General features: G+C 65.4%; 616 protein-coding genes, 3 tRNA genes and 5 pseudogenes. 388 read left to right on the top strand and 236 right to left on the bottom strand.

Annotated features, from left to right (window positions below; translation table 11 throughout):
- Positions 1–216: 216 nt before the first annotated feature.
- The 7 genes from SR870_RS14790 (at position 217) to SR870_RS14760 (ending at position 9075) form a co-directional block, all read left to right on the top strand.
- On the top strand, positions 217–1212 hold the full coding sequence (locus SR870_RS14790) for a PstS family phosphate ABC transporter substrate-binding protein (protein ID WP_322514304.1): 996 nt from the start codon (positions 217–219) through the stop codon (positions 1210–1212).
- A gap of 60 nt (positions 1213–1272) precedes the next feature.
- Positions 1273–1509 (top strand): hypothetical protein, encoded by a 237-nt coding sequence (locus SR870_RS14785; RefSeq protein ID WP_416221085.1) that lies wholly within the window; start codon positions 1273–1275, stop codon positions 1507–1509.
- 296 nt (positions 1510–1805) lie between these two features.
- Entirely contained in the window at positions 1806–2423 is a 618-nt protein-coding gene (locus SR870_RS14780; protein WP_322514303.1) for a hypothetical protein, read from the top strand.
- Between the two features lie 746 nt (positions 2424–3169).
- The gene (locus SR870_RS14775) at positions 3170–5512 is read left to right on the top strand and encodes a TonB-dependent siderophore receptor (RefSeq protein ID WP_322514302.1); all 2343 of its coding nucleotides are present in this window, start codon (positions 3170–3172) and stop codon (positions 5510–5512) included.
- A 270-nt stretch (positions 5513–5782) separates the two neighbouring features.
- Complete coding sequence (locus SR870_RS14770) at positions 5783–6940, top strand: PepSY-associated TM helix domain-containing protein (RefSeq protein WP_322518276.1); 1158 nt, start codon at positions 5783–5785, stop codon at positions 6938–6940.
- 442 nt (positions 6941–7382) lie between these two features.
- A complete protein-coding gene (locus SR870_RS14765; RefSeq protein ID WP_322514301.1) occupies positions 7383–8468 on the top strand; it encodes a glycosyltransferase family 4 protein in 1086 nt (361 codons plus the stop codon).
- 64 nt (positions 8469–8532) lie between these two features.
- Complete coding sequence (locus tag SR870_RS14760; protein WP_322514300.1) at positions 8533–9075, top strand: methylated-DNA--[protein]-cysteine S-methyltransferase; 543 nt, start codon at positions 8533–8535, stop codon at positions 9073–9075.
- Positions 9076–9162: 87 nt separating this feature from the next.
- On the opposite strand, the gene SR870_RS14755 is transcribed toward SR870_RS14760, so the two are convergent.
- The 3 genes from SR870_RS14755 to SR870_RS14745 form a co-directional block, all read right to left on the bottom strand.
- Entirely contained in the window at positions 9163–9780 is a 618-nt protein-coding gene (locus SR870_RS14755) for a glutathione S-transferase (protein WP_322514299.1), read from the bottom strand.
- A 196-nt stretch (positions 9781–9976) separates the two neighbouring features.
- Positions 9977–10819, bottom strand: a complete 843-nt coding sequence (locus tag SR870_RS14750) for a fumarylacetoacetate hydrolase family protein (protein ID WP_322514298.1) — start codon at positions 10817–10819, stop codon at positions 9977–9979.
- 107 nt (positions 10820–10926) lie between these two features.
- A complete protein-coding gene (locus SR870_RS14745) occupies positions 10927–11775 on the bottom strand; it encodes an MBL fold metallo-hydrolase (protein WP_322514297.1) in 849 nt (282 codons plus the stop codon).
- 120 nt (positions 11776–11895) lie between these two features.
- Here SR870_RS14745 and SR870_RS14740 point away from each other — a divergent pair, with 120 nt between their 5' ends.
- The 4 genes from SR870_RS14740 (at position 11896) to SR870_RS14725 (ending at position 15716) form a co-directional block, all read left to right on the top strand.
- Positions 11896–12309 (top strand): DUF3775 domain-containing protein, encoded by a 414-nt coding sequence (locus tag SR870_RS14740; protein ID WP_322514296.1) that lies wholly within the window; start codon positions 11896–11898, stop codon positions 12307–12309.
- 309 nt (positions 12310–12618) lie between these two features.
- Positions 12619–13281, top strand: coding sequence for a Crp/Fnr family transcriptional regulator (locus SR870_RS14735; protein WP_322514295.1), 663 nt, complete (start codon positions 12619–12621; stop codon positions 13279–13281).
- A 140-nt stretch (positions 13282–13421) separates the two neighbouring features.
- Positions 13422–14027, top strand: a complete 606-nt coding sequence (locus tag SR870_RS14730; protein WP_322514294.1) for a nuclear transport factor 2 family protein — start codon at positions 13422–13424, stop codon at positions 14025–14027.
- A 153-nt stretch (positions 14028–14180) separates the two neighbouring features.
- Positions 14181–15716: a class I adenylate-forming enzyme family protein gene (locus SR870_RS14725; RefSeq protein ID WP_322514293.1), complete on the top strand. Its 1536-nt coding sequence runs from the start codon at positions 14181–14183 to the stop codon at positions 15714–15716.
- Between the two features lie 214 nt (positions 15717–15930).
- Here SR870_RS14725 and SR870_RS14720 read toward each other — a convergent pair whose 3' ends face one another.
- Positions 15931–16146 (bottom strand): SlyX family protein, encoded by a 216-nt coding sequence (locus tag SR870_RS14720; protein ID WP_322514292.1) that lies wholly within the window; start codon positions 16144–16146, stop codon positions 15931–15933.
- 177 nt (positions 16147–16323) lie between these two features.
- Between SR870_RS14720 and ggt the strand changes: the two genes are divergently transcribed.
- A complete protein-coding gene (gene ggt / locus SR870_RS14715) occupies positions 16324–17910 on the top strand; it encodes a gamma-glutamyltransferase (protein ID WP_322514291.1) in 1587 nt (528 codons plus the stop codon).
- An 84-nt stretch (positions 17911–17994) separates the two neighbouring features.
- Positions 17995–18976: pseudogene (locus SR870_RS14710) on the top strand (D-2-hydroxyacid dehydrogenase family protein).
- Positions 18977–19081: 105 nt separating this feature from the next.
- Here the strand turns inward: SR870_RS14710 and SR870_RS14705 are convergent.
- Complete coding sequence (locus SR870_RS14705; RefSeq protein WP_322514290.1) at positions 19082–19297, bottom strand: CsbD family protein; 216 nt, start codon at positions 19295–19297, stop codon at positions 19082–19084.
- A 452-nt stretch (positions 19298–19749) separates the two neighbouring features.
- Between SR870_RS14705 and SR870_RS14700 the strand changes: the two genes are divergently transcribed.
- The 13 genes from SR870_RS14700 to SR870_RS14640 all read left to right on the top strand — a co-directional run bounded on the left by SR870_RS14700 (position 19750) and on the right by SR870_RS14640 (position 36803).
- On the top strand, positions 19750–22383 hold the full coding sequence (locus SR870_RS14700) for an ATP-binding protein (protein ID WP_322514289.1): 2634 nt from the start codon (positions 19750–19752) through the stop codon (positions 22381–22383).
- Between the two features lie 176 nt (positions 22384–22559).
- Positions 22560–23666, top strand: coding sequence for an efflux RND transporter periplasmic adaptor subunit (locus SR870_RS14695; protein WP_322514288.1), 1107 nt, complete (start codon positions 22560–22562; stop codon positions 23664–23666).
- 16 nt (positions 23667–23682) lie between these two features.
- On the top strand, positions 23683–26823 hold the full coding sequence (locus SR870_RS14690; RefSeq protein ID WP_322514287.1) for an efflux RND transporter permease subunit: 3141 nt from the start codon (positions 23683–23685) through the stop codon (positions 26821–26823).
- 18 nt (positions 26824–26841) lie between these two features.
- Positions 26842–27459 carry a TetR/AcrR family transcriptional regulator gene (locus SR870_RS14685; RefSeq protein ID WP_322514286.1) on the top strand — a complete coding sequence of 206 codons (618 nt, stop codon included), beginning with the start codon at positions 26842–26844 and terminating at the stop codon, positions 27457–27459.
- 15 nt (positions 27460–27474) lie between these two features.
- Positions 27475–28092, top strand: coding sequence for a flavin reductase family protein (locus tag SR870_RS14680; protein WP_322514285.1), 618 nt, complete (start codon positions 27475–27477; stop codon positions 28090–28092).
- A gap of 91 nt (positions 28093–28183) precedes the next feature.
- Complete coding sequence (locus SR870_RS14675; RefSeq protein WP_322514284.1) at positions 28184–28984, top strand: DeoR/GlpR family DNA-binding transcription regulator; 801 nt, start codon at positions 28184–28186, stop codon at positions 28982–28984.
- Positions 28985–29156: 172 nt separating this feature from the next.
- The gene (gene glpD / locus SR870_RS14670) at positions 29157–30698 is read left to right on the top strand and encodes a glycerol-3-phosphate dehydrogenase (protein ID WP_322514283.1); all 1542 of its coding nucleotides are present in this window, start codon (positions 29157–29159) and stop codon (positions 30696–30698) included.
- Positions 30695–31774, top strand: a complete 1080-nt coding sequence (locus SR870_RS14665; protein WP_322514282.1) for an ABC transporter ATP-binding protein — start codon at positions 30695–30697, stop codon at positions 31772–31774. Before glpD ends, SR870_RS14665 begins: the two co-directional genes overlap by 4 nt.
- Before the next feature lie 12 nt (positions 31775–31786).
- Positions 31787–32890, top strand: a complete 1104-nt coding sequence (locus SR870_RS14660) for an ABC transporter ATP-binding protein (protein WP_322514281.1) — start codon at positions 31787–31789, stop codon at positions 32888–32890.
- Positions 32890–33792: a sugar ABC transporter permease gene (locus tag SR870_RS14655; RefSeq protein WP_322514280.1), complete on the top strand. Its 903-nt coding sequence runs from the start codon at positions 32890–32892 to the stop codon at positions 33790–33792. Before SR870_RS14660 ends, SR870_RS14655 begins: the two co-directional genes overlap by 1 nt.
- Complete coding sequence (locus tag SR870_RS14650; RefSeq protein WP_322514279.1) at positions 33792–34598, top strand: carbohydrate ABC transporter permease; 807 nt, start codon at positions 33792–33794, stop codon at positions 34596–34598. Before SR870_RS14655 ends, SR870_RS14650 begins: the two co-directional genes overlap by 1 nt.
- Positions 34599–34608: 10 nt before the next feature.
- Positions 34609–34935 (top strand): DUF2160 domain-containing protein, encoded by a 327-nt coding sequence (locus tag SR870_RS14645; RefSeq protein ID WP_322514278.1) that lies wholly within the window; start codon positions 34609–34611, stop codon positions 34933–34935.
- 71 nt (positions 34936–35006) lie between these two features.
- Positions 35007–36803: an ABC transporter substrate-binding protein gene (locus SR870_RS14640; RefSeq protein WP_322514277.1), complete on the top strand. Its 1797-nt coding sequence runs from the start codon at positions 35007–35009 to the stop codon at positions 36801–36803.
- 310 nt (positions 36804–37113) lie between these two features.
- On the opposite strand, the gene SR870_RS14635 is transcribed toward SR870_RS14640, so the two are convergent.
- From SR870_RS14635 to SR870_RS14585, 11 genes are all read right to left on the bottom strand, one after another.
- Positions 37114–38214 carry an alkene reductase gene (locus SR870_RS14635; protein WP_322514276.1) on the bottom strand — a complete coding sequence of 367 codons (1101 nt, stop codon included), beginning with the start codon at positions 38212–38214 and terminating at the stop codon, positions 37114–37116.
- 191 nt (positions 38215–38405) lie between these two features.
- On the bottom strand, positions 38406–38747 hold the full coding sequence (locus tag SR870_RS14630) for a sodium:proton exchanger (protein WP_322514275.1): 342 nt from the start codon (positions 38745–38747) through the stop codon (positions 38406–38408).
- Between the two features lie 331 nt (positions 38748–39078).
- Entirely contained in the window at positions 39079–40146 is a 1068-nt protein-coding gene (locus SR870_RS14625) for a branched-chain amino acid ABC transporter permease (protein WP_322514274.1), read from the bottom strand.
- On the bottom strand, positions 40143–41162 hold the full coding sequence (locus tag SR870_RS14620; protein WP_322514273.1) for a branched-chain amino acid ABC transporter permease: 1020 nt from the start codon (positions 41160–41162) through the stop codon (positions 40143–40145). Before SR870_RS14620 ends, SR870_RS14625 begins: the two co-directional genes overlap by 4 nt.
- Positions 41163–41315: 153 nt before the next feature.
- Complete coding sequence (locus SR870_RS14615) at positions 41316–42038, bottom strand: ABC transporter ATP-binding protein (RefSeq protein WP_322514272.1); 723 nt, start codon at positions 42036–42038, stop codon at positions 41316–41318.
- Between the two features lie 166 nt (positions 42039–42204).
- Positions 42205–42969, bottom strand: coding sequence for an ABC transporter ATP-binding protein (locus SR870_RS14610; protein ID WP_322514271.1), 765 nt, complete (start codon positions 42967–42969; stop codon positions 42205–42207).
- 138 nt (positions 42970–43107) lie between these two features.
- The gene (locus SR870_RS14605; protein WP_322514270.1) at positions 43108–44292 is read right to left on the bottom strand and encodes a substrate-binding domain-containing protein; all 1185 of its coding nucleotides are present in this window, start codon (positions 44290–44292) and stop codon (positions 43108–43110) included.
- 79 nt (positions 44293–44371) lie between these two features.
- Positions 44372–45709 carry a lytic murein transglycosylase gene (locus SR870_RS14600; protein WP_322514269.1) on the bottom strand — a complete coding sequence of 446 codons (1338 nt, stop codon included), beginning with the start codon at positions 45707–45709 and terminating at the stop codon, positions 44372–44374.
- A gap of 138 nt (positions 45710–45847) precedes the next feature.
- Positions 45848–46120 carry a type II toxin-antitoxin system YafQ family toxin gene (locus SR870_RS14595; RefSeq protein WP_322514268.1) on the bottom strand — a complete coding sequence of 91 codons (273 nt, stop codon included), beginning with the start codon at positions 46118–46120 and terminating at the stop codon, positions 45848–45850.
- Positions 46121–46129: 9 nt separating this feature from the next.
- Positions 46130–46405, bottom strand: a complete 276-nt coding sequence (locus SR870_RS14590; RefSeq protein ID WP_322514267.1) for a type II toxin-antitoxin system RelB/DinJ family antitoxin — start codon at positions 46403–46405, stop codon at positions 46130–46132.
- A 127-nt stretch (positions 46406–46532) separates the two neighbouring features.
- On the bottom strand, positions 46533–47978 hold the full coding sequence (locus SR870_RS14585) for a helix-turn-helix domain-containing protein (protein WP_322514266.1): 1446 nt from the start codon (positions 47976–47978) through the stop codon (positions 46533–46535).
- A 204-nt stretch (positions 47979–48182) separates the two neighbouring features.
- On the opposite strand from SR870_RS14585, the gene SR870_RS14580 reads away from it, so the two are divergent.
- The 3 genes from SR870_RS14580 (at position 48183) to SR870_RS14570 (ending at position 50846) form a co-directional block, all read left to right on the top strand.
- A complete protein-coding gene (locus SR870_RS14580; protein WP_322514265.1) occupies positions 48183–49820 on the top strand; it encodes an isocitrate lyase in 1638 nt (545 codons plus the stop codon).
- Positions 49821–49843: 23 nt separating this feature from the next.
- Positions 49844–50053 carry a hypothetical protein gene (locus SR870_RS14575; RefSeq protein WP_011443074.1) on the top strand — a complete coding sequence of 70 codons (210 nt, stop codon included), beginning with the start codon at positions 49844–49846 and terminating at the stop codon, positions 50051–50053.
- 226 nt (positions 50054–50279) lie between these two features.
- Entirely contained in the window at positions 50280–50846 is a 567-nt protein-coding gene (locus SR870_RS14570; protein ID WP_322514264.1) for a hypothetical protein, read from the top strand.
- A 72-nt stretch (positions 50847–50918) separates the two neighbouring features.
- On the opposite strand, the gene SR870_RS14565 is transcribed toward SR870_RS14570, so the two are convergent.
- Positions 50919–51797, bottom strand: coding sequence for a metallophosphoesterase (locus SR870_RS14565; RefSeq protein ID WP_322514263.1), 879 nt, complete (start codon positions 51795–51797; stop codon positions 50919–50921).
- 130 nt (positions 51798–51927) lie between these two features.
- Between SR870_RS14565 and SR870_RS14560 the strand changes: the two genes are divergently transcribed.
- The 3 genes from SR870_RS14560 (at position 51928) to SR870_RS14550 (ending at position 54798) form a co-directional block, all read left to right on the top strand.
- Positions 51928–52416, top strand: coding sequence for an NUDIX domain-containing protein (locus tag SR870_RS14560; RefSeq protein WP_322518275.1), 489 nt, complete (start codon positions 51928–51930; stop codon positions 52414–52416).
- Positions 52417–52504: 88 nt separating this feature from the next.
- Complete coding sequence (locus tag SR870_RS14555; protein ID WP_322514262.1) at positions 52505–54214, top strand: mechanosensitive ion channel family protein; 1710 nt, start codon at positions 52505–52507, stop codon at positions 54212–54214.
- 65 nt (positions 54215–54279) lie between these two features.
- Positions 54280–54798, top strand: coding sequence for an N-acetyltransferase (locus SR870_RS14550; RefSeq protein WP_322514261.1), 519 nt, complete (start codon positions 54280–54282; stop codon positions 54796–54798).
- 139 nt (positions 54799–54937) lie between these two features.
- Here SR870_RS14550 and SR870_RS14545 read toward each other — a convergent pair whose 3' ends face one another.
- The 4 genes from SR870_RS14545 to SR870_RS14530 form a co-directional block, all read right to left on the bottom strand.
- Complete coding sequence (locus SR870_RS14545; protein ID WP_322514260.1) at positions 54938–57298, bottom strand: TonB-dependent receptor; 2361 nt, start codon at positions 57296–57298, stop codon at positions 54938–54940.
- 128 nt (positions 57299–57426) lie between these two features.
- The gene (locus SR870_RS14540) at positions 57427–57867 is read right to left on the bottom strand and encodes a DUF2946 family protein (RefSeq protein ID WP_322514259.1); all 441 of its coding nucleotides are present in this window, start codon (positions 57865–57867) and stop codon (positions 57427–57429) included.
- Positions 57868–57967: 100 nt separating this feature from the next.
- Positions 57968–58504, bottom strand: a complete 537-nt coding sequence (locus SR870_RS14535; RefSeq protein ID WP_322514258.1) for a DUF3617 domain-containing protein — start codon at positions 58502–58504, stop codon at positions 57968–57970.
- A gap of 13 nt (positions 58505–58517) precedes the next feature.
- On the bottom strand, positions 58518–58808 hold the full coding sequence (locus SR870_RS14530) for a hypothetical protein (protein WP_322514257.1): 291 nt from the start codon (positions 58806–58808) through the stop codon (positions 58518–58520).
- Positions 58809–58972: 164 nt separating this feature from the next.
- Here SR870_RS14530 and SR870_RS14525 point away from each other — a divergent pair, with 164 nt between their 5' ends.
- The 11 genes from SR870_RS14525 (at position 58973) to mutL (ending at position 72152) form a co-directional block, all read left to right on the top strand.
- Positions 58973–59434, top strand: coding sequence for a hypothetical protein (locus tag SR870_RS14525; protein ID WP_322514256.1), 462 nt, complete (start codon positions 58973–58975; stop codon positions 59432–59434).
- Positions 59435–59553: 119 nt separating this feature from the next.
- Positions 59554–60249 carry a ribonuclease T2 gene (locus SR870_RS14520; RefSeq protein ID WP_322514255.1) on the top strand — a complete coding sequence of 232 codons (696 nt, stop codon included), beginning with the start codon at positions 59554–59556 and terminating at the stop codon, positions 60247–60249.
- A 149-nt stretch (positions 60250–60398) separates the two neighbouring features.
- Positions 60399–61367 (top strand): bifunctional riboflavin kinase/FAD synthetase, encoded by a 969-nt coding sequence (locus SR870_RS14515; RefSeq protein ID WP_322514254.1) that lies wholly within the window; start codon positions 60399–60401, stop codon positions 61365–61367.
- Positions 61364–61936, top strand: coding sequence for a sugar O-acetyltransferase (locus SR870_RS14510; protein ID WP_322514253.1), 573 nt, complete (start codon positions 61364–61366; stop codon positions 61934–61936). Before SR870_RS14515 ends, SR870_RS14510 begins: the two co-directional genes overlap by 4 nt.
- 179 nt (positions 61937–62115) lie before the next feature.
- Positions 62116–65133, top strand: a complete 3018-nt coding sequence (ileS, locus tag SR870_RS14505) for an isoleucine--tRNA ligase (protein WP_322514251.1) — start codon at positions 62116–62118, stop codon at positions 65131–65133.
- 158 nt (positions 65134–65291) lie between these two features.
- Positions 65292–65789, top strand: a complete 498-nt coding sequence (gene lspA, locus SR870_RS14500; protein WP_322514250.1) for a signal peptidase II — start codon at positions 65292–65294, stop codon at positions 65787–65789.
- A gap of 90 nt (positions 65790–65879) precedes the next feature.
- The gene (locus SR870_RS14495) at positions 65880–66605 is read left to right on the top strand and encodes a hypothetical protein (protein WP_322514249.1); all 726 of its coding nucleotides are present in this window, start codon (positions 65880–65882) and stop codon (positions 66603–66605) included.
- Positions 66606–66755: 150 nt separating this feature from the next.
- Positions 66756–68141 (top strand): pitrilysin family protein, encoded by a 1386-nt coding sequence (locus tag SR870_RS14490; protein ID WP_322514248.1) that lies wholly within the window; start codon positions 66756–66758, stop codon positions 68139–68141.
- A gap of 2 nt (positions 68142–68143) precedes the next feature.
- Positions 68144–69529 (top strand): pitrilysin family protein, encoded by a 1386-nt coding sequence (locus SR870_RS14485; RefSeq protein ID WP_322518274.1) that lies wholly within the window; start codon positions 68144–68146, stop codon positions 69527–69529.
- A gap of 133 nt (positions 69530–69662) precedes the next feature.
- A complete protein-coding gene (gene arfB / locus SR870_RS14480; protein ID WP_322514247.1) occupies positions 69663–70079 on the top strand; it encodes an alternative ribosome rescue aminoacyl-tRNA hydrolase ArfB in 417 nt (138 codons plus the stop codon).
- Positions 70080–70355: 276 nt separating this feature from the next.
- Positions 70356–72152 carry a DNA mismatch repair endonuclease MutL gene (gene mutL, locus SR870_RS14475; RefSeq protein ID WP_322514246.1) on the top strand — a complete coding sequence of 599 codons (1797 nt, stop codon included), beginning with the start codon at positions 70356–70358 and terminating at the stop codon, positions 72150–72152.
- Between the two features lie 274 nt (positions 72153–72426).
- Here mutL and SR870_RS14470 read toward each other — a convergent pair whose 3' ends face one another.
- Positions 72427–73542 carry a branched-chain amino acid aminotransferase gene (locus tag SR870_RS14470; RefSeq protein WP_322514245.1) on the bottom strand — a complete coding sequence of 372 codons (1116 nt, stop codon included), beginning with the start codon at positions 73540–73542 and terminating at the stop codon, positions 72427–72429.
- Between the two features lie 279 nt (positions 73543–73821).
- Here SR870_RS14470 and SR870_RS14465 point away from each other — a divergent pair, with 279 nt between their 5' ends.
- The 3 genes from SR870_RS14465 to SR870_RS14455 all read left to right on the top strand — a co-directional run bounded on the left by SR870_RS14465 (position 73822) and on the right by SR870_RS14455 (position 76809).
- The gene (locus tag SR870_RS14465) at positions 73822–74385 is read left to right on the top strand and encodes a MarR family winged helix-turn-helix transcriptional regulator (RefSeq protein ID WP_322514244.1); all 564 of its coding nucleotides are present in this window, start codon (positions 73822–73824) and stop codon (positions 74383–74385) included.
- Positions 74382–75107: a response regulator transcription factor gene (locus tag SR870_RS14460; protein ID WP_322514243.1), complete on the top strand. Its 726-nt coding sequence runs from the start codon at positions 74382–74384 to the stop codon at positions 75105–75107. The genes SR870_RS14465 and SR870_RS14460 overlap by 4 nt, the downstream gene beginning before the upstream one ends.
- 313 nt (positions 75108–75420) lie before the next feature.
- Positions 75421–76809: an ATP-binding protein gene (locus SR870_RS14455; RefSeq protein ID WP_322514242.1), complete on the top strand. Its 1389-nt coding sequence runs from the start codon at positions 75421–75423 to the stop codon at positions 76807–76809.
- Positions 76810–77118: 309 nt separating this feature from the next.
- Here SR870_RS14455 and proC read toward each other — a convergent pair whose 3' ends face one another.
- The gene (gene proC, locus SR870_RS14450; protein WP_322514241.1) at positions 77119–77955 is read right to left on the bottom strand and encodes a pyrroline-5-carboxylate reductase; all 837 of its coding nucleotides are present in this window, start codon (positions 77953–77955) and stop codon (positions 77119–77121) included.
- Between the two features lie 26 nt (positions 77956–77981).
- The gene (locus tag SR870_RS14445; RefSeq protein ID WP_322514240.1) at positions 77982–78482 is read right to left on the bottom strand and encodes a YbjN domain-containing protein; all 501 of its coding nucleotides are present in this window, start codon (positions 78480–78482) and stop codon (positions 77982–77984) included.
- A 355-nt stretch (positions 78483–78837) separates the two neighbouring features.
- On the opposite strand from SR870_RS14445, the gene SR870_RS14440 reads away from it, so the two are divergent.
- Positions 78838–79371 carry a 6,7-dimethyl-8-ribityllumazine synthase gene (locus tag SR870_RS14440; RefSeq protein WP_322514239.1) on the top strand — a complete coding sequence of 178 codons (534 nt, stop codon included), beginning with the start codon at positions 78838–78840 and terminating at the stop codon, positions 79369–79371.
- Between the two features lie 376 nt (positions 79372–79747).
- Here the strand turns inward: SR870_RS14440 and SR870_RS14435 are convergent, their stop codons facing one another.
- The 6 genes from SR870_RS14435 to SR870_RS14410 all read right to left on the bottom strand — a co-directional run bounded on the left by SR870_RS14435 (position 79748) and on the right by SR870_RS14410 (position 85325).
- Complete coding sequence (locus SR870_RS14435) at positions 79748–80701, bottom strand: ribose-phosphate pyrophosphokinase (RefSeq protein ID WP_322514238.1); 954 nt, start codon at positions 80699–80701, stop codon at positions 79748–79750.
- A 156-nt stretch (positions 80702–80857) separates the two neighbouring features.
- The gene (locus SR870_RS14430; protein WP_322514237.1) at positions 80858–81481 is read right to left on the bottom strand and encodes a hypothetical protein; all 624 of its coding nucleotides are present in this window, start codon (positions 81479–81481) and stop codon (positions 80858–80860) included.
- 337 nt (positions 81482–81818) lie between these two features.
- A complete protein-coding gene (pgeF, locus tag SR870_RS14425) occupies positions 81819–82586 on the bottom strand; it encodes a peptidoglycan editing factor PgeF (protein ID WP_322514236.1) in 768 nt (255 codons plus the stop codon).
- Positions 82583–83653 carry a class I SAM-dependent methyltransferase gene (locus tag SR870_RS14420; protein WP_322518273.1) on the bottom strand — a complete coding sequence of 357 codons (1071 nt, stop codon included), beginning with the start codon at positions 83651–83653 and terminating at the stop codon, positions 82583–82585. The genes pgeF and SR870_RS14420 overlap by 4 nt, the downstream gene beginning before the upstream one ends.
- A 56-nt stretch (positions 83654–83709) precedes the next feature.
- Positions 83710–84573 carry a prolipoprotein diacylglyceryl transferase gene (gene lgt, locus SR870_RS14415; RefSeq protein WP_322514235.1) on the bottom strand — a complete coding sequence of 288 codons (864 nt, stop codon included), beginning with the start codon at positions 84571–84573 and terminating at the stop codon, positions 83710–83712.
- Between the two features lie 11 nt (positions 84574–84584).
- Positions 84585–85325 carry a dienelactone hydrolase family protein gene (locus SR870_RS14410; RefSeq protein ID WP_322514234.1) on the bottom strand — a complete coding sequence of 247 codons (741 nt, stop codon included), beginning with the start codon at positions 85323–85325 and terminating at the stop codon, positions 84585–84587.
- Between the two features lie 201 nt (positions 85326–85526).
- Here SR870_RS14410 and SR870_RS14405 point away from each other — a divergent pair, with 201 nt between their 5' ends.
- From SR870_RS14405 to ychF, 4 genes are all read left to right on the top strand, one after another.
- Positions 85527–85805, top strand: coding sequence for an accessory factor UbiK family protein (locus SR870_RS14405; protein ID WP_322514233.1), 279 nt, complete (start codon positions 85527–85529; stop codon positions 85803–85805).
- Between the two features lie 288 nt (positions 85806–86093).
- Positions 86094–86813: a 50S ribosomal protein L25/general stress protein Ctc gene (locus SR870_RS14400; protein ID WP_322514232.1), complete on the top strand. Its 720-nt coding sequence runs from the start codon at positions 86094–86096 to the stop codon at positions 86811–86813.
- A gap of 18 nt (positions 86814–86831) precedes the next feature.
- Positions 86832–87446: an aminoacyl-tRNA hydrolase gene (pth, locus tag SR870_RS14395; protein ID WP_322514231.1), complete on the top strand. Its 615-nt coding sequence runs from the start codon at positions 86832–86834 to the stop codon at positions 87444–87446.
- Between the two features lie 126 nt (positions 87447–87572).
- The gene (gene ychF, locus SR870_RS14390; RefSeq protein WP_322514230.1) at positions 87573–88670 is read left to right on the top strand and encodes a redox-regulated ATPase YchF; all 1098 of its coding nucleotides are present in this window, start codon (positions 87573–87575) and stop codon (positions 88668–88670) included.
- A gap of 129 nt (positions 88671–88799) precedes the next feature.
- Here ychF and SR870_RS14385 read toward each other — a convergent pair whose 3' ends face one another.
- A complete protein-coding gene (locus SR870_RS14385) occupies positions 88800–89093 on the bottom strand; it encodes a DUF4282 domain-containing protein (protein ID WP_322514229.1) in 294 nt (97 codons plus the stop codon).
- A gap of 85 nt (positions 89094–89178) precedes the next feature.
- Between SR870_RS14385 and SR870_RS14380 the strand changes: the two genes are divergently transcribed.
- The 3 genes from SR870_RS14380 to SR870_RS14370 all read left to right on the top strand — a co-directional run bounded on the left by SR870_RS14380 (position 89179) and on the right by SR870_RS14370 (position 90449).
- A complete protein-coding gene (locus SR870_RS14380) occupies positions 89179–89649 on the top strand; it encodes a MaoC family dehydratase (RefSeq protein WP_322514228.1) in 471 nt (156 codons plus the stop codon).
- Positions 89650–89671: 22 nt separating this feature from the next.
- A complete protein-coding gene (locus SR870_RS14375) occupies positions 89672–90154 on the top strand; it encodes a MaoC family dehydratase (RefSeq protein ID WP_322514227.1) in 483 nt (160 codons plus the stop codon).
- Between the two features lie 145 nt (positions 90155–90299).
- Positions 90300–90449, top strand: coding sequence for a hypothetical protein (locus SR870_RS14370; RefSeq protein ID WP_322514226.1), 150 nt, complete (start codon positions 90300–90302; stop codon positions 90447–90449).
- A gap of 140 nt (positions 90450–90589) precedes the next feature.
- On the opposite strand, the gene SR870_RS14365 is transcribed toward SR870_RS14370, so the two are convergent.
- The 3 genes from SR870_RS14365 to SR870_RS14355 all read right to left on the bottom strand — a co-directional run bounded on the left by SR870_RS14365 (position 90590) and on the right by SR870_RS14355 (position 92490).
- On the bottom strand, positions 90590–91042 hold the full coding sequence (locus tag SR870_RS14365; protein WP_322514225.1) for a hypothetical protein: 453 nt from the start codon (positions 91040–91042) through the stop codon (positions 90590–90592).
- Positions 91043–91211: 169 nt separating this feature from the next.
- The gene (locus tag SR870_RS14360; RefSeq protein WP_322514224.1) at positions 91212–91643 is read right to left on the bottom strand and encodes a nuclear transport factor 2 family protein; all 432 of its coding nucleotides are present in this window, start codon (positions 91641–91643) and stop codon (positions 91212–91214) included.
- 454 nt (positions 91644–92097) lie between these two features.
- Positions 92098–92490, bottom strand: coding sequence for a hypothetical protein (locus tag SR870_RS14355; protein ID WP_322514223.1), 393 nt, complete (start codon positions 92488–92490; stop codon positions 92098–92100).
- A 171-nt stretch (positions 92491–92661) separates the two neighbouring features.
- Between SR870_RS14355 and SR870_RS14350 the strand changes: the two genes are divergently transcribed.
- On the top strand, positions 92662–93915 hold the full coding sequence (locus tag SR870_RS14350; RefSeq protein ID WP_322514222.1) for an acetyl-CoA C-acetyltransferase: 1254 nt from the start codon (positions 92662–92664) through the stop codon (positions 93913–93915).
- Positions 93916–94059: 144 nt separating this feature from the next.
- The gene (locus tag SR870_RS14345) at positions 94060–94539 is read left to right on the top strand and encodes a (2Fe-2S) ferredoxin domain-containing protein (RefSeq protein WP_322514221.1); all 480 of its coding nucleotides are present in this window, start codon (positions 94060–94062) and stop codon (positions 94537–94539) included.
- Between the two features lie 11 nt (positions 94540–94550).
- Here the strand turns inward: SR870_RS14345 and SR870_RS14340 are convergent, their stop codons facing one another.
- The 3 genes from SR870_RS14340 to uvrB all read right to left on the bottom strand — a co-directional run bounded on the left by SR870_RS14340 (position 94551) and on the right by uvrB (position 100132).
- A complete protein-coding gene (locus SR870_RS14340; protein WP_322514220.1) occupies positions 94551–95744 on the bottom strand; it encodes an IS481 family transposase in 1194 nt (397 codons plus the stop codon).
- 172 nt (positions 95745–95916) lie between these two features.
- On the bottom strand, positions 95917–96981 hold the full coding sequence (locus SR870_RS14335) for a hypothetical protein (RefSeq protein ID WP_322514219.1): 1065 nt from the start codon (positions 96979–96981) through the stop codon (positions 95917–95919).
- A 79-nt stretch (positions 96982–97060) separates the two neighbouring features.
- Positions 97061–100132: an excinuclease ABC subunit UvrB gene (gene uvrB, locus SR870_RS14330; RefSeq protein WP_322514218.1), complete on the bottom strand. Its 3072-nt coding sequence runs from the start codon at positions 100130–100132 to the stop codon at positions 97061–97063.
- A 196-nt stretch (positions 100133–100328) separates the two neighbouring features.
- On the opposite strand from uvrB, the gene SR870_RS14325 reads away from it, so the two are divergent.
- Together SR870_RS14325 and SR870_RS14320 are read left to right on the top strand one after the other, a co-directional pair.
- Positions 100329–101036 (top strand): glutathione binding-like protein, encoded by a 708-nt coding sequence (locus tag SR870_RS14325; RefSeq protein WP_322514217.1) that lies wholly within the window; start codon positions 100329–100331, stop codon positions 101034–101036.
- A 251-nt stretch (positions 101037–101287) separates the two neighbouring features.
- Positions 101288–101983: a glutathione S-transferase family protein gene (locus SR870_RS14320; protein ID WP_322514216.1), complete on the top strand. Its 696-nt coding sequence runs from the start codon at positions 101288–101290 to the stop codon at positions 101981–101983.
- Positions 101984–102023: 40 nt separating this feature from the next.
- On the opposite strand, the gene carA is transcribed toward SR870_RS14320, so the two are convergent.
- Positions 102024–103217, bottom strand: a complete 1194-nt coding sequence (carA, locus tag SR870_RS14315; protein WP_322514215.1) for a glutamine-hydrolyzing carbamoyl-phosphate synthase small subunit — start codon at positions 103215–103217, stop codon at positions 102024–102026.
- A gap of 149 nt (positions 103218–103366) precedes the next feature.
- Here carA and SR870_RS14310 point away from each other — a divergent pair, with 149 nt between their 5' ends.
- The 4 genes from SR870_RS14310 to SR870_RS14295 all read left to right on the top strand — a co-directional run bounded on the left by SR870_RS14310 (position 103367) and on the right by SR870_RS14295 (position 106707).
- Entirely contained in the window at positions 103367–104068 is a 702-nt protein-coding gene (locus SR870_RS14310; RefSeq protein ID WP_322514214.1) for an alpha/beta fold hydrolase, read from the top strand.
- Positions 104069–104238: 170 nt separating this feature from the next.
- A complete protein-coding gene (locus tag SR870_RS14305) occupies positions 104239–104694 on the top strand; it encodes a GatB/YqeY domain-containing protein (protein ID WP_322514213.1) in 456 nt (151 codons plus the stop codon).
- A 424-nt stretch (positions 104695–105118) separates the two neighbouring features.
- A complete protein-coding gene (locus SR870_RS14300) occupies positions 105119–105967 on the top strand; it encodes a DUF2189 domain-containing protein (protein WP_322514212.1) in 849 nt (282 codons plus the stop codon).
- A gap of 122 nt (positions 105968–106089) precedes the next feature.
- Complete coding sequence (locus tag SR870_RS14295; RefSeq protein ID WP_322514211.1) at positions 106090–106707, top strand: LysE family translocator; 618 nt, start codon at positions 106090–106092, stop codon at positions 106705–106707.
- A 242-nt stretch (positions 106708–106949) separates the two neighbouring features.
- On the opposite strand, the gene SR870_RS14290 is transcribed toward SR870_RS14295, so the two are convergent.
- Complete coding sequence (locus SR870_RS14290; protein ID WP_322514210.1) at positions 106950–107744, bottom strand: N-formylglutamate amidohydrolase; 795 nt, start codon at positions 107742–107744, stop codon at positions 106950–106952.
- An 88-nt stretch (positions 107745–107832) separates the two neighbouring features.
- Here SR870_RS14290 and SR870_RS14285 point away from each other — a divergent pair, with 88 nt between their 5' ends.
- Both SR870_RS14285 and SR870_RS14280 read left to right on the top strand, forming a co-directional pair.
- The gene (locus tag SR870_RS14285) at positions 107833–108744 is read left to right on the top strand and encodes a transglutaminase family protein (protein WP_322514209.1); all 912 of its coding nucleotides are present in this window, start codon (positions 107833–107835) and stop codon (positions 108742–108744) included.
- 255 nt (positions 108745–108999) lie between these two features.
- Entirely contained in the window at positions 109000–109404 is a 405-nt protein-coding gene (locus tag SR870_RS14280; protein ID WP_322514208.1) for a gamma-glutamylcyclotransferase family protein, read from the top strand.
- A gap of 234 nt (positions 109405–109638) precedes the next feature.
- Here SR870_RS14280 and SR870_RS14275 read toward each other — a convergent pair whose 3' ends face one another.
- Positions 109639–109881 (bottom strand): hypothetical protein, encoded by a 243-nt coding sequence (locus SR870_RS14275; RefSeq protein ID WP_322514207.1) that lies wholly within the window; start codon positions 109879–109881, stop codon positions 109639–109641.
- Positions 109882–110187: 306 nt separating this feature from the next.
- Here SR870_RS14275 and SR870_RS14270 point away from each other — a divergent pair, with 306 nt between their 5' ends.
- The 5 genes and pseudogenes from SR870_RS14270 to SR870_RS24170 all read left to right on the top strand — a co-directional run.
- On the top strand, positions 110188–110406 hold the full coding sequence (locus SR870_RS14270; protein ID WP_322514206.1) for a hypothetical protein: 219 nt from the start codon (positions 110188–110190) through the stop codon (positions 110404–110406).
- Positions 110407–110772: 366 nt separating this feature from the next.
- Entirely contained in the window at positions 110773–112824 is a 2052-nt protein-coding gene (gene dnaG / locus SR870_RS14265) for a DNA primase (RefSeq protein WP_322514205.1), read from the top strand.
- 266 nt (positions 112825–113090) lie between these two features.
- On the top strand, positions 113091–115241 hold the full coding sequence (rpoD, locus tag SR870_RS14260) for an RNA polymerase sigma factor RpoD (RefSeq protein WP_322514204.1): 2151 nt from the start codon (positions 113091–113093) through the stop codon (positions 115239–115241).
- 73 nt (positions 115242–115314) lie between these two features.
- Complete coding sequence (locus SR870_RS14255; RefSeq protein ID WP_322514203.1) at positions 115315–115596, top strand: hypothetical protein; 282 nt, start codon at positions 115315–115317, stop codon at positions 115594–115596.
- A 27-nt stretch (positions 115597–115623) separates the two neighbouring features.
- Positions 115624–115887 (top strand): annotated as a pseudogene (locus SR870_RS24170) (type II toxin-antitoxin system RelE/ParE family toxin); the annotation flags it as partial.
- 722 nt (positions 115888–116609) lie between these two features.
- Here SR870_RS24170 and SR870_RS14250 read toward each other — a convergent pair.
- Positions 116610–116792 (bottom strand): DUF3606 domain-containing protein, encoded by a 183-nt coding sequence (locus SR870_RS14250; RefSeq protein ID WP_322514202.1) that lies wholly within the window; start codon positions 116790–116792, stop codon positions 116610–116612.
- A gap of 147 nt (positions 116793–116939) precedes the next feature.
- Here SR870_RS14250 and SR870_RS14245 point away from each other — a divergent pair, with 147 nt between their 5' ends.
- From SR870_RS14245 to SR870_RS14235, 3 genes are all read left to right on the top strand, one after another.
- The gene (locus tag SR870_RS14245; RefSeq protein ID WP_322514201.1) at positions 116940–118016 is read left to right on the top strand and encodes an AAA family ATPase; all 1077 of its coding nucleotides are present in this window, start codon (positions 116940–116942) and stop codon (positions 118014–118016) included.
- Positions 118013–118396, top strand: coding sequence for a hypothetical protein (locus tag SR870_RS14240; RefSeq protein WP_322514200.1), 384 nt, complete (start codon positions 118013–118015; stop codon positions 118394–118396). The genes SR870_RS14245 and SR870_RS14240 overlap by 4 nt, the downstream gene beginning before the upstream one ends.
- Positions 118397–119424: 1028 nt before the next feature.
- Positions 119425–121188, top strand: coding sequence for a diguanylate cyclase domain-containing protein (locus tag SR870_RS14235; protein ID WP_322514199.1), 1764 nt, complete (start codon positions 119425–119427; stop codon positions 121186–121188).
- Positions 121189–121202: 14 nt separating this feature from the next.
- Here the strand turns inward: SR870_RS14235 and SR870_RS14230 are convergent, their stop codons facing one another.
- A complete protein-coding gene (locus SR870_RS14230) occupies positions 121203–122318 on the bottom strand; it encodes a beta-ketoacyl-ACP synthase III (protein WP_322514198.1) in 1116 nt (371 codons plus the stop codon).
- Positions 122319–122647: 329 nt separating this feature from the next.
- Between SR870_RS14230 and SR870_RS14225 the strand changes: the two genes are divergently transcribed.
- Together SR870_RS14225 and SR870_RS14220 are read left to right on the top strand one after the other, a co-directional pair.
- On the top strand, positions 122648–123013 hold the full coding sequence (locus tag SR870_RS14225; protein WP_322514197.1) for a cupin domain-containing protein: 366 nt from the start codon (positions 122648–122650) through the stop codon (positions 123011–123013).
- Positions 123014–123793: 780 nt separating this feature from the next.
- A complete protein-coding gene (locus SR870_RS14220; protein WP_322514196.1) occupies positions 123794–124357 on the top strand; it encodes a type 1 glutamine amidotransferase domain-containing protein in 564 nt (187 codons plus the stop codon).
- 163 nt (positions 124358–124520) lie between these two features.
- On the opposite strand, the gene SR870_RS14215 is transcribed toward SR870_RS14220, so the two are convergent.
- Entirely contained in the window at positions 124521–124883 is a 363-nt protein-coding gene (locus SR870_RS14215; RefSeq protein ID WP_322514195.1) for a hypothetical protein, read from the bottom strand.
- A gap of 246 nt (positions 124884–125129) precedes the next feature.
- On the opposite strand from SR870_RS14215, the gene SR870_RS14210 reads away from it, so the two are divergent.
- Positions 125130–125948 carry a lytic murein transglycosylase gene (locus SR870_RS14210; protein ID WP_322514194.1) on the top strand — a complete coding sequence of 273 codons (819 nt, stop codon included), beginning with the start codon at positions 125130–125132 and terminating at the stop codon, positions 125946–125948.
- 48 nt (positions 125949–125996) lie between these two features.
- Here SR870_RS14210 and SR870_RS14205 read toward each other — a convergent pair whose 3' ends face one another.
- Together SR870_RS14205 and SR870_RS14200 are read right to left on the bottom strand one after the other, a co-directional pair.
- Entirely contained in the window at positions 125997–126698 is a 702-nt protein-coding gene (locus tag SR870_RS14205; protein ID WP_322514193.1) for a flagellar hook assembly protein FlgD, read from the bottom strand.
- A gap of 12 nt (positions 126699–126710) precedes the next feature.
- Positions 126711–128267: a flagellar hook-length control protein FliK gene (locus SR870_RS14200; protein ID WP_322514192.1), complete on the bottom strand. Its 1557-nt coding sequence runs from the start codon at positions 128265–128267 to the stop codon at positions 126711–126713.
- Between the two features lie 327 nt (positions 128268–128594).
- Between SR870_RS14200 and mnmA the strand changes: the two genes are divergently transcribed.
- The 22 genes from mnmA to SR870_RS14090 all read left to right on the top strand — a co-directional run bounded on the left by mnmA (position 128595) and on the right by SR870_RS14090 (position 148940).
- A complete protein-coding gene (gene mnmA / locus SR870_RS14195; protein WP_322518272.1) occupies positions 128595–129791 on the top strand; it encodes a tRNA 2-thiouridine(34) synthase MnmA in 1197 nt (398 codons plus the stop codon).
- 17 nt (positions 129792–129808) lie between these two features.
- Positions 129809–130447, top strand: a complete 639-nt coding sequence (locus tag SR870_RS14190) for a class I SAM-dependent methyltransferase (RefSeq protein WP_322514191.1) — start codon at positions 129809–129811, stop codon at positions 130445–130447.
- Between the two features lie 41 nt (positions 130448–130488).
- Positions 130489–130833 (top strand): hypothetical protein, encoded by a 345-nt coding sequence (locus tag SR870_RS14185; RefSeq protein ID WP_322514190.1) that lies wholly within the window; start codon positions 130489–130491, stop codon positions 130831–130833.
- Between the two features lie 119 nt (positions 130834–130952).
- A tRNA-Met gene (locus tag SR870_RS14180) sits at positions 130953–131029 on the top strand.
- A 1542-nt stretch (positions 131030–132571) separates the two neighbouring features.
- A complete protein-coding gene (locus tag SR870_RS14175) occupies positions 132572–133294 on the top strand; it encodes an aspartate aminotransferase family protein (RefSeq protein WP_322514189.1) in 723 nt (240 codons plus the stop codon).
- 357 nt (positions 133295–133651) lie between these two features.
- Positions 133652–134581: a LysR family transcriptional regulator gene (locus SR870_RS14170; RefSeq protein ID WP_322514188.1), complete on the top strand. Its 930-nt coding sequence runs from the start codon at positions 133652–133654 to the stop codon at positions 134579–134581.
- Positions 134582–134676: 95 nt separating this feature from the next.
- The gene (gene pxpA / locus SR870_RS14165) at positions 134677–135468 is read left to right on the top strand and encodes a 5-oxoprolinase subunit PxpA (protein ID WP_322514187.1); all 792 of its coding nucleotides are present in this window, start codon (positions 134677–134679) and stop codon (positions 135466–135468) included.
- 238 nt (positions 135469–135706) lie between these two features.
- Positions 135707–136549 (top strand): hypothetical protein, encoded by an 843-nt coding sequence (locus SR870_RS14160; RefSeq protein ID WP_322514186.1) that lies wholly within the window; start codon positions 135707–135709, stop codon positions 136547–136549.
- A gap of 27 nt (positions 136550–136576) precedes the next feature.
- The gene (locus SR870_RS14155; RefSeq protein WP_307421551.1) at positions 136577–138067 is read left to right on the top strand and encodes a YHS domain-containing protein; all 1491 of its coding nucleotides are present in this window, start codon (positions 136577–136579) and stop codon (positions 138065–138067) included.
- A 28-nt stretch (positions 138068–138095) separates the two neighbouring features.
- Positions 138096–138350 carry a toluene-4-monooxygenase system B family protein gene (locus tag SR870_RS14150; RefSeq protein WP_322514185.1) on the top strand — a complete coding sequence of 85 codons (255 nt, stop codon included), beginning with the start codon at positions 138096–138098 and terminating at the stop codon, positions 138348–138350.
- Between the two features lie 17 nt (positions 138351–138367).
- Positions 138368–138667, top strand: a complete 300-nt coding sequence (locus SR870_RS14145) for an MmoB/DmpM family protein (protein ID WP_322514184.1) — start codon at positions 138368–138370, stop codon at positions 138665–138667.
- A 40-nt stretch (positions 138668–138707) separates the two neighbouring features.
- A complete protein-coding gene (locus SR870_RS14140; protein ID WP_322514183.1) occupies positions 138708–139694 on the top strand; it encodes a toluene monooxygenase in 987 nt (328 codons plus the stop codon).
- Between the two features lie 19 nt (positions 139695–139713).
- Positions 139714–140721, top strand: coding sequence for an FAD-binding oxidoreductase (locus SR870_RS14135; protein ID WP_322514182.1), 1008 nt, complete (start codon positions 139714–139716; stop codon positions 140719–140721).
- A gap of 11 nt (positions 140722–140732) precedes the next feature.
- Positions 140733–141068: a Rieske 2Fe-2S domain-containing protein gene (locus SR870_RS14130; RefSeq protein WP_322514181.1), complete on the top strand. Its 336-nt coding sequence runs from the start codon at positions 140733–140735 to the stop codon at positions 141066–141068.
- A 370-nt stretch (positions 141069–141438) separates the two neighbouring features.
- A complete protein-coding gene (locus SR870_RS14125) occupies positions 141439–141681 on the top strand; it encodes an acetyl-CoA carboxylase (protein WP_307421563.1) in 243 nt (80 codons plus the stop codon).
- The gene (locus SR870_RS14120; RefSeq protein ID WP_322514180.1) at positions 141678–143063 is read left to right on the top strand and encodes an acetyl-CoA carboxylase biotin carboxylase subunit; all 1386 of its coding nucleotides are present in this window, start codon (positions 141678–141680) and stop codon (positions 143061–143063) included. The genes SR870_RS14125 and SR870_RS14120 overlap by 4 nt, the downstream gene beginning before the upstream one ends.
- A complete protein-coding gene (locus SR870_RS14115) occupies positions 143063–143938 on the top strand; it encodes a 5-oxoprolinase subunit B family protein (RefSeq protein ID WP_307421567.1) in 876 nt (291 codons plus the stop codon). The genes SR870_RS14120 and SR870_RS14115 overlap by 1 nt, the downstream gene beginning before the upstream one ends.
- Complete coding sequence (locus SR870_RS14110; protein ID WP_322514179.1) at positions 143928–144902, top strand: biotin-dependent carboxyltransferase family protein; 975 nt, start codon at positions 143928–143930, stop codon at positions 144900–144902. The genes SR870_RS14115 and SR870_RS14110 overlap by 11 nt, the downstream gene beginning before the upstream one ends.
- Before the next feature lie 14 nt (positions 144903–144916).
- Entirely contained in the window at positions 144917–145984 is a 1068-nt protein-coding gene (torT, locus tag SR870_RS14105; protein ID WP_322514178.1) for a TMAO reductase system periplasmic protein TorT, read from the top strand.
- A gap of 44 nt (positions 145985–146028) precedes the next feature.
- Positions 146029–147567, top strand: a complete 1539-nt coding sequence (locus SR870_RS14100; RefSeq protein WP_322514177.1) for a sugar ABC transporter ATP-binding protein — start codon at positions 146029–146031, stop codon at positions 147565–147567.
- Entirely contained in the window at positions 147554–148591 is a 1038-nt protein-coding gene (locus tag SR870_RS14095) for an ABC transporter permease (protein ID WP_416221084.1), read from the top strand. The genes SR870_RS14100 and SR870_RS14095 overlap by 14 nt, the downstream gene beginning before the upstream one ends.
- Before the next feature lie 136 nt (positions 148592–148727).
- Positions 148728–148940: a tautomerase family protein gene (locus SR870_RS14090; protein WP_307421576.1), complete on the top strand. Its 213-nt coding sequence runs from the start codon at positions 148728–148730 to the stop codon at positions 148938–148940.
- Positions 148941–150021: 1081 nt separating this feature from the next.
- Here the strand turns inward: SR870_RS14090 and SR870_RS14085 are convergent.
- Together SR870_RS14085 and SR870_RS14080 are read right to left on the bottom strand one after the other, a co-directional pair.
- The gene (locus SR870_RS14085) at positions 150022–150339 is read right to left on the bottom strand and encodes a hypothetical protein (RefSeq protein WP_322514176.1); all 318 of its coding nucleotides are present in this window, start codon (positions 150337–150339) and stop codon (positions 150022–150024) included.
- A 156-nt stretch (positions 150340–150495) separates the two neighbouring features.
- On the bottom strand, positions 150496–150963 hold the full coding sequence (locus SR870_RS14080; protein ID WP_322514175.1) for an Lrp/AsnC family transcriptional regulator: 468 nt from the start codon (positions 150961–150963) through the stop codon (positions 150496–150498).
- Positions 150964–151179: 216 nt separating this feature from the next.
- On the opposite strand from SR870_RS14080, the gene SR870_RS14075 reads away from it, so the two are divergent.
- The 13 genes and pseudogenes from SR870_RS14075 to SR870_RS14015 all read left to right on the top strand — a co-directional run.
- Positions 151180–152397 (top strand): PLP-dependent cysteine synthase family protein, encoded by a 1218-nt coding sequence (locus SR870_RS14075; protein ID WP_322514174.1) that lies wholly within the window; start codon positions 151180–151182, stop codon positions 152395–152397.
- A 40-nt stretch (positions 152398–152437) separates the two neighbouring features.
- Entirely contained in the window at positions 152438–153607 is a 1170-nt protein-coding gene (locus SR870_RS14070) for a M20 aminoacylase family protein (protein WP_322514173.1), read from the top strand.
- A 202-nt stretch (positions 153608–153809) separates the two neighbouring features.
- Positions 153810–154673 (top strand): VOC family protein, encoded by an 864-nt coding sequence (locus SR870_RS14065; protein ID WP_322514172.1) that lies wholly within the window; start codon positions 153810–153812, stop codon positions 154671–154673.
- A 63-nt stretch (positions 154674–154736) separates the two neighbouring features.
- Positions 154737–155750 carry a quinone oxidoreductase family protein gene (locus SR870_RS14060; protein ID WP_322514171.1) on the top strand — a complete coding sequence of 338 codons (1014 nt, stop codon included), beginning with the start codon at positions 154737–154739 and terminating at the stop codon, positions 155748–155750.
- Positions 155747–156184 (top strand): PaaI family thioesterase, encoded by a 438-nt coding sequence (locus SR870_RS14055; protein ID WP_322514170.1) that lies wholly within the window; start codon positions 155747–155749, stop codon positions 156182–156184. The genes SR870_RS14060 and SR870_RS14055 overlap by 4 nt, the downstream gene beginning before the upstream one ends.
- A gap of 76 nt (positions 156185–156260) precedes the next feature.
- Complete coding sequence (locus SR870_RS14050) at positions 156261–157865, top strand: ABC transporter substrate-binding protein (protein WP_322514169.1); 1605 nt, start codon at positions 156261–156263, stop codon at positions 157863–157865.
- A 19-nt stretch (positions 157866–157884) separates the two neighbouring features.
- On the top strand, positions 157885–158853 hold the full coding sequence (locus SR870_RS14045; protein WP_322514168.1) for an ABC transporter permease: 969 nt from the start codon (positions 157885–157887) through the stop codon (positions 158851–158853).
- Between the two features lie 2 nt (positions 158854–158855).
- Complete coding sequence (locus tag SR870_RS14040) at positions 158856–159707, top strand: ABC transporter permease (protein ID WP_322514167.1); 852 nt, start codon at positions 158856–158858, stop codon at positions 159705–159707.
- Position 159708: 1 nt separating this feature from the next.
- Positions 159709–160713 (top strand): ABC transporter ATP-binding protein, encoded by a 1005-nt coding sequence (locus tag SR870_RS14035; protein WP_322514166.1) that lies wholly within the window; start codon positions 159709–159711, stop codon positions 160711–160713.
- Positions 160691–161722: an oligopeptide/dipeptide ABC transporter ATP-binding protein gene (locus tag SR870_RS14030; RefSeq protein ID WP_322514165.1), complete on the top strand. Its 1032-nt coding sequence runs from the start codon at positions 160691–160693 to the stop codon at positions 161720–161722. The genes SR870_RS14035 and SR870_RS14030 overlap by 23 nt, the downstream gene beginning before the upstream one ends.
- A complete protein-coding gene (locus SR870_RS14025) occupies positions 161719–163257 on the top strand; it encodes a class I adenylate-forming enzyme family protein (protein WP_322514164.1) in 1539 nt (512 codons plus the stop codon). The genes SR870_RS14030 and SR870_RS14025 overlap by 4 nt, the downstream gene beginning before the upstream one ends.
- The gene (locus tag SR870_RS14020) at positions 163254–164018 is read left to right on the top strand and encodes an SDR family oxidoreductase (protein WP_322514163.1); all 765 of its coding nucleotides are present in this window, start codon (positions 163254–163256) and stop codon (positions 164016–164018) included. Before SR870_RS14025 ends, SR870_RS14020 begins: the two co-directional genes overlap by 4 nt.
- A gap of 328 nt (positions 164019–164346) precedes the next feature.
- A pseudogene (locus tag SR870_RS14015) lies at positions 164347–164538 on the top strand (transposase); the annotation flags it as partial.
- Positions 164539–164637: 99 nt separating this feature from the next.
- On the opposite strand, the pseudogene SR870_RS14010 reads toward SR870_RS14015, so the two are convergent.
- Positions 164638–165047 (bottom strand): annotated as a pseudogene (locus SR870_RS14010) (transposase); the annotation flags it as partial.
- 552 nt (positions 165048–165599) lie between these two features.
- Here SR870_RS14010 and SR870_RS14005 point away from each other — a divergent pair.
- The 7 genes and pseudogenes from SR870_RS14005 to SR870_RS13975 all read left to right on the top strand — a co-directional run.
- The gene (locus tag SR870_RS14005) at positions 165600–166103 is read left to right on the top strand and encodes a hypothetical protein (protein WP_322514162.1); all 504 of its coding nucleotides are present in this window, start codon (positions 165600–165602) and stop codon (positions 166101–166103) included.
- 72 nt (positions 166104–166175) lie between these two features.
- Positions 166176–166949 carry a hypothetical protein gene (locus SR870_RS14000; RefSeq protein ID WP_322514161.1) on the top strand — a complete coding sequence of 258 codons (774 nt, stop codon included), beginning with the start codon at positions 166176–166178 and terminating at the stop codon, positions 166947–166949.
- A 26-nt stretch (positions 166950–166975) separates the two neighbouring features.
- Positions 166976–167428 (top strand): STY0301 family protein, encoded by a 453-nt coding sequence (locus SR870_RS13995; RefSeq protein WP_011441956.1) that lies wholly within the window; start codon positions 166976–166978, stop codon positions 167426–167428.
- Between the two features lie 8 nt (positions 167429–167436).
- A complete protein-coding gene (locus SR870_RS13990; RefSeq protein WP_322514160.1) occupies positions 167437–167613 on the top strand; it encodes a hypothetical protein in 177 nt (58 codons plus the stop codon).
- Positions 167614–167719: 106 nt separating this feature from the next.
- Positions 167720–168232: a hypothetical protein gene (locus SR870_RS13985; RefSeq protein ID WP_322514159.1), complete on the top strand. Its 513-nt coding sequence runs from the start codon at positions 167720–167722 to the stop codon at positions 168230–168232.
- A 51-nt stretch (positions 168233–168283) separates the two neighbouring features.
- Positions 168284–169087 (top strand): hypothetical protein, encoded by an 804-nt coding sequence (locus SR870_RS13980; RefSeq protein WP_322514158.1) that lies wholly within the window; start codon positions 168284–168286, stop codon positions 169085–169087.
- Between the two features lie 36 nt (positions 169088–169123).
- Positions 169124–169261 (top strand): annotated as a pseudogene (locus SR870_RS13975) (IS5/IS1182 family transposase); the annotation flags it as partial.
- A 296-nt stretch (positions 169262–169557) separates the two neighbouring features.
- On the opposite strand, the gene SR870_RS13970 reads toward SR870_RS13975, so the two are convergent.
- The 6 genes from SR870_RS13970 to SR870_RS13945 form a co-directional block, all read right to left on the bottom strand.
- Positions 169558–169848, bottom strand: coding sequence for a hypothetical protein (locus SR870_RS13970; protein WP_011441953.1), 291 nt, complete (start codon positions 169846–169848; stop codon positions 169558–169560).
- Between the two features lie 106 nt (positions 169849–169954).
- The gene (locus SR870_RS13965; RefSeq protein ID WP_322514157.1) at positions 169955–170425 is read right to left on the bottom strand and encodes a hypothetical protein; all 471 of its coding nucleotides are present in this window, start codon (positions 170423–170425) and stop codon (positions 169955–169957) included.
- A gap of 79 nt (positions 170426–170504) precedes the next feature.
- A complete protein-coding gene (locus SR870_RS13960) occupies positions 170505–170636 on the bottom strand; it encodes a hypothetical protein (protein ID WP_322514156.1) in 132 nt (43 codons plus the stop codon).
- Between the two features lie 223 nt (positions 170637–170859).
- Positions 170860–171177 carry a hypothetical protein gene (locus SR870_RS13955; protein WP_011441951.1) on the bottom strand — a complete coding sequence of 106 codons (318 nt, stop codon included), beginning with the start codon at positions 171175–171177 and terminating at the stop codon, positions 170860–170862.
- A gap of 296 nt (positions 171178–171473) precedes the next feature.
- Complete coding sequence (locus SR870_RS13950; RefSeq protein ID WP_322514155.1) at positions 171474–172127, bottom strand: response regulator transcription factor; 654 nt, start codon at positions 172125–172127, stop codon at positions 171474–171476.
- Entirely contained in the window at positions 172120–174525 is a 2406-nt protein-coding gene (locus tag SR870_RS13945) for a sensor histidine kinase (RefSeq protein ID WP_322514154.1), read from the bottom strand. Before SR870_RS13945 ends, SR870_RS13950 begins: the two co-directional genes overlap by 8 nt.
- Before the next feature lie 443 nt (positions 174526–174968).
- On the opposite strand from SR870_RS13945, the gene SR870_RS13940 reads away from it, so the two are divergent.
- Positions 174969–175328 carry a hypothetical protein gene (locus SR870_RS13940; RefSeq protein WP_322514153.1) on the top strand — a complete coding sequence of 120 codons (360 nt, stop codon included), beginning with the start codon at positions 174969–174971 and terminating at the stop codon, positions 175326–175328.
- A gap of 174 nt (positions 175329–175502) precedes the next feature.
- Here SR870_RS13940 and SR870_RS13935 read toward each other — a convergent pair whose 3' ends face one another.
- The gene (locus SR870_RS13935) at positions 175503–175718 is read right to left on the bottom strand and encodes an AlpA family transcriptional regulator (RefSeq protein WP_322514152.1); all 216 of its coding nucleotides are present in this window, start codon (positions 175716–175718) and stop codon (positions 175503–175505) included.
- Between the two features lie 141 nt (positions 175719–175859).
- On the opposite strand from SR870_RS13935, the gene SR870_RS13930 reads away from it, so the two are divergent.
- Positions 175860–176018, top strand: coding sequence for a hypothetical protein (locus tag SR870_RS13930; RefSeq protein ID WP_322514151.1), 159 nt, complete (start codon positions 175860–175862; stop codon positions 176016–176018).
- A 342-nt stretch (positions 176019–176360) separates the two neighbouring features.
- On the opposite strand, the gene SR870_RS13925 is transcribed toward SR870_RS13930, so the two are convergent.
- On the bottom strand, positions 176361–177491 hold the full coding sequence (locus tag SR870_RS13925; RefSeq protein WP_322514150.1) for an ABC transporter substrate-binding protein: 1131 nt from the start codon (positions 177489–177491) through the stop codon (positions 176361–176363).
- 71 nt (positions 177492–177562) lie between these two features.
- Complete coding sequence (locus tag SR870_RS13920) at positions 177563–178624, bottom strand: low specificity L-threonine aldolase (RefSeq protein ID WP_322514149.1); 1062 nt, start codon at positions 178622–178624, stop codon at positions 177563–177565.
- A gap of 229 nt (positions 178625–178853) precedes the next feature.
- Here SR870_RS13920 and SR870_RS13915 point away from each other — a divergent pair, with 229 nt between their 5' ends.
- A complete protein-coding gene (locus tag SR870_RS13915) occupies positions 178854–179636 on the top strand; it encodes an IclR family transcriptional regulator (RefSeq protein ID WP_322514148.1) in 783 nt (260 codons plus the stop codon).
- 5 nt (positions 179637–179641) lie between these two features.
- On the opposite strand, the gene SR870_RS13910 is transcribed toward SR870_RS13915, so the two are convergent.
- Genes SR870_RS13910 through SR870_RS13875 form a run of 8 tightly spaced genes read right to left on the bottom strand, consistent with a single transcriptional unit; the run spans position 179642 to position 188879 of the window.
- The gene (locus SR870_RS13910) at positions 179642–180607 is read right to left on the bottom strand and encodes an LLM class flavin-dependent oxidoreductase (RefSeq protein ID WP_322514147.1); all 966 of its coding nucleotides are present in this window, start codon (positions 180605–180607) and stop codon (positions 179642–179644) included.
- 34 nt (positions 180608–180641) lie between these two features.
- Complete coding sequence (locus SR870_RS13905) at positions 180642–181655, bottom strand: TIGR03619 family F420-dependent LLM class oxidoreductase (protein ID WP_322514146.1); 1014 nt, start codon at positions 181653–181655, stop codon at positions 180642–180644.
- A 41-nt stretch (positions 181656–181696) separates the two neighbouring features.
- Positions 181697–183442, bottom strand: a complete 1746-nt coding sequence (locus tag SR870_RS13900; RefSeq protein ID WP_322514145.1) for a hydantoinase B/oxoprolinase family protein — start codon at positions 183440–183442, stop codon at positions 181697–181699.
- A 2-nt stretch (positions 183443–183444) separates the two neighbouring features.
- Positions 183445–185517 (bottom strand): hydantoinase/oxoprolinase family protein, encoded by a 2073-nt coding sequence (locus tag SR870_RS13895; RefSeq protein ID WP_322514144.1) that lies wholly within the window; start codon positions 185515–185517, stop codon positions 183445–183447.
- A complete protein-coding gene (locus tag SR870_RS13890; protein WP_322514143.1) occupies positions 185514–186254 on the bottom strand; it encodes an ABC transporter ATP-binding protein in 741 nt (246 codons plus the stop codon). Before SR870_RS13890 ends, SR870_RS13895 begins: the two co-directional genes overlap by 4 nt.
- Positions 186251–187042, bottom strand: a complete 792-nt coding sequence (locus SR870_RS13885) for an ABC transporter ATP-binding protein (RefSeq protein ID WP_322514142.1) — start codon at positions 187040–187042, stop codon at positions 186251–186253. The genes SR870_RS13890 and SR870_RS13885 overlap by 4 nt, the downstream gene beginning before the upstream one ends.
- Positions 187039–187995 (bottom strand): branched-chain amino acid ABC transporter permease, encoded by a 957-nt coding sequence (locus SR870_RS13880; protein WP_322514141.1) that lies wholly within the window; start codon positions 187993–187995, stop codon positions 187039–187041. The genes SR870_RS13885 and SR870_RS13880 overlap by 4 nt, the downstream gene beginning before the upstream one ends.
- A complete protein-coding gene (locus SR870_RS13875) occupies positions 187992–188879 on the bottom strand; it encodes a branched-chain amino acid ABC transporter permease (protein WP_322514140.1) in 888 nt (295 codons plus the stop codon). The genes SR870_RS13880 and SR870_RS13875 overlap by 4 nt, the downstream gene beginning before the upstream one ends.
- Positions 188880–189355: 476 nt before the next feature.
- On the opposite strand from SR870_RS13875, the gene cofH reads away from it, so the two are divergent.
- The 18 genes from cofH to SR870_RS13785 all read left to right on the top strand — a co-directional run bounded on the left by cofH (position 189356) and on the right by SR870_RS13785 (position 207970).
- Positions 189356–191749, top strand: a complete 2394-nt coding sequence (gene cofH / locus SR870_RS13870) for a 5-amino-6-(D-ribitylamino)uracil--L-tyrosine 4-hydroxyphenyl transferase CofH (RefSeq protein WP_416221083.1) — start codon at positions 189356–189358, stop codon at positions 191747–191749.
- A complete protein-coding gene (gene cofC / locus SR870_RS13865; RefSeq protein ID WP_322514138.1) occupies positions 191746–192345 on the top strand; it encodes a 2-phospho-L-lactate guanylyltransferase in 600 nt (199 codons plus the stop codon). The genes cofH and cofC overlap by 4 nt, the downstream gene beginning before the upstream one ends.
- A gap of 240 nt (positions 192346–192585) precedes the next feature.
- Positions 192586–193785: a Xaa-Pro peptidase family protein gene (locus SR870_RS13860; RefSeq protein WP_322514137.1), complete on the top strand. Its 1200-nt coding sequence runs from the start codon at positions 192586–192588 to the stop codon at positions 193783–193785.
- On the top strand, positions 193785–195047 hold the full coding sequence (locus SR870_RS13855; protein ID WP_322514136.1) for a pyridoxal-phosphate dependent enzyme: 1263 nt from the start codon (positions 193785–193787) through the stop codon (positions 195045–195047). The genes SR870_RS13860 and SR870_RS13855 overlap by 1 nt, the downstream gene beginning before the upstream one ends.
- Positions 195048–195065: 18 nt before the next feature.
- Positions 195066–196019, top strand: a complete 954-nt coding sequence (locus SR870_RS13850; RefSeq protein ID WP_198135137.1) for a tripartite tricarboxylate transporter substrate binding protein — start codon at positions 195066–195068, stop codon at positions 196017–196019.
- Entirely contained in the window at positions 196016–196468 is a 453-nt protein-coding gene (locus tag SR870_RS13845; RefSeq protein WP_322514135.1) for a tripartite tricarboxylate transporter TctB family protein, read from the top strand. Before SR870_RS13850 ends, SR870_RS13845 begins: the two co-directional genes overlap by 4 nt.
- Positions 196468–197979 (top strand): tripartite tricarboxylate transporter permease, encoded by a 1512-nt coding sequence (locus tag SR870_RS13840; protein ID WP_322518270.1) that lies wholly within the window; start codon positions 196468–196470, stop codon positions 197977–197979. Before SR870_RS13845 ends, SR870_RS13840 begins: the two co-directional genes overlap by 1 nt.
- A gap of 1 nt (position 197980) precedes the next feature.
- The gene (locus tag SR870_RS13835; RefSeq protein ID WP_322514134.1) at positions 197981–200248 is read left to right on the top strand and encodes a xanthine dehydrogenase family protein molybdopterin-binding subunit; all 2268 of its coding nucleotides are present in this window, start codon (positions 197981–197983) and stop codon (positions 200246–200248) included.
- Between the two features lies 1 nt (position 200249).
- Complete coding sequence (locus SR870_RS13830; RefSeq protein ID WP_322514133.1) at positions 200250–200702, top strand: SRPBCC family protein; 453 nt, start codon at positions 200250–200252, stop codon at positions 200700–200702.
- A 2-nt stretch (positions 200703–200704) separates the two neighbouring features.
- Positions 200705–201571 (top strand): FAD binding domain-containing protein, encoded by an 867-nt coding sequence (locus SR870_RS13825; RefSeq protein ID WP_322514132.1) that lies wholly within the window; start codon positions 200705–200707, stop codon positions 201569–201571.
- Between the two features lies 1 nt (position 201572).
- The gene (locus SR870_RS13820; RefSeq protein WP_322514131.1) at positions 201573–202040 is read left to right on the top strand and encodes a (2Fe-2S)-binding protein; all 468 of its coding nucleotides are present in this window, start codon (positions 201573–201575) and stop codon (positions 202038–202040) included.
- Positions 202033–202986, top strand: coding sequence for an LLM class flavin-dependent oxidoreductase (locus SR870_RS13815; RefSeq protein ID WP_322514130.1), 954 nt, complete (start codon positions 202033–202035; stop codon positions 202984–202986). Before SR870_RS13820 ends, SR870_RS13815 begins: the two co-directional genes overlap by 8 nt.
- A gap of 8 nt (positions 202987–202994) precedes the next feature.
- Entirely contained in the window at positions 202995–204002 is a 1008-nt protein-coding gene (locus SR870_RS13810) for an LLM class flavin-dependent oxidoreductase (RefSeq protein WP_322514129.1), read from the top strand.
- Positions 203999–204628, top strand: coding sequence for a flavin reductase family protein (locus tag SR870_RS13805; RefSeq protein WP_322514128.1), 630 nt, complete (start codon positions 203999–204001; stop codon positions 204626–204628). Before SR870_RS13810 ends, SR870_RS13805 begins: the two co-directional genes overlap by 4 nt.
- A 45-nt stretch (positions 204629–204673) precedes the next feature.
- Positions 204674–205339, top strand: a complete 666-nt coding sequence (npdG, locus tag SR870_RS13800; RefSeq protein WP_322514127.1) for an NADPH-dependent F420 reductase — start codon at positions 204674–204676, stop codon at positions 205337–205339.
- 10 nt (positions 205340–205349) lie between these two features.
- Positions 205350–206108 (top strand): coenzyme F420-0:L-glutamate ligase, encoded by a 759-nt coding sequence (cofE, locus tag SR870_RS13795; protein ID WP_322514126.1) that lies wholly within the window; start codon positions 205350–205352, stop codon positions 206106–206108.
- Positions 206105–207094 (top strand): 2-phospho-L-lactate transferase, encoded by a 990-nt coding sequence (gene cofD, locus SR870_RS13790; RefSeq protein ID WP_322514125.1) that lies wholly within the window; start codon positions 206105–206107, stop codon positions 207092–207094. Before cofE ends, cofD begins: the two co-directional genes overlap by 4 nt.
- Before the next feature lie 87 nt (positions 207095–207181).
- Entirely contained in the window at positions 207182–207970 is a 789-nt protein-coding gene (locus SR870_RS13785) for an IclR family transcriptional regulator (protein WP_322514124.1), read from the top strand.
- A 118-nt stretch (positions 207971–208088) separates the two neighbouring features.
- Here SR870_RS13785 and arsJ read toward each other — a convergent pair whose 3' ends face one another.
- From arsJ to phnG, 13 genes are all read right to left on the bottom strand, one after another.
- Complete coding sequence (gene arsJ, locus SR870_RS13780; protein WP_322514123.1) at positions 208089–209315, bottom strand: organoarsenical effux MFS transporter ArsJ; 1227 nt, start codon at positions 209313–209315, stop codon at positions 208089–208091.
- Positions 209316–209319: 4 nt separating this feature from the next.
- Positions 209320–210363: an ArsJ-associated glyceraldehyde-3-phosphate dehydrogenase gene (locus tag SR870_RS13775; protein ID WP_322514122.1), complete on the bottom strand. Its 1044-nt coding sequence runs from the start codon at positions 210361–210363 to the stop codon at positions 209320–209322.
- A gap of 11 nt (positions 210364–210374) precedes the next feature.
- Positions 210375–211256 carry a helix-turn-helix domain-containing protein gene (locus SR870_RS13770; RefSeq protein ID WP_322514121.1) on the bottom strand — a complete coding sequence of 294 codons (882 nt, stop codon included), beginning with the start codon at positions 211254–211256 and terminating at the stop codon, positions 210375–210377.
- 102 nt (positions 211257–211358) lie between these two features.
- Positions 211359–211490 (bottom strand): hypothetical protein, encoded by a 132-nt coding sequence (locus SR870_RS13765; protein ID WP_322514120.1) that lies wholly within the window; start codon positions 211488–211490, stop codon positions 211359–211361.
- Between the two features lie 113 nt (positions 211491–211603).
- The gene (locus SR870_RS13760; RefSeq protein ID WP_322518269.1) at positions 211604–212215 is read right to left on the bottom strand and encodes a pyridoxamine 5'-phosphate oxidase family protein; all 612 of its coding nucleotides are present in this window, start codon (positions 212213–212215) and stop codon (positions 211604–211606) included.
- A gap of 2 nt (positions 212216–212217) precedes the next feature.
- Complete coding sequence (phnN, locus tag SR870_RS13755; protein ID WP_322514119.1) at positions 212218–212823, bottom strand: phosphonate metabolism protein/1,5-bisphosphokinase (PRPP-forming) PhnN; 606 nt, start codon at positions 212821–212823, stop codon at positions 212218–212220.
- Positions 212820–213974, bottom strand: a complete 1155-nt coding sequence (locus SR870_RS13750) for an alpha-D-ribose 1-methylphosphonate 5-triphosphate diphosphatase (RefSeq protein WP_322514118.1) — start codon at positions 213972–213974, stop codon at positions 212820–212822. The genes phnN and SR870_RS13750 overlap by 4 nt, the downstream gene beginning before the upstream one ends.
- Positions 213975–213991: 17 nt before the next feature.
- Positions 213992–214690 carry a phosphonate C-P lyase system protein PhnL gene (gene phnL, locus SR870_RS13745; protein WP_322514117.1) on the bottom strand — a complete coding sequence of 233 codons (699 nt, stop codon included), beginning with the start codon at positions 214688–214690 and terminating at the stop codon, positions 213992–213994.
- An 8-nt stretch (positions 214691–214698) separates the two neighbouring features.
- Positions 214699–215499 carry a phosphonate C-P lyase system protein PhnK gene (gene phnK, locus SR870_RS13740; RefSeq protein WP_322514116.1) on the bottom strand — a complete coding sequence of 267 codons (801 nt, stop codon included), beginning with the start codon at positions 215497–215499 and terminating at the stop codon, positions 214699–214701.
- Positions 215492–216373: an alpha-D-ribose 1-methylphosphonate 5-phosphate C-P-lyase PhnJ gene (locus tag SR870_RS13735; RefSeq protein ID WP_322514115.1), complete on the bottom strand. Its 882-nt coding sequence runs from the start codon at positions 216371–216373 to the stop codon at positions 215492–215494. The genes phnK and SR870_RS13735 overlap by 8 nt, the downstream gene beginning before the upstream one ends.
- On the bottom strand, positions 216370–217476 hold the full coding sequence (locus tag SR870_RS13730; protein WP_322514114.1) for a carbon-phosphorus lyase complex subunit PhnI: 1107 nt from the start codon (positions 217474–217476) through the stop codon (positions 216370–216372). The genes SR870_RS13735 and SR870_RS13730 overlap by 4 nt, the downstream gene beginning before the upstream one ends.
- The gene (gene phnH / locus SR870_RS13725; RefSeq protein ID WP_322514113.1) at positions 217476–218084 is read right to left on the bottom strand and encodes a phosphonate C-P lyase system protein PhnH; all 609 of its coding nucleotides are present in this window, start codon (positions 218082–218084) and stop codon (positions 217476–217478) included. Before phnH ends, SR870_RS13730 begins: the two co-directional genes overlap by 1 nt.
- Before the next feature lies 1 nt (position 218085).
- Positions 218086–218544, bottom strand: a complete 459-nt coding sequence (gene phnG / locus SR870_RS13720) for a phosphonate C-P lyase system protein PhnG (protein ID WP_322514112.1) — start codon at positions 218542–218544, stop codon at positions 218086–218088.
- A 125-nt stretch (positions 218545–218669) separates the two neighbouring features.
- Here phnG and phnF point away from each other — a divergent pair, with 125 nt between their 5' ends.
- On the top strand, positions 218670–219398 hold the full coding sequence (gene phnF / locus SR870_RS13715) for a phosphonate metabolism transcriptional regulator PhnF (protein WP_322514111.1): 729 nt from the start codon (positions 218670–218672) through the stop codon (positions 219396–219398).
- Between the two features lie 145 nt (positions 219399–219543).
- Here phnF and phnE (SR870_RS13710) read toward each other — a convergent pair whose 3' ends face one another.
- The 4 genes from phnE (SR870_RS13710) to phnC form a co-directional block, all read right to left on the bottom strand.
- A complete protein-coding gene (phnE, locus tag SR870_RS13710; RefSeq protein ID WP_322514110.1) occupies positions 219544–220410 on the bottom strand; it encodes a phosphonate ABC transporter, permease protein PhnE in 867 nt (288 codons plus the stop codon).
- Positions 220407–221288 (bottom strand): phosphonate ABC transporter, permease protein PhnE, encoded by an 882-nt coding sequence (gene phnE, locus SR870_RS13705; protein ID WP_322514109.1) that lies wholly within the window; start codon positions 221286–221288, stop codon positions 220407–220409. Before phnE (SR870_RS13705) ends, phnE (SR870_RS13710) begins: the two co-directional genes overlap by 4 nt.
- Before the next feature lie 62 nt (positions 221289–221350).
- Complete coding sequence (gene phnD / locus SR870_RS13700; RefSeq protein WP_322514108.1) at positions 221351–222259, bottom strand: phosphonate ABC transporter substrate-binding protein; 909 nt, start codon at positions 222257–222259, stop codon at positions 221351–221353.
- Between the two features lie 103 nt (positions 222260–222362).
- On the bottom strand, positions 222363–223184 hold the full coding sequence (gene phnC / locus SR870_RS13695) for a phosphonate ABC transporter ATP-binding protein (RefSeq protein WP_322514107.1): 822 nt from the start codon (positions 223182–223184) through the stop codon (positions 222363–222365).
- A 173-nt stretch (positions 223185–223357) separates the two neighbouring features.
- Between phnC and SR870_RS13690 the strand changes: the two genes are divergently transcribed.
- Genes SR870_RS13690 through SR870_RS13680 form a run of 3 tightly spaced genes read left to right on the top strand, consistent with a single transcriptional unit; the run spans position 223358 to position 225939 of the window.
- Complete coding sequence (locus tag SR870_RS13690) at positions 223358–224023, top strand: chloramphenicol acetyltransferase (RefSeq protein WP_322514106.1); 666 nt, start codon at positions 223358–223360, stop codon at positions 224021–224023.
- A complete protein-coding gene (locus SR870_RS13685) occupies positions 224020–225213 on the top strand; it encodes an alpha-D-ribose 1-methylphosphonate 5-triphosphate diphosphatase (protein ID WP_322514105.1) in 1194 nt (397 codons plus the stop codon). The genes SR870_RS13690 and SR870_RS13685 overlap by 4 nt, the downstream gene beginning before the upstream one ends.
- Positions 225214–225234: 21 nt before the next feature.
- The gene (locus SR870_RS13680; RefSeq protein WP_322514104.1) at positions 225235–225939 is read left to right on the top strand and encodes a DUF1045 domain-containing protein; all 705 of its coding nucleotides are present in this window, start codon (positions 225235–225237) and stop codon (positions 225937–225939) included.
- Positions 225940–225958: 19 nt separating this feature from the next.
- Here the strand turns inward: SR870_RS13680 and SR870_RS13675 are convergent, their stop codons facing one another.
- Together SR870_RS13675 and SR870_RS13670 are read right to left on the bottom strand one after the other, a co-directional pair.
- The gene (locus SR870_RS13675) at positions 225959–227515 is read right to left on the bottom strand and encodes a long-chain fatty acid--CoA ligase (protein WP_322514103.1); all 1557 of its coding nucleotides are present in this window, start codon (positions 227513–227515) and stop codon (positions 225959–225961) included.
- 16 nt (positions 227516–227531) lie between these two features.
- Positions 227532–228245, bottom strand: a complete 714-nt coding sequence (locus SR870_RS13670) for a TetR/AcrR family transcriptional regulator (protein WP_322514102.1) — start codon at positions 228243–228245, stop codon at positions 227532–227534.
- 97 nt (positions 228246–228342) lie between these two features.
- Between SR870_RS13670 and SR870_RS13665 the strand changes: the two genes are divergently transcribed.
- The 6 genes from SR870_RS13665 (at position 228343) to SR870_RS13640 (ending at position 233349) form a co-directional block, all read left to right on the top strand.
- Entirely contained in the window at positions 228343–229527 is a 1185-nt protein-coding gene (locus SR870_RS13665; protein ID WP_322514101.1) for a lipid-transfer protein, read from the top strand.
- A 10-nt stretch (positions 229528–229537) separates the two neighbouring features.
- Entirely contained in the window at positions 229538–229993 is a 456-nt protein-coding gene (locus SR870_RS13660) for a MaoC family dehydratase N-terminal domain-containing protein (protein WP_322514100.1), read from the top strand.
- A complete protein-coding gene (locus SR870_RS13655) occupies positions 229990–230403 on the top strand; it encodes a MaoC family dehydratase (protein ID WP_322514099.1) in 414 nt (137 codons plus the stop codon). The genes SR870_RS13660 and SR870_RS13655 overlap by 4 nt, the downstream gene beginning before the upstream one ends.
- A gap of 141 nt (positions 230404–230544) precedes the next feature.
- The gene (locus tag SR870_RS13650) at positions 230545–231372 is read left to right on the top strand and encodes an SDR family NAD(P)-dependent oxidoreductase (protein WP_322514098.1); all 828 of its coding nucleotides are present in this window, start codon (positions 230545–230547) and stop codon (positions 231370–231372) included.
- A gap of 9 nt (positions 231373–231381) precedes the next feature.
- A complete protein-coding gene (locus SR870_RS13645; protein WP_322514097.1) occupies positions 231382–232527 on the top strand; it encodes an acyl-CoA dehydrogenase family protein in 1146 nt (381 codons plus the stop codon).
- 45 nt (positions 232528–232572) lie between these two features.
- A complete protein-coding gene (locus SR870_RS13640) occupies positions 232573–233349 on the top strand; it encodes an enoyl-CoA hydratase-related protein (protein ID WP_322514096.1) in 777 nt (258 codons plus the stop codon).
- A 6-nt stretch (positions 233350–233355) separates the two neighbouring features.
- On the opposite strand, the gene SR870_RS13635 is transcribed toward SR870_RS13640, so the two are convergent.
- A complete protein-coding gene (locus tag SR870_RS13635) occupies positions 233356–234882 on the bottom strand; it encodes a long-chain fatty acid--CoA ligase (protein ID WP_322514095.1) in 1527 nt (508 codons plus the stop codon).
- A gap of 392 nt (positions 234883–235274) precedes the next feature.
- Between SR870_RS13635 and SR870_RS13630 the strand changes: the two genes are divergently transcribed.
- Positions 235275–235691, top strand: a complete 417-nt coding sequence (locus SR870_RS13630; RefSeq protein ID WP_322514094.1) for a hypothetical protein — start codon at positions 235275–235277, stop codon at positions 235689–235691.
- A 462-nt stretch (positions 235692–236153) separates the two neighbouring features.
- Positions 236154–236897 carry a Crp/Fnr family transcriptional regulator gene (locus tag SR870_RS13625; protein WP_322514093.1) on the top strand — a complete coding sequence of 248 codons (744 nt, stop codon included), beginning with the start codon at positions 236154–236156 and terminating at the stop codon, positions 236895–236897.
- 28 nt (positions 236898–236925) lie between these two features.
- On the opposite strand, the gene SR870_RS13620 is transcribed toward SR870_RS13625, so the two are convergent.
- A complete protein-coding gene (locus SR870_RS13620) occupies positions 236926–238137 on the bottom strand; it encodes a GTP-binding protein (protein WP_322514092.1) in 1212 nt (403 codons plus the stop codon).
- 319 nt (positions 238138–238456) lie between these two features.
- On the opposite strand from SR870_RS13620, the gene ilvD reads away from it, so the two are divergent.
- Complete coding sequence (gene ilvD / locus SR870_RS13615; protein ID WP_322514091.1) at positions 238457–240316, top strand: dihydroxy-acid dehydratase; 1860 nt, start codon at positions 238457–238459, stop codon at positions 240314–240316.
- Between the two features lie 133 nt (positions 240317–240449).
- On the opposite strand, the gene SR870_RS13610 is transcribed toward ilvD, so the two are convergent.
- Positions 240450–241253, bottom strand: a complete 804-nt coding sequence (locus tag SR870_RS13610; protein ID WP_322514090.1) for a gamma-glutamyl-gamma-aminobutyrate hydrolase family protein — start codon at positions 241251–241253, stop codon at positions 240450–240452.
- Positions 241254–241506: 253 nt separating this feature from the next.
- On the opposite strand from SR870_RS13610, the gene SR870_RS13605 reads away from it, so the two are divergent.
- Positions 241507–243315 (top strand): chloride channel protein, encoded by a 1809-nt coding sequence (locus SR870_RS13605; RefSeq protein WP_322514089.1) that lies wholly within the window; start codon positions 241507–241509, stop codon positions 243313–243315.
- A gap of 10 nt (positions 243316–243325) precedes the next feature.
- Here SR870_RS13605 and SR870_RS13600 read toward each other — a convergent pair whose 3' ends face one another.
- From SR870_RS13600 to SR870_RS13590, 3 genes are read right to left on the bottom strand one after another with little or no spacing between them, the layout of a single operon-like run.
- The gene (locus SR870_RS13600; RefSeq protein WP_322514088.1) at positions 243326–244048 is read right to left on the bottom strand and encodes a GntR family transcriptional regulator; all 723 of its coding nucleotides are present in this window, start codon (positions 244046–244048) and stop codon (positions 243326–243328) included.
- Between the two features lie 44 nt (positions 244049–244092).
- A complete protein-coding gene (locus SR870_RS13595; protein WP_322514087.1) occupies positions 244093–245688 on the bottom strand; it encodes a GMC family oxidoreductase in 1596 nt (531 codons plus the stop codon).
- Positions 245689–245699: 11 nt separating this feature from the next.
- Positions 245700–246827 carry a mandelate racemase/muconate lactonizing enzyme family protein gene (locus tag SR870_RS13590; RefSeq protein WP_322514086.1) on the bottom strand — a complete coding sequence of 376 codons (1128 nt, stop codon included), beginning with the start codon at positions 246825–246827 and terminating at the stop codon, positions 245700–245702.
- 120 nt (positions 246828–246947) lie between these two features.
- On the opposite strand from SR870_RS13590, the gene SR870_RS13585 reads away from it, so the two are divergent.
- Genes SR870_RS13585 through SR870_RS13575 form a run of 3 tightly spaced genes read left to right on the top strand, consistent with a single transcriptional unit; the run spans position 246948 to position 249566 of the window.
- The gene (locus tag SR870_RS13585) at positions 246948–247718 is read left to right on the top strand and encodes an ABC transporter permease (protein WP_322514085.1); all 771 of its coding nucleotides are present in this window, start codon (positions 246948–246950) and stop codon (positions 247716–247718) included.
- On the top strand, positions 247715–248545 hold the full coding sequence (locus tag SR870_RS13580; protein ID WP_322514084.1) for an ABC transporter ATP-binding protein: 831 nt from the start codon (positions 247715–247717) through the stop codon (positions 248543–248545). Before SR870_RS13585 ends, SR870_RS13580 begins: the two co-directional genes overlap by 4 nt.
- 31 nt (positions 248546–248576) lie before the next feature.
- On the top strand, positions 248577–249566 hold the full coding sequence (locus SR870_RS13575) for an ABC transporter substrate-binding protein (RefSeq protein ID WP_322514083.1): 990 nt from the start codon (positions 248577–248579) through the stop codon (positions 249564–249566).
- Between the two features lie 126 nt (positions 249567–249692).
- On the opposite strand, the gene atzF is transcribed toward SR870_RS13575, so the two are convergent.
- From atzF to SR870_RS13520, 11 genes are all read right to left on the bottom strand, one after another.
- Positions 249693–251492: an allophanate hydrolase gene (atzF, locus tag SR870_RS13570; protein WP_322514082.1), complete on the bottom strand. Its 1800-nt coding sequence runs from the start codon at positions 251490–251492 to the stop codon at positions 249693–249695.
- 12 nt (positions 251493–251504) lie between these two features.
- A complete protein-coding gene (locus SR870_RS13565; RefSeq protein WP_322514081.1) occupies positions 251505–252239 on the bottom strand; it encodes a GntR family transcriptional regulator in 735 nt (244 codons plus the stop codon).
- Positions 252236–252631, bottom strand: a complete 396-nt coding sequence (hpxZ, locus tag SR870_RS13560) for an oxalurate catabolism protein HpxZ (RefSeq protein ID WP_322514080.1) — start codon at positions 252629–252631, stop codon at positions 252236–252238. The genes SR870_RS13565 and hpxZ overlap by 4 nt, the downstream gene beginning before the upstream one ends.
- Positions 252632–252645: 14 nt before the next feature.
- Positions 252646–254037, bottom strand: a complete 1392-nt coding sequence (locus tag SR870_RS13555; RefSeq protein ID WP_322514079.1) for an AtzE family amidohydrolase — start codon at positions 254035–254037, stop codon at positions 252646–252648.
- A 13-nt stretch (positions 254038–254050) separates the two neighbouring features.
- Positions 254051–254230, bottom strand: a complete 180-nt coding sequence (locus SR870_RS13550) for a DUF4089 domain-containing protein (protein ID WP_322514078.1) — start codon at positions 254228–254230, stop codon at positions 254051–254053.
- A 153-nt stretch (positions 254231–254383) separates the two neighbouring features.
- Complete coding sequence (locus SR870_RS13545) at positions 254384–256225, bottom strand: ABC transporter ATP-binding protein (RefSeq protein ID WP_322514077.1); 1842 nt, start codon at positions 256223–256225, stop codon at positions 254384–254386.
- Positions 256226–256386: 161 nt separating this feature from the next.
- A complete protein-coding gene (locus tag SR870_RS13540; RefSeq protein ID WP_322514076.1) occupies positions 256387–257316 on the bottom strand; it encodes an ABC transporter permease in 930 nt (309 codons plus the stop codon).
- A 5-nt stretch (positions 257317–257321) separates the two neighbouring features.
- Positions 257322–258335: an ABC transporter permease gene (locus SR870_RS13535; protein WP_322514075.1), complete on the bottom strand. Its 1014-nt coding sequence runs from the start codon at positions 258333–258335 to the stop codon at positions 257322–257324.
- A 187-nt stretch (positions 258336–258522) separates the two neighbouring features.
- Positions 258523–260142 carry an ABC transporter substrate-binding protein gene (locus SR870_RS13530; protein ID WP_322514074.1) on the bottom strand — a complete coding sequence of 540 codons (1620 nt, stop codon included), beginning with the start codon at positions 260140–260142 and terminating at the stop codon, positions 258523–258525.
- A 370-nt stretch (positions 260143–260512) separates the two neighbouring features.
- A complete protein-coding gene (locus SR870_RS13525) occupies positions 260513–260980 on the bottom strand; it encodes a hypothetical protein (RefSeq protein ID WP_322514073.1) in 468 nt (155 codons plus the stop codon).
- A 233-nt stretch (positions 260981–261213) separates the two neighbouring features.
- Positions 261214–261498 (bottom strand): hypothetical protein, encoded by a 285-nt coding sequence (locus SR870_RS13520; RefSeq protein WP_322514072.1) that lies wholly within the window; start codon positions 261496–261498, stop codon positions 261214–261216.
- A 406-nt stretch (positions 261499–261904) separates the two neighbouring features.
- Here SR870_RS13520 and SR870_RS13515 point away from each other — a divergent pair, with 406 nt between their 5' ends.
- The 11 genes from SR870_RS13515 to SR870_RS13465 all read left to right on the top strand — a co-directional run bounded on the left by SR870_RS13515 (position 261905) and on the right by SR870_RS13465 (position 272508).
- Positions 261905–262912, top strand: a complete 1008-nt coding sequence (locus SR870_RS13515; protein WP_322514071.1) for an ABC transporter substrate-binding protein — start codon at positions 261905–261907, stop codon at positions 262910–262912.
- Between the two features lie 156 nt (positions 262913–263068).
- Complete coding sequence (locus tag SR870_RS13510) at positions 263069–263884, top strand: ABC transporter permease (RefSeq protein WP_322514070.1); 816 nt, start codon at positions 263069–263071, stop codon at positions 263882–263884.
- A 4-nt stretch (positions 263885–263888) separates the two neighbouring features.
- Complete coding sequence (locus SR870_RS13505) at positions 263889–264674, top strand: ABC transporter permease (protein WP_322514069.1); 786 nt, start codon at positions 263889–263891, stop codon at positions 264672–264674.
- Positions 264671–265732, top strand: coding sequence for an ABC transporter ATP-binding protein (locus SR870_RS13500; RefSeq protein ID WP_322514068.1), 1062 nt, complete (start codon positions 264671–264673; stop codon positions 265730–265732). Before SR870_RS13505 ends, SR870_RS13500 begins: the two co-directional genes overlap by 4 nt.
- A gap of 24 nt (positions 265733–265756) precedes the next feature.
- Positions 265757–266593, top strand: a complete 837-nt coding sequence (locus tag SR870_RS13495; RefSeq protein WP_322514067.1) for a phosphodiesterase — start codon at positions 265757–265759, stop codon at positions 266591–266593.
- Positions 266594–266721: 128 nt separating this feature from the next.
- Positions 266722–267096: a response regulator gene (locus SR870_RS13490; RefSeq protein WP_322514066.1), complete on the top strand. Its 375-nt coding sequence runs from the start codon at positions 266722–266724 to the stop codon at positions 267094–267096.
- Between the two features lie 187 nt (positions 267097–267283).
- On the top strand, positions 267284–268117 hold the full coding sequence (locus SR870_RS13485; protein ID WP_322514065.1) for an alpha/beta fold hydrolase: 834 nt from the start codon (positions 267284–267286) through the stop codon (positions 268115–268117).
- A 129-nt stretch (positions 268118–268246) separates the two neighbouring features.
- Positions 268247–269899, top strand: a complete 1653-nt coding sequence (gene pgm / locus SR870_RS13480; RefSeq protein ID WP_322514064.1) for a phosphoglucomutase (alpha-D-glucose-1,6-bisphosphate-dependent) — start codon at positions 268247–268249, stop codon at positions 269897–269899.
- Between the two features lie 270 nt (positions 269900–270169).
- Positions 270170–270862 carry an NnrU family protein gene (locus SR870_RS13475; protein WP_322514063.1) on the top strand — a complete coding sequence of 231 codons (693 nt, stop codon included), beginning with the start codon at positions 270170–270172 and terminating at the stop codon, positions 270860–270862.
- 126 nt (positions 270863–270988) lie between these two features.
- The gene (locus SR870_RS13470; RefSeq protein WP_322514062.1) at positions 270989–272215 is read left to right on the top strand and encodes an NnrS family protein; all 1227 of its coding nucleotides are present in this window, start codon (positions 270989–270991) and stop codon (positions 272213–272215) included.
- 44 nt (positions 272216–272259) lie between these two features.
- A complete protein-coding gene (locus SR870_RS13465) occupies positions 272260–272508 on the top strand; it encodes a DUF2249 domain-containing protein (protein ID WP_322514061.1) in 249 nt (82 codons plus the stop codon).
- 142 nt (positions 272509–272650) lie between these two features.
- Here SR870_RS13465 and SR870_RS13460 read toward each other — a convergent pair whose 3' ends face one another.
- Together SR870_RS13460 and SR870_RS13455 are read right to left on the bottom strand one after the other, a co-directional pair.
- Positions 272651–273322, bottom strand: coding sequence for a response regulator transcription factor (locus SR870_RS13460; protein WP_322514060.1), 672 nt, complete (start codon positions 273320–273322; stop codon positions 272651–272653).
- Between the two features lie 18 nt (positions 273323–273340).
- Positions 273341–275668: a GAF domain-containing protein gene (locus SR870_RS13455; RefSeq protein WP_322514059.1), complete on the bottom strand. Its 2328-nt coding sequence runs from the start codon at positions 275666–275668 to the stop codon at positions 273341–273343.
- Between the two features lie 349 nt (positions 275669–276017).
- Here SR870_RS13455 and pufB (SR870_RS13450) point away from each other — a divergent pair, with 349 nt between their 5' ends.
- The 9 genes from pufB (SR870_RS13450) to SR870_RS13410 all read left to right on the top strand — a co-directional run bounded on the left by pufB (SR870_RS13450) (position 276018) and on the right by SR870_RS13410 (position 286041).
- Positions 276018–276173 (top strand): light-harvesting antenna LH1, beta subunit, encoded by a 156-nt coding sequence (gene pufB, locus SR870_RS13450; RefSeq protein ID WP_011157052.1) that lies wholly within the window; start codon positions 276018–276020, stop codon positions 276171–276173.
- A gap of 12 nt (positions 276174–276185) precedes the next feature.
- Positions 276186–276365 (top strand): light-harvesting protein, encoded by a 180-nt coding sequence (locus SR870_RS13445; protein ID WP_011442909.1) that lies wholly within the window; start codon positions 276186–276188, stop codon positions 276363–276365.
- Positions 276366–276571: 206 nt separating this feature from the next.
- Positions 276572–277999, top strand: coding sequence for a PucC family protein (locus SR870_RS13440; RefSeq protein WP_322514058.1), 1428 nt, complete (start codon positions 276572–276574; stop codon positions 277997–277999).
- An 18-nt stretch (positions 278000–278017) separates the two neighbouring features.
- On the top strand, positions 278018–278680 hold the full coding sequence (locus SR870_RS13435; protein ID WP_322514057.1) for a hypothetical protein: 663 nt from the start codon (positions 278018–278020) through the stop codon (positions 278678–278680).
- 12 nt (positions 278681–278692) lie between these two features.
- Positions 278693–278986 carry a hypothetical protein gene (locus SR870_RS13430; protein ID WP_322514056.1) on the top strand — a complete coding sequence of 98 codons (294 nt, stop codon included), beginning with the start codon at positions 278693–278695 and terminating at the stop codon, positions 278984–278986.
- Positions 278987–279236: 250 nt separating this feature from the next.
- On the top strand, positions 279237–280763 hold the full coding sequence (locus SR870_RS13425) for an NAD(P)/FAD-dependent oxidoreductase (protein ID WP_322514055.1): 1527 nt from the start codon (positions 279237–279239) through the stop codon (positions 280761–280763).
- Positions 280764–281082: 319 nt separating this feature from the next.
- Positions 281083–282282 carry an efflux RND transporter periplasmic adaptor subunit gene (locus SR870_RS13420; protein WP_322514054.1) on the top strand — a complete coding sequence of 400 codons (1200 nt, stop codon included), beginning with the start codon at positions 281083–281085 and terminating at the stop codon, positions 282280–282282.
- A gap of 6 nt (positions 282283–282288) precedes the next feature.
- Complete coding sequence (locus SR870_RS13415) at positions 282289–285450, top strand: multidrug efflux RND transporter permease subunit (RefSeq protein WP_322514053.1); 3162 nt, start codon at positions 282289–282291, stop codon at positions 285448–285450.
- Between the two features lie 111 nt (positions 285451–285561).
- Positions 285562–286041, top strand: coding sequence for a hypothetical protein (locus tag SR870_RS13410; protein WP_322514052.1), 480 nt, complete (start codon positions 285562–285564; stop codon positions 286039–286041).
- A gap of 212 nt (positions 286042–286253) precedes the next feature.
- Here the strand turns inward: SR870_RS13410 and SR870_RS13405 are convergent, their stop codons facing one another.
- The 6 genes from SR870_RS13405 to SR870_RS13380 form a co-directional block, all read right to left on the bottom strand.
- A complete protein-coding gene (locus tag SR870_RS13405; protein WP_322514051.1) occupies positions 286254–286706 on the bottom strand; it encodes a PA2169 family four-helix-bundle protein in 453 nt (150 codons plus the stop codon).
- Between the two features lie 217 nt (positions 286707–286923).
- A complete protein-coding gene (locus SR870_RS13400) occupies positions 286924–288156 on the bottom strand; it encodes a Coenzyme F420 hydrogenase/dehydrogenase, beta subunit C-terminal domain (RefSeq protein ID WP_322514050.1) in 1233 nt (410 codons plus the stop codon).
- On the bottom strand, positions 288150–288647 hold the full coding sequence (locus SR870_RS13395) for a DUF427 domain-containing protein (RefSeq protein ID WP_322514049.1): 498 nt from the start codon (positions 288645–288647) through the stop codon (positions 288150–288152). The genes SR870_RS13400 and SR870_RS13395 overlap by 7 nt, the downstream gene beginning before the upstream one ends.
- A gap of 63 nt (positions 288648–288710) precedes the next feature.
- Positions 288711–289199, bottom strand: coding sequence for a CIA30 family protein (locus tag SR870_RS13390; RefSeq protein WP_322514048.1), 489 nt, complete (start codon positions 289197–289199; stop codon positions 288711–288713).
- Positions 289199–290809 (bottom strand): alpha/beta hydrolase, encoded by a 1611-nt coding sequence (locus tag SR870_RS13385; protein ID WP_322514047.1) that lies wholly within the window; start codon positions 290807–290809, stop codon positions 289199–289201. Before SR870_RS13385 ends, SR870_RS13390 begins: the two co-directional genes overlap by 1 nt.
- Positions 290806–292122: a DUF3422 domain-containing protein gene (locus SR870_RS13380; RefSeq protein WP_322514046.1), complete on the bottom strand. Its 1317-nt coding sequence runs from the start codon at positions 292120–292122 to the stop codon at positions 290806–290808. Before SR870_RS13380 ends, SR870_RS13385 begins: the two co-directional genes overlap by 4 nt.
- 260 nt (positions 292123–292382) lie before the next feature.
- On the opposite strand from SR870_RS13380, the gene hemC reads away from it, so the two are divergent.
- Genes hemC through SR870_RS13365 form a run of 3 tightly spaced genes read left to right on the top strand, consistent with a single transcriptional unit; the run spans position 292383 to position 296151 of the window.
- Complete coding sequence (gene hemC, locus SR870_RS13375; protein WP_322514045.1) at positions 292383–293363, top strand: hydroxymethylbilane synthase; 981 nt, start codon at positions 292383–292385, stop codon at positions 293361–293363.
- A gap of 8 nt (positions 293364–293371) precedes the next feature.
- On the top strand, positions 293372–294394 hold the full coding sequence (gene bchI / locus SR870_RS13370) for a magnesium chelatase ATPase subunit I (RefSeq protein ID WP_322514044.1): 1023 nt from the start codon (positions 293372–293374) through the stop codon (positions 294392–294394).
- On the top strand, positions 294391–296151 hold the full coding sequence (locus SR870_RS13365) for a magnesium chelatase subunit D (protein ID WP_322514043.1): 1761 nt from the start codon (positions 294391–294393) through the stop codon (positions 296149–296151). Before bchI ends, SR870_RS13365 begins: the two co-directional genes overlap by 4 nt.
- A gap of 247 nt (positions 296152–296398) precedes the next feature.
- On the opposite strand, the gene SR870_RS13360 is transcribed toward SR870_RS13365, so the two are convergent.
- Both SR870_RS13360 and hemE read right to left on the bottom strand, forming a co-directional pair.
- Positions 296399–297130 carry a PilZ domain-containing protein gene (locus tag SR870_RS13360; protein ID WP_322514042.1) on the bottom strand — a complete coding sequence of 244 codons (732 nt, stop codon included), beginning with the start codon at positions 297128–297130 and terminating at the stop codon, positions 296399–296401.
- Positions 297131–297459: 329 nt separating this feature from the next.
- A complete protein-coding gene (hemE, locus tag SR870_RS13355) occupies positions 297460–298506 on the bottom strand; it encodes a uroporphyrinogen decarboxylase (RefSeq protein ID WP_322514041.1) in 1047 nt (348 codons plus the stop codon).
- A gap of 111 nt (positions 298507–298617) precedes the next feature.
- On the opposite strand from hemE, the gene SR870_RS13350 reads away from it, so the two are divergent.
- The 7 genes from SR870_RS13350 to SR870_RS13320 all read left to right on the top strand — a co-directional run bounded on the left by SR870_RS13350 (position 298618) and on the right by SR870_RS13320 (position 304742).
- Positions 298618–299571 (top strand): alpha/beta hydrolase, encoded by a 954-nt coding sequence (locus tag SR870_RS13350; protein ID WP_322514040.1) that lies wholly within the window; start codon positions 298618–298620, stop codon positions 299569–299571.
- Between the two features lie 160 nt (positions 299572–299731).
- Entirely contained in the window at positions 299732–300622 is an 891-nt protein-coding gene (bchO, locus tag SR870_RS13345; RefSeq protein ID WP_322514039.1) for an alpha/beta fold hydrolase BchO, read from the top strand.
- Positions 300623–300699: 77 nt separating this feature from the next.
- Positions 300700–302235 carry a phytoene desaturase gene (locus tag SR870_RS13340; RefSeq protein WP_322514038.1) on the top strand — a complete coding sequence of 512 codons (1536 nt, stop codon included), beginning with the start codon at positions 300700–300702 and terminating at the stop codon, positions 302233–302235.
- A complete protein-coding gene (locus SR870_RS13335) occupies positions 302232–303281 on the top strand; it encodes a phytoene/squalene synthase family protein (RefSeq protein ID WP_322514037.1) in 1050 nt (349 codons plus the stop codon). Before SR870_RS13340 ends, SR870_RS13335 begins: the two co-directional genes overlap by 4 nt.
- A gap of 238 nt (positions 303282–303519) precedes the next feature.
- A complete protein-coding gene (hemF, locus tag SR870_RS13330; protein WP_322514036.1) occupies positions 303520–304422 on the top strand; it encodes an oxygen-dependent coproporphyrinogen oxidase in 903 nt (300 codons plus the stop codon).
- Positions 304423–304455: 33 nt separating this feature from the next.
- Positions 304456–304593 carry a hypothetical protein gene (locus SR870_RS13325; protein ID WP_322518394.1) on the top strand — a complete coding sequence of 46 codons (138 nt, stop codon included), beginning with the start codon at positions 304456–304458 and terminating at the stop codon, positions 304591–304593.
- The gene (locus SR870_RS13320) at positions 304590–304742 is read left to right on the top strand and encodes a hypothetical protein (protein WP_322514035.1); all 153 of its coding nucleotides are present in this window, start codon (positions 304590–304592) and stop codon (positions 304740–304742) included. The genes SR870_RS13325 and SR870_RS13320 overlap by 4 nt, the downstream gene beginning before the upstream one ends.
- Before the next feature lie 253 nt (positions 304743–304995).
- Here SR870_RS13320 and SR870_RS13315 read toward each other — a convergent pair whose 3' ends face one another.
- From SR870_RS13315 to crtD, 3 genes are all read right to left on the bottom strand, one after another.
- A complete protein-coding gene (locus SR870_RS13315; protein ID WP_322514034.1) occupies positions 304996–305325 on the bottom strand; it encodes a GIY-YIG nuclease family protein in 330 nt (109 codons plus the stop codon).
- An 80-nt stretch (positions 305326–305405) separates the two neighbouring features.
- A complete protein-coding gene (locus SR870_RS13310; RefSeq protein ID WP_322514033.1) occupies positions 305406–306359 on the bottom strand; it encodes a carotenoid 1,2-hydratase in 954 nt (317 codons plus the stop codon).
- 45 nt (positions 306360–306404) lie between these two features.
- Entirely contained in the window at positions 306405–307955 is a 1551-nt protein-coding gene (gene crtD, locus SR870_RS13305) for a 1-hydroxycarotenoid 3,4-desaturase CrtD (protein ID WP_322514032.1), read from the bottom strand.
- Between the two features lie 122 nt (positions 307956–308077).
- Between crtD and SR870_RS13300 the strand changes: the two genes are divergently transcribed.
- From SR870_RS13300 to SR870_RS13220, 17 genes are all read left to right on the top strand, one after another.
- Positions 308078–308941, top strand: a complete 864-nt coding sequence (locus SR870_RS13300; protein ID WP_322514031.1) for a polyprenyl synthetase family protein — start codon at positions 308078–308080, stop codon at positions 308939–308941.
- A gap of 52 nt (positions 308942–308993) precedes the next feature.
- Positions 308994–310136, top strand: coding sequence for a methyltransferase (locus tag SR870_RS13295; RefSeq protein ID WP_322514030.1), 1143 nt, complete (start codon positions 308994–308996; stop codon positions 310134–310136).
- Positions 310137–310204: 68 nt separating this feature from the next.
- Positions 310205–311143 (top strand): chlorophyll synthesis pathway protein BchC, encoded by a 939-nt coding sequence (bchC, locus tag SR870_RS13290; protein WP_322514029.1) that lies wholly within the window; start codon positions 310205–310207, stop codon positions 311141–311143.
- Positions 311143–312141: a chlorophyllide a reductase iron protein subunit X gene (locus SR870_RS13285; RefSeq protein ID WP_322514028.1), complete on the top strand. Its 999-nt coding sequence runs from the start codon at positions 311143–311145 to the stop codon at positions 312139–312141. The genes bchC and SR870_RS13285 overlap by 1 nt, the downstream gene beginning before the upstream one ends.
- Before the next feature lie 25 nt (positions 312142–312166).
- Positions 312167–313810, top strand: coding sequence for a chlorophyllide a reductase subunit Y (gene bchY / locus SR870_RS13280; protein WP_322514027.1), 1644 nt, complete (start codon positions 312167–312169; stop codon positions 313808–313810).
- On the top strand, positions 313810–315261 hold the full coding sequence (gene bchZ, locus SR870_RS13275) for a chlorophyllide a reductase subunit Z (protein ID WP_322514026.1): 1452 nt from the start codon (positions 313810–313812) through the stop codon (positions 315259–315261). Before bchY ends, bchZ begins: the two co-directional genes overlap by 1 nt.
- A gap of 77 nt (positions 315262–315338) precedes the next feature.
- The gene (locus SR870_RS13270; protein WP_322514025.1) at positions 315339–315563 is read left to right on the top strand and encodes a hypothetical protein; all 225 of its coding nucleotides are present in this window, start codon (positions 315339–315341) and stop codon (positions 315561–315563) included.
- A 153-nt stretch (positions 315564–315716) separates the two neighbouring features.
- Positions 315717–315914, top strand: a complete 198-nt coding sequence (gene pufB, locus SR870_RS13265) for a light-harvesting antenna LH1, beta subunit (RefSeq protein ID WP_322514024.1) — start codon at positions 315717–315719, stop codon at positions 315912–315914.
- Positions 315915–315926: 12 nt separating this feature from the next.
- On the top strand, positions 315927–316106 hold the full coding sequence (pufA, locus tag SR870_RS13260) for a light-harvesting antenna LH1, alpha subunit (protein ID WP_011442873.1): 180 nt from the start codon (positions 315927–315929) through the stop codon (positions 316104–316106).
- 131 nt (positions 316107–316237) lie between these two features.
- Positions 316238–317071 carry a photosynthetic reaction center subunit L gene (gene pufL / locus SR870_RS13255; protein WP_322514023.1) on the top strand — a complete coding sequence of 278 codons (834 nt, stop codon included), beginning with the start codon at positions 316238–316240 and terminating at the stop codon, positions 317069–317071.
- 27 nt (positions 317072–317098) lie between these two features.
- A complete protein-coding gene (gene pufM, locus SR870_RS13250; protein ID WP_322514022.1) occupies positions 317099–318022 on the top strand; it encodes a photosynthetic reaction center subunit M in 924 nt (307 codons plus the stop codon).
- Positions 318023–318328: 306 nt separating this feature from the next.
- Positions 318329–319762 (top strand): transcriptional regulator PpsR, encoded by a 1434-nt coding sequence (gene ppsR, locus SR870_RS13245; RefSeq protein WP_322518268.1) that lies wholly within the window; start codon positions 318329–318331, stop codon positions 319760–319762.
- A gap of 30 nt (positions 319763–319792) precedes the next feature.
- On the top strand, positions 319793–320686 hold the full coding sequence (chlG, locus tag SR870_RS13240) for a chlorophyll synthase ChlG (RefSeq protein ID WP_322514021.1): 894 nt from the start codon (positions 319793–319795) through the stop codon (positions 320684–320686).
- Between the two features lie 2 nt (positions 320687–320688).
- Positions 320689–322032 carry a BCD family MFS transporter gene (locus tag SR870_RS13235; RefSeq protein WP_322514020.1) on the top strand — a complete coding sequence of 448 codons (1344 nt, stop codon included), beginning with the start codon at positions 320689–320691 and terminating at the stop codon, positions 322030–322032.
- 1 nt (position 322033) lies between these two features.
- Complete coding sequence (locus tag SR870_RS13230) at positions 322034–323236, top strand: geranylgeranyl diphosphate reductase (RefSeq protein WP_322514019.1); 1203 nt, start codon at positions 322034–322036, stop codon at positions 323234–323236.
- Positions 323237–323252: 16 nt separating this feature from the next.
- Positions 323253–323720, top strand: a complete 468-nt coding sequence (locus SR870_RS13225) for a TspO/MBR family protein (RefSeq protein ID WP_322514018.1) — start codon at positions 323253–323255, stop codon at positions 323718–323720.
- A gap of 42 nt (positions 323721–323762) precedes the next feature.
- Entirely contained in the window at positions 323763–324038 is a 276-nt protein-coding gene (locus tag SR870_RS13220; protein WP_322514017.1) for a hypothetical protein, read from the top strand.
- A 129-nt stretch (positions 324039–324167) separates the two neighbouring features.
- On the opposite strand, the gene SR870_RS13215 is transcribed toward SR870_RS13220, so the two are convergent.
- Positions 324168–324587, bottom strand: coding sequence for a c-type cytochrome (locus SR870_RS13215; protein WP_322514016.1), 420 nt, complete (start codon positions 324585–324587; stop codon positions 324168–324170).
- Between the two features lie 316 nt (positions 324588–324903).
- Here SR870_RS13215 and ppsR (SR870_RS13210) point away from each other — a divergent pair, with 316 nt between their 5' ends.
- Together ppsR (SR870_RS13210) and SR870_RS13205 are read left to right on the top strand one after the other, a co-directional pair.
- Complete coding sequence (gene ppsR, locus SR870_RS13210) at positions 324904–326265, top strand: transcriptional regulator PpsR (protein WP_322514015.1); 1362 nt, start codon at positions 324904–324906, stop codon at positions 326263–326265.
- Positions 326266–328464, top strand: a complete 2199-nt coding sequence (locus SR870_RS13205; RefSeq protein ID WP_322514014.1) for a GAF domain-containing protein — start codon at positions 326266–326268, stop codon at positions 328462–328464.
- A 117-nt stretch (positions 328465–328581) separates the two neighbouring features.
- Here SR870_RS13205 and SR870_RS13200 read toward each other — a convergent pair whose 3' ends face one another.
- Both SR870_RS13200 and SR870_RS13195 read right to left on the bottom strand, forming a co-directional pair.
- Positions 328582–329262, bottom strand: a complete 681-nt coding sequence (locus SR870_RS13200; RefSeq protein WP_322514013.1) for a biliverdin-producing heme oxygenase — start codon at positions 329260–329262, stop codon at positions 328582–328584.
- A gap of 66 nt (positions 329263–329328) precedes the next feature.
- Positions 329329–330213: a cobalamin B12-binding domain-containing protein gene (locus SR870_RS13195; protein WP_322514012.1), complete on the bottom strand. Its 885-nt coding sequence runs from the start codon at positions 330211–330213 to the stop codon at positions 329329–329331.
- A gap of 279 nt (positions 330214–330492) precedes the next feature.
- Between SR870_RS13195 and bchF the strand changes: the two genes are divergently transcribed.
- From bchF to hemA, 14 genes are read left to right on the top strand one after another with little or no spacing between them, the layout of a single operon-like run.
- Positions 330493–331038, top strand: a complete 546-nt coding sequence (gene bchF / locus SR870_RS13190) for a 2-vinyl bacteriochlorophyllide hydratase (RefSeq protein WP_416221166.1) — start codon at positions 330493–330495, stop codon at positions 331036–331038.
- Positions 331035–332321, top strand: coding sequence for a ferredoxin:protochlorophyllide reductase (ATP-dependent) subunit N (locus SR870_RS13185; protein ID WP_322514011.1), 1287 nt, complete (start codon positions 331035–331037; stop codon positions 332319–332321). The genes bchF and SR870_RS13185 overlap by 4 nt, the downstream gene beginning before the upstream one ends.
- Positions 332322–332323: 2 nt before the next feature.
- Entirely contained in the window at positions 332324–333940 is a 1617-nt protein-coding gene (bchB, locus tag SR870_RS13180; protein ID WP_322514010.1) for a ferredoxin:protochlorophyllide reductase (ATP-dependent) subunit B, read from the top strand.
- The gene (locus SR870_RS13175; protein ID WP_322514009.1) at positions 333915–337661 is read left to right on the top strand and encodes a magnesium chelatase subunit H; all 3747 of its coding nucleotides are present in this window, start codon (positions 333915–333917) and stop codon (positions 337659–337661) included. Before bchB ends, SR870_RS13175 begins: the two co-directional genes overlap by 26 nt.
- Complete coding sequence (gene bchL, locus SR870_RS13170; protein WP_322514008.1) at positions 337658–338596, top strand: ferredoxin:protochlorophyllide reductase (ATP-dependent) iron-sulfur ATP-binding protein; 939 nt, start codon at positions 337658–337660, stop codon at positions 338594–338596. Before SR870_RS13175 ends, bchL begins: the two co-directional genes overlap by 4 nt.
- The gene (gene bchM / locus SR870_RS13165) at positions 338596–339297 is read left to right on the top strand and encodes a magnesium protoporphyrin IX methyltransferase (protein ID WP_322514007.1); all 702 of its coding nucleotides are present in this window, start codon (positions 338596–338598) and stop codon (positions 339295–339297) included. Before bchL ends, bchM begins: the two co-directional genes overlap by 1 nt.
- On the top strand, positions 339294–340727 hold the full coding sequence (locus SR870_RS13160; RefSeq protein WP_322514006.1) for a BCD family MFS transporter: 1434 nt from the start codon (positions 339294–339296) through the stop codon (positions 340725–340727). The genes bchM and SR870_RS13160 overlap by 4 nt, the downstream gene beginning before the upstream one ends.
- Positions 340728–340749: 22 nt before the next feature.
- Positions 340750–341514, top strand: coding sequence for a photosynthetic reaction center subunit H (gene puhA, locus SR870_RS13155; protein ID WP_322514005.1), 765 nt, complete (start codon positions 340750–340752; stop codon positions 341512–341514).
- Positions 341511–342167, top strand: a complete 657-nt coding sequence (gene puhB / locus SR870_RS13150) for a photosynthetic complex putative assembly protein PuhB (RefSeq protein ID WP_322514004.1) — start codon at positions 341511–341513, stop codon at positions 342165–342167. The genes puhA and puhB overlap by 4 nt, the downstream gene beginning before the upstream one ends.
- 13 nt (positions 342168–342180) lie before the next feature.
- The gene (gene puhC / locus SR870_RS13145; RefSeq protein ID WP_322514003.1) at positions 342181–342672 is read left to right on the top strand and encodes a photosynthetic complex assembly protein PuhC; all 492 of its coding nucleotides are present in this window, start codon (positions 342181–342183) and stop codon (positions 342670–342672) included.
- A complete protein-coding gene (locus tag SR870_RS13140; RefSeq protein WP_011442849.1) occupies positions 342669–342974 on the top strand; it encodes a hypothetical protein in 306 nt (101 codons plus the stop codon). The genes puhC and SR870_RS13140 overlap by 4 nt, the downstream gene beginning before the upstream one ends.
- Positions 342971–344068 (top strand): magnesium-protoporphyrin IX monomethyl ester (oxidative) cyclase, encoded by a 1098-nt coding sequence (gene acsF / locus SR870_RS13135; protein ID WP_322514002.1) that lies wholly within the window; start codon positions 342971–342973, stop codon positions 344066–344068. The genes SR870_RS13140 and acsF overlap by 4 nt, the downstream gene beginning before the upstream one ends.
- Positions 344069–344081: 13 nt before the next feature.
- Positions 344082–345152 (top strand): putative photosynthetic complex assembly protein PuhE, encoded by a 1071-nt coding sequence (gene puhE / locus SR870_RS13130; protein WP_322514001.1) that lies wholly within the window; start codon positions 344082–344084, stop codon positions 345150–345152.
- Positions 345149–346360 carry a 5-aminolevulinate synthase gene (gene hemA / locus SR870_RS13125; protein WP_322514000.1) on the top strand — a complete coding sequence of 404 codons (1212 nt, stop codon included), beginning with the start codon at positions 345149–345151 and terminating at the stop codon, positions 346358–346360. The genes puhE and hemA overlap by 4 nt, the downstream gene beginning before the upstream one ends.
- 132 nt (positions 346361–346492) lie before the next feature.
- Here the strand turns inward: hemA and SR870_RS13120 are convergent, their stop codons facing one another.
- On the bottom strand, positions 346493–347461 hold the full coding sequence (locus SR870_RS13120) for a LysR family transcriptional regulator (protein ID WP_322513999.1): 969 nt from the start codon (positions 347459–347461) through the stop codon (positions 346493–346495).
- Positions 347462–347968: 507 nt separating this feature from the next.
- Here SR870_RS13120 and SR870_RS13115 point away from each other — a divergent pair.
- The 6 genes from SR870_RS13115 (at position 347969) to cbbX (ending at position 355435) form a co-directional block, all read left to right on the top strand.
- Positions 347969–348682, top strand: a complete 714-nt coding sequence (locus tag SR870_RS13115) for a response regulator (protein ID WP_322513998.1) — start codon at positions 347969–347971, stop codon at positions 348680–348682.
- Between the two features lies 1 nt (position 348683).
- Complete coding sequence (locus tag SR870_RS13110; protein ID WP_322513997.1) at positions 348684–349547, top strand: response regulator; 864 nt, start codon at positions 348684–348686, stop codon at positions 349545–349547.
- Between the two features lie 178 nt (positions 349548–349725).
- Complete coding sequence (locus tag SR870_RS13105; protein ID WP_322513996.1) at positions 349726–352374, top strand: PAS domain S-box protein; 2649 nt, start codon at positions 349726–349728, stop codon at positions 352372–352374.
- 251 nt (positions 352375–352625) lie between these two features.
- A complete protein-coding gene (locus tag SR870_RS13100) occupies positions 352626–354083 on the top strand; it encodes a form I ribulose bisphosphate carboxylase large subunit (RefSeq protein WP_322513995.1) in 1458 nt (485 codons plus the stop codon).
- Positions 354084–354095: 12 nt separating this feature from the next.
- The gene (locus SR870_RS13095; protein ID WP_322513994.1) at positions 354096–354518 is read left to right on the top strand and encodes a ribulose bisphosphate carboxylase small subunit; all 423 of its coding nucleotides are present in this window, start codon (positions 354096–354098) and stop codon (positions 354516–354518) included.
- A gap of 2 nt (positions 354519–354520) precedes the next feature.
- On the top strand, positions 354521–355435 hold the full coding sequence (cbbX, locus tag SR870_RS13090; protein WP_322513993.1) for a CbbX protein: 915 nt from the start codon (positions 354521–354523) through the stop codon (positions 355433–355435).
- Between the two features lie 236 nt (positions 355436–355671).
- On the opposite strand, the gene SR870_RS13085 is transcribed toward cbbX, so the two are convergent.
- Positions 355672–356643: a LysR family transcriptional regulator gene (locus SR870_RS13085; protein ID WP_322518266.1), complete on the bottom strand. Its 972-nt coding sequence runs from the start codon at positions 356641–356643 to the stop codon at positions 355672–355674.
- Positions 356644–356779: 136 nt separating this feature from the next.
- Here SR870_RS13085 and SR870_RS13080 point away from each other — a divergent pair, with 136 nt between their 5' ends.
- The 5 genes from SR870_RS13080 (at position 356780) to SR870_RS13060 (ending at position 362660) form a co-directional block, all read left to right on the top strand.
- Positions 356780–357829: a carbon-nitrogen hydrolase family protein gene (locus tag SR870_RS13080; protein ID WP_322513992.1), complete on the top strand. Its 1050-nt coding sequence runs from the start codon at positions 356780–356782 to the stop codon at positions 357827–357829.
- 74 nt (positions 357830–357903) lie between these two features.
- Positions 357904–359220: an ABC transporter substrate-binding protein gene (locus tag SR870_RS13075; RefSeq protein WP_322513991.1), complete on the top strand. Its 1317-nt coding sequence runs from the start codon at positions 357904–357906 to the stop codon at positions 359218–359220.
- 11 nt (positions 359221–359231) lie between these two features.
- Positions 359232–360107 (top strand): branched-chain amino acid ABC transporter permease, encoded by an 876-nt coding sequence (locus SR870_RS13070; protein ID WP_322513990.1) that lies wholly within the window; start codon positions 359232–359234, stop codon positions 360105–360107.
- Positions 360104–361969, top strand: coding sequence for a branched-chain amino acid ABC transporter ATP-binding protein/permease (locus SR870_RS13065; RefSeq protein WP_322513989.1), 1866 nt, complete (start codon positions 360104–360106; stop codon positions 361967–361969). The genes SR870_RS13070 and SR870_RS13065 overlap by 4 nt, the downstream gene beginning before the upstream one ends.
- Complete coding sequence (locus tag SR870_RS13060) at positions 361956–362660, top strand: ABC transporter ATP-binding protein (RefSeq protein WP_322513988.1); 705 nt, start codon at positions 361956–361958, stop codon at positions 362658–362660. The genes SR870_RS13065 and SR870_RS13060 overlap by 14 nt, the downstream gene beginning before the upstream one ends.
- Positions 362661–362693: 33 nt before the next feature.
- On the opposite strand, the gene SR870_RS13055 is transcribed toward SR870_RS13060, so the two are convergent.
- The 3 genes from SR870_RS13055 to SR870_RS13045 are packed head-to-tail and all read right to left on the bottom strand — an operon-like array spanning position 362694 to position 366933.
- Positions 362694–363476 carry an alpha/beta hydrolase gene (locus SR870_RS13055; RefSeq protein ID WP_322513987.1) on the bottom strand — a complete coding sequence of 261 codons (783 nt, stop codon included), beginning with the start codon at positions 363474–363476 and terminating at the stop codon, positions 362694–362696.
- 3 nt (positions 363477–363479) lie between these two features.
- Complete coding sequence (locus tag SR870_RS13050; RefSeq protein WP_322513986.1) at positions 363480–364775, bottom strand: O-acetylhomoserine aminocarboxypropyltransferase; 1296 nt, start codon at positions 364773–364775, stop codon at positions 363480–363482.
- 49 nt (positions 364776–364824) lie between these two features.
- Complete coding sequence (locus SR870_RS13045) at positions 364825–366933, bottom strand: S9 family peptidase (RefSeq protein ID WP_322513985.1); 2109 nt, start codon at positions 366931–366933, stop codon at positions 364825–364827.
- A 128-nt stretch (positions 366934–367061) separates the two neighbouring features.
- On the opposite strand from SR870_RS13045, the gene SR870_RS13040 reads away from it, so the two are divergent.
- From SR870_RS13040 to SR870_RS13020, 5 genes are all read left to right on the top strand, one after another.
- Positions 367062–367937, top strand: coding sequence for a dihydrodipicolinate synthase family protein (locus tag SR870_RS13040; RefSeq protein ID WP_322513984.1), 876 nt, complete (start codon positions 367062–367064; stop codon positions 367935–367937).
- Between the two features lie 1153 nt (positions 367938–369090).
- Positions 369091–371421 (top strand): xanthine dehydrogenase family protein molybdopterin-binding subunit, encoded by a 2331-nt coding sequence (locus SR870_RS13035; RefSeq protein ID WP_322513983.1) that lies wholly within the window; start codon positions 369091–369093, stop codon positions 371419–371421.
- A gap of 219 nt (positions 371422–371640) precedes the next feature.
- Positions 371641–372249 (top strand): LemA family protein, encoded by a 609-nt coding sequence (locus tag SR870_RS13030; protein ID WP_322513982.1) that lies wholly within the window; start codon positions 371641–371643, stop codon positions 372247–372249.
- 30 nt (positions 372250–372279) lie between these two features.
- Positions 372280–373176, top strand: a complete 897-nt coding sequence (locus SR870_RS13025; protein ID WP_322513981.1) for a YgcG family protein — start codon at positions 372280–372282, stop codon at positions 373174–373176.
- A 14-nt stretch (positions 373177–373190) separates the two neighbouring features.
- Complete coding sequence (locus SR870_RS13020) at positions 373191–373688, top strand: TPM domain-containing protein (RefSeq protein ID WP_322518265.1); 498 nt, start codon at positions 373191–373193, stop codon at positions 373686–373688.
- An 11-nt stretch (positions 373689–373699) separates the two neighbouring features.
- Here SR870_RS13020 and SR870_RS13015 read toward each other — a convergent pair whose 3' ends face one another.
- Positions 373700–373936 carry a DUF2798 domain-containing protein gene (locus SR870_RS13015; protein ID WP_322513980.1) on the bottom strand — a complete coding sequence of 79 codons (237 nt, stop codon included), beginning with the start codon at positions 373934–373936 and terminating at the stop codon, positions 373700–373702.
- A 118-nt stretch (positions 373937–374054) separates the two neighbouring features.
- Here SR870_RS13015 and SR870_RS13010 point away from each other — a divergent pair, with 118 nt between their 5' ends.
- Both SR870_RS13010 and SR870_RS13005 read left to right on the top strand, forming a co-directional pair.
- Entirely contained in the window at positions 374055–374495 is a 441-nt protein-coding gene (locus SR870_RS13010) for an Rrf2 family transcriptional regulator (RefSeq protein ID WP_322513979.1), read from the top strand.
- 13 nt (positions 374496–374508) lie between these two features.
- Positions 374509–375399 (top strand): NAD(P)/FAD-dependent oxidoreductase, encoded by an 891-nt coding sequence (locus SR870_RS13005; RefSeq protein WP_322513978.1) that lies wholly within the window; start codon positions 374509–374511, stop codon positions 375397–375399.
- 23 nt (positions 375400–375422) lie between these two features.
- Here the strand turns inward: SR870_RS13005 and SR870_RS13000 are convergent, their stop codons facing one another.
- Complete coding sequence (locus SR870_RS13000) at positions 375423–376034, bottom strand: glutathione S-transferase (RefSeq protein WP_322513977.1); 612 nt, start codon at positions 376032–376034, stop codon at positions 375423–375425.
- A 189-nt stretch (positions 376035–376223) separates the two neighbouring features.
- Here SR870_RS13000 and SR870_RS12995 point away from each other — a divergent pair, with 189 nt between their 5' ends.
- From SR870_RS12995 to SR870_RS12985, 3 genes are all read left to right on the top strand, one after another.
- Positions 376224–377186 (top strand): hypothetical protein, encoded by a 963-nt coding sequence (locus SR870_RS12995; protein WP_322513976.1) that lies wholly within the window; start codon positions 376224–376226, stop codon positions 377184–377186.
- Between the two features lie 549 nt (positions 377187–377735).
- Positions 377736–379235: a hypothetical protein gene (locus SR870_RS12990; RefSeq protein ID WP_322513975.1), complete on the top strand. Its 1500-nt coding sequence runs from the start codon at positions 377736–377738 to the stop codon at positions 379233–379235.
- Positions 379236–379267: 32 nt separating this feature from the next.
- Positions 379268–379429: a hypothetical protein gene (locus tag SR870_RS12985; RefSeq protein WP_322513974.1), complete on the top strand. Its 162-nt coding sequence runs from the start codon at positions 379268–379270 to the stop codon at positions 379427–379429.
- A gap of 251 nt (positions 379430–379680) precedes the next feature.
- Here SR870_RS12985 and SR870_RS12980 read toward each other — a convergent pair whose 3' ends face one another.
- Positions 379681–380886 carry a CoA transferase gene (locus tag SR870_RS12980; RefSeq protein ID WP_322513973.1) on the bottom strand — a complete coding sequence of 402 codons (1206 nt, stop codon included), beginning with the start codon at positions 380884–380886 and terminating at the stop codon, positions 379681–379683.
- Positions 380887–381116: 230 nt separating this feature from the next.
- Complete coding sequence (gene putA, locus SR870_RS12975) at positions 381117–384125, bottom strand: bifunctional proline dehydrogenase/L-glutamate gamma-semialdehyde dehydrogenase PutA (RefSeq protein WP_322513972.1); 3009 nt, start codon at positions 384123–384125, stop codon at positions 381117–381119.
- Between the two features lie 147 nt (positions 384126–384272).
- Between putA and SR870_RS12970 the strand changes: the two genes are divergently transcribed.
- The gene (locus tag SR870_RS12970) at positions 384273–384926 is read left to right on the top strand and encodes a hypothetical protein (RefSeq protein ID WP_322513971.1); all 654 of its coding nucleotides are present in this window, start codon (positions 384273–384275) and stop codon (positions 384924–384926) included.
- A 76-nt stretch (positions 384927–385002) separates the two neighbouring features.
- Here the strand turns inward: SR870_RS12970 and SR870_RS12965 are convergent, their stop codons facing one another.
- Both SR870_RS12965 and SR870_RS12960 read right to left on the bottom strand, forming a co-directional pair.
- Positions 385003–385260, bottom strand: a complete 258-nt coding sequence (locus SR870_RS12965; RefSeq protein ID WP_322513970.1) for a hypothetical protein — start codon at positions 385258–385260, stop codon at positions 385003–385005.
- Positions 385261–385801: 541 nt separating this feature from the next.
- Positions 385802–387478, bottom strand: coding sequence for an adenylate/guanylate cyclase domain-containing protein (locus tag SR870_RS12960; RefSeq protein WP_416221165.1), 1677 nt, complete (start codon positions 387476–387478; stop codon positions 385802–385804).
- 436 nt (positions 387479–387914) lie between these two features.
- Here SR870_RS12960 and SR870_RS12955 point away from each other — a divergent pair, with 436 nt between their 5' ends.
- The 3 genes from SR870_RS12955 (at position 387915) to SR870_RS12945 (ending at position 390484) form a co-directional block, all read left to right on the top strand.
- Entirely contained in the window at positions 387915–388427 is a 513-nt protein-coding gene (locus SR870_RS12955) for a CAP domain-containing protein (protein ID WP_322513968.1), read from the top strand.
- Positions 388428–388514: 87 nt separating this feature from the next.
- The gene (locus tag SR870_RS12950; RefSeq protein ID WP_322513967.1) at positions 388515–389651 is read left to right on the top strand and encodes a patatin-like phospholipase family protein; all 1137 of its coding nucleotides are present in this window, start codon (positions 388515–388517) and stop codon (positions 389649–389651) included.
- A gap of 44 nt (positions 389652–389695) precedes the next feature.
- On the top strand, positions 389696–390484 hold the full coding sequence (locus SR870_RS12945) for a 3-hydroxybutyrate dehydrogenase (protein WP_322513966.1): 789 nt from the start codon (positions 389696–389698) through the stop codon (positions 390482–390484).
- A 172-nt stretch (positions 390485–390656) separates the two neighbouring features.
- Here the strand turns inward: SR870_RS12945 and SR870_RS12940 are convergent, their stop codons facing one another.
- From SR870_RS12940 to SR870_RS12930, 3 genes are read right to left on the bottom strand one after another with little or no spacing between them, the layout of a single operon-like run.
- A complete protein-coding gene (locus SR870_RS12940; protein WP_322513965.1) occupies positions 390657–390950 on the bottom strand; it encodes a type II toxin-antitoxin system RelE/ParE family toxin in 294 nt (97 codons plus the stop codon).
- Positions 390947–391177 carry a hypothetical protein gene (locus SR870_RS12935; protein WP_322513964.1) on the bottom strand — a complete coding sequence of 77 codons (231 nt, stop codon included), beginning with the start codon at positions 391175–391177 and terminating at the stop codon, positions 390947–390949. The genes SR870_RS12940 and SR870_RS12935 overlap by 4 nt, the downstream gene beginning before the upstream one ends.
- A 51-nt stretch (positions 391178–391228) precedes the next feature.
- Entirely contained in the window at positions 391229–392590 is a 1362-nt protein-coding gene (locus tag SR870_RS12930; protein WP_322513963.1) for a lipopolysaccharide biosynthesis protein, read from the bottom strand.
- A 262-nt stretch (positions 392591–392852) separates the two neighbouring features.
- Here SR870_RS12930 and SR870_RS12925 point away from each other — a divergent pair, with 262 nt between their 5' ends.
- The 4 genes from SR870_RS12925 to SR870_RS12910 all read left to right on the top strand — a co-directional run bounded on the left by SR870_RS12925 (position 392853) and on the right by SR870_RS12910 (position 395567).
- The gene (locus SR870_RS12925; protein WP_322513962.1) at positions 392853–393062 is read left to right on the top strand and encodes a hypothetical protein; all 210 of its coding nucleotides are present in this window, start codon (positions 392853–392855) and stop codon (positions 393060–393062) included.
- 188 nt (positions 393063–393250) lie between these two features.
- Positions 393251–393808, top strand: coding sequence for a PAS domain-containing protein (locus tag SR870_RS12920; RefSeq protein WP_322513961.1), 558 nt, complete (start codon positions 393251–393253; stop codon positions 393806–393808).
- Entirely contained in the window at positions 393783–395105 is a 1323-nt protein-coding gene (locus SR870_RS12915; protein WP_322513960.1) for a HAMP domain-containing methyl-accepting chemotaxis protein, read from the top strand. Before SR870_RS12920 ends, SR870_RS12915 begins: the two co-directional genes overlap by 26 nt.
- Before the next feature lie 159 nt (positions 395106–395264).
- The gene (locus SR870_RS12910) at positions 395265–395567 is read left to right on the top strand and encodes a hypothetical protein (RefSeq protein ID WP_322513959.1); all 303 of its coding nucleotides are present in this window, start codon (positions 395265–395267) and stop codon (positions 395565–395567) included.
- A gap of 61 nt (positions 395568–395628) precedes the next feature.
- Here SR870_RS12910 and SR870_RS12905 read toward each other — a convergent pair whose 3' ends face one another.
- The 3 genes from SR870_RS12905 to SR870_RS12895 form a co-directional block, all read right to left on the bottom strand.
- Complete coding sequence (locus SR870_RS12905) at positions 395629–396117, bottom strand: YbaK/EbsC family protein (RefSeq protein WP_322513958.1); 489 nt, start codon at positions 396115–396117, stop codon at positions 395629–395631.
- Positions 396114–396851, bottom strand: coding sequence for a haloacid dehalogenase type II (locus SR870_RS12900; protein ID WP_322513957.1), 738 nt, complete (start codon positions 396849–396851; stop codon positions 396114–396116). Before SR870_RS12900 ends, SR870_RS12905 begins: the two co-directional genes overlap by 4 nt.
- Before the next feature lie 263 nt (positions 396852–397114).
- Entirely contained in the window at positions 397115–397984 is an 870-nt protein-coding gene (locus SR870_RS12895; protein WP_322513956.1) for an amidohydrolase family protein, read from the bottom strand.
- A 314-nt stretch (positions 397985–398298) separates the two neighbouring features.
- On the opposite strand from SR870_RS12895, the gene ykgO reads away from it, so the two are divergent.
- The 6 genes from ykgO to SR870_RS12865 all read left to right on the top strand — a co-directional run bounded on the left by ykgO (position 398299) and on the right by SR870_RS12865 (position 401501).
- A complete protein-coding gene (ykgO, locus tag SR870_RS12890; RefSeq protein WP_054164123.1) occupies positions 398299–398424 on the top strand; it encodes a type B 50S ribosomal protein L36 in 126 nt (41 codons plus the stop codon).
- 116 nt (positions 398425–398540) lie between these two features.
- Entirely contained in the window at positions 398541–399209 is a 669-nt protein-coding gene (locus SR870_RS12885) for a tetratricopeptide repeat protein (RefSeq protein WP_322513955.1), read from the top strand.
- Between the two features lie 70 nt (positions 399210–399279).
- Positions 399280–400242 (top strand): alpha/beta hydrolase, encoded by a 963-nt coding sequence (locus SR870_RS12880; protein WP_322513954.1) that lies wholly within the window; start codon positions 399280–399282, stop codon positions 400240–400242.
- A gap of 40 nt (positions 400243–400282) precedes the next feature.
- Positions 400283–400711, top strand: coding sequence for an OsmC family protein (locus SR870_RS12875; protein ID WP_322513953.1), 429 nt, complete (start codon positions 400283–400285; stop codon positions 400709–400711).
- 129 nt (positions 400712–400840) lie between these two features.
- Positions 400841–401041: a type II toxin-antitoxin system HicA family toxin gene (locus tag SR870_RS12870; protein ID WP_041798051.1), complete on the top strand. Its 201-nt coding sequence runs from the start codon at positions 400841–400843 to the stop codon at positions 401039–401041.
- Between the two features lie 22 nt (positions 401042–401063).
- Positions 401064–401501, top strand: a complete 438-nt coding sequence (locus SR870_RS12865; RefSeq protein WP_322518264.1) for a type II toxin-antitoxin system HicB family antitoxin — start codon at positions 401064–401066, stop codon at positions 401499–401501.
- A gap of 15 nt (positions 401502–401516) precedes the next feature.
- On the opposite strand, the gene pyk is transcribed toward SR870_RS12865, so the two are convergent.
- Entirely contained in the window at positions 401517–402950 is a 1434-nt protein-coding gene (gene pyk, locus SR870_RS12860; protein WP_322513952.1) for a pyruvate kinase, read from the bottom strand.
- Positions 402947–403537, bottom strand: coding sequence for a DUF1036 domain-containing protein (locus SR870_RS12855; RefSeq protein WP_322513951.1), 591 nt, complete (start codon positions 403535–403537; stop codon positions 402947–402949). Before SR870_RS12855 ends, pyk begins: the two co-directional genes overlap by 4 nt.
- A 205-nt stretch (positions 403538–403742) precedes the next feature.
- On the opposite strand from SR870_RS12855, the gene SR870_RS12850 reads away from it, so the two are divergent.
- Together SR870_RS12850 and SR870_RS12845 are read left to right on the top strand one after the other, a co-directional pair.
- Positions 403743–404036 (top strand): DUF1244 domain-containing protein, encoded by a 294-nt coding sequence (locus SR870_RS12850; RefSeq protein WP_322513950.1) that lies wholly within the window; start codon positions 403743–403745, stop codon positions 404034–404036.
- 175 nt (positions 404037–404211) lie between these two features.
- On the top strand, positions 404212–404484 hold the full coding sequence (locus tag SR870_RS12845; protein ID WP_011440324.1) for a DUF2312 domain-containing protein: 273 nt from the start codon (positions 404212–404214) through the stop codon (positions 404482–404484).
- Positions 404485–404721: 237 nt separating this feature from the next.
- Here SR870_RS12845 and SR870_RS12840 read toward each other — a convergent pair whose 3' ends face one another.
- The 4 genes from SR870_RS12840 to SR870_RS12825 form a co-directional block, all read right to left on the bottom strand.
- A complete protein-coding gene (locus SR870_RS12840; protein ID WP_322513949.1) occupies positions 404722–406335 on the bottom strand; it encodes a DUF882 domain-containing protein in 1614 nt (537 codons plus the stop codon).
- A gap of 265 nt (positions 406336–406600) precedes the next feature.
- The gene (locus tag SR870_RS12835) at positions 406601–408778 is read right to left on the bottom strand and encodes a L,D-transpeptidase family protein (RefSeq protein WP_322513948.1); all 2178 of its coding nucleotides are present in this window, start codon (positions 408776–408778) and stop codon (positions 406601–406603) included.
- Between the two features lie 325 nt (positions 408779–409103).
- Positions 409104–410606 (bottom strand): sigma-54 dependent transcriptional regulator, encoded by a 1503-nt coding sequence (locus SR870_RS12830; protein WP_322513947.1) that lies wholly within the window; start codon positions 410604–410606, stop codon positions 409104–409106.
- A gap of 72 nt (positions 410607–410678) precedes the next feature.
- Positions 410679–411329: a TerC family protein gene (locus tag SR870_RS12825; protein WP_322518263.1), complete on the bottom strand. Its 651-nt coding sequence runs from the start codon at positions 411327–411329 to the stop codon at positions 410679–410681.
- 423 nt (positions 411330–411752) lie between these two features.
- On the opposite strand from SR870_RS12825, the gene SR870_RS12820 reads away from it, so the two are divergent.
- The 7 genes from SR870_RS12820 to SR870_RS12790 all read left to right on the top strand — a co-directional run bounded on the left by SR870_RS12820 (position 411753) and on the right by SR870_RS12790 (position 418026).
- Positions 411753–413711, top strand: coding sequence for a M3 family oligoendopeptidase (locus SR870_RS12820; RefSeq protein WP_322513946.1), 1959 nt, complete (start codon positions 411753–411755; stop codon positions 413709–413711).
- A gap of 81 nt (positions 413712–413792) precedes the next feature.
- Positions 413793–414062: an AbrB/MazE/SpoVT family DNA-binding domain-containing protein gene (locus tag SR870_RS12815; protein WP_322513945.1), complete on the top strand. Its 270-nt coding sequence runs from the start codon at positions 413793–413795 to the stop codon at positions 414060–414062.
- Positions 414059–414442, top strand: coding sequence for a type II toxin-antitoxin system death-on-curing family toxin (locus tag SR870_RS12810; RefSeq protein WP_322513944.1), 384 nt, complete (start codon positions 414059–414061; stop codon positions 414440–414442). The genes SR870_RS12815 and SR870_RS12810 overlap by 4 nt, the downstream gene beginning before the upstream one ends.
- A gap of 346 nt (positions 414443–414788) precedes the next feature.
- Positions 414789–414941 (top strand): aa3-type cytochrome c oxidase subunit IV, encoded by a 153-nt coding sequence (locus tag SR870_RS12805; protein WP_041798604.1) that lies wholly within the window; start codon positions 414789–414791, stop codon positions 414939–414941.
- A gap of 78 nt (positions 414942–415019) precedes the next feature.
- Entirely contained in the window at positions 415020–416150 is a 1131-nt protein-coding gene (locus SR870_RS12800) for a Re/Si-specific NAD(P)(+) transhydrogenase subunit alpha (protein ID WP_322513943.1), read from the top strand.
- 135 nt (positions 416151–416285) lie between these two features.
- On the top strand, positions 416286–416609 hold the full coding sequence (locus tag SR870_RS12795; RefSeq protein WP_011440334.1) for a proton-translocating transhydrogenase family protein: 324 nt from the start codon (positions 416286–416288) through the stop codon (positions 416607–416609).
- 13 nt (positions 416610–416622) lie between these two features.
- A complete protein-coding gene (locus SR870_RS12790; RefSeq protein ID WP_322513942.1) occupies positions 416623–418026 on the top strand; it encodes an NAD(P)(+) transhydrogenase (Re/Si-specific) subunit beta in 1404 nt (467 codons plus the stop codon).
- A 199-nt stretch (positions 418027–418225) separates the two neighbouring features.
- On the opposite strand, the gene SR870_RS12785 is transcribed toward SR870_RS12790, so the two are convergent.
- Positions 418226–418603, bottom strand: a complete 378-nt coding sequence (locus tag SR870_RS12785; RefSeq protein WP_322513941.1) for a VOC family protein — start codon at positions 418601–418603, stop codon at positions 418226–418228.
- Positions 418604–418824: 221 nt separating this feature from the next.
- Between SR870_RS12785 and SR870_RS12780 the strand changes: the two genes are divergently transcribed.
- Positions 418825–419112: a cupin domain-containing protein gene (locus SR870_RS12780; protein WP_322513940.1), complete on the top strand. Its 288-nt coding sequence runs from the start codon at positions 418825–418827 to the stop codon at positions 419110–419112.
- Positions 419113–419258: 146 nt separating this feature from the next.
- Positions 419259–420158 (top strand): hypothetical protein, encoded by a 900-nt coding sequence (locus SR870_RS12775; protein WP_322513939.1) that lies wholly within the window; start codon positions 419259–419261, stop codon positions 420156–420158.
- Positions 420159–420163: 5 nt separating this feature from the next.
- On the opposite strand, the gene SR870_RS12770 is transcribed toward SR870_RS12775, so the two are convergent.
- Complete coding sequence (locus SR870_RS12770) at positions 420164–421198, bottom strand: ABC transporter ATP-binding protein (protein WP_322513938.1); 1035 nt, start codon at positions 421196–421198, stop codon at positions 420164–420166.
- A gap of 15 nt (positions 421199–421213) precedes the next feature.
- Here SR870_RS12770 and modA point away from each other — a divergent pair, with 15 nt between their 5' ends.
- Entirely contained in the window at positions 421214–421963 is a 750-nt protein-coding gene (gene modA, locus SR870_RS12765; RefSeq protein ID WP_322513937.1) for a molybdate ABC transporter substrate-binding protein, read from the top strand.
- Between the two features lie 6 nt (positions 421964–421969).
- Complete coding sequence (gene modB / locus SR870_RS12760; protein ID WP_322513936.1) at positions 421970–422662, top strand: molybdate ABC transporter permease subunit; 693 nt, start codon at positions 421970–421972, stop codon at positions 422660–422662.
- Between the two features lie 99 nt (positions 422663–422761).
- On the opposite strand, the gene rpsU is transcribed toward modB, so the two are convergent.
- The 3 genes from rpsU to purE form a co-directional block, all read right to left on the bottom strand.
- Positions 422762–423067, bottom strand: coding sequence for a 30S ribosomal protein S21 (gene rpsU / locus SR870_RS12755; protein ID WP_322513935.1), 306 nt, complete (start codon positions 423065–423067; stop codon positions 422762–422764).
- Between the two features lie 194 nt (positions 423068–423261).
- Entirely contained in the window at positions 423262–424356 is a 1095-nt protein-coding gene (locus tag SR870_RS12750) for a 5-(carboxyamino)imidazole ribonucleotide synthase (RefSeq protein ID WP_322513934.1), read from the bottom strand.
- Positions 424353–424841, bottom strand: coding sequence for a 5-(carboxyamino)imidazole ribonucleotide mutase (purE, locus tag SR870_RS12745; RefSeq protein WP_322513933.1), 489 nt, complete (start codon positions 424839–424841; stop codon positions 424353–424355). The genes SR870_RS12750 and purE overlap by 4 nt, the downstream gene beginning before the upstream one ends.
- Positions 424842–424993: 152 nt before the next feature.
- On the opposite strand from purE, the gene SR870_RS12740 reads away from it, so the two are divergent.
- Complete coding sequence (locus SR870_RS12740; RefSeq protein ID WP_322513932.1) at positions 424994–425767, top strand: GGDEF domain-containing protein; 774 nt, start codon at positions 424994–424996, stop codon at positions 425765–425767.
- Here the strand turns inward: SR870_RS12740 and SR870_RS12735 are convergent.
- A complete protein-coding gene (locus SR870_RS12735; RefSeq protein ID WP_011440347.1) occupies positions 425757–425963 on the bottom strand; it encodes a YdcH family protein in 207 nt (68 codons plus the stop codon). The genes SR870_RS12740 and SR870_RS12735 overlap by 11 nt on opposite strands.
- Before the next feature lie 365 nt (positions 425964–426328).
- Here SR870_RS12735 and SR870_RS12730 point away from each other — a divergent pair, with 365 nt between their 5' ends.
- A complete protein-coding gene (locus SR870_RS12730) occupies positions 426329–426511 on the top strand; it encodes a YdcH family protein (protein WP_322513931.1) in 183 nt (60 codons plus the stop codon).
- 198 nt (positions 426512–426709) lie between these two features.
- Here SR870_RS12730 and SR870_RS12725 read toward each other — a convergent pair whose 3' ends face one another.
- Positions 426710–427816, bottom strand: a complete 1107-nt coding sequence (locus tag SR870_RS12725) for an NAD(P)/FAD-dependent oxidoreductase (RefSeq protein ID WP_322513930.1) — start codon at positions 427814–427816, stop codon at positions 426710–426712.
- Positions 427817–427988: 172 nt separating this feature from the next.
- Between SR870_RS12725 and SR870_RS12720 the strand changes: the two genes are divergently transcribed.
- On the top strand, positions 427989–430673 hold the full coding sequence (locus SR870_RS12720) for an EAL and GGDEF domain-containing protein (RefSeq protein WP_322518262.1): 2685 nt from the start codon (positions 427989–427991) through the stop codon (positions 430671–430673).
- A 27-nt stretch (positions 430674–430700) separates the two neighbouring features.
- Here the strand turns inward: SR870_RS12720 and SR870_RS12715 are convergent, their stop codons facing one another.
- The 5 genes from SR870_RS12715 to SR870_RS12695 all read right to left on the bottom strand — a co-directional run bounded on the left by SR870_RS12715 (position 430701) and on the right by SR870_RS12695 (position 435245).
- Entirely contained in the window at positions 430701–431648 is a 948-nt protein-coding gene (locus SR870_RS12715; protein WP_322513929.1) for a carbon-nitrogen hydrolase family protein, read from the bottom strand.
- 4 nt (positions 431649–431652) lie between these two features.
- Positions 431653–432282 (bottom strand): flavin reductase family protein, encoded by a 630-nt coding sequence (locus SR870_RS12710; RefSeq protein ID WP_322513928.1) that lies wholly within the window; start codon positions 432280–432282, stop codon positions 431653–431655.
- A 205-nt stretch (positions 432283–432487) separates the two neighbouring features.
- The gene (locus tag SR870_RS12705; RefSeq protein WP_322513927.1) at positions 432488–433543 is read right to left on the bottom strand and encodes an ABC transporter substrate-binding protein; all 1056 of its coding nucleotides are present in this window, start codon (positions 433541–433543) and stop codon (positions 432488–432490) included.
- 3 nt (positions 433544–433546) lie between these two features.
- Positions 433547–434401, bottom strand: coding sequence for an ABC transporter ATP-binding protein (locus SR870_RS12700; protein WP_322513926.1), 855 nt, complete (start codon positions 434399–434401; stop codon positions 433547–433549).
- 10 nt (positions 434402–434411) lie between these two features.
- Entirely contained in the window at positions 434412–435245 is an 834-nt protein-coding gene (locus SR870_RS12695; RefSeq protein ID WP_322513925.1) for an ABC transporter permease, read from the bottom strand.
- 257 nt (positions 435246–435502) lie between these two features.
- Between SR870_RS12695 and SR870_RS12690 the strand changes: the two genes are divergently transcribed.
- From SR870_RS12690 to SR870_RS12670, 5 genes are all read left to right on the top strand, one after another.
- Positions 435503–436279 (top strand): TrmB family transcriptional regulator, encoded by a 777-nt coding sequence (locus SR870_RS12690; protein ID WP_322513924.1) that lies wholly within the window; start codon positions 435503–435505, stop codon positions 436277–436279.
- A gap of 173 nt (positions 436280–436452) precedes the next feature.
- A complete protein-coding gene (locus SR870_RS12685) occupies positions 436453–437592 on the top strand; it encodes an ABC transporter ATP-binding protein (RefSeq protein WP_322513923.1) in 1140 nt (379 codons plus the stop codon).
- A gap of 24 nt (positions 437593–437616) precedes the next feature.
- Positions 437617–438534, top strand: coding sequence for an ABC transporter permease (locus tag SR870_RS12680; RefSeq protein ID WP_322513922.1), 918 nt, complete (start codon positions 437617–437619; stop codon positions 438532–438534).
- 145 nt (positions 438535–438679) lie between these two features.
- The gene (locus SR870_RS12675; RefSeq protein WP_322513921.1) at positions 438680–439480 is read left to right on the top strand and encodes an ABC transporter permease; all 801 of its coding nucleotides are present in this window, start codon (positions 438680–438682) and stop codon (positions 439478–439480) included.
- A 293-nt stretch (positions 439481–439773) separates the two neighbouring features.
- On the top strand, positions 439774–441465 hold the full coding sequence (locus tag SR870_RS12670) for an alpha/beta hydrolase (RefSeq protein ID WP_322513920.1): 1692 nt from the start codon (positions 439774–439776) through the stop codon (positions 441463–441465).
- Between the two features lie 56 nt (positions 441466–441521).
- Here SR870_RS12670 and SR870_RS12665 read toward each other — a convergent pair whose 3' ends face one another.
- A complete protein-coding gene (locus tag SR870_RS12665; RefSeq protein WP_322513919.1) occupies positions 441522–443501 on the bottom strand; it encodes an AsmA family protein in 1980 nt (659 codons plus the stop codon).
- Positions 443502–443699: 198 nt separating this feature from the next.
- On the opposite strand from SR870_RS12665, the gene SR870_RS12660 reads away from it, so the two are divergent.
- The 3 genes from SR870_RS12660 to SR870_RS12650 all read left to right on the top strand — a co-directional run bounded on the left by SR870_RS12660 (position 443700) and on the right by SR870_RS12650 (position 448189).
- A complete protein-coding gene (locus SR870_RS12660) occupies positions 443700–444416 on the top strand; it encodes a CoA transferase subunit A (protein WP_322513918.1) in 717 nt (238 codons plus the stop codon).
- Between the two features lie 11 nt (positions 444417–444427).
- A complete protein-coding gene (locus SR870_RS12655; RefSeq protein WP_322513917.1) occupies positions 444428–445078 on the top strand; it encodes a 3-oxoacid CoA-transferase subunit B in 651 nt (216 codons plus the stop codon).
- Between the two features lie 381 nt (positions 445079–445459).
- A complete protein-coding gene (locus tag SR870_RS12650) occupies positions 445460–448189 on the top strand; it encodes an HAD-IC family P-type ATPase (protein WP_322513916.1) in 2730 nt (909 codons plus the stop codon).
- Positions 448190–448222: 33 nt separating this feature from the next.
- Here the strand turns inward: SR870_RS12650 and SR870_RS12645 are convergent, their stop codons facing one another.
- Entirely contained in the window at positions 448223–448891 is a 669-nt protein-coding gene (locus tag SR870_RS12645) for a hypothetical protein (protein ID WP_322513915.1), read from the bottom strand.
- A 152-nt stretch (positions 448892–449043) separates the two neighbouring features.
- On the opposite strand from SR870_RS12645, the gene SR870_RS12640 reads away from it, so the two are divergent.
- Positions 449044–449220, top strand: coding sequence for a PLDc N-terminal domain-containing protein (locus tag SR870_RS12640; protein ID WP_011440359.1), 177 nt, complete (start codon positions 449044–449046; stop codon positions 449218–449220).
- 25 nt (positions 449221–449245) lie between these two features.
- On the opposite strand, the gene SR870_RS12635 is transcribed toward SR870_RS12640, so the two are convergent.
- From SR870_RS12635 to SR870_RS12610, 6 genes are all read right to left on the bottom strand, one after another.
- Complete coding sequence (locus tag SR870_RS12635) at positions 449246–450904, bottom strand: iron ABC transporter permease (RefSeq protein WP_322518261.1); 1659 nt, start codon at positions 450902–450904, stop codon at positions 449246–449248.
- Between the two features lie 181 nt (positions 450905–451085).
- Positions 451086–452096, bottom strand: coding sequence for a Fe(3+) ABC transporter substrate-binding protein (locus SR870_RS12630; RefSeq protein ID WP_322513914.1), 1011 nt, complete (start codon positions 452094–452096; stop codon positions 451086–451088).
- Between the two features lie 149 nt (positions 452097–452245).
- Complete coding sequence (locus SR870_RS12625; RefSeq protein WP_322513913.1) at positions 452246–452449, bottom strand: hypothetical protein; 204 nt, start codon at positions 452447–452449, stop codon at positions 452246–452248.
- 126 nt (positions 452450–452575) lie between these two features.
- Positions 452576–453286 carry a Crp/Fnr family transcriptional regulator gene (locus SR870_RS12620; RefSeq protein WP_322513912.1) on the bottom strand — a complete coding sequence of 237 codons (711 nt, stop codon included), beginning with the start codon at positions 453284–453286 and terminating at the stop codon, positions 452576–452578.
- 142 nt (positions 453287–453428) lie between these two features.
- Entirely contained in the window at positions 453429–453965 is a 537-nt protein-coding gene (locus tag SR870_RS12615) for an REP-associated tyrosine transposase (protein WP_322513911.1), read from the bottom strand.
- 782 nt (positions 453966–454747) lie between these two features.
- Complete coding sequence (locus SR870_RS12610) at positions 454748–458200, bottom strand: sensor histidine kinase (protein ID WP_322513910.1); 3453 nt, start codon at positions 458198–458200, stop codon at positions 454748–454750.
- Positions 458201–458549: 349 nt separating this feature from the next.
- Between SR870_RS12610 and SR870_RS12605 the strand changes: the two genes are divergently transcribed.
- The 4 genes from SR870_RS12605 to SR870_RS12590 all read left to right on the top strand — a co-directional run bounded on the left by SR870_RS12605 (position 458550) and on the right by SR870_RS12590 (position 461318).
- On the top strand, positions 458550–458933 hold the full coding sequence (locus SR870_RS12605; protein WP_322513909.1) for a phasin: 384 nt from the start codon (positions 458550–458552) through the stop codon (positions 458931–458933).
- A gap of 243 nt (positions 458934–459176) precedes the next feature.
- Complete coding sequence (locus tag SR870_RS12600) at positions 459177–459608, top strand: phasin (RefSeq protein ID WP_322513908.1); 432 nt, start codon at positions 459177–459179, stop codon at positions 459606–459608.
- 157 nt (positions 459609–459765) lie between these two features.
- Positions 459766–459842 (top strand) — tRNA-His (locus SR870_RS12595).
- Between the two features lie 777 nt (positions 459843–460619).
- Positions 460620–461318 (top strand): class I SAM-dependent methyltransferase, encoded by a 699-nt coding sequence (locus SR870_RS12590; RefSeq protein ID WP_322513907.1) that lies wholly within the window; start codon positions 460620–460622, stop codon positions 461316–461318.
- A gap of 1168 nt (positions 461319–462486) precedes the next feature.
- Here the strand turns inward: SR870_RS12590 and SR870_RS12585 are convergent.
- Together SR870_RS12585 and SR870_RS12580 are read right to left on the bottom strand one after the other, a co-directional pair.
- Positions 462487–463557, bottom strand: coding sequence for a nucleotidyltransferase family protein (locus SR870_RS12585; RefSeq protein ID WP_322513906.1), 1071 nt, complete (start codon positions 463555–463557; stop codon positions 462487–462489).
- Positions 463544–464680 carry a PqqD family peptide modification chaperone gene (locus SR870_RS12580; protein ID WP_322513905.1) on the bottom strand — a complete coding sequence of 379 codons (1137 nt, stop codon included), beginning with the start codon at positions 464678–464680 and terminating at the stop codon, positions 463544–463546. Before SR870_RS12580 ends, SR870_RS12585 begins: the two co-directional genes overlap by 14 nt.
- Positions 464681–464811: 131 nt before the next feature.
- Between SR870_RS12580 and SR870_RS12575 the strand changes: the two genes are divergently transcribed.
- Positions 464812–465072, top strand: coding sequence for a hypothetical protein (locus tag SR870_RS12575; RefSeq protein WP_322513904.1), 261 nt, complete (start codon positions 464812–464814; stop codon positions 465070–465072).
- A gap of 740 nt (positions 465073–465812) precedes the next feature.
- Complete coding sequence (locus SR870_RS12570; RefSeq protein WP_322513903.1) at positions 465813–466031, top strand: hypothetical protein; 219 nt, start codon at positions 465813–465815, stop codon at positions 466029–466031.
- Between the two features lie 36 nt (positions 466032–466067).
- Here SR870_RS12570 and SR870_RS12565 read toward each other — a convergent pair whose 3' ends face one another.
- Positions 466068–466460, bottom strand: coding sequence for an H-NS histone family protein (locus SR870_RS12565; protein WP_322513902.1), 393 nt, complete (start codon positions 466458–466460; stop codon positions 466068–466070).
- Between the two features lie 468 nt (positions 466461–466928).
- Here SR870_RS12565 and SR870_RS12560 point away from each other — a divergent pair, with 468 nt between their 5' ends.
- The gene (locus SR870_RS12560) at positions 466929–467309 is read left to right on the top strand and encodes an H-NS histone family protein (RefSeq protein ID WP_322513901.1); all 381 of its coding nucleotides are present in this window, start codon (positions 466929–466931) and stop codon (positions 467307–467309) included.
- Between the two features lie 156 nt (positions 467310–467465).
- Positions 467466–467651 (top strand): hypothetical protein, encoded by a 186-nt coding sequence (locus SR870_RS12555; RefSeq protein ID WP_322513900.1) that lies wholly within the window; start codon positions 467466–467468, stop codon positions 467649–467651.
- 20 nt (positions 467652–467671) lie between these two features.
- Here the strand turns inward: SR870_RS12555 and SR870_RS12550 are convergent, their stop codons facing one another.
- From SR870_RS12550 to SR870_RS12535, 4 genes are all read right to left on the bottom strand, one after another.
- On the bottom strand, positions 467672–469129 hold the full coding sequence (locus SR870_RS12550) for an undecaprenyl-phosphate glucose phosphotransferase (protein WP_322513899.1): 1458 nt from the start codon (positions 469127–469129) through the stop codon (positions 467672–467674).
- A 203-nt stretch (positions 469130–469332) separates the two neighbouring features.
- Positions 469333–471327, bottom strand: coding sequence for a hypothetical protein (locus SR870_RS12545; protein WP_322513898.1), 1995 nt, complete (start codon positions 471325–471327; stop codon positions 469333–469335).
- Positions 471328–471800: 473 nt separating this feature from the next.
- Positions 471801–472940, bottom strand: a complete 1140-nt coding sequence (locus SR870_RS12540) for a polysaccharide biosynthesis/export family protein (RefSeq protein ID WP_322513897.1) — start codon at positions 472938–472940, stop codon at positions 471801–471803.
- 248 nt (positions 472941–473188) lie between these two features.
- Positions 473189–475480: a polysaccharide biosynthesis tyrosine autokinase gene (locus SR870_RS12535; RefSeq protein ID WP_322513896.1), complete on the bottom strand. Its 2292-nt coding sequence runs from the start codon at positions 475478–475480 to the stop codon at positions 473189–473191.
- A 338-nt stretch (positions 475481–475818) separates the two neighbouring features.
- On the opposite strand from SR870_RS12535, the gene SR870_RS12530 reads away from it, so the two are divergent.
- From SR870_RS12530 to SR870_RS12465, 14 genes are all read left to right on the top strand, one after another.
- Complete coding sequence (locus SR870_RS12530) at positions 475819–476073, top strand: GDP-mannose 4,6-dehydratase (RefSeq protein WP_322513895.1); 255 nt, start codon at positions 475819–475821, stop codon at positions 476071–476073.
- A gap of 104 nt (positions 476074–476177) precedes the next feature.
- Positions 476178–477050, top strand: a complete 873-nt coding sequence (gene rfbA / locus SR870_RS12525) for a glucose-1-phosphate thymidylyltransferase RfbA (RefSeq protein ID WP_322518260.1) — start codon at positions 476178–476180, stop codon at positions 477048–477050.
- 589 nt (positions 477051–477639) lie between these two features.
- Positions 477640–477969, top strand: coding sequence for a hypothetical protein (locus SR870_RS12520; protein WP_322518259.1), 330 nt, complete (start codon positions 477640–477642; stop codon positions 477967–477969).
- Positions 477947–480172 (top strand): peptidase domain-containing ABC transporter, encoded by a 2226-nt coding sequence (locus SR870_RS12515; RefSeq protein ID WP_322513894.1) that lies wholly within the window; start codon positions 477947–477949, stop codon positions 480170–480172. Before SR870_RS12520 ends, SR870_RS12515 begins: the two co-directional genes overlap by 23 nt.
- Position 480173: 1 nt before the next feature.
- Positions 480174–481601, top strand: a complete 1428-nt coding sequence (locus tag SR870_RS12510) for an HlyD family type I secretion periplasmic adaptor subunit (RefSeq protein ID WP_322513893.1) — start codon at positions 480174–480176, stop codon at positions 481599–481601.
- Positions 481602–481787: 186 nt separating this feature from the next.
- Entirely contained in the window at positions 481788–482846 is a 1059-nt protein-coding gene (locus tag SR870_RS12505) for a Gfo/Idh/MocA family oxidoreductase (RefSeq protein WP_322513892.1), read from the top strand.
- A gap of 80 nt (positions 482847–482926) precedes the next feature.
- Positions 482927–484405, top strand: a complete 1479-nt coding sequence (locus SR870_RS12500) for an oligosaccharide flippase family protein (RefSeq protein ID WP_322513891.1) — start codon at positions 482927–482929, stop codon at positions 484403–484405.
- Between the two features lie 31 nt (positions 484406–484436).
- On the top strand, positions 484437–484943 hold the full coding sequence (locus tag SR870_RS12495) for an acyltransferase (RefSeq protein ID WP_322513890.1): 507 nt from the start codon (positions 484437–484439) through the stop codon (positions 484941–484943).
- A gap of 150 nt (positions 484944–485093) precedes the next feature.
- The gene (locus tag SR870_RS12490) at positions 485094–486203 is read left to right on the top strand and encodes a DegT/DnrJ/EryC1/StrS family aminotransferase (protein WP_322513889.1); all 1110 of its coding nucleotides are present in this window, start codon (positions 485094–485096) and stop codon (positions 486201–486203) included.
- A gap of 73 nt (positions 486204–486276) precedes the next feature.
- On the top strand, positions 486277–487272 hold the full coding sequence (locus SR870_RS12485) for an NAD-dependent epimerase/dehydratase family protein (RefSeq protein ID WP_322518258.1): 996 nt from the start codon (positions 486277–486279) through the stop codon (positions 487270–487272).
- Positions 487273–487479: 207 nt separating this feature from the next.
- Positions 487480–488340: a glycosyltransferase family 2 protein gene (locus SR870_RS12480; RefSeq protein ID WP_322513888.1), complete on the top strand. Its 861-nt coding sequence runs from the start codon at positions 487480–487482 to the stop codon at positions 488338–488340.
- Between the two features lie 207 nt (positions 488341–488547).
- Positions 488548–489063 carry a UDP-N-acetylglucosamine--LPS N-acetylglucosamine transferase gene (locus tag SR870_RS12475; RefSeq protein ID WP_322513887.1) on the top strand — a complete coding sequence of 172 codons (516 nt, stop codon included), beginning with the start codon at positions 488548–488550 and terminating at the stop codon, positions 489061–489063.
- On the top strand, positions 489060–489569 hold the full coding sequence (locus SR870_RS12470) for a glycosyltransferase (protein ID WP_322513886.1): 510 nt from the start codon (positions 489060–489062) through the stop codon (positions 489567–489569). The genes SR870_RS12475 and SR870_RS12470 overlap by 4 nt, the downstream gene beginning before the upstream one ends.
- A 119-nt stretch (positions 489570–489688) precedes the next feature.
- Positions 489689–490957: a DegT/DnrJ/EryC1/StrS family aminotransferase gene (locus tag SR870_RS12465; protein ID WP_322513885.1), complete on the top strand. Its 1269-nt coding sequence runs from the start codon at positions 489689–489691 to the stop codon at positions 490955–490957.
- A 95-nt stretch (positions 490958–491052) separates the two neighbouring features.
- Here the strand turns inward: SR870_RS12465 and SR870_RS12460 are convergent, their stop codons facing one another.
- Positions 491053–492348, bottom strand: a complete 1296-nt coding sequence (locus SR870_RS12460) for a glycosyltransferase family 4 protein (RefSeq protein ID WP_322513884.1) — start codon at positions 492346–492348, stop codon at positions 491053–491055.
- 208 nt (positions 492349–492556) lie between these two features.
- On the opposite strand from SR870_RS12460, the gene SR870_RS12455 reads away from it, so the two are divergent.
- The 4 genes from SR870_RS12455 (at position 492557) to SR870_RS12440 (ending at position 497455) form a co-directional block, all read left to right on the top strand.
- Positions 492557–494047: a class I SAM-dependent methyltransferase gene (locus tag SR870_RS12455; RefSeq protein ID WP_322513883.1), complete on the top strand. Its 1491-nt coding sequence runs from the start codon at positions 492557–492559 to the stop codon at positions 494045–494047.
- 110 nt (positions 494048–494157) lie between these two features.
- Entirely contained in the window at positions 494158–495219 is a 1062-nt protein-coding gene (locus SR870_RS12450; protein ID WP_322513882.1) for a glycosyltransferase family 4 protein, read from the top strand.
- The gene (locus SR870_RS12445) at positions 495216–495941 is read left to right on the top strand and encodes a polysaccharide deacetylase family protein (protein WP_322513881.1); all 726 of its coding nucleotides are present in this window, start codon (positions 495216–495218) and stop codon (positions 495939–495941) included. Before SR870_RS12450 ends, SR870_RS12445 begins: the two co-directional genes overlap by 4 nt.
- Before the next feature lie 107 nt (positions 495942–496048).
- A complete protein-coding gene (locus SR870_RS12440) occupies positions 496049–497455 on the top strand; it encodes an O-antigen ligase family protein (protein WP_322513880.1) in 1407 nt (468 codons plus the stop codon).
- Here the strand turns inward: SR870_RS12440 and SR870_RS12435 are convergent.
- A complete protein-coding gene (locus tag SR870_RS12435) occupies positions 497419–498129 on the bottom strand; it encodes a hypothetical protein (RefSeq protein ID WP_322513879.1) in 711 nt (236 codons plus the stop codon). The two genes, SR870_RS12440 and SR870_RS12435, sit on opposite strands and share 37 nt — an antisense overlap.
- Before the next feature lie 177 nt (positions 498130–498306).
- Here SR870_RS12435 and SR870_RS12430 point away from each other — a divergent pair, with 177 nt between their 5' ends.
- The 4 genes from SR870_RS12430 to SR870_RS12415 all read left to right on the top strand — a co-directional run bounded on the left by SR870_RS12430 (position 498307) and on the right by SR870_RS12415 (position 506363).
- Positions 498307–499335, top strand: a complete 1029-nt coding sequence (locus SR870_RS12430; protein ID WP_322513878.1) for a glycosyltransferase family 2 protein — start codon at positions 498307–498309, stop codon at positions 499333–499335.
- A 675-nt stretch (positions 499336–500010) separates the two neighbouring features.
- Entirely contained in the window at positions 500011–503010 is a 3000-nt protein-coding gene (locus SR870_RS12425; protein ID WP_322513877.1) for an Ig-like domain-containing protein, read from the top strand.
- Positions 503011–503310: 300 nt separating this feature from the next.
- Positions 503311–505053: a type I secretion system permease/ATPase gene (locus SR870_RS12420; protein ID WP_416221164.1), complete on the top strand. Its 1743-nt coding sequence runs from the start codon at positions 503311–503313 to the stop codon at positions 505051–505053.
- Positions 505050–506363 (top strand): HlyD family type I secretion periplasmic adaptor subunit, encoded by a 1314-nt coding sequence (locus tag SR870_RS12415; protein ID WP_322513875.1) that lies wholly within the window; start codon positions 505050–505052, stop codon positions 506361–506363. The genes SR870_RS12420 and SR870_RS12415 overlap by 4 nt, the downstream gene beginning before the upstream one ends.
- Positions 506364–506423: 60 nt before the next feature.
- Here SR870_RS12415 and SR870_RS12410 read toward each other — a convergent pair whose 3' ends face one another.
- Positions 506424–507233, bottom strand: a complete 810-nt coding sequence (locus SR870_RS12410) for a metallophosphoesterase family protein (RefSeq protein WP_322513874.1) — start codon at positions 507231–507233, stop codon at positions 506424–506426.
- A gap of 195 nt (positions 507234–507428) precedes the next feature.
- Between SR870_RS12410 and SR870_RS12405 the strand changes: the two genes are divergently transcribed.
- Positions 507429–508049 carry a hypothetical protein gene (locus SR870_RS12405; RefSeq protein WP_322513873.1) on the top strand — a complete coding sequence of 207 codons (621 nt, stop codon included), beginning with the start codon at positions 507429–507431 and terminating at the stop codon, positions 508047–508049.
- A 50-nt stretch (positions 508050–508099) separates the two neighbouring features.
- Here SR870_RS12405 and SR870_RS12400 read toward each other — a convergent pair whose 3' ends face one another.
- Positions 508100–513631 carry a DUF4082 domain-containing protein gene (locus SR870_RS12400; protein ID WP_322513872.1) on the bottom strand — a complete coding sequence of 1844 codons (5532 nt, stop codon included), beginning with the start codon at positions 513629–513631 and terminating at the stop codon, positions 508100–508102.
- Positions 513632–514154: 523 nt separating this feature from the next.
- Here SR870_RS12400 and SR870_RS12395 point away from each other — a divergent pair.
- The 3 genes from SR870_RS12395 to SR870_RS12385 all read left to right on the top strand — a co-directional run bounded on the left by SR870_RS12395 (position 514155) and on the right by SR870_RS12385 (position 516054).
- Positions 514155–514586: a hypothetical protein gene (locus SR870_RS12395; RefSeq protein WP_322513871.1), complete on the top strand. Its 432-nt coding sequence runs from the start codon at positions 514155–514157 to the stop codon at positions 514584–514586.
- A 167-nt stretch (positions 514587–514753) separates the two neighbouring features.
- Positions 514754–515326: an acyltransferase gene (locus tag SR870_RS12390; protein WP_322513870.1), complete on the top strand. Its 573-nt coding sequence runs from the start codon at positions 514754–514756 to the stop codon at positions 515324–515326.
- 56 nt (positions 515327–515382) lie between these two features.
- Positions 515383–516054, top strand: coding sequence for a hypothetical protein (locus SR870_RS12385; RefSeq protein WP_322513869.1), 672 nt, complete (start codon positions 515383–515385; stop codon positions 516052–516054).
- Positions 516055–516175: 121 nt separating this feature from the next.
- On the opposite strand, the gene SR870_RS12380 is transcribed toward SR870_RS12385, so the two are convergent.
- Positions 516176–517567, bottom strand: a complete 1392-nt coding sequence (locus SR870_RS12380; RefSeq protein ID WP_322513868.1) for an aspartate aminotransferase family protein — start codon at positions 517565–517567, stop codon at positions 516176–516178.
- A gap of 50 nt (positions 517568–517617) precedes the next feature.
- Positions 517618–517920 (bottom strand): hypothetical protein, encoded by a 303-nt coding sequence (locus tag SR870_RS12375; RefSeq protein WP_322513867.1) that lies wholly within the window; start codon positions 517918–517920, stop codon positions 517618–517620.
- A gap of 101 nt (positions 517921–518021) precedes the next feature.
- Here SR870_RS12375 and SR870_RS12370 point away from each other — a divergent pair, with 101 nt between their 5' ends.
- Positions 518022–519515 (top strand): PLP-dependent aminotransferase family protein, encoded by a 1494-nt coding sequence (locus SR870_RS12370; protein WP_322513866.1) that lies wholly within the window; start codon positions 518022–518024, stop codon positions 519513–519515.
- Between the two features lie 279 nt (positions 519516–519794).
- On the opposite strand, the gene SR870_RS12365 is transcribed toward SR870_RS12370, so the two are convergent.
- The 3 genes from SR870_RS12365 to SR870_RS12355 all read right to left on the bottom strand — a co-directional run bounded on the left by SR870_RS12365 (position 519795) and on the right by SR870_RS12355 (position 523259).
- Positions 519795–521312, bottom strand: a complete 1518-nt coding sequence (locus SR870_RS12365) for a serine hydrolase (protein ID WP_322513865.1) — start codon at positions 521310–521312, stop codon at positions 519795–519797.
- Positions 521313–522677, bottom strand: a complete 1365-nt coding sequence (locus SR870_RS12360) for an acyclic terpene utilization AtuA family protein (RefSeq protein ID WP_322513864.1) — start codon at positions 522675–522677, stop codon at positions 521313–521315.
- 105 nt (positions 522678–522782) lie between these two features.
- A complete protein-coding gene (locus SR870_RS12355) occupies positions 522783–523259 on the bottom strand; it encodes an Lrp/AsnC family transcriptional regulator (RefSeq protein WP_322513863.1) in 477 nt (158 codons plus the stop codon).
- 157 nt (positions 523260–523416) lie between these two features.
- On the opposite strand from SR870_RS12355, the gene alr reads away from it, so the two are divergent.
- Complete coding sequence (gene alr, locus SR870_RS12350) at positions 523417–524577, top strand: alanine racemase (protein ID WP_322513862.1); 1161 nt, start codon at positions 523417–523419, stop codon at positions 524575–524577.
- The gene (locus tag SR870_RS12345; protein ID WP_322513861.1) at positions 524574–525884 is read left to right on the top strand and encodes a D-amino acid dehydrogenase; all 1311 of its coding nucleotides are present in this window, start codon (positions 524574–524576) and stop codon (positions 525882–525884) included. The genes alr and SR870_RS12345 overlap by 4 nt, the downstream gene beginning before the upstream one ends.
- A gap of 110 nt (positions 525885–525994) precedes the next feature.
- Here the strand turns inward: SR870_RS12345 and SR870_RS12340 are convergent, their stop codons facing one another.
- Positions 525995–526576: a DUF4142 domain-containing protein gene (locus SR870_RS12340; RefSeq protein ID WP_322513860.1), complete on the bottom strand. Its 582-nt coding sequence runs from the start codon at positions 526574–526576 to the stop codon at positions 525995–525997.
- A gap of 289 nt (positions 526577–526865) precedes the next feature.
- Here SR870_RS12340 and SR870_RS12335 point away from each other — a divergent pair, with 289 nt between their 5' ends.
- Both SR870_RS12335 and SR870_RS12330 read left to right on the top strand, forming a co-directional pair.
- The gene (locus SR870_RS12335; protein WP_322513859.1) at positions 526866–527726 is read left to right on the top strand and encodes an SDR family oxidoreductase; all 861 of its coding nucleotides are present in this window, start codon (positions 526866–526868) and stop codon (positions 527724–527726) included.
- A 46-nt stretch (positions 527727–527772) separates the two neighbouring features.
- Positions 527773–528078, top strand: a complete 306-nt coding sequence (locus SR870_RS12330) for a hypothetical protein (protein WP_322513858.1) — start codon at positions 527773–527775, stop codon at positions 528076–528078.
- Between the two features lie 86 nt (positions 528079–528164).
- On the opposite strand, the gene SR870_RS12325 is transcribed toward SR870_RS12330, so the two are convergent.
- On the bottom strand, positions 528165–528575 hold the full coding sequence (locus tag SR870_RS12325) for a hypothetical protein (RefSeq protein WP_322513857.1): 411 nt from the start codon (positions 528573–528575) through the stop codon (positions 528165–528167).
- A gap of 278 nt (positions 528576–528853) precedes the next feature.
- Here SR870_RS12325 and SR870_RS12320 point away from each other — a divergent pair, with 278 nt between their 5' ends.
- The 4 genes from SR870_RS12320 (at position 528854) to SR870_RS12305 (ending at position 530860) form a co-directional block, all read left to right on the top strand.
- Positions 528854–529078, top strand: a complete 225-nt coding sequence (locus SR870_RS12320; RefSeq protein ID WP_322513856.1) for a hypothetical protein — start codon at positions 528854–528856, stop codon at positions 529076–529078.
- 152 nt (positions 529079–529230) lie between these two features.
- Positions 529231–529533 (top strand): hypothetical protein, encoded by a 303-nt coding sequence (locus SR870_RS12315; protein WP_322513855.1) that lies wholly within the window; start codon positions 529231–529233, stop codon positions 529531–529533.
- Between the two features lie 100 nt (positions 529534–529633).
- The gene (locus tag SR870_RS12310) at positions 529634–530029 is read left to right on the top strand and encodes a hypothetical protein (RefSeq protein WP_322513854.1); all 396 of its coding nucleotides are present in this window, start codon (positions 529634–529636) and stop codon (positions 530027–530029) included.
- A 150-nt stretch (positions 530030–530179) separates the two neighbouring features.
- Positions 530180–530860 (top strand): ParA family protein, encoded by a 681-nt coding sequence (locus SR870_RS12305; RefSeq protein WP_322513853.1) that lies wholly within the window; start codon positions 530180–530182, stop codon positions 530858–530860.
- A 297-nt stretch (positions 530861–531157) separates the two neighbouring features.
- Here SR870_RS12305 and SR870_RS12300 read toward each other — a convergent pair whose 3' ends face one another.
- Both SR870_RS12300 and trxB read right to left on the bottom strand, forming a co-directional pair.
- Complete coding sequence (locus SR870_RS12300) at positions 531158–532081, bottom strand: LysR family transcriptional regulator (protein ID WP_011440409.1); 924 nt, start codon at positions 532079–532081, stop codon at positions 531158–531160.
- A gap of 2 nt (positions 532082–532083) precedes the next feature.
- A complete protein-coding gene (gene trxB, locus SR870_RS12295) occupies positions 532084–533049 on the bottom strand; it encodes a thioredoxin-disulfide reductase (RefSeq protein ID WP_322513852.1) in 966 nt (321 codons plus the stop codon).
- 257 nt (positions 533050–533306) lie between these two features.
- Here trxB and SR870_RS12290 point away from each other — a divergent pair, with 257 nt between their 5' ends.
- Positions 533307–533789: an Lrp/AsnC family transcriptional regulator gene (locus SR870_RS12290; protein WP_322513851.1), complete on the top strand. Its 483-nt coding sequence runs from the start codon at positions 533307–533309 to the stop codon at positions 533787–533789.
- A gap of 21 nt (positions 533790–533810) precedes the next feature.
- Here the strand turns inward: SR870_RS12290 and SR870_RS12285 are convergent, their stop codons facing one another.
- The 4 genes from SR870_RS12285 to SR870_RS12270 all read right to left on the bottom strand — a co-directional run bounded on the left by SR870_RS12285 (position 533811) and on the right by SR870_RS12270 (position 538712).
- Complete coding sequence (locus tag SR870_RS12285; protein ID WP_322513850.1) at positions 533811–534218, bottom strand: DoxX family protein; 408 nt, start codon at positions 534216–534218, stop codon at positions 533811–533813.
- A gap of 210 nt (positions 534219–534428) precedes the next feature.
- Entirely contained in the window at positions 534429–534905 is a 477-nt protein-coding gene (greA, locus tag SR870_RS12280) for a transcription elongation factor GreA (RefSeq protein ID WP_322513849.1), read from the bottom strand.
- Positions 534906–535137: 232 nt separating this feature from the next.
- Positions 535138–538467: a carbamoyl-phosphate synthase large subunit gene (gene carB, locus SR870_RS12275; RefSeq protein WP_322513848.1), complete on the bottom strand. Its 3330-nt coding sequence runs from the start codon at positions 538465–538467 to the stop codon at positions 535138–535140.
- A gap of 169 nt (positions 538468–538636) precedes the next feature.
- Positions 538637–538712, bottom strand: a tRNA-OTHER gene (locus SR870_RS12270).
- A 242-nt stretch (positions 538713–538954) separates the two neighbouring features.
- On the opposite strand from SR870_RS12270, the gene msrA reads away from it, so the two are divergent.
- The 4 genes from msrA to SR870_RS12250 all read left to right on the top strand — a co-directional run bounded on the left by msrA (position 538955) and on the right by SR870_RS12250 (position 540860).
- The gene (msrA, locus tag SR870_RS12265) at positions 538955–539665 is read left to right on the top strand and encodes a peptide-methionine (S)-S-oxide reductase MsrA (protein WP_322513847.1); all 711 of its coding nucleotides are present in this window, start codon (positions 538955–538957) and stop codon (positions 539663–539665) included.
- A 31-nt stretch (positions 539666–539696) separates the two neighbouring features.
- Positions 539697–540110 carry a peptide-methionine (R)-S-oxide reductase MsrB gene (msrB, locus tag SR870_RS12260; RefSeq protein WP_322513846.1) on the top strand — a complete coding sequence of 138 codons (414 nt, stop codon included), beginning with the start codon at positions 539697–539699 and terminating at the stop codon, positions 540108–540110.
- Positions 540111–540228: 118 nt separating this feature from the next.
- Complete coding sequence (locus SR870_RS12255; protein WP_322513845.1) at positions 540229–540387, top strand: DUF3309 family protein; 159 nt, start codon at positions 540229–540231, stop codon at positions 540385–540387.
- 182 nt (positions 540388–540569) lie between these two features.
- Positions 540570–540860 carry a hypothetical protein gene (locus SR870_RS12250; RefSeq protein ID WP_322513844.1) on the top strand — a complete coding sequence of 97 codons (291 nt, stop codon included), beginning with the start codon at positions 540570–540572 and terminating at the stop codon, positions 540858–540860.
- A gap of 25 nt (positions 540861–540885) precedes the next feature.
- On the opposite strand, the gene SR870_RS12245 is transcribed toward SR870_RS12250, so the two are convergent.
- The gene (locus SR870_RS12245) at positions 540886–543537 is read right to left on the bottom strand and encodes a glycosyltransferase (RefSeq protein ID WP_322513843.1); all 2652 of its coding nucleotides are present in this window, start codon (positions 543535–543537) and stop codon (positions 540886–540888) included.
- A 305-nt stretch (positions 543538–543842) separates the two neighbouring features.
- Here SR870_RS12245 and SR870_RS12240 point away from each other — a divergent pair, with 305 nt between their 5' ends.
- The 6 genes from SR870_RS12240 (at position 543843) to SR870_RS12215 (ending at position 551250) form a co-directional block, all read left to right on the top strand.
- Positions 543843–544826: a glycosyltransferase family 4 protein gene (locus SR870_RS12240; protein ID WP_322513842.1), complete on the top strand. Its 984-nt coding sequence runs from the start codon at positions 543843–543845 to the stop codon at positions 544824–544826.
- A gap of 115 nt (positions 544827–544941) precedes the next feature.
- Positions 544942–546039, top strand: coding sequence for a 2-deoxy-scyllo-inosose synthase (locus SR870_RS12235; protein ID WP_322513841.1), 1098 nt, complete (start codon positions 544942–544944; stop codon positions 546037–546039).
- Between the two features lie 184 nt (positions 546040–546223).
- A complete protein-coding gene (locus SR870_RS12230) occupies positions 546224–547882 on the top strand; it encodes a glycosyltransferase family 2 protein (protein WP_322513840.1) in 1659 nt (552 codons plus the stop codon).
- Positions 547883–548199: 317 nt separating this feature from the next.
- Positions 548200–549552, top strand: a complete 1353-nt coding sequence (locus tag SR870_RS12225) for a glycosyltransferase family 4 protein (RefSeq protein ID WP_322513839.1) — start codon at positions 548200–548202, stop codon at positions 549550–549552.
- A 133-nt stretch (positions 549553–549685) separates the two neighbouring features.
- Positions 549686–550438, top strand: a complete 753-nt coding sequence (locus SR870_RS12220) for an SDR family NAD(P)-dependent oxidoreductase (RefSeq protein WP_322513838.1) — start codon at positions 549686–549688, stop codon at positions 550436–550438.
- Positions 550438–551250: a DUF5672 family protein gene (locus SR870_RS12215; RefSeq protein WP_322513837.1), complete on the top strand. Its 813-nt coding sequence runs from the start codon at positions 550438–550440 to the stop codon at positions 551248–551250. The genes SR870_RS12220 and SR870_RS12215 overlap by 1 nt, the downstream gene beginning before the upstream one ends.
- Here the strand turns inward: SR870_RS12215 and SR870_RS12210 are convergent.
- The 4 genes from SR870_RS12210 to rfbF all read right to left on the bottom strand — a co-directional run bounded on the left by SR870_RS12210 (position 551247) and on the right by rfbF (position 554838).
- Positions 551247–552170 carry an NAD(P)-dependent oxidoreductase gene (locus tag SR870_RS12210; RefSeq protein ID WP_322513836.1) on the bottom strand — a complete coding sequence of 308 codons (924 nt, stop codon included), beginning with the start codon at positions 552168–552170 and terminating at the stop codon, positions 551247–551249. The genes SR870_RS12215 and SR870_RS12210 overlap by 4 nt on opposite strands.
- 16 nt (positions 552171–552186) lie before the next feature.
- Positions 552187–552732 (bottom strand): dTDP-4-dehydrorhamnose 3,5-epimerase, encoded by a 546-nt coding sequence (gene rfbC, locus SR870_RS12205; protein WP_322513835.1) that lies wholly within the window; start codon positions 552730–552732, stop codon positions 552187–552189.
- On the bottom strand, positions 552729–553988 hold the full coding sequence (locus SR870_RS12200; RefSeq protein WP_322513834.1) for a class I SAM-dependent methyltransferase: 1260 nt from the start codon (positions 553986–553988) through the stop codon (positions 552729–552731). Before SR870_RS12200 ends, rfbC (SR870_RS12205) begins: the two co-directional genes overlap by 4 nt.
- 67 nt (positions 553989–554055) lie before the next feature.
- Positions 554056–554838, bottom strand: coding sequence for a glucose-1-phosphate cytidylyltransferase (rfbF, locus tag SR870_RS12195; RefSeq protein WP_322513833.1), 783 nt, complete (start codon positions 554836–554838; stop codon positions 554056–554058).
- Between the two features lie 190 nt (positions 554839–555028).
- Here rfbF and SR870_RS12190 point away from each other — a divergent pair, with 190 nt between their 5' ends.
- From SR870_RS12190 to SR870_RS12175, 4 genes are all read left to right on the top strand, one after another.
- A complete protein-coding gene (locus tag SR870_RS12190) occupies positions 555029–556072 on the top strand; it encodes an SDR family oxidoreductase (RefSeq protein ID WP_322513832.1) in 1044 nt (347 codons plus the stop codon).
- Between the two features lie 55 nt (positions 556073–556127).
- Positions 556128–556682, top strand: a complete 555-nt coding sequence (gene rfbC / locus SR870_RS12185) for a dTDP-4-dehydrorhamnose 3,5-epimerase (protein WP_322513831.1) — start codon at positions 556128–556130, stop codon at positions 556680–556682.
- Positions 556683–556842: 160 nt separating this feature from the next.
- Entirely contained in the window at positions 556843–557823 is a 981-nt protein-coding gene (gmd, locus tag SR870_RS12180) for a GDP-mannose 4,6-dehydratase (protein WP_322513830.1), read from the top strand.
- 5 nt (positions 557824–557828) lie between these two features.
- Positions 557829–558800 (top strand): NAD-dependent epimerase/dehydratase family protein, encoded by a 972-nt coding sequence (locus SR870_RS12175; RefSeq protein WP_322513829.1) that lies wholly within the window; start codon positions 557829–557831, stop codon positions 558798–558800.
- A 13-nt stretch (positions 558801–558813) separates the two neighbouring features.
- Here SR870_RS12175 and SR870_RS12170 read toward each other — a convergent pair whose 3' ends face one another.
- Positions 558814–560775: a glycoside hydrolase family 99-like domain-containing protein gene (locus SR870_RS12170; protein ID WP_322513828.1), complete on the bottom strand. Its 1962-nt coding sequence runs from the start codon at positions 560773–560775 to the stop codon at positions 558814–558816.
- 521 nt (positions 560776–561296) lie between these two features.
- Between SR870_RS12170 and SR870_RS12165 the strand changes: the two genes are divergently transcribed.
- From SR870_RS12165 to SR870_RS12150, 4 genes are all read left to right on the top strand, one after another.
- Complete coding sequence (locus tag SR870_RS12165; RefSeq protein ID WP_322518257.1) at positions 561297–562709, top strand: mannose-1-phosphate guanylyltransferase/mannose-6-phosphate isomerase; 1413 nt, start codon at positions 561297–561299, stop codon at positions 562707–562709.
- Between the two features lie 66 nt (positions 562710–562775).
- Complete coding sequence (locus SR870_RS12160) at positions 562776–564272, top strand: phosphomannomutase/phosphoglucomutase (protein ID WP_322513827.1); 1497 nt, start codon at positions 562776–562778, stop codon at positions 564270–564272.
- Positions 564273–564383: 111 nt separating this feature from the next.
- Positions 564384–565577: a CoA transferase gene (locus tag SR870_RS12155; RefSeq protein WP_322513826.1), complete on the top strand. Its 1194-nt coding sequence runs from the start codon at positions 564384–564386 to the stop codon at positions 565575–565577.
- Between the two features lie 135 nt (positions 565578–565712).
- Complete coding sequence (locus SR870_RS12150; RefSeq protein WP_322513825.1) at positions 565713–566075, top strand: hypothetical protein; 363 nt, start codon at positions 565713–565715, stop codon at positions 566073–566075.
- 2 nt (positions 566076–566077) lie between these two features.
- Here SR870_RS12150 and SR870_RS12145 read toward each other — a convergent pair whose 3' ends face one another.
- On the bottom strand, positions 566078–567490 hold the full coding sequence (locus tag SR870_RS12145; RefSeq protein WP_322513824.1) for a glycosyltransferase family 4 protein: 1413 nt from the start codon (positions 567488–567490) through the stop codon (positions 566078–566080).
- Between SR870_RS12145 and rfbB the strand changes: the two genes are divergently transcribed.
- The 7 genes from rfbB (at position 567453) to SR870_RS12110 (ending at position 575850) form a co-directional block, all read left to right on the top strand.
- On the top strand, positions 567453–568484 hold the full coding sequence (gene rfbB / locus SR870_RS12140) for a dTDP-glucose 4,6-dehydratase (RefSeq protein ID WP_322513823.1): 1032 nt from the start codon (positions 567453–567455) through the stop codon (positions 568482–568484). The genes SR870_RS12145 and rfbB overlap by 38 nt on opposite strands.
- A 42-nt stretch (positions 568485–568526) precedes the next feature.
- Complete coding sequence (gene rfbD, locus SR870_RS12135; protein ID WP_322513822.1) at positions 568527–569402, top strand: dTDP-4-dehydrorhamnose reductase; 876 nt, start codon at positions 568527–568529, stop codon at positions 569400–569402.
- Between the two features lie 48 nt (positions 569403–569450).
- Entirely contained in the window at positions 569451–570425 is a 975-nt protein-coding gene (locus SR870_RS12130; protein ID WP_322513821.1) for a glycosyltransferase, read from the top strand.
- Between the two features lie 165 nt (positions 570426–570590).
- Positions 570591–571958: a phenylacetate--CoA ligase family protein gene (locus tag SR870_RS12125; protein ID WP_322513820.1), complete on the top strand. Its 1368-nt coding sequence runs from the start codon at positions 570591–570593 to the stop codon at positions 571956–571958.
- Positions 571959–571971: 13 nt separating this feature from the next.
- Positions 571972–573543, top strand: coding sequence for a hypothetical protein (locus SR870_RS12120; RefSeq protein WP_322513819.1), 1572 nt, complete (start codon positions 571972–571974; stop codon positions 573541–573543).
- Positions 573536–574660, top strand: a complete 1125-nt coding sequence (gene wecB / locus SR870_RS12115) for a non-hydrolyzing UDP-N-acetylglucosamine 2-epimerase (protein ID WP_322513818.1) — start codon at positions 573536–573538, stop codon at positions 574658–574660. Before SR870_RS12120 ends, wecB begins: the two co-directional genes overlap by 8 nt.
- On the top strand, positions 574657–575850 hold the full coding sequence (locus SR870_RS12110; protein WP_322513817.1) for a glycosyltransferase: 1194 nt from the start codon (positions 574657–574659) through the stop codon (positions 575848–575850). The genes wecB and SR870_RS12110 overlap by 4 nt, the downstream gene beginning before the upstream one ends.
- Here SR870_RS12110 and SR870_RS12105 read toward each other — a convergent pair.
- The 4 genes from SR870_RS12105 to rfbA (SR870_RS12090) form a co-directional block, all read right to left on the bottom strand.
- Positions 575817–576566 carry an ABC transporter ATP-binding protein gene (locus SR870_RS12105; RefSeq protein ID WP_322513816.1) on the bottom strand — a complete coding sequence of 250 codons (750 nt, stop codon included), beginning with the start codon at positions 576564–576566 and terminating at the stop codon, positions 575817–575819. The genes SR870_RS12110 and SR870_RS12105 overlap by 34 nt on opposite strands.
- Before the next feature lie 9 nt (positions 576567–576575).
- Positions 576576–577412 (bottom strand): ABC transporter permease, encoded by an 837-nt coding sequence (locus SR870_RS12100; protein WP_322513815.1) that lies wholly within the window; start codon positions 577410–577412, stop codon positions 576576–576578.
- A 114-nt stretch (positions 577413–577526) separates the two neighbouring features.
- Complete coding sequence (locus tag SR870_RS12095; protein WP_322513814.1) at positions 577527–578684, bottom strand: glycosyltransferase; 1158 nt, start codon at positions 578682–578684, stop codon at positions 577527–577529.
- An 87-nt stretch (positions 578685–578771) separates the two neighbouring features.
- On the bottom strand, positions 578772–579653 hold the full coding sequence (rfbA, locus tag SR870_RS12090) for a glucose-1-phosphate thymidylyltransferase RfbA (protein WP_322513813.1): 882 nt from the start codon (positions 579651–579653) through the stop codon (positions 578772–578774).
- 257 nt (positions 579654–579910) lie between these two features.
- On the opposite strand from rfbA (SR870_RS12090), the gene SR870_RS12085 reads away from it, so the two are divergent.
- Positions 579911–580888, top strand: coding sequence for a glycosyltransferase family 4 protein (locus tag SR870_RS12085; RefSeq protein ID WP_322513812.1), 978 nt, complete (start codon positions 579911–579913; stop codon positions 580886–580888).
- Positions 580889–580927: 39 nt separating this feature from the next.
- On the opposite strand, the gene SR870_RS12080 is transcribed toward SR870_RS12085, so the two are convergent.
- From SR870_RS12080 to SR870_RS12000, 17 genes are all read right to left on the bottom strand, one after another.
- Positions 580928–581776: an ABC transporter ATP-binding protein gene (locus tag SR870_RS12080; protein WP_322513811.1), complete on the bottom strand. Its 849-nt coding sequence runs from the start codon at positions 581774–581776 to the stop codon at positions 580928–580930.
- A gap of 248 nt (positions 581777–582024) precedes the next feature.
- The gene (locus SR870_RS12075; RefSeq protein WP_322513810.1) at positions 582025–583305 is read right to left on the bottom strand and encodes an ABC transporter substrate-binding protein; all 1281 of its coding nucleotides are present in this window, start codon (positions 583303–583305) and stop codon (positions 582025–582027) included.
- 56 nt (positions 583306–583361) lie between these two features.
- Positions 583362–584435, bottom strand: coding sequence for a branched-chain amino acid ABC transporter permease (locus SR870_RS12070; RefSeq protein WP_322513809.1), 1074 nt, complete (start codon positions 584433–584435; stop codon positions 583362–583364).
- A gap of 1 nt (position 584436) precedes the next feature.
- Positions 584437–585330: a branched-chain amino acid ABC transporter permease gene (locus SR870_RS12065; protein ID WP_322513808.1), complete on the bottom strand. Its 894-nt coding sequence runs from the start codon at positions 585328–585330 to the stop codon at positions 584437–584439.
- A 199-nt stretch (positions 585331–585529) separates the two neighbouring features.
- The gene (locus tag SR870_RS12060) at positions 585530–587461 is read right to left on the bottom strand and encodes a long-chain fatty acid--CoA ligase (protein WP_322513807.1); all 1932 of its coding nucleotides are present in this window, start codon (positions 587459–587461) and stop codon (positions 585530–585532) included.
- On the bottom strand, positions 587458–588285 hold the full coding sequence (locus SR870_RS12055; protein WP_322513806.1) for an ABC transporter ATP-binding protein: 828 nt from the start codon (positions 588283–588285) through the stop codon (positions 587458–587460). The genes SR870_RS12060 and SR870_RS12055 overlap by 4 nt, the downstream gene beginning before the upstream one ends.
- Before the next feature lie 297 nt (positions 588286–588582).
- Positions 588583–590439, bottom strand: coding sequence for a glycosyltransferase family 39 protein (locus tag SR870_RS12050; RefSeq protein ID WP_322513805.1), 1857 nt, complete (start codon positions 590437–590439; stop codon positions 588583–588585).
- Positions 590436–591017 carry a hypothetical protein gene (locus tag SR870_RS12045; protein WP_322513804.1) on the bottom strand — a complete coding sequence of 194 codons (582 nt, stop codon included), beginning with the start codon at positions 591015–591017 and terminating at the stop codon, positions 590436–590438. Before SR870_RS12045 ends, SR870_RS12050 begins: the two co-directional genes overlap by 4 nt.
- A 120-nt stretch (positions 591018–591137) precedes the next feature.
- Positions 591138–591554, bottom strand: a complete 417-nt coding sequence (locus SR870_RS12040; RefSeq protein ID WP_322513803.1) for a carboxymuconolactone decarboxylase family protein — start codon at positions 591552–591554, stop codon at positions 591138–591140.
- Entirely contained in the window at positions 591487–591921 is a 435-nt protein-coding gene (locus tag SR870_RS12035; protein ID WP_322513802.1) for a MerR family transcriptional regulator, read from the bottom strand. The genes SR870_RS12040 and SR870_RS12035 overlap by 68 nt, the downstream gene beginning before the upstream one ends.
- A gap of 222 nt (positions 591922–592143) precedes the next feature.
- Positions 592144–592839 (bottom strand): ABC transporter ATP-binding protein, encoded by a 696-nt coding sequence (locus tag SR870_RS12030; protein WP_322518256.1) that lies wholly within the window; start codon positions 592837–592839, stop codon positions 592144–592146.
- Positions 592840–592841: 2 nt separating this feature from the next.
- A complete protein-coding gene (locus SR870_RS12025) occupies positions 592842–593591 on the bottom strand; it encodes an ABC transporter ATP-binding protein (RefSeq protein ID WP_322513801.1) in 750 nt (249 codons plus the stop codon).
- Entirely contained in the window at positions 593588–594889 is a 1302-nt protein-coding gene (locus SR870_RS12020) for a branched-chain amino acid ABC transporter permease (RefSeq protein WP_322513800.1), read from the bottom strand. The genes SR870_RS12025 and SR870_RS12020 overlap by 4 nt, the downstream gene beginning before the upstream one ends.
- On the bottom strand, positions 594886–595833 hold the full coding sequence (locus SR870_RS12015; RefSeq protein ID WP_322513799.1) for a branched-chain amino acid ABC transporter permease: 948 nt from the start codon (positions 595831–595833) through the stop codon (positions 594886–594888). Before SR870_RS12015 ends, SR870_RS12020 begins: the two co-directional genes overlap by 4 nt.
- Positions 595834–595966: 133 nt before the next feature.
- Complete coding sequence (locus tag SR870_RS12010) at positions 595967–597196, bottom strand: branched-chain amino acid ABC transporter substrate-binding protein (RefSeq protein WP_322513798.1); 1230 nt, start codon at positions 597194–597196, stop codon at positions 595967–595969.
- 255 nt (positions 597197–597451) lie between these two features.
- On the bottom strand, positions 597452–599896 hold the full coding sequence (locus SR870_RS12005; protein WP_322513797.1) for a CoA transferase: 2445 nt from the start codon (positions 599894–599896) through the stop codon (positions 597452–597454).
- 59 nt (positions 599897–599955) lie between these two features.
- Entirely contained in the window at positions 599956–600801 is an 846-nt protein-coding gene (locus tag SR870_RS12000) for a uroporphyrinogen-III synthase (protein ID WP_322513796.1), read from the bottom strand.
- 130 nt (positions 600802–600931) lie between these two features.
- Between SR870_RS12000 and purU the strand changes: the two genes are divergently transcribed.
- Positions 600932–601795, top strand: coding sequence for a formyltetrahydrofolate deformylase (gene purU / locus SR870_RS11995; RefSeq protein ID WP_322513795.1), 864 nt, complete (start codon positions 600932–600934; stop codon positions 601793–601795).
- Positions 601796–601819: 24 nt separating this feature from the next.
- Here purU and SR870_RS11990 read toward each other — a convergent pair whose 3' ends face one another.
- On the bottom strand, positions 601820–602407 hold the full coding sequence (locus tag SR870_RS11990) for a DUF2939 domain-containing protein (RefSeq protein WP_322513794.1): 588 nt from the start codon (positions 602405–602407) through the stop codon (positions 601820–601822).
- A gap of 56 nt (positions 602408–602463) precedes the next feature.
- Entirely contained in the window at positions 602464–602772 is a 309-nt protein-coding gene (locus SR870_RS11985) for a hypothetical protein (protein ID WP_322513793.1), read from the bottom strand.
- 403 nt (positions 602773–603175) lie between these two features.
- Here SR870_RS11985 and SR870_RS11980 point away from each other — a divergent pair, with 403 nt between their 5' ends.
- From SR870_RS11980 to SR870_RS11955, 6 genes are all read left to right on the top strand, one after another.
- Positions 603176–604354, top strand: coding sequence for an ABC transporter substrate-binding protein (locus tag SR870_RS11980; RefSeq protein WP_322513792.1), 1179 nt, complete (start codon positions 603176–603178; stop codon positions 604352–604354).
- A gap of 288 nt (positions 604355–604642) precedes the next feature.
- Positions 604643–605509, top strand: a complete 867-nt coding sequence (locus SR870_RS11975; RefSeq protein WP_322513791.1) for a branched-chain amino acid ABC transporter permease — start codon at positions 604643–604645, stop codon at positions 605507–605509.
- A 4-nt stretch (positions 605510–605513) separates the two neighbouring features.
- Entirely contained in the window at positions 605514–606533 is a 1020-nt protein-coding gene (locus tag SR870_RS11970; RefSeq protein WP_322513790.1) for a branched-chain amino acid ABC transporter permease, read from the top strand.
- Entirely contained in the window at positions 606530–607282 is a 753-nt protein-coding gene (locus SR870_RS11965; protein WP_322518178.1) for an ABC transporter ATP-binding protein, read from the top strand. The genes SR870_RS11970 and SR870_RS11965 overlap by 4 nt, the downstream gene beginning before the upstream one ends.
- Positions 607283–607290: 8 nt before the next feature.
- The gene (locus tag SR870_RS11960; protein ID WP_322518177.1) at positions 607291–608013 is read left to right on the top strand and encodes an ABC transporter ATP-binding protein; all 723 of its coding nucleotides are present in this window, start codon (positions 607291–607293) and stop codon (positions 608011–608013) included.
- Positions 608014–608033: 20 nt separating this feature from the next.
- Positions 608034–609152 (top strand): cobalamin-independent methionine synthase II family protein, encoded by a 1119-nt coding sequence (locus SR870_RS11955; RefSeq protein WP_322518176.1) that lies wholly within the window; start codon positions 608034–608036, stop codon positions 609150–609152.
- A 10-nt stretch (positions 609153–609162) separates the two neighbouring features.
- Here SR870_RS11955 and SR870_RS11950 read toward each other — a convergent pair whose 3' ends face one another.
- Positions 609163–610866 carry a hypothetical protein gene (locus SR870_RS11950; protein ID WP_322518175.1) on the bottom strand — a complete coding sequence of 568 codons (1704 nt, stop codon included), beginning with the start codon at positions 610864–610866 and terminating at the stop codon, positions 609163–609165.
- A 12-nt stretch (positions 610867–610878) separates the two neighbouring features.
- Complete coding sequence (locus SR870_RS11945) at positions 610879–612189, bottom strand: UDP-glucose/GDP-mannose dehydrogenase family protein (protein WP_322518174.1); 1311 nt, start codon at positions 612187–612189, stop codon at positions 610879–610881.
- 192 nt (positions 612190–612381) lie between these two features.
- Here SR870_RS11945 and SR870_RS11940 point away from each other — a divergent pair, with 192 nt between their 5' ends.
- From SR870_RS11940 to SR870_RS11920, 5 genes are all read left to right on the top strand, one after another.
- Positions 612382–613524: a GSU2403 family nucleotidyltransferase fold protein gene (locus SR870_RS11940; RefSeq protein ID WP_322518173.1), complete on the top strand. Its 1143-nt coding sequence runs from the start codon at positions 612382–612384 to the stop codon at positions 613522–613524.
- A gap of 174 nt (positions 613525–613698) precedes the next feature.
- Positions 613699–615051, top strand: coding sequence for a hypothetical protein (locus SR870_RS11935; RefSeq protein WP_322518172.1), 1353 nt, complete (start codon positions 613699–613701; stop codon positions 615049–615051).
- 59 nt (positions 615052–615110) lie between these two features.
- The gene (gene metK, locus SR870_RS11930; protein WP_322518171.1) at positions 615111–616307 is read left to right on the top strand and encodes a methionine adenosyltransferase; all 1197 of its coding nucleotides are present in this window, start codon (positions 615111–615113) and stop codon (positions 616305–616307) included.
- A 242-nt stretch (positions 616308–616549) separates the two neighbouring features.
- The gene (gene ahcY / locus SR870_RS11925) at positions 616550–617965 is read left to right on the top strand and encodes an adenosylhomocysteinase (protein ID WP_322518170.1); all 1416 of its coding nucleotides are present in this window, start codon (positions 616550–616552) and stop codon (positions 617963–617965) included.
- Positions 617966–618257: 292 nt separating this feature from the next.
- Positions 618258–620051 (top strand): ATP-binding protein, encoded by a 1794-nt coding sequence (locus SR870_RS11920; RefSeq protein ID WP_322518169.1) that lies wholly within the window; start codon positions 618258–618260, stop codon positions 620049–620051.
- A 172-nt stretch (positions 620052–620223) separates the two neighbouring features.
- Here the strand turns inward: SR870_RS11920 and SR870_RS11915 are convergent, their stop codons facing one another.
- Both SR870_RS11915 and SR870_RS11910 read right to left on the bottom strand, forming a co-directional pair.
- The gene (locus tag SR870_RS11915; RefSeq protein WP_322518168.1) at positions 620224–620469 is read right to left on the bottom strand and encodes a FitA-like ribbon-helix-helix domain-containing protein; all 246 of its coding nucleotides are present in this window, start codon (positions 620467–620469) and stop codon (positions 620224–620226) included.
- Between the two features lie 151 nt (positions 620470–620620).
- Positions 620621–620761 (bottom strand): hypothetical protein, encoded by a 141-nt coding sequence (locus tag SR870_RS11910; RefSeq protein WP_322518167.1) that lies wholly within the window; start codon positions 620759–620761, stop codon positions 620621–620623.
- An 832-nt stretch (positions 620762–621593) separates the two neighbouring features.
- On the opposite strand from SR870_RS11910, the gene SR870_RS11905 reads away from it, so the two are divergent.
- A complete protein-coding gene (locus tag SR870_RS11905) occupies positions 621594–622472 on the top strand; it encodes an SDR family oxidoreductase (protein WP_322518166.1) in 879 nt (292 codons plus the stop codon).
- 65 nt (positions 622473–622537) lie between these two features.
- Here the strand turns inward: SR870_RS11905 and SR870_RS11900 are convergent, their stop codons facing one another.
- From SR870_RS11900 to galE, 4 genes are all read right to left on the bottom strand, one after another.
- Entirely contained in the window at positions 622538–622675 is a 138-nt protein-coding gene (locus SR870_RS11900; protein WP_322518165.1) for a hypothetical protein, read from the bottom strand.
- 130 nt (positions 622676–622805) lie between these two features.
- Positions 622806–623507 carry a fumarylacetoacetate hydrolase family protein gene (locus SR870_RS11895; protein WP_322518164.1) on the bottom strand — a complete coding sequence of 234 codons (702 nt, stop codon included), beginning with the start codon at positions 623505–623507 and terminating at the stop codon, positions 622806–622808.
- A 72-nt stretch (positions 623508–623579) separates the two neighbouring features.
- Positions 623580–625382, bottom strand: coding sequence for an ABC transporter ATP-binding protein (locus SR870_RS11890; protein WP_322518163.1), 1803 nt, complete (start codon positions 625380–625382; stop codon positions 623580–623582).
- A gap of 118 nt (positions 625383–625500) precedes the next feature.
- Positions 625501–626514: a UDP-glucose 4-epimerase GalE gene (gene galE / locus SR870_RS11885; RefSeq protein ID WP_322518162.1), complete on the bottom strand. Its 1014-nt coding sequence runs from the start codon at positions 626512–626514 to the stop codon at positions 625501–625503.
- Positions 626515–626702: 188 nt separating this feature from the next.
- On the opposite strand from galE, the gene waaC reads away from it, so the two are divergent.
- The gene (waaC, locus tag SR870_RS11880; RefSeq protein ID WP_322518161.1) at positions 626703–627647 is read left to right on the top strand and encodes a lipopolysaccharide heptosyltransferase I; all 945 of its coding nucleotides are present in this window, start codon (positions 626703–626705) and stop codon (positions 627645–627647) included.
- Here waaC and SR870_RS11875 read toward each other — a convergent pair.
- From SR870_RS11875 to waaF, 3 genes are all read right to left on the bottom strand, one after another.
- Positions 627644–628195, bottom strand: coding sequence for an HAD family hydrolase (locus tag SR870_RS11875; RefSeq protein ID WP_322518160.1), 552 nt, complete (start codon positions 628193–628195; stop codon positions 627644–627646). The two genes, waaC and SR870_RS11875, sit on opposite strands and share 4 nt — an antisense overlap.
- Positions 628192–628779, bottom strand: a complete 588-nt coding sequence (locus SR870_RS11870) for a D-sedoheptulose 7-phosphate isomerase (RefSeq protein WP_322518159.1) — start codon at positions 628777–628779, stop codon at positions 628192–628194. The genes SR870_RS11875 and SR870_RS11870 overlap by 4 nt, the downstream gene beginning before the upstream one ends.
- Positions 628780–628846: 67 nt before the next feature.
- Positions 628847–629923, bottom strand: coding sequence for a lipopolysaccharide heptosyltransferase II (gene waaF / locus SR870_RS11865; protein ID WP_322518158.1), 1077 nt, complete (start codon positions 629921–629923; stop codon positions 628847–628849).
- A gap of 187 nt (positions 629924–630110) precedes the next feature.
- Here waaF and rfaD point away from each other — a divergent pair, with 187 nt between their 5' ends.
- Genes rfaD through SR870_RS11850 form a run of 3 tightly spaced genes read left to right on the top strand, consistent with a single transcriptional unit; the run spans position 630111 to position 634564 of the window.
- Positions 630111–631091: an ADP-glyceromanno-heptose 6-epimerase gene (gene rfaD, locus SR870_RS11860; protein ID WP_322518157.1), complete on the top strand. Its 981-nt coding sequence runs from the start codon at positions 630111–630113 to the stop codon at positions 631089–631091.
- 25 nt (positions 631092–631116) lie between these two features.
- Complete coding sequence (gene rfaE1, locus SR870_RS11855; protein WP_322518156.1) at positions 631117–632589, top strand: D-glycero-beta-D-manno-heptose-7-phosphate kinase; 1473 nt, start codon at positions 631117–631119, stop codon at positions 632587–632589.
- A gap of 31 nt (positions 632590–632620) precedes the next feature.
- Positions 632621–634564: a nucleoside-diphosphate sugar epimerase/dehydratase gene (locus SR870_RS11850; protein ID WP_322518155.1), complete on the top strand. Its 1944-nt coding sequence runs from the start codon at positions 632621–632623 to the stop codon at positions 634562–634564.
- On the opposite strand, the gene SR870_RS11845 is transcribed toward SR870_RS11850, so the two are convergent.
- On the bottom strand, positions 634565–635587 hold the full coding sequence (locus tag SR870_RS11845; RefSeq protein ID WP_322518154.1) for a glycosyltransferase family 4 protein: 1023 nt from the start codon (positions 635585–635587) through the stop codon (positions 634565–634567).
- A gap of 57 nt (positions 635588–635644) precedes the next feature.
- Positions 635645–636604 carry a lysylphosphatidylglycerol synthase transmembrane domain-containing protein gene (locus SR870_RS11840; protein ID WP_322518153.1) on the bottom strand — a complete coding sequence of 320 codons (960 nt, stop codon included), beginning with the start codon at positions 636602–636604 and terminating at the stop codon, positions 635645–635647.
- Positions 636605–636807: 203 nt separating this feature from the next.
- Between SR870_RS11840 and SR870_RS11835 the strand changes: the two genes are divergently transcribed.
- The 4 genes from SR870_RS11835 (at position 636808) to murJ (ending at position 641861) form a co-directional block, all read left to right on the top strand.
- Entirely contained in the window at positions 636808–637800 is a 993-nt protein-coding gene (locus tag SR870_RS11835; protein ID WP_322518152.1) for an NAD-dependent epimerase, read from the top strand.
- Positions 637801–637934: 134 nt separating this feature from the next.
- Positions 637935–638933 carry a Gfo/Idh/MocA family oxidoreductase gene (locus tag SR870_RS11830; RefSeq protein ID WP_322518151.1) on the top strand — a complete coding sequence of 333 codons (999 nt, stop codon included), beginning with the start codon at positions 637935–637937 and terminating at the stop codon, positions 638931–638933.
- Positions 638934–639003: 70 nt separating this feature from the next.
- On the top strand, positions 639004–640155 hold the full coding sequence (locus SR870_RS11825; protein ID WP_322518150.1) for a DegT/DnrJ/EryC1/StrS family aminotransferase: 1152 nt from the start codon (positions 639004–639006) through the stop codon (positions 640153–640155).
- Between the two features lie 176 nt (positions 640156–640331).
- Positions 640332–641861 (top strand): murein biosynthesis integral membrane protein MurJ, encoded by a 1530-nt coding sequence (murJ, locus tag SR870_RS11820; protein WP_322518149.1) that lies wholly within the window; start codon positions 640332–640334, stop codon positions 641859–641861.
- A 4-nt stretch (positions 641862–641865) separates the two neighbouring features.
- Here murJ and SR870_RS11815 read toward each other — a convergent pair whose 3' ends face one another.
- A complete protein-coding gene (locus SR870_RS11815; RefSeq protein WP_322518148.1) occupies positions 641866–643674 on the bottom strand; it encodes a carbamoyltransferase in 1809 nt (602 codons plus the stop codon).
- A gap of 961 nt (positions 643675–644635) precedes the next feature.
- Between SR870_RS11815 and SR870_RS11810 the strand changes: the two genes are divergently transcribed.
- The 3 genes from SR870_RS11810 to SR870_RS11800 all read left to right on the top strand — a co-directional run bounded on the left by SR870_RS11810 (position 644636) and on the right by SR870_RS11800 (position 648701).
- Positions 644636–646942 carry a xanthine dehydrogenase family protein molybdopterin-binding subunit gene (locus SR870_RS11810; protein ID WP_322518147.1) on the top strand — a complete coding sequence of 769 codons (2307 nt, stop codon included), beginning with the start codon at positions 644636–644638 and terminating at the stop codon, positions 646940–646942.
- A gap of 204 nt (positions 646943–647146) precedes the next feature.
- Entirely contained in the window at positions 647147–647596 is a 450-nt protein-coding gene (locus SR870_RS11805) for a cytochrome c (RefSeq protein WP_322518146.1), read from the top strand.
- Between the two features lie 187 nt (positions 647597–647783).
- A complete protein-coding gene (locus SR870_RS11800; protein ID WP_322518145.1) occupies positions 647784–648701 on the top strand; it encodes a c-type cytochrome in 918 nt (305 codons plus the stop codon).
- 10 nt (positions 648702–648711) lie between these two features.
- Here SR870_RS11800 and SR870_RS11795 read toward each other — a convergent pair whose 3' ends face one another.
- Positions 648712–648957 carry an Lrp/AsnC family transcriptional regulator gene (locus tag SR870_RS11795; RefSeq protein ID WP_322518144.1) on the bottom strand — a complete coding sequence of 82 codons (246 nt, stop codon included), beginning with the start codon at positions 648955–648957 and terminating at the stop codon, positions 648712–648714.
- A gap of 155 nt (positions 648958–649112) precedes the next feature.
- Here SR870_RS11795 and thiD point away from each other — a divergent pair, with 155 nt between their 5' ends.
- The 7 genes from thiD (at position 649113) to SR870_RS11760 (ending at position 655142) form a co-directional block, all read left to right on the top strand.
- Complete coding sequence (thiD, locus tag SR870_RS11790) at positions 649113–649913, top strand: bifunctional hydroxymethylpyrimidine kinase/phosphomethylpyrimidine kinase (protein WP_322518255.1); 801 nt, start codon at positions 649113–649115, stop codon at positions 649911–649913.
- A 114-nt stretch (positions 649914–650027) separates the two neighbouring features.
- Positions 650028–650696, top strand: coding sequence for a guanitoxin biosynthesis heme-dependent pre-guanitoxin N-hydroxylase GntA (gntA, locus tag SR870_RS11785; RefSeq protein ID WP_322518143.1), 669 nt, complete (start codon positions 650028–650030; stop codon positions 650694–650696).
- The gene (locus SR870_RS11780; protein ID WP_322518142.1) at positions 650693–651292 is read left to right on the top strand and encodes an urea carboxylase-associated family protein; all 600 of its coding nucleotides are present in this window, start codon (positions 650693–650695) and stop codon (positions 651290–651292) included. Before gntA ends, SR870_RS11780 begins: the two co-directional genes overlap by 4 nt.
- 226 nt (positions 651293–651518) lie before the next feature.
- Positions 651519–652175 (top strand): class I SAM-dependent methyltransferase, encoded by a 657-nt coding sequence (locus tag SR870_RS11775; protein ID WP_322518141.1) that lies wholly within the window; start codon positions 651519–651521, stop codon positions 652173–652175.
- 54 nt (positions 652176–652229) lie between these two features.
- On the top strand, positions 652230–653027 hold the full coding sequence (locus SR870_RS11770) for a UDP-2,3-diacylglucosamine diphosphatase (protein ID WP_416221151.1): 798 nt from the start codon (positions 652230–652232) through the stop codon (positions 653025–653027).
- Positions 653027–654085, top strand: a complete 1059-nt coding sequence (locus tag SR870_RS11765) for a glycosyltransferase family 1 protein (protein ID WP_322518139.1) — start codon at positions 653027–653029, stop codon at positions 654083–654085. Before SR870_RS11770 ends, SR870_RS11765 begins: the two co-directional genes overlap by 1 nt.
- Positions 654086–654155: 70 nt before the next feature.
- A complete protein-coding gene (locus SR870_RS11760) occupies positions 654156–655142 on the top strand; it encodes a threonine/serine dehydratase (protein WP_322518138.1) in 987 nt (328 codons plus the stop codon).
- A 353-nt stretch (positions 655143–655495) separates the two neighbouring features.
- Here SR870_RS11760 and SR870_RS11755 read toward each other — a convergent pair whose 3' ends face one another.
- The gene (locus SR870_RS11755; protein WP_322518137.1) at positions 655496–656974 is read right to left on the bottom strand and encodes a hypothetical protein; all 1479 of its coding nucleotides are present in this window, start codon (positions 656972–656974) and stop codon (positions 655496–655498) included.
- Between the two features lie 27 nt (positions 656975–657001).
- Between SR870_RS11755 and SR870_RS11750 the strand changes: the two genes are divergently transcribed.
- Positions 657002–658213 (top strand): MFS transporter, encoded by a 1212-nt coding sequence (locus tag SR870_RS11750; RefSeq protein ID WP_322518136.1) that lies wholly within the window; start codon positions 657002–657004, stop codon positions 658211–658213.
- Here the strand turns inward: SR870_RS11750 and dgcA are convergent.
- Positions 658183–659178: an N-acetyl-D-Glu racemase DgcA gene (gene dgcA / locus SR870_RS11745; protein WP_322518135.1), complete on the bottom strand. Its 996-nt coding sequence runs from the start codon at positions 659176–659178 to the stop codon at positions 658183–658185. The two genes, SR870_RS11750 and dgcA, sit on opposite strands and share 31 nt — an antisense overlap.
- Before the next feature lie 103 nt (positions 659179–659281).
- On the opposite strand from dgcA, the gene SR870_RS11740 reads away from it, so the two are divergent.
- From SR870_RS11740 to SR870_RS11730, 3 genes are all read left to right on the top strand, one after another.
- The gene (locus SR870_RS11740) at positions 659282–660433 is read left to right on the top strand and encodes an ABC transporter permease (RefSeq protein WP_322518134.1); all 1152 of its coding nucleotides are present in this window, start codon (positions 659282–659284) and stop codon (positions 660431–660433) included.
- A 1-nt stretch (position 660434) separates the two neighbouring features.
- Complete coding sequence (locus SR870_RS11735) at positions 660435–661226, top strand: ABC transporter ATP-binding protein (RefSeq protein ID WP_322518133.1); 792 nt, start codon at positions 660435–660437, stop codon at positions 661224–661226.
- Between the two features lie 117 nt (positions 661227–661343).
- On the top strand, positions 661344–662216 hold the full coding sequence (locus SR870_RS11730; protein WP_322518132.1) for an MlaD family protein: 873 nt from the start codon (positions 661344–661346) through the stop codon (positions 662214–662216).
- Positions 662217–662344: 128 nt separating this feature from the next.
- On the opposite strand, the gene SR870_RS11725 is transcribed toward SR870_RS11730, so the two are convergent.
- Both SR870_RS11725 and SR870_RS11720 read right to left on the bottom strand, forming a co-directional pair.
- The gene (locus SR870_RS11725; protein ID WP_322518131.1) at positions 662345–663667 is read right to left on the bottom strand and encodes an HlyD family type I secretion periplasmic adaptor subunit; all 1323 of its coding nucleotides are present in this window, start codon (positions 663665–663667) and stop codon (positions 662345–662347) included.
- A gap of 10 nt (positions 663668–663677) precedes the next feature.
- Positions 663678–665456: a type I secretion system permease/ATPase gene (locus SR870_RS11720; RefSeq protein ID WP_322518130.1), complete on the bottom strand. Its 1779-nt coding sequence runs from the start codon at positions 665454–665456 to the stop codon at positions 663678–663680.
- A 500-nt stretch (positions 665457–665956) separates the two neighbouring features.
- Between SR870_RS11720 and SR870_RS11715 the strand changes: the two genes are divergently transcribed.
- A complete protein-coding gene (locus SR870_RS11715) occupies positions 665957–673936 on the top strand; it encodes an ExeM/NucH family extracellular endonuclease (RefSeq protein WP_322518129.1) in 7980 nt (2659 codons plus the stop codon).
- 520 nt (positions 673937–674456) lie between these two features.
- On the opposite strand, the gene SR870_RS11710 is transcribed toward SR870_RS11715, so the two are convergent.
- On the bottom strand, positions 674457–680468 hold the full coding sequence (locus SR870_RS11710) for a negative regulator of septation ring formation (RefSeq protein WP_322518128.1): 6012 nt from the start codon (positions 680466–680468) through the stop codon (positions 674457–674459).
- Positions 680469–680892: 424 nt separating this feature from the next.
- Between SR870_RS11710 and SR870_RS11705 the strand changes: the two genes are divergently transcribed.
- Together SR870_RS11705 and SR870_RS11700 are read left to right on the top strand one after the other, a co-directional pair.
- Positions 680893–681237: an Hpt domain-containing protein gene (locus tag SR870_RS11705; protein ID WP_322518254.1), complete on the top strand. Its 345-nt coding sequence runs from the start codon at positions 680893–680895 to the stop codon at positions 681235–681237.
- 157 nt (positions 681238–681394) lie between these two features.
- Positions 681395–681715, top strand: coding sequence for a 2Fe-2S iron-sulfur cluster-binding protein (locus tag SR870_RS11700; protein ID WP_322518127.1), 321 nt, complete (start codon positions 681395–681397; stop codon positions 681713–681715).
- Positions 681716–681773: 58 nt separating this feature from the next.
- Here the strand turns inward: SR870_RS11700 and SR870_RS11695 are convergent, their stop codons facing one another.
- Positions 681774–682229: a thioesterase family protein gene (locus SR870_RS11695; RefSeq protein ID WP_322518126.1), complete on the bottom strand. Its 456-nt coding sequence runs from the start codon at positions 682227–682229 to the stop codon at positions 681774–681776.
- 161 nt (positions 682230–682390) lie between these two features.
- Between SR870_RS11695 and SR870_RS11690 the strand changes: the two genes are divergently transcribed.
- Positions 682391–683419 (top strand): NAD(P)/FAD-dependent oxidoreductase, encoded by a 1029-nt coding sequence (locus SR870_RS11690; protein WP_322518125.1) that lies wholly within the window; start codon positions 682391–682393, stop codon positions 683417–683419.
- Between the two features lie 438 nt (positions 683420–683857).
- Entirely contained in the window at positions 683858–685132 is a 1275-nt protein-coding gene (locus SR870_RS11685; protein ID WP_322518124.1) for a chloride channel protein, read from the top strand.
- Positions 685133–685175: 43 nt separating this feature from the next.
- Here SR870_RS11685 and SR870_RS11680 read toward each other — a convergent pair whose 3' ends face one another.
- Complete coding sequence (locus SR870_RS11680) at positions 685176–686219, bottom strand: glycosyltransferase (protein ID WP_322518123.1); 1044 nt, start codon at positions 686217–686219, stop codon at positions 685176–685178.
- Positions 686220–686245 lie beyond the last annotated feature (26 nt).

Here is a 686245-nt window from a genome sequence, read left to right as displayed (position 1 = left end):
CGAGCACGGTCGCTTGCACTGCTGCAGAACAGGGGGCGATGAGCCGTGTTGACGTTTTGTCGGGGCCGGAGCGGCGGCGGTGGAGCTTGGAGCGGAAAAACGCCCCCCAAACGCGGTAAATTTATGCCATATTTACAGATGTCGCTGAGGTCGATCGACGGATCAGCGTGACATGGCAGTGACATCAATAAAATGGGGACTCTCTTGAGAATCGACATGATCTCGGTCGCGGTGGCCTGCGTCGCGTTCGCCGCCGCATCAGTCGGTCCGGCCGAGGCCCGCGATCAGCTATGGATCGCCGCTTCACCCTCCGACCAGAGCTTCGCCAAGGCTGTGTCCGAGCAATTCGGCAAAGCCGGCAGGTTCAAGACGCCAATCGTAAAAGACGGAGGCCCGCCAGCCGGGTTAATGTCGTTCTGCCGCGGCGTCGGCCCCGACAATTTCGATATCGCTTTCTCCTCGCGCCGGATCGCTTCTTCCGAAGTCGAGCTCTGCAATAAGAACGGCGTCAAAGACATTACTCAAGTGCAGTTTGGCTATGACGCCCTTGTGTTTGTCACCAATAAGGCGAGCCAGACCCCGGCCCTCTCGCGCACGGCTGTCTACCTTGCGATCGCGCGGGACGTTCCGGTCAAAGGCACGTTGGCGTCAAATACGAGCAAGCCGGCCAATACTTTCTACATTCCGAGCGCTAACCACGGTGCGCGCGACAAGTTCGACGAACTGGTGATGGTTTCGTCGTGCGCGTCCACCGGGGCCTATGCGATTATCCAGAAAACCAATCCAGACAAATCCAAAGTAGCGGCGCAATGTCGGGCAACGCGGCAAGCCGCGAATGTGGTCGATATGGACAGCGACAGCGACACACTCGCTCGTCTTCAATCCGATCCCAAAGGCGTCGGCGTGGTCACCTGGTCTTTCTACACGAACAACGAAGACAAGTTGAAAGTTGTCGCTTTGGATGGCGTCGTCCCGTCGAAAGCGACGGTGGCTTCAGCCGCATTCCCGATAGCGTATCCTCTCTATTTGTATGTGAAAAAGGCTCATATCGGCCAGATCCCGGGGATTAAGGAGTGGATCGCCGAACTCACAAGTGAAAAAGCGTTCGGCCCTTCCGGCTATCTTGAGGATAGCGGCCTCGTCTCAATGCCGGATGCACAAAGGCGACAGTCGCGTGCTGATGCCCAGGCCCTCGTATCATATAAACCTTGAGCGGGTGCCGCACGCGCAACCATTGCTGGTTGACTGGTTCGCCGATCGGTTGACAAACCGATGTGCGCGACAAGATGGCGGAGCGACGGCGCGGTGGCGGCGCGGAACGGCCTGCACGAGGCGACGCCGCTGTGGTACTACATCCTCAAGGAAGCCCAACAGCGCGGCCAGGGCGAGCGTCTCGGGCCGGTCGGCGCGACGCTGCTCGCGTCCGAGGTCCCTGGCACCTTCACCATGGCGGATCTGCTGCGCTTCGTCGGCGACATCAGTCCGATCGACGGCGTCGCTACGGTCTGATCGCGCGCGCCGCCGCCCGCCGGCGCATGATCGTCTCCGACGACCGGCCTCCGGTCGTCGGAACCGTGCCGCGGCGGGCGGCCTCGCTGCCGCATCGCTGCTGCTTCGGCCGCCGTCGCCGAACTGATCACCTGCAACTGCGCGTCATCCGGAACCGCGCCTCGTCCGTCGCCGCTGCGTCCGTTCAAGCCCGCTTCATCTTCGTTCGGCCCTAATCGACATCAAGATCAAGCCTGCCTTGAACCGGGAGATTCGCCGGTTCTGGCCAACAGGGCGGACCCACCGAGGAGAATTTCATGCACCAGAGTCTTCGTCCCGTCGCCGCCTGGTTCGGCGCCGGCTGTGTTGCCGTCGCGTTGGCGTCGGCGTCCGGATCCGCCGCATTCGCCCAGGCCAAATCCGCGCAGGACGCCAAGCCGCCGGCCGCGACCCAGCCCTCGCCCGAAGCCGCGGCGCCGTCGCAGCCGGCGTTCAAGGAAATCACGCTGACCGAGAAGCAGGTCCAGGGCGTGCTCGCCGCCCACAAGGACATCGACGCGGTCGCCGCCAAGCTTCCCGACGATCCGCAGGCCAAGCCGGACCCGAAGATCGTCCAGCAACTCGACGCCGCCGCCAAGAAGCACGGCTTCGCCGATTACGGCGACTACAGCGAAGTGGTCGAGACCATCAGCATGGTGATGGCCGGCGTCGACGCCAAGACCAAGACCTATGTCGGCCCCGAGGCCGAGCTGAAGGCGCAGATCGCGCTGGTCGAAGCCGACACCAAGATGTCGGCGGACGACAAGAAGCTGGCGCTGGCCGATCTCAACGAGGCGCTGAAATCCCCGGGCCCCACGGTGCAGAACAAGGCCAATATCGAGCTCGTCCTGAAGAACTACGACAAGCTCACCGAAGCGCTCGAGGAAGACGAATAGCCGCGCGACCGCGCACGTCACAGTAATCTCCGTCCGAAACACCAACGCCGCCTCATCCCCGAGGCGGCGTTTTTGTTTGTCGCAGCCGTCCCAGCCACGCATCCAGCTATACCTCCCGCCACCCCCACACCCCTCATCCTGAGGAGCCCGCCTCGCCCGTAAGGGCGAAGCGGGCGTCTCGAAGGATGGCAACGGGGATGCCGCTCGCGGCCATCCTTCGAGACGCGCGATATCACCCTGCGGGCGACCTCGCGCTCCTCAGGATGAGGTTGTGCGTGTGCGGCGCGGTCTTCTCGAACGAACGTGCGCGGACTCTCGCGAGAGAATCGAGGTGCGTGTTGTCAGGTGTTGGCGGCAAAACCAGTCGCTTGTCGATCGATACGCGATTCACTCCGTCATGGCCGGGCTTGTCCCGGCCATCCACGCCTTTCTCGCGGCTCCCGCTGCAAGAACGTGGATGCCCGGCACAAGGCGGGGAATGACGAGTTGGCGCCACTTCTGAAGAGTCCGGCGTCGCCCACAGCGAAGCTGCGGCGTCTTGAAGGATGGCTGCGGGCAGGCGGCGCCCGGGAGGGGGCCCGCTTGCGATCGTCCCGCTGCGATGCACGCTGACGTTGCCCCGACCGCCAGCCCACGCCAGATGCGATTGCGCATTAGAGCGATTCAACGCCGCCCGTTGCCCCTTCACCGTGCTGCGTCTGCTAAGTGCGACCAAACGTCCCGTTTGCACTGGAAGTCGTACCCGCATGTCGAACCCGCCCCATCGCCTGATCGGAAGCAACCCGCGAACGTCGAACGGCCGCGCGATCGCGCGCCTGCTGCTCGGCGCCGCGATCTGCGCGATCAGTCTGTCGCTGTCGCGGCCCGCCGTTGCCCAGTCCGCTGCGGGCCAGGCCGGCGCCCAGCTTCCGTCGGTCACCGTCGATGCGCCGAAGCCGCGGCCGCAGCGATCAGCGGCCGCCCCGAGGCGAAACTCACAGGCCACCGCACGCCGGGCGTCGCGTCGCCAGCGCAATCCCGCGCCGGCCCAGCCGACGCATTCCGAACGCGCCGCCGCGGCCGCCGCCATCCTCAACGAGCAGAAGCTCGGCTATCGCGCGATGCCGAGCCCGACGACGCTGCGCTCCGGCGCCTCGCCGCTGGATACGTCGCAATCCGTCAACGTCGTGCCCGAGCAGGTGCTGAAGGATCAGCTCCCGCGCAATCTCGACGACGCGCTCGCCAACGTCTCCGGCGTCACCCAGACCAACACGCTCGCCGGCACCTTCGACGCGGTGATCCGGCGCGGCTTCGGCGAGAACCGCGACGGCTCGATCATGCGCAACGGCATGCCAATCGTGCAGGGCCGCGCGCTCGACGCCACGGTCGAGAGCGTCGAGGTGCTGAAAGGCCCGGCCTCGCTGCTGTATGGCATCCAGTCCCCCGGCGGCGTGATCAACACCATCAGCAAGCGCCCGGATCTGTATCAGCACGGCTCGGTCACGCTGCTGGGCTCGACCTTCGGCGGCGGCAAGGACGGCATCAACGGCATCTTCGACATCACCGGCCCGGTCGGCGACAACGGTGTCGCCTATCGGTTGATCGCCTCCGGCCTCGATGAGGACTATTGGCGCAATTTCGGCCAGAGCCGCGAGACGCTGATTTCGCCGTCGCTGGCCTGGTACGGCGAGGCCACCACGGTCCATTTCAACTACACCCACCGCGAATTCAGCTACCCGTTCGACCGCGGCACCGCCTTCGTGGGCGGTTCTCCGCTGGCGATCCCGGCGACGCGGCGGCTCGACGAGCCGTTCAACAAGCATTGGGGCCATTCGGATCTGGTGCAGGGTTCGGTCGAGCAGAAGCTCAACGACGACTGGAAGCTCACCGCCGCCTACAGCTTCAACACCGAGAGCTACGACGCCAATCAGCTCCGCATCACCGCGGTCAATGCCGCCACCGGCGTCGAACGCCGCAGCAATGACGGCACCCACGGCGCGCTGGCCTATGCCAGCTACGGCACCTCCTATCTGCAGGGCAATGTCTGGATCGGTGACCTCCGCAACGAGGTGCTGATCGGCGGCGACGCCCAGCGCCGCGTGATCTATCGCCAGGACCTGATCCGGCAGAGCACCGCGAACTTCAACTTCTACAACCCGAATTACGGGCTGATTCAGCCCGGCACCAATGTCTCGGCCTCCGACAGCGACCAGACCGACAAGCTCGAGACCCGCTCGCTGTTCGTTCAGGACACGCTGCATCTCACCGACCGGTTCTCGCTGGTCGGCGGCCTGCGCTGGATGGAGTACGAGCAGCTCGCCGGCCGCGGCCGGCCGTTCACGGCGAACACCGATCTCGAAGGCAGCAAGCTGCTGCCGCTCGGCGGCGCGATCTTCAAGCTCACCCGGCAGGTCTCGCTCTACGCCAGCTACACCCAGTCGCTGCAGCCGACCTCGACGATCGCGCCATTGACCGGCGGCGTCGTCATCGGCTCCAACATCGCGCCGGAAGAAGGCACGCAGTATGAGGCCGGCCTGAAATTCGACCTGAACAAGCGGCTGTCCGGCACGCTGGCGGTCTACGACATCGACAAGAAGAACGTGCTGGTGTCGCAGTTCAATTCGACCACCGGCCTCAACGAATATCGCGCCGCCGGCAAGGTGCGCTCGCGCGGCGTCGAGCTCGACGTCACCGGCCGGCTCAGCGACCAGTGGAGCATGATCGGCAGCTACGGCTACACCGACGCCTATGTGACCGAAGATCCGACGCTGGTCGGCAAGCGCCTGCAGAACGTCGCGATGAACACCGCCTCGCTGTATCTGGTGTATGATTTCGGCACCGCGCTGCCCGGCCGTCTGCGGCTCGGCGGCGGCGCCCGCTATGCCGGCGACCGGCCCGGCGACAGCACCAATTCCTTCGTGCTGCCGGCCTATACGGTGGCCGATGTCTTCGCCACCTACGAGACGAAGGTGGCCGGCACGCCGGTGATCTATCAGCTCAACGTCAAGAACCTGTTCGACACCGTGTACTATCCCTCGGCGGTCAACACCCTGAACGTCGCGATCGGCGACGCCCGCCGCTTCTCGCTGTCGGCCACGGCGAAGTTCTGAGCATGATCCCGAAAAGTGGGTACCGGTTTTCGGATCAGATCATGCTTGGAGCTTGGCCGGAACTGCAATCAGTGAAGTCGCGCATTTTCGTTTCAACTCGTCATGCCCGGCCTTGTGCCGGGCATCCACGTCTTGCAGCGGAAGCCGCAAGCAGGACGTGGATGGCCGGGACGAGCCCGGCCATGACGCAACAGCTCGTGAAGTAGGCCGCGTATCAAACGCCTGACACGCTGTCCGAGTTTCCCGCCGGACTCTCAGGAAGAGAGCATGATGCGACCGCCTTCGATCAAGTCGATCCTGCTGCAACTGCATTCGATCGCCGGCCTGACGCTGTCGCTGTTCCTCGCAATGATCGCGCTGAGCGGCGCGATGCTGAGTTTCGAGGACGAGATCCTGGCCGCGCTGAATGCCGACCGCACCAGGGTCGAGGTCCGCGCGACGCCGCGGCTGCAACCAGACGAATTGATCGCCCGGCTGCAGGCCGCCACCGGCGCCGGCAAGATCGCGTCGATCACGCTGGCGCGCGATACGGCGTCGGCGGTTCACATCCGCTTCGTGCGCAACGATGACACTTCCCGGCCGTCGTCGGTCTATGTCGATCCCCATGACGCCCGCGTGCTCGGCCATCCGGTCGGCGAGGGCTTCTTCGCCACGGTGCGCAAGCTGCATCGCTGGCTGCTGCTGCCGGGCGACGCCAAAGGCTGGGGCCGGCCGATCGGCGGCATCGTCGCGCTCGGCCTGATTGCGATGCTGATCACCGGCCTGGTGCTCCGCTGGCCGCATCGCGCCGGCAGCGCGAAAGTCTGGCTGAAGCCGAACCTGCGGCTGCGCGGTCGCGGCCTGCACCGCTCGTTGCACGCGGTGATCGGCACCTGGGCGATGCTGATCTATCTGGTGATGGTGCTGACCGGGCTATGGTGGTCGTTCGACTGGTACAGAGACGGCGCCATGTGGCTGTTGTCCAGCGCGCCGGCGCGCGCCGAACCGATGCGGCCGTCGCCGAAGCGCATGGCCCAGTCCGGAGAGCTGCCGCTCGACCGGGTCTGGTCCGCCTTCCTGCAACAGCAAGGCGACCGCTTCGTCACCGCGCGCCTGACGCTGCCGGCCGGCGGCACGCTGGTGCGCGTCCGATCCTGGACGAACCCCGACGCCGATGGCGTCCGCGACGAACTCCGTATCGATGCGCTGAGCGGCCGGATCGTCTCCGCCGACCTCTACGCCGCCAAGCCGCTCGGCGACCGCATCCTCGCCCGCGTGCTCGACATCCACCGCGGCAACATCCTCGGTTTGCCGGGCAAACTCCTGTTCATGCTCGCAGCACTGGCAATGCCGCTGTTCGTCGTCACCGGGTTGTTGCTGTATCTGTCACGCCGACGTCACAAGCGCCTGTCGCAACGCCCGCTCGGAGAATTGGTGGCGGGAAAATAGCGCGGATGGTCGGCGAATTGTCGGCCGTCTCACAAGCAAGACCTCATCCTGAGAGCCTGACCGAAATGCGGGCAGCAAAATCAGGCGCTTTTGTAAGGGGGCATTGGGCGATTAGTTTCGTCATGGCCGGGCTTGTCCCGGCCATCCACGCCTTTCTTGCGCCTCGCGCTGCAAGACGTGGATGCCCGGCACAAGGCCGGGCATGACGGGTTGAAAGGAAAGTGCCCGTTTTCATTGACCTCATGTCCGGCCAGGCTCTCCGGATGACGGTCGCACGCGTGGCGGCGAGGCGCAGCGCCGCCCGGCTGCACCAATCGATTGCCGCACGGCAGCAATGCACGGCTTCGACGGCGCACCGCCGCGTTGCACCATCGCCCGCCGCCGCGCTATAACGGCGCCGATGTGATGATCCGGATGCACCTTCGATGAGCCGGCGTTTCCCATGAAGGTCATGCTGGCGATCTTCAAACTCGACAGACTGGGCGGCAAGGAACGCGATTGCATGGCGATCGCGCGGCATCTTGCGGCGCGCGGTCACGACGTCACCGTGCTGACGAATTCGGCCGATGTCGCCGGCATCGAGGATCTGCGGATTACCAAGCTGCGCGCCCGCGGCCTCGCCAATCACGTGCTGCTGCGCGACTTTGCACGCGCGGTGATCGCCCACAGGCTGCGCGAGAAGCCCGACGCGATGCTGTCGTTCGAACGAATCCCCGACGTCGACTATCACTACGTCGCCGACGGCGCCGCGATCCTGCACGCGTGGCGGCTGCTGGTGTGGCCGCCGCGCCGCCGCACCCGGCTGGCGCTGGAGCGCGCGGTGTTCGCCGCGCCGTCCGCGACCCGGTTGTTCTTCCTCACCGAGCGGCAGCGCGACGAATATTTCATCGCCTATGATTTCGATCCGGCCCGCGCCGCCGTGCTGCCGATGGTGCTGCACGACGATCGCTACGCCGCCGCGCGCAAGCTCGGCTCCGCCCCGTGGCGGAAAAATCTCGGCATTCCCGACGATGCGCTGATGGCGGTGTCGGTCGCGGTCGATCCGAAGCTCAAGGGCGTCGATCGCAGTCTCGCGGCGCTGGCGCTGTATCCGAAGCTGCATCTGGTCGTCGCCGGTTCGGATTCGCCGTGGCTGCATCGCCGCGTGGTGCGGCGCGACCTCGAGCGGCGGGTGCATATCGTGCCTTACGTCGCCGAGGTGATGGATCTGATCGCGGCGGCCGATTTCATGCTGCACCCCGCGCGCTCCGAAGCCGCCGGCCAGGTGATCGGCGAGGCGCTGCTCGCCGGCGTGCCGGTGCTCGCCTCGGCGGCCTGCGGCTATGCCGGCGAGATCGAGCGCAGCGGCGCCGGGCTGGTCTTGCCCGAGCCGTTCGAGCAGGCGGCGCTGGTCGCCGGCATCGCCGCGATGATCGATGCGCTGCCGGCGATGCGCGCGGCCGCGGCGGCTCGGGCGAAGAGCCTGCAGCAGCAGCGCGGCGCCTGGCTCACGGCGATCGCCGAGCGGATCGAGCAGGGCGGTTGCTGAAACCGGGTGGATCGCCGCACCCGCCGCGGCTAAGCTCGTGCGCGCATCAGCAACGGGAAGTCCGATGACGGCGCAGAACTACGCGATGTTCGACACCGCGCTCGGCCGCTGCGGCATCGCCTGGGGCGATCGCGGCGTGGTCGCCGTGCAACTGCCGCAGCCGAGCGAGGCGCAGACCCGCGCGCGGATTGTTCAGCGTTATGGCGAGATCGACGAAGCCGCGCCGCCGCCGCCGGTGCAGCAAGCGATCGACGGCATCGTCGCGCTACTCGCCGGCCAGCCGATCGACCTCACAAACATCCCGCTCGACCTCGACGGCGTCTCCGAATTCCAGCGCGGCGTCTACGAAATCGCCCGCACCATCCCGCCCGGGCAGACGCTTAGTTACGGCGACATCGCCAAGAAGCTCGGCGGAGTCGAACTCGCGCGCGAAGTCGGGCAGGCGCTCGGCCGCAATCCGGTGCCGGTGATTGTGCCGTGCCACCGCGTGCTCGCCGCCGGCGGCAAGCCCGGCGGATTTTCCGCCAATGGCGGCGTCGCCACCAAGCTCAAACTGCTGTCGATCGAGGGCGCGGCGGTCAACTACACGCCGAGCCTGTTCGATTGAGCGGCGCAATTCTTGCGGCGCGACCTGCCTGAAGTTTGTCACGGGTTTGCCGCAAGCCGCAAAGACTCACGCCGGCGGCGCAAAGGCTCACGCCGGCGGCGGCACCGAGACCTTAACCGATTGACGCTCCAGCATTTTCTCGTTGAACGCGGCGAGTTTGGGGTAGGCCTCGCGCCAGCCGCAATCCGGAAACCGGAAATCCGCATAACCGAGCACGCAAACCAGCCCGATCTGCGCCAAATCAAGCTGTCCGTTCAAGACCTTATCGGCCTTCTCGAAACGCGCCAGGCCGGTCCAGGCGCGATTCCAGTGGTCGTCGTACCAGCCCTGCCAGAACAGCTCCTTCGGCCGCACCAGCTTCTCGTAGCGGCACAGCAGCATCGAATCCAGCATGCCCTGCAGCAGCGAGTGATCACTCTTCACGCGCCACTTCTCCGGCCCCGAAGCCGGCATCAGTTTGCCGCCGCCGGCGAGGTCGTCGAGATACTCGGCGATCACGAAGGAATCGACGATCACCTCGCCGTTGTCGAGGATCAGCGCCGGCAGCTTCTTCAGCGGATTGACGTCGCGCATGTAGTCGTCATTGGCCTGCCCGGGGATCACCGTCGCCGAAACGAATTCGATCCGGTCGATCAGTCCGAGCTCGATCGCCGCGATCCGCAGCTTGCGCGCGAACGGCGAGGCGGGGGAGAACGAGAGTTTCATCGGAAGTCCCTTCCAATTGGGCTTATCAATACGGCGTTTCACCAACTACGACCTCATCCTGAGGAGCCCGGCAACGCGCGTCGCGCGTCGTCGGGCGTCTCGAAGGATGGGCCGCAGGCACCACTCACTTCGCCATCCTTCGAGACGCGCTCCTTGCGGAGCGCTCCTCAGGATGAGGCTTTGCTCGTCGCAGCGCTCACGCCGCCACGATGGTCTGCTTCTGCTCGCCGAGACCGTCGATGCCGAGCGTGACGACGTCGCCGACATCGAGGAATTGCGGGGGTTTCATGCCCATGCCGACGCCGGGCGGGGTGCCGGTGGTGATGATGTCGCCGGGCAGCAGCGTCATCAGTTCGGACAAATAGGACACGATCTTCGGCACGTTGAAGATCATCGTCGCGGTCGAGCCGGTCTGGCAGCGCTTGCCGTTGACGTCGAGCCACATCCCGAGCTTGTGCACGTCGGCGATCTCGTCCCTGGTGACGAGCCACGGGCCCAGCGGCCCGAAGGTGTCGTGCGACTTGCCCTTGGTCCATTGCCCCATGCGCTCGATCTGGAAGGCGCGTTCGGAGACGTCGTTGCAGACCGCGTAGCCGGCGACGTAGTCGAGCGCATCGGCCTCGGAGACGTATTTGGCGCGGGTGCCGATCACGATCGCGAGTTCGACTTCCCAGTCGAGTTTGGTCGAGCCGCGCGGCTTTTCGACGTCGTCGTTCGGCCCGCACAGCGAGCTCGACGCCTTCATGAAGACGATCGGCTCGGACGGAATCGGCATGTTGGCTTCGGCGGCGTGATCCGCGTAGTTCAGCCCGATCGCGATGAATTTCGGCGCGCCGCCGACCGGCGATCCGATCCGCGGCTGGCCTGCCACGGCCGGCAGGCTCGCGGGATCGAGCGCGGCGAGCTTGGCGAGGCCGGCCGGCGCAAACGCTTCGCCGGCGAGGTCCGGCAGTTGCGCCGACAGATCGCGCAACTGGCCTGATTTATCGATCAGGCCGGGCTTCTCCTGGCCAATCTCACCATATCGAACGAGCTTCATGTAGCGCTTCCTCCTGAATTTTGCTGCTCACCTCATGGAGCAGCGCCGCGCGGAATTCAACCGGCGTAGTCGCGGGCGGCCCATGCGGCGTTGCTGCGCGGGCGCTGTTATTGCGCTGCCACCAGCCGGAAGGCGTCGCCGTCGCGCGTGATGTGGCCGGGTCCGAAATGGCCGCCGATCACCAGCGTCGGCGTATCGGCGAAGCGCGAGAACAGCGCGCGCCGGGATTCGGTCGATTGCTTCGGATCGAAATCGACCGTCGAGGCCCAGTCCAGATGCGCCATCTGGCAGGGATGGTGCGCGACGTCGCCGCTCAGCAGCGCCTCTTTGCCATCGGACCGGACGTGCAGGCTGACATGGCCGGGGCTGTGGCCGGGCGTCGGGATCAGCGTGATCTCGTCCGCCACCGCAGCGTCGCTCGCCACCAGGTCGACCAGACCGGCATCGACCACCGGCTTGATCGAATCCGCGAACACCGCCGCGTGCTCGCCCTCGGTGCTGTGCTGTTTCCAGTAGTCGTATTCGTCGCGCGCGAACACATAGCGTGCGTTGCCGAAGGTCGGCACCCAGCGCCCATCGACGAGCCTTGTATTCCAGCCGACGTGATCGACGTGCAGATGCGTGCAGATCACGGTGTCGATGCTGTCCGCGGGATAGCCCGCCGCGGCCATGTCGGCGAGAAAAGGCCTGTCCAGCCCGTTCCAGGTCGGCACGCTGCGGCCCTGCTTGTCGTTGCCGATGCAGGTATCGACCACGATGCGGCGCGTCGGCGTCTCGACCACCAGCGCGTGCACCGTCATTCGCAGCCGGCCCTCCGCATTGGCGAAGTCCGGCGCGAGCCAGGCCAGCTTCTGGATTTCCTCGTTGGTCGCCTGCGGCAGGATGAACCGGGTGCCCCCGGTGGATTCGATTTCGACGATTTTTGTGATCTTGACCTTGCCGATCGTCCAGCCCATCCCACGTCTCTCCCGACTGTTGTTTTGCCCGACCATGCTGGTTTTGCCGGTGCGGTGCAATGGATCATCCGCCGCTGCGACGCGTTGGTCGTATGGCGCCAAACGATGGGAGATCATTCGATGCCTGAACTCGCAATTTCCACCGACAAGGTCGGCTTCCTGATCGAGAAGGCACGGGAATACGACGTCAAGGAAGGCGCCACGGACGTCGATTCCGGGTCGAACGGCGCCGACGACAACATGATCGACGTGCTGGAAGACAACGGCAACGATCCGGTGGCGCAGGAGATCGCCGGCTTCATCGCCGCGATGACCGAGGAAGAACAGATCGATCTCGTCGCGCTGATGCGGCTCGGCCGCGGCGACGGCAGCATCGAGGAATGGGAGGATCTCCGCCGCGAGGCCGCCGACGGCCGCAACGGCCGCACCGCGCGCTACCTGCTCGGCGAGCCGCTGCTCAGCGACTATCTCGCCGCCGGCCTCGACGAATTCGGCCTGTCGTGGAGCGACGAGCGGATCACGCCGGTGGCGTGATGCTTGATCGGCGACGATCAGTGGATCGCCCCGATCGTATTCTGCCCGGTCTCCATCTGCGGAGCGTGACCGCTGAGGCGACGCGGCTCCAACCTGGTCTCGTCCGTTGAAGGATCAAGGGGGAGCTCAACGCGCGCGCGTACCGGTCTGCATGTTCTCGCCGAAGGCTCTCTTTCGTCGACTACCCGTTTGAAACTGTTGCGGCGAGACCTCGTACCTTCACTAGGTTCGGAGTTTTTACCAGCGATTTCAGGCGGCGGCGGTCTATCATTTCAGCCGTATCAGCTTCCCATGGAGTTGGAGACGGTTATGAGGTTGGAAGCCGATTTCGACTACCGGGAGTTTTTCGCCAGGCCCGGCGCTGGAAAGTCGATCCTGCGGTTCACGCGGGACCAGGAGATCTTCTCCCAGGGCGACGCCGCCGACAGCGTGTTCTTTCTGCTCGATGGCCGGATCAAGGTCGTGGTGCTGTCCGCGCAGGGCAAGGAGGCGGCGATCCGTCTGGTGGAATCCGGGCAGTTTTTCGGGGATGACTGCCTCATCGGCGATGAGACGCGTTGCGCGACCACGATCGCGATGCGCGATTGCGTCGTCGCCTCGATCAACAAATGCCTGATGATCGAGGCGCTACGCACCGAAGCCGATTTCGCCGAACTGTTCACCCGCCATCTGCTGCTGCGCAACCGCGGGATGGAAGAGGATCTGATCGACCAGCTGTTCAACTCCAGCGAGAAGCGGCTGGCGCGGTTGCTGCTGCGCCTCTCGAAGCTCGACAATGACGGCAGCGCGCAGCCGATCGCACCGCACATCAGCCAGGAGACGCTGGCGGAGATGATCGGCACTACGCGTTCGCGCGTGAGCTTCTTCATGAACAAGTTCCGCAAGCTCGGCCTGATCAGCTACGACCGCAACATCGAGGTGCACCCGCGGTTGAGCGCGATGCTGCAGGACCGCTCCGAAGCCCGCAACTGAGCCGCGCGGCCCCGCCCGATCGCGGCCTTGCCTCCTCCGACCCGACGCCGAAGCAGGGCGCCGCTGCATCCGGCCCCCTCGCACTTTGTGCTGCCGTTCTTATAGTGGCACCGCGCAAGACGCTGGGGCGGAAACGGCAGATGGATCCGGAGTTGCAGGACAGGCTCGCGATTCGCGACCTGATCGAGAATTGGGTGGTGTGGCGGGACGCCGGCGACTGGGACCGGTTTCGCACCGTCTGGTTCGACGACGGCCGGATGATGGCGACCTGGACCCAAGGCACCGCCGACGAATTCATCGCCATGAGCAAGGCCGGCTGGGCCAAGGGCGTCTCGATCCTGCATTTCCTCGGTGGGCAGGCGATCGACCTCGCGGGGCCCCGCGCGATCTCGCAGACCAAGATGACGATCGCGCAGCGCGCCCGCGTGCACGACGTCGTGGTCGACGTCGTCTGCACCGGGCGGTTCTACGATTTTCTCGAAAAGCGCGACGGCCGCTGGGGCTTCGTGCTGCGTCAGCCGATCTATGAAAAGGACCGGATGGATCCGGTCGATCCCTCGGCGAAGCTCGAACTCGATGCCGCGCTGCTCGCGCAATTCCCCGAAGGCTATCGGCATCTGGCGTATCTGCAGAGCCGGATCGGCTACCAGATCAAGCGCGACATGCCGGGCCTTCAAGGCGAGGCGGTGGAGCGGCTTTACGCCAGCGGCGCGGCGTGGTTGAGGGGAGAGAAGCTGGATCGGTAGGCTTTCGACGCCGTCGGCGTCATCCTGAGGGGCGCGCCTCGAAGGATGGGCCACACGTGCCGCTGTCATCCTTCGAGGCTCGCTTCGCTCGCGCCTCAGGATGACGAGTCTTGCTGCTATACAGAGCCAACAAGAAACCAACCGGAGACCGAAATGCCCGACTTCATCACCCTCGACGAACTGGTGCGCCGCACGGCGCAGGCGCATCCGGACCGGATCGCGGTGATCGACGGTGAGCGTCAATTGCGTTACGCGGAATTCGACGCGCTGATCGACCGTGTCGCGGCCGCCTTGCAGCGCGACGGTATCGAGCCGACCGATGCGATCTCGATCTGCGCGCTGTCCTCGATCGAATACGTCGCGACCTTTCTCGGCGCGCTCCGCGCCGGCGTCGCGGTGGCGCCGCTGGCGCCGTCCTCGACCGCGCAGGATCTCGCCGCGATGGTCAAGGACTCCGCCGCCAGGATCCTGTTCACCGACGACTTCGCCGCCGATGCGATGAAGGGCGCAGCGATCGACCCCGCCATCCGCCGCGTCGCGCTCGACGGCCGCGCCAGCGGGGCCGCCTTCGCCGGCTGGATCGCGCCGGAAGGCGCGAAGCCCGCGCCGGTGACGGTCGATCCGGAATGGGTGTTCAACATCATCTATTCGTCGGGCACCACCGGCACGCCGAAGGGCATCGTCCACACCCACTATCTACGCTGGCGGCAATACGGCCAGCTCGATCCGCTCGGCTACGGGCCCGACGCCGTGACGCTGCTGTCGACGCCGCTTTATTCCAACACCACGCTGGTGTGCTTCAACCCGACGCTGGCCGGCGGCGGCACGCTGGTGCTGATGAAGAAGTTCGACGCCAAGGGCTTCCTCGACCTGGCGCAGAAGCACCGCGTCACCCACGCGATGCTGGTGCCGGTGCAATATCGCCGGATCATGGCGATGCCCGAATTCGCCGACTACGATTTGTCGTCCTTCGTGATGAAGTTCTGCACCTCGGCGCCGTTCGCGGCCGAGCTGAAGCGCGATATCCTGGCGCGCTGGCCCGGCGGCCTCACCGAGTACTATGGCATGACCGAGGGCGGCGGCTCCTGCGCGCTGCTGGCGCACGAGCATCCCGACAAGCTCGCAACCGTCGGCCAGCCGATGCCGGAGCACGAGATCCGGCTGATCGACGAGGACGGCGATTTCGTCGCCCAGGGCGAGATTGGCGAAATCGTCGGCCGCTCGGCGGTGATGATGAAGGGCTATCTCAATCAGCCGCAGAAGACGGCCGAGACGTTGTGGACCGACAAGGAAGGCAACCGCTGGGTGCGCACCGGCGACGTCGGCCGGTTCGATGCCGAGGGCTTCCTGACGCTGATGGACCGCAAGAAGGACATGATCATCTCCGGCGGCTTCAACATCTGTCCGAGCGACATCGAGGCGATCGCGAGCCAGCATCCTGCGGTGCTCGAGGTTGCGGTGGTGGGCATGCCGTCGGAAGACTGGGGCGAGACGCCGGTGGCCTTCGCGGTGCCGCGTCCGGGCGCAGCGCTCGACCCCGCGGAGCTGAAAGCGTGGACCAACGCCCAGGTCGGCAAGACCCAGCGGCTGTCCGATGTCGTCCTCTCCGAAGCCTTGCCGCGCAGCGCGATCGGCAAGGTGCTGAAACGCGAGCTGCGCGATCAGCGATTGGCGGCGGGGCGGGACTAAACACCCTCCCCTGGAGGGGGAGGGTCGCTCGCGTAGCGAGCGGGGTGGGGTGGCGAAGAGTTCATCCGCCGTGCCCGCGGCTCACCCCACCCCGTCGTGCACCGCGCTTCGCGCGCTGCCCGCCGACCCTCCCCCTCCAGGGGAGGGTGAAGAGAGCCCCGCCACAGATCAGATTGCGGACTGGCGCAAGACCGCGCGCGACTACAGCCCCGCCTCAATAATGCGGCGGGCGCTCGTTGGCGGGGGCGGCGACGCTGGTTTCGGCCTGGGCGAGGCGCTCGGAGAGGGCCGCGATCTGTCGCGTCAGGGCGTCGATCTGCTTCCACTGCGCGGTGACGGTCTGGTTCAGCGTGTCGATGGTCTCGTCCTGATAGGTCAGGCGCATCTCCAGCGCCTCGATGCGGTCGCTGGGGGTTTGATCGTCGGCCATCGGACGCTCCACTGCTGTGCGGGCTCGCCGCGCGAGCGCGATGATCTATCAGCCGCGCCCGCCGCGCGAAACCCCGCAGCTCGAGGCATGCGTCGGCGAGGATTGCCCAGGCCCGCCGGAATATGCCAATTAGGCCGGCGCCGAAGCGCGGCGCGGTGAACCAATGAGCTTGTTCCCATGAGGAATTTTCACTTCGCCGGCCGGTCCACGGTCCATGCCCGAAACGCCATGGTGGCGACCTCGCATCCGCAGGCGGCGCTCGCCGCGATCGAGATTCTGCAGGCCGGCGGCACCGCGGCCGACGCCGCGATCGCGGCCTCCGCGCTGCTGGCGGTGATCGAACCGCAATCGACCGGCATCGGCGGCGATTGCTTCGCGCTGTATCAGCCCAAGGGGACCGGCAAGGTCGTCGCCTATAACGGCTCCGGCCGCGCGCCGGCGGCCGCCAAGGCGGAGTGGTTCCTGGAGCGCGGCATCGACGCCATCCCGCTGACCAGCCCGCATTCGGTGACGATCCCCGGCGCCATCGACGCCTGGGCGACGATCCTGCGCGACCACGGCCGGTTCGGCTTCGACAGGCTGCTGCAACCGGCGATCAAGGCGGCGGCCGAAGGCTATGTCGTCGCGCCGCGCGTCGCGTTCGACTGGAAGAACGGTTTTGCGAAGCTGAAGAAGGGCCACAACACCGAGCGCTATCTGCTGCCGAACGGCGAGGCCGCCGTGACCGGCGACGTCATCAAGCAGCCCGAGTTGGCGCAGACGCTGAAGCTGATCGCCGACAATGGTCCCGACGCGTTCTACAAGGGCGCGGTCGCGCAGGACATGGTCGAGACGCTGCGCGGGCTCGGCGGCCTGCACACGCTGGAGGATTTCGCCGGCCACTCCACCGAGACGACCTCGCCGATCGGCACCATCTACAAGGGCTTCGACGTCTGGCAGTGCCCGCCGAACGGTCCGGGGATCACCATGCTGGTGATGCTGAACATCCTCAGCCGGTTCGATCTGACGAAGTTCGGCCCGCTCAGCGTCGAGCGCTTCCATCTCGAGGCGGAAGCGGCGCGGATCGCCTACATGATGCGCGAGCTTCACATCGGCGACCCCGGCCATGTCGAGGTCGACGTGATCCGCATTCTGGCGCGCGAATTCGCCGAGGAGCATTTCAGCAAGATCGCGCTCGACAAGATCCTGGATCTGCCGAAGGTGTCGCCGCCGATGAACCCGTCGACGGTGTACATCACCGTGGTCGACGAGGACCGCAACGTCTGCTCGTTCATCAACTCGATCGCGCATTCGTTCGGCTCGGCGATCGTCTCGAACAACACCGGCATCCTGCTGCAGAATCGCGGCGCCGGCTTCCGCATTCAGCCCGGCCATCCGAACTGCATCGCGCCGAACAAGCGGCCGCTGCACACCATCATCCCGGCGCTCGCCACCGAGAACGGCCGGGCGCGGATGTCGTTCGGCGTGATGGGCGGCCAGTACCAGCCGGTCGGCCAGGTCCATGTCCTGACCAACATCCTGGACTACGGCCTCGACGTGCAGGAGGCGATCGATCTGCCGCGTGGGCTGCACTACGAGAACGTGTATCAGCTCGAGGAGGGCGTGCCCGCCGCGACGGTGGAGGGCCTGAAGGCGCTCGGCCACCAGGTCACTTCGGTCGGTACGCCGCACGGCGGCGGCCAGGCGATCTGGATCGACTGGGACAAGGGCACGCTCACCGGCGGCTCCGATCCGCGCAAGGATGGCTGCGCGCTGGGCTACTGAGAAAGCAATAGTTGCTCGGATCGAAGCGGCGATGGCTCCCCTCCCCGCAAGGGGGAGGGGAGAAGAAGAGAAGGGACACGCCGCGTGAAAGTCGCCATCCTCGACGATTACTTCGACACGCTGCGGACGCTGGAGTGCTTCGCCAAGCTCGACGGCCACGACGTCACGGTGTTCAACGATCACGTCCAGGACACCGACGCACTGGCGGAGCGGCTGCGTGATGCCGAGGCGCTGGTGCTGATCCGCGAGCGCACGCAGATCCGTGCCGCCTTGCTGGAGAAGCTGCCGAAGCTGAAGCTGATCAGCCAGCGCGGCGTCTATCCGCACATCGATATCGACGCCTGCACGCGGCTCGGCATCGTGGTGTCGTCGAACATGAGCGCCGGCGCGCCGTCCTATGCGGCGGCCGAATTGACCTGGGGTCTGGTGCTGGCGGCGATGCGACAGATTCCGCAGCAGATGGCGGCGCTCAAGGCCGGCACATGGCAGATCGGCGTCGGCCACACGCTGCGCGACAAGACTCTGGGAATTTACGGCTACGGCCGGATCGGCCGGGTGGTCGCGGGCTATGGCCGTGCTTTCGGCATGACGGTGCAGGTCTGGGCGCGCGAGCCCAATCTGGCGGAGGCGCGCGCCGACGGATATCTGATCGCGGGAAGCAGAGAGGAATTCTTCGCCGACAGCGACGTGCTGTCGCTGCACATGCGGCTGGTCGACGCCACCCGCGGCATCGTCACGCGTGCGGATCTGGCGCGGATGAAGCCGACGGCGCTGTTGGTCAACACCAGCAGGGCGGGGTTGATCGAGGTCGGAGCGCTGGTCGACGCGCTGCGTGCCGGCCGTCCCGGCATGGCGGCGGTCGACGTGTTCGGCCGAGCCGCTGCGTGATCCGCAGGATCCGCTGCTGACGATGGACAACGTCGTCGCCACGCCGCATATCGGCTACGTGTCGCACGACGAATACGAACTGCAGTTCGGCGATGTGTTCGACCAGATCGTGTCCTATGCGGCCGGCGAGCCGGTCGACATCGTCAACCCCGCGGTGATGGTTCGGGCGCGGCGTTGATCGGCTCCCAAACGCAGAAAGACCGGCCCAAGGCCGGTCTTTCGTGGTGATCTCTTTCGCAGTGATCGCAGCTTGGTAAACTAACCGCGATCGATCATGCCGCGCTCAGAGATTGCGGTGGGCGGCATCGGACACCTTGTCGGTGGTGTCCTTCACGGCTTCCTTGGCCTCGCCCATCGTCTTCTGGCCCTTGCCCTTGACTTCCTGCACCGCGCCTTCGCCCTGCAACTTCTCGGAGCCGGTGGCCTCGCCGATTCCCTGCTTGGCCTTGCCGGTCATCTCGTTGGCGGTGCCCTTGATCTTGTCCATCGTGCTACCCATCGAAACTCTCCTTGATCTCTCGAGCTTCACCTCACTGGTGTGCTTCGAAGAGACAACGGTGGGATCGGTCGGCAGTTCCGGAATTTATCGTTTCCGATCGGGTTAGAACGACGGAACGAACAGCCATCCGGCGAATCGAGGAGCGACGATGCGGAAGTCGATCCATCATCCGTCCCGGATGAGCAGTATTGCTCAGTCGATTTCTCCTGTAACTTTCGGCAATTGTTAACTGCCGTGGCTATCCTTGCAGCGGTCGCGTCCAAATTAACGCCTCGGAAGCAACGGGGTCCCATGGTCGCTACGCCATCGGCCGGGGTCGCCAGACGCCTGGGCGATAGCTGATACGCGGCGCCGGAAGACAGTAGTCGGTGGCGCGGGTATAATCACCTTGCCAGGCCCGGGTCCGGTGATTGAATGCAGAACCTGACGAGCGGCCGAGAGAGCGTTGCGAGATGTCCGGCCTACGGCAGACCATCATGACGGCACAGCGGATTCGGGGGGACTGGCCTTCGCGGTTGGCCTTCTGGTTCGGCGGCCGTGGCGCCGGCACCCTGACACCCGCCAATGTCGACGAACGCGAGATGCGGCTGATCCGCGCCGCGCAGATCCACAGCGTCAGCCGGCTGGTGCCGGTCACGATGTCGATCAATATGTTCAACGCGGCACTGGTCCTGGTGACGTTCTGGGACAGAAACTCCCACCTGTTCCTGCTGACGTGGTTCGGCTCGATCGGCATCGCTGCGGCGCTGGCTATGCGGTCCTGGCTCAAGACGCGGCACAATCCGCCGCGCGAGGCCTCCGCGAACGCGATCAGGCGGATGAGCGTGCAGGCCCTGATCCTCGGCATGATCTGGGGCGCAATGCCGATTGCACTGTTTCCCGATGCCGAGCCGACCGATCAGTTGATCATCGGCTGCCTTGTCACAGGTATGATGTCGGGCGGCGCGTTTGCGCTGTCCACGGTGCCGCGCGCAGGCCTTGCCTATACCTGGGCGATGGTGCTCGGCTCTGCGATCGCGCTGATGCTGTGCACCGGCACCGGCTATCAGATCACCATGATTTTTCTGATGCTCTACGCCGTGTTCATGTCGCGGAATCTGGTCTCGCACGGCGAGATGTTCTTCGACAATCTCCGCGCCCAGTTCGAACTCGAGCGCAACACCGAGATCATCTCTCTGCTGCTCAAGGATTTCCAGGCGAACGCCAGCGACTGGCTGTGGCAGACCGACAGCGAGGGGCGGCTGGTGCATGTGCCCGACCGCTTCGTCGAAGTCGCGCATCTGCCGGTCAGTATCCTGCAGGGCGCACAGCTCTCGGACGTGCTCGGCATGCTGTGCCCGGAAGACGGCCGCTGCGCGGCCGCGGTCGCCGCCAAGATGGCGGCGCGCGAACCGATGCACGAACTCGTCGTGCATGTGATGATCGGCGGCACCCAGCGGCTTTGGTCGCTGACGGCGCGGCCGATGCTCGATCACAACGGCGAGTTCACCGGCTATCGCGGCGTCGGCCGCGACGTCACCGAGCGCTGGCGGGCCGAGCAGGCCGAGGCCGAGAACCGCGCGAAATCCGGCTTCCTGGCGATGATGAGCCACGAAATCCGCACGCCGATGAACGGCGTGCTCGGACTCGCCAACTCGCTGCTCGAGACCAAGCTCGATCCGGAGCAGCATCACGCGGTCACGACGATCCGCGACTCCGGCGACAATCTGCTGCGGATCCTCAATGACATCCTCGACCTGTCCAAACTCGAGGCCGGTCGCATCGAATTCGAACAGGTCAACTTCTCGCCGTCGGTGCTGGTCGATGCGGTGCGGTCGATCGTCGAGCCGAACGCGCGGGCGAAGGGGCTGGCGCTGAAGGTCGACGTCGATCCGCGGCTGCCGCCGGCCCTGACCGGGGACGCCCAGCGAATTCGACAGGTGCTGCTCAACCTCGCCTTCAACGCGGTGAAGTTCACCGATCGGGGCGGCGTCACCATCGTGCTCACCTGCGTGAAGCGCGACGACAGCTACGCCACGATCGAGTGGCAGGTCACCGACACCGGCATCGGCATTCCGCCCGATCGGGTCGGCTCGCTGTTCACCGATTTCGCGCAAGGCGACGTTTCGATCAATCGCCGCTTCGGGGGCACGGGCCTGGGGCTGGCGATCAGCCGGCGCATCGTCGAGCAGATGGGCGGCACCATCGACGTGACCTCGAAGCTGGGCGAAGGATCGACCTTCCGCTTCAGTCTGGACTTGCCTTGGACCAACGCGCTGATCGCCGACTATCGGCTCGACCGGGTCGGCAATGACGATCTGCGAACCCGGATCGCGTTGCTCGGCCATTCGCTGCGGATGCTGATCGCCGAAGACGATGCCACCAATCAGATGGTGGTGCTGAAAATGCTGCAGGAATTCGCCGCCGAGACCCGCATCGTGTCCGACGGCGCCGAAGCGCTGCGCGCGGTGGCCGAGGAAGAGTTCGACGTCGTGCTGATGGATGTGCGGATGCCGACGATGGACGGGCTGGCCGCCACCCGCGCGATCCGCGCCCAGGGTGGCGCATTCGCCAAGCTGCCGATCATCGCCCTGACGGCGAATGCGTTCCCCGACGACATCAGGACCTGTCGCGAGGCCGGCATGACCGACTTCCTCGCCAAGCCGCTGCGCAAGCCCGCGCTGGTCGCAGCGGTGCTGCGCGCGCTGCGCGGCGGCGGCAGCCCGGCGGTGCTCGACCCGCCGGCCCCTCTGGCGCCGCCTCCGCCGCTCGATCTGAATATCCTGACCGAACTGACCGAGGAGATCGGCCGCGACCAGGTCAACGACATGGTGGCCCTGTTCTTCAGCGAAACCGAACGCCGGATCGCTTTGTTTCGCGGCTTCGGCGACGCCATTGATCGCGACATGCTGGCGATCGAAGCGCATGCGATGAAGGGTGGCGCTGCAACGTTGGGATTTGCGACAGTCGTCGATATCGCGCGCGCCATCGAACTGGGGGCATCGATCGCGTCGGCGGAAGCCCTCGAAGCGCAGGCCGATCAGCTCGCCAAGGCGCTGTCCGAATTGCGCCGGCACTGCGAGGGCAGTTTCAGGCTGGCGAGCTGACGGGCCCCGGCGGGCGATGCTGGCAATGATGATGGTGAAGCTCGATGGCGAGGCTCTGCAGCGCGCCTATGGCAGTGCGGCAGAATAGCGCAGCTCCTCGAAAATGACCACTGACGATTATTGACAATCGTCAGTGGTCATTCGACAGTGCCGCGTGGCTATTCGAGGACCTGTCGATGATTGCGCACCCGATGTTCGATGGACTTTTCCGGCTGCTGGCCGGCATTCTGGTTGCCCTCGCGGCGCTCGCTCTGGCGGGGTGCAATGACAAGCAGTCCAACAACGACCGTCCGGCGCGGCCCGTGTTGGTCGAGACGGTCTATTTCACGACGGCGTCCCCGGAGCGCAGCTTCGTCGGCACGGTCCGGCCGCGGATCGAGACCGATATCGGCTTCCGGGTCGCCGGCAAGGTGGCGCAGCGCCTGGTCGAGGTCGGTCAGACGGTCGAAATCGGCCAGCCGCTGGCGCTACTCGACCAGACCGATCTGAAGCTGCAGGCCGAGCAGGCCGACGCCGAGCACGGCGCCGCAAAGGGCGTGCTGGCGCAGGCGATCGCGTCCGAGAACCGGGCCAGAGAGCTTCGCACCAAGGGCTGGGCGACCGAAGCGCAGATGGACCAGGCGCGTGCTGCGGCGGACGAGGCCCGCGCCCGCTTTGCCCGCGCCGAGCGCTCGGTGGACCTCACTCGCAACGCACTGTCCTACGCCAGTCTGGTGGCCGACACCCGGGGCGTCGTCACCGCGACTCTGATCGACGCCGGCCAGGTCGTCTCGGCAGGACAGCCGGCATTCCGCATCGCGCGGTTCGGCGAGAAGGAGGCGGTGGTCGCAATCCCGGAGACGCTGATCACGCGGGCGACCCAGGGTGTCGCCAGTGTTTCGCTGTGGTCGGAGCCGCGCCGCAGCTACACGGCGAAGCTGCGGGAGGTTGCGCCGATGGCCGATCCCGCGACCCGCACTTTCCTCGCCAAGTTTTCGCTGCCCGACGCCGACGACCGTGTCGTGTTCGGGATGACGGCGACGCTGACGCTCGCCGATCCGGACACGCTCCGGGTCGCACGGGTGCCGCTGTCGGCGCTGTTCAATCAGGGTGGTACGTCGTCGGTCTATGTCGTCGACGCCGTCGGACAGGTGACGCTGAAGCCGGTGACGGTAAAGGCCTACGAGACCGAGAAGGTGGTGATCGGCGGTGGTGTCGAGGACGGCGCCAAGGTGGTCGTGCTCGGGGTGCAGAAGCTCGATCCGGCCGAAACGGTCCGGGTCGTCTCGTCGCTGTCGTTCTAGATCGCGCGGGGATCCGATGCGCTGGTTCAATCTGTCGGCATGGGCTGTCGCGCATCCGGCGCTGATCCTGTTCCTCATCGTGGCGTTGGGCGTCTCCGGGATCTACTCGTATCAGCGGCTCGGCCGCGCCGAGGATCCGTCGTTCACCGTGAAGGTCGCGGTGATCTCGGTGATCTGGCCGGGCGCCACCGCCAGAGAGATGCAGGAACAGGTCGCCGACCCGATCGAGAAGAAGCTGCAGGAGCTGCCGTATTTCGAGAAGGTGCAGACCTATTCGAAGGCGTCGTTCGCGGCGATGCAGGTGACCTTCCGCGACTCGACGCCGCCGGCCGAAGTGCCGCATCTCCTCTATCTGCTGCGCAAGAAGTTGTGGGACGTCGCGCCTCAGCTCCCGAGCGATCTGATCGGTCCGAACATCAACGACGAATACAGCGACGTCGATTCCATCCTCTATATGATGACCGGCGACGGCGCGACCTACGCGCAGCTCAAGAAGGCCGCCGAAGGCCTGCGCCAGCGGCTGCTGAAAGTCGCCAATGTCACCAAGGTCAATATCTACGGCACCCAGGACGAGCGGATCTACGTCGAGTTCTCGCACGCGAAACTCGCCACCCTCGGCCTGACGCCGCAGGCGCTGTTCGACTCGCTCGCCAAGCAGAACGCGGTGACGCCGGCGGGCACGGTCGAAACCTCCGCGCAGCGCGTGCCGCTGCGCGTCACCGGAGCGCTCGACGGCGCCAAGGCGGTGGCCGAAACGCCGGTCGAGAGCAATGGCCGGGTGTTCCGGCTCGGCGACATCGCGACGGTCTCGCACGGCTATGTCGATCCGACCGACTACATGGTGCGGCAGAAGGGCAAGCCGGCGATCGGAATTGGCGTCGTCACCGCCAATGGCGCCAATATTCTCGAACTCGGCGAGCAGGTGAAAGCCGCGACCGCGGAGTTCATGGGCGAGGTTCCGCAGGGCATCGAGATCGAACAGATCGCCGATCAGCCGCAGGTGGTGAAACACGCCGTCGGCGAGTTCATGATGTCGTTCGTCGAGGCGCTGGTGATCGTGCTGTTCGTGTCGTTCCTGGCGCTCGGCTGGCGCACCGGCATCGTGGTGGCGCTGTCGGTGCCGCTGGTGCTGGCGATCGTCTTCATCGTGATGAATGTGATGTCGATCGACCTTCACCGTATCACGCTCGGCGCGCTGATCATCGCGCTCGGGCTGCTGGTCGACGACGCCATCATCGCGGTGGAGATGATGGTGGTGAAGATGGAGCAGGGCTGGGATCGCGCCCGCGCCGCATCCTTCGCCTGGGAGTCGACCGCGTTTCCGATGCTGACCGGCACGCTGGTCACCGCCGTGGGGTTTCTGCCGATCGGCTTCGCCAATTCCTCGGTCGGCGAATATGCCGGCGGCATTTTCTGGATCGTGGCGATCGCGCTGGTCGCGTCGTGGTTCGTCGCGGTGATCTTCACGCCCTATATCGGCGTCAAGCTGCTGCCGGACTTCGCCGGCAAGAAGGGCCACAACCCCGACGAAGTGTATCACACCAGGATCTATCGCGCGCTGCGCGCCGGCGTCGCCTGGTGCGTGCGCTGGCGCGGCACGGTGGTGCTCGCCACCGTCGGCATCTTCGTCGCGTCGGTGGTCGGCTTCGGCCACGTCCAGCAGCAATTCTTCCCGTTGTCCGAGCGGCCCGAACTGTTCCTGCAGCTCCGCCTGCCGGAAGGCACGGCGTTCAACGTTACGATGAACACCGTCAAGCAGGCCGAGACGCTGCTGAAGGACGACGGCGACATCTCGACCTACACGGCCTATGTCGGCAAGGGCTCGCCGCGATTCTGGATGGGGCTCAATCCGCAGCTCCCGACCGAATCCTTCGCCGAGATCGTGATCGTCGCCAAGGACGTCGCCGCACGCGAGCGGATCAAGGCGCAACTCGAACAGGCGGCGCATGACGGCCGGCTCGCCGAAGCGCGGGTCCGCGTCGACCGCTTCAACTTCGGCCCGCCGGTCGGCTTCCCGGTGCAGTTCCGGGTGATCGGCTCGGACACCGCCAAGGTGCGCGAGATCGCCTATCAGGTGCGTGACGTGGTGAAGGCCAATCCCAATGTGATCGATCCGCATCTCGACTGGAACGAGCAGTCGCCCTATCTCAAGCTGGTCGTCGATCAGGACCGCGCCCGTTCGCTCGGGCTGACGCCGCAGGACATCTCGCAAGCGCTGGCGATGCTGATCTCGGGCGCGCAGGTGACGACGGTGCGCGATGGCGTCGAGAAGATCGGTGTCGTCGCGCGCGCCGTGCCGTCGGAGCGGCTCGATCTCGGCCGGATCGGCGAACTGACGATCACCGCGCGCAACGGCGTCGCGGTGCCGCTGTCGCAGGTGGCCAAGGTCGACTACGCGCACGAAGAACCGATCCTGTGGCGGCGCAACCGCGACATGGCGATCACGGTGCGCGCCGATGTCGTCGACGGCGTGCAGGCGCCCGACGTCACCAACGCGATCTGGCCGCAGCTCGAGACGATCCGCGCAGGTCTGCCGTCCGCCTACCGAATCGAGCTGGGTGGCGCGATCGAGGAATCCGCCAAGGGCAATGCGTCGATCTTCATCCTGTTTCCGGTGATGGTGATCGTGATGCTGACGCTGCTGATGATCCAGTTGCAGAGCTTCCCGCGGCTGCTGCTGGTGTTCCTCACCGCGCCGCTCGGTGTCATCGGCGCCTCGCTCGGCCTCAACGTCGCCAATGCGCCGTTCGGTTTCGTGGCGCTGCTGGGGCTGATCGCGCTGGCCGGCATGATCATGCGCAACACCGTCATTCTGGTGGACCAGATCGAGACCGACGTCGCGCAGGGCTCGACCCGGCGCGTGGCGATCGTCGAGGCCACGGTGCGCCGGGCCCGGCCGGTGGTGCTGACGGCGCTGGCCGCGATCCTGGCGATGATTCCGCTGTCGCGTTCCGCCTTCTGGGGGCCGATGGCGATCACCATCATGGGCGGCCTGTTTGTCGCCACTTTCCTGACGCTGTTCTATCTGCCGGGGCTGTACGCGTTGTGGTTCCGCAATAGCCTCGACGAGCGCGGTGGTGACAGCGGCGCCGCTCTCGCGCCGCAGCAAGGCGACCCGGCGCAACCCGCGTTTCCACTTGCCGCCGCCGCGGAATAATTCAACATTGGCTCCCTGATGACGATGACGTCCGACAACACCGAAGCCGACATGCGGCACCGCATCCTCGTGGTCGCGGAGCGGCTGTTCCGCCAGATCGGCTATCAGAAGACCACCGTGGCCGATATCGCCAAGGTGCTGCAGATGAGCCCGGCGAATGTGTATCGCTTCTTCGATTCGAAGAAGGCGATCCACAAGGGCGTGGCGCGGCACCTGATGGGCGAGGTCGAGCAGGCCGCGGACAGCATTGCGGCGGGGCACGGCCCGGCGGCCGAGCGGCTGCGCGATCTGCTCACCACCGTGCACCGCATGAACACCGAGCGCTATGTCGGGGACGAAAAGCTCCACGAGATGGTCGCCATCGCGATGCAGGAGAACTGGGACGTCTGCGTCAACCACATGGAGTGCATCACCGCCGCGATCGGCGAGGTGGTTGCGCAGGGCGTGGCGAGCGGCGAATTCGACGCGCCGGATGTGCCGCTGGCGGCGGGATGCGTCTGCACCACGATGTTGCGGTTCTTCCATCCGCAGATGATCGCGCAGGCGTTCGAGAAGGAAGAGCCGTCGCTCGACCAGTTGATCGATTTTGTGCTCGCCGGACTCGGTGCTAGGAAGCGTGTCGCTGCGATCGAATAATTGCGAGGATCATCGGTGACCGAACTGCACTTCTATGAACCCTCCAACGGCCACGGCCTCAAGCACGATCCGTTCAACGCCATCATCGCGCCGCGCCCGATCGGCTGGATTTCGTCCTGCGACGCCGAGGGCCACGTCAACCTCGCGCCCTACAGTTTCTTCAACGCCTTGAACTACACGCCGCCGCTGATCGGCTTCTCCTCGACGGAGTGGAAGGACACCGTCGCCAACATCAAGGAGACCGGCGAGTTCGTCTGGAACCTGGTGACGATGGATCTGGCGCATGCGATGAATGCGACGGCCGCCACGGTGCCTCACGAGGTCGACGAATTCGACCTGGGCAAGCTCACCAAGCTGCCGAGCCGCCTGGTGAAGCCGCCGCGCGTCGCCGAGAGCCCGGTGTCGTTCGAATGCCGGCTGTCGGACGTCATCCAGCTCAAAGCCGCCGACGGCACCAGGACCGACGCCTGGCTGACGATCGGCGAGGTCGTCGCGGTGCATATCGACAAGCGGCTGATCAAGGACGGAATCTATCAGACCGCAATGGCGCGCCCGATCGTTCGCGCCGGCCGCCGCGGCGACTATTTCGAGATCCGGCCCGACGCGATGTTCGAGATGCCGCGCCCTGCCTGACGTTCTGCCGGGAAGGTCCGTCGCCCGCGTCTCCGCGTTGACCCTCGGCGCGAACAGCCGCACGATGGACGAAACCGTTTCGGGTGTTCGCGTGACTGCTCTGAGCCATCGCCAATCGGAAATTCTCAATCTCGCCCGCGCCTCGGGGCGGGTGATGGTGGACGATCTCGCCCGCCGCTTCGAAGTCTCCGCGCAGACCATCCGCAAGGATCTCAACGATCTGTGCGACCAGCGCTCGCTGACGCGGATTCACGGCGGCGCCATCATCGCTTCCGGCGTCGAGAATCTGGCCTACGAGGCGCGCCGCTTCGTCGCCGCCGAGGAAAAGCGGGCGATCGGGGCCGCGGCGGCGGCGCAGATCCCGAACGGCTGCTCGCTGTTCATCAATATCGGAACCACGACCGAGGAGGTCGCGAGCGCGCTGACCTCGCACCAGGACCTTCTGGTCATCACCAACAACCTCAACGTCGCGATGCTGCTGTACAAATATCCGCGGATCGAGGTCATCGTCGCCGGTGGCACGGTTCGCCGGGCCGACGGCGCGGTGATCGGCTCGGCGGCGATCAGCCTGATCGGCCAGTTCAAGGTCGACTACGCAATCATCGGCGCCTCGGCGATCGACGAGGAGGGTGCGCTGCTCGACTTCGACTACCGGGAGGTGCAGGCCTCGCAGGCGATCATCGCCAATGCCCGCAGCGTGATGCTGGTCGCCGATTCGACCAAGCTGCGGCGCAGCGCGCCGGTCCGGATCGCGCATTTGAGCCAGATCCAGACCTTCATCACCGACGAGGCGTTGCCGCCGGGGCTGCAGACTATCTGCGATGCGCACGGTATCCAGGTGATCGGGGCGTCGCCCAAGCGCGCCGACGATCTCGACGAGAGCGCAGCCTAGAAGCCCCTGCGATCAGCAATCACAGATTGTTCAGACCGCCTTCCAAGCGTGACAGGCGGTCCACATCGGGCTTGCTTTCGTTTTTGATTGTGTTTTATTTCCCTACGAAAGAAATTCGACAGAAGCGAAAGCTGCACTGCAGCAATTTCGCAAGAGTCTTCAGGGAGCGTCTGTGGAGAAGGTTTTCGATCTCGCGATCATCGGCGGCGGGATCAACGGCTGCGGCATCGCGCGCGACGCGGCCGGCCGTGGCAATTCCGTGTTCCTGTGCGAGATGAACGATCTGGCCAGCGGCACCTCGTCGTGGTCGACCAAGCTGATCCATGGAGGGCTGCGCTACCTCGAATATTTCGAGTTTCGGCTGGTGCGCGAGGCGCTGATCGAGCGCGAGCGGCTGTGGCAGATCGCGCCGCACATCATCGGCCCGCTGCGCTTCGTGCTCCCGCATCATTCCGGTCTGCGCCCGGCCTGGCGTCTGCGGCTCGGCCTCTTCCTCTATGACTACATCGGCGGCCGGAAGCTGCTGCCGCCGACGCGTTCGGTCGATCTCGCCCATGACGAGGTCGGCAAGCCGCTGATCCCCGGGCGCTTCACCCGTGGTTTCGAATACTCCGATTGCTTCGTCGACGATGCGCGCCTCGTGGTGCTCACCGCGCGCGACGCCGCCGACCGCGGCGCCGAGATCCGCACCCGCACCCGCGCGGCGCAGGTCCGGCACAATGACGGCATCTGGGAGGTGACGCTCGAAGACACGCAGAGCGGCGTGCGCAACACGATCCGGGCGCGCGCGCTGGTCAATGCCGCCGGCCCATGGGTCGAGGCGGTGCTGGCCTCCGGCGCCGGCGTCAACGCCGCCTCCAAGGTGCGGCTGGTGCAGGGGTCGCACATCGTGGTGCCGAAGCTGTACGATCACGATCGCGCCTACATCTTCCAGAACGCCGACGGCCGCATCGTGTTCGCGATCCCCTATCAGGGCGACTTCACCCTGATCGGCACCACCGATCGCGACTATGATGGCGACCCGTCGCAGGTGAAGGCGACGCCGGACGAGATCAGCTATCTGTGCGACGCCGTCAGCGCGTATTTCGCCAGGCCGGTGAAGCCGGCGGACGTCGTCTGGACGTTTTCGGGCGTGCGCCCGCTGTACGACGACGGCGCCAGCGAGGCCAAGGCCGCCACGCGCGACTACGTGTTCGAGCTGGATACGCCCGGTGGCGCGCCATTGCTGTCGATCTATGGCGGCAAGATCACCACCTATCGCCGGCTGTCGGAAGAGGCGCTGGAGAAACTGGCGCCTTATCTGAAAGGCAAGACGGCGGAAGAGGGCTGGACCGCGCATCAGCCACTGCCGGGCGGCGACTTCGCGATCGATGGTGCGCCCGCGCTGATCGCCGGGCTCACGCGCGACTATCCGTTCCTTTCCGCAGCGCACGCGCACCGCCTCGTGCACGCCTACGGGACCCGCGCCCGCGATCTGCTCGGCGCGGCGCAGTCGATGGCCGACCTCGGCTGCGACTTCGGCGCCACATTGACGGAGGCGGAGGTCCGCTATCTGATGCAGCGCGAATGGGCTTGCAGCGCGGACGACATCGTCTGGCGGCGATCCAAGCTCGGTCTGCGATTGCCGCCGTCCGCGCTCGCCGCCCTCGATCAGTGGATCGCCGCACACCGCGCTTCCGACAAGCCCCAGCAGCACGCGGGAGGCCGGGCATGAGCGTCAGCCTGGAGAACGTCACCCGGACGATCGACGGCCTGCCGGCGATCTGTGACGTGTCGCTGACGCTGGAGCGCGGCACGCTGAGCGTGCTGCTCGGGCCGACGCTGTCGGGCAAGACCTCGATCATGCGGCTGCTCGCCGGGCTCGACAAGCCGAATTCGGGTCGGGTGCTGGTCGATGGCCGTGACGTCACCGGGATCGACGTGCGCAAGCGTTCGGTGGCGATGGTCTACCAGCAGTTCATCAACTACCCATCGTTGACGGTGTACGAGAACATCGCCTCGCCGCTGCGGGTGCAGGGCAAGCCGCGCGCCGAGATCGAACGGCGGGTGCAGGAGGCGGCGCAGCTTCTCAAGCTAGAGCCGTATCTGAAGCGCACGCCGCTGCAACTCTCCGGCGGCCAGCAGCAGCGCACCGCGATCGCGCGCGCGCTGGTCAAGGGCGCCGATCTGGTGCTGCTCGACGAGCCGCTGGCCAATCTCGACTACAAGCTGCGCGAGGAGCTGCGCACCGAGCTGCCGCGGATCTTCGAGGCGTCGGGCGCGATCTTCGTCTACGCCACCACCGAGCCCTCCGAGGCGTTGCTGCTCGGCGGCCGCACCATCTGCATGTGGGAGGGGCGGGTGCTGCAGACCGGCCCGACGCCGCTGGTCTATCGCCAGCCCGACACCATGCGGGTCGCGCAGGTGTTCTCGGATCCGCCGCTCAACATCGTCGGCGCCGAGAAGAGGGCCGGGACGGTGCACTATTCGGGCGGCGTCGAAGCGCCCGCCATCGGCGTGTTCGCGGGCCTCGGCGACGGCGCCTATCGGGTCGGTTTCCGCGCTCATCAGATCGAGGTCGCGCGCGGCCATGCCGATCGCCATGGGTTTCAGACCACGGTCGCGGTGACCGAAATCACCGGTTCTGAGAGCTTCGTGCATCTGCGGCGCGGCGACGACAATTGGGTCGCGGTGCTGCATGGCGTCCACGAATTCGAGCCCGGCCAGACGTTGGACGCCGTCCTCGATCCCGCCAATCTGTTCGTGTTCGATGCGGCCGACCGCCTCGTCGCCGCGCCGAAGCCGATGTGACGGAGAGGGCCGATGGCGCGCATCGATCTCGTCGACCTCGCTCATTCCTATCTCGTCGGTGACAACCTGCCGCCGGCCGCCTATGCGCTGAAGCCGGTGTCGATGACCTGGCGCCAGGGCGGCGCCTATGCGCTGCTCGGCCCCTCCGGCTGCGGCAAGACCACGCTGCTCAACCTGATCTCCGGCATCGTCACGCCGTCGCGCGGCAAGATCCTGTTCGACGGCAACGACGTCACGCAGCTGGCGACCCGCGAGCGCAACATCGCGCAGGTGTTCCAGTTTCCGGTGATCTACGACACCATGACGGTGCGCGAAAATCTCGAATTCCCGCTGAAGAACCGCGGCGTGCCGAAGCCCGAGATCGACAGGCGCGTCGCCGAGATCGCCGACCTGCTCGACCTCACGCCGCATCTGAACCGCAAGGCGACGCGGCTCACCGCCGACGCCAAGCAGAAGATCTCGCTCGGCCGCGGGCTGGTGCGCTCCGATGTCGCCGCGATCCTGTTCGACGAACCCCTGACGGTGATCGATCCGCATCTGAAGTGGGAGCTGCGCAGCAAGCTCAAGGCGCTGCACCGCGCGCTGGATCTGACGATGATCTACGTCACCCACGACCAGACCGAGGCGCTGACCTTCGCCGACACCGTCGTCGTCATGCACGACGGTCGCGTGGTGCAGAGCGGCACGCCGGAGGAACTGTTCGAGAAGCCGGCGCACACCTTCGTTGGCTATTTCATCGGCTCGCCGGGCATGAACATCGTGCCGGCACAGATTCGCGGCCGCGAGGCGCTGATCGACGGCCATGCGGTCGCGCTGGCGCGCGGCTACGGCGATCTTCCGGCCAGCGCCAAGATCGAGATCGGCGTGCGACCGGAATTCGTGCACCTCACCGCGAAGGCGCCGGGCCTGCCGTCCGGCCGCATCGAGCGGATCGACGACCTCGGCCGGATTCGTTTCGCCTGGGTGCGGGTCGGCGGCGTGCGCTTCGCCGCGCGGGTGCCGGACGGATTCTCCGCCGACGGCGACGAGGCCGGCCTGATGATCGAGCCGTCGCGCATCCACGTCTATGCCGACAGCGTGATCGTCGAAGGCAGCGCATTGGAGCAGGTCGCCTGATGGAGAAGATCGTCAACCAGAGAGCCTGGCTGCTGGTTCTGCCGGTGTTCGCCATCGTGGCGTTCTCGGCCATCCTGCCGTTGATGACGGTGGTGAACTATTCGGTGCAGGACACCTTCGGCAACAACCAGTTCTTCTGGAACGGCGTCGGCTGGTTCAAGGAACTGCTCGATCCGTCGACCGATCTCGGCGGCCGCTTCTTCGCCTCGCTGTGGCGCAATCTGGCGTTCTCGGCGATCATCCTCGCCATCGAGGTGCCGCTAGGAATCGTGGTCGCGCTGTCGATGCCGCGCCATGGCTGGTCGGTCGCAGCCTGCCTCGTCATCATGGCGCTTCCGCTGCTGATCCCGTGGAACGTGGTCGGCACCATCTGGCAGATCTTCGGCCGGCCCGACATCGGCCTGCTCGGCTACACGCTGAACAGCCTCGGCATCAATTACAACTACGTCTCCAACGAATTCGACGCCTGGGCCACGGTGGTGGTGATGGACGTCTGGCACTGGACCAGCCTGGTGGCGCTGCTGTGCTACGCCGGCCTCAAATCGATCCCGGACGCCTATTATCAGGCCGCCCAGATCGACGGCGCGTCGCGCTGGGCGGTGTTCAAGGCGATCCAACTGCCGAAGATGCACCGGGTATTGCTGATCGCCGTGCTGCTGCGGTTCATGGACAGCTTCATGATCTACACCGAGCCGTTCGTCGTCACCGGCGGCGGGCCGGGCAACTCCACCACCTTCATTTCGATCGAGCTCGTCAAGATCGCGCTCGGTCAGTTCGACCTCGGCAAGGCCGCGGCGCTGTCGATCGTCTACAACCTGATCATCATCATCGTCTGCTGGGTGTTCTACACGGTGATGACCAATGCCGGTGCCGAACGCCGCCCGGCCGAAGGGAGCGTGTGATGCATTCGATCCCCGGTCGCCGCATCATCCTTGCGCTGTATCTGCTGTTTCTGATGCTGCCGATCTACTGGCTCGTCAACATGAGCTTCAAGACCAATGGCGAGATCGTCTCGACCATGACGCTGTGGCCGCATCAACCGACGCTGGAGAACTACCGGACGATCTTCACCGATCCGAGCTGGTATTCGGGCTACATCAATTCGCTGCAATACGTCGTCATCAACACCGTGCTGTCGATCTCGTTCGCGCTGCCGGCGGCCTACGCGTTCTCGCGCTACCGCTTTCTCGGCGACAAGCACCTGTTCTTCTGGCTGCTGTCGAACCGGATGGCGCCGGCCGCGGTCTACGCGCTGCCGTTCTTCAACCTATATTCGGCGATCAATCTGTTCGACACGCCGTGGGCGGTGGCGCTGGCGCACTGCCTGTTCAACGTGCCGCTGGCGGTGTGGATTCTCGAGGGCTTCGTCTCCGGCGTGCCGCGCGAGATCGACGAGACCGCATTCCTCGACGGCTATTCGTTCCCGCGCTTCTTCGTCAAGATTCTGATGCCGCTGATCGCCAGCGGCATCGGCGTCGCGGCGTTCTTCTGCTTCATGTTTTCCTGGGTCGAATTGCTGCTGGCGCGGACGCTGACGTCGGTCAACGCCAAGCCGATCTCGGCGGTGATGACCCGCACGGTGTCGGCGGCCGGCATGGATTGGGGGCTGCTCGCCGCCGCCGGCGTGCTCACCATCATTCCGGGCGCGCTGGTGATCTGGTTCGTCCGCAACTACATCGCGCGCGGCTTCGCGCTCGGTCGGGTGTAGGGAGATCATGATGGATCACTTCGCATGGATGGCGTGGACCTGGCCGACCGCGATCTTCTTCGTGGCGCTCGCCGGCACGCTCGGAACCATGACCTGGCTCGCGGTGGCCTATCCCGAGGTCGAGCGCGTCGGTGTGCTGCGGATCCCGACTACGCGCGGTGACCGGCTGTTCGTTTCGCTGATCCTCGCCGCGGTGATCCATCTGGTGTGGATCGCGGTGGTCGGGACCGATCCGCTGGTCATGCTGCCGATCGGAGAAGGAGTCGAAGTGTCGAGCCTGTGGCTCGGCACGTTGTTGTCGTTGCTCGTCGCCGTTGCGGTTTTCCGAACGGTGTGAACGGCGATGAGAAGCAGATCCGGGATCAACCCGGAGCTCGGGAAGAACGTCGTTCAACGGAGGAACCAAGGATGCGTAGTTTCGGAAGTCGGAATCTCTCCAGCCGCCTGCGGCTGATGACGATGGCGAGCGCCGCCGCATTGGTCGCGGCGTCGATGACGCTGGCGGCGCCGGCATGGGCCGCCGACGATGCGGTGCTGAAGAAGTGGATCGACGAGGAATTCCAGCCATCGACGCTGTCGAAGGACGATCAGCTCAAGGAACTGCAGTGGTTCGCCAAGGCGGCCGAGCCGTTCAAGGGGATGGACATCAACGTCGTCTCCGAGACCATTACCACCCACGAATACGAGGCGAAGACGCTCGCGAAGGCGTTCTCCGAGATCACCGGCATCAAGCTCAAGCACGATCTGATCCAGGAAGGCGACGTCGTCGAGAAGCTGCAGACCCAGATGCAGTCCGGCAAGAACGTCTATGACGGCTGGATCAACGACTCGGATCTGATCGGCACGCATTTCCGCTACGGCCAGACCATCGCGCTGTCGGACTACATGACCGGCGAGGGCAAGGACGTCACCAATCCGGGGCTCGATATCGACGACTTCATCGGCCGCTCGTTCACCACCGGCCCCGACAAGAAGATGTATCAGCTGCCGGACCAGCAGTTCGCGAACCTGTACTGGTTCCGCTACGACTGGTTCACCAATCCCGACTACAAGGCGAAGTTCAAGGCGAAATACGGCTACGACCTCGGCGTCCCGGTCAACTGGTCGGCCTACGAGGACATCGCCGAGTTCTTCACCAACGACATCAAGGAGATCAACGGCGTCAAGGTCTATGGCCACATGGACTACGGCAAGAAGGATCCCTCGCTCGGCTGGCGCTTCACCGATGCCTGGCTGTCGATGGCCGGCAACGGCGACAAGGGCCTGCCGAACGGCCTGCCGGTCGATGAATGGGGCATCCGCATGGAAGGCTGTCGTCCGGTCGGCTCCTCGATCGAGCGCGGCGGCGACACCAACGGCCCCGCCGCCGTGTATTCGATCGTGAAGTATCTCGACTGGATGAAGAAGTACGCACCGCCGCAGGCCCAGGGCATGACGTTCTCGGAGTCGGGTCCGGTGCCGGCGCAGGGCAACGTCGCCCAGCAGATCTTCTGGTACACCGCCTTCACCGCCGACATGGTGAAGCCCGGCCTGCCGGTGGTGAATGCCGACGGCACGCCGAAATGGCGGATGGCGCCGTCTCCCAAGGGTGCGTACTGGAAGGAAGGCATGAAGCTCGGCTATCAGGACGTCGGCTCCGGCACGCTGCTGAAGTCGACGCCGCCGGATCGCCGCAAGGCCGCCTGGCTGTATCTGCAGTTCATCACCTCGAAGACGGTGAGCCTGAAGAAGAGCCATGTCGGTCTCACCTTGATCCGCGAGAGCGACATCTGGGACAAGTCGTTCACCGAGCGGGCGCCCAAGCTCGGCGGTCTGATCGAGTTCTATCGCTCGCCGGCCCGCGTGCAATGGTCGCCGACCGGCAACAACATCCCGGACTATCCGAAGCTGGCGCAATTGTGGTGGCAGAACATCGGCGATGCTTCGTCCGGTGCGAAGACGCCGCAGGCCGCGATGGATTCGCTGGCGGCCGCTCAGGACTCGGTGCTGGAACGTCTCGAGCGCTCGAAGGTGCAGGGCGACTGCGGTCCGAAGCTGAACAAGAAGGAGACCGCCGAGTACTGGTACGAGAAATCCGCCAAGGACGGAAATATCGCCCCGCAGCGCAAGCTGGCGAACGAGAAGCCGAAGGGTGAAACCGTCGATTACGATACCCTGATCAAGTCCTGGCCGGCGTCGCCGCCGAAGCGTGCCGAAGCGAAGTAAGCGTTCGCTTCAGTCTGGCGTTCGCTCTCCCCAACGTCATGCCCGGCCTTGTGCCGGGCATGAGCTGCAGAGCTCGGCGCACCAAGAACGTGGATGGCCGGGACGAGCCCGGCCATGACGGGGAAATGAGCGAGAACAAAAGGCCGGGAGCGATCCCGGCCTTTCTTTTCGAGAGCCTCCACCAGTCATTCCGGGGCGCGAGCGCAGCTCGCGAACCCGGAATCTCGAGGAGTTCATCACAAGGGCGCAACAACCTCTGGATTCCGGGTTCGCGCTACGCGCGCCCCGGAATGACGGGGTGTGTGGCGCTTTACTGCGCGGCTTGCGCCGATTCCAGCGTGGGGTAGTCGATATAGCCTTTGGCGCCGCCGCCGTAGAAGGTCGACTTGTCCGGCTCGTTGAGCGGCGCGCCGGTCTTCAGCCGCTCGACCAGGTCGGGGTTGGAGATGAACGGCTTGCCGAACGCGATCAGGTCGGCCTCGCCGGCGTCGAGCTGCGCGTTCGCGAGCGCGAGATCATAGGCATTGTTGCCGATATAGGCGCCGCTGAAGCGCTTGCGCAGGCTCGCATAGTCGAACGGCGCGATGTCGCGCGGGCCGCCGGTGGCGCCCTCGATGACGTGGATATAGACCAGCTTCAGCTTGTTCAGTTCGTCGACGATGTGCTCGAACAGCGGCTGCGGCGCCGAGTCCGAGACGTCGTTCGCGGGCGTCACTGGCGAGATCCGGATGCCGGTGCGCTCCGGCCCGATTTCCTTCGCCACCGCCGCGGCGACTTCGAGCATAAGCTTGGCGCGGTTTTCGATCGAGCCGCCATAGGCGTCGGTGCGCTTGTTGCTGCTGTCGCGGGCGAACTGGTCGAGCAGATAGCCGTTGGCGGCGTGAATCTCGACGCCGTCGAAGCCGGCCTTGATCGCATTGGCCGCGCCCTGGCGGAACGCGTCGATGATGCCGGGAAGCTCGTTCAGCTCGAGCGCGCGCGGCTCGGAGACGTCGGCGAATTTGCCGCCGACGAAGGTCTTGGTATTCGCCTTGATCGCCGAGGGTGCCACCGGGGCGCCGTGGTTCGGCTGCAGGTCGACATGGGAGATCCGGCCGACGTGCCAGAGCTGGATGAAGATCTTGCCGCCGCGCTTGTGCACCTCGTCGGTGACCTTGCGCCAGCCTTCGACCTGGGCTGCGGAGTAGATGCCGGGCGTGTCCTGATAGCCCTGGCCTTGCTGCGAGACCTGGCTCGCTTCGGTGATCAGCAGCCCGGCGCTGGCGCGCTGGCCGTAATACTCCGCCGCCAGCGGACTGGGGACGAGCCCATCGGGAACTGCGCGATTGCGGGTGAGCGGCGCCATCGCGATGCGGTTGGACAGCGTGATCGGGCCGAGCTGATAGGGTTCGAACAGTTTGGAATTTGTCATCTTGCCGTTCCGGAACATTGCGGATGGAAGGAACTTGGGGCGTTCCGAGGCAAACACAATGGCGCCGCACAAAATAGATGCGGCTGCATGAAGTCTGGACGGCAATTCCGAAACAGGGCGCCTGAAGCAGAAGAAAACTGCTTAAAATTGCCCGGCGGGCGGCGGTTTCCCCCCCCCCGCCGGGCGTCAGTTCAATGAGCGGAAGCGGTCGCCGCGCGAGCGCGGTCCTGAGCGGTCAGCGCCCGGCGCTGGCGGCGGAAGAACCAGAATGCCAGCGGCGCCACGAACAGCGTGCAGAACGCGGGCAGGGCGGCGGCGCGCAGGATCTCGCTCGCCCCGAGGGCTTCGCCGCCGACACCGAACTTGCCGAGCACGATGGCGATCACCAGCGTGACGATCGGCGCGACCACCATGGTGGCGGCGCCGGCGGCCTGCGACACCAATTTACCGGCCGGAGCGGCGGTTGCGAGCACGCGCGCCACCACAATGGCGGCGGCGAAAGCCAGTGCTGTGAGCACGATGAGCAGTGTCATTTCCAACTTCCTGTTTGGTCGGGCGCGCTCCCCAAGCGGGGAGAGAGGCCCAGAGGTCGATTGAAGGGAGGCCCTTCGAACGGCAGCAGGATACTTTTTTGCACTGCACAGACGTTGATCTAGCGCATATCGAAATGGGTCAGTTCGCCGCGGCGGGCGTCTATTTAGAGGTATCAAGGGGCGAAATAGGCATTTTGACACCGGGTGGTGGTGTCAGGTGCTGGGCGCGGGTGTGATCTACCCCCTGCGCAGGCGCATAGCGCTGGACGGCGCGGGACGAGAACAATTCAAACCATCCACCAGGCGCGGCGGCCTGCAACTTTCGTTGAATTCACTCGGCCGGCTTCGGCGCGCCACGCAACCGGCCGACCACACCGGTCGGGAAGAAATACACGCTGGCGACGAATAATAGCCCCAGCCACAGCAGCCAGCGGTCCGGGTGCAGCAGTCCCGGCAGCAGCGGCAGACCGGCGTCGGCGGCGGCATTGGAGGCCGCGCCCATCAACGCCTGCAGGTAATTCTGCGCCAGGATGAAGATTGTGGCGCCGATGATCGCACCGTAGATCGTGCCCATGCCGCCGATCACCACCATCAGCAGAATGTCGAGCATGATCGAGAAGCTGAGCGAGGTGTCGGGCCCCGCATAGCGCAGCCACATCGCGTTGAGGACGCCGGCGCAGGCGGCGACGAGTGCGGCGATCACGTTGGCGTAAGTCAGGTGGAAGACGGTGCGATAGCCCAGCGCCTCGGCGCGGAAGCGGTTCTCGCGGACCGCCTGCAGCACCCGGCCGAACGGCGAGTTCACCACCCGCAGCAGCCCCAGGATCATCGCCGCGCAGCCGACGAGAATGATGTAGTAGGTCAGGGTGCGGCCGGTGACCCGGACGCCGAACAGGTCCTTGATGAACACCGTGCCGGGCTGCAGCAACTCCGGCAGGGTGAAGCTGCGGCCGTCCTCGCCGCCGGTCAGCCACGACAATTGCGACGCCAGCACCAGGAAGGCGGATGCGACCGCCAGCGTGATCATGGCGAAGAAGATCGCCTCGACCCGCAGCGAGAACAGCCCGATGCCGAGCGCCAGCAGCGCCGCCAGCGGCAGGCCGATGACGATCCCGGTCACGACGGCGGTCCAGTCCGGGCCCATCGTGTACAGCGCGATCGCCATCGCGTAGCTGCCGATGCCGTAGAACATCGTGTGCGCGAACGACACCGTGCCGGTGTAGCCGAGCAAGAGATCGTAGGACGCCACCAGCGCCGCGAAGATGCAGATCTTGGCGGCGACGTTGAGCGGCTTGGCGCCGGGAAACACGAACGGCGTGATCGCCAGCACAGCGATGATCGCGATCAGGATCAGCGCCAGCACCCGGCTGCGCGGCGGATCGCCGGAGAGGATCATCATCGTGACGTCACCGCATACAGGCCGCGCGGCCGCCACATCAGGATCGCGACCATCAGCAGGATATTGGACACCAGCGCCAGCTTCGGCACCAGGAAGCCGCCATAATTGGCGACCATCGCCACCAGCAGCGCGCCGATGAAGCAGCCGCCGACCGAGCCGAGCCCGCCGATGATCACCACGATGAAGATCAGAACGGTGAGCTCGTTGCCCATCGAGGCGTGGACCTGCTCGCGATATAGCGCCCACATGATGCCGCCGAATCCGGCCAGCGCCGAGCCGACCATGAACACGCCGAGGAACAGCCGCTTGATGTGATAGCCGAGCGCCTCGACCATCTCGCGGTTTTCGACGCCGGCGCGGATCAGGAGCCCAATTTTCGTGCGGTTCAGCGTGAGCTGGATCGCCACGAACACCACGATTCCGACCAGCAGCACCAGCAGGCGATATTTCGCGATCGCGATGTCGCCGATGATGAAGGAGCCGCGCAGCGCCGTCGGCAACGGCAGCGGGATGATCTGCGGCCCCCACAGCGCGTACAGCGCCTGTTCCGCAACGATCAGCCCGCCTGTAGTCATCAGGATCTGCTTCAGGTGCTGGCCATAGACCGGCAGGATCAGCACCCGCTCGACGACGAGGCCGAGCGCGCCCGACACCGCCATCGCGGCCAGCGCCGCCGGCACCAGCACCGCCAGATTGGTCAGCAGCGAATCCGCGCTCGACATCCCGGCGAGCGGCAGCAGCACCAGCGTCGCCACATAGGCGCCGACCGAGATGAAGGCGCCATGGCCGAAATTCAGCACGTCCATCAGCCCGAATACCAGCGTCAGGCCGGACGCCATGATGAAGATCATCATCCCCATCGCGAGGCTGGCGACCGTCAGCGTCACCCAGGAGCTGAACGAACCGACCAGCGGCAGCATCAGCAGCGCCAGGATCAGCGGCAGCAGCACCGGCACGAGGTCGCGCTTGGCCTGCGGCAACGGATCGGATGCGGAGGGGGCAGGGATGTCGGTCATGAGTTCAAGCCACCCTCACTGTAGTCGTTCTCGCGGCCAGCCTTCCCGTCATTGCGAGGAGGCGAAGCCGACGAAGCAATCCAGCTCCGAGCACGGCGCTCTGGATTGCTTCGCCTTCGGCTCGCAATGACGGGGAGAGCGCGGAGTTCAAAGTCACTGATGCGCCTCCAGGCTGAGGCCGAGCAGCCGCTCCTGCAGCGGGATGTCGGCCGCTAGGTCGGCCATCTCGCCGCGGTGCACGATTCCGCCGTTGTCCATCACCAGCACCGCGTCGCCGATCTGCTGCGCGACATGGAAATTCTGTTCCACCAAAAGGACCGTGACGCCGCTGCGCTTGATCTCGGCGAAGCACTCGATCAGCGATCCGATGATCGCCGGCGCCAGCCCCTTGGTCGGCTCGTCGATCAGCAGCAGCTTGCGCGGCTCGACGATCGCGCGGGCGATAGACAGCATCTGCTTCTGCCCGCCGGACAGGGAGCCCGCGCGAGACAGCCAGAATTTCCGCAGCGCCGGGAAGAAACCGAAGACCCAGCCGAGCCGCTTGTCGTCGAGCTCGCCGTCGCGCGCCGCGAGGATCAGGTTTTCCTTCACGGTGAGATCAGAGAACACCGCCATCGATTCGGGCACGTAGCCGATGCCGAGCCGGGCGATATCCGGCGTCGCCATCGCCTCGATCCGGCGGCCGGCGAAGGTGATCTCGCCACGCGACGCCGGCCACAGCGCCATGATGGTGCGCAGCGTCGTGGTCTTGCCGGCGCCGTTGCGCCCGAGCAGCATCGTGGTCCTGCCCTCAGGGACTGCGAAATCGACGCCCTGCAGGATGTGATAGCGCCCGATATTGGTGTGCACGCCGGAGAGAGTGAGCAGATCGGTCATTCTCCCCTCCCCCTTGCGGGGAGGGGTCGGGGGTGGGGGTGCCCCAGGCACTGTGCCAGCGTCGCCCTCACCCCAACCCTCTCCCGCAAGCGGGAGAGGGAGCGCGTTTGCGTGCGGGGAGAGGTCGTGACCAACACTGCAACCATCGACGTATTCATGACTTCTCTCATGCCGCGCTCTTTCCCGGGGCGATGCCGAGATAGGCCTCCTGCACGATCGGCGAGGCGATCACCTCGGCGGGCTTGCCGTCGGCGACGAGCTTGCCGTGATGCAGCACGATGATGCGATCGGCGAGCGAGCGCACCACGTCCATCTTGTGTTCGACCAAGAGGATGATCTTGCTCGCATCGGTCTTCAGCCGCGCGATCAGATCGAGCACCACCGGCACCTCGTCGACGCTCATGCCGGCGGTCGGCTCGTCGAACATGTAGACCTTGGGCTCCAGCGCCATCATCAGCGCGACTTCGAGCTTGCGCTGGTCGCCATGCGACAGCGCGGTGGCGGCGACGTTGCGGCGGCTGCCGAGCGCGACGCTGTCGAGGATGGCGTCGGCGCGGTCGATCAGATCGCGCCGCGTCCGCCACGGCCGCAGCATGTCGTAATGCGTGCCGCTGCGCGCCTGCACCGCGAGGCGCACGTTCTCCTCGACGCTGAGATTGGGGAACAGGTTGGTGAGCTGGAACGCGCGGCCGAGCCCGGCGCGTGTCCTCAGCGGCGCGGTCATTCGCGTGATGTCCGCACCCTCGAACAGGATGCGGCCCTCGCTCGGCCGCAACTGACCGGAGATCAGGTTGAAATAGGTGGTCTTGCCGGCGCCGTTCGGCCCGACGATCGCGGTCAGCTCCCCCGGCCGAAACGCGCAACTCACAGCATCGACGGCGACATGGCCGCCGAAGCGAATGGTGAGAGCTTGGGTTTCGAGGGTGGTCATCGGGGAGCGAGCCAGCACGACGTTAGAGTTCGTCATTCCGGGGCGCGAGCGCAGCTCGCGAACCCGGAATCTCGATGTGACAATCTCGGGATTCCGGGTTCGCGCTTCGCGCGCCCCGGAATGACTCCCGTGTGGCTATCACCGCTTGTTCTTGATCGGGATATTCATGTCCTCGATCTTCAGTTCGCGCACCGGCTCGAGCACGGCCCAGGCGAGGTCCGGATCGACCTTGACCTTGAAGTGATACATGCTCTGCAGCGCCTGATGGTCTTCCTTGCGGAACACCATCTTGCCCTTCGGCGTGTCGAACTCCATGCCCTCCATCGCGGCGATCAGCTTCTCGGTGTCGGTCGACTTCGCCTTCCGCACCGCGGTGACGACCGCCATCGCCGCGGAGAAGCCGCCGGCGGTGAAGAAGTCCGGCGGCGCGTTGAAGCGCTTCTGATGCTCGGTCACCAGCCAGTCGTTGATCGGGTTCTTGGGGATGTCGTAGTAGTAATAGGTCGCGCCTTCCATGCCGGGCAGGCGCTTGTAGGCGGCGAGCGCGGGCAGGATGTTGCCGCCGGTGGACAGCTCGATGCCGTAGCGCTTCGGGTCCATGTCCTGCAGCTTGGTCAAGGGATCGCCGCCGCCGGCCCACACCACCCAGATGATCTTCCGGCCGGGCTTGTCCTTCAGCGTGTCGAACAGCCGCTGGCCGACCGCGGTGAAGTCGGTGGTCGTGGTCGGGACGTATTCCTCGGCCGCGAGCGTCGCGCCGGTCTTGGCCAGCGCTTCCTTGAAGGCGGCGACGCCGTCGCGGCCGAACGCGTAGTCCTGCGCCAGCGTGGCGATGGTGACGCCCGGTTTGCCGATCGCCACCGCGTTGGAGATCGCGTCCTGCGACGAGTTGCGGCCGGTACGGAAGATGTAGCGATTCCACTTCTCGCCGGTGATCTGGTCGGCGACCGCGGGCTCGACGATCAGGATCTTCTTGTTTTCTTCTGCGACCGGCAGGTCGGCGAGTGCGGCGGCCGACGACGAGGTGCCGATCGCGATATCGGCGCCGTCATCCTGGTACGCTTCCGCGAGTGCCGCCTTGGAGAGGTCGGGCTTGCTCTGGTCGTCCTTGGTGATCACCACGATCTTGCGGCCGTCGAGCGTCATCGTGCCCTTGGTCGCGTATTCCAGCCCCATCCGCAGGCCGGTCTCGGTCTGCTTGGCGTAGGCTTCGAGCGGGCCGGTCTTGCCGTAGATCAGCGCAATCTTGAGATCGTCGGCGTGGGCGGCGACCGTCGCGGTCAATGCGAAGGCTGCGGCTGCAACAATGGAAAGATGACGCACGTTCTTCCTCCGGGTTTTGTTGCGCCGGACCCTAGAGCAAGTCGGGGAAAGTTGGAACGTCGCCGCGGATGAAATTTCGCTATGGCTGGCGCGCCGGTGGATTGCGGGGGCGCCGTTCGGCCGGCGCGATGCCGGGTCTCGCGGCCGGACGGAACGGCGGCTCGGTCGAGGCCGACGGTGCGGGCGCAACCATGCCGCCCATCTTCGTGAGCAGTTCGGCAGTGGGCCATGAATCCGCCGGCAGGCCGTACTTGATCTGCATCGCCTTCACGGCGCTGCGGGTCTGCTGGCCGAGTATGCCGTCGATCTTGCCGACGTCGAAGCCGGCGCGCACCAGCAATTGCTGCAATTGCTTCATCTCGTTGAGCTGCAGTTGCGCGACCTGCGCGGTCGGCTTGCGCATCGGAGGCGCGCCGGCGATCCTTGTGGCGAGATAGCCGGCGGTGGTGGAATAGATCAGCGAATTATTCCACTCGGTATAGGCGGCGAAATTCGCATAAGCGAGAAACGCCGGGCCGTGGCGGCCCATCGGCAGCAGCAGCGAGGCTGGCATGTTGTCATTCTGCAGCGGTCTTCCGTCGGCTGCGGTCACGCCCCATTGCGCCCATTGCGAGCGCGGGTGCTTGACCAGCAGGTCGGCCTGCTCCCACGGCAGATTGGCCGGCACCGCCACTTCCTGCAGCCAAGGCTCGCCGCGCCGCCATTTCAAGCCGGCGGCGATGTAGTGCGCGGTCGAGCCGATCACGTCGGCGGGGCTGTGCAGCATGTCGCGGTGGCCGTCGCCGTCATAGTCGACCGCGTAGTCGTAATAATGCCGCGGCAGAAACTGCGTCTGGCCGAGTTCGCCGGCCCAGGAGCCGATCATCTCGGCCGGCGCGAGATCGCCGCGATCGACGATCTTCAGCGCCGCGATGGTCTCCTGCTGAAACATTTCGGAGCGGCGGCAGTCATAGGCCAGCGATACCAGCGAGCGCAGCGTCGAGAGGTTTCCCTGCACCGCGCCGAAATCGCTTTCCAGCGCCCAGAATGCGGCGATCACCGCCGGCGGCACGCCGTATTCCTTCTCGGCGCGCGCGAACGCCTGGGCGTGCTGCTTGATCATCTGTTGGCCCTTGACGCGCCGGCCTTCCGACGCCATCCGCCCGGCGAATACCGTGAAGATCTGCCCGAACACCCGCTGCCCGCGGTCGCGATTGACGATGCCCTGGTCGTAGACCAGATAAGGCGACGCCTGCGCGATCGCCCGCTGCGACACCCCGGCGGCGACCGCCTTCTGCTTCAGTCCGGCGAGGAACTGATCGAAGCTCTGCCCGCCATGGCACGTGGCGCCGCGCTGGGCGAAAGCGGGGGAGGCGGAGAAGGCAATCGCTGCTGATACTGCCAGTGCGGCGACAAAGCCGCACGATCGTTCAATCATCGAATGGATCCGCAACATTGCCACCTCATCAAACGTCATCGCCGGGCTTGACCCGGCGATCCATCAAATCAAACAAAGAGTCTTGTTGGGATCGATTGCCGGGTCAAGCCCGGCAACGGCGATAGGGGAGCGCCGCGATCATTCGTCGAACAGATCGGAGTGGGTGCCGGTCCTCGCGAGCAGCACTTCTTCCGGTGTCAGTCGATAGATCAAAAGCCAATCCGGGCCGATGTGGCATTCAAGGTAGCCCGTCCACGTGCCTTTCAGAGCGTGTGGACGGCAGGCTGGCGGAAGCGGCACTCCCGACAGCAGGGCATCGACAACTCTATCGAGCCTTGCGGTGACGTAGCCTCGGCGATTGATCCGTTTCAGGTCCCGCTTGAACGCTGTGGAGAGCCGAAGGGATCGCACGGTGATGGCTCATGATTTCCGAGGCTTGGGCCCGAGAATTTCGGCGAACATCGAGGCGGCATCGCCATAGTGCCGTGTCCCGCCACCACGGTCCAGCTCGCGCATCGCACGGATGGTTTCCTTGTTCGGCACCTTCACCGGAAACGGCATACCCTTATGAGCAACGACTTGCTTCAGAAAGATCGTCACCGCATCGGTGGTCGAGAGTCCGATCTTATCGAGGACCGCCTCAGCGCTCTTCTTGAGCTTCGGCTCGACGCGGGCGTTGATGAAGCCACTCTTCACCGCCTTGCGCGCAGTCGTTTTCGCAGGCCGTCGGGGCGTACGCTTGGCAGCCGACCGAGTTGGAGATTTGGCAGGGGATTTCATAGGCATCAGGCACTGTAACACAATCGCGTTACACGCGCCAGCCTCACAGTTCCCTCGCATTGCTGAACGCGAAGCTCGACGCCCGCCGCGTGTTCTCGTCCAGGATCAGCGTCCGTGTGATCGGCGGCTCGGCGCGCTGGCTGCAGTTTTCGCGTTCGCAGAGGCGGCAGTTGACGCCGATCGGGGTGCCTTCGGCCTTCTCCAGATCCATCCCGGCGGCGTAGGTCAGTTTCGACGCGTGGCGGATTTCGCAGCCGAGCCCGATGGCGAAGCGCGGCTGCGGCTGCGGGTGCGGCGCCACCGGCCGGCGCACCATCTGGGCGATCGAGAAGTAGCGGCTGCCGTCGGGCAGTTCGATCACCTGCTTCAGCAAGCGATCCGGCGTGTCGAAGGTCGAGTGCACATTCCACAGCGGGCAGGTGCCGCCGAATTTCGAGAACGGGAAGGTGCCGGACGAGAATCGCTTGGAGACGTTGCCGGCATTGTCGACCCGCAGCAGGAAGAACGGCACGCCGCGCGCATTCGGCCGCTGCAGCGTCGTGAGGCGGTGGCAGACCTGTTCGAAGCCGGCGTTGAAGCGCTGCGCCAGCACGTTGACGTCGTAGTTGAGCTGTTCGGCGGCGGCATGGAAAGCGGCGTAGGGCATCATCAGCGCGGCGGCGAAGTAGTTGCCGAGCGTGATCCTGTAGAGCCGTCGCGCGGTCTCGTCGAGCGCGCCGGCGCGATTGACGATGCCGTCGAACGCGCTGCCGTATTCGGTGAGGCCGGTCTGGAACGCGGCCTGAAACGCCCGGCCCTGCGAGTCGACCAGCTCGGAGATCAGCAATTGCCGGCGGTGGCGATCGAACCGGCGCAACGTCTCGCGCATCACGTCGACCGGCATGATCCGGGTGGTGATCGAATGCCGCTCGCGCAGCCGGTCGGCGAGGGCGCCGTAGACCTCCTGCGAGCCGACATTGAGTTCGTCGCGGACCGCCTCGGCGGCCTGCTCGAGCTCCGGGAAATAGTTGCGGTTGGCCTCGATCAGGTCGCGGACGCGCTCGATCGGGTTGGCCTCGAACCTCGTGCCCTCGTCGCGATCGGCCATCTGCGCCGCGACCAGCGTCTCGCCGCGCCGCGCTTCGGTGTAGGCGGCGTACAATCGCTGCAGGGAATGAGTGACGCCCGGGCACAGTTCGGCGAGGTCGCGCAGTTCCTGCTTCGGCAGGTCGATCTGGCGGAACAGCGGGTCGGAGAAGATCTCGTTGAGTTCGGCGAAGAATCGGTCCTCGTCGGCGGTGGCGAGGTCGCGCAGATCGAGATCATAGGTTTCCGCCAGCCTGAGCAGGATCTGGGCGGTCACGGGACGCTGGTTCCGTTCAATCAGATTGATATAGCTCGGCGAGATTCCGAGCCCTTCGGCAATCTGGGTCTGCGAAAGGCCGAGTTGCTGCCGGATTCGCCGGAACCGGGGCCCGACGAACAGCTTTTTCCCGGTTTCACCCGCCATGTCGGCTCCCTGTGATTTGTGACAAAATTTACAAAATGACAGTTATGACATGTACAGAAGTTACATGACATCACCATTCGCTCGCAAGAGGGCTAGCCGATTTTCCTGGAGTAGCGTTTAGGTCTCGGCACGTTTCGCAACGCACCTGTCACGAATGTCGACATTTGCGTTGTGTCAACCGTCGTACCGAAGGGATCAAGAACCATGAATTTCCAGCCACGTGGCATCAGCGATCTGGCCATCCAGAAGCCGGCTTCCTATCAGAGCGAAATCGAGGCGGCCGAAGCCCTCCTCAAGGACAAGGGCACCTGGAATGGCGTCAAGGCCGAAGCCGTGGCCCGGATGCGCTTGCAGAACCGCTTCAAGACCGGCCTCGACGTCGCGCGCTACACCGCCGCGCTGATGCGTGCCGACATGGCGGCCTATGACGCCGACAGCACCAAATACACCCAGTCGCTCGGCTGCTGGCATGGCTTCATCGCGCAGCAGAAGCTGATCTCGGTGAAGAAGCATTTCGGTACCACCGATCGCACCTACCTGTATCTGTCGGGCTGGATGATCGCGGCGCTGCGCTCCGAATTCGGCCCGCTGCCCGACCAGTCGATGCACGAGAAGACCTCGGTGCCGGCGCTGATCGAAGAGCTCTACACCTTCCTGCGTCAGGCCGACGCCCGTGAGCTCAACACGATCTTCCGCGACCTCGACGCTGCCCGCAAGGCCGGCGACAAGGCCAAGGAAACCGCGCTGATCGAAAAGATCGACAATTTCCAGACCCACGTCGTGCCGGTGATTGCCGACATCGACGCCGGCTTCGGCAATGCCGAGGCGACCTATCTCTTGGCCAAGAAGATGATCGAAGCCGGCGCCTGCGCGCTGCAGATCGAGAACCAGGTGTCCGACGAAAAGCAGTGCGGCCATCAGGACGGCAAGGTCACGGTGCCGCACGAGGTCTTCCTGGCGAAGATCCGCGCCTGCCGCCACGCCTTCCTCGAACTCGGCGTCGAAGACGGCATCATCGTCACCCGCACCGACTCGCTCGGCGCAGGCCTGACCCAGCAGATCGCCGTTAGCCACGCCCCCGGCGACATCGGCGACCAGTACAACAGCTTCCTGGATTGCGAAGAGGTCGACGCGACCAAGGTCGGCAATGGCGACGTCATCATCAGCCGCGAAGGCAAGCTGCTGCGTCCGAAGCGCCTGCCCAGCAACCTGTACCAGTTCCGCGAAGGCACCGGTGCGGATCGCTGCGTGCTCGACTGCATCACCTCGCTGCAGAACGGCGCCGACCTGCTGTGGATCGAGACCGAGAAGCCGAATATCGAGCAGATCGCCTCGATGGTCGACCGCATCCGCGAAGTCATCCCGAACGCCAAGCTGGCCTACAACAACTCGCCCTCGTTCAACTGGACGCTCAACTTCCGTTGGCAGGTCTATGACGAGATGAAAGCGGCCGGCAAGGACGTCAGCCAGTACAACCGTGCCGAGCTGATGAAAGCGGAGTACGACAATACCCCGCTGGCGCTCGAAGCCGACGAGAAGATCCGGACCTTCCAGGCCGATTCGGCCAAGCGCGCCGGCATCTTCCATCATCTGATCACATTGCCGACCTATCATACGGCAGCGTTGTCGACCGACAATCTCGCCAAGGAATATTTTGGCGAGCAGGGCATGCTGGGCTATGTGAAGAACGTGCAGCGCCAGGAAATCCGTCAGGGCATCGCCTGCGTGAAGCATCAGGACATGGCCGGCTCGAACATCGGCGACGATCACAAGGAATACTTCGCCGGCGAGGCCGCTTTGAAGGCCGGCGGCGCCCACAACACGATGAACCAGTTCGGCTAACAACAACAACAGGAGCGACGACGATGTCGAACGGCAGCAATTTCTGGGTGATTGGCGGCGAGTTCGGTTCGATGAACTTCCACAAGCTCGTTGAAGGTTCGGCCCAGGTTCAGGGTCCGTTCAAGACGCGCAAGGAGGCCGAAGAGGCCTGGAAGGTCGTCTCCGAGGAGAACCGGCATCGCGCAGGCGTGCGGTTCTCCATCGTCGAAGAGCCGAACCGCGCGACGGCCTGATCACAATCAGAGCCTGATCACAATCAGAAGACGTCCAAGGACTTTGGCGGTCTCATCGGGGCAACCCGGCGGGGCCGCCATCGTCGTTTTGGGCGGCTGCGGAGCGGTCGTCTGTGCTGCACGCGCGCCACGCTTCCCCCGGCACGGCAAATCCTTGAGAGATCAGGCCCTTTCCGCCGTCGAGGGTTACTGATAGGTTAATTTTGAACAGCCGAGCCGGGTGCAGATGGCGGACGCGCAGAACAAGACCTCCGGGAAGGGACAGGCGCGGCCGATGCGGCTGCGCGATGCGTTGCGTCAGGCGCGGATCGAGGCCGCCGATCGCACCGGCGTAGTGGTCGACCTGCGCGATGCCGAAATCGCCCGGCTGGAGATCCTCAACGAGGCGCTCGACCCGCTGTTCGCGGAAATTCCCGACGGCGTCGATCTGTTCGACCGCGGCCTCAGCCAGGGCGACACGCCGCGGCTGTGGATCGACGTGGTCGCTCATGTGATGATGGGCCGCGACAAGCGGGTCTACCGCTTCGTCCAGGACACCCGCTTCGGCCGCATCGTGCTGGCCGAGTCGCACGAGGCCGCGGCCATCGTCGACGCCATCACCGACTATGTCGCCCGCCGGCTGATCGAGCGTGAACACGCGCTGACGGCCGCGCCGCCGTTGCCCGCGCCCCCGGCGCCGGTCTCTGTCGACAAGCCGCGCCGCAGCGGCTTCGGGGTCTTCGTACTCGGCTTCATCGCCGGCGCGCTGGCGCTGTTCGCGCTCGCTCTGTTCGCGGCGCTGCGGAATGTGTGACCGCCTGTTTCCGTCATTGCGCTTCTGAATTGCTTCGGCTTCGGCTCGCCATGACGGGACGGGCGTCGACTTCTACAACATCACCGGGTCTCGCAGCTCCTGCACCGTTTCGGTGCCGGCAAAGCCGCGGCTGCGGTGTTCGCAGCGCCAGCCGTCATTGGCTTCGCTGATCGCGAACAGATTGTAGGCGGCCGACGGGCGGTGGTGATCGTTGAACGCCGACGCCGACGGCACCCCGATCACCGGGATCGTGCCCGTCGGCGTATCGATCCGGATCGTGGCGTGGACGTGGTCGTGGCCATGCAGCACCAGATCGACCGGATGGCGCTGCAGCAGGGCGATCAGCGCGCTGGCGTCGGTCAACCGTTTGAACCGTGAGCGCGAGCGCAGCGGGTGGTGAATCAGCAGCACCCGAAACACGCGCTCGGAGGCCAGCCCTTGCAGCAACGTCTCCAGCCTCGCACGCTGCGCTTCGCCGAGCCGTCCGGTCGCCATGAACGGCGCGGACGGCACCGCGCTCGATACGCCGATCAGCGCGACATGGTCGCGGCGGCGCAGATAGGGATAGCCGGGCGCCCCGTCGTCGCCGCTGATGTAGTCCGCGAAGCTCTCGCCGAACTGGGCCGCGGTGGCGGTGATATAGGTGTCGTGATTGCCGGGCACGAGGCTGACGCGATCCGGCGGCCCGACGCTTTCGAGCCAGCTTCGTGCCGGGGCGAATTCGTCGGGGAGCGCGATGTTGACCAGATCGCCGGTGACGGCGATGTGGTCGGGCTGCTGCGCCTGCAGGTCGCCGACCAGCGCGTCGAGTATCTCGCGGCGATGGATGCTGTGCCGGTTGCGGGTCCAGTTCAGATAGCCGAGCATGCGCTTGCTTGCGAGATCGGCGAACCGCGGCTTCGGTGGCAGCGGCAGATGCGGGTCGGACAAATGCGCCAGCGTGAAAATCATCGGCTTTTCCCGGTCCGGACGGCTGCGAGCGCGTCGCGAATTCCCGCCTGTCAAAATCAGCACGGTTTTGGCAAGCTCGCCGGATCGGCGCAAGTCTCCGCTGCGCCGCGCATGCGAGGATGATCCGCCTTTGCCGGCCTTTCAGAGTCTGAGACTGAAGCTCGAGCCGGCGCTGCGGCGGGTGTTTCATCTGTATTGGCGGTTCGCCCGCGGTATGACGCTCGGGGCGCGCGGCGTGGTGCTGGACGAACAGGATCGCGTCTTCCTGATTCAGCACAGCTATGTCGCCGGCTGGCATCTGCCGGGCGGTGGCGTCGAGGTCGGAGAGACGTTCCTCGATGCGCTCCGCCGTGAACTGATGGAAGAAGGCCGGATCGAGCTGACGGGCGAGCCCGAACTGCATGGTATTTTCTTCAACGGCCACGTTTCGCCGCGTGATCACGTCGCCGTCTATGTGGTGCGGCGGTTCCGCCAGGATCGCGCGCCCGAGCCCAATCGTGAAATCGTCGCCTCCGGTTTCTTCGATGTCGCCGACCTCCCCGGGGAGACGACATTCGGGACTCGATTGCGAATCGCCGAAGTGCTCGGGCGCGAGCCGCGGCGCACGACATGGCGCTGATGTGCCGAACGCCCGCCAAATCGGCTCGCGATCACATCAATGGCTCATTTCTCTGGTAAAAACCCGCGAAATCTCGAAAGGACCTGTCTTGACGGCATTTGCGAAGGCGATCGTCAGATCGCTGCTGATTGTATGGGCACTCCTGGCGGTAAATGCCGCCTTCGCTCAGATTCCGGCGCCGAACGGCAATGGGAACGGCACTCCGCCGGCGAAAGTGGAGGAAAAGCCCGCCGACCCGCTCGGCCGCGACACGCCGGCCGGAATGGTCTCCGGGTTCATCAATGCCGCCGCCGAGCAGAATTACGACAAGGCTGCGCAATATCTCGATCTCAGCCAGGAGAAGGGCGCCTGGGGGCCGAGCGTCGCGCAGCAACTCCAGCGCATCCTCGACCAGGGCGGCTACGTCTTCTCGCGGTTGAGGTTGAGCGCGGATGCCGCCGGCGACCAGGACGACGGGCTGGCGCCGGACCAGGACAGGTTCGGGGCCGTGCGCACCGAAAACGGCAGCGTCGATCTGATTGCGCAGCGGGTCGATGGCAAGGACGGCGTCAAGATCTGGCTGGTGTCGGCGAAGACGGTCGGCGACCTGCCAGCGCTGTCGCGCACGGTGACGTCGAGTCTGGTCGACAAGATCCTGCCCTATGCGCTCCGCGACGAGTACCGCCTCGCCGGCGTTCCGGCCGGCCATTGGCTCGCCGTCATCGTGCTCGCGGTGCTGACGTTTTCCATCGTGTGGGCGATCACCGCCGCGATCCTCTGGGTGGTTTTCCGCTTTCGCGGCCCGGAGTCCCGCGTCAGTCGTGTGCTGAGCGCCTCGGCTCTGCCGATCCGGCTGTTCCTCACGGCGATGTTGCTGCGGATCGCGCTGGTGATGACCGGCGTCGCGATCGTCGCGCGTCAGCACATGTCCGGCGCCACCGAACTGCTCGGCTGGATCGCGCTGTCCTGGATCGTCTGGCGCGTGGTCGATGCGCTGGCCGAATTCGCGATCGCCCGGATGACGCTGCGCGGGCGGCTGTCGATGCTGTCGGCGGTGACGTTCATTCGGCGCAGCGTCAAATTCGCGCTGGTCGCCTTTGCGGCGATCGCGGGGCTCAACGCGCTGGGCTACAACGTCACGGCGGGCCTCGCCGCTCTGGGCATCGGCGGTATCGCCATCGCTCTCGGTGCGCAGAAGACCATCGAACATCTGGTCGGCAGCCTGACGCTGGTGACCGATCAGCCGATGCGGGTGGGCGACTTCTGCAAGTTCGGCGAGACGATGGGCACGATCGAAGACATCGGGATGCGCTCGACCCGGATCCGGACGCTCGACCGCACGCTCGTCACCGTGCCGAACGGCGCGCTGGCCGCGGTGCAGATCGAGAATTTCAGCCGCCGCGACAAGTTCTGGTATCACCCGATCCTCGACCTTCGCTACGAGACCACGCCTGACCAGATGCGGAGTCTGATCGCCACGATGCGAGAGATGCTGCTGGAGCATCCCAAAGTGGACAACGATCCGGCGCGGGTCCGGCTGCTCGGGTTCGGACCGAGTTCGCTGCGGGTCGAGATCTTCGCCTATATTCACGCCGTGAGCATGGATGAATTCCTGGAAGTCCAGGAAGAGCTGACGCTGGGGCTGATGGAGATCGTCGAGGCCGCCGGAACCGGCTTCGCCTTTCCGTCGCAAACGGTCTACGTCGCACGCGACAAGACGCCGTCGGCCGGCCGCTCGCCGCAGCTTGCCCCTGGGGAGCAACCGGAGAGCGAAAGCGGTGGCCCGCAGCGGCCGACTGGCGCAGCGGCCCGCGCCTGAGGTGATCGTCGGCCACAGCCGGGCGGTGGACCGCGCCCGGCTGTGGTGCTATTGCGGCGTCCGCCATGACCGATCTGTCCCTCACCATCCTGCCCGAGACCCCGAACGACGCCCAGCCGATCGAGCGGCTGCACGAGCGGACCTTCGGTCCCGGCCGTTTCGTGCTCAGCGCCTATCGGCTCCGCGAGCACGTCGACCACATCAACGCGCTGTCGTTCACGGCGCGGATCGGCACGCTGCTGGTCGGCTCGGTGCGGCAATTGCCGATCTTGATCGGCGACACGCCCGCGCTGCTGCTCGGCCCGCTGACGGTGGAGCCGCCGTTCCGCGCGCGCGGCGTCGGCCGTGCGCTGCTCGACCGCGCGCTGGCGGACGCCAAAGCGCAAGGGCACAAGCTGATTCTGCTGGTCGGTGACGAGCCGTATTACAGCCGCGTCGGCTTCAAGAAGATTCCGAAAGGCCGGGTGACGATGCCCGGCCCGGTCGATGCCAACCGGCTGCTGGTGATCGAACTGGCCGATGGCGCGTTCGAAGACGTCGGCGGCCCGATCCGTCCGGACTGGAGCCGGGCGCGGACGGCCTAAGACGACTCGCGCCGGCAATTCTCTCGTTCGTCATTCCGGGGCGCGAACGAAGTTCGCGAACCCGGAATCTCTCTCACGGCAACCTCTGGATTCCGGGTTCGCGAGCTGTCGCTCGCGCCCCCGGAATGACGTCCCTGGCTCAGAACTTCAAATTCGCGAATGCCCGCACGCCGATGCCGGGCATCAGCACGTTGTCCTTGCTGTAGGACACCGAGTTGCGGATGTTCTCGTTGAGCAAGTTGTTGCCGACCAGGCCGACCAGCATCTCCTGCGCGCCCCAGACATTGGGATTGAGCTTGGTCCGGTAGCTGACCTCGGCCTTCAGCAGATTGTAGCCGGGCGTCGTCGTCTCGGCGATCTCCGCGACGTCGTTCTGGGCGAAGGCGTGCAGCAGGTTGATGCGGGCCAGCCAGTTGGCGTCGCGCCAGAACAATCCGCCGCCGAGGCGCACCGGCGGGATCCGCGGCACGTTGGTGCCGTCGGCGAAGGTGGCGCGCACCACGTCGAACTGGTTCTCGATGCCCCAGGTGCCGCCATAGAACTGCGCGACGTCGAGCTGGCTCTGGAATTCGCCGCCCTTGAAGGTGGCATCGCGCTGCGAATAGACCGCCTGGTTCAGTTCGAGGCCGCCGCCGGCAATGCACTCGACTTCCTCACAGGTGTTGCCGGTCAGCCGCCGGTAGATGAAGCCGCTGAACTGCGTGTAGTAGCCGGTGATCTCGAACCGGAACGGTCCGTCTGCGCGGCGCAGGCCGACTTCCACCGACTTTGCCGTCTCCATTTTCAGATTGGGATTACCGATGTCGAAGGTCGCGGTGGCGTCGTGGCCGCCGCGCGAGAACAATTCGGCGGGCTTCGGTGCGCGCTCGACATATTGCCCGGTGATGCTGGCCGACAGGCCCCACGGCAGCGCCTGGATCAGGCCGAGGCTGAAGCTCTTCGGCGTGAACGACAGGTTGCGCGAGGTGGCCGCGCCGATCGCGCTGGGATCGGTGTTGAGGTCGAAGATTTCCGGCACCGAGGAGGGCGTCGTTCCCGACAGCTCGACGTGTTCGATGCGACCTGCCACCTGCGCCTTGGTGGTGTTGGTGAACTGCAGTTCGTTGAAGATGTAGCCGGCAACTCGGGTATTCTTGTTGGGATCGAACAGGCCGTTCAACGGGCTGGTCGGGTCGTCGGGGCTGGGGGCGGTCAATTCCTGATGGCCGGCCTGCACGCCGACCGCCGTCGTCACCGCGGCGAAGCCGGCGTTGAACGGCGTCAACTGCACCTCGAGTCGGCCTTCCTGTTCGCGGTTGGTGAAGGTCTGCCGCGTTCCGTCGGTGGTCGGATCGTCCTCGACAGTGCGGCCGATCTCGTTGTGCTTGTAGTCGGTGGCGCCGACCCAGAACCGGATCGCCTCGATCGCGGCCGCGTCGGGCCGATACTCGCCCTTGGCGTTGAATTTGGTCTGCTTGGCATCGATCCGTGTGCCGAACTCCACCCCCTCGGGGCCGGGGATCCGGTAGATCGAATTGGTCTGCGTGATCGACGCGCCGATGAAGCCGCCATCGAACAGGTACGAGCCGCCGATCGAGGCCCCGGCCGCCTGTGTGGCCGAGTTCGTCTGCCGTCCGTTGAACGGCAGGCCAGGCGCCGCATAGGGATAGCTCGGAACATTGTAGTCGCTGGTGTTGCGGCCGTAGACGTCGGCATGGACGGCGACGTTGTTGCCGGCCGCATCCAGCAGCACCGCGCCTTCGACGCCGCGATCGACCGAACTGACGGCGCTGCGAACTTCCGCATTCATGCAGCCCGGCGAGCCGCCGATCGCCGCCGGCGCCTTCACCGGCAGGCCATAGCTCTGGAACGGTGCGGCGCAGGGCGGCAGCGCGTCGGGGATGCGGTTGTTGGTAGCGCTGACCACGCCGCCGATCGCGGTCGAGCCGTAGCGCAGCGTCGCCGGGCCGCGGATCACTTCGACCTGGTTGGTCGAGAGCGGATCAATCGGCACGAAATGATCTTCGCCGAGATCGGAGGCGCCGTTGCTGCCGATGCCGTTCTCGATGATGTTGACGCGATTGACGTCGAGGCCGCGAATGATCGGCCGGCTGGCGCCGCCCGGCGCGTAGCTCGAGCCGGTGATGCCCGGCTTGTTGTTCAGCAGGTCGCCGAGCGTGCCGCCGCCATTGCGCCGGATTTCTTCGTTCGGAACGACCGTGACGGTGGCGAACTGGTCGGTGACGATCGGCAGCGTGCCGGGCAGCGCTGCCGCCGGCTGGGCGACGACGGGCGGCGTTTCGGCCGGAGCAGTTCCGCGCTGTCGTGCGGGAGCGGCCACGCGGGTTGCGGGCCGGGTCGGCGGCGCGCTGTGGCGGCGCACGATCGGGCTAGGCGCGGTGACGACGACTTCCGGCAGCGCGGTGGCGGTCTGCGCGAAGGCCTGCGATGCCGGCAGGCCGTCGAAGGCGACGAAGGCTGCGCTGCCGAGCAGGAGCGCGCGTTTGAAGGCGAATGACATGGTCTGAGTCCTGACTGACCGGGTCGGCGCTTCAGCGCCGGATTCCGGACTCCGCGCGAGGCAGATCGAATACGAATGGGCTCCGCGTACTGCCGGGGCAGTGCCGCGCGTGGCTCGATCGGATGCAGTCAGGAAGCGGGAGGCGCGCGCGGCTGGAAACCACCGGGCTGCGGGCTCGGATCGGCGGCAGCCACCGCGGCGATGCGATAGTGCAGTGGGTCCGCACGCCGGAGCGGCAAGGCCGGCGGCGCGGCGTCGAGCATCGTGCCCGCCATCGAGACGACGGCGCAGATCGCGCACAGATCGGCCGCGGCGTTGTGATGGTGATCGGTATCGGGTGCGTCCGGGCCAATGGCCGAGGCCGCTTGTGCGAGTGCTTGCGCGGGACCGTCAATGCCGTGGAAGTGTCCGAACGACAGGGCGAACTGGAGCGCGAGCGCGATCAGCGCCAGCCGCTCTCCCGATCGGATATTTGCCCGCACCCAGCCCATGCCCACCCAAGCCTCGAACGGCATGCCCTGCCAACCGACGTTACAATATAACATCGCGGCAAGAACGATGGCTGTCAACGGAGGCTGCGACGATGGTCGCCGGGTGTTGTATTTGCGCCAGCGTTGCTCGGTCCGATCAGCCAGCCGGCACTCCCTCGGCCAATGGCCGAGCCGGCCGCTACTTCGGCTTCGGCATCAGCGCCTTGAGTTTTTCGATGTCGGCGATGTTCATCTTGATGCCGCCGGGCATCACGATGTCGCCGGGCCTTTGGCCGCTCTTGCAGGGACCGAGCCATTTCGCATCGAGCGTCATGGTCGCGTCCTTGGGTACGCCCGGCAGCGGCTTCTCGTGATGCGAGGTCACCTTGACCGAATAGGCGGAGTTGAAATCGCCGGTGATCTCGGACCGCGACGTCGCCGTCATGCCGGCGGTGCTGCACACGGCGTCGATGACGTAGCCGGTGGCGGTCTTCTGCGTGTCCTGTTTGGAGCAGACTTCGTCGGACATCGGCTGGAACGACGAGGTCATCTTTTTGTCGGTGGCCTCGTCGGTGCAGTGCTGCATGGCGATCTCCTCGCCCGCAGCGCCGGCCCGCGCCATCTTCAGCTCCCACAGCCCCGCTTTGCGGGTCGGCAGGTCGATCGCCAGCGCAGCCGTCGTCGAAGCGATCAGCAGCGGCAGCGCGCAGAGCCCGAATGTACCCGCTCGATTCATGGAGTCTGTCCGCTCAGTAGGCGACGCGCAGCGGTCGCTCGTCCGCGCCATACGGCACCCAGCGGCAGGAGAACGAGATGTAGCCGCCGTAATTCGCCTGCACGCCGAGCAGCTTCACGACCTTGCCGTAGCGCGCGCAATGGTCGATCGCGATCGCGCGCACGTCGGCGTGACCGACCAGATTGTAGGAGATGATCCCGCCGGTATCATTGCCCTTGACGATCGGCACGGTGTCGGCGCGGGAGGCGGTGCCGGACAGCATCGCACAGAGAACGGCGAGGCCCGCGGCCTTCAGCATGCGCATTGGAATCTCCTTCATGGCTGTCGTGATTCTAGAGCGTTGCGAGGGCGATGGAAAGAACACACGGACGTCCGCGCGCCCGGATGTCCGCAGGTGTGGCTGCGCTGCACTTGACCTCGGCATGGCTTCGCGGCACCGTCCGCCGCAGAAAATCCGGTGAATCGTCCATGCGCCTTGTTTCGACCTTGAAATTTCAGATGGCCGCTCTCGCGGCGCTGCTTGGACTGTTCGCGCTCGCGCCGGCGGCGCAGGCGGCCAATCCGCTGGAGATGAATTTCTGGCTGTCCGGTCCTCGATACGACGGCAATCTGCCGGCCTGCGAGGCGGGGCTGCCCTCGGTGACCTATCAGTTCGCCGAGAAGGAGGGTAACTTCTGGAATTCGGCGCTGCGGATCACCGGCTATTCGAAGCTTCGCGAGGTCGCGTTTCGCCCCTGGCAGAGCGACAACATTCCGCGTCGCTATTGTGCGGCGGAGGCCTATCTGAACGACGGCCTCGTCCGCCCGGTGTATTTCTCGATCATCGAGGACGGCGGTCTCGCCGGCTTCGGCCACGGCGTCGAGTTCTGCGTCGTCGGCGTCGATCGCAACTGGGCGTTCAATCCTGCCTGCAAGGCCGCCAAGCCCTGAGCCGGCGGGGCGGCACCATGTGCCGCCGCTCTGTATCCGTCTTCCATCTTTTTGCGTTCTTGAAACGTTCCTGATCGCTCGCTAGGCTTTGCCGGTTCGTGGCAGCGGGGGCCTTCATCATGCGTCATTTCACCGTTCGCCGGCGGTCGTTGCTCGCCGCCTTGGCCGTCTGTATCGCCGCATTCGCGGTCACCGCCGCTCGCGCCCAGGACCGGCGCCAGAACGCGCCCGGCGAGTTCGATTTCTACGTGCTGGCGCTGTCGTGGTCGCCGTCCTATTGCGAGCAGGCCTCCGAGCGCGGCAATACCGGGCGCTCGCAGCAGATCCAGTGCGGGGGGCGCCCGTTCTCCTTCGTGGTGCACGGGCTGTGGCCGCAGTACGAGCGCGGCTTTCCGGAATATTGCCAGCGGCCGTCGCCGCGGCTCGATCGCCGCATCATGAATGCGATGCTCGACCTGATGCCGGCGCCGGGGCTGATCTACAACGAGTGGGACAAGCACGGCACCTGTACTGGCGGCTCGGCGCGTGACTACTTCGAGAACATTCGCAAGGCGCGCGCCGCGGTGCGCGTCCCGCCGGACTTCATCGACGCCAAGGAGGCCCGGACGGTCACGCCGGCCGAGGTCGAGGAAGCCTTCATCAAGGTCAATCCCGGCCTCAGCAGTTCGGCGATCGCCGTGATCTGCGACCGCACCCGGTTGACCGAGGTCCGGATCTGCATGAGTAAGGATCTGCAGTTCCGCGCCTGCGAGGAGATCGACCGCCGCGCCTGCCGTCGCGACCGGCTGGCAGTGCCTCCGGTCCGTGGCGGCTGACGAGCGCGCTTGCGGCAAACCCAAGGCAGGGCCAGATTCCAGCAGCGTCGCGGCCGGCGTCACCCCAGACCCGCCGCCGGCTTGACTTCGCGTGGCGCTCCGCGTCACCGTCGTGCTCCCACCTTCGAAGCGATGAATTGAAATCCGACATGACTGGCTTTGCCGTGATCCGCGACGACACCCCCGCGTCCGCCATCCCCAGGGGGGCGGTGGTGGCGATGGGCAATTTCGACGGCGTGCATCTGGGTCATCGCGCCGTGATCGGCGCCTGCCTCGAAATGGCGCGGGTCCGCCGCGCCCCGGCGCTGGCGGTGACGTTCGAACCGCATCCGCGCAAATTCTTCAGCCCCGACACCCCGCAATTCCGGCTCACCGAGGAACCCGCCAAGCTCCGGCTGCTGGCCGGCACCGGCCTCGACGGCGCGGTGGTGCTGCGCTTCGACGCCGTCCGCGCGGCGACGACGGCGCATGATTTCATCCACCACGAGCTGATCGGCCGGCTCGGCGTGCAGGGCATTGCGGTCGGCTACGACTTCCATTTCGGCAAGGGCCGCGGCGGCTCGCCGTCGATGCTGGTCGGCGAGGCACCGGCGCTCGGCATCGAGGTCGACGTGCAGCCGCATGTCGATTTCGGCGATCATCCGGTGTCGTCGAGCGCGATCCGCAAGGCACTGGAGGAAGGCCACATCGCCGCCGCCACGCAGATGCTGGGCGCGCCCTGGTTCGTCACCGGCGAGGTGATCCATGGCGAGAAGCGTGGCCGCGAGCTCGGCTATCCCACCGCCAACATCCGGCTCGATCCGCAATGCGGGCTGAAACACGGCATCTATGCGGTGCGGGTCGGCCGCGGGGCTAAGCACTACGACGCGGTGGCGAATTTCGGCCGTCGGCCGACCTTCGACAACGGCGCGCCGCTGCTGGAGATCTTTCTGTTCGACTTCAACGAACAGCTCTACGGCGAGACGCTCGATATCGCCTTCATCGCCTTCATCCGCGACGAGGAGAAGTTCGAGAGCATCGAGGCGCTGATCCGCCAAATGGACGACGACTCGGCCCGCGCCCGCGCCGCGCTCGCCGCCGACCACGGCGCGTTCCCGAAACTCGGCGACATCGCGTGACGAAAACCGAGAAAGAGAAGATGCTGGCGGGCGAGCTGTACCGCCCCGGCAGCCCCGAGCTCGCCGCCGACGAGGCCGCCAACAAAGCCTGGATCGTGCGCTACAACGCCACCGGCGCGCTGCCGGCCGCCGAGCGGCATACGTTGCTGTCGGAGCATTTCGGCCACGTCGGCAAGGGAGCCGTCGTCCGCCCGCCGTTCTTCTGCGACTGCGGCTACAACATCCGGCTCGGCGACGGCGTGTTTCTGAATTTCAACTGCGTCATCCTCGACATCATGCCGGTGTCGATCGGCGACCGCACCCAGATCGGCCCGGCGGTGCAGATCTACGCCGCCGACCACCCCCGCGACGCCGCCACTCGCCGCGATGGCCTCGAATTCGGCCGCCCGGTGACGATCGGCGCCGACGTCTGGATCGGCGGCGGCTCGATCATCCTGCCCGGCATCAGCATCGGCGACGGCGCCGTGATCGGCGCCGGCAGCGTCGTGACCCGCGACGTCGCCGCAGGCGCCACGGTCGGCGGCAATCCGGCCCGGCCGCTCGGGAAGGGCGGCCAGACGCAAGGATGACCGCCGCGGGGCTTTGCGATCCTGCGACCGCCTGCTAATGAATGCCGCATGTCTGCACGGCGCCTCATCATCAGCATTAGCGGCCCGGCTTCCGCCTGAGCTTCGAGTTCGGCGCAAGACCGGGACCCGCCTATTTCATCGCGATCGATCGCGTCAGCGCCTCTTGACCCAGAGCTTCCATGTCCGACAAGCCCGAAAAATCCGACGCCAACGACTATTCCAAGACCCTCTTCCTGCCGCAGACGGAGTTTCCGATGCGCGCCGGGCTGCCGGCCCGAGAGCCGGAACTGCTGAAGCGCTGGGAGGAGATCGACCTCTACGGCAAGCTGCGCGAGAGCGCCCGGGGCCGCGCCAAATTCGTGCTGCACGACGGCCCGCCTTACGCCAATGGCCACATCCATATCGGCCATGCGCTGAACAAGATCCTCAAGGACGTCGTCACCAAGAGCCAGCAGATGCTCGGGTTCGACAGCAACTACGTGCCGGGCTGGGACTGCCACGGCCTGCCGATCGAATGGAAGATCGAGGAGGAGAACTACCGCTCCAAGGGCAAGCCGAAGCCGAACTTCAAGGATTCGACCGCGATGGTGGCGTTCCGCAAGGAATGCCGCGCCTACGCCCAGAAGTGGCTGAACGTCCAGCGCGACGAGTTCAAGCGGCTCGGCATCGTCGGCGACTGGGATCATCCCTACGCCACGATGGACTACTTCGCCGAAGCCCAGATCGCCCGCGAACTGATGAAATTCGCCGCCAACGGCACGCTGTATCGCGGCTCCAAGCCGGTGATGTGGAGCGTGGTCGAAAAGACCGCGCTGGCCGAGGCCGAGGTCGAGTACGAGGACTACACCAGCGATACGGTGTGGGTGAAGTTTCCGGTCTCCAACAGCGTCGGCGCGCGCGAGCTCGACCAAGCCTCTGTGGTAATCTGGACAACGACGCCTTGGACGCTGCCGGGCAACCGTGCAATCAGCTTCTCATCAAAGATCTCCTACGGACTTTTCCGTGTTTCGGATGCGCCGGCCGACAATTGGGCGAAAGCTGGAGATCTCCTCATCCTGGCCGACAAACTTGCGGCAGACGTATTCAAACAGGCCAAGGTGATCGGATTTGAACGCGTTTCTGATGTCGCTGAGGCCGTATTAGACGGGCTGACGTGTGCGCATCCACTTCGCGGACAGGGATATGATTTCATAGTCCCACTGCTCGAAGGAGATCACGTTACTGACGACACCGGTACTGGCTTTGTCCACACAGCGCCAGGCCACGGTCGTGAAGACTTCGACATTTGGATGGAGAACAAATCGCAACTCGATGCAGCAGGCATCGTCACCACGATCCCCTACACCGTCGACGAGAACGGCGCGCTGACCGATCACGCGCCGGGCTTTGTCGGCAAGCGGGTGATCAACGACAAGGGCGAGAAGGGCGACGCCAACGAGGCGGTGATCCAGGCGTTGATCGCGCGCGGCGCGCTGCTGGCGCGCGGCAAGCTCAAGCACCAGTATCCGCATTCGTGGCGTTCGAAGAAGCCGGTGATCTTCCGCAACACGCCGCAATGGTTCATCGCGATGGACAAGGCGATTACTAGCGAGCACATTCGCTGGTCGCCGGAGTCCGGAATTGCTTCGTCAGACACGCTTCGCAATAGGGCGCTGCAGGCGATCTCCGTCACCCAATGGGTGCCGCCGGCGGGACAGAACCGCATCAACGGCATGATTTCCGGCCGCCCGGATTGGGTGATCTCGCGGCAGCGCGCCTGGGGCGTGCCGATCGCGGTGTTCGTGCGCGAGACCGGCGACGGCTCCGCCGAGATCCTGGTCGACGACGCCGTCAATGCCCGCATCGCGGAGGCCTTCGAAGGCGAAGGCGCCGACGCCTGGTACGAGGAGGGCGCGCGCGAGCGCTTTCTGGGCTCCCGCGCCAACGAGGCGTGGAACAAGGTCGACGACATCTGCGACGTCTGGTTCGATTCCGGCTCGACCCACGCCTTCGTGTTGGAAGATCCGGTTCACTTCCCCGGCCTCGCCGGCATCCGACGCAAGGTCGACGGCGGCGCCGACACCGTGATGTATCTCGAAGGCTCGGATCAGCATCGCGGCTGGTTCCATTCGTCGCTGCTGGAGAGCTGCGGCACCCGCGGTCGCGCGCCCTATGACGTCGTGCTGACCCACGGCTTCACGCTCGACGAGCAGGGCCGCAAGATGTCGAAGTCGCTCGGCAACACCACCGATCCGGCCAAGGTGATCGCGTCGTCCGGGGCCGACATCCTGCGGCTGTGGGTGTGCGCCACCGACTACGCCGACGATCAGCGCATCGGTCCCGAGATCCTCAAGAACGTGGTCGAGACCTATCGCAAGCTGCGCAACTCGATCCGCTGGATGCTCGGCACGCTGCATCACTTCAAGCGCGAGGACGCGGTGGCGTTCGCCGACATGCCGGAGCTTGAGCGGCTGATGCTGCATCAGCTCGCCGAGCAGAGCGCCATCGTGCGCGCGGCCTATGCGGAGTTCGACTACAAGACGGTGGTCGCCTCGCTTGCGGCGTTCATGAACACCGAGCTGTCGGCGTTCTATTTCGATATCCGCAAGGACACGCTGTATTGCGACCCGCCGTCGTCGCTGGCGCGCAAGGCGGCGCTGACCACGATCGACATCATCTGCGACGCGATCCTGAAATGGCTGGCGCCGGTGCTGTCCTTCACCACCGACGAAGCCTGGGGCCTGTATCGGCCGGGCGCGGAGCCCAGCGTGCATCTGACGCTGTTCCCGCTCGACCTCGGCGCCTATCGCGACGACGAACTGGCGAAGAAGTGGGAGACGATCCGCAGCGTCCGCCGCGTCGTCACCGGCGCGCTGGAACTGGAACGCGCCGCCAAGCGGATCGGCTCGTCGCTGGAAGCCTCGCCGGTGATCTATCTCGCCGACCGGCCGCTGCTGGCGACGGTGTTCGACGCCGACCTCGCCGAGATCTGCATCACCTCGAACTACGAGATCCGCGAAGGCGACGCCCCGGAGGGCGCGTTCCGGCTCGACAACGTCACCGGCGTCGCGGTGGTGGTCGAGCGGGCGCAGGGCATCAAATGCGCACGATCGTGGAAGATCCTGTCCTCCGTCGGCAGCGATCCCGACTATCCCGACGTCTCCCCGCGCGACGCCAAGGCGCTGCGCGAGTGGAAGGCGCTGGGCGCTCCGGTCTAAAGCTCTCGTCGTCCCCGCGCAGGCGGGGACCCATAACCCCTGACGCCTGCCTTCGAGCCCAAGCCGATGACCGACGCCTCGTCTGAACTGGACCGACACGGCGTAGGGGTCCCCGCCTGCGCGGGGACGACGCCACGTCACGGGGCGGGCGCCGCATCATGACCTCGCCCGTCCGCCTCGGCATCCTCGCCGCCGTGGTCGCGCTGGTGCTCGACCAGGCGACCAAGCTGTGGCTGCTCTACGGCTTCGATCTCGGCCGCAAGGGCCTGGTCAGCGTCACGCCGTTCTTCGATCTGGTGCTCGCCTGGAACACCGGCATCTCCTATGGGTGGTTTTCGGGCCAGGGGCCGACCGGGCAGGCGATCATGCTGGCCTTCAAGGCGGTGGCGATCGTGGCGCTGGCGATCTGGATGGCGAAATCGACCACCCGGCTTGCGACCATCGGTCTCGGCCTGATCATCGGCGGCGCGATCGGCAATGCGATCGATCGCCTGGCCTACGGCGCGGTGGTCGATTTCGCCCTGTTTCACGCCGAGATCGCCGGAAAAACCTATAGCTGGTACGTGTTTAACCTTGCCGATACGGCGATCGTTGTCGGCGTGGCGGCGCTGCTGTATGACTCCTTCTTCGGGGCAACCGCCGCAAAAGCGCCCTGATCCCGGCCGATACGGGCAGCGCGGCGAAGGCCGGCCGGCGTTCGTTCTGCAGCCGGCGGCCAATCCACAGATGTGAACAGGATCAACGCCATGCGCCAGATCGCAACCACCTTCTGGATGCTGCAGAAGTCGCCCGCTGCGATGCTGCGTGTCACCCGACTGACGGCCGTCGCGCTCGGCATCGGCCTGGTGATGGCCGGCGGCATGGCGCGCGCCCAGGACGGCGACAACGACGACCTGACCTTCGAAGAGAAGATCATCAAGGGGCTGATGGGCGGTATCGGCGCCACCAATATGGAAAATTCCGGCATCAACTATCGCGAGCGCTCGCCGCTGGTGGTGCCGCGCCAGCTCGATCTGCCGCCGCCGGAAGTCGTCGCCAAGGACGTCAACGCGCCGCCGAACTGGCCGAAGGATCCGGACGTGCAGGCCCGCAAGGAGGCCCGTTCCGCCGCCCGCCAGAGCAAGCCGACGCCGGTCGAATCGTCCCGCCCGCTGATGCCGTCGGAGCTGAATTCGGTTCGCACCGCCGCCAGCAAGGGCACCAACAACGATCCGGTGACGCCCGGCACCCAGCAGAACAATCCGATCCTGAGCCCGTCCCAGCTCGGCTTCACCGGCAGCTTCAGCAGCCTGTTCGGCGGCAACAAGATGGAAACCGCGCCGTTCACCGGCGAGCCTACCCGCGAGACGCTGACGCAGCCGCCGGTCGGCTATCAGACCCCGTCGCCGAATTTCGCCTATGGCACCGGCCCGAAGGAAGCGCTCGGCAACAAGCGCATCGACGTGATGTCGGGCAAAGAAGTCAGCAATTGAGCCGGGGCCGTCTGGCTCCCTTTCTCCTTCCGGCTGCCGTGCCGGGTTGCTTCGATCTTCCGCCGCGCCGCGCCGCGCCCTCGAACGGCGGGCGGCTGCGGCTTGCCGCCGGCCCGATCCGATCTCTCCTACCGGGATGATTGCTTCGACATGAATATATCCGTTTTCCGCCCGCGCGCCGCGTTCGCCGTTCTCGCGACGGCGCTGCTGTTCGCAGCCCCGGCCGCCGCTGAGACCGCCCCCGCCAATCCGCCCGCCACCTTCACGCTTCCCAACGGCCTGAACGTCGTGGTGATCCCGGATCACCGCACCCCGGTGGTGACGCAGATGATCTGGTACAAGGTCGGCTCCGCCGACGAGACGCCGGGCAAATCCGGGCTGGCGCATTTTCTCGAACATCTGATGTTCAAGGGCACCGCCAAGCACCCGGTCGGCGAATTTTCGCAGACGGTGCTGAAAGTCGGCGGCAACGAGAACGCCTTCACCTCGTTCGACTACACCGGCTACTATCAGCGCGTGCCGCGCGATCAGCTCGAGCGGATGATGGCGTTCGAAGCCGACCGCATGACCGGCCTGGTGCTGAAGGACGAGAACGTGCTGCCCGAGCGCGACGTCGTGCTCGAGGAATACAACATGCGGGTCGCCAACAACCCCGATGCGCGGCTCACCGAGCAGATCATGGCGGCGCTGTATCTCAATCATCCCTATGGCCGCCCGGTGATCGGCTGGCTGCAGGAGATCCAGAAGCTCGACCGCGAGGACGCGCTGGCGTTCTATCGCCGCTTCTACGCGCCCAACAACGCCACGCTGGTGATCGCCGGCGACGTCGATGCCGCAGCCATCCGGCCGGCGATCGAGCGGATCTACGGCGCGGTGCCGGCGCAGCCGGCGATTCCGGCGCAGCGGGTGCGGCCGCAGGAGCCGGCGCCCGCCGGCCCGCGCACCGTGACGCTGGCCGATCCGCGGGTCGAGCAGCCGAGCGTGCGGCGCTATTATCTGGTGCCCTCGGCCAAAACCGCCGCCCAGGGCGAAAGTCCGGCGCTCGAAGTGCTGGCGCAACTGATCGGCGGCGGCAGCAACTCCTATCTGTACCGAGCGCTGGTGATCGACCGCCAGCTCGCGATCAATGTCGGCGCCAACTATCAAGGCACCGCGCTCGACGACACCCACTTCATCGTCGCGGCGACGCCGAAGCCGGGCGTCGAATTCTCCGAGATCGAGAAGGCGATCGACAATGTGATCGCCGAGATCGTGCGCCATCCGGTTCGGTCCGAAGACCTCGAACGGGTCAAGACCCAACTGATCGCGCAGTCGATCTACGCGCAGGACAATCAGACGACGCTGGCGCGCTGGTACGGCACCGCGGTGACCTCCGGCCTCACCGTTCAGGACATCCAGACCTGGCCGCAGCGCATCCGCGCCGTCACCTCGGATCAGGTCCGCGCCGTCGCGCAGCAATTCCTCGACAGGAACCGATCCGTCACCGGCTATCTGGTCAAGGGCACGCTGCCGAAGCCCGAGGAGAAGCGCTCGTGATCATGGCCTTCCGCTCGATCAAACGTCTGGCGCTCGCGGGCGCCGTCACCGTCGCCGCTGCACTGCTGCCGGCGGCGCCGGGCTTCGCCGCGGCGAAGATCCAGAACCTGGTCACGCCCGGCGGCATCCATGCCTGGTTCGTGCAGGACGCCACCGTGCCGCTGATCTCGATGGAGTATTCCTTCGGCGGCGGCGCCAGCCAGGATCCGGCCGACAAGCCCGGCGTCGGCCACATGGTGGCGAATCTGCTCGACGAAGGTTCGGGCGACATGGACTCGGCGACGTTCCACGAGCGGCTCGACCGCCGCGCCATCGAGCTGTCCTACGCCGTCACCCGCGACACTTTCCGCGGCTCGTTGCGGATGCTCACGGAAAACCGCGACGAGGCGTTCGGTCTGCTGCACACCTCGCTGACCGCGCCGCGGTTCGAGGCCAAGGACGTCGAGCGCATCCGCGCGCAACTGATCTCGACGCTGCGCCGCCAATCGCTCGACCCGAACACCATGGCGACCCGCAAGTTTCTCGAAGTCGCGTTCGGCAATCATCCCTATGGCCGGCCTTCGACCGGCACGCTGGAGAGCCTGCCGAAGGTCACCATCGACGACATGAAGGCCTATACCGGCCGCGTGCTGGCGAAGGACACGCTGAAGATCGCCGTGGTCGGCGACGTCGATGCCGCGACGCTGGCGAAGCTGCTCGACGACACCTTCGGCAGCCTGCCGGCCAAGGCGCAGCTCACACCGGTGGCCGACATCGTCGCCTCCAAGCCGCCGCAGCGCAGCTTCGTGCCGCTCGACGTGCCGCAGACCGTGGTGATGTTCGGCGGCCCCGGCCTCAAGCGTCACGATCCGGATTTCATGGCCGGCTATGTGGTCAACCACATCCTCGGCGGCGGCTCGCTGTCGTCGCGGCTGTATCGCGAGGTTCGCGAGAAGCGCGGTCTGGCTTATTCGATCTACGTCTCGATGCTGTGGATGCAGCACTCGGCGCTGTTCACCGGCGCCACCGGCACCCGCGCCGACCGTGCGACGCAGTCGATCGAGGCGATCGACGCCGAGATCAAGCGGATCGCCGACGAAGGCCCGACCCAGCAGGAACTCGACGAGGCGAAGTCGTATCTCAAGGGCTCGCAGATGCTGTCGCTCGACACCTCGGCGAAGCTCGCCCAGGCGCTGCTGCAATATCAGAACGACGGCCTGCCGATCGACTACATCGCCAAGCGCAACGCCATCGTCGACGCGGTGACGCTCGACGACGCCAAACGCGCCGCCAAGCGGCTGTGGTCCGACGGCCTGCTGACCGTGGTCGTCGGCCGCACCCCGCAGGCGGCCGCCGATCCGAACGCCGTCAAACCCGCCGGCACCCCGCCGCCGCCGCGCGCGAATTAGGCACAGCGTCATCCTGAGGAGCGCGCCGATTGGCGCGCGTCTCGAAGGATGTGCTACAGAGCCGGTCATCCTTCGAGGCTCGCTGCGCTCGCACCTCAGGATGACGGTTTCCCCTGTGGCAGAGCGGTGCCCCATGCTGCGGATCAGCCGCAATCTTGCGATCGACGACGACGACATCGAGATCAGCTTCGTGCGCGCCTCGGGGCCGGGCGGTCAGAACGTCAACAAGCTGTCGACCGCAGCCCAGCTCCGCTTCGATACCTCGAAGATCGCGCTGCCGGAAGACGCCGCGCTGCGGCTGATCGGGCTCGCCGGCCAGCGCATGACCAAGGAGGGCGTGATCGTCATCCACGCCCAGCGCTTCCGCACCCAGGAGCGCAACAAGGCGGATGCGATCGACCGCCTGCTCGACCTGCTGCGCGAAGCCATGGTGCGCCCGGTCCCGCGCCGCGCGACGCGCCCGACGCTCGGCTCCAAGAAGCGCCGCCTCGAAGGCAAGAAGCGACGTGGCGACGTCAAAGCCGGCCGCAGCGGTCGGTTTGATGATTGAGCCCCACGGACAAGGCAATCGCATTTGGACGATTGGGGTGCCGCAGGGATCACCCTCCCCTGGAGGGGGAGGGTCGCTCGCGCAGCGAGCGGGGCGGGGTGGCGAAGAGTTCATCCGCCGTGCTCGCGGCTCACCCCACCCCGGCGTGTAGCGCGCTTCGCGCGCCACACGCCGACCCTCCCCCTCGAGGGGAGGGTGAAGAGAGCTCTGAATCGCGGCCGCATCGCCATCACCATCAAGGTCGCTTAAACTTCTCGTCCAACTCAGAGTCGCCCCATGCCCGTTCGCCAGCTCCCCGAAACCATCGTCAACCGCATCGCCGCCGGCGAGGTGGTGGAGCGGCCGGCGAGTGTGGTGAAGGAGCTGGTCGAGAACGCGATCGACGCCGGCGCGAGCCGCATCGACATCTTCTCGGACGGCGGCGGCCGGCGGAAGATCGTGATCGCCGACGACGGCGCCGGCATGACGCAGGCCGATCTCGCGCTCGCGGTCGATCGCCACGCCACCTCCAAGCTCGACGACGAGGACCTGTTGCAGATCCGCACGCTCGGCTTTCGCGGCGAGGCGCTGCCGTCGATCGGCGCGGTGGCGCGGCTGTCGATCACCACGCGGCATGCGCGGGAGCCGCACGCCTGGGCGCTCAGCGTCGAGGGCGGCGACAAGTCAGACGTCGCGCCGGCGGCGCTGTCGCACGGCACCCGCGTCGAGGTCGCCGATCTGTTCTTCGCCACGCCGGCGCGGCTGAAGTTTCTCAAGACCGACCGCACCGAGGCCGAAGCGATCCGCGAAGTCGTGCGGCGGCTCGCAATGGCGCGGCCGGACATCGCCTTCACGCTGGCCGGTGAGGAGCGCGCGCCCGTCACCTGGGCGGCGGCGCTGCCAGGCGCGCCCGGGCGGCTGACGCGACTCGGCGATATTCTTGGCGCGGATTTCCGCGCCAACGCCATCGAGGTCCGCTCGGAGCGCGAGGGCGTCGCGGTCGAGGGCTTCGCGGCGTCGCCGGCGCTGACGCGTGCCAACGCGCTCGGGCAATATCTGTTCGTCAACGGCCGCCCGGTACGAGACAAGCTGATCCTCGGCGCGGTGCGGGCGGCGTATTCCGACTATCTGCCGCGCGACCGCCATCCGGTGGTGGCGCTGTTCGTCACGCTGGATTCGCGCGAGGTCGACGCCAATGTGCATCCGGCGAAAACCGAAGTGCGCTTCCGCAACGCCGGCCTGGTTCGCGCGCTGATCGTCCACGCGCTGAAAGACGGGCTCGCGCGCGAGGGCCGCCGCACCGCCGCCAACAGCGCCAGCAGCGTGATCTCGACGTTCCGGCCGGGGGCGGCGCCGCCGGCGAACTGGGACTGGCGTAGTTCGCCGTCCTATCCGGTCGGCGGCGGCGCTGGCTTCGCAGCGCCGTCCTTCGCCGAGCGCACGCAGGCGACGTTCGATGTCGGCGCGCCGAGCGCCGACATTCGTCCGCACGAGATCGCGCCCGATCTGCTCGATCGGCCGCTCGGCGCGGCGCGGACGCAGATCCACGAGACCTATATCGTGTCGCAGACCCGCGACGGCTTGATCGTGGTGGATCAGCACGCCGCGCATGAACGCATCGTCTACGAGCGGCTGAAGGCGTCGCTCGATGCCAACGGCGTGCAGCGCCAGATCCTGCTGATCCCCGACATCGTCGAGATGGACGAGGCGACGGTCGAGCGATTAGTTGGGCGCGCCGACGAACTGGCGCAATTCGGCCTCGTGGTCGAGAGTTTCGGCCCCGGCGCGGTGGCGGTGCGCGAGACGCCGTCGCTGCTCGGCAAGACCGACGCGGCGTCGCTGCTGCGCGATCTCGCCGAGCACATGGCCGAGTGGGACGAAGCGCTGCCGCTGGAGCGCCGCCTGATGCACGTCGCCGCCACCATGGCCTGCCACGGCTCGGTGCGGGCCGGGCGCGTGCTCAAACCCGAAGAGATGAACGCGCTGCTGCGCGAGATGGAATCGACGCCGAATTCCGGCCAATGCAACCACGGCCGCCCGACCTATGTCGAGCTGACGCTGACCGACATCGAGAAGCTGTTCGGGCGGAGGTAGTTCGCGGCTACGTGTAGCGTATTGCCTGCGCCCCAAGCACAGCACGCCCCCTCTCCCGCTTGCGGGAGAGGGTTGGGGTGAGGGCGCCCCGGGCAGTGAGTCCGCGCTTCGCGGAGAGGAGTGCCCTCACCCGGATCGCTGCGCGATCCGACCTCTCCCGCAAGCGGGAGAGGTTACGCCGCGGCCAGATCCCGAGGTTGTTACCAAAGAGATTCCGGGTTCGCACGCAGCTTCGCTGCGCGCGCCCCGGAATGAATCGTCGTTAGTAAGCGGCTTACGCCACGTCCCGGATCCAGCCATGCGTATCGGCGGCACGGCCGTACTGGATGTCGACGAGCTGCTTGCGCAGGCCCATTGCGACTTCGCCGGCGGCGCCGCCGCTGATGGTGAAGTCGCCGCTGGCCGAGCGCACAGTGCCGATCGGCGAGATCACCGCCGCGGTGCCGCAGGCGAACGCCTCTTTCAGCCTGCCGCTGGCCGCATCGGCGCGCCACTGCTCGATCGTGTAGGCTTCCTCGCGCACGGTCCGGCCGGCCTGCCGCGCCAGCGCGATGATCGAATCGCGGGTGATGCCGGGCAGGATGGTGCCGAGCGGCGGCGTCGACAGCGAGCCGTCGTCGAACACGAAGAACACGTTCATGCCGCCGAGCTCCTCGATATAGCGACGCTCGATCGCGTCGAGGAACACCACCTGATCGCAGCCGTGCTCGATCGCCTCGGCCTGGGCGCGCAGCGAGGCCGCGTAGTTGCCGCCGCATTTGACGCCGCCGGTGCCACCGATCGCGGCGCGCGTGTAGTTCTCCGACACCCAGATCGACACCGGCGCAGGCCCGCCCTTGAAGTACGAGCCGACCGGCGAGGCGATCACCGCGAAGATGTATTCCGCCGACGGCTTGACGCCGAGGAAGACTTCGCTCGCGATCATGAACGGGCGCAGATACAGGCTGCCGTCGCCGCCCGGGATCCAGGCGCGGTCGATCCGGACCAGTTGCTCGATCGCCTCGATGAACACCGGCTCGGGCAGCTTCGCCATCGCCATGCGGTCGGCGGAATCGCGGAAGCGCCGCGCATTGGCGTCGGGGCGGAACAGGTTCACGCCGCCGTCGGCGCGCTTGTAGGCTTTCAGCCCCTCGAAGATCTCCTGCGCGTAGTGCAGCACGGCGGTCGCCGGATCGAGCGGGAAGTTGGCGCGGGATTCGACGCGCGCACCATGCCAGCCCTTGGCCTGATCGTAGCGGACGATCGCCATGTGATCGGTGAAGACCCGGCCGAAGCCCGGGTCGGCGAGCTTCGCGGTCCGGTCCGTCTCCGACACCGGATGCGCCGACGGCTGGATGTCGAAATTCAGCCAGACCGAGCCGTCGACCTTGTTGTCGAACGAGAGTCCCATGGACGTGATCTCCTGGATCGGCGCGCCTGCCGGTGGCCGTGGTTGCGCGAGCCCGGCTGATGCCGGCCGCTGGGTGGTTCGGTCCCGGCCCAGGCCGGGAGACATGTTTTGGCGGATCCTGCGAACTCCGCTATGTTTCGGCCAAGCCGTCCGACATTCGCATGCATGCCGTTTCGCCGCATCCGGTTATCGGACCACGCGGGGAAGGGTCGCAAGCGGAATAGTCGAATATTTCGTCTTGGTCGGCCGTTTTGTAACATAAGACCCAGATATGTCAACATGGCTGACATAAATTTCAACGACGACCTGCACGGCGACAGCGCGGCGATCGCGATGCCGAGCCGGCCAGCGGAGGCGTCCGTCGCGGCGCCGCGCTGGGACATCATCGAGCTGCTGTTCTTCGCCTATCGCGACTTCGTCGGCGATGCCGACCACGCGCTGGAGGCGTTCGGGTTCGGCCGCGCGCATCACCGGGTGGTGCATTTCGTCTGCCGCTATCCGGGGCTGACGGTCGCCGATCTGCTCGACGTGCTGCGCATCACCAAGCAGTCGCTCGGGCGGGTGCTGAAGCAACTGCTCGACGAGGGCTACATCGTGCAGAAGGCCGGCGACAGCGACCGCCGCCAGCGCCTTCTTTTCGCCACCGCAAAGGGCGAGGCGCTGGTGGTGAAACTCGCCGGCCTGCAGACCGACCGCATCGATCGCGCGCTGCGCGGTCTCGGCCCGGGCGAAGCGGAGGCCGTGCGCAAATTCCTGCGCGCCATGATCGATTGCGATGATCCGGACAAGGTGCTCCAGACCATTCTGCAGTCCGACGGCGCCATCGCGAAGGATGTCACGTGATTCAGCTCGCAACCCTGGCGAAGAAGCCGGTCCGCCCCGCCGACGATGCGCCGCATCTTCTGCTGGTCGACGACGACCGCCGCATCCGCGATCTGTTGTCGCGCTTCCTCGCCAGCGAAGGCTATCGCGTCACCACCGCCTCGAGCGTGCGCGACGCGCGCGCCAAGCTCGCCGGGCTGAATTTCGATCTGTTGATCCTCGACGTGATGATGCCGGGCGAGACCGGCTTCGATCTGGCGCGCTCGATCCGCGTCGATTCCGACGTGCCGATCGTGATGCTGACGGCGCGCCACGAGGCCGAAGCGCGGATCGAGGGACTGCAGCTCGGCGCCGACGACTACGTCGCCAAGCCGTTCGAGCCGCGCGAATTGCTGCTGCGGATCTGCAATATCCTCAAGCGCACCTCGCCGGCGCCGGCGAGCAAGGCGGAGACCATCGCGTTCGGACCCTATGTGTTCCACATCGAGCGCGGCGAATTGCGCCAGGGCGACGAGATCGTGCATCTCACCGACCGCGAGCGCGACATGCTGCGCGTGCTGGCCGCGGCGCCGGGCGAGACCGTGCCGCGCGGCGAACTGACCGGCGGCGGCGGCAACGCCAACGAGCGCGCCGTCGACGTGCAGATCAACCGCCTGCGCCGCAAGATCGAGCGCGACCCGGCCAACCCGCTGTTCCTGCAAGCCGTCCGCGGCATCGGCTATCGGCTGGTCGCAGCGCCGTAGTGTTGACCGGCTGATAATTTGATCGGCGATATATGAGCAAAGCCTCTCCCCACGCACGACGCAACCTCTCCCCGCCATGCGCGGGGAGAGGTCGACCGGCGAAGCGTAGCGTAGCCGGTCGGGTGAGGGGCGGGGCACGGCCTATGTCAGCAGCGTCGGCATCCGCGGGTCGGCCGCAGCCCCTCACCCCGACCCTCTCCCCGCAAGAGCGGGGCGAGGGAGCGCGCTGTGCCTGGGGCGAGGTCATCGTTCTTGCAAACAGCCTTTCCGGCAAACCCGACAGGCTTGCTACCAAATCGAAGCGGGCCGTCTCATGAGCACGCTCGATACCGGCCTCACGCTGATCCGCTCCGCCTCGCGGCGGGTGTCGGCGGCCAATGGCTGGATGGGGCAGCGCTTCAACGACTTCATGCCGAAGGGGCTGTATGCCCGCGCGCTGCTGATCATGATCGTACCGATGGTGCTGCTGCAATCGGTGATCGCCTTCGTGTTCATGGAGCGGCACTGGAACACGGTGACGCAGCGGCTGTCGGCGGCGGTGGTGCAGGACATCGCGGCGCTGATCGACGTCTACAAGAGCTTCCCGCAGGACAAGGACAACGCCGCGCTGCGCCGGATCGCGCAGAACCGGCTCGGACTGGTGGTCGACTTCCTCGGCCCCGGCGAGATGCCGCCGCCGGGCAACAAGCCGTTCTTCTCGCTGCTGGATCAGTCGATCAGCAAGCAGATCAGCAAGCAGATCGCGCGGCCGTTCTGGATCGACACCGTCGGCCGCTCCAATCTGGTCGAAATCCGCATCCAGCTCGACGACGCGGTGATGCGGGTCTTCGCGCTGCGCAGCGCCGCCTATGCGTCGAATTCGGAGATCTTCCTGCTGTGGATGGTCGGCACCTCGACGGTGCTGCTGGTCGTCGCGGTGCTGTTCCTGCGCAACCAGATCCGGCCGATCCTGCGGCTGGCCGACGCCGCGGAGAGCTTCGGCAAGGGCCGCGACGCGCCGAACTTCAAGCCGCGCGGCGCCCGCGAGGTGCGGCGCGCAGCCCACGCCTTCATCGAAATGAAGAGCCGCGTCGAGCGCTCGATCGAGCAGCGCACCGCGATGCTGGCGGGTGTGTCTCACGATCTGCGCACCATCCTGACCCGGTTCAAGCTCGAGCTCGAACTGATCGGCGACGCGCCGGAAACCGAGGGGATGCGCAAGGACGTCGACGAGATGGCGGCGATGCTGGAAGCGTATCTGGCGTTTGCGCGCGGCGACAGCGGCGAGCGGGCGCAGCCGACCGACATGGCGGCAGCGCTGGAGGAACTGCGCAGCGACGCCGAGCGCCACGGCCACATCGCCACCGTGTCGTTTTCCGGCCAACCGGTGGTGACGGTGAAGCCGGCGGCGTTCAAGCGCTGCCTCGCCAATCTGGTGTCGAATGCGGCGCGTCACGCCGACGCCATCGCCATCGCCGGCCAGCGCGATCATCGCTATCTGACGGTGACGATCGACGACGACGGCCCCGGCATTCCGATGGCGATGCGCGAGGAAGTGTTCAAGCCGTTCCTGCGCCTCGACGACGCCCGCAATCAGGACGAAGGCGGCACCGGCCTCGGCCTCGCCATCGCCCGCGACATCGCCCGCTCGCACGGCGGCGACATCACGCTCGGCGACAGCCCGATGGGCGGATTGCGCGCGACGGTGCGGGTGCCGGTGTAGCTGTCGATTTGTGTCCCGGACGCGGTGCAGCGCGGAGCGTTGCCACACGTACCAACGTCACCACCCGCGAAAGCGGCTGGCCCAGTATTCCAGAGCGCCGATTACTTGAACTGAGCGCTCTGGAATACGGGGTCGCCCGGTCGAGCCGGGCGATGACGGTGGTTGGGACACTGATACCAACACTTGTCATTGCCGGGCTTGACCCGGCAATCCATCCTCTTCGCGAAATGCCACTGCATCGAGGAACGCGCGCTTGCGCGCGCGACGGATGCGCGGGTCAAGCCCGCGCATGACGCCTGTACGCGTCGCTTACTTCGCCAGTTCCTGTGACCGCTTCGCCGCCGCGGCGACGGCGCGGGTCAGCAGCGGGCGGAAGCCGTCGTCGGCCATCAGCACGTCGAGTGCCGCAGCCGTGGTGCCGTTGGGGGAGGTGACGTTCTTGCGCAGCGTCGCGGCGTCGAGCTCCGAGCGATGCAGCAATTCGCCGGAGCCGGCGACAGTGGCGCGGGCGAGGGTCGTTGCGAGCGCCTCAGGAAGACCCGCCGCAACGCCGGCGCGGGCCAGTTCTTCGGCGAGCAGAAACACATAGGCCGGGCCGGAGCCCGAGACGGCGGTGACGGCGTCGATCAGGCTCTCGTCGTCGACCCATTCGACCGCGCCGGTGGCGCGCAGCAGCGCATCCGCGGTGGCGCGCTGGACGTCGGTGACGTCGCTGGCCGCGACCGCCACGGTGATGCCGCGGCCGATCGCCGCCGGCGTGTTCGGCATCGCGCGGACGACGTGGCCACCGATCTGCGCGGCGAGCGCGGCGATCGGGATGCCGGCCATCACCGACACCACCAGCGTCGACGGACCGGCGTAGCTGCGCAGTGCGGAGGCAGCGGCCGCAAAAGTCTGCGGTTTGACCGCCACCACCATCGTCGACACCGCGCCGACGTCGGAGGCCGAGGCATTGATGCGGACGCCGCGGCCGGTCAGCGCGCGGATCTCGTCGGAAGGCTGCGGGTCGATCACCACCACCTCGCCGCCGTCGAGTCCCTGCGCCAGCCAGCCGGTGAGCAGCGCGCCGCCCATCTTGCCGGCGCCGGCGAGCACGAGATTGCCGCCGAGCTGAGCGAGCGGCCGCGGGGCTGGTTTGGTCGTCATTGATCTCTCCAACGAAGCCTGGTCGGTTACGCTTCGCCTTCGGTGTCGAACATCGCGGCCGACATCGCTTCGGACGCGGTCTTACCGGCCCATACCGTGAACTGGATGGCCGGATAGTAGCGCTCGCAGGCGCTGATCGAACTGATCAGCATGGTCTCGCACTGCGCGCTGGTCGCCGACAGCCCGCCCGGCAGCACCAGCGCCTGGCGGAACATGATCGTGCCGGTATGCGTCCACAGATCGAAGTGACCGACCCAGAGCTGCTCGTTGATCGCCGCGATCAGCCGCTGGGTCTCGTTGCGGCGTGCGGACGGCACCTTCATGTCGAAGGCGCAGGCCAGATGCAGCGCCTCGATCTCGCTCATCCAGGTGAAGGACAGCGTGTAGTCGGTCCACTGCCCCTTCGCCGCGATGGTGATTTCGTCTTCGCCGGATCGTTCGAACACCAGATCGTTCGACGCGGCGATGTCTTCGACCGCCTCGAGCGGGTTGTTTCTGGAATCGAAGACGCCTTCGAGGATGGCCATGCCGTCTCGACCTTCACTTTGGATGTGCCTGATACGCATGTGGCAGGCCGATACGCGCCTGTGCCCGGTGGATCGCTGCAAACGCGTGATCCGGACGAACCGAGGTTGCAGAAATGAAATGATGTGATTTGCCGAATCCGTGCAATCCCGAGGCTGGCCCATCCACAGCCAAACCGCGGCCCGTCCACAGTTCGATCGTCGGTGTGAAGAACAAAACGGAATCGGATTCGCGTCGTCCGAGTCCGGCGGTTGGATTTCACCTGTCGCGAGTCCGGCGGCGCGCCGCCGACCTTTGATTCGGTGCCGCGCGCTGGTAGCCTGAGGCTCGTTCCAGAGCAGCAGGCGAGTGACCCCGATGACCGACACCGTGACCGATCCCACCGACGCGCCGCCGTCTGCGCCCGCGGCAGCGTATCCGCGGTTCGCGCGGCCGCAGCGCGTCGCCTTCGTGCAGTCGTCCTGGCATCACGACGTCGTGGCGGAATGCTGGGAGGCGTTCGCGCGCGAGATCGTCGAGCGTGGCGTCGACGCGTCGCAGGTCGATCTGTTCGAGGTGCCGGGCTCGTTCGAAATTCCGCTGCACGTGCAGACGCTGGCCAAGACGCGGCGCTACACCGCGATCGTCGCGGCCGGTCTCGTCGTCGACGGCGGCCTCACCGGCTTCGTCGCCGAAACGGTGATCAAGGCGCTGATGGATGTCCAGCTCCGCACCGAGGTGCCGGTGTTCTCGGCGGTGGCGACGCCGCAAGCGTTCGAGAGCGGCGACGCGCAGGTCGCCTTCTTCAAGCAGCACTTCGCCGCCAAGGGCGCCGAAGTCGCCCACGCCTGCGCCGACACGCTGCTCAGCCTCGAACGTCTGCGCGGGCAGGTGGCGGCGGGGATCGTGTGAGGAATTGTGCCGGTGCCGTTGGGCAGCGCGCATGAGTATTAGAGCCGTTCTGCTTCCGATGGAATCAGCACTGGCCTTCAGGGATACTCGCCGCAGGCACAACCTCATGGTGAGGAGGCGCGCAGCGCCGTCTCGAACCATGGCCGCCGGCCATCATGCGTCGCCCCATCCTTCGAGACGCCCGGCTTCGCCGGTCTCCTCAGGATGAGGAGTCAGTGCATCTGGCAAGGGTCATATCGCTTCAATCCCTCTCCACCGTCATTCCGGGGCGCGAGCGCAGCTCGCGAACCCGGAATCCCGAGGGTGCCCTGAACGTCTGGATTCCGGGTTCACGCGCTGCGCGCGTGCCCCGGAATGACGGCGTGGGGGTGAGTTATCAGTCGAACAGGCTCGACACCGACTCTTCGGAGGCGGTGCGGCCGATCGCTTCGGCGATCAGCGAGGCGATCGACAGGGTGCGGATGTTGGCGCTGTTGCAGACCGCTTCGGTCGGCTGGATCGAGTCGGTGATCACCAGCTCTTTCAGCTTCGAGGAATTGATGCGGGCGCAGGCGCCGCCGGACAGCACGCCGTGGGTGATGTAGGCGTAGACCTCCTTGGCGCCGTTGGCGAGCAGCGCGTCGGCGGCGTTCACCAGCGTGCCGCCGGAATCGACGATGTCGTCGATCAGGACGCAGGTATAGCCCTCGACCTCGCCGATCACGTTCATCACTTCGGATTCGCCGGCGCGTTCGCGGCGCTTGTCGATGATCGCCAGCGGCGCATTGATGCGCTTGGCGAGGCCGCGGGCGCGCACCACGCCGCCGACGTCGGGCGACACCACCGCGACTTTCGACAGGTCGAAGCGCTCCTTGATGTCGCGCACCATCACCGGCGAAGCGAACAGGTTGTCGGTGGGGATGTCGAAGAAGCCCTGGATCTGGCCGGCATGCAGATCGAGCGTCATCACCCGATCCGTCCCCGCATGGGTGATCAGATTGGCGACCAGCTTGGCCGAGATCGGCGTGCGTCCCCCGGCCTTGCGGTCCTGGCGGGCGTAGCCGAAATACGGGATCACCGCGGTGATGCGGCGCGCCGAGGCACGGCGCAGCGCGTCGGTGATGATCAGCAGTTCCATCAGGTGGTCGTTGGTCGGGAACGACGTCGACTGGATGATGTAGACATCCGAGCCGCGGACGTTCTCCTGGATCTCGACGAACACCTCGTTGTCGGCGAAGCGGCGAACGCTGGCCTTCGTCAGCGACATGTTCAGCCACGAGGCGATGTCGCGCGCCAGCGCCGGATTGGAATTGCCGGCGACCAGCTTGACGGAGCCGTTTTTCCACGACATCGACGCGTTTCCCCTCGCCGCGGTGGATACAACGTTCAGCATATCGGTTGACTCATCAAAACGGACGCTTTTGCGAGCGAGGTGATATCAGCCGGTGACGTGCGATGGCAACCCGTCGCAGGCGGTTTTCCGATGCGGATTCGACATAGGTAGCGGTCAGCGGGCGGCGAAACTCAGGGAGCTCGCCGGCGGCGCGTCGCTCGCCGGGCCGCCGGTGTCGGCGCTGGCGATCGCCGGGCCGCGCGAGGCCGGTGCGCTCGGCGCCGGTCCGGGCGTCGCGGGTTCGGCCGGTAAGGTCCCGTTCACCAAACCGCTCAGCCCGGTGAAGCCGGCCTGGGCGATCCGGCGCAGCACAGTGTCGTCGGCCTGGCCCCAGGCGTCGCGCCCGGAGCGGCCGGTCGCTTCCTCGCCGGACAGCCGCAGCGTGCGCTGCTGGTTGCGGTCGTAGACGTCCCAGACCCAGGCGATGTTGGTGCGGTTGCCACGCACCTGCGCGGAGAGATAGCTGCGCACGCGGTAGGCGGCGGAGCCTTCGCGCGACACGATCGGGATGTTGCGCAGCTTGGATTCGCTGTCGAGCACCGACACCATGCGGTCGAACACCGGCGGCGGCGGGCCGTCGATCGATTCGAACGCCACGGTGGATCCGCCGCCGGCCGAAGCCATCGGGCCGGAGCCGCCGCCTTCGGTGACGCAGCCGCTCAATCCAGCCATCAGCCCCAGCAGCAGGACGGCGCGCGCGGGGCGCGTAGCGGGCTGGCGGAGCGGGCGAACGATCATTGCGGGTTCCGTCGAAAGGCGCGGCGCTACGGCCGCCGGACGGAGGAAGCGATATCGTTAAAATCCGTTAAGGTCTAGGGCAGCGCGGTCGCGGGTGTTGCCGAGGTGAGCAGCGCGTCACCGGCGTCCGTCGGAATTGATGAAAGATTTCAGTGAATTGGCACCGTCGCCAATTACCCCGCAGCGGTCATTCCGGGGCGCGCGCAGCGCGAACCCGGAATCTGACGCTAGCGATGACGGATGCCACGCGCTTGCACGGCGAGATTCCGGGTTCGCTCGCAAGAGCGAGCGCCCCGGAATGACGGACAGGGAGTGTGTGCCGCGCGAGGCGCAAGCCTCAGCCTTCCAGCACGATGGCGTGGATCTGGCGGCCATAGTCCGGCTCGGCGCGGTGCACCGAGCGGCGGTAGCTGAAGAAGTTCTCGTCCGGATAGGTGTCGATGCCGGTGTCGTCGACCGCCGCCACGCCGGCATTCTCCAGCCGCATCCGGATGAAGCCGCCGAGGTCGAACATCGCATGGCCCGGCCGCGCCGCCGGGATGAAGAACCGGGCGTAATCGGCGTCGGCTTCGGCGAAGCGCGCGACGAATTCGGCGCCGACTTCATAGCTCGGCTGCCGGATCAAGGGGCCGATCGCCGCGATGATCCGGCCGCGCGCGGCGCCGAGGCCTTCCATCGCGTCGAGGGTTGCTTCCAGCACGCCGGTCAGCGCGCCCTTCCATCCGGCATGAGCGGCGCCGATCACCCGCGCGGTCGGGTCGGCGAACAGCACCGGTCCGCAATCCGCGGCGGTGACGCCGAGCGCCAGGCCCGGCACGGCGGTGACCATCGCATCTGCCTTCGGGCGCGCGGCACTGTCCCACGGCGTCTGCGCCACCGCGACGTCGGGCGAATGCACCTGATGGACGGTGAGGAACCGCTCCGGCGGCACCCCCATCGTCTGCGCCATCCGCCGCCGGTTCTCGGCGACATGCGCCGGATCGTCGTTCGAGCCGATGCCGCCATTGAGGCCGGCATAGATGCCCTGCGACACGCCGCCGGCGCGGCTGAAGAAGGCGTGGCGCAGGCCGGGCACGGCGGCGAGCCGCTGCGAGGCGATCGTCATGCCTTCTGTCCCTCGGCGGCGCGTTCGAGGTCGTCGCTCAGCGCCACCAGCGAGCTGATGGCCGGGTCGGACACGCCGATCACCTTGAACATCGAGCCCATCCCGCCGCGGCCTTCGCCGGTCAGCCGCTTCAGCGCGCCGGCGATGTCCTCGGACACCTGCGCGCTCGCCTTGGCCATCAGCGACAGCGCCCGGGTCTCGATCCCCAGCCGCTTGAGGAATTCGCCCTGCGTCACCGGGCCGTGCACGCGCGCGCCGATGTCCTCGGCGGCGCGGCCCAGCGCCTGGAAATCGACATGGGCGGTGAGGTCGGCGCGTCCGGGATTCTGCAGCGGATCGGCGAAGGAGTGGCGGGCGATCGCCTGGAAGGTGTCGCCGACGTCGCTGCGGACATGGCCGTAATCGATGATCAGCGCCGCACCGCTTTGGTCGCGCAGCCGCGCGGCGATCGCCATGATCTCGCTGTCCGGCCGCCATTCGAACACCGCGCCGGCCGGCGCCATCCGCACCAGCGGCGGCAGCAGCACGTCGAAGCGCGGGATCGGATCCTCGGCGATGCCGAACACCAGCTCGCCGCTGGCGCTGATCTCGACCACGCGCTCGTGCCAGCCGCCGTCGCGCTTCACCGCCTGATGGATCGGCAGCACGTCGAAATATTCGTTGGCGAGCACCACCGCGGGGCCTTCCGGCACCTCGTCGAAACGCTCGTGCCAGTGCACGTTGCGGATCCCGGCCAGCGTCGCCTGCTGCTTTTCGCGCAGCACCGGGTTGATCTCGACCAGGTGCACGCTGAGCGACTGATACAGCGGCGGCAGCACGCGCAGCGCCCGCAGCGCATCGGCGATCATCGTGCCGCGGCCGGGGCCGATCTCGACCAGCCGCAGCACGCCCGGCTCACCCACCGCCTTCCACACCGAAGCGGTCCACAGTCCGATCAGTTCGCCGAACATCTGGCTGATCTCGGGCGAGGTGGTGAAATCGCCCTCGCGGCCGAGCGGATCGCGCGACACGTAGTAGCCGTAGTCGGGATGGGCGAGGCAGATCTCCATGTAGCGCCACACCGGCATCGGGCCGGTCGACCTGATCAGCCGCTTGATCTCGGCAAGCAGCGGCGAGTCGTCGCTCACTTGGTCGCCTCGCCGGGTTTTGCGCCGGCGGGCTGCGGCGGCGCGCCGGCGCGGCGGCGCGCCGCCAGCATCACGACGATTCCGGCGATCACCATCGGCACCGACAGCAGCATGCCCATGGTCGTGCCGCCCCACAGGAAGCCGAGCTGCGGATCGGGCTCGCGGAAGAACTCGCCGATGATGCGGCCGAGCCCGTAGAAGGTGAGGAATGCGCCGATGATCAGGCCCGGCCGCTTCAATGCGCCGGCGCGGATCATCAGCGCCAGGATCAGGAACAGCGCCAGCCCCTCGAGACCGGCCTCATAGAGCTGGCTCGGATGGCGCGGCAGCGGCCCGGCATTCGGGAACACCATCGCCCACGGCACGGTGGAATCCGCCGGCCGGCCCCACAATTCGCCGTTGATGAAATTGGCGATGCGGCCGAGGAACAGCCCGATCGGCCCGACCGCGCAGGTGATGTCGCCGAGCGAGGCAATCGACACGTTGCGCTTCCAGCCGAACAGCATCACCGCGACCACGCAGCCCATGAAGCCGCCGTGGAACGACATTCCGCCCTTCCACAGCACGAAGATTTCGGCCGGGTTCGCGATGAAGAAGTCGAGATTGTAGAACAGCACGTAGCCGGTGCGGCCGCCCAGAATGATGCCGATCGTCACCCACAGGATGAAATCGTCGAACTGAACGGGCGTGATCGGCGCCGGCCCGCCCCACAGCCGCTCCCGCTGCAGCAGCATCCGGGCATACAGCCAGCCGAGCAGGATGCCGGCGATATAGGCCAGCGCATACCAGCGGATCTCGAACGGGCCGACGGCGAGCGCCACCGGATCGAACACGGGGAAGGCGATGGCGAAAAATGGCATTGTCGGTTCGCTTAACCCTGAAGCCTGCGCCGATACAACGCCAAAAGTCGTTCCCAATGCCGTTCGGCCGCGTCGCGATTGTAGACCGGCCGCTGCGGAAAGGCGAAGGCGTGCTGCGTGCCGGGATAGATTTCGACCTCGGCGTCGATGCCGTCGGCGGCGAGCGAGTCGCGCAGCGCGGCGACCATCTCCGGCGGCGCCCAGCGGTCGGTCTCGGCGCAGGCGAAATACAGTTCGCCGTCGGCCTTGCGCGCGGTGCGGTGCGGGCTGTCCGGCGCGTCGGTCATCAGATGGGTGCCGTAGATCGACGCCGCGGCCTTGACCCGGTCGGGGAAATGCGTGGCGGCGCTGATGGCGTAACGCCCGCTCATGCAATAGCCGACCGCGCCGGCCGGGCCCTTGCTGGCGGCGGGCTGCATCGCCGCGAAGTCGAGCAGCGCCTTGGCGTCCTGCATCACCATCGCGATGGTCAGCGAGCCCATCAATTCGTACATCCGCTTGCGTTCGGGCGCCTCGTCGTCGGCGGGGATCGGGCCGAGCTCGAATACGCCGGAGCGGTAATACAGGCTCGGCAGCATCACATAATAGCCGCAGGTCCCGAGCCGCCGCGCCATTTCGCGCAGTTCCTCGCGGATGCCCGGCGCATCCATGAAGAACATCACCACGGGATGCGGACCGTTGCGTTCGGGATGGGTGATGAAGGTGCTGACGCGGCCGTCGAGGGTCGGGATGTCGATCTGATGCTCGATCATGCGGACGATCGGTCCTCTCGAATGGGGCCTTGCGATGCCGCCGGGAACATCGCAAGGAATGCCGACGCTGACAAGGCGGCGGAGACGCCGCGCAGGCGCCTTGAAGTGCGCCGCCGCCATCGCCATTGTTTCGTCCAGGCTGGTTTCGACCGGCACGCGTTTCGACTGCAACCTCGCGCCAAGCGACCCGGAGTTCTCGACATGACCCAGACCAACAACCGGATTTTCGACGAGATCGGTCGTCTGATGAACGACGCCGCCGGCGCGGCGCAGGGCGTCAAGCGCGAGGTCGATTCGGTGGTGCGCAGCCAGGCCGAAAAGATCCTGCGCGACCTCGACATCGTCAAGCGCGAGGAATTCGAGGCGGTCAAGGACATGGCCCGGCTCGCCCGCGAGGAGAACGAAGCCCTCAAGGCGCGGATCGCGGCGCTCGAAGCCAAACTCGGCGGCGGCTCCGAGCCCCCGACCGCGATGGCGTGAGCATCAGCCCCTCATGGTGAGGAGGCCGCGAAGCGGCCGTCTCGAACCATGAGGCGGCACGGACTGTCCTCGCAGCCATCCTTCGAGACGCCCGGCTGCGCCGGGCTCCTCAGGATGAGGCAGTGCAGGGGAATCGCGAGGGTATGGCCCCCGATTTCCTTGTCATTTGCGCCCTTTGCGGCTAGAAACCCGGCACGACCGCGGCCCCCGCACCCCTGGAGGCTTGCCGCGGCGTTCGCATGGGCCGCGTTGCGGCCTTTAACTTTTTACAGATCAAGGACTTAAACGATGGCGACCGTCATGGAATTCAAGGCGACCGCACGTCCGAAGAGCGGCAAGGGGGCCGCCCGGGCAGAGCGTCGCGCCGGCCGAGTGCCCGGAGTGATCTACGGAGACAACAAGCCCCCGCTGCCGATCTCGGTCGAGGACAAGGACCTGCGCCTGCGGATTCAGGCCGGCCGCTTCCTCACCACGATCTTCGACGTCGTTCTCGACGGCCAGAAGCACCGTGTGATCCCGCGCGACTATCACCTCGACCCGGTCAAGGATTTCCCGGTCCATGTCGACTTCCTGCGGCTCGGCGAAGGCGCGACCATCCGCATCAGCGTGCCGCTGCATCTGAAGGGCCTCGAAACCGCGCCCGGCGTGAAGCGCGGCGGCACCTTCAACATCGTCACCCACACCGTGGACCTCGAGGCTCCGGCCGACGCGATCCCGCAGTTCATCGAGGCCGACGTCTCGACGCTCGACATCGGCGTGTCGCTGCATCTGTCGGACATCGCGCTGCCCAAGGGCGTCAAGTCGGTGTCGCGCGAAGACGTCACGCTGGTCACCATCGTGCCGCCGTCGGGCTTCAACGAAGAAGCGGCGGCGCCCGGTGCTGCGCCTGCGGCTGCTGCCGCGGCTCCTGCCGCCAAGGCTGGCGCGGCCAAGGCTCCGGCGGCTGCGGCTCCCGCCGCCAAGGCCGGCGCGGCCAAGGCTCCGGCGGCTCCGGCCAAGAAGAAGTAATCCGCGGGACGCCGCGGCATGCGCTTGTTTGTCGGGCTGGGCAATCCCGGGACGAAGTACCGGGACAACCGGCACAACATCGGGTTCATGGTCATCGACGAGATCGCACGGCGTCATGGCTTCTCGCCATGGCGCCGTCGCTTTCAGGGCGAGACCGCCGACGGCACGCTGGACGGCGAGCGGATCACGCTGTTGAAGCCGCTCACCTACATGAACGAGTCCGGCCGCGCCGTGCAGGAAGCGACGAGCTTCTACAAGATCGGGCACGGCGAGGTCGCGGTGTTCCACGACGAGATCGAACTGCCGCCGGCGAAAGTGCGGGTCAAGGTCGGCGGCGGCATCGCCGGGCACAACGGCCTGCGCTCGATCTCGGCGCATATCGGCAACGATTATCTGCGGGTGCGGCTGGGCGTCGGCCATCCCGGGGTGAAGGACATGGTCCACGGCCACGTGCTCGGCGATTTCGCCAAGAGCGAGCGGCCCTGGGTCGAGGCGCTGTGCGAGATCGCCGCCGACAATGCCGGCCTGATCGCCAAGGGCAAAGACGCCACCTTCGCCAACAAGGTGCATCTGGCGATGCAGGCCAGGGGATTTTTGGATAACGAGAAGGGCGCGGTCGGCAACAAACAGTAATGCCGTCATCGCCGGGCTCGACCCGGCGATCCATCTTCTTCGCAAGGAGATGGATACGCGGGTCAAGCCCGCGTATGACGTCACGTTTCGATGCCGCGCTGTGCGCTTCAATAGTCAGGGCTGATCATGGGCTTCAAATGCGGGATCGTCGGACTGCCGAATGTCGGCAAGTCGACGCTGTTCAATGCGCTGACCGAGACCGCGGCGGCGCAGGCGGCCAACTATCCGTTCTGCACCATCGAGCCGAATGTCGGCGAGGTGGCGGTGCCGGATCCGCGGCTCGACAAGCTCGCCGAAGTCGGCAAGTCGCAGCAGATCATTCCGACGCGGCTGACCTTCGTCGACATCGCCGGTCTCGTGAAGGGCGCCTCCAAGGGTGAGGGCCTCGGCAACCAGTTCCTCGCCACCATCCGCGAGGTCGACGCCATCGCCCATGTGGTGCGCTGCTTCGAGGACGGTGACATCACCCATGTCGAGGGTCGGGTCGCGCCGATCGCCGACATCGACACCATCGAGACCGAGCTGATGCTCGCCGATCTCGACAGCCTCGAGAAGCGCGTCGACAACCTCACCAAGAAGGCCAAAGGCGGCGACAAGGATTCCAAGGAACAGCTCGAACTGGTCCAGCGTGCACTGCTGCTACTGCGCGAGGGCAGGCCGGCGCGCTTCCTCGAGCGCAAGCCGGAGGAAGAGCGCGCGTTCCGCATGCTCGGGCTGCTGACCTCGAAGCCGGTGCTGTACGTCTGCAACGTCGAGGAGGGCTCCGCCGCCGAGGGCAACGCGTTCTCGCAAGCCGTGATGGCGCGCGCCAAGGAAGAAGGCGCGGTCGCGGTGGTGATCTCCGCCAAGATCGAATCCGAGATCGCGACGCTGTCGCGCGTCGAGCGCGTCGATTTCCTCGATACGCTCGGGCTGCACGAGGCCGGGCTCGACCGGCTGATCCGCGCCGGCTACGAGCTGCTGCACCTGATCACCTATTTCACCGTCGGCCCGAAGGAAGCCCGCGCCTGGACCATCACCAAGGGCACCAAGGCGCCGCAGGCCGCCGCCGTGATCCACACCGATTTCGAGAAGGGCTTCATCCGCGCCGAAACCATCGCCTATGACGACTATGTCGGGCTCGGCGGCGAAGCCGGCGCCCGCGACGGCGGCAAGCTGCGGCTCGAAGGCAAGGAATACGTCGTCGCCGATGGCGACGTGATGCATTTCCGATTCAATACGTGAGGTCGGCACGCGCTTCTGAGTTCGTCATTCCGGGGGTGCTCACGAAGTGAGCGAACCCGGAATCTCTCTCAGATCATCTCGGGATTCCGGGTTCGCGCTACGCGCGCCCCGGAATGACCCCGAGAGGGCTCACCTGAATCCCTGCTGATCGCGGATCGCGCCGAGATGTTCGTTGATGCGGAACACGATCAGGATGAACTCGGCGACGATGCGGGTGAAGACGATGCCGACCAGGATCGAGGCGAGGCTCGCCAGCACCAGGATGAAACCGCCGAACGGCGACACCGCCATCGCCGCGAGACCGGAGAACACGCCCGAAATTCCGAACAGCACCGTCAGCGCGATCACCAGCCAATAGAACGGCTTGATGATGGTCGGCGTGATGAAACGGTCCCATTGGAACAGGTCGCGAAAATTGAACATCTATGATCTCCCCAGCAGCCCCCGGATCGTGGCTTGTGATTGCCGCCAATAACGGCCACAATCGGGCCTCCCGCCAGCAAATGCCATGACCCTCCTCAGCTTCGAAGATTTCCCCCCCGGCCATTTCGGCCGCTTCGGTCCTCGCCGCGTCACGCGCGAGGAGATCGTCGCGTTCGCCGCCGAATTCGATCCGCAGCCGATGCATCTCGACGAGCGCGCTGCCTCAGCGTCGATGCTGAAGGGGCTGTCCGCCTCCGGCTGGCATCTGTGCTCGATCATGATGCGGATGATGTTCGACGGCTACATTAAGAACACCGCCTCGCTCGGCTCGCCCGGCGTCAACGAGATGCGCTGGATGGCGCCGCTGCGTCCCGGCGATGATCTCACCGTCGAGGTCGATGTGGTCGCGGCGCGGGTGTCGAACAGCCGGCCGGATACGGGCATCGTCACCTTCAAGTGCCACGTCCGCAACGGCAAGGGCCAGATGCTGTGCGAGATGGTGTCGCCGATCATGATCCGGCGCCGCGAAGCGGCCGCCGCGACCGAAGCCAACTAGCGAGAAAAGCCGAGACCAGCCGATGCGTTTTCTCGAAGACATGCGGGTCGGCCAGCGCCGCGAAATCGGCGCTTACACTTTCACGGCCGAAAACATCGTCGCTTTCGCCGAGCAATTCGATCCGCAGCCGTTTCATCTCGACGAGGAGGCCGGCCGCAATTCGCTGTTCGGCGGCCTCGCCGCGTCCGGCTGGCACATCGCCTCGGCCTGCATGCGGCTGCTGGTGCTGGAGCGCCAGCAGGAGGCGGCCGCGGAGGCCGCGCGCGGCGAGCCGGTCGCGGTGTGGGGCCCGTCGCCGGGCTTTCGCGATCTGCGCTGGATCAAGCCGGTGCTCGCCGGCGACACCATCACCTACGCGAATGTGGTCGAATCGGTGCGGCCGTCTGATTCGCGCCCGGAGTGGGGAATCATCCAGGCCCGCAACACCGGCACCAATCAGCGCGGCGAACTGGTGTTCTCGTTTCTCGCGACGGCCTTCGTGCCGCGGCGTGCGGCGGCCGAGTGAGGCGCGCGCGCAACAGCCGTCGGCATTTTAACCTAATGCGAGGTTTTTCGGGGAGACGGGCCCGGAACGGCCACGTTATTAAGACGTTGTGAACCCTGCAGGGGCATTGCTCGACACACCGGCAGGGCAAGGGGACGAGAATACGATGGCGGACCAGGTAGGACTCAAGTGGGTGGGCTTCATCTTCGCCACCATCACTCTGGCGGTGATCGTCACCACCGGCATGGTAGTGAAGGGCTATGCGGACGGCGCCTATTCGTTCGACGCGCCGACCGTCACGACCTCGAGCCGCTGAGCCGGCAGGTCGCCTGAGCGCGCTCCGCGCCGCTCGTTAACACCTCCTTAACCAGCTCCTATCCCAAACGAAAAATGCAGCCACCTCGCGATGGCTGCATTCGATTCGGCGTGTCGTGTTTCAGCGCTGGCGCAGCAGGCTCAGCCGTTGCGCAGGTTCTCGGCCGAGCGCTTCCACTGCGAAACGTTGTCGGCGATCATACGGGTCGACTTCATCGCCTGCTGGCTGAGCTGGGCGTAGCCCGAGATCTCGCGCTGGACGCGCTGGCCTTCGGCATGCAGCAGGTCGCGCAGCGCTTCCAGTTCGCCGATCAGGTTCTCGATCTCGGCGAGCGAGGTGCCGGCGACGCGCTGGATCAGCGAATTGACGTTGGAGACGGTGGCCTCCGCGCTGGCGTCGAGCGACGGCGTGGGCGACGACGCGGTCGTGGACGCCGGCGTCTCGGTGCCGCTCAGCGTGCCCGGCGACGGCCGGCGCAGATAGGCGATGTCGTTGCGGACGAAGTCGCGGATACCGGCTTCGACTTCGGAGACCGCAGCGAGATTCTCGTCGGTCTCGGGCGTGTCGAGTTTCTCGGATGGAATGGCATTCATCGGCTGTTCCCTTGGTGAGCGTCGAGCAGCGCGGTGTGTCCCCCGCACGCCATTTGCGCAGCTATCAGTGCAGCGCATTTTGACCGCATCGCGGCCAATCTGCGGCGGCCACCCGGTGTTTCCACGAATTCGCTAACCAAGTCCTAACAGCCGCCGCCGGAGCGTGCGCTCAGGCGATCCGCGGCAGGTCGATCGGATGGCCGATCGCCTGTTCGACCAGGTCGAACGTGTCGATCAGGATCCGCATGCTGACCAGCTTGCCGCCCCTGAACTGCGCGAATTGCGCCATCCGCAGGCTGATCGGCTTGTTGGTATCGAGCGCGGTCAGCGAGTAGCGGACCATCGACGCCGAGGTGTCGACGCCGAGCATGATCGCCTCGCGATCGTAGCGATGGATGCGGATGTTGTCGGCGATCTGCCGGCAGACCTCGATCACCGCGGCCTTGCCGTGGCGCGCGCCGAAGAACGGAAACATGTCGATCGGGCCATAGATCGCCCAATCGACGTCCTCGTCGATGATATTCGCCAGGTCATCAAGACGGCGTTCGTTGAGCGCGCGATGCAAAGCGCGCGAGAAACGCCAGAGGCTGTGCTCTGTCATGAAGCTGTCCGGGTCATGAAAACTGGAGTTACGCTGAGCCAGCGGCGCCAAGGCGACATCGATGTCGCCACGCCCTTTGCTGTGCCAATACGAACGAATTAGAACCATTTGATGAAAATTGCAACTACTTTTTGTGCGGTGCACAAAAAGTAGCAGGATGATATTTCAGCCCGAAACATCGGCAGAAACAGGCGCTGTGGGCTCGCGGCCATCTTGTTTGTGTACAAATGACTCGGGTTCTGCTCCGGGGCGCGGTTCCGTCGCCTCGTCGCAACCCCGACCCGCGGAAACCGGCCCGGTGGGCGGGGTCCGCTCACCAAGAGTTGACTGCCGGTCGCCGTCCGGGCTCGCGCAGAGGCGCTGGGCGCGCTGGCGTCGCGGCCGACCGAATCCGCGCGCGCCGGCACAGCAGGCGGGTCGCCGCAGGCCGTGCGCGCTGGTCGTGTCGAACTACTCAGGCCTTCGCTTTGCCCGCCTTGCGCTTCGCCGGCGTCTTGCCGGGCTTCGGCCTGGCGGCCTTCGCGGCGCCGGCCGCGGCCGCGGCCTTCTTCGCCGCCGCCTTGCTATCCGCTGCCGCCGCCGCCGCGGTCTCGGCCGCCTTGCGCATCGCGCGCGCGTAGGAGTCCGCTGCATTATCGGCCGCGACCTGCAGCCGCTTCGCCGCGGCGAGGCCTTGCTCCATCGCCGCCTTGGCGAGCTCCTTGGCGCGCGCCTTGCCGGCGGCGTCCTTGGCCCTGGCGGCGAGGCCGAGATAGTGATCGCGCCGCGCCTTCACCGCGCCGGTGAGCGTCTTGTTCTGCTGCTTCGCAAGCTGCCGGATGATGCCATCCAGATCGGCGTCGGCCATTCCTGTAGTCCCCCAGATCAACGAACATTCGTTGCGGCGGAATATGCGGGGCCGCGCGGCGAATGGCAATTCGCCGCGCAGGGCGCATCGGCGCGCGGCGGGCTTGACTTCGTGATCCGCTCGGACAATCTCGCCGCCAATAAATCTCAAGAACCCTGGGAGAACAAGAAAATGGCCGACGCCTACATCATCGACGCAGTCCGCACCCCCCGCGGGATCGGCAAGGTCGGCAAGGGCAAACTCGCGGAGATGCATCCGCAACATCTCGCCGCCGCCGTGCTGAAGGCGATCGCCGAACGCAACAAGCTCGACACCGCCGAAGTCGACGACATCATCTGGTCGACCTCGACCCAGCGCGGCAAGCAGGGCGGCGACCTCGGCCGCATGGCGGCGCTCGACGCCGGCTACGACATCAAGGCCTCCGGCACCACGCTCGACCGCTTCTGCGGCGGCGGCATCACCGCGGTGAACTTCGCAGCGGCGCAGATCATGAGCGGCATGGAAGACGTGGTGATCGCCGGCGGCACCGAAATGATGTCGCTGACCGCCTCGATGGCCGCCGAGGACATGGCGGCCGGCAAGCCGCCGCTCGGCATGGGCTCGGGCAATGTCCGCCTCGCCAAGCTGCATCCGCAGTCGCATCAGGGCATCTGCGGCGACGCCATCGCCAGCATGGAAGGCATCAGCCGCGAGGCGCTCGACGCGCTGGGGCTGGAAAGCCAGCGCCGCGCCGCGATCGCCATCAAGGAAGGCCGCTTCGACAAGAGCATCATCCCGGTCAAGGACGACGACGGCAACGTCGTGCTGGCCAAGGACGAATATCCGCGCCCGGAGACGACCGCCGAAGGCCTCGCCGCGCTGAAGCCGGCCTTCACCGCGATCGCCGACTATCCGCTCGACGACAAGGGCACGACCTATCGCAAGCTGATCAACCAGAAGTACCCGGACGTCGAGATCAAGCACGTCCACCACGCCGGCAATTCCTCGGGCGTGGTCGACGGCGCCGCCGCGGTGCTGCTGACCTCGAAGGCCTATGCCGACAAGCACGGGCTGAAGCCGCGTGCGAAGATCGTGGCGATGGCCAATATCGGCGACGACCCGACGCTGATGCTGAACGCCCCGGTGCCGGCGGCGAAGAAGGTGCTGGCGAAGGCCGGGCTCACCAAGGACGACATCGATCTGTGGGAGATCAACGAAGCCTTCGCCGTGGTCACCGAGAAGTTCATCCGCGACCTCGATCTCGATCGTGACAAGGTCAACGTCAACGGCGGCGCGATCGCGCTCGGCCACCCGATCGGCGCCACCGGCGCGATCCTGATCGGCACCGTGCTCGACGAACTCGAACGCCGCGGCCTGAAGCGCGGCCTGGTCACGATGTGCGCGGCGGGCGGCATGGCCCCCGCGATCATCATCGAGCGGGTGTGAGCTGAGGGGACGACGTCGCACGGCGCGGCGGCATTGCGTGGTCCGCGCGGCGTTGACGAACTGAACTGACTGAAAAGGGCGGCGCCGCACGCGCCGCCCTTTTGTTTGCCCCGAATTGTTTGCTCCGAACTTCGCCACGTCGTCATGGCCGGGCTCGACCCGGCCATCCACGTCCTTCTTGCCATCCACGTCTTTCTCGCGTCCTCGTGGATGCCCGGCACAAGGCCGGGCATGACGGGGAGACGCAAGGAAAACTCGCGGGTTTCACTGCGTTCGACCCATCCCACAACTCGCGATCGTCCCTATATGGCGATCATGCCCCCGAAATCCGCTCCCACCATCCTCCGCCCCAAACGCCCGCCGCCGGTGCTGATCTGCGGCAAGTGCCTGTCCCGCATCAAGGACGGCAAGAAGCTCAAGCAGGCGCTGAAGGCCGAGCTGAAGAGCCACGCCGCCGCGCGCGGCGGCAAGCGCGCCAGGCTGGTCACCACCGGCTGCCTCGGCATCTGCCCCAAACGCGCCGTGGTCACCGCCAGCGCGGCGACGCTGGCGCGAGGGGAGTATGTGCTGGTGGAGGACGCAGAGGGGGCAGGGGAGGCGGTGGGCATTGTTCAACCGGCATGATTCCCGACACTTTAGACCGGGATGATTGTCGACAGGTCTTTGTCCGCGTGTTGCGGCGCGTAGCGCAGCCCCTCTCGGGGCGGAGCGAAGCGACGGAACACGCGGAGGCGATCGATCAGGCCGATGTCGTAATGGCAGAACCGCACGATCTGGTCGCCGTTGTCGAGTTCGGCGATGCCGATCGGTTCTCCGATCAGCGCCTCGCTGATGAAGATGCGCTCGCCGTGCCACATGATCTCGCCGGAGCTGCGGACCCGCCGCACCTCGTGGTCGGCGTCGTACCAGGGGTCCGCGATCCGGTCCGGCATCTGCCGCGTCGAGACGGTGTAGAGTTCGGCCGGCGGTCGCTGGCCGAGCGCCTCGTGCGGGCGCTCCCGATTGTAGTGATCGCGGAAGGCATCGAAGCGGGACTGCTGCTGGGTCGCCGTGGCCGCCGGCGGGCGCGAGGTCTGTGCCTTCAGGGTCCGATGCATCCGCTCGTGACGGCCGTTCTCCTGCGGCGAGGCTGGATGCACGAAATGCGGCTCGATCCCGAGCTTGAGCCACCAGGCCGACAGCCGGGTCAGCCCGCAGGCGCCGGTCGAACCGAACGGCGAGCCGTTGTCGCAGCGGATCGCCCGCGGCAGGCCATGGCGGCGGAAGGCATCGAGAAACAACGGCATCGTGGCGTCGATGGTTTGCGGCGTGATGGCGATGTCGAACAGATAGCGGCTGAAACCGTCGGTCAGCGTCAAGGGATCGATCCGGGTGCCGTCGCGGGTCCGAAACCAGCCCTTGAAGTCGGCCGCCCATTCGTCGTTCGGCGCGCTCACCGCTGCAAACGGTCGTTGCTGAGCCAGCGCCGGCCGCCGCCGCCTGACCGGCGCGATCAGCCCGGCCTGCTTCAACAATCCGCCGATCGTCGAGGCCGAAGGCCACGCGTTCTCCGGATGCTTGCGCCGCAGGATCGCCAGAAGCTTGCGCGGACCCATGTGCGGAAACCGGCGCCGCAGATCGACGATCGTCGCAACCAGTGCGGCATCGGTCCGCTGCGGGCAATGATGCGGAGCATGCGAGCGGTCCACGAACCAGTCCTCGGCCCCGCTGTCCCGACGCCGCCGCCACTCGTAGAACGTGTCTCGACTGACCCCGTAGCGCCGGCACAGATCCGACACGCTCCAATGGCCGCTCGCATGCTCCGACAGCATCCGCACCCGCTGTTCCATCCGACAGGTCTCCACAAAAGGCATCGGCGGTCCTCCCTCCGATGCAGTGTGAACTGTCGACAATCACCCCGGTCTGAACTGTCAGGAATCTATCCGGTCCGTACCCATATTGCTCACCGCCGATTGATCCTGTCTGCCTCCGCTTGGACGGACATCCAGCCCTCTATTCGATCTACAACTTCACCAACACGGTGAACGATTTCAGTACCTCAGTCGAAAGCTGGAGCGCTCCGAGCGCTGCGCTCGGGTCCTTGGCGACCAACTTCGTGAGCATGCCGTTGGTGAAACTTGCCGTCGTCGAATTGCTGACGAACGCTCGCCTGTTGAAGTAAAGCACCCCTTGATGCGGCCCTGGAGCCACGACAGTCTCCACAGTCTCAGCCGGCAGGGTCTTTGCGCGTGGACGCGTGAGGCTCGCGGAGATCTTCAGTTCACGGCCTGTCGCTGTCCGGAAGCACACCGCGTTGGTCGGACAAATGCGCGGTTGATCTTGGTAATAGAGGGCTGTCGCGGGGTAAGCTGCCGCCGGCAGGGACACTTGGGTCGGGATGGCACCCTTCTTGCCGATATTCACATCGGTGATCGAGATGCTCAGTTCGCAAGTTTCGCTCGACTTTTCCTTTTCCGGTCTGCTGTCGCCCACTGCCGGGGTCGCCTTCAGTGTGAGTGGTTTAGTGGGTTTGTGATGGTCCCCGGCGCTCCCATACGTCAGATCGAACGTTGCCTGAACGGCAGCTTTGGGGCAGTTCGGTGGTGGTGGAAGCGGCGGAGTCTCCTTCGACCCAAGGGGGGCCTCGAGGAACGTACTGAACTGGCCCTTCTGAACTTCTCTTTGCAAAGTGCTGAACTGTTGTGCGACTTCAGCCACAGCCTTGACGATCTCTTTTGTTTGGTCGGTCGTCGTAGTGGATACCGATTTGAGTAGTCCGTTCGGATCGATTTCGATTGTGACTTCGTCGTTGGACATATCGCTGTGCCGGTACAGCACGCTTTCCCGATGTTTAAGGTCAGGAAGGATTTTAGGGGTCGAGGATAGGGTTATCGTTTCCGACTGAGGATCGTAGCTGGCCGTTGCCGTCAACTCGCCCCTAGGCAGGAAATAGGCCATGTAGGCGCCGTCGAACGCCTCATCCAGCGGCGCGGAGTTCGATCCCTCAACGACTTGACCGCCGACACAGCCAGCGCAAGCGCCCGAAAAAACAGCCGTAAAGGCAAATGATTTCAAGTTGATACTCATCTATGCCCCACTAATTGATTGTTAAAATACAATTAGTGAAGCATAGAGTCAGACGGGTGCATAGTCCTCGCTTGACAAGCTACCTCTTCTTCCACCCGCCCCGATGCCCCGGCGCCCCGCCGCTCGAGCGCGGGGCGGGGCCGAATTCCGGCCCCGACTCGCGGCTGTTGGTCGGCTGGAAGATCCTGCTCTCGGTGCCCGGGCCCATCTCGTCGAGCGTCGGTTTGCGCGGCTTGCTCCGCTGCACTTTCTTGACTTCGTGCCAGCCGGCGATGCCCATTTCGTCGAGGTCGGGTTTGTGCACCTTGCTGCGCGGGGTGTTGTTGCCGCCGCGTTCGGTCGAGAGTTTCGGCAGGTTGGCGGAGGCGCCGAACTGTTTGTCGCCCTTGTAGCTCCCCGCCTTGGCGGCGACGCCGCGCTGCTTCACCGTCGGGTCGTCGCTCACCGCCAGTTCGGTCGCGCGCAGGCGTTTGACTTCGTCGCGCAGTCGCGCGGCTTCCTCGAAGTTGAGGTCGGCGGCGGCCTCGCGCATCCTGGTTTCGAGGTCGGCCAGCACCGCCCCGAAATTGTGCCCGATCACCGCGGCGTCGTCGGTGAAGCCCGAGCCCTTGCCGTCGCCGATCTCGACCAGCACGTGGTCGCGCTCGTACACCGAGCCGAGAATATCTCCGATCGACTTCTTGATGCTCTCCGGGGTGATGCCGTGCGCGGTGTTGTATTCGATCTGCTTCTCGCGGCGGCGACCGGTCTCGTCCATCGCGCGCTGCATCGAGCCGGTGACGTGGTCGGCATAGAGGATCACCTTGCCGTCGACGTTGCGCGCGGCGCGGCCGATGGTCTGGATCAGCGAGGTCTCGCTGCGCAGGAAGCCCTCCTTGTCGGCGTCGAGGATCGCCACCAGCGCGCATTCCGGAATGTCGAGGCCTTCGCGCAGCAGATTGATGCCGACCAGCGCGTCGAACGCGCCGAGCCGCAGGTCGCGGATGATCTCGATCCGCTCGATGGTGTCGATGTCCGAATGCATGTAGCGCACGCGGATTCCCTGCTCGTGCAGGAACTCGGTGAGGTCTTCGGCCATCCGCTTGGTCAGCACGGTGATCAGGCTGCGATAGCCGGCATTGGCGGTGGCGCGGACTTCGCCGACGAGGTCGTCGACCTGGGTGCGCGCCGGGCGGATGTCCACCGGCGGATCGATCAGCCCGGTCGGGCGGATGACTTGTTCGACGAACACGCCGCCCGATTCGTTCAGCTCCCACGCCGCCGGCGTCGCCGACACGGCCACGCTCTGCGGCCGCATCATGTCCCATTCCTCGAACCGCAGCGGCCGGTTGTCCATGCAGGACGGCAAGCGGAAGCCGTATTCGGCCAGCGTCGCCTTGCGCCGGAAGTCGCCTTTGAACATGCCGCCGATCTGCGGCACGGTGACGTGGCTCTCGTCGGCGAACACCAGCGCGTTGTCGGGCACGTATTCGAACAGCGTCGGCGGCGGCTCGCCGGGGCGGCGGCCGGTGAGATAGCGCGAGTAGTTCTCGATGCCGGCGCAGCTTCCGGTCGCTTCCATCATCTCGATGTCGAACGAGGTGCGCTGCTCCAGCCGCTGCGCTTCCAAGAGGCGGCCCTGCGCGTGCAACTGGTCGAGCCGCCATTTCAACTCGCTCTTGATCGACTTGATCGCCTGGATCAGCGTCGGCCGCGGCGTCACATAGTGCGAATTGGCGTAGATCTTGACGAATTCCAGCTCGTCCTGCTTGTGGCCGGTGAGCGGGTCGAATTCCTCGATAGCTTCGACCTCGTCGCCGAACATCTTCACCCGCCAGGCGCGATCCTCGTAGTGCGCCGGGAAGATGTCGATGACGTCGCCGCGCACGCGAAACGTGCCGCGGGTGAAGTCGGCTTGCGTGCGCTTGTATTGCAGCGCCACCAGATCGGCGATCAGCGCGCGCTGGTCGATCCGCTCGCCCTTCTTCAGCGCGAAGGTCATCGCCGTGTAGGTCTCGACCGAGCCGATACCGTAGATGCACGACACCGAGGCGACGATGATGACGTCGTCGCGCTCCAGCAGCGCGCGCGTCGCCGAATGCCGCATCCGGTCGATCTGCTCGTTGATCGAGGAGTCCTTCTCGATATAGGTGTCGGTGCGCGGGACGTAGGCTTCCGGCTGGTAGTAGTCGTAATACGAGACGAAATACTCGACGGCGTTGTCGGGGAAGAAGCTCTTGAACTCGCCGTAGAGCTGCGCCGCCAGCGTCTTGTTCGGCGCCAGGATGATCGCGGGGCGCTGCGTCGCCTCGATCACCTTGGCCATGGTGTAGGTCTTGCCCGAGCCGGTGACGCCGAGCAGCACCTGGGTGCGATCGTTGCGGGCGATGCCTTCGACCAGTTCCTTGATGGCGGTCGGCTGGTCGCCCTTCGGCTCGTAGTCCGACTTGATGACGAAGCGCACGCCGCCTTCGGATTTCTCCGGCCGCGGCGGCCGGTGCGGCACCCACAGCTTGACGTTGCCGTCGTCGCCCTTGAATTCCGGACGCCCCTCGCGGATCAGCGCCTCCAGCGCCTCGGCGGTGGCCTGCACCCCGAGCGCCTCCATCTTGTTGCGCGGCGGCCGCGCCATCGCGGCCGCGTCGTCCTCCTCGGTCGGCAGCCCGAGCTGCCGCGCCAGTTCCGGATCCAGCGTCGGGATGGTGGCGGCGGTGCCGTAGGTCGCTTGCGGGGCTTCAGCGAAGCCTTGACCAAACCCTTGCCCGTTGCCCCCCACTCCTGACCCCTCCTCGCGAGGGGGAGGGGAGGATTGCGGCGAGGCCGTGCTCTCTTCTCCCTCCCCCCTTGCGGGGGAGGGGCGGGGTGGGGGGGAAGCCGCGGGTGCGGCGCTGTTGATCTGCGATGCGCTCCCCTTCGCCGTCGACGCCCGGCCGCGATGCACCGCGGCTTCGCCGCCGGTGCGGCGGTCGCGTGAATTGTCCGGCGGCTGCTGCAGCCCGGTGCCCGAGCCCATCCCGGCGTCGCCGCGATTGATCGCCGGGTTGAGCAGCTCCGCCAACGCCGGCCCGATCGGCTTGACGTCGGGGCGATGCGCCTTGGATTTCGGGGCTTTGGACGACGATCTGGCTTTCGCCGCGCCAGGCTTGTTCGGGGAATCGGGGGATTTGGCCATGGGCCGAATATGGGACCGACGGCGGCGGGTGAAAAGGGCGGGAGGTGACGCGCAGCCGTGTATTCGCGGGACGCAATGCAAGGCTGCAGCCTCTCATGCGGCGCCGATGGTTCCCGCCCATTGACATCACGCGGCGTTCCGTCAAAGTCCATGCAACCGCATCAACTTTGCCAGCGTCAGCCACAGGAAACGCCCGATGATCGACCTGTACTACTGGACCACGCCGAACGGCCACAAGATCACGATGTTCCTGGAGGAGGCGGGGCTCGATTACAAGATCGTGCCGGTGAACATCGGCAAGGGCGATCAGTTCCAGCCGGACTTCCTGGCGATCGCGCCGAACAACCGGATGCCGGCGATCGTCGATCATGCGCCTGCCGGCGGCGGCAAGCCGCTGTCGGTGTTCGAATCCGGCGCGATCCTGCTGTATCTCGCCGACAAGACCGGGCGCTTCCTGCCGAAGGACCTGTACGCGCGCAACGACGCGCTGCAATGGCTGTTCTGGCAGATGGGCGGGCTCGGCCCGATGGCCGGGCAGAACCATCATTTCAACGTCTACGCGCCCGAGAAAATCCCCTACGCCATCAATCGCTACGTCAACGAGACCAACCGGCTCTACGGTGTGCTCAACAAGCGCCTCGCCGACCGCGACTTTCTCGCCGGGGAGTATTCGATCGCCGATATGGCGAGCTATCCGTGGATCGTGCCGTACAAGAACCAGAGCCAGAACATCGACGATTTCCCGCATCTGAAACGCTGGCTCGAGGCGATCGCCGCGCGCCCGGCGACCGTGCGTGCCTACGCCAAGGCCAAGGAGGTCAACCCCGATTTCGGCCAGCCGACGATCCGCACCGAGGAAGAAAAGAAGCTGCTGTTCGGCCAGACCGCGGCGGTGGTGAAGTAATTGGTGTCGTCATTCCGGGGCGCGCGCAGCGCGAACCCGGAATCCCGAAGTTCAGATCACCGCGAGATTCCGGGTTCGCCGCTGCGCGGCGCCCCGGAATGACGGCCGTCGTATCACCAATCCCGTCATGCGCGGGCTTGACCCGCGCATCCATCCTCTTGAAGAGATGGATCGCCGGATCAGGTCCGGCGATGACGACGCGAAGTGGGGCGAGCGCCCACGACCATCAGCGAGACCCGAGGACACGCATCATGACCCTCAAACTCTTCGAACTGGTCGGCGCCGATGCGACGCGGCCGTTCTCGCCGTATTGCTGGCGGATCCGGATGGCGCTGGCGCACAAGGGGCTCGCCGCCGAGACCATCCCGTGGCGCTTCACCGAGACATCGGCGATCGCGCCGTACAGTTCCGAGAAGGTGCCGGTGCTGCTCGACGGCGACAAATCCGTCTGCGACTCCTGGGCGATCGCGAATTATCTCGAAGATACCTACCCCGACCGGCCATCGCTGTTCGGTGGCGACGGCGGCCGCGCGATGGCGCGGATGCTGAACGCCTGGGGCGATCCGGCGATCGTCGGCGGCATCTTTCCGCTGATCATCGCCGACATCGTCCAGCGGCTCGGTCCGGACGACGCCGCGTATTTCCGCAAGAGCCGCGAGGCGCGCTTCGGCAAGACGCTGGAGGAGATCGCGAGCACGCGCGACAGCGCGGTCGAAGGCTTCCGCAAGTCGCTCGACCCGCTGCGGCTGACGCTGAAGACGCAGCCCTTCATCGGCGGCGCTGCGCCCAACTACGCGGATTACATCGTGTTCGGTGGCTTCCAGTGGGCCCGCGCCGTCAGCGATTTCGCGCTGCTGAAGCCCGACGACCCGGTCCACGCCTGGCGCGACAGATTGCTCGACGCGTTCGGCGGCCTGGCGCGAAACTCGGGCGGCTATCCGGTGTGAGCGCCGCCGTCGTCGTCAGAGACGGCGGCGAGTTCCCGCCCTACGCCGCGCTCTTCTTCGCCCGCATCAGGTCCGAGAACCGGCGGAACAGATAGTGCGAGTCGCGCGGGCCGGGTGAGGCTTCGGGGTGGTACTGCACCGAGAACACCGGCCGGTCGGCCAGCGCGATGCCGCAGTTCGAATCGTCGAACAGCGACACATGCGTCTGCTGGACGTTGGCCGGCAGCGTCGTCTTGTCGACCGCGAAGCCGTGGTTCATCGAGGTGATCTCGACCTTGCCGGTGGTGAGATCCTTGACCGGATGATTGGCGCCGTGGTGGCCCTGATGCATCTTCACGGTCTTGCCGCCGAGCGCGAGGCCGAGCATCTGGTGCCCGAGACAAATGCCGAAGGTCGGCACGCCGGAATTGATCACCTGCTGGATCACCGGCACCGCATATTTGCCGGTCGCCGCCGGATCGCCCGGGCCGTTCGACAGGAACACGCCGTCCGGCTTCAGCGCCAGGATGTCGTCGGCCGACGTGGTCGCCGGCACCACCGTGACCTTGCAGCCTTCGCCGGCGAGCAGCCGCAGGATGTTGCGCTTGACGCCGTAGTCGATCGCGACGACGTGGAACTCCGGCTTGTCCTGCCGGCCGAAGCCCTCGCCCCAGGCCCACGGCGTCTCGTCCCAGTCGAAGCGCTGGCCGGAGGTCACCATCGGCACCAGGTCCATGCCCTCGAGGCCGGGCCATTCGCGGGATTCTTCCTTCAGCGCATGCAGGTCGAATTTGCCGTCCGGCGCATGGGCGATCACCGCGTTCGGCATGCCCTTGTCGCGGATCAGCGCGGTCAGCGCGCGGGTGTCGATGCCCGACAGGCCGATGATGCCGCGCGCCTTCAGCCAGGCGTCGAGATGCCGCGACGAGCGATAGTTCGACGGGTCGGTGATGGCGTCGCGCAGGATCACGCCGCGCGCACCCGGCGTCGCCGCCATGTTCACCGTCTCGATATCCTCGTCGTTGGTGCCGACATTGCCGATATGCGGGAAGGTGAAGGTGATGAGCTGCCCGGCATAGGACGGATCGGTGAGGATCTCCTCATAGCCGGTCATCGCGGTGTTGAAGCAGACCTCGCCGACGGCGTGGCCCTCCGCGCCGAGGCCGAAGCCTTCGAACACGGTGCCATCGGCGAGCACGAGCAGCGCGGTCGGTTTATGGTCCGGCCAGGCGGGATTGGATGCTGAATTGGTCATGAGCGCATTACATAGTCTCGACGGTTGCGTCCGTCAAAGCGCCGAACCGGGCAATTCGTTCGGTTTTCGACGATATTTGACAGGGGATTTTCGCTGTCTAGTTTCGTGACGGGCCGCGCGGGACGGATTCGTGCGCCGGGGGAGGTTTCATGGACACTTCGTTGCCGATCGTGCTGATTCCGGGGCTGGGCGGCTCGCCGCGGATCTACGCCCCGGTGCTGCCGGCGTTGTGGGCGTTCGGCCCGGTGACGGTCGCCAACCATATCCGCGACGACAATATGCCGGCGATCGCCCGCCGGATCCTGGCCGAGGCGCCGCCGCGCTTCGCGCTGGCCGGGCATTCGATGGGCGGCTACATCGCCTTCGAGATCATGCGGCAGGCGCCGGAGCGGGTGGCGCGGCTCGCCTTGATTAACACCCAGGCGCGGCCGGACAGCGACGAGGCCAAAGAGCGCCGCACCCGGCAGATCGCGCAGGCCGAATCCGGCCAGCTTCATGCGGTGCTCGACGTGCTGTATCCGGGCTTCGTGCATCCGGCGCGCCGCGAGGATCACGCCTTGCAGCGCATCGTCCACGAGATGGGCGACGATGTCGGCGCCGCCGGCTTCGTCCGCCAGCAGCGGGCGATCATCGCCCGCGCCGATTCGCGCCCCACCCTGGGGACGATCCGCTGCCCGACTCTGGTGATCTCCGGCGACTCCGACGCCACCATTCCCAACAGCCTGTCGCAGGAGATGGCGGACGGCATTGAAGGCGCCCGACTTGTGATCATCCCGGATTGCGGTCACCTGCCGCAGATCGAGCAGCCGGCCGACACGGCCGCCGCGCTGGTGGACTGGCTGAGGAACTAGTGTTGTTTCAGGGCCGGAGACGGCCTACATCAGGCGCGACCGACCGTCCCCTCGTCATTGCGAGGAGCGCAGCGACGAAGCAATCCAGAGCCCCGGATGCGGAGCCCTGGATTGCTTCGCTTCGCTCGCAATGACGGTGAAGTCGAGGACGACATCTCAAGGAGCCCGACATGCTGCGCGACGATATCAACAACGCCGTCAAGGACGCGATGCGCGCCAAGGACGAGCGCAAGCTCTCGACGCTGCGGATGATGAATTCGACCATCAAGAACGCCGACATCGAGGCGCGCGGGCAGGGCAAGCCGCCGCTGTCCGACGGCGATCTGCTCGGCGTGTTCCAGAAGATGATCAAGCAGCGCCAGGAATCGGTCGAGCTCTACGACAAGGGCGGCCGCGCCGAGCTGGCCGATCAGGAGCGCGCCGAGATCGCGGTGATCCAGGCCTATCTGCCGCAGCAGATGTCCGAGGACGACGTCAAGGCCGCGATCGCCGCAACCATCACCGAAACCGGCGCCGCCGGCATCAAGGACATGGGCAAGGTGATCGCCGCCCTGAAGGCGAAATACGCCGGCCAGATGGATTTCGGCAAGGCCGGCGGTTTGGTCAAGGCGGCGCTGACGGGTTAGCGCACGCGATCAAGCCCGCGCGGTTGCGCCTGCCCCAACCGCCGTCATTCCGGGGCGCGGGCGCCAGCTCGCGAACCCGGAATCCAGAAGTTGCTTGACGAGGCGGCCCCGACAAACAGCTCGAGAGTCCGGGTTCGCCGCTCCGCGGCGCCCCGGCATGACGACGAGCGCGGGTGAAGGTGAACTCGTCGCGGTGACGTGAGGCGCGACCGCCGCACCGCAATTGCGAACCGCCGCCGCCGAAGTAATCGCTGCATCGCACCTCGATCATGCTGCGATGCGACGAAGACGCCACGCGGATGCGTGCGCGCAGGCGTGATCAGTTCCATGTACGATCGTGATTGACGGCGAACGCGACTGCGCGCCTAATCGACGCAACTAACAACAAGCGAACATCGCAACAATTGACCAGGGAGGAGCGACCATGTCGATCTCCGGTAAGGTTGATCCCGTCGTGCGGAGCGTCAGCTTCGCCGACATCGCGGATGCGTTCGGCCAGGGCCTGCGCGATTTCCAGGCCGCGCCGTTGTACGGCCTCGCCTTCGGCGCGTTCTACGCCGCCGGCGGCGTGCTGATCCTGCTGTGTCTCACCGCGCTGCACATGGTGTATCTGGCCTATCCGCTCGCCGCCGGCTTCGCGCTGATCGGGCCGTTCGTGGCGCTCGGCCTGTACGAAGTCAGTCGCCAGCGCGAGGCCGGCAAGCGGCCGTCGCCGATGCAGATCGTCGGGCTGATCCGCAGCCGCGGCGAGCTCGGCTGGATGGCGTTCGTCACGCTGTTCCTGTTCGTGATCTGGATGTACCAGGTCCGCCTGCTGATCGCGCTGTTCCTCGGCGTCAGCGCCTCGTTCGGCAGCCTGCAGGAATTCATCTCGGTGGTGCTGACGACCAATGAAGGGCTGGTGTTCCTCGCCGTCGGCAATTGCGTCGGCGCGGCGCTGGCGCTGGTGCTGTTCTCGCTGACCGTGGTGTCGTTTCCGCTGCTGCTCGACCGCGACGTCGATTTCGTCACCGCGATGCTGACCAGCGTCCGCGCTGTGGTGACGAGCCCGGGGCCGATGATCGCCTGGGCCGCGGCGATCGTGCTGCTGCTGGCGGTCTCGGCGCTGCCGTATTTCCTCGGCCTCGTCGTGACGCTGCCGATCCTCGGCCACACCACTTGGCATCTGTATCGCAAGATCGTCGCCCCGGTCGCCGCCGAGATGCCGGAGACGATGCCCGAGAGGGCAGCGGACAACGTGCTGACGTTGCCGCAGGCCGCGACGCGCAACTGACGCGGCGCGCAGCCTGTCTGCGCCGCGGCGCGCTCCGGGCGTGACGATCTCGGGTCGGCTCGCCTTGCGGCCGCGTCGCTGCTATCCTTCGCGCCGAAATCCGGTCGCGAATGGGAATGCCGATGTCGCTCGAACTGTATCTCACCTATGTCGGCGCCTGCATCGTGCTGGCGCTGCTGCCGGGGCCGGTGGTGACGCTGGTGATCGCCAACGGCCTGCGCCACGGCACCCGCGCCGCGTTGGCCAACATCGCCGGCGCGCAGCTCGGCCTCGGCCTCGTCATCGCCCTGGTGGCGGCCGGCCTCACCACGCTGATGGCGACGATGGGCTATTGGTTCGACTGGCTGCGCCTGCTCGGCGCCGCCTATCTGGTGTGGCTCGGCATCGGCCTGATCCGCAATCCGGTGCAGGGCGTGGCGACCGACGCGCCGCCCCCGCCGCCGCGCGGCGGTTTCTTCCTGCAGGGGCTGGTGGTGCTGCTGGCCAATCCGAAGGTGCTGGTGTTCTTCGGCGCGTTCATTCCGCAATTCGTCGATCTGCAGCGCGATCACGTCCCGCAGGTGGCGCTGCTCGGCGCGACCTTCATGGCGATCGTCGCGGTCACCGACGCGGTCTACGCGCTGCTGGCGGGGCGCGCGCGGACGATGTTCTCGGCGCGCCGCACCCGGCTGCTGTCGCGGATCTCGGGCGGCTTCATGATCGGCGGCGGCGTCTGGCTCGCGCTCAGCCGGGCGAAATAGGGCGACGTCATTCCGGGGCGCTCGCGACAGCGAGCGAACCCGGAATCTCGAGGTTGCCCGGGGATCGGATTCCGGGTTCGCCGCTGCGCGGCGCCCTGGAATGACGGGGAGAGCGGTAGTAGAACCGTAGGGTGGGTTAGCGCGCAGCGCGTAACCCACCGATCGCGCGTGCCGACAGAGAGACGATGGGTTACGGCGCAAGAGCGCCTAACCCATCCTACGGTCTCGGATGCGCGATTTGATTACTTGATCGCCTGCCGCGCCCGCAGCACCCCTTCGATCGCGGTGAGCACCCGCGCCAGCCGCTCGGCCCATTCGGCCTGGCCGGTCTCGTCGATGATCTGGTCCTGGCGGATTTCGATGCCGGAATTGATCAGGCCGCGCGCCTCGCCGTGCACCGGGATCGCGTAGTCGGTGCCGTCGCTGACCGCATAGGGCTGGTTGTCGCCGACCACGAGGCCGTCCTCGCGGCGCAGTTCGGCGAGCAGCAGCGGCGGCAGAACCTCGTCGTGCTGATACAGCGTGCCGATGTGCCAGGGCCGCGCCATGCCGTGATACACCGGCGTGAACGAATGCAGCGCCAGCAGGATGGTCGGCCGTCCGGCGGCGAGGCGTGCGTCGATCGTGGCCTCGATCCGCGCATGATACGGATCGAAGATCAGCCGCCGGCGCTCCTCGGCCTGCTCGCGCGTCAGCCCGTCATTGCCGGGAATCGTGGTGGTCTCGCTGACCAGCGGGATCGAGCTCTCGGCGCTCGGCGGGCGGTTGCAGTCGATCACCAGCCGCGAATAACGCTGCGCGATCAGATGCGCGCCGAGCGCATCGGACAACCGCTCGGCGACGCCGGCGATGCCGACGTCCCAGGCGATGTGGCGGGTGAGTTCGGCTTCGGGCAGGCCGAGATCGCCGAGCTGCGGCGGGATCTTGCGGCCGTAATGGTCGCAAACCAGCAGAAACGGCGACGCTCCCGCCGGATTTCGCTCGATGACCGGAACCTGTCCGTCCTCGAGGCGTAGGGAATCATTCGCGCCGCTCATGTCTGCAATGCCCATCAAATCAGCAGTTCGCCCCCAACAACGCTGGTATCGTTCCGGCACCGCAAAGTCGAGATCCAGATCATTGTCCATGCCGCTGCTGACCATCACTCACCGCACCGAATATCACTACGCCCATCCGGTCGCCTTCGGCGAACACCGGGTGATGCTGCGGCCGCGAGACAGCCATGACCTGCGGATGCTGCAGGGCGCGCTGGTGATCACGCCGCAGCCGGCGTCGCTGCGCTGGATTCACGACGTGTTCGGCAACAGCGTCGCAATCGCGACCTTCGACCGGCGCGCGACCACGCTGACCTTCGATTCCACCGCCACCGTCGAGCATCATCCCAGCGAGGAGTTCGCGCTGACGCCGGACGATCGCGCGTTCTTCTATCCGTTCCTGTACGAGGAGGAGGAGTTTCCCGACCTCGAGCCGTTCATCCGCCCGCAATACGGCGATCCGGATGGCGAATTGTCGGCCTGGGCACTCAGCTTTCTCGATGCCCAGGGCTCGACGCCGACCTTCAAGATTCTCAGCGGTCTCACCCACGGCATCCGCGGCGCGTTCAGCTATCGCAAGCGCCATGCCCACGGCACCCAGCATCCGCTCGACACGCTGCAGACCGGCTCCGGCACCTGTCGCGATTTCGCGCTCTTGATGATCGAGGCGCTGCGCCGGCTCGGCATCGCGGCGCGGTTCGTCTCCGGCTATCTGTTCGTGCATGGCGACCGCGCGCACGGCTATGTCGGCGGCGGCTCGACCCACGCCTGGGTGCAGGTGTATCTGCCCAGCGCCGGCTGGATCGAGTTCGATCCGACCAACGGCATCATCGGCAGTCGCGATCTGGTGCGGGTGGCGGTGGCGCGCGATCCGATTCAGGCGGTGCCGCTGCACGGCAGCTATTTCGGCGGCGCCGATGAGTTTCTGCGGATGGACGTCAGCATCAACGTCGTCTCGGCCGGCGAGGATACGGCCGCGCCGGTCAGCGCGGTGCCGGCTTAGAGCCGTTCTGCTCGAGGTGAAATCAGGCTTGATGATGCGCAGCTCGTGCCGCAAGTACATCCTCATGGTGAGAGGCGCGCAGCGCCGTCTCGAACCATGCGCCACCGGCACTGCGTTGCCCCATCCTTCGAGACGCCCGGCCTCGCCGGGCTCCTCAGGATGAGGACTCAGTGCCTCTGGAAAGGCCGGATTGCTTCGATCAATCGATGAGGCGCTCAGGCCGCGCGGACGTGTAGATCTTCATTCGGAGGCACGATGCTCGATCGGCTGTTCGTCTACGGCACGCTGATGCGCGGCTTCGACAATCCGATGGCGCGGTTGTTGTCCGCCGGCGCCGAATGTCTCGGCGCGGCGACGATGCCGGGCCGGCTGTACCGGATCCGGCACTATCCGGGCCTGGTCGCGGCCGCGGGTCCCGCCGACATCGTGGTCGGCGAAGTCTTCCGGATGCGACAGCCGCGCGAGCTGCTGGCGCGGCTCGACGACTACGAGAGTTGCACCGAGGACTATCCCGAACCGAGGGAGTACCGGCGCGAGATCGCACACGTCACCCTCCGGAGCGGCGCGGTGATCACGGCCTACGTCTACATCTACAATTGGGATGTCGCGGGACAGCCGCACATCGTCTCGGGACGCTTTCAGCCGGACAGTGCCGGCTGAAGCTGCGTCGGGCGAGTTAGCGGTTCATTGTTTGATTGAAGCGACACAGCCTTTCGAGATGCACTGAATCCTCATCCTGAGGAGCCCGGCAAAGCCGGGCGTCTCGAAGGATGGGGCGACGCATCGCTGGCGGTCATGGTTCGAGACGGCGCTACGCGCCTCCTCACCATGAGGTTTCGCCTGGGGTCAGCGTCCCAGCGCGCCAATTCTGATTCCAACAGAAACGGAACTGCTCTAGCGGTTCAGATGAAGTTCGATATGGGCGTTGCCGGCGAGCGGCAGCAGCGTCAGCCATTCCGGATTGCCGGGCTCGGTCAGGCAGAAGCTCGGGAAGTCGTAGGCGTCGACCGCCGCGGTCGCGATGTCGAGCGCGTGACCGCATTCGTCGCATTTCCAGGAGTGGATCGCATAGACGCCGTCGACGGTCTCCACGCCGAGCGACGTCATTTCCACATTGCAACAGTTACAATTCGCCATGGTTCTGGCTCCTTATTGGTCGACTGCGCCCGGTTCCGTTGCCGGAAACGGCGCAAGTGAGCCCTGGACCTTGGTGAATCGCTCTCCCCCGACTCCCCCGCGCATCGCGCGTGGGTGCGGCACTTCAATCCCGCTTATGCGGTGCAGCAATGAGGCAGATCAAACCTGCCGCAGTTGCGAATTGACCCTGATATAGCGACGAATTCTTATGCTGCAATGCGGAATATTGCGAGAATTTGACAACGTGTTAAGATCGCTCGTCTCCCGCATTGGTAGCATCGTCGCGAAGATTGAGCCTGAGGCCGGATGATGATTCACGCGGACTTTCAGATCGGCACTGAATTCCTCACTGAAGCCGGACGCTGGCGCTGCACCGACGTCGGCACGCGCACCATTGCCGCCATTCGCCTCGATCGCGATCACGATCCAAGTTGGTATGCCGGCCCCCCTTACGCGATCGCCGAGCACGTTTTCGACGAAGACGACATCTTGGCGTGCGCGTTGGCTTCGTCCGAGGGGCGCTGACCCAGGCAAGCGCGTGTGTCCCCCCGGCACCCTCTTCACCCTCCCCTGGAGGGGGAGGGTCGCTCGCGCCAGCGAGCGGGGTGGGGTGGCGAAGAGTTCGTCCGCCGTGCCCGCTTCTCACCCCACCCCGTCCCGCATCCCGCTCTGCGGGCTGCGTGCCGACCCTCCCCCTCCAGGGGAGGGTGATGTTCGCGGCGAGCGCGAATCGTCATGTGCGACCGCTCGGGTCGCTGACGGACAGGCGCGAGACCGGTCTGCGCCTGTGGAAAGCCGGTATAAGCCAATCGAACTTCGGCATTGCCGGCGCGAGCCCTATATCCCTAATCGGTTGGCGCCCCCGCGCCCGACCCAGAGCCTCCGTACCCCATGCGCTTTTCGCCGCAATTTCTCGACGAGTTGAAAGCCCGGCTGCTGGTGTCGGAGGTGGTCGGCCGTCGGGTCAAGCTGAAGAAGGCCGGGCGGGAGTGGAAGGGGCTGTCGCCCTTTCAACAAGAGAAGACGCCGTCGTTTTTCGTCAATGACGAGAAGCAGGCGTGGTTCGATTTCTCGTCCGGCAAGAACGGCTCGATCTTCGATTTCATCATGCAGACCGACGGGGTGGATTTCCCCGAAGCGGTCGAGCGGCTGGCCGCGATGGCGGGCCTCGCCTTGCCGGCCGCGACGCCCGACGCCGCGCGGCAGGAGCAGCGCCGCCGCTCGCTCTACGACGTCATGGAAATGGCGGCGGTGTACTTCTCCGAGAATCTCGCCTCGCGCGCCGGCGCTCGCGCCCGCGGCTATCTCGCCGATCGCGGCATCCTGCCCTCGACCCAGGTCAAATTCCGCATCGGCTACGCCTCGCCGGATCGCTTCGCGCTGAAGGAGCATCTCGGCGGTCACGGCGTTTCGGTCGAGAGCATGATCGAGGCCGGGCTGCTGTCGGCCGGCGACGACATCCCGGTGCCGTTCGACAAGTTTCGCGACCGGGTGATGTTTCCGATCACCGACATCCGCGGCCGGGTGATCGCCTTCGGCGGCCGTGCGCTGGAGAAGGACGTCGCGGCGAAGTACCTGAACTCGCCCGAAACCCCGCTGTTTCACAAGGGCGACAACCTCTACAACCTCGCCACCGCCCGCAAGGCGGCGCACGACGCGGCCGGCAAGGCGACGCCGACCGGCGCCGCGTCGGTGATCGTGGTCGAGGGCTATATCGACGTCATCGCCATGGTCACGGCGGGCTTCGCCGCCACCGTCGCGCCGCTCGGCACCGCGCTGACCGAGAACCAGCTTCAACTGCTGTGGAAGATGGCCGACGAGCCGATCCTGTGTTTCGACGGCGACCGCGCCGGCCAGAAGGCCGCCTATCGCGCCGCCGATCTGGCGCTACCGCATCTGAAGCCCGGCAAGAGCCTGCGCTTCGCGCTGCTGCCCGAGGGCCAGGACCCCGACGATCTCGCCCGCGCCGGCGGCAGGCTGGCGATCGAGGAGGTGATCGGCGTGGCCCGGCCGCTCGCCGATCTGTTGTGGTCGCGCGAATCCGAGGGCGGCAGCTTCGCCACGCCGGAGCGCCGCGCGGCGCTGGAGGCGCGGATCAACGAACTCGCCAACGGCATCCGCGACGAGGTGGTGCGGCGCTATTATCGGCAGGATTGGGCCGAGCGGCTGCGCGCCGCCTTCGCACCGCAGGGTGGCTTTGGCGGCGGCTTCGGGAGCGGCTTCCGGGCCGGCGGCGGCGCGCGCGGCGGCGCTGATTCGGGCCGCCGGTTTGCGCCGCGCGGGAGTTTTCCACAGGGCGGCGGCCGTTATGCGCCGTTCGGCCGGCAGACCGGGCTCAGCTCGCCGCCGCAGGGGCGCGGGCCGTATCAGGTCTCCAGCCCCGATCTGGCGTCGAGCCCGATCATGCGCGGCCAGCGCAGCGCGCTGTCCCGCCGCGAGGCGCTGATCCTGCAATCGCTGCTCAACCACCCCTGGCTGCTGCACGACCACCTCGAAGAGGTCGCGGCGCTGGAATTCGCCCATCCGGAGGCGCACCGGCTGCGGGCGGCGATCATCGCCGCCTTCGCGGCCGACCACCATCAGGGCGACGATCCGGCGGGACAATCCGAAAAACTTCGCGCCGATCTCGCCAAGGCGGGTTTATCCGAGCAATTGCAACGCCTTGAACGCGCGATCACGACCCATGCGGTGTGGGGCGCGGGGCCTGATGCTGCGCCCGAGGACGTTCTTTCGACGTGGCAGCAACTCGTTGCCTTGCATCGACAATCGCACTCCTTACTTAGGGAATTGAAGGATGCCGAGCTGGCTTTGGGTGAAGACGGCAGCGAGGCCAACGTCGCCTGGTTGAGGGACGTCAAGGCGCGGCTCTCGGAAGTGGAAGGGACTGAGGCGCTGATCGAGGGATTCGGCCAGTCATCGGGCCGGTTTCATCGGAGCGTGTGACCGGGTTCGCGGCGGTTGGTACGGCGGGTGCCGTGAAAAGACTCGCCAAACCCGCGCCTAGGCTGCAAAAACAGGGTTAGTAAGGGCTTAACGGCATTCCGGTAGAACGCCTTCGGGCACCATTTTTGGGAAACCACCAAGCGGGATCGTGTCGGGTGGCGCAGGCGAGCGCCGCCCTTTGCGCGTCTCACCCGGCAAGGCAAGTTTAAGGCGAGTTTTTGGCGGCGCGGCGACGCGACCATCATGCGCGCGTTCAGGAGCAGTGAATGGCCAGCAAGGCGAAGACGGTTCAGTTGAAAGACAAGGAAAAGGACGACAAGGCCGACGCGCCGGAGAAGGACTCCGCCGACGCTCCCTCGCCGTTGCTCGACCTGTCGGACGCGGCCGTCAAGAAGATGATCAAGCAGGCCAAGAAGCGCGGCTTCGTGACCTTCGACCAGCTCAACGAAGTGCTGCCGTCCGACACCACCTCGCCGGAGCAGATCGAGGACATCATGTCGATGCTGTCCGATATGGGCATCAACGTGTCCGAGGCCGAGGAAAGCGACAGCGACGACGAGGACGCCAAGGACGAGGCCGAGGAAGAGCCCGATAACGACCTCGTCGAAGTCACCGCCAAGGCGGTCACCGAGACCAAGAAGTCCGAGCCCGGCGAGCGCACCGACGATCCGGTGCGCATGTATCTGCGCGAAATGGGCACCGTCGAGCTGTTGTCGCGCGAGGGCGAAATCGCCATCGCCAAGCGCATCGAGGCCGGCCGCGAGGCGATGATCGCCGGACTCTGCGAAAGCCCGCTGACCTTCCAGGCGATCATCATCTGGCGCGACGAGCTCAACGAAGGAAAGATCTTCCTCCGCGACATCATCGATCTGGAGGCGACCTACGCCGGCCCCGACGCCAAGGCCAATATGAACCCGGCGATGGCCGGCGAGGGCGGCGAGGAAACCACCGCCGAGGCCGAGGGCGAAGGCGATGCCGGAGCGCCCGCGCATGTCGCGCCGCCCGCCGCGCCGCCGTCGGCGACGCCGTTCCGTCCCGCGCAGCAGCGCGCCGCGCCCGCCGCGGCCCCGGCCGCCGGCGAGGGTGGTGGCGAAGGCGCCGCCGATGGCGACATGGACGACGACGAGTTCGAGAACCAGATGTCGCTCGCCGCCATCGAGGCCGAACTCAAGCCGAAGGTGGTCGAGACCTTCGACAAGATCGCCGACAACTACAAGAAGCTGCGCAAGCTGCAAGAGCAGGACATCGCCAACCAGCTCGAGAGCGCGTCCCAGGGGCCGTCGCTGTCGCCCTCGCAGGAGCGCAAATACAAGAAGCTCAAGGACGAAATCATCGTCGAGGTGAAGTCGCTGCGGCTCAATCAGGCGCGTATCGACTCACTCGTCGAGCAGCTCTACGACATCAACAAGAAGCTGGTGTCGTTCGAAGGCCGGCTGCTGCGCCTCGGCGACAGCCACGGCGTCGCGCGCGAGGACTTCCTGCGCAATTATCAGGGCTCCGAGCTCGATCCGCGCTGGCTCAACCGCGTCTCGAAACTCTCCGCCAAGGGCTGGAAGAACTTCGTCCATCACGAGAAGGACCGGATCCGCGAGCTGCGCCAGGAGATCCAGTCGATGGCGGCATTGACCGGGCTCGAGATCGGCGAATTCCGCAAGATCGTGCACAGCGTGCAGAAGGGCGAGCGCGAGGCGCGCCAGGCCAAGAAGGAAATGGTCGAGGCCAATCTGCGTCTCGTGATCTCGATCGCCAAGAAATACACCAATCGCGGCCTGCAGTTCCTCGATCTCATTCAGGAAGGCAATATCGGCCTGATGAAGGCGGTCGATAAATTCGAGTATCGCCGCGGCTACAAATTCTCCACCTATGCGACGTGGTGGATCCGGCAGGCGATCACCCGCTCGATCGCCGACCAGGCCCGCACCATTCGTATTCCGGTGCACATGATCGAGACGATCAACAAGATCGTGCGCACGAGCCGGCAGATGCTCAACGAGATCGGCCGCGAGCCGACCCCGGAAGAACTCGCCGAAAAGCTCGGCATGCCGCTGGAGAAGGTCCGCAAGGTCCTGAAGATTGCGAAAGAGCCGCTGTCGCTCGAAACCCCGGTGGGTGACGAAGAGGACAGCCATCTCGGCGACTTCATCGAGGACAAGAACGCGGTGCTGCCGATCGACGCCGCGATCCAGTCGAACCTGCGCGAGACCACCACGCGCGTGCTCGCCTCGCTGACCCCGCGCGAAGAACGCGTGCTGCGCATGCGCTTCGGCATCGGCATGAACACCGACCACACGCTGGAAGAAGTCGGCCAGCAGTTCTCGGTGACCCGCGAGCGCATCCGCCAGATCGAAGCCAAGGCGCTGCGCAAGCTGAAGCACCCGAGCCGCTCGCGGAAGCTGCGGAGCTTCCTGGACAACTGACGACAGTAGGGTGGGCAAAGGCGCGCTTGCGCCGTGCCCACCTTCCACCTGTGATGAAGCCGAGGCAGAGCCGATGGCATCAAAGCGGCACCTGATCGAGGTCGACGAGACCACCGCAACCCGTCTTCGCGAACGCGCCGACGCGCAGGGCGTCTCGGTCGCCGAATTGGTCGCGGGCCTGACGGCGCTGGCCGAGACCCCGGTCGAGATTTCTCCCGAAGACCTCGCCGAACTCGATCGGCAGGTGGCCGCCATCAAATCCGGCGAGGAAGCGACCTACCCGCAGGACGAGGTCGAACGCTGGCTCGCCACATGGGGCACGCCCGACTACAAGCCGTTTCCCAGAAGCCGATAGAAGTCCACCGTAAAGCTCGTCTGGTCGGACACTGCCGTCGCCGATCTCGAACGCTTCGCCGAATTTCTCCGCGACAACCATCCCGCCATCGCAAATCGCATCGCGGCCGAAATCGTCAAGCAGGCGCGGCTGATTGCCGACTATCCGCGGATCGGGCGTCCCGGCCCCGGCGGCTATCGCCAGCTCAATCTGCCGGTGCTCAACGCGGTCTATGTGCTCCGCTACACGTTCGATGCCGAAGCGGTCCTGATGTTGCGCGTCTTCCACAGCCGCGAGCAGCGCGACACGTAGGCCGTCCAAATACGAGGAGCCGTAGGGTGGGTTAGGCGAAGCCGTAACCCACCGTCACCAATCGCGGCGGATGACGCCTTCGGCTCATCCGCCTGACGGCCGCGCAACCCGTCGTCCCCGCGCAGGCGGGAACCCATAACCCTTGACCCGGCAGTCGAACGAACGGCGTCGACCTCATCGCCCCTGGCGAGCCGCTGCGGCGTATCGATCCCCGCCTGCGCGGGGATGACGAGTCGAGAGGCACCGGAAAGCCGCGGTCCCGTAGCCCGGATGAGCGAAGCGACATCCGGGACCACGCTTGCTGATGCAATCAGCCTTGGTGATTCGCAGATCTCACGACCCGTACCGCCTCATGGTGAGGAGGCGCGCAGCGCCGTCTCGAACCATGCGCCGCAGGCCCCCGTGGCCCCATCCTTCGAGACGCCCCGGCTCCGCCCTGCGGGCTTCGCCGGGCTCCTCAGGATGAGGAGGCCGTGCCAAATCCAGGGCCGTTGCTATCAGGCGGAGATCCGTAGGGTGGGTTAGGCGCAGCCGTAACCCACCACTCCGATCGCGGCGGATGACGCCTTCGGCTCATCCGCCCTACGCGCCAAAACCGAATCGACCCAATAGTACGAACAGGCGTCCGACAGTAGGCAGTTTGTAGCCCGGATGAAGCGGAGCGCAATCCGGGGCAAAGCGCAGACCCCGGATCTCGCTTCGCTCCATCCGGGCTGCGCTTGCTAGAGAGGTTTTCCAAGATAACGGGCCACGTCGCGAGCCATGGGGCCAACAGCCTTTACCGCGCGACGCAACTGGTCGGCCGAGACCCCAAACTTTTGCGTCCAGTATTTTACCTCGTAGTCTTCATGAACATTCACTCGTGCACGATCTGCGGGACCGCGAATTGTCTTATCGTCTCCCATTTCGATTCTCCTGATGTTGCTATTGCATTCGCCACTGACATAACCGCCAGGTTCGTATATGTTGACGGCCAGGCAAGAATAGCAATTTTGTGTAATATGTACACATAATTCTATTTCGTGTGTAATTAACGCAAGCGCAGGGTTGTGATGGCAGCGAGATCAGAACTGGTGGGAATCGCGGAAGTTGCTGAAATGGCTAAGGTTTCAAAGCAGGCGGTCTCCAATTGGCGGCTTCGGTACGACGATTTTCCAAAGCCACTGCAACAATTGCAAAGCGGACCAGTCTGGAATCGTGAGGCAGTTGAGGCTTGGGTGAAGGTTTTCAAGGGTGAAGAGACTCACATCCTGAGCTTCATCAACCTAAAAGGGGGCGTCGGAAAAACAACGACGGCCGTCGCGGTAGCTGAGATGCTTGCACAGGAAGAACGCAAGCATGTTTTGCTGATCGATCTTGATCCGCAAACCAATGCGACCGTCACGCTAATCTCGGAAGAGCAATGGGCTGAGATGGATAAAGATGGACGAACGGTAGCTCAGCTTTTTGAAGATCGGCTCAATCCGCATACCGCGTCAAAGTTTGATATTGAGAAGGCAATCGCTCATCGGGTGTCGCGAATAAATGACGGAATCGCACGGCTTGATCTTTTGCCATCGAGCATTCGATTGATTGAGATGCAGGATCGCATCCCAATGATCGCGATGGCTGGCAATTTTACCGCAAGCCCGCTGGATATCTTGCGAAACGCCCTTTTACCGATAATGGATCGATACGATTACATTATCATCGATTGTCCTCCTAGCCTTGGAACTGTTACCAAAAATGGCTTACGCATCTCAACCGGGTACATAATTCCGACTATTCCGGACATTGTTTCCACTTGGGGAATTTATCAGATCGTCGACAATGTGGCCCGCTTCGCGCGCGATATTGGTCGGCCCATACCCTCTCTTGGTATTGTTGCGACGAAGGTACAAAGCAACAATCTGCACCGCCGCGTGATTGCTGATCTGCAAGACGGCCGGTTAGGTCGATTCAGCGAAGGCAATGATGTGACCCAGCCAGCACTTTTTGCTAACACGATACCGCAAGCCGTAGATGTCGCCCGCGGTGCCGATGTTGATGCTGACATCCGAACTTTCAAAGGGAAGTATGGCGCAGCATATTCCGCACTTCATGGCCTTACACGAGAAATCAGACAGCTATGCGAAAAGAAAAAGAGTTGATGGTCTTGCTGCGAGGTCTCGTTGATCTGATTGCAGAGGAGGCCGAAAAAAATGCGGCTTTCTCGGACAGGCTAAACGGCCTTTTAGAAACCATCCCGGTCCGCGAAGAAGCAATCAAACCGAAGAAGGCTCGCGACAATTCGGCGAAGATTCCAGACATATATGCTGAGAATGCAGTTCGTAGCGCCGACGATTTTCTGCTTTGGCTACGTGAACTCCCTTTAGATACGCTTAGATCAGTCATCCGTTTAAATGATTTTGATCCGACTCGAAGAACAACCAAGTGGAAGGATCCTGAAAAGTTAGCTACGTTTATAGCAGACAATCTACGAGCTCGTAGCGCACGAGGTTCGGCCTTTATGACAAGAACCAATGGCTGAGCATTCTGTCGAGATCATTCATACAGTCTTGTTTCCCAGCGCAAAAGGCCATCTTCGTATCACAAGTGTTTATCAATCCTATCCCAGGTCGAGACATCCATCACAATTTTCGTTTGAAGAGAGGTCTGTTTGTGATCGCCGATGTTCTCGCGGGGGGGGCGTCCATCGCGGTCGCTTGCTGCTCTTGACAAAATTCCCACACCAGTATATATTCCTATCCATCCCGCTCCAATACCGAGGGGCGGCTCGCGATCGTCACTAGTCGCGGGGCGGGGTGCGGTGGACGCGGCAGCGTCGGGCGCGGAGGGAAGGCGGCAGGGGGCTTTGAGGCAGGAGGTCCGCAGGGCCTGGCCTCGGGGTCTATGGAGCCGCCGGACTTCAGGCGCATGACGACGACGCTGTGCGATGCGGGCCGGGGCGGAGATGCGCCCCATCTGCATCGCCTTTGCGCGCCGGCCCAAATCGTGTGGTCCCGACGCCCGTCGCTGGCGTCAAGGGATGGAGCGCCTGCACGCCGACCGGCCGCAGGAAACCAAGGTGAGGACGCTCGCGTCCGCGCCGCTCAGTCCCGACGGTGACGAACCCAAGCGTATTAAACGCCACCGGGGAGAGCACGAAGCAAGCCGGAAGCCTCACCGCGTGCGGAACGCCGGACGTGTCGGTGCTTTCGTGGTTTCTAACTCATGCGCTTTTTTGCTTTGCGCATGAGGCTGCGGACGCATCGCGCGTCCGGCGTTCCGCGCGCCCTCGTTTGTGGCGCGGCGAAGGGGCTGGCGGCCCATTCGCGCTAGAACCACCGGCGTCCCCGCGCCGTCCAAACAACAGGGGCGATGACGCATGTCTGATGATCCGCGCGGCGATCGATGAGCGAGCCGGTCGACACGATCATGCGCGGCTCGCGGCAGATGGCAGCTCTGCGCGCGCGCCGGTAAGCCATTAGAGAAGCCTTCAGATCTTGATTGTATGCCGGGTTCTTCGGCGGTCGCTCGGAACGACGGCCTGTTTCGGCGGAGATGACACCAAGCACGATGGGCGCCCTCTGGAATCAGATTGCCACCAGCCTCAAGACGCGGTTCCTGGTCGTGACCGTCTGCGTGTTCGGTCTGGTCGCCCTGCCGGCCTATGTCGCCTTCGAATTCCTCACCCGCAAGACCGTGGTCGCGCTCGGCACGCTGTTCGCCGAAAAGCAGGTGCTGTTCGATCGCTATCGCGGCCTCGAGGCGCTGATCCGCGAGGTCTCGCTGGCCGAGACGGTGGCGCGCTCGCCGGCGGTGCGCGCCTGGGCCCGCGACGAGGCCGATCCGGACAAGACCGCGCGCGGGCTGGCCGAGCTCGAGCACTACCGGCTGTCGTTCCACGACAAGAGCTATTTCTTCGTCGTCCACCAGTCCGGCAACTACTACTTCAACGACGCCGCCGGCAGCTATGACGGCAAGCAGCTCCGCTATCAGGTCAAGCGCGACAATTCGCGCGACGGCTGGTACTTCAAGACGATCGCGGCCGGCCAGGCCTGCCAGCTCAACGTCGACCGCGACGACAATCTCGCCGTCACCAAGGTCTGGATCAACTGCGTCATCGCCGACCAGGGCCGGATTCTCGGCGTGATCGGCACCGGCGTCGACCTCAGCGAATTCATCCGCGAGGTGGTGGCGCTGCCGCAGACCGGCATCACCAGCATGTTCGTCGATCGCGCCGGCGCCATCCAGGCGCATCGCGATCCGGGGATGGTCGATTTCCACAGCCTCACCAAGGACACCAAGACCAAGAAGACGATCTTCCAGCAGGTCGACAAGCCGGCCGACGCCGCCGAACTCGCCGCCATGATGCAGCGCGTCTCCGCCGGCCCCGCGGCGGTCGAATCGCGCTTCATGAACATCGGCGGGCGCGAGTTCCTGGTCGGGGTCGGCTATCTCGATCGGCTCGGCTGGTTCAACGTGACGCTGATGGACATCGACGCCATCATCGATCGCCGCCTGTTCACCCCGATCGCGCTGTTGCTGGTGTTCATGATGACCGCGGCGGTCGCGCTCGTCACCATCCTGTTCCGGCGCGTCGTGCTCGACCGGCTGGCGATCGTCGAGGCGGCGGCGCGACGGGTCGAAGACGGCAACTTCGACCATATCGTCGTCGATCGCGGCAGCGACGAGATCGGCCGGCTGTCGCGCACCCTGTCCGGTATGGCGCACGCGGTGCGCGACCACACCCGCATTCTCGAGGATCTGGTCGACGAGCGGACCGAGAAGCTGCGACGTCTCGCCAATATCGATCTCTTGACCGAGATCCCCAACCGGCGCGGCTTCACCCAGGTGTTCGAGCAGTGGCTGGCGAGGTCGCCTCTGGTGCCGCGGTCGGCCGGGCTGGTGCTGATCGATCTGGACGACTTCAAGGACGTCAACGACGCGTTCGGCCATCTGGCCGGCGATCGGCTGCTGTGCGAGACCGCGCGGCGATTGGCGCCGCTGCTGACCGAGAGAGATACTTGCGCCCGCTGGGGCGGCGACGAGTTCGTCGTGCTGGTCGAGGATTGCGACCAGGACGGCCTGCGGGCGCTGTGCGCGCGCATGGTCGCCGCGATGAACGCCACGCCGATCCGCTCCGACGATGGTCAGGACATCGCGCTGACGGTCAGCATCGGCGGCTGCCGGGTGGTTTCGGGCAGTTCGATCGACGCCGCTTTTGCGGAGGCCGATGCGGCGCTCTACGCCGCCAAGCGCGCCGGCCGCAACCGCTTCGTGCTGTTCGACACCGGTGCCGGGTCGGCGCTCGACGCGGTGGTGAAGGCGCGGGCCTGAGCGGCGGTCGCGCCTCAGCGCTTCTGCACGAACACCGTGCCGGCCGAGTAGCCGGCGCCGAACGAGCAGATCAGGCCGAGGTCGCCCTGGGCCATGTCGTCCTGGTGCTTGTGGAAGGCGATGATCGAGCCTGCCGACGAGGTGTTGGCGTAGTCGTCGAGGATGATGACGTTCTCCTCGCGGGTCGGATCGCGGCCCAGCACCTTGCGGCCGATGATCTCGTTCATGTTGATGTTGGCCTGGTGCAGCCACATCCGTTTCAGCGCGTGCGGGTCGATGCCGATCTCGGCGGCGTGGTCGATGATCATGTCGGAGACCATCGGCACCACTTCCTTGAACACCTTGCGGCCCTGCTGCACGAACAGCTTGTCGGCGAGGTCGCGGCCTTCCGGACAGGCGCGGTTGAGGAAGCCGGAATTGTTGCGGATGTTGTTGGAGAACTGCGTCTTCAGCCGGGTGCCGAGAATGGCCCAGCCGTCCTCCGCCTCGTCGGCGCGCTCGACGATCACCGCGGTGGCGACGTCGCCGAAGATGAAATGGCTGTCGCGGTCGCGGAAGTTGAGATGCCCCGAGCAGATCTCGGGATTGACCATCAGCACCGCGTCGGCCGACCCGGTGGCGATGAAATCCGCCGCGGTCTTGATGCCGAAGGTCGCCGACGAGCAGGCGACGTTGATGTCGAAGCCGAAGCCGCCGATGCCGAGTGCGTCCTGCACCTCGACGGCCATTGCCGGATACGCGCGCTGCATGTTGGAGCAGGCGCACAGCACCGCGCCGATCCGCGCGCGGGGCTTGCCCCAGCGTTCCAGCGCTTCGTCGGCCGCCTTCACGGCGATCTCGGCGAGCAGCGAGATCTGTTCGTTCGGCCGCTCCGGGATCACCGGGCGCATCAGCTCGGGATCGAGGATGCCGGCTTTCGCCACCACGTAGCGCGACTTGATGCCGGACGCTTTCTCGATGAATTCCGGCGACGACGGCAGCAGCGGCCCGATCTGCCCGGCGGCGATCGCGGCTGCGTTTGCTGCGTTGAAGTTCGCCACATAGGTGTTGAACGCCTCCACCAGTTCGGCATTCGAAATGCTCTCGGGCGGGGTGTAGAGGCCGGTCGCGGCAATGACGGCAGGGCGCACGGAAGGCTCCGGTCGGATTGGCTGAGTGAGGACCGCCGGCCGTTGGCGATCCGCCGCGCCCCGCTTCATCCGACGCCGATCGGCCGGCGTCTTCCTTGACGTCGGACAAACAGCGCGAGGCGGTCGCATCGTCCCTTGGTCGGGAGCGGGGCCGCCGCTGCGAGGCGCGTCGGCAGGCGGCCGGCGCGGGCGGATGGGGTATGAAACGACCGGCCGCGAAACACAAGCAGATTGCCCGCCAAACAGGCGCTAAAATGCGCTGCACTGCAGGGTGGGGCGCCGGCCACCGGTCACCCGCCGCCGAAGACTCGAGCTTCAGGATTTTGCCCATGCAAACCGGACATCTGCTCGCACCGCTGCCGCCCGCCGGTCCGGACGAAACGCTCGACACGCTCCTGGCGCGCGGCGGCGTCCGCATCGAGCGCATCGTCTCGTTCGGCCAGGCGAGTCCCGAGGGGTTTTGGTACGACCAGGCCGAAGACGAATTCGTCGTGCTGCTGGCGGGCTCGGCGACGCTGCGCTTCGGCGACGGACGCGAATTGCCGCTGACGCCCGGCGCCTGGGTCGACATCCCGGCGCATTGCCGCCACCGCGTCGACGCGACCGCGCAAGGCGAGGCGACGGTGTGGCTGACCGTGTTCTGGCCGCCGGCAGCGGTCGAGGCGGAAGCGGATCAAGCCGACGCGGCGACATGAGAGCTCTCGCGTTCGGGTCACGCCGCGCCTCTTGACAATAATCCTATTATGATTATAGTCCGCGTCGTCCTGTCCGTGAGGGGCGCTTCGCGAGGCGTCGTACAAGCGGGACAGATCGGCGGGCCGGGCAACCGGTCCGGAACGATGGTTCGGCGGAGCTGACGCTGGTCGGCAAAGCCGGATGGACGCGGCGTCCTGCGCGTCGTGCCTCGCAAGCACGCGTCCGGGAGGCAGAGGTCACCGTCCGCCGCTACTACGAGCGGCTGCCGCTTTCGTGGCTGGACGGGCGCAGCAAGGCCGGGGAGATCCCGCACCGCTGTGTTCCCGGAAGAACGGTCCCGACGCCCAAAATCGCCGCGGTGGGCGCGCCGACGAGGCGTTGCGCGAGGGATCGCAAGCCCTCGCGAACCTCACCACCTTCGCGCCACGCGGCGCGCCCCCACCCCTCGCTGTGAAGCGACGGGTGCAAACCTCGGACGCTTCGGCGCCGCGAGAACGAATGACCGTGGCTGTTTGATATCTGAACCTGTCGGCGCGTGCGGGTTCTCAACTTGCACTCCGTCATCCTGAGGCGCGAGCGCAGCGAGCCTCGAAGGATGAGCCGCAAGCTCGGCCCTCGTGTCCGCATCCTTCGAGGCTCGCCCTATCGGGCGAGCACCCGGGATCAAGTCCGGGGCAGGCTCTCAGGACGACGGCGCTGATGCGCCCGGAACGATCACACGCGCTGTCGATTAGCGGAGCAGGGCGGGGCGCAAGCAAAATCGGATACGGAGATTCCTCATGGCAGGCCAACTCGACGGCAAGCGCGTGCTCATTCTCGCCACCCACGGCTTCGAACAGTCGGAACTCGAAACCCCGCGCGATCGCCTCAAGGCGGCCGGCGCGCAGGTCGATATCGTGTCGCCGGAACAGGGCGAGATCAAGGGCTGGGACGGCAAGGATTGGGGCCGGCCGGTCAAGGTCGACAAGGCGCTCGGCTCCACGAAGGCCGACGATTACGACGCGATCGTGCTGCCCGGCGGCCAGATCAATCCGGATCTGCTGCGCGTCGAGGCCGATGCGCTGAAGCTGATCAAATCGTTCTTCGACGCCGGCAAGACGGTAGCGGCGATCTGCCACGCGCCGTGGCTGCTGATCGAAACCGGCATCGCCAAGGGCCGCAAGATGACGTCCTATCACTCGATCAAGCAGGACGTGATCAACGCCGGCGCCAAGTGGGAAGACTCCGCCGTCGTCACCGACAACGGCGTGATCACCTCGCGCAATCCCGGCGACCTCGAAGCGTTCTCGAGCAAGATCATCGAAGAAATCCGCGAAGGCCGGCATCAGCGCCGCGCGGCCTGATCGGTCCGCGATTTCATCCCTACGTCATGGCCGGGCTCGTCCCGGCCATCCACGTTTTGGTGGCGCCCGAAACCAAAATGCCCGCGACAGGCGCGGGCCTGACACTGTTGAGTTGCGACGAACTGCCGACGTGCGGGGCGTGGTTTGGGCCCGCGCATCGCCCTCAAAACCGCGGTTCGCTCCGCCGCCGCGCCGGCCGTATCGCGCGTTCGGCGCGCACCGGGATCGGCTGGGCGCCCGGGATCAGGTCGAACGGCCGGCGCTTGCCGCGATCGCCGCCGCGCAGGTCGGTTCCCATCGCCATGATCGCCGAGCCCATCGCGGCGCTGCCGAAAGTGATCACGAAGCCGAACATCAGCAGGCCGAGCGCGGTGCCGGGCGAACTGTCTGCGAAGATCAGTTCGCGCAGATGGCCCGGATTGACCCACAGCAAGCCGCCGAGCAGCAGCGCCGCGAGGCAGACGCCACCCGCCAGATTGATCGCCAGCAATCGGAACAGCGGTTGCCGCAGAAGCGTGCGGGGCATGTTGCGGTCCTCTCCTGACAGGCTGTCGGTTCGTCGTCGGCGGGCCCGTCGTTCATCCGCCGATCATCGACTCTCGATCAAGATGCTGCCGTCAATATGGCGCGCCGGAGTGCGCCTCGCAACCGCAGGCCAGAAATGCTAGATTCGCCGCATTGTCCTCGCAATACGCATCAATACGCATCGATCTCGGCGGCATCCTCGATCCGCCGCTCGCCTCAGCCCCTGCCGATTTGGAGAATGGTTTAAATGGCCCATTTGCGTCTTGCCCTTCTGATCTGCGCCACGGGTTGCGCGCTCCTCGCCGCTGCGCCCGCCCAGGCCGCGCGCTGTGGCGGCGATTTCGACACCTTCATCGCCAGCATCTCGGCCGAGGCGGCGCAGGCGGGGGTTTCACGCGAGGTGATTTCCCAGGCGCTCGGCGGCGTCACCCCGGACCCCGCGGTGCTGGCGTTCGATCGTCGCCAGCGCGGCACCTTCAACAAGACCTTCGAGCAGTACGTCGCGACCCGCGTCGGCGCCGGCCGGATCAAATCCGGGCGCGCCATGCTGCAGCGTCATGCGTCGCTGCTGTCGCGGATCGAGCGCCAGTTCGGCGTGCCGCCGCAGATCCTGGTGGCGATCTGGGGGCTCGAGAGCGACTTCGGCAAGGGCGACATCGGCAAGCTGCCGGTGTTCCGCGTGCTGGCGACGATGGCGCATGACTGCCGCCGCACCGAGCTGTTTCAGGGTGAATTGCTGGCGGCGCTGAAGATCGTGCAGCGCGGCGATCTCACGATGCGCGACATGGTCGGCGCCTATGCGGGCGAACTCGGCCAGACTCAGTTTCTGCCGTCGTCCTATATCAAATACGGCGTCGATTTCGACGGCAACGGCCACGTCGATCTGCGCCACAGCGTGCCGGACGTGCTGGCCTCGACCGCCAATCTGCTGAAGACCGCGGGCTGGCGCGCCGGCGGCTCCTACGAAGAAGGCACGCCGAATTTCGAGGCAATGCGCGAATGGAATCGCGCTCTGGTGTATCGCAAGACGATCGCGTATTTCGCCGATCAGTTGGTCGGGCAGTAACGCGGTTTCGCCCGCAGAAACGGCGTCAGATCGAGCCGCGCGACGGCGTCACGTCGTCGTGCCGGTGCCTGGTTTCACCACTCTCTTGATCTGGTCGAGCGAGAAGGTCTGGCCGCCGATCGACAGCATCGGCGGCGACTGGGTGAGGTCGACCGAGTCGATGGTGCCCTGGATCTGGGTCGAGACGGTGGCCTGCTGGCCGGCGGCGTCGGTCGCGACCACCGACAGCGTGTAGTCGCCCTCCGGCCATTGTGCGCCGTCATTGCCGCGGCCGTCCCAGGTGAAGCCCTGGTTCTTGCCGGCGTTGAGCGTGAATTTTCCGGAATACACCGTCTGCCCGGTCGAACTCTGGATCGACACCTGCGCGGTTACCGGCTTCTCGGTCGACAGCGACCAGCCGGCGGTCTTGCCGTCGTAGTGCGATTTGCTGCCGTCGACCACGGCGTTGGCGCCGATGAAGTTCATCGCCTGCGTGGTCTGCGCGGTGGACTGCAGCTTCAAGAGCGACGACAGCGATTCGTTGGTCTTGAGCTGCTGCTCGACGCCGGCGAACTGCACCAGCTGCTGGGTGAACTGGTTGGTGTCCAGCGGCTCCAGCGGGTTCTGGTTCTGCAACTGCGTCGTCAGCAGCGTCAGGAAGGTCTGGAAATTGTCGGCGATGCCGGTGGTCGAGCTCGACGTCGAGGTCGCGGTGTAGTTCGGGTTGGGGGCCGAATACGGCGTCGTCGCGGTGGTGGCTGCGGCTGACATGGTGATGACTCCTCAGATCCGGATATCGACGCCGCTGCTGGCGCCCAGCATGCGGCCGTAGCTGCGTCCGGCGGCGACCGCGGGCGGCAGCTCTTCCTCGCTGATCACCAGCCGTTGCGCGTGGCGACCGCCGTCCTGCTGTTGGCCCTGCTGCTGACCCGACGACGACGACGACTGGTCGCGCAGGCTGAACTGCAAGCCGCTGTCGCCGGTCTTCAGCCCGGCATTGTCGAGCGCGCGCTGCAACTGGTTCTGATCCTGCCGCAGCATCGCCAGCGTCTCGGGCTTCTCGACGGTGAGATGCGAGGTCACGTTGCCGCTGCGGTCGACCTCGATGCGGACGTCGATGCGGCCGAGTTCGGCGGGATCGAGCCGGATATCGAACCGGCTGGCGCCGCCGTTCGCCCTCGCCGCGATGGTGACCGCGAGATCCTGCATCGCCACCGGCGCGTTGGTCGCGAGCGCCGCGGTGAGCTGCGGCGACGCAGCGGTCTGCTGGGTCGCGGTCGAGGCCTGCAGCGGCTGCGTCGCCGGCACCTGGATTTGCGGCAGCGAACTGGAGTCGGTCAGCGACTGCGCCGACGCGTCGGCGGCGTGATGACGGGCCGCGGCCTTGGGTTGCGCATTCGCCTGCTCGACGGCGGCGGCAGTCGCCTCGGTGGTTTTCGCCTGCTCCCCCGGAGCCGTCTGCGGCTGCGCCGCGCCGGTCTGCTGCAGGCCCTGAACCGACGCGTCGACGGTCGCCGGCGTCGCCGCGGTCGTGGTGGTGGCGGCAGGATCGGATTGCGCCGTCGCTTTGGCGCCGGCCTTGCCGGCATTGGGCTGCGTCGCCAGCGCCGCGAGCTTGGGATCGAGCGCGACGACGCCGGTGGCGGTCGCCGTCTCGGTTGCGGTGGTCTCGGCCTGCTGGCCGGTCGCAGCGAGGTCGACGACTGCGGTCTTGGCCTTCAGCGCCGCGGCGGCTGCGAGGGCGAGCGGCCCGGCGGCCGTGGCCGTCGCGGCATCGCCGATCGCCTCCGCTGACGTTCCGGCCGCGTCGGTCGCCGGGGCGTCGACTGTGACTGCTGCGACGGCGACCGGTGCAACCACGGGCGCGGTAGTCGGCACGGCCTCGGCAGCGGTCTGGCTCTGGTCCGTGGCCGCGGTGTCGGTGCCGTCTTTGCTGTCGCCGGACTTGCTGTCATCGGCCGATTTGGCGTCTTTGCCCTTGCCGCTGTCTCCGGCCTTCGAGGTCCCGGCCGCGTCCGACCGCGTCGCGCCGTCGCGCGCCGGGGCCTCTTTGCTGCTGTCGGCATTCGACGTCCGCCGGCTGTCGTCGCTACGATCGCCGGCGCGGTTCTGGTCCGCCGCATCGTTGCGGCGATTGCTGGCCATGCGGTCGTCGGCCGCGCTCGAGGACGGGCGCGGGTCGAGCGCAGTCGCGGGCTGGCTGCTGGCAGTCTCCAGCGCAATGTTGCTGTCGACCAGCGACGAGAAACTGTCGGTCGGAGACGACCGGTCCTGGCGTGCGGTCGATCGCTGCGCGGGCGCCTGCGCGGTCGAGACGATATCCGAAGGGGCATTCAACACGGGGCGAGCTCTCACACTGATCTACGCCCATCTCAGCAAGGACCGGGCCAGCCGGGCCGGGGTGAAATTGTTTAGCCTATTCAGTAACCTAGCTTTCGCATTCGGGCAACGGGCGGGGCTCCTGCCGCGCCGTTTCTGCCCGTCTCGGCAAGAATTGCCCTAGCCTGTCCGCAAAACCGGGGCCGCCGCATTGCGCCTCCGAAAGTCGGCCTATATTAAAGACCGGCATTCACGACGGTTTGCGGAATCTGGCTTCACCGCTTCCCGGACAGGCGGAAGGAATGGTCGCGACGGCTCGCCCCGCGATCGCAGCGTATGACTGACACCATGCTCAACAGCCTGGATCTGGAAGGACGCCCGCAGGACACCCGCGTCGTGGTGGCGATGTCGGGCGGCGTCGATTCGTCGGCGACCGCCGCGCTGCTGAAGTCGCAGGGTTACGATGTCGTCGGCATCACGCTGCAGCTCTACGACCACGGCGCCGCCACCCATCGCAAGGGCGCCTGCTGCGCCGGCCAGGACATCCACGACGCCCGCGACGTCGCCGCGCGCATCGGCATTCCGCATTACGTGCTCGACTACGAGAGCCGCTTCCGCGAATCCGTGATCGACAGCTTCGCCGACAGCTACGCGCTCGGCGAAACCCCGGTGCCGTGCATCGAGTGCAACCGTTCGGTCAAGTTTCGCGACCTGCTGGCGACCGCGCGTGAACTCGGCGCCTCGGCGCTCGCCACCGGTCACTACGTCTCGTCGCGCCGTCTCGCCGACGGCTCGCGCGCGCTCGTCTGCGCCGCCGATCGCGATCGCGACCAGAGCTATTTCCTGTTCGCGACGACGCGCGACCAGCTCGACTTCCTGCGCTTCCCGCTCGGCGACATGACCAAGCCGCAGACCCGCGATCTCGCGCGCCAGTTCGGCCTGTCGGTCGCCGACAAGCACGACAGCCAGGACATCTGCTTCGTGCCGACCGGCCGCTACACCGATGTGGTCGAACGATTGAAGCCGAATGCGATGGAGCCCGGCGAGATCGTCGATCTCAACGGCCGCGTGCTCGGCAGCCACCCGGGCATCGTGCATTTCACCGTCGGTCAGCGCCGCGGTCTCGGCATCGCCTCGCGGGCGCCGCTGTATGTGTTGCGGCTCGACGCGGCGCGGCGGCGCGTGGTTGTGGGTCCGCGCGAGGCGCTGCGGATGGAGCGGATCGTGCTGCGCGACGTCAACTGGATCGGCGACGGCGCGCTCGATCAGGCGGTCGGCGACGGGCTGGAATTGTTCGTGCGGGTGCGCTCCACCCGCGCGCCGCAGCCGGCCTGGCTGCGCGCCGTCAATGGCGGCTACGAGGTCGAGCTGGTGGCAGGCGAGGAGGGCGTCTCGCCCGGCCAGGCCTGCGTGTTCTACGACGCGGCGGAAGGCCAGGCCCGCGTGCTCGGCGGCGGCTTCATCAAGAGCGCCGCGCCGCGATCGATCGCGGATCCGGCGCACGACGACGCGGCGTCGCCGGCGCTGGCTGCGATGCGCGGATAAGGATTTCGGGGCGGGGCATGGCAAACGATATCGACCGCGCAGGCGTCGCCAAGGCGTATGCGCGCTGGGCGCCGATTTACGACATGGTGTTCGGCAAAGTCTTCGACAGCGGCCGGCAATCGACCATCGCGGTGGCCGATGCGATCGGCGGGCGGGTGCTCGACGTCGGCGTCGGCACCGGGCTGTCGCTGTCGGACTACTCAAAAACGACGCGGCTGTGCGGCGTCGACATCTCCGAGCCGATGCTGCGCCGGGCGCACGAGCGCGTCCGCACCCTCAATCTCACCAATGTCGAGACGCTGGCGGTGATGGACGCCAAAAATCTGGCGTTCCCGGAGAACTTCTTCGACGCGGTCGTGGCGCAATACGTCATCACCGCGGTGCCGGACCCGGAAGCGACGCTCGACGATTTCATCCGCGTGCTGAAGCCCGGCGGCGAACTGATCCTGGTCAACCACATCGGCGCTGAAAGCGGCCCGCGCAAGCTTTTCGAACTGGCGTTCGCACCGCTCGCGCGCCGGCTAGGCTGGCGCCCGGAGTTTCCGTGGGCCCGGCTGGTGAACTGGGCGGCGCGGCATGGCGGCGTGGAACTCGCCGAACGCCGGCCGATGCCGCCGATGGGGCATTTCTCGCTGATCCGCTATCGCAAGCTCTAAACGCGGGCCGGAACTGCACGACGCCATGCACGTTGACGTGCATGATCAGGAAACTCGCGCTCGCATTCGGTTGTTTGTCGATGGTTGCGGCTCCTGCGCTGGCGCAGGCGCCGCCGAAATCGCCGCCGACCGCCGCCACTCCCTCTTCGAATGGATGCCCGCCCGGCGCGGCGAGGGTTCATCCGCCCGGCACCGCACCACCCGGCGCGACCACCGGTCAGACGCAGGAGCCGCTCGGCGACAAGCTCGCCCGCTCCGATGGCGTGCTCTGCCCACCCGCCGGTGTCGATCCGGAGATTCGTGCGCCCACGCCCGACACCGGCACGATGCGGGTGATCCCGCCCCCGGGCTCGCCCGGCGGCGACCAGAGCGTGCAGCCGAAATAGCGGATTTTCCGCCGACTTCAGCCATTGCCCTGCGATTGCTTGACAGGGCGGCGCACGACTTCTTATATGCCGCGCGTTCCCACGGCCGCGGTTTTCCGCAGGCCGATGCCGGACGCAGTGGCGGGGTAGCTCAGCTGGTTAGAGCACGGGAATCATAATCCTGGGGTCGGGGGTTCGAGTCCCTCTCCCGCTACCAAAACATTATCAATCACTTAGCATCATTTGCGCCGATCTCGCGGAACCCGCTCAGCGGCCCGTACAACACTTCGCACAACATTTTCGGTCTGGTCATGACTCGTCGCGCTTCAGCGGGCGACGGCCTCATGGGCGGTCTTTGCGCAGCGGCACCGGTGGATCAGGGTGGTGCCGGCGGACCATTCTGCTCTCGCCGATCCGCGCGAACATCAACGGCCCGTTGTGGTCGGCCGCCTGTGCTCATAACGCACCCTCTCTCCATATAGGATCTCCAAGTGTTCGGAGACCCAGAAGCGCGACCAGCATTCCAGAGTACCTGATGAAGAAGGTCAGGGATGGAGCGCTCTCTGCGGCCCGTGCCACCGTCGCCGTCGAGGCGTTCAAGCCGAAATCGATCGGACCTGCTCCGACGCGGCCCTGATCAACGTAGCTGATAGAAACGAAAGCCCGGCAGCCATGCCGGGCTTTTTCATGAAGGCCTTGCGTCGCCGACTCTATGTGCCGATCAGACGAGACCGCGCAGCGGGTTCTTCATCTGCTCGACCTGGTCTTCGACCAGCTTCATGCGCGATAGCGAACGACCCTGAACACGAAGAAGATCGTCCCGCCTTAGATTGCGGCCCAGATCGACCGGAGCTCTCAGCTTCCCTAGTCTACCCTCCTGCTACCGGTCTGATAAGGGATGTGGTGCTGCGGCAGCATCGCCGATGTCTGTTTTGGGCCATAAGCAGACGTCCTGCAATCATTTCGGGGGCTTATTAGCATCCCGGATGCGGTCGTGGGAAATCTATCAAAGCGTTTAAGTCCATTTTCTCGATCCACTGATACGCACTGCGATAGAGAATCGCACGGCATCGTCGACGATATGTCGAATTTTCGAACTTGTTGACTGGGCAAAGCCCTCAGTGCGATAGCGAAGGTCTCATGGGTGGATGATAGGGCTTCGAGGGGGGAAAAGCATAAGATCTAAAAGCTCCTCCGCCTGGGTAAGGTATCAGAAGCGCTTCTCCAGAATCGCCCAGTTCGAGCTCTCCGGCCAGCCGCACCAGAGAATGTCCAAGATCGATGATCTGCTCCAGCGCCGGCCGAAACAACTCCACCTGACGATCGTCGCGCGGCTTGCTCATCGCCCCTCCCGGAAGACGAACATGCCACCAAAGGAATCACAAACCGCCGAAAGGAGAAACCCAAAACGCGAGAAAATCGAGGTCAACCCGCTGCTTTCCTACAAAATCAAATACTTATCCCAATCGATCAGCCAGCAAAATCAAGGGCTTTCGAATTGTTCACGGGCGACTCCAGAATTGCACGTCGTAGACCCGTTGATAGGTAGGAAAGGTGCATGGTTGGAGAGGAGCTGCCAACGATGTCCTCGCCCTGGATGTCCCAACTGTCGGTGGGCTATTGACAGAAGACACTTTGGAAAACACCAACATCTTGGTTCGCGGGTCAACTCCCCGCATCGGCTTGGCGGGCCGATGGATAGAGAATCGAGCAACCTTCGCATACCGATTCTGCGGACTGGCGAGTATTCGTCGGGGCGATGCTGCGGGGGCTGCTGCGAAGTCAGTCGGTTGCGCCCGACGAGATCGCGGTCCTGGACACGATCTTCTCCAGCGATGGCGTGGTGGCCGGTCCGAAGGGATTTCTGAAGCAGGCCGTCGATGCCATTCATCGGGCGGGAGGTCTCTTCGTCGCCGACGAAGTGCAGCCTGGCTTCGGCCGAACAGGCGACTCGATGTGGGGCTTCGAGCGACATGGCGTGTCTCCGGACCTGGTCACGGTCGGCAAGCCGATGGGAAACGGCTATCCCATGGCGGGTGTCATCGTTCGTCCCGAACTGGTCGCCGACTTTGGAGAGAAGGCGCGCTACTTCAATACGTTTGGTGGCAACCCGATCGCCGCTGCGGCCGGCATGGCGGTCCTGAAAGTCATCGAGGAGGAGGGCCTCGTCGCACGAGCGCGCGACGTCGGCGCCTACATCCAGGATGGCATGCGTCAATTGGCGGAGAAGTATCCGGCTATCGGCGATGTCCGCGGTGCCGGCCTCTTCATCGGGGTGGAACTCGTTTCCGACATGGCAACGAAATCGCCCGACGCGGCCACGACGACGAAACTCGTCAATGGGCTTCGTGAGCGTCGTATTCTGATCAGCGCATCTCGGCCCGGCGCAAACGTGCTGAAGATCCGGCCTCCGCTCGTCTTCTCCCCCGAGAATGCCGATACTCTGTTCGAAGGCATGGAGGATGTCTTCAAGTCACTTTGAGCTATCGTGAAGCGCGAATAGCCATTGGCCAGGTTCAGGTAACCAGGGGAGCGTGTGACAGGCTGTGGCACGTCACCGGAGTTGGGTTGGTAGCTCCCGGTGGTGGTCCCGCAGTGGCTTGCGGGTCGAATTCTCACGGGTAGCTGTCGGCAGTCGCATCATTGCTGATACTTTGCAGCCTTGCTCGCGAAGAGACAGAAAGTTGCGGTGAGAAGCGACGGGTCCTCAAAGAACGTGTCGAATACTGAGCACCGGCGTGGCACCCTTTGTGCTTGTGCAGTCTGCATGAGCTTGCTTTTCTATCGGGCCAGATAGCGTCTCTCTACGTCGCAGGACGAGCATATAGCGGGAGTTGCAATGAGGGTATCTCTACGTCACTTTCGTGTCTTTATCGCAGTTGCGGAAAGTGGCCAGATCTCAAAGGCGGCGGCGGCCTTGTTCACGTCGCAACCCGCTGTCAGCGAGGCAATCAAGACGCTGGAGACGGATGTCGGCGTCAAGTTGTTCAATCGGACTCCGCGAGGTGTGTCGCTGACCTACGAGGGAGCGATCTTTCTCGAACACGCTCAAAACGTGTTGGCGACCGCAGTCGATGCGATGCTCGCACCGCAAAAGGTGCGGCGCGACCTGGACGGTGAACTGACGTTGGCCTGCACGCACACGGTGGCGGGCTATTTCATCACGCCCCTGCTGTCGCGCTTTGCCAGAATCTTCCCGGGAATCAAGGTGAAACTGGTCGAACTGGAGCGGCCCTGTATCGAGGATCGGTTGATGTCGGGCGAGCTTGAGGTCGCCGTCTGCCTGCTGTCTCCGCTTGAACATATCAGCGAAATCGAAACCGAGTTACTCGTGCGATCGAAGCGGCGGCTCTGGCTGCCGGCCAATCACGCGCTTCTAGACCGAAAGAACGTTGCGCTGCGGGATATCGAGCACGAATCTTATATCATGCTGACGATCGACGATGCCGACCGCACCACTCTCGGCTACTTCGAGAGGGCCGGCTTCGAGCCAAACGTGGTGTTCCGGACCTCGTCGATGGAGGCCATCCGTAACGTGGTCTCCGAGGGGCATGGCGTGACCGTTCTCTCCGACATGGTCTATCGCCCTTGGTCACTCGACGGCGTGCGGCTGGTCGCGGTCGATCTGATCGATCAAATTCCCAGCATGGACATCGGGTTGGCCTGGAACAGAGCCACAGGACTCGGGCGCGATGCGCAATTGTTCTGCGATGTCTGCCGATATGGGGCTGGGATCGTCGGGTCGGGGATGTTCGCCGAGTCACAATAGCCGCCGTATCGGTTTTCCCGAATTTCAGGATCGCACCTTCTGATTATTCATCCGGGTGGGGCTCCTGTACTTCTGTCTCATCAGGAGGACCGACGATGGGCCGGAAAACGACGATCGACCTGGGCTGCGACATGGGAGAAGCCTACGGCAACTGGCAGTTGGGTAGCACCGACGACGCCAAGCTGATGACCATGATCAGCTCGGCCCATATCGCGGCGGGGTTTCATGCCGGTGATCCCAACCTGATGGACCGATCCGTCGCCCTGGCGCTGTCGAACAAAGTCGCGATCGGTGTGCATCCCGGATTTCGGGATCTTCAAGGGTTCGGCCGTCGCCGCATCGTTCAAAGCACCGAAGAGATGGTGAACGACATCGTCTACCAGGTCGGCGCCCTGCGAGAGTTCGTGCATTTGCACGCCGGCACGGTGCAGCACGTCAAGCCGCACGGCGCGCTGTATATGGAGTTGGCGGCCAACGAGGTCGCCTCGAGGGCCTTCGTCAAGATGATGAGGCGTGTCGCACCGGACGCCTTCATCTACTGCATGGGCGCGTCCGAAACCTACAGAATCGCAAAGGAACTCGGACAGCCCGTCGTCCGCGAATTCTACGCGGACCGCGAGTACGATTCGACGGGCAAGATCGTCTTTACGCGCAAGCCGGACAACTACAATCCGAAGTCGGCGGCTGACCGGGTGGTGCGGGCGTGCGTCGAAGGCAAGGTCAAGCCTGTCGACGGTCCCGAAATCGAGGTCGGCTTCGAGTCGATCTGCGTTCATTCCGATACGCCGGGATCCGTCGATCTGCTCGTTGCGATTCGCGAGGCTCTCGGCGCCAATGGCGTTGAAATCCTGGCGCCCGGAGCGGCGAGAGCGCGCAACGCCGCGTAGTCGCATTATGCGAATGCCGGCTCCGCAACTACAAGGTCCTCGGTGGGGCGCCGCCCGAAGGCGCAGGTGACGTCAGACTCGGCTTACAGAAGCTTGTACCGAGCCAACACGTCGATACGCAGAATGATGATGTCGCCCAGCCGGCCGCACCGGCTCGGGCGACATTTCTGTTTGAATGCAATCTCGACCAAGCCGTCGATGCACTATCTTTTTGCTTTGTGCGTACAAAAATGCGGCAATGCACTCAATTATTCATCGTGGCTTCATAGCGACTATCACCGAAATGGTATTTGAAAATACGATTAGACCCGTGCCGCGATCCTCTCGTTTACTTGGCGTGCAAGATAACAGGGCGCTGAGAGGATCGAAGATGCCAGGCAATCCGTTGGTTGCACCGCAGCTTATTGCAAATGCGCGGATGCTCTATCTTGATTGGGTCCCCGAAGATCCGGCGGCCGCCAGAGCTCTCGTTCCGCAAGAGCTGACACCCGAGGGCCGCGGCTGCGTCTATATCAACCAGTACATCGTCGACGATCCCGCGCAGACATCCAACGGCGGATTGCCGGGAAGTTTCGGGGCTTACTCGCTGACTTATCTTGGCGTCGATCTCGACGGGCTCGATGCCCAGCCCGGAACGCCAGGGCGTTGGTGGACGCACTACTTCAACAGCTCGCCGAACATGATCGATTACGCGTTGCAGCGCGGCGTTCCTGCAACCTCCGGCGAGACCGTGTTCGAATGGAAGGGCGACGAACTGATCGCGACCACTCTGGTCGGCGGCAAGCCGCTGATCCGAACCAGCAGCACGGCACGGATCGGCGCCGGCGCGCCCGCCAACGGCCAGCTTCGCTACGTCACCCGCGTCGACGGTGTCCTGACCAGCGGTCGCTATCCTTTCGTGATGAAGGCCGCCGCCGAGTTCAAGTGCAACGCGATCGAATTTCTCGACACATCGCATCCGGTCTATGCGCTGCGTCCCAAGCAGCCTCTCGACGTGACGTTCGGCTTCTATTCGCCGGACATCACCTTCTGCTATCCGGGCGGCGAAGGCCCGATCGACGTCAAACCGCACGGCGTGTGAACAGACCCAATTCACGGAGGAGCGACCATGCTCGAACGTTCAGACTGGTATGACCTGGCCCGCGACACGAACTGGACCCCGAAATACGTCCCGGAGGAAGAGCTGTTTCCGGAAGACTATGCCGGCTCCAGGGGCATCCCGGAACACATCTGGGCGACCTATGACGAGCCCTACAAGGTCACCTATCGCGAATATGTCGGCATGCAGCGTGAGAAGGATTCGGGCGCCTACTCGGTGAAGGCCGCGCTGGAGCGCATGGATATGTACACCTCGGCGGATCCGGGCTGGATCGCCACGCTGAAGGAGCATTACGGCGCGGTGTCCGTGGTCGAATACAACGCCGCGCTTCAGAACGCTCGGCTGCTGCGCTTCGGCCGCGCCGGCGGCATGCGCAACATGGCGACCTTCGGCATGTTGGACGAAGTCCGTCACGGCCAGATCCAGCTGTACTTCGCCCATGAATATGTGGCGAAGGACCGGCAGTTCGACTGGGCGCATCGCTCGATGAACACCAACAATTGGGTCACGCTCGCGGCCCGGCGGTTCTTCGACGATCTGATGATGACGCGCAACGTCATAGATACCTCGCTGGCGATGAATTTCTCGTTCGAGACCGGTTTCACCAATCTGCAGTTCATCGGTCTTGCGTCGGACGCGACTCACGCGGGCGATTTCAAATTCGCCAAACTGATTCAGAGCATCCAGTCCGACGAAGCGCGTCACGCGCAGATCGGCACGCCGACGCTCAAGATCCTGATCGAGCAGGGCAAGAAGGCCGATGCTCAGCGCATGGTCGACATCTCGTTCTGGCGCTCGTCGCGCCTGTTCGCGATCCTGACCGGCATTCCGATGGACTATTACCTGCCGCTCGACAAGCGCGAGGGCTCGTTCAAGGAGTTCATGCAGGAATGGATCGTCACCCAGTTCACGCGGTCGCTCGAGGACCTCGGCCTGGAGAAGCCTTGGTACTGGGACATCTTCATGCGGGATCTCGACGAGCATCATCACGGCCAGCAGCTCGGCACCTGGTCGTGGCGGCCGACGCTGTGGTGGTCGCCGGCCGCCGGCGTCAGTCCGGACGAGCGCGACTGGCTCGAGGAGAAGTACCCCGGCTGGAACGACACCTTCGGCAAATGCTGGGACGTCATCACCGAGAATGCCAGGACCGGCCGTTTTGAGAAGACCGTGCCCGGCACGTTGCCGGTGATCTGCAACGTCTCGCAGAATCCGATCGTCGGCACGCCCGGCAAGACGCTCCAGGACCGTCAGCTCACCTATAATGGCCGCAAGTATCACTTCGGCTCGGAAGTCGATCAGTGGATCTTCGAGCAGGATCCGCAGCGCTACGCTCGCCACCAGTCGCTGGTCGACCGGTTCCTGTCGGGCAGCATCGAGCCCGCCAACCTCGAAGGCGTGCTCGCCTATATGGGCCTCGGCGTCATCAGCGACGGCGGCCAGGACGCGCACGACTTCAGCTGGGCCACGGCCAAGACGACCAAGACGGTCAAGGCTGCTTGAGCCAACACGTGTACACAGGAGGCCGATCGTGGCGTTGTTTCCTTTAGTCTGCAATTTCGAGGGTGATTTCGTGCTGAAATTGCTCCCCGTCGACACCGAACAAACCATGGCTGAGGTCGGCCAGGCGGCTGCGGTCAATGCGGTCGGTATTCACGTTGCCGACCAGCCGGGCAAGACGATCTACGCCCGCAAGGAAGGCGCCGACTCGCCGTTCCCGTTGGACATGAAACTGTCCGACAGCGGGCTCGAGCCGATGGACTGCGTGAAGTTCTATTTCGTTTGAGGGCGGGAGTAACCACAATGGCGACTGTGAAATCACGCAATCTGGTCGGTCCGGTCATTCAGGCCGGTGAGATGGCCGAGGCGATCGTCGAGGCCGCGCAGGACGACAATCCGGGCAAGGAAGTCCTGGTGAGTTCGCGTGCGTCCTACATTCGCATCGAACTCGAAGGAGAGTGCATTCTGCGGCGCGAGACGATCCAGTCCAAGCTGGGTCGCCCGTTCCAGATGAACGAGATTGAACTGAACATGCCGTCGTTCGCGGGGCAGGTCGAGACCAGCGACGATTCGATCCGCTTCTACTACGAGCACGCGCTCTAGCGTCCGACATCGACACCCGAACAGATCGAGAGGGATCACCATGCCCGAAGTAGCACAACTGCGCCCGCTCAAGACCTGGAGCCACCTCGCGGCCCAGCGCCGGCGGCCCAGCGAATACGAAATCGTCTCGACCAATCTGCTGTGGCACACCCGTGACGCCGATCATCCATGGGACGTCGACGGCTTCATGGGCGACTGGTACACCAAGAACCTGTTCGGCTCGCCCCTGAAGCACAAGGACTGGAACGCCTTCCGCGATCCGGACGAGACGGTATACCGCACCTACAACATCCAGCAGGACGGGCAGGAGTCTTACGTCGACGGCCTGCTCGAGCAATTCGCCCGCGACGAGCACGACGCTGCATTGCCGGCGGCCTGGGTGCCGGTGCTGGCGAAACTCTACACGCCGCTGCGCTACCCGCTGCACGCCATCCAGATGAACTGCGGCTACCTCGCCAGCATCTCCCCGGCCAGCACGATTTCGGGTGCAGCGATGTTCCAGGGCGGCGATGCGTTGCGCTGGCTGTCGCGCATCGCCTATCGGACGCGCGAACTCGCCAATGCTCATCCGGATGCCGGCTTCGCCCGCGACGAACGCAAGAACTGGGAAATCGCGCCGGAATGGCAGGGCTTCCGCGAACTCGCCGAGAAGATGCTGGCGACCTACGACTGGGGCCAGAACTTCTTCGTGATGAACACGATCTTCAAGCCGGCGCTCGAGGAAGCCGCCCTGAAGCAGCTAGCACTCGGCGCCCGGCGCAATCAGGACGCGCTGCTGCCGCTGCTGACGGAAGCGCAGCTCCGCGACAGCGCGCGCTCGCAGCGTTGGACCTCGGCGCTGATCGAAATGGCGATGCAGGAGCCGTCGAACAGCACCGTGCTGAACGACTGGGAGAAGCAGTGGGTGCCGCTCGCCGACAAGGCGATCAGCACCTATTGCGACGCCATCCCGGACAATCCGACCGCGAAGAAGACCGCGCTGGCCAATATGCGGCAGTATTGGGCAAGCGTCGGGCTGGCCGCCTAGTAGCGCAGAGGGAGCGGCCGTGTTTCCGATCGAGATCGCAGACGGCAGGGGCAGGTTCGACGTCGGGTCCGACGACGTACTGCTCCGCGCCGCTCTGCGGGCCGGGCTGGGCTTTCCCTACGAATGCAACGCCGGCGCCTGCGGCAGCTGCAAATTTCAGCTGATCTCGGGCGATCTCGTCGTGCCGACGGATCTCGCGCCGGCCGAAACGGAGCGGGATCGTGCCCGCGGGCGCTATCTCGCCTGCCGCGTCTCGGCGCGTAGCGCCTGCACCATCAAGATCCGCACCGACGCCACCTATGTGCCGTGCCACGCGCCGCGGCGCTTCGAGGCGCAGCTCGCCGAGAAGACCACGCTGACGTCCGACATGAGCGAGTTCGTTCTCGTGTCGGAGACGCCGGCCGCCTTTCTGGCCGGGCAATACGCGCTGCTTTCGCTCGCAGCCGATGGCCCGAAGCGCGTGTACTCGATGGCGAACGTGCCGAACGACCGCGGCGAATGGCGATTCATCGTCAAGCGCGTGCCGGGCGGCGCGTTCTCCGATCCGCTGTTTCGGCTGCCGATCGGAACGAACATCCACATCGACGGACCTTATGGCACCGCCTTCGCACGGCCGGAGATCGACCGCGACGTCGTGTGCATCGCGGGCGGGGCCGGATTTTCGCAGATGCTGTCGGTGGCGCGCGGTCTTGCCGGGTCCGGCCGGATGCAATCGCGAACCCTGCGGTTCTACTACGGCGGTCGCAGATCGATCGATGTGCCGAGCCTGCAGCAGATTTCGGATCTCGCGTCGCAGGTCGGCGACCTTCGCCAGACCGTCGTCGTGTCCGATCCGGACGATGAGCCCCGATGGAATGGCCCGAGCGGCTTCGTCCACGACGTCCTCGGTCGCGACTTCACGGATGGCTGGGCCGACCATGAGTACTATCTGTCCGGCCCGCCGCCGATGGTCGACGCCACGTTGCGCATGCTGGTGATGGAAAAGCAGATTCCGCACGAGCGCATCCACTTCGATCGTTTCTTCTGAACGGAACCAGAATGGCATTCGAACGCGTCTGTACCCTCGACGACCTCTGGCAAGGCGAAATGGCGAACTACACGGTGGGTGGGACCGAGATCCTTTTGGTGCACACCGACAAGGGGCAACTGGTCGCGACGCAAGCGATGTGTCCGCATCAGGAGGTGGAGCTGGTTGAAGGTGAGCTGAGCGGATGTCTTCTCACCTGCCGGGCGCATCTGTGGCGGTTCAACGTGGTGGAGGGAAAGGGTGTCAATCCGACTCACCCAGAACTCGCACTCTACCCAATCAAGGTCGAGAACGACGTCGTGTACGTCGATGTCGAAGGAGTCGAACCGAAATACGCACATTCCTGAGATCGACGGAACGCGCATCGAGGTGGCCGATCTCGTGCGCAGCATCGCGCGAGGCGGCCGGCGAGGGACGAGGCGGAGCATGGGAGATCGTGATGACAAGTCCGAGTGACGGCCGGTCGGCCATGAAAGCGTACCCGTCGGGTTTCCGGGCCGCGTCGCCGCCTGACGCATCGAAATTGCGTGAGCTGCTGGTTCGCGCGCCGGGCAAATCGCCCAAGGCCTCCCGATCCGCCTGTCAATGCCAGCTCGCGTCCGATCAAGGCGTGGCCGGCGGGGAAACGTGCGCGTTGCGAGCCGCGTGGATGTCGCGGTCAGCGAAGTACTCCGGGTAGTCGTGCCGTCATTTATTGTGTGAGCTGAGGATCTTCTGATGAGCATCAAGCAAGTACGAGCCCCGATGCCTGGAACTTTCTATCGGTCCTCGGGGCCCGATCAGCCCCCGTTCAAGGCGGATGGCGACACGGTGACGAGCGCCGACACGATCGGCCTGATCGAAGTAATGAAGACCTTTCACACGGTCGCAGCCGGCGTCGACGGCAAGGCGCTCCGTTTTCTCGTCGACAACGAAGATCCGGTGATGGCCGGTCAGGTGATCGCCGAGGTGGACGAATGACCATTCGTTCGCTGCTCATCGCCAATCGGGGTGAGATCGCGGTCCGCATCATCAAGGCCGCGAAGGCGCTCGGCATCCGCACCGTCCAGGTGCACAGCGCCGCCGATGCTGACATGCTCGCCGTAAAGCTGGCGGATGAGGCGATCGACATCGGCCCGCCGGCGGCCAAGAAGTCTTATCTCAGCATTCCGACGGTCATCAACGCGGCCAAGCGCGCCGGCGTCGATGCGATTCATCCGGGCTACGGCTTCCTCTCCGAGAACGGCGATTTTGCCGATGCGGTCGAAGCCGCGGGGATGATTTTCATCGGCCCGAAAGGCGACGCGATCCGGCTGCTCGGAGATAAAGTTGCGGCGCGCGAAGTCGCCAAGAAAGCCGGCGTGCCGACGGTGCCGGGCAGTGACGGCCGTGTAGACGGCATTGTAGCTGCGCGGAAGGTCGCCGAGACGACGGGCTTTCCGATCATGATCAAGGCGGCGGCCGGCGGCGGCGGTCGCGGCATCCGCATCGCCAACAATATGGCCGAGTTGGAGAGCCAATTTCCGATGGCGTCGGCCGAGGCGCTTGCCGCGTTCGGTGACGGCGGCTTGTATCTGGAGAAAGTCATTTCCCGCGCCCGCCATGTCGAGGTGCAGATCCTCGGCGATGGCGAGAACGTCGTGCATTGCTACGAGCGCGAATGCTCGCTGCAGCGTCGCCGCCAGAAAGTGTGGGAGGAAGCCCAGGCGTTCCTGCTGCCAGCCCGCGTGCGCGAGAAGCTCTGCGCCAGCGCCGTCGCGCTCGCGCGTGAAGTGAAATATCGCGGCGCCGGCACCGTCGAATATCTCTACGACGACGAGACGCAGGACTTCTACTTCATCGAGGTGAATACCCGTATCCAGGTCGAACACCCGGTCACCGAGATGATCACCGGCATCGATCTCGTGCAGGAAATGATCCGCGTCGCTGGCGGCGCCAGACTGTCGGTCACGCAGAACGATATCGTGCCGCGCGGCCATGCCATCGAGTGCCGCATCAATGCCGAGGACGCGACTCGCGACTTCATGCCCGCGCCGGGCCAGATCGGCCGGCTCAGCATCCCCGAAGGCGAAGGCATCCGTTTCGATACGATGCTGTACGCCGGCTATTCGATCCCGCCGTTCTACGACTCGCTGCTCGGCAAGCTGATCGTCTGGGCCGAAACCCGCGATGCATGTCTCGACCGATTAAAGGGGGCGCTGCAGCAGCTCGAGATCGGCGGCGTGCCGACGACGGTGCCGCTGCATCTGGCGCTCGCCGGCGACGACAGCGTACGCCGCGGCGCGTTTCATACGCGCTTTCTCGAAGCCTGGCTCGAGGCCGAATTCAGCCGACAACTCCAATCCAAGTCCGAGGTGGCGTGATGGGCATTCGCTATTCGTTCGGAGGCGACGAACATCTGTTCGTCGAGTGCAGCGAGGAGATGTCGCTCGACGCGTTTTTCAAGAGCCTGTCGATGACCAACGGCATCCGCGACAGCGAGATCAAGGGCATCACGGAAATCTGTCCGGCCAACGCCTCGTTTCAGGTCAAGTTCGATCCAGACATCATCAAGCCCGACGATCTGCTGCGCGAGGTGAAGTCGATCGAGGGCGCCGCCGCCAAATCCGAACCGGTGATCCGGACCCGCATCATCGAAATTCCGGTGCTCTACAACGATCCGTGGACGCACGAGACGCTCATGCGGTTCCGCGAGCGCCATCAGGATCCGACGAGTACCGATCTCGAATACGCCGCGCGGATCAATCACCACGCCACGGTCGACGATTTCATCGCAGCCCATGCGGGTTCGCCGTGGTTCGTCTCAATGGTCGGCTTCGTCGCCGGTCTGCCGTTCATGTATCAGATGGTCGACCGGCAGCGGCAGATCGAGGTGCCGAAATATCTGCGCCCGCGCACCGACACGCCGAAGCTCACCATCGGCCACGGCGGCTGCTTCGGCTGCATCTATTCGGTGCGCGGCGCCGGCGGCTATCAGATGTTCGGCGTCACGCCGATGCCGATCTTCGATCCGACCCAGACGACGAGCTATCTACGGGACTTCATGGTGTTCTTCCGGCCAGGAGACATCGTGAAGTTCAAACCGATCGACCGCCCGGCCTATGACCAGGCGGTCGAGGAGGTCGATAACGGCCAGTTCGCGCCGCCGATTCGCGACGTCAGCTTCGACCTGCGCGAATTCTCCAAGGACATTGACGGCTACAACGCCAAGCTGGAGGGCGTTCTCAATGGCCATTAAGGTCGTGCATCACGGACTCGCCACCACCGTTCAGGATCTCGGACGTCCCGGTTACTTTCATCTCGGCATTCCGGTCGGCGGCGCGATGGATCGCTACGCGATGCGCGCCGCCAATCTCCTGGTCGGCAACGACGAGGGCGCGGCTGGTCTTGAAGCCGTGTTCATGGGCCCGCAGCTCGAGTTCACGGCCGACGCATTGGTGGCCGTCACCGGGGCCGATATGCCGGTCAAGATCGACGGCGTCGACCAGCCCGGCTGGACGGCGCTCAAGGTCAAGGCCGGCCAGAAACTGTCGTTCGACTTCCTCAACTCCGGCGCGCGCATTTGCATCGCCGTCAGCGGCGGCATCGACGTTCCGGTGGCGCTCGGAAGCCGCTCGACCTATCCGATCGGCGCGCTCGGAGGCGACAAAGGCCGGCCGATCCAGGCGGGCGACGAACTGCCGGTCGGCGAGGGCAGCCTAGCGAGCGAGGGCCGCGGCGTCGATCCAGGCCTGCGGCGCGTACCCGGCAAACTCGCCGAACTCCGCGTCCTGCCGGGCCTGTATTGGCATCGACTGACGGAGGCCGCGAAGGAGACCTTCTTCGCCGACGAATGGAAGGTCGCCAACGAGGCGGACCGGATGGGCTATCGCTTCAAGGGCGGCCGCAAGCTCGACCTCGTCGAGCGCGAGCAGCCGTTCGGCGCGGGCTCCGATCCCTCGAACATCGTCGATAGCTGCTACCCGTACGGATCGATCCAGGTGCCCGGCGGAACGGAGCCGATCATCCTTCATCGCGACGCGGTGTCCGGTGGTGGTTACTTCATGGTCGGCACGGTGATCGCCGCCGACATGGACCTGATCGGCCAACTGCAGCCGCACACGCCCACCCGCTTCGTCAAAGTCGACATGGATCAGGCGCTCGCCGCCCGGGCCGACGAGGCCGTCCGCCTTGAACGCCTTCGTGCAACCTTGAAGTCATAACTGGGGGACGGAACATGACACTTCGCTCAACTCTACTGACCGCTTCGATCGTCGCGTTTATCGCTGGTGCGGCTCATGCTGAAGATTGGTTCCCCTACAAGGCGATGAAGACCGAGCCGCCGTTTGCCACAGACGGCAAACAGGAAGAGGTTTCGTACATGCCGCTGGCGAAGGCCAGCCAGCCTTGGAAGATCTGCGTGTCGTTTCCGCACATGAAGGACGCCTACTGGCTCGGCGTCGATTACGGCGTTGTCGACGAGGCCAAGCGGCTCGGCGTGTCGATGAATCTGCTCAACGCCGGCGGCTACACCGAGCTCAACACCCAGATTTCCCAGATCGAGGACTGCGTCGCCAACGGAGCCCAGGCCGTGGTGATCGGCGCGATCTCGTTCGATGGCCTGAACAATCTGGTGACCGAGATCAACAAGAAGGGCATCCCAGTCATCGACGTCGTCAACGGCATTTCGTCGCCGAACGTCACCGCCAAGTCGCTGGTGTCGTTCTACACGATGGGGCAATCGGCCGGCGAGTACCTGGCCAAGAAACACCCGGCCGGCAGTAAGGAAGTAAAGGTCGGCTGGTTCCCGGGCCCGGCGGGCGCCGGTTGGGTCGAAGCCGCCAACAGGGGCTTCCTCGACGCGGTCAAAGGCTCCGCGCTGAAAGTCCTCGACGCCAAATATGGTGACACCGGCAAGGAGGTGCAGCAGAAGCTGGTCGAGGACGTGCTGCAGGCTAATCCCGACATCGGCTATGTCGCGGGCACCGCTGTTACTGCAGAAGCTGCGCAGGGCGTCATTCGCGAGCGCGGCCTGCAGGGCAAGGTCGATCTGATGGCGTTCTATATGACGCCCGGCGTCTATGAAGGCATTAAGCGCGGCTTCATCGTCGCGGCGCCTGCGGACTCGATGGTTATTCAGGGGCGTATCGCGATCGATCAGGCCGTGCGTATCCTGGAGAAGAAAGACTACATCAAGCATGTCGGTCCGAAGATCTTCGTCGTGGACCAGCAGAACGTGAACAGCGTCCCCCGCACCAGCATCCTTCCGCCGGACGACTTCAAGCCGGTCTTCAAGGTGAACTAACTGGCCAGCCGGCTCGGCTTCGGTTGAACCGGCACCGATTGGTGATGATCGTGAGTGTCTCGGGCGAATCGCTTCTGGTCGAGATGTCGGGAATCTCCAAGGAGTTTCCCGGCGTCAAAGCCCTGTCCGCCGTCGATTTCCAGCTCAAACGTGGCGAAGTCCATGTGCTGTTCGGCGAAAACGGCGCAGGCAAATCGACGCTCATATCCATCCTGTCCGGTGTGTATCGCCCGACATCCGGCACCTTGCGCGTGGCCGGCGAGGCGGTGCACTTCCGATCGGTGCAGGACGCGCGCAAGGCCGGCATCGGCACCGTGTTTCAGGAGCTTTCGCTGGTGCCGACGCTCACCGTGTTCGAGAACGTGCACCTCGGAGAGGAACTGATGCGCGGGCCGCTGGTCGACCGCAAGGCGATGGAGCGCACCACACGCGAGCTGATCGACACGCTCGGCTTCGATATCGACGTCCGCCAGCCGGTGTCGCGGTTGTCACGCGCGCAGCAGCAGATGGTCGAGATCGCCAAGGCGCTCCACGCCAAGGCGCGCGTGCTGATCCTGGACGAGCCGACCGCCTCGCTGACGGAGCGCGAGACCGAGCGGCTTTTCGAATTCATCCGGCAAGCGCGGCAGCGCGGCGTCGGCATCATCTATATCTCGCACCGCATCCAGGAATTCGCCAAGATCGCAGATCGCATCACCGTGCTGCGCGACGGCAAGCTGATCGCCACCGTCGATCAGCCGTTCACGTCGGAAGACGCGCTCGTTACCCTGATGATGGGCCGCGCGATCGACAAGGTCTATCCGCATATTGGCCGCCAGCCGGATGGCGAGACCGTGCTGTCGCTCCGCGGCATTCGCGCCGTCGGCGTCAACGGGGTCGATATCGATGTGCGGGCCGGCGAAGTGCTCGGCGTCGCCGGCTTGGTCGGCTCGGGCAAATCGCGGGTGTGGCGGAGTATCCTCGGCCTGCAGCCGCTGGAGCGCGGAACCGTCGCCTTGTTCGGCGATGACGTCAGCGGCCTGCCGACGCGGGAACTGCTGCGCCGCGGCGTGTTTTATCTGTCGCCGGATCGCAAGTCCGAAGGCCTCGTGCTGTCGGCGTCGTCGCGCGACAATCTCCGCCTCGATCTGCTCGATCGCAGCGACCTTTCCGGGCCGCTTGGTCTGCGATCGCCGCGCCGCATGCGTGCTGCCGCGGATGCGATCGGCGCGCGCGTCGATCTCGCGCCGCGTTCGCTGCCGAAGATGGTGGCGGCGCTGTCCGGCGGCAATCAGCAGAAGGTGCTGTTCGGCAAGGGGCTCGCCCGGGACCGTCGCCTCTACATCTTCGACGAGCCGACCATCGGCGTCGACATGGGCACGCGCAGCCAGCTCTATCTGCTGATCCGCGATCTCGCCGAGGCCGGCAAAGCCGTGGTGATCATCTCGTCCGATCTGCCGGAGGTGATGCATCTGGCTCATCGGCTGCTGGTCTTTTCCAACGGCAGGATTTCGGCCGAACTCGAGGGAGACGACCTCGTCGAGGACGTCGTGCTTCGGCATTTCTTCACGGATTCGAGGGAGCCCATCGATGAGTGCGCCTGACGCAGTGGATAGCGCCTCCGCTGCGACGCCCGGCCTATCCGCGATCAACGCCGTGAAGACTCTGTTTCTCAAGGTCGGCGTGCTGCCGTTTTTCCTGGCTGCCGCGCTGATCGTGTTCTCGCTAGTCTCAGGCAATTTCCTGACCGTCAGTAATCTGACGAATGTGGCACGGCAGTCGGTCTATCTGATCCTGGTGTCGCTCGGGCAGATGGTGGTGCTGATCACCGGCGGCTTCGATCTTGCGGTCGGCACCACCATCGCGCTCACCTCGGTGGTCAGCGCCCTCGCCATGGTTGCGTTGGCGGCGATGATGCCCGGCCACGAGTGGGCTGTGATCATGCTCGGCAGCCTCGCCGGCATCGGTGCCGCGCTGGTGATCGGCTGCGTCAACGGCGTCGGCATAGCGCAGTTCAGCGTGTCTCCATTCATCATGACGCTCGGCGTGCAATCGGTCGGCGCCGGGCTGGCGCTGTATCTGACCGGAGGCGTGCCGGTGTCGCGCCTACCGCTCGACTTCGGTAACATTTTCGGCTTCGGGCGTATCGTCGGCGTGCCGGTCCCGGTCGTCGTCGCGCTGACAGCCATTGCGGCGACCTGGGTGATGATGAATCGGACCCGGCTCGGCACGCAGATCTGCGCGGTGGGCGGCAACATCAAAGCCGCGCATCTATCGGCGATCAACACCAAGAAGGTGTTGTTCCTGGCCTATGTGTTCAGTGCGGTGCTCGCCTCGCTCGCGGGTTTGTTGCTCACGGCGCGCGTTGAGTCTGGAGAAACCAATCTCGGCGGCTCGATGGCGCTGGAATCGATTGCAGCCTGTGTCATCGCCGGCGTGTCGCTGCGTGGCGGAATCGGTCGCGTCGAGAATGTCGTGCTCGGTGCGTTCTTCATCGCGCTCGTTCAGAACGGGATGAACATTGCCCAGATCGGCTCCTACCTGCAAATGGTTCTACTCGGTGGGCTGCTGATCCTAGCCGTGGTCATCGATCAATTGCGCTATCGCATGCTGATCGGCTCGACATGAGCGGGGCTCGCTTTAGCATTTGTGGTGACCGCAACCTCCGCCTTCGGGCCGGCCTGATCGAGCTCGCTATCCTATTTTGTGCGATCCTGTCGACTAACGCTCGTTAACAGAAATCCATGAACCTCTTGGAGCAGACATGCCTTTCATTCGTGTAGACTGGTTTCCCGGCCGGACCCTCGAACAGAAGCGCGAGCTTGCGGAGGTTCTGACCCGCGAATTCGCGCGGATCGCAAAATGCAAGCCGGAAACGATCAATTTCATCTTCACGGAAGTTTCGCGGGAGGATTGGGGCCGCAACGGCAAGCTGTTCTGCGACGCCTACGAATATGAGAATGATCAAAAGGCATGACGTGCGGTCACAGCTAAAGGCGTGTAACGCATCTCGTCGTATACTACACGGCCAGATACCCTGCGCTACCTGAGATCAGTCGTAGCGGCTGCTTGAGCGACCATACAGATAGAGTGCTCCAACTCGAAGGGACCATCTGTCCTTGCGACCAATGTTTAGCGCGGGGTAGTTTTGCTCTGGTGCCTTGCTGTGGAAAAGTTCTCATCCAACGCTTGCACTAGTCGGGTGCTCGGCTGTCGATGCGTTGTCCGGTGAACTGTTGCAAATTCATCATCGAGAGTTTTGAGATCACGATCAAGCACCCCAAGTTCCACCCGGGCCAGGGCGACCCGGGGTGGGGCTCCGCGGCTCAAGGAGGACAAGTATGAGCCGCATGGATTAGAGGCGGACTAGAACCGTGCAAAGTTCGAGTCTTTACTGCCGCAGATCTATTGCTGCAGGATGTCTGCTATGGGCCATCAGCGGTCATCACCACCAACGTAAGCCTCATCCGCGAAGGGCTATAAGTGACGCCCACCTTCCCTGGGCACTTGTGGGTCGAAGCCGCCAACGCAGCGTTGACAAGGAAACAAGCTCAGGTAGTTCGTCAGCGCGGCTTCTGCCCCAAAAACGGCAGCCTTGTCGATCCGCCTGATATGCAGTAAGTGCTTGTATCCGCGGCGTCCTTGGGGCCTAATCTGGCCCCCAGGATCAGGGGAATGGCGACGCTTGACACGGCAATCGCCGAGGGCGGGACTAAGGATGCGCATTTCTGGTCTGTGGTGGGCGAATTGCCGACATAGGCATCATAATCCTGGGGTCGGGGGTTCGAGTCCCTCTCCCGCTACCATCTTTCCCCACACTCCCCGGACCTTGTTCGGAAATGCTTGTTCCCCGAGCAACGTGTTCAACCGCCCGGCAATTTCGACCATCACCCCGCCTAGTCGTGTCGGGTCCCGGAAAACCGTAACTGTCTCCACAAGTTCTCTGATCGCTTCAGAAGCCTCAGAATCTCCCGAATTGACTCCTTGGGACAAGGCATCCCGCAGGGTGGCGAGCTGCCGTTCATAGCGCCAACACAGCCGGGTGCAGTGCCACCGGTTCACTCGTCGCCGCCTCGCCCCTTGGCTATCGCATCGACCAGCCGATCGATCTCGCGATTGAGTTCGCCAAGCCGTGTTTCGAGATGCGCCCGTTTGGCGTTCGCTTTGGCTGAAAGACGCTTCCGCTCTTCGTGATAGGTCCGCACGTATTCTGCGATCACATTTGGATGCCGCATCTCAGCTTCCAATCCGGCAAGCACGGCGCTTTCCACGGTTTTGAGATAGAACGTCTTTGCGTCCTGGCAGGTGCCACTCTCCGTGGCCGCGGAACAGCGAATTCGAACGCGCTGCGACTTATCCTTGCCGTTGGTGGACATTCCTGCGCCGCACGCGCCACAGCGGAGCAGACCCGACAGCATGTGACGAGGTCGCCGCTGCTGGTTGGGGTGCGTATGGCCACGCGCCTGTCGCGAGTTACTGCATCGTCGTTAAGCTCTGCCGTGCACGGCAGAGCCGATCACAACGCGTTTGCCTCAGCGTCCGATCGGAAGTGGCCGGCCGTCGATGATGGCTTCCATCGAAAAGTACGACGTGACGGTTTCCAACTCGGTCTTGTTGATGATGGTTTGATACACCTTGTCGTAATTGCTCATGTCGCGGGCGGCGATCTTCAGCATGTAATCGAAATCGCCGCTGATCCGATAGAACGCGACGATTTCGGAGATCGATTCGATCTGCGCGCGGAAACGCTTGAGCCATTCGGCGGAATGCCGCCGGGTTCGAACCATCACGAAGACAGTCATCGGCACACCGACGGCTTCCTGTGAGACGCGTGCGCCGTAACCGGTGATCGCGCCGCTCGCCTCGAGCGCCTTCAGGCGCCGCCAGAATGCATTCTGCGACAGACCGACTTCCTCCGCGAGCTCGCGTTGCGAACGCGAAGAGTCAGCTTGCATGGCGGCGAGAATACGAAGATCGATTTGATCGATTTTGTGGGTCATTATTGGGTCAAATACACCAGATTGAGTCTGCTAGATGGTAAAATAAGTGAACATTCTTGCCATTTCAATCACTAATCTCACCCCCATGATGGCCGCCGCAGCAAGCGACGCAGCGACCTCAGGGCGATGATCGAGGCGTACCTCGTCTCGCCGATGCAGACGTCAGGCGTTCGCGCCTGTCTCGCTGTTCCGAAGGCGCTTGGGGTGCGTGGACTGATGACGATTGTTCAAGTTGCGACGGCGCGAAATCTTCCCGCGGAGCCCAAGCGGGTCTTGGGTCTGTTCGGCGGTGAGATCGCCGAGCAGGAGTGGGTGAGAAACGCTGTCGACATTCTCGAAGCGGATGCCAGGCGCTCGGCCGACACGCATCTCTTCAAGCTGCGCTTTCCCGGCCTCGACGGCATCGACGTCTATTTCAAGGACGAGAGCACGCATCCGACCGGCAGCCTGAAGCATCGCATGGCGCGGTCGCTGATCATGTTCGGACTGTGCAATGGTTTGATCGGACCGGGGACCGCTCTGGTGGAGGCGTCATCGGGGTCGACGGCCGTATCGGAAGCATACTTCGCCGAACTGCTCGGCTTGCCTTTTATCGCCGTGGTGCCGCGTTCAACGTCGCGCCAGAAGGTCACGGCGATCGAACGGTTCGGCGGCCGATGCCACTTTGTCGACAGGTCGTCGGAGGTTTACGGCGCGGCCCAGATGATCGCCGCCGATCTCGGTGGTCTGTATCTCGACCAGTTCACCTATGCCGAGCGCGCGATCGACTGGCGCACTGGAAATATCGCCGAGAGCATCTTCAAGCAGATGGCCGGCGAGCGTCACCCGGTGCCCGAATGGATCGTGATGAGCACCGGCACGGGCGGCACTTCTGCGACGATCGGCCGCTACATTCGATTCAGCAGACATAAGACGCGGCTCTGCGGAGTCGACGTCGAGAACTCCTGCTTCTTCGAAGCCTATAAGGCGCGCAGCCGCACCGCCAATTGCGTCCGTGGCTCGCGCATCGAGGGCGTCGGACGTCCGCGCGTCGAGCCGTCCTTCGTGCCGTCCGTGATCGATCAGATGATGCGAGTCCCCGATGCCGCATCGATCGCTGCGACGCGGGTGCTGACGTCTCGACTGTCGCATCGGGTCGGCGGATCGACCGGCGCCAACTTCATCGGATTGTGCTGGTGCGCGGCCGCGATGTTGCGTGAGGGGCTTTCTGGATCGCTGGTGACTGTTCTCTGCGACGACGGCGAACGCTATTCGGACACGTACTACAACGACGACTGGTTGAAAGAGCAGGACATCGTCATTGCGCCCTATGTCGCGGCGATCGAGCGGTTTCTCGACTCCGGCGTGTTCGAGATGCCGGCTGATGGCGCGGGATTTGAATGTGCAAGCCGGCCGACCCCACGCGCGCGCGATGCGAGTAAAGACGGCGTGTGAATTTGACCTTGCTGTAATTGGCGAACCTCAGGAACCTCGAATGCCGATTGAGAACTGGACCGCGCGCTACCTGGACGAACTCAAGGAGTTTCGTCACGATCTGCATCGCAACCCCGAGCTGCTGTACGACGTGCATCGCACCGCCCAGCGGGTCGCAGCGCGGTTGCGCGAAGCCGGCGTCGACGAGGTGCACGAAGGCATCGGCGGAACGGGCGTCGTCGGAATCATTTACGGCCAATCGCGTAGTTCCGGCCGGATGATCGGGCTGCGCGCCGATATGGATGCTTTACCCATTCTCGAGGCAACTGGCGCGGAATGGGCCTCGCAAGTCCCCGGCAAGATGCACGCATGCGGCCACGACGGCCACACCACCATGCTGTTGGGTGCGGCGCTTGGCCTCGTCGAGAGCCGGGCCTTCGACGGCGGCGTCGCGCTGATCTTCCAGCCCGCCGAAGAAGGCGGTGCGGGCGCCAAGGCCATGCTCGATGACGGCCTGCTGCAGCGCTTTCCGATCCAGGAATTCTACGGGATGCACAACCGCCCGGGACTTCCCTTGGGGTCGTTTGCGACGGGCCCTGGGCCGCAAATGGGTTCGGTCGACGAAATCATCATCTCGATCGAAGGTCGCGGCGGCCACGCCGCTCAGCCGCATGCCACGGTCGATCCGGTGGTCGTTGCCGCGGCGTTGATTCAGGCGACTCAGGCGATCGTCGCGCGCAATCTCGATCCACTGCAATCCGCGGTTATTTCGATCACACAGATGACCGCCGGTGACGCGTTCAACGTCATTCCTCAAACGGTGACATTGCGCGGCACGGTTCGCACGCTGGACGAGCCGACCCGCGACATGGTCGAGAAGCGGCTGCGCGAACTCACCGAGAGTATTTCGACAGGATTCGGCGCTGTCGGTACGCTGTCTTATCTGCGGCACTACCCGGTGATGAGAAATTCCGAAGTCGGCGTCGACCGCGCGGTCGCGGCGGCCGGAGAAGTGGCCGGCGCCGCGCACGTCGACGCCGCAATGGCTCCGACGCTGGGCGGCGAGGACTTCGCGTTCATGCTGAACGAGCGGCCTGGCGCGATGATCATGATCGGTAACGGCGATAGCGCCCCGCTGCATCATCCGCGCTTCGATTTCAACGACGACGTCATCCCGTGGGGCTGTTCGTATTGGACCGCCTTGGTCCGCCAGCGCATGCCGTTGGTCTGAACGCGGTGCATCGAAGAACGGACATTCTGAAAAATGCAGCGCGCAGAGATCGTCCACCTCGGAACGCCGACAAATTTGGAGAACAGCTTCCGCGGATTTTTGCGATACCTCGGCGGCCTCCGTTCCTTGGGTAGGAACGAGTCGATGACAACCGAACAAGAATGACTGCCGCATCACCCAGCCAACAAAAAAAGGAAGTCGAATGACTGACGTAGAGGATGGTCATCCGCGCAGACTGCCCGCCGAGCTCGATCATGTCATCGTGCTCGTTCACGGTGAGCTCGATCAAGCAGCTGCGGCCTACCAGGCACTCGGCTTCTATCTGACACCGCGTGGTCACCATTCGCTGGGGTCGTCCAACAATCTCGCGATCTTCAACAATAACTATCTCGAGCTGCTTGGCTACGAGCCCGGAAAGAAACAGCAGCGCCCCGAACAGTGGCACGATCCAAAAGGACTGTCCGGCATCGTCTGGCGCTGCCCCGATCCGGCCCGCGCGCAACTCAATGCGTCGCACGCCGGCGTGACCGCCGAAACGCCGCTCGATTTCGTCAGGCCGGTCGAGACCGGTGCGGGAACGTTCGACGCAGCATTCACGGTGCTGCATTTGCCGAAGCTCGGTTTCGACTACGGGCGGACCTTCTTCTGTCACCATAAAACGCCCGAGCTGGTGTGGCGTCCGGAATGGCAGACGCATCCGAACGGCGTGCAGAACATCTCCGAGTTCGTTCTCTGCGGCGACGATCCGCGTTCTGCGCTCGGTCTGTTCGAGCGGATGTTCGGCCCGGGGCTGCTGAAGGAGATTCCTGGCGGTTACGGCTTCGACGCCGCCGAAGCGCGCGTAGTCGCACTGACGCGCGAGGCTGCAGCGCAGCGCTACGGAGCCGATGCGCCGCTTCCCGAACCGGGCAAGACGCAGATGATCGGGCTCGGCTTCAAGACCGCGTCGATCGCGCAAGCACAGGCGGCATTGCAGGCGGGCGGCGTGCCGTTCACCGCAACTGATGGCCGCTTGCGCGTCGGGCCGTCGTCCAGCTTCGGCGTGGTCATCGAGTTCTCTGAATAATCCAAGCCACCGCCTCCGGCGCGCTAGAGCGCCGCAACAGACAAAACCAAAAAGGAGAAATGAATGCGTGCAGTGCTGCTTCGTGACCACGGCGGTCTCGACCAGATGGCTCATGTCGAGGATTACGCCACTCCGGAGCCCGGCGAAGGCGACGTGCTGATCAAGGTCAAGGCGACGTCCTACAATTATCACGACATCTTCACGCGCCGCGGGATGCCCGGCATCCGCATTCCAATGCCTATCATCATGGGAATCGACATCGCCGGCGAAGTCGCTGCGCTCGGCGCGGGTGTCGAAGGCTGGAAGGTCGGCGACCGCGTGTTGATCGATCCGATCAACCGGGTCGAAGGCGGTTTGATGGGCGAAACGCGCAATGGCGGCCTTGCCGAATACTGCGTCACGCGTGCGCACCAGCTGATCGCGCTGCCCGACGATATCTCGTTCGAGCAGGCGTCGTGCCTGCCGGTGGCGTACGGCACCGCGCTGCGGATGATGACCACCATCGGCCATGTCTCGGCGGGCGAGAAGGTTCTGATCCTCGGCGCGTCCGGCGGCGTCGGCATCTGCTGCGTGCAACTCGCCAAGGCGGCGGGCGCCTATGTGATCGCCTGTGCTGGATCGGCGGAGAAGGGCGAGCGCCTTATGGAGATCGGCGCCGACGAGGTCATTCTCTACAACGAAGTCGACTTCATGCAGGAGTGCCGCGCCCGCCACGGCAAGCCGCGAGCCGGCAAGGCCTCGAAAGGGTCGGGGGTCGACATGGTTGTCAACTTCACAGGCGGCGACAGCTGGGTGCCTTCGCTGAAGTGCCTTCGGAAAGGTGGCCGGCTGGTGACTTGCGGCGCTACCGCGGGGTTCGATCCGACCGAGGACATCCGCTTCATCTGGACCTTCGAACTGCAGATTCTCGGTTCGAACGGCTGGGAGCGCGAGGACATTCTCAAGCTGTTCGAGCTCATCCGCGCCGGCAAGATGAAGGCCGTCATCGATCGCACGTTTCCGCTCGAGGGCGCGATCGAGGCGATGGGCATTCTCGAAGACCGCAAGGTGCTCGGCAAGCTCGTGGTGACCCCATGAGCACCGCCGCGGCGAAGACGCTCGGCGTTGCCGAGCTGCAGGTGATGGCCGACCGCGCGCCTTTCATTGCGTTCTGCCAGTTGAAGGTGACGGAGGCCGATATCGAGCAGCAGGTGCTGACGATGGAGGCGCCGTTCCGGCCCGAATTCGAGCGTGGGCCGGGCACCAAGCAATGGCATGGCGGACCGCTGGCCTCGATCATCGACACCGTCGGCGATTTTGCGATCGCGATGCTGGTCGGCGGAGGCATCCCGACGATCAATTTTCGGGTCGATTATCTGCGCCCCGCCGTCGACACCAAGCTCGTCGCCAAAGCGACGGTGCGCCGCGTCGGCCGCACGGTGGGCGTCGCCGACATCGATCTGTTCAACGACAAGGGTGTCCTGGTCGCGATCGGCCGCGGATCCTACGCGATCCCCGCGTCGGCCAGCTGATCTTCACACCATCCCCGCCGAGCGCTGATCGGCGGCCAACTGACAACGTCCAACAGTTCGGGATCGGAGATTCGAGATGACTAGCCACATCAACAGACGAGTGTTTCTGGGCACGTCCGCCCTTGCGGCGATCGCCGCCGGAACGTCGCTTGGGTTTCCATCTGCACTCGCGCAGGGGACGCCGAAGAAGGGCGGCGTGCTGATAGCGACCTGGGGTGGCTTCGAGCCGCAGGCCGTGTTCGTTCCCGGCGGCGGCGGCTCCAGCCCGCTGATCAGCTCGACCAAGATCCTGGAGCCGCTGCTGCGCCAGGACAGCCAGGCCGGCTTCCTTCCCGTGCTGGCCACCGAGGTCAAGCCTTCGGCCGATTTCAAGTCGTACGACATCGTCCTCCGCAAAGGCGTGACGTGGCACGACGGCAAGCCGTTCACCGCAGACGACGTGGTCTTCAGCATCGAAAAATACTGGCTGCAGACGATCGCCAAGGCGGCGCTGAAGAATTTATCCGGGGCCGAGGTGACCGAAGGCGGGGTGCGCGTGAGCTTCAAAGAGCCGACGCCGGAGTTCTTCTTCAAGTCGGTGCTGGCGACCTCGCTGGTCATTCCGAAGCACGTCTACGACGGCTCGGAGATCGTTACCAACCCGGCCAATAACGCGCCGATCGGAACCGGTCCGTTCAAGTTCAAGCAGTGGGTGCGCGGCAGCCATATCGAATATGCCGCCAACCACAAATATTGGGATGCGGGAAAGCCCTATCTCAACGGGCTGGTGATGCGCTACTGGCGCGACGCCGCATCGCGCACCGCGGCCTTGGAAGCCGACGAACTGCAGCTCGGCATCTTCAACCCGATCCCGACCCCGGACATCGACCGGCTGTCCAAGTCCGGTAAGTTCGTCGCATCGACCGACGGCTATCTCGGCGCCGCCTGGGCTTCGACCATCGAATTCAACAGCCGCCGCGATGTCGTCAAGGACCCGGCCGTGCGGCGCGCACTACTCACCGCCATCGACCGGGCGACCATCTCGGACGTTGTGTATTTCGGCCGCGCCAAGCCCGGCACGTCCTTCGTCAGCTCGACAAACCCGAAATTCTACAATCCGAACCTGCCGCGATACGAGTTCGACGCGAAGAAAGCCGCCAAGATGCTCGACGATGCCGGCTACCCGAAGAAGGGCAAGTCGCGCTTCAAGGTTCACTTGCTTGCGGCCGGCTGGTTCGAGGAGAACGGCAAGGTCGGCCAGTTCGTGAAGCAGAATCTGGAAGACATCGGCGTCGAAGTGACGCTCACCGTGCCCGACCGCGCGACTTCGCTGAAGCAGATCTACGGCGATTACGATTACGACATCGCGCTGTCGAACTACGCGGCGCGGGTCGAGCTGGTTCCCCAGCAGACCGACTACCTCAGCACGAGCGGGATTGTGAAGGGCGCGGCTTTCCGCAACGCCACCGGCTATTCCAATCCCGAAGTCGACGACATCGTCGCCAAGATGTCGGTGGAGTCCGACGAAGCCAAGCGGAAGGACTTGGCCTTCAAATTGCAAGAGATTGCAGCGCGAGATCTGCCGATCACCGTTCTGGTCGAACTGATCCCGACGACGATGATGTCGAAGAAGGTCAAGGGCGTCGGCAATCGCGCCGATATTTCGGCGGACAGCCTGTCGGACGCTTGGCTCGACGTCTAATCCCAGAGGAGATGAAGTGATGAAACGCTCGATCGTGCGACGACTGTTTCAGATCATCTCGCTGATCATCGGCGTCATCGTGATGAACTTTACGCTCATCCAGATGGCGCCGGGATCGCTGCTCGATATCATGACGTCCGAGCAGCAGGTCACCGACCCGGCGACGTTGCAGCATCTCAAGCAGCTGTACGGCCTCGATCAACCGGCGATCGTGCAGCTGCTGCGCTACACCTGGTCGGTGTTCAGCTTCGACCTCGGCTATTCGTATCGCCAGAACGCGCCGGTGTTCGACATCATCATTGCGCAGCTGCCCTCGACGCTACTGCTGATGCTGACGTCGCTCGGGGTGGCGGTGACACTCGGAATGATCGCCGGCGTCATCGCGTCGGTGAAGGTCAACACGGCCTGGGACGTGGTGATCTCGCTGGCCGCGGTGTTTTTCTTCGCCGCGCCGACGTTCTGGCTCGGGATCATGCTGATCATCTTCTTCGCCGTGCATCTCGATTGGCTGCCGGTCGGCGGCATGACGACAATCGGTGGGCAGTTCGGGCCGGCCGGCCATGTGCTCGACGTGATCCGCCACCTCATCCTGCCAGCGCTGTCGCTCGGCCTGTTCTACGCCGCGATCTACACCCGGGTGATGCGGGCCTCGATGCTCGAGGTGTTCTCGCTCGACTTCGTTCGAACCGCGCGCGCCAAGGGCCTCAGCAAGACCCGCGTGATCCTGGCCCACGTCTTCCGCAACGCGCTGCTGCCGGTCGTCACGCTGTTCGGCCTGCAGCTCGGGACCGTGCTCGGCGGCTCGGTGGTGATCGAGGCGGTGTTCTCCTGGCCGGGCATCGGCAGCCTGATGCTCGACAGCGTGATGAGCCGCAATTACCCAGTCGTGCTGGGCGTCTTCGTTCTGTCGGCGGTCGTCGTCGCCGTCGCCAATCTGCTGGTCGATCTTGCCTACTACCGGCTTGATCCGCGAATCCGGAGCCGATGAACATGAAAGATCGATCCGCTTTTGCCGAGTTCGCCGTGCGTTTCGCCCGCAACCGCGGCGCGCTGCTCGGAATCATCATCCTCGTCGTGGTGTTGGCGCTCGCTCTCGCCGCGCCCTGGCTGATCGAACAGAGTCCGCTGCGCATCGTTTCGCGGCCGGAGGTATGGCCGTTCACCAATCCGCGCTTCCCGCTCGGAACCGACTCGATTGGCCGCAACATTCTCGCGATGGTGGCCTACGGTGCTCGCACGACGCTGATGATCGGCATCGTCGCGGCCCTGACCGCGACCGTCATCGGCGTCGTCATCGGAGCCGCCGCGGCATGGTTCGGCGGCTGGATCGACGAGATCCTGACCCGGATCACCGAACTGTTTCAAACGGTCCCGAACATCCTGCTGATCATGACCGTCGTCGCGATCCTGGGACAGACCATCGACAACATCACGATGGCGATCGGCGTCACGATGTGGCCCGGCATCGCCCGGCTGACGCGGGCCGAATTCCTGACGCTGAAGAACCGCGAATTCGTGTTGGCGTGCCGTTCGATGGGCATGAGCAACATCAGGATCATGGCGGGCGAAATCCTGCCCAATGCGATCCCGCCGGTTATCGTGCTCGCCTCGGTGATCATCGGCAGCTCGATCCTGTTCGAGAGCGCGATCTCGTTTCTCGGTCTCGGCGATCCCAACGTCGCGAGCTGGGGCGCGCTGATCGGCGATGGCCGCACGCTGATCCGCCGCTCCTGGTACATCTGCGCGATCCCCGGCGTTGCGATCATGCTCACGGTGCTGGCGATGAACCTGATCGGCGATGGTCTGAACGACGCGCTCAATCCCAAGCTGAGGGACCGCTGAGATGGCGGCGCTGCTGGAAATTCGCGATCTCGAAGTCGATCTGTTCACGCGGCGCGGCGTGCTGCGTGCGATCGACCGCTTTTCCCTCACCGTCGAACACGGCGAGACGCTCGGTCTGGTCGGCGAGTCCGGCTGCGGCAAATCGATGACGTCGCTGGCGATCATGGGGCTGCTGCCGATGCCGCCCGCAAAAGTCACCGGCGGCGCCATCCTGCTGGAAGGCCGCGATCTCACCAGGTTGAGCGACACCAGGATGCAGGCGGTGCGGGGACGTGAGATCGGGATCATCTTCCAGGACCCGATGAGCTCGCTGAACCCGGTCTACACCGTCGGCTATCAGCTCGCCGAGGTGCTTCGCCGCCACTTCAAGCTGGATCGACGCGCCGCGGAAAAGCGGTCGCTGGAGCTGTTGGACCGGGTGCACATTCCGGACGCGAGGCGTCGCCTCGACGCCTATCCGCACGAATTGTCCGGCGGCATGAACCAGCGCGTCGTCATCGCCATGGCGATCGCGTGCGAGCCGAAGCTGCTGATCGCCGATGAACCGACCACGGCGCTCGACGTCACCATCCAGGCCCAGATCATCGAACTGCTCAAGGACATCCAGCGCGAATCCCGGATGGGGATGATCTTCATCACTCACGATCTCGGGGTGATCGCCGATGTCGCCGACCGCGTCACCGTGATGTATTCGGGCAAGAAGGCCGAGGAGGCGCCGGTCGACGCGCTGTTCGACGATCCGCGCCATCCCTACACGCGAGGTCTGATCGGCGCGACGCCGAAGCCGGGCGACGAACGTCGTCGCCGGCTCGTCGAGATTCCCGGAACCGTGCCGGGATTGTCCGATCGTCCGAAAGGCTGCGCCTTCGCCAACCGCTGTCCGCTGGTTTTCGAGCGTTGCCACGTCGAGCATCCGGCTTTGATCCATCAGGGGGCCGGCCACGAGGCCGCCTGTTTCCTGGCTACCGGAATGGAGGACTACCATGTCGCTTCTGTCGGTGCGTAGCCTCGTCGTCGACTATAAGACGTCGTCCGGCGTCGTCCACGCGGTGAACGACGTCAGCCTGGACATCGAGCCTGGAGAGACGGTGGGGCTCGTCGGCGAATCCGGCTGTGGCAAATCCACGCTCGGGAAGGCCATCATGCATCTGATCCCGTCCACCGACGGGCAGATCGTGCTGGATGGTCAGAACATAACCAGCCTGTCGCCGGCGGCGATGCGTCCGATCCGCGCGAAGATGCAGATGATCTTCCAGGATCCGCACAATTCGCTCAATCCGCGGCGCACGGTCGGCAATCTGATCGCGCAGCCGTTGCAGGTGGCGGGCTACGACAAGGCCGCGATCGCGGCGCGGGTCGCCGAACTGATGGGCCAGGTCGGTCTGCCGCCGGATGCGGCGTCGCGCTATCCGCACGAATTTTCCGGCGGCCAGCGGCAGCGCATCGGCATCGCCCGGGCGCTCGCGCTGAAGCCCAAGCTGGTGATCTGCGACGAGCCGGTGTCGGCGCTCGACGTTTCGATCCGGGCGCAGGTGATCAACCTGCTGCAGGATCTGTCGGACAAGCTCGGCGTGTCCTATTTGTTCATCTCGCACGACCTGACGATGGTGCAGCACATCGCCAATAAGCTGATCGTGATGTACCTCGGCCGGATCGTCGAGACGGGCTCCGCCGAGACGATCTGGAAGCACCCCGCGCATCCATACACCCAGGCGCTGCTCGCCGCGGCGCCGGTGGCCGACCCGCACGTCATGCGTAGCCGCAAGCGTTTCGTGCTGCAGGGCGATCTGCCCAGCCCGACCGATCTTCCGGAAGGTTGCGCGTTTTCGACGCGTTGTCCGTTCGCGACGGATCGCTGCCGGCAGGAGAGGCCGATCCTCCGGCCGCTCGGCGAAAATCGCAGGACGGCCTGTCACTACGATCTCGTCGATCAGATCGAGAGCGCGGCGAGCGCGTCTGTTTCATCGTTCAGTCGGAAAGCCGAAGAGAAGTACAAGGTAGGAGCACGAGCATGAGCTTCCGATGGAAGAACCTCGGAGATTTGGTGGATCGCTCCCGCGATCTCGATCGTCCCGCGATCATCGATTTGCGGTCCCCGGAGCCGATGGTCTGGACCCATAGCGAGGTCGATCGGCTCGCAAATGGCGTGGCGTCCTATTTGACCGGGCTTGGCTTGGCGCGTGGAACGACGGTCGCCATCCTCTCGCTCAACCGTGCGGAGTACATTGCGGCGTATTTCGGCATCATGCGCGCCGGCTTCGTCGCGCTGCCGGTCAACACCAAGCAGCCGGCCGAAACGATCGATTTCGTGCTGCGCGACTCCGACACCAGGTTTGCCTTCGTCGATACAGCCTCGCGTCAGCTTCTGCCGGCGGGCTTCGCGTTCCTCGACTTCGACGATGCGGGACCCGAAGGTTATGCCGCGCGCATCGTGCCCGGCGAATTCGAAACGGTGGAGGCGCAGCCGGGCGAACTCGGACAGATCCTGTACACCTCCGGCTCCACCGGACGGCCGAAGGGCGTCGAGCTCAGCCACGACAGCCAACTCTGGGCGCTTGCCGCCAAGGGCGTCAGCGCCGACACCTGCGACGAGGTCTACATCATCGCCCAGCCGCTGTTCCACATGAACGGTCTGTTCGGCGCCAAGAGCATCTTCGCCAGCAATGCGAGCATGGTTCTGATGCCGGGCTTCGACAGCCGACGCTATCTGCAGGCCATGGCGGATCATGGCGTCACCGCGGTTACTGCGGTGCCGACAATGTTCGCGCGGCTGCTGCGCGAGCCCGACCTCTTGGCCGCCAACGATTATAGCCGGCTGAAGCGGCTGGCGCTGGCCTCTGCGCCGATCACCAGGGCCATGGCCGACAAGATTCAGGCGGCGTTTCCGCATGCCATGCTGACTCACGGCTACGGCACCACGGAGGCCGGCCCGTCCGTGTTCGGCCCTCATCCGGAGGGCAAGCCGCTGCCGCCGCTCACAATCGGCTATCCGATCGACCCGTCGATGGTGAAGCTGGTCGACGGCCCGAACGACAACGAGGGCGTGCTGCTGATGCGCAATCCGGCGCTGATGACGCGCTATCGCGGCATGCCGGACAAGACCGCCTCGGTGATGCGTGACGGCTGGTACTACAGCGGCGATGTCATGCGTCGCGACGAGGACGGCTTCTATTATTTCATCGGCCGGGCCGACGATATGTTCGTCTGCGGCGGCGAGAACATCTATCCCGGCGACGTCGAGAAGATGCTGGAGACGCATCCGGCAGTGCGCCAGGCCGCGGTCGTTCCTCTCGCCGACGAGGAGCGCGGACAGATGCCGGTGGCTTTCCTCGTGTTGGCCGACGGCCAAAGTGCCACGACCGAAGACATCAAGGCCTACGCGCTGCGCAACGGGCCGACCTATCAGCATCCGCGCCGCGTCAGCTTCGTGGCCGATCTGCCGTGGGCCGGCACCAACAAGATCGATCGCGCGGCGCTGATCCGCGAGGCCAAGGAACTGGAAGCCACCAATGGCTGGTCGGTTTCCTCCCACGCCGAAGCCGCCGCATGAGCGGGGCATTGGTTGGTAAGACGGCGCTGGTCACCGGCTCGAGCCGCGGCATCGGACGGGCGATCGCGATCGCTGCTGCGCGCGAAGGCGCGGTTGTCGGCGTGCACTATGCCGGCGGCGCCGATGCGGCCGGGGAGACTCTCGATGCGATCCGGGCCGGGGGCGGCGACGGCTTTCTGCTTCAGGCCGATCTGTCCGAGCGGGGCGGCCCCGACGCGCTGGCGGCGAAATTTCTCGACGAAGTCGAACAGCGCACCGGACAGCGCAGCTTCGACCTATTGGTCAACAATGCCGGTTATGGCGGGCGCTACCGGATCGACCAGGTCGACGACGAGATCTTTGATCGCATGATCGCAGTCAATTTCCGGGCGCCGTTCTTTCTGACCCGCGCGCTTCATCCAGCGATCAGAGACGGCGGTCGCATCGTCAACGTCTCGTCAATGGGAACCCGGGTGGCGTTTCCCGATATGAGCATTTACGCGCCGTCGAAGGCGGCATTGGAGACTCTAAGCGTGGTCCTGGCCAAGCAGCTGGGTCGCCGCGGCATCACCGTCAATGCTGTCTTGCCCGGCGCGACGGTGACGGACATGAACCCGCTCGACAAGGATCAGGCGCGTGCTGCCGCTGCTACCGAGACAATTACACTCCAGCGCCTCGGTCGACCGAACGACATTGCGGGAGTGGTGCTGATGCTGCTGTCGGATGCTGGTGGATGGATCACTGGCCAGCGAATCGACGCCTCGGGCGGGCAAAGGCTCTGATCTAGTATGGGGTAATCGCGGATTGGAGAAACTGCCGTACCGGCTTGTACCCATGTGCGACTGAGACTGCCCGTTGGATATTTGGGTGGCATTAGAAACATCGTAGTCACGGCCCTTGATCGTGAAAGTCATGACTACGTCGCTGCTCAAAAGACTTCGCGACAACGCTCCAATCGAGCATCACAGCATTGATCAATGCGTCAGTGGGGAGGACTGCGGCCATTCGTGAATCACTCATGCTCGTCGTTGGTGTCGTTCTCTCTACTGTTGGACAGTAGTGAACCGCCCCGGGTTTGCCGGAGGCTCCAACTCCTGAGAGGATGGAGCCATGACGAGCAAAACGACGAACAAGTTTTCACCCGAAGTTCGGGCCCGTGCGGTTCGGATGGTGCTGGACCATGCGAGCGAGCATCCGTCGCGCTGGGCGGCGGTGACGTCGATCGCGGCCAAGATCGGCTGCACGCCGCAGACGCTGCATGACTGGGTCAAGAAGGCGGAAGTCGACAGCGGGAAGCGGGCCTGTTTGAATCTCTTCGGGCGCCATTTACGGACAAAACTGCAAGCCTCCCGCCTGGCCTGTCCGCTGGCGATAGCGGTCTGCTCCAGGGGCGATTACGAGCCGTATCGCGCCGGTCTTGGTGGTGACCGCCAAGCTCTCCTGCAACAGCGCCTGCAGCAGCTCCTCGCCCATCCGATTGCGCCAGTGGGTCATCGAGGAACGGTACAGCGGCAGCCGGTGCGGAAGAAATCCTCGCCGCAATAATATTGGTAGTAAGGGTCTCCAGCCACGATTCGCACAACACCTCGTCGCTGACATTGTAGGAGTGCTTGAGGATCGCGAGTCCCGCCACTAGTCGCGTCGGCATCGGCGCGCCGCCCGGGATCGTCGTCGTAGACCGCGCCACATTAGTCTTCCAGAAATCGCCAGTCGATCGTCCGCGCGAGTTTCACCAGCGCGTGCTCCATGTCGATCGCCTGATCGAGCCGCGACCGAAACAGATCCTGCTCGCCGCTCTCCCGCCGCTGCATCGAAATCCTTCCGCCAGATCCCTTTAGCGAAGTAAATCACAACTTCAGATTCGAGGGAATCGCCAACCTGAAGTTGCAAGAAAATCGCTATTCAGACTGCGATTTCCCGGAAATAGAGCGGTTCATCTTACATGTTAGGCGCTTGGGAGTAATTCACGGCCGACCAGCTACCCATCATTTTTTCTCCCGATGATTGATTACGTTTTGGAACCCTCATAAGATTGGAACTCAGGAGCGCTAGCCGAGCGAAGGTGCCATGCGGCAGGCGAGGGGGACGTGGAATGATGCCTTTTGGTTAGGCTGGTCAACTTGACCGCCGTAAGCGGGCCTTTGCCCGCCTTATCTAAGCTGGCCGGTCTGCACCATCGACTGCGTGTATCGGCATCTCACCACGAGCTGCAATCTGCATAGGAACAGGCGCAAGCTGGTCCGCGGCTCAACTCCCGCCTTCCGATTTCGAAGCGGTGCTTTGGCATACGCCAAAGCAAATGCCTGATTGTTCACGACCCGCCCTTCGGCGGACGATCGTCCGCATGCACCAGGAGAACTGAAGTGAAAACCGCAGCCGCCGTGCTTGGAAGTCTGATTGCCGCCGTCATGATGTTGTCGTTCGCAGCGGTGCCGGCGTGGTCGCAATACGCGGAAAAAACCGTGCAGAAGATCGGTCCATTTACGATCGACAGTATCAACGAGAACGGCCGCTTCGATCGCTGCGCGGCAACTCTCAAGGGCAAGGTCGGCATGTTGCGGATCGCCCAGAATCTCGCCCAGAAATACAGCGTCAGCGTGCCGCCGACGCCGGGACTCAAAGGGCCGATCGCGATGACCATCAGTTTCGATTTCACGCGCAAGAAGAGCTATCCCGGCACTACCAACGGCATTCGCTCCTGGGCCGTGATCGACATGGCCGGATTTCAGTCGGTTCTGAAGATCAAGAACAACATCCTGATCTCCACCGGCCTGAAGAGCTTTGCATGGCCGATCGGAAACACCTCGATGGAGAGCGTGATGAACGGTCTCGACAGTTGCGTCGCTCGGGCTTCCGGTAATACCTGATCGTTTCGGCCGATCGCGCAATTCCATCAAAGCCCTGCTCGCCGCGGCGCACGCCACACCATCAGTGAAGCTATGAAAATCATGCTGTTTCGCAATCTCGTTGGGGTCGCCTTCGCTGCGGCGCTGCCGTTCGTTGCCGCGTCGGTGCCGGCGCAGGCCCAACAATACACGCTGGGATGGATCGAGGTCGGCGGTTCATACGCCAGCAAGCCGTATAAGAGCGATCAGCCGTTCTGCGTGCTCAGCAATCCCAAGACCTGCGCCTGCAACAACAGTTGTGGCAAGAAAGTGCCGCTCAACAACGAGGTGGCCTGGTTCAGGGACGGCTGTCAAAAGCCGCCGACAACGATTCGCTGCGTCGCAGTCGGCGACAATACCCAGAACCGAAAATTGATCAGCGGTCAGCAAGTCACCTGGTCGAGCGTGGGCGCATGGAAGGTTCAGATCCAGACCGACAAGACCGGCCAATTCAATTCCTGTTTTGCCGATCTGACCGCGGCGCCGAGTTGGAAATTACGGATTTCACAGAGCTACAAGGCCGGTCCGAACTACACCAAGGTGCTGACCGGCAAAGAAACCTACGTGTTCGACAAGAGCGGCGCGGCGCGCGCTGGCGGTGGCCAGCAGCCGGCCAGCTTCAGCATCGGCAATGGTCCGGTGCGCCAGGTGATGGCAACGATCGAACACGCCGGCGGCTCGCTGCGAACGCCATGGTCCGATGAATTTCTGAACGGCCCAGTCCTGCACTGGCAGGAGCGCGGCAAGAAGGTTGATTTCCAACTCGGAAACGTCCGCCGCGTGGTGCAAGATCTGGGAGCCTGCACGATGCAGAGCGGTGAGCACTGAGCCTGTCGGTCAGAGTTGGAGGAGCGATGCCGTCGTTGCGGCGAAGCACGCGCATCATAGCGCTCGTAGCGGCGTTGATCGGAGCGGCGCCGGGGGCGTTGCATGCCCAGAGCGCAATCGCGTGCCCGGAGCGGTTGCAGACACTTTCGGTGACGCTCGCGAAGCCTGAGCAGATCGCCGGCTTCACGCCGGTGATCGGCGGCGACACCTCGTCGCAAACCTGGCTGCAGGACGTCGCGGTGTTCGGCCGGACCGCCGGTCAGACCGTGCTCGTGCCGGGGACCCCCAAAGGAAAGAAACGTCTCGACTGGCGGTTCGACGGGCAGATCGAGGTCTGGATCGGTTGCGTGTACGAGGCCGGCGTCACGCTGCACCGGTCCGTCGGACGGCCGAAGAGCTGCACCGCGGCGATCCTGCGCAGCAAGGATCCGGGCGGCGGCAGTTGGGGCATGGATCTGGCGTCTTTCAAATGCAACTGACAGCATCGATGAAATGCACAAACGGTTTCGCGGCCACCTGCGGCAAGGCCGGCTACGCGCCGATCTCGTCCGGTCGTTACCAGCCGAAGGGAAGCGGGCCGGGCGAGGCTTACTTCATCTGCGCGGCCGACATCGAAGGCAAGCGCCCCGGCTACAATCTCGCGCCGAACTGGAATAACGCCTGAATGGTACCTTGGGGCGGCAAGGAAATCCGCGTTACCACCTACATGTGCGACTGCAAGTATTCACCGGCGGTCGCGGCCGCCAGACCTGACCAGCCAGGAGCCGACCATGGCCCGCATGATCATCTGTTGCACCTCAGTGCTTGCAATCGGCATCCTCGGCGGCGCTGTGCCCGCGCAAGCGCAGGACGGCGGCGCGACGATCGCCTGTCCGCCGACGATCGAGCTGACATATACCGCGATCAAACGGCTGCCGTTCGAGGGCAAGGAATACGATCTGAACGGTATGCAGCCGAGCTTCGGGCCCACTATCGTCCGGCTGATCGATCCAGATGTCACACCGCTGGCGGACAACAAGAACGAGATGATGAGCGGCATGGCCGACAACGGCGAAGAGGCGAAGGCCGGCGAACCGTTGGTTTACACATTGTGGGGCGAGGGCCAGCCGGCCCCGGAGTCGCCGTCGGCGATCACCTGCCGCTACGAAGGCGGCTATGCGCTGCAGAAAGCACTGCCGGCCACCACCCGCGCCTGCACGCTGCGCTATCAGAGGGGCAAGTCGCCGGTGACCGAACACACCACGCGCGAGCTCTACACCAGCGCGGTGTTTTCGTGCCGATGAAGCGCGTGTTACAGGCGTAGAGCTGCCAAGGAGGGCACCGAAATGAGAGCTATGACCGCAACGACGACGCTCGCGGCGTGCGCGGGCCTGTTCGCCCTTTCGGTGGCCGGTCCCGCCGTCGCGGCGCCACGTCCAGCCGATTGCACGCTGGTGGTGAACGGCAAGACCTATATCAGGGGGGGCTGCGACTTCGACGCCGACAAGGACGGCTCGTTCCGGATCAGCGGTGGCGATTACTTCGCCTATGTCAACGTCACCGGGAATAACCGGGCGGAAGCGAGCTGGAATGCGGATCCGGCATCGACCCACGCGCAAGCGCCGCTCGGCGAACTGACGCGCAAGGGCGCCTGCTGGGTCGGTCGCGGCGTCGAGATCTGTGCCCGCAATCTGTCGCCGGAGAAACTTGCCGCGGCGCAGGCTAGCCGTCCAGGCGGTGAGATGATCACTCCGGATCTGCCCGGCGCATCGTCGAGCTGTGTCGGCGCGCGCGACCAGCGCTGGGAGGCCGGCGTCGACCTGGTGCTGCGCAATTGCAAGCTGCCCGCCGACAAGGTTTTCATTCGCGCCGACGGCGCCTTGACGCTCGACCAGCATCCCGGCCTCTGCATCGACGCGCAGTCGGCGCCAAACGGAGGCGCCGCGAAACTGGTGCTCGAAGCTTGCGACCGCACGGCGGCGCGGTGGCAGTCGAAAGCCGCCTCCACCGATTCCGCGGCCATCCGCTCGGCCGAGGGGCTGTGCTGGAAGGTCGATGCGCCGAAGGACGAAAACGCGCCGTTTCCATTCGCGATGCTCGCTGCACCTTGCGACGCCGACCCGGCGCAAGACGCGAAGTTTATCTTCGCGAAGGAATGACACTGAAAGAAGGATGGCGGCAAACTCTCGGTCGATCCGTGTCTCTATCGCCAGCGCAACCTGATCGAACGCTTGTTCTGCGAGCTCGAATACTTCCGGCGAATTGCCACGTACTTCTACAAGCTCGCGAGAAACTTCCTCGCTGATGTCCTGATGGTCTCTACGAGACTTTGACACAGAGCTTATAAGTCCACGACTAGAGCATGATGACGTATCGACGAATCGTCATCATGCTCAAACTACTTGTTTGAGTATGATCGTTTCCGAAAGCCGGAATTCACTTTGCGTGATCATGTTCTAAAATTCAATCGACCCAAGGGGCTTGCCACGCCGATCGGCGCCGGGACCCCGCGCCGATCCACACCGTGTATGCCAATCACGGTGACGGTGGATTAGTTTCGACCGTGCCGTGTCATCTCGGATGGCGCGTCGCATCCGGGCTGCATACCATCGATGGCTTGGAGCGCTTGCTACTTGATGCCGAAATTCTGCATAGGCTGCGACGTCGTCTGTTGGAGGTCCAGCTGAAGTTGTTGCTGGTTGTTGGGCGACGGATGAGCGCCGATAGAATTGGAATTTTGCGACGGCGCCGAGAATTTAGTGCCCATGTGGATGATCGGCGGTTCTGGGACGACATTGCTCTGGGGCGTCCCGACGCCGCCCTGTTGTGGCGTGGATTTGAGTCCGGCGGCGATGCCGGAGACCGCCGGCACAAGGGAGAGCAGGGCAACGAAAGCGAGCAGGATGAGCTTGGCGGGCATCTGTTGGTCTTTCAATTGGAGACGGTCAGGAGTCCGGGTATGCGCCGAAACAAGCGATCGGGCGGTATCCGCCCGTCGTGTAGGTGATTATTCCGGCTCGACGAAGTTATCCGAGAAGATTCCAGTAATAGGCGTCCTCGCGGGGATCCGGCTTGTCTGGTGAGCAGTCCAAACCGTCGGGATTGATGTGCAGCCAGCAGTTCGCGCCTACATTCTGGATCTGATAGCCCTTGCCGTCTCGATTGAAGGTCTTCCAGATCATGGTCTTGTCCGATGGATCGTTGGGCTGCGCGTAGCAGCCCATCTTGCCGTCGAACCAGCTGAGCATGCACATCGCCGTGGGATTGCGGAATTTGACCGGTTTACCGTCCTCAAATGTGCCGACGATTGTGAAGTCTATTTTCTTGTTGGGGAATTTCTTGTTTGGCTGGCAATCGACTCCCGATCCACCTTTGGCCGTGACGTAGCACTGCGCATTGGCGTGCATTATCTGGGTGGTTGCATCGGCGAAAGCCAGCGGCGCGACGGTTGTAAGGCCCGCGAAGGCGCCGACGGCGAGAGCAATGCGAAGTTTCATCTGGTGGGTCCTCGTTTCGACGACAGTTTTCAGCGACTCCGAGCCTTCACGCAATCTTCTATCTTGACGAATATCTCGATCATGTCGGTTCGACTGATCGACCAAGCATAATGATGGCGACCAGCTCGACCACGATCGAACCTTTGGCGTTCATCAGGGCTTCGACGGCGCGGTTGTCGAGCACCGACTGGGCGCGCCGGCCGTTGGTCACCGCATTAAGTCCCTTGTTTTAGTCCCTGACGTACGCACCTTACGCAATTTTGTCGAGTCTCAGGTCGAGTCTCAGCAAGGCGTCCCGCGTGATACGAAAGTGAGATCGGCTCTGCAATCTCCCTTGCGGGCAAGCGTCGACGGCGTCGAATTTCGGGGCAGGCTCGAGTCGCGCGGCGCACTTGCCGGGCACGTCCCGGCAAGTGCGTTCAATACATATCGGCTTACTTGGCCTTGGTCCAGGTCGTGTTGTTGTCCCACTTGATGACCTTGCCGTCGAAGGTGGCCTTGATCGTATGGTCATCCGGGAAATTGACGGCCAGTTGGTTGCCGTCGCAGGTGCCGTAGGCGTTCGGGCGGGTGCCGTTGGCGACAACGACATTCACGGTCTTTCCGTCAGCGCCGACGACGATTGCGGTGTTGGTGCCGTAATATCCGCTCACGCCATTACAGCTTCCGGCCTTTGCGAGAGCCACGCCAGACGACAGGACGACGCCGAGTACGGTGCCGGCGACGATCGCAGCATTCCAAGAGAGCTTCATCGAGATTTCCTTTCGAGTTGTTGTGATGTTGTGTGCGGATATACGACGAACCCTTTCGACCAGCGGGGCCGAAAGAGAGTTGTCCGACGTCGATCCGACCGGGCAATCAGCAAGGGTGAACCGCGCCGCCCGATCAACCTAATTCGGGGGCGGGGGGACGGGAATGAGACGGTCGGCCAGTTTGGACTGTACGAAGATAGAGGGCCTCATCGGCGAGGCTGGCGACGGCTTCGCGGTAAGCGTCGGGAGCAGGCGACGGGCGTCGAGCGGCCCTCATCCCCCAGCCCCCAAGCGGGTCAATAATCGTCGGCCCCAACGATGTTCAGGCGGACCGCCAATCCCGCTGCTTCGGCTCGGTTCGAGGCTCCAAGCTTCACCAGAATTGCGCTGACGTGATAGCGCGCGGTCGGCAGCGAGATGCCGAGCCGCTCGGCGATCTCGGAATTGGTGAAGCCCTTGACGAGTAGCGCCAGCACCTTCTTCTGCTGGCTGCCGAGGGTGATCTCGCTTTCCGCTGCCGCCGTTCGCGCCCGGGGTGCGCCCTTCTGCAGCAGGGGGTCGAGGACGATGCGGCCCGCCAAGACGTCGCGGATCGCGGTCTCGAGTTCGTTCACGGTGCAGGTCTTGAGCAGCAGCCCGCTCGCCCCCGCGTCGATCATCTGGGACACCGTGGTCATATCCGCCTCGGTCGTGAGGCCGAGAACCCGGGTGCCGGGGTGATAGGTCTGGCAGATCGCGCGGGTGGCCGAAGTGCCTCCGATGCCCGCCATCTTCACGTCCATGATGACGATGTCTGGACGGTGCTTTGCGCACAAATAGAGGGCTTCCTCTCCGGATTCCGCCTCCGCGACGACGGACAATCCGGAAATGGTGCCGAGCACGTGGCGCAGGCCGGCCCTTACGACCGGATGATCGTCGGCGAGCAGCAGGCGGATCGAGGTCTCAGGCATCGTTTTGATTCCAGATGAGCGTAATCTGCGTCCCGTGGCCCGGCCTCGACGTCGTCTCGAGAACGGCGCCGATCTTTCTTGCCCGCTCCGCCATGATCTGCAGGCCCATGCTGCCTTCGCGAAGGTGAGCGGTGTCGAATCCGTTGCCGTCGTCCTCGATCGTCAGGATTGCCTGACCTTCGAGCGCCTCGTAGAACAGCCGCACGGTCGCGGAGGAGGCGTGTTTCATGACGTTGTTCAGTCCTTCCTGTGCGATCCGAAAGAAGGCGATCTGAACGTCTTCGTCCAGGCGAGCGTCGCTGCCTACCGTCAAGCTGATTCCGAGGGCGTGGCGTTCCTCGAACCGCGCGACGAGGCCGCGAAGGAGCGTCCCGAGGACAGGCTCGACGAGATCCGGCGACCGGACGCGGCTCAGGAGGTCGCGCATCTCATCGAGTGCCGACCGGTTCAACCGGGCGATGTCGGTCAGCAGGGCCTCGGCTTTAGTCCTGTCGCGCTTCCACTGCTCGGGCAGGGTTTCGGCGATCAGCACTGCAGAAAACAGGGTCTGGCTGACGGCGTCATGGAGGTCGCTCGAAATCCGGCTGCGCTCCTCGAGCCGGGCATTGCGGTCGGCCAGGATCGTGACCTCCGCGGTGCGTTCCGTGACACGGTCTTCCAGACCGTTCAGCAGGTCGTTCTGCTTCTCGGCCATCTCGTTGAAAGATCGGGTCAGATAGCCGATCTCGTCGGGGAAGTGGACCGGCAGGCGCTGGGAGAGCGTCCCCTCGCGAAACCGTCCGACGCCGGCGAGCAGCGTGTCGAGCGGACGCACGAGGTTGGTCCGGAACAAAGCTTGAAACACCAGCAACGTTGCCGGCGAGGTCACCAGGATCAGCCAGGCGAGAGGGGTGTAGATCCCGTTCAGATAGGCGAGGTAGTCCAACCTGAAGTTCTCGATCAGGCCAGTCCCTGGCGGTCCGTTCAAGGTTTGTCCCCGCTGGAAGTGTACGAGCCGCGTCTCGCCATTGGAGAATCCAGGGGTCACTCCCATGAGCATCGGCACCCGGTTGGGCACGAACAGATCGTTGAGCAGAATCCGCGGTAGCTCCTGATAGGAGAATTGGATCTCGCCCGATGGCCGCAAGATCATCTGGAAAGCATAGTGATCGCCCTTCTCCCCGGCGCGGGGCAAGCCGGACCACGTGACGACCACCTCCTCCGGCGAGGTGGACAGGTGAATTCCCTCCTCCGCGGACACGTTCGTCGCCGGCTCGGCGAGATCGACCGCTAGGGGAAAGATCGCCGGTTGCGCGCCGTTCCGGAACACCGTGTCGGGCCAGGTTGGGACGGATTCGAATCCCACCATGCCGTCCTCGCGGATGAAGGCCTGGCGGTGGACTTTCGAAAAGAACGGAAAGTCGAACGGCAACTCGATTCGGAAGGCTCCGGGCTGGCGGACCTGTGCCTCGACCGGGACGAACGCATAGTCGACGCGAGAAACGTTGTAGCCGCCCTCGGCCGTGGGGCGGAAGACGTGGGTCTGATATCTGAGGCTGGAAGTGTCGCCCTTGTAGGCGCCGGAAAAGTCGAAGCCGATGATCCAGGCGACGCTGGTGAAGCCTCCCAGAACGAGAGCGAGCGCGGTGCTGCTCAGTTTGATCGAGAACGACCCTTCGGTCACGAAGTAGTTCAAGTAGAGAAGGAGAAAACCGAGAAGCCCCGCGAGGTTCAGCAAGGCGGCGGCGATTTCCCGCGTCTCGACGCCGATCAGGTGATAGGCCTGCAACAGGGTGACGATCACCAGCAGCAAAGGCACGATGGCGAACAGCAGCACCGCGCGGGCGGCAGCGGCGGGATTGTTCGACCATTCGCGCTTCGGCGCGTCCGGCGGACGGCCCCGATCGCGATCCGTCGCGGCGCGAAGAGCCCGACGAAAAGCCAGTACGAACAGCCAACCCATCGCCGCGATGGCGGGCAGATCCATGAACGCCGGCCGGTACTCGACATGCCCGAGGCCGAGTTCTTGGTAGCGATAGATCGCGAAGCCGACCTCGACGGCGACGAAGACAATGGACAGAGCCGTCACGACGCGGCGCTCGACCCGCTCGCGCGCGAACGGTTCTGGGAAGTGATGAGCGAATTGGACGAAGAGCACGATCGCGATGGACGACAGGACGCTGATCGGTGGTTCGACCCAGGCTTGGAGGTCCGTGCGCAGTATCGCCCGGAGGAAACTCAAGACGCTGTAGCTGCCATAAAAGCCAAAGCTGCTCGCCAGCAGGATGGTCGAACGTGGCGTCTCGGCGTGCGAATCTCGCCTGAGCTGCGTCTTAACGAGCAGGGCCGCGATCACCAGCACCAGGACCAGCTGGGTCAGATAGGTCAGCGAAATCGGATTCCAGAAGAAGATCGTCATGGTCTGGAATCCGTCACGGAGCCGCCTTGCGCCTGGAGTGGTCGAGAGCCGAAGATCCGAGAGGGCGCTGTCTTCGGTCCGAACGGTCGGCTTGTTCTATGAAAAGAGCCGAAGCCGCGTCGTCCACATCGGTGGCGCACCTGTCCTTACCCGAAACTATATTCGAGATGAATGATCGCTGCCATGATTGGATTCGACGGTGCAAAGGGCCGACAGGAACGAAGGAGGCGGCTCGTCGGCGCTCGGACCGGAGGACTGAACGTTCGTATAGCGCCGAGGGTCGTCCGGCCAGTGGCGTCCGACGAGCGAAACGGATAGCGTGCTTCACGAGATTTGCAGCGCGGTCCCGAAGCGAGCTACTTTAATTGGCCCGCCGCTCGTCTGGATGACTCCAAACTGCAACGCCGCAACACATCCCAATTACTGAAGGAGGGTCTTTTTCCATGTTTTCCCGGTGCACCGTGGCGACCGTCGTCGCCGCTATCACCATGGTGGTCGGTCTGAATGCCGCCGCCCATGCCATGGGCCAGGATCCGGATCAGAACGTGATCCGCGTTATCAGTGCCACCTATGGTGCCTCGTGCCGTGTCGCTCCGGGCAATGCGACGCGCCAGGTCGCGGCCGCCTGCAATGGCCGGCGCTCCTGCAACTACAAGGTCTCCTACAAGGTGCTCGGCGATCCGGCCTATGGCTGCAAGAAAGACTTCAGCGTCGCGTATTCCTGCGGTCGCAAGGGGCAGTTCAAGCGCGGAGCGCGTGGCGAAGCGGGCAACGGCACGGTGGTCCCGCTCGTTTGCCGCTGAGGCGCGCCGCGCAAGGGGCGGATCGGTTGAAGCCATGAAGGCGTTCGACGACCATCACCGGAATTTCGCCAGAGGGGCGGCGGGAGACGTTGTGCCGTTTTGATGGGCAGCTTGAACAGGAATCAGCAAGAGGTCGTGTCGGCGCTTGTCGTCGGCAGCAAGCGAGTCCCATCCTCATTTGCCCTTATCTGACTCATGCTTCGGCCTCCACCCCGCGGGATGGGCGATCCAGCGGTGGATGTCGGATTCATGCCAGCCGGTTCCGTTGCTGCTGATTTTGAGCTGAGCCGGGAAGGTGCCCTCGGCGATCTTGCGGTAGATTGTGGACCGGGACAGGCCGGTGCGGGCAATTACGGTTTTCAGACGGATGATACGATCTGGTTCGGGCATGGAAATGCTGCCTTCTGCTGACTACTCCTGATCCAGACAGAGCCAGCAGTGACAGGCGGGCAAGAGGGTTTTTCGACTCGTCGGAGCGGGGCGTAAAGGCCCGGCGGGAGACGAGTGCGGAAGCCGGAGGTCATCTTACCCGTGGCCAAACTGGCCGAGATGAACGGTGAACTTGCCGCGGAGATTCAGGAACAATTGGATATCCTGTGGCAGACAGCCGGGTGGATTGACGGTTCACCGTCTTTCGCCTCTGAAGCTTGGGCCGGCTATAGCGACAAGCAGAACTACGATATCGACTAGAGGCGGAACTTGGCCCGCCGCACACCGATGCGGTATGCTTGGCGATCTGCTATCATCTACTCATGGCCGGGGGCCGTGGTATCGCTGGTGCGTGTTCGCGTCCGTAGGGGTAGGCTTCGATAACTGCCTAGGGATCCCCGAGGCCGAACGGTGGCGACCTCACTGCCGTCTATGCATCGACTTCGGGCTGCTTACGCGGTCGACCGCGATGGGAGATATCAGTGAGCGTGAAGTTGGGGTGGCGGTTCGTTGTTAGAAGCGCCTGCTGCGCGGGCGGAGGCCGGCGGAAAATGCGAGGCGCTTTTCCGGCCGGGCTCCGAGCGGCGGGCGTCGGGGTGCCGGTCAGTTCGCCAGCGAGACTTCCTTCAGGATCTTGACCTTCTTGTCGGCCACGCCTTCGATCAGCACGACCTTGCCGCCCTGGTTGTGGTCGTCGAAGGTAACTTTGGCCCCCATGACGTTGGTGAATTCGATCTTCTTGATCGCGTCGCGTATCGCCGTGGGGTCGGTCGATCCGGCATTCCTGATCGCCGTCAGCAGCAGGCGCATGGCGTCGTAGCCGGCCCAGGTCTGCAACACCGGCGTGGTCTTGTGGCGCTTCTCGATCTCCGCAGCGAAGGCCTTGTTGGCGGCCGTATCGACCAGATAGCTGTAGGTCCATGCGGTGATCGAACCCTCCATGCCGCCGGCCTGGATGATCTGCAGATTGTTGCCGCCGGGGTCGAAACGGCCGATGAACGGAATCCGCACGCCGAGTTGCATCGCATTGCGCAGGAAGTTGAGCTGATCGCCGGCGAGTTGGAAGATCGCGATCGCGTCCGGCTTGCTCTGCTGGATGCGCGTCAGCAGCGCGGTGAAGTCCGGATAGCTCTGCGGGTGGAAGTCGGTCGAGATCACCTCGAGTCCGTACTTCTTGGCGACCGTCGCGAAGGCCGCGGCGCCGCCGCGTCCGAAGTCGGTGTCCTCGCCCAATATGGCCACACGCTTGATCTTCGAGCTGCCGCTCAGATAGATGCCGAGCGCGTTCATCATGTCGTCGTCGGACGGGTTGATGCGGAACGTCCATTCGTTGCCGCCGACGCCGGATAGATCGGTGATCTTCGGGCTCGATGCGATGCCGTCCACCAGCGGAATCTTCGCCGCGGCGATCAGCGGCATGGTGGCGAGCGTCGCCGACGAACAATGTGCGCCGACGATGGCGACGACTTTGGCCTCGATCAGCTTGTTGGCGACGTTCACCGCTTCCGACGGATTGCAGCGGTTATCGTAGGCCAGCATCTCGATTTTCTTGCCGAGCACGCCGCCGGCCGCATTGGCCTCGTCGAGCGCCAGCTGGTAACCCCACCGCTGCCATATCGCGGGCGCGGCGGCCGGTCCGGTATCGGGGACGCTGGCGCCGATCACGATGTTCTGTGCATGGGCCGCCACCGGCGCAGCGAGCGCAAGCCCGATCGCCACCATCAATCTCTTCATCAGCATCGTCGTGCCTCTCTCGACTACGAAGTTCGGGTTACAGCAAAAGCAATGTTGGTTCCGCGTCGTGCTCACGTCGCGCCCCGGGCGGCGCTCACGAAGGCACGGACGTCGTCGGCCGAGGTCGCGAAGGACGTCACCAGCCGAACCAGAACGTCGTTGGTCCCTGGCGTCAGCATCCGCCCGAAGCCGCGGTCGCCCCATTCGTAGTAGCGCGCGCCGGCCTTCCTGAGCGCCGCATCGACCGGCCGGGGCAGTGCGGCAAAGAGCTGATTGCCGCGCGGCTCGAAAGCCTGCCGCACGCCCGGCACCCGGGTGAGGCCGTCCGACAATTCGGCGGCGCGCCGGTTGGCCAGCCGCGCGAGATCGAGCCAGTGTCCGCCGGCGAGATAGGCGGTCATCTGCGCGCCGAGCATCCGCCCCTTGGACAGGACGTGGCCGGCGCGCTTGCACTGATAGGCGAACGCCGCGGCCTTCGCCTCGTCGAAGAAGATCACGGCCTCGCAGGCCAAAGCGCCGTTCTTGGTCGCGCCGAAGGAGAGGACGTCGATGCCGGCCTTCCAGCTCATCTCGGCTGCCGTGCATCCGATCGCGACCAGTGCATTGGCGAAGCGCGCGCCGTCCATATGCACCGCCAAGCCGCGATCGTGGGCGATGGCGGCGAGTGCGGCGATCTCGCCGCAGTCGTAAAGCGTGCCGCATTCGGTCGCCTGCGACAGCGACAGCGAGGCCGGCTGCACCTGCCGCACCGTGCCCGCGGGGAATCCGCTGAGGATGTCGCGCAGGGCGGCCGGATCGATCTTGCCGTGCGCGCCGTCGACGCCGATCAGCTTGGCGCCTGCGGTGAACATTTCCGGCGCGCCGCATTCGTCATTGGCGATGTGGGCCTGATGATGACAGAACACCGCCCCCCAAGGCGGGGTGATCGCGCCGAGCGCGAGCGCGTTCGACGCCGTTCCGGTCGCGACGAAGTAAGCCGCGACCTCGCATTCGAAGACCTCGTTCAGCAGCGCGCGCGCGCGGTCGCTGTAGCAATCGTGGCCGTAGGCCGGCTCGGCGCCCTCATTGGCCGCGAGGAGAGCTTCGAGCACGCGCGGGCTCGCGCCGACGGCGTTGTCGCTGGCAAAATCCATCACGGCCGATACCGCATCACGTGTTCCGATTAAAAGAACGTCGTTCCGAACTTGATTAGAGAAGACGGGCGGCGACCTGTCAAGCGACGCACTGCCCATGAAACCAGCGAACGCTGCACAGATTGCGGGACGAGCCGACAAGCGGTGAGCAGACGCAGTGCTTTCGGCTTGGAATCCAGCTGCCCCGTCGCTATACATGAACGCTGTTACGTTTATCGGAATGGTCGGGATGGGTGCTGAAAGTCAGTCGGTTGCACGCGCGGTCGATATTCTGCAACTGCTGTCCGACAACGGTTCGCTCGGCGTGCGTGAGATCGCCCGGCGCATGGAGCTGTCGCCGACCATCGTGCATCGGCTGGTGAGCACGCTGGCCTCGACGGGCCTCGCGGAGCAGGCGCCGGACACCCAGAAGTACCGCATCGGCTATCGCGCGTTCCGGATCGGATCGTCGTTCCTGTCGCAGAACGATCTCGACCGCGCCAGCACGCCCGAACTGGTGGCGCTCGCCGAACAGCACCAGATCAGCAGCTTTCTCGGCGTGCTACGTGGCGGCGCGATGGTCTATCTCAAGGTCGTCAAGAGCAACGGCCCGATCGCGATCAACAATCAGCCCGGCTCGCTCGCCGCGATTCACTCCACCGCCTTCGGCAAGGTGATGCTCGCTGCGCTGCCCGACAAGGTGGCCGCCGAGGTGCTCGGCAAGGAGCCCTACAAGCGGCTGACGAAGAAGACCAAGGTGACGTTCCGCGCGCTGCTCGGTGAGTTGCGCGAGATCCGCGAGACCGGGATCGCGATTTCCGACGAGGAGAACCTGGTCAACGTCTATTCGGTCGGCGCCGCCGTGCGGGACGCTTCGGGCGAGGTGATCGCCTCGCTCAGCGGAGCGGTGCCGCGACAGGGGATGACCAAGCGCGAGATCGAACACGTCAACGCGCTGGTGAAGTCGGCGGCCGACAGCGTCTCGCGCAAGATGGGGGCGCCGTCGGCGCCGTCCGGCGGTCGCGGGCGCTGACGCGGCTATTTGAGCGCATCGAGGAGTTGCCGCAGGTCGGCGGGGGTGCCCATGCCGGACGCCACGATCTCGTCGACGCCGACATCCTCATACGCCGCGAACGCCGCACGGACCTGCTCCGGTGTGCCGCTGGCGCTGTGGCGCATCACCACATCGTCCGTCACCAGCGCGTTCACCGCGTCCCAGTCTTCGCGCGCGTACGCCGCGGCCAGCGCGGCCTGGTCGAGCGTCGTGCCCGCGAGTTCGAGATTGCGGGCATGGTGCTGGCCGCGCAGGATGAAACCGAGGGTGCGACGCAGGCGGTCGCGGGCGGTGGTCTCGTCGGCATCGGCCGAAACATAGACGAGCGCCGTCTTCTTGATGACCCGGCCGGCTTTCTCTTCGCCCTTGCGGACGAGATCGAGCGTCCAGCGGATGAAAGCCGGCGAGGTCGCCGCGCTGATCAGCACGCCATCGGCGGCGGCGCCGGCGAGTTCGAGCATTTGCGGGCCCGAGGCGGCCAGATAGATCGGGACGTCGCGCGCGCCGGTCGACAGCCGTCGACCCGAGACCTTGAAGCGCTCGCCGTTGAAATCGACCGTTTCGCCGCCGAGCAGCGCCCGCGCCAGCGCGATCGCCTCGCGCAGCGTGCCGAGCGGATGCTCGGCGACGAGTCCCGCGGCTTCGAGATCGCGCGGCGCGCCGACGCCGAAGCACAGTTTGACGCGGCCGGGGAAGTACTCGTCCAGCGTCGCCGCGGCCATGGTGGCGTAGAGCGGATGGACCGAATACGGGCTCATCGCCATCAGGGCGATGCTGATCCGGCTGGTGGCGCCGAGCGCGATCGCGGCCGAGGAGATCGGTTCGCGCTGGAACAAATGCGAGGCGAGCCAGGCCGTCGAGGCGCCACCGCGATCGCCCAGTTCGATCATCGCGCGAAATGCCTCGGTGGTCTCGCCGCCGTCGAAAGAGAGGCCGAGCGTGCTGGTCATGGGGCGCCTTTCCGGAAATGCGCGATGCGCGGTGTCACTCGATCCGCGGCATCACCTCTTCGGCGAAGAACTGCATCTGGTCCAGCAGTTCCTGGACGTCGTTCGCCGCGAAATACATGCCGAGCAGATGGGTGACGCCGGCGTCCTTCAGCTTCGCGATCTTCTCCAGGATCACGTCCGGCGTGCCGATCAGGTTGATGTCCTCCATCGCCAGCCCGGCTTCCTCCTTGAGCGTCGATTTCGACAGCGACAGGAGGTGCTTGTGCATCTGGCTCTGCTTGTAGCGGGCGACGGCGGTTTCCTGATTCCTGGCGCCGTGGACGATGAATTGCGGCGCGACGGAAATCTGCGCGGGATCGCGACCGTTCGCCACCACCATCTCCATCATGCGCGCGGCCATGCTCTTGAGCTTGGCGGCGGGCATGCCGGCCGGGATCCAGCCGTCCGCGGTCTCCGCGACGCGGCGGATGTGGTTCTCGTTGTTGCCGCCGAAATAGATCGGCAGCCGCGCCTGCTTCGGCTTCGGGAAGAATTCGACGTCCTTGTAGTTGTAGTATTTGCCCTCGAACGAGGCGACGCGGTCCTTGAACAGCAGTTGCAGCGCCTTGACGCCCTCCTCGACCATGTCGCCGCGATGGGCGCCGCCTTCGGGACGGAGTGCGTCGAACTCCTCCTTGTAGGCGCCGACGCCGACGCCGATTTCGAGCCGGCCGCCGCTGAAGTGATCGAGCGTCGCGATCTGCTTGGCGACGACCACGATGTCGCGGCGCATCGGCAGCACGAGGATGCCGGTGCCGAAGCGCAGCGTCGTGGTGTTCGCGGCGATGAACGCGTAGGTCATCAGCGGCTCCCAGAACCGCGGCGGCACCGGGAATTCCTCGCGCACATAATGCTGCGTGGTCATGTGGTCGTTGCCCCAGACCGAGTGATAGCCGAGCTTCTCGGCGTGCTGGGCGATCTTGATCAGTGTCTCCGGGGTGGAGAAGGGGATCGGATAGGTGAGGCCTTCCATTCCAGTGGGCAGGCCGGCGCTCAGGATCAGGCTCATCTTCGGTTTCCTCGGCGAATGTGGAATCGGTGTGGATCGGATCAGGCGCGATGGCCGCGGCGTGCGGCGGTCGCGGTTTCGTCGACGGAGTGGTCGCCGCGCAGCACGACGCCGTAGGCCGTCTCGGCGGCCTCGCGCGACACCATGCCGAGGTGCACGTCCGCGGCGACCGCTGCGGCATCCCGGGTGAAGGGATCGCCGAGGCCGCCGCCGCCCGGCATTTCGATCAGCACGGCTTCGCCGCGCGGAATGGTCTGCTGGCCCTTGCTCTTCAGCAGCCTGCCGGAGCCGAGCGAGATCTTGCCGGCCTTGCCGTCGGCGCCGCCATCGCGGCCGCGGGCGGGGAAATCGACGCGGTCGTAGTTGGCGGAGATCGCGAAGGCGGTGTCGTCGAGGCTGACGACTTCCATCACCTGGCCGAGGCCGCCGCGGAATTGGCCGGGGCCGCCGGAGTCGGTGCGATATTCCTTGCGCTTGACCAGCAGCGGCGACATCGCCTCGGTGACCTCCACCGGCACGTTGCGCACACCGCTCGGGAAGGCGGTGGCCGACAGGCCGTCCTTGCCCGGCCGCGCGCCGGTGCCGCCGGAATGGAACGACATCACGTTGAACACGCGGGCCCGCATCATCTCGGTGGAGTCGGCGTCGATCTGGCTGGAGCCGCCGAAGGCGAACAGGTTCCAAAGACACGAGGTGCCTTCCGCCGGGACGTTGCCGTGAAGCGCCTGGCCGAGGCAGCCGATCACCAGATCGGGCAGCATCTGACCGACGATATGGCGCGTGGCGACGGGAAGCGGCGGCTGCGCGTTGAGGATGCAATCCGTCGGCGCGCGCATCCGCAGCAGCGCCAGCGAGCCTTCGTTGTTCGGGATCTTCGGTGCGATGATGCATTTCACGCCGAAGCTCGCATAGGCCTCAGTGTAGCAGAACGGCACGTTGATGCCGAAGGACGAGGGCGGCGAGGTGCCGGCGAAGTCGACATCGATGCCGTCGTCGGAGATCGTCATCGTCGCGACCAGATCGAGCGGTCTGTCGTAGCCGTCGACCCGCATGCTGTTGCGGAACGTGCCTTTCGGCAGCGCGCGGATCGCCTCCAGCGTGGCGACGCGCGACCGCTCCAGAATGTGATCGCCGAGACGGTCGAGCGTCTCGATGCTGAATTCGTCCATCATCTTCAGGAGCTGCCGGCCGCCGACATCGTTGCAGCCGGCCAGCGAATAGAGGTCGCCGACGACCTGCACGGGCTCGCGGACATTGCCCTTGATGATCTCGAGCAGCGTCTCGTTGGTGCCGGCGGCGCTGGCGAAGCGCATGATCGGGATGAAGACGCCTTCCTCGAACACTTGGCGGGCGTCCGGGCCCATGCCGCGTCCGCCGATGTCGATGACGTGGCAGGTGCTGGCGAACAGCGCGACCAGCCGGTCGGCGCGGAAGACGGGCGTCACCACCGTGAAGTCGTGGAGATGGCCGGTGCCCTTCCACGGATCGTTGGTGATGAAGATATCGCCGGGCCGCATCGTCGTCGCCGGAAACTTGTCGAGGAAATGCACCACCGCGCGCGCCATCGAATTGACGTGGCCGGGCGTGCCGGTGACGGCCTGCGCGAGCATGTGACCGGCGGTGTTGAACACGCCGGCCGAGACGTCGCCGGCTTCGCGGGTCGAGGTGCTGAAGCCGATCCGGATCAGGGTCTGGGCCTGTTCTTCGACCACGGAGATCAGGCGATCCCACATGATCTGCTGATGGATCACGTTCATCGGATCGGCGTGAGGGGCGTGGACGTCCATGATCAGGTCCTCGTCATGACGATGCTGCCGAGCGCGTCGATGCGGGCGGTGTAGCGGTGGGTCACCATCGTCGTGGTTTCGTCCTCGACGATCAGCGCGGGGCCCGCGACGATCGCGCCCGGCACGAGGTCGCGGCGATTGTGGAGCGCGATGGATTCCGTCTTGCCGGTCTGCGGCGCCACCACATCGACATGCGCCGCCGGCTCGGCGGCCGTGCCGGACGGCATTGGCGGGCAGGGGAGGATCGGCGGACTGACGGTGGCGAGCCGCAGCGACCAGCCGAGAATCTCGACGTCGAGGTCGGGAATCCGGCGGCCGAATTGCTGTTCGTAATCGGCGAGGAACAGCCGCTCCAGCTCGGCAACCGAGGAGGCCGTGAAATCGCTCGCCGGGATGGTGACGGTGAGTTCGTGGCCCTGGCCGCGATAGCGCATGCTGGCGCTCCAGCCTTCCACGAGCTCGGCGGTCGGCGCGCCGAGGCGCACGACGTCTTCGGCCTCCTTGCGCATCTCGCTGCGCAGTGCGTTGAGCGGCGCCGGATCGAAGCCGTCATCGAGCCGCACATGGCGCGTGCGCACGACCTCATAGGCGATCGGCGCCAGCAGGAAGCCGAAGGCGGAGCCGACGCCGGCGCCGGCCGGGACGATCACCGTCGCAATGTCGAGCTTCTCGGCGAGGCGTGCGGCATGAATCGGCGCGGCACCGCCGAACGCGATCATGACGCGATTGGCGAGTTCGCGGCCACGCTCGACCGCATGGACGCGCGCCGCATTGGCCATGTTCTCCTCGACCACCTCGATGACACCGAGCGCCGCCGTCGCGGCATCGAGCGACAACGCGCGACCGACCGAGGCCTGCAGGGCGGCGGCCGATGCGTTGGTATCGAGCTGCATTTTGCCGCCGGCGAAGCGATCGGCCTGCAGACGCCCGAGCAGCAGATTGGCGTCGGTCACCGTGCCGTTCGCGCCGCCGCGGCCGTAGCAGGCCGGGCCCGGCTCGGATCCGGCGCTCGCCGGGCCGACCTGGACGCGTTGCATGGCATCGACCGATGCGATCGAGCCACCGCCGGCGCCGATCTCGACCATCTCGATCACCGGGATACGGATCGGAATGCCGCTGCCCTTCAGGAAGCGATATTGCCGCGCGACTTCGAAAGAGCGTTCGAAATGCGGCTCGCCATGATCGATCAGGCAGATCTTCGCGGTGGTGCCGCCCATGTCGAATGACACGATATGATCGTGCCGGCGTTCGTTGGCGATATGTGCGGCCAGAATGGCGCCGCCGGCCGGGCCGGATTCGACGAGGCGGATCGGGAAGCGCCGCGCGATCTCGACGGTGGTCAGGCCGCCGGCGGACGTAATGAGATAGATCGGACAGCGGAAGCCGCGGGCGCGCAACGCCTCCTCGAGCAGCTTCAGATAGCGGTCCATGACCGGCTGCACATAGGCGTTGGCGCAGGCCGTGGACCAGCGCTCGTATTCGCGCATCTCCGGGCAGACCTCGCTCGACATCGTGATGGCGAGGTCGGGCGCCAGCGCGGTGAGGATGTCGCGGCTGCGGATCTCGTGGGCCGGATTGGCGTAGGAGTGCAGATAGCCGAGCGCGACGCTGGTCACGCCTTCGGCGCGCAAAATTGGCACGAGACCGGCGAGGGCAGCCTCGTCGAGCGGTTCGACGACGCGGCCGTTGGCGTCGATGCGCTCCGGCACTTCGAGGCGCAGGTTGCGCGGCACCAGCGGCGGCGGCTTGTCCATGAAGATGTCGTACTGCTCGAAGCGATGCTCATAGGCCATCTCGATGGCATCGCGAAAGCCACGCGTCGCCAGCAGCGCCGTCTTCGCGCCCTTGCGCTCGATGATCGCGTTGGTGGCGAGCGTGGTGCCGTGAATGATCAGGCCGAGATCGGAAGGCGCGAGGCCGGCATCCTGCATGATCAGGCCGACGCCGGCGAGCACGCCCTGTTCGGGCGCGGTCGGCGTCGTCAGCACCTTGCGGCTGTAGCGCTGGTCGCCCACTTCGAGCGCGAAATCCGTAAACGTGCCGCCGATATCGACGGCCAGGCGGGTGGGCGTCATTCCTCGATCGTCTCCTTGATATTTCCACCCAGATAGGCCTCCCGGATGCGCGGATCGTCGCGCACCTCGCGGGCAGGGCCTTCGAGAAACTTGCGGCCGAGCTCCATCACGATCGCCGTGTCGGAGACCAGCAGCGCCCCATGGACGTTCTGCTCGACCACCAGCACGGTGACGCCGGCGGCTGCGATCTCCTTGGCGACGGCGAAGACCTCGGCCTGGGTCTTCGGCGACAGGCCGAGCGACGGCTCGTCGAGCAGCAGCAATTGCGGACCGGTGAGCAGCACCATCGCGGTCTCCAGCACCTGCTGCTCGCCGCCGGAAAGGTTGCCGGCCAACTCCGACCACTTTCGTTTCAGCATCGGAAATTGCTCGGTGACGCGCGCGATCGCCGCCTGATGCTTCCGGCCGGGCAGCGTGTAGCAGCCCATCTTCAGATTTTCGGCGACCGTCATCTGCGGAAAATTGCAGCGTCCCTGCGGCACGAAGCCGACGCCGCGCTTCAGCCGCTCCGCCGGGCCGAGCTGTTGGATCGGCTCGCCATCGAGCACGATCTGGCCGGCGAACCAGCGATTGGTGCCGTAGATCGCCCGCAGCAGCGTCGATTTGCCGGCGCCGTTGCCGCCGATCAGCGTGGTGATCGAGCCGGGCGCGAGGCGGGTGGAGAAATCGCGCACGATCGGCACATCCGCATAGCCGGCGCTGAGATCGATGATCTCCAGTTTCGGGTAGGTGCTCATGATGCCTCGGCCTCCGCCGCGGCCGGCCGCGCGATGCCGAGATAGGCCTCCAGTACGCGCGGATCGTTGCGGATTTGCGCCGGCGTGCCTTCCGTCAGCTTGCGGCCCTGTTCGAGCACGATCACCTTGTGACAGAGGCTGTTGATGAACTCGACATTGTGCTCGACGATCAGGAAGGAGATGCCCGTGGCGTTGGCCTTGCGCAGGATGTCGGCGACTTCGTTGACGCGCGTCGGGTTGACGCCGGCGACCGGCTCGTCGAGCACGATCAGGCGCGGCTTCGCCATCATCGCCGCCGCGAAGGCGAGCAGCTTCTTCTGGCCGTAGGACAGCACCGTGGCCGGCGCATCGCTGAGCCGGGTCAGGCCGACCAGTTCGATCAGTCCGCGTGCGCGGTCCTCGGCGGCGTCGCGGACCCGGCGATAGCGCGGCGTCCGCGCCAGCGCATCGAACCAGTTCAGATCGCGGAAGGCTTCTCCTGCGACGAGCAGATTGTCGAGCAGGCTGTAGGAATCGTAGACGCGCACGTTCTGGAAGGTGCGGATCATGCCGGCCTTGGCGATCTCCGCCGGGCGCAGCCCGGTGATGTCGCGCTCGCCGAGCAGGACGCGGCCGGCATCGAGGGTCTGAAAGCCGCTGATGCAGTCGATGGTCGTGCTCTTGCCGGAGCCGTTGGGGCCAATCAGGCCGGTGATGCTGCCCGCTTCCACCTCGAACGAGGTACCCTGCACGGCGTGCACGCCGCTGAAGGCCTTGCTGACATCGGCGACGTTCAGGATCGCGCTCATCGCAGCGCCTTCCGCAAGGCCGCGATGCGCCGATCCTCGAGCCAGCCGGAGACGCCGCGCGGCATGAACATCATCACCGCGACCAGCACCACGCCATAGATCACCATGCGCAGCTCGTTGGAGAAGCGCAGCGCTTCCGGCAGCACCACCATCGCGGCGCCCGCCAGCACGACGGCCCAGAAACTGCCGGCGCCGCCGATGATGACGATGATCAGGAAGGTCTGCATGTAGTAGAAATCGAGGAAGCTCGGATCGATCACCTTCAGGTTGAACGCATAGATGCCGCCGGCCATGCCGGTGATGACCGAGGCGATCACGAAGGCGGCGAGCTTGTAGGGGCCGGGCGCGATGCCCTGGGATTCCACCAGCGGGGCGTTCTGCTTGACGGCCTTCAGGATCAGGCCGATGCGCGACGTCTTCAGGCTGTACAGGAAAGCCAGCGCGATCAGCGCGAAGACCAGCGCGATGTAGTAGAAGCGGGCGCTGGTATCGAAGGCGAATCCCATCAGGCTCGGCGGCGGCAGGCCGGGGATACCGAGCGGGCCGCGGGTGACGCCCACCCAGTCGCGTGCGATCAGGCCGGCGAGCAGCGCGAAGGTCAGGGTCACCACAACGAAGGCGTGTCGCGTGGTGCGCGTGATGACGATGCCGATGACGGTCGACAGCAGCAGGTTGACGACCCCGGCAAAGGCGATGCCGAACCAGAAGCTCTGCCCGAGATCGACGACGGCGATGGCTGCGCAATAGCCGCCGACGCCCCAGAAGCCGAGCTGCGCGAAGGAGAGCTGGCCTGCATAGCCGTAGACGAGGTTGAGCGACGCCGCGGCGGCGAGAAAGATCAGCCCCGAGATCGCGATGCCGACGATGTAGTTGGAACCGGTCATCAAAGGCAGCGCCGCCAGCAGGGCGATCGCGACGAGAACGGCGTAGGAAGTCCAGCGGGGCTCGGTCATCCGACGCGCATGCTCCCGCGCTTGAAAAGTCCGTCCGGACGGAGCAGCACCGCGACGATCATGATCACGAAGATCGCGCCCTCTTGCCAGACGATGCTGAAGAAGCCGCCGATCCAGCTCTCGATCATGCCGAGCGCGATGGCGACCACGACGGCGCCGGTCATGTTGCCGAGGCCGCCGATGACGACCAGCGCGAAAGCCTTGAAGATCATCGCCTGGCCCATCGCCGGGTGCAGCAACTGGATCGGCGCCAGTGCCGCGCCGGCGAGGCCGCACAATGCGGCGGCGAGCGCGACGGCGTTGCGGGCGACGTGGCGCGGCTTGATGCCGACCATCAGCGCGGCCTCGCGGTTCTGCGCGATGGCCCGCATGGCGCGGCCGAACTGGGTGAATTTCAGCAGACAATAGAGGCCCGTGAAGGCGGCGACCGACAGCGCGCCGGCGATCAGGCGGGTCAGCGTGATGCGGATCGAGCCGATCTCGACGCCGTCGAATCCGTAGGCGGTGTCCACCATCATCGGCGTCGCCGTGAACAGATACTGCATGCCGTAGAGCAGGATCATCGAAATGCCGAGCGTGGTCAGGATGCTACGCTCGAATTCCGCCTGGCCGATGTGGCGCAAGAAGAATTCGTAGAGCACGACGCCGACCAGCGACGTGGCGATCACGGCGACCAGCAGCGAGGGCCAATACGACAGGCCGAGCAGCGGCAGAGTCAGCGCCATGGCGTAGCCGCCCAGCATCAACAGCTCGCCATGGGCGAAGTTGATCACCTCGAGCACACCGAAGATCAGCGCGAGCCCCACCGCGATCAAAGCGTAGATCAGGCCGAGCATCAGGCCGTTCAAAAGTAGTTGCAGCAGATATGTCGCGCTGACTTCCATTGCATTCCGCGTCTGGATTTCGGTAAGTGTTTCGATAAAGAGAACACTGTTCCGCTCAATCTAGGGGAACGGGATCGGCGCGTCAATTTGACATTGAAAGCGCGCTGCTCATTCCCGCGGCAAGGCTTGCGCATTTGCAGGTCATTAGGCCTCTGCGGCGCGGATGTTGCGGGCAGTCGCGTCCGAGCCGCTTGACCCGCCGGAACGGCGCCGCCAACATCATTCGATCCACAACAGCGACGTGCGCAGTTTCGGAACGATCGCCGTGCGGCGACCGCTGTCCAGCAGGGCGAAATGTTCGGACGATCCCGGCTGGTCGGGCTGCGCGGATTGACTTGCGAGGCCGGGACTGTCAGATTTATCGAAACATCGTACCGATAAGCGGTACGCCGCCGCGGGTCCGCCCGATGATCGCGTCCCGATCGGACGACGATGTTCGAACCCAAGACGAACGCCGTGGTCGGCGGCACAATGAAATGAAGGTCGACGACATGGTGTGGGACACGCGGGACGCCGAAACACTGTTGCGGGCGTACCAGGCGATGCCGATGGCGGAACTGCTCGACGAGGCCGCGACGCTCGCCCGCGACGGTCACCGCCATGTGATCAGCTACTCGCGCAAGGTGTTCGTGCCGCTGACCCGCCTGTGCCGCGACAGCTGCGGTTACTGCACCTTCGCCAAGACGCCGCGCCAGGTCGAGGCGGCCTTCCTGTCGCCGGACGATGTGCTGGCGATCGTCCGGGCCGGGCAGGCGGCGGGCTGTCACGAGGCGTTGCTGACGCTCGGCGACAAGCCCGAACTGCGCTACGCCGCCGCGCGAGAATTTCTCGCGGCGCAGGGCGTCGCGACGACGGTCGACTACGTCGAGAAGATCTGCAAGCTGATCCTGGCCGAGACCGGCCTGCTGCCGCACGTCAATGCCGGCGTGATGAGCGAAGCGGAGACCGCGCGGCTGCGCAAGGTCAGCGTATCGCAGGGCATCATGCTGGAGAGCGTGTCCGAGCGGCTGTGCGGGCGCGGCGAAGCGCATTTCGGCTCGCCCGACAAATTGCCGGCGGTGCGGCTCGACGCGATCGCGGCCGCGGGGCGGCTGCGGGTGCCGTTCACCAGCGGCATACTGATCGGCATCGGTGAAACGCGGCTCGAGCGGGTGCAATCGCTGCTGGCGCTGCGGTCACTGCATCGGCGCTACGGGCATCTGCAGGAAATCATCGTGCAGAATTTCCGCGCCAAGGCCGATACGCGGTTCGCCGATCACCACGAGCCCCGGCTGGACGACCTGCTGTGGACCGCGGCGGTGGCGCGCCTGATCTTCGGGCCGAAGATGAACATCCAGGTGCCACCGAACCTCAGCTACGCGGATTATCCGCGGCTGCTGGACGCCGGCATCAACGACTGGGGTGGGATTTCGCCGGTCACCGCCGATCACGTCAATCCGGAAGCGCCGTGGCCGGAGATCGCGCGGCTGCAGCAGGCGACCGAAGCGGTTGGGCTGACGCTGCAGCCCCGGCTCGCGGTGTATCCCGCCTATGTTCGCCACGCCGCGAACTGGATCGATCCGGCGCTGCTGCCGAAGGTCCTGAAAGCAGTCGACGCCGACGGCTTCCCGCGCGACGATGGTTGGATGCCGGGCGGTCTGGCGCCGATCCCGCCGACCGGCGCCGCGCGCCGCAGCGACCCTTCACTGGAGGCACTCGTCGTCCGCGCGGCGGGCGGGACGCGGCTGTCGCAGCCCGAGGTACAGGCTCTGTTCGCTGCGCGCGGCGGCGACGTCGACATGATCTGCGAGGCGGCCGATGCGGTTCGCGCCAGCGCCAGCGGCGAGACCGTGCGCTACGTCGTCAATCGCAACATCAACTACACCAATGTCTGCAGCTACGCCTGCAAGTTCTGCGCATTCTCCAAGGGCAAGACCCACGACCATCTGCGCGGGCGGCCCTACGACCTGTCGCTCGAAGAGGTCGCCCGCCGCGCCCGCGAAGCGTGGGATCGCGGGGCGACGGAAGTCTGCATGCAGGGGGGCATCAATCCGCACTACACCGGCAAGACCTACGTCGATCTGCTGCGCACGGTGAAGAACGAAGTGCCGCAGATGCACGTCCACGCGTTCTCGCCGCTGGAGGTGAGCCAGGGTGCGGCCACGCTTCAGATGCCGGTGGCGGATTTCCTGGCGATGCTGCGCGACGAAGGACTCGGCTCGCTGCCCGGCACCGCCGCCGAAATCCTCGACGACAAGGTGCGGCAGATCATCTGCGCCGACAAGCTAGACACGCAGATCTGGCTCGACATCGTGCGCAGCGCGCATCGGGTCGGTCTGCGCACCACGGCGACGATCATGTTCGGCCACGTCGAAGGTTCCGACAGTTGGGCCGCGCATCTGTTGCGAATTCGCGATCTGCAGGAGGAGACCGGCGGCTTCACCGAATTCGTGCCGCTGCCGTTCATCCACATGGAGGCTCCGATGTCGCTGCGCGGCCAGGCGCGCAGCGGCCCGACCTGGCGCGAGGTTCGGCTGATGCATGCGGTGGCGCGGCTGGTCCTGCACCCGCTGATCACCAACATCCAGGCGTCCTGGGTCAAGCTGGGTGAGGATGGCGTCGCCAGCCTGCTCCGGTCCGGCGTCAACGATCTCGGCGGCACGCTGATGAACGAGAGCATCTCGCGCGCCGCCGGCACTCAGCATGGGCAGGAACTGGCGCCCGAAGCGATGGAAGCTCTGATCACGCGCGTCGGCCGGGCCCCCGCGCAGCGGACGACGCTGTATCGCCCGGTCGATGCCGAGCGCCGCGACGCCAGCTTCGCCGCGCCGGAGCTGCAGGATCTGGTGATGACGCCGTTCGTGCCGAAGCAGATGGCGCTGGCGCGATGACCCACGTTCTGATCCCCTGCAAACCGCTCGCGTTCGGCAAGTCGCGCCTGGCCAGCGCGCTCGATCCGGGCGGCCGGCGCCGGCTGTGTGAGCGCATGTTACGCCGGACGCTGGCGGCTGCCGTTGCGGCCGTCGGTGCCGAGCAGGTCAGGGTAGTGAGCGCGGACGCGCAGGTCCGCCGCGTCGCCGCGTCGTGCGGCGTGAGCGCGATCGACGACAGCGCCGACGGTCTCAACGGCGCGCTGACCGCAGCGCGGCGCCAGTTGCTGCGGGACGTCACGACGCTCGCGCGCCTGATGATCCTGCCGATCGATCTGCCCTATGTCGAGCCGGAGATCCTGCGCCGCGCCGCCGCCGCAGCCGCTGCGGTGGTGATCGGCCCGGATCGAAAATTCGATGGTACCAACCTGCTGTGCATCGACACGTGCTACGCGGCGTCGTTTCCGTTCCACTTCGGCCCGGGAAGCTATCGGCAACACGTCGATGCGGCGCGCGCGCTCGGAGCGACGCCGGCCATCATGGTCGATCAGCGTCTCGCCTTCGATCTCGACGCGCCGGACGATTATCGGGAGTGGGCGAGTCACGCGGCCGCCTGAAGCGGCAAAAGCCACCGCCCTTCACACCTTTATCCTGGTGGCGCACGCGCGACGCCGCTCGGCTTCGTCCGCGACGCCCTTGTTGCAGCGTGCTGTGTCCGACGCCGAGTGCCGATCGCGGCAATCCGTCGCCTAACTCATCACCATCCGGGGCCGGCACCGCAACTTGACGGCGCTGCGAAAAATCCCGTACTGTTCTCTCCATTGGAACGTCGTTCCGAAATACGGAACGCAGGAGGTATGGACATCTCAATGCTCGCCAACATCGAACGGCTCAACGCGGGAATGAAGCAGGCGTCGCTCGCCGCGCTCGTCGCAACGATGCCGGAAAACGTCACCTATGCGAGCGGCTTCTGGGCGATGAGCCAGTGGATCCGCCGCGGTCCGCAGGCCTATGCGCTGCTGCCGGCGCCGGGCGGTGGAGAGCCGGCGGTGATCGCCTCGACCGGCCTGATCGATCTCGCCGCCGACGCCGAAGTCTGGGTGCAGGATATTCGCCGCTTCGGCGGGTTCTCGGTCAACAAGGCGGAAGGCGTGGAGCTCGATGCGCAGGATCGGCGTATCGACGCATTGCTCGCGCAGGACGACTGTGGCGACGCCGTCAAGGCCCTGGTGAAGGTGATCCAGGATCGCGGTCTGCAGAACGCGCGGATCGGCGTCGACGAGATCGGCATCCTGCCGCAATATTGGGATCAGCTCGCCGAGGCGCTCCCCGGCGCCACGCTGGTGAGGGCCGCGGACATTTTCCGCTACGGGCGGGCGATCAAGACGCCGGAGGAGATTGCGCGTCTGCGCAAGTCGGCGCAGATCGCCGACATGTCGATCGATGCGGCGCTGGCGGTGGCAAAGGTCGGCGCCACCGAAAACGATCTGGCGCGGGCGTTTCACACCAAGACCATCGTCGAGGGTGGGCTCCCCGTGCTCGGCTGCATCGGCGTCGGTGCGCGCAGTGCGATGACCAATGTGCAGCCGACCGAGCGCGAGTTGGTCGCCGGCGACATCATCCGCTTCGACGTCGGCGGCCGCTACAAGCACTATCGCGCCGATATCGCCCGCAACGGCGTGCTCGGCGAACCGGACGCCAAGACGCGCAAGTATCATCGCGCGATCTGCGTCGGCCTCGATCGCGCGATCGAGATGATCAAGCCGGGCGTCAAGGCGGCCGATGTGTTCAACGCGGCGGTGGAGGCCGTGCGCCGCGAGGGCATCCCGCATTATCAGCGCAGCCATGTCGGTCACGGCATCGGCCTCGACGGCTATGACGCGCCGAACATCGCGCCCTCCAGCAAGGACGTGTTCGAGGAGGGCATGGTGATCTGCGTCGAGACGCCGTACTACGAGATCGGTTACGCCGGTCTGCAGGTCGAGGACACGCTGGTCGTCACCAAGGACGGCGTCGAGTCGTTCATGCTGTCGAACACCGCGCTGCGGGTGCTCTGATGGCGAAGGTCAAAGGGCTGCAGTGCCTGCGCTGCGGCGCCCTTTATCCCCCGGATCATTACGCCGAGGACTGCCCGGCCTGCCGGCCGGTGGTGCGGAGCAATCTCGTCGTCGTCTACGATGAGCCGCTCGCCTTGCGCAAGCCGGGCGCGGCCGGCGCCGGGCCGTCGAGCGGCCTGTGGCGCTACGGCGACGTGCTGCCGGTGAGCGAGGCCGACGCGGTGTCGCTCGGCGAGGGCGGTTCGCCGCTCCGCCCACTGCGCGCGGTCGGCGAGCAGCTCGGTCTCAAACAGCTTTACGGCAAGGACGAGAGCGGCAATCCGACCTGGTCGTTCAAGGACCGTCTCGCCTGCATCGCGGTGTCGGTCGCCAAGCAGATGGGCGCCAAGACCATCGTGTCGAGTTCATCCGGCAACGCCGGCGCGGCCGCCGCCGCTTATGCGGCGAAAGCCGGCATCCCCTGCGTGGTGTTCACGTTCGGGGGGGCCGCAGGTCCGATGGTGACGCAGATGCGCGCCTATGGGGCCAAGGTCGTCGCCGTGCCGCAGAAGGAAGACCGCTGGCGGTTCATGGAGCACGCCGTGCGGCAGTATGGCTGGTTTCCGACCTCGCCGTTCTTCGGCCCCGCGGTCGGCTCCAACCCCTACGGCATCGAAGGCTACAAGACGCTGGCCTACGAGACCGTCGAGCAGCTCGGCTGGCGGGCCCCGGATTGGTGCATTCTGCCGGTGTGCTACGGCGACGCGCTGATCGGGATGTGGCGCGGCTTTGGCGAGATGATGGCGGCGGGCTGGATCGATCGCATGCCCAAGATGGTCGCCGCGGAGGTCTACGGCTCGATTGGCAAGGCGCTGGACGACGATCTGGAGGCGCCGCCGGCGATTCCGAAGACGTTCGATACGGTGTCGGGTTCGATCGGCGCGGTGCAGGGGACGTTTCAGGCGCTCGACATCGTGCGAAAATCGGGCGGCCGTGCGGTAACGATCTCCAACGACGACACCATGCGATGGCAGCATCTGCTGGCGACGCGCGAGGCCCGCTATCTCGAGCCGGCGTCCGCCGGCGGACTGGTCGCGGTCGAGCGGCTCGTGAAATCGGGACTCATCAAGCCGGACGACGCCGTCGTCTCGCTGCTCACGGCGTCGGGTCTGAAGGACCCGGCGGTCACTGCCGCAACGCAGGGCGACACCATGGCGGTGCCGTCGGATCTGTCGGCGGCCTGGCAAATCCTGCAATCGGCGGGAATAGTTCCAAGCAACTGAGGCGAGATGGAGATGGACATGAAATCGAAAATCGTCGGAGCTGTCGGTCTGGTGTTGGCGGCGCTCCTGCCGCAAGCGGCGGCCGCGGACTATCCCGACAAGCCGATCACTCTGATCGTTCCGTGGGCCGCCGGAGGCAGCACCGACCAGACCGCGCGCGTGCTGGCCAAGGCGGCCGAAGCCTCGCTCGGCCAGACCATCGTGGTGATCAACCAGCCGGGCGCCTCGACCTCGATCGGCATGGCCGCCCTCGCCAAAGCCCAGCCGGACGGCTACACCATCGGCACGCTGTCGAGCACCAGCTATCTGGCCGCGTTGCAGGGCCGTCAGCTGCCCTTCGACCCGATCAACGCGTTTTCGTACATCAGCTACTATGGCGACAATCTGATCGGTATCGCCGTGAAGGCCGATGCGCGCTGGAAGACGATCGACGATCTGATCGCCGAGGGCAAGGCGAAGCCGGGAGCGATCAAGTACGGCACCGCCGGCGTCGGCACCACCCAGCATCTCACCAGCGAGGCGCTGCAGTTCGCCACCAAGGCGAAGTTCGTCCATGTGCCGCAGCAGGGCTCCGCGGCTTCGGTGCCGGCGCTGCTCGGCGGCCACGTCGACTTCATCATGGAGACGTCGGTCTGGGCGCCGTTCATCGAGAGCAAGGAAGTGCGGCTGCTCGCGGTCACCACGCCGCAGCGCTCGAAATCGTATCCGGACGTGCCGAGCCTGTCGGAGAAGGGGCTCAAATCGCTGCGCTCGGTGCAGGCGATCATCGGACCGGCCGGGATGCCGGAAGACGTGCGCATGAAGCTCGAAACCGCCTTCCGCAAGGCGATGAGCGACAAGACGTTCCAGGACACGATGGAGCGGCTCGGCATGGTGCCGCTCGACCTGCCGGGCGCCGAGGTCAAGAAGCTGGTCGAGGGCGAATACGCCTCGGCGCGCGAAATCCTGCAGGACATCGGCAAGGCGAAATGAGCCGCCCCACCGACATGGCACGGCTGACGACGCCGACCTACGTCGCGGTCCTGATGCTGCTGGCGCTGGCGCTGACCTTCGGGCTCGGCGCCTTCCGCCTCGGCTTCTGGGTCGACGACGCGCCGGGGCCGGGGGTGCTGCCGTTGGCGGTGTCGATCGCGCTGCTGGGGCTGCTGGTGCTCGTGGTGCGTGAGCGGCTGCCGGCCGACGAGAGCGGCTTCGCGCTCGCGCCGGGCTTGGCGATCCTGACGACGATCGTCTACGCGATCGTCGTTCCCTACACCGGCTTCGTGATCGCGACGCTCGTCCTGCTGACGATCTGGATCCGCGGATTCTATCGCCAGAGCATGCTGCGCGCCGTCGTCGCCAGCGGCGGTCTCACCGGCTGCGGGCTGGTGATCTTCCCGTTGTTGCTCAAGGTGCCCATGCAATTGGGGCCCGCCTGGTGATGTTCGAAGCCCTGGAAAAACTCGGCTACGGAATCTCGCTGTCGCTCGAGCCGTCGAACCTGCTGTACGCGGCGATCGGCTCGGTGCTCGGCACGCTGGTCGGGGTGCTGCCGGGGCTCGGCCCGGTGACGACGATCGCGGTGCTGCTGCCGCTCACCTATCACGCCGGCTCGCCGCTCGGCGCCATCATCATGCTGGCCTCGATCTATTACGGCGCGATGTATGGCGGCTCGACCACCTCGATCCTGCTCAAGGTTCCGGGCGAGGCCGCCTCGGTGATCACCTGCATCGACGGCTATCAGATGGCCAAGAAGGGCCGCGCCGGCCCGGCACTGGCGATCGCCGCGATCGGGTCGTTCATCGCCGGCACCGTCGCGGTGTGCGCGCTGGCGCTGGTCGGCCCGCTGTTCGCCAAATTCGCCGTCACCTTCGGGCCGCCCGAGTACTTTGCGCTGGCCCTGTTCGGGCTGTCGTTGAGCGCCACGCTGTCCGGCGGCTCGCCGGTCCGCGGCATCACCATGGTGCTGGTCGGGCTGCTGCTCGGTCTGGTCGGCATCGACACCATCACCGGCGTCGAGCGCTACACCTTCAACATCATGGCCATCACCGACGGCATCGATCTGGTGCCGATGCTGATGGGTCTGTTCGGCATTGCCGAGATCCTGCACAATCTCGAGGAGAAATCGCGCGGGTCGCTGCTGTCGACCAAGATCGGCCGGCTGTTTCCGAGCCGCCAGGATTGGCGCGAGTCCAGCGGACCGATCGCGCGCGGCTCGGTGATCGGGTTCTTCGTCGGGCTGATTCCCGGCGGCGGCGCGATCCTCGCCTCGCTGATGAGCTACACGCTGGAAAAGAAGCTGTCGAAGACCCCGGAGCAGTTCGGCCACGGCGCCATCGCCGGCGTCGCCGGTCCGGAATCCGCCAACAACTCGGCGGCCACGGCCTCGTTCATTCCGCTGCTCACGCTCGGCCTGCCGGGCAACGCGGTGACGGCGGTGCTGTTCGCCGGCCTGCTGATCCAGAACGTGCAACCCGGCCCATTGATGCTGGTGAAGAATCCCGACGTGTTCTGGGGTGTGATTGCGTCGATGTATGTCGGCAACATCATGCTGCTGGTGCTGAACCTGCCGCTGGTCGGGCTGTGGGTGCAGTTGCTCCGCGTGCCGTCCTGGCTGCTCAGCGCCACGATCCTGCTGATCGCGATCTTCGGCACCTACAGCCTGCGCAGCAATTTCGCCGACGTGACCACGCTGATGCTGTTCGGCGGCATCGGCTATCTGCTGCGCAAGGCCAGCCTCGACGCCGGTCCGCTGATCATGGCGTTCATCCTCGCCAACATCCTCGACACCGCGCTGCGGCAATCGATGCTGATGGGCGACGGCAGCCTGCTGATCGTTCTGCAGCGGCCGCTGTCGCTGACGATCCTGCTGGTCGCCGCGGTCATCCTGACGGCCCAGCTGTGGTCGCATTTCGGCCGCACGCGCCACCGCGCCGTGCCGTCGGAGGGCTGAGATGACCGCCGCGGCACGTCCCGATCGCGTCGACTTCCTCGACAAGGTGACCGGCCGCGCCGCGTTCATCTCCGATCTGGTCGTGCCCGGCATGGTTCACGGCAAGGTGCTGCGCAGCACGATGCCGCACGCGCGGATCACCGGCATCGCCATCGACGCCGCGCTTTCGATGCCGGGCGTGATCGGAGTCGTCACGGGCGCCGATTTCGACGGCATCGACGCGATCTGGGGCGTGTCGCTGAAGGACCGGCCGCTGATCGCGATCGATCGCGTGCGCTATGTCGGCGAGCCGGTGGCGGTGGTGGTGGCCGAATCCGAGGCCGCGGCCGAAGAGGCGCTCGATGCGGTCATGGTCGATTACGACCCGTTGCCTTACGTCACCGAGGCCGCCGATGCGCTGGCGCCGGATGCGCCGCTGGTGCACGACGCCGTCCAGCCGCTGAAGGACTTCTACTTCAAGGGCGAAGCCAAGCCGGTCGCCGGCACCAACATCTTCCAGAGCTACGCCTACGAGACCGGCGACGTCGCGGCGGCATTCGCGTCGGCGGATCGCGTGTTCGAAGACAGCTTCGACTTCCCGATGGTCTATCACTACGCGATGGAGCCGCATTGCGGCATCGCGTCGTTCGGCGACGACGGGCTGACGGTGTGGAGCTGCGGCCAGGCACCGACCGCGGTGCAGAAGGTGCTGTCGCGCGTCTTCGATCTGCCGATCGCCAAGGTGCGGATCATCACGCCGCTGATCGGCGGCGGCTTCGGCGGCAAGGCCTCGGTGAAGATCGATCCGCTGGTCGCGGCGGTGGCGTGGAAGATCGGCCGCCCGGTGCGGATCTGCTTCTCCGCATCGGAATCGATGCTGACCGCGCGGCGGCTGAGCGCGACGATCAACCTGAAGACGGCGGTCAGCGCCGACGGCATGCTGCAGGCAAAATCCGTCGAGGTGCTGATGAACGGCGGCGCCTATGCGGACACCGGGCCGGCCGTGGCGATCAAGGCGGCGATCCGCGCCATCGGCCCGTACAAGATCCCCAACCTGCAGCTTCGGAGCACGGCGGTCTACACCAACACGGTGCCGGGCGCGGCGTTTCGTTCGATCGGCGGTCCGCAGGGCGTATGGGCCACAGAGTCCCAGATGGACATCATCGCCGACGCGCTCGGCATCGATCCGGTCGAGCTGCGCTACCGCAACATGCTGAAACGCTGCGAGCATGTCCGCCCCGATCTGACGCCGATCGACGTCGATATGGCGGAAGCGATGGGGCTGGCGTCGCAGACGATGAGCCGGCTCGATGCGCAGGAGCCGCACGGCAGGATCGTCCACGGCACCGCGCTCGGCGTCGCCGATCCGGCGAACTCGCCGGTCGCGGGCGTGCTGCTGCGGCTCAAGATCGACGGGTCGATCGCCGTGATCTCGTCCAGCGTCGAGGTCGGGCAGGGCATCCGCGAAGTGCTGTGCCGCGTCGCCGCCGAGCAGCTCAACCAACCGATTTCCGCGGTCAGCGCATTGACGCCGGACAGCGCGATCGCGCCGTTCGACTGGGGCACCGGCGCCAGCCGCTCGTCGCTGATGATGGCGCTGGCGATCGAGGATGCCGCAGCCGACATCAAGGCGCAGATCGGCGACATCGCCGCATCGACGCTCGGGCTAGATCCGGCGAGCATCGCGCTGGTCGCGGGCGGCTTCACCTCGGCAGGCCGGCGCTACAGCTTCGCCGATCTGCTGCATCCTTATTTCGGCATCGACAGCGGCGAACTGATCGGCATCGGCCGGATCTCGCCGCGGTCACGCGGCGGCGCGCTGGCCAAGGCGCCGCTGTTCTGGGAAACGGCCGCCGGGCGCTGCGCCATCACGCTCGACGAGGACACCGGCGAGATCGCGGTGAAGCGCTATGTCAGCGTCGCCGATATCGGCCGCGCCATCAACCGCAGCGGCGCCGAGGGTCAGGACGAGGGCGCCGCGATCATGGGCCTCGGCCACGCGCTGTTCGAGGAACTGATCTATGCCGACGGTCAGCCGGTCAACGGCACCATGATCGACTATCACGTGCCGACCATCGACGACGTGCCCGAGCAGTTCGAAACCGTGCTGATCGAAAACGGCGGCGGGCCGGGCCCGGGCGGCATGCGCGGCATGGGGGAAGGCGCGATCCTGCCGATCGCACCGGCGATCGCCAACGCGCTGGCGGCCGGTTTCGGCGTGCGCGTCAAGCAGTTGCCGCTGACTCCGGAGCGCGTCTGGCGCGCGCTGAAAGACAAGAAGGAAGGTTGACGTGGAATTCCGGATGGAGGCCGATCTACCCTGCGCGCCGAGCCGGCTGTGGCCGATCATGCTCGACATCCGCGAGATGGCGGCCTGCATCCCGGGTATCGAAGCCATCGAGGAAAAAGAAAGATTGAAGGCCTATTCGGCGCTGATGAAGCAGAAGATCGGCCCGTTCAAGCTCGAGGTGCCGGCCGAGATCGTGGTCGAGGAGTTTCGTGAGCTGGAGTTCGTGATCGCGCAGGCCACCGGCAAAGACAAATACACCGGCACCACGCTGCGGGTCAGTTTCGATCTGCGGCTCGCCGCCGTGGAGGCTGAGATCACGCGGCTGGCGGTGCAGGCCGAATTGCAGATCGCCGGCCGGCTGGCGTCGCTCGGTCACGCCATGATCAAGAAGAAAGCGCAGGAGAACTTCGCCGCGTTCGAAGCCAATTTCCGCAAGCGGCTGGGCGAGATCTGACCATGCGGCTCGCCCCGTTCCAGTTGCATCGTCCGACCGAGCTGCAAACCGCGCTCGAGCTGCGCGCGCAGTTCGGCGACGACAGCGCGTACTATGCGGGCGGAACGGAACTGCTGCTGGCCCTGAAGGCGCGCGTGCTGCGCTACGAGCATTTGATCGATCTGAAACGGATCGGCGGCTTCGACCGAATCGCGGTCGAGAAGGACGAACTGGTGATCGGTCCGCTGGTGACGCATCTGCGGCTCGCCACCGATCCGCTGATCCGCGAGTGGCTGCCGGCCTACGCCAAACTCAGCGACAATGTCGGCAACATTCGGGTGCGCGCCTCGGGTACGCTGGCCGGCAATCTGTGTTTCTCGGAGCCGCACGCCGATCCACCGGCGCTGCTCTGCCTGCTCGGCGCAACGCTGACGTTGTCCGGGCCGGACGGCGAGCGCAGCGTGCCGATGGCCGAGTTCATCCTCGGTCCGTTCACCACCGCGCGCGCCGACGACGAGATTCTCACCGCGATCCGCGTCCCGCTGCCGACCGCCGGCGAGCAATTCTGCTATCGCAGCTTCGGTCATCTCGAATACCCTGCGGTCGGCGTCGCGGCGGCGTATCAGTCGCAGGCCGGCGCGCCGCGCTACCGCGTCTGGATCGGCTGCATCGGCGACAACCCGATTCATGCGGAGCCGGTCGAAGCGGCACTCGCGGGCGTACCGCCGCAGGCGCTGTCCGACGTCTTGCCGCAGGCGGCCGAAGCCATGGCGGCCGAACTGCCGGCATCCGACGACATCTACGGCAGCGCCGACTACAAGCGGCATCTCGCCGCCGTGTTCATCGGACGCGCGGTGCTGGAAAGCGCCGGCGTGGCAGGAGGGCGCTGACATGGCCGATCTCGCTTCGCTCGACATTTCCTTCACGCTCAACGGCGCGCCGCAGACGCGTTCGGTGGCGCCGTTCGCGCTGCTGATCGATTTCCTGCGCGATGATCTGGCGCTGAAGGGCACCAAGCGCTCCTGCGACGTGCAGGTGTGCGGCGCCTGCACCGTGCTGGTCGACGGTCTCCCGGTGAGTAGCTGCACGTCGCTCGCCGCCGACATCGACGGCAGATCGGTGGTGACGATCGAAGGGTTGGCGCAGCGCGGCGAACTCAGCCCGGTGCAGCAGGCGTTCGTCGACCACGCCGCGATGCAGTGCGGGTTCTGCACGCCGGGCATGGTGCTGGCGACCACGGCTTTGCTGGAGAGCCATCCGCATCCGACCGAGCAGGAGATCCGGCATTATCTGCGCGGCAACATCTGCCGCTGCACCGGCTACATCAAGATTCTCGAAGCGGTGAAAAGTCTTGTCTGAGCTCTCCATCTCCAGCGACGGCCGCGACGATCCGGCGGTGTTCGGCGACAAGGTCGCGGCCGGCGAGGCCGGCGGCGCCGACACGATCTGGATCGCCAACCATCTGTTTCTGCGCGATCCCGCGGTGCTGGGGGCGCTCACCTTGTCGGAGACCCGGCGGCTCAAGGTGGCGCTGATGGCGGTCAGTCCGCTGACTCAGCATCCCGTGCAGATCGCGATGGCGGCAACCACGCTTGCGGAGCGCTTCCCTGGCCGCGTCAAGCTGTGCCTCGGCGTCGGCGCGCCAGCCGACCTCGCGGCGATCGGCGTCGACGGCGCCAGGCCATTGCGGGCGATGCGCGAAGCGCTGCTGCTGGTTCGGGCGCTGCTGTCGGGCGAGACCGTCACCTTCCAGGGCGAGACCTTTCGAACCGACCGGCGGCGGCTCGCCGCCGCGGGCGCCGATATCCCGATCGTGCTGGCGGCCTCCGGTCCGCAGATGCTCGAACTCGCGGGTACGGAGGCGGACGGCGTCCTGATCAGTGCCGGTGCCTCTGTGCCATTCGTTGCGCAGACGCTGCAGAGCGTCGCGCGGGGCGCCAAGGGCCGCGAGATTCGCACATCGGGCCTCGTCTATGCCTCGGTCGACGACGACGAGCGCCACGCCAACGACCGGCTGCGGCGGATTCTCGCAATTCTGCTGCGCGGCGCGCATCACAAGACCAATCTCGGTCTGGCGGGTACCACGCTCGATCAGCAAGCGCTGAACGACGCGGTGCTGGCGGAGGACTGGAGCCGGGCCGAAGCGATGATCGGCGACGACATCGTCGCCCGCCATGCAGCTAGCGGCACGCCCGAGCAATTGCGCCGCCGGCTCGCCGAGTATCACGCCTCCGGGCTCGACGAGATCGTCATCGCCGGGGTGCGAGACGGCGCCCAGATCAAAGCCATCCTAGAATCGTCATGAGGAAACGCATGAAGTTCAGTGTCTGTCTGTCGACCGGTTTCGAGGGCGTGATGTATCCGATCCCGTTCGCGGGACCCGAGGATTTCATCGCCCAGGCGCAGCTCTGCGAACGGCTCGGGTACGACTCGGTGTGGGGCAACGATCACATCACCACGCAGAACTACGTGCGCGACCTGTTTCCCGGCAAGCCGCCGAACTTCTACGAACCGCTGATCGTGCTCGCCGCGATCGCCGGCGCCACCAAGACGATCAAGCTCGGCACCGCGCTCACCGTTCTGCCGATGCGTGATCCGGTGTATCTCGCCAAGCAGGCGATCTCGCTCGACCAGATGTCGAATGGGCGGTTCATCATGGCGGTGGGACTCGGCGCCTATCGGGAGGAGTTTCTCGCCTGGGGCGGCTCGCGCGCCGCCAAGGCGCGTCGTGGCGACATGATGGACGAGGGGCTGCTGGCGCTCGACATGCTGTTCAACGAGCCCAGCGCCAGCCACGAAGGTGCTTACTACTCGTTCAAGGACGTCGAGATGTTTCCGAAGAGCAAAGTGCAGCCGTTTCCGCTTTATATCGGCGGGCACAATCTCGAGGCGCTCCAACGCGCGGCACGCTACGGCCAGGGCTGGCTGCCGGGCTGGCGGCCGCTCACCGAGATGGAGCAGCGGATCAAGGATCTCAAGGCGCGGGCCGCCGAACTCGGCCGCGACCCGGCGTCAATCGAGATCGCCCCGCAGTTCTCCTGCACGATCGCCAAGACCATGGAAGAAGCGGAAAAGCGCTACATGGAAAGCGGGCTCGTCGCGCATCGGGTGTCGCTGGCCTACACCGGCCGCGACCTCAGCCATCAGGTGACCGCGAACCTGGTCGGCTCGCCCGATGTCATTCTCGAAAAGATCGAGAAGCTGCGGTCGATCGGCGTGCAGCATTGCAGCGCGCTGATGTTTCCGGCCGATACGGTCGAGGAGATGAACGAGCAGATCGAATGGTTCGGCACCGAAGTGATGGCCAAGGTGCCGGCGTGAACCCGCCGGCGGTAGGCGAGGCAGAGCAGCGGTTCGAGTCGATCGATCTCGCCGCGCTGACTCGTGCCGACCGCTACAAGATTCTGACCGGCGCGGTGATCCCGCGTCCGATCGCGTTCGTCACCTCGCTCGGGCCGGGCGGCATCGTCAATGCCGCGCCGTTCAGTCAGTTCGTGATACTCGCGGTCGATCCGGGCTTGCTCGGTTTTTCGGTCGGTCCGCGGCCGGGCGGCAGCGACGCCAAGGACACGCTCGTCAACGTGCAGCGTGCCGGAGAATTCGTGATCAACATGGTGCCCGAAGGATGGGAGCAGCGCGTCCAGCAGGCGAGCGAGGAGTATCCGCCCGACGTGAGCGAAGCCGATCTGCTCGGCTTCGCGACGCTGCCGTCGCGCCGGATCGCGACGCCGCGCCTGGCCGGCAGCAAGATTCAGTTCGAATGCACGCTCGACCAGGTGCTGCAATTCGGCGACGCGCCCAACCATCTGGTGGTCGGTCGCATCGTCGAGATGCATGTCGCCGAAGGGCTGACGCAGAACTGCAGGATCGATGCCCGGGCGTATGCCCCGGTCGCCCGGATCGGCGGCCGTAACTACGTGCGCCTCGGCGATATCGTCGAGGTGTGAAGGCCGGCAGCGCCTGCGCTGCCGGTGACAAGAACAGAGGATACCATGACTGCGAAAACTCATACGATCTGTGTCGTCGGCGGCACCGGCGCCGAGGGTGGCGGGTTGGCGATGCGCTGGGCCAAGCACGGCCACCGCGTGATCATCGCCTCGCGGGACGCCGCCAAGGCGAAGACGGCGGCCGCGGAACTCGGCGCGCGTCTCGGCGGCGCCGACGTCGAAGGAGCCGAGAGCAGCGCCGGCGTCGTCGATGCCGATATCGTCGTGCTGACGGTGCCGTATCAGGCGCAGATCGCGACGGTGCAGGGGCTGAAGGAGGCATTGCAGGGCAAGATTCTGGTCGACGTGACGGTGCCGCTGGTGCCGCCCAAGGTGTCCCGGGTGCAACTGCCCGAGACCGACTCCTGCGTGGTCGCGGTGCAGGCGCTGCTCGGCGACGGCGTGCGGGTGGTGTCGGCGTTCCAGAACGTCTCGGCGCACAAGCTGAAGGATCCGGATTACGCGATCGACTGCGATGTCCTGGTGGCCGGTGACGACAAGGAGGCGCGTGCCACGGTGATGCAGCTCGCGGTCGATGCCGGCCTGCGCGGGATCGACATCGGGCCGCTGGCGAATTCGGTGGTGTCCGAGAGCCTCACTTCGGCGCTGATCTGGATCAACAAATTCTATAAGATTCCCGACGCGGGAGTGCGGATCACCGGTCTCCCCTGAGGAGTGTCGTTTGTCGGTCCGACGTGCTTTGGAGATTTTCGCCCTGGAGGGCGTGCCGCTGGTCGAGCCCGGTGACGACCTGGCCGGTCTGATCCTGGCATCGCTGGCGGATTGCGGCCGGCACCTGCAGGATCACGACATCGTCGTGATCGCGCAGAAAGTGGTCTCGAAGGCCGAAGGCCGCGGCATTGATCTGTCCGGCGTCACGCCATCGGCCCGTGCGATCGAGATCGCGGAGGCGGCCCACAAGGATCCGCGGATCGTAGAATTGATCCTCGCGGAATCAAGTGAGGTGCTGCGCGTTCGGCCTGGCGTGATCATCGTCGAGCATCGGCTCGGCCTGGTGCTTGCCAATGCCGGCATCGACCGCTCCAATGTGGAGGGCGAAACCGCGCTGCTGCTGCCGCTCGATCCCGACGCGTCGGCGCAGCGGATCCGGGAGCGGCTGGTTGCCGAGATCGGTGCGGCGGTCGGCGTGATGATCATTGACAGCATCGGGCGCGCCTGGCGCAACGGCACGATCGGCACCACGATCGGCGCCAGCGGCATCGCCACGATGCGCGATCTGCGCGGCCAGCCGGACCTGTTCGGCCGCAAGCTCGAGACCACCGAGGTCGGCGCAGCCGACGAAGTCGCGGCGGCGGCGTCGCTGCTGATGGGGCAGGCGGCTGAGGCCACGCCGGTCGTCGTGGTGCGCGGGGTCGATCTCGCCGGCATCGGCACCGCGCGCGATCTGTTGCGGCCCAAACACATGGATATGTTTCGATGACCGCGCCTGTTGCAGACGATCACATCATAGCACTCGCCGGCGGCGTCGGGGGCGCCAAGCTGGCGGACGGCCTGGCGCATCTGCTCGGCGACCGGCTCACCGTTATCGTCAACACCGGCGACGATTTCGAGCACCTCGGCTTCCACATCAGCCCCGACCTCGACACGGTCACCTACACGCTGGGCGGCGTGGCCAACAGTCAGCAGGGCTGGGGCCTCGAAGGCGAGACGTGGGGCTTCATGGAGCAACTGGCGCGGCTCGGCGGGCCGGCCTGGTTCAAGCTCGGCGACCGCGATCTCGCGACCCATGCCTACCGCACCAACCGTCTGCGCGAAGGTGCGACGCTCACCGAGGTCACCGTCGAGCTTGGCGCCGCGCTCGGCGTCACCTCGCGCCTGCTGCCGATGTCGGACGATCCGGTGCGAACCGTGATCCACAGCGGCGGCCGCAGCATCGCGTTCCAGGAATATTTCGTGCGGTTGGCCTGCGGCGTGCCGGTCGATCGCATCGAGTTTGCCGGCGCCGCGGCGGCGCGGCTCAATCCGGCGATCGGCGCGCTGCCGCGGCCGGCGGCCGTGATCATCTGCCCGTCGAACCCTTATCTCAGCATTGATCCGATCCTGGCTGTGCCCGGCGCGAGGTCGTGGCTGAAGGGGCTCGGCGTACCGATCATCGTGGTGTCGCCGATCGTCGGCGGCGCCGCCATCAAGGGGCCTGCGGCCAAGATCATGCAGGAGCTGAAGGCGCCGGTGTCGGCGCTCGGCGTCGCCGCGCATTATCGCGGCCTCGCCGACGGCATCGTCATCGACAATTGCGATGAAGCTCTGGCGGCGGAGATTGCGGCGCTGGGCATGGCCGTCCGCGTGGAGTCGACCGTAATGCGCTCGAAGGCCGATCGGATCGAGCTCGCCGGCGCTTGCCTCGCTTTCGCCCGAGCGCTGCTCCAAACCCCCGCCTTCGATCACCCCCCGGCCTCGACTAAATAGGTTTTGAAATGACGCCGGCAACCGAGTATCCGCATCGTTCGTCGAGGCTGCGGGATCGGGCGGGCGCAGCAGCTAAATGTCGCTGGGATGGCCATCCAAATGGTTAGTGTGGGAAAGACGGCGACCGGAAGTCAGACCGTCGCGCGCGCTTTGGCGGTGCTGGAGTTGTTGGGGCGGGAGGGGGAGCTCGGCGTACGCGAACTGGGCCGCCAGCTCGGCGTGGCGCCGAGCATCGCGCAGCGCTTGATCAACACTTTGTCCGAAGCCGGCTTCGTCGAGAAGTCGCTCGGCAATTCGAAGTGGAAGATCGGCTACAAGGCGTTCCAGATCGGCTCTGCTTTTCTTGCCTCGACCGACCTCAACGCCGCCACTGCACCTGAACTGCACCTGCTTGCCGAGCAGCATCAGGTAAATAGCTTCCTTGGCGTGCTCCGCAGCCAGGATGTCGTGTATCTGGCGACGGTGCAGAGCGGCGGCCCGATCTCGATCACCAATGCGCCGGGGTCACGGACCTATCTTCATTCGACGGCGCTCGGCAAAGCTCTGCTGCTCGACAGCTCGGACGACGAAGTCCAGGCGCTGCTCGGCACCGGCCCGCTCAAACAGCTGACGAAGAAGACAAAGCGCTCGGTATCCGCAGTCCTCAAAGACCTCAAGGAAGGTCGTCGGCTGGGCTACGTCGTTTGCGACGAGGAAAACCTCGAAAATGTCTTCGCCGTCGGCGCCCCTATTCGCGACGCCAGCGGTGGTATCATCGCTGCCCTGAGCGGCGCCGTGCCACGGCAGCGATTGTCGGCTCGCGCCATCGAAGAGCTCTGCGAACTGGTCAAGGCATCGGCGACCCGAGCGTCACGGAGGCTCGGCTCACTCAAGTGAAGATCCACTCCGCAGAGCTATGGGTCAAGTCCACTGCGCCGTAGCCGGGGCACCGAAATAAGCCATGCCATGATTGTCAGGGTCTGGTGCTGCGCGAGCCCGAACGAGGCGGGGCGTGTCAGGTCGGCTTTTCCCCAGTAGGTGCCGCGCGTTCGTCCAACGGGAGCGCGTGCGTTATCAACCAGCACAGCAACAGCATGACCGCTGATCCGATCAGGCAGCCGGAGATGCCCGCGAGCTGATAGAGCACACCCGACAGAATGATGCCGAGCAGCCGTCCGACTGCGTTTGCTGCGTAGTAGAAGCCGACGTCCTCGGCGGCCTTCTCCGATCCCGCATAGGCCAGGATCAGATAGGAGTGCAGCGAGGAGTTCACCGCGAACGGCAGGCCGAACAGCGCCAAGCCGATCACGAGGAGCAGGTCGGGTCGCGCAACGCCGGCGAAGGCCATCGCCAGCGCCAGCACGATCGGGATCGCGGCCAGCACAGCGGCCCAGAGCCGGGCGGCAGGCACTTCGCGGCTCAGGCCGTCGTTGCTTCGCGTCACAAGGCTGGGCGCAATCGCCTGTATGCCGCCATAGGCGATCGTCCACGCGGCCAGAAAGCCGCCGACCTCTAGGAAGCGCCAGCCGTTGGCGTAGAGAAACACCGGCAGACCGACCACGAACCACACGTCCCGCGCACCGAACATGAAGACCCGCGCCGCCGCCAGCAGGTTCACGCCGCGTGATTTTCCGAACAATTCGCGCATCGTCTTCGACGATTTCGCCTTGCCGAGATGTCGCGGCAGTAAAGCGAGACCGGCGATGAAGATCACGCCGAGCAAGCCTGCCATCAGCCAAAGGGCCTGCCGGAATCCGACCCAATCGAGCAGCAGGCCGCCGAGAAAGAACCCGACGCCCTTCATCGTGTTCTTCGAACCGGTGAACCAGGCGACCCAGCGGAAGAGTTGCCCGCTGCCCTGCGCCGAGGTGGCCTTGATGGCGGATTTCGACGCGGTTTTGGTGAGATCCTTGGCGACGCCGGCGATGCCCTGCGCTGCGACCACCCAAGCCACCGATGCGGCGGCGGTCCAGCCGGGGTCGAGCGCTGACAACATCAACAGCCCGGCGATCTGCAGCGCTTGGCCGATAGCGAGCATGCGCGGAATGCCGAAGCGCGATGCAAAGTAGCCTCCCGCCAGATTGGCTACGATGCCGGCGGCTTCATACAGGAGAAACAGAAACGCCAGCGTAAACGGCGTATAGCCGAGCCGGAAGAAATGAAACAGGACGAGCATCCGGAGCGCGCCGTCAACCAGCGTGAAGCCCCAATAGGACGCCGTGACGATGACGTAATTGCGCAAAGCGTCAGACCCCGGCTTTGCGGACGATGTCGGCGAGATCCACCATTCGGCAGGCGTAGCCGACTTCGTTGTCGTACCAAGCGTACACCTTGAGCAGCGTTTGGTCGGTCACCATCGTGCTCAGCGCGTCGACGATCGAACTGCGCGAATCATTGGTGTAGTCTGCCGACACCAGCGGGCGGCTCTCGTAGCCGAGAATGCCGGCCAGCACGCTCTCCGACGCGGACTTGAAAAGCGAGTTGACCTCGTCGACGGAGGTCGGGCGGTTCAGTTCGAACACGCAGTCGGTCAGACTTGCGTTCAGCACCGGGACACGGACCGCGTGGCCGTTCAGCTTGCCCTTCAGCTCAGGATAGATCAGCGTGATCGCGGTGGCGCTGCCGGTGGTGGTCGGCTGCAGCGACAGCATCGACGAGCGGGCGCGCCGAAGATCCTTGTGCGGCGCATCGACAACGACGTTGGTGTTGGTCGCGTCGTGGATCGTGGTGATCTGACCGTGCCGAATTCCAATGGCCTCATGAATGACCTTCACCACGGGCGCCAGACAATTGGTCGTGCAGGAGGCCGCCGTCAGCAGGCGATGCCGCTGTGGATCGTAGAGCCGGTCATTGACTCCGACGACAACGTTGAGCGCGGCCTCGTCCTTGACGGGAGCGGCGACGATCACCCGCTTCACGCCCCGGTCGAAATAGACCAGTAGCTGATCCGGCGTCAGGAATTTGCCGGTGCATTCCAACACCACGTCGCAGCCGAGATCACCCCAGGCGACATCGCCGGGCGTGGCGTGCTCGCTGAAGCCAATCCGGCTCGCACCAATCGCGATCGTGTTTGCGGCGTCGACGCCGATGTTCTCGTGCCAGCGGCCATGCACGCTGTCGAACTCGAGCAGATGTGCCGTCGCGGCGATGCCGCCTTTCAGTTCATTGATATGAACTACCTCGAGGCGATTGTCGCCCCGCGGATCGTTGTCCGCTCGCCGGATGCCGCCGAGTGCTGCACGCAGCGCCAAGCGTCCGATCCGGCCCATTCCATTGATGCCTACCTTCATGGATGCCACCGTCACGGCGTAATGCGGTTGGTGTCGCCGATCTCGTCGAGGCGCGCTTTTACCGCCATCCGATCGAGTGACTCGAACGGCAGGCTCGTGAAGATTTCCAGCCGCCTGCGGATCATCGCGTAAAGTTCGTTCAGCAAGGTCGTCCGTTCAGTCTCCGATCCGGTAAATTGGGCTGGGTCCGGCAGGGGCCAGGCGGCGGTGACGTATTTCCCTCCAAAATCTGGGCAGATCTGACCGTTCGGCGCGTCGCACAGCGCGATGATGAAATCCATCCGCGGCGCATCGGGCCGTTTGAATTCGTCCCAGGATTTGGAGTGGAGCCGCGCCACGTCATGGCCTAGCGAGGCAAGGCGCTCGATGACTTGCGGTAGCGGCTGGCTCGCTGGCTCCGAGCCGGCGGAGTAGCCGCGAAATCGGCCGTTGCCGACCTTCTGCAACAGCGCCTCGGCCATGATCGAGCGCGCGGAATTATGCGTGCAGAGAAACAACACGTTGAAGGCGGGTGTCATGAAGTTCTCCAGCGGAGCGGTGGGTGCGGGGGAGGGGGTCTTGAAAACGTCTGCACAGATGTCGGGATGGCCGTCGCAGCAATCGCGCGCTAGGAAATCGAGGAGGCTTCGAAATCCTGGAAGCTCGGCTCGATAGTTCATCGAGCGGCCTTGCTTCTCGACGCCGATCAGACCGGCGCGCTGCAGGATGCCCAGATGTGTCGACATCGTGTTGTGCGGCACATTGCAGAGCCGGGCGATCTCGCCTGCGGGCAACGTCGTTGGATGAACTGAAAGCAACAGCCGAACCGCGGCGAGCCGGGTCGGCTGCGCCAGGGATGCAAAACCCTCAATGGCTTCCGTTTCGCGGTTCGCTTTACTCGACGCCAGCATCATTGGTCATCCAATTCGTCGATGCTTCTCGACGAATTGGATGACGTTAGTGTGACAGTAAGATGAAAATGCCTCGACCAGCGGCGGACCGGAGATACTTAAGCATCATTTGTCCAGATGAGCGGACACACTTGCCAGAGTCGATTGGTGGGTATCAGCCACGAAGGACACCGCGCCGGCGCGCGGATCAGCGCTGACCAGCGCAACCGCCGCGACGTCGAATTCGACATCCAGCATGAACGGTCCGGCAGACCGAACCGAGCTGACCGGCTGCTCACACGGCATGCACCCATCGGTGCACAGATCCAGCCAGCGATCGGCGAGGCAGCCTCGACCCGTTGTTTCGCCTGCTACCACATCGTCTGGCTGGCGCGCTCGGGCCAGGTCCGGTCGTAGTCCTCGCCGCCGACGCGATTGTCGGTCATCGAGGCGAGAATCTGCCCCGGGGTCGGCAGCGTGGCCGAATCGACGTGCTTGTCGGGATTCCACAAATCGGAGCGCAGGATCGCGCGGCCGCACTGGAAGTAGATCTCCTCGATCGTCATCACCATCACGGTGCGCGGGGCTTTGCCCTTGACGTAAAATGAACTCAGCAATTCCGCCTCCGCCGAGACGATCGCGCGCCCGTTGATCCGCAGCGCGCTGGTCGAGCCGGGGATCAGCAGCATCAGCGCCACGCGCGGATCGCGCACGACGTTGCGCAGCGAGTCGATCCGGTTGTTGCCGTGCCGATCGGGTAGCATCAGCGTCTTGTCGTCGTGAATATGGATGAAGCCGGGCAGGTCGCCGCGCGGCGAGCAATCCAGTCCCTCGGGGCCGACGGTCGCCAGTGCGGCGAACGGCGAGCGCTCGATCAGCGTCCGATAGGGCGGCGTGATCCGGTCCGCGACCTTCTCGGTCGAGGCGTCGCCCGGGACGCCGTAGAGTTGCTCGAGGTCGGCAATCGTGGTGATGGCGGATATCGTCATTGCGCAACTTCCTGTCCGGCCGGCGCCTCGTCGCGGATGATACGAAGAAGGTCGCGCGCATGGTCGTCGCGGCTTGCAACATTCATGATCGTGAAATCGGCGTCGTCGCCGGCGGTGACTATTCGACCGACGCGGTCCGCGATGACGCCGTCGCTGCCTCTCGCCCGCGCCGCAATCCGGCCGGCCAGAATTTCGGCGGGCGCGGTGACGAGCACGACGACGACGTTCTCATAGCTCTGCCGCGCCTGCGCGATCACCGTGCGCGAGACATTGGCGACCACGGTGTGGTCGGCGCGCAGTTCGTTGTCGATCGAGCGCAGCAGGCCGTAACTATGGCCGTGCGCCTGCCAATGCAGCGCGAATTCATCGGCGGCGACCATGGCCCGAAACGCCTCGGGTGTACTCTGCAGATTGTCTTCCGCAGGCGAAGGCTCGCGCGTGACCACGCGCCGCGTAAACACAATGTCGCGTTCGCCGAGGCAGGTCGCCTTGGCGATGCCGAGCAGCGTGTCCTTGCCGGCGCCGCTCGGGCCGACCACCAGCACCAGCCGTCCGGGTCCGATCCGGCTGTCCTGTGCGGTGATGGGCGCGAGCTCGGTCATGCCACCCGATGTCCTTCGCGCCAGACGCTGCGCACCGCCGGTACGTCGTGGGCGACGTGGACGCGGATCAGGTCGGCGCGCTTGCCGACCGCGATCTCGCCGCGATCCGGCAGGCCGACCGCTTCGGCCGGCGCCTTGGTGACGGTGCGCACGGCGGCTGCGAGATCGATCGCCGGCGCGCGCAGCGGCAGTTGCAGCGCCGCCATCAGAAGGCTCGACGGGATGTAGTCCGACGACAGGATATCCAACAGCCCCTCGCGCGCCAGATCGATCGCCGCGATGTTACCGGAATGCGAACCGCCGCGCACCACGTTCGGCGCGCCCATCAGAATGTCGATGCCGGCCTCGTGCAGGCCGCGTGCGGCCTCGAGCGTGGTCGGGAATTCGGCCACCGCGACCCGATCGCGAATCGCGTCGGTGACGTTCTCGTCGGTGGTGTCGTCGTGGCTCGCCAAAGGAATCTCGTGTTGTTGCGCGAGCGCGACGATCGCCCGCATATTGGCGTCGGCGTAGGTCTCCTTGCAATACAGCCGCCGCGCGAACATCACGTCGAGTTCGGCGTCGGTCATGCCGGCGCCCTTGCCGCGGTAGTAGTCGCGCAGCTTCTCTTCGTCGCGGAACTGCCGCTGGCCCGGCGTGTGGTCCATCAGCGACATCAGCCGCACGTCGGGGCGGCCGATCAACTCCTTCGCCTCGTCGACCACATTGGGCATCGGGATTTCGCAGCGCAGATGCAGGAAGTGCTCGGCGCGCAGCAGATTGGCGTCGCGCGCGTCGCTGATCGCTTGTGCGAGCACGCCGGCCTGGCCGTCAACGTCTTCGGCGCCTTCCTCGCGCCAGACCCGCAGCGAATCCAGAACCGTGGTAATGCCGCAGGTGGCGAGCTGGCCGTCATAGGACACCACGGCGGCCACCGGATTCCACTGCACTTTCGGTCGCGGCATGTAGTGGGCTTCGAGATGGTCGGTGTGCAGCTCGATCAGCCCGGGCATCACCAGATCGCCGCCCATGTCGTGGCTGCCGGAGGGAACGCCGCTGTCGCCGATCTCGGCGATGCGGCCGTTCTCGATCGCCAGCCAGCCGTGCTCGATCACCCGGTCGGCGAGCACGATGCGGGCGTTGCGCAGAACGAATTCGAAATTGGTCGTCATCACTCTCTCGTCTCTCTTCAGGCCGCTGCGGCGAAGCTCGCGACGTCGATCAGTCGATCGGCGATCCGGGCGCGCACCTCGTCGTCGTGGACAATAGCAATCATCGCGACGTCGTCGCGCTTCTTCTCGGCGATCAGGCTCATCACCACCTCGCGATTGGCGGCATCGAGCGAGGCGGTCGGCTCGTCGAGCAGCAGGATTGGGACATGCGCGATGAAGCCGCGGGCGATGTTGACGCGCTGCTGCTCGCCGCCGGAGAACGTCGCCGGCGGCAGCGGCCACAGCCGTTCGGCGATGTTCAGACGTTTCAGCAATTCGCCGGCGCGCGCGCGGGCCTCGTCCTTGCCGACGCCGCTCGCGACCAGCGGCTCGGCGACGACGTCGATCGCCGCCACCCGCGGCACCGCCCGCAGAAACTGGCTGACATAGCCGATCGTATCGCGCCGCAGCTCCAGCACCTGCCGCGGCTCGGCGGTGGCGAGATCGATCAGGGCGCCGCGATGCAGGATGTCGATGCGGCCGGCGTCGCAGCGATAATTGCCGAAGATCATCTTCAGGATCGACGACTTGCCGGCGCCCGAGGGCCCCGCCAGCACCACGCATTCGCCGGCGTCGACGTGGAACGACACGCCGCGCACCACGGGCAGCCGCACGCCGCCCTGCAGATGCATGACGAAGGTCTTCTCGGCATTGCTGAGTTGGATCATCGCGGACATTGGCGGGCTCATGGCGGCAGGATCGAGGCGACGAGGAGCTGGGTGTAGGGCTCGTGCGGGTCGTCGAGCACCTGGTCGGTGAGGCCGGTCTCGATCACGCGACCGCCCTGCATCACCATCACGCGATGCGACAGCAGCCGCGCCACCGCGAGATCGTGGGTGACGACGATGGCGGCAAGCCCGAGGTCCGTGACAAGGCCGCGCAGCAGATCGAGCAGCCGCGCCTGCACCGAGACGTCGAGGCCGCCGGTCGGCTCGTCCATGAACATCAGCCGCGGCTCGGTGACCAGATTGCGCGCGATCTGCAGCCGCTGCCGCATGCCGCCGGAGTAAGTCCGCGGCGCATCGTCGATGCGGTCGAGCCCGATCTCGACGCGCGACAGCCAGCTCGACGCGGTGTCGCGGATACGGCCGTAGTGATTCCAGCCGACCGCCATCAGCCGCTCGCCGACATTGGCGCCGGCCGACACCGCCATCCGCAGGCCCTGCGCCGGGTCCTGATGCACGTAGCCCCAATCTGAGCGGAACAGAAAGCGCCGCTCCGCTTCGCCGAGTGCGGCGAGATCGCGCAACACGCCGTCGCGCATCCGGTACGAGACGTGGCCTGCGCTCGGCGCGAGTTGCGCGGAGAGCATCTGCAGCAGCGTCGATTTGCCGGAGCCGCTCTCGCCGACGATCGCCAGCACTTCGCCCGGATACAGCTTGAACGAGATATCGCGGCAGGCCTGCAGCCGGCCGTAGGATTTCGCCAGACCTTCGGCGACCAGCAGCGGCTGATCCTGCGCAATCGGGGAGGTGCGATCAGGCATCGGCCCGCTCCTGATGCGGCGCGCTTTCGCTGCCGCGATGGCCCTGCGCCTGTCGGGTTTCGCAATAATCGGTGTCCGAACACACGAACATCCGGCCGCCGCGGTCGTCGGTGACGATCTCGTCGAGATAGGATTCTTCCGATCCGCACAGCGCGCACGGCGCGTCCTGGCGATAGCGCGTGAACGGATGGTCCTCGAAGTCGAGCGACACCACTTGCGTATAGGGCGGGATCGCATAGATCCGCTTCTCGCGGCCGGCGCCGAACAATTGCAGCGCCGGGCAATCGTCCATCTTCGGATTGTCGAATTTCGGCGTCGGCGACGGGTCCATCACGTAGCGACCATCGACCTTCACTGGATAGGCGTAGGACGTGGCGATGTGGCCGAATTTGGCGATGTCCTCATAGAGCTTGACGTGCATCAGCCCGTACTCGGCCAGCGCGTGCATCCGCCGCGTTTCGGTCTCGCGCGGCTCGAGATAGCGCAGCGGCTCCGGGATCGGCACCTGATACACCAGCACTTGGCCCTCGTGCAGCGGCGCTTCCGGAATCCGGTGCCGCGTCTGGATCACGCTGGCATCCGTCGTGCTGGTTGTCGTCGCCACGCCCGCGGTCTTGGCGAAGAACTTCCGGATCGAGATCGCATTGGTGGTGTCGTCGCTGCCCTGGTCGATCACCTTCAGCACGTCGTCGGGGCCGAGGATCGCCGCGGTGACCTGCACGCCGCCGGTGCCCCAGCCGTACGGCATCGGCATCTCGCGGCTGGCGAACGGCACCTGATAGCCGGGGATCGCGATCGCCTTCAGGATCGCGCGACGGATCATCCGCTTGGTCTGCTCGTCCAGATAGGCGAAGTTGTACTGGGGCGCGTTCATTCCGCAGCCTCCTGCAACGGCTCGGATCGTTCGGCGGCATCGACAAAGTTCTGCCGCAGCCGGCGGATCAGTCCGAGCTCGGACTGGAAGTCGACGTAATGCGGCAACTTCAGATGTTCGACGAAGCCGGTCGCCTGCACATTGTCCGAATGCGACAGCACGAATTCCTCGTCCTGCGCCGGCGCCAGCGCCTCTTCGCCGAGTTCCTTCGCGCGTAGTGCGCGATCGACCAGCGCCATCGCCATGGTCTTGCGCTCGCTCTGCCCGAAGGCGAGGCCGTAGCCGCGCGTGAAGCAGGGCGGCTCTGTGGCCGAGCCCTTGAACTGATTGACCATCTGGCATTCGGTCAGCGCGATGCTGCCGAGCGGCACCGCGAAGCCGGCATCTTCTGCCAAAAACTCGAGTTCGACCTCGCCGAAGCGGATTTCGCCGGCGAACGGATGCGTGCGGCCGTAGCCACGTTGCGTCGAGTAGCCCAGCGCGAGCAGGAAGCCCTCGTCGCCGCGCGCCAGATTTTGCAGTCGCAGATCGCGATCGGCCGGAAAGTTCAGCGGCTCGCGGGTGAGGTCGCCGACCGGCGCATCGGGGGCCGGCGCGGGCGAAGGTTCGATCAGTCCGTCGCGGCCGAGGATATCGGTGACGCGCGGCATCGCTTCGTTCGACACCACCGCATATGCCGGCAGGTCCGGCTCACCTCCGGCGGCGAGTTGCGGGTCGAGCAGCCGGTGCGTGTAGTCGAAGGTCGGTCCGAGAATCTGCCCGCCGGGAATATCCTTGAAGGTCGAGGACACCCGCCGCCGCACCGCCATCGCGCCGGTGTCGAGCGGTTCGGTGGCGCCGAACCGCGGCAGCGTGGCGCGGAATGCGCGCAGCAGGAAGATCGCCTCGATCAGATCGCCGCGGGCCTGCTTGATCGCCAGCGCTGCCAACTCGCGGTCGTACAGCGACCCCTCGACCATCACCCGGTCGACGCCGAGCGCGAGTTGCTCGGAAATCTGTGCCAGCGTCAGTTCGGGCACGGCGCGGTCGCCGCGGCGCTCGTGTGCCAGCAACCGGTGCGCATTATCGATGGCGCGCTCGCCACCCTTGACCGCGACATACATCAGTTGCCTCCCTTGGCGACGAGCCGCGTGGTGCGCGGGATCGCGACGATCGTGTCGCCGCCGACCAGAATCAGATCGGCGCCGCGCGGAAACAGTGCGTGGTTGGCTTCGTGCTGTGACACGAGGCTTTCCGGCAGCGGCGCGCGCAGCGCCGCCATCCCGCGGATGCCGGGGCCGCTCAGTTCGAACTCGGCGCCTTCCTCCAGACTCTCGAGCTGCAGGACCAGCGTGGTGGAGCGATCCGGATAATCGTTGCTGCCGAGCGCGAAGCGATCGAGAGCCGGCATCCGATGAGGCTCGGCGATCAGTGCGAACGCAGCGGCTTCGGGCGCTTCGACCAGCGGCGCGGACGTGTGAAACCTCAGCCATCGCGTCACGGCGGGCGTCTTCGCCGCGGCGTCGAGCCACAGCGGCGTATCGTGATCGAACAGCGTCAGCGCGATCGCCGCGGTCGCCGGCATCAGCGGCGCCGGAACGTCATGCAGTTCGGCATCGAGCCGCTGCAGCTTGCCCGGCCGCGCCATCGCCTGCATCACCGCGCGGAACGTCGCCTGCGCCGACGTGACCTTGTCGGCAAAGCCGGCGGACAATTCGACCGTCCCTGTCATCTCAGCCCTCGCCCCGCACCAGCGTGTAGAAATCGACCTTGGTCGCGGCGGTCTGTTCGGCCTGGCGATGCCGCGCCGCGGCCTGCTCAGCCCGTAGCGGCGCCAGCACCTTGGTCTCGATCGTCGCGGCGAAGTCGCGGCGCTGGATCAGCGCATCACACAGCGCGATCAGCCGCGCCTTGTCGCGGTCGCGGCCGAGCGTGTAGCCGAAGCCGCATTCGCCGCTGTCGAGCCGCACCGCCGCCCGCGTCACCGTGGCCTCGCCGAGATTGAACGCCGCGCCGTCGCCGCCGACCCGGCCGCGGACCATCACAAGGCCGTTCTCCGGCTCGCGCAGCGTCTCGTTCGCAGGCAGTTCCAACCCCGACAGCCGCGCCGCAATCTGCTCCGCCTCGGCATGAACCAGCACGGCCATCGCCGCCTGCCGGGTCTGGGGACCGGCTTCGAAGGATGTCGTCATCTTGACTCTAGCCCGCATCAAGTTGTCTGTGATAATAGACAACTTGATAAAGACGCGCCATGACTTTTTGATGACGACGTGACGAAATCGCGCGGCTGTGACGACGATCGAACGGATGTGGATAGATGACGACTCTAGAACCGGATTCGGGCGTCGCATTGTGGCGCAAGGTGGCCGACTCGATCGAGCGCAAGATCGCCGACGGCGGCTACGCGGCAGGTGAGAAGCTGCCCGGCGAGGTCGAGATCGCGCAGGCGCATCGGGTCAACCGCCACACCGTGCGGCGGGCGCTGGCGGCGCTCGCGGAGCGCGGGCTGGTGCGGGCGGAGCGCGGCAGCGGCACCTATGTCGAGACCTCGCGGATCGCCTATCCGTTGCGCTCGCGCACGCGATTTTCCGAAATCGTCGGCGCGGGCGGCCGCGAACCGCGCGGTCGGTTGCTGGCGGCGAGCCGCGAGGAGGCGACGCACGAACTCGCCCGCCAGCTCGACCTTGCGCCGGGCGCCCCGCTGATCCGCATCGAGGGGGTGCGGCTCGCCGACCGCGCGCCGATCTGCGTCGGGACCACGTGGTGTTCGGCCGACCGTTTCCCCGACGCCGGCGAATTGTATCGGCGGTTCGGCTCGATGACCAAGGTGCTGGCGCAATACGGCATCGGCGACTATCGCCGCGCCTCGACCCGGATCACCGCGGCAATCGCCGACGCTGGCGATGCGGCGCGGCTCGATCTCGGGATCGGTCGTCCGGTGCTGATCGTCGAGGCGCTGGACGTCGACGGCGAAGGTCGCCCGCTGCTTGCGATCCGCACCCGCTTCGCCGCGGAGCGCGTCGAGTTCGTGGTGGAGACGGAGTAGTAGGTTCCACTTTCATGCTGCCGTCATCGCCCGCGAAAGCGGGCGAACCAGTAATCCAGAGCGTCGGCGCATCATTTGCGACGCCGCGGAATACTGGATCCTCCTTCGCGGAGGATGACGATTGCGGATAGCTCCGCCCTTGCCGTCACGCGACCGCGCGGCGGCCGATGATCGCGAAGCGCAGCTTACCGGACAGCCAGTCGATCGCCGCCACCGCGATCATGATCAGCACGATCAGGAACGACACTTTCTGCCATTCCAGCACGCGAATCTGCTCGGCGAGCTGCAGGCCGATGCCGCCGGCGCCGACGATGCCGATGATGGTGGCCGAACGCGTGTTGGATTCGAAGTAATACAGCACCTGGCTCGCGAGGATCGGGATCACCTGCGGCAGCAGGCCGAAGCGGATGCTGTGGACGTGCGATCCGCCGGTCGCCTTGACGCCTTCGATCGATCGTTTGTCCGCCGCTTCGAAGGCTTCGGAGAACAATTTGCCGAATGTGCCGAAATCGCTGCACATCACCGCGAGAATGCCGGCGAACGGGCCGAGGCCGACGACGCCGACCCAGATCAGGGCCCAGATCAGCGTGTCGACGCCGCGCACCGCGTCGAGCCCGCGGCGGGTGACGAGCTGCAGCACGCGGCTGCCGACCACGTTGCGCGCGGCCAGGAACGACACCGGAAACGCCAGCAGCGCGCCGCCCAACGTGCCGAGGAAGGCGATCGCAATGGTCTCGCCCATTGCGTTCAGATAGATCTTCGCCTGTGCCCAGGATCCGGGATCCGGCGGCAACATCATGGCGGTGAACTTGATCAGGCGGATCGAGCCGCTGATCAGCCGGTCGAACGGAATCTCGAGCCTGATCAGCCCGAAGACGAACAGCGCCACGACGACGACGAGACCGCCGATCAGTCGGCCGCGCCGCCACCAGTCGATCCCGAACTGCTCCGGAAAGCGGCGGACGATGTCGGTCTGATCGTCGAAGCTCAGCGCCCTGCGCGTATCGGTCATCGGCTTTCCCGCCCGATCAGGCGATGACGGACCGCCTCGGTGCAATAGTCGATCGTCATCACCGTGACGATGATCAGCATCAGAATGGCGCTGACGTCGGTGTAGTAGAATTTGCGCACCGCCTCGATCAGGTCCTGCCCGATGCCGCCGGCGCCGACGAAGCCCATCACGGCAGCGCCGCGGACGTTGATCTCGAAGCGCAGCAACGCGTAGCTGACGAAATTCGACAGCACCTGCGGCACCACCGCAAAGCGCACCATTTCCATCCAGTTGCCGCCCGAGGCGACGACTCCGTCGATCGGCTCGTCGTCGATATTCTCGACGACTTCAGCGAACAATTTGCCGAGCGCCCCGGTGGTGTGGATCGCGATCGCCAGCACGCCCGGCAGCGGCCCGAGTCCGAAGGCCAGCACGAACACCAGCGCGAAGACGAGCTCCGGAACGGTGCGGCAGACCTCCAGAAATCGACGGGTCACGAACACCGTGGTGCGCGAGCGGACCAGATTGGCCGAGGCGAGGAAGCACAGCACGAAGCCGGCGATGGCGCCGATCAATGTGCCGACATAGGCGATCAGCAGCGTGTCGAGCAGCAGCCCGGTCCAGCGGTTCAGCCCCCACAGCCAGTCTGCGAGGTCGGTCCACAGTGTGCCGAACGAGAGTGTCGGCATGATCGAGATGAAATAGGACGGGAAGCGCCAGAAATTCTCAGCCAGTTTCAGCAGGTCGACTTCGCCCATCCACGCCGAGGCTGCGATCATCACGACGAGGACGGCCGCCCCCACCGCGGCGCGCCTGCGCTTGGCGGACACCGCTGCCTCATAGTGATCGATGAGGTGACGCAACTGAGCGTCGGGCAGTTCCGAAACAACCGCTGGCATCCACTATCCTGGCAAAAAGAGGGCGGCCGTGAAGGCCGCCCGTTTCAGTCGATCGTGTCGGCTCAGGATTTGCTCTTGCGCAGGGTGTCGACGAATTTCGTCAGATCGATGACCGGCTGATACGCCTTGTGATCGACCGCCTCATAAGGCTTGCCCTTGCCTTCGTAGATCTTGTTGAAGGTTTCCGGATCGTCGGTCGCCAGATCGAGGACGGCCTTGCGGATCGCCGCCTTCAGGTCCGCCGGCAGGTCGGTGAGATAGGCCATCGGCGAATTCACAATCTGGTCGGACTTCAGGATGACGCGGAAATCGGCCGCCTTGGCCATACCCTTGCGGTCCATCCGCAGCAGGTTGGATTCGGCTTCGGTGTTCCACCAGTTGAATGCGGCGTCGCAGGTGCCCTGCGCGACGCCGATCACGGCGTTCTCATGGCTGCCGGCGTAGATCACCTTGCCGAAGAACTTGTCCGGATCGATCGACAGCTTGTTCATCTCGAAGCGAGGGACGTTGTTGCCCGAGGTCGAATTCGGATCGACGAGGCAAAGGTTCTTGCCCTTCAGTTCCTGGATGCTCTTGTAGGGCGACTCCGCCTTCACGTAGAGGACCGAGTAGTACCCTTTGCTGCCGTCATTGTTCACTTCGATGGCGAAAGGCTCGACCTTGGCGCCGATCAGATAGGCGCGGGCATAGGATGCCGGACCGTACATCGCGATCTGGATGTTCCCGGAGCGCTGGCCTTCGATCACGGCGGCGTAGTCGTTGGCGATCCGCAGCGTCACTTTGGTGCCGAGCTTCTTCGACAGATATTCGGTCAACGGCGTCCAACGGGTGGTGGTGCCCGAGGCGTTCTCGTCCGGAACCTTGCCGAAGACGAGTTCGGGATATTTCGATTTCCAATCCTGAGCCGGGGCGGCCGAGGCGGTGAACGCCAGGGCGAGGGCGCCTGCAAGAACGGTACTGAACTTGATCATGGTGTGACGTGCCTTTCGGATGGGACGTGAACCGCACCCCCCGACCGGTCGTTCGAACGAGGGCGACGCGATGTCGAGGTGGCGGCAGCGGGCCGCCTGCTCATCAGCTGGCGACGGCCTGGGCGTAGGCGGGCAGGGCGGGCACGGTGGGAACGACCGGCGCTTGATGGTCTGCACCCATGACGTCGTTGGCTTCGAGATCGTAGAGCTCCCGTGCCACCCTGTCGGTGAGCTCGACCGGCGCGCCATCGAACACCACGCGACCGGACGCCATCCCGATCAGCCGATCGCAGTAGCTGCGCGCCAGATCGAGCGAATGCAGGTTGCAGATCACGGTGATGCCGAAGTGCTTGTTGATGCGCAGCAGCGCGTCCATCACGATCTTGGTGTTGCGGGGATCGAGCGACGCGATCGGCTCGTCGGACAGCACGATGTCCGGCTGCTGCACCAGCGCCCGGGCGATCGCGACCCGTTGCTGTTGGCCTCCGGACAATTGGTCGGCGCGCTGGGCCGCATAGGACGCCATGTCGAATTGGTCGAGCGCCGACATCGCCAGCGCCCGGTCCTTCTCCGGCCAGGCCTGCGCCAGCGAGCGCCAGGCGGGGATATGCGCCAAACGGCCCATCAGCACGTTGGTCAGCACGTCGAGCCGGCCGACGAGATTGAACTGCTGAAAGATCATGGCGGACCGCGCCCGCCACTGACGGAGTTCGCGGCCCTGCAGTGCGGTGACGTCGACGCCCTCGAACAGGATGCGGCCTTCGGAGGGTTCGGCGAGACGGTTCAGCATCCGCAACAAGGTCGATTTACCGGCGCCGGATCGGCCGATCACGCCGATGAAGCTGCCGCGCTCGATGGCGAAGGAAGCGTTGTCCACGGCGGCATGGTTGCCGAACCGGCAGGTGAGACCTTCAACTACCAGCATGCGCTGCTCCTGGAGCTTGATGAGCGTATCGGTAGCGCTGCTACTTTGCAGGCGTGTGACAGCGGGGCAGCTTTGCCGTCATGCACAGCATGCGCGTGTCATCCCGACGTCACGACGTCGTCACCAAGTCCGCCGAAGAACCTCAGCCTCGACAAACCGGATGCGGGGACTCAATGGTCGCAAAAACGCTCTCGGTCGAACCGACGGTCGATCCCTCGGCCCGGCTTCACGACGTGAAGCTCGGCGCCTATTGCGAGGTCGGCGCGCGTACGATCCTGCACGAAGTGGCGATGGACGATTATTCTTATGTCGTCAACGACTCGCAGATCACCTATTCGACCATCGGCAAATTCTGCTCGATCGCGGCGATGACCCGGATCAATCCCGGCAATCATCCGATGCATCGCGCGACGCAAGCACATTTCACCTATCGCGCCAGCACGTATTTCGAGGGTGAGAGCGACGATGCCGAGTTTTTTGCCTGGCGCCGGGCCCACCACGTCCATATCGGCCACGACGTCTGGATCGGCCATGGCGCGATCGTGCTGCCCGGCCGCAACATCGGAACCGGCGCGGTGGTCGCAGCCGGCGCGATCGTCACCCGCGACGTGCCGGCCTATACGATCGTCGCCGGCAATCCGGCGCGTCCGATCAAGCGGCGCTTTCCGGAATTCGTCGCCAATCGGCTGGCGGATCTGGCCTGGTGGGATTGGGAGCACGAGGCGTTGCGCCTGGCGCTGCCGGACTTTCGCAAGCTGCCGGTGGAGGAATTCCTCGACAAATACGAAGCCTCCGCGAAGATGCAGCGGGGAACGCGCCGCAAGAAAGTGACGACATGACCGACATCCTGATCGAAGGCGGCCGCACGCTGCTCGGCGACGAACTGACCGAAACCTCGCTCGAGGTCGTCGGCGGGACGATCGCCGCGGCCGGATCGGCCTCGCGCCCGGCCGCGATCCGGATCGATGCCGGCGGCCTTTTGGTGCTGCCCGGCATCGTCGATCTGCATGGCGACGCGTTCGAGCGGCAGATGATGCCGCGGCCGGGCGTCGATTTCCCGATCGACGTCGCGCTGGCGGACAGCGATCGGCAGGCGATCGCCAACGGCATCACCACGATGTTCCACGCCGTGACCTGGTCGTGGGAGCCGGGGCTGCGCAGCGCGGCCAATGCCCGGCGGATGCTCGACGCGATCGACGTCACCCGGCCTAGGCTCGCCGTCGATACCCGCATTCATCTGCGCCACGAGGCGTTCAATCTCGAGGCCGTCGACGAGATCGCCCAATGGATCGGCGATGGCCGGGTCGATCTGTTCGCCTTCAACGACCACATGGATTCGACGATCGCGGATCTGTCGCGCCCGCATCGGCGTGCCCGCATGGTCGAGCGCACCGGCCTGTCGGGCGAGGAATTCGACCGGCTGGTCGAGCGCGTCGCGTCGCGGACCGCCGAGGTGCCGGACGCGATCGCGCGGCTCGCGGCCTGCGCCCGTGAGGCCGGGTTGCCGATGTTGTCGCATGACGACGACACGCCGGCGATGCGCCAGGGCTTCCGCTCGCTCGGAGTCCGGATCGCCGAATTCCCGACCACCGAAGACACTGCGCGGGATGCCGCCGCGGCGGGAGACTTCATCGTGTTCGGCGCGCCGAACGTGGTGCGCGGCGGCAGCCACACCGGCTGGACCAAGGCGGCCGACATGATCGCCAAGGGGCTGTGCTCTGTGCTGGCATCGGATTACTACTATCCGGCGCCGCTGCTGGCGGCGTTCAGGCTGGTGCATGACGGCATATTGCCGCTGCCGCAGGCGTGGCGGCTGGTGTCGGAATCGCCGGCCCGCGCGGCGGGATTGACCGATCGCGGCGTGCTCGCAGCCGGCAAGCGCGCCGACATTCTGATCGTGGACGACCGGATCGCCCTGCGACCGCGGTTGGTCGCAGCGATCGCGGGCGGGCGCCTCGTCCATCTCGACGAGCCGGAGCGCTTCGTGATGTCGCACAAGGCCGGGCACGAGAGGGTTGTCGCAACCTGAGACGAGGCTATCCTGTCCGCGATGACGCAAGTTCCCCGCTACGCCATTTACTATCTGCCGCCGCCCGGCAGTGCGCTCGACCGGTTCGGGTCGACGCTGCTCGGCTATGATGTTTTCACCGGCGCAGAGCCACTGTTCCCGGAGGCGATGACGCGCGCCGTGCCGGACTGGGCCGCGGTCACCAGCGATCCGCGCAAATACGGCTTTCACGCCACGCTGAAGGCGCCGATTGCCTTGGCGTCGGGCCAGAGTGAGGCCGAGTTGCTGTGGGCCTGCGCCACCTTTGCGGAGACGCCGCGGGCGATCCCGACGATCACGCCGATGGTTCGATCGATCGGCAGCTTCATCGCATTGGTGCCTTCGGAGCCATCGGACGACCTTGCGCAGCTCGCGGCCGACTGCGTGCGCAGCTTCGATTCGTTCCGTGCGCCGCTGACGCCGGAGGATCGTGCGCGCAGGAAGCCGGCGCTGCTCTCGCTCCGGCAGGTGCAATATCTCGATCATTGGGGCTACCCCTATGTGATCGAGGAGTTTCGATTCCACATGACGTTGACCGGATCGGTGGACCTCGCCCGGCACGACGAACTGCTCGGCCTGCTGCGCGCGCAGTTCGATGCGCTGCGACTGGAGACGCTCGCGATCGACCGCATTGCGTTGTGCCGGCAGGACAGCCCAACCGAGCGGTTCCGCAGCATCGGCCAGTTTCAACTCCGGCCGATGCTGTGATGGCGTTGCGGCGTGAACGTCAGCTCACGCGACGCTCGCGGTTCTCCCAATAGGGCTGGCGCAATTCGCGCTTGAGAATCTTGCCGGCCCCGGACAGCGGCAGCGGCGTTTCGGTGATCTCGACGCTGCGCGGGCATTTGTAGCCGGCGATCAGCGCCTTGCAGTGCGCGATCAACTCGTCCGCGGTGACGGCGGCGCCGGCCTTGGTGACGACCACGGCGTGGACCTGCTCGCCCCAGGCCTCGTGCGGAATCCCGATCACCGCGCATTGCGCCACCGCCGGATGCTGCGCCACCGCGTTCTCGACCTCGACCGAGTAGACGTTTTCGCCGCCGGAGATGATCATGTCCTTGACGCGGTCGACGACGAAGACGAAGCCGTGCTCGTCCATGTAGCCGCCGTCGCCGGTGTGCATCCAGCCGCCCGCCAGCGCCCGCGCGGTCTCCTCCGGACGCTCCCAATAGCCCATCATCACGTTGTCGCCGCGCACGCAAATCTCGCCGACGGTGCCGGCAGGCACCGGCTGGTCGTCGGCGTCGACGATGCGGACCTCGCAGCCGAGCGTGGCGCGGCCGGCGGCGCGCTGCCGGCCCTTGGCCTTGCCGTCGCCGATATGCTCCTTCCAGTGCAGCAGCGTCGCGATCGGCGACAGCTCTGTCATGCCGTAGGCCTGGGTGAACTGCACGTGGGGCAGCGCCGCGCTGGCGCGCGCCAGCACCGCCTCGCTGATCGGGGAGGCGCCGTAGATGATGTTCTTCAGCGACGACAGGTCGTAATTCTTCAGCGCCGAATGATCGACGAACATCTGGATCATGGTCGGCACCAGCAGCACATCGGTGACGCGGTCGTTCTGCATCGCCGCCATCACGCCTTCCGGCGTGAACGACGGCACCATCACGTTGGCGCCGCCGGACAGCAGCAGCGAATACATCGCCGCGCCGTTGGCGAGGTGGAACATCGGCGCTGCGTGAAGATAGACGGACGTTCCCGGAAACAGCCCTTCGCCGAGCGCATTGAGCGCGTTGGCCATCAGATTGCCGTGGCTCAGCATCACGCCCTTGGAGCGGCCGGTGGTGCCGCCCGTATAGAAGATGCCGGCGAGGTCGTCGGCCTCGCGCATCGCGTCCGGGATAGGCGCGTTGGTCGCGATGACGTCCTCGTAGCTCTGCATGCCCGCGGGCACGTCGCCGTCATCGGCATAGACCATTGCCAGCCCGGGGATCGCTTGCGCCAGCGTCGTGCCTGTGGCCGCAAAGGCTTTGTCCACCACCAGCACCGCCGCGCGGCAATCGCGTAGCGCGTCTTCGTTCTCAAGCGCGCTCCAGCGGATGTTGAGCGGCACGATCACGCCGCCGCACCAGCCGGCGGCGAGATAAAGTTCGAGATAGCGGTCGGAATTCATCGACAGCACGGCGACGCGCTCGCCCTCGCCGACGCCGAGCGCACGCAGGCCGGCGGCGAGGCGGGCGACGCGATCGCCGACTTCGCGCCAATTCCGGCGGCGTCCATTGAATACGGTGGCGAGGCCGTCGGCGTTGATCTGCAGCGCGCGCCGCAGGCCATGAGTGATATTCATTGCAGTCCTCCTTGGGTTATTTCTTCTTTCGTGACGTCGGCGCCTTGTCGGCGCTCTTGCTTTTCGTCGCGGACCGCCTCGTTGCGGGCGCCTTGCGACCGGATGTGGCGGCGAGCCCTTCGGTGAGACGCTCCGCGAATTCGTCCGCGATCGCGTCCGGCGCCAGCGGCCCGCCGCGCTGATACCAATGGCCGATCCAGTTCAGCGAACCGGCGATCGCGAAGGCGGCGAGCTTCGGGTCGCACGGTTTGATCGAGCCGTCGGCGATGCCGTCCGCGATGTAGCGCCGGAACGTCCGGTCGATGCTGCGCTTGGCGTCGCGCACCGTCTTGGCATTGTGGGGTTTCAGATCCCGCGGATCGAACCGCACCAGGCTGGCGCCGAAATCGGTCGCCATGGTCCCGGCATAGGCGCGCACCAGTGCCCGCAGCTTGCCGAGGCCGTTCTGGCCGCTGCGATCGATCACGGCGATGAACTCGTCGACCTGCTCCTGCCCCAGCGCCCAGCACTCGAACAGGATCTCGTCCTTGCTGCGGAAGTAGTTGTACAGCGCCGGCTTGGTGATGTTCAGCCGCTCGGCCACCTCGTTCAGCGTGGCGCGGTGATAGCCTTGCTCGAGAAACAGTTGCACCGCCGTCCGCAGCACCGCCTCGCGCTTCTCGTCGCGGGCGCGGCGGCGGCTCTCGAACGGCATCCAGGGCGATTGGTCGTTGGCGGGGCGTCCGTCCATCATCATTTCCGCGAGGGCCGTCGATTGACTTGGCCGAGTGGTCGGTATATTACTCATGGGTAATAAAAAGTCCAATGGGTAAGTTAGGGAGAGAACAATGGCGTCACCCGTCTACGTCGCCGGTGTCGGCATGATTCCGTTTATGAAGCCGGGCGCCAGTGAGCCCTATCACTTGATGGGAGCCGAGGCGGCGCGGCGCGCGCTGAGCGACGCCGGCATCGGTTACGACGCCATTCAGCAGGCCTTCGTCGGCTACGTCTACGGCGATTCCACATGCGGCCAGCGCGCGCTGTATCAGGTCGGTATGACCGGCGTGCCGATCGTCAACGTCAACAATAATTGCTCCACGGGCTCCACCGCGCTGTTTCTCGCGCGGCAGGCGATCGCTTCCGGCGCGGCCGATTGTGTGCTGGCGCTCGGCTTCGAGCAGATGAAGCCCGGTGCGCTTGGGTCGGTGTTCGTCGATCGTCCCAGCGCGTTCGAAGATTTCGATGCCGCCGCCGATCGTCTGATCGACGCGCCCGGCATTCCGCTGGCGCTGCGCTATTTCGGCGGCGCCGGCCTCAGCCACATGCAGAAACACGGCACGCCGCTGTCGTCCTTCGCCAAGGTGCGCGCCAAGGCCAGCCGTCACGCCGCGAACAATCCGCTGGCGCTGTTCCGTAAAGAACTCACCGCCGACGACGTGCTGAACGACCAGGTGATTTGGCCGGGCGTGATGACGCGGCTGATGGCGTGCCCGCCGACCTGCGGTGGCGCCGCGGCGGTGCTGGTCTCGGAAAAATTCGCGTTGAAAAATGGACTGCGCAAAGACGTCAAGATCGTCGCGCAGGCGATGACTACGGATACGCCGTCGACGTTCGATGCCGGCGATATGATGCGCGTGGTCGGCTACGACATGGCCCGCGACGCCGCCCGCAAGGTCTACGAGGCGGCCTCGGTCGGTCCTGAGGATATCGATGTCGTCGAGCTGCACGATTGCTTCGCACATAACGAGCTGATCACCTACGAGGCGCTCGGCCTGTGTCCGGAAGGCGGCGCCGAGAAATTCATCGACGACGGCGACAACACCTATGGCGGCAAGTTCGTCACCAATCCGTCCGGCGGTCTGCTGTCGAAGGGGCACCCGCTCGGAGCGACGGGTCTCGCGCAGTGCTACGAACTCACGCGGCAACTCCGCGGCACCGCGGAGGCGACCCAGGTCGAGGGCGCGAAGCGCGCCTTGCAGCACAATCTCGGCCTCGGCGGCGCCTGTGTGGTGACGCTGTACGAACGCGCCTGAGGTCGTTCCGATGGTTGATCAATCTGCGGTCGGTCACCGGTTCACGCCGGTCACCGCTCATGTCGAGCCGGGACGTTTGCGTTATTTTCTCGATACGCTCGGCGACGGCAATCCGGTCTATCGCGACGCCGCGGCGGCGAAGGCCGACGGCTACGCCGGGGTTCCGGTGCCGCCGACCTATCTGTTCTGCCTCGAGATGCTCGACAACCAGAAGCCGTTCGAGTTTCTCACGGCGCTCGATATTGATCTCGGCCGCGTCCTGCACGGCGAGCAGAGTTTCGTCTATCACGCCCCGGTGGTGGTCGGCGACACGCTGACCTTCAGCCCACGCGTCGTCAGTGTGGTCGACAAGAAGGGCGGCGCGATGACGCTGATCGTCGTCGAAACCGCGGTCACCAATCAGGATGGCGTGCACGTCGCCGACACGGCGCGGACCATCGTCGTGCGCAACGGATCACCCTCATGACCCACACCAACAACTCGCCCGCGGTCGGCGACCGCGTCGTCCACAAGCAGTTTCTGCCGATCAGCCGGCATCGGCTGGCGCTGTATTGCGGCGCCTCCGGCGACCACAACCCGATCCATGTCGATATCGACTTCGCCAAGGCATCGGGATTCCCAGACGTGTTCAGCCACGGCATGTTGGTGATGGGCTATCTCGGCCAGGCGCTCAGCGATGCGTTTCCGCCTGATCGAATTCGAGCCTTCTCGACGCGCTTTGCGGCGATCACCCAGGTCGGCGCCGAATTGACCTGCGAGGGCACGGTCGCCGAGCTGTTCGAGGTCGGGGGCGAGCGTCGCGCCAGGCTGGCGCTCACCACCAAGGACCAGCACGGCGAGACCAAGCTCGCCGGCGAAGCCGTGGTCGCTCTCTGAATTTATTGCCGTCATGGCCGGGCTCGTCCCGGCCATCCACGTCTTGAGCGGTGAGGCTCAGAAGGCGTGGATGCCCGGGACGAGCCCGGGCATGACGAGCACTAACATACCCTGTCAAACAGGAAGTTGAAGGAAACACGGATGTCCAAACTGCAAGGCAAGGTGGCGCTGGTCACCGGATCGGGCCGCGGCATCGGCCGCGCCATCGCGCTGAAGCTCGCCAGCGAAGGCGCGCGCGTGGTCGTCAACGATCTCGACGATGCGCCGGGCGATGCGGTCGCCGCCGAAATCAAGGCGGCCGGCGGCGAGGCGATCGCGATCAACGGCAGCGTGTCCGAGCCGGGCTTTGCCGATCGCTTCGTCGGCGCCGCGGTCGAGCAGTTCGGCGGCCTCGACATCATCGTCAACAACGCCGGCTATACCTGGGACTCGACGATCCAGAAAATGACCGACGAGCAGTTCCAGGCGATGCTCGACGTGCATCTGGTGGCGCCGTTCCGCATCCTGCGCGCGGCCGCCGAACCGATCCGCATCTTCGCCAAGAAGGAGGCCGAGGCCGGCCGCGAGGTGTTCCGCAAGGTCGTCAACATCTCATCGATCGCCGGGCTCTACGGCAATGCCGGGCAGGCGAGCTATTCGTCCGCCAAGGCGTCGCTGGTCGGGCTGACGCGGACGTTGTGCAAGGAATGGGGCCGTTACAAGGTCAACGTCAATTGCGTGGCGTTCGGGCTGATCAACACCCGTCTGACCCAGCCGATCGAGGCGCAGCAGAAAACCATCGACGTCGCCGGTCGCGACATCAAGGTCGGGGTCCAGCCGCAGATGCTCGATGCCATGGCGCGGATGATCCCGCTCGGCCGCGGCGGCACGCCGGAAGAGGCGGCCGACGCGGTCTATCTGTTCTGCAGCCCGGAATCGAACTACATCAGTGGTCAGGTCGTCGTCTGCGGCGGCGGTCTCATCATTTAGCGAGGACACATGCAGTACCGATCGCCCTGGATGACCGAGGAACTGGACGCGTTTCGCGACCAGTTCCGCAAGTTTCTCGCCAAGGATCTCGCGCCGCACGCCGAACAATGGCGCAAACAGAAGATGGTGGATCGCTCCGCCTGGCTGAAGCTGGGCGAGATGGGCGCGCTGGTGCCGAGCGTGCCGGAGGCCTATGGCGGCCTCGGCGGCACTTTCGCCTACGACGCGGCGATCTACGAGGACATGGAATCGATCGTTCCGGACGCATTGTCCGGCGTCACCGTGTCGAGCGGCATCGTCGCGCACTACATCCTGAACTACGGCTCCGAGGAGCAGAAGCAGCGCTGGCTGCCGGCGATGGCGCGCGGTGAGCTGATCGGCGGCATCGCGATGACCGAGCCCGGCACCGGCTCCGACCTGCAGAGCGTGCGCACCACGGCGAAGCTCGAGGGCGATACTTACGTCATCAACGGCCAGAAGACCTTCATCACCAACGGCCAGAATGCCGATCTGATCATCGTCGTCGCCCGCACCGGCGGCCCGGGCGCCAAGGGGCTGTCGCTGATCGCGATGGAGACGAAAGACAATCCCGGCTTCAAGCGCGGCCGCAACCTCGACAAAATCGGCCTGCACGCCTCCGACACGTCCGAATTGTTCTTCGAGAACGCCATTGCGCCGAAGGAGAATGTGCTCGGCGGCGAGGAGGGCAAAGGCTTCGTTCAGTTGATGCAGCAATTGCCGCAGGAGCGGCTGATCATCGCGGTCGGTGCGGTGGCGGCGATGGAGCGCGCGGTCAAGCTGACCACCGACTACACCCGCGAGCGCAAGGCGTTCGGGCAGCCGATCCTCGAATTTCAGAACACCGCGTTCAAGCTAGCCGAGCGCAAGACCGAGGCGTTCATCGCCCGTGTGTTCGTCGATTTCTGCATCGAGCGGCTGATCGCAGGCGATCTCGACGCGGTGACGGCGTCGATGGCGAAGTGGTGGACCACGCAGAAGCAGGTCGAGACCGTCGACGAGTGTCTGCAGCTGCATGGCGGCTACGGCTACATGCAGGAATATCCGATCGGGCGGATGTTCGTGGATGCGCGGATTCAGAAGATCTACGGCGGCACGAACGAAGTGATGAAGCTGTTGATCGCGCGGTCGCTGTAGCGTCGGCGGCTCACACAGGCAAGGCAGTAGGCGAGGGGGACGATCATGGCGTGGGTATTGTCGGAGCAGCGCGGCGCGGTCGCCGTGCTGACGCTGAATAATCCCGAGCAGTACAACGCGATGCGTCGCGGCCTGCTCGGTGAACTGCACGCTGCGCTGAGTGCAGCGCTGGCCGATGCTTCGGTGCGCGCGATCGTGCTCACCGGAGCGGGCAGAGGCTTCTGCGCCGGCGCGCAGCTCGGCGGCGAGACGTTCGACGCGGGTGCCAACGTCGCGCCGTGGATGCGTGCCGAACTCAGTCCGTTGCTCGAGGCGATGCGCAACGCCGACAAGCCGATCGTCGTCGCCGTCAATGGCCCGGCGGCCGGCGCTGGTGTCGGTCTGGCGCTCGCCGGTGACATCGTGCTCGCGGCGCGGTCGGCGAAGTTCGTGCTCAGCTTCGTCAAGCTCGGCGCCGCGCTCGATGCGGGCACCTCGCTGTTCCTGCAGCGCTCGATCGGCGTGGCGCGGGCGCGGGCGCTGGCGCTGCTCGGCCGGCCGCTCGGCGCCGAGCAGGCCGCGGAGTGGGGTCTGATCTATCAGGTCGTCGAGGATTCCGAATTGATGACCGAGGCGATGGCGATCGCGCAGCAGCTCGCCAGCGGGCCGCCGATCAGCATCGGCCTGATCAAGCAGCAGGTCGAAAGGGCCTGGAGTGCGTCGCTCGCCGAAACGCTCGACGACGAGGCCGAGCGTCAGGGGCGAGCCTTCGTCACCTCCGATCTGCGCGAAGGCGCCGCCGCCTTCGTCGAAAAGCGCGCGGCGCGTTTCACCGGGCGATAGGCGCTCTCAAGCGTCCGCCGTCTCGCGCGAGAGAAATCGCTCGCGCAGCGTCGGCTTGTGCACCTTGCCGGTGGCGTTGCGTGGCAAAGCCTCGACGAAGATCACCCGCTGCGGACATTTGAAGCGCGCCAGCCGCTCGCGGCAATGGGTGTGCAACTTGCTCTCGGACAAGTCCCGCCCGCTCTTGACGGCGACGATGGCGACGCCGGTCTCGCCCCATTGCGGATCGGGCGCGCCGATCACGGCGGCCTCGGCGATCTCGGGCAGTTGATACAGCACGTCCTCGACTTCGGCCGGATAGACGTTCTCGCCGCCGGAGATGTACATGTCCTTGGTGCGGTCGACGATGTAGTAGAAGCCTTCGTCGTCGACGCGCGCGGCGTCGCCGGTGTGCAGCCAGCCATCGGTGAATGAGGTGCGGTTGGCTTCCGGCCGGTTCCAGTAGCCGGGCGTGATGTTCGGGCCCTTCACCCAGAGCTCGCCCATCTCGCCGGGCTGAACCGGTTCGCCGTCGGGGCCGACGATTTTCAGGTCCGCGTGCAGCACCGGCTTGCCGGCGGAGCCCGCCTTGCGCGCCGCGTCGTCGGAATCCAGGATCAGCACGGCAGGGCTGGTTTCGGTCATGCCGTAGCCCTGCACCAGAACGCAGCCGCGGTCCTGCCAGATCCTGAGCAGCGGCACCGGCATCGGCGCGCCGCCGACGCCGGCAAGCTGCAGGCGCGACAAATCGGTGTCGGCGAACGCAGGGTGTTGGCACATGAACTGATAGATCGACGGCACGCCGAAGAAATGCGTCAGCCCGATGCTCGCGTCGCCGATGATCTTCAGCGTCTCGCCGGGATCGAAGGCGCGCATCAGGATCACCGTGCCGCCGGCATGCAGCACCGGGTTGGTGTAGCAATTCAGCCCGCCGGTGTGGAACAGCGGCATCACGCAGAGAAATACGGTGCGCTGCGAGATGAAGGCCGGGATGCCGAGATTGACCGCGTTGATGAAGGTCATGCCATGCGTGATCATGGCGCCCTTCGGTTTGCCGGTCGTCCCCGAAGTGTACATGATGGTGGAGACGTCATCGAGCGTCACCGCTTCGGCCCGGTCGAGGCGCGGGGAGGCGGCGAGCGCGGCCTCATAGGGTTCGCCGAACTGCAGCAGATGGGCGATTGCGCATTGGCTTTGAAGCTCGCCGGCCATCGCGGCGAAATCAGTGTCGTGCGCCAGCACACGCGGCGCGGCGTCGCCGACGATGAAGGCGAGTTCGTGCACCGTCAGCCGCACATTCAGCGGCACGAAGATCGCACCGAGCCGGAAGCAGGCGAATTGCACCTCCAGCGTGTCGGTGGTGTTGGCGGCCAGCACCGCAACGCGGTCGCCACGGCCGACGCCGAGTGTCGCGAGATGCGCAGCCAGGCGATCGACCCGCTCGTCGAGCACGCGATAGGTCAATGTGCGCTGCGTGGTGAGGTCGATCAACGCAATTCGGTCGGGACGAGCTTCGGCGTGATGGGTGATCCAGTCGAAATAAGCAAAGCTCATCTTGTCCTCTCCCCGGGGCATCCGCCGGCTCTTCTGGCTGGCTGTTGTGAAGTGAAGTCGCGCCCCGGAGATAAGTCAATCTGGCATCGATTTGTGCAATGCAGCGCGCCGCATCGCTATTTTGGCGGGACGCAATTCCATCGGCGGCTCGGCGCAAGCCGCCCGGTCGTGGGCGGAAGTGACGACGAGCCGACGCGCACGCACAGGTTCCCGTTCGATGCTTCGATCCGTTGCGCGCCGTTGATGGTAAATGCGTAAGCTCGCTGCGACGGATGACTAAGCATCGTATTGTGGATAAATACGTAGTCGCTGGTGTTTGTATTGAAGAGGCGGATAGATTCGGCTCCTGAGTCGGAGTGTTGGTTGTGTCGGTGCATGTGGCGATCCTGAAGGTGCTGTCGAGCTATCCCGACGGCATTGCTGCACCTGATGCCTTGAATGCGGATTTGGCGATCCTGTCCGGCAGTCAGGATTGGACGCTGCGCATGCGGAAGCTCGCAGCTCGGCTGCCGGCGATCGATATCTTCAGTCAGAAACTGGTCGTTCGTGATTCGCGAGGCTGGCAGCTCACCGCCGCCGGTCGTGCCGTCCTCGATCTGCTGGAGGATCGCCGCGACCTCGATCATTGCGATGCAGGCGCCGCCGCACCGACCACGCCGAACCAGGCCGGGATCGACGAGATCGAGCCCGACGGAGTCGCGCAGCCGAAGCCACAGTTGACGCTGATCCAGGGTGGAAAGACCCGGCCACGCGATGATCGGATTCCGCCGGGGAGCGTCGCCGTGAAGGGCGCAGCGTCGCGGCCCTGAGCCGGCAAGCGCAAAACACCCGAGGCTGACTGGGTCAGGTCGGCGGTCTCACTCCTTGTCGATCGACAGTTTGGCGCCCAGTCGGTCGATCGCGGACGGCTCCGCGGGCGCGTTGCGGAATTCGCGGATGGCGTGCGCCAGTTCCTGATCCGACATCGGCTTTATCGGTCGTTGCAGGCGTCCTTTCGCGAGGGCATCTGCGATCAAATCGAGATGCTCGCTCGGACCGTCGAAGCACCGCCGAATGCGCGCCAGAAATTCCCTATAGGGCAATGTTCGTCCCCCCGAGTTGCGCCCGCAAGCGGCGCTGCGAGGTTCTTCCGAAATCAATTGAAGGCGGTGCGGCCGACATTTCGTCGGAAGGGCCGTCGACTCGGTGAAACCCGCTTACGGTCTGGGAGTTTAGTCGTGTCGGGAAAGCTTCGAAGTATCATTTGATGCGAAAATGCCGGAGGAGGTCTTGTGGAGAGAATCCATCGTATCCTGATCGACAAGCTGAAGGAGCATTCGCGGATCGGCCACGATGATATGATTGCAGTTCAGTCGCTCAGCTTCACGGTCCGCGAACTCAGCCGGAACGAGGACTTCATTCGCCAGGGCGACACGCCGAAGGTGTCGGCGCTCGTGGTCGAAGGCCTGGTCGGCCGCTATCATCTGCTGCCGAGCGGACGGCGGCAATATCTGTCGTTTCACATGGCGGGAGACATGCCGGATTCGCAGGCGCTGTTTCTCGACCGGATGGATCATGCCCTGTGCGCCATCGGCACTGCAATGGTCGCGTCGATTCCCCACAAGCAACTGACGCGCACCTTCGAGCAGCGGCCGCAGGTCGGTTTTGCCGTCTGGCGGGAAACACTGATCGACGCCGCCATTTTCCGCGAGGCGATCACCAACAACAGCGCCCGCGACATGACCGCGCGGATGGCGCATCTGTTCTGCGAGCTGTTCTACCGCGCCGAGGCGTCGCGCCTCACCCGAGACGGCATCATGAGTCTGCCGATCGGCCTGGCGCAGCTCGGCGAAACGCTGGGCATGGCGATTGCGACCGTCAACCGCACGCTGGCCGAGCTGCGCGCCGCGCGGACCGTCGAATTCCGCGGCGGCGAACTCGAGATGCTGGACTGGCCGCGGCTCGCCGAGATCGGCCAGTTCGATCCGAGCTATCTCCATCTCAGGAAGGCGCCCGCCGTCGCATTCGCCGAATGATCGCGCGGCAGCGCGCCGCGATGTGCGGCTATGACGCCTGCGGGGGCGCCCAATTCGGGAAAGGGTCTGGCAGCGCCCGCCAGGCCTCCGGGGTGAATTCTGTCGGGTCTCCGACCAGACAGGCGTCGAGCTGCCGGCGCAGAGCGGCTTCGTCCATCTCGCCGGTGCCGATGAACACGATTTCCTGCCGACGATCGCCCCACACCGGATCGAAATAGGGCCGCATCGCGTCGCGCCACGATTGATGGTCTGGCCATCGCGATTCCGGCACCGCCGACCACCACAGGCCGCGCTTCGAGGTCCGGACCATCGCGCCGGCCTGCGCCAGTTCGCCCACATGATGCGGCCTGGTGGCCAGCCAGAAGAAGCCCTTGGCGCGGATCACGCCCGGCCAGACGCTGTTGCAGAATCCCTGGAAACGCGCGGGGTGAAACGGTCGCCTTGCGCGATACACGAACGAACTGATGCCGTATTCGACGGTTTCCGGCACGTGATCCTTGAAGCCGTTCAGTTCCTTGAACCACAGCGGATGCTGATGCGCCCTGTCGAAATCGAACAGCCCGGTGTGCAGCACCGATTGCAGCGGGACGTCGCCGAAATCCGTCTCGATGATCAGCGCATCGGAATTCAACGAGCGGACGATCGCCCGCGCGGCCTCGCGGCGGGCGGGGGAGGTCGCCGAGACCTTGTTCAGCACGATCACGTCGGCGAACTCGATCTGGTCGACCAGCAGGTCCACAAGCGTCCGATCGTCTTCCTCGCCGGTCACCTGGCCGCGGTCGCGCAAGAATTCCTGGCTCGAATAATTCGCGAGCAGGCTCGCGGCGTCGACCACCGTCACCATGGTGTCGAGCCGGGCAATGTCGGACAGGCTGTCGCCCTCTTCGTCGCGGAACTCGAAGGTGGTGGCGATCGGCATCGGCTCGGCGATCCCGGTGGACTCGATCACCAGGGCGTCGAATCGGCCGCTTTCGGCGAGCTTGCGCACCTCGATCAGCAGATCTTCCCGCAGCGTGCAGCAGATGCAGCCATTGGTCATCTCGACCAGCGATTCTTCAGATCGCGTCAGCCCGCCGTCCTGCCGCACCAACTCGGCGTCGATGTTCACCTCGCTCATGTCGTTGACGATGACGGCGATGCGCCGGCCTTCGCGATTGGTCAGCATGCGATTGAGCAAAGTGGTCTTTCCGGCGCCGAGGAAGCCGGACAGCACCGTAACCGGAAGCAGGGATTGAGCCATGGCGAAGCACCTGATGGGGATAAGCGATTATGTAATGTTATAACATTACAAATCATCCGATCAAGCATGAAGGGTAGGCATCGGCCGTCGGCGGCATTGCCCCCTTCGGTCAGGTTTTGCTTAGCCGGACCGCTTCCGCTGCACTGCGAACACGCGCGCTTGCATGCGGCAACCCGCCAGCAACCATTGAGGGACTGGCAGTTCTCAAGTAAGGCTCATAGCTGACGACGATGTAACGGTCTGTCGCGTCGGGCGCTGAATGCGGTTTTCGGCAATGCGCGCCCGTCGATGGCGACGGACATTTCTCACGGATACAGTCATGCCTGCATATCGATCCCGAACGACCACTCACGGCCGCAACATGGCCGGCGCGCGCGGCCTGTGGCGCGCCACCGGCATGAAGGATTCCGATTTCGGCAAGCCGATCATCGCGGTCGTCAACTCGTTCACGCAGTTCGTGCCGGGGCACGTGCATCTGAAGGATCTCGGCCAGCTCGTCGCCCGCGAGATCGAGGCGGCCGGAGGCGTCGCCAAGGAGTTCAACACGATTGCGGTCGATGACGGCATCGCGATGGGCCATGACGGCATGCTGTACAGCCTGCCGTCGCGCGAACTGATCGCCGACAGCGTCGAATACATGGTCAACGCGCATTGCGCCGACGCGATGGTCTGCATCTCCAACTGCGACAAGATCACCCCCGGCATGCTGATGGCCGCGATGCGGCTCAACATCCCCGCGGTGTTCGTCTCCGGCGGGCCGATGGAAGCCGGCAAGGTCGTTCTGAAAGGCAAGACCCACGCCGTCGACCTGATCGACGCCATGGTCGCCGCCGCCGACAGCAGCATGAGCGACGAAGACGTGCAGACGATGGAACGCTCGGCGTGCCCGACCTGCGGCTCGTGTTCGGGCATGTTCACCGCCAATTCGATGAACTGCCTCGCCGAGGCGTTGGGTCTCGCGCTGCCCGGTAACGGCTCTGTGCTCGCCACCCATGCCGATCGCAGGCGGCTGTTCGTCGAGGCCGGTCACACCATCGTCGATCTGGCGCGGCGTTACTACGAGGGCGACGATGCCTCGGTGCTGCCGCGCAACGTCGCGAGCTTCGAGGCGTTCGAGAACGCGATGACGCTCGACATCGCGATGGGCGGCTCGACCAACACCGTGCTGCATCTGCTCGCCGCGGCGCGCGAGGCCGAACTCGACTTCTCGATGAAGGACATCGACCGGCTGTCGCGCAAGGTGCCGTGCCTGAGCAAGATCGCGCCTTCGGTGTCCGACGTTCACATGGAGGACGTGCATCGCGCCGGCGGCATCATGGCGATCCTCGGCGAACTCGATCGCGCCGGGCTGATCCACAATTCCTGCCCGACCGTGCATGCCGAGACGCTCGGCGCCGCGCTGGCGCGCTGGGACATCCGGCAGAGCAACAGCGAAGCGGTCCGCACGTTCTATCGGGCCGCGCCGGGCGGCGTGCCGACCCAGGTCGCGTTCAGCCAGGATCGGCGCTACGACGAGCTCGACCTCGACCGGCAGAACGGCGTGATCCGCGACGCCGAGCATGCGTTCAGCAAGGATGGCGGTCTCGCCGTGCTGTACGGCAACATCGCGCTCGACGGCTGCATCGTGAAGACCGCCGGCGTCGACGCCTCGATCCTGACGTTCTCGGGGCCGGCGAAAGTGTTCGAAAGCCAGGACGATGCGGTGTCGGCCATCCTCGGCAACAAGATCGTCGCCGGCGACGTCATCGTGATCCGCTACGAAGGGCCGCGTGGCGGGCCGGGCATGCAGGAGATGCTGTATCCGACCAGCTATCTGAAGTCGAAGGGCCTCGGCAAAGCCTGCGCGCTGATCACCGACGGCCGGTTCTCCGGCGGCACCTCGGGCCTGTCGATCGGTCACGTCTCGCCCGAGGCTGCGGAAGGCGGGCTGATCGGACTGGTGCGCAACGGCGACCGGATTTCGATCGACATTCCCAATCGCGGCATCACGCTTGATGTTCCCGCCGACGAGCTGGCGCGGCGCGGCGAAGAGGAAGAGGCGAAGGGCGACAAGGCGTGGCAGCCGAAGGACCGCAAGCGCAAGGTCTCGGCCGCGCTGCAGGCCTATGCCATGCTGACCACCAGCGCCGCCAACGGCGCGGTGCGCGACGTCAACCGCAGGCTCGGTAAGGGCAAGTAGTACGAGCTGGACCGGCGCCGCGGCGTCCGGCCCGTCGACGACGATGCAGGACGAGCGCCGCGATGGCGCTCGTTTCGTTTTGAGCCGCAAGTGGCACTGATGGCGTCGCGCCGGTCGTCCCGGGGAGTGATCGCTACCCGGATTTCCGCAGACCTGTCGGCTGGCGGCGGCTGATCTGATACGCCCGCAGGGCTTCGCCGAAGGCGAGGAAGATCTCGCGGTTGATCGGGTTGTGCTGCGGATCGTATTCCGCGTGCCATTGCACGCCGAGCGCGAAGCCCGGCGCCCCGTCGATGCAGATCGCCTCGATCGTGCCGTCCTCGGCTATCCCTTCGATCACGATGCGTCCGCCGGGCTCCAGGATGCCCTGGCCGTGCAGCGAATTGACACGGATCAGGTCGCGCCCGAGCAGCTTCGCGAACACGCCCTCCGGCTTGAGCTGGACGTCGTGACGATCGGCGAACACCACGGTGGCGTCGGGATGGATTTCCCCGGTCTCCAGCCGCGGCATGCGATGGTTGATGCGGCCGGGCAATTCGCGGATTTCCGGATGCAGCGAGCCGCCGAAGGCGACGTTCATCTCCTGCAGGCCGCGGCAGATGCCGAGCAGCGGAATGCCACGATCGACGCAGGTGCGCACCAGATTCAGCGCCAGCGCGTCGCGGGCTTCGTCATAAGGTTCGTGGCGCGGATGCGGTTCGGCGTTGAAATGCGTCGGATGCACGTTGGCGCGGCCGCCGGTGAGCAGGATGCCGTCGACGATCTCGAGCAGTTCCTCGATCTCGGTGATCTCGGAGCAGCCGGCGAACATCAGCGGCAGCGCATTGGCGACCTCGGACACCGCGCGCAGGTTGCGTTCACCGACGTGCTGGACGGCAAACCGATTGTCGACGAGATGGGCGTTGCCGATCACGCCGACCACCGCTCTGCGCGCCATTCGATTCCTCCTTGACATCCTCCCGGACCATACATCCAAAAGGACAAAAATCGAGTGCGAGTATCATCCCGATTTGACTGACAGCTCTGCGCTGGCGCAAGCTCGGACTTCTCGAACAAGCAGCCGAATGCCATGAATACAGTCTTGCAGCGAGGGCTTTCTCCACTCTGCGGCGCACCTCGCTTTGCGGGGCGTCCCGCGCGATGATCAGTGCTGGCGCCGTCGTGAACAGCCGTTCAGCCCGGATCGCCCGATGAGCGCCGACTCGCGGCTGGATGCCAGACCGGTCGCCCCGGCAGCCTCTTCGTCGGCTTCCCGTCGATGGCTGTTCCCGGCGGGCTTGCGCAACTTCGTCCGCAACCGCGAAATCGGTCTGGTGATCGTGGCGATGGTGATCGGGCTGCTGGCGGGATTGCTGGTCGCGGCGATCTCGATGCTGAGCGAACTCGCGCACGCCGTCCTGTTCGACATCCCGTTCGACAACAAGCTGAGCGCGAGCGGCGTGATTTCATGGCAGCGGACGCTGCTGGTGCCGATCGTCGGGGCGGTCATTCTGGCGCTGATCAGCATCTTCTATGCCGGCCGCTTCAAGGGGCAGCTCGCCGACGCGATCGAGGCCAACGCGTTGTACGGCGGCCGTGTGTCGATGCGCGGCAGCCTGCTGATCTCGATCCAGACGTTGCTGTCCAACGGCTTCGGCGGATCGGTCGGCCTCGAAGCCGGCTACACCCAGATCTGCGCGGCGTTCAGCTCGCATATCGGACAGCGGCTCGCGGCACGCCGCGCCGACATGCGGCTGCTGGTGGCGTGCGGCGCCGCCGGCGCGATCAGCGCCGCGTTCTCGGCGCCGCTGGCCGGCGCGTTCTTCGCCTTCGAGGTCGTGCTCGGCGCCTATACGTCGGCGGCCCTGGTGCCGGTGATCGCCAGCGCCGTGGCGGCGTGGCTGGTGACGCGGCATCTGGCGCATCAGCAGTTTCTGATGGTGCCGGGCGTGCCCTCGCCGGTGTCGGTCGAGATGATCGGCCAGGTCATGGCTGTCGGCATTCTGTGCGCGTTCTTCAGCATCGTGGTGATGCTGGCGGTGGCGTTCGCGGAGCGCGTGATGCAGCGGATCACCTGGCTGCGCGGCGGGCTGCGCCTGGTCGTCGGCGCGACCATGCTCGGCTGTCTCGGCCTGCTGACGCCGACCGTGCTGGGCTCCGGCCACGGCGCGATGCAGATCCTGCTGATCAGCAATCCGACCTGGCTGATGCTGGCGACCACGATCCTGCTGAAGACCGCCGCGTCGGCGATCTCGCTCGGCGCAGGCTTTCGCGGCGGCCTGTTCTTCGCCTCGCTGATGCTCGGGTCGATGATCGGCCAGCTCTACAGCACGGTGCTGAGCGGCCCGTTTCCCGAACTGGCGCTGCAGCCGGGAACGGCGGCGGTCGCCGGCATGGTCGCGCTCGGCACCGGCGTGATCGGCGCGCCGTTCAGCATGGTCTGTCTCGCGCTCGAACTCACCGGCGATTTCTCGATCACGGCGGGCGCCGTCGTCGCCGCGTCGATCAGTGCGATGATCGTGCGCGAATTGTTCGGCTACAGCTTCGCGACTTGGCGCTTTCATCTGCGCGGCGAAGCCATTCGCGGGCCGCAGGACGTCGGCTGGGTCCGGCAGATCAGCGCGGCGACGCTGATGCGGTCCGATTTCGAAACCGCGCAGGCCGGCCTGTCGATCGCCGAGGCGCAGACGCTGTTTCCGCCGGGGCGCATCAAGCAAATCGTGCTGAGGGAAACCGACGGCAGCTATGGCGGCATCGTGGAGGCGCCGGAACTGCACGGGCATGCCCATGCCGAGGATGAGACCCTCGCCACGCTTGCGCATCAGCGCGACGAATTCCTGCTCCCGGACGTCACCGTGCGCGACCTCGTGACCGCGTTCGACCGCAGCGAAGCCGACGTGCTGGTGGTGGTGAACAACGCCGAGGAGCGGGTGACGATCGGCCTCGTCAGCGAGGCGCATGTGCTGCGCACCTTCGCCACCGAGCTCGAGCGGCGCAATCAGGAAGTGTTCTTCCGCTGATCGGATCAGCTCAGGGGCGCAGGTCCATGTCGATCCGGATGAAATCGCCGCGATAGGTGACTTCCGCGAGATAGATCACGCCGTGATCGGCGGTGGTGAACACCCGGCGGACCTCGGCGACCGGCGAGTTCAGAGGCACTTTCAACAGCTTCGCCACTTCGATGTCGGCGGTGCCGATCGTCAGGGTCTGGCGGGCGGTGGCGATCTTGAGCTTGGGCATCTCCGTGATCACCTGGATCACGGTCTGCTTGCGGAATTTCGCCGGGGCGCGCTTGAAGATCTTCTCGTCCAGATAGATCAGGATCACGCAATAGGGTTGGCCATCGCGCGAATGCACCCGGCGCATGAAGACGTAGCGCTCCGCGGCCTTGCCGTCGCCGGGCTGCAGCGGAGCTTCCGTCAGGCTTTCGTTGATGTTGATGATCTGCGGAGATGTGTCGCGATAGACCTCGGCGAGTTCGGTGACCGAGGTCTCGACCTTGAGCCAGCGATCCTGCGTCACCGATCCGGTGATGAAGGTGCCGCGGCCCTGTTGCGCCTCGAGAATGCCGTCCCGCGCCAGCAGATCGACCGCCTGCCGGATCGTCACCCGCGACACGCCGAACTCTTCCGCCAACGCTTCATTCGCCGGCAGCCGCATCCCGCGTGACCAGATCTGGCGCGCGATCCGCTGCCGGAAGATGTCGGCGATCTGCGCGTATTTCGGCACGTGGCTGTCGATGTTCAGGTCCATGCCCCGAGCATGACGATCCGCATCCGGACTGGCGTTGATCTTCCTCATGACGCGATCAGGGCGGCGCCCTTTTCCCCGATCATCAAACTCGCGGCATTGGTATTGGCCGAGGTGATCAGCGGCATCACCGAGGCATCGACCACGCGCAGCCGCTCGACGCCGCGCACGCGCAGGCGCGGATCGACCACCGCGCCGTCGTCCGATCCCATCCGGCAGGTACCGCAGGCGTGGAACACCGTGCCGCCGGTGCTGCGCGCGAACTCCCACAATCCGGCGGCGTCATTGATGGCGGCGCCCGGCACCACGTCCAGATCCCAGCGCTCGCGGAAGGATTTCTGCCGATAGATGTCGCGGAGAATTTCGAGGCCGGCGACGATCGTCTTGCGATCGATGTCACGCTCGAAATAATTCGGCACGATGGTGGGCTGATCGAACGGATCGGTCGAGCGGATCGCCAGATGGCCACGCGATTCGGCGTGGCATTGCCACACCGAGGCGGTGAAGCCCGAGTAGCTGTGCAGCGGTTCGCCCGGCTTGTCGACCGACAGCGGCATCACGTTGAACTGCACGTCGGGCCGGCCCGCCTTTGCGTAGCGCGTGCAGGCTGCGCCGCCGACCTGTCCGGCGCCGGCGGTGAGCGGCCCGTTGCCCGCAAGCAACCATTGCAGGCCCATCCGGGCGAGACCAACCGGACTACGCACCTGATCGTTGAGCGAATGCTTCTGCTTCAGTCGGACGATCATCCGTGCCTGATAATGATCCTGCAGATTTTGCCCGACCTCGGGCGCATCCGCCACGACGTCGATGCCGAGGCCGCGCAGCAGCGGAGCCGGCCCGATGCCGGAGAGCTGCAGCAATTGCGGCGATTGCAGCGCGCCGGCGGACAGGATCACCTCGCGCTCGGCGCGGGCCTGCATGCGCCGGCCGTCTTCGATCCATTCGACGCCGCTCGCGGTGGTGCCGTCGAACAGCACCCGGCTTGCCTGCGCGCGGGTGATCACCGTCAAGTTCTTGCGGTGCCGGATCGGATGCAGGAAGGCCGAGGCGGAGCTGCTGCGCCAACGCTTGCCGATGCCGAGCTGATACGCGCCGACGCCGTAGGTCGTCTCGGCGTTGAAATCCGGATTGCGCGGCAGGCCGTAGTCGACGCCGGCCTGGACCCACGCCGCAGCCGCTTCGCTTCCGGTGCGCAGATCCGAGACTTCGAATTCGCCGAAGCCGCCGTGAAACTGACTGTCGCCGCCGCGATAGCGCTCGTAGCGCCGGAAATACGGCAGCAGGTCGCGATAGTTCCAGCCGGTAGCGCCGAGCCGCTCCCAATCGTCGAAGCCGTCGGCCTGACCGCGAATGAAGATCAGCCCGTTGATCGACGACGACCCGCCGAGCACCCGGCCGCGCGGCCAGACGATGGCGCGGCCGCCGGAGCCTTCGCCGGGCTCGGTGATGAACTTGCGCGAGAAGCGGTCGTCGTAGATCGAGCGATAATAGCCGACCGGCAGCTTCAGCCAGATGTTGCGATCCGACCCGCCGGCCTCGAGCAGCAGCACGCGGCAGGCCGGATCGGCCGACAGCCGATTGGCGACGATGCAGCCCGCGGAGCCGGCGCCGACGATGATGTAGTCGTAACCCTGCGCCCTCATGGCCGTATCCTTCATGCGGTGCGATAGCGTTCGATCGAGGCCAGATCCGGCGCCATGCCGAGCCCCGGGTCTTCGCCGAGCGAGACGCGGCCGTCGACGATCGCGGCGACCGGCCCGGAGAACTCTTCGCGCAGCGGATTGTCGTTGGCGTCGACCTCCAGCAGGCCGTCGCCGCCGATGCCGGCCAGCAGATGCGCCGAAGCGAGCAGGCCGATGCCGCCGCCGAGATAGTGCGGACAGAACCGCTTGCCGGCGGCGAGGATGTCGCGGGCGATCGGGCTGCACGCGGAGAGCCCGCCCCATTTCGCGATGTCGGGCTGGATCACGCCGAGCGTATCGTCGGCCAGGGCCTGTTGAAACGCATCGCGGCTCGCGAAGTTTTCACCGGCGGCGAGCGGCATTCCGGCGACGCGACGGAGCTTCTGCCACTCCGGCCAAGGGCAATCGGCGCGGATCGGTTCCTCCAGCCAGGCGAGGCCATGATCGCGCAGATCCGGCGCGATCTCGCACGCCTGCGGCGGCGTCCATGCCTGATTGGCGTCGGCGGCGAGCATGCCGTCGCCGATCAGCGCGCGCAGCGACGCGAGATTGGCGCGATCGGTCTTCGCGCCGAAGCCGATCTTCAGCTTCAGCGCGCGGTGGCCGCGGGCCAGCGCGGCCTCGGCCAGCCGGCGCGTGCCGGTCGGATTGAGGCCGCTGGCATAGACCTTGATCGTCGCGTTCGCGCCGCCGAGCAACCGCCACAGGGGGGTCTCATTGCGCCGGGCGAAAATATCCCACAGCGCGAGATCGATCCCGGCGATCGCCTGTGCGAACGGGCCCTGCTCGCCGGATTGCAGCGCCAGCACTGAGGTGCGCTGTGTCAACATCGCCCACAGCTCGGAGGGATGTTGCGCCTTGCCGCCGCCGAGCATCGGCGACAGGATCTCGTTGACGATGCGGGTGCGATGTTCCGCGCCGGTGGAGGGAAAATTCGACCACACCTCGCCGAAACCGACCACACCGTCCTCGTCCGTCGCCTTCACGAACACGGCAGGGCGATCGATCATACGGCCGAACGAGGTCACCACCGGCGCCTCGAGCGGATAGCGATAGCACCGCGCCTCGATGCTGCGGACGACAAAAGCCGACGCTGTCATGCGATCATCCGAACTCGGACCCGTTCGACCGGCCCGCCGTCGAGGTCCACTTGTATGGTCATCCTATTCATAGTATGACCTCGCCGCCGGATGATCAACACAGATTGACGCAGGGCTGGGATGGACCGCAACAAGGGCACACGCTTTCTGCTCGCATTGACTCCGTGGATCGGGGTCGTCGCCGTCTGGTACGCGGTGCGCTGGAGTGGTTTCGTCAATCCGGCACTGATCCCGGCGCCGCATCGCGTTGCCGCGAGGTTCGTCGAGCTGCTGTTGAACGAAGGGCTGCTCTGGGACGTTTTCGCCTCGACACGGCGCGTGTTGATCGGCGTTGTTCTCGGAATCTCCGCGGCGGTGCCGGTCGGATTCCTGCTCGGCTGGTATCGCAACGTCCGCACGCTCGCCAATCCAATGATCAATTTCTTCCGCGCGCTGCCCCCGATCGCGCTGATCCCGCTGGTGATCGTGTATTTCGGCGTCGACGAGATCGCCAAGATGGTGATCCTGTTCTACGCCTCGTTCTTCGCCGGGGTGATTGTGATGTACGAAGGGGTGTCGCAGATCACGCCGCTCTATATCCGGGTGGCGCAGACGCTCGGTGCCAGTGAGTGGGAAATCTTCCGTAAGGTCATCATCCCGCTGACCGTGCCGCACATCCTGACCGCGCTGCGGGTCGCGCTCGGCGTCGCCTGGGCGACGCTAGTGGCGTCCGAGCTGATCGCGGCGCAGCGCGGCTTGGGCGCGCTGATCCAGAACGCCTCGACCTATTTCCTGCTCGACGTGATCTATGTCGGCATCATCTGCATCGGCTGTATCGCGCTGATCATGGACACGATCCTGCGTCGATTCAGCGCGCGGCTTCTGGTCTGGCAGGAAAGGGCCTCGGCATGAGCGACCGGATGCCTCTCAAGACCCATCGTGCCCGTTTCGACAACGTCTCGTTGTCGTTCGACACGCCGAAGGGCAGATTGCAGGTCGTCGACAACGTTAGCTACGACATCGACGATGGCGATTTCGTCGCGGTGATCGGCCCATCCGGCTGCGGCAAGACCACCATGATGAGCATGTTGGCCGGGTTCATGAAACCGACCACCGGCAATGTGCTGTTCGACGGCGAGCCGGTGAAGGGACCAGGTCCGGAGCGCGGCGTGATCTTTCAGGAATACGGCGTGTTCCCCTGGCTCACCGTCCGCGAGAACATCGCCTTCGGACTCGGGCTCCAGGCCAATCGGGAATTGGCGGTGGAGCGCGATGCGATCTGCGACCATTATCTGTCGATGATGGGGCTAAGCGATTTCGCCGGCGCGTTTCCGAAACATCTGTCGGGCGGCATGCGGCAGCGGCTTGCGATCGCGCGCGCCTATGCGGTGAAACCGCAATTCCTGTTGATGGACGAGCCGTTCGGCGCGCTCGATGCGCAGACCCGTTCCAACATGCAGAACCTGCTGCTGCAGGTGCTGCACTCCGAGCAGAAAACCGTCATGCTGATCACCCATTCGGTCGAGGAGGCGATCTACATGGCGTCCAAGATCGTGGTGGTGACGGCGCGGCCAGCGCGGATCAAGCAGATCATCGAGGTGCCGTTCGCCTATCCGCGCGAGGAATCGATGCAGGAACGCCCCGAATTCGGCGAGTTGCGCAGCCATATCCGGGATCTGGTGATGAGCGAATACCGTGCGCAGCAGGCGCAGACCTCGAGGGCGTCGTTTTCGGAATAAACAAACAGAATAATCACAGGGAGGATCGATCATGGACCGCAGACAATTTCTGGCCTCGACCGCCGGCCTCGCGCTGAGCGGCCTCGCCGCCCCGGCGATCGCGCAAAGCAGGACCAAGGTGCGGGTCGGCTATCTTCACACCGTTGCGGTCGATGGCCAGATCTGGACCGGCATGGACCGCGGCTCGTTCGAGAAGCAGGGTCTCGATCTCGAATTACGGCAGTTCAACACCGGGCTCGAGATCTTTCAGGCGCTGATCGGCGGCAGCCTCGACGTGCTCGCAACCGGCGCATCGATCGCGAGCTTCCCGGCGCGCGGACAAGGCAAAGTCTTCCTGATGAACGACATCGAGGTGGCGACCGCGCAGCTGTGGGTGCGCCCCGACATGGGCGTCAAGACCTTCGCGGACCTGAAGGGCAAGCGGATCGCCACCACCACCGGCACCACCGCCCACGTTTTCCTCGACCGGGCGCTGCGCGCCAACAAGATCGATCCGAAGGAAGTCGAACTGCTCAACCAGTCGATGCCGTCCGCGGTGACCTCGTTCATCTCCGGCGCAGTGCCGGCGGTGGCGCTGTGGGTGCCGTTCAATATCACGGTGCGCGACAAGTTGCCGGGTGCCATCAAGCTCACCGACGCCTCGGCGTACTATCCGCAGGCCGCGATCATCGGCGGCTGGGTCGCCAGCAACACTTATTACGACGGCAACAAGGAGAGCCTGAGCAAGATCATCAAGGGCTGGGCCGACGCCAACGACTACATCATCGCCAACAGCGACGAGGCCATGCAGGCGCTGCAGAAAAAACACTACAGCCAGGTGCCGCTCGCCGACGTGATGGAGCAGTTCAAGGCGCAAAAAATGTTCTCGTCGCGCGATTGGATCAAGTACTACGCCGACGGCACCGTAGCGAAGTGGCTGCAGCAATCGACCGACTTCTTCATGGCCAATGCCAACGTCAAGGACTTCACGCCCGTGGACAAGTATTTCGACCCGAGCCTGTACCTGAAGGCGATCGGGTGAGGGGAAGCTGTCGCTGGCGAGGCGTCGCTGGTGAAATGAAGTTGCAGTGTGGCGGTGACGGCGAATAGTCGTCGCCGCCGGCAATTTTTGCTCATGATTTGCGGCGCGCCACGCACGATTTGGCGCTCACCCCGCCTTCGCCAGCTCCGCCATATAGGCGCGCCAGCCGCCGAAATGGGTTATGTCGCGGGCGCCGTCGAGCGCGGCGGGCTCGGCGAGGAAGCCCTTGACCTGTGCGCCGTCCGCCAGCGCGATCGTGCCGATCGACAAGGGTTGCGGGATCGCGGCGACGAAGCGCCCGAACGCCGCCGGCGACAGCGACCAGATTTCCAGCGCGATCGCAGCGCCTGCGCCTGCTGCCACGCGCAGCATGCCGGGCTTCGGCGGCACCGTGCCCTTCAGGGCATAGAGCTTGTAGTCCGGTGCGGTCGCGACGGCGCGGACCAGCCGGCCGTCGAGTGCGGTGAGTTCGCCGTTCAGTGCCATGCCGGACAGATGCGCACCGACCACGGCGATATGGATCGCGTCGGCCTGCGCGGGCGCGTCGAGCGCCGCGAGCGGCGGCTGCTTGGTGCCGGTCGCGCCCATCGGCAGCGCAGTGTGGGCGTGGAAGACACGGCCGAGACTGGCGAGATCGGCATCGCGGCCGCCCGGCGCCAGCAGCGTGACGCCGAACGGGATGCCGTCGGCGCGGATCGAAGCCGGGATCGCGAGGCCGCAGAGGTCGAGCAGGTTGACGAAATTGGTGTAGGTGCCGAGCCGGCTGTTCAGCGTGATCGGATCGGCCAGCACCTGCTCGACCGTGTAGGCGGTCGGCGCGGTCGGCAGCACCAGCGCGTCGATCGCCGCGAAGGTCGGACCGGCGAGCTTGCGCAGCGCCTGCAGGCGATACAGCGCCGCGAAAGTGTCGGCCGCGCTGATCGCCTTGCCGCCGAGCGTGATCTGCCGCGTCACCGGATGCACCGCGTCGGGCGTCGCGTCGATCAGCTCGCGGATCGCGAGGTAGCGCTCGGCGACCCACGGGCCGTCATAGAGCAGCCGCGCGGTCTCGTACAAAGGCGCGATGTCGATCTCGATCAGTTCGGCGCCGAGCTTCGTCCAGCGTCGCAGCGCGTCCGCATAGGCCTGCTCCGCGTGCCGATCGCCAAAGAACTGCAACTGATCGGGGCGCGGCACGCCGAGCCGCGGCTTGTCCGGCATCGCCGTCATCGCCGCGACCGGCCGATCGCGCGAATACGGATCGGCGGCGTCGGGGGCGCCCATCACGCGCAGCGCCATCATCGCGTCGTCGACGTTCAGCGCGAACACCGAGATGCAATCGAGCGTGCGGCACGCCGGCACGAGGCCGGTTGTCGAGATCAGGCCGAGGCTCGGCTTCAGCCCGACGATGTTGTTGAGCATCGCCGGGACACGGCCGGAGCCGGCGGTGTCGGTGCCGAGCGACAGCGGCACGAGCCCAGCGCCGACCGCGACCGCCGATCCCGAGCTGGAGCCGCCCGGCACCAGATCGGCGCGCATCGCATTGCGCGGAATGCCGTAGGGCGAGCGCACGCCGACCAGGCCGGTGGCGAACTGATCGAGATTGGTCTTGCCGATGACGATGGCGCCGGCGGCGCGCAGCTTCGCCACCGCGGTGGAATCCTGCGCCGGCTGATATGCGAAAGCCGGACAGGCCGCGGTGGTCGGCAGGCCGGCGACGTCGATATTGTCCTTGACGGCGACCGGCACGCCGTAGAGCGGCAGCGACGGATCCTTGGCGGCGAGCGCCACGGCTTCGGCGACAGCATCCGCCTCGTCGCGCAGCGTGATGAACAGGGCGGGATCGGCATGAGCGCGGATGCGCTGATAGCACCTTGCGATCGTCTGCGCGGGCGTCGAGGTGCCGGCGCGATGCGCGGCGAGAATGTCGGCGATGGTTTCAGTCACACGAGGCTCCAGTCACACCGAGACGGCGTAGATTTCGTATTCGTCGCGCACCAGCGCGATGTGGCCGCGCATCGCGGCCGCGGCGGCGTTGCGGTCGCCGCGCATGATCGCGACCACGACGCGGTCGTGCTCAGCCTGCGATTTCGCCAGGCGCCCGAGATTGCGGAACTGGGCGCGGCGGAACGGCTGCACCCGCACCCGCGTCGCCAGCGTGATTTCGGCGATGTAGTCGTTGTGCGCGCCGGCATAGATCGCGTTGTGGAAACGCTCGTTGACGTCGTGGAAACGCTCCGGATTGCCCTGGTGACTGAGCATCCGCAGTTCGTCGTGGATCGCCTCGAGGTCGCGGCGCTCCAGTGGCGTCATCCGCTCGGCGGCGTAGCCGGCGCACATCGCCTCGAGTTCGGCCATCGCCTCGAACATCCCGCTCAGCCGCTCGAACGACGGCTTCGCCACCACCGCGCCGTGATGCGGCCGCGATTCGACGAGGCCGCTGGTCACCAATTGCCGCAGCGCCTCGCGCACAGGCGTGCGCGACACCTTGAAGCGGTTGGCGATCTCGGTCTCATCGAGCGGCGCCCCGGGCGCCAGCGCGCCGCGCACGATCTCGTCGGCGAGTTGCCGGCGCAACTCCTCGGCGCGCGTGGTCTTGCCGATCACCGCCGCAGGCTGGCCCGGCGCGACCGCGCCGGCGCCCGGTTTGGGCGCGATGATGCGGCGCTCGGTCGGGAGGGAATCGAAGGTCATGAGCCCGGCCGCGGTTCGTCGATGGCGCTGACATGGGCGGCGACGATGCGCCAGCCTTCCGGGAAGCGCACCCAGGTCTGCATCTGGCGGCCGACCTTGCCGGGCGCGCTGTCGCGCGTGAACAGCGTCGAGGCGACCGCCATGTCGCGGCCGTAGGCGGTGATGACGGTGCGCGAGGTCTTGCGCATTAGCCCGACCGGCGAACGCGCCGCGCGAAAACCCTGAATCTCGTCGTAGCCGTAGAGATTCTCGCCGATGCCGTAGCGGATCGTGCGCGGGTGGTTGCGGAACAATTCGCCGAGCGTGGCGACGTCGTTGGTGATCAGTGCGGCTTCGTAGCGGGCGAAGGCTTCGCCGACTTCGGCGAGCACGTCGGGCAGATCGAGTTCCATGTCAAAAGTCCTATTCAGAAGATTTGCGGGCGCGGCGCGCGGGCGACGCCGGCGGTTTCGAGCGCGTGCGCGACGCGCAGCGCGAGGTCTTCGCGCCACGGCGCGGCGATGATCTGGACGCCGATCGGCATCGGCTGCAGCGGGATCGGCACGGCCACGACCGGGAGGCCGATGAACGAGATCGGCTGGGTGTGGATGCCGATATTGGCGCGCACCGGCAGCTCGACGCCGTCGAGCATGAAAGTCTGCTGCCCGAGTTGCGGCGCGACGCAGGGCGTCGCCGGCGCGATGATGATATCCACGTCCCTGAACAGCTCCAGCACGCGGGCGCGATACCAGCGGCGGAATTTCTGGGCGCGGTCGACCAGCGGCGCCGGGATCATCGCGCCGGCGATCAGCCGGTCGCGCACCGCCGGATCGAAATCGTTCGGCCGCTGCCGAAGCCGGTCGAGATGCAGCGACGCGCCCTCGACGGTGGTGATGACGAAGGCCGCGGCGCGGGCGCGCGCGGCTTCCGGCAGCTCCACCGTCTTGCCGATATCGAGGGCCTTCGCAACGCGATCGACGGCTTCACGGGCTTCGGGAAACAAATTGGCCGCGAAGTAACCGCCGGCCCGCGCGATGCGCAGGCCATCGAGTCCTTGCGCAAGCGTGGCGGATACCGGCTCGGGCGGTCGCGTCGTGCAGGCCGCGTCGCCGGCATCCGGCCCCTGCATCGCGTCATAGGCGAGCGCGAGATCTGCTGTGCTGCGCGCGAACGGGCCGAGGTGATCGAAACTCGCGACGAACGGAAACGAGCGGCTGCGCGGCAGCCGGCCGTAGGTCGGCTTCAGCCCGAAGATGCCGCAGAACGACGACGGCACCCGGATCGAGCCGTTGGTATCCGAGCCGAGCGCGAGCGGCACTTCGCCGCCGCCGACCGCGGCGCCGGAGCCGCCGGACGAGCCGCCGGTCATCCGCGTCGGATCGTGCGGATTGCGCGACGGGCCGTCGTGAAAATTCTCGCCGGTGAAGTCGTAGGCGTATTCGCCCATGTTGAGCGCACCGATCAGCACCGCGCCGGCGGCTTCCAGCCGCTCGATCAGGGTGGCGTCGCGTTTCGCCGGCGGATGATCGCGGTTGATCTTCGAGCCGGCGCGGGTCGTCAGGCCCTCGACATCGAACAGGTTCTTCACCGCGAACGGCACGCCCGCGAGCGGCCCGACCTTTTCGCCGCGGGCGAGCGCAGCGTCGATCGCGCGGGCGCGGCTCCTTGCGCGCTCGGCGACGATGTCGGTGAAGGCGTTGAGCACCGGCTCGGCCTCGGCGATCCGCGCCAGCGCCGCCTGGGTGGCGTCGAGCGCGGTCATCGTGCGGTTGGTGACGGCCGCTGCGATCTCCGAAGCGGTCATCCAGTCGGTGGACATATCGGACTTGTGATCAGGCACTGAAGATGCTCGCGGGCTCGGTTTCGTCGGGAAGCGGGAACTCATCGACCTGCCGCGCCAGCCTCAGCGAGACCTCGAGATTGGCACGCACGGCGGGTTTCCAGGCGGGATCGATGGCGAGCCCCAGCGCGGCGGCGACGGAGTCGATGTAGGTGTCGAGGGGATCGGTCAAGGCTTCACCTGTTACGAGCATCGTTTTCGGTTCGTCATTCCGGGGCGCTCGCGCAAGCGAGCGAACCCGGAATCTCGTGTCCATCATCTCGGGATTCCGGGTTCGCGCTTCGCGCGCCCCGGAATGACGTGGAAAGTCGATGGCGGTCAGACATCACGTCACCGGCAGCGGCGGATGCGGGATCGCGGTCAGGAGTTCGCGCGTATAAGCGTCCTTCGGGCTGCCCAGCACCTGTTCGGAGGTTCCCTGCTCGACGATCCGGCCCGCGCGCATCACGATGACACGATCGCACAAGAGGCGCACCACGTTGAGATCGTGCGACACGAACAGATAGCTCATTCCCATCGACTGCTTGAGGTCCTGCAGCAGGTTCAGCACCACCGCCTGCACCGAGACGTCGAGCGCCGCGGTGGGTTCGTCGAGGATGATCAGCTTCGGCTCCAGCGCGATGGCGCGGGCGATGCCGACGCGGGCCTTCTGGCCGCCGGAGAGCTGATGCGGAAAGCGGTCGAGCAGATCGAGCGGCAGGCCGACCTGCTCGGCCAGTTCCTCGCAGCGCGCGCGCAACGCGTCGCGGCCCTTGACGTCGCCGAGCTGCATGATCGGATCGGCGATCGCGCGCGCCGCGGTGAAGCGCGGGTTGAGGCTGTCGGTCGGATCCTGAAACACCATCTGGATCGCCTTGCGCTGCGGCAACCGCGCGAAACGTCCCGGCAGGATGGCGCCGATCTCCTCGCCGTCGAAGGTGATCCGGCCGGAGGTCTGGTCCAGCAGACGCATCACCATCATCGAGGTGGTCGACTTGCCGCAGCCGGATTCACCGACGAGGCCGACGCTCTCGCCATGGCCGACCTGGAAGCTGATGCCGTCGACCGCCCGAAACGCATCCGGCTCGACTGGGGGGCTGCGCGAAAACAGTTTGCCGAGCACGGCGGTCGCGCCCTGGCGCGGATATTCCTTGACGAGTTTGTCGACCACGAGGAGGGGAGCGGACGGCGATGTTGCCTCTGCAGGCGTGCCACTTGCCTCATCGTCACCCCCGGGCTTGACCCGGGGGTTCATCGCCTCGGGAGATGCTATTGACGAAGCGGGATGGATGGCCGGGTCAAGCCCGGCCATGACGGGTGTACTTGTGGTTGGCGCTGTGCCTTGCGCGCGCGCCGCGGTCTGATCATCCTCCGGCAGCAGCTCCCGCAAACTCACGCCCAGCCGCGGCGTCGCGCGCATCAGCTTCTGGGTGTAGGGATGCTGCGGGTTGGCGAAGATATCGGCGGCCAGCGCGGTCTCGACGACGCGGCCCTTCTCCATCACCACGACGCGGTCGCAATAGGCGGCGGCGAGGCCGAGATCGTGGGTGATCAGGATCGTCGACAGGCCACGACTACGCGTGAGTTCGACGATCAGGTCCATCACCGCCTTCTGCGTGGTGACGTCGAGGCCGGTGGTCGGCTCGTCGGCGATCAGCAATTGCGGATTGCAGGCCAGCGCCAGCGCGATCACCACGCGCTGGCACATCCCGCCGGAGAGCTGGAACGGATAGGCGTGGTAGCGCTCGCGCGGCCGGGCGATCTTCACCGCCTCGAGCGCGGCGATCGCCTTCTCGCCGCGATCCGACGAGGTCGATTGCACGTGCTGGCGCAGCACGTCCTCGATCTGGTCGCCGACCTTGCGGATCGGGTTCAGCGCCGCGCGCGGGTTCTGGAAGATCATCGAGATCTCGCGGCCGCGCAGGTCCCGCATCTGGTCTTCGGTCGCGGCCTTGATGTCGATGCCGCCGAACATCACCGAACCCTCGGCGATCCTGCCGGCGCGGTCGAGAATCCGCATCACCGCATAGGAGGTCACCGACTTGCCCGAGCCGCTTTCGCCGACGATCGCCAGCGTCTCGCCCTTGCCGACCGAAATATCGACATGCTGCACCGCCTTGACGATGCCGCGGCGCGTGGCGAATTCGACGGTGAGATCGTGGACGTCGAGGAGGGGTGGGGTGGTCATTGGAATCTCCACATTTTCCATCCGTCACCGCCGGGCTTGACCCGGCGGTCCATCGCTCTTGCTAAGAGTCCTTGCGAGACGGGATGGATGGCCGGGTCAAGCCCGGCCATGACGGCGGCGCGTGGGGCGGCCGGGATGGTCGACAAGCAACTCATCATCGCTCACGTCCTCCGCTGCGGGTCGAAGATGTCGCGCAGGCCGTCGCCGAGCAGGTTGAAGCAGAACACGGCGGTCATCAGCGCGAGGCCGGGGAACAGCGCGATCCACCATTCGCCGGAGACCATGAACGAGGCGCCTTCGGCGACCATGATGCCCCATTCGGCGGTCGGCGGGCGGACGCCGAGGCCGATGAAGGACAGGCCGGCGGCGTTGAGGATGGCGTAGCCCATCGTCAGCGACATCTGCACGATCATGATCGGCATGATGTTCGGCAGGATGTGCACCAGCAGGATGCGCATCTCGCTGTTGCCGGAGAGCCGCGCCGCCATCACGAAGCCGGCCTCGCGCCGCACATTGGCCTCGGCGCGGGCGACGCGGGCGTAGAGCGGGAAGTTGACGATCGCGGTGGCGATGATGATGTTCTGCACGGTGTTGCCGAGCGCCGCGACGATGCCCATCGCCAGCACGAACAGTGGAAACGCCATGATGGTGTCGGCGATGCGGCCGACGATACGGTCGGTCCAGCCGCCGAAGTAACCCGCCGCGATGCCGGCGAGGCCGCCCATCAGGAACACCAGCACGACCGAGGCGACCGCGATGAACAGATCGAGCCGGGTGGCGACGACGACGCGGCTGAAGATGTCGCGGCCGAGCTGGTCGGTGCCGAACCAGTTCGCCGCGGACGGCGGCTTCAGCGCCTGCGCGGTGTTGCTGGCCATCGGGTCGTAGGGCACGACATACGGGCCGAACAGTGCGGCGAACACGATCACCACCAGCAGGCCGAAGGCGAAGGCGGTCACGCGGTTGTCGCCGAGCACGTAGCGGGTGTGGGCGATCATCTCGACGAGGCCGGAGCGCCGCGCCGGTCGCGCGGCCTCTGCGGCCTTTGATGGCGTGGCGGTTTCGTCGATCGGGGGCGCGACGCTGCTCATGTCCACTATCCTTCCAGCCGCACGCGTGGATCGATCACGCCGTAGAGGATGTCGATCACCAGGTTCAGCAGCACGTACATGATCGCCATGGTGAGCACGAAGCCCTGCACCGGGGCGAAGTCCGACGAGATCAGCGCCTCGACCGCGTAGGAGCCGATGCCGGGCCAGGCGAACACCTTCTCGACCAGCACATTGGCGCCGAGCAGGAACGAGAACACCATGCTGAGCGTGGTGATCACCGGCAGCATCGCGTTGCGGAACGCGTAGGTCATCGTCACCTTGGTGGGCGACAGGCCCGAGGCGCGCGCGGTGCGGACGAAATCGGACGACAGGATCGCCAGCATCGAGGCCCGCGTCATGCGCGCGATCGGCGCCAGCGAGAAGATCGCCAGTGTCAGCGCCGGCAGCAGCAACTGGCTCAGCGCCGAGCGAAACGTCTCGAGATCGCGCGCGATCAGGCTGTCGATCAGATAGAAGCCGGTGACGGTCGGCGGCGCGGAATAGAAAACGTCGAGCCGGCCGAGCGGGGCGGGCGACCAGCCGAGCTTGAAGTAGAACACATAGACCAGCAGCAGGCCGGTGAAGAACACCGGCAGGGAGACGCCGGCCGTGGTGGTGACGCGGCAGATGTGATCGATCCAGGAGCCCGGCCGCGTCGCCGCCATGATGCCGAGCGGGATCGCGATCACGATTGCCAGCATCAGACCGAGCAGCGTCAGCTCTGCCGAGGCCGGCAGCCGGTTGCGGATTTCGGTTGCGACCGGCTGGCCGGTGGTCAGCGACTGGCCGAGATCGCCCTGGGCGAGCTCGGTGGTGTAGCGGACGAACTGCTCGGCCAGCGACTTGTCGAGCCCGAGATTCTTGCGGATCTGCTCGATCGCCTCTTTGCTGGCGGCGGGCCCGGCGAAGTACGCGGCGGGATCGCCGGGCAGGGCGCGGGTCAGCAGGAAGGTGACGATCACCACGCCGATCAGGCTGGGGATCGCGAACATCAGACGCTTGCCGATCAGGGTGAGCATTGGATCATACCCTTAGTAACATCGTGATTGCCGAGGGACCGACGGGGCCGAGCCTGCTCCCCTCCCCCTTGCGGGGAGGGGTCGGGGGTGGGGGTCCACAACGGGACGCCATCCTCGTGGCTGCCCCCACCCCGACCCTCCCCCGCAAGCGGGAGAGGGGGAAGAAAGGCGCGCAGCGTCATCACGCTCAGCCCTTCACCATCGTGCGGTAGTCGAGCCGGCGGTGGAACCAGTAGGCGAAGCCACTGATGTTCTTCTGCATCGCGACGTTGAGATAGGGCTGGTACAGCGGCACGCGCGGGATGTCCCTGAACGCCAGATCGACGAAGCCCTTGACGTCGCTGTCGTAGGTCGGCATGTCGCCGGCCGCGGCGGCGACGCGGGCGCCTTCGATCAGCTTGTCCATCTCGGGCGAGTTGTAGTTCATGGTGTTGAAGATCGAATTGCCGCTGCGGTAGCACCAGTAGAAGAAGTACTCCGGATAATCGAGCCAGCCCGAGAAGATGTTGACGTAGAGCGGCAGCACCTTCTTGTTCAGCTCGGTGCGCCAGTTGGCGCCGGGGATTTTATTGATCGTGCAGCGGATGCCGATCTGCGCGAGGCTTTCCTGGATCAGGATGCACATCGGCTCGTTGACGCCGGCGAATCCGAGGTCGAACGACAGTGTGGTGTCGAAACCGGCCGCGTGGCCCGCCTCCGCCATCAGCGCCTTGGCCTTGGCGATGTCGGTGTTGTACTTGGTCGGCTGCGGCCATTTCACTTCGGTGGCCTTGTCGGCGGCGGCGCCGAACATCGGGTTGGCGAGGCCGAACATCACCGCGTCGATGATCTTCTGATACGGCACCGCATAGGCCACCGCCTCGCGCACCTTCGGATTATCGAACGGCGGCCTGGAGACGTTCATGCCGAGATACTGGATGCCGTTCGAGATCGGCAGCGACACGACGTTGATCTTGCCGTCGCGCTTCATCTCGGCGAAGTCCTGGTTCGGCAACTCATAGGAGATGTCGGCGTCGCCGCGCTCCAGCAGCGCACGGCGGTTGCCGGCCTGCGGCACCATGCGCCAGATCACGCGCTTGATCTTCGGCAGCGGGCCGCCGACCCATTTGTCGTTGCGCTCCATGATCACTTCGGTGCCGGCGGTCCACTTCACCACGCGATAGGCGCCCGAGCCGGCGGTGTTCTGCTTGGTGTATTCGAGACCCCACGGGTCCTTCTCGCTAGCGTTCTTCTTCACCAGTTCGGAGTTGACGACGCAGGGCACGATCACCGCGAGGTCGGGGATCGTCAGCTTGTCCTTCTTGAGGAAGTCGACGCGCACGGTGTGGTCGTCGACCACCACGAACTGCTCGGGCTTGGTCAGGGAGCCGGCGCTCATCTGGAAGGTCGGGAAGCCGCCGACGCTGACGGCGCGGTCGAGCGACCACTTGACGTCCTTGGCGGTGACCGGGGTGCCGTCCTGGAAAGTCGCGTTCTTCTTCAGCTTGAACGTCGCCGACATGTCGCCGACGTTCATGTCCTCGGCGAGTTCGCCCTTGAACTTGTCCTTGTCGTAGTAGGGAACGCCGCCGGGGCCTTCCTTCATCTCGTGGGTGATCAGGCGGTCGTAGCAGTTCCACGACACCTCGTAGCCGGGCACGTTGGTGCCGATGCCGTGAATGTCGAGATTGTTCGGGCCGCTCTCGGACACCACCAGCAGGGATTCCGACCGCGCGTCCGCCTTGGCGGCGGACCAGATCGCGGGCGCCGGCACCATCGCGCCGGCGGCGAGGGCGGTGGCGGATTTGAGAAAATCGCGACGCTTCATAAAACACTCCAGGGCAAGAGGACTCGGGTCGGAACCTGGATCGCAAACTTCATGCCAGTACGGCGCAGGGCGCGCTGAACGTATTTAAGTTATTGAAAATGTGAAGATAATTACCTGTGAGCGGCCCGCCGGGAGCGTCGCAGGACAAGTGGAGTATTGCATACAAAGAGCCCTCAAATGCACATAATATGTGCAATCTTGCTAACTGAGCATCAAAGCAGCGGGCGACGCTCGGGAGGGCTTCGGTCGCATCAAGGCACGGAACTGTCGGCAGGAGCATCAACGCAAACGGCGGCAGGTTTGCCCTGCCGCCGTCCGGATGTCTCACGTCTAAACCAGCCGCGGACAAGTCCGCCGCTGGTTCGGCGGGTCAGTTCATTTTGGCGGTCTCGGTGCGGGGCGCCGAGGCGTAAATCACCTGATCACCGACCGGATTGGACTCGATCGCGACCGTCGGACGCACCAGCGGGCGATGGCTGCGGTAGACCTCGAACGCGTACCAAGCGGCGACGACGAGTGCGATCAGGCCGACCTGGCCCGCCGGCAGGATCAGCGACAGCGCGATCAGGGCCACGGCGATGGTGCCGGCCTTCACGACGCTCTCGCTGTCGGTGAACATCGCGTTGAATCGCTCCCAGTTTTCGCCCTTCCAGAACGGCGCGGTGAAGCGATCGAGACCGAACCGGGTCCAGGCGCCGCGGAAGCCGAGTCGGCGAGCCCACATCAGGTACAATGAGCCCGCGAATGCGAGCAGCGAAATCACGGCGCCGACGGGGCCGGCCGCATAGCCGATCACCACGATGAGAGCGGCGGTGAATGCAATGATCCAGTATTGCATCGGGTTACCCTATCACCCGCTTTGCGGGTGCCTTTCCAATTTGATTCGTTGGGCGGCATGAGCCATGCCGAGTATGTGCTGATTTCTGTGAATACACCGCAAAAATATTGACTGCTAATCGTTCGCGTGCCTGGCCCTTAAACTAAAGGTAACTGGATGGGGAAAATGCAGGGATCAGCACGCTGGGTGCGGCGACCTGTCGCGACGACACCGCATCGCGTCGCCGCTCTCACCTACCGCCCATCAATTTGCTGTGTCGGCTCGGCGCTCGCGGGCGCAACATGCTTTCGCATCGGCTTGCTCTCCGCCTCCGCAATCTTGGCGTCGCGCAGCCGCTTCGCCTCGCGGCTCGCCATGAACGGCATTCCGATCTTCCGCGCCTTCACCTGGACGGACGATCGCGCCCGCTTCAGCGCCGCCGCCGCCCGAACGGCGGACGCTCCGCTGGCAATCAATTCCTTCAGGCGCTCGACCTGCTCGTCATCCCAAGGCCTGCATGCATTGGTCTTCGTGGACATCGGCATCGACAATCTTCCCTTGCTTCCCTTGCTTCCCTTGCTGTGAAGCCCGCCGCGATGACACGCGCCAACCGTCCGATCGGGCCCGATCTCTCGCTTCCACGCCTCGGTCGAAACTGATCAGTTCGTACCGGGAACCAGGCACTCAGCGCGCGAGCCGCGCTGGCCTCCACTCTTCGCTGCATCCGGAAACAGGCAATCTTCCGGACGCCTCGAGCTTCGCCATTCAATTGCTGCGCGCAGCGAAAGTTCCACGGCCGCCCTGACGTTGCGGGGCGTTACCCGCGTCACGTCGATCCCGGCGCAGAGGAGTTTGTCGCAAACCTGTCATCTGCGGTCGTTAGGTGAAGCGCGTGCGTTGCGAAGGTAATTCAGCTTCGCGAGGCCTGGCTCATCGGGAGATATCATGACGATTGCTCGTTTCGCTGCGGCGCTGATCGCGCTGTCGCTGTTCGCCGTCGCCCGGCCCGCCCAGGCTGCGGACGTGATCTGCTACAACTGCCCGCCGCAATGGGCCGACTGGGCGTCGATGCTCAAGGCGATCAAGACGGATCTCGGCTACGACATTCCGTTCGACAACAAGAACTCCGGCCAGGCGCTGTCGCAATTGCTGGCCGAGAAGAGCAACCCGGTCGCCGATATCGGCTATTTCGGCGTCAATTTCGGCATGAAGGCCAAGGCGCAGGGCGTCACCCAGCCCTACAAGCCGCAGCACTGGAACGAGGTTCCGGCCGGGCTCAAGGACCCTGACGGCGAATGGACCGCAATCCATTCCGGCACGCTCGGCCTGTTCGTCAATGTCGAAGCGCTCGGCGGCAAGCCGGTGCCGGCTTGCTGGAAGGATCTGCTGAAGCCCGACTACAAGGGCATGGTCGGCTACCTCGATCCGCCCTCGGCGGCGGTCGGCTATGTCGGCGCGGTCGCGGTCAATCTCGCGCTCGGCGGCAGCGACGCCGACTTTTCGCCCGCGATCACGTTCTTCAAGGCGCTGCACGGCAACGACGCCATCGTGCCGAAGCAGACCTCTTATGCGCGCGTGGTGTCGGGCGAAATCCCGATCCTGTTCGACTACGATTTCAACGCCTACCGCGCCAAATACACCGAGAAGGGCAAGTTCGCCTTCGTCATTCCCTGCGAGGGGTCGGTGGTGTTTCCCTATGTGGTCAGCCTGACCAAGGGCGCGCCGAACGCCGAGAAGGCGAAGAAGGTGATGGACTATCTGTTGTCCGACAAGGGGCAGGCGATCTGGACGAATGCCTATCTGCGGCCGGCGCGGCCGATCGAACTGCCCGAGGCGGTGAAGTCGAAGTTCCTGCCGGACAGCGACTATGCCCGCGCGAAAAGCGTCGACTGGGCGAAGATGGAAGCGGCCCAGAAGGCGTTCACCGACCGCTATCTGGCCGAGGTGCGTTGAAGCCAGTCGCAATGAGACTCGTCATGCCCGGGCTTGTCCCGGGCATCCACGCCTTCCAGCCGGCGCCGCACCCAAGGCGTGGATGGCCGGGACAAGCCCGGCCATGACGAGTGTTTGAATCTGTCGAAGTACTCATGCCCATCTAATCACGCTGTAATGTCTCAACGCTCCTTCGCGCTCGCCTGCCTTGCTCCCCTCGTGGTGCTGACCGTCGCGTTCTTCGTGCTGCCGATGGCCCGGCTGGTGGTGGTCGGCGCCGAAGGACCGCAGGGTGTCGCCGGCTATCTGGCGATCGTGCTCGAGCCGCGCTACCGCGCCACGCTGATCAACACCGTTGTGCTGGCGAGCGCGACCACGGTGGCGACGCTGGTGATCGCCACCATCGCGGCGATCTTTCTGCAGCGGCATCGCTTCCCTGGCCGCGCCGTGCTGGTCGCCATGCTGACCTTTCCGCTGGCGTTTCCCGGCGTCGTGATCGGCTTCCTCATCATTCTGCTGGCCGGGCGACAGGGGCTGATCGGCGACGTCACGCGGCTGCTCGGCGGCGGCAAGGTGGTGTTCGCCTATTCGATCTGGGGACTGTTCCTCGGCTATCTGTATTTCTCGATCCCGCGCGTCATCCTCACCATCATGGCGGCGGTGCAGAAGCTCGATCCCGGCCTCGAGGAAGCTGCGCGCTCGCTCGGCGCCAGCCCGTGGGCGGTGCAGCGCGACGTCGTGCTGCCGGCGCTGGGGCCGGCTTTCGTCGCCTCCGGCGCGATCGCGTTTGCGACCGCGATGGGCGCCTTCGGCACCGCCTTCACGCTCGCCACCAATATCGACGTGCTGCCGATGCTGATCTACACCGAGTTCACGCTGGCGGCGAATTTCGCCACCGCCGCGTCGCTGTCGGTCGGCCTCGGGCTGATCTCGTGGGCGATGCTGGCGCTGGCGCGTTCGCTCAGCGGCGGCACCGTCGCGGCGACCGGTTAGGCCGATGCGCGACCGCCTGATCTTCACCGGACAATTGCTGTTCACGCTGCTGGTCGCCGCGTTCCTCGTGGTGCCGGCGCTGCTGTCGATCACGGCCGGCGTGACCGTGAACTACTTCCGGGGCATCTCGTCCGGCGTGACGCTGCAATGGGTGGTGCAGGTGTGGGAGCTCTATGCCGACACCATCTTGCTGTCGTTCGTGATCGCGTTCGCGACGCTGGCGGTGACGTTGCTGGTCGGCGTGCCGGCGGCCTACGCGCTGCATGTCCGCGGCGGCCGGCTGTCGCGCCTGATCGAGGAGATCATCACGCTGCCGCTGGCGATCCCGGGACTCGCCATCGCGCTGGCGCTGCTGCTGACCTACGGCGGCTTCGGCACGTTCCGCCGCTCCTGGCTGTTCATCCTCGCCGGCCACGTCGTGTTCACCATGCCGTTCATGGTGCGCTCGGTGATGGCGGTGTTCGCCACCATCGACATCCGCACGCTCGACGAGGGCGCGGCCTCGCTCGGCGCGTCGCCGTGGCGGCGGTTCGTCGATGTCATCGTGCCGAATGCGAGGCCGGGTATTCTCGCAGGATCATTGATGGTGGTGACGCTGTCGCTCGGCGAATTCAATCTGACCTGGATGCTGCACACGCCGCTGACCAAGACGCTGCCGGTCGGGCTCGCCGACGCCTACGCCTCGATGCGGCTCGAAGTGGCGTCGGCCTACACGCTGATCTTCTTCATCATGATCGTCCCGCTGCTGGTGGCGATGCAATTGCTGGCCGAGCGGGAGCCGAAATCATGAAAGCGGATGCCGGACACGGCGTGGCGGTGCGGATCGAGGCCTGCGGCAAGACCTTCGCCGACGGCACAAGGGCGCTGTCGCCCGCGACGCTCGACATCGCGCGCGGCGAGACGCTGGTGCTGCTCGGCCCAAGCGGCTGCGGCAAGACCACGATGCTGCGGATCATCGCCGGGCTCGAACAGGCCGATGCCGGCGGCCGTGTGTTGTTCGACGGCGCCGACATGACGCGGGTGCCGATCGAGCAGCGCAATGTCGGCATGGTGTTTCAATCCTACGCGTTGTTCCCGAACATGACGGTCGCCGACAATATCGGCTACGGGCTGAAGATCCGCGGCGTGGCGAAGCCGGAGCGCGCCGCCCGGGTCGCCGAACTGGTCGCGCTGACCAACATCACCGGGCTCGAGAACCGCCGGATCGATCAGCTCTCCGGCGGTCAGCGCCAGCGCGTCGCGCTGGCGCGCGCGGTGGCGATCCGTCCCGGCATCCTGCTGCTCGACGAACCTTTGACCGCGCTCGACGCTGCTCTTCGGGACCGTCTGCGCGGCGAGCTCAACCGGCTGCTGCGCTCGCTCGGCATCACCACGATCTACGTCACCCACGACCAGTCCGAAGCGATGGAACTCGGCGACCGCATCGTGGTGATGAGCAAAGGCGCGATCGCGCAGATCGGCGCGCCGCGCGAGATCTACTTCCGGCCCGTCAGCCGCTTTGTCGCGGAGTTCGTCGGCGCCGCCAACATTCTCGAGGCCGAGATCGCCGAGGGCCATTTGCGGCTGCCGGGCGGGCGTCTGGCGCTGGCCGATGCAGGCGCGCGGCCGCGGGTGGTGGCGATGATCCGGCCGGAGACGATCGCGATCGTTCCGCCGGACGCAGCGACACTGACCGGCCTCGTCGACAGCGTCAGCTTCGTCGGCGACCGCCAGCGCGTCGTGGTGTCGGGCGTGGCCGACAGACCGCTGTCGATCGATGCTTCGAACGCCGTAGCGATCCGCACCGGCGACCGGATCGGACTCGCGGTGGCGCCCGAGGCGATCCGGCTGCTGCCGGACGGCTCATAAGACACGACTGACAAGGAGACGACGATGGCGCAAAAGCCGATCCTGATCGCGCAGATTTCCGATCTGCATATCAAGGCGCCGGACAGCCTCGCTTACGGCAAGGTCGACACCGCGCGCGCGCTGGAACGCTGCGTCGCCACGCTGAACGCGCTGGCGCCGCGGCCCGACCTCGTGGTGATTTCCGGTGATCTCGCCGACACGCCGACCGAGGAGGAATATGCGCATCTGACGCGGTTGCTGGCGCCGCTGCAGATTCCGCTGGTCGCCATACCGGGCAATCACGATTCGCGCGATCTGATGCGCACGGCGTTCGCCCAGCCTTTGTTTCCGGCCGAGGGCGCGCTCAATCAGGTGCAGCCGGTCGGCGACGTCGACGTCGTGCTGCTGGATTCCAGCGTGCACGGCCAGCCGCACGGCGAACTCGACGACGATACGCTGCAATGGCTCGATGCCGTGCTGTCGTCGTCCGACCGGCGGCCGGCGCTGCTGTTCCTGCATCATCCGCCGTTCCGCACCGGGATCTGGCACATGGACCGCCAGAATCTGCGCAACGCCTCCGCCTTCGCGACGATCGTGGAGCGCTATCCGTGGGTCAAGCTGGTGGCCGCGGGTCACGTCCATCGGGCCACGCTGACGCAATTCGCCGGCGTGCCGGCCACGATCTGCCCCGCGCCGAACCACGCGGTTGCACTCGATCTCGGCGAACTGCTCGAACCATCGTTCCGGATCGAGCCGCCGGCGTTTCATCTGCACGCCTGGTTCGCCGACGACAGCTTCGGCGACCTCGTCACCCACCAGGTCCCGATCGGCGCTTACGACGGCCCGCATCCGTTCTTCGGATCCGACGGAAAGCTGTTGTGAGTTCCGCCGCAGACCGCGGAACTAACCGACGAGATAGCGAAGTTCGCGAGTCCATTAGTGATTCTCGGTCTCGCCCGGAACGATCGACCGCCAGAACCTTTGACTGACCTCTACATGAGGTCAAGAGAATGCCCGACTCGATGAGCACGAAGCTGATCGTCCTCGTCGTCGAAGACGAAGCACTACTGCGCATGAACGCGATCGACATGATCGAGGACGCCGGCTTCGAGGCTGTCGAGGCGAGCAATGCCGACGACGCGATCGCGATTCTCGAGAGCCGCCATGACATCCGCGTCGTGTTCACGGACATTCAGATTCCCGGATCGATGGATGGGCTGAAGCTGGCGCGCGCAATCAGCGGCCGTTGGCCGCCGATCAAGATCATCGCGACGTCGGGGCGGATCAACGTCTGCGCAACCGATCTGCCGGACGGCGGCCGGTTCCTGGCCAAGCCGTACACGTCGGGCCAGGTGACGACCCTTCTGGCCGAAATCACCGCCTGATCGGAATTCTGCCTGACGGAAGACTGCCCACCGTTACGCCGCCGATGGCCCCGAAAGCGCTGTTTCGCGCTGCAGCGAAAGTCGCGGTTTCCAAAATTTAATCTATCCCGTTCTAATCGATGGTCTTTCTGCGCTAGTCTGACGGCCCAAATAGAGTGTCTGACGTAACGGCCGCAACGGATCATCGATGAAGCGACCATTGACAGTGTTGCTGGGGCTGAGCGCGGTGGCTGCCGCTGCTTATTTCACGTTCAGCCATTGGGCGATCAGGCACGAGACGCTGAGCTTCTACGACGAAGCGCGGAAGCGGCCGATCGCCGTCTACCTCGCGGTGCGCCGCGACGCCGAGATGAAATCAGAGGCCGGCCTGTCGACGCTACCGGTCGCCATCGTCAGCCACGGCAACACCGTCAAGAACACCGAATACTCGTTCCTCGCCAACGTTCTCGCGGCGCGCGGCTATCTGGTCGCGAGTATCCAGCACGATCTGCCGACCGACGCGCCGCTGATGACGCATCAGGGCTCGCTCTATGTCGGCCGGCTGGCGGTCTACGAGCGCGGCGAGAAGAACATCTTCTTCGCCATCAACCAGCTCAAGAAGATCGTCCCGAGCGCCGACTACGATCATCTGACGCTGGTCGGCCACTCCAACGGCGGCGACATCTCGATGTTCTTCGCCCAGCAGCATCCGGAACTGGTGCGGCGGGTGGTGACGCTGGACAATCTGCGGGTGCCGTTCGTGACCTCCGGCTTCGCCAAGATATTGTCGTTCCGGTCCAAGGACCCGCACTTCAAGACCGATCCCGGCGTGCTGCCCGATCCGAACGTCGCCAAGCAGGCCGGCATCGAGATCATCGACACCGGCGCCCAGCACACCGAGCTGAGCGACCGCGGCCCCGACAGCGTCAAGGCGCGGATCCAGTCGACGCTCGACCAGTTCCTGTCGGAAGATGCCAACAGCAGGCTCGGTCCGGTGGATACCCGAAGGTTGAACAGCGACCCGCGGGCGATGGGGCCGTAGCGCCTCCGCGCATCGCCTGCCCAATTGCCGGAGCATCTGCAGCCGGTGCGGCCTTGACGGCCGCCGCGGGGCAGGCGAGGGATCGCGTCCTGATCCGGGCGTTTCTCGATCACGGCATGGAGTGCGATAATGGCTGCGAAGGTGAGCCCGCTGGCGGGCAAGACCGTCGATCCGAACAACCTCGTCAACGTGCCGCGCCTGGTGACGGCGTATTTCGCCGGCAAGCCTGATCCGAAAGTCGCATCCGAGCGCGTCGCGTTCGGCACCTCGGGGCATCGCGGCTCGTCGTTCAACAATGCCTTCAACGAGGAGCACATCCTGGCGGTGAGCCAGGCGGTGTGCGACCATCGTCGCGGCGCCGGCATCACCGGGCCGCTGTTCATTGGCATCGACACCCACGCGCTGGCCGAGCCGGCGCTGGTCAGCGCGCTGGAAGTGTTCGCCGCCAACGGCGTCGACGTTGTGATCGACCAGCACGGCGGCTACACGCCGACGCCGGTGATCTCCCACGCCATCCTGACGCATAATCGCGGCCGTGACAGCGGCCTCGCCGATGGCGTGGTGGTGACGCCGTCGCACAATCCGCCGGAGGACGGCGGCTTTAAATACAATCCGCCGAACGGCGGCCCGGCCGACACTGATGTGACCTCCGTCATCGAGAAGGCCGCTAACGCGCTGCTCGAAGCCGGCCTGAAGGGCGTCAAGCGCATTCCGTATGCCCGCGCCTGCAAGGCCGACAACGTGCATCGCCGCGACTACGTCACGCCCTATGTCGAGGATCTCCGCAACGTCGTCGACATGGAGGCGATCCGCGCCTCCGGGGTCAAGCTCGGCATCGATCCGCTCGGCGGCGCGGCGGTGCATTACTGGCACCCGATCATCGAGCGCTACGGGATCGACGCCAAGGTCGTCAGCGACGCGGTCGATCCGACCTTCCGCTTCATGACCGTGGACTGGGACGGCAAGGTGCGGATGGACTGCTCGTCGCCTTATGCGATGGCCCGGCTGATCGGGATGCGCGACGATTTCGACGTCGCCTTCGCCAACGACACCGATGCCGACCGCCACGGCGTCGTCACCCGCTCCAGCGGCCTGATGAATCCGAACCACTATCTCGCCGTCGCGATCTCCTATCTGTTCGCCAACCGGCCGGAATGGGGCGCGAATGCAGCGATCGGCAAGACCGCGGTGTCGAGCGCGATGATCGATCGCGTCGCCGCCAAGATCGGCCGCAAGGTCGTCGAGACCCCGGTCGGCTTCAAATGGTTCGTCGACGGGCTGATCGGCGGCGGCTTCGGCTTTGCCGGCGAGGAAAGCGCCGGCGCCTCGTTCCTGCGCCGCGACGGCAGCGTCTGGACCACCGACAAGGATGGCGTCATCCTCGGCCTGCTGGCGGCTGAAATCACCGCGAACAGCAAGGCCGATCCCGGCGCCATCTATCAGCAGCTCACCAGCGAACTCGGCGCGCCTTTCTACGCGCGCATCGACGCGCCGGCCTCGGCCGCGCAGAAGGCGCTGTTCAAGACGCTGACCGCCGACAAGCTCGGCATCAGGGAACTCGCCGGCGAGCCGGTCACCGCGACGCTGACCAACGCGCCCGGCAACAACCAGCCGATCGGCGGCGTCAAGGTGACGACCGCCAACGGCTGGTTCGCGGCGCGTCCGTCCGGCACCGAGGACGTCTACAAGATCTACGCCGAGAGCTTCGTCGGCGCCGAGCACCTGACGCGCATCCAGCAGGAGGCGCAGGCGGCGCTGAGCGCGATGTTCGCGGCGGGATGAGGTAGACCGCAAGGGGCGTCATCCTGAGAGCCCGTCCGGAAATGCGGTCGTGATCTCGGGCGCTTCCATTCAAACTCGTCATGCCCGGCCTTGTGCCGGGCATCCACGCCTTGCAGCGGCAGCCGCGGAAAAGACGTGGATGGCCGGGACGAGCCCGGCCACGACGGACTGCTTGGCAAAACGGACTTTCGCGAAGTGATCGAAGGTGCTGCCAGCGCAGATGACGCGAGCGCGCGCGGGTCGGGACCATGAACAGGCTGAGGAGATGAATTGACCGGCTGGACCGAGTTCGTCGCGGCGTTCGTCGTGTTCCTGCTCAGCCATGCCGTTCCGGCGCGGCCCGCGGTTCGTGCCAGGCTGGTGCAGGCACTCGGCGAAACCGGCTTCCTGATCGCCTACAGCATCGAGTCGCTGATCGTGCTGACCTGGCTGATCGTCGCCACCGGCCGCGCGCCGTTCGTCGAATTGTGGGCGTTCGAGCCGTGGCAGATGTGGATTCCCAATCTGGCGCTGCCGCTGGCCTGCCAGCTCGCGGCCTTCGGCATCGGCGCCGCCAATCCGCTGTCGTTCGGCGGCGATCCACGCAAACGCTTCGATCCGGAGCAGCCGGGCATCGTCGGCATCGTCCGGCATCCGCTGCTATGGGCGATCGGATTGTGGGCCGCCGCCCATGTGGTTCCGAACGGTGACCTCGCCCATGTCCTGCTGTTCGGCTTCTTCGCGCTGATCGCGCTCGCGGGCATGGCGATCATCGATCGTCGCAAGCGCCGGCGGATCGGTGCCGACGCCTGGAACGCGCTCGCGGCGCGCACCTCGTTCTGGCCGTTCGCCGCGCTGATTGCCGGGCGCTTCAAGCCGCGGTCATGGCGGATCAGCCTCGCGCGGGTCGCGATTGGCCTTGCCGCCTGGCTCGTATTGCTTCTGCTACATCCGCTGGTGATCGGCGTCTCGCCGCTGCCTTGAGGCGTTCCGACGGGAACCAGTCGCAAATCGTTCGCGAGTTTGCGTTGGCACAACTTCGTGCCGGCGGGGCGCTCCTACATCCATCGGACGCTGGCGGAGGACCGCAGCGCACACCCGGTGGACGCCATGAGCAGCACGACGATCGATCCTTCCGCACCCGGTCCGGCCAAGCGCAAGCCGGTGCCACGCTATCGCTCGCAAGGCGGCTGGACCTTGCTGTCCGCAGGCTTCCGGCCGTTCTTCCTGTTCGGCGCCGTGTTCGCCGCCGTCGCGGTGGCGTTGTGGCTGCCGGTGTATCACGGCGACCTGACGCTGCAGACGGCGTTCGCTCCCCGCGACTGGCACGTCCACGAGATGCTGTACGGCTATCTGCCCGCAGTGATCACCGGGTTCCTGCTCACCGCGATCCCGAACTGGACCGGCCGGCTACCGTTGCAGGGCAAACCGTTGCTGGTGCTGGTGCTGACCTGGCTCGCCGGGCGGCTGTGCGTGACGTTCTCGGCCGACACCGGCTGGCTGGTCGCGATGCTGGTCGATGCGAGCTTCATGGCGCTGGTCGCGCTCGCGGCGGCGCGCGAGATCGCCGCGGGGAAGAACTGGGGCAATCTCAACATCGTCGCTCTGCTGACGCTGCTGCTCGCCGGCAACATCGCCTTTCATCTCGAGGCGCACTTCAACGGCTCCGCCGATTACGGCATCCGCGCCGGCATCGGCGTGGTGATCCTGCTGATTTCGCTGATCGGCGGACGGATCACGCCGAGCTTCACCCGCAACTGGCTGGTGCGCGAGAATCCCGGTCGACTGCCGGTTCCGTTCAACAAGCTCGATATGGCGATCGTCGCCTTCAGCGCCGCGACGCTGGTGCTATGGATCGTGCTGCCGGTGAGTCCGGTGACCGGCACGGCGTTGGCGCTGGCCGGCGTGCTGCATCTGGTCCGGCTGGCGCGCTGGGCCGGCGACCGCACGCTGCGGGAACCGCTGCTGCTGGTATTGCATGTCGGCTATCTGTTCGTGCCGCTCGGCTTCCTGCTCACCGCCTGCGCGGCCTTCGGGCTCGCACCGCCCAGCGCCGGCATCCATGCCTGGATGGTCGGCGGCGCCGGCATCATGACGCTCGCGGTGATGACCCGCGCGTCGCTCGGCCATACCGGGCAGGAATTGCGGGCGTCGCTGCCGACCCAGGCGGTCTATCTCGCCGCCCTGTTGGCGGTGGCGGCGCGGGTCGGCGCGGCGCTGCTGCCGTCGTGGAGCGATCCGCTGCTGCATCTCTCGGTGCTGGGCTGGTCGGTCGCTTTCCTCGGCTTCGCGCTGAGCTACGGCCCGACGCTGCTTTCCCGCGGCAAGCCGCACTGACGGCGCCGCTCCGCTTCGACGACCGACCTCGCAGGAGAACCATGATGACCGATGCCGTATCCGCCACCGAACGCGTTCTCGACGTGCGCGAGATCCCGCCCCAGCAGCGCCACGAGATCATTCCGCGGCTGTTCTACAATCTGCAGCCGGGGCAGGGGATGCAGATCGTCGTCGACCACGACCCGCGGCCGCTGCGCTACTTCCTCGAATCCGTCCACGGCGACGACTGCCAGTGGAACTATCTGGAGCAGGGCCCGGAGGTGTGGCGCGTGGAACTGCGGCGGGCGGCGTAGTCGTTCTCGTCGCTCAAGTATTCGTCATGCCCGGCCTTGTGCCGGGCATCCACGCATCGAGCGTGGCAAGGGAGCAAGGACGTGGATGGCCGGGACGAGCCCGGCCATGACGAATGACTTCGAAATGCGGCGTGTGGTAATTCTATGGGTCCGCCAGCCAGCCCATGCTGAGCGCGAAGCGGACGACTTCGACGCGGTTGTGGAAGCCGAGCTTGGCCATGCCGCGGGCCTTGTAGGTCTCGACGCTCTTGGCGCCGATCTGCAGCTTGGCGGCGATCGTCTTGTTGCTGTGGCCGACGGCGGCGAGACGCAGCACCTCGATCTCGCGGGTCGACAGTTCGGACACCGCGCTGTGCTCGTTGCTGTCGTGCACATGCGGGGCGCTGCGGCCGATGGCGCGGCCGGCGATCGCCGGATCGAGATAGATGCCGCCGGTGCCGACCGCGTGGATGCCTCGGATCAGCTCCTCGGTGGCGGAGCGCTTCAGCACGTAGCCGGACACGCCGAGGTCGAGCAACTGGCGCAAGTAAGCGCCGTCCTCGTGCACGGTCAGCACCAGCACCCGGCATTCGGGGCAGGCGGCGAGAAACTTCCGCGCCACCTCGATGCCGTTCAGGCCCGGCATCGACAGATCGAGTACAGCGACGTCGGGCCGAAGCTCGGTCGCGCGGCGCAACGCGTTCGGGCCGTCGCTCGCCTCGCCGACGACTTCGATGGCGGGATCGCCGGCGACGAGGGCCTTCATGCCGCTGAGCACGACCGGATGATCGTCGGCGAGGAAGACGCGCAATCGGGAGGGGGCCTGCTGGTCCATCGGATGTGCTTCCATGCTTTACAACGGAACTCGTGCGTACAGAGCGGTGCCCTTGCCGGGCGCGGATTCGATTTCGAGCGAGCCGCGGACCAGCGTCAGCCGCTCGCGGATGCCGAGCAGGCCGAGCCGCTCCGGCGGGCGACCGGCGTCGGGATTGACGAAGCCGCGGCCGTCGTCCTCGACCACCATCGTCACCTGCTGGTCCGACAACCGCAGGATGACGCTGACGTGGCTCGCGGCGGCGTGGCGGACGATGTTGGTCAGCGCTTCCTGCAGCACGCGATAGAGCGTGGTCTCGATCGCCGGCGGCAGGCGGCGGTCGCCGAGCGTCATGTGCAGGTCGAACTGCACCTGCGCCTTCTCGCTCCAGGCGTCGAGCAGATGCTGGATCGCGGTCTGGATGCCGAGATCGTCGAGCGCGGTCGGCCGGATCTCCCACGCCAGCCGGTTGACCTGCTGGCCGATATGGGCGGTGAGACTCCTCATGCCGGCGACGCGGCTCTGTAGTTCGCCATTGTCGGGCGCGACCTGGCCGAGCTTTTCGAAGCCGAGCTGCAGCAGCGTCAGCGACTGGCCGAGCGTATCGTGCAGTTCGCGCGCGATCCGCAGCCGTTCGGCTTCCTGATCCTCGACCGTCCGCCGCAGCACCTGCGACAGGTCGGCCTCGACCGAGACGCGCCGTCGGGTCTCTTCCTGCAGGGTCTGCGCGACGTCGTGCGACCGGCGCAACCCGAGTTCGACCTGACGCATCAACTGTTCCTGCAGCAGCCGCGCCGATTTGCGTTCGCGGGCGATGCCGTCGATCCGCCGCAGCACCACCTCCAGCAGCGACAGCCGCAGCCGGTGCGCGGCCTCGATCTCGGACGCGCGCCACGGCTCGGCATGCAGCCGCACCGACTCCCGCCACGCGGCGAAGCTGCGGCGCGGCGTCAGGAATTCACCGCCAGGGCCGACGCCGACCGGCTTGTTCGGATTGCCGGCCCAGGTGACGGTGCGCACCACTTCGGGCCGGAACCACAGCACGTAGTCGCGCGGCGATTTCGACAGCGACAGCGCCATCAGGCCGCTGGCGCGGTCGGCGTAGGCTTTCGCCGGCGGATAGATCAGCGGCAGGCTGTCGGTGTGAAACACGCCGTCGTTCGAGTTCGCCGTCAGCCAGCCGATCAGCGCTTCGGTCTGGGCGGCGTCCGGCGTGTGGCCGAGGCCGGTGAACTGGCCGTCGATCCACAGCGCGACGCCGGTCCCCGGAATGAAGTCGAGCAGATTGGGATGAAACCGGATCAGCCCCTCGGCCAGATCCGATTCCTGGCTCATCCGCGTCACCAGCTCTTCGTGGATCCGGGTGCTGCGCAGCCGCGCCTCGAGCTGTTCGGCGGCGACCTTGGCCTCGAGCTGCGACGACGCCATCTCGGCGAACAGCTCGCACGCCTCGCGCATCCGGTACGGCAGAAAGCGCGGCGCGCCGTGATGGCAGGCGATCAGGCCCCACAACCGGCCGTGCTGGATGATCGACAGCGACATCGATGCCACCACGCCCATATGCGCCAGATACACCCGGTGCGCCGGCGACACGCTGCGGATCACGCTCTGGCTGAGGTCTAGCCGCAGGCCGGTGCGCGGATTGACGGCCGGCGTGATCGGCGCCGGCGCGTTGCGCGCGTCGGGAATCGCGCGGATCCAGTTGGTGAGATAGAGCGCGCGCGCCTGCTTCGGGATGTCGGATTCCGGATAGCGCAGTCCGAGGAAGCTCTCGACGCCGGGGACGCGGGATTCGGCCATCACCTCGCCGCTGCCGTCGGCGGTGAAGCGATAGATCATCACCCGCTCGAAGCCGGTGACGGCGCGGACCTCGGCGACGATCGCCTCGCAGAACGCCTGCACCGTTCCGGCGCGCTGCACATGGCGGATCATCGACTGCACCAGCGCCAGCGAATTGTCCGGCGCCGGCTCGCGACGCGGTTCGAACTCCAGCACCAGCAGGCCCGATGACTGATGCACCACGACATCGATCGGCGTGGCGTCCGGCGCATGCAGCGCGAAGGCGTGCAGCGGCCGCTCGATCCTGCGATCCGGGCCGAGCAGGGCGCGCAACCGTGCGATCTGGTCCGACGACAGGATCGCGCTGGCGTCGCGGCCGGGCAGCGATCCGGCCGGCGTCCCGAGCAGCGTCGCGGTGTCGCCGCCGGCGTGAACGATGCGCAGATCGTCCGGCGCCAGCGCCAGCAGGGCGCCGTGCGGCTGAATCGAGCCGGGCAGATGAATCGCTTCGCGCTCACATCCGGACTGGCCGAATGGGTCGAGATCTGCGACTATCAACTCGGCCGTGTTGTCAATGCCCGAGTTCATCACATTCACTCAATTCTCCGTGTCCGGGAGTCGGCGGACCGGTTTGAGGATGTCCGGTATGACACGGACACCCCTCAGTGTCATGTTAAATTGACAAATTTGTGTGTCAGGATCATCTTACAATCACTCGGATGTGATCGATAGGGTGAAAGCCCAAACGGCACCCGGGCCTGGACGAGCCCGCATCGCACGCGCCCCAAAGCCAGATCCTGGCGGCGACGGCGCGGAGGGATGATCCGACGGACAGGAAAGTTGCTGAGACCAAACGAACTCAGTTCGGCGTAGCAGCGAAACGACCTACGTGCAGGTTCAGCACGGAATGATCGAAAGTCTCTTAGGAGGTTTTACTATGGCAGACGATCCGAACAAGGTCTGGCCGACTGGCCTGACGATCGCGGAATCGGAAGAGCTCCACAAGCACGTCATCGACGGCACGCGCATTTTCGGCGCGATCGCGATCGTGGCGCACTTCCTGGCGTACGTTTACTCGCCCTGGCTGCACTAAGGAGTATCGAAAATGAATCAAGGTCGCATTTGGACTGTGGTCAAGCCGACCGTTGGCCTGCCGCTTCTGCTGGGCAGCGTCACCGTGATCGCCATCCTCGTTCACTACGCCGTGCTGTCGAACACCACCTGGTTCCCGAAGTACTGGAACGGTAAGACCGCGGCGATCGAGAGCTCGGTCACCATCGGCTGATTGCAGCTTCGTTGAAGCTGTTGTGGCTGGACCGGGATCCATGGGTCCCGGTCGCTTGCTTTGTACCCGGTCGAGGCGCGGTGGCGGTTTGATCTGCCGTGGCGGTTTGATCTGCCGCAGATCATCTCCGGCCGCAAAGTGGTGCTGTTCATTCGGTTATCGGTGACCGTCGTCGCCGGCCCCTTGCAAGCTGGATTTGCTGGACGATGAACGCAGTCAGCCAAAAAATGATGAGAGTCTGGGCCTCTATGGGGTCTCGCTTTCTGCCCTTCGCGGATGCGGCGACGCCGGATCTGCCGTTGTCGCGCTTGCTGCGGCTGTCGCTGTTTCAGGTGGCGGTCGGGATGTCGCTGGTGCTGCTGGTCGGCACCCTCAACCGGGTGATGATCGTCGAACTCAACGTGCCGGCCTCGATCGTCGGCGTGATGGTGTCGCTGCCTTTGCTGTTCGCGCCGTTCCGCGCGCTGATCGGCTTCAAATCCGACGTCCACAAATCCGTGCTCGGCTGGCGCCGCGTGCCTTTTCTCTACAAGGGCACGCTGGTGCAGTTCGGCGGCCTGGCGATCCTGCCGTTCGCGCTCTTGGTGCTGTCGGGCAGCGGCGATGCGGGCAACGCCCCGGTGTGGATCGGTCAGGTCGGCGCGGCGCTGGCGTTCCTGCTGATCGGCGCCGGCGTCCACACCACCCAGACCGTCGGCCTCGCGCTCGCCACCGACCTCGCCTCGCCGGAATCGCGGCCGAAGGTGGTCGGCCTGATGTACACCATGCTGATGTTCGGCATGATCGCCGCCGCGATCGTGTTCGGCATCCTGCTCTCCGATTTCTCGCCCGGTCGCCTGATTCAGGTGATCCAGGGCTCGGCCGTCGTCACCATCGTGCTCAACGGCATCGCCGTCTGGAAGCAGGAAGCGCGGCGCACCTCCGGCGCGACCCAGGCGACCGCGCATCCCGGCGCCCCCTCCGCGAGCTTCCGTGAATCCTGGGACGTCTTCATCCAGGGCAAGGACGCGATGCGCCGGCTGATCGCGGTCGGCTTCGGCACCATGGCGTTCAGCATGGCGGACGTGCTGCTCGAACCCTATGGCGGCCAGATCCTGTCGATGTCGGTCGGCGACACCACCAAGCTCACCGCCGCGCTGGCGATCGGCGGCCTGCTCGGCTTCGGTCTCGCCTCGCGCGTGCTGAGCCGCGGCGCCGATCCGTTCCGGATGGCGAGCTTCGGCTCGCTGGTCGGAATCCCGGCCTTCCTCGCGGTGATCTTCGCCGCCGAACTGCAGGGCGCCGCGTCGGTGCTGACATTCGGCTGCGGCACCGCGCTGATCGGGTTCGGCGCCGGGCTGTTCGGCCACGGCACGCTGACCGCGACGATGAACGCCGCGCCGAAGGATCAGGCCGGCCTCGCGCTCGGCGCCTGGGGCGCGGTGCAGGCCTCCGCCGCCGGCCTGGCGATCGCGCTGGGCGGCATCATTCGCGATCTCGTGACGGCGTTCGCTCCGCAGTTCGGTCCCGCCGCCGGTTACAATGCCGTCTACGGCCTCGAACTGCTGCTGCTGTTCGCGACGCTGGTGACGATGGTCCCGCTGATCAAGCGGCGGGACACTCTACTGATTCAGGGCCATCTGACCCGGTCCTGAGACCGAAACGGAGCTGACATGACGCAAATCATCACCCGGTTGTACGACTCCAGCAGCAAGCTCGCTGCGCTGGAAGCCGACCTGAAGAAGAACAACTACAAATATTCCGTCGTCACCGGTTATCAGTCTGGCAAGTCGAGTTCCGTCGACGACGTCGTCGCGGCGATGGGCCGGGCCTATGTGCCGCGCGCCGAGGCCCGGACCTATGCCGACTACGTCAAGAAGGGCGCCGTCGTGGTCGCGGTTCAGGCCGAATTCGGCTTCGCCGCCAAGGCGACCACGATTCTCGACAGCTACGGTCCGAACAAGATCAGCGTGCCATCGTCGGCCTCGGCCGCCATGGAGATGAGCGAAGCGACGCCGTTCTCCAACATGATTCACGCCAAGACTCTGCTCGACACCTCGGGCAAGTACAAATCCTATTCCGGCGACTGGCTGCTCGTCGACAGCGACAAGACGTTCTCCGGAACGCCGCTGGTGATCAGCAGCAAGGGCCCTTACCAGTCGTTCTCCGGAACGCCGTTGCTGCTCGACAGCAGCGGTCCCTACAAGTCCTTCTCCGGGACTCCTCTGTTGATGGATGGCAGCGGTCCGTACAAATCCTATTCGGGCGAGCCGCTGCTGATCAACAATCCGACCATCTTCTCCTCCTGGCTGGGCCTGCCAGTGCTCTCTAAGTAAAGGAATTTGACCATGAGCGAAGCATACAAAGGACACTCCGGCACTCCGCTGATTCTCGAGCAGAAGGGCGAGTACGAAAGCTATTCCGGCACGCCGCTGCTGCTGAAGCAGGAAGGCGAGTACAAGAGCTTCTCCGGCACGCCGCTGATCCTCGAGCAGAAGGGCGAGTACCAGAGCTTCTCCGGCACCCCGCTGCTGCTGAAGCAGGAGGGCGAATACCAGTCGTTCTCCGGCATGCCGCTGCTGCTGAAGCAGGAAGGCGAGTACAAGTCGTTCTCCGGCTATCCGCTGCTGCTCAACATCTGAGCCGGCCGCGGCCGATCGGCCACGAAGCGCCGCGGGCAGCAATGCCCGCGGCGTTTTGCGTTTCGGCGTCCCGGAGCATCGCCGCCCGGTCGGCGAGGCACGCCCGGCGGCGCGACGATTCCGGCGACACGACGATCGGCAGCGTCCGGTGTCGTTCACAACCGCCGCAGCGCGCGGCCAAGAAAATGCTGGGCAAAACGCGGCGCAGGCGTCAATCTGGTGTCAACGACAGAAAAAAAGTCGAGGAAACATGACCCAGCTTGCCGAAGCCGACGCGCCGCGCGTCGACCCCTCCGCCACGGCCCGATCCTGCCCCGAACATGTCGACGTGCTGATCGTCGGCGCCGGAATCTCCGGAATCGGCGGCGCCTATCATCTGACGACGCAATGCCCCGGCACCAGCTTCGCTGTGCTCGAGACGCAGGACAGCTTCGGCGGGACCTGGCTGACTCACCGCTATCCCGGCATCCGCTCCGACAGCGATCTCTACACCTTCGGCTATCGCTTCAAGCCGTGGACCGGAAAGCCGATCGCGACCGCGGCCGAAATCCGCGAATATCTCGGCGAGGTGATCGACGATAACGACCTCGACCGGCACATTCACTATCGCCACCGGATCGTATCGGCGGACTGGTCGAGCGCGGAAAAGCGCTGGACCATCGCGGCCGAGCGCACCGACACCGGCGAGGCGGTCCGCGTCACCGCGGATTTCCTCTGGATGTGCCAGGGCTATTATCGGCACAGCGAAGGTTACACCCCCGATTGGGAGGGCATGGCGGAGTTCAAGGGCCGCATCGTGCATCCGCAGACCTGGCCGGACGATCTCGATACGACCGGCAAGAAAGTGGTCGTGATCGGCTCGGGCGCGACCGCCGCGACGGTGGTGCCGGCGATCGCGGCGGGCTGCGAGCACGTCACCGTCTTGCAGCGCTCGCCGACCTATTTCATCCCCGGACGCAACAAGATCGAGATTGCCGACACGCTGCGCGAGCTCGGCATTTCGGAGGATTGGATCCACGAGATCGTCCGGCGCAAAATCCTGTTCGATCAGGCCACCTTCACCCGCCGCTCGATGACGGAGCCGGAGGCGGTGAAGCAGGAATTGCTGGCCGGCGTTCGCGCCCACCTCGGTCCGGACTACGATCTCGATCCGCATTTCATGCCGAGCTACCGGCCGTGGCGCCAGCGCATCGCCTTCGTGCCGGACGGCGATCTGTTCAAGGGCATTGCGTCGGGCAAGGCGTCGGTGGTCACCGACGAAATCGAGCGATTCACCGAGACGGGGATCGCGCTGAAGTCGGGGCAAAAACTCGATGCCGACATCGTCGTCACCGCCACCGGCTTCAATCTCAACGTGCTCGGCGACATCGCCTTCAGCATCGACGGCGAACCGCTCGACTTCGCCGAGACCGTCACCTATCGCGGCATGATGTTCACCGGCGTGCCCAACATGGTCTGGGTGTTCGGTTACTTCCGCGCGAGCTGGACGCTGCGCGCCGATTTGGTGGCGGATTTCGTCTGCCGGCTGCTCGGCCACATGCGCCGGAACGGTTATCGCAGTGTCGTGCCGGCGCTACGCCCGGAGGACGCCGCGATGGAGTTGCTGCCCTGGATGGACCCGGAGAATTTCAACCCGGGCTACCTGATGCGCGGCATGAATCTGCTGCCGAAACGCGGCGCAAAGCCGGAGTGGCAGCACAGCCAGGACTACTGGACGGAGAAGGACGAACTGCCGAAGATCGACCTCGGCGATGCTGCTTTCGTCTACGGAAGATAGCGGCCGGAATGCTCGCCGGCCCGAGGGTCGAATCGCTCCATCCAGGTAACTATTTGTTAACAAAAGCGAATGAACCGCCCGCCGAGACGCTCGGCGGCGGTATCCGCGGTCGGCTCACGACACCGTGACTCCCCAAAAAGACTGCGACGTCAGGCGGTTCCCTCGCATGTGACATTGCGCCGCCGCGCTGTCATGTTGTGCCGCACAAATTCACTCTTAATTTCTGTTCATCAGCCGTCATAGCCGGGGTCTGGCCGCGGCGAGATTTCACGTGCGTGGGCCGCCGGCTAGCGGATCGGAATTTTCAGAGGTCATTCGAATGCGGGGATCGATCAGTTTTGCCTTCACGGCGGTGGCGCTCGCCTGTCTCGCCCCGGCGTTGGCCGGCTGTGGGGAACCGAAAGTGGCCAATGCCACCATGCCGGAGAAGCCGGAAGTCGGCACGATCACCCTCAAGGCGCACGCGCGCGCGATCATTCGCGAATTGCCGGGGCGCATCGCGCCGATCCGCGTCGCCGACGTGCGACCCCGGGTTTCCGGCATCGTCGTGCATCGCCAGTTCCAGCAGGGCAGCGAGGTCAAGGCGGGCGATCCGCTCTACGTCATCGATCCGCGGCCGTTCGAAGTTGAATTGAAGGCGGCGGAGGCCGCGCTCGCCAAGGCTCATGCCGCGCGCGAGCAGGCGTTGCAGCAGGCCAATCGCGTGGCGATGCTGACCAAGGAACAGGCCGCCTCCAAGGCGCAGAACGAAGTCGCGGCGAGCAATTCGCGGCAGGCCGAGGCGGAGGTGTCCGCCCGCGAAGCCGAGGTCGCGCGCGCCAAGCTGAACCTCGAATACGCCACCATCCGCGCGCCGATCAGTGGCCGGATCGGCGCCGCGCTGGTCAGCGAGGGCGCGCTGGTGGTCCAGAACGACTCCAACAGCCTCGCCACCATTCAGCAGCTCGATCACGTCTATGCCGACTTCACCCAGCCGGTCGCCGAAATGGTCCGACTGCGCCGCGCGTTCGAATCCGGCGAACTCGATCAGATCGCCCCGGACGCCGCGCGCGCCCGACTGGTGCTCGACGACGGCACCGTCTATCCGCTGCCCGGCAAGCTGCTGTTCTCGGAGTCGAAGGTCGACGCCTATACGGGTCAGGTGACGCTGCGCGCCGAGTTCGACAATCCGAACCGCGAATTGCTGCCCGGCATGTATGTCCGCGTGCGGATCGAGCAGGGCTTCGACGCCGACGCCATCTCGGTTCCGGAGCAGGCGGTTCAGCGCAACGGCGGCGGCGGCAGCGAGGTCTTCGTGGTCAAGGACGACAACCGCGTGGCTGTGCAGCCGGTCCGCGTCGGTTCGCAGCAGGACGGTCAGTGGCTGGTGCTCGAGGGGCTCAAGCCGGGCGCGCGCGTCGTGGTCGACGGCTTCCAGAAATTCGCGGCGGGCGACGCCGTCGCTCCGGTGAGCACCGAGGAGACCAAAGCGGCCACCGCAGCCCCTTCGACGACGGGCAGCACCAAGAAGGTGCAATAAGCACCGATGCCGGCATTTTTTATCGACAGGCCGATTTTCGCCTGGGTCGTCGCGCTGTTCATCTGCCTTCTCGGCGCGATCTCCATTCCGTTTCTGCCGATCGCGCAGTACCCGATCATCGCGCCGCCCTCGATCGCGATCGCCGCCCAATATCCCGGCGCCTCGCCTGAGAACCTGTACAACAGCGTCACCCGGCTGATCGAAGAAGAGCTCAACGGCGCCAACGGCATCCTGAATTTCGAATCGACCTCCGACTCGCTCGGTCAGGTCGAGATCATCGCCAATTTCGAGCCCGGCACCGACACCGAAATGGCGTCGGTCAACGTTCAGAACCGCATCAAGCGCATCGAGGCGCGGCTGCCGCGCGCGGTGTTGCAGCAGGGCATCCTGGTCGAGGAAGCCTCCAGCGCGGTGCTGCAGATCATCACGCTGAGTTCGACCGACGGCTCGCTCGACGAAGTCGGCCTCGGCGACTTCATGATCCGCAACGTGCTCGGCGAAATCCGCCGCATTCCCGGCGTCGGCCGCGCCACGCTGTATTCGACCGAACGCGCGCTGCGGATCTGGATCGATCCCGACAAGCTGGTCGGCTACAATCTCACTGCGGGCGAGGTCACCAAGGCGATCGAGGCGCAGAACGCCCAGGTCGCGTCCGGCGCCGTCGGCGCCGAGCCGAGCGCCAAGGGGCAGAAGACCTCGGTGCTGGTGCTGGTGAAGGGCCAGCTCTCGTCGGCCGACGAGTTCGGCGCGATCGTGCTGCGCGCCAATGCGGACGGCTCGACCGTCCGGCTGCGCGACGTCGCGCGGATCGAGATCGGCGGCTTCACCTATCAGTTCAACACCCGCCTCAACGGCAAGCCGGTGGCCGGCCTGTCGGTGCTGATGTCGCCGACCGGCAACGCGCTGGCGACGGCGAGCGCGGTCGAAGCCAAGATGAAGGAGCTGTCGCGCTTCTTCCCCGCCAACATCAAATACGAGATCCCCTACAACATCACGCCGGTGGTCGAAGCCTCGATCACCAAGGTCGTCTACACGCTGCTCGAGGCGGTGGTGCTGGTGTTCGTGGTGATGTTCCTGTTCCTGCAGAACATCCGCTACACCATCATTCCGACCATCGTGGTGCCGGTGGCGCTGCTCGGCACCTGCGCGTCGTTGCTGCTGTTCGGCTATTCCATCAACATGCTGACGATGTTCGGCATGGTGCTCGCCATCGGCATTCTGGTCGACGATGCGATCGTCGTCGTCGAAAACGTCGAACGCATCATGGCCGAGGAGGGGCTGCCGCCGAAGGAAGCCACCCGCAAGGCGATGACGCAGATCACCAGCGCCATCATCGGCATCACCGCCGTGCTGATCGCGGTGTTCGTGCCGATGGCGTTCTTCCCGGGTTCGGTCGGCATCATCTACCGGCAGTTCTCGGTGACGATGGTGTCGGCGATCGCGTTCTCGGCGCTGCTGGCGCTGTCGCTGACGCCGGCGCTGTGCGCCACGCTGCTGAAGCCCGTCGTCAAGGGCCACGCCCACGCCGAACGCGGCTTCTTCGGCCGCTTCAACCGCATTCTGGACGGCACCCGCGAGCGCTATTCGCGGATCGTGCGGTGGAATCTCGGGCGAACGGGCCGGCTGATGATTCTCTACGCCGTGCTCCTCGCCGTGCTCGGCTGGGGGCTGGCCCGGATGCCGGGCGGCTTCCTGCCGATCGACGACCAGGGCTTCATCACCGTCGACCTGCAGACGCCGTCGGATTCGTCCTACAACCGGACCTACGATGTGATCAAGAAGGTCGAGGACTATCTGCTGAAGCGCGACGGCGTCGACAACGTCACCTTCCTCACCGGCTTCAGCTTCCTCGGCCAGGGCATGAACGCCGCGCAGGCCTTCGTCACGCTGAAAGACTGGTCCGAGCGCGGCGCCGACGCTTCCGCCGCTGCGATCGTCAACGACGCCAACAAGACGCTCGGATCGGTGCGCGATGCGCGCATCGCGGCGCAGCAGCCGCCGCCGATCGACAACCTCGGCACGTCGTCGGGCTTCAGCTTCCGGCTGCAGGATCGCGGCCAGAAGGGATACGATGCGCTGGTCCAGGCCAGTCAGCAACTGGTCGCCGCCGCCAACGCCAGCCCGATTCTGCAGAACGTCTACGTCGAGGGCCTGCCGCCGGCGCCGGTGATCAATCTGGTGATCGACCGCGAGAAGGCCAGCGCCTTCGGCGTCACCTTCGAGGACATCAACAATACGGTCTCGACCAATCTCGGCTCGGCCTATGTCAACGACTTCCCGAACCGCGGCCGGATGCAGCGCGTCGTCGTGCAGGCCGACATTCCCGACCGGATGAAGGCCGACGACATCCTGACCTACAATGTCAAGAACAGCCGCGGTCAGCTCGTGCCGCTGTCGTCGTTCGCGACGATCGAGTGGTCGAAGGGCCCCACCCAGATCGTCGGCTTCAACTACTATCCCGCGATCCGCATGAGCGGGGAGGCGCGGGCCGGCTACACCACCGGCGATGCGATCGGCGAAATGGAGCGGCTCGCCGGACAGTTGCCGCGCGGCTTCGGCTACGACTGGACCGGCCAGTCGCTGCAGGAAAAGCTGTCGGGCTCGCAGGCGCCGTTCCTGCTGGCGCTTTCGGCGCTGGTGGTGTTCCTCGTGCTCGCCGCGCTGTACGAGAGCTGGACGATTCCGGTCGCGGTGCTGCTGACGGTTCCGCTCGGCATCGTCGGCTCCGTGCTGGCAGCGACCACGCGGGCGCTGCCGAACGACGTGTACTTCACGGTGGGCCTGATCACGATCATCGGGCTCGCGGCGAAGGACGGGATTCTGATCGTCGAGTTCGCCAAGGACCTGCGCAAGGAAGGCAAATCGTTACGCGACGCGACGATGGAGGCCTGTCATCTCCGGTTCCGGCCGATCCTGATGACCGGCCTCGCCTTCTGTAGCGGCGTGCTGCCGATGGTGATCGCCTCGGGCGCCGGCGCCAAGAGCCAGCAGGCACTCGGAACCGGCGTGATGGGCGGCATGATCGCGGTGGTGATCCTGGCGCTGCTGATGGTTCCGGTGTTCTTCGTCGTGGTGCAGCGGTTTTTCGCCGGCGATCGGTCCGACGATCCGGTCACGGCGCCCCACGAGGTGCCGATGCACCCGCAATTGCCGAAGGACACCGCGTAGTTGCCGTCGTCCGGCAATCCCGCCGGGCGGCAGGAACCTTTCTGAAAACCTCTCGTTGGTTGTCGACAGATCGTCACTACTACTCGTCGACACCCAACTCTGGAGGATTTCATGGACGGAGAGCAACCTATCAGCTGGCTGATGTTTTTCACCCTGGCGGCCGGCCTCGCGATCGTCGCATTCGCGTTTCTCAACTTCATCAAGTCGCGGTCCAATCGTGCCGTGGCCGCCGATACGCTCGAAGGCAACGGCCATGGCCGCGGTGCCGCACCGGATGGTGCACTGCCGGAACTGATCGGCGTCACCGTGTTTGCGCTGGTCGCGATGGGCCTGTTGGCGACCGGCGTGACCGCGCGCAACGACACCCAGACGGCGCAGGTGTCGCAGCCGGCGGCCACCGGCAGCGCGGCGGGTAACGCCACCGGCGCCGCCAGCGGCAACACCACCGGCATGGCGCAGCCGCAGGGAATCCAGAACGAGCCGAAGCGCTATCAGCCTGCCAATCCGGGCACCGATCCGCGCGTCGCGCCGACCGGATCCGACGCCGGCGTCGGCAGTTCGCCGGGCAATACCGGCACGCTGACCAAGTAACCGGCTGCACATATTGGCTGGACAGGAAATCGGGGGCCCAAAAAGCCCCCGATTTTTTTGTGAGCCGCTCCCCCTCTCAACACGTCATGGCCGGGCTTGTCCCGGCCATCCACGTATCTCGGAGCATCGTCGGCTCCAAACGTGGATGCCCGGGACAAGCCCGGGCATGACGAAGTGGGGTCGTTCAAATCAGACGATATGTCCGCGGCGAACTACGCCTTCGCCGCCTCATAGGCGGCGTTCTGCTGCTGCATCAGCTCGATCTTCTCGCGGATCTTGTTGCGCTGCGCGGTCAGCGTCGCGACGATCGCCGGCGCGGCCGCCGAGGCCTGCACCGCCTCGTCGTATTTGGCGAGGTTGCGCTTTTCACCGTCGATCAGGCCGGGCAGCACGCTGCCGTCCAACCCGTCGAACAGCGAGCGCACGCTCATGATGGTCTGGTGAACCACGCTCATGAACGACCCGCTGTCGTCGGCCTCCTCGCCGGCATTGATCAGCATCCCGCCGAGCTCTTCGGAATTGCCGTGATGCAGCGCGATCATGTCGCGGAACAGCGACGTCAATCCCTTGCCCTCGGCGTCTTCCAGCGCTTCCTGGTAGCCGTTGCGGGCGTCGATTTCGCTGGTATGCAGCGTCTTCAGGTGATCGAGAATGTCCTTGTCCAATTGAGCCTCCCTGCTCGGTTCAGGAGCACGCGACCGGCCGCAGGCGGGCCGCCTCCTGGCCCGCTAACTGGGAGCACGAAGACGAGTTCCCCGTCGGAACTGCTGGATCGGGAGGTTTGGCGCATGATCCCGAAAACGAAAAGCCGGATTTCGGAAAAGATCATGCTCAATCAAAAAGCTAGAGCTGCATGACGATTCGAAGATAACTCATCATGCTTTAGTTGCGCCGCTCGGACTCGTCGGGCTCGAGCCCATAGGGTTTGACCAGCGCCCAGACGTGCGCTGGTACCATGTTCTTGATCTTCTGTTTGTAGTTCCGCCGCAGATGCAGCACGGTCTCCACCGCCTTCATCTCCACCCGGGCGCGGCCGAACTCCAGCCCGCGCGGGCCGACCTTCGGCATCAGCCATCCCATGAACGGCCGCAGCCAGTTCGGCATCCCGCGCACCGGCAATCCGCCGGCGGCGAGTTCGGTGTTCTTGAGGAAGCCTTTCACCGGCGCGGTGCGGTTGCCTGCGCTGGTCGGCTCGCTGAGCTTCACTTCGTCGCCGAGCAGATTCAGCAGTTCTTCGCCGCGCTCGTTGCGCACCAGCAGCCATTGCTCGCCGCGCCCCGCCATGTAGCCGACCGTGATGTCGGCGAGCGTATTGGTGTAGTCGACGCAGGTGCGGCAGGTGATCGGGAAGAAATCCGGCTTCAGCTTCGAGATCGGCAGCAGCAGGAACGGGATCGCCTGCACCCGGCCGTCGGTGAAGCGCAGCTCGACGTGATAGTCGGCGCGGAACTCGAGATAGGTGATGGTGTCCGGCTGGTCCGACAACAGATCGAGAAATTCGTGGAAATTCTCGGTGGTGGTGTTGTCCGAGCACGGCGTGCCGATGACATACAGCCGCTCGAAGCCGAGTTTCTGCTCCAGCGAGCGCAGCGCATAGACTTGGCACGGAATCCCGATCACCGCGATCCGCTTGTAACCGGCGGCGCGCGCCGGCTCCAGCAGCGCCAGCGATGGCGCGTAGCCCATCCGCATGCCGCGGCATTGCGCCATGCCTTCGGGGCTGGTCACCAGGACCGGCATCGGCTTCCATTTGTCGGCCGGGTCCGGCGCCATCGTCAGCACCGCGTCGACCGCGCCGGTTTCGAGCAAACGTTCGCCGATCCTCGTGGTGATCCCGGTCCATTGCGCGTTTTCGCGCGGCTGCTTCATCGCCGCCTGCAGCATCCGTCCGTACGGACCGAAGAACGCCTCGTCCGGCTTCGACGGATCGCGGTTGCGGCCGTGGACCTGCCGCTCCATCGCCGGGTAGTTGGGCTTGATGAACTGGCAGGCCTGGCCGCATTGCTTCGGATCGCTCATTCGCGACACGCCGCAATCGGTGCACAGTTCGCGCGGTGCGGGTTCGTTCAGCGGCGGCGACCAGACCGGCGCGTGAGCTTCGAGATGATCTACCATCCGCGTGTTCCCGGGCCGCCCTTGAATGGGCCGACGATCGTCGAGGTGATCCAGCCGCCGTAGAAATCGCCCTGCTGAGGCTGAACGCGTTCGTCGCCGACGTAGCAGGCGTCGACCCGCGAGGCGTAGAAGGCGAGATGGCCGGCGATCGGCGCAAATGTCGGCGTCGGCGACGGATAGCTCCAGGCGGCGTTGTCGGAACGGCGGCCGCCGGCCTCGATCGACCAGTAGCCGGCCTCGCCTTTGAACTCGCACCAGGACGATCCCGGCGCCTTGCGCATCAGGTCCATCCGGATGTCGGCCTGCGGAATGTAGTAGACCGGCGGGTGACTGGTCTCGAGCACGCGAAATCCCGCGACGCTGTCGGCGATGGTCTCGGTGTCGAACACCACGCGCAGCCGCATGGGCACGGGTTCCAGTCGCGGCGGGCGCGGATAGTCCCACACCGATTCCTGGCCGCTCGCGGGGATCTCGCGCCTGGGTCCGAACATCGTGCGGTTTCTCTATTCGGCGGCGGCGACCGTCGCCATTCGCCATAAGTCAGGCTCCACCGATCAATAGAGCCAAAGCCGGGCGACGGATAGATCTGCATCAAAGGCGCGGCCGATCGCCACCAGCCCGATCCGCCGCAGCCGCGTGATGTTCAGCGGCGTTTCGATGCGATGCGGAACGAACTGCACGAACGGCAGGTGCACCACGGTCCATCGCGGCGGCGCGGCAAAGCCCTCGCGATAGGATTGCTGCGGCCGGACCATGTCGGTGGTGCGCAGATGGACGCCGTAACGTTCGCCGTTGCCCGACACCTCGATGCTGACGCCGGTGAAGCCGCCGGCGTCGTAAGCGCCGCCGTCGGGCGCCAGATCCATCGCGATCTGGATGAAGCCGCCATTGTTCTCGGTCGAGACCGCGCCGCGCATCCGCGCCGCCGGACGGCCGCCGACCTCGGTCGCCTGCAACGTGCCCTGCGAGACTCCGCCCATCACCGCGTCGGTGACCAGACGCCAGCGCCGCTCGCCGCCTGCGGGCCAGAGCTCGATCTGCATCAGCGGATCACCATCGGGAACGTCACCGCGATCGCCCAGGCGAACAGGATCGCATTGGCCAGCGCGCCGGGCAGGGGGTGGTTGGTCGCCTTGTAGGTCCAGTTGCTGATCAGGCCGAAGGCGATGAACAACAGCAGGATCACCGGCACGATGATGATCAGGAAGAACAGCTTCTGCAGATTGAGCGCGACCGCGGCGGCGAGCGAGGCGAGGAAGCAGAATTTCGCCAGCGCATAGGCGCCGCGTCTGGCGCCCGCGCCATGCGCCATCCATTCCGCGGTGAGAAAATACGGGATGGTGCCGCAGGCGACCGCGGCGATCAGATGCAGCCGCGGTTCGATCGGCATGAACGAGAACGCGTAGGTGTCGAGCGGCACGCCGAAGCCGATGATGTTGTAGGCGATCGCCGCCACCGACGCGATCGCCAGCGCCGCGATCGCCACCCGCGGATGGGCGGGATCGGGCAGCGACTCCAGTCGCTCCAGTCCGCGTTGGTGATGCGTGGAAGCATGGGCATGGGCATGCGCCTTGCGCCCGCGCCGGCGGATCAGCAGCAGGATCGCAGCGGTCAGCGCGCCGTACAGCAGGAAATGCAGCGTCAGATAGTCGCCGAGCAGGATGGTCAGGAAGTCGGTCGGCGCCTTCCACAGCAGCAGCGGCGTCAGCACCGCGGGGACGATCGCGGCAATCAGCAGCGGCTTCCAGGCCAGACTCGCGCCCATCGGCAGCGGCGCCGCCTGCGGCAGCAGCTTCGACAGCGGCCACGCCAGCGCGATCAGGCCGCCGAACAGCAGCGCCAGCCAGACCGGACGGCGATCGATCCAGCCGGAGCTTTGCCGGCCGAACGATTCGTTCATCCACTGCAGCGATTCACGCAGGCTGTCCTGGCTGTACAGCACGCCGATATGTTCGACGCCGGACGAGAACGCCACGCGCCGCGCGGTGCCGTCGCCGAAGCTGCCATAGGTGCGCCCGGCCGCCGCACCGCCGCCGGTGAGCTGATTGACGATGCGCAAGCCCTCGTCCTTCAGCATCTGCGGTTCCCAATCGCCGACGATCACCAGCAGATTGTGCGGCAGGGTCGGCGTCGATTTTCGGGTGAACACCGACACCGCGACGGTGGCGGAGATGTCCGGGTGCGCCACCGCGTAGGCGACCACGATGTCGGACGCCATCGAATGGCCGAGCACCGCGGCGCGGCCGTCGCTTTGCGGCAGCGCGCGGGCGTAGTCGGTCACCCGGGCGAGGTCGTCGACCAGCACGCCGGTGATCTTGGTCGGCTCGTCGACGTCGCCCACCATCGTCACCGGATTGCGGCCGTGGCCGGTGAAGTCGAACGTCACCGCGATATAGCCGTTGCGCGCCATGGTCTGGGCGAACGGCTGCATCAATTGCTGCGAGCCGGCGAAGCCGTGCGCGATCACCACCACCGGCGCCCGCGTGGCCGACGGCTCGCGGAACACCGTGACTGGGGTCTGGCCGACGGTGGCGTGGGTGACGATCAGATCGCCGGTGGCGCGGTGGAGCTGCCACAGCGCGGCGCCGATCGCGATCACCGCGACGATGGCGACAAGCAACCGCGCGGGGCCGAGCCTGCCGCCGGGCTTCATCGATCCTCACCGGCGATGTGCTTCATCCGGATTCTGCGCACCGTCCACCAGATCGTGAATGCGGCGATCGGCACGAAGGCCGCGGTGACGAGGCTCGGCTCCACCGTGATCTGGCCGGTGTCGTGCAGGCCCTTCACCACATAACCGAACAGTCCGACCACGTAGTAGGTGATCGCCGCGGTGGAGAGGCCCTCCACGGTCGCCTGCAGCCGCAATTGCAGCCGCGTGCGCGCGTTCATCGATTTCAGCAACTCCTGATTCTGCTGTTCGAGTTCGACATCGACGCGGGTGCGCAACAGATTGGCGGCGCGGGCGAGCTTCAGCGACAGGTCGGATTGCCGCGCCTCGGTGGTGGTGCAGGTCCGCATCGCGGGCTTCATCCGGCGCGCCAGGAACGACGACCAGGTCGGCAGCCCGCCGACCTTGCGTTCGCCGAGCGTCGCCAGCCGGCCCGTCATGATCTCCTCATAGGCGCGGCTGGCGCTGAACCGGCCCAGACTTGCGGCGGCGCCGGCTTCGACTTCGGCGGCGAGCTCGGTCAGTTCGTGCAGCAGCTTGTTGTTGATGGCGAGATCGCCCGCCTTGCGCATCTCGGCGGTGACTTCGGCGAGGCGGCGCTCGCCGTTGCTGATCGAGGGGCCGAGCCGCTGCGCTTCGGGCAGGCCGAGCAGCGCCAGCGTGCGATAGGTCTCGATTTCGAGCACGCGCTGCACCAGAGCGCCGGCACGCTCCGGCGCCATGCCGCGATCGACCACCAGCACCCGAACGAAGCCCGACGGACCGGGCTGAAAATCGGTCGCATAGACCGCCGCGCCGTCGGAGTTTTCCGCGACGGCGAGGCTGGCGCGGTCGAACAATCGTTCCGGCGAGGTGCGCGGCGGATCGTCCGGCAGGATGTGCAGGTCGACCGCCACGAACAGCGGTCCAGGCTGCGGGATCAGCCGCATCGGCGACGCCAGCGACGACGCCTCGGGGTGGAACGGCGTGGCCAGCGGATCGGCGGTGAATTCCCACGTATAGGTGGTGAATTCGGAATGCTGTTCCCAGCGCAGCATCGTCGTGCCGAACGAGGCGCGATGATGCTTCTCGCCGGCCGGCGGCGGCTGCAGCCCGCGCGATTCGCAGAAATTCGTCAGCGCGAGGCGATCGGCCTTGGCCCTGTCGCCCGACGTATCGAACGCGAAATGCAGCACGCGCGCCGGCACCGCGATCGCGGTGAATGGGCGCGCGTGAACCTCGCCGAGCACGACCGCCCGCAAAGGATGCGGCGAAAGTCTACAATCGCCGTCACCAATCAGAACTTCAGCCGTCATCGGTATTTTGACCTTGCTCAACATTGCGTCGATTGACTTGAGTAGCATTGCAGCGCGATGGACAGAAGCCGAAAGGTTTTGCCCGCGCTGGCCGGGTGGGGCCGTCGCTGGCTCCGGACTTGCTCGAAATCAACGACCTCGGCGCCCGGTCGGGGTCTGACGAGAATTCCGGTAGTCATCTGTTTGCAATCTGGCTCGGACTGGTATGGTTCGACCGTAAGTCGCCGCGGGCCCTTCGCGGTCGTCGAATGGAGCATGTGGTGAAAATTCCAGTCCGCATTGGGACGCGCAAGAGCGTGATGGCGCTTGCCCAGACCGAGGACATTGCCGCCCAGTTGCGCGCAGCCGCGGACGAACTCGATCCCGAGATCGTCAGGTTCGAGACCGTCGGCGACAGCGACCAGGTCAGCAAGCTGCTGCCGCATGGCGGCAAGGGCGGCGCCTTCGTCGCCGAGATCCGCGCGGCGATGCTGCGCGGCGAGCTGCATTGCGCGATGCACTCGCTGAAGGACATGCCCGCCAACGAGGAAACCCCCGGACTGATCGTCGCAGCCACGCTGGCGCGCGATCCGGCCAACGACTCGATGGTGCTGCGCAAGGGCCTGACGCTCGACGAGCTGAAGAAGTCGCGCGGCAAGGGCTACACCATCGGCACCAACGCGGTGCGGCGCGCGGCCTATGCCAAGCGGCTGTTCCCCGAGGTCGAGGTGATTCATTTCCGCGGCGCGGCCGACACCCGCATCCGCAAGCTCGACAATCGCGAGAAGCAGCGCATGCCCGACGGCGGCGAGGTCGGCCCGGCCGACGCGCTGATCATGGCCCGCTCGGGCCTCGAGCGCGTCGGCTTCGTCGACCGCATCGTCCACGACTTCACGCCGCAGGAGATGCTGCCGGCGGCGGGGCAGGGCATCGTCGCGGTCGAGTGCCCGGTCCACGAGTGGCAGACCCGCAAATATCTGGCGCTGATCGACGATCCCAAGGCGCGGCTGTTCTGCGACGCCGAGCGCGAGGTGCTGTGGGTGCTGAACGGCCACTGCAATTCGCCGATGGCGGCCTATTCCACCATCAACGGCTCGGAGATGACGCTGAGCGCCTCGGTGCTCGACGAGGCGGGTGGTTTGTTCATCGAGGCCTCGCGCACGGGGCCGGCCAATCGGCCCCGCGAGCTCGGTCGCACGGTCGGCCTTGATCTGCTGGACAAGGGCGCCGCCGCGATCATCGAAAAGACGCGGCCGGAGTGACCCATCCCATGGCGACCGTATTTCCGTTCTCAGCCATCGTCGGCCAGGAAGAGATGAAGCTCGCGCTGCTGATCGCGGCGATCGATCAGAAGGTCGGCGGCGTGCTGGCGTTCGGCGATCGCGGCGCCGGCAAGTCGACCGCGGTGCGCGCGCTCGCTGCCTTGCTGCCGAAGATGAAGACCGTGGTCGGCTGTCGCTACAATTGCGATCCCGATCTGCCGGCGCGGTTCTGCGAGGAGTGTCAGGAGAAGGCCAAGCACGGCAAGGTCAAGTCCGCGCAGGTGCCGGTGCCGGTGGTCGATCTGCCGCTCGGCGCCACCGAGGACCGCGTTGTCGGCGCGCTCGATCTCGAACGCGCGCTGGCCAAGGGCGAGAAGGCGTTCGAGCCCGGCCTGCTGGCGCGGGCGCATCGCGGCTTCCTGTACATCGACGAAGCCAACCTGCTCGAAGATCATCTGGTCGATCTGTTGCTCGACGTCGCCGCCTCCGGCGAGAACGTGGTCGAGCGCGAAGGCCTCTCGATCCGCCATCCGGCGCGCTTCGTGCTGGTCGGCACCGGCAACCCCGAAGAAGGCGAGTTGCGTCCGCAACTGCTCGATCGCTTCGGCATGTCGGTCGAGGTCAAGACGCCGGACACGCTGCCGGAGCGGATCGAGGTGGTGCGCCGCCGCGATGCGTTCGAGAACGATTCTGCCGCGTTCCTCGAGCACTGGTCGAAGGAAGAAGCCAAGCTGCGGCGCAAGATCACCCAGGCCAAGGACCGGCTGCCCGACGTCAGCGTCCCCGATGCGGCGCTGGAGCGTGCCGCCAGGCTGTGCATGACGCTCGGCACCGACGGCCTGCGCGGCGAACTGACGCTGATGCGCGCCGCCCGCGCCTTGGCTGCGCTGGAGCACGACAAGATCGTCACCGACGATCACCTCAAGCGGATCGCGCCGTCGGCGCTGCGGCATCGGCTGCGCCGCAATCCTCTGGACGACGCCGGATCGAGCGTTCGTGTCGATCGGGCGCTCGCTGAAATCTTCGGATGAGCATCTCGCTGTCATGGTCCGATGCGGTGACCGCGGCGCAGTTGTTCGCGGTGGACCCGGTCGGCACCGGCGGCGTGCTGCTGCGCTCGCGCGCCGGCCCGGTGCGCGACCGCTGGCTGGCGACGCTGCGCGCCGCGCTGCCGCCTGATCGGCCCTATCGGAACTTGCCGCTGCATATCGCCGACGGCCGCCTGCTCGGCGGTCTCGATCTGTCCGCCACGCTGCTCGCCGGCCGTCCGGTCGCCGAGCGCGGCCTGCTCGCCGAAGCCGATGGCGGCGTGCTGGTGGTGGCGATGGCCGAGCGGATGCAGTCCTCGACCAATGTGTATCTGACCGCCGCGATGGACGCGCAGGAGACCGCGGTCGAGCGCGACGGCCTGTCACTGCGGATGCCGGCGCGGTTCGGCGTGGTGGCGCTCGACGAAGGCCTCGAGGACGAGTTCTCGCCCGCCGGCCTGCGCGACCGGCTCGGCTTCCATCTGGATCTCGATCAATTCGCCTGGCGCGACACCGAGGACTTCCCGGTCCTGCTCGACGACATCGTGGCGGCGCGCGCGCGCCTGTCCACGATCAAGGTCGAGAGCGCGCAGATCGAAGCGATCTGCACCGCCGCTGCCGCGCTCGGCATCATCTCGCTGCGCGCGCCGCTGCTGGCGCTTCGTGCGGCGCGGGCGAGTGCGGCGCTGTTCGATCGTGTCATCATCGAGCAGGACGACATCACGCTGGCGGCGCGACTGGTGCTGGCGCCGCGCGCCACCGTGTTTCCGCAAGCCGATCAGCCCGACCAGGCCGAGCCGCCGCCGCCCGAGCCGCCGCCGGAAGACAATTCCGAAGACAACAACGATCAAGAACAGCAGACCCCGGACATCGACAAGGCGCTCGACGAGGTGATCCTCGCCGCGGTGAAAGCCGCGATGCCGCCCGGCGTGCTGGAAGCGCTGCGCGCCTCCGCGGGCCGCGCGCGCGCCCGCTCCGCCGGCAAGGCCGGCGAGTTGCAGAAGTCGAAGAAGCGCGGCCGGCCCACCGGAAGCGTGCGCGGCGAATTGCGCGACGGCTCCAAGCTCAACGTCATCGAGACGCTGCGCGCCGCAGCCCCCTGGCAGCCGCTGCGCCGGCGTCAGGCCGAAGGCCGCAGCGGCAGCGCGCCGCGCATTCTGGTCGAGAAGGACGATTTCCGGATCGCGCGCTTCAAGCAGCGCACCGAGACCATCACCATCTTCGTGGTCGACGCCTCCGGCTCCGCCGCGCTGCATCGGCTCGCCGAAGCCAAGGGCGCGGTCGAGTTGTTACTTGCCGATTGCTATGTGCGCCGCGATCAGGTGGCGATGATCGCGTTCCGCGGTTCGATCGCCGAGATCCTGCTGCCGCCGACGCGGTCGCTGGCGCGCGCCAAGCGCAGCCTCGCCGGCCTGCCGGGCGGCGGCGGCACGCCGCTCGCGGCCGGGCTCGACGCCGCCTTCATGCTGGCCGACTCGATCAAGCGCAAGGGCCAGACCCCGACGGTGATCGTACTCACCGACGGCCGCGCCAACATCGCGCGCGACGGCGCGCCGGGCCGGCCGCAGGCCGAGGAAGACGCCAAAGCCTCGGCCCGACAATTCCGCGTCGCTGCGATCAACTCGGTGGTGATCGACATGTCGCCGCGGCCGGGCCCGCAGGCCGAGGCCTTCGCCAAGGAAATGGACGCGCGCTATCTGCCGATGCCCTACGCCGACGCCAATGTGCTGGCGAAGGCGGTGACTGCGGCGACGCGCTAGAACGTCTCATCGATTGATCGACATGGCCCTTGCCAAATGCACTGACTCCTCATCCTGAGGAGCCCGGCGAAGCCGGGTGTCTCGAAGGATGGGGAGACGCAATGCCGGCGGCCATGGTTCGAGACGGCGCTGCGCGCCTCCTCACCATGAGGTTGTGCCTGTGGTGAGTGTCCCGGAACGCCAGTGCCGATTCCATCGGAGACAGAACTGCACTGGATGCGAGCTCGTTTCGAGTGAACGGCGCCGCTCAGGCGTCCAGCACGAAGGTGCCGCTGCCGTCCTCGTTCGAGGGCTTGGCGTCAGTCCATTGCTCGGACGGCTTCTCCGCAGCGAGTCGTTCGACGCGCGCTTCGGCCACGGAGTTCCGGGCCGGTGGCCGGGCGATCCGCCACTCCAGCTCGTTGCGGTTCTGCAGTTCACTGAACTTCACCGCGAAGCCATCGCTGCGGTGGCGGACGACGCGGCCGACGCAGCCGCCGACCGCCAGCGGCGTGCCGATCTCGGGCTGAACGTCGGCGGACACGGCGACGCCCGAAATCGACATGTCGATGACGAAGCAGGTGTGCATGCTGCCGTCGGCAAGGATCAGGCTGGAATGCGGGCAGGCGGGAACGATCCGGGCCTGCTCCCGCGCATCGACGATCGCCGGGTCGCTCAGCTTCTTCTCGAGCCAGCTCAACTGGTTCGACAGCCGCTCGCGCATCGCGCGGGTGACGGCGAGCTCGAGCAGGAACCCGCCCGGCACGGTGTCGCTGATATGGCCGTCGAGCTTGCCGAAATCGCTGAAATACGACGAGATCGAATCCCCGACGCGGCCGACGACCGGCACGTCGACGATCATCCGGAACGGCGATACCCGACTGGTCCGGCAGGCGAAGTTCCGCGGCTTGCCGTTCTGGTCGTACCAGTTCGCCAGCGAGTAATTGCCACCCACGGCGATGTTGACGGCGCGCTGCTTGAGAAAGGCCCGGACGGACACGGCTTGAACTCCTCCAGGTAGTTGCTGCCTCTACTAAGCTCCGTGGATTTACGAAGGCCAGTCATTTCGAGAATGGCTGCCGCCTTGGTTATCGAACGATTATTCGGCCGCGCGATTGTCGGAACGCTTTGTTGTCATGTTGAATCGGCTGCCGGAACTGCCTGCGGGACGGGCATTTTCTACATCCGGTGCGATCATTTTGATTGTGTTGCTACCAGCGGTGACGTCCGGCGGGAACTCGCAACGCGTCCCCGCCGAAAGGAGCTCGGTCGATCGGCACGAAAAAAGCCGGCGCTCGCGCACCGGCTTCGATCGTCGATGCGGAGGTCTCAGCCTTTGTAGGCGCGGACCCGCTTCACCATCTGCTCGACATGCGCGACCGGGGCCTCCGGGGTGATGCCGTGGCCGAGATTGAAGATGTGACGGCCGCCCGAGAAATTCTCCAGCACGTCGTCCACGCCCTGGTCGAGCGCCGAACCGCCGGCGATCAGCAGCAGCGGATCGAGGTTGCCCTGAACCGCGACCTTGCTCTGCACCTGCTCGCGAACCAGGTTCGGCTCGGCGGTCCAGTCGATGCTCACGGCGTCGACGCCGGTGCGTTCGATGAAGGCCGGCAGCAGCGCGCCGGCGCCGCGCGGGAAGCCGATGATCTTGGCGTCCGGCTTGACCTTGCGGACGCCCTCGACGATGCGGCGAGTCGGCGCGATGCACCACTTCTCGAATTCGCGCGGCGGCAGAATGCCGCCCCAGGTGTCGAAGATCTGCAGCACGTCGGCGCCGGCTTCGAGCTGCTTCAGCAGATACTGAATCGAGCTCTCGACGAGCACGTCGATGATCTTGGCGAAGGCGCCGGGGTGCTGATACGCCATCAGCCGGGCCGGATGCTGATCCGACGTGCCCTGGCCGGCGACCATATAGGTCGCGACCGTGAACGGCGCGCCGCAGAAGCCGATCAGCGTGGTTTCCGGGGCGAGCTCGCTGCGCACGATGCGAAGGGCTTCGAACACCGGTTCGAGCTTGGACATGTCGATCGCGCCGTTCAGCGTGCCGACCAGGTCCGGCGAATTCAACGGATCGAGACGCGGGCCCTCGCCGACCTCGAAGCGGACCGCGCGTCCGAGCGCGTAAGGCACCACCAGGATGTCGGAAAAGATGATCGCGGCGTCGAAGCCGAAGCGCCGGATCGGCTGCAACGTCACCTCGGCGGCGAGCTTGGCGTTGAAGCACAGGTCGAGGAAGCTCCCGGCTTCGGCGCGGGTCGCGCGGTATTCCGGCAGGTAACGGCCGGCCTGCCGCATCATCCACATCGGGGGAGAGGCCTGCCGATTGCCGGAAAGCACCTCAATGAACGGTTTCGTCACCAGTTTCTGTGTCAAGAGAGATACCCATTGTTATACGACAAGCGTTCTTGACGGTCTGATACACTGCGCACACCGTCTTGGCCACGTCGAGATGCGGCCGGAGCGGCCGCGAACAGGAATTTCGAGATGAACGCAACCGCACCCACCCCCGGATCGACCGCGACGCGCAACGAAAACCCGAACCTTCCAGCACCGGTCTCCGGAGAGCGCCACGACATCGACAGCTTGGCCGGTCGGCTGACCTATTGGACCGCGTCGCCGGCGACACCGACGTCGGAGCCGCCGATGCTTCTCGTCCACAGCATCAATGCGGCGGGATCGGCCTACGAGATGAAACCGATCTACGAGCACTACGCCAGGAGCCGCCCGGTCTACGCGATCGAGTTGCCGGGCTTTGGTCATTCCTCGCGCGCCAAGCGTCAATACACAATTCGGATGATGACGGATGCGATCCACGCCGCCGTCGCCGAGATTCAGAAGATCCACGGCGACGCGCCGTTCGACGCGGTCGCGTTGTCGCTCGGCTGTGAGTTTCTCGGGCGCGCCGCCGACGAGTCGCCGAAGCCGTTCCGCAGCGTGGCATTGGTGAGTCCGACCGGCTTCGATCGCCGGCAGGTGCGCTGGGTCAAGGGTTCGCGGGCGATTCCGTGGCTGCATGCATTCTTCGAAAACCCGCTCTGGAGCGAGACCGTGTTCGGCCTGCTGACGAAGAAATCGGTGATCGCCTGGTTCCTGCGCAAGACCTTCGGCTCGCCCAACATCGATCAGGGCCTGCTTGACTACGACTATCTGACGACGCATCAGCCCGGCGCCCAGCACGCGCCTTATTACTTCGTCTCGGGCTATCTGTTCAGCCAGGACATCCTGCGGATCTATCAGGATCTGAAGATGCCGGCGTGGCTGTCGCACGGCGTGCGCGGCGATTTCGTCGATTACGGCAACAAGAGCACCGTCGAAGGCCGGCCGAACTGGACCGTCACCGTATTCCAAACCGGCGCGATGCCGCATTTCGAAATGCCCGCCGAATTCCTGCGCACCTACGACGAATTCCTCGCCCGGGTCGCCAAGCAGCCGGCCTGAGGCGCGAGCGGTCATGCCACGGCCTGCCAACACGACAAGCCTCATCCTGAGGAGCGGCCCGCAGGGCCGCGTCTCGAAGGATGGAGCCCCACATCCTCATGGTTCGAGACGCCCGCGGAGCGGGCTCCTCACCATGAGGGGCCTGTAGCCGGGGTAGGCGATGAGCGAGCTCGTCTGGAGCCGGGACGGCGTCGACTGGCCGCACCGCGAGGCCAGCCGGTTCGTCGAGGCCGGCGGCTTCCGCTGGCACGTCCAACTGATGGGGCCGGCGGATGCGCCGGCGCTGCTGTTGATCCACGGCACCGGCGCGGCGTCGCATTCCTGGCGCGGTCTCGCGCCGCTGCTGGCGCAGCATTTTCGCGTGGTCGCGCCGGATCTGCCCGGCCACGGCTTCACCCAGTCGCCGCGCGCGCACCGGCTGTCGCTGCCGGGCATGGCCGGCGATCTCGCCACGCTCCTACGGGTGCTCGGGGTGTCGCCGCAGATCGTGGTCGGGCATTCCGCGGGGGCTGCGATCGCGGCGCGGATGTGCCTCGACGGCAGCATCGCCCCAAAGCTGCTGATCAGCCTCAACGGCGCGTTTCTGCCCTATGGCGGGCCGGCCGCGAACATCTTCTCGCCGCTGGCCAAGATGCTGGTGCTGAATCCGTTCGTCCCCGGCTTCTTCGCCTGGCAGGCCGGCAGCCGCGGCGCGGTCGAGCGGCTGATCGGCAATACCGGCTCGACCATCGATCCGGTCGGAATCAAGCTGTACGGCAAGCTGGTCGGAAATTCGGCCCATGTCGCCGCCGCGCTGCGGATGATGGCGAACTGGGAACTCGAGCCGCTGCTGAAGGCGCTGCCGAATCTGAAGCCGCAACTGGTGCTGGTCGCGGCCGATGGCGACCGCGCGATTCCGCCCTCGGTCGCCCGTAAGGTGCTGGAAATTCAGCCGAAAGCGGTGCTCGAACGGATTCCGGGGCTGGGCCATCTGGCCCATGAGGAGCGGCCGGATTTGATCGCGGCGCTGATCGAGCGATATTCGCACGAGGTGGGGCAAAATGTCGAATAGATCAAAGACAGCGGTGTAACGTTCGCATTACACATTTGGACTGGTTCGGCTGTCAATTTTTCGTTACAGTGGTCCCCATGCTCGATCCCGGTCTGAAACCCACTTCTCGTCTTCCACGCGATCAGGCACCGCACGCGGTGGTGATCGGCTCCGGCTTTGGCGGTCTTGCCGCCGCGGTGCGGCTCGGCGCCAAAGGGTACCGGGTAACCGTTCTCGAAAAACTCGATGCGCCCGGCGGCCGCGCTTACGTCCACAAGCAGGACGGCTTCACTTTCGACGCCGGCCCGACCATCGTCACCGCGCCGTATCTGTTCGAGGAGCTGTGGACGCTGTGCGGCAAGCGGATGTCCGACGACGTCACGCTGAAGCCGATGTCGCCGTTCTACCGCATCCGCTTCGACGACGGCACCTTCTTCGATTATTCCGACGACCGCGACGCGGTGCTGGACCAGATCGCGAAATTCTGTCCCGACGACGTCCCGGCCTACGACCGCTTCATGGCGGCGTCGCAGGCGATCTTCAAGGTCGGCTTCGAGCAGCTCGGCGATCAGGCGTTCAGCCGCTTCACCGACATGCTGAAGATCGCGCCGGACATGATCAAGCTGGAGAGCTATCGCAGCGTCTTCGGCCTGGTCGCCAAGCACTTCAAGGACCCGAAGCTTCGGCAAGTGTTCAGCTTCCATCCGCTGCTGATCGGCGGCAATCCGTTCATGTCGAGTTCGGTGTACTGCCTGATCACCTATCTAGAAAAGCAGTGGGGCGTGCACTCGGCGATGGGCGGCACCGGCGCGCTCGTCACCGGCCTGGTCAAGCTGATCGAAGGCCAGGGCAACGAGATCCGTTACAAGCAGGACGTCCGCCGCATCGTGGTCGACAACGGCGCCGCCCGCGGCGTCGAGCTCGCCGACGGCGAACTCATCAAGGCCGACATCGTTGTGTCGAACGCCGATTCGGCCTCGACCTATCGCTATCTGCTGGCGCCGGAGACCCGCAAGCGCTGGACCGACGCCAAGATCGAGCGCTCGCGCTACTCGATGGGCCTGTTCGTCTGGTACTTCGGCACCAAGCGGCGCTACGACGACGTCAAGCATCACACCATTCTGCTCGGGCCGCGCTACAAGGAACTGATCACCGACATCTTCTCGCGCAAGATCGTCGCCGATGATTTCAGCCTGTATCTGCATCGCCCGACCGCGACCGATCCGTCGCTGGCGCCGCCCGGCTGCGATACGTTCTACGTGCTGTCGCCGGTGCCCAACCTGCTCGGCGACATCGACTGGACCACCAAGGCCGAGAGCTATCGCGCCTCGATCGCCAAGATGCTCGGCGCCACCGTGTTGCCCGATCTCGAAAATCAGGTGGTGACCTCGAAGCTCACCACGCCGCTGGATTTCCGCGACCGGCTGTCGTCGTTCCGCGGCGCCGCGTTCGGGCTCGAGCCCGTGCTGTGGCAGAGCGCCTGGTTCAGGCCGCACAACCAGAGCGAAGACGTCAAGAACCTGTATCTGGTCGGCGCCGGAACGCATCCCGGCGCCGGTCTTCCCGGGGTGTTGTCCTCGGCGCGCGTGCTCGATTCCCTGGTCCCCGAGGCCGACAGTCTGGTGACGTCATGACCGTAAACTCCGATATGCTGGCCTGCCGCGTGATGATCAAGGAAGGCTCGCGCACCTTCCACGCGGCGTCCAAGGTGCTGCCGCGCCGGATCAGCGATCCGGCGATCGCGCTGTACGCGTTCTGTCGCGTCGCCGACGACGCCGTCGATCTCGGGCTCGATCGCAGCAATGCGGTCGAAGTGCTGAAGGACCGGCTCGATCGCGCCTGCCGCGGTCTGCCGCGGCCGTATCCGTCGGACCGCGCTTTCGCCGATGTGATCGCGCGCTTCTCGATTCCGCCGGCGATTCCCGAGGCGCTGATCGAAGGCCTCGAATGGGACTCGCAGGGCCGCCGCTTCGAGACGCTGTCGGATCTCTACGGCTATGCGGCGCGCGTCGCCGGCACCGTCGGCGTGATGATGACGCTGGTGATGGGCCAGCGCAGACCGGACATCGTCGCGCGCGCCTGCGATCTCGGCTGCGCCATGCAGCTCACCAATATCGCCCGCGACATCGGCGAGGACGCCCGCAACGGCCGCATCTACATGCCGCTGTCGTGGATGCGCGAAGCCGGGCTCGATCCCGAGACCTGGCTCAAGGACCCGAAATTCACGCCGGAGATCGCCGGCATCGTCAAGCGGCTGATCGACACCGCGGACACGTTGTACGATCGCGCCACGCTCGGCATCGCCAACCTGCCGCGCTCGTGCCGTCCCGGCATCTTCGCCGCGCGTGCGCTCTACGCCGAGATCGGCCGCGAGGTCGAGCGCTCCGGGCTGGATTCGGTGTCGTCCCGCGCCGTGGTGTCGACCGGGCGCAAGCTCGCGGTGCTGTCGCGGATGTTGGCGTTCCAGGAAACCGAATGGGCGCCGGCGAAGTATCTGGCGACGCGATTGGGCGACATGGAAGAGACCCGCTTCCTGATCGACGCCGTGATCGCCCACCCGGTCCGCGACGTGCCGCCGGTCCCGCGCGTCAAGCCGATCGAGCAGAAGGTCGCCTGGCTGGTCGACCTGTTCACCCGCCTCGAACGCCGCGACCAGATGCTGCAGCGCAGCCGGGTGTAGTTCGGTCAACTTGTACCAACCTTCGTCATGCCCGGGCTCGTCCCGGGCATCCACGAACGACGCTTGCGCCGTGCCCGGACCCGTGGATGGCCGGGACGAGCCCGGCCATGACGCCGAGTGTGGTGTGCGGCCTTGCTCCAATCAGCGTCGCCTCAACCGCCACCGATTTGCAAAAACTCTCGAAGCCGCCAAACTGGCGTGATACCGATGGCGTGGAAACGCGCAATGGATCACGGCCATGACGATCGACATTGACCTCGACACCACCACCCCGAACGCCGTCGAGGCCCGGCGCAGCCGCGCGCGCGCCTGGTTCGAGGGGCTGCGCGACCGGATCTGCACCGAGATCGAAACGCTGGAGCGCGAGGCGCCGGCCGAATTGTTTCCCGGCGAGCCTGCGACCTTCAGCTACAAGCCGTGGCAGCGCAAGACCGGCGCCGGCGGTGGCGTCGGCGGTTTCCTCTCGGGCGGCCGGCTGTTCGAAAAGATCGGCATCCACACCTCGTCGGCCAACGGCACGCTGACGCCGGAGATGGCGAAGAACCTGCCCGGCGACGGCGTCACGCGCGACTACGTCTCGACCAGTATCAGCCTGATCATGCATCCGCGCAGCCCGCTTGTGCCGACCGTGCACATGAACACGCGGTTTCTGTCGACGTCGCAGGGCTGGTTCGGCGGCGGCGCCGATCTGACGCCGATGCTGCCCGCGCAGCGCAGCCAGGACGCCGAGGACGCGGTGACCTTCCACGCCGCCATGAAGGCCGCCTGCGACGCGCACGATCCGACCTACTACGCCAAGTTCAAGCCGTGGGCGGACACCTACTTCTTCCTGCCGCATCGCGGCACGGCGCGCGGCGTCGGCGGCATCTTCTACGATCACCTCAACAGCGGCGATTTCGAGCGCGACTTCGCCTTCACCCGCGACGTCGGCTCCGCATTGCTCGACATCTATCCCAAGATCGTGCGCAAACGCATGGTCGAGCCGTGGACGGAGGAGGAGCGGGCGCAGCAGCTCGCCTGCCGCGGGCTCTATGTCGAGTTCAACCTGCTGTACGACAAGGGCACGATGTTCGGCCTGCAGACCGGCGGCAACACCGAGACCATCATGAGCTCGATGCCGCCGCTGGTGAGCTGGGCCTGACGGAGCGCCGCGGTCGCCGATCATGGGAGGCGGATGGTGGAGGACTATTACGGACTGATCGAACTGATCCTCGTGTTCGCCTGCCTCGCGGTCGGCTGGTTCGTGCTCGAACGCCAGGGCAAACGCCTCGACCGCGCCCGCGCCGAGCGCGAGAAGAAGGAGTCGCCATGACCAGCGACAGCGCCTTCAACTATTTCGAAATCCTGATGCTAGGGATGTTTGCCGCGAGCTGGCTGGTGCTGGAGTGGCAAGGCAAGCGGCTGGACAAGAAGCGGGAAGAGGAGAAGGCGCGGAGCGAAACCATTCCGGACAAGCACTGAATCCGTCATGGCCGGGCTCCGTCCCGGCCATCCACGAATAGCCTCACAACGAGTCGTAGAGATCGTCCAAATTCCGATGAGCCGCCAGGAGACGAAACCCAATCCATCTGGTGCGGACGCCGCTCGTGGATGGCCGGGACGAGCCCGGCCATGACGGGGTTGGGACCATGTCTGCCACGTTTAGTCGGCTAACATATTTGGAAGGACGCCCGCCGTCATGGCCGGGCTCCGTCCCGGCCATCCACGAACAGCCTCACAACGAGTCGTACAGATCGTCCCAATTCGGATTTGTCGCGAGGATCAGGCGAACCTTCCAGGTTCGGCTCCAATGCTTGATGTTGTGCTCGCGCTGGATCGCCGTTCGGATGTCGTCGTAGGCTTCGAAGTACACCAGCCGCTTCAAGCCGTAGCGCTTGGTGAAGCCTGCAACGGCGCCGCTGCGGTGTTCATGGACCCTGCGCACCAGATCGCTCGTCACCCCGACATAAAGGATGCCGTTGGGCCGGTTGGTCATGAAGTACACGTAACCGCATCCCATGCGGTGAGTATGTCGTTCGTGGTTGGCCGGGACAAGCCCGGCCATGACGGTGTTGCAATGCTCCGTCAATCTTGGCGGTCATGGCCGGGCTCCGTCCCGGCCATCCACGAAAACGCGCTCGCCCGCTACTTCCTCCGCGGCATCCGGAACGGCAGCATTGCCTGCACCACCGGCATCTTGAATCGGTCCAGCGACAGGCTTTCGTGCATCAGCGTCACCTTCTCGCCGAGCAGCGTGGTGGCGACCATCGAGCGGGCGTAGAAGGGCGAGTCTTCGAGCGTGCGTAGCACCCGGGCGTCGGTCTCGCTGCGGGCGCTGCGGCTGACCTGCCAGCCGGAGCGGGCGAGCGGCAGCAGCGGCGGCGGGGTGAAGCGTTCCATGTTGCCTTGCGCGTCGAAGGTGATCGCCAGATCGACGCGGCTGCCGTCGCGGCGCTCGGCTTCGTACAGGATCGCGGTCTTGTCGCGCAGCGCGCCGCGCGCCCATTCCCAGTGCCGGAAGCCGGTCTCGATCGGCGCGTCGCCGGCGTTGCAGTCGAGATAGGCCTCTCCCTGCCAGGACAGCTTCGGCTGCTCCAGCGTCACCTCGATCCGCGATCGCGGCGCGATCGGCCACCAGCGGTGGTTGCCGTCTTCGTTCAGCACGAAGAAATCCTTGGTCACCGCCGTCGGAATCACGCGGACGCGGCCCTTGATCCGGCCCGGGATCGGCGCGCGCACTTCGTTGATGTTGATGGTCAGCGCACGGCCGTCCCAGGCGAGGTCGCTCGGTCCGATCAGCAGCGAACGCAGATTGCGCGCGACGCGGCCGCGCGAGCGCTCGGTCATGGTCCAGCGCTTGCTGTCGCTGTGATACAGCGCGACGTTGAGCGCGCAATGGTTCAGCGGGTCGGCCGGCGCGCCGCGCCGCGCGAATGCGTAGTAGGGCGAGAACACGCTGCCGATGAAGGCGATGATAGTGAGGCCCTCGCTGCCGTCGTCGCTGATCGCGTCGACATACCACCAGGCATAGCCGTTGTTCGGAACCTCGAGGTTGAATCCGGCGCGGCGTTCGTCGGTCTCGTTGGGCCAGGCAATCATCGATTCGTGTGCTTCGTACTTGCGCTGTGAGTGTCGCGCGTCGGTTCAGGTGGCGGCCGGCCGCAGCATCGGCTTCAAGCCCTGCAGCTCGGCCTCGAGATCGGCCACGAGGCTCGCCGCGGCGGCGCGGCCGGACAGGCCGGCCATCGGCACGCCGGGGCCGGGATGGGTGCTGCCGCCGGCCAGATACAGGCCGGGGATCTTCGTCCGCGCGCCGGGGCGCTCGAACGAGGCGGTCCAGCCGTGCGAGGCGCGGCCGTACAGCGCGCCGCCGGTCGCCGGAAACAGCCGGTTGAAGTCGGCTGGCGTCGTCACGGTGGTTTTGTCAGGCTGCTGCCGGATGCGCAAGCCGCAGCGCTCCAGCACGCCGAAGGTCCGTTCGGCGCAGCGCGCGATCTCGGCCGCGTCGAACGGCTTGCGGTCGCCGATCGGCGGCGCGTTGACCAGCACCAGCAGCTCTTCCTCGCCACCATCGCCGAGCCGCGCTTCGTCGTCGATACGGTCCTGGCCGCAGACATAGACGGTCGGCTCCTCGGGCACTTCGCCGCGCTCGAAAATATCCTTGAACTCGCGCGTATAGTCGCGCGAGAAGAACACCGAATGCCGGCTCAGCGGAAAGCCGTCGGTCTTCGCCACCATGCTCCAGGTCATCGCCGACAATGATCGCAGCTTCGGCGCCAGCGGCGGCACCGTGCGCTGTACCTTATCGCCGAACAATCCGCCGGGCAGGGCGCCGACATCGGCGTTGACGATCACCGATTGCGCCTCGATGCGTTCGCCGCTTGCGAGGATCACCCCGGCGGCGCGGCCGCCCGAGACCATGATCTCGCGGACTTCCTGATCGTAGCGGATGGTCGCGCCCAGCGACGCCGCGCAATCGGCGAGCGCGCGCGCCAGCGCATGCATCCCGCCCTCGATGATCCAGACGCCCTGCTGCTCGACATGCGCGACCAGCATCAGCGTCGCCGGCGCCTGAAACGGCGACGAGCCGCAATAGGTCGCATAGCGCCCGAACAATTGCCGCAGCCGCGGGTCCTTGAAGTAATCGCCGAGCGCGCTCCACATCGTGGTGAAAGGGCGGATCTTGCGCAGCTCCAGCAGCCCGCCGAGGCCGTTCGCGGTGGCGAGGCCGGGCAGGCTCGGCGCGGTGGCGCGCAGGAACGGCTTTTCCAGGATCTGATAGATCCGTCGGCTGTCGGCGCAAAACTGTCTGTAGCGCTTCGCCTCGGCGGGGCCGGCGAAGATGCCGATCGCGTCCGCCGATCGCGCCTCGTCGGCGAACAGATCGAGCCGCGTCTTCTCGTTCCAGGCGTGGCGTGCCAGGACCGACAGCGGCCGCAGCCGGATATGATCGGCGAAGTCGAGGCCTGCGCTCGCGAACAACTCCTCGAACACCCAGCGCATGGTGAACACCGTCGGGCCGCTGTCGATCCGCGCCGGGCCGATCCCGACCTCGCGGATTTTGCCGCCCGGCGCCGCGGCGCGCTCGAGCACCGTCACGTCCAGACCGCGCGCGGACAGAGCGAGGGCGGAGGTCAGTCCGGCCACCCCGGCGCCGATCACCACGACGCGATTCTTTGCGGTCTGATCTCTCAAGTCCGACTCCCGCTTCGCCTTAAGTGTCATTGCGCCATGTCATTGACACGTGTCCATAATAATTTACATTCGCGCATGACAAGTTAAATTGACACTTGCTGCGCTTAGAGCGGGAGTCGGCCATGGATGTCACCAATCGGATCGAGCGTGCCCTCACCGAGGCGCTCAGCCAGGCGGATCTGGCAGGATGCCCGCCCCGACTGGCGGCCGCAATGCGCAGCGCGGTGTTCCCGCGCGGTGCCCGGGTTCGGCCCCGACTTTGTCACAGCGTTGCCGCAGCCTGCGGCGACGACAATCCGGCCACCGAAGCCGCCGGTGCCGCCCTCGAATTGATGCATTGCGCCTCGCTGGTGCACGACGATCTGCCCTGTTTCGACGGCGCCGATATCCGCCGCGGCCGTCCCTCGGTGCACAAGGCGTTCGGCGAGCCGCTCGCGGTGCTGACCGGCGACGCGCTGATCGTGCTGGCGTTCCAGGCCATCGCCCGCGTCAATTGCGCGCCGGACCGCTTGCTGAAGCTCACCCAGGTGATCGGCAGCGCCGTCGGAGTGCCGCTCGGCATCGTCGCCGGGCAGGCGTGGGAATGCGAATCCGAAATCAATCTCGCCCATTATCACCGCTCCAAGACCGGTGCATTGTTCGTCGCCGCGACCGCGGCCGGTGCGGCCTCGGCCGGCGCCGATCCCGAGCCGTGGCGGATGGTCGGCGAGAAGATCGGCGAGGCCTATCAGGTCGCCGACGATCTGCGCGACGCCGCCGCCGATGAAGACGAGATCGGCAAGCCGGTCGGCCAGGACGTCGCCCATGATCGCCCGAGCGCGGTGCGCGAAATGGGCATCGATGGCGCGGTGTACCATCTGAAGTCGCTGGTGCGCGGCGCAGTCGAGGCGATGCCGCCGTGCTCCAACGGCAACGAGCTGCGCTCGCTGATCATGTCGGAAGCAACCCGGCTGGTGCCGGCGAAGCTCGCGCAATCCGCGGCGTGATCCGGCAAAGCCCCGGCTTGGCCTCGGCGGCCGGCCGGTGGTAGCAGGAACGATGAACTCCTTGAGCCTGCGTGACCGGCTGCTCGGCTGGCGCGATTCAGTGTTGTCGAACCCTCGGTTTCAGCGCTTCGCCGCGGTGTTTCCGCTGATGCGGCCTGTCGCGCGCCGCCGCGCTGCCGCTATGTTCGATTTGGTCGCCGGCTTCGTCTACTCCCAGATCCTGCTCGCCTGCGTGCAGTTGCGGCTGTTCGACCTGATCGCCGAACGGCCCGCCACCGTCGACGAATTGTCGGTGCGATGCGAACTGCCGCGCGAATCGATGCAGATGCTGCTCGATGCGGCGATCGCGCTGAAGCTGGTGCAGCCGCGCAGCGAAGGCCGCTATGGCCTCGGCCAGCTCGGCGCCGAGCTGTGCGGCAATCGCGGCGTGCTGGCGATGGTCGAGCATCACGCGATGCTGTATCGCGACCTCGCCGATCCGGTCGCGCTGCTGCGCGGCCCGCGCGGCGGCGGCGAACTCGCCGCCTACTGGGCCTATGTCCGCGGCGAGCGGCCGTCCGAGCTGAGCCCGGAGCAGGTCGCCTCCTACACCGGGCTGATGGCGGCGTCGCAGCCGATGATCGCGCGCGAAGTGCTGCACGTCTTCTCCTTCCGCACTCATCGCTGCCTGCTCGACGTCGGCGGCGGCGACGGTTCGTTCCTGTCGGCGGTCGCCGCGCAGACTCCCGAACTGCGCTGCATCCTGTTCGATCTCCCCGCCGTCGCCGCGAAGGCGGCCGAACGCTTCGCAGCCGACGGCCTGGCCGAGCGGGCGACCGCGATCGGCGGCAGCTTCCGCACCGACCCGCTGCCCGAAGGCGCCGATATCATCTCCCTCGTCCGGGTCATCCACGACCACGACGACGAGGTCGTCGCCGCGCTGTTGCGCGCAGTGCACTGCGCTCTGCCCGAGCGGGGAAAACTCCTGATCGCCGAGCCAATCGCCGGCCTCCCTGGCACCGAATCGATCTCGGACGCCTATTTCGCTTTTTATCTGAGGACGATGGGAACCGGTAAAGCCAGGACATTCGGGCGGCTGAAAGCGCTGCTAGAGCGCGCGGGATTCGAGGAAATCGAGCTTCATCCTGTGCCGATGCCGATGGTTGCCTCCGTAATTACCGCAATCAAGTCCTCCAAATGTGTTAATCTGGCTTGACACTGACGTCCGTCAGTTTAGCATGACACTCGGCGGCTAGTGCCTGTCGCCGAGATTTGGAGTGAGCGATGGACACCATCGCGGTCGTACTCAAGCAACCACAACACGTCGAACTCAGTCGCCTGGCCCTCACGGCCCCGACGGCAGATGACGTTGTCGTCGATGTTGCCTGGAGCGGTGTCAGCACCGGTACCGAGCGGCTGTTATGGTCCGGCCGGATGCCGTCGTTCCCCGGAATGGGGTACCCGCTGGTGCCCGGCTACGAGTCCGTGGGCGAAGTGGTCGAGGCCGGATCGGCGACCGATCTGCAGCCCGGCCAGATGGTATTCGTGCCCGGCGCGAAATGTTTCGGCGAAGTTCGCGGCCTGTTCGGCGCCTCGGCCTCGCGTCTCGTCGTCCCCGCCAAGCGCGTCGTGCCGCTGGATCAGCAGCTCGGCGAACGCGGTATCCTGATAGCGCTTGCCGCTACCGCTTATCATGCGATCGCCGCGCGCAACGCAGCGCCGCCGGACTGCATCGTCGGTCACGGCGTCCTCGGGCGGCTGCTGGCGCGGATTTCGATCGCGCTCGGCAACCCGCCCCCGGTGGTGTGGGAGAAAAACCCGATCCGCAGCGGCGGTGCCTTAGGCTACGACGTGATCGATCCCGAGACCGACCAGCGCCGTGATTACAAGAGCATCTACGACGTCAGCGGCGATCCGAAACTGCTCGACTCTTTGATCTGCCGCATCGCCCCGACCGGCGAGATCGTGCTGGCTGGCTTTTATAGCGAGCCGCTGTCGTTCGCGTTCCCGCCGGCCTTCATGCGCGAAGCCCGGATCCGGATCGCGGCGGAATGGCAGCCGGCGGACATCGGCGCAACCAAGGCGCTGATCGATTCCGGCAAGCTCTCGCTCGACGGACTGATCACTCACCATCAGGAAGCGGCCTCCGCCCCTGACGCCTACCGCATCGCCTTCGAAGACCCCGCCTGTCTGAAAATGGTTCTGAACTGGAGATTGCGCTGATGAACGTCGTTCCGCAGATCAACCTGCAAGACGCACAACTCCGGACCGAGGCGTCGATCGAGCCCGACGCCCCGGTGACGACACCCGTCACGAAAGAAACCCAGATTATCGCGATCTACGGCAAGGGCGGTATCGGCAAGAGCTTCACGCTCGCCAACCTGTCCTACATGATGGCGCAGCAGGGCAAGAAAGTGCTGCTGATCGGCTGCGATCCGAAGAGCGACACCACATCTCTGCTGTTCGGCGGCAAAGCCTGCCCGACCATCATCGAGACCTCGTCGAAGAAGAAGCTCGCCGGCGAGGAAGTGAAGATCGGCGACGTCTGCTTCAAGCGCGACGGCGTGTTCGCGATGGAACTCGGCGGCCCCGAAGTCGGCCGCGGCTGCGGCGGACGCGGCATCATTCACGGCTTCGAACTGCTCGAGAAGCTCGGCTTCCACGAGTGGGGCTTCGATTACGTGCTGCTCGACTTCCTCGGCGACGTGGTGTGCGGCGGCTTCGGCCTGCCGATCGCGCGCGACATGTGCCAGAAGGTGATCGTGGTCGCGTCGAACGATCTGCAGTCGCTGTATGTCGCCAACAACGTCTGCTCCGCGGTCGAGTACTTCCGCAAGCTCGGCGGCAATGTCGGCGTCGCCGGCATGGTCATCAACAAGGACGACGGCACCGGCGAGGCGCAGGCCTTCGCGAACGCGGCTGGCATTCCCGTGCTGTCGGCGATCCCGGCCGACGACGACATCCGCAAGAAGAGCGCCAACTACGAGATCATCGGCAAGCCCGATGGCGAGTGGGGCTCGCTGTTCGAGGCGCTGGCGGCGAATGTCGCCACCGCGCCGCCGGTTCGTCCGACCCCGCTTACTCAGGACGGACTGCTCGGGCTTTTCACCAGCGACATCACCGGTCGTGACGTCGTGCTGCTGCCGGCCACGATCGAAGACATGTGCGGTGCCTCGGTGCTGAACAAGCCGTCGCTCGAAGTGATCTACGACGCGGTGTGAGCCACAGCGTGTTCGGGAGTTCGTCATGAACGTCATGCCCCGCTATTCCGGTCCGATCGGCGAGTCGATCGTCAGCGATCCTGCTGAGGTCGATGTCGCGACGGAGGCTGACGGTGCTGCGGCTTCAACCGACAGCACCAAGGCCGCGACCGACAGCGCCGCGCCCGCCATCAACGCAGCGGCGACCAAGGCCGATGGCCTCGGTTGCCATGCCGGGGCAGCGGAGATGAAGGCCGCCGCCGAAAGCGCCGGCAAAAGCGAAATTCTCGAACGCTACGCGCAAGATTATCCGAAGGGGCCGCACGATCAGCCGCAGAGCATGTGCCCGGCGTTCGGCAGTCTGCGCGTCGGCCTGCGGATGCGGCGCACCGCCACCATCCTGTCCGGCTCGGCCTGCTGCGTCTACGGCCTGACATTCACGTCGCATTTCTACGGCGCGCGCCGCACCGTCGGCTACGTCCCGTTCAATTCCGAGACACTGGTGACCGGCAAGCTGTTCGAGGACATCCGCGAAGCCGTGTTCAAGCTCGCCGATCCCGAGCATTACGACACCATCATCATCACCAATCTCTGCGTGCCGACCGCATCCGGCGTGCCGCTCGATCTGCTGCCGAACGAGATCAACGGCGTCCGCATCATCGGCATCGACGTGCCGGGCTTCGGGGTTCCGACCCACGCGGAAGCCAAGGATGTGTTGTCCGCGGCGATGCTGGAATACGCCCGCAAGGAAGCGGAGCAGGGCCCGGTGCAGGCGCCGCGCGGCGGCCGCAGCGAGCGGCCGACCGTGACGCTGCTCGGCGAAATGTTTCCGGCCGATCCGGTCGGCATCAACATGATGCTGGAGCCGCTCGGCCTTGCCGCCGGACCGGTGGTGCCGACCCGCGAATGGCGTGAGCTGTATGCCGCGCTGGACTGCCAGGTCGTTGCCGCCATTCATCCGTTCTACACCGCCTGCATCCGCCAGTTCGATCTCGCCGGCCGCAAGACCGTGGGCTCCGCGCCGGTGGGCCACGACGGCACCGAGGCCTGGCTGGAAGCGATCGGCGCCGCCTGCAACGTGGAACGCGCCAAGATCGACGCCGCCAAGAACCGCTTCCTGCCCGCCATCAAGGCGGCGCTGGCCGCCAAGCCGATCGACGCGCGCATCACCGTCTCGGGCTACGAGGGCTCCGAGCTGCTGGTCGCCCGGCTGCTGATCGAGAGCGGCGCGCGGGTGCCCTATGTCGGCACCGCGGCGCCGCGCACGCAATGGTCGGAGCCGGATCGCGAATGGCTCGAGGCCAAGGGCGTCAGGGTTCAGTACCGGGCTTCGCTGCAGCACGATTATGCGGCGATCGACGAATTCAAGCCGGATCTGGCGATCGGCACCACGCCGGTGGTGCAGAAGGCCAAGACCATGGCGATCCCGGCCTTGTACTTCACCAATCTGATCTCGGCGCGGCCGCTGTTCGGCGTCGCCGGCGCCGGTTCGCTGGCGCAGGTGGTCAATGCCGCGCTCGCCAATCAGGCGCGCTTCGATGAGATGAAGGAATTCTTCGGCGAGGTCGGGCAGGGCTATGCGGCGGGCGTCTGGGAAGACACGCCGAAAGACAACCCGGCGTTCCGCGAGAAATACAGGAAGCAGATCGAAGCCGCAGCCAAGAAGCGCAAGGCGGAGGAGATGATCTGATGCTTGTCCTCGATCATGATCGAGCCGGCGGCTATTGGGGCGCCGTCTATGCCTTCACCGCGGTGAAGGGCCTGCAGGTGATCATCGATGGCCCGGTCGGCTGCGAGAACCTGCCGGTGACCTCGGTGCTGCATTACACCGACGCGCTGCCGCCGCACGAACTGCCGATCGTCGTCACCGGTCTCGGCGAAGACGAACTCGGCAAGCTCGGCACCGAAGGCGCGATGAAGCGCGCGCATCGCACGCTCGACCCGTTCATGCCCGCGGTGGTGGTGACCGGCTCGATCGCCGAGATGATCGGCGGCGGCGTCACGCCCGAAGGCACCGGCATCAAGCGCTTCCTGCCGCGCACCATCGACGAGGACCAGTGGCAGAGCGCCGATCGCGCGATCTCCTGGCTGTGGAAAGAATACGGCCCGAAGAAGATTCCGGAGCGCAAGCCGCTCTCGCCGGACGTCAAGCCGCGGGTCAACATCATCGGCCCGATCTACGGCACCTTCAACATGCCGTCCGACCTCGCGGAGATCCGCCGCCTGATCCAAGGCATCGGCGCCGACGTCAACATGGTGTTTCCGCTCGGAACGCACCTGTCCGACATTCCGAAACTGGTGAATGCCGACGTCAACGTCTGCATGTATCGCGAATTCGGCCGGCTGTTGTGCGAGGCGCTGGAGCGGCCGTATCTGCAGGCACCGATCGGACTGCATTCGACCACGCGCTTCCTGCGCAAGCTCGGCGAACTCACCGGCCTCGATCCGGAGCCGTTCATCGAGCGCGAGAAGAACACCACGATCAAGCCGCTGTGGGATCTGTGGCGCTCGGTGACCCAGGACTTCTTCGGCACCGCGAGCTTCGCGATCGTCGCGACCGATACTTACGCCCGCGGCGTGCAGAATTTTCTCGAAACCGAGATGGGGTTGCCCTGCACCTTCGCTGTGTCGCGCAGGGCCGGCGTCAAGCCGGACAACGACGCGGTCCGCACCGCGATTCGGCAGACGCCGCCGCTGATCATGTTCGGCAGCTACAACGAAAGAATGTATCTGGCCGAATCCGGCTCGCGCGCGATCTACATCCCTGCGTCGTTCCCCGGCGCTGTGATTCGCCGCCACCTCGGTACGCCCTTCATGGGTTACTCGGGAGCGACCTATCTGGTGCAGGAGGTCTGCAACGCGCTGTTCGATGCGCTGTTCAACATCCTGCCGCTCGGCAGCGATCTCGATCGGGTCGATCCGACCCCCGCGCGCCGCCACGAAGAGCTGCTCTGGAGCGACGAAGCCAAGGCGCTGCTCGACGAGGTTCTCGAAGCTCATCCGGTGCTGGTGCGAATCTCCGCAGCGAAGCGCTTGCGCGATGCCGCCGAAAACAGCGCGCGCCGCGCCGGCCAGGAGCGTGTGACTGAAGAATTCGTCTCGAAAGCGCGTGCCGCGCTGATGGACGGGCAGACTGTGTAACGATGATTTGAGCTAGAACAATGCGCATCACAATGTCGCGACCAAATATGCGCAATCCAAGACTGAGGAGATGAACGATGTCCGACTACGTCCACACCGGCAGTCGCTCGAGGTTGCTCCAGGATAACGCCGCGATCGAGTGCCGGTTGATGTTCGGCGGCTGCTACGTCTTGTTCCTGATCCGGGCGATCGTGACGCGGGCGATGCCGTGGCGCAAGCGGTCTGGACAGCACGAATCGGTGTTCGGTGAAGCCCACAACGCCGCGAGCGTGATGGTCACTTCGTCGTTCATGGGAATGTAATTCGAATTTCGTCCGGCTTGCCGGACGGAACACTGCCGTCTCGGAAACGAAACGGTAACTCGCTGTCGTTTCGGAAACGATACGGCAATCGTTGGCCGCCCGCGATCTTGGGCGGCGTGTCGGCCGAAAGGCCATCACTAGGAGGTGTACCAAATGAGTGACGGTTCCATCTCGGGACTTTCCGAAGCGGAAGCCAAGGAATTCCACTCGATCTTCGTGACGAGCTTCTTCCTCTTCATCGTGGTTGCTGTTGTTGCTCACATCCTTGCTTGGATGTGGCGTCCGTGGCTGCCCAAGGCAACCGGCTACGCGATGGACAGCGTTCATCAACTGACTTCGTATCTGTGCTAAGGGGAGACTACTATGTGGCGAATTTGGCTTCTGTTTGATCCGCGTCGCGCGCTGGTCCTGCTGTTCGTGTTTCTGTTCGGCCTGGCCATCATCATCCACTTCATCCTGCTGAGCACCAGCCGGTTCAACTGGCTGGATGGCCCGAAGAAGACGGCTGAGATCTCCCAGACCTACACCAGCATGCCCGTCTAACGGCGTGATGAACTGCTTACCGGAACGGACGGGAAACGGACCCAACTGCCGGGCTCGTCCGCTTCCGGGAAGCGATCAGAACTGGATCACTACGATGGATTATCCCTGGCGCGCTCGCGGAGGAACGATCGATGGCAATGCTCAGCTTTGAGAAAAAATACCGCGTTCGTGGCGGAACGCTAATCGGGGGCGACCTGTTCGATTTTTGGGTTGGCCCGTTTTACGTCGGGTTCTTCGGTGTCGCGACGGTTTTCTGCGCGCTCATGGGAACCGCACTGATTATCTGGAATACGGCGATGGGCCCGACCTGGGTCCTTTGGCAGATCAGCGTCAATCCGCCGGATGTAAAATACGGCCTCGGCTTCGCCCCGCTTACTGAGGGCGGAATCTGGCAATGGGTCACGATCTTCGCAACCGGCGCGTTCGTCGCCTGGGCCCTGCGCGAAGTCGAGATCTGCCGCAAGCTCGGCATCGGCTATCACGTGCCGTTCGCTTTCAGCTTCGCGATCTTCGCATATCTCTCTCTGGTGGTGATCCGCCCGGTTTTGATGGGCTCCTGGAGCTACGGCTTTCCCTACGGCATCTTCACGCATCTCGATTGGGTGTCGAACACGGGCTACGCCTACGGCCAGTTCCACTACAATCCCGCACACATGATCGCGATCACCTTCTTCTTCACGACATGTCTGGCGCTGGCGCTGCATGGCGGCCTTGTTCTGTCGGCCCTCAATCCGGACCGTGGCGAGCCCGTCAAATCGCCCGAGCACGAGAACACCATCTTCCGCGATCTCGTCGGCTATTCGATCGGTACCATCGGTATTCACCGCCTCGGCCTGTTCCTGGCTCTCGCGGCTGTGTTCTTCAGCGCGGTCTGCATGATTATCAGCGGTCCTGTGCTCGCCGAAGGTGGTTCGTGGCCGGATTGGTGGAATTGGTGGCGCACCCTGCCGATCTGGAATTCGTAATTCAACCGGTCACAAGAGAGTCTTGTCATGGCCCAATATCAGAACATCTTCACACAGGTCCAGGTTGAAGGACCTGCCTATGCGGGGGTGCCGCTACGACCCGGCAGCTCCCCCCGTGAGACCAAGACCACCTTCAGCTACTGGCTTGGTAAGCTCGGTGATGCGCAGGTGGGCCCGATTTATCTCGGGTTCACCGGGATCTGCTCGGTGCTGTGCGGCTTCGTTGCGATCGAGATCATCGGTCTCAACATGCTGGCGGCGGTGGACTGGAGCCCGATCGAATTCCTGCGCCAGTTCTGCTGGCTCGCGCTCGAGCCGCCGAAGCCCGAATACGGCCTGTCGATTCCGCCGCTGAAGGAAGGCGGCTGGTGGCTGATGGCCGGCTTCTTCCTGACCGTCTCGATCGTGCTCTGGTGGGTTCGCACCTATCGCCGCGCTCGGGCGCTCGGGATGGGCACCCATGTGTCGTGGGCGTTCGCTTCGGCGATCCTGCTGTACCTCGCCATCGGCTTCATTCAGCCGCTGTTGATGGGCACCTGGAGCGAAGCTCCTCCGTTCGGCGTCTTCCCGCACCTCGACTGGACGAACAACTTCTCGATCAAGTACGGCAACCTCTACTACAACCCCTTCCACTGTCTCTCGATCGCCTTCCTGTATGGCTCGGCCCTGCTGTTCGCGATGCATGGTGCGACCATCCTGGCTGTGAGCCGCTACGGCGGCGAGCGTGAAATCGAGCAGATGCTGGACCGCGGTACCGCACTTGAACGCGCTGCTCTGTTCTGGCGCTGGACGATGGGCTTCAATGCGACGGCCGAATCGATCCATCGCTGGGCTTGGTGGTTCGCCGTGCTCACCCCGTTGACGGGCGCCATCGGCATCATTCTCACCGGTCCGGTTGTGGACAACTGGTTCGACTGGGGTGTGAAGCACGGCCTCGCTCCGCCGCGCTAATCGACCCGACATCCAGACGACAAATCGCGCACGCCTGATTGTGAAGATTCGATCAGGCGTGCGCTGCTACTTTCCGCCCCCCCCAGATAAGTGTCGCCCGAGAGAAGTTTTTCCTGCCGGTAATGACGTTTGCAAAGATGTGCGGTAAAGGAAACCCTTCCCACCCGCGCCTGTCAGGCCAACAACAAGCTCGTCAACAACGACTCGGAACCACGCAGAGGGCTCCGGATCAGTCAAAAGACCCGACTTGATTGGACGCAGACGCCGGAGTGGGGGACGGGTTTTTGCAGGAGGATATTTGCCCTGGTGCAAGTGTTCAAATCTCCGAAGGAGTCGCTGGGGGATCTCGGTGCCCAGTCCGCCGCGAAGCTGATCGCCGCTGCGACCGACGTCGCGCTGGTGGTCGACGCGCAAGGCGTGATCCGGGATGTGGCGTTCAACAAGGACGAGCTGGCGCTCGAACTGGACGGTCAGGGCCGCTGGCTCGGATCCAGGCTGGTCGATATCGTGACCTCGGACACCCAGCCGAAAATTCGCGAATTATTGCTCGACGCCACCGTGCGTGACGCTTCGACTTGGCGTCAGGTCAATCATCCCTCGCCGGGCGGCGACGACGTGCCGGTGCTGTACTCCGCCATTAATTATGGTCGTGACGATCGCCTGCTGGTGGTCGGCCGTGATCTGCGTCAACTCGCGATGATGCAGCAGCGTCTAATCAACGCGCAGCAGTCGATGGAGCGAGACTACATTCGGCTGCGGCACGCTGAAACGCGCTACCGGTTGCTGTTTCAGGTCTCTTCGGAAGCCGTCATGATCGTCGATGCGACCAGCGAAATGATTGTCGACGCCAACCCGGCGACGTTGGCGCTGTTCGACACGACCGCGGCGCAGACGCTGAATTCCGCCGTCGCCGGTCATTTCGGCGGCGCAGACCAGCAGAACGTGCTGAAACTGTTCGGCGAGGTCCGCTCCACCGGGCGGGACGGCCGAGCGAAAGTGCGACTCGCCAGCAGTGGCCGCGAATGTGAATTGGCTGCGTCGTTGTTCAGGCAGGAGAACGCTTCGCTGTTCCTGGTTCGCCTGACCTCGCAATCGGCTATGCCGGAGAGCGGTGCGGCCAAGAACGCGTCACTGCTGCTGAAATACTTCGAATCCGCCGCCGACGCGCTCGCCATTACCCAGTTCGACGGTCGCCTGGTGCGGGCCAATCTCGCCTTCCTGGAAATGGCGCAACTCGGTAGCGCCGAACAGGCGCGCGGCCAATTGCTCGACCGATGGCTCGGCCGCACCGGCGTCGATCTCAGCGTGGCGCTGGCCAACCTGCGGCAGAGCGGCACGATCAAGCTGTTCGCGACCGTGCTGCGGGGCGAATACGGCGCCGCAGCCGAAGTCGAGGTCTCGGCGGTCGCGCTGAACGACATCGAGGACAAGCCTTGCTTCGGCTTCGCGATCCGCAACGTCGAGAAGCGGTTGCCCTCGTCGCCGAGCTCGAAGCGCGAACTTCCGCGCTCGGTGGCCCAGCTCACCGAACTGATCGGCCGGGTTCCGCTGCGCGATCTGGTGCGCGAAACCACCGACGTGATCGAAAAGCTGTCGATCGAGGCGGCGCTGGAACTGACTGGCGACAACCGGGCGTCAGCCGCCGATATGCTCGGCCTCAGCCGTCAAAGCCTGTATGTGAAACTGCGCCGCTACGGCCTTGCTGAACATGCGCCGGAAGGAGAGGCTGCCGATGAATAGTACCCGCGTGCAACGATCATGAGTGAGCCGATGAGCAACGCAGTGGTCGCGCGCCCGGCCCCGGCCGACGTGCTCGAATTGCTCAAGCCGATCACCTGGTTTCCGCCGATGTGGGCGTTCGGCTGCGGCGTGGTGTCGTCCGGAGCGCCGCTATCGGAGCGCTGGCCGCTGGTGATCGCCGGTATCGTCCTGGCCGGTCCGATGCTGTGCGGCATGAGTCAGGCTGTGAATGACTGGTACGATCGCCACGTCGACGCCATCAACGAGCCGAACCGTCCGATTCCATCGGGGCGAATTCCGGGCAACTGGGGTCTCTACATCGCGATCTGCTGGTCGGTGCTGTCGATGCTGCTGGCCGCCGCGCTCGGTCCATGGGTGTTCGCTGCCGCGGCGCTCGGCCTGGTGATGGCTTGGGCCTACAGCATGCCGCCGATCCGGCTGAAGCAGAACGGTTGGCTTGGCAACGCCGCCTGCGGTCTTGCTTACGAGAGTCTGCCATGGTTCACCGGCGCCGCGGTGATGTCGGCTGCGATTCCCGACTGGCGCGTCATCGTCGTCGCGCTGCTGTACGGTCTCGGCGCGCACGGCATCATGACGCTCAACGACTTCAAAGCGATCGACGGCGACAAGAAAATGGGCGTCAATTCGCTGCCGGTGCTGCTCGGCGCCGAGAACGCGGCCCGGCTCGCCTGTGTGGTGATGGCGGTTCCGCAACTCGTCGTCGTCTCGCTGCTGTTCGCGTGGGACCGGCCGTATTTCGCGATCGCCGTCTCCGCGCTGCTCGTGCTGCAGCTCGGCTTCATGGCGCACATGTTGAAAGCCCCGCGCGACCGCGCGCCGTGGTACAATGGCACGGGCGTGTCGAGCTATGTGCTCGGCATGCTGATCAGCGCCTTTGCGCTGTCATCGATCGGAGGGGCGTGATCATGATGCGACCGCTGTCCTGGCTCGGCATTGTCCGAATGGGTCTGGTGCAGACCGGTCTCGGTTCCATCGTGGTCCTCACCACGTCGACCCTGAACCGCGTGATGGTAGTGGAGTTGGCGCTGCCGGCGATGCTGCCGGGGGCGCTGGTCGCGATTCACTACGCGCTGCAGGTGTTTCGCCCGGCCTGGGGCCATGGCTCCGACCGCGGAGCGCGGCGGACGCCGTGGATCATCGGCGGGATGGCGGTTCTGGCGCTCGGCGGCTTCCTCGCCGCGGTCGCGACCGCATGGATGAGCACCCAGCCTTTGTTCGGCGTGGCGCTGGCCATCGTCGCGTTCTGCCTGATCGGCGGCGGCGTCGGCGCCGCCGGAACCTCGCTGCTGGTGCTGCTCGCCAAGCGCACCGACGAGCGCCGACGCGCGGCGGCGGCGACCATCGTCTGGGTGATGATGATCGCGGGCTTCATCGTCACCACCGGCTTCGCTGGCCATCTGCTCGATCCGTTCTCGCCGGCCCGTCTGGTCGCGGTCTCGGGCGGGGTGTCGCTGATCGCGATGCTGCTCACTGTGGTCGGCGTCTGGGGCATCGAAGGCAAGGCCGCCTCGGCGGCGGCGGTGGCAAAGCAGGCGGCCGACAAGGGCTCGTTCCGCGCCGCGTTCAAGGAAGTCTGGGCCGAGCCGCAGGCGCGACGGTTCGCGATCTTCGTGTTCGTGTCGATGCTCGCCTACAGCGCACAGGACCTGATCCTGGAGCCGTTCGCCGGCACGGTGTTCGGCTTTACGCCGGGCGAGACCACCAAGTTGTCGAGCGTACAGCATGGCGGCACGCTGATCGGCATGGCTCTGGTGCCGTTGATCGGCGCGCTGTTTCCCCGCTCGCGCGGCAATTTGCAGATCTGGACCGTCGGCGGTTGCATCGCCTCGGCGATCGCGTTGCTGGGCCTGTCGACCGCCGCAATGGTCGGTCCGTCCTGGCCGCTGCGCGAGACCGTGTTCCTGCTCGGCGTCACCAACGGCGCCTATGCGGTCGCGGCGATCGGCTCGATGATGGAGCTGGTCACCGCCGGTGGCGAGAAGCGCGAAGGCGTCCGCATGGGTTTGTGGGGCGCGGCGCAGGCGATCGCCTTCGGCATCGGTGGATTCGTCGGCACGCTGGCGAGCGACGTTGCGCGCTTCATCCTGACGTCGCCGGCGCTGTCTTATGCTTCGGTGTTCGCTGCCGAAGCCGGGCTGTTCATTGCCTCCGCGGCGATGGCGGTGTGGGTGCATCGCGCCCAGATCCGCTCCGCCAAGAGTGGGGGCCAAGTCGTCGATCTGTCCAATGCTGCAGTTGCGGGAGGTTGAGATGAACGAGAATTCCGCGATCTACGATGTCGTCGTTGTCGGCGGCGGTCCGTCCGGCGCCACTGCGGCCTGCGATCTCGCACGGGCCGGCAAGCGCGTCGTGCTGCTCGACCGCGCCGGTCGCATCAAGCCTTGCGGCGGCGCGATCCCGCCGCGGGCGATCCGCGATTTCGCGATCCCCGACGGCATGCTGGTCGCCAAGATCAATGCCGCGCGGATGATATCGCCGACCGATGTCGAGGTCGACATGCCGATCGACGGCGGCTTCGTCGGCATGGTCGATCGCGAGCATTTCGACGAATGGCTGCGCCAGCGCGCCGCGAGCGTCGGCGCCGAGCGCCGCACCGGCTTGTTCCGGCGCTATACGCGCGACGAGAGCGGCGTCAACATCGTCCACTACGAGGAGCGCCAGCCCGACGGCACCATGCAGGAGCAGACGGTCCGGGCGCGGGCGATCATCGGCGCCGATGGCGCGGTGTCGGGCGTGGCGCGGCAGTTTCTGCCGGACGCCGACCGGGCGCCGTTCGTGTTCGCCTATCACGAGATCATCAAGGCGCCGCAGCCGGGCCAGGCCGCCTACGAGAGCCGGCGCTGCGACGTCTACTATCAGGGCAAGGTCTCGCCGGATTTCTACGGCTGGGTATTCCCCCATGGCGACACCGTCAGCGTCGGCACCGGCTCGATGCACAAGGGCTTCTCGCTGCGCGATTCGGTCGCCGAATTGCGCAAGGCGACCGGGCTCGACGAGGTCGAGACCATCCGCAAGGAAGGCGCTCCGATTCCGCTGCATCCGCTGCCGCGCTGGGACGACGGCCATAGCGTGCTGCTGGCCGGCGACGCCGCCGGCGTGGTCGCGCCCGCTTCCGGCGAGGGGATTTACTACGCACTGGTCGGCGGCCGCCTCGCCGCGGAGGCGGTCGGCGAATTCCTCGAGACTGCCGACGCCAAGGCGCTGAAGCTGGCGCGCAAGCGATTCATGCGTGCGAACGGCTCGGTGTTCCGGATCCTCGGCCTGATGCAGTGGTACTGGTACGCCAGCGATAAGCGTCGCGAGCAATTCGTCAATATCTGCCGTGATCACGACGTCCAGAAGCTGACCTGGGACGCCTACATGAACAAGAAACTGGTCCGTGCCAAGCCGATCGCCCATGTCCGGATTTTCTTCAAGAATCTGGCTCACATGACCGGCCTGGCTTCGGTGTAATCTCTGCAGGTTCGACTTGAATCCGATTTTCGTCGCCTTCGCCGTCGCGATCCTTGTCGGGCTGCTCGGCGGATCTTTGACCGACACGGGTATCTGGTATCAGAGCCTGATCAAGCCGTGGTGGCAGCCGCCGGACTGGGCGTTCGGTCCGGCCTGGACGGTGATCTTTGCGCTCGCCGCGATGTCCGCCGTCCACGCCTGGCGCGGCGCCCGCACCCGGGCGCAGCGCGAATGGGTGGTCGGCGTTTTCGCCGCCAACGGCTTCTTCAATCTGCTGTGGAGCATGCTGTTCTTCACCGTGCAGCGACCGGACTGGGCGCTGCTCGAGGTGCCGCTGCTGTGGCTGTCGGTGCTGGTCGGAATCGTGGTGTTCTGGCGCCGCGCCCGGACTGCGAGCTACTATCTGGTGCCGTATCTGCTCTGGGTCAGCTTCGCGGCCTATCTGAACTGGACCGTGGTGCAACTCAACGCACCGTTCTCCTGATCGTCTGATTACGCGAATAGCCCTGTCTCGCTGGTGTTCTTCATGTCGATGATGTCGGATCTGTTCACGCGCGGCGTTGTCGTCGATGCCGTGCTGATCGTGCTGGTTCTCGAGGCGTTCGTCGTCGTCGGCTATTGGTTGTGGAAGAAGCGGGGCATCGCGCCGGCCGATTTCCTGCCCGGTATGATTTCGGGCGCCCTGATGCTGCTGGCACTGCGCGCCGTGCTCGCCGGGGCGGGGTGGTTGGCGCCGACGCTTTGCCTGATGGCGGCGGGATTGGCCCACCTGATCGACGTCCGCCGACGCTGGCGGAATTGAGCGCCTTCAGGCTGGGCCGCGCGTCGGGTCGACGAACCCGGCACAGGGCAGAAAGCAAAAGCTCCGGTTCTGAGGATCAGAACCAGAGCTTTCGCGTCAGCAGCGACAATTCAGGGAGATCAGTCGGGCTTACTTGAGCGTCGCAAGATATGCGGCGACATCCTTGCGCTGTTGCTCATTGGCCAGCTTGAAGGTCATCTTGGTCGAACCGGTGGCCTTGTCGGCCTGGCCCTTGTCGGTGAGGAACTTCTTCAAGAAGGCATTCGGATCCGGCAGATAGGCGATGATGTTCTCCTGGGTCCAGACCAAGCCGGCTTCACCCGAATTGTGGTTCAGCGGCGAATAGGTGAATCCCGGAGCTGTGCCTGCCTTACGACCGACGGCGCCGCCGAGGGCAGGTCCGACCATGTTCTTGTCGGCACGATGGCAGGTCATGCACTGCTTGAACACCGCTTCGCCCTTGGCGGCGTCCTGCGCGGAGGCAATACCTGTCGACAGAGATCCTGCGGCAGCGGTGATGGTGACAATTGCGAGAAATTTTCGGACCACGTCTCTCTCCATAGATCTCGTCGTTACGCCCAACGGAATCAGACCCTCTGGGGGGGCCGGGCATCAACCCTATCCAAACCCGTTCTAAAGTGGCCTGTAAAGCAATTCTGACAATGGGTGTGCCTCTCCGTACGAAGTATTCGCCGGTTATCGCCTTGAATTCGCGTAATTTTATTGCGGAATAGGCAATTCGGCGGATTTCTTGACGGCCGAGTGCCGCTTTCACTTGTCATTGGCACGCTGTCTGCATAATTGCTGCGGCGTGACCGTCCGATTGCGTCTCGGTGACGCCGGACCGTCGCTTGCGAGTGGATCGATGTCTGCAAAGCCCGTCCAACCCGACATTACCCTCCTGCTCGATATGGATGGCGTGATACGCGACGCTTCCCTTTCACCGGCTCTCGCCGGGGAGAGTGTTCAGGCCTGGCTCGGCCAAGCCTGGACCGATATTGCCGGCGATGATGGGGGCGACAAGGTCCGACGGATGGTCGAGGACGCCCGGACCAGCGGCATTTCTGCATTCCGGCAGGTCAATCAGCGATTTCCCTCCGGAGCCGAACTCCCGATCGAGTTCACCACCATGCTGCTCGGCGATCGCACCGGGCTGCTCGCGGTGGGCAAAAACCTTCAGGCGGTCACCGAATTGCACGCGCGGCTGATTGCGGCGCAGCAAACGATCGAACGCGACTACTGGCGGCTTCGCGAAATGGAGACGCGTTACCGGCTGGTGTTCGATGCGGCGACCGAGGCGGTGATCATCGTCGCGGCGAACGATCTGCGCATCATCGAGGCCAACCGGGCTGCGGTGCAGGCCCTGAGCGGGCCCGACCGGGACAACGAAGACGTCACCGGCCGTGAGATTCTGAACGAAATCCTGCAGATCGATCGCGATGCCGTGCGCGAAATGCTCGCGCGGGTCCGCGATCGCGGCAAGGCGCTGAGCATCCTCGTGCATGTCGGCCGCGATGCGCGGCCGTGGATGTTGCGCGGGTCGCTGGTGTCGTCGCAGCAGGGCCACGTGTTCCTGCTGCAATTCTCCCCCGCTGCCACGACGCTGCGGGACGACGATCGCACCGAACCGACGGTGCTCAAGACGCTGATCGACCGCGTGCCGGACGGCTTCGTTGCGCTCGACGCCGGAGGCGTGATCCGCCACGCCAATCAGGCCTTTCTGGATATCGTGCAGATCGGCTCCAAGGGATCTGCGATCGGCGAATCGCTCGGGCGCTGGCTCAATCAGCCCGGCGCCGATCTCGCCGCGCTGATGTCGCATCTGCAGCGCTACAAGACCGTGCGGCTGTTCCAGACCACCATTCGCGGCGAACTCGGCAGCGAGACGGAGGTCGAGATCTCGGCGGTCGACGGCGACGACCACAACTACCTCGGCGTTCTGATCCGGAATGTCTCGCGCCGTCTCGGCGGCGGCGATAGCGATGCGCTGCGCTCCGCGCTCGGCCCGATCAGCAAGCAGCTCGGCCGTTCGTCGCTACGAAAGCTGGTCAAGAATACGGTCGGTATCGTTGAACGTCACTACGTCAAGGAAGCACTGGAACTAACCAAGGGCAATCGCACGGCGACCGCCGAATTGCTGGGGTTGAGCCGACAGAGTCTGTATGCCAAGCTCGCGCGCTATGGGCTGGACGACAAAGGTGCCGGCTCCCAGGACGCTGAGGGCTGAGTGACGGCTGAAGCCACAATCTCCCCCGCATTCGGAACCGCCGATCTTTCGAATTGCGAGCAGGAGCAGATTCATCTTGCGGGGTCGATCCAGCCCCATGGCGCTCTGCTGGTGATCAGCGAGCCGGATCACCGCATCATTCAAGCCAGCGCCAACGCCACCGAATTCCTCAACGTCAAGCAGGTGCTCGGCCTGCCGCTCGCCGAACTCGAAGGCGATCTGCTGATGCGCATCCTGCCGCATCTCGATCCGACCTCCGAAGGAACGCCGATCGCCGTGCGCTGCCGGATCGGCAATCCGGGTGCGGATTTCGACGGCCTGATCCATCGGCCGGTGGAGGGAGGGCTGATCGTCGAGCTGGAACGCGCCGGTCCGCCGGTCGATCTGCCGCTGATGGTCGGGCGCGCGCTGGACAAGATCCGAACCGCGAGTTCGGTCCGTGCGCTGTGCGAGGAAGCTGCGCTGCTGTTTCAGAATCGCACCGGCTACGACCGGGTGATGGTGTATCGCTTCGACGAAGAAGGCCATGGCGAGGTGTTCTCCGAACGCCACGTCCCTGGCCTCGAATCCTATCTCAACAACCGCTACCCGTCCTCGGACATTCCGCAGATGGCGCGACGCTTGTACGAGCGAATTCGCGTGCGCGTGCTGGTCGACGTCGGCTACGAGCCGGTGCCTTTGCAGCCGCGGCTGTCGCCGCTCACCGGGCGCGACCTCGACATGTCGAGCTGTTTCCTCCGCTCGATGTCGCCGATCCATCTGCAGTATCTGAAGAACATGGGCGTCCGCGCCACGCTGGTGATATCGCTGGTGGTCGGCGGCAAACTGTGGGGCCTGGTCGCCTGCCACCACTACCAGCCGCGCTTCATCCATTTCGAGCTGCGCGCCGTCTGCGAGTTGCTCGCCGAGGCTGTCGCTACGCGTATCACCGCGCTGGAGAGCTTCGCGCAGAGCCAGTCCGAATTGTTCGTGCAGCGGCTCGAGCAGCGCATGATCGAGGCGATCTCGCGCGAGGGCGATTGGCGTGCGGCGATCTTCGACACCACGCAGTCGATCCTGCCCCCGGTGGGCGCAGCCGGTGGCGCGCTGGTGTATGAAGGGCAGGTGACCACGATCGGTGAGGTGCCGGGAACCCAGGACATCCGGGAAGTCGCCGCCTGGCTCAGCCGCCAGCCGCGCGCGTCGGTGATTTCGACGTCGTCGCTCGGCCTCGATGCGCCGGAATTCGCGCCGCTGACGCGCGTGGCGAGCGGCGTCGTCGCCGCGCCGGTCTCCAACCATCCGGGTGAATTCCTGATCTGGTTCCGGCCGGAGCGCGTGCGAACGGTCACCTGGGGCGGCGATCCGAAGAAGCCTTTCGTGATCGGGGAGACGCCGGCCGATCTCTCGCCGCGGCGCTCGTTCGCCAAATGGAATCAGGTGGTCGAGGGGACCTCCGATCCGTGGACGCCCGCCGACCTGGCAGCAGTGCGGACGATCGGCCAGTCGGTCGCCGACATCGTCCTGCAGTTTCGCGCCGTGCGAACGCTGATCGCGCAGGAGCAACTCGACCAGTTCTCGCGACAGGTGCTGACCTCCGATCATCCGGTCGTGATTGCGGACATCGACGGCAAGATCCTTCTGATGAACGATGCTTTCACATCGATGCTGCCGCAGGCGCATCCGCCGGTCCACCGTCTCGACGATCTGGCGGCAGCGTTCGTCGAACCCTACGATTTCATCCGCAATGTCGGCGAACTGATCAGTCGCCGGCGCGGCTGGCGGGGCGAATTGCTGCTGCGCGGTCCCGCAAACGAATCGCGACCGCTGTTGGTGCGGGCGGATCCGGTGATTCCGTCGCGCGATCGCGCGCTCGGCTTCGTGCTGATCTTCACCGACAACACCGATCGGCGCGCCGCGGAGGCGGCACGCAGCCGTTTCCAGGAAGGCATCATCAAGAGCAGTCGGGTCGGCAGTGTGCGGTTGGATTCCAGATCCGACCTCGTCTATCAGAATCTGTTGTCGTCGCTGGTCGAGAACGCCCAACTCGCGGCGCTGGAAATCACCTACGGCGTCGAGACCGGGCGTATCGCCGAAATGCTCGAAGGGGTGCGGGATTCGACGTTGCGTACCGCGGAAGTCCTCGAATATCTGATGCTGCATGCGTCCCGCACCGGCGGAGACGACGGCACGACCAGGAATCACGACAGGAAGAAGTAGGAGCCGGAGTCATTCGTCTCCGGTCGAATCAAGCGTGGCCCTCGGAGCTCCTGCCGGGACCCATTTCTTCCAACGGAGGACGTCGGAGCACGGAGGTGTTCGGATCGCTCGAAGGCGCTATCGCGATTGCGCCGGGCTCGCGGCGAGATGCCGCTGGACTGCGACAGACAGTGCGATGTTGCATTCGAAGGCGACCGCACCTTCCGTGACGATGGCGTCGGAGTCGGGGGCCGCCGCACCGGCCCGTTCCAGCGCCAGGCGATAGTCCGACTTCAGGGCTGCCGGCTCCGCAATTGCCGAGAAATCGTAGTGGGTGAGTTCGGGAGCGCCGAGCCCCAGCGATTTTTCAAGAAGACGGCGCACGATCAGGCCGCCATTGAGGTCTCCGAGATAGCGCGTATAGGCGTGCGCGATCAGCCGGCTGCCGTCGCCCTCGGCCGCAAGCGCGACCGTGCGGGCATAGGCTTCGCCCTCCGGCAGCAGCGGCCATTGCTCCGCCCAGTCCGGGCCGGCCAGCGCCGCGAGGTCGGCTGCAATTGCGGCTGTCCGCGCCAGACGCCACCGCCCCAGCGGAGCGAGGACCGGGCTGTTGCGATGGCGTTCGAGCCCGTCCTCGATTTCCCGATAGGCCGGATGCAGATTGCGCATCAGCAGTACGTAGGCGTCGCGGCTCGCGGCTCCGCGCAGGATCTCGGCCACGACGCCGGTTCGCTCAGCCTCGAGGTGGAGGGCTTTGGTGCGAAGATAAAGGGCGGTGACGACGCTCGGCGCGGCGCTGTCCGCGGTGACTGTGACCATCTTGGCTCCCCGGATTGACCGCCGCCTTATAGCAGAGCGGAAGCGGGTCGCGAATGTCGGGCAGAATCAGGCGCCGTTCAGGAGGATCACCAATTCGCGGGCGAGCTGCGGCGCGCTCGCGCCGTCGATCGCCATGCTGTCGGCCCCCAGCGATCCCACCAGCTCCGGCCGACTCACCAGCATCGGCCCGCCGACGATGACGCCGATCCGGCGGTTGCGGGAATCGCGTCGAATGTCGGTGATATTGCGCTTCAGCTCGTCCAGCCGACGATCGCTCGTCACCGAGAAGCCGATCACGTCGAACCAGCGTTCCGCGACCAGCGCCGACATCTCACGATGCGTGGCGAACGGACCCGTGCTGATGTCCCAGCCGTCGTTCCGGAAAAACTCCGCGACCATTGCGAGCCCGAAGCTGTGTTGTTCGCCCGGGATGGTGGTCAGCAACACAGCGCCACTGCGCAGAGCGCCCTCGGATGGGGCTTGGTTTTCGCCGATCTGGCGCAGAATGCGATGCAGGCGACTGACGCCGAGCGTGACGTTGGCGAAATCGGTCGTGTCGTCCTCCCACATCTCACCCAACCGTCGCGCCGCGGGCGCCAGCAGGTTGAGGAAGATCAAATCAGTGGAGGCCCCTCGCGCGATAAGACATTCGACATAGGCGAGGGCGGCGCTCTCGTCGAAGCCGAGCACCAGAAGCGTGAACTGTTGCACTTCGAACGGTGCGGCTGGATCGGCCTGAACGGGAATACTCGGGAAGGACATGGAGCGTAGGGCGAAGCCGACCTGGGGAAGTATCTGGTTATGGAGCGATCGAACGAGACCTTTACCGGCGATCGGCGACCGATATCGCCAGATCGGTTCAGGAGGCAAAAGAACCAGCGACCTTGAGGGTAACTGGGTCCGGTCGGCGTCGGTGGCATGCGGAAGCGAAAGCTCGTTCCGGTCGGTCATTGGATACTCCCTCCTCACCAGCTAACCCGACCGGCCTTCCGACCGTCAAGTTTAATTTACGTATGGTTTGGTTGACAGTCCTGTCATCCGAGACTAGCCTTCGTCGATCAGCCGCACTTAGGGAGTGGCGCGGTGCACCGCAGAACAGCATCAGATCAAGAAAATGACGGTGTTGGTGCCGCGGTGCCTGCCTCCCTGCCGCGGCCGTCGGTATCGCATCACCGCGACGCCGAGGTGTCAAATGTTCTTTACATAGAGACCGTCAAAACATCTTCCGCAGTGCGGCATGGCGATGCTGGTGAAGGCGCGCCGGTAGGACAGCCATTGCAAAGACTTAAGACGCTTTACACGCCCGAGGAACGGGTTCGCCGCGACGCAACAAAGTGGACGCTCGTGCAGGGCATCCTGGCGCCGGTGCAGTTTCTCGTCTTTCTGATCAGCCTCGGGCTGGTGCTCCGATATCTCTCGACCGGCGACGGCTACACCGCAGCGACCGCTTCGATCGTGATCAAAACGCTGGTGCTCTACACCATCATGATCACCGGTGCGATCTGGGAGCGCGAAGTGTTCGGCTGCTACCTGTTTGCGCCGGCGTTCTTCTGGGAAGACGTGTTCAGCTTCCTCGTTCTGGCGCTCCACACCGCCTATCTGGTGATGCTGTTCGCCGGGATCGGCGATCCGCGTCAGCAGATGCTGGTCGCGCTCGCGGCCTACGCAACCTACGTCGTCAACGCCGCGCAATTCCTGCTCAAGCTCCGCGCCGCGCGCCGTGACGAGCGGATCGCCGCGATGAGCGCTCCGGGCACTTCCGGGAGTCGCGCATGACCGTTCACGTCCAACCCCGCGCTGCGCCAGTGGAAGATCCGGTTTCGCGGGAGGTTCGCACCGAGAGCGGCCAGCGTGAAGTATTCTGCGGGCTGACCGGCATCGTCTGGCTGCACCGCAAGATTCAGGATGCGTTCTTCCTCGTGGTCGGCTCCCGCACCTGCGCGCATTTGATCCAGTCGGCCGCGGGCGTGATGATCTTCGCCGAACCGCGGTTCGGCACGGCGATCATGGAAGAGAAGGATCTCGCCGGTCTCACCGACGCCAATGACGAACTGGACCGCATCGTCACGCAATTGCTGACGCGGCGGCCCGACATCAAGCTGTTGTTTCTGGTCGGGTCGTGCCCGTCGGAAGTGATCAAGCTCGATCTGTCGCGCGCAGCCCTGCGGCTGTCGCAGCGGTTCTCGCCCGGCGTGCGGATCCTCAACTATTCGGGCAGCGGCATCGAAACGACCTTCACCCAGGGTGAGGATGCCTGTCTCGCGTCGCTGGCACCGGAACTGCCCGCCGCGCAGGACGAGACCTCGTCGCTGCTGGTGGTCGGCTCGCTCGCCGATGTGGTCGAAGACCAGTTCATGCGGATGTTCGATGCGCTCGGCATCGGCCCGGTGCAGTTCTTTCCGCCGCGCAGATCCACCGCGCTGCCCAGCGTCGGGCCGAACACCAAAATCCTGATGGCGCAGCCGTTCCTGCCCGACACCGTGCGCGCGCTGCAGGAGCGCGGCGCCAAGCGACTCGCCGCGCCGTTCCCGCTCGGTGTCGAAGGCACCACCGGCTGGCTGCGCGCCGCCGCCGATGCGTTCGGGATCGACGCCGCACAATTCGACAAGGTGACCGAGCCGAACCGCGCCCGCGCCGAACGCGCGCTGTCGGTCTACAAGACCCAGCTTGCGGATCGTCGCATTTTCTTCTTCCCCGACTCCCAGCTTGAGATTCCGCTGGCGCGCTTTCTGGCGCGCGAGCTGTCGATGAAGCTGGTCGAAGTCGGCACGCCCTATCTGCATCGCGAGCATCTCGCGGAAGAGCTGAAGCTGCTGCCCGCTGGCGTCGCGCTGACTGAAGGCCAGGACGTCGACCTGCAGCTCGACCGCTGCCGCCTCGCTCGCCCCGATATCGCCGTCTGCGGCCTCGGCCTCGCCAATCCGCTCGAGGCCGAAGGCATCACCACGAAATGGTCGATCGAACTCGTGTTCACCCCGATCCAGGGTTACGAGCAGGCGGCCGACCTCGCTGAATTGTTCGCGCGCCCGCTCGTGCGCCGCGCCAAGCTGGTGGCCTGATCATGCAGCTCACCGTCTGGACCTATGAAGGACCTCCCCATGTCGGCGCGATGCGCGTCGCCACCGGCATGGAAGGGCTGCACTACGTCCTGCACGCACCGCAGGGCGACACCTACGCCGATCTGCTCTTCACCATGATCGAGCGCCGCAACAAGCGGCCGCCGGTGACCTACACGACCTTCGCCGCGCGCGATCTCGGCCGCGACACCGCAGAACTGTTCATGACGGCCGCGCGTGACGCCTATGCTCGGTTCCAGCCGCAGGCGATGATCGTCGGCGCGTCCTGCACCGGCTCGCTTATCCAGGACGATCCGGGCGGGCTGGCGAAATCGCTCGGCTTCCCGATCCCGGTGATCGCGATCGATCTGCCGGCCTATCAGCGCAAGGAAAACTGGGGCGCCGCCGAGACTTTCTACCAGCTCGTCCGCGCGCTCGCCGGTCCCAACGCGCCGCCGCCCGGCACCAAGCGCCCGGAGCGGGCCGCGGGCGTTCGCCCGAGCTGCAATCTGCTCGGGCCGACGGCGCTCGGCTTCCGCCATCGCGACGACATCACCGAAATCACCGGACTGCTCGGCAAGCTCGGCATCGACGTCAATGTCGTCGCCCCGATGGGGTCGACGCCGGCGGATATCGCGCGGCTCGGCGACGCCGATTTCAACGTCGTGATGTATCCGGAGATCGCCGGGCAGGCGGCGTCCTGGCTGCATCGCATCTTCCATCAACCGTTCACCAAGACGGTGCCGATCGGCGTTTCCGCGACCCGCGATTTCATCAGGGAAGTGGCTGAACTCGCCGGTGTCGATCCCGCGGCCGTGCTGCAGGATGCTTCGAGCCGGCTGCCGTGGTACTCGCATTCAGTCGACAGTACCTACCTCACCAACAAGCGCGTGTTCATCTTCGGCGACGCCACCCACGCGATCGCCGCGGCGCGGATCGCGTCGGAAGAGCTCGGCTTCAAGGTGGTCGGACTCGGCAGCTACAGCCGCGAATTCGGCCGCGAACTGCGCGAGGCCGCCAAACGCTACGATGTCGAGCCGCTGATCACCGACGATTACCTCGAGGTCGAGGCCAAGGTCGCCGAGCTGCATCCCGAGCTGGTGCTCGGCACCCAGATGGAGCGTCACATCGCAAAGCGCCTCGGTGTTCCCTGCGCCGTGATCTCGGCACCGGTGCACGTTCAGGACTTCCCGGCGCGCTACGCGCCGCAGATGGGCTTCGAAGGCGCCAATGTGATCTTCGACACCTGGGTCCACCCGCTGATGATGGGCCTGGAAGAGCATCTGCTGACGATGTTCAAGGACGATTTCGAGTTCAAGGACGGCGCGATGCCGTCGCATCTCGGCACCGGCCACGCCGCGCCCGTCGCGGAAGCTGTCGCCGAGCCGGCGGCCTCTGTGGCTACTCCTGCTGCGCCCGACGTCGCGTCAGCAACCGGTGCGGCCGCAGCCGCAGCAGCCGCTGCCGTGTGGGCGCCCGAAGCCGAGAAGGAACTGCAGAAGATACCGTTCTTCGTTCGCGGGAAAGCCCGCCGGAATACCGAGCGATTCGCCAACGAGAATGGCGTCGCAACCATCACTGTCGAGACCTTGTACGATGCAAAAGCGCACTTCGCACGCTGACAAGACGCCAGTTCGTGTCGTCATCGTTACTATGGACAGCCACCTGTCCGGCGCCGCCGCGCGCGCGCGGGATCTGCTGCGTCGCGACTATCCCGGGCTCGAGTTGATCGTCCACTCCGCCGACGAGTGGGGCACCGACGACACCGCGCTGTCGCGTTGCGTCGCCGATATCGGCACCGGCGACATCGTCATCGCCACCATGCTGTTCCTCGACGACCACGTCCGCGCCGTGATGCCGGCGCTGCAGGCGCGCCGCAATGATTGCGATGCGCTGGTGTGCTGCATGTCGGCGGGCGAAGTGGTGAAGCTGACCCGCGTCGGCAAGTTCGACATGAGCGCCGAAGCGCTCGGCATGATCAACTGGCTGAAGAAGCTGCGCGGCAAGAAGACCGAAGGCGGCGCTGGCAAGGGCGAGATGAAGATGCTGCGGCAGCTGCCGAAGCTGCTGCGCTTCATCCCCGGCACGGCGCAGGACATGCGCGCCTATTTCCTGACGCTGCAATACTGGCTGGCCGGCTCCGAGGCGAACATCGCCAACATGGTCCGCCTGCTGATCGATCGCTATGCCAGCGGTCCGCGGAAGGCGCTACGCGGCGTCGCCAAGGTCGAGCCGCCGGTCGAATACGCCGACATCGGCGTGTATCATCCGAAGATGAAGGGGCGGATCTCGGAGTCGGTCGAGAAGCTCCCGGCCGGCCCTGCCGACGCCAAGGGTTCGGTCGGCGTTCTGCTGCTGCGCTCCTATCTGCTTGCCGGCAATTCCGGTCACTATGATGGCATGCTGGAAGCGTTCGAGGCCCAGGGCCTTCGTGTCATTCCCGCGTTCGCCTCGGGTCTCGACCAGCGCCCCGCGATCGAGCGCTTCTTCATGAAGAATGGCCGTTCGACGGTCGACGCGGTGGTCTCGCTCACCGGCTTCTCTCTCGTCGGCGGTCCTGCCTACAACGACTCGAAGGCGGCGGAGCACATCCTCGCCGAGCTTGACGTGCCGTATCTGTCGGCGCATCCGGTCGAATTCCAGACGCTCGAGCAGTGGGCCGCGTCCGATCGCGGGCTGATGCCGGTGGAAAGCACCATCATGGTGGCGATCCCGGAGCTCGACGGTTCGTCGGGCCCGATGGTCTATGGCGGTCGCTCCGACGGCGGCGACGTCGCCTGTCCGGGCTGCGACAAGTTCTGCAAGTTCGACCGCAACGAGACCGGCGGCGACATGAACATCTGCATCGAGCGGGCGCAGATGCTGGCGTCGCGCACCGCGCGGCTGGTTGCGCTACGCCGCAGCGAGCGCAAGGACCGCAAGGTCGCGGCCGTGCTGTTCAACTTCCCGCCGAACGCCGGCAACACCGGCACCGCGGCCTTCCTCGGCGTGTTCGAGTCGCTCTACAACACGCTGAAGGCGATGAAGGCGGAAGGTTACACCGTCGACCTGCCGGAATCCGTCGACGCGCTGCGCGAAGCCATCATCAACGGCAATGCGTCGCGCTTCGGCGCCACCGCCAACGTCCACGCCCGCGTGATGGCCGGAGATCACGTCAAGAACGAGCGCTGGCTGCGCGAGATCGAAGGCCAATGGGGTCCGGCGCCCGGCAAACAACAGAGCGACGGCAGCTCGATCTTCGTGCTCGGCGAGCGCTTCGGCAACGTCTTCGTCGGCGTGCAGCCGGCGTTCGGCTACGAAGGCGACCCGATGCGTCTGCTGTTCGAGAAGGGGTTTGCGCCGACCCACGCCTTCTCGGCGTTCTATCGCTGGATCAAGCAGGATTTCGGCGCCCATGCCGTGCTGCATTTCGGCACCCATGGCGCGCTGGAATTCATGCCGGGCAAGCAGACCGGTCTGTCCGGCACCTGCTGGCCGGATCGCATGATCGGCGATCTGCCGAACATGTATCTCTATGCCTCCAACAATCCGTCAGAAGGCGCGATCGCCAAGCGACGCTCGGCGGCGACGCTGGTCAGCTATCTGACTCCGCCGGTCGCCCATGCCGGCTTGTATCGCGGGCTGATCGAGCTGAAATCCTCGATCGAACGCTGGCGCGGTTTGACGCCGGAGGAAGAGACGGAACGCACCAACCTTGCGGTGCTGGTGCAGGCGCAGGCCTCCGCCCTCGATCTCGCCCCGGCCGAACCGGCCTGGACCGAGCAAGAAGCCGGCGAGACCATCGCCAAGCTTGCCGACGCAGTGCTCGAGATGGAGTACGCGTTGATCCCGCATGGTCTGCACGTGGTCGGCAACGTGCCGTCCGAAGAGGAGCGCGTCGAAACGCTGGAGGCTGTCGCCGATGCGATGCACGGCAAGCGCCCGGACAAGACGCTGATCGAAGCGTTGGTGCGCGGCGGTCATCCCGAGCATCTGTCCGGCAATGGCCCGGAGGCGGAAGCCAATCTCGCGATGCTTCACGAACTCGCAGGCATCGATCGTATCCTCGCCGAGGACCACGAAATCCCGAGCATCCTGCGGGCGCTCGACGCCAAGTTCATCCGGCCGGCGCCGGGCGGCGATCTGCTGCGCACGCCGGCGGTGCTGCCGACCGGCCGCAACCTGCACGGCTTCGATCCGTTCCGCATTCCCAGCGCCTTCGCATTGCAGGACGGCGCCAAGCAGGCGCAGCGGCTGATCGACAAGCACGTCTCCGAGGGCAATCCGCTGCCGGAGACGGTCGCGATCGTGCTGTGGGGCACCGACAACCTCAAGAACGAGGGCGCGCCGATCGGCCAGGCGCTGGCGCTGATGGGCGCGCGTCCGCGATTCGACAGTTACGGCCGTCTCGCCGGCGCCGACCTGATCCCGCTCGAAGAGCTGGGCCGGCCGCGGATCGACGTGATCATCACCATGTCGGGCATCTTCCGCGACCTGCTGCCGCTGCAGATCAAGCTGCTCGCGGAAGCCGCCTTCATGGCGGCGAGCACCGAGGAGCCGGCCGATCAGAACTTCGTCCGCAAGCATTCACTGGCCTATCAGGCCGAGCACAAATGCGACATGGAGACCGCGTCGCTGCGGGTGTTCGGCAATGCCGACGGCGCGTACGGCTCCAACGTCAACCATCTGGTCGAGAACAGCCGCTGGGAAGACGAGGACGAGCTCGCCGAGACCTATACGCGGCGCAAGAGCTTCGCCTACGGGCTGAAGGGCCAGCCGGTGCAGCGCGCCGATCTGTTGAAGAGCGCGCTCGCCGACGTCGATCTCGCTTACCAGAACCTCGACTCGGTCGAACTCGGCGTCACCACGGTCGATCACTACTTCGACACGCTGGGCGGCATCAGCCGCGCGGTGCGGCGCGCGAAGGGGGGGCAGGCGGCCCCGGTCTATATCGGCGATCAGACTCGCGGCGCCGGCACGGTGCGGACGCTGTCGGAGCAGGTCGCGCTCGAGACCCGGACCCGGATGCTCAATCCGAAATGGTACGAGGGCATGCTCAAGCACGGCTACGAAGGCGTGCGGCAGATCGAAGAGCACGTCACCAACACCATGGGCTGGTCTGCCACCACCGGCGAAGTCGCACCGTGGGTGTATCGCCAACTCACCGAAACCTTCGTGCTCGATCCCGAAATGCGGGAACGCCTCGCCGCGCTCAATCCGGTGGCGTCAGCGAAGGTCGCCAACCGCCTGATCGAAGCGCACGAACGCAACTACTGGTCTCCGGACCCTGAAATGCTCGAGGTCCTGCGCAAGGCAGGCGAAGAGCTCGAGGATCGCCTGGAAGGCGTGGGAGTGGCCGCATGAATATTCTGACTGATCCCCTCAAGTTGAAGACAACAGGCTGCGCCGACTCCAACGCCTCGAAATGCGCCGAAGGCGATGGCGAGGGCAGCGTCCAGGTGCAGCTCGACCCGACCGTCAAGATCGGCAGCGCCAAGGTGTTCTCGATCTACGGCAAGGGCGGCATCGGCAAGAGCACGACGTCGTCGAACCTGTCGGTCGCGTTCTCCAAACTCGGCAAGCGGGTGCTGCAGATCGGCTGCGATCCGAAGCACGACTCGACCTTCACCCTGACCAAGCGCCTGATCCCGACCGTGATCGACGTGCTGGAAGAGGTGAACTTCCACTCCGAGGAACTGCGTCCCGAGGACTTCGTGTTCGAGGGCTACAACGGCGTGATGTGCCTCGAGGCCGGCGGTCCGCCGGCCGGCACCGGCTGCGGCGGCTACGTCGTCGGGCAGACCGTGAAGCTCCTGAAGGAGCATCATCTGCTCGAAGATACCGACGTGGTGATCTTCGACGTGCTGGGCGACGTGGTGTGCGGTGGCTTCGCCGCCCCGCTGCAGCATTCCGAGCGCGCGATGATCGTCGCGGCCAATGATTTCGACTCGATCTTCGCCGCCAACCGAATCGCCGCGGCGATCCAGGCGAAGTCGAAGAATTACGGTGTGCGGCTGGCGGGAATCATTGCCAATCGCAGTCGGGAGACCGACCAGATCGACAAGTTCGGCGCGGCCACCGGTATCCAGCGCGTTGCGCATCTGCCGGACCTCGATGTCATCCGGAAGAGCCGTCTGAAAAAGATGACACTTTTTGAGATGGATCACACCGACGAAATTCTGGCTGTGCAACAAGAGTATCTTCGGCTCGCGACCGAGATGTGGGAGGCGAAGACGCCCCCGGTCCAGGGCAAGCCGCTGAAGGATCGCGACATCTTTGATCTCTTGGGATTTGATTGATGGCGTTGGGCAGCTACATCGAGCGACGCGGAGAGCTTGAGACCTATTTCGACCGCACCGCGGCCGATACCTGGGCCAAGCTCACGTCGGACGCGCCCGTGAGCGGCATCCGCGCAACCGTGCGTGCCGGCCGCGACGAGATGCGCAACACGCTGTTGTCCTGGCTGCCTGCCGACATGACCGGCACGCGGCTGCTCGACGCCGGCTGTGGCACCGGTGCGTTGTCGATCGCGGCGGCGCGGCGCGGCGCGAAGGTGCTGGCGATCGATCTGTCGCCGACGCTGGTCGGCGTCGCGCGCGAACGCCTCCCGGAAGACATCGATCCGGCGGCGATCGATTTCCGTTCCGGCGACATGCTCGATCCCGAACTGGGCGAGTTCGATTTCGTCGTCGCGATGGATTCGCTGATCCACTATCTGCCGCACGACATCTGCCGGATCCTTGCGACGCTGGCATCGCGCACCCGCCGGTCGATGGCGGTGACGTTCGCGCCGAAGACCCCGGCGCTGGCACTGATGCATTTCGTCGGCGGTTTCTTCCCGCGCGCCGATCGCGCTCCTGCGATCGAGCCCGTCAGCGAAAAGAAACTGCTGAAGCTGATCTCCGAAGATCCGTTGCTGACCCAGTGGCAGCCGGGCCGCACCCATCGGGTGTCGTCCGGCTTCTACACCTCACAGGCGTTGGAGATGGTTCGGCGATGAGCCAGATGGCGGCGACATTGGCGAAGGGCTGGATGCGTCTCGGGACGCGTTTCCTGCCGTTCGCCGACGCGGCGACGAAAGAGCTTCCGCTCGGCCGTCTGCTGCGCCTGTCGCTGTTCCAGGTCTCGGTCGGTGCATCGGTGGTGCTGCTCAACGGCACGCTGAACCGGGTGATGATCGTCGAGCTCGGCGTCTCCACGCTGCTGGTCTCGCTGATGGTGTCGCTGCCGCTGGTGTTCGCGCCATTCCGGGTGCTGATCGGTTTCAAGTCGGACAATCACCGCTCGGTGCTGGGCTGGCGCCGCGTGCCGTATATCTGGATGGGCACGCTGCTTCAGTTCGGCGGTTTCGCGATCATGCCGTTCGCTCTGCTGGTGCTGTCCGGAGGCGGCGAATATCCCGCGGTCTACGGTCAGATCGGCGCTGCCTTGGCGTTTCTGCTTGTCGGCGCCGGCTTGCACACGACCCAGACCGCCGGCCTCGCGCTCGCCACCGACCTCGCGCCGGAGCAGTCCCGCCCGCGCGTGGTCGCGTTCCTGTACGTCATGCTGCTGGTCGGGATGACCGGTAGCGCGCTGTTGTTCAGCGAACTGCTGCGCGACTTCAGCGAACTTCAACTGATCCAGGTGATCCAGGGAGTGGCGGTCGCGCAGTTGCTGCTCAACATCGTGGCGCTGTGGAAGCAGGAAGCCCGCAATCCCACGCTCACATCGGCGAAGCGCCCGCGGCCGCAGTTCAACCAGTCGTGGGCGCGTTTCCGCGCTGCCGGCGGCTCGAACCGGATGCTGATCGCGGTTGCGCTCGGTACCGCCGGTTTTTCCATGCAGGACATCCTGCTGGAGCCCTACGGAGCCGAAGTGCTCAGACTATCCGTGGGTCAGACGACGGCGCTGACCGCGTTCTTCGCGCTCGGCACGCTGACCGGGTTCGGTTTCGCGGCGCGCACGCTCGGCCGCGGTGGCGATCCGTATCGTGTGGCCGGCTTCGGCGCGGTGATCGGGATCTTCGCCTTTGCAGCGGTGGCGATGGCCGCGCCCGCACAATCGGTGCTGCTGTTCCGGATCGGTACCGCGCTGATCGGACTCGGCGGCGGCCTGTTTGCAGCCGGCACGCTGACCGCGGCGATGGCGATCGGCTCCGACAGCGAACCCGGGCTCGCGCTCGGCGCCTGGGGTGCGGTACAGGCGACCGCGGCGGGCGGCGGCATTCTGCTCGGCGGCGGCCTGCGCGATCTGTTCGCCTCGCTCGCAGACAGCGGCGCGCTCGGCACCGTGCTGTCGGGTCCGGCGATCGGTTACGGCTTCGTCTACAACATCGAGATCGCGTTGCTGTTCGCAACGTTGGTTGCGGTAGGTCCTCTCGTGCGCGTTGCACGGCCGAACTACGCGCAGCCTTCATCCAAGTTCGGCCTAGCCGAATTTCCAGGTTAACAAAGAGGAAGGGGTCGGTCCCATGCAACCCGGAGCGTATTTGGACTTTGCGCAGGTTACCCTGTACGTATTTTGGATCTTCTTCGCGGGTCTGGTTTTCTATCTCCGTCGTGAAGACAAGCGCGAAGGATATCCGCTGATTCCCGACACCGGCTCTGGCCGGCTGCGGAAGATCGGCATTCCGGCTCCGCCGGATCCGAAGACCTATCTGCTGCGCGGCGGTGCGACCAGCACCGTTCCGAGCACCAGCAACGATCGTCCCAACGTCGCGCTCGCTCCGGTCGCTCCGTGGCCGGGTGCCGCGTTCGCACCGACCGGCGACCCGTTCGCCGACGGCGTCGGCCCCGGCTCCTACGCCCAGCGTCAGGACGTTCCGGAGACCGGACTCGACAACCTGCCGATCATTGCGCCGCTGCGCGCGGCCAAGGGCATGTTCCTCGATCCGCGCGATCCCAATCCGGTCGGCATGCCGGTGGTCGGCTGTGACGGCCAGGTCGGCGGTACGGTGACCGAGGTCTGGGTCGACCGGGCCGAAGTCCTTGCCCGCTACCTTGAAGTCGAAGTCGCCAAGACCAAGAAGCGCGTGCTTCTTCCGGTTCCGTTCGCGCTCATCAACAGCCCGAGCGGCCGGGTGTCCGTCGACGCCATTCGTGGTGACCAGTTCGCTGGCGTTCCGACCACGGCGAAGTCGGATCAGGTGACCAAGCTCGAAGAAGACAAGATCTGCGCCTACTACGGCGCCGGCACGCTCTACGCCACGCCGATGCGTCAGGAGTCGATCGTATGACGGACGCCCCCAGCCAGTTTCGTGAACTTCCGTCGCCCTTGCCGGAGGGAGAGCGCGTTCTCTGGCAGGGGAAGCCGACCTACAAAGGTCTGGCCATCAGATCCTTCCACATGCGGGCCGTCGCGATCTATTTCGCGCTGCTCTTCGTGTGGAAGGTCTGGTCCAACGGGGCGAACGGCCAGTCGATCTGGGAAGCGTCGGCGTCCGCGTCGATCGTCCTTATCCCGGCGATCGGCGGTCTCGCCCTGCTGGCGTTCCTCGCTTATCTGTTCAGGCGTGCGAGCTGCTATACGATCACCAGCAAGCGTGTGCTGATCCAGACCGGCGTCGCGCTGCCGATCACCTTGAATATCCCGCTCGGCAAGATCGCCAATGCGGATCTGAACAATCATCGCGATGGCAGCGGCGACATTCCGCTGCGGATCATCGACACCAAACGCACCTCCTACGTCCTGCTATGGCCGCATATCCGGCCGTGGCGCCTGCGCGAGCCCGAGCCGATGATGCTGTCGGTCCCCGAAGCCGACAAGGTCGCCGCCACGCTCATCGAGGCGGTGAAGGCTCAGCTCGATTCCTCCGCAGTGTCTCTCGTTCAAACGGCTACCAGCGGACCCAAAGAAGGCCCGTTGTCGACGGCAACCGCAGTAGCCTGAACCGGAGATTGACATGAGCGAGGCCGCCCACAACCTCTCCGTTCCCAAGGGCGCATTGATCGGCGCCGCCGCGATCGTCTTGTTTGCGATCGGGGCGGGGGCGACAGTCCGCCTGACGGGAGTCGGACACTCCCACATGACGCCGCCGGCGACGGTGGAGAGCATCGCCCTCACTTTCGAAGACAGCCCCACCGGCCAGGTCAACATCTATCGCGCCAGCGATCATACCCTGGTTCGCACGATCAACCCGGGCGAGTCCGGCTTCATCCGCGTCGCGATGCGCGGGCTTGCGCGCGAGCGCCTGGTGGCGGGCATCGGATCCGCTCCGCCGTTCCACCTCGCGCGCCACGTCAACGGCCAGTACACGCTGACCGACACTGCGACCAAGAAGGTGCTCGACCTGAACGCATTCGGAGCCGACAATCTCCGCGCGTTCACCCAACTGATGCCCGGCGACAACGTCGCCGACAAACCAAACGAAAGCAAAACGGACGGCTCGAAATGAGCACGTTCCGGATCGGGAAACGCACAAGCTTCGACGTGCCCTGCACGGTCGAGATCGAGCAGACCTCCGAGACCCTTCATGCCCACGTGATTCTCGATGGCGACATCGAGATCGGACCCGGCGACGAAGTGATGGTTCACGACGCGCCGACCCATGTCGATTTCGGCGAGCGGCTGGTTGTTCGCCGCACCGCGACGGTGGTCCGGGCGGGTCTCCTCGACAAGATCCGCGCGCGGCTCGAAGGATATCGCGAACTGACCGAACTTTACGAAGTCAGCTTCTCAGATGGGAGGGTCTCATGATTCCAATGGAAGGTGGCGCCCAGGGCGCGCTGCGAAGCCGGCCGGAAATTAAGGGTAGCGTCGAAAGTCTGAACATCGCGAAGGAGGACACCATCCTCACGCCGCGATTTTACACCACCGACTATGCCGCGATGGACAAGCTCGACGTCAGCCTGGTTCGTTCCGAGTGGAACGTGATGATGAACGAGATGCGCGCCGACTACAACAAATCGCATTTCAAGAAGACCGACGAGTTCCTGGAGAACGATCTCGACAAGCTCCCGCCGGAGCTGCGCGCCGAATTCAAGGACTTCCTGGTCTCGTCGCTGACCGCGGAATTCTCCGGCTGCGTGCTCTACGCCGAGATCAAGAAGCGGATCAAGAATCCCGAAATCCGCGAATTGTTCGGTCTGCTCAGCCGCGACGAAGCTCGCCATGCGGGCTTCATCAACGAGATCCTCAAGGATCACGGGATCGGCGTCGACCTGTCGTTCCTGACCAAGGTCAAGAAGTACACTTACTTCCGGCCGAAATTCATCTTCTACGCGACCTATCTGTCGGAGAAGATCGGCTACGCTCGCTACATCACCATCTATCGACAGATGGAGCGCCACCCCGAGCGCCGGTTCCATCCGATCTTCAAATGGTTCGAGCGCTGGTGCAACGACGAGTTTCGCCACGGTGAGGCCTTCGCGCTGCTGATGCGCGCAGATCCGTCGCTGCTCACCGGCGTCAACAAGCTGTGGATCCGCTTCTTCCTGCTCGCCGTGTTCGCGACGATGTATGTCCGCGATCATATGCGACCGGCGTTCTACGAGGCGCTCGGCGTCGACGCCGCCGAATACGGAATGCAGGTGTTCCGCATCACCACCGAGATTTCCAAGCAGGTCTTCCCGGTGACGATCAATCTCGACGATCCGCGGTTCCTGGCGGGCCTCGAGCGCCTGCGCATCGCTTCTGAAAAGATCGCCGACAGCCGCAGCCAGGGTCTGGCCGGCAAGCTGAAGCGGCCGTTCTACGTGGCTTCGGCCGCATTGGCGTTCGGCCGGCTGTTCCTGTTGCCGGCGAAACGCAACGAACTGCCCCGCGTCATCGGCCTTCGTCCGGCGTGGTGAGGGGGGCAACGCGATGGTCTCTTATCTCGGCCCACCCATTTTCGCGGCCTTCGTATGGTGGTTCTCCACGGGCGCCGTGATGTTGCTGGTCGGCAGCGTCGGCCGCTCGGGTATGCTGCGGGTGGTCTGTGCCGGCGGAATGATCACCATCGCGCTGTGCGGCCTGTCGGTGACGGCGAACGACACCAGCGTCGCCGCCGCCTACATGGCCTTCAGCTGCATCATCTTTCTGTGGGGAGCGCAGGAGATCGCGTTTCTGTCCGGCTGGCTGACCGGCCCGCGGGCAGAGCCCTGTCCGCCGGGCGCGAAGGGCTTGGCTCGCCTCAGCTTTGCGTTGCAGGCGATCATCTATCACGAGATCTGTCTGCTGGCTTGCGGCGCGGTCGTGGTGCTGGTCACCCTGGGCGCCGAGAACGAAGTCGGACGCTGGACCTATCTCGCGTTGTGGGTGTTGCGGCAGAGCGCAAAGATCAATCTGTTTCTCGGTGTGCCCGTCACCAACGACGAACTGATGCCGGACGCCGTACAGTTTCTCAAGACCTACTTCGCGCGCAAGCCTGTCAGCGCGTTCTTTCCGATCTCGGTGACGTTGGCGACCGTCGTTCTGATGGCGATGATTCAGCGCATCGTCGAGGTTGCCGACACGCCGTCCGAAATCGTCGGCCTGACACTGGTATCGACTTTATTCGCTCTTGGCGTCGTCGAGCATTGGTTCATGCTGCTACCGCTGCCTGCCATCACGTTGTGGAGCTGGGGTATCCGTCCAGGTTTCTCGCCGGAGAATGTCACCATGGAACAGAATCCATCTGCCAATATCGCTGCGTCCGTGCATGCTGCGTCGACGCAGACTGCCGAATCATCGTCCTCCGGCTCGGAGGTGAGAAGCGCGGCGCCGCAGCTCGTCGTGGTACCGAGCACGCGCGACGCAGGGCAGCCGAAGGAGCGCTCGAATTGCGCCCGCCAGCGGCTCGAAGATCAATTCCGCCAGACGTTCCTCGAACAGCATTCGCGCAGCGGTCTGGCGCCGGCCCGGGTCGGAATCGCAGCGGAACCGGCCGCAACCATCAACGGGAGGACGTCATGAACTACGAAGCCTATTTCCGCCGTCAGCTCGAAGGCCTCCATCGTGAGGGCCGGTATCGCGTTTTCGCCGATCTCGAACGCCACGCCGGCTCGTATCCGCGCGCCACGCATCACCGACCGGACGGCGTCGGCGATGTGACGGTGTGGTGCTCCAACGACTACCTCGGCATGGGCCAGCACCCGGCGGTGCTGAAGGCGATGCACGAGGCGCTGGACAGCTGCGGCGCCGGCGCCGGCGGCACCCGCAACATCGCGGGCACCAATCATTATCACGTGCTGCTCGAGCAGGAGCTCGCCGCGCTGCACGGCAAGGAATCCGCTCTCCTCTTCACCTCCGGTTACGTCTCCAACTGGGCCTCGCTGTCGACGCTGGCGTCGCGGATGCCCGGTTGCGTGATCCTGTCGGACGAGCTCAATCACGCCTCGATGATCGAGGGCATCCGCCACAGCCGCAGCGAGACCCGGATCTTCGCGCACAACGACCCGCGCGATCTCGAGCGCAAGCTCGCCGATCTCGATCCGCACGCGCCGAAGCTGGTCGCGTTCGAGTCGGTGTATTCGATGGACGGCGACATCGCCCCGATCGCCGAGATCTGCGACGTCGCCGACGCGCACAACGCGATGACCTATCTCGACGAGGTCCACGGCGTCGGCCTGTATGGTCCGAACGGCGGCGGCATCGCCGACCGTGAGGGCCTCAGCCATCGCCTCACCATCATCGAAGGAACGCTGGCGAAAGCGTTCGGCGTGGTCGGCGGCTACATCGCAGGTTCTGCGGCGGTCTGCGACTTCGTTCGCAGCTTCGCCTCGGGCTTCATCTTCAGCACCTCGCCGCCGCCCGCGGTCGCCGCCGGCGCGCTGGCCAGCATCAAGCATCTGCGCGCCAGTTCGGTGGAGCGTGAGCGCCATCAGGATCGCGTGGCGCGGCTGCGTGCCCGGCTGGACCAGGCCGGCGTGGCCCACATGCCGAACCCCAGCCATATCGTGCCGGTGATGGTCGGCGATGCGGCGCTGTGCAAGCAGATCAGCGACGAACTGATCGACCGCTACGGCATCTACGTTCAGCCGATCAACTATCCGACCGTCCCGCGCGGCACCGAGCGGCTGCGGATCACGCCGTCGCCGCAGCATTCCGACGCCGACATCGAGCATCTGGTGCAGGCGCTCAGCGAAATCTGGGCTCGCGTCGGCCTCGCCAAGGCGGCCTGACCGGCCCCGGGGATCCGTTTCGTGCTACCGGAAGCAGGCGCGCGCCGCGAGGCGCGCGTTTTGCGTCCGAGCCCGATGATGAGTCGAACGGTACAGTAAACGATCAACCGATGATCGAGGCCCCCGGCCGCTTCAGTCGCGCTTGCCGCGCGTCGACGGTCGCGTCAGCCTCATCCGCCGATCGGTGCGCGGCAGGAAGTGCGACGCCTCGGCTTCGAGAAAGTCGAGCATCGCGCGGGCGGGCGGCAGCAGCACCTTGTCCTTGCGGGTCACCACGAACCATTGCCGCACCACCGGCAGTCCGACCACATCGAGGATCACCAGCCGCCGCTCGTCGAGTTCGGTCGCGACCGTGTGCGCGGAGAGAAACGCCATACCGAGCCCGGCGATCACCGCCTGCTTGATGGTTTCGTTGCTGCCCATCTCCATGCCGATATTGGGCTGGATGCCGGCATCGCCGAACAGTTGCTCCATCAGGCTGCGGGTCCCGGAGCCCCGTTCGCGGGTGAGGAACGTCTCGCCGGCCAGTTCGGCCAGCGCGATGTTCTGTTTGCGCGCCAGGCGGTGCGCCGTCGGCGCGATGATGACGTGCGGATGGTCGCCGATCAGATGAGTCTCGACGTCGAGATCGACCGGCGGGCGGCCCATGATGGCGATGTCGAGCTCGTAGCCGCGAAGCGCCGCGCCGATCTCCTGGCGGTTGCCGATCGACAGTCGCACGTCGATCTTGGGATGCCGCTTGAGAAAGCCGGAGATCGCAAACGGGACGAAGTACTTCGCGGTCGACACAGCGCCGATCGAGATCCGCCCGGCGGTCTTGCCCGCGATCATATCCAGCGATGTTTCGCAAGCGGCGATCGCCGCCTCGATCCGTTCGCACAGCGCCAGCACTTCGAGGCCGGCGTCGGTCAGCTGCATGCCGTCGCTTCTGCGCTGGATCAGCGGGACGTCGGCCAAGGCCTGCAGGTTGCGCAACTGAAGCGTGACGGCGGGCTGAGTCAGATTCAACTTGTTGGCTGCAGCGGTAATGCTGCCGGTCTCGGCCAGCGCCGCAAGAGCGCGCAACTGCCGAATCGACACGGCTCTGAACTGACGACTCATAACGATTACTTTGCGTACAGTGACAATGTGCAAGTTTCCATTATTTGCCTGTTGCGGTCAACATTGATCGGCGGCGCTCCGAATGTTTCCCCGCGGCTGAGGAGTCCGTTCGACGCTGCTGCACGGGCGTCGCCCGTCTCGGCGAGCGGGACCGGTGCGATCGAGCCCTCGATTTCTGAGTAAGCGTTGAGTCCGGTGTGACGTGCTGTGCGCTTCTCTCTCTCTCTCTCTCTCTCTCTCTCTCTCTCTCTCTCTCGGCTGTTCTCGGATCTGCGTCGACACGAAGACGATTAGTTCAAGTCGGATCGTGAGCGACCTCGTACAAATCCGCAGAAATCACCCAATACTGCATAGTGACGAGTAGTACAGCACTTGCGTGATTAGTCTGAATTTGACCTAAACGTAATGTTAGTACGCGCAGTGCACAGTGCGGTACCGATCGTTTGTGCGGGCTGATCGAGAGCGTGCGATTGTGATCGAAGAGTGGACTGCGATGAGGGGGCCGTAGTGACGATTCGAATTCTTCATATTGATGACGATCCGGCGATGCTGGAGATCGTCGCATCGGTGTTGTCGCGCGAGCCGACACTGGAGACGAGAGGATGCCTTTCCGGCGCCGAGGGTGTACGCACCGCCGCCGATTGGCTTCCGGATCTGATCCTCAGCGACGTGTCGATGCATGGTCTGAGTGGTATCGAGGTACTCGATCGACTCGGCGAGATCGGAAGCACCGCGAGCATCCCGGTCGTCCTCACCACCGCCTGCGGTCGGTTGGAGCAGGTCGTCGACTACATGGCGTATGGGGCGGCCGGCGTCATCGTCAAGCCGTTCAATTTGCGCGAGCTCGCGAACAGCGTGCTGAATTATCTCGATCTGGCGGCGGCAGGGCCGATCGGTGCGCCGCCGCCTTCCGATATCGGAATCGCCGAAAGACTTCGGGGGGATGCCTCGATCCTTCGAGATCTGATGCCGGAGTTTGCGGCGGGAGCGCAGCCGGAAGCGCTGCGTCATGTCGTTCACAAACTCGCAGGCGTCGCGGGCATCTTCGGCTTCTCGTCGATCAGCGAGGCCGCGGCAACGACAGAACACGAGCTCGAGAACCTGGCCAGCGGCACGGCGACTCGCTCCAATGTCCTCGCGCGTCTCGATCGTTTGCTCGGTCTACTCGATCGAGAGAACGAGCCGCGTCGGGATCGACGAACCGAAGACATTGGAGACTGACATGAGCGCTCCGAGAATCCTGATAGCGGACGACGATCCGGGCGTGCTGGCGGTTCTGGCGACACGCTGCAGGAAGATGGGCTTCGAAGTGGATACCGCGAACAACGGCATGCAGATGTTGTTGAAGGCGCGTCGTACGGCACCCGATTTGATGATCGTGGACGTCAATATGCCGAAGCTGGATGGGCTGACCGCATCGTGCCATTTGCTCGAGCCTGGTGGCCCTCCGATGGACGTCATTGTCGTCACCGGGATTTCCAGCGAGGAGACCGTCGAACGCTGCGAGGCTCTGGGCATGTTCTACGCCTGCAAGCACACCGAATTCTGGCGCGACATCAGCAGGGCTCTGATCGAGATATTTCCGCATATGGCGGCCGCGATCGCCACACAGGCGGGTCCTCTGGCCGGCGCGCCGGATGTCGTGCCCAGCCGGCCGCGCGTGCTGATCGTCGATGACGACGAGGAGATCGGCGAGTTCCTCGCGAGTCGGCTCAAGAAGCTCGGCATCGAAGTGTTGTTCGCGCCCAACGCCGGACGGGCGTTGCGCCTGGCGATCTGGAACTATCCCAGTCTGATCGTCACGGACTACCATATGCCCGAAGGTGACGCCGGCTTGCTGATCTCCAGGTTGCGGAGCTATCCGGCGACGGCGACGATTCCGGTCGTGGTGCTGAGTGGCAAGGTGATCGACGAGCCTACCGCGAAACTGCTGAGGCGCGAGGTGATGGGTCATGCCGGTGCGATCAAGATTCTGAAGAAGTCCTTCGACGTCAGCGATCTGTTCGAGACGATTCAGGAATATTGCTCGGCGGAGCCGAGTGGTTTCCGCACGATGAACGGGTGGTCTGATCGTGAGCGGTCCTGATCCTCGCAACGGAGAACAGAAGGCCGGACCGGTGTCCGGTCGGTGCAGGGGGGGAGGCGTGTTTCGGCGTGCGACTAGGCGCCTTGCCGGAGCGATCAGGTCCGTCCTGAGTGCGGCCGTTGCCGGCTGGTTGGCCGGATCAAGTCTGGTCTATGCGGCGGAGCATTCGGAAAACTCGGTGCAGCTTTCGCCACGACAGTCCGCGGGTGAAGGCTCGTCGGCGCCGCAGACCTGGCGGAGCACGATCGAGATATACGGTCGTGTGATGGAAGTCCGACTGTGGTCGAAGCCGGCACTGGTCGAGGCGCCCGGCCGGGCGGGCTTGGGCTGGGCTGTCGCAGGGTCGCTGGCGTGCGGCCTCCTGCTCCTCGCGAGCATCCATTTGCTGGCGTCTTATCGAGCCCGACGAAAAGAAAGAAACTTGGAGCAATCCCGCCTCGTGGCGATGGTCGAGGGACTGAGCCATGCGATCGTCGCGGAGTCCGTCGACGGCACCGTGACCAATTGGAACGAGGCGGCGGAGCGACTCTTCGACTATACGGCCGGACAAGCGATCGGGAGGGGCGCGAGCGAGCTGATCGTTCCCGAGCATTTGCGGGACGAGGAACGGCAGATGCTCTCGGAAATCAGGGATGGCAATCCGGTGGCCTATCTCTGGACGAAGCGCAAGAGATCGAACGGCGCCTTGGTGGACGTCGCCGTCAGCGTGTCGCCGATCCGGTCGGCGAATGGTGCGCTGATCGGGATGGCGACGGCGGCGCGCGACATCACCGATCTCGTGGAGGCGGAGAGAGAGATCCACAATCTCAATGCGTCACTGGAGCGGCAGGTCGCCGACCGCACTGCACTCCTCGAAAAGACCCTGACGCTGCAGACCGCCATCCTCGAGCGCGCGGCCTATGCGGTGATTGCGACCAACGTCACCGGTACGATCACCCTATTCAACCCGGCGGCAGAACGTATGTTGGGGTACAAGGCCGAGGAGTTGATCGGCTGCGCGACCGCGATGCTGTTTCACGACCCGCAGGAGCTTCTGGACAGGGCCGATGCGATGCGGAAGCAGGGCATCGACGTCGAGCCGGGGCAGCGCGTCATTCAGGCGCTGCTCGCCCACAACGATCCGGACACGTCGGTCTGGACCTACGTCGACAAGATCGGAAACCACATTCCGGTCAGGTTGACGCTGTGCCGTCTGCGGACGAAGGACGGCACGGACCTCGGCGTTCTGGGAATCGCCGTCGATCTCACCGAACAGCTCAAATACGAGGACCAACTCAAGGCCGCGCGCGCGACTGCCGAACAGGCCGGCGCCGCAAAGGCGGACTTTCTCGCCAATATGAGCCATGAAATCCGGACGCCGCTCAACGGCATCATCGGATATGCCGATCTCGTCCTCGAAGACCAGAGGCTCGCGCCCACGACGCGCCGCCAGGTGGAGCGCATATTCCAAGCCAGCGACTCGCTTCGCGTGATCATCGACGACATCCTCGACTTCTCCAAGATCGAGGCTTGCGGCGTCAAACTCGAGAGCAAACCGCTATATCTCAATGAACTGATCGACAATTGCGTATCGATCATTGAACCCAGAGCGGAGGAGAAGGGCCTCAAGCTTGTTGCGACTGCGCACGACACCCCGGCCGTGCTGATGGGTGATGCGGCGCGACTGCGGCAGGTGTTGCTCAACCTGATGAACAATGCCGTCAAGTTCACGGCGGCCGGCTCTGTCGAACTGATCGTCTCCTGCCTGTCGCGCGCCGCCCATATGGTTCGCCTCCGGATCGCCGTAGTCGACACCGGGATCGGCATTTCGAAACGCGATCAACAAGGATTGTTCAAGCGCTTCAGCCAGGCCGACGAAACCATATCGCGCAAATACGGCGGCACCGGGCTCGGGCTTTCGATTTCGCAGCGCATCGTGCAGGCGATGAAAAGCGAACTGCGGATCGACAGCGAGGCCGGCCGAGGAAGCACGTTCTACTTCGAAATCGAGCTGCCGATCGCAGAGCGGATCGATATCGAAAGGCGCGAAAGCCCCGTGTTGAACAGTCCGATGCGAAAGATCCTGGTGGTCGATGACGTCGAGATGAATCGCGACCTGTGCAAGTCCATGCTGAGTCGTATCGGTCATGAGGTCGATGTCGCCGACAGCGGCGGCACTGCGATCGCGATGGCGAATGCCCGCTCCTACGATCTGATCTTCATGGATGTGCAGATGGGCGAAATGGACGGGATGGAGGCGACACGGCGCATTCGATCCTTGCGCGGCCGTCTGTCCGCTGTGCCGATCGTTGCGCTGACGGCGAATGTGCTCCCCGAACAGGTCGAACGCTACAAGGCGGCCGGCATGGACGACCACATCGGAAAGCCGATCAATCGGGCTGAACTTCTGGCCCGCGTGGCCAAATGGACCGACGCTGGCGCCGATCGGCGGTCTGGCGAGGCGAACGCGTCGGCACCGGACCGCAAGGTGAGCGAGGCGCCGGTACGCGACCCGATCGCGCTGGAAGATCTGCGGATGTTCGCAAGCGATGCAGACATTGTCGGCTTCGTCCGGTGCCTGCACGACGCCGTTACGACCATACGCACGCAGTGGCCGGACGCCGAGGTGCCGGATCTCGACGAGGATCCACGCGAAGCACTGGCCCGCGCCGCCCACAAGACGGTCTCGCTCGCCGGACAGCTCGGCTTCACCCAGCTCGCGGAGGCTTGTCGCAGAATGGAGACCGCGTGCCTCGGCAATGGTGAGGTGCCGGAGGCGTTGGACGCGCTCCACTCCGCGATCAGTTCGGCGGTTCCCGAACTCGACTCGCTGCGCGACGTCGCATGAGCCGGCGCTCTGGTCGCGGGCATCATGCTCCGCGAAGACTTGGGACACTCGGACAGCGAGTCGCAGCGGTCTCGACATAAGCAATACTTTTGCTTGCGCGAAGATTATAAAATTTCTCTTATTTTTCTCCTTGTGGTCAGAGTCGTTCCAACGAACCGCGACGCCGACTACTCGAGCCGCACGTCGCGCCCACACGGCATCCAGGTCATCCGGCCCGCTACGGCTGCCGGGACTATTCAAGGAGGAGCGACATGAACGAGTCAGTCACCGTCCGCGGCAAGGATCGCTACAAATCCGGCGTGATGGAATACAAGAAAATGGGCTATTGGGAGCCCGACTACGAGCCCAAGGACACCGACGTCATAGCGTTGTTCCGTGTCACGCCGCAGGACGGCGTCGATCCGATCGAGGCCTCCGCGGCGGTGGCCGGCGAATCCTCGACTGCGACGTGGACCGTGGTGTGGACCGATCGCCTGACCGCGGCCGAGAAGTATCGCGCCAAGTGCTATCGCGTCGATCCGGTGCCGAATTCGCCCGGCCAGTACTTCGCCTATATCGCTTACGACCTCGACCTGTTCGAAAACGGCTCGATCGCCAATCTGTCGGCGTCGATCATCGGCAACGTGTTCGGCTTCAAGCCGCTGAAGGCGCTGCGGCTCGAGGACATGCGGCTGCCCGTCGCCTACGTGAAGACGTTCCAGGGTCCCGCCACCGGCATCGTGGTCGAGCGCGAGCGCATGGACAAGTTCGGCCGCCCGCTGCTCGGCGCCACCGTGAAGCCGAAGCTCGGCCTGTCGGGCCGCAACTACGGCCGCGTCGTCTACGAAGCGCTGAAGGGCGGCCTCGACTTCACCAAGGACGACGAGAACATCAACTCGCAGCCGTTCATGCACTGGCGCGAACGCTTTCTCTACTGCATGGAGGCAGTCAACAAGGCGCAGGCCGCATCCGGCGAAATCAAGGGCACCTATCTCAACGTCACCGCCGGCACCATGGAGGAGATGTACGAGCGCGCCGAATTCGCCAAACAGCTCGGCTCGGTGATCATCATGATCGACCTGGTGATCGGCTACACCGCGATCCAGTCGATGGCGAAATGGGCACGCAAGAACGACATGATCTTGCATCTGCATCGCGCCGGCCATTCGACCTACACAAGGCAGCGCAATCACGGCGTGTCGTTCCGCGTCATCGCCAAATGGATGCGGCTCGCCGGCGTCGACCACATCCATGCCGGCACCGTGGTCGGCAAGCTCGAAGGCGATCCGTCGACCACCAAGGGCTACTACGACATCTGCCGGGAAGACTACAATCCGATGAATCTCGAGCATGGCCTGTTCTTCAACCAGCCCTGGGCGAGCCTGAACAAGCTGATGCCGGTTGCGTCCGGCGGCATTCATGCCGGCCAGATGCACCAGTTGCTCGATCTGCTCGGCGAAGACGTCGTGCTGCAGTTCGGCGGCGGCACCATCGGCCATCCGATGGGCATCGCGGCCGGCGCCACCGCCAACCGCGTCGCGCTGGAGGCGATGATCCTCGCCCGCAACGAGGGCCGCGACTATGTGCACGAAGGCCCGGAGATTCTCGCGAAGGCGGCGCAGACCTGCACGCCGCTGAAGGCGGCGCTCGACACCTGGAAGAACGTCTCGTTCAACTACGAATCCACCGACACCCCCGACTACGCGCCGACCCCCAGCGTCTCGGTCTAAGGAGCAGAACCCATGCGAATGACCCAAGGCTGTTTCTCGTATCTGCCCGATCTCACCGACGAGCAGATCTCCGCACAGGTGCAATACGCGCTCGGCAAGGGCTGGGCGGTGAACCTCGAATTCACCGACGATCCGCATCCCCGCAACACCTATTGGGACATGTGGGGCCTGCCGATGTTCGATCTGCAGGACGCTGCCGGCGTGATGCTGGAACTCGCCGAATGCCGCAAGGTCTATGGCGACCGCTACATCCGGATGTCGGCATTCGACTCCTCTCATGGTTGGGAGTCGGTGCGGCTGTCCTTCATCGTCAACCGGCCGAAGGACGAGCCCGGCTTCCGGCTCGACCGGCAGGAAGTCGATGGCCGCAACATGCGTTACACCACAAAGCCCTATGCGGCCGACAAGCCCGAAGGCAGCCGCTACGGAGGGTGACCTTGGACACGACCACTGCCGACAACGAAGCAGCGCCGCCGGACCAGATCGATCTCCGCAAGGAATTCGAGGAGGTCGGCATCGGCGAGGTGCTCGATCAGCTCGATCGTGAGCTGATCGGGCTCCGCCCGGTGAAGACGCGGATCCGCGAGATCGCGGCGCTGCTGCTGGTCGAACGTTTGCGCAAGCGGATGGGGCTCGCCACCGGCAACCCCACGCTGCACATGTCGTTCACCGGCAATCCCGGCACCGGCAAGACCACCGTGGCGCTGCGCATCGCCTCGATCCTGCACAAGCTCGGCTTCGTCCGTCGTGGTCACGTCGTCTCGGTGACGCGCGACGAGCTGGTCGGGCAATATATCGGCCACACCGCGCCGAAGACCAAGGAGGTGCTGAAAAAGGCGATGGGCGGCGTGCTGTTCATCGACGAGGCCTACTACCTGTATCGCCCCGAGAACGAGCGCGATTACGGCCAGGAGGCGATCGAGATCCTGCTGCAGGTGATGGAGAACCAGCGCGACGATCTGGTGGTGATCCTCGCCGGCTATGCCGACCGGATGGAGAAGTTCTTCGCGTCCAATCCCGGCTTCCGCTCCCGGATCGCGCATCACATCGACTTCCCCGACTACACCGACGGCGAGTTGCTCGGGATCGCGGAGGGCATGCTGGTCGAACAGAATTATCATTTCGACGCCGAGGCGCGGGCGGCGTTCGAACGCTACATCGGCATCCGCAAGACCCAGCCGTTGTTCGCCAATGCCCGCTCGATCCGCAACGCGCTGGACCGAATCCGCCTGCGCCAGGCCAACCGCCTGATCGCCGACCTCGACCGCAAACTCTCCGCCGACGATCTGATGACCATCGAGGCGAAGGATGTTCTGGCGAGCCGCGTGTTCGACCAGGGCGAGGGCGCCTGAATTGTGAGCACTCGACCGAACCTCTCGCCGCCTTTTGCGGGAGAGGTTCGGGCTCAGATGCCGTCACCACAGGTACAACCTCATGGTGAGGAGGCGCGAAGCGCCGTCTCGAACCATGAGCCGCCTGCGCTGATCTCCCCCCATCCTTCGAGACGCCCGGCTTCGCCGGGCTCCTCAGGATGAGGAGTCAGTTTATTTGGCAAGGCCATATCGCTTCGATCGATCGATGAACTGTTCTAGCCGCGGGCTGCTGAAATCGCAGGTTCCGCTTCCAGGAGTGCGTTCAACAGCTTCCCGCCCGATGTGTCGGCTTGCATGATCTGATCGGCTTTGAAGGTCGCCTTGAGGAAGCTGGACACCGCGCGGATGCGCGGCACGAATTGCAGATCGGTGTGAACGTTGATCCACAATTCGCGCGCGGTCGACATCCGGTCGTGCAGCACCGGCACCAGATCGTTGCGGCCCTTGGTGGCGAAGCTCGGCAGCAACACCAGGCCGAGACCGCCGGCGGCGGCGTTCATTTGCGCGATCATGCTGTTGGAATGAAAGCTCACCGTCGGAGTCTTGATGATGTCGTCGAGCCAGCGCACCGAATCGAGCTGGATCAGGTCGTCGATATAGGTGACGAAGCTGTGCTGCACGAGATCGGCGGCGGAGCCGGGGATGCCGTTGCGGTCGAGATAGTCCTGCGAGGCGTAGAGGCCCAGTTCGAAGCAACCGAGGCGTTCCGACACCATGCCCTGGCCGCGGGGCCGAAAGAAGCTGAGAAAGAGATCGGCTTCGCGGCGGTTGACCGAAACGGTCTGCGGCGAGGTCAGCAACTCCACCGTCAGGTTGGGGTGCTGTCGGTACAGGCGCGAGAAGTGCGAAGCCAGATACAGCGAAGCAATGCCTTCCATCGTCGCAAGGCGAACCCGGCCGGCGGTGCGACTGCTGCCGCATTGCACGTCCTCGCGCATCGCGATCACGGCGCTCTCGATCCGTTCGGTATGGCAGAGCAGTCGGTCACCGATCTCGGTGACGCGTAGTCCAGACGGCAGCCGCTCGAACAGCGCGGTGCCCAGCGTGCACTCCAGATGCGCGATTTTGCGGCTGATGGTGGATTGATCGACCTTCAGGCGTCTGGCCGCGCTGCCCAGGCTGCCGCCGCGGGCCGCATGCAGAAACACCTTCAGGTCATCCCAGTCGAGCGAGTTGAAGTCATTCATACCATGACACCGGCAAAAGCCGTGCCAGCCGGTGCGGCTGAGGCGAATTGTCGCCGCTTGCAAGCCGGGTTGCAGGATTGCCTCTACCTGCCGCCGCCGGAAGCGACCTAGCCTGTTGGAAACAAAGGACGACGACATGCTTCCCCGCTTCAAGGCCGCTGCGATCCACGCTGCGCCTGTGTTCCTCGACAAGGCCGCGACTACAAAGAAGGCGATCTCGCTCATCCGTGAGGCAGCCTCCGCCGGGGCCGATCTGGTTGCATTCCCCGAGACATTCATCCCCGCGTTTCCGGTCTGGGCGGCGCTGTGGGCGCCGATCGACAATCACGACCTGTTCGTGCGAATGGCGGATCAGTCGGTGCTGGCCGATGGACCCGAGGTCGAGGCCATTCGGGACGAGGCGCGGGCGCTCGGCGTTGTGGTGTCGCTCGGCATCAGCGAGAAGTCGCCGGCCAGCGTCGGCTGCATCTGGAATTCCAATCTGCTGATCGGCGAGGACGGGGCGATCCTCAATCACCACCGCAAGCTGGTGCCGACTTTCTACGAGAAGCTGATCTGGAGCGCCGGCGACGGCGCGGGTCTGCGCGTCGTGGATACCCGCCTCGGCAGGATCGGCCAACTGATCTGCGGCGAGAACACCAATCCGCTGGCGCGCTACGCGCTGATGGCGCAGGGCGAACAATTTCACATTTCGAGCTGGCCGCCGGTCTGGCCGACCCGGCGCCCGGCCGACGGGGTCAACTACCACATCGCGGCGGCGACCCGGATCCGTGCCAGTGCGCATTGCTTCGAGGCGAAGGTCTTCGGCCTCGTCACCGCCGGCGTGCTCGACAAGGCGGCGCGCGACATGCTGGTCGCGCGCGATCCGTCAGCCGCTGCCGTGCTCGACAACACGCCGCGCGCGGCCTCGTTCTTTCTGGATCCGACCGGCGAGCAGATCGGCGAGGCGCTGTGCGAGGACGAGGGCATCCTCTATGCCGACATCGACCTCAACAAATGCGTCGAGCCGAAACAGTTTCACGACGTCGTCGGATACTACAACCGTTTCGATATTTTCGACCTCAGCGTCAACCGCCGTCGGCTGACGCCTGCAACCTTCACCAACGACGCACCGCTGGCCGTGGTCTCGGGCGACACTGAGGATGACACCGGCCGCGCGCTGCAGACGGCGCGTATCGGTCAGTAGTTTCGCCGGGGCGTTTCCCCGAACGCAGTTCACCGCCAATGGCGGCGGTGATTGAACTTATAGAGGGTGGTGACATGCAGTTTGACCGTCGGCAGCTATTGCTCGGAGGAGTCGGCGCCGCAGCCGGCCTCGCGCTTCCCGGACGCGCCTTTGCGCAGTCGCCGGCCACCATCGGCACGTTCCCGGCAGGCGTGTCCGCGGACTCGGTCTTCGTCGGCCTGACCATCCCGCTCACCGGCGTGTTTTCCGGCGACGGCGGCGATCTCAAGCTCGGCTATGAGCTGGCGATCGCGCAGATCAATGCCGGCGGCGACATCCCGCAGAAATGGGGCCTCAAGGGCAAGGGTGTGCTCGACCGTCAGATCCGCTACAAGGTCTCCGACACCGAGGGCAAGCCGAATCTCGACGTTCAGAGCGCCACGCAGTTCATCCAGCGCGACAAGGCCATCATGGTGTCGGGCTCGGTGTCCAGCGCCAGCGCGATCGCGCTGGAAGAACTCGGCTCGCGCGAGAAGGTGCTGTACATGGTCGGCATCGCCGGCTCCAACGACATCACCGGCAAGAACTGCCAGCGTTACGGCTTCCGCTCGCAGCAGAACGCCTACATGGCCGCCAAGGGGCTGGCGCCGGTGGTTGCCAAGGCGCTCGGCAAGAACATCAAGATGGCCTTCCTGGTGCCGGACTACACTTACGGCCACAGCGTCTATGACAGCTTCGCCAAGTTCTCGACCGAGCAGGGCTGGAAGCAGGTCGCCAAGGAAGTGGTGCCGCTCGGGACCACCGATTATTCCTCGGCGCTGCTCAACATCGCCAACAGCGGCGCCGACGTGTTCGTCAACATCGCCTTCGGCGGCGATGCCGTCGCCTCCACCAAGCAGGCCGAACAGTTCGGCGTGCTGAAGCGCATGAAGCTTGTGGTACCCAACCTGTCGTCGTTCCAGGACAAGGAACTCGGCCCCGAGCTGATGCAGGGCGTCTACGGCAGCTGCGATTTCTGGTTCGGCATGCAGGACACCTTCCCGCTCGCCAAGACCTTTGTCGAGACCTTCGTCGCGCAGAACAAGTATTATCCGCGCTGGGGCGCCCATATCGGCTACATGCAGACCTATCTGTGGGCGATGTCGGTGGAGCGCGCCGGCACCTTCAATCCGGTCGACGTGATCAAGGTGATGGAGAATTCCAAGGCGCAGCCCTACGACACCACGATCGGCAAGGTCTACTTCCGCGCCGAGGATCACCAGATGGTGCGGCCGATCCCGATTCTGCGCGGCAAGAAGCCTGCGGATATGAAGCACAAGGAAGATTTCTACGACATCGTCGAGATCGTCGATGGCGAGAGCGTGATGAATTCACCGGACTTCTTCGGCTGCAAGCTCGGCCCCTACACCTAAAGAGGATCGTCATGCCGAGTTGGCCCGTTCTCGTCTCGCAGGCCTTCAACGGCTTGGCACTCGGCACGCTGCTGGCGCTGGTCAGCAGCGGGCTGACGATCATCCTCGGCACGCTCGGCGTGCTCAATTTCGCCCACGGCGCGCTGTTCGCCGTGGGCGCCTACACCGTCTTCGTGCTGCTGCAATATACGTCGTCGTTCGTGCTGGCGATCGTGGTCGGTTGCGGCTTCATGCTGGCGCTCGGCTTCCTGCTGGAGCGGGTCATCATTCGTTACTTCTATGACCGGCCGCATGAAGACCAGATCCTCGTCACCTACGGCATCGGCATCGTTCTGGTCGAGTGCATCCGCGCCGGCTTCGGCGGCAATGCGCAGCGCGTGCCGGTGCCGTCCTGGGGGCAGGGCGCAACGCAGCTCGGCTTCCTGATCTACCCGACCTACAGGCTGCAACTCATCGCGATCATCGCCGGGCTGCTGCTCGGCCTCTACCTCGTGCTGTACCGCACCTCGATGGGCCTGGTGGTGCGCGCCGGGATCGAGAATCCCGGCATGGTCGGCATCCTCGGCATCAATGTCCGCCGCGCCTTCCTGCTGGTGTTCGCCATCGGCATCGTCGCAGTCGGCCTCGCCGGAATGCTCTATGCCCCGGTGGTCGCGGTGTCGCCCGACATGGGGCACAATTTCATGGCGCAGTCCTTCGTCGTCATCGTGCTCGGCGGCCTCGGCTCGTTTCCGGGCGCCATCGTCGGCGGTCTGATCGCCGGCGAGATCATCAGCCTGACCAGCGCTTTCAACTCCTCCTATTCGGAAGTCATGCTGTATGCGCTGATGGCGCTGCTGCTGGTGATGCGACCGCAGGGGCTGTTCGGCACGGAAGGCCGGGTATGATGCGCGCAAGGACCTATCTTCCGGAGTTCGCCGTCCTGCTGACGCTGATTGCCGCTCCCGTGGCGATCAATCCGCTCGGCTTCTCCACCGACCTGCTCACGCGCGTGCTGAACTGGGGCCTGATCGGCCTCGGCTTCGACATCCTGTTCGGCCTGACCGGCCTTTTGTCGTTCGGTCAGGCGGCGTTCTACGGCGTCGGCGGCTTCGTCACGGCCTATCTGCTGGTGTCCGGCGCGCTCGGCAGCGTCTGGCTGGCGTTGCTGGCGGGCACGGCCGCGGCCGGCCTGTTCGGTCTGGTGGTCGGCTGGTTCGCGGTGCGCCGGATCGGCATCTACTTCACCATGATCACGCTCGCTTTTGGGCAGATGGCGTACTTCATCGAGAACTCGCCGCTGTCGGACTACACCGGCGGCGAGAACGGCATTCCCGGCGTTCCGGTGCCGGTGCTCGGCTTCGGCGCAAATGCGATCCGCATCAGCGCCGGCCTGCCGATGTATGTGCTGTTCGCGGTGATCTTCTTCCTCGGCTATGTGCTGGCGCGACGCATCGTGCGCTCGCCGGTCGGCGCGATCCTGCTGGCGATCAAGGAGAACACCGGCCGCGTCGCGATGCTCGGCCATAACGTTCCGGCCTACAAGCTGACCGCTTTCGTCGTGGCCGCGCTCTATGCAGGCCTCGCGGGCGGATTGCTCGGCTCGTTCCAGAGCTACATGCCGCCCGACGCGTTTTCGCTGGAGACCTCCGGACAATTGGTGGTGCAGACCATCGTCGGCGGCGCCGGCACGCTGATCGGGCCGCTGGTCGGCGCCGCGGTGTGGCTGTGGCTGCGCGACAATCTGCAATTGATCCCGGGCCTGGCGATGCTGTGGAAGCTGGTTCTCGGCATCGCCTTCATCGTGCTGGTGATCGGGCTGCGCCGCGGCATCTGCGGCGAGATCGTGCAGTGGTGGAACGAGCGCCGAAACCTCGCGGCGCTGCGAGCCGCCGAGGCGAAGACCGAGGCGATCGAGGCGCACAACATCGACGCCGCCACCGGCGAGGTGGCGAAGCTCGGGGACGTCACCCTGCCGCTCGCCGAGCCCGCGACCGGCGATGGCGAGATCGCGCTGGAGGCGCGATCGCTGGCGCGGCACTATGGCGGCTTGAAAGCCGTCGACGGCGTCTCTTTCAAGGTGCGCCGTGGATCGATCCATGCCGTGATCGGCCCGAACGGCGCCGGCAAGACGACGTTGTTCAAGATGCTGCTCGATGAGGTGCGTCCGTCGTCCGGCGAGGTGCTGCTGTTCGGCGAGAAGGTCACCGGCGCCGGTGTCAGTCGCGCCGCGCAACTCGGCATCGCCAAGAGCAATCAGCTCAACCAGTTGTTTCCCAACCTCTCGGTGCGCAAGAACCTGCGCATCGCCGCATTGGCCCGCAGCCGCGGCCCGCTGCGTTTCGATCTGCTGCGACCGGCCGACAGCCTTCCGGAGGTCGAAGCGCAGATCGCCTCCATCCTGGCCCTGCTCAACCTCGTCGAGCGTGCCGATACGCCGGCGCATGTTCTCGCTTACGGCGAGAAGCGCCGTCTGGAAATCGGCATGGCGCTGGCGACCAGCCCGAACGTGCTGCTGCTCGACGAGCCGCTGGCCGGCATGAGTCCTGCGGAGCGTGCCGCCACCTGCGCCTTTATCCGCGACATCGCCCGCGTCCGCACCGTGGTGATCGTCGAGCATGATCTCGACGCCATCTTCGGCCTCGCCGAGCGCATCACCGTTCTCTACGAGGGCCGGCTGCTGGCCGACGGCACCGCCGACGAGATCCGTCGCAACCCGGCGGTCCAGGACGCCTATCTCGGAGGGTTGCACGCACATGAGCCTGCTTGAAGTCGACCGCATCAACACGCTGTATGGCGATTCCCATGTGCTGTTCGACCTCTCGATCCGGGTCGAGCAGGGCGAGGTGGTTGCCCTGCTGGGCCGCAACGGCGCCGGCAAGACGACCACGCTGCGTTCGATCATGGGCGTGCTGTCGCCGCGCAGCGGCGCCATCCGCCTCGACGGCAAGCCGATCGCCGGCCTGCCGCCGTCGGCGATCGCCGGCATGGGTGTGCAACTCGTGCCCGAGGAGCGCGCGATATTCGGCGGCCTGACGGTCGAGGAAAATCTGCGGATCGCGGCGCTGACCGCGCCGAACGCCTGGAGTTTCGAGCGCATCTACGAGGTGTTCCCGCGGCTCAAGGAGCGGCGCAAATCGGCGGGGCGGTCGTTGTCCGGCGGCGAGCAGCAGATGCTGGCGATCGCCCGCGCGCTGATCCGCGACGCGCGCATCATCCTGCTCGACGAACCGTTCGAAGGCCTCGCGCCGTTGATCGTGCGCGACCTCGTCGCGGTGGCGCGGAATCTCGCCGCGGAAGGCCGCACCATGATCGTGGTCGAGCAGAACGTCGCCGCCGCGCTCAGCTTCGCCAACCGCGTCTATGGTCTCAACAACGGCCACGTCGTGTTCGAAGGCACGCCGGCGGATCTGACCGCCAATCCGGGCATGGCGCGTGATTTTCTCGGCGTCGCGTCCTGACGCGCGCGTGCTACCCCGCGACGCGCCCGAAGTTCATTGCTGCAACGCCTTCAGCACCTCGTCCGGCCGCTCGACCATCATGGTGTGGCCGGCGCCCTTCAGCACGATCGTGCGCGCGCCGCTCACCGCGGCCGCGAGCGTCTTGCCGTTGCGCGAAGGCGTCATCATGTCGCGTTCGCCGAGAATGAACAGCGCCGGCACGCTGACCTTCGCGGCCGCCGTCAGCGCGTCCTTGTAGTCGTTGCAGGCCGACAGATCGTTGAAGATCACGCCGGGCTTGTTGGCCTCGAGCACGCGCACCGAGCCGCCGTGCATCCACAGGCCGGGCGCGAGATTGCCGCCGATCTCGGCGTCGGGGCCAAGGCCCCAGATCGTCATCATGTCGATCGCGGCGGGATCGTTCGCCTCCGCGGCCTTCAGCAGATCGGGTCCGACCGTCATCGTCGATGTGGTGCCGATCAGCGCCAGTGACGCCACCTTCGCCGGATGCCGCGCAGCGGCTTCCAGCGCGATCAGCGAACCCATCGAATGGCCGATCAGCCTGGCCGGCTGCGCGCGCGTTGCGTCGAGCAGCGCGGCGATCCAGTCGGCCATCTCGGCGATGGTCTTCAGCGGGGCGCCGCCGGAGCGGCCGTGGCCGGGCAGGTCGGGCGCCAGCACGGCAAAGCCGTGATGCGAAAACCACCGCGTCTGCAGCGCCCATACCGAATGATCGAAGCCGGCGCCGTGAATGAACACGGCAGCGGGCAGAGACGCATCGAACGGCTTGCCGCCGGTGGCGACGAAGGTGTCGATTCCGTTGACATTGAGCTGCATGGCTTACACCTTCTGCGAGACGCGCAGCGCCTGCGCCAGATCAGCGATGATGTCGTCGGCGGTTTCGATGCCGACCGACAGGCGGATCAATTCCTCGCCGATCCCGGCGGTCGTCAACTGCTCCGCGCTCATCTGCTGATGCGTGGTCGAGGCCGGATGGATCACCAGCGTCTTGGCGTCGCCGACATTGGCGAGGTGGCTGGTCAGCTTGAGCGCCTCGATGAACTTGCGCCCGGCGGCGCGGCCGCCCTTGATGCCGAACGACACGATCGAGCCGGCGCCGTTCGGCAGCAGCTCTTTCGCGAGCGCGTAGTCCGGATGGCTTTCCAGCGTCGGATGCAGCACCCACTCGACCGCCTTGTTGCTTCCGAGGAAATCGAGCACCGCTCCGGTGTTGGCGACATGTCGGTCCATCCGCACCGACAGCGTTTCCACGCCCTGCAGCAACTGGAACGCATTGGTCGGCGACAGACAAGCACCAAAGTCCCGCAGCCCTTCCATTCGCGCGCGAATGATGAAAGCCGGCGGGCCGAACTGTTCGTCGAAGACGACGTCGTGATAGCCCGCATAGGGTTCGGTCAGCGTCGGAAACTTGCCCGAGCCGCGCCAGTCGAACCGGCCGCCATCGACCAGCACGCCGCCGATCGCGATGCCGTGGCCGCCGAGCCATTTGGTCGCCGAATGCATCACGATGTCGGCGCCGAGCGCGATCGGCTGGCTCAGATAGGGCGTCGCAAAGGTGTTGTCGATCAACAGCGGGATCTTCGCGTCATGCGCGATCGCCGCGACCTTCGGGATGTCGAGCACTTCGAGCCCGGGATTGCCGATGGTCTCGCCGATCATCAGCCGTGTGTTGGGCTTGATAGCAGCCCTGAGGCCGTCGTGATCGCGCGGCTTCACGAAGCTCGTGGTGATGCCGAAGCGCGGCAGCGTGTGCGCGAGCAGGTTGATCGTGCCGCCATACAGCGACGACGACGCGACGATGTGATCGCCGGCGTTCAGCAACGTTGCGATCGCAAGATGCAGCGCGGCCATGCCGCTTGCGGTCGCGACTGCGCCGACGCCGTTTTCCAGCGCGGCGATGCGCTCTTCCAGCACCGCGGTGGTCGGGTTGGAGATGCGCGTGTATAGATGTCCGGGCCGCTCCATGTTGAACAAAGCGGCGGCGTGATCGGTGTCCTGGAAGACGTAGGATGTGGTCTGATAGATCGGGACGGCGCGCGATCCGGTCAGCGGGTCGGGGTGTTGCCCGGCGTGCAGGCTAAGTGTCTCAAATCCGGGCGGTTTTGGTGCGGCCATGAGCGATCTCTGCGGATGAAGGAGGGTTGCGGCAAACTGGTGGCAAAGTTCAGGCAGCGGAATCCGCGAGCCCGACCGCCCACAAAGCGAAGGCGTAGACGATCGCGACCTCGTCGAGCCGGCTGAATCGACCCGATGCGCCGCCGTGGCCGGCGCCCATGTTGATGCGCAGCAGCACCGGGCCGCCGCCGGTCATGGTCGCGCGCAGCCGCGCCACCCATTTCGCCGGCTCCCAATAGGTGACGCGCGGATCGGTGAGGCCGCCCATCGCGAGGATCGCCGGATAGTTCGTCGCCGCGACGTTGTCGTAGGGCGAGTAGGACAGAATCGTCTTGAAGTCGGCTTCGCTCTCGATCGGATTGCCCCACTCCGGCCATTCCGGCGGCGTCAGCGGCAGGGTGTCGTCGAGCATGGTGTTGAGCACGTCGACGAACGGCACCTCGGCGACGATGCCGGCGAACAACTCGCCCGAGCGGTTGGCGACCGCGCCCATCAGCATGCCGCCGGCGCTGCCGCCATGGGCGACGATGCGTTTCGCCGAGGTGTAGTTCGCTGTTATCAGCGCGCGGGCGCAGGCGGCGAAATCGTCGAACGAGTTCGTCTTCTTCTCGCGCTTGCCGTCGAGATACCAGCCCCAGCCCTTGTCGGCGCCGCCGCGGATGTGCGCGATGGCGTAGACGAAGCCGCGATCGACCAGCGACAGCGCGTTGGCCGAGAAGCCCGCCGGCATCGCGTGGCCATAGGAGCCGTAGCCGTACAGCAAGAGCGGCGCCTTGCCGTCGAGCGCGAGCCCCTTGCGATGCAGCAGCGACACCGGAACCTCGGCGCCGTCGTCCGCCTTCGCCATGATCCGCGTGGTGACGTAGTCCGCGGGATTGTGACCCGATGGAATCTCCTGGCGCTTCCGCAACACCCGCTCGCGCGTCGCCATGTCGTAGTCGTAGACTTCGGACGGCGTCGTCATCGACGAGTAGGAGAACCGCATCACCGTGGTGTCGAATTCCCAGCCGCCGGAGGCCGAGAGAGAGTAGGCGGCCTCGTCGAAGGCGATGGCGTGCTCATCGCCGCTTGCGAGGTCGCGGATCGTCACCGACGGCAGCGCGTTGGCGCGTTCCAGCCGCATCATGTGGCCGGCGAACAGGTCGAAGTCGATGATGTAGATGCCTTCGCGATGCGGGATCAAATCGCGCCAATTGTCGCGCGTCGGCGCGGCCAGCGGCGCGGTGACGATCTTGAAGTCGATCGCGTCGTCCGCATTGGTGAGGATGAACAGTTCGTCGCCGCGATCGGCGATCGAATACTGCACGCCGAGTTCGCGCGCCGCGACCAGGCGCGGCGGCGCGGTCGGATCGGCGACGTCGATCAGCCGCTGCTCCGAGGTCTCGTGGTCGCCGCCGGCGATCACGCAGAAACGTCCGCTGCTGCTCTCGTGGATGTGGGTGAACCAGCCGGCGTCCTGCTCCTCGTACACCAGCAGGTCGTCGGCCTGCGCGGTGCCGAGCTTGTGCAGCCAGATCTGCATCGGGCGATGATTGTCGTCGAGCTTGACGTAGAAGAACGCGCTCGAATCCGCGGTCCACACCACGCCGCCGTCGGTCTCCTCGACGACGTCGGGCAGGTCCTGCCTGGTCGTCCAGTCGCGCACGCGAATGGTGTAGTATTCCGAGCCCTTGGTGTCGGCGCTCCAGGCTTCCAGCTTGTGGTCGAGCGAATGCCGCCGTCCGCCGAATTCGAAATACTCGGTGCCCTTCGCCAGTTGGTCGCCGTCGAGGATGATGTCGATCTCGCCGCCGTCGCGCGGCTCGCGGCCGTACTGCGGATGCTGCCCGCCCTCGCGATATTTGCGCAAGTAAGCGTAAGGCCCGTCCGGCTGCGGCACGCTGGAATCGTCTTCCTTGATCCGCCCGCGCATTTCCGCGACCAGCGTCTTCTGCAGCGCGTCGGTGTGGCCGAGCACGCTGTCGGTGTAGCCGTTCTCGGCTTCGAGATAGGCGCGGATGTCGGGATCGAGCAGCGCCGGATCGCGCAGCACCTCCTGCCAGTTCGGGTCCTTCAGCCAGGCATAGTCGTCGTTGATGGTGATGCCGTGGGTGGTGAAGGCGTGCGGACGGCGCGGCGCGACGGGAGGCGTGGCGTCGCGGGGCGGGGACAGGGTCATGAGCGGGTCTCGTTGCATGCGGATGCGGTTGGCTTAGCAGAGTTTGGCGCTTGCGGCGCGCGCCGGATTGATGTCGATAGGCCGCGGCCGGTTCCGGTGTCACCGTCGCACAGCAAGTGGTTCTGCAAATGACTGAATTTCGAGGCGTTTTTCCCTATCTGGTGTCTCCCCTCGGGTCCGACGGCCGGGTCCGCGGCGATGTGCTCGGCCGGCTCTGCGACGATTTGATCAAGGCCGGCGTGCACGGGTTGACGCCGCTCGGCTCGACCGGCGAATTCGCCTATCTGGATGCGGCGCAGCGCAAGGCCGTGGTGCAGGCGTCGATCGAGGCCGCCGCCGGCCGCGTGCCGGTGGTCGCCGGCGTCGCCTCGACCTCGACCGCGGATGCGGTGGCGCAAGCGAAAGCCTACGAGCAACAGGGCGCCGACGGCATCCTGGCGATTCTCGAGGCGTATTTTCCGCTGAAGGACGCGCAGATCGAGAGTTACTTCCGGGCGATCGCCGACGCGGTCGATATTCCGGTGGTGATCTACACCAATCCGCAATTCCAGCGCTCGGATCTGACGCTCGACGTGATCGCGCGGCTCGCTGAGCATCCGCGCATCCGCTACATCAAGGACGCCTCGACCAACACCGGCCGGCTGCTGTCGATCATGAATCGTTGCGGCGATTCGTTGCGGGTGTTCTCGGCCTCGGCGCATATTCCGGCCGCGGTGATGCTGATCGGCGGCGTCGGCTGGATGGCCGGCCCGGCCTGCATCGCGCCGCGCCAGAGCGTTGCGCTCTACGAGTTGTGCAAGGCGCAGCGCTGGGACGAAGCGCTGAGTTTGCAGCGCAGGCTGTGGCGCGTCAACGAAGCCTTCGCCAAATTCAACCTCGCCGCCTGCATCAAGGCCGGCCTCGCGCTGCAGGGCTACGACGTCGGCGACCCGGTGCCGCCGCAAGCCGCGCTGACGGCGGACGAGCGAAAGGCGGTCGAGGCGGTGCTGGCGGAGATTGCGTAGGTCTTAGCCGCGCGCCGCAGCCTGCTCCCCTCCCCGCAAGGGGGAGGGGAGAAGAGAGCGCTTTGCTACGGGCAGTCATTCCGGGGCGCGCGTAGCGCGAACCCGGAATCTGGAGATGTTCTGCGTTGAACGCGCGGGTGCCCTGAACGTCGGGATTCCGGGTTCGCTCGCTCCGCGAGCGCCCCGGAATGACAGCCGTGGGGGTACAGTGACTCCAATCAGCCGCGGCCTGCTCCCCTTCCCGCAGGCATATGGAAGTTCGCGGTCGCGACGAGCATCACCCTCCCCTGGAGGGGGAGGGTCGCTCGCGTCAGCGAGCGGGGTGGGGTGGCGAAGAGTTCGTCCGCCGTGCCCGCTTCTCACCCCACCCCGGCACGCATCCCGCTCTGCGGGCTGCGTGCCGACCCTCCCCCTCCAGGGGAGGGTGAAGAGAGCCCGGTGCAATAGCCTCGAAGTCCATATGCGATAGCCTTCCCCGCAAGGGGGAGGGGAGAAGAGTGCGCTTTGCTACGGGCAGTCATTCCGGGGCGCGCGTAGCGCGAACCCGGAATCTGGAGATGTTCTGCGTTGAACGCGCGGGTGACCTGAATGTCGGGATTCCGGGTTCGCTCGCTCGGCGAGCGCCCCGGAATGACAGCCGTGGGGGTACAGTGACTCCAATCAGCCGCGGCCTGCTCCCCTTCCCGCAGGCATATGGAAGTTCGCGGTCGCGACGAGCATCACCCTCCCCTGGAGGGGGAGGGTCGCTCGCGTCAGCGAGCGGGGTGGGGTGGCGAAGAGTTCGTCCGCCGTGCCCGCTTCTCACCCCACCCCGGCACGCATCCCGCTCTGCGGGCTGCGTGCCGACCCTCCCCCTCCAGGGGAGGGTGAAGAGAGCCCGGTGCAATAGCCTCGAAGTCCATATGCGATAGCCCTCCCCGCAAGGGGGAGGGGAGAAGAGGGCGCTTTGCTACGGGCAGTCATTCCGGGGCGCGCGTAGCGCGAACCCGGAATCTGAAGATGTTCTGCGTTGAACGCGGGTGACCTGAATGTCGAGATTCCGGGTTCGCCCGCTCCGCGAGCGCCCCGGAATGACGCCAGAGAGGCCCCCCTCTTGGCTTACCGCCGCCTTCTCCGCTAAAACCGCTCCCAAGCAAGCAACAAAGGAAGCGGCATGAACATTCTTCCCGGCACCATGCGGTTCGGCGCGGGTCAGCCCGTCAAGCGTCTCGAGGATCAGCGGCTCGTCACCGGACACGGGCGCTATCTCGACGACAAGCCCGCCGACGGCGCGTTGTGGCTGGTGGTGCTGCGCTCGCCGCATGCGCACGCCAAGATCGTCTCGATCGACACCGAGGCGGCGCGGGCGATGCCGGGCGTGGAGGCGGTGCTGACCGGCGCCGATCTGGTCGCGGACGATGTCGGCACGATCCCGACGCTGCCGATCTTCAAGCGGCCCGATGGTTCGCCGATGGCGCTGCCGCCGCGGCGGCTGTTGGCGCACGAGATCGTCCGCTTCGTCGGCGAGCCGGTCGCTGCCGTGATTGCGAATTCGCAGGCCGCGGCGCAGGCGGCGGCCGAGGCGGTCGCTGTCGAGTATGACGAACTTCCGGCGGTGACCGATCCGACCGCGGCGATCCAGCCCGGCGCGCCGGTGGTGGTCGACACCGCGCCCGACAACATCGTCGCGGCGATGAGCTATGGCGACGCCGCCAAGGTCGATGAAGCCTTCGCCAAGGCCGCCCACACCGTCTCGCTCGACATCGTCAGCCAGCGGCTGGTGCCGTCGGCGATGGAGCCGCGCGCGACCATTGCGGAGATCGAGAAGAAGACCGGCCGGCTGATCCTGCACGTGCAGTCGCAGACCCCGGCGACCACCCGCGACACGCTGGCCGACGCGATCCTGAAGCGGCCGAAGGACTCGATCCAGGTACTGGTCGGCGACATCGGCGGCGGCTTCGGCCAGAAGACCGGGCTGTTTCCGGAAGATGGCCTGGTCGCCTATGCGGCGGTGAAGCTGAACCGCAAGGTGCGCTGGCGCGGCGACCGCACCGACGAATTCGTCGGCGGCACCCATGGCCGCGACCTGACCTCGACGGCGTCGATCGCGCTCGACGCCAAGGGCAAGGTGCTGGCCTATCGGGTCTCCTCGCTCGGCGGCACCGGGGCTTATCTCGCCGGCGCCGGCGTGATCATTCCGCTGGTGCTCGGGCCGTTCGTGCAGACCGGCGTCTACGATCTGCCGCTGGTGCATTTCGACATCAAGGCGGTGATGACCCACACCGCACCGGTCGGCGCCTATCGCGGCGCCGGCCGTCCCGAAGCCGTGTACATCATCGAGCGCTTGATGGACGCCGCCGCGCGACAGCTCAAGATGGACCCGCGCGCGATCCGCAAGGTCAACTACATCAAGCCGACGCAACTGCCCTACACCAACGCGGTCGGGCAGGTGTACGACAGCGGCGCCTTCGCGCATCTGATGGAGCGCGCAACCGAACTGTCCGACTGGGACGGCTTCAAGGCGCGCAAGAAGGAGGCGCAGAAGAAGGGCCTGCTCTACGGCCGCGGCGTCACCAGCTACATCGAATGGACCGGCGGCCGCGCCCATGTCGAGAAGGTCAGCCTGCACGCCACCGCCGAGGGGCGCATCGTGCTGCATTCGGCGACGCAGGCGATGGGGCAGGGGCTGGAGACCGCCTATTCGCAGATGATCGCCGCGGCGCTGGAAATCCCGATCGACAGCATCGACGTGGTCCAGGGCAACACCGATCTCGGACACGGCATCGGCAGCGTCGGCTCGCGTTCGCTGTTCGTCGGCGGCACCGCGGTCGCGGTGTCGACCGTCGACATGATCGCCAAGGCGCGCGAGAAGGCCGCCAACATTCTCGAAGCCTCGGTCGAGGACATCGAATATGCCGGCGGCACGCTGACCATCGCCGGCACCGATCGCAAGATCAGCCTGTTCGAGATCGCCGCCAAGGAGAAAGGCACCAAGCTCAGCGTCGACAGCAGCGGCGAAGTCGACGGCCCGAGCTGGCCGAACGGCGCGCATATCTGCGAGGTCGAGGTCGATCCGGAGACCGGCGTCAGCCGCGTGGTGCGCTACACCACGGTCGACGATGTCGGCAATGCGGTGAACCCGATGCTGGTCGCAGGGCAGATCCACGGCGGCGTCGCGCAGGGCGTGGGACAAGCGCTGTACGAAGGCGCGGCCTACAATGACGACGGCCAGTTGCTGACCGCGAGCTATCAGGATTACTGCATCCCGCGCGCCGACAATCTGCCGCCGATCGACGTCACGCTCGATCCGTCGGCGCCGTGCCGCACCAATCCGCTCGGCGCCAAGGGTTGCGGCGAATCCGGCGCGATCGGCGGCCCGCCCTGCGTCGTCCATGGCGTGCTCGACGCGCTGGCCCCGCTCGGCGTCACCTCGCTGAACACGCCGCTGACACCGGAGAAGGTGTGGCGCGCGATTCAGGACGCCAAGGCCGCGCAGGCGGCCTGACGATCATCGTCATTGCGAGCGAAGCGAAGCAATCCAGAGCCCAGAGGTAAGACTGGATTGCTTCGTCGCGGAGCCTGTGCTCGGACGGCGCGGAGCGCCGATCCGAGCGCTCCTCGCAATGACGGGCATAGGCGCTGATCTGAACCAATTCCGGCGAACCACCGACCATTTGTCGCCCGGCGCATGCTATGCTGCGCCGGTTCGCCCGGGGAGAGATCGATGCGGAAGTTTCTGACGGTGCTGGCGGCGCTCGCCACGCTCAGCCTGACCAATTGCGGTTACAACGCCATCCAGAGCGAAGAGCAGGAGGTCAAGGCGACCTGGTCGGAGGTGGTCAACCAATATCAGCGCCGCGCCGATCTGGTGCCCAATCTGGTGAATTCGGTGAAGGGCTTCGCGCAGCAGGAGAAGGACGTGCTGCTCGGCGTCACCAACGCCCGCGCCAAGGTCGGCAGCGTGCAGGCGACGCCCGAGGTGCTGAACGATCCGGCGGCCTTCCAGAAGTTCCAGGCGGCGCAGGGCGAACTCTCCAGCGCGCTGTCGCGGCTGCTGGTCGTCACCGAGAACTATCCGCAGCTCAAATCCGATGCGCTGTTCACCAATCTGATGGCGCAGCTCGAAGGCACCGAGAACCGCATCACCGTGGCGCGCAACCGCTACATCAAGGCGGTGCAGGCCTACAACGTCACGGTGCGCTCGGTCCCGACCAACTTCACCGCGATGATGTTCGGCTACAAGGAGAAGCCGAACTTCACCGTCGAGAACGAGGGCGCGATCTCCACCGCACCCAAGGTGGACTTCAACGCGACGCCTGCGCCGGCGAAGTAAATGCGCGCAGGAGGCGCGGCGGTGAGGCGCATGGCGCGGGCGTCGATGCTCGCGGCGCTGCTGTGCTGGGCGGTTGTGGCCTTCGCCGCGATCGCACAGGCGCAGCTCGCGGTGCCGCAGCTCACCGGCCGCGTGGTCGATCAGACCGGCACGCTCGACAGCGACGCGATCGCCCGGCTCAACGACAAACTGAAAGCGTTCGAGGCCCGCAAAGGCAGCCAGATCGCGGTGCTGATCGTGCCGACGACGCAGCCTGAAGCGATCGAGCCATTCTCCATCCGCGTCGCCGAGGCGTGGAAGATCGGCCGCAGACGCGTCGACGACGGCGCGATCCTGCTGGTCGCCAAGAACGACCGCAAGCTGCGGATCGAGGTCGGCTACGGTCTCGAAGGCGCGCTGCCCGACGTCACCGCCAAGCGTATCATCGACGAGATCATCACGCCGAAATTCAGGACCGGCGATTTCGCCGGCGGCATCGAGGCCGGCGTCGACCGCATGATCAGCGTGATCGACGGCGAGCCGCTGCCCGCGCCCGAGCCGCAGCACGAATGGTCGCCGGAATCGTTCGACCAGATCAGCGGCTGGGCGATCCCGCTGATCTTCGGCACGCTGGTGGTGAACGGCTTCCTGCAGAGCCTGCTCGGCCGGATGGCCGCCTCGGCGCTGACCGGTAGCATCATCGGCGGCGTCGCCTGGATGTTCGGGCTCGGCTTTCCGATCGCGATGATCGCCGGCTTCGCGGCGTTCCTGTTCGCGATGTTCATCGATCTGTTCAGCGGAGGCGGGCCCGGCATCGGTTCCGGTCGGCGCGGCGGCGGCATCTATCCCGGCGGCGCGTGGTCGGGCGGCTCGCGCGGCTCGAGCAGCGGCGGCTTCAGCGGCGGTGGCGGCAGCTTCGGTGGCGGCGGCGCTTCGGGGAGTTGGTGAGCGGGGAGATGGCGATGGGCATCCGGCGGATCGGCAAGCATCTGATCACCAGCCGCTGGCGCGTGCAGAAGGCGTTTCCGCCTTCCGCGCTCGACGCCATCGAGCGCGCGATCGGCAGAAGCGAAGCGCGGCACGCCGGGCAGATCCGTTTCGTGGTGGAAGGCGCGCTCGACGGCGCGCCGCTGTTCCGCGACCAGCCGGCGCGCGAGCGCGCGCTCGACGTGTTCTCGCAATTGCGGATCTGGGACACCGAGCACAATAACGGCGTGCTGATCTATCTGTTGCTCGCCGACCGCGACGTCGAGATCGTCGCCGACCGCGGCATCGATGGCCGGGTCGACGCGGCGGCGTGGGAACACATCTGCCGCGAGATGGAGAGCGCCTTTCGCGACGGCCGCTTCGAAGCCGGCGTGCTGCGCGGCATCGAGCTGATCACCGCGCATCTGGCGCGGCATTTTCCGAAAGACAGCGGCGGCGACAACGAACTACCCGACGCACCCGTGGTGGTCTGAGCCCAGGCGCGTCAGATCCGGTCTTCGGTGGTGAGCGCCAGCGTCAGTCGCCGCAGCATCGGCGCGACGAACAGCACCACCGGCAGCATTACTAGCCACGACGCGCCCCACGCCGGCAGCCAATGTTCCAGAAAGGTCTGCTCGCCCAGGAACGGTACGCTGGCGACCATCGAGGCGACCGCGGTGGTGATCCCCGATTGCAGCACCGCGTAGACGAAATGGCTGAATCTCCGAGGAATGCCGAGCATCGATCAATCCCGTCAGGGGCGAATAGCTCGGATTCAAGCAAACCTCGTGCCGTTTCGTGAGAGATCAGCCGGATCATCCGGCTTGCGTTTGCGTCCTAATCGTAATAATTGAAGTTACATGAAAAGAGACAGCCGCCTGTCGTCGGTTCTGCATGCGCTGCTGCACATGGCGGAGCACGACGAGCCGATGACGTCGGACCAGCTCGCCGCGTGCATGTGCACCCATCCGGTGGTGGTGCGGCGGACGATGGGGTTGCTGCGCGAGGCCGGGCTGGTGGCGTCCGAACGCGGGCCGTCCGGCGGCTGGCTCATCACCGCCGATCTCGAAGCCGTCACCCTGCGCGACCTGCACGACGCGCTGGGGGAGCCCGCGATCTTCGCGATCGGCAATCGCAATGCGACGCCGCAATGCCTCGTCGAGCAGGCCGTCAACGCCGCGCTCGACGGCGCCTTCGCCGAGGCCGAGGCGCTGCTGCTCGAGCGCTTCGCCAAGGTGACGCTGGCGAAGCTGTCGGCGGATTTCAACCGGCGCCACGCGGCGCATCGTGCCCGAAAATAAAGGATCGATCGACATGCAGCACGACGTGATCGTGATCGGCGGCAGCTATGCGGGCATGGCCGCAGCACTCCAGCTCCTGCGCGCCCGCCGCAGCGTGCTGGTGATCGACGCTGGGCAGCGCCGCAACCGCTTCGCCGCGCATTCGCACGGCTTTCTCGGCCAGGACGGCGCCGATCCGGCCGCAATCGCCGCCTCGGCGCGTCGGCAAATCGAGGCCTACAAGACGCTGCGCTGGATCGACGGCGTCGCCGACGCCGCGTCGGGCCACAAGGACGCGTTCACGGTCACGACACGCGACGGCCCGCAGCACAGCGGGCGACGCCTGCTGTTCGCGACCGGCGTGTCGGATAGTCTGCCGGCAATCGAGGGGCTGCAGGCGCGCTGGGGCGTCAGCGTGTTTCTCTGCCCGTATTGCCACGGCTACGAACTCGACCAGGGCCGCATCGCGGTGATCGCCACCGGGCCGATGTCGCTGCATCAGGCGCAATTGCTGCCGGAATGGGGCGAGGTCACGCTGTTCACCAACGATGCCGTGGCGCCCGACGACGCGGCGCGCGCCGATCTGATCGCCCGCGGCGTGACCATCGAGGACACGCCGATCGCGCGTGTCGACGGCCATGCCGACATCGTGCTCAGCGACGGCCGGCGGCTGCCGTTCGCCGGCATCTTCACCACCTCGCGGAGTGCGCCGGCGACGCCGGTCGCGGAGTCGTTGGGTTGCGCGCTGGGCGAAACGCCGTTCGGCACGCAGATCGCAACCGACGATGCGAAGCAGACCAGCGTGCCGGGCGCGTTCGCCTGCGGCGATGCGGCGCGGGTGCCGCATTCGCTGTCGCTGGCGGTCGCCGACGGCGCCTGGGCCGGCGCAAGTCTGCATCGCTCGCTGGTGTGGCCGGACGCCTGACGACGGCCGGCGCGTGCCGCTACCTAGGCCTTCGCAGACGGCCGCGCCGCGATCCGCTTGTGCCATTCCACCAGCACGGTGTTGGCGGGATCGAGCGGCTGGCCGACCTGCGCGCCGAAATCGATCCAGCCGTATAGCAAGAGATCGGCAAGCGTGAAGCGCGCGCCGCAGACGAACTCCTTACCCTGCATCTGCGTGTTCATCCATTGCAGCCGATGCGCCGCCATCTGCTTCAGCCCCGGCGCGGCCTCGGGAAAGCACGGCACCCGATCCTTGAACATCTTCAGCCCCTCGCTGAAGCGGAAGCCGTTGGCGAGCGGCTCGCAGATCGTCAGATCGATCCGCCGCGTCCACATCCGGCATTCGGCGCGCTCCTCGGCCGTCGTGCCGATCAGCGCCGGCGTCGGATGTTTCTCTTCGAGATATTCGCAGATCGCGGTGATCTCCGACAAAAAGCTGCCATCGTCGAGTTCGAGAGTAGGCGTCTGTCCGTGCGGATTGCGCGCCAGATGCTCGGGCTTGCGGTTGTCGCCGGCCCGGATGTCGACGCTCTGGGTCGGGATCGTCAGGCCCTTCTCGGCGATGAACATCCGCACCAGGCGCGGATTGGGCCCGATCGAATCGTACAGCTTCATGGTCGTCTCCCTGATCGGCGGCTTGATGCGCCGTTGCAACGATCTGTCCTAGCGCGGGACAGCGCGCAGCGCAAAGCCGCGCCGCGGCGCGGGAGCTGAATCCTGAAATTTTCGTAAGCATCGAAGGAAGTAACGGATTGGCAAGTAATCAAAGTTACCGAATGGTCAAGCGTATCAGGAGGATTTGACGTGGACGAGCATCGCAAAGAGCCCAACAGCGAAGATCAGGCTGGCGCCGGCGCTGCGGCGGGCGCGTCGGAAGGCTCCGCGCAATCCGCGCAGCCGCCGGCCGCGAACGCGAACGGCGATGCTGTTTCCGCGCAGGGGCACGGGGCCGAGCCGGCCAAGGAGGCCGCGACATCGGCCGGCGAGATCGCCCAGCGCCGCCCCGGCACCGTCACCATCATGGCGCCGCCGCGCAAAGAGGACTGGGCTCGCCACTGGGACGACGAGATCGAGGTCGAGGCGCCGGATGAACCCGACGAGCCGGCCGCAAAGCCGCACGGCAGGCGGCAACTGGCGCTGGTCGCCGTCGCTGTCATTCTGGCCGCGATCGCGGGCGCGGCCGGCGGCGCGCTGACCAGCGCAGGCTTCGCGCATGTCGGCGGCAATGCCGATGCGGCGGCCGACGCGCAAGCGCAGGCGCGCGTCCTGGACGAGCAGGTCTCCAAGCTGCAGACCGAACTCGCCGCGCTGAAGGCGAGCGTCGACCGCGCCGACAAGGCCGCCAGCGCCCAGATCGCCAAGGCCAATGATCGGATCGAGAAGGTCGAAAAGGCGCAGGCCGAACCGGCGCAGAAGATCGCCAAGCTGAACGAAGCCGTCGAAAAGCTGCGCACCGCGCAGGCCGAGAAGCCGGCGCCCGCGCCGGCCCCGGCGCCGGCGCAGGTCGCCTCCGCGTCGCAGGACGTCACCGGCTCGGTGCCGCCGAAGCCGGCGGCGAAGCCGAACGACGTCGGCCGGCTGCCGACCGTGTCCGGCTGGGTGCTGCGCGAGGTCTATGACGGCGGCGCGGTGATCGTCGGCCGCCAGGGCACGTTCGAAGTCTATGCCGGCGATCCGGTGCCGGGTCTCGGCCGCGTCGATGCGATCCGCCGCCAGGACGGTCGCTGGGTGGTGGTGACCAGCCGCGGCCTGATCGTTTCGCGCTGATCGTCACGTCTGGTTTGCTCGATCTCGGCGCGGCGTGTGCAGACACGTCGCGCCGTTTGCTTTGGGGTGCTCTATCGATTGATCGAATCGATATGGCCCTTGCCAGATGCACTAACTCGTCATCCTGAGAGTCTGACCGAAAATGCGGCCAATGGAATCAATCACTGTCGTCTCAACTCGTCATGCCCGGCCTTGTGCCGGGCATCCACGCCTTGCAGCGGAAGCCGCGAGAAAGGCGTGGATGGCCGGGACGAGCCCGGCCATGACGGAGTGAATTGCGAAGTGAACCTTCAAACGCGATTGACTTTGCTGCCTGCATGTTAGTCTTCCTCTGAGGAGCCCGGCGAAGCCGGGCGTCTCGAAGGATGGGGCGACGCAGGGCCCGTGGCGCATGGTTCGAGACGGCGCTGCGCGCCTCCTCACCATGAGGCTGTGCCTGTGTCGAGCGTTCCGGAACGAGTGTCGGTTCCATCGGAAACAGAATTGCGTTAGCTTCTCCGCAGACCCGCTGCGCCATCGCAGCACGACTGCTCTGGAACCACGGCACGCGTGCGACGCTTTCTCGGCCTGGCATTGCTGATCAGCGCTCTGGTGCGGCCCGCGGCAGCCGGGCTGGCCGAGGATGTTTCGCGCGGCCTTGCGATCACCGATCCTGTGGCGCTACGCGAACTCGATCAGCGCGCGCATCGCGACGACGGCTCGAACCATCCCGGCTTCGGCCTGCGGCAGATGCTCGACCCGGCCTCGTCCGAACCTCTGCGCAACGATCGCTTGTTCGCGCTGCCGTCGATGGCTGCGCTGCGCGCGTCGCTCGACGACGAATTCGCGCGCTATCAGCAGGCGCATCAGAGGCAGGCGCCGAAGCTGTTCGACCGCGACCGGCTCTATGCCGGCGCGACGCGCTTCGTGCTCGCCGGCATCGTCAACCGGATCGACCGCGGCTTCGTCGCCGCCGACGGTTGCGGCGAGATCCGGCTGATCTATCGGCCGATCGACGACGCAGCCGGTGCGCCGCAGCGGCTGCCGATGACGCTGAACATCGTGCTGCGCGCGACGGCCGCCGGCATCGCCTGCCGCGAGGTCGCGCGGCGCTGGCTCGCGGCGGGCGAATGGCCCGACACCGGCGCCGATCTGGCGCGCAGGCTGATCGCGGCGGATGGTCCGCTGGCGCCGCTCGGCCCGGCCGCGATCGATCGCATCGAGATCAATCTGCAGATCGCCACGATGCCCGCCGTCGCGGGCGCCGATTTTCGCGCGGACTATCTGATGCAGGTGTTTCGCTTCGACGCGGTGTCGCAGCGCTATCAGGCGGTGCCGATGGAGAACCAGATCGATCGCGACAAGCTGTTGGCCGACCGCGATCTCGGATCGCGGTTCAAGCACTGGCTGCTGCAGCCGGAGAATTTCGCGGCGTTCGATCGCGGCACGCTGATCGTGCCCGAAGCCTATCTCGCCCGCCGTGCGATCGCCGCGACGCCGGCCGCGTTCACGCATTCGGAGCTGCGCCCGGCGTTCGGCCTCGCCGGCCCGGGCACGCCCGATCCGCTGATCAGCGATCAGGACGTCGTCGCGGCGCTGCAGCGCGCGGCGGAGCGCGGCGTCGCCTTGCAGAATATCCGCTCGCCGGCGGGCTTTGCGCGGCGCCTCAACGACATCACCTGCTCCGGCTGCCACCAGACGCTCGGCATCGGCGGTTTCCATTTTCCCGGCATCGACGGGAGCGCGGAACCGGCGTCGCGCGTCGCCGTCTCCGGCTCGCCGCATTTCATCGGCGACCAGCCCCGCCGCCGCGACATCGTCGCTGCGATCCGCGACGGCCGCGCGCCGGACTATTCGCGCGGCTTCACCGATCGCCCGCAAACGCGCGGCGCGACCGCGCGGAGCGGCACCGACGACGACGGCTGGGGCGCGGCGTGCGGCCTTGCCGGCCCGGGCGGGACCGTCGATCCGAGCTTCGGGAACTGGCGCTGTGCGGCGGGGTTGACCTGCCAGCCGGTGCGTGGCGCGGCGGCGTTTCCGATCGGGATGTGCTTCGTCGGCCACCGCTGATCCCGGGCACAGGTCGAAGCGAGGAGGCCGCGATGAGCGATCCGGGTCCGGACACCAAGCAGCGCAATCAGCAGATCGCCGACAACGAAGCGTCGCGCAAGACCGCGAGCGAGGTCCGCATCTCCGGCTTCGCGATCGCCGCCACCGTCCTGATTGCGCTCGCCGCCTTCGGCTGGATATTCTTCGGCCGCTGAGCTCCGGCAGTTCAGAGTCTGATGGAACCAGACTTGTGGAATCAGACCTGTGGAATCAGACTTGCCGACGGGGAGATCTCACAACACGGACAGCCTCATGGTGAGGAGGCGCGCAGCGCCGTCTCGAACCATGCGCCGCAGGCACCCGTGGCCTCATCCTTCGAGACGCCCGGCTTCGCCGGGCTCCTCAGGATGAGGAGGCAGTGCCGCTGGACACGCCGTGTATCGCTGCTGTCCATCGATGAAACAAACTAGCCCACCACGCCGGACACGCGCAGCGCGCTGATCGCCGCGTCGTCATAGCCGGCGCCGCGCAGCACGTCGTCGCTGTGCTCGCCGAGCGCGGGCGGCAACCGCGGCCTCGTCTTGGCGCTGCCTTCCACCCAGATCGGGCTGTTGATGGTCATGATGGTGTTGTTCTCGAACGGCACCAGCACGTCGTTGTCGATCATCTGCTGATCGTTCGGGATGTCGTCGAGGATGCCGACGACGCCGAACACCAGCCCGCTGCCGTCGAGCGCCTTGCGCCAGTCGGCGAGGTCGCGGGTCGCGAAGACCTCGTCGAACAGGGCGATCAGTTCGACCGAGCGGGCGTGGCGGTCGGGCGTGGTGGCGAAGCGCGGATCGTCGGTGAGATCCTCGCGGCCGAGGCAGCGCGTCAGCGTCGGCCACTGCTTCTCTTCGTTCAGCAGCGACAGGATCAGCCAGCGGCCGTCGCGGCAGCGATAATGATTGGCCACCGCGTTGAGCGCGCGCTCGCGCGGCATCCGCGGCTGGAACTGCGCGCCGACCAGCTTGGCCTGCGCCAGCACGCTCGACGACCACACCCCGTTGGCCATCAGATTGGACTTCACCTCGCTGCCCTTGCCGCTGCGCTCGCGCTTGTACAACGCGGTGACGATCGCGCCGTACAGCGCCATCGCGCAAGGGTGGTCGCCCATGCCGGCGACCGAGCGCGCCGGCGTGGTGTCTTCGTCGGCGCGGACCAGATCCATCATGCCGGAGCGCGCCCACCACGCATTGCTGTCGAAGCCCGGCTTGTTGGCCTCCTCGCCACGCTCGCCATAGCCGGTGAAGCTCGCATAGATCAGTCGCTCGTTCAGCGGCGCCAGATCCGCATAGGCGATGCCGAGCCGCGCCCGCACCTGCGGCGGGAAGTTGGTGATGAACACGTCGGCCCCGGCGACCAGCTTGCGCAGCACCTCCTTGCCCTCGGGCTTGGCGAGGTCGAGCGCGAGGCTGCGCTTATTGCGGCTCTCGATCATCCACGCGTAGTTGTGCTCGCTGCGCGGATAGCCCGGCAGGTTCGGCAGGTTGCGATACGGATCGCCGGCGCCCGGCGGCTCGATCTTGATGACGTCGGCGCCGAAATCCGACAGCACGGTCGCCGCAGCGGGGGCGGCGATGAAGCTCGCGCAATCGAGCACCTTGAGACCCTTGAAGATGCCGTCGTCCATCGCGCGCTGCTCCCTGGCTTTTGTTGCTTTTCGTGGGCCGGAATATGCGCTGGCGCAGGTTTCCGGCGGCGGCGCGCATATGAACCGGGTTGGCCGGACGATGCAATATTGGAACCCGCATAGCCGTCATTGCGAGGAGCGGAGCGACGAAGCAATCCAGCGATGCAGTGCACGGAGCTCTGGATTGCTTCGCTGCGCTCGCAATGACGGATGTTGAACGGCCGGGTGTCTCAGTCCTGTTCCGACAGCAGCGCCGCGTTGCCGCCGGCGGCCGCAGTGTTGATCGACACCGTCTGCTCCAGCGCGAAGCGCGGCAGATAATGCGGGCCGCCGGCCTTCGGCCCGGTGCCGGACAGGCCCGAGCCGCCGAACGGCTGCGCGCCGACGACGGCGCCGATGATGTTGCGGTTGACGTAGACATTGCCGATCGCCAGCCGGTCGACGATGCGCGCCACGGTGTCGTCGATCCGCGACTGCACGCCGAGCGTCAGCGCGTAGCCGCTGCGTGCGATCGTGGCGAGCACGTCGTCGAGATCGGATGCCTTGTAGCGCACCACATGCAGGATCGGGCCGAACACCTCTTCGGTCAGGTGTGACGCGTCGCGCAGTTCGAAGATATGCGGCGCGACGTAGTTGCCTTGCGTCGGTACTGTGCCTGCGAAATGCGGCGTCGCCTCGCGGCTTATCTTCGCGACATGCGTATCGAGCTTCGCCTTGGCCTCGGCGTCGATCACCGGGCCGACATGGGTCGCCGGATCGCGCGGATCGCCGAGCTTCAATTCGCGGGCGCTGCCGGCGATGATCTCGATCATCCGGTCGGCGACGTCGTCCTGCACGAACAACAGCCGCAGCGCCGAGCAGCGCTGGCCGGCGGAGCGGAACGCCGAGGCCACGACGTCGTCGGCGACCTGCTCGGGCAATGCTGTGGCGTCGACGATCATCGTATTGATGCCGCCGGTCTCGGCGATCAGCGGCACGATCGGGCCGTCCTTCGCGGCCAGTGCGCGGTTGATCGCGCGCGCGACCTCGGTCGAGCCGGTGAACACCACGCCGGCGACGTCGCGATGCGCCACCAGCGCCGCGCCGGTCGCGCCGTCGCCCTGCACGAGCTGCAGCGCATCGCGCGGCACGCCGGATTCGTGCAGCAGCCGCACGGCGGCGTCGGCGATCGCCGGCGTCTGTTCGGCGGGTTTGGCGACCACCGCGTTGCTGGCCATCAGCGCGGCGGTGACTTGGCCGAGAAAGATCGCCAGCGGAAAATTCCACGGCGAGATCGCGACGAACACGCCACGGCCGCGCAGCCGCAGTGTATTGCTCTCGCCGGTCGGGCCGGGCAGGGCGATGCCGTCGCCGAACAGGCGGCGGCCCTCGGCGGCGTAGTAGCGGCAATAATCGATCGCTTCGCGGACCTCGGAGATGCAGTCGTCGAGCGTCTTGCCGGCCTCGTCCTGCAGTAGCGCGATGAAGCTCGCGCGGCGCTGTTCCAGCAGCTCGGCCGCGCGCTCAAGCGCGGCGGCGCGCGCGTCTGCGGGCGTGCGGCTCCAATCCGCGAAGCCGCCGCGCGCAGCGGCGATCGCGGCGGCGGCATCTTCCGGTGTTGTGGGGGTGACGCGCGGCAGCGGCCGGCGCGCCGCGTCGATCTCGCTCACCAGCCGTTGCAGCGCGGCGCGGTCGCCGAATTCGATGCCGCGCGAATTCTGCCGCTGCGGTGAAAATAGATCGCGCGGCAGCGGGATGTTCGGATGGCGGGGGTTGTCCGGCGTCCCGATGATGGCCTCCGGCCGCCGCAGCAACTCTGCCACCGGCACGGTGTCGTCGCCGGCCTGCGCCACGAATGACGAATTGGCGCCGTTCTCCAGCAGCCGCCGCACCAGATAAGCGAGCAGGTCGCGATGGCCGCCGACCGGCGCGTAGATCCGGCACCTCAGCTCGGGATGCTCGGCGCGCAGCCGCGCATACAGCGCCTCGCCCATGCCGTGCAGCCGCTGGAATTCGTAGCCGTCGCTGCCGCCGGCGAGCTCGTGCACGGTCGCGACCGTCAGCGCGTTGTGGCTGGCGAATTGCGGGAAGATCCGCGGCCGCAGGCGCAGGAGCTTGTCGGCGCAATGCTGGTAGTTGAGGTCGGTCATCGCCTTGCGGGTGAACACCGGATAGTCGGGCAGGCCGCGCTCCTGCGCGCGCTTGATCTCGCTGTCCCAATAGGCGCCCTTCACCAGCCGCAGCATCAGCCGGCGATCGAAACGTTGCGCCAGCGCGTCGACATGGTCGATCACAGCCGCCGCGCGTTTCTGATAGGCCTGCACCGCGAGGCCGTAGCCGTCCCAGCCCGCGAGCGACGGATCGGCGAGGCATGCGGCGAACAATTCGAGCGACAGTTCGAGCCGGTCGGCCTCCTCGGCGTCGATGGTGAAGGCGAGGTCGTGGTCCTTGGCTTTGCGCGCAAGGTCGATCAGGCGCGGCGTCAGCTCGCGCAGCACGCGGTCGCGGCTCACCGCCTCGAACCGCGGATGCAGCGCCGACAGTTTCACCGAGATGCCCGGCCGCGCCGGCAATCGCGCATTCCCGGCCGCACGGCCGATCGCCTCGATCGCCTGCGCGTAGGCGGCGAAGTAACGCTCCGCGTCGGCCTGCGTGCGCGCGCCTTCGCCGAGCATGTCGTAGGAATAGCGCACGCCTTCGCTCGCATGCACCTGCGCGCGGGCGAGCGCGTCGCCGATGGTTTCGCCGAGCACGAAATGATTGCCGAGCAGCCGCATCGCCTGCCGCGTCGCCGCGCGCACCGCCGGCGCGCCGATCCGTTTCGCCAGCGCGGCGAGCGTGCCCTGCGGCGTGTCGCCGGCTTGCACCACGCGTGCCGACAGGCCGAGCGCCCAGGCCGAGGCGTTGACCAAGAGCGCGTCGGACTTGATGCGGTGATGCGCGAAGTCGCCCTGGCCGAGGCGGTCCTCGATGAAGGCGTCGGCCGTCGCCGAATCCGGCACCCGCAGCAGCGCTTCGGCCAGCACCATCAGCGCCAGCCCTTCTCTGGTCGACAGCGCGTATTCGCGCAGCATCGCCTCGACGCTGCCGAGCGAGTGATCGCCGGCGCGGATCGCGGCGATCAGTCCGGTGGCGGTCGCGTCGATGCGGGCATCACGCGCGGGGTCGCGCGGCATCGACGCGATCAGCGACGCCGCGAGCGTGGCGTCGTCGGGAGCGTAGGCGGCGTCGAATGCGGGAAGCGGCGAATCAGGCGGCATGATCGGTCCTCGCGAGGAATCCGCAGTGCGGGCGGTGTGTGCGGGACGCATCAGCCGATCCGCAAATACGACGCCGCCCGAATCCAATATTGGCACCGCCGGCCGCTCGCGCTAGCGTCCCGGCGATCAACACGCAGGCAGGGCAGGATGAAGGCAGCAAACACCGGCAGATCGATCGGATGGCGCGGCGTTGCGCTGGCGGTCGCGGGACTTGCTGCCGTGGGCGCGGGCCTCACATCGGCGCGGGCCGATCCGCTCAGCCGGGAGGTGGCGCAACTCTACAGTTCGGTGTCGATCAACCCGCCGTCGGCCTCGGGCATGACGGTGTGCTACGGCTTTGTCTGCCGCCGCCGCCATGAACTGGCCTTCGGCCCCGGCGACCGCGCCGCGCTGTCGCGGATCATGGCCTCGGGCCGGGCCTCGGCCGCAGCCGAACGCACGGCGGTGCAGAAGGCGGTGGTGTGGCTCGATCGAAGGCTCGGTCCGGTGCTCGGCACCGACAAGCGGATCGCCCGCGCCGATTTCCGCTACTTCGACGACAAGCACAATTTCGATTGTTGGGACACCACCCGCAACACCACCAGCCTGCTGCTGGTGATGCAGGGCTGGGGCCTCTTGAAGCATCACAACGTCGGCGATCCGAAATATCGCGGCAACGTGCTGGTGCTGCAGACGCCGCACAATACTGCGGTGCTGGTCGAGCGCGGCAGCGGCGCCCAGTGGGTGGTCGACATGTGGACCCGCGCCTATGCGCAGACGCCGGAAGTGATGCCGGTCGCTCAGTGGGTCAAGCTGGACTGATCGTGAGCTCTTCGACAGGTAAAGTCCCGGCCGCGCCGGCGACCGGGACTCCACGCCTGCAACGTCGGTCGAGACCTCAGTAGCAGATGTTGATGGTGCGCCAGCGCCAGCCGTGCGAGGTCGGCACGCGGCGGGTGACGTAGCAGCTTCCGTAGCCGGCGCCATAGCCGGCGCCGATATAGCCGACGCCGAAGGCGGGTCCGTGGAAGTGGTGGTGATGGCCCCAGCCATGGTGATGCCACTTGCCGCCGCCGGCGGATGCGGAGGTCGGCGCCAGCGCGACGACGCTGAGCGAAGCGGCAGCAAACAGTCCAAGTGCGATCTTGCGAAACATGGTCGTTCTCCTCGAAATGCGCCCGCGGCGCGGTTGTTACTCCATCAAGTCCGGTGGTCGTGGACCTGCCCATCGCACGTTCGTCGCGCTGAAATTCGCGCGGGTTCACGCCGCGTGGCGGCGGATCGGCGAGCGACGGCGGGGAGTGTGCGCTGGATCACATGGAGCGTTCCAGATGCACTGACCCCTCATCCTGAGGAGCCCGGCGAAGTCGGGCGTCTCGAAGGATGGGAGACACGGCAGGACCGGCGGCGCATGGTTCGAGACGGCGCTTCGCGCCTCCTCACCATGAGGCTGTGCCTGTGGTGAGCATCTCTGCGCGCCAGTGCTGATTCCATCGTAGACCGAACGGCTCTCGTCGGAGCGTGGATCGAGCAAGTCGTGGCGACCCCACGCAAGTCATTCCGGGACGCGCCGTCAGGCGCGGACCCGGAATCCCGAGGTTGGCGCATGAGGCGCGATGAACAGCTCGGGATTCCGGGTTCGCGAGCTGTGCTCGCGCCCCGGAATGACGGGTGAGTTGCTTGGTTCCGACCGGCTCTCAGGCGAGCGTCAGTTCGCTGTGATCGAGCGCTGCGGCGAGGTCGCGCGATTGCGCGATCGGGCACACCAGCATCGGTTCGACCCGGCCGCGGATCTCGACCTGCTGGGTCGGCCACGAATCGGCGGCGATGCCCGCGGTCTCGCGCAGTTCGTCGGACAGCAGCGTCTCGCAGCCGAGCGCCTTGGTCATGTCCTGCAGCCGTGCCGCGACGTTGACCGAGTCGCCGAGCGCAGTGAACACCATGTGGTCGCGATAGCCGATCTCGCCGAGGATGACGTCGCCGCCATGGATGCCGATGCCGAAGCGGATCGGCTCGGGCAGGTCGTGGCCGATCAAGCCGTTGAGTTCGTCGACCGCGGCGGCGATCGCGGCGGCGGCGCGGATGGCGTTGCGGCAGGCCTCGCGCGGCGTGTCCTTGAGGCCGAACAGCGCCAGCACGCCGTCGCCGATGAACTGATTGGGCTGGCCGCCGCAAGCGATCACCGCGCGCGACACCGCGCCGAGGAAGCGGTTGACGATGAACACGGTGTCGAACGGCAGCCGCGTCTCGGCGATCTTGGTGGAGCCGCGAAGGTCCACGAACATGCTGACGAGATAGCGTTCCTCGCCGACCTTCATCGCGCGCGCCATGCGCCGCGCCGCCGCGGCGTTGCGCGGCGGAAAGATCGGCATGAAGGAGAGGTCGTGGGTCGGCCGGAGCTGGCAGGCGAGGCGGATCGACGGATCGTCGCCGGCGCCGACGCTGGCGAGCACGAAGGCCTCGCGGCTCGACGGCGCGGGCAGCTCGGCCGGGTCGCCGATCACGCGAATCCGGCAGGTCGAGCAGCGCGCGCGGCCGCCGCAGACGCTGGCATGCGGAATGTTGTGGCGCTCGCTGGCCTCCAGCACGCTGGTGCCCTTCGGCACCCGGATGCTGCGGTCGGTGCCGTAGGTCAGCCGGATCATGCCGCCGCGCCGCTCGTTCAGCCCGCGTACCGCGCGGGCGATCAGCGCCAGCCCGATCAGCCCGAGATAGCCGAACACGAACGCGTCGCCGATCCGGTCGAGCGTCTTCTGCTGATCCAGCGTGCCGAGCTGCTTCACCGACATGTTGGCGTCCTGCCAGCCCGGCGCGGACGCGGCGCGGATGGTGTCGCGGCCGCCCTGGTAGAAGCCGAGCAGCGCCAGCGTCGGGATCAGCACCGCGAGCGCGAGCAGCCACGGCATCGCGCGGCGCGCCGTCGGCTTGATCCGCAGCCAGATGTACAGCCCGATGCAGCCGTGCACCCAGGCGATCAGCAGCACCGCCACCATCAGCCACAGCCGCGAGGTCGGCCAAGCCACCCAGTAGGTGTACAGCACCTGCGGATACAGCTTGTCGATGTCGTACAATACGTTGCTGAGCCGCAGCCCGATCACATGGCTGTAGATCAGCAGCGGCACGCTGAGACCGAGCAGGATCTGCAGCGGCTCGACCGTGCGCCAGCGGAACCGCCGACGCTGCACCAGCACCCACAGGCCGAGCCCGGTATGGACGGTGACCGAACCATAGAACAGGATCGCCACCGGCAGAAACTGCCAGAATGCGAGGTGCCACATCACCCCGGCCTCGAGCGCTTCCGCCGAGATGTTGCCGAGTGCGTGATTGAGGTAGTGGCTGATCAGATAGGCGAACAGCACCAGCCCGCTGAACATCCGGACCTGCCGCAGCCCGATGCCGCGGAGGAATCCCGGCCCGCGCGAACGCTTCACGTTCGCGGTGCGAGGTCGGTCGGTGATCGTTCGCTGGTTCGACACCGACGGGTTGTCGAAGGAATTTTGGCCGCGGTCAACACGCGAGGAGGGACGCCGAGGCGGTGTCGCCAATGTGCAGCCCCGCCGGGTGCGAGAGGTGCACATTCCGGCGAGCCGCATGGCCGTCGCCCCCGCCCTCGCGATGAGCGGCAGAGGAAGCGGGCGGCCGGCGGAACAGGGTCTGCCACGGCTTTGCGCTCCGCGCTCGGAGCCTGCATCGGACCGCTGCGTTCGGCCCCATCTTCACCTTTCAGCCACTGTTGATGTGCAACAACGGACCGGCGCGCGGTGGCCGGTGACGGGCCGGCCATGCCGATGCGCGCATGGGGAATTTCGGATGTTGCGTGGGGTGATGGCCGCTCTCGGCCTTCTGCTGCTGGCCGGCTGCGCCGGCGATGTCGGTCCGAGCGTCGAGGCGCCGTCGATGTACGCCAGCATGGCGCGCGAGGGCGCCAGGGTCGACGGCGTCGCCGCCGCGACGATGATTTCGCAATATCGCCAGAACAACGGGCTCGGCCCGGTTGTGCTCGATCCGGCGCTCACGCGGCTGGCCGAGGAACAGTCGGCCACGATGGCGAGGCGCAACAAGCTCGACCACGACGCCAAGGCGCCGCTGGCGCAGCGGCTCAACGCTTCGGCCTATCCGGCGTCGGTCGCGGTCGAGAACGTCTCGGCCGGCTATCACACGCTCGCGGAGGCGTTCTCCGGCTGGCGCGATTCGCCGCCGCATCGCGCGAACATGCTGAAAGGCGGCGTCACCAAGCTCGGGATCGCCGCGAGCTACGCGCCGAACACCAAATACAAGGTGTTCTGGACGCTGATTCTGGCTTCGACCGAACCGCCGCGATAAAGCGGGCGTGATCGGGATTGACCGGGTGAACGATTGACGCCGTGGATGCGGAGCGCCACGGTGCCCGTCCTGTCTGCGGCGAACCTCATGAATCCCTCCCACCACCATCCCAAACCCGCTTCTCGTCCACGTCGCGTGCTGGTGCTGCAAGGCGGCGGCGCGCTCGGCTCGTATCAGGCCGGCGCCTATCAGGCGCTGTGCCATCACGATTTCGAGCCCGAATGGCTCGCCGGGATTTCGATCGGCGCGATCAATGCGGCGATCATCGCCGGCAATCCGCGCGAGCAGCGCGTCGAGAAGCTGAAGCAGTTCTGGGAGATGGCCTCGTCGCCGGTGCCGTGGCAGCCGATGCTGCACACCGACCACGCGCATTCGCTGTTCAACGAAGCCAGTGCCGCGATGGTCGCAGCGTTCGGCGTGCCCGGCTTCTTCACGCCGCGCTTTCCGCCGGCGCATCTGATGCCGACGGCCGATCCGGAAACGCTGAGCTATTACGACACCAAGCCGCTGCGCGCGACGCTCGAACGCCTGGTGGATTTCGATCTGCTCAACACCAACGGCATCCGGCTCAGCGTCGGTGCCGTCAACATCGTCACGGGGAATTTCGAGTATTTCGACAACACCCGCCAGACGATCGGCCCCGAGCACATCATGGCGTCGGGCGCATTGCCGCCGGGGTTCCCGGCGATCGAGATCGACGGCCATTATTATTGGGACGGCGGCGTCGCCTCCAACACGCCGCTCGACTACGTGCTCGACAGCGAGCAGCGCGACGATCTCTTGATCTTCCAGGTCGACCTGTTCAGCTCCCAAGGCCGGCTGCCGCAAACGCTGCTGGAAGCCGCCGAGCGCGAAAAGGACATCCGCTTCTCCAGCCGCACCCGGCTCAACACCGACAAGAACAAGCAGATCCACAACACCCGCAAGGCGCTGCGCCATCTGATCGACCGGCTGCCGGACGAACTGCGCAACGATCCGGCCTATACGATCCTGCACGAGGCGGCGAAGGAAAATGCCGTCACCGTGGTGCACCTGATCTACCGCAAGCGCGCCCATGAGGCGTCGTCGAAGGACTACGATTTCTCCCGCCTCAACATGATCGAGCACTGGAAATCCGGCGAGCAGGATGTCTATGTCTCGATGCGCCACCAGGAGTGGCAGAGCGGTCCGCAGGACGGCGACACCATGGTGACCTGGGACCTCACCCGGGATGCGATCAAATAGCGGCCGGTCCGGCCGCTGTCCAAACGATCGAACAGGAGCAGATGATGACGAATCTCACGGGCAAGACCGCGGTCGTGACCGGATCGACCTCGGGCATCGGGCTCGCTTATGCGCGCGCCTTCGCCAAGGCCGGCGCCAATGTCGTGATCAATGGCATGGGCGAGGCCGATGCGATCGAGAAGGAGCGCAAGGCGATCGAGACCGACTTCGCCGTGAAGGCGGTGTATTCGCCGGCCGACATGCTGAAGCCCGCCGAGATCGCCGAGATGGTCGCGCTCGGCGAGAAGAGCTTCGGCTCGGTCGACATTCTGGTCAACAATGCCGGCATCCAGTTCGTCTCGCCGGTCGAGGATTTTCCGATCGAGAAGTGGGACGCGATCATCGGCATCAACCTGTCGTCGGCGTTCCACGGCATCCGCGCCGCGGTGCCGGGCATGAAGAAGCGCGGCTGGGGCCGCATCATCAACACCGCCTCGGCCCACTCGCTGGTCGCCTCGCCGTTCAAGTCGGCCTATGTCGCCGCCAAGCACGGCATCGCCGGCCTGACCAAGACGGTGGCGCTCGAAGTCGCGACCCACAAGATCACCTGCAACTGCATTTCGCCGGGCTACGTCTGGACGCCGCTGGTCGAAAAGCAGATCCCCGACACCATGAAGGCGCGCGGTCTGACCAAGGAGCAGGTGATCAACGACGTGCTGTTGCTGGCGCAGCCGACAAAGCAGTTCGTCACGTCCGAGCAGGTCGCAGCCCTCGCGGTCTATCTGTGCGGCGACGACGCCAGCCAGATCACCGGCGCCAATCTGTCGATGGACGGCGGCTGGACCGCGGCGTAGGGGCGCTTTCTCGCGCGTATGTTATTACGCGCGGCGCTGTCACATCACCTGCCGTCACCCTCCGCGAAAGCGGAGGGCCCAGTATTCCAGTGCGATGTGGCCCTGGGATACTGGATCGCCGGTCGAGCCGGGCGACGACGGAGCGGAAGCGGGAAGGCTGGGAAACTCGTCGCTACTCTTCGGGACCTGGCGGACGACGTGAGGTGTGCCGGATGTGCAAGATCTCGATCTGGCCCAGCTCGATCCGATAGAAAATTCGAAACGGATAGCGGACCACCGCGACGGTCCGGACCGCGGATCGCTGCGAAACGCGAGGTGCGGATTCGGGCGCCGTTGCGATCCGCTGAACGACATCCTCGATCCGTCGCCCGATCGATCGGGCCACCGTCGGGCTCGCATTCGAGGTGTAGTATTCAGCGGCCCGAAGCAAATCGGCGATAGCCTGCCGAGAGTAGACGACTTTCACAGCCGAAATTTGGCGAACGCCGCAGCGACCTCGTCGTCGCTCGCCCGCTCGCCCCGATCGAGTGAGGCCGTTGCGGCGTCGATCACGCGCAGCTCGTCATCGCTCGCGGAATATTCGTGCGCCTGCAATTCGCCTTCGATCTGTTCGGCGATGGCGGCGAGTTCTTCTCGCGCCGCTTCGGGCCAGTTCTCGGCACGTTCGATCAGGGCTTTGAGATCTGCACTCATGGCGGGCAGACTAGCACGCACCCCCCTTCCGAGCCAGCCGGAGCTTCTCCCTCAGCCCCTCTTCCCGAACGCCAGCACATGCAGTCCGAGACGTTTGCGGACGATCCAGAACAGCAGCACGGTCTCGAAGGTGAGCGCTGCCGAGGTCGCGGCTGCGGCGCCGTAGCCCCCGAAGCGCGGCACCAGCACGAGGCACAGCGCGAGGTTGACCGCGAACGCCAGGGCGTAGGCCAGCGCGCACATGTTCTGGTGGCCGAGCATGTTCAGCAATCGCTCGACCGGGCCGATCGCGGCGCGGACCATCAGGCCGATCGCGGCGACGAACATGATGCCGTAGCCTTGCGTGAATTGCGGGCCGAACAGCCACAGCAGCGGCTTGCCGAGCGCGAGCAGCACCAGGGTCGCCGCCAGCGATGGCCAGAACGTCCAGGCGATCGCATGCTTCACATAGGCCGCGAGACGATCCTTGTCGCCGGCGGCGTGATATTCGGTGAAGCGGTGCGCGGTGGTCGCCGACATCGCGTAGTGGATGAACGACACCAGCGCCAGCGTCTTCACCACCGCGTAGTAGACGCCGACCTCCTCGGCCGAGCGGAATTGCTGCAGCACCAGCACATCCGTATAGGACAGCAGCAGATAGAAGCTCTCGACCAGCAGGATCGGCAGCGAGGTGGCGAGCCAGCCGCGGACATCGTAGGCGCGCGGGCCGCTCGCGACATGGCCGGCGAGCCGCCGGTTCAGCGCGACCATCTGCCCGATCATCGCCAGCCACACCGCAGCGCAGCTCGCCGCCATCGCGGCGACCGCGCCGAGCTGGAAGCCGAGCACGAACAGGCCGGCGGTGAAGCCGATGATCAGCGCCTGGCGAATGATGAACTGCGGCATCAGGCCGAGCTTCATCCAGTCGTGCGAGCGGGCGATGCCGTCCTGGGTATTGGCGACCACGAAGGCAGGCAGCGTCAGGCAGCCGAGATACAGCGGCAGCACGGTCGCGGGGTCGATCGACGACGACAGCGCCCACACCAACGCCGCCAGCGCCAGCGACACCAGGCTGGAGGCCGCCAGCGTTCCCCAGCGGCTGCCGGAAAGGAAACCCCGCAGCCGGTCGAGGTCGCCGCTGGCGCGGTATTCCGGAATGATCTTCTGGGCGGAGGCGGAGATGCCGAAGTCGAGCATCGAGCCGAGCAGCAGAACCCAGGTCCAGACGTAGACATAGACGCCGTAATCGGAGGTGCCCATCCAGCGCGCCAGCAGGATCTGCGCGCCATAGGCCATCGCGGCGCTGACGACGCGGATCAGGAAGATCGTGCCGGCGAGGCGATTGGTCAGCGAGCGTTCGTTCGAACTGCCGAACAGGGCTGCGAGGCGCGTCTTCAACCCGGCGAGCGGCGATGATGCCGGTGGATCATCCATGACAGCCAAAGCGACCCCCGAATGGCCGGGCCGCGGGCGGCCACGGTAGCCTGATCCCTTTAGCAACCAGATGTTAAGATTGGGTTGGGCGGCCCGGCAGCCGCCAACGTGAATAATTCGCAAAAACACCCCGCCGGCAGTATAGGCTGGAACCGGGAACTGGCCCTTTCGTTGACGGTCAGCCGACACGCGCGGCGTCGCGCCTCGTCGTGATCGGTCAGGTTTCCTGTTACCACTCAGCGCGCAAGGCAGGATATTATCGATGCCCAAGCTTACTCCGAAGATGGTCGGTCTGTTCGCGGCCGCTGGTCTGGCTGCGATCATCGTCGCCGCTGTCGTGAACGCGATCATGCACAAGGCGTTCGGCTTCTCGCCGAATGCGGTCCGCGAAGGTGCGCTCAATGTCGCGAGTCTCGTCGTTGCGTTTCTGCTGGTCGCAGGGATCGGCCGTCGGCAGAAGGACGAGCGCTGAGGGATCGAGTCCGGATCATCAGAGTGGTGTCCGTCATTTCACGGACAACCTTCGTTATTGGCTCTGCGTGAGTAGTACATTGGTAGGTCGATCTGAGGAAATATGCCGCGATCGGATGAATCGCGCATTCGTCGAGCGAACTAACTCTTAAGAGCCTGGCTCGTATTTGTTCGAGGCCGGGACATCGTATGTCCGGGTTGATGATTTGCAGCCGGATATTGCCCGTGAAACAGATCGCCTCGCCGACCCAAGTCGAAGTCTTCTTCGACGCCGACGATATCATCGTCTCCAAGACCGATCTCAAAGGCCGTATCACCTACGCCAACAAGGTGTTCACCGACATCTGCGGCTACAGCGAAGCCGAACTGATCGGCCAGCCGCATTCGATCGTTCGTCACCCCGACATGCCGCGCTGCGTCTTCAAGCTGCTGTGGGACACGCTGGCGGAAGGCCGCGAGATCTTCGCTTATGTCAAGAACATGACGCGTCGCGGTGATTTCTATTGGGTGTTCGCCCATGTCACGCCGTCGTTCGACGCGGCCAAACAGGTGGTCGGCTATCACTCCAATCGCCGCGTGCCGGATCGCCGCGTGATCTCTGCACTGGCGCCGGTCTATGCCGAGCTGAGCGAGGTTGAAAAGCGTCATCGCAACGGCAAGGACGGACTCGCCGCCGGCACGCAACATCTGCTCGATTTCGTCAAAGCGAAGAATGTCCCCTATGATCAGCTCGTCTTCTCTCTCTAGCGCGGCCGTCTGCCTCGGCGGCATCGTCGTCTCCGCCCTGACGGCGGCGGCCGGCTTGCTGATCGGCGTGCCGGTGCTGCTGCCGATCGGCCTCGTCGCGACGCTGGCGTTCGCCGCACTGCTCGGCCTGATGCTGCTGCGGCTCGACCGGACCTTGGCGAATCTGGCTGCGGTCTGTCGGCGCATCGCCGACGGCGATTTCGAGGCGCGGGTCATCGGCAGCCGCGAGGGCGGCCGGATCGGCGCGCTGCATCACGTCTTCAACGACATGATCGACCGCTGCGACGCCTTCGTGCGCGAGGCCAGCGCGGCGATGGGCGCGATTCGTGACGACAAATACTATCGTCACATCCTGCCGGCGGGGTTGCGCGGCTCGCTGCTGATCGCCAGCCGGACGATCAACGACGCCATGCAGGCGATCGAGACGCGGGTCGCGGCCTTCAACGCCAACACCGCCGAATTCGAAGGCACGATCGGTGCGGTGATCGACACGGTGTCGTCGGCGTCGAACAATATGGGCTCGACCGCGGGCAGCCTCAATCTCGGCGTCGCCGCGACGCGCGAGCGCACGCTGGCGGTGTCGGCCGCTTCGGAACAGGCCTCGACCAATATGGAGACGGTCGCGGCGGCGACCACGGAGCTAACCGCGTCGGCCAACGAAATCCTCGGTAGCGTCAATCGCTCGGCCATGATCGCCAAGACGGCGGTCGGCGCCTCGGATCATGCGCGCGAGACGGTCGGCAGCCTGTCGACCGCGACCGAGCGGATCGGCACCATCGTTCAACTGATCGAGGAGATCGCCTCGCAGACCAATCTGCTGGCGCTGAACGCCACGATCGAGGCCGCGCGCGCCGGCGAGGCGGGCAGGGGCTTCTCGGTAGTGGCGCAGGAGGTCAAATCGCTCGCCGCGCAGACCGCCAAGGCGACCCATGACATCTCCGTCAGCATTGCCGAAGTGCAGGAGACCACCCGCGCCGCGGTCGACGCCATCTCGGGCATCGGCCAGAGCATCGGCGAGGTCGACGCCATCACCCGTCAGGTGGCGGTGGCGGTCGAGGCGCAGACCGCGGCGACCAGCGAGGTCGCCCGCAACATCGAGCAGGCCTTCGCCGGCATCCGCGACATCTCGTTCAACATCCAGAGCGTCAGCGTCAACGTCGCCGAAACCGAGCAGCACGCCGGAACCACATTGACCGCGTCGGGCTCGCTGGCGCAGCAGGCGACCACGCTCGGCGACGCGGTGCGGGACTTCCTGCGCTCGCTGCGGCGGGACGAAACCTCGCGCCGCGCGGCTTGATCGTTCCACGGATAGCGGATCGGCGGAGACGCGTGTAGGTGGGATCCGCTCCTCAGCTTACCAAAATTTCACGAAGATGAACCCGTCCGTCAGCGCTCGTTCAGCTGAAACCTCCCATGGTGTCAGCAGTTTAGAGCTGGATTGAAGGAGGTTGATCCGATGACACTCAAACTCGCCATTGCAGCCGCTGCGGCCCTCGGGGCTGTTGCGCTGGCGCCGGGCGTCGCATCCGCGGCGATGCCGAATGGTCTTCCGAATCAGGCCAACGCTGTCGGCAGCCAGTCCGCGAACATCGATCAGGTGCGCTATGTTTGCGATCCCTGGGGCCGTTGCGTCTGGCGTCCGAACTACTACGGCGCCTACGGCTATTACGGCCCGCGGCGTTACTACGGACCCCCGCGCTTCTACGGCGGTCCGCGCTTCTACGGCCGCCCGGGCTGGCACGGCGGGCGGCGCTGGTAACCCCTCTGCACATTGGATGGATCGCGGGGCCTTCGGGCCCCGTTGCCCTGTGCGGACTCGCCTACGGTTGCGACGCGGCCTGTTCGGCGCGCACTTCACTGACATCGACCCATTCGGCGCCGACCAACTCCGCCATCCGCCGCGGCGCGATCCGCACCGCGCTGTGGGTCGAGCCCGCCGCCGGCACCACGACGTCGAACGCCTGCAGCGAGACGTCGCAATAGATCGGCAGCGGATCCTTCAGGCCGAACGGACAGACGCCGCCGACTTCATGGCCGGTGAGATCGGCGACTTCGTGGACGCCGAGCATCTTCGGCTTGCCGCCGAACGCCGCTTTGGCCTTCTTGTTGTCCAGCCGTGCGGTGCCGCTGGTCACCACCAGTACGACACGGTCTCCGACCCGCAGCGACAGCGTTTTGGCGATCTGCTCCGGCGGCACGCCGTAGGCCTCCGCGGCGAGCGGCACCGTGGCCGAGCTCTTGTCGGATTCCTCGACGGCGATGTCGGGGGCGTGTGCGGCGAACCAGGCGCGGACGGATTCGAGACTCATGCGGTCACAACCTCCGAAAGCTCCGACAGCGAGGCGATCCGGTAATCCGGTTCGAAACCGAGCACGTCCATCTGCGTGCGGAGCGCCTTGAATATCGTCAGCGGCGGCAGCGGTCCGGAGCGGGCCAACTCACGCGCCATCGTCTCGCGGCTGACACGCTCGATCCAGGCGACGGTGAAGCCGAAGGCTTTGGCGCCGGCGACGTCCCACGGGTTGGACGACACGAACAGCACTTCGCGCGGTGTCACGCCGAGCCGGGTCTCGGCGAGCGCATAGGCGGCCGGATCGGGTTTGAAAACCTTGGCCGCATCGACGCTGATGACGTCGTCGAGCAGGCCGTCGAGGCCGGTGTTCCTGGTCAACGCGCCGAGCATGTCGGGGCTGCCGTTCGACAGGATCGCGAGCTTGCGCCCGCGTAGCGCGGTCAGCGCCGCGACCGCGTCGGGATAGGGATCGAGATGCAGATATTTGTCGAAGATCCGCCGGGGCGCCGCGCCGCCATCGTCGAGCCCGAGGCAGTCCAGCGTGTAGGCCAGCGAGTCCCGGGTGACGACGCCGAAATCTTCGTACGTGCCCATCAGCGACCGCAGCCACGTGTATTCGAGCTGCTTGATTCGCCAAACCTGGGTGATCACATCGCCGTAGCCGGGAAACGCCTGCTCGGTGACGGATGCGACCGACTGGATGTCGTACAGCGTGCCGTAGGCATCGAACACGACGGCTTTGATGGTCATAGGGGGTCTCGGTAGTTGCTGCGATTTCGCTGGTAGGGCGACGCTATCGCAGTGGTCGAGCGATGAGAAGCGCGGGCGCCGTTGCTTCGGGAAGCGGTGCAAGGATTGCGGCGGGCTCCCTCGCCCCGCTCTTGCGGGGAGAGGGGTGGGGTGAGGGGCGACGCGAGTCGCTGCGGCTCGGCTGCGGCGAAGCGCCCCCTCACTCGGCATGCATCTGACGATGCATGCCGACCTCTCCCCGCGCGCGGGGAGAGGTGACAAGCTCAGATCCCCAGCAGCTTGCGGGCGTTCTGCTTCAACACTTTCGGGCGAACCTCGTCGCGGATCTCGAGCTTGGCGAAATCGGCGAGCCAGCGGTCCGGCGTGATCACCGGCCAGTCCGAGCCGAACAGCATTTTGTCCTGCAGCAGGCCGTTGATGTAGCGCACCAGAATCGGCGGGAAGTATTTCGGCGACCATCCCGACAGATCGATATAGACGTTGGGCTTGTGGGTCGCGACCGACAGCGCTTCTTCCTGCCAGGGGAACGAGGGATGCGCGAGGATGATCTTCATGTCGGGGAAGTCGACCGCGACGTCGTCCATGTACATCGGGTTGGAGTATTTCAGCCGCATTCCCATGCCGCCCGGCATGCCGGAGCCGACGCCGGTCTGGCCGGTGTGGAACAGCGCGATCGCGCCGCCTTCCTGGATCGCTTCATACAGCGGATAAGCCAGCCGGTCGTTGGGATAGAAGCCCTGCATCGTCGGGTGAAACTTGAAGCCCTTGATGCCGTAGTCCTTGATCAGCCGCCGCGCTTCGCGCACCCCGAGCTTGCCCTTGTGCGGATCGATCGAGGCGAACGGAATCAGTACGTCGGAATTGGCCCGCGTGACCTCGATCATCTCGTCGTTGTTGTAGCGGCGGAAGCCGGTCTCGCGCTCGGCGTCGACCGGGAAGATCACCGCGGCGATCTTCTTGGCGCGATAATAGGCTGCGGTTTCCGGCACGGTCGGCGGATGCTTGTTCGGGGAGCCGAAATACTCGGCCATCCGTGCCTGGAAATCGTCGTAACCGTCGTCGCCGTGGCAGCCGCACGGCTCCTCGGCATGGGTGTGGATATCGATGGCGACGAGATCGTCGGGATTGAGCATCGGGGCGTTTCCTTGGCCTTCTTGGCGGGGCGGGAGAATTGATTATGGTCTATAACTATTTTTCGGAGCTGTGAAGCCGCCGGATCGGCGGCCCGACCACCGGATGAGGGACTGGTTCGCCTGCAGGCCAGCGCGATCGGCCGATCCGGCATTTTCCCTGCGGAAACGGTGCCTTTGGCCGTCCGGTTCGATTGACAGGCCGGGCTGCCCTCGTTAGAAAACGACCGTCCCGGGCGGAGTGCCGCCGGCGGGAAAGGTATGTTTTACACCTTCGGCCAGTCCCAAACGGCCTTTCAAACAGTCAGGATAGACCCATGAAGGTCCGTAACTCGCTGAAATCGCTGCGCTCCCGCCATCGCGACAACCGCCTCGTGCGGCGCAAGGGCCGGCTCTACGTGATCAACAAGGTGCAGCGCCGCTTCAAGGCCCGCCAGGGTTGATCGTTACCGGGACCGCGCGCGGCTGAGCATTTGCCGGCCGCCGGTCGTATTACCATCACGCCTGTGTGACGCACGCGCTGCTTTGCAGCGCGTTGTCCTGCGTCTAGACTTCGCGGATGGCCCCTGGTTTGACCTTCCGCCGATTCCTGCCTTGCGCGGCCCTGCTGGCCGCGCTGCTGCCGCTCGCCGCGCATGCCCAGGCGCCCGAATCGCCCAGGAACGCGCCGCCCAAGCATTCCCTCGACAAGCCGCTGGAACAGCCGCCATCGCCGCCGGCGAAGCTCCCCCGCGTCGTCGGTGATCCGGCCAAGGGCCTGGAGTTCCTGTTCGGCGCGCTGAAGGCCGCGCCCGACGAGGCCAGCGCCAAGCATGTCGAGGCGCGGATCTGGGCGCTGTGGAGCCAGACCTCCAGCGACACCACGGCGCTGCTGATGTCGCGTGCGAAGGTCGCGATCGAGGCCAAGCAGTTCGACGTCGCGGTGAAGCTGCTCGACGCGGTGGTGAAGCTGCGGCCGGACTATCTCGAGGGCTGGAATCGCCGCGCCACGATCTTCTATCTGCAGAATGAATATGCCCGCTCGCTTGGCGATATCGAGCAGGTGCTGGCGCGCGAGCCGCGCCATTTCGGCGCGCTGGCCGGGCTCGGCATGATCATGCAGGAACTCGGCGACGACAAGCGCGCGCTCGATGCCTTCCGCAAGGCGCTGGCGATCAATCCGCATCTCGATAAGGTGCCCGACCTGGTGAAGACCCTGACCGAAAAGGTCGAGGGCCGCGATATCTGAGCGGGACGACGAAACATTCGCGGCCACACGGCGTAACTCACCCGTGCGAAAATTCTCCCGGGTCTCTTCCATGATCGTGATCGGCGCCATTGCGACGCTCTCCGCGCTGGCGCTGCTGACGCAGGCCGGCGTGCTGTGGCTGCAGGGCAGGTTTCCGCCGCAGGGCGAAGTGATCGCCGTCAGCGGCGGCAGGCTGCACGTCGTCGATCTCGGCCCCCGCAATCTCGCCACGCCGCCGATCGTGATGATTCACGGCGCGAGCTCCAATCTCGGCGCGATGCGCGTGCCGCTCGGCGACCAGCTCGCGCGGCGGCACCGCGTGTTGCTGATCGACCGGCCCGGCCATGGCTGGAGCAGCCGCGACGACCTCGCCGATTCGTCGCCCGCGACGCAGGCGCAAATGATCGGCGAGGCGCTCGATTCGCTCGGCGTAGCGCGCGCGATCGTCGTGGTGCATTCGATGGCCGGAGCGCTCGGCGCGCGGATGGCGCTGGATCAGCCGCAGCGCGTCGCGGGGCTGGTGATGCTGGCGCCGGTGACGCATCCGTGGCGCGGCGGCGTCGGCACCTATAACCAGGTAATGACTACCCCGGTGGTGGGCCCGCTGCTGGCTCATACCGTCACGCTCCCGCTCGGATTGTTGCTCACGGAGCCGGGGGCCCGCTCGGCGTTCGCGCCGCAGACCATGCCCGAGGATTACGTCGACGCCAGCGCGACGCCGCTGCTGCTGCGGCCGCGCGCATTCCTCGCCAATAGCTGGGACTTGACCACGCTGAAGGCGGCCGTGGCCGAGCAGGCCGCGCGCTATCCGCAGATCACCGCGCCGACCGTGCTGATCCATGGCGACGCCGACGAGATCGTCTCTGTCGACATCCATTCGCGCGCCTTCGCCGCCGCGGTTCCGCAGGCGAAGCTGATCGTGCTGCCGGATGTCGGGCACATGGTGCAGAACGCCGCCCCCGATCTGGTGCAACGTGAGATCGAGGCGTTGATCGCGACCGCCGTCACGAAATCGCACGCAGCGATGCATTAGTCTTTCATCCCCGACCATTCACCAAAGCAGGAGCTACGCAATGAGCACGACATTCGGTTCGGCCAAATGGCAGGGCGGCATCAAGGACGGCAAGGGCGCGATCTCGACCAAGAGCGGCGCGCTGTCGGACTATCCCTACGGCTTCGCCAGCCGGTTCGAAGGCAAGCCCGGCTCCAACCCCGAAGAACTGATCGGCGCGGCGCACGCCGCCTGCTTCACCATGGCGCTGTCGCTGATCCTCGGCGAAGCCAAGCTCACCGCCGAGCAGATGGAGACCAAGGCCGACGTGACGCTGGAAAAGCAGGGTGACGGCTTCGAGATCACCGCGGTCCATCTGACGCTCACCGCCAAGATCCCCGGCGCCGACGACACCACCTTCCAGGAACTCGCCGGCAAGGCCAAGGCGGGCTGCCCGGTGTCGAAACTGCTCAATACCAAGATCACGCTGGAGGCGAAGCTGGCGGGCTGATCGAAGCGACGTCATCAGGTGCGCTCGTCGAGCCGGCGCACCTGAAGCCGCCCGCCACGGGTCTCTGCGGAGCGGTCCCATTGACGCGCGGACAAAAATGTCCGATATTTGTCCCGTCGAGGGATCGGCATGGACAAGCGGGATCGCTTCATCGCCGAACTACGTGCCGAGGCTCGCGCGCTGGGTCTCGGATTTCGTGTCGACTACCGCAAGGGCAAGGGTGGCCATGCCATGGTCTATGTGGGCGATCGTCTCACGACCCTGCCGAGCCGTGAGATCGATCCGAAAACCGCACGCAAGATCCGTAAGCAGCTCGGTCTCGCCGAATGACGTGCCCGAAGAGGGGCTGACGATGAAGACATACGCCTACGCCGCGGAGTTCGAAGCGGGAGATCGCAAGGGGACTATCGTCGTGAGCTTTCCCGACGTTCCGGAAGCGATCACCCAAGGTGACGATATCGCGGATGCCCGCGCGCAGGCGGAGGAGGCGTTGGGTCTGGCGCTGCTGAGCTATCCGCAGCGCGAACTGCCGCTGCCGAAGGTCAAGGCGAAGGGCAAGGGCGCGACCATGATCGCGGTTGCGCCGGACGTCGCTGCCAAGCTCGCTGTGCTCGAGGCGTTTGCGGTCGCCGGCATCAGTAAGAGCGAATTCGCGCGCCGCATGAACAAGGATGAGAAAGAGGTTCGCCGTATCCTGGATCCCAAGCACCCGACCAAGCTACCCGCGATGGTCCAGGCGCTACGTGCGCTGGGCAAGCGCCTGGTGGTCGGGATCGAGGAAGCAGCCTGAATCGGGCTGCTGCCCTCACACCTCCGTATCGGTAGGCCCGACATAGGCGATCCGCACCATGTTGGTGGCGCCGGGGGTGCCGAGCGGGACGCCGGCGACGATGATGACGCGCTGGCCGGATTTGGCGAAGCCGTCGCGGAACGCGATGCGGCCGGCGCGGTCGACCATGTCGTCCTGATCCTTGGCGTCCTCGGCGACGACGCAATGCACGCCCCACACCGCGGACAGTTTACGGCCGGTATTGATGTTCGGGGTGATCGCCACCACCGGCACTTTCGGCCGCTCGCGCGCGACGCGCAGCGCGGTCGAGCCCGAACTGGTCCAGCAGATGATCGCCGACAAATCGAGGGTTTCGGCGACCTGCCGCGCCGCGCCGGCGATCGCGTCGCCGGCGGTGGCTTCCGGCTCCGGCCGCTGCGCCGTCACCACGGTGCGATACAGCGGGTCGCGTTCGACCTCCTCGCCGATCCGGTTCATCGTCGAGACCGCTTCGACCGGATATTTGCCGGCGGCGGATTCCGCCGACAGCATGATCGCGTCGGCGCCTTCATAGACCGCGGTGGCGACGTCGGAGACTTCGGCGCGCGTCGGCACCGGGCTCGAGATCATCGATTCCAGCATCTGGGTGGCGACGACCACCGGCTTGCCGGCGCGGCGCGCCATGCGGGTCATCTGCTTCTGAAGACTCGGCACCCGCTCCAGCGGCATCTCGACGCCGAGGTCGCCGCGCGCCACCATCAGCGCGTCGGAAACGTCGAGGATGTCGTCGAGACGGTCGATCGCCTGCGGCTTCTCGATCTTCGCCATCACCGCGGCACGGCCGCGGATCATCCGCTTGGCCTCGGCGACGTCCTCGGCGCGCTGCACGAAGGACAGCGCCACCCAGTCGATGCCGGCCTCGCAGGCGGCCTCGAGGTCGGCGCGGTCCTTGTTGGTCATCGCCGACATCGGCAGATCGGTGTCGGGCAGGCTGACGCCCTTGCGGTCGGACATCTTGCCGCCGATCACCACGCGGGTCACGGCGCGATCGGGCGAGGTCTCCTCGCAGATCAGCCGGACCTTGCCGTCGTCGAGCAGCATCGCGTCGCCGACTTTCAGCGCGGAGAGAATTTCCGGATGCGGCAGGTGGACGCGGTCGGCGTCGCCGGGCTCCTTGCTGGAATCCAGCACGAAGGTGGCGCCGTTGTTGAGCTGGATCGGCCCATTGCCGAACATGCCGACCCGCAGCTTCGGTCCCTGCAGATCGACCAGAATGCCGATCGGGCGGCCGTAGCTCGATTCGACGTTGCGGATCGTCTTGATCAGCTCCCGCATCATGTCGTGCGAGGTGTGGCTCATGTTGATCCGAAACACATCGGCGCCGGCCTCGAACAGCTTGCGGATCATCGCGCTGTCGGAAGAAGCAGGGCCCAGGGTTGCGAAGATCTTGATCCGGCGCAGACGTCTCATGGCTTGGTCCCGCCGTCGCCTGGTGGTGCGGTCGGCGTGGCCGGCGCGGTGCGGCCCGGCGTCTGCGGGATGCCGGGCATCGCGGCGCCCGGCGGCGCGCCCGGCAGGCCCGGGAGTCTCTGGGGGTTCTGTTCGCTGCTCTCGGTGAGCTGAACGGTCCAGGCGCGCTGTTCGCCGGTGTCGACTTCGAAGAACCCGGTGCGGTCGAAGCCGCGCGCGAGACAGTTCTCGGTGCCCTTGATGGTGAACTCCTTGTCGCGCGAACACATGAAGGCCTGGCCCGACCATTCGCCGCCGCGGTCGTAGTCGAGCGCATAGATGTAGTAATAGCGCGCGACCAGCGTGCCGCGCAGCAGCGTCTCGCAACTCCGCGACGACACGTTCCACCAGCCCTCGGTGGTCCAGCCGTCGGCGTCCTTGTAGCCGAGCGCAATGCCGACCCGGCTCGACGTGTTGTTGCACAGCCGGAAATCCGCCGCCGCCGGGGTGCCGGCCAGCAGCAGCGCGCACAGCGCCAGCACCGCCGTCAGAACGGTCGGAGCAGGGTGCGATTTTGCGATGCGGGGGAGAGAATCTGTGCTGAACATGCCGCCAAGCTATAACAAAACGAGAATGGTTTCGCGTGACATGACGGACCTGTCAACGGGGCGCGCCGCTCACGAGGATGTCGGGCGCAACGTGGCACGGCTCCGACAAGCGCGATCCCGACCATCACAGTAGCAGCAAGATGTGGCAAAAACGGTCACAGACCCCATCTCAGCGGGCGATGGCGTGCACGAGAAGGTGAGCGAAATGGACGACAACACCCGAACAGAACTCGAAGCCGCGGCGTTCCGCCGGCTGGTGGCGCATCTGCGCGAGCGCACAGACGTTCAGAACATCGACCTGATGAACCTCGCCGGATTCTGCCGCAACTGCCTGTCGAACTGGCTGAAGGACGCCGCCGACGCGCAGGGCGTCGCGATGAGCCGCGACGAGAGCCGCGAGGCGGTCTACGGCATGCCCTACGAAGCATGGAAGGCGAAGCATCAGAGCGCGGCGACGCCGGCGCAGGTCGATGCGTTCGACAAAACCCGCGGCCACTGACGCGCGAGTCCAGCACGCAAATCGCGACCCGCGATTTCTTCTGTGCGGTCGCTGTGGATGAGCGCGATGCCCCTTGACGGGGCGGGCCGCTGTGGGGACTGTCCCCCCTCAGATGCGGCGCGTGGCGTTCATCCCCGCCGCCCTTTCCCGATCATCAATTCCCCAGGAGTGAACGATGGCCACCTCTGCTGCCGCCGTCCAGGACGAGCCCGCGACCAAATTCGCCAAGGACCAGCTCAAGGCCATCATCGAGCGCATCGAGCGGCTGGAAGAAGAGAAGAAGACGATCTCGGACGACATCCGCGACGTCTATGCCGAAGCCAAGGGCAACGGCTACGACGTCAAGGCGCTGCGCACCATCGTGCGGATGCGCAAGCAGGACGCCAATGAGCGCGCCGAGCAGGAGACGATCCTCGAGACCTACATGCAGGCGCTCGGGATGCTGTGAGGGCGCGAGCCCTCGATCAGCCCTTCGCAGCCTCCGTGGGCCGCGCAAAGCCGTGCCACCGTCATCACCCGCGAAAGCGGGTGAACCAGTATCGCAGAGCATCTCGATAGTAGATGCCGAGCCGATGCGTTGTTCGATCCGACCGGTGAAGGGTGCAGCGTCGGCGCAGGGTGCAGCGTCGCGCCGCAACCAGTTCAATCGTAACGTCAGGGAAAGCGCCGTGCGAGGCGCCCGCGCTCAGCGCAGCGCGGCGGTGGTGAAGCTCGTGGTCGCCACCGTCGCCACGGCCGGGCCGGTGAACGTGTCGACATAGAGGCCGGGCTGCGGATCGTCGCAGAACGTCATCGTCACCGCGACGTTCGGCTTGGCGAAGTGCTTGGTCAGCATCGTCATGTCGGCATCGCCGATCGCCGTCGCGCCGGTCGTGACCGCGCTCGGCATCAGGATCATCGCGCGCATCCAGACGTCGCTGTCGCGGCTGCCCGCGGCGGTGATGCGGGCAGAATTGGCGACCAGGCCGCCCTTGGCCTGCGCGGTCTTGCCGACCACCGTGTCGATCTTGGCCGCGCCGACCGGATGACGCGCCAGCGACGATGGCCGGACCGCGGTCGGGATCGGCGCGCTGGCGGTCACCACATGGCGGTGGCCCCGCTGCGGCTTGGAAACAATCTCGGTCGAACTGGCAGCGAACGCCATGGCGTTCATCGGCGATTGCGGGTCGGCGGCTTCGAGCGCCTGACGGGCGCTGATCGCCGCGACCTGTTGCGGAGTGGCCTGCTTCGGCGCCACCGGGATGTCGTCCCAGAAGCCGCGGGCATTGATGATATCCGCCGGCGTCAGTTGCTTCGGCTCGGATTTGGCCGCCGGCTGCGCCGGCTTGGCCACCGGGAGCGGCACGCTGTTGTCGGCGGAGGCGAGCTGGATCGGCAGCGCCGGCTTGGCGCGCGGCATCGGCACCGGCTCGGCGCCCACCAGCTTGGCTTCGGCGGCCTTGACGTCCGCGACCTTGATGTCGGGGAGCCTGCCGGCGGGCCCGGCGCTGACGGCTGCGGGCGTCGCGCTCGCGCCGGCGCTGTCGTCTTCGTCGTCGGCCGACTTGCCGCGGAACAGCGCGGTCAGGAAATTGGTCTTGGACGATGAGCTGTCGCTGCCGTCGCCGCGCTTGCGGATATCGGCCAGCGCCATTTCATAGCCCCGCAGCGGCTTGCCGTCGGTCGGCAGATGCACGGTGCGGCCATCCGGGAAGACCCGGGCGAGCTGGTCGGGGGACATCCGCGGCCAGTGGCGGATCCGGCCGGTGTCGAGATGGACGAAGGGCGAGCCGGAGGTCGGATAGAAGCCGACGCCGCCACGCTGCAGCCGAAGCCCGGCGAAGCGGATCTTCTCCAGGGCGACGCCCGGGATGAAGAAGTCCATCGCGTGGCCCATGGTGTGCTGGCTGTGGCGGGCCACGCCCGAGGAGCGGCGGCGGAGCATGGCGTTGGTGGCGGGGGAGCGGTAGGCGGAGATGATCTGGATCGGCTGCTTGCCGTCGACGTCGCGATAGACTTCCCAGAGGATGTCGAACAGCGTCCGGTCCATCACGGTCTTGTCCTGGCTGCGCCAGTCCCGCAGGAAGTGATTGAGCTTGCCGAGCGCCTCTTCGTCGTAGCGGCCGTTGCGCTTGAAGGTGACGGTGAGGTCTTCGCCGGAATGGGTGTGGTGGAAGGAGAGGGTGCGGCTGTCGCCGACGGCCGAGGCGTCATGCACCGAGCCGGCGCCGGCCAGCAGCAGGGCCGACGACAACGCGGCGCCGTAGCCGGCTTTGGGCAGCGACAATGATTTCAGACGGCGCGCAAGTCCAGCCAGCACAAGAGAGCCCCACCAGAAGGACGACCGAACGGGAGCCTGTCTCAACCCCGAATTCGTGAGACAGGTGACTGCATCGTTCACGGAGCATTACCGACCGCGACTACGATGCCCGTTTCCCCAAGTCGATCATCAACCATAACCTGCGGACTATGGCGAAATCGAGCCCGCTGCCGGCATCCTGATGGACAATGGTTAATGGAAAGGGCTCAGCCGGAGCTGAGCCCTTGTTCCATTTCAGCTTTCCGTCTTAACGATGGAACCGCCCTCAGCGCGTGAAGCGTTGCTGCGGGCGGCGCATCTGGGGCTGTTGCGGTGCCGGGGGACCGCCGAACAGGCGTTCGAAGAAGTTGAACCCGGAGGATTGCGACGACCCGGTGTAGTCGCCGGCGATGTTCACGCCCGGCGGCAGGTTGGTCGGGCGGCTGTAGTTCGGCTGCGCATGGGAGACCACGGCTTCGAGGTTCTTGCCCTTGTCGTTCTTCAGCAGCGCCAGCATCCTGGCGTCGCGGCCGTAGATGTCCTTGCGGAGCTGCAGCTTGCCGTCGTCGTCCACGAAGGCGGTCTGGTAGGTGATGTTGACCGGGATCGGCGTCGGGAAGTTCAGATTGACCTCGCTGCGGCCGTACATCGACCGGATCTTCGCCGGGGTGTAGTCCTTGTCCGGCATCGCGATGTTGAGCAGCGCGGCGGCGTATTGATCGGGATTCTGCACCCGCATGCAGCCGTGGCTGAAGGCGCGCTCGTCGCGGCCGAACAGGTTCTTGTCCGGGGTGTCGTGCTGATACACCAGGAATTTGTTCGGGAAGTTGAAGCGGATGCGCCCCAGCGCGTTGGCTTCGCCCGGCGGCTGCGAGATGTGGATCGAGCCGTCGCGATTGCGCGACATCTTCAAGCCCATGCGGTCGAGCACGGTGGGGTCCTGCGCCAGCGCCGGCAGGTACTCGTTGTTGATGATCGACGGCGGCACGTTCCAGGTCGGGTTGACGGTGATGTACTTCATCGTTTCGGTCAGCAGCGGCGTGGAGTGCTTGCCGGGCTTGCCGACGACGACGCGCGTGGTCCACACCGGCGCGCCGTTGTGCATCAGTTTCAGCGTGTAGTCCGGCACATTGAGGATCACATAGGCGTCGCCGAGCGACGGCGCGCCGAGCTGGCGCGGCAGCCAGCGCCAGCGCTCCATGTTGACCACGATGGTGTCGATGCTGCGGTCGCGCTTCGGCGTGTTCAGCGCCTGGAGGGTGCGGTTGCCGAGAATGCCGTCGGCCTGCAGGCCGGCGCCGCGCTGGAATTCGCGCACCGCTTCGGCGACCTTGGCGTCGTAACGGGTGCTGTCGGCGTCTTCGGTGATGCCGAGACGGGCGCGCAATTGCGGCACCCGCGGATCGTCCATCGTCGCCGCCGTCCGCTTGTTGCGCTCCGGGACGAATTTCAGCGTCTCGCCTTCGGCGATCTCCACCAGCGGCTTGTCGCCTTCGCCGCGCAACTCGGCGAGCTTCTTCTTGAGCGCGCGATACAGCTTGTGCGGCGGGTTGTAGCTGTCGAGCGCCGCCGAGGCGTCCTTCGCGGTGGTGACGTTGGCGAGCACTTCCGAAGGATCGATCGGATGCTCGGGATACTGGATGTCGGACCCGATCTGCGACCAGTGCATCCGGCCGCTCTGGGCATGGCGCGCATAGTCCATCATGCTCTCGGTCAGCCGCAGTTCGGCTTCGGCGAGCGTGTCGGGGGCGGTCGCCGCGGCGAAATCGGGCACCGGATAATCGGTCGGATCGAGGCCGTCGGCGGCGGCGTTCTTCAGCCGCGCGATCACGCCCTTGCCGGCCGCGGTCAGCGCGCCCGAATGGGTCCACACCGGCGCGTAGTCGCGCGCTTCGTAGAATTTCTCGACCGCGGCGCGCTCGGCCTTGCGCTCGAAATAGCGCGACGCCTTGGACGCGAGCACGTCGCGGACCTTGTCGGCGACCGGCTGATCGGCGGCCGGCACGTTGCTCGCAGCCTTCTGCGGCTCGGCGGGCTGATCCTTGGTCGCCTGCTCCTTGACCGGCTCGGCGGCCGGCGCCGTTGCGGTGGCGGCAGGGGGCCCGGCGGGCGTCGGCTCCGGCGCCGCGGCGGTCGGCGCGGGCGCTGTGGACGCCGGCGCGGCGGCGCTGTCGGCCTTGGGGGCCGCCTCAGCGTCAGTCTTGGCCTCAGTCTTGGCCTCAGGCTTGGCTTCAGTCGGCGCAGTCGCCGGGGCGGCGATGGAATCGAGCTTGAAATCGCCGATCGAGGGCGGCGGCAGGTCGACCGGCTGGGGCACCGGGACGGCGGCGTCGATGGCGAGCTCGGCGGGGGTCTTCGGGGCCGATTGTGCGATCACAGAAGTCGCCGAAACGGTCAGGAAAGTCGCCGCAACGGCCATCAGCACGCCTTCGAATCCGCGGCGGCCAGTCGAGTGATCTCGCATTCGTGTACCCCTTGGGAGAAGCTGCCCGGCGGGCAGTTCGTGTTCTTGCTGTTCGGCTTTCGACTGCGCCGCGGGACGAGCAACAATGCGTCTCAAACTCACGACCCAGTCGGACGATACACATGCCCGGTTCAGGCAGCCAGCGCCGTCCGGGCAGATTCACGACAAACTGACCGCGCGGGCTCCGAGTTTCAATGCGTTAGCCGCATTCCGTCGGGTGCTTTTGCCATGTGTTGCCAGCTTTGTCTGTCACCACGCCGCAACGGTTCGAATGTTCCCGGCGCGCATTTCGTGGCGCCGTTGCCGCGGCGGCGCCACAATTCCCTCAGCGCGTGTCCGCCGGCGCGGATGCCTGCGCTGCGCGCGCCGCTTCCATCTCGTCGAGCTTGCGATACAGCGTCGAGCGGCCGATTTTCAGCCGCCGTGCGACTTCCGACATCTGGCCGCGATAATGCGAGATCGCGAAACGGATGATTTCGTTTTCCAGCTCGTCGAGCGGGCGGACGTCGCCGCCGGCATTCAGCATCGGCAGGATGCCGTGGGTCGGCATTGGCGCGATCGGCACCTCGTTAGCTGCAACGAACTGCGCCGAGCTCGCCGGCTCCAGGATCAGCGGCTCGCCGTCGGCTTCGCCGGTCGGCACCGTCGAGGGCGCGCTCGCCAGCGGGAAATCGTCGACGCCGAGCTGATCGCCGTCGCTCATCACCACCGCGCGATACACCGCGTTCTCGAGCTGGCGGATGTTGCCCGGCCAGTCGAGCTGGGCGAGGCGGGCCATCGCCTCGCCGCTGATGCCGCCGATCCGGCGGTTCTCCTCGGCGCAGAACCGCACCAGGAAATGCCGCAACAGCGGCGGGATGTCCTCGCGCCGCGCCCGCAGCGGCGGGACGGTCAGCGGCAGCACGTGCAGCCGATAGAACAGGTCTTCGCGGAACTGGCCGGCCTTGACCCGGTCGAGCAGCCGGCGATTGGTCGCCGAGATGATGCGGACGTCGACCTTCAGCGGCTTGCGCCCGCCGACCGCCTCGACCGCGCCTTCCTGCAGCGCGCGCAGCAGCTTGACCTGCGCGGCGAGCGGCAGTTCGCTGACCTCGTCGAGAAACAGCGTGCCGCCGGTGGCCTCGACGAACTTGCCCGTATGCCGATCGGTGGCGCCGGTGAACGCGCCCTTCTCGTGCCCGAACAGGATCGACTCGACCAGATTGTCCGGGATCGCGCCGCAGTTCACCGCGACGAAGGGTTTGCTGCGCCGCTCGCTCGAGCCGTGGATGGCGCGCGCGAACATTTCCTTGCCGACGCCCGATTCGCCCTCGATCAGCACCGGGATCGAGGAGCCCGCGGCCTTCTCGGCGGCGCGCAGCACGGCGGCCATCGCGTCGCTGCGGGTGATGATGTCGGAAAACGTCAGCCGACCCTCGCGGCTGTGGCGGATGCGCTGCAGCTCGCCCTTCAGGGCGCTGGCGTTCAGCGCGTTGCGCAACGACACCTGCAGCCGCTCGATGCCGACCGGCTTGACCACGAAATCATGCGCGCCGGCGCGCATCGCCGAGACGACGTTATCGATGCCGCCATGCGCGGTCTGCACGATCACCGGCACGTTCAGGCCGGCCTCGCGGAGCTTGCCGAGCACGCCGAGGCCGTCGAGGCCCGGCATCACCAGATCGAGCACCACGGCGTCGAATGCCGCCGTGTCCGGCGCCGTCAGCAGCGCCAGCGCAGCGTCGCCGCTGTCGGCCAAAACGGCCTCGTAGCCGCACTTCTGCACCATGTTTTCGACCAGCCGGCGCTGCACCGGATCGTCGTCCGCAATCAGAATTCGCTCAACCATACCACTCTCAAGCCCGCAGTGTCCCGATTTGGTGCACCATGGGCGTGAAAGCGTTAACGAGCCGTGAAGACGTCAGAGCATTGCGAAGGCGTGCGGCCAGACTTCCATCGCGCCGCGATAGATCATGTCGAGCGCCACATAGAGAATGATGGCGAGGCCGACATAGGCGATCCAGCGATGGTTCTGCAGCAGCCGGGCGATGAAGGTCGCGGCCAGACCCATCAGGGCGATCGACAGGCCGAGGCCGAACACCAGGATGATCGGATGTTCGCGCGCAGCGCCGGCGACCGCCAGCACGTTGTCGAGCGACATCGAGACGTCGGCCAGCGTGATCTGCCACACCGCCTGGCCGAGCGTCTTGGTCGGAGCGGCGGAGGCGGTGCCGTTCAGGCTGCGATCCTCGTCGGCGTCGTCGTCGCTGGCGTGGTTGGTGCGCAGCTCGCGCCACATCTTCCAGCACACCCACAGCAGCAGCACGCCGCCGGCCAGCAGCAGGCCGATGATCTGCAGCAACTGCACGGTGACGCTGGCGAAGGCGATGCGCAGCACGGTGGCGGCGATGATGCCGATCAGGATCGCCTTGTTGCGCTGCGCTTTCGGCAGGCCGGCGGCGGCGAGCCCGATGACGACGGCGTTGTCGCCGGCCAGCACCAGGTCGATCATGATGACCTGCGCCAGCGCGGTCAGGCCTTCGGGCGTAAAGATCGTGAGGAATTCGTTCATCATCGGGCCTCTCCGTGAACGTCCAGTCCGACATCACAGTTCGTGCGAACTGCCAGAGGGGCCCGGTCCTTGGACGTCATTGTTGCGACAGGACGCCGGCGGCGCAGGCCGGCGGCGTCGAGATATCTCGCGCTTGTAGCGCTGTCACGTAACAAAATGCCGACGCGGGCGATACCAGCTTGCGGCGACGGGCAGCAATGTGGCGACCGCGGGTGTCTCCCCGGTCCGTAGTGGCGTCGGCTTGATCGCGATCAGCATGATGGGGGCTCGCAGTCGCGCCGCTCGTCCTAGCGCGGTCACGGATCGAGCTGAGGCCCGCCGGGAACCAAGTCGAAACCGTGCCTTGAAACAGGCACTTGCCGAGGCCACGTGTGAGCTAGTAGCGTTTTGCAACGAAATTCACGCGTCATGTCGAAAGTGTCCATGCCGAAATCAGTCACGTCCCGTAGCGCCAAGACTTCACGCTCAGCCAAGACCTCACGCTCAGCCAAGACTTCACGCCCCGTCAAGGCTTCACGCTCCGTCAAGGCTTCCGGCAAGTCGCCGTCGGGCAAGTCCGCGCCCGCCAGGCCGGCCAAGAAGACCGCGTCGGTGGCGGGCCGCAAGCCCGCCAGGCTCCCGGAATGGAATCTGGCGGATCTGTATCCGGCGATCGACGCGCCGCAGGTCGCCGCCGATCTCGACCGGCTGGATGCCGAATGCGCCTCGTTCGAGGCCGACTTCAAGGGCAAGCTCGCCGAGGAAGCCGCCAAAGACGGCGGCGGCGCGTGGCTGGCCGGCGCGGTGAAGCGCTACGAGGCGATCGAGGATCTCGCCGGACGGCTCGGCTCCTATGCGGGCCTCGTCCATGCCGGCGACAGCGTCGACCCGGTGAAGTCGAAATTCTACGGCGACGTCTCCGAGCGGCTGACGGCGGCGTCGGTGCATCTGTTGTTCTTCATGCTCGAGCTCAACCGCGTCGACGACGAGGTGCTGGAGCGCGCGATGCAGGCGCCCGAACTCGGCCACTACCGGCCGTGGATCGAAGACCTGCGCAAGGACAAGCCGTATCAGCTCGAAGATCGCGTCGAGCAGCTCTTCCACGAGAAGTCGCAGACCGGCTACGGCGCCTTCAACCGGCTGTTCGACCAGACCATCTCCGGCCTGCGCTTCAAGCTCGGCGGCAAGGAACTGGCGATCGAGCCGACGCTGAACCTGCTGCAGGACCGCGCGCCCGCCAAGCGCAAGGCCGCGGCCGAGGCGCTGGCCAAGACCTTCAAGGCGAACGAGCGCACTTTCGCGCTGATCACCAATACGCTCGCCAAGGACAAGGAGATCTCCGACCGCTGGCGCGGCTTCGAAGATGTCGCCGACTCGCGGCATCTCGCCAACCGGGTCGAGCGCGAGGTCGTCGACGCGCTGGTCGCCTCGGTCCGCGGCGCCTATCCGCGGCTGTCGCATCGCTACTACAAGCTCAAGGCCGGCTGGTTCGGCAAGAAGAAGCTGCCGCATTGGGACCGCAATGCGCCGCTGCCGTTCGCGGCCACCGGCAGCATCGCCTGGCCGGAAGCGCGCGAGATGGTGCTGACCGCCTATAGCGCGTTTTCGCCGGAGATGGCGCGGATCGCCGAGCGGTTCTTCACCGATCGCTGGATCGATGCGCCGGTGCGGCCGGGCAAGGCGCCGGGCGCGTTCTCGCACCCGACCACGCCGTCGGCGCATCCCTATGTGCTGATGAACTATCAGGGCAAGCCGCGCGACGTGATGACGCTCGCCCACGAACTCGGCCACGGCGTGCACCAGGTGCTCGCCGCCGGCAACGGCGCGCTGATGGCGCCGACGCCGCTGACGCTGGCCGAGACCGCCAGCGTGTTCGGCGAGATGCTGACGTTCCGCCGGCTGCTGGGCGAGACCAAGAACGCCAAGCAGCGCCAGGCGCTGCTCGCCGGCAAGGTCGAGGACATGATCAACACCGTGGTCCGGCAGATCGCGTTCTATTCGTTCGAGCGCGCGATCCACACCGAGCGCCGCAGCGGCGAACTCACCGCGCAGCGGATCGGCGAGATCTGGCTCAGCGTGCAGAGCGAGAGCCTGGGTCCGGCGATCGAGATCAAGCCGGGCTACGAGAACTTCTGGATGTACATCCCGCACTTCATCCATTCGCCGTTCTACGTGTACGCCTACGCGTTCGGCGATTGCCTCGTGAACTCGCTCTACGCGGTCTACGAAAATGCCCAGGAAGGCTTCGCCGAGCGCTATCTGGCGATGCTGTCGGCCGGCGGCACCAAGCACTATTCGGAACTGCTGGCCCCGTTCGGCCTCGACGCCAAGGACCCGAGCTTCTGGGACGGCGGCCTGTCGGTGATCGCCGGCATGATCGACGAACTGGAGGCGATGGGGTAGGGCGGGTTGTCGCCGCCGTAAAACATTTGTTGAACGGGACAAAAAACTCCGTTATACATTTCGTATAACGGAGTTTTTGCCATGAATGATCAGACCAAAATCGATGTCGACGCCGGTCGCGTCCTCGCGACCGTCGAGATCAAGAAGATCGGCAATTCCTCGGGGCTGATTTTTCCCAAGGAGCTCCTGTCGCGGCTCAATCTGAATGTCGGTGACCAGCTCTATGCGACGCTGACGCCGGATGGCGGTGTTCGATTCACGCCGTCGAATCCGGATTTCGAGAAGGCGATGGAAGTCGCCCGGCGCGGGATGAAGCGCTACCACAACGCCTTGGCCGAGCTCGCCAAATGACCGAGCCGTTCTGGCTCACGCGGCAGATGGTCGTCGCGATTCATGATGAGCAACTGGCAATTCATGGCGGTGCCGGCGGGCTGCGTGACGAAGGGATGTTGGAGTCCGCCCTTGACCGTCCGCGCAACAAATGGACTTACGAAGAGGCTGACCTGGCGGAACTAGCTGCGGCCTACGCGTTCGGTCTCGCGCGCAACCATCCCTTCGTCGATGGCAATAAGCGGACGTCGCTGCTGGCGCTCTATACGTTTCTCGGGGTCAATGGTGTCGACTTCAACGTCCCAGAAGCCGATGCGGCCGCAATGATCCTCTCCCTCGCCGCGGGCGAAGTCAGTGAAGCGAGCCTGACCCGCTGGATCAGGGACAACTGGCCGGCTTAGAGCTTTTCAAGCGCAGCGATCGTCGGCCGGGTACGAGACACGGCAGGCGGAAGCCGTCGGATATCACCGGGCAGTGGTCCGATCGTCAGAACCAGACCGTAGTGTGCACTGCGCAAATTCGGCGAGACGAACCGCATCGCGGAATAATCGTCGCAGTTATTGCAAGCGCCTCCGAAGTGCTTGTCGTAGAGCCCGGTTGAGATCACACTGCGGCGTCGCGGGGCGACCGCCGAGCCGATTTGGAATGATCCAAACTGGTTAGGTGAGTGCGGTGCAGCGCCGTTGCCCTCGCATGGGGATTGCGCTAATGGCACAGCACTTTCACGAAAATCGCTCGGAGAAGACGATGGCTGAGAAACACGACCTTGCCTACACCACCGCTTCGGGCAACGACTACGCGGCCCACGAGCAAACCTACGAAGGTTTCATCAAGCTGGTGAAGTATGGCTCGGCGGCGGTGATCGCGATCGTCGCCTTGATGGCGATCTTCCTGACCTGACTTCGACCCGAGTGCATCGCCGGAAAGCGATGTCGAGACTGCTAGCTCACGCGCGCGCCAGGCGCCGCAGGAGGCTCCATGAAAATTGCTGTTGCCAAAGAACTCGATGCTTCTGAACCGCGCGTCGCGGCGACGCCCGACACGGTGAAGAAGCTGAAGGCGCTGGGTGCCGACATCGTCGTCGAGCCGGGCGCCGGCATCAAGTCCGGGCTGCCGGATTCCGAGTTCACCGCCGTCGGCGCCACCGTCAGCGCCGACGCGCTGAAGGACGCCGACATCGTCCTCAAGGTGAAACGTCCGGAAGCGTCCGAGCTTGCCGCCTACAAGCGCGGCGCGCTGGTGATGGCGATCATGGACCCGTACGGCAACGACGCCGCGCTGAAGGCGATGGCCGACGCCGGCGTCACCGCCTTCGCCATGGAGCTGATGCCGCGCATCACCCGCGCGCAGGTGATGGACGTGCTGTCGAGCCAGGCCAACCTCGCCGGCTATCGCGCGGTGATCGACGCTGCCGAGCAGTTCGGCCGGGTGTTCCCGATGATGATGACCGCGGCCGGCACCGTGCCCGCCGCCAAGGTGTTCATCATGGGCGTCGGCGTCGCCGGCCTGCAGGCGATCGCCACCGCGCGCCGGCTCGGCGCCATCGTCACCGCGACCGACGTTCGCCCCGCCACCAAGGAGCAGGTCGAGAGCCTCGGCGCCAAGTTCCTCGCGGTCGAGGACGAAGAATTCAAGAACGCCCAGACCGCCGGCGGCTACGCCAAGGAAATGTCGAAAGAGTATCAGGCCAAGCAGGCCGCTCTGACCGCCGAGCACATCAAGAAGCAGGACATCGTCATCACCACCGCGCTGATCCCGGGCCGGCCCGCGCCGCGCCTCGTCACCGCCGAGATGGTGAAGTCGATGAAGCCCGGTTCGGTGCTGGTCGATCTCGCGGTCGAGCGCGGCGGCAACGTCGAGGGCGCGAAGCCCGGCGAAGTCGTCGAGACCGACGGCGTCAGGATCGTCGGCTACACCAATGTCGCCGGCCGCGTCGCGGCGTCGGCCTCGGCCCTGTATGCGCGCAACCTGGTCAGCTTCATCGAGACGCTGGTCAACAAGGACAGCAAGGCGCTGGCGGTGAACTGGGACGACGATCTGGTCAAGGCCACCGCGCTGACGCGCGACGGCGCCGTCGTTCACCCGAACTTCCAGCCGAAAACCGCATGATGATGCGTATGTCCTTTCAACGGGTCATTCCGGGGCGCGCGCAGCGCGAACCCGGAATCTCGACCAAGCCCTTCACCTCTGGATTCCGGGTTCACGCCTGCGGCGTGCCCCGGAATGACGAATAGGAGCTTCGCCATGGAGCATGTCGTGCAGGCCGTCGATCCGTTCGTGTTTCGGCTGTCGATTTTCGTTCTGGCCGTGTTCGTCGGCTATTTCGTGGTGTGGGCGGTGACGCCCGCGCTGCACACCCCGCTGATGTCGGTCACCAATGCGATCTCGTCGGTGATCGTGGTCGGCGCGTTGCTGGCGGTCGGCGTGTCGCTGGTCGGCAGCGACAACGGGCCGCTGTGGGCGCGCGGCTTCGGTTTCGTCGCGCTGATCTTCGCGTGTATCAACATCTTCGGCGGTTTCCTTGTCACCCAGCGCATGCTGGCGATGTACAAGAAGAAGCAGAAGTGATTAGGGGCCGTCGATGAACGCCAATCTTTCCGCACTTCTGTATCTGATCGCCGGCGTCCTGTTCATTCTGTCGCTGCGCGGTCTGTCGTCGCCGGCCACCAGCCGTCAGGGCAACCTGATGGGCATGACCGGCATGGGGATCGCGATCCTCACCACGCTGGCCGGCCATCCGCCCGCCGACTTCCTCGGCTGGGTGCTCGTCATCCTCGGCATCGCCATCGGCGGCGGCATCGGCGCGGTGATCGCCAAGCGGGTGCCGATGACCTCGATGCCCGAACTGGTCGCCGCCTTCCACTCGCTGGTCGGCATGGCGGCGGTGCTGGTCGCCGCCGGCGCGTTCTATGCGCCCGCAGCCTTCGACATCGGCGTGCCCGGCAACATCCACGGCGCCAGCCTGGTCGAAATGTCGCTCGGCGTCGCCATCGGTGCGCTGACCTTCACCGGCTCGGTGATCGCATTCCTCAAGCTTTCCGGCCGCATGAGCGGCGCGCCGATCATCCTGCCGGCGCGTCACGTCGTGAACATCACGCTCGGCGTCATCATGGTGGTTGCGATCATCGTGCTGGTGATCACCGGCCACGAATACGCCTTCTGGGTGATCACCGCCGTCGCGCTGCTGCTCGGCATCCTGATGATCATCCCGATCGGCGGCGCCGACATGCCGGTCGTGATCTCGATGCTGAACTCGTATTCCGGCTGGGCCGCCGCCGGCATCGGCTTCACGCTGGGCAATTCGGCGCTGATCATCACCGGCGCACTGGTCGGCTCCTCGGGTGCGATCCTGTCCTACATCATGTGCAAGGGCATGAACCGCTCCTTCATCTCGGTGATCCTCGGCGGCTTCGGCGGCGAGACCGCGGCTGCCGGCGGTGGCGGTGGCGAACAGCGTCCGGCCAAGCTCGGCTCGGCCGACGACGCGGCCTTCATCATGAAGAACGCGCAGAAGGTCATCATCGTGCCGGGCTACGGCATGGCGGTGGCGCAGGCCCAGCACGCGCTGCGCGAAATGGCCGACACGCTGAAGAAGGAAGGCGTCGAGGTGAAGTACGCGATTCACCCGGTCGCCGGCCGTATGCCGGGCCACATGAACGTGCTGCTCGCGGAGGCCAACGTGCCCTACGACGAGGTGTTCGAGCTCGAGGACATCAACTCGGAATTCGCGCAGTCGGACGTCGCCTTCGTGATCGGCGCCAACGACGTCACCAACCCGGCCGCCGAAGAGGATCCGTCCTCGCCGATCTACGGCATGCCGGTGCTGCAGGTCTGGAAGGCCGGCACCGTGATGTTCATCAAGCGCTCGCTGGCGTCGGGCTACGCCGGCATCGACAACCCGCTGTTCTATCGCGACAACACGATGATGCTGCTCGGCGACGCCAAGAAGATGACCGAGAACATCGTCAAGGCGATGAATCACTGAGGGTTCGATAGCTCGAACGAAAAACGCCCGGCCGCAAGGCCGGGCGTTTTTGTTTTCCGTCCGAGGATTCAAGTCGGCAGGTGACCGTCCTTCCGTCATGGCCGGGCTCGTCCCGGCCATCCACGTCCTTCAGCGCCTCAGCGCCCGAAAACGTGGATGCCCGGCACAAGGCCGGGCATGACGAATGTTGGCGTCGGTCTCACCCCATCCGGTGCAGCGCGCAGATCTTGTTGCCGTCGGGGTCGCGCAGATAGGCGAGATACATCCTGGTGCCGCCCATCTCGCGGACGCCGGGCGGGTCCTCGCAGGGCGTGCCGCCATTGGCGACGCCGGCGGCGTGCCAGGCGTCGGCCTCTTCGGGGGATTTGGCGAGGAAGCCGATGGTGCCGCCATTGGCCGGCGTCGCCGGCTGGCCGTCGATCGGTTTCGACACCGAGAAGGTGCCGGTCTTGCTGCGGTAGAAGACCCGGTGGCGGTCGACCGCGCCGGGGGCGATGCCGATCGTGCCGAGCAGCTTGTCGTAGAAGTCCTTCGCCGCTTCGAGATTGTTGGTGCCGATCATGACGTGTGAAAACATGGTGCTCCCATAGGTTGTTTTTGACTTCACCCCGAGGGTGATGCGGCGACTATACGCGCCGCTTGCAATTTGGCGAGACGGCGGATGCGTCGGTCCGCGCGGCGGAATTCAGTCACGACAAGCTGCCGCCGGTCGCCGTGGTGGCGGTGTTCGGGCGAGGCCGATCGGTGGTATGCGGTTTGCTTGCATTCGCGCCGATCGCACCCCAGAGGATGAGAATCATGACGCTTGCTGCCCAATCCGAAGTCCAGATCGACAATGACGAGGTGCGTGTCACCGAATGGCGGCTCTTGCCCGGCGCCGCCACCGGACCGCACCGCCACGGCATGGACTACGTCATCGTGCCGGTGGCGGACGCCGAGATGACGATCGTGGCGCCGGACGGCGCCCGCTCGATCGCGCAGCTCAAGACCGGCAAGTCGTATTTCCGCAAGGCCGGCGTCGAGCACGACGTGCTGAACGAGAGCACCACCGAGATCGTGTTTCTGGAGGTCGAGCTGAAAGCTTAACCGCGTCTTAAGCGTTGTGGACCAGCTTCTCCGAGGGCGCGCCGCGGCGCGCCCTTTTGCACGTTCTGATGCCACCGATCCGTCGCAGTTGATCCCTCAATCAGCCTCAAACGGCGATCATCAAGCGTGCGGGGAAGAGTCAGGCCATGCTGAAATACATCACCGAAAAATTGATTGGGCAGATATTGCCGTCGGTGGTCGCCACCGTGATCGGCGCCTATGTGGTGAATCAGTACATCGTGTCGAGGCCGGACCACGCGGCTCCCGCGGCTCAGACCGTCAAGGCCGAGCCCGCCAAGGTGACGGTCGATGCGCCTGCGCTGGCCGTGGCACCCGAGCGCGATTCCGACAAGGCCGAGCCGGCCAGGCCCGACCAAGCCAAATCCAGGGCGCAGGCCGCCGAGAAGCCGTCGCTCCGGCATCCCGTGACGCAGCGTGAGAAGGCGGCCGACAAGGCTGCTGCGGACAAGATCGCCGCCGACAAAGCGGCTGCCGAGAAGTCCGCCGCGAAGCCGGCCGTGGCCGCCGTGACGCCCGACGCTGCGAAGTCCCAGGACGAGCGCCGCGAGGCCAATCGTGATCCCAACGAGGTGCTCCGCGCCGCCGTCGAGCGGCTGCGCGCCTCGGAGCCGGCGCGGCCTGCGCCGACCGAGGTGATGGCGCGCACGCCGGAGTCGGTGAAGGTTCAGGAGTCCTTCAAGGTTCAGGAGACGCCCAAGCTCCCGGAGACGCCCAAGCTCCCGGAGACGCCCAGGCTCCAGGAGGCGCCGCGCGCCGCCGTGGCGCTGCAGCCGTTGCCGCCGCCCGTCAATGTCGCCACGCCCGTCGCCCCGTCGATGACCACCGGCACGAGCTTCACCGGCTCGGTGCCGCCGGCCGCGACCGCGGATGCGAGCTTCGGCAGCCCGCGGATCAGCCCGCCCGCCGATATTCCCTCGGCCGACGCGATGCGGGGCCAGGGCGGCGCGTCGGCGCAGAACCCGTCGGTCGCCGAAGACGTGTTGCTGGCCGCGAAATCGGTGTTTCACGCCGTCCTGCCGCGCTGACCTGCTCAGCCGCGGACGCTGGCCCGGCACGTCGTGTCGGGCGGGTCGCGATCGACTGGGATTGCGGCCGGCCGTATCGCCGCCCGATCGGCGTATAGCATCACCGTGTCGCCCGGCTGCAGCGACGTGACCCCGTCGCCGCTCAAGCGCAGTCGCCTTGCGCGTCCGTCGATCCGGACCATGCAGGTGCCGTGCGCATCGCGACCGCCGAGATATTCGCCGATCATCGTCAGCCCGTCATCCGGCTCGGCCGCGCCGAACGCGGCCGCCGGCGCTCCGTCGAAGGCCACCTTGCCATGGTCGAGCCGGATCACCCGATCGGCGAGCCGCAGGATTTCCGCGGCGTCGTGGCTGACCAGCAGCGTCGTCGCGCCGAACCGGGCGTGGAGTTCGCGCAGATCGTCCTGCAGTTTGCCGCGCATCGCCGGGTCGAGCGCCGACAGCGGCTCGTCCAGCATCAGCACGGCCGGGCGCCGCGCCAGCGCGCGGATCAGCGCCAGTCGCTGCTTCTGGCCGCCGGACAGCCGGGTGGGGGGCATCCCGGCAAGGCCGGATAGGCCGACGAGATCGAGCAGCCGATCGGCGTCGCCTGCGCCGCCATGCGCGCCGAGCGCATAGTCGACATTGCCGCGCACGGTCATGTTGGGAAAGAGGGCGAAGTCCTGAAACACGAAGCCGATCGAGCGGCGTCGGGTCGGCAGTTCGACGCGCGATTCGGTGTCGCACCATAGCGTCGATCCGAGTTGGATTTGGGCATGCTGCGGGCGTGCCAGCCCGGCGACGACGCGCAGCAGCGTGGTCTTGCCGGCGCCTGACGGGCCGACGATCGCGACCAGCGATCCGGCCGCGATCGACAGGTCGACGTCGAGATCGAACGGCCCGGCCGGCCCGTCGAGCCGCATCCGTATGGCCACCCGCAGTGCGCCGCCTTGCGCCTTCGTCACGTCATTCCACACCGGCTTCTTCCGATCGTCCGCGAGCGTTATATTGTATAATATACAACGAAATCGCCCGGTGTTACAGGGGATCAATCTCACCATGCAAGGCCCGCTGCGATGCGCTCCGCTTTCCTCCGTCCGTTCCTGACCGGTGCAGCGCTGGTCGTGTCGCTGGTCGCGGCGAGCGCCGACGAGATCACGCTGGCTGCGGGGGCGGGCTATCGCAGGCCAGTCGCCGAACTGGCTGCGGCCTATGAGAAGCAGTCCGGAGACAAGGTCCTGCAAGTCTACGGCCATATGGGCCAGGTCCTGGCGCAAGCTCGCGAGAGCGCCAAGGTGGCGATGGTCTGCGGCGACCGCACGGTGTTGGACAAAGCCGGCGGCATGGCCTTCACGCGGATGGTGCGGCTCGGCACCGGCAGGCTGGTGGTCGCGGTCCGCAAGGGGCTCGAGCTCGGCAAGGCCGAAGACATCGCCGCACCGCAGTTCAGGCGGATCGGGATTCCGGATCAGGCGAATGCGGTCTACGGCAAGGCGGGCCGGCAGTTTCTGCAGCGGAGCAAGCTCGAAGCCGAGATTGATCCGCGGCTGATCGCGGTCGCCACCGTGCCGCAGGTGACGAGCTACATCGCCAGCGGCGAGATCGACGCCGGCTTCATCAACGCCACGGACGCGCTCGGCGCCGGCGATCGGATCGGCGGTTTCGTCGAAGTCGGCGCCGGATTGTACGACGCGCCGGAATTCGTCTGCGGCATTCCCGCTGCAGCGGACGGCAAGGCGCCGGCGGGCGCCGCTGCGACAGCGGGATTCATCGCCTTCCTCGACACTGCACCGGCGCGCGAGATTCTGACGCGTCACGGCCTCTGAGGCTGGATGATCGAAGCTGTCTGGACCGCGCTGAACGACCCGGCTCTCCTGCATCCGGCGCGGCTGTCGCTGCAGATCGCGCTGGTTACGCTCGGCCTGCACGCCGTGTTCGGCACGCTGCTCGCTTGGGCGCTGGCGCAGCCATCCTGGCCGGGCAGGACCCTGCTCGATGCACTGGTGACCGTGCCGCTGGTGCTGCCGCCGATCGCGCTCGGCTTCTTTCTGCTGATCCTGCTCGGCCGCCGCAGCCCGCTGGGGCAGTGGCTGGATCAAAGCGTCGGCCTCAGCTTCGTGTTCTCGGTGGAAGGCGTGCTGCTGGCCTCGTTCGTCGCCGGCCTGCCGCTGGTGGTGAAGCCGACCGAGGCGGCGATCGCCGGCATCTCGAAAACGTTGGGGGAAGCTTCGCGCACGCTCGGCCGCAGCGAGATCGACACTTTCCTGTTCGTGATCCTGCCGAATATTCGCGGCGCGCTGGTGGCGGGCCTCGTGCTCGGGACCGCCCGATCGCTCGGCGAGGTCGGCATCACGCTGATGCTGGGGGGCAATATCATCGGCAAGACCAACACGGTCTCGCTCGAAGTCTACAACGCGGTTTTCAACGGCGACTACGCGCGCGCCGCGGTGCTGTCGGCGCTGCTCGGGCTGGTCGCGCTCGCCGTCCTCGCGGTGATCCGCAGAACCGGCCGGCCGGCGGTCTGAGCCCGTTCGATCCGAGCCCGTTCGGGGCCGCGCCCCGCACAAAAACAAAACGCGGGCACCAGGCCCGCGTTTCGAAATCCAGATCTGAAATCCGAACGATCAGCGCGGACCGCGCGGACCCGCACCCGGGCCGCCGGCACCGGGGCCCGCGGCACCCGGACGACCGCGATCGGCGCCGAAAGCCGGCTTCGGCTTCATCGGCAGCAGGCCTTCGCGCTGCAGCTTCTTGCGGGCCAGCTTGCGGGCGCGGCGCACGGCTTCGGCCTTTTCACGGGCCTTCTTCTCGGACGGCTTCTCGTAATGACCGCGGAGCTTCATCTCGCGGAAAATGCCCTCGCGCTGCATCTTCTTCTTGAGCGCCTTGAGAGCTTGATCGACGTTATTATCGCGAACGAGAACCTGCACGCGGCATCCTCTTTGACTGGTCCGATTGACGTGTGTCGGATTTGAATTTCTGAAGCAGGCGGGGCCGACAACGGCCAGGCCCTCAGCCTTAAGGGCGCGGATGTATCAGATCGGGTCGCCGATGTCCACCTCGGTTGAGGATAAGTTTTTGCGCCATTGGTCGGCCGCGGATCGTCTTCTGGCCGACGGTGCGATCACCGCGGCTCGATGACAGTGACATGGCCCATCTTGCGGCCGGCCAGAGCGGTCCGCTTGCCGTAGAGATGCAGCGTGGCGCCCGGAACCGTCAGCCAGCGGGCGCAATCGTCGACGTCGTGGCCGATCAGATTGGTCATGGTGACGGCGCCGTGGCGCAGCGGTTCCGCCAGCGGCCAGCCGGCGATCGCCCGGATGTGCTGCTCGAACTGCGACACCGAGGCGCCGTCGAGCGTCCAGTGACCGGAATTGTGCACCCGCGGCGCGATCTCGTTGACCAGCACTTTGGCGCCGCCATCGCCCGGCACCACGAACATCTCGACCGCCAGCACGCCGACATAGTTCAGCGCGTCGGCGATCGTGGTGGCGATCCGCCGGGCTTCCCCGGCGACCGCATCGCTCACCGGCGCCGGCACCCGCGACACTTTCAGGATGTGGTCGCGGTGCTCGTTTTCGGTGATGTCGTAGCACACCACCTGGCCGTCGCTGCCGCGCGCGGCGATCACCGAGACTTCGCGCTCGAACGGAACGAACGCCTCGAGGATCGCGGCGCGGGTCTCCAGCTTCTCCCAGGCCGCGTCCGGGTCGTCGCCCTCGCGCAGGATGATCTGGCCCTTGCCGTCATAGCCGAACCGCCTCGTCTTCAGCACCGAGGGCAGGCCGAGCTTGGCGATCGCGGCGCGCAGCGTCTGCGCCGAGGTCACGTCGGCATAGGCGGCGGTGCCGATGCCGAGCTTGGTGACGAAGTCCTTCTCGGCGAGGCGGTCCTGGGTGGTCTCCAGGATCTGGTAGTCGGGCAGCACCGGCTTGCGCGCCGCCAGCACCAGCGCCGCCGAGGCCGGCACGTTCTCGAACTCGTAGGTGATGACGTCGACGTCGGCGGCGAACATCTCCAGCGCCTCGACATCGGCATATTCCGCGCAGACGGCGTTCTGCACCACGTCGAAGGCCGGCGAATCCGGGTCCGGCGAGAACACATTGCAACGCAGGCCGAGCCTTGCTGCGGCCATCGCCAGCATCCGTCCGAGCTGGCCGCCGCCCAGAATGCCGATGGTGTCGCCGGGTTTGAGCACCTGCTGCACGGGACCGGTCACGCCGATCCCTCCGGCCGGGCGGCGATCGCATCCGTCTGCTTCTGGCGCCAGGCGCTCAGCCGCTCCGCCAGCGCCTCGTCGGTCAGCGCCAGCACGCTCGCTGCCAGCAGCGCCGCATTGACGGCGCCGGCCTTACCGATCGCCAGCGTGCCGACGGGAATACCGGCCGGCATCTGCACGATCGAATAAAGCGAATCCACCCCCGACAGCGCCTTCGACTCGACCGGCACGCCGAACACCGGCAGCTCCGTCAGCGCCGCCGTCATACCCGGCAGATGCGCGGCGCCGCCGGCGCCGGCGATGATGATCTTGAAGCCGGCCGCTTTCGCGCCCCTGGCGAAGCCGAAGAGGCGGTCGGGGGTGCGATGGGCGGAGACGATCTGCGCATCATGGGCAATGCCGAGCGCGGTCAGGGTGTCGGCGGCATGCCGCATCGTGTCCCAGTCCGACTGGCTGCCCATGATGATCGCAACGGGGGCTGTCATTCGAGCGATTCTTTCGAGAATCCAGAAGCATAAGCGGGGAAATATAGGGGCTGCCGCGGCCTCGGCCAAGGCGTCGGGAATGCACTATCCTTTCTTGGTGAAGACCGGCAAGTGTTGTGGTGTGTGTTGTGGCGGTTCTCGCGCGGATTCTGATGAAAAAGACGCCCCCCCGATCCCCGAAGACATCCCGGTCCGGTTCCAGGGCTGCGGCGGGCGCCGTGCCTGGGAAGCGTTCGCGCCCAGCGGCCGGCGCGACCAAGGTGCTTCCGGTCAAGGCGCTTCCGGTCAAGGCCAAGGCGGTCAAGGCGATGGCGCGCGCGCGGGTCGGCTCGGGCCGGCTGCCGACCGACGCCCGGGCGAAGATCCGCCGGCTGAAGGCACAGCTCGCCGCGGCGCTGGCGCAGATCGACGAATTGCGGGCCTCCGCCGAGACCGATTTCCTGCTCGGCATTTCCAATCGCCGCGGCTTCGAGCGCGAACTCGCCCGCGCGCTCGCTTACATCCAGCGCTACGGCGCCGGCGGCGCGCTGATCGTGCTCGACGTCGACCGGCTCAAGCCGGTCAATGATACCTATGGTCATGCCGCCGGCGACGTCGTGCTGAAGGCGGTGGTCGACGCCTTGCTCCGCCACGTCCGCTCCTCCGATCTGATCGGGCGGCTCGGCGGCGACGAATTCGCCTTGCTGCTGTGGAATCTCGGCGAGGCCGACGCCCGGATCAAGGCGACGGCGCTGGAGCAGGCGGTGGATCACCTCACCATCCAATACGGCTCGCACATCGTCACCGCCGGGGTCTCGGCCGGCGTGGCGATGCTGACGGCGGGCATGGATGTGGCGGAAGCCCTCGCCATCGCCGACCAGGCGATGTACGCGCGCAAGGCCGAGCGCCGCGCGGCGTCGGCGCCGCCGGAGCGGCTCAGGCGATGATGTCGGGGGTGATCTGATCTTCGATGAAGGCGATGCGGTCGCGCAACGCCAGCTTGCGCTTCTTCAGCCGCTGCAGCCGCAACAGATCGGGCGCCGGCGAATGATGCAAAGCCTCGATCGCCGCGTCGAGGTCGCGGTGTTCCTGCTGCAGCTTCGCGAGCTCGGCCCCGAGCTCGCCTTCGTCTTCGTCGGTCATGACCAGAAACAGCTTGAGCCGGATCGCTGACGCGCGAACCGCCGCGGGGAATGAAGGATCAGTAGCAGGATTATCGCCTTTGCCAGCGTTGCGGGCAAGCGGCGCGGCTCGGCCGTTCGTCGAACACGACCTTCGGCGGGGAATGATTTCGAAGACGTTAAGGATCGGCGCGGGCAGGCGGCAGTTCATTGAAGGCGACATCGTGGCAGAGCGGCCGCGCGACGATGCCCGGTATAATCACGAATCGTTTCGGATGATCGGGTAATTGTGACGCACGTATTTCAAAGCTACTCGACAGCCTTCAGGAGAGCTGTACACTCATACGTCCGGATGGAATCTAGTCTCACTCACAGAGGAGGTTTCGTATGGCACTTCAGGCTCATCTCGTTGAACTGGAACGAAAACACAAAGTTCTGGAGTCCGAACTGCACGACGCGCTCGTCCATCTTTCCACGGACGATCTGCGCATCGTCGAGCTGAAACGCCGGAAACTCATGGTTCGCGACGAAATCAATCGGTTGAGACAAGTCTCCAGCACACTCCACTGAACACGCTGCACTGAACATTGCACTGACAGCTCCTTTCGCAACGCAAAGGGAGCTCGCCACACCGCCCTCCAGCGCGAGATCTGCGCGAACGGTGTAGCGATCAGGTTGATGGTATCCGGTCCGCGCCACTTATCCGGGACGCACCTGCGTCGGCGCCAAGACTGGATACCACCCCCTGAACCTTCGGACCTCGACGCCTCAGGCGGACGCGGTCAGACCGGCGACGTCCTCGGCGATCGCCAGTGATGCGGTCAGCCCAGGCGACTCGATGCCGAACAGGTTGATCAGCCCGGCGACGCCGTGGGCATCCGGTCCCTGGATCACGAAGTCTTGCACCGCGACCGCGGGCGGAACGATTTTCGGTCGTATCCCCGAATAGCCCGGCGCCAGCGCCCCGTCGGGAAGGTCCGGCCAGTATCGGCGAATCGCGGGATAGAAGCGCTCCGCCCGCGACGGATCGACCACATAGTCGACCGCATCGATCCATTCGACGTCCGGCCCGAACCGCGCCTGTCCGGCCAGATCCAGCGTCAGATGCACGCCGAGCCCGCCGGGCTCGGGCACCGGATAGATCAGGTGCGAGAACGGCGCGCGCGCATTGCAGGTGAAGTAATTGCCCTTGGCGAGATACGCCGACGGCACCAGCGCCGCCGGCATCGGCGCGATCGCGCGCGCCACCGCGGGCGCCGCCAGCCCCGCCGCATTGATCAGCAGCCGGCATCCGAGCGTCATCGGCGCCTCGCCGCCGACCTCGAGCGCGAAGCCGCCGGCCGTCGCCGAGGCCTGCAGCAGCGGCGCGTGAAACGCGAACGCCGCGCCGGCCGCCTCGGCATCGCCGCGCAGCGCCAGCATGTAGGCGTGGCTGTCGACGATCCCGGTCGAGGGCGACAGCAGCGCCGCGACGCAATTCAGCGCCGGCTCCATCGCGCGGGCCTCGGCGCCGTCGAGCGCGCGCAGATCGGCGACGCCGTTGGCAGCGGCGTGGGCGCGGATCGACGCCAGCTTCTCGGCCTCCGCCGCCGTGGTCGCCACGATCAGCTTGCCGCATTGCCGATGCGGCACGCCGTGGTCGCGGCAAAAGGCGTACAGCGCCTGCCGCCCGTCGACGCAGAGCCGCGCCATCAGGCTGCCGGCGCGATAATAGATCCCCGCGTGGATCACCTCGCTGTTGCGCGACGAGGTGCCGGTGCCGATCCCTTCGGCGGCTTCCAGCACGATCACTTCGCGGCCCGCTCGCGCGAGCCCGCGCGCGATCGCGAGCCCCACCACGCCGGCGCCGACCACGACGCATTCAACCTGTTCCATAGCTCGCTGTCCCCGACCGGGCACGAGCCCGAAAGTGCCGTGTTATCGCGGCATTAACCATCGCAGGTCAATTGATGAAAATCAGGTCAATAGCCCGACAATGTGGCAGCGATGTTTACGCGTTTCCAACAGCTCACACGTGAGATTCCGATGGCAATTTTTCAGGTGTTTCATGGCGTTGGGCATTGTGAAGAAAAGCGGCGGTGCGGCTAAGATTGCGGCGGTGACATCGCTTTTCTCGTCGAGCAGCGTTGCGCAGGCGGCCTCCGGCTTCCAGCCGACGAGTTACATCGGCGGATTCGACCCCGAGCTGATCTGGGAGCTGTTGATCGGCGGCTTCGTGCTGGCATCGTTCACCAGCGCCATCGCGCTGTGGGCGACGGCGCTGCTTCGCAAGCAGCGCCGCATCCAGCGCCGCAAGAACATGCTGGTCGATTCGGTGCTCAACAAGTTGCAGCAGGGCGTCGTCATCGTCGACGCTAGGAATCGGGTGGTGTTCTGCAACGATCGCTACCTCGAGATGTACGGGCTGCAGCGCTCCGATGTCCCGCACGGCATCGCCGGCAGCGATCTGCTCGCGTTGCGCCGGGCCCGCGGCACGCTCGACGTCAGCAACGAGGAGTTTCTGCGCCACGCCAAATTGCCCGAAGGTTGCGTCAGCGAACTGCCGGACGGCCGTTTCGTGCAGGTGAAGTTCTCGGCGCTGGCGAACGGCGGGATGATCTCGACCCACGACGATTGCACCGAGTTGCGCCTGGTGTCGAAGCAACTCGCGACCACCAAGCAGTTCCTGGAATCGGTGATCGACAACATCCCGGTCTGCGTCGCGGCCAAGAGCATCGAGGACGGCCGCTACATCCTCGCCAACCGCGCTTTCGAGAAATTGTCGCGGCTGCCGCGCGAACGGATCATCGGCGCCACCGCCGATGAACTGTATTCGCCACGTTCCGCCGCCGCGATCCGCGAAGCGGATCAGAGGGCGCTGGAGTCGGGCAAGACGCGATGCCGGGCCGAACTGACGGTCGAGTTCGGCCAGCGCGAACTGGTGCTGGAGAGCGACCGCGTCGTCGCCTACAACGAGCGCAACGAGCCGGAATTCATCATCGCGCTGTTCGAGGACGTCACCGATCGGCAAGTGCTGGCGCGCGAGCTCGACAAGACGCGGAAGTTCCTCGAACTGGTGGTCGACAACATTCCGGTCGGGCTCACGGTGCAGAACACCAGCAGCGGCCGCTATCTGCTCGCCAATCGCGGCGCCGAGATCATCCTCAATCGCCGCCGCGAGGACGCGATCGGCCTGACCTGCGGCGAGATCTTCAACCCCAAGGAAGCACGGCTGATCGGCGAGCGCGACCAGATCGCGATCCGCAAGGGCGACCTGATGGTCGAGGAGCATCCGATCAGCACGAGGAACGGCCTGCGCCTGTTCGTGACCCGCCGCATCACCGTCGCGGACGAGGAGGGTGCGGAGAACTATCTGATCAAGACCCATGTCGACGTCACCGATCGCCGCCAGACCGAGGCGCGGATGGCGTACATGGCGTATCACGACGGCCTGACCGATCTGCCGAACCGAACCTCCTTCCTGAAGTCGCTGTCGCAGATGATCGAGGCCTGCGACAGCGGGAAGGACGAGTTCGCGGTGCTGTCGGTCGATCTCGACGGGCTCTCGGAGATCAACGACGTGTTCGGCCACGCCATCGGCGACCAGTTGCTGATCGAGGTCGCCCGAAGGATCGAACAGGCGTCGCCCGGCGGCGTCGTAGCGCGGCTCGGCGGTGACGAGTTCGGTCTGCTGATCGACGGCCCGCAGCCGGACGCGGCGTGCGAACTCGCCGAGCGGCTCTCGAAGGCGCTGGCCTGCGGCTTCGAGATCGAGGGCAAGACGGTGCGGACCGGAGGCACCACCGGCATCGCGCTGTTTCCGCGCGACGGCAGGGACGCGGCGTCGCTGCTCGCCAATGCCAGCGCGGCGCTGTTCCGCGCCAAGGCGCATGCGCGCGGGTCGATCGGCGTGTTCGCCCCCGAGATGGACATGCAGATCCGCGACCGCAGAGCCCTGCATCAGGATCTGTCGAACGCGATCCGCAACGGCGAATTGTCACTTTACTATCAGCCGCAGGCGTCGAGCAAAAAGCAGATCGGCGAGGGCGACATCGTCGGCTTCGAGGCCCTGGCGCGATGGCGCCATCCGACGCGCGGCTTCGTGCCGCCGGGCGAGTTCATTCCGCTGGCGGAAGAGAGCGGCCTGATCGTCGAGATCGGCGAATGGATCCTGCGCGAGGCCTGCCGCGAAGCGGCGTCGTGGCCGAAGCCTTTGCAGATCGCCGTCAACCTGTCGCCGGCGCAGTTCCTCAACACCGACCTGGTCGGCATCGTGCACCAGGTGCTGCTCGAGACCGGGCTGAAGCCAGGCCGGCTCGAGCTGGAAATCACCGAAGGCGTGCTGATCGACGATTTCGAGCGCGGCCTGGCGCTGCTCCGCCGGCTGAAGACGCTCGGCGTCCGGGTGTCGATGGACGATTTCGGCAGCGGCTACTCGTCGCTGACCTATCTGCAGGCATTCCCGTTCGACAAGATCAAGATCGACCGGGCCTTCATCATGAATCTCGGCCGCAACGTGCAGTCGGCGGCGATCGTGCGCGCGGTGATCGGGCTCGGCCACGGCCTCGGCGTATCGCTGGTGGCGGAGGGCGTCGAGACCCAGGAGCAGCTCGACTTCCTGGTCGAGGAGGGCTGCGACGCCGTGCAGGGCTATCTGATCGGCATGCCCGCGCCGATCAACGACTATCCCTGGCTCGTCGGGCTCGCCTCGCGCGTGGGCGGTGCTGGCGCGCATGCGCGCCAGGCGGGCTGATCGCCCGCCCGGCGTCGCCCGCGTGGTTCACGCCTTCGTCTGGTCCACGCCGCCTGCGAACGTGACCGGCGTTTGCGGCCGCTCGTCGACGTGGAGAGTGAACAGGTCCGGCCGCGCATAATGCCCGACCGCGTCGAAGTCGAGCCGCGAGCCGTGCAGGTCGTCGACGTCGATATCGGCGGTGAGAATGCCCTCTTCATCGACCAGCGGACCCGCGAGCACGTCGCCGAGCGGCCCGACGATCACCGAGCGGCCGTGCATCATCCAGTCGTCGGGGCCGGCGTCGATCCGGCTGGCGTAGTCGGCCGGGAAATCCGACCGCCGCATCACCTGGCAGGCGCCGATCACGAAGCAGCGGCCCTCCAGCGCGATGTGGCGCATCGTGGCGACCCAGCTTTCGCGATCGTCGGCGGTGGGCGCGGCCCAGATCTGCACACCCTTGGCGTAGTACGCGGCGCGCATCAGCGGCATGTAGTGCTCCCAGCAGATCGCGCCGCCGAGTCGGCCATAGGGCGTGTCGACCACGGTCAGCGTCGAGCCGTCACCGAAGCCCCACACCAGGCGCTCCGATCCGGTCGGCATGATCTTGCGGTGGATACCGAGCAGGCCGCCCGGCGACAGATACAGCGCCGTGCAATACAGCGTGCCGCCGTCGCGCTCGATCACGCCGACGACGGCGTGGATGTCGTGCTCCGCGCAGGCGGCGACGAGCTGGTCGACTTCGGGGCCGGGAATGGTAATGGCGCCGCGGACGTAGCGGGCGAAATCCTCGCGGCCTTCCGGCGTGCGTCGGCCGATGCTGCAACCGAAATCGAGGCCCTTGGGATAGCCGCCGATGAAGGCTTCCGGAAATACGGCGAGCTGGGCGCCCTTGGCGGCGGCTTCGCCGAGCAAGGCCACGGTGCGCGCGGTCGCGCCGGCGGCGTCGAACGGAACGGTGGTCGCCTGAACGGCTGCGACTTTCAACTTTGCCATCTGGTCAGTCCTCGTGATGCGGTGTGGTGCGGTCGACCGGATCGGCCCAGAGCGGGCGATTGAGATCGAACAAATCGCGGGTGCGGGTGTAGGCGGAGGCGCCGTGCATCCGCCCGACGAGATCGAGCGCGGCGTGGTCGACGCGCGGCCGATCAGGATCGCCGGTCAGGACGCGGCGCGCATAGTGGGCATGGAGCACCTCGCCCACGACCATCGACTGGCCGGGGCCGGTATCCAGCAAATGCGTGAGCTTGCATTCGAACGCGACCGGCGACGCGGCGATGCGCGGCGGCCGGATCGCGACGCTCGGCAAGGTGTCTAGTCCGGCGAGCGCGAGTTCGTCGATGTGCGGTGGCGCTTCGACGCAGGTCGCGTTCATCGCCTCGACCAGCGCGAAGGGAACGAGATTGACGACGAATTCGCCGGTCGCGCGGATGTTCGCAGCCGTATCCTTGGGGGCGCCGGGCCGCGCCAGAATGCCGAGCGCGACCACGGGGCGGTCCGCGCCGAACATGTTGAAGAACGAGTAGGGCGCCGCGTTGACGCCGCCATCGGGCGAACGCGTGACGACCCATGCGATCGGGCGAGGCATGATGGTCGAGGCCATCAACCGATAGCGGTCAGCGCCGGACATTGTGGCGAAGTCGAAGTGACGCTCTGGATGTGATACCAAGTCGTGCATTTTGGCTAACGGTTCTCGTCATGGCCGGGCTCGTCCCGGCCATCCACGTTCTTTCTGCGTTTGGCACTGCTAAGGCGTGGATGCCCGGCACAAAGGCCGGGCATGACGGCGTTACATACGACCGCCCCCACTGAGTCTGAGAAGTGAAGACCCGCGATCAGGCGCGGGTGATCTTCACGCTTTTCGGGTCGAAGCCTTGCGCCGCGGCTTCCTTGTCGACCGCGCCGGCGATCGTGGTGTCGACGAACTTGGTCACGTCGGGCACGCGCGGCAGAAGCTTGTTCTCGACGCCCCATTTGGCGAGCAACTCCATCTTGGCGATCTGCGCCGGCGTCAGCGTCGCCTTGATGTCGGTGTAAGCCTTGGCGCTCCACGCCGGATCGTAGCTCGACGCTTTCTGCAGCACCTCGACCGGGATGTTCTTGGCGGGCTCCAGCGTGCGAAACCAGCCGTTGACCAGATCATTGTTCTGGCTGGCGAAGAACAGCGCTTCGGAGTTCGCCTTCAGCATCCGCTTCAGCACCGCGGGGCGATCCTTGAAGAAGCGGTTGTTGGCGGCGAGCACGATCACCGGGGTGACGTTCTGCGAGACGACTTGCGCGTGGCCGGAGTTCTCGAAGAACGACACGAACGGATCGTAGGTGAAGAACGCATCGATCCGCTGCGAGCCGACCGCGTCGGCAAGTTCGGCGGGGCCGACATTGACGAAGGTGACGTCCTTGCCCGGCACCAACCCGGCCTTCGACACGGCTTCCTGCGCGTTCTGGAACGCGGTGATGCCGAAGGTTCCGAACACCTGCTTGCCCTTGAGGCCGGCGAGATCAGTGATGCCGGACTTCTTGGTGGTGAGCACCGCCGAGCGGAAGATCGCCTGCGACGATACCGTGGTGACCGGCGCGCCGATCGCCATGGTGGTGACGGCGGCAAAGTCGGACAGTGTGCCGATATCGGCGGCGCCGGAGACCAGCGCCTCGGTGATCGCCGGCGAGGCGGCGAGCTGGATCATCTCCATCTTCAGGCCGTTACGCTCGGCAATGTCGGTGCGCATCAGCACATGGGCGATCTGGGCCGACACCGTGGTGGTGTTGAACCAGGCCATCTTGACGACGTCGCCTTGCTGCGCGCGCAGGATCGACGGGGCCGCGAGCGGCATGGTGGCGGCAAAGCCGGCGGCGAGCTGTCCGAAGCGGCGGCGCGATAGATTGATTGTCACGGTCTATTCCCCTTTTTGCCATTCAGGCTTCAGCGTCTCCCAGAGGTCTTTGACCGTGGAGACGAACCATGGATCGGAACGCATGTCGGCGGTGCGCGGCCGCGGCAGCGGCACCAGCACTTCGTCGCGCACCCGGCCGGGCCGCGGGCTCATCACCACGACGCGGTCGGCGAGAAACACCGCCTCGTCGATGCCGTGGGTGACGAAGATGACGGTCTTGCCGGCCTCGGTGGAGATGCGGGCGATTTCTTCCTGCAGCAGCACGCGGGTCTGCGCGTCGAGCGCGCCGAACGGCTCGTCCATCAGCAGGATGTCGGGATCCGGCGCGAGCGCGCGGGCGATCGCGGCGCGCTGCTTCATGCCGCCGGACATCTGGTGCGGATATTTGTCTTCGAAGCCGGACAGATGCACGGTCGCGATCAGCGCGCGCGCGATCTCGGCGCGCTGCGCCTTCGGCATGCCCTTCGCCTTCAGGCCGAATTCGACGTTCTGCTGCACCGTCATCCAGCCGAACAGCGCGTAGTCTTGGAACACCACTGTGCGGGAGGCGTCGGGCTTGGAGATCGGCCGGCCGTTCTGCAGGATCTGGCCGGTCGAGGCCGACTGGAATCCGGCGATGATGCCGAGCAGCGTCGACTTTCCGCAGCCGGACGGCCCGAGCAGCGAGATGAACTCGCCTTTCTTGATGCGCAGCGAGACGCCGTCGAGCGCGATCACCGCCTGGTGCGTGACCTTGGAGTCGTAGACTTTGCCGACATTGCGAATGTCGATCTGGACCTCGGCGGCTGCAGCGCGGGCGGCGGAAGCCGGCGCGGCAGCGGGGATAGCTGCAGTTGCCAACGCGATGTTTGCGGTCATGGGGGTGCCCTCAGCTACGTTCGGAAGGAGCCCACGCATTCACGCGCCGCTCGATGCGTTCAAGGATCGCGGACATTGCGAAGCCGATCAGTCCGATCGTGACCATGCCGGCGACGACGTTGTTGATCTGGAAGAGCATGCGCGACTGCTGGATCAGGTAGCCGAGCCCGGTCTGGGCGGCGATCAGCTCGGCGGTGACGACGCACATCCAGCCGACGCCGAGCGCGATCCGTAGGCCCGGCAGGATGATCGGCAGCGAGGCCGGGATCAGCACGTCGGTGAAGAGCTGCCAGGGTTTGGCGCCGAGGCAGAGCGCGGCGTTCATCTGGTTGCGGTCGAGGCCGCGGATCGCCGTGTAGGTGGCGATGAACACCGGGAAGACCGCGCCGAGAAAGACCAGGAAGTAGGATGCGGCGTCGCCGAGCCCGAACCACAGGATGGTGATCGGGATCCACGCCAGCGGGGGGATCGGCCGCAGCGCCTCGATCACCGGCCGCACATAGTCGGACACCGTCCGCCACCAGCCGCAGATCAGGCCGAGCACCAGCCCGACGATGCAGGCGAGCAGGAAGCCGACCGCGACGCGCTGCAGGCTGGCGCCGAGGTGCACCCAGAGCGAGCCGTCGAGCGCGAGCTCCCACAGCGCTTCGGCGATCGCCACCGGCGAGGGCAGCAGGAAGCCGTCGACCAGATTGAGCTGCGTCACCGCCTGCCAGATGGCGAAGAACGCCGTGAGCCCCACCGCGGCCCGCATCGGCCGTCCCGCAAAGGCGGTCTGGAGCATCGTGGTTCGCGGTCTTGTCGTCTCGACCGGCAGGCGGCCCGCATCGGCTTCCGCTTCCATCTGCAATCCTCCGTTCGTCTTGCTAGGCATCCTCAGCGCACCCAGCATGAAATATGTCGGATATTTTCGTCAATCTGAATCGTGCGGCTGACGGTATAAAAATCCATCAAAATCGCGGAAATGCTGCATATGCTCACGCCATATGGCGTTGATTTATGCAGTTTGGTCGAATCAACCGAATATTTTATCGGTGAAATCCGACAATGGACGTCGCGACAGAGATCGGACATGGTCGGCGCGCTCGGGGGTGGGGGACGATGGTGGATATCGAAGGCAAGCTGGCCCGCATCGGCATCACCGGGACGCTGTACAAGCTGTATCTGACCGCCGTCGGCCTCGGCGGCGCCTCGGTGACGGCGGTTGCGGCCAAGGCCGGGCTGCCGCGCACCACCGCGCATGACGCGCTCGCCAAGCTGGAAGCCGAGGGGCTGGTCCGGTTCGTCGACCACGGCAAGCGGCGCTTCGTCGTCGCCCAGGAGCCGGGCATCCTGCTGGAGCGGCTCGAGGCGCGGCGGACGATGCTCGAAGACGTCATGCCGGTGCTGCGCTCGATGTATCACCACGAGAGCGGCCAGCCGAACGTCCGCTTCCACCCGGGTCCGGACGGCATCCGCACCACGCTGTGGGATACGCTGTCCGGCGGCGACAAGGTGCTGCGCGCGACGCTGTCGATGCGCGAGCTGATGGCCGAGCCGGGCCTCGAGGAGATGGAGCGCTATCTGCTCGAGCGCGCCCGCCGCGACATCTGGCTGCGGGTGATTCGCTCGGCCGAGCGCGACATCGCGCCGATCTGGCCGTCGAGCGAGGAGTATCGCCGCGAACTGCGCTACGCGCCGCACCAACATACGCTGGCGATGACCTGCTTCATCTACGGCAACAAAGTCTGCCTTATCTCGTCCGCGCGCGAGAGTTACGGCCTGATCATCGACAGCGCCGAGTTCGCCGCCTTCCAGGCCTCGATGTTCGACGCGATGTGGAGCCTGAGCACGCCGGATACCGAGCCGGCGATCTTCCCGCCTGAAGCCGAGGCGTGAGCCGCGAGGTCGGCGCCGTCGCGCCGCGTTGTGGCCGCGTCCGGTGGTGAACCGAGCGCGCGATTTGCGGCTGTTGAGCCCCGTGCGAATGGCCGCTACAGCTTGCCGATTGTGTTTGGATCAGAGCCGGGGCCGTCGAGGCGCTGGGGAACGACTGAGGACGCTGCTGGGGAATGACTGAGGACGCTGGAGATCCGGCCGATAGGGCCGGAGCGCCGCTGTTGCAGATCGAGTCCGTCGAAAAACGGTTCGGCGGCTTCGTTGCGGTCGACCGGCTGTCGCTCGATATCAAGGCCGGCGAGTTCTTCGCGCTGCTCGGGCCGAGCGGCTGCGGCAAGACCACGCTGCTGCGGATGCTGGCCGGATTCGAGACCCCCGACAGCGGCCGCATCCTGCTCGACGGCGAGGACATCGCCGCGGTGCTGCCGCATCAGCGCCCGGTCAACATGATGTTCCAGAACTACGCGCTGTTTCCGCATCTGTCGGTGGCCGACAACATCGCCTTCGGGCTGAAGCGCGCCGGCCTGCCGCGGAAGGAGATCAAGGCGCGCGTCGCCGAAATGGTGGCGCTGGTCAGGCTCGAAGGCCTGGAGAAGCGCAAGCCGGATCGGCTCTCCGGCGGTCAGCAGCAGCGCGTGGCACTGGCGCGCGCGCTGGCGCGGCGGCCGCGGCTGTTGTTGCTCGACGAGCCGATGGCGGCGCTCGACAAGAAGCTGCGCGAAACCACCCAGCTCGAACTGATGGCGCTGCAGAAGCGGCTCGGCACCACCTTCGTGATCGTCACCCACGATCAGGAGGAGGCGATGACGGTGGCCGACCGGATCGGCGTGATGCAGTCCGGCCGGCTCGAACAGGTCGCGACGCCGCGGCAGCTCTACGAGACGCCGGCGTCGCGCTGGGTCGCGGAGTTCGTCGGCGACGTCAACATGCTCGACGGCACCATCGCGTCGCGCGACCACGGCCGCCTCACGGTCGCGACCGGCGGTGCGGGCGCCGTCACCGCTGCCGCGCCACGCCAGCCGACCGAGGCGACCGCGATCAGCCTCGCGATCCGGCCGGAGAAGATCAAGCTGTCGCGGCGCGGCCCGGCCGCCGATCTCGGCCATGCCGATGCGATGAACCGGCTCGACGGCGAAGTCGCCGAGGTCGGTTACTATGGCGGGCTGACCAGCTACCGGATCAGGCTCGATACCGGCGCGACGCTGCTGGCCAAGATGGCCAACACCACGCGGCTCGACGTCGACGCCTATCGCACCGGCGACCACGTGGTTGCGTGGTTCGCGCCCGACGATTGCGTGGTGCTGGAAAAATGAGGGCCTGGCGATGAGGGCTTGGCGATGAGCGGCGCACGCCGAATCTTCACCCGCCCGGCGCGGCTGGCGGTGATCGCGCCCTATCTGTGGATGGCGCTGTTCTTCCTGGTGCCGTTCGGTTTCGTGGTGAAGATCAGCCTGTCGCAGAGCGCGATCGCGCAGCCGCCTTACACGCCGGTGTTCGATCTCGCGGCCGGCTGGGACGCGCTGACGGCCGCGTTCGCAGCGCTGTCGCTGGACAATTTCCGGCTGCTGATCTCCGACAATCTCTACGTCTTGTCCTATCTGCGCAGCCTCGTCGTCGCCGCGGTCTCGACCGCGATCCTGCTGCTGATCGGCTATCCAATTGCCTACGCGATGGCGCGGCTGCCGCGGGGCTGGCAGCCTTTGGCGATGATGCTGGTGATCGTGCCGTTCTGGACCTCGTTCCTGATCCGGATCTACGCCTGGATCAACATCCTGCAGCACGACGGCCTGTTGAACCAGACGCTGCTGGCGCTGCATCTGGTCTCGGCGCCGCTGGTGTGGCTGTCGACCGATACCGCGATGTATATCGGCATCGTCTATTCGTATCTGCCGTTCATGGTGCTGCCGCTGTATGCGACGCTGGCGAAGCTGCCGCCGTCGCTGAACGAGGCCGCCGCCGATCTCGGCTGCTCGCCGCGCCGGGCGTTCTGGCTGGTGACGTTCCCGCTGTCGCTGCCCGGCATCGGCGCCGGCGTCTTGCTGTGCTTCATCCCGATCGTCGGCGAGTTCGTGATTCCGGATCTGTTGGCCGGCTCCGGCTCGCTGATGATCGGGCAGACGCTGTGGCTGGAGTTCTTCACCAACCGCGACTGGCCGGTGGCCTCGGCGATCGCGGTGGTGCTGCTCGCCGTGCTGCTGCTGCCGCTGATGATCTACGAGCGCCTGCAGCGCCGCCAGCTCGAAGGAGGGCGGTGATGGGCGGGATCGGGGCGGCGCTCTCTGCTCCCCTCCCCCTTGCGGGGAGGGGTCGGGGGTGGGGGTCCACAACGGGAGCCTCGCTTCGGGGCTACCCCCCACCCCGACCCTCCCCCGCAAGGGGGGAGGGAGAAGGCGGCGCGTCATGAAACTCTCCCGCTTCAACCTCGTGTCGCTGACGCTCGGCCTGGCGTTCCTGTATCTGCCGATCGTCATCATGGTGATCTACTCGTTCAACGATTCCCGTCTGGTCACGGTGTGGGGCGGCTGGTCGCTGCGCTGGTATCGCGAATTGTTCCAGGACGAGGCGATGCTGGCGGCGGCGTGGATGAGCCTGCGGGTGGCGCTGGCGTCGGCGACCGCGGCCGCGGTGCTCGGCACGCTGGCGGCGGTGGCGCTGTCGCGCGCCGGGCATTTCCGCGGCCGCACGTTGTTCTCGGGGATGCTGTACGCGCCGCTGGTGATGCCGGAAGTGATCACCGGCCTGTCGCTGCTGCTGCTGTTCGTGGCGCTGAATGCCGAGCGCGGCTTTTGGACCGTGACGATCGCCCACACGACGCTGACGATGTGCTTCGTCGCGGTGGTGGTGCAGTCGCGGCTCGGCTCGCTCGACCGCAGCTACGAGGAGGCGGCGATGGATCTCGGCTGCGGCCCGGTCGAGGCGTTCTTTCAGGCCACCGTGCCGCTGATCTGGCCGGCGATCGCGGCCGGCTGGATGCTCGCCTTTGCGCTGTCGCTCGACGATCTGGTGATCGCGAGCTTCACCACCGGCCCTGGCTCGGCGACGCTGCCGATCCGGATCTATTCGGAGGTCAGGCTCGGCGTGAAGCCGCAGATCAACGCGATCTGCACGCTGATCGTCGCCGTGGTGACGCTGGCGATCGTGATCGCCTCGCTGGCCTCGAAACTGTCCCGCGCCAAGGCCGACAGCGCCGCGCCGATGTGAACAGCAACTGACTGAACGCCAGCACACCGTCATCCTGAGGTGCGCGCCCTTGCGCGCCTCGAAGGATGGCCGCAGGCACTAGCGCCGCCGCGGCGGGTTGGTTCGGCATGCTGCCTCTTGCCGGTAAGGCGTTTGGTCCCGAACTGACGGCGTTGGGGGAGCGATCGATACAGCATCGAGGGGGTGTTGACGCCTGTATGCCGCTGCTTCCTGAATCTCTATGGCTTGCTATTATGTGATAGTTGCGGCAGATTTGCGTATATTTTCGCCAGTTTATTTGAAGCGAGGAGATCATGCTTCGTCGCTCATTGGATTTGCTGTTCTTCTCACTTGTAATGGCGGCAAGCTGCTTTGCCTTTGCCCAGGTCGGCCGCGCGCAACCGTTTGCACCGGAAAAGCCGCTTGCCTACTACATTGCTGCGCTCCAATCGTCGAATGCGACGACGCTCAAGCAAATCACTACCTCCGAGCAGTACGATTCCATCCTGAAGGAGACAAACGGGACGGCCGGGTATCCGATACTTCAGCGGCTCGGCAGCATCGTCACCACGAAAATAAGCTCAACGGTCGCATTTTCAGACTTCACATCCTACAAAGCGGAAGTCGTGCATGTCGAAGGAACTTCGCTTTGGCAGTTCAGATTGGACGATACTGGGAAGCTGATCGCCAGAGCTGTCCTCCTTCAATCAAATGTTTCCTCTATAAGCCCATTGAAGGACCCCGGGAAAGTCTTGGGGGACGTCGCCTCAATAATCAGAGATCCCGGACGAATGATGTTGGGTAAGTTCGGATCAGGAACATCGTCGCCCGTGATTATTGGTTCAGCAATCAGGCCGATGGCAGTGCCAAATTCAACAACAAGCTGGTTGAATGATGCGATCGCTCCCAATGAAGCAGGACTTGCCTCCGGAAATGCAGGCTTCTCGGCCGTTCAGAGGCCTTGTGAGACACTGCCCTCACTTTGTGGGGCGCTGAGCAACGAACTTGAGAGGATAGTCGAGTTCATTTTTGCAACGGACAGACAGCCAATCGCTTCACAGAAGGTCGTCGCCTTCTCCGGTGATCGACAAAGTAAGCTAACTTTTGGCGCTGCCTCTGTGCGCGTGCCGGAAGACCACAAATTTGGTCGACTTGAGCTGCCGTCGGTTTGGCATCTTTTCGGATACGAAGTTCACCGGGAGAAAGAGAAAGACAGGAGTCATTTCACGATCAAGCAACTATCCTTTCTCTCTGAGTCCGATCTGGCAAAATTGATTGCGGAGCAGGGCCCGAAGTCCGCTCTCGTTTTTGTCCACGGCTTCAATACAAATTTCGAGCAAGCTGTCTATAGGAACGCCCAGATCGTTTGGGACCTGCAATATCGGGGGCTCTCGGTGTTGTTCTCTTGGAGTACCAAGGGAGGCGACGACATATCCGACTACGGATACGATCAAGTCAGCGCGTTGTCGGGACGATTTCGCTTTGTCGAGCTTGTCTCGAAGTTGCAGAAGGAGTTCGGTATCAAGCATATCAACGTCATAGCGCACAGCATGGGAAACTTCTTGGTTTTGGACGCGCTACAAAACTTCGCGCAGTCCTCGTCCGAAATTCGCTTGGATCAATTGGTGATGGCGGCGCCAGACATTGACAGGAAGGCGTTCGTTGATGCGATACCGAGGCTCAAGGAAATTGCGCTGGGTATGACATTGTACGCCTCAGCTGCTGACAAGGCGTTGAGGTTGTCTGCAATGCTCGCAAAATCGCCGAGAGCCGGCGATGTGCCACCCGAAGGTCCCGTCGTGCTACCGAACCTAGATACGATTGATGTGACAAACATCGGGGATGAGATGTTTGGCTTGAACCACACGGTGTTTGCTACAAATCGAGAAATCATAAACGATATCAAACTGTTGATTGAGGACGGCAAAAAGTCTCCTCGACTGGCTGACATTCGCAGGGCGCCTGATCCGCCCGCACCGCCCACATACTGGAAGTATTTGAAATAGCAATGCTAATCAAATGTCTGCTGTGCTTCTCATGGGACGTTTGAATGGTGATGGGATTACTGCTGGGTCGGAGCGGCCGGCGGTGCGGCCTTCGGCGCAGCGGCCGGCGCTGCGGCGGCGGGCGCCGCCGGGGGCTCGGCGGCGGCGTCGGGATCGGCCTTGCGGCCGCCGGTGATGCGCTCCAGCACCGAGCGCACCGCGTCGCGGGTCTTCCTGTCCTTCACCGCGTCGAGCAGCGGCGCCGAGGCCGGCGAGCGGCGGATCAGGCTTTCCGGGTCGGGGAAGATCAGGGGATCGTCCCACGGCCCCTCGACGATGAACGGCAGGTTGAAGCCGGGTGCGCCGGGCACATTGGCGAGGCTGGCGACGCCCTTGAGGTCGTAGTCGCGCGACGGCACCGAGGCGGTGCCGGTCAGCGAGATCCGCGCGGTCGGGCCCTCGATCCGGATGTCGTCGGCGGTGGCGACGCCGTCGCTGAACCGCACCGCGACGTTGAGGGTGTTGAACGGCGTCTTGCCGCTGCGGAAATTGCCGCCACCGGACAGCGGCCGACGCTCCAGCCGCTTGAGCAATTGCTCGACATTGAAGCCGGTGATGGCGCCGTCATGGCCGGTGAGCAGCGCCTGGCCGTCGAGCGACTGCGCCAGCCCGAACGGGCTCGACCCGGACGCCTCCAGCGCGATGCTGAGATTGCCGCGGCCCGACAGATTGCGCACGCCGAGCAGGTCGGCGGCGCAGGCTTCGAGGTCGACGTCGTTGAACTGGAACTGGGTCTTGATATTGGCGACGTTGTCGCGCCGGGTGACGCCGAGCGTGCCGCGGACGATGCCGCCATAGATCTGCGCCTCGCCGACGCTGAGCGCCAGCGCGCCGCCGCGCAGATTGGCGCTGAGCGCGGTGCGGCCCAACGTCGAGGAGCCGAGCGTGACCTTGGCGGCGGACAGCCGGACGTCGAGATCGACCGGGTTCGCCGAGCCCAGATCGAACAATTGCCGGTTCCAGTCGCGCGCGCCGCTGGTCAGCAGCCGGATCGTCGACAGATACGGCGTGACGTCGATGCTGCCGGCGGCGAGCGTCGCCTGCAGGCCCCGATGATTGCCGGCGATGGTGTAGGTCATCACGCCTTCGGCGACGTTCTTGTCGAGTTCGATATTGACGTTGGTCAGCGCGATCGCCGGCCCGACCAGATTGGCGCGCGCCTTCATGGCGAAGCGGCCGAAGCCGCCGGCGCCGGGCGGCTCCTGGCCGGCCCAGCGCAGCGCGTTGCGCAGCGAGACGCTGTCGGCCGAGAGCGTGCCTTCCAGCACCAGGCTGGATTTGTTGCCGATCGCGCCGTCGAACGCGATCTTCATCGGGGCGCCGGCGAGCCGCAGCTTCAGGCCGGAGCGTTCGCCCGCCAATGCGGCGATGAAGTCGTTGACGCTGATGCTGCCGTCGAGGCGCTCGCCGCGCCAGTCGAACTGGCCGGCGGCCGCGAAGGTGCGGGAGATCGACGGCCACGCCAGCGACAGGTCGATGTCGGCGAGCGTTTCGCTGATCTTGCCGGCGTCGTCGTGATAGCTGAGCACGCCGTCCTGCAGCCGGATCTCGGAGAACGACACCTGATCGTCGAGCCCGGGCTTCATCGTCCGCGTCAGGCTCTTGATGAACGGCGTCCAGTTGCTGCCGCCGTCGGCGTCGCGGACGACGCGGATCGATGGCTTGATCAGCACGATGTCGGCGATTTCGAAGCGGCGCAGCAGCAGCGGCAGCAGGCGCAGATTGGCGGTGAGCGTCTCGACGACCAGCGCGCTGTCGGCGTCGCCGTCGCCCTTCAGCCGAACCGCCGAAAAGGTGACGTAGCTGCGCGGAAAGATCGCGATCTCGATGTCGCCGTCGATCGCCAGTTCGAGTCCGGTCGCGGCGCGCAATTGCGCCTCGACCGCCTGCCGCATCGCCCCGCGGTCGATCAGCAGCGACAGCGCCAGCGCGCCGATCACGGCCAGAACGATCAGCGCTGCAACCGATATCCCGAGGCGCTTGATTCCCTGGGCCATCGCCAATGAAGATCCGGGTCAGATGAGGGGGGTGAAAGGGCGGGGCCGCCGGCCCCCTGCTCGGCGGCAACTTGATCGTTTTTCTTGTCTCTTTCAAGGCCTTCCGGGCCGTAGCGGGTCGGCGCAATTGACGGCCAGCGCCGTTTTTGCTGAATAGACCCGCTCGCAGAACAGCTCCTCTCACCAGGTCCCTGCATCATGAACAAGGTTTTTCCCGACGCCCAATCGGCTCTCGCCGGAATCCTGCGGGACGGCATGATGATCATGTCCGGCGGTTTCGGGCTGTGCGGCATCGCCGAGACGTTGTCGGACGCGCTGCGCGATTCCGGGGTCAAGGACCTCACCGTGGTCTCGAACAATGCCGGCGTCGACGGCATCGGCCTCTCCAGGCTGCTGGAGACCCGGCAGATCAAGAAGATGATCTCGTCCTATGTGGGCGAGAACAAGCTGTTCGCGCAGCAATTCCTGGCCGGCGAGCTGGAGCTCGAATTCGCCCCGCAGGGCACGCTGGCCGAGCGCATCCGCGCCGGCGGCGCCGGCATCCCGGCGTTCTTCACCAAGACCGGCGTCGGCACGCTGGTGGCGGAAGGCAAGGAAATCCGCGAATTCGACGGCGAGAAATACGTCATGGAGCGCGGCCTGTTCGGCGATCTCGCCATCGTCCACGCCTGGAAGGGCGATACCGCCGGCAATCTAGTCTATCGCAAGACCGCGCGAAACTTCAATCCGATGATGGCGACCGCGGCGAAGATCACCATCGCCGAGGTCGAGCATCTGGTGCCGGCCGGCGAGATCGATCCGGATCACATCCACACCCCGGGCATCTTCGTCCAGCGCATCATCGAAGTCGGTAGCGCCAAGAAGCACATCGAGCAGCGCACCACCCGCAAGCGCCCCGAAGCCGCGGCAACCTGAGGAGAGTTCTGATGGCCTGGACCCGCGAACAGATGGCGGCGCGCGCCGCGAAGGAATTGCGCGACGGTTTCTACGTCAATCTCGGCATCGGGATTCCGACGCTGGTGTCGAACTACATTCCCGACGGCGTCGACGTCGTGCTGCAGAGCGAGAACGGCATGCTCGGCATGGGCCCGTTCCCCTACGAGGGCGAGGAAGATCCCGACCTGATCAACGCCGGCAAGCAGACCGTCACCGAACTGCCGTCGACCAGCTACTTCTCCAGCGCGGATTCGTTCGCGATGGTCCGCGGCGGCCATATCGACCTGTCGATCCTCGGCGCCATGCAGGTCGCCCAGAACGGCGATCTCGCTAACTGGATGATCCCCGGCAAGATGGTCAAGGGCATGGGCGGCGCGATGGACCTCGTCGCCGGCGTCAAGCGCGTCGTGGTGGTGATGGAGCATTCCGCCAAGGACGGCCCGAAGCTGCTGAAGCAATGCAACCTGCCGCTGACCGGCGAGCGCGTCGTCGACATGGTGGTGACCGATCTGGCGGTGTTCACCATCGACAAGCACGGCAACGATGGCATGGCGCTGATCGAACTCGCCGACGGCGTCACGCTCGACCAGGTCAAAGCCAACACCGAAGCCGAATTCCGCGTCGCGCTGAAGAACGCGTAGTACGTCGCCGCGTAGTTGACGCGGAGGGTGGGCACAGGCGCGCAGCGCCGTGCCCACGCGCGACACGACGAGAAACTCTCGCTTCATGACAAGCAAGATGGTGGGCACGATTCGCTTTTGCCCATCCGACGATTTTGCTGCGCCTCAAACACGGCGCCATCACTCGCCATCCCGATAGTTTTCGCCAGGCGTCGCGTCGCGCTCGCGCGCGTCTCCATGACGTGGCTCAATGCCACACCCGGTTCGTCAGCAAATCATATTGCGGCCCGTGCGATGGTCGCCGTGGGTTCCCCGCGCCGCCGACATGCGCTCCGGTGCGCGGGAAAGGCAGCGAACGTCATCGTGCGGTGCCGAGGCGCGCGACATTTCGGGATGGGATCCATGGCATCAGCGGAAAGTTCTGCACTTCAGCGCGACGATGCGCCCGACGCGTCGATTCAGAACTGGCACGCGATCGACGCCGGCGCCGCGCTCGCCGCGATGCGCAGCCGGGCGGAAGGGCTGACGGAGGACGAGGCGTCGCGGCGGCTCGCCACCTTCGGCTTCAATCGTCTGCCCGCCAAAGCCGAGCGCGGCGCGCTGCTGCGGTTCGCGCTGCAGTTCCACAATCTGCTGATCTACGTGCTGCTGGCCGCGGGCGTGCTGGCGGGCGCGATCGGCCACGTCACCGACGCGATGGTGATCGTCGCCGTCGTGCTGATCAACGCCGTGATCGGCTTCGTCCAGGAGGGCAAGGCCGAGAAGGCGCTGGAGGCGATCCACAAGATGATCGAGCCGCACGCCTCGGTGCTGCGCGACGGTCGCCGGGTCACGATCGCCGCCGATCACGTGGCGCCGGGCGATGTCATGGTGCTCGAGGCAGGCGACCGGGTTCCGGCCGACCTGCGGATTCTGCGCGCGCGCAATCTGCGCATCGACGAAGCCATCCTCACCGGCGAATCCGTGCCGGCCGAAAAGAACGACATCGCGGTCGCGGCCGACGCGTCGCTCGGCGATCGCCAGTGCATGGCGTTCTCCGGCACGCTGGTGACCGAAGGCGAGGGCACCGGCGTGGTCATCGCCACCGGCGGCGCCACCGAGCTCGGCCGCATCAGCGCCATGATCGGCGCGGTCGAGAAGCTGGCGACGCCGCTGGTGCGGCAGATGGATCAGTTCGCGCGGCAAGTCACCTTCGTGGTGCTCGCGGTCTCGGTGCTGGTGTTCGCCTATGCGGTGTTCGTGCAGGCCTACCGCCTCGACGAAGCGTTCATGATCGTGATCGGGCTGGCGGTGTCGGCGATTCCCGAAGGCCTCCCGGCGGTGATGACGATCACGCTCGCGGTCGGCCTGCAGCGGATGGCGCGGCGCAACGCCATCATCCGCCGGCTGCCGGCGGTCGAGACGCTGGGCTCGGTCTCGGTGATCTGCTCCGACAAGACCGGCACGCTGACGCGCAATGAGATGACGGTGCGGACCGTCGTGGCCGCGCGCGGCCGGATCGAGGTCGACGGCGTCGGCTACGAGCCCAAAGGCGGCTTTCGCCTCGATGGGACCGGCGTGATCGATCCTGCTGCGGACGCCGTGCTCGAGCAGCTCACGCTCGCCGCGCTGTTGTGCAACAACGCCGGCCTGCGCCAGGTCGGCGCCGACTGGGTCGTCGACGGCGATCCGATGGAAGGCGCGCTGGTCGCGCTGGCGGTCAAGGCCGGCCATGACCGCGCCGCGGCCGTGGCCGCGTTTTCGCGCATCGACGACCTTCCGTTCGATCCGCGGCATCGCTTCATGGCGACGCTGCACCTGTGCGACGGCCAGCCCGTCGTCTATGTCAAAGGCGCGCCGGAATCGGTGCTTGCGATGTGCGGCGATGTCGCGACGCTCGACGGCGTGCGGCCGCTCGATCGCGATTGGTTCGATCGCCAGAGCGACGCGCTGGCCGCCAGCGGTCAACGCGTGCTGGCGATCGCCCGCCGCCGCCTGCCGGGCGACGTCCGCGATCTCGCGCCGGCCGACGTGGCGCAAGGCCTGACGCTGCTCGGCCTGGTGGGGCTGAACGATCCGCCGCGCCCCGAAGCGATCGACGCGGTCGCCGAGTGCCGCGCGGCCGGCATCCGGGTGAAGATGATCACCGGCGACCACGCCGCCACCGCACGCGCGATCGCGCTGCAGCTCGGCCTCGCCGACGATCCGATCACGGTCACCGGACGCGATCTCGATGTCGCCGAAGACGATTTGTTCCGCCGCTACGCCCGCGAGGCGGTGGTGTTCGCCCGCGCCAGCCCCGAACACAAGCTGCGGCTGATCGAGGCGCTGCAGGAGGACGGCTCCGTCATCGCCATGACCGGCGACGGCGTCAACGACGCCCCGGCGCTGAAGCGGGCCGATGTCGGCATCGCGATGGGCGCCAACGGCACCGAGGCCGCCAAGGAGGCCAGCGAGATGGTGCTGGCCGACGACAATTTCGCCTCGATCGCCGCCGCGGTCCGCGAGGGCCGCACGGTCAACGACAACCTCACCAAGGTGATCGGCTGGACGCTGCCGACCAATGGCGGCGAATCGCTGACGATCATCCTCGCCATCGCGTTCGGACTGACTCTGCCGGTGACGGCGATCCAGATCCTGTGGATCAATATGGTCACCGCGGTCGCGCTCGGCCTGACGCTGGCGTTCGAGCCGACCGAGCCGAACGCGATGCGGCGTCCGGCGCGCCCGGCGAAACAGCCGCTGCTGTCGGCGCTGCTGCTGTGGCGCATCGTGTTCGTGTCGGTGCTGATGGTGGCGGGCACGTTCGGGATCTACGCCTGGGCGACCACGCGCGAGCTGCCGGTCGAGACCGCCCGCACCATGGCGGTCAACGCGCTGGTGGTGATGGAGATCTTCTATCTGTTCAGCATCCGCTACATTCGCGGCCCGTCGCTGACCTGGCGCGGCGTGGTCGGCACGCCCGCGGTGCTGATCGGCGTGGCGATCGTGGTGATCGCGCAGCTCGCCTTCACCTACGCCCCGCCGCTGCAGAAAGTGTTCGATACCCGTGCGGTGTCGCTCGCCGACGGCCTCGTCATCGTCGCGGTCGGCGTCGTCCTGCTGGTGCTGGTGGAGATCGAAAAGCGCTGGTCGACGCCCGACGGTGCGTAGCTTCAGGCCGGACCCGGTCGAAACCGGACGGGCTTATCGCCGCCCGCCCGAGAACATCGTCGATTCGCCCGGCAGCAGATTCGAGCGGATGTCGCTGTCGACGGCGCCGCCCGGCTGGACGTAGCTGCCCGAGAACGACAGGCTGAGATTCGAGGTCGGCCGGATCTCGATCCCGGCGTGGACGGCGGTGGCCGCGGTGGTGCCGGTACCGCTGAACGCGGTCACCTGGCTGAACACGTCCGGATTGTACTTCAACTGATCGACGCCGCCGAAAAGCGTCACCGGCAGGCCGCCGACGCCCTTGAAGTTGTAGCCGTATTGCGAGCCTTCCAGGGCCAGCGAACCGAAATTGCCGAATGCGCCGGCGCCGCCGATCCCGCCGAAGCCGCGCCAGCCGAGGCCGCTGGCGAAGGCATTGACCGGGGCGCTGTAGCTGCGCGCGACGAAGCCGGTCCGAAAGCCGTCCTCGTCGACGCTGCTCAGCGCCGCGAAGCCCGGCACGTCGCTCCAGCCCGCCGTGCCCCAGCTCTCGGTCACGCCGCCGCCGAAGCCGAACGGGCCGCCGGGGATCCAGTAGCGCACCGGCCCGGCCTGGGCATGGGCCTGGGCATGGGCCGCACCCGATCCGAGGCCCAGCACGATCGCCGCGACGGCGAGCGTGCGGCGGCCTGCAGGAACAGGGATTCGTTGGACCGTCAGCATGTTGCGAGCTTATACGCCGCGGCGGTCGGGATGGCCAGTGCCGCCGGTCGTCGCAGCTTCGGGAGGCGCCGGTTCCTGGATGGAACCATCGCGTGTCTGGCCCATTGCCCTGGCGAATTCCGAATGTCAGTCAAGCAAAGGGAGATTGCCCGGTGGGTATCGAATTCGGTGGCCTTCTCGGCCTGATCATTCTCGCTCTGGATATCTGGGCGATTTTTCGTGTGATCCAGAGCGGCGCCAGCACCGGCGCCAAAGTGCTCTGGGTAATCCTGATCCTGGTGTTGCCGGTGGTCGGCCTGATCATCTGGTGGCTGGCGGGCCCGAAATAACCGCTCGGCCGGGTCGGCGCGCGGTTCACTCCGGCAAATCGGAAAACCGCGTCAGCCAGATCACCGGCGGAATGCTGGCGGCGACGATGATCAGGGCGGCGAGCGCGCCTTCCTCGAAACTGCCGCGGCTGGCGTATTGATAGATCGAGGTCGACAGCGTCTCGACGTTCAGCGGCCGCAGCAGCAGCGTCGCCGGCAGTTCTTTCAGGCAGTCGACGAACACCAGGATCGCCGCGCCGACCAGCGCCGGCCGCAGCAGCGGCAGGTCGATCTTCGAAAGCGTCACCAGCCGCGAGGCGCCGGCGGCGCGGGCGGAATCGTCGTAGTCGCGCGGGATCCGTTCGAAGCCGGCCTTCAACAGACCGGTCGGCACCGCGAGAAAGCGGATCACATAGGCGGCGACCACCGCGCCGCCGGAGCTCATCAGCAGCAGGCCGGGCGAGGCGAGGCCGATCGATTGCGCCAGCGTCACCAGCGCGCCGTCGAGCGCCAGCAGCGGCGTCAGCAGGCCGAGTGCCAGCACCAGTCCCGGCAACGCGTAGCCGAGCTGCACCACCGCGAGCGCCGATCTCGCAATGCGGCCGCCGCGCCAGCGCGCGGCGATCACAACGATCAGCCCGAGCGCGAGCGCCAGCACCGTCGCGATCGACGCCAGCGTCACCGTATGCAGCGCGTCGCGCCATAGCGACGGGTCGATCCGTCCGGCGAGGCCGCGGCGCAGGCTTTCGCCGAGCAGATACGCCGCCGGCACGACGAAGCCGAGCAGCGGCGGCAGCAGGCAGGCCAGCAACGCGAAGCCGCCCTTGGCGCCGCGCAGCGGCGTGCGCGGCCGCAGCCGCGGGTTTTCGGCGGAGAATTCGACGCTGGCATTGCGGCGGCCGATCCGCTCGATGGTGATCAGCAGCGCCGCGAAGCCGAGCAGCACCAGCGACAATTGCGCCGCGCCGGCGAGGCTGCCGCGGTTGAGCCAAGTGGTGAACACCGACACGGTGAGGGTGCGGACGCCGAGATATTCGGATGCACCGATGTCGTTCAGCGTCTCCAGCGCGGCGAGCGCGACGCCGACCGCCAGCGCCGGCCGCGCCATCGGCAGCACCACGCGGCGCCAGATCGTGAGGCGCGAGGCGCCGAGCGTGCGCGCCGCCTCGATCGCGTCCGCGCTCTGCGCCTGAAACACCGCGCGCGCCGACAGATACACATACGGATACAGCACCAGCGCCAGCAGCAGCACCGCGCCGGGCAGCGAACGCAACTGCGGCAGCCACTGCACCGCCTGCGCCGTCGGCATCAGCAGCGCCAGCGTGCGATGCGCCAGGCCGAGCGGCTCGAACAGGTCGACATACACATAGGCAGACAGATAGGTCGGCACCGACAGCGGCAGCGGCAGCAGCCACACCAGCAGCGTCCGCCCGGCGAAATCATGCGACGACACCAGCCACGCGGTGGCGGTGCCGATCAGCAGCGTCAATCCGCCGACGCCGAGCAGCAGCCAAGCGGTGTCGCGCAGCGACTGCGGCAGCACGTAAGCGACGAGATGCGGCCAGACGTCGGCGGCCGGCTGCAGTGCGGTCAGCGCCAGGCTGATCACCGGCGCGGCGACGATCAGCGCGGTGAGGAGGGCGATGCCGAGCGCGGTGTTTTCACTCGGCGAGGACGGACGGCGATAGGCTTGCGGGCGAGGAATGGCCGTGCCGCTCACGTCCCTCTCCCCTTGTGGGAGAGGGTGCCCGAGCGCAGCGAGGGCGGGTGAGGGGTCGTGGCGCAGCGCCTCGTCCCGCCCCCTCACCCGTCTCGAATTCGCTTCGCTCATTCGAGCCACCCTCTCCCACGAGGGGAGAGGGAAAAGGCGCGCGTCCCGCTCATGCTCAGTTGTCGAACCCGACCTTGTCGACCAGCGTCGAGGCGGTCTTGCGCTCGGCGGCGATCTTGGCGATCGGCAGCGAGTCGGCGGTCAGTCTGCCGTAGCCGGCGATGGTCGGGTCGAGCGGCACGCCGGGCCGGATCGGATATTCGTAGTTGGCGTTGGCGTAGATCTGCTGCGCCTTCTCGCCGAGCAGCCATTCGATCAGCTTGACGCCGTTGGCCTTGTTCGGCGCGTTCTTGGCCAGCAGCACGCCGGACAGATTGACGTGGGTGCCGCCGCCCTCGAAGGTCGGCAGGATCACGCGGGTCGCGTCCGCCCAGGCCTTCTTGTCGGGGTCCTTCAGCATCAGCGCCCAGTAATAGGTGTTGCCGATGCCGAGGTCGCATTTGCCGGCCGCGACGTCGCGCGCGGTCTCGCGGTCGCCGCCCGAGGGCTTCTGCGCCAGATTGGCCTTGAGGCCGCGCAGCCAGGCTTCGGCCTTCGCCTCGCCGTGCTTGGCCACATAGGCGGCGAACAGCGCGTTGTTGTAGATGTGCTGGCCGGAGCGGATGCAGATCTTGCCCTTCCATTTCGGATCGGCGAGCTCTTCGTAGGTGATCGTCTCCTGCTTGACGCGGTCCTTCGAGGCGTAGATCACCCGCGCCCGCATCGAGATGCCGGCCCAGTGGCCGTCGGGATCGCGATAGCGCGCCGGCACGATCTCGTCGACCACCGCCGATTTGATCGGCTGGGTGACGCCGGCCGCGACCGCTTCGTCGATCCGCCCGATGTCGACCGTCAGCAGCACGTCGGCGGGGCTGTTGGCGCCTTCGGCCTTGATCCGCTGCTCCAGGCCGGAGCTCGCCGAGATCACGTTGACGGCGATGCCGGTGTCCTTGGTGAAGGCGTCGAACAGCGGTTGAACCAGCTTGGTCTCGCGATAGGTGTAGACGTTGACCTGTTCGGCGGCGAACGCCTGCAACGGCACGACAACGGCGGCGAAGGCGAGGGCAGCGGCGCGAAAGCGGCTCATGCAGCGGGCTCCGTGGACAGTTGATACCGAGTGTCAGTAGCTCAGCGCATCGCGGGAGATCCGCGACGGAATGTCGCGATTAGAGCGATTCCAGGCAGGGGCGCGGCGTCGCGCCAGCGCCACCCCCGGCCGGGCCGGAGCGGGCCTCGTCAGCTCAGCGTCTGGCCGTCATCGCTCTGACAGGATGGGCATTTACAATTGTGGAAATTGATGTCGGCGACGAAATATTCTTTGCCGCAATGAATGCAGGCAATCCGCAACCGCGGGCGCTTGTCGGCGCTGACCGTGCGGTCGACGAGATACTGACCGCGCGCATTCTGATCGCCGACGGCGACGTGATAGTTCGCGACCATGGCGTCCCCCGCATCTCGCGTCTGCGATATATCCTAGCACACAGCCCGCGGGGGAACGCAAATGCGATGGTTGCGAGCGATTCGCGTGACGGCGGTCGCGGCCCGAGCAGCGGTATCGTTCTGGGCTCAGCTTGCGCCGTCGCCGGGCGTCTGTTCCGCAAGCGCAACCAGTTGATCCGGCTCGCGCAGCACGATGCGCTGGCGGCCGCCCTCGATCAGCCCGCGGCTCTCCCAGCCGGACAGCAGCCGGCTGACGGTGTGCAGTGTGGTTCCCGTCATCTGCGCGATGTCCTGCCGGCTGATCGGGAAATCGATCGCGACGCCGTTCTCGACCTTGCGGCCGGATTGGCTGGCGAGCCGCAGCAGCGCATGGGCGACGCGCTGCTCGACCTGCTGGGTCGACATTTCGATGACGCGGGAATGGGTCTCCTGCAGCCGCGTGCCTACCGTGCGCAGCGTGTTGGTGGCGAGCGACGGATAGTGCTCGACGAGCCGCGGCCACGCCGCGGTCGGCCACGCCAGCACGATGCTGTCGTCGACCGCGGTCGCCGTCGCCGGATAGTTCTGAAGCCCGATCGCCATCGCCACGCCCAGCGTCTCGCCGGGCGCCACATAGCGCACCACCACCTGCTCGCCGGCAGGCGTCAGCTTGCTGGCGCGGACATGGCCGTGCAGCAGCACGAAGAACGAATGCGCCTCCTCGCCCTGTTCGAACACATGCGCGTTCTTCGGAACCCGGATCGAACGAGCCTCCTTGAGGATGGCGTCGAGCTCGTCGGCACTGCAGCCGGCGAACAGCGGCAGTTTCGCAACGAGAGAGGTGTCGATGGTCGCCATGCGGTCTCGCGGTTGGTTGGTGCGCAGCCAGCTAAATCGCGGATGGCCTGCTGAGGCAAGGGTCGATGAAGTAGGGCGGATAAGCGCAGCGCCATCCGCCATTGCGGCGCGGTCGGCGGATGACGCCTTCGGCTTATCCGCCCTACGACACCCGTTCTCCGAATTCACCGATGTCGTCGCTGTCGCCGGCCCAGTCGATCGGGAATAAGCCGGCGCGCACGTCGCGATGAAACGACGAATACGGCCAGTCTCGAACCCGTGTCACCAGACCGTGCTTGACCGGGTTGATATAACAATAGTCGACGTGCCGCGCGTAGTCCTCGTCGTTCCGAATCAGATGCTCCCAGAACCGTCGCTGCCAGATCCCGCGTTCGTTCCGCGATTGCCGGACTGGATCGCGCGGCTCCGTCTGCGGAAGGGCTTTCGTGAAGGACTTCTTGATTGCTCGCCATCGCGACGAGAAGTCGGTATCTCCATCGGGAAGCGACCAGACGGTGTGGAGATGATCGGGCAAGACAACGATGGCGTCGATTTGGAACGGAGACCTCGTGCGCGTCGTCCGGATCGCTTCACGCAATACCGCGATCTCATCGATCAGCAATCCGCGACGGCGATCGAGCAGGTTTACGGTGAAGAACCAGCAGCCCCCTGGTATTCTTGCGCGACGATAATTAGGCATTGGACTAATTACGCTGCTTGGGGGCCGATAGCGTCTTCGGCTTATCTGATCTAGCTAACGAGTCAATTCTGTAGGGCGGATAAGCGCAGCGCCATCCGCCATTGCGGCGCCGGACGGCGGATGGCGCCTTCGGCTTATCCGCCCTACGACACCACGACCCGGCCGTATTGCCGGCACCGCAAATCGCCTATTGACAATTCGTCCGCCTCCTGATTATATTCCCATCAACTCATCCCATCGAGGGGCGTTTCCTGGGACGCTTGGAGATGTGGGGCGGGGTGTGGCGCCTGCGGGCGTGGGGCAGACGTTGCCTCGCGCACTCGGGACGCTTCGGGTCATCGCAAACAAGTTTACGCAGTTTGCGAGAGAGCAAACTGCTATGCCGGCCCCACTACGGGGGTCTGCCACTTGTTAGTTGGCTGGACGCGGCACAGGCGAAGGCGGGAGAAATCCCGCCGGATAAACAGGGTTTAATTACCCGGACCTGTGCCCGGAAGCACGGCCCCGAAGTGAAAAGTCGCCCATAGCAGCCGCAGGCTGCGTAAACTTGCCTGCGATGTGGAGCGTCGAAAGGCGTTTCCGCGGCCTCTGATCGCCGGCGATCCGGCGACCATGCTGCGGCCACTACTCGAAGTCGCGCCTTTCGGCGCTCCGCCTCCCTCGGCTTCGTGCCGGTGCGGAGGCCCCCGGAACCGGCCGCTCACGCAATCGGATTTGCGGGCAACGCATCGGCGTGCCCGCGCACGACCGTGCGACTTGTTATTTCGCTTCCCGCGTGACGCTCACGCCACCGCGGGCGCGTGCGAAAACACCACTTCGATCAGCGTGCCGGATTGCGGCGCGCTCTTGATGTGGAACTGGGCGCGGTTGGCTTCGACCAGCGCCTTGGTCAGCGACAGGCTGACACCGGAGGCTTCCGAACGCTCGCTCGGCGCCGGCGTGTTGAACGGCTGCAGCGCGGCGGCGATCTCATCGTCGTTGAGCCGATGGCCGGTGTCGCGCACGCGCAGCACCACTTCGCCGAAATCGCTCAGCGCGGTCGAGACGATCACCTGTCCGCCGGCATTGGCGAGATGGATCGAGGTGCCGATCAGGTTCAGTACGATCTGCCGCAGCGCCTGCGCGTCGGCGACGACGCTCGGCAGCGCGTGCGCCAGCGAGCTGCGGATGATGATGCGCTCGCGATTGGCGCGCGGCTGCATCACCGCGACGCATTGCTCGACCAGTTCGTTGAGGTTCTGGCTGGTGAAGGAAAGGTCGAGCTTGCCGGTTTCGATCCGCGACAGATCGAGCAGGTCGCCGACGATGCCGATGACGCGCTCGCCGGAGGCGCGGATGTCCTTCATGTAGTCGGCGTAGCGCTCGTTGCCGAGCGCGCCGAAGCGCTCCTCGATCATCACCTCGGCGAAGCCGATGATGGCGTTGAGCGGCGTGCGGATCTCGTGGCTGAGCCGCGCCAGCACGTCGGCTTTGGCGCCGGCCGCGCGGTCGGCGAGCTTGCGTACCTGGTCGAGTTCGACCTCGATCCGGCGCGCCTGCGACAGGTCGCGGAACACCGCGAAGTAGTTCGGTCCGTCGGGCTGCGTGCGGCCGATGGTCATCGTCAGCGGAAACAGCCCGCCCTCGCGGACGCGGCCGAGCGCCTCGAGGCCGTGATCGAGCAGGCTCTCGGCGCTGCCGCTCTTCACGCTGTCGAAATAGGCGCGCACCGCTTCGTTGCTCTCGGGCGCGAACAGCTCGGCGATGTTGCGCCGGACCAGCTCGTCGCCGTCATAGCCGAACAGCGCCTCGGCGCTGCGGTTGCAGGCGCTGATGCGGCCGCTTGCGTCGAACATCAGGATGCCCTCGGCGGTGGTGTCGAGGATCGCGCCGAGTTCTTCGGCATTGGCATGGCCGACATCCGACGGCGCATTCGTCTCCGGCGCGATCGAGGCCGCGGCGACGACGTCGGCAGGCTGCTCGGCGGCGCCGGAGAAGATCAGCGCCAGCGCCTGATCGCCGTCCCATTCAATGGTGTGCAGCCGGGCTGCGGTCGGCGCCGAATACGGCGTCGCGATGGTGATCGGCGTGCCGGCTTCCGACGTGCCGCTCGAACCGCCGACGCCTTCCTCGACATACAGCGCATCGAGGCCGCCTTCCTCTTCGAGCGCCGCCAGGCTGGCATGGCCCATCCGCTGCAGGAATGCCGTGTTGGCATAGAGCAGGCGGTCGAGCCGATAGATCAGCACGCCGACCGGCATCAGATCGAGCAGCATGCGGTCGCGCGCGCTGTCGCCCTTGGCAGGCGTCGCGAGCGGCGCGAGCCAGTCTGCCTTCGCGGCTTCGGGTTCGGACGGCTCAGCGGGTTCGTCGGGCGAAGACACGGCATAGGTCGACGCCGTTTCGGCGACGGGCATGTCGTCGGCCGGCGCGTCCGGCGTCTCGTCGTTGGCGGCCTGCGCGAACAGCCGCTCGGCGGCGCCGGCGGCATCGCTCTCCAGCCGTTCCGCCAACTGCCGCGCCAATTCGTTGAAGGCGCTGTTCTCGACCGGCGTCAGCGCCGGCGAACGGGCGTCCTGGACGGGCCGGAACGGAAGCACGTTTCTCGGGGTTTCCACGATGATATCCGATTGTTGTTGTTGGTCAGACGTGTCGGTCCCGGCCGCTTGATCATCGCCCGGGATGAGAGTCGCGTCGCGTGGCGTCGAATCCGCCGACAGCGACCGCGGCGGATGTTCGCCCGCATCGTCGCGCCGGCGCATTGCCGCGAGCCGATCGAGGCCTTCGAGATCGCGGCAGACGCCGAAGCCGCGATAGCCGGTGAAATGGCCGTCGCGGTCCTGCACCGGCAGGCCGGACATCTCGACCGGCAGGCGATCATCGCTGTCGTCGGCCGGCCAATGCAGCGTGATGCCGCTCCAGGTGTGGCGCGACGCGATCGCCTGCGCGAAGCGGTCGTCGGGATCGAGCGCGAGCGCCGCGCGGATTTCGGCCCACGGCCGGCCGAACTGCGCGGCCGTGTGCGGGCCGATCAGGCAGATCAGTTCGTCCGACTTCACCGCGAAGCGGCTGTCGCCGTCGAACTGCCAGACGAAGCGCAGCGGATGCCGGCGTGGCGGCGAAGGCGCGACCGACGTCGCTGCGTCGCGCGGCTCCGGCTCGACGGCGAGGATCATCGCCGGCTCTTCATCTTCAGAATGTTGCTGCGACGGGGCATCGACGGGCGCGGTCTGATCGGTCGCTTCAGCGTCGTGCGGCTGCGGCGCGCCGCTGTCCTCAGGAAGAGACTCGGGTGTTGCGGCGGATTCATCCGCGGTCGCATCGGCCTCGGCCGGCGACTCGTCGGCAACCGGCACGACCAGCGGCGAGGGTTCGTCCGCGGCGGCATTGTCTTGCGTCGGCGGAATTTCGGTCTGCGCCGCCGGGAGCGTCTCGCCGAGCAGCGTGAACTCGGCCTGCGCCTCGCTGATGGTGTCGATCGCCTCGTAGTCCGGAACGTACGATTTCGGCGGCACCGTCTCGCTCGGCGGATCGATCGGGATATCGGACGCGACGGGCGCGGATTCGGCAATCGGGAGTTCGGGCTCGCGATCCGCTGCAAGCGGCTCGTTCGTCTCGAGCAGCGCCACCAGTCCGACATCGCTGCCGCTGCCGACGCGTTGCAGCACCATCCGGCCGATCCCGATCGGCGTTTCGGAGCGGCCGTTCTGCAGCGCATCGGCGCGGGCCTGATCGAGGCCGGCTTCGGTCAGGTTGCGGAAGCCGAGCAGGGTGCGCGCCGCCGCGCTCGAGCCGACGAACAGACCGTCACGGCCGAACGCCGCGATCGGCGTGTCGCTGCCTTCGACCAGGGAGCGCAGCCGATCGACCAGCGGCATCGGACGGCCGATCGGTTCGACGGCGGCGATCAGCACGCCGGCGCTGCCGTCGGTGAATTCCAGCCGCGCGCAGGCGCAGGTCACCAGCGCGCCGAGGCGACCGCCGAAGCCGCGCAGCCGCTCCAGCCGCGTGGCGCCGTTCGGCGGCAGTTTGCCGGCCAGTTGCGCCACCAGCCGGCGATGCGGATCCGCCGGGCCGAAGCGTCGCGCGCCGAGGGCCCTGCCGTTGTCGGCGCCGAACAGCCGGGCGCCGACCGGATTGGCCCACAGCACGCGGGTGCCATCGACCGACCACAGCCAGACCGGAAGCGCGCCGGTGGCGTGAACCGCAAGCCGCGGATCGTCGACCCCTCGCAACTGAAAATCCCAACTCGTCATCGATGCTCGCGCGCGGCAGTTCCCGTCGGGTTCGGCGGCCGGTCCGCTCGAAAACGGCCGGTGAAGAACCTTAACGATTCATTATCGCTTTCGGTCGCCGCCAGGTCCACGATTGCCGGGCCGCTATCCCAACCAAAGCGCGGATAACCTTAATTCGGCCATGGAGGAGAACCTTGTCGGCGGCGTTCGCGTTGTACGGTTGCAAAAAATGTTCGTTCGGTCACGATGCGTCAGGCTGCCATCCGCCGGTCACACCAGCGATGCGAGAGAGCAGTAAGTTGACAGACACAAGGTGGCAGACACGCAGACGGGCCGGCGGCGGCCCCCGCGGACGCAAAAGGAGTGGATCATGGATCAGGATGGACGTGACCGTTTCGAAATTCCGAAGGAAATGCGCTCCGTCGCCGAGGCCGGCTTCGACCAGGCCCGCAAGGCATTCGAGCAGATGCTCGCCAACGCCCAGCAGACCGCCACCACCATCGAGGACCGTGGCGCCACCGTCCGGGCCAACGCCAGGGAAATCACCACCAAGGCCGTCAGCTTCGCCGAACGCAACGTCTCGGCGGCGCTCGATTACGCCCAGCAACTGGTTCACGCCAAGGACCTCGGCGACGTTCTCCGCCTGCACAGCGAATATGTTCAGGGGCAGATGAAGGCGCTGGCCGAGCAGGCGGCCGAACTCGGGCAGGTGGTCACCAAGGCCGCGCAGGACGCCGCCAAGCCGAAAAGCTGAGCTAAACGTAGGGTTTAGGCCTCGCTCGCTGGGAATGTTCGCCGTTCTGATGTTCAGAATTGGCGAACAATGCGGCAATGCGGTGCAATTTTATGTTGCATTGCACAAATTCTGCGTTAAGATACGTACGAAAGGATGACCAGCGCGGGTCGTCCTTCCTCCAGGCTCGGCGTTCGGCCCATTTTTTGATCAGGTCATCGCGCGGGTCACTTCGATTTCCCCACCACCGAAGGATGTCCCCCAATGGCCGATTCGAACGATCCGTTCTCCACCGTGATGCCGTTCCAGCTTCCGGAGCAGATGCGCGCCTTCGCCGAGAAGGGCGTGACCCAGGCCCGCGAAAGCTACAGCAAGCTGCGCGACGCCGCCGAAACCAACAACGGCGCGATCGAGGCGGTGTTCTCCTCGGCCAGCAAGGGCGCGACGGACTATTCCACCAAGGTGTTCGACTTCGTGAAGGCCAACACCAGCGCGAATTTCGATTTCGCCCACAGCCTGTTCGGCGCCAAGACCCTGCCGGAAATGATGGAAATGTGGACCTCGCACGCCAGGAAGCAGGTCGAAGTTCTGACCACGCAGACCAAGGAACTGACCGAACTGGGCCAGAAGGTTGCGGCCGAGACCGTCGAGCCGATCAAGGCCAGCGCCTCGAAGATGTTCACGCCCGCCGGCTGATCCAGCGCCGTTCGCACGATTTCGAAAGCCCGGGCCTGGTCCCGGGCTTTTTTGTCGATACCGACCCACGACATTCGTCGGAGGGCCTTCCGCGGCCTTGCCAAAGCGCGGCGTTGCACCTAGTTTCCGCCCGTTCGCGGCCCCGGCTGCGCCGGATGCAGTTGTAGCTCAGTTGGTTAGAGCGCCTGTCTGTGGAACAGGAGGTCGGTGGTTCGAGCCCACCCAACTGTACCAGCGAAGCAGACACTTGCTGCCGGCCTCAATGCAGACGATGGCGCGACCTGCGCGCGACTGCCGAGCCCGTTCCACGCAGGGTCTTGCCCCGTCGCCCGATGCTCTATTGTACGGATGCATCCTGACCTCTGTGGAGCGAGCATGATCCCGATGCCGAGCGACACCGATATGCGGAGGGCTTTGCAGCCGCGCTCGCGGCGAATAGCCCTAGCGTCTCCTCGGCGAGGATTTCAAAGGGGGCCGACGCCGCATTCGGGTCCAAGCCTCCGCGCGAGCCACCGCGCGCCGCATTTTCTGAAGCTGCGCGAGTTCGAGCAATAATCTCGCTCGATTCTCGATCAACAGCTTGAGACGCCGCCTGCACTCTCGGGCTCGTGAGATCATGGGACGCGGTTCCAATATATGTAGAAATATACTAACTACCGAATACAAAATCCCCGGAGTCGTCAAAGCGAACCCGATTTAAACCCTAATTATTTAGACTACCGCGCAAGTATTTAATCAGCCGAACGAAGGCCGGTGGAGGCAGAGAGCCAAGGTCTCTGGGTGATCATTCTCGCCAGATAGGCGGCGATCATGGCCTTGGGTGCGTCATTCTATTGATCGCGATCATGATCGCGAGGGGGGGGGAGCTGTCGGGCGGCCGGCGAAAGCTGCTACGCGTTCTTCGCTGCTATCAGCTGAGTTGGTCGGACGCGCGCTGCTGCGTCATGCTGTCGCCTACGAAAATTCCAGGCAGGCTTGCGACCTCGCGCGAGACAGTGGCAATATTGGAGAATGTTATCCACCCTGCAATATCACGCGTGGAGGCGTCTACGCGCTGCATATTACGCGTTCGGGCTTGCCCGGATGCCATTCGGCGGCGCACTCGCGCGCTCCGTCAGTGCATGGGAGACAGCGCAGGGATTCGGCGACAGTCCGAAGGAAAAGTCGACCTGGGACGCCGAATATGGCGATGGGCGCTGGAACTACATTGGACAACTGCACGAAAACAGCCGCTACTGGGCAATCATTGGCTACATGGATGCATTCCGGCGCGACGGTGAGTTCCTCGATGTCGGCTGCGGCGACGGGGTGCTGTTCAAGCGCTTCAGAGCGCTCGGCTATCAGCGCTACGTGGGAATCGACATTTCCGACGTAGCGATCGAGAAGCTCGCTCCTCATCAGGACGATCGTACTATATTCGCCCAGGCTGACGGCGACGGTCACGAGCCGGAAGGCCGTTTCGACGTCGTCGTTTTCAACGAGTCTCTGTACTATTTGCGTGATCCGATACGTTCGCTCGAGCGCTATGCGCAGTCGCTGAAGCCGGGCGGCTGCATCATCGTTTCGACCTACACCGCGTCGCGGCGCTCACGAGCGGTGTTGCGGGAGGCCAAACGAGCGTTCGAGGTCGTCGACGAAGCCCAGACCACTCAGGGGCGCAATTCATGGCTCTGCACGGTCTTCAAGAAGACCGTTGCCATTGCAACTTAGACGAGTGGATGTCTTGAAAAGCAGCCGGCAGCTGCCCAGGCGGCAAATTTGGGATGAGACCGTTGTGGCGTATTGCCTGCCAAGCGCCGCCCGCCCATTCACCGCTCCGCACAATTGAAGAGGGCAATAGGACAATCGGTTGAACCTGAGCGTGTCCTGTTTCGACCTATTGAGCGAGACGGCCGTTGACCAGGTGAGAGGGTGCAATGAGTGCTTCGCTGGAGCAGCTTGCTACGATGGTCGATCTCTTTGAACGGCTGGCGACGGAGGTGCGAGAGTTAATACTGCTGCGCGAGATCATCGCGAGCCAATCGGTGGAGCAACTGGTAGCGCCTTCTCCACGGGCCGCGGCTCGACCACGTGTCGAAAAATGCCCCCTGAATGCGAGACGGCGCATATCCCATTCCAAGGCCCGGGCGGCGAGGTCGCCTGCGTCAGCCTGATCCGCCGCCCGCGTCACCCTGTGTTCATGCCGGACCGAGGCGTGCGGATTGATCGTACTAGATCATCGTTTGCCTACTGTGATAATGTGCCGATCGCGGCAAACCGTGTGACGCAAATCTCGCACGGCCAATTTCGACATGGCGTCCGGCTGAAAACCCGCCCCCTCATCTCCCGCGATCTACACGAAGATTGAATCACCGGATAAACAGATCGTTGATCTGCGGCGTGGTCCCGGCGGCGGGCCTCGTCGGTTCGAAGCCTTGTTTGCGATGCGCCGCAAACATGGCGAAGCGCACGACAAAGCGTCGTGGAGGCGCGATAGTTCACGCGATGACAGCTATCGACGACGTGCGCGGCGCGACGCCCGGGCTCGCGCCGCCGGCCTTCGTCGTCTCGATCGGCAGAACATGTCCTCTGCGTGAGCGACAGTTTCCCGTAGTTCGTAAAGGTCTCTCATGAGAGTCTGCATGGAGGCGGAAACCTCAGCCAAACGCCGGGCCGCATCACTAATACGCGCAAATGGTTTCACGGTCGCCACCGATTTACTCTGCCCATCAATCAAATGTTCCGAGCTTTAAAAAATCTGAGACAAACAAACGATCGAATGCAGGTCATCACTCGATCCCGCAGGGGAGACAAATTAAAATCGAATAATTCTTAATAGCGCTATTCTGCACCCGCAAAGCCAGCTCGTCTAACAGATTCGTGCACCGATTTACCGAGTTCAGATCTTTCCAGCGCGATCTCCATAAGACAACGACATTAAAAAGCGCAGGGTTCCGAGTCGAGGAAGCCACCGGCGCTTGCGGTCACCGGACGGCTGCTTTCCCGTGGCCGCGCGACGATGGCTTCGGTAGTCGAGCAGTCCGATCGGCAGGAGAAAATAGCGGATCTGCGGGAACCTGGCCTGCAGCAGCTGGCGCCAGACCTGAACTCTCGGGACCAGTCGCTTCGGATAGTGATCTGGCCAGGGTAGATCGAATAGCGTGGTGAGGAGCATAAGTTGGGTTTCGACAGCATTCCGCGCCAGGGTGCCCGACACCATCGTCATCAGGCCGTCCCATTGGACGCCCCCCGGCGCGGCGATCAGTGTGCGCAGATCCAGCAGATGTCGCAGATCGATGCTGCCCGTCCAGTAATCATGGTCCTGAAACTGATCGTGCATCACGAAGATAAGCGCCTGTAGCTCCGGCGAGGGGACCAGGGCATTGGCCGCGCCCAGCCGGCTTGCCCGCAGGTGAGACCGGAGGTCAGCGGTGGTCTGGTCGAGGAAGGACTGGCCCGGAAACTCGCGATGCAAATCGATCATGCCAACGTCGGCAGGGCGCTTCAGGTCGGCGTACCATTTCTTCTGCTGCCCGTCCGCCTCGTAGTCGACATTGTAGCCGATCGACGCCAACGCCTTCATGGCGGCGTCGATCTCGTCGGGCCGTACGACGAGGTCGAGATCGGACATCAACCTGCGTGCGCGATCGGTCGGCGGGATGGTCGCCAGCATTGCGGCTCCCTTGAGCAGGAGCGGCTTAATTCCGGCGCCGTTGAGTGCGACGACGGCCTCTTCGAGTTGGTCGCTCAGACGATTGTTCCGGATCGCATTGCGCTCGTGCAGCGCGTGGACATAAGCGGCAACCTCGTCCGGAATCGCACTACGTTGCGCGGTGACGAATCCGATCAGCGACGGCGTCGTCAATGTGTGGTTGGCGAGGCCGACAATGGCCGTCCAGTCCGCCCGCTGCGGCACCTTGCCCTTGAGGCAGTCGCACAGCGGCAGCAAGGCGTGGCTAAAGCTCGCCATCGCGCAACTCGATCAGCTTGCCGGTTGCGTCCGCGGCTTCTGCATATTGCAACACGAACGAGCGGGTGTGCGAGACCAGCCTTTTCAGGATTCGGAAGCCGTCGCCCGTCAATTTGCCTTGGGTTGCGAACGACGCCGCGATGATTCGTTTGAGAGTGTCGAGCTCGTTCAGTTCGGTCAACGCCGGAGCCGTCCGGTCGGATCCGCGTTCGAGGAAGACGATCCAGTCGACCCGGATCGCTCCCTCGTGGAAATCGGCTTCGACGTCGAGATATCGGACCGCGTGACCGTCGAGCCGATCATGGATCGGAACGCCGTCCGCGCCGAGCCGGACATCATCGATCAGTGGCCACGAGTTCGATTTCAGCGTCGGCGTAAACGGCACCCCGCGGATCGAACCATCGGCGCCGATCAACACGATGTCGTCGGTCGCATAGCCGAAGCCGGCTTTCAGCAGGTGCATCGTCAGGGTGCTCTTGCCCGTGCCCGGCGGCGCGCTGATCAGCAGTCCATGGTCGCCCGACGTGACGGCGGCCGCGTGAAAGATCACGTCGCGCCCATCGCCGGCGAGCAGCAGATGCTCGATGACATAGGCCTTGAACGTGGGCGCCAGTTCGTTGATCGCGCAACCCAGAACCTTGCGGCCCTCCCGCATCACAATGGAAGTGGCGCCGACCCGATGAACCGTGAAACGCGCATCGACGTTGACGGTGCGGGATGTCGTTGCGACGAACAGTGACCGGAGGTGATTCATGATCTGCACATCCGATGTGCGGATTTCAATCGACGTCCGACCGATCGGTGCGGTGAAGACAAAATCTGCGGCGTCGGTGCACGGGACGATGAGTCCGGCGCTGAGCCATTGGTTGAGCGCATCGCGCAGGCTCTCTCGCGCCGCGGCGGGAGTTAGTCCGCGCTCGGCCAGCTGGCCGGAAATCGCGTCGAGAGGGACGGCATCCTGCATACTGCACCAGATGAAGGCCGCGACGTCGTTCAGCTCGAGCAGTTGCTGGTCGTCCTCGCTGAACAGGACGGGCAACTGATCGATGAGCGCGAACGACGTGCCGGCCGCCGTGCGAAGTACGGCGAGGTCCGGCGAGGAGCCCGTGGGGGGCGCATGCATCGCGGGCGATCGTTGGGGCGCGGAGGTTTCCACAGGACAACCATTATTCGACTGTTTCGCTTGACATTCAGCATTAGCGACATTTAAATTAAATCGCAATAATCATTACATATTAAATATGGAATTCGCACATGTCAGCCGATAACGATCACAAGGTGGAAGGTCAGGACCCGTTGGACGAAGATCGGCGCAAGTTTCTGGCCGCGTGCGGGAAGTTCGCTGTGGTCACTCCGCCGGTCTTGACGGTCCTGTTGTCGACGTCGCTGAATTCGGAGGCCGTCGCCGGGTCTGGCGGCGGGCGGGGGGGACCGCCGCGGGGCGGCCCGCCGCGAGGCGGCCGGGACCGCGATCTGCTCGAATGGCTAGAACGGATCCTCAGCAAATTCTTCTGAGGTCGTTGACGATGTCGGTGACGCTGTCTCTCCGGCGCTTCGGTGGGATTGCCGGATATTCGGGGAGTCGGACGCGACAGGCGTCCCGCGATAGGCCAGTGCCGTGGAGCAATCCACGCGGAACTCGTCCTCATTGTCGCAGCGTACAGGGGGCGGATCCCGAACCGGCTGATCTTGCGGGACGCCGTTCGCTCCGGAAGCGTTCAGCAGCGTGCTCTTCAAGTGTCGGGCTCCTGTCGGTTGCGGGGTTGGTGGCCTCGACTGGCCGAGTCCATGCGGCCGATCGATGAGTTCGTCCAACGAGACCGGTTCAGCAACTCGAGCGACCAACCCCGGGGCGAACGGGAATCGATCGGCGCTTTTCAAACGACGCGAGACCCGGCCGCGGACGGTTCATTGCCGCTTGCCGCTGCCGATGCAATCGCGCGCGGCATCGGGGCGATCGGCTCTGCATGACGAGAGCAGGCGCCGCTTCGTCGTGGTCAGCGCATCGTCATCGCTGGAGGCGTGTGATCATGCGCGCGGGCGGCGTGCCGAACTTTTCGGAGCGGATCAAAAGATCGAAAGACCGCTGTCTCGCAGGCGATTCCCGTGCGCGATCGCACGATGTCCTCCCTTCAGTCACACATTCGTCAGAGCTTCGTTTTCTTTGCGAAGTATGGTCGGCGGCGTTGAACCTCTTGGCCGGTTGGCAAGCCAAATAGAAAGCCGATCGACCAAGGCTGGAACGGAGAGGGCCGATGATATCGACCAGTGAAACGCCGGCGGATCGAATCGCCATTTCGATCGTCTGCTTGAGGAATGCCCGGGCAGGCCTGAACCTCATTGCTCAGCCGCACGACAGCCCCGCCGTGAGGGCGCGGATCGACATCTGTGATGAACTGATCAACCGGGTTGGAGAGATTGATCGAACGCTGAGGCAGCTGTCGTCGGAAGCGGTTGGCGTCGACCAGCGTTGAAGGATGCCACGATAGCTGTCGTGGCAATGTTGTGGATCACGACGACGGCTCGGTATCGTCAATCGGCTTCTGATCGCCGTCGTCATCGGTTTTCTTGATCTTGAGTTCTTCCAGGACGTGGCCCTCCTGCAGAGCGAGGGCCAGCCAGCGGGGCTTCTTCCCCCGCCCCGACCATGTCTCGTTCGGCTCAGAAGGATTGAAGTATTTCGGGACCACTTTGGGATATTTTCGGCGCGAGGGACGCTTGCGGAAGCTTTCAGGTCCTTCGGGCTCGGAGGTTTCGGTCTGGTTCAGTTTCGCAAGTCGCTTCTCGAGTTCTCGCTTCTCTCCGAGAATTCGATCGGCCAAGATCTTGGTGAGCTCTTCATGGATGGTCCAGAGTTCGTCGAACTGCATGGCCTCCAAATCTGGTAGCTCTGGCTTGCGCATCTACTCTCAGCGTCCCTTGCCGGAAACAATCAGTTTTAATCCACGAGGCGCGGATCCATGGCGCGGCGATGCCCTGGGTCCCGGTCGTTAATCGCGATTTTATAATAGCATTTGAGTTTAATATAAACCAGTTTATTCTATTAAAATCTCTGCCCTCTGGATGTATAATAAATAAGCAATTTAAATCAAGATCAGCGCCGGTCGATGCGGGGGCGTCGCGGCGATCCTGCCGAAAGGCCAGACGTGTCGTTCTCCGGCAGAAGAGTCGGGCCATTCCGTTCGGGGTAGGGCCGAATCCGGATTCTCCGAAAATGAAGTAGTTTCAATGGATTGGCTTAAATTGGATTAGATGTCGCATCACCGTGGATTATTTTGATTCTAGCCTTGTTCGACTCGGCAAATAGCCTTATTTCCGGAACAAGTGTTGCTGGAATGCGACGTGCGACGGAATTAAGTTAGGGCGAACTGATGTCGACGAAGAAGCTTGATCTGGAATCCATGTCGGTGGACGATCTTTGGTCGCTTCACGAGAAGATCAGCAGGATCTTGTCGGCTCGGATCACGTCGGAGAAGCAGGAACTGGAAAAGCGCTTGGCGGTTTTGAACCGGGGGCGGACTGCCATCGAAGGCAGTGATTCGGATCAAGCCTTTGATGGGCATGACAAAGTCCGACGGAAATATCCGCGGGTGTTTCCCAAATATCGCAATCCGGCGACGCCGTCCGAGACCTGGTCCGGCCGCGGCAAGCAGCCGAGATGGCTGGTCGCGGCGATCAAGTCGGGGCGCAAGATCGACGATTTTCGTATTCGAGACGATGCGAATGCCAAAGCGCGCCGCCAGCGCGCTTGAGGTTCGGCAGCTCGATCGGCAGCTCATTCTTCGGAATCTCCCGAATCCCGTTCCTCTGAAACTCGTTTCGCCAGTTAACCATCGGCCGAGTTTCGCGTCGGATGTCGGCCGAACCGGTTTAAACTCTCCGTCTGGTTGTTCACCCGGAGAGTGCAGATGGCTGATCTCGATTGGCATCGGCTTCGAATGGAATTGACCGCCGCCCTGCATCGTCGTCCCGGCGCCGCGGACGCCGAGGCCGACCAGGGTCAATCTGGATCGGCCGTCGCCAAAGACGATTCGGATCTGCTGCTTGAGCACATTGCCATGGCGCTCGCGGATCGCTCCGATCGGGAGACTTGAGGCGCAGACCATAGCTCGGCTCAAAACGCGTTTCGCCCGCGGATCAGTTCGAGCGGTGTCTGGGCCAGGATCATCAGATCCAGGCCGAGACTCCAGTTGTCGATGTAGCGCAGATCCTGTTTGACGCGTCGTTCGATCGAGGCCGGCGTTGGCGTCGGTCCGCGAAAACCCTTGATCTGGGCGAGGCCGGTCAGGCCGGGCTTCACCCGCCGGCGATAGGCGTAGTTGCGGACCGCCTTGTCGAATTCATTGTCGTGGGCGATGGCATGGGGGCGGGGCCCGACCACCGACATGCTGCCCTCGAGCACATTGAGAAGTTGCGGAATCTCATCGATGCTCGTCCGGCGCAGCCACCTGCCGAGCCGCGTCAGCCGCGCGTCGTCGGCTTTCGCCTGGACGACGTTGGGCCCGTCTTCCAGCACCGACATCGACCGGAATTTGTAGATCGTGAAGCGGCGCCCGTTGAATCCGCAACGTTGCTGCTTGAACAAGACCGGGCCGCGTGAATCCAGCTTGATGGCCACGGTCACGATCAGCAGCAAGGGTGACAGAACCGCCAGCACGGTGGCCGACAGGCATATATCCAGGGCACGTTTCGCGAACAGTTCCACCGGCGACAGCGGTCCGCGCTGCAGTTCGACGCAGCGCGCGCTGCCGAGCTCCATGGAGGGCCGGTGGAAGAGGTCCGAGCTTGCCCCGGTCGGCACCAGCCGGACGCGCAGCGGCAGCACCCGAAGGGCAGCAACGGCGCGCTTCATTCGAGACCAGTGATCGGGGCTCACGCCGAAGAAGATCTCGCGGACCTCGGTCTCGCGGGTGTGGTCGATGATCCTGCCGATCAGTTCTTCCTGCCGCCGTTGCGACGAGCGAGAGACCGGCAAGGTGAAGTGCTTTTCGATGAAATAGCCGAGTTCGCTGAGCGTGTTGACGAGGTCGCGGCCGGCTTCGTCCGTGATCAGGACGATCTTGCGGCCAGAAAAGCGACGCTCGGCGAGCCCCTTGCGCAGCGCATTGCGAAGCAGAACGCGCTGGGCGATCAGGATCATCAATCCAACGGCTCCGAAGATCAGCGCGAACTGCAGCGGGATCTCGTCCTTCATCTGCAGGGTGAAGGTGGTCGCCACGAGCAGGCCGAAGACGCCGAGCCAGATGGCGCAGACGGCGCGAACCTGATTGCGGAGCTCGAGCAGGGCCTTGGGCATGTACATGTTGCAGGATTTTGCCACCGCGGCGAATACCACCGAGGTCGGCAACGCTACGCCGGCCAGCCGCGCAATTTCCTGCGACGTGCCGAGCAGGAGCATGTGGGCAAATGCCGCGACGAGGCTCGCGACGAAGATTGTGGCGATATCCGCCAGCAACGCCAGCAACTCGACCGAATCATATTGAACTGGCCACTTCTTGTCCCGGGCCGGGCCGTTGGCCAGACCCGAAATGGACGCGGCCTCGAACTCGAGCCGTCTCCTCAGGGTGTGCATGGTCGCCACCAATTATATTAAAAATTAACTGTTAATTATAATTCTATGGAGGCAGTTAATTTGCAAGTGGTTTATTAAATAATTGTCCGGCGAATTAAATTATTCCCCAGGGTTTGGAGGTCGGCGAGGGCCCGATCACTCGATCCCGGTCGCCGTTTCTTGGGCGGGAATTCGCGCGCTTTCGGATGCCGGACCTTGCTCGATCACGCTCGAGGCGAGCCGGCGCGGAGATTTTTCAGGTAGGCGGGGTCGAGCGGAGTGACGGTCTGTTCGACAAGGCGCCTGCCTGGGGGAGAGGCCCATCGATAGGCCGCGCTCAACGCGGGGCGAAGCTCGGTGGACCGCGTCAGCACGAAGCGGATATCGCGGCGGGCCATGTCGGCGAGTTCGTCGTCGCCGGAGAGTGCCGCCAAGCGCAGCACCTGCGACAGCCGCAACGGCAGCAGCGCGGCCTGATCGGGAGCCGTGTAGTAAGACATCTTCAGCAGCGCCCCGACATTGCAGGCCGGCAGCTTCAGCCGTTCGCAGGACGAGGCCAGCATCAGCCACGCATCGCCGCGATGCGGAGCGTAGTGCAGGGCCTTGAGCAGGCTCGCCGCAATGCCGGCGTTTCGCCCGTCGCCCGCTTCGAGCTCGAGCGCCGGGTCGGTCCACAGCATCCCCGCATGGGTGAACGCGGCGTCAGCCCAGAGGTCGCCTCGCACGGCCGCCAGGGACGCCGACCTCAGCGCCATGTCCTGATGCTGCCGCGGGACGGTCGCATGCCGCTGATCGCTGGGGAAACCGATCGCGGGCGGGCGAGAAATCTCCGGCAGGAGAATCCAGGCGCCCTGTCCCGCCAGCAGCAGCCCGGCGACGCCGACGACGACATGCGGCCACCGCGCGAACGATCGGGGGTCGGGGGGCTCCGCCGGCGATTGCAGCGGGGCGGAAGCCGCGGAAGCCGGGGGCGTCTCACGCTTGCTGTGTGACAGGCCCAGCCCGAGCGTGGCGCTCAGAATGACGCAAGCTGCGAGCGAGAGGCCGCCTTCGCTCGATAGCGCCGAGAGCAGTAATGCCGCAATGCAGCCCGCGCCCGCAGCCGCGTAGACATAGTCCCGCCCGCGCTGCAGCGCGCCCTTCAGCAGAAGCAACGCCCATGAAGCGGCGGTCAGGACGGTCAGCCACAGAAACGGCCGCCCCATTTCGATGGTCAGCGTCGCGGCAGTCGAAGCCGCCGGCGCGGTCGCCCCTTCGCCGTAGATCGGCGCAAGCGCCGAGAGCGTCCCGGCACCTGCGCCCAGCAGCCTGGCGTCGTCGGTCATACGCGTGATGAAATCGCTTTCGGCGCGGCCGGGCATGAATGCAATGAAGGTTGCGAGGGCGAGCGCAAACACCGCGGCGGTCCCGGCCCGGCCCCAGGAACTGAGATGGGCCTTGCGAATAGTCAGCACGGCCAGCACGACGCTGGCACCAAACACGGCGGCGAACAGCGTGGTCGGATCTCCGCTGGAGATGACTGCGGCGAAATTGACGAGCAATGCAGCGACCGCAACGGCGAACGCGGCGGGCGAAGAGGCTGACGGCTGACGGGGACGCGATCGGCTCGGCCGCGCGCGTTCGTATTCCCGGATGACCGTCGCTGCGGTCAGCACAACGCCGAAGACGCTGATCGTCTCGGCGGCACCCTGCGCTGCCGACGGCAGGAAACGGGCGGAGTCCGGAACAGGGAGGTAACTCGCGAGTCGTTGCAGCGAGACCACCGTCGCAATTCCGGTCAGGACGAGGAGCAGTCGTTCGGCGTCGCGGCGATGCTGCGCAAGAACGACCGCGAGCAGGGCGATGACGACCATCGACGTCAGGCGGCAGATGGCGAGGAAGGTCACCCCGGTATCGATCGTGACGGAGCCGGTCGGTGCTTCTCCGATGGCCGCGGCGGCGCTGCTCCAGATCGGGTTGATCAGCGGGCCGCCCGACATCGGCGCGATCTGGACAAGCATCACCAGAAAGGCCCCTGCCAACCCAACGAGGATGACCGGATGGGCGAGGCGCGGCAGCCTGGATTGATCCCAGGATGGAGATGTCGCAGCGGCAATCGCCAGGATGGCCGCCGCGAACAGCGCAACGATCCCGCCGGCAGCCGCACCCTGGGCGATGAGGAGCGCCGGAACGGAGATGATCAAGCCGCAATACATCAGAAACGCAACGTTCGCGCTCATAGCCGCTCCCTGGACATCAAATGAGATCGGCGGCGGACCCGCTCGCCACGAATAAATAATTAAATAAATATAATCCGATATAATAGATTTGCGCAATGCGGGCAGAAGATGCGTTCGGCGGCGCAACCGCAACAACGACCGCGGTGGTCTGGAGGCCGGCCGCTCGGCCCGACATGGAGACGGAGACGTTGCAGGCCGCTGCCGGGCTTGGTTGGGGCGGCCGCCGACCGGGTCGGTCCGCTCAGCGCCGCCACCAACGGCCTCGCTCACGCCTTTGGTTTGGGGTCAAAGCCGCGGTCGTGAGCAGGCCCGTCCCATCCCCTTCGAGCCGAAGGCTCGACAGCCTCAGCCCCGCCGGCCGGACCGTCGGCCAGAGTGTCCCCAAGCGATGTGCAGTAGGGGGCGCGCGGAGGAAAACGCGCCAAATCGGCAATCTGACGCTCCGGTTCTGACATTGTCAGAACCGGATGGGCCTAGCGGGGGGCGGTGGTGATCGGCGTCGGCGTTGTGATGATCGTATTTGTACCGCCGTTGATCGCGGCCTTCAGCGCGTAGCCGTTGATCGCGTACAGGATCGGGTCGTTCGCCGTGGCCATGATGGTGCGCAGGAAGACCAGGAACTTGGTGGTCTCGACGGCACCTGCGTTCGAGATGAAGATCACGTCTTTATTGCGCATCTCGAAGGACTGCGTCAGGAAATACCCTCCGGGATCGCGCAGGTTGACCGAATAGACCACCGGCACGATGGGGCCCTCGAACCGGGTGACATCGACGCCGAGTTGGCGCGCGACTTCCCTGGTTTCTCCCCTGTAGAGGAAGACGGCGCCCGGATCGGCCTGATCGTCGGCCAGACCGCCGACCTTGCCAACCGCTTCGGCGAGCGAAATCCGCCATGCGTCGAACTTGTACTGGCCCTGATTTCCCGCGGCGCCGAAGGCGACGAAGGTCTGGGCCTGATTGTACAGATAGATGATGTCGGACGGGAGCACGTAGATGTTGTTGGCGGGCTCATAGACAAGGGCGCCGAACGGGACGCTCGCCCGATGACCCCGGCGCTCCAGGGTGACCCACATGTCGTAACCCTGAGAAGCGGGTCCGCCCGCGCGGGCGATGACGTCGACGATGCGCTCTCCGGACGGGCTGGCCGGGAAGCGGCCTGACGCCCTTACGTCGCCCAGCACGCTGATCAGCGAGGTTCGCTGCTCGACCACGGACACCACCACCTGGGGTTCGATGGCGCGATTTTTGAGCGCATCGACGATGGCGCGCTGCACTTCGGCCGGGGTACGGCCGATCACCCGGATCGGTCCGGCATAGGGAACGGTGATATTGCCGCGGTCGTCAACGGCCTGGTTCGGGATGACGACAAAGTTGCCGGGCCGCACGCCCGCCTCGGCCGGGATGAACAGGCCGCCGGCTGCCGCCTCGAAAATCGTTACGCTGACGATGTCGCCGATGCCGAAGTGGAACGCCTTTGGCGGCGCACGGTTGGCGAAGGCGGTGGACAGCCGCGGCGAGTGCCGACCAAGCACCTCAACGACGTCGGGGGTCAGGCGCACCACCGCATAAGGAAGGCTGTCCGGCTCGGCATTCCTGCCGGTCCGGATGTCCATGCTCTGAGGTCCGCTGGCCGGCATGATCGAACAGCCCGCGCCAGCGAATGAAAGAGCTGCGATCCAAAGCATCGCCAGACCGTGCTGAAAACTGCTCAGGAGAGCCCCCAACAAAACTAACCACGTAGGGGCACAGAGTCGCATCCCTCGTCGATTCAAACCAGCTGGATATTGTGCACTTTTAAATTGAGTTTCCTAATGTTGCGCTGCCGCCACATAATCACATTGGAGGAGCAGGCGCGGCGTGGTCACTTCCCGTCCTGATCGACGTAGCCGTACCTTCCGTAGTGCTCGGAATTATAATAGTCGCTATGCGGGCTGTCGTAGCGCTTCATGACGTTCATATCGATCTTGTTGAGCACCGTGCCGAGGATCGCTTCACCGACATTCGGCGCGGTATGCAAGGCGTGCTGGACGACGTCGATCTTCGTCCGCCCCCACTCCACCACCAGGACGAAACAATCGACCAGCGACGTCGTCGCCCGGACGTCGACGATCGGCGCCAGCGGCGGAAGGTCGACGATCACATAGTCGTAGCTCGCCCGGAGCTTGTCGAACAGCGCGCGGGTCGGCTCCGCCGACAGGATCTCGCTGGTGTGGAACAGCGGTCCCTTCTTCGCGATCGGCAGAAGGGTGAGCCCTGTGCTTTTGTCGTGCCACGTCACCTCGTTGAGCTGCTTGGCCCCGGCGATGATCTCGATCAGGCCGGCCGTTGCTGCAGGTGCGAGACTCATCGACAGGGACGGGTTACGCAGATCGCAATCCACCACGATGACGCGTTTGCCGGCATGCGCGATGAGCTGGGCCAGCGACGCCGCGATGGTGGTTTTTCCTTCATTCGGCAACGATGACGTGATCCCGACGATCTTGTGAGCGGCGGGGCTCTGGTTCAGATCGATGGCCAGCTTGATGGCCCGGATCGACTCGGCGAATCGGGACAGCGGCATCGCCGTCGCCGCCCAATAGCCGATGGATCGCCGCGATATGGTCCGGACCTCGTTCCCGGGCGGCGGCGGGCTCGCCGGTGCCGGCGGGTCGACGTCCCTGAGCAGAGGCACCAGCGACAGGCAGGGCAATCGCAGCGCCGCTTCGAGCTGAGCCGAGGTCCGGAAAACCCGGTCCATCACGTCCCGCAGCAAGCCGAGCCCGACGCCCAGTCCCAGACCGGCGGCGAACCCGAACGCGATGATGAGCGACGATTTGGGCTTGCTCTTGCTCGGCGGCGGCGAGGCCGAGGCGATGATACGCGCGCCCGCGCTGGGGAAGGATTCCTGCTGAACCGACCCCATGTAGCGCTGCAGGAAGCTCTCATACAGGCTGCGATAGCTCTTGGCGCTGGTCTCGAGCTCCCGCATCGTCAGCTCCGCCGAGTTACTGGTGCGCGACCGTGACACGGCCGAAGCGAGCTGGTTCTCGATCTGCTGCTGTTTCTGCTTGGCGATCTCGTAGTCGCTCCGGCTTGTCTCGGAGAGGCGGCGGACTTCCTCCACGATCGAGGTGCGAATGTCGCGCATGCGGTTGCGCAGATTGATGACGGCGAGATGGCTCTTGCCGAACCGGGACGACCAGTCGGATTCCCGTCGGGCATGGTCGAGATATTGCTGGCGCAACGTGTTGATGATCGGATTGAGCAGCACCTCGGAGCCCGGCGAGTCGATGCCGCCCAGGCTCAGGCTGTCCGGAGTGATGGCGTGAATGACTTCTTCGAACCGGTTGAGGCGAGCGAGGCTGTCAGAGGTCAGCGCGCGCGCCGCGACCAGCCTGCTGTTGAGTTCGGCGATCTGCTGGTCGTCGATCAGCTTGCCGTCGCTGACGACGAGATTGTTCTCCGACTTGAAGGCATTGACCGCGCGCTCCGCGGTCAGCGCCTGCTGACCCAGCTCGCGCAGCCGGTCCTGCAGCCAGGCCGTGGCGTTCTTGTTCGCCTCGAACTTCGCGTTCAACTGATCGAGGATGTACTCGTTCGCGACGGCATTGGCGATCTCCGCCGCCCGGTCGGCCGTGCTGGCATTGTAGCTCACCTCGATCACATTGCTCATCCCGACACGGTTGGCGGTGAGCCGGTCGGCGAATGCGAGGGCGAGCTGGTCGGCCGTGGCGGTCTCGTCGACGACCGGCTCCAGCGGCGCCATCGACAGCCAGGCCCTTACCCGGCGGAAGAAGGCGCGGAGGCGGTCCGACGACTTGAAGTCTCTGTCGTCATAGAGCTTCAGCTTCTGGATGACCGACGTGGCGACGGCCTTGGACTTCAGGACCTGGAGCTGGGTCTCGATCTGGACGGAGTCGATGGTGGCCTCGGCGACCAGCGATTGTTGCTGGACGAATGCCGTTTTCTGGTTGCTGAACAGGATCTTGACTTGGCCGGTGAAGGTCGGGGTCGCCGTCTTGAGGTAGATCCCGGCGCCGACGACCGTCAGGATGGTCGAGAAGATGATGACCGCGTACTGGCGCCGGAGGAATCCGATGGCAAATTCGACGAGCTGCCCGATACCGCCGCCGGCGCCTTCGTCGCCCTGCGGGCCGTCATACAGCGGGACCATCCTTCCCGTTTGCAGGATATTGCTTTGAAGCATTGGAAACCCACCAAGCCGTCGGTTGAGTCGGGGAGAAAGCCGTTCACCCGCATGCACACCGGCCACAAAACACCCGGTCGCCGCTCGTCCAGAGATTTAATACTATTATTATCAATAAAGAAAGTGGTTGCAAAAATTAAATATTTATAATTCAATTCAGGCCTATTTCGGCGATTTTGGTTAATTTCCATTCGTTGCATCCGTCTGATCCGTCGACCGATTTGTCGCTTCGACCGGATTTGGACCTTGCCAGACGTCCGGGTCGCCGAGTGGGCGTCCATCCGGATTAAATATGAGGTAATATAATGCGTGTGTTGGTGACCGGCGGCGCCGGATTTATTGGATCGGCGGTCACATTCGTCGAGGATCGTCCCGGGCACGATCTGCGCTACGCGATCGAAGACAGCAAGACGCGCCGCGAATTGGGCTGGCAGCCGCGCAGGACGTTCGAGGAGGGACTGCGGGCCACGGTCGAATGGTACGTCGAAAATGGCGCCTGGTGGGCCTCGCTGCGCTCTGGCGTCTATGGTGGTCGGCGGCTCAGGCTGCTCGGCGCATGATCCCGTCTCAGCCCGGAGCGTCCGCAGGAGACGCCGGATCGTCTCGCCGGAATGAGCTGCGCGCAAGCCCGGCGAGCCGGCCAAATCTAACCGGAGAGCGGAGTATGCTAAAGGGAATCGTGCTGGCCGGCGGCAGCGGAACGCGCCTCTATCCGCTCACGCTCGGCGTCAGCAAGCAGCTCCTGCCGATCTACGACAAGCCGATGGTGTATTACCCGCTGTCGACGCTGATGCTCGCAGGGATCAGAGACATCCTCGTCATCACCACGCCTGCGGATCGAGCCCAGTTCGAGCGGCTGCTCGGCGACGGCAGCCGATGGGGCATCCGCCTCAGCTATGCGGAGCAGCCGAAGCCGTCCGGACTGGCGGAAGCATTCATCATCGGCCGCGAATTCATAGGATCCGACAGGGTCGCCCTCGTTCTCGGTGACAACATCTTCTTCGGCCATGGCTTGCCCGAACTGCTGGCGCGCGCGGCGCAGCGCGAGCAGGGCGCCACGGTGTTCGCGTATCACGTTCGCGATCCGGAGCGATATGGCGTGGTGTCGTTCGACGCCAACGATCGGCCGGTGACGGTGGAAGAGAAGCCGGCGGCGCCGAAATCGAACTGGGCGGTCACCGGCCTTTACTTCTTCGACAACGACGTCGTTCGCCATGCCGCCGACGTCAAGCCGTCGGCGCGGGGCGAGCTCGAGATTACCGATCTCCAGATGTGCTACCTCGCCACCGGCGCGCTCAACGTCGAACGCATGGGGCGCGGCTTTGCATGGCTCGACACCGGCACGTTTCAGTCGCTGATTGAGGCCGGCAGCTTCGTCCAGACGCTCGAAACGCGGCAGGGCATGAAAGTGGCCTGCCTCGAGGAGATCGCCTACAGGCAGGGTTTCATTCCGCGCGAGCGCCTGCTCGAACTGGCCCTGGGACTCGAGAAAAGCGGTTACGGGATCTATCTGCGCGATCTGGCCCAGACCGCCTGACCGCGCCCGTCGACCCTCAGCGGGGATTTAATTTTATAATAATTTAATTGACCGTCGGACTGATCCAGATTATTTATTTCCCCATCGATATTGTCTCTGTCAGTGGCTGGCGGTGCTTTTGGTCATGTCGAATTGGGCAACGATGATTCGGCCACAAGACCCTCCTCCGGGCCGGCGCGGAGAGAATTTATTATATTATTCAAGGCGGGATGGCGATCTTGTCCGATCGGCGGGCGCGGTCGACGAGGCGGTGACGGTTGTCCGCCCATCGCCGCGAGGCGCGCCGAAGCGCGCGTCGGGGAGTATTGAAATTAAATCGGCGGGTTCGGCCGAACGGGCTGCCGCTTCCGCTTCTCGCTATTCGCCTCCGGACGCGGATCCGGGCCGGGCCGCTTGGAAAGTTGCAACCGCGGACACCGACACTTGGCCGGGTGCCGAGAATCATCGGCGCGCGCCGGACGGACTGCGCGCAACGGCAGCGTCCCTGACGAGTCGTCGGGGCGGTCTCCGAGCAGCGGATCCGACATCATGTGCTGCGGCGTCGATGCCGTCGCTGCAGACGAATTTCACGGGCCAGGGAGAGAACGCGATGCATGCCGAAATCTATACTGACGGAATCGAGGAGATCACGGTCGGCGGGTCGATCGTGCGTGTCGATATCGTCAGCCTCTCGCCCACCGAGCGTGACGCCAACAATGCGCCGAAGAAGGTCTTTCGCCAGCGTCTGATCTTTTCCATCGAGGCGTTCGCCAACTCCGTCGAGGTCATGCAGAACGCGCTGCAGGGGCTGGTCGATGCAGGCGTGGTGAAGCGCAACGCTCCGCGATCGCCGTCGGACGTGATGTCCGGCAATCCCGATATCACCGGATCCGCCTCGCACGCGTCACGGAATCCCAATGCTTCATCCAATTTCCGCTAACGACGAGCCCGCCCAGCCTGCTCGCGAAAGCGAGGCCGAGGCCGATCCGGGCGTCGAGAACCGCGTCGCGGTTCAGACGGCGCTGCACTGCCTGGAATTCGTGGCGGTGCGCCACGGCGTCGATCTGTCGGTCGAACAGTTGAAGCATGCATACGCCGTGGACGGCACCGCGCTGCCGGTGCAGGCCGTGCTGCGGATGGCCAAGCAGGCCGGGCTGAGGGCCAAGACGGCGAGGCTGGACTGGCAGACCCTGGTGAATCTCGGGGAAGCCTTCCCCGCCATGGTACAGCTCGCGAACGGCAATTGGGTGGTCGTCGCCGGCGCCGGCGGCGCAAGCGAGGATCCCCGCGTCAGTATCATTGATCCGCTCGCGGATCGGCGCGACGAGCCGCTACTCGTCGACCAGCAGCAGTTCTGCGCCAACTGGAACGGCGATGTTCTGCTGATCAAACCGGATCAGAAGGCCGCGACGGGCGAGAACAGCTTCGGCTTCCGCTGGTTCGTCCCCGAACTCCTGCGCGAGCGGCGTCTGTTCGTCGACGTCGCGGTCGCCGCCATCCTGCTTTACGGCCTCGGCCTCGTGGTCCCCATCTTTTTTCAGCTCGTGATCGACAAGGTGCTGGTGCACGAGAGCTTCACGACCCTGTACGTTCTAGCGGCCGGAGCCGTCGCCGCGCTGATCTTCGATGCGATCTTCAGTTTCTTGCGCCGATATCTGATGCTGTATGCGACAAACAAGGTCGACATTCGCGTCGCCACGAAGACCTTCGGTCATCTGCTCGGACTGCCGGTGACGTTCTTCGAGCACATCTCGGCAGGCGTGTTGATCAAGCATATGCAGCAGGCTAGCCGCATCCGGGAGTTCCTGACCGGGCGGCTGTTTCTCACCTTCCTGGACGCGCTCTCGCTGCTGGTCTTCATTCCCGTGCTGGCGATGTACAGCCTCAAGCTGACCGGGCTGGTACTGGCCTTCACCTTTCTCAGCGGCGCGATCGTGGTGCTGTTGATGGGGCCGTTCCGGCGTCGCCTGTTCAGCCTGTACCAGGCCGAGGGCACGCGTCAGGCTCTGCTGGTCGAGACCGTGCACGGCATGCGCACGGTGAAATCGCTGGCGATGGAGCCGCTGCAGCGCAAGGTCTGGGACGATAGCTGCGCGCAGTCGGTGTCGATGCGGTTCAACGTGGAGAAGATCTCGGCCGGTGCACAGTCCGTCACCGGTTTCCTCGAGAAGCTGATGACGCTCGGCATCATCGGCCTCGGCGCCCTCGCTGTCTTCAGCGGCGAGATGACGATCGGCGCGCTGGTCGCCTTCAACATGCTCGCCGGCCGTGTGTCGGGACCGTTGGTGCAGATGGTGACGATGGTGCACGAGTATCAGGAGGTCGCTCTGGCGGTCAGGATGCTCGGCGAAGTCATGAACCAGGCTCCGGAGCGCGAAGCGCTGCGCAGCGGCCTGCGCCCCGACATCAAGGGAAGCGTCGAGTTCGAAGGCGTGTCCTTCCGCTACGGCCCCGACGGCGCCGCGGCGCTCGATGACGTGTCGTTCTCGATCGCCCCGGGGCAGGTCTTCGGAATCATCGGTCGGAGCGGTTCCGGGAAAACGACGCTGACGCGCCTGATGTCGGGTCTGTATCCCGTTCAGCAGGGACTGGTGCGGATCGACGGTTATGATGCGCGCGAAGTCGACCTCGTTCACCTCCGCAAGAATCTCGGCGTCGTCCTGCAGGACAGCTTCCTGTTCCGCGGCACGATCCGGGAGAATATCGCGCGCGTGAAGCGGGACGCGACCTTCGCCGAAATCGTCCAGGCGGCGCAACTCGCGGGCGCCGACGATTTCATCCAGCGGCTGCCGCGAGGCTACGACACGCTGCTCGAAGAGGGCGCCAGCAACCTGTCCGGCGGACAGAAGCAACGGCTGGCCATCGCGCGCGCGCTGATTGTCGATCCACGCATCCTCATCCTCGACGAGGCGACGAGTTCACTGGACTCGGAGAGCGAAACCGTCATCCGCCGCAATCTGCGTCGGATCGCGGCCGGGCGAACCGTCATCATCGTCTCGCACAGGCTTTCGATGCTGGCGGAGGCCGACGCCATCCTGGTGATCGAGGGCGGTCGCATTCTGGATGTCGATCACCACGACAAGCTCATCACCAAGTGCAGCCTGTATCGGCATTTGTGGAACCAGCAGATGAAGGCGGCCTGAGATGAATCTCGACCTGCGCGCGACACCGCCCGGCCCCGCGGCAGGCGGCCCCGCGAGCTCGGAACGCCGCAAGCGACCGGGCACCGGCGTCGCGCGCATGCGCCGTCCCGAGATCGTCGGTGAATTCCAGTCCGATGCGGTGGAGATCGAAGAGCGCGCGCCGCCGCGCGTCGCCCGCCTGACGCTGTATTGCGTCGTCGCGCTGATCTTCGCCGCGATCCTGTGGGCCTCGCTGTCTCGGGTCGATACGGTGGTCTCGGCGCAGGGGAAGCTCACGACGACCCATCCGAACCTCGTGCTGCAGCCGCTCGAGACATCCGTCATTCGGCAGATGCACGTCCGGGCCGGAGACGTGGTCAAGCAGGGCGATCCGCTGGCGACGCTCGATCCGACATTCTCCCAGGCCGATCTCGACCAGTTGCGCGTGAAAGTCGCGGCCCTCGATGCGACGATCGAACGGTTCAGGGCCGAGCTCGACGGGCGCGACTACGTGCTGCCCGATCCGGCCAATCCCGATGCGATCCTGCAGAGCAAGCTGTTCGCGCAGCGCAAATCGTTCTACGCGACGCAGTTGACGACGTTCGACGCCCAGATCGCAAGCGCCCGCGCGGTTCTGCAGACCGGCCAGGACGAGGAGACGGTCCTCACGCAGCGACTCGAAACGATGAAATCCATCGAATCGATGCGCACCAGCCTGATGGCCAAGGAGGTCGGATCCAGGCTGAACTTCCTGCTGTCGAAGGATGCGCGTCTCGAGGTCGAGAGCAACCTGTCGCGGACGCGGGGCAATCAGGTCGATGCCGCGCACAAGATCGAAAAGGCCAACGCGGATCGACAGGTCTTCATCGAGGAATTCAAGCGCGCCACCTATCAGGAGCTCGTCGAGACGCTGAGCAAGCGCAGTGGTGCGGCGGAAGAGCTGAAGAAGGCCGAGCTTCGCCGTCAGCTCATCGTTCTGACGGCTCCCATCGATGCCGTCGTGCTGGAAATCGCGAACCGGACCGTCGGATCGGTGGCGAAGGAGGCCGAGACATTGTTTGTCCTCGTGCCGCGGAATGTGCCGCTGCAGGTCGAAGCCAATATCGAGGGCCGCGACATCGGCCAGATCGCCGTCGGGCAGGCGGTCCGTCTGAAGTTTGAGGCGTTCCCGTTTCAGAAATATGGAACGGCAACGGGTCTGGTCCGCGTCGTCAGCGAGGATGCTTTCAATCCCGACGCGAAGACCGACGCGGCGCGTCGCAGCCCCGCGCCCTATTATCGGGTGCTGGTGGATGTGACCGACAGCAAGCTGCGAATTCCGTCGGGGCAGGTTCAGCTCATTCCCGGCATGGCGGTGACCGCCGAGTTGAAAGTCGGACAGCGCAGCGTGATCTCGTATTTCCTGTATCCGCTGCTCCGCGGCCTCGACGAGAGCATCCGGGAGTATTGAGCGCGCGACCCGGCGGGCGCGGCCGGCGGCTACGATGGAGATCGGCTGAATTCGCCGCAAATCGATGCGCGACGGCCGTCCGCCAAGACGCGTAAACTATGTTGAATTATACATTTAAAACCGGTTGCAATTAAAATAGAAATAATCAACAATAATCTAAATTAAATAGCGGGGTTGGCGAATTTCATGACAAATGGCCGCGTTGGAATTGGCGTCGTCGGATACGGCTATTGGGGGCCGAATCTCGTACGCAACTTCGTCAGCAACCCTTCCGCCCGTGTCGTCGGCGTTGCCGACCTCGATCCGGCGAAGCTGGTGGCGAGCAGTCATCTCTATCCCGGGGTGGCCACCACCAATCGCTACGAGGATCTGCTCGAGGACCCGAGCATCGATGCGATCGCCATCGCGACGCCGGTTCGCACGCATTACGACCTGGCAATGGCCGCGCTCAAGGCCGGCAAGCACGTCCTGGTCGAAAAGCCGCTCGCGCCGAGCGCCGATCTGGTCAGTCGTCTGATCGACGAGGCCGACCGCCGAGGCCTGGCGCTGATGGTGGATCACACCTTCCTGTATACGCCGGCGGTGCAGAAGATCCGCGACCTGATCACTCAGGATCAGCTCGGCGACCTCTATTACTATGACAGCACGCGGTCGAGCCTGGGGCTGTTCCAGAGCGACGTCAACGTGATCTGGGACCTGGCGGTGCACGACATTTCGATCATTCAGTACTTGCTGAACGAGGATCCCGTCGCGGTGTCGGCGACAGGATCGTCCCATGTCGCCGGATCGCCGGAGAACATGGCGCATATCACCATGTTCTTCGAGAGCAAATGCGTTGCCCATGTCAGCGTCAACTGGCTCTCGCCGATCAAGGTGCGACAGACCTTCGTCGGCGGCAGCAAGAAGATGATCGTGTATGACGATCTCGAGCCGACCGAGAAGATCAAGGTCTACGACAAGGGCATCACCCTCAATGAATCGCCGGAGAACGCGCATCAGTTCCGGATCGGCTATCGGGCCGGCGACATGTGGGCGCCCAACATTTCGACGAAGGAGGCCCTGCAGACCGAGGTCGAGCATTTCCTCGAATGCGTGCGGACCGGCGCGACGCCGATCTCCGATGGCCTGTCCGGCCTCCGGGTCATCGAAGTGCTGGAAGCCGCATCGCGCTCGATCGCCGATCACGGCAGGCCGGTCCGTCTCAAGCAACCGCGCCGGATTTCCGAGGGAGTCCGGGTTGCCTGATGTGACGGGAGCTCCCGATCCTTCGTCTGTCCGGTAGCTGCGGCGGCTTCGCGATGAATTCTGTCCAACGCTCAATCTTAATGTCCGCGATCGAGCGCTACGCCAGCCTGCTGCTCTTCTTCGTCTCGACGGCCGTGCTGTCGAGACTGCTGACACCGGCAGAATTCGGGACCTACGCGGTCGTCACCGCGATCACCTCGGTGTTCGCGGCGTCGTCGCAAGAGTTCGGTGGCGCGAATTATCTGATCCAGAAGGAGTCCCTGTCGGAAGGCGATATCCGGACGGCGTTCACGGTCACGCTCGGCCTGTCGCTCGGCATCGGCCTGGGCCTGTACCTGCTGAGCGATTTCGCGGGAAGGATGTCGGGCTCGGACGACCTGAAGGCCGGCATCGCCGTCGCGGTTCTCAATTTTGCGATCATGCCGTTCTCGATGACGATCGTCGCGCTGCTTCGCCGCAACATGCAGTTCGGCGTCATCGCGGCGAGCAATCTCTCCTGCAATTTCACCATCGTGGTGGTTTCGATCGTGCTGGCGGTGATGGGCTTCAGCTATCTGGCCCCGATCTGGGGAATGATCGCCGGCAGCGCCGTGCAAGCGGTCCATCTCGTGGCCACCCGCCGCGACCTGCGAATCTTCCGGCCCTCGCTGTCCGGCTGTGCTGGAATCGTGCGTTTCGGCCTGTATTCGAGCGGTGTCGTCCTCATCAACGTCTTCTATAATTCGGCGCCGCAGCTGTTCCTCGCGCGTATCCTGGATTTCGCGTCTGCCGGCCTTTACAGCCGGGCCGTCAACCTCACCCAGGTGTTCGACAAGTTGGTGACGCAGGTGATCGGTCCGGTCATCATGCCGGCGATCTTTGCCCAGACCAGCGTGGGCGGAGACCTGAAGCGCATCTATCTGCACGCGGTCGCGCTGCTCACCGCTCTGCACTGGCCGGTCCTGACGGTGATGGCCGTCATGGCCAAGCCGATCATCCTGGTCTGGCTCGGACCCTCCTGGCTCGAAGTGGTGCCGCTGGTCCAATTCCTCTGCGTCGGGAGCCTGTCGCTGTTCGCCGCAAGCCTGACCTATCCTGTGCTGGTGGCCGCCGGCAGCGTGCGCGATACGCTGGTGTCGTCGTTGATTTCGCTGCCGCCGTCGCTGCTGGTGGTTTTCGCCGCGTCCTACGCCGGCGTGGAGGCGGTCGCCGCATCGGCATTGCTGACACTCCCCTTCCAGGCAGCCGTGGCCATTCACTTCATCAGTCGGCACCTGGAACTGCGCTGGGCCGATATCGCTCACGCGATATGGAAGAGCGGGATCGTCGCGCTGTGCAGCGGCGCAACCGCCGCGATCGGCGTCGGACTGATCGGATACGGGCTGATCGGCCCAGTCGCCGGCATTCTCGTAGCGGCTGCCGCCACGGCGGGGGCGTGGTTCCTCGCCCTGATCGCCGTGAAGCATCCGCTGCTGCCGGAGCTCGATGCGTCGGCCAGACTCGTTCTGTCCGTCATCGGCAGATTCGGCGGCGGCGTCGTTCGCGGTGCGGCAGCGCGGGCCGGCCGCAATGCTGTTTGAAGTGTCCACGTAACGCTTTGGAGAAGAGGCGATGCCTATCGCAAAAGACGTGCAACTCGGTCGCGACGTGCGGATCTTCCATCCGGATCTCGTCAATCTCTATGGTTGCTCGATCGGCGACGAAACCAGGCTGGGAACGTTCGTCGAAATCCAGGCCGGAGCCAGCATCGGCGCCAGGTGCAAGATCTCGTCGCACAGTTTCATCTGCGAAGCCGTCACCATCGAGGACGAGGTGTTCGTCGGACACGGGGTGATGTTCACCAACGACAAATATCCGCGGGCCACGACGGCGGACGGGCAACCGCAAGGACCGGCCGACTGGACGGTCGAGCCGACGCGGGTCGGCAAGCGAGCCTCGATCGGGTCCAACGCGACCATCCTGTGCGGCATCAGCATCGGTGCCGACGCTATTGTCGGCGCGGGCGCGGTGGTGACGAAGGACGTTCCGGCCGGGGCCGTGGTGGCGGGGGTGCCCGCACGCATTCTGCCGGCATCCAAGGCGGCGCCGTTGATCGCGGCCGCGCGCCGCACCGCATAGCCGCGCGGCGATTCACCAAAACGTCGATCGGATATAATTCGTGCAGATAACCATTTTCATTTTATGTCGGGTGTGATTTAATTTGAATAATATATTTAAATTAAATCGACCGACCCGCGCCGGCGGCGCCGCATCAGAGGACATCGAGCATTGGTACCTTTTCTGGATTTGAAAGCGCAGTATCGCCAGATCAAGCCCGAGGTCGACGCCGCGATCTCGCGTGCCATCGAGAGCACGCAGTTCGTGTTGGGACCCGAAGTGTCGGCGTTCGAGAAGTGCTTTGCCGAATACTGCAATGTCGGCCATTGTCTCGCGGTCAATAGCGGGACCTCTGCGCTGCATCTCGCTTTGGTCGCGGCCGGCGTCGGGCCCGGCGACGAAGTCATCACCGTCTCGATGACCTTCGTCGCGACCACCGCCGCCGTGCTCTACAGCGGCGCGAAGCCTGTCTTCGTCGATGTCGATCCTGTGACCTGGACGATGGACCCGGCCCAGGTCGAGGCCGCAATCACCGAGCGGACAAAGGCGATCCTGCCGGTGCATCTACATGGGCTGATGGCCGACATGGACCCGATCATGGAGATCGCGCGCCGCCGCGGCCTGGTCGTGATCGAGGATGCCGCGCAGGCGCATGGCGCCGAATACAAGGGACGGCGTGCGGGGTCGATCGGCGATTTCGGCTGCTTCAGCTTCTATCCGGGCAAGAACCTTGGCGCTTATGGCGAGGGCGGCGCGGTCGTCACCAATCAGCCCGAATTGGCCAAGCGGGTCGCGCTGCTGCGCGACTGGGGCCAGGAAACCAAATACAACCACGTCGTCTCCGGTTACAATTATCGGATGGACGGCATCCAGGGCGCGGTGCTGAACGTCAAGATGAACTACATCGAAGCCTGGACAGAAGGGCGCCGCGCGGCGGCGGCGGACTATGATCGCCAGCTCGCGAAGCTGGAATGTGTGCGCCCGCAGCCGCCCGCCCACAGCCGGCACGTCTATCATGTCTATGCGCTCTGCCTGCCGAGGCGCGACGAGACGCTGAGCATGCTGCAGCAAGCCGGCATCGGCGTGGGGATCCACTATCCCGTTCCCGTGCATCTGCAGAAAGCCTACGCCGATCTCGGCTATCGCGCCGGCGATCTGCCGGTTACCGAGGGGTTGGCCAAGCGCTTCCTGTCGCTTCCGATCTATCCGGAGCTGCGGCCCGAGCATGTGGCCGAAGTGGTCGAGCAACTTCGGAAGATTCGTTTCGTCGAGGCTGCGTAAGTCCCGCGCGAGCACGGCGGCGCTTGCGCGCCGCTGTTGGCGGATCCAACAACAGGAGAGCGTCTTGGCCGATCTGAAGGGAAAGCGAATTCTGGTCACCGGCGGAGCCGGGTTCATCGGATCGCATATCATCGACCAATTGTGCGACGAGGGCTGCGTCGAAATCGTCGCACTCGACAACATGATCAGAGGACGGGCGGAGAATCTTCGGCGGGCTCTCGATCGTGGACCGGTCAGGCTGATGGTGGGCGACATCCGGGACAACAAGCTGCTCGGCTCGCTCGTCAAGTCGGCGGATATCGTGTTTCATCAGGCCGCGCTGCGAATTACCCACTGCGCCGCCGAGCCTCGCCTTGCCAAGGAAGTCATGGTGGACGCGACCTTCGACCTGCTCGATCTGTGCGTCAAATACAACATCGAGAAGGTCATCGCCGCGTCCTCGGCGTCGGTGTACGGCATGGCCGACGAGTTCCCGACGACCGAGCGGCAGAATCCCTACGACAACAGGACGCTCTATGGCGCCGCGAAGGCCTTCAATGAAGGGCTGCTGCGGGCCTACAACGACATGCATGGGCTCGACTACGTCGCGTTCCGTTACTTCAACGTCTACGGCGACCGCATGGACATCCACGGTCGCTACACCGAGGTCCTGATCCGCTGGATGGAACGGCTCGACGCCGGGCTGCCGCCGATCATCTTCGGCGACGGCCGGCAGACTATGGATTTCATTCACGTCCGGGACGTCGCGCGGGCCAACATTCTCGGCGCCCGGGCAGAGGCCACAGACGAGGTGTTCAACGTTGCCAGCGAAACTGAAACCAGCCTCGCGCAACTCGCGGCGGCGCTGGCCTCGGTGATGGGCCATCGCAGCCTCGCACCCGAATTCGCTCCGGAGCGTTCGATCAATCCAGTGCCGCGCCGGCTGGCATCGACGGAGAAGGCGGAGCGGCTGCTCGGGTTTCGCGCCACGGTGCAGCTCGAACAGGGCCTGGCCGATCTGGTGGAATGGTGGCGGTCCGAGCGCGCGTCGCTCACTGCTCCGCGCCAGCACGAGGCTGCAGTCTCGTAAGTCCGGGCGGGCGCTGCCGAAGCTGCGCTTAGGGCCGGCAAGGGTCAAAGGCATCGACCTGAATGGCGCCGGCGAGATGCGGACGATCCGTGCGGGCGCGATTGCGGCGCCCCTACGCGATGAGATCGAAAGAGCCGTCACGCGTTCGACGAACCGATGGCGGCTTCAAGGACGTAGCGCAACTGTCTCGCTTCGACGTGGTCAGCCATGATCTCGATTGTCGTTCCCGCTCACAACGAGAGTTCTGTGATCGGGCGGACGTTGAACCAATGGATCGCCGATCCCGCCTCCGACGGGATCAGCGCCGTTGTCGTTTGCAACGGCTGCACGGACGACACGGCAATGGTCGCCCGGACCTTCGGCCCGACGGTCGAGGTGGTCGAGACCGAGATCGCCAGCAAGACTCACGCGCTGAATCTCGGCGATCAGATCTCCGGCACATTCCCGCGATTCTATGTCGATGCGGACATCGTCATCTCCGCCGATGCCATTAGGGCCCTGGCAAAACGCCTCGAGCGAGGCGACGTGCTGGCGGTGGCGCCCATGGCGGATATCGACTTGGCGGGCTGTTCCTGGCTGATCCGCAAGTACTACGACATCCGCGCCCGGCTGCCCTCGTCGCGTGAAGGGATCGGCGGATCCGGCGTCTATGCGCTGTCGGAGGCGGGGCGGCGCAGGTTCGGTCCGTTCCCGGACGTTGTCGCGGACGACACCTTTGTCCGGCTTCAATTCAAACCGTCGGAGCGGGCGACGCTTCCCGACGTGGTCTCGAAAGTGTTTCCTCCACGCACCGTTCCGCAACTGATCGCGGTCAGGACGCGCGCCCACAGGGGGACGTTCGAACTCGCTCGGCGCTTTCCGGAGCTGAGCACCAACAACGGCGAGTCGAATAATCGATCCCTCGTGACGCTCCTTGCGGAGCCCCGCTTGTGGCTCGGCCTGATGATCTATTGCTCGATCAACTTCGTCGCACGGCGCCGGGCGACCAGGAGCGCGCGAGACGGAGCGCCGCGATGGCAGCGCGACGAGACCTCCCGTGCGGTGCCGTCCGCCGATTCCGCGAAGTGAATGCTGCGAGGGCGTCTTCCCTTGTCATTATCCAAATTAAATAACTATTTAATATAGAGCTTGATTAAAGAAATATGGATATATAATGTAACTGACGATTTAATAGATAAACAGCAGGCAAGCCCCGCGGCGCCGGTCCGATCGCCATCCGATCCGACTCACCGTCGTGTCTTCGCAGAGCTTGCGGCATTTTCAGGAGGTCAGCCGATGGTTCTGAATCCGATCCTTGAAAAGAACACATCAGCGGATGGCAGCGCGCCGCAATCGCGCGGCAAGCGGCCGAAGCTGCTTGCGGTCGCCTCGGGAGGCGGCCACTGGGTGCAGTTGATGCGTATAAAGCACGCCTTCGAAGATTGCGAGGTCACCTTCGTCACTGTGCACGAATCCTATCGGGCGCAGGTGCCCGAGCATAAGTTCTACTTCGTCAATGATGCCAATCGCTGGACGAAGTTCGCCCTGTTGAAGGCGGCCCGCCGCATGGCCTGGATCGTCTGGACGGAGAGGCCGGATATCGTGATCTCGACCGGTGCCGCTCCGGGATATCTGGCGCTGCGGTTCGGTCGGCTGATGGGCGCAAGGACGATCTGGCTGGATAGTATCGCCAATGCCGAGCAGCTCTCGATGTCGGGGGACCGGATCGGCCGTTGCGCCGACCTGTGGCTGACGCAGTGGCCGCATCTGGCGCGCCCCAATGGTCCTCATTACTCGGGGTCGGTGCTATGATTTTCGTAACGGTCGGGACGCAGGGAAAGTTCGATCGGTTGATCCGGACGATCGACGGGTGGGCGGGCGCGCATGGACGAACCGACGTGTTCGCACAGACAGGTCCATCGAATTATCGCTCCGAACACATCCTTACGGAGCAGTTCATCGATCCGTCCGAATTCCGCCGACGGGTGGAGGCCGCCAGCCTGGTGGTTTCCCATGCCGGCATGGGCTCGATCATTACCGCGCTCGAGCTCGGAACACGCGTCATCGTCATGCCCCGGCTGGCGCGTCTCAGCGAGCATCGCAACGACCACCAGCTCGCCACCGCGAAACGGTTCGCGGAGCAAGGCAGCATCATGGTGGCCTTCACGGAGCAGGAGCTTGTCGACAAGCTGGATCAATTTCAGGTCTTGAGCGAAACCGAGCGGCTCAGCGCACAGGCGTCGCCGAGCCTGATATCGACCATTCGGACATTCATCGAAACCGGATGGGCTTCTTCGGCCGAAGGATCGTCGGCCTAGGTCGGGTGGGAAAAGCTAGTGCAGGACCGACCAGCCCGGCAAGACTCCATTCGCGATGCTCAGCCATTCGCCCCCAGATCGCCGAATCGCAAACCGAAATCAGCAGGACGAGCAGACCAATGACGGAAGCACTGCAGCGATCAGAGGCCAGAAGCGGGCAACATCAGGTCCCTCCGTCCACGGAAGGAGTGGCGAAAGCCGCGTCGACGGCGGGCCGGAACGGAGGACTGTCACGCGCCACGATCCCGATCGCCAAGCCGTACGTCGGTGAGGCGGAAGCCGACGCCGCGCGCGACGCCGTGCTGTCCGGCTGGCTGTCGCAGGGCCCGCAGGTCGCCGCTTTCGAGCGCGAATTCGCAGCGGTGGTCGGTGCCGGATATGCCTGCGCGGTGTCCAATTGCACGACCGCGCTGCATCTCGCGCTGCTCGCGGTGGGCGTCGGTCCCGGCGACGAGGTCATCACATCGAGTCACTCCTTCATCGCCACGGCGAACAGCATCCGCTATTGCGGCGCAACGCCGATCTTCGTCGACATCGATCCGGCGACCTATAACCTCGATCCGGAACGTGTCGCAGAGGCGATCACCGGGCGCACCCGAGCCATCCTGACCATCCATCAGATGGGGATGCCGTGCGATCTCGAAGCGCTCCTTGGAGTGGCCAACCGGCATGGAATTCCGGTGATCGAAGACGCCGCCTGCGCGATCGGCAGCCGGATCGCCATCGATGGCGACTGGGAGTATGTCGGCAGGCCGCGCGGAGCGGTCGCCTGCTTCTCGTTTCACCCCCGCAAGGTGATCACGACGGGTGAGGGCGGCATGCTCACGACGTCCGACCCGGAGATCGACCGCAAGCTGCGGCTGTGGCGTCAGCACGGCATGAATGTTCCCGATACGGTGCGGCACAGCTCGCCGCAGGTTATCTTCGAGGACTATGTGGCGGTCGGCTTCAACTATCGCATGACCGATGTGCAGGCCGCGGTCGGCCGCAAGCAGCTGGAGCGGCTGCCGGACGTGGTGGCGCGGCGACGTGCGATCGCGAGCCGGTACAGAGAACTGCTCGGCGGTCTCGACGGGCTGACGCTGCCGTTCGAGCCCGAATGGGCGCGCTCGAACTGGCAGAGCTATTGTGTGCGCCTGCCCGACAGGGTGGACCAGAAGACCGTCATGCAGAATATGCTCGATCAGGGGATCGCGACCCGTCGCGGCATCATGTGCTCGCACCGCGAGGCTCCCTACGCGAGCGATGAGCGTCGGCACAGTCTGCGCCAATCCGAACTCGCCCAGGAACACGCGATCCTGCTGCCGATCTACGCGCAGATGACCGAGGATGAACAGATCCGCGTCGCCGAGGCGCTGCGCGCGGAGCTGGAGCGGCGTCGATCCTGACAGGATCAGAGCCGCCGCGGCAGCTTTCTGTTGGACGCGTCGCCGCTCCGCGAGCCGGTCTCCGCTTCGCTCGCAAACGCTCCTTATGCTGACGGCTACGCGACCTGTCGCTCGGGCCTGCCGACCGGCGTCGCGCCGTTGCTGCCGGTGTCGAAAACCGCGGCGATGACTTGCCGCTGGTTCTGATCGTCGGTCGCACCAGCTCCGGTCCATTTGAGATACCTTCGCCGGATCCGGTTGCCGGCCACGCCGGCCGCGACATGCAGCGCTTCGGGGACCAGTTGCCTGACGGAGACCGGCGTCTGAATGGCCGAGACGTAGATGCCTTCGACGATTTCGGCGGCACGGCCAAGGCTGAAGCGCGACTGCACCAACCGACGGCCAAACGATCCGAGCTGGCTGCGTATCTCGGGTGAGCCGACGAGCCGCTCCAGCGCCCGGTGGAGCGCCGGCGCTCCCGTCCCGAGCGTACCGGCGCCGAGACCGTACCAGCCCTGCTGCAGAAACATCGGCGCGCTGTCGGGCGTCAGCAACTCACTGAATCCTTCCTCGCCGACCACCACGAGCGGCTTGGCGAACGCCATCCCCCGCAGCGCCGAGCCGCCTTGCCCGACAAGGATGTCGGCAGCCGCATAGGCGGGGCTCGCGTCGGCCATCTCACCCGCCAGAAGCACGGCTTCGTAGCCGGCGTCCGCATTGGCGCTGGCGGCGCGGCGGGCGACGTCGTCGCGCGCCCGGCCGTCGCCCACGATCACCAGCCGCACCGGTTTGCCGGCTCGGGCAAGCTCGCGAACCGCGTCGCAGGCGGTCAGCATGCCCTCGAGCTTGAGATCCGGCACCAGCCGGCAAATCATGGCAATGACGACTTCGTCCGGCCGGATGCCGAGGCACGCACGAAAATCTCGGCCGTCGATCGAGGGGTTGTCGGCCACGGTGTCGACCGGCGGCTCCAGCAGGTCGACGTTCCGATAGCCGGACGCGAGAGCCGACCGGCGAATGAGCTCGGTGCCCACGGTGAGATGTGTCGCGCGCGGCAGGAACGGAACCACCGACATCGACATGATGGTGCCGACGACGGGCGTGCAATGCCGCAGTGTGCCCCCGAAGAACGCTTCAACGATCGGCGGCCATTCGTGGCCGTGGATGACGTCGATTCCGCGGCGTTTGACCAGATCGCTGAGGATGCCGCTCACTCGCGGAGACGGCCGGCTGCGATGCAGCGGCAGTTCGACGTGTTCGAGGGCCAGATTGCGCACCCGTTCCATCAGCGGCCCCGGTTCGGATGCGACGATGACCTGGTGGCCGCGGTCGCGAACCGCGCCGGCTAGTTGAAGAGCATTGATCTGTGATCCCCCCACTTCCATGGAATGTGGATAGAGAAGCACCTTCATGGATCCCAACTCCTTCACGGCTCAGGCGCCGGCCAGACGACGTGACGCCCCTCCCGGAGTATATTGATCGGTAATATTAAATAATCAAATTATATCGATGGCGTATTGATGATTAATTGAATTTAAGCTATTAAATAGATGATTGTCGCTTAGAAAGACTGCGGATTGGATTCTCGCGCCGGTTGCGCAAGCCAGGACGATTGCGCCGATGAACTTTCCCGTTGAGCTTTCGACATTGCCCGCGTCCCGGGCGATCGGCCGCAACGGCCGGCTGAGCGTTCTTGTGGCGTTGGCAAGCTACGGCACATCGAACAACAGCCACCTGGACCGCCTCATTCGCGAATACGGGTCCATGCCGTTCGACGTCGATATCGTGATCCTGTCGAACATCGAAAAGAAGCCCGCGCCGGGGATCGAGTGCCGCGTCGGCCTGCCGAGCAAGGATCCGTGGTCGCTGCCGTTCGCGCACAAGGCGCTGTTTGCGGAGCGCGTCGATCGCTACGACCTCTTCATCTATTCCGAAGACGACATCCTCATCACCGAAGGACAGTTGCGCGCCTTTCTGGAGGTCACCGCGGCGCTGCGAGAGGATGAAGTCGCCGGCTTCATTCGCATGGAGCAGAGCCTGGACGGTCGTATCAGCTATCCCGACATGCACGATGAATTCCATTGGGATCCTGCGTCTCTCAGATCGAGGGCGGAATTCGTCCTCGCCAGATTCACCAACGAACACGCGGCCTGCTATGTCCTGACGCAAAGCCAGTTGCGCAAGGCGATCGCGTCCGGCGGCTTCCTGGTCGAGCCGTACGAGTGGAAGCACGATCTGCTCTGCACCGCCGCGACCGATCCGTATATCCAGTGCGGCTTCACGAAACTGGTCCCGGTGTCGCGTCTGGACGATTTCACCGTCCACCATCTGTCCAACAAATACGCCGGCAAAGTCGGGGTGACCGAGGCGGAGATGCGCGCCCAGGTCGACACGCTGCTGCAGCTCGCGGCCGGGCCCGGCGCACCGGCCGCGCTGCTCGAGGGCGAGACCAAGCTGTGGCGCCGGATGTACTCGAAGGACTACTATGAGCGTCCGAGTCTTGATCTGATCGCCGCAATACCGCCGGGCGTGCGAACCGTGCTTTCGGTGGGATGCGGCTCGGGGGCAACCGAGTGCGCGCTTGCGGAGCGGGGCCTGCAGGTCGTTGCCGTGCCGCTCGACCCGGTCGTTTGCGGCCGCGCGGCGGACAAAGGCGTCGAGATGGTGTTCGGCGATTTCCGCCTCGCCACCGAGAAACTGCGCGATCAGACGTTCGACTGTATCCTGTTCGCGAACGTGCTCCACCTGGTTCGCGATCCGGTCGAAGTGCTCTCGATGTTTGGCGGCGCCATGGCGGAAAATGCGGTGGCGATCATCCAGACCCCGAACATGCGCTGCGTTCCTGAAATGCTGCGACGGCTCCGCCATCCCCATCGCTATCGTGGCCTGGAGAGCTATCACCGCTCGGGCGTTCATATCAGCAGCATCGGAAAAGTCAGGGACTGGTGCGGCCGATCCGGTTTGACGGTGGATCGAACCGTCGGGATGCCTCATCCGCGCGCCGCCTTCGTTCGCGGCCGTTCCAAATTCCTCGATCTGGCAATGTCCCCGAACTTCATCGCCGTGGCGAGGAAGGATGCTTCCGCGAAGGGAGCGCGCGCCACGCCATGAGACGGGGAACGGAGCACGCCGTGCAAAGTCGCTGTCGGTCAACACGGATCGCGTTTGCCACGATCGGCGACGCCAAGCAGGTGAGGTTCTGGTCCGGCACGCCGTTCCATATGTCGAAGTCGCTCGCACGCGAGGGAAACGACGTCGTCCATATCGGTCCTCTGAACGCATCAAGCTTGCCGTTCTACAGAGCCTATTCGAAGGTCTGCCGGACCTTTCGCAGGCCGGGGATCTCTCCGTTTCATGCCGGACCGGTCGTCGCGCAATATGCCGCCGACGCCTCCCGCAAGATTCGCGCGCTCTCTCCCGATGTTGTCTTCGCCCCCGCCGGATCCACCTTTGCCTGGGCCGTGCCTGACGGGGTCCCTCTCGTCTACGCGTCGGACGCGACCTTCCGGCTGGTCGACGACTACCACCCCAATTACCGCAACATGAACGGCGCCGCCCGGGAGATGGCTGACCGCCTCGAGCGGGACACCATCGCGCGCGCAGACCTGCTGCTTTATCCGTCGGAATGGGCGGCTGAATCAGCAGTCAGGCATTATGGTGCGGATCCCCGGAAGGTGCAGGTCATTCCGTGGGGGGCCAATTTCGAAGAGCCGCCGGATCGCGCCTCTGTTCTCGGGCCCCGCAAGCCGGGCCCGTGCCGGCTGCTGTTCATCGGCGCCAATTGGGAGGAGAAGGGCGCGGACATTGCGGTCGGCGCGCTCGACGAATTGAGAGCAAGAGGCGTAGACGCCGAACTGGTGATCTGCGGATGCACACCGCCGACGCCCGTCGTCCGCGACGGCCTGACGATCATTCCATTCCTCGACAAGAACGATCGCGACCAGCGCAACCGGCTGGGCCAGCTCTATCGTGACGCGGATTTCTTCCTGTTGCCGACACGGGCGGATTGCTACGGCATCGTGTTCTGCGAGGCGGCGGCCCATGGCGTGCCGAGTATCGCGCCGGCCACGGGTGGCATCGCGGGTGCGATCCGGGACGGCGAAACGGGCTTCCTGTTGCCGCCGGACGCCACCCAAGCGGACTACGCCGCGGTGATCGCCGCGGCCTTTGCGAATCCGGACCGGTTGACGCGCCAACGGCAGGCTTGTCGCGACGCTTACGAATCCCGGCTGAACTGGGAGGCGTGGGGCCGGCGCGTATCCGACCTGATTCAGACGCTATGATTGTCCTGAACTACCATGAGCTGGTGCCGTCCTCGCCCTCGAATGCGTGGTGTCTCACGCATCAGGCCTTCGAGGCCCATCTGGCGCTTTACGGCGAGAGGCTGGTCTCGCCCCGGGATTTCCTGGAGCGCTGCGATGATCCGGCGGCATCCGGCTCCGACGCCGTCGTGCTCACGTTCGACGACGGCTTCCTGTCGGACTACACGCACGTCTATTCCCGGTGCATGGCGGCAGGCGGGATCCCTGGCTTCATGTCCTTCATCCCGGTGGAGTTCGTCGGTGCGCCGGGCCGGATGAGCTGGGAGATGATCAGGGAGCTGAACGGGGCAGGGGTCGCGATCGGCTCGCACGGCATGGCCCATGTCGATCTGACCGCGGCCTCGGACAGCGAACTCGATCGCGAGCTCGTTGTCTCGAAATCGATGCTGCAGGATCGCCTCGGAGTGCCGGTCAGCCTCTTCGCCTTTCCTTACGGGCGCTTCTCCCGACGCGTGTGGGATGCCGCTCTGCGGGCGGGATACACGCACCTCTTCACTATCCAGCTCGGGCATCATCGCGGCTTCGAATCCTTCCTCTATTCCCGCCTCTGCCTGACCAGCGCAATGGACGAAGGCTACATGCGACGACACCTGCATGATCCGGACGCGGCACGCGGTGCTGCCTGGAAGATGACTTCAAAGCTAGGGCTGTATCGCCACGCGATGCGTGTGCGGTATCGCTGACGTAGCCGACCACTTCGCAATGACGGCGCCAGCGCGACCGTCGAACCGGCCGATATCGGACGCGCTGTTTGCGCCGAAGCGGCAGAGACCAAGATCGAGGATGCGGCGTGAAACGCACGGCAACACTGGCGCCTCACAGGATCGAAAGAGCGCTGCCGTCCGCCACTGCACAGGTCGGCACGGCGGCGCAAATGAGGCGGGGCCGAAAGCCGTCCGCGCTCGTTCCGCTCTTCATCTTCTCGCTGGCCCTGCCGTTCTTCTTCTTCATCGGCCCGACCCGCATGTCGCCCTACCGGCTCGTGCTCGTCGTGATGTTCCTTCCATGTCTGATGGCGTGGCTGTCCGGATCGCTGGGGCGACCGCGGCTGCCCGACATCCTGATGCTGCTGACGGCGACTTGGGGGGGGCTCGTCTTGGTGAGCATCCACGGTACCGACAAGGGGCTGCAATCCGCCGGCATCTTCATCATCGAGACGTTCGGGGCGTACCTGCTCGCGAGGCGGTACATTCGGGACGTGGCCGCGTTTCAGCAGATGGCGCGATATCTGGCGCTCATGGTCATCGTGCTGCTGCCATTCGCCGTCTATGAGAACGTTACCGGCTCGGCAATCCTGATCGAACTGTTCGGCAAAATGTTCTCCGTCTACGACGTGGTCGGCGACGAATCCCGGCTCGGTCTCAGACGGGCGCAGGGCCCGTTCGAGCATTTCATCCTGTTCGGCGTCGTATGCTCGAGTGCCTTCGGCCTGAGTTACTACGCATACGGCGCGGCGTCGCGTTTCCGGGGGAAGCTGGCGTCCGGTCTCGTGGCGATGGCGGTGTTCTCCTCGCTCTCCTCCGGCGCCCTGCTGTCGGTCGCCGTCCAGGTGATCTTGGTTGTCTGGGACAAGATCACCGCAAGCATGGCGCGGCGCTGGGCGATCTTCGCCGCGATTCTGATCACCGCGTTCGTGATCGTGGATTTCGCGTCGAACCGCACGCCCTTCGAGGTCTTCATCTCGTACCTGACGTTCAATGCGGACACGTCGTATATGCGCGTCCTGATCTGGCACTACGGAACGGAATCGGTGATGCTTCATCCGATTTTGGGACATGGCCTGAACGATTGGGAGCGCCCGACCTGGATGGGCGGCAGCATCGACAATTTCTGGTTGGTCAACGCCGTTCGCTATGGGATTCCGGGTTGCTTGTTCATGATCGGCAGTTTCATCGCGCTGTGCCTGGGGCTCGGTCGATTGAAGCGTCTTTCGGTCCAGGCAGCTCAATGCCGCAAGGGGCTCATCATCACGCTTTGCGGACTGGCGCTCTCGCTTTGCACGGTCCACGTCTGGGATGCTCCTTACGTCCTGATCATGTTCCTGCTCGGGGCGGGGGGGTGGATGTACGAGTCCAACAACGAGGCGCCGGTCGCCGCATCAGCGGCGCAAAATGCCCATCGGCATCGCGGGACGCATGCCGCTGCCATGGCGAAGCCCTTTCATGGCCGCGGGATGAGATCGCCGAGGACCAGTTGATCGCCCTTCCAACTCGCCCAGCGCACGTTCTCCCATCGGGTGATGCTGATACGCTGGCCCTTGACGGCGTCGAACGCGTAGGGCCCGTACTGGAAAGAGCCGCGGACGAAATAGACGTTCTTCAGGCTGACCGACGAGCCGCCGTCCGCGGGGATACGCAGTCCGTAACCGCCGCCCTCGAACAGGACGTTTTCCAGGACATGCGAGCCTCGCCAATTGTCCGCCGAGAAATAGCCTGCTGTGGTGGACCCGGCCATCTTGAACGTCGAGTTCTTGACCGTGACGGTGCCCTGGCTTCCCGGCGAGTAGCACTGCACGCCGTCGGCGTGATCGCCGCCGATCCCGGTGGCGGCGATGTACACCCAGGTCAGGTTGATATTTCCGCTCACGCAGCGGATCCCTTCCCTCGACTGGATGCGAACCCGCAGCAGATCGCAGGAGCCGCCGCAGGTGATCGTCGGTTCGCCGGAATTCTCGACGATCGACGCGTCGGTTCGCGACGCACCCGGCGGCAGCTTGATCCGGCCCGAATGACCGACGGCCTTGGCGTAGATGGGATCGTTGAAACTCAATGGTACGGCGGCCGCGGAATTGGATGCCGGGACGATCGTCGGGACGGGTTCTGCGACAGCGGTGCCTGCCGACGCCAGCGTCAGTATCAACAAGTAGCGCATGAAAACTCCGAAATCAGTGTGTGAATTTCGAAACGAAAATAAATGCGTCGCTGAAATGAATATAGACATCTGTCAGGCGGATGGAAATTATACGAGGCGCGGCGATCTGAATGATCGCGTGGACCTCGCCTCGATGAAGGCCGCCGACCGGCGGCAAACACAAAGGGTGTTCGGGATATGTCGAGCGTCAGCGCCAGACTTGCCGTCATCATCGTATCGTACGGTAATCCGGATGATGTCGAGCGCTGCCTGACGTCACTGGCTGGTTCGGACTGGGACGAGTTCGAGGTCTTCATTTGCGAGAATGCCGGCGTCGCAGCCTACGACAGGCTGGTGGCCAGGCTTGCGGGGCCGGATCGTCTATTGCAGCCGATGCCCGGCGGCGCAGACACGCTCGACCGCGCACAGAGGCGGTTGGTCTCGGTCGCAAAATGCCGATTTCAGGGTCGAGCGAATCTCGTCCGGATCGGGCTGGCGACCGAGAATCTGGGTTACGGAGGTGGCGTCAACGCGTGGCTGGAACCGTTGCTCGCGGTCCCCGGCTGGGAGGCGGTACTCATTCTCAACCCCGATACCGAGGTGAACCGGCACAGCCTGTCCGAATTGGTTGCAAAGGCCGCCGAAGGATTCGGCATGGTTGGCGCAAGCCTGGTGTTCGACGACACGCCGGACAGGATCATCAATTACGGCCTGCACTGGTCCCGCATGACGGGTCGGGTCGTCGCCATCGGACGGAATGAACCGCTCGGTACCGTACCGTCGGCTGAGGTCATTGCCAGAATCGATGCGGTTAGTGGGGCGTGCGTTCTGGCGACGCGCGCCTTCGTCGAGGCGGTCGGACTCATGGCCGAAGACTATTTCCTCTACATGGAAGATTTGGATTGGGGACGCCGCCGGGGGACGCAGCGCATCGGCTTCGCAAGCAAGGCGATCGTGCGCCACATTGGCGGAACGACGATCGGTTCTGCGGTCGCCGTCGAAAAGCGCTCTTATCTCTCGATCTATCTGTCTGCGCGCAACAGCATCCTCTATGCCCGCCGGTTCGCGGGGTGGCGCTGGATCTGCCATTTCGGCGTAGGTCTCCTGTATGCAGCGCGATATCTGGCGAAGGGATCGTCCTCCGCCGGCCGGGTCGCGCTGGCCGGTCTGCTCGATGGCGCGAAAGGCAAGACGGGGCGCCCGGATGTTGTGCCGGGAGCACGATAGCTGACAACGGCAGCGGCCGGCTTCCCCGCGAGCTGATGGGCGAGCGGCACAAAGTATCGGCACGATCGGACGCAACTTTCTGTCGGGCAGATGGGGCAAGGCTGCGACCGGTTGGCGCGGGCCTGATCCTCGGACCCCGATCGCGATGCCAACCTGAGCCTCCATGACGGCACGTCGGTCTCCGATATCCGCTTCGATCGGCCAGCCGACTTTCGTCTGAGACGACTCACGCTCCGCGATTGACGACGGACTTCCCGCGTCCCGGCCGAGGCGGATCGAGGGGGTGACCTCGAATAAGTAATCGCGCAACGATTTAAATCGGTAATTCAAATATTCCTCGTTCGTATTAAATATTCTGAATCCAAGTTTGTTCGGGCGCGCGAGATCTTCGACGCGGTCGCTTGTTTTCGTGATCAAATTAACTGAGATGAAATTGCGCGATCTTATATTTTGAGGCATCTTCCACTTCTGGCTATCGCTTCCTGATTGCGCTGAGACTTAACCGGGCTGGCTTGCAAATCACCTTCGGTGGGCCGTGATGTTGTCCCAAAAAAGCCTCTGCCTACCATCAAGACGCTCTCCATGATGCGCCATCGTGGGGGGCGGCGGAGTATCGCCGCTGGAGTGGGACTTGAGCGTGGCGCGGGGACAACTAGAGACCACCAGGAGAAGTAGATGTCAGGAATTCCTCTGAGCTGGAATGACCCAATCTTCAGTGGCGTCGCTAATTCGGGCTCGGTCGTCATCAAGAATGGCGGCACGCTTTCGAACAAGAGTATCACGGACACCGGGAATACCGCATCGGTCGTTGGCACGGGGTCTTTCACGCTCGACAACGTTCGCATCAGTTCGGCCGAAGGCGTGCGCGTTGGCGGCAGCGGCAATATCGTCATCAACAATTCGTACATCGAATCGACGGGCAAGGCGGGCGATCACGCGGACAGCATCCAGGCCTACGCACCCGGCTCCAATGGAAATCTGACGATCACCAACACCGCGATCGTGGCGCACGAGAACAATGCCACGGCGGGGATGTTCATCGCCGATAATTACGGCGGCTCGGTCACCCTGAACAATGTGATGTTCGACGGCGGTCCGTTTGGTTTGCGCATTGCGGCCGACAATCAGGATATCACCCTCGCGCTCAAGGACGTCTATTTCGTCGGGCCTTTTGAATACAACGCGTTGCTGTTGCAGGAGGTCAATGCGAATATTCACATCGTTCAGTGGGAAAACGTACGCTACGCGACCATTGTAGATGGGCAACTGGTTCCGGGCGCGCCCATCGCGGCTCCATTTGCGGTGGAAGGTCCGAGCACCCCACCCGACGACATCGGGTTGGACACTCCTGAAATTGGTCTGTGGTCGCCGGACAGCGGCAAGGTTGGTGACGGGGTCACAAACGCCAACAAGGTGAGTCTGCAGGGCACCGCCTCCGCCAACACCACGATCAAGATCTTCGACAGTGGCAAGCAGATCGGCACCGTCGGTGCGGATGCCGGCGGAAACTGGAAATTCACCAGCGCAGCCCTGACCGACGGAGCGCACAAATTCACGGTGACATCTTCCACGTCGACCGAGACGAGCGCCGCGTCGGCAGCTCGGACCGTGGTCGTCGATACGGCTGCTCCGGTCGCGCCCACACTGGTCGTGTCGACGTCGGCTGCGGCGTTGGCCGCGTCCCAGGTGGCCGTGCTCACGGGCACGGCGGAAGCCAATAGCACCATCAAGGTGTTCGACGGCTCCGCGCAGATCGGCACAGCTTCGGTCAATGGCAGCGGAGTCTGGACCTTCACCACGGCAACTCTTGCCACGGGCAATCACAGCTTCGCCGCCAGGGCCATGGATGCGGCCGGCAATACCGGCGCCGCGTCAGCGGCTGTCGCGGTGACCGTGACGGCGCCCGCGCCGACGCCCCAGCCGAGTGCGCCGACGATCGCGTCCGTCTCCAACGACAGCGGCGTGAAAGGCGATGGCATCACCAACGACAACACGCTGACGCTGACCGGAAAGGCCGCGGCGGGCGGCACGGTGAAGATCTATGATGGATCATCCCAGATCGGCACGACCAAGGCTGGTTCAGATGGCTCCTGGAGTTACACGACATCGGCCCTGACCGATGCGAAACACACCCTGACGGCGACGGTGACGAGCAGCTCCGGACAGGTCAGCGCGGCGTCAGCGGCTGTCGCGATGACGGTCGATACCAAGGCGCCGGGCGCGCCGACGATCGGGACGGCGGGCGCCGCCCAGTCGACGTCCGCTTTGAAGGCAGTATCGGTTGCCAGCGGGACGATGGTGAACCTGTCCGGCAATGCCGAAGCCAGGAGCACGGTCGATATCTATGACGGCAATACAAAGATCGGGAGCGTCGCAGCCGGTTCGACCGGTGCCTGGAACTTCTCAACCGATCAACTGTCTTCCGGTCAGCATACGCTGACGGCCAGGGCGACCGACGTCGCGGGCAATGTCGGAACGACCTCCACCGCGCTGCAGGTCAACGTGACCGGATCCTCCTCGGCTCCGCCGCCGGCACCCAAAATCGTGTCGTTCTCCAATGACACCGGCAAGGCCGGCGATGGCATCACCAAAGACAAGACGTTGAAGCTGGATGGTACGGCGGCAGCCGACAGCAAGGTCACCGTTTTCGACGGTAACAAGGCGATCGGATCCACGGTTTCGGATAGCAGCGGAGCCTGGAGCTTCACCACCGCGGCTCTCAGCGACGGCGCACATAACCTGACGGCCAAGGTCACGGACAGCAAGGGTCAGACCGGCGCGGCGTCCTCGGTGACCGCCGTGACGGTCGATACGTCGGCCCCAAGCGCGCCGACATTGGGTGTCTTCTCTTCCGATGGCAAAGCGCTCAGCGGTTCGACGACGGTCGACGACTTCCTGCTGAAGGGAACGGCGGAGGCGAACAGCCTCGTCAAGATCTATGATGCAGGCAAGCAGATCGGTTCGGCGACCGCCAAGGGCGACGGCACCTGGAGCTATCAGACCGGTGATCTGTCGAATGGTAGTCACAAATTCGCGGCGATCGCTTCGGACAGTGCCGGCAATGCCAGCGCGGCATCGGGGACGAAGGCGATCTCCGTGATCGATCCTCCGATTGCGACGTCGGGAGTCGATCTGACCGACGCATTCCAGGGGTGGAACAACTCGCTCGTCATCAAAGGGACGGCCGACGCCTACAGCCAGATCAAGATATTCGACGGCTCCAAGACCATCGGAACGGTCAAGGCAAATGCCGACGGCGATTGGTGGTTCGGCACAGGGGCGGTCTCGTCCAGCACGGTTCACACTTTCACGGCGAAGGGACTCGATAGTTCCGGGCAGGTGGCCTCGAACTCCGGAAGCGTGATCGTCGGCACCTCCGGAGCCAATACTCTCAAGGGGACGTCGGCTGACGATATCCTCATTGGCAACGGTCAAGGGGATACTTTCGTGTTCGCACCGAATTTCGGCAACGACACGATCAAGGATTTCTGCGCGAGCGGGCCGTCGCATGACGTCGTGCAATTCAGCAAGAGCGTGTTCGATAGTTTCGCGGACATACTGTCTCATGCGACGCAAAGCGGCCAGGATGTCGTGATCGCCACCGGCAACGACTCGTTGACGCTGAAGAATACGAAGATTGGTGCGCTGGACAAATCGGACTTCCAGTTCGTCTGAGATGTCGGACCGGACTATCCGCGCGAAGGGTCTGATTGGCGTCTCGATTCAGGGGGGCTGAATCGAGACGTCTGAAGGGGGACACGGATGACCAACTTTGGATGGCGGAGAGAAATGCCTCCGCCGGGGCGTGTGCGGTTCAAGAGGACGCCGCGCCTTGCGGACATATCGCGCATGTTCGGGGCTGTGCCGCGGGTGGCGATGGACGGCGCTCCGAAGTCTGGCCCGCGGGGGCCGAAGCCTTCGGCCTCCGCGACGCAGAACAGGATTTCGCATCATCTCGATCAGATTCGGCAGAAACTGTTTTCTGGCCGGCTCCGGCCGGGCGAGGACTTTTCCTCACCGAGATCGGAGATCGCGGGCTTTCTCAGCTCCTGTCGTCAGATCTTCTGGGCGATGGCGATATTCAGCGGCGTCAGCAACATCCTGATGCTGACCGGCTCGTTCTTCATGTTGCAGATCTACGACCGTGTCCTGCCGAGCCGAAGCATACCGACGCTGATCGCGTTGCTCGCGCTGGCGATCGTACTCTACTTGTTCCAGAGCGCGCTCGATCTGATTCGTACGCGGATCAGCGCGCGCATGGGACGGCATCTGGACGAGACGTTGGGCGAGCGCGTCTTCGATGCCGTCATCCGCCTGCCCCTGAAGACGAGGGGAGATGGCGATGGGCTGCAGCCCGTCCGCGATCTCGACCAGGTGAGGGGCTTCCTGGCGAGCGGTGGCCCGTCTGCATTGTTCGACATGCCGTGGATGCCGGTCTATCTGGCCATCTGCTTCCTGTTCCATTTTTGGATCGGCGTGACGGCATTGGTCGGGGCGCTGATTCTGGTCGTGATCATGATCATGACCGAGTTGCGCTCGCAGGGCCCCGCAAAAGCGTCGGCGCGTTTCGCCATTCAGCGGAATTCGCTGGCGAGCGAGGGGCGGCGCAACGCCGAAGCGCTCCACGCGATGGGGATGCGTCGGCTGGCGGCTGCGCGCTGGCGCGAAGCCAATCAGAAATATCTCGCAGCCAGTGAAGCCGCGAGCGACGTCGGCAGTGGACTGGGTAACATGTCCAAGGCGTTCAGGGCGATCCTGCAGTCGGGCGTGCTGGCGGTCGGTGCGTATCTGGTCATCAATCAGGAATCGACTGCGGGGATCATCATTGCGGGCTCGATTCTGACCTCCCGGGCTCTGGCGCCGGTCGAGACCGCCATCGCCAACTGGAAGGGCTTCGTGAGTGCACGGCAATCCGGGCACCGCCTCGATCAGCTCCTGACGCTGCTGCCGAAAGAAGAGGACCCGCTAGCGCTGCCGCCGCCAGTCGAAGCGATCGCGATGGAGCGCGTCTACGTCAATGCGCCGGCGTCGGATAGAGCCGTCCTCAACGACGTCTCGTTCAATCTGAGAAAGGGCGACGGTCTGGGCATCATCGGCCCGAGTGGGTCCGGAAAGTCGTCGCTGGCCCGGGCGCTGGTCGGTGTCTGGCCTCAGATGCGCGGCAAGATCACCCTCGACAATGCCGCGCTCGGGCAGTGGTCGTCGGAAGCCCTGGGCCGGCACATCGGCTATCTGCCGCAGGATGTCGAACTGTTCGACGGCAGCATTGCGGTGAATATCGCGCGGTTCGATCCCAATGCCAGCCCGAAGGCGGTGCTTGCGGCGGCACGTGCGGCCGGCGCCCATGAACTGATCCTGTCGTTTCCGGACGGCTACGGCACCAAGATCGGCGAGGGCGGCATGTCGCTCTCGGCCGGTCAGCGCCAGCGCATCGGATTGGCGCGGGCGTTCTACGGCGATCCGTTCCTCGTCGTTCTCGATGAGCCGACCTCGAATCTCGACGCCGACGGCGAAGCCGCATTGACCGAAGCAATTCTCAACGTGCGTCGCCGCAATGGGATTGTCGTAGTGATTGCGCATCGGCCCAAAGCGCTCGACGGCGTCGATCATGTCCTGGTGATTGCGAACGGCAAGGTGCAGTCCTTCGGCAGGAAGGAAGATGTTCTGACGAAGGTGCTTCGCGCGGCGCCGTTGAAGGTCGTGGGAGAACGCGGATGAGCAGCTCGGGAGGTCCGGCGCTGCATTCCATCCAGCGCTACATGATCGGCGGCGCGGTGCTGGTCGTGCTGGTCACCTTCGGTATCGGCGGCTGGGCTTCTACCACCGAGCTGTCGGGAGCGGTGGTGGCGCAGGGCGTGATTGTGGTCGATTCGAGCGTCAAGAAGGTCCAGCATCCGACCGGCGGCGTCGTCAGCGAACTCCGCATCAAGGAAGGCGATCGGGTGAAGGCGGGTGACATCTTGGTGCGCCTCGACGAGACCCAGACACTGGCCAACGCGACGATCATCATCCAGAGCTTCGACGAGTTGCAGGCACGGCAGGCCCGTCTGGAAGCGGAGCGCGATGGCGCCGACCAGATCGTGTTTCCGGGCGTGCTGCTCGAGCGTGCAAAGGACACCAGGTCGGAGGCTGCCCGCGCGATAGCCGCTGAGCGGAGCCTGTTCGACGTCCGGCGGCTGTCGCGCAGCGGACAGAAGGCCCAGCTCAGGGAACGCAGCTCCCAGCTCCAGAACGAGATTGCGGGCTATTCGGGTCAGCTCGCAGCCAAGCAGAAAGAAGTCGGTTTCATCTACCAGGAACTCGAGGGCGTTCGAACGCTTTGGCAAAAGAACCTGGTGCCGATCGCACGCTTGACCGCATTGGAACGGGACACTGCGCGCATCGAGGGCGAGCGCAGTCAACTGTCCGGGATGATCGCTCAGGCGAAAGGCAAGATTTCGGAAATCGAGCTGCAGGCAATCCAGATCGATCAGGATCTGCGCACCGAGGTCGGCAAGGACCTGATCGAGACGCGCTCCAAAGTGTCGGAACTCTCCGAGCGGAGAACCGCTGCCGCGGATCTGCTCAACCGCATCGACATCCGCGCGCCGCAGAACGGACGGGTGCACCAGTTGACCGTCCATACGGTGGGGGGCGTGATTTCGCCCGGCGAGCAGATCATGCTCATCGTGCCCGACAACGATGCGCTCGCGATCGAGGTCAAGATCGCGCCCCGCGACATCGATCAGCTCTACATCGGGCAAAAGGCGATCCTGCACTTTGCAGCCCTCAACCAGAGAACCACGCCCGAGATCGAAGGAGACGTGGTGCTGGTGTCGGCGGATCTCACCCAGGATCAGCGCACCGGAACGAGCTACTACAACGCGCGCGTATCGCTGAAGCCCGACCAGGTGGCGCGGCTCGGAGACTCCAAGTTGGTGCCCGGCATGCCCGTCGACGTGTTCGTCCAGACGCCGGGCCGGACCGTTCTGGCATATCTCATCAAGCCGCTCAGGGAGCAGGCCGAGCGCGCGATGAAGGAGCGATAACAGGGACGTCGCGCAGCCCGCATGTCAGGCGCATGCCAGGGGAGCGTGCCTTCCCGCGCTTCATCGGCGGGTCCTCGGCTGGCTTCTGTCGCTCCCGGTCCAGTCACGCGTATCGATCAGCGGCACGATGTCCGGCCCCTCGATCATGATGCAACTGAGGCGCCCTGTCGCGAAGGCCCCGGTGTCGATGTTCGCTCGATTCGATCGCACATCCGGTGCGCGAACGGGCGTATGTCCGTGGACGACAAATTTCTCGAACGGCAGGCCGTGATCGAGGAAGTCTTCGCGAATCCACAGCAGATCGTCCTCGGATTGTTCCTGCAGCGCCACGCCCGGCCGAATTCCCGCATGGACGAACAGGAAGTCGCCACACGTGAACGACAGCGGCAGCGATTCGAGGAATGCGCGATGCGGGGTTGGCAGTGCATCCCGCAATTCCCGTGACAGCCGTTCGTGGTCGCCGTGGCTGCGGCTGAGGGACGGCCTCAATCCATAGGACACCAGCGTCTCGAGGCCGCCGAACGAGCGCCATTCGTCCAGCGATCGGGGGTCGGCGAGGAAGCGTGGGATGAAAGTCTCGTGATTTCCCTTCAGAAAGACGACTTCCCGCTTCCGCGCGAAAGCCAGCAACAGATCGATCGTGCCCCTGGAGTCCGGTCCGCGATCGATATAGTCGCCGAGGAAAACGACGATCGATCGCGCGCATTTGTATAGTCTCTCGTCGGCTTCGATCTGCGCCAGTTGCAGTGCGAGAAGATCCTTGCGGCCGTGGATATCTCCGATCGCGTAAATTCGAATGCCGTCCGGCAAGCTGGCTTTCCTAGACGATTTCGCTTCACGTTGCGGCTTCCACACGGCGGGGTCCTGCATTGACGATCCGGCGGCGACGGTGCCGGCGTGATCGCGTTCAGTGTATTATATCCGATTTGTATCGATTTAAAAATCGACCGAAACTCGATGCGCGACTGGAGTGCAGCGCCTTTAAATCGAGGGGTTAGATGTCGGTTAAGGATTAATTGCGATATTCCGTGCTGTCAGAACGGGGCACGCGATACGAGCATGACAATGTCGCCAGCATCCGACGCGCAGTATCAGGACTTCGGTGCGATCGAGGCCGCGGTGAGGGAAACGGCACGTGGCCGCGCGTTTCTCGCCAGTTTCGCGCGGCGCGTCCAGCAATCAGACACACTGACCTTGCTCACCATGCTCGGTCGGTTGGAGCAGGTGTCACAAGACCTCGCCTTGCGCCTAGCCGAACTGGAAGGAGCGAGCGATCCGCTTTCCGGCCACTCGATCGTTGCCACGCCGGGCCCCCGGAGAGGGGCTGCGCTGGTCCAGGTCGGTCTATCCGTCCCGACGCCCGCGACCGTCGACCAAGACGCAGACATCGATCGGGCGCGAGGTGTTCAAGCCAATTCCTCATTGGAGGCGCGCAACAACGCGACCATGGAGCGCATCGACGATCTGGCCGTGTCGCTCCAGAGCCTTCATCAACAGGCTGTGAGGCTGGCCTCCCAATACGACCATGTCGACGCGCCATGCGGTCCTGCATCCCTGGCGATCGACGCGCGGCCGGTCGCCGCGGACGACACCGCGGTGCTGCCGCCGCGCCCTTCCGGCGAGCAGGATGTCGCGGACGATGAGGTGCTCGAGCAGATCGCCGAGGCGCTGGGACCGGCACGGTAGAGCGCTTTCGCGAAGAATACCCATCAGGTCGAAGCTACGGAACCGGCGACTCATGCCGCCAGTTGCGGACGGAACAGCACATCGACGCCGTAGCCGGTGGAGTTGTACGTGTTGGATGGAAACAGTGATTCGCTTCCATAGGCATAGACGCCGTTGCCGCTGATCAACGCCGATGACGGCGCAGTGAGCGGTCCGTTGGTCACGGAATTGGCGAACAGGCCCGGGTCGGCGGAGTAGTATCCGGCGGTGTGGTAGGAGGCGATATAGGTCGTGCCGGCGGTGATCGAGACGGGCGACGCGAACTCGACCTGCTGCCAGCCGCTCGAACTTTCATTGCTGAAGGTCGCCGTCGCCATCAATGTGCCGCTCGCGGTCCAGAGGTTGGCCGTGTGCGTGCCGATATTCTGCGGTCCCTTGTAGAACCGTATGCCGGTGATATCACCGTTGGTGGACGACTGGAATTTCAGCCCGAGTTCGACAGGGTTTGGATCATTGACGGTGACCAGGCTCGGCGTGGAACTGGCGCTGAACAGGCTCACGGTCGCCATCGGGTCGGTGACGCTCAGCGTCACGCCGGCGTCGGCCGTGCCACCCTGACCGTCGGAGACGGTGTAGTGGAAAGCGGCCGATCCGACATGCCCGTCCGCCGGGGTGAAGGTGATCGTGTTGGTCTGGGCATCGAAGGCGACCGTGCCATTCACGGCATCGCTGACGCCCGTTATCGTCAGTGGGTCGCTGTTCGAATCGCTGTCATTGGCCAGCAGCGCCGATGCGTTGATGGTGTATGGCGTGTTCTTGGCGACGATGAAGCCGTCGTCGTTGACCGCGATCGGCGCCTGGTTGGTGCCGCCGCTCGCGGGGCTGAACACGACGTCGACCCAGTAATTCGTCGCGCCGAAAGAGGAGGTGGGGAACAGATTGCCGTTGCCGTAAGCATAGAGGCCGTTTCCGGAGCCGGGCGCGGTGAGAGGCCCGGCGGTGTGGTCGGTGTTGAAATATCCGCCGGTCGAGGTGTAGTGACCATTGCTGTGGTAGCTGGCGACATAGGACGTCCCGGCCGTGACGCTGACCGGGCTGTTGAAGGTCACCGTCTGCCAGCCGCTTTCCGATTCATTGGTGAAAGTCGCGGTCGCCAACAGCGTGCCGGTGCTGGTCCAGAGTGAGCCGGTGTGCGTTCCGGTATCACCGGCGCCCTTGTAGTACTTGATGCCGGTGATCGTGCCGGACTCGGCCGTCACGAAGCGCATGCCGAGATTGACCTGCACCGTATCCGGATCGGAGAGGTTCGCGGGCGTATCCGCGCTGGAGAACAGACTGACGCCGGATGCCGGCGGGATGACGTTCAGGCTCACGGTCGCCGCTGCCGCCCCCCCGCGCCCGTCGGAAACGCTGTAGCTGAAACTCGCCAGCCCGACATAGCCGGCGGTCGGAATGAAGGTGATGGCATTGGTCTGCGCATTGAAGGTCGCGATGCCGTTCGAGGCGCTTCCGGCCACGATGCCGGTGATGGTCAGCGGATCGCCATCGGCATCGACGTCGTTGGCCAGCAAACTGCCCGACTGAATGTTCAGCGCCGTATCCCGCACCGTGGCAAAGCCGGCGTCGTTGTTCGCGACGGGCACCGAGTTGGGGAGAGCCGTGACGTTGAGGCTGACCGTTCCGTTGGCGGTGCCGCCGTGGCCGTCGGAGACGGTGTAGACAAAGGACGCAAGCCCCGTATAGCCCGCGGTCGGCGTGAAACTGACGGTGTTGGTCTGAGCATCGAAGCTTGCGGCGCCGTGCAACCCGCCGCTCACGCCGGTGATGGTCAGCGTGTCGCCGTCGAGATCCGTATCGTTCGCGAGCAGCGCGGAGGCGCTGATCGTCAGAACGTCGTTCTGCACGATGCTGAAGCCGCTGTCGCTGGTCGCCACCGGCGGATTGTTGGCGGAGGCCGTGACGGTCAGATTGACCGTGCCGGTCGCCGTGCCGCCATGGCCATCCGAGATGGCATAGGTGAAAGAGGCCGCACCGGTATAGCCCGGCGTCGGCGTGAAGGTGACCGAGCCCGTATTGGAGATCCAGGCGGCAGTGCCGTTGACGCCGACGCCCGCGCCGGTGATCGTCAGGGTGTCGCCGTCGGCGTCGGTGTCGTTGGCGAGCAGGACCGAAGCCGGAATGCTCAGCACCGTGCTCTGGGGCGTGGTGAAGCCGCTGTCGGTGGTCGCGACCGGAGCATTGTTCACCGGCTCGACCGATTCCGAATTCAGGATGACATCCACCCAGTAATTGGTCGCGCCGAACGTGTTGATCGGGAACAGATTGTCGTTGCCGTAAGCATAGACGCCGTTGGTGCCTCCCGGCGCGGTCAGCACGCCGTTGACGTGGTCGGTCGTGAAATAGTTCGCGGTCGACACGTAATGCCCGTTGCTGTGGAAGCTGGCGACATAGGTCGTCTGGGCGGTGATCGCGACGGGACTGTCGAATGTCACCGTCTGCCAGCCGCTCGCGGTTTCATTCGTGAAGGTCGCGGTGGCCAGCAGCGTGCCGTTCAAGCTCCACAGCGAGCCCGTGTGGGTGCCGGTGTCATTGGCGCTCTTGTAGTATTTGATCCCGGTGACGAGGCCGGCGGCCGATGAGGAGAACCGAACGCCGAGATTGACTTGCGCGGTGTCTGGGTCGCTCAGCGTCTCAGGCGTGTCGGATGCGCTGAAGAGCGTCGCATTGTTGGACGGAGGAGCGACATTCATGTTGACGATGGCCGAGCCCGTGCCGCCGCGGCCGTCGGAGATGGCGTAGCCGAACTGGGCCGGGCCGGTGTATCCGGGATTCGGGGTGAAGGTGATGAGATTGGTCTGGCTGTCGAAGCTGACCGTTCCGCCCGAAGCCGAGCCGACGCCGCTGATGGTCAGGATGTCGCCATTCGGATCGGTATCGTTGGCGAGCAATTGCGCCGCCGAGAATGTGGCCGCAGTGTTGCGTATGACGGTGAAGCCGTTGTCGTTCGTGCCGATCGGTGACTCATTGACCGTGTTGGTGGGGCTGAAGATGACGTCGACCCAATAATTGGCTCCATCCGAGGGGGTCGCGGGGAACAGGGTGTCCGCACTGTAGGTGTAATAGCCGTTGCCGACCGCTGCCGTCAGCGGGCCGACCGTCCGCGACGATGTGAAGTAGTCGGGAGTGACGGCATAGTGGCCGTTGCTGTGGTAACTCGCGACATAGCTCGTTCCCGCCGCAATCGAGACCGGATTGGCGAACGTCACGGTCTGCCAGCCGCTCGCGGATTCCTGCGTGAATGTCGCGGTGGCGAGCAGCGTTCCGGTGCTGCTCCAGAGCGAGCCGGTATGGGTGCCGCCATCGCCGATGCTCTTGTAGTATTTGATGCCGACGATGGTGCCCGACTGGGATGACGTGAAGCTGATGCCGAGGTTGACGAAGCCGACATCGCTATCGGTCAGGATGGTCGGCACGTCGGACGAAGAGAAAAACGACGTCGTCGGCGCCGCGGCGACGTCGATCGTCGTGCCCGAGCCGACCTGCTCCATGTTGACGCTGTCATCGACGGCGCGCGAAAGAATCGTATAGGTGCCGCCCGCGAGCGGGGTCCAGTTGTAGCTCCAGGTGTCGAAGCCGGTGGCGCGATGCCAGGTGAGCCCCCCATTGGTGGACACTTCGACGACCGCGACGCTGCCACCACCGCTATCGACGGCGGTGCCGGTGATCACAATCGGCTCTGCGGCGGTGAACGATCCGCTCGCGAGCGGCGAGGTGATGGTCGAGGTCGGCGCGGTATGATCGGTGGTTTGCGAGGCGACGACCAGACTGGCCATCAGCGTCTGCGGTTGAACGCCCATGTCGGCAAAGAGATTGACCATTGCCTGCTGGACGTTCGGATCGGTCGGCGTCGCTTCATTATCGTGGTGCGAATCGAGTCCCCAGGTCCAGTAGACCGTGCCGGCGCCGAACACCAGCGCGCCGCTGGTCTGATCGCGGTACAGCGTCAGGCTATGCGTGGCCGTTCCGGGGCCGGTGGTGTTGCCGTTGTCGAGCAGGAGCGTATCGACATCGAGCGTCGTCGACGACAGCACGATCAGCCCGGCGGGACGGTGGCCGTTGTCGAGATCGGAATCCCATTCGTAGCCGAGCAGGTTCGGCACGAGCGAGTAGGTCTGTCCGGCCTGAATGTCCCCCACCGCCGTGTTGTTCCAGAACCGAAACTGCGACAGGTCGTAGGGAATCGTGATCGTGTCGAGGCGGTACGAATCAACGGTGAAGATCGTTCCCGTCAACGCGTTCTCGGGCTTGCCGGCGCCGTATTGAGGATCGCGCCAGGTGCCGGTGGTGTGACCCGGATCGACGTCCGCATTGGCCCAGGTCTCCTTGTAGGAAACCATCGTCTTGTAGGGCGTTCCCGTTCCGTCGATGCTGTTCTCCCAGCGGACCTCCCAATACATCTCATTGCCGCTCAGGAAGGCGAGATTGACCCCGGCGTCGCGCGCCGCCTCGACATTGGAGCGTTGATCCGCCGACCAGTATTCGTCGTGACCGATCGACAGGAAGATCTTGCTGTTGAGGAGTTGCGCGCCGTCGCGGGCGGTATCGATGCCGGAGATGTAGTTGACGTCGTACCCGTTCTGCTCGAGCCAGCGGATCGTCGGGTATTCCGCGGCGAAGATGAAATCCTGCGGCCCCGCCGAATATCCGCCGTCGCGCGTGATGATCGGCCGGTTGTAGCTGACCGCGCTCGCCCGGCCGGCATGGCCGGCGGCATCGATCCCGCCATAGAGGTTGTAGCCTCCCCACCAGTTGTAAGCCTGCCAGGTGGTGTCGGAGGTCTGAAACGTGATGTCGCTGGGCGCCTCGTCATCCCTGACGATGAACGGGATGATGTTCTGGCCGCCGGTATCGAGACGCGTGAGCTCCGCAAAATAGATCCCGGACACCGCGTCCTCGGGAACGTCCCAGGAGGCCGATACCGACCAGTTTCCTGCATCGACGAGCTTCGTGGTCGGGTCGAACAGCGGGACGGGTTGGCTCTGCGGCGTCGCCAGGTTCTGCGTAAAGCTGGTGACGAGGCGCGCGCCGTCGCCGTTGTAGTAGCCGAGCCGGTAGATATCGACCCGGTAGTTGGTGGCGTCAGTATTGATCTTGAAGTCGACGCGCTCGCCATTGTCGAGTGTAAACTGGGCGGCGAATCCTTCGATACTCGAATCGGCCTGGTCGATGAGCCAGACGCTCTCCGGCGTGCCCTGCTTCATGTTCTCGAGCACGATGGCATTCGGAGTCACGTTGTTCGTCGTCGCAGCCGACGTCGGCGCATCAATCGACGAGGTCTGGACCTGCGCAGCAGCGAGATCGATCGTCAGCGGGGCGATCTCGACCGGTCCGCCGTTCGCGGTGTTGTAGTATTCGAGGACCTTGGGCGCATAGCCAGACGGACTGCCGTCGGCTCTCACGGCTCCACCGACCCTGATCGAGCAGACCGTGCACGCCCGGCCGGTGCAGGAACCGCAGGCCGATTGCAGAGAATCTTCCTGCCACTGCGTCGACCACGCATCGATGCTCGGGGGTGGGGAGCTTTCGCCAACGGAGTCCGTCATCCTCATCTCCGACTATATAATTAATTATTGAATGTTACTAAAATTATTCGATATGTCACGCGACAAATTAAATAGATATTAAAATTAACTGGGGATACAGCGAAGGAGTAAAAGAGCCATTTTATCGAGCAATTACAGAGGCTTATGCGTGAGTATTCTGGAATTATAGGGGCGGCGCGGGCGCCGCCGCGAAATATTTCTGTTTGTTGACTTATTTAAAATGAAATGGATTGATGTCGGCGGCGCCGGCGTGTGGCCGGAGTTGGGGCGCAGCCTCTGGCCGGATCGGGCGCAGCAGAGCGCGCGCCGACCGTTACGCGGAGGCGCGGGGGAGCGAGCGGGAAGCCGGGGAGTGGGACGCGGGGAAGGTGGAGGCGAGCGGCTGTTGATCGGGTGAAGCTGTATGTATGCGAGAACCAGTATTGAGATGCGGCCAGATTCCCAACGAGGCGACAATCCAGCGAGCGACGGCGCGGGCAACGTGGTCGCCCTATCGCGTGGGAGCAATCCTCGGAGCGCCGCAGTGAAGCAGCGATCGGCGGGTGGCCCGGATGACCAACTGGCTCTCAGCGCTGCCGAGATTGCCCTGATGTGGATCTTGCATCATGCAACATTGCCGCTGACGCCTCAGCGGTCCCTGGTTCGCGACATCGTCGAGTTCTTTCCGGTTGCGTTGAAGGCGATCTCCCGCACGGAGAGTTTGCGGGGCGCGAGGCAGTCCGATCTTCGGTTGATCTATTTCAAAGGATTGATCGTGGCGCAGACGCACGCGAAACAGGAGATGATCGATGCCATCAGGCGCGCCGACCGAGAGCTCGACGAGGCCATGACGATTAGTGCCGCGCCGCCGGACGCTGCCGTGCGGCGTCTCGACGCGCAATCGCATCCGGCGGATCAAGACACCCTTGCGCAGATTGCCGACGCATTGGGACGTCCGCCCGGATCCGTTCAGTAGACGGCGAGAGGCTGTTTTGCGAGCGACCGGAGAGAGGCAGGGGCGACGTCTCGGGGCACTCTGCCGGGATCGGCGGATCAGTTCGGCCGGGGACGCCTTGATGGGGAATCGATCGAATGCTGAAGCGAGCAGCACCCGCGAAGGGCGCGCGCCAGGGAGTTGTATGGATGGATGACCAGCTTGCGAACGCGCGCGGCATGACCGAAGAGAACGAGGCCGATGAATGGCTGGCGCGGGTGCGCCGCTATCTGCGCGTGCTGACGCTGCGAAAGAAGCAGCAGTTCAATCGCCGGGTGTCGATCGGTGACCTGTTGAGCGAACGCGCTGACAATGCCGCGGCCTATGGCTTCGGTGAGGGGACCACGATGTACGACAACGTGCTCGTTCTCGGCGACGTGCAGGTCGGCCGCCACACCTGGATCGGGCCGGGCTGCATCCTGGACGGCTCCGGCGGCGGCCTCCGCATCGGCGACCATTGCTCCCTGTCGTCGGGTGTCCAGATCTACACCCATCAGACGGTGAGACGATCGGTCTCGATGGGGGCGGAACCGATCGAATACGCGCCGACCCGCATCGGAGACGGGGTCTATCTCGGCCCCAACGTCGTCGTCCAGATGGGAGTGACGATCGGTGATCGGGTGGTGGTCGGCGCCAATTCGTTCGTGAACCGCGACATTGCGTCCGGTCTGAAAGCGTTCGGTACGCCGGCTCGCGTTGTAGGAGCCGTCGGCTTTGATTGAGTGCAAGCGTTCGTGCTGTTTCCCCCGTACCAGCACGATGTCCTAGGGTGTCTTTGATGTTCGATGGAGTTTCGCACAGCCGTCTCGATGGAAGCAGGCTGCTGCTCTCCGGGGATCACGCGCGCTGGAAGAATCTGGAACTGGACGGCGCCATTCAGTATCTGCGCGGCACGAGCAATGATCTCGTCGTGCGAACCACCACCGAGTTCGACAATGTCTGGCAGGCCGGTGGCGAGAGGATCAGCGCCGAGCTCTACGTCCGTCATACCAACTACATCGAGAGACCGACTCTGAGGCCGGTGAGCCTGACGGAGAAATCGGCCACGCGGTTCGGGATTTCGGCCGAGATCACGTTCGCCGGACAGCACGTCTACGGCTTCGAGGGCGAGCGGTTTCTGGGGCGCGCCCAGAGCGCGTTCTTGTACGTCGTATCCGCCGAACGGACACGGGCCGCCGTCGAGTTTCATGGCGGTGACGAAGCCAGGGGAGGCTCGCCCTTCCTGAACATATCGATCCAGCTCTCCTATGACGTGTTCCAGTCGACCTTCAAGCCCTTGTGGCTCGGCGCGCAGCGTGCGGCCATCGATGTCACCGTCGGCGTCTGCGGATTCCGGCAGACAGGTTCATCGCTCGATCAGGACGATACAGGTGATTTCGTGATGGCGAGCGGGGCCTGGTCGGCGGAGCTGAAGTCACTCAGCCTCGCGATCTCGAGCCCGCCATCGTGATCGCGGGCGCAGGATTCGGCAGCCGTCGTCGGCATTCGATCCGTGCTCGCGGAATGCGCCGCGAGACGCTTCCGCGCAGAGGCGCGCGGAAACTGCCGATGGAAAGAGGAGGGCTAGCGCCTCAGGTCGCGAGTCCCTGGCTTTTCGCCCATGTGTAGGTGTCGTCCAGCGCTTTCGAAAACAGCGAGAGCATCAGGTCGACTTCGCTCTTCGTGATGATCATCGGCGGGCAGAACGCGAAGGTGTCGCCGAGATTGCGCCCGATCAGCCCGTGCTCGTGGCCTCGACCGGCCAGATAGGCGCCGATCTTGCCGACCGGATCGAATTTGCGCTTCGACGCCTTGTCGGCGACGAGTTCGACGGCGGCGATCAGCCCGTCGCCGCGAACTTCGCCGACCATCGGATGGGACGCGAAGGCGGCGAGGCCTTCGCGCATATACGCGCCGACTTCCTTGGCATTCGCGACCAGACCACGCTCCTCGATGATGGCGAGGTTTTCCAGCGCCACGGCGGTCGCGACCGGATGCCCGCCGGCCGTCAGGCCATGCGCGAAGGTCCCCAGCGCGCCGGCCTTGTCGGCGATGCCCTGATACAGCTTCTCGGAGAAAATCACCGCGCCGAGCGGCTGATAGGACGAGGTGATCTGTTTGGAGACGACCAGGATGTCGGGCTCGATGCCGTAGTGGTCGGAAGCGAACATCGTGCCCAGGCGGCCGAATCCGGTGATCACCTCGTCGGCGACCAGCAGCACGTCGTATTTACGGCAGACCGCCTGCACCCTGGGCCAATAGCCGACCGGCGGAACGATGACGCCGCCCGCGCCCATCACCGGCTCGCCGATGAACGCCGCGATCGTGTCCGGGCCTTCGGCGAGGATGGTGTCTTCCAGCTCCTTGATCAGCCGATCGGTGAACTGTTGTTCGGTTTCGCCGTCGCGGCCGAAGCGATAGTAATGCGGGCATTCGAGATGGATCACCGGAATCTTCGGCAGGTCGAACGCGTTGTGGTTCGCGGGCAGGCCGGTCAGGCTTCCGGAGGCCACGGTGATGCCGTGATATCCGTTCTTGCGGGCGATGAACTTCTTCTTGTCGGGGCGTCCGAGGCTGTTGTTGTAGAACCAGACCAGCTTCACGACGGAGTCGTTGGCTTCCGAGCCGGAATTCGAAAACAGCACGTGGCTCAATTGTCCCGGCGCCATGGCGCAGAGCTTGTCCGCGAGCCTGATGCCCGGCGAGTGCGATTTGTGCGCGAACAGATGATAGAACGGCAGCATCGACATCTGCTTCGCCGCCGCTTCGACCAGACGCGGCTCGCCGAACCCGACGGCCACGCTCCAGAGACCGGCCAGCGCCTCGAGATAGCGTTGCCCGTTGGTGTCGTAGACGAACACCCCTTCCCCGCGCTCGATCACGATCGGCCCGACCTGCTCGTGCTGGCGGGGGTTGGTGTAGGGATGGAACAAATGCTGGATGTCGAGTTCGCGTAGTTCTTTGCTGATGATCGTCTCGTTCATGATGTTCTTTCATTCAGGTCGAAAGGTGTCGAAGCCGGCGGCGTCGTCAATCAGTTCGTCATGGCACCAGCCTCGGCACGCTGCCGCGCGCGCCGACGGCGGCGATATCGGCCGGGCGCATTGGGGGTGCCGTGCTTCTCCAGCATCTGGTTTTCGCTGCGGACGAACGTATCACCCCACATGCGACATTGGCAGTCGCCTTCGCATCGCCGGGACACGAGCCTGTTTCGCGAGCCGATCGGCGACGGGCCCGGATCCGCCGCGACATGATGGATCGAGCCGTCGGCCGTGATCGGATCGCGGAATTCGGAGAGGCCCAAAGGGGCCGCCGTCAGCGTCTTCAGGTGGGTCATCAGGATCCGGGTGAGATACCTACGTGGCCCTATCATGCGGACGAATGTTGTTGTTTCATAAAGCCAGCACCCCCTTTCCATAAGGCCAGGCAGGACTCGCGATGCAATCCGACGAAGATCGGCTGATGTGGAAGGAACTGCTCGGCCGCAGCGCCAAGGAAGGCGTTCATCTGCAGGCGCAATTGCGCAATGCGTTCGTCGACGCGATTGTCGACGGCAATCTGCCCGCGGGGCGCAGAGTGCCGTCGAGCCGTGAACTGGCGAGCCTGGCCGGCGTGTCGCGGACGACAGCGACGCTGGTGCTGGAGAAACTGGCTGCGGACAGCTTCCTGGAGGCCCGCCCGCGGAACGGCTTTTACGTGTCGTCGGCGCTCAAGCGGCGGCAGGTCACCTTCGGACGCTCCGTCGACAATGCCGACCGGCCCGACTGGGCTGCGCGGCTGGTCCACGCCGAGGTCGGATATCCCTGGCAGGAGCGGCCACTGGGTTGGGAGAGGTGCAAATATCGCTTCGTCTATGGCGAGGTGAACCCCCAGACGTTTCCGTTCACGGATTGGCGGGACGCCAGCCGGTCGGCGCTGACCAGCCCGGCCATCCAGCATTGGGGCCAGGACAGCGGAGGCGAAGAGAGCCAGCCGCTGATCGAGCAGATCATCAACAAGATCCTGCCGCGGCGGGGCATCGCGGCCGCGGCCGACCAGGTGATGCTGACGCTCGGAACGCAACATGGGCTTTATCTGATCGCCCAGACCCTGCTCGGCCCCGGCCTCAAGGTCGGGGTCGAAGAGCCCGGCTACATGGACGCGCGCTTCATCTTCCTCCGCAGCGGCGCGGATCTCATCTCCATCCCGATCGATGCCTTCGGCATGACGATCGACAAGCGGTCGACCGATTGCAACTATCTGTATTGCACGCCGAGCCATCAGGCGCCGACCGGTGTCACGATGAGCACGGAACGGCGTCTGTCGCTGCTCACCCAGGCGGTCGTGCAGGACCAGATCATCATCGAGGACGACTACGAGCCGGAATTGAAATATGACGGCGCCGCCGCGGCGTCGCTGAAGGCGATGGATCGGTCGGGTCGCGTGATCTATCTCAGCAGCCTGTCGAAGCTGGTCTGCCCCGGCTTGCGGATCGGCTATCTGGTCGGCCCCGAGACGCTGATCGCCGAACTCAAATCGCTGCGACGATTGATGCTGCGGCAGTTGCCGGGCAACAATCTGGCCAGCGCCGCGCAGTTCATCCGGCAAGGGCACTACGACCGCCTGATGACCGAGATGCGCAAATCGCTCGAGGCGAAGGCGAAGCTGATCGTGGATACGCTGCGCAAGGAATTGCCGATCGCGGAATACGCGGCGCCGACCGGAGGCTCGGCGATCTGGATGCGGATCCCGGGATGCCGCAGCCCGTCGAAGCTGCGCGCCGCCTGCTTCGACGCCGGGGTTCTGATCGATCCGGTCGAGCCCTATTTCGCCGTCGCCCCGAAGGAGACCTGGGTGCGGCTGAACTTCGCGTCGATCCCGAAAGAACTGGTGGAAGCCGGCACGGTCGTGTTCGCCCGGACCGTGGCGAAGATCATTCGGAGCGGCGGGTAGCGCGACCGTGATTGAACTGCCGTCCCTTGCCGGATCAGGGCGATCGCAAATGGATCAATTGTTCAGCGCTGCGTCGTCAACGAGTCGTCCCCGCGCAGGCGGGGACCCATAACCCCTGGCTCGCCGAAGTGAAGGAGGGCCTCTACCGCAAGGGGTCAACCGAGATGCTGCGGCGTATGGGTCCCCGCCTGCGCGGGGACGACAGAGGACAGGCATGGCCGGATCACTGCATCGACACCGGGCTGGAACCCATCTGCGGTCGCCCTTCGCCCGGCCGGACTAATCGTAGCCCAGCAGCGCCGATTTCGCCGCCTCGGTGAAGGCGACCACTTCCGCCACCCTGTCGTGCTCGCCGGGTCCACGATATCTCGGCTGCGGAAATGCACCGAGCGTCACGATGGCGAGCCGCTCGGCGCGGTTGATGTAGATCCGCTGTCCGGCGAAGCCCACCGCCGTCATCGCGCCGTCCTCTGCGATCCACCAAGAGTAGCCGTAGCCGTCCAACGCCCCCGAACTGATCTGGGGCATCAAAGCACGGTCGGAATCGGAGAATGAAAAAGCCCGGCGGCTGGCATCGTCGTTCCATCCTTCCGGCAGCAGGCGCGCGCCGTCGACGAATCCGTCGTCGAGGACGAATTGCGCGAACCGGCCGAAATCGCGCAGTGCGATGCCCGCGCGGCTGCCGCCAATCTCCAGTCCGTCCGGCGACTCCAGCGTGTAGAAGGCGTCGAATTCCATGCCGCAGGGCTGCCAGATCTTGCGCGACATGTAGTCGGCGAGCGGCATGCCGACGGCGCTGCGCAACACCGCGCCGAGCAGGAAGGTGTCGCCCGTGTTGTAATGCCAATGCGCGCCGGCTGGATGTTCGCGCGGCAGCGCCTTCAGCAGAGCGAAGACGCCGCCGGGCACGCCATCGGCCAGGGATTTGCTGTAGCGGTTCACGTCCGACTGCTTGTCGGTGTAGTCTTCATTCCACTTGATGCCGGACGACATCGTCAAAAGGTGCCTGACGGCGACCTCTTCGTAAGCGGAGCCGGCGAGCGACGGCACGTAGTCGGTCACGGCGTCGTCGAGCGAACGGAGCGCGCCGTCCTGCAGCGCCACGCCGACCAGGGTCGCGGTGATCGACTTGACGGTCGACATCGTACTCCAGCGATCGGACGGCAGCAGCCCGAGCCCGTACTGCTCGATCGCGACCTTTCCGTTCTTCATGACGAGCAGTCCGCTCAGCGAATTCCGGTCAATGAACTCGTCGATCGAGAAGGTCGCGCCGCCGCTCCGGTAGCTGACCTGGACATGCTGTCCATAGCTGAGAGGACGCGGCGAAGGACCTTTGCGAATGACGCGCGAATTGAACAGCCTGTCGACGATGCGATAGCCGTAGGCTTGGACATTCGGCGGCCACAGCAGAAAGTCCTCGGCCTTCGGCAGATGCGCGGTCGGCCGCGCCGGAGTTCCCGGCCTGATCGGACTCGTCGCCGCGTAGCCCGGTGGCGCCGGCACGTCCATCTCCAGCAGCGCCGAACTCAGCGACTTGCCGTGGCTGTCCAGCGACAGCGATCTGGCGACGCCGCCGCCCAGCGCGTCGTCGAGCACGAAGTTGAAGGAATGGATGGCCGGCAGTTCGTAGCGTTCGACGGCGCCGTGCACGATATGCCGGAAGTGCGCCTTGACGCGCTCGGCCGTCACCACCTCGCGGAGATAGTCGTAGTGCGACGGATCGTAGGGGATCAGGGAGATGTTCGACCTGTTGCCTTTGTCCCCGGTGCGCGAATGCGCCAATTCTCGAAGTTTCATTCAAGACTCCAGCATGGTCACGACGGGCGTAGTCTGCTCGCGCGGGATCAGCACCGATTGCACCGCGATCACCTCGCGGACCAGTTGAACGACGCCGCCTCCGCCGGCCGGACCGTTGGTGTAGAGCGACTCGACCTCCCGGGCGACGGCCTCGGCCAGTGTGCGGGTCGCGACCCTGGCGGCGATCCGCAGCCGGACTTCGTAGGGCTCGCCCATGCCGCCAGCGAGGCGTTGCCCGTGCAGCGAGTCGATGCCGATCAGGTCGACCTTCAGTTCATCGACGGCGATGCCGGCGCGCGCCAGTCGCTGGCGCACGATGTCGCCGGCCAGCCGGGCCTTGGCGACCGCTCCGCCGCCGCCATACGAAATCTGCCCCTCTCCGACGTAGCCGTCCCGGTAGGCGACCGAGACTTTCAGGGTTTCGGGCCGGGGCGTTCCTTTGGCGCCGGTGAGCCGAACGCGGTCCTCGCCGATTTCCTCGATGCGGACCTCCGAGAAGTCCGCGACGACGTCCGGCTGATAGTACGCGCGCGGATCGTGGATCTCGTAGAGCAGTTGCTCCTTGCAGGTCGCCGCAGTCACGCATCCACCCGTGCCGGGCAGCTTGGAGATCACCAGAGCGCCGGCTTCGTCGACCTCGCCGATCGGGAAGCCGAGATTGCCGAGATTCTCCACGTCCTTGTAGCCGGGGTCGGCGAAGTAACCGCCGGAGACCTGACCCGCGCATTCCAGCATATGGCCGATCAGCGTTCCCGTCCCCATCAGGGTCCAGTCCGTCATCGACCAGCCGAATTCGTGCACGAGCGGGCCGAGAAACAGCGCCGGGTCCGAGACGCGCCCGCAGATCACCACATCCGCTCCCGCCTCGAGCGCCTCGCAGATGCCGGACGCGCCGAGATAGGCGTTCGCTGCGACGATCTCGTTCGACAGGGCGCTGAGCGGATCCCCCGATTCCAGAAAGCGGGCGGACGAGCCCTTCAATCGCGCCAGCACGTCGTCGCCTTCGAGCACGGCGATCTTGAGGTCGGAAATGTGCAGCTCTCTGGCGATGGTCTGCGCCAGCCGCCCGGCCGCCGCGGGGTTGACGGCCCCCATGTTGGTGACGATCCGGAAACCCTTGTCACGCTGGATCGGCAGGACGGCGCGCATCCGCGCCTCGAACATCGGATCGTAGCCGAGCTCGGGCGAGAGCTGCTTCTGCTGCTGGGCGAGGGCGATGGTGCGTTCCGCCAGGCATTCGAAGATCAGGTAGTCGAGCTCGCCGTCCCGCGCCAGATCGAGCGCGGGTTCGATATGGTCGCGCGCAAAGCCCGCGCCCGCCCCGAGCCGAACGACACGCTTTCCCTTGCTATCCATGGTGACCATGTTGTGTCCCGGCTATTTTCTTTGTGGTCCGTAGGTCAGCCCACGTCCGAATGCCCGAGTTCTGGGTTTTGATGAGGAAGCCGCACGCCGGCGCTCGCAGTCCGACTAGCCGCCGAGCGCGGCCGGCGAGATGCTGCGCTCGATGACGCTGCGCATGACGAAGCTCGAATGCAGCCGCGACACCCCCGGCAGGCGGGAGAGGTGTTGTTTGTGGATGCGCTCGTAGTCCTGCATGTCGCGCGCCTGCACCTGCACGAGATAATCGTCGGTTCCGGACATCAGGTAGCACGACACGACGTCGGCGCATTTGACGATCTCGCGTTCGAACGCGGACAGCGCATCCTCGCTCTGCTTGTCGAGGGTGATGTGCACCAGCACGGTCATGGTGAAGCCGAGTTCGGCGGCGTCGACCTTGGCCGAGTAGCCCGTGATGACGCCGCTCTTTTCGAGCTGGAGCATGCGCCGCGTACAGGCCGTCCGCGACAGCCCGACCCGTTCCGACAGAACGACCTGGCTCATCCGCGCGTCCTGGACGAGATGGCGGAGGATCTTGCGATCGATCGGGTCGGTCTCTGCAGCCATCGGCGCCAAATCGCTCCTGCCGGAGGAAATTCGATGAAATCCGGAGAGCGACGCAAGATTCCATCGTGGGGCACCTCGCTACCACGAATATTCGCCAAGAACCACCACGCCCTTCCTGACATCCTGCTGCCGTCTGCATTGCCAGAGGAGCGGGAATGTGAGCGTCGAGACGAGATCGGGGCATCGTCATGCCGGGGCGACGCTGACCGTCGACCTGGCGGCTATCCAATGGAACTATCGCTGTCTCGCCGACATGGTCGGAGCGCAGGTCCGATGCGGCGGCGTCGTCAAGGCGGACGCCTACGGGCTCGGCGCGCGCCAGGTTGCCCCGGCGCTCTATCAGGCCGGCTGCCGGGATTTCTACGTCGCCCATCTCGATGAAGCGCTCGCGCTTCGACCGTATCTGCCGTCGAATGCATCGATCGCGGTCCTGAACGGCCTGCCGTGCGGCGGCGAGGACGATTGCGCCGAGGCGGGCATCTTGCCCGTCCTCAACTCGCTTGCACAACTCGACGCGTGGTCGGCCTGCGCGCGCAGAGCCGAACGCGTGCTCGGCGCGGTCGTGCAGATCGACTGCGGCATGTCGCGGCTTGGGCTCTCGCCACGCGAACTCGGGGAGCTTTCGGACGCTCGCCTGCGCGGCATCGATGTTCGTCTGGTGATGAGCCATCTGGCCTGCGCCGACGTCGCCGGTCACGCGGCGAATGCGTATCAGCGGGCGCGGTTCTGTTCGCTCGCCGATCGCTTCGCCGGGATTCCGAAGTCGCTGGCGAATTCGTCCGGAATCTTCCTCGGCCCGGATTATCATCACGATGCCGTCCGGCCGGGTGCGGCGCTCTACGGCATCAATCCGACGCCGTCGCGGCCCAATCCGATGCGGCCGGTGGTTCGGCTCTCGGCCGCGATCGTTCAGACGCGCGAGATCGAAGCCGGCGATCACGTCGGCTACGGCTGGGATTTTCGTGCCGCGCGGCCGTCGCGGCTGGCGACACTGTCGATCGGCTATGCCGACGGCCTGCACCGCGCGCTGGCGCGATCCGGCGTGGTGTATGCCGAGGGCTGCGCCCTCGCGATCGCCGGACGGGTGTCGATGGACAGCATCACGGTCGATCTCGGCGAACTATCTGCGGAGAGCCTGGCGCGCGGTGCGGAGATCGAACTGATCGGCCCGCATCAGTCGGTCGACGAACTCGCCTCCGCGAGCGGCACCATCGGCTACGAGATCCTGACCGGGCTCGGTGATCGCTACCGACGAATCTATCGCGACGCCGCCGATCGGCCGCAGGACAGTGAACTTCGGAAAGAGATGGTGTCATGAGAGTTCTGGTCATGGGGGCCGGCGTGATCGGCGTCACGACGGCGTATTATCTGGCCAAGGCCGGCTTCGAAGTCACCGTAATCGACCGTCAGCCCGGCCCGGGCCTGGAGACGAGTTTCGCCAATGCCGGCGAAGTCTCGCCCGGTTATGCCTCGCCATGGGCCGGCCCAAGCGTGCCGCGCAAGGCGATTCAGTGGATGCTCGATCGTCACGGACCGCTGGTGGTGCGGCCGCAGGCCGATCCGGCGATGTGGCGCTGGATATTCCAGATGCTGCGCAACTGCACCGCGAGCCGCTACGCGCTCAACAAGTCGCGGATGGTCGGCATCGCCGAATACAGCCGGGACTGTCTGCGCGCTCTGCGTGCCGACATCGGCATCACCTATGACGAGCGCAGCCAAGGCACGCTTCAGCTGTTTCGCAAGCAGTCGCAGCTCGACGCGATCGGCGGCGACGTCGAGATCCTGCGTCAGTACAATGTCCCGTTCGAGGTGCTGGATCGTGCCGGCTGCATTCGCGCCGAGCCCGGATTGGCCGCGGTGCAGCATTCATTCGTCGGCGGTTTGCGACTGATCGACGACGAGACCGGCGATTGTCATTTGTTCACGCAGCGGCTGGAGGCCGCCGCCGCCGCGCTGGGCGTGAAGTTCGTGTATGAGACGACGATCCGGAGCATCGACACGCAAGGCAGCGCGGTGACCGGGGTGACGACCGACAAGGGCAGGTTCGTGGCCGATCGCTACGTGATGGCGCTCGGCAGTTTCTCGCCGCTGCTGCTGCGGCCGCTCGAGGTCGATATTCCGGTCTATCCGGTCAAGGGCTATTCGATCACGGTGCCGATCGTCGACGAAGCGATCTCGCCTCGATCCACCGTGATGGATGAGAGCTACAAGGTCGCGATCACGCGGCTCGGCGATCGCATCCGGGTCGGCGGAACGGCGGAAGTCGGCGGCTACCAGCCGCGATTGCCGCTCAACCGGCGTGTGACGCTGGATCGGTCGCTGACCGATCTGTTTCCGGGCGCCGGCGATCTTTCAAAGGCGACGTTCTGGAGCGGGCTACGCCCGATGACGCCCGACGGCCCGCCGATTATCGGGCCGACGCGGTTCGACAACCTTCACCTCAACACGGGCCATGGCACGCTGGGCTGGACCATGGCGTGCGGCGCCGCCCGCGTCGTGGCGGACCAGATTCAAGGCCGCGAGCCCGAGATCGACGCGCGGGCGCTGTCGATGGCGCGCTACGATCAGAAGATCGGTCCGGCGAGTTGGCGCGGAGCTGAGGCGGGTTCGTCCGCAGAGGCTTGAAAATCGCGCGCTCGGAGTTCCGGTTCAGAACCGGAACTCCGAGCGGCTCACCACCGAGATGCGAGTGTCGGCACCGCGACATTCGCGGTGCTGCGGAGTGCGGCGTCCCACTACTTGGACGTCGGTGCGGCTGCGGCCTTTCCGCTGTTCGGATTGAGCGTCTGCGCCATTTCGAGATGGTGCTTCAGCGCCGGCAGGGTCTTGGCCGCCCAAGCCTTCAATTCGGGATGGTCGCCGCTCGCGGCGTAGCTTTCGAACAGCGCAATCGCTTCGTTGTGGGCCTCGACCTGCTGGGCTGCGTACAAGGCGGTGAACTCGTCGCCGCGCGCCATGTTGAGGGCGTCGTACCTGCTTTGATGCACGGCATCGAGTTGACTTGGCACGTCGACGTCGAACTTTCCGACCACGATGAAGCGCTTCAGCTCGGACGAGGTCTTGCCGTGGTCCTCGATCATTCGAGCCGCAAAAGCCTTCTGTTCGTCCGTGCCGCGGGCCTGGGCCAACCGGGCGGTCGCGAGCTCGAACAAATCCGAAATCGAGACTTGCGTGACGAATTGCCGCGTATTTGCGCTGATGCTGGGCGATGCGGCAGAGGTGGTCTGACCGGTCGCCGGCTGGGCGGACACGTGGGTGGGGAGCATGCAGGCCTGGGCGAGCGTAAGACAGCTCAGTGCAAGGACGGTGCGTTTCATCGAGGTTTCCTTTCAGTTTTTCTCGCATCCGTGCCGGCCGCCAACTAAGCGACCGGCGTTGCGGCGTGTGATGCTTCAAGCCGCGACGGGACTCACGGTTCCTGTCTCTGCGCTCGGTTCGTCGGGCGGATTGGCGCAGGGCGCGGCGGATCGAGCGACCGGCGGGACGGACCGCGTAGCGGGGGCGGCCCAGGCTGCGGCGGCTGGCGATCCCGCGTCGACGTCGCGCGCACCGGCAGGAACCACACGCGCCCGGGTCGATTGATTTCCGACCTGAGAGGAGCCCGCCATGCAGCCGACTTATCCGAAGCCGCCTTATCCGAAACAGCGACAATCGATGCCGGGAACGACGGCCGGGATGAATCCGCGGCCCGATCACGGCGAGACCAGCTACACGGGGTCAGGCCGGTTGAAGGGCATGAAGGCCGTCATCACCGGCGGCGACAGCGGCATCGGCCGCGCCGTGGCGATCGCCTATGCGCGCGAGGGAGCCGATGTTCTGATCTCGTATCTGAACGAAACGGAAGATGCGGCGGAACTGAAGGCGCTGATCGAGAAGGAGGGCCGCAAGGCGGTTCTGGTCGCGGGAGATCTGCAGGATGCGGCGCATTGCCGATCGGTCGTGAAGCGGGCCGTCGATGAGCTCGGCGGTCTCGACATCCTGGTCAACAATGCGGCTCACCAGGCGACGTTCAAGGACATCGGCGACATCAGCGACGAGGAATGGGAGCTGACGTTCCGGGTGAACATCCACGCGATGTTCTATCTCACCAAGGCGGCCGTGCCGCACATGAAGCCGGGCAGCGCGATCGTCAACACGGCATCCATCAATTCCGATGTGCCGAATCCGAGCCTTCTCGCCTATGCGACGACGAAAGGGGCGATCCAGAATTTCACCGCCGGGCTCGCGCAGATGCTCGCCGAGAAAGGCATCCGCGCCAATGCGGTGGCGCCGGGACCGATCTGGACGCCGCTCATTCCCTCGACGATGCCCGAAGAGGCCGTCGAGCATTTCGGCGAAAGTGTGCCGATGAAGCGCGCCGGTCAGCCAGCGGAACTGGCGACGGCCTACGTCATGCTCGTCGATCCGCGGTCGAGCTACACGTCCGGCACGACGGTCGCGGTGACCGGAGGGAAACCCTTCATCTGAACCGGCGTTGCCGACAGGCGCAACAATCCGAGAGGGAGACGAGAACATGCAGCAGGCCATCAGCGGAGAATTCTCCACGCGGAGGGGCGCAGAGCTCGCGGTCGAGCAGCTCGTGCAGGAATACGGCATCGACCGCGCCGCGATCCTCGTCACCGCGCGCGGCGAGGAAAACAGTTCCGGATCGAAAATCGCAGGCGCCGATGCGGAGAGCGGCCATCCCGGCGTCGAGAAACACACCGAGCCCGAACTGAACGGGATGATCGACGTGTCGATCAAATGCGGCGCATCGCAAGAGTCGGTGGTGGAGACCGCGCTGAAGAAGGCAGGCGCTCAGCAGATTACAAAGAGCTAGGTCTGGCGCCGCGGCCTAAGCACCGTCAATGCTTTCGTCTCTGTGAGGCTTTGGCGTCGATTGAGGATGCGGGAAGCGGCGCAGAGCTACGACGATGATTTCTGCATCCCGACGGTGGCTGAGGTCGCCGCGTGATCGGGGAAGCGGGTTGTCAGCGCGGCTTTCAGAAATTTGAAATGCCCGATGCTGACGTCGAGCTCGAAGAGCCGCCTTTCGCCATTGGCGATGTCAGCGTTCAGCTGATTTTGGAGCGCTGAATTGGCGGGCTCCCGATCGAGATATTCGTCGGAGTCGTTTCCCGCGGTGATCGCCGCGCGGGCCGTCGCATCGTTAACGCGCTGAGCGAGGCCGGCATATTCGGCCCGCGCCGACCTGAGCGCGTCGTCGATCGCCCCGGCGACGGAGGCGACACGCGCGGCATCCGTGGCCATATCCCGTGTCGACGAACGAGCCTTGAATTGAGTTTCGGAATTCGTTCGGGTGAACAGCTGGAACATGGGTCTACAATCAGATTGACGGGAATCGGCGCCTATACTGATACAATTTCACCGCTCCAATGGAATTGCAACCAGCGGGTTTATGACGAAATTGTGTCGCGATGATTGGACGCCGCTCTCGAATCGTCTCCGACCGGTCGCGACAGTCGTTGCGAAGAAAGCCTGCTGATCCGCCCGCTTCAGATGATGAAGCTCGATCTGGGCCTCAGGCGGGAACGACGTTCCAGCGCAGACGTTGCACCGCCGCAAAGCATCGCACTGAGTCAGGGAGGCGCGCCGTGGGACAGTTCGAGCCGAGTGACGAGGCCATCGCGGTCCTGGTCGATATCGCGCGAACCGCGGGGCGCGATCTCAATGCGGGGCAGCGACTGGAGCTCGATCATCTGGTGTCGCAAGGTTTCGTCGCCGTGGTGCCCGGCGGTTCGACGTCGCGCAGCTACGAAGTCACACCCAAAGGACAAAGCCTGCTCGATAGCCGCGGCGTCGGCGCCAATGAGGCGTGAGACGTCGGCCGAGTGGATCCTAACTGCGATGCGCTGCAGCTTGCCATGCGAGCGCGCCTCCCTCAGAATTCGGCTCGATTGCTGAACCATGAGATTATTCGCGGCGCGAAGACATCGGGGGGCGCATGATCGGATTTGGTTGGGAAGGCAGAGTGGCTGCTCTGCTGCTGGTGGTGGCGAGCCTGCCGCTGGCATCGACAGGTGCGGCTGCCTACACGGCGGACCAGCAGCAGGCGTGCAGCGGCGACGCGATGCGATTGTGCGGTGCGTTCGTGCCGGACGTCGATCGGATTACGGTCTGCATGGTTCAGAACAAGGCGCGGCTGACGCCGGCCTGCCGGGTCCATTTCGGTCCGCCACCTTCACGCTTGCGTGCGGACAGATCGGTTCGGGCGAAGCCTGCCGTCGTCAAGCCGAAGCGCATCCAGAAATCCGCCCCACGCGAGCGCCGCTGACCGGCCGGGCGGCGGGCATGGCGATGTGCAAGTGCTCCCGGCAGCGGCGGGTCTGGCAACGCTCGAGCCCCCATCCTATCTCCCTGGGATGGAGAAGACTGTGAACGAAACCGACCATCGCGCGGAACTCGATCGCCATCTGGCTTGGTTCGAGTCGAAACTGCCCCCGAAGCCCGCGCATTTCGTCGGATGGTTGCGCCGGCCGACGTCGAAATACGTCCGTCTGCCGGTCGGCGTTCTGCTGATCGGAGGCGGAGTGTTCAGCTTCCTGCCCGTGCTGGGGTTCTGGATGCTGCCGCTGGGCCTCGTCCTGATTGCGCAGGACGTGCCCGCGCTGGAGAAGCCGACCGCGCGCACCTTGGGCTGGGTCGAGCGGAAATGGGTCGAGCGGCAGCGCAAGAAGGGCCGCGACATCACACCGTTCGTGCCGGATCAGCAAACCGGCGCGGCAGCCACGGCATCCGACGATGCGGGCGAATCGCGCATGAAGGCTTGATGACTGCGGGTGGCAAGCGATTAGTGTGACTCAAAAGCCATCTGCCGATGCAATCTGGCAACGCACGAGTCGCTGCATGCAATTTTGTCTTTCACGAATCAGCGTCCTGATTCACCTTTGTCAACTATTGGTGAATCGGGAGGCCATCGTATGAACGTCATCGTCTTTGCGTCGCGTAAGGGCGGCTCCGGGAAAAGCACCCTGACCGCGCACTTGGCTGCTCATGTCAACAAAGCGTCGCGCCCGTGTCTGCTGATCGATGCCGATCCGCAGGGCTCGCTGACGTTGTGGCACAAGCTGCGTGGTACCAACGAGCCGCCGCTGCGCACTGCGACGCGGTCGGTCGGCGAGATCGTCGCATCCGCCAAGCGCGACGGCATCGAATGGGTGTTCATCGACACCCCGCCGAATTTGTCCGCGGTGGTCGAAGACGCGATCCGCAATGCCACCATGGTGATCATTCCGGCGCGTCCGGGGGTGTTCGACGTCAACGCGGTGCAGGATACGATCCAAACCTGCCGCGCCAATCGCAAGCCTTACGCCATCGTGCTGAACGGTGCGCCGGCTCTGCGTGACGAAGTCGAGAGCCGGATCGTGACCATCGCCCGCGACGCGCTGGCGAAGTTCAAGGCTCCGGTCTGGGGCGGCCAGATCACCAACCGCGCCGACCTGCTGATGGCGCTCGGCGAAGGTCAGGGCGCTCGCGAGTATGCGTCCGAAGGCCGCGCCGCCTATGAGATCAACCGTCTCTGGGCCGCGATCGAGCGCTCGGTGAAGGCGATCCGTGGGGCCGGTTCGGCCGGCGGCGCGATGCACAAGCAGGCCGCGTAAGCTGCTTCGACTCAGGCGCGCGGGGATCCGCGCGTTGAGCCCGTGATCGATCGTCGAATCCGCGCCCGTCGACCTGCGATACGTGCCAAAAAAAACCGGGCTCGCGAGGAGCCCGGCTAAGGTCGTGGCCAAGTGCGGCCGACACAATCACCTTCCAAGAGGGGTAACTGAGACTCCACACCACTGGAGGAGGGGGACATGCGTAGTGCGAACCCTCAGCGTGAAGCCATTTGATCTGCGAAAGCGCATCGCAGCAAGCGGTCCGCCCGCATGTCAGTCATGCGGGGACCGGGGTCTTCAGCTCGGCCAGCGCTGCGCCTTGTTGACGACGAAATCGCGGAACACCTGCACGCGCGCCACCGTCTTCAACTCTTCGGGATAGACGAAGTAGGTGTCGAGCTGGATCGAGTCTTCCTCGCCGAACAACTGCACCAGCCGGTTCGGGTCTTCGACCAGGTAGTCCGGCAACGCGGCGATGCCGAGGCCCTGCTGACAGGCGCGCACCAGACCGAGGATGTTGTTGACCTTGAAGTAGGGCTCGCGCGGTCCGGAGCCGTTGCGGCCGGCATCGACCAGCCAGCTCCGGTTCTGCAGATGCGGCGGGACCTGGCTGTCGCTCAGCATGATCAGGCGATGATTGTCGAGTTCCTCGAGCGTCCGCGGCGTGCCGAAGTGCTTGATGTATTCCGGCGAGCAATAAGCGTGGAAGCCGATCGAGAACAGCTTGCGCTGGATCAGGTCGGGCTGGGTCGGCTTGCGGGTGCGGATCGCGACGTCGGCCTCGCGCATCGAGAGGTCGAGTTCTTCGTCGGTGACGATCAGCGAGATCCGGATCTCAGGATACAGCGCGGTGAATTCGCCGAGCCGCGGCACCAGCCAGTGGATGCCGAGGCCGGGCGTGGTGGTGATCTTGAGGTCGCCGCTCGGCCGCTCGCGGCTGTCGGTCAGCTTGGCGCGGGCCGCCTGCAACTGCATGAAGACGTCGTGCGCGGTGCGGAACAGCAGGTCGCCCTGTTCGGTCAGGATCAGGCCGCGGGCGTGCCGGTGGAACAGCGACACCGACAGTTCCTGCTCAAGCGCGCTGACCTGGCGCGACACCGCCGATTGCGACAGACCGAGCTGCTCACCCGCATGGGTGAAGCTGCCGGCTTCGGCGGCGGCGTGGAAGACCTTGAGCTTGTCCCAATCCATATCGGTGAACCCGTCGCGGTGTCGAGCCATGACTACTCCGCCGCCTGGCGTTCGCTGGCTCGCACTGCGAGGAAGCGTTCGGCTTCCAGCGCGGCCATGCAGCCGAGGCCCGCAGCGGTGACGGCCTGGCGATAGGTTTCATCGGCGACATCGCCCGCGGCGAACACGCCGGGAACCGAGGTCGCGGTGGAGTTCGGCGCCACCTCGACATAGCCGGACGGCTTCAGCCTGAGCTGGTCCTTGACCAGTTCGGTCGCGGGCGCGTGACCGATGGCGATGAACACGCCGTCGGCGCGAACCTCGCTGAGCGCCCCGGTCTTGACGTTCTTCAGCCGCACATGCGTGACCTTGGTCGGTCCGTCGCTGCCGCAGATCTCGTCGATCGCGCTGTCCCAGATCACCTTGATCTTGGGGTGCTTGAACAGGCGATCCTGCAGGATGCGCTCGGCGCGGAAATGGTCGCGGCGATGCACGATGGTGACGCTGGCGGCGAAATTGGTCAGGAACAGCGCTTCCTCGACCGCGGTGTTGCCGCCGCCGACCACGACGACGTCCTTGCCGCGATAGAAAAAGCCGTCGCAGGTGGCGCAGGCCGAGACGCCGAAGCCCTTGTAGGTCTGCTCCGACGGGATGCCGAGCCACCGCGCCTGCGCGCCGGTGCACAGAATAACCGTATCGGCGATGTAGACGTCGCCGCTGTCGCAGGTCAGTTTGAACGGGCGCTGGCTGAGGTCGAGATCGACGACGAGGTCGGTCACGATCTTGGTGCCGACGTGCCGGGCCTGCCTCTCCATCTGCTCCATCAGCCAGGGGCCCTGGATGACGTCGGCGAAACCGGGATAGTTCTCGACGTCAGTGGTGATGGTGAGCTGCCCGCCGGGCTGGATGCCCTGGATCAGGATCGGCTCGAGCATGGCTCGCGCGGCATAGATCGCGGCGGTGTAACCGGCCGGTCCGGAACCGATGATCACAACTTTAGCCTGGACTCGACTGGGCACGTTTCAGCTCCCCAGAGATAGGGCGGCGCGAAGCAGGGATTTGCCTGGCAGGGGCATCGCCGTTGGGCGGAAGATTTCATCCGGAAGTCTATGTTATCTGGTGAGCTATGCAAGATTTGCAACACGTCCGTGCAGGATTTCCCACCATGTTTGGCAAACGAGTTGTGAGCATCGCGAAATAAAATTGCGCAAGTTTGGGCAAGTGCGTTATGAGGGGGACGATTTTCCGCCCAATCCGCAACACGGGATTTCGCCGCGTGTCCAAGAGCCTCGATCAGATCGACCTCAAGATTCTCCAGGAAATCCAGGAAGACGGCCGAATCACCAATGTCGAATTGGCGAAGCGGGTCGGCATCTCGCCGCCGCCCTGTCTGCGGCGGGTCCGGACGCTGGAAGAGGAAGGCTACATCCAGGGCTATCGCGGATTGCTCGATCCGGCCCAGCTCGGCTTCGACGTCACGGTGTTCGCCTCGGTGCATCTGTCGAGCCAGGCCGAAGCCGATTTGCGCGGTTTCGAGGAATTCGTCCGCAACGAGCCGCTGGTCCGGGAATGCTGGATGCTGTCCGGCGAGGTGGACTTCATCCTCAAATGCGTGGCGCCCGACATGGCGACGTTCCAGAATTTCGTCGCTCATCTGACGGCCGCGCCGCACGTGCGCAACGTGCGGACCTCGCTGGTGCTGCGCAATTCGAAATATGCCCCGGCGGTGCCGCTGGAATTGAAAGCGGCGGCGACCTGAACGGGCGCCACCGCGACGCCGTCAGCGCCCGCGGATCATCCGGTCGATGCTGACCGGCCCGCCGCCCGCCGTCGCCAGATACAGACAGGCGAAGCAGAACAGGATCGCCGCGGTGCCGCCGTTGAGCAGCGGCAGCCAGACCGGCGTGTCGCCCTTGAACATGTGGCCGAGGAAATAAGCGAACGCCATTTCGCCGGAGAGAATGAACGCCACCGGGCGGGTGAACAGTCCGAGCATCAGCAGCGCACCGAGCACCAGTTCGAGCGTGCCGGCGGCCCCGATCAGCGAAAACAGCTCGACCTTCGCGAAGTAAGGGACGGCCGGATATTTGAACAGCTTCGCGATGCCGTACTGAAGCAGCAGCAGGCCGGTGACAAAGCGAAACAGGCTCAGGGCGAAGGGCTGCCACCTGGCTGCGAAACTATCCACGTTCGGTATCCCCCTGGTCGATGTCGATCGCCGGTGGATACTTGGCGGCGCGCGTCATTGTCCATCACCCGCAGAACAGCAACACGGACAAGTGATTTCGATTCGATCGCGCGTGATCGGTCCCGTGCTCGCAGATCAGCCCGCTTCGACGCAGCAAAAAGGCCGCCCGCGGCGGCCTTCAGCTCGATCGTTCTGCCGTAGTAGCAGGCGTCAGCGCCACTCGACCTTGGCGATCTCGTAGGCCTTGGCGCCGCCCGGGGCGACGACCTCGACCGAGGTGCCTTTGGTCTTGCCGATCAGCGCGCGGGCGAGCGGCGAGGTGATCGAGATCTTGCCCTTCTTGGCGTCCGCTTCGTTCTCGCCGACGATCTGCCACACCGCCTTCTTCTCGGTGTCCTCGTCGATCAGCGTCACGGTGGCGCCGAACTTGATGGTGTCGCCGCTGAGCTTGCTGATGTCGATGATGTCGGCGCGCGCCAGCTTGTCCTCGAGCTCGGCGATGCGGCCCTCGTTGTGCGACTGCTCTTCCTTGGCGGCGTGATATTCCGCGTTTTCGGACAGGTCGCCATGCGAGCGCGCCTCGGCGATATGCTCGATGATGCGCGGACGATCCACCGACTGGCGCTGCTTCAATTCGTCCGAAAGCGCGGCGTAGCCGCCCGCCGTCATCGGTACCTTTTCGACCATCTTGCCTTCATCCTTCAGCATTCGTCGCGGTGCGCCGCTGTCTGCGCATCCGCGATGTCGTCAGCTTACAAAAAGGGAGCGAACCGCCAAAGCGGTGCCCCGAGAATACTTCCAGCCGTACCCTGGGTCGCCGCGAAACGCCGGATCAAACAATCCAGATGCTGGCGGGTTCCCGTCCTGCCGGCGTCGTTGCCAATCAAATTTGCCGGGCGCGCCACGCGCCCGGTGATGATCAGGTCTCGGAAAAGTAGCTCTGCAGGGTCCGAACCTCAAGGTCTCCGCCCAGATAGGCCCGTATTCCTTTTGCGGCGGCCACGGCCCCCGAAAGAGTGGTGTAATACGGAACCTTATGCAAGAGGGCAGCGCGTCGCAACGACCGGCTGTCCGCCAGCGCCTGCGGCCCCTCGGTGGTGTTGAACACGAGCTGCACTTCGCCGTTCATGATCGCGTCGACGATGTGCGGCCGGCCTTCCAGCACCTTGTTGATCTTTTCCGCCGGGATGCCGTGGTCGCTGAGATAGCGCTGGGTGCCCGAGGTCGCGATCACCTTGAAACCGACCTCGTGCAGCAGCTTCACCGCGTCGGCGATCCGGGTCTTGTCGCTTTCGCGGACCGACACGAACACCGTGCCCTTGCGCGGCACGCGCGTGCCGCCGCCGAGCTGGCTCTTGGCGAACGCGATCTCGAACGAGCGATCGAGCCCCATGACTTCGCCGGTCGAGCGCATCTCCGGGCCGAGCACGGTGTCGACGCCGGGGAAGCGCGCGAACGGAAACACCGATTCCTTGACGCCGACATGGTCGAGCTTGCGCTTCTTCAGACCGAGGTCGGCGATCTTCTCGCCGGCCATGATCCTTGCGGCGAGCTTCGCCACCGGCATGCCGATCACCTTGGCGACGAACGGCACGGTGCGCGAGGCGCGCGGATTGACCTCGAGCACGTAGATCTCGCCGTCCTTGATGGCGAACTGCACGTTCATCAGTCCGACGACGTCGAGCCCGAGCGCGAGCTCGCGGGTCTGGCGTTCGAGTTCGGCGATCATCGGCGCATCGAGCGAATGCGGCGGCAGCGAGCAGGCACTATCGCCGGAGTGGATGCCGGCTTCCTCGATGTGCTCCATAATGCCGACGATGAACGTGTCCTTCCCGTCGCACAGGCAGTCGACGTCGATCTCGGTGGCATCCGACAGATAGCGGTCGAACAGCAGCGGGTTGGTGCCGAGCACGGTGTTGATCTGGCCGGTCTTGTCGTTCGGATAGCGCGCCTTGACGTCGCCGGGCACCAGCTCGGGCAGGGTGCCGAGCAGATAATCGCTGAGCTGATTGTCCTCGCGGATGATCTGCATCGCGCGGCCGCCCAGCACGTAGGACGGGCGCACCACCAGCGGCAGGCCGAGTTCGGCGGCGACAAGGCGGGCCTGCTCGACCGAATAGGCGATGCCGTTCTTCGGCTGCTTGAGACGAAGTTTGTCGAGGATGCGCTTGAAGCGGTCGCGGTCCTCGGCGAGGTCGATCGCGTCCGGCGAGGTGCCGAGGATCGGCACGTCGGCGGCTTCCAGCGCGCGCGCCAGCTTCAGCGGGGTCTGGCCGCCGAACTGCACGATCACGCCTTTCAGAGTGCCGTTGCTGCGCTCGGTGTCGATGATCTCCAGCACGTCCTCGGCGGTGAGCGGCTCGAAATACAGCCGGTCCGCGGTGTCGTAGTCGGTCGACACGGTTTCCGGATTGCAGTTGACCATGATCGATTCGTAGCCGGCGTCGTGCAGCGCGAAGCAGGCGTGGCAGCAGCAATAGTCGAACTCGATGCCCTGGCCGATCCGGTTCGGGCCGCCGCCGAGGATGATCACCTTGTCCTTGGCCGAGGGGTGGCTTTCGTCGGACGCGGGGCCGGCGAACGGCGACTCGTAGGTCGAATACATGTAGGCGGTCGGCGAGGCGAATTCCGCCGCGCAGGTGTCGATCCGCTTGAACACGGGACGCACGCCGAGCGCGCGGCGCTTGGCTTTCACCTCGGCTTCGGTGCTGCCGGCCAGCACTGCCAGGCGGGCGTCGGCGAAGCCCATCGCCTTCAAGGTCCGCATTCCGAACGCATGGTCCGGCAGCCCGCTGGCGCGGACCTTGTTCTCCATCTCGACGATGCCGCGCAACTGCGCCAGGAACCACGGATCGATCTTGCAGGAGTTGAAGATCTCGTCGTCGGTCCAGCCGAGCCGCATCGCCTGCGCGACCTGCAGCAGTCGGCTCGGCGTCGGGGTGCCGAGCGCGGCGCGGATCGCATTCTTGTCGTCGCCGCGGCCGAGCCCGTCTATCTCGATTTCGTCGAGGCCGGTGAGGCCGCTTTCGAGGCCGCGCAGCGCCTTCTGCAGGCTCTCCTGGAAGGTGCGGCCGATCGCCATCACCTCACCGACCGACTTCATCGAGGTCGTCAGATTGTGCGAGGCGCCGGGGAATTTCTCGAAGGCGAAGCGGGGAATCTTGGTGACCACGTAATCGATGGTCGGCTCGAACGCCGCCGGCGTCGCGCCGCCGGTGATGTCGTTGGCGATTTCGTCGAGCGTGTAGCCGACCGCGAGCTTGGCCGCGACCTTGGCGATCGGGAAGCCGGTCGCCTTCGAGGCCAGCGCCGAGGAGCGCGACACCCGCGGATTCATTTCGATCACGACCAGCCGGCCGTCGTCCGGATTGACGGCGAACTGCACGTTGGAGCCGCCGGTCTCGACGCCGATCTCGCGCAGCACCGCCAGCGAGGCGTCGCGCATGATCTGGTATTCTTTATCGGTCAGCGTCAGCGCCGGCGCCACCGTGATCGAATCGCCGGTGTGGACGCCCATCGGGTCGAGATTCTCGATCGAGCAGACGATGATGCAGTTGTCCTTCTTGTCGCGGACAACCTCCATCTCGTATTCTTTCCAGCCGAGGATGGATTCCTCGATCAGCACCTCGCTGGTCGGCGACGCATCGATGCCGCTCTCGACGATTTCGATGAACTCCGCCTTGGTGTAGGCGATGCCGCCGCCGGTGCCGCCCATCGTGAAGGACGGCCGGATCAGCGCCGGGAAGCCGATCTCGTCGAGCGCGCGCAGCGCGTCGGGCAGGTTCTTGACCTGGCGCGAGCGCGGCGTTTCGAGGCCGATCTTGGTCATCGCCTCGCGGAAGCGCTCGCGGTCCTCCGCCTTGTCGATGGCGTCGGCGGTGGCGCCGATCATTTCGACGTCGAACTTCTCCAGCGTGCCGAGCTTGCGCAGGCTCAGCGCGCAGTTCAGCGCGGTCTGGCCGCCCATCGTCGGCAGCAGCGCGAAGCCGCCCGGGATGACGTAGCGTTCCTTCTCGACGATCTTGGCGACGATCTCGGGCGTGATCGGCTCGATATAGGTCGCGTCGGCCAGTTCCGGATCGGTCATGATCGTGGCCGGATTGGAATTGACCAGGACGACCCGGTAGCCTTCCTGCTTCAGCGCCTTGACCGCCTGGGTGCCGGAATAGTCGAATTCACAGGCCTGGCCGATCACGATGGGACCGGCGCCGATGATGAGGATGGTGGAGATGTCTGTTCGTTTGGGCATCAAATCTCGCTGACGCGGGCGGGAATTTCGGGCACAAAAAAAGGGCGCGCAGCCGCGCGTCCCTTGTTCTACAAGCGCCGGGCTTCCCAGGCGCGCGGGCGTGTCTTAAACCAGTTTCCGCGACCGCGAAAGGGCTTGCAGCCGCCCGTCAACCACCAATTTCGGTGGTTGGAGGCCCAGCCTGGACTTGAACCAGGAAAAAAGAGCGTTGCACCGCCCCCGCGTTGATCTTCCGCCACCGGGCCGACCGCACTGTGGCGCTTTGCGGCCCGACGATCCAGCGCGAAGCTGAGTTAACCTTACTTGCTGTGGAACCGACCGCCTGGTGCGCGCAGCCCTCACGGCCTGAGGCCTCACGCACTCGTGTCCCCCGTTTCGTAACAATCGGCGCGGAGCTGCGTATCTTGGACAGCCGCGGGTGACGGCGCGGGCCGCAACCGCCCGCCGTCCGTCCCCGCAATGCCCATCGAATCCGCGAGGAAAGCCCATGCGCTCCATCAGCCGTCTTGCTCTTCGCGCCGCCGCCCTGGGCGCGCTGGCGCTGTCCGCCGCCTTTGCACCCGCGCTCGCTTCGGAGGAGGCGGTGGTGATCCCGCCGCCGGCGCTCGACGCCATCCCGGCGGACAGCACCCAGACCGCCGTGTTCGCGGGCGGCTGCTTCTGGGGCGTGCAGGGCGTGTTCCAGCACACCGCGGGCGTGCTCAACGCCGTGTCGGGCTATTCCGGCGGCAGCAAGGCGACCGCCAATTACATGACGATCTCGACCGGCGTCACCGGCCACGCCGAGGCGGTGGAGATCAAGTACAACCCGAAGCAGATCAGCTACGGCAAGCTGCTGCAGATCTTCTTCTCGGTGGCGCACGATCCGACCCAGCTCAACCGGCAGGGCCCGGATTCCGGCACGCAATATCGCTCGGCGATCTTCACCCTGAACGACGAGCAGAAAAAGGTCGCCGACGCCTATATCGCGCAGCTCGATGCGGCGCGCGTCTACAAGAAGCCGATCGTCACCAAGGTCGGCGCGCTGGAGGGCTTCTATGCCGCGGAAGCGTATCATCAGGACTACCTGACGCTGCATCCCACCCAGCCCTATATCGTCTATAATGATTTGCCGAAGATCGAGAACCTGAAGAAGCTGTTTCCGAAGGACTATCTGGAAAAGCCGACGCTGGTGAGCAGCGCCAAGGTCACGAACTAGCGGTGGATCGCCCGAAGGTTCAGGAGTTGCCATGACCGATACCAAGACGATGCCCGGCAAGGTCGCCAAGAGCGAGGCCGAGTGGCGCAAGGAACTGACGCCGATGCAGTATGCCGTGTTGCGCGAAAAGGCGACCGAGCGTCCGTTCTCCGGCGAGTACGAGCACGATCACACCCCCGGCACCTATGTCTGCGCCGGCTGCGGCCAGACTCTGTTCGAGTCTGATGCGAAGTTCGATTCCGGCTGCGGCTGGCCGAGCTTCACCACGCCGGCCGAGGCCGCCCATGTCGACGAGGAGCGCGACGTCAGCCACGGCATGGTCCGCACCGAGGTGCTGTGCTCGCGCTGCAGCGGCCATCTCGGCCACGTCTTTCCCGACGGCCCCGGACCGACCGGATTGCGCTACTGCATCAATTCGGCCGCGCTGAAGCTGAAGCCGAGATAGTCCCACTCCCTGAGGGGAGCGGGCGCGGCGCGCGGGTCGCAATCGCCGAGATCAGGCATATCATTTCTCCAGAGCCGGAGCGGCGCTCGCGCCCCGCCACCCGGCCGGGGAGGGCGATATGTCGATCGCAACCATTCTCATCCTTGTCCTGATCATCCTGCTGCTCGGCGGCCTCAGCCAGCGCTTCGGCGGCTACGGCCAGGGCCACGGCCTGACCGGCCTGATCGGCGTGGTTTTGATCGTGATTCTGGTGCTGTTGCTGCTCGGCAAGGTCTGATGCCGCCATCGGCGCCGGCAGGGGATCGGCCGCGGCCGGTGCCCGCGCGTTCGCCGGCGGGGTCGCATTTTTCCACAGAATGCCTATATCTGAGGGTGCATCCATCGGGCGTTGCCTGGCTGCCCGCAGTGGCGCGGCTGACGCGCCAGATTCACCCATTTTGTCAGAAGGTTAGTCGCGTCATGGCATTCAGCTTCGAGACTTCCGCCGAATTATTTCCCGCAGCGATCCGGAAAAAGAAGCGTGCCGGCTTCACCTATCGCCGGTTCGACAATGCGGCGGACGCCGTGCGTTTCGCCATCGAGGAACTGCCGGCGGATTCGCTGAACGGCGCCTATCTGCAGGTCGACGAAGCCCGGTTCGACCAGAAGGGCATCCGCTCGCTGTACGATTGCGAGGCCTTCCCGCTCGAGCGCAAGCTGCCGGTCGCCGAGCCCGAGGCGGTCCAGGACGCCAAGGAAGACGCCGCCTGAGCCGATCCGGCTCAGCGTCGTTGTTTCACGTCCGGCTCAGGATCGTGTCGATGCGCTCGGCGTAGCGGCGGCCGCAGGCTTGCAGGCTGTAGTTGTCGAGCATGTTGCGGCGCGCCCGTTCGACCTTGGCGGTCGCGATGTTCGGATCGGTGAACAGCGCCTTCATATGGGCGGCCGCGCTCTCGGTCGAGGGTTCGAACCACTCCTGATCGTTCCAGTAGATGTACTGATCCTCGAGCACCGGCGTGACGTGGCCGTCCACGACGAAGGCGGTCTCGTCGGTGCAGAAATCGCGATTGCCGCTGTAGTTCGACGCGATCACCGGCGTCCGCAGCAGCATCGCCTCCGCCATGATGCGACCGAACCCTTCGGACCGGTGCAACGAGACCAGCGCGTCCGCCGATTCGATCAGTTGCATCACGCGCGCCCTGTCCCAGGTTTCGTAGATCAGATTGATCCTCGGGTCTTCCTCGGCGAACATCTTCAGCGCGAGCAGAACCGGATTGCCCTCCGCATTCATCGCCTTGATGGTCAGGCCGACATCGTCGAATTGTCCTTTCGGAAACGCGCGCTGAAACGCCCGGATCGTGCCCAGCGGGTTCTTGCGGGCGAAGTAGGAAAACCCGTCGAAGACGAAGACGAAGTTGAAGCGGTCGCGCGGAAGCTCCGGAATCGCGTCGCGACCGGGGAGCGCCGACATATCGACCGTCACCGGAAGCGGCATGTGGATGACGGGCTTCGATGTCGCCGGCGACAGGCTGTCGACGATGAAGCGTGTCGACGACCAGATCTCGTCGACCACCAGATGGGGCAGCGAAACCCGCCGCGGCCAGCGCGACAATTCCCACGGCCAATATCCGATCACGTAGTCGGCCGCGAATCCCGCCAGCCCTTCGAACTGCTGTTCGGCCAGCATGTCGAAGCCCGAGAAGGCGAAGATCCGGATCCGGGCGTCCTGAAGGTCGGGCTGAATAAAGCGCTCGACCTTCTCGGCCGCCTTGTTCGGCCCCGGCAGCCAGCGCCGGGTATGAAACAGGCTGAGCTTCAGCGAGGTTTCCTGCTGCAGACTTTCGAACACCGTTCGGGCGTCCTCGCCCTGGCCGCTCTCCGCGCGCGGAAAGCCGGCGATTTCGACGTCGACGCGTTGACGCCCGGCGACCGCGGCCTTGATCGGAATGCCGGGATGCATGCGCAATCCGTGCGAGCCGTATCCGACGCGGTAGAGGTAGTGCCGCTGTTCGTTTCGCCACCAGGCGGCGTGGCCCGAACTCGGTAGCGGCAGAACCTCGGCGGACACCAGTTGGCGCGCGATGCCGCAAAGGTCGTCGGTGAACTGATTGGCTGCACCCAGATGCGTGCAGATCTGCTGTTTGAGCGCATGCAACTGGCCCGACGATGACAGATGCTTCAGGCTGTCCGAAAAATTCAGCCGGCCGGCGCTCGACGCCAGATCATACGCCAATGCGGGCTGCTGGCCGCGCAACTGCAGCAATCCATTGCTGATCGGGATGTCGAGATCCTGTTCGAAGGCGAGCGTCGGCGCGAACAGGAATTCCCGCTCCAGGATGGCGAAATCCGAATGCGCGAAGCGGCCCGCGCGCTCCCACCAGGCGAGGAAGTCGGCTCGTCCCTCCGGCGTCGCGAGATCGTAGGCGTCGCGCAACTTGGGCTCGGTCTGATGAAGCCGCGTAAGGTATCGCGGAATGTCGACCGGCGAGGGGGCGGCAAGCGCGCCGAAATTCGCCTCGAACCAGAACGCCCGAATCATACGCACGAGTTGCAGCCGCGCTCCGATCTGGCCTTTGCGCGGACGCAGATGCCGCGCGGCCCGCAACCACCAGCCGAACAGGGCGTCGTCGGCAGGCGGCCCATCGGCGCCGAGCAACGCCAGTTCCGGCCCGAGCGCGACGGCCGCCTGCGCGACGACCGCGGGCAGCGCGGCTTCGCCGCAATACGGCGCGCCGCTTTCGGTCCTCGCCGGCTGCAGCCATTGAAGAAAGATGCGGAGCGCCAGCCGATATTCCAGCAAGCCGGATCTGAAGAACCACCCGATGAAGTTGGTGTAGCCTTCGTCGTTGCCGAGATCGAAGGCCGCCTGCAATTCGGCGCGCGCATCGCGGATCCAGCCGAACAGCCGCAGCGGCGGGAGCACGCCGTCCTGCGGCCAGTCGGGATCGATCGACATCGCGTCGGCCGCGATCCTGTCGAACAGTCCCGGCCCCAGCGCGGGATGCGTCTCCAGAATCCGCTCGATGTTCGCGATCCAGTACTGGAAGTGCTCGGGGCGACGCCGGCTCAGCGCCAGCGATTCCGGCAGGGCGACCCGGAATCGCTCGGCTGTGAATTCGCGCTCGCAGACGAAGATCTGCACCAGCCAGTCGTAGGGAAGGCGGTCTTTGTCGGCGATGTCCTGATCCGTGCAATACGGACCGCGGTCGAGCAGGTAGGCGGCCGTCAGCGCATCGGCTTCCGTCGAGCCGGCTTCGATGCTGCTGAGCCACCACGCCAGCAGCACGTCGGCGTCGGTCGCCGACAGCATCGGCACTCTCTTGTGGAAGTCCGGTCCCGCTGACTGCCACTTCAGCAGCAGGGATTTGGGGAGGCCAAAGCCCAGCGAGCAATTCGGATACTGGTCGTCGGGACGCGATAATTCTTCCGACAGTTGGACGACGAGCATCAGAATGATCCGAAGGGAACAGCCCCGCATTGCTAAAGGCGTTCATCGCGTTTGGCAAACCCGCGATGTGCCGCGCCCCTCAGGACCTCGTGCGCCGCCCGGCCGCTGCCGTCGAGCAACCCCGGGAAGCTCTGCGATCCGACCTGTCGATTGTTTCATCCACCTGAAATAAAAAGACTTTTCTCAAGGGGAAGGAGCAGGAGTGCAGCTTTGGTGTAGCGATTGCGGTTGCTCCCGCAACGCGAAATCCGTATGACGACGCAGACGACCCTCCACATCACCAGTGACCGACGAGGATACCCCGGATGAGCGACCCACGGGTATTGATCACCACATATCCCGAGGCGTTTCTGCACCGCGGCGGCGGCGAGTTCGAGATCGTCGAACTGGCGAACAATCTGCGCCTGCTGGGCATCAGGGTCGATCTCTACGGGCCGAATTCGCAGCCGATCTCGTTTTACGACACCGTGCTGCATTTCTCGGTCGTCGAATCCGGCATGAACCTGTTTCGCGCACTCCAGGCGTCGGCGAAGCGCATCGTGCTGGTCCCCAACCTGTGGTGGATCGGGCCGCCGAGCGACCACGATCGGGCGAGCGCCGAAGAGTTCTTCCGGCTCGCCGACCAGATCGTCTTCAAGTCCACGGCCGAGCGCGACAACGTCAGAAAATACGCGGCGTTTCCGGATTCCAAGGCGGTGCTTTGTCCGTGGGGCGTCGACCGTTGCTATGCGGAGCCGGCCGATCCCGATCTGTTCAAGTCGCATCATCAACTCGATCGATACATCCTGTGGTTGGGCATCATCGAGGAACGCAAGAATCAGTTGACCGCCATTCATGCGCTGCGGGACAACAAGGTGCCGCTGGTGCTCGTCGGCGACTATCGCGACCGGCACTATTACGAAGCCTGCCGGCGCAGCGCGCCGCCGCACTTCAAGTTCATCCCGCATATCCAGCCGAAATCCGAAATGCTGCGCTCTGCGCTGCAGAATTGCGACGTCTATCTCGAGGCGTCGCTCGAGCCGGCAGGCATGTCGGCGATGGAAGCCTATCTGGCCAACCGGCCGATCGTGGTGTCGGAGGGCGACTGGACCAGCGAACATTTCGGTGACGAGGTGATCGCGATCGATCCGAGATCCGAGGCGGCGATCGCGCGAGCGGTCGAAGAAGCGCTGCAGCGCAATTCGCCGCGTCAGCGGACCGGGCGTATCAACAGGCGCAATTTGCTTCCTGAAAGCCTCGAACCTCTCGGCCGCGTACTTGCGGGCGCGCCCACGCTGAGGCGACTATGATCCGCGTCCTGAAGAAGCTCCGTCTGTTCGACACAGCACCCGTCGAGTTTGAATGAAAATGGAACATCCCCCATCCGACGTTTCGCTCTCCTCGAGCTTCCGTGCGGACAACCATATGAAGACTCAGGTTCTGGTGGCGCAGAACGGCCTCTGGAATCTCGATGGTCTCGGCATTCTCGACAATGTGCGGAAAGATTCGAAGCATCTTCTGATTACCGACAAGAACGTCGAAAAGCTCTATCTGCGTCCGGTTCTGGAGAGCATCGAGCGCGGCGGGCGTCTCGTTCGGACAATCGTCGTGCCGCCGGACGAATCGTCGAAGAGTTTCGAAGTCTATGCGCGTCTGGTTCAGACCGCGCTCGATTACGGAATCGACAAATACTCGGTCATCTTCAGCCTGGGCGGGGGACTGGTCAACAATCTCGCCGGCTTTCTCGCCTCGACCTTGTATCGCGGAATCGGCTTGATCCATTTGCCGACCAGCCTGCTGGCCCAGGTCGACGCTGCGATCGATTTCAAGCAGGCCCTCAATTTCAGTCACGGCAAGAATCTGATCGGAAGCTTCTATCCCGCGTCCAACGTGCTGATCGACCCGATCGCGCTGCGAACGCTGAATCCGCGGTTGATCCGCTGCGGGCTCGCAGAGTCGATGAAGCACGCGCTCTGCCAGGACAGTGACTTCCTCAACTACATCATGTCGCATCACAACCATCTCAGCGAACTCGACTTCCTGACGGAGACCGTCGTTCGTTCGGTGAAACTGAAGCTCGAAATGATGGCGCCCAGCCTGCATTCCGATCGCGAAGAGGTCGTCAAGCAATACGGCCACGCGGTCGGGCACGCCGTGGAGCACCTCTCCGGTGGCGACATCTATCACGGCGAAGCGATCTCGATCGGTATGTGCGTTTCGGCGGAGATCGGCCGGCTGCTGGGCGTCACCGACGAGGAGACCGTCGACATCCACTATCGCTCGCTGGCGATGCTGGGCCTGCCGACCATGGTTCCCTACGAGTTTTCGCTCGGCGATATCTGGGAGAAGGTTCGCTACGACAAGCACTTCTTCCGGGACCGCGCCTATATGGGGCTGCTGCGGACGGTCGGAGTTCCCAGCAACAGCGGCCAGGACGGTCTGCACGGCCATTGGGTATCCCGCGAGGTGCTGTTCGAGGCGATTGAAATCAATCGGCGGTCCGGCGCGCGGTCCGGCTACTAGGCATCCGCGTTGGTTCGTTGATGGCGGGTGCGGAGGCCGGACCCGGAGATCGGGCCGCTCGCCGATCTAGAAGCCCGTGAAGGACCGATGGACCATCAATTCCGGCCATGATAGGCATGAAGTGGCAATTTGCCTCGTTGCTTCTCTCTAAGGCTCTCTCTCAGCCGCATTGACATGGTCGGAAATGCCACCCGCGACATCAATCGCCCCTTACGAAGCCACTGACCCTTATATCTGTCTGATCAGCATTCTAGTACCCGTCTACAACACGCCGCCGGATGTTCTCGATGAGACCATTCAGTCGGTGCTGTGCCAGACCTATTCGAATTGGGAACTTTGCATCTGCGACGACTGTTCGACGGACCCGCAGACCGTGGCTGTGCTCGACAGCTACAAGGGGACCGATCCCCGGATCAGGATCCTGCGGCCTGCCGCGAATCTGAACATTTCCCGCGCCACCAATCTGTGCGCCGAGATGGCGACCGGTGAGTTCGTCGGCTTTCTCGATCATGACGACGTTCTGGAGCCCGATGCGCTCGCGGAAGTCGCCGCCGCTCTGGCGGGCGATCGCGAGATCGATGTGCTCTATACCGACGAGGACAAGCTGGAGGCCGACGGCAGTCTGACGGAGCCTTACTTCAAGCCCGACTGGTCGCCGGAGCACCTGACCTCGGTCATGTACGTGCTGCACTTCACCGTCATCCGCAAAAGCCTGTTTTTCGATGTCGGTATGCTGCGGCACGAGTTCGTCGGAGCGCAGGATTACGATCTGGCGCTGAGGGTGTGCGGGCGCGCCCGCAAGATCGCGCACATCCCGAAGATTCTCTACCACTGGCGCAAGATCCCCGGTTCGGCCGCGGCCGCTGTCGATGCCAAGCCGGACGCTTTGATCAACGCCCGGGCGGCGCTGCTGGACTACGCGCGTCAGCGCGATCCCGAGGCGACCGTCGATCTCGGCCAGTTGCACGGACTGTTCCGGCTCAATTGGAGCGCCGGTCAGCAGCCCGATCCGGTGACGCTTCTCATTCTCACAGATGCCAGGCGCCGCGACGTGCCGGGCCGCGGCGACATTCTGCTGGTCGATCATTTCATCGACAGCGTGATCGCGAAATCCACCTTTCGTGCTTTCAAGATTGTCGTCGTCGACAACGGCAATCTGCCCGCCGATGTGCGCGCAAAATTCGAGAGGCTCGGCGCGCGGGTGCACTCCTATGCGTTCGAGGAGCCGTTCAATTTCTCCCACAAGGCCAATTTCTCGATCGACCAGGTCGAGACCGAGGACGTCATCATCCTGAACGACGACCTCGAAGTGATCAGTCCCGACTGGATCGAAGCGCTGCTCGGCTTCTCCCGCCAGCCCGAGATCGGCGCGGTGGGCTGCCGGCTACGCTTTGCGGACGACCGGATTCAGCACGCCGGGGTCGCGCTCGGGCTGACCTCGCCCTGCATGCATCTCTTCTACAATCGGCCGGCCGACGCGCCCGGCTACTACAGTTTCACCCATCTGGTGCGGAACTACTCGGCGGTCACCGGCGCCGTGCTCGCCACGACGATGTCGAAACTGCGCGAGGTCGGCGGTTTCGACGAGAGTCTCGCGATCGATTACAACGATATCGATCTCTGTCTTCGGCTCGGGCAGAAGGGATACCGGATCGTCTACACGCCGCACGCCGAGCTGTATCATTTCGAGCGCAGCTCGTCGGCGCGCAATGCGCCTCGCACGACCGACACGGCGAATTTCCTGGCGCGGTGGAAGGACCTGCTGAAGCGGGACCCGTTCATGAATCCGAACTTCGTCGGGGACAATCGCAAACTCTCCGACAATTTGTCCTTGATCACCTGAGAAATTCGAAGCCAAAGATGCCTCAAATCCAGAGCGCGACCATCGACAAGTCCGAAATCACCGAGGTCAGCGAGCGCTGGCGCCTCCATCTCGAGAGTTGCCGGCACGGCGACGACGACTACGCGGCGATCGAGCGTTCGGGACTGTTCGATCGCGAGTTCTATCTGACGAGCTATTCCGACGTGAAGGCCGCCGGCATGGACCCGCTGAAGCACTATGTCGGCTTCGGCGCGCGGGAGATGCGAGCGCCCAACAAATGGTTCGACGCCAACTATTATCGCACCCAGTTTGGAGAATTTCCGGTCGGGTTCAATCCTTTGCTGCACTATGTCGAGACCGGCGAGAAGCTGGGCTTCAGGCCTCATCCGAAGTTCGATCCGCAGCGCTACCGGACGCTCTGCCCGGTTGTCGTCGAGGCCAACGTCTCGCCGCTGTGGCATTTCATCCACTTCGGCTCGATGGATCATGTCGAGGCGAGGAAGTACAAGCCATCGCCGCGCGTGAATCCGGTCAAGCCGGCGCTGCGCAGATGGGTTCGCCCGACGTCAGCTCCGATGGGCGTGAACTTCGTCTCTCCGTTGTCCCGGATATCGGGGCTCGGCGTGAGTGCGCGCGGTTTCGTCGACGCCCTGCAGACGGCGCAGGTTCCGGCGCACCTGATCGAATGGACCGAGGGATTCGAGCACCAGGCCACAATCGATTGTGGCCTGACGGGCGTGAAGGATCTGCAGCCGATCAACCTGATCCATATGAACGCCGACATCTTTCACCTGGTGTCGAACGGTCTGCGGCAGACCGGCGTTCTCAGCCCGGACCGCTACAACATCGGGATCTGGTACTGGGAGCTCGCCGCGTTCCGTCACGAGTGGCTGCCGTGGATCGCGATGCTCGACGAGGTCTGGTGCGCGTCGGCGTTCAACGCCCGCGCCGTCGATGTGATGTCGGCGCGTCCGGTGAAACTGTTGCGGCCCGCGGTCGAAGCCATGGCCGCGCCCGGCCTGTTTCCCAGGTCGCATTTCGGATTGAACGACGACAGCCAGGTGTTCTTCTACAATTGCGACCTGTCCAGCCGGATCGACCGCAAGAATCCGGAAGCGCTCGCCCGCGCCTTCCGGGAGGAGTTCGGCGACGATCCGCGCTATCAGCTCGTTCTGAAAATCGGAATGGCAACCCGCTATGCGGAATCCGCGAGGCGGGTCGTCAGCGCCGCCGGCGGTGCGTCGAACATTCTGCTGATGGATCGCACGCTGACCGACCCGGAACTGGCTGACCTGCTTTGCCACACGTTTGCCTATGTTTCGCCGCACCGCTCCGAGGGGCTTGGGCTGACCATTATCGAAGCGATGCTGAGCGGTTGTCCGGTGATCGCCACGCCCTATGGCGGGGCGGCGGACTTCGTCGTCGACGGTGTCGCGAGACCGCTGGCCTACAGCCTGACCGAAATCGAGCGGACGGACGAGCCCTATCGTCGTGGCTGCGTTTGGGCCGATCCCGATGTGGCGGACATCCGGCGCGCGATGCGTGAGCTGGCCGACAGTCCCGATGCCGCCCGCGCGCTCGGCCAGCGCGGTAAGGCCCACGCCGAGGCGCTGTTCTCGCGCGACGCGACATCGCGGGCCGTCCGCGCCCGGCTCGACGAGATCTGGGAGACCCACGCCGCCGGGAATTGATCTCCCTTGCGAGGTTTTCGCAGCAAACCAGCGCGCGGCGACGCATGCGGCTATGGGCAATCGGCGATTGCCCCGATCCGCATTGCCCAATATATAACCTCCAGCATCATCCACATGAGATAGCTGGGAAATCTTGACCGGACGGGTTCTCATCACGGGGGCAGGGCGCGGCATCGGCTTCGCGATCGCGCAGGTGCTGGCCCGCGACGGCTTCTCGCTGGCGCTGGTGACCAGGACCGAGGCGTCGGCCGCGAAGCTGCGCGCCGAGCGTTTCGTCGCGGATGCGGACGCGACCGTCGTCGCATTCGATCTCGCCGATCCGGCGGCTCTCGGAGCGTTCGTCGCGGATTGGCGCGAGCCGCTGTGGGGCGTCGTCCACAACGCCGGCATCTGCGAGACGGCGAATATCGCCGACCCCGATCAAGACCCCTGGCGCGACGTCTTGGCCGTCAACCTCGAGGCGCCCTATCGGCTGACGCGCGGGCTGTTGCCGCGCATCGCCCGCCCCGGCCGGATCGTCACCATCGGCTCGCAGCTTTCGGTCGAGGGCCGCGCCGGCTATGGCGCCTATTGTGCTTCGAAATTCGGCCTGATCGGCCTCACCAAATGCTGGGCCAAGGAGCTCGGCCGCGACGGCATCACCGTCAACGCCGTCTGCCCGGGCTGGGTCGACACCGAGATGACCAACAGCGACATCGACCGCCTCGCCGCGGAGCAGGGCCGCGATGCGGCGTCGTTCAAGGCCGAGATCGCCGATCCGCTCGAACTGAAGCGTTTCAACAGCCCCGAAGAGGTCGCCGAACTGGTGGCGTTCCTGATGTCGGAAAAGTCGTCCGGCATCACCGGCCGGGCCTGGCTGATGCAAACGGTCTGGAATCAGCAGTAATGCCGTCCGTCGATCCCGTCGTGGTCGTTCCCGTTCACGAACCGAAAACCGGGCCCGAGGCGGACGCTTCCCTTCGGCACCTGCGGCATTTTCTCGGACGCTATCGTCTCGTTCTCGCCAAGCCGGCTCATCTCGATTGGTCGATCCCCGGATTGGAGGACGAGATCTTTCCGGATGACAGCTTCGGCTCTCTGCTGCGCTACAACCGGTTTCAGCTGTCTCCGTCGTTCTATCGCCGTTTCGCCCAGCATAGCCATATCCTGATCTATCACCTGGATGCACTGGCGTTTCGCGACGAGCTGATCGAATGGTGTGAGACCGACTACGACTACATCGGCGCGAGCTGGTATCCCGACCTGATCGAGAGATATATCGGCGAGCCTTGGCCATTCGCCAAAGTCGCGGCCGGCAACGGCGGCTTCAGTCTGCGCCGGGTGTCCGCTTTCATCGAACATCTGGAGAATCGTCGTCCGACGGTGCGTCACGCGCTCGAGCGGCTGCTCGAAGGAAATGTCGACGCCGCCAGTCGCCTGTTGCGCTATCGAAAGCATCTGACGCCGTCGAACTATGTCGAGCACAAGATGCTGGCGGAGGACGTGTATTGGGGCGTGTTCGCGCCGCTGATCGATCCGTCGTTCCGGGTCGCGCCGGTCGAGGTCGCGAACCGCTTCTCGTTCGAATACGATCCGAACTTCCTGCTGCAGCAATCCGGCGGCCGCATCCCGTTCGGCTGTCACGCCTGGTATCGCTTTGAGGACGCCCGCGCATTCTGGCAAAGCCGGCTGCTGCCGGCGGACGGAAACCCGGCCTAACGGCCGTCAGCCGAGCCCTGCGCCGCCCACCATCGATAGGTCGATGCCAAACCACTCCGCAGATCGTGCGCCGGGCGCCATCCGGTGGAGCGGATCCGCGTCGAATCGCCGACCAGCATCGGCGGATCGCCGGCGCGATCGGGGCGTGCGCCGAGTTGCACCAGCTCCGGCCGACCGCTGATCTCGCCGAGCCGCGTGACGATTTCGGCCAGCCGCACCGGATCGCCGGATGACAGGTTCACCGCGCCCTGTAGCGAGGATTGCAGCAAGGCGTTCACCGCGTCGGCGAGGTCGTCGATATACAGAAAATCCCGCCACGCCGAGCCGGAGGAAAATGCGGCGGGCTCGCCGCGCGCGAGCTGCCTGCACGCATAGGGGATCAGCCGGCCTGCGTTCTCGAACGGGCCGTAGCCGAAGAACACCCGGCCGGTCGCGGCCGAGCAGCCCGCCTTCACCGCGGCCGTATGCAGCACGTCATGAAACGACTTCTTGGCCACGCCATACAGCGTCGACGGCCGTTCCGGCGTCACGCCCTCGACCATGTAGCCGCATGACCAGTCGTATTCGGCGGCGGTGCCGATCTGGACGAAACGCTGGCCGCCGCCGGCCAGAAACGCCTGCAGCAGGTCGCAGCTCGCCGCCAGCCAGCGCAGATTGGCGGGGCTCTCCCAATAGTCGTTATGGGCGGTGATCCAGGCGGCGTGGATCAGGTGGGTCGGCCGGACCTCGGCGATCAGCGCCGCTGCCGCGCCGGGCGCGGTGAGGTCGAGGCCGTGCCAGGTCGTCCGCGCCGTCGGCGGCAATGCTCCGCTGCCGGGTGAATGGGTCGCGTGGATGTCGGTGACCCCCGCGGTGGCCTCGAGACGGGCCAGCAGGTGCCGGCCGATGAACCCCCGTGCTCCCGTCACCACCACGCGCATGTCGAGCCTTCGTCCGTTACGAGGTCAACGCCAGATCACTCAGGCCGGGCAGGGCCTCGTCGCGCGCGCTGATCACGTCCGGCCGGTGCGGCCAGACGATGCCGACCTGGGCGTCGTTCCAGTTCAGCCCGCGGGCGAGGTCGGCCTGATAGGGCTGTGCAATCTGATACGCGACCATCGCCGCATCGCTCAACGTCAGGAATCCGTGGGCGAACCCCTGTGGAATATACAGCGCCAGATGATTCTCCGCCGTCAGTTCCTGACCGAACCATTGCCCGAACGTCTTCGAATCGGGGCGGATATCCACCGCGACGTCGTAGATCGCGCCCTGCACCACGCGGACCAGCTTGTCCTCCATCCGCGGCGCCGCCTGGAAATGCATTCCGCGCAACGTATGGCGACGATGGTTGAACGAGAAGCTGCACTGATCGATCTCGGGGTTGAGGCCCCGCTCGCGGAACGTGGTCGCGCAGAAGGTGCGCATGAAGAACCCGCGCTCGTCCCGAAACGGCTCGGGCTCGATCACGAAGCAGCCGTCGAGCGGAGTCGGGACGATCTTCATGCGCGGACCGCGTCGACGATCTTCGGCGTCGGGATCGGGATGATGAACTTGCCGCCCCAGTCGGCGATCACGGCCATCTGCGCGGTGATCTCCTTTTCGAGATTCCACGGCAGGATGATCAGATAGTCCGGCTTGGCGTCCTCGATCGCCTTCGGGGCGAGGATCGGCAGTCGCGTGCCCGGCAGGAACATGGCCTGCTTGTGCGGCGACATGTCGACGGTGAAGTCGATCATGTCGGCGCCGACACCGCAGTAGTTCAGCAGCGTGTTGCCCTTCGCCGGCGCGCCGTAGGCGGCGATGGTCTTGCCCTGGCGCTTGAGGTCGATCAGCAGCGAGAGGAATGCGCGCTTGGTTTCGCGGACCTTCTCCGCGAACGCCAGATAGGGCGCATCGGTTTCGAGGCCGAGCTGCTTTTCGAGGGCGCGGACCTCCGCGAGGCCGGGGCCGTCGGCGTAGTCGGCGCCCTTGCGGCAGGCGAACACGCGCAGCGATCCGCCGTGGGTCGGCAATTGCTGGACGTCGAACACGCGCAGCCCCTGGCTGTCGAAGATCCGCTCGCACGCCAGCAACGACAGATACGAGAAGTGCTCGTGATAGATCGTGTCGAACTGGTTGAGCTGCAGCATGTTGGCGACATGCGGAAATTCGAAAGTGGCGACGCCGTTGTCGGCGAGCAGGATCGCGAAGCCTTTGACGAAGTCGTTGATGTCCGGAACATGCGCCAGCACATTGTTGGCCGCCGTCAGCCGCGCGCGCTTGCCGCTCGCGACCAGCTCTTCCGCGGTCGCCGCGCCGAAGAACTTCACCATGGTCGGAATCCCGCGCTCCTCCTGCGCCACCTTGGCGACGGACGCGCTCGGCTCGATCCCGAGGACCGGAATCCCGGCCTTCTTGAAGTATTGCAGCAGGTAGCCGTCATTGCTGGCGATCTCGACCACGAGATCGGACGGGCCGATCGCGAAGCGCCGGCGCATGTCCTCGGTGTAGCGCTCGGCGTGGGCGAGCCACGACGTCGAATACGACGAGAAGTAAGCGTAGTCCTCACGGAACAGATCGTCCGAGCGGAAGAAGTTCTGCAACTGCACGAGCCGGCACGATTCGCAGACGAAGGTTCGCAGCGGATAATACGGCTCCGGGCCGTCGACCTTGGATGCGGTCAGGTAGTCGTTGGCGATCGGCGTGCAGCCGAGATCCGCGACCAGAATGCGGAGCGGAGTCCCGCAGTGTCTGCAAACGTGGTTTGCCGTATCAGTCATGAAACAAGCCTTTGAAAATACGGCCTCGACAACGCTGCCCTGGGATCAGCCTTGCGGAGGGCCGATGTCACCAGATCTTCCACGGGGCCTTGGACGAGGTCCAGAGTTGCTCGAGATATTGCTTGTCGCGCAGCGTATCCATCGGGTGCCAGAAGCCGTGGTGCTTGTAGGCACTGAGCTGGCCGTCGCGCGCCAATCCTTCGAGCGGTTCGCGCTCCCAGATCGTCGCGTCGCCCTCGATGTATTTGAACACTTCGGGCGACAGCACGAAGAAGCCGCCATTGATCCAGCCGAGCTCTCCGTCGGGCTTTTCCTGGAAACTCGTGACGCCGTCTCCACTGTCGAAATTCAGCGCTCCGAACCGGCCGGGAGGGCTGACCGCAGTGATGGTCGCGAGCTTGCCGTGGGCGGCGTGAAAGTCGAGCAGCGCCCCGATGTCGATATTGCCGACACCGTCGCCGTAAGTCAGGCAGAAGGGCTCATTGCCGATGTAGTCCTGAATTCTCTTGACGCGTCCACCGGTCATCGTTTCGGCGCCGGTATCGACCAGGGTGACGGTCCAGTTCTCCGCACGCTTCTTGTGGTACAAGATCGAGTTGTCGTCGAAATTGAATGTCACGTCCGATTGGTGCAGGAAATAATTCGAGAAATACTCTTTGATGAGGTAGCCTTTGTAGCCGAGGCAAATGACGAAATCATTCACGCCGTGCGCGTGGAAGATCTTCATGATGTGCCAGAGGATCGGCAGCCCCCCGATCTCGATCAGCGGTTTCGGCCGCACCGAGGTCTCTTCTGCGATACGTGTTCCCATGCCCCCGGCCAGGATCACCGCCTTCTTCACTGAAACCATTGCCTTTTCGAGCCCCGTGAAGCGGCTGGTTTGCCGCACGCCTTCAACCAAGTCAATTGGTTAGGGGGAGGGTCGACCGGACCTCGAATTGGGGGGGAATACATCTGGGACGGCCTTTCGCCTCGCCGCCCGGGTTGCTAAGACCTGCGTTCGCGGTCAGGACGGCCACCCGATTGATTGAGAGGTCTTTATGAATATCCTTGTGACCGGAAACCTGGGGTATGTCGGGGCAGTTCTCGTGCCGTATCTGCGGCGGCAATATCCGGATTCCCGCATCGTCGGATATGACACCGGCTACTTCGCGCACTGCCTGACCGCTCGCACCCGCATACCGGAGAGCTTCGCCGACGCACAGGTTTACGGCGACGTCCGGCACCTCCCCGATAGCCTGATCAAGGAGGCCGACGCGATCGTCTGTCTGGCGGCCATTTCCAACGATCCGATCGGAAACGAGCACGAGGGGCCGACGCTCGACATCAATCAGGTCGCGGTGCTCGATATCGCACGGAGGGCCGCTGAATTCGGCGTCAAGTCGTTCGTGTTCGCATCGAGCTGCTCGGCCTACGGCGCCGCCGAAGGTCCTCCCCGTCGCGAGGGGGATTCCCTGAACCCGTTGACGGCCTACGCCAAGTCCAAGGTCGGAACCGAACAGGGGCTGGCGAAGCTCGGAAACGGGAAGATGTCGATCACCGCGCTGCGGTTCGCCACGGCCTGCGGAATGTCTCCTCGCTTGAGGCTCGACCTGGTGCTGAACGATTTCGTCGCCTGCGCGATCGCGACCAAGGAGATCACCGTCCTCAGCGACGGCTCGCCGTGGCGACCGCTGATCGACGTCGCCGATATGGCGCGCGCGGTCGATTGGGCGATCAGGCGCAATCAGAACGACGGTGGCCCGTTCCTCACTGTCAACGTCGGAAGCAACGCCTGGAACTACCAGGTTCGGGAGTTGGCCGAAGCCGTCGCCGAGCAGATTCCGGGAACGCGGGTCAGCATCAACAAGGACGGCCAGCCCGACAAACGCTCCTATCGGGTCAATTTCGATCTGTTCGAGAAGATTGCCGAGGGCTACACCCCGATCGTGACCCTCGAAGAATCGATTCGCCGTTTGAAGGCCGGACTCGAGGCGATCAATTTCTCCGACGCCGACTTCCGTTCGTCCGAGATGATGCGGCTGAAGACGATTCAGAGGCATCGCAAGGAAGGCGCGCTTTCGACGGACCTGCGCTGGGCGTAAGGCGCTCGCGGCGTTGGGCGGCCCCATCGCGTGCCTGCGGCGGAGAACAGAAGTCATGCAAATTCGCGAACTCGACATTGCCGGCGTCCGATTGTTGTCGCCGAAGCGCTTCTCGGACGATCGCGGCTGGTTTTCGGAAAGCTACAACCAGAAGACGCTCGCGCAATTCGATCTGAATTGGCAGTTCGTGCAGGACAATCATTCCTATTCGAAGCACGAAGGCACGATCCGCGGCTTTCACTTTCAGGCGCCGCCGCATGCGCAGGACAAGCTGGTCCGCTGCGTCCGCGGCAGCATCGTCGACATCGCGGTCGATCTGCGCGCCGGCTCGCCGACCTATGCGAAATGGGTCGCGGCCGAACTGTCCGCCGCCAACGGCGAGCAATTGTTCGTTCCGGTCGGCTTCGCGCATGCGTTCATCACGCTCGAACCCGATACCGAGGTGCTGTACAAGGTCACCGACTTCTATGCGCCGGAATCCGATGGCGGCGTCCGCTGGGACGATCCCACCATCGCATTCCCCTGGAAGCTGCCGCCGGGCGCGCCGCATCTGTCCGCCAAGGATGCCAGGCTGCCGCGGTTGCAGGACATCGAAACGCCTTTCCGTTGAGCGGTCGAAAGGTAGTCGCCTGGTTCCGGGGGGCGCTCAAAGCGCCGTCCCGCAACGCCCGGGTCGGGGGTCGTCTCTTGACTTTCCCGGCCTGTCTGACTTCTAACCATGCTGAGATGCCCGTAATTCCGGGCCTTCTTGAACGTTTGAAAGTGGCACGATGAAGCGGGCTTTGATCACCGGCGTGACCGGACAGGATGGCGCTTACCTGGCTGCGCTGCTGCTGGAGAAGGGCTACGAGGTCCACGGCCTGGTGCGGCGGTCGAGCTCGGCGGATGTGATCGACGCCAAGCTGCGCTGGCTCGGCGTGCACAACGACGTCCGCTTCGTCGACGGCAATCTGCTGGATCTGTCGTCGCTGATCCGCGCGATGCGCGACATCAAGCCGGACGAGGTCTACAATCTGGCGGCGCAGTCGTTCGTCAAATCGTCGTGGATGCAGCCGCTCCTGACCGGGCAGGTGACCGGCCTCGGCGCCGTGAACGTGCTCGAAGCAGTACGGCTCGACGCGCCGCAGGCGCGGTTCTACCAGGCGTCGTCCTCGGAGATGTACGGCCTGATCCAGGAGCCGGTGCAGAGCGAGACCACGCCGTTCTATCCGCGGTCGCCCTACGCCGTCGCCAAGGTCTATGCCCACGGCATGACCGTGAACTATCGCGAGAGCTTCGGCCTGCACGCCAGCAACGGCATCCTGTTCAACCACGAGTCGCCGGTCCGCGGCATCGAGTTCGTGACCCGCAAGGTCACCGACGGCGTCGCCCGCATCAAGCTCGGCCAGCAGACCGAGCTGCGGCTCGGCAACATCGACGCGAAGCGCGACTGGGGTCACTCCAAGGACTACGTCCGCGCGATGTGGTTGATGCTGCAGCAGGACAAGCCGGAGGACTATGTGATCGCCACCGGCCGCACCACCACGGTCCGCGACATGTGCCGGATCGCTTTCGCCCATGTCGGTCTGAATATCGACGATCATCTGGTGATCGACCCGGATCTGTTCCGGCCGGCGGAGGTCGACGTGCTGCTCGGCAATCCCGGGAAGGCGCGCAGCAAGCTCGGCTGGGAGCCTACGATCACGCTCGAAGAGATGATCCAGGAGATGGTGGAAGCCGATCTTCGCCGGGTTCGGCAGCAGATCGGTTAGCGCCGATGAGCCCGTCGACGCCCGCGCGGCTGTTGGTCACCGGCGCCACCGGATTCGTCGGCCGTCATCTGGTCGACAGGCTTTCCGAGACCCTGCCGCAGAGCGAGATCCTGCTCGCCGACCGCCACGGCGAATCTGTCGGCGGCCATCGCCAGTGCCGCTTCGCCCGTCTCGACGTCGGCGATGCCGACGAGGTCGAGCGCCTGATCCGCGCCGAGCAGCCGACCCATATCGTTCACCTCGCCGCGGTCGCCGCGGTCACCGCCGCGAACTCCGATCAGCGGCTCGCCTGGAACGTCAATTTCGGCGGCACGCAGAATATCGCGCTGGCGGTGTCCGCGTTCGCGCCGGAGTGCCGGTTGCTGTATTGCAGCAGCGCCGAAGTCTACGGCGCCAGTTTCAAGTCGGGCCAGCCGCTCGACGAAAGCGCCTTGCTCGATCCGGTCAATCCCTATGGCGCGGCGAAAGCGGCCGCGGACATCATGCTGGGCCAGATGGCGCGAAGCTCGCTGCGGGTGCTGCGGCTTCGCCCGTTCAATCACACCGGCCCCGGCCAATCCCCACAATTCGCCATTCCCGCTTTCGCCTCGCAGATCGCCAGGATCGAACGCGGCGAACAGGAGCCGGTGATCCGCGTCGGCGACCTGTCGAGCAGGCGCGATTTCCTCGATGTGCGGGACGTGGTCGACGCCTATGTCCGGACGCTGCTGCGATTCGACGATCTGCCGAACGGCGCGGTGATCAATATCGCCTCCGGCGTCGCGCGGCCGCTGCAGGACGCGCTCGATCGACTGCTGTCGCTGACGGCGTCGAAAATCGACGTGATGGTGGATCCGCAGCGGCTGCGTCCGAACGATACGCCGGTCGCGTTCGGCAACGCCGCGCGCGCCGCCGAATGGCTCGACTGGCATCCGGCCCACGACTGGCCGGACACCATCGCCTCGGTCCTCGACTACTGGCGCGGCCAGAGCCGATAGGGCGGTTGCAACTTCATTTGATTACATAAGGGAACGTGCTGCGCCCCTTCGAGACGAGGCCGGTACCCGCGTCGGCGTTGTCGTCGATGGCGGCGAGTGTGAGCCCGGCCGCCTTGGCGCTGTAAATCACCGAACGTTCGATCGCGTGCGCGAGCGTGCCGTTTCCCTGTCCCTGTTCCGGCTCGAAATCGGCGGTTGCGAATCCCAGGGCACCGAGCGGCAGCAGCGCCCTGGTACGCGCGATGAACATCGTGCCGGCGAAGAACGTGTCCGCCTCGGGTTCGAACTCTGCGCCCATGCGCTGGGCAAGCCGGCGGACGGCGGCCTCGTTGCGTCCGAGATAGGGCTGCATCGCGAGCAGAAATTCGCTCGGACCGAGCACGCCGATGTCAGGATTCGCGTCGAACAGCGCGAGGGCGCGCTGCAATTTCTCCGGATCGGCCAGGGTCCGGAATAGTCCCTGCCGCCACGAGGCGCCGTGAGGGTCGCTCTGCGTCGCCTTGCCGTGCAGCTTCAGCACCTTGCCGTACCGCTCGTAATCGAGCGACTGCAGAACCTGGAGAAACGGGGCGACGTCGCGTCCGCGATTGTCGACCGCCACGACGGTCGCCGCCAGTCCGCGCTCGGCCACGAACGCCTCGACGGTTGCTCGCTTCTCGGTGGCGGTGGTGATGAACAGGTCGTGCGGCAGCTCCAGGCTCTCGATCCAGCCCAGGCATTCGGAAAGCAGCTCGGTGTAGTAGACGTGAACGACGACAGCGATGCGGTTCGGCTCGGCGATCCGGCCGTGCCTCAGCGCGACGCGCAGATCGGCCATCTTCGTGGCTTCGAGATTGCCGAAGCCGAACCGCCTGTCCGGTTCGAGGTGCGCGCCTTCCCCCCATTCGTTCCAGGCGTTGATGAACACGATCCGCTTGTCCGGATCGGGCTGACGCCTGGCGGTCTGGTCGATCACCGTTTCCAGAAAGTCCCGGTAGCTGTCGGGATCGGCGCCTATCAGGGTTCGGCCCGCGCCGGGACGCCTTGCCTGGTTGTCCCAGGACGGGCATACGGATCGGAACAGCAGGTAGTTCGGCTCGACGAATTCGCGCGAGCGCCGCACCAGGTCGTGATAATCGAAGACCTGTCCATCGAAATTCGGATTCAGCAACGGCGGCGCGCCGGGATAGCGTGCTAAATTCTGCTCGAGCCATCGGCTGTCGCTCGGCGCGTGCTGAAACGCGCTGTCGAGTCCCTGATCGGCCGGGTCCAGCCTTTCGTAACTCTCGCATCGCGAGACGTGGATTTCACCGATCCCGTTCTGCCGGCACCAGTCGCGCCACCGGCCCACGGTCGCTGCGGGATCGGGCAGCATCGTCGATCGCCAGACATTGATCAGCGGCTTCCCGTCGACACGGAAGTACTTCTCGCTGCGCAAATACCGGGCGATATGCGCGATGAAAGCGATATCGTCCTCCGGGCTGTACTCCTGGGAGATCAGGATTTCGTCGGCGTTGCCCGACCAGGTCCGCGACCAGTCCTCATTGGCCCAGCACAGGCAGAACTGGAAGTCGATATTTTCATTCTCGACGAAGCGCTTCAGCGGCGCCTCGAGCAAGGTTCTGCCGCTGAACCAATAGAAATAGAAGCTGAAAGCCGACAGCCCGGCGTTCTTGGCGAGCGCGACCTGCTGCTCCTGCACCTCGGGGAGGCGCAAATCATAGAAGCCGAGGTCGGCCGGCAGGTGCGGCTGATAATGTCCGACGAATTGCGGCACCGCGCGGGTGACGTTGGTCCACTCCGTGAATCCTTTGCCCCACCATTCGTCGTTCTCGGGGATCGGATAGTACTGCGGAAGATAGTGAGCGATCAGCCTGGCGGCCGAGGGCGTCCTGATCGACGATGCGGCCGAAATATACTCGGTTCGATCCGCGACATAACCGAAATGGTCACCGATGAAATTCTGAATGAGCGTCGACAAGTCGCCGTTCTTCATACTCGACACGTCCGAAAAAACACGAGTTCACGGCACGCAATGAGCGCAAATCAATAGCTGCGGTGAGAATTGCCAGTATCGGACGACACCCGGTGAGGATGTTGCATTGCGTTCGCATTCTCTACTTGAACGGCATTAGTTGCGTCAAATGATATGACGAAGACAAGTGTGACCGTCGACGGATTCAACCTCGATCGCGGGTGCGCCTGCGCACTCATCCGTTCGTGTCTTTGCCGATTTTCTGAGCAGTTCGATTTTTGACAAGGTCGCGACATTGTGGTCCCGGTCCCCAGCCAGGGACGCCTCGATCGGATGCCGCACCTCGGCTTCGACGTTGGGGTCGTCTCGATGTCGCCCCTTCCGCCCCGGTGTTTGAGGATTGACACCTTGCCGCCGATGAGCAAACCAATCGCTCGGGGCCTGTTCTAGCGCCGATTTTGCAGGCATTGGGGCCGGATCGCCAGCCGGCTGTTCTTGCCACTGCCCCGCTGCCGAGGATAACGTCGATCAACGAGGACTCGATGGACAACCGTATCATTCCCCTGATCATGTGCGGCGGCGCCGGGACCCGGCTCTGGCCGGCCTCCCGCGAGGTCCGTCCGAAGCAGTTCTTGCCGTTGTTCGGGAAGCGCTCGACGTTTCAGGAGACGCTCCTGCGGGTGTCCGATCCGGCGCTGTTCGGGCGGCCGATCGTGATGACCAACACCGGCTATCGCTTCATCGTGCTGGAGCAACTCACGGAGCTCGGCATCGAGGCCGACATTCTGCTGGAGCCGGCACGCCGCGATTCCGGCCCGGCGATCGCGGCGGGCGCGGTTCTCGCCAATCAGCGGGACCCGGATGCGGTCGTTCTGGCGCTGGCGGCCGACCACGTCGTGCGCGACACGCAGGGCTTCATCGCGGCTTGCCGCGAGGGCAAGGTCGCCGCTGATCAGGGGTACATCGTCACCTTCGGCGTGAAGCCGGAACGGCCGGCCAGTGAATACGGCTATATCTGTCCGGGCGAGCCGATCACCGGCGGCGTGCGCAGGGTCGGCAAGTTCGTCGAAAAGCCCGATGCCGAGACGGCGACGAGCTACGTCGAACAGGGTTATCTGTGGAATAGCGGCAACTTCATGTTCCGCGCGTCGGCGCTGCTCGACGAATATCGCCAGCAGGACGCCGAGAGCATCGACAGCATCACCGACGCGGTGACGGGCGCCGGCCGCGATCTCGGTTTCCTGACGCTCGAGCCGGAAGCGTTCGGCCGGGCCAAGGCGATATCGATCGACTACGCGGTGATGGAGAAGACCGCCCGCGCGGCGCTGGTGCCGGTGGATTGCGGCTGGTCGGATGTCGGTTCGTGGCATGCGGTGTGGGAATTGTCCGACAAGGACGAGCATGGCAACGCTGCGCAGGGACCCGCGGTGTTCGAGGACAGCCGCAACTGCAACGTCACGTCGGACAAGGCCCTCGTCGCGCTCGAGGGCGTCGATGATCTGGTCGTGGTGGCGACCACGGACGCGATACTGGTCTCGCGTCAGAAGGATGCCAACGGCCTGAAGCGGCTTGTCGCCAAGCTCAAGGCGGTCGCGCCGGAAGTGACCCAGCAGCATCTGCGGGTTCACCGCCCCTGGGGCAGCTACGAATCGCTCGACAACGGCGATCGTCACCAGGTGAAACGCATCGTGGTCAAGGCCGGCGGCAGGTTGTCGCTGCAGAAGCATCATCATCGGTCCGAGCACTGGATCGTGGTGCGCGGAACGGCGCTGGTCACCGTCAACGATCTGGTCAAGACCGTGCACGAGAACGAGTCGATCTACATTCCGATTGGCGCCACCCATCGCCTCGAGAACCCGGGCAAGATTCCACTGGAACTGATCGAGGTGCAGACCGGCAGCTACCTCGGCGAGGACGACATCATTCGAATCGAGGACGACTATCAGAGGGCCTGACGGCGTGCGCCCCGCGGCCCCGCGAATAGTCGATTTTCGTTCTCCCGTATTGTGAGTTGTCCGCCGATGTTTCCGACGCCCAAGCCGTCCCTGCAGCCCAACACCTACGCTTATGAATCCGAGCCGATGGTGAAGCCGACCGGCTTCCGCGAATACGACGCGCGCTGGCTGTTCGGCAAAGAGATCAATCTGATGGGCGTGCAGGCGCTGGGCATGGGGCTGGGCACGCTGATCGCCGAACTAGGTCAGCCCAAGGAGATCGTCACCGGCCATGATTTCCGCGGCTATTCGGCGTCGATCAAATACGCGCTGATCTCCGGCCTGATGGCGGCCGGCTGCAAGGTGCACGATATCGGGCTGGCGGTGACGCCGATGGCGTATTTCGCGCAGTTCGATCTCGACGTCCCCTGCGTCGCGATGGTCACCGCTTCGCACAACGACAACGGCTGGACCGGCGTCAAGATGGGCGCCAACCGTCCGCTAACCTTCGGCCCGGACGAGATGGGGCGGCTGAAGGAGATCGTGCTGAATGCGCAGTTCGCCAGCGGCGCCGGCTCCTATGTCTTTCACGAGAACTATCCGGCGCGCTACATCGCCGATCTCACCAAGCACGCCAAACTCGCGCGTAAGCTGAAGGTCGTGGTCGCCTGCGGCAACGGCACCGCCGGCGCGTTCGCGCCGCAGGTGATGGAAGCGATCGGCTGCGAGGTGATCCCGCTCGACACCGAGCTCGACCACACCTTCCCGAAGTACAATCCGAACCCCGAAGACATGGAGATGCTGCACGCGATCCGCGACGCGGTGCTGCAGCACAAGGCTGATCTTGGTCTCGGCTTCGACGGCGACGGCGACCGTTGCGGCGTGGTCGACGACACCGGCGAGGAGATCTTCGCCGACAAGGTCGGGGTGATGCTGGCGCGCGACATGTCGGCGATCACTCCCAACGCGCAGTTCGTGGTCGACGTGAAGTCCACCGGGCTGTTCGCCACGGACCCGGTGCTGCAGGCGCAGGGCGCGAAGACCGAATATTGGAAGACCGGCCATTCCTACATGAAGCGCCGCACCAACGAGTTGAAGGCGCTGGCCGGCTTCGAGAAGTCGGGCCACTTCTTCTTCAACGTCCCGCCCGGCCGCGGCTATGACGACGGTCTGGTGTCGGCGATCGCGATCTGCGAGATGCTCGATCGCGCGCCCGGCAAGTCGATGTCGGACCTCAAGAACGCGCTGCCGAAAACCTGGTCGTCGCCGACGATGTCGCCGCATTGCGACGACGAGAAGAAGTACGGCGTGATCGACGCGGTGGTGAAACATTTCGAAGCGGCGCAGGCGAACGGCGACAAGGTCGCCGGCCAGCCGATCCGCGATCTCGTCACCGTCAACGGCGTCCGCGTCACCTGCGCGGACGGCAGCTGGGGGCTGGTCCGCGCCTCGTCGAACAAGCCCGAGCTCGTCGTCGTGGTCGAAAGCCCGGTGTCCGAAGCGCGGATGCACGAGATGTTCGAGGCGGTGAACGTCGTGCTGCGCCGGCATCCCGAAGTCGGCGCCTACAACCAGACGATCTGATCGGCCCGAAGCCGCGTTTCCCAAGCTTGACGCGCTGTCCCGTGCGCCGGACTCTCTCGGCGGCGCTACACGGCGCCGGCTGCTCGATCGACCGCAAGTTCGGAGTTGTGGATGACCTTTCCTCGCGCCTCGCAGGCGCTTGCGCGCTTCACCGTGCTCGATCTGACGCGGGTCCGATCCGGGCCGACGGCGGTGAGGCAGTTCGCCGACTGGGGCGCCAACGTCATCAAGATCGACGCGCTGACCGCCGATGCCGGCGGCGAGCAGCCCGGCGGCCCGCGCCACGGCTCGGACTTCCAGAACCTGCATCGCAATAAACGCGCGATGACGCTGGACCTGAAACAGCCCGAGGGCCTCGCGGTGTTTCGCCGGCTGGTGGCGCAGGCCGATGTCGTGATCGAGAACTTCCGGCCCGACGTCAAGGACAGGCTCGGGATCGACTATGAGAGCCTGCGCGCGGTCAATCCGCGCATCATCCTCGGCAGCATTTCCGGCTTCGGTCAGGACGGCCCGTATCACCAGCGTCCGGGCTTCGACCAGATCGCGCAGGGCATGGGCGGGCTGATGTCGATCACCGGGGCCCCGGGCCAAGGGCCGATGCGGGCCGGCATACCGGTCGCCGATCTCACCGCGGGACTGTTCTGCGCGCTCGGCGTGATGACGGCGCTGCTGGAGCGCGAGGTTTCCGGCGAGGGCCAGTGGGTACAGACCTCGCTGCTGCAGGCGCAGATCTTCATGCTGGATTTCCAGGCCGCGCGCTGGCTGATGGAAGGAGACGTCCCGGGTCAGGCCGGCAACAACCATCCGACCAGCATTCCAACCGGCGTGTTCAGAACCTCCGACGGCTACATCAACATCGCCACCACCGGCGGCAGGATCTGGGAGCGTTGCGCCGAAACGCTCGGCGCGCCCGAACTGATCAGCAACCCGGACTACGCGACCGCGCCGGCGCGATCGCGCAATCGCGATGCGCTGAATGGCGACATCAACGCGCTCACTGAAAAGCAGACCAGCGCGTATTGGGTCGAAACACTGAACGCCGCGGGCGTTCCGTGCGGTCCGATCTACAACGTCGATCAGGTGTTCGACGACGCGCAGGTCCGCCATCTCGGCATCGCGCAGGACGTGCCCAATCCGGACGGCCGCACGATCCGGCTCGTCGGCCAGCCGGTGTCCTTGTCGCGCACGCCGACGCGTATGGCGGCCCGGCCGCCGGAATTCGGCGAACAGACCGACGAGGTGCTGGCGGAATTCGGATTCAGCCCGGAGGAAATCGGGGCGCTGCGACGTAACAGGATCGTCTGAGACCGTCCGCCGGCGCGCAGCGACACGATTGGGCGCTGGCCGCGGTTGTTCTTCCGCCTTTGATCCGGTCGGCGATTTGGTTTAGGTGACACGCACGGAGATCCCACCATTCGGCACCAATCCACCAATCATCGCATGGCCAGTTCGTCGGTCCGGATCGCTTCGGCGGCTTTGCTCGGCCTGCTGCTGATGTCGTGCTCGTCGATCCTCGAAGCCATTCCAGAGCCGTCCGGCCCGGCCCCGAGCCTGGCTGCCGTCGCGGCCGAACTCAGGAGGGTGGCGGCCGAGGCGAAGCTCCCCGATCCCCTGGAATTCGGAGGCCCGATCGAGGCAGCCCCGGTCACCGTGGCTCCCTGGATCATCTGCCTGCGCAGCGCGACTCCGGGGCCGGCGCGGCCGACCTACGCGCTGTTCTATCGCGACGCCAAGCTGGTGTCGTGGCGCTTTTCGGCGATCGTCGATCGCTGCGAGGAGCAGACGTTCTCGCCGCTCAACTGAACTCAGCCTGCATCATGCTGTCCGCTACGCGCTTGCCAGCGCCTGCGCGCCGCGGCGATCGCATCGATGATCCTGCTGCCATCCGCCGCCGCGCGGAGCCGTTCCAGTTGCTGCGCGCGGCCGGCCTCCAATTCGGCGCGGACCCGGGGATCATCGAGCGCGGCTTGCAGGGCGGCTGCGGTCACCTCCGGCGTCGGCTCGGCCACCACGATCGCCGCGTCGCCCGCGGTCTCGATCATCCCGGGCTCGGCGCGGATCACCAGCGGCTTGTCGAAGAACATCGCGTCGAGCAGCGGCACGCCGAAGCCTTCGTGCCGGCTCATCGAGGCGCAGACCGCGGCCGCCTGATAGAGCCGCTTCAACGCGTCCTCGCTGATGTCGTGATGAAAGCCGATCCGGCTTGCGACAGCGGGATCGAGCCTGGTGACGCCGTTCTTGAGCGCAAGCGCGTAGTCCGATTGTGCGGGGCCGCCGACGATCGCAAGACGCACCTCCCCGTCGGTTCGGGCGAGATGCGCGAACCCGGCGATCAGATCATCGATGCCCTTGTGCGGCACCAGTCGCCCGACGAACAGCACCAGGCGCTCGTCCGATTGCGCCGGCGCATCGGCCGCTGTGATGTCGTCCCAACGCTCGACGCCGATCACCGGCGGGCAGGGGATGATCTTCGTCACGTCGATTCCGGCGGCCTGATCGGCCGGCAGGTCTTCGATCAGCGCCGCCGCCGTCGCGCGCGAGTTCGCCATGATGACGTCGAACCGGCCGCACAGTCCGCGCTGCGCCAGCCCCTGTGCGACCAGATCGGCGGTGCGATCATCGGTCCCGCGGAAGAACCGTTCGGGCGTGATGTTCTGATAGAATACGATCTTCGGATTGGGCAGCGCGGCGACCGCCGGAAAGGCCGGGTCCTCGGTCGAGAACTGAAAGATGATGGTATCTTCCGGGGCTATCGCCGCAAGCGCTGCCGGCATCGGCAGGATCCGGCCGCGGTCGTCCGGATGGCAGTTCTCGGCCGCCAGCACGGCTTCGAACCCCGCGTGCCGGAGCAGAGCGCCGACCTGTTCGCAGAAGTTTCCGACTGCGTCGTTGCGTTGAATGTCGCGCGCAATGACGAAAACGCGCCCGGAATTTGCGACAGGCTTCGACGAGGTGATTGGCATAGGCAACAGATCACATGCCGAAGTCTGCATTGCAAGTTCGGCCACGGGCAGAGGCGCGCCACGCGGGGGCGCTTGAAGACAGTCCCGATTCCAACTAGAACGCCAGCGGCGGAAAGACCGGCCGATGGTTCCTTCGCTCTGTTCAATTGATTGATTTTGCGCAGTTTTCGACAGGCCTCCCGATGCGCGGACGGAGCAATTGCAAGGTGGATAGCGAATGACGACGGTTCTGGTGACGGGCGGCGCCGGCTTCATCGGGTCTGCGGTCTGCCGATATCTGATCGCCCGGACCGAAGCCCGGGTCGTCAATCTCGACAAGCTCACCTACGCGGGGAATCTGCAGTCGCTGAAGACGATCGAGAACGAGCCGCGCTATCGTTTCGTTCAGGGTGACATCGGCGATCGCGCGCTTCTGGACTCGCTGTTGCAGGAGACAAAGCCGACCCACGTCATGCATCTCGCCGCGGAATCCCACGTCGATCGCTCGATCCGCGGGGCGGGGGATTTCATCGATACCAACATCGTCGGCACGTTCCGCCTGTTGGAAGCGGCGCGGGCCTACCGCGACGGACTGAGCGGCGAGGCGCGGGACGGTTTTCGTTTCCTGCACGTCTCGACCGACGAGGTCTACGGCACGCTGGGCGATACCGGATATTTCGTCGAGACCACGCCCTATGCGCCGAACTCGCCCTATTCGGCCTCGAAGGCGGCATCGGATCATCTGGTCCGGGCCTGGTTTCACACTTATGGATTCCCGGCGCTGATCTCGAACTGCTCGAATAATTACGGGCCGTATCAATATCCGGAAAAGCTGGTCGGCCGCACCATCACCCGCGCGCTGGCGCGGCAGTCGCTGCCGGTGTTCGGGCAGGGTCTCAATATCCGCGACTGGCTCTATGTCGAGGATCACGCCAAGGCATTGTGGCTCGTCGCGAGCCAGGGCCGGCTCGGCGAGCAGTACAATATCGGTGGCCGAAACGAGCGGCGGAATATCGATCTGGTGAAGCGCATCTGCGCTCTGCTCGACGCCAAGACGGCGAACGCACCGGCCGGCGGCTATGCGTCTCTGATCGAATTCGTGGTCGACCGCGCCGGCCACGATTTCCGCTACGCCATCGATGCGACCAAGATCGAAACCGAACTGGGATGGAAAGCCGAGCATGATTTCGATTCGGGCATCGAGGCGACCGTCGACTGGTATCTCGCCAATGAATGGTGGTGGAAGCCGCTGTTGCACGGCGCGGCCTGAGCGGTCGCGGGTGATGCCGATCGCAGCCTGGCAGTGCGCCCGATGACCGTGCTGGTGTTCGGCCGCAACGGTCAGGTCGCCACCGCGCTGCTGCAGGAAGCCGAAGCGCGGGGCGTCGCGCTGCAGGCCTTGGGCCGGGCCGATGTCGACGTCTTCGATGAAGCAGCCCTCGCCGATGCCGTGACGCGTACCGGCGCCACCGCGATCATCAACGCCGCTGCCTATACGGCTGTCGACAAGGCCGAGACCGAGCGTGACGCGGCCTTCGCATTGAACGCGCAGGCGCCCGGACTGATGGCCAGGGTCTGCGCCGCGCGCAATCTGCCGTTCGTGCACCTGTCCACCGACTACGTGTTCGACGGCACGGCGCGCGGTCCCTATCGCGAGGATGATCCGTTGGCGCCGCTCGGCGTCTATGGCGCCTCGAAAGCGGAAGGCGAGCGCCTGGTGCTGCAGCACGACCCGCAGGCGATCGTGCTGCGCACCGCCTGGGTGTATTACGAGCAGGGGCAGAACTTCGTCCGCACTATGCTGCGGCTGGGCCGCGAGCGCGACGAGGTGCGTGTCGTCGACGATCAGATCGGCAATCCGACCTATGCGGCCGACATCGCCGAGACCTGTCTGGCCATCGTGGCGCGGTTGCAGGGCGGGGCGCCGCACGCGGGCGTGTTTCACTACGCGGGCAGCGGCGCAGTGAGCTGGTGCGGCTTTGCGCAGGCGATCTTCGCCGAGGCCGAGCGGCTCGGCCGCCGCACGCCGCGCTCGCTGGTCCCGATCACCACCGCGGAGTATCCGACACCGGCCAGTCGCCCCGCCAATTCGCAACTGTCGTGCGGCCGGCTGAGCGACGCGTTCGGCATTGCGCCGAAGCCGTGGGCCGAGCGGCTGCGCGTCTGTCTCGAACGAATTCCCGACTGAGCCCGCGTGTCCGCCTGCGGACGACCTGACGATCGGAGGAGCCGCCCCATGCGGGTTCTGTTCAACACCTATCCCTGGGCCTTCGCCACGCCGGGCGGCGGCGAGATCCAGCTTCTGAAATATGCCGAGCATCTGCCGGCGCAGGGCGTCGACGTCGTGCTGCACGACATCTGGAAGCCGGCCTTCGATCAGGTGTCGCTGGTGCACTTCTTCGGCTGCCTCGGCGGGTCGATCCAGTTCTGCGGCTACGCCAAGAGCCGCGGCCTGCCGCTGGTGATCACCTCGTCGCTGTGGATCACCGAGGAGACCGCGCATCGCTATCCGATGGACGAAATTCGTGCGCAGCTCTCGCTCGCGGATCTGATCATCACCAATTCGAACACCGAGTCCGACACTTTGGCGCGGGTGTTCTCGCTGCCGCGCGAGCGCTTCACCGCGGTGATGAACGGCGTCGAGCCGCGCTTCGCGGGGCCACATGATCCGGCGCTGTTCCGCGAACGCTTCGGCATCGAAGGTCCGTTCGTGCTGAATGTCGGCAATGTCGAGGCGCGCAAGAACCAGCTCGGCCTGCTGCGCGCGATGGCAGGCCACGACATGCCGACGGTGGTGATCGGGCACATCCGGGAACCGGATTACGGGCGGCAGATGCTGGCCGAGGGCGGGGGGCAGCTTCGCTATCTCGGTCCGCTCGACCATGGCGATCCGCTGCTGGCGTCGGCATACGCCGCCTGTTCGGCCTTCGTGCTGCCGTCGACGCTGGAGACCCCGGGGCTGGCCGCGCTGGAGGCCGCCGCCGCCGGTGCGCCGCTGGTCGTCACCTCCGAGGGATCGACCCGCGATTATTTCGGCGACCACGCGCAATATGTCCGCCACGACGATCCGGCCGACATCCGGCGCGGCGTCGACGCAGCGCTGGCGGCGGGGCCGGGGAGCGAACTGCAGTCACATATTCTGAGCAATTTTTCCTGGTCGGCCGTGACCGCGACCCTGGTCGACGTGTATCGCCGGGTGGCGCGCGGCTAGGCCGGTGAGCAGTTCCGCACGCCGGGGCTTGATTGCCTCGCCTTGCCATCAGGTGTAATCAGTCGCGCTGCGGCCGGACCGGCTGTTTCCGTTGTTTTGGGCTCGACGCGTCTCGCGCGGCCCGCCGGCCGGACATTCGGCCGACAGATGCGAGATAGGGGCGAGATGCTTCGTTTGGTCGTGAACGGCGTGAAGGGTCTGGCCGCCGGTCTGGTGGCCTATCCGATCGCCGAGCGTCTCGAAGGCCGTGATATCCGATCCAAGCGGCGATTGTTCGCGGCCGAGATGGCGCTGCCGTTCGCGCAGCGCCGGGCGCATTCATGGGCCGCGGCGATCGATATGGTGCGGTTCGCCGCCGTCAACGTTCCCTATTATCGCGACCTGTTCTCCAACATCGGCTTCGATCCCGAAAATCTCGCGCGCGATCCGAAGTACTGGATGGATATTCCGCATCTGACCAAGGACATCATCCGCGCCGAAGGCGAACGGCTGTTGCGCAGCGACCACGCGAATTTCAAGAAATTCGACGCCAAGACCGGCGGCTCCACCGGTCCGTCGGCGCATATCTACTACGATCAGGACGGCGCGGACTGGACCTCGGCCGTGGTGCGCTACGCCCGCGACCGCATCGGCAATCACCACATGCGCTCGGAGCTGCATTTCGCCAGCAAGTTTCCGGATGAAATTCCGTGGAAGGCGAAGCTGCGCGAAGACTTCAAATGCTTCGCGATGAACCGCTACAACATCTTCTTCTCGACCTTCGAGCCGGACGAGCTCGAAGCGATCTGGCAGAAGATCCGGTCGATCCGGCCGCACCTGGTGCATGGCCATCCGTCGACGATCTATCAGCTCGCGCTGCACGTCGAGGCCCGCCACGGCGGCGGCAAGGCGTTCAGCATCTTCGAATCCTCGGGCGAATTGCTGGAGAAAAAGCAGCGCGAGACCATCGCGCGCGCGCTCCGCTGCAAGGTGATCGATCGCTACGGTCTCGCCGAGGCGGGCGTCGTTGCCTATCAGACCGATCCGCACCGCTCGGCGCTCGACGTATTCGATCCGCTGTGCTGGCCGGAAGTGACGCCGGTCGAAGGCGGCGCCGAACTTGAAGACGTGCCCGGCGCCAGCCGTGGCGAATTGATGATCACCACGCTGAAGAACCGGCTGATGCCGCTGATCCGCTATCGCACCGGCGATCTCGCGGTGCTGAGCGAGACTACCGACGGCTTCTTCATCCACGAACTGATGGGCCGGGTGCACGACGTCATCCAGATCGCCGGCCGCCAGTTGCCAACTCACTACGTCCAGGACGTGCTCGACCGCGTCGGCGGCATCAAGGAGTTCCAGATCGTGATGCGCGACGGCAAGCCGGTGTTCCGTCTGGTGCCCGAAGACGGCGCCGACGTCGAAGGCATCCGCTCCCGGCTCAGCGGCTGGTGGGGCGACGCCACCGGCATCGAGTTCATCGCCCCGAGCGAGCTGAAGCTACAGGGCTGGCGCGGCAAGTTCCGGCACTTCGTGCCGGACGCGGCCGAATAGCGGCGGCCCCCGCATGATCGCCATTATCGATCGATCGGATGACGCTTGCGCGCGCGAGGTCGTGCTGCGCGCCTTCGAGCGTTCCTTCACATCCGGGCAGGTCCGGCTGCTCGACGACATCGCCGCAGCCTCACGCCCTCCGGCGGTCGTCGTGGTGATCGCCCCGCGGGAGCAGGACGCCGACTGGATCGAGCCGCTGCTGCGCCGGCCCGTGAAGATCGTGATGCTCGGCGCCGTCGGCCCGCGCATCGCCAGCCTCGCCGGCATCGCCGTCGATGTGCCGGACCAGCGCGCCGCTGCGGCTGCGGACTGCGATCCGGCCCCGACCTACGGCCTGTCCGAGAGCGCCGCACACATCGTCTATGCCGATCAGGGGCTCGGCGCGTCGTCGTCGATTCGCCGCCGGGCGCTGTGCCGGTTCGACTTCACCAATGAATGGAACAACCTCGGCTATGGCCGCATCGGCGTCGGCGACGATCCATGGTCGATCGCCGTGACCGCGCGGCCGGTCGATGCCAATGCGATCGGCGATCTGCGGATCGGGCCGGACACGCCGGCCGGCGCAGTGGTCACGCTGCGCGACCTGCCGCACGCCTCCGTGCTGTGGTTCGCGCGGCCGGTCGGTCCGGTGGACGGCTGCGACTGGGCGATCGTCGAGCGCTTCGTCGCGGACTACCGCGCGTCCGAGCTGCCGTGCCGGCCGTATCTGCGCGACATCCCGCACGGCGTGACGGCCGCCCTGACGATGCGCCTCGACTGCGACGAGGACATCGCGTCGTCACGACCGCTGTTCGAACTGTATCGCGCCCGCGGCTTGCCGCTCTCGGTCGCGATCAAGACCGACCAGCCGGACACCGCCGAACACCTCGCTTTGCTGTCGGACCTGCAGCAGGCCGGCGGTTCGATCCTGTCGCATTCGGTGACGCACGCGCCGAACTGGGGCGGCTCGGCCGAGGCCGCCGAGCGCGAGGCCCGCGACTCCAAAGCCTGGTTGGAAAACCGGGTGCCGGGGCTCACCGTGCGCTACGCAGTGTCGCCGTTCCACCAGAACCCGACCTATGTGCCGGCGGCGCTGGCGCGCGCCGGCTATGACGGCTTCGTCGGCGGCATCATCGCCAACGATCCGGAATATCTGATGGCGCGCGGCGGCGCGGCGCCGTTCGCCCCCGCCGGCTTCGTCTCGCACAGCCAGGCCTGCATGCTGCACGGCGACTGCCTGCTCGCCGGCGACGATCCGATCCGGATCTACAAGCAGGCGTTCCGGCAGGCCAAGGCGTTCGGGCAGTTCTTCGGCTATCTCGATCACCCGTTCTCACCGCGCTACGCCTATGGCTGGGCCAGCGAGGCCGACCGCCTCGCGATCCATGCCGCCTATCTCGATTTCATCGCCGCAGAATGCGCCGGCGAGGCGACCTTGTTCGTCAACGAGGAGACCTGTCTCGACTTCATGCGGGTCAAGTCGATGACGTTGATCGACTACGATTCCTCGCGAGACGCGTTCGCGGTGTCGCAGGGCAGTGCTGCCGGCCTGCCGCTGTCGGTCGGCTGGCGTGGGCGCACCGAGGCGGCGGCCGATCATGGCTGAGCGCGTCATGGTGGTGTTCGGCACCCGGCCGGAGTGCATCAAGCTCGCGCCGGTGGTGGCCGAACTGAACCGGCGGCCGCGGGCGTTTTCGACCATCGTCTGTTCGACCGGGCAGCACCGCGAGATGCTGGACCAGGCGCTGGCGAGCTTCGACCTCGCCACCGACCTCGACCTCGAGGTGATGCAGCCCAACCAGACGCTGCCTGGCCTCACCGCGGCGCTGCTGATGGCGCTCTCGGGGGCGATCACCGAATTGCAGCCCGACCGTGTGATCGTGCAGGGCGACACCACCACCGCCTTTGCGGCGGCGCTGGCGGCCTATTACGCGCGGGTCCCGGTCGCCCATGTCGAAGCCGGACTGCGCTCAGGCGATCGCCACAACCCGTTTCCGGAGGAGATCAACCGTCGCATGGTCGGACCGCTCGCCGACCTGCATTTCGCGCCGACGAAGCGCGCCTTCGAGGCGCTGCGCAGCGAGGGCATCGCCCCGGCGACTATTCATCTCACCGGGAATACGATCGTCGACGCGCTGCACATGCTGAAAGCGCGGCTCGACACGCCGGGCGGCCTCGCCCGCATCTCGGCCGCGACGCGGGCGTTCGGCGAGGACGGCCGCCGCCTGATCCTCGTCACCTGTCACCGACGCGAGAATTTCGGCGACGACCTCGCCGCGATCTGCCGGGCGGTCGCGCGGATCGCGCAGCGTCATCCGGACTGCCTGATCGTATTCCCCGTGCATCTCAATCCCAATGTACGGGCGCAGGTGATGCCGCTGCTGAGCGGGCAGGGCAACATCGCTCTGTGCGAGCCGGTGTCCTACGACGACCTGATCTATCTGCTGTCGCGCGCCACGCTGGTGTTGTCCGACTCCGGCGGCATTCAGGAGGAAGCGCCGTCGTTCGGCGTGCCGGTGCTGGTGCTGCGCCGGACCACCGAGCGGCCGGAGGGGATCGAGGCGGGTGTCGCCGAACTGGTCGGCGCCGACGAAGACCTGATTGTCGCCCGTGCCGCGTTCCGGTTGGGCGACGACGCCGGGCGATTGCGGGTCGGCGCCAACCCCTATGGCGACGGCCGCGCCGCCGGCGCGATCGCGGATATTCTGGAACGCCCGCGATGAAGCCGCGCCACGTGGTGATGCTGTCGACGGCGGACTGGAAGGATCGCTACTGGACCAACAAGCAGCACACCGCAGCCCGACTCGGCGCGCGCGGTTTTCGCGTGCTCTATGTCGAAAGCGTCGGCATTCGCCGGCCCGGTCTCAACGCGCTGGATGTCGGACGCATGGCCGCCCGGTTGCGCAGCGGCCTCGCGCCGATCGAGGAAGTGGCCGAGAATGTCTGGGTGCTGTCGCCGCTGACGATCCCGCTCGGCCATCGCTACGCATTGGTCGGCGAATTCAATCGCTGGCAGTTGCAGAGCCGGATCCAGCGCTGGCTCGGGCGGCAAGGCGGCGCGCGCCCGCTGCTGTGGACCTATCATCCCTACATGATGCCGCTGGTCGATGCGCTCGACCCCGAGGCGCTGGTGTATCACTCCGTCGACGATCTCGGCGCGATCCCCGGCGTCGACCACGACGCCTACGACCGCGCCGAGGCGCAATTGCTGGCCCGCGCCGATCATGTGTTCGTCACCAGCCGCGCATTGTACGACCGCTGCGTTCCGATCAGCGGCGAGCGCACGCGTTATTTCGGCAATGTCGCCGATGTCGAGCACTTCGCGCAGGCACGCGAGCCGGGGCCGCTGCCGCCCGATCTTGCGGCGATCCCGTCGCCGCGGATGATCTATGTCGGCGCATTGTCCGATTTCAAAATCGATTTCGGGCTGATCGGCCGGGTCGCCGCGGCGCGGCCGGACTGGCATCTCGTCTTCATCGGGGACGAACGCGAGGGGCAGCACAGCGAGGAGATCGCCGCGCTGAAGCTGCGGCCGAACGTGCACTTCCTAGGCTGGCGGGCCTATGCGGAGCTGCCGGCTTATCTGCGTGGCTGCGAGATCGCGCTGCTGCCGCAGCTCATCAATGACTACACGCGCTCGATGTTTCCGATGAAGTTCTTCGAGTATCTCGCGGCCGGGACGAGCGTGGTCGCGACGCCGCTGCCGGCGCTTTCGGAATTCGCCGGCCTGCATCGTATCGCCGGCGGAGCCGACGCGATCGTTGCGGAGATTCAAGTCGCGCTGGACGCCGGCCGCCAGCCGTTGCCGCTGGATCACCCTTCGCTGCGCGCCAACACCTGGGACGCGCGCCTCGACGCGATGCTGGCCGTGATCGGCGCTCAGGCCGGCGTCGGAACCGGCGCGGCGGGCTGATATTTGGCCATGACGTCGGCCGGCGTTCCGGAGAACGCGATGCGGTGGTTCTCGAGAAAATGCGCGTGATCGCACAGCGTGGTCACGTCGCCCGCGGCATGTGACACCAGCACGATGGTGCCGCCGTCGGCGCGGAACCGCTTCATCACCTCGCCGCACTTCGCCTGAAACTTATAGTCGCCGACCGCCAGGACCTCGTCGACCAGAAGGATCTCGGGGTCGAGCTGCGACACCACCGCGAAGCCGAGTCGCGCCAGCATCCCGCTCGAATAGAACCGGATCGGCGTGTCGATGTGTTCGGCGAGTTCGGCGAAGTCGATGATGCTGTCGAGGCGCTTGCGGATGTCGCGGCGGGAGAAGCCCAGCACGACGCCATAGAGCTCGATGTTCTCGCGGCCGGAGAGGTCGGGATGAAATCCCGCGCCGAGCTCGAGCAGCGAGGACACCCGGCCGTTGACCGTCACCTTGCCGCTGTTCGGCTTCATCACCCCGGCGATCAGGCCGAGCAGGGTGCTCTTGCCGGCGCCGTTGCGGCCGACGAAGCCGGTGGTCGAGCCGCGCTCGACCTCGAACGAGATGTCGTCGAGAACCAGGTGGCTGCGACTGTATTTCGAGGCCTGAAATCCGTTCAGGATGTAGTTCTTCAGGCCGCCGGTGAGGAAGGTGTGGTCGGCGAAACTCTTGCTGACGTGCTCGAACTTGATCGCGATGCTCATGGCGTCGACCTAGATGACTTCGGCGAAACGGTGGACCAGCCGGCGATACACGAAGACGCCGACCGCCATCGCGACCGCGGCGTACGCATAGGCCAGTCCGATATTGTGCCAGTCGATGATGCCCTTCATGAACAGCGCGCGCCACGCCTCGATCAGCGACGTCATCGGATTGAGGTGCAGCAGCGGCCGATAGTGATCGGGCACGCGTTCGATCGGATAGATCACCGGCGACAGATAGAACATCATGTTCAATCCGATGGCGAGAATCCTCTCCATGTCTCGGAAGAACAGATTGGCGGAGGAAATCGCGAGGCCCAGTCCCAGCAGCAGCATGAACTGCGCGGGAATGATCAGCAGCATTCCGGGGATGACGTGCCATCCCACCGGCAGGTGGTAGGCCAGCAGAAAGCCGAGCGTCACCGGAACCGACATCACGTAGTGAAACGTGTCCTGCAGGTTCAGCGCGATCGGCAGCACGAAGCGGGGAAACACCGACTTCTTGATCAGGCTGCCGTTGGCCAGGAAGATACCGCAGGCGCCCATCAGATAATTGCTGAACCACTGCCAGGCGAACAGGCCGATGGTCAGGAACACGACGTAGTTCTCGACGTTCGACCTCATGATCACTTGCAGGGCGAAGTAGAACACCATCGCCGATGCCAGCGGATTGGCGATCGACCACAGATAGCCGAGCACGTTGTTCTTGTACCGGACCTTCACCTCCTTGTGCGCGAGGGTGAGGATCAGATCGAGATACTGCTTCAGCGTGAAGCCGCGCTGCAGATGCCTGGTGGGAGGCGGCGCGCTCGGGATCGGCGCTGTCGCGCTGGAAGTGGAATCGGTCATCGGTGCCCGCGCGAGGAATTGGAGCGAAGCCGGGACATGGCCGCTCGATGAGGCCTGCGCCCGGCGGCATGCTGAGGCCTGTTCGACCTCAATGTCCGTTTTGGCCCCCTCAAGTCAAGTCTTTGTTTGCTCGCCGGCAGAACGGCTTCGCCTCGATTCAACCGCAATTTCATAGACTTGCCGGATAGCGGACTGGAATACGGTCAGCTCGTATTCGGCCGCGACGCGCTGCCGCCCGGCTTCGCCGAGGTCGGCGGCCAGCCGGGGGTCGTCGAGCAGGCGGTTGATCGCGGCGGCCAGTCGCGGAGCGTCGTTGACCGGCACCGTCAGGCCTTCCAGGCCGTCGCGGGCGATGGTCGGCACCGCCGTCGGCAGCGCGGTGTTGACGACGGGAAGCCCGACCGCCATGGCCTCGATCTGGACCAGGCCGAACGCCTCCGCGATCGTCACCGATGGCAGCGCGAACAGCCTGGCGGCGTGGAAATAGGCCTTGACCTCGTCGCGCGGCAGGAAGCCGGGGAGCCGCAGCCGATCGGAGACGCCGAGCCGCTGGGCAAGGCGCTGAAGATTGTCGCGTTCCGCGCCCTCGCCGATGATCACCACCTCGCCGTCGATCTGCTGCAACGCCTCGATCAGGACGGAGAAGCCCTTGTATGGAACCAGCCGTCCCATCGCCACGATCAGGCGCGGGTGCTCGCGCTTCAGATCCTCGATCCTCCGCCGGGTTGCGTCGTCGATCGTCGTCCATTCGCTGGTGTCGACGCCGAACGGGATGCTCACGCATTTGGCGGCGTGGGGCTGCAGAAAGCTCGAACCGTCGAAGATCGATTGATGCGAGACGACGATCCGGTCGGCGCGAGCGAGGGTGCGGCGGATCAGCGGCGCCAGCAGTGGCATCACCGCACCGCGACCGATGATGTCGGCATGCCAGTGCACCACGACGGCGACGTCGTCGGGGATTCCCAGCGCGACACCGAGGTCGTTCAGCGGAAACGGATAGTGCAGCGCCAGCACGTCGAACCGGCGCGCCGCGGCACGCAGCGCGAGCGGAAAGCCGGGCGCGATCGGCATCGAGGAGATCTGGCCGAACGAACCGACGGCGCGCACCGGCGTGCCGTCGAGCACGTAGCGCCGCGGCGGGCCGCGGTCGCGCGCGACGAGAATCTCGGCCCGGTCGCCGGCGGCGTTCGGCTGCGTCAGCTTGGCGATCACCTCGGGGATGCCGCCGTCGACGTCCGGGCGATAGACCTTGTAGGCGTGCAAGACGTTCATGGGGACGTGCCTGGGCAAAGACGGTCGCCTGTCAACCGGCGGCATCGATGGCGGCCGGGGCGAGCCGCGGCGCGGGGCCAGCCGCGCTCAATGCCGCAGCAGGTTCAGGATGTACTTGCCGTAGCCGCTGGCGATCAGAGGATGCGCCAGTTGCTCCAGTTCCTCGTCGTCGATGAAGCCCATCCGCCAGGCGATCTCTTCGATGCAGGCGATCTTCTGGCCCTGCCGCTTCTCGATGGTCTGGACGAAATGGCTGGCCTCGAGCAGCGTATCGTGGGTGCCGGTGTCGAGCCAGGCGTCGCCACGTCCGAGCTTCTCGACGTTCAGCGCGCCGTTGGCCAGATAGATGTTGTTGACCGCGGTGATTTCCAGTTCGCCGCGTTCCGACGGCCTGACGCCTTTGGCGATCTCGACCACGTCGTTGTCGTAGAAATACAGCCCGGTGACCGCGTAGTTGCTCTTGGGCTTGTCCGGCTTCTCCTCGATCGAGATCGACTTGCCGTCATCGTCGAACTCGACCACGCCGTACCGCTCCGGATCGTGCACCCAATAGGCGAAAACCGATGCGCCGCGATCGCGGGCCGAGGCCTTGCGGATACCGTCGCCGACGCCCGAGCCGTGAAACACGTTGTCGCCCAGCGCCAGGGCCGCATTGGCGCGTCCGATGAATTTCTCGCCGATGATGAAAGCCTCGGCGAGGCCGCGCGCTTCGGCCTGCACGGCGTACTCGAATTCCATGCCGATCTGATGACCGTCGCCGAGCAGTTCCTGGTACAGCGGCAGCGCGCTCGGCGTCGAGATGATCATCACCTCGCGAATGCCCGCCAGCATCAGGGTGCTCAGCGGGTAATACACCATCGGCTTGTCGTAGAGCGGGATGAGCTGCTTGCTGATCGAGATCGTCGCCGGGAAGAGCCGAGTTCCCCGTCCCCCGGCCAGGATGATACCCTTGTACTTAGGCTTCGCCATGTTCCGTCCGGTTCATACGCGCAACTCGCCGAAGGATCCGGTGCTCGGCGCCAGCGCTGCCGGAAACGGCAGCTCCCGGAGACGACGCCGGACTGCGGACCGCCGATTTCGGCCGCAGGTGAAATCCAAGCCGCCTCACGACGACGAGGTCGAACTCGCCGAACCTCTTAGGCTTTTTTGCCATATATCGTCAATCCGTCTCTTGGCAGTCGGCTGAAAAGCCGGCTAACGTCCGCGAGCAACGATGGAATGAACAGATGCGGTTATTGTTGACCACCTATCATCATGCCTTCCTGGCGCCGGGTGGCGGCGAGACCGAGTTTCTGCAACTCGCCGAGTACATGAACGAGAACGGCGTGCGCGCCGATTTCTATGGCCATGCCTCGCGGCCACTACGATACTACGATGCCGTCGTGCATTTTTCCGCCGTCGGCGGCGGGCAGATCCTGCTGCGCAATGTGCGCGAGCAGGGCAAGCCGATCATCCTGATTCCGAACTACAACTTCTTCAATCCGTCCGCCGGGTCGCTGCCGGTGGTGCAGGAGCATTTCGATCTGGCGGATGTGATCGTGCTGCGCACCGAGGCGGAAGCCGAATTGTGCCGAAACCTGTTCACGATGACGCACGACAAGATCGTCGTCGTGCCGCCCGGCATCAGCGCCGCCTTCGCCCGCCCGGTGCCGGACGACCTGTTCCGTTCTGCCTACGGTGTCGGGCGCTTCGTGCTGTGGGTCGGCGTGCTCGACGAGGCCAAGCAGCAATTGCAGGCGATCGAGGCGCTGCGCGATCTCGACGTGCCGCTGATCTTCATCGGCGGCTATCGCGACCGCGCGTACTACGCGAAGTGCAAGGCTGCGGCGTCCGAGCAGGTGCGCTTCCTTCCCTATCTGCAGCCGGGCTCCGACATCATCCGCTCGGCGATGCAGAGCTGTTCGGTGTATCTGGAACTCGGCGAGGACTTCCCGGGACATTCGGCGATCGAGGCCGGGTTGGCCGGCGCGCCGCTGGTGCTGCGCGACCATCCGTGGTCGCGCGAATTGCTCGGCGACGACGTCGGCTACGTCGAATCGTCCGCGCCCGATGCGGTGGTCCGCGCGGTGGCCGGAACGCTGGAAAACGGCAAGCGCGGGGCGCTGGTCGAGCGGATCAAGCAGCGGCTGGTACAGCCGCAGACCACCGCACTGCTGATCGAGGAGATCGAGCGTTTCCTCTCGGGGCGGCCGGGCGGATCGTAAGGGAGCGCCGCGGTCGCGCGGGCGACGGAGTCCCGGCGCTCACAACCAGCGCTTCCTCCGCTTGAAGCTCTTCAGATTCTTGAAGCTCTTGCGTTGGTCGCCGGCGCCGCCGAGGTAGAACTCTTTCACGTCCTCGTTGTCGCGCAGCTCGTCGGCTGTGCCGTCGAGCACGACCTTGCCTTGCTCCATGATGTAGCCGTGGCTCGCCACCGAGAGCGCGGCGCGGGCGTTCTGTTCGACCAGCAGGATGGTGACGCCGAGGTCGCGGTTGATCTGCCTGATGATCGAGAACACCTCTTTCACCAGCAGCGGCGACAGGCCCATCGACGGCTCGTCCATCAGGATCATCTTCGGCCGCGCCATCAGCGCACGGCCGATCGCCAGCATCTGCTGTTCGCCGCCGCTCAGATAGCCGGCGAGGCCGGTGCGCTCCTTCAGCCGCGGGAAGTAGTTGTAGACCATGTCGATATCGGCGGCGACGTTGCGGTCGCTGCGGGTGAAGGCGCCGAGCCGCAGGTTTTCCAGCGAGGTCATGTCGGAGATGATGCGGCGGCCTTCCATCACCTGAAAGATGCCGCGGCGGACGATCTTGTCCGGGTCGACGCCGTCGATCCGCATCCCGTCGAACACGATCTCGCCGCGGGTCACCTCGCCGTCCTCGGTCTTGAGCAGGCCGGAGATCGCCTTCAGCGTGGTCGACTTGCCGGCGCCGTTGGCGCCGAGCAGCGCCACGATCGCGCCCTGCGGTACGTCGAGACTGAGGCCGCGCAGCACCAGGATGACGTCGTCATAGACCACCTCGATGTTCTTGACGCTGAGGAGGGGAGCGGTGACGGCTGCGGGAGCGGCGTCGGACCGAGATCGATTGATTTCCGCGGCTTCGGTCATGGTGCGTCCTGACGTTGTCGAACCTGCTGCGTCTCGCGTGGGGGGACAACATCGCCCCCGTCACCACCGTCATCCCCCGCGCATGCGGGGGACCCAGTATTCCAGAGCGTTAGCTCCGTGAACGCGACGCTGCGGCGTACTGGATCCCCGCCTACGCGGGGATGACGTCCGTGAGTGTCGAGGCGCTCCCCGCCACACGCAGGCGAGGAGGCCGTCTTGCGCGCGGCTGCGGACAGCCGCGCTTCAGCTCACCACCCGAGCCATTCCGGCTTGCGCGGCAGGTCGACGGTCTTGACCTTTTCGAGCTTGATCGTGCCCTTGGCGATCAGGTCCTTGAGGTCGCCGTCGGTCTGGCCCGACACCTTGGCGCGATACAGATCGACCTTGGTGGTGCCGCGGTGGTCCTTGTCGGTCCAGGTCGACGGATTGCAGACGCCGTCCATCCCGGCCGGCACCCAGTCCTTCTTCTGGTAGAAGCCCTTGCGGACGTTCTCGCCGGTCGCGCCGCCGTTGGCGGCGGCCCAATCGAGCGCTTCCTTCATGTACAGCGCCGAGCACACCGCGGCGACGTAGTGCACCGGGCGATAGACGTTGCCGGAGGGATCGGAGATCTTGGAGATCTCCTCGACCGTCTTCATGCCCGGCGCGCTGCCGCCCCAGGCGACCGCGGTGCGCAGCGGGAAGATCACGCCGTCCGCCGCGTCGCCCGCGGCCTTGGCGGCGTTCTCGTCCATGCCCCAGACGTTGCTCATGAACTGCACGTCGACGCCGGCGGCCTTGCAGGCCTTCATCACCGAAATATTGGAGGCCGCGGTGTTGCCCAGATAGGCGTAGTTGGCGCCCGAGCTCTTCAGGCTCAGACACTGCGCCGAGTAGTCGCCCGGCGACAGCGCGAACACCAGCGGCGGCAGCACTTCGAAGCCGAGCTCCTTGGCAAGCGCTTCGCCGGCGGCCTTCGGCGCGTTGGGATAAGGATGGTTGGCGCCCATATGGACGAATTTCGGCGCGCCGCTCTTGCCCTTGGCCTTCCAGTCCTCGGCGGCCCACATCAGCTCGGCGCGCACCGCGTCCGAATAGGACGGGCCGTAGAAGAAGTTGTAGGGCGCGGGCTTGGCTTTGCCGCTGGTGCCTTGGGGATCGGTCAGCGCCGCGGCGTAGGAGCCGGACATGTCGGGGATCTTGTCCTGGGCGAGAAAGCCGGTCAGCGCCTCGGTGTCGGCGGTGCCCCAGCCCATGATCGCCGCGACCTTGTCGCCACCGGACCATTTCTTGTACAGCGCGATCGCGCGCGGGACCTGATAACCGTAATCGTTGGTGTCGACGTTGAGCTGCTTGCCGCCGACGCCGCCCTTCTTGTTGACGAAGGCGAAGGTGTCGGCGACGGCCTGGCCGTAGGGCGTGCCGACGTCCGAGGTGCCGCCCGAATAATCGGCGAGATGGCCGATCGCGATCTGCGCCTGCGCGGTCGCCGACGCGCCGGCGATCACCAGCGCCATCGCTGCCGTGCTCAACAGGGATTTCATCGTCATGGTTGGTCTCCTCCTGTGGTTTCTCGTCGAGTTCTTGTGGTTCGTTCGTCCCGACCTCAGTGCGAAAACGGGTAGAGCTTCCAGTACGCCTTGATCTGCCGCCAGCGATGCGCGAGGCCGTCCGGTTCGAACACCAGGAAGGCGATGATGATCAGGCCGATCGCGATCTCGCGCAGGAAGGTCAGGTTGTTGTTGAGCTGCAGCGCGCGGTCGATGGCGCCGCCCTTCAGTTCCATGCTGATCCATTCCATCGCTTCCGGAAGCAGCACCACGAAGGCGGTGCCCATCAGCGTGCCCGAGATCGAGCCGATGCCGCCGATGATGATCATCGCCAGGAACAGGATCGAGCGCTCGATGCCGAAGCCCTCGTTCGACACCACGAGCTGATAATGCGCGTACAGCGCCCCGGCGATGCCGGCGAAGAACGCCGCCAAGCCGAACGACAGCGTGCGATATTTGGTGAGATTGATGCCCATGATCTCGGCGGACAGATAATGGTCGCGCACCGCCACCAGCGCCCGGCCGTCGCGGGTCCGCATCAGATTGGTCACCAGCAGATAGCTGACCAGCAGATAGGCCAGCACCACGTAGAAATATTGCTTGTCGCCGCGCAGCATGTAGCCGAACAGCGAGAACGGATTGGCAGAGGCCGGCACCGAGCCGCCGGAGAACCATTCGGCGCGGGAGAAGAAGTCGATCAGGATGTATTGCGCCGCCAGCGTGGCGATGACGAGATACAGCCCCTTCAGCCGCGCCGCCGGCAGGCCGAACACGAGGCCGACCAGCGCGGTGATGACGCCGGCGAGCGGGATGGTGAAGAACACCGGGATCGGCAGGTTGTTGTTGAGATAGGCCGAAGTATAGGCGCCCAGCAGGAAGAACGCGGCGTGGCCGATCGAAATCTGGCCGGTGAAGCCGACCAGAATGTTCAGGCCGAGTGCCGCGATGCCGAAGATGCCGATCTGGATCAGCACGCTCAGCCAGTAGCTCGTCAGCACCAGCGGCGCGAACGAGATCAGCACGATGCCGAGGATCGCCGCGTTGCGGCTGGTCCTGGTCGGGAAGATCGTGGTGTCGGCGGCGTAGCTGGTGCGGAAATCGCCGGCGGGAATCAGGGATGCATTCGCCATTTCAGATGCGCTCGATGTCCTTGGTGCCGAACAGGCCGTAAGGCTTGATCATCAGGATGATGATCATCACGTAGAACGGCGCGATTTCGTAGAGATTGCCCCAGTGCAGATATTCGCTGTCGATATACTGCGCGAGGTTTTCCAAAAGGCCGATGATGATGCCGCCGAGCACCGCGCCGCCGATCGAGTCGAGCCCGCCGAGGATCGCCGCCGGGAACACCTTGATGCCGTAGGCCGACAGGCCGGACGACACGCCGTTGACCACGGCGACGACGACGCCGGCGACCGCCGAGACCGTGGCCGAGATCGCCCAGGCCATCGCGAACACGCTTTTCACCGAGATGCCGAGCGACTGCGCGACCTGCTGGTTGAACGCGGTGGCGCGCATCGCCAGGCCGTATTTCGACACCCGGAAGAACCACGCCATCCCGATCATCATCGCGATCGAGACCACCAGACTCATCACATAGACGGTCTGGATCTGCAGCCCACCGATCGACACCGACTGGCTGGTGAAGATCTGCGGGAACGGCTGCGGGTTGACGCCGAAGATCCATTTCAGCGTCGCCTGGAATACGGTGGAGAGCGCGATCGTCACCATGATCACCGAGATGATCGGCTCGCCGATCATCGGCCGCAGCACCACGATCTGGATCGCGATGCCGAACGCGAACATGAACACCAGCGTCAGCGGCATGCCGACATAGAACGGCACCTGATATTTCGCCAGCAGCGCCCAGCACACCCAGGCGCCGATCAGCAGCAGCTCCCCCTGGGCGAAGTTGACGACCTGCGTGGCCTTGTAGATCAGCACGAAACTCATCGCCACCACGCCGTACAGCGTGCCGACCACGAGGCCGTTGACGAGAAGCTGGAACAGAAGCTGTGTGTTCATGCGGCGTGACTACCAGCGAGGGGGCGCTTCCCCTCTCCCCTTGTGGGAGAGGGTGCCCGAGCGAAGCGAGGGCGGGTGAGGGGGCGCCGACGTCGCGCCCGACCCCTCACCCGGTTGTCAGCGGGGCGGGCGTTGATGCTGCCCTCTCCTACAAGTGGAGAGGGCGCAGTCACTGGCGTTGTTGCGATCGACAGCGCGCTCATTCCGCCGCCTCCGCGTGCGCAGTGCCATGGCCGAGCTCGACCACCTTCAGCGTGGTCCGGATCCGCTGCGTGGTGCCGTCCTGGAACTGGATCTGGGTGTCGACCGGGATCTCGCTCCGGCCGCCATAGATGCCGTCGATGATGTCGGCGTATTTCTCGTTGATCACGCTGCGGCGGACCTTGCGGGTCCTCGTCAGTTCGCCGTCATCGGCGTCGAGCTCCTTGTACAGCAGCAGGAAGCGCGAGATCCGCTGCGCGGCGGGCAGCGTCGCATTGACCGATTCGACCTCGCTGCGCAGCATCTCGTAGACTTCGGGCCGGGACGCGAGGTCCGAATAGGTGGTGAAGCCGATCCGCTTCTTTTCGGCCCATTTCGAGATGATCGAATAGCGGATGCAGATCATCGCCGCGAGCCGGTCGCGGCCGGCGCCGAGCACCACGGCTTCGGCGACGTAGGGCGAGAATTTCAGCTTGTTCTCGATATATTGCGGCGAGAACTTCTCGCCATGCGAGGTCTCGGCCAGATCCTTGATGCGGTCGATGACGACGAGCTGGCCGCGCGCGTTGAAATAGCCGGCGTCGCCGGACTGCATCCAGCCGTCCTTCATGTCGGCGGCGGAGGCCTCCTCGTTCTTGTAGTAGCCGAGATACATGTTGGGATGGCGCACCACGATCTCGCCGATGCCCTGCACGTCGGGGTTCTCGACCTTGATCTCGATCTCGGCGCCCATCGCCACGCCGGTCGTGTCCGGATCGACCGCGTCCGCTTTGTGTAGCGTGTAGGCGCCGAGCAGTTCGGTCTGGCCGTAAAGCGTGCGCAGCGGCACGCCCATGGCGCGGAAGAACTTGAAAGTATCCGGGCCGAGCGCCGCGCCGCCGGTCGCCGCCGAGCGCAGCCGCGTGAAGCCGAGCCGGTCGCGCAGCGCGCGGAACAGCACCGCATCGGCGAACGCCGAATGCTTGCCCTCGGCGAGCGCCGCGAGGCCGGCCTTCATGCCGGTCTCGTACAGCCGCTGCTTCAGCGGCGAGGCGTCCATCACCCGCGCGCGCACGTCGGCGGCGATGCCTTCCCACACCCGCGGCGCGAACAGCACGAAGGTCGGCGCGATCTCTCGGAAGTCGTTCATCATGGTGTCGGGCTCTTCGACGAAGTTGACCTTCATCCGGCACAACAGCCCTTTGCCGAGCGCGTAGACCTGCTCCATGATCCACGGCAGGGGCAGCACCGAGACGTATTCGTCGTCCGGCCCCTTGGGATCGAAGCTGAGATAGGTCGCGCAGTGCTTCAGCACGCGTCCCGCGGCCAGCATCGCCAGTTTGGGATGCGCGGTGGTGCCGGAGGTGGTGCAGAGGATCGCGACGTCCTCGCCGCCCGTCGCATCGACGAGGCGATCGTAGATCCCTGGCTCGCGGCCGGCGCGGGCGCGGCCCATCGCCGCCAGCGTGTCGGCCGGCAGCAGCCGCGGGTCGTCGTATTTGCGCATGCCGCGCGGATCGGAATAGACGATGTGCTTCAAATTCGGCACGCGCTCGGCGAGAAGGAGCAGCTTGTCGACCTGCTCCTCGTCCTCGGCGAAAACCAGCTTGGCCTCGCCGTAAGTGAGCAGATAGGCGGCTTCCTCGTCGAGCACGTCGCGATACAGCCCCAGGCTCATCGCGCCGATGGCGTGGGTGGCGATCTCGGCGGACACCCAGTCCGGCCGGTTGTCGCCGATGATGCCGATGACGTCGCCGCGGCCGAGCCCGAGTTCGACCATGCCGAGCGCGAAATCGTGCACCCGGGTCTGGTAGTCGGCCCAGGTGAAGACGCGCCAGAGCCCGAGCGACTTTTCGCGCAAGGCGATCTCGCCGCCGCATTCGCGCGCATTGAGTCGCAGCAGCTTGGGAAACGTATCGGCTGCCGCGACGCGGCCGGCGTAGTCCATCATGCCACGCGCTCCGCGACGCCCGGATGGCCCGGCGTATCGTCCGGATCGACCAGCACTTCGTCCTCCTCGCCGAGATAAGCCCGCTTGACGTGCGGATCGGCGAGCACTTCGGCCGGCTCGCCCTCGGCGATCTTGCGGCCGAAATCCAGCACCACGACGCGGTTGGAGATGTCCATCACCACGCCCATGTCGTGCTCGATCATCACCACCGTCATGCCGAACTCCTCGTTGAGGTCGACGATGTAGCGGGCCATGTCCTCCTTCTCTTCGAAGTTCATGCCGGCCATCGGCTCGTCGAGCAGGATCAGCTTCGGCTCCAGCGCCATCGCGCGCGCCAGCTCGACGCGCTTGCGCAGGCCGTAGGAGAGGGTGCCGGCGGTCGCCTTGCGCACCGATTGCAGGTCGAGAAAGTCGATGATCTCCTCGACCTTGTGGCGGTGCTCGAGTTCCTCGCGCCGCGCGCCGAGCCAGTACAGCGCGCCGGTGAGGAAGTTGTTCTTCAGCAGATGGTGGCGCCCGACCATGATGTTGTCGAGCACGCTCATGTGGTGGAACAGCGCGAGATTCTGGAAGGTGCGGCCGATCCCGAGCGGCGCGCGCGCATTCGGCTTCAGCGCCGTGATGTCGCGGCCATGATAGAAGAGCTGGCCTTCGGTCGGCCGGTAGCGGCCCGAGATGCAGTTGACGATCGAGGTCTTGCCGGCGCCGTTGGGGCCGATGATGGAAAACAATTCGCCGTCGTTCACGGCGAAGCTGACCTCGCTCAGCGCGCGGACGCCGCCGAAACGCAAGGATACATTGCGCACTTCCAATGCGTGTTCCAACCCTGTTCCTCCCGAGCATCCGTCGCCGCGGTTTGCCGCGTCCGACCGTCATATGCTCCCGGCGTTTGCCACGCCTTGTCTTGAGCGGTTTACCCGTCTGCGGAATTTTATGCCAGCCGAGTCTTTGATGATATTCGACTAAGTGCGTCTTGAAAGGGAGATCTCGGCGCAGGCCGGTTCGAAACAGCTTGCGGTTACCGCTGCCGTCCCGTCTGCGCGGTGCGACGCGGTACATGCCGTCATCGCGCTCATGTCGTTGCATGTTGCAATGCAAACGATCGCGCTACGCGCTCGGCGTCAGCGCCGCCGCCAGATCGTCGCCTGCGCCTGTTGGTCCGGCAGATCGTAGGTGGTGCCGCGCGCGTAGCGGGTCTGTTCGTTCATGGCGTCCACGATCCCCGCCATCCGCGAATAGACCCATCCGACCGAAGGCAGTTCGTAGCGGCTGCTCGGCGCGTCGATGGTCACGATGATGTCGGCGGTCGACCGCGCGATCCGTTCGGCCGCCACGCGCCGGACATCCTCGCGGGTGGCTAGGTCGGCGATGAACGGATCGGGCACGATCATGTGGCAGCGGCAGTGCTCGCGGATCACCCAGGCGAACAGCTTGCTCGACCCGAAGGTGGCGAGCACCGTGACCTCGCGGGCGCCGTTCAGTTCGTCGAGATAGGGACGGATCAGACCGAGATCGGATGGTCCGCTGTTCGGGCTGGGGTGGATCGCGTAGGTGTAGGCGACCTCCGGGATGGCGTGGCCGACATTGACGAGCAGCAGAGACGCCGCGGCAGCGCCGGCGACGGTGGCGCGCACCCACGCCGACAGCAGGCCGCGCAACCGGCCGAGCATCAGCCCGGCGCCGACTCCGCTGCAGATCCACACCGCGAACACCCAGGTCGACATGAAGCGACCCTGGTGCTGCGGGTGGATCAGCACGCCGATCCACGCCAGCGCTGCGAACAGAAACACCACGCGCGCGCCGGGCGCGAGGCGCCGGATGCCGAGTGCGCCGATCACCGCGAAGGCCAATGCGGGGATCGCCAGCCAGGGCTGGGTATGGAAGGCGTCGGCGAACACGTGCCAATAGAACCGTGCGCTATGCCACAGGCCGTCGCCCTGGGGATTGTTGGCCGGTCCGACGAACCACAGGAAGCGCGACAGCCGGTGCGGCAGCAGAAACGAGATCGCGATCGGCGTGATGTGCCAGTACAGCAGGGCGCGGCCGGGAATGCCGAGCGCGCGGTCGATCGCGGCCTTGTGGCGCCACCACAACAGCGCCCACCACAGGAACACCAGCGCGTAGGCGATGGTGGTCAGGTTCTCGGGCGGATACAGCGACACGGATTTGCCGAACAGCTCCAGCGCCGTCGGGCCGCGCGCATAGATGTAGCCCACCAGCGCCGCCATCAGCGCGGCGAGGATCAGCAGCGGCTGCCGGAGCAGGGCCGCGATCGCTGCGCCGACCCTGACCCGGCCGACGGCGCGCGCGGTCGCGAGCGTGGCGCGCCAGTGTTCGGTGGCGAAGGCGATCGCGATCGGCGCCAGCAGCAGGCCCCAGTAGTTGCCCTTGTGGAAGAACAGCGCCGTGAGGATCACGGCGAGCAACCGCCAGCGCGCCGCTTTCTCGGGGGCAGCGGCTGCGTGCAGATAGGCCCACAGCGCCGCGGCGGAAAGGCCGGCGCCGAGGCCTTCCAGCATCACATCGGCGCTGATCAGCCGGAACGCCGGGCTGGCCGCCGTCAGGATTGTCGCGACGGCCGCGGCGAACAGACCCTCCATCCGGCCGGCGATCAGTCGGCGCGCGATCAGCCATGTGAAGGCGATCGTCGCGACCCAGCCGATCAGGCTCGGCACGATGCCGAGCCGATAATCGATACCGCCGACCAGCAGCACGGCGCTCAGCACCAGCCCGTGGAGCGGCGGCCAGACCTTGGCCTTTTCCAGCTCGGTGAAGAACCAGACGGGATCGAGGTCGCGCATCGCCAGCGCGAGGTCGAGCCCGAAACTGTAATGCGAGTTGCGGTCGTGATAATAGTAGCGCCACAGCAGATCGGGCGAGCGATAATAGTCCGCGAACATCACGCCGGCGATCGCGATCGCGGCGGCCAGCACGATCAGGAAGGCGAGCAGGTCGAGCCGGTTGCGGCGGTCGGTCACGCTTTGCGGCTTTCGGCCGGCTCGGCGAACAGCCCGGAAAACACGATCCCGATGAAGATCGAGATCATCGCGGCGCTGATCGCGTTCATCGAAAACAGCGCGGCATATTCGTCGGCCTGGTAGATGTGCGGCGGCGCGCCGTAGCGGCCGTGCAGAAAGAAATAGGCCGCGACCGGCAACCCGGCCAATGGCAGCATCAGCAGCCGCTCGCTGCGGCGGAACAGCAGACTGGAGAGCGTCGCGCAGGGCAGCAGAAACAATTCGATCCCCGATGGCACGCCGAGCAGCCAGGTGCAGAACACGGTGTTGCCGGTCGCCGTCAGCGACAGCGCGATCCGGCCGAGCAGCGGATTCTTGCGGGCGAGGACCGGAACAAGGCAGAACAGCGGAAACGACAGCAGCGTCAGCAGCAGCCACGGCATCCCGCCCGGGCCGGCAAGCACCGCGACATAGATCGGATAGAACGGTGTATTGCCGGCCAGCACCAGCGCGACCAGATTACCGGTGGCCGCGAGCGGGTCGTTGTTGGCGGCAAAATCAGCGAGCCGGGTTCTCGTTCGGGTCAGCGCAGACAGCATCGAGGCTCATGATTCGGGGGCGCCGGGGGACACAGCCCCCGACCGTAGTCCGAAACGCGCCGATGCGGAAGTCGGACGAGCCGCCCCGGCCTCGAGCTCGCCCTTGAACAACAAGGTCGATCAAGCTACGGGCTCCCGATCCGCCGCAGCGCGGCTGGTGAACACCTCTTTGGCCGCGAACAGGCCGTTCAGCGCCGCCGGGAAACCGGCATAGACCGCCATCTGCATGATGATTTCGGTGATCTCGTCGCGGCTCAGTCCGACATTCAGCCCGGCCTCGATATGCACCTTGAGCTGGGGCGTGGCGTTGCCCATCGCGGTCAGCGCGGCGATGGTCGCGATCTCGCGCGCGCGCAGGTCGAGGCCGGGGCGGCTGTAGATGTCGCCGAACGGAAACTCGATCAGATAGCGGGCGAAATCCGGCGCGATCTCGGCCAGCGCCTCGACCACCTTGTGGCCGGCGTCGCCGTCAATCGCCGCGAGCGCGCGCAGGCCGCGCTCGTACCTTTCGTGCGGGTCGGTGTGGTGTTGCGTCATCGTCCGTCTCCACCTTGCTGGCGCCGGCGGCATAGCCGGCGATCTTGGTGTCGAGGACGGTCAGGCAGGCCAGAAGTTCGGCGACATGCGCCTGCACCTTGTCGCGGTGCTGCTGCAGCAGGACGCGGCGGGCGTCCTCTGTCGCGGCCCCGCGGGCGCGCAGTTTCGCATAGCGCAGCATGTCCCGGATCGGCATCCCGGTGGTCTTGAGGCGACCGAGAAATTCGATCCAGACCAGGATCGACGCGTCGTAGTCACGCTGACCGGATGCATCGCGCGAGGCGCGGGGCAACAGCCCGATCCGCTCGTAATAGCGCAGCGTATGGGCGGTCAATCCGGTTCGCCTGGCGAGGTCTCCGATCTTCATGGCCTGCTCTGTCCGTCCGACGCCCTGTTGCTACAGGTTAGAGTGCGCTCCAAGTCAAGCGCAAATCGTGCGGGCAGACCAACGGTCGTTGATGGCGTCTTACCAGGTCGTCATGGCCGGGCTTGTCCCGGCCATCCACGTCTGTGCTCCCGCGCCGCTTTCAAGACGTGGATGCCCGGCACAAGGCCGGGCATGACCAACGAGATGCAGTGACGCGTGAGCTCAGACCTCGAGCCACTCCTTGCGGACCGCATCGTTGCCCTTGAGGTCGGCGGGGCTGCCTTCGAACACGATCTTGCCGTGGCCCATCACATAGACCCGGTGCGAGATCCGCATCGCGATCGACAGCTTCTGCTCGACCAGCAGGATGGCGACGCCGCGGCGGGCGATTTCGGCGATCAGGTCGCCGACCTGCTGGACGATGATCGGCGCCAACCCTTCGGTCGGTTCGTCGATCATCACCAGTTCCGGATCGCCCATCAGCGTCCGGCAGATCGTCAGCATCTGCTTCTCGCCGCCGGACAGCACGCCGGCCGCGGTGTCGGCGCGCTCCTTCAGGTTCGAGAACATGTCGAGCATGTCGTCGGGCCGCCACTTGCCCGGATTGCGCGGGTTCTTGACGCCGAGCATCAGGTTCTGCCGGACGGTCAGGCCCGGGAAGATGTCGCGGTGCTCGGGCACGTAGCCGAGGCCGAGATGCGCGATCTTGTAGCTCGGCAGGCCGGCGATGTTCTTGCCCTTGAACACGATGGAGCCGTGCGGCGGCACCTCGCCCATGATCGCCTTGACCGTGGTGGAGCGGCCGACGCCGTTGCGGCCGAGCAGGCTGACCACCTCGCCGGCGTCGATATGCATATCGACGCCCTGCAGGATGTGGCTCTTGCCGTAGTAAGCGTGCAGATCCTTGACCTCGAGCATCATCAGGCAGCCTCCTCGCCGAGATAGGCTTCCTTGACCTTCGGGTTGCCGCGAATTTCATCCGGCGTGCCCGAGGCGATCACCTGGCCGTAGACCAGCACCGAGATGCGGTCGGCGAGGCCGAACACCACGCTCATGTCGTGCTCGACGATCAACAGCGTGCGGCCCTCGGTGAGCCGGCGGATCAGCGACACCGCGCGCTCGGTCTCGGCGTGGCTCATGCCGGCAGTCGGCTCGTCCAGCAGGATGACGTCGGCGCCGCCGGCGATGGTGATGCCGATCTCCAGCGCGCGCTGCTCGGCATAAGTGAGCAGGCCGGCCGGCACGTCGCGGCGCGAGGTCAAATGGATGTCCTCGAGGATCTGCGCGGTGCGCTCGCGCACCTCGGGCAGATTGTCGACGTTCTTCCAGAACGCGTAGCGCTGCCCCGTCGCCCACAGCACGGCGCAGCGCAGATTCTCCCACACCGTCATGTTGGCGAACACGTTGGTGACCTGGAACGAGCGCGACAATCCGCGGCGGTTGATCTGGAACGGGCGCAGGCCGGAGATTTCCTCGCCGCGCAGCAGGATGCGGCCGGAGGTCGGCCGCATGTAGCCGCTGATCAGGTTGAACGTGGTGGATTTGCCGGCGCCGTTCGGGCCGATCAGCGCGTGGCGTTCGCCCTGGGCGATGCTGAGCGTGATGTTCTGGATCACCTTGGTGATCCCGAAACTCTTCTCGACGCCGTGGAGTTCGATCGCATTGCTCATAGGGCATGAACCTTGGCGCGGGCGGCTGTGAGGGTTTCGTCCCAGGTCTGGCCGACGCGGGCCCAGGCCATCCGGCACAGCACGAAGCCGACCACGATCAGCACCGCGGAGATCGCCCAGGTCAGCGGGCTCGCCGCGTTGAACGGGATGCCGAACGCGACCCGGTTCGGGTCCTCGTGCGGGTTGACGGTGTAATGCACGATGGTCTCGATCATCAGCATCAGGCCGGTGACCAGCGCCAGCGTCGGCAGCGCCGCCACCAGATAGCTCGGCAGCATCCGCGACAGCATGCCGGCGCGGATGAGCGGCCGGTGCATCATCAACAGGCCGGTGATGCCGCCGGGCGCGAACAGCACCACGGCGATGAAGAACAGGCCGAAATAGAGCTGCCAGACCTGGGTGAGGTCGGACAGGCCGAGCGACAGGATGGTGACGAAGATCGCCCCGACGATCGGGCCGATGAAGAAGCCGATGCCGCCGATATAGGCCGCGAACAGCACGGTGCCGGACTGCACCGCGCCGAGATAAGCGGAGTTGGCGATCTCGAAATTGATCGCGGCGAGCGCGCCGGCGATGCCGGCGAAGAAGCCCGAGAAGCAGAACGCCAGATAGCGCACAACGTGCGGATCGTAGCCGACGAACTGCACCCGCTCGGGATTGTCGCGCACCGCGTTGCACATCCGGCCGAGCGGGGTCCGCGTCAGCGCGTACATCGCGATGATCGCGATCAGCGTCCAGGCGGCGACCAGATAATAGATCTGGATCTGCGGCCCGAAGGAGAGGCCGAACACCTTGAACAGCTTGGTGCGATTGGCCGAAATGCCGGCCTCGCCGCCGAAGAAGGTGCGCAGGATCAGCGCCGAGGAGGCGACCAGTTCGGCGAGGCCGAGCGAGATCATCGCGAACGCCGTGCCCGAGCGCTGCGTCATCACCCAGCCGATCAATGCTGCGAAGAACAATCCGGCCATGCCGCCGATCAGTGGCACCAGCGGCAGCGGGATCGCCCATTTGTTGCCGCCGAGCAGGTTGATGGCGTGGATCGCCAGGAAGCCGCCGAGGCCGTAATACACCGCGTGGCCGAATGACAGCATGCCGGTCTGGCCGAGCAGGATGTTGTAGGACAAGGCGAAGATGATCGAGATGCCGACCAGACTGAAGGTCGTCATCGATCCGCCGGATGTGAAGATCTGCGGCAGCAGCAGCAATATCAGCGCCGTCGCCACCCAGGTTCCATAGAACTTGAGGCGGTCGGACAGCGCCGGCCGTGGCGGCGCGACGCGGGAGGCGAGTTCGGTCATGTTTCGCGGGTTCCCAACAGCCCCATCGGCCGGAAGATCAGGATCAGCACCAGCAGCAGATACGGCATGATCGGCGCGATCTGCGCGATCGTCACGTTCCAGATGTCGCTGAGCCAGGATTGCGCCAGATCGGGTCCGAGCGGTCCGAACACCGAAGCGAGCGAGCCGTTCACCGAGACCGCGAAGGTCTGCACCAGCCCGATCAGCAGCGAGGCGATAAAGGCGCCCGGCAGCGAGCCGAGGCCGCCGACCACGACGACGACGAACAGGATCGGGCCGAGCATCGCCGCCATGTTGGACTGCGTCACCAGCGACGGACCGGCGATCACGCCGGCGACGGCGGCGAGCGCGGTGCCGACGCCGAATACCAGCATGAAGATGCGTTCGACGTTGTGGCCGAGATGGCCGACCATGTGCGGATGCGTCAGCGCCGCCTGCACGATCAGCCCGATCCGGGTCCGCTTCAGCACCAGCAGGAGGCCGACGAAGATCACGATCGAAACCGCCAGCATGAACATCTTGTAGGCGGGGTAGTTGGTCGAAAAGATCGTGAAGGCGGGAAAGTCGAGCAACTCCGGCGGGCGGAAGTCGACCGGAACCTTGCCCCAGATGATCGACACGATCTCTTCGATCGCGAAGGCCAGGCCGAAGGTGAACAGCAGTTCCGCGACGTGGCCGTTGCGATGGACGCGACGCAGGCCGAAGCGTTCGACCGCGGCGCCGATCGCGCCCGCAAGCAGCGGCGCGAAGATCAGCGCCGGCCAGAAACCGAACCAGCGGCTGATCTGGAAGCCGAAGAACGCGCCGAGCATGTAGAAGCTGGCATGGGCGAAGTTCAGCACGCCGAGCATGCTGAAGATCACCGTCAGCCCGCTCGCCATCAGGAACAGCAGCATCCCGAACAGGACGCCGTTGAGGGTGGAAGTGACGATCAGCTCGAGCATGATGATTTGAAACCGGGTGACGATATGAGTTCGTCATGGCCGGGTTCGTCCCGGCCATCCACGTCTTGTGCGTAGCCACGCCGAAGGGCGTGGATGCCCGGGACAAGCCCGGGCATGACGTCGATTGGGGCCGTTACGGACGGTCCATCTTGCAGGTGGTCGGCAGGATCGTCTTGTCGGTTTCGATCTTGGCGACCTGCTTCCAGCCCCAGCCGGTCTTCTCTTCGTCGAACTGGCCCGCCGGAATCTCGCCGAACGACGAGATGTAGATCGGCTGGAAGAACTGGTGATCGTCCTTCCGCATTTCACCCTGGCCGCCGTTGAACACTTCGAACTTCATGCCCTCGAGCGCCTGCGCCACCTTCACCGGATCCACCGACTTGGCCTTCTCGGCCGCGGCGGCGAACATCCGCATTTCGTTGACGGCGCGCGGGTACCACAGGCTCAGGTCGACCTTGGCGCGGAACGCCTTTTCGAAGTCCTGCGATTCCTTGTGCGCGACGTTGGCGAAGCCTTCGGTGATCTGGAACACCTGATGGTTGAGGCCGGTCTGCTTGATTGCGGTCGGGCCGCCGGCGCCGCCGGCGTAGTAGGTGTACCAGCTCACCTTGAGGCCCGCATCGGCGGCCGCCTTCAGCAGCAGCGCGATATCCTGGCCCCAATTGCCGGTCACCACGGTGTCGGCGCCCGACGCCTTGATCTTGGCGACGTAGGGGGCGAAGTCGGTGATCTTCAGCAGCGGATGCAGCTCGTCGCCGACGATCTGGATGTCCGCGCGCTTCTTGGACAGCATCGCCCGGGCGGTGGTGCGGACCGACTGGCCGAACGAATAGTCCTGGTTGATCAGATACACCTTCTTGATCGAAGGCTGATCCTTCATGTAGTTCGTCAGCGCTTCCATCTTGATGTCGGAGTTCGCATCCCAGCGGAAGTGCCAGAAGCTGCACTTCTCATTGGTGAGCACGGGGTCGACCGCGGCGTAATTGAAGTACAGGACTTCCTTGCCGGGGTTGCGTTCGTTGAACTTGGTGACGAAGTCCGACAGCGCGCCGGCCACCGACGAGCCGTTGCCCTGGGTGACGTAACGCACGCCGGAGTCGATCGCCTTCTGCGCCTGGATCAAGCTTTCCTGCGGATTGGTCTTGTTGTCGAGCGGGACGATTTCGACCTTCTTGCCGAGAATTCCGCCCTTGGCGTTGAGCTCGTCGGCGAGATACTGGAAGGTCTTGAGCCCGCCTTCGCCGACGCTGGCGCCGCCGCCGGACAACGGATCTATATAGCCGATCTTGACTGTTTCTTGAGCACTCGCCGCGGCCCCGAGCATGGGCAGCGCGATTGCGACGGCTGCGAGAAGTCTCTTCATCTTGTTTCTCCCTTGATCCCCTGAGGGTCTTTTTTAGCTTGCAAGCGTGTTAGCGCAGATCGGCCGGGAGTTTCAACCCGCCGATTGCGCTTCTCCTGATTCATACTTATCGCCCGGCATCCGCGGCAGCCGTGGGTCGCATTGTCGCGTCCGGATGTCGGACGCGGCGCATCTCCACTGTCTTGCGCCGACAGGCTGAAAGGCGAAGGGATCGGCTGACTATTTCGTATCGGATCCGGGCCCGGGCAGGCCCTCTTATTCCGCCGCCTGGCGGGCGCCGCCGCTCTTCTTCGTCGTCGCCACGTTTCCGATCACGCCCCGCTCGCGCAGCTTTGCGATCTCGGCACCGCCTAATCCGAGCGCGTGCAGCACCTCGGTGTTGTGTTCGCCGAGCGTCGGCGCCAGCCGCTCGATCGGGTAGGGCCGTTCGGCGAAGCCTTCGCGATACGACACCGAGGGCAGCAGATGCGGCCCCATATACGGGCGGACCACCGGCTGCCAGTGGCCGGTCGCGAGTAGATGCGGATCGCCGACGAGGTCCACCGGCAGCCGCGCGACGCCGGCGGCGATGCCGGCCTCCTGCAGCGTCACCATCGCCAGGTCCGGCCGGACGCCGGAGGTCCAGTGCCGGACCGCGACCTCGATGCGATCCTCGTCGGCGCGACGGCCCTCCGCGCTGGCGAGCGCCGGATCGTGGGCGAGATCGGGGCGATGCATCACCCGGCACAGCGCGGCCCATTGTGCGTCGCTCTGCACCACCAGCGTCACCCACTGATCCTCGCCTGCGCAGGGAAAGCAGCCGCTCGGCACGAAGCGCGGATGCCGGTTGCCGATCCGCGGACTGGTGTGTCCCGTCGCCGACTGCTCGATGATCGAGGCGGCGAGCATCGGCAGCATGCATTCGACCTGCGACAGGTCGATGTGCTGGCCTTCGCCGGTCTTCTTCTGGTGCGTCAGCCCGAGCATCAGCGCGGCGGCGGCGTTCAGCCCGCCGACCGGATCGCCCAATGCGGCGTGCTGCATCGTCGGCGGATCGCCGTCGCGGCCGGTGATCGACGGCAGCCCGGACGCCTGTTCCAGCGTCGAGCCATAGGCGCGCGCCGCGCTCCAGCGGCCGGTGATGCCGAACGCCGGCATCGTCACAATGACGAGCCGCGGATTGATCGCCTGCATCGCCGCGACGTCGAGGCCGAGCCGCGGCAGCACGTCGGCCGCGTAGTTGTCGATCACCGCGTCGGCGTCGGCGAGCAGCCGCGTCAGCACCGCGCGGCCGTCCTCGGTGGTGAGATCCAGCGTGATGCCGCGCTTGTTGCGGTTCATTGTCTGGAACCAGTAGGTCTTCTCGTAGGTGCGTTCGGGATGATACGGCCCGCGCGGATCGGTGCCGCGGAACCAGTCCGGATACTGGCAGGACTCGACCTTGACGATGTCCGCGCCGAGATCGCCGAGCTGGCGCACCGCCGACGGCCCGGCCCAGCCCATGGTGAGATCGACGATGCGGATTCCCGACAGCGGCAACGCCTCGTCCGGTCCCGCGGCGCGTTCGGCGACGCGCCGGCGCGGCGGCAGCTCGGCATCGTCGTGCTCGCCGGCGAGCGGTGCGCGGCCATTGGGCCTGCCGGGCGATCGCGTCAGCCGCTGCGGCAGCACCGGCGCCTCGAACGACGCTGTGCCGATCTCGACTTTCCCGAAAGCGCCGCGTTCGCGCATCACCGGCTGCGCCAGCAATTGCGCCATGTCCGGCACCAGCGCCAGCGGCAGTCGCAATTCCAGGCCGCGCTCGAACCATTCCGTCGCGGTCTTGCGCATCAGCACCGGCCCGATGATCGAATTCAACTCGTCGGCATGGGCGAAGCGATCGTTGGTCGCCGAATAGCGCGGGTCGGGACCGAGTTCGGGCAGGCCGATCATCGCGCAGAAGCCGAGCCATTGCGCCGGCGTCACCACCGTGACGCCGAGCCACCCGTCCTTGGTCGGGTAGTTGCCGACCGGAAAGCCGCGGCCGAACCGGTTCAGTCCGATCCGCGGCCGTGTCGAGCCGGCTTCCAGCGCCAGTGCGATGTCGAATTCGGTGACCTGCAGCATCGCCTCGAAGGCGTTGACGGCGAACCGGCGTGCGCCCTGATCGGCGCGGGCGAACATTCCGGCGAGCGTCGGGATGAAAGCGGTGAGGCCGGCGATCACCGCGATCTGGCCGTCGCGCGGCAGCACCGGCGGGCCTTCCGCCGGGCCGACCAGTTTCACCAGCCCGGCAAGGCTGCGGCAAACCGAATCGGTCGCGAGGTAGTCGCGATACGGGCCGCGCTCGCCGAACCACGACAGCGCGGTGATGGCGAGGCCGGGCTGCGTTTCACGGAGACTGCGATGCGACAGCGCCGAAGCCTCGATCGCGACGGGATGGCGCGAGTCGATCAGCAGGTCGCTGTCCGCAAGTAAGCGTTCGATCCGCGCGACGTCGTCCGGGTGGTCGAGATCCGCAATGATGCTGCGCTTGTTGGTGTTGAGCCAGGCGAAGCCGGCGCTCTCGCGCCGTCCGCCGCTGTCGACCAGCGGCGCGGTCTGCCGTTCTGGATCGCCGCCGGGCGGCTCGACCTTGATGACCTCGGCGCCGAAATCGGCGAACAGCTTGCCGCAGTAAGCCAGCGCGTCGCCGGACCCGATTTCCACGACGCGCAATTCCGACAATGGCAGCGCCCGCATGTCCACCCGACCTTGTTCTTGTTTGTGTGCATCTTGGCGGTGCGGGCGAGGGCGTCAAGTCACGATGATGCTGCACTGCGCGGCGGCCGGCTGCCCAGCGACGCGATCATCGCGCTGATCAGCGGCTTCATGAAGAACGCGCCGTCCGGCGGCGTGATCGCGGGAGTGAGTCCATAGTGCCGCAATTCGTCCGACACCACCGGGCCGACCGACGCGATCGGCGTCGCGTCGAGGCCCTCGCGCAATCGCGCCTCGCAGCCGCGCGCCGCCGCGACATCGAACAGTCGCCGGAGTTGGTTGGAACTGGTCAGCGCGATCGCGTCGACGCGACCTTGCGCCATCTCCTCGATCGCGATGACGACATTCTCCTCCGCGGCGCGCGCGTCGTAGGCATAAGGCAGCACGGTGTCGACCTCAGCGCCCTGCGCCACGATGGCGCCGATCAGCGCGGCGTGATCCTTGTCGGGATAGAGCTGCAGGCCGACGCGACGATCGCGCAGATCGTAGGGCGCGAGCGTCGCGGCGATGCCTTCCGAGGTCGGCGTCTGCGTGGTGATGTCGGCGTCGAGCCCGATCTCGCGCAGCGCACGGCCGGGCTTGGGGCCACGGGCGAACCGCCGGGTCTTTCCGACCGCTTCGACGAAGTCGCGCTCGCGGCCGAGGCTGCGCGCCAGCTTGGCGAGGCGGCGGAGGCCTTCGCCGGTGGTCAGCACCAGATCGTCGAACGGGTTCGCGATCAGCCTGTCGATCCACGCCACCACCGGGGCGGGCTCCGGCGCGTCGACGATCGCGACCATCGGACATTGAAGCACGTCGGCGCCCTGGTCGGCGAGCAGGCGGGAGAACTGCGCTTCCTCGCGGGTCTCCAGAATCAGGATGCGGGTGCCGCCGAGCCGTCCAGCCATGAAAACTCCGCCGATCGCCGTTTATTCGGTCATCTTGCGCCTTTGATCGGGATTGGCGCAAGCCTCGCGCCGATGCTAGAGCAGGGGCCCGAACCGAGTTCCGGCGCCGCCGCTGCTATCAAGATCGCCCATGCCGCATCATCAATACGTGCTGACCCTGTCCTGCCCCGATCGCGTCGGCATCACCGCCGCGGTGACGACGTTCCTGTTCGAGAACGGCCAGAACGTGCTCGACGCGCAGCAATACAACGACATCGAGAGCGGCCACTTCTTCATGCGCGTGGTGTTCAACGCCGCCGACCGGGTGGTGCCGCTGGCGGAGCTGCGCAACGGCTTCTCCGCCGTCGCGGTCAAGTTCACGATGGGCTGGCACATGCGCGACCGCAGCACCCGCCGCCGGGTGATGCTGCTGGTGTCGCAGTCCGATCACTGCCTCGCCGATATTCTGTATCGCTGGCGGATCGACGAGTTGCAGATGATCCCGACCGCGATCGTCTCCAATCATCCGCGCGAGACCTTCAGCGGCTTCGATTTCGGCGAGATCCCGTTCTACCATTTGCCGGTGACCAAGGACACGCGGCGGCAGCAGGAGGCGGCGATCACCGCGCTGATCGCGCAGACCAAGACCGATCTCGTCGTTCTGGCGCGCTACATGCAGATCCTGTCCGACGAAATGGCGGGCCGCCTCGCCGGGCGCTGCATCAATATCCATCATTCGTTCCTGCCGGGCTTCAAGGGCGCCAGGCCCTATCACCAGGCGTTCGATCGCGGCGTCAAGCTGATCGGCGCCACCGCGCATTATGTCACCAGCACGCTCGACGAGGGCCCGATCATCGATCAGGACGTCGAGCGCATCAGCCACCGCGACACGCCGGCCGATCTGGTGCGCAAGGGCCGCGACATCGAACGGCGGGTGCTGGCCCGCGCGATGCACTATCACCTCGACGACCGGGTGATCCTCAACGGTCGCAAGACCGTGGTGTTCGTGGATTGATCGAGCGAACGCACTGACTGCTTGTCACTTCGCCGGCAGCGCTGCCGCCAGATCGCGGGCGACCTTCTCGGGGAGGACCAGGCCCGACATCTTCCACCCGGTGCCGTAGAAATGCACCTTCACGGCGCTGTAGAGCTCCGGTTCGGAGCTTTCGCTGATCCGGATCGCGAATTCGACCGGCTGGATGAATCGAAACCGCTGCAGCAGTGAGAGCACGTTGCCGGTGTCGAGATCGGCGAGCTTCGGAACACCCTCGAACGACGGCAGGCCGTCATTCGCGCCGATTCCGCCGGTCTTCAGGAGCTGCGTCAGACGGTCCGGCGTCAGCATCTTGGCGATCATCGCCTCGGCGAAACCTATTCCCACCCCGCGCACCAGGGTTCGTTCCATCGGGCGAACCTGGCGGCTTTGCCCGATGCGGTCCAGATACGCGCCGACGATCTGATCCGCCAGCGACTGGGTCAGCGACTTCACATCCGTGCGCGCGATCACCGCGGCGCCATCGCCGGATCGTGCGGCGGCGGCGAGGCCAGCCAGCGACACTGCGGCGGATCCCAGATAGATCAGGACGACGATCAGGATCGCGGCGAGGCCGCCGAAGAACCAGCGCATACTTTATTGCTCCCGAGCCCAGCGATCGAACGGCGCGAAGCGGCGATCGTTCCGGTTCAGCGCGGAGCCTCGCCGGCCTGCGTCGCCCCGCCGGTCTCGGCCGCCTTGGCGGCCTCGATCTTCTGGCGCTCGGCGGCGGGCATGTTGCGCAGCCGCTCCTGCTCGCGCATGTAGGCGTCGTACTTGGCCGTGCCGGGGCGCGGCGGCGCGTTCGGCGGCAGGCCGCCGGCCCATTGCGGGACGTGGTCGGCGAGGCCGACAGTGAGTTGTTCATTGATGGTGCCGCAGCCTGCCAGACCACACAGCAGGACGCCGACGGCGACCGTCAGACGCAACGAATGTGGACGCAACGAACTCGTTTGCATTTATATCTTGAAGTCCCGGTTCATCGCCGGTCCGCGGCTGCGGTCCGGCTCGGTGGCGCGAAAGCCCGTCGATCGCGCCGAATGGTCTTTCTGCTATCCGATTGTGGCATACCTGATATTGCACCCATCATCCCGGCTTCCATGGCAATGATATGGCCAGTCCGCCGATCAAAGCCGTGGATTCAGAGGTCGAAGGTTGGAGCCGCGCACCCTTCCGTAGCACGAGACCCTTGGCAATTGGTTGCCGTGGGAGCGCCGGCGAGGTGCGACATCACGCGATGTCCATTCTGATTGCAGGATGGAAGCGCTCCAGCCTTGCAAGACACAGCGGCGCCATCTCGGCTAGGATGCGGACCGGAGCAAAAGCTTCGGACGCGAGGCTCAGGGACAAGGGGAAACGCTCATGCTGATTGGCAGACGAACACTGCTGCAGGCCGCCTGCATCGCTCTCGCAACCACGGCTCCGATCGCTGCGGCACAGGCCGCGGACACCTTCAAGATCGGTCTGATCGTGCCGATGACCGGCGGCCAGGCCTCGACCGGCAAGCAGATCGACAACGCGATCAAGCTCTACATCAAGAAGCACGGCGATACCGTCGCCGGCAAGAAGATCGAAGTGATCCTCAAGGACGACGCCGCGATTCCCGACAACACCAAGCGGCTCGCGCAGGAATTGATCGTCAACGACAAGGTCAATGTGATCGCCGGCTTCGGCATAACCCCGGCCGCGCTCGCTGCGGCGCCGCTGGCGACGCAGGCCAAGGTGCCGCAGATCGTGATGGCCGCCGGCACCTCGATCATCACCGAGCGCTCGCCCTACATCGTCCGCACCTCGTTCACGCTGGCGCAATCCTCGACCATCATCGGCGACTGGGCGGCGAAGAACGGCATCAAGAAGGTCGCGACGTTGACCTCGGACTACGCGCCGGGCAATGACGCGCTGGCGGCGTTCAAGCAGCACTTCACCGCCGGCGGCGGCCAGATCGTCGAAGAGATCAAGGTACCGCTCGCCAATCCGGACTTCGCGCCGTTCCTGCAGCGGATGAAGGACGCCAAGCCGGATGCGATGTTCGTGTTCGTGCCGGCCGGGCAGGGCGGCAACTTCATGCGGCAGTTCGCCGAGCGCGGGCTCGACAAGAGCGGCATCAAGGTGATCGGCCCCGGCGACGTGATGGACGACGACCTCCTGAACAGCATGGGCGACGCCGCGCTGGGCGTGGTCACCGCCCACATGTATTCGGCGGCGCATCCGTCCGCGATGAACAAGGAATTCGTCGCGACCTACAAGAAGGATTTCGGCCAGCGCCCGGGCTTCATGGCGGTCGGCGGCTATGACGGCATCCATCTGGTCTATGAGGCGCTGAAGAAGACCGGCGGCAAGACCGACGGCGATTCGCTGATCGCGGCGATGAAGGGCATGAGCTGGGAAAGCCCGCGCGGCCCGATCTCGATCGATCCGGAGACCCGCGACATCGTCCAGGATATCTACATTCGTAAGGTGGAAAAGGTCGACGGCGAACTCTACAACATCGAATTCGCCAAATTCGACGCCGTGAAGGACCCCGGCAAGACGAAGAAGTAAGGCGGAGCCACGCGTGCTGAGGTCGATACTCCCCGCCACCCCATCCACGTCATGCCCGGGCTTGTCCCGGGCATCCACGAACTGCGGTGCATGGGGCTCGTGGATGGCCGGGACGAGCCCGGCCATGACGTGTTGGGGCGATGGACGTTACGTCGAGGACCATCCACGGTCATTCCGGGGCGCGCGTAGCGCGAACCCGGAATCTCGACCGCGCAACAACCTCTGGATTCCGGGTTCGCTCGCTGCGCGAGCGCCCCGGAATGACACAGCAAGCCGATTGTTTCTGACATGACCTTCCTCACCATCCTGTTCGACGGCATAGCTTACGGCATGTTGCTGTTCGTGCTGGCGTGCGGGCTGGCGGTGACGCTGGGGCTGATGAATTTCGTCAACCTCGCCCACGGTGCGTTCGCGATGGCCGGCGGCTATGTCTGCGCGGTGCTGGTCAACAATATGGGCTGGCCGTTCTTCGCCGCGCTGCCGATCGCGTTTCTCGCCAGCGCGCTGATCGGCGCCTTGTTCGAGCGGCTGCTGTACCGCCACCTCTACGACCGCTCGCATCTCGACCAGGTGCTGTTCAGCGTCGGCCTCGTCTTCATGTCGGTCGCCGCGGTCGATTTCATCATGGGCTCGTCGCGGATCTTCATCAAGCTGCCCGAAGCGCTGCAGGGCCAGATCGACCTGTTCGGCGTCGGCATCGGCCGCTACCGGCTGATGATCATCGTGATCTGCGGCCTGCTCACCGTGGCGCTGCAACTGACGCTGGCCAAGACCCGCTTCGGCAGCCGGCTGCGCGCCGCGGTCGACGATCCGCGCGTCGCCTCCGGGCTCGGCATCAACGTGCCGCAGGTGTTCGCGCTGACCTTTGCGTTCGGGTGCGGGCTGGCCGGCTTCGGCGGCGCGCTCTCCGCCGAGATCCTCGGGCTCGATCCGTATTTCCCGCTGAAGTTCATGATCTACTTTCTGATCGTGGTCACCGTCGGCGGGTCGTCGTCGATCACCGGGCCGTTCCTCGCATCGCTGCTGCTCGGCATCGGCGACGTCGCCGGCAAATACTATCTGCCGAAGATGGGGCCGTTCATGATCTACACCATCATGATCGTGATCCTGATCTGGCGTCCCAACGGCCTGTTCGGCCGCACCGCGGCGCGGTGACCGCATGACCGCGCCCGCTGACAATGTCGGCTTCCACGCCCGCCGCACCGCGCGCTGGCACCCGGCCGAATTCGTGTTCTGGATCGTGCTGATCGGCTGCGGCCTGCTGTTTCCGTCGCGCTATCTGATCATGACCGAGATCCTGCGGATCGGCCTGTTCGCGCTGTCGCTCGATCTGATCCTCGGCTATGCGGGCATCGTCTCGCTCGGCCACGCCGCGTTCTTCGGCGTCGGCGCCTATGCGGCCGGCCTGATGGCGCTGCACGGCCTGGTGCCCGAGCCGGTGCTGGCGCTGCTGGTCGCCGGTCTGATCGCCGGCGTGCTCGGCTTCGCCACCAGCTTCCTGGTGATCCGCGGCGTCGATCTCACGCGGCTGATGGTGACGCTCGGCATCGCGCTGCTGATGGAGGCGCTCGCCGAGCGGTTCTCCGACATCACCGGCGGCTCCGACGGCCTGCAGGGCATCGTGATGCAGCCGATCCTCGGCCTGTTCGAGTTCGACATCTTCGGCCAGGTCGGGTTCTGGTACAGCGTCGCGGTGCTGTTCGTGTTGTTCCTGCTGGCGCGCCGCGTCGTGCATTCGCCGTTCGGCCTCAGTCTTCGCGCGATCCGCAACAATCCGCTGCGCGCCGCCGCCGTCGGCATCCCGGTCAACCGGCGGCTGGTCGCGATCTACACGCTCGCCGCGGTCTATGCCGGCATCGCCGGCGCGCTGTTCACCCAGACCACCCAGCTCGCTTCGCTCGACGTGTTCTCGTTCGAGCGCTCGGCCGATCTGGTGCTGGTGCTGGTGCTCGGCGGCACCGGCTATCTGTACGGCGGCATGATCGGCGCGGTGATCTTCAAGATCCTGCAGGAGATCTTCTCGACCATCACGCCGCAATACTGGCTGTTCTGGATCGGGCTGGTGCTGGTCACAATCGTGCTGATCGGCCGCGAGCGGCTGGAGCGCTGGGTGATGTTCGTGCCGCGCAAGGTTATCCGCGCGCTGCGCCGCGCCAAGCCGAGCGGAGGCGCGGCATGACGCTGGCGCTGCAGACGATCGGCCTCGACAAGCATTTCGGCGGGCTCCACGTCACCCGCAGCCTCTCGCTCAATGTCGAGGCCGGCGCGCGCCACGCGCTGATCGGCCCCAACGGCGCCGGCAAGACCACGGTGATCAACCTGCTCACCGGCGTGCTGAAGCCGGACGGCGGCCGCATCCTGCTGGAGGGGCAGGACATCACCACGATGCCGGTGCACAGCCGCGTGCTGCGCGGGCTGTCGCGCACCTTCCAGATCAATCAGCTCTACGCCGACCTCACGCCGCTGGAGACCATCGGCCTCGCGGTGTCGGAGCGCTCCGGCCACGGCGGCGATTGGTGGCGGCGGATGGGCACCCGCGCCGACATCAACGGCGAGATCGCCGACAATCTGGCGCGCTTCCATCTGCTCGACGTCATGAACGAGCCGACCGGCCGGCTGCCCTACGGCAAGCAGCGCCTGCTGGAGATCGCGGTGGCGATCGCCACCAAGCCGCGGGTGCTGCTGCTCGACGAGCCCGCCGCCGGCGTGCCGGAGAGCGAGCGTCACGACATCCTCGCCGCGGTGGCCAACCTGCCGCGCGACGTCACCGTGCTGCTGATCGAGCACGACATGGATCTGGTGTTCTCCTTCGCCGACCGGATTTCGGTGCTGGTCTCCGGCGCGCTGCTGGTCGAAGGCTCGCCCGAAGAGGTCGCGCGCGATCCGCAGGTCAAGGCGGTGTATCTCGGCGAGGACGCCCATGGTTGAGCTTCCAAATGTCTGAGCTGCTTGCGATCGACAGACTGCGCGCCGGCTACGGTGAGGCCGTGGTGCTGCCGGAGCTGTCGCTGCGGCTCGACGAAGGCCAGGCGCTGGCGCTGCTCGGCCGCAACGGCACCGGCAAGACCACGCTGATCAATTCGATCGTCGGCGTCACGCGGCGGTTCTCCGGAAGGATTTCGCTCGGCGGCGTCGACGTCACCGCGTTGCGGCCGGATCAGCGCGCCCGCGCCGGGATCGGCTGGGTGCCGCAGGAGCGCAACATCTTCAAGTCGCTCACCGTCGAGGAGAACCTCACCGCGGTGGCGCAGCCGGGCCCCTGGACGGTGGCGCGGATCTACCAGATGTTTCCGCGGCTGGAAGAACGGCGCGGCAATTTCGGCAACCAGCTCTCCGGCGGCGAGCAGCAGATGCTGGCGATCGGCCGGGCGCTGATGCTCAATCCGAAGCTGTTGCTGCTCGACGAGCCGACCGAAGGGCTGGCCCCGATCATCGTCGACGAACTGATGACCGCGCTCGGCGCGATCACCCGGGCGGGCGGAATCTGCTCGATCATCGTCGAGCAGAACGCGCGAAAAATCCTCGGGCTCGCCGATCGCGTTGTGATATTGGAGCGCGGAGCGATCGTCCATCAGGCGACCAGTGCGGCGCTGAAGGAAGATCCCGCGACCCTGGAACGTTACCTCGGCGTCTCCAGCGCCGCCGGTGCAAAAAGCTGATCCTGATTGGGAGTGAAACGATGCAGAGAACCAGAGCCCCGTTCCGAGCCGACGAGGTCGGCAGCCTGTTGCGCCCGCAGAGCATCAAGGAGGCGCGCGCCAGGCTGGAGAAGGGCGAAATCACCGCCGCCGATCTGAAGAAGATCGAGGACATGGAAATCGAGAAGGTCGTCCACAAGCAGTCGGCGATCGGCCTCAAGCTCGCCACCGACGGCGAGTTCCGCCGCTCCTGGTGGCACTTCGATTTCCTCAGCCATCTGACCGGCTGCGAACTCTATCATCCCGACACCGGCATCCAGTTCGCCGGCGTGCAGACCCGCAACGATTCGATCCGGGTGATCGGCAAGCTCGACTTCCCCGACGATCATCCGATGCTCGATCACTTCCGCTTCCTGAAGAAGCACGCCGACACGGCGCACGTCACCGCCAAGATGACGATCCCGTCGCCGGCGGTGCTGCATTTCCGCGGCGGCCGCAAGGCGATCTCCAAGGAGGTCTATCCGGATCTCGACGGTTTCTTCGAGGACCTCGCCAAGACCTATCGCAAGGCCGTGAAGGCGTTCTACGACGCCGGCTGCCGCTATCTGCAGTTCGACGACACCGTGTGGGCCTATCTTTGCTCGCAGGACGAGTTGGAGAAGGCCCGCGCCCGCGGCGACGATCCGGACAATCTGCAGCAGATCTACGCCCGCGTGATCAACTACGCGATCGCCGAACGGCCCGCCGACATGGTGATCACCACCCACGTCTGCCGCGGCAATTTCCGTTCGACCTGGATCTCCTCCGGCGGCTACGAGCCGGTGGCCGAAACGCTGCTCGCCGGCATCAATTACGACGGCTATTTCCTCGAATACGATTCCGAACGCGCCGGCGGCTTCGAGCCGCTGCGCTTTTTGCCGAAGGGCAACAAGGTCGTGGTGGTCGGCGTCATCACCTCGAAATTCGGCGAGCTGGAAAAGAAAGACGACATCAAGCGTCGTCTCGAGGAAGCGGCGAAATTTGCGCCCTTGGAACAGCTCGCGCTGTCGCCGCAATGCGGCTTCGCCTCGACCGAGGAAGGCAACATCCTCAGCGAGCAGGAGCAGTGGGACAAGCTGCAGCTCGCGGTCGAGGTCGCGCGAGAAGTCTGGGGCAAGTAGGCGCCCGCGCTCAGTCGCGCACGCGCACGCGCCAGCGCCGGTCGGTCTGGTCGTAGCTGCAGACGCCCGTCAGCCGGTGGGCGTCGATCCAGCGCTGCACCGCCGGCAGATAGCCGGCGTCGTAATTCCAGAAGCCCCAGTCCGGCGGAAACACGCCGGACGAGCCGTTGAGCGTGGGCAGGCCGGTGGCCTGCGCGATCGCGAGCGCGTCGAACTGGAACAGGCGGAGGTCGGTGGGGCGATCGATGAAGAACGACCGGCAGTCCGCCGGTGCGGGCGGCATCGACGCCAGCAGCGCCCGCTGGCCGCTGCGGGTCAGCACGCTGCGATTGCGGTTGAGCTGCTCGGCCGCGCACAGCGCCAGCAGCAAGCCGGCCGGCACCACCCGCTTGAGGCGCGCATCCGGCCTGGCCGCGGCGATCCAGCGGTCGAGCGCGAGCGCGAGGCCGCAGACCACCCAGAGATTGACCAGAAGCTGAATCCGGCCGCCGGTGCGGATCGCCACTGCGCCGGGAATGGTCTTGTACAGCAGCGCGAACGCGCTGGTGCCGCCGACCTGCACGGTCAGGAGCCAGCTCAGCACGAAGACGCCGAGGCTCGCCCAGACGAACAGCGCCTCCCAGCGAGGTCGCGAGGCGGCCGCGGCCGGGTCGCGGCGGAGCAGGCCGGTCGAGAAGCCGACGAAGGCCAGCAGCAGGATCGGCGTCACCGCCAGCCCGCGTTCGCCGTCGTCGCTGACGACGGGGCCGACCATCTCCCGCACCAGGCTGCCCCACATCAGGTTGTGACGGGAGACGTTGAGAAGGTCGATCGGGTGCGGGGCGAAGGCGAGGTAGTCGGCGAACGAACGGCCGGGGAAGATCGCCAGCACCGGTCCGTAGATATAGACGAATGAAGACAGGCCGATCACGAAACCCGCGGCTGCGACCGCCGATAGCCCGGCCAGCGCAACGCCGCCGCGCCGATCGATCGCAATCGCGCCGCGGCGCAGCGCGATGACGCCGGCGCAGATCGCCGCGATCAGCAAGGTGAGTGCGAACAGCCACGCCACGTAGTAGGCGCTGCTGAACAGCAGCGCATAGAGCAGCCCGGCGACGAAGCCGCGCAGATAGGACCATCGGGTCGGCCGGGGAAATCCGTCGAACGCCCACAGCGCGAGCAGGCCGATCACCGGCACCCAGTACAGGCCGAAGAAATTCAGATGGCCGATGCTGGCCTTGAAGAACAGATTGTTCGGGAAGGTGATCAGGAGGGCGGCGGCGAAGGCGATCAGCGGGGTGACCCGGAAATAGCGCAGCAGCACCACGGCCGCCGCGGCGAAGCACATCAGCGACAGCGACACGTCCAGCAGCAGCATGGCCAGATAGGCGTCGGCGCCGAGGCTGCGAAACAGCGAATACGGCAGGACGTCGAGCAGAAACGAATCGGTGAAGCCGAGCGTCAGGCGCTGCGGGTGGAAGTAATCGGGCGAGCGGAATGCGGCCGCGCCGCGCAGCCAGTCGTACAGATGCTCGTGTAGGAAGGTGATCAGCCGGCCATCGCCGAGATCGCCTGTGACGACGTCGAGGCGCGACGCCCAGCTCTGGCGAAAGAACACCATCGCGCCGACCAGCCAGAACGCGCCGCCGGCGAGGGCGAGGCGGATCGCGTTCATCCCTGAGGCGCCCGCGAAGCCGCCCGGCCGGACATCGACGCCGCTCGGACGCGCCCGCACGGCCTGTCTCCGCTACGCGCTGCCGCGTCCGACGCTGTGATACACGAAGCCGTGCTCGGCCATCTGGTCGGCGCGGTAGACGTTGCGCAGATCGACGATCACCGGCTGCCGCATCGCGGCTTTGAGCCGCGGCAGATCGAGCGCCCGGAACTGCACCCATTCGGTGACGATCACCAGCGCGTCGGCGCCCTCGGCGCAGGCATAGGCGTCGTCGCAATAGGTGATGTCCGGCAGTTCCGCCTTTGCCTGCGCCATGCCGACCGGGTCGAAGGCGCGGACCTTGGCGCCCATGTCCATCAGCCCGGTCACCAGCGGGATCGACGGCGCCTCGCGCATGTCGTCGGTGTCGGGTTTGAAGGTGAGGCCGAGCACCGCGACGGTCTTGCCGCGCAGGCTGCCGCCGAGCGCGTGCGCGACCTTGCGGGCCATCGCGCGCTTGCGGTTGTCGTTGACCGCGAGCACCGCCTCGACGATCCGCAGCGGCACCTCGTGATCGGCCCCGATCTTGACCAGCGCGCGGGTGTCCTTGGGAAAGCACGAGCCGCCGAAGCCGGGGCCGGCGTGCAGGAATTTCGGCCCGATGCGGTTGTCCATGCCGATGCCGCGGGCGACGTCCTGGACGTCGGCGCCGACCTTCTCGGCCAGATCCGCCATCTCGTTGATGAAGGTGATCTTGGTCGCCAGAAACGCGTTGGCGGCGTATTTGATCAGTTCGGCGGTGCGCCGCTCGGTGTACATCAGCGGGCCCTGGTTCAGCGACAGCGGCCGATAGATCTCGCCGAGCACCTTCCGCGCGCGCTCGTCGGAGGTGCCGATCACGATCCGGTCGGGGAACTTGAAGTCGCGGATCGCCGCGCCCTCGCGCAGGAATTCCGGATTGGATGCGACCGCGGCGTCGGCGTCCGGATTGGTCTCGCGGATCAGCCGCTCGACCTCGTCGCCGGTGCCGACCGGGACCGTCGACTTGGTGACGACGACGGTGAAGCCCTTCAGCGCCGCGGCGATCTCGCGCGCCGCCGCATAGACGTAGCTGAGATCGGCGTGGCCGTCGCCGCGCCGCGACGGCGTGCCCACCGCTATGAATACCGCGTCGGCTTCGCCCACCGGCGCCGTCAGATCGGTGGTGAAGCCCAGCCGTCCCGCCTTGACGTTGGCCGCCACCAGCTCGTCGAGCCCGGGCTCGTAGATCGGGATCTCGCCGCGATGCAGCGCTGCGATCTTGTCGGCATCCTTGTCGACACACATGACGTCGTGGCCGAAATCGGCAAAGCAGGCCCCCGACACCAGCCCCACATAGCCGGTTCCGATCATCGCTATTCGCATTTCACGCTCTTTTGGCTGCGAACCGGCAGATCGCCGGCATCTGTGCCTCTTAGCAGACCGACCCCGGTTTAAAAATAACAGGAGATTAAGTCCAGTGGGTTATACTATCTTTGCGAATTTAGTATAACTTCGGGCTCTGCGAACTTTATTCTCGTTATATTATTTTCGCGAATATAGTATAACGAGGTTCCCATGGCGGTATCCGCAGCGCTCGATATCTCATACCAGACCCTCTACTCTGAACTGGTCCAGCGCTGCCTGGACGACAGCTTCACGTCCGAGTTTTCTGCCGCCGGACGATTCGTCGCCGTGAAGGTGAAGAATAGGAAATACTGGTACTTCGACACTCCAAATCCCGAATCTGGCGCACAGAAACGGCGATACGTCGGCCCCATCGACGATCCGGACATCACCAAGCGCGTCGAAGCGTTCAAGGATCTCAAGGCCGACCTGAAGGGGCGCCGCCGTTTGGTCGCAACGCTGACGCGCGAAGCCTATTTGCCCCGGCCGCTGATGACGAGCGGCCAGGTGGTCGAGGCACTGGCGAAGGCCGGCTTCTTCCGTCTCCGAGGGGTTCTCATCGGGACCGTCGCGTACCAATGCTATCCCGGCGTGCTCGGCCGCCGCCTCGCTGCCATCGCGATGCAGACCGGCGACGTCGACTTCGCCCAATTTCATGAGATTTCGGTGGCGGTCGGCGATAGCCTCCCGCCGATCCTGGACGTTCTTCGCCGCATCGACGAAACCTTCCGCGAAATTCCCGGCCAGATGGACGGACGCGGCTCTACGCAATTCGTCTCACGCAACAGCTTCAAGGTCGAATTCCTGACGCCGAACCGCGGTCCGGACGATATCGCGGGCAAGCCGGTCCAGATGCCGGCATTGGGGGGCGCCGCGGCATTCCCGCTGCGCTTTCTCGACTTCCTGATCCGTCATCCGGTTCGGGCCGTGCTGCTGCACGGAGCCGGCGTGCCGGTTCTCGTTCCGTCCCCCGAACGCTACGCCGTGCATAAGCTCATCGTCGGATCCCGCCGAAGGGAAGACCAAGACGCCGCCAACAAGGCGGCCAAGGATCGCCTTCAGGCCAAATCCATCATGGAGGCGATGATCGCCAACCGGCAGTCGGACGATCTGGCCGCCGCCTATATGGAGGCCTGGGACCGCGGTGATCATTGGGTCGCCGCGATCCGCACCAGCCTGGCGACATACGACGATCAGTTCCGTAGCTTGTTCGGGGCCGAAGTCGGCAGGGGCATCAAGAACAACGGCGGCGAACCAGGCGACTACGGACTCGACGACAAACCGAAGGAAGCGGCCACGCCGGGGCCGCGATAGAAATGGCCGGATGGTTCGCCCCGTCGAAGGCGGCTGGCCGGTCAGTATCGTGGCGATCTGCGCCGACGGCCTTTGAGCGGGTGGCTCGCGGCGGACCGACCCGATATTGCATTCCGGCAGTGGGCAGGCCATGGTGCGGCCCTGACCTGAAAGTCATCTGCCCACCGCCGGATCATGAAGAACGACCAGCTCCTCGGCCGGATTTCCGACTATTGCCGCCAGGCGGGGATGGCCGAGACCACGTTCGGCCGCCGCGCCGTCAATGACGGCAAGCTGGTGCAGCGGCTGCGCGAGGGCAAGCGCATCACCGTGGATACGCTGGAGCGGATCGAGGCCTTCGTCGCGGCCGGGCTCGGCACCGCGCCGCCGCCGCGCGGGCTGGTGGTTCCGCCGGAGCGGCGCGACCCGCGCAGCAATTTCCGTTTCTTCGAGAACCGCCAGAAATATCTGCTGTTCGTCCACACCTGCAGCGAAAAGCGCGTGGTCGCCGACCGCGTCGCGCTGGAACTGGGCAGCATTCATCCGCGCCCCCCGGCGCTGCGGGTGTTCGACGCCGGCTGCGGTGACGGCACCGTGCTGGCGCGGGTGCTGCGGGCGATGCACCACCGGTTTCCGCACATGCCGTTCTACGTCGCCGGCAAGGAGCTCAGCGTCGAGGACGTCCGGCTGACGCTCGACAAGGTTCCGGACCGGCTGTTCGAGCATCCGGCGACCGTATTTGTTCTCACCAATATGTATTACGCCGAAGCGCCATGGCTGACGCCGGCCTCGCCGGCGGCGGCCGCCGGGATGATCTGGCACGAGGTGCCGCTGCGCGGCGCGTCCTCCGGCGAATTCGAGGCGCAGATCGCGGAACTCGCGCCGTTTCTGCAGGAAAACTGGCGAGCCAGCGTCTCGCCGCGTTCCGGCATGCCGGTCTATGAGCGGCCGGTGGCGATCGTGCTGTACCGCGAGGACCACCGGTTCCTGCTCGATTCGGTGATCCCGCGGGCCGGCCGGACCGAGGCGAATTTCGACCTGATCATCGCCTCGCAGCCCTACCGGGCCAAATCCAGCGTGAATTTTCGCGCCAAACGCATCATTGCGCCGCTGGCGCGGGCGCTGCGGGCGGGCGGCCGGCTGATCGGAATCCACTCCCACGGCCACGATCCGGGGCTGGAAATCGTCCGCTCGGTCTGGCCCGAGGAAAATCCTTTTTCGGTCGGCCGGCACGAGTTGTTGCGCGCGGTCAAATACGAACTGGGCGCAGCCGGTAGAGATCTCAATTTTAACGCTTATGCGGATAGCCGGTCGATCTTTCGTTATGATATGGAAGCGCTGCCAAACGAGGTCACCGGGTCGATCGGCAATTCGACTGCCTTTGCGGCCTGGAATGCGGCGGTGTATGTCGCCCAGATCGAGGACGATCGACTAACGGAAATGACCCAGGGCGGCCAATATCTCGATGCCACCAGAGAGGTTCTGCGCAAGCACAGCGGGCTCTGGTTCTACGACGAATCCTACGTCATCTCGCGCCGTCGCGACTGACACTTCAGGGATATCATTCACGAAAGCGCCGCCGGGGTCCGGCGGATAAGGGGTTGGTGATGCGCGCGTCTTATCTGTTCACGAGTGAGTCGGTGTCGGAAGGTCATCCGGACAAGGTCTGCGACCGGATTTCCGACGAGGTGGTCGATCTGTTCTTCCGCGAGGGGCCGAAGGCCGGCATCGATCCGTGGGCGATCCGCGCCGCGTGCGAGACGCTCGCAACCACCAACAAGGTGGTGATCGCCGGCGAGACCCGGGGACCTGCCTCGGTCACCAACGACCATATCGAGCAGGTGGTGCGCGACGCCATCAAGGACATCGGCTACGAGCAGGACGGCTTCCACTGGGAGAACTGCGACATCGAGATCCTGCTGCATCCGCAATCGGCGGACATCGCGCAGGGCGTCGACGCGCTGCAGCCCGGCACCAACAAGGAAGAGGGCGCCGGCGACCAGGGCATCATGTTCGGCTACGCCACCAACGAGACGCCCGACCTGATGCCGGCGCCGATCTTCTACGCCCACAAGATCCTGCGGCTGATCTCGGAAGCCCGCCACTCCGGCAAGGAGAAGGTGCTGGGCCCCGACAGCAAGAGCCAGGTCACCATCCAGTACGAGAACGGCAAGCCGGTCGGCGTCCGCGAGATCGTGGTGTCGCACCAGCATCTGGTCGAGGACATGACCTCGAACCAGGTCCGCGAGCGGGTCGAGCCCTATGTCCGCCAGGCGCTGCCGGACGGCTGGATCACCGACAAGACGATCTGGCACATCAACCCGACCGGCAAGTTCTACATCGGCGGTCCGGACGGCGACACCGGCCTGACCGGCCGCAAGATCATCGTCGACACTTACGGCGGCGCGGCGCCGCATGGCGGCGGCGCGTTCTCCGGCAAGGACCCGACCAAGGTCGACCGCTCGGCCGCCTATGCGTCGCGCTACCTCGCCAAGAACATCGTCGCGGCCGGCCTCGCCGACCGCTGCACCCTGCAGCTCGCTTACGCCATCGGCGTGGCGCGGCCGCTGTCGATCTACATCGACACCCACGGCACCGGGAAGGTCTCCGAGGACCAGCTCGAAAAGGCGGTCGCCGAGGCGATGGACCTGACGCCGCGCGGCATCCGCAGCCATCTCGACCTCAACAAGCCGATCTACGCCCGGACCTCCTCCTACGGCCATTTCGGCCGCACCCCGGACGCCGACGGCGGCTTCTCCTGGGAGAAGACCGATCTTGCCGACGCCCTCAAGCGCGCGGTTTAAGCAACCACGGCTTCTGAACCTCTCCCCGCTTGCGGGGAGAGGTCGGCCCGGCATCGCGCAGCGAAGCCGGGCCGGGTGAGGGGGCGCCTCCGCGAGGCCGAGCCGCTCTGGCGCGCGGAGACGCCCCCTCATCCCACCCTTCTCCCCGCCCGCGGGGAGAAGGAGCAGGCAGTGCCTCAAAGTGCCCCAATCAGTTTGTAGTGCTCAGTCCCACTGACACCGACATCAGGAAACCCATCCGCATGACCGCCAAGTTCACCGATTACATCGTCAAGGACATCGGCCTCGCCGACTTCGGCCGCAAGGAGATCTCGCTGGCCGAGACCGAAATGCCCGGCCTGATGGCGACGCGCGAGGAATACGGCCCCAAGCAGCCCCTGAAGGGCGCGCGGATCGCCGGCTCGCTGCACATGACGATCCAGACCGCGGTGCTGATCGAGACGCTGGTGGCGCTCGGCGCCGACGTGCGCTGGGTGTCGTGCAACATCTACTCGACCCAGGACCACGCCGCCGCGGCGATCGCCGCCGCCGGCATTCCGGTGTTCGCCATCAAGGGCGAGAGCCTGGAAGATTATTGGGACTACACCGCCCGGATGTTCGACTGGCACGGCGGCGGCACCCCGAACATGATCCTCGATGACGGCGGCGACGCCACCATGTACGTCCATCTCGGCCTGCGCGCCGAAAACGGCGACACCGCCTTCCTCGACAAGCCCGGCTCCGACGAGGAAATCATCTTCTTCGCGCTGTTGAAGAAGCAGCTCAAGGACAAGCCGAAGGGCTACTTCGCCGAGATCGCCAAGAACATCCGGGGCGTCTCCGAAGAGACCACCACGGGCGTGCACCGCCTCTACGACATGCAGAAGGCCGGCACGCTGCTGTGGCCCGCCATCAACGTCAACGATTCGGTCACCAAGTCGAAATTCGACAACCTCTATGGTTGCCGTGAATCGCTGGTCGACGGCATCCGCCGCGGCACCGACGTGATGATGTCCGGCAAGGTGGCGATGGTCGCGGGCTTCGGCGACGTCGGCAAGGGCTCGGCGGCCTCGCTGCGCCAGGCCGGCGCCCGCGTCATGGTGTCGGAAGTCGATCCGATCTGCGCGTTGCAGGCGGCGATGGAAGGCTATCAGGTCGTGACCATGGAAGACGCGGCGCCGATCGCCGACATCTTCGTCACCGCCACCGGCAACAAGGACATCATCACCATCGAGCACATGCGTGCGATGAAGGATCGCGCCATCGTCTGCAACATCGGCCATTTCGACAACGAGATCCAGATCGCGCATCTCAAGAACATGAAGTGGGACAACATCAAGCCGCAGGTCGACGAGATCACCTTCCCGGACGGCAAGCGCATGATCCTGTTGTCGGAAGGCCGCCTGGTGAACCTCGGCAACGCCACCGGCCATCCGTCCTTCGTGATGTCGGCCTCCTTCACCAACCAGACGCTGGCGCAGATCGAACTGTTCGCCAACAACAAGGACGGCAAGTACAAGAAGGAAGTCTACGTCCTGCCGAAGTCCCTCGACGAAAAAGTCGCCCGCCTGCACCTCGCCAAGATCGGCGTCAAGCTCACCGAATTGCGCAAGGACCAGGCCGACTACATCGGCGTCAAGGTCGAGGGGCCGTTCAAGGCGGATCATTACCGGTATTGAGAAGGGAAGGGCGGCGGGCGCTGCGCGCGACCGCCGCCGTCGCCGGCAGCGTTCACCTGGCGCTGCCGCCGTCGTTCTCGCACAGCGTCATGGCCGGGCTCGACCCGGCCATCCATCGGACAACAAGAAGCCCCGGAGCGATGCTCCGGGGCTTTCTTTGTGAACCGACTGGCAATTTGAATAGTATCGTGGGTATCATTCGAGCTTAGAAGGATGCAGTCGCTCGCGTTCGAATCGAGATCGGATCGCCGTGCGGAAGAACCGGTGGCGGCTTGAAACTGTGAGGTGGGGAATGGCCAACGACGTGACTGCGTTGCAGGTTGCTGACGAGGATTTTCTAGTCGCGAGTCTCATTGAGCGTTGTCCAAAGACGATGATGGTGCGCGAACTAATGATGAATGCGTTGGAAGCAGCTCAACATGCAGCTTATGGCCGACGGTTCGTTGAGATTAGTGCCGTGAGTTGGGGGGGCTGCAACAAGTTGGCAATTTGGAATACCGGCTTGGGAATGGATGACCATGAACTGCAGAAGATCAGCAATATCGCATCGTCTCTAGGAAAGCAGAAAAGCCTCACCGGAAATTTTGGAATGGGCGCAAAAGTGGCGTCGCTTCCATCCAATCAACTGGGGATGCGCTACCGATCGTGCAAGGGCGGTCGCGTTCACGAGGTGATTCTATGTAAGCGCGACGGAGTCTACGGTCGGCTGCGACGCCGTGACAACGAAACCGGGGCTTTTGTGGAAGTTGTGGAGGTTACTGACCTTGTGGAGCAAGAAGGTCGGTCCCTGAATCAGGATTGGACCGAAGTCTTACTGTTGGGAAACAAAGAACTTCAGGACACGGTGAAAGACCCCTACGACGGCGATCCTGATCAAGACGCTCAATGGCTAGCGACGTACCTTTATCATCGGTTCTACCGATTGCCGGACGGCGTGAAGGTGACCCTCCTCAAAGGAACGCACAAACTCGATGGAAATAGGCAATTTGAGCCCATTCCGGATAGGCTGAGGCACTTTGAAAAAAATGAAACTGTTCTATTAGCAAGCGGAATCAAGATTCACTATCTCTACGATGCGCAGTACAACAGCACGGGTCACAATAGATCGATTAGTGGTGCGATAGCGTCCGCCGTGAGTACTTGCGCCGTCGTCTATAAGAATGAAATGTATGATCTTGCCAAGGGACGCCAATGGACATTCGAAGCGCCTGTTTTTGGAATTCCATTTGGTGCGAAGCACATTTCAGTTCACGTCGAGTTGCCTGAGGGGTTTCCTGTTGTCCCTGAGGCTTATCGCCAATTCTTGCAATATCTAACGGGAGAGCAATCTCGGCTCCAGGCAAAGGATTTTGCCGAGGTTGTCAGAGAAAGTCGGCCTCAATGGTTGATTGAGCTCATTCACTCGTTCGCTCCGGATAGCCAGAATAACGAGCAAATCCGAGACGAACTCCAGCGACTATTAAATCAACTTCGAGTTCGTCGGATAAGCCCAAAGGTGTCTTCCGACGGTGCTATCAATGTCGCTCAAGCTGCTGGCGCTGCAAGTGAACCCAACGGCGGTGGTTCTGAGGGGAAGGGAGGGGCTGGATCTAGGCAAAGGCCGACAGATCTTTCTGTGATTCCCGAAGGTGCGAAACGCGCTGACATGTTCAGAAATTTGGAGCGCGCTCCCGAGATTATTCCTCTGAATACTGACGAGGAGATCGAGGAGAAAGGCCTGAAGAGCCGGGCTGCGCGTTATGTGATGGAAGCGGGGCAGCTTTTCGTCAACATGAAGTATCCAGCGATCGATGAAATGCGTGCCCAACTGGAGATCGAATATGCCGATGCCAATGAGGTCGATGTGATGCGTTCACTTGCTCAGCGGCATGCTCAAGACTCAATGATCCTTCGAGTTGGAAGAACCGTTGTGTATGCGTTGGCAAAACAAATCAACAAAGAATGGGACCAGAAAGCGTTGGAGATCGCTTCGTCTCCGGAGAGTTTGAGTATGGCCGCGGACAATTATTTCGATTCCATGCAGAACGTAAGGCGAGCGATTGGGAAGGCTTTGCGTACTTCGCGATCTGAAGTTGACGCTGCGTAAAGGCAGCCCGTAGAGCGGATCAGCCCGTAGCAAGCGTAGGGTGGGCAAAGGCGCCCTCGCGCCGTGCCCACGCGCGGCGCGGGGATCGGCGATGGTGGGCACGCTGCGCTTTGCCCACCCTACAAACTCCGCCGGCGTCAAACTCGTCGTGAAAAAGCCGGCGATCGGTCGCTCAGCGATCCATGCCATCATGAAGGATCGCTTCGCGCCGCGTTTCGGGGAGGTCGACCCCGCCGAGCGCCGCGAACCGCTCATGGATGGCTTGCGCGAGATTGCGCGGGCGAGGCTCGTCGGTCGACAGCGCCGCGCGCAGGATCTCCCGTGCCTCGTCCTCGATCGAGCGCCCGTTGACGGCGGCGCGAACGCGGAGCCGCTGCTTGATGGCGTCGTCGATGTCCCGGATCGTCAGCACCGCCATGCCGGCCTCCATCAGTCCATGACTTAAAATTCGTCATTGACGCGGCAGGGCGCAAGCGGGGGAGGGATCGGCATCGACGGAGTCCGCCACGTCGAAGCAGGCGGAGCGACGAACGCGGGGCGTTCATCGCGACGTGCTGCGTCTCCGCCCGTTACTTCTTCTTCCCGGTCCCACCCTGGGTCGGCTGCCAGCCCCCGCCGGTCTTTTGGCTCGGCGCGGCGGCGATGGTCTTGGGTTTTTCCTTCTTGGGTTTCTTGGTCTCGCGATTACCCTTTTGCTCGCCCTTGGCCATGGTGGTCTCCTGTTCGATTGAATGGCGGAACTGACGTTGTGCCGATCCCGGCGGGACCGGCCGCGCGCGGCGACTCGTGGGGCGCCGGCGTCGATCGCGCCACCGTGCGCCCTTCGCGGCGAAGGCGCCACGCAATTCGCACGCGGCGCGGGCGCAAGACGGCGCGCGCCCTCTTGACAAAATTCCTAGAAGGACTATAGTCCGCCGCATCCCGCCCTATCGAGAGGGGCGTTTCGCGATCGTCACGATCCGCGGGGCGGGGTGCGGTGGACGCGGGCAGCGTCAGGCGCGGACGTGAAGGCAGGGCGGGTCACCTCCGATGCGAGGGTCCGTGAGCCGACACCGAAACGCTGGCGACCACGCTGCTCGCGGACGGCAAAGGCGTGTGGTCCTGATGCCCCGCGTGGCATCAAGCCCCGACGGAGAGCCGGCTTCGACCGAAGCCGGATAGTCTCAGTCGGACGCGACGGCGACCAAAAACCGGGTCGGGCGCCGGGGAGAGCACGACATAAGCCGTTAACACCATCGCGCGCGGAACGCCGGATGTTTCCGGTGTGACCGTGGTTTCTAACTCGTGTGCTTTTTACTTTTGCACACGAGGCCGCGGGTGCATCGGGCACCCGGCGTTCCGCGCGCCCTCTCGTCGGAGGGCGGAACGAACCTGGCAAAGCCCGGGCGCATTCGCGCCGCGGGATCGCGAAAGCATGGCTGTTCGACGACGCGGCTGCGATCGGCGGGAGGTTTGACATTTGACGATGAGGATTGAATCGTCGGCCATGATGATTTGCTGCGACGCGCGCGTTTCGATCGACCGGCCGCTGGAGACGACGCGATGAATTCGCCGCACCCTGTGCCGCACCCCGCGCCGCGCCCGCTGGTGATCGGCGCCACCGGCATGGTCGGCGGCGCGATTCTGCGCCGGCTCGTGGCCGATGGCGCGCGGCCGGTCGGCGTCTCGCGTGCGCCGCAGGCCGCGCAGGACGGCGTCGACTGGCTCGCCGCCGATCTGACGCGGCTCGGCGAGGCGGCGCTGCCCGCGCTCGGCGCCGTGTTCGCGACCGCGCCGGCCGGGCTCGTCGCCGACGCCGTGCCGCAGCTCGCCGCCGCCGGCATGAACCGGCTCGTCGCCTTCACCTCGACCAGTATCGCGACCAAATGGGATTCGCCCGACCCCGAGGAGCGCGCCGCGATCCGGCGCTGGGGCGCCGACGAGGCCCGGCTGATCGCGGCCTGCGATGCGCACGATGTCGCCTGGACGGTGCTGCGGCCGACCCTGATCTATCTCGAGGGCCGCGACGGCAATGTCAGCCGGATCGCCGCGCTGGTCCGCCGTTTTCGGTTTTTCCCGCTGATGGGCGGCGGCGAGGGGCTGCGCCAGCCGGTCCACGCCGACGATCTCGCCGCCGCCGCCGTCGCGGCATCGGCGACGCCGTCGAGCGCCGGCCGGACCTACGACCTGCCGGGCGGCGAGACGCTGAGCTATCGCGAGATGGTCGGGCGGATTTTCGACGGCCTCGACATGCCGCGGATGATCGTGCCGGTGCCGGATTGGGCGTGGCGGCTGGCGTTGCCGGTCGCGGTGCGCGTGCTGCCCGGCCTGTCGGCGACGATGGCGGTGCGGATGGCGAAGGACATGACCTTCGACGGCGCGCGCGCGAGCGCCGAGATCGGCTTTCGGCCGCGCGCGTTCTATCCGGAGTTTCGACGATGAGTCGGCGATCGCGAATGGAAGGAAATCGGCGCAGCGTCCCGCGCACCCTCGCGGGCGGATGCCGGCTAGCGAACCAGGCCGACGACGCCGACCGTGGCCGGCTCGCTGTTGCGCCAGGACAGCCCCGCGGAGGCCTGCGCCGCAGCCAGAAACAACACCAGCGCGACCGAGACGACGATGAAACGTCGGATGTCCGAGACCATGAGTTGGCTCCTGACCAGCCCCCAATTGATGGTCTGCGATTATACTTAACGATTTGCTAACACCAGCCTGACGATGGTCGATTCAGACCATTGTCGAGCAATTCCAGAGTCGCGGCGCGCGCCGGCGACGTCAGGCCGGCTCGCCGATCGTGATGCTCAGCGTGCCGACGCCGTCGACGCCGCAGGTGATCTTGTCGCCGGGCAGCAGCGCCGCGACGCCGGCCGGGGTGCCGGTCATGATGATGTCGCCGGCGGAAAGTTCGACCTGCAGCGACAGCTTGGCGATGATCTCGGCGACGTTCCAGATCATCTCGGACAGATCGCCGGTCTGCCGCTCGGCGCCGTTGACCGACAGCCAGATCCGGCCCTTCGCCGGATGCCCGATTTCGGAGGCGGGGCGCAGCGCGCCGCAGGGCGCGGAATAATCGAACGATTTGCCGATCTCCCAGGGCTGCTCCTTCTTGCGCGAGATCGTCTGCAGATCCCGCCGCGTCAGATCGATGCCGACGCCGTAGCCGAACACGTGATCGAGCGCCCGGTCGGTCGAAATGTTCAGGCCGCCGCTCTTCAGCGCGACCACGAGTTCGACCTCGTGCTGCATGTCTTTCGTCAGCGTCGGGTAGGGGACAATGGCGCCGTCCGGCGCGACCATGTCGGCATGCTTGGCGAAGAAGAAGGGCGGGTTGCGCTCGTCATTGCCGAGCTCGCGGATGTGCTCGAGATAGTTGCGCCCCACGCACCAGATCCGGCGCACCGGGAACATCCTGCCGTCGCCCTGCACGGCGAGCGCGGCTTGCGGAAGCGGTGCGATCACGTAATCAGCAGGGCTCATGACGGACTCTCGAAAGCTGGAGATGGCAGATCAGGCGGGGCGCCGAGCGCGCGAGGGCTCGATCGGACAAGTCTAGACCGCGGTGTCGGCTGGGGCCAGCGGCGCGGCGTGGCGTTGCTGCAGACGGAAAAACGAGGCGTAGCGGCCGCTGCGGCGCAGCAGATCGTCGTGGCGGCCCTGTTCGACGATGGTGCCGCCCTCGACCACCAGGATGGCGTCGGCGTGCATGATGGTGTGCAGGCGGTGCGCGATCACAATCGTGGTGCGGTTCAGGCACAGCCGCTCGATCGCTTCCTGCACCAGCTTCTCGGATTCGGAGTCGAGCGCCGCGGTCGCCTCGTCCAGCAACACGATCGGCGCGTCGCGCAGCAGCGCGCGCGCCACCGCGATGCGCTGGCGCTGGCCGCCGGAGAGCTGCGCGCCGTGTTCGCCGACCGGGGTGTCGTAGCCGAGCGGAAAGCCCATGATGAAGTCGTGCGCATGCGCGGCCTTGGCGGCGGCGACGATCTCGTCCTCGCTGGCGCCAATCTTGCCGAAGGCGATGTTGGCGCGGACGGTGTCGCGGAACAGATAGACGTCCTGCCCGACATAGGCGGTCTGCTGTCGCAGCGAACGCCGCGAGACGCCCGCGATCGACTGGCCGTCGATCCGGACCTCGCCGGAGCCGGGTTCGTACAGCCGCAACAGCATCGCCAGCACGGTCGACTTGCCGCCGCCGGAGGGGCCGACCAGTGCCGTCATCTTGCCGGGCTCGGCCGTGAAGCTCATGGCGTTGAGCACCGGCTCGTCGGGCCGATAGGCGAAGCCGACATTGTCGAATTCGACGCGCGCTTCGGTCAGCACCAGCGGCGGCTTGTCGCCGTCGTCGGGCTCGCTCTGCGGGCTGTCGACGATCTCCAGCAGCATCCGTGCGCCGACCAGGCCGCTGTTGAGCTCGATGTTGAGCCGCGCCAGCCGCTTCGCCGGCTCGTAGGCGAGCAGGAAGGCGGTGAGGAAGGAGAAGAACTGCCCCGGCGTCGCCCCGGTCGCGACCACGCGGTAGCCGCCATACATCAGCGAGGCGGCGACCGCGAAGCCGCCGAGGGTTTCCATCAGCGGGCTCGAGCGGTTGGAGACGCGGGCCATCTTGTCGGCATTCTTGCGGACGGCCTCGATGCTGGCGTCGATCCGGTCGCGCATCGTCTGTTCGAGCGAGAACGCCTTCACGGTGCGGATGCCCTGCAGCGATTCCTGCATCGTCTCGAGGATCTCGGCATTGCCGGTGAACTGCGTGTAAGCGAGCCCCTTCACCCGGCGCACCAGCTTGCGCAGCACGAACACCGCCGGCGGCGCGATCAACAGGCCGAACAGCGCCATGAACGGGTCCTGCGACACCATCACGATCACCAGCGCGATCAGCGACAACAGATCGCGGCCGACGGCGTTGATCAGCAGGTTGAGCACTTCGGTGACCGAATTCGCGCCCGAGGTGAGGCGCGCGAGGAATTCCGAGGAGTGTCGCTGCGAGTAGAAGGCGAGGTTCTCGTGCATCAGCTTGCCGAACAGCCGGCGCTGATTATTGGCGAGGATCGCGTTCTTGATCTGGGTCAGGATCACCGACTGTCCGTAGGTCGCGACACCCTTCACGGTGAAGATCGCGAGGCTCACGACCGACAGGATCATGATGCCCTGAAGGTTGCGATCGACATAGGCCTGGTTGATCACCTGCCCGAGCAGATAGGCCGACAGCGCGGTCGCGGCGGCGGCGATCGCCATCAGGCCGAAGGCCAGCAGATAGCGCCGCCAATACACCGACGCCTGTTCCATCACCAGGCGGCGGACGAGTTGCGCCGCGCCATAGGGATCGTCGGTTATCTTGCGTGGGGTATCGGTCATCCGCGTTCCATCAACGGCGTCGAACAGGTCGCGCGCGTTGGATCGGCGTGCGTATCGACGCCTCCTTGCCCCCGATGGGCGGGGTTTTCAAGCCAAAAGCGGGAGAGCCGGGCCCGACTTAAGCCGGAATCGCTTGCCGATCAAAGTCTTGGCGCTGGGAGAGCAGCTTGCGCTCCCACGCCAGCGCATGCGCCGCGATGGTTTCAAGGTCGTCGTAGCGCGGGGTCCAGTCCAGCGTCGCGCGAATCCGGCGCGTGTCGGCGACCATCGCCACGATGTCGCCGGGCCGGCGGGCGGCGGTGGACACCGCGAAATTGCGCCCCGCGACGCGACGCACCGCCTCGATGGTTTCCAGCACCGAATAGCCGCGGCCGTAGCCGCAGTTCAGCGTCACCGGCGCGCCGCCCCGGCGCAGATAGTCGAGCGCCGCGCCATGCGCCTGCGCGAGGTCGCTGACATGGATGAAATCGCGGATGCAGCTGCCGTCGGGCGTCGGATAATCGGTGCCGTAGACCTCGATTTGAGGACGCTGGCCAGTGGCTGCTTCCACCGCGATCTTCAACAGATGCGTCGCGCCGATCGTGGCGAGGCCGATCCGCGCCTGCGGATCGGCGCCGGCGACGTTGAAGTAGCGCAGCGCCACGTAGTTCATGCCGTTGGCCGCTGCTACATCGTGCAGCATGATCTCGGTCATCAGCTTGGAGCAGCCATAGGGCGACAGCGGCCGCGTCGGCGCTTCTTCCGGAACCGGCGTCCGGTCGGGATTGCCATAGACCGCGGCGGTCGACGAGAAGATGAAGTTCTTCACGCCGCACGTCACTGCCGCGCTCAGCAGATTGCGCGAAGTCATGGTGTTGTTGCGATAGTAAGCGAGCGGATCGCGCATCGAATCCGACACGATCACCGAGCCGGCGAAATGGACGATGGCGTCGACGCCGTGATTTCGGATCACCCCCTCGACCAGATTCTCGTCGCCGGCATCGCCGATGAACAGCGGCACGCCTTCCGGGACAAAACTGGAGAAGCCGGTGCTCAGATTGTCGATCACCACCACGCTTTCGCCGGCCTCGACCAGCGCCAGCACGGTGTGGCTTCCGATATATCCGGCGCCGCCGGTCACGAGCACGGTCATGGAGGGCTCCTCCGAGTGAATTGCGGGTCGTCGCCCGCGCGGTTGGCCTCAGTCTTTCGTCAAACGATGGACTTGCCGTATAGCCAAGCAGCTAAACCACGCGGTTTTCCAGCGTTCCACAGGGGGAATCGACAATATGGTTGCCGAACTGTAACGAGTGCCGGTTGTTGTGGCGGCCATCGGCGGCGATGTCGGACATTCTCATCATTAAGACTTCCTCGCTGGGCGACGTGGTGCATCAGATGCCCGCGATGACCGACGCCGCGCGCGCGGTTCCCGGTTTGCGGCTGTCCTGGGTGGTCGAGGAAGCGTTCGCGCCGCTGGCGCGGTTGCACCCGCAAGTCGCGGATGTGATTGCGGTGGCGACACGAAGGTGGCGATCGAAGCTGGCGTCGCGTGCAACCTGGCGTGAGATCGGCGCTTTCGGCACACGGCTGCGCGAGCCGGAATTCGACAAGGTGATCGACACCCAGGGCCTGATCCGCTCGGCTGTGATCGCACGCCTTGCGCATGGGGAGCGCCACGGCTACGACGCCGCCAGCATCCGCGAGCCGTTGGCCGCGCGTTTCTACAATGTTCACCACACAGTGCGCCGCGATCTGCATGCGGTCACGCGCAATCGCCTGCTCACCGGCCTCGCACTCGGCTATCAGCCGCCGGCGGAGATCGACTACGGCCTGATCCGCCCGCCTCGCGCGGACGAGAATGCCTACGCCGTGCTGCTGCACGGCACCTCGCGCGCGTCCAAGGAATGGCGCGCGGATGACTGGATCGAGAGCGGTCGCTGGCTGCAAGGGCGCGGATTGCAGGTCGTGTTGCCATGGGGCACCGAGGCCGAGCGGCAACTCGCAGAGACGCTGTCGGCCGCGATCGCCGGCAGCCGCGTGCTGCCGCGGCAGCGGCTCGATCTCACCGCGCAGGTGATCGCCAATGCTGCGCTGGTGATCGGCGTCGACACCGGCCTGATGCATCTCGCCGCTGCTTATCGTGTGCCGCTCGTCGGCATCTACGTCTCGACCGATCCGGGACTGACCGGTCCGGTCGGCAGCGGCCCGATGAGCGTGCTGGGCGGCAAGAGCGGCGCGCCGTCGGCACGGCAGGCGATCGAGGCCGCCGAAAAGCTGCTCGATTAGGTCCGCGCTTCGCCTCTGCGCGCCATCTTGTCGAGAACGTCCGAGACGAACGCGTCGATATCGTCGCCCGTGTACAGAAAGCCCGGAAGGCCCGCGGCCGTTGCGGCTTCGACGTCGCTGTCGCTGTCGCCGATCACGAAACTGCCCGGCAGCGACACCGGCCAGGCGCGCGCGAGATCGATGATCATTCCGGGCCTCGGCTTGCGGTCGTCGCTCGCCCGGCGATAGGCCTCGACGATGCCGTCCGGATGATGCGGGCAGTAGCGGATGTCGTCGATCCGCGCGTCCTGCTTGCGCAGTTCGTCCAGCATCCAGCGATGCAGCGCCTGCACGTCGTCCTCGCTGAATAGGCCGCGAGCCACGCCGGACTGGTTCGTGATGACGAAGACGTAGTAGCCGGCCTCGTTCAACCGGCGGATCGCGGCCGCGATCCCCGGCATCCAGCGAAACCGTTCGCGGCTGCCGATGTAGTGATCATTGTAGTTGATGACGCCGTCGCGATCCAGAAATGCAGCCGGCCGTCGCAGCGCTGCCGGGCCGGTCGTCATGCCTTGGTCGCGCCCAGCGCGCATTCGATCTCGTCGCAGATCGCATGCGCGGCCATCAGATGGATCTGCTGCACCAAAGCGGTCTCTGCGCCCGGCGCTATCAGGAGATGATCGCACAGCGCAGCCATCGATGCGCCGGCGGGGCCGGTCATGCCGATGGTGACGAGGCCGCGCGCGCGGGCGATCTCCAACGCTGCGAGAATGTTCGGCGAGCGGCCCGAGGTGGTGATGCCGATGAACACGTCGCCGCGCTGGCCGAGCCCTTCGACCTGTCGGGCAAACACGCGCTCGAAGCCGTAATCGTTGGCGATCGCGGTCAGCGCCGACGTGTCGGTGGTCAGCGCGATCGCCGGCCAGGCCGGGCGGTCCTGCTTGTAGCGGCCGATGATCTCGGCGGCGATGTGCTGGGCGTCGGCGGCGCTGCCGCCATTGCCGGCGATCAGGATCTTGCGGCCGTCGCGCAATGCCTTGATCGACGCCGCCGCAATGGCGCGCGACGCCGACAGCAGCGTCTGGTCGTTCGCGGCAGCGGTCATCGCCGCGAGCGAGTTGTGGAGATGGGCGGCGATCCGGTCCTGGCTCAATTCACACCTGAAAGCTGAGGGGTCGGCACTGGTTAAGCGCAGGGCAGGGGCAGGTGCAAGTCGCGGCTTATTGCGCCGGGGCGAGGCCGGCGGCGCCGAGCGCCCGCAGTGCGGCGGTCATCACGTCCTCGACCGGGATGTCGCGCATGCATTTGTGGTGCACCATCCGGCAGGTCGGCTTGTGGCAGGGCCGGCAGGGCACCTCGGTCCTGGTCTCGATCACCGCCTCGATCGGGTTGAGCGGCGCATAGTGCCAGGCGCTGGTCGGGCCGAAAATGCCGATGGTGCGGCTGCCGATCGCGGCTGCGACGTGGAGCAGCCCGGAATCGTTGGAGATCACCAGATCGGCTGCCGCCAGCGCCATGATGCCGTTACGCAGGTCGGTGCCGGTGAGGTCCCGCGCGCGCGGACCGGCCGCGGCGACGATTTCGGCGGCCTTCTCGCTCTCGCCCGGGCCGCCGATGACCCAGACGTCGAGGCCGCGGTCGGTCAGCGCCTTTGCCGCCTCGGCATAATAGGTCCAGCGCTTCGACGGGCCGACCGCGCCCGGCGCCAGCGCCACGGCGGTGCGGCCCTCCAGCCCGTTGAGGTGCCGCCAGGCGGCGATCTCGGCCGGGGGCACAACGAGTTGCGGCTCCGGCCAATCCATCGGCAGGTCGATGCCGGCCGGCAGCGCCAGCGCGGCACAGCGGTCGATCATCCGCGGCAGTGCTTTCTCGCCGCGCCGCCAGTCGTTGAGCAGGCCGAATCGAACCTCGCCGATGAAGCCGGTGCGGTTTGGGATACCGGCGAGAAACGGGGCAATCGTGGATTTGAACGTCCGCGGCATCACCAGCGAGGCGCCGTAATTCTGTTCGCGGAGCTTGGCCGCGAGCGCCCGCTGCTGGCCGAGCGCAAGCCGCTTGCGCGGCAGGTCCCAGACGATGCCCTGACGCACGCCGGGCATGTAATCCACCAAAGGCGCGCACAGCGTGGTGGTCAGGACGTCGACCGGCCGGTCCGGCCAGCGGTCCTTCAGGACCCGCACCACGGTATGGCAGCGCACGAAATCGCCGATCCACATGTAGGGGATCAACAAGACAGGGCTGGTTTCCGCGCGATCGTCCGCCGCGGCCAGGCTGGTTTTGAGTGAATCGTAATTCATTACGCTGTCTGGCGGAGGCTGATACCCCCGAGTTGAACGCGGTGATGCCGGTTAGCGCTTGCGCCGCCCGGCGTCCAGCCGGGATTTCGGCCGCAACCTGGTTTCCGGTCGTGGAAATTCGGAGTTCAAGTTGCCTGCCCGGACGGAGTGGGGCAAAGGTGGCCGCGCAAATCGAGGCGGGGAAGTCATGCTGCTGGTCACCGGAGGCGCCGGTTTCATCGGGTCGAACATCGTGGCGGCGCTCAACGACGCCGGCCGCAGCGATGTGGCCGTGTGCGATTTTTTGGGCCATGACGGCAAATGGAAGAACCTCGCCAAGCGCCAGCTCGCCGACGTCGTGCCGCCCGCCGAACTCTCGGACTGGCTGAAAGGCCGCCGGCTGGATGCGGTGTTTCACATGGGCGCGATCTCGGAAACGACCGCGACCGATGGCGATCTGGTGATCGACACCAACTTCCGGTTGTCGATGCGGCTGCTCGACTGGTGCACCGAGAACCGGGTGCCGTTCATCTACGCGTCCTCCGCCGCGACCTATGGCGATGGTGCGCAGGGCTTCAGTGATGATCCGTCGCTCGCCGCCCTGAAGCAATTGCGCCCAATGAATCTGTATGGCTGGAGCAAGCACCTGTTCGATCTGGCGTTGCTGGAGCGTGCTGGACGCGGGGAGCGTTTGCCCCCGCAGTGGGCGGGGCTGAAATTCTTCAACGTTTTCGGCCCCAACGAATACCACAAGGGAACGATGGCGAGCGTGCTGGCGCGGCGCTTCGACGACATCAAGGCCGGGCGCGTGGTGCAGCTCTTCAAGTCGCACCGCGACGGCATCGCCGACGGCGACCAGCGCCGCGATTTCATCTATGTCGACGACGTCGTGCGGGTGATGATGTGGCTGTTCGCCACCCCATCGGTGAGCGGTTTATTCAATGTCGGCACCAGCCATGCCCGTAGTTTCCGCGATCTGATCCTCGCCGCCTATTCGGCGCTCGGAACGCCGCCGCAAATCGACTACATCGACATGCCGGAACAGATTCGCGGCAGCTATCAGTATTTCACCGAGAGCGAGGGCGACCGGTTGCGCGCCGCAGGCTATAATGGCGGCTTCACGCCGCTCGAAGATGCGGTCGCCTCCTACGTCAAGAGCTACCTCGACGGCAGCGATCGCTTCCGCTGATCGCGCTTCAACCGCGTGGAATTCGATGTTCAATCTCGACACCCTGCTGCAATCGATCGCCCGGACGACGGTGCTTTGCATCGGCGATGTGATGCTCGACGAATTCGTCTATGGCGAGGTGTCTCGAATCTCGCCGGAAGCGCCTGCGCCGGTGATTGCGGTTCAGCGCAGCGAGATCAATGTCGGCGGCGCCGGCAACGTCGCGCGCAACATCGCCGCGATCGGCGCGCGCTGCATCTTCGTCGGCCTGATCGGCGACGACGAGGCGGGCCGGACGCTGAGTGCGGCGTTCGCGCGGGAATCGCGGATCGAGCCGCTGCTGGTGTGTGATGCGGCTCGCCCGACCACCCGCAAGGTGCGGTTCGTCTCCGAGCATTTCTCCACACATATGCTGCGCGCCGATTGGGAGACGGCGTCGGCCGCGTCTGGCGGGATCGAGCAGCGCCTGCTCGACGCCATCCTGCCGCAGCTCGAACGCGCCGACATCGTTCTGTTGTCCGATTACGCCAAGGGCGTGCTGACGGCGCGGGTGATCGCGACGGTGATCGAGGCCGCGCGAAAACTCGGCAAGCGGGTGATCGTCGATCCGAAGAGCGCCAATTTCGCGATCTATCGCGGCGCGACGCTGCTGACGCCCAACCGCAAGGAATTCGTCGCCGCGACTCGGAGCGCGGCCGACACGGTCGACGACATCGCGGCGGCGGCGCAGGATGCGATCGCGACCGCCGATTGCGAGGCGATGCTGGTGACCCAGAGCGAGCACGGCATGACGCTGGTACCGCGCGGCGGCGAACCTATTCACGTGCCGGCGTTGCCGGTGAAAGTGCGCGACGTTTCCGGCGCCGGTGACACGGTCGCCGCGGTGCTGGCGGTGGTTCTCGCGGCCGGTGCGGATTGGGCGACCGCGATGCGCGCGGCGAGTGCTGCGGCTGCCGTCGCCGTCGGCAAGAACGGCACCGCGGTGGTGACGCCGGCGGAGCTGCGGCGCAAGATCCTGCCGCACGCCTCGCTCGCGGCGGAAGACAAGATCATCGGCAGTGACGCCGATCTCGATCTTCGCCTCGCCGAGTGGCGGCGCGAAGGGCTGCGGGTCGGGTTCACCAACGGCTGCTTCGACATCCTGCATCCCGGCCACGTCAAGGTGCTGACGGCGGCGCGCGGCGCCTGCGACCGGCTGATCGTCGGTCTCAACAGCGACGCCTCGGTGCGCCGGCTGAAAGGCGAGAGCCGTCCGGTGCAGAACGAGCGCGCCCGCGCCGAAGTGCTTGCTGCGCTCGAGGCGGTCGATCTGGTGGCGATCTTCGGGGAGGACACGCCGCTGAGGTTGATCACGCGGATCGAGCCGAGCGTGCTGGTCAAAGGCGGCGACTACACCCGCGAGCAGGTGGTCGGCCACGAGATCGTCGCGGCCAGAGGCGGGGAGGTGCTGCTGGTCGACGTGCTGCCGGGGTTCAGCACGACTTCGCTGGTCGAGAAAGCGCGCGAGGGAACGGCATGAGGCGGCGCGCATCGTGGAAGCGAGACGAGGCATGCTGACCAAGATCTCGTCGTTCACCTACCGCAATTGGCTGATCGCCATCCACGACGCCGGCGTGACCGCGATCGCCGTGGTCCTCAGCTTCTTTCTGCGGTTCGACGGCGAAAATCTGCTGGACCGGCTGCCGCTGCTTCTGCAGATCTTGCCTTACTTCGTCGTTTTCAGCTTCTTCGTCTGCTACGCGTTCCAGCTCACCACCACCAAGTGGCGGTTCGTTTCGATCCCGGATCTGCTGAACATCCTGCGCGCCGCCAGCGTTCTGACGGTCGCGCTGCTGCTGCTCGACTACATCTTTCTTGCGCCGAACGTCTACGGCACCTTCTTCCTCGGCAAGACCACCATCGTCATCTACTGGTTCCTCGAGGTCTCCTTCCTTTCCGGCTCTCGGCTCGCCTATCGCTATTTCCGTTACACGCGGACCCGCAACAAGGCGTTGACCATGGACGCTGCGCCGACGCTGCTGATCGGCCGCGCGGCCGATGCGGAAGTGTTCCTGCGCGGGATCGAGAGTGGGGCGGTGAAGCGGCTTTGGCCGGTCGGAATTCTGTCGCCGGCGATGTCGGATCGGGGACAGACGATCCGCGGCATTCCGGTGCTCGGCGGGATCGACGATCTCGCGAACGTGGTGGGCGACTTCGCCAATCGCACGAGGCCGATCGAACGCGTGGTGATGACGCCGTCCGCGTTCGAAGCCGACGCCCAGCCCGAGGCGGTGCTGATGCGGGCGCGCAAGCTCGGGCTCGCGGTCAGCCGATTGCCCTCGCTGGAAGAGAGCCGCGATACGCCGAGGCTCGCGCCGGTCGCCGTCGAGGATCTACTGCTGCGGCCGAGCGTCAAAATCGACTATCGTCGCCTCGAGGAATTGCTCAAGGGCAAGTCTATTGTCGTCACCGGCGGCGGCGGCTCGATTGGTCTGGAAATGTGCGATCGCGTCACCACGTTCGGCGCCGCCCGATTGCTGGTGATCGAGAATTCCGAGCCGGCACTGCACGCCGCGATCGAAACGCTCTCCGCCAAAGTGACCCAGACCGTGGTCGAGGGTCGGATCGCCGATATTCGCGATCGCGAGCGGATCTTTCAACTCGTCACCGACTTCAAGCCCAACCTGGTGTTCCACGCCGCCGCCTTGAAACACGTGCCGATCCTCGAGCGCGACTGGGGCGAGGGCGTCAAGACCAACATCTTCGGCTCGGTCAATGTCGCCGACGCCGCACGCGCCGCCGGCGCCGAAGCAATGGTGATGATCTCGACCGACAAGGCGATCGGGCCAGTGTCGATGCTCGGCCTCACCAAGCGATTTGCTGAGATCTATTGCCAGGCTATGGACCGCGAACTCGCAGACCGCGTCGGCGACAAGCCGCCGATGCGGCTGATTTCGGTGCGCTTCGGAAACGTGCTGGCGTCGAACGGTTCGGTGGTGCCGAAGTTCAAGGCGCAGATCGAGGCCGGCGGCCCGGTGACGGTGACGCACCCGGACATGGTGCGCTACTTCATGACGATCCGCGAAGCCTGCGATCTCGTCATCACCGCCGCGACGCACGCGCTGAATGCGCAGCATTCGGATGCGTCGGTGTTCGTGCTGAGCATGGGGCAGCCGGTCAAGATCGTCGATCTCGCCGAGCGCATGATCCGACTGTCCGGCCTGCAACCGGGCTACGACATCGACATCGTGTTCACCGGAATTCGGCCGGGGGAGCGGCTCAACGAGATTCTGTTCGCCAAAGAGGAGCCGTTCACCGAAATCGGCATCCCCGGCATCGTCGCGGCGCGGCCCAACGAACTGCCGCTCGAGACGCTGCGGACGTGGCTGACCGGGCTTCAGGCGGCGATCGCCGGCCAACGGCACGCCGAAGTGGTGGCGATCCTCAAGGATGCCGTTCCGGAATATCACGCCGGCGACAGCGTGGCGGCGGCCAAAATCGAATCGCAGAAGTAGTTATCGTGCACCCGAGCGTCGCCGCGCGAAGTGCGCGAGCAGAACGGCGATGGCCGCCGCGCCGCAGACCAGCGCGACGGCGTCCGCGACGATCGAATCCAGCATCACCGACATCACGGCCAGAACCGCGAGCAACAGGTTGAGTGCGAAGACACGGCCGACCACTTCGATCACGGCGAAGCCGTTGTCCGTGGCGCGCTGATAGAAATGGCTGCGATGGGCGAGCCAGAACGGCTCGCGCTTCGACATCCGTCGCAGCAGCGTCAGCGTGCTGTCGGCGAGGTAGTACAGCGGCAGCAGCAGGGCGGCCGCGACGTGTCCCTGCAAAGCCAGTTGCAGCAGGCACCAGCCGATCAGCAGCCCGATCGGAAGGCTGCCGACATCGCCGAGGAAGACCCGCGCCGGCGGCCGGTTGAACGGCGCGAAGCCGAGCATCGCGCCGCTGAGCGCGGCGGCGATCAGCGTCGGCGTGACGGGAAGAGCGCCGAACAGCAGGCCGAACATCACCAGCGCCAATGTGATCGGAACGGCCTCGACGACCGTCATCCAGTCGAGCCCGTCCATGAAGTTGACGAGGTTCACGAACCACAGCCCGGCGATCAGCAACGCAGCGCGCTCGATCCCCACAGGGACCTGCGGAAGGATTTGAAGATCCGCGGGCAGGGTGAAGATCACCGCGCCGACCGCCAGTGCCTGCAGCGCCAGCCGCGGCAGCACCGGAATCGGGCGGATGTCGTCGACCGCGCCGACGGCCGCAATCAGGATCGTCGCGCCGAACAGCAACGACGGCATCGAAGCGGCCGGCGAGACGATCGCGATGGCGCAACCGGCGATGGCGAGCGTGGCGGCGATGACGGCGATCCCGGCGCCCTGCGGCGTCGGCACGCGATGCGACGAACGTGCATTCGGACGCGCCATCGCGTAGCGGGCGAGCAGCGGCATGATCACGAAGGTCGAAGCCGCGCAGCCGATCGCGGCCAGCGCGATCGCGGCCAGTGAGACGAATGGGAGGGAAACAATCATGCGCCGGCGCCTGCCGCGCGCCCGTGCGATGGCCGCCTTGCGCCCGCGCTCATCGCTTTACTCCGGAACGTCGATCGGAGCATCGCCTTTGGCGGCCTTCTCCGCGCTGACCACCCAGATCAATCCGCCGACCGCGCCGACGACGAAATACACCGCCCCGAACAGCAGCGATACGTTGACGCCCTCGCTGGACCCGAGCCCCGCATAGGAGAATGCGAGGCCCATGCTGGCCTCGCGTAATCCCCAGCCGGCGATCGAGATCGGGATCATGGTGATCAGCATCACCGGCGGGATCAATTGCAGCAACTGGCCGAAATCCGCGGGCGCCGCGATCGCGCGCGCGACGCACCACGCGATCACCACGGCGAGCACGTGGATCAGCAGCGAGATCGCGGCGATCATCGGCCCATTGCCGCGGCGGAACAGGATGCGGCTCGCGATCTGCGAGCAGGTGTAGAAATGCCGTGTGGCCCAGATCCGGGTCAGCAGTTCGAACGGCAGCAGGTGCAGCAGCAGGAACACCAGTCCCGCTCCAAGCGCGGCAACATCGAGCAGCACCAGTCCGAGCCGGCCTTCGGGATTGGCGATCAGGTTCAGCGACCACGGCAGGGTGAACAGGATCAGCATCGCCAGCGCGATCAGGCCGATGGCGCGGTCGACGAACACCGAATAGGTCGCGGCGCGCCAGCCGGCGCCGGCCCGGGCCACCAGCCACAGCCGCATCGCGTCGCCGCCGATGGCCGAGGGCAGGGTCTGGTTGAAGAACGACCCGATCATGTTGAAGCGCATCGCCCGCGTCGTGCTCAGCGGCGCGCCGCAATCGGCGCCGACTGCGCGCCAGCGCAGCGCCCCGACGAAAATCTGCAGCACGGCGATCGCCAGCGCGAGTGCGAGCCAGCCGGCGCTTTCGAGATCGAGCCGCGCGGTGAGGTCGGTGAAATTGGTCTCGCGCAGCGCGAAGTACAACAGCGCCGCCGAAACCAGGATCTTGGCCGCAGAAAGCAGAAACCGACGCATGGGGCTCGCGGGGGTCGAGGGTTGCAGAAGGCCCGCAGCACGGCGAATACGCCCGCAGCGCCGCGAAAGTCGCCGCCTTGGTATGGTTTTGGGGCTGATCTTGCAAGTGCAGCGCACGCGGCGCTTGCCGCCCCGGCACAGCGGTGGCTAAACAGGCGCGCTTTGGGCGCGCTCGTGGGTCGCGGTCCGGGTTCGAGGGCGTGATGTCGGAAACAACCATCCTGGTCACCGGAGCGGCGGGCTTCATCGGCTATCATGTCGCGCGTGAATTGCTGGATGCGGGACGCGAAGTCGTCGGCCTCGACAACCTCAACGCCTATTACGATCCCGCGCTGAAACAGGCGCGGCTCGACCTGTTGCGCGAACACCCGCGCTTCACCTTCATCCGGGGCGACCTCGCCGATCGATCGGCGACGGCGTCCTTGTTCGCCGAACGGCGGTTTCCGGTGGTCATCCACCTGGCGGCGCAGGCCGGTGTCCGGCATTCGCTGAGCCACCCGCACGATTACGCCGATTCCAATCTCGAAGGTTTTCTCAATGTGCTCGAAGGCTGCCGCCACAACGGCTGCCGGCACCTGATCTTCGCGTCGTCATCTTCGGTCTACGGCGCCAACACCAAGCTGCCGTTCTCTGTCGACGACCGCACCGACCATCCGATCAGCCTGTACGCCGCGTCGAAGAAGGCCAACGAACTGATGGCGCATTGCTATAGCCATCTCTATCGGTTGCCGACCACGGGGCTGCGGTTCTTCACCATCTACGGCCCCTGGTATCGGCCGGACATGGCGCTGTTCCTGTTCGCCAAAGCGATCACCGAGGGCCGGCCGATCAAGCTGTTCAATCACGGCCGGATGCGCCGCGACTTCACCTATGTGGCCGACGTCACGCGTGTGGTGCTGCGGTTGATCGATCTGGTTCCGGTCGGCGTGGAGGATCGGTCCGCCGGCGCGCCGGCACGAATCTACAATGTCGGCAACCACCGCCCGGAGGAACTGATGCATGTCGTGGGCCTTCTGGAGCAGGAACTCGGCCGCATCGCGCTGAAGGAGATGCTCCCGATGCAGCCGGGCGACGTGCCGGCGACCTTCGCCGACGTCGACGATTTGATGCGCGACGTCGGTTTCAAGCCGGAAACCGCGATCGAGGACGGGATCAGGGCCTTCGTGGCCTGGTACCGGGCCCACTACAATGTCTAATGTGTCCCGCGAGCCTCACGGGACTGTTGTAATTCTCTGAATCAAAACGTGTTTGGGCAATTTCCGGGGCTCATCGCCACATCTGTGACGGCATGCTAGGAAGCCGCATCGTTCACTTCCGAGGCATCCACGTCATGACGTCCCCCTCTGATTCGGCTACGAAATCCCCGCTCCGGGTCGGCGTCATCGGCGCCGGCGTCATGGGAACCAATCATGGGCGGGTGCTGGCCGGGCTGCCGGGGGTGACCTTGGTCGGGATCGTCGATCCGCTGGAGGAGCATCGCAACCGGGCGGTCGAGTTGATCGGCTGCCGCACCTTCTCGACAGTGGACGAACTGCTGCTGGCAGGCGTCGACGCGGTGACGATCGCGGCGCCGACGCATCTGCATCACGAGATCGCCCTGACCTGTCTCGGCCGCGGCATTCATTCGCTGGTGGAGAAACCGATCGCCTCGACCGTCGAGGAGGGGCGCGAGATCGTCGCAGCCGCCCGCAAGGCCGGCGTGACGCTGATGGTCGGCCATGTCGAGCGCTTCAATCCGGCGGTCGCCGCCATCAAGCAGGCGATTCGCAACGAGGACATCCTGTCGATCGGCATCACCCGGGTCGGGCCGTTCCCGCCGCGGATGTCCAATGTGGGGGTGGTGATCGACCTCGCGGTGCACGACATCGACCTGATCCGCTGGTTCACCGATTCCGAGATCACCGAGGTCCAGCCGCAGCTCTCCAGTGCGATCGCCGAGCGCGAAGACATCGCGCTGCTGCAATTTCGGACCGCCTCGGGCGTGCTCGCGCACATCAACACCAATTGGCTGACGCCGTTCAAGGCGCGTACCGTCACCGTCGCGACCCGCGGCAAATACGTGATGGGCGATCTGCTGACCCGCCAGGTCACTGAATGCTTCGGCTTCAAGGCCGACGGCAGCTATTCGATGCGGCATCTGCCGGTCGGCCACGACGAGCCGCTGCGCGCCGAACTGATCGCCTTCCTGAACGCCGTCCGCACCAACGGCGTGCCGGCCGTGACCGGCGAGGAGGGCGTCGCCAGCCTCGAGATCGCCATCCAGTGCCTGGAACAGCCGCCGAAGGCCGCCGCCGGCGGTCGCAAGGCGCCGCTCCGCGCCGCCGGTTAGCGACCGGTCGACCTTCGGGCTCCCTGCGCGATCACTTCACTACGATGCTCACCGACCTCATCAAGGCGCCATGAATCAACACCTCCGAACCGACCCCGTGCCCTTCGTCGACATCGGCGCCCAGCGCCGCCGGATCGGCCAATCCATCGACGATGCCGTCGGTCGCGTGCTGACGCACTGCCAGTTCATCGGCGGCCCGGAAGTCGCAGAATTCGAGGCCAAGCTCGCGGCCTATACCGGCGCCAAGCACGTCATCGGCTGCGCCAACGGCACCGATGCGCTGCTGATGGTGCTGATGGCCAAGGGCGTCGGCCCCGGCGACGCGGTGTTCTGCCCGTCCTTCACCTTCTGCGCGACGGTCTCGCCGGCGGCGCGGACCGGCGCGACGCCGATCCTGGTCGATGTCGATGAAGCCACCTTCACCATCGACGTCGCCTCGTTGAAGCGTGCCGTCGCCACTGCGAAAAAGCTCGGCCTCAAGCCGAAGGCGATCATCCCCGTCGACCTGTTCGGTCAGCCCGCCGACCACGACGGGGTCGCCGCCATCGCCGAGGCCGAGGGCATGTTCGTGCTCGACGACGCGGCGCAGAGCCTGGGCGCCACGTACAAAGGCAAGCGCCTCGGCACCTTCGGCGCCGCGACGACGACCAGCTTCTTTCCCGCAAAGCCGCTCGGTTGCTATGGCGATGGCGGCGCGATCTTCACGGACGACGACCAACTCGCCGCCGCTCTGCGCAGCATCCGCGTCCACGGCCAAGGCACCGATAAATACGACAATATCCGCCTCGGCCTGACCGGCCGGCTCGATACCATCCAGGCCGCGGTGCTGCTCGAGAAGCTGAAGATCTTCGACGACGAGATCGTCGCCCGCAACAAGGTGGCGCAGCGCTATGCGCAAAGCCTCGGCAACATCGTCACCGTGCCGCGCGTCGCCGAGGGCAATACGTCGATCTGGGCCTGCTACACCATCCGCCTGCCCAAGGGCACGGATCGTGACGCCTTCGCGGCATCGCTGAAGGCGCAAGGCGTGCCGACCGCGGTCTACTACGGCAAATCGGTGCACATGCAGTCCGCTTACGGCATGTTCCCGGTGGCCGAGGGTGGTCTGCCGGTGTGCGAGGCGCTGTCCGCCGAGGTCATCAGCCTGCCGGTTCACGCCTATCTGGACGAGGCTACCCAGGATCGCGTCATCGAGGCGGTGCGCGGCGCGGTGGGACGCTAAAGCACAGTCATTCCGGGGCGCTCGCGAAAGCGAGCGAACCCGGAATCTGAAACCTGCACAACCGCGGGATTCCGGGTTCTCGCCTTCGGCGCGCGCCGGAATGACTGCGGGGAAGCTGGGCTCTCGGCGCTCATTCCCGGTTTTGCGGTCCCGCCACTTCCTGTAGAAGCGAGGCCATGCTCAGGCGAATTTTCACCGTCGGCGGCTTCACCCTCCTGTCGCGCGTGACCGGCTTCGCCCGCGACATCCTGCTCGCGGCGATCCTGGGCGCGGGGCCGATCGCCGACGCGTTCTTCGTGGCGCTGCGGCTGCCCAATCATTTCCGGGCGATCTTTGCCGAGGGTGCGTTCAACGCCGCCTTCGTGCCGGCCTATGCGCATGTCCACGGCGAGAAGGGCGAAGCGTCGGCGAAGCTGTTCGCCGACCGCATCTTCACGCTGCTGTTCGCCTCGCAGCTCTTGCTGCTGGCGGTAGCGCTCGCCTTCATGCCTCAGATGATGAGCATCCTGGCGCCGGGCTTCACCGACGATCCGGCGCAGCGGTCGCTGGCGATCGAGCTGACGCGGATCACCTTTCCCTATCTGTTGCTGATCACGCTGGTGACGCTGTATGGCGGCATCCTCAATGTGATGCAGCGCTTTGCAAGCGCCGCCGCGGCGTCGATCTTCCTCAACATCTCGATGATGGCGACGCTGGCGCTGGCGGCGTTCTTCCCCACCGCCGGCCACGCCGCAGCCTGGGGCGTGCTGATCTCCGGCTTCCTGCAGTACTTCCTGCTTGCCGGCGACCTGTCGCTGCATGGCGGACTGCCGCGGTTCGCCAAACCGAAGCTGGACGTCGATGTACGCGCCTTCTTCCGCGCGCTTGGACCGGCGACGGTGGGCTCGATGGGCACGCAGCTCGCGCTGTTCGCCGACACCATCATCGCCACCTTCCTGCCGGTCGGCGCGCTGTCGGCGCTGTACTACGCCGACCGTCTCAACCAATTGCCGATCGGCGTGATCGGCATCGCGATCGGCACGGTGCTGCTGCCCGAGATGTCGCGGCAGCTCACCGCCGGCGATGATGCCGGCGCCAAGGCCTCGCAGCGCCGCGCCTTCGAATTCACGCTGCTGTTCTCGGTGCCCTTCGTCGCGGCGTTTCTCACGGTGCCGGACGCCATCATGCGGGCGATGTTCGCGCGCGGCGCCTTCACCCGGGCCGACGCGATCGCGGCCGGGGCGACGCTGGCGGCCTATGCGATCGCGCTGATTCCCTTCGTGCTGATCCGCAGCGCGGTGGCGCCATTCTACGCCCGCAAAGACACCGCGACCCCGGTCAAGGCGGCGCTCACCGGCGTCGCCGCCAATGTGGTGCTGAAAGTCCTGCTGATGGGGCCGCTGGCGCAGGTCGGGCTCGCGCTCGCCACCGCCGCCGGCGCCTGGATCAACCTGCTGCTGGTGATCTTCTTTTCGGTGCGCGCCGGCTATCTCGAATTTGATCGCGCGCTCACGACGGCGATCGTCAAGTTCCTGGCGACCGGCGTGCTGCTCGGCGCGGCGTTGTGGGCGACCGCATGGTACGCCGCGCCGTATCTCGCACAATTGCCGTCGCTGCGCGACGAGGCAGCATTGCTGCTGCTGATCGGAGTCGGTGCCGTGGGCTACGGCGCCTTGATCCTGGCGCTGTTCGGGCCGCGCTGGATCAAGACGTTGCTGCGGGGCTGAGCTCTCAGCCCACGCGGGTCGTGGAGCGGACCAGACTGCTGACGTCGGAATACACTTCCAGCACCGGGTTGATGAACCTGTGCGCCTTGTTCTTCGAGACGATGGTGTCGTGCATCACCAGATGGTCGATTCCGGTGGTGAGGAAGCAGGCCATCGCGTCGCGCGGCGTCTCGACGATCGGTTCGCCCTTGATGTTGAACGAGGTGTTGACCAGGACCGGCACGCCGGTGAGCGCCTCGAACTCCTTCAGGATGTAATAGAGGTCCGGGGCGGTCTCTTCGTCCACCGTCTGCACCCGCGCGCTGCCGTCGACATGGACGACGGCGGGAATCTTGTCGCGCCATGCTGCGGCCACCGGCTTCGCCATCAGCATGAACGGCGAGTCGCCCGTGCCCTCGAAGATTTCGTCGGCGCGTTCCTTCAGCACGATCGGCGCGAAGGGGCGGAACGGCTGGCGATGCTTCACGCGGCTGTTGAGGATGTCCTTCATCTCGGCCCTGCGCGGGTCGGCGAGCAGGCTGCGATGGCCGAGCGCGCGCGGGCCGAATTCGGAGGAGCCCTGAAACCAACCGATCACCTTCTGATCGGCGAGCAGTTTTGCGGTCTCCTTGTAGACCTGGTTGCTGCGCAGGACGTTGATCTGCGGTTTGACGAAGAATCGCTTGGTCGCTTCCTCGATTTCGCCGTCGCTGTAGGTGCGGCCGATGAAAGCGTGCTTCATCTCGAAGGCGCGCGGCTTCTGCTGGACCGCGAGGTGACCGTAATAGGCACAGCCGATCGCGATGCCGTCGTCGCCGGCGGCGGGCTGGATCCAGACGTTTTCGAAGCCGGCCTCGCGCGCGATCCGGCCGTTGGCGACGCAGTTCAGCGCCACGCCGCCGGCGATGCAGAGGTTCTTTGCGCCGGTGGTCTCGCGCAGCCAGCGCGCCCGCTCCAGCAGCACGCGCTCGGTGTCGTCCTGCACCCGCCAGGCGAGGTCTTCCCAATGCTTCATCGACGGGTGGCTCTCCCATTTGCCGGGGGAGTCCATGATGAAGGGCTGGTTCAGCTCAGGCGTCCAATGCGGCACCGTCAGCTTGTTGTTCTCGATCTGCAGCATCGGCGGAATTGCGGCGGGCCGGCCGTAGGGCGCCAACCCCATCAACTCGCCGCATTTGTTCCAGTCGCCGAACACGTAGGTCGAAGCGCGGCTGTAATATGCGCCGAGGCCGGGCATGTTGTAGAATTCGTCGCTGAGGAAGCCGCGCTCGGGCTCCATCCAGACCTTCTTCAGGCACTCCAGCTTGCTGCCGCTGAACTTGTAGTAGCTCTCGGATTCGCGGGCGAGCGGCGAGGCGCTGTCGCCGGGAAATTCCTCGTCGACGTCGGAGCGATAGCTGCCGACGCCGTCCACGATCATGACCACGCCCTCTTCGAACGGGCACACCGCGAACGCGCTGTAGGCGTGCGCGAGATGATGCGAGATCGTCATCACCTTGTTCGAATTGCTGCGGAACAGCGCATGCTGGCCGGCGTCGCCGCGCTCGTATTCCGGCAGGAACGCCGGCATGTCCTGATACATCAGCCGGTCTTCCATTTCCTGGACCGGGAGAATGTAGCAGTTGCGGACCACCAGATCGACGTCGGCCATGGTGATGCCTTCGGCCGTCAGAACATAGTCGATCACCTCCTTGTAGAAGCCGCTGGCGTGCTTCTCCCGGGTGATGCGCTCTTTCAGGATTCCGAAGGCGATCTCGCCATCGCGCAGCAGCACGGCGCTGACATCGTGATCGTAGGTGTTGAGGCCGAGGATGTAGGTGTGCTGATTTGCCATTGACCGTTTTTCTGGAGGCCGGGCCCGGCGCGGACATCGCGACGTGCGTCTTGTGTGGAAGTCGATCCGCAAAGGCTTGCGGTTCAGGGTCTGCGTTCGAGTGTCGTTAATATAGTATCCGGCTGGTCCTTGAACACGTCTTTGGCGGTGTGCTTGACGAGCATATCGGCGCCCAAGCCCGGACATCGAATTGCCGCAGTGCATCAATGAACTTGTTGCGCTTGAAACTGTTTCGCATGCGTGGTCGGGCCCTTGTCGTTGGAGCCGAATTCCCGCACGCGGCTTGACCCAAACCGTCGCTTGCTCCTAAGCTTGCATTCCTGAGGCCGCCAAGATCGGTTTATCCGAGCGCATTTGAACCCGTACGCTGGAGCCACGCACAAAAGCGGGTGAAGTCGGGTTCAAAATGCTCAAACGACCGGGAGAAAAACGTAGATGGCTCAAAATGTTCCGAAAGCCCGAACAGGCATGCTGGCGCGAGTGATCGCGGCAGTGGCGCTGACCGGAATCTATTGCTTCAGTCTGGTTGGTACCTCGGCGGTGTTCCTCACTGCCAGTACCACAAAGGCTGACGCGCAACGCGGGCGGGGGCGTGGCGGTGCTCGCGGTCGTGGCCGTGGCGGCTTCGCTCGTGGCCGTGGTCGCGGGCGCGGCTTCTATCGGGGCCGTGGACGCGGCTACTATGGCCGCGGTTGCGTGTTCAATCCGGTCTTCGGCCGGGTGGTCTGCTACTAGCGATTCGGAATTGAACAGAAGACGAGGGTGCATCGGGAAGCCGGTGCACCCCTTTCTTTGCGCTGCTGTCGGTCGGGGCTCTTGCACAGAGCTGATCTTGCTACCTCCCACTGCCTGCGTAGGCGAAATGCGCTTTCCGGATGTTTGGTGCGGCCGTCGGACGATGCGTTTGCACCGATCGACAATCCGCTGCAAGATGCTCAACCGCATAGAAGGAGGGTGATCGATGGCTCCCACCAAATTCGGCGTCGGCCAGAGCGTCCTGCGCAAGGAAGACGATCCCCTGATCCGCGGCAAGGGCCGCTACACCGACGACTACGCGCCGCTCTCCTCCGCGCATGCGCTGGTGCTGCGCTCGCCGCACGCCCATGCGAAGTTCACGCTCGACGCCACGGCAGCGCGCAGCCTGCGCGGCGTGCTCGCGATCCTCACGGCTGACGACGTCGGCGATCTCGGCGGGCTGCCGTGCCTGTTCAACCTGCCCGACAATCCATTCAAGGGACCGGACTACGCAATCCTCGCCAGCGGCGAGGTTCGTCATGTCGGCGACGCGGTGGCGTTCGTGGTGGCGGATACGGTGGCGAATGCGCGCGACGCGCTGGAAGCGATCACGGTGGAGTGGACGCCGCTGCCGGCGGCGATCGGCGCCGCCAATGCGATCAAGCCCGGCGCGCCGCAGGTCTGGCCGGATCATTCCGGCAATCTGCTGTTCGACGCCGCGATCGGCGACAAGGCCGCAACAGAGGCCGCGTTCGCCAAGGCCCACGCCATCGCCGAGATCAATATCGTCAATCCGCGGATCGTCACCAACTACATGGAGACCCGCGCGGCGGTCTGCGAATACGACGCCAGGCGCGATCATTTCACGCTGACGATCGGCAGCCAGGGCAGCCACCGGCTGCGTGATATCCTGTGCCAGAACGTGCTCAAGATTCCGGTCGAGAACATGCGGGTGATCTGCCCCGATGTCGGTGGAGGTTTCGGCACCAAGCTGTTTCCGTATCGCGAATACGCGCTGCTGGCGGTCGCGGCGAAGAAGCTCGGCAAGACCATCCGATGGACCGCCGACCGCTCCGATCATTTCGTCGGCGACTCGCAGGGCCGCGACAACACCACCACCGCACGGATGGCGCTGGCTGAGGACGGCAAGTTTCTCGGCATGGACGTCGATCTGATCGGCGACCTCGGCGCCTATCTGTCGACGTTCGGCCCGTATATCCCCTATGGCGGCGCGGGCATGCTGCCGGGCCTCTACGACATCCAGGCATTTCACTGCCGCATCCGCACGGTGTTCACCCACACCGTTCCGGTCGATGCCTATCGCGGCGCCGGACGGCCCGAAGCGGCCTATGTGATCGAGCGCCTGGTCGATGCCTGCGCGCGAAAACTCGGGATGTCGCCCGATGCGATCCGGCGCAAGAACTTCATCCCGCCGCGCGCGATGCCCTACAAGACCGCGACCGGCAAGGTCTACGACTCCGGCGATTTCACCGCGCATCTGAAACGCGCGATGGAGATCGGCGACTGGAAGGAGTTTCCGAAGCGGGCCAGGGCGGCGAAGAAGCTCGGCCTGGTGCGCGGCATCGGGCTCGCGTCCTATGTCGAAGTCTGCGGCACGATGGGCGAGGAGACCGCCAAGGTCGTGCTCGATCCCGATGGCGACATCACGGTGCTGATCGGCACCCAGTCGAGCGGGCAGGGCCATCAGACCGCCTATGCGCAGATTGTCGCCGAACAGTTCGGCGTGCCGCAGGAGCGGGTCCGCGTCGTTCAGGGCGACACCGACAAGATCGCCACCGGGCTCGGCACCGGCGGCTCGGCGTCGATCCCCTCCGGCGGCGTCAGTGTGCAGCGGGCGACGCATCAGCTCGGCGAGCAACTCCGAGAACTGGCTGCGGACGCGCTGGAAACCAGCGCCACGGACCTCGAGATCAGTGACGGCTTGGTGCGGATCGCCGGCACCGACCGCTCGATCTCGTTCGCCGATCTCGCCAAGCGCCCCGGCGTCGACGCCTCGAAACTCAATGCCAGCGCGACGTTCTCCAGCGCCGACGGCACGTTCCCGAACGGCACGCATCTGGTCGAAATCGAACTCGACCCCGCAACCGGCAGGATTCATATCGTCAACTACGTCATTGTCGACGATTTCGGCGTCACGCTGAACCCGCTGCTGCTGGCCGGCCAGGTCCATGGCGGCACCGTGCAGGGCATCGGCCAGGCATTGATGGAGCGGGCGGTGTACGATCCAGACGACGGTCAACTCGTCACCGGCACCTTCATGGACTACGCGATGCCGCGCGCCGAAGATGCCGCGCCGATCGTCTTCGAGACCCACAACGTGCCGTGCACGACGAATCCGATGGGCGTGAAGGGCGCGGGCGAGGCGGGCGCGATCGGCTCGTGCCCGGCCGTGGTCAATGCGATCATCGATGCTCTGTGGCGCGAGTACAAGATCGACCACATCGACATGCCGGCGACACCGGAGCGGGTGTGGATGGCGATCCGCGAACACCATCGGCAGCACAGTCTCTGAGGCTGTTGACGATTGCGTGATCGCGAAGGCGGCATGGTACGATCGTGCAGGATTTTGTCGAGGTGCGGTGAGAGACCGCACCCGACTTGCTGTCATCTCTTTCCTGATATGGAATAATTCTATCAAGCTGGTGTTTACTGGAGTCGGGTCCGGTCGTCGGCCGGATCGGCTTCCTTTTTGACCCGAGCCCGTGGGAGATGGTGGATGTTGCGAGCAGTGATTGTGGCCGGAGCGTTGTTGCTGAGTGCGAATGCGGTGGTGGCGCAGCAGAACCTCGTCGACAGAACGCAGAAGCTGATGAAGGACAACGGCCGGAACATCATGGCGCTCAGCGCGATGGTGAAGGGTGACAAGCCCTACGACCAGGCCGCGGTGAATGCGGCGCTGAATCAGTTCGACGAAACCGCGAAAGAACTGCCGAAGCTGTTTCCGGAGAGCGTGAAGGGTCTCAAGGCGTTCGACAGTCAGTACAGCTCGTCGCCGAAGATCTGGACGGAGCGCGCCAAGTTCGACGCCGAGATCGCCAGCTTCGCCAAGGCGGTGAGCGACGCGAAGAGCAATGTCAAGGATGCCGCGACCTTGAAGACCTCGTTTCCGGCGATCGGCAAATCCTGCGGAAGCTGTCACGAATCCTTCCGTCTGAAGGACGGTTAGTTTTGTCGGCGGAGCGGCGCTGCGAGCGTCCGTGATTGCTGGAACCGGCCGTCTCCGTCTGACGGCCGGTTCGGTGCTTTGCACCGCTCTGTAGCGCCCATGAACGCCGCCTTGGCCGCCTTTGCTCGACGAGTCTCCGACGTGGCCACGTCGCGGCCGAGTTCTAACTTCGCGAAGAGGAGCGGCCGTGATTCGACGAGTGGGCCTGGCTGTCATTGCGATTGCGGTCGTTGCGGGAATCGCGCTGTGGTTTCTGACCGCGCCGGCAACGATTGCCGCGAGCGCGCTGCCATCGCGCCCCGCGAATCTCGCCAACGGCAAGACCGTGTTCGATGCCGCGGGCTGTGCGTCCTGTCACGCCACGCCGAATCAGGACGATCGGACCCGGCTCGGCGGCGGGTTGGCGATGCCGTCGCCGTTCGGCACCTTTCACGTCCCGAACATCTCGCCGGATCCGACCGACGGCATCGGCAAATGGAGCGAGGTGGAGTTCGTCAGCGCGGTGATGAAGGGCACGTCGCCCGACGGCGCGCATCTGTATCCGGCGTTTCCCTATCCGTCCTACGCTCATGCGCGACTCGACGACGTCCGCGATCTGTTCGGCTACGTCAAGACGCTGCCGGCGGTGGCCGGGCAGGCGCAGCCGCACGAACTGCCGTTTCCGTTCAGCCTGCGCCGCGCAGTCGGCCTTTGGAAGCTGCTGTTCTTCGATGAGACGACCTTCACGCCGGACCCGGCGCAGTCTGCGCAATGGAATCGCGGCGCCTATCTCGTCAACGGCTTCGGGCATTGCGCCGAATGCCATAGCCCGCGCAATTTCCTCGGCGGCATCGTGACGTCGCAGCGCTTCGCCGGCGGTCCCGATCCGGAGGGCAAGGGCTGGGTGCCGAACATCACCCAAAAGGGCCTGGACTGGAGCGAGAGCGATATCGCCTACTTCCTCGAAAGCGGCCTGACGCCGGAGGGAGACAGCGCCGGCGGCTCGATGGCGCGGGTGATCCGCAACACCTCTCAACTGAGCGCCGAGGATCGCGCGGCGATCGCCGTCTATGTGAAGTCGTTGCCGCCGGTCGACGGGCCGCCGCGCCCGTCGAGCAACAACTGAGACCTCCGCGCTATTTCGGGCCGAACGCCTTGAAGGTGATGATGGTGTGGGTGTCCTTGATGCCGGGGATCACCTGAACCTTCTCGTTGACGAAATGGCCGATGTCGGTGGCGCGGTCGACATAGAACTTCACCAGCAGATCGTAGTCGCCGGCGGTCGAATAAATCTCCGACGCGATCTCGGCTTCGGCGATCGCATTGGCCACCGCATAGGACTGGCCGAGCGCGCATTTGAATTGAACGAAAAACGGGACCATTGCTTGTCTCTCCAAGGACTTGGCTGGTCCATCAAACCCAAAACAACGGTTGTGGCAAGCCGGTGGCAAACTTGCGGCAGCTCCGGTCGCAGGCTACGACCCGTCCGGATCGGGCCGGCGCGCGGCTGCGGGCCTCGAATGATGCGAGCATGAGCATGGCAATTCCGATCGCCCTGACGATCGCAGGATCGGACTCCGGCGGTGGCGCGGGGATTCAGGCCGACCTCAAATCGTTTGCCGCCAATGGCGTCTACGGCGCCTCGGTGATCACCGCACTGACCGCGCAGAACACGCTGGGCGTGACCGGCATCCATCCGGTGCCGGCAGGGTTCGTCACCGCGCAGATCGATGCGGTGTTCAGCGATCTGGCGGTGGCCGCGGTCAAGATCGGGATGGTGTCGCAGCGGCCGGTGATCGATGCGATCGTCGCCGGTCTCGATCGCTGGTCGGCGCGCAACGTGGTGCTCGATCCGGTGATGGTCGCAACCTCCGGCGACCGGCTGATCGCGGACGACTGCGTCGATGCCTTGCGCGGCGCGCTGATCCCGCGGGCGCGGATCATCACCCCGAACCTGCCGGAGGCGGCGGCGCTGCTGGGCGAGGCGGTGGCGGCCGATCAGGCGGCGATCGAACGCCAGGGCGGCAAGTTGCTGGCGCTCGGCTGCGACGCGGTGCTGATCAAGGGCGGACACGGCGTCGGGCCGACCAGCACCGACTATCTGTTCAGCGCGGCCGGCATGCTGACGCTGGTGGCGCCGCGGATCGACACCCGGAACACCCACGGCACCGGCTGCTCGCTGTCGTCGGCGATCGCCGCGAATCTGGCCAAGGGCGAGGAACTCGACACGGCGGTCGGCCATGCCAAGGCCTGGGTCAGCGCCGCGATCGCCGCCGCCGACCGGCTCCAGGTCGGCAAAGGCCACGGCCCGATCCATCATTTCCACGCCTTCGACTGAAGCGGTCGCTCACCTGCGGCCCGGCGTCGGAGCGCATGGCAGATCTCCCTCGCAGGCCGCAAAACTCGGGCACCAAACCAAGGTGAGCGCGTTGGTGGCATCCAGGGAGCCCCGATGACGCCGCCGAGTTTAGAAGACGAATTTCGCAGCTTTATCCACGCCGCCGACTTTCCATGCGTCGGGGCGAAATCAGCCCTTGCGAAGGGAACATTGCATGTCCTGGTCGCTCGCGACCTTCGATCCAACTGGGACGATCGACGCATCTACGACGGCATCACGCGCGTCGTTCGCGGCTATCGGGCCGATCGCGCGCTGTTCCAGAGTTTCGCGGTGATCTTCGAGGGCCCGACCGATATCGACGAACGCATCTTCGAGAAGTTCCTGTGGGCGCGCGCGGAAAGTCTCACCAACAAGGATACCTGGCTCGGCAGGCCTCACGACGAGCGGGTGAGCAGCGATCCGGGCGATCCGCATTTTTCGCTGAGCTTCGGCGAAGAGGCGTTCTTCATCGTCGGCCTGCACCCGAACGCCAGTCGCCCCGCGCGCCGGTTCGAGCGGCCGGTGCTGGTGTTTAACCTTCACGACCAGTTCGAGCAGTTGCGCGAGATGGGCCGTTACGAGAGGTTGCGCGCGAAGATCATCGAGCGCGACGTCGCGCTGGCCGGCTCGCCGAACCCGATGCTTGCGCGTCACGGCGAGACTTCGGAAGCCCGTCAATACAGCGGCCGCGTCGTCGCCGAGCAGGAGTGGGTGTGTCCGTTCAATCCGGTGGAGCGCGTATGACCTCTCCGATCACGATCCCACCGCGCTCGGGGACGGCGTTTCGTCTCGCGAAGGGCGAGCATCTGACGGTGATCGACCCCGAAGGGGAGCAAGTATCCGATCTCGTCGTGTTCAATGCCGAGGATCTCGGTGAGGTGATTTCGTCCGGCCGGAGCCTCGACTATGCAAGCAAGCTGTATCTGACGACTGGAGACCTGATCTACTCCAACCGCAGCAATGCCATGTTGAGCATCGTCGAGGACACCGTCGGCCGACATGATTTCCTGCTGACGCCGTGTTCGAGAGAAACGTTCAAGATCATCTATCATGATGCAGATCCCCATCAGGGGTGCTTCGGGAATCTGGAAGCCGCGTTGGCGCCTTTCGGAATCGGCCCGGATGCTATTCCGGTGGCGTTCAACTGTTTCATGAATGTCGTGATCGCGCCGCAGACCGGTGTGTTCACGGTCGAGGCGCCCCTCAGCCGGGCCGGTGACTTCGTCAAATTTCGTGCCGAAATGGATCTCATCGTCGGCCTGACGGCCTGCTCGGCGCTTCAGTCCAACAACTACGCTTTCAAGCCGATCGCATATCGGGTTGATCAAGCAGGGTGCTGAGTCCGGGTGACAGGACAGGCCCTCGGCCTGTCCACGCCGGGTCCTCGATCTCTAGGTCCGGTTCCAACCGCCGCCGACCGCCGCACGGCCGGAACAGCCACGACTGGTCCGCCATTCCCCCTTCGACGAACGCCGCAGGGGGCAAGAGTCCTGTTGTCGCAGCAACGTCGCACTCCGCTGTTAATCCGGAAATCACTGATGAATTCCAGATTCGCGACGGACCAAGATGACGCCTGACCTCGACAAATCCCTGGTTGAAACCGCTTACGCCCGCTGGGCGCCGATCTACGACGCGGTGTGCGGGCCGGTGATGGTCAAGGGGCGCCGCGCTGCGGCCGCCGAGGCGCGGACGCAGGGCGGCAAGATCCTCGAAGTCGGCGTCGGCACCGGGCTGTCGTTCGACGACTACGATGCTTCGACCGAGATCACCGGGATCGATCTCAGCACGCCGATGCTGGAGAAGGCCCGGGCCAAGATGGCGACCGGTCGATATCCCTGGGTCAAGGAAGTGCGCCGGATGGATGCGCACGCCATGGAGTTCGCCGACGCGACATTCGACTGCGTCGTGGCGCAGTTCGTGATCACGCTGGTCGAGAATCCCGAACAGGTGCTGTCGGAGTGTCACCGCGTCGTGAAGCCCGGCGGCCGCATCATCCTGGTCAATCATTTGTATTCGGAAGTCGGCGTCGCCGCCGCGGTCGAGCGCTGGGCGGCCCAGAAGACGCGCGGATTGGGCCTGCGTCCGGAGTTTCCGTTCGCGCGGCTGCAGGCCTGGGCGCAGGCCAACAGCGACGCGATCCTGATCGAACGGCGCAAGATCAAACCGTTCGGCATCTACACGCTGGTGTGCTTCGAACGAGCCGGCCCCTCGCTGGCGGCGTGAAGCCACCGCATTGTCATTCGCTGCCGCGGGCAGCCTGGCATGGGATATAGACCGATGAGCGACGACGGTCCGGAACGACGTTTCCGCACGCTATTCATTTCAGACGTTCATCTCGGCGCGCGGGGCTCGCAGACCCATCTGCTGCTGGATTTCCTCCGCGTCCACGACGCCGATACGATCTATCTGGTCGGCGACATCATCGACGGCTGGGCGCTCAAATCGAGCTGGTACTGGCCGCAGTCGCACAACGACTTCGCGCAGAAGCTGCTGCGCAAGGCGCGCAAGGGCGCGCGCGTGATCTACATTCCCGGCAACCACGACGAGTTCCTGCGCTCCTATTATGGCACGCATTTCGGCGGCATCGAAGTCGCGGAGACCGCGATCCACACCGGGGTCGACGGCCGCCGCTATCTGGTCATCCACGGCGACATGTTCGACCTCGTGGTGCAGAACGCGCGCTGGCTCGCCCATGTCGGCGACAAGGCCTACGATCTCGCGATCCGGCTGAACCGCATCGTCAATGCGTTGCGGCGCTGGTTCGGTGTGCCTTACTGGTCGCTGTCGCAATGGGCCAAGCACAAGGTCAAGAACGCGGTGAACTACATCGGCGCGTTCGAGCAGACGCTGGCGCAGGAAGCGCGCCGCCACGGCACCGAGGGCGTGATCTGCGGCCACATCCACACCGCCGCGATCCGCGACGATCACGGCATCCGCTATATGAACTGCGGCGACTGGGTCGAGAGCTGCACGGCGCTCGCCGAACACGAAGACGGCCGGTTCGAGATCATCACCTGGACCGATCCCCTGAAGCGCAACCTTCCGGTGCCGACGGTCGCGGCGCGTGCCGCCTGATGCGCATCCTGATCGCGACTGACGCCTGGCATCCGCAGGTCAACGGCGTGGTGCGGACGCTGACGATGATGGCCGAGGCGGCGAAGTCGCTCGGCGCAGAGGTCACGTTCCTGACGCCGGAGACCTTTCCGACGGTGCGGCTGCCGAGCTACCCGGATCTGCGGATCGCGATCCCGAGCCCGGCCAAGGTCGCGCGCATGATCACCGCCGCGCAGGCCGACTGCATCCATATCGCCACCGAAGGGCCGATCGGCCTGGCGGCGCGGCGCTATTGCCGCAAGCGCGGCCTGCGCTTCACCACCAGCTTTCACACCCGGTTTCCCGAATACGTCTCGGCGCGGGCGCCGATCCCGGAATCCTGGGTGTGGTCGCTGCTGCGCTGGTTTCACGGCGCCAGCCACGCGGTGATGGCGGCGACGCCGGCACTGGCCGACGAGTTGCGCGGGCGCCGCTTCCGCAATGTGGTGCTGTGGCCCCGTGGCGTTGATGCCGGCTTGTTCCATCCGCGTGACGGCGCCGATCTCGGCCTGCCGCGGCCGGTGTTCCTGTCGGTCGGCCGGGTTGCGGTCGAGAAGAATCTCGAAGCCTTCCTGTCGCTCGATCTGCCCGGCACCAAAGTGGTGGTCGGCGACGGACCGGCGCGGGCGGCGCTGGAGCGCGACTTCCCGCAGGCGGTGTTCCTCGGCGCGAAGCAGGGCGAGGCGCTGGCGCAGGTCTATGCCGCCGCCGACGTCTTCGTGTTTCCGAGCCAGACCGACACTTACGGGCTGGTGCTGCTCGAGGCGCTGGCGAGCGGCGTGCCGGTCGCGGCGTTTCCGGTGACCGGCCCGCGCGACGTGATCGGCGACGCCCCGGTCGGCGTGCTCAGCGACGATCTGCGGCAGGCCTGCCTCGGCGCGCTGAATATCTCGCGCGACGCCTGCCTCGATTTCGCCGCCGACCACACCTGGGCGGCCTCGGCGCGGGCTTTCATCGACAACGTCACCCGGGTCTGGATGATGGACCCCGGTCAGGCGCTGGCGGAATCGGACACCAAGGCGCGGCGTCTGGTGGCGTGAACAGGCAAGTCGCCTGGGCTCAAGGCAACGTGCATTGCCGCGCTGCAGCGGCCTGCGGTACTGTCGGCCCATGATGGATTCAGTCTCGTTCCCGATCACCGCCGCGGATATCGACGCGGCGGCCGATGTGCTCGCGCCCTATGCGGTGCGCACGCCGCTGCTGACCTCGCCGGCGCTCGACGCCGCCACCGGGGCCCGCGTCTTTCTGAAGCCGGAGATGCTGCAGAGGACCGGCTCGTTCAAGTTTCGCGGCGCCTTCAACAAGCTGTCGTCGATCCCGCAGGCGGCGCGGGGCGGCGGCGTGGTGGCGTTCTCGTCCGGCAATCACGCCCAGGGCGTGGCTGCTGCGGCGCAGATCCTCGGCATGCGCGCCACCATCGTGATGCCGGCCGATGCGCCGGCGTCGAAGCGCGAGCGCACCAAGGGCTACGGCGCCGAGGTGGTGCTGTACGATCGCGACCGCGAGGACCGCGAGGCGATCGCGCGCGATATCGCAAGCTCCCGCGGCGCGACGCTGGTGCCGCCCTATGACGACGCCAAGGTGATCGCGGGGCAGGGGACAGTTGGCCGCGAGATCGCCGCAGACCTCGCCGCGCTCGGCGTCGTGCCGGATATCGTGGTCGCGCCGGCCTCCGGCGGCGGCCTCGTCGCCGGCACCGCGGTCGCGGTGACGACGCGCTTTCCGGAAGCCGCGGTGATGTCGGCCGAGCCGGAGGCGTTCGACGATCACGCCCGCTCGATCGCCGCCGGCCGCCGCGAGCCGCACAAGGCAGAGGGCCGCACCATCTGCGACGCGCTGATGGCGTCGATCCCCGGCGAACTCACCTTCGCGATCAATCAGCAGCTTCTGACACGTGGCGTCACCGCATCCGACGCCGAGGTGGCCAGAGCCGTGGCCTTCGTGTTTCGCGAATTGAAGCTGGTGGTCGAGCCCGGCGGCGCGGTGGCGCTGGCGGCGCTGCTGGCCGGGCATATCGATGCCCGCGGCAAGACCATCGCGATCGTGCTGTCGGGCGGAAACGTCGACGCCGACCTGTTCGCGAAGCTGATCGCTTAGACCAAGTTCGTCATTGCGAGGAGCGAAGCGACGAAGCAATCCAGAATCTCGTGCTCGGCGCACTGGATTGCTTCGCTTCGCTTCGCTCGCAATGACGGGGATAGGGCGATGATCTTGCGCCCTGCGTTTTCGGTCAGGCTCTGAGGAGCCCGGCGAAGCCGGGCGTCTCGAAGGATGCGGCGACGCAGTGCCGACTGGGCATGGTTCGAGACGGCGCTTCGCGCCTCCTCACCATGAGGTTGTGCCGGTGGTGAGCGTCCCGGACCGGCAGTGCCAAAATTCTATCGAAGTCAGCACAGCTATCGAGCGGGAAACGATTCGAAAGCGTCACCCCGCTCCCGGCGAGGCGCGGTTCAGGAGAAGAACGCCACCTTCTCGGCCTGGCTCATCCGTCGCAACGGCGCCAGCACGTCGCTGCGGGACTGGATCGGATGGCCGATAAGGCCGCTGGCGAGCAGGGCGGCGCCGAGCGACGGCGATGCCGGCGCAGGGGCAGCCATCGCCATGGCAGGGGGAGCCATGGCAGGAGCTGCTTCGCTCGTTGCGGCCATTGCCATTGCGGGCGCGACGGCGTGAGTCATCCCGGACGCCGACATCGACGCATCAGCCATCGACGCATCAGCCATGGGCTGCGGCGTGTCGAGGCGGTCGTCGCGCTCGCCGATCTCGAAGCTCGCCACATCGATGGAGGGCGCCGTCGCCGCTATGGAGGAATCGGCGTCCGCGGCATCGTGCGGAGCTGCCACTGCGGCCGCGAGGCTTTCGATCTCGGACGGTTCGCCAGCGATCAGGCTGGCGGCGGCCGCCTGTTCGGCCTCGGCCTGTGCGGCGGCGGCCGCGGCTTCGAGTTCGCCGGGCTCGGGCGGCTGCGGCGCCGACATTTCCATCGCCACCAGGTCCAGCATCGCGTCGACATCCGCGGCCGGCTCCTCGGCGGCCTCGAAGGACGGCTGGACGAAGGACGGCTGATCGACCGACACCGCAGCTTCGGCAGCGTTGCCGGACTGCATGTCCTGAGCCTCGACAAACTCGACTTCGTCGGTCTCGGCCGCCGTGACGATCGTCAGGCCAGCCTCGGCGGGTGCTTCCTGAGCGATTGCGGCGGCCGGTTCGGTCATGGCCGCCGGAGCATGCACGTCCGCCACCCGCTCCGCATGCGGCCGCGCTGCGGCTTCCGGCATTTCGCCGTCGGCGATCGGGGAGGCCGGCTCGTCCCGGTCGGCGCGCCGAGCATCGTCCCGGCTCTCGCGAGCGACCCCGGCGAGGTCGTGGATGCGGTCGAGCAGGCCGTCGAACGCCGCCGTCACCGCCGCACCGTCGATCTCTGCGACCAGGCGGTGGCCGGCATCGATCGCCGTCACCTGGGTGTCCAGCAGGTTGCAGATGCGGATATCGGCGCCGCATTCGCGCAGCGTCCACGACACCTCGCGGATGATGCGTGCGCCGTCATGCGCTGCCGCCAGCACCGCCTCGTTCTCCAGTCCGACGATCGCCCGCGCGACGCCGGCGCGGGCCTCGCCGACGATCGCCCGGATCGCGACGAGTGATTCGGCGATGGACGGTCCGCCGTTCTGCTTCTGCGCGGCGAGATTCTGCTCGATCCGCGCCACCGCATCGAGCACCATGCGGGTATCGGCGTTGCGGTTGCGCTTGGCGTATTCGCTCAGAAACCACCGCCCGCGCGAGGTTTCCATGAAGGCTTCGCGGATCGCGTCATAGTCCGCCTCGTTCGGCATCGCCGGACGAGCGGAGATCGGCGACAGTGCGAATGCTTCTTCGGCCATCAGGGACTCATTGCGCAAATCACTGCGCGTCACGATAACGATCACCACGAACCGTGCTGAATCGCAATTGAATTGATGTCGCCCGAATCACAAATCCCCACCAGAACAAGGGCTCCGAAGCGATTCGCGGCCGGGCTCGCGGTATTCTACGCGACGGTGTTCGGCATCGTCGGCGCCTATCTGCCGTTCTTCACCGTGTGGCTGAAAGCGATCGGCATCGAAGCGTCCTGGATCGGCGTGATCGTGGCGGCCCCGTCGATCACACGCTTCACGGTGCTGCCGTTCGTCACCGCCGCGGCGGAACGGCACCACGCGCTGCGCGCCGCACTTGTTATCACCGCCATCGTCACGACGCTCGGCTTTATCTGCCTCGGACTGCTACGAGGGCCGCTGGCGATCCTCGCGGTGTTCGTCGTCACCGCCTGCGCCTGGACGCCGATGGTGCCGCTGACCGACGGCTACGCGCTCAAGGCGGTGACGCGGTTCGGCCTGAACTACGGGCCGCTGCGATTGTGGGGCTCCGCCGCCTTCGTCGTCGGCGCGCTGGTGAGCGGCGTGCTTTCGGACCTGATCGCGCCCGAGCACCTGATCTGGGTGATCGCAGCCGCGGCCGGACTCTGCGTGATCGCCGCCTTCGGATTGCAGCCGCTCGACGCCCCGGGCGTCAGGCCGGCCGCGCCCGCGCGCCCGGTGAGGCTGCTGCGCAACCCGGCCTTTCTGGCGATCATCATTGCCGCCGGGCTGATCCAGGGCAGCCATGCCGCGTACTACACGTTCGGGTCGATCGTCTGGCAGGCGGCGGGCTACGGCGGCATGACGATCGCGAGCCTGTGGATCCTCGGCGTGCTCGCCGAGATCGTGGTGTTCGCGCTGTCGCCGCGTCTGACGCTGTCGCCGGCGCTGATGATGCTCGGCGGCGCGCTCAGCGCCGTGCTGCGCTGGCTGATCACCGCGCAGGATCCGCCGCTCGCCATCCTCGTTCCGGTGCAGTTGCTGCACGGGCTGACCTTCGGCCTGACGCAACTCGGCACCATGGGACTGCTGGTGCGCCACGCGCCCGGCCATGTCATCGCCCGGGCGCAGGGCTATTTCGTCGCCTGCTCAGGCCTCGCGATGAGCGGCGCGGCGATGCTGTCCGGCCTGCTGTTCGCGCGCTACGGCCTCGCGGTGTACGACCTGATGGCGGTGATGGCGCTGACCGGCGCGGCGGTCGTCGCCGTCTGGCGTCGCCGGCTCGATGCGCAACCGGCGGGCGATCAGCCCCACAACGAGCGCTCGGGCGGATAGACGATGCTGCCGTCGTAGCGCAGGCCGTCGTCGCGGTCCTTCGCGAGCAGCAGCGGGCCGTCGAGGTCGACGAAGCGGGCCTGCGGCGTCAGCAGCATCGCCGGCGCCATCGCCAGCGAGGTCGCCACCATGCAGCCGACCATGATGTCGAGGCCGAGCGCGCGGGCGGCCTCCGCCATCGCCAGCGCCTCGGTGACGCCGCCGGTCTTGTCGAGCTTGATGTTGACGGCGTCGTAGCGGCCGCGCAGGGCCTCCAGCGAGGCGCGGGCGTGAACGCTCTCGTCGGCGCACACCGCGATCGGCCGGCGGATCTGCGCCAGCGCCTCGTCGCGCCCCGCCGGCAACGGCTGCTCCACCAGCGTCACCCCGGCGTCGGCGCAGGCGGCGAGGTTGCGGGCGAGATTGTCCGGCGTCCAGGCCTCGTTGGCGTCGACGATCAGTTCGGCGCGGGGCGCGGCGCGGCGGACCGCGGCGATCCGGGCATCGTCGCCGTCGCCGCCGAGCTTGATCTTCAGCAGCGGGCGGGCGGCGGCTTTCGCGGTGGCCTCCGCCATCGCCTCCGGGGTGCCGAGCGAAATGGTGTAGGCGGTGGTCGCCGGACGCGGCGCGGCGCTGCCGAGCAGCTCCCAGGCGCGCCGGCCGCTCAGCCTGGCCTCGAGGTCGAGCAGCGCGCAATCCAGCGCATTGCGCGCCGCGCCAGGCGGCATCGCGGATTGCAGCCCGGCGCGGTCGAGGCCCTGGCGCAGCGGCTCGCGCATCGCCTCGATCGCCGCCAGGGTGGTCTCGGGCGTTTCGCCGTAGCGGGCGTAGGGAACGCATTCGCCGCGGCCGGCTTGTCCGTTGCGGCTGATCTCGGCCGTCACGACGACAGCCTCGGTCTTGGCGCCGCGGCTGATGGTGAAGGCCCCGGCGATCGGCCAGCGCTCGATGCGTGCAGTCAATTGGGTCGGATTGATGGAAGTCATTCGGATTTCTGGCAAACTCAAACCGAGGGTTGCCCGGCGCAACTAAGTATGGCTGGTAGTGCGCCTTCCTCACAAGTCGTATTGAACTCCGGATTGGCTCAAAATGGCACAGCAACTGGCATTGGACGGTGGTCCGACGCTCGAACGGATCGCGCGGGGCGACGGGCTGGCGCTGTGCGCCGCCGGTTCCTGGACGGCGAAGTTCGCCCCGATGCTGGAGCGCATTGTCGCAGACGCCGAGCAACTGACCGGGACGCGGCCGAATATCTTCATCGATGTTTCCGAAGTTGTCCGGCTGGACACGTTCGGCGCCTGGCTGATCGAACGGCTGCGCCGCAATCTGACCCAGGACGGCGTCGAGGCGAAGATCGCGGGCCTGTCGGCGAACTATGCGAGCCTGGTCGACGAGGTCCGTCAGGTCGAGCCGGCCCCGCCGGATGCGTCACCGGGGCGCGGGCTGCGGGCACCGATCGAGAAACTCGGCCGCACCATGTACGCGTTCGGCGACGATATCGTCGCGCTGATCAGCATGTTCGGCGCGGTGCTCGCCGCCTTAATCCGGGCGATCCTGCACCCCTCGACCTTCCGGCTGACCTCGACGGTGCATCATCTCGAGCAGGTGTGCTGGCGCGCGGTGCCGATCGTCGTGCTGATCACCTTCCTGATCGGCTGCATCATCGCGCAGCAGGGTATCTTCCATTTCCGCCGGTTCGGCGCCGACGTGTTCGTGGTCGATATGCTCGGCGTGCTGGTGCTGCGCGAGATCGGCGTGCTGCTGGTGGCGATCATGGTCGCGGGCCGCTCGGGCAGCGCCTACACCGCCGAACTCGGCTCGATGAAGATGCGCGAGGAGATCGACGCGCTGCGCACCATGGGGTTCAATCCGATCGACGTGCTGATCGTGCCGCGGCTGGTCGCGCTGCTGCTGGCGATGCCGATCCTGACCTTTCTCGGCGCGATGGCGGCGCTGTACGGCGGCGGGCTGGTGGCGTGGCTGTACGGCGGCGTCGATCCGGAGGCGTTCCTGCTGCGGCTGCGCGACGCGATCTCGATCAACCACTTCACCGTCGGCATGATCAAGGCGCCGGTGATGGCGCTGGTGATCGGCATCGTCGCCTGCGTCGAGGGGCTGGCGGTGAAAGGCAGCGCCGAGTCGCTCGGCCAGCACACCACCGCCTCGGTGGTGAAAGGGATCTTCTTCGTGATCGTGATGGACGGCGTGTTCGCGATCTTCTTCGCCTCGATCGGGATCTGACATGGCGGATGCGGCAAAGGCAGTTGCGGCGCAGGCGTCCGATCCGATCATCCGGGTCCGCGACGTCTCGGTGCAGTTCGGCGCTACGAAGGTGCTGAACGGTCTCGACCTCGACGTCCGCCGTGGCGAGATCCTCGGCTTCGTCGGTCCGTCCGGCGCCGGCAAATCGGTGCTGACCCGGACCATCATCGGGCTGGTGCCGAAGCTGAGCGGGCAGATCGAGGTGTTCGGCGTCGACCTCGACGCCGCCGGCGCGGCCGAGCGGCGCGGCATCGAGCGGCGCTGGGGCGTGCTGTTCCAGCAGGGCGCGCTGTTCTCGTCGCTGACGGTGGGGCAGAACATCCAGTTTCCGGTGCGGGAATATCTCAAGCTGTCGCAGCGGCTGCTCGACGAGATCACCATCGCCAAGCTGGTGATGGTCGGTCTCAAGCCGGAAGTGGCCGATCGCTACCCGTCGGAACTATCCGGCGGCATGATCAAGCGCGTGGCGCTGGCCCGTGCGCTGGCGCTGGATCCGGAACTGGTGTTCCTCGACGAGCCGACCTCCGGCCTCGACCCGATCGGCGCCGGCGAGTTCGACGAACTGGTCCGCACCCTGCAGCGCACTTTGGGTCTCACCGTTTTCATGGTAACTCACGACCTCGACAGCCTCCATACCGCCTGCGACCGGATCGCCGTGCTGGGCGACGGCAAGGTGATCGCGGCCGGATCGATGGCCGATATGCAGGCGTCGCAGCATCCGTGGCTGCGGTCGTATTTCCACGGCAAACGCGCCCGGGCGGTGGTCGGCTAGGCGATGATCAATCCCGATCGGTTTCGCAGTATTTCAGAGGTGTGCGCCGCTTTGAGTCCGCAATTCGCGCGCAAAGCGTGCGGGCGGACGGCGCCGGACGTAGTTGGAGTTGGTTGAATGGAAACGCGAGCGAATTACTTCCTGATCGGCGTGTTCACCCTTTCGGTGATCGCTGCGGCGTTCGGGTTCGTGCTCTGGTTCCAAAGTCTCCACTCCACCAAGGCGCGCAGTCCGCTCCGGGTGGTGTTCGAAGGCGCGGCCTCGGGCCTGCGCAACGGCGGCAGCGTCAATTTCAACGGCGTCCGGGTCGGCGAGGTGATTTCGGTCAAGCTCGACAATCCCAAGCGCGTGGTGGCGCTGGCGATGGTCGAGAACACCGCGCCGATCCGCAAGGACACGCTGGTCGGCCTCGAATTCCAGGGCCTGACCGGCGTCGCCGCGATCTCGCTCAAGGGCGGCATGGAGAGCGCGCCCCCGGTGCCGCTCGACGACGACGGCGTGCCGGTGCTGACGGCCGATCCGGAACTGCTGATGGACATCTCCGAGTCGGTGAAGGCGACGCTGCGCAACGTCAACAAGGTGGTCGCCGAGAACGCGGAGTCGGTGAAGGAATCGCTGCACAATCTGCAGACCTTCACCTCCAGCCTGGCGCGAAGCTCGGACAAGATCGACAGCATCATGGCCAAGGTCGACGGCGTGATCGGCAAGACCGACAGCGTGATGCAGGGGATCGACGCGCTCGCCGGCGGCAAGGACGGCGGCGAACTGTTCCAGGCGGTCAAATCGTTCCGCGAACTCGCCGACAATCTCGACAAGCGCTCCAGCGCGCTGATCATCGACGGCCGCCGCACGCTCGGCGACATCAGTCGGGCGATCAACAATTTCGACCGCAATCCGACCCGCGTGCTGTTCGGCCCGAGCAACACCGCGCAGCAGGCGCCGCCGCCACCGACGGCCGAGCCGCCGCGCCCGCCGCGGCGACGGCAGTAGCCACGGCCGGTCTGTTCAGGGGGCGGTGCTCAAAACGAGACCTTTCGGCGGACGCGATGCCCACCAGGCCACGCGTGCTTTCGCGAGGGGCAGACGACGTCGACACCTCGGTCGCGCCCGGATGAGAACTATTTTTGCCGAAATGCGCGGGCGAGCTGGTCTTCCAGCGGCTTGCGCAAATAGGCGAAGGCCGTTCTCACGCCGTTCTGGATGAAAGCCTCGACCGGCATGCCCGGCACCAGTGCTTTCCCTTCGAGCTTGGCGAGTTCACTGGCGGCCAGGCTGATACGCGCCACATAATACGCGGCTCCCGATTGCGGATCCTTGGTCAGGTCGGCGGCAATCCGGGTCAGCGTTCCGTCGAGCTCCGGCGTGATCGCGGCGTCGAAGGCGCTGAAGCGAAGCTTGGCGGTTTGTCCGAGCCTGAGCCGGTCGATCATCTGCGGATCGACCCTGGCCTCGACGACCAGCGCGTCCTTCGGCACGATCAGCATCAACTGCTCGCCCGCGGTGATCACGCCGCCGACGGTGTGGACCGACTTCTGGTGGACCAGCCCGTCCTGCGGGGCGCGCAGCACCACCCGGTCGAGCTGATCGAGCGCTGCGATCCGGCGCTCGCCGAGATCGGCGAGCTTGGTTTCGACGTCGCGAAGTTCGGTCGCGACTTCGCGGCGCTGGTCCTGGACCAACTGGATGATCTGCAGTTCGGTCTCGGTGATCCGGCCCCTGGCGCGGGCGATCTCGGCGATCAGCTGGCCGTCCTCGCCGCTCAGGCGGGAGGCCTCGCGCTCCAGGGTGGTGAGGCGTGCATAGGGCACCAGATTCTTCTCGAAGAGCTGCCGCACCCCCTCGAGCTCGGTCTGGATCCAGCGAGTCTGCTCGCGTTTCGACGCAATCTGCGCTTCGAGGCCGCGAATTTCGTCGGCGATCTGCGCCTTGCGTTCGCGCAATTGCGACTGCTGGCCGTTGATCGCCTCGCGCCGGCGGGCGAACAGCGTCGTCTCGCCCTCGATCATTTCGTCGATCACGGCGACGCCGTGGCGTGCGGCGATGTCGGCCGGAATCAGCAAGTCGTCCTTGCCGCCCTGTTCGGCCTGCAGGCGGGCGCGCCGCACCCGGAGTTGATTGAGCTGGTTCTCGATCAGCGCGAGGTTGGCGCGCGACATCGTCTCGTCGAGCCGGACCAGCATGTCGCCGGCATGCACCACGTCGCCGTCGTTGACGTAGATTTCGGCGACCACGCCGCCGCTCGGGTGCTGCACCCGGCGCACATTGCTGTCGACCACCACTTGCGCCGGCGCGATCACGGCGCTGGCGAGCGGCGCCGTCATCGCCCAGACGCCGGCGGTGGAGGCCACGATCACCAGCGCGGCGACGCCGAATCCGGCGGCGCGCCGAATATCGCGGAACGGATCGCTGCGGCCGGCCTCGGGTGGAGCAGGTGTGGTCATGTCGAGATCCTCAACTGACGGCGGCGGCCGGCGGCGGGCGCGTATCGGGCACCGCCTGCAACGCCGCTCCGCCCGGCGCCGGATGAGCGGCCAGCGACTTGCGCAGCACTTCGTCCTTCGGCCCGAACGCCTGGACCTGGCCGCCGGCCAGCGTCAGCACCAGATCGACCGCGGCGAGCGCCGCCGGCCGATGCGCAATGACGATGGCGATGCCGCCCCGGGCGCGGACACGCCGGATGGCATCGGTAAGCGCGGCGTCGCCCTCGGCGTCGAGACTGGCGTTGGGCTCGTCGAGCACCACCATGAACGGGTCCTGGTACAACGCGCGCGCCAGCGCGATCCGCTGCCGCTGGCCGCCCGACAGGGTCGCACCGGCTTCGCCGATCCGCATCTCGAAGCCCTTCGGCAGCTTCAGGATCATCTCGTAGGCGCCGGCGGCCTTCGCCGCAGCGATCACCGCGGCCTCCTCGATCTGCGGATCGAACCGCGCGATGTTCTCCGCCACCGTGCCGTCGAACAATTCGACGTCCTGCGGCAGATAGCCGATCATGCTGCCGCGAATGTCCGCCGGCCATTGATCGAGCGTGGCGCCATCGAGGCGAATTTCGCCGCGTGCGATCGGCCAGATGCCGACCAGCGCCCGCGCCAGCGTCGACTTGCCGGCGGCGGAGGGGCCGATGATGCCGACGGCCTGTCCGGCTTCGAGCGCGAACGACGCGTTCTGCACGATGGCGGAGGTGCCGCCGGGTGCGGGGATCACCACCTGCTCCACCGTCAGGCGATGGATCGCGCGCTCGGGCGCGACCTCCGCGGTCGGCGCGCCGCCGTCCCGAAGAGCGACACGCAGGCGCTGCCAGGCCTGCCGGGCGCCGAGAAACGGACGCCAGATCGAGATCGCCAATTCCACCGGCGCCAGCGCGCGGCTGCCCATGATCGACGCGGCGATCATCACGCCGCCGCTGGCGAGCCCTTCGATCACCAGATAGGCGCCGAGGCCGAGCAGCGCCGACTGCAGCATGAAGCGCAGCGTCTTCGACAAGGCGCCGAGCGAACCGGCGATATCTGCGTTGCGCTGCTGAGCAGCGACGAGTTCGTCGTTCGCCGCGCCGATCCGCCCGATCATGCGCTGCTCCATGCCGAGCGCCGCGACGATCTCGGCGTTGCGGCGGCCGGCTTCGAGCTGGACGCCGCGGACCGCGCCGCTGCGCGAGGCCTCCTGGGTCGGCGCCCGCGTCAGCACTTCGGCGAGCAGCGCGATTCCGAACAGCAGGATCGCGCCCGCGACCAGCGTCCAGCCCAGATAAGGATGCAGCAGGAAGCAGCCGGCGACATACAGCGGCATCCACGGCAGGTCGAACAGCGTCGTCGGGCCGAGCCCGGACAGAAACGAGCGCACCGAATCCAGATCGTGCGACAGTTGAAGTCCGCGATTGGCGGCGCCGCCGCGCAGCGGCGCGCGCAGGATGTGGCAGACCACGGGCCGCCACAACGCGGCGTGCAGGGCCGATCCGATCCGGGTCAGAATGCGCTGGCGCAGAAGATCGAACAGACCCTGCAGCGCATACGCCGCCGCCACCGCGATCGACAGCGCCACCAGGGTCGGAATGCTGTGCGATGGAATGACCCGATCGTACACCTGCAGCATATAGATGGAGCCGGTGAGCATCAGCACGTTGAGCACGGCCGAAAACAATCCGACCGTCAGGAATGCAGTTCGGCAGGACGCGATCGCGGCGGACGGGAGGTCGCGGGACGCGGTCGTTGGCCCGGATGGCGTTGATGCGGTCATGTTACTCAACTGAAAACGACGCCGAACCGTCGTGTCGGATGTGGTCGGCGTTCGTTAGCGACCTTCCGCGTCAACCACATGACAGGTCGACGAGGGCGATCGACGTTGCCGGCGCGTCGCCGGCCGCGGCTGCGACGAAACGCCGCCGTCGCGCGGGCGGCGACGCGGCGACACGCGCTCATCGGACCAAGCCCCGGTTGCGTAGTACGACGTACTAATCATCCGCTCAACCGAATGATTCTTCGGCGCGTTGTCGGACGCCGCGCTCTCCGGCAGCTCTTCCGCCGTACAACCAACGGTTAGTTCGCTCGGCGCGTATCGCACCGACGGCACGGCGGCTTCATCCGCCGGTTAGAAAGCGGTCACCGATTTGTTGCCGTTCGTGTTCTAGCTACGCGCATTAACATTTCGTTAACCAACGGCCGTCCGGACCGCGCCCTCACGCATGTCGTGAGGCGGTGATCCTCGACGCCTTCTCTCAACCTCTGGAGTGGCGATACATGTCGACGACCCCTCACGTCCTGGCGACCGGCGATTTCCTGCAGGATTGGTCCAACACCGGCCTGATCACGGCCGACGACAATTGGAACGGCGTCGCGTCGATCGTCGGCTATCAAGGCGACATCAATGCGAGCACGCCGACCGGTGTCGATCCGCGGACGCTGACGGGCGCCGCTCTCGGCTCGGTCGACGTCATCGCCAACCAGACCAACACCACCATCACCAATGGCGGCGTCGCCGAATTCGCGCTCGCCAATCCGACGGTCGCCCTGAACGGCTCGGGCACCGCGGATGCGCCCAGCCTGGTGCTCTATCTCGACGCCACCGGCCGCGAAGACGTCCGGCTGTCCTTCAACGCCCGCGATCTCGACGCCAGCTCGGACAACGCCACGCAGCCGATCGCGGTGCAGTACCGGCTCGGCTCGTCGGGCTCCTGGACCAACGTCCCCGGCGGCTACGCTGCCGACGTGACGACCGCGAATTCCGCGACCCAGGTGACGCCGTTCAACCTGCTGCTGCCCACCGAGGTCAACGGCCGCGCCGATCTGCAGATCCGCATCCTGACCACCAATGCCGCCGGCAATGACGAGTGGGTCGGCATCGACGACATCAAGGTGACCAGTGCGGCAGATACGCCGGCCGAGGGCCAGATCGTCGGCTTTGCGCCGGGCTCGACCACGGTTTCGCACGACGAAGGCAATTCCGGCAGCACCAGCTACGAGTTCACCGTCGTGCGCGCCGGCGGCTCCATCGGCGAGGTGTCGTTCTCCGGCTCGGTCGCCTCGGCGCAGACCGACGCGTCCGACTTCGTCGGCGGCAATCCGGGCAGCTTCACCGGCACGATCGCGGCCGGGCAGACCTCGACGACGGTCACCGTCACCGTGGCCGGCGACACCGTCACCGAGGCCGACGAGAGCTTCACGCTGACCCTCGAGAACGTCACCAATTCCGAACCCGTCACCACGACCATCGGCGGCGCTTCGCAGGCCACCGGCGTGATCGTCAATGACGACGTCGGCATCACCAAGATCAGCACCATTCAGGGCGAAGGCGCCAGCAGCGCGATGGTCGGCCAGACGGTCACCGTCGAGGCCATCGTGATCGGCGACTTCCAGAACGGCGATGCCGACACCGGCCGCAATCTCAACGGCTTCTATCTGCAGGAAGAGATCACCGATTCGGACGGCAACGTGCGGACCTCGGAAGCGATCTTCGTCTACGGCAACGCCACCGACGTCAATGTCGGCGATCGGGTCCGCGTCACCGGCTCGGTCAGCGAGTATTTCGGGCTCACCCAGCTCAGCGCGACGAACATCGCGATCGTCGAGGCCGGCGCGGTGTCGGACATCAGCACCATGGCGGTCGAGATCGACCTGCCGTCGATGGGAACGACGCTGAGCCAGGACGGCGATTACCAGCCCGACCTCGAAGCCTATGAAGGCATGCTGGTCACCATTCCCGAGACCCTGACCATCACCGAGCAGTACAATCTCGACCGCTTCAACGAGATCAAGCTGGTGGCCGGCGATCGTCCCGCGCAGTTCACCCAGGAGAACGCGCCCGACGCCGCCGCCTATCAGGCCTATCTGGCCGAACTGGGCGCCCGCACCATCACCTATGACGACGGCCTCAACACCCAGAACCAGCCCATCACCAATCTCGATGGCTTCGGCCCGGTCTACAACACCGACACCGCGCCGCGGATGGGCGACACCATCACCGGCCTGACCGGCGTGCTCGACTATCAGTGGGCCGGCAATTCGGCCTCGGGCGCGACCTGGCGGATCCGCTCGGTCGAAGACGGCACCAACAGCTTCGAGGACGGCGCGACGCCCCGCACCGAAACGCCGGACGACGTCGGCGGCCGGCTGAAGGCGGCGAGCTTCAACGTGCTCAACTACTTCACGACGCTCGACGTCGGCTCCGCCACCACCGCGATCGGCGCGGATCCGCGCGGCGCCGACAGCTCGGCCGAACTGGCGCGTCAGACCGCCAAGCTGGTCGATGCGATCGTCGCCATGGACGTCGACGTGCTGGCGCTGACCGAACTGGAGAACGACTTCCTGCCGGGCTCGTCCGGCAACGCCATCGAGCATCTGGTCGAGCAGCTCAACGCCGCGGCCGGCGAGGGCACCTACGCCTGGGTCAATCCCGGCCAGCAGTTCGTCGGCGGCGACGCCATCGCGGTCGGCTTCATCTACAAGACCTCCGCGGTCAAGATCGCCGACGGCACCACCGTCGAGATCCTCAACGACGCCGATCTCCCCGGGCTCGGCCTGTCCGGCCTGCTCAGCCAGAGCACCGTCGGGCACATCTTCGACGGCGAGAACACCAGCCGTAACGCGCTGGCGGTGACCTTCGAGGAACTGTCGACCGGCGAGACCTTCACCGCGGTCGCCAATCATCTCAAGTCCAAGAGCGGCACCGGCACCGGCGCCGACGCCGATCAGGGCGACGGCCAGGGCAATTGGCAGAACCAGCGCGAGCTGGCCTCGGTGGCCCTGACCGCCTGGGCGCAGAGCGATCCCACCGGATCGGGCGACAACGACGTGCTGCTGCTCGGCGACTTCAACGGCTACGCCAAGGAGCAGTCGATCGGCCTCATCGAGGGCGCGGGCTACGAGAATTTGCAGACTCGCGAGGACGGCGCCTATTCCTACGTGTTCGACGGCCAGACCGGCACGCTCGACTACGCCTTCGCCAATGGCAGCCTCGGCGAGCAGGTGACCGGCGTCACCACCTGGCACATCAACGCCGACGAAGCCGACGCGCTCGACTACAACACCGATTTCGGCCGCGACACGTCGATCTTCGATGACGGCTCCGCGATCCGCGTGTCGGACCACGACCCGGTGATCGTCGGCCTCAACCTCGGCGAGCAGGCGCAGGCCCCGGCCTACACGCTGCAGATCCTGCACGCCTCGGACTTCGAGGCGGGTCTGAATGCGGTGGATCGCGCCGGCAATTTCGCCGCGATCGTCGACTATCTGGAAGACACTTACGAGAACTCGATCACGCTGTCGTCGGGCGACAATTTCATTCCCAGCCCGTTCTTCAGCGCCGGCAGCGACGCCTCGATGAAGGAGATCTACGAGACCGCGCTCGAGACCTATTACGGCCTGACCCCGGGGACGCTGAACATCTCGCCCGGCTTCGGCACCGCCGACATCTCGATGCTCAACATCATCGGCGTGCAGGCGTCGGCGATCGGCAATCACGAATTCGACGCCGGCACCAACCCGTTCGCCGCGATCATCCGGCAAACCGCCAGCTTCCCGGGCGCGCAGTTCCCCTATCTCTCGGCGAACCTGGATTTCTCGGGAGACTCCAACCTCTCCGGGCTCTACACCAGCACCATCCAGGACGCCGACAACTACACCGGCTTCCCGCCGGTCGCGGGCATCGGCAAGAAGATCGCGCCGGCGACCATCATCGAGGAGAACGGCGAGCGGATCGGTGTGCTCGGCGCGACCACCCAGATCGTCCAGAGCATCTCGTCGACCGGCGGCGTCGAAGTGATCGGCGACAATGTCGACGACATGGCGGCGCTGGCGGCGATCCTGCAGCCGACCATCGATGAACTGCTGTCCCAGGGCATCAACAAGATCATCCTGGTCAGCCATCTGCAGCAGCTCGCCTTCGAGCAGGCGCTGGCGCCGCTGCTGCACGGCGTCGACGTCATCATCGCCGGCGGCTCGCACACGCTGCTGGCCGACGAGACCGACGCGCTCCGCGCCGGCGACACCGCGGCCGGCACCTATCCGATCGTCACCGCGAACGCCGACGGCAACACCACGCTGATCGTCAACACCTCCGGCGAGTACTCCTATGTGGGCCGGCTGGTGGTCGATTTCGACGCCGAAGGCAACGTGATCTACACCGCGAACACCGCCGTCAACGGCGCCTACGCCACCACCGAGGAGGTGGTCCAGTCGCTGTACGACGGCAACACCACCGTCGACGTCGACAATGACGGCGACGTCGATGCCGACGACGCCGATCCGTTCGCCGACGGCAGCCGCGGCGATCTGGTCAACGACATTGCCCAGGCCGTGGGCGGAGTCATCGACGCGCAGGACGGCAACACCTTTGGCAAGACCGACGTCTATCTCGAAGGTCGCCGCGGCGAGGTTCGCACCGAGGAGACCAATCTCGGCAACCTCACCGCCGACGCCAACCTCTGGTACGCCCAGAAGGTCGACGACACGGTGCTGGTCTCGATCAAGAACGGCGGCGGTGTCCGCGACTCGATCGGCTACGTCTACGCGGTCGGCGGCGACGCGGTGGAGAATCCGCCGCTGGCCAACGCCGGCGTCGGCAAGGAGGCCGGCGAGGTGTCGCAGCTCGACATCGCCAACTCGCTGCGCTTCAACAACTCGCTGTCGCTGGTCACCGTCACGGCGACCCAGTTGCTCGAAGTGCTGGAGCATGCCGTCAAGGCGACCACCGCGACCGCCACCCCGGGCCAGTTCGCCCAGATCGGCGGCATCTCCTTCTCGTTCGACAAGGATCTGCCGGCCGGCAATCGCGTGCAGTCGGCGGCCCTGATCGACGAGGACGGCAACCCGGTGATGACGCTGGTCGCCAATGGCGAACTGGCGGTCGATCCGAACATGGCGATCCGCGTCGTGACCCTGAGCTTCCTGCTCACCGGCGGCGACGGATATCCGTTCGCGAGCTTCATCGCGGCCAATCCGACCTTCGCCGACGTCGTCAATCTGGCGCCGGATCTGGTCCCGGATGCCGGGCAGGTGGCGAACTTCGCGGCCGAAGGCACCGAACAGGATGCGTTCGCCGAATACATGGCGGCGAACTACTCGGAGACGGCCTATGGCGAGGCCGACACCGACCGCGCCCACGACACCCGCATCCAGAACCTCGACTACCGGGAAGACACCGTGTTGGCCGGCATGCCGGTCGATATCGTCGGTGACGACGGCGACAACGAGCTGACCGGAACGGACGGCGACGACAGGCTGGCCGGTCTCGGCGGCGACGACGTCCTGATCGGCCTCGGCGGCAACGATCGGCTCGACGGCGGCGAGGGTGACGATACGCTCGAAGGCGGTGCCGGCGACGACACGCTCGACGGCGGCGAGGGCGACGACACGCTGGAAGGCGGTGCCGGCAACGACCATCTGACGGGCGGCGAGGGCGACGACACCCTGGCCGGTGGCGACGGCGACGACATTCTGGTCGGCGGCGAAGGCTACGACACGCTGGAAGGCGGCGACGGCAACGATGAACTCGTTGTCGGCGAGGGCGACAGCGCCGATGGCGGTGACGGCGACGACCTGATCATCGTCTCGACCGAAGACGGTACGCCCGCGTGGATCGACGGCGGGGCCGGCAACGACACCGTGAAGCTGATCGGCGGCGGCACCAGCGTGCTGCCCTCGACCATCGACGTCGAGAACCTGCAGGTGGCCGGAGGCACCTGGTCGGTCGAAGCGTCGGAATCCTACGCCAACGTCACCATCGGAGAAGACGCGACGCTGATCTCCAGCCTCGTCGTCGACGACGATGATCACGTCGTCGTCCAAACCGGCGGCCAACTCGTCGTGTCCGGAAATGCCATCGTTTGGCAGGGCGGCGGCGAGGCGGTCGTCGACAATGCGGGCCTGATCGAAGGCTCGAGCCGGGTGCTCACCACCACGGCTGGCGCGACCGGTTCGTTGACGTTCAACAACGAGGCCGGCGGCATCCTCCGCGGCGCCGTGACCCCGCAACAGGCGGGCCACGCCGATGCGACCATCACCATCAACAATGCCGGCGTGATCGAAGCCGGCGGTCGCGTCCTCGACTTCCGCAGCTTCGACGGCAACGGCGCTTCGGCGGTGGTCAACAACCTGGCCGGCGGCATCATCCGCCAGTACGGCACCGACTCCGACGTGATCCGCCCCGGCAATGACGGCACCGTCAACAACTGGGGGACGATCACCACCGACGCGAGCTTCGTCGGCGGAGGCGACCTGATCGACTTCCAGAGCGATACCGGCGGCACGGTCAACAACTATGCCGGCGGTTGGATGGAAGCCTCGCGCCATGCCGTGACCGGCGACAATGCCGTCACCGTGGTCAACTCGGGCACGATGATCGGCCGCAACGGCTCTGCGGTGAATCTCGACACCGACGGGTCGGTCGCGCAGACGGCCTTCATCACCAACTACGGGGTGATGGAAGGCCGCTCGGCAGAACTGTCCGACAGCGATGGCGACGCCATCGACGTCGACGGTCTGGTGAAGGTGCTGAACCACGGCCGGATCTCCGGCCTCGGCGCCGAGGGCTACCACAATGGCGAACCGAACGTGTCGGAAGCGATCGCGGTCGGCGGCGGCGAGATCGTCAACGGCGCCGACGGCGAGATCTACGGCTACGGCCGTGCGATCCAGGTCGACAATTCCAGCAACAGCAATGCGCTGGGCGTCACCACCATCGTCAACGACGGCCTGATCCAGGGCGACGGCCACGGTCCGGAGGGGGTCTCCTCCGAGGACGCGGCGCGGTTCGACCTGCGCGGCAACGAGGCGATCAACCTGGTCGGCAGCTATGCCGACACGCTGACCAACAGCGCCACCGGCCGGATCGTCGGCGGCGTCGCGATGGGCGGCGGCAACGACACGCTGAGCAATGACGGCTCGATCACCGCCACCGGCGGTTCGGCGGTGAACATGGGCGAGGGCGACGATCTGATCGTCAACCGCGCCACCATCACCGGCGACGTCCTGCTCGGCGCCGGCAATGACGAACTGATCAACCAGAGCACGGGCGTCATCACCGGCGATGTGACCTTCGGCGACGGCAACGACAAGCTCGGCAACACCGGCAAGATCGTCGGCACGGTCGATCTCGGCGCCGGCGACGACTTCGTGAACATCTGGATCGGCTCCGACATCCAGGGCCAGATCCTGCTCGGCGACGGCAACGACCTCCTGATCTCCAACGACTGGATCTCCACCAACATGGAGATCGACGGCGGCGCCGGGAACGACGAGATCTACACCTCGTTCGGCAACGACACCGTCCGCGGCGGCGAGGGCAACGACCGGATCTATGCCAATAACGGCAACGACACGGTCTATGGCGGCGCCGGCGATGACGAGATCTACGGCCAGGCCGGCGACGACGTCATCGACGGTGGCGACGGTGCCGACACGATCAATGGCGGCGACGGCGACGACGTCCTCAACGGCGGCGCCGGCGACGACATGCTGCGCGGTGGTGCCGGCAACGACACCATCGACGGCGGCGCGGGCTTCGATACGCTCGATCTGTCCGACGCCACCGGCGCGATCAGTCTCGACGTCGCCGGCGGCAGGGTCTCGGGCGCCGGCATCGGCACCGACAGCTTCACCTCGATCGAAGCCTTCATCCTCGGCTCCGGCGACGACGTGCTGACCGGCGGCGACGGCGACGAAATCTTCGACGGCGGCGCCGGCAACGACACGCTGAAGGGCGGCGCCGGCGACGACCAGCTCTCCGGCGGCGACGGCAACGACAAGGTCGACGGCGGCTCGGGTGACGACGTGGTCGCCGGCGGCGCCGGTGACGACGTGCTGAAGGGCGGCTCGGGCGACGATCTGATCGACGGCGGCGACGGCGACGACACTGTCGACGCCGGCTCCGGCGACGACATCGTGACCGGCGGCGCCGGCAACGACACGCTGAAGGGCGGCTCGGGCGCCGACATCATCACCGGCGGTGTCGGCGACGATATCCTGACCGGCGGCTCCGGCTCGGACGTGTTCGTGTTCGCCGCCGGGTTCGGCAAGGACATCGTCACCGACTTCACCACGACGGGGTCGTCGGCCGACGTGCTGCAGTTCTCCAGCGACGTCTTCGCCGACTTTGCCGACGTGATGTCGCACGCCACCCAGGTCGGCAACGACGTGGTCGTGACGTTCGATGCCGACGCCACCGTGACGCTCGCCAATCTGCAGATCAGCGCGCTCGCGGCAGACGACTTCCGCTTCGTCTGATCCACTCGCGACCTCGACCAGGCCACGGAACGCTCCGGCGTTCCGTGGCTTTGTTTTGCCTCGACCCCGAGGTCGAGACGGAGATGAGTGGTCGATGGTGAGAAGGCGCCGCGGACGTGAAGAGCGTCGACGGTGCAAACCCCTGATTTAGACTAGAGCGCTTCATCGATTGATTGAAGCAATCCGGCCTTCCAGAGGCACTGAGTCCTCATCCTGAGGAGCCCGGCGAAGCCGGGCGTCTCGAAGGATGGGGCAACGCAGTGCCGGTGGCACATGGTTCGAGACGGCGCTGCGCGCCTCCTCACCATGAGGAGGTACTTGTGGCTGCGCATCATCAATCCTGATTCCACCTAAAGCAGAACGGCTCTAGCAAGGCCCACCGGACGACGCGCCTCGATGCGCATCCGTCGGTCGCAGTGACTTCGCCCGAGCCGGCGCCCACAAAAAAAGCGGAGGCCTGAGGCCCCCGCCATTTTTGGTCGTCACGACTGACGTCGGCTACCAGCCGGGCAGGGCGCTGTTACCCCAACCGCCCCGCCGCATGCGCCAGCAGCGTGTACACCAGGCCCGTTTCCGAGCTCAGATGCGTGCGCAGCGCCTGCGGTCCGCGATCGTCGCGGGCGACCTCGTCGAGCAGGCGCTCGAACTCGGTGATGTAGCGGTCCACCGTCTGCTTGAAGGCGCGGTCGCTGCGATATTTGCGGGCGACCTCGTCGAACGCCTTCTGGCCGGCGGGCGTGTACAGCCGCTTGGTGAACGCCTTGGGCTCGCCGCGCTGATAGCGGTCCCACATCTCCAGCACCAGATTGCGGTCCATCAGCCGGCCGATGTCGAGCGACAGCGATTCCAGCGGATTCCCGCTCATCGCCTGCTGCGCCGTTCGGGTCCGCGGGGCCTCGCGTTCGGCACCGGTGTCGGCGCGGTTCAGGAGATCCGACAGCCAGCCGTCGCGGCCCTGATCGGAGCCGGTCGGAGCGACCGGCGGGGCCTCGGTGCGGCGCGGAGCGGGCGCCGGGCCGGGCATGCCGAGGTCCGGCGGCGGCAGGGTCGACGCGCTGGTCTCGCGGCGCGGCGCCGGCCGTGACACCGGCTCGACCGGCCGGGAGATGGCGGCCTCGCTGCGTCCGCCGCCGGCGGAGGCCAGCATCGGCTCTTCCTCACGGACGGCACTGGCGCGCGTCGTGCCGACCACGTCCATGCCGCGGCCGTGACGCGCCACGATGCGGTTGAGTTCGGCCAGCGCCTCGATCTGGTCGACGATCACCTTGCGCATCTGCGCGGTGCTCTCGGCCGCCTCCTGCGGGATTTCGAGCACGCCGCGGCGCAGCTCCTCGCGGGTGGCTTCGAGTTCGACGTGCATCTCCGAGGCCATCTGCTTGATGCCCTGGACGATCGCCGAGAAGCGGTCGGCCGACTGCTTGAACAGCGCATCGGCTTCCTGGGTGCCCTGCTGATAGACCTGGTGCATCGCCTCGGTGGTGAGGCGGCGCTCCTGTTCGGCTGCGGAGCGAACCGCCTCGAACTGCTGGGTGATGCTGGCGGAGCCGGCGCCCGCGGTTTCCGCGACGATCCGCGCGATGTCGCGCGCCCGTTCCTCGGCGGCGGCCAGCGATTCATCGAGCAGGCCGGTGAAGCGGGTGAGCCGCTGGTCGAGATCGGCCGTGCGCAGATCGATCGTAGTGACCAGCGATTCGAGCGATTCCTTGCGCTCGATCACCGACGTCGAAGCGCTGCGGTTGCTCTGCTGCACCAGCTCGGCGGCTTCGGCCAGCGCCCGGCCGTGAGCATCGAACTGCTCCGACAGCGCACTGAGGTCGGCGAGCGCCTTCGCGGTCTTGCCGTGGAAGCCGGTGAGCTGGTCTTCCAGACCCTGCGTGGCGGCGCCGCTGCGGGCGTTGACGTCGTTCATGGTGACGACGAAGTCCGCGACCCGGGTGACCAGCGCGCGCTCCAGCGAGTTGAGGTTCTCGTGGGCGCCGGTGAGCACTTCCTGCAGCAGGATGTTGCCTTCGCGCAGCCGCTCGAACAGAGCGACCGTGTCGGAGCGCAGGATCTTGCTGGTCTCCTGCATCTCGGTGACGGCCGCGACCGAAACCTGGCGCGACTGATCGATCGCGGAACGCGACGCCAGCTCGAGATCCTTGAGCGACTTGTTGATCGCGCCGGTCGCGAGATCGCCGGCGCCGGTGATCGAACGCGCGACGTCGTTGCCGTTGGTGAGGATCGAGTTGGAGAACGCCTTGCCGCGGGTCTCGATCGCGGTCAGCGCGTCGGTGGTGACGCGGTCGATATCGACGGTGAGCTGATTGGTCTTGCCGGAGAGGGCCTCGACCAGCACGCCGCGCTTGCCGTCGATGATCTGCGACAGGCGGTCGGCCTGCTGCTGCACGTAGCTGACGATTTCGTCGGTCTTGGCGGTGATCGTCGAGCCGAAGCTGCCGCTGGCGGCGAACACCGACCGCTCGATTTCCGCGGAGGTCGACTTGATCTTGGAACTGACCTCGTTCGACACCGCGACCAGCGTGCTCTGCGCCGCCGCCGCGCTGACCTGGATGTTGTCGGTGGTGTTGAGGGTGACGCCGGCGAGCGTCCGCTCGATGTCGGCGGAGATCGCCTTGATCTGGCTCGCCGCTTCCGCCGAGCCGTTGGTGAGGGTCGACTGCACCTCGCGGGCGCTGCCGAGAATGGTCGACGCCGCGGCGGCGCTGACCGTGGTCAGGGTGCGCTCGACGTCGATCGTCAGCGACTTGACGTGGTTGGCGGCCTCTTCCGAGGCGGTCATCAGCGAGGTCTGCGCCTCGCGGGCGCCGCTGACGATCGATTCGGCGGAGGTCTTTCCGGCGGTGATCAGGCTGCGTTCGACCTCGGCGGCGAGCGATCGGGCCTGATCGGAGGCCGCGGTCGAAGCGTTGGCGAGCGTGCTCTGGACGTCCCGGGCGCTGGCGAGGATGGCGCCGGCGGTGGCGCTGCCTGCCGTGGTCAGTGTGCGCTCGACGTCGCCGGTCAGCGCCTTGACCTGGTTCGAGGTCTCGGTGGAGGTCGCGATCAGCGCGTGCTGGGCTTCGCGAGCGCCGGACAGGATGGTCTCCACGGTGGCGCTGCCTGCCGCCGTCAGCTTGCGTTCGACATCGCTGGCGAGCGAGATCACCTGGTTCGAGGCCTCGGAGGAGGCGGCGACCAGCGTGTTCTGGGCTTCGCGCGCACCGGCGACGATCGCGCTGGCGGTCGAGGATCCGGCTTCGGACAGCGTGCGCTGCACGTCCGCGCTCAGCGACTTGACGCGCTCCGCGGCTTCCTCGGAGGCTGCCACCAGCGTGGTCTGGGCCGCGCGGGCGCCGCCCAGGACCGATTCCGCGGTCGCGTTGCCGGCCGCATACAGCGTGCGTTCGATATCCGACGACAGCGACCTGATCTGGCCGGTGACCTCGGTCGAGGCCGAGACCAGCGTCGACTGCGCTTCGCGGGCGCCGGCCAGCACCGAGGCCGAGGTGGCGTCGCCGGCGCCGGTCAGGGTGCGCTCGATATCGGCCGACAGCGAGCGGATCTGATTGGCGACGTCCGAGGACGACGACACCAGCGTAGCCTGCGCCTCGCGGGCGCTGTTCAGCACCGAGGTCGAGGCCGTGCCGCCGACATCGGTCAGCGTGCGCTGAATCTCGGCCGACAGCGTCTTGATCTCGTTGGTGACGTCGGTCGAGGTCGCGACCAGCGTGGTCTGCGCCTCGCGCGCGCCGGCCAGCACCGACGCCGCGGTGGAGGTGCCCGCGACAGCGAGTGTGCGCTCGATATCGGCCGACAGCGACCTGATCTGCGCGAGCGTATCGCTCGACGCCGCGATCAGCTTCGATTGCGCTTCGGTCGCGCTCGCCACCACCGAGCTCGCGGCATTGGCGCCGACGGCGGTGAGCGCGCGTTCGATCTCGGACGAGGTGAGCTGCAGTTGCGCGCCGACTTCGGTCGACACCGACAGCATCGCTTCCTTGGCCGAGCGGGTGCCGGTCTGGATGGTGTCGCTGGTGCTGATGACGAGGCTGGTGAGCGAGCGCTCCGCGTCGGCGACGTGCGACTTGATACCGAGCGAGAGTTCCTCGGCGCGCGCCATCAGCAGATCGCTGGCCTCGCGGCCGGTGTTCTCGAAGCGGCCGGCCACGGCGTCGACGCGCGAGCCGAGCAGATCTTCGAACTGCGAGACGCGCAGGTCGATGTCGGTCAGCACGGTGCCGACGCGGCCTTCGAGACCTTCGTGGATGTCCTGGAAGCGGGCGCTGACGGTCGCCGCCAGACCGGCGCTGCGGCTGTCGATCGTCTCGGTGACGTTGCCGATGCGCTGATCGATGGCGTGGATCGCCTGCGCGGTGCCGTCGGTGAGCGAGTTGGTGAGATGCGACAGGCGGGCGTCGATCGCCTCGATCGCCTGCACCGCGCCCGCCGTCAGCGTGCCGGAGAGCCGGTCGATCCGGGTATCGATCAGATCGACGGCCTGGCTGGTGCCGGTGGTCATAGTGTCGGAGAGCTGCGCCACGCGCAGGTCGATCATATCGACCGCCTTCGTGGTGCCGGTCGACATCGTGGTCGCGAGCTCCGCGATCCGGCTGTCGATGGCCTCGATCGTCAGGGTCGAGCCGGCGGTCAGGGTGTCGGAGAGCTGCACGATGCGCGTATCGATGCTCTCGGTCACCGTCTGGGTGCGCGCCGCGAAGCCGTCGTCGAGCGATCGCAGATGTTCGCTGACGGTTTCGTCGAGCGACTTGATCTTGCTGTCGAGCGAGCCGTCGAGGCTGCCGACGCGGGTGTCGAACACGTTCTCGAAATGCGACAGGCGCTGATCGAGCGTGGCGCTGATCTCGCCGCCGCGCGCGGTGACGCGCTGATCGAAATTGTCGACGTAGTCCTTCAGCGTGGTGGAAATATCCTGGGTGCGCTGGCCCATGCGCTCGACGATGTCGCCGCCATAGGTCTTCACGGTGCGGTCGAATTCGGAGATGTGGCGGGTGATCAGCGCGCCGAGCGTGCCGCTGTCGCGCGCGAATTTCTCGGCGAGCTCGGAGCCCTGCTGCTTCACCAGATCGTCGAACGCGCTCATCTGCATGCTGAGGGCGTCGTGGGCGTTCTCGGTCTGGCTGACCACCTTCGCGACCAGGGTGTTGACGGTGACGTCGAGCGCTTCGCTGGCCTTGTCGCCGCTGGTGAGGATCTGGTCGGCGAGGCGGTTGCCGGCGTCGTCGATCTTGCTGACCAGATCGCCGCTGCGCAGCTCGAGCTCGAGCAGCAGCGAGTCCGAGGAGTTCTTCAGCGAGTCGTGGACCTGCTCGGTGCGCTCGGAGATGCCGTCGACGATGCTGGACGAACGCTGTTCGAATTCGCCGGTGATGCGGTCGAGGCGCTCGTTGAGCATCTCGTGGACGCGGTCGGCGAGTTCGACGAATTCGTCGTGGACGTGCCCGGTCTTGAAATTCAGGCTGGCGGTCAGCCGCTCGCTGGCGTCGAGCACCGCGCGGGTGGTCTCGGCGCTGGCTTCCTCGAGGCGATCGAGCAGGTCGCCGCCGCGCTCGCCGAGGGCGAGGATCATGTTGTCGCCGGCATTGCTCAGCGCGCCGGTGATGTGGGCGCCGCGCTCCTCGAGCGCGCTGGTGATGCTCTTCGCCACTTCGTCGACCCGCGAGGCGATCGCGTCGGAGATCAGCGCGATGTCGTGGCGCAGATCGATCTGCACGCCGGAGATGGCGCTGCGCACCTGCTCGGCCTGGCCGACCAGATTGTCGCGCTGATGCGCGATGTCTTGCAGCAGGGCGCGGATGCGGACTTCATTGTCGGAGTAGGCGCGTTCGAGCGCGGAGACTTCGTTGGCGACCAGAGTCTCGAGTTCGCCAGCGCGCGCGATCGCACGCTCGACGCCGTCGCCCATCGCCGCGACCTCGCGGCGGATCGCCTGACCGACGGTGACGACGGAATCGCTCGCCGCGATCTCGGGCTCGGAAAACCGCATCGCGACCTGCGCCATCGACTGCGCGATCATCCGCAGTTCCTGGCCGCGCCAGGTCAGGCTCGCGAGGAAATAGAACAGCATCACGGGGGCGAGGAACAGCGCGATCAGGCCGACCAGCGCCATCGTGCCGCCGGCGCCCTGGCCGACCATCGCCTGCAGCGAGGGCAGGAAGCTGACGGTGAGCACGATGCCGCCGAAAATCCAGACCCCGGCGAAGATCGAGGCGAGGGTGTAGACGTTGCGGGCCGGACGGCCCTTCTGCAGGGCCTGGAGCAACTGGCCGATGGTTTCACGGTCGTCGTTGGCCGGGCGCTGGGCGAACTGCCGGTCGTCGGGCTGTTCGAAACTGGGACGGTCGGCTGCGATCCGCGGCTCCGGCGCGCCGTCGTTGAAAGCGGGCGGGGGCAAGATCGCCGGCGAGTTCTCGCTCCGCGCCGTGATCGGATCGTCGGTCGCGGCAGGCGCATCGCTGATGTTCAGGGCCTCCTGAATCGCGGACAGCGCCACTTCGGTCGGATCTTTGATCTTCTTGGGATTATTCGCCATGTGACCTACGCCCTCGTTCTACGCATCCGGGGACACTGCTCGAAATTCGATCGCAGTTCTCCGGCTCCGGTCTGATGCTCAAAGCCGGCGCAGTCGAACCCCCTCGACGCCGGACTTTTGTCCACCACTTCCGCAAACATCCTATTGGCTCGGTGCATCGAATGAAATGGCCGACGTTAAGACATTCTTAATCATCGTTAACGGGAGTCGCCGCTAACTCCTTCCGCCGACGTGAAAATCCCCGCGAATGCTGGAAAGCGCAGGGAAATTGCGGACAAAATGGCCTCAAACTTGCGGCGTTGTCCCGAAATGATCCGTTAACCAATCCCGTGCTTGGATCGGCAATTCGCCGGCGGCTACGCGGAAAACGGCGGATTTCCGGGGAGAGAGCCTGTTGTCGCTGCAACTGGATTGGGTCGAGTGGATGGCTTCGCCGCCGTTGGTGCCGGATTTCGGGGCGATCGACGAGGGGCACCTCGAGCGGATGACGCTTGGGGATAAGTCGCTCGCGCGCGAGGTGCTGACGATCTTCTCGACGCAGGCGGCGAGCATGGTGGCGGTGCTGGCGTCCCGGCCTGCCGACGCGGCGGCGCTGGCGCATACGCTGAAAGGCTCGGCGCGGGCGATCGGGGCGTTCGCGGTGGCGGACGCGGCCGAGGAATTCGAGGACGCGCTGCGCTGCGGCAAGGATGTCTCCGACCGGCTCGCGGCGCTCGATGCAGCGGTCGAGCACGCAAGGGCCACGATCGGCGAGCGGCTGGAGCGCTGATCCGCCGCGACGCGCGCCTCGCAGGTCGCTGCGGCGAAAGGCCGATGGCGGTTCCCGATTTTGCCCGCCGGGGCGCTGGCGGAAAGCCGACCGACCCGCTATAGGACAGCCCGTCATCCTTTCCAGTCCGAACGAGCAGAGCGTCCGACGAGCAATCATGGCCAAGATTCACTTTGTTGATCACTCCGGAGAGACCCGCATCGTCGACGTCGAGAACGGCGCGACCGTGATGGAAGCGGCGATCCGCAACGCCATCCCCGGCATCGAGGCCGAATGCGGCGGCGCCTGCGCCTGCGCGACCTGCCACGTCTATGTCGACGAGGCCTGGCGCGAGAAGGTCGGCGGCCCGTCGCCGATGGAAGAGGACATGCTCGACTTCGGCTACGACGTGCGGCCGAACTCGCGGCTGTCGTGCCAGATCAAGGTCACCGACGAACTCGACGGCCTCGTGATTTCCACGCCGGACCGCCAGGCCTGATCCCAGCGTAACCGCCTCGGGCGCAAGGCGCCCCGGGCGTCAACGCTCGCTGCGCCTGCTAAGCGTGCTCGACGCCGTGCAGCCACCACGGCGCGAGGTTGGCGATGAGCTGATCGGTCAGCGGCGTCGGCTTGCGGCTGTGCGCATCGACCAGCACGGTGACCGCGCGCGCCGAGGCGACACAGACGCCGTCCGAGAACACCACCTGATCGAAATGCGTCGAGGTGCGGCCGAGCTTCACGAGGCCGATGCCGAGCTCGATGGTTCCCGGCCAGTGCAACTCGCTGCGGAAGTGGATGTCGAGCCGCACCAGCACCCAGGACAGCCCCTCCGGGATCAGCCCGTGCGACGCATCCTTCATCAGCGTCACCCGGCCGGTCTCGAAATAGCTGGCATAGACCGCGTTGTTGACGTGGTTGTTCGGGTCGAGATCGGCGAACCGGACATTGTCCGAAAGTCGGTAGGGGAAGTCCTCGAGCCGAGGCACTGCGTGGTCGCGGGATCGTGCAGACAAGGGCCATTCTCCGGGCTTTTGGAGACCATTGAGCGCAGTTCTTGAGATAGAACAAGGTGTCTACGCCGTTTTATGGCTTTTCTCCCCCGCCGGGCTTGGCTAGACAAGCCGCGGCCGGACCGCCCGCGTCCGAATATTCTTCAACCCGAAAAGAAACACCGATGACCGAAACGATCAAAACCGATGTGCTGATTGTCGGCGCGGGTCCGTGCGGACTATTCGCCGTGTTCGAACTGGGCCTGCTCGATATCAAGGTCCATCTCGTCGACATTCTCGACAAGGTCGGCGGCCAGTGCGCCGAGCTGTATCCGGAAAAGCCGATCTACGACATTCCCGGCATTCCGATGATCACCGGTCACGGCCTGACCGAATCCCTGATGGAGCAGATCAAGCCGTTCAACCCGACCATCCATCTCAACGAGATGATCGAGAGCGTCGAGAAGATCGGCGATCCGGAATTCCGCGTCACCACCGATGCCGGCACGGTGTTCGAATGCAAGGTGCTGGTCGTCGCCGCGGGCGGCGGTTCGTTCCAGCCGAAGCGGCCGCCGGTGCCGGGCGTCGAGGCCTATGAAGGCAAGTCGGTGCACTACGCGGTGCGCAAGATGGAAGAGTTCCGCGGCAAGGACATCGTCATCGTCGGCGGCGGCGATTCGGCGCTGGACTGGACGCTGAACCTCAACCCGATCTGCAAGAGCATGACGCTGGTGCATCGCCGCGACGATTTCCGCGGCGCGCCGCACTCGGTCGAGCAGATGCGTCAGCTCGTCGCCAGCGGCAAGCTCGATCTCAAGATCGGCCAGATCACCGAACTGCAGGGCGCCGACGGTCAGCTCTCGGGCGCGACCATCAAGCTCAACGACAACTCGACGGCGCAGATCAAGTGCGACGCGATGCTGCCGTTCTTCGGGCTGACGATGAAGCTCGGCCCGGTGGCGAACTGGGGCCTCAACCTCGAGAACAATCTGATCCCGGTCGACACCGGCACGTTCGAGACCAACGTCCCCGGCATCTTCGCGATCGGCGACATCAACACCTATCCGGGCAAGCTGAAGCTGATCCTGTCGGGCTTCCACGAGGCCGCGCTGATGTCGCAGAAGGCGGTGAAGTACGTCTATCCCGACAAGCGCGTCGTGTTCCAGTACACCACCTCGTCGACCAATCTGCAGAAGAAGCTCGGCGTCAATTGAGTACACGCGGCGGCGCCATGCCGCCGGCGGTTGATGTCGAGAGTTGTTAGTTCAGGGCGCGCCGACGGGCGCGCCCTTTGCGTTTCGAGCTGTTGGACGTTTCATCGATTGATTGAAGCGACATGGTCCTTGCCGAATGTACGGACTCCTCATCCTGAGGAGCCCGGCGAAGCCGGGCGTCTCGAAGGATGGCGGGGGATGCATGGCCCGCGGCGCATGGTTCGAGACGGCGCTGCGCGCCTCCTCACCATGAGGGTGTGCCTGTTGAGGTTGTGCCTGTGGTGAGCGTCCCGCCGGATTGATGTTGATGAAGGCCCGCAGCGGCGCTGCGCCCGCATCACGCCAAGTTTATGCCCCCGATTGCTGGACTCCGGCGCGGGGGACGCGGCATGAAGGGCCTCACGAGTTCCCAAGCCCTCGCGAGCGCCGATCCTGCCGATGAAATTCGCCCTGTCTCGCCGCCACAAGCGGCTGTTGGTCGTGGTGTCGACGCGGTCGCGGCGGCGGGCGATCTTTCTGCTGGGCGGGGTGGTGATCGGGGCGGCGGCCGCGGCGCTGGCGCAGCTCGCCGATCTGGCGCAGACGGCTTTCGTCGCGCTGCTCGGGCATTCGCGCTATCTGCCCTTCGTCGTCACGCCGCTCGGCTTCCTGATCTCGGTGTATCTGACCGACCGGTTCTTCCAGAATGCGCAGGGCAGCGGCATCCCGCAGGCGATCGCGGCGCGGCGGCTGACCGACCAGACCGCGCGCGGCCGGCTGGTGTCGATGCGCGTCGCGGTCGGCAAGTTCGTGCTCACGCTGTTCGGCCTGTTGGTCGGCGCGTCGGTCGGGCGCGAGGGGCCGACCGTGCAGATCGGCGCCTCGATCATGTTCGCGCTCGGGCGGCTGTCGCCGCGGCGGCAGCCGGCGCTGATTCTCGCCGGCGCCTCGGCCGGCGTGGCGGCGGCGTTCAACACGCCGCTCGCCGGCATCATCTTCGGCATCGAGGAAATGAGCCGCTCGTTCGAAACGCGGTCGAGCACGCTGATCATCGCCGCGGTGGTGGCGGCCGGCCTGACCTCGGTCGCATTGCTCGGCAACTACACGTATTTCGGCACCAGCGCGATGACGCTGCGCGGCGGCGTCGACTGGCTGGCGATCCCGGCCTGCGGCGTCGTCGGCGGGCTCGCCGGCGGCCTGTTCAGCCGCATCGTGGTGGCGGCGGGCGGGTTGCAGGCGATCGCCCGGCATCCGCTGCTGCTGGCGCTCGGCTGCGGGTTCGCGGTGGCGATCTGCGGCTTCGCGTCGGACGATACGGTCTACGGCACCAGCTATGCCCAGGTGAAGACGGCGCTGGAAAGCGGGTCGCCGCTGCCGACGGAGTTCGGCGTGCTGAAATGGCTGGCGACGACGCTGTCGTCGGTCAGCGGCCTGCCGGGCGGCATCTTCTCGCCCTCGCTGGCGGTCGGCGCCGGGCTCGGCAGCAACATCGCGGCGCTGTTCACCGACACGCCGATCGCGGCGATCATGCTGCTCGGCATGGTGGCCTATTTCTCGGGCGTGGTGCAGGCGCCGATCACCGCCTTCGCCATCGTGATCGAGATGACCGACAACCACACCATGGTGATCCCGCTGATGGCGACCTCGGTGATCGCCTATGCGGCGTCGCGCCTGGTGTCGGATGAGGGCATCTACCACGCGCTGGCGCGCCGCTTCGTGCAACCCGGCGCGTAGTTGCCGGCGCGCTGCGGTTCGTGCCTCGCCAGGCCCGGCGGTGTTATTTTCGGCGCATCAGCATCTTCGCGGCCTTCGCCGGGCCGAGCCGCAGCAATAGCGCGAGGAGCGAGATGCGGGAGACCGGGAGGTCGCGGCGCTCGCGCAGCAGATTCAGCGCGGCGGCCTGGGCGAATTTGCGTTCGCCGGCGGTCAGCGTCGATCGTTGTGAGGTGATCGCCGCGAGGTCGATCGCCGACGCGGGCGCGGCGCGCGCCAGCGCCGGATCGGCGAGTTCGAGCATCCGGTACAGCCGCGAGCTGTCGCGTTCGAAATCGCCGGGATTGGGATCGTGCCAATCGGGCGGCGTGGTGAGGGTCGCGGAAGGGTCGGGGCGACCCGAATTGCGGGCGGCGCCGGCGAGCTTGGCGAGGCGGGCCGAATAGATCTGCCGCAGCTCGCGGGTGCGGGTCACGCTGCCGCCGTGCTCGCGATAGCGGATCAGCACCTCGGGCAGGATCGCGATCTCGCCGATGTCGGCGAGCCGCAGCCAGAAATCATAGTCCTCGCCGGCCTCGAAAGCGGCGCGATAGCCGCCGACGCGGCGGGCCGCCTCGGCGCGGAACATCACCGTCGGGTGGATGAACGGGCTCTTCTTCGCCAGCGTCTCGCGCAGCCGTTCGGGACCGGGCCGCATCTGCCGGCCGGACAACGCGCCGTGGGCGTCGATGATCTCTGCCCAGCCGCCGAGCAGCACGACGTCCGGATGCGCGTGCAGATAATCGCACTGCCGCGCCAGCCGCTCGGGCAGCGCGACGTCGTCGGCGTCGAGCCGGGCGATCAGCGGCGCGCGCGCTTGCGTGAGGCCGCGATTGAGCGCGGCGACCAGCCCCTCGCGCTGTTGCGGCAACACGACGACGCGGGGATCGCGGCCGCGCGCCTCTTCGAGTATTGCCGGGGTGGCGTCGGTCGAGCCGTCGTCGATCACCAGCAATTCGAGATCGGTCAATGTCTGCGCGAGCACGCTGTCGACCGCCTCGCGCAGCCAGCGCTGGCCGTCGCGAACCGGCAGGATCACCGACACTTGTGGCGGGCGTTCCGGTGGCACTGTCGTCCTCGCTCGATTCGTGCACG

Origin of the sequence: Rhodopseudomonas palustris, assembly GCF_034479375.1 — a bacterium.
GTDB lineage: Bacteria > Pseudomonadota > Alphaproteobacteria > Rhizobiales > Xanthobacteraceae > Rhodopseudomonas > Rhodopseudomonas palustris_M.
This window is presented reverse-complemented; position numbering and strand designations above follow the sequence as displayed.

Excerpts from the sequence above, each read along its gene's own strand:
- SR870_RS14790 (WP_322514304.1), top strand. The coding sequence starts at position 217 with ATGATCTCGGTCGCGGTGGCCTGCGTCGCGTTCGCCGCCGCATCAGTC.
- SR870_RS14785 (WP_416221085.1), top strand. The coding sequence starts at position 1,273 with ATGTGCGCGACAAGATGGCGGAGCGACGGCGCGGTGGCGGCGCGGAAC.
- SR870_RS14780 (WP_322514303.1), top strand. The coding sequence starts at position 1,806 with ATGCACCAGAGTCTTCGTCCCGTCGCCGCCTGGTTCGGCGCCGGCTGT.
- SR870_RS14775 (WP_322514302.1), top strand. The coding sequence starts at position 3,170 with ATGTCGAACCCGCCCCATCGCCTGATCGGAAGCAACCCGCGAACGTCG.
- SR870_RS14770 (WP_322518276.1), top strand. The coding sequence starts at position 5,783 with ATGCGACCGCCTTCGATCAAGTCGATCCTGCTGCAACTGCATTCGATC.
- SR870_RS14765 (WP_322514301.1), top strand. The coding sequence starts at position 7,383 with ATGAAGGTCATGCTGGCGATCTTCAAACTCGACAGACTGGGCGGCAAG.
- SR870_RS14760 (WP_322514300.1), top strand. The coding sequence starts at position 8,533 with ATGACGGCGCAGAACTACGCGATGTTCGACACCGCGCTCGGCCGCTGC.
- SR870_RS14755 (WP_322514299.1), bottom strand. The coding sequence starts at position 9,780 with ATGAAACTCTCGTTCTCCCCCGCCTCGCCGTTCGCGCGCAAGCTGCGG.
- SR870_RS14750 (WP_322514298.1), bottom strand. The coding sequence starts at position 10,819 with ATGAAGCTCGTTCGATATGGTGAGATTGGCCAGGAGAAGCCCGGCCTG.
- SR870_RS14745 (WP_322514297.1), bottom strand. The coding sequence starts at position 11,775 with ATGGGCTGGACGATCGGCAAGGTCAAGATCACAAAAATCGTCGAAATC.
- SR870_RS14740 (WP_322514296.1), top strand. The coding sequence starts at position 11,896 with ATGCCTGAACTCGCAATTTCCACCGACAAGGTCGGCTTCCTGATCGAG.
- SR870_RS14735 (WP_322514295.1), top strand. The coding sequence starts at position 12,619 with ATGAGGTTGGAAGCCGATTTCGACTACCGGGAGTTTTTCGCCAGGCCC.
- SR870_RS14730 (WP_322514294.1), top strand. The coding sequence starts at position 13,422 with ATGGATCCGGAGTTGCAGGACAGGCTCGCGATTCGCGACCTGATCGAG.
- SR870_RS14725 (WP_322514293.1), top strand. The coding sequence starts at position 14,181 with ATGCCCGACTTCATCACCCTCGACGAACTGGTGCGCCGCACGGCGCAG.
- SR870_RS14720 (WP_322514292.1), bottom strand. The coding sequence starts at position 16,146 with ATGGCCGACGATCAAACCCCCAGCGACCGCATCGAGGCGCTGGAGATG.
- ggt (WP_322514291.1), top strand. The coding sequence starts at position 16,324 with ATGAGGAATTTTCACTTCGCCGGCCGGTCCACGGTCCATGCCCGAAAC.
- SR870_RS14705 (WP_322514290.1), bottom strand. The coding sequence starts at position 19,297 with ATGGGTAGCACGATGGACAAGATCAAGGGCACCGCCAACGAGATGACC.
- SR870_RS14700 (WP_322514289.1), top strand. The coding sequence starts at position 19,750 with ATGTCCGGCCTACGGCAGACCATCATGACGGCACAGCGGATTCGGGGG.
- SR870_RS14695 (WP_322514288.1), top strand. The coding sequence starts at position 22,560 with ATGATTGCGCACCCGATGTTCGATGGACTTTTCCGGCTGCTGGCCGGC.
- SR870_RS14690 (WP_322514287.1), top strand. The coding sequence starts at position 23,683 with ATGCGCTGGTTCAATCTGTCGGCATGGGCTGTCGCGCATCCGGCGCTG.
- SR870_RS14685 (WP_322514286.1), top strand. The coding sequence starts at position 26,842 with ATGACGATGACGTCCGACAACACCGAAGCCGACATGCGGCACCGCATC.
- SR870_RS14665 (WP_322514282.1), top strand. The coding sequence starts at position 30,695 with ATGAGCGTCAGCCTGGAGAACGTCACCCGGACGATCGACGGCCTGCCG.
- SR870_RS14660 (WP_322514281.1), top strand. The coding sequence starts at position 31,787 with ATGGCGCGCATCGATCTCGTCGACCTCGCTCATTCCTATCTCGTCGGT.
- SR870_RS14655 (WP_322514280.1), top strand. The coding sequence starts at position 32,890 with ATGGAGAAGATCGTCAACCAGAGAGCCTGGCTGCTGGTTCTGCCGGTG.
- SR870_RS14650 (WP_322514279.1), top strand. The coding sequence starts at position 33,792 with ATGCATTCGATCCCCGGTCGCCGCATCATCCTTGCGCTGTATCTGCTG.
- SR870_RS14645 (WP_322514278.1), top strand. The coding sequence starts at position 34,609 with ATGGATCACTTCGCATGGATGGCGTGGACCTGGCCGACCGCGATCTTC.
- SR870_RS14640 (WP_322514277.1), top strand. The coding sequence starts at position 35,007 with ATGCGTAGTTTCGGAAGTCGGAATCTCTCCAGCCGCCTGCGGCTGATG.
- SR870_RS14635 (WP_322514276.1), bottom strand. The coding sequence starts at position 38,214 with ATGACAAATTCCAAACTGTTCGAACCCTATCAGCTCGGCCCGATCACG.
- SR870_RS14630 (WP_322514275.1), bottom strand. The coding sequence starts at position 38,747 with ATGACACTGCTCATCGTGCTCACAGCACTGGCTTTCGCCGCCGCCATT.
- SR870_RS14625 (WP_322514274.1), bottom strand. The coding sequence starts at position 40,146 with ATGATGATCCTCTCCGGCGATCCGCCGCGCAGCCGGGTGCTGGCGCTG.
- SR870_RS14620 (WP_322514273.1), bottom strand. The coding sequence starts at position 41,162 with ATGACCGACATCCCTGCCCCCTCCGCATCCGATCCGTTGCCGCAGGCC.
- SR870_RS14615 (WP_322514272.1), bottom strand. The coding sequence starts at position 42,038 with ATGACCGATCTGCTCACTCTCTCCGGCGTGCACACCAATATCGGGCGC.
- SR870_RS14610 (WP_322514271.1), bottom strand. The coding sequence starts at position 42,969 with ATGACCACCCTCGAAACCCAAGCTCTCACCATTCGCTTCGGCGGCCAT.
- SR870_RS14600 (WP_322514269.1), bottom strand. The coding sequence starts at position 45,709 with ATGATTGAACGATCGTGCGGCTTTGTCGCCGCACTGGCAGTATCAGCA.
- SR870_RS14585 (WP_322514266.1), bottom strand. The coding sequence starts at position 47,978 with ATGGCGGGTGAAACCGGGAAAAAGCTGTTCGTCGGGCCCCGGTTCCGG.
- SR870_RS14580 (WP_322514265.1), top strand. The coding sequence starts at position 48,183 with ATGAATTTCCAGCCACGTGGCATCAGCGATCTGGCCATCCAGAAGCCG.
- SR870_RS14575 (WP_011443074.1), top strand. The coding sequence starts at position 49,844 with ATGTCGAACGGCAGCAATTTCTGGGTGATTGGCGGCGAGTTCGGTTCG.
- SR870_RS14570 (WP_322514264.1), top strand. The coding sequence starts at position 50,280 with ATGGCGGACGCGCAGAACAAGACCTCCGGGAAGGGACAGGCGCGGCCG.
- SR870_RS14565 (WP_322514263.1), bottom strand. The coding sequence starts at position 51,797 with ATGATTTTCACGCTGGCGCATTTGTCCGACCCGCATCTGCCGCTGCCA.
- SR870_RS14550 (WP_322514261.1), top strand. The coding sequence starts at position 54,280 with ATGACCGATCTGTCCCTCACCATCCTGCCCGAGACCCCGAACGACGCC.
- SR870_RS14545 (WP_322514260.1), bottom strand. The coding sequence starts at position 57,298 with ATGTCATTCGCCTTCAAACGCGCGCTCCTGCTCGGCAGCGCAGCCTTC.
- SR870_RS14535 (WP_322514258.1), bottom strand. The coding sequence starts at position 58,504 with ATGAATCGAGCGGGTACATTCGGGCTCTGCGCGCTGCCGCTGCTGATC.
- SR870_RS14530 (WP_322514257.1), bottom strand. The coding sequence starts at position 58,808 with ATGCGCATGCTGAAGGCCGCGGGCCTCGCCGTTCTCTGTGCGATGCTG.
- SR870_RS14525 (WP_322514256.1), top strand. The coding sequence starts at position 58,973 with ATGCGCCTTGTTTCGACCTTGAAATTTCAGATGGCCGCTCTCGCGGCG.
- SR870_RS14520 (WP_322514255.1), top strand. The coding sequence starts at position 59,554 with ATGCGTCATTTCACCGTTCGCCGGCGGTCGTTGCTCGCCGCCTTGGCC.
- SR870_RS14515 (WP_322514254.1), top strand. The coding sequence starts at position 60,399 with ATGACTGGCTTTGCCGTGATCCGCGACGACACCCCCGCGTCCGCCATC.
- ileS (WP_322514251.1), top strand. The coding sequence starts at position 62,116 with ATGTCCGACAAGCCCGAAAAATCCGACGCCAACGACTATTCCAAGACC.
- lspA (WP_322514250.1), top strand. The coding sequence starts at position 65,292 with ATGACCTCGCCCGTCCGCCTCGGCATCCTCGCCGCCGTGGTCGCGCTG.
- SR870_RS14495 (WP_322514249.1), top strand. The coding sequence starts at position 65,880 with ATGCGCCAGATCGCAACCACCTTCTGGATGCTGCAGAAGTCGCCCGCT.
- SR870_RS14490 (WP_322514248.1), top strand. The coding sequence starts at position 66,756 with ATGAATATATCCGTTTTCCGCCCGCGCGCCGCGTTCGCCGTTCTCGCG.
- SR870_RS14485 (WP_322518274.1), top strand. The coding sequence starts at position 68,144 with ATGGCCTTCCGCTCGATCAAACGTCTGGCGCTCGCGGGCGCCGTCACC.
- arfB (WP_322514247.1), top strand. The coding sequence starts at position 69,663 with ATGCTGCGGATCAGCCGCAATCTTGCGATCGACGACGACGACATCGAG.
- mutL (WP_322514246.1), top strand. The coding sequence starts at position 70,356 with ATGCCCGTTCGCCAGCTCCCCGAAACCATCGTCAACCGCATCGCCGCC.
- SR870_RS14470 (WP_322514245.1), bottom strand. The coding sequence starts at position 73,542 with ATGGGACTCTCGTTCGACAACAAGGTCGACGGCTCGGTCTGGCTGAAT.
- SR870_RS14465 (WP_322514244.1), top strand. The coding sequence starts at position 73,822 with ATGGCTGACATAAATTTCAACGACGACCTGCACGGCGACAGCGCGGCG.
- SR870_RS14455 (WP_322514242.1), top strand. The coding sequence starts at position 75,421 with ATGAGCACGCTCGATACCGGCCTCACGCTGATCCGCTCCGCCTCGCGG.
- proC (WP_322514241.1), bottom strand. The coding sequence starts at position 77,955 with ATGACGACCAAACCAGCCCCGCGGCCGCTCGCTCAGCTCGGCGGCAAT.
- SR870_RS14445 (WP_322514240.1), bottom strand. The coding sequence starts at position 78,482 with ATGGCCATCCTCGAAGGCGTCTTCGATTCCAGAAACAACCCGCTCGAG.
- SR870_RS14440 (WP_322514239.1), top strand. The coding sequence starts at position 78,838 with ATGACCGACACCGTGACCGATCCCACCGACGCGCCGCCGTCTGCGCCC.
- SR870_RS14435 (WP_322514238.1), bottom strand. The coding sequence starts at position 80,701 with ATGTCGTGGAAAAACGGCTCCGTCAAGCTGGTCGCCGGCAATTCCAAT.
- SR870_RS14430 (WP_322514237.1), bottom strand. The coding sequence starts at position 81,481 with ATGATCGTTCGCCCGCTCCGCCAGCCCGCTACGCGCCCCGCGCGCGCC.
- pgeF (WP_322514236.1), bottom strand. The coding sequence starts at position 82,586 with ATGACGATCGCCTCGCAGCGGCTCGCCGCCGTGCCCGGCCTGCGCCAC.
- SR870_RS14420 (WP_322518273.1), bottom strand. The coding sequence starts at position 83,653 with ATGCCGGTGTGGCGCTACATGGAGATCTGCCTCGCCCATCCCGACTAC.
- lgt (WP_322514235.1), bottom strand. The coding sequence starts at position 84,573 with ATGCCATTTTTCGCCATCGCCTTCCCCGTGTTCGATCCGGTGGCGCTC.
- SR870_RS14410 (WP_322514234.1), bottom strand. The coding sequence starts at position 85,325 with ATGATCGAGCATCAGATCGACATCCCGACCCTCGACGGCCGCGTCAGC.
- SR870_RS14405 (WP_322514233.1), top strand. The coding sequence starts at position 85,527 with ATGACCCAGACCAACAACCGGATTTTCGACGAGATCGGTCGTCTGATG.
- SR870_RS14400 (WP_322514232.1), top strand. The coding sequence starts at position 86,094 with ATGGCGACCGTCATGGAATTCAAGGCGACCGCACGTCCGAAGAGCGGC.
- pth (WP_322514231.1), top strand. The coding sequence starts at position 86,832 with ATGCGCTTGTTTGTCGGGCTGGGCAATCCCGGGACGAAGTACCGGGAC.
- ychF (WP_322514230.1), top strand. The coding sequence starts at position 87,573 with ATGGGCTTCAAATGCGGGATCGTCGGACTGCCGAATGTCGGCAAGTCG.
- SR870_RS14385 (WP_322514229.1), bottom strand. The coding sequence starts at position 89,093 with ATGTTCAATTTTCGCGACCTGTTCCAATGGGACCGTTTCATCACGCCG.
- SR870_RS14380 (WP_322514228.1), top strand. The coding sequence starts at position 89,179 with ATGACCCTCCTCAGCTTCGAAGATTTCCCCCCCGGCCATTTCGGCCGC.
- SR870_RS14375 (WP_322514227.1), top strand. The coding sequence starts at position 89,672 with ATGCGTTTTCTCGAAGACATGCGGGTCGGCCAGCGCCGCGAAATCGGC.
- SR870_RS14370 (WP_322514226.1), top strand. The coding sequence starts at position 90,300 with ATGGCGGACCAGGTAGGACTCAAGTGGGTGGGCTTCATCTTCGCCACC.
- SR870_RS14365 (WP_322514225.1), bottom strand. The coding sequence starts at position 91,042 with ATGAATGCCATTCCATCCGAGAAACTCGACACGCCCGAGACCGACGAG.
- SR870_RS14360 (WP_322514224.1), bottom strand. The coding sequence starts at position 91,643 with ATGACAGAGCACAGCCTCTGGCGTTTCTCGCGCGCTTTGCATCGCGCG.
- SR870_RS14355 (WP_322514223.1), bottom strand. The coding sequence starts at position 92,490 with ATGGCCGACGCCGATCTGGATGGCATCATCCGGCAGCTTGCGAAGCAG.
- SR870_RS14350 (WP_322514222.1), top strand. The coding sequence starts at position 92,662 with ATGGCCGACGCCTACATCATCGACGCAGTCCGCACCCCCCGCGGGATC.
- SR870_RS14345 (WP_322514221.1), top strand. The coding sequence starts at position 94,060 with ATGGCCGGGCTCGACCCGGCCATCCACGTCCTTCTTGCCATCCACGTC.
- SR870_RS14340 (WP_322514220.1), bottom strand. The coding sequence starts at position 95,744 with ATGGAACAGCGGGTGCGGATGCTGTCGGAGCATGCGAGCGGCCATTGG.
- SR870_RS14335 (WP_322514219.1), bottom strand. The coding sequence starts at position 96,981 with ATGAGTATCAACTTGAAATCATTTGCCTTTACGGCTGTTTTTTCGGGC.
- uvrB (WP_322514218.1), bottom strand. The coding sequence starts at position 100,132 with ATGGCCAAATCCCCCGATTCCCCGAACAAGCCTGGCGCGGCGAAAGCC.
- SR870_RS14325 (WP_322514217.1), top strand. The coding sequence starts at position 100,329 with ATGATCGACCTGTACTACTGGACCACGCCGAACGGCCACAAGATCACG.
- SR870_RS14320 (WP_322514216.1), top strand. The coding sequence starts at position 101,288 with ATGACCCTCAAACTCTTCGAACTGGTCGGCGCCGATGCGACGCGGCCG.
- carA (WP_322514215.1), bottom strand. The coding sequence starts at position 103,217 with ATGACCAATTCAGCATCCAATCCCGCCTGGCCGGACCATAAACCGACC.
- SR870_RS14310 (WP_322514214.1), top strand. The coding sequence starts at position 103,367 with ATGGACACTTCGTTGCCGATCGTGCTGATTCCGGGGCTGGGCGGCTCG.
- SR870_RS14305 (WP_322514213.1), top strand. The coding sequence starts at position 104,239 with ATGCTGCGCGACGATATCAACAACGCCGTCAAGGACGCGATGCGCGCC.
- SR870_RS14300 (WP_322514212.1), top strand. The coding sequence starts at position 105,119 with ATGTCGATCTCCGGTAAGGTTGATCCCGTCGTGCGGAGCGTCAGCTTC.
- SR870_RS14295 (WP_322514211.1), top strand. The coding sequence starts at position 106,090 with ATGTCGCTCGAACTGTATCTCACCTATGTCGGCGCCTGCATCGTGCTG.
- SR870_RS14290 (WP_322514210.1), bottom strand. The coding sequence starts at position 107,744 with ATGAGCGGCGCGAATGATTCCCTACGCCTCGAGGACGGACAGGTTCCG.
- SR870_RS14285 (WP_322514209.1), top strand. The coding sequence starts at position 107,833 with ATGCCGCTGCTGACCATCACTCACCGCACCGAATATCACTACGCCCAT.
- SR870_RS14280 (WP_322514208.1), top strand. The coding sequence starts at position 109,000 with ATGCTCGATCGGCTGTTCGTCTACGGCACGCTGATGCGCGGCTTCGAC.
- SR870_RS14275 (WP_322514207.1), bottom strand. The coding sequence starts at position 109,881 with ATGGCGAATTGTAACTGTTGCAATGTGGAAATGACGTCGCTCGGCGTG.
- SR870_RS14270 (WP_322514206.1), top strand. The coding sequence starts at position 110,188 with ATGATGATTCACGCGGACTTTCAGATCGGCACTGAATTCCTCACTGAA.
- dnaG (WP_322514205.1), top strand. The coding sequence starts at position 110,773 with ATGCGCTTTTCGCCGCAATTTCTCGACGAGTTGAAAGCCCGGCTGCTG.
- rpoD (WP_322514204.1), top strand. The coding sequence starts at position 113,091 with ATGGCCAGCAAGGCGAAGACGGTTCAGTTGAAAGACAAGGAAAAGGAC.
- SR870_RS14255 (WP_322514203.1), top strand. The coding sequence starts at position 115,315 with ATGGCATCAAAGCGGCACCTGATCGAGGTCGACGAGACCACCGCAACC.
- SR870_RS14250 (WP_322514202.1), bottom strand. The coding sequence starts at position 116,792 with ATGGGAGACGATAAGACAATTCGCGGTCCCGCAGATCGTGCACGAGTG.
- SR870_RS14245 (WP_322514201.1), top strand. The coding sequence starts at position 116,940 with ATGGCAGCGAGATCAGAACTGGTGGGAATCGCGGAAGTTGCTGAAATG.
- SR870_RS14235 (WP_322514199.1), top strand. The coding sequence starts at position 119,425 with ATGGGCGCCCTCTGGAATCAGATTGCCACCAGCCTCAAGACGCGGTTC.
- SR870_RS14225 (WP_322514197.1), top strand. The coding sequence starts at position 122,648 with ATGCAAACCGGACATCTGCTCGCACCGCTGCCGCCCGCCGGTCCGGAC.
- SR870_RS14220 (WP_322514196.1), top strand. The coding sequence starts at position 123,794 with ATGGCAGGCCAACTCGACGGCAAGCGCGTGCTCATTCTCGCCACCCAC.
- SR870_RS14215 (WP_322514195.1), bottom strand. The coding sequence starts at position 124,883 with ATGCCCCGCACGCTTCTGCGGCAACCGCTGTTCCGATTGCTGGCGATC.
- SR870_RS14210 (WP_322514194.1), top strand. The coding sequence starts at position 125,130 with ATGGCCCATTTGCGTCTTGCCCTTCTGATCTGCGCCACGGGTTGCGCG.
- SR870_RS14205 (WP_322514193.1), bottom strand. The coding sequence starts at position 126,698 with ATGTCAGCCGCAGCCACCACCGCGACGACGCCGTATTCGGCCCCCAAC.
- mnmA (WP_322518272.1), top strand. The coding sequence starts at position 128,595 with ATGCTCAACAGCCTGGATCTGGAAGGACGCCCGCAGGACACCCGCGTC.
- SR870_RS14190 (WP_322514191.1), top strand. The coding sequence starts at position 129,809 with ATGGCAAACGATATCGACCGCGCAGGCGTCGCCAAGGCGTATGCGCGC.
- SR870_RS14185 (WP_322514190.1), top strand. The coding sequence starts at position 130,489 with ATGATCAGGAAACTCGCGCTCGCATTCGGTTGTTTGTCGATGGTTGCG.
- SR870_RS14175 (WP_322514189.1), top strand. The coding sequence starts at position 132,572 with ATGCTGCGGGGGCTGCTGCGAAGTCAGTCGGTTGCGCCCGACGAGATC.
- SR870_RS14170 (WP_322514188.1), top strand. The coding sequence starts at position 133,652 with ATGAGGGTATCTCTACGTCACTTTCGTGTCTTTATCGCAGTTGCGGAA.
- pxpA (WP_322514187.1), top strand. The coding sequence starts at position 134,677 with ATGGGCCGGAAAACGACGATCGACCTGGGCTGCGACATGGGAGAAGCC.
- SR870_RS14160 (WP_322514186.1), top strand. The coding sequence starts at position 135,707 with ATGCACTCAATTATTCATCGTGGCTTCATAGCGACTATCACCGAAATG.
- SR870_RS14155 (WP_307421551.1), top strand. The coding sequence starts at position 136,577 with ATGCTCGAACGTTCAGACTGGTATGACCTGGCCCGCGACACGAACTGG.
- SR870_RS14145 (WP_322514184.1), top strand. The coding sequence starts at position 138,368 with ATGGCGACTGTGAAATCACGCAATCTGGTCGGTCCGGTCATTCAGGCC.
- SR870_RS14140 (WP_322514183.1), top strand. The coding sequence starts at position 138,708 with ATGCCCGAAGTAGCACAACTGCGCCCGCTCAAGACCTGGAGCCACCTC.
- SR870_RS14130 (WP_322514181.1), top strand. The coding sequence starts at position 140,733 with ATGGCATTCGAACGCGTCTGTACCCTCGACGACCTCTGGCAAGGCGAA.
- SR870_RS14125 (WP_307421563.1), top strand. The coding sequence starts at position 141,439 with ATGAGCATCAAGCAAGTACGAGCCCCGATGCCTGGAACTTTCTATCGG.
- SR870_RS14120 (WP_322514180.1), top strand. The coding sequence starts at position 141,678 with ATGACCATTCGTTCGCTGCTCATCGCCAATCGGGGTGAGATCGCGGTC.
- SR870_RS14115 (WP_307421567.1), top strand. The coding sequence starts at position 143,063 with ATGGGCATTCGCTATTCGTTCGGAGGCGACGAACATCTGTTCGTCGAG.
- SR870_RS14110 (WP_322514179.1), top strand. The coding sequence starts at position 143,928 with ATGGCCATTAAGGTCGTGCATCACGGACTCGCCACCACCGTTCAGGAT.
- torT (WP_322514178.1), top strand. The coding sequence starts at position 144,917 with ATGACACTTCGCTCAACTCTACTGACCGCTTCGATCGTCGCGTTTATC.
- SR870_RS14100 (WP_322514177.1), top strand. The coding sequence starts at position 146,029 with ATGATCGTGAGTGTCTCGGGCGAATCGCTTCTGGTCGAGATGTCGGGA.
- SR870_RS14095 (WP_416221084.1), top strand. The coding sequence starts at position 147,554 with ATGAGTGCGCCTGACGCAGTGGATAGCGCCTCCGCTGCGACGCCCGGC.
- SR870_RS14090 (WP_307421576.1), top strand. The coding sequence starts at position 148,728 with ATGCCTTTCATTCGTGTAGACTGGTTTCCCGGCCGGACCCTCGAACAG.
- SR870_RS14085 (WP_322514176.1), bottom strand. The coding sequence starts at position 150,339 with ATGTCCACCAACGGCAAGGATAAGTCGCAGCGCGTTCGAATTCGCTGT.
- SR870_RS14080 (WP_322514175.1), bottom strand. The coding sequence starts at position 150,963 with ATGACCCACAAAATCGATCAAATCGATCTTCGTATTCTCGCCGCCATG.
- SR870_RS14075 (WP_322514174.1), top strand. The coding sequence starts at position 151,180 with ATGACGATTGTTCAAGTTGCGACGGCGCGAAATCTTCCCGCGGAGCCC.
- SR870_RS14070 (WP_322514173.1), top strand. The coding sequence starts at position 152,438 with ATGCCGATTGAGAACTGGACCGCGCGCTACCTGGACGAACTCAAGGAG.
- SR870_RS14065 (WP_322514172.1), top strand. The coding sequence starts at position 153,810 with ATGACTGACGTAGAGGATGGTCATCCGCGCAGACTGCCCGCCGAGCTC.
- SR870_RS14060 (WP_322514171.1), top strand. The coding sequence starts at position 154,737 with ATGCGTGCAGTGCTGCTTCGTGACCACGGCGGTCTCGACCAGATGGCT.
- SR870_RS14055 (WP_322514170.1), top strand. The coding sequence starts at position 155,747 with ATGAGCACCGCCGCGGCGAAGACGCTCGGCGTTGCCGAGCTGCAGGTG.
- SR870_RS14050 (WP_322514169.1), top strand. The coding sequence starts at position 156,261 with ATGACTAGCCACATCAACAGACGAGTGTTTCTGGGCACGTCCGCCCTT.
- SR870_RS14045 (WP_322514168.1), top strand. The coding sequence starts at position 157,885 with ATGAAACGCTCGATCGTGCGACGACTGTTTCAGATCATCTCGCTGATC.
- SR870_RS14040 (WP_322514167.1), top strand. The coding sequence starts at position 158,856 with ATGAAAGATCGATCCGCTTTTGCCGAGTTCGCCGTGCGTTTCGCCCGC.
- SR870_RS14035 (WP_322514166.1), top strand. The coding sequence starts at position 159,709 with ATGGCGGCGCTGCTGGAAATTCGCGATCTCGAAGTCGATCTGTTCACG.
- SR870_RS14030 (WP_322514165.1), top strand. The coding sequence starts at position 160,691 with ATGTCGCTTCTGTCGGTGCGTAGCCTCGTCGTCGACTATAAGACGTCG.
- SR870_RS14025 (WP_322514164.1), top strand. The coding sequence starts at position 161,719 with ATGAGCTTCCGATGGAAGAACCTCGGAGATTTGGTGGATCGCTCCCGC.
- SR870_RS14020 (WP_322514163.1), top strand. The coding sequence starts at position 163,254 with ATGAGCGGGGCATTGGTTGGTAAGACGGCGCTGGTCACCGGCTCGAGC.
- SR870_RS14000 (WP_322514161.1), top strand. The coding sequence starts at position 166,176 with ATGAAAATCATGCTGTTTCGCAATCTCGTTGGGGTCGCCTTCGCTGCG.
- SR870_RS13995 (WP_011441956.1), top strand. The coding sequence starts at position 166,976 with ATGCCGTCGTTGCGGCGAAGCACGCGCATCATAGCGCTCGTAGCGGCG.
- SR870_RS13990 (WP_322514160.1), top strand. The coding sequence starts at position 167,437 with ATGAAATGCACAAACGGTTTCGCGGCCACCTGCGGCAAGGCCGGCTAC.
- SR870_RS13985 (WP_322514159.1), top strand. The coding sequence starts at position 167,720 with ATGGCCCGCATGATCATCTGTTGCACCTCAGTGCTTGCAATCGGCATC.
- SR870_RS13980 (WP_322514158.1), top strand. The coding sequence starts at position 168,284 with ATGACCGCAACGACGACGCTCGCGGCGTGCGCGGGCCTGTTCGCCCTT.
- SR870_RS13970 (WP_011441953.1), bottom strand. The coding sequence starts at position 169,848 with ATGCCCGCCAAGCTCATCCTGCTCGCTTTCGTTGCCCTGCTCTCCCTT.
- SR870_RS13965 (WP_322514157.1), bottom strand. The coding sequence starts at position 170,425 with ATGAAACTTCGCATTGCTCTCGCCGTCGGCGCCTTCGCGGGCCTTACA.
- SR870_RS13955 (WP_011441951.1), bottom strand. The coding sequence starts at position 171,177 with ATGAAGCTCTCTTGGAATGCTGCGATCGTCGCCGGCACCGTACTCGGC.
- SR870_RS13950 (WP_322514155.1), bottom strand. The coding sequence starts at position 172,127 with ATGCCTGAGACCTCGATCCGCCTGCTGCTCGCCGACGATCATCCGGTC.
- SR870_RS13945 (WP_322514154.1), bottom strand. The coding sequence starts at position 174,525 with ATGACGATCTTCTTCTGGAATCCGATTTCGCTGACCTATCTGACCCAG.
- SR870_RS13940 (WP_322514153.1), top strand. The coding sequence starts at position 174,969 with ATGTTTTCCCGGTGCACCGTGGCGACCGTCGTCGCCGCTATCACCATG.
- SR870_RS13935 (WP_322514152.1), bottom strand. The coding sequence starts at position 175,718 with ATGCCCGAACCAGATCGTATCATCCGTCTGAAAACCGTAATTGCCCGC.
- SR870_RS13925 (WP_322514150.1), bottom strand. The coding sequence starts at position 177,491 with ATGAAGAGATTGATGGTGGCGATCGGGCTTGCGCTCGCTGCGCCGGTG.
- SR870_RS13920 (WP_322514149.1), bottom strand. The coding sequence starts at position 178,624 with ATGGATTTTGCCAGCGACAACGCCGTCGGCGCGAGCCCGCGCGTGCTC.
- SR870_RS13915 (WP_322514148.1), top strand. The coding sequence starts at position 178,854 with ATGGGTGCTGAAAGTCAGTCGGTTGCACGCGCGGTCGATATTCTGCAA.
- SR870_RS13910 (WP_322514147.1), bottom strand. The coding sequence starts at position 180,607 with ATGACCAGCACGCTCGGCCTCTCTTTCGACGGCGGCGAGACCACCGAG.
- SR870_RS13905 (WP_322514146.1), bottom strand. The coding sequence starts at position 181,655 with ATGAGCCTGATCCTGAGCGCCGGCCTGCCCACTGGAATGGAAGGCCTC.
- SR870_RS13900 (WP_322514145.1), bottom strand. The coding sequence starts at position 183,442 with ATGGACGTCCACGCCCCTCACGCCGATCCGATGAACGTGATCCATCAG.
- SR870_RS13895 (WP_322514144.1), bottom strand. The coding sequence starts at position 185,517 with ATGACGCCCACCCGCCTGGCCGTCGATATCGGCGGCACGTTTACGGAT.
- SR870_RS13890 (WP_322514143.1), bottom strand. The coding sequence starts at position 186,254 with ATGAGCACCTACCCGAAACTGGAGATCATCGATCTCAGCGCCGGCTAT.
- SR870_RS13885 (WP_322514142.1), bottom strand. The coding sequence starts at position 187,042 with ATGAGCGCGATCCTGAACGTCGCCGATGTCAGCAAGGCCTTCAGCGGC.
- SR870_RS13880 (WP_322514141.1), bottom strand. The coding sequence starts at position 187,995 with ATGACCGAGCCCCGCTGGACTTCCTACGCCGTTCTCGTCGCGATCGCC.
- SR870_RS13875 (WP_322514140.1), bottom strand. The coding sequence starts at position 188,879 with ATGGAAGTCAGCGCGACATATCTGCTGCAACTACTTTTGAACGGCCTG.
- cofH (WP_416221083.1), top strand. The coding sequence starts at position 189,356 with ATGAAGGTCGACGACATGGTGTGGGACACGCGGGACGCCGAAACACTG.
- cofC (WP_322514138.1), top strand. The coding sequence starts at position 191,746 with ATGACCCACGTTCTGATCCCCTGCAAACCGCTCGCGTTCGGCAAGTCG.
- SR870_RS13860 (WP_322514137.1), top strand. The coding sequence starts at position 192,586 with ATGGACATCTCAATGCTCGCCAACATCGAACGGCTCAACGCGGGAATG.
- SR870_RS13855 (WP_322514136.1), top strand. The coding sequence starts at position 193,785 with ATGGCGAAGGTCAAAGGGCTGCAGTGCCTGCGCTGCGGCGCCCTTTAT.
- SR870_RS13850 (WP_198135137.1), top strand. The coding sequence starts at position 195,066 with ATGAAATCGAAAATCGTCGGAGCTGTCGGTCTGGTGTTGGCGGCGCTC.
- SR870_RS13845 (WP_322514135.1), top strand. The coding sequence starts at position 196,016 with ATGAGCCGCCCCACCGACATGGCACGGCTGACGACGCCGACCTACGTC.
- SR870_RS13840 (WP_322518270.1), top strand. The coding sequence starts at position 196,468 with ATGTTCGAAGCCCTGGAAAAACTCGGCTACGGAATCTCGCTGTCGCTC.
- SR870_RS13835 (WP_322514134.1), top strand. The coding sequence starts at position 197,981 with ATGACCGCCGCGGCACGTCCCGATCGCGTCGACTTCCTCGACAAGGTG.
- SR870_RS13825 (WP_322514132.1), top strand. The coding sequence starts at position 200,705 with ATGCGGCTCGCCCCGTTCCAGTTGCATCGTCCGACCGAGCTGCAAACC.
- SR870_RS13820 (WP_322514131.1), top strand. The coding sequence starts at position 201,573 with ATGGCCGATCTCGCTTCGCTCGACATTTCCTTCACGCTCAACGGCGCG.
- SR870_RS13810 (WP_322514129.1), top strand. The coding sequence starts at position 202,995 with ATGAAGTTCAGTGTCTGTCTGTCGACCGGTTTCGAGGGCGTGATGTAT.
- npdG (WP_322514127.1), top strand. The coding sequence starts at position 204,674 with ATGACTGCGAAAACTCATACGATCTGTGTCGTCGGCGGCACCGGCGCC.
- cofD (WP_322514125.1), top strand. The coding sequence starts at position 206,105 with ATGACCGCGCCTGTTGCAGACGATCACATCATAGCACTCGCCGGCGGC.
- SR870_RS13785 (WP_322514124.1), top strand. The coding sequence starts at position 207,182 with ATGGCCATCCAAATGGTTAGTGTGGGAAAGACGGCGACCGGAAGTCAG.
- SR870_RS13775 (WP_322514122.1), bottom strand. The coding sequence starts at position 210,363 with ATGAAGGTAGGCATCAATGGAATGGGCCGGATCGGACGCTTGGCGCTG.
- SR870_RS13770 (WP_322514121.1), bottom strand. The coding sequence starts at position 211,256 with ATGATGCTGGCGTCGAGTAAAGCGAACCGCGAAACGGAAGCCATTGAG.
- SR870_RS13765 (WP_322514120.1), bottom strand. The coding sequence starts at position 211,490 with ATGCTGGATGTCGAATTCGACGTCGCGGCGGTTGCGCTGGTCAGCGCT.
- phnN (WP_322514119.1), bottom strand. The coding sequence starts at position 212,823 with ATGACCGAGCTCGCGCCCATCACCGCACAGGACAGCCGGATCGGACCC.
- SR870_RS13750 (WP_322514118.1), bottom strand. The coding sequence starts at position 213,974 with ATGACGACCAATTTCGAATTCGTTCTGCGCAACGCCCGCATCGTGCTC.
- phnL (WP_322514117.1), bottom strand. The coding sequence starts at position 214,690 with ATGTCCGCGATGATCCAACTCAGCAATGCCGAGAAGACCTTCGTCATG.
- phnK (WP_322514116.1), bottom strand. The coding sequence starts at position 215,499 with ATGCCTGATCGCACCTCCCCGATTGCGCAGGATCAGCCGCTGCTGGTC.
- SR870_RS13735 (WP_322514115.1), bottom strand. The coding sequence starts at position 216,373 with ATGAACGCGCCCCAGTACAACTTCGCCTATCTGGACGAGCAGACCAAG.
- SR870_RS13730 (WP_322514114.1), bottom strand. The coding sequence starts at position 217,476 with ATGTATGTCGCGGTCAAGGGTGGCGAGCGCGCCATCGATAATGCGCAC.
- phnH (WP_322514113.1), bottom strand. The coding sequence starts at position 218,084 with ATGACAGGGACGGTCGAATTGTCCGCCGGCTTTGCCGACAAGGTCACG.
- phnG (WP_322514112.1), bottom strand. The coding sequence starts at position 218,544 with ATGACGACATCCTTCGAAGCCGGTCCCCAGACCCGGCAGGCGGCGATG.
- phnF (WP_322514111.1), top strand. The coding sequence starts at position 218,670 with ATGACGACTCTAGAACCGGATTCGGGCGTCGCATTGTGGCGCAAGGTG.
- phnE (WP_322514110.1), bottom strand. The coding sequence starts at position 220,410 with ATGACCGATACGCGCAGGGCGCTGAGCTTCGACGATCAGACCGACATC.
- phnE (WP_322514109.1), bottom strand. The coding sequence starts at position 221,288 with ATGCCAGCGGTTGTTTCGGAACTGCCCGACGCTCAGTTGCGTCACCTC.
- phnD (WP_322514108.1), bottom strand. The coding sequence starts at position 222,259 with ATGATCAAGTTCAGTACCGTTCTTGCAGGCGCCCTCGCCCTGGCGTTC.
- phnC (WP_322514107.1), bottom strand. The coding sequence starts at position 223,184 with ATGCTGGTAGTTGAAGGTCTCACCTGCCGGTTCGGCAACCATGCCGCC.
- SR870_RS13690 (WP_322514106.1), top strand. The coding sequence starts at position 223,358 with ATGGTCGCAAAAACGCTCTCGGTCGAACCGACGGTCGATCCCTCGGCC.
- SR870_RS13685 (WP_322514105.1), top strand. The coding sequence starts at position 224,020 with ATGACCGACATCCTGATCGAAGGCGGCCGCACGCTGCTCGGCGACGAA.
- SR870_RS13680 (WP_322514104.1), top strand. The coding sequence starts at position 225,235 with ATGACGCAAGTTCCCCGCTACGCCATTTACTATCTGCCGCCGCCCGGC.
- SR870_RS13675 (WP_322514103.1), bottom strand. The coding sequence starts at position 227,515 with ATGAATATCACTCATGGCCTGCGGCGCGCGCTGCAGATCAACGCCGAC.
- SR870_RS13670 (WP_322514102.1), bottom strand. The coding sequence starts at position 228,245 with ATGGACGGACGCCCCGCCAACGACCAATCGCCCTGGATGCCGTTCGAG.
- SR870_RS13665 (WP_322514101.1), top strand. The coding sequence starts at position 228,343 with ATGGCGTCACCCGTCTACGTCGCCGGTGTCGGCATGATTCCGTTTATG.
- SR870_RS13660 (WP_322514100.1), top strand. The coding sequence starts at position 229,538 with ATGGTTGATCAATCTGCGGTCGGTCACCGGTTCACGCCGGTCACCGCT.
- SR870_RS13655 (WP_322514099.1), top strand. The coding sequence starts at position 229,990 with ATGACCCACACCAACAACTCGCCCGCGGTCGGCGACCGCGTCGTCCAC.
- SR870_RS13650 (WP_322514098.1), top strand. The coding sequence starts at position 230,545 with ATGTCCAAACTGCAAGGCAAGGTGGCGCTGGTCACCGGATCGGGCCGC.
- SR870_RS13645 (WP_322514097.1), top strand. The coding sequence starts at position 231,382 with ATGCAGTACCGATCGCCCTGGATGACCGAGGAACTGGACGCGTTTCGC.
- SR870_RS13640 (WP_322514096.1), top strand. The coding sequence starts at position 232,573 with ATGGCGTGGGTATTGTCGGAGCAGCGCGGCGCGGTCGCCGTGCTGACG.
- SR870_RS13635 (WP_322514095.1), bottom strand. The coding sequence starts at position 234,882 with ATGAGCTTTGCTTATTTCGACTGGATCACCCATCACGCCGAAGCTCGT.
- SR870_RS13620 (WP_322514092.1), bottom strand. The coding sequence starts at position 238,137 with ATGGCTCAATCCCTGCTTCCGGTTACGGTGCTGTCCGGCTTCCTCGGC.
- ilvD (WP_322514091.1), top strand. The coding sequence starts at position 238,457 with ATGCCTGCATATCGATCCCGAACGACCACTCACGGCCGCAACATGGCC.
- SR870_RS13610 (WP_322514090.1), bottom strand. The coding sequence starts at position 241,253 with ATGGCGCGCAGAGCGGTGGTCGGCGTGATCGGCAACGCCCATCTCGTC.
- SR870_RS13605 (WP_322514089.1), top strand. The coding sequence starts at position 241,507 with ATGAGCGCCGACTCGCGGCTGGATGCCAGACCGGTCGCCCCGGCAGCC.
- SR870_RS13600 (WP_322514088.1), bottom strand. The coding sequence starts at position 244,048 with ATGGACCTGAACATCGACAGCCACGTGCCGAAATACGCGCAGATCGCC.
- SR870_RS13595 (WP_322514087.1), bottom strand. The coding sequence starts at position 245,688 with ATGAGGGCGCAGGGTTACGACTACATCATCGTCGGCGCCGGCTCCGCG.
- SR870_RS13590 (WP_322514086.1), bottom strand. The coding sequence starts at position 246,827 with ATGACAGCGTCGGCTTTTGTCGTCCGCAGCATCGAGGCGCGGTGCTAT.
- SR870_RS13585 (WP_322514085.1), top strand. The coding sequence starts at position 246,948 with ATGGACCGCAACAAGGGCACACGCTTTCTGCTCGCATTGACTCCGTGG.
- SR870_RS13580 (WP_322514084.1), top strand. The coding sequence starts at position 247,715 with ATGAGCGACCGGATGCCTCTCAAGACCCATCGTGCCCGTTTCGACAAC.
- SR870_RS13575 (WP_322514083.1), top strand. The coding sequence starts at position 248,577 with ATGGACCGCAGACAATTTCTGGCCTCGACCGCCGGCCTCGCGCTGAGC.
- SR870_RS13565 (WP_322514081.1), bottom strand. The coding sequence starts at position 252,239 with ATGACCTTCGATTCCCTCCCGACCGAGCGCCGCATCATCGCGCCCAAA.
- hpxZ (WP_322514080.1), bottom strand. The coding sequence starts at position 252,631 with ATGGAACTCGATCTGCCCGACGTGCTCGCCGAAGTCGGCGAAGCCTTC.
- SR870_RS13555 (WP_322514079.1), bottom strand. The coding sequence starts at position 254,037 with ATGTCCACCGACTGGATGACCGCTTCGGAGATCGCAGCGGCCGTCACC.
- SR870_RS13545 (WP_322514077.1), bottom strand. The coding sequence starts at position 256,225 with ATGACCACCCCACCCCTCCTCGACGTCCACGATCTCACCGTCGAATTC.
- SR870_RS13540 (WP_322514076.1), bottom strand. The coding sequence starts at position 257,316 with ATGAGCAGCGTCGCGCCCCCGATCGACGAAACCGCCACGCCATCAAAG.
- SR870_RS13535 (WP_322514075.1), bottom strand. The coding sequence starts at position 258,335 with ATGCTCACCCTGATCGGCAAGCGTCTGATGTTCGCGATCCCCAGCCTG.
- SR870_RS13530 (WP_322514074.1), bottom strand. The coding sequence starts at position 260,142 with ATGAAGCGTCGCGATTTTCTCAAATCCGCCACCGCCCTCGCCGCCGGC.
- SR870_RS13525 (WP_322514073.1), bottom strand. The coding sequence starts at position 260,980 with ATGCAATACTGGATCATTGCATTCACCGCCGCTCTCATCGTGGTGATC.
- SR870_RS13520 (WP_322514072.1), bottom strand. The coding sequence starts at position 261,498 with ATGTCCACGAAGACCAATGCATGCAGGCCTTGGGATGACGAGCAGGTC.
- SR870_RS13515 (WP_322514071.1), top strand. The coding sequence starts at position 261,905 with ATGACGATTGCTCGTTTCGCTGCGGCGCTGATCGCGCTGTCGCTGTTC.
- SR870_RS13510 (WP_322514070.1), top strand. The coding sequence starts at position 263,069 with ATGTCTCAACGCTCCTTCGCGCTCGCCTGCCTTGCTCCCCTCGTGGTG.
- SR870_RS13505 (WP_322514069.1), top strand. The coding sequence starts at position 263,889 with ATGCGCGACCGCCTGATCTTCACCGGACAATTGCTGTTCACGCTGCTG.
- SR870_RS13500 (WP_322514068.1), top strand. The coding sequence starts at position 264,671 with ATGAAAGCGGATGCCGGACACGGCGTGGCGGTGCGGATCGAGGCCTGC.
- SR870_RS13495 (WP_322514067.1), top strand. The coding sequence starts at position 265,757 with ATGGCGCAAAAGCCGATCCTGATCGCGCAGATTTCCGATCTGCATATC.
- SR870_RS13490 (WP_322514066.1), top strand. The coding sequence starts at position 266,722 with ATGCCCGACTCGATGAGCACGAAGCTGATCGTCCTCGTCGTCGAAGAC.
- SR870_RS13485 (WP_322514065.1), top strand. The coding sequence starts at position 267,284 with ATGAAGCGACCATTGACAGTGTTGCTGGGGCTGAGCGCGGTGGCTGCC.
- pgm (WP_322514064.1), top strand. The coding sequence starts at position 268,247 with ATGGCTGCGAAGGTGAGCCCGCTGGCGGGCAAGACCGTCGATCCGAAC.
- SR870_RS13470 (WP_322514062.1), top strand. The coding sequence starts at position 270,989 with ATGAGCAGCACGACGATCGATCCTTCCGCACCCGGTCCGGCCAAGCGC.
- SR870_RS13465 (WP_322514061.1), top strand. The coding sequence starts at position 272,260 with ATGACCGATGCCGTATCCGCCACCGAACGCGTTCTCGACGTGCGCGAG.
- SR870_RS13460 (WP_322514060.1), bottom strand. The coding sequence starts at position 273,322 with ATGGACCAGCAGGCCCCCTCCCGATTGCGCGTCTTCCTCGCCGACGAT.
- SR870_RS13455 (WP_322514059.1), bottom strand. The coding sequence starts at position 275,668 with ATGAACTCGGGCATTGACAACACGGCCGAGTTGATAGTCGCAGATCTC.
- pufB (WP_011157052.1), top strand. The coding sequence starts at position 276,018 with ATGGCAGACGATCCGAACAAGGTCTGGCCGACTGGCCTGACGATCGCG.
- SR870_RS13445 (WP_011442909.1), top strand. The coding sequence starts at position 276,186 with ATGAATCAAGGTCGCATTTGGACTGTGGTCAAGCCGACCGTTGGCCTG.
- SR870_RS13440 (WP_322514058.1), top strand. The coding sequence starts at position 276,572 with ATGAACGCAGTCAGCCAAAAAATGATGAGAGTCTGGGCCTCTATGGGG.
- SR870_RS13435 (WP_322514057.1), top strand. The coding sequence starts at position 278,018 with ATGACGCAAATCATCACCCGGTTGTACGACTCCAGCAGCAAGCTCGCT.
- SR870_RS13430 (WP_322514056.1), top strand. The coding sequence starts at position 278,693 with ATGAGCGAAGCATACAAAGGACACTCCGGCACTCCGCTGATTCTCGAG.
- SR870_RS13425 (WP_322514055.1), top strand. The coding sequence starts at position 279,237 with ATGACCCAGCTTGCCGAAGCCGACGCGCCGCGCGTCGACCCCTCCGCC.
- SR870_RS13420 (WP_322514054.1), top strand. The coding sequence starts at position 281,083 with ATGCGGGGATCGATCAGTTTTGCCTTCACGGCGGTGGCGCTCGCCTGT.
- SR870_RS13415 (WP_322514053.1), top strand. The coding sequence starts at position 282,289 with ATGCCGGCATTTTTTATCGACAGGCCGATTTTCGCCTGGGTCGTCGCG.
- SR870_RS13410 (WP_322514052.1), top strand. The coding sequence starts at position 285,562 with ATGGACGGAGAGCAACCTATCAGCTGGCTGATGTTTTTCACCCTGGCG.
- SR870_RS13400 (WP_322514050.1), bottom strand. The coding sequence starts at position 288,156 with ATGGTAGATCATCTCGAAGCTCACGCGCCGGTCTGGTCGCCGCCGCTG.
- SR870_RS13395 (WP_322514049.1), bottom strand. The coding sequence starts at position 288,647 with ATGTTCGGACCCAGGCGCGAGATCCCCGCGAGCGGCCAGGAATCGGTG.
- SR870_RS13390 (WP_322514048.1), bottom strand. The coding sequence starts at position 289,199 with ATGCAGATCGAGCTCTGGCCCGCAGGCGGCGAGCGGCGCTGGCGTCTG.
- SR870_RS13385 (WP_322514047.1), bottom strand. The coding sequence starts at position 290,809 with ATGAAGCCCGGCGGCAGGCTCGGCCCCGCGCGGTTGCTTGTCGCCATC.
- SR870_RS13380 (WP_322514046.1), bottom strand. The coding sequence starts at position 292,122 with ATGACGGCTGAAGTTCTGATTGGTGACGGCGATTGTAGACTTTCGCCG.
- bchI (WP_322514044.1), top strand. The coding sequence starts at position 293,372 with ATGGCGACCGTATTTCCGTTCTCAGCCATCGTCGGCCAGGAAGAGATG.
- SR870_RS13365 (WP_322514043.1), top strand. The coding sequence starts at position 294,391 with ATGAGCATCTCGCTGTCATGGTCCGATGCGGTGACCGCGGCGCAGTTG.
- SR870_RS13350 (WP_322514040.1), top strand. The coding sequence starts at position 298,618 with ATGAACGCAACCGCACCCACCCCCGGATCGACCGCGACGCGCAACGAA.
- bchO (WP_322514039.1), top strand. The coding sequence starts at position 299,732 with ATGAGCGAGCTCGTCTGGAGCCGGGACGGCGTCGACTGGCCGCACCGC.
- SR870_RS13340 (WP_322514038.1), top strand. The coding sequence starts at position 300,700 with ATGCTCGATCCCGGTCTGAAACCCACTTCTCGTCTTCCACGCGATCAG.
- SR870_RS13335 (WP_322514037.1), top strand. The coding sequence starts at position 302,232 with ATGACCGTAAACTCCGATATGCTGGCCTGCCGCGTGATGATCAAGGAA.
- hemF (WP_322514036.1), top strand. The coding sequence starts at position 303,520 with ATGACGATCGACATTGACCTCGACACCACCACCCCGAACGCCGTCGAG.
- SR870_RS13325 (WP_322518394.1), top strand. The coding sequence starts at position 304,456 with ATGGTGGAGGACTATTACGGACTGATCGAACTGATCCTCGTGTTCGCC.
- SR870_RS13320 (WP_322514035.1), top strand. The coding sequence starts at position 304,590 with ATGACCAGCGACAGCGCCTTCAACTATTTCGAAATCCTGATGCTAGGG.
- SR870_RS13315 (WP_322514034.1), bottom strand. The coding sequence starts at position 305,325 with ATGGCCGGGCTTGTCCCGGCCAACCACGAACGACATACTCACCGCATG.
- SR870_RS13310 (WP_322514033.1), bottom strand. The coding sequence starts at position 306,359 with ATGATTGCCTGGCCCAACGAGACCGACGAACGCCGCGCCGGATTCAAC.
- SR870_RS13300 (WP_322514031.1), top strand. The coding sequence starts at position 308,078 with ATGGATGTCACCAATCGGATCGAGCGTGCCCTCACCGAGGCGCTCAGC.
- SR870_RS13295 (WP_322514030.1), top strand. The coding sequence starts at position 308,994 with ATGAACTCCTTGAGCCTGCGTGACCGGCTGCTCGGCTGGCGCGATTCA.
- bchC (WP_322514029.1), top strand. The coding sequence starts at position 310,205 with ATGGACACCATCGCGGTCGTACTCAAGCAACCACAACACGTCGAACTC.
- SR870_RS13285 (WP_322514028.1), top strand. The coding sequence starts at position 311,143 with ATGAACGTCGTTCCGCAGATCAACCTGCAAGACGCACAACTCCGGACC.
- bchY (WP_322514027.1), top strand. The coding sequence starts at position 312,167 with ATGAACGTCATGCCCCGCTATTCCGGTCCGATCGGCGAGTCGATCGTC.
- bchZ (WP_322514026.1), top strand. The coding sequence starts at position 313,810 with ATGCTTGTCCTCGATCATGATCGAGCCGGCGGCTATTGGGGCGCCGTC.
- SR870_RS13270 (WP_322514025.1), top strand. The coding sequence starts at position 315,339 with ATGTCCGACTACGTCCACACCGGCAGTCGCTCGAGGTTGCTCCAGGAT.
- pufB (WP_322514024.1), top strand. The coding sequence starts at position 315,717 with ATGAGTGACGGTTCCATCTCGGGACTTTCCGAAGCGGAAGCCAAGGAA.
- pufA (WP_011442873.1), top strand. The coding sequence starts at position 315,927 with ATGTGGCGAATTTGGCTTCTGTTTGATCCGCGTCGCGCGCTGGTCCTG.
- pufL (WP_322514023.1), top strand. The coding sequence starts at position 316,238 with ATGGCAATGCTCAGCTTTGAGAAAAAATACCGCGTTCGTGGCGGAACG.
- pufM (WP_322514022.1), top strand. The coding sequence starts at position 317,099 with ATGGCCCAATATCAGAACATCTTCACACAGGTCCAGGTTGAAGGACCT.
- chlG (WP_322514021.1), top strand. The coding sequence starts at position 319,793 with ATGAGCAACGCAGTGGTCGCGCGCCCGGCCCCGGCCGACGTGCTCGAA.
- SR870_RS13235 (WP_322514020.1), top strand. The coding sequence starts at position 320,689 with ATGATGCGACCGCTGTCCTGGCTCGGCATTGTCCGAATGGGTCTGGTG.
- SR870_RS13230 (WP_322514019.1), top strand. The coding sequence starts at position 322,034 with ATGAACGAGAATTCCGCGATCTACGATGTCGTCGTTGTCGGCGGCGGT.
- SR870_RS13220 (WP_322514017.1), top strand. The coding sequence starts at position 323,763 with ATGTCGATGATGTCGGATCTGTTCACGCGCGGCGTTGTCGTCGATGCC.
- ppsR (WP_322514015.1), top strand. The coding sequence starts at position 324,904 with ATGTCTGCAAAGCCCGTCCAACCCGACATTACCCTCCTGCTCGATATG.
- SR870_RS13200 (WP_322514013.1), bottom strand. The coding sequence starts at position 329,262 with ATGGTCACAGTCACCGCGGACAGCGCCGCGCCGAGCGTCGTCACCGCC.
- SR870_RS13195 (WP_322514012.1), bottom strand. The coding sequence starts at position 330,213 with ATGACCGACCGGAACGAGCTTTCGCTTCCGCATGCCACCGACGCCGAC.
- SR870_RS13185 (WP_322514011.1), top strand. The coding sequence starts at position 331,035 with ATGACCGTTCACGTCCAACCCCGCGCTGCGCCAGTGGAAGATCCGGTT.
- bchB (WP_322514010.1), top strand. The coding sequence starts at position 332,324 with ATGCAGCTCACCGTCTGGACCTATGAAGGACCTCCCCATGTCGGCGCG.
- SR870_RS13175 (WP_322514009.1), top strand. The coding sequence starts at position 333,915 with ATGCAAAAGCGCACTTCGCACGCTGACAAGACGCCAGTTCGTGTCGTC.
- bchL (WP_322514008.1), top strand. The coding sequence starts at position 337,658 with ATGAATATTCTGACTGATCCCCTCAAGTTGAAGACAACAGGCTGCGCC.
- bchM (WP_322514007.1), top strand. The coding sequence starts at position 338,596 with ATGGCGTTGGGCAGCTACATCGAGCGACGCGGAGAGCTTGAGACCTAT.
- SR870_RS13160 (WP_322514006.1), top strand. The coding sequence starts at position 339,294 with ATGAGCCAGATGGCGGCGACATTGGCGAAGGGCTGGATGCGTCTCGGG.
- puhA (WP_322514005.1), top strand. The coding sequence starts at position 340,750 with ATGCAACCCGGAGCGTATTTGGACTTTGCGCAGGTTACCCTGTACGTA.
- puhB (WP_322514004.1), top strand. The coding sequence starts at position 341,511 with ATGACGGACGCCCCCAGCCAGTTTCGTGAACTTCCGTCGCCCTTGCCG.
- puhC (WP_322514003.1), top strand. The coding sequence starts at position 342,181 with ATGAGCGAGGCCGCCCACAACCTCTCCGTTCCCAAGGGCGCATTGATC.
- SR870_RS13140 (WP_011442849.1), top strand. The coding sequence starts at position 342,669 with ATGAGCACGTTCCGGATCGGGAAACGCACAAGCTTCGACGTGCCCTGC.
- acsF (WP_322514002.1), top strand. The coding sequence starts at position 342,971 with ATGATTCCAATGGAAGGTGGCGCCCAGGGCGCGCTGCGAAGCCGGCCG.
- puhE (WP_322514001.1), top strand. The coding sequence starts at position 344,082 with ATGGTCTCTTATCTCGGCCCACCCATTTTCGCGGCCTTCGTATGGTGG.
- hemA (WP_322514000.1), top strand. The coding sequence starts at position 345,149 with ATGAACTACGAAGCCTATTTCCGCCGTCAGCTCGAAGGCCTCCATCGT.
- SR870_RS13120 (WP_322513999.1), bottom strand. The coding sequence starts at position 347,461 with ATGAGTCGTCAGTTCAGAGCCGTGTCGATTCGGCAGTTGCGCGCTCTT.
- SR870_RS13110 (WP_322513997.1), top strand. The coding sequence starts at position 348,684 with ATGAGCGCTCCGAGAATCCTGATAGCGGACGACGATCCGGGCGTGCTG.
- SR870_RS13100 (WP_322513995.1), top strand. The coding sequence starts at position 352,626 with ATGAACGAGTCAGTCACCGTCCGCGGCAAGGATCGCTACAAATCCGGC.
- SR870_RS13095 (WP_322513994.1), top strand. The coding sequence starts at position 354,096 with ATGCGAATGACCCAAGGCTGTTTCTCGTATCTGCCCGATCTCACCGAC.
- SR870_RS13085 (WP_322518266.1), bottom strand. The coding sequence starts at position 356,643 with ATGAATGACTTCAACTCGCTCGACTGGGATGACCTGAAGGTGTTTCTG.
- SR870_RS13080 (WP_322513992.1), top strand. The coding sequence starts at position 356,780 with ATGCTTCCCCGCTTCAAGGCCGCTGCGATCCACGCTGCGCCTGTGTTC.
- SR870_RS13075 (WP_322513991.1), top strand. The coding sequence starts at position 357,904 with ATGCAGTTTGACCGTCGGCAGCTATTGCTCGGAGGAGTCGGCGCCGCA.
- SR870_RS13070 (WP_322513990.1), top strand. The coding sequence starts at position 359,232 with ATGCCGAGTTGGCCCGTTCTCGTCTCGCAGGCCTTCAACGGCTTGGCA.
- SR870_RS13065 (WP_322513989.1), top strand. The coding sequence starts at position 360,104 with ATGATGCGCGCAAGGACCTATCTTCCGGAGTTCGCCGTCCTGCTGACG.
- SR870_RS13060 (WP_322513988.1), top strand. The coding sequence starts at position 361,956 with ATGAGCCTGCTTGAAGTCGACCGCATCAACACGCTGTATGGCGATTCC.
- SR870_RS13055 (WP_322513987.1), bottom strand. The coding sequence starts at position 363,476 with ATGCAGCTCAATGTCAACGGAATCGACACCTTCGTCGCCACCGGCGGC.
- SR870_RS13050 (WP_322513986.1), bottom strand. The coding sequence starts at position 364,775 with ATGGCCGCACCAAAACCGCCCGGATTTGAGACACTTAGCCTGCACGCC.
- SR870_RS13045 (WP_322513985.1), bottom strand. The coding sequence starts at position 366,933 with ATGACCCTGTCCCCGCCCCGCGACGCCACGCCTCCCGTCGCGCCGCGC.
- SR870_RS13040 (WP_322513984.1), top strand. The coding sequence starts at position 367,062 with ATGACTGAATTTCGAGGCGTTTTTCCCTATCTGGTGTCTCCCCTCGGG.
- SR870_RS13035 (WP_322513983.1), top strand. The coding sequence starts at position 369,091 with ATGAACATTCTTCCCGGCACCATGCGGTTCGGCGCGGGTCAGCCCGTC.
- SR870_RS13030 (WP_322513982.1), top strand. The coding sequence starts at position 371,641 with ATGCGGAAGTTTCTGACGGTGCTGGCGGCGCTCGCCACGCTCAGCCTG.
- SR870_RS13025 (WP_322513981.1), top strand. The coding sequence starts at position 372,280 with ATGGCGCGGGCGTCGATGCTCGCGGCGCTGCTGTGCTGGGCGGTTGTG.
- SR870_RS13020 (WP_322518265.1), top strand. The coding sequence starts at position 373,191 with ATGGGCATCCGGCGGATCGGCAAGCATCTGATCACCAGCCGCTGGCGC.
- SR870_RS13015 (WP_322513980.1), bottom strand. The coding sequence starts at position 373,936 with ATGCTCGGCATTCCTCGGAGATTCAGCCATTTCGTCTACGCGGTGCTG.
- SR870_RS13010 (WP_322513979.1), top strand. The coding sequence starts at position 374,055 with ATGAAAAGAGACAGCCGCCTGTCGTCGGTTCTGCATGCGCTGCTGCAC.
- SR870_RS13005 (WP_322513978.1), top strand. The coding sequence starts at position 374,509 with ATGCAGCACGACGTGATCGTGATCGGCGGCAGCTATGCGGGCATGGCC.
- SR870_RS13000 (WP_322513977.1), bottom strand. The coding sequence starts at position 376,034 with ATGAAGCTGTACGATTCGATCGGGCCCAATCCGCGCCTGGTGCGGATG.
- SR870_RS12985 (WP_322513974.1), top strand. The coding sequence starts at position 379,268 with ATGAGCGATCCGGGTCCGGACACCAAGCAGCGCAATCAGCAGATCGCC.
- SR870_RS12980 (WP_322513973.1), bottom strand. The coding sequence starts at position 380,886 with ATGGACGACGGCATCTTCAAGGGTCTCAAGGTGCTCGATTGCGCGAGC.
- putA (WP_322513972.1), bottom strand. The coding sequence starts at position 384,125 with ATGCCGCCTGATTCGCCGCTTCCCGCATTCGACGCCGCCTACGCTCCC.
- SR870_RS12970 (WP_322513971.1), top strand. The coding sequence starts at position 384,273 with ATGAAGGCAGCAAACACCGGCAGATCGATCGGATGGCGCGGCGTTGCG.
- SR870_RS12965 (WP_322513970.1), bottom strand. The coding sequence starts at position 385,260 with ATGTTTCGCAAGATCGCACTTGGACTGTTTGCTGCCGCTTCGCTCAGC.
- SR870_RS12960 (WP_416221165.1), bottom strand. The coding sequence starts at position 387,478 with ATGTTCAGCGGGCTGGTGCTGTTCGCCTATCTGATCAGCCACTACCTC.
- SR870_RS12955 (WP_322513968.1), top strand. The coding sequence starts at position 387,915 with ATGTTGCGTGGGGTGATGGCCGCTCTCGGCCTTCTGCTGCTGGCCGGC.
- SR870_RS12950 (WP_322513967.1), top strand. The coding sequence starts at position 388,515 with ATGAATCCCTCCCACCACCATCCCAAACCCGCTTCTCGTCCACGTCGC.
- SR870_RS12945 (WP_322513966.1), top strand. The coding sequence starts at position 389,696 with ATGACGAATCTCACGGGCAAGACCGCGGTCGTGACCGGATCGACCTCG.
- SR870_RS12935 (WP_322513964.1), bottom strand. The coding sequence starts at position 391,177 with ATGAGTGCAGATCTCAAAGCCCTGATCGAACGTGCCGAGAACTGGCCC.
- SR870_RS12930 (WP_322513963.1), bottom strand. The coding sequence starts at position 392,590 with ATGGATGATCCACCGGCATCATCGCCGCTCGCCGGGTTGAAGACGCGC.
- SR870_RS12925 (WP_322513962.1), top strand. The coding sequence starts at position 392,853 with ATGCCCAAGCTTACTCCGAAGATGGTCGGTCTGTTCGCGGCCGCTGGT.
- SR870_RS12920 (WP_322513961.1), top strand. The coding sequence starts at position 393,251 with ATGTCCGGGTTGATGATTTGCAGCCGGATATTGCCCGTGAAACAGATC.
- SR870_RS12915 (WP_322513960.1), top strand. The coding sequence starts at position 393,783 with ATGATCAGCTCGTCTTCTCTCTCTAGCGCGGCCGTCTGCCTCGGCGGC.
- SR870_RS12910 (WP_322513959.1), top strand. The coding sequence starts at position 395,265 with ATGACACTCAAACTCGCCATTGCAGCCGCTGCGGCCCTCGGGGCTGTT.
- SR870_RS12905 (WP_322513958.1), bottom strand. The coding sequence starts at position 396,117 with ATGAGTCTCGAATCCGTCCGCGCCTGGTTCGCCGCACACGCCCCCGAC.
- SR870_RS12900 (WP_322513957.1), bottom strand. The coding sequence starts at position 396,851 with ATGACCATCAAAGCCGTCGTGTTCGATGCCTACGGCACGCTGTACGAC.
- SR870_RS12895 (WP_322513956.1), bottom strand. The coding sequence starts at position 397,984 with ATGCTCAATCCCGACGATCTCGTCGCCATCGATATCCACACCCATGCC.
- ykgO (WP_054164123.1), top strand. The coding sequence starts at position 398,299 with ATGAAGGTCCGTAACTCGCTGAAATCGCTGCGCTCCCGCCATCGCGAC.
- SR870_RS12885 (WP_322513955.1), top strand. The coding sequence starts at position 398,541 with ATGGCCCCTGGTTTGACCTTCCGCCGATTCCTGCCTTGCGCGGCCCTG.
- SR870_RS12880 (WP_322513954.1), top strand. The coding sequence starts at position 399,280 with ATGATCGTGATCGGCGCCATTGCGACGCTCTCCGCGCTGGCGCTGCTG.
- SR870_RS12875 (WP_322513953.1), top strand. The coding sequence starts at position 400,283 with ATGAGCACGACATTCGGTTCGGCCAAATGGCAGGGCGGCATCAAGGAC.
- SR870_RS12870 (WP_041798051.1), top strand. The coding sequence starts at position 400,841 with ATGGACAAGCGGGATCGCTTCATCGCCGAACTACGTGCCGAGGCTCGC.
- SR870_RS12865 (WP_322518264.1), top strand. The coding sequence starts at position 401,064 with ATGAAGACATACGCCTACGCCGCGGAGTTCGAAGCGGGAGATCGCAAG.
- pyk (WP_322513952.1), bottom strand. The coding sequence starts at position 402,950 with ATGAGACGTCTGCGCCGGATCAAGATCTTCGCAACCCTGGGCCCTGCT.
- SR870_RS12855 (WP_322513951.1), bottom strand. The coding sequence starts at position 403,537 with ATGTTCAGCACAGATTCTCTCCCCCGCATCGCAAAATCGCACCCTGCT.
- SR870_RS12850 (WP_322513950.1), top strand. The coding sequence starts at position 403,743 with ATGGACGACAACACCCGAACAGAACTCGAAGCCGCGGCGTTCCGCCGG.
- SR870_RS12845 (WP_011440324.1), top strand. The coding sequence starts at position 404,212 with ATGGCCACCTCTGCTGCCGCCGTCCAGGACGAGCCCGCGACCAAATTC.
- SR870_RS12835 (WP_322513948.1), bottom strand. The coding sequence starts at position 408,778 with ATGCGAGATCACTCGACTGGCCGCCGCGGATTCGAAGGCGTGCTGATG.
- SR870_RS12830 (WP_322513947.1), bottom strand. The coding sequence starts at position 410,606 with ATGGTTGAGCGAATTCTGATTGCGGACGACGATCCGGTGCAGCGCCGG.
- SR870_RS12825 (WP_322518263.1), bottom strand. The coding sequence starts at position 411,329 with ATGAACGAATTCCTCACGATCTTTACGCCCGAAGGCCTGACCGCGCTG.
- SR870_RS12820 (WP_322513946.1), top strand. The coding sequence starts at position 411,753 with ATGCCGAAATCAGTCACGTCCCGTAGCGCCAAGACTTCACGCTCAGCC.
- SR870_RS12815 (WP_322513945.1), top strand. The coding sequence starts at position 413,793 with ATGAATGATCAGACCAAAATCGATGTCGACGCCGGTCGCGTCCTCGCG.
- SR870_RS12810 (WP_322513944.1), top strand. The coding sequence starts at position 414,059 with ATGACCGAGCCGTTCTGGCTCACGCGGCAGATGGTCGTCGCGATTCAT.
- SR870_RS12805 (WP_041798604.1), top strand. The coding sequence starts at position 414,789 with ATGGCTGAGAAACACGACCTTGCCTACACCACCGCTTCGGGCAACGAC.
- SR870_RS12800 (WP_322513943.1), top strand. The coding sequence starts at position 415,020 with ATGAAAATTGCTGTTGCCAAAGAACTCGATGCTTCTGAACCGCGCGTC.
- SR870_RS12795 (WP_011440334.1), top strand. The coding sequence starts at position 416,286 with ATGGAGCATGTCGTGCAGGCCGTCGATCCGTTCGTGTTTCGGCTGTCG.
- SR870_RS12790 (WP_322513942.1), top strand. The coding sequence starts at position 416,623 with ATGAACGCCAATCTTTCCGCACTTCTGTATCTGATCGCCGGCGTCCTG.
- SR870_RS12785 (WP_322513941.1), bottom strand. The coding sequence starts at position 418,603 with ATGTTTTCACACGTCATGATCGGCACCAACAATCTCGAAGCGGCGAAG.
- SR870_RS12780 (WP_322513940.1), top strand. The coding sequence starts at position 418,825 with ATGACGCTTGCTGCCCAATCCGAAGTCCAGATCGACAATGACGAGGTG.
- SR870_RS12775 (WP_322513939.1), top strand. The coding sequence starts at position 419,259 with ATGCTGAAATACATCACCGAAAAATTGATTGGGCAGATATTGCCGTCG.
- SR870_RS12770 (WP_322513938.1), bottom strand. The coding sequence starts at position 421,198 with ATGGTGAGATTGATCCCCTGTAACACCGGGCGATTTCGTTGTATATTA.
- modA (WP_322513937.1), top strand. The coding sequence starts at position 421,214 with ATGCGCTCCGCTTTCCTCCGTCCGTTCCTGACCGGTGCAGCGCTGGTC.
- modB (WP_322513936.1), top strand. The coding sequence starts at position 421,970 with ATGATCGAAGCTGTCTGGACCGCGCTGAACGACCCGGCTCTCCTGCAT.
- purE (WP_322513933.1), bottom strand. The coding sequence starts at position 424,841 with ATGACAGCCCCCGTTGCGATCATCATGGGCAGCCAGTCGGACTGGGAC.
- SR870_RS12740 (WP_322513932.1), top strand. The coding sequence starts at position 424,994 with ATGAAAAAGACGCCCCCCCGATCCCCGAAGACATCCCGGTCCGGTTCC.
- SR870_RS12735 (WP_011440347.1), bottom strand. The coding sequence starts at position 425,963 with ATGACCGACGAAGACGAAGGCGAGCTCGGGGCCGAGCTCGCGAAGCTG.
- SR870_RS12730 (WP_322513931.1), top strand. The coding sequence starts at position 426,329 with ATGGCACTTCAGGCTCATCTCGTTGAACTGGAACGAAAACACAAAGTT.
- SR870_RS12725 (WP_322513930.1), bottom strand. The coding sequence starts at position 427,816 with ATGGAACAGGTTGAATGCGTCGTGGTCGGCGCCGGCGTGGTGGGGCTC.
- SR870_RS12720 (WP_322518262.1), top strand. The coding sequence starts at position 427,989 with ATGGCGTTGGGCATTGTGAAGAAAAGCGGCGGTGCGGCTAAGATTGCG.
- SR870_RS12715 (WP_322513929.1), bottom strand. The coding sequence starts at position 431,648 with ATGGCAAAGTTGAAAGTCGCAGCCGTTCAGGCGACCACCGTTCCGTTC.
- SR870_RS12710 (WP_322513928.1), bottom strand. The coding sequence starts at position 432,282 with ATGTCCGGCGCTGACCGCTATCGGTTGATGGCCTCGACCATCATGCCT.
- SR870_RS12700 (WP_322513926.1), bottom strand. The coding sequence starts at position 434,401 with ATGACCGCAAACATCGCGTTGGCAACTGCAGCTATCCCCGCTGCCGCG.
- SR870_RS12695 (WP_322513925.1), bottom strand. The coding sequence starts at position 435,245 with ATGGAAGCGGAAGCCGATGCGGGCCGCCTGCCGGTCGAGACGACAAGA.
- SR870_RS12690 (WP_322513924.1), top strand. The coding sequence starts at position 435,503 with ATGGTGGATATCGAAGGCAAGCTGGCCCGCATCGGCATCACCGGGACG.
- SR870_RS12685 (WP_322513923.1), top strand. The coding sequence starts at position 436,453 with ATGACTGAGGACGCTGGAGATCCGGCCGATAGGGCCGGAGCGCCGCTG.
- SR870_RS12680 (WP_322513922.1), top strand. The coding sequence starts at position 437,617 with ATGAGCGGCGCACGCCGAATCTTCACCCGCCCGGCGCGGCTGGCGGTG.
- SR870_RS12675 (WP_322513921.1), top strand. The coding sequence starts at position 438,680 with ATGAAACTCTCCCGCTTCAACCTCGTGTCGCTGACGCTCGGCCTGGCG.
- SR870_RS12670 (WP_322513920.1), top strand. The coding sequence starts at position 439,774 with ATGCTTCGTCGCTCATTGGATTTGCTGTTCTTCTCACTTGTAATGGCG.
- SR870_RS12665 (WP_322513919.1), bottom strand. The coding sequence starts at position 443,501 with ATGGCCCAGGGAATCAAGCGCCTCGGGATATCGGTTGCAGCGCTGATC.
- SR870_RS12660 (WP_322513918.1), top strand. The coding sequence starts at position 443,700 with ATGAACAAGGTTTTTCCCGACGCCCAATCGGCTCTCGCCGGAATCCTG.
- SR870_RS12655 (WP_322513917.1), top strand. The coding sequence starts at position 444,428 with ATGGCCTGGACCCGCGAACAGATGGCGGCGCGCGCCGCGAAGGAATTG.
- SR870_RS12650 (WP_322513916.1), top strand. The coding sequence starts at position 445,460 with ATGGCATCAGCGGAAAGTTCTGCACTTCAGCGCGACGATGCGCCCGAC.
- SR870_RS12645 (WP_322513915.1), bottom strand. The coding sequence starts at position 448,891 with ATGCTGACGGTCCAACGAATCCCTGTTCCTGCAGGCCGCCGCACGCTC.
- SR870_RS12630 (WP_322513914.1), bottom strand. The coding sequence starts at position 452,096 with ATGAGCCGCTTTCGCGCCGCTGCCCTCGCCTTCGCCGCCGTTGTCGTG.
- SR870_RS12625 (WP_322513913.1), bottom strand. The coding sequence starts at position 452,449 with ATGGTCGCGAACTATCACGTCGCCGTCGGCGATCAGAATGCGCGCGGT.
- SR870_RS12620 (WP_322513912.1), bottom strand. The coding sequence starts at position 453,286 with ATGGCGACCATCGACACCTCTCTCGTTGCGAAACTGCCGCTGTTCGCC.
- SR870_RS12615 (WP_322513911.1), bottom strand. The coding sequence starts at position 453,965 with ATGCCTAATTATCGTCGCGCAAGAATACCAGGGGGCTGCTGGTTCTTC.
- SR870_RS12610 (WP_322513910.1), bottom strand. The coding sequence starts at position 458,200 with ATGACGAGTTGGGATTTTCAGTTGCGAGGGGTCGACGATCCGCGGCTT.
- SR870_RS12605 (WP_322513909.1), top strand. The coding sequence starts at position 458,550 with ATGGATCAGGATGGACGTGACCGTTTCGAAATTCCGAAGGAAATGCGC.
- SR870_RS12600 (WP_322513908.1), top strand. The coding sequence starts at position 459,177 with ATGGCCGATTCGAACGATCCGTTCTCCACCGTGATGCCGTTCCAGCTT.
- SR870_RS12590 (WP_322513907.1), top strand. The coding sequence starts at position 460,620 with ATGTTATCCACCCTGCAATATCACGCGTGGAGGCGTCTACGCGCTGCA.
- SR870_RS12585 (WP_322513906.1), bottom strand. The coding sequence starts at position 463,557 with ATGGCGAGCTTTAGCCACGCCTTGCTGCCGCTGTGCGACTGCCTCAAG.
- SR870_RS12580 (WP_322513905.1), bottom strand. The coding sequence starts at position 464,680 with ATGCATGCGCCCCCCACGGGCTCCTCGCCGGACCTCGCCGTACTTCGC.
- SR870_RS12575 (WP_322513904.1), top strand. The coding sequence starts at position 464,812 with ATGTCAGCCGATAACGATCACAAGGTGGAAGGTCAGGACCCGTTGGAC.
- SR870_RS12570 (WP_322513903.1), top strand. The coding sequence starts at position 465,813 with ATGATATCGACCAGTGAAACGCCGGCGGATCGAATCGCCATTTCGATC.
- SR870_RS12565 (WP_322513902.1), bottom strand. The coding sequence starts at position 466,460 with ATGCGCAAGCCAGAGCTACCAGATTTGGAGGCCATGCAGTTCGACGAA.
- SR870_RS12560 (WP_322513901.1), top strand. The coding sequence starts at position 466,929 with ATGTCGACGAAGAAGCTTGATCTGGAATCCATGTCGGTGGACGATCTT.
- SR870_RS12555 (WP_322513900.1), top strand. The coding sequence starts at position 467,466 with ATGGCTGATCTCGATTGGCATCGGCTTCGAATGGAATTGACCGCCGCC.
- SR870_RS12550 (WP_322513899.1), bottom strand. The coding sequence starts at position 469,129 with ATGCACACCCTGAGGAGACGGCTCGAGTTCGAGGCCGCGTCCATTTCG.
- SR870_RS12545 (WP_322513898.1), bottom strand. The coding sequence starts at position 471,327 with ATGAGCGCGAACGTTGCGTTTCTGATGTATTGCGGCTTGATCATCTCC.
- SR870_RS12540 (WP_322513897.1), bottom strand. The coding sequence starts at position 472,940 with ATGGACATCCGGACCGGCAGGAATGCCGAGCCGGACAGCCTTCCTTAT.
- SR870_RS12535 (WP_322513896.1), bottom strand. The coding sequence starts at position 475,480 with ATGGTCCCGCTGTATGACGGCCCGCAGGGCGACGAAGGCGCCGGCGGC.
- SR870_RS12530 (WP_322513895.1), top strand. The coding sequence starts at position 475,819 with ATGCGTGTGTTGGTGACCGGCGGCGCCGGATTTATTGGATCGGCGGTC.
- rfbA (WP_322518260.1), top strand. The coding sequence starts at position 476,178 with ATGCTAAAGGGAATCGTGCTGGCCGGCGGCAGCGGAACGCGCCTCTAT.
- SR870_RS12520 (WP_322518259.1), top strand. The coding sequence starts at position 477,640 with ATGCATGCCGAAATCTATACTGACGGAATCGAGGAGATCACGGTCGGC.
- SR870_RS12515 (WP_322513894.1), top strand. The coding sequence starts at position 477,947 with ATGCTTCATCCAATTTCCGCTAACGACGAGCCCGCCCAGCCTGCTCGC.
- SR870_RS12510 (WP_322513893.1), top strand. The coding sequence starts at position 480,174 with ATGAATCTCGACCTGCGCGCGACACCGCCCGGCCCCGCGGCAGGCGGC.
- SR870_RS12505 (WP_322513892.1), top strand. The coding sequence starts at position 481,788 with ATGACAAATGGCCGCGTTGGAATTGGCGTCGTCGGATACGGCTATTGG.
- SR870_RS12500 (WP_322513891.1), top strand. The coding sequence starts at position 482,927 with ATGTCCGCGATCGAGCGCTACGCCAGCCTGCTGCTCTTCTTCGTCTCG.
- SR870_RS12495 (WP_322513890.1), top strand. The coding sequence starts at position 484,437 with ATGCCTATCGCAAAAGACGTGCAACTCGGTCGCGACGTGCGGATCTTC.
- SR870_RS12480 (WP_322513888.1), top strand. The coding sequence starts at position 487,480 with ATGATCTCGATTGTCGTTCCCGCTCACAACGAGAGTTCTGTGATCGGG.
- SR870_RS12475 (WP_322513887.1), top strand. The coding sequence starts at position 488,548 with ATGGTTCTGAATCCGATCCTTGAAAAGAACACATCAGCGGATGGCAGC.
- SR870_RS12470 (WP_322513886.1), top strand. The coding sequence starts at position 489,060 with ATGATTTTCGTAACGGTCGGGACGCAGGGAAAGTTCGATCGGTTGATC.
- SR870_RS12465 (WP_322513885.1), top strand. The coding sequence starts at position 489,689 with ATGACGGAAGCACTGCAGCGATCAGAGGCCAGAAGCGGGCAACATCAG.
- SR870_RS12460 (WP_322513884.1), bottom strand. The coding sequence starts at position 492,348 with ATGAAGGTGCTTCTCTATCCACATTCCATGGAAGTGGGGGGATCACAG.
- SR870_RS12455 (WP_322513883.1), top strand. The coding sequence starts at position 492,557 with ATGAACTTTCCCGTTGAGCTTTCGACATTGCCCGCGTCCCGGGCGATC.
- SR870_RS12450 (WP_322513882.1), top strand. The coding sequence starts at position 494,158 with ATGTCGAAGTCGCTCGCACGCGAGGGAAACGACGTCGTCCATATCGGT.
- SR870_RS12445 (WP_322513881.1), top strand. The coding sequence starts at position 495,216 with ATGATTGTCCTGAACTACCATGAGCTGGTGCCGTCCTCGCCCTCGAAT.
- SR870_RS12435 (WP_322513879.1), bottom strand. The coding sequence starts at position 498,129 with ATGCGCTACTTGTTGATACTGACGCTGGCGTCGGCAGGCACCGCTGTC.
- SR870_RS12430 (WP_322513878.1), top strand. The coding sequence starts at position 498,307 with ATGTCGAGCGTCAGCGCCAGACTTGCCGTCATCATCGTATCGTACGGT.
- SR870_RS12425 (WP_322513877.1), top strand. The coding sequence starts at position 500,011 with ATGTCAGGAATTCCTCTGAGCTGGAATGACCCAATCTTCAGTGGCGTC.
- SR870_RS12415 (WP_322513875.1), top strand. The coding sequence starts at position 505,050 with ATGAGCAGCTCGGGAGGTCCGGCGCTGCATTCCATCCAGCGCTACATG.
- SR870_RS12410 (WP_322513874.1), bottom strand. The coding sequence starts at position 507,233 with ATGCAGGACCCCGCCGTGTGGAAGCCGCAACGTGAAGCGAAATCGTCT.
- SR870_RS12405 (WP_322513873.1), top strand. The coding sequence starts at position 507,429 with ATGTCGCCAGCATCCGACGCGCAGTATCAGGACTTCGGTGCGATCGAG.
- SR870_RS12400 (WP_322513872.1), bottom strand. The coding sequence starts at position 513,631 with ATGACGGACTCCGTTGGCGAAAGCTCCCCACCCCCGAGCATCGATGCG.
- SR870_RS12390 (WP_322513870.1), top strand. The coding sequence starts at position 514,754 with ATGGATGACCAGCTTGCGAACGCGCGCGGCATGACCGAAGAGAACGAG.
- SR870_RS12385 (WP_322513869.1), top strand. The coding sequence starts at position 515,383 with ATGTTCGATGGAGTTTCGCACAGCCGTCTCGATGGAAGCAGGCTGCTG.
- SR870_RS12380 (WP_322513868.1), bottom strand. The coding sequence starts at position 517,567 with ATGAACGAGACGATCATCAGCAAAGAACTACGCGAACTCGACATCCAG.
- SR870_RS12375 (WP_322513867.1), bottom strand. The coding sequence starts at position 517,920 with ATGACCCACCTGAAGACGCTGACGGCGGCCCCTTTGGGCCTCTCCGAA.
- SR870_RS12370 (WP_322513866.1), top strand. The coding sequence starts at position 518,022 with ATGCAATCCGACGAAGATCGGCTGATGTGGAAGGAACTGCTCGGCCGC.
- SR870_RS12365 (WP_322513865.1), bottom strand. The coding sequence starts at position 521,312 with ATGAAACTTCGAGAATTGGCGCATTCGCGCACCGGGGACAAAGGCAAC.
- SR870_RS12360 (WP_322513864.1), bottom strand. The coding sequence starts at position 522,677 with ATGGTCACCATGGATAGCAAGGGAAAGCGTGTCGTTCGGCTCGGGGCG.
- SR870_RS12355 (WP_322513863.1), bottom strand. The coding sequence starts at position 523,259 with ATGGCTGCAGAGACCGACCCGATCGATCGCAAGATCCTCCGCCATCTC.
- SR870_RS12345 (WP_322513861.1), top strand. The coding sequence starts at position 524,574 with ATGAGAGTTCTGGTCATGGGGGCCGGCGTGATCGGCGTCACGACGGCG.
- SR870_RS12340 (WP_322513860.1), bottom strand. The coding sequence starts at position 526,576 with ATGAAACGCACCGTCCTTGCACTGAGCTGTCTTACGCTCGCCCAGGCC.
- SR870_RS12335 (WP_322513859.1), top strand. The coding sequence starts at position 526,866 with ATGCAGCCGACTTATCCGAAGCCGCCTTATCCGAAACAGCGACAATCG.
- SR870_RS12330 (WP_322513858.1), top strand. The coding sequence starts at position 527,773 with ATGCAGCAGGCCATCAGCGGAGAATTCTCCACGCGGAGGGGCGCAGAG.
- SR870_RS12325 (WP_322513857.1), bottom strand. The coding sequence starts at position 528,575 with ATGTTCCAGCTGTTCACCCGAACGAATTCCGAAACTCAATTCAAGGCT.
- SR870_RS12305 (WP_322513853.1), top strand. The coding sequence starts at position 530,180 with ATGAACGTCATCGTCTTTGCGTCGCGTAAGGGCGGCTCCGGGAAAAGC.
- SR870_RS12300 (WP_011440409.1), bottom strand. The coding sequence starts at position 532,081 with ATGGCTCGACACCGCGACGGGTTCACCGATATGGATTGGGACAAGCTC.
- greA (WP_322513849.1), bottom strand. The coding sequence starts at position 534,905 with ATGGTCGAAAAGGTACCGATGACGGCGGGCGGCTACGCCGCGCTTTCG.
- carB (WP_322513848.1), bottom strand. The coding sequence starts at position 538,467 with ATGCCCAAACGAACAGACATCTCCACCATCCTCATCATCGGCGCCGGT.
- msrA (WP_322513847.1), top strand. The coding sequence starts at position 538,955 with ATGCGCTCCATCAGCCGTCTTGCTCTTCGCGCCGCCGCCCTGGGCGCG.
- msrB (WP_322513846.1), top strand. The coding sequence starts at position 539,697 with ATGACCGATACCAAGACGATGCCCGGCAAGGTCGCCAAGAGCGAGGCC.
- SR870_RS12255 (WP_322513845.1), top strand. The coding sequence starts at position 540,229 with ATGTCGATCGCAACCATTCTCATCCTTGTCCTGATCATCCTGCTGCTC.
- SR870_RS12250 (WP_322513844.1), top strand. The coding sequence starts at position 540,570 with ATGGCATTCAGCTTCGAGACTTCCGCCGAATTATTTCCCGCAGCGATC.
- SR870_RS12245 (WP_322513843.1), bottom strand. The coding sequence starts at position 543,537 with ATGCTCGTCGTCCAACTGTCGGAAGAATTATCGCGTCCCGACGACCAG.
- SR870_RS12240 (WP_322513842.1), top strand. The coding sequence starts at position 543,843 with ATGAGCGACCCACGGGTATTGATCACCACATATCCCGAGGCGTTTCTG.
- SR870_RS12235 (WP_322513841.1), top strand. The coding sequence starts at position 544,942 with ATGAAGACTCAGGTTCTGGTGGCGCAGAACGGCCTCTGGAATCTCGAT.
- SR870_RS12230 (WP_322513840.1), top strand. The coding sequence starts at position 546,224 with ATGCCACCCGCGACATCAATCGCCCCTTACGAAGCCACTGACCCTTAT.
- SR870_RS12215 (WP_322513837.1), top strand. The coding sequence starts at position 550,438 with ATGCCGTCCGTCGATCCCGTCGTGGTCGTTCCCGTTCACGAACCGAAA.
- SR870_RS12210 (WP_322513836.1), bottom strand. The coding sequence starts at position 552,170 with ATGCGCGTGGTGGTGACGGGAGCACGGGGGTTCATCGGCCGGCACCTG.
- rfbC (WP_322513835.1), bottom strand. The coding sequence starts at position 552,732 with ATGAAGATCGTCCCGACTCCGCTCGACGGCTGCTTCGTGATCGAGCCC.
- SR870_RS12200 (WP_322513834.1), bottom strand. The coding sequence starts at position 553,988 with ATGACTGATACGGCAAACCACGTTTGCAGACACTGCGGGACTCCGCTC.
- rfbF (WP_322513833.1), bottom strand. The coding sequence starts at position 554,838 with ATGGTTTCAGTGAAGAAGGCGGTGATCCTGGCCGGGGGCATGGGAACA.
- SR870_RS12190 (WP_322513832.1), top strand. The coding sequence starts at position 555,029 with ATGAATATCCTTGTGACCGGAAACCTGGGGTATGTCGGGGCAGTTCTC.
- rfbC (WP_322513831.1), top strand. The coding sequence starts at position 556,128 with ATGCAAATTCGCGAACTCGACATTGCCGGCGTCCGATTGTTGTCGCCG.
- gmd (WP_322513830.1), top strand. The coding sequence starts at position 556,843 with ATGAAGCGGGCTTTGATCACCGGCGTGACCGGACAGGATGGCGCTTAC.
- SR870_RS12175 (WP_322513829.1), top strand. The coding sequence starts at position 557,829 with ATGAGCCCGTCGACGCCCGCGCGGCTGTTGGTCACCGGCGCCACCGGA.
- SR870_RS12170 (WP_322513828.1), bottom strand. The coding sequence starts at position 560,775 with ATGAAGAACGGCGACTTGTCGACGCTCATTCAGAATTTCATCGGTGAC.
- SR870_RS12165 (WP_322518257.1), top strand. The coding sequence starts at position 561,297 with ATGGACAACCGTATCATTCCCCTGATCATGTGCGGCGGCGCCGGGACC.
- SR870_RS12160 (WP_322513827.1), top strand. The coding sequence starts at position 562,776 with ATGTTTCCGACGCCCAAGCCGTCCCTGCAGCCCAACACCTACGCTTAT.
- SR870_RS12155 (WP_322513826.1), top strand. The coding sequence starts at position 564,384 with ATGACCTTTCCTCGCGCCTCGCAGGCGCTTGCGCGCTTCACCGTGCTC.
- SR870_RS12150 (WP_322513825.1), top strand. The coding sequence starts at position 565,713 with ATGGCCAGTTCGTCGGTCCGGATCGCTTCGGCGGCTTTGCTCGGCCTG.
- rfbB (WP_322513823.1), top strand. The coding sequence starts at position 567,453 with ATGACGACGGTTCTGGTGACGGGCGGCGCCGGCTTCATCGGGTCTGCG.
- SR870_RS12145 (WP_322513824.1), bottom strand. The coding sequence starts at position 567,490 with ATGAAGCCGGCGCCGCCCGTCACCAGAACCGTCGTCATTCGCTATCCA.
- rfbD (WP_322513822.1), top strand. The coding sequence starts at position 568,527 with ATGACCGTGCTGGTGTTCGGCCGCAACGGTCAGGTCGCCACCGCGCTG.
- SR870_RS12130 (WP_322513821.1), top strand. The coding sequence starts at position 569,451 with ATGCGGGTTCTGTTCAACACCTATCCCTGGGCCTTCGCCACGCCGGGC.
- SR870_RS12125 (WP_322513820.1), top strand. The coding sequence starts at position 570,591 with ATGCTTCGTTTGGTCGTGAACGGCGTGAAGGGTCTGGCCGCCGGTCTG.
- SR870_RS12120 (WP_322513819.1), top strand. The coding sequence starts at position 571,972 with ATGATCGCCATTATCGATCGATCGGATGACGCTTGCGCGCGCGAGGTC.
- wecB (WP_322513818.1), top strand. The coding sequence starts at position 573,536 with ATGGCTGAGCGCGTCATGGTGGTGTTCGGCACCCGGCCGGAGTGCATC.
- SR870_RS12110 (WP_322513817.1), top strand. The coding sequence starts at position 574,657 with ATGAAGCCGCGCCACGTGGTGATGCTGTCGACGGCGGACTGGAAGGAT.
- SR870_RS12105 (WP_322513816.1), bottom strand. The coding sequence starts at position 576,566 with ATGAGCATCGCGATCAAGTTCGAGCACGTCAGCAAGAGTTTCGCCGAC.
- SR870_RS12100 (WP_322513815.1), bottom strand. The coding sequence starts at position 577,412 with ATGACCGATTCCACTTCCAGCGCGACAGCGCCGATCCCGAGCGCGCCG.
- SR870_RS12095 (WP_322513814.1), bottom strand. The coding sequence starts at position 578,684 with ATGAACGTCTTGCACGCCTACAAGGTCTATCGCCCGGACGTCGACGGC.
- rfbA (WP_322513813.1), bottom strand. The coding sequence starts at position 579,653 with ATGGCGAAGCCTAAGTACAAGGGTATCATCCTGGCCGGGGGACGGGGA.
- SR870_RS12085 (WP_322513812.1), top strand. The coding sequence starts at position 579,911 with ATGCGGTTATTGTTGACCACCTATCATCATGCCTTCCTGGCGCCGGGT.
- SR870_RS12080 (WP_322513811.1), bottom strand. The coding sequence starts at position 581,776 with ATGACCGAAGCCGCGGAAATCAATCGATCTCGGTCCGACGCCGCTCCC.
- SR870_RS12075 (WP_322513810.1), bottom strand. The coding sequence starts at position 583,305 with ATGACGATGAAATCCCTGTTGAGCACGGCAGCGATGGCGCTGGTGATC.
- SR870_RS12070 (WP_322513809.1), bottom strand. The coding sequence starts at position 584,435 with ATGGCGAATGCATCCCTGATTCCCGCCGGCGATTTCCGCACCAGCTAC.
- SR870_RS12065 (WP_322513808.1), bottom strand. The coding sequence starts at position 585,330 with ATGAACACACAGCTTCTGTTCCAGCTTCTCGTCAACGGCCTCGTGGTC.
- SR870_RS12060 (WP_322513807.1), bottom strand. The coding sequence starts at position 587,461 with ATGATGGACTACGCCGGCCGCGTCGCGGCAGCCGATACGTTTCCCAAG.
- SR870_RS12045 (WP_322513804.1), bottom strand. The coding sequence starts at position 591,017 with ATGCTGTCTGCGCTGACCCGAACGAGAACCCGGCTCGCTGATTTTGCC.
- SR870_RS12040 (WP_322513803.1), bottom strand. The coding sequence starts at position 591,554 with ATGACGCAACACCACACCGACCCGCACGAAAGGTACGAGCGCGGCCTG.
- SR870_RS12035 (WP_322513802.1), bottom strand. The coding sequence starts at position 591,921 with ATGAAGATCGGAGACCTCGCCAGGCGAACCGGATTGACCGCCCATACG.
- SR870_RS12030 (WP_322518256.1), bottom strand. The coding sequence starts at position 592,839 with ATGCTCGAGGTCAAGGATCTGCACGCTTACTACGGCAAGAGCCACATC.
- SR870_RS12025 (WP_322513801.1), bottom strand. The coding sequence starts at position 593,591 with ATGAGCAATGCGATCGAACTCCACGGCGTCGAGAAGAGTTTCGGGATC.
- SR870_RS12020 (WP_322513800.1), bottom strand. The coding sequence starts at position 594,889 with ATGACCGAACTCGCCTCCCGCGTCGCGCCGCCACGGCCGGCGCTGTCC.
- SR870_RS12015 (WP_322513799.1), bottom strand. The coding sequence starts at position 595,833 with ATGCTCGAGCTGATCGTCACTTCCACCCTCAACGGCGTCCTGTTCGGG.
- SR870_RS12010 (WP_322513798.1), bottom strand. The coding sequence starts at position 597,196 with ATGAAGAGACTTCTCGCAGCCGTCGCAATCGCGCTGCCCATGCTCGGG.
- SR870_RS12005 (WP_322513797.1), bottom strand. The coding sequence starts at position 599,896 with ATGCGGGCGCTGCCATTGTCGGAATTGCGCGTCGTGGAAATCGGGTCC.
- SR870_RS12000 (WP_322513796.1), bottom strand. The coding sequence starts at position 600,801 with ATGGCTGGACGGCTCGGCGGCACCCGCATCCTGATTCTGGAGACCCGC.
- purU (WP_322513795.1), top strand. The coding sequence starts at position 600,932 with ATGCCGCATCATCAATACGTGCTGACCCTGTCCTGCCCCGATCGCGTC.
- SR870_RS11990 (WP_322513794.1), bottom strand. The coding sequence starts at position 602,407 with ATGCGCTGGTTCTTCGGCGGCCTCGCCGCGATCCTGATCGTCGTCCTG.
- SR870_RS11985 (WP_322513793.1), bottom strand. The coding sequence starts at position 602,772 with ATGCAAACGAGTTCGTTGCGTCCACATTCGTTGCGTCTGACGGTCGCC.
- SR870_RS11980 (WP_322513792.1), top strand. The coding sequence starts at position 603,176 with ATGCTGATTGGCAGACGAACACTGCTGCAGGCCGCCTGCATCGCTCTC.
- SR870_RS11975 (WP_322513791.1), top strand. The coding sequence starts at position 604,643 with ATGACCTTCCTCACCATCCTGTTCGACGGCATAGCTTACGGCATGTTG.
- SR870_RS11970 (WP_322513790.1), top strand. The coding sequence starts at position 605,514 with ATGACCGCGCCCGCTGACAATGTCGGCTTCCACGCCCGCCGCACCGCG.
- SR870_RS11965 (WP_322518178.1), top strand. The coding sequence starts at position 606,530 with ATGACGCTGGCGCTGCAGACGATCGGCCTCGACAAGCATTTCGGCGGG.
- SR870_RS11960 (WP_322518177.1), top strand. The coding sequence starts at position 607,291 with ATGTCTGAGCTGCTTGCGATCGACAGACTGCGCGCCGGCTACGGTGAG.
- SR870_RS11955 (WP_322518176.1), top strand. The coding sequence starts at position 608,034 with ATGCAGAGAACCAGAGCCCCGTTCCGAGCCGACGAGGTCGGCAGCCTG.
- SR870_RS11945 (WP_322518174.1), bottom strand. The coding sequence starts at position 612,189 with ATGCGAATAGCGATGATCGGAACCGGCTATGTGGGGCTGGTGTCGGGG.
- SR870_RS11940 (WP_322518173.1), top strand. The coding sequence starts at position 612,382 with ATGGCGGTATCCGCAGCGCTCGATATCTCATACCAGACCCTCTACTCT.
- SR870_RS11935 (WP_322518172.1), top strand. The coding sequence starts at position 613,699 with ATGAAGAACGACCAGCTCCTCGGCCGGATTTCCGACTATTGCCGCCAG.
- metK (WP_322518171.1), top strand. The coding sequence starts at position 615,111 with ATGCGCGCGTCTTATCTGTTCACGAGTGAGTCGGTGTCGGAAGGTCAT.
- ahcY (WP_322518170.1), top strand. The coding sequence starts at position 616,550 with ATGACCGCCAAGTTCACCGATTACATCGTCAAGGACATCGGCCTCGCC.
- SR870_RS11920 (WP_322518169.1), top strand. The coding sequence starts at position 618,258 with ATGGCCAACGACGTGACTGCGTTGCAGGTTGCTGACGAGGATTTTCTA.
- SR870_RS11915 (WP_322518168.1), bottom strand. The coding sequence starts at position 620,469 with ATGGCGGTGCTGACGATCCGGGACATCGACGACGCCATCAAGCAGCGG.
- SR870_RS11910 (WP_322518167.1), bottom strand. The coding sequence starts at position 620,761 with ATGGCCAAGGGCGAGCAAAAGGGTAATCGCGAGACCAAGAAACCCAAG.
- SR870_RS11905 (WP_322518166.1), top strand. The coding sequence starts at position 621,594 with ATGAATTCGCCGCACCCTGTGCCGCACCCCGCGCCGCGCCCGCTGGTG.
- SR870_RS11900 (WP_322518165.1), bottom strand. The coding sequence starts at position 622,675 with ATGGTCTCGGACATCCGACGTTTCATCGTCGTCTCGGTCGCGCTGGTG.
- SR870_RS11895 (WP_322518164.1), bottom strand. The coding sequence starts at position 623,507 with ATGAGCCCTGCTGATTACGTGATCGCACCGCTTCCGCAAGCCGCGCTC.
- SR870_RS11890 (WP_322518163.1), bottom strand. The coding sequence starts at position 625,382 with ATGACCGATACCCCACGCAAGATAACCGACGATCCCTATGGCGCGGCG.
- galE (WP_322518162.1), bottom strand. The coding sequence starts at position 626,514 with ATGACCGTGCTCGTGACCGGCGGCGCCGGATATATCGGAAGCCACACC.
- waaC (WP_322518161.1), top strand. The coding sequence starts at position 626,703 with ATGTCGGACATTCTCATCATTAAGACTTCCTCGCTGGGCGACGTGGTG.
- SR870_RS11875 (WP_322518160.1), bottom strand. The coding sequence starts at position 628,195 with ATGACGACCGGCCCGGCAGCGCTGCGACGGCCGGCTGCATTTCTGGAT.
- waaF (WP_322518158.1), bottom strand. The coding sequence starts at position 629,923 with ATGAATTACGATTCACTCAAAACCAGCCTGGCCGCGGCGGACGATCGC.
- rfaD (WP_322518157.1), top strand. The coding sequence starts at position 630,111 with ATGCTGCTGGTCACCGGAGGCGCCGGTTTCATCGGGTCGAACATCGTG.
- rfaE1 (WP_322518156.1), top strand. The coding sequence starts at position 631,117 with ATGTTCAATCTCGACACCCTGCTGCAATCGATCGCCCGGACGACGGTG.
- SR870_RS11850 (WP_322518155.1), top strand. The coding sequence starts at position 632,621 with ATGCTGACCAAGATCTCGTCGTTCACCTACCGCAATTGGCTGATCGCC.
- SR870_RS11845 (WP_322518154.1), bottom strand. The coding sequence starts at position 635,587 with ATGATTGTTTCCCTCCCATTCGTCTCACTGGCCGCGATCGCGCTGGCC.
- SR870_RS11840 (WP_322518153.1), bottom strand. The coding sequence starts at position 636,604 with ATGCGTCGGTTTCTGCTTTCTGCGGCCAAGATCCTGGTTTCGGCGGCG.
- SR870_RS11835 (WP_322518152.1), top strand. The coding sequence starts at position 636,808 with ATGTCGGAAACAACCATCCTGGTCACCGGAGCGGCGGGCTTCATCGGC.
- SR870_RS11830 (WP_322518151.1), top strand. The coding sequence starts at position 637,935 with ATGACGTCCCCCTCTGATTCGGCTACGAAATCCCCGCTCCGGGTCGGC.
- SR870_RS11825 (WP_322518150.1), top strand. The coding sequence starts at position 639,004 with ATGAATCAACACCTCCGAACCGACCCCGTGCCCTTCGTCGACATCGGC.
- murJ (WP_322518149.1), top strand. The coding sequence starts at position 640,332 with ATGCTCAGGCGAATTTTCACCGTCGGCGGCTTCACCCTCCTGTCGCGC.
- SR870_RS11815 (WP_322518148.1), bottom strand. The coding sequence starts at position 643,674 with ATGGCAAATCAGCACACCTACATCCTCGGCCTCAACACCTACGATCAC.
- SR870_RS11810 (WP_322518147.1), top strand. The coding sequence starts at position 644,636 with ATGGCTCCCACCAAATTCGGCGTCGGCCAGAGCGTCCTGCGCAAGGAA.
- SR870_RS11805 (WP_322518146.1), top strand. The coding sequence starts at position 647,147 with ATGTTGCGAGCAGTGATTGTGGCCGGAGCGTTGTTGCTGAGTGCGAAT.
- SR870_RS11795 (WP_322518144.1), bottom strand. The coding sequence starts at position 648,957 with ATGGTCCCGTTTTTCGTTCAATTCAAATGCGCGCTCGGCCAGTCCTAT.
- thiD (WP_322518255.1), top strand. The coding sequence starts at position 649,113 with ATGGCAATTCCGATCGCCCTGACGATCGCAGGATCGGACTCCGGCGGT.
- gntA (WP_322518143.1), top strand. The coding sequence starts at position 650,028 with ATGACGCCGCCGAGTTTAGAAGACGAATTTCGCAGCTTTATCCACGCC.
- SR870_RS11780 (WP_322518142.1), top strand. The coding sequence starts at position 650,693 with ATGACCTCTCCGATCACGATCCCACCGCGCTCGGGGACGGCGTTTCGT.
- SR870_RS11775 (WP_322518141.1), top strand. The coding sequence starts at position 651,519 with ATGACGCCTGACCTCGACAAATCCCTGGTTGAAACCGCTTACGCCCGC.
- SR870_RS11770 (WP_416221151.1), top strand. The coding sequence starts at position 652,230 with ATGAGCGACGACGGTCCGGAACGACGTTTCCGCACGCTATTCATTTCA.
- SR870_RS11765 (WP_322518139.1), top strand. The coding sequence starts at position 653,027 with ATGCGCATCCTGATCGCGACTGACGCCTGGCATCCGCAGGTCAACGGC.
- SR870_RS11760 (WP_322518138.1), top strand. The coding sequence starts at position 654,156 with ATGATGGATTCAGTCTCGTTCCCGATCACCGCCGCGGATATCGACGCG.
- SR870_RS11750 (WP_322518136.1), top strand. The coding sequence starts at position 657,002 with ATGTCGCCCGAATCACAAATCCCCACCAGAACAAGGGCTCCGAAGCGA.
- dgcA (WP_322518135.1), bottom strand. The coding sequence starts at position 659,178 with ATGACTTCCATCAATCCGACCCAATTGACTGCACGCATCGAGCGCTGG.
- SR870_RS11740 (WP_322518134.1), top strand. The coding sequence starts at position 659,282 with ATGGCACAGCAACTGGCATTGGACGGTGGTCCGACGCTCGAACGGATC.
- SR870_RS11735 (WP_322518133.1), top strand. The coding sequence starts at position 660,435 with ATGGCGGATGCGGCAAAGGCAGTTGCGGCGCAGGCGTCCGATCCGATC.
- SR870_RS11730 (WP_322518132.1), top strand. The coding sequence starts at position 661,344 with ATGGAAACGCGAGCGAATTACTTCCTGATCGGCGTGTTCACCCTTTCG.
- SR870_RS11725 (WP_322518131.1), bottom strand. The coding sequence starts at position 663,667 with ATGACCACACCTGCTCCACCCGAGGCCGGCCGCAGCGATCCGTTCCGC.
- SR870_RS11720 (WP_322518130.1), bottom strand. The coding sequence starts at position 665,456 with ATGACCGCATCAACGCCATCCGGGCCAACGACCGCGTCCCGCGACCTC.
- SR870_RS11715 (WP_322518129.1), top strand. The coding sequence starts at position 665,957 with ATGTCGACGACCCCTCACGTCCTGGCGACCGGCGATTTCCTGCAGGAT.
- SR870_RS11710 (WP_322518128.1), bottom strand. The coding sequence starts at position 680,468 with ATGGCGAATAATCCCAAGAAGATCAAAGATCCGACCGAAGTGGCGCTG.
- SR870_RS11705 (WP_322518254.1), top strand. The coding sequence starts at position 680,893 with ATGGCTTCGCCGCCGTTGGTGCCGGATTTCGGGGCGATCGACGAGGGG.
- SR870_RS11700 (WP_322518127.1), top strand. The coding sequence starts at position 681,395 with ATGGCCAAGATTCACTTTGTTGATCACTCCGGAGAGACCCGCATCGTC.
- SR870_RS11690 (WP_322518125.1), top strand. The coding sequence starts at position 682,391 with ATGACCGAAACGATCAAAACCGATGTGCTGATTGTCGGCGCGGGTCCG.
- SR870_RS11685 (WP_322518124.1), top strand. The coding sequence starts at position 683,858 with ATGAAATTCGCCCTGTCTCGCCGCCACAAGCGGCTGTTGGTCGTGGTG.